Source organism: Hyphococcus luteus (genome assembly GCF_002943565.1).
GTDB classification, from domain to species: domain Bacteria; phylum Pseudomonadota; class Alphaproteobacteria; order Caulobacterales; family Parvularculaceae; genus Hyphococcus; species Hyphococcus luteus.
In genome coordinates this window covers 113,199-830,438 of the sequence record NZ_PJCH01000015.1, presented here as the reverse complement: position 1 = coordinate 830,438, position 717,240 = coordinate 113,199, and the positions used below count along the sequence as shown (strand labels likewise).

The 717,240-nt window shown below is 59.3% G+C and carries 617 protein-coding genes, 10 tRNA genes and 8 pseudogenes (1 of these 635 cut by a window edge); 375 read left to right on the top strand and 260 right to left on the bottom strand.

The annotated features are described in order from the left end of the window. Positions 1-8 precede the first annotated feature (8 nt). From zwf (CW354_RS19775) to CW354_RS23220, 6 genes are all read left to right on the top strand, one after another. Positions 9-1,469, top strand: coding sequence for a glucose-6-phosphate dehydrogenase (gene zwf, locus CW354_RS19775; RefSeq protein WP_104830763.1), 1,461 nt, complete (start codon positions 9-11; stop codon positions 1,467-1,469). Between the two features lies 1 nt (position 1,470). Beyond that, positions 1,471-2,172 (top strand): 6-phosphogluconolactonase, encoded by a 702-nt coding sequence (gene pgl, locus CW354_RS19770; protein WP_104828002.1) that lies wholly within the window; start codon positions 1,471-1,473, stop codon positions 2,170-2,172. Positions 2,173-2,194: 22 nt separating this feature from the next. Further along, entirely contained in the window at positions 2,195-2,530 is a 336-nt protein-coding gene (locus CW354_RS23565) for a hypothetical protein (RefSeq protein WP_165793857.1), read from the top strand. Beyond that, on the top strand, positions 2,484-3,077 hold the full coding sequence (gene surE / locus CW354_RS19765; RefSeq protein WP_165793856.1) for a 5'/3'-nucleotidase SurE: 594 nt from the start codon (positions 2,484-2,486) through the stop codon (positions 3,075-3,077). The genes CW354_RS23565 and surE (CW354_RS19765) overlap by 47 nt, the downstream gene beginning before the upstream one ends. After that, the gene (locus CW354_RS19760; protein WP_104831774.1) at positions 3,064-4,197 is read left to right on the top strand and encodes a DSD1 family PLP-dependent enzyme; all 1,134 of its coding nucleotides are present in this window, start codon (positions 3,064-3,066) and stop codon (positions 4,195-4,197) included. Before surE (CW354_RS19765) ends, CW354_RS19760 begins: the two co-directional genes overlap by 14 nt. 736 nt (positions 4,198-4,933) lie before the next feature. Continuing rightward, entirely contained in the window at positions 4,934-5,281 is a 348-nt protein-coding gene (locus CW354_RS23220) for a hypothetical protein (protein ID WP_133162393.1), read from the top strand. A gap of 130 nt (positions 5,282-5,411) precedes the next feature. Here the strand turns inward: CW354_RS23220 and CW354_RS19755 are convergent, their stop codons facing one another. Then, positions 5,412-6,338 carry a helix-turn-helix transcriptional regulator gene (locus CW354_RS19755; RefSeq protein WP_165793855.1) on the bottom strand — a complete coding sequence of 309 codons (927 nt, stop codon included), beginning with the start codon at positions 6,336-6,338 and terminating at the stop codon, positions 5,412-5,414. Between the two features lie 332 nt (positions 6,339-6,670). Here CW354_RS19755 and CW354_RS19750 point away from each other — a divergent pair, with 332 nt between their 5' ends. Together CW354_RS19750 and CW354_RS19745 are read left to right on the top strand one after the other, a co-directional pair. Next, positions 6,671-9,103: a TonB-dependent receptor gene (locus CW354_RS19750; protein WP_104831772.1), complete on the top strand. Its 2,433-nt coding sequence runs from the start codon at positions 6,671-6,673 to the stop codon at positions 9,101-9,103. A gap of 223 nt (positions 9,104-9,326) precedes the next feature. Further along, positions 9,327-10,436 carry a serine hydrolase domain-containing protein gene (locus CW354_RS19745; protein WP_165793854.1) on the top strand — a complete coding sequence of 370 codons (1,110 nt, stop codon included), beginning with the start codon at positions 9,327-9,329 and terminating at the stop codon, positions 10,434-10,436. 475 nt (positions 10,437-10,911) lie between these two features. Here the strand turns inward: CW354_RS19745 and CW354_RS19740 are convergent, their stop codons facing one another. The 6 genes from CW354_RS19740 to CW354_RS19720 form a co-directional block, all read right to left on the bottom strand. Then, positions 10,912-11,982 (bottom strand): M14 family metallopeptidase, encoded by a 1,071-nt coding sequence (locus tag CW354_RS19740; protein ID WP_165793853.1) that lies wholly within the window; start codon positions 11,980-11,982, stop codon positions 10,912-10,914. A gap of 188 nt (positions 11,983-12,170) precedes the next feature. Then, complete coding sequence (locus CW354_RS19735) at positions 12,171-15,557, bottom strand: TonB-dependent receptor (RefSeq protein WP_165793852.1); 3,387 nt, start codon at positions 15,555-15,557, stop codon at positions 12,171-12,173. Positions 15,558-15,778: 221 nt separating this feature from the next. Beyond that, complete coding sequence (locus CW354_RS19730) at positions 15,779-16,867, bottom strand: FecR family protein (protein WP_104831768.1); 1,089 nt, start codon at positions 16,865-16,867, stop codon at positions 15,779-15,781. A gap of 15 nt (positions 16,868-16,882) precedes the next feature. Then, the gene (locus tag CW354_RS19725; protein WP_165793851.1) at positions 16,883-17,467 is read right to left on the bottom strand and encodes an RNA polymerase sigma factor; all 585 of its coding nucleotides are present in this window, start codon (positions 17,465-17,467) and stop codon (positions 16,883-16,885) included. Positions 17,468-17,864: 397 nt separating this feature from the next. Continuing rightward, a complete protein-coding gene (locus CW354_RS23215) occupies positions 17,865-18,260 on the bottom strand; it encodes a hypothetical protein (RefSeq protein ID WP_133162392.1) in 396 nt (131 codons plus the stop codon). Between the two features lie 108 nt (positions 18,261-18,368). Beyond that, positions 18,369-19,682, bottom strand: a complete 1,314-nt coding sequence (locus tag CW354_RS19720; RefSeq protein WP_104831766.1) for an NAD(P)-binding domain-containing protein — start codon at positions 19,680-19,682, stop codon at positions 18,369-18,371. A 260-nt stretch (positions 19,683-19,942) separates the two neighbouring features. On the opposite strand from CW354_RS19720, the gene CW354_RS19715 reads away from it, so the two are divergent. From CW354_RS19715 to CW354_RS19685, 8 genes are all read left to right on the top strand, one after another. Then, a complete protein-coding gene (locus tag CW354_RS19715; RefSeq protein WP_104831765.1) occupies positions 19,943-20,842 on the top strand; it encodes a pyridine nucleotide-disulfide oxidoreductase in 900 nt (299 codons plus the stop codon). Next, positions 20,817-22,394, top strand: a complete 1,578-nt coding sequence (locus tag CW354_RS19710) for a cytochrome c3 family protein (protein ID WP_104831764.1) — start codon at positions 20,817-20,819, stop codon at positions 22,392-22,394. The genes CW354_RS19715 and CW354_RS19710 overlap by 26 nt, the downstream gene beginning before the upstream one ends. 296 nt (positions 22,395-22,690) lie before the next feature. Then, a complete protein-coding gene (locus tag CW354_RS23560) occupies positions 22,691-24,199 on the top strand; it encodes a cytochrome c3 family protein (protein WP_165793850.1) in 1,509 nt (502 codons plus the stop codon). Positions 24,200-24,298: 99 nt separating this feature from the next. Further along, the gene (locus CW354_RS19705) at positions 24,299-26,746 is read left to right on the top strand and encodes an SPOR domain-containing protein (protein ID WP_165793849.1); all 2,448 of its coding nucleotides are present in this window, start codon (positions 24,299-24,301) and stop codon (positions 26,744-26,746) included. Between the two features lie 1,233 nt (positions 26,747-27,979). Further along, positions 27,980-29,317: an aspartate aminotransferase family protein gene (locus CW354_RS19700; RefSeq protein ID WP_104831762.1), complete on the top strand. Its 1,338-nt coding sequence runs from the start codon at positions 27,980-27,982 to the stop codon at positions 29,315-29,317. A gap of 21 nt (positions 29,318-29,338) precedes the next feature. Continuing rightward, entirely contained in the window at positions 29,339-30,235 is an 897-nt protein-coding gene (locus CW354_RS19695) for a beta-keto acid cleavage family enzyme (RefSeq protein ID WP_104831761.1), read from the top strand. A 37-nt stretch (positions 30,236-30,272) separates the two neighbouring features. Beyond that, positions 30,273-30,710 carry an acyl-CoA thioesterase gene (locus CW354_RS19690; protein WP_133162391.1) on the top strand — a complete coding sequence of 146 codons (438 nt, stop codon included), beginning with the start codon at positions 30,273-30,275 and terminating at the stop codon, positions 30,708-30,710. Positions 30,711-30,812: 102 nt separating this feature from the next. Beyond that, positions 30,813-32,015: a cytochrome P450 gene (locus CW354_RS19685; RefSeq protein WP_104831759.1), complete on the top strand. Its 1,203-nt coding sequence runs from the start codon at positions 30,813-30,815 to the stop codon at positions 32,013-32,015. A 29-nt stretch (positions 32,016-32,044) separates the two neighbouring features. Here the strand turns inward: CW354_RS19685 and CW354_RS19680 are convergent, their stop codons facing one another. Beyond that, a complete protein-coding gene (locus CW354_RS19680; RefSeq protein ID WP_104831758.1) occupies positions 32,045-32,950 on the bottom strand; it encodes a LysR family transcriptional regulator in 906 nt (301 codons plus the stop codon). A 539-nt stretch (positions 32,951-33,489) separates the two neighbouring features. Between CW354_RS19680 and CW354_RS19675 the strand changes: the two genes are divergently transcribed. The 6 genes from CW354_RS19675 to CW354_RS19650 all read left to right on the top strand — a co-directional run bounded on the left by CW354_RS19675 (position 33,490) and on the right by CW354_RS19650 (position 43,883). Next, positions 33,490-35,535 (top strand): NAD(P)-binding protein, encoded by a 2,046-nt coding sequence (locus CW354_RS19675; RefSeq protein WP_104831757.1) that lies wholly within the window; start codon positions 33,490-33,492, stop codon positions 35,533-35,535. A gap of 111 nt (positions 35,536-35,646) precedes the next feature. Further along, positions 35,647-36,006 (top strand): nuclear transport factor 2 family protein, encoded by a 360-nt coding sequence (locus CW354_RS19670; protein WP_104831756.1) that lies wholly within the window; start codon positions 35,647-35,649, stop codon positions 36,004-36,006. A 256-nt stretch (positions 36,007-36,262) separates the two neighbouring features. After that, on the top strand, positions 36,263-38,344 hold the full coding sequence (locus CW354_RS19665; RefSeq protein ID WP_104831755.1) for a hydantoinase/oxoprolinase family protein: 2,082 nt from the start codon (positions 36,263-36,265) through the stop codon (positions 38,342-38,344). A gap of 40 nt (positions 38,345-38,384) precedes the next feature. Next, complete coding sequence (locus CW354_RS19660; protein WP_165793848.1) at positions 38,385-40,097, top strand: hydantoinase B/oxoprolinase family protein; 1,713 nt, start codon at positions 38,385-38,387, stop codon at positions 40,095-40,097. 62 nt (positions 40,098-40,159) lie between these two features. After that, entirely contained in the window at positions 40,160-42,442 is a 2,283-nt protein-coding gene (locus CW354_RS19655; RefSeq protein ID WP_104831753.1) for a TonB-dependent receptor, read from the top strand. A 55-nt stretch (positions 42,443-42,497) separates the two neighbouring features. After that, complete coding sequence (locus tag CW354_RS19650; RefSeq protein ID WP_165793847.1) at positions 42,498-43,883, top strand: APC family permease; 1,386 nt, start codon at positions 42,498-42,500, stop codon at positions 43,881-43,883. 16 nt (positions 43,884-43,899) lie between these two features. Here CW354_RS19650 and CW354_RS19640 read toward each other — a convergent pair. After that, positions 43,900-44,508: pseudogene (locus tag CW354_RS19640) on the bottom strand (DDE-type integrase/transposase/recombinase); the annotation flags it as partial. A 93-nt stretch (positions 44,509-44,601) separates the two neighbouring features. Here CW354_RS19640 and CW354_RS23210 point away from each other — a divergent pair. Next, positions 44,602-45,105 carry a hypothetical protein gene (locus tag CW354_RS23210; RefSeq protein WP_133162390.1) on the top strand — a complete coding sequence of 168 codons (504 nt, stop codon included), beginning with the start codon at positions 44,602-44,604 and terminating at the stop codon, positions 45,103-45,105. 203 nt (positions 45,106-45,308) lie between these two features. On the opposite strand, the gene CW354_RS19635 is transcribed toward CW354_RS23210, so the two are convergent. Beyond that, a tRNA-Leu gene (locus CW354_RS19635) sits at positions 45,309-45,395 on the bottom strand. 438 nt (positions 45,396-45,833) lie between these two features. On the opposite strand from CW354_RS19635, the gene CW354_RS19630 reads away from it, so the two are divergent. Continuing rightward, positions 45,834-46,802 (top strand): complex I NDUFA9 subunit family protein, encoded by a 969-nt coding sequence (locus CW354_RS19630; protein ID WP_207764925.1) that lies wholly within the window; start codon positions 45,834-45,836, stop codon positions 46,800-46,802. Positions 46,803-46,806: 4 nt separating this feature from the next. On the opposite strand, the gene galE is transcribed toward CW354_RS19630, so the two are convergent. The 3 genes from galE to glmS form a co-directional block, all read right to left on the bottom strand. After that, positions 46,807-47,841: a UDP-glucose 4-epimerase GalE gene (gene galE / locus CW354_RS19625; RefSeq protein ID WP_104831749.1), complete on the bottom strand. Its 1,035-nt coding sequence runs from the start codon at positions 47,839-47,841 to the stop codon at positions 46,807-46,809. Then, positions 47,838-48,677, bottom strand: a complete 840-nt coding sequence (locus CW354_RS19620) for a 2OG-Fe(II) oxygenase (RefSeq protein ID WP_104831748.1) — start codon at positions 48,675-48,677, stop codon at positions 47,838-47,840. Before CW354_RS19620 ends, galE begins: the two co-directional genes overlap by 4 nt. A gap of 63 nt (positions 48,678-48,740) precedes the next feature. Next, positions 48,741-50,567 carry a glutamine--fructose-6-phosphate transaminase (isomerizing) gene (glmS, locus tag CW354_RS19615; RefSeq protein ID WP_104831747.1) on the bottom strand — a complete coding sequence of 609 codons (1,827 nt, stop codon included), beginning with the start codon at positions 50,565-50,567 and terminating at the stop codon, positions 48,741-48,743. A gap of 240 nt (positions 50,568-50,807) precedes the next feature. On the opposite strand from glmS, the gene CW354_RS19610 reads away from it, so the two are divergent. From CW354_RS19610 to CW354_RS19600, 3 genes are read left to right on the top strand one after another with little or no spacing between them, the layout of a single operon-like run. After that, positions 50,808-51,344, top strand: coding sequence for an ATP-dependent zinc protease family protein (locus CW354_RS19610; protein ID WP_104831746.1), 537 nt, complete (start codon positions 50,808-50,810; stop codon positions 51,342-51,344). Next, on the top strand, positions 51,334-52,878 hold the full coding sequence (locus tag CW354_RS19605) for a UUP1 family membrane protein (RefSeq protein ID WP_104831745.1): 1,545 nt from the start codon (positions 51,334-51,336) through the stop codon (positions 52,876-52,878). Before CW354_RS19610 ends, CW354_RS19605 begins: the two co-directional genes overlap by 11 nt. 3 nt (positions 52,879-52,881) lie before the next feature. Then, positions 52,882-53,862 (top strand): alpha-L-glutamate ligase-like protein, encoded by a 981-nt coding sequence (locus CW354_RS19600; RefSeq protein ID WP_104831744.1) that lies wholly within the window; start codon positions 52,882-52,884, stop codon positions 53,860-53,862. Here CW354_RS19600 and CW354_RS19595 read toward each other — a convergent pair. From CW354_RS19595 to CW354_RS19580, 3 genes are all read right to left on the bottom strand, one after another. Beyond that, positions 53,859-55,457 (bottom strand): GMC family oxidoreductase, encoded by a 1,599-nt coding sequence (locus CW354_RS19595; RefSeq protein ID WP_104831743.1) that lies wholly within the window; start codon positions 55,455-55,457, stop codon positions 53,859-53,861. The genes CW354_RS19600 and CW354_RS19595 overlap by 4 nt on opposite strands. Positions 55,458-55,535: 78 nt before the next feature. Next, positions 55,536-56,984 (bottom strand): coniferyl aldehyde dehydrogenase, encoded by a 1,449-nt coding sequence (locus CW354_RS19590; protein ID WP_104831742.1) that lies wholly within the window; start codon positions 56,982-56,984, stop codon positions 55,536-55,538. 507 nt (positions 56,985-57,491) lie between these two features. Beyond that, positions 57,492-57,567: transfer RNA gene (locus CW354_RS19580), tRNA-Ala, on the bottom strand. A gap of 221 nt (positions 57,568-57,788) precedes the next feature. Between CW354_RS19580 and CW354_RS19575 the strand changes: the two genes are divergently transcribed. The 4 genes from CW354_RS19575 (at position 57,789) to folD (ending at position 59,787) form a co-directional block, all read left to right on the top strand. Beyond that, entirely contained in the window at positions 57,789-58,199 is a 411-nt protein-coding gene (locus tag CW354_RS19575) for a hypothetical protein (RefSeq protein ID WP_104831740.1), read from the top strand. 101 nt (positions 58,200-58,300) lie between these two features. After that, positions 58,301-58,603, top strand: a complete 303-nt coding sequence (locus CW354_RS19570; RefSeq protein WP_104831739.1) for a YggT family protein — start codon at positions 58,301-58,303, stop codon at positions 58,601-58,603. 9 nt (positions 58,604-58,612) lie between these two features. After that, on the top strand, positions 58,613-58,912 hold the full coding sequence (locus CW354_RS19565) for a DUF167 domain-containing protein (RefSeq protein ID WP_104831738.1): 300 nt from the start codon (positions 58,613-58,615) through the stop codon (positions 58,910-58,912). Beyond that, entirely contained in the window at positions 58,909-59,787 is an 879-nt protein-coding gene (folD, locus tag CW354_RS19560; RefSeq protein ID WP_104831737.1) for a bifunctional methylenetetrahydrofolate dehydrogenase/methenyltetrahydrofolate cyclohydrolase FolD, read from the top strand. Before CW354_RS19565 ends, folD begins: the two co-directional genes overlap by 4 nt. Before the next feature lie 57 nt (positions 59,788-59,844). On the opposite strand, the gene CW354_RS19555 is transcribed toward folD, so the two are convergent. Beyond that, a complete protein-coding gene (locus CW354_RS19555) occupies positions 59,845-60,891 on the bottom strand; it encodes an aldo/keto reductase (RefSeq protein WP_104831736.1) in 1,047 nt (348 codons plus the stop codon). 132 nt (positions 60,892-61,023) lie between these two features. Here CW354_RS19555 and CW354_RS19550 point away from each other — a divergent pair, with 132 nt between their 5' ends. The 5 genes from CW354_RS19550 to purH all read left to right on the top strand — a co-directional run bounded on the left by CW354_RS19550 (position 61,024) and on the right by purH (position 67,082). Then, entirely contained in the window at positions 61,024-61,596 is a 573-nt protein-coding gene (locus CW354_RS19550) for a hypothetical protein (protein WP_104831735.1), read from the top strand. A gap of 252 nt (positions 61,597-61,848) precedes the next feature. Then, positions 61,849-62,511 (top strand): ribulose-phosphate 3-epimerase, encoded by a 663-nt coding sequence (rpe, locus tag CW354_RS19545; protein WP_104831734.1) that lies wholly within the window; start codon positions 61,849-61,851, stop codon positions 62,509-62,511. Between the two features lie 5 nt (positions 62,512-62,516). Further along, the gene (locus CW354_RS19540) at positions 62,517-64,157 is read left to right on the top strand and encodes a heparinase II/III family protein (RefSeq protein WP_165793846.1); all 1,641 of its coding nucleotides are present in this window, start codon (positions 62,517-62,519) and stop codon (positions 64,155-64,157) included. An 81-nt stretch (positions 64,158-64,238) separates the two neighbouring features. Continuing rightward, a complete protein-coding gene (locus CW354_RS19535) occupies positions 64,239-65,426 on the top strand; it encodes a UDP-N-acetylglucosamine 4,6-dehydratase family protein (RefSeq protein ID WP_165793845.1) in 1,188 nt (395 codons plus the stop codon). Positions 65,427-65,498: 72 nt separating this feature from the next. Beyond that, complete coding sequence (gene purH / locus CW354_RS19530) at positions 65,499-67,082, top strand: bifunctional phosphoribosylaminoimidazolecarboxamide formyltransferase/IMP cyclohydrolase (RefSeq protein WP_104831731.1); 1,584 nt, start codon at positions 65,499-65,501, stop codon at positions 67,080-67,082. Between the two features lie 105 nt (positions 67,083-67,187). Here purH and CW354_RS19525 read toward each other — a convergent pair whose 3' ends face one another. The 6 genes from CW354_RS19525 to ahcY all read right to left on the bottom strand — a co-directional run bounded on the left by CW354_RS19525 (position 67,188) and on the right by ahcY (position 79,253). Continuing rightward, the gene (locus CW354_RS19525; protein ID WP_104831730.1) at positions 67,188-72,080 is read right to left on the bottom strand and encodes an NAD-glutamate dehydrogenase; all 4,893 of its coding nucleotides are present in this window, start codon (positions 72,078-72,080) and stop codon (positions 67,188-67,190) included. Between the two features lie 143 nt (positions 72,081-72,223). Further along, positions 72,224-72,970: a hypothetical protein gene (locus tag CW354_RS19520; RefSeq protein WP_104831729.1), complete on the bottom strand. Its 747-nt coding sequence runs from the start codon at positions 72,968-72,970 to the stop codon at positions 72,224-72,226. Positions 72,971-73,241: 271 nt separating this feature from the next. Beyond that, entirely contained in the window at positions 73,242-73,952 is a 711-nt protein-coding gene (locus CW354_RS19515; protein WP_104831728.1) for a tetratricopeptide repeat protein, read from the bottom strand. A gap of 65 nt (positions 73,953-74,017) precedes the next feature. Further along, positions 74,018-76,798 (bottom strand): sensor histidine kinase, encoded by a 2,781-nt coding sequence (locus tag CW354_RS19510; protein WP_104831727.1) that lies wholly within the window; start codon positions 76,796-76,798, stop codon positions 74,018-74,020. A gap of 212 nt (positions 76,799-77,010) precedes the next feature. Next, positions 77,011-77,580, bottom strand: coding sequence for an energy transducer TonB (locus CW354_RS19505; RefSeq protein ID WP_104831726.1), 570 nt, complete (start codon positions 77,578-77,580; stop codon positions 77,011-77,013). A 266-nt stretch (positions 77,581-77,846) separates the two neighbouring features. Continuing rightward, complete coding sequence (gene ahcY / locus CW354_RS19500) at positions 77,847-79,253, bottom strand: adenosylhomocysteinase (protein ID WP_104831725.1); 1,407 nt, start codon at positions 79,251-79,253, stop codon at positions 77,847-77,849. Positions 79,254-79,443: 190 nt separating this feature from the next. On the opposite strand from ahcY, the gene CW354_RS19495 reads away from it, so the two are divergent. From CW354_RS19495 to CW354_RS19485, 3 genes are all read left to right on the top strand, one after another. Beyond that, on the top strand, positions 79,444-79,869 hold the full coding sequence (locus tag CW354_RS19495; protein ID WP_104831843.1) for a BLUF domain-containing protein: 426 nt from the start codon (positions 79,444-79,446) through the stop codon (positions 79,867-79,869). Positions 79,870-79,986: 117 nt separating this feature from the next. Next, the gene (locus tag CW354_RS19490) at positions 79,987-80,418 is read left to right on the top strand and encodes a DUF6491 family protein (protein ID WP_104831724.1); all 432 of its coding nucleotides are present in this window, start codon (positions 79,987-79,989) and stop codon (positions 80,416-80,418) included. Positions 80,419-80,699: 281 nt separating this feature from the next. Next, positions 80,700-81,020, top strand: coding sequence for a hypothetical protein (locus CW354_RS19485; protein WP_133162389.1), 321 nt, complete (start codon positions 80,700-80,702; stop codon positions 81,018-81,020). On the opposite strand, the gene CW354_RS19480 is transcribed toward CW354_RS19485, so the two are convergent. Next, positions 81,017-81,886 (bottom strand): SDR family oxidoreductase, encoded by an 870-nt coding sequence (locus CW354_RS19480; RefSeq protein WP_104831722.1) that lies wholly within the window; start codon positions 81,884-81,886, stop codon positions 81,017-81,019. The genes CW354_RS19485 and CW354_RS19480 overlap by 4 nt on opposite strands. Positions 81,887-81,957: 71 nt before the next feature. Here CW354_RS19480 and thpR point away from each other — a divergent pair, with 71 nt between their 5' ends. Further along, positions 81,958-82,500 carry an RNA 2',3'-cyclic phosphodiesterase gene (gene thpR, locus CW354_RS19475; protein ID WP_104831721.1) on the top strand — a complete coding sequence of 181 codons (543 nt, stop codon included), beginning with the start codon at positions 81,958-81,960 and terminating at the stop codon, positions 82,498-82,500. Here thpR and CW354_RS19470 read toward each other — a convergent pair. Next, a complete protein-coding gene (locus CW354_RS19470; protein WP_104831720.1) occupies positions 82,476-82,943 on the bottom strand; it encodes a low molecular weight protein-tyrosine-phosphatase in 468 nt (155 codons plus the stop codon). The genes thpR and CW354_RS19470 overlap by 25 nt on opposite strands. Before the next feature lie 119 nt (positions 82,944-83,062). Between CW354_RS19470 and CW354_RS19465 the strand changes: the two genes are divergently transcribed. The 4 genes from CW354_RS19465 (at position 83,063) to CW354_RS19450 (ending at position 89,272) form a co-directional block, all read left to right on the top strand. After that, positions 83,063-83,578, top strand: a complete 516-nt coding sequence (locus tag CW354_RS19465; RefSeq protein ID WP_104831719.1) for a DUF1993 domain-containing protein — start codon at positions 83,063-83,065, stop codon at positions 83,576-83,578. Positions 83,579-83,582: 4 nt separating this feature from the next. Next, entirely contained in the window at positions 83,583-84,299 is a 717-nt protein-coding gene (locus CW354_RS19460; protein ID WP_104831718.1) for an NAD-dependent deacylase, read from the top strand. A 103-nt stretch (positions 84,300-84,402) separates the two neighbouring features. Then, entirely contained in the window at positions 84,403-87,603 is a 3,201-nt protein-coding gene (locus CW354_RS19455; protein ID WP_104831717.1) for an amidohydrolase family protein, read from the top strand. 13 nt (positions 87,604-87,616) lie between these two features. Further along, complete coding sequence (locus CW354_RS19450) at positions 87,617-89,272, top strand: amidase (protein ID WP_104831716.1); 1,656 nt, start codon at positions 87,617-87,619, stop codon at positions 89,270-89,272. A 3-nt stretch (positions 89,273-89,275) separates the two neighbouring features. Here the strand turns inward: CW354_RS19450 and secA are convergent, their stop codons facing one another. Continuing rightward, positions 89,276-92,143 carry a preprotein translocase subunit SecA gene (gene secA, locus CW354_RS19445; protein WP_104831842.1) on the bottom strand — a complete coding sequence of 956 codons (2,868 nt, stop codon included), beginning with the start codon at positions 92,141-92,143 and terminating at the stop codon, positions 89,276-89,278. A gap of 180 nt (positions 92,144-92,323) precedes the next feature. Between secA and CW354_RS19440 the strand changes: the two genes are divergently transcribed. The 3 genes from CW354_RS19440 (at position 92,324) to CW354_RS19430 (ending at position 94,344) form a co-directional block, all read left to right on the top strand. After that, positions 92,324-93,628 carry a peptidylprolyl isomerase gene (locus CW354_RS19440; protein WP_104831715.1) on the top strand — a complete coding sequence of 435 codons (1,305 nt, stop codon included), beginning with the start codon at positions 92,324-92,326 and terminating at the stop codon, positions 93,626-93,628. 99 nt (positions 93,629-93,727) lie between these two features. Continuing rightward, the gene (locus CW354_RS19435) at positions 93,728-94,129 is read left to right on the top strand and encodes a (deoxy)nucleoside triphosphate pyrophosphohydrolase (protein WP_104831714.1); all 402 of its coding nucleotides are present in this window, start codon (positions 93,728-93,730) and stop codon (positions 94,127-94,129) included. Further along, positions 94,129-94,344: a Flp family type IVb pilin gene (locus CW354_RS19430; protein ID WP_243396484.1), complete on the top strand. Its 216-nt coding sequence runs from the start codon at positions 94,129-94,131 to the stop codon at positions 94,342-94,344. Before CW354_RS19435 ends, CW354_RS19430 begins: the two co-directional genes overlap by 1 nt. A gap of 33 nt (positions 94,345-94,377) precedes the next feature. Here the strand turns inward: CW354_RS19430 and CW354_RS19425 are convergent, their stop codons facing one another. After that, positions 94,378-95,226, bottom strand: a complete 849-nt coding sequence (locus CW354_RS19425; RefSeq protein ID WP_104831712.1) for a methyltransferase domain-containing protein — start codon at positions 95,224-95,226, stop codon at positions 94,378-94,380. 189 nt (positions 95,227-95,415) lie between these two features. Between CW354_RS19425 and CW354_RS19420 the strand changes: the two genes are divergently transcribed. From CW354_RS19420 to CW354_RS19395, 6 genes are all read left to right on the top strand, one after another. Next, entirely contained in the window at positions 95,416-96,192 is a 777-nt protein-coding gene (locus CW354_RS19420) for a ComFC family protein (protein WP_133162388.1), read from the top strand. 32 nt (positions 96,193-96,224) lie between these two features. Next, complete coding sequence (gene grxC / locus CW354_RS19415) at positions 96,225-96,482, top strand: glutaredoxin 3 (protein ID WP_104831710.1); 258 nt, start codon at positions 96,225-96,227, stop codon at positions 96,480-96,482. Beyond that, complete coding sequence (locus CW354_RS19410) at positions 96,475-97,320, top strand: carbon-nitrogen hydrolase family protein (RefSeq protein ID WP_104831709.1); 846 nt, start codon at positions 96,475-96,477, stop codon at positions 97,318-97,320. Before grxC ends, CW354_RS19410 begins: the two co-directional genes overlap by 8 nt. Continuing rightward, positions 97,317-97,793 (top strand): DUF1178 family protein, encoded by a 477-nt coding sequence (locus CW354_RS19405; protein WP_104831708.1) that lies wholly within the window; start codon positions 97,317-97,319, stop codon positions 97,791-97,793. Before CW354_RS19410 ends, CW354_RS19405 begins: the two co-directional genes overlap by 4 nt. Before the next feature lie 137 nt (positions 97,794-97,930). Then, on the top strand, positions 97,931-99,676 hold the full coding sequence (locus tag CW354_RS19400; RefSeq protein ID WP_133162387.1) for a patatin-like phospholipase family protein: 1,746 nt from the start codon (positions 97,931-97,933) through the stop codon (positions 99,674-99,676). Between the two features lie 111 nt (positions 99,677-99,787). After that, positions 99,788-100,327 (top strand): hypothetical protein, encoded by a 540-nt coding sequence (locus tag CW354_RS19395; protein ID WP_104831706.1) that lies wholly within the window; start codon positions 99,788-99,790, stop codon positions 100,325-100,327. A gap of 157 nt (positions 100,328-100,484) precedes the next feature. On the opposite strand, the gene ubiG is transcribed toward CW354_RS19395, so the two are convergent. Continuing rightward, positions 100,485-101,270, bottom strand: coding sequence for a bifunctional 2-polyprenyl-6-hydroxyphenol methylase/3-demethylubiquinol 3-O-methyltransferase UbiG (ubiG, locus tag CW354_RS19390; RefSeq protein ID WP_104831705.1), 786 nt, complete (start codon positions 101,268-101,270; stop codon positions 100,485-100,487). A 113-nt stretch (positions 101,271-101,383) separates the two neighbouring features. Here ubiG and CW354_RS19385 point away from each other — a divergent pair, with 113 nt between their 5' ends. The 8 genes from CW354_RS19385 to CW354_RS19350 all read left to right on the top strand — a co-directional run bounded on the left by CW354_RS19385 (position 101,384) and on the right by CW354_RS19350 (position 110,675). Continuing rightward, on the top strand, positions 101,384-102,649 hold the full coding sequence (locus CW354_RS19385) for an aspartate kinase (protein ID WP_104831704.1): 1,266 nt from the start codon (positions 101,384-101,386) through the stop codon (positions 102,647-102,649). A 10-nt stretch (positions 102,650-102,659) separates the two neighbouring features. Then, positions 102,660-104,951: a phosphoenolpyruvate--protein phosphotransferase gene (gene ptsP / locus CW354_RS19380; protein WP_165793844.1), complete on the top strand. Its 2,292-nt coding sequence runs from the start codon at positions 102,660-102,662 to the stop codon at positions 104,949-104,951. Positions 104,952-105,065: 114 nt separating this feature from the next. Further along, positions 105,066-105,875: a TonB family protein gene (locus CW354_RS19375; protein ID WP_165793843.1), complete on the top strand. Its 810-nt coding sequence runs from the start codon at positions 105,066-105,068 to the stop codon at positions 105,873-105,875. A 181-nt stretch (positions 105,876-106,056) separates the two neighbouring features. Next, on the top strand, positions 106,057-107,187 hold the full coding sequence (gene ispG, locus CW354_RS19370; protein ID WP_104831701.1) for a flavodoxin-dependent (E)-4-hydroxy-3-methylbut-2-enyl-diphosphate synthase: 1,131 nt from the start codon (positions 106,057-106,059) through the stop codon (positions 107,185-107,187). Positions 107,188-107,256: 69 nt separating this feature from the next. After that, positions 107,257-107,640, top strand: a complete 384-nt coding sequence (locus CW354_RS19365; RefSeq protein ID WP_104831700.1) for a putative quinol monooxygenase — start codon at positions 107,257-107,259, stop codon at positions 107,638-107,640. A gap of 38 nt (positions 107,641-107,678) precedes the next feature. After that, the gene (gene prfA, locus CW354_RS19360; RefSeq protein ID WP_104831699.1) at positions 107,679-108,752 is read left to right on the top strand and encodes a peptide chain release factor 1; all 1,074 of its coding nucleotides are present in this window, start codon (positions 107,679-107,681) and stop codon (positions 108,750-108,752) included. Positions 108,753-108,864: 112 nt separating this feature from the next. Then, on the top strand, positions 108,865-109,755 hold the full coding sequence (gene prmC, locus CW354_RS19355; protein WP_165793842.1) for a peptide chain release factor N(5)-glutamine methyltransferase: 891 nt from the start codon (positions 108,865-108,867) through the stop codon (positions 109,753-109,755). Positions 109,756-110,072: 317 nt separating this feature from the next. Next, entirely contained in the window at positions 110,073-110,675 is a 603-nt protein-coding gene (locus tag CW354_RS19350) for a DUF4167 domain-containing protein (protein ID WP_104831697.1), read from the top strand. 45 nt (positions 110,676-110,720) lie between these two features. On the opposite strand, the gene CW354_RS19345 is transcribed toward CW354_RS19350, so the two are convergent. The 4 genes from CW354_RS19345 to CW354_RS19330 all read right to left on the bottom strand — a co-directional run bounded on the left by CW354_RS19345 (position 110,721) and on the right by CW354_RS19330 (position 116,500). Next, positions 110,721-112,544: an aminopeptidase P family protein gene (locus CW354_RS19345; protein ID WP_104831696.1), complete on the bottom strand. Its 1,824-nt coding sequence runs from the start codon at positions 112,542-112,544 to the stop codon at positions 110,721-110,723. Positions 112,545-112,650: 106 nt separating this feature from the next. Further along, positions 112,651-113,535, bottom strand: a complete 885-nt coding sequence (locus CW354_RS19340; protein ID WP_104831695.1) for a 50S ribosomal protein L11 methyltransferase — start codon at positions 113,533-113,535, stop codon at positions 112,651-112,653. 1 nt (position 113,536) lies between these two features. Next, positions 113,537-113,995: a DUF6036 family nucleotidyltransferase gene (locus tag CW354_RS19335; protein WP_133162386.1), complete on the bottom strand. Its 459-nt coding sequence runs from the start codon at positions 113,993-113,995 to the stop codon at positions 113,537-113,539. Positions 113,996-114,148: 153 nt separating this feature from the next. Beyond that, on the bottom strand, positions 114,149-116,500 hold the full coding sequence (locus tag CW354_RS19330; protein WP_104831693.1) for a DUF3553 domain-containing protein: 2,352 nt from the start codon (positions 116,498-116,500) through the stop codon (positions 114,149-114,151). A 140-nt stretch (positions 116,501-116,640) separates the two neighbouring features. On the opposite strand from CW354_RS19330, the gene CW354_RS19325 reads away from it, so the two are divergent. Next, positions 116,641-116,976 carry a YegP family protein gene (locus tag CW354_RS19325; RefSeq protein ID WP_104831841.1) on the top strand — a complete coding sequence of 112 codons (336 nt, stop codon included), beginning with the start codon at positions 116,641-116,643 and terminating at the stop codon, positions 116,974-116,976. Between the two features lie 97 nt (positions 116,977-117,073). Next, entirely contained in the window at positions 117,074-117,628 is a 555-nt protein-coding gene (locus CW354_RS19320; RefSeq protein ID WP_104831840.1) for a GNAT family N-acetyltransferase, read from the top strand. A gap of 73 nt (positions 117,629-117,701) precedes the next feature. On the opposite strand, the gene CW354_RS19315 is transcribed toward CW354_RS19320, so the two are convergent. Next, on the bottom strand, positions 117,702-118,445 hold the full coding sequence (locus tag CW354_RS19315; protein WP_104831692.1) for a fibro-slime domain-containing protein: 744 nt from the start codon (positions 118,443-118,445) through the stop codon (positions 117,702-117,704). Between the two features lie 177 nt (positions 118,446-118,622). Further along, the gene (locus CW354_RS19310) at positions 118,623-119,432 is read right to left on the bottom strand and encodes a hypothetical protein (protein ID WP_133162385.1); all 810 of its coding nucleotides are present in this window, start codon (positions 119,430-119,432) and stop codon (positions 118,623-118,625) included. A gap of 192 nt (positions 119,433-119,624) precedes the next feature. Between CW354_RS19310 and CW354_RS19305 the strand changes: the two genes are divergently transcribed. Continuing rightward, positions 119,625-121,301 carry a M28 family metallopeptidase gene (locus CW354_RS19305; RefSeq protein ID WP_104831690.1) on the top strand — a complete coding sequence of 559 codons (1,677 nt, stop codon included), beginning with the start codon at positions 119,625-119,627 and terminating at the stop codon, positions 121,299-121,301. Positions 121,302-121,713: 412 nt separating this feature from the next. Here CW354_RS19305 and CW354_RS19300 read toward each other — a convergent pair whose 3' ends face one another. Next, positions 121,714-122,445, bottom strand: a complete 732-nt coding sequence (locus CW354_RS19300; RefSeq protein ID WP_104831689.1) for an SIMPL domain-containing protein — start codon at positions 122,443-122,445, stop codon at positions 121,714-121,716. A 190-nt stretch (positions 122,446-122,635) separates the two neighbouring features. Between CW354_RS19300 and CW354_RS19295 the strand changes: the two genes are divergently transcribed. Next, positions 122,636-122,712 (top strand) — tRNA-Ile (locus CW354_RS19295). Between the two features lie 290 nt (positions 122,713-123,002). Here the strand turns inward: CW354_RS19295 and CW354_RS19285 are convergent. The 6 genes from CW354_RS19285 to CW354_RS19260 form a co-directional block, all read right to left on the bottom strand. Next, the gene (locus CW354_RS19285) at positions 123,003-124,247 is read right to left on the bottom strand and encodes a TolC family protein (RefSeq protein ID WP_104831687.1); all 1,245 of its coding nucleotides are present in this window, start codon (positions 124,245-124,247) and stop codon (positions 123,003-123,005) included. Beyond that, the gene (locus tag CW354_RS19280) at positions 124,240-124,557 is read right to left on the bottom strand and encodes a DUF3240 family protein (RefSeq protein WP_104831686.1); all 318 of its coding nucleotides are present in this window, start codon (positions 124,555-124,557) and stop codon (positions 124,240-124,242) included. Before CW354_RS19280 ends, CW354_RS19285 begins: the two co-directional genes overlap by 8 nt. Then, the gene (locus tag CW354_RS19275) at positions 124,533-127,640 is read right to left on the bottom strand and encodes an efflux RND transporter permease subunit (protein WP_104831685.1); all 3,108 of its coding nucleotides are present in this window, start codon (positions 127,638-127,640) and stop codon (positions 124,533-124,535) included. Before CW354_RS19275 ends, CW354_RS19280 begins: the two co-directional genes overlap by 25 nt. A 3-nt stretch (positions 127,641-127,643) precedes the next feature. Beyond that, a complete protein-coding gene (locus CW354_RS19270) occupies positions 127,644-128,708 on the bottom strand; it encodes an efflux RND transporter periplasmic adaptor subunit (RefSeq protein WP_165793841.1) in 1,065 nt (354 codons plus the stop codon). Positions 128,709-128,772: 64 nt separating this feature from the next. Continuing rightward, a complete protein-coding gene (locus CW354_RS19265) occupies positions 128,773-129,798 on the bottom strand; it encodes a sensor histidine kinase (RefSeq protein ID WP_104831683.1) in 1,026 nt (341 codons plus the stop codon). Beyond that, the gene (locus CW354_RS19260; protein WP_104831682.1) at positions 129,795-130,466 is read right to left on the bottom strand and encodes a response regulator transcription factor; all 672 of its coding nucleotides are present in this window, start codon (positions 130,464-130,466) and stop codon (positions 129,795-129,797) included. The genes CW354_RS19265 and CW354_RS19260 overlap by 4 nt, the downstream gene beginning before the upstream one ends. A 445-nt stretch (positions 130,467-130,911) precedes the next feature. On the opposite strand from CW354_RS19260, the gene CW354_RS19255 reads away from it, so the two are divergent. From CW354_RS19255 to CW354_RS19230, 6 genes are all read left to right on the top strand, one after another. Then, a complete protein-coding gene (locus CW354_RS19255) occupies positions 130,912-132,252 on the top strand; it encodes an aldehyde dehydrogenase family protein (protein ID WP_104831681.1) in 1,341 nt (446 codons plus the stop codon). Between the two features lie 371 nt (positions 132,253-132,623). Beyond that, entirely contained in the window at positions 132,624-133,235 is a 612-nt protein-coding gene (locus tag CW354_RS19250) for a PepSY-associated TM helix domain-containing protein (protein ID WP_104831680.1), read from the top strand. A gap of 10 nt (positions 133,236-133,245) precedes the next feature. Next, a complete protein-coding gene (locus CW354_RS19245; protein ID WP_104831679.1) occupies positions 133,246-133,749 on the top strand; it encodes a DUF2271 domain-containing protein in 504 nt (167 codons plus the stop codon). A gap of 18 nt (positions 133,750-133,767) precedes the next feature. Then, positions 133,768-134,574, top strand: coding sequence for a DUF4198 domain-containing protein (locus CW354_RS19240; RefSeq protein WP_104831678.1), 807 nt, complete (start codon positions 133,768-133,770; stop codon positions 134,572-134,574). A 112-nt stretch (positions 134,575-134,686) separates the two neighbouring features. After that, positions 134,687-135,586, top strand: coding sequence for an FAD:protein FMN transferase (locus CW354_RS19235; protein ID WP_207764924.1), 900 nt, complete (start codon positions 134,687-134,689; stop codon positions 135,584-135,586). An 11-nt stretch (positions 135,587-135,597) separates the two neighbouring features. Further along, positions 135,598-137,172: a flavodoxin domain-containing protein gene (locus CW354_RS19230; RefSeq protein ID WP_104831677.1), complete on the top strand. Its 1,575-nt coding sequence runs from the start codon at positions 135,598-135,600 to the stop codon at positions 137,170-137,172. Between the two features lie 9 nt (positions 137,173-137,181). Here the strand turns inward: CW354_RS19230 and CW354_RS19225 are convergent, their stop codons facing one another. The 3 genes from CW354_RS19225 to CW354_RS19215 are packed head-to-tail and all read right to left on the bottom strand — an operon-like array spanning position 137,182 to position 142,476. Further along, entirely contained in the window at positions 137,182-138,531 is a 1,350-nt protein-coding gene (locus CW354_RS19225) for an HlyD family type I secretion periplasmic adaptor subunit (protein WP_165793840.1), read from the bottom strand. A gap of 16 nt (positions 138,532-138,547) precedes the next feature. Beyond that, a complete protein-coding gene (locus CW354_RS19220; protein ID WP_104831675.1) occupies positions 138,548-140,755 on the bottom strand; it encodes a peptidase domain-containing ABC transporter in 2,208 nt (735 codons plus the stop codon). Further along, positions 140,752-142,476, bottom strand: a complete 1,725-nt coding sequence (locus CW354_RS19215) for an ABC transporter transmembrane domain-containing protein (RefSeq protein ID WP_243396490.1) — start codon at positions 142,474-142,476, stop codon at positions 140,752-140,754. The genes CW354_RS19220 and CW354_RS19215 overlap by 4 nt, the downstream gene beginning before the upstream one ends. Positions 142,477-142,651: 175 nt before the next feature. Here CW354_RS19215 and CW354_RS19210 point away from each other — a divergent pair, with 175 nt between their 5' ends. Continuing rightward, entirely contained in the window at positions 142,652-151,762 is a 9,111-nt protein-coding gene (locus CW354_RS19210) for a cadherin domain-containing protein (RefSeq protein ID WP_104831673.1), read from the top strand. Positions 151,763-151,771: 9 nt separating this feature from the next. On the opposite strand, the gene CW354_RS19205 is transcribed toward CW354_RS19210, so the two are convergent. Both CW354_RS19205 and CW354_RS19200 read right to left on the bottom strand, forming a co-directional pair. Next, positions 151,772-153,184 carry a TolC family protein gene (locus CW354_RS19205; RefSeq protein ID WP_104831672.1) on the bottom strand — a complete coding sequence of 471 codons (1,413 nt, stop codon included), beginning with the start codon at positions 153,182-153,184 and terminating at the stop codon, positions 151,772-151,774. Positions 153,185-153,423: 239 nt separating this feature from the next. After that, entirely contained in the window at positions 153,424-153,963 is a 540-nt protein-coding gene (locus CW354_RS19200) for a VOC family protein (protein ID WP_104831671.1), read from the bottom strand. Between the two features lie 166 nt (positions 153,964-154,129). Here CW354_RS19200 and CW354_RS19190 point away from each other — a divergent pair. Continuing rightward, positions 154,130-154,221: transfer RNA gene (locus CW354_RS19190), tRNA-Ser, on the top strand. A 99-nt stretch (positions 154,222-154,320) separates the two neighbouring features. Here the strand turns inward: CW354_RS19190 and CW354_RS23205 are convergent. The 3 genes from CW354_RS23205 to CW354_RS19175 form a co-directional block, all read right to left on the bottom strand. Beyond that, positions 154,321-155,409, bottom strand: coding sequence for a hypothetical protein (locus CW354_RS23205; RefSeq protein ID WP_133162383.1), 1,089 nt, complete (start codon positions 155,407-155,409; stop codon positions 154,321-154,323). Then, positions 155,364-155,522, bottom strand: a complete 159-nt coding sequence (locus CW354_RS24160; protein WP_423793545.1) for a DUF6471 domain-containing protein — start codon at positions 155,520-155,522, stop codon at positions 155,364-155,366. Before CW354_RS24160 ends, CW354_RS23205 begins: the two co-directional genes overlap by 46 nt. A gap of 91 nt (positions 155,523-155,613) precedes the next feature. After that, complete coding sequence (locus CW354_RS19175; protein WP_165793839.1) at positions 155,614-158,472, bottom strand: transglycosylase SLT domain-containing protein; 2,859 nt, start codon at positions 158,470-158,472, stop codon at positions 155,614-155,616. A gap of 227 nt (positions 158,473-158,699) precedes the next feature. Here CW354_RS19175 and dapA point away from each other — a divergent pair, with 227 nt between their 5' ends. Then, a complete protein-coding gene (gene dapA, locus CW354_RS19170) occupies positions 158,700-159,581 on the top strand; it encodes a 4-hydroxy-tetrahydrodipicolinate synthase (protein ID WP_104831666.1) in 882 nt (293 codons plus the stop codon). After that, positions 159,581-160,054 (top strand): SsrA-binding protein SmpB, encoded by a 474-nt coding sequence (smpB, locus tag CW354_RS19165; RefSeq protein ID WP_104831665.1) that lies wholly within the window; start codon positions 159,581-159,583, stop codon positions 160,052-160,054. The genes dapA and smpB overlap by 1 nt, the downstream gene beginning before the upstream one ends. On the opposite strand, the gene CW354_RS19160 is transcribed toward smpB, so the two are convergent. The 3 genes from CW354_RS19160 to CW354_RS19150 form a co-directional block, all read right to left on the bottom strand. Continuing rightward, positions 160,051-160,527 (bottom strand): hypothetical protein, encoded by a 477-nt coding sequence (locus tag CW354_RS19160; protein WP_133162382.1) that lies wholly within the window; start codon positions 160,525-160,527, stop codon positions 160,051-160,053. The genes smpB and CW354_RS19160 overlap by 4 nt on opposite strands. 106 nt (positions 160,528-160,633) lie before the next feature. After that, positions 160,634-161,323, bottom strand: a complete 690-nt coding sequence (locus CW354_RS19155; RefSeq protein ID WP_104831663.1) for a uracil-DNA glycosylase — start codon at positions 161,321-161,323, stop codon at positions 160,634-160,636. A gap of 5 nt (positions 161,324-161,328) precedes the next feature. After that, complete coding sequence (locus CW354_RS19150) at positions 161,329-161,961, bottom strand: LabA-like NYN domain-containing protein (protein WP_104831662.1); 633 nt, start codon at positions 161,959-161,961, stop codon at positions 161,329-161,331. Between the two features lie 66 nt (positions 161,962-162,027). Between CW354_RS19150 and folK the strand changes: the two genes are divergently transcribed. The 10 genes from folK (at position 162,028) to recO (ending at position 170,965) form a co-directional block, all read left to right on the top strand. Continuing rightward, entirely contained in the window at positions 162,028-162,528 is a 501-nt protein-coding gene (folK, locus tag CW354_RS19145) for a 2-amino-4-hydroxy-6-hydroxymethyldihydropteridine diphosphokinase (RefSeq protein WP_104831661.1), read from the top strand. 122 nt (positions 162,529-162,650) lie between these two features. Continuing rightward, positions 162,651-163,016 (top strand): DNA-directed RNA polymerase subunit omega, encoded by a 366-nt coding sequence (gene rpoZ / locus CW354_RS24155; RefSeq protein WP_104831660.1) that lies wholly within the window; start codon positions 162,651-162,653, stop codon positions 163,014-163,016. Between the two features lie 84 nt (positions 163,017-163,100). Beyond that, a complete protein-coding gene (locus CW354_RS19135; RefSeq protein WP_104831659.1) occupies positions 163,101-165,371 on the top strand; it encodes a RelA/SpoT family protein in 2,271 nt (756 codons plus the stop codon). Further along, positions 165,358-165,960 (top strand): orotate phosphoribosyltransferase, encoded by a 603-nt coding sequence (pyrE, locus tag CW354_RS19130; protein ID WP_104831838.1) that lies wholly within the window; start codon positions 165,358-165,360, stop codon positions 165,958-165,960. The genes CW354_RS19135 and pyrE overlap by 14 nt, the downstream gene beginning before the upstream one ends. 141 nt (positions 165,961-166,101) lie before the next feature. Continuing rightward, positions 166,102-166,863 carry a pyridoxine 5'-phosphate synthase gene (locus CW354_RS19125; RefSeq protein WP_104831658.1) on the top strand — a complete coding sequence of 254 codons (762 nt, stop codon included), beginning with the start codon at positions 166,102-166,104 and terminating at the stop codon, positions 166,861-166,863. Between the two features lie 154 nt (positions 166,864-167,017). Continuing rightward, positions 167,018-167,416, top strand: a complete 399-nt coding sequence (gene acpS, locus CW354_RS19120; RefSeq protein ID WP_104831657.1) for a holo-ACP synthase — start codon at positions 167,018-167,020, stop codon at positions 167,414-167,416. A 41-nt stretch (positions 167,417-167,457) separates the two neighbouring features. Further along, the gene (gene lepB, locus CW354_RS19115) at positions 167,458-168,270 is read left to right on the top strand and encodes a signal peptidase I (RefSeq protein ID WP_104831656.1); all 813 of its coding nucleotides are present in this window, start codon (positions 167,458-167,460) and stop codon (positions 168,268-168,270) included. Beyond that, a complete protein-coding gene (gene rnc, locus CW354_RS19110) occupies positions 168,267-168,968 on the top strand; it encodes a ribonuclease III (RefSeq protein WP_104831655.1) in 702 nt (233 codons plus the stop codon). The genes lepB and rnc overlap by 4 nt, the downstream gene beginning before the upstream one ends. Positions 168,969-169,131: 163 nt before the next feature. Next, complete coding sequence (era, locus tag CW354_RS19105; RefSeq protein WP_104831654.1) at positions 169,132-170,067, top strand: GTPase Era; 936 nt, start codon at positions 169,132-169,134, stop codon at positions 170,065-170,067. Positions 170,068-170,239: 172 nt separating this feature from the next. Next, the gene (gene recO / locus CW354_RS19100) at positions 170,240-170,965 is read left to right on the top strand and encodes a DNA repair protein RecO (RefSeq protein WP_104831653.1); all 726 of its coding nucleotides are present in this window, start codon (positions 170,240-170,242) and stop codon (positions 170,963-170,965) included. Positions 170,966-171,073: 108 nt separating this feature from the next. On the opposite strand, the gene CW354_RS19095 is transcribed toward recO, so the two are convergent. The 5 genes from CW354_RS19095 to CW354_RS19075 form a co-directional block, all read right to left on the bottom strand. After that, positions 171,074-172,177, bottom strand: coding sequence for a flagellar basal body P-ring protein FlgI (locus CW354_RS19095; protein ID WP_104831652.1), 1,104 nt, complete (start codon positions 172,175-172,177; stop codon positions 171,074-171,076). Positions 172,178-172,180: 3 nt separating this feature from the next. Beyond that, on the bottom strand, positions 172,181-173,182 hold the full coding sequence (locus tag CW354_RS19090) for a flagellin (protein ID WP_104831651.1): 1,002 nt from the start codon (positions 173,180-173,182) through the stop codon (positions 172,181-172,183). A 3-nt stretch (positions 173,183-173,185) separates the two neighbouring features. Continuing rightward, on the bottom strand, positions 173,186-174,655 hold the full coding sequence (gene flgK, locus CW354_RS19085; protein ID WP_104831650.1) for a flagellar hook-associated protein FlgK: 1,470 nt from the start codon (positions 174,653-174,655) through the stop codon (positions 173,186-173,188). Positions 174,656-174,692: 37 nt separating this feature from the next. Next, entirely contained in the window at positions 174,693-175,997 is a 1,305-nt protein-coding gene (locus CW354_RS19080) for a flagellar hook protein FlgE (protein WP_104831649.1), read from the bottom strand. A 92-nt stretch (positions 175,998-176,089) separates the two neighbouring features. Further along, complete coding sequence (locus CW354_RS19075; RefSeq protein WP_104831648.1) at positions 176,090-177,025, bottom strand: flagellar motor protein MotB; 936 nt, start codon at positions 177,023-177,025, stop codon at positions 176,090-176,092. 141 nt (positions 177,026-177,166) lie between these two features. Here CW354_RS19075 and CW354_RS19070 point away from each other — a divergent pair, with 141 nt between their 5' ends. Next, the gene (locus CW354_RS19070) at positions 177,167-178,063 is read left to right on the top strand and encodes a FliM/FliN family flagellar motor switch protein (RefSeq protein ID WP_104831647.1); all 897 of its coding nucleotides are present in this window, start codon (positions 177,167-177,169) and stop codon (positions 178,061-178,063) included. A 114-nt stretch (positions 178,064-178,177) separates the two neighbouring features. After that, positions 178,178-179,869, top strand: coding sequence for a M28 family metallopeptidase (locus CW354_RS19065; RefSeq protein ID WP_104831646.1), 1,692 nt, complete (start codon positions 178,178-178,180; stop codon positions 179,867-179,869). A 375-nt stretch (positions 179,870-180,244) separates the two neighbouring features. Here the strand turns inward: CW354_RS19065 and CW354_RS19060 are convergent, their stop codons facing one another. Further along, positions 180,245-181,201: a hypothetical protein gene (locus CW354_RS19060; protein ID WP_104831645.1), complete on the bottom strand. Its 957-nt coding sequence runs from the start codon at positions 181,199-181,201 to the stop codon at positions 180,245-180,247. Further along, entirely contained in the window at positions 181,198-181,917 is a 720-nt protein-coding gene (locus CW354_RS19055; protein WP_104831644.1) for a hypothetical protein, read from the bottom strand. Before CW354_RS19055 ends, CW354_RS19060 begins: the two co-directional genes overlap by 4 nt. Positions 181,918-181,979: 62 nt before the next feature. On the opposite strand from CW354_RS19055, the gene parC reads away from it, so the two are divergent. After that, positions 181,980-184,253 carry a DNA topoisomerase IV subunit A gene (parC, locus tag CW354_RS19050; RefSeq protein ID WP_104831643.1) on the top strand — a complete coding sequence of 758 codons (2,274 nt, stop codon included), beginning with the start codon at positions 181,980-181,982 and terminating at the stop codon, positions 184,251-184,253. A gap of 178 nt (positions 184,254-184,431) precedes the next feature. Next, positions 184,432-184,572, top strand: coding sequence for a hypothetical protein (locus CW354_RS23555; RefSeq protein ID WP_165793838.1), 141 nt, complete (start codon positions 184,432-184,434; stop codon positions 184,570-184,572). Positions 184,573-184,591: 19 nt separating this feature from the next. Here the strand turns inward: CW354_RS23555 and CW354_RS19045 are convergent, their stop codons facing one another. The 5 genes from CW354_RS19045 to CW354_RS19025 all read right to left on the bottom strand — a co-directional run bounded on the left by CW354_RS19045 (position 184,592) and on the right by CW354_RS19025 (position 192,595). Further along, positions 184,592-186,247: a YcxB family protein gene (locus tag CW354_RS19045; RefSeq protein WP_104831642.1), complete on the bottom strand. Its 1,656-nt coding sequence runs from the start codon at positions 186,245-186,247 to the stop codon at positions 184,592-184,594. 114 nt (positions 186,248-186,361) lie between these two features. Then, positions 186,362-186,979 (bottom strand): TetR/AcrR family transcriptional regulator, encoded by a 618-nt coding sequence (locus CW354_RS19040; protein ID WP_104831641.1) that lies wholly within the window; start codon positions 186,977-186,979, stop codon positions 186,362-186,364. Next, a complete protein-coding gene (locus tag CW354_RS19035) occupies positions 186,979-188,577 on the bottom strand; it encodes a DHA2 family efflux MFS transporter permease subunit (RefSeq protein ID WP_104831640.1) in 1,599 nt (532 codons plus the stop codon). Before CW354_RS19035 ends, CW354_RS19040 begins: the two co-directional genes overlap by 1 nt. Next, entirely contained in the window at positions 188,574-189,686 is a 1,113-nt protein-coding gene (locus tag CW354_RS19030; RefSeq protein ID WP_165793837.1) for an HlyD family secretion protein, read from the bottom strand. The genes CW354_RS19035 and CW354_RS19030 overlap by 4 nt, the downstream gene beginning before the upstream one ends. Positions 189,687-189,946: 260 nt before the next feature. Continuing rightward, a complete protein-coding gene (locus CW354_RS19025) occupies positions 189,947-192,595 on the bottom strand; it encodes a helix-turn-helix transcriptional regulator (RefSeq protein ID WP_104831638.1) in 2,649 nt (882 codons plus the stop codon). Positions 192,596-193,050: 455 nt separating this feature from the next. Between CW354_RS19025 and CW354_RS19020 the strand changes: the two genes are divergently transcribed. The 13 genes from CW354_RS19020 (at position 193,051) to CW354_RS18960 (ending at position 207,826) form a co-directional block, all read left to right on the top strand. After that, on the top strand, positions 193,051-193,320 hold the full coding sequence (locus CW354_RS19020) for a hypothetical protein (RefSeq protein WP_104831637.1): 270 nt from the start codon (positions 193,051-193,053) through the stop codon (positions 193,318-193,320). A gap of 30 nt (positions 193,321-193,350) precedes the next feature. Further along, on the top strand, positions 193,351-194,877 hold the full coding sequence (locus CW354_RS19015; RefSeq protein WP_165793836.1) for a LamG domain-containing protein: 1,527 nt from the start codon (positions 193,351-193,353) through the stop codon (positions 194,875-194,877). Between the two features lie 19 nt (positions 194,878-194,896). Next, the gene (locus CW354_RS19010; RefSeq protein ID WP_165793835.1) at positions 194,897-195,682 is read left to right on the top strand and encodes a hypothetical protein; all 786 of its coding nucleotides are present in this window, start codon (positions 194,897-194,899) and stop codon (positions 195,680-195,682) included. A 574-nt stretch (positions 195,683-196,256) separates the two neighbouring features. Beyond that, on the top strand, positions 196,257-197,888 hold the full coding sequence (locus tag CW354_RS19005; protein WP_104831634.1) for an MFS transporter: 1,632 nt from the start codon (positions 196,257-196,259) through the stop codon (positions 197,886-197,888). A 67-nt stretch (positions 197,889-197,955) separates the two neighbouring features. Further along, positions 197,956-198,687, top strand: a complete 732-nt coding sequence (locus CW354_RS19000; RefSeq protein ID WP_104831633.1) for an SDR family NAD(P)-dependent oxidoreductase — start codon at positions 197,956-197,958, stop codon at positions 198,685-198,687. Between the two features lie 239 nt (positions 198,688-198,926). Beyond that, a complete protein-coding gene (locus CW354_RS18995; RefSeq protein WP_104831632.1) occupies positions 198,927-199,835 on the top strand; it encodes a cupin domain-containing protein in 909 nt (302 codons plus the stop codon). Positions 199,836-199,876: 41 nt separating this feature from the next. Next, positions 199,877-200,773, top strand: coding sequence for a DUF6282 family protein (locus CW354_RS18990; RefSeq protein ID WP_104831631.1), 897 nt, complete (start codon positions 199,877-199,879; stop codon positions 200,771-200,773). A 62-nt stretch (positions 200,774-200,835) separates the two neighbouring features. Then, positions 200,836-201,861 carry a uroporphyrinogen decarboxylase family protein gene (locus tag CW354_RS18985; RefSeq protein ID WP_104831630.1) on the top strand — a complete coding sequence of 342 codons (1,026 nt, stop codon included), beginning with the start codon at positions 200,836-200,838 and terminating at the stop codon, positions 201,859-201,861. A 64-nt stretch (positions 201,862-201,925) separates the two neighbouring features. Continuing rightward, positions 201,926-202,381 (top strand): MarR family winged helix-turn-helix transcriptional regulator, encoded by a 456-nt coding sequence (locus CW354_RS18980; protein ID WP_165793834.1) that lies wholly within the window; start codon positions 201,926-201,928, stop codon positions 202,379-202,381. 108 nt (positions 202,382-202,489) lie between these two features. Further along, positions 202,490-203,842, top strand: coding sequence for an MFS transporter (locus CW354_RS18975; RefSeq protein ID WP_104831628.1), 1,353 nt, complete (start codon positions 202,490-202,492; stop codon positions 203,840-203,842). A gap of 107 nt (positions 203,843-203,949) precedes the next feature. Next, the gene (locus CW354_RS18970; RefSeq protein ID WP_104831627.1) at positions 203,950-204,732 is read left to right on the top strand and encodes an HpcH/HpaI aldolase family protein; all 783 of its coding nucleotides are present in this window, start codon (positions 203,950-203,952) and stop codon (positions 204,730-204,732) included. Between the two features lie 2 nt (positions 204,733-204,734). Further along, positions 204,735-206,858 carry an acetate--CoA ligase family protein gene (locus CW354_RS18965; protein ID WP_165793833.1) on the top strand — a complete coding sequence of 708 codons (2,124 nt, stop codon included), beginning with the start codon at positions 204,735-204,737 and terminating at the stop codon, positions 206,856-206,858. 110 nt (positions 206,859-206,968) lie between these two features. Next, positions 206,969-207,826 (top strand): p-hydroxycinnamoyl CoA hydratase/lyase, encoded by an 858-nt coding sequence (locus tag CW354_RS18960; protein WP_104831837.1) that lies wholly within the window; start codon positions 206,969-206,971, stop codon positions 207,824-207,826. A gap of 15 nt (positions 207,827-207,841) precedes the next feature. On the opposite strand, the gene CW354_RS18955 is transcribed toward CW354_RS18960, so the two are convergent. Next, the gene (locus CW354_RS18955) at positions 207,842-209,449 is read right to left on the bottom strand and encodes a GMC family oxidoreductase (RefSeq protein WP_104831625.1); all 1,608 of its coding nucleotides are present in this window, start codon (positions 209,447-209,449) and stop codon (positions 207,842-207,844) included. A 95-nt stretch (positions 209,450-209,544) separates the two neighbouring features. On the opposite strand from CW354_RS18955, the gene CW354_RS18950 reads away from it, so the two are divergent. Continuing rightward, positions 209,545-211,035, top strand: a complete 1,491-nt coding sequence (locus CW354_RS18950; RefSeq protein WP_104831624.1) for an aldehyde dehydrogenase family protein — start codon at positions 209,545-209,547, stop codon at positions 211,033-211,035. On the opposite strand, the gene CW354_RS18945 is transcribed toward CW354_RS18950, so the two are convergent. Then, positions 211,032-211,835 carry an IclR family transcriptional regulator gene (locus tag CW354_RS18945; RefSeq protein ID WP_165793832.1) on the bottom strand — a complete coding sequence of 268 codons (804 nt, stop codon included), beginning with the start codon at positions 211,833-211,835 and terminating at the stop codon, positions 211,032-211,034. The two genes, CW354_RS18950 and CW354_RS18945, sit on opposite strands and share 4 nt — an antisense overlap. A gap of 127 nt (positions 211,836-211,962) precedes the next feature. Between CW354_RS18945 and CW354_RS18940 the strand changes: the two genes are divergently transcribed. Continuing rightward, positions 211,963-213,147, top strand: coding sequence for an FAD-dependent monooxygenase (locus tag CW354_RS18940; RefSeq protein WP_104831622.1), 1,185 nt, complete (start codon positions 211,963-211,965; stop codon positions 213,145-213,147). A 37-nt stretch (positions 213,148-213,184) separates the two neighbouring features. Beyond that, the gene (locus CW354_RS18935; protein ID WP_104831621.1) at positions 213,185-214,375 is read left to right on the top strand and encodes an alpha/beta fold hydrolase; all 1,191 of its coding nucleotides are present in this window, start codon (positions 213,185-213,187) and stop codon (positions 214,373-214,375) included. Between the two features lie 30 nt (positions 214,376-214,405). On the opposite strand, the gene CW354_RS18930 is transcribed toward CW354_RS18935, so the two are convergent. Next, entirely contained in the window at positions 214,406-214,939 is a 534-nt protein-coding gene (locus tag CW354_RS18930; RefSeq protein ID WP_207764923.1) for a VOC family protein, read from the bottom strand. A gap of 101 nt (positions 214,940-215,040) precedes the next feature. Here CW354_RS18930 and CW354_RS18925 point away from each other — a divergent pair, with 101 nt between their 5' ends. Continuing rightward, positions 215,041-215,859: a helix-turn-helix transcriptional regulator gene (locus tag CW354_RS18925; protein WP_133162381.1), complete on the top strand. Its 819-nt coding sequence runs from the start codon at positions 215,041-215,043 to the stop codon at positions 215,857-215,859. On the opposite strand, the gene CW354_RS18920 is transcribed toward CW354_RS18925, so the two are convergent. Further along, positions 215,856-216,746 carry a LysR family transcriptional regulator gene (locus CW354_RS18920; protein WP_165793831.1) on the bottom strand — a complete coding sequence of 297 codons (891 nt, stop codon included), beginning with the start codon at positions 216,744-216,746 and terminating at the stop codon, positions 215,856-215,858. The genes CW354_RS18925 and CW354_RS18920 overlap by 4 nt on opposite strands. On the opposite strand from CW354_RS18920, the gene CW354_RS23550 reads away from it, so the two are divergent. From CW354_RS23550 to CW354_RS18905, 4 genes are all read left to right on the top strand, one after another. Then, positions 216,633-216,929 (top strand): hypothetical protein, encoded by a 297-nt coding sequence (locus CW354_RS23550; RefSeq protein WP_165793774.1) that lies wholly within the window; start codon positions 216,633-216,635, stop codon positions 216,927-216,929. The two genes, CW354_RS18920 and CW354_RS23550, sit on opposite strands and share 114 nt — an antisense overlap. After that, positions 216,908-218,350 carry an aldehyde dehydrogenase family protein gene (locus CW354_RS18915; protein WP_104831617.1) on the top strand — a complete coding sequence of 481 codons (1,443 nt, stop codon included), beginning with the start codon at positions 216,908-216,910 and terminating at the stop codon, positions 218,348-218,350. Before CW354_RS23550 ends, CW354_RS18915 begins: the two co-directional genes overlap by 22 nt. A gap of 280 nt (positions 218,351-218,630) precedes the next feature. After that, a complete protein-coding gene (locus CW354_RS18910) occupies positions 218,631-221,366 on the top strand; it encodes a TonB-dependent receptor plug domain-containing protein (protein ID WP_165793830.1) in 2,736 nt (911 codons plus the stop codon). Between the two features lie 138 nt (positions 221,367-221,504). Beyond that, on the top strand, positions 221,505-222,668 hold the full coding sequence (locus CW354_RS18905) for an acyl-CoA dehydrogenase family protein (protein WP_104831615.1): 1,164 nt from the start codon (positions 221,505-221,507) through the stop codon (positions 222,666-222,668). 7 nt (positions 222,669-222,675) lie between these two features. Here the strand turns inward: CW354_RS18905 and CW354_RS18900 are convergent, their stop codons facing one another. Continuing rightward, positions 222,676-223,017 (bottom strand): carboxymuconolactone decarboxylase family protein, encoded by a 342-nt coding sequence (locus tag CW354_RS18900; protein ID WP_104831836.1) that lies wholly within the window; start codon positions 223,015-223,017, stop codon positions 222,676-222,678. Between the two features lie 335 nt (positions 223,018-223,352). Between CW354_RS18900 and CW354_RS18895 the strand changes: the two genes are divergently transcribed. Continuing rightward, entirely contained in the window at positions 223,353-224,255 is a 903-nt protein-coding gene (locus tag CW354_RS18895; protein WP_165793829.1) for an amidohydrolase family protein, read from the top strand. A 1-nt stretch (position 224,256) separates the two neighbouring features. Continuing rightward, positions 224,257-225,054: an amidohydrolase family protein gene (locus CW354_RS18890; RefSeq protein ID WP_104831613.1), complete on the top strand. Its 798-nt coding sequence runs from the start codon at positions 224,257-224,259 to the stop codon at positions 225,052-225,054. A 28-nt stretch (positions 225,055-225,082) separates the two neighbouring features. On the opposite strand, the gene CW354_RS18885 is transcribed toward CW354_RS18890, so the two are convergent. From CW354_RS18885 to CW354_RS18855, 7 genes are read right to left on the bottom strand one after another with little or no spacing between them, the layout of a single operon-like run. After that, a complete protein-coding gene (locus CW354_RS18885) occupies positions 225,083-226,045 on the bottom strand; it encodes a VOC family protein (RefSeq protein ID WP_104831612.1) in 963 nt (320 codons plus the stop codon). Continuing rightward, a complete protein-coding gene (locus tag CW354_RS18880) occupies positions 226,042-227,031 on the bottom strand; it encodes a fumarylacetoacetate hydrolase family protein (RefSeq protein ID WP_104831611.1) in 990 nt (329 codons plus the stop codon). Before CW354_RS18880 ends, CW354_RS18885 begins: the two co-directional genes overlap by 4 nt. A 39-nt stretch (positions 227,032-227,070) precedes the next feature. Next, the gene (locus CW354_RS18875) at positions 227,071-227,607 is read right to left on the bottom strand and encodes a flavin reductase family protein (protein WP_104831610.1); all 537 of its coding nucleotides are present in this window, start codon (positions 227,605-227,607) and stop codon (positions 227,071-227,073) included. Between the two features lie 15 nt (positions 227,608-227,622). Then, positions 227,623-228,009: a carboxymuconolactone decarboxylase family protein gene (locus tag CW354_RS18870; protein WP_104831609.1), complete on the bottom strand. Its 387-nt coding sequence runs from the start codon at positions 228,007-228,009 to the stop codon at positions 227,623-227,625. Further along, complete coding sequence (locus tag CW354_RS18865) at positions 228,006-229,055, bottom strand: alpha/beta hydrolase (protein ID WP_104831608.1); 1,050 nt, start codon at positions 229,053-229,055, stop codon at positions 228,006-228,008. The genes CW354_RS18870 and CW354_RS18865 overlap by 4 nt, the downstream gene beginning before the upstream one ends. 8 nt (positions 229,056-229,063) lie before the next feature. After that, entirely contained in the window at positions 229,064-230,254 is a 1,191-nt protein-coding gene (locus CW354_RS18860) for an LLM class flavin-dependent oxidoreductase (RefSeq protein WP_104831607.1), read from the bottom strand. Between the two features lie 9 nt (positions 230,255-230,263). After that, complete coding sequence (locus CW354_RS18855; RefSeq protein WP_104831606.1) at positions 230,264-231,076, bottom strand: alpha/beta fold hydrolase; 813 nt, start codon at positions 231,074-231,076, stop codon at positions 230,264-230,266. Positions 231,077-231,639: 563 nt separating this feature from the next. On the opposite strand from CW354_RS18855, the gene mdlC reads away from it, so the two are divergent. Both mdlC and CW354_RS18845 read left to right on the top strand, forming a co-directional pair. Then, a complete protein-coding gene (mdlC, locus tag CW354_RS18850) occupies positions 231,640-233,205 on the top strand; it encodes a benzoylformate decarboxylase (protein WP_104831605.1) in 1,566 nt (521 codons plus the stop codon). A gap of 67 nt (positions 233,206-233,272) precedes the next feature. Beyond that, positions 233,273-233,446, top strand: a complete 174-nt coding sequence (locus tag CW354_RS18845) for a 3-hydroxyacyl-CoA dehydrogenase family protein (protein WP_104831604.1) — start codon at positions 233,273-233,275, stop codon at positions 233,444-233,446. Positions 233,447-233,567: 121 nt separating this feature from the next. On the opposite strand, the gene CW354_RS18840 is transcribed toward CW354_RS18845, so the two are convergent. Together CW354_RS18840 and CW354_RS18835 are read right to left on the bottom strand one after the other, a co-directional pair. Further along, the gene (locus CW354_RS18840; RefSeq protein WP_104831603.1) at positions 233,568-234,761 is read right to left on the bottom strand and encodes an amino acid aminotransferase; all 1,194 of its coding nucleotides are present in this window, start codon (positions 234,759-234,761) and stop codon (positions 233,568-233,570) included. 245 nt (positions 234,762-235,006) lie between these two features. Then, a complete protein-coding gene (locus tag CW354_RS18835; protein ID WP_104831602.1) occupies positions 235,007-235,666 on the bottom strand; it encodes a TetR/AcrR family transcriptional regulator in 660 nt (219 codons plus the stop codon). A 270-nt stretch (positions 235,667-235,936) separates the two neighbouring features. Between CW354_RS18835 and CW354_RS18830 the strand changes: the two genes are divergently transcribed. From CW354_RS18830 to CW354_RS18820, 3 genes are all read left to right on the top strand, one after another. Next, positions 235,937-237,880, top strand: coding sequence for an outer membrane protein assembly factor BamB family protein (locus CW354_RS18830; RefSeq protein WP_165793828.1), 1,944 nt, complete (start codon positions 235,937-235,939; stop codon positions 237,878-237,880). Positions 237,881-237,904: 24 nt separating this feature from the next. After that, complete coding sequence (locus CW354_RS18825) at positions 237,905-238,723, top strand: hypothetical protein (RefSeq protein WP_104831600.1); 819 nt, start codon at positions 237,905-237,907, stop codon at positions 238,721-238,723. 172 nt (positions 238,724-238,895) lie between these two features. After that, positions 238,896-239,864 (top strand): serine hydrolase domain-containing protein, encoded by a 969-nt coding sequence (locus CW354_RS18820; RefSeq protein WP_104831599.1) that lies wholly within the window; start codon positions 238,896-238,898, stop codon positions 239,862-239,864. Positions 239,865-240,006: 142 nt separating this feature from the next. On the opposite strand, the gene CW354_RS18815 is transcribed toward CW354_RS18820, so the two are convergent. The 3 genes from CW354_RS18815 to CW354_RS18805 form a co-directional block, all read right to left on the bottom strand. After that, positions 240,007-240,540 (bottom strand): DUF1254 domain-containing protein, encoded by a 534-nt coding sequence (locus CW354_RS18815; RefSeq protein ID WP_104831598.1) that lies wholly within the window; start codon positions 240,538-240,540, stop codon positions 240,007-240,009. Continuing rightward, complete coding sequence (locus CW354_RS18810; protein ID WP_165793827.1) at positions 240,537-241,151, bottom strand: DUF1214 domain-containing protein; 615 nt, start codon at positions 241,149-241,151, stop codon at positions 240,537-240,539. The genes CW354_RS18815 and CW354_RS18810 overlap by 4 nt, the downstream gene beginning before the upstream one ends. Before the next feature lie 85 nt (positions 241,152-241,236). Then, positions 241,237-242,295: an alpha/beta hydrolase family protein gene (locus tag CW354_RS18805; RefSeq protein ID WP_165793826.1), complete on the bottom strand. Its 1,059-nt coding sequence runs from the start codon at positions 242,293-242,295 to the stop codon at positions 241,237-241,239. Between the two features lie 334 nt (positions 242,296-242,629). On the opposite strand from CW354_RS18805, the gene CW354_RS18800 reads away from it, so the two are divergent. The 5 genes from CW354_RS18800 (at position 242,630) to CW354_RS18780 (ending at position 250,004) form a co-directional block, all read left to right on the top strand. Beyond that, entirely contained in the window at positions 242,630-243,283 is a 654-nt protein-coding gene (locus tag CW354_RS18800) for a GntR family transcriptional regulator (protein WP_104831595.1), read from the top strand. 207 nt (positions 243,284-243,490) lie between these two features. Further along, positions 243,491-245,719 carry a TonB-dependent receptor gene (locus CW354_RS18795; protein ID WP_104831594.1) on the top strand — a complete coding sequence of 743 codons (2,229 nt, stop codon included), beginning with the start codon at positions 243,491-243,493 and terminating at the stop codon, positions 245,717-245,719. A gap of 133 nt (positions 245,720-245,852) precedes the next feature. After that, positions 245,853-247,376: a sulfatase-like hydrolase/transferase gene (locus CW354_RS18790; protein ID WP_165793825.1), complete on the top strand. Its 1,524-nt coding sequence runs from the start codon at positions 245,853-245,855 to the stop codon at positions 247,374-247,376. Positions 247,377-247,433: 57 nt separating this feature from the next. Continuing rightward, positions 247,434-248,780: a hypothetical protein gene (locus CW354_RS18785; RefSeq protein ID WP_133162380.1), complete on the top strand. Its 1,347-nt coding sequence runs from the start codon at positions 247,434-247,436 to the stop codon at positions 248,778-248,780. 174 nt (positions 248,781-248,954) lie between these two features. Continuing rightward, positions 248,955-250,004 (top strand): serine hydrolase domain-containing protein, encoded by a 1,050-nt coding sequence (locus CW354_RS18780; RefSeq protein WP_104831591.1) that lies wholly within the window; start codon positions 248,955-248,957, stop codon positions 250,002-250,004. 51 nt (positions 250,005-250,055) lie between these two features. On the opposite strand, the gene CW354_RS18775 is transcribed toward CW354_RS18780, so the two are convergent. After that, positions 250,056-251,123 (bottom strand): Glu/Leu/Phe/Val family dehydrogenase, encoded by a 1,068-nt coding sequence (locus CW354_RS18775; protein ID WP_104831590.1) that lies wholly within the window; start codon positions 251,121-251,123, stop codon positions 250,056-250,058. Between the two features lie 794 nt (positions 251,124-251,917). On the opposite strand from CW354_RS18775, the gene CW354_RS18765 reads away from it, so the two are divergent. The 6 genes from CW354_RS18765 (at position 251,918) to CW354_RS23740 (ending at position 258,420) form a co-directional block, all read left to right on the top strand. Continuing rightward, a complete protein-coding gene (locus tag CW354_RS18765) occupies positions 251,918-252,505 on the top strand; it encodes an RNA polymerase sigma factor (RefSeq protein WP_104831588.1) in 588 nt (195 codons plus the stop codon). A 10-nt stretch (positions 252,506-252,515) separates the two neighbouring features. Next, complete coding sequence (locus CW354_RS18760) at positions 252,516-253,553, top strand: FecR family protein (protein ID WP_104831587.1); 1,038 nt, start codon at positions 252,516-252,518, stop codon at positions 253,551-253,553. Between the two features lie 183 nt (positions 253,554-253,736). Further along, the gene (locus CW354_RS18755) at positions 253,737-256,250 is read left to right on the top strand and encodes a TonB-dependent receptor (RefSeq protein ID WP_165793823.1); all 2,514 of its coding nucleotides are present in this window, start codon (positions 253,737-253,739) and stop codon (positions 256,248-256,250) included. 127 nt (positions 256,251-256,377) lie between these two features. Then, positions 256,378-257,529 (top strand): alpha/beta fold hydrolase, encoded by a 1,152-nt coding sequence (locus CW354_RS18750; protein ID WP_104831585.1) that lies wholly within the window; start codon positions 256,378-256,380, stop codon positions 257,527-257,529. Positions 257,530-257,613: 84 nt separating this feature from the next. Further along, positions 257,614-257,970: a maleylpyruvate isomerase N-terminal domain-containing protein gene (locus tag CW354_RS23745; RefSeq protein ID WP_207764922.1), complete on the top strand. Its 357-nt coding sequence runs from the start codon at positions 257,614-257,616 to the stop codon at positions 257,968-257,970. A gap of 12 nt (positions 257,971-257,982) precedes the next feature. Next, positions 257,983-258,420: a hypothetical protein gene (locus tag CW354_RS23740; RefSeq protein WP_207764921.1), complete on the top strand. Its 438-nt coding sequence runs from the start codon at positions 257,983-257,985 to the stop codon at positions 258,418-258,420. A 111-nt stretch (positions 258,421-258,531) separates the two neighbouring features. On the opposite strand, the gene CW354_RS18740 is transcribed toward CW354_RS23740, so the two are convergent. From CW354_RS18740 to CW354_RS18695, 10 genes are all read right to left on the bottom strand, one after another. Further along, positions 258,532-259,806 (bottom strand): CmpA/NrtA family ABC transporter substrate-binding protein, encoded by a 1,275-nt coding sequence (locus CW354_RS18740; protein WP_104831584.1) that lies wholly within the window; start codon positions 259,804-259,806, stop codon positions 258,532-258,534. A 10-nt stretch (positions 259,807-259,816) separates the two neighbouring features. Further along, entirely contained in the window at positions 259,817-260,407 is a 591-nt protein-coding gene (locus tag CW354_RS18735) for an ANTAR domain-containing response regulator (RefSeq protein ID WP_104831583.1), read from the bottom strand. A gap of 77 nt (positions 260,408-260,484) precedes the next feature. After that, positions 260,485-261,927: a siroheme synthase CysG gene (cysG, locus tag CW354_RS18730; RefSeq protein ID WP_104831582.1), complete on the bottom strand. Its 1,443-nt coding sequence runs from the start codon at positions 261,925-261,927 to the stop codon at positions 260,485-260,487. Then, complete coding sequence (locus CW354_RS18725; RefSeq protein WP_207764920.1) at positions 261,914-264,622, bottom strand: nitrate reductase; 2,709 nt, start codon at positions 264,620-264,622, stop codon at positions 261,914-261,916. The genes cysG and CW354_RS18725 overlap by 14 nt, the downstream gene beginning before the upstream one ends. A gap of 4 nt (positions 264,623-264,626) precedes the next feature. Continuing rightward, positions 264,627-264,974 carry a nitrite reductase small subunit NirD gene (gene nirD, locus CW354_RS18720; RefSeq protein WP_104831835.1) on the bottom strand — a complete coding sequence of 116 codons (348 nt, stop codon included), beginning with the start codon at positions 264,972-264,974 and terminating at the stop codon, positions 264,627-264,629. Between the two features lie 26 nt (positions 264,975-265,000). Continuing rightward, complete coding sequence (nirB, locus tag CW354_RS18715) at positions 265,001-267,457, bottom strand: nitrite reductase large subunit NirB (RefSeq protein ID WP_104831580.1); 2,457 nt, start codon at positions 267,455-267,457, stop codon at positions 265,001-265,003. Between the two features lie 30 nt (positions 267,458-267,487). Next, complete coding sequence (locus CW354_RS18710; protein WP_207764918.1) at positions 267,488-268,729, bottom strand: alginate export family protein; 1,242 nt, start codon at positions 268,727-268,729, stop codon at positions 267,488-267,490. Between the two features lie 111 nt (positions 268,730-268,840). Then, complete coding sequence (locus tag CW354_RS18705) at positions 268,841-270,604, bottom strand: ABC transporter ATP-binding protein (RefSeq protein WP_104831578.1); 1,764 nt, start codon at positions 270,602-270,604, stop codon at positions 268,841-268,843. A 12-nt stretch (positions 270,605-270,616) separates the two neighbouring features. Then, complete coding sequence (locus CW354_RS18700; protein ID WP_104831834.1) at positions 270,617-271,630, bottom strand: ABC transporter permease; 1,014 nt, start codon at positions 271,628-271,630, stop codon at positions 270,617-270,619. Positions 271,631-271,843: 213 nt separating this feature from the next. Next, positions 271,844-273,307 carry a CmpA/NrtA family ABC transporter substrate-binding protein gene (locus CW354_RS18695; protein WP_104831577.1) on the bottom strand — a complete coding sequence of 488 codons (1,464 nt, stop codon included), beginning with the start codon at positions 273,305-273,307 and terminating at the stop codon, positions 271,844-271,846. Positions 273,308-273,691: 384 nt separating this feature from the next. On the opposite strand from CW354_RS18695, the pseudogene CW354_RS24150 reads away from it, so the two are divergent. The 12 genes and pseudogenes from CW354_RS24150 to CW354_RS18640 form a co-directional block, all read left to right on the top strand. Next, positions 273,692-273,844 (top strand): annotated as a pseudogene (locus CW354_RS24150) (IS5 family transposase); the annotation flags it as partial. A 480-nt stretch (positions 273,845-274,324) separates the two neighbouring features. Next, positions 274,325-276,301 (top strand): nuclear transport factor 2 family protein, encoded by a 1,977-nt coding sequence (locus tag CW354_RS18690; protein ID WP_104831833.1) that lies wholly within the window; start codon positions 274,325-274,327, stop codon positions 276,299-276,301. Between the two features lie 31 nt (positions 276,302-276,332). Beyond that, the gene (locus CW354_RS18685) at positions 276,333-277,181 is read left to right on the top strand and encodes an amidohydrolase family protein (RefSeq protein ID WP_207764916.1); all 849 of its coding nucleotides are present in this window, start codon (positions 276,333-276,335) and stop codon (positions 277,179-277,181) included. 130 nt (positions 277,182-277,311) lie between these two features. Beyond that, positions 277,312-278,268 (top strand): helix-turn-helix domain-containing protein, encoded by a 957-nt coding sequence (locus CW354_RS18680; RefSeq protein ID WP_104831576.1) that lies wholly within the window; start codon positions 277,312-277,314, stop codon positions 278,266-278,268. A 241-nt stretch (positions 278,269-278,509) separates the two neighbouring features. Next, positions 278,510-281,497, top strand: coding sequence for a TonB-dependent receptor domain-containing protein (locus CW354_RS18675; RefSeq protein WP_207764915.1), 2,988 nt, complete (start codon positions 278,510-278,512; stop codon positions 281,495-281,497). Positions 281,498-281,638: 141 nt separating this feature from the next. Then, positions 281,639-282,643 (top strand): ABC transporter substrate-binding protein, encoded by a 1,005-nt coding sequence (locus CW354_RS18670; RefSeq protein ID WP_104831575.1) that lies wholly within the window; start codon positions 281,639-281,641, stop codon positions 282,641-282,643. Between the two features lie 113 nt (positions 282,644-282,756). After that, positions 282,757-283,506: an SDR family oxidoreductase gene (locus CW354_RS18665; RefSeq protein WP_104831574.1), complete on the top strand. Its 750-nt coding sequence runs from the start codon at positions 282,757-282,759 to the stop codon at positions 283,504-283,506. A 420-nt stretch (positions 283,507-283,926) separates the two neighbouring features. Further along, positions 283,927-285,879 carry a nuclear transport factor 2 family protein gene (locus tag CW354_RS18660; protein ID WP_207764914.1) on the top strand — a complete coding sequence of 651 codons (1,953 nt, stop codon included), beginning with the start codon at positions 283,927-283,929 and terminating at the stop codon, positions 285,877-285,879. 342 nt (positions 285,880-286,221) lie between these two features. Continuing rightward, on the top strand, positions 286,222-286,998 hold the full coding sequence (gene bla / locus CW354_RS18655; RefSeq protein ID WP_165793822.1) for a subclass B3 metallo-beta-lactamase: 777 nt from the start codon (positions 286,222-286,224) through the stop codon (positions 286,996-286,998). A gap of 35 nt (positions 286,999-287,033) precedes the next feature. Beyond that, positions 287,034-288,335 carry an MFS transporter gene (locus CW354_RS18650; protein ID WP_207764913.1) on the top strand — a complete coding sequence of 434 codons (1,302 nt, stop codon included), beginning with the start codon at positions 287,034-287,036 and terminating at the stop codon, positions 288,333-288,335. A gap of 127 nt (positions 288,336-288,462) precedes the next feature. Further along, entirely contained in the window at positions 288,463-289,224 is a 762-nt protein-coding gene (locus CW354_RS18645; RefSeq protein WP_104831571.1) for an HpcH/HpaI aldolase family protein, read from the top strand. Positions 289,225-289,242: 18 nt separating this feature from the next. After that, positions 289,243-290,160: a cupin domain-containing protein gene (locus CW354_RS18640; protein WP_104831570.1), complete on the top strand. Its 918-nt coding sequence runs from the start codon at positions 289,243-289,245 to the stop codon at positions 290,158-290,160. Positions 290,161-290,166: 6 nt separating this feature from the next. On the opposite strand, the gene kce is transcribed toward CW354_RS18640, so the two are convergent. The 5 genes from kce to CW354_RS18615 form a co-directional block, all read right to left on the bottom strand. Further along, positions 290,167-291,102 carry a 3,5-dioxohexanoate:acetyl-CoA acetone transferase gene (gene kce / locus CW354_RS18635; protein WP_104831569.1) on the bottom strand — a complete coding sequence of 312 codons (936 nt, stop codon included), beginning with the start codon at positions 291,100-291,102 and terminating at the stop codon, positions 290,167-290,169. 11 nt (positions 291,103-291,113) lie between these two features. Continuing rightward, positions 291,114-292,604 (bottom strand): NAD-dependent succinate-semialdehyde dehydrogenase, encoded by a 1,491-nt coding sequence (locus CW354_RS18630; RefSeq protein ID WP_104831568.1) that lies wholly within the window; start codon positions 292,602-292,604, stop codon positions 291,114-291,116. After that, positions 292,597-293,061: a nuclear transport factor 2 family protein gene (locus CW354_RS18625; RefSeq protein WP_104831567.1), complete on the bottom strand. Its 465-nt coding sequence runs from the start codon at positions 293,059-293,061 to the stop codon at positions 292,597-292,599. Before CW354_RS18625 ends, CW354_RS18630 begins: the two co-directional genes overlap by 8 nt. A gap of 112 nt (positions 293,062-293,173) precedes the next feature. Next, positions 293,174-294,130, bottom strand: coding sequence for a helix-turn-helix domain-containing protein (locus CW354_RS18620; protein ID WP_104831566.1), 957 nt, complete (start codon positions 294,128-294,130; stop codon positions 293,174-293,176). 234 nt (positions 294,131-294,364) lie between these two features. Then, complete coding sequence (locus tag CW354_RS18615; protein WP_104831565.1) at positions 294,365-295,525, bottom strand: iron-containing alcohol dehydrogenase; 1,161 nt, start codon at positions 295,523-295,525, stop codon at positions 294,365-294,367. A 211-nt stretch (positions 295,526-295,736) separates the two neighbouring features. Here CW354_RS18615 and CW354_RS18610 point away from each other — a divergent pair, with 211 nt between their 5' ends. From CW354_RS18610 to CW354_RS18595, 4 genes are all read left to right on the top strand, one after another. Continuing rightward, on the top strand, positions 295,737-296,516 hold the full coding sequence (locus CW354_RS18610; RefSeq protein WP_104831829.1) for an SDR family oxidoreductase: 780 nt from the start codon (positions 295,737-295,739) through the stop codon (positions 296,514-296,516). Positions 296,517-297,085: 569 nt separating this feature from the next. Beyond that, positions 297,086-298,009, top strand: a complete 924-nt coding sequence (locus tag CW354_RS18605) for an amidohydrolase family protein (RefSeq protein ID WP_104831828.1) — start codon at positions 297,086-297,088, stop codon at positions 298,007-298,009. 287 nt (positions 298,010-298,296) lie between these two features. After that, positions 298,297-300,855 carry a TonB-dependent receptor gene (locus CW354_RS18600; protein ID WP_104831564.1) on the top strand — a complete coding sequence of 853 codons (2,559 nt, stop codon included), beginning with the start codon at positions 298,297-298,299 and terminating at the stop codon, positions 300,853-300,855. A gap of 179 nt (positions 300,856-301,034) precedes the next feature. Next, positions 301,035-302,021 carry an amidohydrolase family protein gene (locus tag CW354_RS18595; RefSeq protein ID WP_104831563.1) on the top strand — a complete coding sequence of 329 codons (987 nt, stop codon included), beginning with the start codon at positions 301,035-301,037 and terminating at the stop codon, positions 302,019-302,021. A gap of 187 nt (positions 302,022-302,208) precedes the next feature. Here the strand turns inward: CW354_RS18595 and CW354_RS18590 are convergent, their stop codons facing one another. Both CW354_RS18590 and CW354_RS18585 read right to left on the bottom strand, forming a co-directional pair. Then, positions 302,209-303,450, bottom strand: a complete 1,242-nt coding sequence (locus CW354_RS18590) for a sialidase family protein (RefSeq protein ID WP_104831562.1) — start codon at positions 303,448-303,450, stop codon at positions 302,209-302,211. A 19-nt stretch (positions 303,451-303,469) separates the two neighbouring features. Continuing rightward, the gene (locus CW354_RS18585) at positions 303,470-303,679 is read right to left on the bottom strand and encodes a hypothetical protein (RefSeq protein WP_104831561.1); all 210 of its coding nucleotides are present in this window, start codon (positions 303,677-303,679) and stop codon (positions 303,470-303,472) included. Between the two features lie 11 nt (positions 303,680-303,690). On the opposite strand from CW354_RS18585, the gene CW354_RS18580 reads away from it, so the two are divergent. Together CW354_RS18580 and CW354_RS18575 are read left to right on the top strand one after the other, a co-directional pair. Next, on the top strand, positions 303,691-304,938 hold the full coding sequence (locus CW354_RS18580; RefSeq protein ID WP_104831560.1) for a sialidase family protein: 1,248 nt from the start codon (positions 303,691-303,693) through the stop codon (positions 304,936-304,938). Positions 304,939-304,969: 31 nt separating this feature from the next. Beyond that, a complete protein-coding gene (locus tag CW354_RS18575) occupies positions 304,970-306,121 on the top strand; it encodes a sialidase family protein (protein WP_104831559.1) in 1,152 nt (383 codons plus the stop codon). Between the two features lie 729 nt (positions 306,122-306,850). On the opposite strand, the gene CW354_RS18570 is transcribed toward CW354_RS18575, so the two are convergent. The 9 genes from CW354_RS18570 to CW354_RS18530 all read right to left on the bottom strand — a co-directional run bounded on the left by CW354_RS18570 (position 306,851) and on the right by CW354_RS18530 (position 316,636). Further along, a complete protein-coding gene (locus CW354_RS18570; protein ID WP_104831558.1) occupies positions 306,851-307,531 on the bottom strand; it encodes a class I SAM-dependent methyltransferase in 681 nt (226 codons plus the stop codon). Further along, positions 307,528-309,735: a copper-transporting P-type ATPase gene (locus tag CW354_RS18565; RefSeq protein WP_104831557.1), complete on the bottom strand. Its 2,208-nt coding sequence runs from the start codon at positions 309,733-309,735 to the stop codon at positions 307,528-307,530. The genes CW354_RS18570 and CW354_RS18565 overlap by 4 nt, the downstream gene beginning before the upstream one ends. 2 nt (positions 309,736-309,737) lie before the next feature. Continuing rightward, complete coding sequence (locus CW354_RS18560) at positions 309,738-310,097, bottom strand: DUF5676 family membrane protein (protein ID WP_243396480.1); 360 nt, start codon at positions 310,095-310,097, stop codon at positions 309,738-309,740. Positions 310,098-310,117: 20 nt separating this feature from the next. After that, complete coding sequence (locus CW354_RS18555) at positions 310,118-311,467, bottom strand: APC family permease (protein ID WP_104831556.1); 1,350 nt, start codon at positions 311,465-311,467, stop codon at positions 310,118-310,120. Further along, the gene (locus CW354_RS18550; RefSeq protein WP_104831555.1) at positions 311,467-312,510 is read right to left on the bottom strand and encodes a DUF2231 domain-containing protein; all 1,044 of its coding nucleotides are present in this window, start codon (positions 312,508-312,510) and stop codon (positions 311,467-311,469) included. The genes CW354_RS18555 and CW354_RS18550 overlap by 1 nt, the downstream gene beginning before the upstream one ends. 12 nt (positions 312,511-312,522) lie before the next feature. Then, the gene (locus tag CW354_RS18545) at positions 312,523-313,329 is read right to left on the bottom strand and encodes a copper resistance protein B (protein WP_104831554.1); all 807 of its coding nucleotides are present in this window, start codon (positions 313,327-313,329) and stop codon (positions 312,523-312,525) included. Continuing rightward, entirely contained in the window at positions 313,329-315,359 is a 2,031-nt protein-coding gene (locus CW354_RS18540) for a copper resistance system multicopper oxidase (RefSeq protein ID WP_104831553.1), read from the bottom strand. Before CW354_RS18540 ends, CW354_RS18545 begins: the two co-directional genes overlap by 1 nt. A 74-nt stretch (positions 315,360-315,433) precedes the next feature. Beyond that, entirely contained in the window at positions 315,434-315,979 is a 546-nt protein-coding gene (locus CW354_RS18535) for a copper-binding protein (RefSeq protein WP_104831552.1), read from the bottom strand. A gap of 189 nt (positions 315,980-316,168) precedes the next feature. After that, positions 316,169-316,636, bottom strand: a complete 468-nt coding sequence (locus CW354_RS18530; protein WP_133162379.1) for a hypothetical protein — start codon at positions 316,634-316,636, stop codon at positions 316,169-316,171. Between the two features lie 27 nt (positions 316,637-316,663). On the opposite strand from CW354_RS18530, the gene CW354_RS18525 reads away from it, so the two are divergent. The 6 genes from CW354_RS18525 (at position 316,664) to CW354_RS18500 (ending at position 324,134) form a co-directional block, all read left to right on the top strand. After that, positions 316,664-316,948 carry a metal-sensitive transcriptional regulator gene (locus CW354_RS18525; RefSeq protein WP_104831826.1) on the top strand — a complete coding sequence of 95 codons (285 nt, stop codon included), beginning with the start codon at positions 316,664-316,666 and terminating at the stop codon, positions 316,946-316,948. Between the two features lie 105 nt (positions 316,949-317,053). Continuing rightward, positions 317,054-317,416: a hypothetical protein gene (locus CW354_RS18520; protein ID WP_104831550.1), complete on the top strand. Its 363-nt coding sequence runs from the start codon at positions 317,054-317,056 to the stop codon at positions 317,414-317,416. 89 nt (positions 317,417-317,505) lie between these two features. Next, on the top strand, positions 317,506-318,750 hold the full coding sequence (locus CW354_RS18515) for a TolC family protein (RefSeq protein WP_104831549.1): 1,245 nt from the start codon (positions 317,506-317,508) through the stop codon (positions 318,748-318,750). Continuing rightward, on the top strand, positions 318,747-320,297 hold the full coding sequence (locus tag CW354_RS18510) for an efflux RND transporter periplasmic adaptor subunit (RefSeq protein ID WP_104831548.1): 1,551 nt from the start codon (positions 318,747-318,749) through the stop codon (positions 320,295-320,297). Before CW354_RS18515 ends, CW354_RS18510 begins: the two co-directional genes overlap by 4 nt. Further along, a complete protein-coding gene (locus CW354_RS18505) occupies positions 320,294-323,464 on the top strand; it encodes an efflux RND transporter permease subunit (protein ID WP_104831547.1) in 3,171 nt (1,056 codons plus the stop codon). The genes CW354_RS18510 and CW354_RS18505 overlap by 4 nt, the downstream gene beginning before the upstream one ends. 175 nt (positions 323,465-323,639) lie before the next feature. Then, on the top strand, positions 323,640-324,134 hold the full coding sequence (locus tag CW354_RS18500; RefSeq protein ID WP_104831546.1) for a copper-binding protein: 495 nt from the start codon (positions 323,640-323,642) through the stop codon (positions 324,132-324,134). Between the two features lie 327 nt (positions 324,135-324,461). Here CW354_RS18500 and CW354_RS18495 read toward each other — a convergent pair whose 3' ends face one another. Continuing rightward, entirely contained in the window at positions 324,462-324,899 is a 438-nt protein-coding gene (locus CW354_RS18495) for a MerR family transcriptional regulator (protein ID WP_207764912.1), read from the bottom strand. Between the two features lie 57 nt (positions 324,900-324,956). Between CW354_RS18495 and CW354_RS18490 the strand changes: the two genes are divergently transcribed. The 10 genes and pseudogenes from CW354_RS18490 (at position 324,957) to lspA (ending at position 336,252) form a co-directional block, all read left to right on the top strand. Then, a complete protein-coding gene (locus CW354_RS18490) occupies positions 324,957-325,604 on the top strand; it encodes a cation efflux transmembrane domain-containing protein (RefSeq protein WP_104831544.1) in 648 nt (215 codons plus the stop codon). Positions 325,605-325,606: 2 nt separating this feature from the next. Beyond that, a complete protein-coding gene (locus tag CW354_RS23875) occupies positions 325,607-326,197 on the top strand; it encodes a methyltransferase family protein (protein ID WP_104831543.1) in 591 nt (196 codons plus the stop codon). A gap of 37 nt (positions 326,198-326,234) precedes the next feature. Continuing rightward, positions 326,235-326,591: a hypothetical protein gene (locus CW354_RS23200; RefSeq protein WP_133162378.1), complete on the top strand. Its 357-nt coding sequence runs from the start codon at positions 326,235-326,237 to the stop codon at positions 326,589-326,591. A 58-nt stretch (positions 326,592-326,649) separates the two neighbouring features. Then, the gene (locus tag CW354_RS18480) at positions 326,650-327,885 is read left to right on the top strand and encodes a TolC family protein (protein ID WP_104831542.1); all 1,236 of its coding nucleotides are present in this window, start codon (positions 326,650-326,652) and stop codon (positions 327,883-327,885) included. Further along, entirely contained in the window at positions 327,885-329,054 is a 1,170-nt protein-coding gene (locus CW354_RS18475; protein ID WP_207764911.1) for an efflux RND transporter periplasmic adaptor subunit, read from the top strand. The genes CW354_RS18480 and CW354_RS18475 overlap by 1 nt, the downstream gene beginning before the upstream one ends. A gap of 11 nt (positions 329,055-329,065) precedes the next feature. Continuing rightward, on the top strand, positions 329,066-332,221 hold the full coding sequence (locus CW354_RS18470) for an efflux RND transporter permease subunit (RefSeq protein ID WP_104831541.1): 3,156 nt from the start codon (positions 329,066-329,068) through the stop codon (positions 332,219-332,221). 13 nt (positions 332,222-332,234) lie between these two features. After that, complete coding sequence (locus tag CW354_RS18465; RefSeq protein WP_165793820.1) at positions 332,235-332,543, top strand: P-II family nitrogen regulator; 309 nt, start codon at positions 332,235-332,237, stop codon at positions 332,541-332,543. Between the two features lie 231 nt (positions 332,544-332,774). Continuing rightward, complete coding sequence (locus tag CW354_RS18460; protein WP_207764910.1) at positions 332,775-334,826, top strand: heavy metal translocating P-type ATPase; 2,052 nt, start codon at positions 332,775-332,777, stop codon at positions 334,824-334,826. Between the two features lie 278 nt (positions 334,827-335,104). Next, positions 335,105-335,698, top strand: a pseudogene (locus CW354_RS18455) (cation efflux transmembrane domain-containing protein); the annotation flags it as partial. A gap of 20 nt (positions 335,699-335,718) precedes the next feature. Further along, positions 335,719-336,252 carry a signal peptidase II gene (gene lspA / locus CW354_RS18450; RefSeq protein ID WP_104831538.1) on the top strand — a complete coding sequence of 178 codons (534 nt, stop codon included), beginning with the start codon at positions 335,719-335,721 and terminating at the stop codon, positions 336,250-336,252. A 60-nt stretch (positions 336,253-336,312) separates the two neighbouring features. Here the strand turns inward: lspA and CW354_RS18445 are convergent, their stop codons facing one another. The 3 genes from CW354_RS18445 to CW354_RS18435 form a co-directional block, all read right to left on the bottom strand. Then, complete coding sequence (locus tag CW354_RS18445; protein ID WP_104831537.1) at positions 336,313-337,230, bottom strand: nucleotidyl transferase AbiEii/AbiGii toxin family protein; 918 nt, start codon at positions 337,228-337,230, stop codon at positions 336,313-336,315. After that, positions 337,220-338,059 carry a type IV toxin-antitoxin system AbiEi family antitoxin gene (locus tag CW354_RS18440; RefSeq protein ID WP_104831536.1) on the bottom strand — a complete coding sequence of 280 codons (840 nt, stop codon included), beginning with the start codon at positions 338,057-338,059 and terminating at the stop codon, positions 337,220-337,222. The genes CW354_RS18445 and CW354_RS18440 overlap by 11 nt, the downstream gene beginning before the upstream one ends. 234 nt (positions 338,060-338,293) lie before the next feature. Further along, positions 338,294-338,785: a MerR family transcriptional regulator gene (locus tag CW354_RS18435; protein WP_243396477.1), complete on the bottom strand. Its 492-nt coding sequence runs from the start codon at positions 338,783-338,785 to the stop codon at positions 338,294-338,296. On the opposite strand from CW354_RS18435, the gene CW354_RS18430 reads away from it, so the two are divergent. The 3 genes from CW354_RS18430 to CW354_RS18420 are packed head-to-tail and all read left to right on the top strand — an operon-like array spanning position 338,784 to position 339,686. Next, positions 338,784-339,098: a hypothetical protein gene (locus CW354_RS18430; protein ID WP_165793819.1), complete on the top strand. Its 315-nt coding sequence runs from the start codon at positions 338,784-338,786 to the stop codon at positions 339,096-339,098. The two genes, CW354_RS18435 and CW354_RS18430, sit on opposite strands and share 2 nt — an antisense overlap. Beyond that, positions 339,095-339,307 (top strand): GDCCVxC domain-containing (seleno)protein, encoded by a 213-nt coding sequence (locus CW354_RS23960; protein ID WP_104831533.1) that lies wholly within the window; start codon positions 339,095-339,097, stop codon positions 339,305-339,307. The genes CW354_RS18430 and CW354_RS23960 overlap by 4 nt, the downstream gene beginning before the upstream one ends. After that, positions 339,300-339,686 (top strand): hypothetical protein, encoded by a 387-nt coding sequence (locus CW354_RS18420; protein ID WP_104831532.1) that lies wholly within the window; start codon positions 339,300-339,302, stop codon positions 339,684-339,686. Before CW354_RS23960 ends, CW354_RS18420 begins: the two co-directional genes overlap by 8 nt. Positions 339,687-340,150: 464 nt before the next feature. Here CW354_RS18420 and CW354_RS18415 read toward each other — a convergent pair whose 3' ends face one another. The 4 genes from CW354_RS18415 to CW354_RS23545 form a co-directional block, all read right to left on the bottom strand. Beyond that, positions 340,151-341,278 carry a bifunctional DNA primase/polymerase gene (locus CW354_RS18415; protein ID WP_104831531.1) on the bottom strand — a complete coding sequence of 376 codons (1,128 nt, stop codon included), beginning with the start codon at positions 341,276-341,278 and terminating at the stop codon, positions 340,151-340,153. Beyond that, positions 341,275-341,487 (bottom strand): hypothetical protein, encoded by a 213-nt coding sequence (locus tag CW354_RS18410; protein ID WP_104831530.1) that lies wholly within the window; start codon positions 341,485-341,487, stop codon positions 341,275-341,277. The genes CW354_RS18415 and CW354_RS18410 overlap by 4 nt, the downstream gene beginning before the upstream one ends. Continuing rightward, positions 341,465-341,755, bottom strand: a complete 291-nt coding sequence (locus tag CW354_RS18405) for a hypothetical protein (RefSeq protein ID WP_104831529.1) — start codon at positions 341,753-341,755, stop codon at positions 341,465-341,467. Before CW354_RS18405 ends, CW354_RS18410 begins: the two co-directional genes overlap by 23 nt. 935 nt (positions 341,756-342,690) lie before the next feature. After that, on the bottom strand, positions 342,691-343,182 hold the full coding sequence (locus tag CW354_RS23545) for a cupin domain-containing protein (protein WP_165793818.1): 492 nt from the start codon (positions 343,180-343,182) through the stop codon (positions 342,691-342,693). An 18-nt stretch (positions 343,183-343,200) separates the two neighbouring features. Between CW354_RS23545 and CW354_RS18395 the strand changes: the two genes are divergently transcribed. The 5 genes from CW354_RS18395 (at position 343,201) to CW354_RS18375 (ending at position 348,103) form a co-directional block, all read left to right on the top strand. Further along, positions 343,201-343,953 carry a MaoC family dehydratase gene (locus tag CW354_RS18395; protein ID WP_165793817.1) on the top strand — a complete coding sequence of 251 codons (753 nt, stop codon included), beginning with the start codon at positions 343,201-343,203 and terminating at the stop codon, positions 343,951-343,953. A gap of 125 nt (positions 343,954-344,078) precedes the next feature. Next, positions 344,079-344,936: a hypothetical protein gene (locus CW354_RS18390; protein WP_104831526.1), complete on the top strand. Its 858-nt coding sequence runs from the start codon at positions 344,079-344,081 to the stop codon at positions 344,934-344,936. Positions 344,937-345,090: 154 nt separating this feature from the next. Next, the gene (locus CW354_RS18385; RefSeq protein ID WP_104831823.1) at positions 345,091-346,032 is read left to right on the top strand and encodes an alpha/beta fold hydrolase; all 942 of its coding nucleotides are present in this window, start codon (positions 345,091-345,093) and stop codon (positions 346,030-346,032) included. Between the two features lie 3 nt (positions 346,033-346,035). Further along, positions 346,036-346,770 (top strand): PDR/VanB family oxidoreductase, encoded by a 735-nt coding sequence (locus CW354_RS18380; RefSeq protein ID WP_104831525.1) that lies wholly within the window; start codon positions 346,036-346,038, stop codon positions 346,768-346,770. 511 nt (positions 346,771-347,281) lie between these two features. Beyond that, positions 347,282-348,103 carry a hypothetical protein gene (locus CW354_RS18375; RefSeq protein WP_104831524.1) on the top strand — a complete coding sequence of 274 codons (822 nt, stop codon included), beginning with the start codon at positions 347,282-347,284 and terminating at the stop codon, positions 348,101-348,103. Positions 348,104-348,121: 18 nt separating this feature from the next. On the opposite strand, the gene CW354_RS18370 is transcribed toward CW354_RS18375, so the two are convergent. The 7 genes and pseudogenes from CW354_RS18370 to CW354_RS18345 all read right to left on the bottom strand — a co-directional run bounded on the left by CW354_RS18370 (position 348,122) and on the right by CW354_RS18345 (position 355,992). Then, positions 348,122-348,958 carry an ABC transporter ATP-binding protein gene (locus tag CW354_RS18370; protein ID WP_104831523.1) on the bottom strand — a complete coding sequence of 279 codons (837 nt, stop codon included), beginning with the start codon at positions 348,956-348,958 and terminating at the stop codon, positions 348,122-348,124. Further along, positions 348,955-350,940, bottom strand: a complete 1,986-nt coding sequence (gene fhuB, locus CW354_RS18365) for a Fe(3+)-hydroxamate ABC transporter permease FhuB (RefSeq protein ID WP_165793816.1) — start codon at positions 350,938-350,940, stop codon at positions 348,955-348,957. Before fhuB ends, CW354_RS18370 begins: the two co-directional genes overlap by 4 nt. Next, positions 350,937-351,836 (bottom strand): ABC transporter substrate-binding protein, encoded by a 900-nt coding sequence (locus CW354_RS18360; RefSeq protein ID WP_207764908.1) that lies wholly within the window; start codon positions 351,834-351,836, stop codon positions 350,937-350,939. The genes fhuB and CW354_RS18360 overlap by 4 nt, the downstream gene beginning before the upstream one ends. Positions 351,837-351,919: 83 nt before the next feature. Next, entirely contained in the window at positions 351,920-354,166 is a 2,247-nt protein-coding gene (locus tag CW354_RS18355) for a TonB-dependent siderophore receptor (RefSeq protein ID WP_165793815.1), read from the bottom strand. A 256-nt stretch (positions 354,167-354,422) separates the two neighbouring features. Beyond that, positions 354,423-354,584, bottom strand: a complete 162-nt coding sequence (locus CW354_RS23540) for a hypothetical protein (protein WP_165793814.1) — start codon at positions 354,582-354,584, stop codon at positions 354,423-354,425. 4 nt (positions 354,585-354,588) lie between these two features. Then, positions 354,589-354,864 (bottom strand): annotated as a pseudogene (locus tag CW354_RS18350) (type II toxin-antitoxin system RelE/ParE family toxin); the annotation flags it as partial. A 381-nt stretch (positions 354,865-355,245) separates the two neighbouring features. Further along, complete coding sequence (locus CW354_RS18345; protein WP_104831519.1) at positions 355,246-355,992, bottom strand: winged helix-turn-helix transcriptional regulator; 747 nt, start codon at positions 355,990-355,992, stop codon at positions 355,246-355,248. Positions 355,993-356,080: 88 nt separating this feature from the next. On the opposite strand from CW354_RS18345, the gene CW354_RS18340 reads away from it, so the two are divergent. Next, the gene (locus CW354_RS18340; protein ID WP_104831518.1) at positions 356,081-357,358 is read left to right on the top strand and encodes a vanadium-dependent haloperoxidase; all 1,278 of its coding nucleotides are present in this window, start codon (positions 356,081-356,083) and stop codon (positions 357,356-357,358) included. Between the two features lie 499 nt (positions 357,359-357,857). Here CW354_RS18340 and CW354_RS18335 read toward each other — a convergent pair whose 3' ends face one another. The 3 genes from CW354_RS18335 to CW354_RS18325 form a co-directional block, all read right to left on the bottom strand. Further along, positions 357,858-359,309 carry a hypothetical protein gene (locus CW354_RS18335; RefSeq protein WP_133162376.1) on the bottom strand — a complete coding sequence of 484 codons (1,452 nt, stop codon included), beginning with the start codon at positions 359,307-359,309 and terminating at the stop codon, positions 357,858-357,860. A gap of 105 nt (positions 359,310-359,414) precedes the next feature. Then, positions 359,415-359,897: an HAAS signaling domain-containing protein gene (locus tag CW354_RS18330; RefSeq protein ID WP_104831516.1), complete on the bottom strand. Its 483-nt coding sequence runs from the start codon at positions 359,895-359,897 to the stop codon at positions 359,415-359,417. A 6-nt stretch (positions 359,898-359,903) separates the two neighbouring features. Further along, positions 359,904-360,236: a PadR family transcriptional regulator gene (locus CW354_RS18325; RefSeq protein WP_104831515.1), complete on the bottom strand. Its 333-nt coding sequence runs from the start codon at positions 360,234-360,236 to the stop codon at positions 359,904-359,906. 303 nt (positions 360,237-360,539) lie between these two features. On the opposite strand from CW354_RS18325, the gene CW354_RS23195 reads away from it, so the two are divergent. Continuing rightward, a complete protein-coding gene (locus CW354_RS23195) occupies positions 360,540-361,547 on the top strand; it encodes a hypothetical protein (protein ID WP_165793813.1) in 1,008 nt (335 codons plus the stop codon). 481 nt (positions 361,548-362,028) lie between these two features. Here CW354_RS23195 and CW354_RS18315 read toward each other — a convergent pair whose 3' ends face one another. Then, positions 362,029-362,649: a TetR/AcrR family transcriptional regulator gene (locus tag CW354_RS18315; RefSeq protein ID WP_104831513.1), complete on the bottom strand. Its 621-nt coding sequence runs from the start codon at positions 362,647-362,649 to the stop codon at positions 362,029-362,031. A 405-nt stretch (positions 362,650-363,054) separates the two neighbouring features. On the opposite strand from CW354_RS18315, the gene CW354_RS18310 reads away from it, so the two are divergent. The 4 genes from CW354_RS18310 to CW354_RS18295 all read left to right on the top strand — a co-directional run bounded on the left by CW354_RS18310 (position 363,055) and on the right by CW354_RS18295 (position 367,284). Beyond that, complete coding sequence (locus CW354_RS18310; RefSeq protein WP_165793812.1) at positions 363,055-365,403, top strand: TonB-dependent receptor; 2,349 nt, start codon at positions 363,055-363,057, stop codon at positions 365,401-365,403. Positions 365,404-365,523: 120 nt separating this feature from the next. Beyond that, complete coding sequence (locus CW354_RS18305) at positions 365,524-366,441, top strand: catechol 2,3-dioxygenase (protein ID WP_104831511.1); 918 nt, start codon at positions 365,524-365,526, stop codon at positions 366,439-366,441. Between the two features lie 85 nt (positions 366,442-366,526). After that, positions 366,527-366,886, top strand: a complete 360-nt coding sequence (locus tag CW354_RS18300; RefSeq protein ID WP_104831510.1) for a bifunctional 3-phenylpropionate/cinnamic acid dioxygenase ferredoxin subunit — start codon at positions 366,527-366,529, stop codon at positions 366,884-366,886. A gap of 86 nt (positions 366,887-366,972) precedes the next feature. Then, complete coding sequence (locus tag CW354_RS18295; RefSeq protein WP_207764907.1) at positions 366,973-367,284, top strand: 2Fe-2S iron-sulfur cluster-binding protein; 312 nt, start codon at positions 366,973-366,975, stop codon at positions 367,282-367,284. A gap of 12 nt (positions 367,285-367,296) precedes the next feature. On the opposite strand, the gene CW354_RS18290 is transcribed toward CW354_RS18295, so the two are convergent. Further along, complete coding sequence (locus CW354_RS18290) at positions 367,297-368,928, bottom strand: AMP-binding protein (protein WP_104831508.1); 1,632 nt, start codon at positions 368,926-368,928, stop codon at positions 367,297-367,299. 178 nt (positions 368,929-369,106) lie between these two features. Here CW354_RS18290 and CW354_RS18285 point away from each other — a divergent pair, with 178 nt between their 5' ends. The 14 genes from CW354_RS18285 to CW354_RS18220 all read left to right on the top strand — a co-directional run bounded on the left by CW354_RS18285 (position 369,107) and on the right by CW354_RS18220 (position 382,183). After that, positions 369,107-370,402, top strand: a complete 1,296-nt coding sequence (locus tag CW354_RS18285) for an aromatic ring-hydroxylating oxygenase subunit alpha (RefSeq protein ID WP_207764906.1) — start codon at positions 369,107-369,109, stop codon at positions 370,400-370,402. A gap of 52 nt (positions 370,403-370,454) precedes the next feature. Next, positions 370,455-370,943: an aromatic-ring-hydroxylating dioxygenase subunit beta gene (locus CW354_RS18280; protein ID WP_243396487.1), complete on the top strand. Its 489-nt coding sequence runs from the start codon at positions 370,455-370,457 to the stop codon at positions 370,941-370,943. Between the two features lie 26 nt (positions 370,944-370,969). Beyond that, complete coding sequence (locus CW354_RS18275) at positions 370,970-372,154, top strand: thiolase family protein (protein WP_133162373.1); 1,185 nt, start codon at positions 370,970-370,972, stop codon at positions 372,152-372,154. 3 nt (positions 372,155-372,157) lie between these two features. Then, a complete protein-coding gene (locus CW354_RS18270) occupies positions 372,158-372,550 on the top strand; it encodes a Zn-ribbon domain-containing OB-fold protein (protein ID WP_104831505.1) in 393 nt (130 codons plus the stop codon). A gap of 36 nt (positions 372,551-372,586) precedes the next feature. Next, positions 372,587-374,254, top strand: a complete 1,668-nt coding sequence (locus CW354_RS18265; RefSeq protein WP_133162372.1) for a class I adenylate-forming enzyme family protein — start codon at positions 372,587-372,589, stop codon at positions 374,252-374,254. Positions 374,255-374,323: 69 nt separating this feature from the next. Next, positions 374,324-374,785: a GlcG/HbpS family heme-binding protein gene (locus CW354_RS18260; protein WP_207764905.1), complete on the top strand. Its 462-nt coding sequence runs from the start codon at positions 374,324-374,326 to the stop codon at positions 374,783-374,785. Further along, positions 374,778-376,247, top strand: coding sequence for a 2-hydroxymuconic semialdehyde dehydrogenase (locus CW354_RS18255; RefSeq protein WP_104831819.1), 1,470 nt, complete (start codon positions 374,778-374,780; stop codon positions 376,245-376,247). Before CW354_RS18260 ends, CW354_RS18255 begins: the two co-directional genes overlap by 8 nt. 13 nt (positions 376,248-376,260) lie before the next feature. Further along, positions 376,261-377,043, top strand: a complete 783-nt coding sequence (locus CW354_RS18250) for a 2-keto-4-pentenoate hydratase (protein ID WP_104831503.1) — start codon at positions 376,261-376,263, stop codon at positions 377,041-377,043. A 17-nt stretch (positions 377,044-377,060) separates the two neighbouring features. Then, positions 377,061-378,002 (top strand): acetaldehyde dehydrogenase (acetylating), encoded by a 942-nt coding sequence (locus CW354_RS18245; RefSeq protein WP_104831502.1) that lies wholly within the window; start codon positions 377,061-377,063, stop codon positions 378,000-378,002. An 11-nt stretch (positions 378,003-378,013) separates the two neighbouring features. After that, positions 378,014-379,051, top strand: a complete 1,038-nt coding sequence (gene dmpG, locus CW354_RS18240; protein ID WP_207764926.1) for a 4-hydroxy-2-oxovalerate aldolase — start codon at positions 378,014-378,016, stop codon at positions 379,049-379,051. Next, the gene (locus CW354_RS18235; protein ID WP_104831501.1) at positions 379,052-379,822 is read left to right on the top strand and encodes a 2-keto-4-pentenoate hydratase; all 771 of its coding nucleotides are present in this window, start codon (positions 379,052-379,054) and stop codon (positions 379,820-379,822) included. A gap of 5 nt (positions 379,823-379,827) precedes the next feature. Further along, complete coding sequence (locus tag CW354_RS18230; RefSeq protein WP_104831500.1) at positions 379,828-380,046, top strand: tautomerase family protein; 219 nt, start codon at positions 379,828-379,830, stop codon at positions 380,044-380,046. 4 nt (positions 380,047-380,050) lie between these two features. Further along, positions 380,051-380,875 carry an alpha/beta fold hydrolase gene (locus CW354_RS18225; protein ID WP_104831499.1) on the top strand — a complete coding sequence of 275 codons (825 nt, stop codon included), beginning with the start codon at positions 380,051-380,053 and terminating at the stop codon, positions 380,873-380,875. A 57-nt stretch (positions 380,876-380,932) separates the two neighbouring features. After that, the gene (locus CW354_RS18220) at positions 380,933-382,183 is read left to right on the top strand and encodes an NAD(P)/FAD-dependent oxidoreductase (protein ID WP_207764904.1); all 1,251 of its coding nucleotides are present in this window, start codon (positions 380,933-380,935) and stop codon (positions 382,181-382,183) included. Between the two features lie 103 nt (positions 382,184-382,286). Here CW354_RS18220 and CW354_RS18215 read toward each other — a convergent pair whose 3' ends face one another. Genes CW354_RS18215 through CW354_RS18205 form a run of 3 tightly spaced genes read right to left on the bottom strand, consistent with a single transcriptional unit; the run spans position 382,287 to position 386,347 of the window. Further along, positions 382,287-383,456, bottom strand: a complete 1,170-nt coding sequence (locus CW354_RS18215) for a CaiB/BaiF CoA transferase family protein (RefSeq protein ID WP_104831498.1) — start codon at positions 383,454-383,456, stop codon at positions 382,287-382,289. Between the two features lie 38 nt (positions 383,457-383,494). Next, a complete protein-coding gene (locus CW354_RS18210; RefSeq protein ID WP_104831497.1) occupies positions 383,495-384,655 on the bottom strand; it encodes an acyl-CoA dehydrogenase family protein in 1,161 nt (386 codons plus the stop codon). A gap of 57 nt (positions 384,656-384,712) precedes the next feature. Then, entirely contained in the window at positions 384,713-386,347 is a 1,635-nt protein-coding gene (locus CW354_RS18205) for a class I adenylate-forming enzyme family protein (RefSeq protein ID WP_104831496.1), read from the bottom strand. A gap of 273 nt (positions 386,348-386,620) precedes the next feature. On the opposite strand from CW354_RS18205, the gene CW354_RS18200 reads away from it, so the two are divergent. The 6 genes from CW354_RS18200 to CW354_RS18175 all read left to right on the top strand — a co-directional run bounded on the left by CW354_RS18200 (position 386,621) and on the right by CW354_RS18175 (position 393,528). Beyond that, positions 386,621-388,879, top strand: a complete 2,259-nt coding sequence (locus tag CW354_RS18200) for a TonB-dependent receptor (protein ID WP_104831495.1) — start codon at positions 386,621-386,623, stop codon at positions 388,877-388,879. A gap of 101 nt (positions 388,880-388,980) precedes the next feature. Then, complete coding sequence (locus tag CW354_RS18195) at positions 388,981-389,880, top strand: SDR family oxidoreductase (protein ID WP_104831494.1); 900 nt, start codon at positions 388,981-388,983, stop codon at positions 389,878-389,880. A gap of 15 nt (positions 389,881-389,895) precedes the next feature. Continuing rightward, positions 389,896-390,339 (top strand): MaoC family dehydratase N-terminal domain-containing protein, encoded by a 444-nt coding sequence (locus CW354_RS18190; protein ID WP_104831493.1) that lies wholly within the window; start codon positions 389,896-389,898, stop codon positions 390,337-390,339. Positions 390,340-390,355: 16 nt separating this feature from the next. Continuing rightward, positions 390,356-390,793 (top strand): MaoC/PaaZ C-terminal domain-containing protein, encoded by a 438-nt coding sequence (locus CW354_RS18185; protein WP_104831492.1) that lies wholly within the window; start codon positions 390,356-390,358, stop codon positions 390,791-390,793. 30 nt (positions 390,794-390,823) lie between these two features. Further along, positions 390,824-392,326: a zinc ribbon domain-containing protein gene (locus CW354_RS18180; protein ID WP_133162371.1), complete on the top strand. Its 1,503-nt coding sequence runs from the start codon at positions 390,824-390,826 to the stop codon at positions 392,324-392,326. Further along, positions 392,323-393,528: an acetyl-CoA acetyltransferase gene (locus CW354_RS18175; protein ID WP_104831490.1), complete on the top strand. Its 1,206-nt coding sequence runs from the start codon at positions 392,323-392,325 to the stop codon at positions 393,526-393,528. Before CW354_RS18180 ends, CW354_RS18175 begins: the two co-directional genes overlap by 4 nt. A gap of 114 nt (positions 393,529-393,642) precedes the next feature. Here CW354_RS18175 and CW354_RS18170 read toward each other — a convergent pair whose 3' ends face one another. The 5 genes from CW354_RS18170 to CW354_RS18150 all read right to left on the bottom strand — a co-directional run bounded on the left by CW354_RS18170 (position 393,643) and on the right by CW354_RS18150 (position 400,797). Continuing rightward, positions 393,643-394,557, bottom strand: a complete 915-nt coding sequence (locus CW354_RS18170) for an alpha/beta hydrolase (protein ID WP_104831489.1) — start codon at positions 394,555-394,557, stop codon at positions 393,643-393,645. Positions 394,558-394,695: 138 nt separating this feature from the next. Next, entirely contained in the window at positions 394,696-396,324 is a 1,629-nt protein-coding gene (locus CW354_RS18165) for a class I adenylate-forming enzyme family protein (RefSeq protein WP_104831488.1), read from the bottom strand. A gap of 32 nt (positions 396,325-396,356) precedes the next feature. Further along, positions 396,357-398,648, bottom strand: a complete 2,292-nt coding sequence (locus CW354_RS18160) for a TonB-dependent receptor (RefSeq protein ID WP_104831487.1) — start codon at positions 398,646-398,648, stop codon at positions 396,357-396,359. 343 nt (positions 398,649-398,991) lie between these two features. Further along, positions 398,992-399,759, bottom strand: coding sequence for an SDR family NAD(P)-dependent oxidoreductase (locus CW354_RS18155; protein ID WP_104831486.1), 768 nt, complete (start codon positions 399,757-399,759; stop codon positions 398,992-398,994). After that, complete coding sequence (locus CW354_RS18150; RefSeq protein WP_104831485.1) at positions 399,760-400,797, bottom strand: LysR family transcriptional regulator; 1,038 nt, start codon at positions 400,795-400,797, stop codon at positions 399,760-399,762. A gap of 210 nt (positions 400,798-401,007) precedes the next feature. On the opposite strand from CW354_RS18150, the gene CW354_RS18145 reads away from it, so the two are divergent. From CW354_RS18145 to pyc, 9 genes and pseudogenes are all read left to right on the top strand, one after another. Continuing rightward, positions 401,008-402,270, top strand: a complete 1,263-nt coding sequence (locus CW354_RS18145; protein WP_104831484.1) for an aromatic ring-hydroxylating oxygenase subunit alpha — start codon at positions 401,008-401,010, stop codon at positions 402,268-402,270. Between the two features lie 60 nt (positions 402,271-402,330). Further along, positions 402,331-402,819: an aromatic-ring-hydroxylating dioxygenase subunit beta gene (locus CW354_RS18140; protein WP_104831483.1), complete on the top strand. Its 489-nt coding sequence runs from the start codon at positions 402,331-402,333 to the stop codon at positions 402,817-402,819. Positions 402,820-402,874: 55 nt separating this feature from the next. Continuing rightward, a complete protein-coding gene (locus CW354_RS18135; protein ID WP_104831482.1) occupies positions 402,875-404,062 on the top strand; it encodes a thiolase family protein in 1,188 nt (395 codons plus the stop codon). Beyond that, positions 404,059-404,199 (top strand): annotated as a pseudogene (locus CW354_RS24145) (hypothetical protein); the annotation flags it as partial. The gene CW354_RS18135 and the pseudogene CW354_RS24145, both read left to right, overlap by 4 nt. A gap of 18 nt (positions 404,200-404,217) precedes the next feature. After that, complete coding sequence (locus CW354_RS18130) at positions 404,218-404,472, top strand: Zn-ribbon domain-containing OB-fold protein (RefSeq protein ID WP_243396462.1); 255 nt, start codon at positions 404,218-404,220, stop codon at positions 404,470-404,472. Position 404,473: 1 nt separating this feature from the next. Next, complete coding sequence (locus tag CW354_RS18125; RefSeq protein ID WP_104831480.1) at positions 404,474-405,394, top strand: catechol 2,3-dioxygenase; 921 nt, start codon at positions 404,474-404,476, stop codon at positions 405,392-405,394. Positions 405,395-405,409: 15 nt separating this feature from the next. After that, positions 405,410-405,787 (top strand): 2Fe-2S iron-sulfur cluster-binding protein, encoded by a 378-nt coding sequence (locus tag CW354_RS18120; RefSeq protein WP_207764903.1) that lies wholly within the window; start codon positions 405,410-405,412, stop codon positions 405,785-405,787. A 107-nt stretch (positions 405,788-405,894) separates the two neighbouring features. Beyond that, the gene (locus tag CW354_RS18115) at positions 405,895-406,212 is read left to right on the top strand and encodes a non-heme iron oxygenase ferredoxin subunit (RefSeq protein ID WP_104831479.1); all 318 of its coding nucleotides are present in this window, start codon (positions 405,895-405,897) and stop codon (positions 406,210-406,212) included. A 500-nt stretch (positions 406,213-406,712) separates the two neighbouring features. After that, entirely contained in the window at positions 406,713-410,165 is a 3,453-nt protein-coding gene (gene pyc, locus CW354_RS18110) for a pyruvate carboxylase (RefSeq protein ID WP_207764902.1), read from the top strand. A 495-nt stretch (positions 410,166-410,660) separates the two neighbouring features. Here pyc and CW354_RS18105 read toward each other — a convergent pair whose 3' ends face one another. Both CW354_RS18105 and CW354_RS18100 read right to left on the bottom strand, forming a co-directional pair. Then, the gene (locus CW354_RS18105; protein ID WP_165793809.1) at positions 410,661-412,325 is read right to left on the bottom strand and encodes an arylsulfatase; all 1,665 of its coding nucleotides are present in this window, start codon (positions 412,323-412,325) and stop codon (positions 410,661-410,663) included. Between the two features lie 152 nt (positions 412,326-412,477). Further along, positions 412,478-413,176 carry a flavin reductase family protein gene (locus tag CW354_RS18100; RefSeq protein WP_165793808.1) on the bottom strand — a complete coding sequence of 233 codons (699 nt, stop codon included), beginning with the start codon at positions 413,174-413,176 and terminating at the stop codon, positions 412,478-412,480. Between the two features lie 144 nt (positions 413,177-413,320). Here CW354_RS18100 and CW354_RS18095 point away from each other — a divergent pair, with 144 nt between their 5' ends. The 6 genes from CW354_RS18095 to CW354_RS18070 all read left to right on the top strand — a co-directional run bounded on the left by CW354_RS18095 (position 413,321) and on the right by CW354_RS18070 (position 419,668). Then, entirely contained in the window at positions 413,321-414,496 is a 1,176-nt protein-coding gene (locus CW354_RS18095; protein ID WP_104831475.1) for an acyl-CoA dehydrogenase family protein, read from the top strand. A 21-nt stretch (positions 414,497-414,517) separates the two neighbouring features. Then, on the top strand, positions 414,518-415,366 hold the full coding sequence (locus CW354_RS18090; protein ID WP_104831474.1) for an SMP-30/gluconolactonase/LRE family protein: 849 nt from the start codon (positions 414,518-414,520) through the stop codon (positions 415,364-415,366). A gap of 91 nt (positions 415,367-415,457) precedes the next feature. Next, positions 415,458-417,731, top strand: a complete 2,274-nt coding sequence (locus tag CW354_RS18085; protein WP_165793806.1) for a TonB-dependent receptor — start codon at positions 415,458-415,460, stop codon at positions 417,729-417,731. Between the two features lie 44 nt (positions 417,732-417,775). After that, positions 417,776-418,303, top strand: a complete 528-nt coding sequence (locus CW354_RS18080; RefSeq protein WP_165793805.1) for a VOC family protein — start codon at positions 417,776-417,778, stop codon at positions 418,301-418,303. A gap of 46 nt (positions 418,304-418,349) precedes the next feature. Further along, positions 418,350-419,276: a fumarylacetoacetate hydrolase family protein gene (locus tag CW354_RS18075; RefSeq protein WP_133162369.1), complete on the top strand. Its 927-nt coding sequence runs from the start codon at positions 418,350-418,352 to the stop codon at positions 419,274-419,276. A gap of 14 nt (positions 419,277-419,290) precedes the next feature. Then, positions 419,291-419,668 carry a carboxymuconolactone decarboxylase family protein gene (locus CW354_RS18070; RefSeq protein ID WP_104831470.1) on the top strand — a complete coding sequence of 126 codons (378 nt, stop codon included), beginning with the start codon at positions 419,291-419,293 and terminating at the stop codon, positions 419,666-419,668. A 51-nt stretch (positions 419,669-419,719) separates the two neighbouring features. Here the strand turns inward: CW354_RS18070 and CW354_RS18065 are convergent, their stop codons facing one another. The 4 genes from CW354_RS18065 to CW354_RS18050 all read right to left on the bottom strand — a co-directional run bounded on the left by CW354_RS18065 (position 419,720) and on the right by CW354_RS18050 (position 422,684). Beyond that, complete coding sequence (locus CW354_RS18065; protein WP_165793804.1) at positions 419,720-420,376, bottom strand: TetR/AcrR family transcriptional regulator; 657 nt, start codon at positions 420,374-420,376, stop codon at positions 419,720-419,722. 825 nt (positions 420,377-421,201) lie between these two features. Next, complete coding sequence (locus tag CW354_RS18060; protein WP_104831468.1) at positions 421,202-421,660, bottom strand: PaaI family thioesterase; 459 nt, start codon at positions 421,658-421,660, stop codon at positions 421,202-421,204. Further along, entirely contained in the window at positions 421,657-422,160 is a 504-nt protein-coding gene (locus CW354_RS18055; RefSeq protein WP_104831467.1) for a PaaI family thioesterase, read from the bottom strand. Before CW354_RS18055 ends, CW354_RS18060 begins: the two co-directional genes overlap by 4 nt. Beyond that, positions 422,157-422,684 carry a MarR family winged helix-turn-helix transcriptional regulator gene (locus CW354_RS18050; protein WP_104831466.1) on the bottom strand — a complete coding sequence of 176 codons (528 nt, stop codon included), beginning with the start codon at positions 422,682-422,684 and terminating at the stop codon, positions 422,157-422,159. The genes CW354_RS18055 and CW354_RS18050 overlap by 4 nt, the downstream gene beginning before the upstream one ends. A 100-nt stretch (positions 422,685-422,784) precedes the next feature. On the opposite strand from CW354_RS18050, the gene CW354_RS18045 reads away from it, so the two are divergent. From CW354_RS18045 to eda, 18 genes are all read left to right on the top strand, one after another. Next, complete coding sequence (locus CW354_RS18045; RefSeq protein ID WP_104831465.1) at positions 422,785-423,924, top strand: efflux RND transporter periplasmic adaptor subunit; 1,140 nt, start codon at positions 422,785-422,787, stop codon at positions 423,922-423,924. Beyond that, positions 423,924-427,034 carry an efflux RND transporter permease subunit gene (locus CW354_RS18040; protein WP_207764901.1) on the top strand — a complete coding sequence of 1,037 codons (3,111 nt, stop codon included), beginning with the start codon at positions 423,924-423,926 and terminating at the stop codon, positions 427,032-427,034. Before CW354_RS18045 ends, CW354_RS18040 begins: the two co-directional genes overlap by 1 nt. Then, entirely contained in the window at positions 427,027-428,334 is a 1,308-nt protein-coding gene (locus tag CW354_RS23190) for a hypothetical protein (protein ID WP_133162368.1), read from the top strand. Before CW354_RS18040 ends, CW354_RS23190 begins: the two co-directional genes overlap by 8 nt. Beyond that, positions 428,279-429,640, top strand: coding sequence for a TolC family outer membrane protein (locus CW354_RS18035; RefSeq protein ID WP_104831463.1), 1,362 nt, complete (start codon positions 428,279-428,281; stop codon positions 429,638-429,640). Before CW354_RS23190 ends, CW354_RS18035 begins: the two co-directional genes overlap by 56 nt. 133 nt (positions 429,641-429,773) lie before the next feature. Continuing rightward, positions 429,774-430,334, top strand: a complete 561-nt coding sequence (locus tag CW354_RS18030; RefSeq protein WP_165793803.1) for an RNA polymerase sigma factor — start codon at positions 429,774-429,776, stop codon at positions 430,332-430,334. A 2-nt stretch (positions 430,335-430,336) separates the two neighbouring features. Further along, positions 430,337-431,413, top strand: coding sequence for a FecR family protein (locus CW354_RS18025; protein ID WP_104831461.1), 1,077 nt, complete (start codon positions 430,337-430,339; stop codon positions 431,411-431,413). Positions 431,414-431,620: 207 nt separating this feature from the next. Continuing rightward, a complete protein-coding gene (locus CW354_RS18020; RefSeq protein WP_207764900.1) occupies positions 431,621-434,656 on the top strand; it encodes a TonB-dependent receptor in 3,036 nt (1,011 codons plus the stop codon). A 279-nt stretch (positions 434,657-434,935) separates the two neighbouring features. Then, positions 434,936-435,697: a sialate O-acetylesterase gene (locus tag CW354_RS18015; protein WP_165793802.1), complete on the top strand. Its 762-nt coding sequence runs from the start codon at positions 434,936-434,938 to the stop codon at positions 435,695-435,697. Between the two features lie 117 nt (positions 435,698-435,814). Then, positions 435,815-437,287, top strand: coding sequence for a sulfatase-like hydrolase/transferase (locus CW354_RS18010; protein ID WP_104831458.1), 1,473 nt, complete (start codon positions 435,815-435,817; stop codon positions 437,285-437,287). A gap of 2 nt (positions 437,288-437,289) precedes the next feature. After that, entirely contained in the window at positions 437,290-438,708 is a 1,419-nt protein-coding gene (locus CW354_RS18005; RefSeq protein WP_104831457.1) for a sulfatase family protein, read from the top strand. Between the two features lie 117 nt (positions 438,709-438,825). Then, a complete protein-coding gene (locus tag CW354_RS18000; protein WP_104831456.1) occupies positions 438,826-440,460 on the top strand; it encodes a carboxylesterase/lipase family protein in 1,635 nt (544 codons plus the stop codon). A 120-nt stretch (positions 440,461-440,580) separates the two neighbouring features. Beyond that, positions 440,581-442,143 carry a sodium/sugar symporter gene (locus CW354_RS17995; protein WP_104831455.1) on the top strand — a complete coding sequence of 521 codons (1,563 nt, stop codon included), beginning with the start codon at positions 440,581-440,583 and terminating at the stop codon, positions 442,141-442,143. Positions 442,144-442,284: 141 nt separating this feature from the next. Then, positions 442,285-443,211, top strand: a complete 927-nt coding sequence (locus CW354_RS17990; protein ID WP_207764899.1) for a formylglycine-generating enzyme family protein — start codon at positions 442,285-442,287, stop codon at positions 443,209-443,211. Continuing rightward, positions 443,208-444,707, top strand: a complete 1,500-nt coding sequence (gene zwf, locus CW354_RS17985) for a glucose-6-phosphate dehydrogenase (RefSeq protein ID WP_207764898.1) — start codon at positions 443,208-443,210, stop codon at positions 444,705-444,707. The genes CW354_RS17990 and zwf (CW354_RS17985) overlap by 4 nt, the downstream gene beginning before the upstream one ends. After that, positions 444,697-445,395, top strand: coding sequence for a 6-phosphogluconolactonase (gene pgl / locus CW354_RS17980; RefSeq protein ID WP_104831453.1), 699 nt, complete (start codon positions 444,697-444,699; stop codon positions 445,393-445,395). The genes zwf (CW354_RS17985) and pgl (CW354_RS17980) overlap by 11 nt, the downstream gene beginning before the upstream one ends. A 13-nt stretch (positions 445,396-445,408) precedes the next feature. Then, the gene (edd, locus tag CW354_RS17975) at positions 445,409-447,232 is read left to right on the top strand and encodes a phosphogluconate dehydratase (protein WP_104831814.1); all 1,824 of its coding nucleotides are present in this window, start codon (positions 445,409-445,411) and stop codon (positions 447,230-447,232) included. Further along, positions 447,225-448,184, top strand: a complete 960-nt coding sequence (gene glk, locus CW354_RS17970) for a glucokinase (RefSeq protein WP_165793800.1) — start codon at positions 447,225-447,227, stop codon at positions 448,182-448,184. Before edd ends, glk begins: the two co-directional genes overlap by 8 nt. Next, positions 448,181-448,831: a bifunctional 4-hydroxy-2-oxoglutarate aldolase/2-dehydro-3-deoxy-phosphogluconate aldolase gene (eda, locus tag CW354_RS17965; protein ID WP_104831451.1), complete on the top strand. Its 651-nt coding sequence runs from the start codon at positions 448,181-448,183 to the stop codon at positions 448,829-448,831. Before glk ends, eda begins: the two co-directional genes overlap by 4 nt. Here the strand turns inward: eda and CW354_RS17960 are convergent. After that, positions 448,799-449,149: a PaaI family thioesterase gene (locus tag CW354_RS17960; RefSeq protein ID WP_104831450.1), complete on the bottom strand. Its 351-nt coding sequence runs from the start codon at positions 449,147-449,149 to the stop codon at positions 448,799-448,801. The two genes, eda and CW354_RS17960, sit on opposite strands and share 33 nt — an antisense overlap. Positions 449,150-449,606: 457 nt before the next feature. Here CW354_RS17960 and CW354_RS24140 point away from each other — a divergent pair, with 457 nt between their 5' ends. The 3 genes and pseudogenes from CW354_RS24140 to CW354_RS17945 all read left to right on the top strand — a co-directional run bounded on the left by CW354_RS24140 (position 449,607) and on the right by CW354_RS17945 (position 450,572). Further along, the gene (locus CW354_RS24140) at positions 449,607-449,993 is read left to right on the top strand and encodes a lipid A-modifier LpxR family protein (protein ID WP_108723966.1); all 387 of its coding nucleotides are present in this window, start codon (positions 449,607-449,609) and stop codon (positions 449,991-449,993) included. Beyond that, a pseudogene (locus CW354_RS24135) lies at positions 449,933-450,076 on the top strand (lipid A-modifier LpxR family protein); the annotation flags it as partial. The gene CW354_RS24140 and the pseudogene CW354_RS24135, both read left to right, overlap by 61 nt. Before the next feature lie 34 nt (positions 450,077-450,110). Further along, positions 450,111-450,572, top strand: a complete 462-nt coding sequence (locus CW354_RS17945; RefSeq protein ID WP_104831447.1) for a lipid A deacylase LpxR family protein — start codon at positions 450,111-450,113, stop codon at positions 450,570-450,572. Positions 450,573-450,713: 141 nt separating this feature from the next. Here CW354_RS17945 and CW354_RS17940 read toward each other — a convergent pair whose 3' ends face one another. Together CW354_RS17940 and CW354_RS17935 are read right to left on the bottom strand one after the other, a co-directional pair. Beyond that, entirely contained in the window at positions 450,714-451,637 is a 924-nt protein-coding gene (locus CW354_RS17940; protein WP_104831446.1) for a nucleotidyl transferase AbiEii/AbiGii toxin family protein, read from the bottom strand. Next, positions 451,627-452,466 carry a type IV toxin-antitoxin system AbiEi family antitoxin domain-containing protein gene (locus CW354_RS17935; RefSeq protein WP_104831445.1) on the bottom strand — a complete coding sequence of 280 codons (840 nt, stop codon included), beginning with the start codon at positions 452,464-452,466 and terminating at the stop codon, positions 451,627-451,629. Before CW354_RS17935 ends, CW354_RS17940 begins: the two co-directional genes overlap by 11 nt. A 521-nt stretch (positions 452,467-452,987) precedes the next feature. Between CW354_RS17935 and CW354_RS17930 the strand changes: the two genes are divergently transcribed. From CW354_RS17930 to CW354_RS17885, 10 genes are all read left to right on the top strand, one after another. Continuing rightward, the gene (locus tag CW354_RS17930; RefSeq protein WP_104831444.1) at positions 452,988-454,043 is read left to right on the top strand and encodes an ArdC family protein; all 1,056 of its coding nucleotides are present in this window, start codon (positions 452,988-452,990) and stop codon (positions 454,041-454,043) included. After that, positions 454,040-454,303 carry a hypothetical protein gene (locus tag CW354_RS17925; protein ID WP_104831443.1) on the top strand — a complete coding sequence of 88 codons (264 nt, stop codon included), beginning with the start codon at positions 454,040-454,042 and terminating at the stop codon, positions 454,301-454,303. The genes CW354_RS17930 and CW354_RS17925 overlap by 4 nt, the downstream gene beginning before the upstream one ends. A 3-nt stretch (positions 454,304-454,306) precedes the next feature. Next, positions 454,307-456,001 carry a ParB/RepB/Spo0J family partition protein gene (locus tag CW354_RS17920; RefSeq protein ID WP_104831442.1) on the top strand — a complete coding sequence of 565 codons (1,695 nt, stop codon included), beginning with the start codon at positions 454,307-454,309 and terminating at the stop codon, positions 455,999-456,001. Between the two features lie 420 nt (positions 456,002-456,421). Next, a complete protein-coding gene (locus CW354_RS17915) occupies positions 456,422-456,751 on the top strand; it encodes a DUF736 domain-containing protein (RefSeq protein WP_104831441.1) in 330 nt (109 codons plus the stop codon). A gap of 220 nt (positions 456,752-456,971) precedes the next feature. Beyond that, a complete protein-coding gene (locus tag CW354_RS17910) occupies positions 456,972-457,220 on the top strand; it encodes a helix-turn-helix domain-containing protein (RefSeq protein ID WP_104831813.1) in 249 nt (82 codons plus the stop codon). Continuing rightward, positions 457,217-457,750 carry a S26 family signal peptidase gene (locus tag CW354_RS17905; RefSeq protein ID WP_104831440.1) on the top strand — a complete coding sequence of 178 codons (534 nt, stop codon included), beginning with the start codon at positions 457,217-457,219 and terminating at the stop codon, positions 457,748-457,750. The genes CW354_RS17910 and CW354_RS17905 overlap by 4 nt, the downstream gene beginning before the upstream one ends. Positions 457,751-457,890: 140 nt before the next feature. Then, entirely contained in the window at positions 457,891-459,849 is a 1,959-nt protein-coding gene (locus tag CW354_RS17900; protein ID WP_165793799.1) for a DUF3363 domain-containing protein, read from the top strand. A 166-nt stretch (positions 459,850-460,015) separates the two neighbouring features. After that, the gene (locus CW354_RS17895; RefSeq protein ID WP_104831438.1) at positions 460,016-460,978 is read left to right on the top strand and encodes a response regulator; all 963 of its coding nucleotides are present in this window, start codon (positions 460,016-460,018) and stop codon (positions 460,976-460,978) included. After that, positions 460,959-463,040: a TonB-dependent receptor plug domain-containing protein gene (locus CW354_RS17890; protein WP_104831437.1), complete on the top strand. Its 2,082-nt coding sequence runs from the start codon at positions 460,959-460,961 to the stop codon at positions 463,038-463,040. The genes CW354_RS17895 and CW354_RS17890 overlap by 20 nt, the downstream gene beginning before the upstream one ends. Then, the gene (locus CW354_RS17885) at positions 463,037-464,431 is read left to right on the top strand and encodes a cytochrome P450 (RefSeq protein ID WP_104831436.1); all 1,395 of its coding nucleotides are present in this window, start codon (positions 463,037-463,039) and stop codon (positions 464,429-464,431) included. The genes CW354_RS17890 and CW354_RS17885 overlap by 4 nt, the downstream gene beginning before the upstream one ends. Here the strand turns inward: CW354_RS17885 and CW354_RS17880 are convergent. From CW354_RS17880 to CW354_RS17870, 3 genes are read right to left on the bottom strand one after another with little or no spacing between them, the layout of a single operon-like run. Next, positions 464,403-465,941 (bottom strand): ATP-binding protein, encoded by a 1,539-nt coding sequence (locus CW354_RS17880; RefSeq protein WP_104831435.1) that lies wholly within the window; start codon positions 465,939-465,941, stop codon positions 464,403-464,405. The two genes, CW354_RS17885 and CW354_RS17880, sit on opposite strands and share 29 nt — an antisense overlap. After that, positions 465,938-466,936 carry an ABC transporter substrate binding protein gene (locus CW354_RS17875; protein WP_104831434.1) on the bottom strand — a complete coding sequence of 333 codons (999 nt, stop codon included), beginning with the start codon at positions 466,934-466,936 and terminating at the stop codon, positions 465,938-465,940. The genes CW354_RS17880 and CW354_RS17875 overlap by 4 nt, the downstream gene beginning before the upstream one ends. 15 nt (positions 466,937-466,951) lie before the next feature. Next, positions 466,952-467,899, bottom strand: coding sequence for a hypothetical protein (locus tag CW354_RS17870; RefSeq protein ID WP_133162367.1), 948 nt, complete (start codon positions 467,897-467,899; stop codon positions 466,952-466,954). 244 nt (positions 467,900-468,143) lie between these two features. Between CW354_RS17870 and CW354_RS23180 the strand changes: the two genes are divergently transcribed. Next, a complete protein-coding gene (locus CW354_RS23180; RefSeq protein WP_133162366.1) occupies positions 468,144-468,953 on the top strand; it encodes a DNA -binding domain-containing protein in 810 nt (269 codons plus the stop codon). A gap of 45 nt (positions 468,954-468,998) precedes the next feature. Here CW354_RS23180 and CW354_RS23535 read toward each other — a convergent pair whose 3' ends face one another. Then, on the bottom strand, positions 468,999-469,337 hold the full coding sequence (locus CW354_RS23535) for a hypothetical protein (RefSeq protein ID WP_165793798.1): 339 nt from the start codon (positions 469,335-469,337) through the stop codon (positions 468,999-469,001). Between CW354_RS23535 and CW354_RS17860 the strand changes: the two genes are divergently transcribed. Genes CW354_RS17860 through CW354_RS17850 form a run of 3 tightly spaced genes read left to right on the top strand, consistent with a single transcriptional unit; the run spans position 469,336 to position 474,909 of the window. After that, positions 469,336-471,411 (top strand): tellurite resistance TerB family protein, encoded by a 2,076-nt coding sequence (locus tag CW354_RS17860; RefSeq protein WP_165793797.1) that lies wholly within the window; start codon positions 469,336-469,338, stop codon positions 471,409-471,411. The two genes, CW354_RS23535 and CW354_RS17860, sit on opposite strands and share 2 nt — an antisense overlap. Then, entirely contained in the window at positions 471,411-472,721 is a 1,311-nt protein-coding gene (locus tag CW354_RS17855; protein ID WP_104831430.1) for an ATP-binding protein, read from the top strand. The genes CW354_RS17860 and CW354_RS17855 overlap by 1 nt, the downstream gene beginning before the upstream one ends. Next, positions 472,672-474,909, top strand: coding sequence for a DEAD/DEAH box helicase (locus tag CW354_RS17850; protein WP_207764896.1), 2,238 nt, complete (start codon positions 472,672-472,674; stop codon positions 474,907-474,909). The genes CW354_RS17855 and CW354_RS17850 overlap by 50 nt, the downstream gene beginning before the upstream one ends. Positions 474,910-474,965: 56 nt before the next feature. On the opposite strand, the gene CW354_RS17845 is transcribed toward CW354_RS17850, so the two are convergent. From CW354_RS17845 to CW354_RS17825, 5 genes are read right to left on the bottom strand one after another with little or no spacing between them, the layout of a single operon-like run. Continuing rightward, the gene (locus tag CW354_RS17845; RefSeq protein WP_104831429.1) at positions 474,966-475,511 is read right to left on the bottom strand and encodes a 3'-5' exonuclease; all 546 of its coding nucleotides are present in this window, start codon (positions 475,509-475,511) and stop codon (positions 474,966-474,968) included. After that, positions 475,508-476,671 carry a hypothetical protein gene (locus tag CW354_RS17840; protein ID WP_104831428.1) on the bottom strand — a complete coding sequence of 388 codons (1,164 nt, stop codon included), beginning with the start codon at positions 476,669-476,671 and terminating at the stop codon, positions 475,508-475,510. The genes CW354_RS17845 and CW354_RS17840 overlap by 4 nt, the downstream gene beginning before the upstream one ends. After that, the gene (locus CW354_RS17835) at positions 476,671-477,567 is read right to left on the bottom strand and encodes an AAA family ATPase (protein ID WP_104831427.1); all 897 of its coding nucleotides are present in this window, start codon (positions 477,565-477,567) and stop codon (positions 476,671-476,673) included. Before CW354_RS17835 ends, CW354_RS17840 begins: the two co-directional genes overlap by 1 nt. Beyond that, entirely contained in the window at positions 477,564-478,058 is a 495-nt protein-coding gene (locus tag CW354_RS17830; RefSeq protein WP_104831426.1) for an HORMA-1 domain-containing protein, read from the bottom strand. Before CW354_RS17830 ends, CW354_RS17835 begins: the two co-directional genes overlap by 4 nt. Before the next feature lie 2 nt (positions 478,059-478,060). Next, on the bottom strand, positions 478,061-479,005 hold the full coding sequence (locus CW354_RS17825; RefSeq protein ID WP_104831425.1) for a CBASS oligonucleotide cyclase: 945 nt from the start codon (positions 479,003-479,005) through the stop codon (positions 478,061-478,063). Positions 479,006-479,209: 204 nt separating this feature from the next. Between CW354_RS17825 and CW354_RS17820 the strand changes: the two genes are divergently transcribed. From CW354_RS17820 to CW354_RS17740, 17 genes are all read left to right on the top strand, one after another. Beyond that, on the top strand, positions 479,210-480,274 hold the full coding sequence (locus tag CW354_RS17820; RefSeq protein ID WP_104831424.1) for a helix-turn-helix domain-containing protein: 1,065 nt from the start codon (positions 479,210-479,212) through the stop codon (positions 480,272-480,274). A gap of 3 nt (positions 480,275-480,277) precedes the next feature. Next, on the top strand, positions 480,278-480,775 hold the full coding sequence (locus CW354_RS17815; RefSeq protein ID WP_104831423.1) for a PIN domain-containing protein: 498 nt from the start codon (positions 480,278-480,280) through the stop codon (positions 480,773-480,775). A gap of 179 nt (positions 480,776-480,954) precedes the next feature. Then, positions 480,955-481,317 carry a hypothetical protein gene (locus tag CW354_RS23175; RefSeq protein WP_133162365.1) on the top strand — a complete coding sequence of 121 codons (363 nt, stop codon included), beginning with the start codon at positions 480,955-480,957 and terminating at the stop codon, positions 481,315-481,317. 181 nt (positions 481,318-481,498) lie between these two features. Further along, positions 481,499-483,520, top strand: a complete 2,022-nt coding sequence (locus CW354_RS17805) for a conjugal transfer protein TraG (RefSeq protein ID WP_104831811.1) — start codon at positions 481,499-481,501, stop codon at positions 483,518-483,520. Between the two features lie 3 nt (positions 483,521-483,523). Continuing rightward, positions 483,524-483,970, top strand: coding sequence for a CopG family transcriptional regulator (locus tag CW354_RS17800; RefSeq protein ID WP_133162364.1), 447 nt, complete (start codon positions 483,524-483,526; stop codon positions 483,968-483,970). Continuing rightward, positions 483,967-484,971, top strand: coding sequence for a P-type conjugative transfer ATPase TrbB (gene trbB / locus CW354_RS17795; protein WP_104831420.1), 1,005 nt, complete (start codon positions 483,967-483,969; stop codon positions 484,969-484,971). Before CW354_RS17800 ends, trbB begins: the two co-directional genes overlap by 4 nt. Then, complete coding sequence (locus CW354_RS17790; protein ID WP_104831419.1) at positions 484,968-485,294, top strand: TrbC/VirB2 family type IV secretion system protein; 327 nt, start codon at positions 484,968-484,970, stop codon at positions 485,292-485,294. The genes trbB and CW354_RS17790 overlap by 4 nt, the downstream gene beginning before the upstream one ends. Positions 485,295-485,306: 12 nt before the next feature. Then, a complete protein-coding gene (locus tag CW354_RS17785) occupies positions 485,307-485,561 on the top strand; it encodes a VirB3 family type IV secretion system protein (protein ID WP_104831418.1) in 255 nt (84 codons plus the stop codon). Continuing rightward, entirely contained in the window at positions 485,555-487,984 is a 2,430-nt protein-coding gene (gene trbE / locus CW354_RS17780) for a conjugal transfer protein TrbE (RefSeq protein ID WP_104831417.1), read from the top strand. The genes CW354_RS17785 and trbE overlap by 7 nt, the downstream gene beginning before the upstream one ends. Then, the gene (trbJ, locus tag CW354_RS17775; RefSeq protein WP_104831416.1) at positions 487,981-488,712 is read left to right on the top strand and encodes a P-type conjugative transfer protein TrbJ; all 732 of its coding nucleotides are present in this window, start codon (positions 487,981-487,983) and stop codon (positions 488,710-488,712) included. The genes trbE and trbJ overlap by 4 nt, the downstream gene beginning before the upstream one ends. 15 nt (positions 488,713-488,727) lie before the next feature. Continuing rightward, positions 488,728-490,077 carry a P-type conjugative transfer protein TrbL gene (trbL, locus tag CW354_RS17770; protein WP_104831415.1) on the top strand — a complete coding sequence of 450 codons (1,350 nt, stop codon included), beginning with the start codon at positions 488,728-488,730 and terminating at the stop codon, positions 490,075-490,077. A gap of 1 nt (position 490,078) precedes the next feature. Beyond that, a complete protein-coding gene (gene trbF / locus CW354_RS17765) occupies positions 490,079-490,762 on the top strand; it encodes a conjugal transfer protein TrbF (protein WP_104831414.1) in 684 nt (227 codons plus the stop codon). A 98-nt stretch (positions 490,763-490,860) separates the two neighbouring features. Continuing rightward, positions 490,861-491,760, top strand: coding sequence for a P-type conjugative transfer protein TrbG (gene trbG / locus CW354_RS17760; RefSeq protein ID WP_243396451.1), 900 nt, complete (start codon positions 490,861-490,863; stop codon positions 491,758-491,760). A 323-nt stretch (positions 491,761-492,083) separates the two neighbouring features. Next, the gene (locus CW354_RS17755; protein ID WP_243396449.1) at positions 492,084-493,025 is read left to right on the top strand and encodes a TraB/TrbI/VirB10 family type IV secretion system protein; all 942 of its coding nucleotides are present in this window, start codon (positions 492,084-492,086) and stop codon (positions 493,023-493,025) included. After that, entirely contained in the window at positions 493,022-493,267 is a 246-nt protein-coding gene (locus CW354_RS23985) for a DUF2274 domain-containing protein (protein ID WP_104831412.1), read from the top strand. The genes CW354_RS17755 and CW354_RS23985 overlap by 4 nt, the downstream gene beginning before the upstream one ends. Next, on the top strand, positions 493,264-493,575 hold the full coding sequence (locus CW354_RS17745) for a DUF736 domain-containing protein (protein ID WP_104831411.1): 312 nt from the start codon (positions 493,264-493,266) through the stop codon (positions 493,573-493,575). The genes CW354_RS23985 and CW354_RS17745 overlap by 4 nt, the downstream gene beginning before the upstream one ends. A gap of 461 nt (positions 493,576-494,036) precedes the next feature. Then, a complete protein-coding gene (locus CW354_RS17740; RefSeq protein WP_104831410.1) occupies positions 494,037-495,611 on the top strand; it encodes a recombinase family protein in 1,575 nt (524 codons plus the stop codon). Here the strand turns inward: CW354_RS17740 and CW354_RS17735 are convergent. The 5 genes from CW354_RS17735 to CW354_RS17715 all read right to left on the bottom strand — a co-directional run bounded on the left by CW354_RS17735 (position 495,582) and on the right by CW354_RS17715 (position 502,392). Beyond that, positions 495,582-495,657: transfer RNA gene (locus tag CW354_RS17735), tRNA-Asn, on the bottom strand. The two genes, CW354_RS17740 and CW354_RS17735, sit on opposite strands and share 30 nt — an antisense overlap. 393 nt (positions 495,658-496,050) lie before the next feature. Continuing rightward, on the bottom strand, positions 496,051-499,239 hold the full coding sequence (locus CW354_RS17730) for an efflux RND transporter permease subunit (RefSeq protein ID WP_104831409.1): 3,189 nt from the start codon (positions 499,237-499,239) through the stop codon (positions 496,051-496,053). A gap of 4 nt (positions 499,240-499,243) precedes the next feature. Continuing rightward, positions 499,244-500,500, bottom strand: a complete 1,257-nt coding sequence (locus CW354_RS17725) for an efflux RND transporter periplasmic adaptor subunit (protein WP_104831408.1) — start codon at positions 500,498-500,500, stop codon at positions 499,244-499,246. Between the two features lie 9 nt (positions 500,501-500,509). Continuing rightward, complete coding sequence (locus CW354_RS17720) at positions 500,510-501,958, bottom strand: efflux transporter outer membrane subunit (RefSeq protein ID WP_104831407.1); 1,449 nt, start codon at positions 501,956-501,958, stop codon at positions 500,510-500,512. Between the two features lie 360 nt (positions 501,959-502,318). After that, positions 502,319-502,392 (bottom strand) — tRNA-Cys (locus CW354_RS17715). Positions 502,393-502,608: 216 nt separating this feature from the next. Between CW354_RS17715 and CW354_RS17710 the strand changes: the two genes are divergently transcribed. The 5 genes from CW354_RS17710 to CW354_RS17690 all read left to right on the top strand — a co-directional run bounded on the left by CW354_RS17710 (position 502,609) and on the right by CW354_RS17690 (position 510,525). Continuing rightward, on the top strand, positions 502,609-503,262 hold the full coding sequence (locus CW354_RS17710) for a protein-L-isoaspartate O-methyltransferase family protein (protein WP_104831406.1): 654 nt from the start codon (positions 502,609-502,611) through the stop codon (positions 503,260-503,262). Between the two features lie 135 nt (positions 503,263-503,397). Further along, entirely contained in the window at positions 503,398-504,756 is a 1,359-nt protein-coding gene (locus CW354_RS17705) for a TolC family outer membrane protein (RefSeq protein ID WP_165793796.1), read from the top strand. 112 nt (positions 504,757-504,868) lie between these two features. Next, positions 504,869-505,444 (top strand): DUF2497 domain-containing protein, encoded by a 576-nt coding sequence (locus tag CW354_RS17700; protein WP_104831404.1) that lies wholly within the window; start codon positions 504,869-504,871, stop codon positions 505,442-505,444. A gap of 107 nt (positions 505,445-505,551) precedes the next feature. Then, positions 505,552-507,624, top strand: coding sequence for a prolyl oligopeptidase family serine peptidase (locus CW354_RS17695; protein WP_104831403.1), 2,073 nt, complete (start codon positions 505,552-505,554; stop codon positions 507,622-507,624). Positions 507,625-507,711: 87 nt separating this feature from the next. Further along, a complete protein-coding gene (locus CW354_RS17690; RefSeq protein ID WP_104831402.1) occupies positions 507,712-510,525 on the top strand; it encodes a valine--tRNA ligase in 2,814 nt (937 codons plus the stop codon). 42 nt (positions 510,526-510,567) lie between these two features. Here CW354_RS17690 and CW354_RS17685 read toward each other — a convergent pair whose 3' ends face one another. The 4 genes from CW354_RS17685 to radA form a co-directional block, all read right to left on the bottom strand. Beyond that, positions 510,568-510,921 (bottom strand): VOC family protein, encoded by a 354-nt coding sequence (locus CW354_RS17685; RefSeq protein ID WP_104831401.1) that lies wholly within the window; start codon positions 510,919-510,921, stop codon positions 510,568-510,570. Positions 510,922-510,943: 22 nt separating this feature from the next. Further along, positions 510,944-512,515, bottom strand: coding sequence for an amidophosphoribosyltransferase (gene purF / locus CW354_RS17680; protein ID WP_104831400.1), 1,572 nt, complete (start codon positions 512,513-512,515; stop codon positions 510,944-510,946). After that, positions 512,512-513,201, bottom strand: a complete 690-nt coding sequence (locus CW354_RS17675) for a CvpA family protein (RefSeq protein WP_104831399.1) — start codon at positions 513,199-513,201, stop codon at positions 512,512-512,514. Before CW354_RS17675 ends, purF begins: the two co-directional genes overlap by 4 nt. 136 nt (positions 513,202-513,337) lie before the next feature. Then, complete coding sequence (radA, locus tag CW354_RS17670; RefSeq protein ID WP_104831398.1) at positions 513,338-514,705, bottom strand: DNA repair protein RadA; 1,368 nt, start codon at positions 514,703-514,705, stop codon at positions 513,338-513,340. A 236-nt stretch (positions 514,706-514,941) separates the two neighbouring features. On the opposite strand from radA, the gene CW354_RS17665 reads away from it, so the two are divergent. Further along, positions 514,942-516,213, top strand: a complete 1,272-nt coding sequence (locus CW354_RS17665; protein WP_104831397.1) for a response regulator — start codon at positions 514,942-514,944, stop codon at positions 516,211-516,213. A 76-nt stretch (positions 516,214-516,289) separates the two neighbouring features. Here CW354_RS17665 and CW354_RS17660 read toward each other — a convergent pair whose 3' ends face one another. Together CW354_RS17660 and CW354_RS17655 are read right to left on the bottom strand one after the other, a co-directional pair. Then, positions 516,290-518,269: an EAL domain-containing protein gene (locus CW354_RS17660; RefSeq protein ID WP_104831396.1), complete on the bottom strand. Its 1,980-nt coding sequence runs from the start codon at positions 518,267-518,269 to the stop codon at positions 516,290-516,292. A gap of 220 nt (positions 518,270-518,489) precedes the next feature. Next, positions 518,490-519,248 carry an NAD kinase gene (locus tag CW354_RS17655; protein ID WP_104831809.1) on the bottom strand — a complete coding sequence of 253 codons (759 nt, stop codon included), beginning with the start codon at positions 519,246-519,248 and terminating at the stop codon, positions 518,490-518,492. Between the two features lie 116 nt (positions 519,249-519,364). Here CW354_RS17655 and egtB point away from each other — a divergent pair, with 116 nt between their 5' ends. Then, complete coding sequence (egtB, locus tag CW354_RS17650) at positions 519,365-520,651, top strand: ergothioneine biosynthesis protein EgtB (protein WP_104831395.1); 1,287 nt, start codon at positions 519,365-519,367, stop codon at positions 520,649-520,651. Between the two features lie 68 nt (positions 520,652-520,719). Further along, a complete protein-coding gene (locus CW354_RS17645) occupies positions 520,720-521,559 on the top strand; it encodes a class II aldolase/adducin family protein (RefSeq protein ID WP_104831394.1) in 840 nt (279 codons plus the stop codon). Positions 521,560-521,769: 210 nt separating this feature from the next. Here the strand turns inward: CW354_RS17645 and CW354_RS17635 are convergent, their stop codons facing one another. Then, positions 521,770-522,222 (bottom strand): c-type cytochrome, encoded by a 453-nt coding sequence (locus CW354_RS17635; RefSeq protein ID WP_104831392.1) that lies wholly within the window; start codon positions 522,220-522,222, stop codon positions 521,770-521,772. Positions 522,223-522,302: 80 nt separating this feature from the next. Here CW354_RS17635 and CW354_RS17630 point away from each other — a divergent pair. Next, positions 522,303-522,378, top strand: a tRNA-Thr gene (locus tag CW354_RS17630). Positions 522,379-522,424: 46 nt separating this feature from the next. Here CW354_RS17630 and CW354_RS17625 read toward each other — a convergent pair. After that, on the bottom strand, positions 522,425-523,591 hold the full coding sequence (locus CW354_RS17625) for a glycosyltransferase family 87 protein (RefSeq protein WP_104831391.1): 1,167 nt from the start codon (positions 523,589-523,591) through the stop codon (positions 522,425-522,427). 310 nt (positions 523,592-523,901) lie between these two features. On the opposite strand from CW354_RS17625, the gene CW354_RS17620 reads away from it, so the two are divergent. After that, positions 523,902-524,282: a DUF6491 family protein gene (locus CW354_RS17620; protein ID WP_104831390.1), complete on the top strand. Its 381-nt coding sequence runs from the start codon at positions 523,902-523,904 to the stop codon at positions 524,280-524,282. A 12-nt stretch (positions 524,283-524,294) separates the two neighbouring features. On the opposite strand, the gene CW354_RS17615 is transcribed toward CW354_RS17620, so the two are convergent. The 4 genes from CW354_RS17615 to CW354_RS17600 form a co-directional block, all read right to left on the bottom strand. After that, positions 524,295-525,740, bottom strand: a complete 1,446-nt coding sequence (locus CW354_RS17615) for a GMC oxidoreductase (protein ID WP_104831389.1) — start codon at positions 525,738-525,740, stop codon at positions 524,295-524,297. Next, positions 525,740-525,940, bottom strand: coding sequence for a hypothetical protein (locus CW354_RS17610; RefSeq protein WP_104831388.1), 201 nt, complete (start codon positions 525,938-525,940; stop codon positions 525,740-525,742). The genes CW354_RS17615 and CW354_RS17610 overlap by 1 nt, the downstream gene beginning before the upstream one ends. A 174-nt stretch (positions 525,941-526,114) precedes the next feature. Then, a complete protein-coding gene (locus CW354_RS17605) occupies positions 526,115-526,588 on the bottom strand; it encodes a Dps family protein (RefSeq protein ID WP_104831387.1) in 474 nt (157 codons plus the stop codon). A 126-nt stretch (positions 526,589-526,714) separates the two neighbouring features. After that, positions 526,715-527,923, bottom strand: coding sequence for a pyridoxal phosphate-dependent aminotransferase (locus CW354_RS17600; RefSeq protein ID WP_104831386.1), 1,209 nt, complete (start codon positions 527,921-527,923; stop codon positions 526,715-526,717). Between the two features lie 295 nt (positions 527,924-528,218). Here CW354_RS17600 and CW354_RS17595 point away from each other — a divergent pair, with 295 nt between their 5' ends. The 5 genes from CW354_RS17595 to CW354_RS17575 all read left to right on the top strand — a co-directional run bounded on the left by CW354_RS17595 (position 528,219) and on the right by CW354_RS17575 (position 532,361). Beyond that, positions 528,219-529,304, top strand: coding sequence for a PAS domain-containing protein (locus CW354_RS17595; RefSeq protein WP_104831385.1), 1,086 nt, complete (start codon positions 528,219-528,221; stop codon positions 529,302-529,304). Between the two features lie 88 nt (positions 529,305-529,392). Then, complete coding sequence (locus CW354_RS17590) at positions 529,393-530,517, top strand: CaiB/BaiF CoA transferase family protein (protein ID WP_104831384.1); 1,125 nt, start codon at positions 529,393-529,395, stop codon at positions 530,515-530,517. Between the two features lies 1 nt (position 530,518). Further along, complete coding sequence (locus tag CW354_RS17585; protein ID WP_104831383.1) at positions 530,519-530,992, top strand: ATP-dependent zinc protease family protein; 474 nt, start codon at positions 530,519-530,521, stop codon at positions 530,990-530,992. 13 nt (positions 530,993-531,005) lie between these two features. Continuing rightward, positions 531,006-531,911: a 30S ribosomal protein S6--L-glutamate ligase gene (gene rimK, locus CW354_RS17580; RefSeq protein WP_104831382.1), complete on the top strand. Its 906-nt coding sequence runs from the start codon at positions 531,006-531,008 to the stop codon at positions 531,909-531,911. Between the two features lie 72 nt (positions 531,912-531,983). Next, positions 531,984-532,361: a VOC family protein gene (locus CW354_RS17575; RefSeq protein WP_104831381.1), complete on the top strand. Its 378-nt coding sequence runs from the start codon at positions 531,984-531,986 to the stop codon at positions 532,359-532,361. Positions 532,362-532,367: 6 nt separating this feature from the next. Here CW354_RS17575 and CW354_RS17570 read toward each other — a convergent pair whose 3' ends face one another. From CW354_RS17570 to lgt, 4 genes are all read right to left on the bottom strand, one after another. Continuing rightward, complete coding sequence (locus CW354_RS17570; protein ID WP_104831380.1) at positions 532,368-533,312, bottom strand: ribose-phosphate pyrophosphokinase; 945 nt, start codon at positions 533,310-533,312, stop codon at positions 532,368-532,370. 91 nt (positions 533,313-533,403) lie between these two features. Then, a complete protein-coding gene (pgeF, locus tag CW354_RS17565; protein ID WP_207764894.1) occupies positions 533,404-534,198 on the bottom strand; it encodes a peptidoglycan editing factor PgeF in 795 nt (264 codons plus the stop codon). After that, positions 534,195-535,304: a class I SAM-dependent methyltransferase gene (locus tag CW354_RS17560; protein WP_104831379.1), complete on the bottom strand. Its 1,110-nt coding sequence runs from the start codon at positions 535,302-535,304 to the stop codon at positions 534,195-534,197. The genes pgeF and CW354_RS17560 overlap by 4 nt, the downstream gene beginning before the upstream one ends. After that, a complete protein-coding gene (lgt, locus tag CW354_RS17555) occupies positions 535,301-536,167 on the bottom strand; it encodes a prolipoprotein diacylglyceryl transferase (protein WP_104831378.1) in 867 nt (288 codons plus the stop codon). Before lgt ends, CW354_RS17560 begins: the two co-directional genes overlap by 4 nt. 105 nt (positions 536,168-536,272) lie before the next feature. On the opposite strand from lgt, the gene CW354_RS17550 reads away from it, so the two are divergent. Beyond that, positions 536,273-536,512, top strand: coding sequence for an accessory factor UbiK family protein (locus CW354_RS17550; RefSeq protein WP_104831377.1), 240 nt, complete (start codon positions 536,273-536,275; stop codon positions 536,510-536,512). Positions 536,513-536,695: 183 nt separating this feature from the next. Here the strand turns inward: CW354_RS17550 and CW354_RS17545 are convergent, their stop codons facing one another. Further along, positions 536,696-537,283, bottom strand: a complete 588-nt coding sequence (locus tag CW354_RS17545) for a hypothetical protein (RefSeq protein ID WP_133162363.1) — start codon at positions 537,281-537,283, stop codon at positions 536,696-536,698. Between the two features lie 370 nt (positions 537,284-537,653). Here CW354_RS17545 and CW354_RS17540 point away from each other — a divergent pair, with 370 nt between their 5' ends. Further along, positions 537,654-538,157, top strand: a complete 504-nt coding sequence (locus CW354_RS17540; protein WP_104831375.1) for a type III secretion system chaperone family protein — start codon at positions 537,654-537,656, stop codon at positions 538,155-538,157. Positions 538,158-538,288: 131 nt separating this feature from the next. After that, complete coding sequence (proC, locus tag CW354_RS17535) at positions 538,289-539,098, top strand: pyrroline-5-carboxylate reductase (protein ID WP_104831374.1); 810 nt, start codon at positions 538,289-538,291, stop codon at positions 539,096-539,098. A gap of 15 nt (positions 539,099-539,113) precedes the next feature. Here the strand turns inward: proC and CW354_RS17530 are convergent, their stop codons facing one another. From CW354_RS17530 to pgsA, 3 genes are read right to left on the bottom strand one after another with little or no spacing between them, the layout of a single operon-like run. Next, positions 539,114-540,427 carry an ATP-binding protein gene (locus tag CW354_RS17530; protein WP_104831373.1) on the bottom strand — a complete coding sequence of 438 codons (1,314 nt, stop codon included), beginning with the start codon at positions 540,425-540,427 and terminating at the stop codon, positions 539,114-539,116. A 6-nt stretch (positions 540,428-540,433) separates the two neighbouring features. Then, complete coding sequence (locus CW354_RS17525; protein ID WP_243396442.1) at positions 540,434-541,132, bottom strand: response regulator; 699 nt, start codon at positions 541,130-541,132, stop codon at positions 540,434-540,436. Next, the gene (gene pgsA / locus CW354_RS17520; protein WP_104831372.1) at positions 541,129-541,683 is read right to left on the bottom strand and encodes a CDP-diacylglycerol--glycerol-3-phosphate 3-phosphatidyltransferase; all 555 of its coding nucleotides are present in this window, start codon (positions 541,681-541,683) and stop codon (positions 541,129-541,131) included. The genes CW354_RS17525 and pgsA overlap by 4 nt, the downstream gene beginning before the upstream one ends. 212 nt (positions 541,684-541,895) lie before the next feature. Between pgsA and CW354_RS17515 the strand changes: the two genes are divergently transcribed. Next, positions 541,896-542,186 carry a hypothetical protein gene (locus tag CW354_RS17515; protein WP_104831371.1) on the top strand — a complete coding sequence of 97 codons (291 nt, stop codon included), beginning with the start codon at positions 541,896-541,898 and terminating at the stop codon, positions 542,184-542,186. Between the two features lie 64 nt (positions 542,187-542,250). Here the strand turns inward: CW354_RS17515 and CW354_RS17510 are convergent, their stop codons facing one another. The 6 genes from CW354_RS17510 to uvrC form a co-directional block, all read right to left on the bottom strand. Beyond that, positions 542,251-543,630: a DUF2330 domain-containing protein gene (locus CW354_RS17510; protein WP_104831370.1), complete on the bottom strand. Its 1,380-nt coding sequence runs from the start codon at positions 543,628-543,630 to the stop codon at positions 542,251-542,253. 15 nt (positions 543,631-543,645) lie between these two features. Next, entirely contained in the window at positions 543,646-544,515 is an 870-nt protein-coding gene (locus tag CW354_RS17505; protein ID WP_104831369.1) for an RnfABCDGE type electron transport complex subunit D, read from the bottom strand. A gap of 137 nt (positions 544,516-544,652) precedes the next feature. Beyond that, the gene (infA, locus tag CW354_RS17500; RefSeq protein WP_104831368.1) at positions 544,653-544,934 is read right to left on the bottom strand and encodes a translation initiation factor IF-1; all 282 of its coding nucleotides are present in this window, start codon (positions 544,932-544,934) and stop codon (positions 544,653-544,655) included. Further along, the gene (locus tag CW354_RS17495; RefSeq protein ID WP_133162362.1) at positions 544,852-546,180 is read right to left on the bottom strand and encodes a DEAD/DEAH box helicase; all 1,329 of its coding nucleotides are present in this window, start codon (positions 546,178-546,180) and stop codon (positions 544,852-544,854) included. The genes infA and CW354_RS17495 overlap by 83 nt, the downstream gene beginning before the upstream one ends. A 232-nt stretch (positions 546,181-546,412) precedes the next feature. Continuing rightward, positions 546,413-546,649: a hypothetical protein gene (locus CW354_RS17490; RefSeq protein WP_104831367.1), complete on the bottom strand. Its 237-nt coding sequence runs from the start codon at positions 546,647-546,649 to the stop codon at positions 546,413-546,415. Between the two features lie 226 nt (positions 546,650-546,875). After that, a complete protein-coding gene (gene uvrC, locus CW354_RS17485) occupies positions 546,876-548,789 on the bottom strand; it encodes an excinuclease ABC subunit UvrC (RefSeq protein WP_104831366.1) in 1,914 nt (637 codons plus the stop codon). 78 nt (positions 548,790-548,867) lie between these two features. On the opposite strand from uvrC, the gene CW354_RS17480 reads away from it, so the two are divergent. After that, a complete protein-coding gene (locus CW354_RS17480) occupies positions 548,868-549,350 on the top strand; it encodes a DUF3592 domain-containing protein (RefSeq protein WP_104831365.1) in 483 nt (160 codons plus the stop codon). A 3-nt stretch (positions 549,351-549,353) separates the two neighbouring features. On the opposite strand, the gene folB is transcribed toward CW354_RS17480, so the two are convergent. From folB to CW354_RS17465, 3 genes are read right to left on the bottom strand one after another with little or no spacing between them, the layout of a single operon-like run. After that, a complete protein-coding gene (folB, locus tag CW354_RS17475) occupies positions 549,354-549,770 on the bottom strand; it encodes a dihydroneopterin aldolase (RefSeq protein ID WP_104831364.1) in 417 nt (138 codons plus the stop codon). Between the two features lie 23 nt (positions 549,771-549,793). Further along, complete coding sequence (locus CW354_RS17470) at positions 549,794-550,555, bottom strand: SDR family oxidoreductase (protein ID WP_104831363.1); 762 nt, start codon at positions 550,553-550,555, stop codon at positions 549,794-549,796. Between the two features lie 3 nt (positions 550,556-550,558). Then, a complete protein-coding gene (locus tag CW354_RS17465; RefSeq protein ID WP_104831362.1) occupies positions 550,559-551,536 on the bottom strand; it encodes a calcium/sodium antiporter in 978 nt (325 codons plus the stop codon). 359 nt (positions 551,537-551,895) lie between these two features. Here CW354_RS17465 and CW354_RS17460 point away from each other — a divergent pair, with 359 nt between their 5' ends. The 15 genes from CW354_RS17460 to mmsB all read left to right on the top strand — a co-directional run bounded on the left by CW354_RS17460 (position 551,896) and on the right by mmsB (position 563,297). Then, on the top strand, positions 551,896-552,363 hold the full coding sequence (locus tag CW354_RS17460; protein ID WP_104831361.1) for a hypothetical protein: 468 nt from the start codon (positions 551,896-551,898) through the stop codon (positions 552,361-552,363). Between the two features lie 109 nt (positions 552,364-552,472). After that, positions 552,473-552,973, top strand: coding sequence for a PAS domain-containing protein (locus tag CW354_RS17455; protein WP_104831360.1), 501 nt, complete (start codon positions 552,473-552,475; stop codon positions 552,971-552,973). Between the two features lie 70 nt (positions 552,974-553,043). Beyond that, complete coding sequence (locus tag CW354_RS17450) at positions 553,044-554,267, top strand: aminotransferase class V-fold PLP-dependent enzyme (RefSeq protein WP_104831359.1); 1,224 nt, start codon at positions 553,044-553,046, stop codon at positions 554,265-554,267. Between the two features lie 192 nt (positions 554,268-554,459). Beyond that, positions 554,460-555,953 (top strand): CoA-acylating methylmalonate-semialdehyde dehydrogenase, encoded by a 1,494-nt coding sequence (locus tag CW354_RS17445; protein WP_104831358.1) that lies wholly within the window; start codon positions 554,460-554,462, stop codon positions 555,951-555,953. An 8-nt stretch (positions 555,954-555,961) separates the two neighbouring features. After that, on the top strand, positions 555,962-556,360 hold the full coding sequence (locus tag CW354_RS17440) for a RidA family protein (RefSeq protein WP_207764893.1): 399 nt from the start codon (positions 555,962-555,964) through the stop codon (positions 556,358-556,360). Continuing rightward, entirely contained in the window at positions 556,361-556,762 is a 402-nt protein-coding gene (locus tag CW354_RS17435; RefSeq protein ID WP_104831357.1) for a GFA family protein, read from the top strand. It abuts the gene before it with no gap. 127 nt (positions 556,763-556,889) lie between these two features. Beyond that, a complete protein-coding gene (locus CW354_RS17430; protein WP_104831356.1) occupies positions 556,890-557,204 on the top strand; it encodes an encapsulin-associated ferritin-like protein in 315 nt (104 codons plus the stop codon). 43 nt (positions 557,205-557,247) lie between these two features. Further along, positions 557,248-557,916, top strand: coding sequence for a DedA family protein (locus tag CW354_RS17425; protein ID WP_133162361.1), 669 nt, complete (start codon positions 557,248-557,250; stop codon positions 557,914-557,916). Between the two features lie 70 nt (positions 557,917-557,986). After that, positions 557,987-558,607, top strand: coding sequence for a VPLPA-CTERM sorting domain-containing protein (locus CW354_RS17420; RefSeq protein WP_104831354.1), 621 nt, complete (start codon positions 557,987-557,989; stop codon positions 558,605-558,607). Positions 558,608-558,789: 182 nt separating this feature from the next. Then, positions 558,790-559,938: an isobutyryl-CoA dehydrogenase gene (locus CW354_RS17415; RefSeq protein ID WP_104831353.1), complete on the top strand. Its 1,149-nt coding sequence runs from the start codon at positions 558,790-558,792 to the stop codon at positions 559,936-559,938. A gap of 12 nt (positions 559,939-559,950) precedes the next feature. Then, positions 559,951-560,229: a hypothetical protein gene (locus CW354_RS17410; protein ID WP_104831352.1), complete on the top strand. Its 279-nt coding sequence runs from the start codon at positions 559,951-559,953 to the stop codon at positions 560,227-560,229. Further along, positions 560,207-561,268, top strand: a complete 1,062-nt coding sequence (locus CW354_RS17405; protein WP_104831351.1) for an enoyl-CoA hydratase/isomerase family protein — start codon at positions 560,207-560,209, stop codon at positions 561,266-561,268. The genes CW354_RS17410 and CW354_RS17405 overlap by 23 nt, the downstream gene beginning before the upstream one ends. An 8-nt stretch (positions 561,269-561,276) precedes the next feature. Continuing rightward, positions 561,277-561,693 (top strand): EVE domain-containing protein, encoded by a 417-nt coding sequence (locus tag CW354_RS17400; protein ID WP_104831350.1) that lies wholly within the window; start codon positions 561,277-561,279, stop codon positions 561,691-561,693. 13 nt (positions 561,694-561,706) lie between these two features. Next, complete coding sequence (locus tag CW354_RS17395) at positions 561,707-562,381, top strand: SDR family oxidoreductase (protein WP_165793795.1); 675 nt, start codon at positions 561,707-561,709, stop codon at positions 562,379-562,381. Then, entirely contained in the window at positions 562,365-563,297 is a 933-nt protein-coding gene (gene mmsB, locus CW354_RS17390; protein WP_104831348.1) for a 3-hydroxyisobutyrate dehydrogenase, read from the top strand. Before CW354_RS17395 ends, mmsB begins: the two co-directional genes overlap by 17 nt. Here mmsB and CW354_RS17385 read toward each other — a convergent pair. Beyond that, a complete protein-coding gene (locus CW354_RS17385; RefSeq protein WP_104831347.1) occupies positions 563,278-563,682 on the bottom strand; it encodes a PilZ domain-containing protein in 405 nt (134 codons plus the stop codon). The genes mmsB and CW354_RS17385 overlap by 20 nt on opposite strands. Before the next feature lie 177 nt (positions 563,683-563,859). On the opposite strand from CW354_RS17385, the gene CW354_RS17380 reads away from it, so the two are divergent. Then, on the top strand, positions 563,860-565,695 hold the full coding sequence (locus tag CW354_RS17380) for an ABCB family ABC transporter ATP-binding protein/permease (protein WP_207764891.1): 1,836 nt from the start codon (positions 563,860-563,862) through the stop codon (positions 565,693-565,695). Here the strand turns inward: CW354_RS17380 and CW354_RS17375 are convergent. Next, positions 565,692-569,201 carry a response regulator gene (locus CW354_RS17375; protein WP_104831345.1) on the bottom strand — a complete coding sequence of 1,170 codons (3,510 nt, stop codon included), beginning with the start codon at positions 569,199-569,201 and terminating at the stop codon, positions 565,692-565,694. The genes CW354_RS17380 and CW354_RS17375 overlap by 4 nt on opposite strands. A 219-nt stretch (positions 569,202-569,420) precedes the next feature. Here CW354_RS17375 and CW354_RS17370 point away from each other — a divergent pair, with 219 nt between their 5' ends. Then, a complete protein-coding gene (locus CW354_RS17370; RefSeq protein ID WP_165793794.1) occupies positions 569,421-570,389 on the top strand; it encodes a DUF3137 domain-containing protein in 969 nt (322 codons plus the stop codon). 13 nt (positions 570,390-570,402) lie between these two features. Here CW354_RS17370 and CW354_RS17365 read toward each other — a convergent pair whose 3' ends face one another. The 4 genes from CW354_RS17365 to CW354_RS17350 form a co-directional block, all read right to left on the bottom strand. After that, positions 570,403-570,858 carry a PH domain-containing protein gene (locus CW354_RS17365; RefSeq protein ID WP_165793793.1) on the bottom strand — a complete coding sequence of 152 codons (456 nt, stop codon included), beginning with the start codon at positions 570,856-570,858 and terminating at the stop codon, positions 570,403-570,405. Between the two features lie 96 nt (positions 570,859-570,954). Beyond that, the gene (locus tag CW354_RS17360) at positions 570,955-571,275 is read right to left on the bottom strand and encodes a DUF4282 domain-containing protein (protein WP_133162360.1); all 321 of its coding nucleotides are present in this window, start codon (positions 571,273-571,275) and stop codon (positions 570,955-570,957) included. A gap of 83 nt (positions 571,276-571,358) precedes the next feature. Beyond that, positions 571,359-571,718 (bottom strand): DUF805 domain-containing protein, encoded by a 360-nt coding sequence (locus CW354_RS17355; RefSeq protein WP_104831341.1) that lies wholly within the window; start codon positions 571,716-571,718, stop codon positions 571,359-571,361. 63 nt (positions 571,719-571,781) lie between these two features. Next, positions 571,782-572,873, bottom strand: a complete 1,092-nt coding sequence (locus CW354_RS17350; protein WP_104831340.1) for an ATP-dependent DNA helicase — start codon at positions 572,871-572,873, stop codon at positions 571,782-571,784. Between the two features lie 65 nt (positions 572,874-572,938). Between CW354_RS17350 and CW354_RS17345 the strand changes: the two genes are divergently transcribed. After that, a complete protein-coding gene (locus CW354_RS17345) occupies positions 572,939-573,364 on the top strand; it encodes a hypothetical protein (protein WP_133162359.1) in 426 nt (141 codons plus the stop codon). A 3-nt stretch (positions 573,365-573,367) separates the two neighbouring features. On the opposite strand, the gene xth is transcribed toward CW354_RS17345, so the two are convergent. The 3 genes and pseudogenes from xth to CW354_RS23870 form a co-directional block, all read right to left on the bottom strand. Beyond that, complete coding sequence (gene xth / locus CW354_RS17340) at positions 573,368-574,150, bottom strand: exodeoxyribonuclease III (protein WP_104831338.1); 783 nt, start codon at positions 574,148-574,150, stop codon at positions 573,368-573,370. Positions 574,151-574,291: 141 nt separating this feature from the next. Beyond that, positions 574,292-574,804, bottom strand: coding sequence for an SRPBCC family protein (locus CW354_RS17335; protein WP_104831337.1), 513 nt, complete (start codon positions 574,802-574,804; stop codon positions 574,292-574,294). Positions 574,805-574,944: 140 nt separating this feature from the next. Continuing rightward, positions 574,945-575,661 (bottom strand): annotated as a pseudogene (locus tag CW354_RS23870) (nitroreductase). A gap of 94 nt (positions 575,662-575,755) precedes the next feature. On the opposite strand from CW354_RS23870, the gene CW354_RS17325 reads away from it, so the two are divergent. Beyond that, positions 575,756-576,415: an ATP-dependent Clp protease proteolytic subunit gene (locus CW354_RS17325; protein WP_133162358.1), complete on the top strand. Its 660-nt coding sequence runs from the start codon at positions 575,756-575,758 to the stop codon at positions 576,413-576,415. Between the two features lie 169 nt (positions 576,416-576,584). Here CW354_RS17325 and CW354_RS17320 read toward each other — a convergent pair whose 3' ends face one another. The 5 genes and pseudogenes from CW354_RS17320 to erpA form a co-directional block, all read right to left on the bottom strand. Beyond that, the gene (locus tag CW354_RS17320) at positions 576,585-577,037 is read right to left on the bottom strand and encodes a nuclear transport factor 2 family protein (protein ID WP_104831335.1); all 453 of its coding nucleotides are present in this window, start codon (positions 577,035-577,037) and stop codon (positions 576,585-576,587) included. 93 nt (positions 577,038-577,130) lie between these two features. Next, positions 577,131-577,337: a hypothetical protein gene (locus CW354_RS23865; protein ID WP_279303134.1), complete on the bottom strand. Its 207-nt coding sequence runs from the start codon at positions 577,335-577,337 to the stop codon at positions 577,131-577,133. A gap of 36 nt (positions 577,338-577,373) precedes the next feature. After that, positions 577,374-577,901, bottom strand: a pseudogene (locus CW354_RS23860) (DpnI domain-containing protein); the annotation flags it as partial. Then, positions 577,898-578,092 (bottom strand): hypothetical protein, encoded by a 195-nt coding sequence (locus CW354_RS17310; protein ID WP_104831334.1) that lies wholly within the window; start codon positions 578,090-578,092, stop codon positions 577,898-577,900. The pseudogene CW354_RS23860 and the gene CW354_RS17310, both read right to left, overlap by 4 nt. 7 nt (positions 578,093-578,099) lie before the next feature. Continuing rightward, entirely contained in the window at positions 578,100-578,441 is a 342-nt protein-coding gene (gene erpA, locus CW354_RS17305) for an iron-sulfur cluster insertion protein ErpA (protein ID WP_104831333.1), read from the bottom strand. 187 nt (positions 578,442-578,628) lie between these two features. Between erpA and CW354_RS17300 the strand changes: the two genes are divergently transcribed. The 13 genes from CW354_RS17300 (at position 578,629) to CW354_RS17240 (ending at position 591,243) form a co-directional block, all read left to right on the top strand. Continuing rightward, entirely contained in the window at positions 578,629-579,240 is a 612-nt protein-coding gene (locus CW354_RS17300) for a YqhA family protein (RefSeq protein ID WP_133162357.1), read from the top strand. Positions 579,241-579,315: 75 nt separating this feature from the next. Then, positions 579,316-580,500, top strand: coding sequence for a deoxyguanosinetriphosphate triphosphohydrolase (locus tag CW354_RS17295; RefSeq protein WP_423793549.1), 1,185 nt, complete (start codon positions 579,316-579,318; stop codon positions 580,498-580,500). Positions 580,501-580,715: 215 nt separating this feature from the next. After that, positions 580,716-581,570: an SPOR domain-containing protein gene (locus CW354_RS17290; RefSeq protein WP_104831330.1), complete on the top strand. Its 855-nt coding sequence runs from the start codon at positions 580,716-580,718 to the stop codon at positions 581,568-581,570. Between the two features lie 94 nt (positions 581,571-581,664). Beyond that, positions 581,665-582,684 carry a beta-N-acetylhexosaminidase gene (nagZ, locus tag CW354_RS17285; RefSeq protein ID WP_104831329.1) on the top strand — a complete coding sequence of 340 codons (1,020 nt, stop codon included), beginning with the start codon at positions 581,665-581,667 and terminating at the stop codon, positions 582,682-582,684. Positions 582,685-582,745: 61 nt separating this feature from the next. Next, positions 582,746-583,648: a segregation and condensation protein A gene (locus CW354_RS17280; RefSeq protein ID WP_207764886.1), complete on the top strand. Its 903-nt coding sequence runs from the start codon at positions 582,746-582,748 to the stop codon at positions 583,646-583,648. Continuing rightward, the gene (scpB, locus tag CW354_RS17275) at positions 583,645-584,634 is read left to right on the top strand and encodes an SMC-Scp complex subunit ScpB (RefSeq protein ID WP_207764885.1); all 990 of its coding nucleotides are present in this window, start codon (positions 583,645-583,647) and stop codon (positions 584,632-584,634) included. Before CW354_RS17280 ends, scpB begins: the two co-directional genes overlap by 4 nt. Positions 584,635-584,715: 81 nt before the next feature. Beyond that, positions 584,716-584,928 (top strand): twin-arginine translocase TatA/TatE family subunit, encoded by a 213-nt coding sequence (locus tag CW354_RS17270; RefSeq protein ID WP_104831328.1) that lies wholly within the window; start codon positions 584,716-584,718, stop codon positions 584,926-584,928. A gap of 154 nt (positions 584,929-585,082) precedes the next feature. After that, on the top strand, positions 585,083-585,553 hold the full coding sequence (tatB, locus tag CW354_RS17265; RefSeq protein ID WP_104831327.1) for a Sec-independent protein translocase protein TatB: 471 nt from the start codon (positions 585,083-585,085) through the stop codon (positions 585,551-585,553). Further along, positions 585,550-586,377 (top strand): twin-arginine translocase subunit TatC, encoded by an 828-nt coding sequence (gene tatC / locus CW354_RS17260; RefSeq protein ID WP_104831326.1) that lies wholly within the window; start codon positions 585,550-585,552, stop codon positions 586,375-586,377. The genes tatB and tatC overlap by 4 nt, the downstream gene beginning before the upstream one ends. A gap of 219 nt (positions 586,378-586,596) precedes the next feature. Next, complete coding sequence (gene serS, locus CW354_RS17255) at positions 586,597-588,162, top strand: serine--tRNA ligase (protein WP_104831325.1); 1,566 nt, start codon at positions 586,597-586,599, stop codon at positions 588,160-588,162. Between the two features lie 254 nt (positions 588,163-588,416). Continuing rightward, entirely contained in the window at positions 588,417-589,112 is a 696-nt protein-coding gene (locus CW354_RS17250) for a phosphatase PAP2 family protein (RefSeq protein ID WP_104831324.1), read from the top strand. Positions 589,113-589,118: 6 nt separating this feature from the next. Continuing rightward, a complete protein-coding gene (gene surE / locus CW354_RS17245) occupies positions 589,119-589,886 on the top strand; it encodes a 5'/3'-nucleotidase SurE (RefSeq protein WP_104831323.1) in 768 nt (255 codons plus the stop codon). Between the two features lie 142 nt (positions 589,887-590,028). After that, positions 590,029-591,243: a LysM peptidoglycan-binding domain-containing M23 family metallopeptidase gene (locus CW354_RS17240; RefSeq protein WP_104831322.1), complete on the top strand. Its 1,215-nt coding sequence runs from the start codon at positions 590,029-590,031 to the stop codon at positions 591,241-591,243. A gap of 551 nt (positions 591,244-591,794) precedes the next feature. Here CW354_RS17240 and CW354_RS17235 read toward each other — a convergent pair. The 3 genes from CW354_RS17235 to CW354_RS17220 all read right to left on the bottom strand — a co-directional run bounded on the left by CW354_RS17235 (position 591,795) and on the right by CW354_RS17220 (position 594,432). Next, positions 591,795-592,892, bottom strand: coding sequence for a flagellar biosynthesis protein FlhF (locus CW354_RS17235; RefSeq protein ID WP_104831321.1), 1,098 nt, complete (start codon positions 592,890-592,892; stop codon positions 591,795-591,797). Between the two features lie 198 nt (positions 592,893-593,090). Further along, complete coding sequence (sciP, locus tag CW354_RS17230) at positions 593,091-593,381, bottom strand: CtrA inhibitor SciP (protein WP_104831320.1); 291 nt, start codon at positions 593,379-593,381, stop codon at positions 593,091-593,093. Positions 593,382-593,967: 586 nt separating this feature from the next. Continuing rightward, positions 593,968-594,432 carry a Ros/MucR family transcriptional regulator gene (locus CW354_RS17220; protein WP_104831318.1) on the bottom strand — a complete coding sequence of 155 codons (465 nt, stop codon included), beginning with the start codon at positions 594,430-594,432 and terminating at the stop codon, positions 593,968-593,970. Between the two features lie 397 nt (positions 594,433-594,829). Here CW354_RS17220 and glyA point away from each other — a divergent pair, with 397 nt between their 5' ends. Genes glyA through thiL form a run of 4 tightly spaced genes read left to right on the top strand, consistent with a single transcriptional unit; the run spans position 594,830 to position 598,185 of the window. Next, entirely contained in the window at positions 594,830-596,149 is a 1,320-nt protein-coding gene (glyA, locus tag CW354_RS17215; RefSeq protein WP_104831317.1) for a serine hydroxymethyltransferase, read from the top strand. A gap of 41 nt (positions 596,150-596,190) precedes the next feature. After that, the gene (gene nrdR / locus CW354_RS17210; RefSeq protein ID WP_104831316.1) at positions 596,191-596,658 is read left to right on the top strand and encodes a transcriptional regulator NrdR; all 468 of its coding nucleotides are present in this window, start codon (positions 596,191-596,193) and stop codon (positions 596,656-596,658) included. 27 nt (positions 596,659-596,685) lie between these two features. Then, positions 596,686-597,168: a transcription antitermination factor NusB gene (nusB, locus tag CW354_RS17205; RefSeq protein WP_104831803.1), complete on the top strand. Its 483-nt coding sequence runs from the start codon at positions 596,686-596,688 to the stop codon at positions 597,166-597,168. A 27-nt stretch (positions 597,169-597,195) separates the two neighbouring features. Further along, the gene (gene thiL, locus CW354_RS17200; RefSeq protein ID WP_104831315.1) at positions 597,196-598,185 is read left to right on the top strand and encodes a thiamine-phosphate kinase; all 990 of its coding nucleotides are present in this window, start codon (positions 597,196-597,198) and stop codon (positions 598,183-598,185) included. A 15-nt stretch (positions 598,186-598,200) separates the two neighbouring features. On the opposite strand, the gene CW354_RS17195 is transcribed toward thiL, so the two are convergent. Then, complete coding sequence (locus CW354_RS17195) at positions 598,201-598,542, bottom strand: YXWGXW repeat-containing protein (protein ID WP_104831314.1); 342 nt, start codon at positions 598,540-598,542, stop codon at positions 598,201-598,203. A gap of 104 nt (positions 598,543-598,646) precedes the next feature. After that, complete coding sequence (locus tag CW354_RS17190) at positions 598,647-599,105, bottom strand: outer membrane protein assembly factor BamE (RefSeq protein WP_104831313.1); 459 nt, start codon at positions 599,103-599,105, stop codon at positions 598,647-598,649. A gap of 204 nt (positions 599,106-599,309) precedes the next feature. On the opposite strand from CW354_RS17190, the gene CW354_RS17185 reads away from it, so the two are divergent. The 8 genes from CW354_RS17185 (at position 599,310) to CW354_RS17150 (ending at position 604,563) form a co-directional block, all read left to right on the top strand. Further along, the gene (locus CW354_RS17185; protein ID WP_104831312.1) at positions 599,310-599,846 is read left to right on the top strand and encodes a ubiquinol-cytochrome C chaperone family protein; all 537 of its coding nucleotides are present in this window, start codon (positions 599,310-599,312) and stop codon (positions 599,844-599,846) included. Then, on the top strand, positions 599,843-600,370 hold the full coding sequence (locus CW354_RS17180) for a YceD family protein (RefSeq protein ID WP_104831311.1): 528 nt from the start codon (positions 599,843-599,845) through the stop codon (positions 600,368-600,370). The genes CW354_RS17185 and CW354_RS17180 overlap by 4 nt, the downstream gene beginning before the upstream one ends. 141 nt (positions 600,371-600,511) lie before the next feature. Then, the gene (gene plsX, locus CW354_RS17175; protein ID WP_104831802.1) at positions 600,512-601,591 is read left to right on the top strand and encodes a phosphate acyltransferase PlsX; all 1,080 of its coding nucleotides are present in this window, start codon (positions 600,512-600,514) and stop codon (positions 601,589-601,591) included. Beyond that, the gene (locus tag CW354_RS17170) at positions 601,588-602,559 is read left to right on the top strand and encodes a beta-ketoacyl-ACP synthase III (RefSeq protein ID WP_104831310.1); all 972 of its coding nucleotides are present in this window, start codon (positions 601,588-601,590) and stop codon (positions 602,557-602,559) included. Before plsX ends, CW354_RS17170 begins: the two co-directional genes overlap by 4 nt. Positions 602,560-602,674: 115 nt before the next feature. Continuing rightward, entirely contained in the window at positions 602,675-602,992 is a 318-nt protein-coding gene (locus CW354_RS17165; protein WP_104831309.1) for an integration host factor subunit alpha, read from the top strand. A 47-nt stretch (positions 602,993-603,039) separates the two neighbouring features. Further along, positions 603,040-603,561 (top strand): MerR family transcriptional regulator, encoded by a 522-nt coding sequence (locus CW354_RS17160; protein WP_243396438.1) that lies wholly within the window; start codon positions 603,040-603,042, stop codon positions 603,559-603,561. A gap of 84 nt (positions 603,562-603,645) precedes the next feature. Further along, positions 603,646-603,722, top strand: a tRNA-Pro gene (locus CW354_RS17155). Positions 603,723-604,071: 349 nt separating this feature from the next. Then, positions 604,072-604,563 carry a tetratricopeptide repeat protein gene (locus CW354_RS17150; RefSeq protein WP_133162356.1) on the top strand — a complete coding sequence of 164 codons (492 nt, stop codon included), beginning with the start codon at positions 604,072-604,074 and terminating at the stop codon, positions 604,561-604,563. Between the two features lie 7 nt (positions 604,564-604,570). Here the strand turns inward: CW354_RS17150 and CW354_RS17145 are convergent, their stop codons facing one another. Continuing rightward, positions 604,571-604,957 (bottom strand): hypothetical protein, encoded by a 387-nt coding sequence (locus tag CW354_RS17145; RefSeq protein ID WP_104831307.1) that lies wholly within the window; start codon positions 604,955-604,957, stop codon positions 604,571-604,573. A 121-nt stretch (positions 604,958-605,078) separates the two neighbouring features. After that, a complete protein-coding gene (locus CW354_RS17140) occupies positions 605,079-606,728 on the bottom strand; it encodes an acyl-CoA dehydrogenase family protein (protein ID WP_104831306.1) in 1,650 nt (549 codons plus the stop codon). Positions 606,729-606,854: 126 nt separating this feature from the next. Between CW354_RS17140 and CW354_RS17135 the strand changes: the two genes are divergently transcribed. Further along, positions 606,855-608,513, top strand: a complete 1,659-nt coding sequence (locus tag CW354_RS17135; protein WP_165793792.1) for an amidohydrolase — start codon at positions 606,855-606,857, stop codon at positions 608,511-608,513. Positions 608,514-608,525: 12 nt separating this feature from the next. On the opposite strand, the gene CW354_RS17130 is transcribed toward CW354_RS17135, so the two are convergent. The 5 genes from CW354_RS17130 to rlmB all read right to left on the bottom strand — a co-directional run bounded on the left by CW354_RS17130 (position 608,526) and on the right by rlmB (position 612,226). After that, on the bottom strand, positions 608,526-609,170 hold the full coding sequence (locus CW354_RS17130; RefSeq protein ID WP_207764882.1) for an HAD-IA family hydrolase: 645 nt from the start codon (positions 609,168-609,170) through the stop codon (positions 608,526-608,528). Continuing rightward, positions 609,170-609,550, bottom strand: coding sequence for a GFA family protein (locus CW354_RS23715; protein WP_104831303.1), 381 nt, complete (start codon positions 609,548-609,550; stop codon positions 609,170-609,172). Before CW354_RS23715 ends, CW354_RS17130 begins: the two co-directional genes overlap by 1 nt. Further along, complete coding sequence (locus CW354_RS17120) at positions 609,547-610,176, bottom strand: glutathione S-transferase family protein (RefSeq protein ID WP_104831302.1); 630 nt, start codon at positions 610,174-610,176, stop codon at positions 609,547-609,549. Before CW354_RS17120 ends, CW354_RS23715 begins: the two co-directional genes overlap by 4 nt. A gap of 70 nt (positions 610,177-610,246) precedes the next feature. Further along, the gene (locus tag CW354_RS17115; RefSeq protein WP_104831301.1) at positions 610,247-611,371 is read right to left on the bottom strand and encodes a site-2 protease family protein; all 1,125 of its coding nucleotides are present in this window, start codon (positions 611,369-611,371) and stop codon (positions 610,247-610,249) included. Positions 611,372-611,404: 33 nt separating this feature from the next. Further along, entirely contained in the window at positions 611,405-612,226 is an 822-nt protein-coding gene (gene rlmB, locus CW354_RS17110) for a 23S rRNA (guanosine(2251)-2'-O)-methyltransferase RlmB (RefSeq protein ID WP_104831300.1), read from the bottom strand. A gap of 196 nt (positions 612,227-612,422) precedes the next feature. Between rlmB and CW354_RS17105 the strand changes: the two genes are divergently transcribed. The 5 genes from CW354_RS17105 to CW354_RS17085 all read left to right on the top strand — a co-directional run bounded on the left by CW354_RS17105 (position 612,423) and on the right by CW354_RS17085 (position 619,758). Then, positions 612,423-612,508, top strand: a tRNA-Tyr gene (locus tag CW354_RS17105). A 701-nt stretch (positions 612,509-613,209) separates the two neighbouring features. After that, complete coding sequence (locus CW354_RS17100; protein ID WP_207764881.1) at positions 613,210-616,341, top strand: TonB-dependent receptor; 3,132 nt, start codon at positions 613,210-613,212, stop codon at positions 616,339-616,341. A 93-nt stretch (positions 616,342-616,434) separates the two neighbouring features. Further along, complete coding sequence (locus tag CW354_RS17095) at positions 616,435-617,184, top strand: SapC family protein (protein ID WP_207764880.1); 750 nt, start codon at positions 616,435-616,437, stop codon at positions 617,182-617,184. Between the two features lie 31 nt (positions 617,185-617,215). Next, on the top strand, positions 617,216-618,247 hold the full coding sequence (locus tag CW354_RS17090) for a cupin-like domain-containing protein (protein ID WP_104831299.1): 1,032 nt from the start codon (positions 617,216-617,218) through the stop codon (positions 618,245-618,247). 20 nt (positions 618,248-618,267) lie between these two features. After that, positions 618,268-619,758 carry a tryptophan halogenase family protein gene (locus CW354_RS17085; protein ID WP_104831298.1) on the top strand — a complete coding sequence of 497 codons (1,491 nt, stop codon included), beginning with the start codon at positions 618,268-618,270 and terminating at the stop codon, positions 619,756-619,758. Positions 619,759-619,944: 186 nt separating this feature from the next. Here CW354_RS17085 and CW354_RS17080 read toward each other — a convergent pair whose 3' ends face one another. Next, positions 619,945-622,164 carry a TonB-dependent receptor gene (locus tag CW354_RS17080; protein ID WP_207764879.1) on the bottom strand — a complete coding sequence of 740 codons (2,220 nt, stop codon included), beginning with the start codon at positions 622,162-622,164 and terminating at the stop codon, positions 619,945-619,947. On the opposite strand from CW354_RS17080, the gene CW354_RS23530 reads away from it, so the two are divergent. Continuing rightward, positions 622,142-622,462 carry a hypothetical protein gene (locus CW354_RS23530; RefSeq protein WP_165793773.1) on the top strand — a complete coding sequence of 107 codons (321 nt, stop codon included), beginning with the start codon at positions 622,142-622,144 and terminating at the stop codon, positions 622,460-622,462. The genes CW354_RS17080 and CW354_RS23530 overlap by 23 nt on opposite strands. Positions 622,463-622,575: 113 nt before the next feature. On the opposite strand, the gene CW354_RS23955 is transcribed toward CW354_RS23530, so the two are convergent. Beyond that, entirely contained in the window at positions 622,576-622,707 is a 132-nt protein-coding gene (locus CW354_RS23955; protein WP_279303132.1) for a hypothetical protein, read from the bottom strand. Beyond that, positions 622,701-623,306, bottom strand: coding sequence for a nuclear transport factor 2 family protein (locus CW354_RS17070; RefSeq protein ID WP_104831295.1), 606 nt, complete (start codon positions 623,304-623,306; stop codon positions 622,701-622,703). Before CW354_RS17070 ends, CW354_RS23955 begins: the two co-directional genes overlap by 7 nt. A 216-nt stretch (positions 623,307-623,522) precedes the next feature. Here CW354_RS17070 and CW354_RS17065 point away from each other — a divergent pair, with 216 nt between their 5' ends. Beyond that, on the top strand, positions 623,523-624,152 hold the full coding sequence (locus CW354_RS17065) for a nuclear transport factor 2 family protein (protein WP_207764878.1): 630 nt from the start codon (positions 623,523-623,525) through the stop codon (positions 624,150-624,152). Positions 624,153-624,196: 44 nt separating this feature from the next. Further along, positions 624,197-625,390, top strand: coding sequence for an MFS transporter (locus tag CW354_RS17060; protein WP_104831294.1), 1,194 nt, complete (start codon positions 624,197-624,199; stop codon positions 625,388-625,390). On the opposite strand, the gene CW354_RS17055 is transcribed toward CW354_RS17060, so the two are convergent. The 3 genes from CW354_RS17055 to CW354_RS17045 are packed head-to-tail and all read right to left on the bottom strand — an operon-like array spanning position 625,387 to position 627,263. Beyond that, on the bottom strand, positions 625,387-626,319 hold the full coding sequence (locus CW354_RS17055) for an SDR family oxidoreductase (protein WP_104831293.1): 933 nt from the start codon (positions 626,317-626,319) through the stop codon (positions 625,387-625,389). The two genes, CW354_RS17060 and CW354_RS17055, sit on opposite strands and share 4 nt — an antisense overlap. A 36-nt stretch (positions 626,320-626,355) precedes the next feature. Further along, the gene (locus CW354_RS17050; protein ID WP_104831292.1) at positions 626,356-626,880 is read right to left on the bottom strand and encodes a DUF3237 domain-containing protein; all 525 of its coding nucleotides are present in this window, start codon (positions 626,878-626,880) and stop codon (positions 626,356-626,358) included. Further along, on the bottom strand, positions 626,880-627,263 hold the full coding sequence (locus CW354_RS17045; protein WP_104831291.1) for a hypothetical protein: 384 nt from the start codon (positions 627,261-627,263) through the stop codon (positions 626,880-626,882). The genes CW354_RS17050 and CW354_RS17045 overlap by 1 nt, the downstream gene beginning before the upstream one ends. A gap of 169 nt (positions 627,264-627,432) precedes the next feature. Here CW354_RS17045 and CW354_RS17040 point away from each other — a divergent pair, with 169 nt between their 5' ends. Then, the gene (locus CW354_RS17040) at positions 627,433-629,001 is read left to right on the top strand and encodes an FAD-binding oxidoreductase (RefSeq protein ID WP_104831290.1); all 1,569 of its coding nucleotides are present in this window, start codon (positions 627,433-627,435) and stop codon (positions 628,999-629,001) included. Further along, a complete protein-coding gene (locus CW354_RS17035) occupies positions 629,001-629,534 on the top strand; it encodes a c-type cytochrome (protein WP_104831289.1) in 534 nt (177 codons plus the stop codon). Before CW354_RS17040 ends, CW354_RS17035 begins: the two co-directional genes overlap by 1 nt. Positions 629,535-629,569: 35 nt before the next feature. Here the strand turns inward: CW354_RS17035 and nov2 are convergent, their stop codons facing one another. Continuing rightward, the gene (gene nov2, locus CW354_RS17030; protein ID WP_104831288.1) at positions 629,570-631,045 is read right to left on the bottom strand and encodes a lignostilbene-alpha,beta-dioxygenase NOV2; all 1,476 of its coding nucleotides are present in this window, start codon (positions 631,043-631,045) and stop codon (positions 629,570-629,572) included. 143 nt (positions 631,046-631,188) lie between these two features. Next, on the bottom strand, positions 631,189-631,716 hold the full coding sequence (locus tag CW354_RS17025; protein ID WP_104831287.1) for a MarR family winged helix-turn-helix transcriptional regulator: 528 nt from the start codon (positions 631,714-631,716) through the stop codon (positions 631,189-631,191). Between the two features lie 231 nt (positions 631,717-631,947). Here CW354_RS17025 and CW354_RS17020 point away from each other — a divergent pair, with 231 nt between their 5' ends. From CW354_RS17020 to CW354_RS17000, 5 genes are all read left to right on the top strand, one after another. After that, positions 631,948-633,360 (top strand): aldehyde dehydrogenase family protein, encoded by a 1,413-nt coding sequence (locus CW354_RS17020; RefSeq protein WP_104831286.1) that lies wholly within the window; start codon positions 631,948-631,950, stop codon positions 633,358-633,360. A gap of 308 nt (positions 633,361-633,668) precedes the next feature. Continuing rightward, complete coding sequence (locus CW354_RS17015) at positions 633,669-634,178, top strand: MarR family winged helix-turn-helix transcriptional regulator (protein ID WP_165793791.1); 510 nt, start codon at positions 633,669-633,671, stop codon at positions 634,176-634,178. A 61-nt stretch (positions 634,179-634,239) separates the two neighbouring features. After that, positions 634,240-635,724 carry an aldehyde dehydrogenase gene (locus CW354_RS17010; protein WP_104831284.1) on the top strand — a complete coding sequence of 495 codons (1,485 nt, stop codon included), beginning with the start codon at positions 634,240-634,242 and terminating at the stop codon, positions 635,722-635,724. A 138-nt stretch (positions 635,725-635,862) separates the two neighbouring features. Beyond that, positions 635,863-636,762 carry a DUF8021 domain-containing protein gene (locus CW354_RS17005; protein ID WP_104831798.1) on the top strand — a complete coding sequence of 300 codons (900 nt, stop codon included), beginning with the start codon at positions 635,863-635,865 and terminating at the stop codon, positions 636,760-636,762. Then, positions 636,762-638,996 carry a PQQ-dependent dehydrogenase, methanol/ethanol family gene (locus CW354_RS17000; RefSeq protein WP_207764877.1) on the top strand — a complete coding sequence of 745 codons (2,235 nt, stop codon included), beginning with the start codon at positions 636,762-636,764 and terminating at the stop codon, positions 638,994-638,996. The genes CW354_RS17005 and CW354_RS17000 overlap by 1 nt, the downstream gene beginning before the upstream one ends. Positions 638,997-639,002: 6 nt before the next feature. Here CW354_RS17000 and modC read toward each other — a convergent pair whose 3' ends face one another. The 6 genes from modC to CW354_RS16970 all read right to left on the bottom strand — a co-directional run bounded on the left by modC (position 639,003) and on the right by CW354_RS16970 (position 645,246). Then, a complete protein-coding gene (modC, locus tag CW354_RS16995) occupies positions 639,003-640,097 on the bottom strand; it encodes a molybdenum ABC transporter ATP-binding protein (RefSeq protein WP_104831283.1) in 1,095 nt (364 codons plus the stop codon). Continuing rightward, positions 640,094-640,777 carry a molybdate ABC transporter permease subunit gene (gene modB / locus CW354_RS16990; RefSeq protein ID WP_104831282.1) on the bottom strand — a complete coding sequence of 228 codons (684 nt, stop codon included), beginning with the start codon at positions 640,775-640,777 and terminating at the stop codon, positions 640,094-640,096. The genes modC and modB overlap by 4 nt, the downstream gene beginning before the upstream one ends. Positions 640,778-640,780: 3 nt before the next feature. Continuing rightward, positions 640,781-641,551 carry a molybdate ABC transporter substrate-binding protein gene (gene modA, locus CW354_RS16985; RefSeq protein ID WP_104831281.1) on the bottom strand — a complete coding sequence of 257 codons (771 nt, stop codon included), beginning with the start codon at positions 641,549-641,551 and terminating at the stop codon, positions 640,781-640,783. A gap of 6 nt (positions 641,552-641,557) precedes the next feature. Beyond that, positions 641,558-642,343, bottom strand: a complete 786-nt coding sequence (locus tag CW354_RS16980; protein WP_207764876.1) for a TOBE domain-containing protein — start codon at positions 642,341-642,343, stop codon at positions 641,558-641,560. 142 nt (positions 642,344-642,485) lie between these two features. Further along, a complete protein-coding gene (locus tag CW354_RS16975) occupies positions 642,486-644,048 on the bottom strand; it encodes a serine hydrolase (RefSeq protein ID WP_104831279.1) in 1,563 nt (520 codons plus the stop codon). Between the two features lie 34 nt (positions 644,049-644,082). After that, complete coding sequence (locus CW354_RS16970; protein ID WP_104831278.1) at positions 644,083-645,246, bottom strand: dipeptidase; 1,164 nt, start codon at positions 645,244-645,246, stop codon at positions 644,083-644,085. A gap of 162 nt (positions 645,247-645,408) precedes the next feature. Between CW354_RS16970 and CW354_RS16965 the strand changes: the two genes are divergently transcribed. The 9 genes from CW354_RS16965 to CW354_RS16925 all read left to right on the top strand — a co-directional run bounded on the left by CW354_RS16965 (position 645,409) and on the right by CW354_RS16925 (position 657,544). Then, a complete protein-coding gene (locus CW354_RS16965) occupies positions 645,409-646,107 on the top strand; it encodes a GntR family transcriptional regulator (RefSeq protein WP_207764875.1) in 699 nt (232 codons plus the stop codon). Positions 646,108-646,386: 279 nt separating this feature from the next. Further along, a complete protein-coding gene (locus CW354_RS16960) occupies positions 646,387-648,600 on the top strand; it encodes a TonB-dependent receptor (protein WP_104831795.1) in 2,214 nt (737 codons plus the stop codon). Positions 648,601-648,679: 79 nt separating this feature from the next. Then, the gene (locus CW354_RS16955) at positions 648,680-649,795 is read left to right on the top strand and encodes a YkvI family membrane protein (RefSeq protein ID WP_104831277.1); all 1,116 of its coding nucleotides are present in this window, start codon (positions 648,680-648,682) and stop codon (positions 649,793-649,795) included. Then, positions 649,782-650,873, top strand: coding sequence for an N-acetyltransferase DgcN family protein (locus CW354_RS16950; protein ID WP_207764874.1), 1,092 nt, complete (start codon positions 649,782-649,784; stop codon positions 650,871-650,873). The genes CW354_RS16955 and CW354_RS16950 overlap by 14 nt, the downstream gene beginning before the upstream one ends. Beyond that, positions 650,870-651,862: an N-acetyl-D-Glu racemase DgcA gene (dgcA, locus tag CW354_RS16945; protein WP_104831276.1), complete on the top strand. Its 993-nt coding sequence runs from the start codon at positions 650,870-650,872 to the stop codon at positions 651,860-651,862. Before CW354_RS16950 ends, dgcA begins: the two co-directional genes overlap by 4 nt. Positions 651,863-651,923: 61 nt before the next feature. Next, on the top strand, positions 651,924-653,060 hold the full coding sequence (locus tag CW354_RS16940) for a DUF819 family protein (protein WP_104831275.1): 1,137 nt from the start codon (positions 651,924-651,926) through the stop codon (positions 653,058-653,060). A 34-nt stretch (positions 653,061-653,094) separates the two neighbouring features. Beyond that, positions 653,095-655,107: a serine hydrolase domain-containing protein gene (locus tag CW354_RS16935; RefSeq protein ID WP_133162355.1), complete on the top strand. Its 2,013-nt coding sequence runs from the start codon at positions 653,095-653,097 to the stop codon at positions 655,105-655,107. A 180-nt stretch (positions 655,108-655,287) separates the two neighbouring features. Further along, positions 655,288-656,517: a thiamine pyrophosphate-dependent enzyme gene (locus CW354_RS16930; protein WP_104831273.1), complete on the top strand. Its 1,230-nt coding sequence runs from the start codon at positions 655,288-655,290 to the stop codon at positions 656,515-656,517. Between the two features lie 7 nt (positions 656,518-656,524). Continuing rightward, entirely contained in the window at positions 656,525-657,544 is a 1,020-nt protein-coding gene (locus CW354_RS16925; RefSeq protein WP_104831272.1) for an alpha-ketoacid dehydrogenase subunit beta, read from the top strand. A 41-nt stretch (positions 657,545-657,585) separates the two neighbouring features. On the opposite strand, the gene CW354_RS16920 is transcribed toward CW354_RS16925, so the two are convergent. From CW354_RS16920 to CW354_RS16875, 10 genes are all read right to left on the bottom strand, one after another. Then, positions 657,586-657,936 (bottom strand): hypothetical protein, encoded by a 351-nt coding sequence (locus tag CW354_RS16920; RefSeq protein WP_133162354.1) that lies wholly within the window; start codon positions 657,934-657,936, stop codon positions 657,586-657,588. A gap of 89 nt (positions 657,937-658,025) precedes the next feature. Beyond that, a complete protein-coding gene (locus CW354_RS16915) occupies positions 658,026-658,616 on the bottom strand; it encodes a PilZ domain-containing protein (RefSeq protein ID WP_104831270.1) in 591 nt (196 codons plus the stop codon). 179 nt (positions 658,617-658,795) lie between these two features. Beyond that, positions 658,796-661,597, bottom strand: a complete 2,802-nt coding sequence (locus CW354_RS16910) for a PAS domain S-box protein (RefSeq protein WP_104831269.1) — start codon at positions 661,595-661,597, stop codon at positions 658,796-658,798. 344 nt (positions 661,598-661,941) lie between these two features. Continuing rightward, positions 661,942-662,541, bottom strand: a complete 600-nt coding sequence (locus CW354_RS16905) for a PilZ domain-containing protein (RefSeq protein WP_104831268.1) — start codon at positions 662,539-662,541, stop codon at positions 661,942-661,944. A gap of 80 nt (positions 662,542-662,621) precedes the next feature. Beyond that, entirely contained in the window at positions 662,622-663,599 is a 978-nt protein-coding gene (locus CW354_RS16900) for a DNA-binding response regulator (RefSeq protein WP_104831267.1), read from the bottom strand. 126 nt (positions 663,600-663,725) lie between these two features. After that, the gene (locus tag CW354_RS16895) at positions 663,726-664,373 is read right to left on the bottom strand and encodes a hypothetical protein (protein ID WP_207764873.1); all 648 of its coding nucleotides are present in this window, start codon (positions 664,371-664,373) and stop codon (positions 663,726-663,728) included. 9 nt (positions 664,374-664,382) lie between these two features. After that, entirely contained in the window at positions 664,383-666,575 is a 2,193-nt protein-coding gene (locus CW354_RS16890) for a xanthine dehydrogenase family protein molybdopterin-binding subunit (RefSeq protein WP_104831266.1), read from the bottom strand. Between the two features lie 3 nt (positions 666,576-666,578). Next, entirely contained in the window at positions 666,579-667,040 is a 462-nt protein-coding gene (locus CW354_RS16885) for a (2Fe-2S)-binding protein (protein WP_104831265.1), read from the bottom strand. Between the two features lie 116 nt (positions 667,041-667,156). After that, positions 667,157-667,741, bottom strand: coding sequence for a nucleotidyltransferase family protein (locus CW354_RS16880; RefSeq protein ID WP_104831264.1), 585 nt, complete (start codon positions 667,739-667,741; stop codon positions 667,157-667,159). Further along, on the bottom strand, positions 667,738-668,700 hold the full coding sequence (locus CW354_RS16875; RefSeq protein ID WP_104831263.1) for an XdhC family protein: 963 nt from the start codon (positions 668,698-668,700) through the stop codon (positions 667,738-667,740). Before CW354_RS16875 ends, CW354_RS16880 begins: the two co-directional genes overlap by 4 nt. A 245-nt stretch (positions 668,701-668,945) precedes the next feature. Between CW354_RS16875 and CW354_RS16870 the strand changes: the two genes are divergently transcribed. Next, positions 668,946-671,102, top strand: a complete 2,157-nt coding sequence (locus tag CW354_RS16870; RefSeq protein ID WP_104831262.1) for an anthranilate synthase component I — start codon at positions 668,946-668,948, stop codon at positions 671,100-671,102. A 237-nt stretch (positions 671,103-671,339) separates the two neighbouring features. On the opposite strand, the gene CW354_RS16865 is transcribed toward CW354_RS16870, so the two are convergent. Both CW354_RS16865 and CW354_RS16860 read right to left on the bottom strand, forming a co-directional pair. Continuing rightward, complete coding sequence (locus CW354_RS16865; protein WP_104831261.1) at positions 671,340-672,080, bottom strand: glutathione S-transferase family protein; 741 nt, start codon at positions 672,078-672,080, stop codon at positions 671,340-671,342. 316 nt (positions 672,081-672,396) lie between these two features. Beyond that, positions 672,397-673,998 (bottom strand): isocitrate lyase, encoded by a 1,602-nt coding sequence (locus CW354_RS16860; protein ID WP_104831260.1) that lies wholly within the window; start codon positions 673,996-673,998, stop codon positions 672,397-672,399. A 186-nt stretch (positions 673,999-674,184) separates the two neighbouring features. On the opposite strand from CW354_RS16860, the gene CW354_RS16855 reads away from it, so the two are divergent. Further along, positions 674,185-675,609 carry a helix-turn-helix domain-containing protein gene (locus CW354_RS16855; protein ID WP_104831259.1) on the top strand — a complete coding sequence of 475 codons (1,425 nt, stop codon included), beginning with the start codon at positions 674,185-674,187 and terminating at the stop codon, positions 675,607-675,609. Between the two features lie 482 nt (positions 675,610-676,091). Here CW354_RS16855 and CW354_RS16850 read toward each other — a convergent pair whose 3' ends face one another. Further along, positions 676,092-678,239, bottom strand: coding sequence for a malate synthase G (locus CW354_RS16850; RefSeq protein ID WP_104831258.1), 2,148 nt, complete (start codon positions 678,237-678,239; stop codon positions 676,092-676,094). A 143-nt stretch (positions 678,240-678,382) separates the two neighbouring features. On the opposite strand from CW354_RS16850, the gene CW354_RS16845 reads away from it, so the two are divergent. Continuing rightward, positions 678,383-679,600, top strand: a complete 1,218-nt coding sequence (locus CW354_RS16845; RefSeq protein ID WP_207764872.1) for an NAD(P)/FAD-dependent oxidoreductase — start codon at positions 678,383-678,385, stop codon at positions 679,598-679,600. Between the two features lie 156 nt (positions 679,601-679,756). On the opposite strand, the gene CW354_RS16840 is transcribed toward CW354_RS16845, so the two are convergent. The 6 genes from CW354_RS16840 to CW354_RS16815 all read right to left on the bottom strand — a co-directional run bounded on the left by CW354_RS16840 (position 679,757) and on the right by CW354_RS16815 (position 687,035). Further along, positions 679,757-681,379, bottom strand: a complete 1,623-nt coding sequence (locus CW354_RS16840; RefSeq protein ID WP_104831257.1) for a TRAP transporter large permease — start codon at positions 681,377-681,379, stop codon at positions 679,757-679,759. Beyond that, positions 681,379-682,149, bottom strand: coding sequence for a TRAP transporter small permease subunit (locus CW354_RS23710; RefSeq protein WP_207764871.1), 771 nt, complete (start codon positions 682,147-682,149; stop codon positions 681,379-681,381). Before CW354_RS23710 ends, CW354_RS16840 begins: the two co-directional genes overlap by 1 nt. A 193-nt stretch (positions 682,150-682,342) precedes the next feature. Next, entirely contained in the window at positions 682,343-683,452 is a 1,110-nt protein-coding gene (locus tag CW354_RS16830; RefSeq protein WP_423793548.1) for a TRAP transporter substrate-binding protein, read from the bottom strand. Between the two features lie 186 nt (positions 683,453-683,638). Continuing rightward, positions 683,639-684,016: a hypothetical protein gene (locus CW354_RS16825; RefSeq protein WP_104831255.1), complete on the bottom strand. Its 378-nt coding sequence runs from the start codon at positions 684,014-684,016 to the stop codon at positions 683,639-683,641. A 140-nt stretch (positions 684,017-684,156) separates the two neighbouring features. Then, entirely contained in the window at positions 684,157-684,927 is a 771-nt protein-coding gene (locus tag CW354_RS16820) for an arginyltransferase (protein WP_104831254.1), read from the bottom strand. A gap of 281 nt (positions 684,928-685,208) precedes the next feature. Then, a complete protein-coding gene (locus CW354_RS16815; RefSeq protein WP_243396436.1) occupies positions 685,209-687,035 on the bottom strand; it encodes an SLC13 family permease in 1,827 nt (608 codons plus the stop codon). Between the two features lie 195 nt (positions 687,036-687,230). Here CW354_RS16815 and CW354_RS16810 point away from each other — a divergent pair, with 195 nt between their 5' ends. The 6 genes from CW354_RS16810 (at position 687,231) to CW354_RS16785 (ending at position 693,003) form a co-directional block, all read left to right on the top strand. Beyond that, the gene (locus CW354_RS16810; RefSeq protein ID WP_104831253.1) at positions 687,231-687,713 is read left to right on the top strand and encodes a flavin reductase family protein; all 483 of its coding nucleotides are present in this window, start codon (positions 687,231-687,233) and stop codon (positions 687,711-687,713) included. Further along, positions 687,713-688,573 carry an NAD(P)-dependent oxidoreductase gene (locus CW354_RS16805; protein ID WP_104831252.1) on the top strand — a complete coding sequence of 287 codons (861 nt, stop codon included), beginning with the start codon at positions 687,713-687,715 and terminating at the stop codon, positions 688,571-688,573. Before CW354_RS16810 ends, CW354_RS16805 begins: the two co-directional genes overlap by 1 nt. A gap of 175 nt (positions 688,574-688,748) precedes the next feature. Next, positions 688,749-690,095 (top strand): OmpP1/FadL family transporter, encoded by a 1,347-nt coding sequence (locus CW354_RS16800; RefSeq protein ID WP_165793789.1) that lies wholly within the window; start codon positions 688,749-688,751, stop codon positions 690,093-690,095. Positions 690,096-690,179: 84 nt separating this feature from the next. Next, positions 690,180-691,337 carry an acyl-CoA dehydrogenase family protein gene (locus CW354_RS16795; RefSeq protein ID WP_104831789.1) on the top strand — a complete coding sequence of 386 codons (1,158 nt, stop codon included), beginning with the start codon at positions 690,180-690,182 and terminating at the stop codon, positions 691,335-691,337. 53 nt (positions 691,338-691,390) lie between these two features. Further along, positions 691,391-692,023, top strand: coding sequence for a trimeric intracellular cation channel family protein (locus CW354_RS16790; RefSeq protein ID WP_104831250.1), 633 nt, complete (start codon positions 691,391-691,393; stop codon positions 692,021-692,023). Positions 692,024-692,103: 80 nt separating this feature from the next. After that, positions 692,104-693,003, top strand: coding sequence for a beta/gamma crystallin family protein (locus tag CW354_RS16785; protein ID WP_104831249.1), 900 nt, complete (start codon positions 692,104-692,106; stop codon positions 693,001-693,003). Between the two features lie 82 nt (positions 693,004-693,085). On the opposite strand, the gene CW354_RS16780 is transcribed toward CW354_RS16785, so the two are convergent. Next, a complete protein-coding gene (locus tag CW354_RS16780; RefSeq protein ID WP_104831248.1) occupies positions 693,086-693,328 on the bottom strand; it encodes an HP1242/YdcH family protein in 243 nt (80 codons plus the stop codon). Between the two features lie 148 nt (positions 693,329-693,476). Between CW354_RS16780 and CW354_RS16775 the strand changes: the two genes are divergently transcribed. Together CW354_RS16775 and CW354_RS16770 are read left to right on the top strand one after the other, a co-directional pair. Continuing rightward, positions 693,477-693,550: transfer RNA gene (locus tag CW354_RS16775), tRNA-Gly, on the top strand. Positions 693,551-693,821: 271 nt separating this feature from the next. Then, positions 693,822-695,027, top strand: a complete 1,206-nt coding sequence (locus CW354_RS16770; RefSeq protein ID WP_423793547.1) for a tyrosine-type recombinase/integrase — start codon at positions 693,822-693,824, stop codon at positions 695,025-695,027. A gap of 399 nt (positions 695,028-695,426) precedes the next feature. On the opposite strand, the gene CW354_RS23170 is transcribed toward CW354_RS16770, so the two are convergent. Further along, positions 695,427-696,659: a hypothetical protein gene (locus CW354_RS23170; RefSeq protein ID WP_133162353.1), complete on the bottom strand. Its 1,233-nt coding sequence runs from the start codon at positions 696,657-696,659 to the stop codon at positions 695,427-695,429. A gap of 25 nt (positions 696,660-696,684) precedes the next feature. Next, positions 696,685-697,227: a recombinase family protein gene (locus tag CW354_RS16760; RefSeq protein WP_104831245.1), complete on the bottom strand. Its 543-nt coding sequence runs from the start codon at positions 697,225-697,227 to the stop codon at positions 696,685-696,687. A gap of 258 nt (positions 697,228-697,485) precedes the next feature. Here CW354_RS16760 and CW354_RS16755 point away from each other — a divergent pair, with 258 nt between their 5' ends. Both CW354_RS16755 and CW354_RS23165 read left to right on the top strand, forming a co-directional pair. After that, positions 697,486-697,740 (top strand): hypothetical protein, encoded by a 255-nt coding sequence (locus tag CW354_RS16755; protein WP_104831244.1) that lies wholly within the window; start codon positions 697,486-697,488, stop codon positions 697,738-697,740. A 129-nt stretch (positions 697,741-697,869) separates the two neighbouring features. Continuing rightward, positions 697,870-699,198 (top strand): hypothetical protein, encoded by a 1,329-nt coding sequence (locus CW354_RS23165; protein WP_133162352.1) that lies wholly within the window; start codon positions 697,870-697,872, stop codon positions 699,196-699,198. 12 nt (positions 699,199-699,210) lie between these two features. Here CW354_RS23165 and CW354_RS23160 read toward each other — a convergent pair whose 3' ends face one another. The 3 genes from CW354_RS23160 to CW354_RS16740 are packed head-to-tail and all read right to left on the bottom strand — an operon-like array spanning position 699,211 to position 701,488. Beyond that, entirely contained in the window at positions 699,211-699,447 is a 237-nt protein-coding gene (locus CW354_RS23160; protein ID WP_133162351.1) for a hypothetical protein, read from the bottom strand. Between the two features lie 17 nt (positions 699,448-699,464). Beyond that, the gene (locus CW354_RS16745) at positions 699,465-700,019 is read right to left on the bottom strand and encodes a hypothetical protein (RefSeq protein WP_104831242.1); all 555 of its coding nucleotides are present in this window, start codon (positions 700,017-700,019) and stop codon (positions 699,465-699,467) included. A gap of 20 nt (positions 700,020-700,039) precedes the next feature. Continuing rightward, positions 700,040-701,488: a type IV secretory system conjugative DNA transfer family protein gene (locus tag CW354_RS16740; RefSeq protein ID WP_104831241.1), complete on the bottom strand. Its 1,449-nt coding sequence runs from the start codon at positions 701,486-701,488 to the stop codon at positions 700,040-700,042. A gap of 280 nt (positions 701,489-701,768) precedes the next feature. On the opposite strand from CW354_RS16740, the gene CW354_RS16735 reads away from it, so the two are divergent. The 6 genes from CW354_RS16735 to CW354_RS16710 all read left to right on the top strand — a co-directional run bounded on the left by CW354_RS16735 (position 701,769) and on the right by CW354_RS16710 (position 705,993). Further along, on the top strand, positions 701,769-702,032 hold the full coding sequence (locus CW354_RS16735; protein ID WP_104831240.1) for a hypothetical protein: 264 nt from the start codon (positions 701,769-701,771) through the stop codon (positions 702,030-702,032). Beyond that, a complete protein-coding gene (locus CW354_RS16730) occupies positions 702,029-702,352 on the top strand; it encodes a hypothetical protein (RefSeq protein WP_104831239.1) in 324 nt (107 codons plus the stop codon). Before CW354_RS16735 ends, CW354_RS16730 begins: the two co-directional genes overlap by 4 nt. A 102-nt stretch (positions 702,353-702,454) precedes the next feature. Next, positions 702,455-703,150 carry a hypothetical protein gene (locus tag CW354_RS16725; RefSeq protein ID WP_104831238.1) on the top strand — a complete coding sequence of 232 codons (696 nt, stop codon included), beginning with the start codon at positions 702,455-702,457 and terminating at the stop codon, positions 703,148-703,150. A gap of 147 nt (positions 703,151-703,297) precedes the next feature. Then, positions 703,298-703,786 (top strand): hypothetical protein, encoded by a 489-nt coding sequence (locus CW354_RS16720; protein ID WP_104831237.1) that lies wholly within the window; start codon positions 703,298-703,300, stop codon positions 703,784-703,786. 466 nt (positions 703,787-704,252) lie between these two features. Beyond that, entirely contained in the window at positions 704,253-704,600 is a 348-nt protein-coding gene (locus CW354_RS16715; protein WP_165793788.1) for a plasmid mobilization protein, read from the top strand. Next, positions 704,581-705,993, top strand: a complete 1,413-nt coding sequence (locus CW354_RS16710) for a relaxase/mobilization nuclease domain-containing protein (protein WP_104831235.1) — start codon at positions 704,581-704,583, stop codon at positions 705,991-705,993. Before CW354_RS16715 ends, CW354_RS16710 begins: the two co-directional genes overlap by 20 nt. An 8-nt stretch (positions 705,994-706,001) precedes the next feature. Here the strand turns inward: CW354_RS16710 and CW354_RS16705 are convergent, their stop codons facing one another. From CW354_RS16705 to CW354_RS16695, 3 genes are all read right to left on the bottom strand, one after another. Further along, positions 706,002-706,328 (bottom strand): hypothetical protein, encoded by a 327-nt coding sequence (locus CW354_RS16705; RefSeq protein ID WP_104831234.1) that lies wholly within the window; start codon positions 706,326-706,328, stop codon positions 706,002-706,004. A 223-nt stretch (positions 706,329-706,551) separates the two neighbouring features. Next, entirely contained in the window at positions 706,552-707,412 is an 861-nt protein-coding gene (locus CW354_RS16700) for a hypothetical protein (RefSeq protein WP_104831233.1), read from the bottom strand. 2 nt (positions 707,413-707,414) lie between these two features. Beyond that, positions 707,415-708,668, bottom strand: a complete 1,254-nt coding sequence (locus CW354_RS16695; RefSeq protein WP_104831232.1) for a toll/interleukin-1 receptor domain-containing protein — start codon at positions 708,666-708,668, stop codon at positions 707,415-707,417. Between the two features lie 106 nt (positions 708,669-708,774). On the opposite strand from CW354_RS16695, the gene CW354_RS16690 reads away from it, so the two are divergent. The 4 genes from CW354_RS16690 to CW354_RS16675 are packed head-to-tail and all read left to right on the top strand — an operon-like array spanning position 708,775 to position 711,725. Beyond that, positions 708,775-709,251, top strand: coding sequence for a TIR domain-containing protein (locus CW354_RS16690; protein ID WP_104831231.1), 477 nt, complete (start codon positions 708,775-708,777; stop codon positions 709,249-709,251). 10 nt (positions 709,252-709,261) lie between these two features. Continuing rightward, positions 709,262-709,885: an Nmad2 family putative nucleotide modification protein gene (locus tag CW354_RS16685; RefSeq protein ID WP_104831230.1), complete on the top strand. Its 624-nt coding sequence runs from the start codon at positions 709,262-709,264 to the stop codon at positions 709,883-709,885. Continuing rightward, complete coding sequence (locus CW354_RS16680) at positions 709,882-711,033, top strand: nucleoside triphosphate pyrophosphohydrolase family protein (protein ID WP_104831229.1); 1,152 nt, start codon at positions 709,882-709,884, stop codon at positions 711,031-711,033. The genes CW354_RS16685 and CW354_RS16680 overlap by 4 nt, the downstream gene beginning before the upstream one ends. Continuing rightward, complete coding sequence (locus CW354_RS16675; RefSeq protein ID WP_104831228.1) at positions 711,030-711,725, top strand: uracil-DNA glycosylase; 696 nt, start codon at positions 711,030-711,032, stop codon at positions 711,723-711,725. Before CW354_RS16680 ends, CW354_RS16675 begins: the two co-directional genes overlap by 4 nt. A gap of 240 nt (positions 711,726-711,965) precedes the next feature. Here the strand turns inward: CW354_RS16675 and CW354_RS23155 are convergent, their stop codons facing one another. The 4 genes from CW354_RS23155 to CW354_RS16660 all read right to left on the bottom strand — a co-directional run. Then, a complete protein-coding gene (locus CW354_RS23155; protein WP_133162350.1) occupies positions 711,966-712,700 on the bottom strand; it encodes a hypothetical protein in 735 nt (244 codons plus the stop codon). A 490-nt stretch (positions 712,701-713,190) separates the two neighbouring features. Further along, a complete protein-coding gene (locus CW354_RS16670; RefSeq protein WP_104831227.1) occupies positions 713,191-714,465 on the bottom strand; it encodes a type II toxin-antitoxin system HipA family toxin in 1,275 nt (424 codons plus the stop codon). Then, the gene (locus CW354_RS16665; protein WP_207764870.1) at positions 714,462-714,755 is read right to left on the bottom strand and encodes a helix-turn-helix transcriptional regulator; all 294 of its coding nucleotides are present in this window, start codon (positions 714,753-714,755) and stop codon (positions 714,462-714,464) included. Before CW354_RS16665 ends, CW354_RS16670 begins: the two co-directional genes overlap by 4 nt. 452 nt (positions 714,756-715,207) lie before the next feature. After that, on the bottom strand, positions 715,208-717,240 hold the 3' portion of the coding sequence (locus tag CW354_RS16660; protein ID WP_104831225.1) for a CHASE2 domain-containing protein. 274 nt of this gene lie beyond the right edge of the window; the window shows 2,033 of its 2,307 coding nt (coding positions 275-2,307); its start codon lies off the right edge, out of view; the stop codon is at positions 715,208-715,210.

Sequence of the window (717,240 nt, the reverse complement as noted above, 5' to 3'; positions counted from 1 at the left end):
CGCACTTCATTCCGGTGACCGCTTTCGATCTTGTTGTGTTCGGGGCGGCGGGCGATCTGTCTTTGCGCAAGCTCATTCCGGCGTTGTTTCACCGCTGGCGCGACAACCAGATTCCGGCGGAATCGAAAATCGTCGGCGTATCGCGCACGGCCATGGATGATGACGCGTTCCGCAAGCTGGCGATCGAAAGTTTCCGCAAATTCCATCCCGATGAGATCATCGACGACAGCGAATGGGCGGCTTTCGCAAGCCAGCTTTATTATGCGGAGCTTGACGCGGTCAAAGAGGGCGGCGAGGGCTGGGCCCGGCTGAAAGACCTGCTCTCCGGCGGAGAAGACAAGCAGCGGGTGTTTTATCTCGCGCTCGCGCCCGGCCTTTACGGCGCCGTCAGCGCCAATATCGATGCGGCGGGATTGAAGTCGCCCGGCGCGCGCATCGTTCTTGAAAAGCCCATCGGCACGGATCTTCAAAGCGCGCACGCCATCAACGAGGCGGTGGGCGCGGTCTTCGAGGAAGAGTCGATTTTCCGCATCGATCATTATCTGGGCAAGGAGACGGTGCAGAACCTGATCGTGCTGCGTTTCATGAACTCGCTCTTCGAGCCGGTGTGGAACGCCAACGCCATCGATCATATCGAGATCACGGTGGCTGAATCCATCGGCGCGGGCGGGCGGGCCAGCTATTACGACAAGGCCGGGGCTCTGCGCGACATGGTGCAGAACCATCTGTTGCAGCTTTTATGTCTCGTCGCCATGGAGCCGCCGCTCGACCTTTCGCCGGACACGCTGCGCGATGAAAAGATCAAGGTGTTGCGCGCGCTGCGGCCGATCACGAAAGACAATGCGCGCCAGACAACGGTGCGCGGCCAGTACGGCAAGGGCGCCGCGGACAGCGAAGTGGCGCCGGGTTACGCCGAAGAGTTGGGCGCTGAAAGCACGACCGAAACCTTCGTCGCCATCAAAGCCAATATCGACAACTGGCGCTGGAAGGGCATGCCGATTTACCTGCGCACCGGCAAACGCATGAAAGACCGGCGTTCGGAGATTATCATTCAGTTCAAGGAAGTCGCCCACGCGCTCATCAATGACGGCGGGCCCTTGCCGCCGACGCGCATGGTCATCCGGTTGCAGCCCGATGAGGGCGTGCGGTTGTTGCTGGTGACCAAGGATCCCGGGCCGGGCGGCATGCGTCTTCGCTATGTGCCGTTGAACCTTTCTTACGCCGACGCATTCAAGGCGCGCTATCCGGACGCTTATGAGCGGCTCTTGATGGCGGTGGTGCGCGGCGATCTCGCGCTTTTCATGCGGCGCGACGAAGTCGAGGCGGCGTGGCGCTGGGTCGACGGCATTCTTGAGGCGTGGGAGGCCGACGGCACGCCGGCTTACGCATACGCTGCCGGAACGGAAGGCCCGGCTCAGGCGGCGATGATGCTCGACCGGGACGGGCGCGAATGGTTCGAGGGCGTCTGAGGTGAAACGGATCGACTTTGCCTCGCGCGATGACATGGCGGAGCAACTTGCCGGTGATGTTGCAGACCGCTTGCGCCGGGCGCTCGAAGAGCGGGGCGGGGCGGCGATGGCGCTTTCCGGCGGGTCGACGCCGGCGGGCCTTTACGAGGCTTTGTCGAAACGCGATCTCGATTGGGCGAACGTGACGGCGGCCTTGGTGGATGAACGCTGGGTCGCGCCGGGCGAAGAGGGCTCGAATGAAAGTTTCGTGTGCGCCAAGCTGCAACAAAACAGGGCCGCGGATGTTCGCTTTGTGGGGATGTGGTCCGATGCGCCGACCCCGGCGGAAGGCTTGGCCGCGGCGGAAGCCCGCTATGAAACAGTGAAAGGATCTTTCGATGTGGTCGTGCTCGGCATGGGGCCGGACGGGCATACGGCGTCGTGGTTTCCTCATGCGCAGGGCCTCGGTCGTGCGCTTGACGCCGGCGGCGTGCGCCTTGCGGCGGTGAAAGCGCAAAAAAGCGCCGTGACCGGAGAGCATCTCGATCGCATGACGCTGACACTCGGCGCGGTTAGCGAAGCGCATTATATCTGTTTATTGATGACGGGCGTGGAAAAGCGAAGCGTATTCGAGCAGGCGTTAAAAGCCGGGCCGGTCGAAGACATGCCTGTTCGCGCGATTATCCGCATGCGGCCCGATTTGTCTGTATGCTGGGCCCCGTGAAGGGCTTGGCGAAGGAGTTTCTGTGGCGAAACTGAATGACGTTCTGGCGCGGGTGACGGACCGCGTGCGCGAGAAAAGCCGGAAGACGCGCGAGGCGTATCTGAAACAGATGCGCGCGGCCGCCTCGGAAGGCCCGCATCGCTCGCACGTATCGTGTGGAAACCTTGCGCACGCCGCCGCGGCCTGCGGGGCCGATGAAAAACGCGCGCTTGCGAAAGGCGGCGGGCCGAACATCGCCATCGTCACCGCTTATAACGACATGCTTTCCGCGCATCAGCCGCTCGGGGCCTATCCCGGGCGCTGGAATTGTCGTGCGGCGCGTGCAGATCGGCGAGGACGGCGAGGGCTATTCCGTTGAAGGAACGCCAGCCGAGGCGGCCGGGTTGGGGATTATGGCGCTGTCGGGCGGGGCGCCGTTCGATCTCGTCATCGCCGGGATCAATCGAGGTGAAAACACCGGTTTGGCGAATCTGTATTCCGGCACGGTCAACGCCGCCATGGAGGCGCTTGTGCGCGGTGCGCCGGCGATTGCTGTGTCGCAGGACGCCGCCTATGACGATGATTTCGCTTTCTCCGCGGCGCTGACGCGTAAGTTTGCCGATAGGGTTCTCAAATATGGACTGCCGCAGGGCGTGATGTTGAACGTCAACATCCCTGTGGACCCGCGAGGCGTCGTGATCGTCCCGTCGCGCGGGTTAAGCGTCGCTGTCGCCGGATTTGACGCAAGCGAACAGGAAGACGGCGCAGTGCTTTACGCGCCCCGTATGGCGGCTGTGAACGACATGCCGGACGGCGATGTCAGGGCGTATCTTGAACGGTATGTATCGGTCGCGCCTCTGGCGCTCGACCGCACGAGCAATGACGCATTCGGCGAATTAGGATGGATCGGCGATGTTGAATTCTGACGGCAAGGAACTGATCGGCGCGCCGGGCGGGCGCTGGCGCATTCCGACCCCCGCGCTTGTCCTTGATCTCGATGCGTTCGAGGCGAACATCGCCGCCGCCGCTTCGTTTTGTCGGGAAAACGGGATCTCGTTCCGGCCCCATGCGAAAAGCCACCGTTGCGTCAATGTCGCACGCCGCCAGATCGCCTCCGGCGCCGTGGGCCAGGGATGCGCCAAGCTCGGCGAGGCGGAGGCGCTTGCGCAAGGCGGCGTCAGCGGGCTTCTCGTGACCTCGCCGATTGTTACCGACGCCGGCATTGAAAGGCTTGTTGCGCTGAATGCCCGCGTCGATGATTTGCTCGCCGTGGTCGATCACCCCGATCCCCTGTCGAGGATCGCCGCGGCGGCGGAGGCCTCCGGCAAACGCATGAAACTTGTTGTGGATATCGATGTGGGCCTGCGCCGCACGGGGGCCGCCACGCCCGACGCCGCCGCGATGCTGGTGAACGCCATCCTCGAGAATTCCGCCCTCGAATTTGCAGGCGTGCAGGGCTATGCCGGCCATCTCATGCATGTCGCCGGCTATGCAGAGCGCAGGGCTGCGCTTGAAGAAGCCATGGCGCCGCTGGCGGCCTTGAAGCAAACTTTGCGCGACAGGAACATCGAAGTTCCGATCTATACGGGCGGCGGCACGGGCAGTATGCAGATCGATGCTGAAATGGGCTTGCTGACGGAGTTGCAGCCCGGGTCTTATCCTTTTATGGACAGCCAGTATGAGGATGTTTGGGTCAAAGCGGACGAAGCGCCGCCGTTCCGCGCCGCGCTATTTGTCCAGACGACGGTGATCAGCGCGAACCATGCGGGCCTCGCCACGGTCGACGCCGGCTACAAGGCTTTCGCTACGGACGCCGACACGCCGTGCATCGTATCGTCAGGCGCGCAGCCCATGAGCTATTTTTTCTATGGCGACGAGCAGGGCGGGCTGACTTTCGACGGACCCGGGCCGGGACTCGGGGATGTCGTCACCTGTTCGGTCCCGCATTGCGATCCGACGGTCAATCTCTACGACCTCTATCACGTGGTGCGCGGCGACCGGGTCGTCGATCTCTGGCCGATCGAGGCGCGCGGGCGCTCCCAGTAATGCGCGATCGGGCGCTGCAGACCTGTTCGGTGAAGGCGCTATATCTCCTCGGCGGATAATTCGGTATGCGCTTGAATCGGGGCGGCCATTACCAGGGCAAACGCCGCGGTATGGATGAAAATCGCCCAATGTTTCGACGGACCTCCAGTCGATGCGCCGGCGCCGAGAAAGCGACTAATGATCTGGCATCGCTTACAGGTAATTCCTTGTACGTGGATATGATAATGGCTGTTGGCGTAGTCATTGATGGATGATACGGACTGTTGAATTTTTTCAGCGATTTACGAGGCGACGTGTGCAGTATGCGTGCACACAGAATAGTTCGCAGGCGATAGGTTTTTTCGATAGTTGTCGATCCGGCGTGATCTGCGGCTTCCGATTGCGCTTCCGGTAATGGCGCGGACGACGCGCTGGATAATGACCGGGTGAATTCGAGGATCGTCCTGCCCCCGACAATATTCAGAGAACGGCTCGGCGCGACGGCGACTGCCGGGTTCGCATTTCTTGAGTTGTCGGTGGATTTGGACAGCCATGTGTCAATTACCAAGAGGGTCTGAAACTGCCTTCGAGGCTGTATCTCCTTCGCCAGATAAGTATGGACGCTTGAGTCGCTGCGCTATTGGAGAATCCGGTTTCGGCGGGGCGCCCGTTTTCTAAATAGCGCCTGAGGAGAGTCTTGCTCCGCATCTTCTAATCGTTATGGTGAGGGCGGGGATGGTCCAGTAATGCCGGTTGCATGGCCTGGGTCTGCAAGCAGTGCTGGGATATGAGCGGGCATTCTACAACCTATGCGGAAATACAGTCGCTGCTTGTTGCGAGCAGGTCTGGCGACGAAGCATCGCGGGACGCTTTATTTCGTCTTGTGCACCGTGAACTGTCCGCAATTGCAGCGTTCGAAAGCTTTTGCATGTCATCTGGATGTCTTATTGCGCTGTGTCCGGCTATGCCGTCGATTCGCGAAACGGACACGCTGATTGATATTGATACGACCGCTTATTTCGAAGATATCATTCGTGTGCATAATTGTTCACAGGATTTATTTGCACACGCTTACCGGGCGCAATGCAGACAAGAGAGAATGTGAGGAGGCCGGGGCGTCTATCAATTCTCAGGCAGATTACGAAAAACTATACTCCAAGTTGTTGAGAACGGGGCTACTTCCGCGAAACACGCGCAAGCAGGGGGTATTTCAATCGAAACCTCAGAACGCAAAATCAGTTGTCGCGGTGCAATCTGGCGTATTCGGTTGGCGTTACCCCGAAAATTCTGCGAAAACTGTGGCAAAAATGGGCGGCGTCGCTGAAGCCGGCCTCCATGGCAATGTCGGTCACCGTGCCGCCGAATGACGGGGAGCGAAGCATGAACGCCGCCAGGTTGGCGCGCCGGGTTAGGATATATTGAGACGGCGTTACGCCGAGCATTGCGAAAATCCTTTGGACCTGTCTGCGCGAAACCGACAAATGTCTGGCGATCATATTCGTGCGAAGCGTATTATCCCGAAGAGAGTTTTCGACAAATTCTAATATACGGCTGCAAAGGAAAACGTCATCGTCCATGGCCGCCGCCGTATTTTCGGCGCATGTATGTAACAGCGCTGAAAAGACGCCCGAGATGCACTCTTCTGCATTCTCTTCATCATGAAACACGTTGAATTCGTCATCCAGAACCGTCAAGGCGAAATCATGAAGCCGTTTGACCGATTCCGATCTTGCAATGAGCCTTCCTTCTGCGGGAATGTTAATGCTCAGCAAGTTTGTTGGGAATTCAATGGTAATCGCGACGTTCCGATCGGAAATGTTAAGTCCGTAAGGCGCTCCCGCCGCGCCAATTGCGAGATCGCCCGTGTTTATCAACCCTGCCGCATCTTCTCTGAACGCCAGGCAGGTTCCTTCGCTTACTATGTGGGCAATGCTGCGTCCGTATTCAGGGTCCGGCGTCGTTGATTGCCATCGATGAATGCGCGCTTTTTGAGAGTTGATGCGCATAACACGAAAGGCGCCGATCGTCCGCGTCTTCCAACTCGCGCTGATGTTTCTTGCGGCCGAAACCGACATCCCGGGAAATTCATTTTCCAGGATGCTGTTCCAGTAGTCGAGGCGTTGGCTTGAGGCGACGTCGCTGGTGGATAGTAACCTGCTCATTAAGTTATTTCGCCTTTCCGCAAGATTATTCAGCCGGACAGGCAATCGGAAATGCTTCCGAGGCCCTGGGCGAGTTTTCATCAGTCTGCTGCGATTCTATCCGTGGACTGCTGTATTGCAATGGTGCGCCGCACAAAAGGGCTGGCGCGCCAGCCTTCCGTATACAATCGAAGCAAGAGTAATGGCTGGCGCGTTTGTACAATATCCGGCCCTCCGGGCATGGTAACTTTCAGGCAAAATATAAATGAAGCCGTCTTAAAGGCTGGCTCGCGGCGCAGGCGTAGTCGCGAGCGGTGGGGCGGCGTTGTCTTGCATTCCAGGGAGGGGCCCACATGACGCACAAGAAACGAAAAGAGTACGCCATGCGCGCAAGCGTTTTGGCGATCGGAGCGGCGCTCGCCGTCGGCCAGTCGGCGTTGGCGCAATCGGGCGAGAATGGCGGTCTCGACACTATTGTCGTTACCGCTCAGTTTAAGGAGCAAAATGTTCAGGACGCGCCGATTGCAATCACCGCCGTGTCGGGTGAGTTGCTGCGCGCGCGCGGCCAGAACACGGTCGAAGAAATATCGGCCCAGGCGCCGAATGTCACCCTGACGAGAGCCGGTTCTTTCGCTGGACCCGCGCTGATCGGTTTCATCCGCGGCGTCGGCCAGACCGACTTCAATCCTGCGCTGGAGCCGGGCGTCGGCCTTTATGTCGACGACGTCTATTATTCGACGCTGACGGGATCGATCCTCGACCTTCTCGATCTCGACCGGGTCGAAGTTTTGCGGGGCCCCCAAGGAACGCTCGCCGGCAAGAACTCGATCGGCGGCGCCGTTAAAATGTTCTCGGTGCGGCCGTCCGATGAGCCGGACGGCTATATCGAGGCCGGCGTTGGCAGCTACGACGCCGTCAATCTGCGTGCGGCGAGCAACTTCACTCTTGTGGAAGACCGGCTATTCGCCCGCGTCTCCGGCGTGTTCAGATCGCGCGACGGCCATGTTACGACTCTGGATTACGGTTGCACGCATCCGGGTTCGGGTTTCGACAGCCAGGTTTCCGGCGCAGATTGCATTACCGGCCATGAGGGCGGCATCAAATATGGAGCCGCTCGCCTCGCCTTTCGGTGGTTGCCGGCGGATAATGTCGAAATCAATCTGGCGGGGGATTGGACAGATGACGAGTCAGAGCCCGTGGCCAACACGCTGTTGGCTACGGGCCCCACAGTTGCGCCGAGCCTGATCTTCCCCAGCGCTGGCGGCCCGCCGCTCTTCTGGGAAAATGTTGCAATTCCGGGGCAGGATGTATTGCAGACTGGCTGTATGTTTATCGCATATGGAGCCAACTCCTGCGATCCGCTGAGTCCGAATGACCCCTATGTCAACTATGAGGACTATAAGGATCCGGTGTCCGGCTATGTTGCCGATCGGCGTCAGTATGTGGAATCAAAAGGCGCATCCCTGAATATCGATTGGAATATGGCTGAGAATCTCAACGTCAAGTCGATTACAGCTTATCGCGAGTATGATTCTGCCTTCGCCAGCGCGCAGGACGGTTCGCCGTTTCCGCTCGCCCTGTTGTTCCAGCGGACGCTACACGACCAGTTCAGTCAGGAAGTCCGTGTCAACGGGCGGTTCGGCGATTTCGCCGACATCACTTTTGGCGGCTTCTACTTCCGCGCCAATACCGACTTCGATGCGCGCGTCAATCTCGACTATGTGGGCTTCGATTTCATCCACGGGCCCGATCCGGTGGATACAAGAAACATGGCGGTTTTCGCGAATGCGATCTTCACGCTCACCGACCGCTTGGAACTCGCCGGCGGCTTGCGGTACAGCGACGATAAAAAGGTTTACACCTATCGCCGTCACAATCCTGACGGTAGCGTGATCGATCCCTGCCTCGGACCGCCGGGAACGCCGGGCAACCCGCCCAATTGTCTGATTTCGTCGCTGGACGGCGTGACCAGCACCTTCAAGGACGACCGCATCGATTATCGTGTGGCGCTCAGCTATCACTGGACTGACGATGTCATGACTTATGTCCAGTATTCCACCGGCTACAAGGGCGGCGGCGTCAATCCGCGACCCTTTTACAATGTCCAGGCCGTTTCTTTCGATCCGGAAGAGTTGAAGACCATCGAGGTCGGCGCCAAGACACAACTTTTCGACAATCGTCTCCGGCTTAACGGCGCGCTCTTCTATAACGACTACACGGGCGTTACCGCCACGTTTGGCGACTGCAGCGCCCAGTTCGGGCCGATTTTCGGTGTTCCGTGTCTCCTGAACTCGAATGCGGGCGACGCCAAGGTGAAAGGCGCCGAACTTGAATTGGATTTCGTGCCGGTCGAAGGTTTTCAGATCGATGGATCGTTCAGCGTTCTCGATTTCGAATACAAGACCGTTAACCCCGCCACCGGCATCCCTCTCAGCGCAATTACGCAGTATACGCCGGAACTGTCCTGGAGCATCGGCGCGCAATATGCTTATGAAGCGGGGTTTGGCGTCATCACGCCGCGTCTCGACATTTCCTATCAGGACGACATGTTCACGGACCCGACCAATACGCCGGGCAGTAAAATCGACGCCTACACGCTTCTCAATGGCCGGATCACCTGGGAGGATCCGGATCATGACTGGGCTCTCGCCTTCGAAGTGCGCAACCTGACGGACAAGTTGTACTATGGGGCCAAGGGAGAGGGTATAACCGGCGGGAGTGGGTTCGATAACGGTGCGCCTGGTCTGCCAAGAACCTGGCTGGTTTCCGTACGGCGCAATTTCTAGGTGTGTCGCGCTGGCGTTGCTTCCTTGCGCAACGCCGAATCTGCGTCACGCCTGACGTCAGGCGTGACGCCTTTTGTCCCTAACCGCATGAGCGGCAGGAGTTTGTAAAATGCACAATTTCCGAGGCAGGAGCGTTGCGGTCGTGATATCCGCGTTGGCTTCAGTATCTTTTCCTGCACAAGCTGACGAAGTCCCTGCGCCTGTACAGGAACTGCGGCGGCATATGCTTGACGCGGACGTGAACGCGCTATTCTTTCATAATATGGATGAGCTGTTCGACACGCGCGTCGTGACCCGCGCGGGGCCCGTCTCGCCGCTGTTGCGCGAAGACGCCGCGCCGCCGGGACTGAAATTCGAAGGCAAGGCTTATTCTTACGACCAATTCGCAGAAGCAACGTACACTAATGCTTTCCTGGTCATCCGGGACGGAAAGATCGTTTTCGAGGACTACCGGAACAACACCCATGCCGACATGCGGTTCATCGGGTTTTCGATGTCGAAGTCGATCACTTCGATGCTGATCGGCATTGCAATCGAACATGGCGACATAAAATCGGTCGATGACCTGGCGGTCGAATATGCGCCCGAGCTTCGCGGCTCGGGTTATGACGGCGTGACAATCCGCCAGATCCTCGAAATGCGCTCCGGCGTCGACTACGAGGAGCGGTACGACTTTGGCGAAAATCCCAGTCTTGCCGCGAACATACATGAGAATGCGATTGTGCAGAATAAAGAGCGTTTCGCCGATCGCGCGCAGACGATCAAACGCAAAGTCGAGCCCGGATCGCGCTTCAACTATGCAACGCTGGACACCGCGGTCCTCGGCAGGGTTCTCGAAGGGGCGACAGGGCAAGCGATTTCCAAATTCATGAGCGAACATCTGTGGGAGCCGGCCGGCATGGAATATTCCGGTTTCTGGATAGCGGATGGTCCGCCCGGCGTCGGCCGCGAACTCAACGGCATGGGTTACAATGCGACCCTGCGCGATTTCGGCCGGCTCGGCCTGCTTATGCTGAATGACGGCAAGCTGGGGGATCGGCAGATCGTTCCGGAAGCTTGGGTGCGCGCGTCGACGAAGATGAAGCCGATTGAAGGAGGCGAATTCGCCGGGCCGCACAGCGCGTACGGATATCAATGGTGGAAACTCGACGACAGGGCCGGCTCGTTCATAGCGGTAGGCCTGCAGGGGCAATTCATCTATGTCGATCCGCGTTCGAAGACGGTGATCGTAAAACTCAGCTATTTTCCGCCGGACGCCCCTGAAGAAATAACGGATATGACGGTCGCTTATTTCAACGCAATCATCGGATGGTCGCCGGCGCAACCTCGGTAAGCCTTACAGAGCAGACTGGCCGATTCCGCAGTTTCGGCAGTCATGACGTCGTAATGATTTGAAATCATGATCGCTACACGGACGATTGTTTCGTCTCGAGCGGAAGCCGACGTCAAGAGGCAATCATCGAACACCAGAAATATGTTGCTTTGCGAAGGGCGTTTCTGAGCCAGATATTTCCGGCGTCGCTATCAACTGATTTGCGCCGTCTTGTTGCAAGCAAGAAACGCAAATTACCGTCTGAATTGCATCGAGCGGCTGAAAGTGTCTGGCGTAACAAATGCCAATATGAATGCTATCAGGATGGATATGATTGCATCATGTTGTCTGGCCTTTGATGGATGGCACGGACTGAGTAACGTTTTCAATATTTATGAGATGGCATATGCAGTATGTATGCGCACGAATGTGTCTGCGGTAGAGAGATTTCTTTGCAAGCGCTTCATTATTTAAGGAATGCGATCTGCGCATCCTCTTATTCACCCGCGGAGGCGAGGGGAGAGCCAGCGCCTGCCAGCAGTTCTTTCATCATTTCCTCTGCAAAAATGACTGCGGAATGATGAATGGCTTGCCGGTCGGTTTTGTCGCCGACTTCATAAGTGAGGGCCGGGGCGCCGAAGCGGCCGAAAACATAATTCTTTGACGTGTCGAGATCCGATTGGTGGCGTTCGGCGCGTTCAAAGTCATATCCGTCAAGACGGACCCGCGCGGCGGCGAGCCAGTCCTGCGTAAAATTGGGCGGCCTCGTGACGTCTTCTTGCGTTTGTGTATAAAAAACGTTGCGGTTCGTGGCGTGAAAATCAAACATCAGCCTGAGAGCGCTGTTTGCATCCGCTGCGATGTCGTCGAGCGTCGCTTTGACGGCCCGGGTTTCGGGCTGTGTGAACGGGCCCCAGTCGCGATTGAGGTCAACGCCATTCATATTGTGGCGCCAGTGACCGTTGGCGACGCCGTCTGGGTTCATGAGCGGCACGGCGATAATGTGAAAGCGCTCGCGGAACGCCTTGGCGAGCTGCGTATCGGCGAAAACTGTTTCCAGAAAAGGCAGCATGGCGAAAGCGCCGGTCAGCTCCGGCGGATGCTGGCGGCCGATAAAAAGCACATATTCTTTTTCGTCGCGCGCTGTTTGCGGCGCGCTGAAAAGCGCTGTGATTTCGCGCCCCTCGACGGAGGAGCCGATGGTCTCGCGCGTGAGCCTCGCGCGTGCCGCAATGTCTTTTTCCCATGTTTCATAGGCTTCGCCGATCAGCATTTCCTGCGCGGCGATGATGAAGGGCGCAGTCCCCGGCTCAAGCGTCAGCGTCACCGATTTTCCCTTCCGGCGAAGCTTCACGCGATCTTCGTCCACCAGGCGCCACACGCCGTCGCCTTCGCTGCGCTTTGGCCGGTAGCGGTGGCGCGCGTCGGAATATTTTATGACGATTTCGATCTCGTCTTGCGTTTTCGGCGTCACCCGAAACGCATACCAGGGACTTGGATTGATTGGTTTGTTTTCCGGATCGATGCGAATTTTGAATTTCTTCGTGCGCGCATTGCAATCGGACATGCGTGCGCCCTCGAAGTCAGCGTCAATGACGGCGGTGTCATTTTCGCAAGACCTGCCGTCGTCGCTAGCCGCGGCGGCAAACGGGAAAAGGCTTAAAATGATGAGAAAAGATAAAAAGCGCATGGGGCAAATCATTTTAGCGGCCGGCGGTGACGCCGGCCGCATTGTTGGCTTCAGGTTGGGTTAAATCAGAAGTCTTTCTTCACTTCGAAATAGAGAAAACGCCCGCGCGACGAGTGATATTCGTTGTAATAGCCGAATGTTTCGTCTGCGAGCGGCGGCTCTTTGTCGAGGAGATTGTTGACGCCGACGCGCAGCCTTGTGCCGCTAAGGACGCCGTTATTCTCGATGTCGTATTGCGCGTAAAGGTTGATTCTGCGCCATGACTTTACGATGAACGGCTCGTCATCGTCATTGAGCCCTGCGCTTGGATCGATAAACGATCCCACATGCTCAAACCGCGCCCCGCCGCCGAGGCCGGAAGCGTGGCGCCAGCTGACATTCGCCATCGCGCGCCAGCGGGGCTGGCCGTCCTGACGGACGATGTCGCCTTCCTGGGCGATGTCGATTTCGTTAGAAATGAGCCCCGCTTCGATAGCATCGGCGATCATCTGCGAGCCCGGCGAGAGGTTGATGAAATATTCGCGCAGCTTGGTGGCGTTGAATTTCAGGTTGAAATCGCCAAGCGGCGTATCGTCGAGGTCGTAATAAAGAGCGAAATCCGTGCCCGTGACGGACTGGGTTTCGTTATTGTCGTAAGTATCCCGAACGAACAGGATGTCGCCTGCGGGTGCGAGGCCTGTGCCTGCGAAAAACGCGATATCGTCTGCATCGGGATCGGCGCGCACCACATTCGGGTTCGACGAGCCCGCCAGGCGCTGGACAAGGTCAAGGCTGATGTGATTTTCCGCGCCGAAGACGCCGACGACGTTTTCGCGGCGAATATCCCAGCGGTCCACCGTGATGGTCAGCGGATTGAGGAAGCTGAACGGCCCTTCAATGCCGCGCGGCTGGAAAACGAGACCATAAGTGATGTTGCGGTCGTCTTCCGGTCCGATATCCGGATCGGATGTGCGCCGTTCCTGGCGGGATTCGGTGAACCCGTCGCAATCGCCAAATTCCGCAAAAGTGCCGTTTTCAACGCCCACATGGCATAGCAGCGAGTCTTCGCGGGTGTTCGACCGGGCGACGTCCTGGTTGATGACAATCAGGTTCGGCGCGCGGAACCCTTCGGACCAGGCGCCGCGGAATTTGAGGAAGCTGAACGGCTTCCATGCCGCCGCGATGCGCGGCTTTACGCCGGAGCTGCCGAAATCCGAATAATGCTCGACCCGGGCCGCAGCCTGAATATCGAATGTATGGATCAGCGGAATTTGCATTTCGGGGCCGACGAGCGGAATCGAGGCTTCGGCGAAGCCGGCGACGACCGTGCGCGAGCCTTGCGAATCCGGCGTGCCGCTGGAGTTGAGGACGTCGGAATCAGTGAAATACCCCGTCACCGCATCCGTGAAAGTGATTGTACCGTCGAGCCGCGGGTCGCGGTCCTCCTCGTAAGCCTCGCGGCGCACTTCCGCGCCGAAGGCGAGGCCGAGATCGCCGCCCGGCAAACTCAGCAACTGACCGTTTGAAAGCTTGAAATCGCCGAGAAGCAGGCTCGTATGCGTCAGGCGCTGCACGTCGATGATGAACGGGTCGATCAAATCGCGGGAATTGCCCGGCGCGTCGCCATTGTTGGGATCGTCCTGATTGCCGCCATTGAAGATATTGTAGACATTCGGTGTTTCATTGAAGAGGGCCTGCTGGAACAGGGTCGACGAAATTCTGTTGTCCGTAACGTCGTTGGTTTTTGCACGCGAAAAGAGAAGGGCGCTGTCCCAATCCCAATTGGAGTCGAAGATGGATCCGCGCATGCCGGCGAGGGCGCGCCAGGACGTGTTGGTCACGCCGACAAGGCGATTGCCCACATCCACCAGCCGGAAACGGCCGCCATCGACAAAGACCGGCAGGCCTTCCGCCGGCACGTTATCTAGCCCGGGCAGGCGGTTCGGGTTGGGCGATCCGTCGGAGAACGTCACCGGGCCGAACGGATTGTAGTAATAATTCGCCGGGATCACGATGTCGCCGGAGGAGATCGGCGAGTTCGGCGAATTCACTGGGCTGGTCTTCGCATAATAATAGCCGAATTCACCGTAGAACCGCACCGAGTCGCTAAGGTCATGATTGAGGAAAGTGAAAACATTGAAGCGGTCGCGATCGGAAATGATCGTGCGGCCTTCATAAATATTATATCGCAGTTCCGGGTTCAGCGAGCTGTCATCGATGCAAATGCCGGGCGTTGAAACGATGTCCGCAAGACAGCCGCTGCTGCTTGAAGGCTGAACGTGGAAGCGCCCGCTGGATGTTGTCAGCGCCGTCCCGTTCTGGGTGACTTCATCGCCGAGAGTGAACTGGCCCCAAGGCGAGCCGGTGGAAAGGTTGCGGAACGAGGTGTCGCCTTCGAAGCTTGTGCCTTCGAGGAACGGACGCAAATCCGCATATTCCGAAAATTCCTGCTCGCTCGCAAACAAGGCGTCGCGGCGTGAATATTCCGCAAACAGGGAAACATTGGTCGCGCCGCCGTTAAAGGTTTTGCCGGCCTTCAGGATGAAGGTCTGTTCGTCTAGCTCCGTATCGAGCGCTGTTCCGTGACGCGCTTTCAGCGACAGGCCTTCATAATCGTCCTGAAGGATCATGTTGACGACGCCGGCTACGGCGTCGGAACCGTAGATCGCCGAGGCGCCGTCATTGAGGACTTCCATCCGCTCAAGACCGCCCACGGGCAGGGCGTTGGTGTTGACCGTCGTTACCGGGGTCGACAACTCGGCCTGGGTCCCGGGGTGATTGACGACGCGGCGGCCGTTTAACAATACCAGCGTGCCGCTCGATCCGATGGAACGCAGATTGATTGACCCGACGTCTCCGCGGGCGGAGTTGATTGTCCCCGCATTGTCATTGCGGAAGTTTACGGCGCCGTTGGCCGGCAGGGCGCGGATAAGATCGTCGCCGTCTACGCCGCCAATGGCGGCGATGTCAGAGGCGTTGAAGACTGTCACCGGCAGCGCCTCGTTAATGCGCGCGCCGCGAATGTTCGTGCCTGTGACGACAATAACGTCTTGGGGCGTCGCCGCCGTTTCGCCCGTATCCTGCGCGACGGCCGCCGTCGCTATGACCGACGCAAATGACGACAGCGCTGTGGTTAGTAAAAAGCGTGACTGTTTCTTCATGGGTTTATCCCCTTCCGACCTGTTTTCTGTTTTGCGGAGCGACACGGTAATCACGCCGCTTTCCGTCAGGCCGCCTTTGAGGCTTGTCCCTTGAAACATCTCGTCCAGGGCTCGCTGGAGGGAATAATCCCCTTTCAGCGAATTGGTGTTCACCGCCATGACATCTTCTGTCTGGAAAAGAACCGAACGCTTATGCGCCCGCGCAAGCGCCTTTACGGCGTCCTGCGCGGTTTGAGCCGGAATATCGAGGTCGACCCGCGTGTCCGCCGCTTCCTGCGCCGCGGCGCAGGACAGGACGCCAAGACCGAACAAGATAGCCCCTACCAATGCGCGCTTAAGCGCTAACCGCATTCCATCCAAACCAACTGTCATGACATCGTCATCGCATCGCGAGACGGCCATGTTAACCTGTCAGTCTGAGATGGGAAATCCGCCAGTGCAGGGCTGAAAATCTTTTAGCCCGCCAAGAACTGTTGCGAAAATACATCGCTAGGCCGGGCGGCAAAACGCTCGCGCGACTTTTCAGCGAAGCGTCAGTCCGTTTTTGCTGTATGCAGCAAGATTACGCCATCGCTGCGCCGCTCGACATCAATCCCAAGCCCTTCAAGAGCTTCGAGCAGCGGCTCGACGTCGCCCGTCCGGAAAATGCCGCCCAGCTTGACGTCCTCAAGCGCCGGATCGGCGATTTCGATCGAAACGTCATTATGGCGCGTAACTTCCGTTACCACTTCTCGCAACGGTGTTTGCGAGAAATCGAGCAAGCCTTCCGTCCAGGACAGCCTTCGCTGGATGTCGCGCTGGGTGATCACAGGGATCTCGGCGCCGTCAAGCGCGTCGCCTTTCGCCGGGATATCGTCCGATGTCAGACTTTGCCCGGCGCGCAGGATTACCCGCGCCTGTTTTTGAAGCAATTCTGCGTTTTTCGCCGCGTTTTGTCTCGCCTGGTCGGTGGCAGCGTCGATCGTCTCCGGCAATCTAAAAAAGGCGACAGCCCCTTCGACCACCGAAAGTTCGGTGATCTGATCGCGCAGCCGCAGGGCAAATGACGTTCCCACGGCTTCTGCAACTGCTGCGTCGGAATAGACGATAAACGGCCGGTCGGGGTTTTTCGCCACATCAAACAATGCCTCTCCATTGACAAGGCGCACCCGCCGTTCGTCTTTCGAGTAATCGACCTCAATCTGCGTGTTCGTATTCAGCTTGACGACGGTGCCATCGGTCAGATCGAGGGAACGGTATTCGCCGATCGCCGTGCGATAGATTTCCGGCGCGCTGCCCCCCGGCTGGCGCCAGGCGATAAACATAACCGCGGCGACTGCAAAAATGGCAAGCGCGGCTAAAGCTGGCGCGGCGAAGGCCCGCAGCGGTTTTGATTTCCGGAGACTGCTCGCCGCCCCGGAAGCCGCCGCCAGCGGCGTCGTCAGTTCGCTCAGCACAGAAAGGCTTCCCGAGAGCTGTGCGACAGCCCGGATCTCCCTTGCATGGGCGGGGCTGCGGGATATCCATTCGCGCAAGGCGGCCATATCCGCGCCTGAAAGTGAGCCGGATTCAATCTGCGCGAGCCAGGCGCAGGCTTCGCCGACAATTTCCTTGTCAGCGGGGATTTTCGTTTTTTCGTTCATTTACGCGACACTGATCTAGCGCCTGCGCCCTTCCAGGCCCAAAACGCTTTTTTCACTCTCTTCTCCACACGTTCCGGTCTCGGACTGTTCGCTCAACATCACTTCTCTGCATCGGCGCAGCCCAAGCGCCACATGTTTTTCAACGGTGCTAACGGCGATATCGAGCTTTTCAGCGATCTCCTTATGTGACACCCCGTACACATGTTTCAATAAAAAAGCCTTTTGGCATTGCGGCGGCAGCATGGCGACCGCTTTGCCAAAAACCTGCATCCGCTGGCGCGCATCGACCACGTCGTCAATGGCGGGTTCGTCTGATACGTATGTTTCCGGGTCCAAATCATCTAGTAAGTCGCACGTGATTTTCGCGCGGCGTTCAAGCTCGGCCCTGGCGACATTCTTTGCAATGCCAACCAGAAACCGTTTAGGCTCTTGAATTTGCGTACGTTTTTCAGCTTCGAGCGCGCGCAGCACGGTTTCCTGCGAGAGGTCCTCAAGATCAACTTGGCGAAGGCTGTAACGGCGCAGCACGCTAAGGACCAAGCCGCGATTGGACTGAAAGACGCCAAACATCCGTTGTCTGTTTTTTTTCTTATCCGGCATAGGCCATCCCGGCCCCTTTTTCCCACGCATCGCTTCAGCATAAGTCCTGAAGTGATCTTGCGCAAATAGGACGGCGCGCTTTCGCCTAAGTCCGGTGTCTAAGTCCTATGTTTGCAACGGGTATTTCACGATGGGGGCCGCCCGTCCCTCGATCGCTGACCGGGAACAGAGGCTTGTAGTAATGATCTAAAATGCTTTGATTAGCCGCATCGCCTGTTCTGATTCTGGCAGTTACGGCATAAGTGCTGACGGATGAAACCGGCGCACAGACGCGCGAATTTGCACACATAGAAGGAGATGCGCATAAGGTCGTCGTCGTCGCTTTGATGTCCGAAAGAGAAAATACAGGAAATCAGAGATATAAGTTCTGCGTTGCCCCGATGATGGATGATACAAACTAAGTAATGTTTTCAATGCCTTCCAAGGCGACGTGTGCAGTATGTGTGCATACAGAATGGATTGGCGGGAATAGGTTTTTTGGATTTGTACAGCTCTGGGGTGCGCTATAACGATACATCAACGGCGCAACGCAATGTCCATTGACTTGGATGCGCAATCCAATTCCGCATAAGTCCGCGTTTACGGCTTTACCGTTGCGCCGCATAAGGGGTTCGATGAGATCCGTTTTCAAGCGGCCGGAAGCGATGGGTTTGTCCTCATATGTCACTCCGTGGTTTGCCGCATCGAATATCAAGGCGCCGGCTTCAGGGTAGATGCCATGTTCGGAATAGGTGGAATTTTTGGCCAGACTTTCGGCGAGTCGGGGACGAAAATCGGTCTCGTTTTCGATCAATAGGACGCGCATTGCGGGGCAAACCAGATGACGACACTCCAATACATGAAGGCGTTTTTGATGGTGAGCTGAGGCTACGTAATTTTCGTTCCTGTGAGCGATCGCGCGTTATCCAGCGGCGGCCTCCCCGAACTTTGTCTCCACTTCAACGCCGATTTCTCTTAAAAAGGCCGTTGGCAGAATGCCGCCGGCGCAGATGATGACATCGTCATTGGCGGCTTTCTTTTTGACGCCGCCCTTTTCCAGCACGACGTGGTCGGGGGCGATGGCCGCGACATTCGACTCCATGACGACTTTCAGCGCGCCGCTTTCCTGAGCGTTGGCCACACGGTCGCGGTTGCGCTGGCGTGCGCGGGAAAAAGACGCGCTGCGATAAGAAAGAATGACTTTCGCGCCCGGTTGTTCGGCGATCTCGGTTGCGGCTTCAAGCGCGCTGTCGCCGCCGCCGACGACGAGCACGCGCCGGTCCTTATATTGTTCTGGATCGATCATGCGATAGACAACTTTGGACAGCTCTTCGCCCGGCGCGCCAAGCTTGCGCGGCGTGCCGCGCCGGCCAATCGCCAGCAGTATGTTTTTTGATTTGTAAACGCTTTGCGTGGTTTTCACTTCGAAGCCGCCGCCGCTTTCTGTAATCGATTCAACGCGCTCATTATATTGAATGGAAACGCCGGATTTCCGTTCGACCGATTGCCAGAATTCGAGAAGTTTTTCCTTGCTCGGTTCCTTGATCTTGGCTTTGCCGATAATGGGAAGATTGACGGGTTTTGTCATGACCAGCTTGCCGCGCGGGTAATGGGCTACGGTTCCGCCGAGCGATTCCTGCTCTATGGTCACGCTGCGCAGTCCGTATTGTTTTGCGGCAAGCGTCGCCGCAAAACCGGCGGGCCCGGCGCCGACTATGATAAGATCAAGCGCGTCCGCTGCTGCTTTGCGGCCGTTCTTTCTGATCTCATCGACCGCCTGCTTGCCCTGTTCGATGGCGTTGCGGATCAGTCCCATGCCGCCAAGTTCTCCGGCGATGTAAATGCCCGGCACATTGGTCTGGAAGTCCGCGCCCACGAATGGAATGTCGACGCCGCGCTTTTCAGTGCCGAAAACCAGCGAAATGGCGTCGGTGGGACAGGCCTTGGCGCATGCGCCGTGACCGATGCAATGGGTCGGCTCGATCAAGACTGCCTTGCCGCCGATCAGGCCGATGACGTCGCCTTCCGGACAGGCTTTTGCGCAAGATCCGCATCCAAGACAGGCCGCGGGATCGATGACCGGATGCAATGATTGCGGTTCGGTGAGGCCGGCCTCGACCGCCGCGGCGTGAATTGTCTGCGCCTTCCGGGAAGATCGGGCCCGCAAGCCGTAATAGACGAAAATGATAACGCAGAGCGGCGCGCCATAAACCAGAATAGCGGTCCAGTCGGTCATGACGCACACGCTGTATATCGCCGGGCCGGCGCGAGAAAGCCAGAGCGATAGTCAAGGTTATGCGAGGCGAGGGGAATCATAAAATCATAACGCGGCGGCTGGTTTATGGATCAATTTTAATAATCGCTCTTTTCCGAGCGTTGCATCCTGGTGGATAAACTATTTTTAAGCGAAATCTTTAACGATAGGAGCAACGCAAACACTAAACTTTTGTCAGAAAACAAAATAAGAGATGATTCTGATCAGCGGACGGATTAATAATGCAAGTCATTCTTAAAGAGCAGGCTGCCGGGCCGGCGTCTTCTCTGGGCGGGGAAGGGCGTCCTGCAGGCCGGAGGAGAGCGCCGGCCAGGAAAAAAGCGGCGTCGTGGGGCTCGGTTATTTTCGGACTGCTGATCGCCGGGGCGCTTGGCTATGGCTGGCGCATGAGAGACCGGTGGATCGAGGCGGAAGCAGGGCTGGGCTATTATCTGGGCATCGCCGGCGCTATCGCCATGCTGCTTTTGCTGACTTATCCATTGCGCAAAAATTCGCGCCTGTTGCAGTGGGCGGGGCCCGTCTCGTTCTGGTTTCGTCTTCATATGGCGCTTGGGCTGATCGGCCCAACGCTCATTCTTTATCATGCGAATTTCGGGCTGGGCTCGACAAACAGCAATGTGGCGCTCGCCGCCATGCTGATCGTGGCGAGCTCGGGGCTTATCGGCCGTTTCTTTTACGCAAAAATCCATCGCGGCCTCTACGGAAAGAGAGCCGAAGCGCGCGAGCTGGTGACCGAGGCTGGGGCGATTCGCGACAGGCTCTCCGTCGCCATCGACGATGATCTAAAAAGGCGGATTGATGATCTGGAGGCGGCCGCGTTTGAGAGTTCGGCAGGCATGGGCGCAGCAGCGGTCAAGGCTTTCGCCGTCGTTTCAAAAGCGAGAGCGCTTAAGGGAAAACTTTCGAAACAACTGAAATCATCGCCGCAGTTGCGGGGCCGGCAAAAGGCGCTCACGCAGCAGCTTGACTTTTCGGCGCGCTATTTCAGCCGTATCGAACAGGCGGCGGAGCTTGCCTTCTACGAACGCCTCTTCGCCGCCTGGCATGTTCTTCACCTGCCGCTGTTTATTCTGTTGATCATCACTGCGATCATTCATGTCGTCGCGGTTCATTTATATTAGCGCGGTTGCGCTAGCGGTCGTTGTCGGCGCGCTTTTCGCCGCGCCGCCGGCAAGCGCCCAGAGCGTTATTGAAAAGCTGGTCTCGCCCGGTCCGGTTAGCGCCGCGCACAAGGGGCAGGAAAAAACCTGCAATGCATGCCATGCGTCTTTCGACAAGGGGGCGCAGTCAGGGCTGTGTCTTGATTGTCATGAGGATGTGGCCGGCGATGTTTCCAAACATTCAGGCTTCCACGGGAAATCGCCCGATGTTGACGGAAAACCCTGCAAGGCCTGCCACACGGAACACAAGGGCGCGGCGTTTCAAATTGTTTCCTTTGATCGCCGGGCATTCGATCATGGGTTGACGGATTACGTATTAAAGGGCGCGCACAGGGACGTCGAATGCGGCGAGTGCCATGCCGGGAAGAAGAAATTTCGAGACGCCGCTCATGACTGTGCAACATGTCATAAAGCCGATGAGCCGCATAAAGGGCGCCTGGGCGACGATTGCCAGTCCTGCCATCGCGAAACCGACTGGAAAGAGATCTCGTACGATCATTCGAAAACCGACTTTCCACTCGTCGGCGAACATCGCGGCGCGAAGTGCCGCGCCTGCCATGTAGAGGAAGTTTATGATGGGCTACCGTCTCTTTGCATCGACTGTCATAAGGAAGACGATGTTCATAAGGGCGCTTTCGGAACTGATTGCGAAACCTGCCATCAACCTGCTGGATGGGGCGCCATTGCGTTCGACCACGGCCGCCGGACGGGGTTTTCCCTGACCGGCAAACATGCGCCGCTCGCCTGCAAGACTTGTCACACGCAAACGCTCTTTGAGCCGAAGCTCAAACAGGGCTGCGTCTCCTGCCATCGGAGCGACGACGTGCATGAGGGCCGAAACGGACCGGATTGCGCGAGTTGTCACCGGACGTCGTCCTGGACCGCTTCGCGTTTCAACCATGATCGCGATACGACTTTTGCGCTTATGGGCGCGCATCGTCGCGTCGACTGCAAATCATGCCATTTGAAGCCTGTAACTGTAGCCTTGCCCGGCAAGGAGTGCGTCGACTGCCATCAGTCGGATGATCCCCATAAGGGCGCGCAAGGAGAAGACTGCGCATCTTGCCATAATGTAACGTCCTGGGTCGAAAATACGCAGTTCGATCATGATCTCTCCCGGTTTCCGTTGCTTGGGCGGCATAAAGACGTGAAATGCGCGGCGTGTCACAAAAGCAAGGTCTTTTCCGACGCGCCCATGGCGTGCCGGTCTTGCCATGCCGATGAGGACAAACATGGCGGCGCGCTCGGCGCCGACTGCGGGCTATGCCATAGTCCAGCCAAATGGTCTCATTGGTTGTTTGATCATGAGCGGCAGACGACATTCGCTTTGACGGGAAGCCATAAAGGGCTGATTTGCAGCACCTGCCACAAACCGAATGGATGGTCCGCCGGCGACCAGTCCAGCGAGTGCGTCGCCTGTCACCGTGTTGACGACAAGCATCGCGGTCAATATGGCGGCGACTGCGGCAGGTGTCATACAACCCAAAGTTTCGATTCCGTCAAAATGAATTGAATTGTTCGAAACCGCCGCAAGGCGCGATTTTCGCTTCATTAAAATCAAGTAACTGGCGAAATAATAAGCTTTTTTACACGGCGAAGCCGCATACGGTGATGTGCGAATTAGTTCGTAGCATGAATATTATAATGAGAATGATTTGCGGTTGAGTGGGCTTCGCCGCGGGTCAAACTCAAAGCCGCTGAGTGATCGGGATGGGGCGCGCAAGGGCAAATCATTATAGACGGCAGCCATTCCCGCTGCTCTTCATTGGCCTTTGCTGGCTGATGCAATTTTTCATTGCAGCGCACGCCATGCCTGACTTGGCGGAAGTGGAAGAGCATTTAAAGACCGGGTTCCCCCTTGAAGGCGCTCACCGCTTTGTCGAGTGCGAAGACTGCCACATGAACGGCGTTTTTGAAGGCACGCCCCGGCAATGCGGCTTGTGCCACAACGGCGTCTCGGCCCCGGGCAAGCCGCCGGACCATTTTCTGTCTCAAAACAATTGCAGCGATTGTCATGCGCTCCAGAGCTGGACGCAGGTCCGGTTCGACCATTTCAGCGCGACCGGGACATGCATGTCCTGTCATGACGGGCGGCGCGCGACGGGCAAGTCTCCGACGCATATTCAATCGTCGAACAATTGCGGCGACTGCCACAGCACGGTTGGATGGTCGGCTGTCCGGTTCGACCATTCCGGCGTCGCGGGAAATTGCGTGAGCTGCCATAACGGGACGACGGCGCAAGGCAAATCTGCGTTACACATGCCGACGACGAATATCTGCGAGGACTGCCACCGGACGACATCGTGGCTTATTGTGCGTTTTGACCACGCTGCGGCGACCGCGTCCTGCTTTACTTGTCATAACGGGACAACGGCGCCTGGGAAAACACCGACGCATATTGCATCCTCCAACACATGCGACGACTGTCATGTGACGTCGAACTGGGCGAATGTTTCGTTCGACCATGCAAGCGTCACGGGCAATTGCTTCAGTTGCCACAACGGCGCAACCGCAGTCGGCAAGCCGGCGACGCATATGCCGACAACGAACATCTGCGAGGACTGTCATCTGACGTCCACATGGACCAGCATACGCTTCGATCATGCGGCGACGACAGCGTCGTGCTTCACCTGTCATAACGGAACGACCGCTGCCGGCAAACATGCGACGCATATCGCATCTGTAAATATGTGTGACGATTGCCATGTGACGTCCAGCTGGACGAATGTGCGCTTTGATCATGGCGCCGTCACCGGCTCCTGTTCAAGCTGCCACAACGGCACGACGGCGACAGGGAAGGGGCCGCTGCATATCGCGACGACGGGAGAGTGCGACGCCTGTCATACGACGCTCGCCTGGATACCGGCGACTTTCGACCATGACACGATTACGGGCTCTTGCTCGAGTTGCCACAACGGCTCCACGGCCACAGGCAAACCGCCGAGCCATTTTGTCACCTCCCTGCAATGCGGCGATTGTCACCGGACGACGGCCTGGCTGCCGATCCTGTTTTCCCACACGTCGCCGTCTTATCCCGGCGATCACGGATCTGGCGTCGGCTGTACGGATTGTCATACGACGAATTCCCAGACAATCGCCTGGCAGTTCGGCGCTTATCAGCCAGATTGCGCAGCGTGCCACGCAGGCGACTATCGTTCGGACCCGCACAAGAAACATGAAAATCCTGACGTGCGTTACACCGTCGCCGAATTGCGCGATTGCACGGGCTCCTGTCACATCTACACCGACAGTTCTCTGACCACGATCAAGGAGCGCCGGAACAGCAATCACAGAGTTTCCGACAGGGATTGGGACTAATCCATGCTTCGGTTCGTGCGTTACAGAGGTGGGGCGGTTAGATGCCTTGTTCTTGCAGCGGCCATATGCTGCAATGCATTTGAAGCAAGCGCGCAGCCGGTGGGCGATCGCGTGCTCTCGCGCGTCACGGTCTCCGAATCGCAGCAATGCGCCGTCGCGACAATCTCCTTCAACTTTCCGATCCGCGCCGTTTCGCATTTTCCAAAAGATCATGGCGACCATGTTCGCATCGATCTGAAGCCCATCGAAACAGGCAGAAGCATAAGCGACGGCCTCACCGCGAGGGAAGAATTACGCGCGCCGTTGAGCCGGAAGGCCGGCATTCAGGAAATACAATATGACGGCGACGCGCCGACGGGACCTGTCCTCACCGTCACGTTCGATCACAACCGGCATTTTGCGATTGCGCAGGGCGCGGATTTTCGCAGCCTCGACATCACGATTGCGGACGCGCCCGTATCTGACGCTTGTTCCGGCGGAGGCCCGCGATTGCGCACAGGGCCCGAAACTTCGATACGCCGCAAACTTAGCGGCGTCTCGTCCGTATTGCACTCCATGCCCGATACGCTCGATGTGAACGCCGTCTATGCGCTGAACCTGCTTTCGCAACAATCGGCGATCGATGCGGACAATATTCCCGCTTTAAAGCCCTTTTCCGCCTACGCCGCTTATGCAGTTCGCTTCGAGGAAGACGGCGTCGTCTGGAACCGCTTGCGGCTTGGTTTTTTCAAGACCCGGACCGAAGCCCAGAAAGCGGCGGACCAGTTGAAAACCTCATATCCGGACGCATGGATCGTCAGAACCTCGGCGGCGGAGCGCGAAAGCGTCTATCAGGCCTGGCTGGATAAGAGAAAAACGGCGCAACGCAATCTGGACGCCGCCCGGCGCTTGCCGGCTGTAGAGCCGCTTCCCGAAAATCGCGATGCGGCGACGCTTGTCGCCGAAGCGCGCACGCTGATGACGAAAGGCGATTATGCGCGCGCCATTCAGCTTCTGACGAAAGCGACAACCCTGGAGGAAAGCCAGGCGTCGCCGGAGGCGAAAGAACTTCTTGGCGTCGCCCGCGAAAAGAACGGCCAGAAAGCGCACGCCAAGGCGGAATATGAAGAATATCTGGAACGCTATCCTGACGCCGAGGGCGCGCCCCGCGTCCGCCAGCGGCTTGCGGCGCTGTTGTCGCAAGGCCAGGAAGGCCCGCCCGAACTGCGCGAGGGCAAGAGCGGGGGATTCGTCACGCGGCTCACCGCCAGCCTGTCGCAATATTATCAGCGCGATGAAAGCACGGTAACGCTCGAGCAGCCGGATTTGACGCCCGATCCGGATAAACAGGTAAATCGCAATGCGCTTGTTTCCGGGGCGGACATGACGGCGAGCGTTAGCAATGACCGCGTCGATCTTAGCATGCGGTTTTCCGGCGCGCACACCAAGGATTTCATGGAAGGCGGCAAAGGCGATCTCGGCGCTGTCAGCGCCTGGTTTGTGGAGGTTGTCGACAGCGCGACGCGGCTCGCCGCCCGCATCGGCCGGCAAACGCGCAGCACGGGCGGCGTTCTCGGCCGTTTTGACGGCGGCCTTTTAAGTTTTGATGTGAATGACAAGGTGCGCGTGAATGCGGTCGCCGGCGCGCCGGTGATCCGTTCGCGCGATTTGTTTGTCGACAAACACAGGAAATTCGCAGGCGGCAGCGTCGATGTGAACCAGGTTGTGGAGGGGCTCGATACGACCGTCTATTTCATTCATCAAACGGTGGACGGTCTCGTGGATCGTCAGGCCGCAGGTTTTGAGTTCCGCTATGTGGATGAAAGCCGGTCCGCTTTCGGCCTTGTCGATTACGATACGTTTTACGGCTCCCTGAACCTCGCCTTGTTCAACGGATCCTGGCGGTTGGAAGACAATACGAACATCAACATCGCTTTCGATTATCGCTGGGCGCCGGCCTTGATGACGATCGACGCGTTGCAGGGGCAGGGGGTTGAGTCGATCGAGGAGCTGCGTTCAACCTATGCGGACGAAGATATTTATTCTCTGGCGCAGGCGCGTGCGGCGCGACTCAAAAGCGGCTCGATCAATATTTCCCGCCCGCTTTCGGAAAAGTTCCAGGTCAATGCGGGCGTCACCGTCGCCAATATGAAGCCGACCGCCGATGCGGGCGGCGTGCCGGGCCAGCCGGGGACAGGGGTGGAGGCGTTTTATTCGGCGCAGGTCTATGGGCAGAGCCTTCTTAAAGAGGGCGACTTCGCCACCCTCGGCGTGCGTTATGACGACATGTCGACAGCGAAGCGCTATGTCATCGATCTGAACACGCGCTATCCTTTTTCGCGCAGGTTCCGGATCGGCCCGCGCATGCGGATTTCCCGCCGCCGGGCGGCCGCCGCCGACCAGACGCAATTCACCGTCAAGCCGTCCATGCGCATCAATTATCTTCCAACCCGGACTTTTCAGTTGGAGCTTGAAGGCGGCGCGGAATGGACGACGACGGAAAACCTGCTCGGAACCGAGACACTCACAGGATATTACGTAATCGCCGGATACCGCCTGGATTTCTGAAGGGGGCCGATACAGGCAAGGTGTCCGTTTCATATAACCTTAAAGGCCGGGGCGAAGAGGGCGTGATTATCGTCGCCTTCACCGCACCGGATTCAGCGTTTATCTGACCGGTGGAGAAACGAAAATCGGTGACGACCGCAGCCCTTGGGATCCTAGCAACATATCGTTTGATGCGACGGTTAATGGAAGATCCAAATACCGGGTCCAGGCGCCCATTGCACCCCAGGAGTGTGTTTGTGATAGGAGTAGCGCGCATAGACAGACATCGAAGGAAATGCACTTCCTTTGATGGATGATACCAACTAAGCAAGTTTTTCAACGACTTAGAGAGACGCATGCAGTATGTGTGCATGCGGAGCGTTTTGCTGTGGGCGGATCTTTTTCTCTAACAATGCTGTGTTTTGAAAACGCGCTTTGGTGCGCAGCGCCAACTGATGCTCAGGTCGGTTGATTTGATGAGCGATTCAGTGCGTCTTATCGGAAATTCTGATTAATTAATCGTATTAATTGAATTGAACAAATCAATATAGTCAACCATCATCACATTGAAAAAACAAAGCAAGCTCTCGCGGGCATACAGCAGCGCTAGCCGCAAGGCTTTTTGAACGCGAATTCATAGCCAGCCGATGCAAATGCTTTTCGGCGCCGTTGCTAGCGTGCGGGGGAAGGGATGTCGAATCCGGGGCCGAACTTAAGCCTGAACTCAAGATTATGTGCGCATGGGCTCTTCAGACTGGTCTTTTTTTCAGCCGCCGCCGCTCGGTGCGCCATGCTTGCCGGGGCTGCTAATTCCGGCCAGCTATTTGTTGACTTGGGGATCATGGCGTTGTTGGCCGCGTTCGTCAGGCTGGACGTAAGAATGCTTACGCGGTTTCTGAATGCTCGAGGTTTTGAATTAAGCGTAGCCGCGCTGCATGGCGTTGCTGCAATCTTCAGGTCCCGCGCATCTGGGAATTTGAAGCGGTTCTTAGTGAGGCGCCATTCCGGTTTTGCCCTCTCCGGAACGCCTTTCGTCCTCGTTATGATCCCCGCATTTTTTCTGTTTCAACGCAAACGTCTTGCGCGGTTGCGGCGAAGTCTGCGCCAGACTTTTCAGCTTGGCGCAAAGGCGCCTCATGGTGCTCGCTGTGATTACGCGTGCATTGAGCGTTTGTGTAGTGAGTGAATTAGAAGCGCTTTTGCATCATCCGCCCATCCATTGGGCTATGCAACCCATATGAATTGAGGCCGGTCATGAGCACCATTGAACATGTTGAGGAAGGCGCGAACGATCGTTCGCTGATAAAGGCGATAGAAGACGAAGTCGCCATTTATAAAGAAAGAAACGCCGAAAGCCTTGCCCGCTATGAGCGCGCTTGCCGCGTTTTGCCGGGGGGAAGCACACGCGCTACGCTTTATTATCCTCCCTTTCCCGTCGTTATTGAGAGAGGGGAAAACAACTTTTTATTTGATGCGGACGGCCATAAGTATCTCAATTTCGTTGGTGAATATACTGCAGGGCTTTACGGCCATAATGAAGAAATGCTGCGGGATATTTTGTCCGAAATCGGAAAACGAGGGCTCATGCTCAGCGGCCCTAATATATATGAAGAAAAGCTGGCCGACATAATCTGCACACGCTTTCAATCGATTTCGAAAGTGCGTTTTTGCAATTCCGGGACAGAAGCGAATTTGCTTGCCCTGGCTTTAGCGCGCAATGCGACGCGCAAAGAAACGGCCCTTGTTTTCAAGGGCGCTTATCATGGCGGTTTTTTGACATTTGGGGCGTCAGGCGCTCCGCTTAACGTCCCTATGAAAGCTTTGATCGGCGCCTACAACGATGTCGAAGGAACGCGCGCGCTCATCGAAAAAAACAAAGACGAACTGGGAGCGATTATCGTTGAGCCGATGATGGGGTCGGGCGGATGCATAGCCGGCGATCCCGTATTTCTGGAAATGCTCCGCACAGCGGCGAGCGAGCACGATATCGTCCTGATTTTTGATGAAGTAATGACGTCTCGATTGTCGCCTGGCGGTCTTCAGGAAAAACTGGGCATTGAGCCGGATCTGACAAGTCTCGGAAAATACATAGGAGGAGGGTTCAGCTGCGGCGCCCTGGGCGGCCGGGACGAGTTGATGTCGATGTTTGATCTGCGGCGAGAGAATGGCCTTTCTCACGCTGGGACGTTCAACAACAATATCGCATCGATGATCGGCGGCAGCATCGGGCTGGGAAAATATTTCACAGGCGAAGCATGCGTTTCATTGAACGCGCGCGGCGATAAATTACGCGAGCGGTTGAATGAAATCGCCAAGGAAGCCAATACGCCTGTTCAAGTGACAGGCATTGGGAGCGTAATGAATCCGCATCTCGGTCTTGAGACGATCAAGAGCCCGGACGATATCAACCATCCCAATCTCCAATTATTCCGCATGCTAATGCATCTTCATATGATGAACCGCGGATTTTATGTTGCTTCGCGCGGTTTGATCACACTGAACCTAAAGTCCACAGATGACGACATAGAGGCTTTCGAACGCGAATTCGAAAACTTTCTTCAAATCTATGGCGCTGCACTTTGCGGCGAGTGAATATGTTTGAGGTGAACCAAGATGAAGCGAAAAATCGTTCTTACCTGCGCTGTCACGGGTAATGCGCCGTTAAACCCGAAATATCCTTACGAATACCCGGTCACGCCTAAACAAATATGCGAAGCAGTCGCTGAAGCGGCCAGCGCCGGCGCCAGCATCGCCCATATTCATGTTCGTGACCCCGAAAGCGGTTCCGGCTCGCGCGATGTCGCGTTGTTCAAAGAGGTCGTCGACCGAATTCGGCAGCGCGGGATCAACATCGTCATTAATCTGACCGCCGGCATGGGAGCGTTGTTTTTGCCTGACCCTAAGGACGAAGGCCGGGCTTTGCCGGAAAGCGATCTGATCGGCGCGGAAGAACGCGTTGAACACCTTGTCGAATGTCTGCCGGAAATTGCGTCGCTCGATGTGACCACCGGCAACCAGATGGAAGGCGACTTTGAATTTGTCTATTTGAATACGACACGCACCCTGCGCGAAATGGCGAAACGCTTTCAAGCCTTGGGGGTGAAGCCGGAGCTGGAAGCTTTTCAGGCCGGCGACGTGCTGTTCGCAAATCAGCTCGTCAAGGAAGGACTGATTGACGGCCCGTCGCTTTATCAGTTTGTGTTAGGCGTGAAATGGGGCGCGCCCGCTGACCCGGAAACCGTCCTCTATATGCGCAATCTTCTTCCTCGGGACGCCATTTGGGGTGCAATGGGGATCGCCCAGCTGCAATTTCCGATGGCGGCGCAGTCATTGCTGGCCGGAGGGAATGTGCGTGTCGGGCTGGAGGACAATCTCTATTTGGAGCGCGGCGTTTTCGCCACAAACGGACAGCTTGTCGAGCGCGCTGCAGGGCTTATCGACAGTCTTGGATGCGACGTTGCGAGCCCGGCTGAAGCGCGGGAAATGCTTGACCTGAAAACACCAGGCTAACTGAGCCTTGCATCAATTAGACGAACTGAGCGGCGCAATGAAAAGCACAGACGGGAAATTCGATACATTTCGGGCCGTGATACATCCGTGGCAATGCGACGTCATGGGGCATATGGCGACGCGTCATTATTCGCCGATGTTCGAAGATGCGAGCTATCATCTTTTTTCCATGATGGGCGTGTCCGGCGAACGTGACGACGGGCTGGGCTGGGCGGATGTGCGGCAGGAATACGAGTATCTAAAGGAGGTTCGCCGCGGCGACCTGCTGCTGCTCCAGTCCTATCCGGTTAAGTTGGGCTCAAAATCCATAACTTATGTGCATGAAATGAAGGACGCCGAAAGCGATGACCTTAAGACGCGCGTAACCACCATATCGGTTCGTTTTGATCTTAAAGCGCGCAGCGCCGTGCCTATAGAAGATGAAATCCGTCAACGCATTGAAGCCAATTTGCTTATATCGGCACTGTCCGAATGAACAGAGTCCTCACGCGGGTGAGGCCTAAACCCGAAATCTTTCTTGGCTGGATGCGCCCCGAAATCGGGCAGCCTTTGTTGCTGCGGTAAACGGAAAAAATATATGACCGCTGACGTCGCCGCTCTGATGCAGGACAGGGAAGTGTTTTTAGAGGCGTTGGATGCGGACCCCTATTCCGTATACCGCGCGCTGCGTGAGAAGGGGCCCATACATTGGATTGAGCCTTTGAAGATGTGGTATGTGGTCGATCACCGCCATATCCACGAAATTCTCATGAATGCCGCTGACTTCGTCACCGGCACGCCGCATTCTCTGCTTTATGACACATTTGGCGAACACATGCTCACCGTCGACGGCGCTGCGCATTTTCGCTATCGCAGCGCTTTTCGAGGGGCGTTTACGCCAAAAACGATACAAGAAAATCTGTCGGCTCGCATAGAGCGCCGCGTCGACGAGTTAATTGACGGGTTTGTTGCGCAAGGAGAAACAGACTTGCGAGATTCGATCGCCAGCCGCTTGCCTGTCCTCACGATACTGGAAATTTTCGGATTGCCGCTCGAACTCGAACAAAGATTTCGAAACTGGTACGACAGTTTCGAAGCAGCCTTATCAAATTTCAGCTGGGATGCGGCATGCCGACAGCGCGCCGCCAAAAATCGCGAAGAATTTCATGAGGTTCTGCAAGGCCAGATCGAAACGTTGCGAGGCTCATCGACGCATGGCCTCCTGTCCTCGGTTGTGAACGGCGACGAGAACCGCCTCAGCGATGCGGAAATCAGGCGCAACGCGCTTATCATCATGTTTGGCGGCATCTCTACGGTGGAAGCCTTATTGCTGAATACGGTTTACGCCATCCTGAGCCAGGATTTTCTGCGCTTGCAGGTCGACGAAAATCCGGAAATCATTCCCGCTGTCGTGGAAGAAAGCGTAAGATGGGTTTCGCCCGTTCAATCCGCGACGCGCCATGTTGCAAATGATATTGAATTTGCCGGCGTTTCGCTCAAGGCGGGCGATATCGTCAACTGCATGCTTGGCGCGGCCAATAGGGATCCCGCCATTTTCGAAGATCCGGATAAATTCATCCTGAATCGCAATAATATTCGAAAGCATCTGGGCTTCGCCATAGGACCGCATGTTTGCCTTGGAAACAATCTCGCCCGGCTGGAGGCGAAAACCGCGATCGAAAAGTTGATGGCGCGTTTGGACGGCCTGAAATTAAAAGACGCCGGCGCTGTTGCGATCAGGGGGTATGAGTTCCGTCAGCCCAAAAGGCTGGACCTTGTTTGGACGCCAAAGACCGCATAACAGAATTTCTGATTTCAAAAGAGCTGCGTTCATCGTCCGTTCGAAGCAATCACGTCCAGAGCGGTGTCAAGCATGGGGGGGCGCGCGCTTTTTCTCCATAAAATCGCCCGGGTGAGTTTCGCTTCGGGTTCGTCGAGTTCGACGATAGTGACGTCATCCCTGTTTTTGGCGCGTGACGAGAAATGGCCAATCGTTATGCCGACGCCTTCCGCGACGAGGTTTACGCCCAGCTCGGAGTCGTGGACTCTTTGCACGATGTCGCGCTCGACGCCATGTTGAGAAAACAGGCGGTTAATGACGCGTTCGGAGGCGGCTTGAGGCGAGAGCGGGCCTTCGATGAAATGTTCGTCGGCAAGCGTCGAAATTTTCACTTTTTTTCGTTTTTTCAATGGGTGGCTGGCGGGCAGGGCGACGCTTAGGGGAAGCGGCTCCAGGGGCAGGATCTGATATTCTTTTCCAAGCGGTTCTTCGGGAATAGGGCAAACTAATATTGCGTCGGCGAGGCCGTTTTTCAGCAGCTCGGTCAGTTGCGGGGTCATGCCCGGCATGAGGTCAAGATCGGCGGTCGGCTGCGATTCTTTTATGCGCCGCACCCAATACGGCAAATAATCGATTGCAAACTCGTCCGTATATCCCAGCCTAAGCCGGTTTTGTTCGCCAAGCTCTGTTGCTTTCGCCGCTTCGACGCTGTCTTGCATGCCCTGGACAACGAGCTGCACGCGGTCGCGAAACATTTTCCCTGCTGTCGTCAGCTCCACACGCCGGCTGGTGCGGTCGAACAGTTTGACGTCGATCGCATATTCGAGGGCTTTGATCTGCTCGCTGAGAAGAGGCTGCGCGATGCCGAGTTCTTCGGCGGCTTTGCTGAAATGCAGATGTTCGGCGAGGGCGAGGAATCGCATGAGATAGGCGAAATTCAGTGAGTGAAGGTTCATCTAGCGCCCCGGCAATTCATCGCCACAGATAATGAATATATATTTTTAATATGATTGAACTGCTTAATTCCGTCAACCATCCTTATTGAACCGCCAGCGTCAGCGCAGCGGCGTTCCATTCGTCTGGCCAGGGCGCGAGGGACAAACAAATATGTTGTTAAACGATCTGTCCGCAGACCAGTTCCCCCGCAAGCGTGACGCGCATCGTTTGAATGAAGACGAGAATGCAGGTTCAGCGCCCGCTTGGTACAAGGGCGTTGTTTATGGATGCGCCCAATGATCATGTCTCGCAATGCGGCCAACCTCTCCATAGTGGAATTTATTTCAGAGTTGAGGAATAGAGCGCGCGCCGCACGAAAGGGTGCTCTGCGCCGGCGCAAAATGTCGCTTCGGACAAGTTATGAATATACGCGGCGCCTGCGAAGTGCTTGGATTATGCGTGACGTCGCCAGAACTACAATTGAGCCGCTGCAACTGAAATCGTCGGCGTTGCGCGGGGGGCGGGTAAGCTGGCGTGATATGGAAGAGAAGGCTGCGATATGGCTGACAATGAGTTTGAAAAACGTGGGTCTGAAACGAGCAGCAAACGCGCCGGCAAAGGTATCACACGTCGCGACTATCTTGGCGGCGTCCTGGTGGGAACCGGCGCGGCGCTCCTGGGCGGTTTGACGCCGCGCGAATTGCTCGCGCAGACCATGAAGGGTGAAGCGGCGCCGAGAGCTTACCCTGCTGTCGACCCGGAAAAGGCCGCCTTGTTCGACGGCCCAAGCGGAATTGGCGATTATCGCGGCAATAACGGCAATACCTGGGACGTATTGTCCCGCGCGCACCGAATCCGCGACGGCGTTTTTGAGCAAACCGATGTCGATGCAGCGTCGGTTGAAGACGGCGAATACGACGTCGTGATAGTCGGTGGCGGCGGCGCCGGCGTTGGCGCGGCTTATCGCCTGAAAAAAGAGCGGGGCGATAATCTTCGCGTTCTTATTCTGGAAAACCACAATATTTTCGGCGGTGAAGCCAAGCTCAACGAATTCGAAGTTGACGGCTATAAAATCTACGGCCCCCAAGGCTCGAACATGACCTATGTGCCGAGCGAGTCCGGCCAAACCGTTCTGAACTTCGATCTGCTTTATGACGAATATAAAGATATCAAAATGCCGCTTGAGTATTCTTGGACGCCGCTGGCCGGAACCAAGAAGAATCTGGAATTCGATGTTTCGAATTTCATGTTCATGGTGCAAGCGACAATTTCCGACAGCATCGCCTATTACAATCAATCCGGGAAAAATCGGGAAAACCCGAAGCCTGTACGAAATCCGTGGATGAAAGGGCTTGAGGGGCTGGACCTCGACCCTGAAGTTCAACGCGACCTGATGAAATGGCATTGGGAGCTGGTGCTGGACCGTCCCAAAGAAGGCCTTGAAGAATGGCTCGACCAGATGACTTACGAAGAGTTGCTGGTCGATGTTCATGGCCTGAGGCCGGAAGTGGCGCGGTTTTGCGATCCGCTTTTGGCGAGCGCCTTGGGCCTCGGATCGGACACCTGCTCGGCCTTGATGGCGACGCTTCATCTGGGATTGCCCGGGGCGGCGCTGGCCAGCGAGACCGATCTCGACGCGATGAAGGATCCGAGCCGAAAGGCTTTGACCGATTGGCTGGTCCGCAACCGGATTGCATGTTTCCCTGGCGGCAACAGCTATGTGTACCGCTATTTTCTAAAAAACGTCATGCCGGACGCAATTGAAGGCGGGTATGAACCTGGCGATGTCCAGTGCAATCCCGTCCGTTTCGACCGTCTGGATGTTGATGGCGCGCCGTTCCGTGTTCGCCTGGGCGCAACCGCGATTGACGTTCGCAACCGACAGGGCGACGGAAACCTAGACGGCGTGCGGATCGTCTATGAAAAAGACGGAAAGCTGCATGCAGTTCATGCGAAATCCGCCATTGTGTGTTGCGGAAGCTGGGTCAGCCGCCACATTGTGAAAGGCGCGCCCGACCGCCTCCAAAAAGCGCTCTCAAGTTTCGTGCATGCGCCGGTGGTGGTCGCCAATGTCGCCTTGCGCAACTGGAAATTCATGGAGAAAATGGGCGTCACCACGGCGCTCTACTTGAATGGTGATTTCGGGTTCAGCTGCAACATCCGCCAGCCCTTGAATATAGAAGGCTATGAAGCGCCGTTCGATCCTGAAAAACCGATCGTGCTGACTTTCTACGCGCCGCTCATGGAGAATGGGCTGCCCGCTAAGGCGCAAGGCGCCGCCCTGCGCTGGGAACTCTTCAACGCGCCCTTCGCCGAGATTGAGAGCCGAATTCTTTCCCAAATGAATGCGCTGTTCCGCCGGGGCGGGTTCAAGGCCGAGCGTGATATTGCGGGCATCACGATAAATCGCTGGGGGCATGCCTATGTCGTGCCGCAGCCGGGTTTCATGTATCCGGCAGGCGGGGGGAAATCCAATTCCGACATCGTGCGCGAAGGGTTTGGCCGAATCTTTTTTGCACACAGCGAATTGTACGGCGTTCAGGCCTTTATCGGCGCCGTCGGAGAAGGACAGAGAGCGGCGCGCCAGGCGCTCTCCTTTGTCTAGACTGATCTTCGCCAACGGCGGACCGGCGGCGCCGGCGAAAGAGCCGGCAGGCTTTCGCATCCGAAAGCGGGTCGCGCGTTCACAAGCGCAGTTTCATGAAGGGTGAAAGAAATGGCAGACCAGGATTTGATCAAAGCCGAATGCGAAAAATACATACGCGCCTTTCTCTCTGCCGACAGCCGGCTCATGGACGGGGTGTTTCACGAACGGGCGTTCATCTATGGCGCCATCGCCGGCGAGGATTGGAGCGGCGATCCCAAAGCGTTGGCGCAATTCTGCGATTCAGCTCCGCCAAGCGCGCAACAGGATGTTCCGCCCGGCGCGATAACCGTTCTCGCGCTTGCCGGAAATTCCGCGGCCGTCCGGGTTGACGTTCAGACCGACGCCGGTCTGAGCTTCGCCGAGTTCTTTGTCATGCAGAAAATCGACGGCGCATGGCGCGTCGTCGGCAAGGCGTTCAGCAGCCTATAAGGCTGTATTTTTTCTATTCAGACTTCGTTATCAATATATATTTTTTATATGATTGAACTGCTTAATAAAGTCAATCATCCTCAATGTCGCGCCCTGGAAAGCGTTTTCGGCGAATTTGCGGCCGGTTGCCGGTCGCGCGTTTCGGAGATCGAATGCTCGTGGAGTACGTCTCGAGAGCAAATTTAAGCTGGCTGGCGGCAATGGCGCGGGGCTGTTCTGAACACGCCGTGATATTCAGGGCGCGGAGAACAGGCCGATGAGCTCTTATTACCGAATAGGCATCGATACTGGCGGCACCTTCACCGACGTCGTGCTCGCGGATGACCAAGGCCGTATGTTGATCGGCAAGGCGCTGACGACAAAGGAAAAGATCTCGCAGGGCATGCTGGAGGCGATTGGCGTTGCCGCGGAACAGCTCGGCGCCTCGACGGCGGACGTGCTCGCGAAAACGCAGCTTCTCATTTATGGTTCGACGCGCGCGACAAACGCGATCCTCGAAGAGAAAACCGCGCGCACGGCGTTGATTGTCACCGAAGGATTTCCGGACGTCTTGGTGCGCCGGGAAGGCGGCAAGGAAAACCCCTGGGACTTTACCCAACCTTTCCCGGAGCCATACGTGCCGCGCCGCCAGACATTCGAGTTGCCTGAGCGCATGACCGCGGAAGGCGAAATTTTCAAACCGTTCGACGAGGCGGCGGCGTTGGAAATCATCAGCAGGCTGCGGCAGGAAAACATCGAAGCCGTCGCCGTGTGCCTCCTTTGGTCCATGGTCAACCCGGCTCACGAAGAGCGTTTCGGCGCGCTTCTCGAACAGCATATGCCCGGGGTTCCCTATACGCTCTCGAGCAGGCTCAATCCGGTCATTCGCGAATATCGCCGCGCCTCCGCCGCCGCGATCGACGCTTCCTTAAAGCCGCTGATGCAGGAGCACCTGCGGGAGATGGAGACAGATTTGCAGGCGGCGGGGTTTCGGGGGGATCTTTTGCCGGCGACGTCGCTGGGCGGCGTCGCCGCCGTGGGCGATGTTATTGAACGTCCGATCCTGATGGTGCGCTCCGGACCCGCTTTGGGGCCGGTTCTGGGCGCCGCTTATGCGGAAGCCGAGACCGGGGATCAGAACGTCATTGTCTGCGATACGGGCGGAACGAGTTTCGATGTCAGTCTCGTGCGCGACGGCCGGCCGGTGCGCAGCCGCGAAACCTGGCTGGGCGGGCGCTATAGCGGCCATCTGACCGGGCTGTCGGCGGTGGATGCGCGCAGCGTCGGATCCGGCGGCGGGTCAATCGCCTGGGTCGATGCGGGCGGGCTGTTGCAGGTCGGTCCGGAGAGCGCCGGCGCCATGCCCGGACCGGCGTGTTACGGCCGGGGCGGGGACAGAGCGACCGTAACGGACGCCGCTGTCGTGCTCGGTTATCTTGATCCGGATTATTTTCTCGGCGGCCGGATGGCCCTCGATGTGAAGGCGGCGCGGCAGGTCGTGGGCGGGATTGCCGACCGCCTCGGCTGCTCGCTGCATGAAGCCGCTTACGGGATCATGACGATCGCCAGCGAGCATATGGTCGAAGCGACAAAAGAGATCACCATCAATGAAGGGGTCGATCCCCGCGACAGCCTGATCATCGCCGGCGGCGGCGCCGGCGGTCTCAATCTGGTGTTGATCGCGCGTGAGCTCGGCTGCAAGCGGCTTTTATTCCCGCGCACGGCGGGCGTCCTTTGCGCATGCGGGGCGCAGTTCTCCGACATTGCGCGCGAATGGAGCGCCAGCCGGGTGATGCGCTCTGACCGCTTCGACCTGGCGGAAGCCGGCGAGGTCTTGGATCACTTGCGCGGCGAAATGGCGGCTTTTGAACAGACATTTGAAAACTGGCGAGTGGAAGGCTTCCGCCAGGAGTTTATTGTCGAGGCGCGTTATCTCGGTCAGGTTTGGGAAATCGAGATCCCGCTGCAATCCGATCTGAAAACGCAACAAGACGTCGAAGCATTGATTGCGCAATTTCACGACGCCCATGAAGCCATATTCGCCATTCGCGACGCGAACGAGGTGATCGAATTCATGCAATGGCGCGCGCGTATGACGGCGCAGTTAAAAAAACCGGCGATGGAGGCGGTGCTCGAAGGCGGCGCCCAGGAGCCCGCCGCAGCGAAGCGCATTTCCACCTATTTCCGGGAAACCGGCGAGGTCGAAATTCCTGTTTATCAGGGCGAGACCCTCAAGCCGGGCATGCGCATCGAGGGGCCGGCGCTGATTGCGGAGCCCACCACGACGATTGTGCTTCACGCCGGCAGCGAAGCGCGCGTGACGGCCCTGGGCAATCATATGGTTGAGATCGATGTCTAGGTCTCGGAAAGAATCGAAAAAGATGGCGCGAAAAGAGGGCGTGGAACCCACAACCGACAGCCAGCTCGACCCGATCCTCGTGTCTGTGTTGGCGAACCGTTTTGATGCGATCGTTCGGGAGATGACCAATACGCTGTTCCGCACAGGACGGTCGGCGATCCTCAACACCGCGAAGGATTTTTCCTGCTGCATCGTCACCAACGATCATAATCTTTTGTCCGCTGTGGACAGCTTGCAAATTCACGTCATGGGAGCGGGATTGCAGACGCCGTCCATCCATGAATTTCACGACGATGTTTGTGAAGGCGACGCCTTCTTGCATAACGACCCGTATCTCGGGAATACGCATATAGCGGATCACACAATTCTTGTTCCTGTGTATGTGGACGGAGAACATCTCTTTACGTCCTGCGCGAAAGCCCATCAGGCCGATTGCGGAAACGCCCAGCCAACGACTTACATGCCGTTTGCGCAGGATGTTTATGAAGAGGCCGGACTGGTTTTCCCTTGCGTCCGAATTCAAAAAGATTATCGCGACATCGATGACATCATCCGGATGTGCCGCAGCCGGATCCGGGTGCCTGACGTATGGTTCGGGGATTATCTGGCGACGCTGGGCGCTGCGCGCATTGGCGAGAAGCGGCTGAAGGAGCTGGTGGCGCGTTACGGCCGGGAGACGGTCGTCTCTTTCGTCAGGGAATGGCTTGATTATTCGGAGCGCCGGATGGGGCACGCCATCTCGCAATTGCCGGCGGGAGAATTGCGCGCCTCCAGCTGTCATGATCCGCTGCCGGGTCTTCCCGACGGCGTGCCCGTAAATGTGACCATCCGCGTGAAGCCGGAAGACGAGATCATCGAAGTCGATCTTCGCGACAATGTCGATTGCGTGCCGGCGGGGATCAATCTTTCGGAAGCGTCGTCGAGGACGTCGGCGATGATCGGCGTTTTAAACTGCGTTGACTCCAGCGTGCCGCGCAATGGCGGCAGCTTTCGGCGGATCAATGTGTTGCTGCGCGACAATTGCGTCGTCGGCAAGCCGAAATTTCCGGCGTCCTGTTCGATGGCGACAACGAACATGACGAACCGGCTGATCAATGCGACGCAACGCGCCTTCTCCGAGCTTGGGAGTGAATACGGTCTCGCCGAGGGCGCCGCCTCCATGGGGGCGGGACTTGGCGTCATTTCCGGCAAGGACGCACGCTCGAATGGCGACGAGTATGTCAACCAGATTTTGCTCAGCAATAATGGCGGGCCGGCGTCGCCGGTTTGCGACGGCTGGGTGACTTACGGAATGCCCGATTGCGCCACGACGACGCTGGTCGACAGCATCGAGATTTGCGAGCTGAAATATCCGATATTGGTCCGCTCGCTTCACTTGCTGAAGGATTCCGGCGGCGCCGGAAAATTTCGCGGCGCGCCGGCGCACGAAATTGTTTACGGCCCGCGCTTTGACAAGATGACGGTCGCCTATTTCGCAGAGATGAATCAGCATCCGCCTCTTGGCGCGCGCGAAGGCCTGCCCGGGGCGATGTCTTATGTGCGCAAAATTGAAAAAGACGGATCGGAGACCGATCTGCCGCCCATCGGGGTGACGGAATTGGAGCCCGGCGAATGGATAAGGGGCGCCGAAAGCGGCGGCGGCGGTCTCGGCGATCCGCACGAGCGCGATCGTGAACGCGTGCGCCGCGATCTTGAAGAAGGCTGGGTGACGCCGGAGGCCGCCGCCTCCGTTTACGGATATCGGGGTGAGTAGTCCGCGCGAATACATATCGGGGAAGGTGGCGCCGCCATCATATTACGGCAAAGGAGAAATGCATGAGGGGATATATCAACAACAGGGGCGGGTTATCTTGGACCGCGGCGCTTTTGAGCGTCTCGACGCTTGCGCTGGCCGCGGGCGGCGCAAACGCACAGGAAAGCCAAGGCGGGGTGGACTCCATCGTCGTGACGGCCACAAAGCGCGAACAGAACGTCAATGATGTCGGCGCGGCCGTTAATGCGTTTTCAGATGAACAGCTGCGTGACCTTGGGGTCGAATCCAGCACGCAGATAGCCCAGCAAAGCGTCGGCGTCTATTTTGCCGAAGGGCCGCTTTCTCACCTGCCGCTGAGCAATATTCGCGGCGTGTCGCAAAATGACTTTACCGGTTATCTTGAGCCGCCGAACGCGATCTATATCGATCAGGCCTATATCAGCTTTCAGGGCGCGACAGCGTTCCAGCTTTATGACATCGATCGGGTTGAAGTGATCAAAGGCCCGCAAGGCACGCTTTTCGGGCGAAACGCAACCGGCGGCCTTATTCAATACATCACGAAAGCGCCGACGCGCGAGACCGAGGGATATGTGAAGCTTTCCGGCGGCGAGCTTGGCAAATTTTCATCCGAAGGCGCAGTCAGCGGTCCCATCTCGGACAGTTTAAGCGGGCGTATTTCCGGCCTCTATTCAAGAACGTCCCCTTACATCGATAACCGCGCCGGCCAGGATCTGATGAAATTCAATGACTGGAGCATTCGCGGTCAGCTGCTGTGGGAGCCGACGGACGCCTGGTCCGACAGGCTCATTCTCAGCTACTCGGATCAGGATCATAATTTCGCCTTTCAGCATTCATCGACGGGATTCGATCCGGTCAGCGGCCTGGAATACGACCTGCCGATGGATGAAAACTATTACGGCAATTGCGAAGGCTGCGATCCTGGCGGATATGTTGACACGGACGGCGATCCGTTCAAAGTCGCTCAGGACGCGCCGGGTCTGTTCGATGCGCAAACATTCAACACGACGAACATTCTCACCGGGGATCTCAGCGAATCCGTTACTCTCACATCCGTGTCGAACTATGTCAGTTACGAATATTCCTATCAGGAAGATTCCGACATGACGCCGCGTTATGGCCTGCTTGGCCAGCGCACCGGCGATTATAATCAGTTCAATCAGGAGCTGCGGTTGCAGGGAGACGCCGGCGATTTTCGTTGGGTCGGCGGCCTCTATTTTCTGTGGCGCGACACGGATGACACGGCGAACCAGACTTTCGGCGTGCCGTGGCTGGATGACGTGCTTGCGAGCTTTGGCGAAATTGCGCCGGGCGACCTGCTTGGCCTCGGCAATGAAGACCGCCTGTTCTCCGATTTTTCGATGGAGACAACGTCTTACGCCGCTTTCGGCCAGTTCGAATATGATTTCGCACCGCAGTGGACGCTGATCGGCGGACTTCGGTATTCTTATGACTCCATCGACTACAGTTTCGTCATGGATGAATTTCTCGATGACGTTCCCGCCGCCGGCGCTTTCGGGACGACCAATTTTACGCCGGCGACAGTCGGCGATCTTGCTGAAAACAACAAAGGCGAATGGTCCGGCCAACTCGCTCTGAATTACAAGCCTCGGGACGGCGTTCTGCTTTATCTCAGCGGCAACCGCAGCAACAAGGCGGGCGGATGGAACGCGCCGTTTACAGGCGGCGCAGTGTTGCCGCTCGATCAGGAAATCCTGACCTCCATAGAGGGCGGCTTCAAGGCGCTCCTCGCCGACGGTAAAGTCCAGTTTAACGCCAGCGGTTTCCATTATTTTTACAAAGACTATCAGGGCTTCACTTTCGTCAACTTGGCGACGCTGCTGACCAATCTCGATGCGGACGTCACGGGCGGCGAGGTGGAGATTGTCGCAGCGCCAGGCGAAGGCTGGCGGCTGCGGTTCGCCGCCGGCTATCTCGATACCATGGCGGATACGAATGTTCCGACCGCGACGGGTGTGCGGGATTCGGTCTTGCCGCTGGCGCCGAAATGGAACCTCAACGGATCCATCGGCAAGGAATGGCCGGCTTTCGGCGGAACGGTGTCGATCAACGCAAATGCGGTTTACACCAGCGAGCAGTATTCCGAAGTGCTGAACGCGCCGGCGGGCCGCATTCCCGAGCGGATAATCGGGAATGTCCGCGTTGCATATCTGACGGGTGACGAAAGCCTCCAGTTTGCGGTGTCGGTGCGCAATATCGGCGACGATGAGAAGCCGATTTTCCGCATCCCGACGCATGTGGGCTTTACCCAGAATATGTATGATCAGCCGACGCATGTTCTGGCCGAGATTACATACGGCTTTTAACAGCGCTTTCCGCGCAGCTCTCTAATGGGCTGCGCGGAGAAGAAACGGAAAGATTTTGCAACATACAGTAACGCTGCGCCAATTATTCTCGCTTGGCGTGGGAACGATTGTCGGCGTCGCCTGGCTGATCGTGCTGGGCGACGCTATGATCAATGCAGGACCGATTGGCGCCATCCTGGCGTTCGCGATCGGCGCCGCCTGCATGATCCCGATCGCGCTCTGTTATGGCGAGTTGGGCGGGATCATGCCGCAGACCGGCGGCGAAATCGTCTACGCGCAGAAAATTTTCGGGGATAACGCGGCCTATGCTGCGGGCGTTTCTCTCGTTGTCATTTATCTCATTAATTGCGTCTTTTTTGGCGTTTCAGTCGGCTGGCTTGCGAATGAGCTGGTTCCGGGGCTCAAAGGCCCGCTGCTTTACACCGTATTGGGAAATGAAGTTCACGCCGGCAGCGTTGGCGTCGGCATGGTTTGCGCCGGTCTGATTGCGTATGTGAATTATCGCGGCGTGAAATGGGCGACGGCGTTTCAGGATATTGCGACGTACACGCTTATTGCTGCGGCCTGCCTGTTGGTCATCGCAGGGTTGCTTTTTGGGTCGGTTGAAAATCTCCAGCCGTTTATCAAAAAAACCGATTGGGGCTGGGGCTGGGGCGGCGTTCTCGGCGTGCTGGCTACGACGCCGTATTTTTTCGGCGGTTTCAGCACGATCCCCCAGGCTTTGGGAGAGTTGGCGAATAAGAGCGACAAGAAAAAGATCGGGCATGTAATCAACGCCTGCATCTTCTTTTCCCTGCTTTTTTATAGCTTCGTCATTTTAGCCGTTGGAATGGTGCTGCCGTCCGGACGCCTTGAAGAGTTTGAACTTCCGATCGCCGCCGCCTTTGAGAACGCTTTCTCATCTCCATTGGCGGGAAATTTCGTGCTTGTCGCGGGTATTGGCGGCTTGTTGGCGGTCTGGAATGCGCTTTTCTTCGCCGCGACGCGCGCTCTTTACGCGATGGGACAGCGGGGCCTGTTCCATCCGGATTTATCCCGATTGCATTCAACCGCACAGTCGCCGGTCGCTGCGATTGCAGCGGTGTCTCTGATTAGCATCGCGGGGTTGTTTCTCGGACAAGGCTTCCTCTTGCCGGTTGTGAACATGACCTCGACATTGCTCGCGGGAATGTACCTGTTGGTCACATTGGGGTTGTTGAAGGCGCGCGCCCAACGAATTGGGGCGGACGCATTGCCGCCCTTTGTTGCGCCGGGCGGCAGGCTGATGATCCTGGCCGGCGCTTTCTTTTCAGCATATCTCGTCGTTTTGTCTCTGGTGCAGCAGTCGGCGGCGGCCGGTTGGCGCTGGCCGCCGGAATGGTCAGTTCTGCTTGGCGTCCTGGCTGTGGCGTTCGCATTCCGCATACGGGAGTTGCGTCGCATTAAGCCTGCAAGTAGTTAGAGCGTGTTGCGTGTCTGTTGAAGCTTTCGCAATAGCCGTTCTCCCAAGGCGATCCGGGCTCGATGTAGAGCGTCTTTACAGCCAGCTTGCCGATTCAATCCCGCACAGCCTGTGCGATAAGCTCCGGCCCATTATTGTTAGAACGAATGTGCTGCGGCGACCCATGCCTGACGAAGAGCTTACCGAGAATACACAGCGCGTCCTGACTGTTGAGTTTTCGGCGGACATGGATTGCGAGGCATTCCCGGGTGTATTCATCAATGACGCACAGCATGCGAAAGGCCCTGCCGTCATGGGTTCGATCCATCACAAAGTCATAGCTCCAGACATGGCTCTTCGCTGCCGGCCGAAGCCGAATGTATGAACCGTCATTCAGCCAGAGCCGGCTGCGTTTCGGTTGCTTTTGCGGAACTTTGAGCCCCTCACGCCGCCATATGCGTTTCACCCGGGTTAGACTGATACGCCAGCCATCTTGTTCGAGCAGCCAGTGGATGCGTCTATAGCCATAGCGGCCGAACTTCGAAACCAGGCGAATGATCGTTCTCGTCAGAACATCTTCATCCGCCCGGCCTGTCGGCTTTCTGCGTTGCGTTGAGCGATGTTGTCCCAGAACTTTGCAGGCCCGCGTTGGTTGTCTACATTATGCATGCATCAGTTGCTGCCTCTACTCGTAAGTAAAGGCTTGTAGAGTTTATGATATGCAATTGGGGAGACATACATGAACTGGAAGGTTTTGGCCTGCTCGCTTTGTCTTCTGGGCTCGCTCACCGTAAATGTCCCGAGCCTCGCGCAATACGCGCCAACTTATGTAGAAAAGTCAGGTCTTACATTGACTTGCTATGCGCGTCACCGCGCTTCCGGCAGCTTTGTGCCGGTGATAGGCGTCAATGGCAACGCACGAGGATATTGGGGATACGCAACCTATCAGCCAAACGGCCAACCCGTGATTATTTTTGATCCTCAGTTTTTGCTACCCTATCCAGATGTAGTCGCACGCTATGTCTACTATCATGAATGCGCGCACCTAAAATATGAAACGTCAAATGAGATTGAAGCGAGCTGCAAGGGGTTGATAGACATGCGAAGCGCCGGCCATGTAACGACCGCGGGGGAGAACGCACTCAAACGAGTTCATTATTCGCTCGGCCCGTTAGAGCCGAAATATGGCGGGTCGGGCAAAGCGCTTTGGGACCTGACCGTGAAATGCGCTAACGGGAACTAGCATGACGGCCTCAACAGGCGACTAACGAAACTGGGTCAGGTACCAACAAATGTGCCATTTGTACCAACCGCTCGGCCAGCGCTGCGCATGTTTGCGGGAATGTGGGGAAGTTTGCGGGGGGCTGAAAGCGTAAGCATTTCAGCACGTTAAAACGGCGCTGAACAAATTTCAGCGCCGGTCCGCAAACGTCAGAAAAGTGCAGATGGTGCCCAGGAGAAGACTCGAACTTCCACGACCGTAAGGCCACTGGCACCTGAAGCCAGCGCGTCTACCAATTCCGCCACCTGGGCAGGTGAAGGACGGCTCGTTTACGGGATGCGCGCCTTGGCTGTCAATTGTGTTTGGCTGGCGGGGCCGTGGGGCTGAGGCGTCCCGGAAAGGCGGCGGCGCCCCGAACCGGACTGGGAGAGGAGAGGGGCGCGATCTGGCGGGCGGGGCCCCCGCGCGGGAGGAGGTCTCCCGCGTTTGGCGGACGGCGGCTCCAGGACCCGGGTGAGAGGGCCGCCAAGGCGCCCCAACGCGGCGGCTCTCTCGCTGCAAGCCGTTTTTCCGGCGCGTCCGCCCCGGAAGGCAAGCGCCAGGCCGGTTCTGGCGGCCCCGCGGCGTTCGGGACGATTGTCCCCGGCGCGGAATTCGGATAGGTCCCTGAGCTTGAAATCGGCCCGGATTTGCGGGTCTTGCATCAGGCGATGGAAAGGCCGCGCGCGGCGCGGCGGAGGCGACGGAACGTGACGGGAAAACTGGCGGTCGTTTTTGGCGGATCGGGCTTTTTGGGGCGTAATGTGGTGCGCGAGCTTGCCAAGCGCGGCTGGCGCGTGCGGGTCGCCGTGCGCCGGCCGCATCACGCGGGGTTCCTCAGGCCCATGGGCGCGGTCGGTCAGATCCAGCTCAAACAGTGCAATGTCCGCCACGCGCCGTCGGTGGCCGATGCGCTTGCCGGCGCCGACGCCGTCGTCAATCTCGTCGGGCTTTTATATCAATCCGGGTCGCAGCGTTTCGATACGGTTCAGGCCGGCGGCGCGGCGACGGTGGCGCGGCTCGCGGCGGAAGCGGGGATTGAAAATCTCGTTCATGTCTCCGCCATCGGCGCCGATCCTGAGAGCGAAAGCCAATACGCTCGCACCAAGGCGGAAGCCGAGCGCGCCGTTCGCGAGGCCGTGCCGGGCGCGACGATCATCCGCCCCTCCATCATCTTCGGTCAGGAGGATGAGTTCTTCAACAAGTTCGCAACCATGGCGAGTCTGTCGCCGGCGCTGCCGCTGATCGGCGGCGGCAAGACGAAATTCCAGCCCATCTATGTGGACGATGCGGCGGACGCAGTCTGCGCCGCGCTGGAGCGCGCCGACGCCAAGGGCAAAACCTACGAGATCGGCGGGCCGCGCATTTATACGTTCCGTGAGCTGATGGAGTTGATGCTGGCGGAAACGGGCTTGCGCCGCATTCTTTTGCCCGTGCCGTTTCCCGCAGCGTCTTTGATGGGGCTTGGCGGCGAGATCGCCGGCGTGCTGCCTTTCGTGGAGCCGCCGATCACGCGCGATCAGGTGAGGCTGTTGAAGAAAGATAATGTGGTCGATGCGAGCGGCGATGTGGGCGTCCTCGCCGATCTCGGGGTCGAGCCGGACACGCTTGAGGCGATCCTGCCGAGCTATATGGTGCGCTACCGCAAATACGGACAGTTCGCCGAGCACGCGGCCTGAGCGGTCAAGACGTGTAGCCGTCCGGATTCTGGCTTTGCCAGCGCCAGTGATCGGCGCACATTTCGTCCAGCGTTTTTTCCGCCCGCCAGCCGAGCAGCTTTTTTGCGCGTTCCGGATTGGCGTAGATTTCGGCGATGTCGCCGTCGCGCCGCGGCGCGATGGCGTAAGGAATGTCGCGGTTTGAGGCGCGTTTGAAGGCGTTGATGGCTTCCAGCACGGAATAGCCGGTTCCCGTGCCGAGATTGACGTCGAGCGCGCAGCCTTCTGCGCATGTCGCCAGATAATTGAGCGCAGCCGCATGGCCTTTTGCGAGATCCGTGACATGGATGTAATCGCGCACGCCGGTTCCGTCCCGGGTCGGATAATCGCCGCCGAACACCGACAGTTTCTCGCGTTTGCCGACCGCAACCTGCGCGATGAAGGGAAACAGGTTGTTGGGAACGCCGTTAGGGTCTTCGCCGATGCGGCCCGAGGGGTGCGCGCCGACGGGGTTGAAATAGCGCAAATTGACGACGCGCCAGTCGGGATCGGAACGGGCGATGTCTTTCAGCATTTCCTCGATGAAAAACTTCGTGCGCCCGTAAGGGTTGGCGGGGCCGGTCGCGGCGTTTTCATCCACCGGATTGGCGTTGGTTTCGCCATAAACGGTGGCGGAGGAGGAAAAGACAATGGTTTTTGCATCCGCCGCTTTGAGCGCATCGATCAGCGTCAGCGCCGAGCCGAGATTGACGCGGTAATAGCGCGCCGGCTCGGCGACGGATTCGCCGACGGCTTTGAGGCCGGCGAGATGAACGGCGCCGTCGGGCTTGAAGGCTCTGACGGCCTTGACGATCATGTCGCGCTGGGCCTCGTCGGCCATGTCGGCTTTCAAAAGGTCGACATCGCCTGTGGCGAGCTCGCGAATGCGCTCCACGGCTTCCGGATGGGAGTTTGAAAAGTCGTCGATGATGAGGAGCGCGTCGCCGCGCGACAACAGTTCGACCGAGACATGGCTGCCGATGTAACCGGCGCCGCCGGCGACCACGATGCGCGAACTCATGAGGCGTTCTCCGGCAGGCGGCGCAGTTTCTTGCCGCGGGAAATCTTCAAACGCGATGCGATTTGCTGGCGCAGCATATTGTCCGCGGCGTTAACGAAACGCAAAAAGGGCTGCTCGGGCCGGCCCATGAAAGAGGTGACGTGATAATAATCGGCGCCGTCGGGCGAAGCGGCGCTAAAATAATAGTTGCTGACGCAGCAGCGCGCCGCGTCCGCGACGACCGGGTTCACTGAATGCCAGGAGGTTCTGTCCGTCTCCATGATGACGAGCCGGTTGAACAGGGAAGGGATTTCGAGCGGGGTTTTCACATGGCTGTCCCAGAGCTCCAGATTGCCGCCATGCTCGGCGCGCCAGTCGGGGCTCACATAGAAAAGCAGGTTCAGACGGCGATAGCGCGTGCGGTCCGCATTGTGAGAGTTGTCGATATGCGGGTTCAAGAAATCGCCCCGGTCCATTTTCGAAACGCCGCCGGCGTAAAGGCTCGGATCGGGCTCAAGATCGCGCATGCCGGTGATGGCAGCGACGGCGGCGACCACGTCTGGCTGTTGAAAAGCGTCGGTCGCCGCGCCGATAAGCGGATCGATCCGGTCGAGCTTGGCGAAAGTCTTTTTGCGCTCGCGGAAACTGTCGAGCCGGCGCCAGTCTTCGCTTTCCGGCGGGAAGGCGCGATAGATGCGCATGGTGAGACCGGGTTCGAGAAGATTGTCGATCATGACGTGACGGGCGACGCCCGCCGGGGCGCTTTCCCAGGCGCCTCGCAAAGCGTCTTCATCGCGCCTGAGGCGCGCGGCGACGGCGCCGGCAATGTCCTCGCCAATATCGCTTGTCATCGTCATGGGCTGTGCAAGGGGCTCCCGCGCGAATCGATCAGGGCGCCGATCCTCGCGCACTCGCGCGGCTTACTCAACCGTCACCGATTTTGCGAGATTGCGCGGCTGGTCCACATCGGTGCCTTTGGTCGTCGCCGTGAAATAGGCGAGGAGCTGCACAGGAACCGCATAGACGACCGGCGCCAGCATCGGGTGGGTTTTCGGCGTTTCGATGCTCGCCCACGCCCTGGCGCCGGCCGCGGCGATGCCGTCCTTGCAGGAAATGAGCAGCGCCTTGCCGTCCCGCGCCATCACTTCCTGCATGTTGGAGACGGTTTTCTCAAAATGCGCATCCATCGGCGCGATCACGGCGATCGGCAGGTTTTCGTCGATGAGGGCGATGGGTCCGTGCTTCAGCTCGCCGGCGGCGTAGCCTTCGGCGTGGATATAGGAAATCTCTTTCAGTTTCAGCGCGCCTTCGAGCGCCATGGGGTAGGAAACGCCGCGGCCGATATAAAAAACGCCCGTCGCCTTGGCGATGTCGCGGGCGATGGCTTCGATCTTGTCGCTTTGCTTCAGCGCCTCGGCGACAAGGCGGGGAATTTCCAGAAGCCCGCCGACAAGCTCTTTTTCCTCTTCGGCGGAAAGGGTTCCGCGTTCGCGTCCCGCCGCAATGGCGATGCAGGCGAGCGAGACAAGCTGGCAGGTGAAGGCCTTGGTCGAGGCGACGCCGATTTCCGGTCCCGCCGTCATGGGAAAGATCACATCCGCCTCGCGCGCGATCGAGCTTTCGGCGACATTGACGACCGCAGCGATCTGCTGACCGTTGGCGCACGCTTCGCGCAAGGCCGCGAGCGTGTCTGCGGTTTCGCCCGATTGCGAGATGAAAAGCGCGCCGCCGTTTTTCGTCCACGGGACGTCGCGATAACGCAGCTCCGACGCGACGTCGATTTCGATGGGCAGGCGCGCCCATTTTTCGAACCAGTATTTCGAAACGAGCCCCGCATAATAGGCGGTGCCGCAGGCGGAAATCGTCAGCCGGTCGAGCTTTTTGAAATCGAACGCGCCTTTCGGCAGGCGCACGGTCATTTCCGCCGGATCCACATAGCGCGAAATCGTGTGGGCGATGACTTCCGGCTGTTCGTGAATCTCCTTCGCCATGAAATGGCGGTGACCCTCTTTGTCGACGAGGCCCTGACTGGCGCTGGAGATTTTTTCGGCGCGCGTCACCTTTGCGCCGGACTCGTCGCGGATGTCGATGGAGTCGCGCGTCAGCACCGCCCAGTCGCCTTCTTCGAGATAGGTGATGCGGTTGGTGAAGGGCGCCAGCGCATAGGCGTCCGAACCGATGAACATTTCGCCGTCGCCGCGCCCGATGGCCAGCGGGCTGCCTTTGCGCCCGCAGATCATCAGATCTTCCTCGCCGGAGAAAATCGCCGCGAAAGCGAAAGCGCCGCGCATCCGGCCGATGGCCTTCTTGAAGGCTTCAGCGGGCGTCAGATTTTCGTTTTCGAGATAATAGGTGATGAGCTGCGGACAGACTTCCGCATCGGTCTCGGATTCGAAGACCGCGCCTTTTTCTTCCAGTTCGCGGCGCAGCTCGGCGAAATTCTCGATAATGCCGTTATGGACGACCGCCGCGCGGTAGGTTGCATGGGGGTGGGCGTTGGTCTCGTTCGGCGCGCCATGGGTCGCCCAGCGGGTATGGCCGATGCCCGCCGCGCCGGGCAGGGGGGCGGTTTCAAGGACGGCGTCGAGATTGACGAGCTTGCCCGGCGCGCGCCGCCGGTCGAGCCGGCCGTCATGGACAGTGGCGACGCCGGCGGAATCATAGCCGCGATATTCAAGCCGTTTCAGCCCGGCCATGATCCGGGGAACCGCCTCTTCATTGCCTAAAACGCCGATAATCCCGCACATAACGCTTCCGTCTCGCTTAGCCGCTGTCCGGCGGCGATATCCGCCGACTACGGCCTCAATATAGCAAAAATCCGGCCATCCCGCGTAGCCTCGCCCTCATATAATGGTAAGGCGCGCCAGCCTTTCTTTTAGTTAAGGCGCGCGCGGGCCATTGTACACGGGGGCGCAGTTTACTTTATGAAGGGCTTTGCTATGCCCTCGCCGTTTTAACCAAGACGGGGATGCTCCAGGAGGCGATTGATGAAGGTTTTGCGCATGGGCTTGATTGGCGGTCTGATCGGGCTTGCCGTCGCGCTGGCGCCGCAGCTTGCGGGCGCCGCCGACGAAGACGGGCGCGGCGAGCCGATCAATCTCGGCTATATCGAGAATGTGGCGGTGGGTAACAAGGCGCTGGCGATGAAGGGCAAGCTCGACACCGGCGCGGATACGAGCTCGGTGCACGCCTATAATGTCAAAGTCTACAAACGCGGCGAAAACGATAACTGGGTGAAATTCCGGCTTATCGGCAAGGACGGCCGCGCCATTCGCTACGACCAGAACGTCATCCGCTTCGTCCGGATCAAGACCAAGACCGGCGGAACGATCCGCCGTCCGGTCATCCATCTGCCGCTCTGCGTCGGCGGGCGCTGGGGGCGGGCGGAGCTCAATCTCGCCGACCGCGGGGATTTCGAATACGATATTCTGATCGGACGGGAATTCCTCGCCAACCGGGTGCTGGTCGATTCCGGCCGGACCTTCGTGGCTGAAGAAGAATGCGAACGCGCTGATGAAAACTAAAGCCCGCCAGGCGGTGATTTTGGGCTTCGCCCTGATCGCCGCCGGCCTTGCCGTTTTCCTGATCAAGGCGGCGCTTCTCGATTATCCGCTGACCCCGGGCGAACGCGCGACGCTCTGGAATTTCGAGCTTTACATCGAATTCGACGGGCGCAATCAGCCGGCCCGCATCGAAGCCTTTCTGCCGCCGAGCGATGTCGGGCGCGCCTTTTTGCAGGAAGCGTTTTATGACGGCTCCTTCGGGCGCAGCCTTGTGGGCGAACCGGAAACGCGCAACCGCAAGGCGGTCTGGACCTACCGCTATCCCGCGAACAAGAAAGTGCTGCGCTACGCCGCGCAGACCATGGGCGAGACCCAGTCGACGCCGTTGCCGCTGTCCTTCCGGGAATCGAGCGCGCAGGTGACGCCGTTCGAGGCCGACCCGGTCAAGCGCCAGGCCTTCATCGTGCTTTCCGGCAATCTGCGCCAGCGCTCCGCCGACGAACGCTCCTTCGCCGATCTGGCGATTGCGGAAGCCTTTGAGGAACGCAGCGGCGGCGAACCTTATGCGGATGAAATCTCGGCCCTGCTCGATGAGAGCACAGGCGTCGCCGGGCGGCTGGAACTCGTGCGCCAGCTTTTGAACTCGCAGGGCATTCCGGCGCGCATCGCCGGCGGCGTCTACCTGACGGAGACGAGCCGGCGCATCGATCCCCGGCGCTGGCTTGAATATTATGTTGACGGCGAGGACTTCCGGTTTTTTCCGGGCGGCGCGCCGGCGCGGTTCTTCACCATCTGGTACGGGCCGGAGCCGCTGCTTGACGCGACGGGGGTCGACAATCTCGACTTTCAGATCGCCTTGAAGTCGGAGGAGACGTCCGCCGCCGGCGTCGCGGAAAACGCGCCGGGCGCGCTCGGCGCGTTCGGCCGGTCCATCGGCTTCGGTTCTCTGCCGCTGACGACGCAGCTTGTCTATCAGGTGCTGATCACCATTCCCGTGGGCATCACCCTGCTTGTTTTCCTGCGCCAGTTCATCGGCTTCACGACCCTCGGCACCTTCATGCCGGTGCTGATCGGCATCGCCTTCCGCGAGACGGCCTTGTTGAACGGCGTTCTTCTGTTCTCGCTGCTTGTGGCGCTGGGGCTCGCGCTTCGGTTTTATCTCGAGCGATTGCAATTATTGCTTGTGCCGCGGCTGGCGGTGGTGCTGATTTTCATCGTCATGACCATGGCCGTGTTCGCGGTGATGATGACCGGCGCCAATCAGGCCATGGGGCTTTCGATTTCGCTCTTCCCCATGGTGATCCTCACCATGACGATCGAGCGCATGTCCATCGTCTGGGAGGAAAGCTCCGCCGGCGAAGCGATCAAGCAGGGTCTCGGCTCGCTCGGCGCCGCCGCGCTCACCTATCTCGCCATGACCAATCCGCAGATCGAATATCTGATGTACCGTTTTCCCGAGCTCTTGCTCGTGCTTATGGGGCTTTGCGTTCTCATGGGGCGCTATACGGGGCTTCGGCTGTCCGAGCTCTGGCGTTTCAAGGCGCTGGCGGGGTAAGCCATGCTCAAGACCTTTAAAGCGCTCAGGGCGAACGGCGTCATCGGCATCAATGAACGCAATGTCGCTTATGTGAGCGCGCTCAACCCCCGCAAGTTTCTCAATCGCGTCGACGACAAGCTCTTGACCAAACAGCTAGTCGAACCGGCGGGCATTCCGGCGCCGGCGCTTTACGGCGTCATCGAGAACGCCCGCGACATGAAGCGGCTTGAAGAGTTCATCGGCCATCCGGACGGTTTCGTCATCAAGCCGGCGCAGGGCTCGCAGGGAAAAGGCATCGTCGTCGTCGAAGGGCCTTTGAAAGGCGGCTGGCGCCTGTCGTCCGGCAAGCGCATCGATCTCGACGCCATGAAGTTCCAGATCAACAACATGATTTCAGGGATGTATTCCCTCGGCGGCCAGCCGGACAGGGCGCTGATCGAATATCGCGTGAAATTCGACGACGTTTTCGGCAAGGTGTCGTTCCGCGGCGTGCCGGATATTCGCTTGATCGTCCTCAAGGGCATTCCCGTCTTCGCTATGCTGCGCCTGCCGACCGCGGAATCCGACGGCAAGGCGAACCTGCACAAGGGCGGCGTCGGCGCCGGGATCGATCTGGCGACGGGCCGGACCATGCAGGCCATGCAGCACGACAAATTCGTCGAGATACATCCCGACACCGCCCATCCGCTCGAAGACATCCAGACGCCTTACTGGGACGAAATTCTCCTGATGGCGGCGAAATCTTATGAGGTGACGGAGCTTGGCTATATCGGCGTCGACGTGGTGCTCGACCGCGAGAAGGGGCCGCTGCTTCTCGAGCTCAATGCCCGGCCAGGCATTTCGATCCAGATCGCCAACCGAAAAGGAATGCGCTTCGTACTTGAGAAAGCGATGGCGCTCGGCGATGAGGCGCGCACGCCCGAAGAGCGGGTGGCGATTGCGAAAACGCTGTCCGATGCGGCGCCGGTGAAGCCGGGCAAGCTCGAACCGGCGGTTTCTTAAGTCGCCTTGATCAGGTCCGCCGCTTTTTCGGCGATCATGATGGTCGGGGCGTTGGTGTTTCCTGAAACTAGGAACGGCATCACGGACGCGTCGATGACGCGAAGCCCTTCGACGCCGTTGACGCGGCATTCAGGATCGACGACGGCCTCGGTGTCCGAGCCCATGCGGCAGGTCCCCACCGGGTGATAGATGGTGTCCGAGCGTGCGCGGATGTCGGCTTCGAGCGCATCGTCGTCCGCCGGTTCGTCGAGATAAAGCCGCTTGCCCCGGATTGCTTTCATCGCCGGCGCGTCGAAGATCCGTTCGACGATGCGCGCGCCTTTTTTGAGGCGTTTCAAATCGTCTTCGTCGTCAAGGAAATTCGGGTCGATGGCCGGCGCCGCCAGCGGATCGGAAGAGGCGAGGCGCACGGTCCCGCGTGATTTCGGGCGCAAGACGCAGACATGGCAGGAGATCCCGCCGCCGAGATGTTTCTTGCGCCCATGATCGTCCACTATGGCGGGCAGGAAATGCAGCTGCACGTCGGGTTCCGGCTCTGAATGGTCGGTTTTCAAAAAGCCGCCTGCTTCGGCGATGTTGGTGGTGAACGGGCCTTCGCGGCGCTTCCTGTAAGCGTTGAGGGCGGGCAAAGCGCGCATCGCCATGCCGACATGCATGCCGATGCTGTCGCCCGACTTCGCCTTGTAAAGCGCGGCCCAGTCGAGATGGTCCTGCAGGTTTTCGCCGACTTGCGCCCGGTCGGCGACCACGTCGATCCCGTGCTCGCGCAGATGCGCCGCCGGGCCGACGCCGGAAAGCTGCAAGATCTGCGGCGACTGGAAGGCGCCGGCGGCAAGAATGACTTCGCGTTTCGCCGAAACGAATTTCTTCGCGCCGTTTTGCGTGACCTGAACGCCGGATGCGCGCTTGCCGTTGAAGGTCACGCGTTCTGTATGGGCGTTCGTCACGACGTTGACATTGGGCCGCTCCGTCGCCGGATGCAGATAGGCCCGCGCGGCGGAACAGCGCTGGCCGCCGCGCTGCGTCACCTGATAATAACCTATGCCTTCCTGGGCGGCGGCGTTAAAATCGGCATTGGACGGCAGTTGAATTTCAGATGCGGCTTCGAGAAAAACATCCGATAACGGATTTTTATAGCGTAAATCGCACACCGAAAGAGGTCCGCCGACGCTGTGATAGGCGTCGGAGCCGCGTTCATTGTCTTCGGCTTTGAGGAAATAGGGCAGGACGTCGTCCCAGGCCCACCCGTTAGCGCCATGGGCCGCCCAGCGGTCGTAATCGGCGCGAGAGCCGCGGATATAGATCATGGCGTTGATGGAGCTTGACCCGCCGAGCGTTTTGCCGCGCGGCTGATGGCCGTTGCGTCCGTTCAGGTGCTTTTGCGGCACGGTGTCGAAGCGCCAGTTCAGGGGCGCCTTTTCGCCGAAAAAGGCGAATCCGATGGGTGCGTGAATGAGCGGATTGTCGTCCGGCCCGCCTGCTTCAAGGACGCAGACGGTGACGGCCGGATCTTCCGACAGCCGCGCCGCCAGCGTGCAGCCGGCCGAGCCCGCGCCAACGATGACATAATCGAATTCGCCGAGGCTTTCCCTCATGCTTCCACCCTTTTTGTTTTTATTCGGCGCGCATCTTGTACGCGTTTTTGCGAAGCATAGGGCTGGCGCCCGCGCCGTTTAAAGGATTTTGCGCACAAAGGAGATGATTTTATCGGTCTTCGCCGTATAGGGCGGGTGCAGCAAGGCGCTGCTTGCAAACCGGCTTTGATAGAAGACCGGTTTTAGATGCGAGAAGGTGTTGAAGCCGGTCTCGCCGTGATAAGCGCCGATGCCGCTCTTGCCGACGCCGCCGAAGGGCAGGTTTTCCTGCGCCACGTGCCAGAGCGCGTCATTGACGGTGACCCCGCCGGAAACGGTCTTTTCAAGCACCTTGTCGCGCGCCGCATCACTTTCGCCATACCAGTAGAGCGCCAGCGGGCGGTCGCCCTTATTCACATAAGCGATGGCCTCATCCGTTGAACCGATGGGCAGGACCGGCAGGACGGGCCCGAAAATCTCTTCTTTCATCACGGCGGCGTCGGCCGGGGGATCGACGATCATGGTGAGCGGCAGCTTTCGTTGCGGGTAGAGCGCGTTTGAAGAGCCGATCTCGACGATTTTCGCGCCGCGGTCGCGCGCTTCCTCGACGAGGGATTTCAGCCGCGCGAAATGCCGGTCGGAGATGATCGAGGTGTAATCATGCGTGGTGTCGATGGCGGGGAACATTTTCCGCGCCGCCGCGGCGATGGCGTCCACTGTCGCGTCGACCTTGTCGCGCGGCGCCAGGACATAATCCGGCGCGACGCAGGTCTGGCCGGCGTTCAGCATCTTGCCATGGGCGATGGAGCGCGCGGCGGTCTCGATATCGGCGCTCTCATCGATGATCGCCGGAGATTTGCCGCCGAGTTCGAGCGTCACGGGCGTCAGGTTCTTTGCAGCGGCCTCAGCGACGCGCTTGCCCACGGCGGTCGAGCCGGTGAAGAGAAGATGATCGAAGGGCGTTTCGGTGAAAGCCTGGCCTGTCTCGACCCCGCCGGTGACGACGGCGCACACGCTTTCGTCGAATTCCGACGCAATGGCGGCTTTGAGGGTTTCGGCAAGGTGCGGGGTCAGCTCGCTCGGCTTGATCAAAACGCGATTGCCAGCGGCGAGGGCGGCGATGGCGGGGGCGAGCGCAAGCTGCAAGGGGTAATTCCAGGGCGAGATGATTCCGACGACGCCCAAGGGCTGCGGCTCGATGCGGCTGCGCGCGGGAAGCATGTGCAGGGGCGTCGGCGCGCCCCGCGGCTGCATCCATTTTTTGAGGTTCTTTTTCGTCAGCTTCGCGCCGGAGACCGTGACGACGATTTCGGCGATGACCGTTTCCTGGCGGGCGCGATTGCCGAAATCCGCGTTGATCGCCTCGATAAAGGCGTCTTCATTGGCCTCCGTCAGCCGGATGATGCGGTTGAGATTGGCGATTCGCTCCTCATAGGAGGGAAAGGGCGCGGCAGCGTAAGCCTCTTTTTGCAGCGCGAAGAGACGGGCGAGTTCGCGCTCGCCGTCGGTCCGGCCTTCTGACGGGGTGTGGGCGGCGTCTGCGGCCATGGGGCCTCCTCGGGAGAGTTTGGAGCGGATTGTAGATGATCGGGAAGGTCTGTCCAGCCGCCCGGGCGCCTTTCCGGAAACCGCGAAATCACGTGATATTCATGCGTGTAAGGAGGAAAGGCGGCGGCAACGCGTTCGCCCGCCTTCGTTTCACCCCGTCTTCGTTTCACTGTGGCGCGCCATCACGCTTCGTGACGCTTCGGCTCGTCGCGCCGAAGCTAAATTTCGCCTCCAGCAAAATCAGCGAAGACGGCTGACGGAGCTGGACGAAGAAAGATTAAACCGGGTTGCACAAGCAGCCGACCGGCCGCCGGGCGGTCTGCCCGCCCCCGCGGAGGACGTCGCGAAGCGATCGTCCGCGAGCGATATGATGGTGGCGCTGGAAGCAGGAATATCGAACGGATGGCTCGCCTGGCCCTAGCCGCGATCAGTCCGCCTTCGTTCCTTCGGAACTGCGGCGCGACAGCCTTCTTGCTAATCTCGCTTCGCTCGATAAGCGGCGAAGGCTGGTGGAGCTGAGGGGAATCGAACCCCTGACCTCGTCATTGCGAACGACGCGCTCTCCCAACTGAGCTACAGCCCCGATCCAGGGATCCCCTAGCCAGAAGTCATGGCCGGGAAGGGGCGGCGTCTTGAAAAAGGGCGCGGCCCCATTTGGGAAGCGGCGTCTTACGGCTTGGCGGGGCGGAATGTCAATTGGCCCGTTGGCGGCCCTTTGGCGGCTTGATTGAGGCCCGCCCGGCGCTGGCCCGCGGGCCGGTTCCGGCGTAAACTTGAGGCGTCGCCAAGGAAAGGGCTTCGCCCATGCTGATGCTGCTTCTCGCCGCGCTTCTTTCCGCCTCGAAATCGGAAATTCCGCCGGATCTCTGGGCCTGCTCCAACGATATCGAGGTCTGGTGCGCGGTGGACAGTTGCGCCGCCCGGCCCGAGGCGGAAACGACGCCCATGGCCATCGCCGCCCGGCGCAGCGGCGAATTCTCGGTCTGCGCTTATTCGGGCTGCTGGGAGGGCGAGGCGCAGACGGCCGATGTTGGCGGGCGGCTCCTCTGGGCGGCGGACGACGTCCCGTTCTCGAGCCCGCCGGAGGGCGGCTTTACGGCGGATGTCTCGCTTTTGATCATCGAGGCCGAGGGCGTCGGCTTCGTGCGGGTCGGGGGCATTGCGAGCCCGCTCCTGTGCCTGCGCCGGCCCGTGGATGAAGGGGCCGGAGAATAGGGCGCGGTTGCGCCCTGGGGCGACGCGCCTTACATGCCGGGTTGCTCTAAACGCCTTGCGCCGCTCCGGAAAAAAGGCCCGAACGGAAGGATCGTCCGCCCATGGCCATGATCGCCTATATCGTCAACGCGCTCATCAATCTCTATGTGCTGGTCCTGTTCGTGACGATTATTTTGAGCCTGTTGATCAGCTTCAACGTGGTCAATCGCCATAACCAGTTTGTCGACATGATCTACCGCACCGGCGTGTCGCTGACCGAGCCGCTGCTGCGGCCCGTGCGCAACATGCTGCCCGCCATGGGCGGCATCGACATCTCGCCGATCATCGTTCTGATCCTTGTTCGGGCGGTGCAGATCGGCCTTAATACGTATGTCTTCAGTCCGATGATCTCCTCCGGCCTTTAAGGCGCGGCCATGGCGTCCGTCGCCATTGCGGTGCGCGCGACGCCCGGCGCGTCGAAGAACGCCGCGGGCGGGGCGTGGACCGGCCCCGACGGCGCCGCGCGGCTCATCGTGAAAGTGACGGCCCCGCCGGACAGCGGGCGCGCCAACAAGGCCATCGAGTTGCTACTTGCTTCCGCTTTCGGCTTGTCGAAATCCGCCGTCTCTGTAACGTCCGGCGCGAAAAACCGGCTGAAAACCGTGACATTGAACGGGCCGGATGAAGCCTCATTAAAGCGGCGGTTCGAAGAGTTGTTAGGAGAGCGAAAATGACGACTGTTATCGACGGAAAAGCCGTCGCCGCCGATCTGCGCGAGAAAGTGGCGCAGGCCGTCGCGAAGATCAAAGAAGAGCACAATGTGCAGCCGGCGCTGGCGGTGGTGCTCGTGGGCGAGGACCCGGCGAGCCAAGTCTATGTGCGCAACAAACATACAGCGACGGAAAAGTCCGGCATGCGCTCCATCGAACACAAGCTGCCGGAAACGACGCGCGAAGAAGACGTTGTCGCGCTGGTGAGGAACCTCAACGAAGATCCGGAGGTGGACGGTATTCTCGTGCAGCTGCCGCTGCCCAAGCACATCTCTTCCGACCGTGTTCTTAACGAGATTCACCCGGACAAAGATGTGGACGGGCTGACCGAGGTGAACGCCGGACGGCTCATGCTCGGCAAGGACGGTCTTGTCCCATGCACGCCGCAGGGCTCGGTCATTCTTGCGAAGACCGTGAAGGAGAATCTGTCGGGTCTGAAGGCGGTGGTCGTCGGGCGCTCCATCCTGGTGGGCAAGCCGCTCGCCATGCTGCTGCTTGCCGAGAACTGCACCGTCACCATGGCGCATTCGCGCACGAAAGATCTCGCCGCTGTCTGCCGCGAAGCGGACATTCTCTGCGCAGCGGTGGGCATTCCGCGCCTCATCAAGGGCGACTGGGTGAAAAAGGGCGCCATCGTCATCGATGTGGGCATTAACCGCATCGAGGAAGACGGCAAGAAACGCCTTGTGGGCGACGTTGACTATGGCGCGGCGAAAGACGCCGCCGCCGCCATCACGCCGGTGCCGGGCGGCGTCGGGCCCATGACCATCGCCTGCCTGTTGCGCAACACGGTGCTCGCCGCCGCGCGGCGGCGCGGGCTCGGCGCGGTCGAGGTTTAGGCTCTCCGCAAATTCCTCCGTCTGCAGCGCTTTCATTAACGAGCGCAGGGCGTTCGATCAGGGGCAGGGGTTCTGCTTGCGCCCGTGCAGCTCGTTCACGGCGTTTTCCATGTCCTGCGTCCATTCGACATTGAGCGAGGCGAAGATCGTTTCGAGCTGGTCGAGAGTGCGCGCCCCGAAAATATTCGAGGTGACGAAAGGCCGGCTCGTTACGAAAGCCATGGCGAAGGCGGCGGGATCGACGCCGAATTTTTCGGCGAGCGCCACATAGCCGCGAACCGCCTCATCCGCGCCGGGCGTTTCGTAACGCTGAACCCGGTCGAACAGGGCCTTGCGCGAGCCCGCCGGATTCTTCCCGTCGAGATATTTTCCGGTGAGCACGCCCTGCGCGATGGGCGAATAGGCGAGGAGGCCGACCTGTTCTTCCATGGCGATTTCGGCGAGCCCCGTCTCGAAAGTGCGGTTCAGGAAATTATAGGCGTTCTGGATGGAGACGACGCGCGGCAGGTCCAGCTCTTTCGCGGCCGCCAGAAAACGCATGACGCCATAGGGCGTTTCATTCGACAGGCCTACATGGCGCACCTTGCCTTCTTTCACGAGATCGCCGAGCGCGCCGAGGGTTTCTTCGATGGGAACGCCTTTCTCGCCGGAATAGACATAGCCCGCGCGCGCGGCGCCGAAGAGCTGCACGGGGCGGTCCGGCCAGTGGAGCTGATAAAGGTCAACATAATCCGTCTGCAGATTTTTCAGGCTGCGCTCGATGGCGAACCGGATCTGGTCGGGCGTGAGGCGCGTTTCGCCGCCTTCGGGCCGCATATAGGCGGCGGGAGAGCGGCCTGCGACCTTGGTTGCGAGGATGATTTTGTCGCGGTTTTTGCGCGCCGCGAGCCAGCGCCCGACAATGCGTTCGGACTCGCCTTGCGTCTCCGGCTTCGGCGGCACGGTGTACATCTCCGCCGTGTCGAGAAAATTGATCCCCCGGTCGAAACACGCATCCATCTGCAGGACGGCGTCGTCCCCGCTGATCTGGTCGCCATACATCATGGTTCCGAGGCAGAGCGCGGGAACTTCCAATTCCGTGCGGCCAAGACGTCGTTTTTCCATGACTATCCTCTTTTTCTGCGTCGCATTTTCGCTTGAGAAAACGGGCATAGCGACGCCGCAGGGGAAGCGTCACCATGTTGAAAGCGCCCTCGCGAGCCCCCATCTATAATCACAAATTATCCGGAGGACGGAATGTTGAAAATCGGCAAGGGCAAGGCCGCCATGATGGCGGCTGTTTCGGTCATCGCGGCGTCTGCAGCGCTGTCGCCGGCGGGGGCGCGCGATATCGACCCGGCGGCGCATCCAGCGACGGTCGCCGTCGAGGCGCCGCTCGCCCATGCAGCGGATCACGCCGACGAGGCCTCCCAAGCTCAGAAAACGGGCCCCAAGAAATGGGCCCTGCTCGCCGCTGCGGCGGCCTCGCTCGCCGGGCTCGTAAAGCTCATCGGCGCGCGCCGGGTGGGCGAGTTTGTGACGGAAAGCGCCGTCAAAACTGCCCGCGCCGCCGCGACCGGGGCCTCCGTCGCCGTCAAATCCGTGGGCCGGGCGGTTTCCTCGCCGCTGCGGTTTCTGGCCATGCTTTTCGGTCTCGCGCTCTTCGCGCTCACCGGCGCGGGGCTTTACGACGTCGAATGGATCGCCGGCCTCCTTTCCGGCGCGGCGCTGGCCGGGGCGGGGCTTTACGGGCTGTGGAAAACCAAACGCGCCTTTAACCCCGTCAGGGTAAAGGCGAAGCCGGATGTTGTTAAAGCTAACGAAAATTAACCAGTAAAAACAACATTTTGGACAAATTTGACGGGTTTTTTGTCTTACTTTCGCCCCATTCCGCGCCTAAAAATTTCCCCATCAGCGTTGGCGCAACAGCACGCAGCTTTCTCTAGCGTACGTCCCTGACGCTCTTGCACGCACCACCCCCCTGAAAAACCCCGCCAGAATGGCGGGGTTTTTTGCATTGCGGGGAAATCTTGGGGGCTATTTTTATTGCGCGGGCGAGGCGCATCACGATACCTCCTTTCCATGAGCCGCGTTCTGATCGCCCCCTCCATTCTGTCCGCCGACTTCGCCCGTCTCGGGGCCGAAATCGCCGCTGTCGCCGCCGCCGGGGCGGATTTCATCCATGTCGATGTGATGGACGGGCATTTCGTGCCGAACCTCACCATCGGCCCCATGGTCGTGAAGGCGATCCGTTCGGCGACGGACCTGCCTTTCGACGTGCATCTGATGATCTCCCCGGTCGACCCTTATATCGACGAGTTTGCGGCGGCGGGGGCGAACATTCTCACCGTCCATCCGGAGGCTGGCGCGCATCTTCACCGCACCCTTCAGGCGATCAAGGCGGCGGGCGTCAAGGCCGGCGCCGCGCTCAATCCGGCGACGCCGGCGAGCGTCATCGAGCCGGTGATCGACGATCTCGATCTGGTGCTCGTCATGTCGGTCAATCCCGGCTTCGGCGGCCAGTCCTTCATCTCCTCCCAGCTTCGCAAGATCGAAGCGGTCCGGAAGATGATCGACCGGACGGGCCGCGACATACATCTCGAAGTCGACGGCGGCGTGAACGCCGACACCGCGCCGAAGGTCATCAGCGCCGGCGCCGATGTCCTGGTCGCCGGCTCGGCGGTCTTCCGCGGCGGTGAAGACGCTTACGCGGCGAATATCGCCGCCTTGCGGCCGGGGGCGTGATGGACATGGCGCGAACGGCGCGACATTCCGGCAATGGCTCTCGCGATGTGCTGGCGCGCATGCGAAAGGTCTGGGGCGAAAGCCCGTTTTATCAGGCGCAGTTGAAAGGCCCGGCGCCGGACCGTCTGCTCTTCCAGCCCGATGATCCGTATGCGCCGGATAAGACGCTGGCGACGGCGCTGGCGCGCGGGCGCATCGTCGTCGGCGAAGAACAGGCCGATTGCGAAGGCGAGCTTGAAAAGCTCTGGGATCTGGCGGCGCCGGACGGCGCCTTGTTCGCCTATTTGCAGGAATTTTCCTGGCTAAGGCATCTCGCGGCGCTCGGCGATGACGGCAAGGCGCCGGCGCGCACGCTGATGCGCGCCTGGCTCGACCGCTATGAGCGCTGGTCCTCGGAAAGCTGGGAGCCTTATTTCGTCGCCGAACGGCTGGTGCAGCTTTGTTCGCATTATCCGCTCCTGCTTGCGGGAACCGACGCCATGTGGCGCAGCCGCGTGCTCGCCTGCATGGCGCGCCAGACCCGCCATCTCGCACGCGCCGCGCCGCGGGCCGCCACCGGCTTCGACCGGCTGATGACCTCGCTCGGGCTCGGCGTTGCGGGTTATTCCCTGCCGGGTTGCGAAGGCCCCGCCGAACGCGGGCTGGAAATGGCGCGCCGCGAATTGCGTTTGCAGCTGCGTCCCGATGGCGGCCATGTGAGCCGCAATCCGTCGCGGCAGTTGAAGCTCGCTCTGCGATTGCAGGCGCTCTTGAAAGTCATCGAGGCGCGCGGCTTTCAGCCGCCGGGGTTCCTGCGCCACCAGGTGCAGCGGGCGAGCGCCATGGCGGCGTTCTTCCGCACGCCCGACGGCAAGCTTGCGGTTTTCAATGGCGGCTATGAAGACGACGCCAAAGCCATCATCGCCGTTCAGACTGGATCGGGCGCGGATATTGCGCCGTCGGAATTCGCGCGCCATTCCGGCTATCACAAACTGACCGCCGCCCGCGCGCTCCTGATTGTCGACACGGCGGACGACAACGCCGTCGCTTACAAAAGCGCCGGCTCGTTGCATTTCTCCTCGGGCCGCTCGCGTATTCTCGTCAATTGCGGCTCGGGCGCGCATCGCGGCTATGAATGGAAAAGAGCGCTGGAACAGCGCAGCGCCCATTCCGGACTTTCCTTTCTCGATGGCGGCCCGCAGCCGGCCTTTGGCGACATCACCCATCGCCGCGGCGAGGAGACGGCGGGCCATCTTCTCGAATTCGAGCGCCGTCTCGTCACCGTCAATCCGGAAGGCGCGTCTTACCTGCGCCGGCTCTTCCTGTCCCCGGGCGGGGCGGACTTACGCGGCGAGGAGATGCTGGCCGGCCTTGCGCCCGGCGAGATCGACCGGGCGGTCTGGCGGTTTCACCTGCATCCGGGTGCGCGGGCCTCGCTCGCCCGCGATAAGAAATCCGTGATCCTGCTGCTGCCCAACAAGGAGGGCTGGCGCTTCAAATCGAACTGCCCCGAATTGTCGCTCGAAAAGAGCGTTTATTGCGGCGGCGGCGGCGGCGGCGCGCCCGCCGCATCTGAACAAATTGTCATCCGCGCCGATGCTTATGCACGGCGCGAGGATACGGCGATCAATGTAAAATGGGCGCTGGCGCGGCTTGACGCTGTCTAGCGCTCCAGGACTGATGACTGGCGCGAACGCCGCCAGTGTGCATTAATAAGACAAGCGGAGCGGCGGCGTCGGATGTCGGGGATGATCGAAAAATTTCAGCGCATGATGGCGCGCGGCGCGAAAACCGGCCGGCGCGCCTCGGATATCGATCCGGCGGCCTTGCTTCCCCGGGCGCCGCGCAAGATCGATTTGCGCGCGGCCCGCAAGATGGTTGCGGGAAAGAGCGTTCTCGTCACCGGCGCCGGCGGGACGATCGGCTCCGAGCTCTGCCGCCAGATCGTTTCTTTCGATCCCGCCCATCTGACCCTGGTCGATAACGCGGAATTCGCGCTTTATCAGATCGATCTCGAACTGAAAGAGGCGGGTCATGGCGGCGTCATCGCGTCCGATCTCACCGATGTGTGCCGCAAGGAGCATTTGAACCGCGTCTTCGACCGCGCCATGCCGGATGTCGTTCTGCATGCGGCGGCGTTCAAACATGTGCCGATCGTCGAGGAGAACCGCTGCGCCGGCGCGATGACCAATGTGCTCGGCGCCAAGACTGTCTTCGACGCCGCCATCGAACATGAGGCGGACTCGGTGGTGTTCATCTCCACCGATAAGGCGGTGAACCCCACAAGCTTCATGGGCGCGACGAAACGCATCGCGGAACTTTACGCCCAGGCGCTCGACGTTGCGCAAAACGAAACGCGCTTCGTCACCGTGCGCTTCGGCAATGTGCTGGGCTCCACCGGCTCGGTGGTGCCGCTGTTCCGCCGCCAGATCGAGAATGGCGGGCCGGTGACGGTCACTCATCCCGAGATCATCCGCTATTTCATGACGACCCGCGAAGCAGTGCAGCTTGTCCTGCTCGCGGCGAGCCTCGACGTCGCGGAGGAGACTATCGTCACCCATGACGGGCGCGTCTTCGTTCTCGATATGGGCGATCCGGTGAAAATCCTCGATTTCGCCAAACGCATGATCGAGGCTTACGGCCTCAATCCCGGCAAGGACATCGAGATCAAGTTTACGGGGCTTCGCCCCGGCGAGAAGCTGTTCGAGGAAATCTTCCTCGATAGCGATGCGCTGATCAAAACCGGCGCGGAAGGCGTGCTCCTGGCCTCGCCGGCGATGATCGACCTGCCGCTTCTCAATCCCCGCCTGTCGGACGTCATCGAGGCGGCCCAGAGCGGCGAACAGGGCGTCCTCGATGAGGCGGTGCACCATCTGGTGCCGGAATTCGTCGCCCATAAAGACGCCGCCCGCGCGCCGAACCAGTCGAATCGGTAATTCCAGCGCGGCGCCTTGCCCTCATAGGGCTGGAGCGGTAATCCGGCGCCATTCGAAAAAAGGGATTTTCCAATGGCTGACGCGAGCCCCGTCAAGCGGGCGCTGATTTCCGTTTCCGACAAGACCGGCATTGTCGATTTCGCCAGACGCCTCGCCGCGGCGGGCGTCGATCTGGTCTCCACCGGCGGCACGGCGCGGGCCTTGCGCGAGGCGGGGCTGACGGTGAGCGACGTGTCCGACGTCACCGAATTTCCCGAAATGATGGACGGGCGGATCAAGACCCTGCATCCGCGCATTCATGGCGGCTTGTTGGCGCTGCGCGACGATGAGGGGCACCTTAAATCCATGCGCGATCACGACATCGCCGGCATCGAACTTCTGGTGGTCAATCTCTATCCGTTTGAGGAAACGGTCGCGAAAGGCGCCGGCTTCGAAGACTGCATTGAGAATATCGACATTGGCGGGCCGGCGATGATCCGCGCCGCGGCGAAGAACCATCGCTTTGTCGGCGTCGTCACCGACCCCGCCGATTACGAAACCGTGCTCGGCGAAGTCGAAGGCGACGGCGCCTTGAAAGACGAAACCAAAAAACGCCTCGCCGCAAAGGCCTTCGCCAAAACCGCCTCTTACGACTCCGCCATTTCGCGCTGGTTCGCGCAGCAGAACGGCGAAACCTTTCCAAAGGATTATACGCTTGCGGGCAAGCTCGACGCGGTCCTGCGTTACGGCGAAAACCCGCATCAGGAAGCCGCCTTTTACCGCACAGGCGGCAAGCGTCCGGGCGTGGCGACGGCGGAACAGGCGCAAGGCAAAGAGCTTTCCTACAACAACCTGAACGACACCGACGCGGCTTATGAGCTGATTGCGGAGTTCGGAACCGAAAAACCCGCGGTGGCGATCATCAAGCACGCCAATCCTTGCGGCGTTGCGGCGGGTGAGGACATGCTTGAGGCTTACCTCGCCGCGCTTCGCTGCGATCCGGTGTCGGCCTTTGGCGGCATTGTCGCGCTCAATCAGAAACTCACCGGGCCGGTCGCGGAAAAAATCGTCGAGACCTTCACCGAAGTCGTCATTGCGCCGGATGCGGACGAGGCGGCTAAGCAAGTTTTTGCGAAAAAGAAAAACCTGCGCCTCCTCATTGCGGGCGGCGTTCCCGATCCGCAAGCGCCTGGCATGACGATCAAACCGCTCGCCGGCGGGTTCCTGTTGCAGTCGCGCGACGCAAAAATCACGCGGCCCGAAGATTTGAAAGTCGTCACCAAGCGCCAGCCCACGGACGCCGAACTTGCCGACATGCTGTTTGCGTTCAAGGTGGCGAAACATGTGAAATCGAACGCTATCGTCTACGCCAAAGACGGCGCCACGGTCGGGATCGGCGCGGGACAGATGAGCCGGCTCGATTCAAGCCGCATCGCGGCGCGGAAATCCGAAGACGCAGCGAAAGCCTGCGGCGCGGGCGCGCCGCTCGCCAAAGGCTCGGTCGTCGCCTCGGACGCGTTCTTTCCCTTTGCGGACGGGTTGCTGTCAGCGGCTGAGGCGGGCGCGACGGCGGTCATCCAGCCGGGCGGCTCCATGCGCGATGACGACGTCATCAATGCGGCGGACGAGGCCGGCCTCGCCATGGTCTTCACCGGCGTCCGGCATTTCCGGCATTAAAGAGTTTCATCTTATTTTGCGGGAAGCCTCTCCACGAGCGAGATGAAATTCCCTCCCCTTGAAAAGGGGAGGTGGAAAAAAGAGACCCTTGTCGAGTCTGTCAGTTTACACCGCCGTATCCTCCGCCAGCGCGTCGAGCTGGCGGATGAAGAGCGTGAACTTGCCGACGCTGACGGGACCTGAGAGATCGAGTTCGTCGGTGGTTGCATTGTAGAGCGCGATTGCGTCTTCCGCGCCGGACCGCCATTTGTCGATGACCTTTTGCGTCCATTTCGCCGCAGCGCCCTTGGGCTCGGCGCCGGCGGCGGCGATCACTCGGGCCGTCAGCAGCCGCTGGCGCGCCGTCAGCTCCTCGATGATCTGGCGCAGCGCGATCTTGTCGAAATGATCGGCGGGCGGTTCGGCCCGCGCTTTGTCGCGCATGGCGTCGATATTGAAGAGGCGTCCGACCGCGAAAAAGACGCCGCCGACGCCGGGATTCGACCAGCCGGTCTCGCGCGCCAGATTGACGATGTCGAAAGCGAATTCGAGCGCCGGGATCGACGCGGCGAGGCGGGCGATGTCTTCCGGCGCTTTTTCCGCGATCCAGCCCTGACGGCGCTCTTCGAGCGCGCCGGCGTCTTCGGCCGGCAGGATGTCGGGCAGGGCGGTTTTGAATTCCGCCACCGGGGCCTGATATTGCTCGATCATGGCTTTGAGGCCGCGGCTCGTAAGCGTGTCGCGCGCCTTGGCGTCGCCGAGAAGGTGGAAAGTCTGCCCGCTCAAGAGCCGCGAGGCTTCGAGATAAAGCGCCGTCTGCAGGGAGGCCGGCGCCTGGTTGTCGAGAGCGTCGACCGCGGCGGCGAAGTCGTTGAGATTGTAAATCCGCCGCACGGCCTCATAGGCGAGCGTGATGGTCGCGAAATCGACGCCGCTCGTCTCGGCCGCACGCTGCACGAAGCTGACGCCGCAGGTGTCGACGATTTCATTCGACAGGCGCGTGGCGATAATTTCGCGGCGCAGCTGGTGGCTCACCACTGAATGATTGAACTGATGCAGCGCGTCGGGGAAATAGGCGAAGAGTTCGCCTTCGAACAACGGATCGTCCGGGGTTTGCGACTCCACGATCTCGTCGAACAGCCACATTTTCGCATAGGCCAGAAGGACGGCGAGATCGGGCCGCGTCGGCCCGAGCCCGTGCTGGCGCATATGGGCGAGCTCTTCCGTATCGGGAAGATATTCGATCGCCCGGTCGAGCCGGCCTTCGCGTTCGAGCGTCGACATGAAGCGGGCATAGATGTCGAGCTCGGCCGGCGCCGTCATTTCCATCTGGGTGACGGCGCGGGTCTGGTCGTAATTGTGACGCAGGACATGCTCGGCCACGTCGTCGGTCATGGAGGCGAGCAGGGGGTCGCGGTCTTCGCGCTTCAATTCGCCATGCTCGATGGCGCCGGAGAGCAGGATCTTGATGTTGACTTCATGGTCGGAGGAATCGACGCCCGCCGAGTTGTCGATGGCGTCGGTGTTGATGCGCCCGCCGCCTCGCGCATATTCGATGCGGGCGAGCTGGGTGAGGCCGAGATTGGCGCCTTCGCCGATGACTTTCGCGCGGGTCTCGCTTGCATTGACGCGCACCGCGTCATTGGTGCGGTCGCCGACGCGCCAGTTCTCTTCATCTTCGGCCTTGAAATAAGTGCCGATGCCGCCGAGCCAGAACAGCTCCACCGGCGCTTTCAAGATCGCCTGGATGAGCTCCGCAGGCGTCATGGTCTTGTCGGTGATGTCGAGCAGGGCGCGCATTTCCGGCGTTACCGCGATCGACTTGGCGTTGCGCGAAAAGACGCCGCCGCCCTTGGAAATGAGCTTCTTGTCGTAATCGGCCCAGGACGAACGCGGCAGGTCGAAAAGGCGCTTGCGCTCTTTCCAGGTTTTCGCCGGGTCGGGATCGGGGTCGATGAAGATGTCGCGGTGGTCGAAAGCGGCGACGAGCTTGGTCTGCTCTGAAAGCAGCATGCCATTGCCGAAAACATCGCCGGACATGTCGCCGACGCCGGCGGCGGTGAAAGGCTCGGTCTGGATGTCCTTGCCCATCTCGCGGAAATGGCGCTTCACCGCCTCCCAGGCGCCGCGGGCGGTGATGCCCATGACCTTGTGGTCGTAGCCGGCCGAACCGCCGGACGCGAACGCGTCGCCGAGCCAGAAGCCGTATTCCTTGGAAATCGCATTGGCCGTGTCGGAAAAGGCCGCCGTGCCCTTGTCGGCGGCGACGACGAGATAGGCGTCGGGATCGTCCCACCGGACGATTTTCGCCGGCGTTTTGGGCTCGCCTTTCACGATATTGTCGGTGAGGTCGAGAAGCCCGCGAATGAAAATCTTGTAGGCTTCGCGGCCTTCTTCATAAACGGCGGTGCGGTCGCCCGACGCCGGAAGCTGTTTCGGATAAAAGCCGCCCTTCGAGCCCGTGGGCACGATCACCGCATTCTTCACGCGCTGCGCCTTGACGAGGCCGAGAACTTCCGTGCGGAAATCTTCGCGCCGGTCGGACCAGCGAAGCCCGCCGCGCGCCACCGGCCCGAAGCGCAAGTGCACGCCGTCGACGCGCGGGCCGGAGACGAAAATCTCGCGATAAGGCTTGGGTTCGGGAAGCTCCGCAAGTTTCGAGCTGTCGATCTTGAAGGAGATATAGGTTTTGACCGAACCGTCTTTTTCCCGTTGATAGTAATTGGTGCGGGTGATGGCGCAGAAAAGGTTGAGAAACCGGCTGATGATGCGGTCCTGGTCGAGGCTCGCCACGTCGTCCAGGGCTTCGCGCACGGCGTTGTCGGCTTTTTCGACGTCCTTGATGCGCGCATCGGCGTTGGACGGGCCTTCCGGATTGAAACGGGCGTGGAAAGCAGCGACGAGTTTGCGCGCAATCGCCGGATGGTTGGCCAGCGCTTCCTGGATATAGGCCTGCGAATAGGCGAATCCGGATTGTAAATGATGTTTCGCCGCGGCGCGCAGGAGCCAGGCCTCGCGCCAGTTGACGCCGGCGGTGAGCACCAGCTCGTTGAAGCCGTCGTCTTCCGTGCGGCCTTCGACCACGGCGAGAATGGTTTCCTCAAAAGCTTCCTTGACGTCGGGAAGCGTAATCGGCTGACCGCTTGTCTGTTCCGTGTTGAAATCGTGGATCCAGAAAGATTCCTTGCCGCCGCCGAAAGGCGAAACCTGATAACTCGCCTCCTGCAGGACGCTGAGCCCCAGATTTTCAATCGTCGGAATAAGTTTCGACAACGACATCGGCTCGCCGCGTTTGTAGATTTTGATGCGCACGGATTTCTCGCCGTCGCCAGGTTTGCGATAGGCGCGCACCACCATGGGATCGGCGTCGAGTTGTTCGAGAGCGGCGATGTCGGAGAGGGTTTCTTCGGCCGGCGTGCGTTCGCGATAGCCGGCGTCGAACGCTTTTTCATATTTTGCGTAAAGCGCCGCGGGCGTCGCGCCGTCATGGGCTTCGCGCATGGCCTCGAGCAGGCCGTCCGTCCAGGTGCGGCAGATTTCGCGCATCTGGCGGGTCAGTTCCTGGACGCCCGGCCCTTGCGGCGCGCCGGGCTTGATGCCGATGATGAAGTGCACGCGCACGAGCGCGGCGTCGCCGAAGAACGGCGCAAAGGACATCACCTTGCCGTCGAAGCTTTCCGCCAGAAGATCGGCGGCGCGTTCGCGAATATCGGAATTGAAGCGGTCGCGCGGCACATAGAGCAGGGCGGAGACGAACCGGTCGAACCGGTCGCGGCGCAGGAACAGTTTCACGCGCGGGCGCTTGTAAAGACGCAAAATGCCGAGCGCCATTTCAGTCAGCGTGTCGACGTCGACCTGGAAAAGCTCGTCGCGCGGGCAGGATTCAAGGATGTTGATCAGCGCTTTTTCATTATGGCCGCCGGGCGTGAAAGCCGTCCGCTCAAGCACGGCGTCGAGCTTGGCGCGGATCAGCGGAATGTCGGAAGCCGGGCGGTTATAGGCTTCGGCCGTGAAAAGGCCGACAAACAGCTCTTCGCCGATCGCCGTCCCATCGGGCGCGAAGCTTTTGACCGCCACGTAATCCATATAGGCGCGCCGGTGGGTGAGCGATTTCGAGCTCGATTTGGCGATCAGGATGGGCTCTTTCGACGCCAGAAAAGAGGCGACCGCCGGCGACAAATCGCCGTCCGGCTGGAAGGTCGACATCAGGACATTGCGGCCCGGGTTTCTTAAAATGCCGAGGTCCTTGTCCGCATCGACTTCGAGTTGAAGCGTTCCGCCTTCGCCCACCTTGTCGAAATGCCGGACGCCGAGAAAAGCGAAACGATTGTCCCAGAGCCATTTCAGGAATTGAACGGCCTCGCGTTGTTCGTCGGCTTTGACGCCGGGAAGGCGCGAGCGTTCGAGTTGCGCAATGCACGAGCCGAGGCGCGCGCGCATAGGCTCCCAGTCTTCGACGGCAATAGCGACGTCGCTGAGGACGGCTTTGATCTCGTCGCGCAAGGCTTCGATTTCATTGTCGATGACCGGCGGGTCCATCTCCACATGGATCATGGATTCGCGCAGGGCCCCCTGGCCGTCCGCGTCGCGCTTGCCGGCGGCGTTGCGCGCAACGGCGACGACGGCGTTGGAGAAAAAACTCACCGGCTTGCCGGCGTCGGCGAGGGCGGCGGAAATGGAATCGACGAGAAAGGGTTTGTCGTCGGTGACGATGTCGAGGACCATGCGCCGGTCCGACCAGGTTTTCCCTTCTTCCAGGCGCAGCGAGATATTGCTTTCGCCGGGTTTGCGGACAGCGCCGTGCTTCCATGCGGCGGCGGCGCGATTGAGGAGCGATTGCGGCTCGTTCCAGTTCCGGTCTTCGCCGGTGGCGTAAAGAACCAGCTGTTCGATATAGCTTTTGAAGGCGGGCGCCAGCGCGCCGTTTTCGTCAACGTCGCCGACCTTTTTCTTTTGCGCGAGCGCAATGACCTGGTCCAGAATCTGACTGTCGACGTCGGTGATGAAGCCCTCAGGCATATCGCTCCCTTTACGGTCCTTTGTTTATTGGCGCGTCATAACGCGAAGACTTTGAAATTGTCTAACGAAACACAACGAAAATGCGCCGGTCTCGGAAAGACCGGGCGCGGGCGCGTCGGGAAGCTTGCGAAAAACTTAAGGCGTCAGGCCTGCAGCGCCGAGGAAGAGGCGGCGCTCGCGCTTCCGGCTGCAGTCTGGCGCTCGATTTCCCGGCGGACCAGCGTGGTGCGCGGATACGCCCGGGCGGCGCTCTTTTCAAGATAGCGGTGCGCCAGATAAAGACCTGTTAATCCAAGCAAGGAAGTTGCGAGACTCGCCATGAGAAGGCCTGAATCGCCTGCGCGAAGCCCGGTCAGCACCGCGAAAATCGCGCCGGGCGCCGCAAATGCGGCTGCGCTCGGCAGATGCGCGGCCGCCAGAAGCGCGGCTGCGAAGCTCGCGGTCACGGAAAGCGCGAGAATTTGAACGCCGAACACCGCCGGCGCCCCGGCCGGCGCGAGGAGAATCGGCGCCGAAGCGAGAATGACGCCGAGCACGCTGAGGCTCGCCGTGAAAGACGCGCGCCAGCGGAAAGGCCGGGAGGAAAGGCTCGCCCCGGACCGGAATTCGCTTCTGAGGCGGCGGGCGATCCACAAAGCGGCCAGCATCATCGCCGCCCAGGTTGCGGCCCGGGCCGGATAGGCGCGTCCCGCGACAACGGCCATATAGACCGAAACGCCGGCGACAAGGGCGAGGCCGAGCCCGCTCCAGCGCGAGAGAATGTCGATGAGATGAAGCCGCGCGGCGCGCGACAGGCCGGGCCGGCGCTTGCGCCGCGGCTGCATCGGCGTTTCGCGGGCGAGCTCCTGCAGCTCGTGAACCGATTTTCCCTGCAGCGATGCGCTTGCCATATGCGCCGTCCTTTCAACGCCTTTCGGCCATCGGATGATTCATTCCTTAACCAAGGGTTAACGATAAGCCGTCTTCGAGCTTTGGGCTGATTTTTCCGGCGCGTCGAGGTGAAAAAGCGCGGGAATGGGCGTGAAAGACGCCGCCCTTTCCGTATGCGATTCGCCACGATTTAATCGTGGCGTCCATCTTTCAGAACGGCGACCAGCAGGAAGTCCGGGGCCATGGACCCCACGCTTGAAGCGTGGGGAGTCGGTTACGGACAGGCAATGGCTACTTTTTTTCCGGCGGATCGTAATAGACGTCGATGGTCATGCCCCTCCGGGCGAGATCGCCCCTGAGGACGAGGGCGTCGACATTGACCGGATCGATGGAGAGCGCCGCCACCACGTCATCCGCGGCGCGTTCATAGGCGCCGAGCACGTAGCGCGCCCGCCCGCGAATGACATAGGTTTCGGCGCTGGCGAACCCGCCTTCTTCGGCTGCGGTGATCGCCTCTATGGCGTCCTGCCAGCGTTCCTGCGCGGCGTAGACCTTCCCGGCGGTCAGATGCAGCTCGGCGCTGTCCGGGACAAGGGCCAGCGCTTTTTCAAGCGCGGCTTCGGCGTGACCGGTCTCCTCCGCCTCGAGCCAGGCCTCGGCCGCCTGGGAATAAAGCCGGGCGCGCACATAATCGTCGCCGGCGTCCTTGCGCTGGGCGATCTCTTCCAGCCGAAGCGCGGCGAGTTTGGGAAAGCCGGCTTCGAGATCCGCAATGGCGAGGCAATGGCGCGCCGGGGCGCCGCCGCCTTCGTCCACCCATTGCTGGGCGGCGATGCGGCCGAGCTCGAGATCGGCCTTCAGGAATTCGACGCAGTCCACATAGCGCGGGTCCAATCGTTCCTGCGCGGAAGCGGCGGAAGAAGAAGGGGCGGGGGCCTGGCTTACAGAAGGCTGGCCCGCTGACTGGGCCGCCATGACGGCGGCGAGGAAGCTCAACAACATGGGATGGACTGTAGCCGACTATTCGGGGCGGAAAAGGGGCGCCGCCCTGTTATTCGGCGGCCTTTTTACTCGGCGGCTTGAGGCCGCGTTTCTTTGGCGCCGTCTTTTTTGTCCGCCTTGGTTTTGGCGCGTTTGCGGGCCGGCGCCTTTTTGGCGGGTTTTTTCTTCGGCGCGTCCTTTTTGTCGGACTTGGGGCCCGGCGCGCCGCCGCCTTCGCCGCCGGATGCGCCCCCTGATGCGCCATTGGCCTCATTGCCGGCCGGGGCGGCCTTGGCGGCGTCCGCAGGTTCGGGAATGAAGCAGGTGACGGTCGCGCCTTCGCCTTCATGGGACTCCATCCGGACCCAGCCATGGTGCAGTTTCACGAAGCGCTCGACGAGGGCGAGGCCAAGCCCGGCGCCCGCGCTTGGCCCGCGGCTTTCAAAGGCGTCGAAGGCGCGCGCCTGGTCGGACGGGGACAGGCCGCGCCCTGTGTCGGCGACCCAGAGCTTCACCGCGTCGCCGACTTTGCGCGCGCCGATGGTCACCGTCCCGCCCGCGCCCGTATAGGCGAAGGCGTTGGAGAGGAGGTTGAACAGCACCTGCTTTATGCGCTTTTCGTCGAGCGGCGCGTCGCCGATGTCTTTCGGACAATCGACTTTCAGGCTCACCTGCGTGTCCTCGGCTTTGAGGGCCGCGAAGGTCGCTGCGTTCTCAAGGAGTTTTCTGATGTCGGTCTTCTCGACATTGAGATCGAGCTGGCCGGCGTCGATGGCGCCGAGATCGATGATGTCGTTAATGAGATCGCGCAGATGATAAGACGCCGACAGGATCGAGGCGATGTAATCCTTCTGGCGGTCGTTCAGAACGCCGAACATCTGGCCGTCGAGCATTTCGGAAAAGCCGATAATGGTCGAAAGCGGCGTCCTCAATTGATAGGAAACGTGATCGACGAATTTCGATTTCAGCCGGTCGGCGTTTTCGAGAATCGCGTTGCGCTCTTTCAGTTCTTTTTCGCGCTCTTTGGAGTCGGTGACGTCGAGGAAATGCGCCAGGGTCGCGCCGTCGGGCAGGGGCTCTGCGCCGATCGCAATCGTGCGCCCGTCCGCCAGCCGGATTTCGCGGAACTCGTAAGTCTGGCGGTCTTCATGGGCCTTCGAGACGATGCAGCGGCGCAGCGCGTCGAAAGAGGCGTCGGCGTCGCGGGCGAGCTTTTTCAGATTGTCGAGGATCGAGTCGATATGCGGCTTGGCGTCGAGATGGCGCGCATCGAGCCGCCAGAGTTTCTGGAACGCCTTGTTGTAAAGCTTCAAAGAGCCGTCGGCGGCGAACACGGCGACGCCTTCGGCGAGATTGTTGAGCGTCGCCTTCTGGACGCTGATCTGGGTGTTGAATTGCGTTTCGAGGGCGATCTTTTCGGTGATGTCCTCAAAGGCGAGCATCACCCCGCCAAGCGGATGGCGAAGGCGCGCAACCCTGAGCGTGCGCCCGTCCGGCAGATGCCAGATTTCGTCCGGCGCGCCGCCGAGACGCTCCGCGCCCGGTTCGGACAGACCGTCCGTATAAAGCGCAAGCTGCTTTTCCTTCCACGCGTCATAATCGGAAGGTTCGGGCAGCTTGCCCTTCATCCTGAGCTGGTCAAGCACTTCGCCGTGATAGACGCGGCCTGAAAGCTCGGCGTCGTCGAGCGACCAGAGCTCCTGAAAAGCGCGGTTGTGATAGATGAGGTTCTGGCTCGCCCCGAAGATCGCCACGGCGGTCTGGATCTGGTCGAGGGTGCGCTGGTTCGCCTCGATCTGTTGTTTCAGATCCGACTTCGCCTTGTCGAGTTCGGTGACGTCGATGGCGACCCCGCCCATGGCCGCGTCTCCCGAGCCGTGCAGCGGGGTTTCGATAATGCGGTAGACGCGCCGCTCGCCGCGCGAATTGATCACCGCGCGCCCTTCATTGGCTTTGCGTTCCGTTGCGGCGGTGGAGGCGATTTTCCTGATCGTATTGTCGAGCTCGATCTGCTGCTTCAGGACGTCGGCGACGCTCGGCGCTTCAACGAGGTCCGCATAGGCGCGGTTCACCCAGACAAGCTGGAGATCGGCGCCGCGCCGCCAGGACGGGACGGGCGCGCGTTCGAGCAGCGCGTGGGCGCCGTGAAGGTCGACGGCGCGTTCGCGGAAGGCGCCGATGACGGCGCCGTCTTCGGCCATCCGGACGGCGGGGTCGGTGATCCACAAGGCGACCTGGCCGCCGGCGACGCGCCCGTCCACTTCGATGGAGCGGCCGTCCGGCGTCACCACATTGCCGGAAAAGGCGACGCCATGGGCGCGCAAATTCTTCACCTTTTCGCGCAGGGTTTCGGGTTTGTCCGCTTCGTCATCTTGCAGGGGCAGGGCGCCGAGCGCGTTCAAAAGCCGGTCGACCGGCGAGGATTTCGCGTCTTCTTCGTCCTTGGAGAAAGAAAGGAGCGAGGCGAGCGCCGCGGGCCCGCCGAGAATTTTCGGTTCGCCCCAGCCGGCGCTCAAGGAATCGCTGTCGTCTTCCCAGACGAGGACGAGGCCCGGATGGGCCGAGAGCACCGAGTCGGATTTTTCAAGCCGGGCTTCAAGTTCGGCGAGCTTGTCGGACCAGTGGAGCGCCTGGTGGCGGGTGGCGGCGGAGACCCGGAAGGCCCAGATCACGGCGGCGACGGCGAGCGCAATCGCGCCGCCCGCGCCGGCCACCAGCGGGTCGATATTGGCGAGCATGGAAGCAGCGCTTTGCGCAGCCTCGCCCTGGGCCTCGTTCGGGGCGTCCTGCGCCCATGCGGCGGAGAAGAGCGCGCTGGCGCCGCTCAAGATTGTCCCCGCCATCAATGATTTCGCAAAACGATGCATGCTGTGGCGCCCTGTTCGCGCCGGCCGGACGCGGTGGGTTCTCCCCTTATCGCTATCTTTAACCAGATTCGCGATATTTTGCGTCGCCAGCGTGTAAGCGCACAATATGTACTGTGTTCGTTTGGCGCCGCTAGGGCAAAAGGGGACGTTCGGGCCGCCGCAAAGATGAAGTTTTCAACAGGCGGCGGCCCGTTTCGAGGCCTTAAGGGCGGTCAGCCCTCGAGCCGGAAATTGAACCGCTCCATAAGGCCGTAGCGCATGCCGCCGCCCGCCGCCGGCGGATATTTCCATCCAGAGACGGCCTTCAGGACGCTGCGGTTGAAGCAGCGGTTGGCGCTGTCGACGACCTGCGCATTGACCACATTGCCCTCGGGCGTGACGTCGAATTCGACGATCACCACCCCTTCGGCGCCGCGGGAGCGGCAGTTTTCGGGATAGGGCGGCGGGATGCGGATGACGGGGCTGGAAACGGCTTTTCCGCCCGGTGGAAGCGGCTCGATTTCCGCCGGTCCCGGCCGCGGCGTCGGCGTTTGCACAGGCCCCGTCCTTTCAGGGAATTGATACTCGGTCGGCGGCATTTTTTCGGGGATCGTCTCCCGCGGCGGTTTGATTTCATTCGGGTCGGACAGCTTTTTTTCGGGGGTGATCTGGAGCTTTAGAGCGGGTTTCGGCGGCGGATAGTCGCCGCCTTTTTCCTTGATGAGCTGCGCCATCAGGAAGAACAGCCCGGTTGTGACGAGGGCTGCAAAAGGCAGCCCAAGCGCCCATCGAAACAAGACCATAGCGCATTCCTTTCATGTCATGGCCGAGGCTCTTGAGGCGCCGCCTCAAGGGCTCCGGCCGTCCGGTGGAAGGCGCCAAGGCCCGAAACGCCGAAACATGCGCGCGCCCCTTCATCATGCTTCGCATCGACGGATGTGCTACAATAGTCGCACCTTAACAGGCTGCGACATTTGTGGCAAGTCATGGCGCGCGGGCGGCAATCCGGGCAAAGAAAAAGGCCGCCCGAAAGGGCGGCCTTTCCAAGGCTGAATTTAAGAAGCAGCGCTTAGTAGCGGTAGTGGTCGGACTTGTACGGGCCCTTGACCGGCACGCCGATATAGTCGGCCTGCTCTTCGGAAAGCGTGGTGAGCTGGGCGCCGATCTTGTCGAGGTGAAGCTGCGCGACTTTTTCGTCGAGATGCTTGGGCAGGATATAGACCTCGTTCTTGTACTGCTCGCCTTTGGTCCACAGTTCGATCTGGGCCAGCGTCTGGTTGGTGAAGGACGCGGACATCACGAAGCTCGGATGGCCGGTGGCGTTGCCGAGGTTCAACAGGCGGCCCTGAGACAGAAGCAGCATGCGCTTGCCGTCCGGGAACTCGACCAGATCGACCTGGTCTTTGATGTTGACCCATTTGAAGTTCTTGAGGCCCTCGACCTGAATTTCGTTGTCGAAGTGGCCGATATTGCCGACGATCGCCATGTCTTTGAGCATGCGCATGTGATCGACGGTCAAGACGTCCTTGTTGCCGGTCGAGGTGATGACGATGTCGGCGCGCGGGCAGCCTTCTTCCATGGTGACGACTTCAAAGCCGTCCATGGCGGCCTGCAGGGCGCAGATCGGGTCGATCTCGGTGACCATGACGCGCGCGCCGGCCCCGGCGAGCGACGCGGCGGAGCCTTTGCCCACATCGCCGTAACCGGCGACGAGCGCGACCTTGCCGGCCATCATCACATCGGTGCCGCGGCGGATGCCGTCGACGAGCGATTCTTTACAACCGTATTTGTTGTCGAATTTCGACTTGGTCACCGAGTCGTTGACGTTGATCGCCGGGAAGGGGAGCTGGCCTTTTTTCTGGCGCTGATAAAGACGCAGAACGCCGGTGGTCGTTTCTTCCGAAACGCCTTTGATGTTGGCTTTGACCGTGGAGTACCAGTTCGGCTGCTTGTCGAGGCGGCGTTTGATCGTGGAGAAGAGCGCCTTTTCCTCTTCGTTCGACGGATTGTCGAGGATCGACGGGTCTTTCTCCGCGTCGGCGCCGAGGAGGATAAGCAGCGTCGCGTCGCCGCCGTCGTCGAGGATCATGTTGGCGGTCTCGCCGTTCGGCCATTCGAAGATCTTGTCGGCGAGGTCCCAGTATTCCTCCAGCGTTTCGCCCTTGAAAGCGAAGACCGGGGTGCCGGTGGCGGCGATCGCCGCGGCGGCGTGGTCCTGGGTCGAATAGATGTTGCACGAGCACCAGCGAACCTCGGCGCCGAGCTCTTGCAGGGTCTCGATGAGAACCGCGGTCTGGATGGTCATGTGCAGGGAGCCTGCGATGCGCGCGCCTTTCAGCGGCTTTGAGGCTCCATATTCCTCGCGGGTCGCCATCAGGCCGGGCATTTCGGTCTCGGCGATCTCAATCTCGCGGCGGCCGTAATCGGCCAGGTTAATGTCTTTGACGTGATAATCGTGGTGCGCGGGCGCGGTCATAGGTGTTTCCCTGATCTGCTGAAAATATGTGGGCGGGCTATAACAGGCCCCCCGGGCGAAGCCAAGGGCATATAAGGATTTCTTTATGTGACTTCGCCCTGCCGCGGAAAAATTTTCGTAAAGAGATTGTAAACAATTGTTTTATAATCCTTTTTATAAAAGGAAAGAGGCGATCAAAGGAGAGCGAGGCATGGAAACGCTCGTCTACGCCAGCGCGGCGGCCGAGGCCGCGCCCGATCTTAAAGACATTCTCGCGGTTTCGCGCCGGAACAACGCCAGAAACGGCCTCACCGGCCTGCTTCTCTTTGCGGAAGGTAATTTCATTCAGGCGCTGGAAGGGCCCGGAGAAGCGCTCAAGGCGACTTATGAGCGAATCCTGAAAGATCCGCGCCACAAGCTGATTATCGAGCTTTACCGCGCCCCGATCGAGCGGCGGAATTTTCCCGACTGGTCCATGGGCGCCCGGACGATCGAGGGCGCTGACATCCCCGGCGGAGCGTTCAAATTGACCCGGGCCTCGCTGGAAGAGATCCACAGCCATGATCGCGGCGAGGAGGTCTTCACCCTCCTGAAATCCTTCTACCGCGTCTCTTATCCTGACGACATGGCGTCCTGACGCGGGCTCATCGTCCCTCGCAAGAGCGGCGCGCTGATCGCGCATTTGTGAAAAAACCGAGCCGCTTGTCTTGTGCTAACCTGTTCCTGGCTGGGCGCGACAAGTGGAGAAAATCCAATGAAAAAGTTTTTGCCGTTGATCGCTGCAGCCGGCATGGCCGCCGCGGTCATGAACGCCGCCGCTTTCGCCGAGCATCATGAAGGCGATGAAGCCGAAGCCCCGGACCCGCGCATCGGCGAGGAGGCGGACCGCATCTGTTTCGCCAGCACCATCAATGGCTGGCGCAGCGTCAAGGGCGAGGACGATGTCGTTTTGCTGCAGCGCGGCGTCAATGACTGGTACCGGGTCGAACTGAATGGCGGCTGCCGCGAGAGCATCTTTCGCTCAGCCATAGCCATCGGCATCGACAGCCGGCCGGGCGGCGGCTGCGTCACCCGCGGCGACGTCATCATCGTCAAGGACAGCCCCGGCTTCACCCGCCGCTGCATGATTTCCCGCATATATAAGTGGGATGAGGACGCGGCTGAGGAAACGGAAGACGCCGAATAGGCGCCGCAGCGCAGCAATTCCAATTATAATCCGGGCCCCGCTCATATTTGCAGCGGGGCTCTGGCGTATGTGTACGGACCGTTTTGATATGGGCCCAATGTAGCGTATCAAGGCGAGACTCTCCGTGTGCGTTAGAACCCATGCGCCGCCACGGATGAGAAAACCGGACGCTCCTTATGAAAAAGACGGTTATAATAGCTGCGGCGCTTGCTGCTGCCAGTTCAGTTTACGCAAAGAAACCCGAGTCCGCTGAAACGCCGCCCCCGGCCGAAAGTTACGAAATGAGCAATCAGCGGATGGGCGAAGCGCTCGACCGGATATGCATCGCCGCGCCGCTGGCCGCTGAGACGTACGACTCCAAAGACAATATGGTCATTGTCGCGACCGACGACGGCGGGCAGGCTTTCCTGCACCTGTCGGGCGAGTGCAATTCCATGGCGTTGATGTTCGCTGATACAGCAAGCGGCGGTGAGAACGGCTGTTTCGAGGCAGGCGACGAGATCACCTTTTCCTCAGGCGGGGGAACTGGAAAAACCTGCGAAATCACGGCGATCCACAACTGGCTCGAAGAGGCGGAAGAAGACCCCTTTTACGAGTATTAAGACAGGGATCGAGCGATCGCGTCGAGGCCTTCGCGATAGGTCGGAAAAGCGAGCCTGACCTCCAGCGCCTCCTTGACGCGTCGGTTGGAGACCCGCTTATTGTCCGCATAAAAACTTTTCGCCATATCGGAAAGATCGGCTTCGTCGATGGGCGTCAGCGGCGGCGGCGCGACGCCGAGCAGCGCGCAGGCATATTCGATCACGTCCTGCGGCGGCGCCGGTTCGTCATCGGCGAGATTATAAACATCGTGAAGGCGCGGGCGCGCCATGCTCGCCTCCAGAGTCTTGGCGATGTCGGCGACATGCATGCGCGAGAAAACCTGGCTTTCCTTATAAATGCGTTTGGCTTTTCCGGCGCGCACCGTGTCGATGGCGGAGCGTCCCGGCCCGTAAATGCCGGGCAGTCGAAAGACTATGAGCGGCAGGTCGTTTTCACGCGCAAAATCGCGCCACTGGTTTTCCGCCTTGATGCGGCGCTGGGCGCGCGGGGAGGTCGCGCGCAATTCGCTTTCTTCATTCACCCAGGCGCCGTCATGGTCACCGTAAACGCCATTTGTGGAGAGATAGCCGATCCATTGGCATTGTCCGGCGCGCGCGGCGATGGCGGCCGCCGCCGCGGCGAAAGCCGGGCAGCCCTCATCGCCGGGCGGGGTTGAAATCAGGATCGCCTGCGCCCCGTCGAGCCATGACGGATCGATATCGCCGCCGTCCCAGATGAGCGCTTCGACGCCCTCGGCGGCAAGCGCCGCCGCCTTTTCCGGCGCGCGCGTGGTTCCGGCGATGCGCCAGCCGCGGCGTTTCAGGCGGTCGGCGAAAAAGCGCGCCGTATAGCCATAGCCCAGGCAAAGGAGTTTTTTTTCGGCCATCGGGCCCCTTTCTTGCTGCGGGCGGCGAAGATGTCTAAGGCGGTCAGATAATATATCCGCCGTGATTTTCCATGCACCGTTTATTCGTCGCCCTTGAAATCCCTGAAATCGTCGCTGACGCGCTCACGCTCCTGCAATCGGGCGTCGACGGCGCGCGCTGGGTGAAAGCTGAGAATTTTCACTTAACGCTGGCTTTTATCGGCGAGGCCGACCGGCACGGATTTTCCGCCGCCCTCGACGCGCTTGAAAAAGTCGAGGCGCCCGCCTTCGACATGCGCCTTTCCGGCGTCGGCGTTTTCGGCGACAGGAAACCGCACGCCTTATGGGCGGGCGTCGCCGCCTCGCCGGAACTTAATCATCTGCAGGCGAAAGTCGAAACCGCGCTGCGCCGCGCCGGCTTCAATCTCGACAAGCGCAAGTTCACGCCACATGTGACGCTTGCCTATCTGAAAAATGTCAGCCGGGACATCGCGGAGAAATACGCCGCGCAGCACGGGCTATTTTCGTGCGGGCCGTTTCCGGTGGAGGCGTTTCATCTTTATTCGTCGGAGCTCGGCCGCAACGGCGCCCATTACGCCATCGAGGCGAGCTACGCGCTTTCGTCTTCGAGGTGATCGAGGAAACCTTCCGCGCCGAGTTCGATCAGGTTCAGGACGCGCTCGAAACCGTCGCCCCCGCCATAATAAGGATCCGGCGTTTCGCGTTCGGCGCAATCGGCGAAATCGAGAAACAGGCGGATGTCGCAGGTCCGGTTCGGCGGCGCGAGCTCAAGAAGGTCCGTGTGGTTCGACAGATCCATAGCGAGGATATAATCGAACTGGTAGAAGTCCGAGAGATCGACCTGACGCGCGCGCTGATAGGAAATGTCGACGCCCCGCCGCGCCGCCGCCTTGATCATCCGCCCGTCCGGCGGATCGCCCGCATGCCAGCCGCCGGTGCCGGCGGATTCGATCGCAAGCTCGAGCCCGCGTTCTTTCGCCCTGGCGCGCAAGACGCCTTCCGCCGCCGGGGAGCGGCAAATATTGCCGAGGCAAACGAAAAGAACCTTTGCGGCCATGATGCTCCTTTAAAACGCCGTCGCCGGAATTTGATCTGACGGCGCGGCTTTCGGGAGGACGTTGAAAGGCGTAAAACTTCAGCCGTCAATAGCGCCCTGATTTCCGAAGGAGCCTCATCATGACTTTCCCCATCTCGCAAATTGCGGAAACCGCCCTCGGCCAGATGTTCGGCGGGCTTGAGCGCGCGCTCAAAAAAGGCGCCGCGCATGCCGAAGCCAACAAGGTTGAGGAAAGCGTTTATCTCGACTGGCGTCTCGCGCCCGACATGTTTCCCATGAAACGCCAGGTGCAGATCGCGACGGAGCTGCCGGCGCGCGGGCTTGCCCGGCTCGCCGGGGCGCCCCTGCCGTCCTTCGACGACAAGGAGGAGAATTTCGCCGCTCTCCTGGCGCGCATCGACAAGGCCCGCGACTTCATCAAGGATCTCGACATGCAGGCGGTCGACAGGAACCCGGATGCGAACATCACCGTGCCCATGGGACCGCAGGAAATGACCTTCGCGCGCTCGGCCTATTTCCTCACTTTTGTCCTGCCCAATCTCTATTTCCATATAACGGCGGCCTATCTCAATTTGCGCAATATGGGCGTCGATGTGGGCAAGCTCGATTATATGAACGCGCAGCAAGAGGCGTGAGCCCATGGCGCCGCCGCGCAATATCGTCATTCTCACCGGCTCCGGCGTCTCGGCGGAGTCGGGTGTGGCGACGTTTCGCGACAAGGACGGCGTCTGGTCGAAATACGATTATCGGCAAGTGGCGACGCCTGAAGGTTTCGCCGCCAATCCGGCGCTGGTGCATGAGTTTTATAATGCGCGCCGGCGCGCCCTGCCGGGCGTCGAGCCGAACGCCGCCCATAAGGCGCTCGCCGAGCTCGAGCGCGGGCTCGACGCGCGCGGCGGCAAGCTGACGCTGATCACGCAGAATGTGGACGACCTGCATGAGCGGGGCGGGTCGAAAAACATTCTTCATATGCATGGCGAGCTCTTGAAATCGGAATGCGCCCATTGCGGCGCCGTTGCGGCTGGCGATGCAGATCTTTCCCTGGGGCTGGCCTGTGGCGCCTGCTCGCGGGCGGGCGGCATGCGTCCTTATGTGGTCTGGTTCGGCGAGACGCCGCGCCACCTGGACGAGGCCGCCGACGCCATCATGACCGCCGACCTTTTCGTTTCCATCGGCACCTCCGGGTCGGTCTATCCCGCCGCAGGTTTTGTGGCGGAGGCGCGGGCGCTCGGCGTGCCGGCGATGGAGCTTAATCTCGAACCGTCGGAGAACGCGCATTTTTTCACCGATGCGCGCTATGGGCCCGCCGGCGAAATCGTGCCGCAATGGGTCAGTGAAATTCTCGGCGAAAAGTGAGGCTTTAACGCCGCAGGTCCTAGGCTTTGCGCCTGCGAGGCTTGTAACGCCTTCGCTCGACGCCCTAGGCTGACCCCAACACGGAATCACCGGGGTCATATCCATGAAAAAGACGATTGGGCTATTCGCCGTTCTGGCGTTCGCGCCGGGCGTTCTCGCAGCGCAGGATGAGAAGAAAGACGAAAAATGGGACGTGTCTGCGCCGCCGCTGGAAACGCGGGACGTCGCCATCGATGTCGAGGAAGGCACCTGGATGAGCCTCGACGTCAGCCCGGACGGACGGACCGTCGCTTTCGATCTTCTCGGCGACATCTATGTGATCCCCATGGCGGGCGGCGAAGCGCGCCCCATCGCCAGCGGCATGGCCTGGGAAATACAGCCGCGCTTTTCCCCGGACGGCGACAAAATCGCTTTCACCTCCGACCGCGGGGGCGGCGACAATATCTGGATCATGAACGCCGACGGGTCCGACAAACGGCAGGTGACGAAAGAGGATTTCCGCCTGTTGAACAATCCTGCGTGGTCGGCGGACGGGCGCTATATCGCCGCGCGCAAGCATTTCACCACCCAGCGCTCGCTCGGAACCGGCGAGATCTGGCTCTATCACGTCTCCGGCGGCGCCGGCGTGCCGCTTGTGGAGCGTCCAAGCGAGGCGCACCAGAAAGAGCTCGGCGAACCGATTTTCTCCGCAGACGGAAAATATGTCTATTACTCACAGAACATCACGCCGGGTCCGATCTTCGAATATGCGCAGGACTCCAACACCGATCTCTTCGACATCAAGCGGTACGAAATGGCGACCGGCGAGATCGAAACCGCTGTCTCCGGCTATGGCGGCTCGGTGCGCCCGGCGCCGTCGCCGGACGGGCGCTATATGGCGTTCGTGCGCCGCGAGCGCGCCAAGTCGAAGCTTTATCTGAAAGACATGCATTCCGGCGAAGAGCGCAAGATCTATGACGATCTCGACCAGGACATGCAGGAAGCCTGGGCGGTGCAGGGCGTCTATCCGAATATGGACTGGACGCCGGACGGGAAATCCGTCGTCTTCTGGGCGGGCGGCAAGATCCGCCGCCTCAATGTGGAGACGGGCGCCGCGTCGGTCATTCCGTTCCATGTCAAGGACACGCGCGCGGTGGTCGATCCGCCGCGCCCGCAAGTCGCGGTCGCGCCCGACAGTTTCAAAACCTCGATGCCGCGTTTCGCCGCCGTCTCGCCGGACGGGTCGCGCGCGGTTTTTGAATCGGTCGGCAAGCTTTATGTGAAGACCCTGCCTGACGGGACGCCGCGCCGCCTGACCAACGGCCGCGACGGGTACGAATTCTTCCCGTCATGGTCTTATGACGGCCGGCGCATCGCCTATGTGAGCTGGACCGATGAAGGGCTCGGAACCATCCGCACGGTCGGCGCGCGCGGCGGATCGGGCCGCGCCGTCACCGACGAGCCCGGCCATTACCGCCGTCCGCGCTTCTCGCCGGACGGCGACATGATCGTCTTTGAGAAAGGCGAGGGCGGGTATCTCACCGATGACGACTGGTCCGAAGAGCCGGGCGTTTACGTGATCCTCGCGCGCGGCGGCGCCATGACTCGCGTCACGGACAACGGCTCTCACCCGCATTTCGGCGCCGACGAGACCCGTATTTTCGTAACGCGCACGGACGGCGATGCGGGCCAGTTCGTCAGTCTCAATCTGTCCGGCAATGAAGAACGCGTTCATGCGTCCGGCGATCTCGTCACCGAATATCAGGTCTCTCATGACGGTAAGAGCGTCGCCTTCATGGACAATTACAGCGCCTTCGTGATGCCGCTGACGCCGGGCCCGCAGAAAACAGGCGCCGGGCGCAAGGCGTCGGCCCTGCCGGTGACGAAAGCGAGCGGCGACGGGGCGAGCTATATCAACTGGTCGCGGGGCGCCTTGAACTGGAGTCTTGGGGCCACGCTTTATTCCGCAAGCCTTGCGGAGATGACGCCGACTGCGCCGCAAGACGAAGACGACGAGACTAAAAGCTATGAGCCGCCGTCAGAGGGCGCCGATCTTTCCATGACGTTCAAGGCGGACAAGCCGACGGGAACGGTGGCGCTTGTGGGCGCGCGGATCGTCACCATGGCGGACGACGAGGGCGGCGTCATCGAAAACGGCGTCGTGCTTGTCGAAAACAACCGCATTGCGGCGGTCGGTCCCGCCGCGTCGATGACTTATCCGGCCGGCACGCTCACGGTCGACATGCAAGGCAAGACGATCATTCCGGGCCTCATCGACGCGCACGCCCACGGACCTTACGGGGTCGACGACATCATCCCGGAACAGAACTGGTCGACAATGGCGCATCTCGCGCTCGGCGTGACGACGACGCACGATCCGTCGAGCCAGGCGAGCCATGTTTTCTCCGCATCTGAATATCAGCGCGCGGGCGAAATTCTGGCGCCGCGCCTCTATTCGACCGGCGAAGTGATCTACGGCGCCAAGGCGCCGGGCGTTTACGCCGTCGTCGACAGTTATGACGACGCGCTCGCCCATGTGCGGCGCCTGAAAAGCCAAGGCGCCCACTCCGTGAAGAACTACAACCAGCCGCGCCGCGAGCAGCGCCAGCAGGTTACGGCGGCGGCAATCAATGAAAATATCGAGGTCGTGCCGGAGGGCGGCTCGCTTTTCCATATGGACATGTCGCTGATCGCCGACGGCAACTCCTCTATCGAGCACAATCTGCCGCAGGCCATGCTCTATGAAGACGTGTTGAGCTTTTTCAGCGCGACTAAAGCCGCCTATGTCCCAACGCTCGTCGTGACCTTCGGCGGGATCGGCGGCGATCCTTACTGGCGCCAGGCGACGGATGTGTGGCTGCATCCCTTGTTGTCCAAGCATACGCCGCCGCGGCTCATGCAGGCGAAATCGGTGCGCCGGGAAAAGGCGCCGGAGGAAGACTACGCCGACCAGGCGAGCGCGGCGACGGCGAAAATGCTCGCCGACCGCGGGGTCCTGGTCTCGATCGGCGCGCACGGCCAGGAAGAAGGGCTCGCCGCCCATTGGGAGATGTGGTCTTTCGCGCGCGGCGGCATGAGCCCGGTCGAAGTCCTGAAGACGGCGACGATTTCGCCGGCGAAGCATCTCGGTTTCGACAAGGACATCGGCTCCATTGAGGCCGGCAAGCTCGCCGATCTCGTGACCCTCAATTCGAACCCGCTGGAGAATATCCGCAATACGGACGACATCAGCGAGGTGATGCTGAACGGCCGGCTCTACGATGCGGCGACGCTGAACGAGAAGGTTACGGGCGACCACGAGCGTGCTCCTTACTGGTGGGAATGAGCGGGGCTTACCGATGAAGACGTTTTTGACCTGCGTTGCGGCGGCGCTGGCGATCGCCGCCTGTTCCAAAGCGCCAAGCGAGGCGCCTGCGCCTGACGAAGCGCGTGAAACGGCGGCGCAAGCGGCGCCCGGAGCGGCGGGCGGAACCTATGCGGCCGAAGGCGTTGCGGCGTTGACGCTTCCCGAACTCGCCGCGGCGATCAAGGCGGGCGACGTCACGTCCGAAGAGGCGACCAAAACTTATATCGCGCGCATCGAAGCGGTGGACTGGGCCGGACCGGAACTGCAGAGCGTGCTCGCGCTCAATCCGGACGCGCTGGACGCTGCGCGCGCAGCCGATGCGCAAAGGGAGGCCGGCGAGGCGCTGGGCGCGCTCCACGGCGTGCCGGTCCTTCTCAAAGACAATATCGAAACCGCCGACCCGATGGCGACGACCGCCGGGGCGCTGGCGCTGAAAGACAACGTCACGGGCCGCGACTCGCCGCTCGCCGCGGGGTTGAGGGCGCAAGGCGCGATCATTCTCGGCAAGACCAATCTGAGCCAGTGGGCGAATTTCCGTTCGAACGCCTCCATGAGCGGCTGGTCGGCGCTCGGCGGACAGGTCAAGAATCCGCATATGCTCGACCGAAACCCTTGCGGGTCGAGTTCGGGCTCGGGCGCCGCCGTCGCCGCGTCGCTCGCGGCGGGGGCGGTCGGCACGGAGACCAACGGCTCGATCATCTGCCCGTCCAACGTCAATGGCGTTGTCGGCTTCAAGCCGACCGTCGGGCTCGTCTCGCAGGATTATATCGTCCCGATTTCCTTCTCGCAGGACACGGCGGGGCCGATGACCAAGACCGTCACGGGCGCCGCGATGATGCTCAATGCGATGGCCACAGGCGAGGCCAAGACCGATTACGTCGCCGCGCTCGATCTTGACGCGCTCGACGGCGCGCGCATCGGCGTGTTGCGTTTCGCCGAAGGCTCGAACGCCGACATCTCCGAAAAATTCAGCGCCGCGCTCGAGGCGATGGAGGCGGCCGGCGCCGTGCTGGTGGACATCGACAAATTCGAGCCTGCGACCGAGAACTTTCGCGGCAAGGGCTATGAAGTGCTGCTTTACGAATTCAAGGCGACGCTGAACGACTATCTTGCGGACGCCGCGCCGGCGGTGACGACGCGCAGCCTCGACGATCTCATCGCTTTTAATGAAGGCCATGCCGACATCGAACTGGCGCTCTTCGATCAGAGCATTTTCGAAGAGGCGGCGGAAAAGAACGGTCTCGACGATCCGGATTATATTTCCGCGCGCGACGACGTGCAAAAAGCAGCGGGGCCCGACGGTCTCGACGCGCTGATGGCGGAGCATCAGGTCGACATTCTCGTCTCGCCGTCCGGGCCGGTGACGCCGCGGGTCGATCCGGTGAACGGCGATGTCTGGCCGGACTGGGCGGGCGCCGGCTATCTCGCCGCGATGGCGGGCTATCCGCATCTTACCGTGCCCATGGGAACGGTGCATGATCTTCCCATCGGCGTTTCTTTCATGGGCGCGAAGAACGAGGACGCGAAAGTGCTCTCCTTCGGCTACGCCTATGAGCAGAAAACCATGGCGCGCGCCGAACCGAAATATCTGCCGACCGCGCAAGCGCTGAACGACATTGCGGCGGCGATGAAGCGGAAAGCCGAGTAAGCCTTAAATCGAGCCGTGGCAGTGCTTGTATTTCTTGCCTGAGCCGCAGGGGCAGGGGGCGTTGCGCGGCACGCGGCCCCATGTGTCCGGATTGTTCGGATCGGGCGCCTGCTGCGCGCCGGCCGGGCTGCGCAGAGCCGCCCCGCCGGCCGTGACGCGCTCGCGCGGCGCGGCCTGCGCCGCCGCCATCTCGTTTTCGCCGGTTGTCGGATTCGCATGGGTTTCCGTCATGGGAATGGACGGGCGCTGGGGCGCGGCCTGTTCCGGGGCTCTCACCTGCACATGCATCAGCATGCGCGTGACGTCGCGGCGAAGCCCGTCGAGGAGACTCTCGAAGAGGGCAAAGGCTTCCGTCTTGAACTCGTTCACCGGATCGCGCTGGCCGTGGCCCCTCAGCCAGATCACCGAACGCAGATGATCGAGCATCTGCAGGTGCTCGCGCCAGTTGGTGTCGAGGACGTTGAGGAGGATCGCTTTTTCGACCCGGCGCATGGTGTCCGAGCCGATTTCGGCGGCGCGGGCGGCGGCGATCTTGTCGGTCTCTTCGATCAGCCGTTCGATGATTTCCGAATCGGCGACGCCTTCTTCCTTGGCCCATTCATCGACCGGCAGGTCCTTGCCGAAGACCTCCATGAGTTCTTTTTTCAGCCCCTCCACGTCCCACTGCTCGGCGTAGGATTTGGCGGGAAGATGCGCGGCCACCAGGTCTTCCACGAGCTGATTGCGCATGTCGGCGATGATGTCGTCGACCGTGTCCGTGGACATGAACTCGATGCGCTGTTCGAAGATCGCCTTGCGCTGGTCGTTGATGACGTCGTCGAATTTAAGGACGTTTTTGCGCATGTCGTAATTGCGCTGTTCGACCTTTTTCTGCGCCGTCTCGACGGCCTTGGTGAACCAGGGATGCTCGATGGATTCGTCGGGCTGGATGCCGAAGCGCTTCAGCATTTTCTCCATGCCGTCGCCGAAGATGCGCATCAGGTCGTCTTCGATCGAGAGGAAGAATTTGGTCGTGCCCGGGTCGCCCTGACGGCCGGAGCGCCCGCGCAGCTGGTTGTCGATGCGCCGGCTTTCATGGCGCTCGGTGGCGAGCACGAAAAGCCCGCCCGCCTCGAGCGCCTTTTTCTTGTCTTCGGCGATTTTGGCTTCGATCTCGGCGCGCTTTTTCTTGATCGTCTCTTCGTCGTCGCCTTCTTCGAGCGCGTTCATCAGCTGCATGTCGACGGAGCCGCCGAGCTGAATGTCGGTGCCGCGACCGGCCATGTTGGTGGCGATGGTGACGGCGCCCGGCGCGCCGGCGCCGGCGACGATTTCCGCTTCCTGTTCGTGATAACGCGCGTTCAGAACATTGTGCGGTATGGGCGTCTTTTTTTGACCGAGCTCGTCGAGATAAGCGGCCTGCGCCTCCATCTCCTCCTTGATCTCGTCTTCCTTGTCTTTCAGCGCCTTCGCGCGCTCGCGTAGGGATTTGGCGAGCTCCTTGAAAAACTTCTTGTCGTTCAAAAGCGAGGACAGATATTCGGATTTTTCGATGGAGACCGTGCCCACGAGCACCGGCTGGCCGCGCTTGGCGCAATCGGCGATCTGCATCGCGATGGCTTTGTATTTCTCCGCCGCCGTCATGTAGAGTTCGTCGTCCAGATCCTCCCGCGCGATCGGCAGGTTGGTGGGAATTTCGGAGACGTTGAGCTTGTAGATGTCGGCGAATTCGGCCTCTTCGGTGAGCGCCGTGCCGGTCATGCCGGCGAGCTTTTCGTAAAGGCGGAAATAATTCTGGAAGGTGATCGAGGCGAGGGTCTGGTTTTCCGGCTGGATCGTGACTTTTTCTTTCGCCTCGCAGGCCTGGTGCAGCCCGTCGGACCAGCGCCGGCCTTCCATCATCCGGCCGGTGAATTCGTCGATGATCGTCACCTTGTCGTTGCGGACGATGTAGTCTTTGTCGCGCTCGAAAATCTTGTGGGCTTTGAGCGCCTGATTGACGTGGTGCACGATGGAGATGTTGATCGAGTCGTAAAGGCTTTCGCCTTGAAGAAGCCCCGCGTCTTTCAACAAAGACTCGATCTTCTCATTGCCTTCTTCGGTGAGCGTGATCGAGCGCTGCTTCTCGTCGATCTCGTAGTCTTCTTCGTCCAGCTCGGGGATGAGGCTGTCGATCTTGATATAAAGATCGGACTTGTCGTCGGTGGGCCCGGAAATGATCAGCGGCGTTCTGGCTTCGTCGATGAGGATCGAGTCCACCTCGTCGACAATGGCGTAATGATGGCCGCGCTGGACCATCTGGTCGAGCGAGGATTTCATGTTGTCGCGCAGATAATCGAAGCCGAATTCGTTGTTCGTGCCGTAGGTGATGTCGCAGGCGTAGGCGGCGCGCCGCTCCTCGTCATTGAGGCCGTGAACGATGCAGCCGGTGGTCATGCCGAGCTGGCTGTAGACCCGGCCCATCCATTCCGCGTCGCGGCTGGCGAGATAGTCGTTGACGGTGATCACATGGACGCCGCGGCCCGTCAGGGCGTTCAGATAGACGGCGAGGGTGGCGACCAGGGTTTTGCCCTCGCCGGTCTTCATTTCGGCGATATTGCCGTCATGAAGAACCATGCCGCCCACCAGCTGGACGTCGTAATGGCGCTGGCCGAGGGCCCGTTTTGCGGCCTCGCGCACCGTCGCAAAGGCCTCTTCGAGCAATTGGTCGAGAGATTCGCCGTCCTTATAGCGCTGTTTTAACTTTTCAGTTTGAGCAATCAGGCCATCATCGGTGAGTTTGGCGATCTCGTCTTCCAGCGCATTGATCGCTTCCACGCGGCGGAATAAAGGCTTGAGGCGGCGGTCATTGGATGAGCCGAAGATTTTTTTTGCGATACCGAGTAACGCCATGAGCGCGGGGCCTTCGTGCTGCGATGAAAAGCTCGTCGGCGCCCTCGTCAGACCAGCGCGGGGCGCGCCTTTCATCGGCCGGGTTGGAATTGCGGAGCCCCGGAGGGGGCGCCGGAGAGATAAGGAGCGCCTCAGGCCCTGTCAACGAAAGCGGGCCCGCAAGGACGCCGCAGGCGGAACATGATGGAAACGCCGGATGGACAGAAAATGAAGCCCGAAAGACGCGCCAGGCCGCTGGCGGCGGCTTTCGGCGCCGTTGTTCGCGCCGTGCTGGCCGCCGGCCGTCTGATCGCCGGCGCAATCCTCATGGTCTTGAGAGCCGTGGGCAAGGTCGCGCTTACCACCTGGCGGCTGGCGGCGGCCCTCGATTCGGCGCTGTGGCGGGCGGTGAAGCTGATGGCGAGCCGGGCCCTGGAAGGGTTGTCCTACGCCGCGCGCCTCGCCGCCGCGGCCTTCCGCGGGCTTCTCGTCTGGCTGCCGACGCGCACCGGGCGTGCCTACAGCGCGCTCTCCGGCGCTTTTCTGGTGATTGCCGGGCTCTGGATCATCGACGTCTTGCGCGCCGCGCCGTCTCTTGACGCCTCCGGCGGCGCCTCGGCCCGCGCGCCCATCGACGAAGACGATCCGATCCTCGCCCGGATCGACGGGCGCTATGTGCATCTTTCCGAGATCGAGGCGACGGCCCGCGCCGGCGGGTTCTTGCGTCCGGACGAAACCCTGACGCCGAAAACCGCCTTTGAGCGCAATCTGGTCGAGTCCTATGTGGAGCAGCGCCTTCTCGCCCGGGCGGCGCTCGACACCGGCCTGCAGCGCAGCCCCAGCGTCGCCCGCAAGGTCAACGCCGCCCGCGACCGGGTGCTCGCGTCGGCCTATATGGACGCGCAGATCGAGGACGCCGTCACGCCGGACACCGTGGAGCGTCTTTATAAGGCGCAATCCGACGTCACCCGGCTCGGCGACGAGGTGCGGGCCCGCCACATCCTTGTGGCGACCGGCGAGGAGGCGGAAGAGATCGTCGCCCTTTTGAAGGACGGCGCCGATTTCGCCGACCTCGCCCGCACGCGCTCCCTCGACCGGGCGACGGCGCCTTTGGGAGGGGAAATCGGCTGGTTCACGAGAAGCATGATGACCCCGGTCTTTTCGCGCGCCGTTTTCGCCGCCGAACCGGGAGACATCGCGCCGCCGTTCAAGACGGAATTCGGCTGGCACGTCGTGGAAGTGCTCGACCGGCGCCCGACCAGCGCCGTGCCTTTCGACCAGGTGCGCGGGCCGATCGAGAAATTCCTGCGTATGCGGACGATTGAGACGTCGCTTCAGACGCTCGAAGAAGAAAGCCAGGTCGTCTATTTCCGCCCCGAAGAGGAGGAGCCGGCGCCGCAAGCCGCGCCGCCGGATCTTTCCGATCCCGATCTCGCCGATCCGGACTTCACGCTGCCGGGCGGCGGCGTCGAAGAGGACGGCGAATCCCAGGATGCTCTTCAGTAAACGGAAATTAACCCTGTCCTTGCGAGCGAACTGAATACAATTTTACCGATTTCGGCATGAAGCTGTTAAAAAACCTCCTTTAGGAATTAAGGCGAGAATATGGCGAAGCTGTTGCTTGTGGCGGCTTGCGCGCTCATCGACAGAGACGGAAAAGTCCTGATGGCGCGCCGGCCCGACGGAAAAGACCACGCTGGCTTGTGGGAGTTTCCAGGCGGCAAACTCGCAGAAGGCGAGACGCCCGAAGCGGCGCTGGTGCGTGAGTTGAGGGAAGAGCTCGCCATAGATACGGAGGCGTCCTGTCTGGCGCCGGCGGCCTTTGCGTCCGAGGCTTTAGGGGACTTTCATCTTTTGATGCCCCTATTTGTCTGCCGGAAATGGAAGGGCGCGCCGCGGCCGCTTGAGGGGCAGGAGCTTCGGTGGGTGCGGCGCGAAGCGCTGACGGCGATGGAGATGCCGCCTGCGGACCGGCCGTTGGCGGCGCAGTTGAGGGACTTGTTGTGATGGGCGCACAGGCTGAGAACACACCGATGCGGCGCAGCCTGGCTGCGCGGATCAGCGATTTCCGCCGCAATGAGAGCGGCGCCACCGCGATTGAGTACACCCTGATTATCGCGCTCATCTTCCTGGCGGTCGTCGCCGCGATACGCGGTTACACGAACACCACCAGCGGCATGTACAATGAAATCGACCAGACGCTGCAGGACGAAATTAACTGAAGCCGGGCCGGGCGCATCGCCTGGGGGCGAATCTCACGACGCGCCTTTGATTGCATCTTTCAATGACATTTTCGCAGAGCCGGGCTTTAACGGCTTTTGCTGGCTTTCATGCGGCGTCCAGCCGGTGAGATAGACGATTTCGAATTTTTCCGTTCCGCCCGCTTCCGCGAATAAAGCCATCGCCCGCATGAGAACATCGCGGCGCAAAGGCCCCGGCCGGTTCATAAGCGTGTTTGTCTCCCCCATGCCGCGCAGATCGCGCAGAAGCTTCAGGGGGTCGTCATAAGAAACCGCAACCTTGTCCACATCGACGACCGGCAGCGCGAAGCCGGCGCGGGCGAGCGCCTGGCCGCAATCCTGGATGGCGGCGAAAGGCGCGACGCGCGCGGAAACGCCGCCGGTGATCTCGGCTTCCGCGGCGTAAAAGGCGCGGCGCAGGGCGCCGAGCGTTTCCTCGCCAAAGACAGCGGCGATGAAAAGCCCGTCGGGCTTCAGCGCCATGCGGGCCTGCGCCAGCGCGCCGACAAGATCGTTCGCCGTATGCAGCGTCAGCAGGCTGACAAAAAGATTGAGGCTGTGCGGGGCGAAGGGAAGCGCTTCGGCGTCGGCGGCGAGACGCAATCCGGTTTGCGGCAGGCGCGCCGGCGCCAGATCCATGGAAATGACGTCTTCGACGTCGCAAGCCGGCGTCAGCATGGACGTCAGATCGCCCGCCCCATCAAAGGCGGCAAGGTCGAACCGCCGCTTCACGATCTCGAGGCGTTCGACAATGTCTTCCATGGCGCGGCGGTGAAGAAAGCCGGCGTCGCCCACGGTCTTTGCGGCCCGCGCGCGCCGGCGGGCGTAAAGCGTCTTGTCGAAGATCTGCGGCGGCGATGACATGGCGGTCCTGTCTGAAGGCGTCTCAATTTGCCTTCGCCCTTCGAGACGGCCTCGTCCCTTCATCCTGAGGGCGCGCTTGAAGAGCGCGCGTCTCGAAGGACGAAGGGACGAGGCCCCTCAGGATGAAGGCAAACTGAGACGCCGCCCCTTGTCTGGTCCTTTTCCGGTCGCGGCGGTAGTCTATCCGACGTGAAACCGCAAATCTTCCGCCGGATCGAGGATGGCATCGCCGGGATGGCGAAAGCCGCGCTCGATCTCGCCATGCCGCCGCATTGCCCGTTGACGCGCGAGGAGGTCGGCTCGGCCCGGGCGCTCGGCGCGGCGGCCTGGAGCGCCGTTCACTTTATCGACGATCCCGCCTGCCGGCGCTGCGGCGTTCCGTTTTCGGCGGAGTATGGCGCGGAGGTCGAGTGCCCGTCCTGCATCGCCGCGCCGCCGGATTTCGACCGCGCCCGCGCCGCCCTCGTCTATGACGACGCCAGCCACAGGCTGGTCGTCGGCTTCAAGCATGGCGACCGGACCGAGCTTGCGGAGATGTTCGGCGGCTGGATGGCGCGCGCTGCGGGCGAGATTCTCGATGGATCGCCAATCCTGACGCCAGCGCCGCTGCATCCGCGCCGGCTGCTGGCGCGGCGCTTCAACCAGTCCGCCTTGCTGGCCCGGGCTGTCGCCGTTCAATCCGGCGCGCGGCTGTCGGTCGACGGCCTCGTGCGCCGCCGCGCGACCCCGCCGCAAAAGGATTTTTCGGCCGATGCGCGCCGGCGCAATGTGGCGGGCGCCTTCGCCTTGCGCGACGACAAAGCGCGCGCGCTGTTCAGGGGCGCGCATGTGGTGCTGATTGACGACGTCCTGACCACCGGCGCCACCTTGTCGGCGGCGGCGCGGGCGCTGAAACGGGCCGGGGCCGCGCGGGTGGACGCCCTCGTTCTGGCGCGGGTTGTGAAAGGCGGGATCGGGGCCATATAAAGCCCTTCTTGAATTGCCGGAGGCCGGGAAGAATGAAAGACGTCGTCGTTTATACGAAACCCATGTGCCCTTTCTGCGTGCGGGCGCTGATGCTGCTTCAGAAAAAAGGCGTCAAGGCGACCGAGATTTCCGCGGCCTATGACAAGGAAAAGCGCGAGGAGATGCTCGCCAAATCGAACGGCAAGACCACCTATCCGCAGATTTTCATCGGCGAGACCCATGTGGGCGGCTATGACGATCTCGCCGCCCTCGAGCGCGACGGCAAGCTGGACCCGATGTTGAATGGCTGAGCCAAGTTCCTTTACGGCGGCCTGCGTTCAGATGCGCTCCGGTCTCGACCGCGCGCGCAATGTCGAAGACGCCTGCGCGCTGATCGCCGACGCGGCGCAGAAGGGCGCGGGCTTCATCGCGACGCCTGAAATGACCAATGTGGTCGACCGCAAGGCGAGCCGGCTTTTCGAAAACCTGCCGGAAGAAAAAGACCTGACGGAGATCGCCGCCTTTTCCGACGCGGCGAAGCAACACGGCGTCTGGCTTCTCATCGGCTCCATGGCGGTGAAGATCGAAGACCGGCGCGCCGCCAATCGCAGTTTTCTGTTTGCGCCCGACGGCTCGGTCGCGGCGCGCTATGACAAAATTCATATGTTCGACGTAGATCTCCCGAATGGCGAAAGCTGGAAGGAATCGAAGGTCTACCGGCCCGGCGACAAGGCGGTGCTGGCCAGAACCCCGCTCGCGCAAGTCGGTCTCACGATCTGCTATGACGTGCGTTTCCCGCATCTCTATCGCGAACTCTCCCGGAACGGGGCGGAGGTCCTGTGCGTGCCCGCCGCCTTCACCCGCCAGACCGGCATGGCTCACTGGAAGACATTGCTCGGCGCAAGAGCGATCGAGAACGGGGCCTTTGTCGTCGCGCCGGCGCAAGGGGGAACCCATGAAGACGGCCGCGAGACCTATGGCCATTCCCTGATCATCGGCCCCTGGGGCGAGATCTTGGCGGAGGCCGACGGCGACGAACCCGGCGTCGTTTTGGCGGAGATCGACCCTGCGAAAGCCCATAAGGCGCGCCAGCGCATCCCCAATTTGGGACTTGAACAATCCTTTGAACTCTCCATTCTAAGCACATGATTAAATACCGACTGATTTGCGACGCGGACCACGAATTCGAAGGCTGGTTCCGTGACAGCGCCGATTTCGATGTTCAGGCCGAAAAAGGCCTGCTCGACTGCCCGAGCTGCGGCTCGGGCGCGGTGCGCAAGGCCGTGATGGCGCCGGCGATTGGGCGTAAAGGCGCCGCCTCTCAGGGCGACCGCAAAGAGCGGCTCGCCGCCATCCAGCAGGATATGGCCCGCGCCGTCGCCCGCGCCCGCGACTATGTCGAAAAGAATTTCGATTATGTGGGCGAGAAATTCCCCGAGGAAGCCCGCAAAATTCATTACGGCGAGGCCGAAGAGCGCGGCATTTACGGGGAAGCCTCCGGCAAGGAGGTCAAGGAATTGGTCGAGGAGGGCGTCGAGGTCTCTCCGATGCCCGGCGCGCCGGCGAAGACTGACGCCGCCGGCGAGCCCAAGACGCCTGAACCCCAGAAGAAACTGAACTGAATCGCGCCTGGCGGTTCTAATTTTTAGTGGTCGCGCCGGTTTTGCGAAAAACCGGTTCCCACTTTTTCACCCGGCGCTCCGGACGCGTCTTCGCGTCCGCTGGCGCGGCGTTTCAAATCCGGCTAGTGATTGCGCGCATGATGGACGCCGTCCGCGCACGCCTTCGCAATCTTCCCTTCTTCGCCGGTCTTGGCGCGGAAACGCTGGACGCTATCGCCGATGCGAGCACCTGGCAGTCGCTGGCGGGCGGCTGGGAAGTGTTCTCGCAAGGCGCTCCTTCCGACGCGCTTCACATCAATCTCACAGGCCGGCTGATCGTCGTGCGCGAAAGCCCGGAGGGCGCCGATGACGAGGTCGTCGGCTATATCCGCGCCGGCGAACCGGTGGGCGAAATGTCGATTCTCTCCGGCGAGCCGCATTCGGCGAGCGTTTACGCCCTGCGCGACACCGAGCTCTTGTCCATTCCGCGCGACAGCGTCGATCATCTCATCCGCGAGCATGGCGATTTCGCCGCGGCGCTGGCGCGCATCGTCCTGACCCGGGCCCGCCGTCCGCAGACGAGTTTCCAGCAATCGGCGCCGCGGATTTTCGCCGTCATCGCAACCTCGCCGTCGATCGATGTGGATGCGCGGGTGAAAGAGCTGGCGCATCGCGTCGCCGCTTATAAGGTCAACGCCACCTGGCTTGGCTGTAATAGCGAGCCGCCCGAAACCAGCGAATTCGATCTTACCGAAAACGCGCACGACGTGGTGTTGCTGGCGGCGCGGGTCGATCAAAGCCCTTGGTATCGTTTCGTCTTGCGCCATGCGGACCGGTTTCTCGTCCTGGCGCGGCGCGACAGCCGGCCGTCGAAGCCCTTTCCGCTCACCTCCGACGCCGGCGCCCGGGCGCGCAAGTTTCGCCTTGTGGATCTCGTCCTCCTCCATGAGGGCGCCCATAGCGGCAGGACGGCGGAATGGATGGAGGCGGTCGGCGCCGTGCGCGTCGTCAATATTCGCGACAGCGCCTGCGTCGACCGGCTGGCGCGGATCATTTCCGGCAAGTCGGTGGGGCTTGTGCTTTCCGGCGGCGGCGCGCGCGCCTATGCGCATATCGGCGCCGTGAAGGCGATGCGCGAGGCCGGCGTGCCCATCGATTTCATCTGCGGCGCCTCCATGGGGGCGGTGGTGGCGGCCTGCGTCGCCATGGGCTGGTCCCAGGAGGATATGGAGACCCGCATCCGCGACGCGTTCGTCGCGTCAAATCCCCTCGGCGATCATGTGCTGCCGGTGGTGGCGCTGACCCGGGGCGGGCGCGTCGAGGAGCGGCTCAAGCGCAATTTCGACGACACGCTGATCGAGAATTTGTCCGTGCCGTTCTTTTGCGTGTCGTCCGACATCGTCAATGGCGCGGTGCGCGTGCACAATCGCGGTCGGCTGCGCACGGCGCTGCGCGCATCGATCGCCCTGCCGGGCATTCTGCCGCCGGTGATCGACGATCATGCGCTCCTCGTCGACGGCGCCGTGGTCAATAACTTCCCGACGGACATCATGACCACCTTGCATCGCGGCCTCACCATCGGCGTCGACGTCGCCCGCGAAGGCGTCATCGATATCGAGGCGTTCCGCGATCCGCCGGGCTTCTTCTCCTGGATTGCCAGCAACGGCTTTTCCGACGCGCCGCCCATCGTCTCTCTTCTCATGCGCTCGGCGACGGCCCGGCGCGAGCATCTGGAAATGCCGCGCCCGGCCGACATTATGATCACGCCGCCGGTGCCGGGCGTCGAACTGCGGGACTGGAAAAGATACGAGATCGCCGTCACGGACGGCTACCGGGCGGCGAAGGCGGCGATCGACGAGCATTGGGCTTCGCTCGCCCCGATCATATCGGCCGCCGGCCGTTAAAACCGGCTTTCGCAATAGGGGAGTGGCCGGAATTGCGTATTTTCGCGGCGCGGCCTGATAACCGTCCGCCAGGTGGTATGAAAGAGGCGAGGTTTTAAAAGGGAGCTCCCCATGAAAACAGCCTGCGCCGCTTTTGCGTCCGTCATGGTCATCGCCGTTTCCGCCAGCGCCGCCGCGCAGGACCAAACCGCGCCCGAACCCGCCCCAAAACCCACTCCGTGTTCCACGGAGGAATATCGCCAGTTCGATTTCTGGCTCGGCGAATGGGACGTCACCCCGGCGGGCCAGGACAAGCCGGTCGCCGTCAACCGCATCTCTGCGCAACATGGCGGCTGCGTCGTGCTCGAAGAATATGAAGCGGGCGGCTATTCCGGCATGAGCCTCAATTTTTATGACAAGACCGCCGGCGAGTGGCGCCAGACATGGATGTCGAACCAGGGCGCGCCGCTCTATCTCGCCGGCGGGCTCGACGAGACCGGCGCCATGGTGATGTCGGATGAAGGTCTTGTCGACGGCGATAAAATCAACCGCATCACCTGGACGGCGAATGACGACGGCGCCGTGCGCCAGCTCTGGGAGCAGTCGGAGGATGACGGCGAAAGCTGGAAGACCGTTTTCGACGGTCTTTATACGAAGAAAATGGAAGATTAGGCGCTTCTTGTTCGCGATCCGCTAGCGCTTCATCCTGAGGAGCAAAAATCCTTCGCCCTTCGAGACGCGGCTTCGCCGCTCCTCAGGATGAAGGATTTTTGCGTCTCGAAGGACGAGGCGCGTCGGAAGGATGCTGCAAGCGTGGAGCCGGATAGGCTCAGCCTTTCAGCGCCGTCAGCATGTAATTGACGTCGGTGTCGTCGCTGATGCGCCAGATGTCCATCAGCGGATTGTAGCTGACGCCGGCTTCGGCCGTTACGGAAAGGCCGGCGCGGGTCAGCGCCGATTTCGCTTCTTCGGGTTTGACGAATTTGCGCGGATCGTGCGTGCCGGCGGGCAGCCAGCGCAAAACATATTCCGCGCCGATCTTGGCGAGCGCCAGCGCCTTCAAGGTCCGGTTGATGGTCGCCATCACCGTCATGCCGCCGGGCTTGATCAGGTTTGCGGAGGTTTCGAGAAAAACATCCACATCAGCGACATGTTCGACGACTTCGAGATTGAGCACGATGTCGAAGGGGCCGGCGTTTTCCTCCACGAGGTTTTCGACGGTCGTCGCGCGGTAATCGATGTCGAGCCCTAACGGCTCGGCGTGGGCCATGGCGGTCTTGATGTTGCGCTCCGAGGCGTCGATGGCGGTGACCGCGGCGCCGAGACGACGCATGGGCTCGGCCACGAGCCCGCCGCCGCAGCCGATGTCGAGCAGCGAGAGCCCTTCCAGCGGCGCGGTTGCGCGCCGGTCGCGGCCGAAATGGGCGCAGGCGCCGTCGCGGATATAAGCGAGCCGGATGGGATTGAATTTGTGCAGCGGCTTGAACTTGCCGAAGGGATCCCACCATTCATCGGCGATCGCCGAGAACTTTCTGACCTCGTCAGGGTCGATTGTTGTTCTGCCTGAGGGGGATCGTGCGGCAGGATCGGCGCTGGTTAATTCGGATTGCGCCATTTTCAATATTTCCTTGCTTGCGTCGGCCCGCGCCGCTTTCTAGAGATACGCGTCCATTTGAGGTCTCCGGCAGGCGGGGGCAAGAGGTCAAGTCTTCGCAGGCGCAGCATTCCATGGCTCGTATCGTAATGAAATTCGGCGGCACGTCGGTCGCCAATCTCGACCGCATTCGCGCGGTGGCCGCTATTGTGCGCCGCGAAGTCGATGCGGGGCATTCCGTGGCGGTGGTGGTCTCGGCCATGGCCGGCGAAACCAACCGCCTTGTCAGCCTGTGTCAGGAGGCGGGGGAGCCGGCGCCGGCGCTTGACGCCCGGGATGTGGAATATGACGCCGTGGTCGCCTCCGGCGAACAGGTGACGTCGGGCCTTCTGGCGCTTGTCATGCAAAATCTCGGCTACCGCGCGCGCTCCTGGCTCGGCTGGCAGATCCCCTTGAACACCGACATGGCGCATGGCAAGGCGCGCATCGCCGACATTGACGGCGGCGCGCTCGGCGAAGCCATCGACAATGGCGAGATTGCGGTTTGCGCCGGCTTTCAGGGCGTCGCCCCCGACAAGCGCATCGCCACGCTGGGCCGCGGCGGCTCCGACACGTCGGCCGTCGCCCTCGCCGCCGCTGTCGGCGCCGAGCGCTGCGACATCTACACCGATGTCGACGGCGTCTACACGACCGACCCGCGCCTCACCAAACAGGCGCGGCGCATTGGAAAAATTTCCTTTGAGGAAATGCTGGAAATGGCGTCTCTCGGCGCCAAAGTGTTGCAGACCCGTTCGGTTGAGCTCGCCATGCGCTATAAAGTGCCCGTGCGCGTCCTTTCGAGCTTCGATCCCCCCGACGCGCCGGGTCCCGGCACGCTCATCTGCGATGAGGATGATATTGTGGAAGAAAACATCGTCACGACCGTCACGCCCGATTTTAACGAGGCCAGCGTCACCATTCTCTCGGTGCCGGACGAGCCGGGCAGGGCCGCAGGGATTTTCATCGCGCTCGCTGCGGCGAACATCAATATCGACATGATCGTGCAGAGCCCCTCGCGCAATCAGGGCTTCGCCAACATCTCTTTCACGACCAAAGAAGGCGATCTCGATCAGGCGATGAAAGTGCTTTCCGACGAGCAGCAGAATATCGGCTTTAAAGCATTGCAATCCGACCGCAATGTGGCGAAGGTTTCGGTCATCGGCCTCGGCATGCGCAGTCATGCGGGCGTTGCGGCGACCATGTTCCGGACCCTTGCGGAAAAAGGCATCAACATCCAGAATATCTCCACATCTGAGATTAAAATCAGTGTGCTGATTAATGCGGACGCCGCCGAATATGCGGTGCGCGCCCTGCACGACGCCTACGGTCTGGACGACCTCGGCCAGGCCGCGCGAAGCTGAAAAGGCCGCGATGAGCATTGAAAACACACGCCCGCCGCATGGCGGTCACGGCGAACAGGGCATCACTGTGCTCTTGAAGCGCATGCGCGACGCTGTCGCGCTCGATTCGAGCGCGCAGGAGCGTCTTGACGTCCTGACGAAGGTCATCGCCAGCCATGTGGTCGCGGATGTCTGTTCGATCTATCTGCGCCGCCCGGACGATCTGCTCGAGCTTTATTCGACGGAAGGCCTCAATCCTCAGGCCGTGCACATAACCCGTATGCAATGGGGCGAAGGCCTCGTGGGCGCCGTCGCCCAGCGCCATACGCCGCTCGTCACGTCGAACGCGCCGAAACATCCGGCCTTCTCCTACCGGCCGGAGACGGGCGAGGACCCCTTGCAGTCCTTCCTCGGCGTGCCGCTCATCCGCTCAGGGAAAACGCTCGGCGTGCTCGTCGTCCAGAACAAGGCGCCGCGCGAATACACCCATGAAGAAATCGAGGCGGTGCAGGCGGTGGCGACGCTGCTCGCCGAAATCGCCGCCTCGGGCGAACTCCTCAGCCAGGAGGAAACCGAAGCGGTGGGCGCGATGCTCCACCGGCCGGAGAAGCTGAAAGGCTTCGGCATCGTCTCGGGCGTCGCCATCGGCAAGGCAGTCTTCCTGCAGCCGCCGGCCCCGAAGCACAAAGTGTTCGCCAAGGATCCCGCCGGGGACGCGGCGCGCCTGGAAGAAGGCCTCACCGACCTGCGCCAGTCGGTCGACGACATGCTGGCCGACAATTCCTCGCTCAGCGGCGTCTCGCGCGAGGTGCTGGAGACATACCGCCTGTTCGCTTACGACCGCGGCTGGAAAGACCGGCTGCGCGCCGCCGTCTTTTCGGGGCTGACCGCGGAATCGGCGGTGGAGCAGGTGAAGGCGGAAAACCGCGCGCGCCTGTCGCAGTCGCGCGATCCTTATCTGCGCGAGCGCCTGCACGATCTCGACGATCTCTCGAACCGGCTGTTGCGCCATCTCGCCGGCGACAAGAATATCGGCAAGCGCGCGCTTTACGACGAGACGATCTTGATCGCGCGCACCATGGGGCCGGCGGAGCTCCTCGAATATGACCGCAAGCGCCTCAAAGGCCTCGTTCTCGGTGAAGTGTCCGCGACCTCGCATGTCGCCATTGTCGCGCGCGCGCTGAAAATTCCCATGGTCACCGGCGCGCCCGAGGCCATGGAGCTGACCGAAGACGGCGACCAGACGATTGTCGACGGCGACGCCGGCGAAATCTATGTTCGTCCGACTGCGGATGTTCTCGACTCCTACCGCACCAAGAAATCGCGCTATCAGGAGCTCGAAGCGAGCTATGAAAGCGAAAAATCCCTGGCGTCCGTCAGCAAGGACGGCGTCGCGGTGGAGATCTTGATGAATGCGGGGCTGGCGCTCGACATGCCGTTCCTGGAGCAGACCGGCGCCGCCGGGGTCGGCTTGTTCCGCACCGAGCTTCAATTCCTCATCGGGTCGCAATTGCCGAGCGTCGCCACCCAGGAAACGCTTTACCGCGAGGCGCTCGATCTCGCCGACGGCAAGCCGGTTGTGTTCCGCACCGCCGATATCGGCGGCGACAAGACCGCGCCCTATATGGATCACGGCAATGAAATCAATCCGGCCATGGGCTGGCGCGGCGTGCGCATGGCGGTGGACCGGCCGGGCATGATCCGCCCGCAAATGCGCGCGCTGCTTTCCGCCGCCGCCGAGCGCACATTGTGGGTGATGTTTCCCTTCGTGACCTTGCCGGGCGAGATCGACGACATCCGGGATTTGCTCGATCGCGAAATCGACCGCGCCAGGCGCCGCGACAAGGCGCTGCCGGCGGACATCAAGATCGGCGCGATGATCGAAACCCCGGCCTCGGCCTGGCGCGCGGATCTGATCGCGCAGAAAGTCGATTTCCTGTCGGTCGGCGGCAACGACCTCGCCCAGTTCTATTTCGCGGCGGACCGCGATTCGGAGCGGGTGCAGCGCCGCTATGACCCCATGAACCCGGGCTTTTTGAGCTTTTTGAAAAACACGGTCGAAAAAGTGTCCCGGACCGGGACGCCTTTGTCCTATTGCGGCGAGCAGACGGCCGATCCCATCACCGCCGCGGCGCTGGTCGGCGTCGGCGTGCGCCAGTTCTCGCTGCCGGCGGCCTTTGTGGGGCCGTTCCGCCGCCTGGTGCGGTCGCTGGAGGCGAAGGCCGTCAGCGACTGGCTCGAGGCGCATCTCCACGCGCCCGAGGTCACCCTGCGCCCGGCTTTCGCGCAATTCCTGAAAGATTCGGGCGCCGCCCTTGAATAAAGCGCGGGTTAACGCTTGCTGTTTTAAAAAGACGGTCTTTCATCGACAGGGTGCGTTCCGGCGCCGCTTTATAGTATGCTGCAAAGCGCCGGATGTGAAACGGAAGGGCGTAGCGTGGCGACGGCGAATGGGTCAGCGGAAATAGTCGATATGGCGGATGCGCGGGCGCGTCTTGCTGCTGACGCCGGAGAATTCGAGCATGTGGGCGCGCGTCTCGCCGCCATCCGCGAAAGCCGCGGCGTCAGTTTGAGCGAGGCCGCCGGCCGCACGCATATCCGTGAAAACCATCTCGCCGCGATCGAGGCCGTGGACGGCGCCGCGCTGCCGGCGCGCCCCTATGCGCTCGGTTTCGTGCGCACCTATGCGGAGTTCCTTGAGCTCGATCCGCGTCCGGTTGTCGAGCAGTTCAAATTCGATGCGGGCTATGAGGCGCCGCAGCCGGTGGAGGCGGAAAAGTTTCGCGCCGCAGAGGACGCCGCCGACGCTGAAGGCCGCGACATGTCGTTGACGGTGTTCATCGCGATCATCGCCTTCATCATCTGGTGCGCCTGGCAGATCACGCTGACCGCCAAGGTGACGCCGCTTGGCGAAGAGGCGGCGGGGGCCGCGCCGGTGATCGAAACGCCCGCGCCCGAGCCGGCGCCAGGCGTCGTCGTCGACCCGCGCGTCGCCGAGCGCGTCGAGCCGGTCTATCCGTTCAGTTGCGCCCCCGCCGCCCGCGCAAGCGAAACCGTCACGGTGGCTTTCACGGTGACCGCCACGGGGCGGGTCGCCGGCGAGCGCGTCACCGGGTCGACCAATGACTGTTTCGATGCAGCCGCCCTCAATGCGCTGCGCCGCTGGCGGTTCGAGCCGAAAACGGTCGACGGCGCCGCCAAGCCCGCTTATGACCGGGTTGAGACCTTCCGCTTCGAGCGCCCGTAAGCGGCCGCACTCAAGCCTTCAGGCGCGCTCAGTGAGCTTTGCCGCGCCCCCGGAAACGCCTTTTTCCGGGCTTTGAAAGCCGGGGCCGGGACGGGGACTTGACTTCGCCAATGAGAACGCAATCTTGGCGGTGCGAACCCCGGGTTTAAAGGCCCGTTTTTAAAGGTAAAGGCGCCCCCCCATGTCCGTACGTCCCTGGCGCGATATCGAACGCCGCAAATGCCGCCAGATCATGGTGGGCGATGTGCCCATTGGCGGCGACGCGCCCATCGCCGTTCAGTCCATGACCAACACGCTCACCTCGGACGCCGGGGCGACTATCCGCCAGATCAACGAGATCGCGGAAGCGGGCGCCGATGTGGTGCGCGTTTCCTGTCCGGACGTCGATTCGACCAAGGCGCTGAAAGAGATCGTCAAGGGCTCGCCGATCCCGATCATCGCCGACATCCATTTCCATTATAAGCGCGGCATCGAAGCGGCCGAAGCGGGCGCGGCCTGCTTGCGCATCAATCCCGGCAATATCGGGGCCGAGACCCGCGTGCGCGAAGTAATCCAGGCGGCGAAAGACCACGGCTGCTCCATGCGCATCGGCGTCAATGGCGGCTCCCTCGAAAAGGACCTGCTCGAAAAATACGGAGAGCCGTGCCCTGAGGCGATGGTCGAAAGCGCGCTCGATCACGCTAAAATTCTTCAGGACAATGACTTTCACGAATTCAAGATTTCCGTGAAGGCTTCCGACGTTTTCCTGACGGTCGCCGCCTATCACGCGCTCGCCGAAGCCATCGACTGCCCTTTGCATCTCGGCGTCACTGAAGCCGGCGGGCTTCGCATCGGCTCCATCAAGTCGGCCATCGGGCTCGGCAATCTTCTCTGGGCCGGCATTGGCGACACGATCCGCGTGTCGCTTTCGGCCGATCCTGTGGAGGAGGTGAAGGCCGGGTTCGACATTCTGAAATCGCTCAATCTGCGCCATCGCGGCGTCAATGTGATTTCCTGCCCGTCCTGCGCGCGCCAGGGCTTCAACGTCATCGAAACGGTCGAAATCCTTGAGGAGCGGCTGGCCCATATTACGACGCCCATGACGCTTTCGGTGATCGGCTGCGTTGTCAACGGGCCGGGCGAGGCGCGCGAGACCGATATCGGCTTTACCGGCGGCGGCGCCGGCAAGGAGCACGGCATGGTCTATCTGGGCGGCGAGGTGGATCACCGCATCGACAATTCAGAGCTGGTCGACCATCTCGTCGAACTCGTCGAAAAACGCGCTGCGGAAATCGAGGCGGAAGAAGCCAAACAGTCCGTCGCCGCGGAGTAGCGACGCAACATTGCTGAAACGCGTGCAAGGAATATCCCTTGCGCGCGTTTTTTCTTGAGGAAACAAAAAATGAAAAAAACAACAGCCCTCGCCATTGCGGTCCTGATTGCGCTGGCCGCGGCGCCTTGCGGCCGGAATGAAGCTCAGGCTGCGCCCGCGCCGACGGATGCGGCGCACCTCATCATCGTTTTTCATGTGTCGGAAGACCGTCTCGGTGATTTTCTACCCATTATGACGGGCGTTAATGAAGACATGGCCGGCGAGGAAGGGTTTATGAACGCTGTCGTCTATCGCGACGCCGATGACCCGTTGACCTTTACGCTTATTGAACAATGGGAAAGCCGGGCGCTTCATGAAGCGCATTACGAGCGGATCGTTGAAGCGGGGGGCTGGGCGAATATTCTCGCCATGCTCACGCAAGCGCCGGTCCTGCGGTATAATGATAAACTCTGATTGGCGGAAAGCCGGGCTCCAAAACAGATTGAATTAAAATGATCCCCCAGGAAAAACTCGACGCGTTGATCGCGAAATTCGAAAAGCTCGAAACCGCCATGTCCACGGCGAGCGAAGCGGACGAGATCGTGCGTCTGTCGAAAGAACATGGAGAGCTGAAAGAGGTTGTCGAAAAAGCGCGCGCGCTGACCTCGATCCGCACGCAGATTGCGGAGCTGAAAGAGCTGTCCGAGAGCGACGACAAGGATATGGCCGACATGGCCTATGAAGAGCTGCAGGAGCTGAAGGAAAAAGAGCCCGGGGTCGAGCATGACCTGCAGCTCATGCTGCTGCCGAAAGACAAGGCGGACAATTCCTCGGTCATTCTCGAAGTCCGGGCCGGCACCGGCGGCGATGAGGCGGCGATTTTCGCCGGCGATCTTTTCCGCATGTATCAGCGCTATGCGCAGCTTCAGGGCTGGAAAGTGGACATCCTGTCGGCTTCGGAAACGGAGCGGGGCGGGTATAAGGAAATCCAGGCGAACATTTCCGGCGACAGCGTTTACGCCAAGATGAAATTCGAATCCGGCGTCCACCGGGTGCAGCGTGTGCCGGAAACCGAGACCCAAGGGCGCGTCCACACTTCCGCGGCGACGGTGGCGGTTCTGCCCGAACCGGAAGAAGTCGATATTGAGATCAATGACGCCGATCTTCGGATCGATGTTTTTCGCGCTTCGGGCCCCGGCGGCCAGTCGGTCAACACCACCGACTCGGCGGTGCGCATCACCCACATCCCGACGGGCGTGGTCGTCATTCAGCAGGATGAAAAATCGCAGCACAAGAACAAGGCGAAAGCCATGAAAGTCCTGCGGGCGCGGCTTTACGAAGCTGAACGCGAGCGGGCGACGGCGGAGCGGGCGGCGGCGCGCAAGGGCATGGTCGGCTCGGGCGACCGCTCCGAGCGCATCCGCACCTATAATTTCCCGCAAAGCCGCGTCACCGATCACCGCATCGGGCTGACCGTGCATAATTTGGACGAAATCATTCGCGGCGACGGCCTTGATTCGGTCATCGAGGAGCTGCGCGCCCAGGACCGCGCCGACCGCCTCGCGGCGATCCAGGAAGATGCCTGAGAAAAAGACGTCTCCGGCAGGGTCGCCCCCCCTTGAAAAGGGAGGGCAGGGGGAAATCTCTGACGACGCTTACAATGTCGCCGCGACGATTGATCCCCACCCGGAGTTTTCAATGAAAATTCCGACCTCCCCTTTCCAAGGGGAGGTGAAAATTGGCGAAGCCCTGCGATTGGCCGCTAAAGAGCTGACGCAAACCCAAACGCCGCAGCTCGATGCGCGCATTTTGTTGCGTCATGCTCTCTCGCTTGACGATGCGGGGCTGATCGCGCATGCGAACGACCCCATGCCGCCCGCCGGCGCCGACCATTACGCCGCGCTCATCGCCCGCCGCGAAAAGGGCGAGCCCGTCGCCTATCTCACGGGCGTCAAGGAATTCTGGAGCCTGCCTTTCAAGGTGACGCCGGACGTCTTGATCCCGCGCGACGATTCCGGCGCGCTGATCGAGGCGGCGTTGGCGCGGCGGGGGCGGGACGAGCCTTTGCGCATTGTCGATCTTGGAACCGGGTCGGGCTGTCTTCTCTGCGCGTTGTTATCCGAATTTCCGAATAGCGAAGGCGTCGGCGTCGACGCATCGGAGGCCGCGCTCGCCGTCGCCCGTGAAAACGCGGCCGCGTTGGGGCTCGCCGGCCGGGCGCGGTTCCTCGCCGGAGACTGGCTTCAGCCCTTGTCGGGCGCCTTCGATATCGTGATCGCAAACCCGCCCTATATCCCCGAAGGAGACCGGCCGGGGCTCGCCCGCGACGTCGCCGGTTATGAGCCCTCAAGCGCGCTTTTCGCCGGCGCCGACGGGCTCGACGCCTATCGCGCCATTCTCGGCGGCCTCGCCGCCCGGCTTTCGAAAGAGGCGCTCGTTTTGATGGAATGCGGATCGGATCAGGTCGCCCCGCTCAGCGCCATGCTCGCCCGTCTGGCCCCCGAAAAGGCCCTGTTTACTATGGCCGATCTCGCCGGAAGGCCGCGCGGGGCGGGCATTGATCTCAGAAAGACGGAAAAAAGGGATTGAAATGCGCGGCCCAGCCACTATCATAGAGAGCAAGACAGGGGTTCAAAGCCTTCGACTTCCTTGAATCTTCGGCTGGCCCGGTCTTGCATCCGACCATCGTCCGGCATTGGCGTGATCCGCTGGGGATCGCTTATATCCGGAAACAGTCGGGCCCCGTATCGGGCGGCTCAAGCCGCAGCATGGCTGCGACAGGAACTAGACATTCGCATGAAGATACAGGCGATCTGATCTTTCGCCATTAGCTCGATAGACCACTTTCATCTCGAAAAGTCGGGGGATTTCCGCTTTTCGGAAGGGGAATTGTTAAAGGTAAAATTATGAAGCGTGGCCGTAACCAACGCCGCCGTCCGGGCGGACCGAATCCGAACCGGGCGCTCGATTCCAACGGGCCCGATGTGCGCATCCGGGGCACCGCCAACCAGATTTACGACAAATATCTTGCGCTCGCCCGCGACGCCTCCTCGTCCGGCGACCGCGTGAAGGCGGAAAGCTATCTGCAGCATGCGGAGCACTATTTCCGCGTCCTGCGCGCCATGCAGCCCGCGCAGCAGCCGAATCAGCAGGCCGGCGACAGCGACGGCGAACAGCCGAGCGTCGATGATAACGGCCAGGAGCAGCAACAGCCCCAGCGCGAATCGCGCAAGCCGCGCCGCAATAACAATAATGCGGACGATGCGGCGGAGCCCAAATCCGACGCTAAGGCTGATGCAAAGACTGACGCCAAATCCGATGAGAAATCCGACGCCCAGCCTGACGTCAAGTCCGATGGGGGCGAGGAGCAGAAGACGGCGAAAGACGCCGACGCCTCCGGCGAGCCGGCGGAAGAAAAAAAGCCTCGCCGGAAACGCGCGCCGCGCCGCTCAACCAAGAAAACCGATGGCGACAATGCGGATGCGCCCGCGGCAGCCGCCGCGGAATAAGCGCCGCCTTTTAAAGCCGCCGCCGGCAGGTTGACGCGCGCGGGGTTAGACCGCCCGCGTCGCTTTCTCGAACCAGTCCTTGATCTCCGCCGGGACCAGCGGCGACAACGTCTCGCGCACGCGGGCGTGATAATCATTCAGCCATTGCCGTTCGTCCTCGGTTAAGAGGTCGGTTTTGACGAGATCGAGATTGATCGGCGCCAGCGTGATCGTCTCGAACTCCATCATTTCGCGCTCGCCGCCGGGAACCGGCTTGGGCGGCGTCACGACGATGAGGTTTTCGATGCGAATGCCGTATTCATTGGCCTTGTAATAGCCGGGCTCGTTGGAAAGGATCATGCCGGGTTTCAACGCCTGGCTGTTCGGCGCCTTGGCGATGCGCTGCGGGCCTTCATGCACGCCGAGAAACGAGCCGACGCCGTGGCCGGTGCCGTGATCGTAATCGAGGCCGGCGTCCCAGAGCGGCTTCCTCGCAATCATATCGATCTGGTGGCCGGTCGTGCCCGCCGGGAATTTCAGCGTCGCGAGCGCGATGTGGCCTTTCAGGACGCGGGTGAAGCGGTCGCGCATTTCGTCCGACGGCTCGCCGATGGGCACGGTGCGGGTGATGTCCGTCGTGCCGTCGAGATATTGTCCGCCGGAGTCGATCAGATAGAGCGAGCCGGGTTTCAGCGGCGCATTGCTTTGCGTTGAAACGCGGTAATGGCAAAGCGCGCCATTGGCGCCGGCGCCCGAGATCGAATCGAAGCTCAAGTCGCGCAGATCGTCGGACTCGGCGCGGATCGATTCGAGCTTTTGCGCGGCCCTGATTTCGTCCACATCGCCTGACTGCGCTTGCGTGTCGAGCCAATGCAGGAATTTCGTCACCGCCGCGCCGTCGCGGATATGGGCTTCGCGCGCGCCTTCAACTTCGGTGTCGTTTTTTGCGGCGCGGGGAAGGGCGCAAGGATCCGTCATATCGACGATGACGGCGCCGGCCTCTTTCAGATCGTCTACATATTTCGACGGCGCGAGCGCGGGGTCGACCGCGACTTTCGCGCCTTCCTTGCCGAGTTTTTGAAGCGCGACGCCGACATCGCTTTCGGCGCGCACATCAACGGCGTCGCCGAGAAAACCGGGCAGTTCATTGCCGACTTTCTCCGGCGCGATGAACAAGGTCGCGGTTCCGTCTTTATTAAGCAGCGCGCGGCCGAGCGGCAGAGGCGAGCGCGAGACGTCGGCCCCGCGAATATTGAAAAGCCAGGCGACGGAAGGCGGCGCCGTGATCAGCGCCGCGTCTGCGCCCGTCTTGGCGATCTCGGCGGCGATCTCTTTTCGTTTGTCCTCGGAGGATTTTCCGGCGAACTCGATCTCATGGGGCTTTGCGGGCGTCAGCGGCGCCGCCGGCTGGTCCTTCCAGGCGGCGTCGACGGGATTTTGCGAAACGGCGACAAGCTCGAACCCCGCCTTCTCGGCGGCGGCTTTCAGTTTTTTGACGCCCGCCGTTGCATGCAGCATCGGATCATAGCCGATGCGCGATCCCTTGGCGGCGTTTTCCGCGAGCCAGGCGTCGGGCGCGGTTTCGGTTATGTCGACATAATCGAAATAATCGCTGTCCGCCTGCTGGCGCACCTGGAGCGTATAGCGCCCGTCGGTGAACATCACCGCCTTGTCCTGAAGGATCACCGCGGCGCCGGCGGAGCCGGAAAAGCCGGTCGCCCACATCAGGCGCTCTGCGTAAGCCGGGATATATTCGTTTTGATATTCGTCGTCATGGGGAATGACGAAGCCGTCAAGATTTTGTTTCTTCATTTCCGCGCGCAAGAGCGGCAGATGCTTGCCGGCGAAAGAACGGTCGGAAACGGGATCGAAGGATTGATGCTGAAACATGGGAGGGCGTCCAATTCGGTTGGCGTTTGCCCGGAATATCGCGCTTCGGCCGCGCCCTTACAAGGGCGCGCCGTCCTTATGTTTAGGGGCCTCGCGTTTAGGGGCCTCACATTTTGACGAATAAAAGGACCGGCCAGGTCGGCTGTTCGAGCCGGTTGATGAGGCGGAACCCGGCCTTTTCGTAAGCCTCGGTGACGCGCGCCTCCTGCGCCGACATGAGGCCCGCCAGCATGACCCGGCCGTTTTTGGCCACATGCTCGCCCATCTTCGGGGCGAGCTCGGCGAGCGGGCCGGCGAGAATGTTGGCGAAGACGAAATCGTAGGGCGCGGCGGCGGCGATCTCCTCATGGTCGAAACCGGCGGCGCAGACGCTTTTGATTTTATCGCCGACTTCATTAAGCGCGGCGTTTTCATCGGCGATGGCGACCGAGTCTTCGTCGATGTCGCTCGCCAGAATGTCGCGGCCCCATAGCTTCGCCGCGGCGATGGCCAGCACCGCCGAGCCGCAGCCGAGATCCAAAATCGATTTCGGCGCCCAGCCGGCGAACCGGTCGAGCAGGACGAGACAGCCCGCGGTCGTCGGATGGTGGCCGGTGCCGAAGGCGAGATTAGCGTCGATGCGGATCGGAATGTCGTCTTCTTCGTTGGGCAGCTTGTCGGCGTCATGAACGCCGTACAAAACGAAGCGCCCGCAGCGCACGACGCCGAGCCCTTCGAGGGAGTGCGCGACCCAGTCGATATCGGGAAGCTCTTCAATCTCGCCGGGCGGCGGCGCGCTCACCGTTTCCGCGAGCGCGTTGACCGCGTCCATATCCGGGCGTTCGCCGAAATAGGCGTCGAGGCGCCAGTCGGTGTCTCCGTCTTCCGCCGTCACGTCGTCCTTGGTGAGGCTGACGGCGCCCGCCGGCGGCCATAACAGCTCGCTTAAGGCGTTGCTCATCTTGTCGAGCGTCTCGCGATCGCCCGTCCAGAATAATTTGTATGCTTTCATATCAGCCTTTTGATTTCTTCAGCGCTTCGACATCGCGTTTGTCGATTTCCCGTCCGGATGCTTCTTTCAGACGGATAAGGTCTTCTCTTGATGCAAAGGAAACAACAGTTCCATCGACTTCGCGCTCGATGCGTCTGCTCCATGCCTTTTCGAAGTCAACGTTTCCGGGCGGCCCCATGATAATATCAATGCGGTTAGGGGACTCTCCGAAAAAGAAAAATTCATCGCTTCCCTGGAAGTCCTCAGGGGTGCATCCATATAGCGGCGCGCCAAACTCCTTTAAAGTTTTGAAAATGGCTTCGGCGTTTTTTGGATCGGTTGCTATCCAGAAGTCACAATCCTTGGTGTAGCGAGGCTCAGCGTGGAAGCCGACAGCATATCCTCCGATGATCAGATATCTAACGCTGTTCTTTTCGAAAGCCGCCAACAGCTCGATTAAGTCTGAGTTCATTTGGGTCACGGTTATTTACCCTATGATGGAAGACTGTCATTTCCCATATCGCAGCCATTTTCATTTTTAGCGTTTGGTCGCGCCAGAATTCATAGTCGAAAGCCCGGTCGCTTTCGCTAAGTTTGCCGCGCCGCATTTGTGCTTTTGAAAGGTCTAACGCCATCACGCCGCCTCAACGAATGTGTCGATGACTTTTTTCGGGCCGGAATGTTCGAAATCGACGGTGAGTTTCTGGCCTTCCACGGATGAAATTTTTCCGTAGCCGAATTTCTGGTGAAAGACGCGCTGGCCTTTCTTGTATTTCGATTTGCCGGGCGCGGAAACGGAAACGGTGGAGCCGCGCCCTTCGATGAGCGGCGGTTCCGCCGCGCGCCGGGAAGACGCCGCCGCGCGGGCGCGCCGCCAGCCCGGATTGTCGTAATAGGCGTCGTCTTTCAGCTTCATGCCTTCGAAAGCCGAATGGCTGGCGAGGTCTGAGGCGGCGTTGCCGTAAAGACCGGGCTCGGAAACGACCTCCACATGCTCTTCGGGCAATTCGTCGATGAAGCGCGACGGGATCGCCGCCTGCCAGCGGCCATAGACCTGACGGTTGGCGGCGAAGGAGATGCGGCAGCTTTCCTCGGCGCGGGTGATGCCCACATAAGCGAGGCGGCGTTCTTCTTCGAGGGCGGCGTTGCCGTTTTCATCGAGGGAGCGTTTGGAGGGAAAGATTTCCTCCTCCCAGCCGGGCAGGAACACCACGGGAAATTCAAGCCCCTTGGCGGCGTGCAGGGTCATCAGCCAGACTTGTCCGTCAGCGGAGCTTTCGCTCAGTTCCGAAACCAGCGCCACATGGTCGAGATAGGCTTCGAGCGTGTCGAATTCCGACACCGCCTGGATGAGTTCTTTCAAGTTGTCGAGCTTGCCGCCGGCCTGCGGGCTTTTGGAGTTCTTCCACATCTCGATATAGCCGGACTCTTCGAGAACCAGTTCGGCGAGATCGGCGGGCGCCATATCCTTCGCGTCCCGCGCCCAGCGGTCGATGGTGTCGACGAAATTGAGGAGCGAGCGGCGCGCGGCTTTCGCAAGGTCATCGCCTTCGAGCGCCAGGCGCGAGGCGGCCATCAGCGGCATGTCGTTGGCGCGGGCGATCTTGTGCAGCGTCTGCAGCGCCTTGTCGCCAAGCCCGCGTTTGGGTTTGTTGACGATGCGGTCGAAGGCGAGATCGTCGTCGGGCGAGCGGATGAGGCGGAGATAGGCGAGGGCGTCGCGGCTTTCCTCGCGCTCGTAAAAGCGCGGGCCGCCGACCACCTTATAGCCGAGGCCGAGCGTGTTGAAGCGCTCTTCAAAAGCGCGCATCTGGAAAGACGCGCGGACCAGCACCGCCATGTCGGACAGCGAGCGGCCCTTCATCTGCTCGGCTTCGATGTCGTCGCCGATGAGGCGTGCTTCCTCCTCGCCGTCCCAGACGCCGCGCACCTTCACCTTCTCGCCTTCCTCAAGCTCGGTCCACAGCGTCTTGCCGAGGCGGTCGGCGTTCGAGGCGATCAGGCCCGAGGCGGCGCCGAGGATCGACGGCGTCGAGCGGTAATTGCGTTCAAGCCGGATCACGGTCGCGCCCGGAAAGTCTTTTTCAAAGCGCAGAATGTTTTCGACTTCCGCGCCGCGCCAGCCATAGATCGACTGGTCGTCGTCGCCGACGCAGCAGATGTTTTTATGTTTCTGGGCAAGGAGGCGCAGCCACAGATACTGCGCCACATTGGTGTCCTGATATTCGTCCACCAGCATGTATTTGAAGCGCCGCTGATATTCCTCGAGCACGTCGGGATGGTTCTGGAAGATCGTCAGATTATGGACGAGGAGGTCGCCGAAATCGGCGGCGTTCAAGGTCGTCAGCCGCGCCTGGTAGGCTTTGTAAAGGCTGATGCCGCGCCCGTCGGCGAAATGCCAGGCTTCGTTCTCGGGAACCTTTTCCGGCGTGAGGCCGCGGTTCTTCCAGCCGTCGATGACGAAGGCGAGGCCGCGCCCGGTCCAGCGTTTGACGTCGAGATCGGCGGCCTCGATCACCTGCTTGGCGAGGCGCGTCTGGTCGTCGGCGTCGAGGATGGTGAAACTCGATTTAAGGCCCACAAGCTCGGCGTGACGGCGCAGGATCTGCGCGCCGATAGAGTGGAAGGTGCCGAGCCATTTCATGCCCTCCACATGCGCGCCCACCAGGGCCTCGATGCGCTCCTTCATCTCGCGGGCGGCCTTGTTGGTGAAAGTCACGGCGAGAATCTGCCAGGGCTGGGCGCGTCCCGTATTGAGAAGATGGGCGAGGCGGGTGGTCAGCGCCCGGGTCTTGCCGGTGCCTGCGCCGGCCAGCATCAGGACGGGCCCCTCGGTCGCGAGCACCGCCGCGCGCTGCTCCTCATTGAGGCCCTCGAGATAGGGCGCGTCATCGCCGGCCGTCCCGGCGAAGGCCTCGCCAGGCCTTTGCGCGGCAGCCATGGCGCGCTCGGAAATGGACATTTTGCGGTCGGGGGCGGAAGTCATTGATTGAGCTTAGCGAAACGAGAACGATTCTGGAACATGCGAGACATAAAGCTGTCGCCGCGAATTGCAATGAGGCGTGGAATCGCGACTATGAAGGCAGGGAAAACGGGCCCGCCGGGCCGACAGAGGAGACCAAGCAAATGGCTGGAAAATTTGAGCTTTATAAGGACGGCGCAGGGGAGTTCCGTTTCCGCCTCAAGGCCGGGAATGGCGAAAACATTCTCGCCAGCGAGGGCTATGAGAACAAGTCTGGGGCCGAAAACGGCATCGCCTCGGTGAAAAAGAATGCGCCCGAAGACGGCAATTACGAGCGCAAGACTTCGTCCAACGACAAGCATTTCTTCAATCTCAAGGCCGCCAACCACCAGGTGATCGGCACGTCGCAAATGTATGCGTCCGCGGACGGCATGGAAAACGGCATCGCTTCGGTGAAGGCGAACGCCCCCGACGCTGAGATTGACGACCAGACGGCGTAAGCTGCGTCTGTTTGAGAATTTTGCAGCGCCGCCTTTAAAGGCGGCGCTGTTCGTTTTCCGATTTGCCTCGCCGCGGGCCCCCGCGCATAGTCTGCTCATGGCCGAAAAGACCTCCTTCACCCATCGCATTGCGACGCGAGCCGACATTCCCGCCATCATGGACGTGATGAAGGTGTCGATCGCGGAGAATATGAAAGGCTTCCTCACCGAAGAGGAGATCGCCGCCGCGCAGGAGACCATGGGGCTCGACACGACGCTGCTCGACGACGGCACCTATTTCGTCATCGAAGCCGAAAAGGACGGCGAAACCGTCATGGCCGGCTGCGGCGGCTGGGGCAAACGCAAGACGCTCTATGGCGGCAATCACACCAGGGGCCGGGACGACAGCTACGCCGATCCCGAGACGGACGCCGCGCGCATACGCGCCATGTACACCCATCCCGCCTGGACAAGGCAGGGCGTCGGGACCTTGCTTTTGGAGCTTGGCGAAAACGCCGCGCGGGAGGCGGGGTTTAAAATGATCGAGCTTGGCTCCACGGTGCCTGGCGAGCCGCTTTACCGGGCGCGCGGTTATAAAGAGATCAGCCGTGACGAGCAGATCGCAGATAACGGACAGGTCAACACGATCATCGTCATGCGCAAGGCGCTTTAGGTCAGCACGCCATTTCCGAAAATAAAAAAGGGCCGGCATAGCCGGCCCTTTTGCAACGGAGTTTATATTCCGCTTATTTCTTACGCTTCTTACGCGCGGCGGCTCCGAAAAGTCCGGCGCCGGCGAGGAAGAGCGGGAGAGCAGCCGGCAGCGGCACTTCCCGCACGTCTTTCAGAAGGATCGACGTTTCGATGCGGAAGCTCGACTGCGTCGTATGGCGTTCCGCAAAGAAGAGATTGAAGTTGTAGTCTTCGCCAAGCGTCAGGCCGAGATCGTCAAGATTGACCGAAGCGGTCTGGGCCGTGTGAACGCCGCCGAGATCGATGACGAGCTCATCGTCGATGAATACCCACAGATCATCGTCGCCGGTGAAGGTGAAGGTTTCACCGCCCGTATAGGTGAACTCGGTCGCAAGCTCGAACGTGAAGTGATAGTTGTGCGAGCGGCCCTGATTGCCGAACAGCTCTCCGTCGATCGGGAAGAAGCTGCTGTCGGAGTACGTGTAAACGCCGTCATTTTCGGGATCGTCGAGCATGATCGACAGCGAGTCGGACATGTTGACCCCCGGCGTGTCATTATACCACTGATTGAAATTCGCTGCGCCGCTCGTGGTCGGCGTCGTGGTCGCGCTCGCATAGACGGGCTTGCCGTCCCCGCCCAGCGTGGTTTCGACAATGCCCTTGTCGGTGGCGATCACGCCTTCGAAGTCGGGATGGCTGTCGTTGAAGTCCCGGACCGTGCCGGTCAGGGTGATGGAGGCCGCCGAAGCGCCGCCAGTCATAAGAAGAGTGGCCGCGGCGGCCATTAGAATGCGCATGATGAAACTCCCCACACAGTTAGTTTGATGGCCTTAAATTATCAGGGAAGCAAAGCTTTGCAACAAAATAAGCAAGCGCATCTTAAAACGGATTCGCCTTTAAGTTGTACTGCGGCGTGTCCTGAATGTCCAGAACGGGAATATTATCCATAACGCCGGCCGGTCAGAGCCCCGGGATTAAGATCCCTGCAGAAGGTCGTCAGTTTCTTCTTCGGGCTTCGTTCCGGCGGAGGGCGTGTCATCGGCCTCTGTGAAGTCCGCGAGCACGGCGGCGCAATCGTCCTGGACGAAAGCGAGATCGTCGATCAGGAAGCGCAGCACGTCGCCCTTTTCCGAGCCTTTGCCGCTTGTCATCTCGACGGCGATCTTTTTCGCCCGCGCGCCGAGATAATAGGCGCCGGCCATATTCCGCCAGCGCACGGTGTTTTTCGTCCATTCGAATTCGGCCTTGGCGGCGGGGAGCGCCGCGCCGTTTTCATCCCAGCTGTGGATCGTGACCGTGAAGGGCTCTTCTTCTTTGCCGCCGGTCGGGTAGATCGCCATTGTGACGACGCAGACCGGCTTGTCGAACTCCATGACCAGCGGCGCATTCAGGTAATTCACATAGCCGGCGGCGTAGTCGCCGCTCGGCGGCGCCTCATAAGTGCAGATGGAGTCGTAATAAAAGCGGCGCTGCCCCTCGCAGACCTGGCGGGAGAGCCCGCGGCTGAAGGTGACGCCGAAATCTTTCTCATAAGCTTTGCGGATGACATCGCCATGCTTGCCCGGCGGCGGCTCGAAGGTGATGACGCGATAAGGGTCGTCATTGGCGGCTTCCGCGGCGTCGCCAACGCGTTTGATGACGCCGGTGACGGTTGCGGGATTGGTGTCGTGATCCGGGTCCGGGCCAATGCCGTTTTCGTGAATCAGGCCGCTGTCCTGCGCGGCGGCGGCGCCGAGGGCGCCGAATAAGACGGCGGAAAGAAGTATGAAGGTTCTGATCATCACGCTGTGTTCCCCAGTCTTCATAATACCGCGAATGGCGCAGGGTTCCAATTTTTCCGGGAGCGCCGTTGGTTCGCGGCGGCGCTGAACAAAAAGCGTTGAAAAATCACCTCATTACATATGCGGGCGCGCTGCGCGGTTGACCGCGGCGGACCGCGCCCGCTTAATCTCCGCCACATCGCCGGGAGATATTGAATGTTGTCGCTGCTGACCCGTTTTTCGTTATTCGCACCGCTCGTGCTGCTTGTCGCCTGTGCAAGCGTCGAGCCTGCCGCGTTCAGCCCTGAGATCGAGGCGGCGGTCGCGGCGGCGGAAACGGCCGGGGACGACGCGGCGCGGCTTAGGGCCGACATCGCCTGGCTCGCCGACGATGCGCGCGAGGGCCGCGAGGCCGGCGCGCAAGGGTATGTGCAGGCGGCGCAGTATGTCGCCGCGCGCATGGCCTCGCTGGGACTTCAGCCGGGCGTGGACGGAGGCTGGTTTCAGGAGGTTCCGTTTGTTTCCGGAACGCAGATCGGCGATGCGTCGGCGTTTTCGATCACCGGCCCGGACGGCGAGACCGTCGATCTCGCCTATCTCGACGACTTTCGCATCTTTCCGTCTCTGGCGGCGCCGTCTTTCGACATCGAGAACGCCGAAGCGGTGTTCGTCGGTTACGGCGTTCATGCGCCGGAATTCGGTTATGACGACTATGAAGGCGTCGACGCCGACGGCAAAGTCGTCGTTTATTTCAGCGGCGCGCCCGACATTTTCGACACTGAAAGCCGCGCGCATTTCAAATCGAACGCGCTCAAGATGCAAACCGCCTCGGAGCGCGGCGCGGTCGGCGTGATTTCGCTTTACACCGCCGAGACTGAGAAGAGCTATCCCTGGGAGCGTTTCATCGCTCATCCGGATTATGCGTCCATGACCTGGATCGGGCCGGACGGGCGGCCCGATATTTCCGGTCCGACCATCAAAGCCCGCGCGGTCGCGCATCCGGACGCCGCGCCGCTTCTGTTCGAAGGCGCCGCTCATTCCTATGCCGAATCGCGGGCTGCGGCCGACGGCGAAGGCGCGCCGGTCGGCAGTTTCGATCTTGCAGCGACAGTCTCCCTGGCCAGCGCCATGGAGATGGAACGCGTGACGAGCCCCAATGTGGCGGGGCTTATTCCCGGCGCCGATCCCGAACTGAAAGACGAATATGTCATCCTCACCGCGCATCTCGATCATATCGGCGTCAATGAAAAGCTGATCGCCGACGGCGAGGACGGGATCAATAACGGCGCCATGGATAATGCGACCGGTGTCGCGACGCTGTTGCAAGTCGCGGCCGATTTTATGGCGGGCGAGGCGCCGGCGCGCAGCGTGATGATCGTCGCCGTCACGGCGGAGGAAAAAGGCCTGCTCGGCGCCGATTATTTCGCCCATTTCCCGCCCATCGGGGACGGGGAGATGGTCGCCAATGTCAATCTCGACATGCCGGTGATGCTGCACGACTTCACCGATGTCATCGCCTTCGGCGCGGAGCGTTCCTCCATCGGCCCGGTCATGGAGGCGGCGCTCGAGGCCGAAGGCGTCAAGCTGACGCCGGATCCGATCCCCGAGCTCGGGGTTTTCACGCGCTCGGATCATTACGCCTTTGTGAAGCAGGGCGTGCCGTCGATTTTCCTGTGGACGGGATTCGACAATGGCGGCGAAGAGATGTTCTGGGAGTTTTACAAAAACCATTACCATCGCCCGAGCGACGACATCAGCCAGCCCATCCGGTATGACGCGCTGGCGCGCTTCGCAGACGTGAATTTCGTCATCGCCGACGCGCTCGCGAATGCGCCGGACAGGCCCACATGGAACGAGGGCGACTTTTTCGGCGATCTTTTCGGCAAGGAATAAAGTTCCTTCGCCCTCCCGCATCAAAGCGCCGCCGGGCGGGCTGAAGGATAAGCCCAAATGCGCGAGCGGGGATAAAATTTAATGAATTAAATTTCGTCCCCCGCCGTTCCTGCCGGGGGTAGGGTGTGGGTCGTGATCGTTCAACGAGCCTGACCGGCGCTTTGTGAAGGTTTGGCCGTTTGCGGCTCGCTGCGATTTAATCGTGGCGTCCATGCCGCGGTGTTCCGGTCCCTGTGCTTGGCGCGTGGGAGATGAAAGCGTGAACCGAAAAAGAGGATGCGTCCCCGTGAAACATTTTTACGCAAATGGCGCCAAACTTGGCTGAAAGCCAGGAAAGACGCCGTTTAAAAGAAAAGAGAAATCGGTTTTGCGCAAAATTGTTTCACGGAAGGCGCGCCAGGCGGCGCCCGGCTTATTCGATCTCGTAGACCAGCGAGACCGACACGGTGACGCTCGATTCGCCGGCCTCCATGGGAACCGATGAGTCGGCGGCCATCTCCATGCGCGCCGAATACATTTTCGGCTGCGGCGCGGCGGCGTATCCTTCCTGAATGGTGATCAGCTTGCCGAGGCGCACGCCCGCGGCGTCGGTCAGGAGGGTCGCTTTCGCTCTGGCGTCGGCGACGGCTTTTTTGCGCGCCTCGTCCATCAGCGGCTTCGGATCGGAAAAGGCGAAAGAAATCCCGCCGAGGCTGTTGGCGCCGGACTGCACCGCCTCGTCGATGACCGCGCCGGCGTTGTCGAGATCGCGCAGGCGCACGGTGACATTGTTCGACGCGGTGAAGCCGATCACTTCCGGGTTCGAGCGGTTCTTGTCGTAATTATAGCGCGGATTGACGGAGAGGCCCGAGGTCTGGATGTCGCGGTTTTCAACGCCGAGTTCTTTCAGCGTGTCGATGGTCGCGGTCATGTCTTCCGAGTTCTGGCGCAAGGCGCCGGCGGCTGTGGGCGCATCGGTGCGAACGCCGATCCGGATCACCGCCATGTCCGGCGCGGCGGACGCCTCGCCTTCGCCATTGACGGTGATGGTGCGGTGCTGGACGGCGGGGTCTGCGGCGACGGCTTGGGGCGCGCTGCACCCGGCGGCGAGAATCGCGGCGGCGATAGCGGCGGGGGCGGCGAATCGGGCGGGGGCGTGGCGCATGAGATTTTTCTCCTTATTGGATGTTTGTGCGGGATGTGAGCGGCTTCCGGTGACGAAATCAAGGCGAAAAGGAGAAGCGCAATAAGGCGCTGCTTCACGAAACCGGCGCCCGGGCGGGCGGGCTTTTACGCCGCGGCGATAGCTGATAATAGGGCGCTTCCCGAAGAGGGGCCTTCCCGCGCTCTTCAAAGGGCCTGTAGCTCAATTGGTTAGAGCTGGCGGCTCATAACCGCTAGGTTGGGGGTTCGAGTCCCTCCGGGCCCACCAGCCTTCGCCGCTTATCGAGCGAAGCGAGATTAGCAAGAAAGCTGTCGCGCCGCAGTTCCGAAGAAACGAAGGCGGACTGATCGCGGCTACGGCTAGGCAAGCCATCCGTTCGATATTCCTGCTTCCAGCTCATCGTATCGCTCGCGGACAATCGCTTCGCGACGTCCTCCGCGGGGGCGGGCTGACCGCCCGGCGGCCGGTCGGCTGCTTGTGCAACCCGGTTCAATCTTTCTTCGTCCGGCTCCGCCATTATGCTACAATTTTATTGCGGCTCGCTTTGGCGTTTCAAACTAAAACTGGCCATGGCTTGCAGGCGCGGCGAATCCATTATTGAGCACAGCCAGCGTCAGGTAAGCGCGTTCTGCGGCGACGCGATAGTCCACGAGCGCCTGTTCGGTCATCATCAGCGTGCGCCGGGTCGTTGTCAGGTCGCTTAAATTGACGGCGCCCATGGCGTAGCCTTTTTTGAGCCGGTCCATGGCGTCGCGCGCCGTGATGACGGAGTTTTCGGCGTTATTGAGATTTTTCGAGGCGAGCCGGGCCGCGCGTTTCGCCTGATCGTAGCGGCGCGCCGCGTCGAGCTCCGCAGCTCTCAGCCTTGCGGCGGCGGCGACGGCCTGGCTGCCGGCCTCCGCTGCGGCGGCGCTGCGGGCGCGCCCGCTGAGCGGAATGGAGACGGTCGCCATGATGCTGGTTTCATTGCCGCCGAACTCATTGGCGACTTGAACGCCGAATGTGGGATCGGGCAACCGGTCGAGCCGCACGCGTTTTGCTTTCGCCTCCATCTGGTCAAGCGCCAGCCGCGCCTCGCGGACCGTCGCGGATTTCGCCATCTCGGTTTCCATCAAGAGCGCGGCGATGCGCGCCTCATCCCAGTCGAGGGCGCCGGGCTTCGCCGGCATGACGAGATCGGGAAACGCCGCGGCGAGATTCGCCTTCGCGTTTTCCGCCTCGATGGTTTTCCGGTCGGCTTCGAGACTTAAAAGACCGGCCTCGGCGCGCAACTGGTCGACGTAAATCCGGCGGCTGGCCCCGAGGTCAACGGCTTTTCCCTCCGCATCGGCGAGCTCGAGCGCATCGTCGGCGAGCCGGCGGGCGGTTTTCGAAGCGTCGACCGCGGCGCGCCAGTCCGTCCATAAGGTGACGAATTCGAGGAGCGCGTCTCTGCGCGCTCTTGCATAGGCGGCGTTGGCCTTTTCGATTTCGAGCGACGCCAGCTTTTTGTCGGCGCTGCGTTTGCCGGGCAGGCGCATCGTGCGGCTGAGCCCGGCGTTCCATTCCGTATATTCGCTTTCGCCGGCGCCGGGATCGTCAACGGTGCGGCGCCCGCCGCTTCCCGAGACAACCACCTCATAATCGCCGACGCGCAAGCGCCGCGCCGTGGCGCGCGCGCGGTCGAGATCGGCTTTCGCCGCCATCACCATCGGCGAGGCGTCGACGGCTTCTGCAATCAGCGGTTCGGGCGGCAGGGCGGCCGCGGGCGCGCCGGCGGCGGCGATCACGCAGGCGGCGGTTATCGTCATCAGTCTACGCATCTGCAAGCCGTCCGAAGTCTTCAACCGGTTCCACCCAATAAGAGATCTGCGGGCGCGGGCAGGCGCCGCGAACCGTCTCTGTAACGTCTTCGACGCGCTCGCGCGGCAGGATGAGAATGAACATCGCCGTGCGCAGGGCGCCGCGGACCTTCTCCACGGCCGAGGCCGAATGCATCGCCGCGCCGCGGCCATGGGCTTCAACCAGCGTGTAGCCCGGCACGGACGGCTCCATAGCGTCGAGCGCATCCGCCAGCACCGCCTCGACTTCTCGTGGACAGACGATTGTCAGCTTGCGTAAGGGCGCATCCATGCAACCTCCTTATGAAATGTTTCGGCGGCGGATTCGGCGCCGAAGCGCCGGTACAGCAGCGGCAAGAGGAACAGCGTGAGAATGGTTGACGTGAAAAGGCCGCCGATGACGACAATGGCGAGCGGGCGCTGGATCTCCGAGCCCGGCCCCGAAGCAAAGAGCAGCGGGACGAGCCCGAAGGTCGCCGTCGCCGCCGTCATCAACACCGGGCGCAGCCGCCGCGCGCCGCCCTGTTTCACTGCTTCGTCGACGCCAAGACCAAGCGTGCGCAGATCGTTGAAATAGGTGACGAGCACAAGACCGTTCAAAACTGCAATGCCAAGGAGCGCGATGAAGCCCACGGAAGCAGGCACGGAAAGATATTGTCCCGACAGGGTCAGCGCGATAATGCCGCCGACAAGCGCGAAGGGAATGTTGAAAAGAATGAGAAACGCCTGACGCAGGGAGCGAAGCGTCGCGAACAGAACCACGAAGATCAGCGCCAGCGACAAGGGCACCATGACCGAAAGCTGCGCCGCGGCGCGCTGCTGGTTCTCGAATTCGCCGCCCCAGGTCAGCCGGTAGCCTGCGGGCAGGCCTCCCATGGCGGCGACGGCGGCCTTGGCGTCCTCGACAAAGCTCACAAGATCGCGGCCCGACACGAAAGCCTGCACGACCGCGTAACGCGACCCGTTTTCCCGGTCGACGGCGGCGAGCCCTTCGGCGCGCTCCACATGCGCCACATCGGAAAGCGGCACGACGCCGCCATCCGGCGTCACCAGCCTTGCATCGGCGAAGCCGTAGACATCCGCGGCCCTGTCCGCATCGGCGCGGATCACAATGGGCGTGCGCCGGCCGGGCTCGATCACTTCGCCGGCTTTGACGCCCTCAAGACGCGCGCGCAGTTCGTCCTGCACGGATAAAACGTCGAGGCCGAAGCGTCCGGCGCGCTCCGGATCGATGTCGATCTGAAGATATTCCGCCACATCGTTCGAGGTGGTGAAGACATCCGCCGCGCCGGGAACGCCGGTGAGCGCGGTTTCGATCTGACCGGCCAGTTCCGCAAGGGTCGCGCCGTCGGGGCCGAATATTTTCACGGCGACGTCGCCGCGCGAGCCGGTGAGCATTTCCGAAACGCGCATTTCAATGGGCTGCGTAAAAGAGGTTTCGATCCCTTGAAAATCGTCCATCACGGCGCGCATTTCACCGACGAGCCATTCCGTGTCCGGTCCGCGCCATTCCGAGCGCGGCGCCAGCTCCAGGAACATGTCGCTTTCATTGAGGCTCATGGGGTCGAGACCGAGTTCGTCGGAGCCGACGCGGGCGATAACGTGTTTGACCTCCGGCACGCGGTCGATCAGCGCGCGTTGAATGCGCATGTCGTCGGCCTGGCTCTGGTCGAGATTGATGGAGGGAAGCGACGCCGCCTGCATGACGACGGCGCCTTCATTCATCGTCGGCATGAAGGTCTTGCCGACGGAAAGGTAGCTGACGACCGCCAGCGCGACGGCGACGCCCGCCGCGACATAGACCGGCCAGGGACGGGCCATCGCAGCGCCGAGGAGGCGTTCATAAGCCGGCGTGATCAAGCGCATGATCGGCGCTTCCTTCGAGTGGGCGGTTTTCAAGAGGAAAGCGGCGAGCACCGGGATCAGGGTGAGGGCCAGAATGAGCGCCGAGCCGAGCGCGAAAATGATAGAGAGCGCGACCGGCGCGAACAGTTTGCCTTCCAGCCCTTGCAGGGTAAGGAGCGGCATGAAGACGAGACAGATGATCAAGGTGCCCGCCGCCGTGGGCGCTGCGACTTCCGCCGCCGCGCGATAAATGACGTGCAGCTTGTTCGCGCGCCCGCCTTCGTTCAGCCGTTCGACGGCGTTTTCGGTGACGACGATGGCGCCGTCGACGATCATGCCGATGGCGATGGCGAGGCCGCCGAGGCTCATGAGGTTCGCCGACATGCCGAAGCCTCGCATCAGCAAAAAGGCGGCGAGGGCCGAAAAGGGCAGGATCAGCGTGACGACGAGCGCCGCGCGCAGATTGTTCAGGAAGAGAAGCAACAAGCCGATCACGAGAACCACGGCGATAATGAGCGCTTCGGTGACGGTGCTGACGGCTTTTTCGATGAGGTCGGAACGGTTGTAAAAGGCTTTGACCTCGACGCCTTCGGGAAAGCCAGCGGCGAGCTCTTCAAGCCTTGCCTCGACGCCGGCGACCACTTTGCGCGCGTCCGCGCCCCGTAACGCAACGACAATGCCTTCAACGGCTTCGCCTTCGCCGTCCTTGGTGACCGAGCCGTAGCGCGTCAGCGAATCGGTTGTGACGCCCGCCACGTCGCCGACGCGCACGACGCCGGTTTGCGCGCGCCGCACCACCAGCGTTTCGATGTCCTTGGCCGTGTCGACGGCGCCGAGGCTGCGCACGACGAGGGTTTCCTCGCCGTCGGCGAGGCGTCCGGCCCCGTCATTGCGATTGTTCTGCTCCAGCGCGGCGCGCAACGCGTCGAGGCTGACGCCGGCGGCGGCCATGGCGGCCTCGTCCGGCGCCACGTTGAAAGTGCGCACGCGCCCGCCGAGCGCGTTCACATCCGCAACGCCGGGCAGGGTGCGAAGGCTCGGCCGGATCACCCAGTCGAGGAGCGAGCGCCGTTCTTCAAGGGAAAGGTCGCCGCCTTCGATGGTGAACATGAAAAGTTCGGAGAGCGCTGTCGAGATCGGCGCAAGGCCGCCCGACACCGTCGACGGCAGATCCGGCAGGACGGCGGCGAGGCGTTCGCTCACCTGCTGGCGCGCCCAGTAGACGTCGGTTCCGTCCTCAAAATCGATGGTGATGTCGGCGATGGCGTATTTCGTCTTGGCCCGCATGATTTTCTGGCGGGGGATGCCGAGAAGCTCCATCTCGAGCGGCCGCACGACGCGCGACTCAACCTCTTCCGGCGTCATGCCGGGCGCCTTCATGATGATCTTGACCTGGGTCGGCGCGATTTCGGGGAAGGCGTCGATGGGAAGGCGCAGCGCCGCCATCGCCCCCGCCGCGGCGAGAAGCGCCGCGAGGCCGAGAATGAACATCCGCTGGGTCAGCGAAAAAGCGATCAGCCGGTCCAGCATGGATTAGACTCCGCTAGCGATGTTTTTGAGTGCGGCCAGGCCGGAGACGGCGACTTTGTCGCCTTGCACGAGAGCGCCGCCGCGGATCAGCGCGTCCTGACGCGAGCGGGAAACCACGTCGACCGGCGTCGTTAGAAACCCTTCCTCCGTTTCGACAAAGACGACGTCGGCGCCGCCAAGTCTCACGATCGCTTTTGACGGGACCAGAAGAGCGCCTTCGCCCGGCGCCGTTTCGAAGGACAGCGTCAGCATGGCGCCGAGCCGCCATGTGCGCACCGGGGGAAGTTCGGCCACGACATTGAGCGAGCGCGTGGCCGGGTCGATTTCAGGATCGACGGAGACGATGCGCCCTTTTGCGGAAATGTTTTCAACGGTTACGGGCGCGCCGGGCTTCAGCGTAGCGCCGTGGCGCTCCGACACTTGCGCGCGCGCCCAGAAAACGTCGCCGGCGAGAATGGAGATGACCGGCGCGCCGGCGTCGATCATTTCGCCCGCGCCGGGGCGAACATGCGTGACGATCCCGGCGGCGGGCGCGGTTAGCACGAACTGGCCGGGCTGGCCGCCGCGCCGGACATATTCGAGTTGCTCCTGCAAGGCTTCATAAGAAAGCTGCGCCGAGATGGCGTCGTGATGGGCTTCGTCGGCTTCCTGTTCCGATCTCAACCCCAGTTTCAAAAGCTCGTCGGCGCGTTCTGCGAGATGCGCCATATGCGCCATGGTGAGGCGGCGGGCCTCAAGCTCGGAAGCGGCGTCCGCGTAAGAGGCGCTGTAGATGACGGCGAGCGGGTCGCCGGCTTTGATATCGCTGCCCGGCGTTTTCAGGGCTTCGACCATGACGCCGTCAAAAGGCGAGGCGGCGGCCTTCAGGGCGCCGTTCGGCGCGATGACCATCGCCGGGGCGCTGACGCCTTCGGACGCCGTCGCGGTTGCGACCGTCGCCGTCTCGACGCCCAGCGCCATGCGCGAAGCGGGCGACATCTCGATTTCGCGTTGCGCGGCGGCGGGCGCATGAGCGGCCCATGCGGCCAGAAGAAAAATTCCCGCCCGAAGGAAGTTTTGCGCCATCATTCCAAGGATTCCCACGATTGCTTCATACCTCGCGGGGATCGTTGTTACGTTGGCTTTGCTGACATTAACCTGACTGTGAATTGCGTTTGCAAGCGGCGTCGAAACACAGCCGCACGCCGGCCCGGTCGGGCATTGCGGTCTGCACTTCGCCGCCATGCGCCTCGGCGATGCGGTCGGCGATGGCGAGACCGAGCCCTGCGCCGCCGCCGGGGGCGCGGTCGGCGCGCACGCCGCGCGCTTTCAACGCATCGAGCGCCTTTGCATCGAGGCCTTCGCCGCCGTCATAGACGCTGACGGTGGGGCCCGGCCCGGCTTCGATGACGATTTCGCCGCCTTCCGGCGTCGCCCGGATCGCATTGACGGCGAGCGTGCGCACCGCTGCGGCGATCGCTTCTTCGAGCCCTGTGACCTGTTGCGGCGCGCCGTTTGACTGAAAGGCGATGGTCTTGCCTTCGGCGACGGCGGCGGGCGCAAGCTCGGCCGCAATCCGGCGGGCGACAGCGTGAAGATCCGCCGGCGGCTGTTTGGCCAGTGATTCCTCGGACTGGCTGCGCGCCAGAAGCAGAAACTGTTCGACCATGTCGCTCATCGCGTTCAATTGCTTGCGCAGCCGCGCCGCATCCTCCTGCGGCAACTTGTCGAGTTCGAGCGCGAGGACGGCCAGCGGGGTTTTCAGCTCATGCGCCGCATCCATCGCAAAGGCTTCCTGCCGGCGCGCATAGGTTTCGAGTTTGGCGGTGAGTTGCGAAACGGCTTTTGCGAACGGTTCGATCTCGGCCGGCAGGGCGTTGCCGCTTGCATCGTAACTTTCCAGCCGTTCCGCTGCGGCGACCACGTCGCGCGTCGCGGCTTTCAGGCGGCGCGTCACATGCCTGATGACCCAGAAGGCGCCCAGCCCGAACAAGAGCAGGAACACGGCGAGCGGAATGAGAACGTGATCGACGATCTCCATCCATGTCGCCGCCGCGGGCGGGGGGTGTTCACTGAAAAAGCCGTATTGATGCCCCACCAAGGCAACAAGAACGCCGGCGCTGACGGCGCCGGCGACGACGAGGCCGACGGCGATCTGTCCGCCGATGGAGCGCGTCATGACGGATCTCCCTTGATGAAATAACCGACGCCTCGGACCGTATGAAGGCTGTTGTCGGCGCCGGCTTCGGCCAGCCGCCGGCGCAGGCGCGACGCGAGCGCCTCCAAGGCGTTCGGCGTCACCGCGTCCTCCAGTCCGTAAAGCACGGCTTCAATGGACTCGCGCGGCACGACCTTGCCGGCGCGGCGCATCAGGAGTTCGAGAAAATCCGTTTCCTTGCGGCCCAACGCGATGGGCCGGTCTTCATATTTCACTTCGCGGCTGACCGGATCGAAGGTCAGGGCGCCGGCGCTTAAAATCACCGGGTCGCGCGATCCGGGCCGGCGCAGCAAGGCGCGCAGCCGGGCGGCGATCTCGTCGATTTCGGCCGGTTTGACAAGATAGTCGTCGGCCCCGGAATCAAGGCCGAGAATGCGCTCCGGCAGGGCGCCGCGCGCTGAAAGGATCAAAACCGGCGGGCGGTCGTCGCGCAGGCTGTTCAGCCAGTCGACGCCGTCGCCGTCGGGCAGGCCGAGATCGAGAATGATCGCGTCATAGGCATTGTCGGAAAGACGCAAGGCGGCGGCTTTCAGAGTCGGAGCGTGCTCGGAAGCGATGGAACGCTTGTCCAGGCCTTCGGCGAGCAGGGACGCGAAATCGGCGTTGTCTTCAATCAGTAGAACGCGCATAGCGGCCTGAGCTTATTCTTATTGCAGCAGCTTTGTCAGGTTTTCCTGACTATTCGCTGACAGATTGCGGCGCCATCGCAGCAGCTTTGCGGGCTAAGGTTCTTATGATGACGATAACTCAATTATGATGCCTGTTTTGTTGGCTGATTTGGCGCCCCAGAGTATTAGCCGCAACAGGTTGCAGCTTGGCAAGAGTATATTTTCATTCGCTTAATCGGAAGACATATTCCCATCCCGCCGGACCCCGTCATCATATCGCTCGCGGACAATCGCGTCGCGATGTCGCCGGTGTTGAACCATCCGCCCGCGTCGGCGGCGTCCCCAACTGAACTTGAAATAGCGTCTAAGAGAAGGGGCTGAGTGAATAGAGTTCCAGTGTTTGACGATTGCCGCTAAACATGAATTTAGTACGCCAAAATCGCACATTCGAACCAGGGAAGCTCCTATGACTAACGCGCCTCAACCAACAACCGAAGAGATGAAGCGGGTCTTTGATCTGCAAAAGGAGAACCAGTGGAATGTCAAAGCATCGACCGCCGGGGAGCGCAAGGCGAAACTCACGAAACTGAAATCCGCTGTGGAAGCGCACGCCGACGATATCGTCGCCGCCGTGCAAACCGATACGCGCAAGCCGGAAGCCGAAATTCGCGTGACCGAAGTCGGCGGCGTGATGGGCAACATCCAGCTCAATATCGACAACCTCGATGAGTGGATGCAGCCGACCATGGTTCAGCCATCGTCCAATCCGGAAGACAAGGCGAAGATCGTTTATGAAGCGCGCGGCGTGTGTCTGATTTTGGGGCCATGGAATTTCCCCTTGGGACTGACCTTCGGCCCGCTCGCCGCGGCGGTCGCCGCCGGCAATTGCTGCATGGTGAAGCTGACCGATCTCTGCCCCGCAACGGCCGCGGTGGCGGGAAAGATCATCCGCGAGGTTTTTGACGAAAAGGAAGTGGCGCTGTTCGAAGGCGAGGTCTCGGTCGCGGAAGCGCTTCTTGAGCTGCCCTTCAACCATATTTTCTTCACCGGCTCGCCGCGTGTCGGGAAGATCGTCATGGCGGCCGCCGCCAAACATCTCTCGAGCGTGACGCTGGAGCTCGGCGGAAAGTCGCCGGTGATTGTCGATGAAAACGCCGATATCGACAAGGTGGCGGCGGACCTCGCGCAGGCCAAACAGTTCAATGGCGGCCAGGCCTGTATCTGCCCCGACTATGTCTTCGTCAAAGAGGGCCAGAAAGACGCTCTGGCCCAAGGTTTTGCGGCGCGTGTTAAAGAAAATCTTTATACGGACGGAAAGATCAAGAAGGAAAACATCGCCCAGATCGTCAACAAAAAGAACTTCGAGCGCGTCAAGGGCATGTTTGACGACGCGGTGGCCAAAGGGGCGAGCGTCGCTGCGGGCGGCGTGTTGGAAGAGGCGGACCTGACCGTCCATCCGACGATGCTGACGGACGTCACGCCTCAAATGAAAATCATGCAGGAAGAGATTTTCGCGCCCGTGATCCCCGTGATGACCTATGACTCCATCGATGAGGTGATCGGTTATATCGAGGCGCGCGACAAACCGCTGGCGCTTTATATCTACAGCAAGGATCAGGGGACGGTGGACAAGGTGCTCGCTCGTACCTCGTCCGGCGGCGTCACCGTCAACGGCGTGTTCTCTCACTACCTGGAAAACCGCTTGCCCTTTGGCGGCGTGAACCAGAGCGGCATTGGCAATTATCACGGGTTTTTCGGGTTCAAGACCTTTTCGCACGAACGCTCCGTCTACATGCATTCGGCGTAACGGCCTGTCCGGCGTCGTCTTGTTTCGGCGCGATGCGCGGTGAAACAGGGCGGGCGCCGGCCCTTTTGCGCGCGATGCGAGATTAAGAAAGCGTCCTAAAGCCTGCAGGGAAAGAGGGCTTTGCAGGACGCTTTTTTTCTTTCGGGTCCGCCCTTGCGGCAAAGCCCGCAGTTTTTTTCAAAGGACAGGATGGGCGCATGAAAGCGCCCGGAACCGCCGGATTGCTAAGGGCCTGTCCGCCCTCCAGCCCCGACAAATATGAGAATTATTCTCAATATGCGGCGCCGACAGTATTGAAATTGAGAATTATTCGCAATATGCAGGCCCCGTAAGGGAAACCAGGCGGGGTCCCGGGCGGAGAACGGCAGGGCATGAAAGCGTCGCAAAGGGCCTTCTGGCTCAGGCAATTGCATCAATGGCACTGGATCAGCGCCGCGCTGAGCCTTGTGGGCATGCTCGTCTTCGCCGTGACCGGCGTCACCTTGAACCATGCCGCCGACATCCCCGCGACGCCGCAGGTGACGACGCTCGAGGGCGAGGTTCCGCAAACGCTGCTTGCGACCCTGCCTGAAGCCGGCGGCGAGACCCTTCCGTTGCCGGATGATTTGCGCGCCTGGCTCGGAACGGAAATGGATCTCGAAGTCGGCCCGCGTCCGGCGGAATGGTCGGCGGATGAAATCTATCTCGCTTTGCCGCGTCCCGGCGGCGACGCCTGGCTCAGCATCGATCTTGTCACCGGCGGCGTTCTTTATGAAGCGACCTTTCGCGGATGGGTTTCCTATTTCAACGACCTTCACAAGGGCCGCGACACCGGAACCGCCTGGCGCTGGTTCATCGACATCTTTGCCGGCGCCTGCGTCATCTTCTGCGTGACGGGACTCATTCTCCTGCAGTTTCACGCCGCGCGCCGCCCATCCACATGGCCGATGGTGGGCTTCGGTTTCATCGCGCCGTTGCTGCTTGTCATCTTGTTCATTCACTAAAGAGGGTTTTATGAAACTGTTTCTTCCCGCTACGGCCGCAGCCGCGCTGATCGCGCCGGCCGCCGCTGCGGACATGACCGTCGGCGTCGACATTCCGCGCCTCGACGTCGCCGAATATCACCGGCCTTATGTGGCCATGTGGCTGCAGACGCCGGACGGCAAGCCGGCCGCCAATCTCGCCGTCTGGTACGACGTCGAGATGCGCAATGACGAAGGCGAGGACTGGCTGAAGGATCTGCGCCAGTGGTGGCGGCGCATCGGGCGCAGCACCGACATGCCGGTCGACGGCGTCAGCGGGCCGACGCGCGCGCCGGGCGCCCATGAAGTGACATTCGACGAAAAACTCAATGACCTCGCGCCGGGCGAATACGAATTCATGATCGAGGCCGTGCGCGAAGTCGGAGGCCGCGAACTCCTGCATGGGGCCGTGCAATGGCCGCCGAAAGAAGAAACCACCATCCGTCTCGAAGGCGGGCGCGAACTCGGCCCCGTCATCCTTACGCTCAAACCCTAGAATCCTTGGGAGAAAGACATGACTTTGAAAAAATGGACCGCGCTGGCGCTCGCCTTGCTCATTCCCACCTCAGCCATGGCGCACCGCACCTGGTTTTTGCCGTCTTCCACCGTTTTGTCGGGGGATGATGTCTGGGTGACCGTCGATGCGGCGGCGGCCAATGAAGTCTTTTATTTCGATCACCGACCGCTTCGCCTCGAGGATCTCGTGATCGCCGCTCCGGACGGCTCTTCCGTCGAGCCTCAGAATATGGCCGAAGGCCGTCTCAGAAATTCGTTCGACCTCAATCTCAAGCAGCAGGGCACCTATCGCGTTTCGCTCGTCAGCGACGGCGTCTTTGCGTTCTACAAGGTGAACGGCGAACAAAAGCGCTGGCGCGGCCAGGCGTCGGAAATCGAAACGGCCATCCCGAAAGACGCCGAGGATGTGCGCATCAGCGAGAGCGCGCGCCGCGTCGACACCTTCGTCACGGTCGGCGCGCCGACCGATGAAACGGTGAAAACCTCCGGCAAGGGCCTCGAGATCGAATATGGGGTTCATCCGAACGATCTCTTTGCCGGAGAAACCGCATCCTTCCGTCTACTGATGAATGGCAAACCCGCAAAAGGCGTTGTAGTGTCCGTCATTCGCGATGGCATCCGCTACCGCAATGCGCTGAATGAGATGAAAGTCACGACCGGCGATGACGGAAGCTTCGACGTGACCTGGCCGGAAGCAGGCATGTATTGGCTCAATGCGACGATGGAGAGCAAGGAGACAAGCGTGCCGCGCTCCTCCGGCTCGCGCGCGGGCTACACCGCGACGCTGGAAGTCTTGCCGCAGTAAAACGGGGTGGAAATTGGAAAGCATGTCAGCAAGGCGCGCGGCGATTCCGCATTTGTCGGCGCCGCCGCGCGCGCTTCCTCAAGGGAGCGTCAGGCGGTGCGCCGGCGAAACCATGGGAACCACATGGAGCGTGCGCTTTGTTGCGCCGGAGTCCGTGGACGCCGGCGCGGTGTGCGAAGCGGTGCAGCACAGTCTCGACCGCGTCGTCGCCGAGATGAGCCCGTGGGAGCGCTATAGCGACATCGCGCGCTTTAATGCGGCGCCGGCCGCAAGCTGGGTCGAGATCCCCGATGCGTTCATGCGCGTGGCGAAGGCAGCCGCCGCCGTCGCAAAGGAGACCGGCGGCGCTTACGATCCCGCGAGCGGCGCGCTTGTGGATTTGTGGGGGTTCGGCCCCGCCGAAAGGCGCGCCGCGCCGCCTTCCGGACGGGACATCGACGCGGCGCTCGGCCGGTGCGGGCGGGCGCTGGACACCGACGAAGAGGCGGGCCGGCTTTTTCAGCCGGGCGGCGTGAAGCTCGACCTTTGCTCCATCGCCAAAGGCTTCGGCGTCGACGAGGCGGGCGACGCGCTCGACGCGCTCGGGATCGCCTCCTGGCTTGTGGAAGTCGGCGGCGAGCTCAAAGGACGGGGCGTCAAACCTAATGGCGAGCCGTGGTGGGCGGCGCTTGACGCTGACGCGGCGGTGGAGGATGCGGGATTTGTCATCGCGCTTTACGATCTCGCCGTTGCGACGTCGGGGAGCGGCGTCAATTTTTTCGATCATGGCGGCCGGCGCTATTCGCATCTTCTCGACCCGCGCACGGGCTATTCGGCTGAGAGCGGGCTTTCGGCCGTGACCGTCATTCATGACAGCGCGATGATGGCCGACGCTTATGCGACGGCGATTTTCGTCATGGGGCCGCTGGACGGGTTTGCTTTTGCGGAAAAACAGGGGCTCGCCGTGCGGCTTGCCGGCGCCGGCGCGGGGGACGAGCGCCTCACTGGCGCGCTCGCCGCCATGCTGGACTGACCGGGGCGCGCATGGCGGCTGTAAGCATATTCATCGCGGGCGTTCTCGCCCTCCTGTGGTTCGCAGGCGGATTGGCGGGGCATGGGGTTGCGCCTTTATGGTTGAAGGCCGCCGAGGCGGGTCTTGTCGCCGCTTTGTATCTTCTCTTTATACGGATCACGGCGCGCCGGAAATCGGCAAGCGAGACGGGCGGCGCGGAAAACGCAGACGAAATCCTCGTCGCTTATGCGACCCAGACCGGCGTCGCCGAAGAACTGGCGCGCCACACCGTGAAAGCGCTTGCCGACGGCGGACAGGCGGCGCGCCTTGCGGATGTCGCGGCGCTCGATCTTGCGCAGCTTCAAAAGGCGCGCATGGCGCTTTTCATTGCGAGCACCACGGGCGAGGGCGACGCGCCCGATGCGGCGGGCGGTTTCGAGGCCCGCATGATGGCGGCGCCCGCCGCGCTGTCCGGTCTTCGCTACGCCGTTCTCGCGCTTGGCGACAGCAGCTACGCCGATTTCTGCGGTTTCGGGCGGCGTCTTGACGCCTGGCTCGAGGCGAGCGGCGCGGCGGCGCTGTTCGTCCGCACCGATGTGGACCGCGGCGATGAAGCGGCTATCGCGGAATGGTTTGCAAAGCTTGCAACCCTCGGCGCGGCGTCAGGCGCGGATGCGCCCGCCTTCGAGACATGGCGCCTCGCCGCGCGCCGCCGGCTCAATCCCGGCAGCGACAATGCGCCTGTCTTTCATATGTGCCTTGAACCGACGGCCGCGCTTCCCGATTGGCGCGCCGGGGACATTGCGGTCGTCAGGCCGCGCAACGAGACGCGCGCCGTCGACGACTTGCTTCTCGCCTTGAAGCTCGATGGCGGCGCGCCGGTGACGCTGCGCGGTGAAAAGATGACGCTGAAAGACGCGCTCCGGCAACGGACGCTGCCGGAGCCGGGTATGCGCGCAAAGCTTGCGGGCGCCGGCGCGCAAGGGGCGGTCGATGGCCTGCAGCCGCTTGCGCCGCGCGAATATTCGCTGGCGTCCCTGCCGGCGGATGGAAAAGCCGAGCTCGTCATTCGTCAGTTGCGTTATCCGGACGGGCGTCTCGGCGTCGGCTCCGGCTGGCTGACGGAGCATGCGGCGGAAGGCGCGGAGATCGAGATGCGCCTGCGCGCCAATCCGTCTTTCCGCGGTCCCGAAAAAGACCGGCCGATGATCCTTATCGGCGCCGGATCGGGCGTCGCGGGCTTGCGCGCTCACATGAAAGAACGCGCGGCTGCGGGGCGGGGCCGCAACTGGCTGATTTTCGGCGAACGCGACCCTGAAAAGGATTATCTTTTCAAAGACGAGATCGAAAGCTGGCGGGCGTCAGCGGCGCTGGCGCGTCTTGATTTGTGTTTCCTCGAAGACGGCGTCCAGAGGCTGGCCCAGGATGTCTTGCGGGAAGAAGACTCCCAACTGCATCAATGGCTGAAGGACGGCGCGGCGATCTATGTGAGCGGCAGCCGCAAGGGGCTGGGCGACGGCGTCGATGCGGCGCTGAAAGAAGTCATCGGCGAGGCGGCGCTGTCGCGCCTCATTGCAGACAACCGCTATAGAAGAGACGTCTACTGATCGCCCGGCTCAGCGTTCCGTGAACGCCCGGTCGAGGGAGCGCGAGACCGGCTTTAACGCATATTGCATGAGCGTGCGCGTCTGGGTCACGATTTCGGCCCGGACCTGCATGCCCGCCGTCAGCGCCCGGGCGTTATGGCCCTTGCCGATCATTTGTTCTTCAAGCTCGACATAGGCGATGTAATAGGCGTCGCCCGTGCGTTCGTCGGTGAAGCTGTCGGCTGAAATGTGCGACACCGTGCCGGATATCTTGCCATAGCGGTTCGGATCGAAGGTCGTGATCGTCACGTCGGTTTTCTGTCCCGGGGCCACATGGCCGATGTCTTTCGGCGCGACGCGCACTTCGGCGAAGAGCTTGGCGCCGGTGGGCGTGATCTCGGCGACGACGCCGCCGGGGCGGACAACGTCGCCATGACCGTTCACCAACACCGCATTGACGACGCCGGCAACGGGCGAGCGCACGGTCAGCCGGTCGGAACGGTCCTGCAGCGCATTGAAGGGCTGTTCAAGCTCGGCGAGTTCGCCGAGTACGCCGGCGCGTTCTTCGGCGATCTTAGACTTGTAGTCCGCTTCCGCGCCGGCGCGGTCGGCGCTCGCGGCTTCCAGCGCGTCGCGCGCCTGGCCGAGGCGGGATTTGGCGACGGCGGCGTTCGCTTCGGCGGTGGCGACCGCCGATTTCGCCTGAAGGTAGGATTGTCTCGATGTAAAGCCTTCGTCGATGAGCTGCTCTTGAATGGAGAGTTGTTCGCGGGCGAATTCGAGAATGTCATTTTCCGATCTGAGCTGCGCTTCGGCTTTGACGACTTCCGCTTTCGCCGAGGTTTCGCGCGAAACCAGCGTCGCCATCTCGGCTTCCCGCTTAGCGACGGCGGCGTTGTAGACCGATTGCTGTTCCGTCACGAGGCCGGGCCAGGCGTCCTGCCAGGCTGTGAAATCCGGCGCGCGCCCGGCGGCTTGCGCGTCCATGCGTTCGGCGCGGATGTCGAGGCTGGCGCGCCGGGCCGAAAGCCGTTCGACCTCGCCGCCGGCGCCTTCCGCCGTCAGGCGGGCGAGGGGCTGGTTTTCAGCGACGACGTCGCCCGGCTTTACCAGCAATTCGTCGATAATGCCGCCTTCGAGATGCGCCGCTTCGCGGGTCGAACCGTAAGGCGCGATTTCGCCGACAGCGACCGACAGCTCGCGGATATGGGCGATGTTCGCCCAGACGAGAAGCAGGATCACAAGACCGCTGAGGATCGCCATCGCCGTCTTGGCGAGATGCGGCGGCGCGCCTTCCTCAAGCTCGATGGGCAGCGCCAGGCCGTGGCGCTCGCCGACGGTCTCATGCGGGGTTTGGACATTCAATTTTGTGTTCGACATGGGTCCTTCTCCGGCGTCAGGCGGCGAGCACTTTCGGCACGATCGCATCGGGCGGGCCGATATCGCGGACAAAGCCGCGATCCATCCACACGACAAAATCGGCAAGCCGCATATGGCTCGGACGCTGGGTCGTCATGATGATTGAACTGGTTTTCCGTCTTTCCTCGAGGATGGAAAGCAGCGCTTTCTCCCCTTCGCTGTCGAGCGTCGCGCCGGGTTCGTCGAGAAGGTAGATCGGCGCGTCCTTGATGAAGGCGCGGGCGAGGTTGATGCGCGAAAGCAGCGCGTTGGGCCAGCGCGCGCGCGCCTGGGACGTGCACATCGTGTCGAGCCCCTGATCGAGCGCGCCGCCATAATAGCGGTCGATGCCGAGCCGTTCGGCGATCTGTTCGATGTCGGCGTCGGAGGCGTCGGGACTCGCAAGGCGGATGTTCTGCGCGACCGTTCCGTAAAACAGGTCGAGCGAGGGCATGGCGACGCCGATCGCCTGGCGCCATTCGCCCTTGTCGAGCTGGCGCAGATCGAGGCCGTCGATGAAGATCGAGCCGGCTTGCTGCTGATGCAGGCCCAACAGGACGCGCAGCATCGTCGAGGCGCCGGAGCCGCTCTGGCCGTAAATGCACATGAGATTGCCGGGGCGCACGTCGAAGGAGACGCCGCGCAAGGAAGGCTCGCGCTGGCCCGGATAACGGAAGGTCACCTTGTCGGCCATGATGTGGCCTTTGAAACTGCGCGGGATGGACGGGCTTGCATTCGGTTCGCGCTCCAGCGGCATGCGCGTCAGCCGGTTCACCTGCTGCAGGCTTTGAATGGTTTGCCCCAGCGTCAAGCCGGTGAGGAAGAGATTGCGGATCGGTCCGAGCACGCGCCAGGAAAGCGCCATCACGGCAATCAGCGCGCCGCCGGTGAGATCGCCCGCGATCACCCTTTCGACGCCGAAGGTCAAAACCGCGACGCCGACGGTCGCCACCATGGCCTGGGAAAAAGTTTGCAGCCCGAAATTAAGCCGCCGCGCCTTCATATGCGCCATGGCGGTTTCGGCGGAAAGCTTGCGGTGGCGGCGCAGCCAGACATGTTCGGCGGCGAGGTCGCTGATCGCCTGCTGCGAGGAGACGGCCTCGACGGTCAGATTATTGAGATGCGAACGCGCTTCCCCGGCCTTGCGAATGAGACGGTTGTTTTTCGGGATCGCCCAGGCGGCGGCGAGGGCGTAAACCGCGATGAGCGTGATCGGCGCCCAGACAAGCGGTCCGCCGATCAGCGCGATGACGAGAATGAAGAGCGCCACATAAGGCAGATCGAACAGCGCGCCGGCGAGCGGGCCGGTGAAGACTTCATGCAGCGACGTCATCTGCCTGAGGCGCGTCAGCTGCGCGCCGATGGGCGCGTCTTCCGTATGCGACAGGGACAGATGCAGAAGATGGCGGAATGCGGTTTCGTTAAGCTGTTCGTCGAGCCGCGCGCCGAGATAGGCCTGAAGGCGCACGCGCACCTGGCGCAGGGCGAAATCCGCGGCGACGATGAAAGTGATGCCGATGGCGAGACCGGCGAGCACGTCGAAGGAATGCGTGGCGATCGCCTTGTCGTAAACCGACATGACGAAAATCGGCGGCGCCAGCGCCAGGACATTGACGGCGAAGCTGATGACGAAAATATGCCGTATAAGCGGCCGGAAGACGCGCAGGATTTCCGATGTCCAGGAAGGCGGATTCGGCGCGTTCTGAGTTTCCGTCTTTTCGATCTTTTCGGGAAACACAGCGAGGCCGTCGATCTCTTCCGGCTTCATCTTTGTGCTGGCCCGGGTCGTCGGGTCGTAGATGACGATATCGCCGTCGCGGGTGCGCTGCTCGGCGAGTTTGACGGCGCCGCTCTCCTCCCGGATGAAACAGGGAAGATATTCGGGGCGCAGATTTTGCGCCGCCGCCGGCTCCGATTTCGACGTAAAGCCGAGGCGGAAAAGAACGGCGCGGAAAGCCGCGACGGTTTCGACCGCATCCATATGGGGCATCGCTTCGAAGACCCGGCGCCGGCCCTGCGCCCAGTCGGTGAGGGCGAGAAAGCGCTCGAGGGCGGCGATGCAGTCGTCATTCGCGGTCGTCTTGCGGCTCGCGCCGGTGGAGAAAGCCGCGCGCAAACGGTTCTGCAGCCGGTGCACCGGGGGGCTTGGCGCGGCGCCGTCTTCGGCGGTTTCGGGCGCGGGCGGAGAGGTCTGAATCTCGGTCATGACGCCGCCTTGCCGATTTCGGGTTGAGCCGGCTCGACCGACGCAGGCGCCAGCTTGCCGTCGCGGATTTCATAGACCTTGTCGGCGAGACGCAGGAGCGACGGACGGTGCGTGGACATGACGATCGTCGTCTTGCCGCGCAGTTTTTCCAGCGCTTCGACAAAGCGCTGTTCGCCGGAGAAATCGAGCGACGCGTTCGCATCGTCGAGCACCAGCACGGAAGGGCGCATGGCGATCGCCCGGGCGAGCGCGATGCGCTGGGCCGTGGGCGTCGGCAGATCGCGGCCGGTCGAACTTTTCAGAAGCGTGTCATAGCCGAGCGGCATGCGCACAACTTCGTCGTCGAGACCGACGAGCTTTGAGGCCGAAAGCGCTACATGCGTCGGGGTTTCGCCGAAAAGCGTAATGTTGTCGAGAATGGACCCCCGGAAAAGCGACGGATGCTGTCCGACATAGCGTATCGCTCGACGCGACAGCGTCGTGGAGTCGATATTGGTGACTTCATCGCCGATGACGATCTCGCCGCCGGCGATTGGGGCGTCGTGAATCAGCGCGCGCAGCAGGGACGAACGGCCGCTGCCGTCGTCGCCTTTGATGGCGATAAAGGCGCCGGCGTCGATTTCGAGATTGAGGTTCTCGAAAAGCGGCGGCGCGTCGCCATGGCGGATGGTGAGATCTTTAAATGCAACTTTCTGCGGCGTGAAACGGTTCGGATATCGCGTCGGCGGCAGATTGCGCGCTTCGCATTCCTGAAAAATGGCGGCGATCCGGTCGCGCCGGTGTTGGGCCAGCTTGACTTCGTTCCAGCTCGCCAGCGAACGCATCAAAGGCTGCAGCAATTGCGAAGACAAAAGCATGCAGCAGGCCAGCGCCCCGAGGGTCAGCCGGCCGTTCAGCACCAGGAGCGCGCCGACGCTGACAATGGTGACGGTGGAAAGCGCGGCGTAGGCGCTGTTATAAGTGCGCGCCATGCCGGCCAGTTTGATCATTCTCTTGGTGACGACGCTCGCCGCCGACTGCAGCCGTTCGAAACGGCGCATCATCAACGGCTCCATGGCGTTCGATTTGACGGTCTGAATGGCCCCCAGCACCTCAATCACGAAATCCTGTTTGCGCGCGTCGAAGGCTTCGCGCTCATTGATGGTCTCGTTGAGAGACTTCGTTCCGTCATAGGCGAGAAAGCCGAAGAGAACGAAAAGCGCGACGACGCTGGAGAAGATGACGCCGCCGATGGCGATGATGACGAGTGAAAACACCGGAATGAACGCAATGTCGACCATGACCGTGCGCGACTGGGCGCTTAAGTGATTGCCGAGGCCGGTGACTGCGTTCAAGCGCTCTAGATGTTCGCTGGCGGTGGTCTTGTTGAAGGACGAAGGCTTTGTCGCCAGCATCGAGGTCAGCGCGCGCACGGAAAGCTTGTGCGTAAAGGACGCTGCGGTCCAGTTGACCACAGTCGAGCGGAAATATTTCAACAGCCCGTCAATGACGATGGCGGCGAGGAGCATGAGCACAAGCGCCGTCAGCGTTTCGTAGGCGGCGTTCGGAAGCACGCGGTCATAGACCTGCAAAATGGTGAGGGGCAGGGCGAGCGCGAGAATATTGATCACAGCCGACGCCACATACGCCGCCATGCCTAAAGGCGGTTCCGGAAGGTCGTTCTCCTTCCCGCCGCTGTTTTGAAAAAACTCGGCCGCGAATTCACGCACTCTCGATAACATCAAACGAACTTCTTTGACGCCTGAACTTTCCAATTTTTCTTTATGGTTAAAACCTTTAGGAATAATAAGCGCTAAAGGTCGTTATGTTTTACCGGGTGTTAACTAGGTTGATAAGTTTCTGATTAAGTTCCCGCCGTTAGGCTCTTTATCGTTGCGTAACATACAGAGTTGAGCCATGGCCAAAGACAAGTCCGGCCCCGAGGAAACGCCGAAACAGCCCGGCAGCGATGCTGCGGGCAATCGTCAAGGCGCCGATTTTCAAAGGACCCACGAAGACGACAGCCTCGAAAGCGACCGCGAGTCGCTGAAAAAGGCGCGCGAAATCGAGGATCAGGGGTTTGACTCCGACGCCGCCGCGGACGGCTATGGCAACCTCCATTTTGGCGATCAAAATCTCGAGGACGCTGAAACCGGCGGCGCGCCGGCGCAGGATGGCGAGAATATTTCTAGCGTCATCGCAGGCGCAGCGGCGCCCCAAAATAAGGGCGCTGAAACTGAAAATTCAAAAACCGGCGTTAACGAAGCGCAAACCAATTTTGATAACGAATTAAGCGCGGCGCCCGAAACGAACGCAAACAATCAATCTTCCTTATCGCCGCTCGCGAATGACGCCGCCGCTCAGAACGCGTCGGGCGGGGTGCCCGTCGCCGCGCCGGCCGCCAATACGCCGCGCGCGCCCGAAGGCGTTTCCGCCAGCCAAAGCCACGGGGGCGCGCAGGGCGGCAATCCTTTCGGCGACCAGGCGCCGGTCAACGACGCGCCCACAGACATCGTTCTCTCCGCCAGCGAGGTTGCGGAGAACGCGCCCGGCGCGGTTATCGCCAGCCTTGAGGCGCTCGATCCGGACCTCGAGGATGCGTCGACCTTCACCATCGTCTCGGACGAATCCGGCCTGTTCGAAATCGTCGGCGATGAGTTGAAGCTGAAAGACGGCGCGGTCCTCGATTATGAAGCGCAGGACAATTACGTCCTCACCCTGCGCGCGACGGACAGCGCCGGCAATGTCTTCGATAAAACCGTCACGCTCGATGTGACGGACGTCAATGAAGCGCCGGAAGACTTAAATCTTTCCGGAACGTCGCTAGCGGAAAATGCAGACGGCGCCATTGTGGCGACACTCTCGGCAAGCGACCCGGACGCCGGCGATACGGCGACATTCGCCATCGCTGATGATCCGTCCGGGCTTTTCGAGGTCGTCGGCGATCAGTTGAAACTGAAAGACAGCGCGGCGGCGGATTTCGAACAGCAGGACAGTTACGAGTTGACCCTGCGCGCGGCGGACCGCGACGGCGCCGCGATCGAGCGGACGGTGACCATCAACGTCGCCGACGTCAATGAAGCGCCGACGGACATTTCGCTTTCCGCGGCCGGCGTCGCCGAGAACGACGCGGGCGCGACGGTGGGAACGCTTTCCGTCGCCGATCCGGATATCGGCGACAGCGCGAGCTATGCGATTGCGGAAGACGCATCCGGTCTGTTCGAGGTCGTCGGAGACGAATTGCGTTTAAAGCCGGGCGTTTCTTTGGACCATGAAGCCCGGGATTCCTACGACCTGACCCTCCGAGTGACGGACGGGGCGGGGAACAGCTTCGACAAGCCGGTGACGGTCAGCGTCGCCGACATCAACGAAACGCCCACGGATATTGCTCTGTCCGCGAGCGGCGTCGCTGAAAATGATGCAGGCGCGACGGTCGCGACGCTTTCGGCCGTCGATCCGGATATCGGCGACAGTGCGAGCTATGCGATTGCGGAAGATGCGTCCGGCCTCTTTGAAATCGTCGGCGACGAACTGCGTCTGAAGCCAGGCCTAGCGCTCGATCACGAGGCGCGGGATTCCTACGACCTGACCCTCCGTGTGACGGACGGGGCCGGCAACAGCTTTGACAAGCCGGTTACGATCAGCGTCGCCGACGTCAACGAGACCCCGACAGATATCACGCTTTCTGCGACCGACGTTGCTGAAAACGACGCGGGCGCGACCGTAGGAACGCTCTCCGTTGCCGATCCCGATGTTGGCGACAGTGCGAGCTATGCGATTGCGGAAGACGCGTCCGGCCTGTTCGAGGTCGTCGGCGACGAATTGCGTTTGAAGCCGGGCGTCGCGCTCGACCATGAAACGCAGGAGTCTTACGACCTGACCCTACGGGTGACGGACGGGGCGGGGAACGGCTTCGACAAGCCGGTGACGATCAGCGTCGCCGACATCAATGAAACGCCCACGGATATCATGTTGTCCGCTGCGCCCGTCGCCGAAAACGACGCGGGCGCGGTCGTGGGGACGCTCTCGGCCATGGATCCCGATTTCGGCGACAGCGCCAGCTTCGCCATCGCCGACGATCCGTCCGGTCTTTTCGAAGTGGTCGGCGACGAAGTCCGCCTCAAAGCCGGCGCCGCGCTCGATTTCGAAAGCCAGGATTCCCATGACATCCTCGTCGAAGCGACGGACAGCGCCGGCAATGTCTTTGGAAAGACGGTCACCATCAATGTCGCGGACGTCAATGAAGCGCCCGGCGCGATTTCCCTTTCGTCGACCGATATCTCCGAGAACGCCGACGGCGCCGTTGTCGGCACGCTTTCCGCCGTCGATCCCGATGCGGGCGATGCGGTCAGCTACACGGTGTCGGACGACCGCTTCGAGGTCGTCGGCGACGAACTGAAACTGAAGCCCGGCGTTTCCTTCGATTATGAAACCGCCGCGCCCATCGACGTCACGGTCACCGCGAGTGATGCGGGCGGGCTGACCTCCGAACAGAATTTCACCCTGACGGTGACGGACGCGAATGAAGGCCCGTCCCTGGGCCTCGTCAGCAGTCCCGGCCTCAAAGCGTCTTATTACGATATCGGCCATTCCCTGAGCGATCTCGACGAAATCGATTTCAACGCGCCGCCCAACGCGGAAAGCGTGGTCGACAGCATCGATTACATGCAAGGCCAGCAAGCTTTCTGGGACGGGGCGCCGGGCAATTATTTCGCGGCGAAATATGAAGGCCAGCTCGTCGTTAATGAAGGCGGGACTTATACGTTCTCCATGGCGAGCGACGACGGCAGCATGCTGTTCATCGACGGCGAGCCGGTCATCGACAATGACGGGCTTCATGGAACCCGCACGGACACGATGACAGTCGACCTTGAGGCGGGCGCCCATGATATCGAAGTGCGCTATTTCGAAAACACCGGCAGCCAGACTCTGCGGCTGTCCTGGTCCGGTCCCGACACCGGCGGCGCCACGGAAGTCATCGGCGGCGAGGCGTTCGAACATGGCTACAGCGCCGGCTCGCTTTCCGTCGCTGAAGACACGGCGGGCGCCGTTGTCGCCGAATTGACGGTTGCCGACCCCGACGCCGGCGACTCTCATGCCTTCGCGGTCAGCGACGACCGCTTCGAGGTGGTGAACGAGGACGGGACCTATGTTCTAAAGCTCAAAGACGGCGAAAGCCTCGATTATGAATCCGAGCCGTCGGTAGATCTTTCCGTCACCGTCACCGATTCCGGCGGCGCCAGCGACGTCATGTCTTTCTCCGTGGGCGTTGAGAATGTGAACTCTGCGCCGGAGATCGCGCTTCAAGGCGGCGAGGGCCTCAAAGGGTCTTACTATAATATCGGCCATTCCCTGAGCGATCTCGATCAGGTGGATTTCAACGCCGCGCCGGACGCGGAAGGCGTTGTCGACAGCTTGAATTACACCCAGGGCCAGGAAGCTTTCTGGGACGGGGCGCCGGGAGATTATTTCGCGGCGAAATATGAAGGCCAGGTCATGGTCGGGGAGGGCGGCGCCTATACCTTCTCCATGGCGAGCGACGACGGCAGCATGCTGTTCATCGACGGCGAGCCGGTTCTCGACAATGACGGGCTACATTCGACGCGCACCCGCACGGTGACGGTCGATCTCGATGAAGGCGCGCACGACATCGAAGTGCGCTATTTCGAAAATGGCGGCGAAGCGACGCTGCAGCTTTCCTGGGCCGGCCCCGATACGGGCGGCGTCACGGAAGTCATCGGCGGCGACAGCTACCGCCTGCCGGGCGTCACCGACGAAGACCGGCTCGGCGTTACGGAGAACACCCCCGGCGATCACGCCGCGCTCCTGTCCATCGCGGACCCGGACGGCGACGCTGTTTCCATCGCGGTCAGCGACGACCGGTTCGAAGTGGTCGAAGACGACAGCGGTTATGTGCTGAAGCTCAAAGACGACGCTGACGTCAATTACGAAGAAGGCTCGGAAATTAATGTCACCGTCACCGCGACGGACGCCCATGGCGAAAGCGCCAGCGAAAGCTTCGACATTCCCGTCGCCGACCTGACGGAAACGCCGACGGATTTCGCCCTGTCGCCGGCCGCCTCACCGGGCGTGTTGTCGCTCAATAGGGACGGCGGCGGCGACGATGCGGCCATCGCGTCGGACATGGCGGGGTTCCCGACCGACGCGCTGACGGTCGAAGTCGCGTTTGCATCCGATCAGACCGATGTGGGCAATGGCGCGCCGCTCTTTTCTTATGCGGCGAGCGACGGTTCGGATAACGAAGCCTTGTTGTGGATGGAAGGCTCCAGCGGCAAGCTGCATGTTTTCCTCGCCAGCCAGAAGATCAACACCGGCGTCGACAACGCTTCGCTGCTCGACGGCGAGCAGCATCAGGTCTCCTTCACCTGGGACCAGGCCTCGAACGAGCTGAAAGTCTATGTGGACGGCGAAACGGCGTTTGAGACCTCGGTCAATATCCGCGACCTCAAATCCGGCGGCTCGCTGGTTTTCGGCCAGGAGCAGGATTCGGAAGGCGGCGGCTTTAACAGCGGCCAGGTCTTTGAAGGCGAGATCGCGGAAGTCCGGATCTTCGATTATGCGCGCAGCGGCGAGGAGATCGCCGCAAACAAAGGCGCGCCCATCGCCAGCCCGGACACCGAGCCGGGCCTCGTCAACAACTGGGTGATGAATGCCGAGACCGGCGGCGTCATTGAAGACCTTGTGGGCGCGGACGATCTCTCCTTGCAGAACGGCGCCTATGTGGAAGGCGGCGAGGCGTTCGACGTTCCGACGGTCGTCGAAAACCAGCCGGGCGCGGTTGCGGGCGTTCTTTCCGCAACGGATCCGGACAATGGCGGGCCGGTGACGGAGTTCGCCATCGTCGACGATCCCTCCGGCGCGTTCGAAATCGTCGGGAATGAAATCAGACTGAAAGACGGCGTTTCTCTCAACCACGAAACGCAGGACTCTCACGACATCACCGTGGAGGCGATCAGCGCCTCCGGGGATACGGTCCAGTCGACCTTTACCGTGGCTGTCGGCGATATCGACGAAGCGCCGGTTGATTTCTATCTGGCGCCTGCAAACCGGCCCAACGCGCTGGCGCTCAACACGGACGGCGGCGTCGACGACGGCGCGCTCGCCATGAATCTCGAAGGCTTCCCCACCGACGCGCTGACGGTCGAAGTGGCTTTCGCCTCCGATCAGACCGATGTGGGCGCCGGAACGCCGCTCTTTTCCTATGCGGCGAGCGACGGCTCCAACAATGAAGCGCTGCTCTTCCTCGATGGCGGCAGCGGCGATCTCAACATTTATATTGCCGGTCAAAGCATCAACACCGGCGTGACGAACGCCTCGCTGCTCGACGGCGACCGCCATCAGGTCTCGTTCACCTGGGACCAGGCGTCGAATGAGCTGAAACTCTTTGTGGACGGCGAAACGGCGTTCGAGACGTCGGTGAATATCCGCGATCTGAAATCCGGCGGCTCGCTCGCCTTCGGCCAGGAGCAGGATTCCGAAGGCGGAAGCTTCGATACGGGCCAGGTTTTCGAGGGCGAAATTTATGAAGCGCGCATTTTCGATTATGCGCGCAGCCCGGAAGAAATCGCCGACCATGCAGGCAGGCCGCTCGCCAATCCGGACACCGAGCCGGGTCTTGTCAACAACTGGGTGATGACGAGCGCGCCGGGCGGCGAGATCGAGGATCTTGCCGGCGCGGATAATCTGCAGCTTGTGAACGGCGCGGACGTGACCATGAGCGCGCTTTCCGATGCGCCCATGGTGGTCGAAAACGACGCGGGCGCTGTCATCGGGACGCTCGCCGCGGCCGATCCGGAAACCGGCGGCGCGGTGACGCAGTTCGTCATCGCCGACGACCCCTCGGGCGCCTTTGAAATCGTCGGCGACCAGCTCAAGCTGAAAGACGGCGCCGCGCTCGACTATGAGACCCAGTCTTCCCATCAGGTGACGGTCAACGCGGTCGGCGCCGGGGGCGAGACGACGCTCATGACCTTCACCATCGATGTGGCCGATGTCGAGGATTACAATGTCATCGAGGGCGCGGCCGGCGCGGATACGCTGCGCGGAACCGCCCAAAACGACATGATCGCCGGCGGCGCGGGCGACGATGTGATCCGCGGCCGTAACGGCGACGACATTCTCTCCGGCGATGAAGGCAATGACAATATTCGCGGCAATGCCGGCGACGACGTCATCGCTGGCGGCGACGGGAACGATGTCATTCGCGGCGATGCAGGCGCGGACGAACTCTCCGGCGGCGCCGGGGACGACCGCATTTACGCTGACGGCGCGGATACAAGCATCGACGGCGGCGAAGGCTATGACCGCGTCGTCGTGCAGGGCGATGAAGACTTCGCTATCAACATGGCGGCCTCGAATGTCGAGCAGGTCCATGGCGGGGCCGGGTCGGATGCGATTGACGCCAGCAGCGCGACCGAAAGCGTCCGTCAATATGGCCGGGACGGGGATGACGTGCTGACCGGCGGAGCGGGCGATGACGTCCAGCGCGGCGGGGCTGGCGACGACGTGATCGCAGGCGGGGCCGGCAATGACGTCCTTCGCGGCGACGCAGGCGCGGATGCCCTCTCCGGCGGGGCCGGAGACGACCGCATCTATGCCGACGGCGCGGATACAAGCATCGACGGCGGCGAGGGGTACGACCGCGTCATCGTTCAGGGCGATGAAGACTTCGCCATCGATATGGCTGCGTCCAATGTGGAGCAGGTGCACGGCGGCGCCGGATCGGATGCGATTGACGCCAGCGGCGCGACAGAAGGCGTCCGTCAATATGGCCGGGACGGGGACGATGCGCTGACCGGCGGGGCCGGCGACGACGTGCAGCGCGGCGGCGCCGGCGACGACGTGATCGCGGGGGGCGATGGCAACGACGTCATTCGCGGCGATGCAGGCGCGGACGAGCTTTCCGGCGGCGCGGGTGATGATCGGATTTACGCCGATGGCGCCGACACGGCGATTGACGGCGGCGAAGGCTATGACCGGGTCATCGTTCAGGGCGATGAAGACTTTTCCATCGATATGGCTGCGTCCAATGTGGAACAGGTTCATGGCGGCGCCGGATCGGATGCGATTGACGCCAGCGGCGCGACAGAAGGCGTCCGTCAATATGGCCGGGACGGGGACGATGCGCTGACCGGCGGGGCCGGCGACGATGTTCAGCGTGGCGGCGCGGGCGACGACGTGATCGCCGGCGGCGCTGGCGACGACGTCATCCGCGGCGATGCAGGCGCGGACGAGCTTTCCGGCGGCGCGGGCGACGACCGCATCTACGCCGACGGCGCCGACACGGCGATTGACGGCGGCGAAGGCTATGACCGCGTCATCGTTCAGGGCGATGAGGATTTTTCCATCGACATGGCTGCGTCCAATGTCGAACAGGTGCATGGCGGGGCGGGCTCCGACGCCATCGATGCAAGCGGCGCCACCGAAAGCGTCCGTCAATATGGCCGCGATGGCGACGATGTGCTGACCGGCGGGACAGGCGATGACGTCCAGCGTGGCGGCGAAGGGAATGATGTCGTCTCCGGCGGCGCTGGCGACGATGTCGTCCGCGGCGATGCGGGCGATGACGTTCTGACGGGCGGCGAAGGCGACGACCGGATCTATGGCGGGGACGGCGAAGACATGGCGGTGTTCTCCGGCAATCGCGCCGATTACACCATCGAACAACTCAATGACACGGCCTATCGGGTCATCGACAACCGCGACGGAACGCCGGACGGAACCGACCGGGTCTATGACGTCGAGCATTTCGAATTCGCCGATCAGACGATCGACGCGGGAAACATTCTGAACGAACCGCCCACGGACATCTCCCTGGAGCCGGCCTTGTCGACGCGCGCCGTCGGCGCGGAGGTTTCCAACGGCAATATCGCCACCGCGGATGGCGGCGGGTCCGGCGTCGCGGGCGTGAATTTCGGCGGCGCTGTCGCCGGGACCGGCATGGTGACGCTGGCTTTCGCCGCTGTCGATAATTCCTTCGAACTGCTCGTCAACGGCGAGTCGCTTACGGGGCGGACGGTGCAGCTGCAGTCGAATGTCTATGATTCCGGCAGCCAGGCCTTCCTCCAGTTCGAGGACGGCTCGGCGATGACCACCCCCTGGACGGCGAGCGCCGACGGATCGCCGCGCGTCATTGTGCAAGTTACGGAGAACGGCGTCGACGTCATGGCGACGCGCACGCCGGACTCGACCGAATATGAATCGATGACGCTGGTGAACGGCGCCTTCACGCCGCCGAGCTTCCTCGATGGCGACAACACCGTCACCGTCGTGAATCCGAACGATGACGGCCCGGACGGTCTCAGCGTCGAGGTCTTCGCGGAGTACGACGAAGCGGTTGAAGGGCCGCTCGAAGGCGTCGACGGCGCGGTGGTCGGCACGCTGTCGGCGGATGACGCCGACGCGTCTGGCGCGGCGAGTTTCGCCATTGCGGACGATCCCTCCGGCCTTTTCGAAGTCGCCGGCGATCAGCTCAAAGTCAAAGACGGCGTGTCTCTCGATTATGACAGCCAGTCTTCCCATGAAATCGTCATCGAGGCGACGGACGATCAGGGCGCGATCTATCAGGAAACCGTCACCGTCAATGTCCAGGAAGTGCAGTCTGCTTCCGAATTTCTGTTCGGCGGCGCAGGGGACGATGTTCTCGAAGGCGGCGCGGGCGACGACTTCCTTTATGGCGGCGGCGGAGATGACGTGCTGCAGGGCGGCGCCGGGGATGACTTCATGTCCGGCGGCGACGGTTCCGACGTCTTCGTTTACGAAATGGGTGACGGCAACGATCATATCGAGGGCGGCGCCGGGGCGGGCTGGACCGATACGATCCAGCTTCAGGATGGTGCGACGCCGGTCGGCGAGCTTGGAACCGACTGGACCGTGGAGCTGAGCCAGGGCTCGGTCGTTTCCTCCGACGAACACGGCCTCATCTTCAGCGAAGACGCAGACGGCGTCATCACGCTCGCCGACGGCTCGACCATCGATTTCGCCGATGTCGAACAGGTGACGTACTAAGAAGGCTGTTTACTCGGCGTCTTGCCGGGCGCGGGCGTCGTCGCCGAAAAAGGCTTCGAGAATGAAGCCGGTGGCGGCGATGAGTTCGTACTGGCTGACGCGCACTTCATATTCGGCCTGCGACGCGTTGATCTGCGCGATGGCGAGATCGCGCTGGCCGTCAAGCACGTCGATGACGCTGCGCTGGCCTGCTTCATACTCCATTTTCAGCCCACGGACGGATTGCTTCGCAGCTTCGATGCCGATTTTCGCCGCCGCGGCGCGCGAGAGGGCCTCAGTCCATTGCCGCCAGCTGCGCGTCACCGTCTCGTCGATCGCATAGATCGCGGTCATCATGCGCGCCTGTTCCTGGCTCACATTCGCGCCGGCGCTGCGTAGCCCCGCGATGTCTTCGGTCTGGCGGAAGATCGGCATGCGCAAGCGCGCGACGAGCTGATATTCCTCGTCCGGCGTTTGCGCGGCCATGATCTGGTTTTCGCCATAGCGTTTCAGATAGCTGCCTTCGAGGGTGAGCCGCGGCGCGAACGCGCCTTTGGCGGCGTTCTTGGCGTGTTCGGCGGCGTCGACGCCTTTTTCCGCGGCGGCGATCACCGGATTGTTGTTATGGGCTGCGGCGATGGCGTCTTCGACGGATGCGAAGGCGCCGGCGAGATCGCGCCCATCGGGCGTGAGATCGGCGGTCGGCGCGCGCCCGGTGATGCGTTCGAAGGCGGCTTCCTGTTCGGCGAGGCGGGTGCGCGCCCCGCCGAGATCGACCTGCGCCTGGGCGAGGCGCATGCGCGCTTGTTCGACGCCGGTGCGGCTCTGGGCGCCGGCCTCCTGGCGTTTTTGCGCGATGTTGAGCTGTTCTTTGACGAGCGCCATGTTGTCGATGCGGTGTTCGACGATGGCGCGCGCCAGGATGACGCCCGCATGGGCGCGGGCCGCCGCAAGCGCGGTCTCCTGCTGCGCGGCGAGGAGGGACAGGTCCGACTGGCTGACGCGCGCGCGCGCGGCGCGGAACCGGTTGATGGCGGCAAGGCCCTGAAACACCGGCTGCACGGCGGTGATCCCTAAGGTCGTGCCGTCGCGGTCGGTCAGGGTTTGCAGGCTGTCGCTGCGCAGGCTGTCGTCGGCGTAAGTGGCGCTCGCTTCGATATTCGGCAGGAAGCCGCCGAGCGCGCGAAAGCGTTCGGCCTTGGCGGCGTCTTTCTGGGCGGCGGCAGCGCTGATCTGCGGATCGTGGGAGAGGGCGGCGCGGATCGCGCCCTTGACGGTCTCGACCTCCACAGCGCCGCCGTCGGGGTTGGCGGGCGCTTCCTCGAAAGCGGCGTAGACGCTGCCTCTAACCGAGAGGTCGTCTTCGTCTTCGGCCCATGCGGCGGCCCCAAGGCCTGAAAAGGCGCAGCATAAAAGAGCCGAAAGAAGGGGCGGTCGCGCCATGATCTTAAGCACCTGTCCACGGGGATTACCGCAGATAGGGTTAACGAGACGTGAATCGTTAATATTTGCAAGGTTTTAGGGGGGGGCGTCGTGTCTCAGTTTGCCTTCATCCTGAGGGGCCCCGCTCCTTCGTCCTTCGAGATGCAAGCCTACGGCTTGCTCCTCAGGATGAAGGGGGGCTGTCTCGAAGGGCGAAGGCAAACTGAGACACGACAGAAGGCGCGTTTAGCCCCTTGTCCTCAAGCCATGGGGCGCACCGGGTCCGAGCCGTCCCATTTGATCGAGGCGGCGTAGAACCGGCTGAACGCGTCGTCGAGGCCGGGCCCCGATTCGATCAGCTCCAGAAAGCCCGGGAGTTCGCCCTTGGCGTCGAGATAGCCGACGCGCCCGCCGGTGGGGACCAGCGCCTGAAAGGCGAGCTCATAGCCCTCCGCCTCATAGCGTTTGAGGTCGGCGTCATAGTCGGGCGAGGCCTTGCCGAAATGGTGAAAGCCATGGCCGCGCGCGTCGATTGTTTCCTTATAGACGGAAGGATGATCGTCATTCGGCTGGATCAGTTCGATCTGCATATGGCCCGCAAAGCCCATGGCGATCGCCACATCGGCCTTCGACGGCCCGCCGCGATAGGTCGCCTCGTCGCCGGTGAAATGATCGAGCAGGAACCACGGGCCGGCCTTGAGGCGCTTCGTCCACAGCGCCATGGCCGCGTGAATATCCTCGACCACATAGGCCATCTGGATGATGCCGTCGTCGGGCTGGCCGAAATCGAACTGGGTCATGGGGCGTTTCTCCTCTGGGGGGCGGGCTTTCGGGGCAGGGCGCATTTTCGCGCTTCTCTCCGCCTTTTTACCCCTCGCGGCCATGGGAAAAAAGCTTGAGCGCGCAGCCGGACCCGTCCGTCCGCGCGCCTTGCAAAGCCAGTCATTTCCGGGCATTACCGGCGGCGGAGACGTGGCCGAGTGGTCGAAGGCGCTCCCCTGCTAAGGGAGTAAGCGGTTTGTCCCGCTTCGAGGGTTCGAATCCCTTCGTCTCCGCCAGATGGCCAGACTTCGGCATTCGGTAGCAAAAGCAGGGAGCGATTCCACCGGTCAAACCCCACATCGAACCGGAGGGCCGGTTAGATGAATTTGATAATTTCAGCCGTTTTTGGGGTGGCCGCCGCGCTCACTTATAATTTTGACGGTTCCCTCCTCTCCAAGGCCCAAGCTAATGAGCGGTTGGAAAATCGTTTTATCCAATCCGTTCTTTCCGAGAAACGCCTCAAGGCTGGTGATATTGCTTTCAAGATAGAGATCAACGGCCTGTCTAGGTATTTCTTCAAAAACAGTATCCCAGCTAACGGTGGCTTTCAGGCTGATAAAAAATGGGGTTTTGTTGTCAATTCGTCCTTTGGCCCCCGTGCCTGGATGGAGCCTCACAAAAGCGCTTTCGGTCGCAGACGGGGCTATATCCGGGCAAAAAGTCTCCATCTCAATTTCATAGATATTTTCCCAAGCCGACATTCCCGGCCTAACAAGACCGCCCCCGAAAGTTTTGATCAGTTTTTGAATTGCGGGTGGCGGTATGCCGGGTACAGAGATATTACCAACCACTGTAGCGCGCACGTTTTTGGCTGGGCTATTCCCAAAATTTTTTATTCGTATGGCGCATTGGAAGCCAATAAATTTATTGCTTGAGCCCTCGACTATACAGCTAAGAAGCCCCTCATTTCCTCCAAGATAAGCTTGGGTTTGGGCCATGCCAATTTCGCGAGTGACGCGAGTTGTACTGATGGCCGCTGCTGTGCCGGTTTGCGTCGATTTCAACGTATTCCAAGCCAATTTTTCGGTTCGGAAAGTGGCGATAAGAGTCCAAATCAGCGTGACAAACGCCAAGCCTGTGAACCACGCAATGTACGCATTCCAGCGCGTGGAACGGCGTTGCTCGATCAGCGCAAGACCGTCTATGGAGCCGGGTTTGCCATCGCGTCGTTTGCCGGTCTGATCGGCATTTACCTCTTCCTCACCAGCCGGAGCGCGAAACGTAACTTGGCAATCTCTGTGGCATGTTACGCTATTGGAATCGGAGGCGTCTTTTTCAGCCTGACCTTTTTCGTTCTCGCCAACTCCTGAGGCGAGGGCTGATTGTCTTGGAGGTTGAGTAATGACGCCAATCGTAAGCGCTATCAAAACAATGGCGCTTACTCCGATAGGGACAAGGTTTTCACGCCTAAAGAATCTAAGCATTGGAGAAAAAACCCCGCCGTAAAGAAGCCCCTCCCGACCTTGTTTGACAGGTTCCGGGGGCTCTCTTCTATCCCAATGCTTTTCAGCTTCTCTGCTAAGTTCTCATAACGCAAGTTTTGGCGCGCCAGTTCGGCCCGGAGGCGGCTCTTCGGCTTCGTCCGGTGTTGTTTATCGGCTTCATTTTACAGAGATTTTTTCTCTGCTTTACTTACACGCCCCATCCTCGCCCTGGAGTTCTTCGAGGGCGGCGGCGTTGAGGTCTGCGGCGCCCGCTTCTTCGGCAAGGCCGTTGCGGGTCAGGAATTCGCGATAGGCGCGGCAATATTCGCTTTCGCTCATGCCGGTGAGGCTGAGATCGTCGGTCGCGTCTTCGACCGCCTCGGCCATGGGCGGCGCGTCCGCCTCCATTTCATCATTGAGAACGCCGTCTGCGGGTCCGGCGGCTTTCGCTTTATCGAGAAATTTTTCGTCCGACCCGGACATTTCCGTTTCTGCGGCGAAGCCTTCGGCGGGCGCTGCTGTTTCCAGCGCGGCTTGTTCTGCATTCACGCCATCCGCATCGCCGCCCTCCGCCTGTGAAATCTTGTCGGCGATGTCCGCGGCGGGCGGCTCTTCATCAGCCGCCGCTTGCGTTGCGTCCGCCTGCGTTCTTTCGGCGGGCGCCGGCGCATGCGGCTCCTGCGTCTCGTTCAGCGCGAGGGCTTCGGCGGGCGCGCTTTCCTGCGCGTCTGAGTTTTGCGCAACCGGCGTCAGGACGGGCGCGGGCGCGTCAGTCTTGGCGGGCTTGGCGCCGCGTTTTCCTGACTTCCGCCTTCCTTTCTTGTCTTTGGCGGACGCTTTGCCTTCCTCATAGGCGATGGGCGCGGCGCCTTCGGGGCCGGTCTCTACGTTTGCGCCGGGAAGCGCCGGCGGGTTTTCCATGGCGTAGCGCCGGGCGCGCTCCACCGTGCGCTCGGGAACGGGCGGAATGGGCGCGGCGCTGAACGGCGCTGCGGCGCTCGCCAGCACCACGGACGGGGCCGTCTTGTTGGCGATGCGCCCGCGCGCGCCGCCGCGCTCGATGTCGCCGGCGAGGCGCCCGGGGATCGGCTTGTTGTTGAGGCGCCCGCGATAAACCTGCGTGTTCTCAAGCACGCGCTGCACATAATTGCGGGTTTCCGAGAAAGGAATGAGCTCGACCCAGTCGAGCGGATCGACCGCATCGCTTCTCGGGTCGCCATATTCCTCGATCCAGCGGTTCACCCTGTTCGCCCCGGCGTTGTAGGAGGCCAGCGTCATGATCAGCGAGCCGTCGAAACGGTCGACGAGATGCGAAAGATGCGCCGCGCCGATGGTCATGTTGTAGACCGGATCGTCGAGCAGCGCCGAGCGCGAATAGCGCAGCCCTTCTTTGCGGGCGGTGATCTGCGCCGTCGAGGGGATGAGCTGCATCATGCCGCGGGCGCCGGCGCGCGAATAGGCGCGCGGATTGAACTCGCTCTCCTGGCGCGACAGGCCGAGAACGATTTCCGGCGAAACGAACCGCGCCGCCTCGTCCGGCACGAAAACGAGGGGGTAGGCGACTTCCGGCGCGAAGGCGCCGCGCTGGATGCCGACCTTGCCGGCGCGCACGGTGAGATGCGGCGCGCCTTCGCCTTCGGTGATCTTGGCGAGCTCGAGATATTCGCCCGGCCGTTCGAGCTCGTCATCCACATGATAGGCGAAGACCATGAACTCGTAGTCGAGATTGAGATCGGTGAGCATGCGCAAGGCCGCAACGGCGGGGCGCGAGGCGAAGAGCGCGCGGTCGGCGGGGCTCGCCTCTGTCGGCGCGGAAAAGGTCGCGTCGGTGAGATCGATGCCGGCTTCTTCCGCCGCCAATTGTCCGTAATAGGAATAATAATGCTCGGCGGCGTTGGCGTAATAGATTTTTGCGCCTTGCGCATCCCCCTGGGCCGCGGCGGCGCGGCCGAGCCAGTAATAGGCGCGCGAGACGGAGATCGGCGAGCCGACCGCCGAGGCGAGCGCGAGAAAATGCGTTTCCGCCCGTTCCGGTTCTTTCAGGAAGCGCAGCGCAATCCAGCCGGCGTAGAATTCCGCTTCGGCGTAATCCGTGCCTTCGTCCATGCCGTTTTCGGCGGCGAGCTTGTAGGCGTCGGCGAAGCGTCCGTTCTTCAGGGCCCAGCGCATCAGGATGCCGCGCTCGTCCCACCAGCGCGCGCCATTGCGCAAGTCTTCCGGATTGTCGGGCGCCAGCGCCGCGAGCGCGATGGCGCGTTCTTCCTGCCCGCGCCGGCGGTTATGGCGCACGGCGGCGTGCAGCATGCCGCTGTCGAGCCGGTCCTTCTCCGGCAGCCGGTCGTAAAGCCGTTGCCCCGAGGAGGCCTGAAGGAGGAGAGCGGCGCGCGCTTCGGCCTTTTTGCGCTCATGCGAGGAGAGATAAGGGAAGACGCGCCGCGCATTCGTGACCTGACGTCCCCAGAGGAGGCGGTCGACCCGCGCCGCATGATCTTCACGCGTCAGCCGCCGGCCATAGACGGAGAGAATGCGGCGCTCTTCGGCGATGGTGAAATTATTGTTGATCCAGGCGTCGCGCAGATAACGTTCGCCGCCTTCCTGGTCGCCGACGGAAAACAGGGCCCGGGCGAGCTGAATCTTGCCGTCCCCGGTGACCGGCGCGCGCGAATCGAAAAAGGCGAGCACCTCGCCGGCGGGCGCGTCATTGGGAATGCGTTTTTCCACATAGCTGCTGATGCGCGAGACCGCGGGCCATTGCAGATGGGAATCGAGGAAGCGGTCGGCCTCGTTGAAATCCACGTTCGGGTCCTGCGCCATCAGATACATCCACTCGCCGAGGCTCTGGGCGATCGGATCTTCGACGAGCTCGGTCAGGGATTTCGCTGTGGAAAACTGGCGGGCCTTCAGCGCCTTGGAGACTGCGAGAAGGCGGTTCTTGTCGGCCCGGGTCATATAAGCGGGGCCGGGCGCGGGCGGCTTGATCTGCGGGGCGGGGGCGGTCAGGGGAGCGGCGCTCGCGCCGGCCGAAAACAAGGCGGCCGCCAGCGCTGCCGCGGCGGCGTGCAAAAACGGGACGCGCCTCGGCCGCCCCGCCTTGAAACTCCGCCTCGCCCCCGCCTGCCTGCGCCGATTGTGATCCGTGGGCGCCTTACGCGTCATACCGAGAAAACTCCCGCCTCAAACTCACCGGTTCGCCATACAATAGCCTAATCGGGGCTCCATCCAAACAGGCGGCGCTTGCTGAAAGCGGGCCTTGGCGTTATCGAGGCCTAAAATTTGAGAAAATTAAGCTTATGACACACTTTAAAGGCTCAATCACCGCTCTCGTCACGCCGTTCAAAAACGGCGCCGTCGATGAACGCGCTTTCCAGGAGCTCGTCGAGCGCCAGATCGCCGCCGGCACGCATGGGCTCGTGCCCGTTGGGACGACCGGCGAATCCGCGACGCTCACCGATGAGGAGCATGAGCGGGTCATTACGTTGTGCGTCGAGGCCGCCGCCGGCCGCGCGCCGGTGATCGGCGGCGCCGGGTCGAACGAGACCGCTTATTCGATTTCCATGGCGAAGCGCATCCAGAAAATCGGCGTCGACGCAATCCTGTCCGTCACCGGCTACTATAACCGGCCGAGCCAGGCGGGGCTTGTCGCTCATTACACCGCGCTCCATGACGCGACGGACGTGCCGATCATCATCTACAATATCCCTGCGCGCACGGTTGTCGGGTTGTCGCGCGAGACCATGGCGACCCTGTCGAAGCTGCCGCGCATTATCGGCGTCAAGGACGCGACCGCCGATCTCGCGCGCGTCGCCCTGCAGCGGCGCGAATGCGGCGAGGATTTCATCCAGCTTTCCGGCGAGGACATGACGGCGGTGGGCTTCAACGCCATGGGCGGGACGGGGTGCATTTCCGTGACCTCGAATGTGGCGCCGGAGCTTTGCGCGCATATGCAGAACGCCTGCCTCGGCGACGATTACGTTACGGCGCGGGCGCTTCAGGACCGGCTGGCGCCGCTGCATGACGCGCTCTTTTCCGACGCTTCGCCGGGACCGGTGAAATACGCCATGTCGCTCCTCGGGCTGATGTCGGACGAGCTGCGCCTGCCTATGGTCGCGCCGAACGACGCCGCCAAAGCAAAGGTCAAGGCCGCGCTCGAAGAGATCGGCCTTCTCGGCTGATGGCCGCCAAAGACAAAGAGGGCCGCAAGATCGTTGCGGAGAACCGCCGCGCGCGCCACGAGTATTTCATCGAGGATTCGGTGGAGGCGGGGCTCGTCCTGACGGGCACCGAGGTGAAGGCCCTGCGCGAAGGCAAGGCGAATATCGCGGAAAGCTACGCCTCGCCCGAAGGCGGCGAGATCTGGCTGATCAACGCCAACATCCCGGAATATTCCGCCGGCAATCGCCAGAACCACGAGCCGAAACGCAAGCGCAAGCTCTTGCTCAACAAGCGCGAGATGGCGCGCCTGTCGCAGGCGGTGGAGCGCCGGGGCTACACGCTGACGCCGTTAAAGCTCTATTTCAACGAACGCGGCATCGCCAAGCTCGAGCTCGGGCTCGGCCAGGGCAAGAAAGTGCATGACAAGCGCGACACCTCGAAAGAGCGCGACTGGAACCGCCAGAAGCAGCGATTATTGCGCGAACGCGGCTAGGCCTCTTCCTCATAATAAGGAACGAAGGCGAGCACGGTCTGGAACGCCGCCGCCGCGCCGGCGCCGCCGGAAATGCACAAGAGCAGTATGCTGATAAATTTCGGATCGAGGGCGCCCGTCAGTTTCGCCAGAAGCAGGATGACGCCGAGGCCGAGCGCGGCTTTGGCGTAAAACCGCACCAGCTTCGAAAACGGATCCCCCTTGGCGGAAAGCTGCGCCGCAAAGCGCGGGCGGGCGAGCCAGATATAGGTCCAGCAGCCGAAGCCCGCCGCGACGATCGCCGGAATAATGCTGACGCCGTGAAACAGGCTGACCGCCGCATCGCGCGCCTCGGCGAAGCTGATGGCGGCGACGGCGGCGCCGATGACGCCGAAAACGGCGCTCACGAACAGCGTCATGCCGGGCTTGGCCTCCTTGGCGTTGCGGAACGCGTCCCGGTCGCTTTTCGGGGGCAGGCCCCAGTTTCTGTTCATGGCGTCTTCGTTCCCGCTGCTGGTCCGCTGCTGCGCTCTTGTCCGGGCGCGCGCCTCGGCGGCCCGGCTGTTTCCGTTTCCTTCCCGTTTTCGGCCGATCTTGCCGTCAGCCTTTGCCGATCCTCTCAATGATCGCGGCGAACACCGACTCGAACATCTCAGGCGTCAGCCTGCGCGTGTTCGTATTGTAGCGCGAGCAGTGATAGCTGTCGAACAGGACGAGGCCGCGATCCTTGACCGCATGGGCCGCGCCATGGGCGAAAGGAGCGTCTTTTTGTTTAAGCCCTAAGGCGGCGAGCGTTGAATCATGCGCGATCCGTCCGAGGCAGAGGATCGCTTCGAGCCGCGGCAGGGCCTCGATCCGGCTGACGAGAAACGGCCGGCAGGTTTTGATCTCCGCCGCGGTCGGCTTGTTCTGCGGCGGCACGCAGCGCACCGCATTGGTGATCATCGCGCGCTTTAACGCAAGCCCGTCATTCGGGTCCGCTTTATAAGTCCCTTTGGAGAATCCGAATTTCGCCAGCGTCGCGTAGAGGAGGTCGCCCGCATAATCGCCGGTGAAGGGCCGGGCGGTGCGGTTCGCGCCGTGCAGGCCCGGCGCCAGGCCGACGATCAGCAATTTGGCCTGCGCATCGCCGAAAGACGGCGCCGCGCCGTTGAAATAATCCGGGTAGGTTTCCTGATTTTCTTCGCGGAATTCCACAAGCCGCGGGCATAAATCGCAATCGACGGGCGGCTCCGGCGGAGGATCGGCGGGTGCGGCTTCAGCCGGCGCTGCGCGTTTGGCGGCGGGCATGAGGATTAATCGACGTCTTCGAAGTCGTCTTCGTAATCGTCCTCATAATCGTCTTCATACTCCACCGCCGGCTTCGGTTTGCGGGACGGGCCGCCGCGCCGGCCGATGATGTTTTCGAGATCGGCGAGATCGATGAAGCTGTCGGCCTGACGGCGCAGCTCGTCCGACGCCATGGGCGGGGAGGATTTCACCGTGGAGACGACGCTGACGCGCACGCCCTTCGCCTGGATCGCCTCGATCACCCGGCGGAAATCGCCATTGCCGGAGAACAGGACGAGATGGTCGAGGCGGTCGGCCATGAGCATCATGTCGACCACGAGCTCCACGTCGGTCGAGCCCTTAAAGCGCTTGCGCCCTTGCGGGTCGGTGAACTCGCGCGTCGTCTTGGTGACCATGGTGTAGCCATTATAGTCGAGCCAGTCGACGAGGGGGCGCAGCGGGGAATAGTCCTGGTCCCGGTCTTCTTGAATGGCGGTGTAATAAGAGGCGCGGATCAGCTGGCACGCCTCCTGCGTTTTCGCCAGGAGGCTCTTGTAATCAATATCGAAACCGAGATTGCGGGCGGCCTTGTAGAGATTGGCGCCGTCGATAAAATAAGCCGTCTTTTCCTGCTCGCGCAGGCCAAGGAATTTCGTCATAATCGCCTCGTGAAGTTTAGCTTTGAAATAAAGTCCGCTTTCTGCGCGACATCCATTTGAACAATAATGATTTTAATCGCCGCCGGTTCCAACTTGCCTTTTTGCGGTCTTGATTCGCAAGATATTGTTTTAAGGGCGTTTAACGCCATTGGCCGAATGTCGCACCTGAAGCGCGTTTCGTCCCTCTATAACACGCCGGCCTGGCCGGATCCCGCCGATCCGCCATTTGTGAATGCGGTCGCCGAAATCGAGACCGATATGGGGCCGCAGGCGCTGCTCGCCGCGCTTCACGCCGTCGAGGCGGGCTTCGGGCGCCGGCGCTCGGAGAAAAACGCCCCGCGGACCCTCGATCTCGACCTTCTCGCCTATCACGATATGGCGCGGGAAGGGGCCGATGGCGGCCCGGCGCTGCCCCATCCGCGGCTCGCTGACAGGGCCTTTGTCCTCATCCCCCTGGCCGAGATCGCCCCGGACTGGCGCCACCCGGTCACAGGCGAAAGGGCGGGCGCTCTCGCCGCCCGATTGACTGACCGGGGCGCGGCCGCGGACGTGGTTAAAATCTCGTGATTTCGCCGTTTTTTTGCGCCGCAGTGCTTGTCTCGGCCCCGCGCAGACGATATGGCAATAAGTCCCGCTCCGGCCTCTGGCCGGCGCGACCCCATATTTTACGATGATTTCTGGAGACATGAATGGCCCGCGTCACCGTTGAAGATTGCGTCGAGAAAGTCACGAACCGGTTCGAACTCGTGCTGCTCGCCGCGCACCGCGCGCGGGTTCTGTCTTCCGGCGCGCCGCTTCTCGTTGAGCGCGACAATGACAAAAACCCGGTCGTCGCCCTGCGCGAGCTTGCCGACGGCGAGCTTGAGCCCGATCAGGTCGAGGAGGATCTCGTTTCCTCCCTGCAAAAACAGGTCGAGGTCGAAGAGAGCGAAGACGCCGAAGCCGCGCCGGAAAAAGCCGATGCGCCGGAATTCGATAAGATGACCGAAGAAGACTATCTCAAGGCCATTCAGGCGGCGGGCATGACCACGCCGCAGACCTTGCCTAAGGGCTAATAGTTCTGGCCGGCGGTTCCGGACTGCCCGAGTAAGCGCGGAGCATCCCTGCCGGCCGCAGTTTGATGTGATGGCCGAAGGGATATGACGGAGAAACAAGCGGCCGGCGAAGAAGCGACAGCACCACCCCCTGAAGCGGCGGCGCGCCCGCCCTCGCGCCAGCCCATCGGCTTCATCCGCCAGGTCGAGCTTGTCGATCGCGTCAAATCTTATGATCCGGAGGCGGATGAAGATCTCCTGAACAAGGCTTATGTCTACGCCATGAAAGCCCATGGCGGTCAGACGCGCGCCTCGGGCGATCCTTATTTTTCCCATCCCCTCGCGGTGGCGGCGATCCTGACCAGCTTGCGCGCCGATCCCGCGACCGTGGCGACGGCGCTTTTGCATGACGTCGTCGAAGACACCGACGCGTCGATCATCGACATCGACAAGCTGTTCGGGCCGGAGATCGCGCGGCTCGTCGACGGCGTCACCAAGCTCTCCCAGATCGAGCTGAAAAGCGAGGCGTCGAAACAGGCGGAGAATTTCAGGAAGCTGGTGCTCGCCATGGCGGACGACGTGCGCGTCCTCCTCGTCAAGCTCGCCGACCGGCTGCACAATATGCGCACGCTCCACTACATCTCCAAGCCGGAAAAGCGTCAGCGCATCGCCCGCGAGACCATGGACATCTATGCGCCGCTCGCCGGGCGCATCGGCGTGCAGCGTTTCCGCGAAGAACTCGAAGACATCTCTTTTCGCGAATTGAGCGCCGACGCGTATGAGACCATTGCGACGCGGCTCGACGATCTCCAGAAGAATTCCTTAAGCGCGGTTCTCGAACTGGCGAATGTCCTGCGCGAACGGCTTTCGGCGGCCGGGATCAAGGCGCAGGTGACGAGCCGGGAGAAGCGGCCTTATTCGATCTGGCGCAAGATGACGCAAAAGAGCGTTTCTTTCGACGAGCTTGCGGATATTTACGCCTTCCGCGTGCTTGTTGACAAACCGGAGGACTGTTACGCGGCGCTCGGCGTCATTCACTCGAACTGGCGGATGATCACCGAGGAATTCGACGATTACATTTCCGCGCCCAAGCCGAACAATTACCGCTCCATCCACACGGCGGTGATCGGCCCGCCTTCTGCAGACGGGCGCCGCCAGCGCATCGAAATCCAGATCCGCACTTACGAGATGCACGAAACCGCTGAACGCGGCGTCGCCGCGCACTGGCAATATAAGGATTCCGGCGCCGGCGACACGAGCGTCGAGATCGTCACCCGCGGGCAATACGATCCATACGAAACTCCGCGTCGACTCGTTGAAATGTTCCAGTCCGGCGAGGATCCGGATGAGGCGCTGAAATACGCCAAGCTCGAACTGTTTCAGGACCAGGTCTTCTGTTTCACGCCCAAGGGCCGCGTCATCGCGCTGCCGAAGGGCGCGACGCCGCTCGATTTTGCGTACGGCGTTCACACCGATGTGGGCGACCAGTGTATCGGCGCGAAGATCAATGGCGTGCAGCGGCCCTTGCGCACGGCCCTCAACAATGGCGACGTGGTTGAGGTTTTGCGCTCCGATCATGCGCCCGTGCCGACGGAGTGGGAAAGCATCGCCGTCATGGGCCGCACCAGGAGCGCCATCCGCCGCCGCATCAAGAAGATGCAGCATGACGAAACCGTCGCGCTCGGCCGCTCTATTGCGGAAAGCGTCTTTACCGGCGCCAATCTGGAATTCTCCATCAAGGGCATCCGCGAAGGGCTGAAACGGCTCGGCAAGTCGTCGGTGGATGACGTGCTCTCCGCCATTGGCCGCGGCGAACTCCCAGTGGGCGATCTCGTGGAGGCGGTCTATCCCGGCGCCTCCATTGAAAGCGAAAGCGAAATCCGCGGCGCCTCCATGAGCGCTTTCCGCCCGCGCCTCGCCATTTCCGGCCTGACGCCCGGCGTTCAGGTGAAAATGGCCCGCTGCTGCACGCCGCTGCCGGGCGAGCGCATTGTCGGCATCCGTCAGGATGACGGCTCGATCATGGTGCATGCGATTTCCTGCGAAACCCTCGAAGAGGAAGACCCGCCCCAGGAGCGCTGGCTCGATCTCAAATGGCGCGATCAGGAAGAAACCGGCGCCGCCTTTGCGCGCATCCGCACGACGGTGCGCAACGGGCTCGGCGTTCTCTCCGAAGTTGCGGGAACGGTGGCGCGCTATGGCGTCTCCATCGCCAATATCCGCATTCAGGACCGCTCGCGCGAGTTTGTGGATTTCATTATGGATGTGGAAGTGAAGGATGCGCGCCAGCTTGCGCATATGCTGGCGGGCTTGAGGGCCTCGCCGAATGTGATTGACGCCGAACGGACAGGAGCTGACGACCATGACGAGCTTTGACGCGCTGAAAGAATTCGAAGACGCCGGCGCGCTGATGAAGGGACACTTCATCCTGTCTTCGGGGCTGCATTCGGACACTTATCTGAACAAGTCCATCGTCTCCATGTATCCCGACCGCGCCGAACGGCTGTGCCGCGCGCTCGCCGAAAAGATCGCAGGGGAAGTCAAAGACATCGACTATGTCGTCTCGCCGGCCATGGGCGCGATCATTTACGGCTATGAAACCGCGCGGCATCTGAAAACGCCTTTCATGTTCCTCGAGCGCGTCAGAAATAAGGAAGGTGAGGGGGGCGAGTTCCAGTTGCGCCGCGGCTTTTCGATCCCTAAGGGCGCGCGCGTCGTCGTCGTGGAAGACATCGTCTCGACCGGGCTGTCTGCGCGCGAGGCGATCCATGCGGTGAAAAAAGCGGGCGGGGAAGTGCTGGCGCTCGGCTGTCTGGTGGACCGGTCCGCGGGCGCGGTGGAGGTGGGCGCGCCGATCATTCCGCTCGCCGAAATCAAGGTCGAGGCCTGGGAGCCCGACAATCTTCCCGCGCATCTCAAAGGCACGCCCGCGGTCAAGCCCGGCAGCCGCGGGGTCAGCCAATGAGCGGTCTTCGCAGCTCATCCTTCGAGACGCCCTTTCCCTTCACCCTGAGGGCGCGCATGAAATGCGCGCGTCTCGAAGGACGAAGGGAAAGGGCGTCTCGAAGGATGAAGGTTTCGCCGTGTTTCTAAAGGTGAGTGTGTAATGGCGGACAAAAAACCCATCCGCCTCGGGGTCAATATCGACCATGTGGCGACGATCCGGAATGCGCGCGGCGGCCCGCATCCCGATCCGGTGCGCGCGGCGTTGCTCGTCGAAGGGGCGGGCGCTGACGGGATCACGGCGCATCTGCGCGAAGACCGGCGCCATATCACCGATGACGACATGCGCCGGCTCAAGGCGGAAATCGGCCTGCCGCTGAATTTCGAAATGGCGGCGACGGCGGAGATGCTGCAGCTTTGCACGCAGGTGCAGCCCCGCGCCTGCTGCCTCGTGCCGGAAAACCGCAATGAGCGCACCACCGAAGGCGGGCTCGACGTCGCGGGCCAGCATAATTTCATCGCGCCCTTCGTCCGTGAGCTGACGGATGCGGGCATTCGCGTCTCGCTTTTCGTCGATCCCGAACCGGCGCAGATCGAGGCGGCGAAATCCGCCGGCGCGCCGGTCATCGAACTCCACACCGGCGCTTATTACGAAGCGACCCTGAAAACCGAACCGGCGCTCTACAAGGCGGAGCTTGAAAAGATCCGCGCCGGCGCCAAGCTCGCCGACGAGCTCGGGCTGGAAGTGCACGCCGGCCATGGCCTCACCTTCCTCAATGTGCAGCCGGTGGCCGCGATCCCCGAGATCGTCGAGCTCAATATCGGCCATTTCCTCGTGGGCGAGGCGGTGTTCATGGGCCTCGCCGAGGCGGTGAAGGAAATGAAGCGCCTGATGAGTGACGCGCGCACGGGCGGGCTTTATTAAGAATGTTTATTTGCGAGCAAACACTTCATCCTGAGGAGCAAAAAACCCTTCGCCCTTCGAGACGAGCCTTCGGCTCTCCTCAGGATGAAGGATTTTTTGCGTCTCGAAGGACGAAGTGTTTGCGGACCGGGCGCCGGGCTTGGGTGAAGGCTCCATGATTATCGGCATCGGCAACGATCTCATCGACATCCGGCGCGTGGAAAAGACGCTCGAACGCCACGGCGAGCGCTTCACCATGCGCGTCTTCACCGACATCGAGCGGGCGAAATCCGATAAACGACTCAACCGGGCCGCGTCCTACGCCAAGCGATTCGCCGCGAAAGAGGCCTGCGCCAAGGCGCTGGGGACCGGGCTGTCGCGCGGCGTTTTCTGGCGCGATATGGGCGTTGTTAACCTCCCCGGCGGCAAACCGACCCTTAATCTCACCGGCGGGGCGGCGGAAAGATTGAAGGAAATCACGCCGGAAGGCCATATTCCGGACATTCACCTCACCATCACCGACGATTTTCCCCTGGCTCAGGCCATTGTCATTATCTATGCGCAGGCTAAATAAGGTCTTTGGTCTTTTGGGGCGGGCAGCAAAAAGGTAGCGTCATGTCGACAAGCGAAGAGAGCGGCCCCATCGCCGAGAAGACTTCGGCCAAGCCGGCCGAAACGCCGATGACCGCGGCGGAAGAGGCCTGGGACCTCGCCAAGACCGTGCTCTTCGCCGTCGCTATCGCGCTTGTCCTGCGCATTATCATTTTCCAGCCCTTCAACATCCCGTCGGGCTCCATGAAGCCGACGCTTCTCGTGGGCGATTTTCTCGTCGTTTCGAAACCGACTTTCGGCTATTCGAAAGCCTCGCTCGTCTATCCGCTGACGCGCCTGCCGGTCGACGGGCGCATTCTCGCTTTCGGCAAACCGAAACGCGGCGATGTCGTCGTCTTCAAAAATCGCAAAGACGGCAACAAGGATTACATCAAGCGCGTCATCGGCCTTCCCGGCGACAAAATCCAGGTGCTCGGCGGGCGCCTTCACATCAACGACAAGCCGGTGAAGAAAGAACTTGTCGCGGCTGAGGTTTCCGATGTCTGCGGGCCGGGCTGGGGCGCGCCGGAATATCGCGAAACCCTCGACAACGGCGTTTCCTATATCGTGCAGGAATGCGCGGGCGACGACGGGCCGCTCGACAACACGTCCGCCTATCATGTGCCGGCGGGCCATTATTTCATGATGGGCGACAATCGCGATCAATCCCAGGACAGCCGCGTCATCAGCCAGGTCGGCTATGTTCCCCAAGACGCGCTTGTGGGTCGCGCCGAACGTCTGTTTTTCTCCGTGGACGGACAGGAAACCAGACTCTGGACGCCCTGGAAATGGCCGTTCGCCGTCCGCTACGGCCGCATTTTCGATCCGGTGAAATGACAAAGCCGAACTTCGCCGAGCTTGAAAAGCGCATCGGCCACGCCTTCAAGGACAAGAGTTTGTTGACCCGCGCGCTCACCCATTCGAGCCTGTCGGGCGGCGAGCGCACGGTGCGCGATCTCGAAAGGCTGGAGTTTCTCGGCGACCGCGTCCTCGGGCTCTTAACGGCGGAGGAACTCTGGCGGCGCTATCCCCATTATGAAGAGGGGGAGATGGCGCCGCGCCTCAACGCGCTGGTCAGGAAAGAAACCTGCGCCAAGGCGGCGCTCCATTTCGGACTCGACGGGTTCATCATGATGTCCGAATGGGAGGCGCAGTCCGGCGGGCGCAAGAAAAAGGCGATCCTCGGCGACGTCATGGAGGCGCTGCTCGGCGCGATCTATATCGATGGCGGGCTCGATGCGGCGCGGGGCATATTCGATCAGTTCTGGACGCCGAATCTCGAAGACCTCTCGAAAGTGCACAAGGACCCGAAGACCGCGCTGCAGGAATGGAGCCAGAACAGAAAGCTCGGCACGCCCGATTACGATGTCGTCGACGCGGCCGGCCCCGCCCATGCGCCGGACTTCAAGGTCGCGGTGCGCGTCAAGGGGCTAAAGCCGGCGCATGGCGAGGGCCGCTCGAAACGCGAAGCGCAGATGGAGGCCGCGCGTGCCTTGCTGGTGCGCGAAGGCGTATGGTCGGAAGACGATGAGTGAGTTGTGGGCGGCTTTTCACCTCTCCCCTGCGGGGAGAGGTCGGAATTCGTCGTCGAATTCCGGGTGAGGGGGAGATATGGTTGTTATTTGCATGCTGACTTTCCCCCTCACCCTAACCCTCTCCCCAAAGGGGAGAGGGAATGAACGCTCATAGGCGGCGCATATGTCCGATGAAAACACCAAATGCGCCGTTGTCGCCGTGATCGGCGCGCCGAACGCGGGCAAGTCGACGCTCGTTAATGCGCTTGTCGGCGCGAAGATTTCCATCGTTACGCAGAAGGTGCAGACGACGCGCGCGCGCGTGCGCGGCATCCTCACCGACGGCGCAACACAGCTCGTCTTTATCGACACGCCGGGCATTTTCGCGCCGAAGCGCAAGCTCGACCGCGCCATGGTCGCCGCCGCCTGGGAAGGGCTTGAGGGGTCCGACATCACGCTGATGATGATCGACGCGCCGGGTTATCTTGCGGGCGAGACCGAGAAAGGCGCGGCGGGCAAGTCCCGCGCCGACGCCGAGCGCATCATCGAGGGGCTGAAGGCCGCGAACCGCAAGGCGGCGCTGGTCCTCAACAAGATCGACGATATCGCCCGCCCGAAACTGCTGGCGCTGGCGCAAGATCTGAACGAGGCCGGCATATTCACGGACGTCTTCATGATTTCCGCAAAGAATGGCGACGGGCTCGGCGATTTGAGAACGTTCCTCCTAGAAAAAGCGCCGGCGGGCCCGTGGCTCTATCCGGAAGATCAGCTCTCTGACATTTCCGACCGGCTGATGGCGGCGGAGGTGACGCGCGAAAAGCTGTTCCTGCGCCTGCATCAGGAACTGCCCTATGACTCCACCGTCGAAACCGACAGTTGGAAAGAAACCAAGTCGGGCGTGCGCGTCGACCAGACGATTTATGTGGCGCGCGACAGCCAGAAGCCCATCGTTCTTGGTAAGAACGGCCAGACCCTCAAAGCCATCGGCCAGGCCGCGCGCGAGGAACTGACCGACATTCTCGGGATCCCCGTGCATCTGTTCCTCCACGTCAAAGTCCGCGAAGGCTGGGACGAGGAGGGGGCGCGGCTGAGGAGTATTGGGCTCGATAGCGTGGAGTAGCGGAAGCTTTCCATCTGCGACTCTCCACGGCTTGCCCGTGGAGTCCATTACCTGTTCCAGCTCTATGCGTTATGCTTTCGATTTCGCGCATTGTGCGTGACGGGAAATGGATCCCACGCTTAAAGCGTGGGAAGGCGACTGTGGATGGTGAGCGCGTCATAATGAGCAAGAAATGAACTTCACTGATGTCGGCATCGTTCTCGACGCGCGCGCCCATGGGGAGACCCATGCGGTGGTGGACGTCTTTACGCAAAGCCATGGCCGCTGGGCGGGGCTCGTTTATGGCGGGCAGGGCAAGCGCATGCGCCCGCTCTTGCAGGCGGGAAACGAAGTGACGCTCGAATGGAAAGGCCGCGGCGAAGATTCGCTCGGCCATTTTTCCCTGGAAATGTCCCATGCGCGCGCGGGCGAGGCCATGGGCGAGCGCCTGTCGCTCGCCGCGCTCTCCGCCGCCTGCGCCGTGGCGCTCGCGACCCTGCCCGAACGCGAGGCGCACGCCCGCGCTTACACGGCGATGGCGGTGCTGCTCGCCAATCTCGACGACATCGAGGTCTGGCCGGCGCTGATGGCGCGTTGGGAGCTGGGATTGCTGGCCGAGCTCGGCTTTGGACTGACCCTCGACCGCTGCGCGGCGACGGGCGCGCGGGAGAACCTTGTCTATGTCTCGCCGCGCTCGGCCTGCGCCGTGTCGGCGGAGGCGGGCGAGCCTTATAAGGATAAGCTCTTGCCCCTGCCGGCGTTTTTACGGGGCGCCTCGAGTGAAGCGAGCCCGAAAGAAGCCATCGACGCGCTCGCCACCACAGGGCATTTCATCGAAACCCGCATTCTGCATTTATCGGACAAACAACTGCCCGAAGCGCGGATGAGGATTGTCGAATTATTGAAGGGAAGGTTGTGAAACCGACCTCGCAATGAGCAATTCTCATTGCGAGAGAGGCAAGCGCGACCGCGCGCCCGCAGCGAAGCGAGGATCGCATGGGCGTAAGGCCCATGCGCAAAAGAAGATTTACATCAACACCAGCTCGGCATGGAGCGCGCCGGCGGCTTTCACCGATTTCAGGATGTCGATGAGCTCGCGCGGGCCGACGCCGAGCGCGTTGAGGCCCTCGATCAAGTCGGAAAGCGAGACGTTTTCGTCGACTTCGGCGATGCGCCGTTCGGAATTGGTGTCCACCTCGATCGTCGTGTCCGGCAGGACGATGGTCTCGCCCTTGCGCGAAAACGGGTTGGGCTGGGAGACGAAGGGCGTTTCCTTGACCGTGATGGTGAGATTGCCTTGCGTCACCGCGAAGGTCGAAATCTTGACGTCGGCGCCGAGCACCACGGTTCCCGATTTCTGGTCGATGACGATGCGGGCCTTCTGTTCGGGCCTTACGCGAATATTTTCGATGCGCCCGATCATGTGCACCGGGCTGTCGACCATGGCGATTTCGATGGTGCCGGGATCGAGCAGTTTCGCCACCGGCTTGCCGAAGGCGTTGTTGATCGCGGCTTCGACGCGCGTCGCCGTGGTGAAATCCGGTGAGCGCAAGGCAAGGCGCAGCGTCTCCATTTCTTCGAAATTGAAATCGATCTCGCGTTCGACGCGCGCGCCTTGCGGAATCGAGCCGGTGGTCGGCGCGCCGAAGGTCACCGAGGCGCCGTCGCCTTCCGCGGAGAACCCGCTGGCGAGGACCGGGCCTTGCGCGACCGCGTAGATCTGGCCGTCGCCGGCGTGGAGCGGCGTCATGATCAGCGTGCCGCCAAGAAGATTGCTGGCGTCGCCGATGGCCGAAACCGTGATGTCGATCTGCGAGCCGGCGCGCGCGAAAGGCGGCAGGGTCGCAGTGACGACCACGGCGGCGACATTGCGCGGACGGAAATCCTCGCCCTGGACGTTGACGCCGAGCCGTTCGAGCAGGCTCGACAGCGCTTCTTCCGTATAGGGAGAATTGCGGACGCCGTCGCCCGTGCCGTCAAGGCCCACGACAAGCCCGTAGCCGACGAGATCGTTGCCTCTGACGCCTTCGATATTGACGATGTCTTTCAGGCGCACATCCGCGGCCGCGTCGGCGCAGAAGACAAAGCCGGCGAGAAGGGCGGCGAGGAATATTTTCAGATGCTCAAACATTTTTTATCTCAAATAATTGGAGAGCGAGAGGAGGGAGATGCGCGACGTCATGAGGTAGGCCGCGTCAAGCTGCGCTTCGTATTGTTTCAGGCGCGTGGCGGCTTCTTCCGGATCGCGCGCCGTGTGTTCGTTGTACGTGGCGCTGAGCGCCGTCGCTTCGGCTTCAAGGCGTTCGTCGGCGGCGGCGATGCGTTCTTCCGCGGCGCCGATGCGCGCGCGAACGCCGACAATATCGTTCGCCGACTGGATCAGCCCGCCGGCGGCGGTTGAGAGCGCTTCTTCGCGTCCGGCGAAACCGGTCTGTTCATTGGCGACCACGGCAGCCGCGAGATTGCGCAACAGGTCGCGTACGGGTTGTTCGTCGGCCTTGGCGCTGTAATCCACAAGCTCGCCGTCGGCGATTTCCGTGCGCGCCGCATTGCCCGCGCCGCCGGTATAGATGTTCGTTTCAAAACCGCCGCCCGGGGCGTTGAAATAGGCGTCGAGATCGGTCTGGAGCTGGGCGTTGTCGGCCGCGCCGGTAAAGATCGCGCGGACGTCGTTGAGCAGCGTTTCGGCGTCCGCCAGCGCCGGCTGGTTCGTGGCGTCGCCGGAGAAAAGGCCCCTGCCTTCGTAACGGCTGTTGAAGGCGGATATCGCCGCTTCAAGCTGCAGCTCAGCTTTTTCCGCGTTGATGGCGATGCTGGGTTCGTTGTTCTGGCCGATGGCGTCGAGAAGGCCGGCGCCGATGGATTCGAGGCCTTCCGTTGCATTGGTCAGGGCGAGCTGCATGGTTTGCGTCCGGCCGAGAACGCGCGCCGCGGCGTCCTGGCGGGCGCGCACGTCGCCGATGGCTTTGTCGAGAAGATGAACGTCGCCGATCCTGGCGCCGAGTTCGCCTTTCATGTCGGCGATGCGCCAGGTCACGGTTTCCGTGCGCGCCTGGGCCGCCTTGGATTTCAGGTCCGCGGCCGCGCCGGTCAGCCGGCTGTATTGGAGAAGCGTGGGAAAACCGTAAGAGGACATGGGTTAGAGCTCCATCAACCGGCTGATCATCTGCTCCACGGTTTGAATGACCCGCGCATTGGCCGAGTAAGCCTGTTCGATGACCAGGAGGTTTTGCAGTTCGGCGTCCGTATCGACGCCGGTCTGCATTTTTTCGGCCTCATAAAGGCTTTGCGACAGCGCCGTGGCGGCGATTTCCTGATCGGCGGCGTGGCTGCGCGCGGCGCCGGCGAGAGAAGCGAGATGCGCCGCGCCTTCCGAGGCGTTCAGATCGCGGGAGGATTGCAGCCCGGCTTCGCCCGGGCGCGTCTGCGTCATCGCGTCGATCATGGCGCGCAAGGTGATGTCGGAGCCTGCGGCCGCCGGCGTTGCGGCGTTGACGCCGTCGCGCATGCGCCAGGCGGCGCCCCCTTGTGCGGGATCGACCGCGGCGTTGAGTTCAAGGCGACTGGCAAGGCCGGTGATGGTCAACACATCGGCCGCCGCGCCGTTGTCGGTGAAGACCCCGGGATCGCCGGGAGCGAGCGTCGCGTCGACGGCCGGGTCGGCGAAGCGGCCGACAAGGTCGAAAGCAAGCGCGTCGAGCGCGCCGGACATCTCCGGCACGGCGGTGTCGCGCACATTGAAAAGACCGGCGATGGCGCCGCTGGAAAGATTCTGACCGCCGGGACCGCCGGGCGTGATGTCCTTGCCTTCGACGGAAAGACCGGAAAGCGCGCCGGCGCCGCCGTTATATTGCATGCCGTCGCTGACATTGGCGACGCTCGTGAACTCCACTGTGCGCGCCGTGCCGGCGAGCAGGAAAACGCCTTCCGGCGTCATCAGGTCGACCTTGCCGTGGTCGCGCTGAAGCTCGCGCACCGGGATCGATTCATTGACCTTGTTGATCAGCAGCTGGCGCTGGTCCTCAAGCGCCGCGACATCGGCGCCGGAGGCGTAGCCGCGGCTGATCGAATTGTTGAGGTCTTCGATTTTCTGAAGCGCGTCATTGACGCCCGCGACGCGTTCGCCGATTTCCTTGTCGGCGTCAGCGCGGATTTTCTGATAGCTCGAAGAAATCTTGTTGAACGCGTTGGCGAGATCGTTCGCCGAAGAGACGACTTGCTGCTGCAGCGGCGCCGAATCCGGGGTTTCGGCAAGCGCGCGCAGGGAGGATTCGAGGCTGGCGTATTTCTGGAACAGCGACGAGGCGTCTTCCGGTCCGCCCAGAAGGTTCGATATGCGCGTCATGGCGTCGGCGTTGGCGCCGCTATAAGCGAGGTCGGCGTCTGCGATCCGGCGTTCATAAGCGATGGCGGGATCGCTCGCGCGCGTAACCCCGGCGACGGTGACGCCGGCGCCCTGACCGCTGACGACGCGTTCGGCTAACGAGATTTCGCGGCGGCTGTAGCCTTCGGTCAGCGCATTGGCGATGTTGTTCGACGTGACGCCGGCCCGCCGCGACGTCGCAGTGAGGCCGGAGGTCGCATTCGAAAGCGCCTGGGAGATTGTCATAAAGACGGCCCCTCGTGCCTACGCCTCGCCGGCGCGCTTACCTGATGATGTCCGTGGTTTCCTGAAGCATTTCATCGACCGTCTGGATGATCTTGGCGTTCGATGAATAGGCGCGCTGCGTCTGGATGAGGTCCGTCAATTCCGACGCGATATCGGTGGTCGATTCCGCAAGCGAATAGCCCGAGGTTGTTCCCACAGGGCCGTCGCCGGCGTCCCAGAAATAAACATCGCCGGACTCTTGCGTGATCGAGAAGGCGGCGTTGCCCTTGGCGGCGAGGCCGGAATAGTTCGGCACGTCCGCGACCGGGATCTGATAGATCGTGCGGCGGAAGCCGGTGTCGTAAACAGACTCCAGAAAACCGCGATCGTTGATCTCGATTGAGTTGAGCTTGCCGATCGGCGCGCCGTCCTTGCTGACCGAAAGCGGCGAGAAGCTGTTGGAAAGCTGGGTCAGCGGCGAGGGCTCGGTGTTGTTGCCGACGAAGAGATTGATGTCCTGCGTCGCCGCCGCGACGGTGAGGTTGCCGGTCCCGGCGTCGTATGTCGCGCCGGCGCCGGCGGTGACCGAAGCGATGGAGCCGCCCGATCCGGCCGTATCGTCAAAGGTGACGGTGAAAGTTGCAATCGGCGTCAGCGGGTCCGTGGCGTCGTCATAGACATCCACGCTCCATTCGTTCGACGCGCCGCTTGCCGGCACGGTCGGGGTGAATTCCAGATTGAGCGTCTGCGAGCGGCCGAGCGTGTCGTAATATTCAATCGGCAGATCGTAAGGCGTGCCCGCCGCGCCCGCTTCGGTTTCCGTCGCGGGCAGGTTGACGCCCAGCGTGATGTTCTGGGTCGGCGAGGCTGCGTTCTGATTGAGATTGACGCGCACAGGCTCGAGCCCGGTTGATGAATCGCGCGGCGGCGATTGCACATTGCCGTTCACATCCGCCGGCCAGCCCATCAGGTAAAGGCCGCTTTTCGTGCGCAGATAGCCTTGCTCGTCCGTATAGAAAGACCCGGTGGAGGTGAGCATGAGCGAACGGTCGCCGGCGCCGGCGCCGATGCTTCCGACATCCGTAACCGGAAGCATGCCCTGGCCGTCTACGGAAATATCCGTAGAGCTGCTCGTTGAGATCAGAGAGCTTTTCGCGCCTGCGTCGCGATAAGTCAGCGCGCGCACGCCGCCTGCGGAATAATCGCCATTCGTCTGGGCGAGAACCATGTCCGCGAATTGCGTTTCGGCGCGCTTGTAGCCGTTGGTTTGCGAGTTCGCGATATTGTCGGAAATGGTGCCGAGCTTAACGGCGTTGACGGCGAGCCCCATAACCCCGGCGTTAAGCGATGACGAAATCCCCATGTCGATCTCCAGTCGGAAAAAATTTTATTACTATTGTCGATTTTATCGCCAAGCCGTTTAAAGAAGCCCTAATAGAACAGAGGCTTTTAAAGTTATTTTCGCGTCAGCAGCGTTATGGCGATGCGCCGGTTCTGCGGCGCGAGCGGATCGTCGGCGAACGGTTCGGTCGCCGCCTTGCCGGTGACCTGAACGATTTGTTTACCTGTAATGCCGTTGGCGATGAGAAGGCGGCGCGCGGCGAGCGCGCGGTCCGTGGACAATTCCCAGTTCGTGTAATCGGCGCTGGCGGAGAAGGGCTTGGCGTCCGTGTGGCCGACAATCGCCATGTCGTTCGAGACGGTGGCGAGGACCGGTCCGACGACTTCGATCAGATCGTGCAGCAGCTGCGAGGGGGTTGACGAGCCGAGATTGTAAAGCGGCTCGCCGTCCGCATCCACAAGTTCGATGACAAGGCCGTCGGGCGTCATGCGGGTGTGGATGTGCTCGGCCAGTTTGTCCTCGAGCGCGCCGACCGTTTCGGCGTCGATCCGGTTTTGGACGTCCGCAAGATCGGCGGGGCCGCCGCCGGCTTCCTCCGCGATCATTTTCGCAAAGCGCGCGCGTTCGTCCGCGCCGTCGCCAGCGCCGAGTTCGTCATCCATGCCGCGGCCTTCATGGGCGCCGTTGAGGTCGAATTCGTCGCTGTCGCCGTCCTTTTCGAGGACTTTGCTTTTGGGAAACTCGTTATCGGATCCCGCCCGGTTCGACACGGCGCTGTCTTCGGAAAAGACCGACTCGCCGTTAAGCGCCCCGTTGCCGCCGCCGGAAATCCGGCTGATCGGGATCGACGGGTTGAAATAGTCGGCAAGGCCCTTGCGCTGGTCTTCCGTGGTGGCGTTCAACAGCCACATCAACAGGAAGAAGGCCATCATTGCGGTGACGAAGTCGGCATAGGCGACTTTCCAGGCGCCGCCATGATGGCCGCCGCCTGCGATCACCTTCTTTTTCTTGATGATGATCGGCGCTTCGCCTTTGCCCCGGCCAGCCATTTATCCCGCCCGCTTGCATCGATATCAGTTGGTTAACCGAAACACCTTTCCGCGGGTTTTACGCGTTTACGCAATTTATAGCTATTCATGGTTGAGATGGCCCTAATGATTGCAGACCACACTTCGTGAAACCGGGCGCGCATGAGCGACGAAAAGAACACCATCATCAAACGCAAAATGGCCGCGGCCGGACGCGATCCGGGCCCGCTGCATCTGGTCGCCGATCTGTCGGAGCGCATGGGCGGGGCCGGCGTCGGCGCCTTTACGGAATATTTCGGCGAGAAATGCCAGCTCGGCGGCGGCGACGCGCCGTCTTTCGCGGCTTTGGGAGAAGCGCTCGCGCCTTATGCGTCCGCCTCCGCGATTTATCATTTCCGGCATATCTCGGGCGGGGATTTCGTCGTCGTCCTTGACGCGGACACGTCGCTGCGCGCGGCGGGCTGGTCCTTGTCGGAAACGCGGGAGCTTCCCGATCCCAAACCGGAAACGGTCAGCGCCATCGACCGGCGCCTCGCCAAACGTCTCGCGATCCGCACGGCGGAACTGATTTTCGAAAAGGACGACAAGACCGGCGTCGTCAAAGGCGGGGTGGAGCTGATCGCCAGCGGCGACGATCCGCGCCGTTTCGACTTCGCCGGCGACGACCAGAAAGTCGTTTGCGCGCGCTATGACGTGGAGACGCTGGAAGCAGAAGCGCTCGGAAGCATCCGGGTGTTCGCGGCGGAGAAGCTGACCGTCGCCATGCGCGATTATTACGCAAAGACCATTCCGCTCGCTGAAGAGAAGTGGAAACGCGACCTCATGAAGCTTGCGGCGATGTCGCCCGTCGAGATGCGCACTTCGCTGGCGGAGCAGGACATTCCCCTCGGCCTGTTGATGAACTTGCAGCCCGGCCAGGTCGTCAATCTCGGCATGGCGACGATCGATGACGTGAAAGTCCGGCCCGTCCTGCAAACGCAATCGAAGCTCGAACTTGCCGGCGCGCTCGGCAATCGCGACGGCGCGCGTGCGCTGAAAATCGGCTCGATCGCCTATTAGCCGTCCGTTCTCCGCCGGGCGTGCATTCAAGCCTTTGAAAACACTCCTGTTTGACGATCACGGCGGGGCCGGGCAAAGTCCTCCGCAACGATTCCAGTCAGAGGGTGTTTTTCCATGATTTTCCGTCCTACCGCCGCATGCGCGGCGCTCGCCGTCTTTGCACTCGCCGCCTGCGGGCAAAAGAGCGAGGCGCCGGCGCCGTCCCAAGAAGAACCCGCCGCCGAAAGCGGCGACGTGCAGATCGCGCCGATCGACGAAGCGGATTTGCGCGAACGCATTGCAACGCTAGCCTCCGACGAATTTGAAGGCCGCGCGCCGGCGACCGAAGGCGGCATGAAGACCCGGGAATATCTGATCTCGGAAATGAAAGAGATCGGCCTCGAGCCCGGCAATGGCGATTCTTACGAACAGGAAGTGCCGCTCGTCGAACTGACGGTCGACCCGGAAGCCTCAAGCCTTTCGATCAATGGCGAGACGCTCGAATATGGGCCGGAGGCGATGTACTGGACGAAGCGCGTCAAAGAAGATGTCTCCTTCGAAGACAGCGACGTCGTCTTTGTCGGCTATGGCGTCGTCGCGCCGGAATATGGCTGGAACGATTACGAAGGCCTCGATGTCGAAGGCAAGACCGTGATCATTCTGGTCAACGATCCGGGTTACGCAACCGAAGACCCGGAACTCTTCAACGGCCGCGCCATGACCTATTACGGCCGCTGGACTTATAAATATGAAGAGGCGGCGCGCCAGGGCGCGGCCGCCGCGCTGGTCGTCCACCAGACCGCGCCCGCCGCTTACGGCTGGGGCGTCGTCGAGGGAAGCTGGGCCGGACCGCAACTCGATCTTGAGCGCCCCGACGGCGGCGCCGGACGCGTCGCCCTCGAAGGCTGGATCCAGGAACAAACCGCGCGCGATCTTTTCGCTGAGGCCGGGCTCGATTTCGATGAGGCGGCGGCGTCCGCCCATGAGAGCGGTTTTGAAGCGATCCCCATGGAAGGGCTCAAGGCCTCGGGAACGCTCAAAAACACGATCCGCCGTTCGAATTCGGCGAATGTCGCCGGCGTCATTCCGGGAACCGAACATCCGGAAGAATATGTCCTCTATATGGGCCATTGGGACCATAACGGCGTCGGCGCGCCCGATGAAAACGGCGACAATATCTGGAACGGCGCCGTCGACAACGCCACCGGCGCGGCGGGCATTTTGTCCATCGCCGAGGCCTTCATGAACTCGACGCCGAAGCCGAAGCGCTCGATCATGTTCCTCGCGGTGACGGCGGAAGAGTCGGGGCTTCTGGGCTCGGCCTATTTCGGCGAAGATCCGCTCGTGCCGTATTCCGAGATCGTCGGCGGGATCAATATCGACGCGCTTTTGCCGTCGCCGGCGGCCAAAGACATCATCGTCATCGGGTACGGCGCCTCGGAGCTTGAAGACCTCCTGAAGAAGGCGGCCGACAAGCGCGGCATGTATCTAAGACCCGACGCCGAGCCGGAGAAGGGCTATTTCTACCGCTCCGACCATATTTCGCTCGCCAAGAAAGGCGTGCCGATGCTCTACGCCGACAGCGGCGTCGATCTCGTCGAGGGCGGCGAGGAGGCGGGGCGCGCGCTCGCCGAAGATTACGTGACCAACCGCTATCACAAGCCGTCGGATGAATATTCCGAAGACTGGAACTTTGAAGGCATCCTCAACACCTTCAATATTCTTACGGAAGTCGGCGCCGATATGGCGTATACGGATATCTGGCCGAACTGGTATGAAGGGAACGAGTTCCGCGCTCTGCGCGACGCGCAGATGGCGACGGAATAAGCGCCGCCATATCTCTCCCCGCGGGCGCGCAACGCCAGGTTGATCGCGCCTGCGGGGTTTACATCTTCCATGATGAATTCTTCGCTGAAACCCGCTTTCGGTGCGTAGTTATCCACGGGTTTCAAGACGGCTTTATAGTTCTCTTTGCTGTCATCGCGCGCGCTGCAACGCGAAGCGTTGCTGTGCTGATGCGCGATCCATGATTTTTGCGTTGATGGCGCGTCATGGTTTCCGGGTTCGCCTGCCGGCGCCGCCGCCCCGGGATGACAGCGAGAGGAAGGAGCAGAAAATCGCGTGGAACAATTTACCGCAAATGGCGCCAAATCGGCCCGAAAGCCAGCAAAGACGCCGAAAAAAAGAAACGCGGCAAGCGGTTTACGCAAATTGTTTCACGCCGCCGTCGTCGTCGATCAGCGACGCGATTTCGTCGAGCGTGCGTTCGGTGTTGGAGGGGGCGCCCTTTTTGTGCAGGCGGCCGAAATAGCCGTTGATCCCCGTATGCGTCATGCCGTCGAGGGGATGGATGTCGATGCGTCCTTCGCGTCTGGCCGCATTCCAGTCGGAATAGGCGGCGGCGGTCCAGCGGTCGGGAAACATGAGCGCGCCGAAGCGCTCCACATTATCGAGGCTTCCCACGATGTGGTGCAGCTTGCGCACATATTTCAGCCCCGGATCGGAGGCGAGCACGCCGCCGACGGAGATGACGTCGACGGGCGCGCCGAGGCGTGCGGCGAGGAACGGCGCCGCCCCGACCGCGACCTGCGCCGCGCCGGAATAGGCGATGACGGTGATGGGCGCGCCGGCGCCCCGCGCATAGTCGTTTTTCAAAAGCGCTGTTTCGATAACGTTCGCCGCGCCTTGGTTGAAAATGGGGCCGTAGCGGTGATCGGCGGAGACCATGACCTGGAAGATGTTGCGGAAATTGATCAGCCGGTAAAGAAACTTCGCCCGCCCGTGCATGCGCAGGAACTGGACCCGCCGCCAGAGCTGTTCGAAAAGCCGCGGCGAGGCGAGCAGCGGCTGGCCGCTCGGGGAATAGGGAAAGACGTCGCTGACAATGACCGCGTCCGGAAACCGCTTTTGCAGTTTGCGGATGAACGCCTTTTCCCGCGGCAAGAGGAACTTGCCGGAGATCGAGGCGACGCCGGAAAGGTAGACAATGTAATGCGTGTGACGATCCGGCGCGTCCGCCGCCGGGCCCGCCTCGTCGCCAAGCTCGTCTTCGGTCCAGCCCGCCCACCAGGAGAGGGTTTCGAGCGGCGACAGCGCCGCCGTCAGCGTCAGAACGAAGAGGCCGAGCAGGAGCCCCGAGACAAGCACGTCGGTGATCATGCTTTGCTCCCGGGCTTCAGCCGGCGCGTCATGTCGTCGATGATCTGTTGCGGCGTCTTGTCGAGGGGCGAGCCCGAGACGAGCACGCGCACGCGGCCCAAAGGTTTCGCGAGCAGATGACCGAGATAGGCGCGCACGACATAAGAGACCGCCCAGCCCGCGCCGCCGCAGAAAAGCGCGGCGGCGAGCGGCAGGCCGAAGCCGGCGTGAAGGCCGAAGACCGCGAGCACCATGGCCCAGGCTTCGAGGACATGGCCGAGGGCGAGGCCGAAATAGGGCGCGATGGAAAAAACGCCGAAAAGCCGCGGCGCGAAAGCAAGCGAGACGACGCCGACCACCCCGGCGATTTCGTTCGGCGTGAGGACGCCGAGCCGGGTGAGCGGCGAAACGGCGATGGCGAAAAGCGCCCAGGCGAGCGCCGTCAGCACATAAGACGCGCCGGTGAAGGCGAGGCTTGCAAGGAACCGGTAGAGCGCCACGCGGTTGATGACGAGAATGACCGACTGGCCGAGCATTTCCGACACCCCGGCGAGAAATGCGATAACGAGCGCCGCCGTCTGCGCCTCGCCGGAGGCGGCCGCCCGGGCGAAGGCCTCAGCCGAAAAGCCGAGCGCGCCCCCGGCCAGCTCGAGGACCAGCAGCGGAAAGGCGAAAAGATCGGCGAGAAAGGCGAGCATGAAAGCGGGATAGCCGAATGCGCCGCTGTGGAAAACCATGGAATGCGCCGGAGGGGCTCAACAGGCTGGCGGGAGCCGCAGACTCTGCTAGAGACGGGGCTATGAGCAAGTCCAAGACCAAAACCGCCAAAACGCAAAAGCCGCCCAAGCCTGAGGAGATTTTCCTCGAGCCCTTCGACGAGGCCTTGTCCCAGCGTTATCTCGCCTATGCGCTCTCGACCATCACCTCGCGGGCGCTCCCCGACGTGCGCGACGGGCTGAAGCCGGTTCACAGGCGCATTCTTTACGCCATGCGCCAGATGAAGCTGAACCCCGCGGGCGGTTTCAAGAAATCGGCGAAGGTCGTCGGCGAGGTGATGGGCAATTTCCACCCTCATGGCGACCAGGCGATCTATGACGCCATGGTGCGCCTCGTTCAGGATTTCTCCGTGCGCGTGCCGCTGGTCGACGGGCAGGGGAATTTCGGCAATATCGACGGCGATAACGCCGCGGCCATGCGCTACACTGAAAGCCGTCTCACCGAAGCCGCGCAATTGCTGCTCGACGGCATCGACGAAGACACGGTCGATTTCCGCGAAACCTATGACGGCGAAGGCAAGGAGCCGTCGGTGCTGCCAGCGGCGTTCCCGAATCTTTTGGCGAACGGCGCCAACGGCATTGCGGTCGGCATGGCGACCTCGATTCCGCCGCACAATGTGGCCGAGCTCATCGACGCGAGCTTGCATCTCATCAAGACGCCGAATGCGCGCACCGAAACGCTGCTCAAATATGTGAAGGGCCCGGACTTTCCGACGGGCGGCGTGTGCATCGAGGATGCGGCCTCCATGGAGGAAGCCTATGCGACGGGCCGCGGCGGCTTCCGTTTGCGCGCGCGCTGGGAGACGGAAGATCTCGGCCGCGGCAAATATCAGATCGTCGTCACTGAAATCCCTTACCAGGTGCAAAAGTCGAAGCTGATCGAAAAGATCGCCGAGATGATGCAGGCGAGAAAGCTCCCGGCGCTCGCCGATATTCGCGATGAAAGCGCCGAAGACATCCGCCTCATCCTCGAGCCGAAATCCGGCAATATCGAACCGGCGGCGCTGATGGAGTCGCTGTTTAAGGCGACGGACCTTGAATCGCGCATGTCGCTCAACATGAACGTCCTCGGCGCCGACGGCGCCCCGCGCGTCATGGGGCTGCGCGAAGTGTTGCAGTCCTATCTCGATCACCGCAAGGAAGTCCTGCAGCGGCGCACAAGATACCGCCTCGACAAGATCGAAAAGCGGCTCGAAATTCTCGACGGCTTCCTCATCGCCTATCTCAATCTCGACGAGGTGATCCGCATCATCCGCTATGAGGACGACCCCAAAGCGGAATTGATGAAGACCTTCAAGCTTTCGGAAACGCAGACCGAGGCGATCCTCAATATGCGCCTCCGGTCTTTGCGCAAGCTTGAGGAAATGGAGATTAAGACCGAGCACAAGGATCTGAAGGCCGAACAGAAGGCGTTGAAGGCGCTGATGAAGTCCGACGAAAAGCAATGGGCGAAAATCGCCGACGAGCTGAAAGACGTCAAAAAGACGTTCGATCCGAAATCGGCGCTCGGGCGGCGGCGCACTGACATCGCCGGCGCGCCGGAGATCGAAGACATCGACCTTGATGTTCTCGTTGAAAAAGAGCCGGTCACCGTGGTCGTTTCCGAAAAAGGCTGGGTGCGGACGATGAAGGGGCACGTCGAGGACGCCAAGTCCATCAAATACAAGGAAGGCGACCGCGAAGGCTTCGTCGTGCATGCCCAGACCAATGACAAGCTGATGCTCTTCGCCACCAATGGGAAATTCTACTCCCTCGATGTGGCGGGTCTGCCCGGCGGGCGCGGCCATGGCGAGCCGATCCGCCTCATGGTCGATATGGGCAATGACGACGCGGTGGTCTCGGCTTTTCTTTACGAAGGCGGGCGGAAATTCCTCGTCGCCTCGTCGTCGGGCCACGGTTTCATCGCGCCGGAGGACGAGTGTCTTTCGAACACGCGCAAGGGCAAACAGGTCTTGAACGTGCCGGCGGGCGCGGAAGCCGCGGTCTGCCGCCCCGCACCGGATGAAATCAAGAAGGACGACATGGTCGCCGTCGTCGGCGACAACAAGAAATTCCTCGTCTTTCCCGCCGACGAGTTGCCGGAAATGACCCGCGGCAAGGGCGTCGTCCTGCAGAAATATCACGATGGCGGGCTTTCCGACGCCAAGCTGTTTTCGAAAAAGGAAGGGCTCACCTGGACCGACCGCTCGGGCCGCACGCAAACCGTCGAAGACTGGAAGCCTTATCTCGGCAAGCGCGCTCAGGCCGGGCGCATCGCGCCGAAAGGCTTTCCCACATCGAAGAAGTTTGGGGCGTAAGCAGTAAATCGTCTTGGTGGAAACGATTATTGCGAGGCCTTGGCGTTTTCGGTCGAACCTTCGGGTGCGTCAAAATTCCTCTTGGAGAATTGCTGCGGCGCAATGAAGCTTGGCTCGGCGGAATTGATTCCGCATCGCGCAGCGGCGTCAACATCCGCTGCACCTCAAGGAGACAATAATGACGAGAAATCGAGTTGGCGCCGCCATCCTCATCGCGCTGGTCGTCGGCATGGTGATGACCGAATATGCGATCGCGCACCACATCATCCCGTCGCCCGGTCATGCGGCTGCTCCCGCGCCGGCGGACGCGGCGCAATAATTTCGGCTCGCTGGCGGGCTTAGCCGTTCGCCGCCTGCTGCCGCGCTTTCACCGCCGCCGGTTTGGTCTTTGTTTGCACCTGCCCGGCGTTTAACGGCGCGACTTTTTCATTTACGGCCTGTCCGTTCATGGCTTTCGGCGGCGCCTGTCTTGCTTGGGTCTGCTGTGCTTGAGGGGGCTGTTTTTTCGCTGCGGGCGCAGCCGGTTTGGGTTGCGGCTGTGCCTGTTGCGCAGGCGCTTTCGCCTGGGGTTTTGGCGCATTCGCCGCCGGGCCGGGCTTTGCTCCCGGTTTTTGAACGATCTGTTTTTGTGCGGCCTGCTTTTGAACGCGCGCAGTTTGGGTTTGCGGCTTCCTGACCGGTTGTTGTTGAGCCGGCTGTTTTTGCACAACAGGTTTTCGCCCAGCGCCGGCTTTTGGGGCGGGCGCGGCTTTCGCCTGCGCCTGTTTGCTTCCCTGATTGCCGTGAAGGCTGCTCATCAGCCGTTGTTGTTTATGCTCGGCGCGCACGCGCGAGGCTTCTGAAAGACGCGCCTTCGCAAAACTTGAAAACGCCCGGTAATGTTCGGCGTTGAGGAAAATCCGCTTCGGCAGGGGCACGGCGTAATCCGCCATGATCACGAGATAGGACGTAAGGCGGCATTCGAGAAATTGCTGGACGCCCTGCCATTCGACCGCTTCGGTGACGCCGTTGCGGCTGATAAAGAGCCCGCTTTTGGAAAGGGTGACGACCGTTATTTCCGTTTGCGCGAAAGGCCATTTTTTGTCTTTGCGCAAAGGATGAGCGGGCCCGCGGAAAAACCGCGCATTGGCGATGAAGACGCCGGCGGCTGCGAAGGCGGCGGCGAAACCGATCGCGGCGGCCGCAAGGTCGAACGCGCGGAAGGCCGTATAAAGCGCTGCTGCGGCCAGACCGGCGAAAACGAGAAACAAAAAGGCGGGCCACGGACGCCACTGCGCGAAGCCGCGCAAGAGGCTCGTGACGCCTTCGCGCTGGCGGTGATAATGGGCGCGATATTCGGCGAGATCTTCCGGAAAGCATTCAAAGCTGACGCTGAGCGGCTTGGCGTGCACCGCTTCGTCGAATGACAGATTGCTTTTGATCGCCGCGCCATGGTTCTTCAACAGCGTTTCCAGAAGGTCTTTTTGCTTGATGACGTTTTTCGGCAGGAATTCGAAAGATCCGTCATATTTCCAGAAGATAAGATTCGTTTTCGCATTTTCGATGCGGTCGATCGCCGACCAGGCGACTTTCTTAAGCGCCATGGGGCTTTTGATAACGAGAAAATTTTCGGTGAACTGATAGTCGAAGCGTCCGATGGTGAGGCCGTTTTTCAGGCGCGCCTGGCGTTTCGCTTTGTCGAGCGCGCGCCGCGCCTTGTAAACGCCGACAGCGGCGATGATTGAAAACGCCATGACTGCGATGGAAATAACGAACGTGATGAAGTCCGGCGTCGGCGCGCGCAAAAGCTGCGCGAAGCTTGCGGCGAGCGGCGCCGCGCTGCTTTCGGCGATTTCAGTGAAGGCGCGCCAGGCGGCGAAGCCGGCGCTGAAAAAAAGCGCGGCGAGTAAAGCAGCGGTTCCGGCAAGGCTCATGCTTGCCCGCGTGATGCGTTTTCTCACGTCGCGCTGAAGATTGGCGATGTCCTGCGGGTCTATATCGGCGCGTATGCTCAAGGCGGCGTTCCTTATGGAAACGCTGCATAGCTAGCCTGCAACCGTCAAACGAGCCGTGAAACAAAAGGGTGGGATTTGCTTAAAACCGGCGCAATCGCGCGGGGGCTCATGTGTTCAGGTTCGATAAATTTTTAAAAAGGCGTCGACGGCGCGTTTGATCTTTTCCTTGCGCCCTCTGGCTTTGCCGCCGTCGTCAGCAGCAAGGAGCGCGGCAAGCTGGTCGGCGCCTTTGACGAGCCCTAGAAACTGTTGTGCGGCCTCGGCGGGGTCGTCGATTTCGAGACGGCCTTTTTTGCACTCGGTCTCAAGATATTCGGCGAGGCGCTGATGCACATAGCCTGGGCCGTTTTCGAAAAACCGGCGCGCAAGGTCCGGAAACTGCTGCGCCTGAGCGATCAGCAGGCGCTGCATCGAAACCCGGCGGGGATCGAGAATGATGTCCTGATAGCGCAGCCCAAGTTCCGTAAGCGCCTCGGCGAGGCTTGCATGCTGACTGGCTTTAAACATCGCGCCCATCAACTCGTCCGCGCCGGAGCGCACAGCCGCTTCGAACAATTCCTCTTTACTGGCGAAGCGCGCATAAACGGTCTGTTTTGAAACGCCCGCCGTCGCGGCGATATCGTCGATCGATACCGAATAACCGTGCTCAAGAAACAGCGCATGCGCCGCGTCGAGAATGGCGGCGTTTTTCGCCGGATCGGGCCGGCGCCCGCGTTTTACCGCTGCGGTCATCAATGTCCTCCCGCCGCCGGCGGCGGCTGTTTCGGCGCCCGCGCCAGGAGCAGCGTCAGCATGGTGAGCGCGCAGGCGAACATGATCAGGCGGATGGTGTCCGCGAAAGCGAGCGTCGCCGCTTCGCGCTGGACCAGTTGCTGCATGAGCGCCAGCGCGGAATTTTCAGGATCCGCCATGCCCTGTTCATGCATCAGCGCCGTAATTCCCGCGAGCCTTTCGGCGACGATGGGACGGCTTGGATCGAGCGAGTCGGCGAGGCGCTGGAAATGAAAGACCGTGCGGTCGGTGAGAATGGTGTTGATGATCGCAAGACCGAGCGCGCCGCCGAGATTGCGCATGAGATTGTAAAGACCGCTGGCGCCTTTCAACTTGTCCTGCGGCAAGGTGCCGAGCGCAATGACATTGACGGCGGACATGACCCACATGATGCCGAAGCCGCGGCCGATTTGCGGCAGGAAGAGTTGCCAGAAGCCCCATTCCGACGTCACTTTCGACATGGCGTAGGTGCTGACGGTCAGGATGGCGAGGCCGGTTCCCGCGATCAGGCGCGGGTCCATTTTACGCGACAGCATGCCGGCGATCGGCGCTGCGATAAACATCGCCGCTCCCGTAACGAACAGCGTCTCGCCGATCTGAAGCGCGCTGAAGCCGCGAACCCGCGCAAGGAAGAGCGGCAGAAGATAAACGAGGCCGAAAAGCGCGATCCCCATGACAAAGGCGATAAGGCTGCCGGCGCTGAAATTCGTATTGCCATAGGCCGTCAGATCGACAATCGGATTGGCGCTTTTCAGCGAGCGCCGGAAAAAGGCGAGGCCGGCGATGACCGCGATGATCGTCAGGTACAGGATGGTCCGGCTTTCGAACCAGTCTTCGCCCGGCGCCTCTTCGAGAATATATTCGATGAGAGCGAGGGAGACGGCCATCAGGGCGAAGGCGCTGAAATCGAACCGTTTCAAGAGCGATAAGTCCGGCTCGTCGAAATCAGCGTAAAGCCAGGTGACGAAAGTGATGATCGTTCCCGGCACGAGATTGACAAAGAAAAGCCAGTGCCAGGAAAGATGTTCCGAGATATAGCCGCCGACCGTTGGGCCAATGGTCGGGGCGAGGGTGACGATAAGGCCGATGGTCGCGGAGAGCGGTCCGGCGTAATGGCGCGGAAACGACGAAAAGGAGAGGGCGAACACGGTCGGAATCATGGCGCCGCCGAGAAAGCCCTGGATCGCGCGCATGACGATCAGGGACTCCATATTCCAGGACAGGCCGCAGCCGAAGCTCGCCAGCGTGAAGCCGCCTGCGGAGACGACGAAAATGATCCGTGTGGAAAGCGCCCGGGAGAGATAGCCGGAGATCGGGATCATGATCACTTCGGCAATGAGGTAAGAGGTCTGGATCCAGCTCACTTCTTCGGGGCTGGCGGCGAGACCCGCCTGAATTTCGGAAAGCGACGCGGCGACGATCTGAATGTCGAGGATCGCCATGAACATGCCGGCCGCCATCACGGCGAAGACGGCGAGCTTGCCGAGGCTCACATAATTCGGGTCGGCGAAAGACGATGTTCCGCCGCCGCTCCCTTGCATGACGCCGACCGCGCTCATCCCGCCGTATTCATTTCCTGCGGCGCGACGGAGATCGGCGGACTTTCCTCAATATGCCGCCGCGGCGAGAACACCGGCGCTTCGCGGTCGCCCGTGCGCGTGTCCACCGAGGCGGTGACGGAAAGGCCGGGGAGGATCGTCACGTTTTCCGGCGCCTCGGTGATGCGAATGCGGATCGGCACGCGCTGTACGATCTTGACGAAATTGCCGGTGGCGTTTTCAGGGGGCAGGAGGCTGAATTCCGAGCCGCTCGCCGGGGAGAAGTTTTCAACCTCGCCGATGATTTCCTCGCCCGGAAAGGCGTCGAGTTCGAGCGTCGCCTTTGCGCCGGGGTAGATGCCTTCGATCTGCGTTTCCTTGAAATTCGCAACGACGTAAACATCGTTCAGGGGAACGAGCGACATAAGGCGCTGACCGGGACTGACGAATTGTCCGTCGCGCGCCGCAAGGTTGCCGACGACGCCGTCGCGCGGGGCGCGCACGACAGTATTTTCTTCGTTCAGAAGGGCTGTCTCATAGAGCGCGTCGGCTTTTTTAAGAGCGGCTTGCGCCTCGTCTTTCTGGGCGCGGGCGACAAGCGCGGCGGCTTTTGCAGCGTCCAGCGCCGCCTCGGCGCTTTCCAGTTTTCCGCTCCAGTTTTCAACGCCGGCGTTCGCCTGGTCGAGGCTCTGGCGGGCGGCGACGTTGCGGTCAGCAAGGTCGGCCGTGCGCTTGCGGTCAAGCTGTTTAAGGGTCAGCTGCGCTTTGGCGGATTTTATGGCGGCGGCGGCGTCGGCTATTTTTGCGTCGGCGAGCGTGATCTGTTGCCGGATGGACTCGAGCGCCGCTTTGCGCGCCGCGACTTCCGCTTCCGCCTGACGACGCGCCGCGGCGTAGTCTTCGTTTTCGAGAAGAACGAGGGGATCGCCCTGGTTCACATAAGCGTTCTCTTCGACCGCGACGCGGGCGATGCGGTTGGCGATTTTCGCCGACACCGTGACGGCGTCCGCTTTCACATAGGCGTTGTCGGTTTCCTGAAAGAAACGCCCGTGAAACGCCCAGCGCGCGCCGGCGAAAAGCGCGGCGGCGCTGAACAAGGCGAGAAAGGCGGCAAGGATGATTTTTCGCATGGGAGCTACGCTGCAAACCGGATTTTCAATATCATACTGGACTGAGTAGTATGAAAAATAGATTGCCGGCGCCAGCATTTCTTGCAGGTCAGCGCAAGCGGGGCGGCGCGAAGTACAGTATTATCTTTAAGATGCTGAAAAAATTAAGAAAAATCATAAAGACGGGCATAGAATTCTGGCTCCCGAAGACGGGATTTAGAGGAATGGCGGCTTTGGGGGCGGCCCAGGGATGGGCGGCGAGGGGCGCGCTGGCGCTGAATTCAGGCGTCGATCAGCCAGGGTTCGTTCTGGACGCGCAGCATCGCCTCCATGCGGTTTTCCACATTCAACTTAGTCAGAATCGACGAGACGTGGTGCTCCACGGTTCGTTGCGAGCGCGACAAGGTTTCTGAGATTTCCCGATTGGTCACGCCTTTCGCGATCAAAGCGAGGATCTCCTGCTCGCGCCGGGTCAGTCCCAAAGGATGATTGCGCGCCGCCTTATAAGGGCCGCGCCGCGGCCGGGGCATTTTGTTTGAAGCGCCGATGGCGTCAGCCAGGCGTTGAACTTTGCCGATAGCGCCGTCGGCGCTCATTTTGATGAGAAGCTTCATCGCGCGGGCAAGCCTTTCGGGCGCGTCGTCGCCTTTGCTATGCGCCAGGGCCACCGCCGCCGCGTAGGGCGCCTTCAGATTCATCCATTCATCGCCGGCCTTTTCAAAATCGCCGTGAAGTTCGCGCTTATAAGGCGAGGGGATCTGATACGGAAATTCGTCGGAACGCGTTTCCTCGTCAAAACGGCGCGCCCAGCACATCAGCTCGCCGGCGCTCCAGGGATGCATGGTTTCCCCGCCTATGGCGTAAAGCGCTTCAAAATGTTCGCGGGCCTGCGCAGGTTTGTCATGAAGCCAGGACGATTCAATCAAGGCGAGGCGTATGGGGATGATATATTGCGGCTCTTCTGTCGCCATGGCGTCCTGCAAGGCCTGTGACAGCAAGGCTTCGGCGTCGTCTTTTCCGAGGCGCAGGCGCGTTTTGGCGAGCACGATCAGCGCCGGCAAGCGCATCAACAAGGTCAGGCGCTCCAGTTTCAGAACGCCCGCCGCAATGGTTTCCGCATCCTGCAGGCGGCCCTGCTCCATGCGCAGTTGCGCCTGGCGTCCGACCAGGTAGTGCGTCCATGCATCAAGGTCATGCTGCGTGTCGAAAGCGATGCCGTCAGCGATGGTCCGCTCGGCGAGATCGAAATTTCTGAATTCGACTCCGTATTCGGCGAGATTGGTGTAGACGCGCGCCGCATGTTCATGAAACGCGTGTTCATTCGCCAGCCCCTGGCTCTCTTCAAGCTGTTTGACGCCTTCACTGTCGTCTCTGAAAATGCGGGCCGTGCCGACATTGTTCAAGGCGTGAATTTTGACCTCCACATCGTTGAACTTTTCAGCCAGCTCCAAGGCGCGCTTGCCCCATTCAATCGCTTCGTCCATTTCATCGTTCAGCATGTGAAGCTGCGAGCGCAGGCTGTAGGCCATGGCGCGTTCCGCCGAGGCGGGGGCGCTTTCGAGCGTGCGCACGGCTTCATCGGCGAAATGCGCGGCCTTCGCCGCTTCGCCGCGATACCAGTGCAGGCGCGACAGCCAGCGTAAATTTTCGCCGACCTTGTCGGTTCGTCCAAGGGCGCGCCAGAGGGTGATGGCGTGCCGTCGCGCCTCCAGCACGTCATCGTCGATTTGCAGGGAAAGACCGGCTTCATAGGCCCACTTTTCGTAAAGATCGGCCGCCTGCGCCGGCTCGGCTTCGTCAATGAAACGCAGCGCCGTCAGGAGATGCGCCGCCGCCTCCCTGTGGGCGCCGACCGTCGCGGCGCGCGCCGCCGCTTTCGGCGCGAATTCGAGCACGCGCTTGGCGTCGATGGCACCGGCGGCGTGATGCACAAGCTGATCGTAAGCCGTCTCCGGCTCCGCATCGAGAATGGCTTCAAGCACCCGGGCGTGGATATTTTTTTGTTTCGAGACGGAAAGGCGCGCAAGAGTCGCCAGCCGCGCCAGTTCATGGCGAAAACGCAGTTCGTCGTTAATATCCTTGATGAGAAGATTGCGGCCCAGCGCCGCCATGGCCAGCATTTCTCCTTCCGTGCCGAACAGGGATTTCAACAGCCGCGGGTCGACGGGGCCGGGAATGATGCTGATGGTTTCCAGGAACTCCCTTTCCAAATCGGCGAGCCGGTTTAGGCGCGTATTGACGGCGTCCTTGATGGAAGAGGGAATGTCATCGGCGCCGCCGTCATGAGAGGACAGAATTTCGCGCACAAAGAAAGGATTGCCGCCTGTGCTCTCATAAAGTTCGTCAGGCGTATATTGCGAGCCGAACTCTACGCCCATGCGCCTGACGCCGTCGAGGCTCAAGGGTTTAAGCGCGATGCGGTTTGTATAGGCAGGCGGCAAATCGCCAAGAACCTGCGTGAACGGATGATCAATGTCCACTTCATCGCCGCGATAGCTCATCACCAGAACGACGGGGAGCATGCTGATGCGGCGCCCGAGAAATTTTAGGAAATCGAGCGTTGCATGGTCGGCCCAGTGCACGTCTTCGAAAATGAGGAGGGCGGCTTTGGGCGAGGCTTCCAGATGCGAAAGAACGGCTGAAAAGAGTTCGGCCGAATTGGCGCCTTGCGACAACAGCTTTTGAACCTGCGGGCCGAGCGAGCGCGCCATATCCTGGATCGGTCCCAGCGGGCGCGGCGTGAAAAGCGCATCGCAGCCGCCCCAGATCACCGGATGGTCGTCATTGATGCGGCGGCGCAGCGCATCGAGCATCGACGTTTTGCCGATGCCGGCCTCGCCGTCGACAAGCGCGATCCCTCCGCGGCCTTTGTCGGCGCTGGCGAGCAGAGAGCCAAACCTTTCCAGGGAGTCTTCGCGTTCAAGGAGCAATACGGATTCTCTGTGGCATCGAGGGCTGTTTCGAGAGGCATCCTACGTATATTTCGCGAGGAAAGAACAGCAACCCTTTTGCCGGTTTTGTGCGCCAAACGAGGCGAAATGCGGCGCTTGTTTGCCAAAATTAGGTAAAGCTCCGAAAAAATAGGTATTTCTACGGAAGCGCAGACTGGCGGCGATTGCTAGTTTCACTATCGGAACGAAGACTGCGACACGAAGCACGGTGATTGTTGAAGTTATCCGTACAGGGGGAGTCGCAAATGCGCAGGCAGCGCTCAAGATTAGTTGAAAGTGTTCAGCAAATATTGGGCGTTGCTTGCGCAGCTGTAATTGGCGCATGGGCGCCCGTTGACTCTGCGCAAACCAGAGAGGCCGGGCAGAGGCAAACTCGACTATCGCCGGCGCAAGCGGCATCGACGCTTTCCGAAAACGCTTTCGCCGCAGCGATCGTGCCGACGTTCGGCGCGCAAGACGCGACATATGACGGCCGTATGGATATGAACGCCGGCGCCTATGCGTTCAAAGCCGAAGACAAGGTCACAATCTGGATGAATCTGCGGCTGATAGCGCCGTCGAGTCCGGTTTCAGACGACCTTGGCAATGAAGTGCTTCTTGCGGCGTCGGCCGGCGGTTATGGCGATGCATCGAAGATGAGAAGGATTGCGGAAGACATCGCCGTTTCCGCGCAGGACTCGCTCGAAAACATCGCTCGGAATTAACGCTCCATGCCGGGCGGAAAGGCAGTTGATATGTCTGCATGGCTTCCGAACACACGCTTGCCGCTGGCCGCCGCCGCGGCCTTCGTTATCGCCGGTCCGGCGCATGCCGAAACCGAACTGCTGGCCTATTTTCCATTCGACGGCGCGCCGGACGAGGCGGCGCGCGGCATTCCCACCGAAGTGATAAATGTCAGCGGCGGCGAGCTCACATCGGTCGAGGGCAAATATGGCGAGGCTTATGAATTCGGTGAGCGGTTCGAATCCGCGGTGATCGCCGCCGAACTCGACATCGACTTCAACACCTACCGCCAGCTCAGCGCCAGCGCCTGGGTCAAGCTTGGTTTCGATCGCGCGGCTTCGGGCGGCTATATTTTTTCTTCCGGAAGCAGCAAGTCCGGCGCGCCGCGGATGGGGCTGTATAATGAAGACATTCGCACCAACGCCGGGCGTTCCAAACCGCGCCACAGCAAGAAGCTGAAAGTCGGCGTCTGGACCCATGTCGCCGCCGTCTGGGACTATGATGAACAATCTGTGCGCATTTATGTTGATGGAGAACCTCAAGACTTTCCGGACCAGGATATGGACCCGGCGGACCTCGCGGCCAACGGCCGCAACCAGCCGCTTCTGGAACATCCCACAGACAACGAGAAGGAAGACAAGCGGTATCTCGTCATCGGCGCTCTGACGCTCGAAGGCTATCAGGTCGCCGAAGACGCGGCGATCGACGATCTGCGGATTTATGAGGGCAAGCTGACGCCGGGACAGGTGGAGTCGCTGCGCACCGCCGAAAGCCCGGCCCCGCTGGGCGACACTGCGCCGCCGGTGGAAACTGAAGAACAGAAAACCGCAGACTCCGGCGACAGCGCCGAAGCAGGAGAAGGCGAAGAGACCAGTAAAGCATCGTCCTCTGACGATCGGCAAAACGACGACAACCGCAAGCTCGCTGGTCTGCGCCTGTCGGACGAGTATAGTATTTCCAAGCTTTCCGGGGATTCAGCAGAACAGACAGAGATGCTGGATCTTCAATCGGTTCCGGTGCGTGCGCTGCGAATTCAACAAGACAACAGCGTGGCGAAAGCGCCTTGCGAAGTTGCGATCAGTTCCGAACCGCCTGGAAATTTCGATTTCACTCCGAACGCGGGAAAGAAGAAGCGGCAGGAGTTTTCGAAATGCTTAACATCCGGCATCACCGTTGACGCGCCTGGAGCACAGGGCGCGCGTCTTTTGGCGGACTATGAGACGGGCTATTATCTTCAATCCCTGCGCGTGTGCCAGAACGGCCGGCAGAACAACCGCGTCAAAGGATTTCAATCCAGCGCCGTGCGCGTTGTTGTCGATCAAGATGCGAACGTTATTGCATTCAAGGATGTGGATACGCAGGAAACGATCTTGCCACGATGCAGCGAATGGAAAGAGCTAGTGAGCTGCGACAAAGGTGTGGAAGTCGCCTCCGGCGTGCGCATCCGGTACGACACGGTCAATAATCTTGGAAAGGCGTCCGTTACCGGCCTCGAACTTGTCTGCCGCAAGGTGGAAGGCGTCTATGAAGAGAAGTAATCAGTCAAAGGAGAAAATGATGCGCATTGCGAGATCGATTGGAATAGCGGCGTTCCTGACGGCGACCTGTCTGGCGCTGCCGGCCTGCGGCGAGCGCGCACAAGGTTCAGAGAACGACAGCGGGGAAGCCGCCGAACAGGCGCCGCCGCAGGAGCCCCGGGAAGAAGCCCAGCCCCTGCGCCTGGCGGCGGCGGATGCCGGCTGCGCCGAACAGATTGAGGCGCTCGACGCGCGTCTCGCCAGCGATAGCGATCTGACGGAAGCGGAAAAGACGGCCTTTCGGAGGGCGCGCGACATGGCTGCGGAGCTCTGCGACCAGGGCAACGAGGCCATGGCCCAACAGCTTCTCGCCGGCCTTTTGGATCGGGCCGAAGACCAGGCCACGATAAACAAAGTCGACAAGGAGAAAGCGGCGCAGGCGGCCGACAACAATGCGCCGCCTGAAGACTACGCCCTTGGCGAGCCGCGCGGCGATCTCGACCGTTTCTACGGTCTCTACGCCCTTCCGGACAGCGACAACCGCAAACTCTTCGTTGCGCCGGCGGACAACGGCAATCCGGATCGCCCGATTCCGGACGGCTATCTGATGGTCGGCGCCATGTGGGGCGACGTCGCCCCCTGGTACATGAAATCTCTCGCCGACATGCGGTTCGAACAGCAATGGGTCAACTCCGGCGGTCAGCCGGTGCGCGTTGAGTTTCAGACCGGCGCCGATGGACAGGCCGTCTCAATGTCCATCTCGTCCCGCTACATGAATTACGACCGCATGGAGCGCGTCGGCGCCCTTCCAGAGAAATGGCGGTGAACATTTCAATGCTTAGCGCGTAGGCTTTTTTTTCAGGCCGGCGGCGGTCACGTTTGCTGTTGCTTTTGGCGCAGCAGCACCGCGACGACCAGAGCTGGGAGCTTGGCTAGCGCCGGACGTTTAAATTTATATTTTGCGGTGAATTTACGTTTTGATGAAATGGCCCCCCGAACTGGACTCGAACCAGTGGCCCGCTGATTAACAGATTGCCGTGCGGTTCTGACTGATTCGTCGGGCCCTTTTGATCCGTAAGGCCGGATGCCCGGAATGTCGGGCGGCGTTTTGAAATGAATGTTGCCCGCATTCTCTCGTTAGAAGCGTGATAGCAAGCAGACACTGATTATAATTGTGCATTTCTGCAAACCGTCCGCCGGTAATTCGCATTTTCATTTAATATCTGCCGTCAGAAAACGTTTGATACCGTTTTTCAAGTCTATTGATAGCAATTCTGAATTAATTGGTCTCTTGTCACCTGTTCTTCTCATGAAGCAAAAGCTTAGTCGTAAAGTGCCGGCGCTATACGGCTGGCGTAAGGCGGGGCGCGTTACGGCCGCGCGCAAAAACATTTCGGAGAATGGCGGCTATTGTGAACAATTCCGGGTCGGACTTTCCCCCGGGCGCTAGCGAAGCGCCGGCCCATGTTTTGTGCAATGCGTCGTTCCGTCGAACCTGGCTTGCATCGCTTTCTTCAAATCTCGGCATTCACATCATGGTGGCGACCGCCGCCTGGTTAATGAAAATCATGACGGACGATCCTGAACGGGTCGCCATGGTCCAGACGGCGTTTCTTCTGCCGGTGTTGCTTTTTGGCTTTCTGTCAGGGCCTGTCGCCGACACCTTTGAGAAGCGGCGCATCATGTTTATTGCGGGATTAGTCATGGCGCTGGCCAGTTTCGCCGCATGGATGGGAGACAGAGGGGCTTTGCTGCAGCCGCTCGCGATCTTGTTTTTGTGTTTTGCACTTGGAAGCGGCCAAGCGTTCTTCATTCCCGCGTTGCAGACGTCGATCCGTCAATATCTGCCGCACGAACAATTGCCCCAGGCGATTTCGCTGAACTCGATCAGTTTCAATATAGGGCGCAGCGTCGGGCCCGCGATCGGCGGCGCGCTCATCGCTGCGGCGGGCACGGCGGCGGGATTCGTAGCGCCGTTTTTCGCCATGCTTCCCATTATCGGCGTTTCACTGTTCAGTCCGCCTGAAAAAACGGACCGGTCCTACAGGGAACGGCTTGGAGACGCCGTCGGATCGGGAGTCCGTTATATAATCAATTCGCCGGTTATTCTAAATTGTCAGTTCCGGGCGCTGATCGTGAGCTGTTGCACGAGTGTTATGGCTGCGCTTGCGCCGTTTATCGCTACGGACATTCTGGGGGCCGGCGCCTCCGCTTACGGCGGACTGCTCGCCGCATTCGGTTTCGGCTCCATTACCGGCGCGCTTTTGATTGAACGTATTCGAAAAAATTTTGGGGCAGAGGCTTTATTGCACGGTTTGCTTGCTATTGGGGCCGCAGGATGCGGGATCGTTTCGGTTTCGCCTGTGGCGGGCCTTTCCATGTTTGGGTTTTATCTGGTCGGTCTTGCTCATATGGGCTCCATCACGCTGTTGAACATTATCGGCCAGCTCCATAGCGCTCAGTGGGCCGCTGCGAGAGTTTTCAGCAGTTACTTCTCTTTTTCCGCCGGCGGCCTTGCCGGCTCGAGCATCTTGTGGGGCGTTCTCGCCGCGCATATGGACACTTCAGCCGTCATGGGGGTCGCGACGGGCGTCTTCTGTCTGGCGATCGGGCTTTCATTGCTAGCGCCGGTTTCGTTTCCCTCGGGCGATGCTGTTCAGCCGGGCGACCCGTTGCCACTCCGCTGGCCGGCCGAGGCGCTTGCACCCAGAGACGGGCCTATTGTCGTGGAGATACAGTTCTCCATTGACGATGCGGATCGCGAGCTCTTCCTCGAAAAGATGGCGAAGCTGGCGCAAAGCCATGCCAGAATAGGGTTTCGCAATTGGACTCTCACGCGAAGCGTCGAGAACCCCAGTGCATGGCGGATGCGGTTTATGGTGAAGACCTGGGCGGATTATCTGAACTATCGTACACGGATGACTGTGGCCGACCGCGAGATTATCGAAGCGCTCCATGCTCTTCACCGTGGGCCTGATTCCGTTCAGGTTTTCATCAGCGTCGTTGTGCGGCCGGCGATGGAGTCCGCTTAGCTGATCCTCATTCACGCCGCATGACAGCTATACATTTTGCAAAACGAATTCGCGGAGGAGAGCATTTATGTCAAAACTGACGGGTAAAACCGCCATCATCACCGGCGCCAGCACAGGCATCGGCCGCGGAATCGCGCAGCAACTGGCCCGCGCCGGCGCGTCGGTCATCGTCACGGCGCGCAGCGCCGACAAGCTTGAAGACCTTGCACAGGAAATAACCGCAGAGGGCGAGCGCGCTCTTGCCGCGCCCGCAGATGTAACAAAGGAATCTGAAATCGTCGGCGTATTCGAAACCTGCCTGAAAGCGTTCGGCGCTCCCGATATACTGGTCAATAATGCGGGCATGGCCGATGCAACGCCGGTCCACGAGCTGACCACAGAGCGGTGGCGGCAAGTGATCGACACCAATCTGACCAGTTATTTCCTGTTCTCGCGCGAGGCGATACGCCTGATGAAAGAAAACGGAACAGGAGGGCGGATTATCAATATCGGCTCCTTGTCCGCAAAAATTCCGCGGGGGCATTCCATGGCCTATACGGCGAGCAAGTTCGCAATTGAGGGAATGACCAAGCAGATTGCGCTCGATTACCGCGACGATCTCATCACGGCCGCAGCCATTCATCCGGGAGCCACACGATCGATGCTGGCGCCGGGGTTCAGCGACAAACCTTCGCCCGACCGCCTCGAGCCGGCGCATATCGGCGATCTGATCGTTTATCTGTGTGGGCTGCCGCCGGAAATGACGCTGCTTGATACGGTGATTTTGCCGGTGCGGGTCCCGTTCCTGGGCCGCGGATAGGAGAGGCGCAACTGGCGGCGCTTCCCTGCCGGCGTTCGTCAATAATAATATTATTGCTGGATCGGTCGCTTTTTTATGCCTGCGGGTTATGGGTGGCGCTCCCAGAAAGAATTAGACCCGCCCTGACGGGGGACCTAAGGTCGCCCTAACAACAAATGCGGAATGGCGTTTTTGCCGCCGTCACAAAGAAAAGAACATAGGCCGCCGCCAGTCGGCCGGGAGGAGTATTTAAGACCGCCATGTATGGTAAGAATGACCTTCGTGCGTCTTTGGTTTCCAATAAACAGCCGGAAATGCGAACGCCGTTTCAGCCGGCGTCTTACGGGCTTTTCTATAATGAAAAGCCTGTAGAAAGCGATGAAAACGGCGCCTCCTGGCTCTGCCGCGGGCAAACGCTCATCGTAAATTACATTGAGGCGAAGGCTGGCGGACGTTTTACGCGCAAAAATCAGCCGGACGAATATGCTCTTCTGCTTCCCTTTGAAGGAATGACGGTGAAAGTCACCGCCAACGGAGAGGAACAGACAATTTCCGGTCCTTCCGTGGTTTTCATTCCGCCGGGCGAAAGCGAAATCGAAACGAAAAACGACGGCGCCATTTGGCGTCTCATCACCACGCAGTCAGCCGATCTCGTCGAAAAATGTCCCAACAAAGGCGATTATAAAGAGCCAGACCCGAACGTGGCGCCGTTTGAAGCCTGGCCCGAGCCGGTCGGCGGGCATCGCATTCGCGCTTATTCCGGAACCGTGCCGCGTGAAGAGGGGCGTTTCGGCCGTCTTTATCGCGGCTCGACGGTCATGGTGAATTTCGGCGACGGCCGGGTCGGCAAACGCGATCCGAAAAACGTTTCGCCGCATCATCATGACGACTTCGAGCAATATTCGATCGCGCTCGCCGGAGAGTTCACCCATCACCTGCGTTGGCCATGGACGCATGACATGACCACATGGCGCGAAGATGAGCATGCCTATTGCAATGCGCCTTCGGTTTGCGTCATCCCGCCGCCGGCCACCCACACATCCGCAGGCATGACGGACGGTCTTAACCGGCTGTGCGACGCCTTTTGCCCGCCGAGGCGGGATTTTTCCGAACGTGAAGGATGGGTGCTGAACGCGGACGATTATCCGATGCCTGACTTCGGCGATTGATCGCTCTTCAAATGGCGATTCCTCAATGAGTGGAGCAACAAATGAATCGTGAAGAACAGATTGACCGCCTGATGACCGGCGCCATCGATTTGCACTGTCACAGCGGCCCGTCCGTGATGCCGCGCGGGCTCAATCATGTCGAAGCGATCAAACAGGCGGAAGAAGCGGGGCTGCGCGCCATTCTCTTCAAGGATCATTATTATTCCGTCACGCCTGTCGTCGAGCTCTTGAAAGAGACAATGCCGCTCAAGGTGGAGCTCCTGTCGGGCGTTCCGCTCAACAATACGGTCGGCGGGCTCAATCCTTATGCCGTAGACCACGGCTTCAAGCTGAACGCCCGGCTTGTCTGGATGCCGACTTTTTCAGCGGCCAATCACATTCGTCATTCGCATCGCAAGAATTACCTTGCGACCAAAGAGGAAATGTTGAAGCCGAAAGCGCTGACGATCGTCACGGATACGGGCGAACTTGTCGACGAGGTCAAGACGATCCTCGACATCATCGCCAAATATGACGGCGTGCTTTCGGCGGGCCATCTGCACATATCCGAAATCTGGCCGTTGTTCGATGAAGCCAAGGCGCGCGGCGTGACGCGCCTTCTGGTAAACCACCCGACTTTTCTTATTGGCTGCAGCCTTTCGGACATCAGCGAGCTCGCCGCCATGGGGGCCATGCTTGAGCATTCCTGCTGCATGTGGGCGGGCGTTCAAAACAAGAGCGGCAAATACACGCTCGAAGGTCTTGGCGAATTGATCGAGGCCGGCGGCGTCGACCACACGATCATCGGCTCGGACCTGGGGCAGGAGGGTAATCCGACGCCCGTCGAAGGCCTGCGTTACGTCATCAATATGTGCCTCGATCTCGGCCATAGCGAAGAAGAAGTGCGCAAAATGACCGGCGGCAACGCCGCGCGGCTGATGGGGCTTGAGGGAGCCTGATCGGATCGAGCCGGGAGCATGCTGCGCGCGCTCAAGACAAAACTTAAAGGGAGTTGAATTTAATGCTTTTGCCCACATCCTTGGTTGGTTCTTATGCGATGCCGGAGTGGCTGATTGACCGGAAACGGCTGCAGGACCGTTTCCCGCCCCGGGTGCGCGCCAAGGAATTGTGGAGGGTTGATCCGCAATGGCTGGAAGAGGCGCAAAACGACGCCACCATCATGGCGATTCACGATCAAGAGCAGGCCGGCCTCGACATCATCACCGATGGGGAGATGCGCCGGGAAAGTTATTCAAATAGATTTGCAACGGCGCTTGAGGGCGTCGATATGGAAAATCACGGGACCGCGCTTGACCGCAGCGGCCATCCCAATCCGGTGCCGCGCATTACCGGCAAGATCAGGCGCAAATATCCGGTGCAGGTCGAGGACGTAAAATTTCTTCGCGCCCATACGGACAGAAAAATAAAGATTACCGTGCCCGGGCCCTTCACTATGAGCCAGCAGGCGCAAAATGATCATTATGAAGATGAGGCGGCGCTCGCTCTCGATTATGCGGCGGCGCTCAATGAAGAAATCAAGGATCTGTTCGAGGCCGGGGCTGACATCGTTCAGCTTGACGAACCCTATATGCAGGCCCGGCCCGAAAAGGCGCGCGAATACGGGGTGAAGGCGCTGCAGCGCGCTCTGGACGGCGTTAAAGGCGAAACGGCGCTCCATATCTGTTTCGGCTATGCGGCGATCATTCATGACGAACGAGCTACAGGGTATCATTTTCTCGGCGAACTGGCGGAAACCGGGATCGATCAGGTTTCGGTGGAGACGGCGCAAAGCCATCTCAATCCGAAAGAGCTAGCGCCGCTGAAAGACAAAAAAGTTATTCTGGGCGTGCTCGATCTCAGCGATCCGGAGATTGAGAGTCCGGAAACGGTGGCCGAACGCATCCGCGCGGGGCTTGAAGTCGTCCCCGCAGCCAATGTGATCGTCGCGCCTGACTGCGGCCTGAAATATCTCCCGCATGAAACCGCCTTCGGGAAAATGAAGGCGATGGCTGAAGGGGCGAAGATCGTTCGGGCGGAGCTGGCCTGAATGATGCGGTTCGGCTCTCATTGTTTCTATGGACACTCGCCTCGATTTGAGCCAAAGAGGCGACATGAGCGGCGCTGCGAAAAAGACGGCGGACCCGAAATTTTCCGAGGGACCGCTGCTTCTTTATCTGATCAAACACGTACAGCTGAAGTCGTCGATGCGTCTCGGCGCGGCGCTCGAACCCTATGGCGTCACTGCGGTGCAATTTCGCGTGCTGGCGGAAATAGATCATCACAGCCATCTGTCTTCGGCGGAGCTTTCACGGCTTTTCGATGTGCGCCCGCAGACCATGAACAAGCAGATCGCCCAGCTCGAGGGGCTCGGCCTCATCAAGAGGATCGTGTCTCCGGAAAACCGGCGCGTCCTCGAGATGTCGTTGACGCGCGCCGGCCGCCGCACGTTGCGCGACTGTTCGGAAGAGGCGTTGAAACTCGAGAAACTGCTGTTTCGGTCGTTCTCAAAGCAGCAGCGCGACGAATTTCGCGCAAGCCTGTTCCGGCTTTTGCGGAATATGGACTGACGCCCGGCGTTGCAGACGCGCCGCAGGGCTGTGCCGCACCATGTTTTCGTATTTTTCCCTTAAGTCCGCTGCAGTTCGTTCTCTGCGGCCGCAATATTGGAGCGCCTTATGAGAGATGATCAGGCGAGCGATAACCCCGCGCGCGAAGTCATTGCGCAATCGCCCATGAGCTTGCTGCAATTCTTGGTCGTAGGCTTGTGCTGTCTGATCAACATGTCGGAGGGCTATGACGTTCTTTCGCTCGGACTCGCGGCGCCTGAGCTGACGAAGGAATGGTCGGTGTCTCCGGAAATTCTGGGGCTGGCGTTCAGCGCAACATCGGTCGGTCTGGCGCTTGGCGCGTTTTTTGTCGCGCCCGTGGCCGACCGCGTTGGCCGTCGCACTGTCATCCTGGCGGCGGTCGCTATTATAACGGTGGTGCACTGGCTTTCTGCAATTGCCGGCAGCATCTGGGTAATCCTTGCCCTGCGTTTCGTGATGGGGCTGGGGCTTGGGACGCTTGTTGTGAGCCTCAATGTGATGGTGTCCGAGTTCAGCAATGAACGCTGGCGCAATCTGCTCATTGCTAGTCTGCACACCGGATTTTCGATCGGGATGGCGCTCAGCGGCCTCGTCGCGGCGAACGTGCTGGATACGCTGGGCTGGCGCTACATCTTTGTGGCCGGCGGGGTCCTTAATTGCGTGGTCCTGATACTTGGATATTTTTTCCTGCTGGAATCGCCGGAATATCTTACGAGCCAGCAGCCGCGCAACGCGCTTCAGCGGATCAACAAGGTGCTTGGAAAGCTGAATTTCACGCAGCTGGACGCGCTGCCGCCGAAAAAGGTCAAGACAAAAGGAAAGCCGAGTTTTGCGCTGCTTCTGTCGGAGGGAATGCGGACCCAGACGATCCTGATCTGGGTGGCGTCCTTTGCTTACGCCATTGTCGGCTACTTCCTGATGAACTGGAAGCCGCAGGTGCTGGTGAATGCGGGACTGACACCGGTTATGGCGAGCTATGTGGGCGTGCTCAACGGCGTTTTCGGCGTTGTCGGTCACATCTCCATCGCCATTCTGACCAAATGGTTCGACAATGTGAAGCTGACGGCGGCCTATTTTGCGTTGCTCACCGTGGCGCTGATCTTTTTCGGCATGGCGCCGCCGGCGCCTTGGCTGCTGCTGACGACCGCAGGCGTCATGACCATGTTCACGGTCGGCGCTTATACCGGCGTCTTCCTCGTAGCGATCAACATCTACACGGTGGAAATGCGCAATACGGGTGTCGGTTATATTGTCGGCTGGGGACGAGTCGGATCGATCCTCGGGCCGATGCTGGGCGGATTGCTTGTCGGCGCCGGGCTTGGCCGGATGTCCGTCTTCGCTGTATTTGCGGTCATTTCCGTCATTCCCGCGCTTACCATGCTGCTGGCCGGGGGCGGGCGGCTGACGGCTGACGAAGAAGCCGAACAAGCGACCGCCTGATTCACCGGAGATGTGCAATAATGAAGGTAAGGCGAGGCTGACATTGTTTCCTATATCAGTCTGGCTGATATTGAATATCGCGCAACGCAATTACGTGGAACCCCATCATGTTTAACAGCTGCATCAAAAAAAAGCTCGACCGCGGAGAGACGGTTTTTGGTTCATTCTTTAAGTTCAACTCTCCAAATCTGGTGGAGCTTTTCGGATTCGCCGGGTTCGATTTTCTGATTATCGACTGCGAACACTCAACCTTCGGTCATGCGGACGTCGAAACCATGATCCGCGCCTGCGAGCGGGCGGGCATGAGCTCAATCATCCGCACGCAGGACGCCAGCGAGGCGAACATCCTTCATGCGCTCGACAGCGGCGCCAGCGGCGTTCAGGTGCCCTCGCTGCGACATCCCGATCAGGTCCGGGAGGTTGTCCACAAATCCAAATATCATCCCATCGGCGGAAGAGGGTGGGCGCCGGGATGCCGCGCCGCCGGCTACGCCTTTTTTAATGTCGACGAATATGTGGAGCGCGCCAATCGCGAAACCGTGGTCTCGGTGCATGTCGAAAATAAAGAGATGGTCGATGAGATCGAGGCGCTTTGCGAGATCGATCATCTCGACGTCCTGTTTATTGGGACAGGCGATTTAAGCCAGTCGCTCGGCCATCCCGGAAAGGCGGGCCATCCTGACGTGCAGGCGGCTGTCGACAAGGTGATCGAAGCCGGGGTCCGTCACGGCAAACATCTCGGCGCTGTGGTCGGCAATCCCGATCAGCTGAAATCCTATGTGGAGCGCGGCGTCAAATATATCGCATGGCAATCGGATCTCACCATGTACAAAAATGCGCTGAAAGCGGCGGCGGCCAATTTCAGTCCTTATCGTCAGAAAGAAGATTGACCATGAGCGTTTCCGGTTCCGCACCGCGTTTTGATTTGCGCCGGCTTCTTAACCCATCCTCCGTCGCCATCGCCGGCGCCTCGCCGGACCCGAAGTCCATCGGCGGCGCGGTCCTGGGGAATGTTCAGGCTTCGGGTTTTGACGGGGCGCTGACCCTTGTCAGTCCCCGCCGCGATGAAATCAACGGCCGTCCTTGCGTGAAGTCGCTGCGCGACATTCCTGAGGGAACCGACGCAGTCATCTTGAACATTCCGCACGCCGCAATCCGTCAGGCGCTGGAGGATTGCGCCGCGCGCAAGGTCGGCGGGGCTGTCGTGTTCGCTTCCGGTTTCGGCGAAACAGGCGAAGCAGGCCGTGCGGAACAGGAGGCGATCTCCGCCCTTTGCCGTGAAAACGGATTGGCGCTCATCGGGCCGAACTGCCTTGGTTTCATCAATTACGCCGACGGATTTTCTGCGACGTTCGAAGGGCAAAGCTTCGACACGATGAGCGCGAAAGGCGCAAGGCGCGTTGCAGTGATCGCTCAGAGCGGGGCGACCGCGACAAGCGTGCGGGATGCTTTCCGCGCGCGCGGCCTTTCCATTTCACACATGATCACCACGGGCAACGAGGCGGTCCTGCATGCGGCGGATTTCGTTTCCTATGTGATCGAGGAGGGCGTTGCCGCGGTCGCGCTTTACATCGAACAGATCCGCGATCCTCAAGCCTTTCTCGCCGCGGCGCGGCGCGCCCGTGAAAAGGGCGTGCCCATCATCATGCTGCATCCGGGCCGCAGCGCGCGCGCCAGAGAGGCTGCGCAATCCCATACGGGCGCCCTGACGGGCGATTACGCCATGATGAAGACGGCAGTCGAGAAGGAGGCGGTCGTCCTTGTTGAAACCATGGACGAGCTTCTCGACGCGACGGTGATCCTGCAGCGTTTTCCGAAATCGCCTTTTGGAGACGCCGCCATCGTCACCAATTCAGGCGCCATAAGAGGTCTTTCTCTCGACATGATCGAAGATGTCGGATTGCCGTTGGCGACCCCGTCGGCGGCGACGCTGGAGCTTTTCAAGTCTCTGGTTCCGGCTGGAATGGAAATCGACCTTCCGCTCGATCTTGGCACCGCCGGCTACTCGAACGCCGGCGTCTATACCGATACGGCGGCCGCGCTGCTGGCGGACGACAACGCCGCTTCCATCTTGTACGCCATGATCGGCGGCGGACCGCACCAGCAGCGGGCGAAAGCGGAAGCTCTGGCGCCGGTTATGAAGGGGACCGACAAGCCGGTGGTTCTGACCATTACCGGCGATCAGTCCGCCCTCGATGACGAGTTCAAGACCATCGTGCGGGACAATGAGATTCCGCTGTTCCGCTCGCTGGACCGTTCGATCCGCGCCATGGCGGCGGTGCATGGCTTCGCCAAGGCGCGCGAGGCGGCGGAAGGCCGGAGGGCGGCGCCTGAAGGCCTGCCGTTGCTCAAAGGCGCGGGCGCCGTTTCGGAATATGACGGCAAGGCGTGGCTGAAAAAGCTCGGCGTTCCGGTTCCGAAGGGCGGCCTTGTCAGTTCCGTGAACGATGCTTGCGCCAAGGCGTCGGAGATTGGTTATCCGATCGTCATCAAGGCGCATGGCTCCACGCTGATGCACAAGAGCGACATCGGCGGCGTCATCGTCGGCGTCAAGGATGAGGCTGAGTTGAAAGCCGCCTGGGACAGGCTTCATGCGAATATCGCCGAGGCGTCGAAAACCGCCGAGCTTGAGGGCGTGCTTCTTGAGCAAATGTCAAAGCCGGGTCTTGAAATGGTCGTCGGCGCGAAACGGGATCCGGAATGGGGGCCGGTCGTTCTCGCGGGGCTTGGGGGCGTCTGGATCGAGGCGTTGAAAGCCGTTGAGATCATGCCGCCCGACATAACCCATAAGCAGGCTGTAGAGCGCATCTGCGCGATGCAGGGCGCAAGTCTTTTAAAAGCATTCCGCGGACAGCCGGCGCGTGACGTTAACGCTCTCGCGGAAATCGTTGTGCTGTTGGGAGACGCGATGCGCGCCGATCCGTCGATAACGGAAGTCGACATTAATCCGGTGATGCTTTTCGCTGACGGCGAAGGCGCCATGGCTCTCGATGCGCTCATCGTGAAAGGGAAATAACAGAGGTGCCAAATGCAGGCGTAATTTTAATTTCAATATCAGTCTGGCTGATAAAGGCCGCTCGCTAAGAGAGGACCCGCATTAGCCGGATGAAGGAAAGGGAAAAGATCATGACGGAAAAAACTGAATACAAGCACGCCGACAATCTTCCTGGCGGCGATAATGTGATTGTCGATTTCGAGGACGGAATTGCATGGGTCCGGTTCAACAGGCCGGAAAAGCGCAATGCAATGAGCGTCGGCCTCGCCGAGGAAATGAACGAGATTTTCGATGCGCTTGAAGTCGATGACCGGTGCGGCGTGATCGTTCTCACCGGCATTGGCGACGCTTGGTCCGCAGGCATGGACCTTAAGGATTTCTTCCGTGCAACGGACGGTCTATCGGACGTGCATCGCCATCGCGCCTATCGCTCCACCCGCGCCTGGCAGTGGCGCACACTCATGCACTATGCGAAGCCCACCATCGCCATGGTGAACGGCTGGTGTTTCGGCGGCGCCTTCACGCCGCTCATCTGCTGCGATCTTGCGGTTACGGACGAAAAGGCCGTGTTCGGATTGTCGGAAATCAACTGGGGCGTCATTCCGGGCGGCGTTGTCTCAAAGGCGATATCGACGCTGATGGGCGACCGTGAAGCGATGTATTATGTGATGACCGGCGAGAAGTTCACGGGCGCGCGGGCGAAAGAACTGGGCCTTGTGAACGAGGCCGTGCCCGCGGAGCAGCTGGTGGAGAGAACGCGCGAACTTGCCAAAATCCTGCTGGAAAAGAACCCCACGGTTTTGCGCCAGGCGCGCATGGCGTACAAATTCGCCCGTTACATGGACTGGGAGCAGGCGGCGGAATATCTGACCGCCAAAATGGACCAGCTTGCTTTTGTGGATCCGGAAAAAGGCAAGCAGGAAGGACTGAAGCAGTTCCTCGACGAGAAATCCTTCCGCCCTGGTCACGGCAATTACACCCGCGAATAGATCGGGCTTCTCGCGTCAGCAGGCGTGATCCTCGCGGATCATGTCTGCCGCCTTCTCGGCGATCATGATGACGGCGGCGTTGGTGTTGCCGCTGGGAACCGTGGGCATGACGGAGGCGTCGACGACGCGCAAGCCGTCAATCCCGCGAACGCACAAACGAGGGGAGACGACCGCCTCCTCTGAAACGCCCATGGAACAGGTGCCGACCGGATGCTGCGTAATGCCGAGATTGTTCCGGATATAATCATCAAGCGCGCCCTCATCGGCGATTGACGCGCCGGGTTTTCGTTCTTTGGAAATCATTTCGGCCAGAGGCGATGTTGAAAACAGTTTGCGAACAGCGGCGACGCCTTCGCGCACATCGGCGAAGTCCTGCGGCGTTGAAAGAAGGTTGAGACTGATTTTCGGTTTCTCCAGGGGATCGACGGAGCGAAGCGTCAGCTTGCCGCGGCTTGCCGGATGCAGGTGAATGATCATGATGGAGAAAACATGGGCCTGCCTTTGGCCGACGCCCGGAATCCACGGGCGCGCGTCGAGCCTCACCGGCAGGATCATGAGCTGAATATCGGGCCGCTCCAGTTCCGGCCTCGTTTTGAGCATGATCGCGCAGTTGCAGATCTGCGTCGACATCGGTCCCTTGCCGCTAATCGCCCAGGCGAGGACGGAGCGCGCCAGGCGGTCAAGGCGCAACGCATTGAGGAATGTCACCGACTCATGGGTTTCATATTCCGCATAAAGACAGGGGTGCTCGGAAAGATTGCGCCCGACGCCGGGCAGGTCTTTTCGAACCTCAATGCCCATCTCTTGCAGGTGGCCGGCGGGACCTACGCCCGACAGCATCAGAAGTTGCGGCGAATTATAGGAGCCTCCGGAAAGGATCACTTCACGTGCGGCGAGCGCTTTTTTCTCCGCGCCGTTGCTCCGATAGACAAGACCTGTCGCGCGACCGTTTTCGATGAGGATGCGCGTTGCTATTGAGTTTTTGGCGATGGTTAGGTTCGCGCGCGAGGCTGCGGGCCCAAGATAGGCGCGAGAGGCGCTTGCGCGTCGCCCGCGCGTGTTGACGGTGACCTCGCACTCGCCATAGCCGAGCGCGCCGTTGCTGAAGTCGGGCGCATAATCGTGTCCCGCCGCTTTCGCCGCGCGCCAGACCGGGTCGCCGCCGAGCCGTTCGCTGTCGACCCGCTGCACGCTCAAAGGTCCGTCGCCGCCATGCAGCTCTCCGCCGCCGCGCCAGCTGCTTTCCATTTTGCGGAAATAAGGAAGAACGTCATCGGCGCCCCAGCCGGCGCAGCCCATTTGACGCCAGCCGTCGTAATCCAGCGAATGGCCGCGCATGTAGATCATGCCGTTGACGGTTGAGCAGCCGCCCATGATTTTACCGCGGGGAAGGGGCAGGACGCGGCCGTTCATATGCGGCTCCGGCTCGGTCGCATACCCCCAGTCGATGGCCGGATTCCGCGCAGCCGTGAGGAAGCCCAGAGGCATCGCGAAAAGAGGATTGGCGTCAGAGCCACCAGCCTCGAGCAGAAGCACCTCGACTTTCGGGTTCTCGCTGAGACGGCTCGCCAGCACGCAGCCCGCAGAGCCAGCGCCGACAATTATATAGTCATACTGCTTCACATCGTTGTCCGGGCTTGCTAATCAGAAAAAATTGTACAATTACACATGTGATTTGATATAAACGAATTATATGATTTGTCATCAGGGAGATTGTCATGGACGAAACCGCTCGCGCCGCCGCCCTCGAAAAAGCGCAGACATTCGCGGCTTCGAAACACCAGCTCTTGATTGGCGGCGCCTGGCGCGACGCTGCGTCCGGCAAGACTTTTGACAGCATCAATCCAGCGACCAGACAGGTCCTGGCGACTGTCGCGGCAGGCGGCGAGGAAGACGCTGATCTTGCATCGAAGGCGGCGCGCGCGGCGCTGGAAGGCCCGCTCTTCGAGATGAAGCCGGCTGAGCGGGCGAGACTGCTTCTTCGTCTGGCGGAATTGGTGGAAGCGAATATTGATGAAATTGCGACGCTCGAAACGCTCGACAACGGAAAACCTATAAACGAGTCACGTTACTTCGACATTCCGTACGCCGTCGAGTCGATTCGCTATAACGCCGGCTGGTGCACCAAGCTGACTGGCGAGACGATCAGCCTTTCAGGACCCGGCGACTGGCACGCTTACACGGTCCGCGAGCCGGTCGGCGTCGTTGCGCAGATCGTTCCATGGAACACGCCTTTCGCCATGGCTGTCCAGAAAGCGGCGCCCGCGCTGGCGGCGGGCTGCGCCGTTATATTGAAACCGGCCGAGCAAACGCCGCTGACAGCGTTGCGCCTCGCCCATCTCGTTCAGGAAGCAGGGTTCCCCGATGGCGCGTTCAACCTTCTGACCGGCGACGGCGTTGAAGCCGGCGCGGCGCTGACGGCCCATCCCGGCGTCGACAAGGTCACCTTTACGGGGTCGACGGAGGTGGGGCGCGAAATCATCAAGGCGTCGGCGGGGAATTTCAAACGCGTAACGCTTGAGCTTGGCGGCAAGACCCCGGTGATCGTCATGCCCGACGCCGACATCGATAAAGCGATTACGGGCGCCGCGCGCTCCATTTTCACCAACGCCGGCCAGATCTGCAACGCCGGCTCGCGGCTTTTCGCCCACGCCAGCATCTTTGACCGGCTGGTCGAAGGCGTCGCGGACTATGCGGACAAGATCAGACTTGGATCGGGGCTTGAAACCACCACGCAAATGGGGCCGGTCGTTTCCGAAGAACAGCAAACCCGGGTTCTCGGTTATGTAAAAAGCGGCCTCGAACAAGGCGCCAGCCGGCTGACGAAGGGTGAGGCGCCGGAAGGGGACGGCTATTTCGTACCGCCGACCGTGCTCGTGGATACGAAACCTACAATGCGCGTGGTCAGCGAGGAGATTTTCGGGCCGGTCCTTTGCGCCATGCGCTTCGATGACGATGAACTTTCATCAATCGCTGTGCAGGCGAATGAGAGCGACTATGGTTTGGGCGCGGTCATATGGACCAGCAATCTTTCCGCGGCCCATCGCCTTGCGCGCAAGCTGAAGGCCGGCACCGTACGCGTCAATGGCGGCGGGCTCGACCCGGCGCTTCCCTTCGGCGGCTTCAAGCATTCGGGCTGGGGCAGGGAGAACGGGCGCGCCGGCATTGACGCGTATACGGAGATAAAATCCGTTGCGATGGCTTACTAAACGCTTTGGCTGGCGCCCATCCGGCTGGATAGCTCGCTCGCCGCCGAGCAAAGGCTTTCAATACAGCGTTTATGTTCCGCGCCTTTGAGATATTTGTCCGGACCAAGAATGGTCAAGACGGCGGCGATGCCGCCTGTATGATCGAATACCGGCGCTGCGACCGCTACGAAATTGGCGTTCACATTGCCATGGGTCGTTGCATAGCCCTGCTTGTGGATTTTCGGAAGATAGGTCTCGACTTCCTTGCGGGAAAGATAGTCGGGACGGTCCTCCGGTTGCGGCCTTGCATATTCCTGATCGAGAAGCGCGATGCGTTGCGGTTCGGGAAGGTGCGCGAGAAAGACATGTCCCGTTGCTGTATCGGTCAAGGGGAGGACATAACCCAGCCGAACTGAGAGGGCGCCGTTCCGGAAACCGTCGGATTTTGAAACGATGGAAGGACCGCGCTCGCTCAGGAGTGAGAGGTAGACGCCGCAGCCAGTGCTGTTCGACAGATCGAGTAGGAATTTTCGGGCCTCGTCGACGATCGACAATCGCTGGATCGCCGACAGCCCAAGCTGGATCGCGAACTGTCCGAGGCCGTAATGACCCGTTTCCGGGTCCTGCACGGCCATCCCCTCCCGCACGAAGCTGGCGAGATAGAGGTGAGCCTTGCTCGGCGCCATGCCCGCCTCTGCGGCGAGATCACGCAGCGGCATCGGGCCGTCCGCCAGAAGCATGGCCCGGATCACCCGAAATCCCACCTCGATCGAACGAATCCGCCGCCGTTTCTGCCCTTCATTTTCGGTTTCCGCGTCCATCGATTCTCCCTTTCGGGGGACGCTAGACGCGTCCCTGTTGCCTGTCGATAGCCAGAGAATTGCAAAGTTCGTCATAGACGAATATAATTTGATATTATTAAATAATGTTGGAAGGGATTTGGGCGAGATGAAAATCGGCATTATTGGCGCTGGAATCGGCGGCCTGACCGCAGCGCTGGCGTTGCTGCGCCGGGGGTTTGACGTTGAGGTTTACGAGCAGGCTCATGAATTGAAGGAGGTGGGGGCTGGCCTCCAGATCGCCGCCAACGCCACGCGGGTGTTCGATAATCTCGGGATTTTGGACCGGGTCGTCTCTGTGGGCTTTCAGCCGGAAGGCAAGGAAGTCAGGCTCTGGAATACGGGCCAGACCTGGAAATTGTTCGATCTCGGCGCGGAATCCGTAGAGCGATACGGATTTCCCTATGTGACGATCCACAGAGGCGACCTTCACTCGGCGCTGGTCGACGCTGTCCGCGCGGTGAAGCCTGACGCCATTCATCTCAATCATCATTTCAACTCGTCCGAGCAAGACGGCGCGTCGGTAACGCTTCACTTCGATGACCAGCCGTCTGTGGCTTGCAATATCGTCATCGGCGCTGACGGCGTTCATTCCGCCATGCGAAAGCAGCTTTTCGGCGAGGGAAAAGCCGATTTCACCGGCATTGTCGCCTGGCGCGGGCTCATTCCTTTCGAGCGGCTGCCGGAACGGTTGAGACGGCCGATCGGCACCAACTGGATCGGCCCCGGCGGCCATGTGATTCACTATCCGCTTCGGCCCGGTAAGCTAATGAACTTCACCAGCGTTGTTGAAAACCAGGAATGGAAAATCGAAAGTTGGTCCGAGCCGGGCACCGTTGAGGAATATCACGCCGATTATCCCGGCTGGCATCCCGACGTACACGAATATATTCAGAACATTGACGAGCCGTTTCGCTGGGCGCTGTTTTCGCGCCCGCCAATGAAAACCTGGACGCAAGGCCGTATTACGTTGCTCGGAGACGCCTGCCATCCGGCGCTGCCTTTCCTCGCACAAGGCGCGGCGATGGCGATTGAAGACGGCCTTATTCTGGCGCGCGCGCTCGGGGCCTATGAAAATCCGGAAAAGGCTTTGAAAGCGTATGAAGACGCCCGGATTGAACGCACGTCGCGCATGGTTCGCGGCGCGGCCAAGAATACCGAGCGTTTCCATAATCCGGCGCTCGCGACCGTCGAGGGCGCGCAGGCTTATGTCGATCGTGAATGGCGGCCCGATCTCGTCAGCGAACGCTATGACTGGCTGTTCGAATATGACGCCGTCAACGCTGCGGTTTGAAACGACGCTCTCACGAAACAAGAATATCGGAAAGCAAATGGCAAAGTCAGTTTCAAAAGCCGAATGGACGCGCATCCCGCAAATCGTTTCCTTTGCGGAGAATCCGAAATTCACGGAGACCTATGGATTTGCGGGCAATTCAGGAAAGGTCAATCTCGAGGGACAACTCCTGCGCGCGTCGGACCGTCCGTCCAAGACGGTCTATGTGTTCATGCATCCGACGTCGACATTACAGCTTTTGCCGATGCCCACAGCGCTCGCCGACCGGGGTTTGCATGTTCTTTGTCCGGCGAGCCGTTACGCCAAAAATGACAGCGCCCTCATTATGGAGAAAGTGGCCGTCGATCTTGGGCGGTGGATGCGCCATGCGCGTGAAACGCTTGGCTATGAGAAGGTCGTGCTTGTGGGGTGGTCGGGCGGCGGCTCCTTGTCGCTATTTTATCAGGCGCAGGCCGAAAACCCCACCATCACCCAAACGCCGGCGGGGGATGACGTCGATCTGACCGTTGAAGGGCTGACGCCAGCCGATGGCGTGATTTTTATCGCCGCGCATCTGTCGCGCGCGGAAACCCTCACCGAATGGATCGATCCTTCCGTCATCGATGAACTCGATCCGGACAAGCGCGATCCGGCATTCGACATCTATTCCCCCGATTGTCCTGCGCAGCCCCCTTATGATGCGGAGTTCATCGCCGCCTTCCGCAAGGCGCAGATTGCGCGCAACCGCAAGATCACCCAGTGGTGTCAAGAAAAGCTCGAAGCCTTGCGCAAGGCGGATACAGGCGAGATGGAGCGCGCCTTTGTCGTACACCGGACCATGTGCGACGTGCGCTGGTTCGACCCGAGCGTCGATCCGAATGATCGCAAGCCTGGTTGGTCTTATATGGGCGATCCTCGCGCTGTGAATGTGGGCCCGGTGGGACTCGCGCGTTATTCGACGTTGCGGTCATGGCTGAGCCAGTGGAGCTACGATCTCTCGAACGCCAAAGGGCCGGCCAATGCGAAAAAGATTCACCGCACGCCGGTTCTGCAGATTGAAAACACCGCGGATGACGCCGTGCCGGCAACGCATAATCCGATCATTCGGGACGCGCTGGCGACGCCGGATAAAAGCTACCTGCAACTCAAGGGCGCTACGCATTATTATGTCGGCCAGCCGGAGCTGTTGAAGCAATGCCTCGATACGGTCGAGAGCTGGAGCGTTGAGAAAAACTTGCTGGAGGCGTAAGCGGCCTCTTACAGGCGGGTCGTTCTCAATTCAGGAGCCGGCCTGCTCATCGATGAAGGCGGCTTTCCGGCGCGACCATTCTTCGAGCTGGCCGGGCGCTTCCGCCCTTGCCTTGGCGAGAACGCCAGGCCCTTCAGTGCGCGTTGCGATTTCAAGGCGCAAGCCGTTCGGGTCGAAGAAGTAAATGGAGTAAACGAAACCGTGATCCACAGGACCCAACACTTCAACGCCGTTGTCGATCAGCCGTTGACGCATGAACTCGACATTTTCTTTCGATGCGGTCTCGATAGCGAAGTGCTGAACCCAAGCGGGCGTGTTTGGCGACGGCGCCGGTTTTTCGTAATCGGGAAGGTCGAAAAAGGCGACGTAAGAGCCGTCGCCAAATTCAAAAAAGAAATGCGCATAAGGCGTTTCTTCGCCGGTGCTCGGCACTTTTTCCGAAGTCATGCAATTCACCAGCGGCAGGCCAAGGATGTCTTCGTAAAAATGCCGGGTCTCGTCAGCGTCGCGGCAAGGATAAGCGAAATGATAAAGACCGTTGAGAGCGGGAATCGTGTCAACCAAAATATCCTCCCTTGCGGTTCGCGGCGCGCGCCCAGGATCGCCTTTGCGAATAACATAAGAACCAGGGGGGCGCTTTTCCATCACCCATATTGGGGGACAAGATGACCCTTCATGTCTCTGCGCCTGTGCTCGACATAACCGCGCGCCTCATTCCAGAAATAGGCAGGCGTGAGTTTCCCGGTGAAGTTCTGTCGGCGTATCGCGAGCTCGCGGGTTGCGATTATTGCGCCGTCTTCGATCTGGCGGGCGATAAAGGGCCGCGCGTTGTTTTCGCCGAAGGAATTCATCCGCGAATTCCGGATTTCGCCGTCGAGGCGTCATCCGCTTATGCGGCGCGTTATTGGCGGGTGGACGTGGCGCTGCAAAAAAAGGGCGCGTCGCTGTCAGCCGGCGATGTTGCGTTGTTGCAAACCACTGCGTCAGAGATTGCGAGCGTGGATTACCGCCGCGATTGTTATGACAGGCCCGGCGTCATAGAGCGTCTCGCCCTCTTCAATCTCTGTAATGGTTCGCATCTGGCCGCCGGTTATCGCGCCAGATCGCGAGGCTTTGCGACGCCGGAAGAAAGGCGCCGCATTGCGGCCGCCGGCCCGTCGCTGATGGCGGCGGTAAAGCGACATTGCGAGCTATCCATGACGGTGATTGCCGATCAGTATACAGAATGTTATCGCGCGATGGTCGAAAAGGCGAAAAGACGGGGGCTGAGCGAGCGCGAGGCGCAAGTGGCCGCCAGTCTCGCTGGCGGGGAAGGGCAGGCCGAAATAGCAGAGCGGTGCGGCGTCGCCTTTTCGAGCGTCGTCACTTACCGCAAACGCGCCTACATGAAGCTGAAAGTTGAAAGCAAACGGCAGTTGAGAGACTTTTTCGAGATGGGGCGGGCGGCGATCCCTAAGCCAGGGACCGCCGTTCAAGGCCATTAATCCGGCGCCATGGCGTTTAGAAATAGGTCGAGAGCGGATGAATCATCCGATTTGCGCCATAACATTCTTATGTTGAAAGAGATGCCCAGATCTTCAACTTTGCGCAGTATGATGTTGCCTGACTGATAACGATTCTCGGAATACTCTACAAACCCCAGGCCCATGCCGGCGGCGACGAGACTTAGAAGAATGGAATTTGTCGCCGTTTCCTGCACAATTTCCGGCGTTACGCCGTGGACGCTGAAGGCCTGGGTCAGGACGTCGTAATAACGCGGCATGGCGCTCCGGATCGGCCAGAGAAATCTTTCGCCGTCGAGATCCTTCATCCAGATCTTTTTCGATTTTGTGAGCCGATGCCCCTGGTAAAGAGCGAGCGAGATGTCGCTGACTGCGATGTCGCTGTAGTCGAGCACTTCCAGATCGGCGTCTGTCGTGTGGGTGTCGTAGACAATGGCGGCGTCAATCCTTGCGTCTTTCAGCGCTTCGATCTGATTGCGCGAGCCCATCGGCAGCAAGTCCAGGGTTACATTGGGTTCGGAAAGGCGAAAGTCGAGTAGCTTGCTCGGGATGTCATGATGCGCGGAGGCGATTTCGCTGAAGCCGACGCGCAGCGATCCGTAATGGCCGCTTGCATGGCTGCGTGTGTTTTCAATCGCGCGCTCTACCTGGGCGAGGATGCTTTCGGTTTCGCTGAGGAAAGCCCGGCCGGCTGACGAAAGCCGCACGCCGCGTGGCAGCCGTTCAAAAAGCTGCACGCCCAGCTCCTCTTCAAGATGGCGGATCTGCCGAGTCAGGGCGGGTTGAGCGATGTTGAGGATTTTCGCCGCACGGCCGAAATGTTCTTCTCGACCGACTGTGCGGAAATATCGGAGATGCCTGAGTTCCATTCGGAACCAATACCGCATGGATATTGGTCGGGCAAGAACAAAGAATTGGATGTATCAAAACCGGACATGGGAAAAACGCTCCGCAAAGCTGCATTACAAAACGGTTCGTCTGCGACGCCGTCACGGCGGTTCGTCTGCTTGGGCGGCTTAAAGGAGGAAGCGTGGCTGAATTCAAACTGGTGATCGGCGGGCGGGCGGTTCGCGGCGATCGGGAAATAGACGTCGTCAATCCAGCTACGGAAGATATTATCGCTCGCTGTCCGGCGGCGAGCGCTGCGCAGTTGGATGAAGCGGTCGCAGCCGCCAAGTCCGCGTTTCCGCCCTGGGCGCAAACGCCTGTCGAAAAGCGTGAGGCGCTGATGCGCGAGGCGGCCGCTGCGATAAGGGCGCGGCTCGACGAGCTTAGTAGAGTGCTGACGGCTGAGCAGGGCAAGCCGTTGAATCTTGCAAGAATGGAGATTTCACGCGCATGCGATGCGCTCGACTATTTTGCGCAGCAGCGCATGCCGCGACGGATTTTTCGCGAAACGCAAAGCGAGTTGATTTACGAGCAACGCAAGCCCTTGGGCGTCGTGGCTGCGATCACGCCTTGGAACTTTCCCGTCATTTTGCTGACTAACAAATTAGGGCCGGCGCTCATAACTGGAAATTGCGTTGTAGCAAAGCCCGCCCCGACGACGCCGCTGACGACGCTCCGCATCGGCGAGATTTGCGCAGATATTCTGCCGTCTGGGGTTTTTAATGTGATCTGCGATGACAACGATCTCGGGGCGGCGCTGACCGGCCATCCGGACGTGGCCAAGATTTCCTTTACGGGGTCAACGGCGACCGGGCGCAAAGTGTTTGCGAGCGCTGCGCCGGATCTCAAGAGGGTGACGCTGGAGCTTGGCGGCAATGATGCGGCGCTCATTCTTGATGACGCCGATCTTGAAGAAGCGATTCCGCAAATCTACCGCAGCGCCATGACCAACTCTGGTCAGGTCTGCATGGCGATTAAACGCGTTTATGCGCCGGAGGCGCTTTATGATGAAGTTTGCGAGCGCCTGAGCGAAGCGGCGCAATCGTCAACGGTCGGCAATGGCGCCGACCCCGGCGTCGATATGGGGCCGGTGCAGAATGCGGCGCAGTTTCGAAAACTGAAGGCTTTGCTGGGCGATTGCGACAAACAGGGAAAGCTTACGCAAGGCGAAACGCCGCGCAGCAACAGGGGATATTTCATTCCGCCGACGATCGTGAAGGATATTCCCGACAATGCGCCTGTTGTTCAGGAGGAACAGTTCGGCCCTGTGCTGCCGGTTTTGCAATATGCCGATCTGGAGGACGCGCTGGCGCGGATCAATGACAGCATATTCGGCTTGGGGGCGAGCGTGTGGAGCAGAGATATTGCGCGCGCCGTGAAGCTGGGCGAGCGCATCGATAGCGGAACCGTCTGGATCAACAGGCATCAGTCTGTAGACCCTTCCGTGCCTTTCCGCGGGGCGCGTCAATCCGGCATGGGTGCTGAACTCGGCGAGGCGGGCATGTGGGAATTTACGCAGGCGCAAGTCGTCAATATCATGAAGGAGGCCGCCTTTCAGCGGCGCCCGTCCTCATCCGTGTCATAAGCAATTGAAAAATATAAACCTTCTACCGTTTGATTTCGCTTCGGTGCCGGAAAGGTATCAAATCCGTGCCTAAGTGGTCTTGGACAAAATTTTCGAATGTATAATACCATTCAACAATACATAATTTCATAAGCGGCCAAAACCCGCAGGGAGTTAGGAAGGAAACACTGAAGCCAATCACAGGATTAAGTGCGTCTGTGCTGCCAACCCCGCCAATCGCGGAGTGTCAGAGGCGTGCATCCCGGATATGGCGGAGGTCCAAGGAGGGGTGTTAGGTACCATGAAAACCCAACTAAAACTGAAGACGGCGTTATTGAGCTGTGCAAGCGCGTGTGTGATGGCGGCGCAACCGGCATGGGCGCAGGATGAGGGAGTGCAGGATACGATCACTGTCACTGGCACCCGCATTTCCGACTTCGATGCGCCGACGCCGGTTACTGCATTTGACGAAGAGGAAATAGACCGGAAAGCGGTTTTTCGGATTTCTGACCTTGTCGTCGATGTGCCAGCGTTTGTTCCGCATCAGAATATCGGCAAGTTCAGTGAAGCCATCGGCACAAGTTATTTCAACTTGCGCGGTTTGGGCTTTGCGCGGACGCTCACTTTGCTTGATGGACGGCGGCTCGCGCCGACATCGCCGGATGGCATTGTCGATACGAACGTAATTCCTCTTTCGCTTATCAAGAAAGTGGAAATTGTAACCGGCGGCGCATCCGCCGCATATGGTTCTGACGCTGTTTCCGGCGTGGTCAACCTAACGCTCGATCATAGGCTGGAAGGGGTCAAGGGCGACATCCAATACGGGATTTCAACCTACGATGATGTGTCGGCGCCGGCCGTTTCGCTGGCGGCGGGTCATTCATTTGCCGACGACAGGCTCCATATTGTCGCTGGTTTCGATTTTTATGACAATAATGGCCAGCTAGCGCAAGGAACGCGCCCATGGGGCGACGACAACACTGCTCTGGTGACGCTGCCGGATGGTCCGCCAAACCGGACTCAGGCGAATAATGCTGTCTATTCTCAGCTTACTTATGGCGGCGTGTCATCGCTGAACAATATTCCTGAGTTGCAAGGCATTCAGTTCGGGCCTGGCGGCGAGGTGCAGCCCTTCCAATACGGAACGGCGGTCGGTTCCACATGGATGATCGGCGGCGACGGCGTTTCAATGGCGAACGAAGCCAATATTTATCCGAAAGTGTCGCGGCAAGCCGGTTATGCGCGCGCGACTTTTGATCTCACTGACACAACGGAGCTGTTTGCTGACGCGCTTTATTCACACACATACGCTTTTTCCGATAGCGCTTATGTGTCCACCAACCGCTCTCCGTTGGCGATCGACATAGATAACCCATTCCTTCCGCAGGGCGTGCGCGACATTATGATGGATAATGGCGTCGACACCTATTATCTGAGGCGCATTCTTGGCGAGCAGGGGCCGATCACGAACGCCAACGACATTGATTATCAGCGTTATGGCGCAGGCGCCAAGGGCGAATTAAGCGGCGGATGGAACTGGGACGTCACCTTCCAGTATAGCAAAAGCAACTTTTATCGTGAGGACGGCGGCAATACAAATCTGAGGCGGCTCAGCCTCGGCACAGATGTTGTTCTCGATCCTATGACCAATGATCCCGTCTGCCGGTCGTCGCTAAACAATCCGTCCAGCACGGATCCGGATATTGCGAATTGTGTTCCGGTCAATCTTTTCGGCGAAGGCTCGCTTAACGGGTCGGCGCTCGACTACATCAGCGGCACGGCTGTTCTGGATTCCGAGCAAAAGCAAACGCTCGTATCGTTCAACCTGAGCGGCTCGCCATTCCAGACTTGGGCCGGCGACGTCTCGGTTGCCGTTGGCGGAGAATGGCGCAAGGACGAACTCTCTGCGACCACAGATCCTATCTCGGCCATGACCGGGTGGTACGCCGTCAACTCGCAGCCTTTGAGCGGCGAAGTCAGCGTCAAGGAAGCCTACACCGAGGTCGTCGTTCCTTTGATGTCCGATCAGCCCATGGGCTACAGCATGGATGTGAACGGCGCGGCGCGCGTCACGGACTATTCAACCAGTGGCACGGTCGTTACCTGGAAAGCCGGCATGAATTATTCGCCGACGCCGGACATCCGTTTTCGGGGCACTTATTCCCGTGACATTCGGGCGCCGAGCGTAAACGAGTTGTTTTCCGGACAGAGCCAGTTCGTGAACCAGCTCGTCGACCCTCGTGACAACTCAAACCCAACGGTGCCTCTCCTGACCGGCGGCAATCCGACTCTCGATCCGGAAAAATCGAACGCATGGACTGTCGGTGTTGTGCTGACGCCGGGTTTTGCGAACGGATTGAGCCTGTCTTTCGATTACTATTCGTTCAAAATCAAGGATGCGATCGCCTCGCTTGATGGTCAGACTATTGTCGATAACTGCTTCATCCTGATGCAAACCTCGCTTTGCGATGCGATCATGCAGAACTCGAACGGCAATATTACCGAAGTTCAGGCAACGCTGCTGAACGCCGCTGCTGCCTCGGCAAAAGGTTTTGACGTTCAAATGGATTACGGAGTGCCGTTCTTGAGCGGCGATCTCAACTTCAGCGTGCTCGCGAACTATGTGGGAGAGCTCTCTACGACGATCAGCGGGGTCAAATCCGACGTTGTCGGTCAGTTGGCGAGCGAGACTGCTGGCGGCGTGCCGGAATGGCGCTTCAATCTTGGCGCACGCTACGTCACCGATGATTTCGCTGCGGGGGTTCTCGTGCGCTATGTCGATAATGGCGTGTTCCGCACAGCATACACCGAAGGCGTTGATATTGACGACAATACAATTCCTTCGCGCACTTATGTCGATGTGGATATCTCCAAGCGCATAACTGAAAACATTCAACTCTACGGCAAGATCAATAACCTTTTCAATGTTGCTCCGCCGGCGGCGACAACCTTCATTACGCAGCCAAACTATAATGGCGGCGCCTTCCATGACCGGATTGGCCGTTATTTCAAGGTCGGCGCGCGGTTCCAATTCTGATTACATAGTCTTCCCTAAGCGGACTGTCGCGTCGCTCTTCATTGGGCGGCGCGACTTTTTATGCGTACAGGCGCTTTAAAAGCGTCATGATGAAATATCCGCAATGCGGATAGATTTTCAAATTTAAGGAGAGCCGAGTTGACGCAAACCGGAATGGATACGGACGTTTTTCAGGCATTCGTCGTACAGTTGGAGCGGTTCGTGAGAGAGCGCCTCGTGCCGGCGGAAAAAGAGACTGAAAAACTTAACCGCGTGCCTGACGCTATCCTGGCGGAAATGCGCGATATGGGCCTTTTCGGTCTCACTATGCCGGAAGAATATGGCGGCGCCGGCATGAATGTTTCTCAATATGTCGAGACTATACGCATCTTAAGCTGGGCCAGCGGCGCCTTCAGGGCGCTCATATCCATCAATATCGGCATGGCCTGTTCAGCGCTTGTCAAAAACGGAACGGACGAACAACGAAAGTACTGGCTGCCGAAACTCGCAGATGGCGCGATCGCGGCGTTCGCCTTAACCGAACCGGACAGCGGCTCCGACGCAGCGGCGCTAAAGACAAGCGCGCGCCGCGACGGCGGCGATTATGTGCTGAACGGCTCTAAGCGCTATATCACCAATGCGCCCTTTGCCGACATGATCATCGTGATGGCGCGCACCGAAGCGGCGGCGCTGCCCAAGAATGCGCATATAAGCGCCTTTCTAGTGCCTGCCGACACGCCGGGAGTTTCAATCGGGAAGCCGGAAGAAAAACTCGGCCAGAACGGTTCGCAGATTGCGGACGTGATTCTGGAAGACGCACGCGTGCCTGCTGCGGCGCTCCTTGGCGGCGAAGAAGGGACCGGCTTCAAGGCCGCCATGCAGTCGCTCGATGCGGGACGAATCTGCATCGCCGCCGCCGCGACCGGTTATGCCGCACGTATTCTCGATTGCGGTTTGCGCTATGCGGCCGAGCGCAAGGCGTTCGGGCAGCCTATCGCCCAGTTCCAGCTTATTCAGGCCATGCTCGCCGATTCAAAGGCCGAGCTTTACGCGGCCGAATGCATGATCCGCGATGCTGCGTTGAATGCGGACAAAGGTCGGCAGGTGTCTTTGGAGGCGAGCTGCGCCAAAATGTATGCGTCGGAAATGTGCGGACGCATTGCCGACCGTGTTGTGCAGATACATGGCGGCGCCGGCTATCTTAAGGAATATGAGGCGGAGCGGTTTTTTCGTGATGCGCGCATTTTCCGGATTTACGAAGGCACGACGCAGATACAGCAATTGGTGATCGCCAAAAACATGCTCCGCCGCATGGCGGGATGAGGGAGGGTTATTCTTCCCCGTCTTCGACCTCCATTTGCTGCACCACTTCGAGAAACCGCCGGCTGGCGGTGACCGCTGAAGGCCAGGAAGCGTAAAAGGCGAGATGCAAAATGGCTTCGCTGATCTCTTCTTTTGTCAGGCCGTTCTTCATGGCGAGACCCAGATGCGCCGGAAGCTGCTCGGGACGGTACATGCTGATCAGCGCCGCAATCGTAATCAGGCTGCGGTCGCGTTTCGAAAGGCCGGGGCGCTCCCAGACGTCCTCATACAAGACGCGGTCCGTATATTCCGTAAAAGCCGGAACAACAGCTGAGAGCTCGTCTCCTTTTTTACCGCTGGGACGTTTCATGTTTTCCTCCTTGAACGCACTGGTCTTGCACAGCATTGATGATCTGGAGCGGAATGAGGCTCCGCCTTTTCCAAACATTATGGTTATTCGGGGAAGCTTACCAATCGCGCTTGGTGAGCGAACCGATAACGCGAGAGCATGTCCCGCCCCCTGACGGGCGGCGAATTTTGATGCTCTTTGGGCATAAATATCGTGATAACAAAGAATTAGACGGCTTTGCGCCCAGCCGCCAGTCTTGCGGGACAAGACCGGCCGGCGCGTAAACCCCCTTTATAGGCGCCGTCGGCGTTATTAAGAGAAAAGGGCGAGCTTATCGCTCTCAGGAGGAAAAGGCGTTGGCCCCGCAAGCCGAACAACAAGATCCGCTTTTCGATGCTCATGCGCATTTCTTCACCAATGACATCGCGCATTACCCGATCAATACGGCGAACGCCCGCGAAGGCGAAGAAAATATCCGAAAGCGGATTGTGTCTGAGCCGGCGACGCCCGAGGCGATTCTGCCCGTCTGGGAGAAATGCGGCGTCGTCGGCGGCGCCGGCGTTCAGTACAACACGGTCTACAAGACCGACAACAGCTACATCATGGATGTGTCGGATCGCCATCCCGACAAGATTTCCAGCGTCGTCATTCTTCACGCGGATGCGCCCGACACGCCCGCCACGCTTGAAAAGATGATTGTCGAGCGCAACGTCGTAGGCTTGCGTCTTTACGGGCGCCAGACCGAGGACGGGACGACGCCCTGGCTCGATTCGCCTGAGGCGCATCAGACATGGAGGATCGCCGACAAATACAGGCTGAACATGGTGCTGATGTATTCGCCGCAGGGGTCTTTCGCGACGGCGCTTCCGCGCATCGCCGCCCTGGCGCGCACCTATCCTGCGACAAGGATTTCTCTCGACCATTTCGGCTGGCCGGTCTCGGGCGCTTCCAATCTCGGTCTGACGCAGGAGCACGTTGCGTTAACCGCTTTCAAAAACATCTATTTCAAACTGAGCACGATCAATTTCAATATTTTCAGGGAGGCGGGCGTCGACTGCGCCGAATTCCTGAGGAATGCTGTCGATGTTGTCGGGGCCGATCATATCATGTGGGGTTCCGATCAGGGCAACACGTTGGAGGATTATGGGCGGATGGCCCAGCGCGCCCGCGAGGCGGCGTCTCTTTTGACCAAGGAGGAGCGCCGGAAAGTGCTTTGCGAAACGGGAAAAGGCCTGTTCGCCCGCAAGCAGAAAGACTGAGATGTTCGTCGAACCGCCTGTTGTCGACTCCCACTGCCATATACTGACGCGCCGCATGCCGTTGCGGCCGGATGCGTGGACGCGGCCTGACTACGATTACACGGCGGAAGACTATCTGGCGGATCTCGACCGGCATGGCGTCGCTTTCGGCGTCATCGCCGCCGCCAGCCTCTATGGCGACTACAATGACTATACGCTTCAGGCGCTGAGCGCGCATAAAAGATTGCGGGCGACGCTTTATCCGCAGCCCGATCTCGGGCTGCATGAGCTGCGCCGCCTGCGCGATCTTGGCGTCGTCGGCGTGCGGCTGCAATGGAAGAAAGACGCCGTGCTTCCTGATTTTGACGGATTTGAATACGGCAAATATCTGAACCGGCTCGCCGATTGCGGCATGCATGTGGAGCTCAACGCCAGCAGCGAACAGCTCGCTCATGCGTTGCCGAAACTGAGAGAAAAAGGCCTCGCGATCGTCGTCGATCATTTCGGTCTGCTCCGTTCGCCTGAGGGCGTGAACGGCGAGGGGTTCAAAGCGACCCTCGCGGCTGCGGAGGCCGGCAAGACCTGGGTGAAAATATCCGCCGGTTTCCGGCTCGAACATGATGTCTTGCACGACTGCACGCAAAAGCTTCTCTCCGTTGCGGGTCCTGAGCGCCTGCTATGGGGAAGCGATTCGCCTTTTGTCGGCCATGAGGACGTGATGAGTTACGAAAAGGCGCTCGGCATGTTCTATGAGATCGTGCCGGATGCCGAAACGCGCCGGACCATATCCGACGCTGCGCTTCGGTTCTATTTTTTCTAAGACGGAAAAAGGGGGCGGCTTTACGCCGTTAAGCCCGGGATTTCGAGGCTACGAACAAATCCGCGCGCACCCCGTCAGCGGCTGCTTTGAGACGCAGGCGGCGCGCCTCGTCTCTCATCTCTTCCGGCAGCCAGTCGCGTTCATGTCCCCACAAGCTGGGGCCCAATGTCATCTCAAAAGCCTCCCATGCGTCCGGATCTATATCGCGGCCGCCCCAGCCATATTCGATCAGGAACTGCGAGGGCGTGCGCACATAGAACGAGGTCATGTGATCGTTTGAGTGACGGCCCAGCGTTGTCGCAACGCGGTCCGGGTCGAGTTGCGCTAGATCGTAGCCCTGTCCCATATCGTCGAAACCACGCACTTCCATCATGAGATGATGCATGCCGCCGCGTTCGTTTTCGATCAGGGCGAGGCTGTGATGACGCGCATTGACGTGAAAGAAATAAGCCTTGAAAGGGCGGAGCGTGTAATCGCTGAGGCGAAAGCCAAGAATGTCCCGGTAAAAGAAAAGCGCCGAGTCCATATCTTTGACGTTCATCACTGCATGGCCCATGCCGAGCGAGCCGGTGCGGAAACCGGAAATGGGCCTGCCGGGCCTGAAAGGCGCATCGGCTCTATATTGCCCATAAAAAATTTCCAGCCGGTTGCCTTCCGGATCGCAGGTTGAGATCGCGTCGCTGACCTGGCGCTGTTCGACAAGGCTGGAGGGCAGGCGTTCGACGCGGCGCCCATGTTCTTCCAGACGCGCAGCCAGCGCTTCCAACGCTTGCCGGTTGCGAACTTCCCATCCGAAGAAATCGGGCTCTTCGCGAGCGCCTTCGCGCAATAATAGACGCGCGGCGGCGTCATCCATGCGGAAGGCCAGCCTTTTCCCGGAAAGGGCTACTGGTTGCAGCCCCAGGAGACCGGTTCCAAAATCGCGCCACGTCTCAAGCGACGCGGTTTGAACGCCGACATAGCCGAGGCCGAGTATGGGCGCGCCGCTCATACGGGCGAGTATTGCTCTACGCGCTGTTCGATCGCGCCGAAGATGCTGCGTCCGGCATTGTCCAGCATGTCGATTTTCACAAGGTCGCCAAAGCGGAGAAACGGCGTTTTCGGCGCCCCTTCGTCAATGGTCTCGATCATGCGGCGCTCCGCGAGGCAGGAAGAGCCGACCGCGCGCTCGCGATTGGAGACTGTGCCCGAGCCGATGATCGTTCCCGCGCCGAGCTCCCGGGTCTTCGCCGCATGCTCGATCAGGGCCGCGAAATCGAAATTGAGATCCTCGCCGGCGTTCGGCAGGCCAAGCCGTTCGCCATTGACCCAGCTTTGAAGCGGCAGGGAAAGTTTGGCGCCGTCCCAGGCGTCGTCAAGTTCGTCGGGCGTCACGGCGACCGCCGCAAACGCAGTAGACGGTTTTGACTGAAAGAAGCCGAAACCCTTTGCGAGTTCTCCTGGAATAAGGCCGCGCAGGCTGACATCGTTCACAATGGTGACAAGGGCGATATGACCGGGCGCGGCGGATTTGCGAACGCCCATCGGCGTGTCAGTGACAATGACGGCGATCTCCGCTTCGAGGTCGATGCCCCAGCTTTCGTCCGCTAGCACAATCGGATCGCGCGGCCCCAGCATCTTATCGCTGCCGCCCTGGTACATCAGCGGATTCTCATAGAGTTCCGGCGGCATTTCCGCATTGCGCGCCTTGCGCACCAATTCGGCATGGGAAAGATAGGCCGACCCGTCGCACCATTGATAAGCGCGGGGAAGGGGCGCGGCGGCGGCTTCAGAATCGAACGTGAAAACGCCCTCTATATCGCCGGCTTCAAGCGCCGCCGCGGCTTTGCGCAGCAGCGGCGCCGTCTTCTCCCAGTCGTCCAGCGCCTGTTGCATAGTCTGTGCGATGTGCGGCACGGCGGCGGCGCGCGAAAGATCCTTCGAGACGACGACGAGTTTTCCATCCCGCTTGTCCGTTTTTATCGTAGCGAGTTTCATTTCCAACCCTGATTTTTGCCCTGATTTTTGATTGCAGCGTTACGCGCTGGCGAATTCGCCGTAGCGCCCATCCATATAGACGAGCGGTTTCGCTAGCTCGCGCCGAAGCACCTGCTCGACCTCGCCAATGAAGATGTTGTGCGTTCCGTGTTCGAAATTTTTCGAAACATTACGGCAAAAAATATTCGCCTGGGCGTCTTCGAGATAAGGCGGACCAAGCGGCGAGCCAAGCCAGGAGCCCACGGTGAATCGTGATTCGCCTTTCGCCTTGCCGCTGCACATGTTCGAAATTTCAGATTGCTCGGCGCACAGGATGTTTATGCAAAAATCGGCGCCATGGGAAAGCGGCTCGTAAAGGCTGGCGGTTTTGTTGACGCAAACCAGCATGGACGGCGGGTCCATGCTGAGTTCGCTGATGGCCGTCGCCGTCATCGCATAACGCTGGCCTTCATGCTCGCAGGTTATCACCGCAACGGCTTTGGCGAGGCTGCGCAGTCCGTCTTTTAGCGCCTCTGCGATTTCGCGGGTTTCCGTTTTGTCGAGAATTTCGGGACGAGGTCTGACATCGATGTTCATAACACGCCTCTCCTTTTAATACGCATCGATTTCTTTCAGCGCCGCCGTCGCCTGGCGCCAGCTATCGCTGGCTGCGGGAAGGCCGTAATAAAGCGCTGCATGAAGCAGGATTTCCCTGATTTCTTCTTTGGTGACGCCGTTTTTGATGGCGCCTTTCACATGGTGCTTGAGCTGATCGGGTTTGCTCATGCCGACCAGCACCGCGACCGTCAGCATGCTTCTGATTTTCAGCGACAATTGCGGCCGGCTCCAGACTTCGCCGAAGCAAATGCGGGTCACTGCGTCCTGAAGCGGCATTTGGAAATCATCGGCGTTGATAAGGCTTTTCATGCCTTCCGGCCCGAAAATTTCTTCGCGCAGCTCACGGCCTTTTTGTCCAGCGTCTTTTGGGGACTCAGTCATCGGGAATTGTCTTCTTTTGTTCGAGGCTGGCGCTCGGGCCACAGATAGGGGCGGGCGGTTGCGGCGAGGCCGTTCAGTTCTTTCGCCGCCGCCGGCGACATCGCTCTTGCGCGCAAAAAGCCGTGGACCATGCCGGGGGCGGCGCGAACCGTTGCAGCTACGCCGGCGGCGTTGAGGCGCTCCGCATATTCGAACGCTTCATCACGCAAAGGGTCGCGTTCGGCGGCGAGAATGAGCGCTGGCGGCAGCGCGCTTAGATCCGTTGCGGACAAGGGCGGCGTCAGGCCGGAATCCTTGTCGAGAGTGCGATGATAAAGCTCAATGAACCCTTCGACTTTGTCGCTGGTCAATAAGGGATCACGGGACTGTGCGTAGGCGGGACGTCCGGGCTCCAGTGCGAATGCGCCGTAAAGAAGAAGCTGACAGGCCAGTGGGGGCCCCTTGCGGTCGCGCGCCTGCATGGCCGCCGTCGTCGCCAGCAGCGCGCCGACGCTGTCGCCCGCCACGGCGAGACGCGACGCATCGATATTCAGCTCTCCGGTATGCCGGTGCAGCCAGCATAGCGCTTCGTAGCAATCGTCCTGCGCGTCATTGTAGCTGCTTTCCGGCAACCGGCGATATTCAACGCTGGCGACGACGGCGCCGGTCTCCTCGGCAAGGCCCGAGGCGACGCTGTCGAATGTTTCAAGGCTGCCGAAGGCGAATCCGCCGCCATGGAAATAACATATCCCCGGCCGCGCCGTGTCCGTTCCCGGATGATAGATTTTGACGCCGATCTCGCGGCCTTCACGCACAATGAATGTCGTGAAGGTCTCCATGGGACATGCAGGCGGCGCGTCGAAGGCCCGCGCGTTCATATCCGAACGCAACCGCGCCGCGCTCAGCGTTGTCGCGCCGGCCTGGGCCGTCCGAAAAAGAGCGACATATTTGTCTATGCCTTCGGGCAGGGAAGCATCCACTGCCGCGTTCGGCTGGTTAACGCCGGGCGATTGAGCCGATGCGCGCCTTTCGCGGGGAGTGGTCTTGATATCCTTCAGGACTACCATGGAGCGCCCTAAGCGAACGCCTCATACCGGACTTCCGGTCCCTCAGCGGAAAGCTCTTTGAGGCGCGGCATGACTTCCTTGGAGAAGAGAGTCAGGTTCTCGACCGTGTCTTCATGGCTGAGCGTGCCGGCCTGCCCCATCATCAGAAGATTGCCGAAGCCGCCGACATCCGAATAAAACTGCGCGATCTGTTTGAAGACGTCATCGGGCGTGCCGACAAACATGAGACCGGCGTCGATATATTGTTCAATGGTCGGATCGGACGGGAGCGGCGAGCCGTCACGCAGGCGTGGACGAATGGCGAAGGGACCGGCTTGCGCCATTTTCACATTCACCTGCCACGGATTGAAGCCGGCCGGATTGCGGAATTGCGGATCGAGCCGGGCCGCGGTCGTGAAATAAGACTTCATCTCCTCTGCGCGTTCAAACGCTTTTTTGCGATCATCGGCGACCGAGACGATGGCGAGGTAAGCAAGCTTGTCGTCCGAAGGCAGACGGCCATGAGCTTCGCTGTAGGATTTGCGATAACCGTCGAAAACCGACCGCGCCACGGCGCCGGAAAGGAAGGTCGCGCAGTTGTAGTCGAGTTTCGCATGGGGCGCGGCGCTGTTGGCGCTGGACGCGGTCATCCAGATCGGCGGATGCGGATCCTGGATCGGCCGCGGCCACAGGCTGACCACGCGATAATGGAAGTTTTCGCTGTCCCAGGAGAAATTGTCTCCCCTGTTGGTCAGCGCTGCGAGAATGAGATCATGCGTTTCCCAGAAGCGGTCGACGAACCGGTTCGGAAGGCGGTTCGACATGAACACTTCATAAGCCGCGCCTTTCACAAGCCCGACTTCAAGCCTGCCGCCGGAGATCGCGTCGACCATGGCGATTTCCTCGGCGACACGCACCGGGTTTGAGCGGTTGGCGATGGGAATGCCGAGTGCGAGGAGGCGCGCGTTCTGGGTTTGCCGGGCGAGGATCGCGAGTGTCGTCATGCAAGACGTCGACATGCAGGTCGCCGCAGCATGGTGCTCATTGATCATGATGTTGTAGCCGAGCTGGTCGGCGAGCATATATTCGTCGAGATACCGGTTGATGAGCGCCCCCGCTTCAACGGGATCGCAATGATGGGACGGCAGGTTGACGCGCATGGCGCCGGGAACCTCAAAAGCCGGATGATAAGCTTGTTCGCTGAATTGCCAGACTTTCATGGTTTCCTCCTAGCTCGCCGCTGCGTTTTTGAATTTTGTAATGCGGTCGGCGGCAGCCTCGGGGCTGTCCGTGTAGATGCGGTGGCCGCAGGAAGGAATGGTCTCGAAACTGGCGTTCTTGATGCCGGTGACGAACCCGTCTCCGTATGTTGTCGGCGCGATGCGGTCTTCCTCGCCCCAGAGAACGAGCGTCGAGACTTTGATCCGGTGAAGGCGCTGTTCCAGCTTAGGATTGTAGAGATAGGGAGACCAGCCATAGAGCGTTAAGGCTTCGGCGTTGCGCGCCTTGCGTCCCAGTTCTTCTTCCGACAGTTCGGAAACATCCGTCAGCGCCGGCGACTTGAACTGCATACGCTCCTCGGCATCCTTGCGGTCCAGCATGAAGATGTCGGTGACGATCTGCTCGCGCCGGTTTGCGGTTCTAAGGCCGAGCGGCGCGCCGAGAACGGCGTTGGAAAAGCGGCTGCCATCCTTCACGAGGATCTCCGCCGCCACCCATCCGCCGAAGGAAAACCCGACAAGCGTGACATCGTTGAGATCCAGATGCTCCATCAAATCGAGATAGAAATAGGAAAGGTCGTCGACCGTGCTGAAATGACGGGGAAGATCGGAAGCGCCGAAGCCGGGATGGGAAGGCGCGTAAACCGTAAATTTCTGGGCCAGAATATCAATCAGGGCGGCGGAACCTTCAACGCCGTCCATGCCGTGCAGGTAAAGAAGAGCCGGCCCTTCACCTTTGACAAAATATTCGAGGCTGACGCCGTCAAGCTCCAATGTCTTGGCGTCTTTCAAATAGTCTTCCAGTGATGGAACCTTGCTCATTTTCCTCACTCATGTTTATCGGCGCGCTGTCGCATGTGCTTTTTTGAGCGCCAGTTTGTTGAGGAAGATTATTTTCGGAATGATAGATAACGTCCAATTCTTTCAATCGGTGGTTTTGATAATTAACGGGTATCAGGCATGCGGCGGAGAGGTTTTCCGCCCAAGGGTGACTGGGAAATATCGTGTATTATCAATGTGCTAATGTGAGTTCGCGGGGTGATTTCGGTTCCATAATGCATGGCGGCGCCCCGCCGCTCGGGCATGGGTTTGGGAGCGCGATGCGCCTTCAACATAATAAAGTTGTATACGGATAAATACGCATCAGCAGAGCATATGAAATACACTTCATTATAAGCGATGCCTTTTCGATATGATACCGATGCCCGTCAACGCTTGGTTCGGCAACTTGCGGACGCGTCTTGACGCGCGACCACATTCCATGAATGCCTTCTAGGCGACAGCGCTGCGTCTATGTCTAAACCGCGCTGGCCAGTCGCCACGCTTCGGGGCAATCGGCTAGACGCAAATCAAAAGCAGCCAAAACATACGCAGAATATAAGAACATGCCCTATACAAAGACTGTCCGTGAATGCGTTTTCGAAATATTCGACCAGTTCGGCATTGATAAGGTTTTCGGAAACCCCGGCTCGACAGAGTTGCCGATGTTCCGGAATTTTCCGGAACACTTCGAATATGTGCTGGGCTTGCAGGAATCGATTGTGATCGGCATGGCGGATGGGTACGCACAGGCTAGGCGCCGTCCTGCTGTGGTCAACCTCCATTCCGCGGTCGGCGTCGGCCATGCGCTGGGCAATATTTTCACAGCCTATAAAAACCAGACGCCGCTCCTGGTGACGGCGGGGCAGCAGGCGCGGTCGATCCTGCCTTACCAGCCGTTTCTTGGCGCAGAGCAGGCGGCTGAATTCCCTAAACCGTATGTGAAATGGAGCTGCGAACCGGCTCGCGCCGAAGACGTGCCGGCGGCGATTGCAACTGCGCTTCGTATGGCGGTGCAGCCGCCCATGGGGCCTGTGTTCGTGTCCATTCCGGTCGATGATTGGGACAGGCCAGGCGAGGCGGCGCACGCCCGCTCCGTGACTACCCGCATGCGGGCGGATCCGGACGCTGTCGCCCGGATCGCCGCCGCTTTGGCGCGGTCGAAAAAGCCCTGTTTTATCAGCGGAGCCGGAGTGGCGCTGGATGACGCATGGGACGAGTTCGTCACTTTCGCCGAACGCAACAATGCGCCCGTGTGGGTTGCGCCGATGACCGCGCGCAACTCGTTTCCTGAAAATCATGATCTTTTCCAGGGGTTTTTGCCGGCGCAGCGGCAGGCGATCGTTGAACGCCTTCAAGGCCATGATCTTATTCTGGTCATGGGCGCGCCGTTATTCACCTATCATGTGGAGGGAGGCGGGCCGCATATTCCGGATGACGCCGAAGCTTTTCAGATCACCAACAATCCTCAACACGCCGCTTGCGCCGCAGCAGGGAAAGCGATCTGCGCGAATGTGAAACTGGTTTTGCAGGACCTGCTCGATCGATTGGAGCCGGCGCGCCGCCCTGCGCCGCCAAAGCGGGAGGAAACAGCGCTGGCTTCAGGAGAGCCGCTGACGGACGTCTATCTGTTTCAGCGGATGGCCGCGCTGCGCGATCCCAAAAGCATCATCGTTGAGGAAGCCCCTTCCAGCCGGCTGGCGATGCAGGCCAATCTTCCGGTCACCGTCAAAAACGGATTTTACACCTGCGCCAGCGGCGGGCTCGGTCATGCGCTGCCGGCCTCGCTCGGCGTCGCGATGGGACGGCCTGAGGAAAAGGTGATAGCGCTATTGGGCGACGGCTCCAGCATGTACGCTATTCAAGGCCTGTGGTCGGCGGCGCAACACAAGCTTCCGATCAGTTTCATCATCGTCAATAACGGCCGTTATGAGGCGCTTGAGCGGTTTGGCCGGCATTTCAGCATGCAAAAGGTCGAGGGCACGAAACTCTCCGATATCGATTTTGTGGGGCTTGCTGAATCGCAGGGCGTTTCCGCCTGGAGAGCGTTGCATAAGGACGAACTGGATGACGCGCTGTTGCGCTCCTTTGCTGCAAAGGAGCCGACTCTAGTCGAGGTTGTCGTGGAGTAGGGGCGAATATGGTCCTGTCCTGTGAGCCATGAAACTCGCGCGCCCTGACGGGCGCGATTAACATATAATGGAAGCGTTTTCCGAAACGATGCGCGATGGCGTCGCTGATGCTGAGTCCATCGACAAGGCGATGATCAATGGCGTTAATTATCCTTTCGGACCGATGACGTGGGCGTGCGCCGCTCGCCATGCAACAGGCGAAATGGTGGTGAACGCCGCGTTGACCTGCCGCATACGGTGAATCTCGCCTTTGCGCGGCAGATTTTTTCTTTGCTGTTTTCAACGCGTGACAAACAGGAGGGCGTCGAGGCTTTCCTTGAAATACGCATGTCTGAATGGAAAGCTTGTTAAGCTCAGGGGGATCAGGGCGCTGTGGCGTTTTTGAAGGAGCGCACCAGATGTTCCACATTATTTTCATTAACGCCGCAAAGATTGATGCGCCCACCGCCGACAATATAGACGCCGTGCTCATCGCGCATCGCGCGCAGCTGGTCGTCCGTCAGGGGCAACAGAGAAAACATGCCCGCTTGCTCGGCGATAAAGCTCAACTGGTTATGCAGGCCAAAATTCTCGGCGGTTCTCGCCAGCAGACGGCGATTGCCCTGCACGCGTTTGGCCATCTCCGAAAGCTCTTCGCGCCAGAGCGCCGTCAACGCCGCATCACTGAGAATCTCGGCGACAATGGCCCCGCCATGCGCAGGCGGTATCGAATAGTTCCGGCGCGCCAGACTTGTCGCGTGGGATTTCACGGCGAGAGCGTTGTCGGCGTTTGGACCGACATAGATCAGCGCGCCTGTGCGTTCGCGATAAAGACCGAAATTCTTCGAACAGGAATAGGTGATCAGCACTTCCGGCAGGTCAGCCGAGAACTTGCGCACCATGTAAGCGTCGGCGTCGAGATCCTTGGAAAAGCCGTGATAGGCGGTGTCGACCAAAGGCAGGAAACCTTGCGCGGCCGCCATCGTTGCGATCTCGTCGATCTGTTCGGTGCTAAGGTCGGCCCCGGTCGGATTATGGCAGCAGCCATGCAGCAATAGAACGTCTTTCGGGCCGAGCTTTGAAACGCCCGCTTTGAAGGCTTCGAAATCGACTGCGTTGGCATCCCGGTCATAATAGGGAATGGAATTGAGTTTGAGGCCCGCGGCGGAAAGGAGAGGCACATGGTTCGGCCAGGTGGGCTCGCCCAGGGTGAGGCTCGCAGCGCCCTGGCTATTCGCCAGCTCGCCCGCGAGGCGTAGCGCGCCGCATCCGCCCGGAGTTTGCACGGCCGCCGCGCGGCCCGCGGAAAGAGTTTCACTGTCCTTTCCGAATATAAGATCGAGTATGGCTGGACCGAAGCCCGGCGCGCCATCGGTCGGCGTATAGGCTTTCGTGGTCTGTTTGGCCGTGACATTCGCTTCCGCCTGCGCCACGGCTTTCATTATCGGCGTCGTCCCGTTGATGTCGCGGTAAACCCCGACGCCAAGGTCGATCTTATCCGGACGGGGATCGTCCTGAAAGAGTTTCGTCAGCCCCAGAATGGGATCGGGCGGGAGGAGTTTCGTATCTGCGAACATAGGCGTCTTCGTACCAGCGAACGGGGCGCGGTCAAGCGGCCTGGCTTGCCGGCGACGCTTTTTCGAAGTCCGCAATGAGAGATTTCAGACATTCTTCGGCCTCTTCGACGGACTTTTCATTCACCGGACCAAAAACCGCCAATCTCGCTGATCAATTCCGCGACGGATGCAAATCCGTCGTGAAACTGAAACCTGGAAATCCTCCAGCCGGGTGGCTCAATTTTAAGGGAAAAGGACAGTCAAAACTATTTGTACTTGTTTGTTGGGACGTTCAAATGACTCGACGGTCCCCAAGCCGCCAATAGCGCCGAGGTTGATTTTATGAGCCAATGATGAAACTCGTCGACGGGCATTTCGCCAGCGTCCAACCATTTCAACGTCGACTCGAAGAAAAATGAAACAAGCACATTAGCGCAGAAGTCGACATTGTATGGGCCCTTATCGATATTGCTGAATGCCTCCATACGCCTGCATGTCAGGTGTAGAATATCCGCGTGATAACGCTGGAAATAGATACGGTAGTCTGGATCGTTTGCCGCGTGTCTGCAGAGGATTATGAACGAGGTCGGGTGGTCGGCGATATATTCCAGCGCGCCGAGCAGGTGCTTTCTCCAATCTTTGAAATCACCAGCGGTGTCGGCTTCGACGAGGTTTTCGCGGGCTGCTTCAAGCGTCGACTGTATGAGTTTCGTTTTCGAAGGAAAGTAACGGTAGAGGCCGGGCTTTTTGACGCCAAGCTCGTCGGCGATTTCGTCGATCGTCAGTTTGCGCAGGCCGTTTTCCGCCAGAATGATCGTAATGCGACCAAGCAGTTCCCGTTCGCGCTCGGCGCGATGGGTTTTGAACCGGGTGCTGCGCCGGTCGGGCTGCGGCGCGGCCTCCGCGGATGCTGCTTTCCGGGACATGGACAAACCTCGTCAGGCTGAGAAGCCGCGGCTTCTGGGATCCGGCGTAAAGACGTCTGATTGAACAATTGTCCGCCTTCTACTGCAATTTGACTGCGGACGGTCCTTGCAACCGTGAAAATAAGTGATACGAATTAGTATCATGTAAATCGCGCGCGCGCCATCGCCGCGATGCGGGAAGATTCTCACCGATCTGGACGTGCCATGCAGAAATGCGCCATTTCGGATACCGCCGCCAAACGGAAAGCCAGCCTTTCCGGGGCCGGTCGCTTGAACCGCCGTTATTTTCTGCTTTCGAGCGCCGGCGTCGCGATCTCCGGATGCGTCGCTGCGGCCCCGCGATCTTTTTCCGCCGATCCGGCCGTGCGGCGCGCCTGGGAATGGCCGGTCTACGGCGCGACCAACGCCGCGACGAAATATTCGCCGCTTGCCGGCATTCATGGCGGCAATTTCAACGAGCTGAAAATCGCATGGGAATGGCGTTCGCCGGACGAGGCGATCATCTCGGACAATCCCGATTTTCGCCCTGGCGAGTTTCAGGCGACGCCGATCATGGTCGACGGGCGGCTTTTCGTCTCGACCGCCATGTCGCAAGTCTGCGCCATCGATCCCGAGACCGGGCGAACGCTCTGGGTTCACGATCCGGGAACCTGGCGCAACGGCTATCCCACCAGCAAAGGATTTCAGCATCGCGGCGTCGCCTACTGGCGGCGCGAGGGTGACGCCCGTGTTTTCATTGCGACTGGCGACAACAGGCTGATCGCCCTCAAGGCGGAAGACGGCGCGCCGGTCGCCTCTTTCGGCGAAGGCGGCGAAGTAGATCTGCGGGTGTCCGGCCGGCGAAAACCGGTGGAGGCGCGCCCCGCCGATTTGTTCGGAACAACGTCGCCGCCTTTGATCGTCGGCGATACGGTCGTCGTCGGCCAGTACATCCATGATCGCGTCGTGAAGGACGAGATGCCGCCCGGCGATGTTCGTGGTTTTGACGCCTATACTGGTTCCTTGAAATGGGTGTTCAATATCATCCCTGGTCCCGGCGAGCCTGGTTCCGAGACGTGGCGCAATGGTTTGGCGCGCGGCGCCGGCAACGCCAATGTCTGGGCGCCCATGAGCGCCGACGACGAAGCCGGCATCGTTTACCTGCCAACAAGCTGCCCCACGAATAATTTCTTCGGGGGCGACCGGCCCGGCGACAATCTCTTCGCCAATTCGATTGTCGCGCTCGATGCTGAAACCGGCGAACGCCTCTGGCATTTCCAGATCGTTCATCACGATATCTGGGATTACGATCTTCCCTGCGCGCCCATTCTCATGGACATCCATGTCGAAGGCCGGCCGCGCAAGGCCGTCGCCCAGCTGACGAAGCAGGGTTATTGCTTCGTCTTCGACCGGATTACAGGCGAACCGGTCTGGCCCATCGAGGAAAAGCCCGTCCCGCAAACGAAACTCGCGGCGGAATGGACCTCGCCGACCCAACCGGCGCCGGCGAAGCCGCCGCCTTTCGAGCGTCAGGGACTAACGCGCGACGATCTCATCGATTTCACCCCCGAATTGCGCGCCGAAGCCGAGGAAATTTTCTCGCGCCTCGATGCGGGACCGCTGTTCACGCCGCTGGGGCCGGAACCGACCGTCGTGCTGCCGAGCTGGGTCGGGGGCGCAAACTGGTGGGGCGGCGCTTTCGATCCGGAAACGGCGCGCCTGTTCGTTCCGTCCATCTCCGTGCCCGTCGCCATGGCGCTCGACGAAGACGGGAGGCGCATCGATAGCGGGGAAGGCGTTCATGAAATCGCCGGACGAACAACGGTCATCCGCGGGCCGCAAGGCATGTCGCTTTTAAAGCCGCCTTACGGCCGGATCACCGCCTTCGACATGAACGAAGGCGAAATCGACTGGACGCGGCCCAACGGTCCCGGCGCCATGGATGCCGACAAATATGCGCCGTTCAATACCGGCTGGCTCGGCACGACGGCGCGCACCGGACCGCTCGTGACGCCGACAGCGCTGTTCATGGGCGAGGGGCCGCATCACCGCCAAGCGCGCAAAGTGCTGCGCGCTTATGAAAAAGCGTCGGGCGATGTCTTGGGCGAAGTTCCGCTGCCCGACAATACGTTGGGACCGCCGATGACCTACGCGGTCGACGGGCGCCAGTACATAGTCTGCGGCATGGGGTTTCGCGGTTCGCCGCACCGGCTGGTGGCGCTGGCGCTCGCATAAGGCCGGAAACAAAGGAGATCGGGATTGGATCAGACCGTAACCAAATGCCGGCTTCAGGCGATGGTGTTCGCCGTCCTTGCGATGTTTTCGGCGCCGGTCTCGGCCGCGCCGGCCGGCCCCGCAATCAAGCATTACATTCTCATTCATCTCAAACCCGGTGCCGACCAGCTTCAACTCGACCGCTGGTATCTGACCTATCACGGTCCGGAAAATCGGCGCGCGGTCAAAGCATGGCAGCGAAACTATCTGTCTTACCGGAGCTACCTGCCGCCGCGCGAAACCGAAGATAAGGTTCCCCTGCAATATGGACGGATGACGGAGATCCATTTCGATTCCCTCGATGATTTCCGGGCGACACGCAAAAACAGTCTTTATGGCGGTTTATCCTCCTATACGCCGCCGCCCGGCGGCTGGCGCGACAACAAACTCTTTGAAACGACGACCGCGACGATCCCGGTCAATCCGGAGGCGCTTCCCGTATCGAAGCCGACGCCGCCGAAGGAAACGCCCTATGTGCGCTGGATCATCGTCTTCGATTATCCGGAAAGCATTACAGTCGAAGAAGGCGACGACTGGTGGGCGCAGGAGCGCGCTCCCGCTCTTGAGCGGCTACAAGGCGTGCGCCGCTTCGGTTTTTACAAATCCGCCAGCGATGCGTCGCCCAAGCGGCGCCTCGCGGAAATCTGGTTCGACGACATGGAGACGTGGAAGGCGAGCGCCGCAGACTGGTTTCCATCGCGTGCAAAACCGGCATGGGGCGATCCGTTCGACGGCGCCGCCATGATGCTCATTGGAGAAAATCCAGACATCGACTTTGTCTATGACAGCCGCGTTATTCCGTAAGCGATAGCGCGAATGCGTAAGCGTGAAATCCGGCGAATGCGAATTCGCCGGCAGAGGACACGTGTGTGCCGATAGCCAGGTGGCGGAGCGCGCCCATGACGCTATCCGCACGCGTCGCGTGAGGGGAGGCAGTAACGACAGTAAAAACCTACATCAGAAAAAGGAAACGCCCATGACGACCAAATCCAAACAACCATCGACTCGCCTTTTCATGCTCGGCGCAGCCTGGCTCGCGCTCGGCGGTGCGGCTTTCGCCGACTCGACCGACGCGACCAATGCGGCGAACGGGTCCGCCTGCAACGACATACGCCCCTTTTACTGGGAAATCGGCGAAGACAGCGGCGGCCCGGTCGTATCGGGACAGGTCGGCGGAACCGACTATGCCCGCGACACGCAGATCGGCATCGCATCGGCGTCGAAATGGATTTTCGGCGCCTATGTTCTGGAGCGCTATTACGGTCCGCCCACGGGTTCGGCCGGCGCGACTATCGTGTCAGCGCTCAACATGCAGGAAGGCCATACGAGCTTTTCGCCGCTCTATTGCGCCTTCACGACATATGTGAACGGGTGCCATATGATCGGCTCCAATGACGACGTCGATTCGAGCAAGGTCGGCTATTTCAATTATGGCGGCGGCGACGGGCAGTACGCCGCTGCGGATACGGGGCTCCTCGGTCTCAACACGAAGACCGCGACGACCCTGTTGAACGAAGTCAACAGCTATCTGAGCCTCGGCTCCGACTTCGAATATAATTTCCCGGCGGTCGCCGGCGGCATGCGGTCAAGCGCCGAGGATTACGCGGCCTTTCTGCAGAACCTGATGGACGGCACTTATGTGATGTCGAGCTATCTCGGCGACTCTGCGGTCAACACGCAGTGCACGGAATGCAGCAGCCCGTTCGGCTCTGTCGACCTTCATTATTCCTATTTCCACTGGGTCGAAGACCAGACCGGCGGAAACCTGCCCAACGGAACGTCGGTCAGCGCCGGCGACGGTTCCTTTTCAAGTCCGGGCGCGCTCGGATTTTATCCGTGGATCAGCGCGGACAAGGAAACCTACGGGATCGTCGCCACCGACGATGCGAGTTTCCAGGAAAGCTACGTCTGCGGCGTGGCGATCCGTGACGCGTATTTCCAATAACCTCAAAGGCTAGCCGGTCACGAAAGGACGGCGGCGGGAGCGCTTGTCTCCCGCCGCCGTCTTCGTAAAGAAACGGCGCGGACTTTGTGAAAGGGCCGCGCCGTCAAGTGGGGGTAGAAACCGAAAAAACTTTCGCGAGCTCTTACGCCGGTCGGCAGACGTCGTGTTGACGCGCCGCTTGCGCCGCCTTCAGCATTTCCGGCGATCCTGCAAGCCGGCGAATAAGCGCAACGCCTTTGCGCGTCGGGGAGGTCGCTTTTATCGCCGCCGGATCAAGGTCGGACACATCGTCCCCGTCTTCCACTAAAAAGACGCGCCCCGGGCCGTTTTCGATTTCGCGGTCGTTGACGACGAAGAAATTGTTGGTGTCGTTATCGAAGATGGACAGCGACGAATAATATTCGTTGAGGGTCATTTCGAGATAGACCGGTCCGTCCGAGAGATCGTAAACGCAGATGGAGTAGATCAGATCCGGCGAGGGACGCACGACATTGCGCGAAGCGTTGGTGATCGGCTGCGCGTGAACGAGCGTGTTCACGCGCTCGCCGTCGCGCCCGACGCGTTCGATGACCTTGTCCATTTCAGTCCGGGGAAAGGCGCGCACCGTATATAAATGAGTTGCGACAAGCGCCGTCAGGAAAACAGCCAGGATAATGACGATCTGTACAGGTTTCATGATTGGCTCTCCTGGCAATAGATCTTCGTCAGGTCGGGAAAAGGGATGTCTTCCGGCCGCTCAAGGGCGGCGTCCGAGGGATTGTAAAGGCGCAAGGTGAGATTGAACGGCCCGGCTTCCTTCGAGGAAATCCAGGCGCCGTTTTCCGGTCGCGACGGCTGGATGACGGCCTGCCAGTCGGCGCCGTCGCTAATCTTCTCAGGGCTCACCGAATGGGCGTTGTCGTCGTTCAGCGCCAGGAAATCGTCCTCGGCGTAGAGCGTCACCGACCACCATCGCGCCGGCATGGCGCCGCCCGTGAGGCGATAGCGGCATGTCTCCACAAGGCGATCGCCGGCGTCGTCGCGATCGCGGAAGAAATAGATCGTTTCGTCCCGGCTCAGCGCCAGGAGGCCGCGCTTGGCGATCCTCGCGCGCGTATAGGGCCCGGCGTCGCGAGACCCGATGGCGAGGTCGCCGGACCAGCCTTTTGCGTTGAACTTATAGGCCTGGCCGTCCCAGCCGTCGCCGCCAAAGGCGCCGAACGACCAAAGCCCGCTGACGGCGCCGACGATGAGGCCGGCGACGGCGGCGAAGCCGGCGAGTAAAAGGAAGCGGAAAATTTTGCTCATGGATCGGTCTCCAGGACGATGGTTGCGGCCATGCCGCCGGCGACAGTCCCGGAAGACCCGGCGCCAGCGTTTTGCATGCGATTGATTATGGTCGGCGCCGCTCGAAACGCGCGCCTTCAGCGAAAGCTTCCTTCGCGCTCGGTCCGTCGAGCCAGGCCCGCGCTTCCTCGTCGTGCTTGAGATAGGCGTCGAAAAAGGCCGTCGCCGCCACCGCCGTGCGCGTGCGAATGTCCGGGTACCACGCTTTTGCCCGCGGACCGGATGCGCCGCCGAAAACCGCATGATCGGCGCCGTCGAAGACAAGAAGATACTGAGGCGCGCCGTCGATCTCGGCGAAAGGGATCGTCCGGTTTATCGGTGCATCGCTCTCGTCCAACGGATTGGCGTCTTCTGTGCCCGTCACATGCAGGATCGGGCGGTCGATGGCGCCGTAAACGAAATCATAGTCATCCGGTTTGACGCGCGGCCCCGGGGAGGGGGGCGACAAAGCCATGCCGGCGCGCAATCTCGGCTCTTTAAAGTCGCCGACCTCGCCAATGCCCTGATAACGCCGGCCGAGCAGCGCCAGGACCGTGTGCGCCCCGAAGGAATGGCCTGCTATGCCGATGCGGCTGACATCGGCGTTCAAGTCGCCGGAAACGGTCCGCGCCTCGATCTCATCGATCACGAAAGGTACGTCGTTATACCGGTTGATCGTTGTCGCCGGCTTTTTCGTCGCCTTGCGCAGGGCGGCGAGGATCGCCGCGCGTCCCCGTTTGCCGCGCCACACTTCGGCGTCGGATCCGGGATGCTGGATGTAAATGACGAGGAAACCGTGAGAAGAAAGTTGTTTGCCAAAATAAGGCGCGGCCTCCACGCTGCCGCCGAGGCCGTGAGAAAAGATAACCACTGGCGCGGGCTCATCCGTTTCCGGCGCATAGAGTTTGACCTTGATGTCGCGTCCGCGTTCTTCGTCGGTCCAGACGTCATAGCGAACCAAGGCGCGGTAAGGGCCCGGCGCGCTGTAGTCATTGTCAGGATGGCTTTGCGCCTCGCTTGCCTTAGCCGCGCCAGCGTCGCCGGCGCGCGCAATGGCGCAGCCGCTCAACGCCAATGCGAAACTGGCGAGCAGAATCGCGGAGCGAATGGATCGATATGCTGGCAACGGACCCTCCCAGGCTATTTTACCGGCGCAGGTTTTTGGCGGCGCGCCGCCGGAAACGAGCCTTCGGCAAGGACCGTCGAAAGGCGGCGGGATGCGCCTTTTATTTTGCGCCTGTCTCACCTTAGCTCTTGAGATTAAATTGTCCACAAATTTGTTGACAATTAAGCCGTAAAGCTAATGATTTGAGTTTCAGCAGGGTGCAGGGCCTCGAAGACGAATCCGCCTCAACGGAAAGAGTCTGGAATCTCAAAATTTTATCTGGTCTTTCGCTGAGCCTGCAGTCAAATTATGACAATCATGTCAGCAATGTTGTACACAAAAGGTAAGAGCATTCATGGCGGCGCCGAAAACCAAGCGTGTTTCTTCTGACGATCTCGTTGCGGAGATCATCAGGCTCATTGAGCGTAAGGTGTTTCAACCGGGGGACCGCCTTCGCGAACAGGATCTGGCCAACCGTTTCGGCGTCAGCCGCGGGCCGATCCGCGAAACCTTGCGCGCGCTCGAAGCCAAGGGGCTTGTACATATCGAACCGATGCGCGGCGCCTGCGTCACTCGGCTTACCGATGAAGACGCGCTGGAAACCGTCGAAATCAGTGCGGTTCTGTTCGGTCTCGCCGCGCGCAAGGCGGTCGGCTGCAGCGCCGGCGCCATCGAGAAAATGCGTCAGCGTCATGAGGTGCTGGCCGGCATGGCCGAACTGGAGACGACGTCAAAAGCGTTCTTCCAGCAAACGCTGCGCATTGGCCTTGAGGTTATGAATGCAGCGAACAGTCCGCGCCTGTCGTCCCTGGTCACCGATATCCGGATTGGCACGCCGAACCTCTACGGCCATCTCGGGTTTACGACGAAGCCCTTGCGGGAGACCGCCATCAAAAAGTGGGGCGAAATGATCGCGGCGATCGAGGCCGGCGACAGCGCCGCGGCGGAACGTCTGGCGCGCGAAGTCCATGCAGATTCGCTGAACGCTGCGCTCGAAATTATCGGATAAAAGCCGGGCTCGCTCCGCCGGGCGGGGATGTTCATCAACTCCAGTTAAGTCTGAAAAGCCTGGCTTCCAGCGTCTCATATTTATCACAACGCAGCTGTGCCTGCAAAATTGTCAACAATAATGTGGACAAGACTTGGGCGCTGTGTCTACGATGGGAAAAAACGCCGCTGCGAAAAAGCGGGCACATAAAGGGACAGGGAGGACGCAATGAAAGATCATTTTTACATGACGTCTGCGATTCTGGCGGCGTTGGGCGGGCTTTGCCTCGCCCCGGGGGCCATGGCGCAGGAAGCGGGCGCGCGCGCCGGCGCGGAAGACACGATCGTCGTAACGGCGCGCAAGCGCAGCGAAAGACTCGAGGACGTGGCGGCGAGCGTTTCGGTCCTCTCTGAGGAGGATACGGAACTCCTGGCGCTCGACGGGATCGCGGATTACGTGCGCCAGATTCCCAACGCGACGCTTGTCAGCGCCGGTCCCGAATATCTTGCGGACATTTCCATTCGCGGCCAGGGGGGCGGGCGTCAGGGATTTTCGGAATCCGCCACAGGCATTTACCGCAACGGGATTTACGTCGCCGGCGGCGGTTTCGGCGGGCGTTCCTTCAGCCGGCTCGATTTCTTCGACGTCGACCGGATTGAAACCTATCGCGGCCCGCAAGGCGCGCTCTACGGACGAAACGCCGTGGGCGGCGCGATCAATGTGATCAGCCAGCGGCCCACCGACGAATTCTCGGCGGAATTCAAGGCGGGATACGAATCTCCCGAACGCTATTCGGGAAAGGCCATCCTCAATGCGCCGCTCAGCGACGCCGTGGCGGCCCGCATCGGCGCCTATTACACCGACCAGAACGACGGTTTTATTAAAGAGGAATCGACAGGCGAGGCGGTGGATAAAAGGGAATATTTCGGCGCCCGCGGCCAGCTGAGAGCCGATCTTTCAAGCGCCACCACGGCGAACCTGACTGTCGAATATTTCGACAGCACCGCGCCCGGTTTCTCCGCTCTCGGGCAGCGCCAGGCGCCGCGTTTCGCCGCCGGACAGTTTGCGGACACCGAACCGGGCCCCTTTGTCTCGCGGGACAGCCGGCGAGGGGTCGTCGAAATCGATTCGACGGCGGTCTTCGCGGAATTGAATTCGGCGCTCAGCTTCGGAGAGTTCACCGCGATCTTTTCCTACAAGCAGCGCAACGGCGACCGCTTCAATGAAGACCTCGACAGTTTTCTCGGTTTTCAGGGCATCACGGTCGCCGGCATTCCGACCGATCTCATCGCCTCGCAGAGCGAAGATTTCGAACGCTTCGGCGGCGAAGTCCGACTGGCGTCCAACGATGACGGCGGCGTGACCTGGCTGATCGGGGCGGATTTCGGCGCGCACACCGACGACGTGGTGACGGCGAATGACGGGGCCGCAGGCATTGGCGCGCTGGCCGCGCTCGCGACCCGCGTCGACGCTTTCACGGAAGACCTCACGACCTATTCGGCGTTCGGCCTCGTCGACTTTCCGTTGGGAGGCAATACGACCCTGACCGCCGAAGCGCGCGTTCAACACGACGAAAAGGATTTTGTCTTCACGCGCGAACAGCTGGGCGCCGTGGTGCTGGACACGGGCGACGTCTCGGAAAGCTGGACGAAGTTTCTGCCTGCAATCACCTTGAGCCATGATTTCGCCGAGGGGCATCTGATCTATCTTAAGGCGGCCAGTGGGTATCGCCCGGGCGGCTTCAACACCGGCATCGATACCGCGAACGCGGACTTCATTCCCTATGATCCGGAAACCGCCTATTCATTCGAAGCCGGCATGAAAGGCGTCTTCGGAAATGGCGTCCGCTACGGGCTGACCGGCTATTACATTATCACCGAGGATATTCAGGCCGTCTCGACGCTTGGAACAACAACGACGACGACCGCCCTGCAGAATGTCGGCGACACCAACGCCTATGGCGTCGAAGCGGAGCTCGGCGGCGTGACGCCCGCGGGGCCTGGGCGGTTGCGCTGGAACCTCGCGGCGGCGTCAGGCAGCGGCGAATTTTCCGACGACGCCGTCATTACGACAGCCGGCGGCGGCAGCGTTGTCGAAGTGATCGATCTCGGCGGGGTGCGTCTGAACCGGACGCGTGACTATATCTTGTCGGCAAACGCGTTCTATTTCGCCCCGCTTTCGGGCGATATCGACTGGTTCCTCGGCGGGTCGATGCAGGCCGAGGGCGGCGGCTATGAAAACGCTTCCGGCGGGTCCGATTCGCCGACCGGGCGCAGCCTCGATCATTTTCTTATGTTTGACGCGCGCGCCGGCATTTCGGGCGATAACTGGCGGCTTAGCGCCTACGGCAAGAATCTCAGCGACGAGGTTTACAGGGTGCAGTCTGTCGGCGGGAATGCATTTTATAACGAACCGCGAAAATATGGCGTCGAACTGCAACTCAAATTCGGCGGGTAGGCGTTCATCAGAATCGACGGAGGCGGAAGAAAAATTTCGGCCCGCCTCCGTCGGACCGGCTCGCCTGAGGCTGCAATGACGGGCCGGTTCCGCTATAAGAGCGCGGCAAGGCTTTAAAAGGTCTGTTTACTTGGTGTTGAACCTGCCATTCCTGACGCGCTTTTTCGCGGCCACGATCCTCATCGCGGGCGCTTGCGCGCCAACGGCGGGGACTGAGAATGCGCAAGAGCGGACACCGCCCGCCGAACCTTACAATATTGTACTCATCGTTGCGGACGATCTCGGCGTCAACGATGTCGGCTATAACGGTAATCCGGCGATCGCGACGCCCCGTCTCGACGCCTTGGCGACGCACGGCGCCGTCTTCCGCAACGCCTATGCCTCGAGTCCCGTCTGCGCGACGTCGAGAGCCGGACTTCTGACAGGTGTCTATCAGCAACGCTTCGGCATGGAATCCAATCCGAGCCCGCGCCGCCTGGCCGCCCGCACGGTGCTCGACGACCCGGGGGCAGAAATGGCGCCGGAGGTGCTGGGCGATCCGCCGCATGAGGAGCGGGGATTGCCGCCTGAAGCGGTGACGATCGCCGAGCGTTTGAAAGACGCAGGCTACAAAACGGCGCATATCGGCAAATGGCATCTTGGCAGCGCCGACGGGTACACGCCGAACGATCAGGGCTATGATGAATTTTATGGCTTTCTCGGCGGCGCTTCGATGTTCGCAGAGCGCGACGATCCGGATGTCGTCGGCGCGCAACTTGAGTGGAACGGACTCGACAACTTTCTGTGGGAGCGTCTTTCTTATTCCCTCCAGCGTAATGGCGAATCGCAGCCCGAACGGCCCTACCAGACCGACGCTTTCGGCGCTGCAGCGCGGGACTTCATTTCCAAAGCAGGAGGCGCGCCGTTCTTTCTTTCCATTGCTTTCAACGCGCCGCACAATCCATTGCAGGCGCCGAAAGATCTCGTGGCGCAGCAGCCCGAAGCCTTGCCGCATCGAAACCGCGTCTATTACGCAATGATCGAATCGCTCGACCGGAATATCGGCGTTGTGATGGACGAACTTGAAAGAACCGGTCTGCGCGACCGGACGATCGTCATCGTGACCAGCGACAATGGCGGCGCGGCCTATATCCGCATCGACGACGTGAATTCGCCGTTTCGGGGCTTTAAGGCGAATTTCTGGGAAGGCGGCGTGCGCGTGCCGCTTGTCGTCGACGTACCCGGCGCGGCGCCCGCAGACGTTGACGAGCCTGTCAGCCTGCTCGACCTTGCCCCGATGATTTTTAACGCGGCGGGGGTCGAGGCGGAAAGGCTTGACGGACACTCGCCGCTCGCCGCGACGGCCGGACCGAGAACGCTCGCCTGGCGCAACAATACTCTTTCGGCGGTGCGGCGCGGCGATTGGAAGCTGATCCGCGATGCAAAACGCGACCGGAACTGGCTCTATAATTTGAAAAAGGACCCCGAAGAACACCATAATCTTGCGGAGACGCGCCCTGACATGGTCGCGAAGCTTACAGCGGAATATGAAAGGGCCACGGCGGACTGGCCGACAAAACCGGCCTGGGGGCCGACTTACTATCTTCCGGTTCACGCTGATCCGGTGGAAAATCCGATAGAAGCCGAGAATGATGACTGGACATACTGGCCGGGATAAGCCGGGCGGAAGCGCCCTGAAGTCCCTTTGCCTTCGCGCGCAAAGGAAGGCGCGGTTGTGAGCGTGATTCGCCCGTCGCGACGCTCCCTGTTGGCGATGGCCGCCGGCGCGGCGGCGACGCCCGGTTGCGCGTCCGTCATGCCGCAAGGATTGTTTCGTTCAAGTTCTCTCAGCGATGCAGAACCCGATAACGAATTTTCGGTCTCGCGCCTGCAGGCGGATCTCGAAACCTATGACGGGTTCGGCATTCACCGGTCTGGATCGCAGGCCGATCGCGACACCGTCGAATGGCTGGCGAAAGACTGGCGCGCTCTCGGCTATGAAATCGAATTTCAACCCTTCGAGGTTCCCGATAACGATGTGCTCTATGCGGAGCTTGAAGCCGGCGGCGAGACGGCGACACTGCTGGCGCAGCCGCCTTTTCCGGCGGCGGCGAATGCAGTCGCGCAAGCGCCGCTCGTTCTGACCGATGAAAACGGACCGGTGTGCAAGGCAAAGGGCGCCATACTCCTTGCCGAGGCGCCTTATATGCGCGCGTCGAGCTATGAAACGAAACCCTTCCGAAAACTCGCCGACCTGGCCCTCGCCGAAGATGCGAAAGCCCTCATCATCGTAACCCCAGGACCAACGGGGGAAGGTGTTTTCCTCAATATCGATCCTGAGCGTCCATATCCCGTGACGGCGATTGCGGCCCCCGGGCAGAGCGCGCTTTTGAAACGCATCGCGGAAAGCGGACGGTCCGTGCGTCTCGCCATGCCGCCGGCGAAACCGATGCGTACAGCGCACAACGTGATCGCCCGCCGCGAAGGCGGCGCGCAAACGATTATCGTGACAACGCCTGTCAGCGGATGGACTCATTGCGCCGGAGAAAGAGGGCCGGGGATCGCCATCATGCGTGCGCTCGCCCCTTGGCTTGCAAAAACCTTTCCGCAGAAATCGATCCTTCTTGCGGGCCTCAGCGGTCACGAACTGGAGGGACTCGGCGCACGGATTTTTATTGAGACAAAAGCCCCGCCGAACGAAAACGTCGCGCTTTGGCTTCATCTCGGCGCAGGCATCGCGGCGCGAAACTGGCACGAAACGGATATTGGCCTTCTGCCGCTGCAAAGCGCCGATCCGCAACGCTTTCTGCTTGCGGCGCCACCGCTAAACCAGGCGGTTGCGCCGCATATGAAGGGCCTCTCGGGATTGGAACAGGCCTATGCGTTGACGCCGGAAACGGTTGCAGGCGATCTGAAGGAAATTCATAACGCCGGCTATGAAAATCTCATGGGCGCTTTTGGAGCCCATCGCTTTCATCATGTGATCGGCGACCGGATGAATACGACATCCGGAGCGCTTACGGCGCCGGTGGCGCTCGCATTTCGCGACTCAATTTTATCGGCTCTGTCCGGCTCGATATAATGATGGTCAAAATATTAATGTCCGCTGATTGAAGGCTAAAGCGCGAAAAACACTTGGAAAAGCTAAGTGATCAAGTCCGCAGGACATTGTGCGGCAAGAGAATGAGAAACCGAACTCTTTCCGCAAGATGCCAAGCGATCACGCAAAAGCGGTCGATCAGGAACAGTTTTGGCGATGGACCTAGGTGCCGAAATAATTGATCAAGCTTCAGAGCAATTTCTGCAGCAGATGGTTGTTGAGGAGCATTTTTCCGGAGCGGCTCTCGTTATGCGCGGCGACGATATCGTCCATGCGCGGGCCTATGGGCCCGCCACGTTGGATGCGTCGAACAGGCTGGACACTATCTTCCATGTGGCTTCCATGACGAAAGAGTTCACCGCCGCGGCGGTCATGCAATTGGTCGAACAAGGCATGATCGATCTCGAGGGATCAATTAACGACTATCTCCCCGAGCGATATCGCTCCGAAAAATGGTCATCCGTTAAGGTCCGTCATCTACTGTCACATACAAGCGGCGTGCCGGATTATGCGGAAACCCGAGACTATTATGACGTGGTCGACGGCTGGGCGTTCGGCGACACCGTTGACGGCATGATCCGCGAAGCGATGGACAAGGACCTGCAATTCGAGCCCGGCTCGGATTTTTACTATTCTAACATAGGCTTCACGCTTCTCGGCGAAATCCTCCAGGAGCAGTCAGGCCAGCCATATGCCGCCTTCATTCAAGACAATGTGCTTGATCCGGCCGGCATGACAAATTCGCGCATTCATGTGGAAGGGCATGAGCCAAGGCCCGGCGAAGCGGCCGGCCTTCGATGGGATGAAGAAAAAGGCCGGCATGTCAAAGACGATATTCTGTCGCTGCCTGTCACGCCGCCTGATGGCGGGCTTGCAACGACGCTCAGTGACTTCATCAAATGGATTTCCGTCTATCGGGATATGTCTCATCCAAAGCTGTCCGCGGCGTCGCTTGAGCGGATGATGCAGCCGTCTATTCCGCCTGTGTCATATCTATGGCCGGATCAGGGACTGCGAGGCGAGGCGTCCTATGGGTTTGGCCTTACGCTCAGCGGCGATTTGATCATGCATGAAGGCTATATCGTCGGGTTCCGGAGTCATTTCATTTATAGCCGTGATGACGATCTGCTGATTGCGGTTTTCACCAACAACACCAGCAATGACGTATTCCGCATGTCGTCAGGGCTTTTCGCGATCAATCAGTAAAATGGATGCGCGTCAGCGCTGCGGCCGGAGCAATGGCGGCGCAGTATTTTGTTATGCATATTCCTCAAGCGGTTGTTCGCGGATCAGCTCCTGCGCGATCATTTGCGCTATCGCTTCGGGCGTTCGGTTTTCCTTTTCTGATCTGACGAAAATTTCCAGAAGGCGCCCGTAGATGCTCTCAAGCAAGTCTTCCAAGGGCGCCATGTCGATCTTTTTTCGGCCTGGCATATTTTGCATTGCCTCGACCCCGCTGATGACCCCGCCTGCGTTGATAACATAGTCCGGGGCGAACAAGATATTGCGTTGCGCGAGCATAGCGCCGGCTTCCGGGGACGCGAGCTGGTTGTTCGCCGCGCCTGCGACTGCATGCGCGCGAATTTGGGGCGCGGTCGTCATGGTGATGACGCCGCCCAAAGCGCAAGGGCAAAAGATGTCCGCTTGCGCTGCGTGAATTTCGTCAGTCTCCATCGTCAGGGCGTGGAAATCATTTTGCGCCTTCGTGACTTTTTCGGGGTCAATATCGGCGACAATCAATTCAGCCCCCGCTTCATGCAGTTGTCGGGCGACCCGCCAGCCGACCGAGCCAAGGCCCTGGACCGCGACTTTCACTCCTTCGAAGCTTTTGCGGCCTAGACGAAACTCCGCCACAGCGCGCAGCCCGTGCAGGACGCCTGTGGCGGTGTGGATCGATGGATCGCCGGCGCCCTTTGACATCCCGCCGACATAAGGGGTCACTTCGAACATTGTCTCGACATCAGCGACGGAAAAGCCGACATCCTCGCCCGTTGCAAAGACATTACCGATACGGTCGATGAAGCGGCCGAACGCTAAGAGCAGCTCTCGGGATTTGAGTTCCCTGGGATCGCCGATGATCACCGCCTTGCCGCCGCCAACAGGCAGGCCCGCCAGCGCGGATTTATAGGACATCGCCCGTGACAGTCGCAGCGCGTCGTCAAGCGCCATATCGTCGGAAGCGTATGACTTGAAACGTGTTCCCCCGGCGGCGGGCCCGCGGGTAGTTGAGTGGATCGCGACGATCGCGCGCAAATTGGTCGCTTCATCTGAAAAGAAACAAACTTGTTCGTGCTTGTCGAACTCTTCCGATTGCCAAACGCCCATGATTTCTGTCCTGCCTTGAAGTTTTAATCTCAAGATATGCAGAAGTATCTATTATGGAAAGTTTGTCTTTATAAGAAATTTTATGGAAGGAGGAGGGCTCAGGCTAGGTCTTTGCTGACTGGCGAGGAGGATACGATGTTGAAGGCGCTCGCATCTCGTGGCGCGGGGTTTCCCGGAAGTCATAACTTAAAAAGTTTGAGCACACTGCGTGTATCCGTCATCACATAACTTGAGGCCATTGAACGCTGCATTTCGTCCGGGCTTTTCGCGATTAATCAGTAAAATAAATGCGCGGCGGCGCAATAGCGGCGCAGTGCTTTGCTTAGTCTTTAAGCGGGCGTTCGCTTATCAGTTCCTGCGCCATCATTTGCGCTGTGGCTGCAGGCGTGAGGTTTTCCTTCTCCTTCAGCTTCGTCAGCGTTCGGCGTCTCGATTGAAGGCATGGTAGCGTGCTTCCTATGATGAAGACGCATGGCAACGGATTTACCGGCCCTGTTTTTTACATTGTTGTGGGATTTTTGGCTTTTTCGTTCGATGCCCGTGACTTAAGGCGCCGTCATTTTACGGACATTTTGCCTTGCGCTGGGGCGCCGATGTTCGAAATTACGGAATTTTCCGAGCTCGGAGCATGTTTCGATTGCGCGTGCTCATAAAACATATGGACCGATGGCGTCGTCAAACCCGTAGCAGAATCTGAAATAATCTTTTCCGGCGCTTAAAATACGTCTTTGCCTGTTTGACCGGCCATTTCAGGAGGCGTAGTTTTTGCAAATTGTAAGGTCCTTAAACTGCCTATGTCCCAGGTTTTCAAAGCATTTCTGAAACACAAGCCAGTGATCCGCAGGATTGTGGGCAAGTACAGGTCTAATCCGTCGGATATCGAAGAGCTTGTCCAGGAGACGTTCCTGCGCGCCTATGCGGCGGAGTTGAAGGCGGAAATCAGGCAGCCTGAGAAATTTCTGTACAGAATAGCGAAGAACCTCTCAATCAGCCGCGCCATTCGAAAAGAAAACTCCACAACCCAATTCGTTGGGGAGTTAAGCGAGATGGAAGTCTTTGCTGATGATGGGCAGGTTTCTCAGGAAGATCACCTCGATGCGCGACAGCGCCTCGCGGTATTTGCTGAGGCGCTGGAAAGCCTCTCGCCGGAATTGCGTGAAACGTTGATCATGCGCAGGATCGAAGGGCTGACCGTGCCGAAAATAGCGATGCGTCTGGATCTCTCGGTCAGCGCGATTGAAAAGCGTCTGGCGAAGGCCATCGTCGATTGTTACGCCTACATCAGAGGGAAGGGCCTGGACCCCGCCGACTTTGGCGCAAAAAAAATAATCCGCATGAAAGTGGCGTCGCGACGAGTCGCCACAAAATCGGATAAGAAATGAGGCAAGCGTCATGAACAATACAAATATAACACTCTTGCCGCGGTTTCAGGAAATTGAGCGTGAAGCCGCCTTATGGGCGGTGAGGCTCGATCGGGAGGATGTTCCAGCGGATTTGTTTCTTGAATTCGAGCAATGGCGAAATCAGAGCGCGCAACATCGCGAAGCCGCAGAGCGGTTCAAGGATTTTTGGGCTGGCACAGCGGACCTGGATTTGTTCAACGATCTGGCGGGAACGAACGCGGCGTCCCATGAGGGAAGTCGCCGCTGGCGGCGTTTCGCGCCGGCGATGATCGCCGCGTCGTTCGCCGCTTGCGGCGCATTCGTCTATATGGCGCTATTCGCTGGCGCTGGATTTGAGCAGGCATACCGAACTGCCGTGGGCGAGCAGCAAACAATCGACCTGCCCGATGGGTCCAGAATCATTCTCAATACAAACAGCGCTCTTGAAGCTGAATTTACAGCCAAAGCCAGGATCATCCGGTTAACGGAGGGTGAGGCGTATTTCGAGGTCGCAAAGAATCCAACAAAACCTTTTTCTGTGGAAACAGAAAAAGGGACTGTCACGGCCGTGGGCACTGCATTTTCGGTGCGGGTGAGCAGTGCGGAGATGAATGTCCTGGTCTCCGAAGGACGCGTGGCGCTGAGTTCGGAGCCTCTTTATGCGGGGGCTAGTCGAATTCTTTCCGCCCAGAACCAAAAACAACCGCATTCTGACATCGTGGAAGTCGATGCCGGACAGGCTGCTGTCTATGACCGGCAAGTCAGAGAAATCAAAGATGTCGCAGAAAAAGAAATCGAACATCAACTTGATTGGCAGGACGGGCTCCTTGCATTCCACGGCGAGCCGTTGAGTGAGGTTGTCGCCGCAATAAGCCATTACACTGATGCTACGATTGAGATTGCAGACCCTTCGCTCGCAGAACACCGCGTGGTCGCATATTATCAGGTCGGCAAAATCGAACCTATGCTGGAAGCGCTGAAGCTTTCAGCGAATGTGAAGGTCGAGCGTATAGATGGGCGCCATGTCCGCCTCACTCAAGAGGATTAGAAGGGCTAGTCGAGGTATGCGTCGCGTAGAGGGACTGTGCTTAAATGCGCTTATTTGAAAAAACTATTACGGGGATTTCATCGCCATTAGTCAACCTCAATGAGGCTGGTGTGAAGTTCGAACAAGTGTGCTGATCACTGGGCCAAGCATAGGATGCTGAGGGGAAAAGAGCGGATTAGATTTTTGATCTGTTCAGTCGCCATTATCGTACTGGCGACGGGATATGCGCATGCGCAAGAGACGGAAAATCGATACGATCTTTGTATCGAGGGCGGGACTCTTGATCAGGCGATAAAGGAGCTCCATGAAGAAACAGGTGTTCCTCTCTGGGTAGACTATGAGTTGGCGTCGACAGCGGGCATTCATCCCGTCGTGGGCAAGCACACGCTAAATGAAGCCTTGGAGGTCATGCTCAAAGGCTCGGGACTCGTCAGCAGCCTCACGGAAAGCGGGATGATTGTGATCACCCGCATTGATAGCGCGCAAGCGCCGCACCCGGAGGGGAATATGACGAGAAGCAAGCTGAAAAAGTCTCTATTGGCGTCCATAGCTGCGTTTGTGTTTGGCGCAAGCGCCGATGCGCAAGAGGGCAAAGCTGAGGGGACGGGCGCGTCGGATGACGATACAATCATCGTGACCGCGACGCGCCGCGCTGAAAGGCTGATTGACGTGCCTTTGGCCATTCAAGCGCTAAGCGGCGACGACCTTGAAAAACTCGGGGCCGTCAATTTCTCTGATTATGCACGCACCTTGGCCGGCGTTTCCTTTATTGACGCAGGCGCGGGCCGCTCGCAGGTCTTTATTCGCGGCGTGACCACGGGGGCGGACATTGGCCAGGGCGCTGAAGCGACCGTCGGCGTTTATTTTGATGAAGTCCCGATCTCTGAAGCGGCGTCGCAGCCTGATCTTAAACTCTTCGACATCGACCGGATCGAGGTGCTGCGCGGACCGCAAGGGACGGTTTACGGCAGCGGTTCGTTAGGCGGCACGCTTCGGGTCATGCCGCGCATGCCGGAATTTGACGATGTTTCGGGCGCAATACAGCTCACGGGTTCGGGAACCGAAAAAGGCGGCGGCAACGGTGAAGTGAGCGGTTGGCTTAACCTGCCGTTTTCCGACAAGGCGGCTCTGAGAGTTGTCGGTTTCGGCGTTAAAAACAGCGGTTTTTTAGACGATGGCTATTCCGGCCTCGGCTCAAGCGCTGAAGATAATATCAACGATGAAAAATCATATGGCGGCCGCGCCGCTTTCCACGTTCAGCCTACGGAACAGATCGATATTGTTCTCACCGGTATTTACCAGAAAAGCAAATTCGGCGCTTATGAGCAGGTAACCGATGAATTTCCCGCTCTCGTTATCCAACAAAGTTCTGACCAGCCCTTTGAAGATGAAGTTAAGATTGCAAATCTGAAAATTAATTATGATTTTGGATTTGCGACACTGACTTCCGCCACGTCGTATTTTGATCGTAGTCGATTTTTTCAGAATGACATTGATTACTTTACGGAGGCCCTCGGCATTGCTCGCGTCGTGTCGCCGCTCTTATACGAAGGGGAAACAATTTCCCAAGAAGTTCGGTTGGCTTCTAGCGGCGATGGCCCGTTTAGTTGGCTAATCGGCGGATTCTACCTGGATCGCAGCGACGACTTTCTTCAGATTATAAATCCGCTTGGCGTCCCGGCGTCATCGGATCCGGCTGCGAATCTTTTTTATCTCCATCGCGCATCCGATATTGAACAACTCGCAGGCTTCATTGAGCTCGGTTACGATTTGACGGACCGGCTAAACATCACAGCGGGCGTGCGCGTGTCTGACATTGATCGGGCCAATGTTACGGTGAATGACGGTCTGTTATTTCAGGCGGCGGTGTCTGGAGACGTTAGCGAACAATCTACAACGCCCAAAGTCAACGTGTCGTATGAATTGGCCGATGATGCGCTGGTTTATTTTCAGGCCGCTCAAGGCTACCGGATCGGCGGCGTCAATCCAGGTCTTCCGCCCTGCGATCCGCTCGCCGGCTGCACCATCGATGTCGGGCCAACCTATGGGTCTGACAGTCTTTGGAATTATGAAGTCGGAACCAAGTTTCGGGCGTTTGACGACGCGCTGACGGTCGCCGCAGCGATATTTTACATCGACTGGAAAGACATTCAGCTCAATGTCAGCCGCGGCGACGGTTTTGACGGATTCCTGAACGCCGGAGACGCAACCAGCAAAGGCGCGGAGCTTGAAACGAGCTTTATCGCCAATGAACACCTTACCCTTGGCGGTCAGGTCACCTACACGGATGCGTCTCTCGATGATGTGCCGGCTTCTATCGCCGCTTTTGCGCTTCCCGGACAACGCGTCCCGGTCACGCCGAAATGGAGTTCGGCGATGAATTTCGAACTGAGCGCGCCCGTCTTCGGGAACGGCAACGCTTATCTTCGCGGCGACCTGCAATATGTCGGCGGGCGGCAAAGCTCTCTCGGTCCGGCTTCCAGCGATCTTGAGAGCTATGTGTTGCTGGGCTTGCGCGCCGGGCTTGAACACGGGCCTTATTCAGTTGCAATTTTTGTCGACAATCTCACCGACGAGCGGACCGAGCTCGACAGAACGACAGTCTTTGGACTGCGCGGCGGCGCGCCTCTGACCCTGGAGCGGACGACAATTAACCGGCCGCGCACCGTTGGTGTCACTATCGGGCGTGAATTCTGATCCTGTAAAAAAGTCTTGATGGGGACGCCGCTCTTCCTTCCGAGTGGCGCTCTCTATTTTGAGCATTGCGTTTGACGTTTATGATAGCGACAATGCTTCGTTTTAACCAGCCGGGCGGATTGTCTCTATGCGAATAAAAGCTGCGCTGATTTTCGTATTCTTTTTGTCGGCGCCGTTCGTTTCGGCGTGCGCGCAAGAAGACGCCGTTGGAGCCGCGCCCTTCACTTGTGAGAGCGTTCAGGACATTATTCGCGAGGCACAAGACATTCAAACGCCGCGCGGCATAAACGACCTGAAAGAAATCGAGATTGGCGGGATCAAACAATGGATTTCCGTGCGCGGCCGCGACCGGAGAAATCCCATCCTGCTTTTTATTCATGGCGGACCGGGAACGACGGAAATGCCGGTGCGCTGGTTTTACCAGGCGCCGCTTGAAGACTATTTCACGGTCGTTCAATGGGATCAGCGCGGAAGCGGAAAGACCGCCGTTTCAAACGATCAGGCGGAAGTCCTTCCGACCATCACCGTTGAGCGCATGATTAAGGACAGTGAGGAAGTCGCATCATATCTTCGAAAGACATATGAGAAAGACAAGATATTCGTGCTCGGCCATTCCTGGGGATCGATTCTCGGGCTAGAGCTCGCGAAACGTCACCCCCAATGGCTGCACGCTTACATCGGGATGGGGCAGGTTGTCTCCTCTCTCGAAAATGAAGCCGTCGGCTACCGCTTCGCGCTGGAGGAGGCGCGCTGGCGCGGCGATGAGACCGCCATGAAAGAGCTTGAAGCGATCGCCCCCTATCCGGAAGAAGACAGAAGCATTCCGGTCGAGAAGGTTATGGTCCAGAGAAAATGGGTCTCAACCTATGGCGGCATGAGTTGGGGGCGCCTAAATCTCGATTATGAAAACAATCTGCGCTCCTTGTCCCCGGATTATTCAGATGCGGATCTCGCCGCCGACGCGCAAATTGTGAGCGTCGTCATGCAATTGCTGCCGCAATTGGGCGGCGTCGATTATCGGGACCTGATGACACTCAATACGCCGGTGTTCCTGTTCGCCGGACGCCATGATTATGCAACGCCGTCGGAAATCTCATCCGCGTGGTTCGAGAATTTGCAGGCGCCGGCCAAAGAAATCATTTGGTTCGAGCATTCAGCGCATATGATGCATATGGAACAGCCCGGCAAGTTTATCTATCGCCTCATTGACGATGTGAGACCCCTTGCAGTGAAAGCGGGGGACGCGGCGCCGGAAGACGCCGTCGGGATTGAGCCGTAGTTTTTTTAACGTTTGCGCGGCAAAAGCCCGCGCAGCCGATAGGTGGCGCCCGCCAGTTTCGCCAATGGTCCAAACAATAAGCGTATGAAGCAAGCCGAGGACTTTAAGAGCGAAGCCGGCCGGTTGGAGAGTCTTCTCTCGTCGCTTGATGAAGGCGCCTTTGACCGCAAAACCGCCTTCAAGGGCTGGAGCATCAACGAGATCCTGCGGCATTTGCATGTCTGGAACCTCGCTGCTTATTTCGCCCTGACCGACGAAGCCGCAATTGCGGAGTTTTTAAAAGAAGCGACGCCATTCGTCACAGCGTTGCGTCTGCCGGAATTTGAAAGGTCCTATCTCAAAAGTCTTTCCGGCAAAGCGTTGTTCGACAGATGGGCTGGGTTTCACCGAAAGTTGGCTGACGCCTATAGGGCCGCGGACCCGTCTCATCGTGTTATGTAGGCGGGGCCTGGCATGAGCGCGCGATCTTCCATCACTGCCCGTCAGATGGTGACATGGGCGCATGGTCAGGCGATCTATGACGAGCTTGGTCTCGATCGTCAAAACACCGACGCGATTCAAAACATCGTTATTCTTGGCGTGAACACCTATGGCTGGACATTCGCTACTCGGGGGCGTGCCGCGCTTGAGCCGCGCCCAACCATTATTTTAACAGCGCCTTCCGGCGATATCTGGACATATGGCGACGATCAGGAGGATGAGCGTATTGAAGGCGACGCCGTTGAATTCTGCCAAGTCGTAACGCAGGTTCGCAATGTCAAAGACACGCGATTAGCCATTACTGGACCGAATGCGACCGCCTGGATGGAAGCGGTCCAATGTTTCGCCGGGCCCCCGGTTGATCCGCCGGCGCCGGGAATGCGACGAAAAAGGACTGAATATGGCGAATGAACTGGCGTCTCTGATTGGATGGATATGGTGGGAGGCGGTTGCATGGTCATTTTCGAGTCTGTTTTGATGGTCAGTGGCGGGGCGCGTTGAAAATTCACGGAAAACGATTTCTTAGGAATGCAAATCTGCAATTTCTCTCAAAGAAATACGAAGATTGTGACGCTTGAAACCCTCCAAATAAGAGATCACAGCATCAGGATTGAAGCTAAAACCGTCGACAAACCTGCTTGACGGCATGGCGATCGGCGTCGTGGCCTCGGACAGCATCCAGGCATGCTCCTCGGCGCCTTCGGGTTTTTCGTCGATTGTCGGATAGGCGACGCCGAGCCTGCCGGCAGCGGCGCGGTAAATCTCAGGCAGGTAAGCGCCCTGCGCGATTTCGTGAAGATCGACAGGACTGACGATCTGGCCCCAGCGCGCCATCTGGGTCAGGAACCAGAGTGCATGGGAGCGCCAGGGAAAATTAGCGGCGTAACGGTGAAAGATGAGATAATCGCTCGCTTCGATAATGCTCTTGCGGTTCGCCAGCGCGCCGATTCCGGCCAGCGACGGCAGCAATGCTTTCGTTTGCAAGCCGATATAATCGTTGCGGGAGAGGATCTCCGCGATTTCCAGACGGTTTCGCCGTTTGTCGAGCCAGGCCGCCGCTTCAAGCACGCTTGCAACAAGCGCAACATGAGTTTCAGGAAATTCATCGGCCCATTCTTGCCTGACGCCCAGAACTTTTTCCGGCATGTGGCGCCAGATCTCTGCTGAACGAACGATGGCGCGGCCGACGCTGTCGCATTCCGCCAGTGTGTTCCAGGGTTCGCCGACGCAGAATGCGTCGATCTTTCCTTCTTTCAGATGCTCCACCATGTAAGGCGGCGGCGCGACAACCATGCGCACGTCGCGGTCGGGGTTTAAACCTTCCGCGCCCAGCCAGTAGCGCACGGCGTAATTATGCGAGGAGAAAGGAAAAACCGTTCCGATATTGATCGTCTCCTGTCCCGCTTTCAGCCGGTTTGCGATGACTTTTTTCAAGGCTCGTGCGGAAGTGGGCCGTTCGAACATGGCTTCCGGGTCGGCCTCTACCATCTGCCGGTAAAGCTCTTCCGAAACCGTAATCGCGTTGCCGTTGAGATTAAGCGAAAGCCCTGTGACAAACCGCTCGCCGCCATAAGCGTTGTCGAGCCAGCTCGCCGGCGCCATGGGCGCGAGCATATGCGCCGCATCGAGTGCGCCGGCGGCAAGCTTGTCGCGGATCTGCGACCACGATTGGTGCCTTTCGAGTTCGACGTTAAGTCCGTGCTTTTCGAAAAACCCCTTTTCTTTGGCGGCGACGAGCGGCGCAGAGTCGATAAGCGGCACGAACCCGATGAGAAGTTGATTTTTTTCAAGCCTCATGGCGCGCCGCCTATTCGTCGAACAAGCTTGCGACGGAAAGAATATTGTCCGCCACGTCCTTGATCGAGATTTTCTGTTTCATCGCCATGGTGCGCATCGCGGCGTAGGCGTCGTTTTCGGAAAGCTGGCGCTTTTGCATCAAAAGCCCCTTCGCTCGCTCGATCGCCTTGCGCGCTTCGAGATCGCGTTTCGATTTTTCGAGATCGCGCCAGAGTGCGTCGAACATCCGGAAGCGTTCGATGGCGATTTCGACGACAGGCAGCACCCGCTTTTCGGAAAGCCCGTCGACGATATAGGCGCTGACGCCGGCGCGCACCGCTTCCTTGGCGAGGGCGCCGTCGCCGTTTTCAACGAACATGACAATCGGCTTGGGATTCTTGCGCGCCACAAGCTGAAGATTTTCGATGGTGTCCCGGTCGGGCGATTCGCAATCGATAATGATCGCGTCTGGCTGCAGCCTTTCGATGACGCCCAGGAGTTCGACCCCGTGGAGGGACGGCGCCTGTTTGACCACGGCGGCCCCATGCAATCCCTGCTCGACGATCTTCGCCCGCTCGGGATTGCTGTCCACCAGAAGGACGATAATGGGCGTGTCCGCCATGTCTGCCCAGTTCCCCGCAATCTATGTTGCGCTGCAAAATATAACATTGCTGTGATGCAACATCCAGCGGAGAAACCCTAATGAAAATAGGAGATTCTGGTTAACTCAGGAGGGAGGTTTTGTTCGCGCATGCGAGAAGCCGCCTTCCGGAAAACCCGTCCGACGCCGATCAGGATAGGGTGGCCCGGATCGATAGCCGCCGTTGTGAGCTCGGCCAGCGTCAGGGCGTTGAGGCGCTCTTCCGGGCGGCTGACCGCCGCTGCGATGATCGCCGGGGTCGCCGGATCGAGCCCTTCGGCCATGAGCCGCGCGGCGAAGTCCGGCGCTTTCCGGGCGCCCATATAGACCATGAGCGTGATGTCGGGATCGGCGGCGGCGCGCCAGTCGATGTCGGGCAATGCGCCGTTTTTGCTGTGCGCCGTGATGAATTTGACGCCTTGCGCGCAGTCGCGATGGGTGAGGGAGGTTTTAAGGCGCGCCGCGGCGGCGAGGGCGGCGGTGACGCCCGGCGCGATGTCGACTTCGACGCCCGTGGCCTCCAGCATGTCTATCTCCTCGCCGGCGCGGCCGAAAATCATCGGATCGCCGGATTTTAACCGCACGACATTTTTGCCCTGACGCGCAAGGCGCAGCATGGTTTGGTTGATGTCGTCCTGTCTGCAGGAAGCGCGGCCGCCGCGTTTGCCCACAAGCATGCGCTTGGATTCGCGCCGCGCGAGGTCGAGTACTTCATCGGAAACGAGGTCGTCGAAAAGAATGATGTCTGCGGACTGAAGCGCACGCACGGCTTTCAGCGTCAGATATTCTACATCGCCGGGCCCGGCGCCCACAAGCGTCACCTTGCCGGCGGAGGTTTTCTTCCAGACAAGGAGCTTTTGAACGCATTCGTCGATTTGCGAGGCCGGCGTAGCGAAAGCCGTTTCCGCGAAGCGGCGCCAGAAGTCTTTGCGCATCTTCGTATCGGGCAAAAGCCTGGAAAGCTTAGGACGCAGATTTTTCGCGGCCTGCGCCCAATCGGCGATGCTTTGCGGCAATAGGGCTTCGATGCGTCTGCGAATGGCTTGGCCGAGCGCCGGGGCGGCGCCGTCGGTGGAAATCGCCACGACCGCCGGCGTGCGGTTGACGATGGAGCCGAACTGAAAGTCGCAGAAATCCGGCCTGTCGACGACATTGACGGGAATGTTTCGGTCTCGCGCGGCGGCGGCGAAGCGCGCCGCTTGCGCGTCATCTTCGAAGGCGCCGACAGCGAGGGCGGCGTGTTTAAAGTCGGCCTCGCGCCATGGTCTCGGCGACAATTCGCACTGTTCGGGCGCGCTTTGGATAAACTCGCGCATCTCCTGACAAGGCGAAGGGGCGGCGATGCGCACGATCGCGCCGGCGGCGGCGAGGAGCTCCGCTTTCCATACGGCGGTTTCATTGTCGCCGGCGAGTAGAACCCGCCGTCCCTCGAGTTTGAAGAACACCGGCAAAACCGGCAGGGCGGTCATGCGCGGACGCTCCATCAGTTCAGGTTTGCGCATCGGCTGTCTCCGGCAATAAGCGTTTGATCTCTCCGCGGCACGAGCCGCAATTGGTTCCGGCGCCGGTGGCGGCGCCGATCTTGGCGAGGGACGTGCATCCCTTGGCGACGGCGCCGGCGATTTCATTGGCGCCGACATTCATGCAGGTGCAGACGATGGCGCCGCGGTCAGGCGCATCATCGCCGGGCCGCCCCGCCAGAACCGCGACCCGTTCCTGTGGTGCAAATGACCGGCCCAACAGTTCGCAGGCCCAGCTTCGCGAGATCTCGACCGGCGTTTTCGCCATAAAGAACGCGCCTTTGAGGCGGTCGCCGATAAACACGGCGAAGCGATGGACGCCGCGCCGCCGGTCGCAATATTGAATGACCTGCGCCTCGGTTGCATGGCGTTCAAGAACCGGTTCGAAGAAGGCGTCGGCTGCAAAGCGGATGTTTTTATAGTCCATGGCGCTTGCAAGTTCCGCCCTGAGCCCGCCTTCGATGCGTGCTTTCGCCCAATAGTCAGCGCCGGCCGGCATGACGGCGCCGGAGAAGTCGCGCGTCGCCAGAACGCCGAAGCCATGCCAGGCCGCATCGAAGCGTTCAATGCGCGCCGCGCCTGACTTTAACGCCGGCTGGCCCGACAGGGGATCGGTGACGGCGGCCACAAGCGCATCGATCCGGCCCTTGCTGGAAAATTCCTCCGTCCAGTGCATGGGCGCGAAAACCGATCCGTCGCGCTGGCGATCGGTCACCAGCGCGCGAGTGAGCGCCAGGCCGTATAGGGATGAGACGCGCACAATATCGGCGTCCTTGATGCGCAGGCGTTCGGCGTCGCGCGGCGAGATTTCGATAAAGGGTTCGGCGAAATGCTGGCTGAGGCGCGCGCTGCGGCCCGTACGGGTCATCGTATGCCAGTGATCGCGAATACGCCCCGTATTGAGAACGAAGGGAAAATCCGGCGTCGTCTGCTTATCAGGCGAGGCGGCGGGGACAATAAAACTCGCCTTGCCGTTCTGCGTGAAGAAACGGCCGTCCGCAAAGAGGCGCGCCTTGCCTTTCACAATATTTTCAGAAACGGGCCACTGCACCGGCGCCAGGGCGTCATAGCCCTGCGCGTCGATGTCTTTCAACGCGCTGAGGTTGAGGTCGCGCGCGCCGTCATTTTCAAATGCGCAAAGCGAGGCGTATTCGCGGAAGATGTCAGCGGCCGCTTCATAGGAAAAAGCTTCGCCCCAGCCCATTTTCACCGCCACGTCGCAGAATTGACGCCAATCGTCACGCGCTTCGCCAGGCGCTTTTAAAAACCGGCGCTGGCGCGAGATGCGCCGCTCCGAATTCGTCACCGTGCCGTTTTTTTCTCCCCAGCTTGCAGAGGGCAGGAGGATATCCGCGCAGGCGGCGGTGTCCGTATTGGCGTTGACGTCGGAGACAACGACAAGCTCGCATTTCTTCAGCGCCTCGCGCACGCGATCGGCGTTCGGCATGCTCGCGACCGGGTTGGTCGCCATGATCCAGACCGCTTTTACTTTTCCGGCGTGTATCGCCTCGAAGAGGTCGACCGCTTTGAGGCCCGGCTTTTCCGCCATGCGCGGCGCGGTCCAGAAGCGTTGCACAAGGTCGCGATGGACAGGATCGCCGAGCTCCATATGGGAGGCAAGCTGATTGGCGAGGCCGCCGACTTCGCGCCCGCCCATGGCGTTCGGCTGACCGGTGACGGAAAACGGCCCCATGCCGGGCTCGCCAATGCGTCCGGTCAGCAGATGGCAATTGATGATCGCGTTGACCCGGTCAGAGCCGTCAGCCGCCTGATTGACCCCTTGCGAGTAGACCGTGACGGTCTTTCGAGTCGATAAAAACAATTCATAGAACGCGATAATGTCGCCTTCATGCAGCTCGGTTTCGTCTGCAACGCACCCGAGAGTGTGCGTCTTGGCGGCGTTCAGCGCCGTATCGGCGCCATTCGTGTGATTACGGATGAATATGTCATTCCTGCCGCCGCGCTTGTCGAGATAGTTTAAAAGCCCCTGAAAGAGCGCGACGTCGCTGTCTGGCGCGATGGCGAGATGCAGATCGGCGAATTCGCAAGTCGCCGTCTTTCTCGGATCGATCACGACGATCTTGAGGCCGGGGCGTTTTTCCTTCGCCGCCAGAATGCGCTGGTAGAGCACCGGGTGGCACCAGGCGAGGTTCGATCCCGTCAGCACGATAAGGTCTGCAAGCTCCAGGTCTTCGTAACAGCCCGGAACACTGTCGGCGCCGAAGGCGCGCTTGTGGCCGGTAACGGAGGAGGCCATGCACAAGCGGGAATTGGTGTCGATATTGGCCGAGCCGATAAAACCCTTCATCAGCTTGTTGGCGACGTAATAATCTTCCGTCAGAATTTGGCCCGAGACATAGAAAGCGACAGCGTCAGGTCCGTGCTCCGCGATAATCGAGCGAAACTTGTCGGCGATGACGTCCGTTGCGCGGTCCCAGGATACTCGCTCGTCTTTGATCAACGGATAAAGCAACCGATTGTCGCGCCCAAGAGTGTCGACCAGCGCCAGACCCTTGGAGCACAGCCTGCCGAAATTCGCCGGATGATCCGGGTCGCCCTCGACGCTGACTGCATCGGCGGTCTTTTTTACAAGAACCCCGCAGCCGACGCCGCAATAAGGACAGGTCGTGCGGGTGACGTCGCCAGGCGTCGCAGCATATGTCGCATCTAGCGCCACGGGGTTACGCGCGACATTTGACATCGGCGTCAAGGTCGTCGGCGCAGAGCAAAACCTCCGCTGACTTCCCGACACGCACGCGAAAAGTGCGAACAGACCCTTCATCGGCGCCTTGGGCCACGCCAGTTTCAAGCGAGATGACCCAGTTGTGCAAAGGGCAGGTGACGCAGTCGCCGTGCACGATGCCCTGACTTAAGGGACCTTTCCGGTGCGGGCATGTGTCTTCGATGGCGCGCACGGAATCATCGCCCGTGCGGAAGACAGCAATCGCCAGATCGCCCCTGACGACCCGCCGCGCGCCGCGTAAAGGGATATCGTCCAAGGCGCCGAGACTGATCCAGTTTCCGGTCATTGCATTCATGTGATCCGCCTCCTGGTTCATTCCGCCGCCTGCAGGGAGAGCGTCGCCATGGGCTTGAATTCATGCTTGTCCTTGCCGGAGACGCGCTCCGACCACGGATCGACCTGGGCGAATTTCTGGGAGAAGACGAAGCGGTCGAAATAGGCTCTGCGCTTCTCGGCGTCATCCATGATCTGGCGACGCACTTCGTCATAGCCAATGCGCTTCGCCCATTTGTAAATCCGTTCAAGATAGTGGCCTTGCTCGCGATACATCTGGACGAGGGCGACGATATGTTCGAGGGCTTGCGTCTCGGTTTTAACGAGGCCGAGCACTTCCGTTCCCTTGATGTCGAGACCTGCGGCCCCGGCGAAATGTATCTCGTAACCGCTGTCGACGCAGATGACGCCTACATCCTTGCAGGTCGCTTCGGCGCAATTGCGCGGACAGCCTGAGACGGCCATCTTCACCTTGGCGGGCGTCCAGGAGCCCCACATGAATTTTTCGATCCTGACGCCAAGACCGGTCGAGTCCTGCGTGCCGAAGCGGCACCAGTCCGTGCCAACGCAGGTCTTAACGGTGCGCAGGCCCTTGGCGTAGGCGTGGCCGGAAACGAAGCCGGCCTTACCGAGATCGGCCCAGACGGCGGGCAAGTCTTCCTTTTTAATGCCGAGCATGTCGATGCGCTGTCCGCCTGTCACTTTCACCGTGGGAATGTTGAACTTGTCAACGACATCGGCGATGGCGCGCAGCTCGCTCGAAGAGGTCTGGCCGCCCCACATGCGCGGTACGACCGAATAGGTGCCGTCTTTCTGGATATTGGCGTGGGCGCGCTCATTGATAAAGCGCGACTGGTAATCGTCGGCATATTCGTCCGGCCAGTCGCAGACGAGGTAATAGTTGAGGGCGGGGCGGCATTTTGCGCAGCCGCAGGAGCTTTTCCATTCCAGCGTCTGCATGACGGCGGGTATAGTTTTGAGCTCCTTCGCCTTGATCAGCCGGCGCACGTCGTCATGCGAGAGATCCGTACAGCCGCACATGGGACTGACAGCATCCGGATCGAACGCCTCGCCAAGGGTCAGGCTCATTAATTGCTCCACGAGACCGGTGCAGGTCCCGCATGACGCCGACGCCTTTGTGTGCGCGCGCACATCGTCGAGCGAGCTCAGTCCTTTTTCGCTGATAGCGCCGACGATCTTGCCCTTGCATACGCCGTTGCAGCCGCAGATTTCCGCGTCATCGGGCAATGCTGCAACGGCCGCCATAGGGTCCAGCGCCTCGCCCCCAGCGTATGCTGGTCCGAAGATCAACGTGTCCCGCATGCCGGAAATATCGGTTCCGTCTTTGATCTGCTGGAAGAACCAGCCGCCATCGGCGGTATCGCCGTAAAGAACGACGCCGACGATTTTATCATCTTCAAGAACGAGGCGTTTATAGACTCCGTTCGCCGCGTCGCGCAGGACGATTTCCTCGCGGGTTTCGCCGTCGGCGAAATCGCCGGCGGAATAAAGGTCGACGCCCGTGACCTTCAGCTTCGTCGCCAGCGCCGAGTCGCTAAATCCGTCATTGGCGTCGCCCATCAACTCCCTGGCGGTGACGCCCGCCATCTGATAGAGCGGCGCAACAAGACCGTAGACTTTGCCGTCGAATTCAACGCATTCCCCAACGGCGTAAATATCCGGATCCGATGTCCGCATTTGCGGATCGACCAGAATGCCGCGATTGGTTTTAAGACCTGCATCTTTCGCAAGCTGTGCGTTCGGGCGAATGCCGACGGCCATGACGACAAGATCGGCGTCAATCTCCGTGCCATCCTCGAGCCGCACGGCGCGCACGCCTTTGTTGTTCGGCTGCGGCAGGATTTCCGCCGTGTTGGCGCCAGTTTTGATGTCGATGCCGCGCGCTTCGAGCGTAGACTGCAAAAGATGACCCGCCGCCGCATCGAGCTGGCGCTCCATCAGCGTCGGCATGAGATGCAGGACGGTGACGTCCATGCCGCGTTCTTTAAGACCCGCCGCCGCTTCGAGACCCAACAGGCCGCCGCCGATGACAACCGCCTTGCCGCCGGACTTCGCCGCCAGCAGCATGGCCGTGACGTCATCGAGGTCGCGATAGGTGAGAACGCCGGGCAGGTCGTGACCCGGCACGGGAATGACGATCGGCAGGGAGCCGGTGGCGACGATCAGCTTATCGTATTCGGCGGTGACGCCGTTTTCCGACGTAACCGTTTTGGCATCGCGGTCGATATTGACGACCTTTTCGCCTTTAAGAAGTTCAACCCCGTGATCCACATACCAGGCGTCGCCGTGGATGATGATTTCCTCGTATTTTTTTTCGCCCGAAAGCACGGGCGACAGCATGATGCGGTCATAGTTGACGCGCGGTTCGGCGTTGAAGATTGTCACGTCATAAAGGTCCGGCGCGTGCTCGAACAATTCGTCGAGCACGCGGCCGGGGGCCATGCCATTGCCGATGATGACCAGTCTTTTTTTCATGGGCGTTTCCTCTTCATCTGCATTGGTGGGCTAAAAACCGAAGTCCAGTTGAAGCCAGAACTTGTCGCGGTCGCTGGCGAATCCGTCCGAGTCGTAGCTTGCGAATTTGGCGAGCAGCGCGAAGCGGTCGAGCTTGGCGACGCCGACAAGGCCGAATTCAGAGCCGTAATCGGCGCCGGTGTTTTCGGCGGAAAAGTCGTGATAGACGGCGGCGATTTTCAGGAGCGAAAACGGCGCCGCGGTTTTGGTTGTATAACCGGCGGTGACGTAAATATCTTCAAGGCCGTCGGCGGGCGTTCCCAAAAATACATCCGCCCAGCCGTTAAAGGCGTGCAGGGTCGCCAGCGGCGTTGAAAACCCAATGGCGCCGTCGCCGGTCAGGACTTCATAGCCGGCTTTGAGGCTGAAGCCTTTTTGTGTGTAGCCGCCTTCGACCGTGTAATAGTCGGCGTCATAGGCGAGCGGCTGCGCGGCGTAGTCGCTTTGCGCCGCATAGGTTCCTTTCAAGGTGAAGGGGCCTTTGCTGAACGAGGCGTTGACGCCATAGGTTTGCGAGGAGACGCCGGGCGCGCTTTCTATGTCGAGAAGGTAGGCGAAACCGCCGATTGCGATCTTCGCGCCATCGACGGGCAGGCTGTATTTGCCGTTGACGAGCCAGCTGTCGCTTTCCCAGCGGCCCATGGACGAATCGTCGCCGAAAATGCGGTTGACCTGATCCACATAAGTGACGTCGAGTTTCAGGCCTTTGAGGCTCGTGTTTTCGAGCCGCACCGCATCGAACGTCTGTTCGTTCTGGCGCCAGCCGACATTGCCGACGAAACGGTCGTTATCGAGTTTAATGCGCTGGCGGCCGAGCGTGACTTTCGTGTCCGGCAGGGACGTGTTGGTCACTTGGAAGCGGTTCAATTCCGTCGCTTTCGGGTCGGCGACGACTGGAAACGCCGTATTGCCGTTGATCGTGCTGTTATAATCGCCGATGAGGTCGTCTACATGTTCGAATTCGACAAGCAGGGAGGTGTCCCACAGCTTGCCGGTCTCAAACCCGGCGCGCAGGCGATAGGTGAGCGCATCGGCGTTATCGGCGAACCCGTCCTGAGAGACGTTTTCAAAACGCAGGCGCGTATTGAACAGAATTTTCGATGCGGAGATGGCTTTGTCGAGTGCGGATGCTCCCGGCGCCGGCGCTTCTTCCGCACCGGCTATGCCGAATAAGACCGTTGCCGACAAAACGGCGATGGACACATCTTTTAAAAGACCTGTAAGTTTGGACACGGCGAGTCCCCTCAATAAGTTGAAATCCGCTGGGCCACCGGGCCCGACTTAAGGATTCCGCTGCTGCGCGGAGGAAGGAGGGTCGCCGTTGACCCTTGCAAGCGCCGCCTTTTATGCGGCGCTTTTGTCGTGCGTTTCGTATTCTTCGAGAAACGTTAGAAGCTGTTCGCGGTATTTGTAATAATCCGGATGCTCAAGCAGCGCCTTGCGCGAGCGCGGCCGGGGCAGACCCACTTCCATGATTTTGCCGACGCGGGCGTGTGGGCCATTGGTCATCATGATGATGCGGTCGGCGACGAGAATCGCCTCGTCCACATCGTGGGTGACGCAGATCGCCGTGACCTGGGTGCGCTTCCAGACATCCATCAGAACTTCCTGAAGCTCCCAGCGCGTCAGGGAATCGAGCATGCCGAAGGGTTCGTCCAGGAGGAGAAGTTTTGGCGACAGCGCGAAGGCGCGGGCGATGCCGACGCGCTGCTGCATGCCGTTTGAAAGGTCGCTGGCGCGCTTGTGCATGGCGCCGGCGAGCCCGACGCGCCCGAGATAATATTCGATGATATTGTGGCGTTCGATTTTGGAGATGTGCGGATAAACTCGCTCCACGCCGAGCGCGATATTCTCGTAAGCAGTCAGCCATGGGAAAAGGCTCGGCGACTGGAAGACAACGCCGCGATCGGGTCCGGCGCCGCTGATTTCTTTTCCGTCGAGAACGATCCCGCCTTCGGTGATGGGATTGAGACCTGCGGCCATGGACAGGACCGTCGACTTGCCGCAACCGGAATGGCCGATCAGCGAAATAAACTCGCCTTTGTGCAAATCGAGCGTGAAATCGTCGACGACCGTCAACGGACCCTTCGGCGTCGGATAGGCTTTCGTGACTTTGAAGAACTCGACATATTTGTTGAGGTTTTGCGTATGCGGTTTGCCAGCTTCCTTGACCGGATCGGGCAGGTCGGGGTCCTGCAAGGGTTTCGACGCGGCGAGATCGATCACCTTGCCGCCATCGCGTTTCCTCCGGGCCTTGGCTTCTTTCAGACCGTTTTTCAGCCCGCCTTGCGTAGCGGTCAGCGGCGCCACGTCCGGCAGCTCCAACTCCGCGTTATTTCCCGGGCGCTCCATACCGATTTTCATAAGATAGTCGGTGATGGCGGCGCGAAGACGGATGAATTCAGGGTCATGATTGACCGCCTTGCGGTCGCGCGGCCGGTCGAGCCTGATATTGAAGGCCGGCCCTAGTGTCGCATTCGGACCGGGCGTAAGGGGAATGATCCGGTCGGCGAGAAGCAAGGCTTCGTCCACGTCATTGGTAATGAGAATGACGGTTTTGCGCTCGTTCTCCCAGATGCGTTCGATCTCGTCCTGCAAATTGGCGCGGGTCAGGGCGTCGAGCGCGCTTAAAGGTTCGTCCAACAGCAACAGTTTCGGCTGGATTGCGAGGGCTCTTGCGACATTTACGCGCTGGCGCATGCCGCCGGAAAGCTCCGCCGGACGCCGGTCTTTTGCCTGGGAAAGGCCCACCATGTCGACATAATGTGCGACGCGGGCGGCTTTTTCTTTCGCCGGCATTTTCGGAAAAATAGCGTCGACGGCGAGGCGCACATTGCCGGCGACCGACAGCCACGGCATCAGCGAATAATTCTGGAAGACGACGCCGCGCTCGGGCGCCGCGCCGCGCGCCGGCGCGCCGTCAAAGACGATCTCTCCTTCATCCGCCCCGATGAGACCGGCGATAAGCGAGATCAGCGTCGTCTTGCCGCTCCCGGAAAAGCCGACAATCGCGACGAACTCATTTTCCTCGACATCGAGATTGATGTCGCTGAGAACGGCTTCGCCGCCATAGGACTTCGAGACATTATTGAGGCTGAAAATCGGCATGATGGGGCCCGCCTATCTTTTGTCCGAGAAGGTGAACATCGCCTGCAGCGCGTACATGATGCGGTCGAGCAGGAAGCCGATGACGCCGATGGTCAGGACGGCGACCATGATCCGCGCCAAGGACGTGGAAGACCCGTTCTGGAACTCGTCCCAGACGAATTTCCCGAGCCCGGGATTTTGCGCCAGCATTTCAGCCGCGATCAGCACCATCCAGCCGACGCCGAGCGAGAGGCGAAGGCCGGTGAAGATCAGGGGCAGGGACGAAGGGATGACAAGTTTGAAAATTTTGTCGGCGGGTTTGAGCTGCAGCACTTTCGAGACGTTCAAGAGATCCTTGTCGATGGACGAGACGCCAAGCGCCGTGTTGATCAGTGTTGGCCACAACGAACACAAGGTCACCGTGATCGCGGAAATCAGAAAGGATTTTGGCATCGCTTCCGTTGTATTCACATAGAGGGCGGAAACGAGCATGGTGACGATAGGCAGCCAGGCCAGCGGCGAGACCGGTTTGAAGATCTGGATCAGCGGGTTGAATGCGGCGTTGACGGTCGGGCTCAGGCCGCAGAAAATCCCGAGCGGCACGGCGATCAGCGTTGCGATGACGAAGCCGAAGAATACAGTCTTCAGTGAAGTGACAATCTGGTCGATATAGGTCGGTTTGCCGGTGAAGGCCCGGTCCTTGACCATGTCGGGTTGGCCCGCCGCGATATATTGGGCGTTGCGTTCGGCGACGCGCTGGTTAAACGCCGCCTCTTTTGCACGCATGGTTTTGTGATCTTCCATCAGCGCATCGAACTGCTCCCACACGGCGGCGGGCCCCGGAATCTGACCGAGGCTGGTTTCGACCTGCGACGCGCCCAGCGACCATGCGCCGAGAAACAGTCCAATCGCCAGGAGCGGCACGCCCAGCATCTTCCAGAGTTCGGCGGCCTGCGTTTTCGGATTATCGCCTATGACGAGACGGATGAACGGATTGATGAAACCGAGCCCGAGCACGGCGAAAACATTCATAGCTTTTTGCAGCATCACGCCGGCGCCGCTGCGTGGTTTGGAAGAGGCCTGTTTTTCGCCGTCTGGAGACTCTTCGTTCGCCGGGGCGGGACCGCTCTCCTCATCACTGGCTTCTTTTAACATGGTCGCGCTCATCCTGCGATCCTCCGGGCGTTCCGTGAACGATTGAGTCTGCAAATTGCGTTTAGCCAAGGCGGCGCCGCTCGTGCGCCGCCGCCAGAGCTTGTCCTACTGGGTCAGCACTTCACCGGTTTCGGTGACCTTTTCGCCTTCCTTGAGACCGATAGAAAATTTTGAAAGATAGTCGTTCGGCTTGCGGCCGTCGAAGACGATGCTGTCGATGAATTCCGTCTGCGGCGATTTGAAACCGTCCGTGCCGAAGGGAAAGTCTTGCTTTTGCGCCTTGCCCTCGTCGATGAGCGCCTGCGCGGCTTTCATGTAAATGTCAGGTCGATAGACTTTCTTCGCCACATCCATATACCAGCCGTCCGGTTTCGATTCGGGAATTTGTCCCCAGCGGCGCATCTGCGTCAGATACCAGATGGCGTCGGAATAATATGGGTATGTTGCGAAATAGCGGAAGAAGACGTTGAAGTCCGGCACGGCGCGTTTGTCGCCTTTTTCATATTCGAACGTGCCGGTCATCGAGGCTGCGATGACTTCCGCATCCGCGCCGACATAATCGGAGCGGGAAAGAATCTCTACCGCCTCCGGCCGGTTGGCGTTGTCGTTTTCATCGAGCCAGATCGCCGCGCGGATCAGCGCCTTGACGACGGCGATGTGCGTGTTGGGGTTTTCCTCCGCCCATTCGGCTGAAACGCCGAATACTTTTTCCGGATTATCTTTCCAGATTTCATAATCGGTAATGACGGGAACGCCGATGCCTTTGAACACCGCTTGCTGGTTCCACGGTTCGCCGACGCAATAGCCGTAGATCGTGCCGGCTTCGAGCGTTGACGGCATTTGCGGCGGCGGCGTGACGGAGAGCAGCGCGTCAGCCTGGATCTGGCCCGACGTGTCGTCCGCGCCGTAATAGCCGGGATGAATGCCGCCCGCGGCGAGCCAGTAGCGCAGCTCGTAATTATGCGTCGAGACCGGGAACACCATGCCCATCTTGAAAGGCTTGCCTTCATTCTTGAATTTCGTGACCACGGGTTTGAGGTAATCGGCCTTGATCGGATGAACCGGCTTGCCGTCTTCGCGCATGGGAATGTGCGGCTTCATCTGTTCCCAGATTTCGTTGGAAACGGTGATGCCATTGCCGTTAAGGTCCATGGAAAAGGCGGTGATGATGTCGGCCTTGGTGCCGAAACCGATAGTGGCGCCGAGCGGCTGGCCCGCCAGCATGTGCGCTCCGTCAAGCTCGCCGTCGATGACGCGGTCGAGCAGCACTTTCCAGTTCGCCTGGGGCTCCAGCGTGACGAAAAGCCCTTCGTCCTCGAAATACCCCTTCTCATAGGCGATGGCCAGCGGGGCCATGTCTGTGAGTTTGATGAAGCCGAAGGTCAGTTCGTCCTTTTCCAGCGCCAGCATGTTTTCAAGATTGGGCGCAGCGGCCGCGTCTTCCGTGACTGTCGTTTCGGGCGTTTCGGTTTCGCCGCCGCAGCCGGCCAAAAGCGCGCCGGCGGCGAGGAAGGAAGCGACTTTACCGAGGCGGGTATTGCGAAGACCGGATTTGCGAAGAATGGTCATGCCTGAATGGATCCCCCGTGCTTTCCTGTTTGAACGAAAGGCGGGCGTAAAGACGCGCGCAAAGGCAGCGCCAAGGTCGCCCTAATGGATGTTGGAGATGCCTCTTTCGCCAGAGACGATGGCCCCACAGCGCTTTCAATAAGTATGAAATTTGCTGCGGCGTCGGCCCTTCGCTGGTCCGACTACTGCTCTTCCTTGAGCGGATTAAAGGAAAACAGATTTTCAATAGGAGGTCAATAGATTTTTTTTGCGGCGCACAAAATGGCGTCAATGCCAGTTTTCAAAGACGCCTGTGACGGCATTTGTTTCGAACCGGTGACCCGACCCATTTGAGTACGGTTTGCTGAGAGTAAAACGGTTACATAAGAGAGAGTTTTGCTGAACGGCAAATGGAACTCGGTCTATATTCGCTTTCACCGCTGGGCGGAGCAAGGCGTATGAGATGTGTCGTTCGAAACGTTTGTGGATCTGGGATTAACCGCCAATTGGGCGCATCAAGTCGATATAACGACGGTTCGCGACCACAGACGGGCGGCGTCGGGGATCGAAGACTACAGCGCATATTCAGCAGGCTGTACTGATGCGCGGCGGTCATATCTCTCGCTTGCCCGGTATTTATGCCCGCGCCGGTGTCCTGCTTATGCTGCAATGCGGCGTTTGACCTCCACGGCGCCGGAAGTTTACCTGTCCGGCACTTCTTCTCATTTCAGTTGACTGATGGGCCGGAAGTCTCAAACGGTGGCGGCAATCAAAAAAAGAACGACACAGGTCCTAACGGCTTGAGAGTTCGGATCAATGGGAGCGAACGCGATGCATCGAAGAGCCGCGGATATGAACTGGCGCGCTTTGATGGCGGCAGGGCTTAAAATGCTCGGCGCTTACGTGTCTTCCACGCAGAATCGTGTCGCTCCGGTCTGGCCTTGTTCCGAAGCGCCGGCGGGGCTGTAATCGGTCATGCGAAGCTTGCCTGTTTCCTATATTGCAGCCCTGCGCAGCGTGTTTTTTGGGGCGGCGGTCATGTTCGCAACAGTCTTCTTTCTTGCCGGCTGCAGCAGGGAAAACGCCTTGGCGCCGGGAGAAAAGACACTCAGTACAGAAAAGGCCGCCAGGATTGCGCGGATTGGCGCCGACGCCGTCAATGCGCAATCGGTTCGCGACGTCAAAAGGCTGCAGCACGCTTTCGCGCAGTATGCCGAAGCGGGTGACTGGCGGGCAATGGCGTCGCTTTTCGCTGAAAACGGAAAATATGTGTCTGGCGATGTAAAAGTAAGCGGGGCCGATGCGCTTTACACGCATTTTCGCGATGAAATGGGCGCTGGCGAAGACGGGCTTTTACCCGACCGGCTCAATATTCGCCTTTTCCTTTCGCCGGTGTTGACGCTTTCCGGCGACGGAAAAACTGCGCAAGGGCGTTGGCATGAGGTCGCCATGCTCGGCCGTTACGGCGAGGGGGCTTCCTGGAAAGGCGGCATCTATGAAAACGATTACGTCAGGGAAGGCGGCGTCTGGAAAATCGAAACGCTGCATTATTATCCGCAATATGCGGGATCCTATGATAAGGGCTGGCGCAATGTCGCCGATGTGGTGCCGCTGACGCCTTATCATTACACGCCTGATGAGGCGGGGGCGCCGGCGCCGCAGACGCCGGATGTCGAGATCTCGGCGCTTGACGCGGGCGAAACCGACACGCTGATGAGAAACGCAGAGGCAACAGCAGACGCTTTGCTCGACGAAAGCGCAGTGCAAAATCTCCAGGCCGCCTATGGCTATTATGTCGACCGCAAAATGTGGGAGGACGTTGCCGATCTTTTCGCCGAGGACGCGACTTATGAAGTCGCAGGCGAGGGGCTCTATCGCGGCCGCGACGCTATTCGCGAACGGTTTTTCGGCCTTGGCGAGCCCGGCCTTAAGGAAGGCGAGCTTAACGACCATTTGCAGCTCGATCCCGTTGTCACACTGTCGCCAAATGGCGAGACGGCGACAATCCGCGGTTTTGAATTGCAGATGACCGGACGGCATAGCGGCGCCTCCGCGTGGGGCTTTGGCGTCTTTGACAATTCTTATGTCAAAGAAGACGGTGTCTGGAAAATCCAGTCGGTGAAGATCTATCCGCGCTTCGCCGCCGATTATAATATCGGCTGGGCGCGTGATCTGTTGCCTACGGCGCCGCCTGTCGATGCGCCGCATGAGGCGTCGACGCTCGCAAGCGCCGACTATCCGGAACATGAGAGCCCCCATATAGGGTTTCCGGAAAAGGCCCCTGCGCCTGAGGCGGAGGACAAGCCCGCCGCGCTCGACGAGATTGAACGCAAGATCGCCATGGCGAAAGCCTATGACGGCGCCGAGAATGTCTCTGACGCTTATGGCTATTACATTGACGAATTTCGCTGGGACGATACGGCGGATCTCTTCGCTGAAGACGGATGGAAAGAGCTTTCCTATATCGGCGCCTATTACGGCCGCGAACGGGTGAGGGGATCGCTGTTCTCGCGTTATGGCGACCGCGGGCGTCGGCCGAATTTCATGGCGATCCACCAGAAAACGCAGCCTTACGTTACGGTCGCGCCGGACGGAAAAAGCGCGCAGATCCGTTTGCGTTTGTTTCAGTTCAACAGCCAGCTCGACGGCGACGGATCTTATATTGCCGGCGTTTACGAAAACCAGGCGAAGCTCGAAGACGGCGTCTGGAAGATCGCCGGGATGGATCTCGATTACGTTTTTCTCGCCAGTTATGCCGGTGGCTGGGCAGCGGTCGAAGAAGGCTCTGCAAAACGCTTTGCGCCGACGCCGGAAAGCATCGCTGAATATCCGCCTGACGGACCTTTGCGCGGCGTTGTTTTTGCGCCGTTTCCGGCAATCGCGCCCATGGGGTTTCATTTCAACAATCCAGTGAGCGGGCGTGCGCCGGAATTGAAACTCGACTGGTCGATCTCGGCGCGCCCGGGCGAGAAAAACGCGGGCGCATCATCAGGATCGGCGCCCGATGAACATTGAAATGGCGGCAGAAAGGGCGGAGAGCAAAACCGTGAGCGACGATCAGGACAACATCCCTCCGGTGGTCGATTGTCACGCCCATATATTCCAGGCGGACATGCCGCTCAGCAGCAACGCCTGGACGAAAACGAATTATTCCTTCACCGCCGATGATTATCTTGCGCTGCTTGACAAATATGGCGTCCATTTCGGGATCATTTCCGGCCTCAGCATTTCCGGCTTTTATAACGATTATATGATTTCCGAACTCCGCAAGCATCGCCGCCTGCGCGGCACGGCGATTGTCGCGCCGACGACAGACCGATATTCGCTTGAGCGTATGCGCGAAGACGGGATTATCGGCATTCGCCTGCAGCTTGCGCGCATGACGGAACTGCCGGATTTTAGGAGCGAAGAATATAAGCTTCTTTTCCGCCGCGTGCGTGATCTCGACTGGCATGTGCATGTGGCGATCGAAGGTCCTCTCCTGCCGCCAGTGTTAGAGGCGCTGGAGGAAAGCGGCGTAAAGGTCGTGATCGACCATTTCGGTCATCCCGATCCTAAGCTCAGCGTTCGATGTCCCGGGCATCAGGCGATTCTCACCGCCGTCGAGCGCGGCAATACCTGGGTCAAGCTGTCGGGCGGGTTTCGTCTTCTCGGGACGGCGGCTTGGCGCACCAATCCGGAAGGGGATGCGGATGAGATCGCATCGGCGCTGGCGCAATCCCTCCTTGCCAATGCAGGACCGGAGCGATTGTTGTGGGGAAGCGACTGTCCGTTTGTTGGTTATGAAAATCGCATCACATTCGACTACGCGCTTGAACGTTTCCGCCGCTGGGCGCCTGATCCCATGGTGCGCTGGCGTATCTCTCAGACCGCGCTGAAGCTTTATTTCGGCTAAACGTCCGGCTTTCGCGCCCGCGCGATGCGGATCGACATTGCAGGCCGCCGTAAGGGCGTATAAAATAAAAAGAAAACATCTGCTTAAGCGGGTGCATGGCCAATAAAAACGGTCTCCTGGGAGGGGATGTATGGAGTATTATCGGAGTGCGGATTATCCGGTTGCACGGCGCGCCGCTTCCTGGAACAGCACCTATTCGAGCCGCTTTGCGCAGGTGACCTTCCAGCCTTCGCGTGAAGATGTTTTCGATGCGGAGCTGCGCGTCACCTCGCTCGGTTTTCTTGGTTTCGCCGATGTGCGCACCAGCGGCGCCAGCATTGAGCGCACCGCCGCCCACATCAGTGAATCGAAAGCGCATGTTTTTTCTTTTCTTTTGATGGCGGAAGGCGGCGCCCGTTTCTCTCATTACGGGAATGAGACGCGTCTTGACGCTGGTGATTTCACGCTGTGCGACAACGCCGCGCCGCACCGCATCGAACTTGATCCGAATGCGCGTTTTTTGATCCTGCGCGCTTCGCCGAAAATGCTGAAGACGCATTTGCCTTGTCCGGAGCAGCTTTGCGGCCTTCGCCTGCCGGCCGAGCTCGGACTGACGAGCACCGCCTCCGCCATGGCGCACAGCCTGTGGCGCAAGGCGGAAGAGGGGTTGCCGCTCGAATTCGGCGACCGCATCGCCGGGCATTTGCTCGATGTTCTCGGCACGGCCTATTCCATCAGCCTCGGCCACAAAATGACCAATTCGACCGTGGTCGGCCTCAGGAAAGCGCAGGCGAAACAATATATCGAAGCCAATCTCAGCGATCCGGATCTGACGCCGGGCGCGGTCGCCGACGCCATGCGCATCTCGCCGCGTTATCTGCGCGTCCTATTCGCCGAAGACAATGAGACGACGTCCGCTTATATCCTGCGGCGGCGTCTGGAAGAATGCGCTTCGCAAATCGCCAATTCGGCGTGGCGCAGTCTCACCGTTTCAGAAGTCGCCTTCTCCTGGGGCTTTAACAGTGCGGCCCATTTCGCCCGCGCGTTTCGCGCCAAATACGGTATGGCCCCGTCCGAATACAGACGATTGCAGCTGCGTCCGCATTAAGGGCTCGGTTCGGCTCCGGCTTGCTTCGCTGTCGACGTTGCGACGCAGCAAAGCGAGGCTGTTTTTCACCTGCGCATTCCTTCTTTCTCCTGTGCCGTCAAGCGCAAACCGATATGCCTTCCGGTGCAAGCTGACATGACGCAACTGTGCGAGCTTGCCTTCATGGCAAAAACGCTCCGTTCCGGACCTGCGAAGCGGGCTGGCGGCGGCGCGAAACAAAAACGCCAGGGAGGGTATTCCATTGCGAAATTCTATTTTTAACCGCATGTCGAAATCCGCTTTGCTCACCGGCGCATCGGCGGCTATGCTCGCAGTCGGTTCTGCGCCGGCGGTGGGGCAGGATGAGGGCGCTTCGTCCGACCAGATCATCGTGACCGGGTCGCGCATCAAGCGAGACGGCTTTGATTCTCCGACGCCGGCGACGGTCATGTCGGCCGATCTCATTCAGGGTCTCGGCCAGACCAATGTCTCGGAGACTTTGCGTCTCATTCCGCAGATTTCCCTGTTCCAGTCGGATTCGACGGCGGGGATTACGGCGGGCGCAAATGTCGGTGCGTTTTATGCGAACCTGCGCGGTCTAAACCCTTATAACGGCACGCGCACGCTGACGCTCGTCAACACCCGCCGCTTCATTCCGACCTCGGACGGCGGCGCGGTCGATCTCAACATCATTCCTTCGTCAATGATCGAACGGGTCGAAACAGTGACCGGCGGCGCCTCGGCGGCTTACGGGTCGGACGCGGTCGCCGGCGTAGTCAACATCATTCTCGATACGGACTTTGAGGGTTTCCGCGGCCAGGTCGATTACGGCCAGACAGCGCGCGGCGATGGCGAAACCTATCACGCGGCGCTGACCTTTGGCTCCGGCTTCGCTGGAGGGCGCGGCCATGTGGTCATTGGCGGTGAATTCGAGAAAAAGGAAGGCATCGGCGACTGTTACGAATCCCGTCTGTGGTGCGCCGAAGGCTGGGACCGCTTCACCAACGCCAGCAATATTCTCCTCGACGGCACGGTGTCCGGCTACAATCTGCCGGGCACGCCGGACTATGGTCTGCCGAATTTCGTCATCGGACCGGATTCCAGGCAGGCCTTTAACGATCCTCATGGCGTCGTGCGCAACCGCGACCCAGCCGACCCCGATGCGCGCAATCATCGTTTCAACGATGACGGCACAGGGATTATCGAATTCGATCCGGGCCGGTTTGTTTCAACGTCGACTTTTGGCCCGCGCCAAGGCGGCGACGGCGCATCGACTTACGCCGACTCCGATCTGCAGACGCCGACCGAGCGCTATGTGGGGTATCTCTACAGCGAATATGAATTGACGGACAGCCTTAATCTTGTCGGCGAATTCACCTACGCCAACCGCCAGGCGAGCAACACCGGCGTAACGGCGGGGCCGCGTTCGACCTTTTTCGTCAAGCCGACCAACGCCTATCTTCCGGCGGAGCTTGTAACGCTGCTCGACGGCACGTCTTTCAGTCTCGGCAAGGACATCGACGCGCAGGTGCCGTCCTACAACGAAGCAACGACGGAAGTCTTCCGCGGCGTGATCGGCGCCAATGGCGAGTTCGGCGACAGCTGGTCGTGGGACGTCTACTATCAATACGGCAAGAACGACCGGCACCAGAGCCGCACCAATTCGCGGGTCAACACGCCTTTCGTTTATGCGCTGGACGCGGTCGTCGACCCGATGACAAACGAAATCGTCTGCGCCGAACTGCTTGAGGCCGATCCGGATCCGGTGGCTGAGGGCTGCGTGCCGCTTAATCTGTTCGGTCTCGACAATCTCGACCCGGCGGCGGTGGCCTATGCTTATCGTCCTGTCGTCGAGGACTTCAAATACGACCAGCATGTGATTGCCGGCAGCATTCAGGGCGTTGTCTACGACGGCTGGGGCGCCGGGCCCATCGGCGTTGCTGCAGGCGGCGAATATCGCGACGAGGGCGGCGACGTCACCCATGGCGACATCCCGAACTATAACGATTACGCCTTTACTTTCGGTCTCGACTATGCCGGCGACATCAGCGTGCTCGAAGGTTTTTTCGAGATGAACATTCCGGTGTTGCGCGATGTGGCGTTGGCCGATTACCTCGAAATCAACGGCGCGGTGCGCCAGACGCGCAACCACGCCACGGACCGGCTCACCAAGGAGGAGAAAACCAGCAACGCCACGAGCTGGAAAGTCTCCACCATTTACGACATCACTGAAGGGCTTCGGTTCCGCGCCTCGCGCTCGCGCGACATTCGCGCCGCCGGGTTCCGCGAGCTTTATTTGAAAAACGTGCCGACCGAAGAGGGCTCGTCCCAGGGCATCGTCGACAATCCGGCCATCCCGGGCTCGCCCGGCGGCGGCGGCGACGATCCGACGCCGATTCTCGGCGGCGGCGCCTTCTCCCTGACGCCGGAAAAGGCGGACACCACGACGGCCGGCTTCGTCGTCTCGCCGGGCTTCGTCCCCGGGCTGACCTTCTCGGCCGATTGGTATCAGATCAAGATCAAGGACGTGGTCTCGACGCTCACAGGCCAGGGCATCGTCAATTTCTGCGAAGATTATAATCTCTTCTGCGGCCGCATCACTTACGCTTCGCCGACAGACATTACCTTTGTCGATGCGCGGCAGGTCAATCTCGGCCAGCTTACTGTGCGCGGTTTCGATTTCGAGCTGGATTACAATCTGCCGCTCGAAAACCTGCATGACGGTCTTGCCGGCGATCTCAACTTCCGGGTGCTTGCAAATCATCAATATGACTTTGTGGTTTTGCCGGATCCCACTGTGGACGCTATTGACTATGCGGGGCAATCGGGGCCGATCCGCGATGGCGGCGACTTCAACCCGTCGCCGAAATGGATCTGGAACGGCTTCATTTCTTATAATTATGGCGGTTTCAACACGACTGTCACCGTGCGGCGTATCGGATCCGGAATTTACGGCGTTGAATATACCGGTCCCGAAGACGCAGGCTACGATCCGAGCCTGCCGAACAGCATCAGCACCAACCGCGTCGACGCGGCGACTTATGTCAACCTCGCCATGTCGTATGAAATTAAGACGGGATCCGGCGGGCAGAATGTCGAAGTCTTCGGGGCCATCGACAACCTCTTCGATAAGAAACCGCCGGTGGCGCCAGGCGGCGGCGGTCTTGGCGGATCCAACTATCCGACCAATCCGGTTTACTTCGATACTTTCGGCATGAGGTTTAAAACCGGGGTCCGCATTCGTTTCTAGGGATGTTCCTTCCCAATATGCAAATCTCCCTAGCAACGCGGGAGCCGGGTTTGTGCGCCCGGCTCCTCTTTGTATGCAAAGGAATGCTTGAGGTGAAAAACCTATGGTGGAAGAAGAAGTTTAAGCTTGGAGAGGCTGATTATGCGACATAGATTTAAAACCTTAAGCACTGTAGTCCTATTCGGCGCAGCCGCGCTGGCGGGCGGCTGTGTGTCGCAAGCGCCGGAGGCGGTCTTTGAACCCGGGCCGATTGCAATTCACGGTAACGTGCAGACTTTCGAAATCGCGCCCGTGTTGCTCGCGGCCGAAGAGTTTTATTCCGACGAGGCGACGGTCAAGATGGGCGGGATTCCGAATCTGGTAGGCGCTCCGAGCATTCAGGGATTTGGCGAGGAAGGCGTGGCCGACGTGGCCACCCATGCGGAAACTCAGGCTCTGCGTTACTCGGTGGAGCATCCGAACATACGTATTGTGCTGACCGTGACGCGCGGGCTTTACCGCATTGTCGCCCGCCGCTCAGCGGGCATTGAAACGGTCGCCGACCTCAAGGGCAAGACTGTCGCCACCATCCCGCCGACATCGTCCGGCTATTTTCTCTTCTGCATGCTCGACAATGCGGGCCTCAGTTTCGACGATATCGAGCCGAAATCCATCGTGCCGCTGGCCGGCATGACCAAAGCGCTTGCCAATGGCGAGGTTGACGCGGTCGTCATCTGGGAGCCCTATAGCGGCAGCTCGGCGGACGTGTTGGGCGACGATCTGATCGAGTTTTCCGGCAAGGAAATCTATTCCGAGCATTTCGATCTCAACACCACGGCGGAGAACCTCGCCGACCCGGAGCAGCGCGCGAAGGTGGTCGCTTTCGTGCGCGCCACGATGGACGCCGTTGAAGCGATGAAGCAAGACCCTTCAGCCGCCAAGGCGCTGGTCAACGAAAAGGGCGGCTTCACGATGGAGGAAATCGAACGTTCCTGGAGTCACCATGATTATACGGCGAGTTATCCAGACAACCTGCTGGATATTCTGGTCAAGGAAGAACAGTGGCTGGCTGAGCGGAATGATCGTGTGCCGCGCAGCCGCGAAGAATTGTCGACGCTTATCGACAGGAGCGTCTATGAAGAAGCTCTGGCGCTTAGCGGCGAATGATGTGTTTCTATTCGCGATAAGGCCGGACAAATCGGGTCAGGGCAGCCGGCGGCTCACAGTTGAGCTGGCGGCGTCCTGTTTTCCGACAGGACGCGAATGTAACGAGGCGAAGCATGGCTGTTGAAATTTCGGATTCTCCTCTTCTTCTCGTCACCGGCGGCAGTCGCGGCATTGGCGCAGCAACGGCGCTCGCCGCGGCGTGCGCGGGCTACGACGTCGCGCTCACCTATGTCGCCAATCAGGCGGCGGCCGAAAAGGTCGCGGATGAAATTCGTGCACTCGGGCGCCGCGCCGTGATCATCAAGGCGGACATGGGCGTTGAAAGCGATATTGAGAAGATGTTCGCTGAAGTCGACGCCGCTGGCGGGCTGAAGGCGGTTGTCTACAACAGCGCCGTCACTGGAGAGAACTCCACGCTCGCAGACGCGCGGAACGAAACCCTGCGCGAAGTTGTCGAGGTCAATCTTCTTGGCGCGCTAATGGTGGGGCGCGAGGCGGTGAAACGTCTTTCGACGAAACATGGGGGGCGGGGCGGCTCGATCGTCTTCATCTCGTCGCGTGCGTCGGATTACGGATCAGCGGGCGAATATGTCTGGTATGCAGCTTCAAAAGGCGGCGTCGACAGCCTGACTATCGGGCTTGCGCGCGAGGTCGCGCGCGAAGGCGTTCGCGTCAACGCGGTTTCGCCAGGCCCCATTGCAACGGACATGCACCGGCCCGGCCGGCTTGAAGCGGCGATCGAGCGCTTTCCTTTCGGTCGCGCGGGAACGCCGGACGAGGTGGCCGAAGCGGTGATGTTTCTCTTATCGGAAAAAGCCTCGTTTACATCTGGCGCGATTTTGAACGTATCCGGCGCCGCTTGAGGCGTTTTTTATGGGCATGGCTTCAATCATGACTGCATCAAGCGGCCATCTCACCCAGGCCCGCCTGCCAGCTCCGGTCCGGACTTTCGGGGAACGACTATCCGGCCAGCTGGTTTCCGGGGCTTTCCGGGCCGGCTGCGTATTTGATCGAACAGGCGTTAATTTTGGATCATCGCGGACGCTGCCGGCGCCTGTGCTTGCAACGAGCGGTCATGCGCCTGAAGCTGCAGGCAAGCGGCTAAATGATATGGGAGGATTGCAATGACGGCCGGAAAGCTGGGCAGAGCGTTCGTTGTTTTGTTGCTCGTTCTGTTTTTTACGGGCTGCAATGACACGTCAAAGGGGGAAAGCGTTGAACCGGCCCTAAAGTCCGGCGGAAAAGAGCGGCGGGTGGAGGGCTTGGACAATCTGGCGCGCAGTGTGGAACGACTCGAATCTCTGCGCGCGGTCAAGGATCTTCAGCGCCATTACGCGCAATATGAACAATATTCCCTGTGGGGCGACATGGCGGCCCTTTTTGCGAAGGACGCGCGGGTCGAATGGGGCGATGAGAAAATCGACGGGCGTGATGCGATTTCAGACTGGCTGAATGAGGGCGGCGATCTCGCGCCCGGCGCGCTCAATACCGAATTCATCGACGAGCCGCTGGTCAATCTTTCCGTCGACGGTGATAGCGCCAAGGGCCGCTGGATGAGCCTCGCCTTTAAGGGCGACGGGCAAGGCCGGGCCTGGTTTGAGGGCGGCCTTTACGAAAACGATTATGTGCGCGAGGACGGCGTCTGGAAAATCGCCGTCATGCGGTACTATCCGCAGTATGAAGGCGATTACGCTGAAGGCTGGAAGAATGTCGGCGGCGAAGATATTCCGATCATTCCCTATCATTTCACGATCGATGAAACCGGTGTGCCGATCCCCGAGCCGGAAGGCGATGCGCCTGAGAGCGATGCATCGCTCGACAGTCTCGAACAGCGCATTGCGGCCATGAACGACGAAGACGACGTGCGCAATCTGCAAAACGCCTATGGCTATTATGTGGACCGCAAGATGTGGGACGATGTGGTCGATCTTTTCGCCGAAGACAGTGCGGTGGAAATCGCGGGCGCCGGCGTTTTTAAGGGACCGGAAGGCGTGCGCGAAGCCATGGAGCTTATGGGCCCGGCGGGGCTCGGTCACGGCGAGCTTAACGAGCACCCGCTTTTCGACACACTCGTCAGAGTCGTGCCGGACGGGAACGAGGCGGAAACCCGCGGCATCGAGCTCGCCATGCTGGGCGATGCTGACGAGGATGCAGCTTCATGGAAAATCAGCGTTTACCGCAACCGGTTCGTCAAGGAAGGCGGCATCTGGAAGTTCAAGGAGATGCGCCTTTATCCCATGATGAAGGCCGATTATGACGAAGGCTGGGGCTCGGGCGAGGGCGTCGAGCACAGGTTTCCGGCCTTTCTCAGCCCCAATCCGGGTACAGGAAGTCCTGTGGATGTGGCCGATTTTATGGTGGTTGCAAAAGACGACCTGACTGGCACGGTCGACCAATCGGACAGTGGTGAAGAAACGGCGCAAGCGCCAGAAGACCGTCTCGTCGATTTGCGCCGGCGGCTGAAACGGTCTGAGGCCTATGATGCGGTAGTGAATGTCTCAGCCGCTTATGGTTATTATCTCGATGATTTTCAGTGGACGAAGCTTTCCTCGATCTTCGCCGAAGACGGCAACAAGCAATCGCCCTTCGCCGGCTTTTATCTGGGCCAGGACCGCATCATGGGCGCGGCGAACGCCATGTGGGGGCCGCCGCGCGAAATGCGCCCGGCGGTGTCGTTCCACTGGCGCACCCAGCCGGTCATCCATGTCTCCCATGACGGGCGCTCGGCCAATCTGCGCACGCGGCTTTTCCAGCCGCGCACCTCGAAAGACCCGGATGCGCCGTCCCGGTTTTACATGGGCGGGCTTCATGGAGGCATGTATCCCAACGATCAGCTGGTGCTGGAAAACGGCGTCTGGCGGTTCTGGAGCCTCACTATCGACGAACATTATTTCGCAATGCCGAATTGGGAAGACGGATGGTCCGGCGCGGAAGAGCCGGAGGCGGAGGCCGAGCCTTATCGCAGTCCGCTGCTCGACAAATATCCGCCTGACATTCTCTTAACCGAACTCGGCGAACGCCAGGAAGGTTTTCGCGGCGGCACAGGCGAAACCGTCGATTGGCCGGGCATTTTGCCCATGTGGTTCCACTATCGAAATCCGGTGAGCGGGCGCACGCCTGAGCATTATTGGCCTGACTGCGTGCCCTGCGAGAAACTTTCCGAAGCGCGCCTGACCGAGCACGGCTATGAAATGCCGCCCACTGGACCGGAGATCGACGGCGTCGAGCTACGCTGATGCGGTCCACGCGACAGAAGGACGGCTTGCGGCGACCCGCCATGAGGCAGGTGCAAATTTATGCGCCTTCCGGGGCAAGATCGAGTGGGTCGGCCTCTGTTAAAAAGTGGAAAAAAACCGGACTTAACGGGAGGAAAGGGCGGCGCGCCGCTTAAGCGTGAAAGCATGAATCTGAAAAGCGTTATTTCCCTTTTGGGGCGACTGGTCCTGGCATTTCTGGGCGCGGCGGCGGTGATCGCCTGCACGCCATCCGCGAAAAACGAGACTTCATCTCCCGCACAAGCGGTGTTTGAGCCCGACCCGCCTCACGTTTGCGATTTCTGTGAGCGACTGAATGAGCCCATGGCGCCGTTTCAGGTTTACGGGAACACTTATTATGTCGGCACGGCGATGATCTCTTCGGTTTTGATCGCGTCCGATGACGGCCTTGTCCTCATCAATGGCGGCATGACCCAGACTGCGCCCCGTATCGTCGACAATATCGAAGCGCTCGGCTTTTCGCTCGCTGACCTCAAGCTGATTTTTAACAGCCATCCTCACTTCGATCACGCCGGCGGGATCGCCGCGCTGGAGCGCGCGACCGGCGCCGAGGTCGCCGCAAGCATTGAAAGCGCAAAGGCGTTGGAGATGGGCCATCCCACGGAAGACGATCCCCAGCGCGGCATTGAAGACAATGTCTTTCCGGCCGTTCCAGACGTGCGCGCTGTCAAAGACGGCGAGGCCCTTGCGGTCGGCGATGTCAAAATCACGGCCCGTTACATGCCCGGCCACACGCCCGGCAGCGCGGCCTGGACCTGGCGCTCCTGCGAAGAGGACCGCTGTCTCGACGTGGTCTTTGCAGATACGTTCTCAACGCGTTCCGCGCCCGGTTTCCGCTTTACCGATGATCCGGAGCGGGTTGAGACATTCCGCAATTCCATTGCGAAAGTCGCGGGTCTGCCTTGCGACATACTGCTTGCGCCGTCGCCGCTTTCCATTGACGTGGAGGCGAAACTAAAAGCCCGCGAGGAAGATCCTGAGACCAATCCTTTCATCGATCCGGATGCTTGCCGCGCCTATGCCGAGGCCGGAACCGGCCGGCTTGAAAAACGCCTCGCCGAAGAAGCCTCGGATCAATAGCCGCAGCGCAACGACACAAAAAACAGGCATAATCAATGAGCATGACAGACAGTGTTGAAGAACCCGCGCGGGGCGGGCCGTTCGCCTGGTATCAGGCAGCGAATAAAAAGGTCCGCCGGGTTTTCTGGACATGCTCGGTCGCATGGACGCTCGATGCGATGGATGCGCTCGTTTATCAGTATCTCATTCCGATCGTTATCGCCGCCTTCGGCATCAGCCTTGCGCAAGCTGCGGCCATCGCCAGCGCCAGCTATTTCGCCTCCGCCGTGGGCGGATGGATGGGCGGCTGGCTCGCCGACAAATTCGGGCGCGTGCGCATCCTGCAGATCACCATTTTGTGGTTCTCGCTGTTCTCTTTCCTGTCCGGTTTCGCGCAGACTTACGAACAGCTTCTGGTCCTTCGCGTGTTGCAGGGCCTTGGCTTCGGCGCCGAATGGGCGGTGGGGGCCGTGCTTCTCGGCGAGATTGTCGCGCGCAAGGACCGCGGCAAGGCGATCGGCTCGGTGCAGAGCGGCGTCGCTGTGGGTTCAGGTCTCGCCGCGCTTCTGGCCGGCCCGTTCGTCGCCATGTTCCCGCTCGAGCTCGGCTGGCGCGTGGTGTTCTGGGTCGGTCTTCTGCCGGCGATCCTGATCTTTTTCGTGCGCCGCGGTGACGACGATTCGGAAGTCTTCAAAAAGAACAAGGCGCAGCGCGAGGCGGAAAAACGCTCGGTGACGCCGCTCGAGATCTTCCGCCTGAAATATCTGCGCGTCACAGCGCTCGCCGCGCTCCTTGCGGTCGGCGCGCAAGGGGCGGGCTATTCGGTCTCGAGTTATCTGACGACGTTCCTGCAGAATGAGCGCGGCATTTCAGCGTCGACGGCGGGCATCTTCGTTCTTCTGAATAGCGTCGGCGCCTTTTTCGGGCTGATCACCAACGCCTATTTCAGCGACCGCTTCGGGCGGCGCATGGCTTTCCGTCTTTTCGGTCTCGGTTTCATTATTGCGACGTCGATTTATCTTTGCGCGCCGCTCGGCAGTTCAGCCTATCTGCTGATCCCCGCCGGCATTGTCCAGAGTTTCTGCCAGTTCGGTCTTTACGGCTCCTTCGGCCCTTATTTCACGGAGCTTTTTCCGACGGAAATCCGCGCCTCGGGCCAGGCTTTCGCCTATAATTTCGGGCGGGCGGTCAGCGGCATCTTCATTCAGGGCGTGGCGATTTTCGCGGCGGGCCTGGCGCTCAACGTCTCCATGACGGTGATGGGCAGCATCGGGGTTCTGTGCGCCCTCGTGGCGACGGTGCTCCTGCCGGAGACGGTGGGCCGGGATCTCAACGAGCTCGACGAAAAACGGGCGTAAAAACTTGCTGCGCCGCGGTGGTATGGCGGAGCTCACGGCCTGCCTGCCGCAGGCGTCAAGAGATTGATCCGGTTCGATAAAGCTCCGCTGACGGGCGGGCCGGTATGATTATGGACAGGTCATCAGCATGAAACAGTTCCACCAGTTTTGCGCCGAACGCGGCGGAAGCCTTCTTGGCACATGGCTCAAAATCCCGAGCCTGGCTACGGTGGAAATGATGGGCCATGCGGGCTTCGACTTCCTTGTCATCGACATGGAGCACGCCCCGCACAGCCTCGATCAGGTCTACCAGTTCATTTTCGCAACGCAGGCCTCGGGCATGGCCGCGCTCGTGCGTCTGCCCGATCATAACGGCTCGGACATTCAGCGCCTGCTCGATTCCGGCGCCGACGGGCTTCTGGCGCCGCGCATGACCAGCGTCGAAACCGCCGAGCGCCTGACGAACCAGATGCTGTTCAGCCCCAAAGGCGAACGCGGTCTTGGGACGACGTCGCGCGCCGGGCGTTGGGGGCTTGCGCCCATGGAGGATTATCTGAAGCGCGGCGACGAAGAATGCTTGCGCATGGTGCAGCTTGAAAACTGGGAGACGCTGAACGCCGTCGAGGATTATCTGGCGGTTCCCGGCGTCAACGGCGTTTTTGTGGGCCATGGCGATCTCTATCTTTCCAGCGGCAAGCCGGCTTCCGATCCCGAGGTCCGTCAATTGACGCAGCGCGTTTGCGATGCGGCGCGCAAAGCCGGCAAGCTGTGCGGCGCCGCCGCTGCAACGCCGGAAGACGCCAGAATTTATCGCGAGATGGGTTATTCGCTCGTCATGGTGAGCAATGACGCGACCCTTTTCGCAAAGGCGGCCGCGGATGCGGTCGCGCAAAGCAAGTCCAGTTCATAATAACGAAACGAGGTTGAGATGAGCCAGTCCGCGGATCCCCGTTCCCGTCTTTCCACTAGCGGCGCGCCTGCGTCGGCGAGCGGCCAGCCCTTTTCCCCCGGCGTCTATGCGCGGTTTTACGACATGGCTCCGCAGGAAGAGACGGACAAGGCGAAGACCTGGATGGCGCGCGGCCAGAACCCCATCGTCGCGGTTTCCGAAGCTGAGGCCGGCGCGGTTTTCGAGCGCAAAAATCAGCCCGACGAATATGTCCTGATCTTGCCCGATGCGGAAACCAGCGCGCGGGTCACCGCCGGCGGCGAGACGAAGGACATTGACGGCTTCACCATCACCATCGTGCCGCCGGGTGACAGTACGATCGAGGTGACCGGCGGCGGGCAGGTTATCCGCCTGTTCACGAGCCAGTCTCAGGACCTTGCGGACAAAACCGCGAATGCGGACGGCTATCGCGAGCCGCATCCGCATATTCCGCCGTTCAAGCCGTGGCCCGAACCGCCGGAAGGCTACAAGATCCGCAGCTACAGCCTCGACGTGCCCGATGAGGAAGGGCGTTTCGGCAAGATCTGGCGCTGCACGACTTTCATGGTGAATGTGTTCCCGCCGCAAAACGGGCCGCGCGATCCGTCGAAACTCTCCCCGCACCATCATGACGAGTTCGAGCAATGCTCGCTCGTCATTGGCGGGGAATATGAACACCATTTGCGCTGGCCGTGGACGGCGAATATTGCCGAATGGCGCGATGACGATCATGAAAAATGCGGCGCGCCGTCGGTGACGGTGATTCCGCCCAAAGCCATTCACACCTCGGCGGCGATCGATCCGGGCGTCAATCTCCTGATCGACATCTTTTCGCCGCCGCGCGAGGATTTCTCGAAAATGGAAGGCTGGGTGCTGAACGCCGAGGAGTATCCGATGCCGCCGGAGCTCAAAGACTAGGCTCGTCTAAAACGCCGTGCGATCTGCGCCCTTGAGGTCCAGCAATTGGCGGGCCTCATCGGGCGTTGCGATTTCAAGCCCCAGCTCTTCGATGATCGTCCGCACCTTGCGCACTTGTTCGGCGTTGCTCTTCGCCAGCTCGCCGCGTCCGATATAAAGGCTGTCCTCGAGCCCGACCCGGACATTGCCGCCGAGTAGCGCCGACTGATTGCAGAAGGTCATCTGGGCGCGCCCCGCCGCGAAGGCCGAAAACACATAGTCCTCGCCGAAGAGGCTGTCGGCGATGGTGACCATGTGGGAGAGATTGCGCGGGTCCGCGCCGATGCCGCCGAGAATGCCGAAAATCCCCTGAATGAGAAAGGGCGGTTTGATGAGGCCTTTGTCGGCGAAATGCGCCAGGGTGTAGAGATGGCCGATATCGTAGCATTCGAATTCGAAACGGGTGCCGTAAGCCTCGCCGACTTCGCGCATGATGCGTTCGATGAAGCTGTTCGAATTATACATGATGCGGTCGTTGGAGGTTTCCACATAGTCGCGCTCCCACTCATGCGCCCAGGTCTCGACCTTGGCGCCGGCGGCGCTGAAGTCGAAAATGAGGGGGCCCATATTGAGCGAGCAGATTTCCGGCTGCGCCGCATGGGCCCCTTCGAGCCGGTCATCGAGGGACATGTTGGCGCTGCCGCCGGTGGAGATGTTGATGACCGCGTCGCTCGCCTGCTTGATGCGCGGCAGGAAGGCCATGAAATCCTTCGCCGCGGGGCTCGGGCGTCCGTCTTCCGGATTGCGGGCGTGAAGATGCAGGATCGCGGCACCGGCCTCCGCCGCCTCGACAGAGGCCTGTGCGATCTCGTCGGGCGTCACCGGCAGGTAGGGCGACATGGAGGGCGTGTGGATTGAGCCCGTCGGCGCGCAGGTGATGATGACCTTTTTGCTTTTGCGCATATCAGACTTTCCTAAAGGCCGGCGTGGCAGAGATATTTGAGATTGAGATATTCCATGAGGCCGTGCGACGAGCCTTCGCGGCCGAGGCCGGACATTTTAACCCCGCCAAAGGGAACGACCGCGGTGGAGATAAGCCCGGTGTTGATCCCCACCATGCCGCTTTCAATGGCGCGGCCGACCCGGGCGATGGTCGCCGGGTCTTCCGAACACAGATAAGCGGCGAGGCCGAAGGGCGTGTCATTGGCGAGCCGGACGCCGTCTTCCGCCGTCTCGAAGGGAATGACCCCGGCGAGGGGGCCAAAGGTTTCCTCGCGCGTCAAAAGCGCGTCCGGCGCGACGTCGCGCAGAAGCGTTGGCGGCATCAGGCGGCCATCGGATGCGCCGGCGCCGGCGAGGACTTTCGCGCCGCCTTCGACCGCTTCGTCGAGATGCTCGCGCACCTTGGCGACGCCAGGCTCGTCGATCAGCGGGCCGATATCGGATTTTTCATCAAAGCCGTCGCCGAGGACGAGCCCATCGACCCGCGCCGCGAACGCCGCGAGGAATTTTTCGTAAATGCCCTTTTGGGCGTAGATGCGGTTGGCGGCGATGCAGCTCTGGCCGCTATTGCGGAATTTCGCCACGAGCGCGGTTTCGACAGCTGTCTCGAGGTCGGCGTCGTCGAAGATCAAAAGCGGCGCGTTGCCGCCGAGCTCCAGCGACAGGCGCTTGATAGAGGGCGCCGAGGCTTCCATCAGCTTGGCGCCGATTTCGGTGGAGCCGGTGAAGCTGATTTTGCGCACTGCCGACGATGCGGTCAGAAGACCGCCGATCATGCCGGCCTTGCCGGTGACGACATTGAGAACCCCCGGCGGCAGTCCCGCCTCTTCTGCGAGGACGGCGAGGGCGTAAGCCGAAAGCGGCGTTTGGCTCGCCGGTTTGGCGACCATGGTGCAGCCCGCGGCGAGCGCCGGCGCGGCTTTGCGCGTCAGCATGGCGAGGGGGAAGTTCCAGGGCGTGATGGCGGCGCAAACGCCGATGGGTTCGGGCTCCAGCAGGAGACGGCGCCCCTCGACGGGCGAGGGGATGGTCTCTCCGAAAATGCGGCCCGCTTCGTCGGCGTAGAACTCGATGAAGCCGGCGCCGTAAGCGACTTCGGCGCGCGCTTCCTTCAGCGGCTTGCCGTTTTCGAGCGTGATCAGCCGCGCAAGATCTTCCTGATGGTCCATGACGAGCTCGAACCAGCGCCTCAGGATCGCGCCGCGATGACGGGTCAGCTCTTTCGCCCATCCGGGAAAGGCTTTCTCCGCCGATGAGATCGCGGCCTTTGCCTGGTCTTCGGAAACGGAGGGCGCCCGCCCGATGATCTCGCCGGTGAACGGATCATCGACGTCGATAGAGGCGCCGCCATCGGCCTCGAGCCATTTCCCGTCGATATAGGCTTTGTCGCGGATCAGGTCGGCGCGGGAAAGCGCGCCGCGCGCGAGCGCGCCGTTTTCAGCATTCGCCCCAGCATCAGCCATTGTCGTCGTCCAGATTGGGGTTGGTCACCGGCGTGCCTCCTTCATACCAGTGCTCAAAGCGGCGATAGGTGCAAAGCCAGCGTCCGTCTTCGGCGCGTTTGAAACGGTCGGTCGCAAGCGAGATGGTTGTCGGCGGCTGCGTCGGCAGCACTTTCTCGCCATTCTCGGCATAGAGAAAAAGAAAGTTCGTCGCTTCCGCCGTGTCGGGCCCGGTGAAGCGGGCGCGGAAATTGGTGAAAGAATGAACCGAAAGGCGCGGGCCTTGTTTCACGCGCCAGTCGTAAAATTCCTGAATTTTCGCCTTGCCGTAATAAGATGCGAACTGGCCATGAAACTCGGCGTCGTCGGTGTAGTAGTCAGAGGCGTTGCGTCCTCCGTTCGTGTCGATTTCGTGCCAGTACTCCGCCAGAAGTAAGGAAAGTTCTGCATTCAGCTTGAGGACGTCATCCTGATACACCGCCGCGCTCCTTCATTATTATTCCGCGGCACAGGCCGCGGTGAAGCATCGCGATGTCTTCCCCCGGCGTCTTGTTCGGAGGGGAAAAAAGACTTGAGCGGAGCGGTCCCGATCAGTTATGCGCGCCGGTGAAGGCGCTGCGATACTCCCGCGGCGCCATGCCGAACTTGTCGCGGAAACAGCGTGTGAAATGCGCGGCGCTGTTAAACCCCCAGGAAAAGGCGATCTCGGTCAGCGTATGACCGTTCCAGGCGGGGTTTTTCATCTGGCGGGCGCATTCCTCGAGGCGCCGGCGCAGGATGAAAGCCGAAATTTTTTCACCCGACACGGAAAACACCGCCCGGAGATAACGCGGCGAAAGATTGAGACTCTGCGCAATCGACGCGGAAGAGAGTTCGGGATCGCGCAGATTGTCCTCGATGAAGGAGATGACGTCATTGCGCCGCCGCCACAAAATGGCGGACTCTCCGGAAATGTCGAATCCGGCCGTGTACGACATGGAAATCATCTCAAGCAAATGACGCGCGACGCGTTCTTCATGATCGCGGCTGATCCCTCTGCCGACGCCCTCGCTCAGCGACGCCACCATCGCCCCGAGCGTGCCGGCGAGACCGACGGCGTGGCCGAGGCGCAGGCCGCTGAATTGCTCTGGTGTCGGAAGATATTCGCGAAGCAGCGAGGGCAGGACGCGCACCATAATGGTGACGGAGAAATCTTTCGTGTCGAAGAAATGCGGGAGGCCGGTGTCGACGAGAACGAAATCGCCGGCGTCGAGATTCGACTCATGTCCGCAATGGTGAATGGTGCTGCTGCCTTTTGCCTGCAGGAGGAGTGAATAAATTCGCGGCCTGTTATCGTTGATGTGATCCTTGCTGCGTTCTACGCAATAACGATCCATGGTAAGTTTTGCGAGTTTAACGGGGCCAAGCGTTCCAATGCTGAGTTCGGCGCCAAAGCCTTGTTTATCGGCCGGCGTGAATTCGACTTGACTCATCCTTGTCGCGTAGAGAGCATTCCAAGCTGCGGTCCGGCCGTTTGTCGGCAAGCCGATCGTGCTGAACTTCTCCATCTGCACTCCTCCCACTCGGCCCGGCTTATGGACGCCGGTGTCATAAGCGGCTTTTTACCACCAATAACAGACTTTTGCACCGACCTTGAGCGGCGTCAAGCTGAGCGAAGCGGGCATGCGGATGGGTGAAAAGAACGCTGAAATTTGCGAACAATCGCCTCTTTTCCTGTCGACGCAAAATGCGGACAGGCCGTGCAGCGTTAACGCTAACCGCGCTCGCTTTGAACCTTTGGTTCAAAGGGCGGCTTTGTAAATTCCAACCGCGTCCCGCTCAGTGACGATGCGCGGATTGCGTTCGAGAAGGCGCGTGACTGTCATTGCGGCTTCGGCCATGCGCGGGATGGCTTCTGCGCTGATTCCGAAAGAAGACAGGCGCTGTTCAATATTACAGCATTCTGCAAGGTCGATGATTTTCTCCACGCCTCGCCTAGCGGTTGTAACATCGTCGCCTGCATCGCTTGCGCCGAGAGCGCGGGCGATGGCTGCATAACGCGCCGGTTCAGCTTCGAGATTAAACTCCAGGACATGCGGCAGAAGAAGGGCGTTGGCGACGCCATGCTCGATATGAAATTCGCCGCCCAAGGGATAGGCGAGCGCATGCACGGCGGCGGTGTTGACCGGTCCCAGGCACATGCCGCCATAAAGGCTTGCGAGCAGCATCGCCTCACGGGCAGCCAAGTCGTCGCCCTGTTTGCAGGCGCGCTCCAGATTATCCGCGATCAGCCTGACGCCGGCCAGCGCGTAAATATCCGCAATCGGATGAGCGAATTTGTTCGTATAAGCCTCGATGCAGTGTGTGAGGGCGTCGAATCCCGTCGCCGCGGTCACGGCGGGGGGCATGCTCACAGTCATTAACGGGTCGAGATAGGCGGCGTCCGGGACGAGATGGCGGCTGACGGCGCCTTTTTTGAGGTCTTCCGCCTCGTCGGCGAGAATGGCGATGGGCGTCACTTCGCTGCCGGTGCCGGCGGTCGTCGGGATGCAGGCGAGCGGCAAGGACCGGCCTTTGAGGAAATCGACGCCGATCACCTCGTCGATGGTCTGCGCGCCATCATAGAGCGCGGCGACAAGCTTGGCGACATCCATGCTGCTGCCGCCCCCGAGGCCGATGACGGCGTCCGCACTGAAATCCCGTGCTTTTTCGAGCGCTTCGGCGAATTCATCTAGGGTCGGCTCGCCTTTGAGATTGTCCCAGATCTTCGCCGCGCCGCCGCGTTTATCGATGACAGCGAGCAGCGGATCGCAAAGAGACCTTGTCGGCGGCGTCGTCACGATGAACACATGCTTCACCCCGCGGTCCATCAGATCTTCGGCGCAGCATTTTGCCGCCCCGCTTCCGAAGGTCAGGGTTCCGACGTTGAAAAGCGTGAGAAGACGTTCGTTCGGCTGCGTCATGCGCCGTTACTCCGGCCCGGGGGAGGGCCCGGTTCTTAAATACTGTTTGCCGCACTTTATGATACTTTCCAGGCTTGGGTTTGATCCTTTCGGCGCCAGGATTTGAGCAATCGGCTATTTTTGCAGAGACCTCCGGATCCCGCTTGCCATGCGGCTTCCCGCCCCCTTAGAGGTCTTTCAAGAATATCGCCTTGAGACGAAAGGAAGCGCCATGACCGACCCGCTTTTTTCCATTGACGGCAAGATCGCCCTCGTCACGGGCGGAACCAGCGGCATTGGCCTGATGATCGCTCGCGGGCTGACACGCCGCGGCGTCAAAACTTACATTACCGGGCGCGATGAAAAAGCGACGGCGGAACTCGCCGAAACGCTCTCGGCCGAGGAAAACGGCGGCTGCATCGGTCTGGGCGCCGACCTTGCGGGCGAGGACGGGCCCCGGCATCTCGCCGAAGCGCTCGCCGAACGCGAGACTGCGCTCCATATTCTGATCAATAACGCCGGCGCGGGCGAGGCCGCTCCGCTGCCTGACGTCTCGGTGGCCGACTGGGACATGGTGATGAACGTCAATCTGCGGGCGCCGTTTTTCCTGGTGCAAAAACTCCTGCCGCTTCTGGAAAAAGCGGCCAGCGCGAGCGATCCGGCGCGCGTGATCAATCTCGGGTCTATTGGCGGGTTGCATATTCCGAATTGGGATGCGTTCCCCTATGGCGCGTCAAAGGCGGCGATCCATCACTTGACCCGCGCGCTGACGAAACGGCTCGGTTCAAGCCGCATCACGGTGAACGCCATCGCGCCGGGGCCTTTCCCCTCGCGACTCACCGATACGAGCTTGGATGCAGTGAAAAAGAGTATCGAGACTTATGTGCCGCTCGGGCGGCCGGGCGAGCCGGAAGACGTCGAAGGACTGGTGGTCTTTCTCGCATCGCGGGCCGGCGCCTATGTCAATGGATCGACGATTCCGCTCGACGGCGGCTATATCGCGGCCCTCTAACCAAAAGCGCGATTGCGTTAAGGCGTCTAATTTCAAAACAACCAGAATGACGGTTGAGCCGAGACGGCGGATGCTGAATGGGCGCGACCGTCATTGCGGCAAGTTGTGGCTCCGTTTCAGGCAAGACCTCAAAAACGCTCCTGAATAGGCTTTGTAAAAACCTAAAAGAAATCGAGCAAGGGGAGGTGAAGATAGACATTATTTTCATGAGATTCTTCGCAATCTGTAAAACGGATTCGCCAAGCGCGCGCTGAGCAGATGCACGTGCTGACGTGTGGGAAAGACTTTGATTTTTGCCGGCCCGGGTCCTCCCTGGACATGGCCGGCCGTCGCCCCAGCCGGGTCGAGCACGAAATTTTCGCTGCTTGGTCCGGTCTGGGATGACGTATTTTTCAAGCAGGCGTGCGGGGCCTCAGGGCTGCTCAATGATCAATCAGGGCTGCTCAATGATCAAAAGGCGTACCCATACCTAATCAGTACGCATCTGAAAATCATGCAAAAGCCCGACAGACAGGCGTGGCGGACAAGAGTGAGTATGAAAAAACAAGAATATGCGAAAGGGCGCGGTGATGGTCGCTTCTTTGTTTGATACGCATGCGCATCTGATTTCCGATGACTGGGATAAATATCCGGCAAGGGCGCTGACGCCGGGTTTGCCGACGCCAGACAGGCCTAACTATACGGTGACGGTCGAATCGCTGATTGAGATGATGGATTCGCATAATGTCGAACGGGCTTGTCTCGTTCAGCGCGGTCATGTCTATGGTTTTGACAACAGCTACATCATCGACTCAGCGGCGAAATTTCCGGGCCGCCTGCATCCGGTGGTGATCCTGGATGCGCAGGACCCGGAAACGCCGGCCAAATACCGCCATATGGTGAAAAATGACAGCGTGTGCGGCTTTCGCATGGCGGCGGCGCGCCCCTGGTTGTGGGACACTGCGTGGATGAGTTCGCCGGCCGCCATGGAAATCTGGAAAGCCTGCGCCGATCTCGGCACGCCGATGACGATCATCTTTTATCAAAAGCATCTCTCCTACAACTTGCCGCTCCTGAAAATCATTGCGAAGCAATTCCCCGACCTTCCCATCATTATCGATCATGGCGGCATGCCTTACGGCATGACCCAGGTTGAGGTTGGCTATGCGGAGGAAGACGGCGAAGAGGTTATCATGCCTCCGCCGCCCGATTTCGGCATTAACGAAACGATTAAGATATTCGAAGATGTTCCCAACGTTTACTTCAAGTTCACGGAAATCAATATCGAGCGCCTTGCCGCAGAGAAAATCAGGCCAGCGCATATCGTTCGACGTTTGGTCGATGGTTTTGGACCCGACCGGCTGGTCTGGGGGTCGGATATCGGCCAGAGCATGCTGTGGTCATACAAGGAAAAAACGGAAATGGCGCGCAAGGCTGCGGACTTTCTGACCGAAGAAGAGGCGGTGAAGTTCCTTCACGACAACGCCGCGCGAATCTACAGCAACGCATGTTGAGAGCTCTTTTCATCCGTATGGAATGTTTAATGGTCAGCGCCCGGAATCACCTATGCCAGCTGCGGCAATCACGCGCCGCAGCGGGGGAGCGGCCTGGTCTGTGGCGGCGGCGGTTGCGGCGTGTGAACGGCGAGGCCGGCCGGTCGTTCATCAAAATGTTGAATTTTCCACGCGGCGAGGAAATCCACCACAAAATTTTGATCCGATTGGATCAAGCCGCGGCGCCGCGGCTCCGCTAGGCGTGTTGGCAATCACAATAATAGAATTCTCAGTAGGAGGGGTAGGAAATGCTTAAGACTCTTGCGATGGCTTCCATTTCGACGGCGGCCTTGATGACGGCCCAGAGCGCCTACGCGCAAACGGGAGACTCAGACGGCAACGACAGCCGTCGCGAAAGGGATACGATCGTCGTCACGGCGACGAAGGTTGAGACCAATCTTCAAGAAACGCCGATTGCGATTACGGCGGTTACGTCCGAGACGCTTGCGACGCGGGGCCTGACGACAACCGCCGATCTCGGGAAGATCGTCCCGAACGCGGATTTTCAAAAAGCGCAAGGCATCTATGGTCCCGCTGTCACCGTCTTCCTGCGCGGCGTCGGCCAGCATGACCCGCAGCTCAACGGCGAGCCGGCGGTCGCTTATTACATTGACGACGTTTATTACCCGCATCTTTTCGGTTCGCAGTTCGATCTTCTCGAGCTCGATCATGTGGAAGTGTTGCGCGGGCCCCAGGGCACGCTCTTCGGGCGAAACTCTATCGCCGGCGCAATCAACCTGGTCAGTAAAAAACCGAGCCTGACGGAAGCAAGCGCCTCGATCGAGGCGACGCTTGGCGCCTATAGCCGCCGCGATTTCCGCGCAAGCTTCAGCGTGCCCGTGACCGATACGTTGGCAGTTGGCGGTTCAATGATCTCGAAGAAGCGTGAAGGCTATCAGGAGATGCTCGACTTCACCTGTCAGATGTACAAGAACGGAACGCCGGAACTTGCCGGATCGTTTCCGTTTCAAACGCCTGACACGTCTTATGGCGGTTTCCGCGATCCGGACAGCTGTGTGATCGATCATCTCGGCGGTGAAGACACTCGCGCCATTCGCGGTTCGGTCTATTGGGTTCCGTCGGATCGGGTCGAGCTCAATATCAGCGCCGATTACAATGACCAAAACGACGATATCCCGGCCTCCTACATTATCGGCACGGACTATGCGCAAACAACGACGCGCCCGAACTTCGTGACGGCGTTCGATCAGTTCTCCGTCGCCGGCGACCCGCCTTTCCAATGGGACGACCGGTTTGAGACGAATGATCCCTACAAAACATTCGACAATTTCTGCGATCCGTTTCCGGCGGGCACGCTGATTCCCGGGAACACCTATTACAACGGGTCGATCTTCAAGGGCGGAAAATGCTACGGCAACACCGTGCCGCTGAAGAATCGCGGCATGCAAGGCAAGCTCATTGTCGGCCTGACCGATGACATCGATCTGTCCCTGATCGGCGGTTACCGCAAGCTGGATATGAGCTTCGGCGCCGCCTCCGACGGCACGCCGCTGAACGACTCGATTATCTATCACGAGTTCCATGAAAAGCACTGGAACACCGAAGTGCGCCTTACGGGCCAGCATGACTGGATCGATTGGGTCGCCGGCTTCTTCTACTATAAGGGGGACGCCGAGCATCTCGGCCAGCCCCAGGGCGTGCGCGCCGGCACTCAGCGTTTCCAGGTCGACAGCTATGAACCCAAGGCGTGGGCCGGCTACGGCAATGTCGTCATTCACCTGATGGAAGACCGTCTTAATCTTACGGGCGGCATTCGCAGGTCAGATGACCAGAAGTTCGTCGACTTCAACAGCCTGACCGATGCAACGCCTCCGGGCCAAACAGAGTTCGTTCCCTCTACGGCGAGCACCGTTTTCGACGTGACCATCGCTACGGAGCGCTGGGACTGGAAAGCCGGAATCGACTACAGGTTCACCGATGCGTTGATGGCCTATGCCTCGGCCGGCACGGGCTACCGTCTGCCAGGCTTTAACGTTCGTCCTTCACAGCCGGGGCAGGAAGGCCAGACGCCTGGCGAGGCATTGCGCAGTTATGAAGTGGGCGTCAAATCCGAGCTGTTTGACGACCGGCTGAAACTTAATGTAGCCGCGTTTCTGATGGACTTCACGGAACGTCCCGGTACTTATGCGGGACAGGAAGCGCAACTGACGGACGACCTTTCCGGCAACGTGCCCGGCGACTCGACAGTGGTTCCCGGCGGTCCGGACGGCACGGGCTATTCCGACGCCTTCTTCACCTGCCGCGATTACGACATGGCTCTGGACGGGGCGAGAGATCCGGCGGCGGGCGTCGGCGTCAACTGCGTCGCGCGCAGCTATTACTACAGCGTGGCCGGCAAGGTGAAAGGCATCGAAGCCGAAGTCGAAGCCGAGCCCATCGACAATCTCCATATCACCGGCTCCATGGGCTATGTGAAGTGGAAAGCCGACGACATCACGCGCGTGGTGCGCGTTCCGGACTGGACGGCGAGCGCCGGCGTCTCTTACGATTTCCTTGATGTGCTTGGCGGCACTGTCACGCCGCGTCTCGACTGGTACTACACGGGACGCACGGCCTATAATGCGAACCTGCCGGAATTCGACCAGTTGGCTTACAGCCTGGTCAACGCGCGGCTCACCTACCACAATGAAGAACATGATTTTGACATTGCGGTCGGCGCCACCAATCTTTTCGACAAGTTCTATTACCGCAACAAGATCGCCTTCCAGGCGTTCGGCCTGCCCACTAATCTTGGCCAGCCTGCGCCGCCGCGCGAATGGTATGTGAGCGTCAAGAAGCGGTTCTAACATAGCTTTGCCGCGGAGCCCTTTGCGAAGAACAGGCCCGCGGCGAATGAACTGAGAGGCGTCCGGCGGATCGCGGAGCTTGGCTCTGAACTTCTCCGGCGCCTCATTTGTTGATAATAGGGTTACTCTTGAGGGCGGCGCATTAGAAAGGCCGTCTTAATGAAGACAGGAGGAATTTCATGATTGAACGCCGCACAGTGCTCGCATCCGCCTTGGCGGCGACGGCCTTCGGATCCCTGACCAAAACGGCGGGCGCCGCCATGGCTTCGAAGTCGGCGCCTTTCAAGCTTTTCGACTGCCACGGCCATTTCTATACGAATGACTGGAGAAAATACCCGTTCGATGCGCATACGGCGCGTTATGGTCCGGAACGCATGGTCGCCAAGGCCATGGAGAACCCCATGACCGCGGAAAAGGTTATGAAGTTCTGGGACAAAGCGGGAGTCGCAAAAGGGCTCGGGGTGCAATATTCGAGCACCTATTACACCGACAATCGCTATCTTCTGGATATCGCCGATAAGTATGACCGGATCATCCCGGTTGTCATTCTCGATGCGACCGCGGAAGAAACGCCGGGAACGCTGAAGAAATACGCCAAGGAGCACGGCATCGCCGGCGTGCGTTTCATGGGCCGCCCGGGCGATGACGGCGTTTTCCCGTTCATGAGCGAGGCGGCCTACCCGTCATGGGAGATGGCCAACGAGCTTGGGCTGACCATCACGCTCATGCCGCTCGCCTTCGACAATCCGGGCGCGCCGATCCGACGCGTCGCCGAGATGGCTGAGATGTACCCCAATGTGGGTGTTGTCATGGATCACATCGGCTTCCCGAGATATGGGGAGAGGCCCGACAGTTTCGGCTATCTGCCCGAACATCTGGCGCTCGCCGAGCACAAAAACATCTATTACAAATACACGACTTTCCTGATCGATATGCTGCTCAATGACGACACGCCGCTCAAGGAGTTTCTGGAATACACCGTCGGCGTTTACGGCGCCGATCACATGATCTGGGGCTCGGACATCGGCAACAGCGAAGTCGACGAACTGGCCTTTGTGCAACATGCGCTTGATTCCGCGAAAGGCCTCCCCGTGGAGCAGCAAAAAGCTCTCTTCTACGATACGGCAAGCGGTCTTTTTATTCCCGGCGGCCGCGGCGGCGCGTAACGGTCTTCCCAAGCTGAGAGCAACGCATTCAGCTTACTTGAGCCGGCGAGCCGCTGAAACGGTTCGCCGGCTTTTTCTGTTCGGGTGACGGAAGATCATAGAACGTCTCGCCGGACACAGAAAACCCCGCATCGCTTAGATGACGATGTGGGGTTTCAAAGGTTGAGGAAGCTGTCGCCGGTTTCGGTCAGACCTTGAAGATGCTGCGCGCAATATGGCGCACGCCGCCCTTGCTGCCGCCGACAACCTGCATCGGGTCGTCCTTGCTGTTGAAATAATAGATCGCGCCGATCTTGCCCGGCTCGACTTCGAAGGCGTTGGGATACCCCACATCCCAACTGCCGCCGTCATCCCGGATGATGATTTCGCCGCCCCATGTCTTGCCGCCGTCTTCGCTGACGACGGCGCGGATGCCGAAAGGCGGCAGGCGGTAGCCGTAAACGATGACGAGGCGGCCGTCTTCCATGACGACCAGGCTGCCAGGGGCGCCCCAGTCATTGACGCGCGACAGGAAGCCCCAGGTCCGTCCGCCATCGTCGCTTTTGTAGACTTCGGTCCACATCGTGCCGCGCGGATCGCGCTGGGAGCGCAGCGTGCAGAGGATGCGGCCGTTCGGCAGCATGCTGGCGCGCGGATAGAACCAGCGATGGCCGCCAAAGGCGTGGCTGGTCTTCCAGTCGCCGGAGGCTTGCGCTTTCGGGTCGTGCTGCGCCGTGATGAAGGACATGAAACGGAACTCGGTCCCGCCGTCGAGGCTGCCATAGACCAGCGGCCGGCGGTTCCAGCCGTCTTCGGCGGACTCGAAAAGGAAAAGCAGGCAGCGCCCGTCCGGACGCACGAGAGAGGAGTTGAGCCCCGTGAGCGAGCTCAAGCCGTCGAGCGGCAGAAACGATTTGGGCGACCAGGTTTCGCCCGAGTTCTTTGAAATCTGGACATAGGTGCGCGCGTCCGGCTTGCCGAAATTCTGGCCGAAATTGCTGATCAGCACGTTTTTGTCGAGATAGTCGACAGGGCCTAGACCCTCGAGCGACCCGGTTCCGCCGTCATTGCCTCGGTCCAGCATATTGATGATCGGCTCGTCGCCGTTCCAGGTCCGGCCCCGGTCTTTCGAACGCACGGTGATCATGCGCCGGTCCGTGGCGCGGCTGGCGAGATTGTCATGATTGATGTTGTCCGGATCGTTATAAACGACGGTTAAAGACAAAAAGCTCTGTAGGAAATCGCCATCACCCGTCTCCCAGAAACCCATCGTGTAAGGCCAGGAGCAAAATTCGTCTTCGCGGCGATAGACCACGGAATGATCCACATCTTTCGCGGGACGCGGCGCTTTATACTCCCTGATCAGCGCCGGTTTGCGGGCGGCTGCGCTTGTCGTCGCAAGAGCGCCTCCGACAAGGCCGGATATCAGCACGTTACGGCGCTGGATCATGATGTGTCTCCCGTAGTTGTTACGCTTGGTTGCAGATAGCTTTGGGCGATGGACCGCGCCCTTGCAATAAGGAGATCAAGCGAAGGCCGGTTTCATCCAAAATCAGCGCCCGCCCGGTCAAATACCGCGCCGCAGCAATGAAAAACTGTCCCGGCTCTACAATTTTTGGGTCCTTTTCGGGCAAGGAATGGTTAAAGACGCCCCATAAAATCACGACCACAAGAAGCAAATGGAAACGCCATGATAGAACGCCGCGACGTGCTCATCTCAGGGCTGGGAGCGACGGCGCTCGCCTCCTGCGCCACGCGGGCGCCTGCGGTGCGCCGGGACGCATCCATTAATGAACGATTTTCAGCGCCGCGCGAAGACACGACTGTGAAGCATGGCGTTGTTTACCGTAACGAAAACGAGTTTTGCGGCTGGCCGTTTTATTGCGGTTTCTGGAAGACAGCAGACGGGTCCTTGCTGGCGAGCTTCAAGCGCATCCCGACCGAGTACAATGCTTACGACGATGTCGATCACAACAATCTGACGAAGAACCGCGGCAAGCTCTGGACCATCCGGTCGCGCGACAATGGCGAGAGCTGGGACCCGTCAACCTTCCAGGCGGTGTTCGATATGAATATCCGTGAGGAAAACGATTTGCCCGGCGGCGGCGCGGCGGACCGGTCGGACGAAGCGCCGCTCGATTTTTTCAGCAGGGACACGCTCATTATGGGCGGGGGCATTCCACGCCTATTCTCGCCCGGCGGAGAGGCGTGGATGCGCGCATCGACCGATGGCGGGCGCACATGGCGCCGGCCCATGCTGATCCCGAAATACGATTTGCCCTCGCTGACGGCTTTCGGCTCGTCCATGTATGCAACGCGCGAGGATGGCGTTCATATTCTGGGGCTCAACACCGGCGCGCCGGAAGCCCTGTCGCCGCGTCCGCTTGTTTATCACTCGAGCGACGGCAAGAACTGGCGCTTCCTTTCCTTCGTCACCGAAGAGCGCCCGCCGTCGCCCTTTTATCCGGGCGGCTCGCCCTTCGCCCCGGCGCCGCATTTTTATCCGCGCGTAACGATCCTCGAAGGCGGGCACATGCTGGCTTCGCTGCGCTATCAGCGCGATCCGCGCAATGTGATCTGGACGGAGATTCACGAAAGCAAAGATGGCGGGCGCACATGGAATTATCTTTCCCGCGTCAATGACTGGGGCGCGCCGGGCGATCTCGTCCCCATGCGTGACGGGCGCGTCGTCTGCGTTTACGGCTATCGCATCGCGCCGCAGGGCATTCGCTACCGGGTGAGCGAGGACAAGGGCAAAACATGGGGCCCGGAAATGATCCTGCGCGACGACGGCGGCAGTTGGGACCTCGGTTATCCGCGCGTCATCGAAGTCGAGCCGGGCGAGCTGATGACCATCTATTACATGAATCTGAAAAGCGATCCGGTGCAGGTCAATGGCGGCGTGCGCCACATCGCCTGGACGAAATTCCACCCGTAACGCCGATGCTTTTTAAGACGGATAATTCCCGATGACCGACAGTTTCAAACCGCCGCAACGCGCGCCCCGAGCCGAACATGGCGTCGTTTACCGCAATGAGAACGAATATTGCGGCTGGCCGTTTTATTGCGGGCTTTGGCAAACCGAGAATGGCGATATAGTCGCCAGTTTCAAACGGGTGCGGAATAATTACGCCGGCGCCGATGACGTCGATCATGGCCAGATTCAGGAAAAGCCCGCGCATCTCATCACCATTCGCTCGAAAAATGGCGGACGAAGCTGGGACGCGTCGAGCGTCCGGGAAGTGTTCGACATGGCGTGGAAAAACCCGGCGGACTTTCCGCAAGGAGAAGCCGCCGACTGGTCGGACCTGCCGCCGCTCGATTTCAAAAGCCGAGACACGCTGATCATGGGCGGCGGCGTGCCCTCGCTTTTCGGGCGCGAGGCGAATAGCTGGCTGCGCGCTTCGACCGATGGCGGCGCGACTTGGCGCGATCCCATGATGCTGCCACAATACAGCCTGCCGTCGCTCACCAATTTCGGCTCGCCCATGTATGCGACGCGCGAGGACGGCGTGCATCTCCTCGGTTGTCAGACCGTTTCGCCGGACGTCTTGTCGCCGCGCCCGCTGGTCTATGGATCGCCGAACGGCGTGGACTGGCTTTATCTTTCTTTCATGACGGAGGACCGTCCGCCGTCGCCCTTTTATGTGTCGAAATCGCCTTACTCGCCCCTACCGCATTTCTATCCGCGCATCGTCGTCCTGCCGAACGGCAAGGTCATCGCCTCGCTGCGTTATCAACGCGATGCGCGCAGCGTCATCTGGACGGAGATTTACGAAAGCCTCGACGGCGGCCGGAGCTGGGGATTTTCATCCCGCGTCAACGATATAGGTGCGCCGGGCGATCTCGTCCCCATGCGCGACGGCCGCGTCGTTTGCGTATACGGCTACCGCACCATGCCGTCGGGCGTTCGCTACAAGGTGAGCGAGGATGACGGGCGCACATGGGGCCCGGAAATAATCCTGCGCGATGACGGCGGCAGTTGGGATGTGGGTTATCCGCGCGTCATCGAGACCGAGCCGGGCAAATTGCTGACCGTCTATTATATCAACCGCAAGAACGATCCCATGCAGATGAATGGCGGCGTCCGTCACATAGCCTGGACCATGTTCCGGCCATAGGCGGAGCGGGTGCTTGTGTTTTTGCACTTGGGTGCGCGCTTGCAGAGACTGAATCATTTTTAGTCAAGCTGACCGGCTGTGACTCGGACGATCTTCAAGCGTCCTTCCCAAGTATTCAGGCGTTCCCCAAAATATTACCCAAGCGGGCTTAATCGGGAGAAAAGCTGTTGCCCAAAATTTTTCAGGTCTAGAAAGCCGTTGAATTGTTTGATTTGAATGGCTCCCCTTCGTGAACACATATCGAACTTTATGTCAGGCTCCGAAGGCAGATTTTCGAGCGCTTTTACAGGAAATTGGCCATTAGATAGACCGAAATACCCTTATATATCAGTCCATTGCGGAGTATGCTTTATTTCGGATCCTTAGCAGAACTCATCTAGACGGAATTTTCCCAGGGTTCGAACGGACAGACTGCTTGAGCGGCTCTGTGAGAAGCCATTCTTTTTTACCGGGTCGGCCCATTTCCGTTTAATTTCCTGTCACGCCGGAGGTCGCGGGTTCGAGTCCCGTCACTCGCGCCATTTTCTTCAAGGAAATGAACGCCTTATCAGTTTTTCGATTTTTCAGATCTCACGAATTATGGTTCGGGGTACCACCGGGGTACCAAACTTTGCGGCCATAAACTGGGGACAATTTTTCTGGTTTGTTCGCGTCGGAAGCTCATGAGGATGCGTTCACTTCGGCTATCCGCGGCAATGAATGATAACTGGTTTTGGAACGGAACGCGGGTCATCGCTTTGGATGCGCGCGAAGGATGGATATTGACCCCGTCACCGTGTCGAGTTTTTCTATCTCTTCGACCGGGAAAAAGCCGGCGTCACCCAATAGCTTTGGAATAGCGCCGTCAGCGTTTGCTTGGGTGTTTTGCACCCCATCGAGCGCCTGCACGGTTTTCCGAAAGAGAAACCGCATAAGACCAGTTTGCAAGCCGTAGTCTGCAATGAGTAAGGCGCCGTCCGGCGATAACGCTTTATTCGCTTCCGATATGATTCGCCGCTTTTCCGTGAGCGGTACCTGATGCAAGACGAGGCTGCTCACAATGATGGTTGGCGGGTCGGCGAAATAATCCTCCTCGGCTGAAAAATACCCGCAGCGAAACAGGATGTCTCCCTTCAGTTTAGCGGTTTTGTTGATAGCGCGTTTGACGGCTTCTTCGTCTGGATCAATTCCAACATAGCGAGCCCCCGGACATGTTTGATGAATTGCGAGCGCGAGACTGCCGGTGCCTGAGCCGATATCGAGGATGCGGTCGTCCGGCTGCGGTGATATGGCTGCAACGAGCGCTTTTCTCCAAGCTTTCTCCCGGGTTAACGATGCAATCGCAAAATCGTAAAGAGGTGTCAGAGCACGATGGCCCAGCGGCGGCGTATGCTGGGCGTTGCCGCCGCCGGGTGTTACGGCGCCGCTCACAGTTTAGCGCCTCGAAGCCGGAGCGCGTTGCCGATGACGGAGACAGATGAAAAGCTCATCGCCGCCGCCGCAATCATCGGACTCAGGAGCAACCCGAAAACCGGATAGAGGACGCCGGCAGCCACTGGCACGCCGAGGGCGTTGTAGATGAAGGCGAAAAAGAGATTCTGCCGAATGTTGCGCATAGTCGCTTGGCTGAGGCGACGCGCGCGGGCAACGCCGCGCAGATCGCCTTTAACGAGCGTAACGCCGGCGCTTTCCATGGCGACGTCCGTGCCTGTACCCATTGCAATGCCAACATCGGCCTGGGCGAGCGCGGGGGCGTCGTTGATGCCGTCGCCTGCCATGGCGACTTTTGCGCCGGTTTCCTGCAATTCGCGCACGATTCGGTTTTTGTCTTCCGGCGAAACGTCGGCGTGAATCTCATCGATACCGATTTTGGCGCCGACAGCTTCCGCAGTCGCGCGGTTGTCGCCGGTGAGCATCACGACTTTGACGCCGGCGTCATGCAGCGCCTTGATGGCGTCCGGCGTTGTCACCTTAATCGGATCGGCAACGCCGATGAGGCCGGCCGGTTTTCCATCGACGGCGACGAACATGACTGTCTGGCCTTCGCGCCGATGATCCTCAGCGTTCGCCGCCATACTTTCGTCGTAGGCGCCGACGCGTTTCATCATCTTCGCGTTGCCAAGCGCGACCTTGCGGCCGTCGACCATCGCCTCAACGCCTTCTCCGGTGACCGAGGAGAATTCCGACGCCGAACTGATTTGGGCGCCGCGTTCTTCAGCCCCTTCGACGATGGCCGCCGCCAGCGGGTGTTCGCTGCCTCTTTCGACAGACGCCGCCAGGGACAGGAGTTCGCCTTCTGTAAATGGAGATTGCGGCTCGACGAGGACAAGTTTCGGGCGGCCCTCTGTCAGGGTGCCAGTCTTGTCGACGACAATCGTATCGACCTTTTCCAGGGTTTCGAGGGCTTCGGCGTTCTTGATGAGGATGCCGTTCTGCGCGCCCTTGCCAGTCCCGACCATGATCGACATTGGCGTGGCCAGACCGAGCGCGCAAGGGCAGGCGATGATCAGCACCGCGACTGCGTTGACGGTCGCGAACGCCATGGCCGGCTCGGGGCCAAAAAGACTCCAGACAATAAACGTGATGATCGAAATGACGACGACCGCAGGCACGAACCAGCCCGAAACCGTATCCGCAAGGCGCTGAATGGGCGCACGGCTGCGCTGCGCTTCCGACACCATTTTAACGATCTGCGAGAGCATTGTGTCTTCGCCGACGTGGGTCGCCTTCATAATAAAGCCGCCGGTTCCGTTGACCGTGCCGCCCGTGACCTTGTCGCCGGCATTCTTTTCGACCGGGATCGGTTCGCCTGTGACCATCGATTCATCGACCGAACTTCTGCCCTCGATGATTTCTCCGTCGACCGGAACCTTCTCGCCCGGCCGAACGCGTAGACGATCTCCTTCGCGCAAATGGTCGATAGAAACTTCTTCTTCGGAGCCGTCGTCGTTGATGCGATGGGCCGTTGGCGGTGCCAATTCCAGGAGCGCGCGAATGGCGCCGGAGGTTTGGCTGCGGGCGCGCAATTCAAGCACCTGACCAAGCAGCACAAGGGTAGTGATGACGGCCGCCGCTTCAAAATAAACGGCGACATTGCCATGCATGCCGCGGAAGGCGTCCGGGAAAACACCAGGCGCGACTGTTGCGACCACGCTGAAAACATAAGCGACGCCGACGCCAAGGGCGATCAGCGTAAACATATTCAGATTCATGGTGCGAACGGACTGAACGCCGCGGACAAAAAATGGCCAGCCGCCCCAAAGGACAACGGGCGTCGCCATGGCGAACTGGATCCATTGCGGCCAGGCGCCGGGAAGCAGGCCTTCAAACGGTTGGCCGGGAATGAGATCGCCCATAGCGTAGATGAAAAGGGGGATGCTCAAGACGGTGCCGACCCAGAATCGCCGCGTCATGGAATCGAGTTCCGACATGTCTTCTTCGGCGCTCAAGGAAACGGTCTCTGGCTCCAGCGCCATGCCGCAGATTGGACAACCGGTGTTGCTGGTTTCGCGCACTTGGCTGTGCATGGGGCAGGTCCAGACCGTTCCGGTGTAACCGGCAGGGACATTGTCATATTTTCCGGGCGCGGCGTCCGCGGCGCCCGGAGTGGCGTGACAGTGAATATGTGTATCCATAATTATTCAGCGGCTCCGCGCTTGTTGAACAAGTTATAGAGGGGAACGAATACGATCGTCGTGTACCAGCCATAGACATAGGCCCAGACGAGTCCGATCAGAAAAGCTGGAAATGAAACCCAGTGAAAGCCCGGCATCATCATTTCCCACGCTTCATGCATATGCATGGCGGGAGGCGTCACTAGACCCCAGCCGATGCAAATGGCGAATGTGATTACAAAGAAGATGGACAGAGCATGTCCGACAGGAACGATACGCATGATTTGCCTCCGTTTCATCGCAGGCAGCGTCAGCATTGAGTTGGCGCTGTCGAATTCCAGCCGGTCGCACAAGGCGTCCCAGCTGCTGATGCGCTTATACATAATACCCCTATGGGGTATAGTCAAGCGTCGTGTTGATGATGCGACGCCCTGACGCCGTCTTCGCCCCTCAGTCCGCGAAGGTAGAAGAGCTCAAAAGCGAAAATGAACGCGATAGCAGCAATTCCGATTATGACGATCGGTAGATCGGCGGCCGATTTGATCGCCAGAAACGCCCCCAGCGCGACCGCATCCAGCGCAATCGCCGATAGAAGAATCCACGCCTTTGCATCGACGTCATGACGAAGATGTCGGTAGACGCCCCAGTGAATAGCGATGTCCATGACAAGATAAAATATCGCACCGAGCGAGGCGATCCGGCTCAGATCAAAGAAGACAGCAAGAAACGCTGCGAGCACGACGGTGTAGACCAGCGTGTGTTTCTGAATGCGTCCCGGCATGCCGAAATGGCTGTGCGGGATAAGATTCATTTCCGTCAGCATGGCGAGCATGCGCGACACGGCGAACACGCTGGCTAGCAACCCTGACGATGTTGCGATAATCGCAATCGCCACGGTGAAAATGACGCCATATTGCCCGAGCGCCGGGCGCGCCGCCTCGGCGAGCGAATAATCTTTTGCGGCGACCAATTCATCGATGGTCAACGACGAGCCCACGGCGAAAGCAACCGCCATGTAAACAGCGAGACAAATTCCCAGCGAGATCATGATTGCGCGCCCGACATTGCGGTTCGGGTTTTTTACCTCATCGCCGCTGTTTGTTATCGTCGTGAAGCCCTTGTAGGCGAGGATCGCCAACGCGACGCCGGCCAGGAACCCGGTGAAAGAAGAGTCAGAATTCTGGGAAGCGCTCGCCGCCTCGAACGAAAATCCCGACGCCCAAAGCGCGGCGCCGGCGAAGGCCAATATGCCGCCGACTTTGAGGACGGCCGTGATTTTCGAAACCGCTCCAATGTATTTATTGCCGGCCAGATTGATCAGAAATGCAAAGACAATGAGCCCGACAGCGAGGACCGGAACCAGCGTTGTGCTATTTTCAACGTCGAAAAGCTGCAGCGTGTAGGTTCCGAAGGTGCGGGCAACCAGGCTTTCGTTGATGACCATTGAAAACGCCATCAACAGGGCGCACGCCCCGCTAACAGCCGACTGCCCATAGGCCTTGTGCAAAATCATCGCGATGCCGCCGGCCGACGGATATTTGTTCGACATCTTGATGTAAGTGTAGGCGCTAAACGCGCTGATGATGGAGGCGAGCAGGAACGCCGCAGGGAACCAAGGACCGGCATACTCCGCCACCTGACCGGTGAGGGCGAATATGCCGGCGCCGATCATGACGCCGGTTCCCATGGCGACCGTGCCGAAAAGCGTCAGGCTGCCTTTCTTGTATTCGCTTTTACGGTGCTCATCGGACATCAGTGTTCATGTTCACCCGTGATCGGCGCAGACGACCAATGGATGTGAACAATGCGCCATTGGCCGCCCTCGCGGCGCAAGACCATCGTTTCCATCATTCTCGAATGCACGTTTTCGCCCTTGTATGTTCCATGAACCTGCGACTCGGAAATGACTGTTGCGAGATCGGCGTTTTCGATCACATCACGCTTCTTCAGTGAAAACTCGACCGCCGCCGTAAACGCCATGTCGGCCGGCATGTGGTGACCGGCATATTCTTCGACTGAGCGCTCGGCGCCGCCGCCCTCGGCGATGATGACATCAGGCGCCAATAGTGCGCGCAGGGCGGCTTCATCTTTTGCTTTTAATGCGGCGCCATAGGCGTTGACGACGGCTTCCGGAGAACCAGCCTCGACGGCGCGCGCTGGCGTCGACAGTCCTGCATCGTCATCATGGTGACCATCGCTATCGTCGTGCTCCGCATTCTCGGCGGCGTTTTCCGGGTCCTTGTCATGATGGCCGTCTATATTGTCGTGTTCTTCGGACTCAGAAGTTGTTGCTGTGCCGCCATGCTCCTGGCCTGGCGCATGCTCGTGGTCATGGCCTTCGCCGGTGACGGTGGGCATGCTTTTCACACCGAGACCGTAGCCATAGACGATCTTTCCACCCCACCATGCCGTGACCGACAAGGAGAGAGCTGCGACGGCGAGGAGCGCAACGAATATCGGTGAGGCCGCTTTCGTGCGCGCCCGCCAGCGCCAGAGCGCCAATAACAAGATCGCGGCGCCCGAAGGGACTGCCCAATTGCGATGAACTGTCATTGCCGCATGCGACGGTCCGTCGTGTGCAACCGAGTAGTAAGCCTGAAATCCCGCCGCAATCGTCGCGACGATTGAAAGGGCGCCAAATGCGAGCATCCAGTCCGCAGCCGGACGGAGCGATTCACGCCATTTCCCCGACGGCGCCAATGACGCCAGCGTGTACGAGACAAAAGCTGTTATCGACAGCGCATAAGCAAAATGAACAAGGATCGGATGAATATTCGGTTCAATCATATTTTCCATTGGTGTTCCTCCCTAGAACCAAAGCCGCAATCCGGCGACGAATGAAACGCCGCCGGGGTCTTCGCCGTCAGCGCGCGCAAAGTCAGCTGTTTCCCCGACCGAGCGCGTCCACGAGACGCCTACATAGGGCGCAAACTGCCGCCTGATTTCGTAGCGGAGGCGCGCCCCGACTTCGGCTGTGGATAAGCCGCTGCCAACGCCGACCTCCTCAACGGACTGAATGGCGAAATTCAACTCCGTACGCGGTTGAAGAATGAGTCGCTGCGTCAGCAACAGTTCATATTCAAGTTCGACCCGGGCTGAGACATCACCGTCGCCGCTGACAAAGGCGGCGGCGTCGATTTCGAACCAGTAGGGCGCAAGGCCTTGCACGCCGAGAACGCCGAAGGTTCGATCGGCGCCGGCTGTAAAGTCATGGCGCACGCCTGCCTGTAGATCGAAGTAGCGGGCGATCGGCCGTGTCCACAACGCCTGAATCTCAGCCTCTTCGAAACGATCAGCCGTCAGGTCATATTCGAGCTCGGACTTGAGGGTCAGTTTATTCCGGTCTCCGCCCCACCAGCCCTGGCCGTCAAACAGCAGCAACGGATCGCCGTCATTGGTTTGGTATTCCAGCCGGTCGGCGAGCACGTAATACATGGTATTGCCGCCATGCTCTTTCTGGACGGCGCGTCGTGCTTCCGCCATTTCTGTCGGACCGTAATAGCTGTCGGCCTGCGACCAGGGTTGGGTCGGATCCTCCGCTTTCGCAGGCGCAATCGCCAACGCAAGAATGAAACAGGCGCCGCCGGCGGCCGAGAAATATGTTGCCTTCGCCATCAGTGCTCGCTCCCATGTGTCATTTTCGAGTGGTCGGGAGATGAAATCTCTCTCGGTTTCATGGTCTCGTCGGACATCTTCATGGAGCCGTGATCCATGCCTTCGTGGCCCATCGCCTTGTGGTCCATTTTCATCTCGTCAGGCGCGATTGGCGCGGCGCCGTCGCGTGGTAACAGTGACACGACCTGCATCATCCCGGCATGCATGTGAAATAACAGATGGCAATGGAACGCCCAGTCCCCGACATGTTCCGCCGAGACATCGAATGACAATTTGTCGCCCGGCTTGACGTTCACTGTATGCTTGCGCGGCTTGTGATCGCCTTCATCGACAACAAGATCGAAAAACATGCCATGTAGATGGATCGGGTGCGTCATCATTGTATCGTTGACGAGTGTGACGCGGAGGCGTTCGCCTTCATGAAAGATGATTGGTTTTTCAACGGCGGAAAACTTCACGCCGTCGAACGACCACATGTACCGCTCCATATTGCCGGTGAGATGGATTTCCATTTCCCGTTCCGGCGCGCGCGTGTCCGGATTCGGATCAAGGCTTCGAAGTTGCGAATAGCGTAACGCGCGATGCGGCACATCTTCGAGACCGAGGCCGGGTTCATCGAGACGATTGGTCGGCGCCATGGCGACATTGTCGACGCCGGCGTCGGTCTTGTGATTGTGTTCCTGCATCGCACCGCCGGACATGTCGTGCGACATGGAAGACATTCCTGACTTGTCTTCAGACATCCCGGGCATGCTCGCCATGTCCGGTTTGACCGCGCCGTCGTTTGTGTCCGCACTGGTTCCGTGCCCCATGGCCGCATGATCCATTGACCCTTGAACATTCGGTCCCGGCGCCTTCGAGCCGCTTGCCATGGCCCCGTGATCCATGCCGCCATGATTCATGCCGGCCATTGCGGCCATGCCCATGTCCTTGTGGGTCAGGGTCGGGCGGTCGCGTAGCAGCGGCGCCGTCGCGCGCATGTCCGGTTCGGGCGCGAAAGTGGCGACGACCTGACCGGAGCGGTCGATCGATTCCGCGACGATTGGAAAGGCCCGCGCGCGTTTTGGCTCGACAATCACGTCATAGGTCTCCGCAACGCCGATCTGGAACTCGTCGGTCTCGACCGGCCGCACATTGAGGCCGTCGGCGGCGACGACTGTCATTGGCAAGCCGGGAATCCGGAAATTGAAGATCGTCATCGCCGACGCGTTGATGATCCGCAGACGCACCCGTTCGCCAGGGTTGAATATGCCCGTCCAGTTGTCAGCGGTCGCATGGCCGTTGATCAGGTAGGTGTAAGCGGCCGCCGTAACGTCCGAGATGTCCGTTGGGGACATGCGCATCTGGCCCCACATCGCGCGATCTTCGAGGGTTGCGCCGAGCCCGTTCTTTCCAACGTCGCTGACAAAGTCGCCAATTGTCCGCTGCTGGAAGTTGTAGACCTCCATATCCTTTTTGACTCTGGCGAAGACCTTGTGCGGATGCTCGAAAGACCAGTCCGATAGCACCAGCACATATTCGCGGTCTGATGTGACGGGATCGGCGCTGGCGGGATCGATGATGATCGGTCCGTAATGGCCCGCTTGCTCCTGCAGTCCCGAATGGGAGTGATACCAGTATGTGCCGTATTGCGGGACGGCATATTCATAGGTGAAAGTTTCGCCCGGCTTGATGCCGGGGAAGGAGACGCCGGGAACGCCGTCCATATAGAACGGCACCAGAAGCCCATGCCAGTGGATCGATGTGTCCTCGTCCAGCATATTCTTGACGCGGAGCGTCAGCTTCTCGCCCTCGCGAAAACGCAGGAGCGGGCCCGGAACGGTCCCGTTGACCGTAATCGCGTGGCCGCGGCGCTTGCCAATTTCAACGGCGCTATGGCCGACGGTCAGGTCGAACGAATTGCCGGCAAGCTCAAAAATGCCGGTATTGCCGGCGCTGGCGCTTTTCGCCCAAGCGGGCAGCAAACCGGTTGCGGAGGCGATGACGCCGCCCGCGGCGCCTGCCTGCATAAATCGTCTTCGCGAATACATTCTAAGTCTCCAATCAGAATTACTCTTGCCGCGGCTGCGACGGCGCGGCGCGCCAGGGCGCGCCGCCATTATTGTTAGTGATGGCCTTTGTGGTCGGATTTCGCGGCGTCGCCGGACTTGCCCATGTCGCCATGGTCCATGCCCTTCATGCCGTCCATTTCGCCCATCGGGCAGGCGACGCCCTCCTCGGACGCCGACTTCATGGCGACATCGTGCATTTTCGCCATGCAGGCTTCATGCGTTCCTTCGTCGGCGTCGAGCGAACACATCATTGCAATAGAGTAGGACTTGTCTTTTTCGGCCTTCAGCATGAAGTGGACGCGCTCGCCGACCGCGAAGGCGGAGAGATCGACCGGTTTCAAAATGGAGAACTGCATTTTCATCTCCGGCCAACCGATCGATTCAATCGGTTCATGAGTGAGATCGATTTTCGACTTTTTGACATCAAGGGCGTTGATCACGCCTTCGCCGGTCGGCATGCCGCAATGGTCGCCATGATCCATGGTCTCGCCAGCTATTTTGGCGGCTGGGTCCATGTCTGATTGATCCAGCGCGGCAAGTGCGGGCGCAGCGAGGAAAGCGAGGATGGCTAAAGTTGAAACTGTCAGCGTATTTTTCATCGGGCTTGTCCTTATTGATTGCTTATTTGGCGCGAATTTCGGGTCCGCGTTTGGTGGGCGATTGCCTCGGGGCGACGTCAGACGTCAGTGGGGAAAATGTGTGAACTGACGTCGCTGTACGCGCGGCACAAATATCTTTATGCCGCACGCGATCGGCGCACTCGCGAATGAGTGCGCGTCAGGACCAACCTAGTTCAGAAGTTTAGTTTTCAAAGAAACTGGCGTTTCGCCGGGCGGGCCGCGCCTACGCAAGGCAACCTGAAATGAGACGGCGCCGACGCGGCTGATTGATGCAAGTGCGTCATCATGAAGGATGACAAAAAACGCAGCCGACGCAGGAAGCGGGCTGGCGAGTTCGGCGACGGACGCGGTTTTATAAAATTGCGCAGCGTTGCAGTGTTGGCAGTCTGAATCGCCCGTTCCACAGGGAGCCTCATGCTCCCCGGAAAACTTTTGTGCGGTTTTATGGTTCGCGTGATGGTCGTTGCCGGCATCTAATGCGTGCGATTCATGGACCGGCGTCGAGGCTGACGCGGAAGAGGCCAACACTTCCGCACAAACACTGTGACCCACGCTTAAAATGAGCGCAAACAGTGCAAAGACAACTGTTTTTAACGAGCCTGCAAACACGCCTTGACCATCCTCTTCAAGCTGCATATCTATACCCTTGTAGGGTATATGTCAATGTCAGGAAATCTCGTGTCGGACAATTCAGCGATTATCAAACGCCTCAGCCGTATCGAAGGGCAGGTCCGCGGCGTCGCCCGCATGATCGAGGAGGATCGGTACTGCATCGATATTTTGCATCAAGTGCAGGCGATCAAATCCGCTTTATCACGGGCAGAAAGTGAAATCCTCAAAAACCATGCCCACCATTGCGTGGAGGAGGCGATTACTGCTGGCAGCGCCAAAGCGCAGAGGGAGAAGTTTTCGGAACTGGTGGATTTATTCGAAAGGACGAAGCGTTAGCCTCCAACGGAGTTGCCTTTGGCGGAAGTTAAAAGAACATTTAGGAAACCCGTTCACTGTATCGTTGATTGACATCGAAGCCGTTCGAGGCGGATAATTGGCTTAATGCGTATCTTTGTTTTCATAGCCTTGATTTTCTCCATGGCGGTTTCGCCAGCCGTGGCGCTGGCGTCCTGCGCCTCCATGGGCGACGAGGCGGGGATGGTGGAAATGACGGATGCCGGTCCGCAGATGTCGATGGGCGCCATGGGCGCTGACGATTGTGACAGCATGAAAGGCGAAAAGTCTCAAAGTCATGACGCTGGATGCGCTGCAGCCTGCGCGCTCATCTGCCCGGGTTTTTATTCAGGCCCTGAACCAACGGCGGATAATGGTCTGGCCTTTCAGTTAGTTCAGTATGCGATCCCGCCGGTTGAGCCAGGCCAGGCGACGCCATCGCATCTCGATCCGCCTCCTCCTCGATTCTGAGCAAATCCGCTTCCTAAAGCGGGCTTCGTCATAGCGCTGCGCGTGTTCGCACGGCGTTTGTTGCACGTGCTCAATTTTCGAGATTTATCATGCTTAAAATTATAGGCGCGATGGCTGCGGCCTTCGCGGGGCTGGCGTCGGGCGTTACATACGCCGCTGATGAGCCGCTGGAATTAAATGAGGCCGTGGAGATCGCGGTCACGGCGGAAGACCCGGCATACGCCCGGTTCGATGCGCGCGCCGCCGCACAGGAAGATCGTGCGGTTTCAGATTCGCAACTGCCCGATCCGACTTTGCGGACCGCGATCGCGAATGTTCCGACAGACACTTTCGCATTCGGCCAGGAACCCATGACGCAAGCGCAGATCGGTCTGCGTCAGGAAATTCCGCGGGGGAGCACTTTGCGGCTCAATCGATATAAGCGCGAGGGCGAAGCCGAGATCGAGCGCATGCGACGGGAGACGACGGTACGCAATGTCGAACTCGCCGTGCGGCTCGCATGGTTTGATAAATATTACGCGGCGAACGCGCAAACGGTCGTTGAAAAAAGCCGGTCAGCCGTCAGTGAGTTGATCGATGCGCTCGCCGCTTCCTATGCGCAAGGCAAGCTGACAAGTCAGGATGTGTTGCGTGCTGAACTGGAACTGTCGCTGCTTGATGACAGGCTGGCGGAGTTGCAGCAGCGCCAAGCCCTCGCCGAAGCCGAACTGTCGAGGTTTATCGGCGCAAACGCCTCGCGCCCGGCCCCGGATCAATTGCCGCCGCTTTCATCACCCGGATCTGTTGAAGAGATAGAACAGCGGCTCGCGCGTCATCCGGTCGTGCGCGTGAGCGACGCCATGATCGATGTCGAAGAAACCGACATTGAACTGGCGAAGCAGGCGTACAAGCCTGCATGGGCGATCGAGGGCGGTTACGGCGCGAGGGGCGCCGACCGGTCCGACTTCGCCAGCGTCGGCGTCAGTCTGACAATTCCGCTTTTCACTGGCAAGCGCCAGGACCGCGCGTTGTCGGCAGCGCGCAAGGACAAGTCTGCCGCAGAACTTGATCGCGCAGCGACATTGCTCGATTTGAGGCGCGATCTTATTCGCGCTTACGCCGACTGGACGCAATTAGAGCGGCGCGTCAGCCTTTATGACGATGCCGTCATCAAGCGTGCCAATGAGACCGCTGACGCATCCATTTCCGCCTATGGCGGCGGCCTCGCCGACTTCCCTGAACTCATCCGCAGCCAGCTCGCTGAACTCGATGCAGAACTCAAACGTCTCGAATTGCGCATCGAGCGCGCCAAGGCGTGGGCGCGGCTTTCCTATCTCGCAGGAGACGAACAATGACTAATTTGCGTATTATATTCATTTTACTGATTATTGTCGGCGCTGCCGGCGCCTTCCTGTTCCTGCGTTCAAGCGATAATGAAACGGGCGGTGAACATGCGTCCGGCGGCGAACGCAAAATCGCCTATTGGGTCGCGCCCATGGACCCGAATTATCGCCGCGATGAACCCGGCAAATCTCCCATGGGGATGGACCTGATCCCGGTTTATGAAGACGGAGAGAACGCTGGCGGAGAACCGGCCCTCACGATTGATCCCGCCGTCGTCAACAATATCGGAGTCAAAACACAAACGGTCACGCGCGAGGAGTTGGCGCGCGACATCGATACTGTCGGCGCGATCGTGATCAATGAAGAAGCGCGGTCAGACATTCACGTTCGCGCCGAAGGCTGGGTCGAAAAACTTCATGTAGAAGCGGTCGGCGAGAAAGTTGATGCTGGCGATGTCCTATTCGAAATCTACGCGCCGGCGCTGGTTGCTGCGCAGTCTGAATTCATTCAAGCGCTGAAGATTGGCCGCGCGCCGTTAATTGCGGCGGCGAGCGAACGGCTGACCGCGCTCGGCATGAACGCCGATCAGATTGCGGAATTGAAGCGTACGCAGAAGCCTATGCGCCGCGTTGCGGTGAAGGCGCCGCAGTCAGGCGTCGTCACTATGCTGAATGCGCGTGAGGGGATGTTTCTCAAGCCCGGCGATATGGCTATGCGACTCGCCGATCTCTCCGACGTCTGGATCATCGCCGACGTATTTGACACCGAGGCAGCGTGGGTAACGGTGGACGACAACGCCGTTATGACCTTGCCAGCCTTTCCCGGCGAAAGTTGGGAAGGGACGGTCGATTATGTTTATCCGACGGCGGAAATGATGACGCGAACCGTACAGGTTCGTTTGCGATTTCCCAATCCCGGCGACCGTTTGCGGCCGAACATGTTCGCCAATGTGATGATCGGCGCCGAGCCGAAGGAAGACGTGCTGACCGTTCCGCAATCGGCAGTCATCCGGTCAAGCAAGGGCGACCGCGTCATTCTAGCGCTGGGCGAAGGGCGATTTCGCCCGGCGGAAATCAAAACCGGCATGGAAAGCGGCGGCAAGGTCGAAGTGCTCGGCGGTCTTGCGGACGGCGAGCGCGTTGTTGTTGAGAGCCAGTTCCTGATCGATTCCGAAGCGAGCCTTACACCCGGATTGCTGCGCATGGCTTCGCCTGAAAACGAGGAAGATGCAAAGATGGATATGGACGGCATGTCCATGCCGGAGATGGATATGCCTGCGGAAGGCATGAACCAAATGGAAGCGGACGCGGTCAGCGCGGAAGGCCGCGTCGTCTCCGTCGATATGGACGCAAATAGCGTCACCATCGATCATAAACCCGTCCCTGAAATCGGCTGGCCGGCGATGGTGATGGCGTTCAAGGCGCCGTCTGAAATCGACTTGATGAGCGTCAAAGCCGGCGAGCCTGTGCGCTTCGCGTTTAGGGAGACGGAGACCGGTTATGAACTCGATATGATTGAATCGATGCCGGAAGACGGTGAAGCGGGAGATGAGCAATGATCTCCCAAATTATCCGCGGTTCGATCGAAAACCGCTTTCTCATTATTGTCGGCGCGATTTTTCTCGCCGTCGCGGGCGTCGTCTCGCTTCGGTCGACACCGCTCGACGCCATCCCTGACCTTTCCGATGTACAGGTGATCATCAAAACCAGCTACCCGGGACAGGCGCCGCAGGTGGTCGAGGATCAGGTCACCTATCCGCTGGCGACGGCGATGCTCGCTGTGCCCGGCGCAAAAACCGTGCGCGGCTATTCCTTCTTCAACGATTCCTACGTCTACATCATTTTCGAAGACGGGACCGATCTTTACTGGGCGCGCTCGCGCGTGCTCGAATATTTAAGTCAGGTTGCGCCGCAACTCCCTGAAGCGGCGAAACCCGCGCTCGGTCCCGACGCTACCGGCGTCGGTTGGGTCTATCAATATGCGCTGATTGACAAGACCGGCCGCCATAATCTCGCCGATCTCCGCTCGCTCCAGGACTGGTTTCTGAAATACGAGCTTCAGACTGTCGAAGGCGTTTCGGAAGTTGCCGCGATTGGCGGCATGGTCAAGCAGTATCAAATTGTCGTCGATCCGAACCGATTGCGGTCCTTCGGCATTCCGCTTGTTGATGTCCGGCGCGCCATAGAGCGCGGCAATATGGAATCGGGCGGGCGCGTCGTTGAAATGGCGGAGGCGGAATATATCGTCCGCGCCGGCGGCTATGTGGAGTCCATCGAAGACCTGGAGCAGATTCCCTTGCGCGTCAGCGATGCGGGAACGCCGATCCTGTTGCGCGACGTGGCGGACATCAGGCTCGGCCCGGAGCTTCGCCGCGGCGTCGGCGAACTCAACGGCGAGGGTGAAGCCGTTGGCGGCGTTATTATCATGCGCGCCGGCGGCAACGCCGAGGCGACAATCAAACGCGTCAAAAAGAAACTCGAAACCCTAAAGGCGGGTCTGCCGGAAGGAGTCGAACTCGTCACGACCTATGACCGCTCCAAGCTCATCGAACGCGCGGTTGAGACTCTACAAGGAAAACTGCTGGAAGAGTTCATTATCGTCGCGCTGGTCTGCGCGCTGTTTCTTTTTCATCTGCGATCCGCGCTTGTCGTTGTCATCAGTTTGCCGCTGGGCGTTCTTGCAGCGTTTATTGTCATGAACGCGCAAGGCATCACCGCCAACATCATGTCGCTCGGCGGCATCGCCATCGCCATCGGCGCCATGGTCGACGCCACCATCGTGATGATCGAGAACGTGCATAAAAAACTTGAAGAAAATAGTGAGGTTCAAGGTTCCGGACGCTGGCGGTTGATCGCCGACGCCTGCGTCGAAGTCGGACCGCCGCTGTTTTTCTCACTGCTGATTATCACGCTCAGCTTCACGCCGATCTTCGCGCTGCAGGCGCAGGAAGGGCGGCTGTTCTCGCCGCTCGCTTTTACCAAGACCTACGCTATGGCGGCTGCGACCATCCTGTCGGTGACGCTGGTTCCGGTACTGATCGGATTGCTCGTGCGCGGGCGCATCGCGCCGGAACATGCAAACCCGATTAATCGGCTTTTTATGCGTGGGTACAAGCCGGTCATTGGCCTGGCCTTGCGCCGGCCATGGATCACGCTTGCTGCGGCAGGAATATTGATGGCGAGCATGGCGATCCCCGCGAGTCTCATCGGCGGCGAGTTCATGCCCGATCTCGACGAGGGCGATCTTCTCTACATGCCGAGCGCATATCCGGGGATCTCCGCCGGCAAGGTCGCACAGGTCGTTCAGCAGACGAACAAGCTGATCATGACCATTCCCGAAGTCGAGACGGTCTACGGCAAGGCGGGCCGCGCAGAGACCGCGACGGACCCGGCGCCGCTTCCGATGATCGAAACAACAATCCAGTTGAAGCCGCGCGATGAATGGCGTCCCGGCGTCACGATGGAATCCTTGAAAGCCGAACTCAATGCGCTCGTCAATGTGCCGAGCCTCACCAATGTCTGGATCATGCCGATCAAGAACCGGCTCGACATGCTGGCGACAGGCATCAAGACCCCGGTTGGGGTCAAGGTCGCCGGGCCCGATCTCAACGTCATCGCCGAAGTCGGCCGCGACATAGAGAACGTCTTGCAAGACGTTGACGGCACGGCTTCCGTCTATGCGGAGCGCGTGACCGGCGGGCGGTTTATTGATGTCGATATCAATCGCGAAGCCGCGGCGCGTTTTGGCCTCAATATCGCCGACGTCCATGACATCGTGAAGACGGCGATTGGCGGCATGACGATCAGCCAAAGCGTTGAAGGACTTGAGCGCTACCCGATCAATCTGCGCTATCCGCGCGAAGTGCGCGATTCTCCAGCGCGTCTTCGCGAATTGCCGATCGTTACGGCATCGGGCGCCGAGATTCCGCTCGGCCGGATCGCTGACATCCGCATCAATGAAGGTCCGGCGATCATCCGCAGCGAGAATGCGCGGCTCAATGGCTGGATTTATGTGGACATCGCCGGTCGCGACATAGGCTCTTATGTCGACGAAGCGCGGCGTGTGGTTGCTGAAAATGTCGATTTGCCGGCGGGTTATTCGATCGCCTGGTCGGGACAGTATGAATACATGCAACGCGCCAAGGAGCGGTTCGCCTATGTCGGACCCGGCATGTTGCTGATCATCATGTTGCTCCTGTTCCTGAATTTCAGGCGCGTGTCCGATGTCTTGATTATCCTCGGCACCTTGCCCTTCGCGCTTGTCGGCGGGTTATGGCTGATGTTCCTCCTCGGCTTTAATTTGTCTGTTGCCGCCGCGGTCGGGTTCATAGCGCTTGCTGGCGTCGCCGTCGAAATCGGCGTCCTGATGATCATGTATCTGAAACAGGAAATCGCCGCGGCGAATGCAACAGCGAGAGAGGAGGGCTCGCCTCTCGACGAACCGCATTTCGCCGACGCCATCGCCAAAGGCGCGCTGCGCCGGCTGCGCCCGATCATGATGACTTTTGCGGTTATCTTCGCAGGGCTATTGCCGATCATGTACGGCCATGGCGCCGGCGGCGAGGTCATGCGCCGCATCGCCGCGCCAATGATCGGCGGCATCGTCAGTGCGACCGTGCTCGCGCTTGTCGTGATTCCGGCGGTCTACTTCCTGTGGAACCGCCGGGCGCTTCAGCATGTTGAACAATATGACCCCGTCGATCCAAATCTGGCGCCGGCAGAATAGGATCGGAGTAAGCGGCGTCACGGGCATTTGCTCGCTGCAGTCAGAAATACGTATAGGGAGCATGTAAATTGAGGAAACGAACGAATTGCTCCAGCCGACTCTTGTGGGCGGCCTCGTTTCATGCGCGACGAGGTCAGCCGTCTCTCAGTGCGCATAACATCGAAAGGAAACTGCAATGAAATCTATGAAACTCTCCACGATCGCCGCTGGCGTCGCCATCGCGCTCATTTCCGTTCCGGCGCTCAGCCAGAGCGGAGACATGAAAATGGGCGAAATGAAACGCATACAGATGGACGGCATGTCCTGCTGCAATGACATGGCGCCCGGCTTCGGCGTCGTCAACTCCGTCGATCTGGATGCGAGGACGGTCAATCTCTCGCACGATCCCATCAAAAAAATCGGATGGGGCAAGATGACGATGGACTTCGCAGTCAGCGACATGGTCGCGCTTCAGAAGTTCCAGAAAGGCGACAACGTGCATTTCATGCTGACGAAGAATGACGACGGCGCCTACGACGTGTCGATGATGATGCCTATCGGCGGTGATCCGGAAGAATTCAAAGCAGCGATGAAATCGATGATGGGCGGCGGCATGATGTGCGAAGGAATGAAGATGGGTGATGGTATGATGGACGGCATGCAACAGGGCTCCGAGAAGGACCAGAATTGACGACCGGCGGGAAGCAAAACTAGAAGACTTTTAGAGTCCGGGCGGCTTTCGCTCAGCCGTGGTCAGCATACTCGTTATCATCGGTAAAGAGAATGAAGATGATGGAAGGCGGAATGATGATGGGTGCAGGCGGCGCAGTGATAATGTTGTTAATCGTCCTGTTTCTTCTTTTGGGCATTGCGGCGTTTGTGAAATATCTTTTCTTTCACAGAAAATAAAAGACAGCGCTTGATGTACGTTGTGTGAAAGATTTTGGAGCTGCTGCCAATCTTTTTTATACCTTCCTCAGGCTGGACGATTAGTGAGGCCTTTGTGCCAGAGTTATGATTATTGATGTCCGGTGGCGCAAAGCTCATGATTGGATAGGATTTCAATTACGCGGCAATCTGAAATCCGATCGACGCTGCATTCCATGATCATGCGATTGAGCTCGCGTTCGAGCGATTTCAATCTCTTGATACGTTGTTTGATGTCTTCGGCATGGCGGCGCGCGATTTCATCGACTTCCGCACAGGAACGGTCTTCATTTCTGGAAAGGGCTATCAGCTCGCGGATCGCCTCCAGCGGAAAGCCGAGATCGCGGGCATGGCGGATGAAACGCATGCGCTCGACGGCTTTCTGGTCGTAGATGCGTTGGCCGCCTTCTGACCGGTCGGGCGGATCGATGAGGCCAATGCTTTCATAATAGCGGATTGTCGTGACTTTGACGTCGGATGCTTTGGCCAACCGTCCGATGGTGACCGGCTTTTTTTCGAGTTTCCGCATTTTTCCTCTTGAACCTACAGTTGCTGTAGACATTAGATTAGGCTTGCGAGCTTTTCAATGGAGACGAGAGTGGCCGGTTGCGCCTGCGATAACGATCAGTTTGACGGGCAATCCCCTTCCTACAAGCGGGCGCTGATTGCCGTCATCGCAATTAACGCCGTGATGTTTTTCGTCGAAATGTCGGCGGGATTCCTCGGGGGCTCTCAGGCCTTGAAAGCCGACGCTCTCGACTTTGCAGGCGATACGGCGACGTACGCCTTGAGCCTTGCAGTCATTGGCGCCGCGCTGCATACGCGCGCGACAGCGGCGCTGATCAAAGGCGCCAGTCTTGCTTTGATGGCGGTGTTCGTCCTGATAACGACAATCGCGAGCGCGTTTGGCGACGTTTCCCCGGCCGCACCAGTCATGAGCGGCGTCGGTCTGCTGGCGCTCGGGGCCAATGTCGCAAGCATTTTCATTTTGCTGCGCTGGCGCGACGGCGATTCCAATGTCCGCTCCGTCTGGCTGTGCTCGCGCAACGACGCCATTGGAAACATTGCGGTGATCGCCGCCGGCGGCGCCGTGTGGCTTACAGGATCCTTCTGGCCCGACTTGATTGTCGCCGCGCTGCTCGCCAGCCTGTTTGCAAAGTCATCGTACTCGATTATAGCGCAGGCGATGAAAGAACGCCGCGCTTCGTTGAACTTCGCAGACGGGCGTATTTAAACATGGTTCGAGCGTTACTCATATTGGCGGCGGTCAATGCAGTGCTTTCCATTCCGATGGCGATGCTGGTCAAACGGGATTTTGCAGAACGCGGCCGTGTCAGCTTATCAATGGCGGTCTGGACTGGCGCCGCCATGCACGGCAATGCTTTGTTGCTGTTTGCAATCGCCTGGTTCGATCGGGGGTCGCTTGGCGACCTAGGCGAATTCACAGTTGCGGCCGGCGGATTATTCGCCTTTGCCGGAGCGATGCTGATTTATCTTGGCCGAAGCGCCTATGCGGATTTTTCGAGAGTCTATGGACTCAAGGAAGACGAACTCATTGAACGGGGCGTTTATCGCTGGTCGCGCAACCGGCAATATGTCGGATACGCCTTGTTTCTGGGCGGCGTGTCGCTCATCGCGATGTCGATATGGGCGTTTTCGCTGGCCCTGTTATTCGCGCTCTTCATTCACTGTTATATTGTAGCGGTCGAAGAGCCGCATCTTCGGGCGGCTTTTGGAAAAGCCTATGAGGCGTATGTCGTTAGGACAGCGCGATATTTCGGGCTGCCCTCCGGGCGGCGACACATCGACATAAACGAAAAATTATAATGATTTGTCAGGAGTTTTGCAGTAGGACGCATTTGAGATGATGTCAGCCATTCGACATATGCACCGCGTCATCGCGGTATTGATGGTTGCGCTATGGGGCGCGGTCGGCATTGTCGCGCCCGCTCATGCCGCGGAAGAAGACATTCATCATGCCGCCCAACACGATGTTGGTGAAGAACGCGCAGCTGCGCAGGGCGAGCCTGCCGACGAAGGTTCTGTTCACCCGGAACACGCTGCGCATTGTCATTCCGGTGCGTGCCATTTTCATGCGCTATCGCGCGCCTCTGTCGATCCGGCGTCCGTACTACTCTTTGCAAGCAAGATCATCGCGTCGCAAAACGGCGTGGTTCCCCAAACCTCTCTTTCTTCATTATTCCGTCCTCCGCGAATCTGACTGATCGCGCGCGGTTGCGCGCCCATCAGTAATTTTGATTCCAAGAGGACAATGACCAATGATCATCAGAATATGCGGGCTCGCGCTCGCCGCTTTTGCGGCGTGGGGGCTCGGCGCTGCGTCCGCGCAGGAGAATACCGCTGACCCGGGCTTGACGTTAGGGCAGTTTCTTGAAGACGCGGCGCGCAATCACCCGCGGCTTGAAGAAGCGCGCGCAGAACTTGATGCAGCCGAAGCGCGCGGACGGGCGAATTCGCGGCCGCTCTATAACCCTGAATTCGAAGGCGAATTCTCCGACAGTGAGGACGACGCGGATGACAGCCGTTCCATCGGCCTGTCGAAAGCGTTCGACATCACCAACAAACGCGCCACGCGGGCCAAAGGCGCACGCAGCGCCGTGGACGCCGCAAGGTTTACGTATGAAGCGGAGAAGCGCTCGCTGTTCGCCGATCTCCTGACGGCGCTGGCGGATTACCAGGCGCGCAAGCGCCTGTCGGAACTGGCGGCGCAACGGGCTGAAGTCGCACGTGAATTCTCTTCAATCGCCGGCAGGCGCGCTGAGGCCGGCGATCTTTCAAAGTCGGAACGTCTTGCTGCGCAATTAAGTCTTTCCCAGGCTATCGCGGAACAAACGACCGCCCGGAGCGATTTCTCCGAAGCGAGGCAGGCCTTAACTGCACTCGTCGGCGAAGTGATGCCCGCATGGCCCGTTCTCCCGGATCCGCCGGCGGCGGCGGCGCCGCTCGACATGACGCTGGTTCGCCGATTGCCGGAACTTCGCGCGGCGGAAGCGCTCGCCGACGCGCTCGCAGCTGAAATCCGGTTCGCTAAAAAATCGCGCATTCCCGATCCGACGATCGGCGCGGCCTATGGGCGCGATGGAGACGCCGATTTCGCCGGCGTTCGATTGTCCGTACCAATCCCCGTTTTTGCGTCTGGCCAGGCCGAAGTGGATGAAGCTCGCGCCGAACGCATTGCTGCCCAGCAATCTATCCGCAATCAGTTGCGCAACGCCGAAGCGCGGCTCATCGAAGCCAGCGGACGCTACGCCGTCGCGGCCGGGACATGGCGCGTCTGGATGCGGGACGGATCAGACGTGCTCGGAGAACAACGCGGGGTGCTCGATCAATTATGGCGATCGGGCGACATCACCGCCGTCGAGTATCTGGTGCAACTTGATCAAACTTATAGCGCCGAGCGTGCGGGAATTGAACTTCAAGGGTCGCTATGGCGCGCCTGGATCGATTGGCTCGATGCGTCCGGCACTCTCAATGAATGGATGGAGACACTGTAATGCGTAATTATCGAAAACTGAATTCAGGCATCGGATTGGCGATCATTGCATTTGGTACGCTGACAATCGCCGCTTGCGGCGCGTCGGACGCTGAGGAAAAAACTGTCCCGGCCGCCCAAGCCGAAGATGAGCACGGCGAAGAGGAAGGCGGCGGTCATATCGAGATGACGGCGGCCGAACGCGGCGAAAAAGGGATAAAATCTGTAACGCTCGGCATGAGAAAACTGTCGGGCGAGTTTATCGCGCCGGGCGAGGTGACGGCGAACCGCTACAAGACTGCGCAAGTTGCGCCGCGCATCAGCGCGCAAATTATCGAACGTCATGTCGTGCGCGGTGAGGAAGTCGGCGAAGGCGCGCCGCTGGTCACTTTGTCCAGCGTCGATATGGCCGAAGCGCAAGGCGCGCTCATCATCGGCGATAAGGAATGGCGCCGGGTCCGCAACCTCGGCCGGGACGTCGTTTCCGAAAAGCGTTACGTGGAAGCGGAAGTGGCGCGCCAGCAGGCCCACGCAAAGCTTTTGTCCTTCGGCATGGCGGAACAGGAAGTCGCCGCGTTGTTGAAAACCGGCGACGCAAGCAAGGCCACAGGTCGTTTTATTTTGTTTGCGCCGCAAGCGGGAACCGTTGTCCGCGATGAGTTTACACTGGGCGAATTTGTCGATCCGGGAAGGGTGCTGGTCGAAATCAGTGATGAATCGACGGTTTGGGTCGAGGCGCGATTGACGGCCGAGCAGGCTGGGCGGATTTCTATCGGCGCGCCCGCGCGCGTGAAGTCAAACGCGGATCACTGGGAGGAAGGAGAGGTTATTCAACTCCAGCACGCACTCGATGAAACGACGCGTACATTAATGGCGCGCATCGAGATCAGCAATGACGATGACGACTTCCATGCTGGCCAATTCGTTGATGCAGTGATTGCCGTCGGCGCCAGCGACGAAGCGCTGGCGCTGCCGGAAAGCGCTGTCGTCCTGATGGACGGCGCGCCCACAGTCTTCCGCATCGAAGGCGATGAAATCGAACCGGTGAGTATAGAGACCGGTGCCGCGAGCGGCGGCTGGATTGTAGTCAATTCCGGCGTCGCGGAAGGCGATGAAATCGTCACCGAAAAAACCTTTCTCCTCAAATCGCTCATTCAGAAAACAAAAATGGGCGAAGGCCACGGGCATTAGGAATTGATGATATGTTGAATAAACTCGTTGAACTCTCGCTCCAGTATAAAGTTCTGGTGCTCATCATCTTCGCCGTCGTCGGCTTTCTCGGCTGGCGCGCCGTGACGACGGTTCCGATCGACGCTTTCCCGGACGTGACGCCCGTTCAGGTCAATATCTATACGGAATCGCCGGGCCTTGCCGCGGAAGACGTCGAGCAATTGCTGACGTTCCCGGTAGAGTCGGCGATGGCGGGGCTTCCCGACGTGTCGGAAATCCGTTCGGTGAGCCTCTTCGGTCTTTCCTATGTCGCTGTTTATTTCAAGGACAGCGTCGATATCTATTTCGCGCGGCGCCTTGTTATGGAGCGGCTTGCGGAAGTCCGCGACCGCATTCCCGAAGGATATGGATCGCCAGAAATGGGCCCAAATGCGTCGGGTCTCGGCCAGGTCTTCTGGTACACGCTCGAACGCGCTGATGAATCCCTCAAGGGCGACATCAGCGACATGGATCTACGGACCCTTCAGGACTGGAACGTGCGGCTCATTCTGCGCACAGCCGCCGGCGTCGATGACGTCATGTCCTGGGGCGGGCAGGAACGCCAGTTCCAGGTCCAGATCGATCCCTTGCAACTTATCAAATACGAATTGGGGTTTTCCGATGTCGTCGAAGCGCTTGAGGCGAATAACCGCCAGGTCGGCGGGCAATATATCGATCAGGGACCGGAGCAATATCTCGTGCGCGGCCTCGGCCTTGTGCGGGACGAAACCGATATTGGCAACATCGTCGTCAAGGTAAAGGACGGAGCCCCGGTTTATGTGCGCGATGTCGCGAACGTCGAACAGGCGCCCGCCTTGCGGTTCGGCGCCGTCACCCGCGACGGCGAGGAAGTGGTTCTCGGCATGGCGCTTGCGCGTATTAACGAGAACGCCAAGAACGTCGTCGACGCGGTTAAAGAGAAAGTTAAGACTGTCGAAAGCGCGTTACCGGATGGCGTCATTGTCAAGCCCATCTATGACCGCACCGAGCTGGTCGAAAAAGCGGTCGGCACGGCGGAGAAAGCCCTCATAGAAGGGTCGATCCTGGTCGCCATCGTGCTGTTTCTGTTTCTCGGCGAAATCCGATCGGCGCTGGTGGTCATTACTGCATTGCCGCTCGCCATGCTCATCGCCTTCATTTTTATGGGCCAGATGGGTCTTTCCGCCAATCTGATGTCGCTCGCGGGTCTCGCCATCGGCATCGGCATGATGGTCGACGGCGCCGTCGTCATAGTCGAAAACTCGTTCCGCATCATGGCCGAGCGCAAGGAGGAAGGCGGCGAGGTCAATCGGACAGCCGCCGTTCTGCAGGCTGCGAGGGAAGTCGCCAATCCCATCGCATTTGCGATTATGATCATCATCGTCGTCTTTCTGCCGCTCTTCAGTCTTGAGGGCTTAGAAGGCAAACTCTTCAAGCCCATGGCCTTCAATATCAGCTTCGCCATGGCGGGCTCGCTGATTCTGACGCTGACGATCATTCCCGTCCTGGCGGCGATGATCCTGAAGCCGAAGGAAGAGCGCGACACGATGCTGATGCGGATCGTCAAGCGCGGCTATCTGCCTCTGATCGCCTGGAGTCTCGATAACAAGCGCAAGGTGGGCCTCGCGGCCGGCGGTCTTCTGGTCGCCAGCCTCGCGCTCTTTCCCTTCCTCGGCAAGGAGTTCATGCCTCAATTACAGGAAGGGTCGATCATGTGGCGGGTCACGTCGATCCCTTCGACTTCGCTGGATCAGTCGATTGAGATTTCCAAGGAAATTGAAAACACGCTGTCTGAGTTTCCCGAAGTGGAAACGACAATCGCCATGATCGGGCGCGCCGAAAAAGGCGAGACCGCAGATGTCAACTACATGGAAATCTACACGGCGCTAAAACCGCAAAGCGAGTGGCCCCGTAAGCGTTCGGTCGCTTCGCTTGCCGACGACATGCGCGAAAAGCTTGAAGAAACCGTGCCGACCTCGGTCATCGCCTTCACGCAACCAATCCAGATGCGCGTTGAAGAGCTGATCTCGGGCGTTCGCGCAACGCTTGCCGCGAAAATCTATGGTCAGGATCTTGGCGAACTGGACAGGCTCAGCCAGGAAATCAAGGAAGCGATTTCCGGCGTGCCGGGCGCCGCTGATCTTTCGCTCGAAGCCAATATCGGCAAGCCGCAAATCCGCATTCAGGTCGACCGCGCCGAACTCGCGCGATACGGCATGAACGCCGACGATGTTCTGAACGTCGTGCGGACCGGCATCGGCGCGGAGCCCGTGGGCACGCTTATCGATGGCGTCAGGCGGTTCGATATCACCGCCCGTCTGCAGGACGCGTCGAAAGCGTCCATGGAATCGATCCGCAATATTCCGCTGCAGACCGCGGACGGCGCGATTATTCCCCTCGGCCGCGTGGCGAATGTTACGTCCGCGGAGGGCTATTCCTTTGTCCGCCGCGAACAATTGCAGCGTTACGCCGTGATCCAGATGGATGTGCGCGGCCGAGACGTCGATGGGTTCGTGAAAGACGCCAATGACGTCATTGCGGCGAATGTGGAATTGCCGCCCGGCTACTGGATCGAATGGGGCGGCGCCTTTGAGAACCAGCAACGCGCGCTGGCGAAGTTATCGCTCATCGTTCCGGCGACGATCTTCTTTATTTTCGTGTTGCTCTACACGGCGTTCAACTCGGTTAAATACGCCGCGTTAATTATCGCCAACGTGCCTTTTGCAGCGAGCGGAGGATTGTTCGCACTCTTCATCACTGGACAATATCTATCGGTGCCGTCAGCGATCGGGTTTATCGCGGTCTTCGGAGTCGCCATGCTCAATGGCATCGTCCTCGTCAGTTTCATCAATGAACAGCGGGACGCCGGATACAATGTCCGCGATGCCGTCAGGCGCGGCGTTGAATTGAGACTTCGCCCAGTGCTGATGACCGCAAGCGTAGCGATACTGGGCCTTGTCCCCATGCTGCTTTCGACAGGCGTCGGCGCCGAGACACAGCGGCCTCTGGCTTCGGTTGTTGTCGGTGGATTGCTGACCTCGACCGCACTCACATTGATCCTGTTGCCGGTGATTTATGAGTGGATGGAAACACGCGGGCGAAAATCGCAGGCGCCGCCGTCTCGCGGCGATCTCGAACTCGCCGAGGCGCACGCGAAAGCAGCCGAATGAAAGGAGTACGAAAATGATTGAGATTAAAGCATTTGTTCACCGCAGCCGGGCCGCGAGCGTCGTTCGCGCCTTGCGCAAAGGCGGCTTCGCCAACATGACGGCAGTCGACGTCAAGGGCATGGTCAAGGCGCTCGACGAAAAAGAACAGCAATATTCAACGGAGCTCGGCGACCGAGTGATCACGGAGGTGAAGCTGGAGCTGGTTTGCGAAGACGACCGCCTTTCCGAGGCGACCGAACTCATTCGCGCAAATGGGAAAACCGATATGGAGGAATCGGGATTCATTTATGTGAGCAATATCACGGCGGCAATTCCGTTCTAAGTCACTTGCTTCTGGTCTCGCAATTCGTTGACTTGTTTTGATTTGCGAGCGGGCGAAAGCGCTTACTTCCTGCGCGTGCGATCGCCCTACGTAGCCAGAAGGAGCCGCCGGGTTCGTCCCCCTAACCCGGCGGCTCCGCCTGAACTTTTTGACAACTGTAATCAGTACGCAAATGTCAGCATCGTTACTCTTATTGCACCAACTCAATAGCCTCTTCGAGGAATTCCTACCGTGAACGAAGAAAATCAGCCAACCGACAACACCGCAAAAGACGAGCATCAGCACGGTGACTGGCTAAACAGGTTGTTGCATGGCCGGGCGGAACTCGCCTTTTCATTGCTGTGCGGCGCTGCGCTTCTTGCTGGCTGGCTTGGGCCGAAGATATCGGCGATGCCAGAATCCGCGGCATTTGGGCTGTTCCTAGCTGCATACTTTTTCGGCGGGTATTTCACGCTGAAGGAGGCGCTGGGCAAAATCTCGCAGGGCAAATTCGAGATAGATTTCCTGATGCTCGTCGCCGCCGGCGGAGCCGCGATCCTGGGAGAATGGGCGGAAGGCGCGTTTCTCCTGTTCCTGTTCAGCATCGGACACGCCCTCGAAAATTACGCAATGGCGCGGGCGCGCAATGCGATCGCTGCGCTAGCGGACCTCGCGCCGGAGGAAGCGCTGGTCCGGCGCGCTGGCGAGGAAGTTACAATCCCAGTCGAAGAGTTGAAGGATGGCGATATCGTCGTCATAAGGTCCAATGAGCGCGTTCCTGCAGACGGGTTTGTTATCAAAGGCGAGAGTAGCATCGATCAGGCGCCCATCACCGGCGAGAGCGTCCCGGTTGATAAATCGCCAGTGAAAGATGCCGCCGCCGCCGCGGAAAAACCCGAAGGCGTCAAGCCGGCGCATAAGGTCTTCGCCGGTTCCATCAACGGCGCCGGGAGTCTCGAAATACAGGTGACCCGGCGCGCCTCGGAATCGACCCTCGCACGCGTAATCGACATGGTCAGCGCCGCCGAGACCCGGCAGTCGCCGACGCAAAGTTTCACAAAAAAGTTTGAGAAAATATTTGTTCCATGTGTCGTCATGCTCGCCTTCATAACGGCTTTGTCGTGGCTCGTTCTCGACGAGGACCCGGCGCAGAGTTTCTACCGGTCGATGGCGGTGCTGGTCGCGGCCAGCCCCTGCGCCCTCGCGATTGCAACGCCCAGCGCGATTCTGAGCGGTGTTGCCCGCGCCGCGCGCGGCGGCGTGTTAATCAAAGGAGGCGCGCCGCTGGAAGCTCTGGGGCGTCTCGATTCAATTGCATTTGACAAGACTGGCACGCTGACATCGGGAGAGCCGAAGCTCGTTGAAATCACGCCCTCTGCCGGCGTCACAGAAACGGAGCTTCTTCGCGTCGCCGCGGCTGTTGAAGCGTTAAGCGACCATCCGCTCGCCGAGGCCATCGTTCGCGACGTTAAAGAGCGAATGGGAACCGTTGAACGCAATGCGACTGAATTCAAAAGCATCACGGGTCGGGGCGTGTCAGCAAGACTGGACGGGGAGCTTGTCCATATCGGAAAAACCGCTCTGTTCACTGAGTCAGATGGAACGCCGTTGCCTGATGATCTGCGGGCGATCGTCAAGAGCATGTCGGCGCGGGGGCGGACGACGATGATTGTCCGGCGTGGCAATTCGTATCTCGGCGCTCTGGGGTTGATGGACACGCCGCGATCCGCTGCCAGACGGGTTATCCAACACCTGCGCGATGTCGGCGTCTCGAAAATGATGATGATTTCGGGCGACAATCAAAATGTGGCGGACGCAATTGCACGCCAGGTCGGCCTCGATCAGGCGTTCGGCGACCTCATGCCGCAAGACAAGGTCGAAAAAATCAAAGAACTGAAGGAAGCGGGAGGAGTTGCGATGGTGGGCGACGGCGTCAACGATGCGCCGGCGATGGCGAATGCAACCGTTGGCATCGCTATGGGCGCGGCAGGCTCCGACGTTGCATTGGAGACCGCAGACATTGCGCTTATGGCGGATGATCTCGAAACGCTGCCATTCGTGGTCGGGCTCAGTCGCGCGACCAGCCGCATCATCCGTCAGAACCTTTGGGTCAGTCTGGGCATTGTTGCGGTTCTTATTCCTGCGACGCTTCTCGGGCTTGGCATCGGGCCAGCTGTTCTGGTGCATGAGGGATCGACCCTCATTGTCGTCGCAAATGCATTGAGATTGTTGGCCTATAGAGACTCGTTGCCGACGGCGTATCCGCTTGGCGATCTCGGGGCAGTGGACCAGTCGGTGAGCTGATTATTCGTCTAGGCGAGATCGCTGCGTACTGACCCTGAGTTGAAATCAATCAATTTTAAAGCGAGAAGCCATTCGGCGGCCTCTTGAACCTCCAGTTGCTGTAGCATTTATAATGCATCGCCGTGAGATGATATGGATCAAGATGTTAGTAATAGAAGTGAATTTTAGCATGAATCTGTTGTTGGTGCGAAATAGTCACCCTGAATTTCCAACCATTGTTATCTGAGATGTCTGATATGAATGACGAAGATTGCTGCGTCGTTGATAAAGAATTGATTCGATCCCCTGGTTATCGGCGCGCGTTGTGGATTGTCGTCGGGCTGAACGTTGCATACGGGCTCGTGGAAATTGTCGGCGGCTTTTTGGCGAATTCCCAAGCCTTGAAAGCTGACGCGCTCGATTTTCTCGGCGACGGTTCGATTACGTTTCTGGGATTGTTGGCGATCGGCTGGTCGATCGCATGGCGCGCGCGTTCTGCGCTCATGCAGGGGCTTTTTCTCGGGCTGCTCGGCGCATGGGTGCTTGGCAGCACTTTGATTAGACTCTTTAACGACTCGCCTGTCGAAGCCGGCTTGATGGGCGTCTTCGCGTTCGTCGCATTGATCGTCAATGTCGCGGCGGTCATACCGCTGCTGCCTTATCGGGATGGTGACGCGAATATGCGTGCTGTGTGGCTGTTCTCGCGGAATGACGCTATCGGAAATGTTGCTGTCCTTATCGCAGCAGGGCTGGTTGCGCTATCCGGTTCGTCTTTTCCCGACCTGATAGTTGCATTGCTGATTGCGGGTCTATTTCTTCATTCGGCGTGGAACATTGTTGATCGCGCCCGAAAAGATTTGCGCGCTGCGAATGCAGCCGAACAGGCGCCATAGGGCGCAAGGAACCGGTCTGAATGAACATCGCATCGAGCAGTCGTTCCGACTCGACACTCACAAGTTCGTCCCGGCCTTTAGCTGTAGTGTTCGGACTGGCGTCGACGATTGTCGTCGTCGTGTTTGACATCATCATCAAGCAATACATAACGACACTATTGCTTAACACCCGCGGCCCGATCGAAGTCACGCAATTTTTTAATCTGGTGCTTGGTTTTAACCGCGGCGTGAGCTTTGGTCTGTTGAGCTCGGAAAGCGCATGGGCGCCATGGGCGTTATCCGCCGTTGCCGTTTTAATCGCAGCGTGGCTCGCATTCCGCCTGCTTAAAACAGTTCGGATCGTTGAGGCGACAGGCCTTGGCTTGATTATAGGCGGCGCGATTGCGAACGCTGTTGACCGCCTCGCCGATGGAGCGGTTACAGACTATCTCGATTTTCATGTGGGCGATCTTCACTGGCCTGCATTCAATCTTGCGGATGCTGCGATCGTTTGCGGCATTGCTATTTTTGCGTTTTTCATGATGATAGCAAGGAATAAACCATCTCTGCCTTGATGGCGACCGTCGCTTGCTGCGGTCAAGATCAGGTATGGCTCGCGCCAGTTGGCGACAATTTCATGTCTGCAGAATTGATTTCAATTCGTCGCTTTGCGCGCGATGCTTATCCGGATTTTCCGCGATCAGTTTTTTCAAATTCAGAATTTTCCACTTTATCGCCGGCAGATCTGCGGCCTGCGGCAAACCGATAAGCGTGAAGTCTGGCTCACCCGACTGAAGTCCGATCAGGAAATCGGCGGCGGCCCCGTTGAGGCGCGCCTGGATATCGGTGATAAGTCGCCTGCGCGCCGAAGTGAGTTCGCGGAGGTCGACCGGTTTGGCGGTCATGCCGGCAAACTCGCGAGTGAATTCCTGAGAGATATCTTTTTCATTCGGCGCTAAAAGTTCATGCATCGGTCGGCTGGAACAGGCGGCGTAAACGAGAAAAGTGCGGAAAAGATCGCCAGTGAGTCCTTCGTGTTCATAGAGAAGTTTGACGTCGAACAGATCTCGCGGATGCTGGCGATCGAGCGCGGCGTGCAGCTTTCCGGCGTATAGATCGTCGAAGGCGAGAACATTCGTTGCAACGAAGCCGAACGCGTCTTCGACGGCGTCTGTCGTTCGCATCAGGCGCGGCTCGCCGACGGCGCCGCGCATTACCGGCGAGGTTTCGATCTTTATCGTGACGCTATCGGCGTCGGCGAGAATGCGCGTGTCGCCGGCGCCGCCGCCGGCTATGCGCTGGGCGCTTGCGCCCGGGAGTTTGTTGATCTGGCTCGTGATGCGGTCGTATGCAGCGTCAATGGCGTTCAATGAAGTCGCGCGATCTTCAATTGGCAGATAAGCGAGATCGATATCGACGGAGAGCCGCGGCATGTCGCGATGGAAAAGATTGATCGCCGTGCCGCCCTTCAAAGCGAAGGCGGGCTCTGTCGAGACGACGGGCAGGAGGCGCATGAGCAGATGCACCTGCGCGAGATAGGTTTCACGGGCCATCTTCAGGCTCAGGGTTTTGCATGTCGCCTATCAATTCCGGCGGCACCGTGATGTCGTAGCGCGGATGCAGCCTTCCGCCTTCGACAAGCGCGCGCGGGCCCGATCCGAGATCAAAGTCGTCCGGGTCCAGATGTTGCCGCCACGTGTGATCGTGCTGGTCGGCAAAGACGAAGAAGAGGCGTTTTGTTTTCACGCTTCGGCATTCTTTGAGCAAGGCTTCGAGCAGACGCGGGCGCAGATTGACGAGTCCTTCAAACAGCATATCGGCGTTGTGAAAGCTTTCATCCGCCGGCAGCTCGTTCAGGAGTTCGAGGATCGCCCGTTCGGGCGTTGAAACCATGAGGTCGTTTAATCGTCGTTGCGGCGGGGATGATTGTTTTTCATCGTCTACGCCGTCAACACCGGTTTTTGATCCGCCGAAGAGGCTTAGAGTTCTCGTTTCGAACCGGTCCGCGTTCGGCAGCCGCGCAAGCCAGGACGGGACATTGCCATAGAGATATATGGGCACCGCCTCGGCGCCGAGGCTGAGATAGTGCTCAAAGCCGTGCAGCGACAGGGCGGTGCGCCCGCCGACATGGACCTCGTATCCCATAACCCGCTGCAGGGAGAGAACGAGGCGCCGCCAGTCGCTGGCGGCGCTGACATCGCGGTGTGTGTCAGGCCGACTGTAGACGCCGCGGGCGAGTTTTTCGAGCCAGCCGCGCTGCTCATATTGCAGGATCGATTTGCGGTCGATGCCGCGGCCCACGAGCCAGGCCGCGTCGGCGACATAGCCGGGCGGCAGGTCGTCAAGCAGGGGCTTTAAGCGTTCTTGGCGTTGTTGGGTCATAACCAATAAAATAGGGATATTGCAAAGCGACGGCAAGGGCCTGTTTATAGAAATCCCATGATCGGGGTTAATTACCATTAAAACAGCTAAATATTAAAGTCATCCGCTTCCCTGCGCGGCGGCCTGGGGCGCGGCGCGGCCCCTGCCTGACCGCGGAAATCGGCGAAAGCGGTTCCTCCCCACGAGAAACAGCATTCCGATTTGCCAGCGATTGCCTGAAAAGGGCGCATTTTCTCACGAAAACAGCGTTTTGATGATCGCGCAGTCGGGGGTTTTATTGCGGCTGCATTCCTTTGCGACTGTCGACAGGGTTTTTTCAAGTTTTTTGAGATCCGTTATCTTTGTCCGGATCAAATCGACATGCGCTGAGGTGATGTCGAACACCTCCGCGCAGGTGGGTTTTTGATCCTCAAGGCCAAGCAACGTCCGGATATCATCAAGGGAAAACCCAAGCTCGCGGCCACGCCGGATGAACCGCAACCGGTCGGCGAGTGCGTCATTATACATCCGGCGCCCGCTTTCCGTCCGCGGCGGCGCCGGCATCAGTCCGATTTTTTCGTAATAGCGGATGGTTTCGATCTTCACGCCGGTTTGATCGCTTAGCTTCCCAATCGTCAGCTCATATCCATCCATCGGCCTTGATCCTGTAGCGACTACAGATACTAGGATGACGCTCATGTCGAGTGAAGGCAAAACTTCCAAACGCCCCAAAAAGGGCGGCGTCATGGCCGGCGGAAGCGTCTTGTCAGGGTTCGCGGCCTTTGTCGGCGCGTCCTGCTGCGTGCTGCCCTTAATTCTGGTCAATCTCGGCGTCAGTACGGCTCTTGTCGGCAAACTCGCTTTCTTCGCGCGGGCTCAACACTATTTCATGGGCGCGGCGGTCGTTCTTCTTGGCGCCGCAATCATCGCCGCATTCTGGAACGGGCGGCGACCAAGCAAGAGAGTCGCGATAACCCTCGTCCTTGCTGCGCTGCTGGTTGTTGTCGCCTACATCATGCCTTTTTATGAACCTCAATTGCTTCGTTGGGTGAACCAATGAGCGTAATCACCGAACACTCCACAATCACCTGTCCTGAATGCGGGCATCAGTCTACCGATGAAATGCCGACAAATGCGTGTCAGTGGTTTTACGATTGCAAAGGCTGCGGCGCCGTCTTGAAACCAAAAGCCGGCGATTGCTGCGTCTATTGCTCCTATGGCGATGTGAAGTGCCCGCCGATACAAGAAGGGCGCGCATGTTGTGGTTGATCGAACGACAAACGATCATGCAGCGCGGCCGCTTCCTTTCTTCTGGTCCTGGGGCTTGCCGCTCGCTGTGTTGTTTTCAACGAACTTTTTGAGCGGCTTTGCGCCGTTCCCCATAATCGTCTTCATTATGAGCGGCGCGTTGTTCTGGATGGGGCTCGCTTGCGTGATGAATGCGAAACGTTGCCGGCGCCGGCATTGTTATTATTCCGGGCCGATCTTTCTAGCTGGCGGCGTCGCTGTTTTGTTCGTCGGCTTCGAGGTCGTTTCGCTCGGCCCGGACGGACTCATCATGGCCGTCGGCGGAACCTTTACGCTCGCGCTTTTCACCTATCTCACCGAACCCATATTCCTGCATTATGTATACGTTGAAATAATCTAATTAAATCAATGCTCTAATATGCCCTGTCATGAAGCTGGCATTAGCTGATTGCTTGGCTTCTGGTGTCAATGTGTTCCCGTATCTGCCGGGTTCGTACTTCCTATTTTTTCTCTGGTAGGGAATATTGGAAATTATGTTTATCTATTTAATACGTATACAGAATAACACACTTAGACACATTTGTCAAGTTTTGAGGGAAATCATGCGGGAAATCCTGAGCCAGAGGCTGGTGTTGGCGCGCAGCGTTTACGGCGTCGAAGCGGTGAGTAGGCGAGCCGTCTTCGGCGCAGTAAATCGGCACGATCAATGCCGGGCTCTGGCTGGTGTTGGATGACTGCGAACAGGTATTGGAAAATTGGAAAAGTGACGCCGGTAGAGGCTTATTTCAGACTAAGATGATTATTAAATATGGTATATTTGTTTAGTCAGTATACGGAGCGGGTCCGTCACAATTCCGCCACATTTCAGAGAAACGAGTATAAATGTGGGTCGCCTTTTCCATGACCAGTATGTACCCTGATTAATGCTCCGGCGTCAATAAGCAAATTGATTGCGTTCCTAAGTGTGTCCTCTGAATAGCCTAGCGTCACATTCGCCATGTCAGCCGCGCTAATTGGAAACTCTTCCCTGTTCCCGAAAATGTCCCGCTTGTTCCAAACGGTCAGCAGGGTTGCATAAAGCAGCGTCGCGACGCCAGAAGCAAAGCTATTCGCTGAACATCCCTTGTCGTCGGTGAGGCTATATTCTTTAAGAAAGCGCGCCGCCGTGCCGTTCATTTGAATGTAGCCGTGCGGATCGCCTGAGAAGTAGAGTTGTCCTGTCTGCCCCATCTCCCAAACTCGGACGGCTTGCTGCCGCGCCTGCGCCGCTGTGAAGGCGTGTCCTTCGTTATGCTTGGTCTCTGATTGCCGGATCGTCTCGGCAACATCGATTAGGTCGTCTACCGTATCGCAATGCCGGTACTCTTCACGCAAGCGATTGAAGATATGCTGGCGGCGAACGCCTTCGGGTGCAGGTTTGTCGGCGCTGTAGAGCGCGCCTGATACGGCTTTGACTTCCGGCAGGGTGAGGGCGGGAAGATTACTTACGAGCGTGTAATCGCCTCTGTGGAATGCGTATCGGCTGGAAATGTCATAACGCTTGCTCGGCGGCGCAAGAACATAACGTCCAGTCGATTGAAGCTCACCGCTAAAGCCGAATTTATCTAATGTCTGAGAGGGCTCGCCGCTGCAACGATAATAGCAATGGAAGCCTCGGAATGTTCGCGTGATTACAGGCGTATCGCCAAAGGTCTGTAATGCACGCTCAAGATCGTCGGCGTCGTCTAAGTCAATCACAGTTAGATTACTGACAGCGCCCGTGATTATGCCGACGTTTGCGTTCGGATGGCTGAATGCAAGCCGTCGCTTTGTGTTTGCGGTTTGGCGCTTAAATTTAAATTGTGACCAAGTGAATCGCTTTGGTTCGCCGTCCTTTTTAAAGCCGCCAATCGTTACCGGCGGCTTGCCACTGTCGCAATCGCTGCCGCCGCATGGCAAGACATTGACATGAAGAGCGCCCCATTGAGCCACGAAATCGCGAAAGATCGTCATTGTTTAGCTCTCTTGTTATTAAGCGCGCCTTCCAGAAAGGAAATCAATTCAATCGCCAAGCCCGGCTTGCCGCGTTCGGCGAGGGCGATCACAAAATCAAGGGCTCGGCTGACGGCTTCCTCGCGCGCGTCGGCATCGGCTCGGCTATTGCGATATTCAAGCTCGCTGGCGCGGCGTTTTATTTCTTTATGTTTTGTTTCTTTCTGCATATTTTTTTCTTCTAATTTCGCTCTGCTTTTTTCCTAGGCGGTTGTATCCGATGGCTCGATCAATTCCGTTCGCGCACTGTTCGACCAGATCAAGATGCCCGGAGCGCGCGAGATGAACGAGGAAATCGAAAAGTCCGATAACGGCGATCTTGTGAAGCTCATTGTCGCCGTCAATGAGGACTTTGCGTTCAAGTTCGCATAAGTCGGCTAACGCCTCGTTATATTCGTCAAGCTGTTCGCGTGTTTTGTCGTCAAAATCGGTTTTCATGGAAAATGGAAGTTATCATTATCAGTACAAAGACTATATCACATAAATGGATTGAGCGCAAATTTGGCATTTTTAAACCGGCTGCTTCATGTGTAGGGCAATGATTCTGTTTAAATCTTGAGCGCGCCAATACGGGCGACGGCAATAATAGAGTGGCGGCGGCGCTTGTGGGTGCCGTTTGTACCTATCGAAAGTTTTCGTTGCGATCTTGCAATATTCAGCCGCTTCAGAGCGTGAATAAAGATCAGCAAACGGATAATCTTCAGGGGGTGTTTTTGTAGACATAGCAATGCAAACCTCTCGCCCCGTGGGGCGTTTTCTGGAGGCTCGCGTCGCTTCGTCATGGCTCCAGAGGAGGGCGGAAGCGGGCGGGCTATGTCGTATGCAGACTAGGCAGTTAAGGCTGCCGCGCGCCGGTTTCAAGGTAGCGATTTAAATCCCGGAACAAGTGCGAACAAACGGAAACGGGCAGTGGTGACAGACTCACGAGTCAGACTTGAGTGGTCATGACTGCTCAGAAAAACGACTGTCAGCCTAATGTCAGGTTCATTGAAAAACGACGAATCGGACCCCGATAGCGCGGGGCTGCGCAGCGCTCAGCAGCGGCTGTTAAATGTTGATTTTGTTTGGAAATTTAGAATGGCTCCCCTTCGTGAATGCGTATCGAACTTTATGTCAGGCGCCAAAGGCGGACTTTCGAGCGCTCTTACAGGAGATAGGTCGTAAAAAACACAGAAAAATATAGATAAATCAATGTTTTGTAAGGTGTGCATCTGTTTTCGTTTTTGGTAGAGCCCGTCCAGCTGGAATGTTCTCAGGGGCCGGTTCTCGAAAGGCGTACGAATTGTCATTCCTGCGGACGAACTCTCACCAAATCCGTTCAATTTCTGTCACGCCGGAGGTTTCTGCGTATTCGAATCTAACAATGGACCTTTTCAGGACAGGTGTTCGCGCCAGAGCGACAATTTTTCCTGGGTCGCCTTGTCGGAGAAGCTGAACAGCAAGAGATCGCTTTGCGCTGCAATGATCCTTTCCGACCAGCAGGGGCTGACGACGATTTCACCCGGTTTGAGATCATAGTCTTTACCGTCGATTGACATCGTCCCTTCGCCCTCGACAACGACATGAACCATCCCGTCGGTGCTGCGCATTGGCTGCGTACGGAAACCAGCCGGGGCCAGCCGGGCGAAGGCGGAAATTGTCGACATGACGGAGCCGCCGTCGACCGGATTGACGAACTCCATCAGATAGGCGTCGTGCGGATGCGGGTCATCCGAGCGGCGCATCACTTCCAGGGATTCACGCCACTCCTCAAAAGGATAGATGAAAAGCGGATTGGCGCGGACAGAAGAGGCTTCCACTCGCGCAGGGCGGAGATTGCGGCCCCAGCGGAAATTGGAATCGCCCGCTTCACGCGTGGCGGGCATGGCGCCGCGATCCTCGCGATGTTCCGCAAAGCTGCCGTCCAGCATCTGCACAAGCGGAATATCCAGCCCATCAAGCCAGATCATCGGCGTGTCGGTTTCATTGCCATGATCGTGCCAGAGCATGGACGGGGTGAGTTGGGGATTGACGCCATCGTCGACAAGGGAGCCGGGCAGGGGTGCCTGCTCCGGGCTGTTCGACAGATTTTCGATGCAAGCGACAACGCTCTGATTGCAACTGTGCGCCAGACTTCTCTGCTGCGAGGCGATGGCGGGTGCGGTTCGTATGGCGAGACGCTTCCCCCTTCAAAGCCCGTGCCCGACCGCGGTCCCGACGCTCGCATGGAGATTGAGACGAGGCCTGAACAGGCGCTGCTTTATCGTCTATCGGGCGACTACAATCCGCTTCACGCCGACCCGCAGGTTGCTGCCGACGCCGGTTTTCCTGCGCCAATTCTGCACGGCCTTTGCACATACGCGATAGCCGGAAAGGCGATCCTCGGCTGGGCTTGCGATAATGACCCGGCCTTGCTGCGCGGTCTGGATTGCCGATTCACCGCGCCCGTATTTCCGGGCGAGAGGCTGCTTGTAGAGATGTGGCGGTCGGCGACGGACGTGGTGGCGTTCCGGGCGTCGGTCCCCGCCCGTGAAACAATTGTTCTGGATTGCGGCCTGGCGCAGTTGGACTTCAAGGTCACGGATGCAGCCGTTCAAGGCGGCGCGGCGCAATCGCAGGATTTAAAAAACAAGGCCAAGACTGAGTCGCCGGCTTAAAGGAGGATGGTTTGAATAACGCGCAATCACCATTGGAGATCGCACAGATCGGAATTAACAGCTCTGATCTCGCAGGTTCGTTGCGGCTTTTCGTGGAGCTAGGCTTTCAGAATGCCGGAGGACACATGATCTGGGGGCAGCCCATGGCGATACAGGGGCTGCCGCCTTCTGCGCGCGGTCAGTTGTGGTGGCTGATCGGTCGGCAACGGCGCGTGCAGCTTGAATTCTTTCACCTGACCAACCCCGCCCAGCGACCGCTTCGCGACGATTGGCGGTGCTGCGATCTGGGGTGGATCCGCTTCGGCATTGCGGCGCCGGATCTCGATGCGGCGAAAGCTGTGTTGGCGAGATGGGACATCCCGATCACGGGAGAAATGGCGCAAGCGGGAGAGCCGCGGCGGCTGGCGTTTCGCGATCCTTTCAGCGGCTGCTTCGTTGAAATCATGGAAGATAGCGATGTCATTCCCGGCGGGCGCGCGCCGCATTTTCATGACGCCGGGCCGGCGGTGGTTTACGCCACTAGTTCGGTTTCGGACCTCGCTGCTGCGCGCGACTATTATTCGAATGTCCTCGAGCTCGATGTAACCGACGACTTGGCGATCCATGGACCTGAACATGAGGCCTTGTGGAGTCTTGATGGCGCCAGAAGCGAGAGCTTCGTTGTAAAGGGCGGCGGGTTCCTGCTTGAGATCGTTCAGTATCTCGATCCGGTCGGTCGTCCGAAAGCCGATGACTATACCGTGGCGGATCAGGGCATTTTGAATGTGGCGATCGTATCTCGCGATCTTGCGGTCGTTAAAAAGGCCGTCGACCGTGTGAGAAACGCCGGGTGGCGCGCCAGCGAGATGGTGACAAACGGCGAAGCAGGAGGAGCTTATATTCTCGAGCCCGAGCGCGAAGTTGAGATTGGCTCGCTCGCAGAAAAGGACGAGGCGATTTTCGGTTATGTTCCGTCTACCCCCTTTTTAGGGCAAATGTTTTGAGTCTTTCCCGCAGGCCGCCGTCAATATGGGCTGTTTGGGCGGACTGGTTGAGCGCGCCGGTTCAATCTTTCAGGTCGCAATAGGCGCTAAAATACAATCCGGTTAAGATCCGGAACCGCTGACAAAATCTCTTGCCATGAAGGAGCGCAATCAAATGACCCTTGCTACTTCCCAAAAAGTCTCATTCCTTTCCGGCTTTGGCTCGGTTACAGATGTGCCGCGGCTTCCCGACGGGTTCGCCGACACGTTCCAGAGCTACAGCGTCGATACTGGCAATGTAAGATTGCATGCGGTGATCGGCGGCTCCGGCGAGCCGCTGCTTCTCCATATCGGATGGCCGCAATGCTGGTTTGCCTGGCGTTACCTCATGCTGCCGCTCAGCAAACATTACACAGTGATCGCGGTGGACCCGCGAGGGCTCGGCATTTCCGCCAAGCCGGCTGACGGCTATGATGTGGACACCCTGGCCAATGACATGTTCGGCTTGATGGATGCGCTTGGCTATGACCGCTTTCTTATGGCGGGACACGACATAGGCCTCATCGTCGGCTATGTAATGGCCGCGAGCCGGCCGGAACGAATCAGACGCATCGCTCTGGGCGAAGGTCTGATCGTGGGCGCTTCGCCTTCACCGCCATTGATTCCGGAACATCGGCAAATGAACGACTTCCTGTGGCATTTCGGCTTCAATCGCGCGCTCGATATCAACGAACGGCTGGTGGAAGGCCGCGAGGATCTGTTCTTCAATTATCAGTTCGCCACCAAGGCCGCGTCGGAAGAGGCGGTGCCGAAATATGCGCGCGACTTCTACATCGAACTGATGCGCCGCGTTCCGGGAACGCTAAAAGCGAGCTTCGATCATTACCGCGCGCTGGATGAAACGATCCCGCAGCTGCGCCGCCACATGGCTGCAAAAGTCACCGTGCCGGTCTTCACGTTCGCCGGCGCTCTGGCGTGCGGAGATATGGTGGAGGCTGAGTTCCGAACACTGGCCGACAATGTTGAGGCGCTAGTCATATCCGAATGCGGTCACTTTCCACCGGAGGAGCAACCGGAGGCGCTGCTCGCCGCGCTCACCGGCTTCTTCGCCGCCTGAAGCGTGCGAAGGACGCACCTTCGAATTTTTCGCGATTGGGGCGATGTTCTGGAAATCAGTCAGCCTAGAAATCTTTTTAGATTAGCGCCGCGCGCGAGAAAAAGTCTGCTTTTCGCGGGCGGAATCGGCATCACGCCGATCCTGTGCATGGCGGAGCAACTCTCGCAGGAGAGCGGTGACTTCGAGATGCACTATTGCGCGCGATCCGAAGACCGGGTCGCGTTCCGTTCACGCTTAGCGGAATCGTCATATGCGGACGCCGTCCACTTTCATTTCGACGATCAAGACGTCAACCAAAAGCTCGATTTCGAATCTGTACTCGGCGAACCGCAGCTTGATACCCGTTTATATGTCTGCGGACCAAAGGGATTTATGGACGCTGTTCTTGGATTTGCACGAGATAGCGGTTGGCCGGAGAGCCAAATCCATTACGAGTGTTTCGAGGCGGAGGAGTTGGTTGAAGAGGACAGCAGTAGTTTCGATGTGAAGATCGCAAGCTCCGGGCAGACCATCACGATCCCCGCAGGAAAGAGAGTGACGGAGGTTCTCGAGGAACATGGGATTAAAGTTCCGACGTCCTGTTCGCAGGGGGTTTGCGGGACTTGCCTGACAGGCGTTCTGGAGGGGACGCCGGATCACAGGGACAATTATCTCACACCGGAAGAGCAAGAAGAGGGCAAGCTTTTTCTTCCATGTTGTTCTCGAGCAAAAACACCCTTTCTTGCTTTAGACCTCTAGGCTGAAATTAACAGGCCGCGCCTGTTCGAAAAATTTACCGTGCGACACGAGTTCGGGGACTCGACAGTCGATTTTGGGCCGTTGGCATTACAATATTGTTTCCAAACCGCTAATTGGCGAATGGCTATTAGCGCTGTTGCTTGTGTATATCCATAATTTTGTACCTAATCGAAGCTCTATCTGTTTGGCGCGCCCGGATAGCGGGAGCCGGATCAAGTGGGGAGACACTATCAAGTGCGAGCGGAAGCCATAATCTGTTTTTGGTTTTGGCCGGATCAATGTGATGCACGCATTGAAACCGTTGGCTGAGCGAGAGCTATATGGGCCTAACCTGGCGGTTTCCGCCTCCCGTACTGATCGGACACAGCTTGGGTGCTTCGAAAGCGCCTGTTGTTTCATTCGTGATGGAAGTCATCGGCCTGGTTTCGTCGAATGCCGCCAGTGAGATGCAATCTGCAAGCCCTTGTGTTACAAGCCTTCAATATCCATGCACTTTAGCGGGGGCGGAAACATGGAATGGGCGGCGGCGTTCTTCAAGAACATAGGCGATATCTACAACCATCCCGGTTATCTGGATAACATCACGGCGGGTCTCCATGTTATGGCGCTCGAAGTGATCCTGGTCACCGTCCTGCTGACGCGTCTGCTGCAACATATCGACTATAAGAACACGGAGAGAAAATGGCTTGACACCAGAAAACAACTTGCGACGGCTTTGCTTGTTTCGGGAGTGCAGCTTGCAAAATCCACGCTGCGGTTGTTTTCGTCAGAGGACGATGAAATCATTTTGAATGCAGATTTCGTCGAGCAATTGGCGCAGATCGAAACGGCTATCGACAATGTAAACGATCAAATCATGGTTCATTTGAATGCGTTGACGCCATCGCTCGTGCAGGAGATTTCCATTCTTTCGGCGAAGCTCGCAGGGTATCAGCATACAATCGGCATACTGAAGTCACGCGCCGGCAGCATCGAAATTCCGCGCTTTCAGGCCGATGCGATTGATGCGCAACGAATTTCCGGCGAGGCTTTGGCCCGGTCGCCGGAACGATGGGACGCCCTTGCGCAATCGGACTGGACGCTGCTCAGTCAAACCTATTTCGCAAAAATGTGCATGTATGCTATTCGGCATGGACACGATATCGCCGGTTATCTGACAGAGTTGGTCGACAGGTTTTACGATGCCGAGGACTTGCCCGCCCGATGGGAGACCTCAGCGGCTGATTGGCGTAGGAAGCTGATGGCGGACAATGACGCCCTGATCGACTGTGAAAAACATATTGTGGAAAAGGGGATTGTGTTGATGACCGTCAATCGCCCGTTCTGGAAGTGACCAGGATCCGGTTTGCGTTTAATCAGCGAGCTTTGGAAACGCGAGTTTCACAACCCCGGCGGTGTGGACGGTCATCCGGACGTCGTAGATAGGCTCCAGGACAGCCGGGTCGATGAGAGAGGCCGCCGGTCCCCGCCAGGCGATGCGACCTTCCTTAAGAGCTACAATTTCATCGCAATAGCGCGCCGCGAGATTGATGTCGTGCAGGATAATCAGAATTGAGACTGCACGCATGCGAGAGATGCTGCGCACAAGATTCATCGTTTCAATCTGAAAGCGTATGTCGAGCGCGGAAATTGGCTCATCCAGAATCAGGACGCTTGCCTGCTGCGCCAGAAGCATTGCGATCCAGCAGCGTTGGCGTTCTCCGCCGGAAAGAGTGTCCGTCGAGCGGTCTGCAAGCTTGTCCATGCCGGTGATGGCCAGAGCCTCGTCGACCGCCGCGCGGTCATCGGCGGAGAATTGTCCAAGGGCGCCGTGCCACGGATATCGCCCGGTGCGGACCAACTCATGCACGGTCAGGCCGGTGGCGACGGGGATGGATTGGGGAAGATATGCGATGCGGCGGGCGAAATCGCGCGCGCCGAAGGCGTCATAGGGTTTTTCATCGAGCCTGCATTCGCCGGAAGAAAGCGACAGCTGGCGCGCGACGACTTTTGCGAGAGTGGACTTGCCGGCGCCGTTGGGGCCGATCAGGCCGGTGACGCATAACGGCGCCAATCGGATGTCGATATTGTTGAGCAGGTTGACATCGCCAATCGACACGGAGGCGGCCTTGATCTCGACAGCGGCGCCATCGGCTTTCTCTGGCGTATCGCTCGTCGACGCCGGTGCTCCAGTCTGGATTTCGTTCATTGCTTCCTTCCCTTTGCGATCAGCAGAAGAAGAACGGGACCGGAGATCAGGCTTGCCAGCACGCCGGTCGGCAGTTGAAGCGGGAACGCAATGGTCCTCGCAAGGCTGTCGGCGATCGTCATCAGCGCGGCGCCCGTCAGCGCGCTCGCGACAAGACCCGCCGGCGCGCTTCTGACGCCAAGCAGGCGAACCATATGGGGCGCCATCAGCCCGACAAAGGTCAATGGTCCGATCACCGGGGTGGCGATGGCTGTCATCACCGCGACAAGTGCGAAGAGAGAGGAAAGCGCGAGCGGAACCCGCACGCCGACCCCGGCGGCGACGGGCGTTCCCAGGGGCAGGACGGCTAGCCAGCGCGAACCGAGCAATGCGACGCAGAGAAAGATCAGCGCCGCCGCGCACGCGCTCGCCGCCATCGTCATGTCGACGCCGCCGGCGGAGCCGGCCATCCAGGCGAGTAAGAGAACGGCGGACGGACTGCCGCTGGCGGAAAACACGCCGACGGCGGCGTCGACGAGCGCCGTCAGGGCGACGCCCGCCAGCAGCATCCGTTCGGGCGCCGCCGGTCCGCGAAACGCAATGTTGAGAACGAATACTAGCGCCGCGAACGATCCTGCCGCAGCCGCAAGGCCGAGACTGATTTCGGAGGCTGCGCCGCCCAGAGCGAGAACGATGGCCGCGCCCATGATCGCGCCGGCGCTCACGCCGATGATTTCGGGGCTGGCCATCGGGTTCTGCGTCACCCGCTGGAGGATGTATCCGCCAATCGCGAGAAGGCCGCCGGCGCCCGCCGCGCCAAGCGTGCGCGGCAAACGCCAGGGCATGATTTCGCCGAACATGTTGGCAGGCAGAATGAACCAGCTTCCGTCCGGCGCGCGGCCGATGAGCGGAAGGAAGCACAGACAAAGCAGGGCCCCCGCCGCAAGAAAGGCCCATACAGGCGCGTTTCGGGCCGGATGCGGCGTACGCACTGGCATGCTCGCATCGACCGCAAGAAGTTGCGGCTCGCGCGAGCGTAGCCGCGAAAGGAAGACAAGCAGCAGAGGCGAACCGATCACCGCCGTCACCGCGCCGGTGGGGATGAAGGCGCCGCCGTCCCCGCCTGTCACCTGAACCGCCAGGTCTGTGACCACAAGCAGCAGGGCGCCAAATATAGTCGACCAAAAGCACCGCGCGACAAATCGCTCAGCGCCGCACAGAGTTGCGAGGGCGGGCGCGGCAAGGCCGATGAAACCGATCACGCCGACCGCACTGGTGACGAACGCCGCCATCAGCACGGCGAGCCCAACCGCGAATATCCGGACCCGCTCGACCGGCACGCCGACGGCGCGCGCCGCCTCTTCACCGGCGTCCATGACTGACAGGGGGCGCATCAGCATCGCGAGAGGGAGCCCGCAAGCCAGCAGGCGCAGCGCCAGTTGAATGGCGGGCTCCCAGCTTTGCTGGCTCAGGGAGCCGGAGCCCCAGATGAAAAGACCGACCAGATACCGGTCCTTGAGCAGCACAAGGACGGTTGACGCGGCCCCGCAATAGAGACTGACCACGAGACCGGCGAGGATCATCGATAGCGGGGAATATCGCCGCGAGCCTGCAATCGCGAGGACGAGAAGGGTTGAGACGGCTGCGCCGGCGATCGCGACGAGATCCCGGCCAAAGCCGAGCAGGCCTGGCGCCAGGACGGCGGCAAGGGCGAGGGCGAGCCTTGCCCCGGCGTTCACCGCCACCGTGTCGGGAGCGACCAGAGGATTGCGAAGCACTTGCTGAAGGATCGTCCCCGACAAGGCGAGCCCGGCGCCGCAGAGAATCGCCATCGTTATCCGCGGCAAAGTCGCGTGCAGCAAGATGAGGCGCTCGAATTGCTCCTCAACCGAATCTGCAGCGAGGCTTGTTTGCAAAGGCTCGCGCAAGAGAATGGCGCCGAATATCACCGCGGCGGCCGATAAGGCGCCGGACAACAATCCTGGATCAAGCGTCCGTTTCAAGCTCTGTCCCATTTTGTTTCCAGATAGGCGAGCAGCAGCTTGGCGAAGCGTTGTGCGGAGGGCAGGGCGCCGAACATGAACACCGGGGGAATGCGTCCTTCGCGCCCGGCCTTGACGAAGGGCAGTTCGGTCCATAGCGGACTTGACGACAACGCTCGTGAAATATCCGGCGGAACGGGTTCGACCGCAATCAGTTCGACATCGGCTGCCGTGGCGAGGTCTTCCAGACCTACAGTTGCGAAGCCGAAATAGCCCACAGGTTTTCTCCAGCCGTTTTGGAGGCCGAGCCAGGCGAGCGTATCGGCGTAAAGACTGCTTCCGCCGTAAACGCGCGCATGGCGATTGTCGATGAAGCTGACAAGCAGCACCGGCCGTCGCTTCAGCCTGGAAAGACGCGCTTCCGCCTCATCGCGCAACGCGTCGAGCGCGGAAATATACGCGTCAGCCGCGTGCTCGGCGTCGATATGCGAGGCCAGCTTCCGGGTAATCCTGATGCGGTTGGCCAGCGGCGTGTCTGCGTGTTCATAGACCGAGAGATTGACCGATGGCGCGATGCGGTCAAGCTTCGGTTTGAAGCGCTCCAGAAACGGCGATATGAGAATGAGCCGCGGGCGCAACGCGGCAATGAGCTCGAAATTCAGTTCCTGTTGCAGGCCGAGATCGGTGACGCCATCTGGCAAGGCAGGCTCGACGACAAAGCGGCGCCAGTCGGCGGCGGCGACGACGCCGGCGGGCGGCTCGCCGAGGGCGATCATGGTTTCAGCGAGCGCCCAGTCGAGCGCGGCGACGCCGCCGCGGGACAATCCAGCCGGAGCGGGAGCGCAGGCAGCGAGCGCAGGCAGGCTCATCCCCTGCAACACTGCCCGGCGCGTGAGGTTCATGCCCCGCTTGTGCATTTCACTTTTCCGGCCTGCGTCCTTGCGCAACACAGTCGCGGATCGCGGCGGGATGAGCGAAGCGCCCCCCATGCCGGACGAGGTCAAAACTCGCCGGTAATTGAGAACGCCGCCGTTCGCGGCGCGCCGGGCGAGGTGGCGGCCCAATAACGCTTGTCGCCGACATTGGTCACGTTCACGCGCATCACGACAGTCTGCCCGAACAGCTCCGTTTTATAGCGCGCCCCGACGTCGACAAGCATGTAATCGGGAATCGTGCGGGTGTTGAGCGGATCCTGATATTGTTCTCCTGTATAGTAGAGACCGCCTGTGAAGGTCACGCCGGGCAGGATATCGGGGAAATATTCCGCATAGACCTTGAAGATTTCCTGCGCGACCCAGTTCGGCCGCCGCCCGTTGAGCGCGGGATCGGCGCTTTCGCGTATTTCAGCGTCCAGCAGGGTCAGCCCTGCGATGACGCTGAGTTCCCTGAAAGGTTTGCCGCTCGCGCTGAGTTCGAGGCCCCTGTGAACTTGAAGTCCGTCCTGGACATAAAGGCCCATCATCGTTCCGTCGTCGGAACGCTCGCTCGCCTTTTCGATCTGGAAGAGCGCGCCGGTGAGAAGAACGCCCTTGAGATTCGCCTTGGCGCCGATCTCGAACTGCTGACTCGTCAAGGGCTCCAGGATCTGGTTGGCGTTGGCGTATGTGGGGCCGACGATGGCGCCTTGTTCGATCGACTCCATGTAGCTCGCATAGGCGGTAAAATTATCATGGGGCTTGAACAGCAGCGAGGCCGTGGGGGTGAGCGCCGTTTCGTCGTACAGCGTGCCGGGCAGCGCCGCGCCGGTCGCGAAGTCGAAACTTTCCGAGCGAATGTTGCTGAGATTGAGCCCGAGCAGCATCGACCATTTTTCGCCGAACGCAATGTCGTCGCCAATAATCCCGTTAAGATTGCGGCTTCTTGCATTCACGATCGTGTAGGAGTCGTCGATATCCCAGTCCGGGACCGGCAAGTCAACGACAGAGCGGTCGGAAAGCGCGTAGACGTAAGGATCGGAGAAGAAAGAGGGAAAGCCGTTTGACTGGATCGCGAGGCTGTTGACGAAGAAATGCCCGTTGGTGCCTATGGTGAGCCGGTGTTTTACCGGTCCCGTGGAGAAGGCGCGGTCGACATAGAAATATCCGCCGTTGGTTTTCGCCCCGTTGCGTCCGCCATAGAGGGTGAACTGGAATTCCGTATCGCCTGGCAGGAGGCTGCCAAGGGGATAGACCAGCGAGCGCGTATCCTTCTTGAAGGCATAGGCGGCGCGGATCGCCCAGTCGTCGGAGGGGGCATAGGCGAAAGTTGCGCCGGCGTCCCTCGACTCGACGTCGAGATAGGTGTCTTTCGGCGCGTAAAGTTTCGATCCGTCGATGGCGGGCGGGACGTTGCCGTTCAGGAAAAACTGAAACTGACGCCCATTGAGTTCGTAATCTTTCGTCGATAGAAAAAACTCAAGCGCCATATCATCGGTGGGCCGCCAGTCCGCCGCAATGCTGACCATGCCGCGCTGAAGCGACTGATGGTCGATTGGCGTGTCGCCGTCCTGATAGAGCAAGTTGAGCCGGTAGCCAAAACGGCCCTCGGCGCCAAGCGCGCCGCCGAAATCCGCATGGGCGTAAAACTGTTCGCCGCCGTAATTGCCGAGGGTGATGTTGCGCAAATCATATTCGGTCGGCCGTTTAAGCTGGTAGTTGATGACGCCGCCGACGGGGCTTGCTCCATACAGAAAGCCGGACAGCCCGTTGAGCAGTTCCAGCTGCCCGATCTCCTCGACGAACACGCCCATGCCGAGATTGTTGTTTTGCACGCCGTTGACATAGGCTCTGGCGACATTGAAGCCGCGCAGCGTCGCCTGTGCAATGTTGTTGACGTCCTGGGACTGGCCTGCCTGGACAAGAGGGCTCGCAGTGAACAGGGAATCGAGATTGCGCGCGACGGTGTTTTCGATGAATTCGCTCGGCAATACGGTGATGGAATAGGGAACGTCCTGGATCGACCGCCCGCCCCAGGGGCCGGTGGTGGCGACGGTTTCGGGCTTGTAGCCGTCTGTGGATTTGCTTTCGCGTTTGCCGATAACGATAATCGTCTCGGGCGAAGCGCCCTCGTCCCTCTCGGTCGATTGACTTTCCTCGGAGTTCGCGAGTGCAGGTGCGATTGAGGAAAAGCCGCAACATAAGACAAGACCGCAATGTGCAATGGTGCAACACCAGCGCAACGATTTGCGGCGCCGTGCGAGAAGCGTGCGTGTTTCCCCATGACCGTCCGACAATTCAGCCAAACGGATGCGTCGATCGTAATTACTCACTTGATCCCCCTCAGGTATTCCCCTTCTGCCCCCCATTTATCCGCAAAGAACAGCATGCGGTTGGCAATATAGACGACCTGTAAACGTCTCACAATAAGACTCGCGCGGGCTTTTCGAATTTGCAAAGTCAATCCGGACAGCGCGACGACAGAAACATACCGCGCACAGATTGAGAGAGGTTGTTATCGTCAACGCGCTATTGACAAAACCCCGATGGTGGCCCAACCCCTTTGAACGTCTCCTTTGCCAATTTGTACTACCTCAAACCGGCTGCGTTCAAAGGGGTTGGGTCACCAAAGGCCTTGCGCAGATCCTGAAGCGAGGCTTCCTCGGCGATGAGTTCTGTGGCGCGCGCCTCGATTTTCGCCCGGCGCGCTTTCGGCAGGGATTTCATCACCTCATTCAATGAGCGGGCCATCGGATCAACCCTCCTTGTTCTCTTTCAACGCTCCCAGATGCTGATCAAATCTTTCGTCAGCGGTTTTGATCAGCCTTTTGTAAAACTTCTTTTCGTTTCCGCCGGACTTGTCCGCCGCCACGAGAATGACGGCCTCGCGTTTCGGATCGAAGGCGAACGCCGCCCGCCACACGCCGTCATCAGCTTCAAATCGCAGCTCCTTCATATTGGCGTGCTTCGAGCCTTTCACCGTATCGACACGCGGGCGGCCCGCCGCCGGGCCGAAGGTTTCGATCACGCGCGCGCGTTGATAGTTCGAAACTAAAAAATGGGGTTACGATTTTTGCTCGCTATTCCATTGAATATGTTGCGAAAAATTTGTGGCTCCCCTTCGTGAATGCGTATCGAACTTTGTGTCAGGCGCCGGACGCTGAATTTTTTGCGCTTTTACATCATTTTAACTCCTGAAGCACTGGTAACGTCGCTGCCCATCTGGCCTGGAATTTCTGGCTAACTACGACTTTTAGAGGTTGGCCGTCCGCAGGCGGTCGGGAGCGATTTCTGGATCGAACAAGTTTGAGGATGCGTTTCGAAATGGCGTCTCAGCAGCGGATGAACCGGATTGGAGTGACAAGGTCATTGCGGAGCGTGAACGCGCATTGCGTCTGCGTTTGCTTTCATATTAACCCGACGCGCGCATTGTTGGTCTGCGCTTTGATTCCTCTCCTTTCCGTTTGCGCTTGATTGGTGCGAACTGGCTAAGCATGAGCCATTCCGGAAATCTTTTTTTTAGCGTCGCTGGTCCGGCAAGCTTGATTCGCCCCGCGCGAATCTCTGCGTGCAAATCGCGAATGCCTCGCCACGCCTCGACAAAAATACGGATATCGGAACTGACAACGAGATCGACATCGAACCCCGGCGGCTTCAGGCACATGTCGATGGCGCCGCCTTCACCGACCAGCCAGAAACGGCGATACTCGGTGGGAACGCCAGAAAATTCAAACTGCAAAACGGTGCGCTCCGCCGGCATCGCATCGGTGTTCATCCTGAGATGCATGCTCCAGGCCAGAAATCCCGGATCGAGATCGTCGTCTTCCATATCGCGTGCCCAGCGTTGTCCCCATTCGGCGAGACCATTCAACAATGGCTCCAGTTCAAGCGCCGCCTTGGTCGGCCGATAGCGCGCATTTTTTGCGCCTTTCACCTTTTCACGTTTCACAAGTTCAGCCTGTTCGAGCTCGGAAAGGCGCGACGAAAGAAGCGACGGCGAAATGCGCGGCACGCCGCGATAAATGTCGCTGAAGGTCGCGCAACCTTCAATGACGCGGCTGAGCACTAGAATAGTCCACCGTCCGCCCAGCGTTTCAGTGGCTAGCGCCAGCGGACAATACTGACCATAGCCTGCGCGTGATCGAGATTTCACCGTCATCAGCGCCGCTCCCGCAATTGCTACAGTTTTAATAGTAGCGCATTGGCCCCCTCGCCACTACCGTTTGCCTTTCATTAGGAGCTTTGTCATGCGCCTCATCCTGGTCCTTCTTTTGCTCGCCGGTTTCGCATTCAAAGCGAGAGCCGAAACCGCCAATCCGGTCGTTGAGTGGAACGAACTGCTGCTTTCAACCGCGCAGTCTGAGGATGGGTTTTTGACGCTCAAGGGCGTGCGGGCTGCCGCGATCATGCATCTTGCAATCCACGACTCGCTCAACGCCATCGAAGGTGAATTCAATACTTACGCCTATCATGACCCCGCGCCGTTGGCGGATCCGGGCGCGGCGCTCGCACACGCTGCTTATGACGTCGCTGCGGATCAATATCCAGACAAGGCTGCCGACTTCGCTGCGCTGCGCGACAGATGGCTCGCTAAGGTCGACGACAGCCGCGCGGAATCCGCAGGCGCGGCGGTCGGCGCGGCTGCGGCGCGCGCCGCCCTCGCGAAGCGCGTAGGCGATAACTGGAACACTGAAGTCGAATATCAGCTTCATCCGATGGGGCCGGGCGTCTATGCGGAGTTTCCCGATCACAGCGGCACGCCACAAGGCTTTGTCTTTGGCGCGGCGTGGGCGCACGCCAAAGGCTTTGCCCTAAAATCCGCCGATCAGTTTCGCGCGCCGCCTCCGCCGGCGATCGACAGCGACGCCTATGCGCGCGCGTTCAATGAAGTCAAGGAAGTGGGCCGCTTTCAGTCAATGACGCGCACCGCGGATCAAACACATCTTGCCTTGTGGTGGAAAGATTTTGCCGAGAATTCTCACAACCGCCTCGCGCGAAAACTGGCGGTTGAGGAGAAGCTTTCGCTTGCCGAAAGCGCGCGGCTGTTTGCGCTGATCAACATGGGCATTTTCGACGCTTATGTGAGCGTTTTTGAGAACAAGTTTCATTACAATCACTGGCGGCCCTATACAGCGATCCGCTGGGCTGAAAATGACGGCAATCCCGATACGGCGCCGGAGCCGACATGGAACAATACGCACCGCCACACTTACGCGTTCCCCTCCTATCCTTCCGCGCACGGCGCTGTTTGCGCGGCGGCGATGGCGGTGTTTTCGGATGTTTTCGGCGACGCTCGCAAATTCGAGATGGAGACAAAAACAGTCGATATCGCCGGACCTTTTTCCGAGCCTCTCGAAATGCATCCGCCGACGCGCCGTTTCAAAAAGTTTTCAAGCGCCGCCGAGGAATGCGCGTTGTCACGGGTCTATCTTGGCATTCACTTCCGCTACGATTCGGTGGAAGGAACTAAGCTTGGCCGCGCCGTCGGCGAGAACGTCATCGACACCCTGCTGACGCGCCGTTGAAAACCGCGTGCCGACTGTGGACCGTAAAGAAAAAATGATTCCGCAGCGGCGCCGAATTTATTAGTCGGCGTTGACCAAGCGAATGTTTGTCGTCTGGGCGAGTAATAATCGAGAAATTTGGCGCTAATTTCCCTTTGAGAATTATCCCCGGCGTGTGGGCGGCCTTGAACGGCCCTCGAAGGTCGCAGAGTCCGATGTGCGAATGTGGCGTAAATACTTCTGATTAAACGGTGCCTGCTACTCTTAAAACCAATGACAAGCGCATGATAAAGTCCAATACCTGTTCGAGAATCAAATTGGGGTCGCGCGCAAATTCTCGCTTAACATGTTGGAATCATTAGCATGAGATAGTGGCTCCCCTTCGTGAACGCATATCGAACTTTATGTCAGGCTCCTAAGTCCGAATTTCGAGTGATTTTGCAGGAGGTTAGCACAATATTTTCGCCAGCATGCGTAAGGCCCATATAGTGCATGCGACAGGGCGGGAAATTGACTTCCTTTATGGGTCGGTTGGGCGGTGTATAATCATTGCGCCTGTTGCCGGGCCGAGCGGTAGCGGCGCGACATTCGTATTTCCCGCAATGGAGTCCGCGCGAACGATATCCGAAAGCCGGTCACCGCCAATCGGGGAGTAAACCCGGTTCAAAAGGACCGAATAGTCGCCCGCACCCGTGCCGGGCAGAAATCCGGGTACGGCAAGATCTTCGATGGGCGCAAATTCTGTCGGGATCGCGACTGGCGCACCTGCGCATGTTAGTTGGTCATTTAACTCGCAGACATGCGTATGACGGGTTGCATTGCCACTCAATTCGTTATTCGTGTCGGTGAGGTTGTGCTGAAACCCGGCGCATTCTTCGTTCATCACGAGATCCGGATCGACACGATTGACGCCAAGCGCAAGGAACCGGCCGTCATCGCTGATTGCCGACAGCATCTCGCCCCATTCAGGCGTAACGCCCATCGCCCGATGTTCGGGAGAAGTGGCTGGCTCGTGCACCGGCGTCAGATCGGCAAAGTGCTGTTTGGGTTCACAAAACGCGTTGAGTTCGACGACAAAAGTTCTCAACACGGGAACGTTTTGTTGCGGCCCGGGAATGCATGCGCCGCTCGATGCATCATTAACAAGGCGCGTGTTGTGACGCGAATAGGCCGCGCTCGTGACCGGTTCGTCATAACAGCGTCTGACAATTGACAGGCGCTGGCCGTCAAAACACTGATCGGCTTGTCGCGGCGGCTGCGCGTTGACGCGCCCGGTCAGACAGTTCTGATTTTCGAGCCTGTCGGGCGCAAAAAGCTCAACGCGGGGTGATCCGGAAATGCGCAACGCATAAATTTGCGGCGTGTTTTCCTCTTGCTCTGTGATCCAGCCGGTTCCGTTCGGCGCCGCGAGCGCATTAAATAACGCAAGGTCGTTATTGAGCCATGTGCTCCAGCCATGCGCCTCATAAGGCGAGGCCAGACCAAGGCTTGAAAGATTGATATGCACCCATTCGTCGTCGTCCGGTCCGGCGTTGCGTTCATCATGGTATACGTACCACATGCTTGTTAGGCAGTCGATTTGCGAGGCGCAGTTGACGCGCTGCTTCGCCGTCAGGGCGCGGTTGAGACCGGGCGATACTACAGTCACCTGTGTCGCCCAACCCAGCGGCTGAAGCGGGTCATTCAGGATTTCAGATTGATTGTTGGTAGCCAGGATGTCGGCCATCCTGACCGCGCCATCGGTAAGATCCGTATACGTAATTGTGTGCCGGTCGCCGTCGATGGCATGATAGGGGCAGCGGATCTCAACATCTTGCGCAACAATGCGGCAGCTGGCTTGCGGCTGCGGAGGGGCTTCGGCTTCCATAGCAACCGGCGCATCACCGTCGCATGCGCACACCGTTGCTAAAGCCAGTACTGCAGAGCAGCTCGCAGCTTTGAGCGGAGAAGCTGCCAAAAATGACATGCGCATACCTGAACTCAGTCACCGATACGGTAAATTCCAGAGCATTATTACATCGGAACCCAAGGTATGTCAAGCCGTCTGGCGTAGACCTTCGCCAGAGCGCGCGCGCCGTCAGCCGCCACGGGTTATGAGGAACGCGAAAAGACCGGTCATCCCCGCCGCTAGTGCGAGTGAGGCCTTGCCAAACTTCGTGTTACGCCCCGCAAAGCCCAGCGAAGCGGAGAAGATAATGGCAGTCAGGATCAGCGGCGCCGACATGCGTTCCATCAACGCCGGATCAATATTTGGCAATATCAGGAACGCAGTCACGAAAACGATCAGTCCACCGAAAAATCCTGCGCCACCGAACAGATGCTCACGATCAGACTTCTTTGCGCCGACCGCCGTCTCGCCGAACCGCTCAACGAATGCCGTCGGCGGATCAAGGCTTGCGACGATGGCGTTAATGTCTGCACCGTCTTGCGATATGGCTTCATGAACATGCTCTCGCAAGCCCGCTTGGATGTCGGCGATTTCTGCAGGGGCAGCGCCTGCTTCGCGTAATGCGTCTGCAACTTGCGCGAGGTACGACCCCAATATCTTATGTTCCGACATAACAATCTATCCTTTTCCTGCAAGGAGGTCGTCGAGCCCGGCGCGAAGCGCCTTCCAGTAGACAGTCAGGTTTTTCAGCCGCGCACGCCCTTTTGCGGTGAGGCTGTAATATCGCCGCGCGCGGCCGCGCAGGGATGGGCCTTCTCGAACCGCCAGTAGGCCTTCGCCGGCCATTTTTGACAACACCGGGTAGAGTGTCGATTCCGAGAAGGAAAGCGCATCAAAAGCGCTGAGCTCGGCGAGGATGGCATAGCCGTAATTTTCCGATCGCTTGAGCACGATCAAAATGCAAAGCTCAGCAAATCCTTTGCGCATTTGTTGCGGCCAAGCGTCGTCCATAAGTGCATTACCTTCATTTTGCACTTTCCTAACATTGACTTACATTGTAGTCCAATGTAATAATACTTTGGATGTCAAGGTAATAACCAATAGCGATGCGATTGCACAAGGGCGGCAAACCCCGTAACGAGCAAACAGAACGGAGCTAAGATGAATTGTCGAACGATCGCACTCGTTCTGCTTGCAGGGTTATTCCCACTCCATGCCCGCGCCATAGGTGAGCGCCCGCCGACGGACGAGGCGCGCTGGTCAGAAATTTTCATCGAAGGCGAAGATGCTCCCAACGGGATCTATGACCCGTCTATGGAATACGGTCCCGACGGCGTGGGCTGGATGGCTTATTCCGCCGTTAAGGCCGGTAAAGACAGCCGCGTAGAAACGCGAATCGCCCGCTCTGACGACAACGGTCGCACGTGGCGCCGGGTTGCAAAGGTGAACAGAGCGTCGCCTGCCGCGTCAACACTGGCAAATGGCGAGGCCGTCTCCGGGCGCTGGTGGCATGAAACGGCGAGCCTCGTTCACACGCCGGGCGACGCTGGCAGAGAGTGGAAGCTATTCTGGCACCGTTATCTTTCGCGACAACCATATCGCGGGCCCCATGATCGCAAGTTAGAAATCGGTTGGATCGCTTACTCCCATGCTCCATACCCGGAAGGGCCGTGGTCGGATGAAGTGGCGCTTTTCGGCGCGGGACCTTTCCCGGTTTCGCCTTTTCGAACGCAGTTCAAGCTCGGCGAAATCAATCGCGACCTGGCCGACTATATCATCTTGACTGAACCGGGAACGCTTTTTTACAAAGGTCGGCTCTATTTATCACTGCAGGCGATCCGCAATCCGGTGCTTCACGGCGGTAAGGTGCTCGCCGACACCATTCTCTTGGCGAGTGACCGCGCCGGCGAGAACTGGAGTTATGTGGCGAAGCTTCTGACGCCGGAGGACGCCGCGCCCTATGCGGGCGACTGGTTCACAGGCTCAAGCCTCGCCGTTGAAAACGACCGCATCTTTCTCTTGGTTGCGCCGGAGCAGTTAGGCAACGCGCGCACAGGCCATCGCGGCACGGTGGTCTTTGAGTTCGACGATATAGCAACCGGGCACCTGCGGCGCGGCGACGACGGCGCGCCTCAGCCCGTTAAATTCTTGCCGCCGCAGCAAGCGAAGGGCGGGCAGTCGGACTATGATGAAGCGAATGTAAATGGTGGAATCGTCATGCCGCAATTTGATCGAAAACACTTGCCGCGACCATTTGGGATCTACAGCACCGGTAAATTTATCGCCGATGACCGGAATTTGAAAAATCGGCCCGACCCTTGAGGAAGAATCTGGCTTAATTCGTCATATGAAGGGGGAGAGAATGAAACGCAAGCGACTTAGGACTGAAAAGTTGTTGGAATGTTGCCTAATGCCTTTATCTTGAACTGTTCAATAGCTTAATGGGGTCAAAATCGTCATTGAACGCTGGTGACGGCAATGCAACACAATCTGTCGGCCTCGTCAGTGCGCTATAAACCGCCAGCCCCAGAAACCATCCGTCCTCCGCGATTTGGAAGCTCCAGCCGGATCGGCCTTCCGTCGGAGCATCTTTATCTGTTACATAGAACCCGGCTGCGCACTCAGGGGCGGGTCAGAAACAGGTTCACGATAAAAGGCGACCGTCCGTATTAGGTGTGGTGCGCTTTCCATGTCAGATGACAATGTAGGGACCGACGAATCTTAAAGAAATTCACCGGTTGCATTGCCGTTAAGCCCGGCGCTTCGTCAGTGTTTATCGCGATTTCCGAGTGTGCTTTAGTCTTTACTCCTTCATTCGTTGATCAACGAAGTCGGCGACATTCATATTCAACGCGACCGCGCAAAACTGATCTGAAGCCTTTTCTAAGTGTTGTTTTGAAGTTTGTTTATGCCAGACGGGCGACCAGTTGAGGGCGGCGATCAGGGCGCGTCTACAAAATTCTGGATCGCTTTTGAGGCGCTGGTGTTTTTTCAGATTTGTCAATTCGCCTATCCATACATTTCGATATTGCTCATTGACTGCGCGCAAACGGTTTCGCGCTTTTTGAGACAAGGAACCCCATTCACGAAAAGAAACATTATGCGCGTTTCCCGGAGGTCCGTTAAGTGCAAGTAAATGTGACAGGACTAAACCATGGAAACGCGAGAGCGGCCCAGTCAATTCCGACAGTTGCGTTTCAACGATGGATAGACCGCTGGTCATTCCGTGTTCGATTACCGCCTCAAGGAGCTGTTCCTTGTTGTCAAAATGATAGAAAATGCTGCCCGATGTTATCCCGATTTCCTCGGCGATATTTCGGACGGTTGTACGCTGAAATCCCAGCTTGTTGAACAATTTTGCCGACGCGTTGATCAGTTCGTCTCGGCGCGCTACGGCGTTTTCCGTGTTCTTGGGGCGGGCCATCTCGTTATCCTTTAAAGTTCAAAGACTTATCTTAAGAACTAAGTGGTTTATACTGATTTTTTCCCCGCGCCGAATTTTTTGACGAATTCGAAGGCGTCCATTCGCCTTTGCTTCTCGGCCCTATGCGCTTTCATTCGGTGGCCCTCATCTCGGTAGGCGCTGCGTGCTTTGCGACCGAATTTCAGGCCATTTCAGCGCCGTTTGTCGACGAGTGATGCGCTATTTACGACAAGTTTTCCTGTTTGCGCAGAACAGTGAGTGAGCCTTCACGCTGTAAACCATGCGAATCGTTGTTGACAAAACGTCGCAATCCAATTAAGCAAGCGCTTGATAAATATCAATCAAGCGCTTGCTTAATTGCGCGAACAATTTGTGATGTACACAAACGCGAGCCGGGAGGGTAAAATGAATTCTGAAAATCATAAATCTTTCAAAGTGTTGCGTGGTCTGCTGCTTGCGGCAGGGTCGCAGGCGATTCTCGCTCCTGTGGGCGCGTTCGCGCAAGATACAGAGGCTGCGGCGCCTGAGGTGGCGGGCGAACGCCGGTCTCTCGACACCATCGTCGTCACCGCGCAAAAGCGGGAAGAAACGGCCCAGTCCGTTCCGATCTCCATTTCCGCATTTTCTGGCGAATCACTGGAGCAGGGGCAGCTGACCACGCTGACAGACCTTGCCCAAGTGACGCCCGGTCTTGCTTTCAATACTTTCCAGCCAGGTCAGCCGGAAATCTCCATTCGTGGTATTGGAACAAAAGAGGACGGCGCCGGGGCGTCCGATTCAACGTTGGTTATGGTTGACGGCGTCTATGTTGCCGCTCGGTCGGCCTCAAACGTCGATATATTTGATCTTGAGCGCGTTGAGGTATTGCGCGGGCCTCAAGGCACGCTGTTCGGCAAGAACTCGATCGGGGGCGTCATCAACTATATTACCCGCAAACCCGACGATGAATTCCGCGTGCGCGTACGTCAAACAGTCGGAAAATATGACCAGTTCGATACTGCGGCCATGGTTAATGTGCCGTTGACCGGCAATTTGTTTACAAAGCTTTCGTTCAGCCGCCGAGCATTCGAAGGTTATGACCGCTGGATCGGCCCGGGCCAGGGCGATGAAATTGGCGGTAACAACCTTTTTGCCTGGCGTGCACAGGCGCTATGGGAAGCCGCCGATGATTTGAGTGTTCTCGTGTCCCTTGACGGCGCCGACGAAGAGCTTGGCAATATTAATCGCCAACCGGTCGGCTCAGCTGGCCCGCTTCATGATTGCGGATGCGCGTCGGACCCCATTGCCGTTGATATTGCGCTTGGTGGTGCAGACTCGGTGCGCACCTATCTCGGCGAAGAGGATAATGGCGGCGAACGCAATGTTTTCGGCGCTATGGTTGAAATCAATAAGGATTTCACATTTGCGACGCTGACCGCAATGGGTGCGTATCGGGAGTCCGAATATTATTTCTCCCACGACGACACGGGGTTGCCGCCGTCGCCGGTGGTAGATTTGACTGGATCCAATGGCAATCCGAACGATCTGCTGTTGGGCGATCCGAGCATCGGGTTCACTTTCGACAACAGCGATATTGTCTGGGAGGATTCACAACAATTCACAGGAGAGATTCGTCTATCTTCTAACTCGAGCGGCCCGCTAAAATGGGTTGTCGGCGCGTTCGGAAGCATAGAAGAAATCGACAGAACAGAAGGAATTTTCTTTACGGCCCTTGCAGATGCATCACTTGATCCGAACTATGCGGCGGCGACAATGCTGTTCGAAGGTAGCGCGGTCGCCGCGTTCGCCCAGGCGACCTATGACCTGACGGACCGTCTGAGCCTGACAGCGGGCGGGCGTTTTTCCTATGAAGAAAAAGAGATTGTCGCTTTTAATGAAATGCCTACCTCGCCCAGTTTGCTCCTGGTTCTTTCCGCATTCCCGCCTACCGCCGGCGAAGACAGTTGGGATAATTTCTCATGGAAAGCCGCGATCGATTACGAAGTCGTTGATGATGTGCTAATCTACGGCACGGTCGCCACTGGCTTCAAAAGCGGCGGCTTCACGGGAGCAGCAACAACGGCTGCTGGCGCGACAACACCGTTTATGCCGGAGGAGGCGACGAACTACGAAATCGGGATGAAGGGAGACTTCCTTGACAGCCGGCTTCGCGTCAACCTTTCCGGCTTTTACGTTGATTACAGGGATCTTCAGGTTACACGCTTCTTCCAGCCGCCGACATCCGGTGCGGGCGAGTTTATCACCGAGAACGCCGCCGACGCCGAAATTATGGGTTTCGAAGGCGAATTCACAGCGTTGTTAACCGATAATATTGAGGTCGGAGGTTTCTACTCCTATCTTGACGCCACGTTTGAGAACTTTTTCGGCACGCCCGATATTTCGGGAAGCGGCGACTTTACGGGCAACACGCTGCGTCAGGCGCCAAAACATTCCGGCGGTGGTCATGTTCAATATATTCATGAATTTGCAGACGGCCACGGCAGCCTGACAGCGAATGTCAACGTCAAATATCAGAGCGTGTCGTTCACGAATGTGGACAATAATCCGCTTGACGTCATTCCCGAGCACACGGTTGGCGATGCGTGGCTCGCTTGGAATTCGGACAATGACAAGTGGATGGTTCAGGCCTGGGTCAGGAACTTCACCGATGAGGTCTACCGCACTCACGTCTTCACGCAGCGAGGCAACCGGATTGCATTTGGCACCTTTGCACCGCCGCGCACCTACGGATTGACGTTGCAGTTCAGCTACTAGGCCAAGGCCCAGTTGTACAGGCGGCGCACATTCAGATGCGCCGCCTCATCATGGCGCAGGAGTTCGTCGAGTGAGTGAGCCGACGTTGGAGAGCGCGTGTCGAACAATGGAGGGTACGAAATGCTTTCACCAGTCTTAAGGCCCGGCTTTATACAGCTTCGCGTGCTCGATATTGACGAAGCGATTGTTCACTACCGTGACCACATGGGCCTCGATTTCGTTTCCCGGGATGACGGGCGGGTTTATTTCAAGGCTTATGATGAATTCGATCGTCACAGCGTTGTGCTTCGTGAGGCGGACAATGTCGGGGTTGACGTGATGGGTTTTAAGATGGCGTCACAGGAAGCCGTAGAGGAGCTCAGACGAAACCTCGATGAGCGAGGCGTCGCGCATGAGACGGTCGAGCCTGAAGAGCAGCCGGGCGTTGGCGAACGGCTGCGTGTGCATATGCCGACAGGTCATCTGTTTGATTTTTACGCCACCATGGCGCTCTCCGACAATGGGCCTATGACAGACAATCCGGAACTATGGCGCGACGAGCCCAAAGGCATGCGTATTATCAGGTTTGATCATTGCGCTCTGCTTGGTGACGAAATCGAGGCCGCCGCAGAAATTCTGATCGAATGTCTCGGCTTTAGCGTTACTGAACGCGTTGTTGATCCGGCCGGCGAGAATATCGCTATATTTCTATCATGCTCAAACAAGGCCCATGACGTTGCATTCCTCAAAGCGCCGGTTAAGGGAAAGCTCCATCATGCGTCATTCCTGTTGGAGTCCTGGGCCGACATCGGCCACGCGGCCGACTTGATGGCGCGGCGCAATATCAAGATAGATATCGGGCCGACCCGGCACGGTATTACGCGGGGGCAAACTATCTACTTCTTTGATCCTTCCGGCAATCGGAATGAAACATTTTCGGGCGGCTATCATTTCTATCCCGACAATCCAACGCGTGTTTGGACGACGGATAAATTTGGCAAGGGTCTTTTTTACTATGAACAGGAAGTCGTCGAGAGTTTTGTCGGCGTTTACACGTAGAGCAGAATTATCCGTTATGTGGCGGCCGTCCGCTGTGGCCGCATTATGGCTCCGAACCTGAACTCAGGATGAAGTAGGCATTTCTATGTATGTGAGAGTTTGCAATAGCACTGAGCTTTCCGACGGTGAAGTCATCCGTTTCGTGCCCGACGGTGAGGAGGAGGGGATCGCAGTCTGTCACTCTGACGGAGAATTTTTTGCGATCGGAGACAAGTGTTCGCACGGCAATTGGAGTTTGTCGGAGGGGTTTCTGGAAAACTGCCATCTCGAATGCGTCTTGCACGGATCGGCGTTCGACTTGCGGACCGGTTGGCCGGACAAGCTACCCGCGACAAAACCGGTCAAAATTTATGATGTTAAAATTGAAGATGGAGATGTGCTCGTCGACGTGTCTTCAGGCCGAATAACGCAACCGGACGATGAAAACTTTGCCGCCCAACGTTAGTATATATTCAGAATGTTGCTTTGATGCGAGGCAACGAAGTCCGGAGCTGCTGGCCTGTGGGTTCGGGCGCAAGCTCGTGACCTGACGTGGGCGCCTTTCGAATATCTATTCCGGAAGCGGGATGTATTTCGACTTGCGAACCGGATGAGACCGTTCTCGCGGCGATGGGGCGACATGGGTTGAAGAAAATCCCGTCGGGGTGTCATGGCGGCGGCTGCGGTGTATGCAAGATAAGAATTTTATCTGGCTGCTATCGTGTTGGAAAGATGAATCGCGACGTGATCTCGCCCAAAGAAATAGAGGACGGTTTTGCCTTGGCGTGCAAGACTATTGCCGAAGGGGATCTGGAGATTGCGGTTGTCGGGCGCATGCGAAAATTCTATCGCGAGCGACTTTAGATATTTTCGCGCTCAGACCGCGTCGCTTTGGGCGAGGGCGCGCAACTCAAACTTTTGAATTTTGCCCGTCGATGTTTTTGGCAACTCCTGAAAACTCACGCGGGTGGGGCATTTGAAATGGGCGAGCCGTTCCCGGCAGAAGGCAATGATTTCCTCTTCAGTCGCCTCTTTACCCGGCCCGGTTTCGATAAATGCGTATGGGGTTTCGCCCCATTTTTCATGGGGCGCAGCGACGACAGCGGCGGCAGAAACAGCGGGATGTTTGTACAGTACGCCTTCTACTTCGATGCTTGAAATATTCTCCCCGCCGGAAATGATAATATCTTTGGACCGGTCCCGAATTTCGAGATAGCCGTCGGGATGGCAGACCGCCAGATCGCCGCTGTGAAAATACCCGCCTGCCAGCGCCTTGTTGGTGGCTTCAGGATTTTTGAAGTACTCCGACATGACCAGGTTTCCGCGGAACATCACTTCGCCGAGCGTTTCTCCGTCCCGCGGCGCCGGCTGCATGGTTTCCGGATTCATCACAACCATTTCTTCGACCACCGGATAGCCGACTCCTTGACGGGCCTTCATTTCCGCTTGCTGGTCAATCGGCAGATTATTCCATTCCGGTCGCCAGGCGCTAACGGCGCAGGGGCCATAAACCTCCGTAAGGCCATAGGTGTGGGTGATGTCGAATCCGATTTCCTGCGCCTTTTTAAGTAAAGCTGCAGGCGGCGCCGCGCCCGCGGTCATCACGGCGACGCTGAGCTTCTCGCTCGATTCCTCAGTCGCAGCTGCTGCATCGACAAGCATTCGGACAACGATAGGGGCGCCGCACAAATGCGTAACCTGATGCTCCTTGACCAAGCGAAGAAGCATCTCCGCTTCCACGCCGCGCACGCACACATTGACGCCGCCCTGCAGCGCGATTGTCCAAGGGAAACACCAGCCATTGCAGTGAAAAAGGGGCAAGGACCACAAGTAAACCGGAAAATGCGGCATCTGCCATGACAGGGCGTTGCCGATCGAATTCAAATATGCGCCGCGATGATGCAACACCACACCCTTTGGATCGCCGGTCGTGCCCGAAGTGTAGTTGAGCGCAATCGGATCGCGTTCATCCAGTTCAAACGGTGTAAGCGTTTCATCGGAGCCTGATTTCAGAAAGTCCTCATAGGTCTGACTGGCGTAGGACGGCGGCTCGCCAAATGTTGGATCACCAATGTCAATGACGAGCATTTCACGCCCGGCCCGGTCTATCGCTTCAGCGGCAAGAGTGCGGTAGCGTCTGTCGACAAGGAATATTTTTGTTTCGGCGTGATTGAGAATGAATGCTATGGCTTCGGCGTCGAGGCGGGTGTTAATAGCGTTAATGACTCCGCCCGCCATTGGAATGCCGAAACATGCTTCAATTGACGCGGGGATATTGTCGGCGATGATTGAGACTGTTTCCTTACGGTTCAATCCGGCGCCGCGCAACGCGCTCGCCAGTTGCAAGCACCGGGCGGAGGTCTCGGCCCATGTGCGCTGTTGGGCGCCGTAAACTACGGCCGGCAGGTCGGCGTAGACTGCCGCCGTTCGGGTCAGAAAGCTGATCGGGGTTAGGGCGGCGAAATTGGCGGCGGCCGGAAATTTGGCCGCTTTGTCTCGATCGATCATTTTCCGGATTTCCTGCGTTAAGTTTCTCAAGCGTCCTGTTGAAAGATGGTTCAACCAACAAAAACTTATTGACAATAGTCTGTCATCTATTTTAAACTAATCAAGCGCTCAGTTAAAAATTTAACACCCTCGGATCGAACCAACCAGTTTTCCGACCCTGAATCAGGAAGCGAAAAGCATGATGAATCAAACAGATACTTCAAAATTCCCGCGGTATGACAAATTGATAACCGACGCACGGGTTCACTCATCGCTCTATACGGATGAGAAAGTCTTTGAAGACGAATTGAACAAGATTTTTCGGATGGGTTGGGTATTTATCTGTCACGATTCTGAAATTCCGAACGCCGGGGATTTTGTCAGACGTAATGTCGGCCGGGAGCCGGTGTTCGCCATCCGGTCGCGTGATGGCGAAATTTCCGTCATCGTGAATCGTTGCGCGCATCGCGGCAACATTATCTGCCAGGAAGACAAAGGTAACACGAAAGCGCTCGTATGCCAGTATCACGGCTGGGCGTATGACACCAAAGGCGCTCTTGTCGATGTCCCGTATCCTGGAGGATTCAAAGGGGATTTCTCCTGTCATGGGCTGGAGCGGCTTCCGCTTGTTGATAGTTACCAAGGCTTTGTTTTCGCGTCATTCAATGAGAATGCGCCGCCCCTCCTCAATCATCTGGGGCGCGCAACGGAACTTATTGACCGGGCCGTTGAAATGTCGCCTGTTGGACGAATTCGACTCTCAGGAGGGTGGGTCCGACACCAGTTGAACTGCAACTGGAAAATGCTGCCCGAGAACGACACTGATGGTTATCATGTCAACTTTGTCCACCCCTCATTTGCGCAGGCGATTCGTTCCAATTATGACGAAGCGGTGCTTGACGACGAGGAGGGCCTGAAGTCGCTGGCGAAAGACTGGGGCAACGGTCACACGGAGTTGTTTTTCTCGCCGTCCTATACGAGACCGTTGGAATGGTTCGGTTGCGCGGAAGATCGCCACCCGGCTTACACAAAGGCGTTGCTGGCCGCGTATGGCGAAGAAAAAGGCGGCCGCATTTTGAGGGATGGGCCGCCTCATGCGGTCATTTTTCCAAATCTGTTTCTTGGCGAAATGAACATCGTACGTTTCGAGCCGGTTGCGCCGGGGGTTTGTCTTCATGTTCATACTCCGATGTATCTCGAAGGAGTTGAAGATGACGTCAACAAACGAATTTTGCGCCAATCCGAAGGCGCTCTCGGGCCGACCGCATTTCTGCTCGCCGATGACTGCGTTATTGCCGAGCGCGCTCAAAACGCTCTTCAAGGCAAGGGGCGCTGGCTTGACCTCAGTCGCGGCGCTGAGCGGGAAGTTGTGGCTGATGACGGCGTGATTTCCAGCCATCTTACCGACGAGACTCCAAACCGAGGTTTCTGGCGTCACTATCGAAGCGTTATGCATCCGGGCGCGCCGACATCCGGCGTAAGCGCTGTCGCATAGCTAAAAAATACTCAGAAATCGGATTTGAAATTGCAAGAAACGTGGCGTGGATATGATTTCCGTTGAAGATCGACTTGAAGTTGAAGCATTTCTATTCAAGGAGGCGCGGCTGGCCGATGAGTCGCGCTATTCGGAATGGGAGGCGCTTGTCGATGACGATATGCACTATTGGGTTCCCCTGCAGGAGTCTCAGGAGCCGGATTCTGATCAGGTTTCTATATTAAACGACAATCGCACGCGCCTGGCTACGCGCATCCGTCAATTGAACACTGGCGTGCGTCATGCGCAATTGCCCCCGTCGCGCATGCGTCGCTCGATTTCAAATATCGAGATAGAAAAAACGGGAGCTGACGAGTATGTCGTCAGGTCAAATGTCGTTCTCTATGAGTTCCGTCGGCAGGCGACAAAAGAACTCGAAGTCTGGCCTGCGCGCGTGGAGCACAAGCTCAGACGGAAAGATGGCGAACTGAAGATGTTCAGCAAGCATATCTTTTTACTGAATTCAGAAGGTTCCGTCCGCGGATTGTCTTTTATAATATGAGCGTCCGAAAGGTTCAATGATTAGGCATGAATGTGGCCAGGAAACGTTCTGCGACAGCGGCTGTTATTGGGCTCGGTGAAAGTACGTTTTCGCGGAAGTCCGACAAGACGGCGCGCGCGCATGCGGTTGACGCTTGTCTCGGTGCAGTCTCGGATGCTGGTCTCAAAGTCGCTGAGATTGACGGCTTGTTGCTGAACAGGAGCCCGATCGAACCCAGTAGTGTGCTGCCGCTGCACCTTAAACGGGATATCGGTCTTGGCGACCTTTCGCTGTTGGCGTCCATTGAGGCCGAAGGCAGTTCCGCCATACAGATGATCCAGTATGCCGCGCTGGCGATTGGCGCTGGAATGGTAGAAAAAGTTCTCTGCGTCTTCGCTGACGCGCCAGTGGGAGCGACCGGAGCGGGGGACGCCTATTCGATCTCCATGAATTTGATTGGGCTTGACGGCTGGGACGAGCGCCATGGGTTGATCGGCGCCACAGGGGGCTTTGCGCTGTCAGTGCAGCGTTACTTTTATCTGTATGGAGCCGACAGCAACGCGCTTTTCGAGGCGGCGGCGGCGGATCGGGAATGGGCGGCGCTCAATCCCAAGGCGTTTCTACGCAAGCCGCTCGATAAGGATGAATACTTCGCCTCGCGCTGGATAGTGGAGCCCTTACGTTTGTTCGATTGCGCATATCCGGTAAATGGCGCTGTCGCTGTAATTGTTTCAAGCGCAGACAGAGCTACAGACGGGCCAAATCCGCCTGTTTACCTGCATGGCTTTGGGCAGGGGCATTCCGGCGCACGAAATTTCGCCGGCGATGAACCGGAAATTCAGACTGGAGCCGAGATTGCCGGTCGCAATCTGTTCGATGGGCTTGGAGCCACCCCAAGGGCTTTCGATTTTTGCGAATTTTATAATCCTTTCAGCATCACGACGATTCTTGCGCTTGAAGGATATGGCTTCTGCAAACCTGGCGAGGGCGCGGACTTCATTGCAGACGGCGCAACACGGCCGGGAGGCAAATTGCCGGCAAACACAGGCGGCGGCCATCTGTCATCCTATTACCTTCAGGGCATGACGCCGGTCCATGAGGCGATTGTGCAGATCCGCGGGCAGGGCGGCGAGCGCCAAGCGCCCTCAACAAATCTTGGTCTCGTGACGGGATTCGGCGGGCGAATGGAGTATCATTCCGCCATGGCTGTCAGTCCGCATAGGGATATTTAATCAATGGGAAGCCGACTTGACGATGAACCAACCAAAGACGTCAACCCTGTCGTAAGCGAAATTCTGCGGCGGGCGAAAACCGGCGAATTGTGCTGTTTGTCCTGCGCTGCTGGATGCGGCGCGACAGATTACGCCGCGCGCATTTGTCCGTTATGCGGCAAGCCGGTTGAATTGCGTCCGGTATCCGGGCGCGGGCGAATCCATTCCTATTCTGTTTTTCACGCGCCGTTCAATTCGAAATTGCCGGCTCCCTACACGGTGCTTCTTGTGGAGCTTGAAGAAGGTCCCCGGTTGGCGGTGGTTTTCGATGGAGAAGGCGGGCCGCCGCAAAAAGTTGGTGATGCGGTCGTGTTCTCCGGGGCGGACGATGGCATCGTTCGGTTCTCGATGGCATGAAAATAAAAAGGGTCGCAATAGACTCGGGAGGAACTGGTGAAACAACATGGGGTAAGCAATCCGTCAGACGGAAGCCGATTTGCGGAGAACATGCGTGCGTATCGTAGCGATCTGGAAATTCTGCCGCGCGATCTCGTGAGGCGCACTGGGTTAAACAATCCAAATAAAGTCGCTTATGTCTGTGGCCATCGGTCTGCGAGCTGGGGTGAAATGCATGCGAATTCCGATCGGCTCGGTGCCGCTCTCTTGGCGAAGGGGATTTCGGTCGGCGACGCCGTCGGGATTGTGGCGCCGGAATGTATTGAAGTGTACGTGCATTTCTTTGCTTGTATGAAGGTTGGCGCCATACGCGTTGGCGTAAATCGTCGATTTGCTGACGCGGAACTGCGGCACGTCTTGGTCGATTCCGGTATGAAATGTCTCTTCGTGCATGCGTCATGCGGCGAAATATTGAAAAATGTTCGGGATGACTTGAAATCTCTGAATATCCTGACTGTCGGGTTCGGCGGCGAACACGATTTCGATGTAGATCTTGAAGCTGTTCTCGGTGAGGCCGACGCCGCTCCTGAGTTGCCATCCCTGTCGGGCCACGACTCGCTAATGTACAGTTATACGTCGGGTACGACGGGTTCTCCGAAAGGGGCGGTATTAACGCACGGGGCGGTTACGTCGACTATTCTTCATGCGTTGGCGGAGTTCGGTTTCGTGCGCGACGACCGGTTTTTCCTGCCGACAGGAAACGCCTGGGTCGCTGTCGTTCTCGCGTTTCTTGGTCTCGGCAACGGCATGACTCACATCATTGCAGATGGCGATTACGATCGTTCGACTTTCTTCGATATCGTCAAAGACCAGAACGTGACAGCGTTTCTGCTCGCGCCCACGATGTTGCACTGGGCGCTTGAGGACAACCGGAAAACGCCATTTGATCTCTCTTCGGTGCGCCTCATCATTTACGGATCTTCGCCGGCGGCGCCCGCGCTAATCAAAAGGGTGCACGAAACATTCGCCAAAGATATGATCAATGTTTATGCACTAACAGAGACAACATGGGGCGGCGTGACGTTTTTATCGCCGGAGGATCACCGCCGCGCATTGACCGATAAACCCGAACTATTGACATCAGTCGGCCGGGTCGCTTCGCATTTTGAGATTTCAATCCGTGCCGAAGACGGCGAGCCCGTCGAGACTGGCGAGCCCGGCGAAATCTGGCTGCGCGGACCGACGATTATGGCGCATTATTTGAACCTTCCAGAACAGACCGAAGAGGTCCTGCGCGACGGATGGTTGCGCACCAATGATGTCGGCCGTCTCGATGAGGATGGATATGTTTACCTCCTTGACCGCCAAAAATTCATGATTGTTTCAGGCGGGGTCAATATCTATCCCGCCGCCGTTGAGGCTATCCTTGTCAAGCATCCGGGCCTCGCAGACATCTGTGTGGTCGGCGTTCCTCATCCAGAATGGGGAGAAGCGGTGGTCGCTGTCGTCCGCAAAAATGAGGGTCATGAAAATCTTACTGGCGGCGACTTGATCGAATTTTGTCGCGACAAGCTCAACCGTCCGTCAACTCCGAAGCATTTTGTTTTTGTGGAAGATGATTTTCCCCGGACTACGAACTTCAAGGTGCGCAAAAAAGAAGTCCAGGCTTTTGTCATGAGCGATCAGGGCGGTCTGCCTTGGGACTGCAGTGAAGGCGCCGGGTGATCGAACGAATGTTATTCAGCATGGAATCTCTGGTTGGTTGTTATGACAGCGCGTAACGGGATCATGAAAATGCGCCGCGATATTGATTTTCGCGCTGCGCATGTCTGCGTCGAGGCGGCTGTGTCACATGGGTTGCGGATTGGCGCGCCGCTTGCGGCGGCGGTGGTTGACGGATCGGCGCGCCTGACGGCGTTTCTTCGTTCCGGGAGCGCTTTCGTCCGGTCGACGGAAATAGCGGTGAACAAAGCGGAGACGGCGGCGGGATTCCGGATGGAAACGGGCGCGCTCTACGGGATGGTAAAGGACAATGCGGCCGTTCTTGAGGGCTTGCGGTCGCTGCCGGGCGCGGCGCTTTTCGGGGGCGGCGTTCCGATCATGTTTGCGGATGAAGTGATCGGCGCGATCGGGGTTTCGGGCGGTTCTGAAGATCAGGATATTGAATGCGCAAGAGCCGGCATTGCGGCGATCGAAGCGCTTCTGGCCGGCGAATCGCAGGCATTCGGAAATGAACGAGGCCTGGCTGATGACTGAGCGTCAGGAATTTTTGCATTTTATAGACGGGGCCTATCGGCCAAGCGCGTCCGGGAAGACGTTTCCGGTTGTGGCTCCGGCGACCGGCGAAATTTACGCCGCGGCGCATGAGGGCGGCGAAGCGGAAGTGAACGCCGCGGTGTCGGCGGCGCGGTCTGCGTTAAACGGCGCATGGGGCGCGTTGAGCATTGCGGACCGTACGGATCTGGTCATTTCGGTTGCGGATGAAATTAACGCGCGGTTTGACGACTTTCTGGAAGCGGAAATCATCGACACCGGTAAGCCGAAGTCACTTGCTTCGCATATCGATATTCCGCGCGGCGCGGCGAATTTCAAAATGTTCGCTGACACGATCCGGACGATTTCGGGGGAAGCGTTTGAGACAGCGACGCCCGACGGCGCGGGCGCGATCAATTATTCCGTACGCAAGCCGCGTGGCGTGATTGCAGTCATTTGTCCGTGGAATTTTCCGCTTTTGCTGATGACGTGGAAGGTCGGGCCGGCGCTGGCTTGCGGCAATACGGTTGTTGTCAAACCGTCGGAGGAAACGCCCGCGACGGCGACGCTGCTCGGCGAGGTGATGAACAAGGTGGGCGTGCCAAAGGGCGTCTATAATGTCGTTCACGGCTACGGACCGGGATCGGCGGGCGAATTCCTGACGTCTCATCCCGGCGTCGACGGCATTACCTTCACCGGAGAGACGCGCACCGGCGAGGCGATTATGAAAGCTGCGGGAACAGGCGTGCGTCCGGTATCGCTGGAGCTTGGCGGCAAGAACTCGGCGATTGTGTTTGCGGATGCTAATCTCGACAAGGCGATCGAAGGGACCATGCGCTCGGTCTTCGCCAATTGCGGTCAGGTTTGTCTTGGTACGGAGCGTGTTTATGTCGAACGACCTGTTTTCGACGAGTTCGCTGCGCGCCTTAAGGCGGGTGCGGAAGCCCTGAAAATCGGCGGTCCTTTTGAAGAGGGGGTGAGCCTCGGACCGCTGATCAGCGCCGAGCATCTGGACAAAGTGTTATCTTACTACAAATTGGCGAAACAGGAAGGGGCGCAAGTGCTGACCGGCGGCGGTCGCCTTGCGCTCGGCGGTGCGACGAAAAACGGTTTTTTTGTCGAGCCGACGATCTGGACGGGCCTGACTGACGAGTCTCGTGTGATGCGAGAGGAAATATTCGGACCGTGTTGTGCGTTGGCGCCATTCGATGATGAAGAGGAAGTTATCGCGCGGACGAATAACACATATTATGGCCTTGCGGCGTCGGTCTGGACCGATAATCTCTCGAGAGCGCATCGTGTTGCGCGCCGGCTAGAGGTGGGCGTTTGCTGGGTGAACAGCTGGTTCCTGCGGGATTTGCGGACAGCATTCGGCGGCGCCAAGGCCTCCGGGGTTGGTCGCGAGGGCGGCGTGCATTCGCTTGAATTCTACACTGAGCTTGAAAATATCTGCGTGAAATTGTGAACGGGCGGGTGGCATGACGGACAGCATACGGACTGCGGCGGATCGGCTTTGGCGCGCAGCTGAGTCCAAGGAGCCATGCGCGCCGGTGCGCGATTTGATCGGCGAGCTTGAGATCGGCGAGGCCTACCAGGTTCAGGAGATCAACACGGCGCGTCGCCTTGAGGCGGGGCGCCGGCTTGTCGGGCGTAAGACAGGACTGACGGCGAAGGCGGTGCAAGCCCAGCTTGGCGTTGACCAGCCCGATTACGGGATGCTGTTTGACGACATGGACATGCCGCTTGGGTCGGAGATTTCAGTGTCTGCGGTGATGCAGCCGAAGGTCGAGGCCGAAATTGCCTTCATCATGGGCGATGATCTGAATGATGAAAGACTGACCGCTGCGGATATTACCGCGTCGGTCGCCTATGCCGTGGCGGCGATCGAGATCGTCGGCAGCCGGGTGAAGGGTTGGGACATTCGCATTCACGACACCATTGCGGACAACGCCTCGAGCGGGGTGTTTGTGCTGGGTGATGCGCCGCGGCGTCTTTCCGAGATCAATTTGCGGCTGTGCGGGATGGTGATGGAGCGGCGGGGCGAGCCGGTTTCGGTCGGGGCGGGCGTGGCGTGCCTGGGCAGCCCGGTGACGGCGTGTCTGTGGCTGGCAAAGGTGATGGCGCGTGAGGGCCGGCCGCTTGTCAACGGCGATATTGTGCTGACTGGAGCCTTGGGTCCTATGGCCGGTGTGGAAGCAGGCGATGCGGTGACAGCGCGGATCAACGGGCTTGGTTCGGTGACGGCGTTTTTTACGGACTGACAGGAAGGGCGAGTTGAATGGCAGGTAAAGTGAAATGTGCGATTGTCGGGTCCGGCAATATCGGCACCGATCTGATGATCAAGGTGATGCGAACGTCGGATGTCCTGGAGATGGGGGCGATGGTCGGCATCGATCCGGATTCTGACGGACTGGCGCGGGCGAGGAAGCTGGGCGTTGCGGCGACCCATGAGGGCATGGACGGCCTCGTCAAGATGCCGGTGTGGAAGGACATCGAGGTTGTGTTCGACGCGACGTCGGCGAAGGCGCATGAATACCATAACGAACTTTGCAAGCGCGACGGCAAGCGGATGGTGGACCTCACGCCGGCGGCGATCGGCCCATACTGCATTCCCGTCGTGAACGCCGGGGAGCATCTCGACAAACAGAATGTCAATATGGTGACGTGCGGCGGTCAGGCGACGATCCCGATTGTGCATGCGGTGCGGCGGGTGTCGCAAAGCGTTCCCTATGCGGAGATTGTGGCGTCTGTTTCTTCGAAGTCGGCAGGACCAGGCACGCGGGCGAATATCGATGAGTTCACCGAGACGACGGCGAAGGGCGTTGAGGTGTTGGGCGGCGCCGAGCATGGCAAGGCGATCATCATTCTCAATCCGGCCGAGCCGCCCCTGATCATGCGCGACACGGTTTACGCCTTTTCAGTGGGCGGCAAGGAAGCGGAGATCGAGAAGTCGGTCGAAGATATGGTCGCCGCGGTCCAGGAATATGTGCCGGGTTATCGTCTCAAGCAAAAAGTGCAATTCGAGCGTTTCGGCGGCAACCGTAAGCTGAAGATCCCGGAACTTGGCGAATATGAAGGCGTTAAGGTGACGGTGTTCCTGGAAGTGGAGGGGGCGGCCCATTACCTGCCGGCTTATGCGGGCAATCTGGACATCATGACCTCGGCGGGCCTGACAATCGGCGAGCGCATGGTGAAGCATCTGGCGGAGGCGGCGGCGTGAGCGGGCTGATCATGGATCCGACGAAGGAAAAAATCTACGTGCAGGATGTAACGCTGCGCGACGGCATGCATGCGATCCGCCACCTTTACGGCATCGATCATGTGGCAAAAATTGCAAAGGCGCTGGACGAGGCCGGGGTAGATGCGATCGAGATCGCCCATGGCGACGGGATTCGCGGGTCGAGCTTCAATTACGGGTTCGGCGCTCATACGGACTGGGAATGGATCGAGGCTGTCGCCGACGCAGTCGACCGTGCCGTGGTGACGACGCTGATCCTGCCGGGCATCTGCACGATCACCGATCTGAAGCGGGCCTATGAGCTTGGCGTGCGTTCGGTGCGGGTGGCGACCCATTGCACGGAGGCCGACGTCGCCCGCCAGCATATCGGCGCGGCGCGTGATCTTGGCATGGACACCATCGGCTTTTTGATGATGAGCCATATGGTCGAGCCGGAAAAGCTCGCCGAGCAGGCGCTTTTAATGGAAAGCTACGGCGCGCAATGCGTTTATGTGACCGATTCCGGCGGCGCGCTTGATATGGACGGATACGCGGCGCGGTTCGAGGCCTACAACAAGGTCCTCAAGGACGAGACCGAGCGGGGCGTGCACGCCCACCACAATCTGTCGCTCGGCGTCGCCAACTCGATTGTCGCGGTGCAGAAGGGCGCCCGGCGGGTTGACGCCTCGCTGGCGGGCATGGGCGCGGGCGCGGGCAATGCGCCGCTGGAAGTCTTTGTTGCGGCGGCCGACCGCAAGGGCTGGAACACCGGTTGCGACGTCTTCAAGCTGATGGATGCGGCGGAAGATCTTGTGCGACCCTTGCAGGACCGTCCGGTGCGGGTCGACCGGGAAACCCTGATGCTCGGTTATGCGGGCGTTTATTCGAGCTTCCTGCGTCATTCGGAAAAAGCGGCGGAAGAATACGGCGTCGACGTGCGCGACATCCTTGTCGAGCTGGGGCGTCGCGGCATGGTCGGCGGCCAGGAGGACATGATCGTCGATGTCGCGCTTGATATCCTGAAAGAGCGCGAGCAGGCGGGAGCGGCGTAGATGGCCGGTCTTGAGGAACTGGCCGTGATTGTCGACGAGGCGCAGCGCGCGGCGCGCGCGATCCCGCAATTGACCAAAGACCATCCAGACCTGTCGGTGTCGGACGCTTATGCGATCCAGGCCCTGTCGGTGGCGCGGCGGATCGCGCGCGGCGAGAAGCGCATCGGCGTCAAGATGGGGCTGACCAGCCGCGCGAAGATGATCCAGGTCGGCGTCGAGGAAGCGGCCTGGGGACGGTTGACCGACGCGATGCTGCTGGAGGAGGGCGGCGTCCTGAAAAAATCCGCTTTCGTGCATCCGCGGCTTGAGCCGGAAATCGTCTTCCTCCTGAAGAAACGGCTCTCGGGCAAGGTGTCCGCGCTGGAGGCGATGGCGGCGGTTGAGGCGGTTGCGCCGGCGATGGAGGTGATCGACAGCCGTTACGAGAACTTCAAGTTCGCACTGCCGGACGTGATCGCGGACAACACCTCGTCGTCGGGGCTCGTGATCGGCGCCTGGCGCCCGCCGGAAATCGACGTCTCCAACCTTGGCATGGTGCTGTCAGTGAACGGGCGGCCGAAAGAAATCGGCTCGTCCGCGGCTATCCTCGGCCACCCATTGCGCTCGCTTGTGGCGGCCGCACGTATGAGCGCGGAATGGGGCGAGGCGCTGGAGCCCGGCCATATCGTCATGGCCGGAGGGGCGACGGCGGCGCATCCCGCCAGCATCGGAGAGACGATCAGCCTTGAGGTGCAAAATCTCGGCGGCGTCTCGATCAATGTGGAGACGTAAGGTCTGTGCCGATTATTGACGTCACCATGCTGGAAGGACGCACGGCGGAAGAAAAGGCGACATTGATCCGTGAACTGACCGATGCGGCGGTGCGTGCGGTCCATGCGCCGATCCAGTCCGTGCGCGTCATTATCAGGGAAGTGCCGCCCGAACACTTTGCCGCCGCGGGCGTTTCGAAAGCGGAAGAACGCGCAAAACTAGCAAGCGGCGATGCAAAAGGATAGAAAAATGAGTCACAATCCCGAAATCGGCAAGTCCATCGACGCTGGCGGCGTTAAGACCAACTATCATGATCTGGGCGAGGGACGCCCGGTGATCCTGATTCACGGCTCGGGGCCTGGCGTGACGGCCTGGGCGAACTGGCGGCTCAACCTGCCGGTGCTGTCGGAGCGCGTGCGTGCAATTGCGCCGGACATGCTGGGCTTCGGCTACACAGAGCGGCCGGCGGACGGCGTTTACAATATGGAGCGCTGGCGCGGGCATCTGATGGATCTTGCCGACGCCCTCGGCCTTCAGGAATTTGATATTATCGGCAACTCTTTCGGCGGCGCGCTCGCGCTCTCCATGGCGGTTCATCATCCGGACCGCGTCCGGCGCATGGTGTTGATGGGAGCGGCCGGCCTTGAATTCGAGCTGACCGAAGCGCTCGACAAAGTGTGGGGTTATGAACCGTCGGTAGAGGCGATGCGTGCGATGCTTGACATCTTCGCCTATGACAACTCGCTCGTCTCAGACGAGCTTGCCGAAATGCGCTACCGGGCGAGCATCCAGCCGGGCTTTCACGAGGCCTTCAGCGCCATGTTCCCGGCGCCGCGCCAACAGCACATCACCGCGCTTTCAACGCCGGAAAAAGAAATTGCGAAGATCGCCTGCCCAACGCTAATCCTGCACGGGCGTGAAGACCGTGTTCTGCCCATGAGCAACAGCCTGCGGCTGTTCGATCTCATCAGGACGTCCGAAGTTCATCTGTTCGGCAAATGCGGCCATTGGACCCAGATCGAGCACAAGGACCGGTTCAATCTCCTGGTCTCTGACTTCCTTGCGCGGGAGTGACGACGGATTGACTGATCGTGCGTCTCTTCCTCCACTAGCTGATGGAATCCGGATATCGTGACTGACACAACAATCAACATCGACGTACTGATAGCGGGCGCCGGCCATGCCGGGGCGCAGGCTGCGTTGATGCTGCGCAAGCTTGGATATGCCGGCGCGGTCGCGCTGGCGGGGGCGGAGGCTGATCCTCCCTATGAGCGTCCGCCCCTATCCAAGGCCTATCTGGCTGGCGAGGAGCCTTTCGAGCGCATGATGATGCGCCCGAAGGAAGCATGGGCCGAGCTGAATATCGATCTGCTTCCCGGGCGCAAGATCGTCTCGGTCGATCCTGCGGCACATGAAGCGCGCTGCGAGGATGGCGAGAGGATTACTTACGGCAAGATGATCTGGGCGGCGGGCGGCACGCCGCGGCAGCTGCCGGCGCCGGGCGGCGACTTTGCCGGGATCCATGTCATCCGTACGCGTGCGGATGTGGATGCTATCCGCGCCGGGCTCGACAGCGCCGGGAACATTGTCATCATCGGCGGCGGGTATATCGGTCTTGAAGCGGCGTCGGTGCTGGTCGGCATGGGCAAACGCGTCGTCGTCCTCGAAGCCCAGGAGCGGCTGCTGGCGCGGGTGGCGGGACCGGCGCTGTCGGCTTTTTACGAGAAGGAGCATCGCAGGCGGGGCGTCGACATCCGGCTCGGCGCAAAAATCGAAGCGATCATTGAGAAGGGCGGCCGCCCTGCGGGGGTGCGCCTTGCCGGCGGCGCCGACCTGCCGGCGGACCTTGTGATCGTCGGGATCGGCATCGCCCCGGAGGTCGAGCCGCTGATCGCGGCGGGCGCCGAAGAGGCGCTCGGCGGCGTGAAGGTCGATCAATTTTGCCGCACCAGCCTGCCGGACATCTACGCCGCCGGCGATTGCGCCGCGCACGCGAACCGCTACGCCGGCGGCGCGGTCATCCGCCTTGAATCGGTGCAGAACGCGCATGATCAGGCGGCTGTGGCCGCTGCGTCGATCGCAGGGGCTGCGAAACCCTACGACGCCGTTCCCTGGTTCTGGTCCGATCAGTACGACCTCAAACTGCAGACCGCCGGGCTTTCATCCGGCTATGACAGGGCGGTCCTGCGCGGCGATCCCGACAGCCGCTCCTTCTCCGTGGTCTATCTGAAGGACGGCCGCGTCATCGCCCTCGACTGTGTCAACGCCACCCGCGACTATGCGCAAGGCCGGCGCCTCGTGGCCGCCGGCGGCGCGTGCGACCACGAAACCATCGCAGACCCAGGCGCGCCCCTATTCAAACCGGCCGCTAGAAAAGGGTGAGCTAAGAGGCCGATTAATAGGAAAAGGCGCCGCCATAATCGCCGATTACAGTTTGTATAGAGAATAATCGTTAAAGCTTAAAAACGTCAAATGGTGCGCTTCGCTACGATTGGACGGCCGCGCCTGTTTCTATCAGCCTCTCGATTTTTTCATCTGGAACGCCCCAATCCGACAGAGCAGAACGCGTGTCAGCGCCGAGAATGCTTGGTTCGTGATGGATCGCGCCCGGCGTTCGCGAAAACCGCGGCGCCGGCGAAGGCTGAACACCAAATTTGGTGTGCGCAAACGTGCCGCGATGCGCATTGTGCGGCGCATCGGGCGCTTCGGCGAGTGTGTGCACAGGCATAATACAAGCCTCGGCGTCGTCAAACGCGCGTACCCAATCCGCACGTGTTTTGGCAGCAAAAATTGCGTCTAGACGTTCGATCATCTTTGGCCATTTGGCGGGGTTATGCTGTGACGCGAACAAGGGATCATCAGTAAGTCCGAGAACGCCGATGAAGTTAGAATAAAATTTCGGTTCGATAGCGCCAACACAAATGAATTTGTCGTCGTTTGTCTTGTAAACACGATAAAATGGAGCGCCGCCGTCAACGAGATTGGCCTCACGCTGATCGCGCCACAGGCCGACGTTAAACAACGAATATGTGAGCGCCATGTTCATTGCTGTACCGTCGATCATAGCCGCATCGACGACCTGTCCTTTTCCAGAGTGATTCGCTTCAAAGAGCGCGCAGACGAGGCCGAAGGCGAGCAGCATCCCCCCGCCTGCAAAATCGCCGACCAGATTTAACGGAGGAAAGGGTCGTTCCGCAGGCCCTGTCGCGTGCAAGGCGCCCGTCAGCGCAATGTAATTGATATCGTGCCCGGCTGTTTGAGCGAGCGGCCCATCCTGTCCCCAGCCGGTTATCCGGCCATAAACGAGCGCTTCATTCGCGGCTAAACATTGCGCCGGCCCAAGGCCGAGCCGCTCCATTACCCCGGGACGGAACCCTTCAATCAGCCCGTCGGCCTGCTGGCACAAATCGAGGATGACATCGACGGCCGCCGGATGTTTGAGATCAAGCGCAATAGAACGCCGGTTCCGGTTCAATATATTCTTGTCGTAGTCCAGTGGTGGGGATTCGTCATTTTCCTGCGTGCGGTCGATCCGAATGACTTCGGCGCCCATATCGGCGAGCATCATTGCGCAGAAAGGCCCGGGCGCAAGACTTGCAATCTCAATTATTCGGACGCCTTTCAAAGGCCCGGATGCGAAAGTTTCATAATCCACGGGAAATCCCTCTCATCAATCAGGCCGTTACAGTGACTTCAGCCAAGGAACGGTTGATAGTTGTCGGAAAATATATCCCGCCCGATTATGAGTTTCATGATTTCCGAGCTTCCAGCAAGGATTCTATTGATGCGTGCGTCAGTAAAACGCCGACAGATTTCAAACTCACGCATATATCCGGCGCCGCCATGCAACTGAACACCCTCGTCAACGACCCGCCATTCAAGTTCGCTGGTCACCAGTTTCAGTGCTGCAGCCTCGGGCGGTGATAAATCGCCAGCATTGTGTTTTGCAACGCAATGGTCGAGATAGCATTGAACAGCTTGAAGTTGAGCATGTAATTCGGCAAGCTTGAACTGAGTATTTTGCATGTCGGCGATACGTTTGCCGAATGCTTTGCGATCCATCACATAACTTCTTGTCAGGTCAAACGCCCTGTGCGCATTGCACATATAGCTAACAGATCCAATAAGGCGCTCCTCGACGAGGCCCTGCATGAGATATTGAAATCCTTTTGTCGGATCACTCAAAACATTTTCCTTCGGCACTTTCACGTTGTCAAAAAAAAGTTCGGCCGTGTCTTGAGCAACGAGCCCCATTTTTTCGAGGTTCCGCCCGCGTCGAAAGCCTTCCATGTCGCGCTCCACGCAGAGTAGCGCCATGGAGTGACGATCGTCAGTGTCGCCTGATTTTGCCGCCACTATGACCAGATCGGCATTGATCCCGTTCGAGATATAAATCTTAGACCCATTAAGGAGGAAATGGTCGCCCTTGTCCTCAACGGTGGTGCGCATCCCCGACAAATCGCTTCCGGCGTCTGGCTCCGTCATCGCGATGGCCAGAATAGATTCGCCGGAAACACACTTCGGCAGGAAGCGCTCTTGTTGCTCTGATGAGCCAAACCGCTTCAGATAGGGCCCGACCATCCGGCTGTGCAGCGTCGGAAACCATTCGCCGCAGTCTGCGCGCGCCACTTCTTCCATAATGATTTGCTCATAGCGGAAATCGGATTCGCCGATGCCGCCAAAGTCCTCATCGGCCCAGATCAGAAGGAAACCGTTTTCGCCGGCTTTGCGATAAATTTCACGATCGACGATGCCGTCCTTCCTATATGATTCCATATTCGGCGCCACTTCCCGCTCGAGAAAGCGACGAAAAGAAGCGCGAAATGACGATTGCTCATCGGTGAAGTTACGCATGACGTTAGCCTTAAGTTTAGGGTTTCTGCAGGGATGATGCGCTTTTCGGTGCCTGGGCTATTTGCCGTAATCGTCGTCCGGCCCGATCGGCGTCAGCCGTTCGCGCAATTTTGGTTTGACGATCTTGTCGAGAGTGGCGCGTGGAAAATCGTCCACGAAAATGACTTCCCGAACGACCTTGAAATCCGCAAGGTCTCGCTTGCATGCGGCAATAATGCCATCACGAATTTCATCCCTGTCTCCAGGTTTCGGGATCGCAAAAACAACGGGCACTTCATCGAGCATGTAATGCTTGCGGCCGACAACCGCACATTCTTCAATGAGTCCTGTTTTCATAATGACAGTTTCGATTTCCGACGATGCGACATTCTCCGCGCCGACTTTCAGCATATCCTTGTCGCGTCCGAGAAAGTAGAGATATCCGTCATGGTCGATGGAAATCATGTCGCCGGTTTTCAGCCAGCCTTCCGCATCAACGGCGTCACGGGTGGCTTCTGGATCGTTAAAATACTCTTTGAACAAAGAGACGCCGGGAACGCCTCGCACAAAAAGCGTTCCTTGTTCGCCGGGTCCGACCGGATTGCCATTTTCGTCGCGCACTTCTATATCGTAGCACGGTGCGGACCGGCCAATTGATCCTTCGGGTGGGGGCTGATGAAAGTTTGAAATAATCCCTTGTGTGATTGTTTCCGTCATGCCCCAAGCGCAAACTACGTCGATGCCAAATTTCTGACAAAGCGGCGTTGAATAACCGCCGATCATCCAAAAGCGGTAGTCATGGTTTTTTGGCGCCTCGCGTTGCATCAGCGGGTATACGAGGAATGGGATTACAAATGTCCAGGTGCATTTGTTCCGGATCGATACGTCCCAAAAACGCGAAACAGAAAGGCGCGGTTGCAAGACGATTGTGCCACCAACCCACAAAGTTGTCATCGTGGAATAAGAAACGGCGTTGATGTGGAATAGAGGAGAGAAGACGAGGGCGATATCTTCACTTGAAACCAAGAAGTTCCGTGCATTCATTTGCGCCCCCCAGATAAAATTGCCGTGGGTGAGGAGCACTGGTTTCGGCCGAGACGTTGTGCCCGACGTGAATTGAATGAGAAAATCCGCGCTGGCGTCCGGCGCACGTTTCGGTGGCGTCGGCCGCGGTGAAAGACAGCTGTCGAAGGGGATGTAATCAGAAGCGTCGAATTGAGACGCCGCAGCGCCGGAATTATCCTCGGTGACGATTATGAAATTCAGGCTGGGCGCTGATTCAGCGATCAGCGATGCAAATGCGGGTTGAGTGATTGCGGCTGTTATGCCGGCTGCATCGACATAATATTCAATATCGCGCGCAACCGATCGGGTGTTTGTTGTGACCGCCACAGCGCCGATGCGCGCGCAGGCGAAAACAGCTATCAGAAATTCTGGACAGTTTTCCATATGGACCAGCAACCGATCGCCCGCGGCGACGTCGCGCTCTAGAAGAGCCGCTGCGAATCGATCAGCACTCTCCCGTATTTCGGAATAGGTCCAGCTTTTTGGATCGCCTTCAAATGGCTCCCACACCAGAAAAACTTTCTCCGGCGTTCGCTCCGCCCAACGGTCCAGCATCCAAGCGACATCCTGACCGTGAACCATCAGCCGCTGTGCTTCCGCGATTGCGTCGAGTATTCTTTTTGGGCTGGTCGACGTGCGGTTAAGCATCTTATGAATTCTCCCAAGGCAGTTTATCGCTGTCTTTTTGTGCGCGGTTTCCTTGATCCACTTTGTAATTGCTCGCTGTTAAATTTGATATACGAAAATCTGATATCATCTATCGATCTTAGCGTGTTGCTCCAGACCGTAAGTGCGCATGATTATTTCTATAAGTCGTTCGAGAAATATCATTATTGTGCAGCGCAACAAAACGCACTTTTGCACAATATGTAAAACATAACGCGGCGGCGAAACATTAAAAAGCAATCGGGAGGGATACTCATGTTTTGGCACAAAAGGGCGGCTGCGTTACTGGCGTCGGTTTCGGTTTCGACAATTGCATTCGCGGCAACAGCGTATGCGCAACGGGCTTCAGATGCGTTGACGGACGAAATTATTGTAACGGCGACTAAGCAGGTCGGCGGCGTCGCCGCACAGGACGCGCCGATTGCAATCTCTGTCTATGGGGAAGAGCAGCTTGAAGCGTTGCGGGTGAGCGATCTTGAAACGCTTAGTTACAGTCAGCCGAATGTGTCGCTTGAAGATGTCGGATCCATACAAGGCACGGCGAATTTCTCGATCCGCGGGCTGGGCATAAACAGTTCAATCCCTTCGATTGATCCTACAGTAGGCGTTTTTGTCGACGGGGTTTATCTCGGCACGACCGCCGGTTTGCTCTTCGATACATTCGATATGGAGGCGATTGAGGTATTGCGGGGCCCGCAAGGAGTTCTTTTCGGACGCAATGTTACCGGCGGCGCGGTGTTGATCCGGACGAAACGCCCGACAGATGAGTTTGAGGCAAGCGCGCAAGGCGCGTGGGAAACCGGCTTGAACCAGGTGTACCAGGCGTCTGTTTCAGGGCCGATCGTTCCTGGGGTTCTGAAAGCGAAAATTGCTGCCTATTACAAAAATGATGAAGGTTTTTGGACAAACGAGCTTGATGGTTCTAAGCTGGGCGAAGTGGAAACGATTGTTGTACGTCCGGTCGTCGAATTCACGCCGAGCGAGAATGCTGAATTTATTGTACGCTATGAACATGGAGAATCCGAAGGCCACGGAACAATCGCGCAAAACAGGGCCCTGTTCGAACGGGGCACCGACCGCGTAACGACGGACGCGCCAGGGTTCATGGATCATGAATGGGACCAGGTGAGTGCGGAAGCCAATATCGACGTCCCGTTCGGCGATGGCGTAATCACGAATATCTTTGGCTGGCGTCAATATAGTTCAGCATCGCAAAGTGATTTCGACGCCACGACCTTGAACTTGTTGCTTTTCGGGGAGATCACCGAGCAAGAGCAGTTTAGCAACGAACTTCGATACTCAGGCCGGTTCTTCGATCGTCTCAATTTCACGCTTGGGGGATTCTGGTTCGATCAGGAGCTGAAGTATCAGGAAACGCGCTTTTTGTTCCAGGATCCCAGCCTCGCGCCGGCACAGGCGATAGGGGCGGTGCCCGGACCTCTCTCCTTTTACGGAGGCGGCATCCAGAACCATCAAGTCCTCGGCGTTTTTGGACAAGCAGCGATCGATTTGACTGACGCCCTGACGCTCGACCTTGGTTTGCGCTGGAGCCACGAGGAAAAGTATGTGCAACTGGCTACGATCGTGCCGGGGCCGGCTTCTCCGGATTTGTGGAGCATCCCCGCTGGGGCCTGTAATATCCATGCAGATGATTGCTTCTTCAATTTAAACGCCGATCCCACATTCGATCCGGAGGAAGATTGGAGTAACCTGTCTCCTAAGATTGGCTTGCGGTATTCCATTGCAGATAATGCGCGGCTTTATGGCCACTGGAGCCGCGGCTTCCGTTCCGGCGGATACAATCTGCGCAACACTGTGCCGACGGCGTCGCCCGGTCCGTTCGCTGAAGAGCAAGTCGATAGTTTCGAGCTCGGATTCAAATCGGAGCCCTTGCCCGGGGCGATATTCAATGCTGCGATCTTTCACACCAGCATTTCGGATATGCAACGTGAGGTCTTGTTGTCAGACCCGATTTTGGGGACGATCCAGATCATCACCAACACTGCGGACGCGAAAATATTCGGGGTTGAGTTTGAAACGCAGTATTCACCGGTGGAAGGGCTGGTCCTGAATGCTTCGGTCGGCCACCTTGACGCAGAGTATACTGACATTCTCTTTGATATAAGCGGCGACGGGGTGGTGAATCAGATGGATCTGGCGCTTGCGCTTCCGCGCGTTCCAAAACTGACTTACAATGTCGGGTTCGTTTATGACCATGATATCGGCAATGCGGGATTTTTGACTGCGCGCGCTAATTTCAATCATCGCGACAGTCAGGCGTTTACAGATAATAATCGCGGAATCCTGAGCGGCGGTGATATGTTGGATGCGTCCTTGTCTTTCACGACAAACGGCGGCGGGCTGCGTTTCTCCATATATGGCGACAACCTGCTCGACGAGATTACGGAGGGTTCGGACTCGCAAACGCCGTTCCCGCCGGGTTCGACGAATGGCAGCCACTCGCCGTTGAATAAGGGCCGCGTGCTCGGGGCTTCGGTTAAAGTGGCTTTGTAGCCGTTCGCAATAGCGGCAAAAAACCAACCGCCAGGGCCTACGCCGCGAACCCGCTTCACGGCGTAGGCAGGCGGAAACGAATTGTTAGGAGATAAAATTTCGTGTCTTTTGAAGGCAAAGTCGCACTGATTACTGGCGCCGGCAACGGGCTTGGCAAATCACACGCACTGATGTTCGCCGGGCTTGGCGCGCGCGTCGTGGTCAATGATTATGGTACAACCGTCCAAGGTGCGGGCGCTGACAAATCGCCGGCCGAGGCGGTGGTTGACGAAATAACGGGCAAGGGCGGCGAAGCCGTCGCGAATACCGACTCTGTTGAATCGGGTGCGCGCCTTGTCGAAACCGCGATGGATGCCTTTGGTCGCCTCGACATCGTGGTTAACAACGCCGGATTTCTGCGCGATATTTCGTTTCATAAAATGCGCGAGACCGACTGGTTTGACATCATCAATGTGCATTTGAACGGCGCATTCAAGGTCAATCGGGCGGCATGGCCGTATATGCGCGAGCAGAATTTCGGACGCATTGTCAATACCGCATCCGCGGCCGGCATTTACGGGAATTTCGGGCAGGTCAATTACAGTTCGGCAAAGCTGGCGCTTCACGGCATGACGCAAGCTCTCGCGATCGAAGGCCAAAAACGCAACATTTTCGTCAATACGATAGCGCCGGCCGCCGCTTCCCGGCTCACTGATACCGTCATCAGCCGGGAGCAGACTGCAGCATTGCGTCCGGAGTTGGTTAGCCCTCTGGTCGGTTACCTTTGCAGCGAAGAAAGCTCGCAGACAGGGGGGCTCTTCGAAGCGGGCGCAGGCTGGTTTGGAAAGCTGCGTTGGGAAAGGAGCCGCGGCGTCACTCTGAAAGGGGAAATAAAAGTTGAAGATATCGCCGCCAATATCGATCGGATCACTGATTTTTCCAACGCAATGCATCCGCAGAATATCGCGGAGGCGTTTGCGCCATTCGGCGAAGCCATGGGCGCTGCCGTCTCTGAACGATAACGACGACGCATTAGTATGATAGATCGCTCATTTATCGGCTTCGAAATGGAGCCATTCGACGCTACCCTTGAAAAGGGACAGATGGAGTTGTTCGCCAAAGCGCTAGGTGAGAAAAACTCGATCTACTGCGACGAGGCAGTCGCCCGTGCTGAGGGGTACGCTTCCATTGTCGCGCTGCCGACTTACTTAATTCGCCTTGGCACGCGGGACGATCTAACATACGGCCTTTTTGACAAACTCGGCATTGATCTGGCGAAATTGTTGCATGGTGAGCAGGAATTCATCCTAGAACGCCCCTTGTGTGCTGGAGAAAGCTTGCGAGGCGTGAAGAAGATTATCGACATTTTTGATAAAAAAGACGGCGTGCTTGAATTCGTCGTTACTGAAATTCAGTATCATGACGAAAAAGGCCAGTTTGCGGGCACTGATCGGTGCTCGTTCGTAATTCGGAATCGCTGATTTAGGGTGCGAAAACATGAATGAGCAGACGCGCAAACTCGGATCACTGCAGGTCGGCGATACGCTGCCAACGCTTCAAACGGGTTCGATCTCGCGCCACACCATTGCCCTCTATGCAGCCGGTTCGTCGGATCTCAATCCGATTCATACCGATATCGATTTCGCAAAAAACAAGGCGGGACTGTCCGACGTCATCGTGCACGGAATGTTCGTCATGGGATATCTTGCGAAAATCGGAACCGAGAATGCGCCGGCGGGCGCCATTCGCCGGATTAAAACCCAGTTCCGGGCCATGACGAATGTGGGTGACAATCTTCATTGCATCGGTAAGGTTACAGACAAAAAAACTCATGACGGCGCGACGATCTTGACTTGGGCGCTTGCCGCGACGCGCCAGAGTGACGGCGTGGTGGTGGCGACAGGCGAAATTGATATTGCTGTTGGCGCCGCATAGCGGGCAACGCACGCGAAACGCATCGGAGTATTGACGACGATTATGGCTAGAGGTGACGAAACAACCGGAATCACCGCTTTTGGGATTTATGTTCCGTCAATGCGCTTGCATCGAAAAGCGATGGCGAGTGAAGTCGGATGGATTAATCCAGCCTTGAACGGATACAGGCACGGCGTCCGCGCGATCTGCGACTTTGACGAGGACGTGATTACGATGGCGGTGGAGGCTGCGCGTCATTGCAAGGACTCGGAGGCGCTCGGCGAGATATCCGCCATTGTCGCCGCTTCGACGACGTTTCCGTTTGCCGACCGGTTAAATGCTTCCGTTATCGCGGCCGCCGCCGGGTTGTCCAACTGCGTTCAGGCCGTTGATATAGCCAATACGCAGCGCGCCGGCGTGTCTGCATTTCGTGTAGCGGAACGCCTGAGTGCGGCTGACGGCGCGCCGCACCAGGTTTTGTGCGTTGCCGCAGACTGTCGCCGCGGACGGCCGGGCAGCTTGGTGGAGATGACAAGCGGTGACGCAGCGGTGTCGTTCGTATTTGGATGTGAAAACGTCATTGCACGTGTCATGGCGCATAGGGTTTCAACAGTCGACTTCGTCGATCACTATCGCCGCGCCAATGAGGCGTATGAATATGGCTGGGAGGAGCGGTGGGTTCGGGACGAAGGATACCGGAAAATCGCACCGCCGATCCTCACTTGCGCAATGGAAGCCGCCGGTGTTTCTTCTGCGGAAATCGACCATTTCATTTTTCCGTCAACAATCCGCGGCGTCGCAGGCGGACTGGCGAAAGCAGTCGATATTCGCGATGACGCGGTGCGCGACGACTTTCAGGATGTTATCGGCGAAGCTGGCGCTGCCCATTCTCTTCTAATGCTTGCCGATACGCTTTGCGCCGCTGGCCCAGGCGAAAAAATTCTTATGGCGGGCTTTGGCCAGGGCTGCGAGGCGATCGTGTTGGAAACGACGTCGCTGATCAAATCGATTGGCGATCGACAAGGTGTTCGCGCGCTGGCCGAAAGCGATCAGCACGAGTTGTCATTCATCCGGTACTTGTCCTTCAACGGACAATTGGAACCGGACTTCGGGCCGCGGGCGGAAACTGACCGAAAAACCGCGCACAGCGCCGCCTATCGTCATGCGGATAGAGTTGCGCGGCTGATCGCCGGAAAGTGCGAAAAATGTGGAACGGTTCAGTTCCCGAAAGCTAAAATTTGCGTCAATCCGAACTGTGGTCATGAAGGCAATCAATCTGACCACGCATTGGCGCAGGAGGCGGCGGTCATAAAAACTGTCACGACAGACTGGCTCGGGTTTTCGCGCAATCCGCCGAACCGATATGGCATGGTGGAATTCGCCAGCGGCGCGCGCATGATCCTAAACTTCACGAGTGCGCCGGATGAACCGCCAGTAGGCAGTGAAGTCAGTATGGTCTACCGCATCCAGGAATTCGATCCCTATCGGAAATTTCATCGCTATAGCTGGAAGGCGAAGTCCGCCGATGGGCCGCGTAATGGAGACATAAAGTGACAAGCGGAATTCGCGACAAGGTCGCCATCATTGGCATGGGGTGCAGCAAGTTTGGCGAACGCTTTGATTGCGACGCGCAAGACCTCATGCTTGAAGCCTTCATTGAGGCCAGAGCGGATGCCGGCATCGAAACCAGCGAAATTGACGCGGCCTGGCTGGGCCATGCCATGCCCGATCTCGGCATGGGGCCGACGGCGACGCCGGCATCAGTCGCCTTGCGGTTGCAGAATATTCCGGTGACAAGAGTGGAGAACGCCTGCGCCACTGGAACGGAGGCGCTACGCGGCGCTGTTTATGCGGTGGCGTCGGGCGCTGCGCGCATTGCGTTGGCAATTGGCGTTGAAAAACTGAAGGACACCGGGTTCGGCGGTTTGCCTGAGTTCGATTTTGGACCGCGCGCGAGTCTGTTTGCCCCGTCTATGAGCGCACCCGGCGGTTTTGCGCAGCTTGCCGCCGCCTATGGCGCCAAGCACAAGGTCAACGCTTCCGACCTGAAACGCGCTATGGCTCACGTTTCATGGAAAAGCCACGAGAACGGGGCCGTCAATCCGAAAGCGCATCTGCGTCGGCGTGTGGATATGGATACGATTATAAAGGCGCCGATGATCGCTGCACCGCTTGGACTTTTTGATTGCTGCGGCGTCAGTGATGGCGCGGCGTGTGCGATTGTCACCACGCCGGAAGTGGCGGCCGGTCTTGGAAAAAAACATGAATCCGTGATGGTCAAGGCGTTGCAGTTGGCCGTATCGAATGGTGTTGAAGCGTCGCACTCCTCTTGGGATGGGGCCAGCATAATTACAACGCGTAGCGCCGCCAAACGCGCGTATACCGAAGCCGGCGTTGAAAATCCGCGCAAAGCGCTCAGCCTCATCGAGGTGCATGACTGTTTCTCAATTACGGAATTGGTCACCATGGAAGACCTGTTCCTTTCCGACGAGGGATCGGCGGTCGTTGATGTGCTTGACGGCTTTTACGACCGGGAAGGGGGAGTTCCCTGCCAGGTTGACGGCGGACTAAAGTGTTTCGGTCATCCGATCGGCGCGTCGGGGCTGCGGATGGCGTATGAAGTTTATACGCAATTGCTCGGCAGGGCCGGCGAGCGGCAATTAAGCAGTCCGACGCTCGGATTGACCCATAATCTCGGCGGCTTTCCGCATGAGAACGTAAGCGGTATCGGAATTTTCGGCCTGCCCGGAGTTTGAAGCGCTTGCCGGCTAGGACAAAGTGCGAATAACCAGAATCGATACATTGCCATGAGTAATTGATTGGTCGCGTGACTTTGCAAATAGTCGGCCCCCGCTTCTTTGCATCACGCTTTAATTTCCCCCAGGAGTACGGCGAAATTCAGGGCGTGCGAGATAATCAAGCGCCGCATCGACGAATATGTCGTTCTGATCACCGGTAAGCATGTGCTGCGCGCCCTTAATCTCCGTAAAATGGATATGGGGCGCAATGTCGCGGAAATGCGCCGCAGCTTCCTGCGTGACAAGTTCGCTGTTTCCGGCGCGCATGAAGTGAACAGGAATTATCAGACTTTTTGCCGCGTCAGTCAGCTCGCGCTCAAATTCCGCTGGCTCAAGGTGAAGCGTTTCGACAAAAGCTGGGTCCCAGTGCCATCGCCACCGCCCATCTTCACCCTGACGCAAATTTTTCTGCAGACCGCTGGTCCCTCCAGAGGACCGGTTCTCGGTATTCGGCCGCGGAAAGTGTTTTGAAAGGAAAGCAGCTGCCTCGCTTACATTTTCAAATCCGTTTTTTGCGGCGCCGAGCATGAAATTCCGGATCGAACAGAACCCGTGTTCACTGATCTTTGGGGCGACATCAACCAGCGTGAGAGATGCAAACCCATCCTGACGGATTTTGCCCGCCGCCACGAGCGCGGCGACGCCGCCGAGCGATGCGCCGATAAAATGCGGCTTGACCCCGGTTCGTCTTCCCATCCAGTCGCTAAGAACGAGCGCGTCCCGGGCGTAATCAGTATAGGAATAGGTGCCTCCCGGTGCGCGGTCGCTGTCTCCATGTCCGCGCAAATCGGCGCAGAGAACAATATAACCCTCTCTGGCGAAGGCGAACGCAGCGCCAGACCATGCATGGCGGGTCTGGCCGCCGCCCGGCGAAAGTATGATTGCGCCCTTATCGGGCCTGCCGAATTGGCTGGCGACGAGCGCGCACCCGTCAAATGAGGTAATGGCGATTGTCTCCGGTTCGCCGCCTTGCTGATATGGCGTCATTGACGCCTAGTCTGCGGAATACGGAACATGCGTGCACTGCGTGCTCCTCGCGGTAATACGCTACGCGATTGCGGTTCGGGAAGCAATGCGCCTAGCATGCCGATAAGGTCTTCCTTGACGATCTGTATTGGTTCAAAATCACTCATCCCACGGAAGCTTCACGTTCTCAGAGATATATAATTTAAGATCGCGTTTTTGCAACTTGCCGGTAATTGTTCTTGGAAGCTCGTTCATGAATATAAAATGTTTTGGGCATTCCTGTTTGCTGAGATTCTCAACGCAATGGGCGTTCAGTTGCGCGATACAATCCTCATCGCTCAGCTGAACCCCGTTTCGCAACACAATGGCGGCGATGACAGCCTCGCCCCAGCGCGGATGGGGCACGCCGACGACAGACGATTCGGAAACAATCTCGTTTTCCGCGAGCACTGCCTCGACTTGCGCAGGAAATACATTTACGCCGCCTGTGTTGATGAGAAAATTTCGTCGGTCAAGAAGATAGACAAACCCATTCTTATCAATGCGACCAATGTCATTTGTCTTCAGCCAGCCATCGGCGTTCAACACACCCGCCGTTTCCTCCGGCTGATTGAGATAGCCGCTCATTATCGTATCGCCTTTGAGGTAAATAACGCCTGCCTCGCCGGCCGGAACTTCCTCGCCGTCATCATTGCATATTTTGTAGTCGATAAAGGCCGCAAAACGACCGGAAGAGCGCAAAATATGCTCCTCTCCGGCAAGGGCCCGTCGATGGTCGTCCGGCTGGAGGAAGCAGGCCCAGGCGACGCACTCTGTCATTCCGTAAAGCTGCACGAGATTCACTCCAAGCGTATCGGTTGTGCGCCTGATCAATGCAGGTGTCGTTGGAGCGGATCCATAAGCGATGGTATGCAGCGAGGGGAGGGAGAGATCGTTTTCCTTGAGATAATCGAGCACTGCCGGAATCATAGCAGGAACGAGCAGCGCGACCGTTGCTTTGTGTCTGTTGATGTCGTCAACACAATCCCCGACGTCGAATACGTCCGTAGGAATAATTGTACCTGACCCGGATGCAAGGCCGAACAGTCCGCCGACAACGGCGACCCATGCAGATTGCGCAGGCATGTAATATCGATCGTTTGCAGATATGCCATAATAGTGGGGCGCGTAGGTAATTTCAGTAAGGATCGCCTTGTGAGACAATATGACAGCCTTGGGATGCGCCGTGGCGCCGGACGTGTAAGTATGTAGGAGAGGCGCGTTCTCGTCGAAATCGGTCGCGACGAGTTCTGGCGCCTTTTCAATTAGAAGTTCGTAATCCGTGTCAAAGCCGTGACCTACACCCAGGCCGATGATATCAATCGACAATGCTTTAAATTCATCGTTGCGAGGTTCAATCAACGGCCAACACTTGTCCTGCACGACGCATACGGTAACGCTGCTGTTTTTCAGGACATGAAGCATTTCACGCGAACTATATCGCCAGTTTACGCCCACTCGGACCGCGCCGATGATCATGCAGGCAAAGAAATGTTCATAAATCTCGATGCATTCCTTGGCCAGAATGGCTACCCGGTCTCCCGGACGGACGCCGCGCGCCTGAAGGGCGCCGGCGAGGGCGAGAGACCGGCGATAAATTTCTGACCAAGTAATTGTCCGCTCGCCCTGGTGAAAGGCGATCTTGTCCGGGTAATGTTCCGCGCAGCGACGTAGATTATCTCGAAGCATTCGCATTTCCGTTGTTGGATGGCGGCCGCCGCCCGGCGTCGATGCATGAGCGGCGTGCATGAAAATCAGCCTAGAAAATAGGCGGGACTAATCTAGAAAGAGACCAATAATTCGCCGCCGACTACGCGCCCCTTGTTCAAACCGGCATAGGTGCCTTGCTGGCCCGGCGGAAATCCGAGAGGATTTTCCGACCCTTCCGTCACATCATTCAGAAGGTTTTTGCCGTAGACAGAGAAACGAATATTCTCATTTACAGGCGAAAAGCTCACGGAAGCGCTTAATATGTCGCCCGGGCTCAAGACGCCTACATTGTTATCTGAATAATATGACCTGTCACGGTGGCTGAAATTCACACGCGCCGTCGCATGGCCGATATTGTTCACCGGAAGGTCTAGAATGGCTCCGACCCCATATGTCCATTTCGGGGCGCGGGGGAGTTCGAGATTTAGATCCACGTCGTCGACGACGCCGTCCTGAGTGATGTCGAAGAGCACGTTGGTGTATTCTGCATCCGTGTGGCCGGCGAATCCGGTCAGGACGAAATTGTCAGTCACGAAGATCTGCCCGTCCAATTCGAAACCGCGAATGCGCGCGTCGGCAGTGTTTTCAATGATCTGGATCAGGCCGCTGACAGGATCCGGAAAAATTACTTCGCGCTGCATGTCAGAGACGTTGTTCCAGTACAGCGCCGCGTTAACGGTCGCGCGACCGGAAAGCGTTTGGGCCTTCAGGCCGAACTCGAATGCGTCGATTGTTTCCTGATCGAACGGACCGGGCAGGGCGACCGGCGAGGTGTTGCGCAAGTTATAGCCGCCGGATCGATTGCCGCGAGACCAGTGGAAATAGGCTTGTGCATCGTCACGAAAATCCCACTGGAAACCAATTTTAGGGCTCAGCGCAGAGAAATCCTTCTCGGGATCAAAATTTGGATCGGCGTTGACGTTGAATACGCAATCGTTATCGGGGAGGTTACATGCGCCCGGTGGGATGTCGAAGTCATTTGGCGACGGCGGCCCCGGTACGATCGTGGCAATATTGACGCTCTTTTCTTCATAAGAATATCGAAGCCCCAAGAGAAGAGACAAGGTAGGGGTCAAAGCAATATCAACATGGCTAAATACGCCATAAGTTTGATGATCTTGGATGCCCCCACCGTAAAACGAAAGCGGTCCCGGAACCGTTCCCAAGGCTTGTCCTGGCGCTAGTATCGGGTCCTGAAAAAGAAACCGTACTTCTTCGTAAAGTACGTCCTGACTAAAATAGTAAAGCCCAAGTGTCAGTTCGACGATGTCGCTGAATGTTCCAGCGTATCGGAGTTCGTTACTGATCTGGTCTTGCTCGGTGTATTCGCCAAATTTGAAATAATCGACTGCGGTGCTGTCCGGGTCGAATATCGAGCGAGAGTTGAATTTGCGCCACCCGAAAATATTGGTGATCGTACCCTCGCCAAATGCGACATCGAGGTTGGCTTCCGCCGTCACCATATCCCATTCCTGATTCAGGAAGCCCGGATTGCCGATTTCAAGATCAAAAGTATCGCGATCGTAAAGCGCGCGATTTTGGCCGACGCCATGGCCGTCTTCAGTTTCGCCATGTTCATAGCGGACGTAAAGATCAAAAGATTCGCCGAGAGTCAGCTCGATTGAAGGCCGAATGGAAAATGATTGGCCCGGATTAAACTTCTCCCCGGTAGCCAGATTGGTGAACCAGCCCTGATCATCATTGAACATGCCGGAAATTTTAGCATTCAAGACGCCTGGGATAAGTGGAGCGGAGACGGCTGCCTGGTAGACTTGGTTCAACCCCGACTCCCATTGGCCTTTCGCCTTGAATTCAAATTCGTCTGAAGGACGCTTCGATTTAATCAACACCGCGCCACCCGTGACGTTGCGGCCGAACAGCACGCCCTGAGGTCCGCGGAGGATTTCGATGCCTTCGAGGTCGAAAGTATCGAACGTCGCGCCTGTCGTAATGCCGAGATAAACGCCATCGACAAATACGCCGACAGCAGGATCGATTGAAGGAATCGAGCTGTTCACGCCTAGGCCGCGAATGGAGAAATTCAAGGCGCCGCCGACCGAATTGATGTTCTCCAATGTCACATTCGGCTGGCTGAAGCTGAGATCTGATATGTCCTTGACCAATAAAGCGTCCAGCTGCGCCTCGCCATAGGCTGTCACGGCCAGCGGCACTTCTTGCACGTCTTCGGCTTCTGATTTTTTTGTCGCTGTAACGACGATCGAGTCACGAAGCGCATCTGTCGCCTGCGCCAGTGCAGGCGTTAGGCTATTGGCCGCATTGCATGCGAAAATTGAACCGGCCAGAATCATTCTCAAGCGTCGTTGACGCCGAATGAACGCAATAGAGGCATACCGATCCGTCATATTTCCCTCCCAAGAAATATTAGGGTAATACGCGTCTGGTTATTAATTGCGCGCTGATGTTAATTTTGGTACGAACTAAAAATAATTCGCAATGCGCCGGCTGAGATAACTGATATATGGAAGAGGAATATCTCGCGACGCTCAAATGGCCCGCGGCTTTGAGCGTGACCTAGCCGGGTTCGAGCCTAATGTTCGGGACTGCGCAATAAATAGCGGTGTGGGCAGCGCTTTAAATGAGAATTCCGAACACGAAAAACGAACAATCTGAATCGATGTTTCGAGCTAAATCATTGACTGGCCGCAAAACTTTAAAAAATCCGGCACACAAGGCCTGCGATGCGAGCTAAACTGACGCGCCGCCGTCGATGACGATATTTTGGCCCGTCAAGAAGGTGGAGCCTGGGCCGGCCAGAAATACCGCCATCGGCGCAATGTCCTCGGGCAAACCTAGGCGTCCGACAAAGGTTTCACGTTCAAAAGCGGTCTTCAGTTTCGAGTTGGCGATCGTCGATTTTGAAAAATCGGTTTCGATCACGCCGGGCGAAATTGCATTGACTCTGATATTGCTCGGGCCCAGTTCACGAGCGTAATTGCGCGCCAGTTGGAGCATCGCCGCCTTCGAGACGGAATAAGCGCCGATATGATCATAAGCGCGAAGCCCGCCAATCGATGCGATATAAATGATCGAGCCGCCGCCGATATTCTGCATATGCGGGACCGACGAACGGGTGAGCCAGTGGGCTGAAAGAATGTTATTTTTCAGCACAGCTTCGAAGTCCGGATCGGGAGCGTCGCGCATAGGTCCGAAATAGGGTGAGGAAGCCGCATTACAGACGACACAATCAAGCCGTCCGAAGGTTTCGTTAGCCGCCTCTACAAGGCCTTCCAGCGCCTGCCTGTCGGCAATATCGGCTGCGAAAGGAAAGGCAACGGTGCGGCCTTCCGCCTCGTTTATCCGATCGGCGGCGGTTTCACAAGCCTCGCTTCGCCTGGAAGAAATCACGACATTATAGCCGGCGTTCGCCAATTCAGTCGCAATCGCATTGCCGATCCCGCGCGTGGAACCGGTAACGATTGCCGCCCGGCCGGTCTTCTCGATAGGAGTCGTCATTTAGGTTCTTTTCTCCCTTTCGCCGCTGGCCTTTTTTATGGCGGCGGGTCGCTTCTGGTTTTTCTTGGCGCCACCCATAAATTTCTCGACGCTGCCGTCCCAGTGGATGTTCTGAACGACTGAAAAAATCTGTTCTCGCAGCCACCGATGAGCCGGATCCTTGTGAAACCGTTCATGCCAGAGCATTTTCACGTCGATCGACGGCAATCTTACGGGATGTTCGTAGCCGCATAAATCGGGCGGCCCGTCCTTCAGGGCGAGACCGAACGCTCGCGGCACGGTGGCTAACAAATCCGTGCCTGAAACGATATGAGGGATCGACATGAAATTCGGAACCCGCACCTTTATCCTGCGATCGATGCCGAGCGCGTCGAAATTCTGTTCGAGCAGGTAAAAGTGCCCGGTGCCGCGCGCTTCCGCGACAACGTGACCTGCGGCCTTGAACGCCGCTATCGAGATGCCCTTCGCCACCTCCGGATGGCTTTTCCGTGCTAGGCAGATGTAATCGGTCGAAAAAAGTTTGCGCTGAAAAAATCCGACATCCAGATAGGGCATGTATGCGATTGCGAGCTCGGCAAGCCCGCTCTTAAGGGCGTCCGGCGTTTCATGGGTCGGTAGATTGATCGCCCGAAAAGATATTGTGGGACTGAAGCGTGAGAAGGCGCGGATTATTGACGGCAGAATAGTCGTCTCTCCAATGTCCGTCATGATAATTGTGAATGTGCGGCTGTCGGCGTGAGGATCAAATTCCCGGACATCCTTCAGCCCTCGCCCGATCGTATCAAGCGCGTCGCGAATGTAGGGGTATAGATTCTCCGAAAAGGGCGTCGGCGCAACGCCATGACTCTCTCGAACGAAAAGAGGATCGTTCAGGGCTTCGCGAAGCTTGCTAATCTGCCCGCTCGTCGACGGCTGAGTCATCCCCAGATCTTCGGCCGCCCGTGATACGCTCCCCAGCCGCATAACGGCGTCGAACACGCGCAGGAGGTTCAGGTCCAGCCCCCTGATATTCGTTTTGCTGATATCATCTATTCGCATCAGACTTCTTTACTTTCATGGGCCTGGAAATAGTTTCGTGAAGATGGATATGCAGCGCCCGTTGAAGTTAAATGCCGTCATTCAAATGAAGTTCTCGGCACCAGAAAGTAGAGACAGATTGAAATATGCGCAAGCATATTGTGTATGTGCATCAATTCAATAATCGCTCCAGCCACGCGAATGGCGTTGAAAGGATAGAAAGGAAGTCGCATGAGTGTTCAAAACGCGATTGACTATTCGACGATTGTGAAAGACGGCATCATCAACAGCCGCGTTTATAAGGACGAAAAGATTTTCGAAGACGAAATCAGGAAAATCTTTCATAACGGCTGGAGCTTCGTCGCCCATGACTCGGAAATTCCGAATCCAGGCGATTATGTCCGTCGCAGCATTGGTAGAGAGCCATATCTCGTCATCCGCAATCGCGACGGCGAAGTTAATGTCATTTCGAACAAATGCACGCACCGCGGCACGCTTCTATGTCAAGAAGAAAGGGGTAATGTGCGCGGTGCGATCACTTGCTGGTATCACGGCTGGGTGTTTGGTTTGAATGGCGACCTTAAGTCGGTTCCTTACGGTGCGGGCTCCAAAGACCTCGATCACAAGTGCCTGCCAAAGGCGACCGTTGGTGTTTACAAGGGGTTTGTCTTCGCAACATTGAACCCGAATCCCGTCGATTTTATGGATTACCTCGGCGAAGGCGCGAGTCTGATAGATCGCGCGGTGGAAAGTTCGCCTGTCGGGAAAATCCGATTGAACGCAGGCTGGGCAAAATTTCTGTACAAGACAAACTGGAAACTTCAGTGTGAGAACAATATCGACGGGTATCATGTGAACTATGTTCACGCTTCGCTCGCACGTTCCATCGAGTCACGTTACAATGAAGCTGTTCTCGCTGGTGAGGACGAATTAAAGACGACCGCGGTCGATTGGGGGAACGGGCATTCAGAGCTGTTTCTCGCTGCCGGGTTCTCAAGCGATCTGGAGTGGCTCGGTTACAGCGATAAAAAACCGATGAAGCCCTTCGCCAAGGCGTATTGCGACCAGCTTCGTGAAGCTTACGGCGACAATCGGGCATCGCGAATCATCCATGATGGACCGCCGCATGCCCTGATCTTTCCAAACCTGTTTCTGGCCGAGACCAATATCGTTTATTACGAGGTCGATCAGGTCGGCGTAACGGTGCAGCGCCACACGCCAATGCTGCTCGAAGGTGTTTCTGACGAAATGAACACGCGCATTATTCGCCTCTGTGAGGCGGCTCTTGGACCGTCATCCTTCTTTCTTCCTGATGATGGCGTGATCACCGAGCGTCAGGATTTGGCCTTCGATGGGGGTCCCATGGAGATTGACCTTCGAAGGGGCATGGGTCGGGAAGACAGAAACGGTATGGGTGTGATGGAGTCGCATGTGACCGATGAAGTGACGAATCGCGCGTTCTGGAGTCGCTACAAAGAAGTGATGGTCGCTTGACCAGGTAGCGGTGCGGCGGAAAGCGCCGTCATGATGACGGCTTAGCTACGAGGATTAATTATGGTTTCTGATGAAGAATACAGAAGCATCTGCAACCTGTTGTACAAAGAGGCGCGTTTCGCGGACAATGCTCAGTACGATGATTGGGAAAGCCTGTTGACTGATGACATGGAGTATTGGGTTCCAATCAATCGGGAGGATCCAAATCCGGCAACTCAGCTCTCTCTCCTTTATGACAACCGTTCGCGCGTTTCCACGAGAATCCGAATGTTAAAGACAGGCGTTCGCCATGCGCAAGTGCCGCCGTCACCAATGACACGACTGATTTCCAATATTGAAGTCGAATCTCTCAACGAGTCTGAATATAAGGTTTGCTCTGCTTTCATGCTCGGCGAATTACAGATTCAATCGACCAAGGACCTGCATTGGTGGATCGGGCGGACGGAGCATATTTTCCGGCGCGTCGATGAAACCTTGAGAATCGCACGCAAGCGCGTCGACCTTATTAACTCCCAAGAGGCTGTGCCTTCCCTTGCTTTTCTGATCTAACCGGCGATGTTTCGGTTTAGAGTGTTTCAGCGGGGAATCGGGCAACTGGAGTGATATGACGTCAAAGCGAGTCGATAAGCCAATTGCAAAAATCTGCGGCCTGGGTTTTGCCGAACTATCGCGCGAATATTTGAAGTCGCAAAAAGCGTTAGCTTGCGACGCTATCATCGCAGCTGTTGCTGACGCCGGCCTTCAGAAAAGCGATGTAGATGGCGTAGTAATCAATCGCAGCGATACGAACCCATCCGATGACTTGCCGTTACGGCTTTTCGATGATCTTGGCTTTCGCGACCTGACATTTGGCAATGTCTTGGCTTCGCAGGCTGCATGCGGCGTGCAGATGATTCAATATGCAGCGATGGCGGTTGCGAATGGAATGGCGGAAAATGTTGTCTGTGTCTTTGCCGATACGCCAATCCTGCCAAAGCGGAGAGGCGGTGATGCCTACGCAATCGATTTAGCGCTGACGAATATTCCTGGCTGGGAGCGGCAATACGGACTTTACGGCGCAGTGGGTGCCTATGGTTTTGCGATGCGCCGCTATATGGAACTGTTTGGTGTCGGCGCGGAGACATTCGGTGAAGTGGCGCTGGCGGCGCGTCAATGGGCGCGACGCAGTCCGCTCGCGTTTCAGACTAAACCGATGTCAATGGACGATTATCTGAATTCAAAGCTGATCGCCGATCCGCTGCGCATGTTCGATTGTGCGTTCCCAGTCAACGGCGCCGGCGCCGTAATTGTTTCCGCTCCGGAAGGCGGTGGCGGCGAACGAAATGGCGCCGCGTTTATCTGGGGCATGGGCCAGGGGCACCGCGGCTATCTCGCCTATTCCGATTACGAAAACGAGACTGACACTCCGGCCAGGGTCGCGGGAAAGAAAGCCTATCGAATGGCCGGAATATCTGCGCGTGATATTGATCACGCGCAGATCTATGATGCTTTTACGGTTACAACGCTCCTCGGTCTTGAAGGATATGGGTTTTGCGAGCGCGGCGAGGGCAAGGATTTTGTTGCGGACGGCGCCTTGGCGCCCGGCGGGCGATTTCCAGTTAATACCGGCGGCGGCCAGCTTTCCGGTTATTATCTTCAGGGGATGACACAGGTTTCAGAAGGTTATCTTCAGGCCGCGAATCGCGCCGGTGATCGGCAAATCGGAAATAATGGATGGTCCTTGGTCACTGCGCAAGGCGGGCGAATGGATTATCATGCATGCCTAGTTCTTAGTCCGGAGAAAGTCCGTTGACGGAAGAAAGATTTTTTCGCGATGAGCAAAATATCGCCTTCTGGGAGGGGGTAGCCCGAAACGAGTTGCGGCTGAAAAAATGCAGCGTATGCGGCGTCGTCCTTGCCCCGGGCGCAACTTTCTGTTCAGAGTGTTGGTCCAGTGAATTGACGGAAATGAAGGCGTCTGGATACGGAAAAGTTCATAGTTTTGTCGTTTATCACCGGGCATTCAGCGAAAATGAAACGCCGCCATATGGCGTTGCGCTGATTGCGCTCGAAGAGGGGCCGAGGATCGTTTCCGCCGTTACTGGTGGCGTAACGGCGCATGTCGGCGATGACGTCGAAGCCGTATGGTCTGTCGCGCCGACTGAGGGCCCGACGCTCAGCTTTTCCGTCGTCAATGAAGCAGGCTGGAAGAGGGAGGATTAAAATGGCCGTAACCGGTGTATTAAGACCAGGATTCATTCAGATTCGCGTCATGGACCTCGGCGAGGGAATTGTTCATTACCGGGATAATCTGGGATTGGACCTGGTAAGCCAGGATGGCGAGGTCGCCTTTTTGAAGGCGTATGATGAATTTGACCGACATTCCGTCGTGCTAAGGCAAGCGGATGAAGCAGGTCTGGATGTATTAGGGTTCAAGGTCCTCACCGAGGAGGCGCTCACCGTTTTTGCAAAACGTCTAAAAGGCATTGGCGTCGAGACGGCTATCGTTCCGGCTGGTGCTTATCCGGGTGTCGGTAGGCGCGTTCGCTTTTCGATTCCAACGGGGCATACGATTGAACTTTATTCAGAGATGGAGCTTTCTGGCAATGGGCCTCAGACAAAAAATCCCGACATCTGGCGACACGAACCGCGGGGTATGCGCATTTCAAGATTCGACCACTGCGCGGTTCTGGGTGTGGATATCGCAGCTTCGGCTGAGATTTTCGAAAAGGCGCTTGATTTTGTCGTAACCGAGCGCGCGACTGATCCAGAGGGAAACGCTATCGCTATATTTCTCACCTGCTCAAACAAAGCGCATGATATTGCGTTCCTAACAGGCCCCGCCGACGCGAAGTTACATCATGCTTCTTTCCTTGTGGAATCGTGGAACGATGTGGGCCATGCATGCGATCTGATCGCCCAGCGAAATATATCGCTTGATATTGGGCCGACCCGTCATGGTATAACCCGCGGCCAAACAGTTTATTTTTTTGATCCATCCGGGAATCGGAACGAGTGTTTTGCGGGAGGTTATCAACACTATCCGGATAATCCGGTTCGGGAGTGGACGGTGGACCAAATGGGGAAGGCTATTTTCTATTACGAAAAAGAAGTTCATGATCGATTCACTTCAGTGATGACGTGAATGCAGTGAAATTGCATGGCTGGCGTCCCGCGCGAAGAGTGCCGCAATCCGAATGCATTTTTCCAAATAACAGGTAATCATGTTGTGGAATCGAAGAGCAGCGCGACGTTTCAGATTCGAGTGATGGGCGCAGAGCCTGTCGGCTGTTCGGTCGGCGCTGATGTGCTTTCGGCTCTAGAGTATGCTGGCGTAACGCACATTCCCGTCGGCTGCCGAAGGGGTGGATGCGGTGTCTGTCGGGTCAGAATTCTCAATGGTGAGGTCGTGCGAAAAAAGATGAGTCGGGCGAAAGTGTCCGTCGCCGACGAAGAGAAAAACTATGCGCTCGCCTGCTGCATTTTCCCACGCTCCGATCTGACAATCACTCCGGCGCCGCTCGACAAGAATGCCTGAATAAATCAAAAAGCCAATAGCACAATCCACAAAAGCGCCAAAACCGACTTCGACCGTGAAAAATAGGGGAGTCTCTTCGGTAATGCGGCTTGAGCGAAAGGAAAAGAATGAAAAATGTGTTGCGTCTATGCGCCGAGTCGGAAGTCATCGAGGGGGTGCCTGTCTCTGTTGAAATCGAAGGCATTCCGCCCCTCGCGGTCTATCGCGTTGATGACGAAATCTACGTTACTAACCGTACTTGTACGCACGGAGATGCAGATCTCACTGAAGGGTTTCAAGAAGGTGACCTGATCGAATGCCCGTTCCATGGCGGATCGTTTTCAATCAAAACTGGAGGGGTTGTGAATTTGCCGTGCTCAGTTCCATTGAAAACCTATTCAGCGCAAGTTGTCGATGGGTTTGTGTGCATCGAGAAGCCTGAGTGACATCCATAACGTAGGACAGAGTTAGCCGCCTTCAAGGAAGCAAGATGGACAGAACATGTTGTTCATCAACGGCGATCAGGTTTATGATGGCTTTTCTTATCTTGCGAAATGTTCAAGAAATCTTGGCGCGCTCGTCATCAACGAGTTCCTGGGAGCGTTTACGCTTTCATATTGCGGGATAGTGTGGCCGCAGATGGCATAAAGCTTGACCGGACACATTTTCGGTAGCTGAGCACCATACATAGTATGAATTTTAAAATGGGTTTTTCTGTTTATCTGCGCACATGGAGGCAATCCGCGTGGAGCTTAACGAATCGAAGGACAATGAATATATACTTGGTATCAACCAATAACGTTGAGGGCTCATTGCATTTCGTTGAGGCAAGCGCGAGTTCTATTGCCTGCGGCTTGAGATATAGTGGCGGGACAATGAAAAGTTGTGATAACAATCTAAGGCGGCTTGCCAGAAGGAATTACGAAAGCTTCGATAAATGGCGAATATGACAAGACCCGCGGGAATAAAAACTCTTCTCGTCGCCAACCGAAGTGAGATCGCGATTCGCGTGATGCGCGGGGCGGCGGAGCTTGGGATCAAGACCGTTGCGATTTACGCCGAGGAAGACAAGCTCGCGCTGCACCGTTTCAAGGCGGATGAGAGCTATCAGGTCGGGGCCGGGCTGGGACCGGTCAAAGCCTATCTCGACATCGAAGACATTGTGCGCATCGCCCGCAAATGCGGCGCCGACGCGATCCATCCCGGTTACGGGTTTCTGTCGGAAAACCCCGATTTCGCCGAACGCTGCGCCGAAGAGGGGATTGTCTTTATCGGCCCGTCGCCGTCGATCATGCGCGCACTTGGCGACAAGGTGTCGGCTCGCGCCATCGCCGAGAAAGCCGGTGTGCCTGTAGTGCCGGCGACCGGTGTTTTGCCGGATGACGAAACGGCAATCAAAAAAGCCGCTGCTGGCGTCGGCTATCCCCTGATGCTTAAGGCGAGCTGGGGCGGCGGCGGCCGCGGCATGCGCGTTATTGAGGACGAGTCGGAGCTTCTCGCCGCCGTCGATACGGGCCGGCGCGAAGCCTTGTCGGCCTTCGGCAAGGGCGACGTCTATCTTGAAAAGCTCGTGCGTCAGGCGCGGCATGTGGAAGTGCAGCTGATCGGCGATTCCCACGGGAATCTTTTACATCTTTTTGAACGGGACTGTTCGGTGCAGCGACGTCATCAGAAGGTTGTGGAGCGCGCGCCCGCGCCTTATCTCGATGACGCACAGCGTCAGTCGCTTTGCGCGCTGGCGTTAAAGCTCGGCCGCGAGGTTAGCTATAACAACGCCGGGACTGTTGAGTTCCTGATGGACGCGGAGACGAGCGCCTTTTACTTTATCGAGGTCAATCCGCGCATTCAGGTTGAGCATACGGTGACCGAAGAGGTCACCGGCGTCGACATTGTCAAAGCGCAGATTCGCATCGCCGAGGGCCAGGCGATCGGTTCGCCGGAAAGCGGCATCCCGACGCAAGAAGATATCCATCTCAACGGTCATGCGCTGCAATGCCGGGTGACGACGGAAAACCCGGAAGAAAACTTCATTCCGGATTATGGGCGTATCGTCGCCTATCGCGGGGCCACGGGCTTTGGCATCCGGCTCGATGGCGGCACAGCCTATGCGGGCGCGCAGGTGACGCGGTTTTACGACTCGCTGCTAGAAAAAGTGACTGCCTGGGCACCGACGCCGGACGAAGCGATCAATCGCATGTCGCGGGCCCTAAACGAGTTCCGTATTCGCGGCGTCGCGACCAATCTCGTGTTCCTCGCGAATCTCGTCAATCATCCGAAGTTCCGCTCGAACGATTACACGACGCGCTTCATTGATGAGACGCCGGAGCTGTTCGCATTCCCGAAGCGCAAAGACCGTGCGACGAAGCTTTTGCGCTTCCTCGCAGACGTAAATGTCAATGGCAATCCGGAAGTGAAGGGCAGGGCGGAGCCGGCGCGCCATGTCGACCCGCAATTGCCGGACGTTGCGGGAAGCCCTGTTCCGCCTGGATTGCGAGACAAGTTGAAAGAGCTTGGCCCCACCGCCTTCGGCCAATGGGTGCGGGACCAAAAACAGGTCTTCGTCACCGACACGACTATGCGCGACGCGCATCAGTCGCTGCTGGCGACACGCATGCGCACCTATGACATGGTTCAGGCCGCGCCTCATTACGCGCGGCGTTTGCCCAATCTCTTTTCGCTGGAATGCTGGGGCGGGGCGACGTTCGATGTCGCAATGCGCTTTTTGAAAGAAGATCCGTGGCGGCGGCTGGAGCTTCTTCGCGAAGCCGCGCCGAATATCCCCTTGCAAATGCTCCTGCGCGCTTCCAATGCGGTCGGCTACACCAACTATCCGGATAATGTCGTCCAGTATTTTGTGGAGCGCGCCGCCGATACGGGCATCGATATCTTCCGCGTGTTCGATTCGCTCAACTGGGCGGAGAACATGTATGTCGCCATGGACGCGGTGCAAAAAACCGGCGCCGTATGCGAAGCCGCTATTTGCTATTCCGGCGATCTGACGAGTGAACACGAAAAGAAATTCACGCTCGACTATTATCTGAAGCTCGCCAAGGACCTTGAAACGCATGGCGCGCACATGCTGGCGATCAAGGATATGGCGGGCGTCGCCAAACCGCGTGCGGCGAAGCTGCTTGTGGCGGCGCTCAAGGAAGAAACAAAGCTGCCTGTTCACTTCCACACCCATGACACCAGCGGCGCCTCATCTGCGTCGGTGCTGGCGGCGGTCGATGCGGGCGTTGATGTGGTCGACGCGGCGCTCGATTCCATGAGCGGACTGACGGCGCAACCGCCGCTGGGATCTATCGTGGCGGCGCTTCAGGGGGATGTGCGCGATCCCGGTCTCGATGACGGAGCAATCCGCGAGTTGAGTTTTTATTGGGAGGCGGTGCGCGATCTTTACGCCGCTTTTGAAAGCGATGTGCGCTCCGGCGCGTCGGAGGTTTATCTCCATGCGATGCCGGGCGGGCAGTTCACAAACTTACGCGAACAGGCGCGTTCTCTTGGCATCGAGGGCGAACGCTGGCATGAGGTGGCGCAGGCCTATGCTGACGTCAACGAGATGTTCGGCAACATCGTCAAGGTGACGCCAAGCTCGAAAGTTGTCGGCGACATGGCGCTCTCCATGGTGTCGGCGGGGCTGACGCGCGCGGATGTCGAAAATCCGAAAAAGGATATTTCCTTTCCGGAATCGGTCGTGTCATTCTTCCATGGCGATCTCGGCCAACCCCATGGCGGCTTCCCCAAAGCGCTGCAACAGAAAATCCTGAAAGGCGCGACGCCGATCACCGACCGGCCGGGCAAACATATGGCGCCGGTTGATCTGGAGGCGAAGCGCACTGAGACCGCAGAGGCGACAGGCGCCGGGGTTAGCGATAATGATCTCGCTTCGGCCTTGTTATATCCGAAAGTGTTTGCAGAGTTCGCCAAATTCCGCGGCGACTATGGCGATATGAGCGTGTTGCCGACGGACGAGTTTTTCTATGGCTTGCCGCCGGAGAAAGAAATTTCCGTCGAAATTGAACACGGAAAAACCCTGATCATTCAATGCCAGTCGGTCTCGGATGCCGACGAGGAAGGGCTGGCGCGGGTGTTCTTCTCCCTGAACGGTCAGCCGCGCACCATCAAAATCCGCGACGCCGCGCGCGAGGATAAAAGCGTTCACCGCGAAAAGGCGAAAGCCGGTGATGTGAAGGCTGTCGGCGCGCCCATGCCGGGCGCCGTCAGCGAGATTCGTGTCGCGCCCGGCGACAAGGTGAAGGCGGGCGATGCGCTGGTCATCCTTGAAGCCATGAAAATGGAAGTGAAAGTCGCCGCAGAAACCGACGGCGTCGTCAAACGCATCGCCATTGAGACGGGCGACCAGATCGATGCCAAAGATCTACTTGTAGAATTAGAATAAAGCTGTAGGTGTCCGGTGAAGACTGCGGAATTTTCCGTTGTCTGAGTGGTCATACCATACCTGTTCTTTTATCACCCAGCAATATGCTATTGTGCGTTGATAGATCGGCGACCGGCTCTAAGTTTCTTGTCCTTCTCATCGAGCTGCTTCAAGCGGTGTATCTCCGAAGCTTGCACCAACGAAAAATCCTTCTTCCCGCGGCAAATGTGGGATTGGCAATCCCTATCTTTCCACAGAAATCCACGACTGGCGTGCCCGTTTTGCCTAACATTGCGCAAATGCAAACTGCTCGTTCGAATATTGTTGCTTTGGCGTCCAATCCTTTGCGCCAAGTTAGCATTATGTTCAAAAAAAAGCGCTCAGTCGTGAGTGAAGTTCCTCGAGAGAGCCATATCGCCTAGTATACCGTTTTCAAACGCTAAGTGGTCTAAACACCACCTGATTCGTGCGGAGGCGATCCCGCGCGTGACGGATTGCTAAACGTGCCACGAGCCGTCACCGGGGCAAGCGCCTGTGCGCCCGCGTGGGAGCGTTTTCATTAATTGGCTGCCCGTCCCCGCGACTTTCGAGGTCAGCCGCAGTAGCCTCGTTTTCCGAGACGTCGTGCCATAGAATAACATTGTTTTGTGCAACATATGTTTTCCAAGCGTCAATCATTTGCGATAATTCCTCCGGTCGAACCTCAGACAGATCGAAAGCTTCGTTCGGATCCGCTTTGAGGTTGTACAACCGCCATCCGTCCGATTGATCATAGGGATCCCATAGAAGTTTCCAGTTTCCGCGGCGAAGCGCCCGCCAACCCATAAGCTCCCAGCCTATGGCGCGATCCGCATCACCCGCTTTTTCTTCCGAAGCGGGTGATTCATCAGCTAGAAGATCAGCGAAGGATCGTCCAGCGAGCGCAGCGATGCTTCGTCCGGCGAATTCCGGCGCCGGGTGAGCGATCTTTGAAAGTTCGAGAACTGTCGGGGCAATATCGAGAACTGAGCTGGGACGTCGCTCAAGCCACGCTTGGCGTGGCGCCCCCGCGTAGGAGAGGATCGCCGGCACCCGAACACCGCCTTCTCGAGTTTCCCCTTTTACCCCCGAAAACGGCGTGCCGCTGACCCATGCCCAGCCAGGCGTGTTCCAAACATAGGATTGCGCCGAACCGATGGCGTCAAAGCTCTGGTCGCAACATCCATCGATGGATGAAAAGAGTTCAGGCCAGTAGGTTTCGAACATTCCGGCTTCGGGCCCGTTGTCCGACAGAATGATGATGACCGTGTTATCGTATTCGCCGATTTTCTTCAGGTGGCCCACAATGCGTCCGATATAGCGATCAATGTCGGCGATCATCGCGGCATAGACTTCCATCAGCCGCGCCTGGCGTTTTTGCTCATCGGGAGAAAGCGAATCCCATGAGGGGATAGACGCCGGCCTCGGTGACGCCTCATGCATGACGTCAATCAATCCCAAGCGGCGCATTTGTTTTACGCGCTGCGCCCTAATTTCATCATACCCGGCATCATATTTTCCTTTAAACCTTGCGATTGACGATTTTGGCGCCTGGAGCGGCCAATGCGGCGCGGTGTAGGCGAGATAAGCGAAGAAAGGCTTTTTGTCGCCGACATTTTCGTCAATGTACTCGATAAGTTTTTCTGTGTAGAAGCGAGTTGAATAAAAGTCGGTCGGCAATTCTACCGGGTTTCCATCCTCAAGATAGGTAGAACTTTTGCGCGGATCGTAAAGGGACTGGTTTCCAAGATGGCCCGCGCCGCCCGGCAGCAGCGTAAATGAACGCTTGAACCCGCGCGCCTTCGGACCGTACTCAGCGTCGAAGCCAAGATGCCATTTGCCCGCCATGTAGGTGTGATAGCCGTTGGCGCTCAGGATCTCCGATATGCTCGCCACGCTACTGTTCAAGTACCCTTCAAATCCCGGTAGCCCCAGGCGCGTATCTTGGTCGATCACCATCATGGACGCCATATTGCCGAGTCCGGCAACATGATTGTCGGCGCCGGACAACAACATGGCGCGCGTCGGCGAGCAGGACGGCGAGGCATAAAAATCGGTGAAAAGAATTCCGTCCCGCGCCAGGGCGGCGATATTGGGCGTCTCTATCTCTCCGCCGTAGGGCGCCAGGTCTGAATAGCCGAGGTCATCTGCGAGAATGATCAAGAAATTCGGGGGTCCGGGCCTGGTCACGTGTTTTGGGTCGCGGTCGCACCCGGACAGGGTTGCGGCGAACAAGAGTGCCAATATCCAAAACAGCAGGGACGAAGCGCTTCCCTCTTGCCTATTATCAGTCGCGGAGGCTCCGGTCCGCCCCATCATGGAACGGTCGTATCCAAAGAGGCGTCAAGATACCGTCGGTCAATATAAATCAAAGGAGTCGGTCGGTCATTGGCGCGCACTCCCTGAACCTCGCCAAAAACGACAAAATGCGTGCCGTATTCCAGTGTTCTCGCAACGCGGCAAAAGATGGTGGCCTGCGAGTTCTGGAGATAAGGTGTATCGAGGTGATCGCTCGTCCAATCTTGATCTGCGAACCGATCATCGCCTGACCTTCGCCCGCTACAATCCTCCGAAATCTGCTGCTGGGATCTGTCGAGCACATTGATCGCAAATCGACTCTCATCGATAAGCGGCGCGGCGATTGAAGCCGACTTGTTTATGCAGACCAGCATGGTGGGCGGTTCGAGGCAAACCTCCGAGACTGCGGTGGCGGTCATTGCAAAACGCTCTCCTGAATGCGCGCAAGAAATGACCGTCACGCTTTTTGCGAAGCTGCGCAAGGCTGTTTTCAGATCGTCCATGCAAATCAGTTCGACTTGATGCGGTCGAAGATCAGGTTGTTGCGCGGCGCGGGGCCCGGATATTTCCGTGAGGCGGTCCTTTCGTTGCCAGGCGGCGGGCGCCCTGGCATGGGCAGTGTGCGGCGCACAAAAATTCGCGAAAGCCATGCGCGCGTTTGCAGCGCCCAATTCCGTCCGGCCGCCCGAACTCTCAGATATTTCGCAACTGAACATTCGCATTTCCTTCTTTTGCCGCACCGAACCGCCATAAATCTTCCCGCGGCGCCAATTGACAAAGGGCTACCAAATGGTCAGACTGACCAAATGGTAGAAATCAGATAGCGCGAAAAACCACCATTGGCAAGGTACAGGGCGAGCATGGGATACACAGAGTTAAAAGCCGCGGCGAAAAAGTTGCAGCCTTTGATCGAAGCGGAGGCTGACGAAGCCGAACGCCTCACGCACTTGACGGATGCCACCGTAAAGGCGCTGCAGGATGCCGGTTTGTATACGATGCTCTTGCCAAAGGATCTCGGCGGCGCGCAAATAACCTTCTCCGATGCGATCCGCGTTGTTGAGGATGTCGCTTACGCCGATGCATCAGCGGGCTGGTGCACAATGGTCGCCGGCGTCGCTGGCAGTACGGTTGGCGCCTACATACCCGATGGCGGGGCGGAAAAGATTTACGGAAAGGGTCCGAATCGAATAGTCGCGGGACAGGGCGTGCCCCGCGGCCTCGCCCGTCGTGCTGACGGCGGCTTCGTCATTGAAGGAAATTGGAGCTATGGCAGCGGCATCTATCATGCGGAGATAGTGCATTCCGGCTGCACTGTCATGAAAAACGGTGAGCCGGAACGATACGATGACGGCACGCCGGTTGTCATTCTCGCTCATTTCGACCGAGAGCATATGGAGCTCGGGCACAATTGGGACGTTCTGGGTCTGCGAGGCACTGGAAGCTACGACTATACGGCGAAGGATCTCTTCGTGCCGGACGACATGTGCTACGAGTACGCGGCGACGGATCCGGTTCGCGGCGGTAACCAGTATTCTCTCGGGTTGATCGGGTTCACCTCCTTCGGACATACAGCCTGGGCCATCGGCGTCGGTCGGCGAACTCTGGATGAGCTTGCCGAAGTCGCGCGCACCAAAGCTAATCCTTTCGGCGTCATCGGCGATTCGGCGAGTTTCAAGGAGAAATACGCGCATGCCGAGGCGAAATACCGGGCTGCAAGGGCGTTCTGCTATGAGGCATGGGACGATTTGAGTGAGGTATTGCTGAAAGACCGTCCCGCATCGCTTGAACAAATTGCTCTTATCCGTCTTGCGATGCGCCATATTCACGACGTGATCTCTGAAAACGCCGTATTCGCTCACATCAACGGTGGCGGCGTCAGCTTACGCAAAAGCCGGTTGCAGCGCTGTTTCAGAGACATTCACGCCGGCACGCAGCACATTTTGCTGTCCGACCAGATCGTCCAGGCCTGCGGACAGGTGCTTGAGGGGCGCGTCAATCAGGACGCGAAATGGAATATCTTCGGCGTACTTGATTGACGCCGGCTGTCGAGAGTCGCGATGAAGCCCATATCTTGTCATACGATCGCTGACGCCCTCGTTTTCGGCGAATCCCCGCGTTGGCGCGATGGATGTCTTTGGGCGTCCGACATGTTTGGCGGGCGGATCGTACGCATGAATGAAGCGGGAGCCGTGGAAACGGTCCTTGAGACCGAAGCGCCGTCCGGGCTCGGCTGGCTTCCGGACGGTCGATTGGTTTTCGTTTCGATGAAGTCCTGCGAACTCAGGTCTTACGACGGGACGCGCGTTGAGCCTTATGCCGACCTGTCGGCGCTTTGCGCCGGCAAGAGCCTTAACGACATGGTGATCGACGCTAGGGGCCGCGCTTATGTCGGGAATACGGGCTGCAACCTCTTTGAGGGGCTCGATCCCCATCCGACTAATCTCGTTTTCGTGGAAAACGGTCGGCCGAGAACGGTTGCTGACGATTTGATTTTCCCGAACGGCATGGCGATTACGCCCGATGGATGCACATTGATCGTGGCGGAGACATTCGCGCATCGGCTGACGGCTTTCGACATCGATCCGAGCGGCTCCCTGTCGCGGCGGCGCGTCTTCGCCGATCTCGGTGAGAGAACGCCGGATGGCATCTGTCTCGACGAACAAGGAGCGGTCTGGGTGGCGTCATCCGAAACCGGCGAATTCGTCCGCATCCTGGAGGGCGGGGAAATTACGCATCGGATCGATAGCGACGCCCCGTTCGCCGCTGCATGTGCGACGGGTGGAGCAGATAGAAAGACGCTTTACATGATGGCGACGCTGTCAAGTCCTGCAGAGATTCTGAGCGGACGGTCGCGCGCCCGTATCGATGCAGCGCCTCTCGAAATTCCAGGAGCGGGGCTGCCGTAAAACGATGAGCCGCCGCGGGGTGGTGTTTCCCCGACGGTGCCGCGAATTTTAGGAAACACATCGGGAGGGAATTATGAGGAATAAGAGAAGGATGATGGCGGGAGCCGGGCTGATCTCCCTAGTCATGTCGACAACCGCCATTTCGGCCGATGACATCGATGACGTCATTATTGTCACGGCGCAAAAGCGCGCGGAGGATATTCAATCTGTGCCGATCACGATGCAGGCTTTTACTGCGAACGAAATCGCACGGCGCGGCGTCACATCGTCGACTGAGGTGTTTGCGCTCATTCCTAACGCCTCAACCAATGTCGCCGCAGGAGACTCGCAGTTTAATTTCTATATTCGCGGCGTTGGCGACTCGAACTTTCACGTCAACTCGAACACGGCCATTGGCGTTTACGCCGACGAGGTTACGCTGAACTCGCCGGTTTCATGGTCGTTTCCACTTTTCGATCTGGAACGAATTGAAGTGCTGCGCGGGCCGCAGAACACATTATTCGGAAGAAACACGACGGGCGGCGCGGTCAGCTACATTTCCGCCAAGCCGTCGCTTGAGGGTGGAACCTCCGGCTTCGGCCGCTTCACCGCCGGGCGATATTCTCAGTTCGATGTGGAAAGCGCGCTGAACTTGCCTCTTTCGGACACAGCGGCGCTGCGCATCGCCGGCATGGCGAACATTCGCGATGATATTCAGGAAAACAAATTCCTTGGCGTTGACGGTTTCGACAAGAAAAAATACGCCGCTCGCGCACAGTTGTTATGGCGACCCTCAGATCGGCTCGAAGTTCTCCTGAACGGACATTTCGGCCTAAACCGGGGCAGCAATCACGCCGTGAAAACCATTGGCACGCGCGATCCAGGCGATCCGACCATGCCTTGCGCTTTGCCGCCTGGAGACTGGGGCTTGGGCCAACCTTGCGCCGACGCGGGAGGATTTGTTGACACGGGTGACGCGCTCGAGGTGTTCGCGAACATGCCAAACGCGCGGAACGATATTGATTCGTATGGCGGCTTCTTCAACATCAACTGGGATCTCGGATTCGCCAACATCACCGCCATCACCGCCTATGAAGACAATAAGCTGCGCCGCAGTAATGATGTCGACGGCGGGCCACACGCGTTCTTTGAGCTGCATCAATCGGCTGACGCGGACCAGTGGAGCCAGGAGGTCAGGCTGACGTCGCCCGGCGACAAGGCGTTTCGCTGGATTGTCGGGGGGCTTTACTTCAACGAAAAGGCGAAATGGGTCACGGCGGCGAGAACGACAGGCGCGCCGCCGCCGATCGGCGGTGCGCTGCCGGGTTCGCCGGCGGCGGCTTTCACGCTGGTGCCAACGACGATCATCGACCAGGACGATGCTGCGATATCCGTTTACGGTCAGGCGGACTGGGACGTGGCGGACAAATTGACCATCACAGTCGGCGGTCGCTATTCTTGGGAGGAAAAGGACGGGTTCAATGACACGTTGATCGGACGCGGGGCCTTGTTTCCAATCGGCACTTTCCTCGGTGAAGCGGAAGTTGAAACTGATCCGATCAGGTTGGTCACCAGCACGCCATTGTCGGGCGACTGGAATGAATGGGGTGGGCGGTTTGCAATTGCTTATGACGTGAATGACGACGCGATGCTTTTTGCCAGCGTATCACGGGGTTTCAAGACCGGCGGCTTCAGCACAGCGGCGTTGCAGGCGATTATCGGTCAGGCCGCGCGGCAGGTCGATGAGGAAACTCTGCTCACCTATGAGGGTGGTTTGAAAACGAGATCGTTCGGCGGGCAGCTGCTCGCAAACGCCTCCGTCTTTTACAACGACTGGAAAGACATGCAGATTTTCAGCGTGCTTCTGGAAGGCGGTCAGATTCTGCCGCTTCTGCTGAATATTCCCAAGGCGGCGAGCTGGGGCGCTGAGCTTGAACTTCAATTCGAACCTCAAGACGGCTTGGTATTCCAGGGCGCGGTGGGCTGGCTAGATTCGGAGGTCAAAGACGCGACTAGCCTGCCGACCATCAGCGAAGGCAACACGCTTCCATATTCTCCGCATTGGACGGTCAACGGACTCGTAAGGAAAGAATGGGAATTATCGAATTCCGCGGTACTCGCGGCGCAAATCGACGCCGCTTATGTCGGCGACCAATCCTACGACATCGAGAATAAGCCTGAGTTCAACGAGGACCAGCGGACAATTCTGAATGCGAGACTGTCATATGTCGTGGGCAATCTTGATTTTGGACTTTGGGGAAAGAACCTGACGGGTCAAACCTATTGCGACAATATTCAGGAGTTACGATCTAATACTGGATCGATCAAGTGCCTCCAAAATGACGGCGTGCCGATATTTGGCGGCGACGTGCGGGTCAATTTCTAACGGGAGGAGCGTATCACATGATTGAAGCGAGCAATGATCCTCCAATGCTCGAACATGTTGGATTGAACGTCTATGACCTGAAATCAATGGTCGGCTTTTATTCGCGGGTTATGGGGTTGCACGTAACGGATCAGGGACAGATGTCGCGCAGCAACGCCGATATCGTTTTCATGAGTTCCGATCCGGAACTGCATCATCAACTCGTCCTGGCGAGCGGAAGGCCGGAAACTGCGCGGCCCGGCGCAATCAATCAGGTCTCATTCCGGGTCAGGTCTCTCGGCGGACTGAAGGAGGTTCTCCGACGTCTTGATAGAGAAGGAATAGAAACGCTCGACAGAATGGATCATGGCAATGCATGGTCGATCTATTTCAATGATCCTGAAGAAAACGTCATTGAAGTATACGCGAAGTCGCCGTGGCATGTACCGCAACCCTGTCGTCTTGAACTTGATCTTGAACAGTCGGATGACGAAATCGTCGCGATTACGGCGCGCAGAGTTAAAGACATTCCAGGCTACATGCTGGCGGCGGAGCGCGAGGCGGAGATGCGCAAGCGAATGGGCGCCGCCTGACTGAAGCGAGGCTGAAACTCTTGATTTGAAATATACGGAAGACCGCATGAAATTAGCACTGGTTGAAGGTCAGGGATTGGGAATTGTTCGCGATGATTTAGTCATCGACGCGTCGGTGTTGGTGGCGTCCTACAAGGCGAAGACAAATCAGGAGCTCGTTGAGGCGGTCATCAAGGATTTCGGCGCGCTTCAAGCCCCTCTCGAAGAGCTTGAAAAAAGCGGAACGGGACGGCCATTGTCGGAGGCGCGTCTTCAAGCGCCGGTTCCAAGACCAGGCAAGATTATTGCGATGGGCGCCAACTATCTCGAAGGGACAGATGGACCGCCTTTGCCCATTTGGTCCTTCTTCAAGTCGCCTGAATCGATCCTTGGTCCCGGCGGCACAGTTGAGCTGCCGGACGTGGATGCGAGAGTGTTTCATCATGAGCCTGAGTTGGTGCTTGTAATTGGGCGCGAATGCAGGAATGTAACGCCGCAAGACGCTCTGGATTACGTGTTTGGTTATACCGTCGGCATTGATGTGTCGGGGCGGTTTCCGGTTTTGCAGCAGTCGCTATTCAACAAGTCGCACGATACCTTTGCGCCGATCGGCCCTTGGATCGTCACAGCCGAGGAAATTGACGACCCGCAGAATCTGCGTATTCGGTTGTGGGTCGACGATCAACCCCGGCACGATTTCTCGACAAGCGATATGGGGCATCGTATCCGGGAGTGCATTGCATATATTAGCGCCGTAACGCCGTTGCTTCCGGGCGATCTGGTTTTCACAGGGACGAACCATCAGGGCATAGGCCCGATTCAGGACGGCGAGACTGTCACGGTCGAAATCGAGCAAGTCGGCCGGCTCGTCGTCAAGGTGAAAGATCCGCTGAAACGGCGCTGGCCGAAACGGATTGACGACGAAATGCCAGCCCGCATCCGGCGAATGATCAAGGAGGGCACACCGCCCGGCGGCGTTTCGGCGCACCGGTGACTGGAGGCGCAAAGATGGACAGCGATACTTTCAAAAAAGGGCGGAAAATCCGGGAAGAATTGCTTGGCGAGGACTATGTTCGCAAGGCGCTCGATGAAGCGAACGATTTCGACCGGGATTTTCAGGAATATATCACCGAATGTGGATGGGGACGCATCTGGGGACGCGATGGCCTTACACGCAAACAACGCAGCCTGCTCAATCTCGGGATGCTGACATGCATGGGCCGGCTGCCAGAATTGGAGCTTCATGTCGGCGTCGCCTTGCGCAACGGGCTCACAAAGGAGGAAATCAAAGAGGTTTTTATCCACGTAGCAGGTTATTGCGGCATTCCTGCAGCACTCGAAGGACAGAAAGTTGCGCGCAAGGTCATTGAACAGACCGGCCTCTGATAGAAACCACCCTGACGACGCCGCTTCTGTCCGGCATGCGGCCGACGCTCGCTAATTGTCAAAAAACACACCCTCAATAATTTTCCAGTATTCTTGCCTAGTCTTAGAGGAATCGACTTTTTTCTTTGCGACAAATTCTATTTCTGAAGTCAGGCTAGAAAGAACGGCCGATACGCCGATCAGCATATAAGAAAATAAGATAGGATCGCCTTTGGGAAGCTGGCCGCTGTTTTGACAGTCTTTGATGCACTTCGACTGCAGCTCGATGATTGGCGCGACATGTTTCTTGATCGCCTTCCTGCCCTTCAGACTCATGCGCGCGCTCGCCTGGATCATGAAGCGGTGGAACGCTTTGTTCTCCATATCATATTCAAAAAACGTCCTGACGATTTCCTTGAGAACGGAGCGGCTGTCCGCTTTTTTGGAAATACTCTCAATGCGCTTTGCGAGTTCGCCAACGCAGTGCTCTATGACAGCATCCCACAGTCCTTCCTTATTGCCGAAGTGATAGTCGATGATCGGATGCTTGGCTCCGCTTGCAGCGGCGATGTTGCGAATGGTTGCGCCATCATATCCTTTTGCGGCGAATTCGGCCAAAGCGGCAGCCAATATGCGCTCCCGCATTCGCGCCGCGCGCGGGGAGATTTTGGTATTCATCGGCTGACCTTTCGTTTTTTCCCGACCTATCATGGCTTGCGCCGTCTTCAAGTATACAATTCTAGGATAGTTCACGAGCAATGCGAAGGTTGGAATGGTTGCGGGTATGGCTCTTTTCCGCAACCTGATTGCCGGCGGCATCTTGGGCGACTACCGTAGACGTCGAATAAGAGGAAGCGGCAATTTTTTAGCCATAACGTCGATTTGCCGCTTCATGTGGCAAAATCCCGCTTCAGCAATTGTAGTGTTGCGCTCTTGGTCAATGGCGTGCTCGGGCAAAAACAGGCGGTCGAGGTCTCGCCGGTGGCGTCAAGCTTCGGCGGAAGAAGTTGAACGCATCCGGACGCGAGCCCTCAGTCATATGGCGCGTCATAGTCTCTGCAAGAGGCTGTCCCTGCAAAATATTCTATCGGGCCTGACAAGAATGCTTCAACATTGCTCGCGCCGCTAATTGATCACTACGCGCAACCCTATATGGTCCGCACTGAAAACCTTATTCTAAACTTGCAGGGCTTAGGGGTGGCTGCGCACAGATATGCTCAAGATACGGAAAATATCCGCTCTTGCTAAGATGCTGCGCGATATTTCTATTTGCTTATTGATCATGAATATCTGATGCCCATTCCCAGGAATTGTCGATTATGCATAGGCCCCGTTTCTGTTAGGAAAGCTCCCGACATGAAGGAGAACTGCGTAGCCTGCGCTTGGGCTATCAAGCAATGGAAAGCGCGCTACCACATATTGACGCGCCTCGCGGCCGCGAATCCGTTTTACCCAGTGGCGCGCCATACGCCTCATCAAAATCAGGGAGGAGTTAGGCGCTAACTCCGTTCTTTGTGAAATGTGTGTGCAACTAATCCCAGCGATCATACAGGTTCAATTCCGAAAAATGCCCCGAGGAGCGGCCTCCTCGGGGCTAGTTAGGCGTGCACCAGGGAGGACGCAGCGCCGATTATGTAGCAAAAATGAACATGCCGCTTTCGCGGCGGGTGAGTCCTCGTTGTCTTGCCATACGATGCAATCGATAAAGGCGAGCCGGCGCCCGGCTTTTGCAATGTGCGCTCTGGCGAAGAGCGGCGAAAGCCTGACGGATTTCAGATAGTCCACATTGATGTTGATCGCCTCGCCCGCTGGATCGGAACCAAGGGCGCGCCGCAATTCATGCAGTGCGGCAAGTTCCAGAAAAGTCGACACAACCCCGCCATGGAGCGCTTTGATCAGCGGATTGCCGATGTGAGCGTCATCCGGTGAAATTGAATAAAGGGCGCCGTTTTCGGTTTCCTCGACATCAAACCGGAGCCAGTGGCGAAGCGGCGAGTTCGCAAATTGCGTCATGCCGGTTGCCTTTTCCCGAGCCGTGCAAAGTCCGGCCCACCGCTGGCGATCATGAAAGCGCCAGTCGCACTCGCTAGAGGTCTCCCATCATAATCAAGGATATCTCCTCGCGTCCGGGCGATTTTACCGCTGACGTCGTGACATTCGGCGCTGCATATAATCTTTGTACCGATTTCAATGGGGCGGAGATAGTCCGTCTTCAGATTGATCGTAGCAATTGCTTTTGGCTGTTGAATTTTTGCAAAAATTGAAAATCCGAATACCGTGTCAAGAATGATTGTATAAGCGCCCGGGTGCGCGCTGCTTTCTCCATCCTTATACGCGAAAAAATCCGGTATTGTCGCGAAAACCGAAACCCCGTCTTTGTCGACTTTATTCGGTTCCATCCGTAATGCCGCGAACAATTGATGGTCCCCGGAGAAGAACGACTTCATCACCTCCGCCCAAGGCGGCATACCGCCTCCGTCATTAAACGACATTTCACTCTGCTGGCTGCTCATGACTGTGATTTATTTTTGGAGGCTTTGCGCTGGACGCGATTCAGCTCATCGACGCTGTCGGAAGCATACCCGACCGGCTCGGCGCTGAGATCATTAAGGTTGGATTTTGCGATAGTGAGCGCCTCGACGAAGTCCTCAACGTTCTTGTTCGACATTCCCTTGAAGGCGTCTTTATAGAGATTGTTCGCCGCCGCGCGCATCTCCTCAATTAGAGGTATAATCTTGTCTGTCAGATGAACAAGATTTGCGCGCCGATCGGCTGCCGATGGCGCACGGCGAACCCAGCCGCTTTCTTCCAGCCGGTCAATAAGCCTTCCGAGCGGCGCCGGCTCCATATCGAGCTCATCTGCGAGCGCCCGCTGCGTCCGCCCATCATTTCGGTAAAGGTGCGCCAAAACAAACCATTGCGCCCGCGTGAGTCCTAAGTGTTTGACCCGGCGATCAAATTCGCGCCGGAGCAGGCGCGCTACGTCGTGAACTAAATAACCTGGATTGCGTTCAAGCCTGTTGTCCCACCTGTTCATTCTTCGCACCCGCGCCTTGTGATTGCCACGCTTAATATATACTAAGTTATTAAGTGGTAGTATAGCAAAAATGTCAGACAGCCGAGAGTAGGGCCTGATAATGCGTGCGGTTGTAAAATTTCTGCCCGGTTGGCGGATCGGCGTGGCGGCTTTCGCGGCCGCAATCGTTACGCTCGCCGGCTGCGATTCGGTCGACGGCGGGGGCGTTGAGCCGTCGCAAGGTTCGTTAACGGAAGCGCCGGCACCTGCCAAGTCCGTAAAAATCGTCAAGCCGAAATCCGCGACGACGCGTGAAACGGTCGTCGCGACAGGTTCGATCGGTTCAAAGCAAACAAGCAATATCGGCCCGCTTGTCGAAGGCGTTGTCGAAACGATCTTTGTCAATGTCGGCGACAGGGTTGCCAAAGGCGATCCCCTCTTTCGGACGCGGCCGTCGCGTTATGAAAGAGAAGTCGATGAAGCAGAGGCGAATCTTACGCTTGCGAAAGCGAACCTGCGCAACGCCCGTCAAGCGTTCGACAGGGTTCGAAAGCTGAAAGAAGAAGGTTATTCTTCTCAATCACGCCTCGACGACGCCAGGACGGCGTTGGATGTCGCTGCGGCGGAAGCGGAAAAACGCGAAGCCGAGCTTAAAACCGCACGCAAGAACCTTGAGGACACCACTGTCAGGGCGCCCTACGACGGCGTCATCACGCGGCGCTTCAACGATGAAGGCGTATATCTGTCGAATGTCTTCCGCGGAGGCGTTGAAAGCTCGGTTCTGCAAATTCAGGAAAACCACATTGTCGTCGCGGTCGTTTATGCACCCGAACAACATTTGAGTTCGCTGAAGCTTGAACAAAAAGCGCTCGTCTACGTTGAGACGCAACCGGAGCCGCGGGAATCATACGTTTTAGTATTGAATGATATGCTCGATGTCGGCGCCCGTACGGTTGAGTTGCGCCTGCCGATCGACAACTCGGATTACGCGCTGAAATCAGGCCAGTTCGCCCGCGCTGAAATATTCACCGATGAAAAGCCGGTATTGTCAGTCCCGGCAAAAGCGGTTTTTCAGGACCAGTCGGGCGCTTATGTTCTGGTTTCGCTGGATGGCCGCGCTGAAATGCGGCGCGTCGTCGCGAAGGAGCGTCCCGACGGAACATTCGCCGTGCTCGAGGGCCTCGACGCGGACGATGACGTCATTGTCCCGAACGGCGAGCCCGTCGCCGCCGGCGATCCCGTTGCGCCCGAGTCCGTGTGATGTGGCTCGTCGATCTATCCATCAAGCGCCCGGTTCTCGCCGTGATGATGATCGGCGCATTGGTCGTGCTCGGCTGGATTTCGATGGGCCGGCTTGGCGTTGATCTCTTTCCGGATGTCGAGTTTCCGTATGTCGCGGTGACGACCACGCTTGAGGGCGCGAGTCCCGACACGATGGAAACGGAAGTTTCCGACGTGATCGAGGAAAGCGTCAATACGATTTCCGGGATCAAGCAACTGCGTTCGACAAGTGCGGATGGCCTCTCGCAGGTTTTTATCGAGTTCGAACTCGAAGAAAATGTCGATGTGAAGGCGCAGGACGTGCGCGATAAGGTCAATATCGCTCGCCGCGACTTGCCCGAAGACATCGATCCGCCGGTCATTGAGAAAGTCGATCCTGACGCCGCGCCGATCATGTCCATCATGATCGCCGCAGACGCGTCAATCGGCGAAATCACGACCTATGCGGATGAAATCGTCAAGGAAGCGGTTCAGCGCCTGCCAGGTGTCGGGTCGGTCACTATCGTCGGCGGTCGTCTCCGCGAAATCCGCATTTGGCTGAACGCAGACAAGATGCGCGCATTCGGCGTGACGGCCGACGACGTTGTCCATGCGGTCAGATCTGAGCACGCAGAAGTGCCCGGCGGGCGCTTTGAGATCGGCGGCGGCGCGCGCGAATTCGGGGCCAAGACGGTGTCGGAGGCGAAGACTCCGCAGGAGTTCGCCGATCTCGTGGTCGCTTATCGCGAGAGCGGCGCGCCTACGCGGATCGGCGATGTCGCGCGAGTCGAGGACGGGCTGGAGGACGAACGCAGCTATGCGCAATTCAATGGAAGGCCCGGCGTTTCGCTAGAAGTCCGCCGCCAGTCCGGCCGCAATACGCTCGAAGTCGCCGAGGCCGTTCATGCCGAGGTCGAGCGACTGCAGGCGGGCGCCCCCGATGGATATGAACTTGTTGTCGCGCGCGATGTGAGTCGGTTCATCGAATCGTCGGTTGAGGATGTCACCCGCGAACTCGAGATCGCGATCGTTCTCGTCGTCATCGTCACCTTTTTCTTTCTCTTAAGCTGGCGCGCCACGCTGATGGTCGCCATCGCCATTCCGACATCCCTGATCTCGGCGTTCTTCGCCTTCGAGGTCTTCGATTTCACCATCAACATGCTGACATTGCTGGCGCTGACGGTGACCATAGGCTTGCTTGTCGATGACGCCATCGTCGTCGTTGAGAGCGTGCAACGCGATATTGACGCCGGGATCGAGCGGGAAGTTGCTGCACGACAGGGAACCGCGCGCGTGGCGCTCGCGGTGCTCGCCGGCACCTTTGCGACGCTCGCCGTCTTCGTGCCGATCGCGTTCATGGAAGGCATTGTCGGGCGATTTTTCCTTCAATACGGCCTTGCGATCGTCTTCGCCGTCTCTGTGTCCTTGCTCGTAGCGCTGACATTGACGCCTATGCTGGCGTCGCGCTTCCTGAAGCCGGAATCGCATCCGGCCCTTCTGCGCCCGATCGAAAAGTTTCATCGGCGCCTGGACCGCGCATACAGCGCTATCGTCGGCGTTGTCGTCCGCTGGCGCTATCTTGCGCTGGCCGCCGCGATCGGCTCGCTTTTTATCGGCGGTTTTTTCGCCTCGCGCGTACCGAGCGGTTTCACCTCAAAAGCCGATCGCAGCGAATTTCTGGGGGCGATCGAATTGCCGCTTGGATCGGGAATCGCTGAATCGAAAAAAGCGATTGCAGCGACGAATGAAGCGTTGCGCGGCGTTGAGCATGTGAAGAACATTTTTCTGACCGCCGGGGCGGGTAGCCAGGGAAAAGCGAATGTCATCGACCTCTATGCGTCGATTACACCGAAACAAGAGCGGCGGATCGGTCAGTTCGAGGTCATGGATGAAGCGCGGCGTGCGCTTCGCGAGGCCGTTCCCGAGGCGAGCGAAATCACCGTGGCCGAAGTGCCGTGGATTTCCGGCGGCGGGGTTTCCACCGGCGATATCGAACTCGTCATTCGCGGCGACTCGATCCCGGAAATCGACGCATATGTCAAAGCCATCATGGCGAGAATGCGAGAGACAAACCTTTACTCAGATTTGCGTTCGAGTTTCGAAGAGGGCCGGCCGGAACTGCTGATCGATTTCAACCGCACGCGCGCCGGCGATCTCGGCGTTTCCGCACGCAACTTGGCCACGACGGCGCGCACGGTGATCGGCGGCGTTGACGCCGGAACTTATGAAGAAGGCGGCAGGCGTTATGACGTGCGCGTACGCCTTGAGGAGTCCCAGCGGCAGAATCGGGACCAGTTGCAGCTCATCCAGATAAGAAGCGAGTCTGGTCAGTTGATCGATCTCGCCAGTGTCGCGACCATGCGCTTCGCCAGCGGGCCGTCGCAAATCGACCGTCAGGACCGGGCGCGCAAAATCTCGATCCTCGCCAACACCGCCTCAAACGTTGCGCTTGGGACGGCAACGGAAGCGCTTGAGATGATCATCGCGGAATACCCCCCGCCTGCGACCATGCAGATAAGCTATGAGGGATCTGTGCGGCGGATGAATGAGTCGATTTCAGCGATCATTTTCGCCTTCGGATTGGCGATGGTCGCGCTCTATATCGTACTTGCAAGCCAGTTCAATTCTTTCGTGCAGCCGGTCGTCATCATGCTGACGGCGCCGCTGTCGTTTTCCGGCGCCTTCGCCATGCTTTATTTCGGCGGGCAGGAAATGTCGCTGTTCGCGCAGATCGGCCTCATCGCGCTGATGGGGATCGTCATGAAAAACGGCATTCTGCTCGTAGATCGCGCAAACCAGCTACGCGAGGAAGGCGCGCCGGCGCGCGAGGCGATCCTCAAGGCCTGCCCGGAGCGATTGCGGCCGGTGCTGATGACGGCGTTCGCCGCCATATTCGGCATGATCCCGGTTGCGCTTTCAGGATCCGACGGCGCGGAATGGAGAAACGCACTCGGTTATCTGATCATCGGCGGACTTTCATCATCGACAATCCTGACCCTGCTCGTCGTGCCGGCCGCCTATATGGTTCCGGGCGACGTCAAGCAACTTATTTCGCAGGTAGTTACTAAGTTCTATCGCAGACGAGGGGCACGAGAGCATGCAAATGTTTAAAGTGAGTGGTTGCGCGTCGATGGTAAGAGCGGCGGTGTTTGCCTTGCTCGGGATTCTGGTTTCGGCGTGCGCGACGGATCAACACTATTGGGCGCCTCCGCTTGACGCCGTCCGCATTCAGGAAAGTCGAAGTGCTAATTGCGTCGATAACGAAATCTTGCTCGCGGGCCGCGATGCTTTGGCTGTCGTTGAGCAGACCAGACGCGATCCAGATAATGCAATCGAAAAAATTTTTGCAGAAATGACTGTCTCAGCCGTGATTGGCGAGATTGCTTATTGCGATTCCATGGAAGGCGAGGAGGAAGAGAAAATCCAGGCTGCGCTAAGCGATTTCGGCGCGCTTTCCTATAATGCCGCTTATCTTCGTCCCCGATTTTCATCGTTAACTACGTTTCCGAGCGTTTATCTTCTTTCAAAGCCCAGTTCTCATCGCATTATAGTGTATTTTCCCGGGGTAGATGCGGCGGCGGGGCCTGGTGACCTTCTGCAAAGCCTGAAAGCTGGCGCCGCCGAAGATCAGCCGGTCGCAGGACAACCATATATTCCTCGCGGGCACGGCGGTTTTCGCGAAGGTATCGCAAATTTGATAAACGACGGTTTTTTCTTACAGGCAAAATCGCTTGCGGAGCTTGAGGAAGAATGCAGTCAGTCAGCCAAATCGGATAGGGCTCCGGACCGGAAGACAGTTTCGCTCGCCGGCTTTATCTGCACATATGATGTTGCCGATCCAACACGTTCTGATCCAATTGAACTCGTTGTCGCCGGACATAGTCTTGGCGCGGGCGTTGCGCAAAGCGCGCTTGGCGCATTCAACGGCATGACGTGGATCCGAGAGCCTGCAGGCGGCTGGGCTGTCGCGGCGCCGGAACGCAATTGGCCGTTTCGTGTTAGAGCGGCCTATCTTTATTCGCCGCCCCTTGCACTTTATCCACGGGATGAAGGCTGCAATCGGGTCAGTGGCGGCGCCGTCAATCCTATAGATGTCTACACGGTTCACGGTTTAACTGATCTTACGTACTCAATCATCAAGGAAGGCGATCCTGTACCCAATCTTTGGCGCCCAGGAGGACCGTCTATAAATTGTGTTGAAGGCAATCATTTTGGCAAGATGGTGTCTATTCCTCGAGGCGAGGAACCTGATATTGCAGCGCGGACACCAGTTACAATCAAATGGGACAATCCATTTCCTCATCGCCTGCAGTCCTATCGCAAAGCCCTCGCAAACGCCCTTCGCCGAACGCAGGATGATCGCCCTGGTGCGAAAGATGAAAAGATCTCCGAGCCAATGGGCGGGTATTGATATGATATCTGCAATACGAATGTTCACATCTGTCTCTTTGTCGATACTTTTGTTGATAGTGAACGGCGTTGCGAGTGCCGAAACCCTGGAGGAGGCCCTGTTGCTGGCCTTCGCCGCGAATCCGGAAATCGCTGCAGAACGCGCGCAGCTTAACGCAACGCGTGAAGGCGTCGCCCAGGCGCGCGCACGCGGCCTTCCGCAGATAACGGCTGGCGCCGGTTATGAGGAGGTCGATAATACCCAGTCAATCAGCAGCGAAGTTTTCGGCGCCGGGGCGGAGGATCGCAATTTCGATCTGACTACGGCGACCGCACAAGTGCAGGGCGAGCAGCAAATCTTTGCGGGATTGCGCAACGTCAACGCCATCCGGCAAGCGAAGGCGCGCGCGAAAGCCGGCGGCGCTCAGCTTTCCCTTGTCGAGCAGGACGTACTTAACCGTGCGGCGGCGGCATATTTCGACGTCGTACGCGACATGGTCGTTTACAGGGCAACAGAAAACAACGTTCAGGTTTTAATTAAGCAATTCGAAGAGATCGCGTTTCGTTTTGAAATCGGCGAAGTCACAAAAACAGATGTTGCGCAAAGCGAAGCGCGCCTCGCGCAGGCGCGAGCCCGGATGACCAACGCGCAGGCGCTGCTCGCAATCAGCCGCGCTGCATTTGCTGAAATCATCGGGCAAATGCCCGGGAGTCTTGAGGAGGCGCCGGGCATGCCTGATACGCCGGCCACGCTCGATGAGGCAAAGGCCATTGCGCGGGAGCTCTCGCCTGTCATCGCGCAGGCGCAAATGCGGGAAGAAGCGTCACGCCGAGGCGTCGCTATCGCAAAAGGCGCGTTTTCGCCGACAGTGTCCCTGCGGGCGGAATATCAATATGCCGAGGAGCCGTCGTCATTCATCGAACAGGATGAACGTTTCGCTTATGGCGTCCGCGTGACCGCGCCGATCTTTCTTGGCGGCCTTCGCCTTTCGCGCGTGCGGGAGGCGCGCGCAATCAATAGTGCAGACCGCCGCCGCATCACCGTGGCCGAACGGCAGGTTGATGCGCGCGTGACGATTGGCTGGCAGCGACTTACGGCCGCACGCGCGAACATTGTGTCATCGCGAACGCAAGTGCGGGCCAACGCGCTGGCCCTTGACGGCGTACGGCGCGAAGCCGAGGTCGGTGTGCGCACTACGTTGGACGTGCTCGATGCTGAACAAGAATATCTTGACGCGCAAGTGGCGTTGGCGAACGCAGAACGCGATGCGCGGGCTACGACTTATGAGCTACTAGCATCAATCGGTGCGATTCACCTTCAAGAATAAGGAGGCGCTTCATTGCGCACGAAACTGGCTATTTTGACATTTAACAGTTCGCATTATGCGCTTTATGGGCAAGAGTCGGCCAGTCAGGCGAAGTTTGACTGCGAATACTCATTACTTTTTGCGAATCAATAATATGTCGAAAGGAAAAGCATTTGTCCGATCGGTCATCAGGTATGAGAAAGAACTGCGTGCTTACTTCCTGCGACGCATGAGCTCGCGGGCGGACGCCGAGGACTTGACACAGGAAGTTATTCTTCGAGCGCTCTGTGCAGCGGAGCGTCAGGAAATTGAACAACCCAGAGCGTTTCTTTATGGGGTGGCCAGGAATGTCTTGCGAAGCGAAGTTACAAAAAAATCACAGTCAATCATTCATTATATAGAGGATTTAGGCGCTTCGGAGGACTTCAGTACTGAATTGCCTTTGGAGGAGGCAATCGAGGCGCGGGCTGCTTGGCGGGATTTCGCCGAAGCGGTGAATTCGCTGCCGGAACAATGCCAAAAGGTCTTTGTAATGAAAAAGGTTTACGGGTATTCGATGAAGGAGATTGCGTCGAAACTCGACATATCGCCCAGTACCGTAGAGAAACACGTTGCCGCGGGCCTTAAAAGATTGGTTCAGGTGAAGACGGCTCAGCAGTCGGCGAAAGCGGGTTCTTCCACGGTGCGGCTATTAAGACCTGGAAAGCGGTCCTAGACATGACTGCAAACCAAGCATTTGAAAGCAACGATCAAATTCTTTCCGAAGCGGCATCGTGGATTGCGCAGCTCGAATCCGGGCCAATTTCGGCGGAAGACGAGAAGGCTTTGAAGGAGTGGGTCATCAGAAGTCCGGCGCACAGGGCGGCTCTTCTGCAGTGCGCTCGCGTTTGGGTTGATTCAGACGCCGCATCAATTCTTCAGCCGTTTTTTGTGAATGCGGTGCGTGAGCATCGGCTAAGTTTGCGGCAGTCTCGGTATCGGCGCATGCGACGTTGGTCAGCGGCTATATTGGTCGCTTCTGCGATCGTTTTCACAGCGATCGCCTTAGTGCGCTTTTCAGTTGTGCGGGAGGTATCGACCATTAAGATTGCGACGGGATACGGCGAAACGGAGAGTGCCGCTTTGCCGGACGGCTCCGCCATAACGGTGAATTCTTCAAGCCGGGTCGAAGTGGAAATTGACCCCGGTAAACGTGAGGTGCGCCTCGCAAGCGGCGAGGCTATTTTTGATGTCGCAAAGGATAGGGACCGACCATTCATAGTGGTCGCGGGGGAGCATGTTGTGCAGGCGGTCGGCACCGTTTTTAGCGTTCGTTACGAAGGTGAGGAGCTCAATGTTTCCGTACTCGAGGGGTCTGTCCATTTTTCGCAAAAAGTGCAAGCACCGTCGAATCCTTCAGTACACGGGCGGCGGGAAGAAAATGCGGGGACGCTTCAGTATGAGGCGTATATTGTTGCTGGGCAGGAATTGACCACTGCGCCGGAAAAAGGAACGCTTATCGATAAAGTGGAATTCTCTGTATTGGAACGGCGTTCAGCATGGCGCGACAATCTCTTGGATTTTGACGGAGAAAGACTTGATTTCGTTTTATCAGAGTTATCGCGGCACACGGGACTGACGTTCGAAATCGAGAGTGAAGACGTGGCGCAAACGCGGGTTGCGGGAATCTTCCAGCTTTCCAATGCCGACCAAGCAGTTGACATCATTGTTGAAAGTTTGGGTTTGGTAGCGACTGAAAATCCTCAGGGCGTTATCCAGATTACACAAAAAGAAACCGAAATCGAAAAACCTTAGATTATGAGTAGAGGATTTTTCTCGCCAAACTGACTTCTGGTTAGTCACCAGGCTAAAACGGCGACATAGGGAGGCGACATTTTTCGAATCTTACGGGGCTTATGCGCCGCGCTAATTATTCTGGCGCACTGTTCGGCATTTGCGAGCGGTGCCAACTCGCATCAAATAAATATTGAGCGCGGGCCGGCGGAGCATACGCTAAAGCGATTGGCCGAATCGACTGGCGTTTCCATCGTGTTTGATTTGAATGTTGTTCGCGAAGTGCTGACCAACCAGGTTAACGGTCAGTTCTCCGTCAATGACGCTCTCTCAATTATGCTCGACGATACTGCTCTGCGTGGCGCTCAAACGGACGGGGGCTTCATTGTGATTGCCCCTGCCGGCAGCCGGGAGGGTAGAAAGATGAGCAGACGATTAGCGAGGCTTGGATTGTTGGTGGGCGCGAGCGCAATAGCGACGACGGCTGCGGCTCAGGATGAGCTGACCAGCGCTGATACTGACGATGTTATTGTTGTTACAGGAATCAGGGGCAGCCTGCAAACGGCAAATCAGAGAAAGAGGTCGGCAGACAGCTTCATAGATGGAATCGCTGCAGAGGATCTCGGCAAATTTCCTGATCAAAACGTAGCCGAGTCGCTGCAGCGAATCACAGGCGTCACAATCAATCGCGTTGCCGGGGAGGGTGCGCAGATCACGGTTCGCGGTTTTGGTCCAGAGTTTAATCTTGTGCGGATGAATGACCGCACCCTCGCAACTGTGACGGAGGAACGGAGCTTTGATTTCCAGATTCTACCATCGGAACTGATTGTTGGCGCGGATGTTGTGAAGAGCCCGACGGCCGATATGTGGGGCGGATCAATCGGTGCGAATGTCAATCTTCGCACGGCGCGGCCACTTGACGGGTCGGGTTTTACACTGGTCGGATCAGGTCAGGCGCGTTATCAAGATCTTGGCGAGAAATGGGGACCGCGCCTATCGGCTGTCATCGGGCAGACATTCGCGGATGACTCATTCGGCGTACTGCTCGGCGCGGCTTATGAGGATAGGGTCGTCCGGACGGAAGAATCGCGTAACGGAGAAGCTTTCGGCCAAGGAAACGGCTGGTTTCTTTTCGATGGGCCCGTCGGCGGTCCGGGGACCGAGGTCCGCCAATTCCGTGTTCCGGCTCGTTCAGGCCAGAGTTTTTCCGAGGACGACCGTCGCCGGATTGCTGTTCATGGCACCATGCAATGGCGCCCGTCGGACAAAGTGGAAATGGTGGTCGACGGGCTTTTTGTCGATTTCCAGCGTGACGGCACGTTGCAGGGAGTTATCGCGCCTCTCCAGTTTCCGACATTCGATCCGGCGAATCTGGTTGTGAACGAGAACGGCACGGCCGTTTCATTTACCAAGTTCTTCGGGCCCTTGGATATTCGCTATGAAGAAAACAACGCGGCGAGCAATACTTATGCGATCGGCTGGCATGGAACGTTCGAGCCCACCGAGCGCGTGACGTTTAATGCCGACGCATCCTGGTCCCGCGCCTCAGCTACAAATCAGTCCATCCTGATTTCGCCAGGCATTTTGAATAACAACCCACTGAATAATCCCTTGCCTGGCGGCGCTGCAGATCCCGCCTTCCAGCAGAATGTCATAACCTGGACGAATGGCGACGTGCCGTCCTGGTCGAACAGCTTGGATCTCTCAGATCCAAGCCTGGCGCGCATCCATGTTGCGAGACATCTCGCCGACGAACTCGAAGACGAGCTGTTTGAAACCAGGCTGGACGGAACCTTCGAGGTGGATCACGGCCTCTTCAAGTCTTTCAGTATCGGCGGTTTCTACAGGGATCGCAGCAAGTCGACGCTGCCTTTTAATAACGGCGTCGGCCCGAACGGTGAAGACGGCCCGCTCGGCGGCAACATTCCCGCCTGGATAATGCCCGGCGCGCCTTTTTCCGTGTATGGAAGGCCCAATGCTTCGGGCCGCGTTTTCCAGGCGCCCGCGGCTATTTTCACGCCGGTGTCCGTTCCTGATTTGCTTAGCAGCGAGAACGCCTCCATTCTGACGGATTTTCTCCTGATCGATGTTGACGCCTATTGCGATTACGTCCGTGAAGCTACGCTCAACCAAAATGTGTGCTCGCTGCAAGAACGGCAAGATTTCAGGACCGGCGTTGATGAGACGGTGTTTGGCGGCTATGCGCGCATGGACCTGGCCGGCGAATTTGGCTCGATGCCTTTCACGGCGAACTTCGGAATTCGATATGAACGCACTGAAACGACGTCCGAAGGACCGTTTTCCGCGTTGCTGAATTTAGCGCCGGAATCTCCAGACGGATCGACGTCGGGTCTGCTAGTCACCACATCGCCAAGCGAGATTGTGACAGCGGACAATGAATATTCGAATTTCCTGCCGAGCTTCAACTTTTCTCTTGAGCTCTCGCGGGGAACCTATTTCCGTTTCGCTGCTGCGAAAGTGATCTCTCGGCCGACGCTTGGAAAGATCATTCCTGGCCAGACCTTCCCGTCACGGAGCATCGAAAGCTTCCAGCGGATCGCGAACAACCCTGACCTTGACCCTTATGAGGCGTTCCAGCTTGACGGCGCGCTTGAGCATTATGCGGAGAACGGGAACGCGTTCTCAATTTCTCTGTTCTACAAGGAAATCGAGACGTTCATTTCCGAACAGACAGTTCTTGTGGATTCGGGGTACGATCACCCGACATTTGGCGACATTATCATCCGCGACCAAGCGCCGCGAAACCGGCAGGGAGGCACGATTCAGGGCTTCGAGATCGCCGCTTTGGTGAACTTTGATTTCCTCCCTGGCTTTGCCAGAAATTTAGGTGTGCAGGCAAACTACACTTTCGTGTCCAGTGAGGACGCCGCTGCGAATGATGAAATCGCCGAATTGCCGCTCGCCACGCTTCCCGACAACGGACTTGAGGGTTTCACGCCTCATTCCTATAACATCGTGGGCTTCTACGAAGATGAGCGTTTCCGCGCTCGCGTCGCCTGGAACTGGCGCGACACATTCCTAGAATTCCGCTCCGGCGCCGAAGGTATAGCCAGTCACATTGACGCCTATGGACAGCTTGATGCGGGCCTCGGGTTCAAGATCAATGATCACTTCGAACTGACGGCCGAAGCGAGCAATCTGCTCAACGAAAATACGATCCGTTTTGCAGATATTCGTGAGCGCGTGTTGCTCAACGAATATACCGGGAGACGTCTCTTTCTCGGCGTGCGTGGTAGCTACTAGCAGCAATTTCAATCCATCGCCGGATCGGTGCGTCGGCAGTCCGAAAGTTTCCAATCCTTGCGGGCGCCCGCTGCGGCGATGAAGAATGAGATGCGGTCTCGCCAAAGCTGAAAACCGACCCGTGGCTCCGAGGGAGTTATCTTCGCAGGTGGGGCGGGAACCGCAGAAAGACTGATGATGGATAGACGCAGAGAATTGACTTTATTGGGCCGCAAAGTGTGTTTGGCGTGCCTGTTTGCGCTTGTGGCTGCGTGTGTTGGCGGGGGGCGTTCTAGCGAGGTGATCGCGCTTACCGCCGACCAGCCCATGATTTTTGTGCTGGCCGGGCAGTCCAACATGGTTTCGCGCGGGAAATTGGACGACGTGTTTCGCGACGATGTATTGCGTTCGACAGGCATAAGCTACGTGTGGGGTCTGGAGCGCCGGCCGATCGCTGATTTCGTATCGCGCTCTGGCCTCGACGACCCCTGGCCAAGAAAGGCCGGAAATTACACGCAGGGAGTTGGCGTCAGCTTCGCCCTCGCCTTGCGTTCAATGGGCGTCAAGCAGGACATAGTTCTTGTACCGTGCGCAGTTAGCGGATCAAGCATTGTCGAATGGGTTTCCGAACCTTCGGGCGCGACGACGGAAGGTCTTTATGAACGGTGTCTAGGGAATGTTGAGGCAGCGCGCCAATTTGGAGAAGTTCGTGCGCTGCTTTTCTACCAAGGCGAGCGCGATGCGAGAGATGATATACGCGCGCGCAGCTGGGGGAAGCTTTTTCGAACCGTAATCGGCGCTTTTCGCGCTGACCTCGACAACTCTGCGCTTCCGGTGTTCGTTGTGCCCCTCCCAGAGCTCGGCGCGTCGCTTAACGATCGATATCCATTCTGGAGCGACGTTCAGAAAATGCAGGCTGAGATCAGCGGTAGCGCCTTGAGCGTCGTCGATAGCTCGAATTTAAAAACCGGTGATGACGGGCTTCATCTCGACTCGGAGTCGCATCGGATCTTGGGGTGGCGTCTGGCGGCAGCGTTCTGCGACAGAACCGACGTATGTTAGTTCATTGGGATGACGCGGCGATCCGCCAGAGCGCTGCACCGAATGCGGCAAGGCTGAGAGACGAGACTGTTTGGCGGTATTGGCGAGTGGAAGTGGATAGGTTGAAACGGTGCGGAAATGAGTAAATTCAAGATTTCACAGCCTGCCGTTCTGGCGGCCCTTGTAACGCTAATCGGTTGCTTCACGTCCGCTTACGCCGCCGCTCCAGGCAAAAAGCCTAATGTAGTCATTTTTCTTGCGGATGATCTTGGCTATGGTGATCTCGCGACTTATGGCGGAAAAGCGCAATCGCCCAACATTCAGAAGCTTGCCGATCGCGGCGCGATGTTTACTGACTATTACGCGGCTGCGCCAGTGTGTTCGCCTTCGCGCGCTGGACTTCTTACTGGCCGGTTCCCGATGTCGACAGGAATATTCACCTATATCCGCGCGCGCCGGCCAGGTCGGGATCTTGCCGAAGAGCAGGTGTGGCTCAAAGAGTCATTCCTGACAATGCCTGAAATGTTGAAATCCGCCGGTTACCAAACCGCGCATTTCGGAAAATGGCATCTCGGGGCTTATCCGAAAACGGCGTCACATCCGCATCCGCAGCCTGCCGATCACGGATTCGACTATACATTCGGGACGCCGAACAACGCATTTCCAAGCCATCTCAATCCGACGAATTTTTTTCGCAACGGCGAACCGCTCGGCAAGATCGAAGGCTATTCAGCTCAGATTGTCGCATCGGACGTTATTGCGCAGTTGGACAAGCGCGACGCCGATCGGCCGTTCTTCTATTATCTTGCTTTTCACGAGCCCCATTCGCCGATCGCTTCGCCCGAAGACTTGATCGAAAAATATGCCGAGCAAGGATACGGTCCTGTCGAAGCGGAATATCTGGCCAACATAGAAAATCTCGACTCGGCTATTGGACGGGTCATCGCCGCGCTCGACGAACGATCCCTTCTTGAAAACACTGTGATCGTCTTTCAGTCCGACAACGGGCCTATCAAGCCGGGGGAAACCGGCGGGTTGCTTGGCGAGAAAAACCTGGTCTACGAAGGCGGAATTCGGGTGCCGTTCGTTATGGCGGGACCGGGGGTGCCAAATGGCCTCTACACCTTTCCCGCCGGCGCGGTCGATTTGTTGCCCACACTAAGTGCGATGCTTTCGGTTGAGGACGCCGCACGGTTGTCGCGCGACGGCGTCAGCATCCTGCCATTTCTTCGTGAGGCGGCGCCAAATCGCCCTCGGCCGATGGCGTGGTTCTTCTATAGGAACAAACCTCAAGCGGCGCTGCGTTCCGGTGACTACGTTCTTGTCGCGTCCTTCGACGACTCGACTGCGCGAACGCACTTTATCGCCGCTGAAGATCAGGAAGACATTCGACGGATGCCGTCGGAGTTCGACACCTTCAAACTTTACGATATCCGCAAAGATCCGGGCCAGACGAAAGATCTGGCGAAGTCTCAGCCCGAGACGACGCGGATGCTGGCGCTCGAACTGCAGAAAATCCTGATCAAGGACCTCGACGAAGCGCCGATCTGGAAAAAACTTCCGAGCCGCAAGGGATGGCCCCAGCGCGTTCAGAACTGGCCACAGGAGTAGAAATGAGAGCCGCAATCACATTTTTTACAATTGTTCTATTCGCAATCTCATCCGCTTACGCCGCGGAACGGCCGAACATTGTCCTGATCGTCGCCGACGACCACGGGCTCGACGCGATCGGCGCATACGGAAATGATGTAGTTCAAACGCCAAACTTGGATCGGCTCGCCGCTGAAGGCGTCCGGTTCACGAATGCTCATGCGACGGTTTCTAGCTGCAGTCCGAGCCGATCTGTTCTGCTGACGGGCAAGCAGAATCACGAAAACGGCATGTACGGATTGCAGCACTGGGAACATCATTTCAGTTCGTTCGACGATATAAAATCATTGCCAGTCATGCTGGCCGATAGCGGCTATCGAACCGGGCGGGTCGGCAAAGTGCATCTTGCGCCGGACGCGGTTTACAAATTCGACAGCCCGCTTTCGGACGGCGCCGCCAACGACATGGCCTCCGTCGCGCGCAGCCCGGTCGAAATGGTTGAGTTATCGGAAGATTTTATCGCTGCGGACGGCACTTTCTTCCTCTACTTCGCCACAGATGATCCGCACCGCGCGTTTCCCTTCGACACTTATCCCGCGCCGAACAGTTTCGGTAATCGCAATGAAGGCTACCCTGGAATCACTCACGTCGAATATAGGCCGGAAGACGTGAAAGTCCCGGCATTTCTACCGGACATTTCGGCGGTACGCGAAGAACTGGCTCAATACTATTCATCCGTATCGCGGCTCGATCAGGGAGTCGGCGCCCTGCGCGCGGTCCTGGAGAAACATGGGAAGCTCGAAAACACGATTATCATTTATCTGTCCGATAATGGAGTCGCTTTCCCTGGCGCCAAGACGACCCTCTATGAGCCGGGCATCAATTTGCCATTGATCATTCGCGACCCGAAGAGCCGACGAGCCGGCGGCGATGTCAGCGATGCTCTCGTGTCATGGATGGATATCACGCCTACAATTCTTGATTATGCAAATGCGTCGGCTGAGGGTGAAACGCTGCGCGGCGTATCACTGAAGAAACACATTCAGAAATCGGGGAAAATGAACCGGGCTGCGATTTTCGGATCGCATTCTTTCCACGAAATTCACATGTATTATCCGGTTCGGATGATTCACACAGGTCGCTACAAGCTTATACATAATCTTGAGCCGACTCTCGATTTCCCGATGGCGCTCGATCTTGAGCAGTCTTCAACATGGAGAGCGTTTCTTGACAGTGGTGATGATCATTACGCGAACCGTTCCAAAAAAGAATTTTTTGATCGACCGGAGTTCGAACTCTATGACCTTGTTGAGGATCCGGACGAGTTGAACAATCTCGCCGATGACCCTGGTCATCGTGAGATTCTGAACAGGATGAAGAACGATCTTCACAAGTTCATGGTTGATACCAATGATCCATGGCTGTTGGCCTTGGATCGCTGACGCGCGTTTGCGGGTGAGCGTCGACAATAGCCCTGGCCGCGAGTGCGCGGGACGGGATTGAAATGCGGCAGGCGGAAACTCTCGACTGCCGTCAGGAGCACAAGGCGAATTAGAATCATGGCTGACCCAGCGTTGAGAGCGGTATTCCTGGTTGCCGCGGCGTTTCTTTCGGCATGTTCTCATGTTGAAGCCGCCGGGAAGAATACACCTGTCGTGGAGCTAGGATCCGTCCGTCTTGAAGGGAGCGTCGAGGACGGCGCACAGTCCTTCAAGGGGATTCCCTACGCCGCGCCCCCGGTCGGCGATTTGCGATGGCGCCCGCCACAGCCGCCGTCCGATTTGCCGCAGTCGCAGTCGTATGAGGCTCGCGCTTTCCGCTCCGACTGCATGCAGATCCCTTTCGAAAGTATTGTCGGCACTCCTATCAATACGGAGCCGTCCGAAGACTGCTTATATCTCAATGTCTGGCGCCCGGCTGACACGGACGTCGGCGCCAACCTTCCTGTCATTGTGTGGATTCACGGCGGTGGGTTCGTTAATGGCGGCTCCTCGCAGGATATTTACGACGGCGCCGCCATGGCGCGCGGCGATGTCATCTTTGTGACCTTTAATTACCGTCTCGGACGTTTCGGATTTTTCGCCCACCCCGCCCTGAGCGCGGAGGGCAAAGGACCCTCCGGAAATTACGGCTTCATGGATCAGATCGCCGCCCTGAACTGGGTGAAAGGTAATATCTCTGCATTCGGCGGCGACCCGGACAATGTGACAGTTATCGGAGAATCTGCGGGCGGCGTTTCGGTTTTGAATCTGATGGTTTCTCCCGCCGCCCGCGGCTTGTTCCAACGCGCTGTCGTCATGTCGGGCGGCGGCAGGACCATTCGCGGCTTCGGCGGTCGCCATATACGCGAAAGTCGGATTGGCGTGGCGTCGGCGGAGGAAATCGGCGTCAATTTCGCGCGCGCGGCGGGAATTAACAGTGAAGGAAAGGCCGTGCTGGAAGCACTGCGCGCATTGACAGCGGAAAAGGTTCTCGGCGATCTGAATCTGCGGACGTTGTTTGTGCAAGATCCGCTTTCGCCGCAATTTCCCGGCGGGCCTTTCGTGGACGACGGAATCATCACCGGAGAGATCGAAGACCTGATCGGTGGCGAAAACGCCTTTAGCGGACCGCTGATGATCGGCACGACGAGCGCGGATATGGGGTTTGCGGCCGCTCCGACTAAGCCTCTATTGTTCGCTACATTTGGTCAGTATGCGAAAGAAGCGAGAGCGGTTTATGATCCGGCTGGAGAAATGGGCCTGAAAAATCTCGTGGATATGGTAGGCGCTGATCGTGTGATGCACGAGCCGGCCCGGCATGTCGCTCGGCGCCATTCCGATTTCGGCGCCGCTGTTTATCTATACAGGTTTCATTATGTAGCCGACGCTGTTCGCGATAAGTGGGATGGCGCTCGACACGCGTCTGAAATTCCCTACTTCTTCGGAACGGTCGGCATCCGCTACGGCGATGAAACAACGACGCAGGACTTGTCGGTGCAGCGGTTGGCCAATGGATATTTGTTGAATTTTGCGAAAACAGGCGATCCCAATGGCGCTGCCCTGAATAACTGGCCGACGTTCCACCCGCGCGAAATCCTGCTGAAGTTCACCCAGGAAGGAGAGGCGAGTGCTGGCGCTGATCCGTGGGCGCAAAGGCTAGATGTGGTCGAGGCCGCTCGGAGCGTCAGCCGAAACAGTAGCGACAATCAATGACAGATGCGACTAAGGAAGACGTATTGGGGTGCAGAAAAGGAATTGTCCGCCTCAGTGATCGTGATGCGAATAAATCGGCTGCTGTGAACAACGATAGTTCGGCTTTTGTGGATACATATTATGGCGCTTGAGTTTCTGGATATTGTTATTATTGCTGGTTACGCTCTGGCGCTTATCGCAATTGCAACGCTGGTCAGCCGCGAAGCGGCCGGTCACAAGAAGGATACTGCGGATTATTTCCTTGCGGGCAAGGCGCTGCCGTGGTGGGCGATCGGGGCGTCGCTCATTGCCGCCAATATTTCGGCGGAACAGATCATCGGCATGTCCGGTTCGGGTTACGCCATCGGTCTGGCGATTGCCTCTTATGAGTGGCTCGCCGCCATCACGCTGATCGTTGTCGGCAAGTACTTTTTGCCGATCTTTTTACAGCGCGGCATTTATACGATGCCGCAGTTTCTGGAGCAGCGCTTCGGCAGCGGCGTCAAATATGTGATGTCGGTCTTCTGGATCGGCATATATACTTTCGTCAATTTGACGACCATTTTGTGGCTTGGGGCGACGGCGATCAACGCGCTTGCTGGTGCCGAAATGATGCTCGGCATGGTGCTGCTTGCGATGTTCGCCGCAGCGTATTCTCTTTATGGAGGACTGAAAGCGGTGGCGCTTACCGATATCATTCAGGTTGTGCTGCTCGTTCTCGGCGGCGCCCTGATCACGCATGTGACGCTGACGCAAGTAGGCGACGGTTCCGTGTGGGGCGGATATCAGGAGCTTGTGGCTGAGTTTCCTGAACGCTTCGACATGATCCTTTCAAAAGATAATCCGCAATACGCTAATTTGCCCGGTCTCGGCGTTATCCTGGGCGGGATGTGGATCATGCATTTTTCGTATTGGGGCTTCAATCAATATATCATCCAGCGTGCGCTGGCGGCGAAGAGCGTAGCGGAAGCGCAAAAGGGGGTTATGTTCGCCGCTTTCCTGAAAGTAGTGACGCCTTTTATTATTGTCGTGCCAGGAATCGCCGCCGTGTCCTTGGCGCCAGATCTGGCAAAGCCGGACCAAGCATATCCGGAGATGATGAAGCTCGTGCCAGCGGGGATTCGCGGGTTGATCTTCGCTGCGTTGATCGCTGCGATTGTGTCTTCGCTTGGCTCGATGATGAATTCGATTTCGACGATCTTTACGATGGACCTCTACCGGCCATTGCTAGGTAAAGACAGATCCGAGCGCGAGCTGGTGCGCGTCGGCCGCATCACCAGCTTTTCGGCGCTTGCCATCGCTGTCCTCGCGGCGCGGCCGCTGCTCGACGGCGCTGATCAGGTCTTTCAGGTTATTCAGGAATACACCGGTTTCTTCACACCCGGTATTGTCGCCATCTTCGTGCTCGGCATGTTTTGGAAGCGGGCGACGGAGTTTGGCGTGATCGCGGCTGTCATAGGATCGTTCGCCCTGTCGCTTGCCTTCAAGATCCAGCTTCCCGAAATGCCATTTATTGATCGCGTCGGCCTGGTTTTTCTCTCCTGTCTCGCGGTCGGTGTCGCGCTGTCATATATGCAGAAGCCAGACTGTGAGGAGAAAGCGGTGCGGCTCGGCGACATTTCCTTTAGAACGGGCCCGGTATTCAATCTCGGCTCCGTTGTCGTCGCCTCCACTCTGATTTTCCTTTATGCATTCTACTGGTGAGTGAATGTGAATATGCTTATGTCGGCTGGAGGTTTAATAAATTGCTCCACTCGAGCTACAGTCAAAATTGATTTGGAAACAGATCAATTGTCTCCGAGCATCAGAGCCCTAAAAATATTTTGCATCTCCCTTGCGAGCCTGATGGCTGTTGCCTGCGACAGGGCCGTCGTTACGGTGCCTGATGCCGATGCCCACTGTTTGGCGCCGAGAGAGGGCGCGGATGGTTCCGTCGCCATACCGGCCGGAACGGTGCGGCTTGGGGAAGGAGGGCTTTACCGTGAAGAAGGCCTCGTGCGGGAAGTCAGCATTGAGGCCTTCGAAATCGACCGCACCGAAGTGACCAATCAGGCGTTCAGTGAATTTGTCGATGCAACCGGCTATGTCACCCGTGCTGAACGCGGTCTCGATACGACCGTTGCGGCTGAATTGCCTGAGGAACTCCGTCAACCCGGTTCGCTGGTTTTCTCGCCGCCGGAGGCGCGGGAAGCTATGACGCCTTCCGCTTGGTGGCGCTTTACGCCGGGCGCAGACTGGCGCCATCCGTACGGGCCAGGCAGCACGATCGAAGGCAAAGACCAGTACCCGGTCGTTCACATCGCGATCGAGGACGCGATCGCTTATGCGAACTGGAAAGGACGTCGGCTGCCAACGGAGGCGGAATGGGAATACGCCGCCGCTCGCGACGCTGGCGCCAACCCCGCCGCGCCTTCGGCCAATTACTGGCAGGGTATGTTTCCGTTTATCAACAGCGGCGAGGATGGTTTTACGGGACTCGCGCCCGTGGGCTGTTTCAAGGCGAACAAGCACGGCCTTTACGATATGGTCGGCAATGTCTGGGAGTTGACTGCCAGTCCCTATTATCCACGCCACGCAGCGGATGGGTTACGGGATGAATTTCCTCAAGGATACGCACCGGAGCAACCTGGGATACCCGTCAATGTCATAAAGGGCGGCTCTTATCTTTGCGCAAAGAATTTCTGTTTCCGTTACCGTCCGCAATCGCGCCAGCCGCAGGACGCTTATCTAGCGACCTCGCATGTGGGATTTCGTACGGTGAAGCGGCTGTGAACGGGACGATGGGTGGTCATTTCTCAGCAAGGTCGGCATTAGTTCCAGTACCTGAATTTGATATAATAGTGTTCGGGGCTACGGGCGATCTTGCGCTTCGAAAACTGATTCCATCATTGTTTCATCGGTGGCGCGACGGACAGATATCGAAGACTTCGAGGATTGTCGGCGTATCGCGCGCCGAAATGGATTGCGTTGGCTTTAGCAAGCTGGCGCTTGGGAGCTTTCGGGAATTTCATCCAAGCGAGAGAGTTGACGAGGCGGAGTGGGGCGCCTTTACGAACAACCTCCGCTATTGCGGACTTGATGCGGCGCATGCCGAAGCCGATTGGTCATACGTACGCAACGCGCTGAAGGGCGCCGGCGACAAACAACGCATTTTTTATCTTGCGCTGCCGCCGGCGCTTTACGGCGCGGTCAGCGCCAATATCGCCGCCGCTGGCCTGAACCAGGCCGGCGCGCGTATCGTTCTGGAAAAGCCAATCGGCGCGGGTTTGCAAAGCGCCCGCGATATTAACGCCGCGGTCGGCGCCGTATTCAACGAAGACGAAATTTACCGGATCGACCATTATCTCGGAAAGGAGACCGTCCAGAATCTGATCGTTTTGCGGTTCATGAACTCGTTATTTGAACCGGTGTGGAATGCCAACGCTATCGACCACGTGGAAATTACCGTCGCGGAAACAATTGGAGCCGGCGGACGGGCCAGCTATTATGACGCCGCTGGCGCGCTACGCGACATGGTGCAGAACCACCTGCTGCAATTGCTGTGTCTTGTGGCGATGGAGCCGCCGCTTGATCTTGATTCCGATACGCTACGCGATGAAAAGATAAAGGTATTGCGCGCCCTGCGCCCGATTTCGCGCGTGAATGTGCGTTCGTCTACGGTCAGAGGCCAGTACGGTAAGGGCGCTATCGACGGCGAAGTGGCTGCCGGTTACTGTGAAGAGCTTGGGGGCCCGTCCGATACCGAAACGTTTGTCGCGATTAGGGCTAATGTCGATAACTGGCGCTGGAAAGGCGTCCCGTTCTATTTGCGCACGGGAAAGCGGATGGCGTCTCGTTATTCCGAGATCATTATTCAGTTTAAGGATATTGCGCACGCCCTGGTTGATGACGAGCCTCTGCCACCGACGCGAATGGTGATCAGGCTCCAGCCGGATGAAGGCGTCAAATTGCTCCTCGTGACAAAAGATCCCGGCCCCGGCGGTATGCGGCTTCGCTATGTGCCTCTGAATCTTTCTTACGCGGAACAGTTTGAGGCTCGCTATCCTGACGCCTATGAGCGGCTCCTGATGGCTGTGGTGCGCGGTGATCTCGGTCTGTTCATGCGCCGCGACGAGGTTGAGGCCGCGTGGCGTTGGGTCGATGGAATCCGCGACGCATGGGCACAGGATGACACGCCTGTCTACAATTACGCTGCGGGCACGGAAGGGCCGGCGCAGGCCGCCATGATGCTCGATCGCGAAGGACGGGAGTGGTTCAATGGCGCTTGAGCCGGCGATGACCGCATTCACATCACGCGAAGCGCTTGCAATGCGGATCAGTGCCCTGATCGCAACGGAGCTTGACCGTGGGGCGCGCCTTAACGGTAGCGCGGCGATCGCCGTTTCCGGGGGGACGACGCCGAAACCGCTTTACGAGGCGCTGGCCGAGCGGGACCTACCCTGGGGGCGCATTGCGGTTGCGTTAATCGATGAGCGCTGGGTCCCGCCGGATCATCCCCGTTCCAACGAGACCTTTGTGCGCAATGCGTTCGCTGCCGCGACCTGTGCGCGGATCAGTGGGCTCTATCAAGACGGCGTGTCGGCTGAAAAGGCCGCTGGCAGGATCTGTGCAGCCGGGGATCGACCTGCATTCAATGTAGTGGTGCTCGGCATGGGCGAGGACGGGCATACGGCCTCATGGTTTCCCCAGGCACAGGGCCTTGCGAATGCGCTCCGGAGCGATAAACCCGTATGCGCCGTGACGGCGCGCCGAAGCGAAGCGACCGGCGACGAAGTCGAGCGCATCACGATGTCGCTTTCCGCGATCGCCAAAGCGCCGCTCGTGATCTTGACTATAGCAGGCGGGGAAAAACGCGCTGCTTTCGAGGCGGCGATGGCGGACGGTCCGGTTGAGGACATGCCGGTCCGAGCCATTTTGCGGGCGCGGCCCGACCTTTTAGTCTGCTGGGCGCCATGAGGAAAAAGCTGTGGTGAAGCTGAATCACGTTGTAACGCGCGTTACCGATCGCATCTGCGAACGCAGCGAAAAGACGCGCAACGCCTATTTGAAACTGATGCGCGTCGCCGCCTCGAAAGGACCCCACAGATCTCATTTATCATGCGGAAACCTGGCGCATGCGGCGGCGGCGTGCGATGCCGTCGCCAAGAAACGCCTCGCCGAGGGCGTCTGCCCAAATATAGGCATCGTCACGGCCCATAACGACATGCTGTCCGCGCATCAGCCGCTCGGCGCATATCCCGACGTCATTAAGGCGGCGCTTGGCGAAATCGGCGCCACGGGGCAGATCGCCGGCGGCGTGCCAGCCATGTGCGACGGCGTTACGCAGGGACAGCCCGGCATGGACTTGTCGCTGTTTTCCCGCGACGTAATCGCCATGGCTACAGCGGTCTCGCTTTCGCACAATGTGTTTGACGGCGCGCTCATGTTGGGCGTCTGCGACAAGATAGTGCCGGGCATGTTTATTGGAGGCGCGCGTTTCGGTCATCTTCCCATTTTGTTCCTACCGGCCGGGCCGATGACGTCCGGCCTGGAGAACAACGAGAAGGCACGCGTGCGACAACTGCACGCCGAAGGAAAGGTCGGCCGCGATGCGCTCTTGAGGGCTGAAAGCGAGAGTTATCATTCGCCTGGCACTTGCACGTTTTATGGCACCGCCAACTCCAACCAGATGATGATGGAGGCGATGGGGCTGCACGTCCCTGGATCCGCCTTCGTCAATCCTGGAACGCCTCTGCGCGAAGCCATTGTCAGAAAAACCGCGCTGCAGGCGGCGTCCGTGACTGCGCTCGGCAACACGTATATTCCATTCTGCCACGTCGTCGATGAACGCGCGATCGTCAACGCGATGGTCGGCCTCCACGCCACTGGGGGGTCGACCAACCACACGATTCATCTTGTGGCCATGGCGCGGGCGTGCGGCATTGTCATTGACTGGGATGATTTTTCCGCGCTTTCCGATGTAACGCCGTTGCTGGCGCGCATTTACCCGAACGGCATGGCGGACGTGAATCGCTTTCACGCCGCAGGAGGGTTGGGGTTCGTCATTCGCGAACTGCTCGACGCCGGGCTTATGCATGAGGACGTGACGACCGTCATGGGGAAGGGGCTTCGCCGCTTCGCCGCCGAGCCGCATCTTGAGAACGGCGCATTCGGCTGGCGCTCCCCGCCCGCCCGGTCCGGCGACGGCGAGACATTGCGGCCGGCGCAAAATCCATTTTCGAAAACTGGCGGGCTTCGCATACTCAAGGGCAACCTCGGCCGGGCCGTAATCAAAGTCTCGGCGGTTGAGCCGAAAAAGCGAACCCTTGCCGCGCCGGCGATCGTGTTTCGTAGCCAGCAGGAATTGATCGATCGATTTCGGGCGGGCGAGCTGAACCGCAATTTCGTCGCCGTTGTTCCATTTCAAGGTCCCAAGGCGAACGGCATGCCGGAGCTTCACCGCCTGACGCCGCCTCTCGCTGTCCTTCAGGAGAAAGGATTTAAAGTGGCTCTGATCACGGACGGCCGCATGTCAGGGGCCAGCGGAAAGGTGGCCGCCGCGATCCATGTAACCCCAGAGGCCGTCGACGGCGGCGCGATCGGAAAACTTCGCGACGGCGACATGATTCGCCTCGATGCGCAGGCCGGCGTCCTCACAACCGATGCCGATCTTAATGGCCGCCAGATGTTGGCGCACAAGCTCGATCCGGACCACTGGGGAACCGGCCGTGAACTCTTCGCCGGATTTCGGGCGTTGGTTGGTCCCGCGGAGACAGGCGCGATGACTGTTAATCTGGATGCGGATCGTGGCTGACCCCTTTTTGGTTGCCGATATCGGGGGAACGAATGCCCGTTTCGCCATTGCGGTTGAGATCGGCGAGAAGTACGCGGTTCGCGATGCGATGGTTTATCGCGCTATGGACTTCGAAAACGTACTTGATGCGGCCACCGCCTATCTCGACACCGTTGCAGCAAAACCGAAGCGCGCGTGCTTTGCAGCCGCTGGCCCGGTCGTCGATGGTAAAGTTGATTTCACCAATTCGCACTGGACGTTGTGCGGGCCCGAGATCGCGCGGCCTTTGGGTATCGAGCAGTTGCGCATCGTCAACGATTTTTTCGCTCTGGCGGCAGGCTTCGCGCATCTTCCCGGCGACAGCGTTCTCAAGGTCAAGGACGGTTCACCTATGACAGATGCGCCGCAGCTTGTCATCGGCCCCGGCACAGGTCTCGGCCAGGCGCTGATTGCGCCAACAAGCTGGGGTCGCAAGGTCATCGCCACTGAAGGCGGTCACGTTGCTTTTGCGCCGTATACGCAAGACGAAATCGAAATCAGGAACCTGATCAGCCGGGACCATCCGCGCGTGTCGGTCGAGCGGCTATTGTCTGGTGGCGGACTTGTCCGGATCCATCGCGCTCTTTGCGCAATCGAGGGAGCTGGTTGCGATTTCATGCAGGCGCACGAAATCACCAGCGCCGCGACCACGGGTGGACATATGATCGCTGTGAAAGCGGTAGAGATGTTCTGCGCCATTTTAGGCCGGGTCGCGGGCGACGCCGTACTGGCGACGGGCGCGCGCGGCGGCGTTGTTCTGGGCGGCGGCATCCTACCAAAAATGAAGGAAGTTTTTCTTAACAGCGATTTTCTCCGGTGTTTCAAGGACAAGGGGCGGATGTCCGATTACGTCGGCGCCGTTCCTGTGCAATTGATCATCACAGAAAACGCGGCGCTATTCGGCGCGGCGGCGTCTATGGAGACAGACAATTGAATATCGACGACATTCTCGACGTTGCGAAGATCATCCCGGTTCTCGAAGTTTCCTCCCTTGAAAAGGCGACGCCGCTGGCCAAAGCGCTTGCCCGAGGCGGCATGCAGGTCGTTGAGGTGACCCTGCGAACGCCCTGTGCCCTAGAGGTGGTCGCCGCAATGCGATCCGCGGCGCCCGAGTTGATCGTTGGCGTCGGGACGATCTGTAAACCTAGCGATGTCGTTGCAGCGATAGACGCCGGCGCGGCGTTCCTGGTCAGCCCTGGCGCAAGCGAGACCCTTCTTGGTGAGCTGGCGGCATCCGGCGCGCCGTCGATGCCCGGTGTTGCGACCGCATCTGAATCAATCGCCGCATTTGAGGCGGGATTTAAAGCGCAGAAATTTTTTCCGGCTGAGCTGGCGGGCGGGGTTTCCTATCTCAAGGCCCTCGCGGGACCATTGCCTGACGTCAGGTTTTGCCCGACAGGCGGCGTCAGCGCCGCCCGTGCGCTGGACTATCTCGCGCTTCCCAACGTCGCTTGCGTCGGCGGTTCGTGGGTTGCGACGAAACAACTGATTGCAGAGAGCGCCTGGGTGGTGATTGAAGACAATGCCAGAACCGCTGTGGACTTACAGTCAGCATCCAGATTTTCCGGTCGACCTCAATGAGGCTTTCCCTTGAAGCCGCCGCAGCCCGGCTTTTGCAATGTGCGCTCTGGCGAAGAGTGGCGAAAGCCTGACGGATTTCAGATATTCCACATTAATGTTGATCGCCTCGCCAGCTGGATCGAAACCAAGGGCGCGCCGCAATTCATGCAGCGCGGCAAGTTCCAGAAAAGTTGACACAACCCCGCCACGGAGCGCTTTGATCAGCGGATTGCCGAAGTGAGCGTCATCCGGTGAAGTTGAATAAAGGGCGCCGTTTTCGGTTTCCTCGACATCAAACCGGAACCACTGGCGAAGCGGCAAGTTCGCAAATTGCGTCATGCCGGTTGCCTTTTCCCGAGCCGTGCAAAGTCCGGCCCACCGCTCGCGATCATGAAAGCGCCAGCCGCACTCGCTAGCGGCAGCAGGCAAAGAATGGCTATGAGCGCGTATTCGGAGATTGCTACGAGCGTATAGAAAAGGAAGACATTAGATCAAATCTGACGTAGTGAGCCGAATTCTGTAATCTCTGCGTTCTTTATTTTTGTGCTTGCCACGACGCGTGTCAAACAAGAGTGCATGTTGCCTAACTTAATCTTCAAAATGATTATGTCTGTTCCGCTTTTGCCGCGTGGCTCCATTTTGCACCGCCGTTGACGGCCGCCATTGGTATCTTGACGTCCCGGATTGACGACCGTGCTGGCGGGGGCCAAGAGATTGAATGAAGCGTAATGGGAGAACTCAATGAAGAATAGTTCTTGCATTTCTGGCGAGAGGCGATGGGTCGAGCGCTGGCCCGATGAAGATTCCATTACTCGCCATTTTCATTGCAGCGCTATGGGCTCCATGCACCTTTGCGGAAGAAAAAGCGACATGGAGCGTGCTTCTTGAGAATGACTATTTCGGTTCGACTGATAGCAACCACACAAACGGCGTGCGGTTTGGTTATCTGTCGACGCCGGGGCGCGGTAAAGAAATCGCGAGACGGTTTTTGCGGGCGTCGCCGGCTGACGTTACGCGAATTGGCTTCGCTCTCAGTCACAGCATTTTACCCCGCAAGATACAGAGGCGATTGAACCGCTTCCTGATCAGCATACATACGCCGTTTGGCTCTACGGGGAATATTCCGTGCTGGTTGAACGCGACAATGATATGTTCGACATGCTCACCGTTTTGGCCGGTGTAATCGGGCCTGCCGTGCTCGGCGACAACGTGCAGTACAATTTCCATCGACTTATCAAGGGCGACAGGGTCAACGGATGGGACAACCAGCTCTGCAACGAGCCCGGTTTAATTCTGTCCTATGAACGGCGCTGGCGGCCGTTTTTTTCGCGTATCTCGCCCCGGCGTCGGAATCGATGCATCGCCCAATGCGGGCATCTCCGTCGGCAATGTGTTGACGCAAGGCAAGACCGGCCTGACATTTCACGTCGGCCAAAATCTTGAAGGAAACTACTGGCCGCCGCGCATTCGGCCCAGCCTTGCAGGCGCCGGATATTATCGCGGCGTCGACGCCGCATCGTGGTACCTGTTCGCCGGCGCGGAAGGGCGTGCGGTCGCGCGCAATATTTTTCTTGACGGGAATACCTGGCGCGCAAGTCTTTCGGTCGAAAAACGCCATCTCGTCGCCGACGTCCAGGCCGGCGCCGTGATCCAAATCAAATCGTTCCAGATCGCCTATACTTATGTTTGGCGGACGAAGGAGTTTGCAACACAGGACACGCGGCATGAGTTCGGCGCGCTTTCGCTATCGGCAAAATTCTAGCATGATCGCTGATCGACGAAAAACGGCGCCGAACCAGCGCAAATGCATTTGGAAGTCTGCTTTGAGGATGTTTCTGAAGTCTCCATCGCCGGATGCACACCGGGCAAAATTTCGGCCGGAATTTCCTTGATTATGTGCTGCTCATAATTCGGCGGTATGGAGAATTGCGGATAATTGCTCTCGCTGCACACGGTGCTTGTCCGGGTTTTCTGCCATCAACTTTTTTAAGTTCAGAATTTTCCATTTGATCGCCGGCAGGGCGGCGGCCTGCGGCAGACCGATGAGTGAGAAATCAGGTTCGCCCGCCTGCAGCGTCATCAGGAATTCCGCCGCTGGTCCCTTAATGCGCGACCTAACGTCGGCAATCAGCTGCGATCGCGCGCCGGTCAATTCTTCGAGTGCAACGGGCGCCGCCGTCATCCCGACGAGTTCCTTCTCGAATTCGGCCGCGATATCCTTTTCGTTCGGCGCCAGCAATTCATGGGTGGGACGGCTCGAACAGGCGATGTAAATTAGAAACGCGCCGAAGAGTTCGTCGGTGAGGCCTTCGTTTTCGTAGAGGAGTTTTATGTCGAAGAGATCGCGCGGGTGCTGGCGGTCTAGCGCGGCGTGTAATTTGCTGGCGTAAAGATCATCGAACGAGACTACCTTCGTTTCCACGAATCCATATCTGTCTTCGACCGCAGGCGCCGCACGCATGAGGCGCGTTTTGCCGATCACGCCGCGCATGACGGGCGAGGTCTCGATCTTGACTGTAACGCGGCCAGCATCCGCAAGGATGCGCGTCTCGCCGCCGCCGCCGGCGATGCGCCCAGCCTTTGCACCGGGCAGAGCGTTGATGCGCGCTGTGAGGCGATCGAACGCCTCGTCAATCGCTTCCAACGACGGCGCGCGTTCGGCGATAGGGAGATAGGCGAGGTCGATATCTACCGACAGCCGCGGCATGTCGCGATAAAAGAGATTGATCGCCGTGCCGCCTTTGAGTGCAAAGTCGGGTTCGTCAGCGAGGAGCGGCAACAGCCGCACCAAGAGCCGCACCTGCGCCAGATAGGTCTCACGGGCCATCGTCGGGTCTCTCGTTTTGCGCGTCGTCTATCAGATCGGGCGGGATCGTGATGGCGTAGCGCGGATGCAGGCGGCCGCCTTCAACAAGCGCGCGCGGACCCGATCCGAGATCGAAATCGTCCGGGTTCAGATATTTTCGCCAGGCGTGATCGTGCTGGTCGGCGTAGACGAAGAACAGCCGTTTGACTTTCACGCTGCGGCATTCCTGGAGCAGGGCTTCGAGAAGCCGCGGGCGAAGATTGGCGAGACCTTCGAATATTGCATCGACATTGTGAAAGCTTTCATGGACCGGCAGTTCATTCAGCATTTCGAGGATCGCCCGTTCGGGCGTTGAGACGACGAGATCGTTCAATCGTCGTTGCTTCGGGGATGATTGCTTTTTGTCGTCTACGCCATCGACGCCGGTTTTTGATCCGCTGAACAGGCTAAGGGTTCTCGTTTCGAACCGGTCCGCACCCGGCAGCCGCGCAAGCCATGACGGGACATCGCCATAAAGATAGACGCGCGGCGCCTCGGCGCCGAGGCGCAGATAGTGCTCAAAGCCGTGCAGCGACAGGGCGGTGCGCCCGCCCACATGAACGTCGTAGCCCATAACCCGCTGCAGAGAGAGGACGAGGCGGCGCCAGTCGTCGGCGGCGCTGACATCGCGGTTCGTGTCAGGCCGGCGGTAAACGCCGCGGGCGAGCTTTTCGAGCCAGCCGCGTTGCTCATATTGCAGGATCGATTTGCGGTCGATTCCGCGAGCCGTCAGCCATGCGGCGTCGGCGACATAGCCGGGCGGCAAGTCGTCGAGTAGGGGCTTTAACCGTTCCTGACGTTGTTGGGTCATAGCCAATAAAATATAGTATTTTCAAAGTTCTGGCAAGGCTTTGGTTTGACAACATGCCTTTTCAGGGGTTAATAACCAATAAATCACCATTTTAGTAAAGTTGCTTGCCGCGGGCGGCCGCCTGGCGGTGCCGGGCTCTAGGCGCGCCGATCAAAGGGTGATCGGCGGCCCGAAGACGACAAATTCAAAAAATGAATTCGCCGTCTTCGCCCTTCGGGTGACGATCCCTGCCGCTTGCCCGACCGTTGGTCGGGATACGGACGCGGGGGCAGGCCCCCGCGACTTTTACGAATTCCCCTGGGACGGTCGGGGGCGGCGGAACGGAAGACGGGGGCGGGTAGCGCCGGGCGGCCGGTCCGCAACCGTTTTGGATTTTGATCCGTCTAAGTCGTTTTCCTTCTCCTACCAAAACCATTGCGGCCCGTCCTTAAAACCCGGCGCTTCTCCGCGCCCCGTTTCCGCCGCCCCCGCCGTCTGGGGAAATTTGCGGCGGGGCGAAGTCCGGAAAGGAGCGGCGAGCGATGGAAAAACAGACAAACATTAAAGCAAGCGGAGAGGCCGCAGAAGCGGACGTCAATGGCGTCCGGCATGGCGAGTCGCAAAACGCTCAGCAAAACAAACGAGCGCGCAAACGACGCCGCGGCAAGAATGGCGAGCCGCGCACTAACATTTATGACGAGGTAACGGCGAAGATCGTTCGGGAACTTGAGGCCGGGCGCTTTCCATGGGCGCAGCCTTGGGCCGCGCGCGGTGAACCCGCAACCATCGCTGCAGGCCTGCCGAAAAATGCCCAGACAGGCCGCGCCTATTCCGGGATCAATATTCTGTTGCTCTGGGGCGCCGCCATCGATAACGGCTTTTCTGACCAGACATGGCTGACTTTCAAACAGGCGAAAGCCTTGGGCGGTTCTGTCATGAAAGGCGAGCGCGGCGCCATGGTCGTTTACGCCGACAAATTTATCCCGAGGGACGAGCAGGAGCGAGCGGCGAAAGACGGCGACGAGGCGTCATTCGTGCCATTCCTCAAACGCTATACGGTCTTTAACGCCGCGCAATGCGAGGGCTTGGCCGAAGAACTGACGGCGGGCGCCAAGCCACTGCCGGAATGCGATGCGATCCCGCGCGCGGAAAATCTTATCAAGGCGACCGGCGCCGATTTTCGGATCGGCGGCGACAGGGCGTTTTATGTACCGAGCCAAGACTTTATTCGCGTTCCGCCGCAACCGGCGTTCTTCGAGCAGATCAACTATTATCGCACATGCTTTCACGAGCTTGGCCACTGGACCGGCCACGCCTCGCGCCTGAACCGTGAATTCAAGGGCCGCTACGGAAGCCACGCTTATGCCCGCGAGGAACTGGTCGCCGAAATGGCGAGCGCGTTTATCTGCGCGTCGCTATCCATCACGCCGACCGTGCGCCATGCGGATTATCTGGGTGCATGGCTTGAGGTCTTGAAGGAAGACAACCGCGCAATTTTCAACGCGGCGTCGCTCGCCTCCAAAGCGGCGGAGTTTATTCTCGCCTTTGAGAATCCGGCGCCGGACGCTGACGCATCTGCGATGGAGCGCGCGGCATGAGCGCGCGCGACGAAAAGCCGGAAGCAGAAGAAACGGGTGCCGGAACGCAATCGCTGATGTGCGGCGTCGCGCCGATCACGTTGCGCGACCGGCTTGGCGTGTTGGCGGCGGCGCCCTTGGCGCCCCGCGCCGCGCAAAAAAGCTGCGACATGGGACTCTTCGATTTGGAATTCCGCTGCCAGATCGACCTTATCGATGAATTGCGCCGTCTCGACCGCGAAGCGGCGTCTCAATCCAAACCATCAGCAACAGGAGAATGAAAGATGGAACTGCAAACAATCCCGCTCGACCGATTGGCGGTCTCAGCGCTCAATATGAGAGCGTCGCGCAAAAAGCCATATCTCGACGATATATTGCCGTCGATCCGCGAACGCGGCGTATTGGTGCCGCTGCTCGTGCGTCCCAATGGCGAGCCAGACCACTTCGAAATCGTCGCCGGACGGCGGCGATTTCTGGCCTCGAAGACAATCGAAAAGGAAACCGGCGAGGCGCGCGAATTGCCCTGCCGGGTGTTGGCCGAGGGCGATGACGCCGCCGCCGTGGAGGCCTCGATTCTTGAAAACACCGCCCGGCTCGAGCCCGACGAAATGCAGGAATTCGAGGCGTTCAAAAATCTCAACGACAAAGGCAAGAGCGTTGACGAGATCGCCCGCATATTCGGGTTGACGGAACTCACAGTGAAGCGCCGCTTCGCCTTGGCGAGCCTCATTCCCGGCATCCGCAAGGCCTATGCCGACGACGACATCGACGGGGCCAGCATCACCGCGCTCACCCTAGCGAGCGTTGCTAAGCAGCGCGAATGGTTCGAAATGTTCAAATCGGAGGACATGCGGGCTCCACGTGGACCCGCGTTAAAGCGCTGGCTCTTGGGCGGCGGCGAGATCGAAACCAGCGCCGCGCTCTTTTCCCTAGAAGATTATGACGGCGATATCTTCGAGGATTTGTTCGGCGAGCGGTCGGTTTTCGCTGACGCCGAAAAGTTCTGGGCGCGTCAGGAAGCGGCGATTGAAGTCGAGCGCGAAAAGCTGATTTCAAGCGGCTGGAGCAAAGTGACGGTCCTGCCGCGCGGAGAGTTTTTCCATTCATGGGAGTACGATCAACTCCCCAAAAAAGAGGGCGGCGAAGTGTTCGTCGAAGTGCGCCATTCCGGCGAAGTCGCCTTCATCAAGGGCTACGCGCCCCGGCGGAAAAAGAGCGCGGCGAAAACAGAAAAGCGCACTGAGCGACCCGAATGCTCAGCGCCCTTGGAGAATTATGTGGACCTTCACCGCCATGCCGCCGCGCGCGTCGTGCTCTTGAAACACCAACAAATTGCGATGCGTTTGCTGGCGGCGCATCTGATCGCAGGCGCGCCGAATATCCGTTGTCAGCCCGACCGGCAGGCGACGCGGAAAGAGGAAACGGCGGCGAGCGTTGCGGCGTCGAAAGGGCAAATAGCATTTGAGAAAGAGCGCGCCGACATCGGCAAATTGCTCGATCTTGACGAGCCGTCCTTTATCACGGGCGGCAATGAAGACGGCTGGCGAATGGCTTGCGTTTTCGCAAAAATAATGACGCTTTCGGATACAGACATCACCCGTATTCTGACTTTCGTCACGGCGGAAATCATCGCCGCCGGTCACGAGGCGGTGGACTGTCTCGCGCGCGTTGTGCCTATTGATATCGCCGACTGGATGACGCCCGACGATGCGTTTTTTGAGCTTTTGCGCGACAAAAACATGACCAACGCCATGCTCGCCGACATTGCAGGCGACAGCGTTGCGAAGGCGAACAGCGATGCGACGGCGAAAGCCCAGAAAGCGATCATTCGCGACTGCCTCGACGGCCGGAACGGTCGCGAAAAAACGCAGAACTGGCGCCCGCGCTGGCTGCAGTTTCCGGCGCTGTCCTATGGCGACGTCGGAAAGCCCGGCGCGGTCAAACGCGCCGAGAAAATTGCGCCGCTTTTTGCGGGCTAGGCGATCACGGGGCGGGGCGCATTTCGCGCTTCGCCTCGTCATTTTAGGAACTGATTAGTGCGATATTCAGGTCATCAAAGCCACGCCTTCAATCAGCGATGCGTTCAATTTGCGCGCTTCAGTTCCGGCGCTCAGAACGCCATTCGTCTCTCTCGATTTCGCTTGAGCGACGACGACCATTCCCGGCCTTTATCGCGCGAAACTGAACGACGACCGGCCCGCCCGAAACCGGCGTTGACGAATTTTTTCCTCGGCCTTCGGCCTTCATCGCGAAACAAAAAATCCGTCCCCGCCGGTCCTCCGCTGCGCTTCGGCCCCCAAAAGTGAAAGAGGGGGTTCAGGCGGTCCGGCGCGCCGTTCTCATCGTTTCGCGTCAGGCCGGGGAATGGTTCTCCGGCCAAGCAATAAGGAGACGAAAAGATGGCTCAATCACTTGGAACCGTAACGAAACGCGAGAATGGCGGCTTTGAAGGCACGCTGGCGATGATGACCTTGAATACCAAGATCACCATCGTTCCCAACGAGGCGAAGGACAATGAGCGCCAGCCCGATTTCCGCATCTACGCCGCGCGCGGCAATGAGATCGGCGGCGGCTGGAACCGCGTCGGGAAAAATTCCGGCAAGCCCTACGTCTCGCTCACCTTCGCGCATCCGGCCTTTGGCGAGAAACGCGTTTTCGCGAACCTCGCCCGCGCCGCCGGGCAGGAAGACGAGCGCGTCCTCGCCATTCTCTGGAATCCGCAAAACTAACGCGAGGGTTCCATTGCATTAACGCCCCCCCGCGCGGAACTTCCGCGCGGGGGTTTTCATTATCCGGAATCATTTCTGCGTCATCCGAGTCGATTTTGCGTCATCGTAAATTCGACTCTGGGCGCTTGGTCTTCGCCCGTTCATTGTGACCTTCGTGGGATTGGTTGCACGACCTCCCGTAAAGCGGCGAGCAAGACGCTTCGCGGAAAGGCGATGGATGATGACCGGGACGCAAAAGAGCCCCGAAAGCCCGTTTCTCTATGCAGCGGAAGCGGCGCAATATTTGAGATTAAGCGAACGCACGCTCGAATATTACCGGATTTACGGCGGCGGGCCTGTCTATCGCAAACATGGCAACCGCATTCTCTATCATCGCGCCGATCTCGACGGCTGGTCGCAGGGACGCAAATATACGTCGACCGGCGGCGCCGGGTCGCCGGATCGCGACAGAGCGGCTGGGCAATCATGAAGAGGGGCCGCAAGAAACCTCTCATTATTGGCGCCGTGGCGGTTGCTGCGCTCGGCGTTGCAAGCGCCGCCGAATTTGCGCCGCGCCTCGTCTGGAACGCCAGCGCCAGCGCGCCCATTGGGCTTTATTCGGTATTGCAAGAGAGGCTTGAGCGCGGCGATTTTGTCATCGTAGCGCCGACGCCACGCATTCAGGCGCTGATCGACGAACGCGGTTATCTGCCGCCGGCGACGCCGCTTTTGAAGCGTGTTGCGGCGCGTTCCGGCGCCCGTATTTGCCGTAACGAAGACACTATTTCAATTGACGGCGCTGTTGTCGCCCATGCGCTGCTTCGCGATTCCGAAGGCCGCACACTGCCGGTCTGGAGCGGCTGCAAGACCCTCGAAGCCGATGAAATCTTTCTTCTCAACGATCACGCTCAGTCCCTGGATGGACGGTATTTCGGAGCGACCAAAACCGCTTTCGTGATCGGCGTCGCGCGTCCTGTCTGGACGCGCGGCGAGCGGAACCAATTTCAGGAAATGGAATGAAGAAATGAGACGGGTACGGAATAAGGCGGGAAGGGCAAGATTAAACGGGCGACGCCGCTATGCGGCTAAGCCCTTGTCTGCACATCTTTTTAGGTGGCGCCGCCTTGACAGCGGCGGCGCCAAAATGCGGCGGATGCGGTATGCGCGCTGACAGCGATTTCCAACCACGCTTGGGGCGCATTCGCGCCCAGGGCGGCAAGGCCTCCAAGCGCTATCTGGCGCGTCTTTACGCAAGCATGGAAAAGGCGCGGCCCGGCGTCTTCGCACGGCGCGGTTCGAGACGTTTTGTGGGCGCCCAGATCGGCCGCGGCGCCGGGCTCGGCGCGGCGTTCATTGCGAACGGGCGGGCGTTTGCTCGCCATCACATGCGGCGCGCCGCCGTGAAGATCCGTTCGGTCCGCCTCGGCGCCAACGGCCTCGGTAAGGCGCGCGCGCATTTGCGCTATATCCAGCGCGACGGCGCCGAGAAAGATGGCGCGCCCGGCAAGCTCTACGGTCCGGATCGCGACGCAGCGGACGGCAAGGCGTTTCTGGAGGAAGGGCGCGGCGACCGCCATCAATTCCGGATCATCCTGTCGCCGGAAGACGGTGGCGAACTCGACGATCTCAACGGCTACACGCGCGCCGTCATGGCGGCGGCGGAGCGCGATCTTGGCACGCGCCTCGACTGGGTTGCGGTCAACCATCACGACACCGACCACCCGCATGTGCATATCGTGCTGCGCGGGCGCGACGATCAGGGCCGCGATCTCGTCATCGCGCGGGATTATATCACCCACGGTTTTCGTAAGCGCGCCGAGGAAATTGCGACGCTCGAATTGGGGCCGCGACGCGATCTCGCCATCGCCCGCAGTCGCCACGCGGAAATCGACAAGGAGCGCTTCACGTCGCTCGACCGCAAACTTTGTGCAGCGGCCATAGACGGCGTGGTCGCCCCGTCGCATGGGCGGACAGCTTATGAGCGCTTTCAAACGAAGCTGCTTTTGGCGCGGCTCCGAACCCTCGAAAAGATGCGCCTCGCTGCGCGCGAAAAGGATGGCTGGCGGCTCGCGCCGGGCCTCGAAGAAACGCTGCGGGAAGCGGGCCGTCGCGGCGACATCATCCGCTCTATGGGCGCGGCCATGGGGCTGCAATTCGAGCCCGCGAAATTGCGCGAGCTCGGAGCTGCGGGATCGCCGCCCCGCCTAGTCGGACGCGTGGTCGGCGAAGGCGCTGCAGACGACGCGCATGACAAGCGCTTTCTGGCGCTCGACGGCGCCGATGGAAATCAGTGGCATGTAACCTTTGACGGCGCCCCCGGAACGGCGCCGCCGGAAGGCGCGATTGTCGAAGCCTCGCTGGCTTCAGCGGCGCCGCGCAAATCCGACCGCACCATCGCTGAAATCGCCGCGCGTCATGACGGGATGTATTCAGACGCCTTGCACGCGCGCTGCGATCCTTCCGCCAGCCCCGAATACCGGCTTGCGCATAAGCGCCGCCTCGAAGCGTTGCGCCGGGCCGGCATCGGCGGGCGCCTGGCCGATGGGACATGGCGCATTCCGGGCGACTTTCTTGAACGTACAGCGCAGTTTGAAGCGGCGAAGGCGTCGGCGCGAATGCGGACATTGTCATGGGTCAGGCTTGATGCGCTGACGACGGCGCCCACACGGACCTTTCTTGATGACGCCATAGAGAAGGGCGAAGACACTCACGGCGCGCTTGGGTTTGGCAGTGCAGTTCAGAAGGCGCTTGCAACGCGCCGCAACTGGCTTCTTGCGCAAGGTCTGGCGCAGGAAAAAGAAAACGGCTTCTCCATCGATCAGGACAAGCTCGCGGCGCGGGGCGCCGCCGCCATGAATGCGCACGCTGAAACGCTAGGGCACAGACTCGGCAAGACATTTGTTCCAACCGAAGATGGAGAGACCATCAAGGGCCGCTTCACAGAGCGGCTCGATCTTTCCGCCGGACGTTTCGCGGTGCTCGAAAAATCGAAGGAATTTACGCTGGTCCCGTGGCGGCCGGTCATGGAGGCGCGCAGGGGCCGGCTCATCGAGGGCGTCATGGAGCGCGGGCGCGTCAACTGGAATTTCGGACGAACGCGCAGCGGGCTGGGCCGCTAGGAGACAGTCATGCCGATCACAGAAATGTCATCTATTCGCCAGTGCAAAAAACACAAGTTTAACAGGAAAGCGGCGCGCCTCGATTTGAAGTTCTGCATCAGAATACTTGATCAAAGCGCTTGTCTTTACAAAAATTTCCACAGTCTTGTTTCGGGCAGGGGGTAGCATGGTTCCTGCACCATTAAAGGATACAAAGCAGGCGATTATTGTCGCCTCCGACATTTTAAGGCCGCTCGCCGCGCCTGCCTCCGCGGCGTTTTGGGGGGAGCGATTCAAGACGATTTATTGCGAGACCGGGCGCGCACTTATCGACCGGCTGCGCCGCAGGCCATTCCATTGCGCAATTATTCAGGATCAGCTGGAGGATTGCGACTGCTGGCGTCTCGCCAAGATCATCCGCTCAGGGCGCTTCTGCGCTCCCGCTCTGCCGATTGTGGTTCTTCATCGAGGCGCACCAAGCGCCGGGTTCGACGCCATCGCGAAAAGCCTGAACGCTGCAACGGCTTCGCTGGCCGAACCCGATGCGATTCCTCGCATCGTTCAGGCGGCGATCGATCAGCGGCGGCGGTCCAGCGTCTTGATCATTGAAGACGACCCGGACGCCGCCGAAACCGCACGGCGCGCGCTTGATGCCGACTACAAGGTCGAAATCGCCGTCAACGGCGCGGACGGTCTCTCTGTATGGAAAGAAAAACGCCACGATCTCGTCCTGCTTGATCTCATGTTGCCGGCGTTGCCCGGAGAGGAAGTGCTCAAGGAAATTCTCGTTGTCAATCCCAAACAGCCGGTCATCATTGTCACCGCGCACGCTTCGCAAAGCCGCCATTCAAATCTGATGCTGCTCGGCGCCAATGAGTTCGTCGAGAAACCATTCGACATCAATGTGCTTCGCGCGCTCTGTCGAAGCCTGTTTCAAGAAATGGCGCTGGCGCGCGCCGACCGGGAAATCGATGAAATGCGCGCAGCCGCGCGTGAGAACGCACATCGCGCGACCGCCGCATCAATCAGCTTGCGTCAGGGAAATACGTCCGGCGCCGCGATGCAGCTGGACGCCATGCTTGCCGGCGCGCCGCAGGATTTAACCGACGATGAATGGGTGGAGGTGTTAAATGACGTACAAGATAAATAACTCAAAGAGAGCAATTTCGGCAGCGTTCATGGCTTTTCTGCCTGGACAGGTGTTCGCACAGGAAAATGATTTGGTCCAATCTCTTGGCGGGGATCAAATGTTTAGTTTGGCGGTCGGTTACGAGCAGCCGATCTCCGAAGCGCCAGCCGTTGCGACAGTAATTACAGCGAAGGACATTGAAGCGCTCGGCGCGACCAGAATCGAAGAAGTGCTCGCTACCGTCACCGGCTTGCATATATCAAAAAACCGGGCGCATGACAGCATATATGTAATTCGATCCATAGCGTCGGAAGTAAATCCACACGTTTTGGTTATGATCAATGGCGCCCCCATTGGCGACGCCGTGCAGGGCGGCAGGCCGCTCGGTTGGACTTTACCAGTTCAAAATATCTCCCGCATTGAAATCGTACGGGGCCCAGGCTCAGCGCTATATGGCGCGGATGCTTTTGCCGGCACGATAAATATTATTACGAAGACTGCTCAGGAAATCGGACCTTTCTCGGTCGGCGCATTGGGCGGAAGTTTCAGTACCTATGGCGGCTGGATTCAAAGCGGAATAATTCGAGATGGCTTTGAAGCGGCGCTTTCATTAGAAGTGCAAACGACGAGTGGCGACGATCCAATTGTGCAGGCCGACGTGCAGACTTTCCTCGACCAACTGTTTAGCACGAGCGCGTCATTAGCGCCTGGCGGCATTAGGCTCGGTAGAACCGATATCAATGCGCGAAGCGATTTTCGCATTGGAGACAGCTTCACCTGGCGCGCCGCATATCAGGGCATCATAGACGCCCAAAATGGAGCTGGTGTCGCATTTGCGCTCGATCCTGTCGGCGAAAGAGATCTTCATCTATTTTCTTCTGATCTAACGTTCGAAACAGCCCTCACCGAGAATTTGGAGATGATGGCGACGGCGAGCTTCTTCAGAGAAGATTTCAAAGCATTATTTCAATCGAACCCGCCGGGCGCATTCGGCTTTTTTCCGGAGGGCGTTTTGAACCAAATCGATTTCGACCTCACGGAATATCGCGGGCGCGCCGAAATTCTGTATGCGCCAGGAAATGCTCACAAGCTAAAGGCAGGTTTCGGTGTTACATATCAAGAAGCCACGAATATTGTGGATCGCCGCAACTTTCTTCAAGGTCCCGGCGGTGTGTTATTGCCTGCGCCCGGATTTCTTACAACGGACGAACTGGGCGTCCTTCCGAACGCCTTTGCCGATTCGCGAACGAATGTATTCGGACTCTTGCAAGATGAATGGTCAGTGGCCCCGGACTGGACTGTGACGCTTGGCGTCCGGTTCGATCATTTCTCCAATTTCGGCTTGACGATCAATCCACGCGCATCAGTGGTTTGGAACGCAAAGCCAACACTTACCGTCAAGGCGCTTTACGGAAGCGCATTCCGAGCGCCTACGTTCTTGGAGGAGACAGAAGGATCAGGACAGGTCGCAAGAGGCAATCAGGACTTAGAGCCAGAAATGATAGATACGGCGGAAATCGTTCTGGAAAAGCGATGGTCAGAAGCGTTCGAAACATCAATTACAGGTTATGCCTATTGGACCAATGATTTAATTGAAGTCGTCCCCTCTCCGATGACTGGGATACCGACATTTGAAAACACGGGCGGCACGCGAGGGGCCGGAGTTGAGCTCGATGGGCGTTTGGAGGTCAGTGATAATGTGAGTGTGAGGACGAGCTACGCTTACCAAAGCGCAGAGCTTCGCGATTCAGGCCAACGGGTTAGCGGCGTCCCGCAACACCTGTTATATGCTGAAGGACGCTGGATGATGACGCCTGAATGGTCAGGATTGATTGGCGTCAAGTATGTCGGAAATCGCTCTCGTGCAGCATCCGACATCCGTCCGCCAATAAACGGATATGCGCTCGCCAATCTGTCATTGGAATATAGACCACGGCAAATTACAGGTCTCTTTGTGCGGGTCGCTGCAACGAATTTGTTAGACAAGCGCGCTCTCGAACCCAGTCCAAATCTGATTTTCCCAACGGATGATATTCCCCTTGAAGGTCGAAAGATTATTGCTCGAATTGGAGTGTCTAGGTGAAGCGTACCAGCGAAAATGCTAGGTCGTCATCAGAAAGAGACAGGCCATATTTTATAAAGGGCTGGCCATTCCTAGGCCAGCTTCCTGCTTTGGCGAATGATCTTATCGGATCGCTCAGAAGGTTTGCCGAGCGAGATGATCGGCCAGTTGAATTCAAAATAATGACTTCAAACGCTTATTTGGTATCTTCGCCAGACGGCGTGAAAGAAGTCCTGACAAGGGGCGAGCCCGACTTTACGAAAGGGATTCTCACATCCTCAATGAAGGCGGCGTTTGGTGACTCGTTAGCGCTAGAAAATGGCGATGAATGGCGCCGAAAACGCAAACTGCTGCAGCCGTTATTTTTGAAGAAATCAGTTCAGGCATGGCGTCCGATCATAAACTCAAATGTTGATTTGTTGGTTGAAAGATGGAGTCACAGAGATGCAGAAGGTTCGGTCGTTAATATATCGACAGAGGCCAACCACCTTATTCTCGATATCATGACAACGATCATGTTTGGCGAAGATATGTCGTCGGAGCGCGCGCAGGCCGCTAGCGAAGCCGTGACCAGTATCAATGAGGCTTTGTTTGGTGTCTTCTGCCGAAGTTTTGTCCTAAGGGGCTCGTTTCAGAACTCAAAACTTGCGCAAGGCAAAAAATTTAGGAACGCCTTGAAAAAGTTTAACGACATAGTTGACCATTCTATCACAAGCAGCACCGCCCAAGCTACTTCAACTCTCATCGATCAATTCCGTTTGCTCAAGTCGTCAGATGGCGATCAATTATGCGAGAAGGAAGTGCGCGATGAGGCGACGGCATTCTTTTTTGCCGGCTTAGAAACGACTGCAAATGCGTTAGTATGGGCATTCTATTATCTTGCGTCGCATCCGAACTTTGCGGACCGAATTGCTGCGGAGGCATCACAACTTTCGGAATCGCACTTGCCGGATTTTGATGAGGCTGAGCGATTACCTTTCACGCATGCATTTGTAATGGAGACATTAAGATTGAAGCCGCCGGCCTACGCTTTGGAACGGCGCGCGTCCAGCGAAACGAAACCGGTTCAGGGATGCCCTCTGAGAAAGAATGCAACAGTTATACTTTCACCCGCGGTGACGCATAGGCAGACGGAGTATTGGGAGGAACCGGATAAATTCTGTCCGGATCGGTTTGAGTCGGGAAGTAAAAGTCCGCAGCACCAATTTGCGTTTTTTCCCTTTGGTGGCGGCGCGCGAAAGTGCATCGGTATGCATTTGGCGCTTATGGAAGTGATAATGACCATTGCAAGATGCGCGCAGAAATTTGAGTTTAGACTGGTCGATGGTCAAACGGTGGGCGATAAAGTCGGCGTGACGCTTATGCCGGACAGAGATATTCAACTTATTTTGCGCCATAGGCGCCCATCTTAATTGGTAGCGGAATTTTAGCTGTAAATACCGACCCCGCACCAAGCTCACTGCGAACATCAATCTCGCCACCCATTAATTTTGCAAATTGTCGTGAGATAGCCAAGCCAAGCCCGGTTCCGCCAAATGCGCGACTGGCGCTCATATCGACCTGGCGGAAAGGTTCAAAGACAGAATCAATATCCTTTTCAGCGATACCGACGCCCGTGTCTTCGACTTCTAACAATAGCCGGTTGGGGCGACCTTTGCATCTGAGGTAAATCTCGCCATTGTGCGTAAACTTGCAGGCGTTCGTCATAAGGTTAAGCGCGATCTGCTGAAACTTGTCGCGGTCGATCAGAATTGTCGCCGGACAGTCGATTTCAGCAGTGAACTTGTTGTTCCTCTCTGCAGCAAGTGGCAGGATCGACTTCTGGGCATCGTGAAGCAGTGCGCTGATGTCGGTTTCGACCAGATTAAGGTCGAACTTTCCTGCTTCTGCGCGGGCCAGATCAAGCATCTGGGTGATGCGGTTTAGGAGTTCATGCGCGCGTCCGAGAATATTTGAAAGTTGTTCCCGTGAGCGATGGGCGGCGTCGTCTTCGACGGCGAATTCCAGCTCTTCTAGCGTCAATTGCGTATAGCCGATTATCGCCTGTAAAGGCGTTTTCATTTCGTGGGTAACCGCGGCCATAATTTCGGACTTCTGCCGGTTGGCGGCAAACGCTGCATCGCGGGCGGTTTTTAGCTCCTGCGTTCGGATCGCTACTTCTGATTCTAGCGCAGCCTGGGATGTCTCGATCTCATCCATAAGCTGGTTATAGATCGCGGCGATTTCCTGAATCTCCTTGGATCCAAATATTCTGGCGCGCTTACGCGGCGCGTCACGCCCGCCATTCGACATCGTTGAACTTAGCGATCTCAATGGATCGGTCAGCACACGCATCTGGAAGGATAATAGTGCCAGGAATATGCCGGCGGCGGCTAACCCCGCTAAACCATTGATGACCCAGATTGTACGAATAGTTTCACGCACCGGCGATTTCGAGAACGCCAGCACAACTGAACCAAGATATTCCGCGTTGACCGATCCGTTATCTAAATCGTTGGGTTCTGGAGAGGACAGAACCGGCGCGGCGACTATCCAATACTCAGAGGACTCCCTTATATTTGTGAGATGACGGATCGGGCTGTTGGTGTCATTTATAGCGTGGCCATTATCGTATCTTGCCAGTGTCTCGCCGTCGGCTCTAATCAGTCTCGCATCATCAATATTTGGGAATGCGGTGATGCTCCCAATCGCCTCTTCTGCGACTGTCAGGTCTTCTACGAGAAACGCGAAGATGGTGCGTTCAGCGAATTGCTCGGTTTGCAGCCGCGCATCAGTAACTGCGTTGTCTCTGAGCTGACGTGAAATCAAGGTAGAGGCTATAGCCGTCAGGGTAACCGAGAATAGAATGATGCTGGCTCCGGCAGTGATGGAGAGCTGACGGCTAATTCGCATCTGGCGGAAACGATTGAACATCGTGCTCATCGCTCCCCCAGGATGAGATCAAAGGATCGCTCATCCTGCGCCGATATTGCTATGCCGAGGTGACTTGCAATCCGCTTGTTGACGGCGAATTTTACTGCGCCGAGCGGTTCGACCTCCGGGCGCTTGTTAGGATTCTCAGAAATTGCGATGGCTAGATCGGCAAGCTGAGCGCCCATCGCCTCAAGATCAGGATAAATAGCAATAAACGTTCCGCGGCGCGCATGATCGATATTGTTGCTGATGATCGTAAAATTACGCCGCCAACTCTCTTCGACGAGGCGCGGAAGATTGCTGTTTGAGACAAATGACGGGTTGGAAAGAAGCCACAAAACATCAGTTTCGGGGTTGCCGTATTTCAGGATATTCCAGTAGTGGTTTGAAGCTTCCGAGAGTGTCGTGGCTTCATGGGCGACGATTGTAATCCCGATAGAAGCCGATATCGCTTTGGCGCGCTCAATGAGCCAACGGTCTTTTGAAGGGTCGTAAACGACAATTATTCGCCGTTTTTCCGGCATAAGCGTTTTCAATCGGCTGAGCAGGAATACGGGATCGGCGGTCAGGGAGACGCCGTCCCGGCTTCCTAGGCCCGGCTCAATATCAAGTCCGCCCACCACTTGGCGGATATCCAGGCCGCTGCTTCGATAGGATTCGTCTGCTTGCCGGCCGAGCGTGAAAACAAGTTCGGGCGCATCCGAGGAAATACCGTTTCGCATCGCTTGCGCAGATGCGAAAGCATCGAGCCGGCGCTCCGTAATAGAAAGCGCAGACCCTCGCGATCGAATGCCCATTTCAATGGCGTTAAATATCTCATCGAATGTGGGGTTTGGGGCAGGTCGAAGAATAACTGCTTCGACGGGGCGTTCTTGTTGCGCTCTGGCGTCTGGTGGAGAGAACGCGCTAATTATCAGCGCAAAGAGGAGCGAGCCCGCAACAAGGCGGGTTAATGCGCGCCATTCAACCGGCGCCGGCGTGCCGGCTTTCTCGCGTTCCCGCATCCCATGCCGTCCCGCTTAAATTTCACCCTTGTCGGCGATTTTTTTCTTTCGCCGAACCCGCTTCACATAGGCATCGAGGTCAACGCCCTGAATCATGCGTTTGAACCAGTACCGCTTCATTGTGTTGTTGACCCGACCTTCAAAGATTTCCGGGTCGCCGCGCATATGGGCCAGAAAAGCGCGCACTGTTCGCGCGCATAAATCTTCCTGTACAGCATCAATCGATGCAGTTCCCTGGTTCCGGATTTTTTCGACTAGGCTTAAAACGCATTCCACAGGGTCCAATAACCCGTCGCGTTTGTTGCCTTTTTCCTGAGCTAGCTTTTCGAAGAACACTTCGTGCTTTGGATAGAGCGTCAGGCAAATCAACGCGGCCGCAACGACGCCAGTCTGAAAGATTTCCGTGCTCGGCATCGCCTTGTCGAGCAGAAGCAGTTCGTCGCGAAATAAACCGACTGCATTTCTGAGATCGACGGGCGTTTCATCTGACGCGACTCTAATTCTTCCGCGCAGCGCCAATGTGAACGCTTGAACGAGGAGCCCATGCTTCAGACGTCTGGAATTAAGGCTCATTTCATTTTCACGAAACGCCGCCTGTATGTCGTCAAGGCGACTGATCGCAGAGCTGGCGGCGTGATGGGCCCGGTATAGATCGTAAAATTCACGTTCGGATTCAGGAAAATAAATCGTTGCGCGAACTGTCGCCGGCGCTGCGACAGCGCCATTGCGCCACAGTCCAGCCCGCACATGGCCGTCAAGCTTGTAAAGAGCGCCCTCCCATTTACATCCAACGACCTGCCGCAAGGTCTCGCGGAGGGAACCGCTTGCGTTTTTCATGAACGCCCAGTGCCCGTCAGTCGGCCCGGCGCTGTGACTTGGATGATCCAAAGCGCTTGTCCACACTGATGCCGGCAGTTCTACGGTGGCTGGCGCGCCGTTCCTGGTGGGCAGAATATCCGGCATCAAATCTATGTTACTCTTTTTGCGAAGATGATTAGTCATATTTTGTGCTCGGGCGGCAAGTTTATTCAATCTCGGACAGCAAAAAATGCAATAAAATCAAACTATTTCCTGCAAAGCAAAGGCCAGGAAAACCTATATCGCAATTATGCATGATGTTCTACTATCTTCCTCTTTTAGCGAAGGAAAAAATGCATTAGCATTGTCAACGAGAAAGCCAATTTGACGGGTTTAAGGCCTTGGGAACGTGGACAGAGCTGTTCAACAGGCGCTGCCGGAACATACGCCTCTCACAGACGGCGAGGCGCGGACATCTGCGGGATGGGCTTTCGAGTTCCTTCGGCGAAACCCCGAATTTATTTCCGCTGTAGAACCAAGAGAAGAGAAAACTCCTCCAAGCAAAAGCGTAGGGGGCGTAACGGTTGTTACGGTCGGTGAGGGGGAGTCGCCAGAAGACTTTGGGGTTCTTTATTGCGACCGTTGCGATCGTCCAATCGATAATACGGTAGTTTTTTGGGCGCGCGATCTATCCGTTGATATCATAGATGCAAGAATTGTTAATTCGCCTGCCGATGAGACAGAAGACAATGTGCTGAAGTTGGAGAAATTTAAGTGCGATAAAATTCTGCTGACCGGGCCAGATCAGACGCCACAATTGCTTCTTAAAACGGGTTCAAAGCAAATTCAGATAAATTGCATAGGCGGAGATTTTGTGAGTGTAGGGCAGGCGATTATTCCTCAAATTGCGCCTGCCAGAAATATTGAACGCCAGTTGCTCGCGATGCGTCGATTGTTTCATCTGTACAGCGAGCGCGAATTTGCAGAATCGCTCTTCAAGCCAGACGCCAAAAGCGCGCGCCTTGGCGAAGTGCTTATCGCGCTCGATCTTTGGCTTCGACAGACTCCGATGCGGGACATCGCGGTCGCACTGTATGGTGAACACATAGTCAACGATGACTGGGCGCCAGAGGGAGGGTATTTGATTGACCGCGTCAGGCGATCCATCCGGCGGGGGAGATTCATGATGGAAAAGGGGTATCGCCAGCTGTTGGGATAGTCCTAAATGAGTTTTTCGGTATCCGGCTCTTCGGCACCCCTGATTTCATGTTACGATTGGCAAATATATGGCATTGGCGCTCGTCAAGAGATGGGACCAACGCGAATCGCCTTCAGATCGCCCGATATGCGTAAATGTACTCTCCCAATGATGGTCAAAATCACTAATAATGCCGCCAATATTCTGAAATACTGATTCTGGGCGGTGACTTTCAATGTGGTGGCTTTTGATCATTGCCGGAGTGGCCTTGTTCTTTTTCTTCAATGGCCGGAAGAAGCCGACGGCCTCACGCCTGAAAAGTGCTGTGCCGCCACAGGCGGTAGCCTCGCCCCGGTCGCAAGCAAAAACGCCGCCCCGGAAGTCCGCTTCCAAAGGTCGTCCCATGAAATGGGTGCCGAAAGGTGACGCCGTCATCATCCAGGGCGTCAGAATTGACGGAGGAATGATCTATGTGGGCGAACGCAATCGCCCGGGAGATTCAGACCGCCCTCAGAACGCGCTGATCAATCCGTCCTTGTCAGCTTCTGGCTCCGCACGCGATCCCGGCGGGGACTCGATGCCGTATTGGCCATCTTACTCAGAGATTGAGCCGCGGGCTCGGGGAACGTATCTCGAATGGTTGGCGAGCGGGCGCGACGATCCTGAAATTGGCGTCGGTTATGTATTTTTGTACTTCTACGGCCTCGAATACCGGCTGTTCTTTGAACAAGCAGAGGCAGAGGCCGATGAAATTCTCGCTGAAGTAAAGCGCCTTCTTTCAATTTACGGCGGCAATAATTCGTTCCGCGGCTATGCCGAACGGTTGCTCGATGCGGCGGGATTTTTGACGACAAAGCTTGATCAAAGACCTCCGGTCGAACCGCCACGCTCTTCACTTTTCGAAATGCCGTATGACGTACGAGCATACCTTGGCCGAAAGGTGCTGGATGGCGAGAACCTCGACGCCGATGACGCCTTGCTCTGGATGGTCTCATCACCGGCCGTACAGCTTCGGACGCCTGCCATCCGATGTTTCGATGAACTGGGCGCGCTTTGGAATGTTCGGTTTAACAAGCGGTTTCCAAACGGCATAAAGGTCAAACCGCCGAAAAAGAAGCTATCCCTGGATTATCAGGCTGCGAGCGGCCGTTTTAACGCATCGATTTCGGGAAAAGGCGACAATCTGCCGGACATTGGGGCGCTGACGGCGCCAGTGAACAAGCTGAACGGGCTTCTCGCCGAGTGTACTAGCGAACTTGATGCTTACAGCCGCTTGATTGGGCGTTCACCAGAAGCGAAAGGAACGATCGACGCTGCAGCGTTGCTTCCGGCGGACCTCATGGATGCGCCATCCGCCAATCCGCTGAAGGAAATTGCCTCCGTGATTGTAGCGCGCCTGTCTGAGAAGAAATCCGGATGGATGCCGGTAAAATCATTGCTCGAGGCGATTGATTTGGAGGTTCCGAAAACCGGAAAAATTCCTGCAGCGACGCTGAACAAGCTGGGGGCCGTGCTTGATAAGTTGGGACTGGGATTCGAGCCTGACCGGCGGTTGGGAAGCATGCCGCCGGGCCCTGACGACATCGTCGTTTTGTTTGAAGGGAAGGGCGGGGTTATTGACGCTGATGGCGATCCTTATCGCGCGGCGAAGACGGTAACAGAAATTTGCGCGCTTGCTGCTGGAGCAGACGGCGAGATCGCCCAGGAAGAGATTGAGCATATCAAATCTGAAATCCTTTCTGTGCCCGGCCTTTCAGTTGACGAACGTCAGCGTCTTTTCGCTTACGCAAAAGCCCTCTGCCGCAATGCACCGCGTCACCAGCCGGTTTTGCGGAAATTATCCAAAGCTGATGAAGAGATCAGAAAGACGATCGCAAGATCGGCGATTGATGCAGTCCTCGCAGACGGCCGGGTCGAGCCCGCTGAAGTGAAATATATCGAGCAACTCTTCCGTACCCTCGGCTTCCCGACCGAAGACGCCTACGCTGCCTTGCATCGGGGCGCTGCTGGTTCCGATGAGCCGATTGCTGTCAGGCCGGCGACTCCTGAGCCTGGTACGTCCGTGCCCCCTTTACCCGGAATGGCGGCGGAGAAAGCGGGGTCAATCGATCGCCAGAAGATTGAGCGCATCACCAAAGAAACAGCGCAAGTGGCGGGGCTTCTCAGCGAGATATTCGCCAGTGAAGACGAGGAATTCGTTCAGCCGCCCTCGAAAGCTGCAGACAACATGTCGTTGCGATTTGAAGGGTTGGATCAGCAGCATGGCGAATTGTTGAGTTATCTGATTGCGAATGGCGAACTGTCGCGCCCTTCCTTTGAAAGCGAAGCGAGGCGGCTGCAATTGCTCCCAGATGGCGCGATGGAGACCATCAATGAATGGGGCTTTGATGTTATTGGCGAGCCGGTTCTCGATGCAGAAGATAATATTTGCATTGTGAGCGACCTCTTTGAGGAAATTCAAACGCTGGAGAAAAGATGATGGCGAAGTCTCCGAAGATCCGCACACGAGAAAGAGACACAATTGTTCAGGCGCTTGCGGCCGGTGTTGTGCCGCGCATCGGGCTTCAACACATTCAGGTCGGACGGGCCGCAGAGTTGAATGCGCTGGTGCGCGATATAGACCGAATTGCCGAGGACGGGTCCGCTGTGCGATTCATTATCGGCGAATACGGCGCCGGCAAGACATTCTTTTCAAACTTGGTGCGCTTGATTGCGCTTGAAAAGAAGCTGGTCACCGCGCATGCGGATCTTGCGCCGGATAGGCGCCTTCATGCGACCGGCGGGCAGGCGAGAACGCTCTATGCGGAGGCGGTCAAAAACCTCTCGACCCGCACTAATCCTGACGGGGGAGCATTGCAGAATATCCTCGAACGCTTCGTAACCGAATGCGTGCGACGGGGCGAAGCGCAACAAAAGCCAATCGAAAAGGTCATAGATGAAAGGCTGGCGGCGTTGCAGGACCTTGTAGGCGGTTATGATTTTGCAACCGTTGTTAAGGCCTATTGGCGGGGCAGCGAGACCGGCGACGATGTGCTGAAGGCAGGCTCCCTGAGGTGGCTGCGGGGTGAGTTTTCAACGAAAACAGAAGCACGACAGGCTGTCGGTGTCAGGACCATAATAGACGACGCCTCGATCTATGACGGCTTAAAGCTTCTCTCTGAGTTCGTGAGACTTGCAGGATATGGCGGATTGCTCATCGTATTCGACGAGATGGTCAATCTCTACAAACTCCAAAGCGCGCAAGCGAGAAAGCAGAACTACGAGCAAATCCTCAGAATGTTGAACGATGTTCTTCAGGGGAACGTCGGCGGCATTGGTTTTCTTTTCGGCGGGACGCCTGAATTTTTGATGGACCCTCGCCGCGGCCTTTATAGTTATGAAGCCCTGCAATCAAGGCTTTCGGAGAATACGTTCGCCGTAGACGGTCTTGTCGACATGACGGGACCGATCGTGCGGCTTCAAAGCCTGACCCCCGAAGAACTCTATGTGCTGCTCCAGAATCTGAGGCACGTCTATTCGGGCGGGAATGAAAAGGCGTATCTTGTTCCGGATGAGGCGCTGGAGGCTTTTATGGAACATTGCAGCGAACACGTCGGGGAGGCTTATTTCCGGACGCCCAGAAATACGATCAAGGCCTTCGTTCACATGCTGGCGGTTTTAGAACAGAACCCGCAGACAGAATGGCGGGCGCTGCTCGGCGCTACGGATATCGCTCCCGATGAGGAGGAGGAAGGGGTGGATGACACCGCATCGGATGGCGATGATGAGCTCACCTCCATCACCCTCTAAGGCATTCGACCGGCTGCATCCGGAAGTCCAGCGATGGATCTGGGAGAAGAAGTGGCGGGCGCTTCGCGATATCCAGGATCGCGCAATTCCCGCAATTCTTGACGGGGAAGGGGATGTCCTGATTTCCGCCTCGACGGCGGCGGGAAAAACCGAAGCGGCCTTTCTGCCGATCCTGACGGCGATCAAGAACGAAGATGCGCCCGGACTCTCCGTATTGTGCGTCAGTCCTTTGAAGGCGCTGATCAACGACCAGTTTCAACGGCTGGATCTGCTTTGCGAGCGGATGGAGATTCCTGTCGTTCGCTGGCATGGCGACGCCCCCCAGGGAGCCAAGCAAAGAACTCTCAAGGAACCGCGCGGCGTCGCCATCATTACCCCTGAATCGATTGAAGCCCTGTTCGTTCGCAAACCCGCCGCTGCTCGAAAACTCTTTGGCAGCCTGCGGTTTGTCGTCATCGACGAACTACATGCATTTCTGCACGGGCCGCGAGGGCTTCATTTGTCGAGCCTGCTCACGCGTATAAACGAGCTAAACCAATCGAGGCCGCGTCGCATTGGCCTGTCAGCGACCATCGGCGATCTATCCGCTGCCGCTCGATGGATGAATTGGCGGCACCCGGAAGAGGTTTTCATCCTTGAATCTTCTGCTGAAAAGCGCGAGCTACAATTGCAAATCCGAGGCTATGAAGAATTACCGCCGGCTTCTTCCGCCAACGAGATGGATTTGGAGGACGACAAGCACTCGGCGATTGCCCGAATTGCCGAGCATATGTTCGGGCGCCTTCGCGGCGAGAACAATCTTGTCTTCGGCGGACGCCGCGTTGACGTAGAGGTGATCGCCGACCGCCTTCGTCAACTATCGGAAGACGCCTCCGTTCCCAACGAATTTTTCGCGCACCATGGCAGCATCTCTAAAGGACTTCGCGAAGATTTGGAGGCGCGTCTTCGCAGAGGCGATTTGCCGACGACGGCTGTGGCGACATCCACGCTGGAGCTTGGGATCGATCTTGGATCGGTAAAAAGCGTAGCGCAATATGGTGCGCCGAGATCAATCAGCTCCCTGAAACAACGATTGGGTCGGAGCGGGCGCCGCGAGGGATCGCCGTCGATACTTCGCATTTACGCGAGGGAGCGATTTGTCCGCAACGGAGATGATCCTATTGACCGGTTGCGGCTTGAGATTGTGCGGGCGGTCGCTGCGGTTCGTTTGCTCATTCGCGACCAGCTTGAGCCGCCTGCTGTCGACGACTCGACAGCAACTGTCATTCTTCACCAAACACTTTCGGTCATAACCGACCGAGGCGGCGAACGAGCCGACCGGCTATACAAAGCGATTTGCGACGCCGGGCCCTTGTCATCTTTTTCCACTCAGGATTATGCGCGGCTATTGCGCCATATGGCTCATCCGGATGTTAAGCTCATCGAGCAAGCGCCCGACGGCGCTGTCATGCTGGGCGAGCTAGGAGAAAAGATTGTCGATAGCCGCAGCTTCTACGCAATTTTTCCGACGGATCAGGAATGGCGTCTCATCCACAAGGGAGAGTCGCTTGGGACTCTTCCTTTGAGCAATATTATCAGCATCGGCAGCCTAATCTTGTTCGCCGGCCGGAGGTGGCGCGTCGTTTCGGTGGATGATCCAGGCAAAGTGCTTGACGTTACGCCTCATAAATCGGCGCGCCTTCCAAAATTCGAATCTGCCTTTTCAGAATCAGTCAGCGACGAATTCGTTGCAGAAATGCGGACCGTGTTGCGTGGGGTAGATGAGCCTCCTTATCTTGATAAGGAGGGATTGCGGCTGCTCGGCGAGGCGAGGGCGGCCTATCGGGAATTCGAGATTGACTCCGTTAGAATTTTAAGTGTCGGCAGAGACACGCATCTGTTCTTATGGCGTGGAACCGCGGTCACGAATGCATTCGCTATTGCCTTGCAAGCCGCTGGCCTGGAAAGCGAACCGCATGATCTTGGCGTTACGCTTCCGGAGACTAGCGGGGATGAGGCCAGAGCGATTGTTCAACAGATTTCGCGCGCAGCCGGCCTGACGGCGCAAGAACTACCAGGTTTCGTAGAGAATATCCAATCAGCTAAGTATGACAATCTGATCAGCGAAGAGATTCTCAGAATTGAATGGCGCAAACGGAATGAAGCCTGCTGTGATGAAATTTCTACTGTCGCAAGGGAACTGATTTAGGCAACATTTGCCGTGCTAAAAATACTCTTTGTAAGAATATTCGTAATGTCCGTCACTCATCGAACGCGTACCCTGATTAATCGAAATAGCTCCGCCTGAAATAACGCGTCAGAAAGCGCGTTATGATTTCCGCGCCGGCTTGGACGGAGCGCTTCCGTCATGAGACTTGATTTCGTCTCAGCCCACGGGCATCCGGTCGCACCCATATATAGAGCTTTGATATCAAGCGCTGCAAATCCGAACGGGTTATTACCGAGATAGCGGTGAAAATAATAATTAACGAAAGACCAGTCGAAGGGAGCATTGAACCCCACAAAAACAAGATTGCTTTCCTTGTCCGAAATCTTCTGTAACCAAGATGCAAATTTTCTCATCGCGGTCTCAGGCTCGGTGCCAGTGCGAGCAAGTTCCTCCAGAGAAAACCCGCTGATGTCGAGCGCTTTCGGGTCTGCCCGATCGGTAATCGGCCTCAGCTCGCATTCAAAGGTTTTGCGATCGTCCGCGATATTGCAGGCGCCGATCGATAGCAAGCTAAATTCCCCCGGTATCGGACCGGACGTCTCAACATCGACCGATATGAAGATTTCCCGTGAGCCGATCACGATACAAGCATCTGGTTTGATACAAGAGGCGGGCGGGATTGAATCACCGTCCAGTGTGCTCTGAATTCGCGGCGTCGTTCTTCTGCGCTCCCACTGGCGGACCAGTGGTGTCCTCCGACCGTCGTAATGTCGAAAGGCACATCTGCGCCTTCCTTGGCCATAATCATGGTGGGCAGACATCGGCCGAGCGCATAACCGAGTTCGATGAAGCAATTCGGACGGGCGCCGGTGATGTCGGCGAGAACGACGTTGCTTCGATACAATTTCTCAAAGATTTCCTTATCAAGAGTTGCGTATTCGTAAGGCTGCGTTCCATCAACGACAACAATCTTAAAGCCAAGCTCGCCTTCAATCACTGGCTGGACGACATTGTCGAAAAAATCCTGAACGGCAGCAAAATCCGGATGTTTCTTGTTCAGCAACCTGACGGCGAATGCGCGCGGCGCCTCAAGCGCTTCCAGCAATTGCAAAAGTAGAGAAACGCGATCTTCAATAGGCTGTCGCTTAGAGAAATTAATTCTATTCATCCAGGCATGGGCGCTATTCCCACTGGTTCGGAACAGCTTCGGCGCGTCGGCGCTGGAAAGTCCAAGCGAAAATAGACGGCGCGCACCCTCGGTAGGCGGAGTGATCGGGTTCGAGAGCGGGATAACCGGCTTGCCAGCATCGTGATACAGATTTGCTAAGTAGAGAACGCCTTCAGAACCTCCGATAGCAATAAGGATATCACCCAACCGCGCTTGCGCTTCCATTCTTTTGCTATTCATATTCCAGTGTGAGACATTTTCGATCTGCACAATATCCGACGTTCGCACGCTATCCCAGAGGGCTTCAAATTCACGCGGAATCTGGTCTTCGGTTTTGTGATGCTGAACGGCCACTGCGAACGGATTGGACGCGCCAGTGGGCCGCAACGCCAGACTTTCATACAAGGTTCGCCAAACGAGCCAGTCGAAACAAATTTCCTGATTATCCGCCGCTCGCCTTTTTTCTGCGTCAACCGGAACAACAAATCCTGCCCCTCGCTTGGTAAGCTCTTTCACCAGCTCCGCTATAAGCCGCCTTGCGTCATCTACGTCTTCAGCAGACGCCGATGACGGATCGCCGGCGATGCTCCCTGCGATATGGATGCGCCTTCCAAAAAGCGGAGATCGCAGCATCAACAATCCTCTACAATGGGCGATGGCCGGATCTGCCCCACTGCGGTCTTCAAATGATCGAACGTAAGCGGGCAGTCCGGAAAGGCCAGGGCCAAGGCCATCGGATAAAGGCGCGTCCTGATGTCGGAATACGTCCAAACCGGCCCGCCGTTGATAGCCCCGGTTCTTTCAACGAGATACGCAAATTCTGCGTCAGATAAATTGAGGCCTTCAAGATCCATGGCCAGTAGGCGGCGGCGTTCGCTGTCATCGGGGCGCTTAAACTCTTCAATAATGGCCGCGCGACGCTGCAAAGCGGGATCGAGAGCGGAAACGCGATTGGTGCACAATATGGTGACGACGCGCCCGCCATAATTGCGCAGCTCGTCAATGCCTTGAATTAGCGTGTTTACGGCGACTTTATCTTCGTGGTGGCTATGCTCCTGCGAACGCGCGGCGGCCAGAGAATCGCCCTCGTCAATAATAAGAATAGCGCGACGATTTTTGCCGGCGGACTTCGCGATCTGTTCAAATGCTTCTGAAAGAAGCGTTCCCATCTCGCCGACTTTGCCGCTTCCTCTGACCCTGTTGCTCATTTTGAACAGGACGGAGTCTTCCGTCCGGCTTTCCTTGACCAGACGATTTGCAGCGCATTCCGCCATTGCTGTTTTCCCGGTTCCGACATCGCCGTAAAAGATGGCTAACGGATACTGTTCGGTAACGAGTTCGCACAGATCGAGCCGCCCTTTATGGTGCTTCTTGTTCCACTGCCTTAGCTCGTCAATCTGCAAAAGGAGCCTGAATTGATTCCTGATGCGTCTGTAGCGTTCGTCGAATCCGAGGAGCGTCTTCTCTTTTCGATCGAAGCGGTCATCAGGAAGCGCGACCTGACTGTCAAAAATTCGCGTGCCGGTCATGCCGCATAATCCTGACGCTGCAAGCCCCATCCGTTGCTTGCATAATCACGCCCGCCTGTACGTGAGAGGCCGACGTGGCTCGTGTCCGCATTGGTCGGGCTCCAGCCGACTTTGAATTTCTTTTTCATCCGCTCACGTGCGGCGTCGTCATAATCAGAAGTGTAGCTAATAACGATGCGAAGATAAGCATTTTCAACCTGCGGCCACATCACGCCGCCGGGACGCACCATCGTCAAATCATTCGCTGCGGTATTAACGATATACTGGCAGGCCCTGACCTCTACGTCCGCGCTGAGCAGGGTAAGATCGACTTTTTTCAGGTAGCCCTCTTTGGCCAGCAGTTCGACATCATGAGCATAGTCACGCGCCTTGGCCTCCGTGATGGCGCGGGAACTCTGCGCAATCATCACAATATCCGCCGTAAAGCGTCGAACTACGGTGGCGATATCCGTAGTTGTATAAGTTTCGGTCTCAGTAACGGCGTAACTCATGCCTATTCCTCTGTCTTAAAGCGCGGTCCGAATAGTTCCTTCCAGACGCCGTGGTCGTTTTCCGCGGACGCAAAGTTCGCAGTCTCCCATGCGGACTGCGCCGCTGCGACGATTTCTTTCCGCTCGGCCTCAGTAATGCGGGAGGCGACATTGTTGCTGCTGCAAACGGGGTCCAAAATAACGACAGGATCGTCAAATTCGCCGAGCGGCTTGGTGTTCTCCGGGAAACTGATGATTTCCTTCAGTTCCGACTGGGCGATATAAAGCAGAAACCGCCTGAAGCGCTGCTCAATCGAACCGTCGGCGCCTTCTGCGTCGAGCAATTTCGCGATGATAAGTTCTATGGCGAACGATTTCAGCGCTTTTAACTCAGCGTGGTTGCGCCATTTTTTTCCAAGGCGGACAAGCGTCCTGTAATGATTGTCCTGATCCTTGCGGGTACGGACAAACTGAATCTGGCACGGCGCGCAGGTCTCCATTTTTGATCCGCTATGAATGTCATACTGCCAGCCATAACCGTCCGCCCCATCGTCTTGGATAACTGGCACGACATCGACGCTAATGCCGCTGGCGATAAAGTTTACGGTGGTGGCTTTCCGCTGCAGTTCGAAATCCTCGACTTTCTTGCTCGGATATATTTTGACCAAGAGATCGAAGATCGTGTCGTTTAACGACTGCAGCGTTTCCTCGTCGGCGTCCTTGTCCGCCACATAAAAGACCACGTCGACATCGACCGGATCTGACGAGGTTTTGCGCAGGATCGTGTGTTTTGCAAAAGATCCCGCCTTAACGACTTTAGTGATCTTAATTTCGGTCTTGTCGCGAATGCTTTTTTTCAGTTCATCGACCAGCCGATCGACCTGCTGATGATATTCCTTCCGCTTGTCGCCAGGCAGTCTCAGCACATTGCTGTCGTAAAAACTGAGTTCCGTGTTCGTCAGCGGCACGGCGCGGCCCCTCCTATTTGAGCCCTTCGGCGGTTGCGGACCCAAGAACGGTCCTTTTCTGCCAATTTGTCGCGGTTTACAAATTGAGGTAATCAGATGAGCAATGCCGATAGAATAAGCCATATTTGAGGTAATTCAAGGGGTGCAGTTTACAAAAAATTAGAAATACCCATATATGTAAACCGGGGGATCGGAGATGAGGAAATGATCGGACAAAAGCTCAAGGTGGCGCGGGCGGCGGCAGGCTTGTCCCTGCGGGATCTGTCGGCGCGCATCGGCGGCCGGGTCACGGCCCAAGCCATTGGAAAGTACGAGCGGAATGAGGATATGCCGAGTTCTGGCGTACTGATTGCGCTCGCCCGCGCTTTGGGGGTTTCTGAAGACTATTTGCTTAGCGCTTCCGAACTCGCTCTTGAGGGTGCGGAATTCCGGAAAAAAGCTGGTTCGTCCGCCCGTGAAGAGGCTGCGCTAGAGGCGCGGGCAATCCATTTCATGGAGCGATATCTCGCAATTGAGGATTTGCTGAATTTACGAAGCGTCGAATGGGAGAAGCCATGGAGCGCCCCCTATCCAGTGAAAGAGTTGCGGGATGCGGAAGACGCCGCTCGTTCCGTTCGAGAGGAATGGGGCTTGGGGAACGACCCTATCCCGAATCTTGCTGAACTCCTTGAAGAGCGGGGAATCAAGATACTTTCGCTTGATCTCGACGACATTGACGGCTTGGCCGCCAAAGTGCGCCGGAAAGACCGTGAGGCGGCGAGAGTGATAGTTATTAAGAAAAGCACGTGGTCCGAGCGAAAGCGATTTAATCTCGCGCACGAACTTGGGCATATGGTGATCGATCCAGCGCAAGGGCTGGATGAAGAAAAGGCTGCCCATCGTTTTGCTGGGGCGTTTCTGATTCCGGCAGATGTTCTGCGTTCTGAAGTCGGCGCCAAAAGATCGTCGATAAGCTTGGGCGAATTGGTTGCGTTGAAGCAACGATTTGGCGTGAGCATCCAGGCAATCGCCTATCGGTGCAAAGATCTTGGAATATTGAATCAAGCTGCGTTTGCTCGGTTGTTCAAAATCTTTGCGCAACGGGGATGGCGAGCGCCGCCCTATGAAGAGCCGGGACGGCTTGATCCTGAAGTTGAAGAGCCAAAGCGCTTTGAGCGGTTATGCTATCGTGCTCTTGCAGAACGAGTGATTGGCGAGTCCCGCGCTGCGGAGCTGCTGGGAATTTCGGTTCGCGAATTGGACGCTCGTCTGGACCAACAGGCGGCCTAGCGTGTGGCGATCCTAGTTTCGGATACGTCGGTTCTTATCGATTTGGAACGTGGGTCGCTCCTGGAGGCGCTATTTCAATTACCTTATCAATTTGCTGTGCCCGATCTTCTATATGAACGCGAACTTGTTGGTCCGTTCGGAGAAACGCTGAAATCGTTGGGGCTCGTAGTTGAGGAACTGACCCCCGACGAAGTTTCGCGAGCTACTCTGGTTCGGCGCGAACGGGCAACGCTATCGGCGCCTGATACATTTGCATTCGCTCTGGCGGAAGCCCGGACTTGGGCTTTGCTAACTGGAGATGGTGAATTACGCAACTTGGCGACCGCCGAAGGCGTCGAATTCCATGGCGTGCTATGGCTGATCGATCAATTCGAAGCAGAAGCCACTATTGCAGTTGAAGACTTGCACGCAGCACTGACGGCTATTTCATCACATCCGCGGTGCCGTTTGCCAAAGGCGGAAATTAAGAAAAGACTAAATAGACTGGCTCCTGGTGGCTGATCAAATCCAACCACTAACAAAAGACTGATCTTGCGGAATAATGTCTCATGAACTCAGGTCGAATTTTGACGCTCGACAACAATGAATTTCGATTTTACGACGCGGGCAGTTACGCCGACTTGTTTGTAAATGCTGACCGATCACGTTGTTGGAAACTATTTCGAAAATTGCCCGAGAATATGAGATCATTTGATGTCTTTGAGAGTGAGCTTGCTGCATACGAGATTGCAACTAAATCGACTGCCTTACGGAAACTGGTCCCTCAGCTTTATCGGTCACGAATAGCTTCGATCGAAGTTATAGAAATAAACGGTCAAAGCGTGACATCTGAATACTTTGGAGGACTGAATTATGAGCTCGAGTTCATCAATAAGCCATTTCAAAAATTTGGTACTCTGTCTTGGGATGATGCTCGCAACCTTCGCGAGATCTTTTTTAATGAAGGTATAAAACATCTGAGTGACGCTTCGATTGCAGAGGATGTGAATTCGCCAAAAATAATAGATTTTGCAGTTCAAGAATATGAAATTTGGCACGAATGAGTACTTAAGTTAGATGGCGTTGGTGTGCTATGCCATCTTATTTTTAAGGCGGAATAACGATAGGCCCTATGTCACACGAGTCGTCCCTAACAATCCCTACGTAAACGCGAGTGACTTTTTAGGCTCGGTAGACCGATGATTGATTCGCGAAACGCCGCAAAGCGGTTGCGAGAATTCAATCATGACGCCGACGAAAATACTTATTGGTCAAGCGATAATTGTCTTTCTTATTATCGGCGCGGCGCTTTGGTTTGCGACTGCTTATGTCGCTGGCGCATTGGGGTTTGATCGTGCGCTAGGCACGCCCTGGTTCGTCGCTTTCGATTTACCCGTCTATTATCCTTGGCGGCTTTTCGAGTGGTGGTACGCGTTTGAGCCTTATGCGCCAGATGTGTTCATGCGTGGCGGCGGAATTGCAGCCTCCGGCGGCATGTTGGGTGCGGCGGCCGCCATTGCCGGTTCTGTATGGCGCGCTCGTCAAACAAGAAATGTAACGACATTCGGTTCTGCGCGATGGGCTCGCCGCCAAGACATCGCGCATGCCGGCCTTTTCGATGCCCGAGGCGTATTCTTGGGAAAATGGAAGGGCCGGTATCTGCGCCATGACGGCCCCGAACACGTCATGGCGTTCGCCCCGACCCGGTCCGGGAAGGGAGTGGGACTGGTTGTCCCGACGCTCCTCTCCTGGACCGGGAGTGCGGTTATTCACGATATCAAAGGCGAAAACTGGCAGTTGACCGCCGGATGGCGCTCGCGATTTTCGCACTGCCTTCTGTTCGATCCGACCAACTCGCTTTCAGCAAAATACAATCCCTTGCTTGAAGTGCGCCGCGGCGACCAGGAGGTACGCGATGTTCAGAACATAGCGGATATTCTTGTCGATCCGGAAGGATCACTTGAACGCCGCAGTCATTGGGAAAAGACAGGCCACGCGCTTCTTGTCGGCGTCATCTTGCATGTTCTTTATGCCGAAAGCGAAAAGACGCTGGCGCGCGTTGCCGCGTTTTTATCTGACCCCTCGCGCAGCTTTGAGCGCACGCTCAAAGTGATGATGATCACCAATCATATCGGAACGGTCGAGGCGCCAAAGGTTCATCCGGTGGTGGCGCAAGCCGCGCGAGAACTTCTCAATAAGTCCGAAAACGAGCGCTCCGGCGTTTTATCGACGGCGATGAGCTTTCTAGGGCTTTACCGTGATCCGACCATCGCGCGTGTCACGAGCCGTTGCGACTGGAAGATTGACGATCTGATGAACGCTGAGCGGCCGGTCTCTCTTTACCTCGTCGTGCCGCCTTCCGACATATCGAGAACCAAGCCGTTGGTGCGCCTCATCTTGAATCAGATTGGCCGCCGGTTGACGGAGGAACTGGAGAGCAACGCTGGCGAGAGCGCGCATCGGTTGCTGATGATGCTCGACGAGTTTCCGGCGCTCGGGCGGCTCGATTTCTTTGAATCGGCGCTTGCCTTTATGGCCGGCTATGGCGTTCGCGCTTACCTGATCGCTCAGTCGCTGAACCAAATCGAGAAAGCGTACGGCGCCAATAATTCCATATTGGACAACTGCCACGTGCGCATTGCCTTTGCGGCGAATGACGAACGAACAGCCAAGCGCATTTCGGACTCGCTAGGCACAGCGACGGAACTCCGCGCCCAGAAAAACTACGCCGGTCACCGGCTCGCCCCATGGCTCGCCCATGTCATGGTGTCGCGTCAGGAGACTGCCCGGCCGTTGCTGACGCCCGGCGAAGTCATGCAGCTTCCGCCAAATGAGGCGATTGCGATGGTGTCGGGTGTCGCGCCGATTCGCGCCCAGAAACTTCAATATTTCCGGGACCAGAATTTCATCGCCCGTTGCCTCGCACCGCCTGACATCAGCGCGGACGGTGATTTCTACACAGATGCGCCGAGAGCTCGTGATGACAATTGGTCCGGCATCGTCGCCAGAACGGATGCGCGTCTCAGCCAACCCTGGTTCGATATGGTCAAAGGCGAGGGCGATAATGACGATGGCGGACACGCCATGCAGCATGAATTTGCCATGCCGACCCCGAACAAGTCCGACCCTGAATCTCATGATCCGTCGATATCGGAGAATGATGACGACGTTGCGCAAGCCAAGAAGCTTCAGGATATCGCGAGGACCGCGACGCAGCGCGCCGCCGTCATGGACCGGCACCCCGACAGCATTACGCCGAGTTTTTAAACCATGAAAAAAGCAAGACTGCAGGTTCGATTGGGAGAAAAAGCGGAAACGCTCTTGTCGCGCGCCGCGGAGCGGCCGGGCGTCACCAAGGCGTCGATTGTGGAAGCGGCGATTGTCGAGCTTCTAAACCCCAAAGAAGATTCTCAGGAATATGCAGCGCTCATAAAACGGCTCGACAAATTGACGCGAGCGATGGAGCGCCTTGCCGACGACGCATCCGCACAGACCGAAACGCTTGCGCTCTACATTCTCTACTATCTCTGCATCACGCCGCCACTGCCGGAGCAAAACCGCGCCGCCGCAGAAGCGTTGGGCCATAAGCGGTTCGAGCGGTTTATCTCGCAGGTCGGCGATCGCCTCATGGGGCAGGAGCGATTCACCGACACGCTGCTCGAACATATGGGCTTGACCGCGGCGACAAGTGAACAGCGCGGGGAGGCGGTCCAATGACCAACCTCCAGGGTCAACAACACACTGCGCGGGTCGCGTCTCGCCGGATTTCGATGCTTAAGACTGCGTTTGGGCCGGCAATCGCCAGCGCGCTTGACGATGATAGCGTGACCGAAATCATCGCCAATCCCGATGGCGCGTTGTGGATTGAGCGCGCCGGAATTGGTCGTGAACGAGCGGACGCGCCAATGTCGGCGGCCGATGTTGAGCGGATTATCCGGCTTGTCGCGTCGGCTCTCGATACGATCTGCGATCAAGAGCACCCGATCATCTCCGGAGAACTGCCGGGAACCGGCGAACGCTTTGAAGGGGTCCTGCCTCCAGTCTCAAGCAACCCCGCATTCACAATCCGAAAGCCCTCGAAGATCGTCATTCCTCTCGACGATTATGTGATGGCCGGAGTCATGACGCAATGCCAGGCGCAGGTTCTAAGTTCGTCCGTGCGCATGCGGAGCAGTATTCTTATCGCCGGCGGTACGGCGTCCGGCAAAACAACTCTGGCGAACTCACTTCTTGCTGAAATCGCAGAACGCAATGAGCGAGTTGTCATTCTCGAAGACACGCGCGAGCTGCGATGCGAAGCGAGAGACTCCATCGCCTTGCGCACATCGCAACGCGTGACGCTTGAAGCGCTCGTTCGTTCGACCATGCGGTTGCGGCCGGACAGGATCATCGTCGGGGAGGTCCGCGGCGGCGAGGCGCTCGATCTCATGAAGGCTTGGAACACGGGCCATCCGGGCGGCATTGCGACTATTCATGCGAATTCAGCAGTCTTGGCGCTTGCACGTCTGGAGCAACTGATTGGAGAGCGATCGCAAAGCGCATCGCAATCCCTGATCGCCCAAGCCGTCGATGTCGTCGTCTTCATCGAGAAGACGCAAGAAGGGTGGCGCGTTACCGAAATCATTCGCGTCACAGGGCATGATCGACAGCAAGGCTACATGCTGGAGCCAGCCGACGCGCCTGAACTTTTTATCGTCAATAACGGAGACCATTCATGATCGCTCGCAACTATTCTCGCGCCCTTCACCTGTCGGCGTTGCTTGCCGTCGCCCTGTTGTTCTTCAGCGGACATGCTCACGCTGCGGGATCCGGCATGCCGTGGGAAGCGCCACTGACGCAAATTCTCGCCTCGATTGAGGGGCCGGTAGCGCGGATCGTCGCTGTGATCATCATCATTATCACCGGACTGTCGCTCGCGTTCGGGGATACCTCTGGCGGGTTCCGCCGCCTCATTCAGATCGTTTTCGGGCTTTCGATCGCATTCGCGGCGACGAGCTTCTTCCTCGCCTTTTTCTCCTTCGGCGGCGGCGCGCTGGTTTGAAGGAGGAAGACAATGGTCGAAGGTTACTCCATCCCCATTCATCGCAGCCTTACGGAGCCGCTCTTAATGGCGGGCGCGCCGCGCAGCATCGCCATCATCAACGGCACCATCGCCGCAGCCATTGGTCTCGGCATGCAAATGTGGGCGGCAGGCATCGTGCTGGGACTGATCGGACATGCCGCGGCGGTTTGCGCCGCTAAGAAAGACCCGAAGTTTCTGGAGGTAGGTGTTCGACACTTGAAGCAGGGCGCGTATCTTTCATGCTGAATCTCGCCGAATATCAAAAACGTCCGAAGCGCCTTGCCGATTATCTCCCCTGGGCGGCGCTTGTCGCGCCGGGCATCGTCCTGAACAAGGACGGCGCGCTGCAACGGACTATCCGTTATCGCGGACCTGATCTCGAAAGCGCCAGCCCTGAAGAACTTCTCAGTTATACGGCGCGCGTAAACAATGTTCTGCGCAGGTTCCGATCAGGCTGGGTGTTGCATTTTGAAGCGGCCAGGATTCCCGCGTCGGATTATCCGACGAGCGCGTGGCCGTGCCCGTTATCATTCCTCATCGACGAGGAGCGCCGCGCTGCATTTGAGTCGACCGCGGAATATTTCGAATGCGAATACTTTCTCACCTTTGCTTATATGCCGCCGGCCGACCGGACGGCGCGAGCGGAGCGGGCATTCCTGAAACAAGACGAACTTGCCGCTCCGAACCATGCGGGCGATCGTCTTGGCTATTTTGTTCAGGAGACAGACAAAGCGATCGATCTCTTGGCGCTGGCGATGCCAAAATGCCGCCCGCTCGATGATGATGAAACGCTTGCCTATCTGCATGCGTGTGTTTCTTCAAAACGGCACGACATCGTCGCGCCGGAAACGCCTCTCTATCTGGATGCGCTGCTGGTCGATGAACCGCTAACCGGCGGTCTGGAGCCAAAACTCGGTGAAGCTCACCTGCGGGTGATTTCGGTCCTTGGTTTTCCGCCGGCCAGCGAACCGGGTTTCTTGGATAGCCTCAATGCGCTCGCGTTTCCTTATCGCTGGACGACAAGGTTCATAGCCATGGATAAGGCGAGGGCGTCCGCTGAACTCGCCAAATACCGCCGCCAGTGGTTCGCCAAACGCAAATCCATCGCAGCAATCATCAAAGAGACACTGTTCAATGAAGCCAGCGCCCTCGGTGATACGGACGCCGACAATAAGACAGCCGATGCGGACGCCGCGCTGCAGGAACTCGGCGCCGACGACGTTTCTTTCGGGTTTCTAACGACGTCGATTGTCGTACACGATCAGGAGCGGAGCGTTGTTGACCAGTGCGTGCGGGAAATCGAACGCGTCTTAAACGAACGCGGTTTCGTGACCATTCGCGAGTCTGTGAACGCCGTGGATGCATGGCTCGGCAGCCTGCCCGGACATCTCTACGCAAATATCCGCCAGCCGCTCGTGCACACGTTAAACCTTGCGCATATCGCGCCATTGTCCTCCGTTTGGGCGGGGCCGGCGCGCAACGATCATCTGGAGGGACCGCCTTTGGTCCTGGCGACGACGCGCGGCCATACGCCGTTTCGGTTGTCGACCCATATTGGTGATGTCGGTCATACGCTGATCGTCGGTCCAACTGGCGCCGGGAAATCGGTGCTTCTCGCTTTTATCGCGGCGCAGTTTCACCGTTATGAGAATGCGCAAGTTTTCGCATTCGACAAAGGCCGCTCGATCCGCGCTGCATGCCTCGGTCTTGAAGGGGTCGTCTATGATCTCGGGTCCAAAGCGGATCTTTCCTTCCAACCCTTGCGCGATCTTGAGGCGCCGGAAGACAAGGCGCGCGCCCAACGCTGGTTGCTCGGTTTGCTGGCTCAGGAAGGCGTGACAGCCGATCCACCAATCAAAGAGGCGGTTTGGTCGGCGCTATCCAGTCTTGCCGCGGCGCCGACCGCCGAGCGCACGCTCACTGGCTTCTCGCTCCTGGTCCAAGACCGGAGTCTCCGCAATGCGTTGAAGCCTTTCACCGTGGAAGGAGCGTTCGGCGACCTCTTTGACGCAGATAAAGAGGTGTTTTCGTTTTCGAATCTCGTTTGCTTCGAGATGGAAGAGCTTATGCGACAGCAGTCGGCTATCGCACCAGCGCTTACCTATCTCTTTGATCGACTGGAAGAGCGGTTCAACGGAAATCCTACGCTGTTGTTGTTGGACGAAGCCTGGCTCTTTCTCGACAATCCAATGTTTTCGGGAAGAATCCGAGACTGGCTGAAGACGCTTCGCAAGAAGAATGTTTCTGTCATCTTTGCGACCCAGTCGCTGAGCGACGTGCAAGCCTCCCCAATTGCGCCAGCCATAATAGAATCCTGCCCGTCGCGAATATTCCTGCCCAATCCGCGGGCGCGAGAGTCGAGCATCTATTCGGCATATGCGAATTTTGGACTGAACGGCCGGCAAATCGACATCATCGCAAGCATGACGCCCAAGCAGGAGTATTATTACCAGTCTCCCGTCGGCAATCGCATTTTTGATCTTCGATTGGGAGACATTGCGCTTGCTTTTTGTGGCGCCTCCTCGCCGCAGGATCACCGGCTCATCGACAAAATACTCTGCAAGGCGAGCGACGCGCCCTTTGCACAGCAACTGCTTGCCGCAAAAGGGCTCGACTGGGCCGCCGCTCTCTTGCCGGAACCATCATCGTCGAAAGGAGAAAGAGAATGAAACGCAAAATGAAAACCCTTGTTTCAACGCTTGCGCTGGCGATCGCGGCGAGCATTGCGCAGGCGCCCCCGGCCAACGCCTTTATCCTGGGCGGGATCGTTTATGACCCGACGAACTACGCACAGAACCTTCTGACAGCCGCGCGCACGCTTGAGATGATCAACAATCAGATCAAGCAATTGACGAATGAAGCAGCGATGATCGCCAATCAGGCGAAAGAGCTGACACAGCTTCCTTATTCGGCAAAGGCGGCGTTGAAGGCGCGCCTTGTTGAGATCGACAAGTTGATCCAGACCGCCAACGGGCTCGCCTATGATGTCGCCACCATCGACGCCGCCTTCAAAACCCTCTTTCCTCAGGATTACTCCGCTTTTTCCAACCTCGCCATGGGCGCGGCGGCGAACGCTCACTGGAAAGAAGCGAGCAGGGCGTTGAATGACGCCCTCGTCATACAGGCGAAGGTGACTGAGACGATTGCCCTCGACGTGTCGACGCTGGAAGAAATCGTAACCGAGAGCGAAACCGCCATCGGCGGCCTGCAGGTGGAGCAGGCCGGAAACCAGCTGCTAGCGCTTCAAACCAAGCAGTCGATGCAGACCGCGCAATTACTGGCGGTTCAGTATCGCGCCGAGGCGCTCGATCGCGCGCGCCAGCTGCAGACGGAAGAACGCGCCCGCATTCATCGCGGACGCTTCCTCGGCGACGGCTCCGCTTATACGCCCTCTTAATCAACGAGCACGCCCATGGACGACCTCAACGTCATCGACGATTTCACCAGCACGTTCATCGCCTATATCGATAGCGGCTTTGGGCTGCTTGCCGGCGATGTCGGTTTTCTGACCGCTGTCCTGATTGGCATTGATGTCGTCCTTGCAGGGTTGTTCTGGGCGTTTGCCGGCGAGCAGAATGTCCTGGGTCAGTTCATCAAAAAGGTGCTCTATGTGGGCGCGTTCGCTTTCATCATTAACAATTTCGCGTTGCTCGCGAATATCATCTTTTCGTCTTTTGCTGGGCTCGGCCTGGTGGCGACGGGAACGTCGCTTACCGCAGCGGACCTTCTAAAGCCGGGTTTTGTTGCAGCGACAGGATATGACGCGGCCTACCCGCTCCTGGAGGAAGCCAATTCGCTAATTGGTTTCCCGAGTTTCTTCACCAATTTCGTCACGATCATGATCATTCTGCTGTCATGGGTGATCGTGCTTTTCGCCTTCTTCATTCTCGCCATTCAGCTTTTTGTCACAATCATTGAATTCAAGCTGACGACGCTTGCGGGATTTGTCCTCGTTCCTTTTGCGCTTTGGAACAAGACGTCGTTTCTTGCGGAGCGGGTGCTTGGCAATGTCGTCGCGTCCGGCGTCAAGCTCATGGTTCTCGCCATCATCGTCGGCATCGGCTCGACCATATTCGGATCGGTCACATCTACGTTCACGCCCGGATCGGTGACTCTTGAACAGGCCGCGTCAACGATACTCGGTTCTCTCTCGTTGTTGGCGCTTGGCATTTTCGGACCTGGGATCGCCACAGGGCTTGTCGCTGGCGCCCCGCAACTCGGCGCAGGCGCCGCCGTTGCTACGGCTGCAGGCACAGGTGCTGCAGTGATAGGCGCAGGCGCGCTTGCGGCGTCCGGCGCCCGTGCCGGCGTCACCGCCGGTCAATCGGCCGTGCGGGCGGGCGCGTCCATGGCTGGCGGCGCGAGCGCTGCTTACTCGCTTGGCCGTGTCGGCGCCGGCGATGGCGGGTGGCGTTCAACCGCCGCCGGCGTCGGTGCTGTCGCTCAGGCGGGCGCCGCTGGCGTTGCTGACCGCGCTCGCAGTTCCGTATCGCGCGCAATGGGCTCGCCGGGCGAAGCCTTTCAATCGGGCGCGCGGCGCGCATTTTCGTCAACCGGCGGATCAATCAACTCAACCCTTTCGGCAGCTAAAGACATACCCGGCGTTAAAGACGCAGCGGCAAATAACGCGCCGGATTGGGCGCAACGCATGCGCCGCGAACAGGGATTACGGGACGCAGGCCTGACGGCGACACACATGGTCGCTTCGGGAGACCGACCGGGTTCCGGCGATGCGCCAAAACTTCGACAGGACGAGGAGTGAGATGATGTTCAAACGCTCTTCCGTAAAATACGGCGAGACCCCGGCGCCGGAGACTCCCTATCAACGCGCGCAAGCGATCTGGGATGAGCGGATCGGGTCTTCGCGCGCACAGGCCGCGAATTGGAGATTGGCGACTTTCGGATCGCTCATCATTGCTTTGTCAGCAGTCGGCGGACTCATTTGGCAATCGACGCAATCTATTGTGACGCCTTATGTCGTCGAAGTTGGTGCTGCGGGGACAGTCCGCGCCATCGGCCCGGCGACTGAAACTTACAAACCGAAAGACGCGCAGATCGCCCATCACATCGCGAACTTTATTCGCAATGTGCGCTCCATTTCGATTGACCCCGTGGTGGTCCGCGAAAACTGGCTGAAAGCCTATGACTTCGCCACTGATCGAGGCGCCGTCGCGTTAAATGATTATGCGCGCGAGCATGATCCCTTCGCCGAAATCGGCCGTCGCAGCGTCAATGTGGAAGTGACCAGCGTGGTGCGCGCCAGCGATGACAGCTTCGAAGTGCGCTGGATAGAAAAGACTTACACCAACGGCCAGTTTGAGAGACAGGAGCGGTTTACCGCCCATATCACGATTGTCCTGTCGCCGCCGCGTACAGCGGAAGCGATCCATAAAAACCCGCTCGGAATTTACGTTCACGGAATCAATTGGTCGAAGGACCTCTCATGAGGAGGCTTGGTATGAGGCGTTTATTATTACTAGCGAGCGTCGCTGGATTAGCCGGGTGCGAAACGGCGACGTTTGAGGCGCCTCTTGATCCGGCGCCAATGAAGCCCGCGCGAGAGATCGCCTTTGGTGCGGACGAGCCATTGCGCGAGATCGTCGAGACGGCAAGGCCTTATCCGTTACCTGGACAATTGAGACCGAAAGAAGAACCCGCGCCGCCGCCATCGCTCGCCCCTTTCGAACGGATCGACGCCGCAAACGACCGCGCCAAGGTGGAGCCCGACCTCGACCGGTTTCTCAATGCCGTTCAGGTCTATCCCTTCATGGACGGCGCGCTTTATCGACTTTATGCGGCGCCGGAGCAGGTGACGGATATCGCGCTGGAGCCAGGCGAAATTCTCAATTCGGTTTCCGCTGGCGATACGGTTCGCTGGATTGTCGGCGATACGACCAGCGGCGGGCCCTATGGAAATAATGGCGGCGAGCGCGTGCATATTCTCGTAAAGCCCATTGCGCCGGACCTGAAAACGAATCTTGTCATCACAACGGACCGGCGCGCCTATCACCTTGAAATGCGCTCGTTTCGCGAAACCTATATGGCGGCGATTTCCTGGACCTATCCGCAGGACCAGTTCAAACGCCGTCGTGACGAGAATGAACAGCAGCGCAAGCGCGACGAAATGATCGTCGCAGCGGGCGTATCGCCCGGCGATTTGCAATTTCGGTATGAAATCGAGGGCGACAAACCGCATTGGCGTCCTGTCCGCGTTTTCGATGACGGGCGTCAGGTGTTCATTCAGTTCCCTGAGAACATATCGCAAGGCGAAGCGCCGCCACTTTTCGTTCTCGGACGCAAAGGGGACCCTGAACTCGTCAATTACCGGATGCGCGGCAACTACTATGTCGTCGATCGTCTCTTTGCGGCCGCTGAACTGCGTCTCGGCGGGAAGAGACAGGACGTTGTCCGGATCGTGCGAACCGATCTGAAGAGGCGGTCGTGACCGAACGTGAAAAAGTAGATCCATCGACGCTTAAACTGCGGCCCCGGCCGAGACCGGTCACGCGACTCAACAAAAATGCGCTGATGCTGGCGGCGGGCGGGGCAGCGCTCGTTATCTTCGCTGCGACAAGCATTGCGTTGAAACCGCCGCGCGCGGCGAGCGATGCGCGCCCTCAAGAGCTATACAATGTGGATACGAAGCCGACCGCCGAAGGGCTAGAGGCTTTGCCGGAAAGTTACGCCGATATCCGCCCGCCGCTCGGGCGTCCGTTACCCGGCGACCTTGGCGCAGCGCTTCTTCGCGCCCAGCAGGCGGCGCAAGACTTGGATCCGTCGGGAATCGACCTCTCGGCGCCGCCGCCGGTCGCACCGTTCCGGAATTCACCCGAGGCCGATGCGGCGAGGGAGGCGGCCCTCCGGGAAGCGCAAATGGCTGCCGATGCGCGCGAGGCGGGGGTGTTCTTTCAATTGTCGACGCCCGCAGTTCAGGCGATCAACAAAGGAAGCGCTTCCGAGCGCGTGTCGCCATTTGATATTGCATCGGCCTTTCAGAGCGCCGCACCGACGCCGGTGCCGTTCGGCAGCGAACGGGACAACGATCCGAGCCGGCAATTCCGCAAACTTCAGTTTCTGGAGGGTGACCTCGATTCCGCGACTAACAACGGCCATCGTCTCGAAGATCCGGAAACGCCATTCGAAGTCATGGCCGGCTCGATCATCCCGGCAAGCCTGATCACGGGTGTTAACTCCGACTTGCCAGGAACGGTCGTCGCGCAGGTCACGCAAAATGTTTACGACACGGTAAGCGGCCAATATGTGCTGATCCCCCAGGGCGCGAAAATAATTGGCCGATACGACAGCGTGATCGCGTTTGGGCAGTCCCGCGCCCTTTTGGTCTGGTCGCGCATTATTTATCCCGACGGCGCATCTATTGTGATCGAAAACATGCCGGCGAGCGACGTATCCGGTTTTGCCGGCCTTGCTGACAAGGTGGACTTTCATACATTCCGTTTGCTGAAAGGCATTGTCCTTTCAACATTACTCGGCGTCGGAACGGAACTGTCTTTCGGCGATTCTGAAAGCGATCTGGTTGAGGCGCTCAGAGAGTCCGCGCAGGCATCCGCCAACCAGGCCGGCCAAAGAATTATTCAGAGAAATCTCGACACCCAGCCGACAATCAGAATCAGGCCCGGATGGCCGTTCCGCATCATCGTTCACAAGGATCTCGTCCTTCGCCCGTATGAAGCGGAAGGAGCAATCCGATGACTCTTAAGCTCGGCCCGATTCCGGAACGCGCTCCGGTCAAGCTTAACATATCGCTGGCACCCCCTGTTCACGAAGCGCTTGTTGACTATGCGGCGCTTCACGAGCGCGCCTATGGCGCGAAGGCGTCGATCCCCGAAGTCGTAGCGTTAATGATCGAAAACTTCCTGGAAAGTGACCGGTCCTTTCGGCGCGCGCGCAAAACCCTTCATCAACCCGTGAAAACAAAGGAGACTTCAAAATGAGCGTAATCGGCACATTTTCGAAAAGCCCGGATGGATACGTTGGAACGATCCGAACCATGACCATCAACGTGAAAGCGAAAATCGTCGCCAACGACAAGAACGGAAATGACAAAGCGCCAGACTTTCGAATTATCGCCGGTGGCGCGGAGCTTGGCGCCGCCTGGCGTTCGAACAGCTCCGGCGAGGAGAAAAAGTCGTTTCTCAGCGTTGAGCTCGATGATCCGAGCTTTGCTGCTCCCGTCCGCGCGGCGTTTTTTGAGAATGCGGACGACGGGACCGGCGCTCTGGTTTGGAGTCGCAATCGATAAATTTTAAGTTGGTAAGGTGGCGTAGATCGATGAAAACTCCAAGACGGCAGTTGCATAATTCAGGTTTGGGAGACGCCAACCGCTCGCCCCTTCCTCGGGCTCGTAAATTTCCTAAGCCGGAATTGATTCGTAGAACAATGGATGAATGGCAGCCGCACTACGCACACAGGCTGACACAGGAAGACGCCCGGGAGATCGTCGATAACGCCGTTGGCTTTTTTCGGATTCTTCGAGAATGGAAAATTGCGGAACAGAAGGCGCAAGCAGGACATTCGAAGCACAATTAGAAAATGCGCGGTCCTTCAATGAAGCGCGTTCTGTTCTAATTGCGGCCAACCGGTTGATTGGCCCGCAATTTCCCCAAATTTGATTCGTCGAACATTTTAGGAACAAGCCATTCGCACCGAGCCCGAATGATGCTAGAGAATCTATATTTCTCGTGAAGCTGAACGGACGGACCCATGGCCTCTCGAAACTGGGGAAAAACTCAATCAAAGCAGCAAACTGCGCCGCGCGCTGTAGTCTATGCACGCGTTTCCTCTAAAGAGCAGGAAAAAGAAGGGTTTTCGATTCCCGCGCAGTTGAAGCTCTTAAGCGAATACGCGGCGATAAACGGAATCCGCGTGGTTGAAGAATTTGTCGATGTTGAAACGGCCAAGAAAAGCGGCCGCACGCATTTCGACAAAATGATGACTTATCTGCGTCGCCATCCGACCGTGCGCGTATTGTTGGTCGAGAAAACGGACCGCCTTTATCGGAATCTAAAGGATTGGGTGACCGTCGATGATTTGGACGTCGAGATCCATTTCGTAAAAGAGGGAACGGTTCTTTCCTACGACTCGCGGTCGTCCGAAAAATTCATGCACGGCATCAAAGTTTTGATGGCCAAGAATTACATCGACAATCTTTCGGAGGAAACCCGGAAAGGAATGCTGGAAAAGGCGGAACAGGGGATTTGGCCGTCCTGCGCTCCGCTGGGCTATCACAATACCGACGGACCGAATGGGAAGAAGATAATCGAAGTCGATCCCGTCGCTGGACCGCTCATTGCCAAAATGTTTGAATGGTATGCAACGGGCCGTTACTCACTTCGGCAGCTTGGCGTTAAAGCACGCTCTCACGGGTTGACGTTTCGGAAGAGCGGCCAACCTGTAACCAACAGCACGATTCATAAAATTCTCCGCAACCGAATTTATACGGGCGAGTTCGATTGGAAAGGGAAGCGATATCAGGGCAGCCATGAGCCACTCGTAACGAATGAATTATGGTCGCGCGTCCAGGGCGTATTGGATGGAAGAAACACATCCAAGCTGCGGGGATCATCTGCGCATGACTTCGCCTTTACCGGGTTGATCACTTGCGGCCATTGCGGCTGCGCCATGGTCGGAGAGCTGAAAAAGAAAAAATACGTCTACTATCATTGCACTGGGTTTAAGGGAAAATGCGGCGAGCCCTATACGCGTGAAGAAGTGTTGGAAGAGAAATTCACTTCATTTTTGCGTAAGCTCCGATTCGATGATGACGTTTTTGAGTGGGTCAGCCGGGCGCTGAAAGACAGCTGCGCCGACGAGAAGCGCGAGCATGCCGAGGCCATCGCCAGGCTTGAGAAAGAGCGAAATCGGCTGCAGCAGCGAATTGACGCCATGTATATCGATAAGCTCGACGGGCGGGTGTCAGAAGAGTTTTATGACCGAATGCGGACCCAGTGGCGCGACGAGCAGGCGCGTTGTGCGAAGGACATCGAGCGTCATGAAATGGCTGACGATTCCTACATGGACGAGGGTATCGAACTTTTGAAATTGGCGAAGGACGCCCATCGCCTGTTCGAAAAACAGTCGGCAAAAGAGAAGTCGAGGATGCTGAATTTCTTACTTTCGAACTGCACCTGGGCGCACGGAGAATTGAACGCAGAATTCAAGCAACCTTTTGATTCTCTTGCAGAAACGGCAATGATTGCAGCGCAAGCCTCGGCATCGAAAATGGGCGATTCGGCTCGTTTTGAAAAATGGCTCCCCGAACTGGACTCGAACCAGTGACCCGCTGATTAACAGTCAGCTGCTCTACCAACTGAGCTATCGGGGAACGCCCGTGAGAGGCGGCGTATAGCAAGCGCGCGGCGCTGAATCCATACCTTATTTGCTGGGCGGCGCGCATTTTTTTCGTCGCTCGAGGGATAAAGCGGGCGCGGCGGCCGGGCCGCAAAACTGTCATGGAATCAGCGCTAAAGACGCTGCGCCGGTCTCATGATGCGCCGCCGGCCGGCCTTATAAGGGATGGAAAAGGGGCCTAAAAAGCGAGGCGGCCGCGCTTGGGGGAAACGCGGCCGGTACTCACTGTCGTGGGGTATGGTGGGGTATCTTCTCGGGAGAAGACAGGGATTAAGGTCTCATCAAGGTCTTAACATAAGGTTAACGGCTAAGGGCCCGTTTCCGGGCCCTTTTTCAGTCTCGCCAGCGGTTTTGAAGGACCGGCCGACTATTCCGCCGGATCCCAGAGCGGATTGCGCCGACCGCTGATGCCTTGAACGTGACCTTCATGCGATTCGCCGTAATCGGAATGCTCCGAGGCGCCGTGGCCCACGGGGGCTTGTTTCTGGCCGGTCCAGGCCCAGCGGTAGAAGCGGGAGATGTCCGCCCCGACCGCATACATGGCCGGCACGAAGAGCAGCGTCACGAAGGTCGCGAAAAAGACGCCGAAAGCGAGGGAGACGACGGTCGGCATCAGGAACTGCGCCGAGGTCGAGCGCTCGAACATGATCGGCAAAAGGCCCACAAAAGTCGTCAGCGAGGTCAGGAGAATGGGGCGGAAGCGCCCGACGCCGGCTTTGACCAGCGCCGAAATCGCGCCTTCGCCTTCGTCGCGCAGCCGGTTCACATAGTCGATCAGAACGAGGTTGTCGTTGACGACGACGCCCGCCGCCGCCGCAATCCCGAAGAAGGAGAAGAGCGCGAAATCGAGGCCGAAGAGGAAATGGCCGAAGGCCGCGCCCATAAAGCCGAAGGGGATCGCCGACATGACGAGCAGCGGCTGGAAATAAGAGCCGAAAGCGATCGCCAGGAGTACATACATGGCGAAGAAGGCGGCTATCTGAAGCACCGCCCATTCGCCGATGAATTCCTGCTGCTCCTCGGCGTCGCCGCGCTGGGCGAGGGAAACGTCCGGATGGCGCTGCTTGAATTCAGGCGCGAATTCGTCGCGGTAGATTTTCATCACTGCTTCGCGGTCGGCGCCTTCGTGCAGCTCCGCCGTCACGCGCGCCGAACGCTGACGGTCGCGCCGGTCGATGCGTTTGAAGCTCGGCGCGAATTTGGCGTCGGCGACGGCGGTAAGCGGCACTTCGCGGCCGTCCGGCGTACGGATGCGCATGCTTTCGATGGTCGTCAGCGATTCCCGGTCCGATTTCGGATAGCGCACCATGACGCGCACATCCTGGCCGCCACGGGGCAGGCGCTGCACTTCCTCGCCGTAAAACGCCTGGCGGATCTGGCCCGAGACCGAAGCGAGGGTGAGGCCGAACCGTTCGGCGCCGGGTTTCAGCTCCACCTGTAATTCCGGCGTGGCGGACTGCAGGTTGTTTCGGACGTCATAGGTTCCGGGCAGGGTGCGCAGGAAATTCTGCAGATCGAGAACGCCGAGACGCAATTCTTCGAGCTTGTCCGATTCAATGCCGAAGGAAAGGTCCGGCCCGCCGTCATTGAGTGTGTAGCTGATCGTCACTTCTTCCGCATCGGGAATATCGCCGAGCTTCTCGCGGAAAAGCTCCGCGACCTCCTTGGTGGACTGGCGGCGTTTATCGGCCTCGACAATCGTGACGTAAGCGTCAATGTCTTGTTCGTCGGCGCCGATATAAACATATTTGACGAATTCAAGGTCCGGCGTGTTGAGCTCCGCCTTGAGTTCGTCGGCGGCGCGTTCGACTTCGTCGAAAACCTGCTGGCTGCGCGCCCAGGGCGAGCCCTCCGGCATGCGCACGGTGAGCGAAAGGAACGTGCCTTGCACTTCCGGCTGGAACTTGAAGGCAATCCATCCGGAGGCCAGAAGCGAGGCTGCAATCATGAAAGCGCCGATGAAAAACGCGACGGTGAAATAGCGGAATTTCAGCGCCATTTTGACGGCTGGACGGTAGACCGTGTCAGCGAACGTCATCAGTCCTTCGGCAAAGAAGCGCTGCAGCCTGTAATAGACGCCATCCTTATTCTGCGGCTTCATGTGGGACAGGTGCGAGGGCAGGATCAGGAAAGATTCGATCAGCGAAAACAGGAGCGCAAAGATGATCGTGTAGCTGATATGCTTGGTGAACTGGGTCACGCCGCCGGACAGAAGCAGCCAGGGCAGGAAGGTGATCATCGTCGTCAGGACGGCGAAAATGACCGGTTTGGCGACGAGCTGGGTTGCAATGGTCGCCGCATTGACGCCCTTGCCGCCGGCCTCCACCTCGTTGTGAATGGCTTCGCCGACGATGATCGCGTCGTCGACGACGACGCCGATCACAAGCAGGAAAGCGAACAACGACAGCATGTTCAGCGAAACGCCGACCGCCGGCAAAAAGATGAACGCGCCGGCGAACGAAATGGCGATGCCTACCGTCACCCACATCGCCACGATGGGGCGCAGGAACAAAAGCAACACGATCATCACGAGGCCGAGGCCGATCAGCGCGTTCGAGGCCACGAGATTGACGCGCTCGAAATAAAGATCGGCGAAGTCGAACCAGATATTCAGTTCCGCCGTGCCTTCGAGCTCCTTGTTCTTTTCCGCCAGCCAGTCGTCCACGGCTTTAGAGAGCGTGACAATGTTCAAGGTCTCCGGCGCCTGCACGATGAGGTTCACCACCGGCTTGCCGTTCATTTCCCGGATGGACTTCGAATCTTCAAAACCGTCCACGACGTTTGCGACGTCGCGCACGCGAATGGTGGAGCCGTCGGCGAGCTGGCGAACGATGATGTTTTCGAATTCTTCTTCAGAATCGGCGAGATTGCGGGTGGCGAGCTGAATGTTGCCGGTGTCTGTGCGCACCTGCCCGCCGGCGAGATTAAGGGATGAGCCGCGAATCGCGTTCGCAACATCGTCGAAGGTCAGCCCGTAACGGCGCAGCGCCTCTTCGGAGACTTCAATCGAGACTTCTTCATTGCGGATGCCCCAGGTGTCCACCAGCGGCGAACCATTCGGAATTTGCGCCAGTTCATCGCGCAGCTCCCGGCCGAGACGATAAAGCTCTCGCGGTTCAAGATCGCCATAGATGGCGATGAACTGCGTCTGACTCTGATTGCGCCATTGCTGAATAACGGGCGGGAAGGCGTCCTGCGGCAGAGTGGAGATGCCGTCGACGCGGTTCTTGATTTCGTTGAGGAAGAAGGTCGGATCGACCGTGTCGGCGCCTTCCACATTGACGCTGGCGACGCCTTCGCGCGCCGTCGAGGTGATGTGTTCAAGGCCGTCGACATCGGAGATCGCCTCTTCGATGCGCAGGATGATCTGTTCCTCCACTTCCTGCGGCGAGGCGCCGGGCCAGGCGACGGAGATGTTGGCGCCGTTGAAGGAAGCGGAGGGAAAAACCTCGCGCTCCATTTTCGTAAAGGCGATGAGGCCCGCAATGATGCAGGACACCATCAAAAGGTTGGCCGCGACCGAATTCTTCGCCCACCATGCGATCAGTCCGTTCATGCCCCTAGTCTCCCGAGGTCACGTTCTGCGCCGTCGTGCGGGCGGAGGCGGGATCGGGCTCGTCCGGGTTTTCGGCGCCGGGTGTTCCCTGAAGCGGATCGGCCGGGCTCACCTCGTCGCCTTCCGAAGCACCGCGCAAGGGCGAGGTGACGATGCGCGCGCCGGGTTCGACGCCGCTGGCGATGGTGATCGTGTCCCGGTCGGTGGTGACGATGTTGACCTTATGGGCGACGAGCGTGTCGTCTTCGCTGATTGAATAGACGGTGTCGCGGCCATAAAGCGCCGAGCGCGGCAGGACGATCGCATTTTCGTAAGGTTTGCCGGTGATCACGGCGTCCACATAAAGGCCCATGGCGAGCGGCGTGCCGTCGTCCGAGCCTTCGCCGTAAGGGTCGTCAAGCACGGCGATGGCGATGACCTGACGGGTGGCGGCGTCGATGGCCCCTTCCGTGCGGGCGATGCGGCCCTCCCAGTGATGCGTCTCGCCGGCGATCATGGCGCTCATCCTGACGACCGGGCCGGGCTCGTCTTCAGTTTCTGTAAAGGCGAGCGGCAAGCCGAGCTTGGCGAGATCGTTGTCGGTCAGCGCCAGGCGGATTTCGGCGATGTCGGTCGAGAAAATCCGGCCGAGCTGCGCGCCCGGCGTCACATACTGACCGATGCCGGCGATGCGTTCGCGCACCCGGCCCGGAAACGGGGCGCGGATGGTCGTGCGTTCGAGATTGAGGCGCGCAGCGTCATATTCGGCCTGCGCCGCTTCGAAATTGGCGCGCGCTTGGGCGAGCTGGGGAATGCGCAGGGTGAGATCGGACGGCTGCTCGCCGGCGCCGAGATCGAGTTCTTCATAATCGCGGCGGGCGAGGTCGGCTTCGGCTTCTTCGAGGCGCAGCGCTTGTTCGGCTTGCGCAACGCGCGCCTTGGCGGCGGCCGCCGCCGCGCGATAATCGGCGTCTTCGATCTTGATCAGCATGTCGTCTTCGTCGAAGGCGCCGCCATTGACGAAATGATCGGACGTATCGACCACGCGGCCTGCGACCTGCGCCGTCAGGTTGATGTCGGTGCGCGGGCGCACTTCGCCCTGCGCAGCGACGTCAAGCGTCACCGATTGCGTATTGGCGACCGTGAAGAACACGGAAGGGGCCGTGATCTCAGGCTCCTGACGTTCCGGTTGCGGCCGCAACATAAAGATTCCGGCGATCAGGAGACCGAAGACAACGAAAATCCCGATCGTGCCGAAGATGGTGAAAAACTTGCGGAACATGACGCTTCCTTACTCTCCCGTGTCCGCTTGCAGCGCTGCGAGCCTTTCTTCCGTCAGGAAGTCGCCGCCAATGGCGAGATAGAGCTGGACGCGGTTAGAAACGCGCTGCTGCTGGGCCTGGATGTAAGAACTTTCCGCGGAAATCCGGCGGGTTTGCGCATCCAGAAGGTTGAAGATGGTGGCGGCGCCGCTTGAATAGCGCCGCTCGGTGAGGTCTTCGGCCGCCGCCGCTTCTTCATAGGCAAGGCGCAAGGCTTCCTCGCGCGCGGCGAGAAGCGTCTCGGCGGCGATCGCATTTTCCGCTTCCTGATAAGCGGCGAGGACGGTCTGAACGTAATTGTACAGAGAGGCCTCGGCGGCGGCGCGGGCGCGCTTCGAATTGGCGAGGATCCGTCCGCCCTGGAAGAGCGGCTGGAAAAGGCCGCCGGCGATATTGCCCGCAAGGCGTTGCGGATCGACGAGATCGGCGAAGTCGGGTCCCGACGTGCCGGCGCGCGAGGAGAGGGTCAGCTGCGGCAAAAATTGCTTGCGCGCGGCGCGGGCTTGAAGGCCGGCGGCCTCCATGCGCGCTTCGGCGGCGACGAGATCGGGGCGGCGGGAAAGGATGTCGCCGGGCGCGCCGGCGCCGGCAAGCGGCGGCAGGTCCGGCAAGGCGGCGGCGGCTTCGAGTTCGGCCGCCGGATAACGTCCGAGCAGGACTTCGAGCGCGCGCGAGGCTTCAAGTTCGAGGCGTTGGCGCAGGGCGAGGTTGGCCCGGCTCGAGCCGAGCGCGGAACGGGAAAGACGCACGTCGAGGCTTGACGAGACGCCGCGCTCATAGCGGCGCTCGGTGACGCGTAAATTTCGTTCGCGCGCTTCAGTGTCGCGTTCGGCGAGTTCGCGCTGCTGGCGCGCTTCAATCAATGAGAACCAGGCCTGCGCCACGCGCCCGGCGATAGAGAGGTGCGCGCCGGCGAGATCGGCGTAGGCGGCTTTCGCCTCTTTGTAAGAGGCGCGTGTTTCGTCGGTCAGGCGGCCCCAGATATCGAGCTCCCAGTTCAGCTGTCCGCCAAGGGAGAAATTATTGATGTAGAGACGGGTTGAGCCGCTGCCGGCGCTGCCGCCAGCCTGCGCCGCCGTTGTCGGGTCCGTAACGATGGCGTTGCGCTGCGCGTTGAAATTGGCGCCGATGGTCGGAAGCTGGTTCGCCAGGGTGATGCGCGCGCCGGCGCGGGCCTGTTCGAGATTGGCGGCGGCGGCGAGCAGATCGTTGTTGTGAACCATGGCTTCACTGATCAGTGAGCGCAGCGTCGTGTCGTCGAACGCCGCGACCCAGTCGCCCGTCGGCGCGCCGACAACACCCTCGTCCGCCGTCCAGGCGGACGGCGTGTCCGGCAGCTGCGCTTCGAGCAATTCCTGGTTTACGCTTGCGCAGGAAGCCGTCATCAACGCCGCCAGCGCCACGCTCCCGATTCGCATAAAATCCACTCCTAAAATCGTCTACATGCCCTTTAACGGGCGAGCGCCCTGTACTTGTCGCTTGTTCGCCGGAACCGCAAGCGCGAAGCGGCGGGCGGTTCCAAGGATGCGGCGAACAGCGTTTACGCGGCGTTATTCCTAACCAATTGAAAACAGGCGGACTTAAAATTTTAATGAAGAGATAAGGCTGCAAACGCCCGAAAACATGGCCAAAAATAGAGAAAAATGAAATAGAGTCAGCATGTTGTATGGAGGCCACGGCCGGAATCGAACCGCCCGCGCGCGACCGCGCGCGAATTTTCAAAGCGCCGGTGAGGCCGATCATCACTTTGCGGGCTGACGTCTGATTATCCAGGATTTTGGAGGCCACGGCCGGAATCGAACCGGCGTACACGGCTTTGCAGGCCGCTGCGTCACCACTCCGCCACGTGGCCAAGTCAAGAAGAGACGGCGGTGGTGGGCGCCAGTCTCGAAGGGCCGACCTCATAGCGCGGGGCGCCGGTCCGGTCAAAGCCTGTTTTGGCTCTGTTTTGAGCCGCTCAGGCGGATTGGCGCCGCGGGCGCCCGAATTGCGCTTTTTGGCGCGTTGCCAGCCGCGGCGGCCGGATGTATGCCGCTCCTGAAAAGATCTGACGGATAGGGGCCTTCCCATGGATTTCAAAGCGGCGCGGCGACGGATGGTGGACAGCCAGGTGCGCACCAATGACGTGACGGATCTGCGCCTGCAGACGGCGCTCGAAACGATCCCCCGGGAAAACTTCCTGCCTGCCGGGCTGCGCGATCAGGCTTATGTGGAGCGCGAACTCGCCTATGCGCCGGGCCGCGCCATGATGACGGTGCGCGACTTCGCCAAGCTGGTCGACGCCGCGGATCCGGCCGCCGGCGATCTGTGTCTCGCCGTCGCGGCGGGAACCGGCTATTCGACGGCGGTTCTCGCGCGCCTCGTCGATATGGTCGTGGCGGTGGAGGGCGACGAGGCGCTGGCCGCCGCCGCCCAGGAGAACCTCACCAGGCTCGGCGTCAGCAATGCGGCGGTCCTCAATACGGATAACGCCAAGGGGGCGGCCGATCAGGGGCCTTACGACCTGATCTTCATCGACGGCGTCATTGAAAAACGTCCCGAGGCGCTTCTGGCGCAGCTGAAAGACGGCGGGCGTCTCGCCGCGATTCAGCGCAAAAACGACGTCTCGCGCGGGGTGATCTACTGGCGCTCCGGCGACGCCTTTGGCTGTAAGGAAAAATTCGACGCATCGGTGAAAATCGTGCTGCCGGGCTTTGCGGCGGAAAAAACTTTCGTCTTTTAACTGTAAATTCACGCTGCAAGCTGCTGAATCGCCTTGAAGAACGCCGGTGAAGGCGCAGATTAGCCCTGCGCCGCAAGGATAAGGGCGCCGCAAGGAAAGGCGGAGCCGTTTTAAACACGGCAAGGAGCGTTGGTTTTGCGAGTTTCTCTATCCTTTCTGGCCTTGCTGGCGGCGCTCGGGGCGGGCGCGCCCGCCGCGGGCGAGACGCTGGATGACGCGCTGGCGCTCGCCTATCAGACCAATCCGACCATTCGCGCCGAACGGGCCCGGCTGCGCGCCGTCCGCGAGTCGAAAGCGCAGGCTTGGGCCGGGGCGCTGCCGCAGGTTTCCGCCTCGGCGAGCTATCAAAAGACCGATCAAACCGTCACGTCGCTGTTCAGCGCAGACCCGAACGATCCCGATCCGACGCCGCAGGCGCAATCGACGAATTTCGAGCCGCTGACCGCCGGCGTCACCGCCGAGCAGCCGGTCTTTACGGGCTTTCGCAATTACAACGCCATCAAACAGGCCGGCGCGCGCATTCGCGCCGGCGGCGCGCAGCTCGTCGCGACAGAGCAGCAGGTGCTCTATGATGTGGCGGCCGCTTATTTCAACGTTCAGCGCAATATGGCGGTGTTCGAACTCAGCAACCGCAATGTGGTGGTGCTCGACCGTCAACGGGAAATGGCGCAGGCGCGTTTCGATGTGGGCGAACTGACCCGGACCGATGTGGCGCAGGCCGAAGCGCGGCTCGCCGAAGCGCGCGCGCGGCTTTCCACGGCGCAGGGCGATCTCGCCATTGCGCGGTCGGCCTACGCCGAGCTTGTGGGCCAGCTTCCGGGCGATCTTGAGCCGGTGGAGACATTGCCCGAATTGCCTGACACGCTGGAAGAGGCGCAGGCGATCGCCGAGCAATATGCGCCGGCGCTCATCGCCGCGCGCGAGCAGGCCGAGATTTCGCGCCGGCAAGTGAATATCGCCAGAGGCACATTCCTGCCGTCGGTGTCGCTGACCGCAGGCTATCAGTATGCGGAAGAGCCGAGTTTTTTCGTCAACAACAGCGAAGAATTCAGCTTCGGCGCCCGGGCGTCGATGCCGATCTTTCTCGGCGGGCTCAATTTTTCGAAAGTGCGCGAAGCCAAGGCGCTGCATTCGAGCGACCGCTCGAAGATCGATGAAGCCAAGCGCGCGGTCGACGCGCAGACTATTTCCGCCTGGGAGAAGCTTGTCGCCGCCCGCGCCGTAGCGCGCTCCGCCGCTTCGTCGGTGGAGGCGAACACGCTGGCGCTGGAAGGGGTCCGCCAGGAAGAGCGGGTCGGAACGCGCACGACCCTTGACGTGTTGAACGCCGAGCAGGAAATGCTGAACGCCGAAGTCTCTCTTGTCAGCGCCCAGCGGGACGCCCAGACAGCCGCCTTTGGCCTGCTCGCCGCCATCGGCATGCTGACCCCCGAGGCGGCGGGGCTGTCGGCGGAAGAACTTGAAGCCGCGGCCGCCGAGCTTTATCAGGATTAACCTTCGGGTAAGCTAGGCCTTGATAAGTGCCGCGAAGCGCCTGAAAACGGCGGGAGAACAGGCGCACCGCGCCGATTTTTCCGATTTGGCCCGCCAGAGGGACCCTAGGTCAATGGACAACGCCCAGCCCGAACCGAGTATGGAAGAGATTCTCGCCTCGATCCGCCGGATTATTTCTGAGGACGAGGACGATCAGGCCAAACCGGCCGCGGCGGCCCCGCCGTCTGCGGCGGCGGCGCCCAAGCCCGAGCTTACGCTGAAACCGGCCGCGCCGGCTGCTGATCACAAACCGGCTGCGGAGGCGTCAGGACAGCCTCAGGAATCCAAGCCTGCGCCCGAACCGGAAACGTCGGCGGCTCCTGATGCGGTGCCGGCGCCGGCCGAGGCTCAGCCCGAGACCGGAACTGAAGACGTCGAAGGGGCGAAGAAAACGATGGCGGCCACCATGCAAGACGAAATCGAAGACGAGATCCTCGACCAGACGACTGCGGCGGCGGCGTCCAAGGCCTTTACGACGCTTTCGCAATCGGTCCGCGTGTCCGAAGGGCCGGGGCGCACGCTTGAAGACATCGTCACCGAGATGCTGCGGCCCATGGTCAAGGAATGGCTCGACGCTAATCTTCCGGCGATTGTCGAGGAAAAGGTCGAGGAAGAAGTACAGCGGGTGGCGCGCCGCCGACGCAGCTAGGCCTTGCCGCTATCGGGAAAAACAGCCGGCCTTTTGAGGCCGGCTTTTTCTTTTGGCGCGGAGTGCGTTAAGCAGCGCCATCAGGCGAGTGTGAGAGCGAGCGTGCGATGACGAAGCTGACCTATCCGGAAACCAGAAGAACAGATCAGAGCGACGCGCATTTCGGCGTAACCGTCGTCGATCCTTATCGCTGGCTTGAAAACGACGTCCGGGAAGACGAAGACGTCGCGGCGTGGGTCGCCGCGCAAAATGAAGCAACCTTCGGCTATCTGAAGGCTTTGCCGGGCCGCGCGCAAATTGAAAAGCGCCTGCGCACACTTTGGAATTACGAGAAATTCACGCTTCCGAGCCAAAAGGGCGGACGGATTTTCTACGGGCATAATGACGGGCTGCAGAACCAGTTCGTCCTTTATACGCAGGATGACAAAGAACTTCCGCGCGTCCTTCTCGATCCGAACAAATGGTCCGAAGACGGCGCCACGGCGCTCGCCGCTTATTATCCGTCCCCGGACGGATCGCTTGTCGCCTATATGGTCCAGGACGGCGGATCGGACTGGAACACGATCCGCACAGTCGACGCGACGACAGGCGCAGTTCTCAGCGACGAAATCGAATGGGTGAAATTCTCCGGCGTCTCCTGGGCGAAGAACGGGTCGGGCTTTTATTATTCGCGCTATCCCGAACCGGAGGAAGGCGAGGCGTTCCAGAGCCTCAATCTCGGGCAGGCGGTCTATTTCCATAAGATCGGCGACGCGCAGGCAAAAGACGCACGTGTTTACGCCCGCCCCGAGGCGCCTGAAACAGGCTTTTCAGCAGAGGTCTCCAGCGACGGCGCGAGTCTGATTGTCACGGCCTGGAAGGGCACGGATTCCCGTTACGAAGTCGTGCTGATCGATCTTGAAAACCCGGACGCCGACCCGGTCGATCTCGTCACCGGCTTCGCCCACGACTATTCCTATATCGCCACAGCGGAGGGGCGGCATTTTTTCTTCAGCGACGAGAATGCGCCCAAGGGCAAAGTGGTGTCGACGCCTGCGAAACCTGGCGCCGGCGCCGTCCAATGGATGGAAGTCATCCCGGAAGCCGACGGCGTTCTCTCCGGCGTCAACATCGTTGGCGGCCGAATTTTCGCCAATTACATGGAGGATGTGAAATCCGCCGTGCATTTGTTCGCGCTCGACGGCGCGCCGCTGGGCGGTGTGGACTTGCCGGGCCCGGGAACGGCGATAGGCTTCGGCGGCGAGCCGGATGACGCGGAAACCTTTTACAGCTTTGAAAGCTTCAACCGACCCCCGACGCTTTACCGCTATGACATTGCGAGCGGCGCGCTCTCGGTGTTCCGCGAACCGGAAGCGCCGTTCGATCCGAACGATTACGAAGTCGCGCAGGTTTTCTATCCGTCCAAAGACGGAACGAAGATACCGATGTTCATCGCCCATAAGAAAGGTCTCGATCTTTCGGATGGCGCGCCGACATTGCTTTACGGCTATGGCGGGTTCAACGTCTCGCTGACGCCGGGTTTTTCAGTGACGCGCCTTCAATGGATGGAGATGGGCGGGGTCTATGCGCTCGCCAATCTTCGCGGCGGCGGCGAATACGGCAAGGCGTGGCACGACGCCGGGCGGCTCGAAAACAAGCAGAATGTTTTCGACGACTTTATCGCGGCGGGGGAATATCTGATCGGCGAAGGAATTGCGACGAAGGACAAGCTTGCCATTCTCGGCGGGTCTAATGGCGGGCTCCTGGTCGGCGCCGTGATCAACCAGCGGCCAGACCTCTTCGCGGCGGGGCTGCCCGCCGTCGGCGTCATGGACATGCTGCGCTTCAACCAGTTCACGGCGGGCCGGTTCTGGACCGACGATTACGGCGATCCTTCGAGCGAGGCGGATTTCCGGAATCTCTACGCCTACTCGCCCTATCATAATATCCACAACGGGGAGGCCTATCCGGCGATCCTAGTGACGACGGCGGACACCGACGACCGGGTGGTGCCGGGCCACTCCTTCAAATACGCCGCCGCGCTTCAGGCCGCCGAGATCGGCGACAAGCCCCATCTGATCCGGATTGAGACACGGGCGGGCCACGGGGCGGGCAAGCCGACCGAGAAGATTATCGAGGAATATGCCGATATGTGGGCCTTTATCGCCCACGAGACGGGACTTTGCGTCCCTGCGGCGTAAACGCCGAGCAAAGCGCCTCCAGAGAAGGTTGAGGATTCTCGCGCTGGCGGATAAACCCGAGCTTCCGCCAGCCGCAGAGTGCTCCTCATGTCCGACAAGACGCCTGACGCCACGCCCGACAAGGCTTTAGACAAGACTTTCGATTTCAAGGACGCCGAAGCCCGCCTTTACGAGGCCTGGGAGGCTTCCGGCGCGTTCAAGCCCTCCAGGACAGGCGAGCCCTTCACCATCGTCATCCCGCCGCCCAACGTCACGGGCTCCCTCCATATGGGCCACGCCCTTAACAATACCCTGCAGGACATTCTCTGCCGTTTCGAACGCATGCGCGGGAAATCCGTTCTGTGGCAGCCGGGGACCGACCATGCCGGCATTGCGACTCAGATGGTGGTGGAGCGCCAGCTTGCGAACGAAGGCGCCAATCAGGACCGGCGCTCCATGGGCCGCGAGGCCTTTGTCGAGCGCGTCTGGAAATGGCGCCATGAATCGGGCGGGCAGATCATCAATCAGCTGAAGCGCCTCGGCGCCTCCTGCGACTGGTCGCGCGAGCGCTTCACCATGGGCGAGGACGGGTCCGCCGACGACCAGATGGTCAAAGCGGTGATGAAGGTCTTCGTCCAGCTCTACAAGGAAGGCCTCATCTATCGCGACAAGCGTTTGGTGAACTGGGATCCGAAATTCGAAACCGCGATTTCCGATCTCGAAGTGGAGAACAAGGAAGTCGACGGCCATTTCTGGCATTTCAAATATCCGCTGGAAAATGGCGAGACCTACGAATTTCCGACCGCCTATGACGAGGAAGGCGAACCGACGGAGTGGGAGACGCGCGACTATATCTCCATCGCGACGACGCGTCCCGAGACGATGCTGGGCGACGGCGCGGTGGCGGTGCATCCGGACGACAAGCGCTATGCGCCGATTGTCGGCAAGAAATGCCTGTTGCCGCTCGCCGACCGCTACATTCCGATCATCACGGATGACTATCCGGACCCGGATTTCGGTTCGGGCGCCGTGAAGATCACCGGCGCCCACGATTTCAACGACTATCAGGTCGCGCGCCGCAACGACATTCCCATGTATCCGCTGTTCGACACGAAAGCGGTGATGCTCGAAGACGATTACATCCCCGAGCGCTATCGCGGCATGGACCGCTACGAAGCGCGCGAGGCGGTGGTTCAGGACATCAAGGAGCGCGGCCTCCTGATTGCGGTCGAAGACAAGAAGATCATGCAGCCTTTCGGCGACCGCTCCGGCGTCGTCATCGAGCCCATGCTCACCGACCAGTGGTATGTGGACGCCGAAACGCTGGCCAAGCCTGCGATCCATGCGGTGGAGACCGGAAAGACCAAATTCGTCCCGGAAAACTGGACCAAGACCTATTATCAGTGGATGAAGAATATCGAGCCCTGGTGCATCTCGCGCCAGCTCTGGTGGGGCCATCGCATTCCGGCCTGGTACGGCCCGGACGGCCATGTCTTCGTCGCCGAAAACGAGGACGAGGCGACGAAAGAAGCAATCCAGAAATATACGGCTGAAGGCTATTCCCTCGAAGAGATCAACGACATGCGCCGGCACGAGCATGACGGCGCGCCGCTCCTCGTTCAGGACGAGGACGTGCTCGACACCTGGTTCTCATCGGCGCTGTGGCCGTTTTCGACGCTCGGCTGGCCGGAAGAGACGCCGGAGCTCAAAAAGCATTACCCCACAAGCGTGCTCGTCACCGCTTTCGATATCATCTTCTTCTGGGTGGCGCGGATGATGATGCAGGGCGTCCACTTCATGAAAGAGGTTCCGTTCCACACGGTCTATATTCATGCGCTGGTGCTCGACGAGCATGGCCAGAAGATGTCGAAGTCGAAAGGCAATGTCATCGATCCGCTCGTCCTCATCGACAAGTTCGGCGCCGACGCTTTGCGTTTCACGTTGGCGGCGCAGGCGGCGCAGGGCCGCAATATCCGCCTGTCGGAAGCCCGTGTCGAAGGTTATCGCAATTTCTCCACCAAACTGTGGAACGCCGCGCGCTTCTGCGAAATGAACGAGTGCAAGCCCGATCCGGATTTCGATCCGGCAAAGGCCACGCTCACGCTCAATCAGTGGATCATCCACGAGGCGAACCAGTGCGCGGCGGATGTCACGCGCGAGATCGAGGCCTATCGCTTCAACGATGCGGCGGGCGCGATCTATCGGTTTATCTGGAGCGTCTTCTGCGACTGGTATCTGGAGCTCGCCAAGCCCGTGATGCAAGGGGCCGACGGCGCGGAGAAAACCGAAACGCGCGCCGCCGCCGCCTGGGCGCTCGACCGCATCCTGCAGCTTCTCCACCCCTTCATGCCGTTCGTGACGGAAGAGATCTGGAATTCGTTTGCGGATCGCGACGCGCTGATGCTCAGCCAATGGCCGTCCTTCGACAAGACGCTCAAGAATGACGCTGCGGCGGCGGAGATGAGCTGGGTGGTCGATCTCATCACGGCCGTGCGCTCGGTGCGTCAGGAAATGAACGTGCCGGTCGCGGCGAAAATCCCGCTGGTCTTTGTGGGCGCCAGCGCTGACGACAAGACGAAGCTTTCCGCCCATGAAGACGTGCTGATGCGCCTTGCGCGCCTGTCGGATATCACGGCGGCGGATGCGGCGCCGAAAGGCGCGGTGCAGATCGTTCATGGCGGCGCCGTCGCGGCGCTCCCCGTCGCCGATTTCATCGACATCGCCGCGGAAAAGGCGCGCCTCGCCAAGGAGAAAGAAAAGGCGGAAAAGGAAATCGCCGGCATCGACAAGAAGCTCGCCAACAAGAAGTTCGTTGAAAAAGCGCCGGCGGAAGTTGTGGAAGAACAGCATTCCCGCCGCGCCGGCTATGTCGAGCAGCTTGAAAAGCTCGAGGCGGCGCTGACGCGATTGGCCGATCTTTAGTATTTGGCCCCGCCCATGCCGGCGAAAGCCGGGTTTGGCCTTTCAGCCCAGCAGAGTCAGCACGTTGCCGGCGGGATCTTTAAAATGGGCGAGGGTTCCGCCCCAGGGCTGTTTTTGCGGCGGGCTCAGGAACTCGACGCCTTTATCGATCAGATTTTCATAGACTTCGGCAATATCCTCGACCTGCAAGGAGACTCCGACAAACCGTCCGATGAGATCGGCGTCATCCCCTTTCGGGTCGCAATATTCGACAATGAGCTCAGCTTCCCCGACCGTATAGCCCGCCGTTTGAGCTTGCTCCATGCGCCAGCTTTCTTCCAGGCCGAGCGTCTCGCGATAAAAGGCGAAAGCCTTTTGCGCATCGCCGACAAAGACCCTTACGCCGTAAAGCCGCATGGACCTTCCTTTCAGGGGTCGCCTAGCTCGTCTCCGCGAGGAACGAAAGCTGGGTCACCATGGCGTTGCGCGCTTCGGCGTCGCGGTCGGTAAGCTTGGTCGGATAATCGCCGGTAAAACAGTGATCGGTGAAGGCCGGCGCGTCGCTGTCGCGCTTGCCCTTGCGGAACGCCTTGTAGAGCCCGTCAAGCGACAGAAAGACGAGGCTGTCGACGCCGAGAATCTTGCGCATTTCTTCTACGGAGCGCTCGACCGCCAGAAGCTCTTCATAAGACGGCGTGTTGATGCCGTAAAAATCCGGATGGACGATGGGCGGGCAGGCGATGCGCATGTGCACTTCCTTTGCACCCGCATTGTACATCATCTCGGCGATCTTGCGCGAGGTGGTGCCGCGCACGATGGAATCGTCGATCAGGACGACGCGCTTGCCTTCGATAAGTCCGCGGTTGGGCGAATGCTTGCGCGCGACGCCCGCCTCGCGGATTTTCTGTTCCGGTTCGATGAAAGTGCGGCCGATATGATGGCTGCGGATCAGAGCCATTTCGTAAGGAAGGCCGGTTTTTTGAGCATAGCCGATGGCCGCCGGCACGCCGGAGTCGGGAATCGGCGAAACGAGATCGGCCTCGCAAGGGGCTTCCTTGGCGAGACGTTCGCCGAGGCGCTTCCTGAGCCCGTAAACGCTTTGCCCGTCGACAATGGAGTTCGGCTTGGCGAAATAGATAAGCTCGAAGATGCAAGGGCGCGCCTGGTTCTGTTTCGGCGATATCTGACGGCTTTCGATGGAGCCGTCCGCCTTGCAGATGACGACTTCGCCCGGCTTGATGTCGCGCACGAATTTCGCGCCGATAATGTCGAGGGCGCAGGTTTCCGAGGCGAGGATCGGCGCGCCTTTCAGGTCGCCGAGAATGAGCGGGCGAATCCCGACGGGATCGCGCGCGCCGATGAGGCCTTCCGGCGTCAGGACGGTGAGGGCGTAGGCGCCTTCCACCTGTTTCAGGCCCTCGATCAGCTTGTCGACGATCGAGAGATATTGCGAGCGCGCGGTGAGCTGCAGGAATATCTCCGAATCCGAGGTGGACTGGAAAATGCACCCGCGCCGGACAAGGTCGGCGCGGAGCGTTTTCGAGTTCGTCAGATTGCCGTTATGGGCGATGGCGATGCCGGTCTGGTCAAGATCGGCGTAAAGCGGCTGCACATTGCGCAGCACCGTGTCGCCTTGCGTCGAATAGCGCGTATGGCCGATGGCGGCGTCGCCTTTCAGGCGTCCCAGCGTTTCCGCGTCGGAGAAATTGTCGGAGACGAGGCCGAGAAAACGTTCATTGTGAAAATGCTGACCGTCGAAGCTGGCGATGCCCGCCGCTTCCTGGCCGCGATGCTGGAGCGCGTGCAGGCCGAGCGCAGTGAGCGCAGCGGCGTCCTTGGTGCCGATGACGCCGAAAACGCCGCATTCCTCGATCAGTTTCGGCTTGCCGACCAGCGCTTCAAGCTCGGCCTGGCGGGCTTTGAAAGCCGGGCCGTCTTTCTTGAGGAATTGGGCGGCGTGCTCGACGAGGGAGAGGGAGGCGTCGCCAAAGTCCCCAATGGACAGAGTCATTCTGGGTTTTCCTCGTTCAGGATGTCCGCAATGGGATCGTCTTCTTCCGCTTCCGCATCTTCGCCGTTTTCCGCGTCGGGCGCGGTGGCGGCGATGGCGGGATCGGTGGTGGTCACGGTGGTGACGATTTCATTCATGCCGTTGCGGTCGCCCCGGTCATAGCCGCTGACGGCCGCATCTTCATCATCCATTTGGGATGGCGGGACCGGCGCATCAAGGTCTGCGGTCTCCGGCGTGAAGCTTTCGAACCAGTGCGCCATGCCGGCGGCGATGGGCCGGGTCATGGCGGTCTTCACTTCTTCAGGCTGTTTGGCTTCGTCGAGATAATAGGAATAGCCGAGATAGGCGAGGCCGATCAGCACGAGCCCGCGCGCGAACCCGAAAACCCCGCCGCCAATCCGGTCGATGAGGGCGGCGCGCCCGGCCAGGGGAAAGCGCTTGAGGCCGATGTGAAAGCCGATATGCGCGAGCACAAAAAAAGCGCCGATGAGCAGCGCCGCAAGAATGGCCGTTCCGAAAAAACTGCCCGCCTGTCCCGTCACGGCGAGCACGGGTTCGATGAGGAGAAGGGTCACGCCGCCGGCCACGGCGAGCGCGAGCAAGGTCGATAATTCCCTGAGGCCTCCACGCAACACGGCAAAGGCCGTCGAAACGCCGACGACCACGAAAAACAGGAGATCAAACATTACTGAACCCGCCTATCATCGCCCCGGAACATTAGGGCGAGTCGCTCATTGCCCCCGGCCATTTCAATAGCGGCGCTGGGGATTTTTCTCAACCGCTAAGCCTGCATGGACCGGGCCAAAATCAAGGGGCCGCGCCTCAAGGATTGCGCGCCCATTGGACCAAATCCGCCAGCGTCTCCGCCCCGACCACTTTGAGCGCGCCGCTTTGGGCGCCGGAAGGGGCGAGGGCCCCTGAAAAGCCCAGCTTTTTGGCTTCTTTAAGGCGGGCCTCGGTCTGGTTGACGGGCCGGACCGCGCCGGAAAGGGCGACCTCGCCGAAGACCACGCGGTCGCGGGGCAGGGGCGAATCGAAAAGCGAGGAACACAGCGCGGCGGCGGCGGCGAGATCGGCCGCAGGCTCGGCGATCCTGAGGCCCCCGGCGACGTTAAGGAAAACGTCATGGCGGCCGAAATCGAGGCCGGCGCGCGCATCGAGAACGGCGAGCAGCATGGAAAGCCGCGCCCCGTCCCAGCCGACGACCGCCCGTCGGGGCGCGGCGAGAGTGGATGGCGAGACCAGCGCCTGAATTTCAACGAGCACGGGCCGCGTGCCCTCGATCCCCGCGAAAATGGCGGCGCCGGAAACGGAGGCGTCGCCGCCGGTGAGAAACAGCTCCGACGGGTTGGCGACTTCGCGCAGCCCGTCGCCGGCCATTTCGAAGACGCCAATCTCGTGCGCGGCGCCGAAGCGGTTTTTGACGGCGCGCAGGATGCGGAAGTCGCGGCCCTGTTCGCTTTCGAAATACATGACGGCGTCGACCATGTGTTCGACGACGCGCGGGCCGGCGATCTGGCCGTCCTTGGTGACATGCCCGACAAGAAGCAGAATCGCGCCGCTGGATTTGGCGAAGCGCACCAGCTCCTGGGCGCAGGCGCGCACCTGCGTCACTGTGCCGGGCGCGGCGGGCAGCGCGTCAGACCACAGCGTCTGGATGGAATCGATGATCACCGCGTCGGGCTTTTCGGCCTTGAGGCTTGCGAGAATATCGCGCAGCGATGTCGCCGAGGCGAGATTGACCGGCGTTTCCGCGACGCCGAGGCGCTTGGCGCGCATGCGGATCTGCGCCGTTGCTTCCTCGCCGGAAATATAGGCGACGCTGGTCCCGCCTTTGGCGAGGCCCGACGCGATCTGCAACAAGAGCGTCGATTTGCCGACGCCCGGATCGCCGCCGATCAACAGCGCCGAGCCGGGCACAAGGCCGCCGCCGCAGGCGCGGTCGAATTCATCATTGCCGGTGAGGAGCCGCGGGACTTCTTTTGCATCGCCCGACAGTGAGGTGAAATCGAGCTTCTTGGCTTTGGCTTTCGACCCGCTGGCTCCGCCGGAAAGACTGCCGGGCGGGCCGGTTTCGGAGGCCTCGAGTTCGATCGTGTTCCACTCGCCGCAGGCCTCGCAGCGCCCGGCCCATTTCGAATAGACCGCGCCGCAGGACTGGCAGACATAGGTGTCGGAAGATCGCGCCATGTATGGTTACTGTATCACTAAAGCTCGGAAAACAATCGCAGACGCCGTAGAAAATCTCTTCAGAACCGGGAGACTGCGGCCCTCTGCGCCGGGGGCGGGCGTTTGTTAAAATTTACCGATAATTTTCATTCTTTAAGAGTGGTGATTCCCTAGGCTGGTGCAATCAAGACAGCATCCGGGCGCTGGAAACGACCAGTGGGAGAGCCAAACAGGGGGAGAAAACAGGAGGCGGTTCCGTGTCGATCTTCGGCCTTGTTATTTCTGTTTTCTGTTTTGCGGCCGGCGCCGGCGCCGCCTGGGGGTTGAGCCGTTTGAAATACAAGAAAACGCTCGCCGCGCGCATGGCGGAAAACAATGCGTTCCTGTCGGCGTCCGCCCAGCAATTGCGGGCGCCCTTGAACCAGATCGTCGGCTCGCTGCAGGCGCTCGATTTTCAGAAAATGGGACTGACGCAAAAGCAGGAAGAGCTGCTGGGCGTTCTGAATGAAGGCTCTTACAATCTTCGTGGCGCGTTGATGGATATTCTGGATATTCTCGACCTGCAGGCGGACCGGCTGAAGATCGAACCTTCGACAGTCAACTTCAAAAAGACCGTGATGTTGCTTGAGCGCCGTTTCGCCAAACGCGCGCGCAAAAAAGGCGTTGCGCTGAATTTTGACGTCCGGAAGCTTTCGCACTGGCATTTTGAGATGGACCAGATGCGTTACATCCAATGCATCTCCACCGTTCTTTCGCAGTGCATCAAGCAAACCGAATCCGGTGCCGTCAGCGTCGGTTTTGACTTTTCAGGCGCGGGCAAACAGAAGCACGGAAACCTGGTCGCCGTCATCAAGGATACGAGCGCCGGCATGGATCAATATATGACTGAAGCCTATTTCAGTCCCGACAAATACGAATTCACCGCGGAGATGATGGATACGGAAGGGCGGCGCCTGGCGCTGATGCTGGCGCGGATGCTGGTCTGGAAAATGGGCGGCGCGCTGACGGTGAAGAGCTCCTTCGGCAACGGCGTCGTGTTTCAGCTCACTTTGCCTGTCGAAGCGACGCCCGCCCCGGAAGGCGAAATCGAAGAGACGCATGTAAAACCCGTCGAGCGGGTTGGAACGTTGTTGGCGAACAAGAGAATTCTGGTGGTCGATGACGATCAGCTCAATCTGATGATTATGAAGGAATTGCTCGAACAGGGCCATGTGGGCGCAGTTGAAACGGCGCCGAATGGCCTCGAGGCGGTGAAAATCATCTCGAAAAGAAAATGCGATCTTGTGTTTATGGATATCCAGATGCCGGTTCTGGATGGTTTGACCGCGACGCGCGAAATTCGCAAATGCGGGCGCGACTTTTCAGATGTTCCTATCGTTGCGCTGACGACGGCCGTGCAGGAGGAAGATTTTGCACGCTATAAGGAAGCGGGCATGAATGACGTCTTGCCCAAGCCGGTTATTATCGACAATTTGTTCGAGACCATCGAGCGCCAATTGGTTGAAAAGCCTCAAAGCAAAGCGGCTTAAGCGCGCGCAGAACGCATCGCGGCGCCGCAAAACCCGGGAAACATCGAAAAGATTTTTAAACACGCCGGCCGGCGTGTTATTCCGCGGCCTGCGGTTGCGCGTCGTTTTCTTCCCGCTCGGCCCGGCGCGCTTCGCGTTCCGCCGCGCGGCGTTTCCAGGCGCGCCGCCAGCTTCGCGGCCAGAAATAACCCGAAATAGGAATGACGGTGCGCTTTAGGAACGGCTTGCGCCGGCGAACCGGTTTCGCCGTTTCTTCCGTCGCGGAATCCTCCGCATGCAGATCGCCCAGCGTATCGTCTTCCTGAGGCGCCTGGACCTCAGGCGCGGATCTCGGTCTTGCGGCGAGCGGCGGTTCTTCCGGCGCATCGTCGCCGGTCTCAAGCTCCGGAACCTCCAGCCCCGACGGCGTTACGGGCGTTTCCGGCTCGCCGGGAAGGGCGGGCGCGCCGACGCGGATGCCCGGCTGGAAATAAGCGCCTGACGGGCCGACGGGCAGAGACATGGACGGGGCCGCTTCTTCATGCGCGTGGGCCTGGGCCGCCATGGCGCGTTCAATGGTGGTGCGTTGCGCCCCCGCCGCCTGCGCGCCGACTTCGACGGGATTTTGCGCAATCTCTTCGCGGTTGATGAGAAAGGGCGTCCCGGCGTCGGCCTGGGTTTCCTGTTCCTGGGGTTCTTCACGGGCCGGTTTTTCGGCCGGGGCCGCGGACGCCGTTTCAGCGGCCTTCTCCGGCGTGTCTTCCGTCTTGAAAGCCTCGCTCAGCCTTTCCTGCATTTCGCGCGGCGGTGCGCCTGCGGCGGCGTCTTCCTCCTCCGGCTTGGCGGCGGCTTTGGCTTTTGCGCGTTCGATGGCGGCGGTCTTGCGGGCGGCGCGCGCTTTGGCGCGTTTCGCAAGAGCGAGGGCTTTGGCTTTTTCCCGGGCGCGCGCTTTTTTGTCGTCTTCCGCAGCCGTTTCCAGCTCTTGGGCCGGCGTCTCCGCGGCGGCGGCTTCGGCCTCCTCCGCTCGTGGCCCCTCGGCGCCCGCATCTTCGGTTTCGGTCTGGGCGACGGGCTCGCTTGTCTCGGTGGTTTCCGCTTCGTCGCTATCTGCTTCTATTTCGCTGGCGTCCCCGAATTGCGCGACGCGCTCATTCAGCCTTTCGAGCAGCGCGTCTTCCGTATCGCCGCCATCTTCTTCTTCTTCGGCGGTTTCGGCTGTCTGAACGGACGGCGCCTCGGTGCGGAACAGTGCAACGAGGCTTTCCTGGCTAAGCGGATCGAGGCCGAGCAGCTCGCGCACCTCGTTGATGCGCTGGGGGCGGAACTCCTTGAGATCGCCGACCTTGCCGAGATGATTGCCTTGCGCCGCCGTGAAGCCGAGCCCGCGCAGCGCCGACAGGGACGCCTGATCTTCGACGCCGACCGCCGTGATGGCGGCGTTGGATTTGCTGGCGACGTCGAGGAGGTCGGCGATGGCCGAAAGGCCGGGGCCGCGCACGGTGCGCGCAAATCTGAGGATCGCCGAGCCGCCTGTCTTGATCTCGTCAAAGGGGAAGGGGTCGAGGGAGCGCAGGAGGTCGTTGGTGCGCCCGCGCACTTCGATAGCGAGACGCGCGCCGGTTTTGGAGAGGCGCTGGAAATGCGAAGCGGCGACGCCGACGGGCATGTCGACCGGCGGCATCGGGCATTCCAGCGTCACGAGATCGGCGGGGAAGTCGTAATCCCTGAGGAGCTTGGTGAAATGGGACGTGAAGGCGTCGTCGCTGAGATCGGACAGCGCCAGATTGACCGACAGGCCCGGAGGCCAGGGGCCGCGCCAGTCCATGTAAGCGTTGAGGGCGGTGCCGAGCACATAGCGGGTGAGCTCGCTCATCCGGCCCTGGCTCTCGAAAAAGGAGATGAAGGCGCCCGGCGGCAACAGGCCGAGCCGCGGATGGCGCCAGCGGACAAAGGTTTCGACGCGCGCAAGAGCCCCGTTGCCGAGGTCAAAGATCGGCTGAAAAAGGACTTCGAAGTCCTTGTTCTTCAACGCATTGTCAATGTCGACGTTCGAAAGCCGAACTGCCTGAGCGCCCATCCCTATGCCCTTCCGTCAGCCATAAGGCCGCGACCCCCCGAATTAACACTCCGTCCATACTCCTTGGCGCGGGTTAATTCTCGCTGAACGGAAACCGGAGAGTATTCCTGACGACTCACCCTGCTTCGATTCAGGGGGCAAGGTAAACTGTTAGTTAACCCTTGGGGATAAGGGATGCGGCTCAGAGCCTGGCTAGCAAGGCCCAGCCTGAGCCGGAGTCTCAGTAATCGAACTGTTCGCTCAGGATCCGCTCGTCGAGAGACTGGCCATGATCGAACAGAAGCGTCATGGCCATATCGCGATTCTCCCACGCCTCCACCTTGGCGACGTCGCGCACTTCCTGATTGTCGGCAACGCCGGAGACCGGGCGCTTGTCGCTTTCGAGAGCTTCGAAGGTGACGACCGCGTCAAAGGGCAGGAGGGCGCCGCGCCAGCGCCGGGGCCGGAACGCGCTGATCGGCGTCAGCGCAAGCATATGCGCGCTGATTGGCAGGATCGGCCCATGCGCGGAAAGGTTATAGGCTGTGGATCCCGCCGGCGTCGCCAGCAAGACCCCGTCGCAGGTCAGCGATTCCATGCGCACCTTGCCGTTGATCGAAATGCGGATGCGCGCCGACTGGCGGGTTTCGCGAAACAGCGAGATTTCGTTGATCGCCATGGCGGTCTCGACGCGTCCGTCGATCGTCGTCGCTTTCATGACGAGCGGATAGATCACGGTCTGCTCCGCGGCGGCGATGCGCTCTTTAAGGCCGGTCACATCTGCGTCATTCATCATGAAACCGACCGTGCCGCGGTTGAAACCGTAGACCGGTTTGCCGTCTTTCATGTGAGCGCGCAGCACATCCAGCATGTGGCCGTCGCCGCCGATGGCGACGATCACGTCACATTTTTCAGCCGCGTGATTGCCGTAGCGTTTCTCGAGGTCCTTCAGCGTCTCCTGGGCGACCGGTTTTTCGCTTGCGATAAAGCACAGCTTCATATCGCGCGCGCTCAACGGCCCGGCTTTCGCGGATGCGGCCAAAGTTGCATCCTCCCCACGGGTTCGGGTTATGATGCGGTCCGCCCTTCGATGCCCGAAAAACTTCATTGACGCTTATGCCCCTTGACCAGCCCGCTTACCATTCAGCCGCGACTATACTCGAAAGTTTCACGCGCGTCAGGGCCGCCAGCGAGGCGCTCGCCAGGCCCTTAAGCCCCGAGGACTGCATGCTCCAGTCCATGGAGGCGGCCTCGCCGGTGAAATGGAACCTCGCCCATACGAGCTGGTTTTTCGAAACCTTCATTCTTCAGCCTCACGCCGCCGGGTATCGGTCCTATCACCCGGAATTCGGCTTCCTGTTTAATTCTTATTACAACCAGATCGGCGAGATGCATCCGCGCCCGATCCGGGGGCTCGTCTCCCGCCCGTCTCTGGAGGACGTCTATTCCTATCGCGCCCATGTGAACGAGGCGTTGACGGCGTTTCTGGAAAAAGCCGACGAGGACGCGCTGGCAGCCGTCACCGGGCTGGTGACGCTTGGCTGCGCCCATGAAGAACAGCATCAGGAATTGCTGGTCACCGATCTGCAGCACGCCATGTCGTATAACGCGCTGAAGCCGGTCGTCTATGAAGACGCGGCGGCGGATATTCGTCATGCGGCGCCGGCGATGACCTGGCGGCGGATGGAAGGCGGCGTCTGCGACATTGGCTGGCCTGGCGGCGGCTTCGCCTTTGACAATGAAGGCCCGCGGCACAAGACCTATCTCCATCCTTTCGAACTGGCGAACCGGCCGGTGACGAATGTGGAATATCTCGAATTCATGGAGGATGGCGGCTACGACACGCCGGACCATTGGCTCTCCGACGGGTGGGACATGGTTCAACGCGAAGGCTGGCGCGCGCCGTTATACTGGCGCAAGGCTGACGGCGAATGGCGGCGATATTCGCTTTTCGGCGAACGCGAAATTGATCCGCACGCCCCGGTTTGCCATGTGAGCCATTACGAGGCGGCGGCCTATGCGAGCTGGGCCGGCGCGCGTTTGCCCACGGAATTCGAGTGGGAGGCGGCGGCCTCGCTGTTCCCGGTCGAGGGACGCTTTATGGAGGCGGGCGCCCCCCGTTCGCCGGCCGCGGCGCCGCAGCCGCAAGATAACGAACTCCTGCAGCTTTTTGGCGATGTCTGGGAATGGACGGCGAGCGCCTATCTGCCTTATCCGGGCTTTGCGGTCGCCGACGGCGCTGTCGGGGAATATAACGGCAAGTTTATGTCCGGCCAGATGGTGCTGAAAGGCGGCTCGGCGGCGACGCCGGCGGACCATATCCGCGTCAGCTACCGCAATTTCTTCCCGCCGGACGCGCGCTGGCAGTTTTCCGGCTTCCGGCTCGCCCGCGACATTAGCTGAAGCCAGCCGTAGCGCCCTACCGCCTCATCTAATAACATGGCCGAAAAGACAGGCGAGGAGACAAGACCATGACGGCGGCGCAAGCAACACAAGCGAATACGGGGATCGACAAGGAGCCCGGTTTCGACATTCCCGATCCTTTAAGCCTGCCTTCGCTCAAGGGCAAAGTGAGCGATGAGGAATGGCGCCTGCGCTGCGATCTCGCAGCAACCTACCGGCTCGGTTCCATCTACGGCATGACGGATATGATCTTCACGCACTTTTCGGCGCGCTGTCCCGATGAGGGCGGCAAGGCGCGGTTCCTGATCAATCCTTACGGCATCTTCTTTGAGGAAATGACGGCGTCTGCGTTGATCAAGGTCGATGTGGACGGACAGGTCGTTTGCGACACGCCTTATTTTTCAAATCCGGCGGGCTTCACTATTCATTCGGCGGTGCATATGGCGCGCGACGACGCCCATGCGGTGCTTCATGTGCATAGTCCTTACGGCGTTGCTGTCTCGGCGCAGCAGGACGGGTTGAAGCGCTATACGCAGTTCGCCATGGTCGTCCATGACGACATCGCCTATCACGACTATGAGGGCATTGCGACGGATCTCGACGAACGCGAACGCCTTGTCGCCGATATGGGCGCGCATCATTTCATGATCCTGCGCAATCACGGCACGCTGACGGTGGGCGCCAATTGCGCGACGGCGTTCTTGCGCATGTATTTTCTCGAACAGGCCTGCAAGGCGCAGATCCTCGCGCAGTCCGACACCAAGCCGCCGCGCGAGGAAACGCCGGAAATGAGCGCGAAAGTGATGATGCAGGGCTCGCCCGCCTTCATTCCAGGCCTCGGCGACAATCTCGCCTGGCCCGGTCTTCTGCGCCGGCTGAACCGGATCAATCCCGGCTACGACGTTTGATGCTGTTTTTGTGTGGGGACGGATAAAAAAGTTTTTTAGAGCAAGACGCCTGAAATCAACGGTAGCGGGCCTCGATAAGCTGAGCGCGAACGATGCGCATAAGCTGAAGGAATGGCTTCAAAATGACCATGTTGAGGATCGAACAGGCGAACCGGAAAAAGCCGATGCGAAGACCGGGGCCGAGACCGGGCGGAACAAAGAATAAAACGCCTATTTCAGCGTTTTGAGATACGCGATGAGGTCGGCGCGCTGTTGCTCGTTGCGAAGCCCCGCATACGCCATGCGGGTGCCGCGCACATATTGCAGCGGGTTTTCGATATAGGCGTCGAGGGTTGCCTCGTTCCAGACGATGTTGGAATTTTTCATCGCCTGCGAATAGGAAAAGCCTTCCAGCGTTCCCGCCTTTCGCCCCACGACGCCGAAAAGATTGGGGCCGACACGGTTGCCCGCGCCTTCCTCAGCGGCGTGGCAGATCGCGCATTGATTGAAGACCTTGCGCCCGCGTTCGGCCGGGGTGGCCGGCGTTTCCGCGGCGGCAGGAGACGCTGGCGCCGCAGCGGCTTTGCCGCCCGGCTCGCTCCCGGCCTTGCCATGGGACCCGCCGCCGGCATCGCCGCAGGCGGCGAGGGAGAGGGCGGCGGCAAGGGCGAGAAGGCGTTTCATGAGAGCGCTCCGGAAAACTTGAGAGGCTTTCTATACCCTCTAGTCAGGCGGCGTCCAATCCGGTATCCCCTGCGGCCAATGCCCCTATAGCTCAGCTGGTAGAGCAACTGATTTGTAATCAGTAGGTCGTTCGTTCGAGTCGGACTGGGGGCACCATTCCTCCATATCGACGGGCTGTGTTTCGGCGTCGGACCGGACGCCATCACGCTTTTTTTGACCGCGCATCTGCAAGGACGCCCGCTAAGATCGCCAGCAGGCCGATGGATGCGACGCTTGCGCCTGGAAAGGACAGGGTGTCGGCATAATGCAGCCCGGTTGCGGCGGCGATATTGTTGGCCCGGAAGATGATCGCCAGCCCCGCCCATAAAAGCCATTGTGCGACGCCTGTCATTGCAAAAGAAAAAATCAGAAGCGGTGCGGCTAGGACAAGGTCATAGGTGTGAAGCGGCGTGATGAACAGAACGCTCCCGATGAGAAGCGGCAGGCCGTTTCCACGGCAAAGCGCGCCGATCGCGAAACCGGCCGCGAGGCTCGCCAGCGCAAACCATGCAGAGGATATGTCCGCGCCCGTCAGCAGCAGCGTTATATTTCGGGCGCCCGTCATGGAGACGGCAAAGGCCGTTTCCTGCGTGTCATAAATGCTGACCTGATGGAGAAAATCGGTCGTCAATTCTGCGGGCAGCGATGAGAAGAAGGCCGGCGCGCACATGACGAACGTGACAAGCGCGGCTGCGCCGACGGTTTTCCAGCCGTCTTTTTGCATGAGAAAGTAGGCGGCGACCGGCGCGCCGAGCTGCGGCTTCAACATTAAAACGACAATCCCGGCGGCGAGCGCCCAAGGACGCTGACTGCAGGCGCCAAAGATGACAAAGGCGAGGCCGAACAGCATGACCGCCGCGTTCTGTCCGATCGCAAGATTCATAGGCGTCGCGCTCATAAGGAAGGCATAGGCGAGACTGGCGGCGAACAGCGGGTGAAGAAACCCTTCCCGCGGTCGGATCGCCCGCCAGGCTAGCGCTATGGAGGCAAACGTCAGAACCGCGCTTATTGTCCGCCAGATCCATGCGGCCAGATCATGAGGCATTAAGGCAAGCGTGGACGAGACCAGCCACCAGTTCGGCGGGTAAGGAAATATCTGCGCATGGTTGGTTTGCGGGAATGTTTCGGCCGCACGTTCCGCAAAGGCCTGCGAATAAGGCGAGACGCCGTCCCGCCAGAGGTCGCCCGCCAGCCAGAAATACTTGAAATCGACAGTTGGCGCTCCCATAAGCGCGCTCTTCATGAAAAGATAAACGAGGCCCAGAAGCGCTGCGGCGTAAGCTGCGCTGATGGCGCCGCGCTGGCGGGCGTAAAGCGTAATGTTATCCATTCAGCTCTCTTTGCCGCACGGCGGTAATAATACAGCTTTTTTCCGATGAAACTACTGCTCCCCGGCTTGTGCGCGGCTTGGGCTGCGAAATGTATTCAAAATGCTCCTGTCCGGCCTGTACCTTTTGATTGCAAATATTACGTCCAATTCCCCTGCGAATTTCGGAACAGGGCTCATCGCTGCGTGTTGGTCGAATTGTAAGCAAAGCCGTAAAACGCAAAAAATGCTTCGGCAGCCAGCTAGAAAATAGCTGGGCTTATTCAGACGTAAAACCGTTTTATCTGCGGCCAGATTCGAAAAGGAGGAGGGAATGAAAAAGATCCTCATGAGCGGCGCCGTCTTATCGCTCGCCGCCTGTCAGGCTTACCCGGACAAGACGGATGACAGCCTGCAAGCCGAAATCGCTCAAAAGCAGGGAGAGGAAGTCTCCCGCATCTGTTTTGCGCGAACTATCAATTCATGGCGCCCGCTTGGCGATGACGCCGTCTTGATCGAACAGGGCGTCAATGACTGGTATCAGTTAAGCCTGAGCGGCGCTTGCAAGCCGGAATGGGCGTTCGACGCGATTGCGCTGAAAACGCGCGGCTCTTCCTGCATCACCAAAGGCGATAAAATCAGCACGCCGGATTCGATCACCGGCGGTCCGTGCTTCATTACGGACATGCATGAATGGAACGAACCTCGCCGTTAAGTCGGAAGAGGGTTAAGGCGCTCTTGATGTCGCTTCAAGGTGCTCGGCCAGCCGCAATGACATCTGAACGATGGTGAACGTGGGGTTGGCGTGCCCGCCATGAGGGAAAACGGATGAGCCGAGAACATATCCGTTCGCCATTCCGAAAATCTTCAGATTGCGGTCGACGACGCCGAGATCGGGCCGCTCCGCCATGCGCGTGCCGCCCATATGGTGGTGGCCGGCCATCCAGCCGGTGGCTGGATGATGCTTCGCGCCTATGATGTGCTCATAGGAATGCACAACGCCTTGGTTCTTTTCCTGAAGGTGGCGTCCGAGCAGTTCCAGCGCCACCTTGGCGGTCCTGTAATCGAGCTTGCTCTTTTTCCAATAAAGTACGGGGCGCGGCACGCCGAAACCGTCTTTTTCTTGCTTTGAGAGTTCGATCCGGTTTTCGCTGCGCGGTTCTTGTTCCCAGACGAGCTGGATCGGATCGGCGCACTTAACACTCACGTCTAATCGGTCAAAAACGCCTGTGCTTACGGGGCGTGTGGCGCAAAACGCGCTGCGCGCCATCGCCTTGGGCAGAGAATCGTCTCCCAACGTATGGTAGATTCGGATTGAGGCATTCAGTATACGAAATTCGCGCATCGCTTCGGCGGTCGGCGACAAAAAAGTCCAATCATAAGGGAAGTTGTATTCTGTCGGAAAGCCGTGGGTTTTAACTTCGCCGCCCATATTATGGGGGTGTTCGAACCAGTATTTCCCGAGGGTTCGCGAGTCGGCCACGACCGGCTCTTCGGACATTTCATTCGACCAGAGCAGGAGCCGCGAATTGTCTATGCCGCCAGCGCAGATAACGGCGAAGCCCGTTCTGACCGTTGTCACTGTTCCGTCCGGGCCGGCGACCTCGGCCGCCTCGATTCGGCCGTTTCTCGCCCTGAGAGAGATAACATTTGCATTCAGGCACAGATTTGCCCTTTTTGAGGATCTGAAGAACTCTTCATACTCGCTGTCTCCGAACCGCACGGGCGGACTGAGCGCGAATTCAATCTCCTTAAGACGCCTGCTGATCGTCTTTTCCTTGAGAGCCGGGACTTTCAGGATCTTGGAGGCCGGTTCGAGATAGGGATCGAGGTCGGTCTTGGCGATAGGCCAGCCTAAATGACTGTCAATATCGTCGCGTGGTTCGAAATCGACCGCGTCAAGCTGCCGGCAGAAACCGCTCCAGTGATTGCTGGCGCCGCCGAAATATTTCAAATGGCTGTATTCAAGGTCCCAATATTCATCGCCGATCACTTTGCCTTTGCATGTTTCTTGAGTGCGTTCGGTCAATTCCATACCGCCAGCTTCGAGAATAAGGCTGTCGACGCCTTTGTTCGCGAGAGTTCTGGCGAGCGTGACTCCGGCCGGACCAGATCCAATAATGACGATTGGCGGGATGTTGAAGGCGCTGAGCTGGTCGAAGTCGAAAATCATCAGTTCAGCTTGATAATATATCCGTCGCGATAGATGAATTCATCTCCGTCCGGATCGGTGACGAGCGCTTGCTCTTTTCTAGTGTTGAGAAGGCTGTGCAATCCAAGCGCGGAAGCAACTGTCGAGACGCCGCCAGCGACAAATAATGAGCGGCGGGAAATCAATTTTTGTATATTGTGCTTGGTCGTGATTACCGACATTTACGCATTTCCCCTGCAATCCAGCCTAAGGGAACCGGTATTTCAGGGCAATAGCGAGAAAGCGCGCCACGCATGGGGGCGTTTTCCAACAATTTTATCTTTCGTTTCTTTCTGCGCACGAAAAAAAAGCCGGACGCTCTGGCCCGGCTTTTTCTTTGAAAACGATTTGACTTGTTACTCGGTCAGCGCGCGCAGCATCCAGGCGGTTTTTTCGTGCGTCTGGATGCGCACGGTGAGAAGGTCCGCGCTCGCCGCATCGCCGGCTTCTTCCGCCGTTTCGAGGCCTTGGCGGGCGCGCTTGATCAGGGTTTCATGATCGGTCAGAAGATTTTTGACCATGTCGCCTGCGGCGGGCGGCTTCGTGTCGGCGCTGTCGATGGCTGCGAGCTCGGCGAACTGCTTGCCGCTGGTCGGCGCGAAGACGCCAAGGGCGCGCACGCGTTCGGCGATTTCGTCCAGCGCTTCCCACATCTCGCGATACTGCTCCTCGAACATATTGTGGAGCGTATTGAATTGCGGGCCCGTCACGTTCCAGTGATAGGCGTGGGTCTTCATATAGAGCGCGTATGTGTCGGCGAGCGTCGCATTGAGCGCTTCGGCGACGGAATTGCGCGCGTTTTCTGCAATGCCAATGTCGACTTTCACCATGAGATCTCTCCTTCGTTGCTTCAGCAATGATATAGGGACGGCAGAGAGCGCAATCAAATTGATAATATCAGTTTGATTGTTCGAATTTATCGATGGAACTCCGGCGGCCGAAACCGCTCCGAAGCGCTATTTCAACGACGCGCAGAAGCGCTGGATCCGGGTGCAGGCCTCGCACATGTCCTCAATCGACGCCGCATAAGACACGCGGAAAAAGGGCGCGAGCCCGAACGCCGTCCCGAACACCGCAGAAACGCCTTCGGCCTGCAAAAGCTCCCGGGTGAAATCCTCGTCGGTTTCGATCTTGACCCCTTCCGGCGTCGTCTTGCCGATGGCGCCGGCGCAGGACGGATAGACGTAAAACGCGCCTTCCGGTTTCGAGCACGTAATGCCTTCCGCCTCGTTCAGCATGTCCACCACCAGATCGCGCCGCGCCTTGAAGGCGGCGTTGCGTTCCTGGAGGAAGGACTGGTCGCCGTCGAGGGCGGCGACGCACGCATATTGCGTGATCGAGCAGGGGTTCGAGGTCGATTGCGACATCACCTTCGCCATGGCCTTGATCAGGGGCGCGGGGCCCCCGGCGTATCCGAGGCGCCAGCCGGTCATGGCGTAAGCTTTGGAGGCGCCGTTGACGGTCAGCGTGCGCTCATAGAGGGCCGGTTCGACCTGCGCGATCGTGGTGAAGACGAAGTCGTCATAGACGATGTGCTCATACATGTCGTCCGCCATGATCCAGACATGGGGGTGGCGCATGAGCACTTCGGTGAGCGCCTTGATTTCGTCTTGCGTATAGGCCGCGCCCGTGGGGTTCGACGGCGAGTTGAAGATCAGCCATCTGGTTTTCGGCGTGATCGCGCGTTCGAGGTCTTCGGGCGTCAGCTTGAAATTGTTTTCCTGGGTCGTCGGAACGATCACCGGTTCGCCGCCGGCGAGCAGCGTCATGTCCGGATAGGAAACCCAATAGGGCGCCGGAATGATGACTTCGTCGCCGGGATTGAGCGTCGCGACGAGGGCGTTGTAGAGCACCGCCTTGCCTCCCGGCGCGACGCCGATCTGGCTGACATCGTAATTCAGGTCGTTGTCGCGTTTGAACTTCCGGGCGATCGCCTGTTTCAATTCGGGAATGCCGTCCACATTGGTGTATTTCGTCTTGCCGTCGCGAATCGCCTTGATCGCCGCTTCCTTGATGAAGTCCGGCGTGTCGAAATCCGGCTCGCCGGCGCCGAGGGAAATGACGTCCCGCCCGGCGGCCTTGAGATCGCGGGCCATCTGGGTGGCGGCGAGGGTCGGAGAAGGGTTGATGCGCTGCAAAGCGGCGGAAGACTGGAAGGTCGACATTTAGGATTCTCGTATGCGGTTGCGGAGGCTCTTTACCCCTTTGTTTGGAAGGGGCCAAACCCTTTTGCGCGCTGCGCCGGAAATCTTTTGTGCGGCGCCGAAAAAGCGCTGAAAAAGCGGGTTTCACAAGCGATCCGCCGCTCCCGCTGGCGATTTTGGCTGCAAGCCCCTAAATTGGGAATGCTTTTTAGGAGCTTGTGGAAAAGCATCGCCCGGCCCGGGCGTCCCGACTTTTGGTTTGAAGCTGTTCTGCGTTATGTTTTCATGGTCGAGCGGGGGAACATGAGGAGCGCTTATGATTGCGGAACTGCAGACCGCAATTTCAAAAGTTCCTAGCCGCAAGGCCCGACTACAGGGCCTGACGCAGGTTGAAGCGGTTAAAGTCAAGGTGGAGCGTGCGGCGCTGTTGTTTCGCGGCGCGCCGGTGGCGGTGGTCGCGAGCGCCCTTAACGCGCTCATCACTGTGGCCGTGGCGTGGAACGCTGTTGAACGCAACACGCTCCTGATCTGGGCCGGCGCCATTCTCGCCATTGCGGCGCTGCGCGCGGGGCTGTGGCTGCGCTACCGGGTCGGTGGGGTCGGCGCGCGCAACATGTCGAATTTTGCAAAGCTCCACATTTTCTTCATGGGGCTCAACGGCATGGTCTGGGGCGCGCTCGCCCCGATATTCGCCGTGCACGGCGCAATCGATCATGCTTTCCTGCCTTTCGTCATCGCCGGCATGACCGCGGCGGCGATCGTCTCAGCCGGCGCGTCCTGGCGGGCCGTGCTCGCCTTCAACATTCCCGCGCTGGCGCCGCTTGCGGCGACTTATGCGCTGGCGTCGAGCGCCAATGGCGTGCTCATTGCGACGGCGGTTGTGTTTTACGGAATTTCGACCGCCTATCTTGCGCTGGTGACGCAGCGGATGATCGACCGGTCGATCCTGTTGCACACGAAAAACGACAAGCTCTTGTCGGTGCTGCGCCGCCGGGTCGATGACGCCCATACGGCGGAGCAGCGTTTCCGCGCGCTGGTGGAGTCCTCTCTCGACGTCACCCTGATCTTTTCACCGGAAGGCAAGGTCATCTATGCGAGCCCGTCGGCCGAACGCGCCTTCGGCGTCCCGGCGGCGTTGCTCCTCGGCAAGACCACCAAGGAAATCGTTCATCCGGACGACATGCCGCAATTCCGGGCGGTGGGCGAGAAGTCGCTATCGCAGCTCGGCGAAGTGATCGCGTTGCCTCATGTCTGCATGCGCGGGGAAAAAGACGGCGAGTATGTCGCTTTTTCGGGCCGGCTCACCAACATGCTCTATGTGCCGGGGGTGGAAGGCTTCGTCTTCGCCGGCGGGCGGCTTTCCGAAGAGGCCGGCCGGCGTCACATCCACGCGGCGGAATAGGCGGTTCTTTCTGCTTGTCTCATCAGGAATCATGCGCATAAGCGCCCCGGGGCCGGGCGTTTTTCGCCGCGGCTGCGTGAGGTGAGGAATGAGCGTTCTTTCCGGCGTCAGGATTGTTGAATTCGAAGGGCTCGGACCGGGGCCTTTCTGCGGCATGTTGCTCGCCGATCTCGGCGCCGATGTCGTCCTGATCGAGAGAAAGGGCGGCGCCGATCCTGGAAAGGCGGCGATCTATAAGCGCGGCAAGCGATCGATTGCGCTCGATCTTAAAAACGAACAGGCGAAAGCCATCGCGCTCGACATCATCGCGAACGCGGACGCCCTGATCGAGGGGTTGCGCCCCGGCGTCATGGAGCGGCTCGGTCTCGGTCCCGACGTCGCTCGCGCGCGCAACAAAAAATTGGTCTACGGACGGCTGACGGGATGGGGCCAGACGGGTCCGCTCTCTTCCGCCGCCGGACACGATATCAACTACGCTGCGCTTTCCGGCGCGGCCTGGTATGCCGGGGGCGAAGGCGAGCGCCCAGTCCCGCCGCCGACGCTGGCGGGCGATGTGGGCGGCGGCGCGCTCTATCTCGCCGTCGGGCTTCTCGCCGGGATCATGCGCGCGCGCGAAACCGGCGAGGGAACGGTGGTCGACGCCGCCATCGTCGACGGCGCGTCCCATATGATGAACCTTCTCTATTCGGTGCGCGCGGCGGGCGGCATGCCCGACGCGCGCGGGCAAAGCATGCTCGACGGCGCCCATTTCTACGACGCTTATGAATGCGCGGATGGCGGCTGGGTCTCGATCGGACCCCTGGAACCGAAATTCTACGCCGCGCTTTTGGAAAAGCTCGGCCTTGCCGACGATCCCGATTTCGCCGCGCAATATGACAAAACGAAATGGCCGGCGCTGAAAGAGCGCTTCAGACAGATTTTTAAAACCAGGCCGCGTGACGAATGGACGGCGCTTCTGGAGGGGACGGATGTGTGTTTCGCGCCCGTGCTGGCGCCGTCTGAGGCGGCGGCGCATCCCCATATGCGCGAGAGAGGCGTTTTGCGTGAAATCGACGGCGTCTTGCAGGCCGCGGCGGCGCCGCGTTTTGGCGGCAAGGCGCCGCCGGCGCCGGGCGCAATCCCTTCCGCCGGTCAGCATACGGAGGAAATCCTCGCCGAAATTGGCGTTGACGACCGGCTGATCGCTGAATGGCGAGAGGCGGGAGTGCTCTAGCGTGGCGGAAACGAAGGCAAAGACCAAGACGAAAAAAGCCAGGAAGCCGAAGCCGCGCATCGGCTGGCGCGAATGGGCGGATCTGCCCGATTTCGAGGTTGAGAACATTAACGCCAAGATCGACACCGGCGCGAAAACCTCGGCCATTCACGCTTTTCACATTCGCGAAATCATGATTGACGGCGTCGAGCATGTGGAGTTTTACCTGCATCCCGTACAGCGGCGCAAAAAGCCGGAGATTTTCTGCTCTGCGCCGATTGCGGACCGCCGGGTCATACGCTCCTCGAACGGGCAGGAAGAAGAACGAATTGTCATCCAAACGCGTTTGCGTCTTGGCGACAGGACTTGGAAAATCGATTTGACCTTGACAAACAGGGACGCCATGGGCTTCCGCCTCTTGCTGGGGCGGGACGCGCTGCGCCGGAAATTCTTGATCGATCCCGGCGCTTCCTATTTGCTGAGCCGGCAGGACTGAAGGAAGACGACCCATGAAACTCGCGCTCATGTGCCGCAATGCGGAGCTTTATTCTCACAAGCGCATCGTCGAAGCCGCCGAAGAACGCGGGCATGAGATCGAGGTTGTCGATCACTTGCGCTGTTACATCAACATCACCTCCCTGCGTCCGTCGGTGCGCTATCGCGGCGAGGATCTGCCGCTTTTCGACGCCGTCATTCCGCGCATCGGCGCCTCGGTGACCTTTTACGGCACGGCCGTTCTGCGGCAGCTCGAAATGATGGGCTGCTATCCGGTGAACGAATCCGTCGCCATCTCGCGCTCGCGCGACAAGCTGAGATCGCTGCAGCTTCTGGCGCGGCGCGGCATCGGCCTGCCGGTGACGGTCTTCGCGCACCGCACCAGCCGCGCCGACGAAATTCTCGATATGATCGGCGGCGCGCCGGTGATCATCAAGCTGCTTGAGGGCACGCAAGGGATCGGCGTTGTTCTCGGCGAGACGCAAAAGGGCGCGGAGTCGATCATTCAGGCCTTCGGCGGGGTCAACACCAACATTCTGGTGCAGGAATTCATCAAGGAAGCAGGCGGCGAGGATGTTCGCTGCATCGTCCTCGGCGACAAGGTCGTCGCCTCCATGAAGCGCAAGGGCAAGGAGGGCGATTTCCGCTCCAACATTCACCGCGGCGGCACCGCCGCGCGCGTGAAAATCACGCCGCAGGAGCGCGCGACCGCGGTCGGCGCGGCAAAAGCCATGGGGCTTAATTTCTGCGGCGTCGACATGCTGCGCTCCAATCACGGGCCGGTGGTGATGGAGGTGAACTCCTCCCCGGGCCTTGAAGGCATGGAGAAGGCTACCGGCATCGACGTCGCCGGGCAGCTTGTCGACTTTATCGAAAAGAATGCGAAATTCGGCAAAACCAAAACCAAGGGCCGGGGCTGACGCGGCGTCCGGGTTCTTGCGCGCCAGCGACATTCGGCTCCATGATGCTGTTTCTGAAATGGGAGAGCGGTCATGGAAAAAGTCGATGGCGTCGGCGGGATTTTCTTCCGGGCGAAAGACCCGAAAGCGCTCGCCAAATGGTATGAAGACCACCTCGGCGTGAAACAGGTCCCGGGCGATTACGACTCGCCGCCCTGGCGCACCAGCGCCGGCACGGTGGTGTTTGCGCCGTTCGAGGAAGACACGACCTATTTCGGCGACATGAAGAACCAGTGGATGATCAATTTCCGGGTGAAAGACCTCGCCGCCATGACGGCGCAATTGCGCGCCGCCGGGATCGAGGTCGAGGACTATCCGGAAGACGGTCCGAACGGGCGCTTCGCGCATCTGTTCGATCCCGAAGGCAACCGCATCGAATTGTGGGAACCGGGCGGCAAGGACCCGGGTTGATCTTTTTTAGTCGAACAGGCTCGACACGGACTCTTCGTTGGCGATGCGGCGGATCGCTTCCGCCAGAAGTTTGGCGATGGAGACCTGCTCGACCTTCGGGCAGTCGGCGACTTCCGCGCGCGCCTCGATGGAGTCGGTGATGATAAGCCGGGTCAGCGCTTCGGATTTCATGATCCGTTCTTCGGCGTTGTCGGAAAGAACGCCGTGGGTGATGCAGGCCGTGACCGATTTCGCGCCCTTGTCCATCAGCGCCTGGGCGGCGTTGCACAAAGTGCCGCCGGAATCGACGATGTCGTCGAAAATCACGCAATGGCCGCCTTTGACCTCGCCGATGATGTTCATCACTTCGGACTGGCCCGGCCCCTCGCGGCGCTTGTCGACAATGGCGAGCGGGCGGTCGTCGAGCCGTTTGGCCAGCGCCCGGGCGCGCACCACGCCGCCCACATCCGGAGAGACGACGATGAGATTCTTAAGATCGCCGTTCTGCAATTCGCGAATGCGCTTCTCGAATTCCTTCACCGCATAGAGGTTGTCGGTGGGGATGTCGAAAAAGCCCTGAATCTGTCCGGCGTGGAGGTCGACGGTGAGAACCCGGTCGGCGCCGGCGGTGGTGATGAGATTTGCGACGAGCTTGGCTGAGATCGGCGTCCTGGGACCGGCTTTGCGATCCTGCCGTGCATAGCCGAAATAGGGAATGACGGCGGTGATGCGGCTCGCGGAGGCGCGGGAAAGCGCGTCCATCGTAATCAGGAGCTCCATCAGATTGTCATTGGCGGGATAGGAGGTCGACTGCAGGACGAAAACATCCTCGCCGCGGACGTTCTCCTGAATTTCGACAAAGACTTCGCCGTCCTTGAAGGTCTTGATTTCGGCGTCGGCCAAGGTGGAGGAGAGTTGGCGAGCAATCGCATCGCTTAACCGTCGGTTCGAGTTGCCGGCGATCAGTTTCATGAAGTCGGTCCCCTGAAATATCCCCCTCACGCGGGCGCTTCATGACGGTTTCTTGACGATTGCGCAACCCGGATTCGGGCCGATTTCCGTTTCAATCGCGTTTTAGCGCTATCGCCGAGAGATTGCGGCCGTAATCGGCCTCGCCCCGGCGGCGCATGGCCCGGTAGCTGAAGAAGCGGTCCGGGTCGCCAAGAGTGCAAAGGCCGATATCGTCGATTTGCGTGACGCCCGATTCTTCGAGCCGCCATCGTCCGAAGCCGACGAGATCGAGCCAGCGCTTGTCAGGCGCGGCGCCGGGAGCGAAAAAGCGTTCCGCTTCAGGGTGCTTGTTGGTGAATGCTTCGAGAAGATCGAGGCCGACCTCGAAATTCGGCTGGCGCAGGCAGGGGCCGGCGGCGGCGCGGATGCGCTCGGCGCGCGCGCCGAGCCCGATCATTGCGGCGACGGTGTTTTCCAGCACCCCGGCGAGGGCGCCGCGCCAGCCGGCATGGGCCGAACCGATGATTCCCGCGTCCGCGTCGGCAAATAAAAAGGGCATGCAGTCGGCGGCGAGAACGCCGAGGGCGAGTCCGGGCGTCCTGGTGACCAGCCCGTCGGCCTTTTCCGGGCCGTTCTCCCACGGCCCCTCGACCACGAGGACATCCGGGGAGTGGACCTGATGGCCGGTCAGCAGCCGCTCCGGCGCGACGCCGAGGGCGCCGGCGCAGCGGCGGCGGTTCTCGGCGATGTTTTCGGGTCGGTCGTCGGAGCCGGGACCGGTGTTTAGGCTCGCATAGGGCGGCGCGGAAACGCCGCCGTCGCGGCTGAAAAAGCCGTGGGAAAGGCCCGGCTGGTCCAGGAGCGGCGAGACCATGAAAGGCGGGGTCCGGGCGCCAGGATCGCTCATGTCTCGAAGCCGGCCGGCGCCGGCAGGTCGGGGGCGGACAGGCAGAGGACCTTGAAGATCTCGCCCATGGCGGCGGGCGAGGCGATGCGCGCCGCGCCGGCGCGGATCTCGTCGGCTTTTTCCTGGTCCCGGCCTTTGCACAGGGCTTCGACGCGCAGCGCCAGCCCCAGCCGGTCGAGAAAGCGGCCTTGCGTCACCGGCCCGTGGGCGGCGACGCCGGCCTCGATGGCGGCGCTCGCCAGCCGGTCGAAATCCACATGGGCGGTGAGGTCGGCGCGGCCCGGCGAAGCGAGCGGGGGCCAGTATTTATGATCGCGCACCGCCTGGAACGTGTCGCCGAAACCGCGCTCCATATGGCCGTAATCGATGATCAGCGCATAGCCGCCCTGTTCCTTTAAAGTGACGCAGATGTCGGCAACGAATTTTTTCGCCTCGAAAGAGATTTCGAAAACATCGCCTTCTTGCGTCTCGGAGAGATCGGGCAAATTGTAATCGGGCGGCGGCGGCGTGCGCCCCAGCGTGAAGGCGAGGCCGTCGCCTTTTTCATCGAGACCGACGAGCCTCTCGCGCCAGCCGGATTTGATGCGTTCGAATTGCCGGATCGGCAGGCAGTCGAAAAACTCGTTGGCGACAATGAGCGCCGGCGCCGGCGGGATGTCGGCGTATTCGTCGGCCCAGAGCGGTTTCACCTCTGTCGCTTTCAGCCGCTTTTGCTGTTCAAGGCGTAAGCGCCCGGAGCTTTCGAGAAGCCAGAGCTGCGCCGCCTTGGCGAAGGCGGGACGCACGCGCGCCGCGCGCAATGCGTCCTCCATCAAGACGCCGCGGCCGGGCCCGAATTCGATGAGGTTGAAATCGGACGGCGATCCCATTTGATTCCACGCCTCGACGAGCCATAACCCGATAAGCTCGCCGAACACCTGGCTGATCTCTGGCGCTGTTGTGAAATCGCCCTCCGCGCCGATGGGCGAGGCTTGCATGTAATAGCCTTCATGCGGGTGGCCGAGCGCGTCGGTCATGTAGTCCGCAATGGTGATCGGCCCTTTCAGTTTGATGAGCTCGATCAGGCGTTCTTCCAGCGGCGTTTTTTCCGGCGCGCCGTCCGTCATGCGCCCGCCTTTTGTGTGTTTGCCTTTTGTGCAGCGCCTTTCGTGCGCCAGATCAGCCACAGGCCGAGAATGAACATCGGGGTGGAAAGCATCATGCCCATGGTCAGGCCGAGTGGGAAATCGGGCATATGCGCGTCCGGCATGCGGAAATTTTCAACGATGATGCGCGAAACGGCGTAGCCCGCGAGAAAGAGCCCCATAGTCGCGCCCGGGCGTTTCAATAATCCGAATTTGCGTGTGGCGAAAAAGAGGATCGTGAAAAGCGCAATCCCTTCGAGCGCGGCTTCGTAAAGCTGGCTCGGATGGCGCGGAACCTGTTGCGGGTCCGTTGGAAAAACCATCGCCCACGGTCCGTCCCAGGCGCGTCCGTAAAGTTCGGCGTTGATGAAATTGGCGATGCGTCCGAAGAAAAGACCGATGGGCGTTGCGCAGGCGAACATGTCGCCGAGCGAGAGCATGTTGAGTTTGTGCTTGCGCGCGAAGAATATCCCCACAAGCGCGACGCCGATAAGTCCGCCGTGAAACGACATGCCGCCATGCCATGTCATCAGCGCCGGGGGAAACGGCACGACGCCGAACAGCTTTTCCCAGGGCGCGATAATCAGTTGGGGTTCGTAAAACAGGAGATAGCCGAGCCGCCCCCCGGCCATCACGCCGATGGCGACCCAGAAGATCACGTCGTCGAGCAGGCGGCGGCCGAGCGGCGGGCCTGATTTCGGCCACAGATGCTTTTTCTTGATGAGGTCCGTCAGATACCACCAGCCGACGGCCAGCCCGCCGATATAGGCCAGCGAATACCAGCGCAGGGAAAACGGGCCGATCTTAAGAAGAACGGGATCGATCTGGGGATAGGGGACGGTCATGCTCTAAGGACTCTGGCTCATTCCGTGCGTCTCAATAGCGCGCTTTGACGCCCCTGTCGCCCCGCACTATTTGCTCCTATATTGGCTTCATTCAAGGAGCGGCCCATGCAGACCCAGAGCGCGTTTTTCGACGAAATCGCCAAGATCATGACCGAGGCGGCGGGCGCCGCCGACGGCGTACGGCGAGAGGCGGAGACTGTCATGCGCAGCCGGCTCCAGACGCTGCTCGCCGATATGGAGCTGGTGAGCCGCGATGAGTTCGAGGCGGTCAAGGAAATGGCCCGGCTCGCCCGCGAGGAGAACGAGACGCTGAAAGCGCGCATCGAAGCCCTCGAGAATCGCTGATTCCCCCAGTCCCAAGAGCCTTGCGCAGACGCCGGCGGCGATTTCGGCGCTTTATGGACAGGCGTTCATTTGCCGCAAACCGACAACGCCGCAAGGCTCTTGTTTTTATAGCCGCGTAAAGCCAGCTTGCGTCTGGCTAGCGGTCGTTTTCTTCTTTGACGAATGCGATAAATGTGAAGGGGCTTACTTTTTGCCAATCACCTTGAAGCGCTTAAAGTCGAAGGCGGAATCGGGGCCACCGTCGTCAATTAGCACCTTTGTGGCGATAAATTCCACCGATCCGATATCCCCCGGGAATTTCAATATGGTATGGAGGCTGGCGCCCCATTGTGTGACGCATTCTTCTGCATCGTGCATTTCATATCGCCAGTATGTACATTCGTAACCGGCGATTTCGGCTCGCCTGTCGGTTTTCGATACCGGGCCGAACAGGTAGCTATCTAGACCAAACTGCAAATTGGGGGAGCCTTCGCCGCGCGCCTGCGGCTTGGAATACCGGTCCGCCATCGGATTGGTTATTATATCGCGCCGGTAATCGATGCTTGCTGCTTTTCCCTTATCGAATAAATAGCCCTCGTGCACGTCGAAGACGAAGCCGATGGCATCCCTCGTGAATTTGCGAATATCCAGTCTTTTGTTTCCTGCATTGCGCACATAGGTTAATTTGAATCCGGTATCGACGCCGCTGATTTTTGAAATCACCGTGTACCGATCGGGCGGAGACGTCAGATTGACGGATTTTGGACCATCAGTTGCCAGGCCTTCCGCCAAGAGGTAGATAACAGGCGTACACAGAACGACGCATGCTACTGCGAATGTTGCATTGATCGTTCCCTCAATACAATATCACACTGACTGTGGCTCTTAATGGTTGTCGTGTTGTAATAAAATTCAGTAAAATAATCAGATATATCATAAATTAAGCCAATAAAGAATCGGCGTTGGCCCCGCGCCTAGGGCGTTGAAAGGAACGTCTGATCTTCCTCAATCCTCTGGCGCTTATGATTTTTTTGCTCAGGCGCTGAGGAAAACCAGTAAAATCGAATCATTTGTCGGCGTCCCGAATCGCAGCGTCATGCGGGTTGTGAGCGGTTGGCTTCAGTCGCCCATATCGAGAATTTGACAGGAAAAAGGGGCGCCGATGTCCATCGAGCTGATCCGCAAGCCACAACAGATCGCCAATCCGCTGAAAGCGCTGGAGGCCGCTGCGGCGGGTCTTGAGTTCGAGATGGAGCGCGCCGGCGAATACGAACTTCACGTCATGCTGCCGGGCGTGTGGCGCGACATCGGCCTGTGGTTCACATGGCGGCCCGAACTCGCCACCTTGCAGATGGGCGCGCCGCTCGATCTCAAGGCGCCGACAGGCCGCGTCGACGAGGCGAGCCGTCTTGTGGTGATGGTGAACGAGCGTTTGTGGATCGGCCATTTCGATCTGTGGGCGGAAGATCATTCCATTGTCTACCGCAACGCCGCGCTTCTGACCGCCGAAGGCGGGCTCGACGCCGTTCAGGGCGAAGCCTTGATCCGCGCGGCGAGCGAGGCGGTGGACCGGTTTTACCCGGCCTTCAACTTCCTCATCTGGGGCGGCAAGAAACCGGATGACGCGCTGAGAGCTTCGCTCTTCGAAACGCAGGGCAACGCCTGATCCTGACCGGTCCTTAAGGCTCGGAAATTACCCGTTTCAAATACTGAAATGCCGGATTGCGTCTTTCAACGCAGCGCCGCAGGCTTTATGTGTTTCGCAATATGCATTGAAGGCTTGTGAGGATCGTCCCCATGACTGACAAACCCTCCGTCGCTCTTATCGGCGCCGGCGCCATGGGCGGCGCCTTGCTGAAAGGCTGGCTCGCCGCCGGCACGATCGATCCTGGGCGCTCGGCTGCCCTCGATCCCAACATCAATGACGAAATGAAGGCGCTCTGCGAACAGCACGGGATCGCCGTCAACGGGAATGACGGTCCCTTCGATGCCATGCTGCTTGCAGTGAAGCCGCAGGTCGCGAATGACGTGCTGCCGTCTTATGCGGGGCTGGCGAAAGACGCCGTCGCGATTTCGGTCATGGCCGGAAAAAGCATCGAGACGATATCCGGCGCTTTGGGCGGCGCGAAAAGAGTTGTCCGGGCGATGCCCAATCTGCCCGCCGCTATCGGCAAGGGCGTTTCCGGCCTTTATGCGCCGGAGGCCGTGGAGGAAAAGGGACGCGCTGTCGCTGACGCGTTGATGCGCGCAGCGGGCGAGGTCGTCTGGGTACGGAGCGAACAGGAGATCGATTTCGTCACGGCGATTTCCGGCTCCGGGCCCGCCTATTATTTTCTCCTCACCGAAGCGCTCGGCGAGGCGGGCGTCAAGCTTGGTCTCGACAAGGACGCCGCCGCCGCGCTTGCGCGCGCGACGCTTGTCGGCGCCGGGGCGCTGGTCGCTTCGGAAACGCGCTCGGCTGCGGAATTGCGCAAGGCGGTGACGTCTCCCGGCGGCACCACGGAGGCGGCCTTGAATGTTTTTGACGGCGACGGCGCGGCGATGCGCCGGCTTGTGGAAGCCGCGGTCGCGGCGGCGGCGAAGCGCGCCGGCGAGCTGACGCAGTAATCGGCCCGGAAACGATTAAATCGGCAGGCGCATGGTCGCCTTGAGGCCGCCCTTGTCGGAGCGTTCGAGCGTCGTGTCTCCGCCATGGGCGCGGGCGACGTCGCGCACGATGGTGAGCCCCATGCCGACGCCGCTTTCTTCATTCTGGTTGCGCGCTGCGTCGAGCCGGGTGAACGGTTTGAAGACGTCTTCATAGCGCGCAGGATCGATGCCCGGCCCGTCGTCTTCGACAATGATTTCGATATAGCGGTCGGAGCGCCGCGTCGAAATCCAGACATGATCGGCGTAGCGCAGGCTGTTGTTGGCGAGATTGCCGACGGCGCGTTTCAGCGCGCTGCGCCGGGCCTCCATGGCGATGGAGGCGGGCGCCGTGACGGACACTTCCCGGCCGCTGCGTTTGGCGTCTGCGGCGATTTCCTCGATCAATTCGGCAAGCCGGAATGTCGCCGGGTCTTCATCCGCCGCCTCGTTGCGGGCGAAGTCGAGATAGGCTTTGATCATCCGCTCCATTTCGACGACGTCCTTGCGGATCGCCTTGATGTCTTCGCTGTCTTCCTGCATGGCGAGGGCGAGCTTGATGCGCGTCAGCGGCGTTCGAAGATCGTGACTGATGCCGGCGAGCATCGCCGTCCTTTGTTCAAGATGGCGCTTGATGCGCTCGCGCATGGCGATGAAGGCGTAGCCGGCTTTCCTGACTTCCGTGGCGCCGGTGGGGCGGTAGTCCGGCGCGTCGCGCCCGCGCCCGAAGGCCGCCGCCGCTTCCGCGAGCCGCAGGATCGAGCGCACCTGGTTGCGCATGAAGATGATGGCGACGATGCCGAGCAGGACCGAGGTGCCGATCAGCCAGAACAGGAAAATGCGGCCCGTGGTGGCGAAAACCCGGTCGCGGCGGGCGAAAAAAACGAGCGCGCCGTCATCCATGGCGACGCGGATCTCCACATCCTGCGGCCAGCTTTGCGTGTTGAGCCAGTAAGGCGCGTCGAGCGCGTTTCGCAGGCGCCGGTTCAGGGTCGCATTATAAACGTTGAAGCGGGCGAGCAGGTTGGCGGCAGGGATCTCCGCTTCCGGGTCGAAAGTGACGCGCATTTTCAGATCGTTGAAGGCCATGGCGGCGATCTCGTCGCGCTCGGCCATGCTGTCGGCTTCTTCATAAAGCCGCTTCACCATGACGATCTGGCCGGCGACGCTTTCGGAGAGATTGGCGCTCACATGGTCCCAATGACGCGCGAAGAAGATGTATGTGACAAGCGCCTGGGTCAGGAAGATCGGCAGGATGACGATCAGCGCGACGCGCGCATAAAGGCTTTTGGGAAAATAACGTCGCAGCATCTCGCGTTAATCCGTCATCAGGGCGTAGCCGACGCCGCGCACGGTCTGCAGATAGATCGGCGCGCGCGGGTCTTCCTCGATTTTCTTGCGCAGCCGCGTCACCTGCACGTCGACCGAGCGCTCCATGCCCGCCGCGGTCTGTTCGGCGAGGGCTTCGCGGCTGATCGCCTCGCGCGGTTTTTGCGCCAGGGCCTTCAGGAGCGAGGCTTCGCCGGCGGTAAGGCGCACAAGATCGCCGTCCTTGCGCAATTCGCTGCGGCCCAGCGAAAAAGTGCAGGCGCCGAATATGACTTCGCGCTTTTCGGGCCGCGCCTGGCCCGTCCGCCGCAAGAGCGAATTGACGCGCAGTAAAAGCTCGCGCGGCTCGAAGGGTTTCGAGAGATAATCGTCCGCGCCCATTTCAAGACCTTCGATGCGGTCCTCCGGTAGGCCCCGCGCGGTGAGGAGGAGGATCGGGACGTTGGAAGCGGCGCGCACGGACCGCGTCAGTTCGAAACCGGTTTCGCCGGGCATCATGACATCGAGGATGAGAAGGTCGAAATCCACCGACGCCATCAGGGCGCGCGCTTCTTTCGCATTACAGGCGACGGAGGTGCGAAAGCCGTGGTCGCTGAGATAACGCTTCAACAGCGTGCGGATGCGGTCATCATCGTCGATGATTAGAAGATGCGCCGCTTCTTCTTCGATGTTCGGCCGGGCGTTCAATTTTGCTTTGTCCGCAATTCTGTCATGGCGCGAAGAGCATACTCCGCGCCGGTCCAGAAGGTAAGGACCGCGGCGATCCAGAGGAAGGCGCTTGCCGCCGGGCGCAAGGGGGGGCCGATGATTCCCGTATGCGCCGCCGCAAGAAGAAGGCCCGCCGCAACGAGCTGCGCCGTGGTTTTCCATTTGGCCAGCGCCGTCACCGGCAGGCTTACAGCTTTCGCGCTTAACGCCTCGCGCAGGCCGCTCACCAGAATCTCACGTAAAATGATGATAATGACGGCGACGACCCCGACGCCGACGACCGTGCCGTTTCGCACCAGTAAAATAAGCGCTGCCGCGATGAGTAGCTTGTCGGCGATGGGATCAAGCGCGGCGCCGAGCGCGGACGTTTCGCCGCGCGCGCGCGCCACATAGCCGTCCAGAAAATCGCTGAGCGATGCGATCACGAAAATGATCAGCGCCACCGTCATGTTCCATGGCGCATTCGCCAGAAAAACGAAGACGAAGGGGATGACAAGCGCCATGCGTGCAAGCGTGATGAGATTGGCCATGGGGCGGCAAGATAGGCTGCGCCGACTTACGAAGCCAGAGGGCGGGCGGCGGCTGGCCGCGAACCAGACGAAACACCGGGACCGAGGATGCGCGCAAGAGTATTGGAGATCGCAAGATTACTCATAAACAGTCTTTGTCTTGATGGCGAAACAATACTTTGCTACTCATCATGCAACCGCATGTCGGTTTAGGGGGCATTTGGAGGGGGCGTATGGATACATTCATCATTCAGACGTGGCGGATTCTGTCATATTTGACGATCCTGGTCAGCACGATCGCCGGCGCTGTTTCGGCGGGCGCCATGACCCACGAACCGATCATGGTTGTGGTCGGCGGTGTGGCTGGCTTTTTGAGCGGCGTTTTTTGGGCGGCTTTTGTGGTGACGATGGTTGATATTCGCCGCCAGCTCATTCTTCTTAATCGCCGGGTGGATGCGGGGCTGGTTCGCGATTATCCCGATATGGAAGCCGAGCTCAAAGAGATCAGAAGCTTGCGCGTCTGACGCCAGACGGCCGCATCGCATCATCGTGAAAATGTGCTGGCGCGTAAGGAAGCAAGCAAACGCGCTAGCCTTCTTTTTTGTCGCCGCCCCACAGGCGCTTCCACCAGGGTTCCGGCTCGGGCGGGGTGAAGCTCTGGTTGCCCGCATTCATCCTGTCACGGATATCGTCAATATCCCAGCCGGTGAGATTGGCGAGGGTCTGCGCTTCTTTTTCAAACCGTTTGGGCAGTTCCGCGCGATAGTCTTTCGCCGCCTCGCAACTTGCGTCGCCTTTGTAAGGATGGCGCAGGACATAACGCCCGTGAAAGTTCGAGCGGTCGCCGGTTTCCTTGAAAATCAGGTCTTCGGGAAAATGTTCGGCGTCGTAAGAGACATGAAGCCGCGTGACATAAACGTCCTGCGCGCCGCCGGGCGCCGGGCGGCGGGGCAGGGCGCCCGAGTTTGCGCTGCCCAGCCAGTAAACGCCGAGTTCGCGCAGCTCCTGCCGCGACAAGGGATCGGCGGCGCAAGGATCGCACCAGGCCATGTCCCAGGCGTATTCGAGAAAGACCGCGCGCTCGTTTTCTTTCTCCACCTGTTCGCGGAACATGGATTTATAGAAATCGCCGAACTCGTCCTTCACATAGAGCGGGACGTTTTGCCCTGTGGGCAGCTTCACCGTGCGGTAATTGGTGGTTTCGATGCGGCCGGAGCGAGTGAGGCCGAAGACGAAAAGCTCCTGCTTGCCTTCCGCGTTCACTGTGCCGAGCCGGATCGGCAGGACGAATTTCGGCGACTCGAAAGCGATCTGTAAAGGGCGCAGATAGTGAAGACCGGTTTGCGCCTGCTCTTCGAGATTGACCTTAGCGACGAAAAATTTGGTGTTCTGTTTGATGTAACTGCCAAGCGTTGCTTCCGCGCCTTCGGGCAGTTTGTAGCCGTTATCGGTCAGCCAGGCGGCGAGCCCGTCCGATTGTTCGGCGGAAAGGATTTGAATATCGTACTCGCCGACCGTGTATTCGGCTTCGATGGTGACGCCGTAGCCTTTCTGTCTCTTCGACGCCGTGACTGTTACGGCGTCCATCGGCGCCGCCATCGCCATCTCCTCGCGCTCGTAAACCATGCACGGGTCTTCGTCGAAATATTCGACAAGACGCGGCGCGGTGTAAGCGTCGAGATGATCGAGGATGGCGCTGTCGGTGACGTGGATCTGGCCTTCCTCGAGCACGACGGGCACAGGCACGACGACGGCGAACTCTTTCAGGTCGCCCTGAAAGTCATTGGCCATGGTCATGACGGTGCGGTCGCCGTCGCGCATGAGCGCGACTTTCGAGGCCTTGTTGAAAAGCTTGGTGTCGGCCTTGGCGACATAAAAACCGCAAAAGGCGATGGCGCCGCCGGTCAGCGCCAGGGCGGCGGTCGCGGATGCGGCGGCGAAAAGGGTTTTCTTGAAGGAGCGGCGCATGGGTTGTCTCTCCGTTTATTCAGCGGGCATGGGATGCGGGCGTGAGAAGGGAAGGCGCTTGAAAGGACGCAGGCGCGAAACCGGATCGCCCCATTTGTACTGGGGCGCCGGGTCGAGCGCTTCGATCGCCGGGCGGATGATGCACATGATCGCGAGGGCGTAGAAAATTCCGTCCGTGATGTAGAAATGATAGCCGAGCACATAGGCGATGAGCGCGGCGCCGGCGGCGAAGACGGTCCGGGCGAGCGCGCCGTCCGGCGTCGTTTTCGGATCGGAGATCATGAAAAACGCGAAGAGCACGAGCGCGCCGTTCTGCAAACGCAGCATGGGGATCGCCAGCGGGTCGCCGAGCCACAAAGCGCGGGCGATAATCAGCGCCGCATAGGTTCCGAGAAAAATGAATGGCACGTCGAGCCGCGCCGAGCGATAGGTGACGAACAATCCTGCGCCCGCCACAGCCGCCGCGAGCCAGAGCGCCGTTCCCCATTGCCCCGGCGTCGTCCAGGCCGCGCCGGGCATGACGGTCTGGGAAAGGATCAGCATGGCGATGATGCCGGCGTTCGCCGGGTTGAACACATGCTTGCCGTAAAGCCGGAGGGTGAATTTCGAACCGATGGCGACTGCGGCGGCGACCATCAGCGGCGCCAGCGCGTCGGCGCGCAACAGAAGCGACAGCGACAGGGTGGTGATGACAGCGCTGCGCGGCTCGAACCGGACGGCGGTCATGAAGGAGCCGAGGAACTGAACGCCGAGCGCGGTTGCGAGAATGGCGGCGACCTGAGCCGGAGAAATTTCAAAGGCGCGGGTCGTCACGCCAAAAGCGAGCAGCGCCGAAAGGACGACGATCTGGTAGTGCCGTGGGTCTTTGAAAATCGCCTTCATCATGCCGCCGTTTTTGGCTCGCGCCCGCCTGGCCCGGAGCGTCTCACATAAGCGTGAGACTAAGGCGGAATCGCGGCGGCGATGCGAAGCTTTGGGGGCGGGTCAGCCCCCTCTGGCTCATGACGGGACAAGGGCGGTTTTTATCGTCTTCCCCGGGTCTTGTAGGTCGCCTGCCTGTTGCCGGACGCAGGCCGCGCGCCTTCCGGCTTGTGCCGGAAGGTGATGCGGCCCTTGGTCAGGTCATAGCTCGACATTTCGATGGTCACGCGGTCGCCGGCCAGCGTCTTGATGCGGTGCTTGCGCATCTTGCCGCCGGCGTAAGCGAGGATCATGTGATCGTTATCCAGCTTGACGCGATAATTTCCGTCCGGCAGCGCCTCTGTGACGACGCCGTCGAACTCGATCAGGTCTTCCTTCGCCATGGGATTCGCCTTTCTTGCCGGCCGCGTCGGGCGCGCGCCGGTCAGTTGGTTTTTTCTTTCGACGCGGCGGTTTTCCCTCGCCGGAGGCAGGGCGCCGGTTTTCATTGGCCGGTCTCGTCGTATCGGCGGGCTTGTCGCCAATGACGGCCATGGGCTGGCGCGTCAGTTTTTCAATGGCGCGCAGGTAAGGCCGCTCTTCGCCGGAACAGAAGGAAACGGCGATGCCGGTTGCGCCCGCGCGTCCGGTTCTGCCGATGCGGTGCGTATAGGTTTCCGGCGTGTTCGGCAGGTCGTAATTCACCACATGGGTGACGTCGCGCACATCGATGCCGCGCGCGGCGATGTCCGTCGCGACGAGAATGCGCGTCTTGCCGCTGCGGAAGGCGTTCAGCGCTTTTTCGCGCTGGCCTTGAGAGCGGTTGCCGTGAATGGCGTGGGCGGGCGCGCCGGCCGCATTCAACTTGCGCACGAGCTTGTCGGCGCCGTGCTTGGTGCGGGTGAAGACAAGCCCGCGTGCGAAGTCCTGTTTTTTGACGATGTCGATCAAGGCCGACGGCTTGGCCGGCTTTTCCACGAACATCACGCTCTGGTCGATTTTCAGCGGTTTCGCCCCGGCGATTTCAACGCGCGCCGGATTGTTGAGCAGGCTTCCGGCGAGCTTGGCGATCGCCGGCGGCATGGTCGCCGAGAAGAAAATGTTCTGGCGCTTTTCGGGAAGCTTCGCGGCGATGGCGCGGATCGCGTGAATGAAGCCGAGATCAAGCATCTGGTCGACTTCGTCGAGAACGAAATGCTCGACGCCTGAAAGCTTCAGAGCGCCTTTATCGACCATGTCGATCAGGCGGCCCGGCGTTGCGACGACAATATCGGCGCCGCGATTGAGCATGGCGCGCTGTTTGCCGAAGGCGACGCCGCCGATGACGAGGCCGGTGGTCAGGCCTTGCGCCGCGCCATAGGCGTCGAAACGCTCGCGCACCTGCAGGGCGAGTTCGCGGGTCGGCGCCAGCACAAGCACGCGGCATTCGCGCGCATTCAGGCGCCGGCGGTCTTTGGCAAGGTGTTGCAGGATCGGCAGCGCAAAGGCCGCCGTTTTGCCGGTGCCGGTCTGGGCGATGCCGAGAAGGTCGCGGCCTTTAAGAAGTTGGGGGATGGCCTCCGCCTGGATCGGCGTGGCGGTTGTGTGTTTCTCGCGCGCAATGGCGGCGAGGATCGGCTTTGAAAGGCCGAATTCGGAGAAGCTGGTCAAAATAATCTTTCTGCGCCGGCGCGAGCGGGACTCGCGCGAAAACGCTCTCGGGTTCAGGAGAACCCGCGTGTCAGGCGCTCTATATTTCTATGAAAAAGTGGCAGTGCGGACTTGTCCGCTTACACGCGCCACGCTGGCTTATATGGGTAGCGCATTTGTAAAAGCAAGGAAAATCCTGCTGCGCTGCAAAATTGGTCAGTAAACGAAAAACCTTAACGATTAAGGTTGGGGTTTACGATTGGGGTTCGTTTTCGCGGACAAATTCCGGCAGGCCGCGTTTTCTTGGCGCTTTTGCGGGCTTTTTCGGCTTTAGCGCTTCGGCCTCGCGCTCTTCGGCTTCCTTGGCGAGGCGCAGTTCACGAAGCCGCGCCGTCTTTTTCTGGGCGTCGCGCTTTTCCTTTTCGTGTTCGGCGCGCGCCGCTTTGGCGTCAATCTGACGATAAGCCTTGCTGGAGGTGTTGGAGGCCATTTTGCGCGTTCCTTTCGGGGCTAGCCCGGGAACAGCACCATGCGGCCGAGGCGTGGCCACCCCCTAACACCTTGCTCCGGTGATTGCATCATCTTCCCTGTGGAAATAATCCCGAAGGCCTCGTTTGCGCCGGAAAAGCCTGTTTTTGACCCGAAATAGGGTCAAAATCGTCAATTGAACCGGAAATGCTTCAATTTCCCTTTGATTGCAGCGTTTGCGGGGCGCCTCAGCCGCCATGAAAATAGTCGTAAATCTTCTGCGCCAGGGCGGCGGAGACGCCCTCGACCGCTTCGAGGTCGGCGGGTTTGGCGCTGGCGACCTCCTTGGCTGAACCGAAATGATGGAGGAGGGCGCGCTTTCGCTTGGCGCCGATGCCGGGGACGCCGTCGAGGGGATTGGCGGCGATGGCTTTCTTGCGCTTGGCGCGGTGCGCGCCGATGGCGAAACGGTGCGCCTCGTCGCGCAAGCGCTGTAAAACGAAAAGGCCCGGGTCGCGCGGCGGCAGGGTGAAGGGCTCGCGCCCCGGCATGACCACCTGTTCGCCAGTGGCGCCGGCCGTCCGGTCGATGCGTTTTTCGCCCGCTTCGTTTTCGCGCCGGCCCTTGGCGACGCCGATAATTGTCACGCCTTCGGCTTCCGGGTCGAATCCCATCTCATTGAGGGCGCCCAGCACAACGGAAAGCTGGCCCTTGCCGCCGTCGATGATGACGAGCTCCGGGCGTTCGGCGTTTTCTTCTTTCAGCATGCGCGCGAAACGACGCGTTAAAACCTCGCGCATCATGCCGAAATCGTCGCCGGGCGCGAGGCTTTCGGTTTTGATGTTGAATTTGCGGTACTGGTTTTTGACGAAGCCTTCCGGTCCCGCGACGATCATGGCGCCGACCGCGTTCGATCCTTGAATATGCGAGTTGTCATAAACTTCGATGCGCTGCGGCGGCGCTTCAAGGCCCAGAACCTCGCTCAGCTGCCTGAGGCTTTTCTGCTGGCTCGCCGATTCCGCCATGCGCCGCGACAGGGACTCCCGGGCGTTCATTTCCGCGGCTTTCACGAGATCGCGCTTTTCGCCCCGTTGCGGCGTCAGGATCGTCACCTTGCGGCCCGCCTTGATGGTCAGCGCTTCGGCGAGGAGATCGCCTTGCGGGGGAGTCACATTGACGAGGATCGAAGGCGGCGGCTCGCGCGCGTCGTAAAACTGCGCGATGAAAGCATCGAGCACCGCCGGCGGCTCGTCTTCCTTGTCTTGTTTTGGAAAGTAAGCGTGGTTGCCCCAGTTCTGGCCGGCGCGGAACAAAAACACCTGAACGCAGGATTGTCCGCCTTCGGAATGAATGGCGAAGACATCCGCTTCCGTAACGCCGCCGGGATTGATGTCCTGCGCGCCCTGAATATAGGAGAGCGCGCGAATGCGGTCGCGCAAGGCGGCGGCGGTTTCGAAATCGAGATCGGCGGAGGCTTTCTCCATCTGCTCGGACAGCGTCTTTTGAACGCTTGCGCTTTCGCCCGACAGGAAGGCTTTGGCTTCCGCCACAAGCTCCTTGTATTCCTCGGCGCTCACGAGACCGACGCAGGGCGCCGAACAGCGTTTGATCTGATGCAACAGGCAGGGCCGCGTCCTGCCTTCATAAGCGCTGTCGGAACACGAGCGCAGGAGAAACGCCTTTTGCAGCGTGTTGAGCGTGCGGTTCACGGCGCCGGCGGAGGCGAAGGGGCCGTAATAAGACCCCGGTCTTTTCTGCGCGCCGCGATGTTTCAGGATCTGCGGCGCATCATGGTCTTCGGCGACGAGAATGAAGGGAAAGGATTTGTCGTCACGCAGGATGACATTATAGCGCGGCTTCAATTGCTTGATGAGGTTCGCTTCGAGGAGCAGCGCCTCGGTCTCCGTCGCCGTGACCACGAACTCCATGGCCCGCGTCTCGGAAATCATTCTCAGAATACGGTTCGAATGGCCGCGTCCTTGCGCGTAAGACGAGACCCGGTTTTTCAGGTTCTTCGCCTTGCCCACGTAAAGAACCTCGCCCTTCGCGCCATACATGCGGTAGACGCCGGGCTTGGCGGGCAGGCGCCTGACCTCGTCGGCGATGAGCGCCGCGCCGGCAAGCGCGGGCTTTCCTTTAATTTCGGGGGCTTCAGGGCTCATTTCGAAATGGTTAACCGGGCGTTCACAATCCGGGTTTACATGAGCCTTTGAGCTAATGGCGCGCGGCGGCGAGGTCAAATGGCCCCTGAGCTGAAAACCAAGTCCGATGTCTCGATCGTGTTGATTTTCTTCACGGCGCTGGCGGTTTTCGGCGTCGCCGGGGGCGGGTTCTTCGTTCACGATTATGCGCGGGCGCGGGCGAGCCTCGGCTGGCCGGCCGTGGACGGCATCGTTTTGAGCCGTCTTGAGCGGGAAAGCGCGCCTTTGCGCTATGTCTATTCCTATGACGGGCGCAGCTATGAATCGACGCGCACGCGCAATTTCATGGGCTGGTTCCTGGCGACACCGGATACCGATCTACGGCCGGGCGAGTCCGTCGCCGTTTATGTGAATCCGGAAAATCCGGCTTATTCGGTGATCTTTCCGGGCGGCGCCGGCGCCGCCTTCGTGATCTTGTCGCTTCTGGCGGGCGGCGCCGTCTTTTTCGGCGTGGGCGGCGTCGTGTGGACGCTGTCCCGGGCGAGCGCGCGCGAACTGGTCTTCGCCGAAAACGCGATCTGAATTTTATCTCTTGGTGCGGATGATCTCGACGCCGGCGGCTTCGGCCTCGGGAATGGCGTTCGGCTTGACGATGCGCACCATGACGGAAATCACCATCGGCTCCGACAGGATGAGATCGGCGATGCGTTCGGCCAGGGTTTCGACAAGCTTGATATGCCCTTCGGCGATGATCGCTTTGATGGCTTGCGTCATGCTGTCATAGCACAGGATGTCGTCGAGGCTGTCGCTGACCGGATTGGCGGGCTCGACGACATCCGCCTCGAAATCGATCTTGATCGGCTGGGTGACGCCCTGTTCGCTTTCATAAGCGCCGATATAGGCGTCGAGCACCAGATCATGCACGAACACGCGCCGCCGCGGCGCCGTTTCGCTGCGGGGCAGGGGCGTGATGTCCATCGGCGTTTTCTGTCGTTTGCTCATGGCTGCTTAGGGGCTCTTTGGACCTATTCCTGCACCAGGACGTCCTCGGTGCGCCAGGCTAGATGTTGCCCCCCATCGACGGCGATCATCTGTCCTGTGACCGAACGCGCTGACAACAGATAAAGAAGCGCCCCGCATATGTCCTCAGGGTTCGCGCCATGGCCGAGAATGGTCGCCGCGTTCTGGCGCGCCCAGTCGGCGTCGGACTGGCGGGGATTTTTAAGGGTGGGACCGGGACCAATAGCGTTGACGCGCACGCCTTTCGGTCCGAGCCCTTGCGCGAGGGTTTTGGTCAGAGTGAAGAGCGTCGATTTCGACGCCGTGTAGGACAGGAACTGCGGCGTCAGCTTGAGGACGCGCTGATCGATGAGATTGACAATGAGACTGTCCGTCGGCGCTTGGCGCGCGAAATCCTGCGCCAGCTTTAACGGCGCGCGCGCATTGACCTCCATATGCAGGTCCCAGCTCTCGCGGGTCATGGTTTCAGCATCGTCATGCTCGAAAACCGAAGCGGAATTGACGAGGACGCAAAGCGGGCCGATCGCCGAGACCGCTTTGTCCATGAGCGCAGCGGTTTCTTTTTCCTGTGAAAGATCGGCGCCGACCGCCGCCGCCTTGCGGCCTTTCGCTTCGATCAGGGAGACGACCTCGTCGGCGCCGGCTTTCGATGCGTTGTAATGAACGGCGACGTCATAGCCGGCCTCGGCCAGCGTCAGGGCGAGGGCGCGGCCGATGCGTTTGCCTGCGCCAGTGACGAGCGCGGCGCCAGCCTTGTTCGCGGTCATGGTTTAAAACGCTCCTGCGTTCTTTGCGAGCAGCAGGATAAAACCAATATAGCCGGCCGTGAACACCAGGCCGCTCAGGCGTCCGATGTCTTTGCGGGTCAAAACGAAAGCCGAGAGCACGATGGCGGCGAAGGTCATGACCGGCAGATCGAGCGCCCGGGAGGCGTCGTCGAAGGCCGCCGTGCCGGCGAGCCCCGCCGCGCCGCCGACAGCAAGAAGATTGAAGATGTTCGAGCCGACGACGCCGCCAATGGCGACATCGGACTTTTTGTGCAGAGCGGCGGCGAACACGGTGGCGAGTTCGGGCAGGGAGGTGCCGAAAGCGACGATGGTGAGGCCGATCAGTTCTTCGCGCACGCCGAGATCCGCAGCGAGCTCCGCGCCGTTCGACACCAGAAAATGCGCCCCGAGCGGCAGGCCGACAAGACCGGCGGCAAGAAATCCGATGGTTTTGAGGCTGACGCCGGCCGCCGCCTGATATTCCTCCACCTCGTCGAGGATCGGGTCTTCGGCGTTTCCGGTCGCCGCGCGGATCCACATATAAGCGACATAGATCAGGATGCCGGCGAAAAGGACGCCGCCGATCCGCAAACCGATTTCGCCGGGGCCGTAAGCGGCGTAGAGAAACACCGCCGTGGCGATCAGCATGATCACGACATGGCGCCTGAGGCCGAGCACATGGGTGGTCACGGGATAGATGAGCGCCGGGACGCCCAGGACGAGGAAGATATTGGCGATGTTCGAGCCGATAATATTCCCGAGCGCAATGCCGTCATTCCCGGACATGACGGCCTGCACCGTCACCACGAGCTCCGGCGCAGAGGTGCCGAAGGCGACGATCGTCAGGCTGACGAGAAGCGCCGGGATTTTCAGCGCCGCCGCAAGGCTGACCGCGCCGCGGACAAGCAAATCGCCGGCGACCAGCAGGACGGCGAGGCCGAGAATGACGAGGGCGACCTGGGAGGCGATCTCCGGGACCATGAAACCCCTGGGGTTATAACCGGCGGCGACCGGCGCTGCGCCGGCGGGCGCAGCAAAACAGCCTAGTCGACGCGGCCTTTTTCGATAACATTCAGGAGTGCGAAAACAATAATGAAAGCGGCGATGATAGCGACCGCGGTCCAGCCTGGATTCATGAGTTTACCCCTTCTTAGCGCTGCGGGCGCTCCTTATAGGGCCGCCCGGGCGGAGCGTCACCCCCCTTCGCGTCCTGCCCGTCCGGCCTAGGCTTTGAGCCTAATAGCTTCAAATTTAGGAAAAAACCCTCTTCGGCGAAACACAGCTTCTTCATGTCTTGCCGCCTATCTTGGCGCCACGGGGGGCAAAAACAGGCGGGCGACATGAAAAGCGACGTTTTGGATAATCCGGGGAAGGCTGCAGAACGCAGGATCACCGAGCGGCGGCTCACCGAACGTGTGAAAAACAAATGGGCGCGAATCGCCCGCGGCCGGCTTCCCAGCCTGCGCGAGGTCGAGGAGCTCAATCTCGGGCCCGACCGGCCATTCTGTTTCGCCATCGATCTCAGGCTGTCGGACATCTTTCCGTATTTCGTTTACATGGGCGAAGAGATCTCGCGGTTTTCTTCGGCCTATCCGCTTGGCGATCCGCGTCGCGAAAAAACGCTGCTCGACGCCGCCATGACCAAGATGGACCAGGCGGCGCTGAACCGGGAGCCGGTGGAATATTCCGATATCAAAAAACTCGATGACGGACGCCGGGTCGCCTTCCGCAGCATCCTTTTGCCGGTGTCGGAAAACGGCCAGGACGTGAGTCATATTTTTGGCGCTGCAAAAGGGCGGATGCTTTAAGGCTGGCGGCGCTATTCCGTGCAAATTTGATCTAAATTTGCGCCTTGCAGAAAATCATCAGCTTACAAACCTGTCATATTCTGGCCGCGGGTGACAGAGCGGGGCGGCGATGCTGAGCGATGTAGCGGAGCTTTTCGGCAGTGAAATGGCGGCGCCGGCGGCGGATCGCCGCCTGACGCGCAGGCTGGTGGACGCCTGGGCCCGCGCGGCGCGCGGACAATTCCCGAGCTGGCAGGCGATGCAGGAATCCAGTCTCGGCGACGACTGGAACTGGGTGTTCGCCGTCGATATCGAAAAGAGCGTCGGTTTCCCCTATTTCATTTATCTCGGTCATTGTCTCGCCAAGCTGTCGGATGTTCATCTGTCCGGCGAGGCGGACTGGACCATGACGCTGCTCGACAAGGCGACATCGGATATTTACGCCGCCGTGGCGTCGGAGGCGCCGCATTATCGCGACGATACGCTGACCTTGTGCGACGGGCGCAGGCTTTTGTTCCGGTCCGTCACGGCGCCGCTTGCGGAGGATGGATCGACCGTTACGCATATTATCGGCGCAGCGAACGGCCGGCTGGCCGTTGACGTCGACCCCGGCCTCAAACTGGTGGAATAATCGGGCGCTGTTCTTGAATGTCGGCGGTCCTGCGGTAAGGGTGGCTCGCGCGCAACCCCCGCGAGGCCTTATGCCGCTCGATCTTGATTTCGTCCGCCGCCAGTTTCCCGCCTTTTCCGAACCGTCGCTCAAGGGGCAGGCGTTTTTCGAGAATGCAGGCGGGTCTTATGCGTGCCGGCAGGTGATCGACCGGCTGACTCGCTATTATCGCGAACGCAAGGTCCAGCCTTACGGGCCTTACGAAGCCTCGCGCCTTGGCGGCGAGGAAATGGACGAAGCGCGTGCGCGGCTGGCGGCGATGCTCAATGTCGAGACCGACGAGGTGAGCTTCGGTCCGTCGACGACGCAAAATACATATGTGCTGGCGAAGGCGTTCGGCGATCATCTGGCGCCCGGCGATGCGGTCATCGTCACCAATCAGGACCATGAAGCCAATTCCGGTCCCTGGCGGCGGCTGGCGGAGAGGGGAATCGAAATTCGCGAATGGAAGCTCGATCCCGAGACCGGCCATCTGCCGCTGGACGGACTGAAAGCGCTGCTCGATGACAAAGCAAAGCTCGTCTGCTTTCCCCATTGCTCCAACATCGTCGCCGAGATCAATCCGGTCGCGGAGATTGCGGCGCTGGCCCATGACGCCGGCGCTTTTGTCTGTGTCGACGGCGTCAGCTACGCCCCGCATGGTCTTCCCGATGTGGGCGCGCTTGGCGCCGACATTTATCTTTTCTCTGCTTACAAAACTTACGGGCCGCATCAGGGTGTGATGGTCATCCGCCGCGCGCTGGGCGAAGCGCTGCCCAATCAGGGGCATTATTTCAACGCCGATACGCTCTACAAACGTTTCACGCCCGCCGGACCCGATCACGCGCAAATCGCGGCCTCCGCCGGCATGGCGGATTATGTGGATGCGCTTTACGCCCATCATGGCGGCGGCGAGGCGTCTGCGCGGGAAAGAGCGCAGGCGGTGCATGATCGCATGCGCGGCCATGAAATCGCGCTCCTTCGGCCTTTGCTCGATTATCTCTCCGAGAAAAATTCCGTGCGGCTTTTAGGACCGCGCGACGCGGGCGCCCGGGCGCCGACGGTCGCCGCCGTCACGAAGGAGCCGGGCGCCGCGGTCGCCGAGAAACTGGCGCCGCTCGGGATCATGGCGGGGGGCGGGAGTTTTTACGGCAATCGCTGTCTTGAGGCGCAAGGGGTCGATCCGGCGCATGGCGCGCTGCGTCTCAGCTTCGTTCATTACACAAGTCCTCAGGAAATCGACAAGCTTCTGCGCGCCCTCGACTCTGTTCTCTAGGCGCCGCCTTTCGAAAATGCGCAAGTTTATCGCTTGCGGAACCGTCTTCGTAGGGGATTTTCGTCCCAAAAGTCGGCGCCGCGCGCGCCTGTCGCCGTGCTTGCGAGGGGGCGGCGCCGGGACTAGGGTCCGCGCGAATTTCAAGAGGCTCCCGAAGGCGGCGAGCCCGCGGAGAGTGAGCGAGGAAATCCCATGACGACCCACGGACATTTCATAGGCGGCAAGTTGGTTGACGGCGCGAGCGGCCGGACGAGCGATGTGTTCAACCCGACGACGGGCGAAGTTCAGGCCAAGGCCGCACTGGCGAGCGCGGCGGAGGTCGCCAGGGCCGTGGATGCGGCGGAAAAGGCGTTTCCGGACTGGGCCGCCACCAACCCGCAGCGCCGGGCGCGGGTCATGTTCAAGTTCAAAGAGCTTGTCGAAAAGGACATGGACAACCTCGCAAAGCTGATTTCCGCCGAGCACGGCAAGATCCTGCCCGACGCGCGCGGCGACGTGCAGCGCGGGCTCGACGTGATCGAGTTCGCCTGCGGCATTCCGCATCTGCAAAAAGGCGAATACACCGAAGCCGCCGGCCCCGGCATCGACGTTTATTCCATGCGCCAGCCGCTCGGCGTTGTGGCGGGGATCACGCCGTTCAACTTCCCGGCGATGATCCCCATGTGGATGTTCGGCGTCGCTGTCGCTGTCGGCAACACGTTCATCAACAAGCCGTCCGAACGCGATCCGTCCTGCCCCTTGCGCCTTGCGGAGCTGATGATGGAGGCCGGCGCGCCGGAAGGGGTTTTGAACGTCGTCAATGGCGACAAGGAGGCCGTGGACGCGCTCTTGCAGGAGCCGCGCGTCAAGGCGATTTCTTTTGTAGGCTCATCGGACATCGCCAATTACATTTACGCGGAAGGCGCCAGATACGGCAAACGCGTGCAGGCTTTCGGCGGCGCCAAGAACCACATGATCATCCTGCCCGATGCGGACATGGAGAACGCCGTCAACAATCTCATCGGCTCGGCTTACGGGTCGGCGGGCGAGCGCTGCATGGCGACGCCGGTCGCGGTGCCTGTGGGCGAGGGAACGGCCGAGGAGCTGATTTCCATGTTGAAGCCGAAGGTGGAGGGCTTGCGCATCGGCCCGTCCATGTCGGAGGATTCCGATCTCGGGCCGCTCGTCACCGCGGCGCATAAGGAGCGCGTCGCGAACTACATCCAGATGGCCATCGACGAAGGCCAGGAGGCGCTCGTCGACGGCCGCGAGTTCAAGCTGCAAGGCTATGAAGACGGCTTCTTCATGGGCGGCACGCTGCTCGACAAGGCGCAACCGAGCCACAAATCCTATATCGAGGAAATCTTCGGGCCCGTGTTGCAGATCGTGCGCGCGAAAAACTTCGAGGAAGCGACGCAGCTTCCCTCGCAGCATCAATATGGCAACGGCGTCGCCATCTTCACGCGCAACGGCGCGGCGGCGCGCGAGTTCGTGCAGAAGGTCAATGTGGGCATGGTCGGCGTCAACGTGCCGATCCCGGTGCCGGTCTCCTATCATACCTTCGGCGGCTGGAAGCGCTCGGGCTTCGGCGACACCAACCAGCACGGCCCCGAAGGCGTGAAGTTCTGGACCAAGATCAAAACCGTCACCCAGCGCTGGCCCGAAGACGTTCAGGGCTCGGAGTTCGTCATTCCCACGATGGAGTAGGGCGGCCAGTGACCGGCGCGCGCCTCATCGTTCCTTCCGGATCGCCGCTGGAGCCGGAAATCGGCTTCAGCCGGGCCGTGCGCGCCGGAAACATGATTGCGGTCGCGGGAACGGCGCCGATTGCGGAAGACGCAATGACCGCCTGTCCCGGCGACGTTTACGGACAGACAAAACGCTGTCTGGAAATTTCTTTGAAAGCAATAGCGGAAGCGGGCGGCGACGCGGCCTCGGTGATCCGGACGCGAATCATGCTGACGGATATTGCGGCATGGAAAGAGGCGGCGCGGGCGCATGGCGAGCTCTTCAAGGATATTCGGCCCGCTTGCACCTTTGTGGAAGTGAAGGGCTTCATCGATCCGGAATGGCTCGTTGAAACCGAAATGGATTGTGTTGTTGAAGGGGATTGAATGACGGTTCTTCAAGGAAGCTGCCTTTGCGGCGCGGTCGAATTCGAGTTCGCCACCGAAGAGCTTGACGTCACCGCCTGTCATTGCGGCCAGTGCCGGCGCTGGAGCGGGCATTACTGGGCGGCCTTCAGCGGGCCGCGCGAGGGCCTCTCCTTTACCGGGGGCGAGGACAAGGTTGGCTGGTTCAAATCCTCGGACCTCGCCCGGCGGGGCTTTTGCCGCGAGTGCGGCTCGGCCCTGTTCTGGCATGGCGAGGGGATCGAGGCCTATAAGGACCGGATTTCCGTCGGCGCGGGAGCGATCAAGGGCGCCCCGCCGCTGCAGTTGACCCAGCATATATTCGTCGACGACAAGGGCTGCTATTACGAGATTGCGGACGGGCTGCCGCAGAAAGACGCATAATGAGCGCATAGGCCCGCCCAATTCTTGACGGGCTGACGCATGACCGCCAGAAACTCTATGGCTTGAACTGTTAAACATAGCGTCAAATGGCCTCAGGCAGGGCGGGCCACTCACCATAGGAGCATTTATGTCAAGCGAAGGTCTTCACGCGCCGCGCGAGCGGCTCAGCAAAGATACGATCCATATGCATCAGGCAATTTCCTCGCTTATGGAGGAGCTTGAGGCCGTCGACTGGTATCAACAGCGCGCCGATGACTGTGAAGACCCGTCGCTAAAGGCGATCCTCCTCCACAATATGAAAGAGGAGATTGAGCACGCCGCCATGGTCCTCGAATGGCTGCGGCGCAATTCTGAGGATTTCGACAAAGAGCTAAAGAACTATCTTTTCAAGGACGGTCCGATTACCAAGCTCGAAGCGGAGACGATGGGCCGCGAGAAATAGCGATGACGCGGCTGTAAAGCCGGCGAGTAAGAGGAGCGTGGGGTTGTTCGGACTTGAAACAGCCGACATGGCGATGCTCACGGGGTGGGCGCTTTACGCCGCGATTTTCTTCACCCCCTTCATTCAGGAAGATGTCGCCGTCATCGGCGCGGCGACCGCCTCTCTCGCCGGCGCCGCCCATACGGAGATTATTCTCCCCGTGATCCTCGCAGGCCTTGTCGCCTCCGACGCTTGGAAATACTGGATGGGCCGGCTCGCCCGGCGCTATGACTGGGCGCATAAATTCGCCGAGAAGCCGGGCGTCTCCGTCGCCGGCGATCTTATCCGCAAGGAATTTCTGCAGACCATGCTGACGGCGCGGTTTGTGCCTGGCACGCGCATCCCCACCTATATCGCCGCCGGGTTCTTCAGGGCCTATTATCCGAAATATGTGCTTACCCTGATGTTCACCGCCTCGCTTTATGTGGGCATCGTTTTTGGCCTGTTCCATTGGGTGGGCGCCGTGGCGGGCGAGCATGCGCTGTTCTGGCTGCCTATAGGCGCGGTTGTGCTGCTCGTCGCCTATATCGTCTTTCGCTGGCTCAATCATGTGCGCCGCCATGAAGGCCCGATGACGCCGCTCACCAAAGAGTTCGATCATCCGATGCCGGACATGCCGGGTTTTGAAGGAACGCCGCTCGAAGAGAAGCCGGACGAGCCGGAAAATAAATAAGAATCTCAGCTATCTCTTTGGTTAAGAAACGGCTATGGTGCGTCCGTAAAATTACTTGGGGCGAGTCCACATGAAACTGAATAATGTATCTGCCGCCGCTGCCTTTGCAGCGGCGTTGTTTTTCTCTGCGTCTGCTTTTGCCGCGCCGGTTTCCGTCAATGAAACCGACGCCTTTATTGGCGGCGATTATCAAAATCTCTTTCTCGACGCCGATCCAGACAATGACGCCTTCGATGTCGAAGCGGGCGCCAATACGTTCGACGGCAGCATCGTGACGCCGGGCGACGGCGCCGACGTCGTCATCGTCAGTCTGGACGATGACGAAATTATCACCGGTTTCATTATCGAGTTCGCCACCAATTCCGATGCGTTCAATCCGGTTTCGATCAGTCAGAACACCAAATTTCTGGTTGAAGAGTTCGACGACACGCCGCTTTTGCTGACAGTGCCGATTGGCGGCGCCGGCACATACTCTTCTCCCTCGGGCTTCACCTTGCCGGGCGGCCAGCTCTATTCGTTGTTTCTCGGTTCCGAAGTGCTGGCGCTCCTGAATGGGGCGGTTGAGTATCGGCTGACCGTGAATGTCGAATCGACGGCTGTCTCGGAAGTGCCGCTGCCGGCGGGCTTCCTTCTCATGGGCGCCGGCATTGCGGGGCTTGGCGCTGTAAGCCGCCGGCGTCGTCGCGCTTAGGCGATCTTCAATCTGCTAAGACTTCGGCGCCGCTGGTCAGCGGCGCCGTTTTCTTTTGGGCGTTTGACGCCCGTTTCACGCATGCCCCGGCTGAGCGTATTGCTGCGTCAGCTTGCACGATCTCGCTAAATCTGCGAGGAGAAATGCTGGCGGCGTAAGGCCTGGCTTGAGGAATTTGATTGATGGATTTCGCCCTTTCCGAGGAACAGGAAGCCATTCAGGAGATGGCGCGGCGTTTTGCCGAAGACGAGCTTGCGCCGCACGCCGCGGAATGGGACGAGCAAAAGCAGTTTCCCGTGGACGTCATCAGGAAAACGGCGGCGCTTGGCCTCGCCGGGATTTACACGCGCGAGGATGTGGGCGGCTCGGGGCTGGGGCGTCTCGATGCGGCGCTGATCTTCGAGGCGTTGTCGGCCGGCTGCACGGCGACGGCGGCTTATATTTCCATTCACAATATGTGTTCCTGGATGATCGACCGTTTTGCGTCGGAGGAGCTGCGCCAGAAATATTGCCCGAAGCTGACGTCGATGGAGATGGTGGCGAGCTATTGCCTTACCGAGCCGGGGTCGGGCTCCGACGCCGCGGCGCTGAAGACCAAGGCCGTCAAAGACGGCGATCATTATGTGCTGAACGGCTCGAAAGCGTTCATCTCCGGCGCCGGCGTCTCCGACCTATACGTCGTCATGGTGCGCACAGGCGGCGACGGGCCCAAGGGCATATCGACCGTACTTGTCGAAAAGGATGCGCCCGGCCTTTCCTTCGGCGCCAATGAAAAGAAGATGGGCTGGAACGCGCAGCCGACGGCGATCGTCAATTTCGAGGATTGCCGCGTGCCGGTCGCCAATCGCGTCGGTGAGGAAGGCGAGGGCTTTAAGTTCGCTATGATGGGCCTCGACGGCGGGCGTTTGAACATCGCCGCCTGCTCCTTGGGCACGGCGAATGCGGCGCTGAAAGCCGCTCTCGATTATTCCAATGAGCGCAAGGCCTTCGGCAAACGGTTGAACGAACAGCAGGCGCTGCAGTTCAAGCTCGCCGACATGGCGACGGAGCTCGAGGCGGCGCGCGTGATGCTCTATCAGGCGGCGTGGAAACTCGATCATAAAACGCCGGATGCGACGCGCCATTGCGCCATGGCGAAACGCTTCGTCACCGATGTGGGTTTCAACGTGGTCAACGAGGCGCTGCAGATCCACGGCGGCTACGGTTATCTCAAAGACTACCCGCTCGAACGCATGCTGCGCGACGTCCGCGTCCACCAGATCCTCGAAGGCGCCAACGAGATCATGCGCGTCATCGTCGCAAGAGATTTGTTGAAAGACTATCAGGCGTAAAGACAGGACGCATTGAGAATACTCGCTTCCATAGGACTGTTTCTCGCTGGGCTCGCGGCAATCGCCTACGCTTATCTCGACGCCTATACAGCCATCGGGCGCGACATTGCGGAAACGGCGGAGCGCGGCGAGGAGGTCTCCGCCTTCAACAAGGCGATGGACCTGATTTTGTCGGGAGAGCTTCCCGAGCCCACAAGCGTTCTTTATGCAGGGCTTCTTCTCATCGCCATCGGCGTTGTAATTTTGATTGTTAGCGGCGGAAAGAAACATGACGACGGACATTCTGTTTGAGGAAATCGGCGACTGGGGCGTCGTCACGCTCAATCGTGAAAAGGCGCTGAACGCGCTGACCCTCGACATGGTGAAAGCCATGCGGGAGCAGTTGACGAAATGGGCCGGCGGGCGTTCGCCGGTGAAAGCGGTGCTCGTCAAAGGCGAAGGCGAAAAGGCTTTCTGCGCCGGCGGCGACATCCGCTGGCTGCATGACAAAGCGAAGGACGACCCCGCCGGCGCCTCGGAATTTTTCCGCGAGGAATACCGCAACAATTCGCTGGTCTATCATTTCCCGAAACCTTACGTTGCGATGGTCGACGGCATCGTCATGGGCGGCGGCGTCGGGATTTCCGTACACGGCGATTTCCGCGTGGCGGGCGACGCGACCATGTTCGCCATGCCCGAAACCGGCATCGGGCTTTTCCCGGATGTGGGCGGCGGGCATTTCATGCCGCGCCTTCATGACGGGCTCGGGCTTTATTACGCGCTCACCGGGGCCCGGGCGAAAGCCGCCGACTGCATGGCGGCGGGCGTCGCCACTCATTATGCGCCGGGCGACAAATACGAAGAACTGCAAAAGGCGCTCCTCGCAACAAAGCTTGGCGGTCATGCGCACGCAGACATTGAAACCGTGCTCGACATCTATGCGGGCGATCCCGGCCATGCGCCGGTGAACGACATTCGCGGCGACATTGCGCGGCTGTTTCAGGGCCATGAGACGCTGGACGGGCTGATGCGCGCGCTCGAAGCCGATGAGAGCGATTTCGCGAAAGAAACGCTGAAAACCCTCTCGCGCATGTCGCCGACGTCGGTGCGGCTCGCTTTCGAACAGATGAAGCGCGGTTACGAGCATGATTTCGACGATGTGATGAAAATGGAGTTCCGCATCGTCCGCCGGGTCATGGAAGGCCATGACTTCTTCGAGGGCGTGCGCGCCCAGATCATCGAAAAAGACCGCAATCCGAAATGGAAGCCCGCTTCTCTCGCCGATGTGAGCGACGCCGATATCGCCCATTATTTCGAACCGCTCGGCGATAAAGAGCTGGTGCTGCCTTAGGAAATGACATGGCCTACTGGCTTTTGAAAACCGAACCGGACGACTGGAGCTGGGACGAGCAACTCGCCAAAGGCAAAAAGGGCGAGCCCTGGACGGGCGTCAGGAACGCCCAGGCGCGCAATTTCATCCGTGAGATGAAGAAAGGCGATCTCGCCTTTTTCTATCACACGGGCGGCGAAAAACAGGTCGTCGGAATCGTGCAAGTCATCAAGGAAGCCTATCCCGACCCGACCACCGATGACGAACGCTGGCTCGTGGTCGATGTCGCCGCCGTCGAGCCGGTCCCGGAACCGGTGACGCTTGCCGACATCAAAGCCGAGCCGAAGCTCGCCGAGATGAAGCTCGTTAAAAATGCGCGGCTTTCCGTTCAGCCGGTTGCGGAAAAGGAATGGAAGCTCGTGCGCAAAATGGGCGGCCTCAAATGAGAAAGGAAAACCATTGACCGCAATTCTCATCACCGGCGCCAATCGCGGCATTGGCCTTGAATTTGTGAAACAATATGCGGGTGAGGGCGCGCGCGTGCACGCCTGCTGCCGCGTTCCCGAAAAGGCGGATGCGCTGAATGCTGTTGAAGGCGATGTCGTCACCCATAAGCTCGACGTCTCTGATTTCGGCGCCGTCAAGGCGCTGGGTAAAGAGATCGACGAGCCGCTCGACATCGTCGTCGCCAATGCGGGCGCCGGCGGCAAGGATGTGGGCGAGTTCGGCGCGCTCGATTATGATGCGTTCCTTCACCTGCTCGCGGTCAATACGCTGGGGCCGGTCGCGACGCTCGAAGCCTTTGCCCCGCATCTCAAAAAAGCCAAGGGCAAATTCGCGGCGATTTCATCCATTCTCGGGTCGATCGCCAATGCCGGCGGTTTCGCGCAGGCCTATTCGACGTCGAAAGCGGGGCTCAATATGGCGCTCAAGGCCTATGCGCCGGTCTTCGCCGATACAGGCGTCGCCATCGCGCCGTTTCACCCGGGCTGGGTCAAAACCGACATGGGCGGTCCGGAAGCGGCGGTCGCGGTCGAAGACAGCGTCGCCGGCCTGCGCGAGCGGATCGAGAAAATGAAACCCGGCGCGCCGCTGCGTCTGACTGATTATCAAGGCAATGAAATCGGCTGGTGACCAATTCGGCCGGGAGGAAATGACAATGACGAAAATCGGATTTATCGGGCTCGGCAATATGGGCGGGCCCATGGCGGCCAACCTCGCCAGGGCGGGGCTCGACGTCACCGCGACGGACCTTTCCATCGGCGCCGTCGATCGCGCGGTGGAAGCTGGCTGCACGCGCGGGGAAACCGTTGCGGCGACCGTGAAGGACGCGGATGTGGTGGTCTCCATGCTGCCGGCGGGCGCCCATGTGCGTTCGGTCTATATGGAAAGCTATGGCGTCATCGCCAACGCCAAGCCGGGCGCGCTTTTCATCGACTCCTCGACCATCGATGTCGATTCTGCGCGCGCCGTGATTGCGGCGGCGACGGAAAAAGGCTTCGCCATGGCCGACGCGCCGGTCTCCGGCGGCGTTGCGGCGGCGACGGGCGGCACGCTCACCTTTATGGTCGGAGGCGAAGCGAACGCGTTCGAGCGCGCCAAGCCGGTGCTCGAAAAAATGGGCAAGAATATTTTCCACGCCGGCGCCGCGGGCAACGGCCAGGTGGCCAAGATCTGCAACAACATGCTTTTGGGCATTTCCATGATCGGCACCTGCGAGGCGTTCAACCTTGCTGAAAAACTGGGGCTCGACGCGCAGACGTTCTTCGACATCTCTTCGGCCGCCTCGGGCCAGTGCTGGTCCATGACGAGCTATTGTCCCGCGCCGGGCCCGGTGCCGAATGCGCCGTCGAACAACGACTACAAGCCCGGCTTTGCGGCGGGGATGATGCTGAAAGATTTGCGGCTCGCTAATGAAGCCGCCCACAAGGCGAAAGCCGCAACGCCGCTCGGCGCCCAGTCGGAAGCGATTTACGCGCTGATGGAGGCGGCCGAGAAAGACGGCGTCGATTTCTCCGGCGTGATGAAGCTCATTCAGGGGGCGCTTTAGATCCGCCCGCATGGGGGTCGGGCCCCTCGCGGCCCGGCGTCAAGTCCTGAACATAGGCGAGGCCGGCTTCGGTCTCCTTCTGCCAGGCGACCCGCGCCTTCTTGACGACGCCGGTCTGGTCGAAATGCAGCACCACCACCGGCGGCAGCGGGTAAGCGCCTTCGAGATGCACATAAGCGCCGCCGTCGCTGACATTGCGGATGACGCAGCGCAGCTGATCCGTTTTGGTCAGGAAAATCTTGCCGGGCTTGAAAACGGCGCCGCGCTCGTCCCGTTCCGGCGCCCAGCGCTTTTTCAATTGCGGGATGCGCGCTTCGGTCACTTTGGGGGCGGCGTTCTTGATCGCCGCCAGGCGTTCTGCAATCCGGTTATTATTTTTCGCCATTCAGCTATCTAAAACTTTGCACTGTCTCTCCCCCGATTCAGCATGCCCTAAATATAATGATTTCCCCGCCCGGCGCTATCGATGCAGGGCATTGTAATGAATTTCTTTTTCGTGATCTCAGGCTGAAAATTCAGGTCGGGGCTGGTTTTTCGCGCGCTCCGGCCCCATTTTCCCGCCGTGACCGCACAAGCTGAAGAAGAATTTGCAGGCGCGCCGGCGCCTTTCGGGCGTTCGATCGCGCGTATGTTCGGGATTCTCTTAAGACCCGAGCTCTCCCGCTGGCGCATGCGAATCGCTCTCGCCTTCCTGCTGACCGTCGCCGCCAAGGGGCTTTCGGTTCTTGCGCCGGTCTTTATGGGCGAGGGGCTGAACACGCTTTCCGCCGGGGAGGCCGCGGCGGCGGGCGGCGCCTTTGTCTTGTTCTTCATCCTGTTCGCCGCGGCGCGTTTCGCGTCGAGCGCGCTGCCGGCGTTGCGCGACGGTTTTTTTTCAGTGGTGACGCAGGACGCGCAGCGGCTTGTCTCGGTCGACGCTTTCCGCCACGCTCAGCATCTTGACCTGCAGTTCCATCTGACGCGCCGGTCCGGCGCGCTCAACCGTGTGATCGAGCGCGGCGCCAGCGCCATGGAATATCTGCTGCGTTTCCTCGCCTTCAATATCGGGCCGACCCTCGTGGAGCTCGCCTTCGCCGCGGCGGTGATGGCCAAGCTTTACGGCGTTCAATTTTCCATTGCGGTGATCATCACCGTCGCGGTCTATGCGGTCTTCACGATCATCGTCACCGAATGGCGCAACAAGCAACGCCGGGTTTTTAATGAGGCGGATACGCGCCTGCGCGGCATCGCCCTCGACACGCTCGCCAATTTCGAGACGGTGAAATCCTTCGCCGCCGAGGACCGCGAGTCCGACCGCTATGACGGCGCCATGCAGGACTATAACCGTCATTATGTGAAGATCATGACGTCGCTGGCTTTCCTCAATGGCGGCCAGGAGCTGATCATGAATTGCGGCGTGCTCGCAGTCGTCGTCATGGCCGGCTTCGGCGTCGTGAACGGCAATCTGCAGGTGGGCGACGTGACGGCGATCATGCTGATGCTCTTCAATATTTACCGGCCGCTCAATATTCTCGGCTGGGCCTGGCGCGAAATCAAACAGGGCACGGTGGACATCGAGAAACTGTTCGGCCTGATGGATAAGAAGCCTGCTGTCGCCGATGCGCCGGGCGCAATCGACTACAAGCCGCGCGACGGCGCGCTTGCCTTCGAGCATGTCTCCTTCGCCCATGAAGGCCGGGCGAGCGGCCTGCGCGATGTGTCTTTCAAGGTTCCGGGCGGCGCCTTTGTGGGCGTTGTCGGCCCTTCCGGCGCCGGCAAGTCGACCGTGTTGAAGCTGCTCTTCCGGTTCTACGATCCGCCCGCGGGCCGCGTCTTGGTCGACGGGCAGGATGTCCGGGACCTGACGCAGCAATCGCTGCGCGCCGCCCTCGGCCTCGTCCCGCAGGAGGTGACGCTGTTCAACGACACGCTGCGGTTCAATCTCGCCTATGCCCGCCCTGAGGCCGGCGACGAAGAAATCATGGCGGCGGCCAGGCGCGCGCAATTGACGCCGTTTATCGAAAGCCTGCCGGCGGGGCTCGACACCAAGGTCGGCGAACGCGGACTGAAACTTTCCGGCGGGGAGAAACAGCGCGTCGGCGTCGCCAGGGCGATTCTGCTCGATCCGAAGATTCTGATTCTCGACGAGGCGACGTCGTCGCTCGATTCAACCACGGAGCGGGAAGTGCAGACGGCGCTGAAGGAAGCCGCGCGGGGGCGCACCACCATCGCCGTCGCGCATCGCCTGTCGACCATTGCTGGCGCCGATATGATCCTTGTTTTCGACAATGGCGAGATTGTCGAGCGCGGAACTCACCAGGAGCTGATCGTGAAAGACGGGCTTTACGCCTCGCTCTGGCGCCGTCAGACGAGCGACGGCGAAGTTGACCCCGCGCTTGAACCGCTTCCGGCCTTTTAGGCGCTGTTGCTGCGGCGTTTGCGCGCCTCATCGCCTGTCCAACGCTTTAAAATCTCTTCAAGCGCATCCTGTTTCACAGGTTTGGGCAGGTAGTCGTCCATGCCGGCGTCTAGACACCGCTGGCGGTCCTCGCGCAGCGCATGGGCGGTGACGCCGATGACGGGCGCATGGCAGTTTTGTTTTTCCTGAATCTTGCGGATATGGCCCGTGGCCTCGGCGCCGTCCATTTCCGGCATGGACATGTCCATGAGGACGACATCGGGCCTGTCGGCCTCATAACTTTCAACGGCGAGCCGGCCATTCGAAGCGATCGACACCTCGCAGCCCATTTTCTCCAGCATCGCCTTGATCACCATCTGGTTGACGATGTTGTCTTCGGCGACAAGGACACGCAGCGGCGCGCCGTTCACTTTAAACTGGTGGGGCTGTTGGCCGTCCTTGTCCTCGGCGAGCTGCGTGTCGGCCGAGCGCAACGCAGAGACGGCGCTGTCGTTGAAAGCCGTCAGAATCGAATCGAGCAGCATGGAGGCGCGTGCGGGTTTGACGAGATAGGCGGAGAAGAGATCGCCTGAAAGACCTGACGGATCGCCCTTTCGCCCGGCCGAGGTCAGGAGAACCAGCGGCGCTGCCGCAAGCTCGGGATCCGCCTTGATCAGTTTCGCCAGTTCGACGCCGTCGGCGCCGGGCATCTGGAAATCGAGAACGCCGATGGCGTAAGGCGCGCCGTCTTTCGCCGCTTTGCGCATGGCGGCGAGGGCCTCGTCCGCATTCTCTGCGAGATCGGCGTCGAGATTCCAGGAGGCGAGCTGTTCTTTCAGGATCGTGCGGTTGACCTCATTGTCGTCGACGATGATGGCGCGCTTGCCCTCGAAAGAGGCGCTCGGCGCCGGCTTTTCGCCCGAGGCGGCGTCGTCAATGGCGAGCGGCAGGCGGATGCGGAACGTGGCGCCCTTGCCGTTCTCGCTTTCCACACTGATGTCGCCGTTCATCGCCTGGATCATCTTTTTACTGATCGAGAGCCCGAGACCGGCGCCGTTATGTTTGCGCGCCGAGGAGCCGTCCACCTGTTCGAACTCCTCGAAGATCGCCTGCAGTTTGTGATCGGGAATGCCGCAGCCGGTATCCGAAACCGAGATGGTTATATCAGCGATTTCGCCGCGTTTGACGCCGCCGACCTCAACAAGGATATGTCCTTCTTCGGTGAATTTCACAGCGTTGCCCAGCAGATTTGTAATGACCTGGCGCAAACGGCCGGGATCGCCGATAAACGTTTCGTCGAGACCCGGATCATAGCGAACCAGAAGCTCGAGATTCTTTTCCTCCACCGGGATCGACAGGAGCGCCGCCACGTCCTCGACGCATTCGCGCAGGCTGAAGGATTCTTTCACGAGCTTCATTTTTCCGGCTTCAAGCCGCGAGAAATCGAGAATGTCGTTGATGATCTTGAGAAGCGCGTCGCCGGAACTGACGATGACGCGCGCCATATCGGCTTGTTTGTCATCGAGCTTTGTGCCGAGAAGAAGGGAGGCCATGCCGATGACGCCGTTCATTGGCGTCCTGATCTCATGGCTCATATTGGCGAGAAATTCCGATTTCGCCCGGTTCGCCGATTCCGCTTCTTCTTTTGAAATGCGAAGCTGTTCAGAAAGGGCGCGGAGCTCATCTTCACGCATCTGCGCTATGGTGATGTCGCGATAGGTGATCACGAGCCCGCCATGCGGGCGCCGCCGCGCGCTCTCTTCGATGATGACGCCGTCCTTCTGGCGACGGATGGCGCGGAATTCTTCTCTGGTGGCGAGGGCGGCCTCGCATTTTTCGAAATAATCTTCCGCGCTTTCGAATTCATACATGCCGTGCCGGACGCCGATTTCCAGGAGCGGGCGGATATCATTGCCGACCGCCCAGGCCTCCTTGGAAAGGCCTGACATCTGCCAGGCCTTTTCATTGATTTCGATGATCGTGAAGCTGTCGTCGATTACAACGAGGCCCTGGGCCATGGATTCCATCACCTCGGCCATGAGCTGGGATTTTTGCGCAATGTCTTCGGTGCGCTGGCGAATTGTTTCTTCGAGATTGGCGTTGGTCTCTTCGAGTTTGCGCAAGGCGTCGGCCTCCGCCATCCTCGCGGAGATCTGGTCGGTGACGTCATGGGCGACGCCGCGATAGCCTTGGAATTCGCCATCCGGTCCGAATATGGGTTTCGCGCTGCGTTCGATCCAAACCGACTTGCCGTTATCGAAGGTCACGCAGGAGACGAATTCCTGGATCGGTTCGCGGCGGGCGATGGCTTCCTGCAATTCAGCCCAGGCTTCCTCGCTGACCCGATTGCCGGAAAACGACATCTTTGCGCCGATGAACCCGCTATGGTCGGCGCCAGTGACTTCTGCGGCCCGGTCGGAAATGTAGGTGTAGCGCAGCTCGGCGTCGACCTCCCAGATCCAGTCGCCGGCGCTTTCGGCGAAATCGCGATAGCGCGCTTCGCTCTCGCGCAGTTTCTTTTCCGCTTCGGCCTGTTCGGATATATCTTTCGTCCAGCCTACATACCCTTTGAAACGGCCGTCTTCATCAAACACCGGCATGCCGTGTTCGGTGACCGTCATAATTGTGCCGTTCATGCGGACAAGATTGTGGCGCACGCCGTCAATCGGTTTGCGTGCATCGAACAGACGAAACAGTTCTGTCTCGGCTTCTTTTGACCGGCCTTCGTCAAGACGAGAAATCTCAAACGCCTTATGGTCCGAGCGGGGCTTGGCTGAGCGGCCGGTCAATTTTGTAAAATTCGGGGAAAGATAGGTCAGATAACCGTCCGCATCGGTTTCCCAGGCCCAGTCCGAGGCGGCCTCCATAAAATGACGGAAACGTCCGCTTTCGCGATTGGCGCTCTCTTCGACTGTTTGCTTTTTTAGAGACAGTTCTGCGAGGGCCTCGCCGGTGCGCCGATTGTGATAATGCGCAATCACGGCGCCGATCAGCATGATGCAGGCGATAATGATGAGATCGCTGTCGCCCGTGGCGATCATCAGCGGCGTAAAAGGTACGATGCACAAGAAAAGCGGAAGGCTTGAAGCGCGCGGGACGGCGGAGAGCCCCAGGGATGCCGCGACGCCGCAATAAAGACACCACAAACCGAGAAGAATGTACCCTTCCTTATCGGCGTATTGCGCCAGGAAGATCGCCATCGCCGCACAGGCGATCCCGAGCCCCGCAGCGATCAGCGGCGACGCCGTGACGCGGCGGCGTTTTTCTTCCGGGCTGAGAGCGTCGATATTCAGTCTCAGCCATTCGGGGATGCGTACGGCGAGGTAGCCGATGAAAATGCCGAGGCTGGTCAAAATGACGGGCCCTGCATTTTCAATGAACCGGTATCCGATCAGGGCGGAGCAAAGGGCGATCCCGACCAGAACGCGCGGAATCTGCAGCTTCAATTCCCGCAATTGCCGGTCGATCACCGCATCGGGCGCGAAAGCCTGCTTTGCGCCGGCGAATTTTTGATTTATTTTTTGCATCCGGCGGAAGGCTCCAGACTAGGTTGGCGTGAGAATGGAAAATGATGGTTAATTCGCCGTTTAGGGAACGCGCCGTCAGCCTCGGGAATAGATGAAAGAGGCTCTAAAGACGCGCGCGCGCTGGGAAAATTGTTAAGCTGAAAAGAACAGTTAACAGTTTGCTATCATGCTGGGGCCTCCAGTCCTGGGATAAAGCGCCGTGCGGGGATGAACATGACGATGAGGCCGCCATCGGACCGGGAAGAGTTTCACGGGTTTCCCGCCTTCTATGAGGCCGAGATTGCGCCCTATCTGCGCCAGAAGGAAGACGCCCGCCAGAAAGCCATCCTGCATGCCGCCCTTATGGGGATCGGCGGGGCGGTGGCCGCGCTCGCCGCGTTTCGCTTCGGCCCCTTTGGCGGGGGCAATATGCAAGCCGGGATCATTATCGCCATGCTGACGCTCGCCGTCGCTATGTGGCGGATCAACCGCACCCGCAGCAACATCACCCGGGGGCTGCTGGAACGGGTTTGCCGCAAGCTCGGTTTTGCTTATCGCCGCGATATCGGCCGGCCGGAATATTTCTCCGACTACGACCGTTTGAAACTGATGCCGAGCTTCAACCGCGAAAGCTGGGAAGACGAAGTGCGCGGGACCCGCGACGGCGCCGATTTCGTCTTTTGCGAAGCGCATCTGAAATACAAATCCAGCGGCAAGAACTCATCGACGCGCACGGTCTTCCACGGCCAGCTTCTGGTCATCGATTATCATAAGGATTTTCTCGGCGAGACGGTGGTGCGCCGCGATGCGGGGCTGTTCAACCGTTTCGGCAAACCCGGCGCCGATTTCCGCCAGGTAGGCATCGCCTCGCCGAAATTCGAAAAAATCTTCGAAGCCTGGTCCACCGATCAGGTGGAGGCGCGCAACCTCCTCGATCCCATCGTTCTGGAAAGGTTCGAGGAGCTCGACCGTTTGTTCGACGGCGCGAAACTGCGCGCGGCGTTTGCAAGCGGGCGGCTTTATATTGCGCTTGAGACCGGCGACAAGCTGAATATGGGCTCGATGTTCGCGCCGCTCGAAGGCCCTGAGCGGGTGGAAAAAATCCTCCACGAGTTCGATCTGATTTTCGATCTCATCGACGTGCTGATCAAGCAGGTGGACGGGCGTCTGGACGGCGCGTTCTCGGTTGCGGCCGTGCGCGGTCAATAGGCGTCGCCGGCGTTCAGGCGTGCGCAGGTGCGGGCTCCTGCGCGGCAGGGTCGACGGCAATCGCACGGTCCTGCGAGCGCGCATCGGTGACGAGCCGGCGGAACTTGACGGGATCGGCCATGGGATGGGTGCGGATTTCGCTGTCGCCCGTGCCGGTGATTTCAACGACGCCGAAGCCGAAAATACGGCCCCAGAAACCCTGATGAAGTTCGATCTGTTCGACGGTCGAGACGCCGAGCTCCATGGTTTCGCGGGTGAAGAGGCCCTTTTTGTAAACCACGCGCCGCGTCGTCAGCGCCGATTCCGTCGTCGCGAAGTGAACGAGCATCAGCGCCCAGATGAGAACGCCGACGCCGACAACGCCAAGCAGTATCAGCGCGCCCCAGGCGACCACATGATAAGGCCAGGGAAAACGCGCGACCATCAGGATGTCTTCGTCGGCGCCGAGACTGGATTTCACATAAGACATGGCGGCCCTTGGTTTGCTCCTCGTCATGAGGAGAACACGTCGGCCGTCAATTGGTTTCCTGTGTGCGCAACGCCCTGAAAAGGGCCGCTGAACGGATCAAGGGGCGTCGGTTGTCGGGCCGGCGTCTTTCGCGCCGCCGCCGACCGCTTCCTGAATCTTGCCGAGCCGGTCATACATGCCGAAGACGACGATGTAGATTTCACACAGGAAGCGCCAAAAAATAAGCGCGATGACGCCGCCGATCGGCGCGGCGATGATCATGCCGAGCCCGCTCAAAACCCCTTTTCCAAATCCGCCGAAAATGCCGACGAGCACGCCGATGGCGATGAACACAACGCCGATCCAGTAAAGCACCTTGATCAAAATGGTGGCGATGAGCTTATCGAATGTGAAGAAACGACTGACGATTTCGGACATTGTCTTGTTCTCCTTTTGGGGCCGGTCGATGGGCGCTGATTGCAATACGAGGTGGCTTCCGGGAAAGCGCGTCTTTTGAAGCGTTACGCCGCTGGCGGTTGCGGGCCTTCGCCATATTGGTTGGGTCCGTCGGAAGGTTTGGTCAGGAAGATAAGGGCGACGACGAGGTTCACGAGCGGAATGAACATCAGGATCACCCAAAGGGCCTGTTTGCCGATATCGTGAAAACGCCGGATGCTGACGGCGACATTGGGCACGATCAGGGCGAGCCCGTAGACAGTCGTCAGAATATCACCCATGCCGAGCGTGCGGCTGACAGCGGTCACGAGAATCGCGCCGATAATATAGGCCAGCACCCACCACCAGAATTCGGCGCGACCGGAACGGCCGTCGAATTTGGCGTAATTCTTTAATACGGTTTTGACTGACTGCATGAAATCCATGAGACTCTCCCTAGCCTGTTTGAGGCAGAGTCTAGACCGGTTCGCCTTCCGTGCAAGGAGGGCTTAGCGGACGAGCGTTAACCTTTCGGCCGCCCTTGTCACGCCCGTATAGAGCCAGCGCGCGCCGTGCTCGCGGAACATGTAGCTTTCGTCAAACAGCACCACATTATCCCATTGCGAGCCCTGCGCCTTGTGGACGGTGAGGGCGTAGCCATAGTCGAACTCGTCCGCGCCCTTGCGCTGAAGCCAGGGGACGGTTTCCGGCCCTTCAGTGAAAAAGCCGCGGGGGACGGTGACGGTGACCGCCTTGCCGCCTTCCTCGGGGCGCACGGCAAAGCGCACGCGCCCGCCTTTCGGCTTCATGGTGCGCTCGACCGTCCAGAGCCCGCCATTCAAGAGGCCCTTCTTCTTATTGTTCCGTAGGCAGACGAGTTTTTCGCCAGCCTCCGGCGTGTCGGCGGCGTGGCCGTGCAGCTCGCGCAGGCGGTCATTATAGCGTTTACGGGTGCGGTTGGCGCCGACGAGGATCTGGTCGGCCTCCATGATTTCTTCGGTCTGAACGTCGCGTTTGGAGATGACGCGGCATTCCTCGGACTGTTCGTCGAAACTCTCGCCCTCGCGGATCGCCATGGAAAGCCGGATGATCGGATTGTCCGCCGCCTGGCGGTGGATTTCCGTCAGCATGAAATCGGGATCGCCCTCGGTGAAAAAGCCGCCGCCCTTGACGGGCGGGAGCTGCGCCGGATCGCCCAGCACCAGCACCGGCTTGTTGAAGGAAAGAAGGTCCTTGCCGAGGTCTTCATCCACCATTGAGCATTCGTCGATGACGATGAGGTCGGCGTCGGCGGCGGGCGCGTCATGGCGGATGGTAAAGGAAGGCTCGCCTTCATCCTCCTCGTCAGCGCGGGACGGGCGGTAGATCAGCGAGTGGATGGTCGTGGCGCCAACGCATCCCTTCTGGCGCATCACATGTGCGGCCTTGCCGGTGAAGGCGGCGAAAGCGACCTCGCCGCCGGCGTTTTCCGCGATATGGCGGGCCAGCGTCGTCTTGCCCGCGCCGGCAAAGCCGAAGAGGCGGAAGACTTGGCTTTCGCCGGCCTTGCGCCAGCGTTCGACGGCGACGAGCGCGTCATCCTGTTGAGGAGACCATTTCATAAGAGCTTGTTAAATCGCTGAATAGGGTGATAATGCAACGCCTGCACTTTAGAATGAGCAGCGGCATGAATAAACCATATTTGAATTTTCTTATTTGGCTTGCTTCGGCCTTTTTGATTCCCGGCAACGCTGCCGCAGAATGGAAAACCTACGAGGGTATCTACATCCGGGGATTTGAGAACCACAGTTTTAGAGAATGCGGCAAAGATGACGCTTGGTGGGTCGACCTGACATCTGAGGCGTCAGCACAATTCAAATCCTTTCTTGATAGCAATGACTCTGAAGAAATGTTGAGAACCGAGACAGATGAGTTATCCAAACTTCCAGCAAATGGTTGGTCGGTAGGCGACAGGTTTTTTGTTCATGTGGAAGGATTTCTCCATTCCAAAGGTGAGTACGGACATATGGGATTATGGAACCGTCAGCTTACCATTAGGCAGTTCAATTCTTTACGATTTCCGACTGAATCCGATCTTGCTCAGTGTGACTAGCGATTAGCTCAGTTCCACCCATGCCGGCACATGGTCGGACGGCTTTTCCTTGCCGCGCTCCTTGCGGTCAATGCCGGCGTCCTTGAAGCGGTCGGCGGCCTGCGGGCTTAAGAGGAGGTGGTCAATGCGGATGCCGTTGTCTTTCTCCCAGGCGCCGCGCTGATAATCCCAGAAAGTAAAACAGGCGGCGCGGGGATGGGCCTGACGGATGGCGTCGGTGAGGCCGAGATTGACGATCTCGCGAAACGCCGCGCGCGTCTCGGGCAGGAACAGCGCATCGCCGATCCAGGCTTTCGGATCATGGGCGTCTTCCTCCTGCGGGATGACATTGTAATCCCCGGTGAGGACGAAGGCTTCCTCGTTTTCGAGCAGCTTTTGCGCGTGTTTTTTGAGGCGCTTCATCCATTTCAGCTTGTAGTCGTATTTCGGGCCCGGGGCCGGATTGCCGTTCGGCAGGTAAAGCCCGCCGACCCGCACCGGCTCGGCGTCGTCCGGCGTCACGAGCGCTTCGATATAGCGCGCCTGCTCGTCGTCCTTGTCGCCGGGCAGGCCTTTCACGACGTCTTCGACGGGGTGCTTCGAGAGGAGGGCGACGCCGTTATAGGTTTTCTGGCCGTGCACCTCGACATTATAGCCGCGGTCCTCGAATTCGAGCGCCGGGAACTTTTCATCGACGCATTTGATTTCCTGCAGCACCGCCACATCGGGCTTGGCGCTCTCGAACCATTCGAGAATGCGGGGCAGGCGGGCGTTGATGGAATTGACGTTGAATGAGGCTATTTTCATCAGAGCCTTTCCATTGAGTTGTCAGCTTCATGAAGCATAAGGATCAGACGTCCGTTTCCATGTGACGATACCGTTTCGGCTCTGCTAAAAAAGATAAAGCGCCTGAGCGGGATCGTGTTTTATCAAGCGAACGTCTGTCTATCAAATGTCGTTTTCTTGTCGAGCGGCGCTGGAGGGCGCTTCGTCTTGTTCGGCTTTTTCTTTCACGCGGGCGAGGGCGCTCTTCAGATAACCGGGCCAGAACAGTTTGACAATGAACCAGAGAAACGGCTCGGCGAGCGCGCCGGCCGGCGTGAAAACATAAGTCCAGTCGATGCGGGTGCGCCCGGAGGCCCTTTGCGTGAAATGCCAGTCGGCGCGCGCCTCGGCGACGAGCGGCGCGAAGAGGCCGGTGAATTCCGTCAGGCGATAGGCGAAGGTTTTCTCGGGCGTGAAGCCGATCAATTCTTCGCGTACGGATGATTTATCGGACAGCTTGTGGCGGCGCACCTCGCCGATCGTTGACCAGGGCGCGTCATGGCCGTCCACGTCCAGGATAGCGGGCAAGGGCCCGTGTTTTTGAATGAGCGTGCGCGCGTCAATGGACGCCGCGGTGTCGAACACCCGTGCGGCGGGCGCGTCGATATATTCGGTGACGGAAATCTGGACCGACATGAAAGCTGTCCCGGTTAAAACTTAAGCCCGCGATGCGGCGCGGGTGAGCGGTTCGCATACCCGATTTCAGCCGGAGATGACACCCGGGGCCGGATCATGCGCTGGAACGCCCGTCACATGCGGTCTTTGAGCCGGCGGCTTTATTGCGTGAGGAAGCGCGCGAATTCGTTCACCTCGGCGCGGGCCGAACGCAGCTCGTTCACTTTCGCGTCAGGGTCGGCATAGCCGAGCGCCATGCCGCAATAAAGCTGGTCGCTGTCGGGAAGCTCGAGAAAGGCGGAAACGGTTTTCGCCTGCCGCGTCCACGCCTCCTGCACGCAGGTCGCAAGGCCTGCTTCTTCCGCGGCGAGGGCGAGCGCCAACATGAACATGCCGAGATGCGCCCCCCGCGCGCGAAGGCGCGCAGATTATAATTTGACCGCCTTCGCGGTCGGGCCCTTGTCGAAGCGCCGGTCGAGGGAAAAGAAAAGACCCACGGGGGCGCCGAAAAACTCATAATTACGCATCAAGTGCTTCAGGCGCGCCGGCTTATCCTCGCGCGGAATGCCGAGACGCGCATACATAGCCTCGCCCACCTCATAGCGCCTCGTGCGCCAGGGCTCGGCGAGTTTCGGCGGATAGACTTCAAGCTCGCTTTCGTCGGCGAGGGGATTGTCCGCAATCGCCTGTTTCACCGTAGCGACCAGCCGGTCGCGGGCCGCGCCGGTGACCACATGAACGCGCCAGGGCTGGAGATTCCCGCCGGACGGCGCCCAGCGGGCGATCTCGAGCAGCGCGCGGATATTGGCCTCGCTCACCGGCTTGTCGAGAAAGGCCCGCGTGGAAATGCGGGATTTTATGGCCTCAGTGACGTTCATGATTTCTCAGCGCTTTTATTCCGGGATGCGGGGACTTACCTAGAGTGATCCTGAGAGTGACGGGCGTGCGCCCTGCGGGCAATGGCGGCGAGCAGTGAGTAAAGAGCGGAAATCGAAATTAACGCTGATAACGACGCTCCTCATGTTCGCGGCGACGGCGCTGCTCATCGCCCGCAATGAAGAGCTGATCTTTCAGGACAGGGGCGTGGTCGCTGTCTCACGCGACCGGCAGGACCCGGAGACGCTGGTCTTTTCATGGCGCAGCAAGGTCGAAGCGCCCATGGCCCGCCAGTTCGAGGAGGCTTATCGCGAATGGAAAGGCGAGGGGCGGCGCATCATCATTGATCTTCATTCCCCCGGCGGCGCCATCGCCGAGGGCGAACAGGTGATCCGTCTCATCGACCGGATGAAGCGCACGCATGAAGTCGACACGCGCGTGCGGTCGCGCCGGGCCTGTTACTCCATGTGCGTGCCGATCTACCTTCAGGGCGAGGAGCGTTATGCGGCGGCGAACGCCCGCTTCATGTTTCACGAACCGTCGGCCTATGATTTTTACACCGGCGAGAAAGTCGACCAGCCGAAATTCGAACGCGACCTTGTGAGCCGGCGTTATTTCGACCGCTATTTCGTCAATTCGCCCATGGACCCGGTCTGGCGGGACAGGCTGGAAGCAGACTGGAAAGGCAAGGACCTTTATTTTACGGGGCAGGAGCTTGCAGATCAGAATTCCAACATCGTGACGGTGCTGGAGTGATTGCGGCATTTACCTTTCCCCTTTGGGGAGAGGTCGGATTTTCGTAGAAAATCCGGGTGAGGGGGAGCTATGGCGCTGAAGGCGAAATACCTTTCCCCCTCATCCGGCCCTTCGGGCCACCTTCTCCCCAATGGGGAGAAGGGCACGCGGCCGCCGTTTGCGCGCCGGTCTAAAACATCGTGTTGTCGTTGGCCGACTCTTCCGGGACCGGCTGCACCACGTCCCAGTGCTCCACGAACTTGCCGTCTTCCATGCGCAAGATGTCGACCACCGCGAGGCCTAAGGAATCCGGCGTCGGCTTGTTGTTGTAATGGATCCAGACGAGATCGCCTTCGGCTGCGGACCGCTTGATGTCGATGGAGGCGTCGGGGTTGCCCTCGAAGAACGGCCCGAGAAACGCCATCAGCGCATCGGCGCCGTCCGGCGCGGCGGGGTTGTGCTGAATATAAGTCTCGCCGAAGCACTCGGCCTTGGCCTGATTCAGCTCGTGCTGGTTGAAGAGAAGGTCCATGCAGTAAAGCGCCTTCTCCTTGTTCGCCGCTTCGAGCGCGGCCTGCGGGTCTTCGCCTGCGCATCCCGCCAGCAACGCGGCGCCGGCCGCCGCCATGAGTAATGTCCGCATGTCTTCCCTCCCTTTTTGTTTGTGCGGGGAGGATAGCGGACAATGACTGTCAGTACGAGCTGTAAGTATGCGTTTTTGGGGTAAAGCCCTTATTTAGTTGCGTATGATTTCATATTTTCCGTTCCCCAGAAAAGCCAAATACCCATTGTCGCGTAAACGTTGTAACTGTTGTCTGATTTTAGGGCGTATATTTTTGTTATTTGGATATAATCTTTGCAGTTCCTCTTCGAACTCATACATTTCCGCCAAAGTAAAAGAGTGCTTGTTTAGTTTTTCGGTGTACCTCATTACGTCAAGCAGCCATCCACGAGATGGAATGGCTTCGTTACGCAGAAATGCTGTCTTATGCCACTGGCTTGTAACAGTTTCTTTTTCTGCAACCCTGCTATCCTTGACGACGAAAATTTTTCCAGCTTCTGGTACCTTGTCCAATAAAATATTGCAGCCCACCCAACCTGCTCGCCTTGCCGTTGACGCAAGAGGTTTGCGACGTTCTATTATTCTGGGCGTAAAGAAATGCTTCGGCACCATGAATAAATTAGTTACCGATAAACTATCCGGATCGTAGCTTAAAAATGCAAAATTTGGATTATTCGAAGCGTTGAGACGGCGGGTTAATGTGTCATATGCCCCATCCAGAACTTTTTTGCCGAATTTTTTCTTTTGGCTTTTCAGTTCAAATTCTTAGTTGCATGTTGGGCAAAAAAAATCAGCCGCAGGGTTGTTATTTTTGAATTTATTTAACTTTTCACAGCCGCATGCAGGGCAAAATAATGTGTTGGAAGCCCAGTACTCAGTGAGTGCGCGCGCATTTTGAGATTGGCTGCTGTAAGAAGCTTGAGCTTCTTCAAATCCAAGTTTCATTCGACGGGCTGTGCATTGATGATGTCTGTTATCTTTATTTTATCAAGCTCATCACGATCTAGAGATTCATATACACCTTCGCCATTTTCAATCAGCTTTTTCGCTTCAGTCCGTGATGGCGCGTCAATTGTCACAGTATGCTCATCATAGCCTTCAGTGCGTCGAATGACTTTGAATGTGTAATTCATCATCTGGCCCTCAAAGCGAAAAACTCGTCCCGCAGCCGCAAGCCGCTGTGGCGTTCGGGTTTTCGATCTTGAAGGCCGCGCCGATGAGCTCGTCGGAAAAGTCGATCACCGAGCCGGCCATGTAGTCGACCGAGACGGAATCGACCAGCACGGAATAACCGTTCGCGTCGAGGACGAGATCGTCATCCTCGCGCTCCGTGACGATGTCGAATTTGTACTGGAAGCCGGAACAGCCGCCGCCCTCGACCGCGACGCGCAGCATGGCGCCCTCCGGCTCTTTCGAGAGGATCGCGGCGATGCGCTTGGCGGCGCGTTCGGATACGGTGACCGGGGAGGCTTCTGCGACAGACATGAACTCGGGTCTCTTCTCCTGCGTCTTCGCCCAACATAAGGGGTCCGGGGCCGGATTTCGAGGGCTTCGCTCCGGCTTGCGGGCGGGAAAAACCGCCCCCATCTCGCCCGAAAGCGGTTAATTTCGGGAAAGCGGCGGCTTTTTGGGAGCGACTCACCGCAATGAAGGGCGGAAATGGCGGGAAATCATGACCTTCAACAGACTTGAGAAGCTTTTTTTCTGGACGACGCGGCTGTTCACCCTGGTGGCCGTGATTGCCTCCCTCGGCGGCGCGCTGATCATGTTCTATCTCGGCGCGGAAAACACCTATTCCGCCTTCGAGCATCAGTTCGATCCGTCTCCGACGAAGCCTGTGGAGGGGCTGCCGGCGGACGAGGCGACGGTCATCAGCCTCATGGTGGCGCTCGACAATTTCCTGATCGGCGTCGTTCTTTTGTTTTTCGCCTACGGGGTTTACGGGCTTTTCATCCGGCCGGAGTTCAATTCCCGCGATCTCGGCCTGCCCGAATGGATGCATGTGGAGCAGATCGGCCAGCTCAAACAGACCATCGCCGAAGTCATCTTCGTCGTTCTTTTTGTTCTGTTTTTAAGGATTGCGCTGCAGACATTCCAGAGCGGCGCGCTCGAGCCGTCCATGCAGCGGATCGGCTGGTTCCTGATGCTGCCCTTTTCCATCCTGATGCTGGCCGGGGCGCTGCGGCTGGTGGAGTTGCATCCCAAGCCGAGAAGGAGCAATCCAGCGAAACACAAAGGCCGGATCACGCCTTCGCAGGATGACGAGACGGATGCGGCGGAGTAAAGATGTCCTATGAGGTTGCAAGGCCAAGTCCCTGAAGACATGCCGGAATCGGCCTATGGCGGCGCATCTGCGCCCATGGCCTTCCCGGCGCCGCTCGCGCCCTATGCGGCCCGGGCTGAGCAAACCAGGGGCCGGCTGCATCCCGAACATGAAAGCGCGGTTCGCACGCCCTTCCAGCGTGACCGCGACCGGGTGATCCACGCCGTCGCTTTCCGGCGCTTAAAGCACAAGACGCAGGTTTTCATCTCCCATGAGGGCGATCATTACCGCACGCGACTCACCCATTCCCTCGAAGTTGCCCAGATCGCCCGCACGCTCGCCCGAGCTTTAAAGCTCGACGAAGACCTCGCCGAAGGCCTGGCGCTCGCCCACGATCTCGGCCATCCGCCTTTCGGCCATACGGGCGAGGATGTGCTGGTCGAATGCATGGCGGATTACAACGGCTTCGACCACAACGCCCAGACCCTAAGGCTCCTGACCAAGCTTGAGCGCCGGCACGCGGATTTCGAGGGGCTCAACCTCACCTGGGAGATGCTGGAAGGCGTCGTCAAACATAACGGCCCGCTGACCGGGCCCCTGGCGGAAAAGAAAGAGCCGCTGCCCGCCGCCATCGTCGAATATGCGCAAAACCACGATCTCTGGCTCGACACCTTTCCGTCGCTCGAAGCGCAGGTCGCCGCCATCGCCGATGACATCGCCTATAACAATCACGATGTCGATGACGGCCTCAGGGCCGGGCTGTTCAGCTTTGACGAGGCGCGGGCCGTTCCGCTTGTGGGCCCGGCGATCGTTTCCGCGCAAATGCGCTGGCCGGACGCGCCGCGGGACATCCTCATCGCCGAAGCGGTGTCCGATCTCATCGGCGCCATGGTCGAGGACGTCCTCGCCGAAACGAAAGGGCGGCTTGTCGCGGTCAATCCGCAGGACGCCGATGCGGTGCGCCGCGCCCCGGCGGCGCTGTGCGCGTTTTCCACAAGCGTCGAGGCGGATCTGTCGGGCCTGCGCGCCTTTCTGCACGAGAACATGTACCGTCATTACAAGGTCAATCGCGCCCGCAGCCAGGCCAAGAGAATCATTAAATCTTTGTTCGACTTATTCTTTACCGAACCGGAGACGTTGCCGCCGGAATGGCGCGAGCGGTATGAGGGCGGAAGCGAGGCGCGGCGCGCCCGGGCGGTCTGCGACTATATCGCCGGCATGACCGACCGCTACGCCGTCCGGGAATACCGGCGCCTTTTTGGCGTCGAATTTGACGGCTAACGCTCTGAGTTCGCGTCTTCCAATGCTAGAATGACGCGGAACGGCGATTCGGCGCCTTTAGGGCGTTTGGCTGAAAGGATATTTGAAAGGCCTCTGAAGCATGGGGTTGATGCGGGGGTGAGGCGGCCCCTAATCAGCGGTCCCCCACGCAGCGGCCTTGGGGAGAAGATCGGGCGCGGACTTTTTGAAGCGCTTTCGAAGGAGCGGTTTTAGACATGGCGAACGCAGCACAAGACGAAGCTTACGAAGAAGACTATCAGGAATATGACGAGTTCGACGATGAAGAAGACGATCGCGGACTGTCGGGTTTCGCTGTCCTGATCATGGGCATCGTCATGATCGGCGCGTTCGTGTCGGTCGTGTGGATCGCCTACAAGCAGGGCATGAAGGTCGGCCGCGACGGCGGCGCCGTTGAAACGCCCTATGTCGCCGCCGATCCCGATCCCATCAAGATCGAGACCGCCGAGGACGGAACGCCCGTCGCCGAGGACCGCGAAGTCTATGACGCGCTCGACGGCGAAGAAGGCGAGCCGGTGACGACGCTCGCCGAAGGGCCCGAAGAGCCCGTCGACCGCTCCCCGGAAGATGCGATCGGCGCGCTTTCGGCCGAGGCGGAAGAGGCCGCCGCCGGCATGAATGACGAGGTCGAAGACCGTCTCGCCGATCTCGAAGCGCAGGACGCCGAAGTGCTCGACAACGAACCGGCGGCGCAAGAGCCTGTCGATACGGGGCCTGCGACTGTGAGCGTGAAACCGGCGCCGGCTTCGACAAGCGCGTCGTCCTCAAGCTCGGGGTCGGCGGGTGCGGTAGACGCCGCTTCGGGCACGCATGTGGTGCAGGTCGGCGCCTTCCGTTCCAATGATGAAGCCATGTCGCAATGGGGCCGCATGGAGACGAAACTCGGCGATTATCTTTCCGGAAAAGGCCCGGATGTGGAGCGGGCCGATCTCGGCGACCGCGGCGTTTATTATCGTCTGCGCGTCGGACCGTTCTCGTCCTCAGACGACGCCAAGACTTATTGCGCCGGGCTGAAGGACCGCGGACAGGACTGTCTCGTGAAGGGGCTTTAAAAATATCCGCTCATCCCGGCGAAAGCCGGGATCTAGTGCCACATGGCGGGAGCCCCCGGCCTGCGCCGGGGTGAGCGGCAGGTAATATAGTGTCATGCCCACAGCTGTTGTTTTCGATTGCGAAGGCCCGCGCCTCTCTGACGAGGAGCGGGCTTTCTTTAAGGATGTCGACCCTTGGGGGTTCATCCTCTTCGCGCGCCATTGCGAAAGCGCCGACGAGGTCCGCGCCCATTGCGACGAGTTGCGCGACTGCGTCGGGCGCGAAGATGCGCCGATCCTGATCGATCAGGAGGGCGGGCGCGTCGCGCGGATGAAGCCGCCGGTCTTTCCGGCCCATCCCGCGCCGACGGTTTTCGGCGAACTCTGGAAGCTCGATCCGAAAAAGGCGCATGAGGCCGCGAAGCTCAATGGCTATCTCCTGGGCCGTCTCGTCTCCGACCTTGGCGTCACCGTGAACTGCGTTCCCATGCTCGACGTGCCGCAGATCGACGCCGACCCGCAAGTGATCGGCGACAGGGCCTATGCGAAATGGCCGGACATCATCGCCAATCTTGGCCATGCGACCATCGAAGGGCTGAAAGAGGGCGGGGCGCTGCCCGTGATCAAGCACCTGCCGGGGCACGGCCGGTCGCTGTGCGATTCCCATCACGCCCTGCCGCGCGTCTCGGCGAAAAAGCGGGACTTGCAATCCTGCGATTTCGAACCCTTCAAATCCTTGCGCGACGAAAAAATGGGCATGACCGCGCATATCGTTTACGAGGCCTATGATGCGGCGCACCCGGCGACCCTGTCGCCGGTGATCGTGCAGGACGTCATTCGCGGCGAGATCGGCTTCGACGGTCTTTTGTTCACGGACGATCTCAAGATGAAGGCGCTGGGCGGCGCCATTCCGGATCGCGTCGCGGGCGCCTATGACGCCGGCTGCGACATTGCGCTCGCCTGCAATTTTACGATGGCCGAAAAGACGGAAAGCGCGGGCGCGCTGCGCAATCTTGAGGGCGCCGCGGCGGACCGCGCGAAAGCCGCCATGGCCGACTTGCGCGCGCCCGAAAGGGGCGATACCAGCGAGCTCTACGAGCGCCTCAACGGGCTGATCAAGCCGGCTCTGGCTTAGTTTTCAACAGAGGGCGGGAAAGCCGATAGGATGCGGCCAGAATCGGCCCTAAGGTGATCTGATGGCGGATGGCGAACATATTCCCCAAATGGCGGCCCCGGTGAACGAGGCAGAGCCTGAAAACGGCGCTGAGAACGCTGACGCGTTCGATGAGCCCGTGCGCGTGACGACGACCGACGAGGCCATCGACGCGCTGGTGGTGAATATCGAGGGCTATGAAGGCCCGCTCGACGTGCTGCTCGATCTGGCGCGCCATCAGAAAGTCGACATCCGCAAGATTTCCATGGTCGCGCTCGTCGACCAGTATCTGCAATTCGTCGAGGCCGCGAAGGAGCGCAATCTTGAGCTCGCCGCCGACTATCTCGTCATGGCGTCATGGCTGGCGTTTTTGAAATCCAAGATGCTGCTGCCCGCCGTTGAGGACGATGGCGACGAGCCGACTGCGGATGAAATGGCCGCGCGGCTGGCCTTCCAGTTGCAACGGCTCGAGGCCATGCGCAAGGCGGTGGACGATCTGCAGGCCCTGCCGCAGGAGGGGATCGACTTCTTCCCGCGCGGCGCGCCGGAAGGCGTGCGGGTCACGCACAAGCCCGACTGGCAGGCGGACCTCCTCGATCTTTTAAAGGCCTACGCGACCCAGCGCATCGCCGCGGTGGACCGCGACTACCATATCGAACCGCCGGCGGTGTTTTCCATCGAGGCGGCGCGGGCGCGCCTTGAGCGCATTCTTGGCTCGATCCCCGAATGGACCGAGCTCAGTACGCTGACGAAAACCTATGAGGCGCAGGCGCCAGGCGTTTCCGTTCTGGCGAGCTCGTTTAACGCGGCGCTGGAATTTGCTAAGGCCGGGCGCATTCATTTGCGTCAGGTCAGCCATTTTGAACCGATTTACATCAAGGCCCGTCCCGAAGACGCCGAAGAAGGCGGCCCTGTCGCGACGGATGAAGGAGACGGGTCGCAATGACCGACGATGCAGGCCGCAATTTTAAAAGCATGGATGCGCGCGAGACGCAGGAAGCGCTCGCCGAGGAATTGTCGGAAGAGCTGATGCATGAGGAAGGCGAAAGCGAAACCGTGACCGACGACGCAGAAAAACACGAAGACGACGAAGCCGAGGCGCAACAGGCCGAAGAGACGGAAGTCGAGGCTGAGGCTGACGCCGAAGACTCCGTAGAGGCTGAAGGCGAAGCTGTCGCCCCGGAATCGGAGTCTGAGCCCGAGTCTGAACCGGTAGTCGAATGGAGCGAGGAGGATCTCGCCGAGCACAAGCGCATGGTGGAGGCGCTGTTGTTCGCCGCCGCCGAGCCCCTCGACGAAAAGTCGATCGCCGACCGGCTGCCCGTCGGCGCGCGTGTCGCCGAGCTCGTCGCCGCCGTCGCCGAGGACTACGAAAACCGCGGGATCACGCTGAAGAAGATCGACAGGAAATGGCGTTTCGTCACCGCGCCCGGCGTCGCCCATGTGCTCCAGAAGGAAAAGGTCACGCAGCGCAAGCTCTCCCGGGCGGCGCTCGAGACGCTGGCGATCATCGCCTATCACCAGCCCTGCACCCGCGCCGATATCGAGGACGTGCGCGGCGTCCAGGTCGCCAAGGGCTCTCTCGACCAGCTCCTCGAAATCGGCTGGGTGAAAATGCGCGGCAAGCGCCGGGACGTCCCGGGCCGGCCGACGCTATACGGGACCACGGAGGATTTCCTCGAGCATTTCGGGCTGGAGAGCGTCCAGGATCTGCCGGGGCTCGCCGATTTGAAGGCCGCAGGGCTCCTCGACGCCCGCCTGCCGCCCGGATTTTCCGTGCCGACGCCCGCCGACGGCGACGACGAGGAGACGGACGAAGAGGAGGAATCCGGCGAATTTGCGCAGGATTTCCTCGAAGACGGCGAGGCGGATGGCGCAGAAGAGGCCGTCGAGGGCGGGGAAGGCCCGGAAGACAAAGCCGCAGACGCATAAAATGCGCGCCGCTTTGGGTTTGCGTCCTCCCCCCTCACGCATTACCTATAGGCCGCAATTCAAGTTGAGAGGCGCAGGATAATGGGTGCAATCGGACCCTGGCAGATCGTCATCATCCTTCTGCTGGCGCTGCTGCTGTTTGGCGGCGGCGGCAAGATTTCGGCGATCATGGGCGACTTCGCCAAGGGCATTAAGTCTTTCCGCAAAGGCCTTCAGGAAGACGACAAGTCCCTCGATGACCAGAGCGACAATGCGGTGGACGTGACGCCGGCCAAGGAAAAGGACAAGGCGTAGCCCCCTTGGCGCAAGGCTCTTGTCCCGCTCATCCCCGCGCAGGCGGGGATCCAGCATAGATCGAGACATGGATTCCCGCCTTCGCGGGAATGAGCGGTGAGAGGGCGAAAACGATGTCTCTATTCCGGCCGCGAGCCGTTTCTGGAACCGCTGCATGAACCTCCTGCCGCAATTCGGGTTTTTCGAGCTGGTGCTCGTCGCCGTGGTGGCGCTGATCGTGGTCGGTCCGAAGGACCTGCCGCGGCTGATGCGCTCCGCCGGCCGGCTCGTTGCGAAAGCGCGCAGTCTGGCGGGCGAGTTCACCGCCGCCTTCGACCAGATGGCGCGCGAGGCGGAGATGGAGGATCTCAGGAAGGAAATCGACGATCTGAAAAAGAACAATCCGGTCGCCGAAGCCAAACGCGCCGTCGAGGAGAGCGTCGCCCCGATTGACAAGGAGATCCGCGACGAGGCGCGCGAGATCGACAAGGCTGTGCGCGAAACGCCGAAACCGGAAACCGGCCCCGCGCCGGCTCAATCCGGCGAGGATGAACCGGCGCCAAACCAATCGGAAAGAGCCGAACCGGCTGAAGACCAATCCGCCCCCGACGCCGTCAAGGGCGAGAGCGAAACTACGAAATCATGAGCGAGACGGGGAAGGAAGAAGAGCTCTCCGAAGAGGATGAGCTGAAGGCTTCGTCGGCGCCCTTGCTCGACCATCTGGTCGAGTTGCGCTCGCGCCTCATCGTGTCGGCCGTCGCCTTCGCGGGCTGCTTTGCGGTCTGCTTCGCTTTTTCCATCCCGCTTTACGATTTTCTCGTCGTCCCGTTCGAGCGCGCGGTGACCGCCGCCGGGGTCGAGCCGAAACTCTATTTCGCGCCGCTCGAATTCTTCTTCACGCGGGTGAAGCTGGCGGCGCTCGGCGGCATTGCGCTCGCCTTTCCGGTGGTCGCTTACGAGATTTATAAATTCGTCGCCCCCGGGCTTTACCGGCGCGAGCGGGCGGCGGCGTTTCCTTTTCTCCTCGCCATGCCGGTTTTGTTCACGGCGGGGGCGGCGCTCGTCTATTTCGTGCTGATGCCCTTCGTCATGCGCTTTGCGGTGGGGATGGAGCAGAACCCGGCGGAGACCGGCGGCGTCGCCATCGAGCTCCTGACCCGGGTGGGGGACTATCTCTCCTTGATGACGACGCTGATCATGGCGTTCGGCTTCGCCTTCCAGCTTCCGGTCTTTTTGACCCTGCTGGCGCGCACCGGGCTCATCACCTCGCAGTTCCTGGTGCGCAATCGGCGCGTCGCCATTGTCGTGATCTTCATCATCGCGGCCTTCCTGACCCCGCCGGACCCGATCAGCCAGCTCATCCTCGGCGCCTGCGTCATCGGACTTTACGAGATTTCGGTCCTTTCCGTGCGCCTTGCGGAGAAGAAGGCGAAAGAGGCGCAGGAAGAGCCGGAGGAAGGCTCGGCCTGACATCTTCTTCTCTTCCCCCGCCCCGCGCCGAATGGCGCGAAATTTTAATTTGTGCGCCTTCGCGCACGGGGGAAGTACCGGCGAAGCCGGGGATGGGGGCGATATTTCAGCCCCCTCCGTCATCCCGGATTTTATCCGGTCTGACACCTCCCCCGTAAACGGGGGAGGAGAACGCCTCGCTCTAGACCCGTTGCGACGGGCAGGCTAAACCCCGGCCCCATGTTCGACATCCGTTATATCCGCGACAATCCGGACGCGTTCGACGCCGGCCTCGCCCGCCGGGGGCTTGAGCCCCGTTCCGGCGAAATCCTCGCCCTCGACGAAGAGGCGCGCAAATGCACCGTCACCCTCAACGAGCTGCAGGAAAAGCGCAACGCCTCTTCCAAGCTGATCGGCCAGGCCAAGGCGAAAGGCGACGAAGCCGAATTCAACCGCCTGCGCGAGGAAGTGGAAAGCATCAAACAGCAGATGCCGGTGGCGGAAGCCGAGCAGAAGAAAAAGCAGGATGCGATCCGCGAGATTCTCTCCGGCCTGCCGAACCTGCCCGCCGAAGACGTTCCCGAAGGCGCGGACGAGACGGCGAATGTCGAGGTGCGGAAATGGGGCGAGCCCAAGCGCCTCAATGACGCCAAGGAGCATTACGACATCGGCGAGGCGCTCGGCCAGATGGATTTCGAGACCGCGGCGAAAATGTCGGGCGCGCGTTTCGTTCTGCTGAAGGGCCAGCTTGCGCGGCTCGAACGCGCCATCGCGTCCTTTATGCTCGATCTTCATACCGGCGAGTTCGGCTATACGGAATGCGCGCCGCCCTTATTGGTGCGCGACGATGCGCTTTACGGCACGGGGCAATTGCCGAAATTCATTGATGACTTGTTTGGTATTCGCAACACTGCGGGACTTCATGAGAGTATCGAAGAAGCAGTTCAAGAGGCGAGGGATGCGGTTCAGGAGCGAACACAGTTCGTAGAATCCTTAGAAGATAAGGTTATATATTTAAAAAATCGGATAAAACTAGAGCGAGGTTTGCAAGCTCGTGATGCTCTGACATCTGAACTGGCGGAAACTCTTTCTCATATAAGGCGACAACAAGAAATTTTAGGGCACGACACCAGCCGATTCAGATCACTTTTTGAGATAATAAGAACTGCACTAAAAGAAGAAAAACTAGCAGATTTTTGGCTCATCCCCACGGCGGAAGTCTCGTTGACCAATATCGTCGCCGGCGACATTCTTTCCGAGGAAGAACTGCCCTTGCGCTTCACCGCCTGGACGCCGTGTTTCCGCTCCGAGGCGGGCTCGGCCGGGCGCGACACGCGCGGCATGATCCGCCTGCACCAGTTTTCGAAAGTCGAACTTGTTTCCGTCACGACGCCGGACAAATCAAAAGACGAACACGAACGCATGGTCTCCTGCGCCGAGGAAGTCTTGAAGCGGCTCGAACTGCCTTTCCGCACCATGGTGCTCTCCACCGGCGACATGGGGTTCTCGGCGCAGAAGACCTACGACCTCGAAGTCTGGCTGCCGGGGCAGGGGGAATATCGCGAGATTTCGTCCTGTTCGAACTGCGGCGACTTCCAGGCGCGGCGCATGAACGCCCGCTACCGAGTCGCGGGCGAAAAGAAAAAAATCGCGCCCGTCCACACGCTGAACGGCTCCGGCCTCGCGGTGGGGAGGACCCTTGTCGCGATCTTGGAAAATTATCAGGAGGCGGACGGCTCCGTCACGGTGCCGGACGCATTGAAACCCTATATGGGCGGGGCGGAAAAGATCGAGGCGCTGAAGTGACGCTCGCGCCGTTTGTCACCTCTCCCCTTTGGGGAGAGGTCGCAATTGCGTCAGCGATTGCGGGTGAGGGGGAAGGATGCTGATTTTACTGCAAACTTTGCTCCCCCTCACCCTAACCCTCTCCCCAAAGGGGAGAGGGAATGAAAGCGTGACGGGCGGCTGGCGCCAAAAAGAAAAGTCTGCGGTTTTTTAGGAGCGCTCAAATAAAGCTTCCGGAAGTAAAGGTTCTGAAAGACCATCCTCTCGTGCGCGCAATGCTCGACCGGGCCCGGGCGGAGATCGGCGCGGCGATCGCCCTTGCCGTCGCCGCGCTTGGGCTTCTGGCCTTCGCCGGCGTCGCCGAGGAAACGGTGGAAGGCGAAACCCACGTTTTCGATGAAACGATCCTGCTGGCGCTGCGCGCGCCCGACGATCCTTCTCAGCTTATCGGCCCGGGCTGGCTCGAACTCGCCATGAGCGACATTACGAGCCTTGGCGGCTTTGTCGTCCTGACGCTGCTCGTCCTCAGCGTCGTCATCTATCTTCTCATTCAGGGCAAATGGAAAAACGCCGTCACCGTCGCCGGCGCCTCGGCGAGCGGCATGATCCTGAGCGAAACCCTCAAGATCGGTTTCGGCCGTCCGCGCCCGGAACTGGTGCCGCAGCTGGCGGAGGTTCATTCGCTGAGCTTCCCGAGCGGCCACGCCATGCTCTCCGCCGTCATCTATCTGACGCTGGGCGCGCTGCTCGCGCGGTTTCACAAAAGAAAGCGCGAGCGCGCCCTCATCATGCTTTACGCCGTGCTCGTGACCATGATGGTCGGCGCCAGCCGGGTTTATCTCGGCGTCCACTGGCCGACGGACGTGATCGCTGGCTGGGCGCTCGGCGCGGCCTGGGCGGCGCTGTGGTGGCTTTTCGCCTGGAAGTTTCTGCGCGATAAGCAGGAAACCGCAGACAGCGTGAAAGAGTAGGTAGAGATGCGGATACTTTGCACCAATGACGACGGCGTTTATGCGCGGGGACTTGAGAGCCTCGTCAAAATCGCCCGCGAGATCAGTGACGACGTCTGGGTCTGCGCCCCGCAGGAGGAGCAGTCCGGGGCGGCGCGCGCGCTCACCCTCGCGCATCCTGTCCGCATCCGCCAATATGACGAGCGCCGTTTCGCGGTGACGGGCACGCCGAGCGATGCCGTGTTGATGGGCATTCAGAAAGTGCTCGGCGGCGAAAAGCCCGACCTCATTCTTTCCGGCGTCAATAACGGCCAGAACCTCGCCGAGGACGTCACCGTCTCAGGCACCATCGCCGGCGCCTTTCAGGGCATGGCCATGGGCGTCAAGTCGATTGCGCTTTCCCTGTCGCGGCTTGCGCGCGACGAGGCGCGCTGGGAGACGCCGGAGGCGCATGGCGCGAAAGTCGTGAAACTGCTGCTCGAGGCCGGCTGGCCGGACAATGTGGTCATGAACGTCAATTTCCCCGACCGGGCGCCCGACGATGTCGCCGGAATCGAGGCGACCGAGCAGGGCCATCGCGACGCGGTCCAGCTCTTCGCCGAAGAGCGCAAGGACCTCCGGGGCGGGACCTATTACTGGTACGGCTATACGGGCGCGCTGTCCGATCCGGCTAAGGGAACCGATCTCAGGGCGATTTATGACGGGCGGATTTCCATCACGCCCCTGCATCTTTCGCTCACCGATTTCACGGCGCGCAAGGCGCTCGAAAAGACGCTCGCCGAAAACTCCGTTTAGGCGCGGGGAAAAATCCTGACGGAAGTCTTAAGCCGCGCGGCGTTTCTTAACGATTCGTTAACCAAAGAAAGCAAACGTCCTCTCGAATCGGCGGATAAGATTACGCGGGTTTTCTGCGGTTTTTCTTGCGTTAGGAGGGGCGATGAGACGCATGCGTTGGGCGATGGCGACGGTTTCGGTGCTGGCGGTTACGGCCTGCGGCTCTCACAATCATGCGCCGGTCGTTTACGGCTCCGATCCTTCGCGCCAGACCCGCGTCTATCACTCGCCGGACGACATTCGCCGCGAGCAACAGGCGCGCCGCGCGCAAACTGCGCAGGCGCCGGTTTACCGCCAGCCTGAATTCAAAGCGCGCTCTTCCGCCGAGGTCGAGCCGGTGAAGCTGGCGCCCTTGTCCGCGGTCTATCTCGACGATGAAGAGCGCGCCCGCGCGCAAAAAGCATCCGTCTCTTCAACGCCGCCAGCGCATCTTCATAGAGCCAAGGGCTATATCGAGGTTCAGCGCGGCGACACGGTCTACGCCATCGCGCGCAAGTTCAATGTGAGCCCTGCGGCGGTGATCGACGAAAACGATCTTAAAAAACCCTACACGCTGAAAGTCGGGCAGGCGTTGAAACTGCCGGACGGCGCCGTCGCGCTCAGAACGGATGCGCCGTCGCACAATCGCGCTTCTCATCGCGTGGTCGTGGCCAAGGACGAGCTTTACACCGTGCGCGCCGGCGATACGCTGTATTCGATTTCGCGCCGCTCGGGCGTGCCGGCGGCGAATATCGCGTCCGCCAACAATATCGCCGCGCCTTATACGCTCGACATCGGCCAGCGGCTTTTGATCCCGCAGGCGCCGACGGGTGCGAAACCGCTGCTGACGGCTCAAAAAGCGCCGGCGCAGAAGAAAGCTGCTGAAACGCCGCAATCCGAAGACGTCGCCGAAATCGCGCGCACGGTTTCCTATACGAAGCCGGAGCCGGCTTCCGCCAAATCGATGTTCGACTGGCCGCTGCACGGCGCCGTCATTTCCGAATTCGGCGCCGGCAATCTCGGCCGGCGCAATGACGGCGTGAACATCGCCGCGCCGGTGGGCGCGCCTGTGCGCGCCGCCGCCGCCGGACAGGTGGTCTATCGCGGTTCGGAGCTTGAAGGCTTCGGCAATCTCCTGCTCGTCAAACATCAGGACGGCTACGTCACCGCCTACGCCCATAACGACGCCATGCTGGTCAAAAAGGGCGATCAGGTCAGGAAAGGCCAGGTGATCGCGAAAGTCGGCCAGACCGGCGCGGTGACGACGCCGCAGCTGCATTTCGAAATCCGCCGGCAAAGCGACGCCGTCGATCCGGTTGCCTTGCTCGGCAAACCGTAATACGCGCTTGCCCATGTGCGGATGCATGGGTTGCGTAGCTATTTCATTCGTATCAAGAAGAAAAACAGTTGAGTCATAATTGGCGGGCCTTTTAAAGGCCCGCTTTTTCTTTGCGCCCCGGCTCTTTGCGGATCGGGCAGGCGGGCGCCGTTCATGATAGCACGGAAATAAAAGACGGGGATAACTATCCACGGGTTTTCCGGCGGGGGTATGATGCGTGCCGAGGCGGGTGAGGACTGGAAGCATTTTCGCAGAACTCACGAAAGAAAGGCCGAACTCTCTTCTTGCGACTCGCCACGGTTTAACCGTGGCGTCCATTCCGCCTCTTCGGCGGTGATACGCGTATGGAAATAGACCCCACGCTTAAAGCGCGGGGATTCGAAGAAGGATAGATGGCGGAAAAAATGAAAAAGCACCGCGTGGAACAATTACCGCAAATGGCGCCAAATTCGGCTCTAAGCCAGGGAAGACGCCGTTTAAAAGAAAAGGAAAATCGGTTTTGCGCAAATTGTTTCACGGGGGATGGGAGAGACGAAGACGCGACGCGGTCTTTACCCGATCTGTCCCGGCCGGCTCGCGATCAGGCGCCGCGCGAGAAAATCGGGGCTCGCCGTCAAAAGCCCTTCGGAAATGAACGGGGTTTCGGAAAAATGCGCCAGCGCAAGCCCGGTCTCGAAGGCCGCGCGCAGTCCCGCGCCGACGCGTTTGGTGGCGTCGAATTTCGTCAGGATGCAGCGTTTGACGCCGATCTCGCGGAACGCGGTCGCCCAGTCCACATATTCGTCGGCGTCGCCGCCGGCCGGAAGGACGAGCACGGGCTCTGCGTCCGCCGCTTCGCGGTAAGAGCGCAGCGCCGCGATGTCGCCGGAATCGTACGGGCTGACGCCGGGCGTGTCGAAAACCACCGCGCCGCCGAGGCGGTTCGACTTGATGATCTGCGCCACGTCGAGCGGCGATTCGGCGATGAAATAATCGGCGCCCAGCGCTTCTCCATAGGCGCGGATCTGGTCGATGGCGCCGGCGCGGCCCACATCGGCGGTGATGATGCTGGCCTTCGCGCCGCCGCCCTGCACGGCTGCGGCGAGCTTCGCCGCGGTCGAGGTCTTGCCCGCCCCGGTCGGGCCCATCAGCATGATCGGCGTCGTCGGCGAGAAAGACAGCGGCGCATAGGTGAAGGCTTCCGCGAACGCGGTTTCGAGCCGGTAGAGGTCCTCGTCGATCTGCGATTTGCGCGCGCCGTCGATCAGCGCCGCGAGGAGGGCTTCGCCGATGCCGTGCGGCGCCAGGATCTCCGCCATGGCGCGCACGGTGGCGTCGCTCATGTCGAGGGCGCGCTGGCCTTTGCCGCCGGTGAGCCTGCTGGACAGCTTTGCGAGCGCGTCGGCGGAGAACTTCGACTCGATGTTTTCGTTGAGCCGCGCGCCCGCGCCCATCTTGAACGGGCCTTCGTCGACCGCGTCGCGCGCCGCGCCCGCGAACTGCGCTTTCGGGGCCGGTTCCGGCGCCGCCGGCGCGGGCTTGTCCGACGCCGTCACCTCAACATCGCCGCTCGGCAGGTCACGCACGGAAATGACCACCGTCTTGCCCCCCAGAGCCCGGCGCGCCTTCGCCTTCGCCGTTTCAACGTCTGAGGCGATGAATTTCATCATGGGCGCGCTACCGGCGGGTTACTGGGGCGAAAAGGCCCGGAATGGTTACTGAGCCATGAACCATAGCGCGAGGGAGGGGGCTGTTCCAAGGGGGCGCGGCGCCTGTTGAAATCTCAGGCTGAAAGCCCCTTAAGCGCAAAGAAAAACCCGCCGGAAGAGGGCGCCGGCGGGCTTCGAAAACCGAAAGTGGCGGGAGGATTAACGGTATTGCTGAACGCGCGTCGCGCGCAGGCCCGGCAGACCGTGATGATCGATCGCTTTCTGCCAGGAGAGAAATTCTTCGACCGTCAGCGTGTAGCGGTTGCACGCTTCTTCAAGCGTCAACAGACCGCCGCGCACGGCGGCGACGACTTCGGCCTTGCGGCGGATCACCCAACGCTTGGTGGTTGGCGGCGGCAAGTCCTGCAAGGTGAGCGGCGTGCCGTCCGGTCCGATGACATAGGCATCGGACTTTCCCGGTGACGCGGCGTTGTCAGCAACGACAGACATGAGCTCTATAACCCCTAAAAACGCAACTATGTTGTTGACGCAGACTAGGGGCGCGTCTTTAAAAAACGCCTAAACAGCAGGGTAAAAGCTTCTATAAGCGGTTGATTATTCGTGAAAAAATACGGTTTCCGCTTTCTGAATAAGCAACAATTGTATCTATATGCGACGCTTGGCGCGCGCGCCTGCCCGGCGGGGAAAACGGCCATCAAAGAGCGTGTCGAAAGGATCGTTTCCGGCCCCGAAATCCGCAATTGTCCACCAATATCAAGACATGCGACCGCGCTTGCCCAAGGGCGCGCTGCGCCGGCGCGGACCCGCATCGGCCTTCGGGGCGTTGCGCGCCGGCGGGCCTCGTTCCAGAAGGGGACAGCATGCGTCCCGCTTCAAGACTGCGCGGGTTAATAACGGGGCAGGGGCCGCCCGATAAAATTCACAAAAATTTTTGCTGAAATTGGACTCTTTACGGACGATGCGGTCCGGTCGGGCCGCGCCAGTCCTTAAATGGTGGCTATCGGGCGCACGCACTCGCGCACGGCGGCGTTTCCTGCGCCGCCGCGTGCCGTCACGCGCGAAAAGATTGACGTCGTTAAGCTTTTTTGCGGCTTGTTTTGCGTTTCGCCGTTTTGCGCTTCTTGGACGTCGCCGTCGTGCCGAGCCCGATGTCTTTCGCGAGCCGTGAACGCGACTTGGCGTAATTTGGCGCTGTCATCGGGTAATCCGCCGGCAGTCCCCATTTTCGACGATATTCTTCCGGGGACAGATTGTAATGCGTGCGCAGATAGCGCTTCAGCATTTTCAGCTTTTTACCATCCTCCAGACAGATGATGAAATCCGGCGTCACCGATTTGTTGATCGGCACGGCCGGCTCGCGGTTGGCGACAAATGCAGCGCCTTCCTCGGCGAGGCCGTTTACGGCGCTGTACACATCATGAAGGAGGTTCGGGAGTTCGTCGGCTTTAACAGAGTTGTTTCCGACATAGGCGGCGACGATATCACTCGCCAGGTGGATTGCGCTGATCTGGTCAACGGAATCCGTCTTTTTGGTGGCCATTCTAGTCTTCTCCAGTGCGAACTATCCGACGACAGCGTTCTCGCTGTCCCTTGCCTTCCCGGAGGTCCGCGGATCTTAAAATACGCAACAACTGTCACGCTTGGGCAACAGCCCACCTAGGCGGTAGCTGCTCTTGTCATCTATGGCAAGTTAACGAGCATAATGACTGTGAAAATAGTCCTCTATGAGCGAAATCAAGCCTATCCCCAAATGAGGAAAGACTAACATTGCATCTAATCATGTTATCATTCTTTCTAATCATTGCGGCGACCGGTAATGGCTTGATTATGCGGATTTTCCGGGCCGGCATTGCCGCTGGGGCCAGCCCCCCTTATATGTCGCCGCAGTTTTAGAGGGCCTCGTCGTCGGGGCCCGCACGCTGTTAGGAGCCGGCCGAATGAGCGCAAGTAAACTCGTCACTGAAACGACAGAATCTTCCTACAAGCTGCCGGAGGGGTTCTTTACCGATTCCCTCGCCAGCCAGGATGAGGAGGTCTTTGGATGGGTTAAAGGCGAACTCGCCCGTCAGCAGCACCAGATCGAGCTGATCGCCTCGGAAAACATCGTCTCCAAGGCGGTGCTTGAGGCGGCGGGATCGGTTCTCACCAACAAATATGCGGAAGGCTATCCGGGGCGGCGCTATTACGGCGGTTGCGACCAAGTCGACGAGGTCGAAGAGATCGCCATCGCCAGGGCGAAAGAGCTCTTCAATTGCGCCGAGGCGATCGTTCAGCCCCATTCCGGCAGCCAGGCCAATCAGTGCGTTTTCATGGCCTGCATGAAGCCGGGCGACACGTTTCTCGGCATGGATCTCGCCGCCGGGGGCCACCTCACCCATGGCGGCGCGGCGAACCAGTCCGGCAAATGGTTCAACGCCGTCCCTTACGGCGTGCGCGACGACGACCACCGAATCGACTTCGATCAGGTCGAAAGCCTCGCCAAAGAGCACAAACCCAAGGTGATTGTGGCGGGCGGCAGCGCCTATTCGCGGATCATCGACTTTAAGCGCTTCCGGGAAATCGCCGACAGCGTCGGGGCGATCTTCATGGTCGACATGGCGCATTTCGCCGGTCTCGTCGCTGGCGGCGTCTATCCGAACCCGCTTGAGCACGCCCATGTCGTCACTACGACGACGCACAAGACGTTGCGCGGCCCGCGCGGCGGCATGGTGCTGACTAATGATCCCGATCTCGCCAAGAAGATCCGGTCTGCGCTGTTCCCGGGCATTCAGGGCGGTCCCCTGATGCATATCGTCGCCGCCAAGGCGGTCGCCTTTGGCGAAGCGCTGCGCCCGGAATTCAAGACTTATGCGCAAGCCGTCGTCGACAACGCCCAGGCGCTGGCCGCGACGCTGGTCGATGCGGGCTATGCGGTGGTCTCCGGCGGCACGGACAGTCATCTGGCGCTGATCGATCTCAGCACCAAAGGGGTTAAAGGCAACGCCGCCGAACACAGCCTCGAGAACGCCGGCATCACCTGCAACAAGAACGGCGTTCCCAACGATCCGGAGAAATTCACCGTCACGTCGGGCATCCGCATCGGCACTCCGGCCGGCACCACCCGCGGCTTCGGCGTGGCTGAGTTCCGGGAAGTCGGGGCGATGATGGCGGAAGTGCTGGATGCGCTCGCCGCCAAGGGCGAGGCCGATCCGGCTGTGGAAAAAGCCGTCCGGGCCCGCGTCGAGGCGCTGACGGCCCGGTTTCCCATTTACGGCTGACTCGCGTAGAAACGCTGGGCTGAAATGCCGGAGGCCAGCCTATGCGATGTCCGTTTTGCGGCAGCGACGACACCCAGGTGAAGGATTCCCGTCCCGCAGAGGACGGCGCCTCGGTGCGCCGGCGCCGGGAATGTTCGGCCTGCGGCGGGCGCTTCACGACCTTTGAGCGGGTGCAGCTGCGCGAACTCGTCGTCATCAAGAACACCGGCAAGCGCGCGCCCTTCGACCGCGACAAGCTGATGCGCTCGATCATGGTCGCCCTTAGAAAACGCGATTTCGACCCGGAGCGGGTGGAGCAGATGGTCTCAGGGATCGTCCGGCGGCTCGAAGCCACAGGCGAAAGCGAGATTGAGTCGAAATTGATTGGCGAGATGGTGATGGAAGGGCTCGCCAAGCTCGATGACGTCGCTTATGTGCGCTATGCGTCCGTCTACAAAAACTTCCGTGAGGCGAAGGACTTCGGCGAATTTCTTGGCGGCATGGAAGAAGGCGAGCGCGAAGAAGGATAGGCGAGAGCCCGGATGGGCGCGATGGTCATGACCGCGAACAAGGACAAACACCGCGAAGGCGCGCCGCCGCGCTCCGCCGCACGGCTCGCCGCCGTGCAGGCGCTTTACCAGATGGAAAAGGGCGGCCAGGGTGTCGAGGCGACAATCCGCGAATTCAAGGACTTCCGCCTCGGTCAGGAGATCGAAGGTGAAAAACTTCATGCGGCGGATGCGGCGTTTTTCGCCGATATTCTGCGCGGCGCCGTGGAGACGCAATCGAAGCTCGATCCTTACCTTCAACGCCAGCTTACCGAAGGCTGGCGCCTGTCGCGTCTCGATGCGACCGTGCGCGCGATCTTGCGCGCCGGGCTTTATGAGATGATCCGCCGGCCGGATGTTCCCTATAAGGTTGTAATCAACGAATATGTGGATGTGGCGCGCGCCTTTTTCGACGGCGACGAGCCAGGCTTTATCAACGCGGTTCTCGATGCGGCGGCGAAGGAAGCGCGCAGCGACGAATTGACGGTTTAAACGGGCAAGGGTCCTCGCGAAGGGCGCATGAACGAATTTGACATTATCCGTGAGGTTTTTGCGCCTCTGACGGCGTCGGCGCCCGGGGCGTTTAATCTTTCTGACGACGCGGCGCTGATTGAATCGCAGAATTTCGTCGTCACCAAGGATCTCATGGTGGCGGGCGTGCATTTCCTGCCGAAAGATCCGCTCGATCTGGTGGCGAGAAAGCTCATTCGCGTCAATTTGTCGGACCTGGCGGCGAAGGGCGCGAAGCCGGTCGGTTATTTTCTCGGCTGCGTCTGGCCGCAGAATGTAAAGCGCGAGGATATCGAACTCTTCGCCCGCGGTCTTGCCGAAGATCAGCAAAAATACCGTATTTCGCTTTATGGCGGCGACACGACGGCGCATCGCGCGAAAGCCGGACCGCTGACCTTGTCGGCGACTTTTTTCGGAACGCCGCCGAAGCAGGGCGTGGTTTCGCGCTCTGGCGCATCGCTAGGCGATGATTTGTACGTGTCCGGAACAATCGGCGATGCGGGGCTCGGTCTTGCGGCGATCCGCAAGGAGTTCAAGTTCACGACCGTGGACAAGGCGTCGCTCACCGGCCGTTATCGCCTGCCGGAGCCGCGTCTTGTGCTTGGCGGCGCGCTGGCCGGGCTCGCGACGGCGGCGATCGACGTTTCCGACGGGCTTATCGCCGACGCAGGCCATCTGGCGCGCGCCTCCGGCTTGCGCGCGGAAATCGACGCGGTGGCGGCGCCGCGCTCGCCGGGCGCAGCGGCGTGGGTCGCGGCGCAGGACAACCGTTGGAAGGCGCTCGCCAAGCTCGCCAGCTTTGGCGACGACTATGAAATACTTTTCGCAGCGCCGCCGGCGCTGCGCCGGTCAGTGACCGTCGCGGCGAAAGCCTCGCGCACGGAAGTCTCACGCATCGGTTCGCTGACGCGCGGCGAGGGGGTGCTGTTTCTCGATGAGGCCGGCGCGCCGATCCCTGTGCCGGAAGCCGGCTACGATCATTTCAAAAAGGAGCGCTAGCGCTTTCGCGGCGGCTTAATACCAGCCGCCGGGAACCCAGTACCAGCCGCGCGCCGTGTGCACCCAGCGCCCGTCGCGCCAGCGTTTGTTCCGCGGCGGATGACGCTCCCAATGGCCGCTGACCCAGGCGAATTCGACGCCGGTCCAGTTCCAGTAGCCCGAGATCCAGATTGCGCTGGCCGTTGGCCTCGGCGGTCTGGAATAATGACGCGGCGGCGGCGGCGCCTTGCGGATGTAAACGACGTTCGATCTCACCGGCGCCGGCCCGTGAGCGTAATGCGTATGATACCAGCAGCCGCTGGCCAGCATCAGAACGGCGCCCAGCCCGAGAATTTTCAGAATGTGAGGAAGTCTCATCAGCTCAACTCCTTATCGCCCTGTCAGCAACGCTACCGTCATTATCTGACGGTTGTCTGACATGTGACAAGACGTTTGGGCTGGAAGCTGTAAGGCCTCAGAGTTTACTGTCCCGGAACCGGGCCTTCTTCGCCAAGCGAGGCGGGCAGCGCCCCCACATTGCCCAGAAGCTGCTCCCAGAAATTGAGCTGCTTGCCGCGGGTCGGCGTCTCGCGCTGGACGAGGCGGATGTCTTCGCCGTCTTTGAGGTCGTAGGTGTCGTAGGCCTCCACCTGACCCTCATCGTCGAAATGGATGGCGACCACGGTGCGCGAGGTCGTCTTGGGCTTGAAGAAAGCGCGGGTCTGGTTCGTGGAGTGAAGATAATACCAGGCGTCCCGGTCGAATGTGCCGATCATCGACGGCTCGCCATATTTGGCGAGGATGGAGTCCTTGGTGTCGAATCCCGGTTCGGCCGTCAGCGACGACTGGTCCGCTTCGAGCACGTACCCATGCGAGGAACGCACGGAGACGCAGGCCTGAAGCGAAAGAAGGGTGAACGCAAGGAGCACTAGTCGGATCATCGGGGTCTCTTTAACTCTGCCTTATGACGCCTTGCCCGCTTTGGGACAGCTGCGGGACGGGCGGCTGACGGGCCGGGGCTTGATCCCGGGCCCTGTCGGGAATACCTCGCCCCCTCTAGGGCAGTGATCTACCAGTGATTTCAAATTGCCGCAAATCCAAGATATAGGCCCTGAATTCGGACCTTCGCCCCTCGGGAAAGCCTTATGTTCAAAGACTTGTTCAGGAAAGATCCGGCGCTTGAGGCCGGCCGCGCGCTTTACGCCGCGGCGGTGGAGCAGGCGCGGGCGCCGGCGCTGTACCGGGATTTCGCCACGCCGGACACCGTCGAGGGCCGTTTCGAACAGGTCGCCCTGCACGTTTATCTGATCATGCGCCGTCTGAAGGGCGACGACGCGGCGAAAAAGGCGAGCCAGAGTCTGATGGACGCCATGTTTCAGAATATGGACGACAGCCTGCGCGAGCTTGGGGTCGGCGATCTTCAGGTCGGCAAAAAGGTGAGGGTGCTCGCCGAGAACTTTTACGGCCGCATCGGCGCCTATGAAGCCGCGCTCAAGGACGACGCCCCGGAAAACGATCTCGCCGAGGCGCTCGCCCGCAACATATACGGCGTCGAAGAGTGCGAAGAGGCGGGGGCGCTCGCCGCCTATGTGCGAAAAGCCGACCGCTATCTGGCGGACCAGCCGGCGGCGCGCATGGCGAACGGCATTGTGATGTTTCCTGACATAGAGCGCGCATCATGACCGAAAGCAAACCCAACACGCCCGAATTCACTCACGAAATCGAACTCGGCGAAGTCGGAAAACACGGCAAAACATTCCGCCTTTCCGCTAATGAGGAAGAACGCGCCAGGATTGCTGCGCGGCTCGATGCGCCATCGGTCGAAAAACTCGACGGTGAGATGTGCATTTCCGCAACGAAATCCGCGATCCGCGTTGAAGGAAAGATCGATGCGGAACTGACCCGCGAATGCGTCGCCTCGCTCGAACCGATGCAGGAGCGCGTGTCGGAAGACTTCGAGATCGATTTTCTGCGCGAGCCGCCCGAAGAAATGAGCGAGGAAGAAGACCTGGAGGCGCCGGAAGTGCATGAAGGCTCGCGGCTCGATCTCGGCGAGCTGCTGGTGCAGCAATTGTCTCTCGCCATGGACCCGTTCCCCCGGAAAGAGGGGGTGGAAAGCCTCGCCGAGGCCTATGCGCCGCCGGAAAAGCTTTCGCCTTTCGCCGGGCTCAAAAGCATTTTGGGAAAAGACGATGATAATCAATAGGTTTACGGCGGCGGCGAAGGGGCTATAAGGACGCTTCCGGCCCCTCCCGGAGAGGCTTTCCGGCGCATGGGGCGCGCGTTGCCACAAGCGGCGGGCGCCCATATCCTGCGCCGCACCAGAAAATGGCAGGTTGGATTGGCGATGACCGAAGAGCGTGACGTAACGCTCGCGATTGACGCGATGGGCGGCGACGCCGGTCCTCAGGCGGTCGTTGACGGCGTCGCCCACGCGGTGAAGGGCGGCCTTAAAACGCGTTTTATTTTCTTCGGCGACAAAGCCGAGCTTGAGCCGTTGATCGCCGCGCACAGCCACATCGCAGATGCGGAAATCCGGCACGCTGAAAATGTCGTCTCCATGACCGACAAGCCGATGCATGTCCTGCGTCGCGGACATGACACCTCCATGTGGGCGGCGGTCTCGGCGCTTGACGGCGGCGAGGCGCAGGCGGTCGTTTCCTGCGGTAACACCGGCGCCCTGATGGCGGTGGCGCGCAAGCAGCTCGGCATGATCGAGGGCGTCGAACGTCCGGCCATCACGGCGCTCTGGCCGACGCCGCGCGGGCGCACGGTCGTTCTCGATGTGGGCGCCAATGTGGAGGCGACCGGCGACCAGCTCGTTCAGTTCGCCATTATGGGCGAGGCGTTCTTCCGGGCGCTGACGAAAGCGCCGAAGCCGACCGTCGGCCTTCTCAATGTCGGCGCTGAAGACTTGAAAGGCCACGATCTCATCCGCACTGCCGCGCGCGTTCTGCGCGAGGCCGATCCCGACATGGCCTTCAAGGGCTTCGTCGAAGGCAATGACATATCCAAGGGCACGGTGGACGTCGTCGTCACCGACGGGTTTACAGGAAACGTGGCCTTGAAAACCGCGGAGGGCGCGGCGCGCCTGCTCGGCCAGTGGATGAAGGAGACGCTGACCGGCACCTGGAACGCCAAGCTCGGCGCGCTTTTGATGGCGCCGGGCCTGAGAAAGCTCAAGGCGCGGATCGATCCTTCCTCGAATAATGGCGGCGTCTTTCTTGGCGTCAACGGCATCGTTGTCAAAAGTCATGGCGGCGCCGACGCGCGCGGCGTTGAGAGCGCTGTCAAAATGGCGGCGAGCCTTGCCAAGCGGCCCTTCGGCGACGAGGTTGCCTCAACTGTGAAAACCGTTATGGACCGGCGTCAGCGCATCGCCGAAACAGCGGCGGATGATGATACGATAAAAGCGGCGGCGGTATGAGTTTGAAAGCAGTGCTGCGCGGATGCGGCGCTTATTTGCCTGAAAAAGTCCTCACCAACGACGAACTCTCAAAGCGCGTTGATACGAGCGACGAATGGATTCGCGAGCGCACGGGGATTCGCGCGCGCCACATCGCCGCGGAAGGCGAGCTGACATCGGACCTTGCGGTCGGCGCGGCGGAGGCCGCGCTTAAAGACGCCGGGCTGACGGCGAAAGACATCGATCTCATTATCGTCGCCACGACGACGCCGGACCTCACCTTTCCATCCACGGCCGCCATCGTGCAGGCGAAGCTGGACGCCGGCGAGGGCGCGGCCTTCGACATCCAGGCGGTCTGCACAGGCTTCGTCTACGCGCTCTCGACGGCGGAGAAGTTCCTGACGAGCGGCCAGCACAAGCGCGCGCTCGTCATCGGCGCGGAGACCTTTTCGCGTATTCTCGATTGGGAGGACCGGGCGACCTGCGTTCTTTTCGGCGACGGCGCCGGGGCCTTCGTCATGGAAGCTCAGCCTGCGGAGGAAGCCGGCGATCGCGGCCTCATGGCGAGCTATCTTCGCTGCGACGGGCGCATGGTCGACCTGCTTTATGTCGATGGCGGGGTCTCGGCCACGAAGACCACAGGCCATGTCAGGATGCAGGGCAACAAGGTCTTCCGCGAGGCGGTCACGCGCATTTCCGACGCTATGGTGAAGGTCTGCGCCGAGGCGGACACGCCTGTCACAGACATCGACTGGTTCGTGCCCCATCAGGCCAATGAGCGAATCATCCAGGGCGTCGTGAAAAAGCTCGACCTCCGGCCCGATCAGGTCGTCTCGACCATCTCGGGCCAGGGCAACACCTCCGCCGCTTCGATCCCGCTCGCCTATTGCGCCGGCGTCGCTGACGGGCGCATCAAAAAAGGCGATCTTGTCCTGTTCGAAGCTATGGGGGGCGGGCTCACCTGGGGCGCGGCCTTGATGCGGGTTTAGGACGCGGCGGCCTAAGGGCCTGAAAAACAGGCAATATTTATCAAAGACTTATTGACCTTATGGGCCTCCACCCGTTAACCTTGGAGCCTCGTGGGAGAAGCGGGCAGGGACCAGCATGACGGGAAAAACCATCACCAGAGCGGACCTGACCGATGCCGTTTATCGGTCTCTAGGCATTTCGCGCAATGAATCTTCAGCATTTGTCGAGCGCATTCTCGATGAAGTGGCGCAGACCCTGGAAAAAGGCGAGACGGTCAAGATTTCGTCTTTCGGCACGTTTTCCGTGCGGGACAAAAAGCTGCGCATGGGCAGAAATCCGAAAACCGGCGAGGAAGTGCCGATCGAGCCGCGGCGCGTCATCACCTTCCGCGCCTCTCACGTCCTCAAGGACCAGATCAACGACACACACCGGCAGGCGAACGCCGCCGAATAACGCCCGCGCCAAGAAGCAGAATTTGGGCCCGAACCCGAGCTGAATTTATGTCAGTGGCGAAATCCGCCGACGCCTTTCGCACCATCTCCGAAGCCGCCCATGAACTGGACGTGCCTCAGCATGTGTTGCGGCACTGGGAAGAGGTGTTCGGCCAGGTGCGGCCCATGCGGCGGGCCGGCGGACGGCGCTATTACCGCCCGCTCGACATCGATCTCCTGCGCGGCATTCGCGTCCTGCTTTACGAACAACGCTACACGACCAAGGGCGTCCAGAAGATCTTCAAGGACGAAGGCGTCAAATATGTCTCCGAGCTTGGCCGGCGCGCAGCGGCCGGCGAAAGCGTGGACGTCCGGCCCGTTCTCGAAGACGACGCCGAGGCGCCCGACCAGACCGAGACCCTGGAGCTCGGTGCGGCGGAGGCCTTTAAGGCCGCGCCGCTCTCTCCCGATATGCGCCGGGCCCTGAAAGCGCTTCTCGCGCGGCTCGAAAATGTTCAGGACGCGCTCGATCAGGCGGCGCTGGCGCTCGAGGCGATCGAGCCCGAACAAGGCGAAGCGGCCGCCGAATAAAGCCCATTTCTTCATTGCCCCTGACGGGTTCGCCTCCTATAAGACCCGCTCGCGCCGGGCGCTTCGCCCGTTCCCGCGAAAGGTCGGAGCGTAGCGCAGCCTGGTAGCGCACTTGACTGGGGGTCAAGGGGTCGTGGGTTCGAATCCCGCCGCTCCGACCATTTTCAAATAACCCTTCGCAATTTTTCAAAAGCCGGATTGAACTCAATCCTTAAGGGGAAAAGCGTTTGCGCCTGCGGTCGGGAGTGACTGCGTTATCGCGACACCGATTGTTTGAGGCGCCGCCGCGCCGGCTATTTTTCAAACACTTGAAGTCTTGCGCCGCCGTTTACGATAAACGCGCGCTTACCATGGTTGGGCCGCTTTTTTTATGCGGTTTCATCGTGCGTTCGCGTTTGCACAAAAATAATCATGAATCGGTTGGAAGCCGCCGATCCGTTTAAGATTTCGGATGCAAATCCTTGCGAATGATTTCCGCGTTGCTTGCTGGATTTCAGTGCGGGGCTTTACATGGCTGCCCATCCTTTGGGTGTTATTGTCGGCGGGGTTTCCTGCCTCGGCGTCGGCGCGGCGGTCGTGACTGTGGCTTCCGGTCCCGGCGCTGGCGTGGAAGCGCCGGCGGCGGAGGAAGCATCCGCGTCCGAAGTCTATTCAATCGAAGAGCGCTACAAAGAACTGGACGAATTGCGCCTTGGCTGCGCGAAAGGCGAAGGCGAGGCCTGTTTCGAACTTGGCCGCGCCCATGAAACGCGCGAAGACCTCTGGGGCCAGCAGGTAAAGGGGGAAGGCGTCCGGCGCGACGACCGAAAAGCCGCGCGTTATTTTCGCCTCTCATGCAAGGCGGGGGTCAAAGAAGGATGCCGGCGCCTCGGCCGGATGTATGAGGCCGGAAAGGGCGTCGCTGAGGATCGCGCCGCCGCCGCGCGTTTTTATCACAAGGCCTGCGGCTTGCGCGATGGCGGCGGCTGCAAAGATTGGGGCGGCGCGTCGGCGGGCGAATAAAGCCGGGTTAGATGTCGATCCGCGTGCGGCGATAGCGATGCGCGCGCGCGCCGGTCACCCGCTGGTCGAGACGGTAAAGGCTCGCCACGTCGCATTGCGGGCGCGCCTCGATCACGAAATGCGCGGCGTCTTCGTCGCTGCGCGCCGGGAACTGATGGCTGAAGCCGCCGGCGAACCCCTTGGCGAAATTCGCGACATCTATTTTCGCTTCATCTGCCCCGTCAGCGCAGCGCGCATACATCACTTCATATTTCGGCGTCATGCCGATCAGCCCTTGCACTTCCAGCAGCGGATTGCGCCGCAGTTCTTCAGGTTTCATGACGAAGGCGGCGCCGGCGATCGCCAGGATCGCCGGAATCGCCGCGTAGGAGGAAATCTCGATGCGTTGCGCCATGGCGCTTCAAACCTCGTGTGTCTGAAATCCTTACGAGGAAGTTAGAAAACGCCTCTTGAGAGAGATTTAAGGGAATATGTCGGATTGGCCTTAACGACCTTTGCGCGCCGGGCTGGCGGCGTCAAACCGGGCGGGCCCGCTCGATGATCGCCGTCGCGTCGATCTTCGCCGTCACAGCGCCATAGGCGTAAGAGCGATTTTCCGGGTCAAGCCGCGCATTGCAGAAGCCGTCGAAAACATAATCCGGCGCTGTCTGTTTCAGCGCGGCGGCGGATAGGGCGAGCGCCATGTCTTCGGCGAAGGCCCGCGCGGTTCCTTCATTCAAGGCGCCCGGCTTCGTCCAGCCGTCGAGCGCCGCGAGATGCCGGTCGAGATGCGCGTTGGCGCCGGCGGCGGCCGTAATCTCTGCGCGCACGGATTCCAGGCTGTCGGGTTCGCGGGCGAGGGCGCGCAGAATATCGAGAGCGATGACATTGCCGGAGCCTTCCCAGATGGCGTTCAAGGGCGACTGGCGGAAAAGTCGCGGCATCGGCCCTTCCTCCACGAAGCCCGCGCCGCCGTGACATTCGAGCGCTTCGTAAACGACGCCGGGCTGGCGCTTGCACACCCAGTATTTGGCGATCGGCGTCGCCAGGCGCATGAAAGCGGCTTCGCGTTCGTCGTTCATGCGATCGAAACTGTAGGCGATGCGCATGGCGAGCGCCGCCGCGGCCTCGGTTTCGAGCGCCAGATCGGCGAGCACCATGGCCATCGCCGGCTGATCGATCAGCTTTTTCTGGAACGCCGAGCGGTGCGCCGCATGCCAAAGCGCTTGCGCTACGCTCGCGCGCATGCCGCCCGCCGAGCCGGCGATGCAGTCGAGCCTTGTATGCTGCACCATCTCGATGATTGTCCTGACGCCGCGGCCTTCCTCGCCGACGCGCTGCGCCCAGGCGCGCGCGTATTCGATTTCCGAAGAGGCGTTGGCGCGGTCGCCGAGCTTGTCCTTGAGGCGCATGATGTGAAACGCGTTTCGGGTTCCGTCGGGACGCCAGCGCGGGACGAGGAAACAGGTGATCCCGGCTTCGGTGCGCGCCAGCGTTAAAAACGCGTCGCACATGGGCGCCGAACAGAACCATTTGTGGCCGGTCAGTTCATATTCGTCGTCGACCACATGCTCGGCGACGGTGGTGTTGGCGCGAATGTCGGAGCCGCCCTGTTTCTCCGTCATCGCCATGCCCATGGTCGCGGCTTTTTTGTCCGCAGCCGGAATAAAACGCGGATCGTAAGCGCCGGCGGTGATGCGCGGGATCCATTCCGCAGCGACTTCGGGCTGGCGCTGGAGCGCGGGAACCGCGGCGTAGGTCATGGTCATGGGGCAGCCGACGCCGGGTTCGCCGCCCGCCTGTAAGTAAGCCATGGCGGCGTGGGCGACATGGCCGCCTTTTTTCGCGGTCCAGGCGATGGAGGAATAGCCGGCGGAAAGGCCAAGATCCATGAGCGCATGATAGGCGGGATGAAACTCCACCTCGTCGAGGCGGTGGCCGTATCGGTCGAAGCTGACGAGCTTCGGCGGGTTCTGATTGGCGAGCCGCGCATTTTCGACCATCTCCGCCGACCCGAGCGCCGCGCCGTAAGCGGAGAGCCGCTCCGCATGGCTTCCCGCGCCGCGCTTTTCGACGTTCTCCTTCAGCGCGCGGTCCGCTTCGAAAAGGTTCACATCCTCGAAGGGCGGGGGCTGGTTGGCGACGTCATGGGTTTCAAGCTCGGATCGGGGGCGGTAGTGGGGCATGCGCGTCTCCTTAGCCTAGAACCTATCGCAACTCGCTTCTGCGCTAAACTGTGTTATGCAGAAGATGCGCTCTATTGCGCGAGGGGGCGCCGCCGCGGGGGGCGGCGCGAAAACGGGAGCTTCGCCATGAAAAATCTGTTTCTTCTCGCCGCTATTTTAGGTCTTGTCTGGGGCTGTTCGAAAGACGGCGGGGAAAACGCCGATGTCCTTTATGTGAACGGCGTCGTCTGGACCGGGGCGCAGGACGCGCCGGACGCCGATGCTGTTGCGGTGAAGGACGGGCGCATAATTTTTGCGGGCGCGGCCGACAATTTCACCGGCGAAGCTGAAGAGACCGTCGACCTCGATGGGCGTTTCATGGCGCCCGGCTTCATCGACAACCATGTGCATTTTCTTGATGGCGGCTTCGGCCTTGCGAGCGTCGATCTGCGCGATGCGGCGACGCCGGAAGAGTTTTCAAAGCGCATCATCGATTACGCCGCGACGCTGCCCGAAGGGCGCTGGGTCCTGAATGGCAACTGGGATCATGAGCGCTGGGGCGGAGAACTGCCGCGTGTGGAATGGATTGATGAAGGAACAGGCTCGACGCCGGTCTTTGTGGTGCGTCTTGACGGCCATATGGCGCTGGCGAATTCCGCGGCGATGGCGCTCGCCGGCGTGACGGCGGAAACGCAAGCCCCCGAAGGCGGCGAAATCGTGCGCGATGAAAACGGCGAACCGGCGGGCGTCTTCAAGGACAACGCCATGTCGCTCATCTACGACGTCATCCCCGAGCCAAGCGAAGAAGAATTGCTCGACGTTTTTCAACTGGCGCAGGATCACGCGCTGAGCCTTGGTTTAACGCAGGTGCATGATGTGGGCGGCACGGGCGGACCGAATGGCAGTTTGCGCGTATTTCGTGAGGCGAAGAAAAAAGGCCTTCTCAAGCTGCGCATCTATTCATTCGCGCCGCTCGCTTATTGGGAAGACGCCCGCGAGCGTGTCGCCGATGAAGGCAAGGGCGATGAAATGTTGCGCTGGGGCGGGCTGAAAGGTTTTGTGGACGGTTCTCTCGGCTCGACCACGGCATGGTTTTACGAGCCTTTCACCGATGCGCCGGAGACCAGCGGTTTTCCCGTGACCGATCCCGATGAGCTGGCGCAATTGATCGCCGACGCCGATGCGGCGGGACTTCACATCGCGGTTCACGCCATCGGCGACAAAGCCATCGACACGCTGCTCAGCGATTTCGAAACGGCGGCGGGCGACGAAATTGTCGGGCGGCGTTATCGCATCGAGCATTTCCAGCATCCGACGCATGAGGCGATCTCCCGCGCGGCGCGCGACGGCGTCATCGCCTCCATGCAGCCTTATCACGCCATTGACGACGGGCGCTGGGCGGAAAAGCGCATCGGGCCGGAGCGGATTAAGACGACTTACGCCTTCCGCTCGATCCTGGACGAAGGCGGGCTCCTGACTTTCGGCTCCGACTGGCCGGTGGCGCCGCTGTCGCCTATCGAAGGCGTTTACGCGGCGGTGACGCGGCGCACTATAGACGGCGCCAATCCGGATGGCTGGCAGCCGCAGGAAAAGATCAGCGTTGAGGAAGCGCTCACTGCCTATACGGCGACGAACGCTTATGCTGGATTGCAGGAAGACGAGCTCGGCAAAATCGCGCTCGGCATGGCGGCGGATTTCGTCGTCCTCTCTGACGATCCGCGCGCCGTGGAGCCGGCCGCCATCAAGGACATCCGCGTTCTGAAGACGATTGTCGGCGGCGAAGAGGTTTACAGCGCGGCTGGATAAAAGCGTACAGGTTTAAAGCGCCAGCCTGTCGAACAGCTCGTCAATCGACGGAGTGACATCGTCGAACGGAACCTTGATCGTGATCATGCCCATGGCGCGGGCGGGTTTTAAGTTGACGCCAAGATCGTCGAGAAAGATACAAGTCTCAGGTGCTACGCAAAGCGCCTCGCACATCATTTCATAGATGCGCGGTTCCGGCTTTCTGACGCCCGCTTTCGACGACTCGATAATATGATCGAAATGGGCGTGGATGCGTTCGACTGTCTCGCGGCTTTCTTCTGGCGCCAGCATGCCTTTGGAATCGATTTTCGGCAGGTTGTTGGTGATGCAGCCCGTCTTGTAGCCGGCGGATTTGATGCGCTCGAGAGCATCGATCATCTCGTGATTGAAATGCAGCCTTAATAGATGGACAAGCGTTTTCCCGCGGATTTCAAACCCGGCGGCTTTGGATTCCTCGGCGAAAGCGGCGTCGAAGTCTTCATGCGTGATTTCCGAGCGCTCAAAACGCGCCCAGGCGTTGTCATGCATGTTCGTCTTGATGACCGAACCGATGAAACGCTCGGGCAGGCCGTGTTCGCGTTCGAAGACGGCGAAGTTCTGCACCGGCGAGGTCGTGAAGACGCCGCCGAAATCGAAAATGACGGCTTCAAATGTCACTATGTCGCGCTCTTGATCCGTTGCGTCCAGGACAGCGCTTCGTCGGGAAAGGCGTCGCCTTCCGGCGCATACTCTTCCGGCTTGTCCATGACGCCGATAAGGAAATGGGTTTCGCCCGCCCATTTGTCGCCGGCATAGGTAAGAGGCGTGCCGCATTTGGCGCAATAGCCGCGCCGGACGCCTTCGGAGCTTTCGTAAAAGCTCGGTTCATCCGTCACCCAGCGGACATTTTCGTTATTAAAGCCGACCCAGGTGGAAAAGGCCGCGCCCGTCGCCTTGCGGCAGGCCTTGCAATGGCAGTTGGAGATGAATTTCGGATCGCTTGTCGCTTCAAAGCGCGCCGCGCCGCACTGACAGCCGCCGGAATGGGGTGCGCTCATGATTCAAACCCGAGTTCAGCGGCGTATTTGGCGCTCGTTTCCTGCGTCTTCGCGAAGGCCGGGCGCGAGGTCATGCGGTCCACATAGTCGGCGATTTTTCCTTTCTTCTCGATAGCGCCGAACATGATCGCGAAGTTTAGCAGCGACCCCATCACAATATCGGCCGCGCTCAATTTCTCGCCGAGAATGTAAGGACCGGCGGAGAGCGCGACGTTGATGGATTTCAGAACGTCTTCTTCCGAGCCGTAACCGGCCGCCATCGGGTTCTCGCGTTTCACGCCGCCAAGCTTGTCCAGCATCATCGGTTCGATGCAGGAGGGGCAGTAAAACATCCAGCGGTAATAGAGACCGCGCTTGGGATCGTTCAGCGCTGGTGCAAATCCCTTGTCCGCAAAAGCGTCAGCGAGGTAGGCGCAGATCGCCGCGCTTTCCGTTACATTGACGCCGTCATGAACGAGCGCGGGCACTTTGCCCATGGGATTAATAGTCAGGAAGTCGGGGCTTTTATGTTCGCCTTCTTTGATGTTCACAAGCTTGATGTCGCAGACCCCGCCGAGCTCTTCATTCAGCCACATGACGGTATCGGCGCGTGTGCGCGGGCAGTAAAAGAAAATCGGTTGTCCCATGGAGCTCTCCTTTTCCGGGCGCCGATCCTAGCGCGGCGGGGGCGATGTGCAAACAAACCGCCGCAGGCGTTCACGCCGATTCAAGGTCCATTTTAAGACCGAGCAGCTTCATCACGTCGGACCGCGACAGCGTGCCGAGAACGCGGTTCCCCTCCGTGACGATCAGCGTGTCGGCGCCGCCTTGCTGCAGGGACTGGAGCGCCGCGATGGCGTCCTGCGCCGGGTCGGCGAGGGCGGCGTCTTCGGGCGGCGTCATCACCTCGCGGACGGTTTTGCGGGACCAGTCTTCGCGCGGCAGGGATTTCAGATGCGCCGTATCGACGACGCCGACGAAACGTCCATGTTCGCTGACGGGAAACGCCGTTTGCTGAAATTCGTAGACATATTTGTCCACAAGCTCGCCGATGGTGAGCGAAGGCGGAACCACATGGGCGTCCTTGTGCATAAGATCGCGCACGGTGACCCCGCCCATGAGCCGGCGCACCTCCATCTGCTGGTAAGAGCCCTGCGCCGCGCTGCGGATGAACATGCCGATCAGGAACCACCACAGGCCCTGGACGAGGCCGCCGCTGAGCGCGGCGAAGAGCCCGAGCATCATCAGCATGAAACCGAAAAGCCCGCCAAGACCTGACGCCCATTTGGTCGCCCAGCGGATGTCGCCTTTGACGGCCCAGAGGACCGAGCGCAAAACGCGCCCGCCATCCATGGGAAAGGCGGGGATCATGTTGAAAATCGCGAGAACGAAATTCAGCCGGCCGAGATAATCGAAAAGCGCGAGCAGGGGCGTGCGGTCCTCGCCGCCGACCCCGCCGAGCCACAGGAAGAGCACGCCGAGAACGATGCTGATCGCGGGCCCCGCAATGGCGGTGAAGAATTCGGCCTTGGCGCTTTCGGGCTCGCCCTGCATTTCCGCAACGCCGCCGAAAAGGAACAGCGTGATCCCGGTCATGCCCGTGCCGAAGGCGCGCGAGACCAGCGAATGCGACAATTCATGAATGACGATGGAGAAAAAGACGCCGATGACGCCGCCGATCGCCATCCACCAATAGGTCGCGGCGGGCCAGCCCTTATAGACGGCGGGAAAGAACCCGAGCGCCAGCGACATGGCGATGAGGAGCGCGAAAAACGTCCAGCTGATGTCGACGCGCACGTCAAAACCGAGAATGCGGAACAGTTTAAGCGAGCGTCCGAACATCGTCTTTTTCCTTTATATTCTTGCCTCGCCTTCTTACGGCTTTTTCCGGCGCATGACTTCATAAAGAGAGACTGCGGCGGCGTTCGAGACATTAAGGCTTTCGACGCCGGAAGAGATGGGGATGCGGTAGAGCTTATTACAGGTGGCGGCGACAAGCTGGCGCAGACCGGCGCCTTCCGCGCCCATGACGAGGGCGAGAGGCGCGTCGGAAAACTCGGTGATTTCTGCTTCGGCTTCCCCGGCGAGACCGGCGCAGTGATAGCCGAGATTCTGCAGGGCCTCGAGCGCGCGGGCGATGTTCACTGCCTGGACGCAGGGCATGGTTTCCACGGCGCCGGCGGCGGCTTTCGCCAAGGCGCCGGAAAGCGGCGGGGTCCGTCGCTCCTGCACGATGACGGCGCGCGCGCCGAAAGCGGCGGCGGCGCGGAAAAGCGCGCCGATATTCTGCGGATCGGTGATCTGATCGAGGATAAGCACGGGGGCGGTAATGTCGGCGGGCGCGCAAACATCCTTGAGCCGCGCCCGGGGAAGCTCCTCTACGAGTGCGGCCAGGCCCTGATGCACCGCCCCTTCATGGAGAAGCTTGTCGATAGCGTCCGGCTTTAAATCCTCAAGCCGGGCGAGAACCGTCTCGCTTGCGCCATGATCGGCCAGCCAGCCGGCGGCGTTCTTGGTGGCGACGACGCGCTTTACCTTACGTTCAGGGTTCGCCAGCGCTGCGGCGACTGCATGGCGGCCGTAAAGCCAGAGGCCGTCCGCCGGCGGGCGCGATTTTCCGGATGCCGAACGCCCGCCTCGGGCCCTTCCTTTTGCGGGGCGCGGTTTTTTCGATTTTGAGCCGGCTTTTTCCTTCATGAGGACGGCCTAGCCGGTTCTTATTGCAAGAGAAACAGGAAATTGGCGGAGGACGCGCCGGGAGCGGTTGCGAAGCTTCAAGCGCGCGGCTATAGACCCCGTTCTCCCGATAGCGGCGAGGCCGGGCGGGCCCCGGTTTGCCGTTGTCTTTCTCGCTGGAGGCGAGCCTTTTCAGGCTTTCCGCCGGCGGCTCCGTGGAGGGGTGGGAGAGTGGTTAAATCCAGCAGACTGTAAATCTGCCCGCGTTAGCGTACGTTGGTTCGAATCCAACCCCCTCCACCATTTTCTCGCTCACGGCCGATCGCTTTGCGATGACCTCCGCGGGGGGGCGGGCTGACCGCCCGGGCCGCAGTCGCGGCCTTGAGTGGAAGGCGCAAAGTTTCGCCATTTAGCTCCGCCATCATTTGGCTCGCGGCGAATTGCTTCGCAATTGCCTCCGGCGGGGCGGCCAAGATAAGCTGGATTGGCCAGCCGGCGCAGCGCACCGTCGTGCGCGTTCAGGCCCAGATTCGAAGTTTCTTCGTCCAGTCCCGCCATTTCATATTCCGCGGCGGATGCGTTTCGCCGGCCTTGGCGCGCCTGTGCAAAAGCTGCTTGCAGGGCTATCGAAACGACTGTGGCATATATGCCATAGGGCGCAACAAGATTGTTAGCGCTAACCAGTCTATATTGATAGCGCAAACATTTTGTGGTGTCGTGGGCTTGGCGCGAATAAGATTCTACCGGCGGGAAATCGCCGCTTCATAAGAACAGGCGCGTCGGACCGGCTTCGTCAGGGAGGTGACAGTGGCCGCAAGCGACCATTTCAAGCGTAGCGTGCAACGTGAGAGGCGCGCCAGAGACGGCTGTTCAAGCAACACCGTCCTGTCGGCCCGTCATGGTCATGAGCGGTTTGTCCAAATGCCCTGAAAATACAACGCAAGATCAAACAACAGCGTTGGCTCGCGCTTGCGAGTTCAAACAAACATCATTGGGAGGCATTGATGAAAATTACGAAAGCAAGACGATTGCTGCAAAGCTGCTCGCGAACGGCGCTGCTCGCGACGGCGTCGGCGGGCATGATATCGGCCGTTCAACCGGCCTATGCGCAGGATGATGAAGAAGACACCATCATCGTCACCGGCATCCGCGGCTCGCTGGGCCGCGCCATGGACGTCAAGCGTGATGCGCACGGCGTCGTCGATGCGATTTCCGCCGAAGATATCGGCAAATTTCCGGACACCAACCTCGCTGAATCGCTGCAGCGGATCACGGGCGTCTCCATCGATCGCGTCAATGGCGAGGGCTCGCTGCTGACGGCGCGCGGTTTCGGGGCCCAGTTCAACCTGGTCACGCTCAACGGCCGTCACATGCCCGCCGCCAACATCACGACGATCGGCGGCGGCGACGGGGCGGACTTCGCCGGCGGCGGAGGACGGTCTTTCGACTTCCAGAACCTGGCTTCGGAAGGCGTCACGCGTCTTGAGGTTTACAAGACCGGCCGTGCGGACAATCCCAGCGGCGGCATCGGCGCGACGGTGAATGTCATGACCGCCCGCCCGCTCGACAATCCCGGCACCCGGCTTACGATCGGCGCAAAGGCGCTCCATGACACCAGCGCCGTGTTCGGCGACGACGTCACGCCGGAGGTGACGGGGCTTGCGAGTTGGACGGATGACAGCGAACGATTCGGGGTCAGCCTCTTCGGGGCCTGGCAACGGCGCGACAGCGGGTCACCCGGCGCGGTCAGCAACACCTGGAACGTTACGACGATTGAAGATTTCCTGAACAACACGGGTCTTCTGCGGCCGACCTCCGTCGTCAACAACGCGCCTTCCGATCCCGACACGCTCGTCACTTTCCCGAATGACAGCCGCTACACGTTCGCCTCGGCTGAACGCGAGCGCCTCAACGGCTACGCCACCGTGCAGTTCAGCCCGACGGAGACGCTGACCTTCACCGCGGACGCCTTTTACGCTCAAAACCTGCAGCAGGAGCAGCGCTCGGAGCAGACCAACTGGTTCAACCGGCCGTTCGACGAAGTGACGTTCTCCGACGACCTGGTGCCGACGACAGAATACCTGTTCGAGGATATCGGCGGCATTGGCAGTCCGAATGTCAAAGACCAGGGGCATGAGCAGCAATTCCGGTCGAGCAAGGAAACGCTGACCTCGTTCGGCTTCAACGCCGAATGGGATAATGGCGATGGATGGCACGCTGAGGTGGATGCGCACACCTCCCGCGCCTGGAGCGGACCGAATTCGAGAAACGAGACGACCTCGACTCTGGTGTCGATCGCCGCGCCGACGACCGACGCGCATTCGCTCGATCTGACCGGTCCTCTCCCGGTCCAAAATGTCGTTTTTAACGACTGTACGCGTCAAGGCGTCACCGCCGACGGTTTCCCGGGGACCAACTGCAACGGGATGCTGGATGTCGCTGACTTAGGATCGCAGGTTGCGCGCACCAACCTGTCGCAGGTGACAAACCAGATCAATGAAGTTCAGTTCAGTGTGGGTCGCGAATTCGGCGACGGCGCCCGCCTCGATTTTGGCGGCGAGTGGCAGGATGGCGACTTCAGTCGGTTGCAGGCCGGCACCACCCAGACGCTGGGCGACTGGGGCATCGTCAATCCAGGCGATGTCGCCCAACTTGCGCCGGGGGTGGTCGAATCCTTCTGTCTGGCCTGTCAGTTTAACGACTTCTCGACAGGCGGCGCCGCCCAGGTCGTGCCGCGCGGCAACGCACTCGATTTGTATGACGCGCTGTCGCCGTACTATCTCGATCTCGGCAATATCCCCACCACCAGCAACAGCTTCGACACCGTCAGTGAGCGGATTTTTGCGGTCTGGGGGCAGGTTTCTTGGGAAGGCGAGTTCGCAAGCCGGCCGGCGGAGTTGGTGTTCGGCGTCCGCTATGAAGACACGAATGTTTCAGCAACGACGACGCAGCTTATTCCCACCGTGATCCGTTGGGAGGCGGATAACGACATCCGGACGATCAACAGCGTCGATCAGGGGACGGTCACCGGCACGGGCGGTTACAACGATCTCTTGCCCAACGTGGACTTCAAGATCGAGGCTATGCCGAACGTCATCGCCCGCGCATCCTACAGTGAAACCATCGCACGGCCCACTTTCGGCAATCTGTCTCCGGGGGCCAGTCCCGATGCACGGCCGCTGGATCGTCCGTCGTTCCTGGGCGGCCAGGCGAGCGGGTCGGCCAACAACACCGGGCTGTTGCCCTTGCGCTCGAAGAACCTCGATCTTTCGTTCGAATGGTATTTCGACGATGCGAGTTATGTTTCGGTCGGCTTCTTCGACAAGCGGGTGCGCAACTTTATCGGGAATGGCGTCACCAGCCGAACCCTGTTCGATCTGCGCGATCCGACATCCGGCAATGCAGGCACGCGCTCGGGCGATGCGCTGGACCTTATCGGAGAGTTGGGGCTCGTGCAGAACGACGTCAGTTTGTTCACGGCAACGGCGCTGGTTGATCAGTTCGGCGTTGACGCGGCCCGTACCATGCTCGCGGCCAACCAGACCGGGGCCGACCTCGATCAGGCCTTTGTCGACCAGACGCTCGCCGACTACGACGTTCTCGGCAATTCGGACGATCCCATCCTTAATTTCGAGGTGGACGTGCCGATCAACAACAGGGAAGGCAAGATTCGCGGCATCGAATTCGCCTTCCAGCACTTCTTCGGCGAGGACATCGGCATTCCGGGCCTCGGCGTTCAGGCGAACTACACCTTTGTCGACGGCGACGTAGAAGCGGATGTGACCCGGGTGCCGGACGCGGATGAATTCGCCCTTGTCGGCCTCAGCAACACTGCGAACGCGACCCTGATCTATGAAAATTACGGCATCTCGGCTCGCGTCGCCTTCAACTGGCGGGACGATTTTGCAGCGCAGCTGAACACCAACGGCGGCAACCGCAACCCGCTGATCACCGAAGCGTTTAAGCAAGTCGATGCAAGCGTTTCCTATGATTTGACGGAAAATCTGCAGCTCACATTCGAAGGCATTAACCTTCTGGGCGAGGATATCCGTCAACATGCCCGGTCCGAAACGGCCTATGTGTTCGTTCAGGACTTGAGCCCGCGTTTCCTCTTCGGGGCGCGCTATCGGTTCTAACGTCAAAAAAGAGTGTAACGAGTCAAAGAAAAGGCCGCTGTCTTCCGGCAGCGGCCTTTTTGAGTCGCCTTGAGAAAGGCGCGCCTTTATTCCATGATGATTGCTATGACGAATACGGCATTGCTGAATAACGTCGATCACGCGGACTTGAGGGTCATCGCCCGGCATTCCGCCGCGTTCGGCGACAATATCAATCAGGCGTTGGTGTTTCCGAGCGAATATGTCGAAGTCCAGCGCGAATATCCCATCTTCTTTCGCAAAGATGCAAATGGCGAATACCAATCGCTCGCGTTGTTGGGGCTCGACGAGGACGAAAACCTTTTTTTGGATGAGGCTGGCTGGAACGCCCGCTATGTGCCGGCCACGCACGCGCGCGGGCCGTTTCTTATCGGGTTGCAGCGCGGGGAAACGGCGGAGCAGGGCGGCGAGCCGATGATACGCGTCGATCTCGATCATCCGCGCGTCAGCGATACGGAAGAAGGCGAGCCGGTCTTTCTGCCGCAAGGCGGCAACGCGCCTTATCTCGAACGCGTTATCCGGGCGCTCAGGATCATTCATCAAGGCGCCGACTTCAGCAAGCGCATGTTCGCCGCCTTTGAGGAATGCGATTTGCTCGAACTCATCACCGTTGAAATCAAGCTGAGCGATACGGAACTGGTCAAGATTCCGGACCGCTATACGATCAGTCAGCAACGTCTTGGACAGCTTTCGGGCGACAAGCTGGAGAGCCTCGCGCAATCCGGATTTTTATACGCCGCCTTTTTAACCGTTGCCTCGCTCGGCAATGTGAGCCGGCTGATCGAGATGAAAAACCGGAAACGCGCGGGGCAAAGCTCCCTGTAAGAGATTATGGCGTAAGAAACAGCGGAAGCATATGAGCGGCATGACACGCAAAACGCAGGAAATCTCGGGGCTCGCGCCCGACGGGATTCCTTTTGCGGAATTGCTGGAGGCGCAAGAGCCGGCTGTTCTGAAAGGCGTTGCGCAGGATTGGCCGCTTGCGCGCCTCGGCCGCCAGTCGCCCGAAGAAACGGCGGGCTATCTCAAATCTTTTGACAGCGGCAAGCCGGTCGTCGGCTATGTCGCGCCGCCCGAGGTCAAGGGGCGGTTTTTCTACAATGAAGATCTGACGGGTCTGAATTTCGAAGCCGGGCGCACGCCGATGGATGCGTTTCTTGACCGCATGCTGGCGCACATTGGCGACGATGAGGCGCCTTCATTTTACATCGGGTCGACCGATGTCGACGTCTATCTGCCGGGCCTGAGACAAGAAAACGATCTTGTGCTCAACGATCCCATGTTCGAGCGCAATCCGCCTATTGTGAATATCTGGATCGGGACCCGCACCGTCGCGTCCGCCCATTACGACATGTCCAACAACATCGCCTGCTGCATGGCCGGCCGGCGCCGCTTCACGCTGTTTCCTCCCGATCAGATCGCCAATATCTATCCCGGTCCTCTGGAGCCGACGCCGGGCGGGCAGGTCGTCAGCATGGTGGACGTCAACGCGCCGGATTTCGACCGGTATCCGCGCTTTAAAGAGGCGCTCGCCGCCGCCGAGGTTGCGGAGATGGAGCCGGGCGACGCGCTCTTTTATCCCGCCATGTGGTGGCACCATGTGGAAGCGCTCGATGCGTTCAACGTGATGATCAATTACTGGTGGAACACCTCGCCCGCCTTCATGGACACGCCGCAGAACACGCTGCTGCACGGACTGCTCAGCCTGCGCGATCGTCCGGAGGCGGAAAAATGCGCCTGGCGGGCCCTGTTCGACTATTATGTGTTCGGCCCCGCGGGCGAGGCGGGCGCGCATCTGCCCGAGCATGCGCGCGGCGCGCTCGGACCCATGGATGAGATGAAGGCCCGGCGCCTGCGCGCCTATCTTCTGAACAGGCTGAACCGCTGAAAGAAGGAAAGAGACCCGGAATGCACGATCAGCGCGTGAAGAAGGTTGTCATCGCCGGCGGCGGCACCGCCGGCTGGTGCGCCGCGGCCGCCCTGACAAGCCAGCTCGGGCCGCTCATCGACGTCACCCTCGTCGAGTCGGAGGATATCGGCACGGTCGGGGTTGGCGAAGCCACCATTCCCACCATCCGGACCTTTCATCATCTCCTGGGGATTGACGAGCGCGCTTTCATGCGCGCGACGCAGGCCAGCTTCAAACTCGCCATCATGTTTGAAAACTGGGCGCGACTCGGCGATCGCTACCTCCATTCCTTCGGCCAGATCGGCAAACCGACCTGGATGGGCGGGTTCCATAATGTCTGGCTGCAGGCGAGGGCGGAAGGACTTGCCGGAGAGATCGGAGACTATTGTTTCGAGCATGAAGCGGCGAAAGCTGGAAAGTTTTTCACCTCCCCTGAGGCCAAGATCAATTACGCTTATCACCTTGATGCGGGTTTATACGGCCGGTTCCTGCGCGAGTTTAGCGAAACCAAGGGCGCAAAGCGTATCGAAGGCAAGATCCAGGAGGTCGAGCAGCGCCCGGATGACGGCTTTATCAGCGCCCTCGTCATGGAGTCCGGCGAACGGGTGGAGGGCGATCTCTTCATCGACTGTACGGGCTTTCGCGGCCTCCTGATTGAGCAGACATTGAAGGCTGGTTATGAGGATTGGAGCCATTGGCTGCCGACCGACAGCGCGATCGCCCTGCAAACTGCGTCTGTCGGACCGGCGCCGCCTTATACCCGCGCAAGCGCCCATGAAGCCGGCTGGCGCTGGCGCATTCCCCTGCGACACCGGGTCGGCAACGGCGCCGTTTTCTGCAGCCGGTATCTGTCGGATGACGAGGCGCGCGCTTATCTGCTTGGCGCCATTGACGGCGAGCCGATCACCGAACCGCGCCTGATCCGCTATCGCACGGGAAAGCGCCGCAAGGCCTGGATCAAGAATTGCGTCGCTCTGGGGCTCAGCTCCGGCTTTGTCGAGCCGCTTGAATCGACCAGCATCCACCTTATCCAGATCGGGCTCACGCGGCTGATCCAGCTTTTTCCGTTCAGCGGTTGTCATAATGCGCTTGTGCGGCGTTACAATGAACAGGCGGACGTCGAACTGGAGCGGGTTCGCGATTTCATCATTCTGCACTACAAGCTGACCGAACGCGACGACAGCCCCTTCTGGCGGCGTTGCCGCGACATGGAGATCCCCGACACGCTGGCGCAGCGGATCGCGCTGTTTCGCGACGACGCCTACGCATATCAGGGCCCGGAAGATCTGTTTCGCGTGGACTCGTGGCTGCAGGTCATGCTGGGGCAGCGTCTTGAACCGCAAGGGCGCCATCATTTGGGCCGCCTGATGACGCGGGAGCAGATGCAAGGGGCGCTCGATAGTCTGAAGAACAACATTGCGGACGCCGTCGCGAAAATGCCGGATCACCAGACGTTTCTGGAGCAATATTATCCGCCTGCAGAGGCCTAGCGGCCTATTGCATGGATGTGTTTGCGCCGCGCATCGTCGGACAAGGGATAGACCATACGGAACTAAACAAGGCTGGCGAGCGCTGGCTCATGGCGCCGCGGTGATGAGCGATGCTTTCATGTAAAAGACCCCCGTTCAATAACAGGGGCCTTTTGAGTCATCATATCCGACTTCCCCTGCTGCGTTCTAGAATTCCTTGCGGATCTTGAAGAAGAATTCCCGCGGACGGCCGGGCTGGCCTGTGTTCGTCCCGGCGCCGACCGCAATGAGGTTGAAGCGCGTCAAGAAATAATATTTGTCGAAGAGGTTCGACACTTCAAGCGCGGCGGACAAGTCGCCGCCCTTATTGCGCCATTCAAGCCGCGCATTCGCCAGGATGTAATTTTCGATCACGTTGAGCGGCGAGTTGGCGGCGTTGGTGTAAATGTCGTCCTGGAAGGATGCGTCGAAGCGCGGCGTCAGCGTGCCGTGCTCGCCGAGATCGGCCGCATATTGAACGCCGACGCTCCATTTGATTTCTGGCAGCAGCGGCGGCACGAACGTATCCGACAGGCCGGTTATCGGATTGATGCGCGTATAATCGAAATCGATATAGCTGAAAGACCCGTCAATGGTGAAGCCGTCAACAGGCTCCAGGAACGCTTCCGCTTCGATCCCCTTGATTTCCGCATCGCCCGCATTGGAAGGCAGGGCGCAGGGCGCGCCCGGGAAAGGGCTGACATCGTCGCATGACAACAATGTCAGCTGGATGCCTTCGACGTCATTATAAAAACCCGTCACGTTGAGCCGGGCGCGGTTGTCGAGGAAGTCGCTCTTGAAGCCGGCTTCGATGGATCGCGCCTGTTCCTGTCCGAAAGACTGTACCTGGGTCGCGAAAAACGGCCGCGGGTTGACGCCGCCGCCTTTAAAGCCCGTGGCGATGGTTGCGTAAGTCATGAAATTATCGTTCCAGCGATAATCGATGCTGACCCGATAATCGACTTTATCGCCGTCGAAATCGCCGGTCACGCCGTCGAGCGCGCCGAGCAGCGGATGCGGTGTGCCGTCGAAATTAGCCCGGTAATAGGTGTAGTCCTTGTGCTCGTCCGTATAACGGACGCCGCCGGTGAGATTGAGATTATCGAGCGGGCTCCAGATGATGGTCGCGAAGACGGCCTTGCTGTCTGCGTTGATCGTGTCGCCGGAACTCATGAACTGCAGGCCGACCGGCGGCACATAGCGCAGGTCCTGTTTTGTCGGATAGACGGTCGTCTGGTCGGAATAATAGCCGCCAAGCGTGAAGACGACATCTTCCCCCAACTCGCCGTTGAGGCGCACTTCCTGACTGAAGAAGTCGTGAATCAGCATGCTTTCTCCCGACGCTGCGTTGGCCGGAGACAAGTCGCTGTCGTCCGCGAAATAGGTGTCGTATTCGCGGTAAGCGGTGATGGAGGTGACGTTGAGATTATCGGTCAGGTCGAAATCGACATTCAGCGAGCCGCCATAACCCTCAAAACGGGTTTTGTTCTGGACCGAAAACGCTTCGGCGAAAGGTGGGACGGCAGGCTGGCTGTAGGTCGCATAGTTGCAGTAGGATCCGCAGATAAAGCGGTCGTCATAAGGAATCGTCGGGGAATAGTCCGTGAACGCCGGGTTTCCTGTCGGCGCGGTGACGAGGACGACTTCGCCGGCGGCGTTGCGTTTGTCGAGCGTCCAGTCCCCGCTGAGCGTGACGTCAAGGCGGTCATTGGGCGCAAAGCGAAGCGTGCCGCGCACCGCCTCATAGCCGACATCGCCCTGCTTCGACAGAACGCAATCGGAAGGCGCGGCGGGATTGGCCGGAATGCCGCCGCCGGGATTGGCGCAGCCGTAATCGATGCGGTCCACATAACCGTCCTGCCGGCGGATGACGCCGGAAATACGCCCGTAAAGGCCTTCGGCGATAGGCCCAGAGATCGCGCCGCGGAAATCCACGCGGTCGCGCGAGCCATATCCCGTTTCAACGAAGGCGTTGAAATCTTCGCTCGGCTTTTTCGAGATAAGCTTGATGGCGCCGCCGATAGAGTTCCGGCCCGTCAGCGTGCCCTGGGGGCCGCGCAAGACTTCGACGCGCTCAAGATCGAGCAGATCGAAAATCGACCCCATCAGAGTCGGGAAATAAACCTCGTCCACATAAATGCCGACGCCCGGTTCGAGCGCGGGGTTGAAGTCGACCTGCCCGATGCCGCGAATATTGGCAGAGAGAGACGGGCCGAAATTGGAGTTCTGCGGCTTCAAGGTGACGCTCGGCGCCTGGTTGGCGATTTGATAAACCTGCGACTGGCCGCGCGCGCGCATGGTTTGCGCATCGACCGCCGTGATGGCGAGCGGCGTATCCTGAAGGTTTTGTTCGCGGAATTGCGCTGTGACGACAATTTCGTCGTTCACCGCCGGCGCATCCTGCGCGGCGGCGCCTGTAGCCAAAAGCGCGCACGCCGATGCTGAAAGCCAAAGCGCCCTGGCGTTGAAAAGTCCTGTCATATTGTCCCTCCCTGGACAGATTTATTCGCTTGTTTGTTTTTGCGAATTTACCGGCAGCTTGCGGCGCGCCGGGCAGCCCTATTTTTTTACCAAATGGTATTTATCTGATTTGACGGTCCCTGCACAGCAGGAAATTACCAAATGGGAAAAAAGCAGGGAGGGCGTGAGGATTATGCAACGCATGATTTCTGCAACGCAAAAATAATCGCTGCGCTGCGGTAAGGCGCAATTGTGGTCACGGTCGAAAGATTACGTCAAAAGACCTGAGGCGGGGGCATGACTCATCGCAGGCGATACAGTTTGAACGCGAAGGATGGCTCAGCGCTCTTTCATGCTTTCCGGGCGTTTGCCGACCGGGTCGCCGCGCCAGTCTTCGCCTGTGACGGGGTGCGGATAATGAAACGGCACGACCCGCGTTTCCGGCCAGACGCGGGGCGTTTCTTTCAGCAATTCATCGGGACCGTTCGGGTCTTCCGGGTAGGTTTTTCAAGCGGCGGCAATAAAGCGCCGCCGACAGACCAGCCTTTTTCATAATCGGCCTGCCAGAGCAGGGAATAATCATAGACGCCGATTTTCCAGACGCCGTTTTCGCGGACATAAGCATGCTCGTAGATGCCGGCTTCCCAGCAGGCGCGCGGCATGCCCGGAATTTCCGGGCGGCTCTCATGAGTTCCGGCGAGCATCAGGCAGCGGAAGCGCCCTTTTGCGGTTTGCCGGTCGGGCGCCACTGTAATGATGTCCTGCAGCAGCATGTGATCCAGAAAGAACCCGTACATAGGCCCGTTATGGCCTTGCGTGAAAAGCTCGCGGAACCAGCCGCACATCAGCCGCCGAATGCTTTCCTTGCCGCGGAAAACGCCGTTGAGGAACGTGGCCTGGCCGTTTTCGGCGAAAAGGTCCACGACTTCGTCATAAAGGCATTTGTCGAGATAGTAGCCGTATTTATATTGCAGCTCGCGAATTTCGTTCTTGTCCTTGAGAAGGCCCACTTCGTTTCGCAGTTCCGAAACCTCCCGCCTCAGCGTCGCCAGCTCGTCCGTCTCGGTCATGTTCGCTTTCCCTCTTCTTCCCGCAGTCGTTTTCTAGCATGAACGGCGAGACGAGCCATGAAGCAGAATGATGCTCTCCCGGATGCAATAGTCCTTCAACTCTGAAGTCGGCGGGAATTCGCCGTCGGCGTGGATGCGCGCCGCTTGCCCGGTGCTCCTGTTTCCACCAATCATTTCAACCGCGATTCTGGTGAAGATTTTTTACGGGAGGCGGCTGTGACCAATGAAGAGATGATTGCTGCGCTGCAACGCGAAGTCGAAAGCCTGAAAGAGAAAATGAGCGCGCTGGAAAAACGCGCGACCGTTTCGGAAGATTACATCGCGATCTGTAATCTCCAGCGCGCTTACGGTTATTACGTCGACAAGGGGCAATGGAACGACGCCGCCGATCTTTTCGCGGAAGACGGTTCGCTCGAGATCGCCGGGCGCGGTGTTTATAAGGGCCAGGCCCGCGTGCGCGACTATATGAACAATTTCCCGAAATATCAGCGCGGGGTGCTCTTCAACCACATGCAGCTTCAGCCGGTGATCACCATCGACGCCGAAGCGGGAACGGCGAAAGGGCGCTGGCGCACGTTCATCCAGATCGCGACGCTCGGGGTCGAAGCGCGCTGGGGCGAGGCGACCTATGAAAACGAATATGTGAAGGTCGACGGCGTCTGGCGCATCGCACGCCTGCACGGCTTCATCACCTTCTATTCCGAATATGATAAAGGTTGGGACAAGGGCGGCGTCAAGCTCCTGCGTTCCTTCAAGGGTGCCCCCGACCATAGAGTACGAAGCCTGGCCGGAAGTTTTCATCCCGCCTTATCATTATCCGAACCCGGTTTCGGGGACGCGCAATGACGGCTCCCTTTAGGCGCTGTTTGTAAAAGGGAGGGGCGAACGCCATGGCGCGACTGATTTTGCCGCTGTTCTTCATGGTGATGATGATCGACGGCTACGATCTCGCGGCAATGCCGCTCGCTCTGCCTTATCTTGTCGAGGCGATGGGCGTCGAACCGTCGGCGTTCAGCACCGCGCTTTCCGCCGTCCTGCTCGGGCTCGGCGTTGGCGCATTGCTGATTGGCCCCCTTGGCGACCGCTTCGGCCGGCGGCTGCTGATTGTTTCATCGCTGGCGCTGATCGGGGCCGCGACAATCGGAACCGGCTTTTCTGCTTCAATCACGGAATTCGTCATCTGGCGGTTTTTCACCGGGCTGGCGCTCGGCGCGTGCTTGCCGAACATCACCGCCTACACCGCGGAACTGGCGCCGCCGGAACGAAAGGCGACGAGCCTTGCGGTGATTTCAGCCGGCATTTCCATCGGCGCCATTCTGGCGGGGCTGATTACGCCGGCGCTTGTTAAGCTCGGCGGCTGGCTGGCGATTTTTCACGCCGCCGGCGCCTTCATTCTGGTTTTGGCGGCGGCGCTATTCGCGGCGCTCCCTAAGACTCAGGCGCCCGCCAGCGAAAATGAAGCAGCGCCAGCGGCGCGCGGCTCCATCCTGGCCCCTTTAAGCCCGCGCTATCTTCCCGCAACGGCGGTCTTTGTCGGGCTCTATACGGTCAACGCTTTCATCCTTTATATGATCGTAAGCTGGCTGCCGCATCTGTTGACTACCGACGGTCTTTCGGCGGACGCCGCCTCACAACTTACGGCGTTTTTTCAGGGCGGAGGACTTGCAGGCGGTCTCGTCATCTCCTGGTTCATTGATCGCGGGCGGCGCGTTTACGCGTTCACCATCGCCTACGCCCTCGTCATCGCCGCCTTTTTTGCAACCGGCGCGGCGGCGGGAAGCGCGTTTTTATGGAGCGTCTTGCTGCTCGTTATCGGCGGCGGGGTTTCCGGCGCACACCTCGCCATCATGGCGTCGAGCGCATCCTTTTACCCGCAGAGCGTTTTCTCATCGGCCATCGGGCTCGCTGTCGCCGTGGCGCGTATCGGCGCCATTGCGGGGCCCTTAGCGGGCGGCGCGCTTGTGGCGCGCGATTTTGCGCCTCAGCCCTTTCTTCTTGTCTGCGGCGCGCCGGTATTAATCTGCATCGCCATTGTGATGGCGAGCGCGCGGGTTAAAAAAGCCGAAGAGATCGAGCCCGCTTAGGCGGCGCTGTCCTTCGCGACCTGCTTCAGGAATTCGGCGTTCGCCTCGATCAGTTCGCGCACAGACCGCGCCTTGCGGCCGGTCAGCTTCTCAACATCATCGGTGCAGATATCGAGATAGCCTTCGCGGATGGCGCGCTCGAAACTCACCATGTCGTCGGAGTTCCAGGGAATGCCCGCCACTGATTGGTCATCCACCGGCTCGCGCGGAATGCCGAGCGCGTCGAAATGCGCATACATGCCGTCATCGTCGGTTTCGACGAGTTTGATCTCCTTGCCGCAGGCCTCGCTCAGCATGGCCGCGACTTCTTCGAAAGTCTCGCTGTTCGGGCCGGTGATGGGATAGGCCTTGTTCTCGTGACCGTCCTGCGTCAGCACGGCGACGGCGCAGTCGACGCAGTCCTCGCGCCAGACCATGGCTTCGCGCCCGCCCTTGGTGCTCGTCAGCCATGTGCCGGATGCAATGAAACCGGGTCCGGCGTTCAAAATCATCGCGTCCGCATAATGCGCGTCGCGCAGGAAGGTCCAGGCAAGCCCGCTCGCCTTGACGAGGTTTTCCGTCTCGCGATGGTCGATGGCGACAATGGCGGGGTTGGCCTCGTCCACATTGACGAAGCTCGTATAGATAATGTGTTTGACGCCGTTCGCGGCCGCCGCGCCAATCGCGGCTTTGTGTTGCGGGATGCGCGCGCCGACGCGCGTTCCGGAAATCAGCAGCATTTTCTCCGCGCCTTTGACCGCGTCGGCGAGCGTCTCCGGCTTGTCGAAATCGCCATAGCGTACATCGCAGCCTTCCGCTTCGCGCTCGGCGAGTTTCGACGGGGTGCGCGTGATCAGGATGAGGTCAGCGGCATGCCCCTTGGCGATTAGCTTGTCCGTCGCCATGCGGCCATATTGGCCTGAAGCGCCGGTGATGACGATTTTGCCCATGAATGTTTTCCTCATCTTTTTGCGGCGCGCGCGCCGTCACAGCAGCGCGTAATAGCGGATGGTGTTGCCGTCCTTGCGCCGCCGGCCGATGCCCACAAAGACATGGCGCATGAGCCATTCATGGGGGCCTTTTTCGGTTTCGAACATGGGCGACGACCGCAAGTAAAATTCCTCGAAGGACACTTCCGGCCCATCGCGGAACATCCAATCCTGCATGCGCTTCAACGTGTCGGGCTCGCGGCCCCAGAGAAAGCCGCGATTGTGCATCAGGATTTTCGTTCCGTCCTCGGCCTCGATCATGTAGCGCGCATCGCTCGCCAGCACGTCGTCAGGGCGGAACTGCGCCCAGTCGCCGCCGCTTCCGGGGAGAACGATCCCGTTCAGCTTCGGGCCTTTGACGACGCCGCTGTCAATATAGACGAAGCCGCGCCCGGCGCCGCTGGGCATGTCGGGGATGGAGTCGTAACGCGCGAAATTGATCTCGATCTCGAAGACGAATTCGAGTTTCGGCGATTCCGGTCCGGAACTGCCTTCAAGGGGAATGTTTGGAAGGTCCGCCATTAAGCCATAACCCAATGAAAGAGGGATTTGCCGGACGCGCCGGGCAATTGCGTTTCGGCGCGAAGGCGCAGCCCCTGTTCTTCGGCGAGCCCGCGCAGGAGCAGATAATCGCTCCAGCTCGTATAACCCTCTATGGCGCCGCGATGAGAGGCGAGGCGCGCTTTGTAAAAAGCAATAAGGTCGCCTTTCAGCGGTTCGATCCGGTTTGCGCGGCCTGCGTTTTTACGCGCCAGGTCCTGCGCCCGGGGGAAGTCAGCGGAGTAAACGGTGATGACGGGCTTGTCAGAGCCGGCGCGGTTTGCGGCGACGGCGACGCCGCCCGACAGGACGACGCTGGCGGCGGCGGCGCCGAGCAACATGTCTCTGCGTTTCATGGTCAGCATGGTTCAATCCTCCCGACGGATCCGCAGATGATTTGTTTTCGGTCTCGTCGTCAAACGCGGGTTGCACGAATTATAACGACCGTTATGATGAGCGCAACAGGGACGAAACGCGTAAAACGCGCCGGCAAGAGCGGCGCCATCGCCGCGCGCGCGAAAACGGGAGCAGGATATGGCCGACCGAATCTTTCCGCCGGGACTTGATGCGGCGAGTTTTGACAGCGCCATCAATGCGCTGAAGCGCGAGTTGGGCGAAGATAAGGTTTTCGACACGGAGCTCGACCGCAACACTTATATCGATCCTTACGCGCTTGGCGACGGCCTCGATCATGCGGCGTCCGCCGCGCTGGCGCCGACGAGCGTCGAGGAAGTGCAGGCGATCGTGCGTCTCGCCAATGAACACAAGCTTCCGGTCTGGCCCGTGGCGCGCGGAAAAAATCTCGGCTATGGCGGCGCGTCGCCGGTTCTCGCCGGCAGCGCGGTTCTCGACATGACCCGGATGAACCAGATCCTCGATGTCGACGAACGTTATGCCTACGCCACGCTCGAACCCGGCGTCGGTTTTTATCAGTTCCATGAACATCTCACCAATAACGACATCCCCTTGTGGATGTCGGTGCCGGCCAATGGCTGGGGTTCGGTGATCGGCAACGCGCTGGAGCGCGGCATCGGCTATACGCCTTACGGCGACAACACGACGAAGCTTTGCGGGCTCGAAGTGGTGACGCCCACGGGCGAGATCGTGCGCACCGGCATGGGCGCCATGGAAGGAAACAAATCCTGGGCGCATTACCCTTACAGTTTCGGTCCGAGCTGGGACCAGATGTTCGTCCAGTCGAATTTGGGCGTCGTCACCAAGGCCAATATGTGGATGATGCCCGAGCCGGAAATGACCGCCCACGCGCAGGTCAACCTGCCGGAGATGGAAGACATCAAATGGGCGATGGACATTCTCGCGGATTTGCGCCTGCGCGGGATCATCGAGCATAATGTGGTCTTCGGCAATTATCTCCACGACGCCTCGGCCTTCACGACGCGCGCCGACTGGTATGAGGGCGAGGGGCCGATCCCCGACGAGATCGCCGAGAAGATCCAGGAAACCTATAATGTAGGCTGGTGGACCTTCCACCTATCGCTCTTCGGCGATGGCGGCGTGGTCGAAGCCAAGCAGAAAATCGTCAACGAGGCGTTCGAGCCGCGTCTCGGCAAAAAACTCGAATGGCGCCACTGGCAGAAGGGCCAGCCGCGCGAGCCATTCAGCATCGCCGTGGGCGTGCCCATGGTTTTGCCCCTGAACGTCGTCAACTGGATGGGCGGACGCGGCGGCCATATCGGCTTTTCGCCGATCCTGCCGCCGTCGGGCGAGCTCGCCTATGACGCCTTCCTCCGGCGCAAGCGGCGCTTCGAGGAGGCGGGGCTCGATTACTATTCAAGCTTCACGGTGGGTCATCGCCACATCGCAAATGTCAACATGATCCTTTATAACCGCGACGACGCGGATATGGTGAGCCGCGCACGCAACCTCTTTACCCAGATGATCAAGGACGCTCGCGAAGAGGGCTATGGCGAATACCGCACCCATATCGACTTCATGCAGCCGGTCGCCGACACCTACGATTACAACAATCACGCGCTGAAGCGGCTTAATGAAACGGTGAAAGACGCGCTCGATCCGAATGGCGTGATCGCGCCCGGCAAGAGCGGCGTCTGGCCGGCGCGTCTGCGCGAGGGGAGGGAATAATGAGCAAGATTTTGTTCGCCGCCCGTTTCGGTTTCGCTGCGGCTGCGGCGCTTGCGCTTGCGGGGTGCGGCGGGAAGGAAGAAGCTGCGCCCGCACCCGAGGCCGGAGAAGATACACAGGTTCAGGAAGCCGCCGCGCCCGCCAGGCCGGCGCCGGAAGAGGCGCCCGCCGAAGAAGCCAAAGCTGGCGACAATTCCGAGCTGACGAAAGTCTCGTCGCAAGCCGCCGCTGCGGAACAGGCGAGGGGCGTTTTCACACGCGCCCGAAGCGGCGACCCCGAAGCGGTCTATCTGGCGCGCTGTCAGTATTGCCATATCGAGCTGGGGCCCGGCACGATTACGCTTGCGCGGCGCATGGGGCCCGAACAGGCGCTGCTGGCCAATCGCACGGACTTGACCGGAGATTATATCAAGACGGTAGTGCGCAATGGCCTCAACACCATGCCGCCGCTGACGCGCGTCGAAGTTAGCGATGAGGACCTCGATCTCATCGTTCAGTATCTGACCCGCAACAATGAAGAGGCGGCGGAGTAAGCCCCGCCGCCGGAACAAAGCCGCGGGACCGGTTTTTAGTCTTTGGCCGCATGCGCTTTTTCAAGCGCGTCCATGGGAACCCACCAGCCATGCACTTGCGGGCGCATGCGGCAGGGCATCGGAACCTTGGCCACAGGTCCGGCGGAAATATTGCCGCCGTCGATCACCCACAGCTCGGATTTATAGTCATTGTCGCCCACCTTGCGGTCGGTGACGCAGACGAGCCAGCCTTCATGTTCGGGGTCGTCGGCGGGAATATGCACCGGCTCGTTGATCGCGCTTTCGAAAGGCAGGGACATCATGTCGAGGCGGCCCGTTTCCGGTTCGATGCGCAAAAGCGCGTTAAAGGCCGTGCCCACGGGGCCGCCGGTCAGCGGCGGGCCGCCTTCCGGGTTCATGCTGAGATACCAGCCATGGGTGTAGGGACGGCCATGCAGCGCGTCGGGAATGCGCGGCAAATCGCCCGGCGGGCCGATATCGGCGATCTCGAAGTCTTCGCCGTCCTTTGAAAGATCGAAGGTCCAGCGCTGGGTCGCGCCGGGAATTTCCGAATTGTCGCGATGGATCCCCGCCGCCTCGCGCATAAAGGGGAACATGTTGGTTTCCGTCGCATGGAGGTCGAGGAAAACGCGGTCGCCGCCATCGTCGAAGGCGTTGAGGATGTGAAACACCGAAACGCCTTTCGGTCCCTTGAAGCCGCGCATGGATTTAACGTCGCCATAGCGCGGCATGATCCCGATCCAGCATTCAAGGTCCTGATCGTGCGCCCAGTGCGGCCCGCCCGCCTTGATGCGCTCGAGATCGGCCGTTGTCGGAAACAGCGGGAAGATGGCGTATTTCTCCGTGACGGCGAAATCGTGCATCATGCCGCAATAGGGCAGCTCGTACCATTGTTCGGAAACGAGATTGCCGTCCTTGTCGGCGATGCAATAGGCAAGTTCCTTGCTGCACAGGCCGCCGGCCTCATAGCCGAAGAAGAACATTTCGCCGGTGTCGGGGTCGACGCGCACATGGGCGGTCATGGTCTGGGACTTCAGCGCGCCGTGATAATCCCATGACCCGATGGTTTCGAGCGTATGCGGATTAACCTCGTAAGCGCGCCCATCCTCCTTGGTCATGAACAGGCGCCCGGCGTGCCAGACCGGCGTGGTGTTCGAAACGGTGCGGTCGACGCCCTCGACGCTCGGATTGTCGGTGAAAGGATTGCGGTAACGCCCGAACAGCGCCTTGCGCGCTTTTTGTTCGGCGAGGTAGCGCGCCGTCTTCACATATTTGATGGCGTAATCCACATGGCCGTCTTCGATCAGAAAACGAGAGACCATGCCGTCGGCGGAAAGACCGGTGTCGTTTTCAACCATGGGAACATGGGCCGGGTCGGGAACGGCGCGGAAAAAGGCGCCGTTGATCTCCGGCGGGATCTCGCCCTCTACAGGCAGGTTTTGAACCTCAAGCTCAATGCGGACCGGCGTATTGAGCTCGGTGAAATCAGGCGTGTTGGGGAACCCCGTCATGTGCGCTTCCTGCCCTTTATAGTTATCGGATTTCCATTTTCTACCAAAAGGTAGTATTTGGAAGCAAGAAAATTGATGTCCCTAAAAAGAAAAAGCGCAAATCGCCGTGCAATGCAGCATAATGAGACAGGGAAGGATCGCAGTCAGGCGTCCGGCCGCGTTTCTTCAAGAAAGATCGAGCGCCCCTCTTCGTCGCGCGCCTCAAGGCTTTCGGTCAGCGTTGCGACATAATGGTCGAAGGCCAGTATTTCCTCAGGGCGCAGCGAGGTGAACAGATATGTCGCCACCCGGTCGGCGGTTGGCAGCATCTGTTTATAGAGCTTTTCGCCCTCCCGGGTGAGGCGGAGAATCTTGCGCCGGCGGTTTTCATCGTCGACGCGGCAGGCGATCCAGCCCTTGCGCTCAAGCGAGGTGACGGCGCGGCTGACGCTCATGGTCGTCACGCCCGACATATCGGCGATCTCATGGGAGGCCGCTGTCCCCAGCCTGCCGATCAGCATGATCACGCGAAACTCGTTCATGGTGACGCGAAAGCGCTTCTCCAGATGCTCCGAGAAAGGCGCGTTCAGCCGGTTGACCAATTTGAGGAGCCGGTGCAGGACATCGAGCGGCTCGGGCGGATGGGCGTCTCTGGCGCGGGTAGGCGGTTTCGCAGTCGTTGTTTTGCTCATAGGGCGCTTTTTTGATCAGTTTTCTGCCGGGAAAGTGGCGCAAATTTTCGTCTTCATGTTTTCTACTTTCAGTCATGAAGGACCGGACTGGCAAAGTCGCCTATAAGGCGGGCGGCGCAGGCCGTCTTTCCTCTTAGGCGTCCTATTGCTAGGCTTTATAACGGCCGTTAATATCACATGCCTGCGCGCGCCCGCACAAGGGCGCCGGCGATGAACACCGTGGGAGGTTCCATGACGCACGACTATAAACTGCTTATCAACGGCAAGCTTGTGCCCGGCGCATCTGAGTTCGATGTGGTCAATCCGGCGACGGGCGACGCCTTCGCCAAATGCCCGAAGGCCGACGTGGATCTTCTCGAACAGGCGGTGAAAGCCGCGAAGGACGCATTCAAGGACTGGTCGAAAAGGCCGGTCGACGAACGCGCTGAGATGGTGGGCAAGCTCTCCGAAGCGCTTGAGGCGCGTGCGGATGAATTTGCGCGTCTCTTGACCGCGGAGCAGGGCAAGCCGCTCGACCAGGCGATGTATGAAGTCATGGGCGCAATCTTCACCCTGCGCGCTTTCGCCGGCATGCGGCTTGAGCAGCGCACCCTGCGCGACGAGGACGGCAACAAGGTCATCGAGCACAGAACGCCGCTCGGCGTCGTCGCCTCGATCACGCCCTGGAACTTCCCGCTGATCCTGCTCATGAACAAGCTGGGCCCGTGTCTCGTCACCGGCAACACCATGGTCGCCAAGCCCGCGCCGACGACGCCGCTGACGACGCTTCTCTTCGGCGAACTCGCCAACGAAATCCTGCCGGCGGGCGTCTTGAACATCGTCTGCGACGAGAACGAACTCGGACCGTTGATGACCAGCCATCCGGATATCGCCAAGGTCGCCTTCACCGGCTCGACCGCCACGGGCAAGAAAGTCATGCAGTCTGCGGCCGAAAGCGTGAAGCGCGTAACGCTGGAGCTCGGCGGCAATGACGCGGCCATCGTAATGGACGACGTCGATCCGAAAATGGTTGCACAGAAAGTCTATGAAGGCGCCATGAAAAACGCCGGGCAAATCTGCGTGGCGATCAAGCGCGCTTACGTGCCCGAAGCCATGTATGACGAGTTCTGCGACGAACTCGCCAAGCTCGCCAAGGACACCGTGGTCGATGAAGGCATGAAGCAGGGCGCGCAGGTCGGGCCCGTCCAGAACAAGATGCAATATGAGAAGGTGAAAGAGTTCCTCGCCGACGCCCGCGAAAAGGGCAAGGTCATCGCCGGCGGGGAAGCGCTGGACCGGCCAGGCTATTTCATCGCGCCGACGGTCGTGCGCGACCTTCCGGAAGATGCGAAAGTCGTGCAGGAAGAGCAGTTCGGCCCTGTGTTGCCGGTGCTGAAATATAACGACATCGATGACGTCATCGCACGGGCCAATGATTCCGAATACGGCCTCGCCGGCACGGTGTGGGGCAAGGATCTCAAGCGCGCGATGGATGTGGCCATGCGTATCGATTCCGGCACGGTCTGGGTCAACCAGCACCTCGCCATCGACGCCAATATTCCTTTCCGCGGTTCGAAACAGTCCGGCATGGGCGGCGAGCTCGGTCTCGAAGGGCTTTACGAATACACCCAGCCGCATGTCGTGAACTCGGTGCCGCTGGAATAAAGCGCGCAAACGCGAGACTTAACTGACTTCGCCATCGGGGCGGGCGTTGCGTTTGAAAAGACGCGGGGCCCGCCCTGCTTCGTTTCAGGGGCCCGAATTGTTTGCGCAGGGTGAAGCGATTGTGCACAGAGCGTACCAATTGGTATTATTTCTTGAAAAAGGCGATGATCAATGAAACTTTAGCGCCGCAGGACGGAAGGCGCCTGAATGAGAACTGGCGCTTTCGTTTGCGGCGTGCATTTTTCTAGACGGGCGCGCGCGAAATGTTGCGGCGCAGCAATGCCGGGCGAGCCGCGCGGGCGCGAGGGATGAAACAGACGGACATGACGGAAAAAGTAAAACCGCTTTCAAGCCTTGGATCCGACATCCAGCTTTTGATCTCTATTTTGAAATGCTCAAGCCTGATTACGATCCCGATGGAAGGCGAGGTGAGCGAGCCGAACGACCTCACCCGTCATGAAATGAAAGTGCTTGTTTGCCTTAGCGGCGAAGGAACGCTGACCGGTCAGGAAATCTCCCAGCTCATGTCCATGCCGGCGATGAATGTCAGCCGGGCGCTCTCCAATCTTCACGAAAGAGGCTGGCTCGAACTTGTGGATGACGCCGGCAATCGCCGCCGCCGACCGTTCCGGATCAGCGCCAAGGGCTGGCGTCAATACAACGCCATGCTTCCTGAGTTCAGATCGGTGGCGGAGCGTCTTTTTGCGCTTTTGAACAAGAAAGACCGGAGGGAGCTGCAGCGTCTTGTAAACCTTTTGAACGATCAGCTCGACAACTGGGCGGAGCTCGCGGACGCCGAAGCGAAGAAAAAGGGATGATGCGCCCTTTTCCGCGGCGCCCGGCGGCGCCTGGACGTATTTGATGAATGGGAGCTTTTAAATGTCTGACATGTTATTGCCCGACGGCGTGACGATCCGCAATCCGGACAAGATTTTCATCGGCGGCGCCTGGGCCTCCCCGTCGACCGACAAGACGATTACGCTGATCGATCCGAATACGGAGCAGCCGGTCGGCCGCGTCGCTGAAGCGGTCGAGGCCGATATGGACCGCGCAGTCGAAGCCGCGCGCAAGGCCTTCGACGAAGGGCCCTGGCCGGCGACCCCGCCGGCGGAAAGAGCGAAATATCTTCACCGGCTCGCCGAGGCGCTTAAAAAACGCGAACCGGAGCTTGCCAGGGCCTGGACCGCGCAGGTCGGCGCCTTGTCGACCATCGCGCCCTTCATTATCGGCGGCGGGACGGCGTCGGCGGCGCATATGGCGTCGGTGACTGAAAGCTATGCGTTTGAAACGCATGCGCCGTCGTCCGAAGCGGATACGGCGGTGATCGTGCGCGAGCCTGTGGGCGTCGTCGCTGCCATCGCGCCCTGGAACGCGCCTTACACCATCATGCTGAGCAAGGTTGCGGCCGCGCTTTCCGCCGGCTGCACGGTGATCATGAAACCGTCGCCGGAAACTCCGCTCGACGCTTACATCATCGCCGAAGTGGCGGAGGAGATCGGCCTGCCGCCGGGCGTCGTCAATCTCGTTTGCGGCGACCGGGCCGCGTCCGACCATCTCGTCTGCAATCACGGCGTCGACAAGGTGAGCTTCACCGGCTCGACGGTCGCCGGCAAGCGCATCGCGAGCGTCTGCGGCGAGCGCATCGCGCGCTGCACGCTGGAGCTCGGCGGCAAGTCCGCCGCCATTGTGCGCGACGATTATTCGACCGAAGAGGCGGCCAAGCTTTTGTCCTCGACGATCACGGTGTTCAGCGGCCAGGTCTGCGCCATGCTGAGCCGGGCCATCGTGCCGCGCAAGCGCCATGACGAACTGGCCGACGCCATCGCCGGCGAGATGAAGAAAATCAAGATCGGTCCCAGCACCGATCCGGAAACCCAGCTCGGCCCCCTCGCCATGGGCCGCCAGCGCGACCGCGTCGAAGGCTATATCGAAAAGGGGAAGGAGACGGCGGACCTCGTCACCGGCGGCCAGCGCCCGAGCCATATGAACCGCGGCTATTTCATCGAACCGACGCTGTTCGCCAATGTGGATAATTCTTCCGTCATCGCCCAGGAGGAGATTTTCGGCCCGGTCTTGAGTCTTATTCCGTGCGAGGACGAAGAGGACGCCGTGCGCATCGCCAATGAGTCGAATTACGGTCTCAACGGTTCCGTGCTGACGCACGATCATGAAGCCGCCTATAGAATCGCCCGGCGCGTGCGCGCCGGCGGGGTGGCGCAGAACGGCATGAAGGCGGATTTCAACCTGCCTTTCGGCGGCTTCAAGCAATCGGGCATCGGCCGGGAAGGCGGCGCGGAAGGCCTCGCCGCCTATCTCGAAACGAAAACCATTCTTCTCGACGGGCGCCCGTCCAAATTCAACTAAGTGCGAGCGGCGCTGCCACAAAGGAGATATTTCATGCGACATGCGCTTTCTCGCATGCTCTTTGCTGTGCTGCTGGCTGCGAATGTCTGCAGCGCGTCAGCGAAAAGCGACAATGAGATCAAGGAGAGAGGAAATGCCATGACGATCCGCAACGCTGCGCCCGCCGCCTATACGCGCGAAGAGCTTTATAAGACGCTCGATGTCTATCTTGACGCGCTGCGCCGGCGTGATCCGAGTGCGGTTCCCTGGGCCGACGTTGTGCGCAACACCGAGGACAATGTTGCGATGGATGTCGGTGACGGCCTGTGGGGCACGATTACAGGACTTGGCGATTATCAGTTGCGATTCGCTGACGTGAAAACAGGCCAGGTGGGTTATTTCGGCGCTGTCGAAGAGACGAACGAGACATCGGCGTTTTCGCTTCGCCTGAAGATCGACAGAGACGGGCGCGTTTCCGAAGTCGAGACTCTTGTCGTGCGCATTTCGTTCAGCGGCCTCGGTATCTTCGCGAACAAGCGGTTTTGGGACAAGCCGGTCCTTAACGAGACCGTGCCGTCGGAACACCGGGTAAAACGCGAGCGCATGATCAGCATTGCTGACGGCTACTTCGATACGCTGCAACTCAATGATGGCGAGATCTTCACGAAGTTTCATCCCGACTGCAATCGCGTCGAGAATGGCGTTCAGACCACAAATAATCCTGAGTTTGCCAAAGAAGTGAATTACCCAATCGCGGCGCTAGGGTGCGAAGCGCAGTTTAAGCGCGGTCAATATTTGTACGACGATGAACTCCGGGCGCGACGCTTTCCGCTAGTGGATGAAGAGCTGGGGCTGGTTCTCGCCAGCGGGTTTATCGATCATGCAGGACGCCTTGGCGATTATGAACTGACAGACGGAACAAAAGTCGTCTCGCCTTTCCGCCGCCCGCACAGCTTCTATCTCCTCGAACTTTTCAAGATCGAAGACGGCGCCATCCGTCAGATCGAAGCGAATTTCATCACCGTTCCGTACAAAATGCCCAGCCCGTGGGATCGGTGATGAAAAAAACATGCTTTCCCCTTTTCGCCGTGTTCATGCTGCTTCCGGCTTGCGGCGGGTCCGAGTCCGAAACGCAAGCGCTTACGCCGGAAAGAAAAACGGCGACCAGCGACATGATGCAAGTCGGCGCCGGAAGGGACTGGCCGCTTGCGGGCGGCGATGTCGGCGGCACGTATTTCTCCCGGCTTGAAGATATTACGCCCGAGAACGTTTCATCGCTGGGTCTTGCCTGGGACTATCCGCTTTACACAAACAGGGGGCAGGAGGCGACGCCGGTCGAGATCGACGGCGTTCTGGTGACGAGCAGCACGGCGGGCCGCGCCGTGGCGCTTGACGCGGCGACGGGCGAAGAAATCTGGCGCTTCGACCCCGAGATCGACATGCAGGCGAACCGGGTCGCCTGCTGCGATATGGTCAATCGCGGCGTTGCTGTTGATGACGGCCGGGTCTTCGTGGCGACTCTCGACGGCGTCCTTTATGCGCTCGATTTCAAATCCGGAGAGATTCTCTGGCAGGCGGACACCCATGACGGCTCGGGCCGGGGGCTGTCGAGCACAGGCGCGCCGGAAGTGGCGGGCGATGTCGTTCTCATTGGCAATAGCGGCGCGGAATATGACGTGCGCGGCTTTGTGACCGCTTATGACGTTGAAACCGGCGCAGCGCGCTGGCGCTTTTACACCGTGCCGCATGATCCGGAGGCAGGCCCGCAGGAAAATCCGGAACTTGAAGAGGCGGTGACGACCTGGGATCCCGAAAGCCGCTGGGATGTGGGTGGCGGCGGGACAGTCTGGGACGCCATTCATTACGATCCGGAATTCGATGCGGTTTATATCGGCGTCGGCAATGGCGGGCCTTATCATCGTGCAAAGCGCTCGCCCTCCGGCGGCGACAATCTTTATCTTTCCTCCATTGTCGCGCTCGACCCGGAAACGGGGCGGGTGAAATGGCATTATCAGGAAACGCCGGGCGATAGCTGGGATTTCACGGCGACGGGGCCGATGACGCTGACGACGCTTGAGATCGACGGCGAGGAAACGCCGGTGCTTCTGCATGCGCCGAAAAATGGCTTTCTCTACGTCATCGACCGGCGCAACGGGAAGCTCCTGCGCGCTAATGCGCTGGTTTTCCAGAACTGGACTTCCGGCATTAATGCGGAGACGGGCCGGCCTGTCATGACGCCTGAAAACGCCGACTATTCGACGGGCCCGAAAATCATTTATCCGGGCACGCCGGGCGCCAGCAACTGGCATCCATTCTCTTATAATCCGCAGACGGGACTTTATTACGGCGCTGTGCTCGAAATGGGCAATCTGATGATGATGACCCCCGGGCAAAAGCCCTACAAAGAAAAGGGCATCAACAGCGACGCCTCGCTCATTTTCACGCCCGACCTGCCGGCCGTGCTGCCGGGCCTGCCGTCTTTCGTGCAGGAGGCGGTGAAAGCGCTTCCCGAATGGAGCCGCGTAGAAGAAGGCCTCGACAAATCGGAGCTTCGCGCGATCGATCCGTTAACGGGCGAAACCGTCTGGGCCGCGCCTTACGCCGGCTGGCAGGACCGTTCCGGCGTGTTGACGACGGCGTCGGGGCTCGTCTTCGCCGGGGACGTGCGCGGCTTTTTCAATGTTTATGACGCGGAAAGCGGCGATCTTTTGAAATCCATCGACACAGGCGCGTCGATCATCGCCGCGCCAATGACTTACGAAGTCGACGGCGTTCAATATGTCGCCGTCATGGCCGGCTGGGGCGGCGGCGGCTGGCCTTACGTGCCGCGTTACGGCGCCGCATATGAACGCCGCAATGACGGGCGCATTCTCGTTTTCAAGCTCGGCGGCGGCGAGACGCCGAAGCCCGACAAGCTGCCGCCGCTGGAGCCCGCGCCGGCGGCGCCGGAAGATCTGTTCGCCGACGCTTCGCCGGAGACGATCGCCCATGGCCGCGCACTGTTTTTCGACAATTGCGCCATTTGTCATTCCAACCAGCACCGGTCGATCTCGCCGGACCTCCGGCGGATGCAGCCTTACACCCACGAAATCTTCAACGATATTCTGCTGGAAGGCCTGCTGGTTCAGAACGGCATGCCGTCCTGGGGCGACCTTCTCATGGAAGAAGACGCGGACGCCATTCACGCCTATCTCATCGGGGAGCAACGCCGTATTCGCGCGGTTGAGCTTGAGCTTCAGAAAGAAGGCTTGCCGCTGGATCAGCCGAGCGCCGCTTTGCTGTCTAACTATTGAGGCGGTTTAGGGCGCCAGCGCGATGCTCTTGATCTGAGCATAGGCGTTGGCGCCTTCCGTTAGCCCGAGCTTTTCCTGCGATTTGCGTGTAATCCGCCCGACGATGCGCGCGCCTTCGCCGTTTTCTCCCAGCGCGGCGACAATGTTCACATGGGTTGGATCTCTTTCCTGAACATTGGCCGACAGGATTTTGACGGGCAGGCAGTTGAGGATCGATGTCTCCTGGGGCGCCGCGCGCGTGAAACTCACATCCGAGGCCTTGATGCTGAGGCGGCGTTCTTCGCCAAGCCTTGCTTGCCGAGAAGGAACGATCAGCGTTCCGCCGTTAACGGCGAGCGTGACAAGGCCGTATGTCTTGTCGATTTCGTTCGTGCGGCCCGTCAGCGCGACAGCGGCCTCCGGCGCGCTCATCAGGGGCAGGGCGGGATCGGCCTGTAAGTCATGCAAGGGCCCGCTGGCGATGACGCGCCCTTTGTCGATGAGCACAAGCGTATCGGCAAGACGTTCGAGCTCGCTCATGTCGTGACTCACATAAAGGCTCGGAATAGAGAGCGCCTCATGCAAGTCTTCGAGATAAGGAAAAAGCTCTTCTTTCGTCTGGCGGTCGAGCGCTGACAACGGTTCGTCGAGAAGGAGAAGGCGTGGGCTCGACATCAGGGCGCGCCCCATGGCGACGCGCTGGCGCTCGCCGCCGGAAAGCGCCGCCGGGGCGCGGTCCATAAGGGCGGAGAGTCCTAATAGATCGACAAGATCGTCGAGCTTGAACGTTTCGCCGGCGCCGGTTTTGTTCCCGCGCTCGGCGCCGAACAGGAGATTGCGGCGTACGGAAAGATGCGGGAAAAGGCTCGCCTCCTGAAACACATAGCCGACCGCGCGCTGATGGGGTTTTCTGAAAAGCTTGGCCGCATCGTCCTGCCAGACTTCGCCGTTGACGGATAAGTTGCCGGAGAAGCGTTCAAGGCCTGCGATGCAGCGCAGGATCGTCGTCTTGCCGCCGCCCGAGGGGCCGAACAGACCCGCAACGCCTTTCGCCAGAATCTCGAACGCCGCGTCGAGTGTGAAATCGCCCAGATTTCCCTTGAACGCCGCATTGATCGTCATGGCGTCACCCGCGCGAAGCGCCTGTTGACGAGCATGGTTGTGAAAATGACGGCGAAGGAAAAGATGAGCATCCCGATGGTGAGGGCGTGCGCGTGGCCCCATTGCAGCGTCTCCACATAATCGTAGATCGCAACGGAGATGACTTTGGTCTCGCCCGGAATATTGCCGCCGATCATCAGGACAACGCCGAACTCGCCCACCGTATGCGCAAAGCCGAGCACGGCGCCGGTGATGAAGCCGGGCCGTGCCAAAGGAACCGCCACGGACCAGAACGCGTCCCAGGGCGAGGCGCGCAAGGTGGCCGCCGCCTCGAGCGGGCGTTCGCCGAAACTTTCGAACGCATTACGCAAGGGCTGCACCACGAAGGGCAGGGAATAGATCACCGAGCCGATGACGAGGCCTTCGAACGTAAAGGCGAGGGAACGCCCGCCGAAAAGACCGGCGACGGCGCCGCCGGGCCCGTTCGGCCCCAGGGCGATCAGAAGATAAAAGCCGAGCACCGTGGGCGGCAGGACAAGCGGCAGAGCGACAACGGCCGCCACCGCTTCTTTCCATCCGTTGCGCGATCGCGCCAGCCACCAGGCGAGCGGCGTGCCGACGATCATCAGAAATACAGTCGTGACGCTGGCGAGCAGCAGGGTCAGGCGGACGGGCGGCCATAATTCTGCGAATTCACTCATGGGTCACTCGTGTTTTTCGGTCGGCGCGCCATAACCGTAGCGTTCTATGATTGCGTGTGCTTTCGCGCCTTTCAGGAAGGTGATGAAAGCTTCAGCCGCTTCGTTGCCTTCGCCGTGGCGGAGAAGAACCGCGTCCTGCGCGATGGGGGAATAAAGGTCTTCCGGCACGGTCCAGCGCGAGCCTTTACCATGCGTGGCGATTTGCGAGAGAGCGACGAAACCGAGTTCGGCGGCGCCGGTGGCGACGAACTGATAGGTTTGCGCGATATTGCCGCCCCGCACCAATTTAGTTCGGAGCGCCTCATAAACGCCGAGCGCTTTCATTACATCGACCGCCGTCGCGCCATAGGGCGCCGTGACCGGATTGGCGATGGCGATATTATGGAAACCGCCGGAGCGAAGCGTTTTATCGCCCGTCACGAGGAATTTGTCCGTGCTGTAGAGAACGATCTTGCCGACGGCGTAAGTGAAACGGCTGCCCGCTACAGCGAAACCTTCCGCGACGGCTTTTTCAGGGCGCGCCTGATCGGCGGCGAGGAGGACGTCGAAAGGCGCGCCTTGGGAAATCTGCGCATAGAGCTGACCCGTGGCGCCGAAACTGAAGACCGCTTCATGGCCGGTTTCTTTTTCAAAGGCTTCGCCGATCTCTTTCGCCGCTTGCGTGAAATTGGCGGCGACGGCGATTTTCGCTTCGCCGGCATGGGCTCCGCCGACACATGAAGCAAGCGCAAGCGCTGCCGCCGCCGCGTGTTTTATGAAAGAGAAGACGTCCATAGCTGCTTACTCGACCGCGAGGATCACTTGGCTCGCCTTGATCAGGGCGCAGGCGCGCTCGCCGGGCTTGAGGCCGAGCGCATCGGCGCTGTCTTTGGTGATGATGGCTGCGAGCGTTTTGCCGCCGCCGAGATCGAGCGTGATCTCGCTGTTCACGGCGCCGTCGTCATGGGCGATGACGGTTCCGCACAGACGGTTTCTGGCGGAGGTTTTGGAAAGCCCGTCTTCCGGCGCGAGAATGACAAAAGACGATTTGATGAGCGCGAAACATTCCGCGCCTTCTTCAAGACCGAGATCGGCGACGCTCTGCCTCGTGACGATGGCGGCGAGACGCTGGCCGTCCGTCAGGTCGAGCAACACTTCGGAATTCACCGCGCCGTCAACGATCTTTTCCACCGTGCAGCGGAACATGTTGCGCGCGCTTGTCTTCATCATCAGGCTCCGGAAAGAGGCGGGCGAGATTTGTGTGGAGGATTCGCTGAGGCGCTTTTCGAGACGGGCGGCGAAGCGCGCGAGCTCCGCCTCGACGCTCGAAAAAGCCGACAGCACGTCTTCGCCGGCCTGGGTGAGCGACGCGCCGCCGCCGTTTTTGCCGCCGGTCTGGCCCGCGACGAGGGGCGCGCCGAAGAGGTTGTTCATGGCGTTCACGCCGTCCCAGGCCGCCTTGTAGGAAAGTCCTACGGCGCGGGCGGCGGCGGAGATCGAGCCGTGATCGCGCACGGCCGCCAGCAGGCGCAGCCGGTCCGCGCCCATGCGGGCGCCGCGGCCGCCCCGGCCTCGTTGGACCGTCATAAGTGCTTCTAATTCAAGGGATTCCATCGCCGGTCCGGACGCTATATAGATGGGCTATATAACGTCCGGGCGCGGGCGGGGCAAGAAAAAGCCCGCCGGGCCGGAACCCGGCGGGCCTGCCCCCGAAAGGGGCGGGGGAGATTTAGTCTTCGCGCGTGAAATTCAGGTCGTGAAAGTCGAAGGAGAAATCCGTCGTTTCGGAGACGGCCTTCATGGTCATGCCCGTGACCTCGCCGTCCTCCGCGGAGAACATGACATAAGCATCGGCGTTCAGCTTGCGGTCGGGCCAGCGGGCGACGAATTTATCGGGCTCTACGGGAATGAGCGGCGCGTCGAGCGCTTCCGAGCGGCTCATGTCGATGAAGAGGGCGCCGTCGCGGATTTCGATGGAGACGGGGCCGTACCAGGGATCGACATAAGTCCCCACATAATCGGCGAGAGGGCGCACGGGATCGATCGCGACATCCTCCGGCGCATCTTCGCCCTTTCCCTGGTCCTTTGCGGCGGACGCCTGATAGGCGTTGTAAAATTCGATGCCGCTGCCGAGCCAGTCCGAATCCGCGCCGGCAGCGTCGTCGAGAATCTGAAGCGCCAGAAAACTTGTGGCGATGGCGAAATCGTTGCTGGTCAGGAAGACCGCAATGTCTTCTTCGGGAAGAATGCCGAAATAGGAAACGGCGCCCAACAGTCCGCCGCTATGGCTGACAAGCAGCTTGCCGTGGAAATCGCGCAGGCTCCAGCCGAGGCCGTAAATGGAAAAATGCGTGTCTCCGAGTTCGGCCAGCATGGGGCTGACGCCGGTGGGCGTCACGCCGGTCCATAGTTCTTTCACCTGCGCTTCGGAGATGAGTTTCTTGCCTGAGGGCGTCGTTGCATCGTTGAGCCAGAACTGCGCCCATTTCGCGAGGTCCTTGATGGAGCAGCTGATGCCGCCCGCCGGCGCGGTGCTGTCGCCCATGATGTAACGCGGGTCGATGGGCTCGCCTTCCCAGCTCCCCGGTTCTCTTAAATGCTGGGTGATGGTGTTCTTCGCCGCTGCGCTTTCGGAGGGAAGCGCTTTGCAGGACTTCATCTTCAGCGGTTTGAAGATGCGCGTCTCGATGACTTCATGCCAGGGCTTGCCTTCTATGCGGGAGAGAACTTCGCCGGCGATGACATACAAGAGGTTGTCATAGGCGAATTCCGACCGGAAGCTTGTCGCCGGGGGGATGTTCTTGAGGGCGGCGAGAATATCCGAAACATCCGGATTGGCGTCGGGGAAGACGAGCAAATCGCCGGCGCCGAGCGGCAGGCCGGACCGGTGCGTGACAAGATCGCGAACGGAAAACTCCGCCGTGATGTAAGGATCGGACATCTCGAATTCGGGAATGTATTTGCGGACCGGATCATCCCAGTCGAGTTTTCCTTCATCGACGGCCATGGCGAGCGCTGCGGTGGTGAACGCCTTGCCGATGGAGGCGAAGGGAAAGAGCGTGTCTTCGTTGACTTTCTCTTCGGGCTTGCGCACGTCGCGCACGCCGTAAGTTTCCTGAAAGATGACGGAGTCGCTCGTTACCACCGTGATCGCGAGGCCGGTGTTTTTGAAGGCGTCAATGGCTTCTTTGGTGTAGGCGTCGATCTGTTCCGGCGTGATGTCCGCTGCTGCGGCGGCGCCTGCGAAAGCGAGGCTGGCGGCGGCGGAGACAAGAAGGCGGCGTAAGCTCATGTGTTTTCTCCCGAAGGGTTCAGATTATGCGGGTTTACGATTTCCAGATGTCGCCAAGAGCGCGTTTGAAGTTGCCGCCGAGAATGAGTTCGATGTCGGCGTCGGAATAGCCCCGGCGGATCAGCCCTTCTGTAAGATCGTAGATTTTTTTGGGATGATCGAAACCGTCCGTGTCGATCTTGCCGCGAAACTTGTATGCGCCCTTGTAGCTGTTCTTGAGCGCGCTGTAGCCGGGTTCGGGAATATCGTCATAGCCGTCCGGATCCATATCGGAGCCGACGCCCAGATGTTCGACGCCGACCATTTTCGCCACATAGTCGAAATGATCGAGCATGTGCTCGATGGTGGTCGGCTCTTTATCGCGCACGAAATTGCGCACGCCGCTTATGCCCATGACGCCGCCGGATTTCGCCATTTTCCGGATGGCTTCATCCGTTTTGCAGCGAACATGGCCGCCGGCCAGCTTGCGGACGTTGGAATGAGTGATGAGCACCGGCGCGGTGGAAATGTCGAAGGAGTCAAGCGTCGTCTGGTCGCCGCAATGGGAGACATCGACCGCCATGCCGAGTTCGTTCATGCGGGCGATAATCGCCGCGCCGAAATCGCTGACGCCGCCGTCAACCCGGTCCGTCGATCCGGCGCCGATCAGATTTTGCTTGTTGTACGTGAGCTGGCTGACGCGCTGGCCGAGATGATAAAACACATTGACGTCGTCAGGCGTATTGAAATGTTCAGCGTTCTGTATGCCGACAATATAGCCGATCTTGCCGTTTTTCCAGGCTTCTTCCATATCGGCGATGCTGGTGATGCGCCGGAAGACGTCCGGCCTTTCGTCGGCGTAGGCGTTGAGCCGCGCGACGAATTCAAGCCCTTCTTCATAGCCGCCAAGCCCGACAGCCGGATGATAGATATTGACGCCGCTTGCGCGGATCTTTTCGATCTGTTCGTCAGTGATGGCGTAGGGGTCGAGGAGTTTGGGATTGTCGCTGAATACCGCCGTCATGGCCTGGCCGAGATTGGCAAGCACGGACAGCATGTCGATGACAAGGCTGCGATTGACGAGGTCGATCACCTTGGCGGAATAAACCCGCTCGCTTGCGGCGCCGAGACTGTAGGCCCCGATATTGATCATGGGCGCGGCGATGGCTGCTGACGCGGTTTTAAGAACGCTGCGTCGCGACAGGGCGGATTTCGTCATGCTTTTATCCCCAAAATGTCCCCCATCGGGCGAAAGCTTACCCTATTGAATATAATTTAACAGCCGTAATTTAAAATAAGGCGTCCAAAAATTCATTTTTCTGGACTAAACCATGGAAATCCGTCAATTTTCGCTGAAAATCTAAAGGCTTAGACGAAAACGATGAAAAAGATGCAGAACGGATCGGACAGCGGGGTGGTCTATGAGGAAATCATGGACGCCATTGTCACGCAGCGGCTCGCGCCGAGCCAGAAAGTTTCCGAAAACATCCTGACGGAGATGTTCGACATCAGCCGCACCACGGCGCGCAACATCATGGAGCAGCTGACCGCGCAGCAGTTTCTCGTGTCCATCTCGCCGCGGGTGACGCGCGTCGCGCCGCTCACTTTGCTCGACGTGAAACAGAACTTCGCCATGCGCAAAATGTTGCAGCCGAATATTTTCGCCATGGCCGCAGCGCAGGTGGACTATGACAAGTTCGTCAAGCTGAACGACGCCATCTCCTTCAAAGGGCCGATCACGGACGACCGCACGGCGTTGAAGCTTTTAAAGGCCAATAAGCGCTTTAATCTCTATGTGGCGCAGCAGCTGAAATACCCGCTGTTAATGCATTGGATCAGCCAGCTCGAAGACACCACCATGCGCATCTACTGGCTCTATGTGAAGATGAAACGCATTCTGCCCTTTACTTGGGAGCATCAGCGCGAATTGCTGGAAGCGGTGAAAAACGATCATGCGGACGAGATCCGCGAGCAGACCCACAAAATTCTGGCAATCTGCGAGGAGCGGGTGCTGGACGCGATCTTTCTGCACGATCAGCTTTATACGCAGGACCTGCGTCTGCCGGCGCAGCCGGAATAAGATTTCCGCGCTTTCCGTCCTCTGACATTTCTCTATTGGCGGCCGGGATCGGCCTCTCCATTGCCTCTTATGGCGGCGCGCCGCCTATCGGGGTCGCCTTATGCGTGCGTTCTCCGGCTTTTCCGGGCTTCTCATGTGTTCTGGCGGCAACAATAGGAAAGACCTCTTTGAAAATCGATAAAGCGGGTATCCATGAAAAGAAAAATGCCTTATAAAAAAATAAGGCAGCTAAAAAAATGGCTGCGGGCGCGACGCGCCGGAGGGGCAAAGGAGATGGATATGAATCACCGCAACAAAGCAGTGCTGCTGGCGGGCGCGGCCTTCGCGGCGCTGAGCGTTTCGGCCTATGCGCAGGAAGACGGGGAAGACCGCGACGTCATTACGGTGACGGCGCAAAAGCGGACGCAGACGCTGCAGGAAGTGCCCTTGTCGGTCAGTGTCGTCGGCGGCGAAACGCTGGAGCGGCTGAACGCCACCAACTTTCAGGATTACCTGGCCCTCGTGCCGGGGCTGCAGCTCAATCAGAGCACGCCCGGGGAAGGGCGGCTGATCATGCGCGGCGTCAACACCGGCGGCGTCGCGTCGACGGTTGCGGTTTATGTGGATGAAACGCCGTTCGGCTCGAGCACCGGCTTGGTGAACGCCGGCATTCTCGCCGGCGACTTCGACACCTTCGATGTGGAGCGGGTCGAGGTGCTGCGCGGCCCCCAGGGGACGCTTTACGGCGCCAATTCGCTGGGCGGCACGCTGAAATTCGTCACCGCCAAGCCCAGCACGGATGCATTCGAGGGGCGCGTGCGCGCCGGTGTTGAAACGGTCAAAGACGGCGAGGTGGGCTATTCCGGCGCCGGCGTGTTGAACGTTCCTTTAAGCGACCGGCTCGCTTTCCGCGGCAGCGGATTTTACCGCAAAAGCGGCGGCTTCATCGATTCCACCGGGGCCAACGGCTCTGATGTGAAAGAGGATATCAACCCGTCCGAATCTTACGGCGGCCGCGCGTCGCTTTTGTTTAACGCGACGGACAATCTGTCGATCCGCTTGAGCGCCGTTCTGCAGGATATCAAAACAGACGAATCGAACTCGATCGAACTTGACGCGACGACGCTCGATCCGATCGGCGGCGGGCTGACCAATTCGGTCTTCGCAGATTCCACGAACAAGGCCGCTTACCGCGTTTATAATGGCACGATCGATTGGGATCTCGGCGCTGTGAATGTCGTCTCCTCGACGAGCTACAGCACTTTCGACCAGACCATTCACGATGACTTCATGACGTTTTCGCTTGGCGGGCTCGTCTCGGCGGTCCTGATGGCGCCGCCGCTGGAGCTGGTTCTGGACCAAGAGACCGACTACCGGAAGTTCACCCAGGAAGTGCGGGTCTCTTCGCAGGATAACGACCGGTTTGAATGGATGATCGGCGGCTACTACACCAATGAAGACGGCCTGATCGATCAGCTCGTCACCGCTGTCGATCCGGGCACGGTCAATCCGACGCCGGGCGTGCCCGTGCTCGCCGATCTCGCCATCGAATCCGACTATGAAGAATATGCGGCTTTCGCGAATGCGACACTGCATCTTGGCGAACGCTTCGATCTGACCGCGGGCGGCCGCTTCAGCCACAACGATCAATCAGCGTTTCAGGAAACCGACGGCCTTCCGGGCCTTTTTGTCGGGCCGCCTGAAGTCTTCCCGGAGATTACGTCCGATGAAGGCGTTTTCACCTGGTCCGTGGCGCCGCGTTTTGAACTGAGCGATTATGCGGCGGTCTATGCGCGGGTGGCGAAAGGCTTCCGTCCAGGCGGACCGAACGTCTTGCCGCCGACAGCGCCGGCGGGAACGCCTTTCACGTTCCAGTCCGATACGATTTTGAGTTATGAAGGCGGCGTGAAAGCGCAAACCGCCGACAATGCGCTGGGGATCGATCTTTCGGCATTCTATCTGGATTGGAGCGACGTCCAGCTTTACACCGTGGTCAACGGCTTCGGCGTCAACACCAATACGGGCGGCGCGAAGAGCGTCGGCGGGGAGGCCACGGTCACGCTGCGCCCGGTCGATGGATTGAACGTCGTCGTGAACGGCGCGATTACGGACTCCGAACTGACGACGGACACCGATCCCATTCTCGTCGGCGGTCTCGACGGCGACAAACTGCCCTTCACGCCGAAATACTCCTTCAGCATCAGCGGCGATTACGAGCGGCCCCTGACGAATGAGGTTACAGGCTACGCCGGCGGGACGTTCCGTTATCAGTCGAGCCAGTTCTCCAACTTCTCGCCTGACGGACGCAGCGAATTTCCTTCCTATGGCGCCCTAGACCTCAGGTCCGGCCTAATCTTCGAGCGTTTTTCGGTTGAACTGTTCGCCCGGAACGTCACCAATGAAAGAGGGCTGACCTCCGGCGGCAATCCCAGCACGGACCTTCCGCCGGGCGTCGTCACCGCGGGCGTCATCCGGCCGCGTACGATCGGCGCGATGCTGACGGCTGAATTTTAAGCCCTGACGGTCCGCCGCGCGTATTTTGCGGCGGGCCGCCGAACCGGCATGCGCACGGATATGGGCGAACAGGGTTTTAATGAGCAGATTTTTCCAGACATATCTGTTGCCGGGGCTTGTGTTTCAGTCCGTGATCATCGGCGGCGGCTACGGCACCGGCCGTGAGATTGCGCAATTCTTTCTGTCTCACGGGCCCCTTGGCGGGCTTTTCGGGCTTGCCGTGACGGCGCTTGCCTGGGGGCTGATGCTGTCCGTCGCCTTCGAATTCGCACGGCTAAGCAAAGGATACGATTACCGCACCTTTTTCAGCGCGTTGATCGGTCCTTTCTGGCGCGTTTTTGAGGTTCTTTATTTGCTTATCGCGCTGCTTGTCCTTTCGGTGCTCGGCTCCGCGGCGGGCGAAATGGTATCCGAGGGGCTCGGCGCGCCGCCGGTCGTCGGCGTCTTGTTTCTTCTCGGCGCTGTCGGCGCGCTCGCCTTTTTCGGCGGCAAGGTGATCGAACGCGCCCTGACAGCGTGGTCCTTCGTGCTGTACGCTGTTTACGGCGTTTTCTTTTTCTGGGTGGCGTCGCGTTTTGGCGGCGCCATTACGGACGCGCTTGGCGAAGGCGAGGCGAGCGGCGCCTGGGCCGTCGACGGCGTGCGCTACGCCGCCTACAACCTGATTGCGCTCGGCGCCGTGCTGTTCGTCCTGCCTTATCTCAAAACGCGCAAGGAAGCCCTGATTTCGGGATTTGCCGCGGGCGCCGCCGGAATTATCCCGGCCGGGTTCGTCTTTCTCGCGCTGCTCTCACAATATCCGGCCATTCAGACGGAGCCCGTGCCGGTTCTTTCCGTGCTTCAGGCGCTCAACTCGGTCTGGTTCCTTGTTGTTTTTCAGATCGTTCTTTTCGGCACATTTGTGGAGACCGGGACCGGCATCGTGCACGCCGTCAATCAGCGCGTCGCCTCGGCGCTCGCTGAAAAGAATCTCGGCTTTCCTCATTGGGCGCGTCTCGGCATAGCGGCGGTCATGTTGGGCGCAGCGGTCTATCTCGCACGCGCCGTCGGCCTCATCGACCTCATCGCCAAGGGCTACGGCGCTTTGTCTTACGCTTTTATCGTCGTTGTCGTCGCGCCGCTCCTGACCGTCGGCGTTTACAAAATTGCTGCAACCAAACCTAACCTTGCGGAGGCGGTGAGTGAATCTCGCTAGTCAGAGCTGGGCGCATGAGCCCGATCCCCAATCGTTCGAAGAGACCGCGGCGCCGATCAAGCTGCGCGCGCCTTATCTTATCTATTTCGGCGATGTTGCGGACGCCGCGCACGCCAAGACAGGTCTCGGCCTTATTCAATGGCGGCGTGAACAATGCGCGGGGCAGATGCGCGCGCCTGGCTGCCGCGTCGATGGCGGCATTCGCGAGATGTGCATCGATGATGCGGCGGAGGCGGGCGTCAAATCGCTGTTGATCGGCGTCGCGCCGTCGGGCGGGTCTATCTCGGCGGCCTGGATCGCCGATCTCGCCGCCGCGGCGCGGGCCGGGCTCGACATCGTCTCCGGCATGCATGCGCGCCTTTCGAGCTTTCCGGAAATCGCGGCCGCGGCGCGCCAGTCTGGCGTGCGGCTCATCGATGTGAGGACGCCGCCGAAAAACATTCCCGTGGGGACCGGCGAGAAACGGTCCGGCAAACGCCTGTTGACGGTCGGCAGCGATTGCGCCGTCGGCAAGAAATACACCGCTCTCTCGATTGAGAAAGAGATGCGGGCGCGCGGCTGGGCGGCTGATTTCCGCGCCACCGGGCAAACAGGAATCATGATCGCCGGATCGGGAATCGCCATCGACTCCGTCGTGGCGGATTTCCTGTCCGGCGCGGCGGAAATGCTCTCACCGTCTGCGCCGGCAAACCATTGGGACGTCATCGAAGGGCAGGGCTCGCTTTTCCATCCGAGCTTCGCCGGCGTCAGTCTCGGTCTTCTACACGGCTCGCAGCCAGACGCGCTTGTGTTGTGTCACGATCCGACGCGCGAGTTTCTTTTGGGTATGGAAAGCCCGCAAAGATTTTCGCTTGTGCCGCCGAGAGAAAACATCGAATTGTGTCTGGCCTTGGCGCGGCGCGTCAACAAAAACGCGCGCTTTGTCGGCGTGTCGCTCAATACGAGCAGCCTTTCGGAAAGCGAACGCGCGAAACTTTACGATCAGTATGCCGAAGAAACCGGTCTTCCCGTGGCGGATCCGATCCGCGACGGCGTCGGACCTTTCATCGATCGGCTTGAAACGGAGCAGGGCGAATGAGCCTTCAATTGAATGTTCACAAGACGTCCTGGCCCATGAAGGCGCCGTTCCGGATCACCGGCCATGTCTTCAACAGCGCCGATGCGATCGTCGTCGAACTTGTCGTGGACGGGCATGCCGGCCGCGGCGAAGGCCTCGGCGCTTATTATCTTAATGAAAACGCCGATCTTCTGCTCGAGCAGGTCGAGGCGGCGCGCGCCGATATTGAACGCGGGATCTCGCTGGAAGACGTGCAGACTTTGTTTCCGGCCGGCGGCGCGCGCAACGCCGTCGATTGCGCGCTCTGGGATCTGACGGCGAAACGCAACGGGCAGTCCGTCTGGGAAATGACGGGCGTCGCGCCGAAGCCGCAGCGCACCGTTTTCACCATCGGCATTCAGGAAACGCCCGGCGAGATGGCGGAAAACGCCGCACGGGCCAAAGGCTATCCGGTGTTGAAAGTCAAACTCGACGGCGAGGCGCCCGTGGAGCGCGTGGCGGCGATCCGCGCAGCGCGTCCCGACGCGACGCTGGTGATCGACGCAAATCAGGGCTTTACGTTCGAACAGCTGAAAGAAGTCACGGAGCCCCTGGCCGAACTCGGCGTCGCCATGATCGAACAGCCCTTGCCGCGCGGACGGGATGAGGAGCTTGAAGGCTATCATTCGCCGATTCCGCTCTGCGCCGATGAAAGCTGCCTTCATCGCGGCGAATTGCCGGCGGCGCTCGAGCGCTATGACATGATCAATATCAAGCTCGACAAAACGGGCGGCCTCACAGAAGCGCTGGCGCTGGCGAAAGAGGCGAAAGAGGCGGGCAAACGCCTCATGGTCGGCAATATGGTCGGCACCTCGCTTTCCATGGCGCCGGCTTTCGTTATCGCCCAGCTGTGCGATTTCGTCGATCTCGACGGGCCTTTGGCGCTAAAGTCCGATTATGCGAACCGGATGTCTTATGACGGCGCGATCGTTTCGGCGCCGCAGACGGGGTTTTGGGGCTGTGTTGAATGAAGCCGCTTTTGATTTTTCCGGCTGAAAAGGGCGGGCCGTCGCCGGCGGCTGGCGGGCGCGCGTGATAGCGGCCGACAACATCTTCGGCCTCCTCGCCATTCTGCTGACCTTGTCGGCGCTGGCGGCGGCGCTCGAGGGCACGGCCTTCGGTAAACGCATTTCCGGCGTCGGACTGATCCTGATCGCGGCGATTGCGGCGTCGCATTTCGGAATCATTCCGCGCAGCGCGCCGGTCTACGGCGCCATCTGGTCCTATCTCGTGCCGCTGGCGATTGCGCTGTTCCTGATCAAGGCGGATCTCATCAAGGTCTTCCGGGAAGGGGGCCGCGTTCTCATCGCGTTTCTCGCCGGCATGGCCGGGACGGCGGTCGGCGCCGTGATCGCCGCGCTGTTTCTCGATCTCGGTCCCGATGAAGCCAAGCTCGCCGGGGTTTTCAGCGCGACATACACCGGCGGATCGTTGAACTTCGTCGCCGTCGCCGAAGCCGTGCGTCTCGACAACGCATCAGAGCTTGCCGCAGCGCTCGCCATCGACAATATTCTCGGCGTCGGTTTCATAATCATGATGAACCTGGCGGCGGCCTGGGCCCTGCTGCACCGCGCCTTTCCCTGGCGCGTGGAATCGATCTGGGGCGAGCCCGATACGGCGGAAGGCGCTCAGCCCGAACCGCTGCAATTGGCCAATCTCTTGACCTCGCTTGCCGTCGCCGCGGTCGTGGTCGCGGTCAGCGAATGGCTGGCCCGCGCGCTCGGCCTCGCCAATTACAGCCTCTTGTTCATTACGACGCTGATGGCTGCGGTCGCGACATTCGGCCGGCGGTTCGCCGCAAAACTGCGCGGCGAAGATATCGTCGCCATGATCTTCATGTATCTCTTTTTTGCGATCATCGGCGCGGGCGCGGACATCAACGCCATGCTGAACGCCGCACCCGGCCTCTTTGTCATGGTCGCGGTCATCTTCGTGACGCATCTTGTGTTTCTGGTCGCCGCCGGGGCGCTCTTTAAACTGAATTACGCCGAGCTTGTCGTCGCGTCGCTCGCCTGCGTCGCCGGGCCGCCGATCGCGGCGGCGATCGCGATCGTGTTGAAATGGCGCAATCTCGTCGCGCCGGGGGTGCTCACCGGCATTCTCGGCTATGTGCTCGGCAATTTTGTCGGCGTCGGCATTTTCACCCTGCTCGGAGGCGCGAGCTCATGACCATCCCTGTTCAATTCAGTTGTCTGGAGGCACCATGTCGTTAACAGCACTCGCACGTAATGCGAAAGCGGCCTTATTGGCCGCCGCGCTCTTGCTCCCCGCTTCGGCGCAGGCGCAGGTGGATCCTGTCGTCCCCGATGATCCCATAACGGAAGACATCGCCGTAGAAGAGGCGGCGCCCGCCGCGCCCGACGTCACCCCTGCGGAAGACGGCGTGCACGCGCTGACCAAGGCGGATGTCGACGCCTGGCTCGACGGCTTCATGCCCTATGCGCTGAACGAAAACCAAGTCGTCGGCGCCGTCGTCATGGTGGTCAAGGACGGAGAAATCCTGACCGGCCGCGGCTTCGGTTACGCCGATCTTGAAACCCGCAAGCCCGTCGATCCGGCGACCACCATGTTCCGCCCGGGATCGATTTCGAAGCTCTTTACCTGGACCGCCGTGATGCAACTGGTGGAAAAGGGCGAGATCGATCTCGATGAAGATGTGAACGCCTATCTCGACTTCAAAATTCCCGATGCCTTCGGCGCGCCCATCACCGTTCGTCATTTGATGACCCATACGGCGGGTTTCGAAGAGGCGATCAAGAACCTGATCTTTGAAGATCCGGAAAAGCTGATGTCGCTCGAAGACTATGTGAAGTCTTCCATCCCGGCGCGCATCTTCCCGCCAGGGCAAACGCCGGCCTATTCGAACTATGCGACGGCGCTTGCCGGTTACATCGTCCAGCGCGTGTCCGGCGAGTCCTTTGACGATTATATCGACAATCATATTTTTACGCCGCTTGGCATGGAGCATTCGACATTCCGCATGCCGCTGCCTGAGAAATATGAAGGACTGATGTCCGGCGGCTATAACGACGCGGCGGATGGCGAGGCGCAGAAATTCGAGCTGATCCCGGCCGGGCCGGCGGGCTCGCTCTCTTCTTCCGGCGAAGACATGAGCCGTTTCATGATCGCGCATCTCAATGATGGCGGCCCGCTGTTGAAGCCGGAAACCGCGCGGCGGATGCATGAAACCATCGATCAGCATACGCCGCCGCTGAACGCCATGGCGCTCGGCTTTTACCAGCAGAACAGGGGCGATCTGCGCAGCGTCGGACATGGCGGCGACACGACCCTGTTCCATTCGGATCTGTCGCTGTTCCTCGACAAAGGCGTCGGGCTTTTCGTTTCCTTTAACAGCAGCGGAACGGGCGGCGGCATGGTCTTGTTGCGTGAAAAGCTCGCTGAGAACTTCGCCGAACGCTATTTCGAAGAAGCGCGCATCCCATTCGAACCGCGTCTTGACACGGCGAAAGAGCATGGGGCAATGGTCGCCGGCCTTTACGAAAGCTCGCGCACGCCCGCTTCAGGGTTCGCCGCCCTGATGCGGATTCTCGGCCAGACGACCATCTCCGTTGACGAAGAGGGCGATCTCGTCATGCCTCTCGGCGCCACGCAATTGCGCTGGCGCGAAGTCGAGCCTTTCATCTGGCGCAATACGCAGATGGGAATGCGCATGGCGGCGGTCATGGATGATGACGGCAAGGTGGACCACATCACTTTCGAGCCGGTGTCGCCGTTCATGCAATATCTGCCGACGCCCTGGCATCGCTCTTCGTCGATCCTGATGCCGCTTCTGTCGGTCGCGCTTGGCGCGCTTGTGCTGACGCTTATCCTGTGGCCGGCGAACGCAATCGTGCGTTGGCGCTACAAGACGCCTTTCGCCCTGAGCGGAAAAGAGGCTCTGGCTTACCGCGCCGTGCGGGTGGGGATTATCCTCGTCTTCGTTCAGCTCTTCTTGTGGTTCCTCATCTTCCAGACCTTGAATTCGGATCTTACGGCGCTGACGGCGGAGCTCGACGGGCAGCTGCGCATGGCGCAATTGGCGCAGGTCTTCCTTTATGCGGCGCTTGGCGCATCCGTGTGGAACCTCGCCATGGTCTGGAGCGGCGCGCGCAGCTGGTTTGCCAAGCTCTGGAGCGTCGTCCTGCCGCTCGCTTTTATGGTGCTGATCTGGTTCTGCGCCGTGGGCGGGCTCCTCAGCTTCGACCTCAATTATTGATCCATGAAAAATCGGCGGGCGCCGGGGCCGCTAGGCTCCGGCGTCCGGCCGGGAAACGGCCCGGTTTCCCGAAAATCACCCAAATCACGGGCCGCAATCCCGGGACAAGCGGGCTTGTTAAAAGCGCCGGCTTTTTAGTGTAAAGCGGGCGGGCCCGCTTTTTCGAGGAGATAAAACTCGATGAAACCCCGCTCACGGCTTGCGCTGCATGTGCCGGCCCCATCGTCGCGTCCCGGAGACAAGCCGGATTTCTCCGGCCTTGATATCCCGGAAGCGGGCGAAATAAGGCGCCCCCCTTGCGATACGGCGGAAGCCGAAATGCGCGATCTGCCCTATGCGCTGATCCGCGTTCTCGATGACGAGGGCGCGCCGCAAGGCGACTGGGCGCCGCGGCTGTCGCCGGACGTCTTGCGGGGCGGTCTTCGCGCTATGTTGCTGACGCGCGCTTTCGACGAGCGACTGTTCCGCATTCAGCGTCAGGGCAAAACCAGCTTTTACATGAAGTCGACCGGCGAGGAGGCGATCGCCGTCGCCGCCTCCATGGCGCTCGGGGCGAAGGACATGTGCTTTCCCACCTATCGCTTCGTCGGCTGGCTGATGGCGCGGAGCCATCCGCTCCTGCCGCTGGTCAATCAGATCTTCTCCAATGAGAAAGATCCGCTGAAAGGCCGCCAGCTGCCGATTCTCTATTCCGCAAGGGAGTATGGATTTTACTCCCTATCGGGCAATGTCGGCAGCCGCTTCGGCCACGCTGTCGGCTGGGCCATGGCGTCGGCTTATAAGGGCGACGACAAGATCGCCATGGGCGTCATCGGGGAAGGCACGACCGCCGAGGGCGACTTTCACGAGGCGCTGACCTTCGCCAGCGTTTACCGCGCGCCCGTCATCCTCGCGATCACCAACAATCAGTGGGCGATCTCTTCCTTTTCCGGCATCGCCGGGGCCGAGGCGACGACCTTCGCGGCCAAAGCGCTGGCCTATGGCATTCCGGGCTTGCGCGTCGACGGCAATGATTTTCTCGCGGTCTGGGCGGCGATCCGCTGGGCCGCCGAGCGCGCCCGGCTCAATCTCGGCGCCACCTTGATCGAGTTCTTCACCTATCGCGCGGAAGGCCATTCGACGAGCGACGATCCAGCGAAATACCGCCCGTCGGAGGAAGCCGGCGCCTGGCCCTTGGGCGATCCGGTCGAGCGTCTGAAACAGCATCTGATCGCGCAAAACGAATGGGACGAGGCGCGGCATGAAGCGCTGATTGCCGAGCTCACCGAAGAGGTGAGGGCTGCGGTCAAGGAAGGCGAGCGCGCGGGCGTTCTCGGGCAGTCGAAGCCGAGCGTGAAGGAAATGTTCGAAAACGTCTTCGAAGAGCCCGACTGGCGTCTTATCGAACAGCGCCGCGAGATGGGGTCATAAAAGCGGCATGCCTGAACTTTCCATGATCAAGGCGCTGAACGACGCCCTCGACGTCATGCTGGCGCGTGACCCGGACGTCCTCATCTTCGGCGAGGATGTAGGCTATTTCGGCGGCGTTTTCCGCGTCACCGACAAGCTGCAGGAAAAGCACGGGGCCACGCGCTGTTTCGATTCGCCGATTTCCGAAGGCGGCATCGTGGCGACGGCCATCGGCATGAGCGCCTACGGCCTGCGGCCCGTGGTGGAAATTCAGTTTGCGGATTATATCCTGCCCGCCTATGACCAGATCGTCTCAGAAGCCTCGCGGCTGCGTTATCGCTCCAATGGCGAGTTCATCGCGCCGCTCACCGTGCGCTCGCCCTATGGCGGCGGCATTTACGGCGGCCAGACCCACAGCCAGAGCCCGGAGGCGATTTTCGCCCATGTGACCGGCGTCAAGACGGTCATTCCCTCGACTCCCTATGACGCCAAAGGCCTCCTTATTGCAGCGATCGAATGCAACGACCCGGTGATCTTTCTGGAGCCGAAGCGCCTTTATAACGGCCCCTTTGACGGTCATCACGACCGGCCGACCACAAGTTGGGCCGGCCATCCGGCGGCGGATGTGCCCGAAGGCCATTATGCGGTTCCCCTGGGCAAAGCGTCGGTGGCGCGCGAGGGGAGCGAAGTCACGGTGCTCGCTTACGGGACCATGGTGCATGTGAGCGCGGCGGCGATCGAGGAAAGCGGAATCGACGCCGAGCTCATCGATCTGCGCTCCATCGTGCCGCTCGATATCGATGCGATCACGGCCTCGGTGCGCAAGACGGGGCGCTGCGTCGTCGTGCACGAGGCGTCGCGTTACGCCGGGTTCGGCGGCGAGCTGGCGGCGCTGGTTCAGGAACGGTGCTTTTATCACCTCGAAAGCCCGGTCGAACGCGTCGCCGGCTGGGACACGCCTTATCCGCATGCCTTCGAGTGGGATTACTTCCCGGGCCCGGCGCGCGTCAGCGCCGCCCTGAAGCGCTGTCTTGAAACGCCGGCCTAACCCCCTCCGCGCCGATAAAAGCGCAGCGGGCCGCCGGGCTGTTACATTTCAATAGACACCGTCGATTTTATGTCGCTGCCACGCATCACGGTTTCGACGATCTCCATAAATCCGTTGGGAGCGGACCGCGTTTCAGAAGAAGGTTTTTCCCATGACGCGGCGAGAGCCAGGCAGGCGACGCTGATGCAGGCCTGTTCGTTGCAAACGGAGGCCGTGCGGACGGCGGAAGCCCCGCTCACGCGCTCGTTCATGCGCTCCGGGTTTTGTCTCCCGTCCATGACGACCTCCGCCGTCACCAGTTCGGGGAGCTGACGGGCGCGCACAGGCGTCGCGGCATGGCCTTGCGAGGCCTTGACCAAGGCTCGACCCGTGTCGTGCGCCGGTTTTGTCAAGCAGTATGCCATCCGTCTGATCGCTATCGCCCATGGCTCTTTTGAGCGGGCCTGTTGAAAGCCGTCTTTATCGGCGTAATCTTCTCAGATTACGCTGCGTTTCCTATTTTATCGGGGTCCGGATTTGTCGCCGATCCCGTGAACTCAATGGCGAATCCGTCATCCACATGACGGCTGACACGGCCGCGCAAAGCGCCGATAATAACCTCTTCTCCGAGGGCCGGTTTTTTCGCCGCGTGCAACAGGCACCCGGATCTCGACATGTCGACGATGGTGCAGATGATCGGCGGTTCGATATTGTCAAGATGCGCCGTCGTTTCGATATTATACCGAATGCGCAGGTCCGAGCGCTTTTCGATGAGGCGCATATAAGATTTGCCCTCAAGCGCCGCCTCAATCCGTTCAAGGATCGTCTCTTTTTGCGATTCGCTTAGATCGAAACTGACGCCAAGGCCGCCCTCGAAACAGCGTACGACTTCGCCCTGGATTCGCCCGAGACCGAGCGGGTAAACCACAATCGGGTCGCCTTCGGCGGCGTCCACATTCGAGAAAAGAGCGAGACCTTTTTCGGATATGTCGAGGAGCCTGCCGGCGCCTTCCTCGGTGCCGCGCAACAGAAATTTGACGGATACGGAGAGGGCGAATCTTTTTGCGCCGCGGCGTTCTTTTCCAGAGTTCATCGGTGTCTCCCTAAGTATCGGGAAAAAGACTACCCGCAGGGTAAAACGAACAATATCTCCATATGTGGAGATAGGTTGTTAGGGCGCTGTTAACCTTTAACAGACGTCAAGGCCGGAAAATGGCTGAAAAAGCGGTTTTTCAACCGAGAATTCCGGCATGGCGAAACAGGCGGTCAGGCCTAGCCGCTATCGTCGGAGAGAATTTGATTAATCTTGCGTTCAAGGTCGACCTGGCGGAACGGCTTGCTGATGAAATTAACGCCGGGATCGAGCCTGCCGCCATGAACGATGGCGTTTTGCGTATAGCCTGAGGTGAACAGAACCCGGATGGCGGGCCTCAGCTTATGCACTTCGGCGGCGACTTCCTTGCCGCTCATGCCGCCCGGCATGACGATGTCGGTGAACAGAAGATCGATATCCGAAATTTGCCGGACGGCTTCAATCGCTTCTCGTCCGTTGCGCGCCTCCACCACCGTGTAGCCGAGCGTGCGCAGTTGCGAAAGAATGTGCCCGCGGACAAGGTCGTCGTCCTCCACCAGCAAAATCTTCACATGGCTGCGGATTTCAGGCTCAGAACTGAAGGCGGACTCGGTTGCGGCGTAGGGCGTGGCGCGCGGCATATACAGACGCACGGTCGTGCCTTCTCCGACTTCCGAATAAACCTTGATATGTCCCCGCGACTGTTTGATGAAGCCGAAGACCATGCTGAGGCCAAGGCCGCTGCCCTTTCCCGGCGCCTTTGTCGTAAAGAAAGGATCGAAAACCCGCGACATGGTTTCAGGTGACATGCCTGTTCCCATGTCTGAAACGGCGACCATCACATATTGGCCGGGAAGAACCTCTTCCTCCTTGTTGGCGTAGTCTTCGCTCAAATGCGCATTGGCGAGTTCGATAATAAGTTTGCCGCCGTCGGGCATGGCGTCGCGGGCGTTGATGGAAAGATTGAGCAGCGCGCTCTCCAGCTGCACCGGATCGATCAGCGCATTCCACAGGCCGGCGCCGCGTATGAATTCGACTTCAATATTACTCCCGAGCGTGCGCCGCAGAAGATCGTCCATGCCGGAGACAAGCTTGTTCAGATCGGTGGATTTAGGGTCGAGTGGCTGCTGGCGGGCGAACGCAAGAAGGCGGCTGGTCAGCGCGGCCCCGCGTTCCGCCGCAGCCTTTGTCAGGTTCGAGATTTGAGAAATTTCCGGATCGTCGGCGAATTTGGCGCTGAGCGAATCGGCGTTGCCGAGAATAACGGTCAACAGGTTGTTGAAATCATGCGCAATGCCGCCGGTGAGCTGTCCGAGAGACTGAAGTCTTTGCGCGTCTCGCAATCTCATCTCAAGCTGCCGGCGCTGCAATATGGCTGAAGCCGATTGCGCGAACAGCTCCATGCTCCGGACGTCTTCTTCGGAAAAAGTTCCTTTTGTTTTAGATAGCACTTCCAATACGGCGACAGGCTGATCGGCCCCTTGCAGAATGCTGATGATGGCGGACTGCACGCCGGCGTCACGCCATGATTGCACGTCCCAGCGGTCTTCCGTTTCAACATCATCGCAAATGATGGTGTTTCCCTTATCGATCGCGGGTGAGGAGCGCTCGTCCGTGATAGGAACAACAGTATCGCGGCGCGAGACGCCAATGCCCTGGGCGGCGACGTAGGAAAGGTTGTCGCCCTGAATGATGCCGAGCACCGCGCCATCCGCATCCAAAAGCGATTGAGCTGCGGCGGTGATCAGCATGAGCAGATCTTTTTCGCTCTCCTGAGAAGAACTGGCGAGCATCTGCACAAGTTCGACCTGCCGCGTCATGCGTGTCGCAATTTGCTGAAGGCGGGGAGTGGTTTTATCCTGTTCATTTAGCACAACAAGCCCGCCAACGAAACGAACAGGGTTGTTGTTTTCATCGAGAATAACAGAACCGCGCTGCGCCACCGGCACTTCGTGGCCGTCATTGTGAACAAAGCGGTATGTTTCCTGCCAGTGTCTTTTATTGTTTTCGATTGCGAATGTTATGCTTTCTGAAATGCGCTGGCGGTCATTGGGGTGGATGCGTTTCAACCAGGACGTCTCCGGATCGGAGTCCGGCTCCATCAGGGTATAACCGAAGACAGTCGTATAGCTTTTGCTCCACCAGATGGTGTCGTTTTTCAGATCCCAATCCCAGACGATGTCGGACATTGCTTCGGCGACGGCGCGGAAGCGCGCTTTACTTTCCGCCAATTCCTGCATTACAGAAACGCGGCCTGTGATGTCGCGCTCAACAGAGACAAAATGCGTGACCTTTCCTGAACTGTTCGCGATTGGCGAAATATCAAGTTCGACCCAGAATTCTTCTCCGGACTTCGTATAGTTGATCAATTCCGCGCGCACCGGCCGTTTTTCTTTTAACGCGTTGCGAATTCTGTCCAGTTCTTTGCGCTGCGTGTTGACGCCTTGCATGAAGCGCGGGCTGTCTCCGATCACTTCTTCCCGGCTGTAGCCCGTGCGCCGCACAAAGGCGTCGTTCACATAGACGATTCTGGGGGCGGGACTTTCGATGTCACCCGCCTCGGTGATAATGACGATGTTGCTGAGACGCTCGAGACTGGTTTCGAGCAGGCGAATCTGAGACCCCGCGCCCGGTTTGAGGCTGGCGTCTCTGGCCACGACAAGCATCAGTTGCTTGCCCTCTTGTTCGATGATGCATAACGACAAATCGACATTGATCATGTCGCCGTTTGCATGATGATGGACGCATCTTTCCTGAACTTTGGCGTCGTCGCCGGAATCCTCAAGACGCTTCTTCAGCCGCACGGCGTCTTCGGGCGTGCTGAGGTTAGCCAAATTCATTTTTAGAAATTCAGCGCGGCTGTAACCGTATTTATCGATGGCGCGCTGATTGACGGCGATAAAGCGGGGCGTTTCGTTGTCACAAACGAATGCGGGATCAGGCAAGGCTTCTAATAATACGTCAATTCTAACTGTCGTCGTCAATTCGTCTGCGTTGGGCATTTATGGGTTTGCTTTTTATATGAACGAAATTTTACGTTTTTACTGACGCGCCGCATTTGCCGTATAAAGAAAATTCAGCATACGCACTCCAAAAGGAAAGCGTCAACGGTGTCCTAAACAAAAGCTGTCGGCGGAAAAACCTATTGAAAATCCAGCCCGATTTATGCGAGCTGTTCGCAACAAAATTGTTTTATAAATCGTTCACGCTGAAATCATTTTATGAAACACTCTGGTGAGTCGCATGCGTGGTCTAAGCGGCGCGCATAGGCCGTCTTAATTCCATTCATGTGCTGCCGTGATTCATAAGACGCGCGGGGCGCCTTCAGCCGATAGGCGCGGCGTCGTTATGCTGTGTGTTGGCGCGGGGGCAAGGGGGCGCCCGCTTGCGCGGCGGCGCTGTGGAACTCCATGGCGAATCCGTTTTCAATATGCCTGACAACACGTCCGCGCAACGTGCCTAATGTCACCTCCGCGCCGATGGGGGGCTGAGAATCGGCTTTTAAAAGACAACCCGTTTTCGACATGTCCTTGATGGTGCAGGCGATTGTTTTGTCTTGGCCTTCTATGCGGGCGTGGGTGTCGATATTGTAACGTATTCGGAAGGATGTTCTCTTTTCGCTGAGACGCATGTAAGGAACCCCGCCCAACACCGCGGCGAGGCGCTCCCTGATGATTTCCCGTTGCCCCTTCGCCAGCGCGAACTGAACGCCGATGCCGCCGTCGAACGCGCGAACGACCTTCCCGGCGAGGCGGCCGAGTCCGATCGGATAGACGACGATGTCGTCCCCTTCTTCGGCTTGCGTTTCCGAGAGCAAGGCGAGGCCCGTTTCAGAAATATCGAGCAACATGCCTGTTGCTTCATGACGGCCCTGTAGAAGGAATTTCAAATCGATGGAAAGCGGAAACCGTTCTGCGCGCCGGCGGTCGTCCTCAAGGTTTTGCATGCCGTTTTGCCTTTTATTCGGGCCGGAAAATATAACGAGGGCGCGATCGGAGCCCTATCCTAATTTGAGGAGGTGCTTTCTTAAGCGGCGATTAACGTAACCAGCTGGACAAGCTCGCTCTGGCGCGAAACGCCGGTCTTGGAAAAGACGTTCTTCAGATAGGTCCGGGCGCTGCTGATCGAAATGCCGGTTTTCCGGGCGGCTTCTTCGAGCCCGCCGCCGTTAGACAGGGCGTGCACCACTCTGGCTTCCGAAGGCAGGATATTGAGCGCAGAGGCGATGATTTCCGGCGAGGCGCTGATGCGCGCCGGGTTCGAGAGCACGAGGCTGTAATAGGCGTCGTTCAACCCGTCCGGGGGATGAAAGCTTGCGGAGGCGAAGACGAAGTTCGGGTCGTCGGCTCTTTCGAAGCGGAAGACGGAGCGCGCGTCGCCGGCGTCCGAATTGGCGCGGACTTTTTCGAGAAAATCCTGGAACTCATAGGTCGTTTTCGGGTTCGTTGAACGCAGGATGCGTTCCGCGCCTATCTCAAACAGCCCTGACGTCTCCAGAATGCGCTTCGCCGACCCATTGGCGTAAATCACGTGGCGGTTTTCGTTCAAAAATGCGATGCCGGCGGTTAGCCGTTCTACGGCGTTGTGGGAGGCGAAGGAAATCATCCGAAGCTTGCGAAGGTTAAGCTCCGTGATCGCTGCATTAAGCGCTATTTCGAGCGTTTGCGTTTCCGCGGGTTTGATCAGAAAACGGAAGACGTGGACGTCATTCACCGCCGACAGCGCCGCGTCGAGATCGGCTTGTCCGGAAAGCAGCATGTAAACCGCATCGTCGTCGATTTCACGCATCTGCGCGATCAGGCTGATGCCGTCCGTGTCCGCCATTTTGAGGTCGGAAATCACGATGTCTGCAGGGGTTTTCTCATGCATCCCAAGCGCTTCCGCGGGCGTTGCGGCGTAGCGGATGTCGAAATCGCCTTTAATGGGGGTTAGCGCGAGGCGCAGTTGTTCAAGACAAATCAAATCGTCATCGACGCAAAGCAGTTTGAATTGGCGCACAGCCATGCTTGAAAACCATCATATCGCTTGGCGAGTGTCATGGATCAGGGTTAAAAAAGGATTGCGCTCTTAAGCGCTAAGAGCGTTGAATTTCTTGGAAAAATAGGCGGGCGGGCCCGTCAGGCCAGCCCCTCAGGAGGGGCAGTGGCCGCCGGCTTCGACCCAGGCGGCCGTCAGGGCGCCGAGGGTTTTCTGGTCGCCGGGCGCGGGCGTGCGGCCTTCGCCGGGGTTCCACGCCCAGTCGACGAGATGGTCTGCGCCGTTATGTTCGACGAGATCCTCAAGCGAGCGCCCGCCCGTCAGGTTCGGATTGTTCAGCTGCACGCAAAGCTCCGCCGGGGTCGCGCCGGCCCAGCCCATGAATTCCGGCGGCAGCACCCAGGGCGTCGCGCCCGGGATGGAGCCTTCCATGGTGGCGAACTCGACGTTTTCCGATCCGTGGCAGGTGAAACACTCCATGCCCGGCGCGCCGATGCCCGATCCGCGCGCCACCGGCGGCTCATGCGGGCGCATGTCGTCGCCCTGCGTCGGGCCGCCCGATTTCGGATGGCAGTTGGCGCAGCGCGGATGCAGCATCACTTTCGCCATTTCATTGAAAAGGGCGGCGGCGCGCTCCTGGTCATCCTCGATGGACGCGAAAGCGGCGGGCGTTTTCAGCCCGTTGACTTCCATGGCGTTTTTGCCCCCGCCGGCGCCTTCATTTTGTTGCCCGCAGGCGGCGAGAAAAGCGAAACCGGCGCCGATCGCCGTTGCGGTCATCCAGCGTGATTGGGTTTTCATCTTTGTTCCTCAGGCCTGAAGGCTTTTGATCATGGGCAGATTGCGGGGCGTCGCGCCGGAAAGGCGGCGCACCGCATTGGCGACGGCGGGACCGATCGGCGGTAGGCCGGGTTCGCCGACGCCCGTGGGCGGTTCGTTCGAGGCGATGATTTCGACCTCGACATCGGGCATTTCGCTGATGCGCAAGGACCGGTAGTCGTGGAAATTCGACTGGGTCACCGCGCCGCCTTCGTCGAGAGTCAGCTCGTTGAAGAGAATGGCGCTGAGGCCGTAGCCGATGCCGCCTTCCATCTGCGCCTTGATGATTTCCGGATTGACGGGAATGCCGCAATCGACGGCGCACCAGACTTTGTGCACGCGGGGTAGGCCGTCCTCCATGGAGACTTCGGCGATTTCCGCCACATAAGACCGGAAGGATTCAACCGCCGCGACGCCGCGCGCGCGCCCTTCCGGCGCCTCCATGCCGCCCGCCATGGCGTTAACGCGCTTCAAGACATTGGCGAGGCGCTGATGTTTCGGCGCCGTCATCAAGGCGAGGCGGCCTTCCACCGGATCCTTGCCGGCTTTTTCCAGAAGCTCGTCGATGAAGGTCTCGACGGCGTAACCCGTATGGGTGTGGCCGACCGAGCGCCACCACAGCGTCGTCACCGGATTGTTGATGATATGCGCGGACGTATTGTAGTTCGGCAGGGCGTAAGGAGTTTCCGACGCGCCTTCGACCATGGTGGCGTCGACGCCGCCCTGCAGCATGCCCTCGAAGGGCGAGTTCGCCACGAAGGATTGTCCGGCGATGACATGCTCCCAGGCGGCGATGTCGCCGGCGTCGTTCACGGCGCCGCGCATGCGGTGAACCATGAGCGGGCGGTAATAGCCGCCCTGAATGTCGTCTTCGCGGGTCCACATGAGCTTGACCGGCGTTTCGCCGCCCGCCGCCATGAAGACTTCCGCGGCCTCGCGCGCGAAATGCGCGTCGGATTGCGCGCGCCGGCCGAAACTGCCGCCGGCGAGGACGGTGTTGAGCGTTACTTTCTCCGGTTCGACATTACAGGCTTCGGCGATGGTCGCCTTGTCCATGGTCTGGATCTGGCTGCCCATCCAGACTTCGACGCCGCCGTCTTCCTTGCGTTCGACAACCGCGTCGAGCGGCTCCATGGGCGCATGGACGAGATAGGGGAAGATATATTCCGCTTCGATGGAATTCGCCGCATCGGCGAAAGCGGAATCGTCAACCGTTCCGTTTTCGCCGGCGACGGCGCCTCGGCTTTTCACGGCGTCCCGGCGCTCCGCGGCGATTTCATCCGTAGACCGTGTTTCGGCGGCGCTTTCGTCCCATTCGACCTTCAGCGCCTTGCGGGCTTTCAGGGCTGCAAAGGTGTTTTTCGCATAGATGGCGACGCCGCTGCTGATCTTCTTGACGTCGACCACGCCGGGGACTTCGCGCGCCGCCTTGTCGTCGAAAGAGGCGACGGTCGCGCCGAACTTCACCGGATGGGCGACGACCACGGTGAGCATGCCCTCGCGATAGATGTCGAGCGTGAACTGCGCTTCGCCGGTGGATTTCATGCCGGTGTCGAGCTTCGGCACATCCTTGCCGATATAGATCCACTGGTCCGGCGTTTTGAGCGTCGGCTCGGCGGGCGCCTCCTGCGCCGCCGCCGCTTCGGCGAACTCGCCGAAAGAGCCGGATTTGCCCGAGCTGTGAGAGAGAACGCCTTTCGAGACGCTGATCTCGCTTGCCGGAACGCCCCAGCTTTCAGCGGCGGCTGCGACCAGCATCGCCTTCGCCGCGGCGCCGGCTTTGCGCATCACGTCGAAAGAGGCGGCCATGGCGGTAGACCCGCCGGTCCCCTGCATGCCGCCGAACATGATGTTGCCGTACAGCTCGGCGTTCGCCGGCGCATGTTCGGCGCGGATTTGCGACCAGTCGGCGTCCATTTCGTCGGCGACGAGGGTGGCGAGGCCCGTAAACGGGCCCTGGCCGAATTCAATATGCTTGATCAGGATCGTGACCGTGTTGTCCGGGCTGATGCGCACGAAGGCGTTCGGCGCGTATTTGATGTTCGAGGCGTCGCCGCCGCCGAAAATGCGTTCTTCACCCGATTGGCCGCGCGACTTTACGGGCAGCGCCACGGCGATGACGAGGCCGCCGGCGCCGGCGAGAAAGGCGCGTCTTGAGGGGGCGGGGGCTTCCATGACAGTCATCTTTTAGCCTCCAAGCTTTTCGCCGGCGGATTTCACGGCTTTCCGTATGCGGACATAAGTTGCGCATTTGCAGATATTGCCGGCCAGCGCCTTGTCGATGTCCTCGTCGCTCGGCTTCGGATTGCGCGACAGCAGCGCCGCGGCGGTCATGATCTGACCCGACTGGCAGTAGCCGCATTGCGGCGTGTCATATTCGGCCCAGGCCTCGCGCACGGCGTCGGCTTGCGGTCCTTCAAGGCCTTCGATGGTGGTGACGCTCGCCCCGTCAAGCGTCGAGACCGGCGTGACGCAGGCGCGCCGCGGCTGGCCGTTCACATGCACGGTGCAGGCGCCGCATTGGGCGATGCCGCAGCCGAATTTCGTGCCGGTGAGTCTGAGATCGTCGCGAAGAACCCAGAGCAGCGGCGTGTCGGGATCGACATCCAGCGTTCGCTGCTCGTTATTGACTTTGAAACTGATGCTCATGCCGCGCCCTCCAGATCAGCCTATGCTGCGATTGCGAATATATAGGGAAGACCCCCGAGTCCTGTCCAGCAAAGCCGTATGATGCGAGTCATTCTCAAAAAGATTTCGACTCAATTTTAGCCGGCGTCTAAGTCCTGCGGCGTGTCGATGTCGCGCAAAAATTTTTCCGGGGCCTTGACGGCGCATCTTGCGGGAAGCCCTGCAAGAATATCCCGCGCGCCGGCGTCGCCTTTCAGCGCGCGCAGTGTCTCGAACCATTGCGACCCGAAAACCGCCGGCGGCGACCGCCGCGCCCCGCAGGCTGTAAAAGCGGCGCGCTCTTCACATTTCTGAGAGCTATGGAGCAGGCTACGCAAATGTGCGGGCGGCGCGAAAGGCATGTCGGCGAGCGCAATGAGGACGCATAACGCGTTATGATCCGACGCCCACTCTATCCCTGCGCGCAAGGATGCGCTCATGCCTTCATGCGCATGAGCATTCACGATGATCTCGAAGCCGAGGTTTTGCAAAAGGGGCGCATGAACCTTCGATGTCTCGCTGATGATTGCAGCGCGCATGTCGCAACCGGCGTCGGCGAGGGCTTTTGCGGACCGTTCAAGAACCTTTTCGTCATTGATCTTCGCCGCGAGTTTGTCGCCGCCGAAACGCGAGGACGCGCCGGCGGCGAGAAGAATGGCGGCGCAAGTCTCGTCCGGCTTCATGCGGCGCCGTGGGGCCAGGCGGCGAGAACGCCGGCGAGCACCGAAACCGCGAGCGCCGACGGATCGCGCGTCGCCGGAATAAGTCCGATGGGCCCCTCGATGCGGGCGAGAGACGCATCGTCGAGCTCGGCGCCGCGCAACGCCTCGATCCGTTCGGCGTGGGTGCGGCGGCTGCCGACCGCGCCGATATAAAAAGCCGAAGAGGCGAGGGCGGCGGGGGCCAGCGCCAGCTCCCATTCGCGGTCATGGAAAAGAAACACGAAAGCCGTCCAGGGATCGGCGGGAATTTCCGGCAGCGACGAGGAGGATTTGAGGTGAAAGCATTCCTGCGCGCCGCATTGGGCGAGAATGGCTTCGTCGGGCGAGATGGCGCAGAAGCGATGGCCGGCGGCGCGGGCGATGCGCGCCAGGAGAACGAGTTCGGCGCCGACGCCGGCGGCGGCGATCCTCAGCGGCGGCTGGTAAATGCGCGTGAACGATGTCTCGCTTTCGCGTTGGCTGCGCCGCGCATCGCAAAGCGTCATCGTGTTTGTTTCGAAACCGGCGGCGACAGGACGCCTTGCGTCGAGCGCGATGCAGGCGTCGCTCAAGGCTTCCGCCGGCGGGTTGACTGTGAACAAAAGATCGACGCCGGAGCCGCAAGGCAGCGTCACGTCAAGAAAAGGCGAGCCTTTGCCGTAACGCACGACGCCGCCTTCGCCCCGGTCCATTGCGGCGCGCGCTTCCTCGACGATGGCGCGTTCGAGACAGCCCGAGGAAATCGATCCGGCGAAACGGCCGTCTTCGGCGACGGCCATCTGGGCGCCCAAGGCTCGCGGCGAAGCGCCGTCGATTTCAACGAGCGTGACGATGACAGCGGGCCGCCCGGCGCGGCGCTCGGCGAGGGCGAAGCGCAAGACGTCGCCGCCCGACGGATCGAAGGCGGCGGGAAGGGGGATTTCCGGCGAGGCGTCCAACATAAGGTTATTCTAGCCCGCCGGCCCGTCCGGCGCCATGCCGCGCATTGAACTCTTCACGCCGACTTGACGGGACGGCGAAGGGATGACAAGTAAGCTTCCATGATCAGGGTGCAGTATTTTTCGAACTGGTGGCGGCTGTCTCAATAGGGACGGCTTAAATCTTGTCGCCGTCTTGCTTGGTAAGGCGGCGCCGCGCATCCCGGAACTCCGCCTTGCCGATTGACGGCGCCCCATAAGAGGCGGAGATGACTCAGAAAGATTACACAACTGCAGGCGGCGTCCGCGTGACGCGGGAAATCGTTCCGGCCTCCTATGAGGCGGGGATCGGCGCGCTTTGCCGCGACATGGACAGCCGCCTCGGCGTCGTCCTGGCCTCGGGTTTTGAATTTCCCGGGCGCTATTCGCGCCTCGACATGGGCTTTGTCGATCCGCCGGTGCAGATCGCCAGCCGCGGGCGCGACTTCTCGATCCGCGCCTTGAATGAGCGGGGCGAGGTTATCCTGCCGGCCTTCATTCCGGCGCTTGAAGCCAATAGCGACATCATGCTGGCGCGCGTGGAGGCGGGGCTTGTTTCAGGGTCGGTAAAAGAACCGACGGAAGTCGTGCCCGAAGAACAGCGCAGCCGCCAGCCCTCGGTCTTCTCGATGCTGCGCGCCTGCCGCGACGCCTTCGCCGCGGGCGAGGACAAGCATCTCGGGCTTTACGGCGCCTTTGCGTACGATCTCTGTTTTCAGTTCGAGCCGATTAATCTGCGCCTGGAGAGACTCGCGGATCATCGCGATCTCGCGCTCTTCCTGCCCGACCAGATCACCATCGTCGATCATGTGCGTAAAGAGGCGCTGATCTACCGTTACGACTTCGAGGTGAACGGCAAGACGACAAGAGACCTGCCGCGCAAAACCGCGGACGATCCCATCAAGGTTGGCGGTCACGAGTTCGAGGCCAGGTCCGACCACGCGCCCGGCGAATATGCGGCGAATGTTGAAAAGGCGCGGGAAGCGTTTTACCGCGGCGATCTTTTCGAAGCGGTGTTGAGCCAGACCTTCGAAGAGCCGCTGACCTCGCGCCCCAGCGCCATTTTTGAACGCCTTTCAACCGAGAATCCGTCGCCTTACGGCGCCTTCATGAATCTGGGGCAGGGCGAAGCGCTCGTCGGCTCTTCGCCGGAAATGTATGTTCGGGTCGAGGGCGACCGGGTCGAGACCTGTCCCATCTCCGGCACGGCGCCGCGCGGGCGCGACGCGCTCGAAGACGCGGAAAATGTCCGGGTACTGCTCAATTCGGAAAAGGACAAGGCTGAGCTCACCATGTGCACGGATGTGGATCGCAACGACAAATCGCGCATCTGCACGCCGGGCTCGGTGAAAGTGCTTGGCCGGCGCCAGCTCGAGTTTTATTCAAAGCTCATTCACACGGTGGACCATGTGGAGGGCTATCTCTCGCCGGGCTTTGATTCCCTCGATGCGTTCCTCACGCATATGTGGGCGGTGACCGTCACCGGCGCGCCGAAAGTCTGGGCGATGCAGTTCATCGAAAATCACGAAAAGACCGCCCGGCGCTGGTATGGCGGGGCCATCGGGCGCCTCACCTTCGATGGCGACATGAACACCGGGCTGACGATCCGTACGACGCGCCTTCATGACGGCGTCGCGGAAGTAAGGGCCGGGGCGACGCTGCTTTACGACAGCGACCCGCAAGCGGAAGACGCCGAATGCCGGCTTAAAGCTTCGGCGCTGTTCGCGGCGATCCGCGGGGCGGGCGGCGGCGCGGCGGCGCAGGCGAAACCGGCGAAACCGCCCATGCGGCGCATCCTCCTCGTCGATCACCAGGATTCCTTCGTGCATACGCTCGGCAGTTATTTCCGCCAGCTCGGCGCGGAGGTGACGACCTTGCGGCCGGATGCGGCGCGCAAAGCGATCAAAAGCCGCGACGATTTCGACATGGCGGTGCTGTCGCCGGGGCCGGGCCGGCCTGAGGATTTCAACACCGCCGAAACCTTAAAGCTGCTCGATGAAAAAGGCCTGCCGGTTTTCGGCGTGTGTCTCGGGCTGCAGGCCATGGTCGAATATGAAGGCGGCGCGCTCGACGTGCTCGCCTATCCCATGCACGGCAAGATGAGCCAGGCGGTGAGCGGCGGCGGGCGGCTGTTCAAGGGGCTGTCGGAAAGTTTCGAGATCGGGCGCTATCATTCGCTTCATGCGAACCGCGATGCGCTTCCCGATTGTTTCGAGGCGACGGCGCAAACGGGCGACGGCGTCATCATGGCGGTGGAGCATAAAACGAAACCCTGGGCCGCCGTGCAGTTCCACCCGGAATCGATCCTGACCTCGCCTCAGGCGACGGGCTTGCCGCTGCTTCGCAATGCGCTTGAGGCGCTGTGTCCGAAGAACAGCGAGAGTTGAGCTTTAGCCACCTCCGCTCATCCCCGCGAAAGCGGGGATCCAGAAAAAGCTTTTAGAGGCGATCTGAACTATCCAACTGCGACTCGCCACGGTTTAACCGTGGCGTCCAGCAATTTGAAATACGTTGCAAGTTGGACCCCACGCTTAAAGCGTGGGGAGTCGGTGACGGCTGGGTCAGGCCTTGCCTCGGCAAATGCGCTGGATCCCGGCTTTTGCCGGGATGAGCGGGAAGGGGGATTAATCCTTCTTGCGATTGAATTCCGACGGCTGGTTGGCGAACATTTTCTTCGCCGCCGGGCGTTCATTGATGCGGCCCAGCCAGTCGAGAATGGCCGGCGTATCTTTCTCGTTCACGAATTCCGGGAAGCCGTTCTGCATGCCGTTGGCGATGGCGAAATTGCAGATGTCGGCGAGCGTATACATGTGATCGCAGGCGAGCCATTTGCTTTCCTGTAAGCGCGCTTCGAGCTTCTTCACCGAATGGCCGATCTTGCGCATCTCCTCGTCGAGCAATTCCTGCGGGAAGCCTTCGCGCGCGCGGCGCCATTTCACCTTCTGTTCGTGGATCGGCACCTTCGCCACCATCTCCTCGAACTCTTCGTCGGAGAGGTGCTTGACCATATTGCCGACCATGCGATGCCAGCCGATGGTGGAGACGCACCAGCAGAAATATTCGTCGACCCATTTGGTCCAGATGCGCATCTGCGCGCGCTCGAAATGATCGGCGGGGCGGAGCGGGTTCTGATCGGGAAACACGTCTTCAAGATATTCGCAGATCACCGTCGATTCGGTGATGATCTTGCCGTCATGCTCCAGCGCCGGCACCTGGCCGTTGGGATTGAGTTTCTTGTACCAGTCCGAATGGTGCTCGAATTTCGCGGGATTCAAAAAGACGCTCTCGAAGTCGAGCTCCTTTTCATAAAGCGCGAGCAGGGGTTTCAGCGAATTGGCGCCGGGTCCGAAGGAGTAGAGTTTCAAGGCCGTTTCTCCTGAACAGATGGATTTTGATCGTTAAAAACGAATGTATCTGAAATAAGCCAAATTAAGCTGCCGTAATGGGAAGTGAATGCCTGAGAATTTACGAATTTCCGTGATGGAAAACCTCCGCTCACCCCGACACAAGTCGGGACCCAAGCTAAAGAAATAATGTCGGGCGAAGCTCGTCTTCCTTTGTTCGACTGGATCCCGGCTTTCGCCGAGATGAGCGGGGTGGAAGATGCAGCAAAAAAAACGCCGCCGGAGCGTTTCGGCTCCGGCGGCGCGCTTTCGCGGGGGCGTTCCCTCCCAGATGCGGTTAACTTGCGGCCGCGAACTGGTTCATTGTGTTATCTTCGCCCGCGGCTTTTAGCGCCGCTTCGCCCGCGAAATACTCCTTATGGTCGTCGCCGATATCCGAGCCCGCCATGTTCTGGTGCTTGACGCAGGCGATCTGCTGGCGGATCTCCTCGCGCTGCACGTTCTTGACATAGCCGAGCATCGCTTCCTCGCCGAAATAGCGCTTGGCGAGGTTGTCGGTGGAGAGCGCCGCCGTGTGATAGGTCGGCAGCGTGATGAGGTGATGGAAGATGCCGGCGCGTTTCGACCCGTCGCGCTGGAACGTCTGGATGCGCTTGTCGGCTTCGAGCGCGAGTTCGGTGTCGTCATAATCGACGCTCATCAGCTTGTCGCGGTTATAGGCCGAAACATCCTTGCCTTCGCTCGACCAGGCGTCGAACACCTGCTGGCGGAAGTTCAATGTCCAGTTGAAGCTCGGCGAGTTGTTGTAGACGAGCTTGGCGTTCGGCACGACTTCGCGGATGCGGTCGACCATGCCGGCGATTTGTTCCACATGCGGCTTTTCGGTTTCGATCCAGAGAAGATCGGCGCCGTGCTGCAGCGAGGTGATGCAGTCGAGAACGCAGCGGTCCTCGCCCGTGCCTTTTTTGAACTGGAAGAGGTTCGAACGCAGGCGTTTCGGGCGCATCAGCTTGCCGTCGCGGGTGATGACGACATCGCCATTGCCGAGATCGCCGGCCCCGACTTCCTCGCAATCGAGGAAGGAATTGTACTGGTCGCCGAGATCGCCGGGCTCGGCGCTATAGGCGATCTGTTTCGTCAGCCCGGCGCCGAGTGAGTCGGTGCGCGCAACGATGATGCCATCCTCGACGCCCATCTCGAGGAAGGCGTAGCGGCAGGCGCGGATTTTCGCGATAAAGTCTTCATGCGGAACAGTGACTTTGCCGTCCTGGTGGCCGCATTGTTTTTCGTCCGAGACCTGGTTTTCGATCTGCAGGGCGCAGGCGCCGGCCTCGATCATTTTCTTGGCGAGGAGATAGGTCGCTTCGGCGTTGCCGAAGCCTGCGTCGATATCGGCGATGATCGGCACGACATGGGTCTGGAAATTGTCGATCTGATTGAGGAGCTGTTTCTCCCTGACCTGATCGTTTTCCTCGCGCGCCTTGTCGAGGTCCCGGAAGAGACCGCCAAGTTCGCGCGCGTCCGCCTGTTTGAGGAAGGTGTAGAGCTCTTCGATGAGCGCCGGGACCGCCGTTTTCTCATGCATGGACTGGTCGGGCAGGGGGCCGAATTCGGACCGCAGCGCGGCGACCATCCAGCCGGAAAGATAGAGATAGCGGCCCTTGGTTTCGCCGAAATGCTTCTTGATGGAGATCATCTTCTGCTGGCCGATGAAGCCGTGCCAGCAGCCGAGCGACTGGGTGTAATTCGCCGGGTCGGCGTCATAGGCTTCCATGTCGGCGCGCATGATCTTCGCGGTGTATTTCGCGATGTCGAGGCCGGTCTTGAAGCGGTTCTGAAGCTGCATCCGGGCGACCGATTCCGCGTCGACGCCGTTCCACTGGCCGTTTCGGGCTTCAATGATGCGGCTCGCCGCGCTCAGATTCTCCAGATAGGTCATCGGTCTATCCCTTTGATTTACTATTCTAAATTCAACGAGGCGGCGTGAGCATGAAACCCCGGGGCCGCCATTGACCCTGTAAATAAGCGGGATTTTCCGGCTTGTGCAGGCGCGAAAAAGTCTTATTGTCAAACTTTACAGAATTTATATGTAATATTGTAAAGTCGTGACTTTACGAGGAAAATCATGGCCAAAGCCAAGGATCGCACGAAAGACCGGGCCGCGTTCATGGGCCCGCGCCTGCGCCGCCTCCGGCGCGAGATGGGGATGACCCAGGCGGTGATGGCCGAGGATCTCGGCGTTTCGCCCTCCTACATTGCGCTGATGGAGCGCAATCAGCGGCCCATGACCGCCGACATGCTCCTAAAGCTCGCGCAGGTTTACGACCTCGACGTCGCCTCGCTCGCCGGCAATCGCGGGGAAGAGTTCGCCGCGCGTTTCGACGGCGTCATGCGCGATCCCTTGTTCGCCGATCTCGAACTGTCGCCCATGGATGTGGAGGACGTCTCGCAATCCTATCCGGCCATGGCGGAAGCGGTCATTCGTCTGTACACCGCCTATCGCGACGGCCAGATGGCGCTCGCCGATCATGGCGACGACGCGCAGGACGCGCCGGACCCGGTGGCCGAAGCGCGCCGGTTTCTGTCGGCGCGCCGCAACTCCTTTCCCTCGATTGACGATCACGGCGAACGCATCGCCGGCGAGATCGGCGACAAGTTTGACGGGGCCGACAATTTCGAGGCCTATTTCAGGGAAAGGCACGATCTCAAGGTGCGCCGCCTGCCGCCCGACGTGATGATGGGCGCGGTGCGCCGGCTCGACCGTCACCGCAGCGAGCTTGTCCTCGATGAAACGCTGGACAAGGCGAGCCGGACATTTCAGCTCGCGCTGCAGATCGCTTATCTCGACATGCGCGAGACCATCGACGAGGCGCTTGGCGAAGGCGGGTTTACTTCCGAAAACAGCGAGCGCCTCGCGCGCCGGGCGTTGGCCAATTACGCCGCCGGGTCGCTGATGATGCCTTACCGCGCCTTTGTCAAAGCCGCCGAGCGCCGCAAATACGATGTCGAAGCCCTGTCGCGTCAGTTCGGCGCCAGTTTCGAGCAGATCTGTCACCGCCTGACGACCCTGCAAAAACCGGGGCAGGAGGGGGCGCCGTTTTTCTTCATCCGCGTCGATGCGGCGGGGAACGTCTCGAAGCGGCTTGACGGCGCCGGGTTTCCTTTCGCGCGCCATGGCGGCTCGTGTCCTTTATGGTCGCTGCATCAGGCGTTCACGAGCCCCCGCGAAATTCTCACCCAATGGGTCGAACTGCCGGACGGCGAAAAATTTTTCACAATTGTCCGCACCGTGACGGCGGGCGGCGGCGCCTGGGGCGCGCCCCGCGTTGAACGCGCTGTTGCGCTCGGCTGCGATGAAAAACACGCGCATCGCCTTGTCTATACGCAAGGAACCGATCTTAAGTCGGTCAAGCCGACGCCCATCGGCGTTGCGTGTCGCCTGTGTCACCGCATCGACTGCGCCGCGCGCGCCGAGCCCCCCATCGGGCGCAGCGTCCTGCCCGACGACTACCGGCGCACGATTGCGCCTTTCGGGTTTTCGGACCGATGAGAGGAGGGAGTGGGGAATAGGCAATAGCGTTCCCATTGCCTAAACCTTCGCCCCAATAACGCGAATCGCACTCCGAAAAATTCATCAAAAATGATGAATTCCTGCCGGAATCCCGCATTCGGTGCGTAGTTATCCACGAGTCCTGCGGCGGCCTTATACTTCATCCGTCGCCGGACTGTGGCCGTAACCGAGGCGGAAGAAACCATCCGCATTCATCAAAGAGGTCCTGACGGCGGCCGTCTTGCGGGAGCGCGAAGCTCGCCGGAAGAGGCTCTTTGACATTGCGGGTTTTGCGCAAGGTTGGCTGCTGCTGGCTTTGCGCGTTTGAGACAGGCTAGCGACGAGCTTGCCCCTCACCCGGATTTTCTTTGAAAATCCGACCTCTCCCAAGGGAGAGGTAGAGGACTGACATTGGCCCACACTACCTCTCCCTCGGGAGAGGTCGAAAGCGCGGATGCGCTTTTGGGTGAGGGGCTGAGCTCTTACTCCGCCGCCTTGGCTTCCTGCCGCCGTTCGGTCAGGACGAACTCGGTATAGCCGTTGGGCTGCTGCGCGCCTTTAAAGACGAGATCGCAGGCCGCCTTGAAGGCCGGCCCGTCGAAACCGGGCGCCATCGGCGTATAAGCGGGGTCGCTCTCGTTCTGCTTGTCGACGACGGCGGCCATGCGCTTCATGGCTTCCATCACTTGGGTCTCGCTGACGATCCCATGCATCAGCCAGTTGGCGAGATGCTGCGAGGAGATGCGCAAGGTGGCGCGGTCTTCCATCAGGCCCACATCGTGAATGTCCGGCACTTTCGAACAGCCGACGCCCTGATCGACCCAGCGCACCACGTAACCCAGAACGCCTTGCGCGTTGTTGTCGATCTCCTCGCGGATTTCGTCTTCGGAGAAGTTGGCGCCGCCGGCGAAAGGCGGGGTTAAGAGCTTGTCGAGGTCGCCGGTCGCCTGGCCCTTCAGTTCTTTCTGGCGCTTGAAGACGTCGACTTCGTGATAATGCAGCGCGTGCAGCGTCGCCGCCGTTGGCGAGGGCGTCCAGGCGGTGGTCGCGCCGGCTTTCGGATGGCCGATCTTCTGCTCCAGCATCGCCGCCATCATGTCGGGCGCGGCCCACATGCCTTTGCCGATCTGCGCTTTGCCGGAAAGACCGCAGGCAAGACCGATGCCGACATTGCGCGCCTCGTAGGCCTTGATCCAGACGGAATCTTTCACCGCGTTTTTGCGGATCACCGGTCCGCCGGCCATGATCGTATGAATCTCGTCGCCGGTGCGGTCGAGGAAGCCTGTATTGATGAAGACGAGGCGTTCGCGCGCGGCGTGAATGCAGGATGCGAGATTGGCGGAGGTGCGTTTCTCCTCGTCCATGACGCCGATTTTCAGCGTGTTTTTCGCCAGGCCCAGCATTTCCTCGACGCGGGTAAACAATTCCACGGCGAAGGCGACTTCTTCCGGCCCATGCAGCTTCGGTTTGACGATATAGACCGAGCCGGCGCGCGAGTTGAGGCGCTTGCCGTTCAAATCGTGAAACGCGATCAGCGAGGTGATCGCCGCATCCATGAAGGTTTCGGGAATCTCTTCGCCGTTCGCGTCGCGGATGACGTTCGTATACATATGATGGCCGACATTGCGGACGAGCAGCATGGATCGGCCATGCAGCGAGAGCGCTCCGCCGTCCGGCGCAACATAGTCCCGGTCCGGATTGAGCGTGCGCGTGACGGTCTCGCCGCCTTTTTCGAAGGCGGCTTCAAGGTCGCCTTTCATCAGGCCGAGCCAGTTGCGATAGACATTCACCTTGTCTTGGGCATCGACCGCCGCGACGGAATCCTCGCAGTCCATGATGGTCGAGATCGCCGATTCGACGATGACATCGGCGACGCCGGCCTTGTCGGTCTTGCCGATAGCGCTCTTGGGATCGATGAGGATTTCCAGATGCAAGCCGTTATTCCTGAGAAGCACGGCGTCAGGCTTGCTGGCGTCGCCGCGATAGCCGGCGAACTTTTCAGGTTCTTGAAGCGCCGTTGCGCCATTAGCCATCTCAACTACGAGCGCGCCATTTTCTACTTTGTAGCTCGTTGCGTCGGCATGCGAGCCGTCGGCCAGCGGCGCGGCGAGATCGAGGGCCGCGCGGGCGCGGGCGATGACCTTTTCGCCGCGCTTTGGATTGTAGCCTTTGCCTTTTTCCGCGCCATCCGTCTCGGGGATCGCGTCGGCGCCGTAAAGCGCATCGTAAAGCGAGCCCCAGCGGGCGTTGGCGGCGTTCAGCGCATAGCGTGCATTCGAGACCGGCACGACGAGTTGAGGCCCCGCGACGGCGCGCAATTCTTCGTCCACGCCGGCGGTGGAGATTTCAAAAGGCGAAGGCTCGGGCGCGAGATAGCCGATGTCTTTGAGGAAAGCCGTATGTTCTTCGACGTCGTAATTTCCTTTATGCGCGCGAAACCAGTCGTCGATTTTCGCCTGCAGGGCGTCGCGCTTGTCGAGCAGTTCGCGGTTTCGGGGGCCGAGATCGGCGACGATTTTTGCAAACCCCTGCCAGAAATCCTCCGCCATGATCCCGGTTCCGGGCAGGGCCTCGTTCTCGATAAAGGCCGCGAGCTGCGGATCGATCGTCAATTGCGCGTGCATTGTCATGGTCTTCCCCAGTCGTCATTCTCGGTCGGTCACGGCGCCCATCCAATAAGGCTTCATGCGCGAAATGGAATAGGCAAACCGAATTTTAGCTGTTATTCCCCCTAACAGCCCGGAACGGATAAAGACAAATACGAACACGCCTTATGAGTATTGAACGCATCCTCATCATCGGCGCCGGACAGGCCGGCGCGCAGGCCGCCGTCTCTTTACGGCAAGGCGGCTTTAAAGGCGTGATCACGATGATCGGCGCCGAGCCCGCGCCGCCTTATCAGCGTCCGCCTTTGTCGAAAGCCTATCTGAAAGGCGAGCTCGAAGAGCAGCGGCTTTATCTGCGTCCTGCGGAATTTTACGAGGCGCAAGAGATCGACCTTCGGCTTGGCGTTGCCGCAACCGGCATCGACCGCGAAGCGAAAACCGTTGTGACCGACGAAGGCGAGACGCTTTCTTATGACGTGCTTCTTCTTGCGACCGGCGCGCCGCCGAGACGCCTGAATGCGCCGGGCGCGGATCTTGAGGGCGTTCATTATCTGCGCACGCTTGCCGATTCCGAACGGTTGCGGCCCATGCTTTCCGCGCCGGGGCGCGTTGTCATAGTGGGCGCCGGTTATATCGGGCTCGAGGTCGCCGCCGTGGCGCGTCAGCACGGCCGCGACGTGACCGTCCTTGAAATGGCGCCGCGGGTTCTGGCGCGCGTCGCCAGCGAGCCGGTTTCGGAGTTTTATCAAACGCTTCACCGGAATAATGGCGTCGACTTGCGTCTCGGGGCTGCGTTCGAGGCCTTTGAAGGCGAACACCGCATTCACGCCGCGCGGCTCAAGGACGGCGAGGCCATCGACTGCGCCGCCGCGCTTGTCGGGATTGGCGCCGCGCCGGAAACCAGGCTCGCCGAAGAGGCGGGGCTTGAGGTTTCGAACGGCATTGTCGTCGACGAATATGCGCGCACCTCCGATCCGGCGATTTTCGCGGCGGGCGATTGCACGAACTTCCCGTCGCCCCGTTACGGCCGGCGCATGCGCCTTGAATCCGTCCCGAACGCCATCGAACAGGCGAAGGCGGCGGCGGCGAACATGATCGGCGGCGAGACGGTTTACGACGCGCTGCCCTGGTTCTGGTCGGACCAGTATGATGTGAAGCTGCAAACCGTCGGGCTTTGCGAAGGCTATGACGAGCTTGTGGTGCGCGGCGACCCGGCGGCGAAGAAATTCGCCGTCTGGTATCTGAAAGACGGCAAGGGTCTTGCGGTCGACGCGATCAACGATCCGGCCTCATTCGCCATGGGCAAAAAGCTGATCACCGCCGGCGCCGCGCTCGACCCGGCGAAGCTCGCCGATACGGGCGTCGATCTGAAAACGCTCATTTAGAACTCTCCATTGTCATCCCGGACGCGCTGCAACACGCAAGTGTTGCTGCGCAGATCCGGGACCCATTTCGCGATGGGTCCCGTGTCTGCAAAGCAGCGATAAATCGCTGCATTGCGCACGGGATGACAAAGAGAATGCGGCGCTAAAAAAGTTCTCTTACCCGTAAAGCGCTTTTGGCAGCCAGGTTGCGATCTCAGGATAAAAGGCGAGGACAGCGAGCGCGGTGAGCTGGATTGCAATATAGGGAAGGGCGCCGCGATAGATGTGCATGGTCCGGACTTCCGGCGGCGCGACGCCCCGCAGATAGAACAAGGCGAAGCCGAAGGGCGGCGTCAGGAACGACGTCTGCAGATTGATCGCCATCATCACGCCGAGCCAGACGGGATCGAGTCCCATGGCGAGCAGATGCGGCCCGACGAGCGGCACCACCACCAGCGTGATCTCGATGAAGTCGAGGAAAAAGCCGAGCACGAACATCACCAGCATGACGACGATGACGGCCCCGATGATCCCGCCCGGCGTCGCTTCGAGCGCGTGGCGCACCGTGTCGTCGCCACCGAGCCCGCGAAAGACGAGAGAAAAGAGCGCGGCGCCGATCAGGATCGTGAAGACCATGGTGGTGACGCGCGCGGTCTGATCGAAGATCGGCGTCAGGGCCTTTTCCCGGCGCAACTGGAACAGGCTTGCAAGAAGACCCCACGGCGTCAGCGCGAAAAGAAGAAAAGCGACGCCGATGCCGATCATTTCCGCCAGGCTCGCATGGTCGCGCCCGAGACGCAGATCGAGAAAGCCTGTGAGTGCGAGGAGGCCGATGATCGCGCCGGCGGAGACGAGCACGGCGAAGCGGCCCGCAAGCAGCGATCCCTTTGGCGCAAGGCGCATGCCGGCGATCAACAAGGCGCCGATGGCGCCGACGCTCGCCGCTTCGGTGGGGGTCGCCACGCCGGCGAGAATTGAGCCGAGGACCGCGACAATAAGAATAAGCGGCGGCGGCAGGGTTTTCATGGCGGCGAGCCAGACTTCGCCGCGGGATCCAAGCTCCGCGGCGGGAATGGCCGGCGCCATCTTCGGCCGGGTGAGCGCGACGAAAAGCTGCCAGAGGATATAAAAGCCGACGAGCATCAGCCCCGGAAACAAGGCGCCGGCAAAAAGATGGCCCACCGACACCGTCTCCGGCGACATGATGCCCTGTTCGAGCTGCGCGCGCTGATAGGCGTTGGAAATGACGTCGCCGAGAAGAATGAGCACGATCGACGGCGGAATGATCTGGCCGAGCGTGCCCGCCGCGGCGATGGAGCCCGATGCGAAGGCCGGATCGTAGCCCCGCCGCAGCATGGTCGGCAGGCTGAGGAGCCCCATGGTGACGACCGTGGCGCCGACAATGCCGGTTGAGGCGGCGAGCAGCATGCCGACAATCGTCACGGAAAGGCCGAGCCCGCCGGGAAGCGAGCCGAACAGCTTCGCCATTTCGTCGAGCAGCTCTTCGGCGATCTTCGATTTTTCGAGAATGACGCCCATGAGGATGAACATCGGCACGGCGATGAGCGTCGTGTTGGAGACCGCCCCGAAGACCCGCTGCGGGAAGGGGATGAGATAGGATATGTCGAAAACGCCGAACATCAGGCCGAGAACGGCGAAGACGAGCGCCGTGCCGGCGAGGCTGAACGCCACCGGAAACCCGGCCATCAGGCAGGCGCACAAAACCAGCACCATGATGATGTCGAGCCAGCCGGCGAAAGTGCAGGCGCAAAAAGCGATATTGCCGATATCGAATTCCATCAGCCGCGCTCCTTCAGTTGCGCGGCGGCGCGCGAGGCGTTCACGAAGCCGGCCATCATCATCAGGACCGCGAAGGCGGGGATGAAGGATTTCAGAATGAACAGCGCCTGGATGCCTGAAGACTCATTCGAGCCTTCGCCCACGGCCCAAGAGCGCGCCACATAAGGCGAGGCGGTCCACAAAAGCAGGATGCAGACCGGAAACAGCAAGAGATAGGTTCCGGCGAGATCGACCAGCGCTTTTCTTCGCGGCGGCGCCTCGCGGTAAAAGATGTCGACGCGCACATGATCGTCGGTGAGAAGCGCGTAGCCTCCGGCGAGCAGGAACACCGCGCCATGCATGTAAGTGATCGATTCCTGCATGAAGATGTAATTAAGGCCGAACACGTAACGCAGGACGACGACGCCGAACTGAATGAGCGCCATGGCGAGCAAAAGCCACATGACGATGCGGCCGGTTTTGCGCGTGACGGCGTCGAAGATGGTTGAAAGGCCAAGCGCCGCGCGGCCGAAGCCCGCAGCGGTTACGGCGGCGACGGTGAGGGCAAAGAGGCCGGAAAACCAGACGAGCTTTTGCGCCGAGGGCGTGATCTCGAGGATCGGCGTCAGCCACGCGAAGGCGAGACCGGCGGCGACAACAGTCAGGACTGTCAACGCCCAGGCAAGGAGCGGGCGCTTTTCCGAAAGCAGAAAGGCGAGCGGCACAAACAGGAGCGGGAACATGACGCCCGCCGCCGCCCAGTTGAGAATATCGCCAATGAGGGTCAGCATGCGCCGGCCTCGCCGGCGCCGTTCTCCCTTCTCCCCATCGGGGAGAAGGTGGCCAGAAGGGCCGGATGAGGGGGAAGGTGACTGACCGATGGCAACTTTTCTTCCCCCTCACCCGGAATTCGCAAACGAATTCCGGCCTCTCCCCGAAGGGGAGAGGCGGTGTTCGCACTCGGAATGGCTTCGGCATGCCCCATCACAATGAAAACGCTTTGCGGCGCGCGGCCATATAGGCTTCGTCAGAAATGCGGCTCCATTCCATGGAGCGCACGAGCGACTCCCTGAAGCTCTGATAGATGCGGTTCGTGATGTCGTCGGTCGCAGCGGCTTCCTCAAGCACGGTCTTGCTGGCGGCGGCGAGGGCGTCCATCACATCCGCCGGCATCTGGCGCAGCTGGACGCCGTGTTCTTCGAGGAGCTGCTCCAGCGCGATGGCGTTGTGATGGGTGAATTCGGCGATGGAAATATTGTTGGCGCGCTGGCAGGCGCCGGTAATGATCGACTTTTCCGTCGCCGTCAGTTCGTTCCAGAGATCGAGATTGATCCCGCAGGCGAGCTGCGAGCCCGGCTCGTGAAAGCCCGGCCAGTAATAATATTTCGCTTCCTGATAAAACCCGAAAGCGAGATCGTTCCACGGGCCGACCCATTCGGTGGCGTCGATGGCGCCCGATTGCAGCGCCGGATAGATCTCGCCGCCGGGAATCGCCACAGCCGACGCGCCGATGCGCCGTAAGACTTCGCCGCCGAGACCCGGCATGCGCATTTTAAGGCCGCGCATGTCTTCGAGCGAGTTGATTTCCTTTTTGAACCAGCCGCCGAGCTGGTGGCCGGAATTGCCCGCCGCGATCGGCTTGATGTTGAAGCGCGCGGAAAGCTCATCCCAGAGTTCCTGGCCGCCGCCGAATTCCGTCCAGGCCATGATTTCCGATATGGTCATGCCGAAGGGGACGGCGGTGAAGAAATTGAAGGCCGGCGATTTGCCGACCCAGTAATATTCCGCGCCGTGATACATGTCGGCGGCGCCGTTGGAGACCGCGTCGAAGCTTTCGAATGCGCTGACAAGTTCGCCCGCCGCAAAAACGCGCACGGTCATCGCGCCGCCGGACATTTCGGTGATGAACTGCGCAACGCGCTCGGGCATCGTGCCGAGGCCGGGAAAGTCCTTCGGCCAGGTGGTCACCATTTTCAGCTCGCGCTGCTTGAGCGCGCCGGGCAAGGCGCCGCCTGCGGGCACGCCGCATTCGCATCCCGCGACCAACCCGGCGGCGCCTATGGCGCCGCCGGTGAGTAGTTGTCTGCGCTTCAACATATGCTGTCCAAAATTGTTGCGGCGTGACCGCATGATCTAAAATTTGCGCGCGTTCGCGCGCGGGGCGCGCCGCACTCGCACCCCGCCACCAGTCCGGCGGCGCCGAGCGCGCCGCCCGTGAGCAATTGTCTGCGTTTCATCATGAGGCCCCGCGCCTCCTCCCTCATTGTTTGTTGTTCTTTTTTATTTCTGGTCCGGTTCGACGACCTCGATCTCCACGTCGTTGTCGCCGCTTTCGGCTTTCTCGCGCTGTCTTTGCGTGCGCCATGCTTCGTAATCGGCTTCCTTTTGCGCGCGGGAGCGCGCCGCGCCGACGCCCTGATCCGTGGCGAGTGACGAGCCCGTGCCGTCATAGCCGCTTGAGCGGCACTGATTTTCGGCGTCATAGCAGCGCTCGATACAGGCGGCGCGGGCCGGGCCGTCCTTGAGGCCGAGGCAATCGGTCTGACACTGATTATGGCGGCCGGTGCAGCGATCCTGCGCATAACCGAACGGCGCGGAAGAACAGCCGCCCAAAAGAACGGCGAGGGCGGCGGCGCCCGCGATAAACCGGATACTCAAAGCTTTGAACTCCCTATCACCAACAAACCGCCCCGCCTTTTCGCGCCGGGACGGTACAATGAGCCGCCGCAGGAAGCAAAGCGGCGGCCTCCGGTTTCCGGTTCAGGTGGGCTCGTGATGAAAAAGAGGCTGGAACGCGCTTACTCGGCCGCGACCGCCTGGCGGTCCATCCGGGTCCAGCCCGTGGGCCCGAGCATCTCCAGCGGCTGGAAGCGTTTTTTATAGTCCATCTTGTCCGAGCCGTTCACCCAGTAGCCGAGATAGACGTAAGGCAGGCCGAGCTCCTGGGCGAAGGAAACATGATCGAGGATCATGAAACGGCCGAGACCGCGCGCCTCTTCTTCCGGCTCGAAGAAGCTGTAGACCATGGAGAGCCCGTCAGTCAGCCGGTCGGTGAGCGCCGCGCCGATCAGCCGCTCGTCGCCGGTTTCTTCGTCTTTCAGGAGATATTCGATGACGATGGTGTCGACCGCCGTCTCCTCGACCATGGAGGCGTAATCGAGCACGGTCATGTCCGCCATGCCGCCCTCGCCGTGGCGCGCGTCGAGATAGGCCCTGAGGAGCGAGAACTGCTCGCCGGTGGCGCGGGGGCTGCGGATGCGGCGGATGACGTCGGCGTTGCGCGACAGGGCGCGCCGGCGCGAGCGCGTCAGGTGGAAATCGTCGGCGACGATGCGCACAGGCACGCAGGCGTTGCACGCCTCGCAGGCCGGCAGGTAGATGAGATTCTGCGAGCGGCGGAAGCCGCGCCGCGTCAGAAGTGCATTTGTAGAGGAGGCCCCGTCGCCGGAGAGATAGGAGAATATTTTACGTTCGCGGCGCCCCTTGAGATAGGGGCAGGGGGCCGGCGCCGTGATGTAGAATTCACCGCCCTCAAGGCCGAACCGCCGCGCGAAATCTTCGTTACTCATAATCTCCAACGTAAGGCGAAAACCTTAGCGGCCCATTAGCATATCCGCAATGAATCCGTTCTTTCTCAGAGCCCGGTCCGGAAGTCAAAACGCACGCGGAGCGGGAAGGACAGACGTTCGCCAGCGGCCATATCGGTAGGGTCAAGGCTCTGATTCCAACGAGAAGCGGCGCCGGAGCCGCATCGTGGGGCTGATTTGGACGTCTGATCCATAGCTCATTTTTATGCTTAAAATTGTCAAGGGCCGGCGCCGGCAGGTGTCAATTCAGGCCGGGCGCCGGCTTAGCCGAGATCGAAATAAAAGCCCGCGGCCGCCGTATAGACAACCCAGAGAAGAATAATGAGCGGTCCGCCGACCACCATGAAATCCCTAAATTTGTAATGACCGGGCGTCATTACGAGGAGGTTGGTCTGATAGGCGATAGGGGTGGCGAAAGAGCAGTTCGAGCCGAAAATGACGGTGAGAACCAGAATATGCTCGTCGATCCCGGCGATCTGTGCGGCTGCGACGGCCACCGGCGTGAACAGAACCGACGTGGCGTTATTGGACAGGAGGTTCGTCATCACGGCGCACATAATAAAGAATGTCGAGACGAGCACGGTCGGGCCGAAATCGGCGGCTGCGACGGCGAGCCCTTCGCCCAGAAAGGCGGCGCCGCCAGTGCGCTCCAGCGCCGCGCCCATGGCCAGCGACGCCCCGATCAGGAGATAGATCCGCCGGTCGATGGCGCGCGCGGCCTGTCGCACATTGAGACAGCCCGACGCCACCATGGCCGTGGCGCCGGCGATGGCCGAGACCGCAATGGGCGCGAGCCCTGTGGCGGTGGCGGCGATGACGCCCGCAAAGATCAGGGCCGCCACATTGGCGTTGCGCTGGTCGGGCAGGCCCTGCATCGACCATTCGAGCAGCAGGATGTCGCGGTCCGACCGCAGGGCGCGGATATCCTTGATATCGCCGAGAATGAGCAGCACATCCCCGGCCTCGAGCCGGATCGTGTTCATCTGCGTTCGGATCATGCGGCTGCGCCGCTCGATGCCGAGAATGACGCAATTGGTCTGCGCGTGAAAACCGATCTGGGCGACGGACCGGCCGATCAGGCGCGAGCCCGGCGCCACGATGGCTTCGACCAGGGTGAGCTGCGTCGAGCGCTGGACCGAACCGTCGACCTCGTCGGCGATGGAGGTTTCGGCCATCAGCCCTTCGAGCATGTCCGGGTTCGATTTCAAGAGGGATGTGAGCGCGGAGCGCGTCGCCGCCACGATGACGACGTCGCCCGTGCGGAAGGCGAAGTCTTCGAAAGGCGGCAGGATCGCCCGCTCCCGGCGCTGCACCATGCGCACGGTGATGTCCGGCAGATCGACGAAAAGGCCCGCCACCGGCCCCTTGCCGATCAGCGGGTGGCCGCGCGTCACCTCGATCTGCGCGATGAAATGCTTGCCTTCGCGTTCATTGGTCCAGGGCTGGCTCGGATTGTCCCGCTTGGGCAGGAGCCAGCGCCCGGCGGTCGCCATGTAAAGAATGCCGGCGCCGGCGAGAACCAGCCCCATCGGGGTCAGTTCGAAAAAGCCGATCTCGCCGCCGGTGGTCGCGCGATAGGACTGGGCCGCGAGGAGGTTGGTCGACGAGCCGATCAGCGTCGTCATGCCGCCGAGGATCGACACATAAGAAAGCGGCATCATGAAGCGCGAGACGCGGATTTTGCTCTGCTGGGCGATGGCGGCCATGATCGGGATGAACATCACGACCACGGGCGTGTTGTTCAGGAACGCGCTGATCACCATGATGAACAAAAAAACTGCGGCGGTGATGACGAAGGGCGCCTTTTCAAAAGCGCGCAATAAAATTTGCGTCGGCAGTTCCAGCGTGCCCGCCTGGAACATGCCCTGGCCGATGATCAACAGCCCGAGAATGGCGAAAAGGGCGGGGCTGGCGAAGCCCGACAGGATGGTTTCTGTCGAGAGAAGGTTTTCGCCGTTGCGCTCCATGGGCGCGAGCAGAAACAGGATGAGCAGCGCCACGACCGCCCCGGCGGAGATAAGCTCCAGCGGAAAGCGGTCCAGCGTGTAGAACACGACCGTGACCGCAATGATCGCGAGCGTGGCCCACATTTGCCAAGGGGCTGCTATAAAAGCGTCCATCATGTCAGATTGTCGTGACCCGGCCCTGTTGTGAACCAATTCCATGCGCCGAGGGTTCCCGGCGCACATGCTGGCGCTTTGTATTTTCCAGATTTGATGCTAACGCCACAAGTCCTAAATGTTTCAATATGTTGTGGGAAGAGCCCCATGACGCTAGGTTAATGGATGACCGATAAATACAGACCTTTGAAGAACGCCTTCGGCCGTTTCGCTACCGGAATCGCCGTCGCCGCCTGCCGGGACGGGGAAGGGGCGATCGCGGCCCTGACGGTCAATTCATTCACGTCGGTGTCGCTGGAGCCGCCGCTGGTGCTGTGGTGCCTCGAAAACCGCGCTTCTTCTTACAGTGCTTTCATGGCGGCGGATAGCTATGCGGTGTCGATCCTTCATGCCGGTCAGAAGGCGGCCTCGCAGCGTTTTGCGCATTTTCTGCCCGACGGGCCGAAAGAGGACGAGTTCGAAAACTGGGTCACGGGCGCGCCGGTTCTGAAGGACCGCCTCGCCGGTTTCGACTGCAAAGTCGCTGCGCGCCATGAAGCCGGCGATCATGTGATCCTCGTCGGCGAGGTGGCGAAGTTCGACAGCGCCGAGGGCGCGCCGCTGATCTATTATGCGAGCAACTACATTCCGGGCACGGAGAAGCCGTAATGAAAACTGCATTCCTGGGGCTTGGCGTCATGGGCTATCCCATGGCCGGCCATCTCGCCGCAAAAGGCTATGACGTCGCCGTTTACAACCGCACGGGCGCAAAGGCCGAAAGCTGGGTCAAGGATCATAAGGGCGCGGCGGCGGCGATGCCGGCTGACGTGGTGAAAGACGCCGACCTCATTTTCGCCTGTCTCGGCGACGATCCCGATGTCGAGGCGGTGGTCGCGGCGTCCATGGACGGGCTGAAAGAGGGCGCGGTCTTTGTGGATCACACCACAGCCTCGCCGGCGCTGGCGCGGGCGCTGCATGCACAGCTCGGCGAAAAAGGCGTCGGCTTTGTGGATGCGCCGGTGTCGGGCGGCCAGGCGGGCGCCGAAAACGGCAAGCTTTCCGTCATGTGCGGCGGCGATGCTGCCCATGTCGAAAAAGCCCGTCCCGCCATGGAGGCCTATTCGGCGCGGATCGTCCATATCGGGCCGGCGGGTCACGGCCAGCTCTGCAAGGCGGTGAACCAGATCTGCATCGCCGGGGTGCTGCAGGGGCTTTCCGAAGGGGTGCATTTCGCTGCGCAGGCCGGTCTCGATATCGACCGCGTGCTTGAAGCGATTTCCGGCGGCGCGGCGCAAAGCTGGCAGATGGAAAACCGCGCCAAGACCATGGCGGCGGATGAATTCGATTTCGGCTTCGCGGTGGACTGGATGCGCAAGGATTTGCGGATCGCCCTCGCCGAAGCCCGGGAAAACGGCGCGCGCCTGCCGGCGACGGCGCTCGTGGACCAGTTCTACGCCGATGTTCAGGCCATGGGCGGCGGACGCTGGGACACCTCAAGCCTCGTCCGGCGGCTTAATAAGAGCGGCTGACAAGAAATCTGGACGGGCGCGCCGAATGCGATCACAAGATTTCTGTTAACTTTTTTGAGCCATGAGACGGAAAGCTGCGGTGGGCAATTTCCGCGCTCTTTCCGCAAGGGTAACAAGAAATCAACGGGCCGGGCCGATTATGACGCCCGCAGTGACAAGGCGAGGCGCTTCAATAATGAAGGCGAAAATTGCAATCGGCGTCGCGCCGCTATCGGCGTTGGCGGTCTTTGGACAGGCCGCGCCGGCGGCGGCGTCGGGATTTGCGCTCAACACCCAGAGCGCGGAATCGCTGGGCGCGGCGACGGCGGGCGCCCAGGCGACGCCAGGCAAACCGGGCAACGCCTATTTCAACCCGGCCTCGATCGTCGGCGTTGAAGGCTTCGAAACCTCTTTCAGCGTGGTCGGCGTGTGGAACGACACCTCCTATGACAATGCCGAGGCCGCGCTGTTCGGAACGGTTCCCGTAGCCGGCGAGACGTCCGGCGATGCGGTGATCGGCGACGGCGTTTTTCCTACGGGCGCCGTCGCGACAAAGCTCAATGACCGCCTCTTTGCGGGGCTCGCCTTCTATGCGCCTTTCGGCTTCAACTCGTCTTATGACGACGCCTCCGTCGCTCGCTATCACGGCACCTTGTCACAGGTTGTCGCCGCTTCCGTTTCGCCGCTTCTCGGGATCGATCTCGGCGGCGGCTGGTCGATTGCGGCGGGGCCGCGCTTTCAATATCTGGAAAACGACATCGAGGGCGCGAATGATGCGGCCGGAATCGAGGCGGCGCTGTTGATGACGTCCGCCGTTCCCGGCACGGACGATGTGTTTTACAAGATCAATTCGACGGACTGGGGCTACGGGTTCGCCGCCGGCTTTCAGGGCGTCATCGGCGAACGCGTCACTTTCGGCGCAAGCTATTCCTCGAAGATCGACCACAGGCTGAAAGGCTCCGTCGATTTCGCCATAGAAGACTCGGCGGCCGCCCAGACTCTCGCCGGCGCGGCGGGCCTGTTTCTCGACACCGATACGGTCAGCACCCTGACGACGCCGGCGACGCTGCAATTCGGCGCCCGGATCGAGGCGTCGGAGAATACGCGGCTCATGGTTTCTGCGTCGCAAAACCGCTGGGGCGCGTTCAAGGAGCTCGTGACGCGGTTTGAAAATCCCGCCCAGCCCGCCGAAACCCTCACCCAGAACTGGGGAAACACCTGGGGCGGGGCGGTCGGCGTGGAGCGCGATTTCGGGCCGGCGCAAACGTTCCGTCTCGGCGTCATGTATGAGGAAGGCCCGGTGAACGAGGCGTACGCCTCCCCGCGTCTTCCGGGCGACAGCCGGGTTCTCGTCGGGGCGGGCTATTCCCGCAAGCTTTCCGACAAGGCAAAGCTGCATCTCGCGGCCTCCTATATTTTCCACGACACGCTGCCCTTGAACGAATCCGCCGCTTATCCCGAAAACCTTTTCCGCGGCTCTTACCAAGGCGACTGGAAAGCCGGAACGGTGGCCGCCGCCATTGGAATCGACTGGAAATTCTAGGCCTTAGGCCGCTGCACATCGCCATTGCCGCCCGCCGCGCGCTATGCGATTTACGGAGGCGAACAAAGCTTCTGGAGCTTCCCAATGTCCGTCCTTCAAACCCCGAAACCCGCCTGGAAAACCGACGATCTCGAGCTCTTCGAGGATGAAGTCGGCAAGTTTTTCACCCGCGAACTGGCGCCCCATGTCGAAAAGTGGCGCGATGCGGGAAAGGTCGAACGCTGGGCCTGGGAGAAGGCGGGCGAGGCGGGGCTGTTGTGCATGTCGATGCCCGAGGAATATGGCGGCGCCGGCGGCAATTTCGCCCATGAACAGATTTTTATCGAACAGCAAAGCCAGGCGGGGGTCGAAGGGTTCGGGGCGGCGCTGCACAACTGCATCGTTGCGCCTTACATCCTGCATTACGGCACGGAAGAACAGAAGAAGCGCTGGCTGCCGAAGATGGCGACGGGCGAACTTGTGGGCGCTATTGCGATGACCGAGCCGGGCACGGGCTCGGACCTTCAGGCGGTCAGGACGACCGCGATTAAACAAGGCAACCAATATGTGATGAACGGCTCGAAAACCTTCATCACCAACGGTCAGACCGCCAATCTCATTATCGTCGTTTCGAAAACCGATCCCGGCGAGGGCGCCAAGGGCGTTTCGCTGATGGTGGTTGAAACCGACGAAGTGGACGGCTTCGAACGCGGCCGCAATCTGAAAAAACTCGGCAACAAGGCGCAGGACACCTCCGAGCTCTTCTTTAACGACGTCAAGATCCCGACGGAAAACCTTCTGGGAACGGATGAAGGCCAGGGCTTCTTCCAGCTGATGGAGCAATTGCCCCAGGAGCGCCACCAGATCGCCGTCGGCGCCATGGCGCAGATCGAGCGCGCGCTGCAGCTCACCATCGATTATGTGAAAGAGCGCGAAGCTTTCGGCCGCCCGATCCTGAAATTCCAGAACACCCAGTTCGTTCTCGCCGAATGCAAGGCGAAAGCGACCATGGCGCGGGTCTTCGTGGACTCATGCACGCAGCAGCTGATCGACGGCACGCTCGATGCGGCGACCGCCTCCATGTCGAAAATGCTGCTCACGGATCTGTGCGGCGAAATCGTCGATAAATGCCTGCAGCTTTTCGGCGGCTACGGCTATATGGACGAATATCCCATCAGCCGGCTTTACGCCGACTGCCGGGTTGAGCGCATCTATGGCGGCACCAACGAGATCATGAAGCTTCTGATCGCGCGCACGCTTTAGCAGGATTAAGGGGGCGCTTGCCGGGCGGTGCTGAATCGGCGCTAAGCTGGCGCATGGAAACCGCCCAGATTTTCGCCGCGCTTAACGTCATCGGCCTTTTCGTCTTTGCGATTTCGGGCGCGCTCACCGCGCTCAGAAACGACATGGACGTGTTCGGCGTCGCCATGATCGCTTTCGTCACCGGCGTCGGCGGCGGCACCATCCGCGACGTGCTGCTCGGCTCTTTTCCGGTCTGGTGGATCGCCGCGCCGTCGGCGGTGTTCATCTGTCTCGCCGGCGCGGTCATCGCGACCCTGGCGCAGCCTTTGATCGACTCGCGGTTGAAAGCGCTCATCTGGGCCGACGCCATGGGGCTCGCCGTCTTTTCCGTCCTCGGCGCGCAGGCCGCGCTGGCGGCGGAAGCCCCGGCGGTGATCGCCATTTTCATGGGCGCGGTGACGGCGACCTTCGGCGGCGTTGTCCGCGATGTTCTCCTGAACGAGCCGCCCCTGATCCTGAAGCAGGATATTTACGCGACGGCGGCGCTGATCGGGGCCGGGGTTTTTGTCGGGCTTCTCGCGGCCGGCGTTCCGGAAAGCCTTGTCGCCGTCATCGCCGCGCTGACGACCTTCGCGATCCGGGCGGCGGCGATCATCTTCAATATTCCTTCGCCAAGATACGCCCGCCCGAGAAAAAGCGAATTATAGCCGGCTAGTGACGTTCGTCACAGTGCGGATCGAGGCGAGCGCCTAGGCTTTGCCCGTCATATCGAAACGGGGAGAGACCGATGTTCATCGCCAAATCCGGCCGCGTGATCGCCGCCGTCCTTGCGCTTTCCTGCCCAATCGCCGTTCCCGCGCCGGCCGCGGCGCAAAAACTGCTGCCCGGCGTCGAGAATTGCCCCGCCGACCTTCAGACGCATCTGCGCGCCGCCAAGGATTTTCTGGTTAGGTACAAGAAGACTCTGAAGAACGATTTCGAAATCGAAGGACGCAAAGGCCAGCAGCGCCGCGCCGAACGCCAGATCGAGCGCCGGGTCGACAAGCTGAGTTTTGTCTGCAAGGCGGACAAGGACTGCGACACCCATACCGCCGTGCAGGGAACGATCGTCGGCGGCAACCGGGTGCGGATCTGTTCGGCGCTTATGACGCGCGATCCCTTCTGCGAGGTGGTGGAAATGGTCGCCCATGAATTCGGCCATAATGCGCATATCCCGAAAGCGCGCGCCGGTCGGCATCACCGCCGCGGCCATAGCGACCCGGACCAGGTTTACCAGTTCGGCTATTACGCCCGCGAGCTGTGCAAGGAGGTTTACGGAACCGGCTTTCCGGTTGGCGGCGGCGCGCCGCGGCGCACGGTGGGCCTCATTCCGCCCAAGGACATTGAGCTGTTTCCGAAAAAGGGTTTCGGCGGCCACGGCGTTCATTTTTCCATCGGGATTCTCGACGGCAGCTATGTCCGCTATGACATGAGCCGCTATCGCAAGCGCCATTCCAGCATGAGCGATCTGCGCTTCATCGGCCTCAATGACAGCGCGTCGAGCCTTCGCGTGAAGCGCGGGCGCTGGGAGGTCTGCGCAAAGAAGGATGGCGGCGGGCGCTGCGCTGTGGTCGACAGCTCGGTCTCCAATCTCGGCTCGCTCAAGCTGAACAACAAGATCTCGTCGATCCGCTATCTCGGCGAATAAGGCCGGCGGATAGACGGCGAAAACAAAACGGCGGGCCTTCAGCAAGAGCCCGCCGCAGATGTTGAAAGGCGCGCAAGAGCCGTCAGTCGGCTTTCGCCAGCATGGCGGCGATCTGGTCCTTCAGCGCCATGCGCTTTTTACGAAGCTCCTCTTCGTGCTCTTCGCTCGACGCCTCGACCCGGGTCTCCAGCCTGTGCACCTCCCGGTTGAGCTCATGATATTCCTCGGCGAGCTTGGCGAAATGCGCGTCCGTCTCTTTCAGCTTGTGGATAAGATCGGCTTTTTCGGGAAATTCTTCTGCGAGTTCATGGGGCGTGTGGGTCATGAAGCGGGCTCCTTTTACTGGTCTCAGCCTGCCATAGCAGGCCCGGCCCGGTTTGACATCCGTCAAATAGGATCCGGCTCCCGGCGGTTTTTTTCAGGCTTGCGCGAGGCCTGAAATCCGTTATCTAGGACTGCCCATATCAGGGGCCGCGGGTATAGCTCAATGGTAGAGCCACAGCCTTCCAAGCTGAAGATGCGGGTTCGATTCCCGCTACCCGCTCCATTCTCCCTTCTGAGGCCGGGCCTCATCCCGGTTTACGGTTGCCAATCCATAAGGGCGCCTGTTTAGTGCGGTCCCTGACGCGGACGTGGCGGAACCGGTAGACGCAACAGACTTAAAACCCCTAGTTTCCCACTTATCCACAACAAAAACCCCTTATAAAACAGTCGTTTATTGAAATTTAACCTCCTGAATGCTACTTACACAGTTGTTACACACTTTCACGGTGTGCGTGTGAGTTGGAGGCGCCGGTTTGACGGAAAAGCACAAAATCATGGGAGGCAAAGTTTACGTCTATCGCCGTGGCGACAGCCGCTACTGGCAGTGCTCAACGTTCCTGGACGGACGAAATTGGAGAACGAGCACGAAAGAAGACTCTCTTTCGCGCGCGAAAGACTTTGCAGAAGACTGGTATCTCGGCCTGCGCGGCAAGAAAGTGATGGGCCAGCTCAAGCACGAAAAAACGTTCAAACAGGCCGCTGCTAAATTCCTGGAAGAGTACGAGGTTATTACGCTCGGAGAGCGCAGCCCAGTCTACATCGACAACACAAAACGAAGGCTCAGAAATTATCTCATTCCGTATTTCGGAGACAAAGGTCTCTCCGAAATAACTGCCGGTATGGTTCAGGAATACCGTGTGTTCCGACAGAAAAATTCGGTTCCCCGGTACAACCGCAAAGACGATGACGGCAATCCGAAGAACTACGGTCCGCCCGCGCGCAGCACGCTGCATCAGGAAATCTTCACGCTGCGTCAGGTTTTAAAAACAGCCATGCGCCATGGCTGGCTGACGCACCTGCCGGATTTGTCGACGCCTTACAAAACGTCGGGAAAAATCAAACGCAGGGCATGGTTCTCGCCGGAGGAATACAAACAGCTCTACGAAGCGACGCGCCGTCGCATCAAAAACCCACCAAAGCCGCGTTGGAAGCACAACTGCGAACAACTCCATGACTTCGTCCTGTTTATGGCCAATACGGGCCTAAGGCCGGACGAAGCCTTGAGCCTTCAATATCGTGACGTGACGATAGTTGAAGACGAGGATACCGAGGAAACGATCCTGGAAATAGAAGTGCGCGGTAAACGCGGGGTCGGCTATTGCAAGAGCATGACGGGGGCGGTGCGCCCGTTCCAGCGTCTTGTGGAGCGCAACAAGCCAAAACCCATGGATCTTTTATTCCCGGTTTTCCCGCGACAGCTCTTCAATAACATCCTTGAGGAGGAAGGCTTGAAAATCGACCGAGAAGGCCAAAGGCGCACGGCCTACAGCCTTCGCCACACCTATATCTGTCTGCGCCTCATGGAAGGGGCCGACATTTATCAGATCGCCAAGAACTGCCGCACCAGCGTGGAAATGATCGAGACCTATTACGCTTCCCACATCAAGACCAGCCTCGATACCGCCGCTATCAATGTGCGCCGCCCGCGTAAAAGCAAAAAGAGCGAACCCATCACTGCCGAGAGTCTGTTGGCAGAATAAAATTAGCTGTTGCAATTCAAGGCTGTATTCTGTTTATCTAATAACAATGCGGGCGTGGCGGAACCGGTAGACGCAACGGACTTAAGCGACCTTTGAGTGCCCCGCCGGAAACGGCGGGAGTAGAACTGCTCAAATTCGGGGAAAGCTACGGCGGATGACGTATCCGACCTTGCCGATCCCGAGCCAAGCCCTGTTGAATGAACATTCAATGGGGAAGGTGTAGAGACTAGACGGGCAGCGCCTAAGGCCAGGAACCTGGCTACGGTGAAGGTATAGTCCAGACCACGAACTTGCTCTTATGCGCCGTGCATAAGGGCAGGGCGGCGAAAGCCGTAGTGCGTATGAAAATCCGTAGGGCATTTGCCCGTGGGGGTTCGAGTCCCCCCGCCCGCACCATTTTCATTCCTCATCCGCCATTTCCCAGATAGAGATAGGCCGCATATCTTCTTCACTTGTATCAAGAGATGATGGTTTTGTTTCACAAAGTGGATCAAGTCTGTCTGTATGTTCGCGTGCCCACAGCAGCCACTCTCTTTGCGCCTCTGTTAATTGGCCGTTCTCTGAAGCCCTTAACTCAAATGCTGCGGCATAGGCGCGTATATTTTCCGACTGCCGCCAGTTTGTCGCTTCTGTTTCCAATTGCGAAATTGCTGCACACTCTTCATCATAGCGTTTTCGTATCTCCGCCCGTCTGGCCAATTCCTTTTGATGACGTTGTTCCTTTTCTTTTTGCTTTTTTCGTCGCTGTTTTATCCAGGCAGAAGCCTCCAGCAACGCGACAATCACCTCGTTTAAACGATCCTCTATCCATTGGCGTTTTGTATCATTCCATGTAGAGCGAAGCCGGGAGCCATAATGTCCGTCAATTTTGAGCGTAAGCTTTCCCGTTGGAAAAAAATCATAATTTGGGATGTGCAGATAAGAATAGTCAGACCAACTGCGATTGTTCTTTCTTTGATGCGCCAGCTCCTTTTCGGTCAATTTATGCGGTCTGCGCCTGATGGTTTCTTCAATGGAAAAACCCAGCGCCTCTCCATCAACGATCAGTTTCGCATGATCTATATATCGATTGTTGTCTCGCTTCTCGCCCGCGCGAATAGTAAATCCACGTTCTTCGCATGCTTTCAAAAAAGTATCTATGATGCGTAGTACGCGGTCCGTGGAAGCTGGCCCTATACGTACATAAAACGCTTCTTCTGACAAACACTTGATCGCGCCATATTCATCTTCCTTGGCAGCCTTTAACAGGTGTTTTGTGATTGTTGTTATTTTATGAGGATGGGTCAGAAAATGAGGCACAAGAATCTTTGATTCCGGCTCTGACTCGTTGAAAATTTTCTGTGTTATTTCTTCCGTCATAAATTCTTTTGCAATCTCCTCCACACGTTGCCTGATGTCGATAGCAATAGAGGGTGCATTCTCAACCTTGGGCAATTTAATTTGTTTTACAGGCTTGCCTGTTTCAACGCGCCGCCAATAGCCACGGGGAGGGACGGGAATATTATTCTTCTTGCATACCTTTTTCATGGCAACATCGGAGATGTTAAAGTCACTCGCCACTTTGACCATTGGCTTTGACCAGACGAGGTCATAAAGCTCTTTACGAGTGAGTACGACGCTGTTGTGCTTCATAAGCCAACATCAACACAGCCAAATTCTACTGTATAGTCTTGTCGTCGCCTGGCTTCTCATCCACCCCCAAGTTTTTTGCTGCTTGATCAAGCGCATCACTATCAAATTCCGCAAGCGCTATCTGTTGCTGGCGCGTCAGCTTCCTCGGTCGTCCCATTTTCACGCCGCGCGCCTTCGCTGCCGCCATGCCTGCCTTGGTACGTTCTGAGATCAGATTGCGTTCAAACTCGGCAAAGGCCCCCGTGACATGAAAGAACAGCTTGCCGGTTGCCGTAGATGTATCAATCGCATCAGAGAGGGAACGAAAGCCAACCCCTTTGGCTTCAAACATGGTGGTCAGCTCAATCAGGTGCCGCATGGATCGACCCAGCCGGTCCAGTCGCCACACTACCAGGACATCACCCTTTTTAAGTCGTCTCAATGCCTTGCTCAGGCCGGGGCGCTTAGCTTTCGCACCGGATACGCCTTCATCCTGATAGACCGTGGCACATCCTGCACGTTTGAGCGCATCAAGCTGCAAATTCAAATTCTGATCTATCGTTGAAACCCGCGCGTAACCGACCAGCATTCTTTTCCCTTCAAATATTCATTTGAGCGTTGACGCCCAAAAAGCCTCCCTTTTGCGTTACGCCTATCCCTCAATTGATCTCCAGTATCTATCAATCTTCTGAGGTCCCCAAGGACGATCTTATAAAGGGAGCCTTTTACCAGTGGATAAGTGCGTGAGACGACAACGCACATCCGATGGTCCGCTGTAGCGCGTCGATAAGTCAGCGCTATCACCTTTTTCACGTCGATCATTGCCGAAAATATCTTGGGTAAAGTTATGTTCTACAGAGTTACCTGGTTTCTCGTTCTCATTACGTCTCTTGCTGCAATGTTCCTGAGCTTTATCCCCTCGGAGCTGCCGCCGATGCTGCTTCACATCGCGCTTTTCCTGCCCGGCGGTCTTGTCACGATTATCTATTGGCTGTTCAAAGGCGAAGGCTTTTGGGGCAATAACAAGGCCCTGACTTTCATCTTTGCGTTCATTCCCGCGATCCTGAGCGGGCTGTATTCATATTCCATTGTTTTCGGCTGATAGGTGGGCGTTATTCCAGATGGTAATTCAATACCTTAACATTCCTCTCCTTTAAATAGGGAATAAATTGAATATTGCTGGGTAGTAATAATTTTGATTATCTATACCCCATTCAAGCGGTGGGGTTTTATGTCGATCTTAGACTATTGCGAAGTTCGCCCAGAAGGCGAGCAACTCATTCCATTTACTTGGGAATGGGTGATCGACGGTGCGTGCGCTACGGGAACAAGTGCAGAATTTTGGATTAATGCATTATTGATTTCAGGGCTGGTCAGTTTTGGAGTCGCATTTTACAACTGGGGGGCAGCAAAAAGACAGCAAAGACTTGTTTCATTGCATTGCTGGCACATATCGCAAGATCAAGTAAATTGGACAGGCAATATCGCGGAAGCATCGGCTGGATTCGTTGCGCTCGTGTATTCTAATAGGCGGCCTTCTGTTTCATTACTTTCCAACCAAACTCAGGGCGCGGCCCTAAGCATCCGTGTGTCGAAGTTAATTCGCAAAAATTACCCGGACCTAAAAAAGCTTGCCGCCTCCATAAGCGATATCGATTTATATCTTTCTCTAAATTCGCGGGCATTTGGAAAACGCTCAGCATTCTTCTTTTACAAATACGCCGCATGTTTGCGTGCAATAAAATCCCACACGGATATAGTGATAGCTGGCTTTGATGGCTTAGGCGCGCCGGGCAATAACGATCCGGATGTTTTGCGCCACCAGCTAAGGGATGTTATGCATAGATTGAAAGAACTCACAGAGCTTTGGCCAGAAGTCCAGACTCGCACTAAAGCGCTTGAAAAGTTTGCATCTTTTGGAAAATTTCCGTATACTAACTTTAGTCGTGTGTGGCTGGGATTTCCATACAGGGCGCTGGTTAATGCTCTGCGTTTCATATTTGAGTATAGGCCATTTGCGAAGCAAGATTTTCGAATGCCTGTTTATTACGCAGCATACAAACAAAAAAATGATCGCGTGTTTGACGTGATCTACCAGAAAAAAGTTTATATTGATGGTGAGGCGGAAGCATTTGTGCCGCATCAGGAAAAAATAAGTAGAAGAGTTAAAAGCATGTTTGGGATAAGTCTATTTAAAAAGAAAAAAGGTCAGGATCATAACGCTACAAATTCACAACCCCGTATTAGAACACTGGCGGATGTATCCCACGAAGATATAGATTTTGTGTTTGATGTAGACGAGGCTCGGGCTCTTTGGCATAGAAAATTCTGGAACTCGCATGAATTCCCGCCGGTTGAAATGATTAAAGACCGTTATGACGAGTGGATTCACACATTCAATGAAGTGCGCCAAGAATACAGCCTGCCTGAAATTCCTATACCCAAAAACAGCAATGAAATACCTTGGGGTATTCATCCGCTTATTGATTTAAAGGAAGTGCAGCATCCGTTATGGACAAACACAAACCATTTAAAGCCAAGACCACTGTCAAATGGGTAGCTTCTGAATCGGTTATTTTATCCTGGCAAGCTCTTTTTGGCGGTCATAAGTAAACTTAGCCTTGATGGCTTCCGCTTTTTCCCGCACCTGACGATCAACAGCATCCCGTAATGGGCCTTTGGGCTTTAATTGCGGCTGTGGCGGGCGTTCGGGCGCTTGTCGGTTGTGATGCTGTCGCACTTCCCTTGGCGCGGTTTCAAACGCTTCTTTGGCCTTATGCTTGTTTGTTTCCGTCCAGTGCGGGGGCATGGGCGCCTCCTTTGGGTTTAAAACGTGGCGGAGCGGGTTTCCAGACGGCTTCGCAAAGCGGTTTGTTGGGTCTGTCGATGGGCGCAGACTAGCTTTACGGAATCGTTGAGTTTCTGGACGATGTTTTCCGTATGCCGCCAGCCATTGCGAATACGGATTCGTTTTTGATTGTTGCCGTATTCAAATGTGATGATGTCATCAAGGCGGCCTTTCCCTGTCTTAAGCGGAAAGAACCGACCGCAACTGTGCAAATCATATCGCTTTGAACCGACATGAAGGTGTTGCGGCGTGATCTTGATCTTCTTGCCGGGGTCGAAAACCACAAAAAACGGGTAAGCGAGAAGCACGAACACGCCGATAAAGACATATATCGTATCTAGAATTTCGAAACCTTCATCAGCGGCCCACATCAACAGGGCTGTGATCAATATACTCGCGATCACTGCATTCTTCCCGGCTGTGAGCAGCCGCCATGGCATCGCCGTATACAGCTTGCCTTTATAGATGCCGTTTTTCATCCGGCCTTTGAGGCCGGGCGTCTTCCAGTCGGCTTTTTCGCTGATACTCAACATCGGCCTATCTCATACTTGCCTCAAGAATAATTGGGATCGGCGTCGAACTTTCCGGTGAGCAGCGGATCTGAATCATAATCGATCCGCGCAACCGCAATCGGGTCGGAGCCAGGATAAAGCAACAATTGCCGCCCCGATTGCCGGGAAAAATACCGGCTGATTTCCTCCGCGCTCATCAGGGAGACGACCTGCTTGGACAGGCTCTTGCCGCTAAAGCCGTTCATCGCCTGTCCTTTGGAAATCTCGCCCTGGCTGACGACATCCAGCGTCGTCTGCCCGAGACGCTTTGAAAGATATTCAAGCGTCGTGAGATCATTAATGCCGAACCACTGGCTCAAGCCCGCATTGCCGAGGAATGTTTCCCAGCTTTGCGGGTACAGCGCTTTGAGCTGCGATATATCCTGCAGGATCGGCCATAACCGCACGCCAAAGCCCGCAATAAGGCCCGCCGCCCGTTCAATCACGTTCATCTGCCCCAGGGCATGAAACTCATCCATGATGATCAGAACCGGATGGCTTGGTTTAGTGCGGTTGCGCTCCATCGCTTCGATGGTCAGCGCGATCATCAGGCGCAGCCACCGGCTATGCGTGCCCATGCGTCCGGCCGGAAGGCTGAGATAAACGCTTGTCGGTTTCTCTTTAAGATCGCCAAGCATGAAATCCGAACGCTGTAAGACGCTGCGCATCGCCGGGGAGTCCAGAAACCCGGTCTGGACAATGGCCGTGGACAGGACTCCGGCGCGCTCCTTATCGGACATGGCGATCAGCGTATTGGCCGCCCGCGCGACAACGCCGTCTGCGGTTTCGGAGACGGACATTTCGGCGAGCAGTTCGGCAAAGCCGTCCATATCGGCGGTCAGCGCCTTGCGAACGGCGATCAGGCTGCGCTCTTCTCCCTGACAGGTAGCGCAGATATGCAGGATTACCCCGGTCAGGAGCAATCGCGCTGCATCGGTCCAGTGCTGTTCCACCTTTGACGGGATAATCAGCGCATCGGCCAGCAGGGCCGCATCATCCCGGCCATATGGCCCGTCCGCATCGATCATATCCAGCGGATTGAATGAGGCCCGGTAATCGCTGGCGGCGCCCTGCGCCGATTCAAAGGGATCGAGCACGAACACATCCTGGCCCATGCCCCCTGAATCGTTCGACCCATTGCCGCGCCTGGCGGCTGTGACGGTCGCAAGATCGCCTTTGGGATCGATAGCGACAATCGAGCCCGGATAAAGGCACATATTCGGAATGATCGCCGAGCGGCCTTTGCCTGCGCGCGACCCGGCCACGGTGATCAGGTGCCGGTCATCGGTAAGGCCCAGCGGCGTATTGCCGATCCGGCCCGCAAGGATCGCGCCGGGTTCGAATTTCCATTTTGCATGCGCTGTGAGCGTCGCCGGGCTCGCCCAGGCGGCGTCAGGAAAGGCGTTCGGATTCGCCTTGTTTTCTACGCCTCGCGGAAAAATATCGAGCAAGTCAAATCGCCTCTTTTACTTGCCATCCGATCAAACTTTAGAAAAACGCGCCTTAAGACAGGGTCAACAGATATGGTTAGCGTTTGCCGCCCTTCGTTCCTGAATCCGGTTATGCGCTGAAGCCTTTTTCAGGCCGTATCGATGAGGGCGCCAGACGCGCTCATCCCTGATCAATACGGTCCTTCGGCTGCGTCTTTGACAGGTCTGAGAATGCGCGCCCGGCGTTTCGTTCCTCATCGGGCTGAAATGGTTCAGCGCGAATTAACGAAAGGAACGACAAATGACGACAAATATTAACAATAAACCGGCCCAAAAACCGGCAATGACCCTGACCGATGGCGCGTTAAAAGCTGCGATCTGGCGGAATGAAAAAGAAGACGGCGCTTTCTACTCGGTGACGTTTTCCCGCACCTACAAAGACAAGGACGGCAATTACGCCGACGCCGCAAGCTTTTCCGGGGCCGAGCTGTTGCGCCTCTCGAAACTGGCGGACCGCGCCTACACCGAAGCGCACGCCCTTCGCGAACAGCGGGCCGCATCATGAGCCGCCGCGTTCCCGATATCGTCACGACCGACCTGTCACGGTTCGGCTTTCGTGAACTCAAAATGGCCGCCAGATTGCTGGCGGCCTATTGCGAAAGCCCGCCGGACTTCCTGGGCGATGGCGTAACCGTCATGATGAACATGCACAGCGGCTATGTCTTCCTCACCGACGAAGACTTCAATGTAGCCATGATGAACGGCGACACGCTGGAGCAGTTCCATTCCTGCCCCGAATGCGGCGCCGAAGGCTTCGCCGAGGAACTGACTGAATCCAATGATTGCTGCATCGAATATCTGCGCGAGATTGGCGGTTCATCATGACCGCCGACAGCACTGCAACCTTCGAATATCCCTCAGGTTAAGGGCTGGTCAAGCTGTGCCGAACAGTAGTAACCGGGCGAATAATAGATTCTGAGAAGCACAATGTCTGCAAAGCCGCGAAAAAAAGCTGAACAGGGAAAGCCTCAAAAAGGTCGTAAGGCAAGGCGGCTTGGACCATATGGGTCTGTCGAAAGGCTTGAGGCCTCGTTGGAGAATGAGGGCACACAGAAAAAGTGTTCAGAATTTGATATTTCGGAAAATAATCAGTATATTGATGAACAACTTAAAAGAATTGAACAATTAGAAAAAGAAATATTGAATACAAAAAATAAGAAAAAAGACGATAAGACCAAGAAAGAGATTCTAGACGGCCTGTCAGAGATATTTGAAAGCATTTCGGTGGAAGATGCATTAAAGATTTATGCCGTTTCCTTGATGATGAATCAAAACCCGCTGCCAAAAAGAGCGCCAGAGCTATATAGGGATAGGAAAGACCGTAGCGAGAAGGCGCCTGATTTTATAAAGCGAGTGTATAGTGATTTTATTGGCAAGGGACTCTCGAAAGCCCATATTCGCCAACTTGATCGTGGTCTCTATCAGGCATTGTACAACTGGTTGAAAGACAATGAGCTGCCGGTGGATTTACCATTGCCCATGAAATCGGAGATCACAGATCGTCGATTAGCAGCGTTGAGCAACATACAGATTCATGATGAGAGCGGCTGCGTGATTTCTGCCGAGCGCATTGCCAGGGAAATGGCTAATTTGCAGCGTGCTAAGAGCTACCGTCGTAAATAGCTAAAATTTTACCGAAAAATCGTGCCAGCTAAGTCATGGATTATTTTATAAAAACCACGAATGTAGGTGAATAATACATTGTTAACGGTTTCGCGGGAATATCCTTGCCGGTGCTAGGGGCGCCACTTAGTAAGGAGTTGCCTGCAAATGACGAAATCCAAAGATAGAGGCCGCGAAACATTCAAAATATTCATTGTTGCCAACAATATAGTGTTCTCTGTTGAACCGCCGGTTGCAAGGCTGGCAATCAGGGACAGAGTTAACGCTGGCTTTTATTACTTGCTCGACGGTCTTCGCAGGCCATTTGCGCGGCGAAAGGTTCTGGCCACATCCTTTAGCGACCATCTCAGAAATCAGGGCGTGCCGGTCGAAAATATCGGCACGGAAGCGGGGCGCAAATTCATGCGCCAGACCGCGCCCTGGTGGAAAGTGCATCCTCTCAAAATCCGCGGAGTGCATGAGGCCGACCTCATTCTCGCTAAGTGTGAAGCCGAGGCGAGGAAGGGCAGAGTTCCTATTGTTAAGCTCAACCGCTGGCAGCCGGTCATTGTCACTTCCGTCACTAGAGAACGCGTTGCGCGCCTCTTGGGCGGGCAGGGTGCCGAAGTGAACCAGCCCGGCTTCACGCCTGCTTGAAAATCATGTTGATAGCGCGGCGCATAGGGTTGCTAAACTTCCCGTGGTAAATCACGATTAACCGCAATCAATCGCCGCTAAAAAGATCAGTAGGCATACGGTTGTGCTCAGGGATTCACACCTGAGAAAGACTCCCCATCATAACATCCGTTCCCGGGTAGCCAGATGTGTTTTTGGTGCCCAAAAACGGCGCTGACGCGCATCTGGCGAGGGGTGTTTGCCACGCCCCTTCGAACCCCGGCTTGAGGCCCTGGAGACTTCCCTCTCCACCTCAAAACCGGACCATGGACAAACGGATCGTCGTTTGACCGCGACCGGGGCGTTTGCCCCGGACCCAAATCAAAGGGCTTTCGGCCCTTGTGAAATCCCAGGCCAACCCTTCGCGGGTTGGATGCGCGCCACCGTTCCCCCGGTGGATCAGGGCCGACCCTGTCAGCGCATTAGTAGAGTAGGAAGGACGACGGCCATGGCGCGCCCGAAAAAGCAGCCCCATGAGAAACGCGACCGGCGTTTCAATCTGCGCTACACGGCAGCCGAGATCGAACATATCCGCATAGAAGCCCACAAGGCCGGTCTCGACCCCCATGAATTTGCACGCCGGCGGACGCTTGGAGCGCCGGTGAGGGCGTCACGCACACAGTGCGCCGATCCGGCGCTGATCAATGAGCTGAACCGCATCGGCGTTAACCTCAACCAGCTCGCCCGCGCCGTGAACCGGGGCAGAGACGAGAGTGCGGATTGGGGCGAGCTGGCGCTTGAGCTGAAAAGAACCCTTGCATTGGTGATGGCGAGCGATGGTCCCGAAACTTCATAAAAAAGGATCGAGCTTCAAAGGGGCCGCCCGCTACCTTCTTCACGACAAAGGCCGGGCGAGCAGTTCAGACCGCGTCGTCTGGACCCAGGCGCGCAATCTCGCCGTTCATGATCCGCAGATGGCGTGGCGGATCATGGCGGCGACGGCCATGGACCAGTCACGGTTAAAGGCACAGGCCGGAATAAAAGCGACAGGGCGTAAATCCGACAAGCCGGTCCTGCATTTTACGCTGTCATGGCACCCGGAAGAAAAAGACAGGCTCACCCAGGAGCAGATGAAACGCGCCGCCAGCGGGGCCATCAAGGCGTTAGGGGCGCAGGATCATCAGGCGCTTGTCATCGCCCATAATGATGACGATCACCCTCATGTCCATATCCTGCTTAACCGCGTCAATCCCGAAGACGGGCGCATGCTCTCATCGAGCAAGGAAAAGCTGAACTTGTCCCGATGGGCGGAAGCTTACGAAAAAGAGCGCGGCAAAATCTATTGCGAGGAGCGCGTTCACAATAATGAAAAGCGAGATCGCGGCGAATATACGCGCGGGACCAAAGACCAGCACCGGCGTTTGTTCGATGAGATCGAAAAAGGGCGCAAGATCGCCAATGACAACCGGACTGCAATAGAAGAGCTGCGCAACCGGCAAAGGGCAGCCGATGCGCTGCTTTCGCAAAAAGGCCGCGACCTCACCCGCAAACATGCAAGCGAGTGGCGGGGGTTTGATCAAAAATTTGTATCCGAACGACAGGCCGCCCGAGAGCACGTTGAAAAGTCCCGCGCCCGGATGCTGAATACGCTGCATGAAGCCTATCAGCCGCAATGGGAAGATTTGCACAAAAGGCAAGTGCGTGAGCGCAAGACTTTCAAACTCAGAGAAACAAAACTCACCGGCCGGTTTCAAAATGCGATTGAGGCGGCGCGGCAATCCTTCAAGCACCCAAATCAGGAGACGCGCGCCAAACTCGGCGAGGCATTCAAAGCCATCGCCTTCAAAGGCGCCCGCTATCAAACGCTGCTGCGCAGGCATAAGGCGGAATCACACGCGCTCAGGCGGGAACAGCGGACCAAAGAACGTGGGATTGTCAGGAATATGAAGGAAGTGCATTCGCTCTCAAAGGCGCGCGCGAGCCTGGATTATCTGGCAAGGCGTGATCGCCTGATCAAAGCACAGGAAAAAGAACGAATAGCGTTACGGCTTGAATGGCGGCAGCGGCACGCTGAGCGCCGCCGCGACTGGCATGATTTATCCCGCAAGAGCGTGCCGAAAGAAAAGCTGAAATCCGATTATACACGGGCGGCAGAGGGATTCGCCCCTTCCACCGAAGAGGCGAAGGCGCGAATCAAGCGGCGTTTGCGCGAGGCCCGTGACAAAGACAAGGGCCGCGATGGCCGATAGGCCCCGCGTTAAGCGGGGCTTTTCGGTTTGGGCGCGGGCAGGGCCAGCGGTTTTTGCTGGTTATTTGCCTGGCGCACGCGATGTCGACCGTTCCTGGTCGATGAGCGATGCGCAGCGCGGTTGCGGCCTGTTGTCAGGCGTCGCGGTTTGGCGCCCCGAAGGCCTGTCCGGTTGCGGTGATATGCCGACCGCCGACCCTTTGAAGGGTAGCGCTGTTTGCGCGAAGCGTTTTCGAAGGCGATATGCACCTGCACGGTGGCATCGGTTACGTTTTCAGTATTGACATTGACACTCATGATTTCCTCCTGAGTTTGATGTTTGTCGGCATCGACCATCGACGCCGTATGCACCCTCAAAAGATGAAGGGCAGGGAGCGGCTGCATCCGCTAGGATCGTAACGAAAGTGGAGAAGGCTCCCACGTCTTGCAGCCGGTCGCGCCCGAATTAGGGCTGCATATATAACGGGGGAGGGGGCGAATGCCGAAGACAGGATAACGCCTGGTGGTTAATCGCGTATTGAGGGAAGCGACAGATTATACAATCCGACTATAGACGTTCCTACGCCCCATTTAGTCTTCCCAATCCTTTGCCAACCAGTGCTGCTATTTCGCTTGGGCGATAAGAAGCTGCAAGTAGTCGGTTTTCTTCTGCGCTTAACCCGTTCTCGTACCCGGTCCATTTCTGCGTCGCCACAACTTTGCTTAATTGCGCGAGGCTGTCCGTCAGGCGTTGATCAGGCTCAGCGGCACCAGGAAGCGGAGGAAGCCATTCAGCATCAGCCGTACAGAGCGTTCGAATAACATCAAGCGTCGCGCCACCAAATCCCCCCGCAAGGTAGAGCGGCTGACGGCGTTCGAGGGAAAATAGGACCTCTTCAACAATTCCCGGCATAGCGCCTTCAAAACCTGCCCGCTTGCCCCCAATGACAATCCGCGCATCGGTGTTGTCCGTCATGAACGTTCTTAAGACCGAAAGTGCGGCAGCGTGTTCTTCAGGCGTGAACGTTTGCTGTGGCGGTTCATTGGCAGGGCCTTCAAGGCGCTGTCCATCAGGAGATACGAAATAGATTTCCCCGAAGAGGCCAAGGAAATCCTTTTGTTCGGCGATCTGCTCGGTAGTCATGGAGCGATGGACGGTCCACGCAAGACAGACTTTGAGAGGACGGTCGCGCCTCCCGTAACGATGTAGTTCCTCAATGAGAAAGTTTGTGATCCCATCAGGTTGAAGGTGTCCGCCATAGTAGAGCGAACCGCCAGCGATAACCACCGTGCGCGCTAGTTCCCCGAGCGTCATCCGAAAATGGGTATCGAGCAGGCCCAACCGATCCAGGTCTGGGCTGTCCGAAACGGAAATCCCAAGGCGCTTTCCCTTTAGGGCGTCCGGTGGAAGGAGTTCGGTGCGAGCTTCATTGTTACTCATAACTATCCGCCTCTCGTCGCAAGCTGTCGTGGGGTCATGATATCAATTCCTCGCCCCAGTCGTGTGCTGCGCGCATAGTTGATGAGAACCTCCCGTTCTTCTGGGCCGAGCGGCGGGTCGGGATGAAGGATTCGGAGGTCTCTTTCGTCTGTGCCCCCATTTTCTTCCTTCAAATGGTCATTGATCCAGTGGGAGAGTGTAAGTGGTTCCGGTGCATGCGGTGCCCACCAGGCAACGTCAAGTTCAGGTCGGTCTTCTGCAAACTCCTTTTGACGCATCCAAAGTGCCCGCTTCAAGCATTCATCGACGAGCAGATTCAGGGCGCGGTACACGTCTCTTTTCTGCCAATGGCCCTCCGACTTACGCACGGCAACCCGTGGTACGTGATCCATAAGGAATGATCCGCGCTCTTCACCGTAGCCGATGGCATCCATCATGATCACCGGCATACCGTGGGTTTTGGCTATCACCACTTCCCGCTGACACCACTCGCGGCTTGAATATAGGTCGGTGCGAACTGCGAGCATGGCGCTGGTGCTAGACTTTTCCTTCAGTTCCGCGTCCCAATTCGAACCCGGTTGGAGATCGTTGGCGTCGAAAAAGTCATTGAGTCGTGTACTGCCGATCACTTCGCGTACCAGACTAACCAATTCATCGACATCCTCGCCTTCATCGTAGCTGTGCCGCTTTGTATGGCTGATAAAGGCCGTCAGTCTGTCCATCTCATCGGGCGAAATAAGTTGAGCGATTCCTTGCGTTAGATCACGGCAGAGCATGCTGGTCACATTTTCACCCTCTGCATCCGGTTGTCCTGCGGCGATAAATTGGTAGTGCCCCAGAAGTTGGCTTAGCTCGGTCCCGTCAGTTGCTCCCTTAGAGATTAAGTAAGGAAAGACTCCGAATCTATCTGGCATGCTTGCCTGCGCATCCCGAATGGCAGCAATAAAGTGATGCCAGTGCGATTCCTGATCCTGTACGCTCGCACTCAGTTCGATTCCAAGTAGGGGGACAACCGCCACGAAGCTTGCGGGGCGAATCCCGTTCGGGGCCGGGTTCCCATCCACATAGACCGGCCTTGGAGCACTTCCATCGCTCTCCCAGCCCGTACTGCGCAATGAAACCTGGATGCCGCCGCCGATCACGCCCGAGAAGGTCGGTCCATGCATGAAGTGATTGAAAATGGTCTTCGCCAGATCTGCCCCAGGGGTATCCTGAGGATGCCAAACGACGAAGATTTCAAGGATTGGGGGTAGCATCTATCTCCTTTCGCGCCCTGAGCGATATAATCTCGCCATGCTTGCATATATAGTGTACTATAATAATCAATACACTAAATATTGTCTTAGCGAAAGGATTACACCAATGAGCGACAAGACAAAAAACGTATTCGTCAGCCATGTTCACAAAGATGATAGCGGGCTCAGTGACCTTAAGGACTTGCTTAAAAGCAAAGGCATGGAAGTTCGTGACAGCTCCATCAACTCGGACAGGCCGAACAATGCCACGTCACCCGATTACATTAAGTCGGAAATCCTTGGGCCCAGAATCGATTGGGCTAGCACAATGATTGTCTATATCTCGCCGGAGACCAAGAACAGTGAATGGGTCAACTGGGAGATCGAACGAGCGCACAAGCAGGATAAGACGATCGTAGGCGTATGGGAGCGTGGTGCGCATGGCTGCGAGGTGCCAGAAGCGCTGGATGAATATGGCCACGCCCTTGTTGGATGGAACGCTGAAAAGATAATTGACGCAATAAATGGAGACTATGAGCAGTTCGAAAACCCGGACGGCACCCCTTGCGCCCCTAGGCCCATTCGTCGACACCCTTGCGGTTAATGGAGCGGACGTGCCGATTCTTCACAGCTATATTGTGGCCTATGACAGCGGGTTTGCGCCTAACCCGTTCAATGGGTTTTGTACGCTTGCAACATGCAAGCCAGATATTCGGCAGCGTGCCGTGCTAGGGGACTGGATCATCGGTACAGGGAGTAATCGGAAAGGCGTGAGGCGCGGCGGATTTTTGGTTTATGCAATGAGGGTCCGTGAGGCTCTGACCATCGCTGAATACTGGAACGATCCACGCTTTGAAAAAAAGAAGCCGAACCTACATGGCAGCTACCGTATGGCTTGCGGCGACAACATTTACTATCCGCTTGAGGGTGGTGGATGGGGACAGCTTAATTCATACCATAGCAAGGAAGACGGATCGCCGTTTCAAAAGCATATTAACCGGGATACCTCCGTTGATCGCGTATTGGTTAGTGATGACTTCGTCTATTTCGGTGCCGAAGGGCCGAATATACCTGTACATCTTAAAGACGCTGATCTTGTACTTTCCGGCAGGGGAAGAAAAAGGATCGAAGACGAGGCAGCTCTCGCAGAGTTTGAAGGCTGGCTGGACGAGCTAGGTGTAAGAGGATACCAAGGCCGTCCGTTCGATATGGTCGAGGCAATGAGGAAGCGCAAATGAACGGAACACCGCCAACCACACATGTTCTGCTGTCAGAGTATGAATGCGCTGTTGCTCCGACTGACCGCTTCTCGGATACTGAGGTAATCCCAATCTTACTTGGTCTGTTTGGTGAAGTGGGAAGCGTGATGAGCACGTCTAAGAAACTGCACCGGGAAAAGAGCGCATTTGCGGGCTACAGACGCGATGTTGAAGAAGAGCTTGGCGACACTCTATGGTATGTCGCTGCCCTGTGTAGGCGGTTGAAGGTCAACCTTTCGGATATTTTCGCGGAAGTTCTTGAAGGTAACGGTTACACGATCAATGTGGCTGCCAATGGCGACCCGAATAATCCAGTTGCCAAGGTCATGAGCACAACCGATCTCGCACCGCTCGATTCCATACTGCTGCGCCTTGGCGAGCAGTCAGCGCGTCTCCTTAACATGGATATGGACCCTGCAACTGCCAAGCCGTTATTGCTGGAGTTCATCCGTGTATACATCGAGGCCGTACAAGCCTCAGGGGTGTCCTTCGCTGCAGTGCTGAAAGGGAATATCGCGAAAGCATGCGGTCGGTTTATCACGCCATCTCCTGACGATCTGCCTGACTTCGATGCTGACTTTCCCGAGGAAGAACAGCTTCCTCGCGAGTTTGAGATCGAGATCACTCAACGTGCAGACGGTCGAAGCTATCTGCGGTGGCGCGGCGTGTTCATAGGCGATCCCTTATCCGACAATATCGGTGATCCGGACGGCTACCGTTTTCATGATGTTTTCCATTTCGCCAATGCCGCCGTTCTTCATTGGTCGCCAACATTCCGTGCTTTGATCAAACACAAGCGAAAGAGCAAGAAAGACGTTGATGAAGCGCAGGACAGCGGTCGTGCGATTGTCATCGATGAAGGTCTATCTGCTTATATTTTTTCGCATGCCAAATCCTTGGATTTCTTTGAGGGGCAGAAAGGCGTTTCTTTCGACCTGCTCAAGGCTGTTCAGAATTTTGTGCGGGGCTACGAAGTTGAACAGTGCCCACTTCACCTTTGGGAGAATGCGATTCTCCAAGGTTATGATGTGTTCCGTCAAATGCGCGAAAACGAGGGCGGCGTCGTTGTTGGGAATAGAAAAGAACGGACGCTGCGTTATAAGCCACCGGAAGGAAAAGCCGTATGAGTTCTAAGGATATTTTGAACGCCATCAAGCTGATGGAATTCGAAAACACGTTTAATCCGTATTTCGACCGTTGCCCGATCTATGATACTGACGAAGCCCCGGAATTGCGGCGCTACTATCTTGAGGAGATGTTGGAACGTGCGGCAGCAGCAGAGCTTGATGCCGTATGGGTCGGTCGCGATCTTGGCTATCGTGGCGGTCGCCGGACAGGACTGGCACTAACCGATGATGTCCATTTTTCCCACCACCTTCTTCGCTGGGGCCTTGAACCGACACGTCCAACATGCGGTGAGCCGGTGGCGGAAAGAACGGCGGCTGCCATTTGGGATATTCTCTTACGCGTGAATTCACCAATCTTCCTCTGGAACGTTTTTCCGCTCCATCCTTTCGACAAGGGCGATCCGTTCTCAAACCGTGCACACAATGCGCGGGAACGCAAAGCGGGCGCAGATATCCTTGTGAAGATCGTCGAATATATCAAGCCTCGCAGGATAATTGCGATCGGCAATGACGCTTTCAATGTCCTGACTGCTGCATTCAATAGCGATCATGTATGCAAGGTCCGTCACCCAAGTTATGGCGGGCAAAGCGAGTTTTTGGCTACGATGAAGTTGCTTTATGATGGCAGCCTGTCGGAGCCCGAACCAGATCTGTTTTCGGTGAGGCGGTGTGAGGAACAGACAGTCTGGTAAGGAACTTTAACTTCGAGGTGTTTACTTGCCGGTTTTCATAGTTCGCCCATTGCAGTATTCCGCTGGTTTTCATGGCGCGCTTGGCGGCTCCGGACTGGCTTTCGTAAATCAAGCGCGCTTCTTATGATCTTAGCCATACGGCTTCAATCTCTCACACATGACTTAAGGCTCCGCTCTCAGCGCGTTTGGAAAAACTAGCCCATGTCCAGAGGCTAATTTTGGAATCATTGCTCAAGGCTATTAAGAATTATTGCTCGTAGAATCAGCTCCATCTGATTCTTTGATTTTTTCTCTCCAATACGCTTCTGCTTCTGCGCTTCGCTCTTCAGGAGTTTTAAAAATTATGTATTTATGCACGGTCCATACCGTCATGGCGATAACAGAAACTTTGAATATACGTATCCATCCGCCATAAATTCCATCATGATCATAACTTAATACGGTAAAACCAAATTTGTCGGCAACGAATCCCTGTAATTGATGAGTAAGATCAACCGTAAGAGCATCCCACACAATCACTACGTAATGTGCGAATAAGTCCGTTCGTAATATTTTCTCATCTGCAAACGCATCCCGCATAAATAGGAGATAAAAACACGTAATTACCATCAACATTATCAACAACCGCAAGAGCGAATAGACAAAAAAGTCTCTAGCGAATTTGAATCTAGAACTACCGTATTCACGCACTCTAATTATTTCGGTGAATCCATAGATAGAGGCTACTGAAATAAGAAGAAAAAATAAGAACCATTGCCCCCGAGGCCATTCATCATAAACGGTTTCTGTCAAATTATCGGAAGGGTGAATAAAAAAGAGTCCGGCAAAGCCAGCGCCGACCAATCCAACAAAGATTAATAGTATTAGGAATCGAAAAGTACCTTGGCCTGTGGCTAAAAATTTTCTGAATGCTGATGATTTCTCGGAAACTCTCGAATACGTGCGCGACAATACCGAAACGATATTTCCAGTCATTGTTGATTGCCCCACGCCCCACTTGCAGAAACCATATTCGACTGAAGTTTCCTAGTAAAGCCTGTAATAAAAGCTAGGTTGTTACAGAAATTACGGGCGGGTTTGTGTTGATGCCTTATATTCAGGCGCGTCCGGGCGTAGCCGAACCGGGCTCTCGTGAACCGAGCCCGCGCCATAGCCTTTGGCAGCGGCGGGTCTCGGCCATCCGGCTTCGATCCCTCGCGCGGGGCGCGTTACCACCGGCCTTCGGCCGGGGGCCGCGCCTAAGCGGTCCTTGCCACTGCGTGTCCGCAGGGGCGGACTTATCTTTTTATGGACTTAGGGGCCAGCCCCTCAGCGCGCTTGCAAGAAAAACAGCCGGTCTCCCGAGGCTCGCTCGCTTTGCTCTCTGCGCCCGCCGCCGATTTTTCTTATCCGCTTGCACACCCCGTTTTCGCCAAAGGGCAAGGGTTGCATGAGCAACCCGGTTCCACGGAAATGCTGGTCCGGTTTAGAGCTTGCGCAAACATTCTTCGGCGCGAGCGGTTAAGCGTTCAGCGAGCCGGTCTATGACGGGGTGTTTTAGTCCTGCATCTTTCATGTCTTGTTGTGTAGATGCGGCGACATCCGGCAGGCTTTCAGTGATTGTTTTTATGCGATTAAGAATATCATCGCTTTTGAGCCTGATTTCGTCAGCCAACTTCGTCCATTGACGCGCATAAATGTCCCGCAGGCGGTACTTGCCGCCAAGTTTCATGGCGAGTTTCAGCTTCATCGGATCGAATTCATCATAGGGCAGGGCGCTGGCAAGGTCGTAAAGCGGCGCCAGGCGCGCGCGGCCCGCAGCGCCGATCAGAAGCGAATAGTTCTTTGCATGGGCGTCCGTACCGGCAATCAGCCAGTTGAAAGCAATGGCGTCAATAAAGGTTGCAACATCCTCTTTTGCTTCGCCGGAGACCTCGCGCAGGAGATCGACAATTCGGGCGACGCCGGGGCCGTCTTCATTTTCATATTTTTGCGTGGGCGGAATGCCGAGCGCCTGACACATATCTTCCTGGTGAATGCGGACCAGCCCGTCATCGGTGAACTGCCGGTCATAGCGTTCCACGACTATCGCCGGTTCACCGTCAAAATGCATCACGGAGCTTGACACCGTCGGCAGACCGAGCGCGCGGGCCAGCATTAAGCAGAAATGTTCATTCTCGGCGTGACCGTCAAACTCTCCAGTCGGAGGCTTTAGAATATGCGTGGTTGGCATGCGGCCCGAAGGAATGCCCCATCGCTTGTTCTGATAGAGAAGGGCGGTTTTCGGTTGCGCGCCTGCGAGGCTGAATTGTCCCGTATCGCGTGGCCGTCTCCATGCGGAATGATCCGCGCGCAGCGCCTTTAACCGTTCAGCGATTTCCGTTTCATCGATCCATTCTATGCTGCCGGGACCGGCGTTTTGAATGGCTTCCAGTCGTTCGGGTTGTACAAACTGCACTGCGCCAGCGCAGTCTTCGCCGACCTGAGAAATCAGCGCAAAAGAATTGCGCGCCGATACCTGAAACTTTTGCGCCCATTTGCTGAGCACGAATTCATTATCGGGCAGGAGACCCCATATAAAGGCGTCAATGACCGCATGATCGTGCTCGGAAGCTGCGAGCGGCATGGATAATGATAACGGATATGCGCCGCGCGTGTTTTGCCACTTATCATCATAGATGAATTTCATTCGGGCGCGCTTGTCCTGGGTGACGCGGCCAATTTCATTTCCGCCAAGCAGTACGATCAGCTCGCCCGTCATTGTTTCGGCCTCCGGGCGTTTTCAATGATGGAATCGATATCAACCGTTTTCGGTTGCGCGGCCTTGCCGGTTTTATCAGGGCGCTCGCCATCGATATTGATGACGACCCCGAGCGCATCGAGGGTTTTGAGGATGAGGGAAATTTCCGCACGCGGCTTGCCCTTTTCGACCTCATTGATCCATTGACGGCTTACGCCCACCTTTTGAGCGAGATCGGCCTGATCAAGATCGGCTTTCTTGCGCCGGTCTCGGATGATTGCGCCTAAGTCTTTGACGGTTCTGATCTGCATTGTTCGTTTATCCATTTGTCACCGTTCGATGACATTGTAACAAAGTCAGCGTTCGGCGACAAGGAAAAATGTCGCCGTTCGATTACATAATAAGCGTGTAAATCCAACCTGACAAAGAGCGGAAATGCTGAATTTTGGCCACTCTTGGAGGAAAAGCCGGAGTTACACATTCGCTGCACAGGGCTGGGTGTTATGGCCTATTTTCCAGGAAATTCAGAGGGTTATAAGTTTAAACTGTAGATTCTTTGTCGAATCGTTATACTGGGCTTGGTCCCGCCGAATCCCGGCGAGGGCAGGGTGAATCTTACACGCTGAGTTACACGGTTTAAAAAGAGTCCTGAAAAACCGTTTAAAATCAAATACTTACAGTATACAAAGAAGACTTAAAATCTGTCGGGAGCAATCCCGTGGGGGTTCGAGTCCCCCCGTCCGCACCATCTTACCGTGAAATATCAGCCTGTGGCCGCAGTCTTGTCTTGCGCGTCGCTACCGCCGCCGGCAGAGCCCGGGCGCGGCGCCGACTGATCGGCGAAGAGCCCCGCAAAGCGCACTCGTGCGATAAAGCCTTTTCCCGGCGCGCTTTCAAAATCCAGCACGGCGTCATGGAGCGCGGCGAATTGCGACGCCAGATAAAGGCCGAGCCCGGCGCCTTCATGGGCGCGATTGAGGGAGCTGTCGCCCTGAAAGAAAACTTCCGTCAGCCTTGGCAACAGCGCAGGCTCGACTCCCGGACCATTGTCCTCGACTTCCAGCAGCAAGTCCGGACCGGCCATCATCGCCCGCAGGCTGATTTGCGCGCCGTCGCCGGCGAATTTCAGCGCATTGCCCAGGAGATAAGCGGTGATGTGTTTCATGACGTTGAGATCGACAAGCACGTCGGGCATGCCGTCCTGAACTTCCATGACGACATTCGTGTTCTGTTTTTTAATGTGGCGCTGGAAACCTGAAATCATGTGTTCGAACAATTCCGCTATTGACGCGTAATCCTTCGACAATTCGTAATCGCCGGCGTCCAGTTTGGCGACATTCAGCATGTTGTTGACAATCCGGAGCAGCCTTTCGCCGCTTTCATGGATATTTTGCGAAAACTCCTTGTATTCCGGCGCTGCGTGGGGGCCGAAGGCTTCCGTCTTTAGAATTTCGGCGAAACCAAGGACGCCGTTAAGGGGGGTGCGCAGCTCATGGCTCATATTGGAGATGAGCTGCGTCTTCATCTTGTCGGCGGCGATGGCCGCCTCCTTGGCTTCGCGCTCGGCTTCCTCGATGCGTTTGCGTGCGGAGACGTCGCGTATCGTATAAACCACCAGTTCGCTCGCGGACAGACTGGCGCTGGTTTGCATTTTTTCCGCAGATATGATGCGGCGGTTGGCGGTCACTTCGAGAATGGCGCCGTTTGTCGGCGCCTTGAATTCAAACTGAACGATTTTTTGCCGGCCGGTTCCCTGGGAAGCGAGACTGGGAAAATAAGGAACGAGATCGGTGATCTTGATTTTATGGCCGGTTTTCCGGTCGATATGCAAAAGCTCTTTCGCCCGCTTGTTGCACAGTTCGACGGCGCCGCTTCCATCCGTCACGATGACGCCGTCCGCATTGTCGCGAATGACAATGCCGGCGAGCTCCTGAAGCCGCATGGTTCTCGCCCGCTGGCTGATAATCTGCCGGGCGCGGTGATTGAGGAGGGCGCCGGCGACATAGAGGATGGCGAGGATTTGCGCGGCGAGCGCAAAACCGACGTCGAAACTGACAGGCGCGATCGCCTGGACGCCGAGAGGAACGCCGATCAGGGCGGCGAGCAGGAAAGCGTGTTGCACAACGAGTTTGGACACGCGCCTTTCCGCCGCGTTCCGGCTCAGCCAGATCAGGATCAGCGCAGCGAGCGCAAGGGAAATCGCCGGATGCGTGCGTTCGAGCGCGCGGTTCTGGACCAGGCTTTCATAGCTTAAGGCGTGCAGTATCACGCCGGACGTCACGCCCAGGACCGGCGCCGCGAATTCATCGCCGAGCTCCAGCGCCGTGGCGCCGATCATGATATTCTTTCCCCGGACCGTTTCCGATGAAAAATTTCCGGTGAGAACATCGTGAAAGGACAGGCGCTCTATCTTGTCGGCGTCGATTCCGAAATCGATGTAGAACGTATCGTGCTGATCGGCCGGAATGCCCGCGAGCACGCCGGCGAGCGTTGCCCGATAAACACCGTCGTCTTCAATGGCGCGCCAGCCGCGGCGCAGGACCCCGTTCTTCTCCGCGGTCAGGGTGACGCTCGCGACGATGCTGTGTTTCAGGAATTTTTCGTTGGGCGGGGTTTTCAAGAGTTCTGCGCTTTCGCCGCGGCGCGACGACCACTGCCAGAACACAGGCAGAATGACCTGGCCGGGACGGCGCTCCAGCGCGGCGGCGAAAGCGGCGTCGTTTTCCAGATCCGAAAGAGAAGAAAAATCGATATCGAAAGCGATCAGAGACGCGCCGGCGTCTTCAAGATTGCGGA

What these genes read in the sequence shown, in the direction of transcription:
- infA (WP_104831368.1), bottom strand. Translation starts at nt 544,934, where the DNA reads ATGGCGAAGGAAGACCTGATCGAGTTCGACGGCGTCGTCACAGAGGCG.
- CW354_RS19535 (WP_165793845.1), top strand. Translation starts at nt 64,239, where the DNA reads ATGATCGAAAAATTTCAGCGCATGATGGCGCGCGGCGCGAAAACCGGC.
- CW354_RS17575 (WP_104831381.1), top strand. Translation starts at nt 531,984, where the DNA reads ATGGAAAAAGTCGATGGCGTCGGCGGGATTTTCTTCCGGGCGAAAGAC.
- CW354_RS19470 (WP_104831720.1), bottom strand. Translation starts at nt 82,943, where the DNA reads ATGGCCGCAAAGGTTCTTTTCGTTTGCCTCGGCAATATTTGCCGCTCC.
- CW354_RS16805 (WP_104831252.1), top strand. Translation starts at nt 687,713, where the DNA reads ATGAAAACTGCATTCCTGGGGCTTGGCGTCATGGGCTATCCCATGGCC.
- mmsB (WP_104831348.1), top strand. Translation starts at nt 562,365, where the DNA reads ATGAAATCGGCTGGTGACCAATTCGGCCGGGAGGAAATGACAATGACG.
- CW354_RS18985 (WP_104831630.1), top strand. Translation starts at nt 200,836, where the DNA reads ATGCTTTTGCCCACATCCTTGGTTGGTTCTTATGCGATGCCGGAGTGG.
- purH (WP_104831731.1), top strand. Translation starts at nt 65,499, where the DNA reads ATGGCTGACGCGAGCCCCGTCAAGCGGGCGCTGATTTCCGTTTCCGAC.
- pyrE (WP_104831838.1), top strand. Translation starts at nt 165,358, where the DNA reads ATGACGAGCTTTGACGCGCTGAAAGAATTCGAAGACGCCGGCGCGCTG.
- CW354_RS17740 (WP_104831410.1), top strand. Translation starts at nt 494,037, where the DNA reads ATGGCCTCTCGAAACTGGGGAAAAACTCAATCAAAGCAGCAAACTGCG.
- CW354_RS16675 (WP_104831228.1), top strand. Translation starts at nt 711,030, where the DNA reads ATGAGTTCTAAGGATATTTTGAACGCCATCAAGCTGATGGAATTCGAA.
- CW354_RS17145 (WP_104831307.1), bottom strand. Translation starts at nt 604,957, where the DNA reads ATGGCGCAACGCATCGAGATTTCCTCCTACGCGGCGATTCCGGCGATC.
- CW354_RS17375 (WP_104831345.1), bottom strand. Translation starts at nt 569,201, where the DNA reads ATGCAAAAAATAAATCAAAAATTCGCCGGCGCAAAGCAGGCTTTCGCG.
- dmpG (WP_207764926.1), top strand. Translation starts at nt 378,014, where the DNA reads ATGGATCCGACGAAGGAAAAAATCTACGTGCAGGATGTAACGCTGCGC.
- nirD (WP_104831835.1), bottom strand. Translation starts at nt 264,974, where the DNA reads ATGACCGGAAACTGGATCAGTCTCGGCGCCTTGGACGATATCCCTTTA.
- CW354_RS18275 (WP_133162373.1), top strand. Translation starts at nt 370,970, where the DNA reads ATGAATGTGGCCAGGAAACGTTCTGCGACAGCGGCTGTTATTGGGCTC.
- trbJ (WP_104831416.1), top strand. Translation starts at nt 487,981, where the DNA reads ATGAAACGCAAAATGAAAACCCTTGTTTCAACGCTTGCGCTGGCGATC.
- CW354_RS18735 (WP_104831583.1), bottom strand. Translation starts at nt 260,407, where the DNA reads ATGGCGGACACGCCCATTATCGTCCTTCTGGTGGACAGCAATCCCGAG.
- CW354_RS17720 (WP_104831407.1), bottom strand. Translation starts at nt 501,958, where the DNA reads ATGCGAATCGGGAGCGTGGCGCTGGCGGCGTTGATGACGGCTTCCTGC.
- acpS (WP_104831657.1), top strand. Translation starts at nt 167,018, where the DNA reads ATGATTATCGGCATCGGCAACGATCTCATCGACATCCGGCGCGTGGAA.
- CW354_RS23170 (WP_133162353.1), bottom strand. Translation starts at nt 696,659, where the DNA reads ATGAAGCACAACAGCGTCGTACTCACTCGTAAAGAGCTTTATGACCTC.
- CW354_RS19600 (WP_104831744.1), top strand. Translation starts at nt 52,882, where the DNA reads ATGCTCAAGACCTTTAAAGCGCTCAGGGCGAACGGCGTCATCGGCATC.
- CW354_RS18360 (WP_207764908.1), bottom strand. Translation starts at nt 351,836, where the DNA reads ATGCACAAGCGGGGCATGAACCTCACGCGCCGGGCAGTGTTGCAGGGG.
- CW354_RS19440 (WP_104831715.1), top strand. Translation starts at nt 92,324, where the DNA reads ATGATGGAAACGCCGGATGGACAGAAAATGAAGCCCGAAAGACGCGCC.
- CW354_RS17135 (WP_165793792.1), top strand. Translation starts at nt 606,855, where the DNA reads ATGAAAAATCTGTTTCTTCTCGCCGCTATTTTAGGTCTTGTCTGGGGC.
- CW354_RS18465 (WP_165793820.1), top strand. Translation starts at nt 332,235, where the DNA reads ATGATTGAGATTAAAGCATTTGTTCACCGCAGCCGGGCCGCGAGCGTC.
- kce (WP_104831569.1), bottom strand. Translation starts at nt 291,102, where the DNA reads ATGCGCAAAAGCAAAAAGGTCATCATCACCTGCGCGCCGACGGGCTCA.
- CW354_RS16890 (WP_104831266.1), bottom strand. Translation starts at nt 666,575, where the DNA reads ATGACTGTCATGGAAGCCCCCGCCCCCTCAAGACGCGCCTTTCTCGCC.
- CW354_RS18235 (WP_104831501.1), top strand. Translation starts at nt 379,052, where the DNA reads ATGGCCGGTCTTGAGGAACTGGCCGTGATTGTCGACGAGGCGCAGCGC.
- CW354_RS17605 (WP_104831387.1), bottom strand. Translation starts at nt 526,588, where the DNA reads ATGGTGAAAGTCGACATTGGCATTGCAGAAAACGCGCGCAATTCCGTC.
- tatB (WP_104831327.1), top strand. Translation starts at nt 585,083, where the DNA reads ATGAACCTCCTGCCGCAATTCGGGTTTTTCGAGCTGGTGCTCGTCGCC.
- CW354_RS19430 (WP_243396484.1), top strand. Translation starts at nt 94,129, where the DNA reads ATGGGCGCACAGGCTGAGAACACACCGATGCGGCGCAGCCTGGCTGCG.
- CW354_RS17460 (WP_104831361.1), top strand. Translation starts at nt 551,896, where the DNA reads ATGAAAAGCGACGTTTTGGATAATCCGGGGAAGGCTGCAGAACGCAGG.
- CW354_RS18595 (WP_104831563.1), top strand. Translation starts at nt 301,035, where the DNA reads ATGATTGAACGCCGCACAGTGCTCGCATCCGCCTTGGCGGCGACGGCC.
- CW354_RS18120 (WP_207764903.1), top strand. Translation starts at nt 405,410, where the DNA reads ATGGCTGGCGTCCCGCGCGAAGAGTGCCGCAATCCGAATGCATTTTTC.
- CW354_RS19435 (WP_104831714.1), top strand. Translation starts at nt 93,728, where the DNA reads ATGGCGAAGCTGTTGCTTGTGGCGGCTTGCGCGCTCATCGACAGAGAC.
- CW354_RS18615 (WP_104831565.1), bottom strand. Translation starts at nt 295,525, where the DNA reads ATGACGCAGCCGAACGAACGTCTTCTCACGCTTTTCAACGTCGGAACC.
- smpB (WP_104831665.1), top strand. Translation starts at nt 159,581, where the DNA reads ATGGCCGCCAAAGACAAAGAGGGCCGCAAGATCGTTGCGGAGAACCGC.
- CW354_RS16760 (WP_104831245.1), bottom strand. Translation starts at nt 697,227, where the DNA reads ATGCTGGTCGGTTACGCGCGGGTTTCAACGATAGATCAGAATTTGAAT.
- CW354_RS18325 (WP_104831515.1), bottom strand. Translation starts at nt 360,236, where the DNA reads ATGGACGACGCTTGGCCGCAACAAATGCGCAAAGGATTTGCTGAGCTT.
- CW354_RS17185 (WP_104831312.1), top strand. Translation starts at nt 599,310, where the DNA reads ATGTTCAAAGACTTGTTCAGGAAAGATCCGGCGCTTGAGGCCGGCCGC.
- CW354_RS19060 (WP_104831645.1), bottom strand. Translation starts at nt 181,201, where the DNA reads ATGATCACCGACGTGCTTGTCTCGGGGCTCCTGCTCGGCCTCTTCGTT.
- CW354_RS18305 (WP_104831511.1), top strand. Translation starts at nt 365,524, where the DNA reads ATGCTTTCACCAGTCTTAAGGCCCGGCTTTATACAGCTTCGCGTGCTC.
- CW354_RS19230 (WP_104831677.1), top strand. Translation starts at nt 135,598, where the DNA reads ATGGCGGCTGTAAGCATATTCATCGCGGGCGTTCTCGCCCTCCTGTGG.
- CW354_RS18140 (WP_104831483.1), top strand. Translation starts at nt 402,331, where the DNA reads ATGGTTTCTGATGAAGAATACAGAAGCATCTGCAACCTGTTGTACAAA.
- CW354_RS19760 (WP_104831774.1), top strand. Translation starts at nt 3,064, where the DNA reads ATGTTGAATTCTGACGGCAAGGAACTGATCGGCGCGCCGGGCGGGCGC.
- CW354_RS18080 (WP_165793805.1), top strand. Translation starts at nt 417,776, where the DNA reads ATGCTCGAACATGTTGGATTGAACGTCTATGACCTGAAATCAATGGTC.
- CW354_RS18055 (WP_104831467.1), bottom strand. Translation starts at nt 422,160, where the DNA reads ATGAGCAGCCAGCAGAGTGAAATGTCGTTTAATGACGGAGGCGGTATG.
- CW354_RS18640 (WP_104831570.1), top strand. Translation starts at nt 289,243, where the DNA reads ATGAGCCAGTCCGCGGATCCCCGTTCCCGTCTTTCCACTAGCGGCGCG.
- CW354_RS18190 (WP_104831493.1), top strand. Translation starts at nt 389,896, where the DNA reads ATGATAGATCGCTCATTTATCGGCTTCGAAATGGAGCCATTCGACGCT.
- CW354_RS17115 (WP_104831301.1), bottom strand. Translation starts at nt 611,371, where the DNA reads ATGTTCGGACGCTCGCTTAAACTGTTCCGCATTCTCGGTTTTGACGTG.
- CW354_RS18035 (WP_104831463.1), top strand. Translation starts at nt 428,279, where the DNA reads ATGATCGCCCTGGTGCGAAAGATGAAAAGATCTCCGAGCCAATGGGCG.
- CW354_RS19730 (WP_104831768.1), bottom strand. Translation starts at nt 16,867, where the DNA reads ATGAACGAAAAAACGAAAATCCCCGCTGACAAGGAAATTGTCGGCGAA.
- CW354_RS19255 (WP_104831681.1), top strand. Translation starts at nt 130,912, where the DNA reads ATGACTAACGCGCCTCAACCAACAACCGAAGAGATGAAGCGGGTCTTT.
- CW354_RS17615 (WP_104831389.1), bottom strand. Translation starts at nt 525,740, where the DNA reads ATGATTTTCGACTTCGACCAGCTCAGCGCCTTCAACATCCCGCCAATC.
- CW354_RS18045 (WP_104831465.1), top strand. Translation starts at nt 422,785, where the DNA reads ATGCGTGCGGTTGTAAAATTTCTGCCCGGTTGGCGGATCGGCGTGGCG.
- rimK (WP_104831382.1), top strand. Translation starts at nt 531,006, where the DNA reads ATGAAACTCGCGCTCATGTGCCGCAATGCGGAGCTTTATTCTCACAAG.
- CW354_RS17505 (WP_104831369.1), bottom strand. Translation starts at nt 544,515, where the DNA reads ATGATGAAGGCGATTTTCAAAGACCCACGGCACTACCAGATCGTCGTC.
- scpB (WP_207764885.1), top strand. Translation starts at nt 583,645, where the DNA reads ATGACCGACGATGCAGGCCGCAATTTTAAAAGCATGGATGCGCGCGAG.
- CW354_RS16715 (WP_165793788.1), top strand. Translation starts at nt 704,253, where the DNA reads ATGGCGCGCCCGAAAAAGCAGCCCCATGAGAAACGCGACCGGCGTTTC.
- CW354_RS18750 (WP_104831585.1), top strand. Translation starts at nt 256,378, where the DNA reads ATGCGAATAAAAGCTGCGCTGATTTTCGTATTCTTTTTGTCGGCGCCG.
- CW354_RS19590 (WP_104831742.1), bottom strand. Translation starts at nt 56,984, where the DNA reads ATGGCCGCAGACGCCGCCCACACCCCGTCAGAAGGCCGGACCGACGGC.
- CW354_RS18705 (WP_104831578.1), bottom strand. Translation starts at nt 270,604, where the DNA reads ATGCCGATTTTCAGCCTCAATAATGTCTCGAAGTCCTATGGCGGCGAA.
- CW354_RS19055 (WP_104831644.1), bottom strand. Translation starts at nt 181,917, where the DNA reads ATGGTTTTCCACAGCGGCGCATTCGGCTATCCCGCTTTCATGCTCGCC.
- CW354_RS17700 (WP_104831404.1), top strand. Translation starts at nt 504,869, where the DNA reads ATGGACAACGCCCAGCCCGAACCGAGTATGGAAGAGATTCTCGCCTCG.
- CW354_RS17870 (WP_133162367.1), bottom strand. Translation starts at nt 467,899, where the DNA reads ATGCCGGATATTCTGCCCACCAGGAACGGCGCGCCAGCCACCGTAGAA.
- CW354_RS18525 (WP_104831826.1), top strand. Translation starts at nt 316,664, where the DNA reads ATGTCAGGAAATCTCGTGTCGGACAATTCAGCGATTATCAAACGCCTC.
- CW354_RS17990 (WP_207764899.1), top strand. Translation starts at nt 442,285, where the DNA reads ATGGCTGTTGCCTGCGACAGGGCCGTCGTTACGGTGCCTGATGCCGAT.
- CW354_RS16895 (WP_207764873.1), bottom strand. Translation starts at nt 664,373, where the DNA reads ATGAAAACCCAATCACGCTGGATGACCGCAACGGCGATCGGCGCCGGT.
- CW354_RS18075 (WP_133162369.1), top strand. Translation starts at nt 418,350, where the DNA reads ATGAAATTAGCACTGGTTGAAGGTCAGGGATTGGGAATTGTTCGCGAT.
- CW354_RS18540 (WP_104831553.1), bottom strand. Translation starts at nt 315,359, where the DNA reads ATGTATTCGCGAAGACGATTTATGCAGGCAGGCGCCGCGGGCGGCGTC.
- CW354_RS17095 (WP_207764880.1), top strand. Translation starts at nt 616,435, where the DNA reads ATGATGATTGCTATGACGAATACGGCATTGCTGAATAACGTCGATCAC.
- CW354_RS18165 (WP_104831488.1), bottom strand. Translation starts at nt 396,324, where the DNA reads ATGCACGCCGCTCATGCATCGACGCCGGGCGGCGGCCGCCATCCAACA.
- CW354_RS17180 (WP_104831311.1), top strand. Translation starts at nt 599,843, where the DNA reads ATGACCGAAAGCAAACCCAACACGCCCGAATTCACTCACGAAATCGAA.
- CW354_RS18505 (WP_104831547.1), top strand. Translation starts at nt 320,294, where the DNA reads ATGATCTCCCAAATTATCCGCGGTTCGATCGAAAACCGCTTTCTCATT.
- CW354_RS17385 (WP_104831347.1), bottom strand. Translation starts at nt 563,682, where the DNA reads ATGGCGAAAAATAATAACCGGATTGCAGAACGCCTGGCGGCGATCAAG.
- CW354_RS17490 (WP_104831367.1), bottom strand. Translation starts at nt 546,649, where the DNA reads ATGGCCTCCAACACCTCCAGCAAGGCTTATCGTCAGATTGACGCCAAA.
- CW354_RS17025 (WP_104831287.1), bottom strand. Translation starts at nt 631,716, where the DNA reads ATGAGCAAAACAACGACTGCGAAACCGCCTACCCGCGCCAGAGACGCC.
- CW354_RS18550 (WP_104831555.1), bottom strand. Translation starts at nt 312,510, where the DNA reads ATGGAAAATATGATTGAACCGAATATTCATCCGATCCTTGTTCATTTT.
- CW354_RS18965 (WP_165793833.1), top strand. Translation starts at nt 204,735, where the DNA reads ATGAGCGTTTCCGGTTCCGCACCGCGTTTTGATTTGCGCCGGCTTCTT.
- CW354_RS19605 (WP_104831745.1), top strand. Translation starts at nt 51,334, where the DNA reads ATGAAAACTAAAGCCCGCCAGGCGGTGATTTTGGGCTTCGCCCTGATC.
- CW354_RS17860 (WP_165793797.1), top strand. Translation starts at nt 469,336, where the DNA reads ATGAAATGGGTGCCGAAAGGTGACGCCGTCATCATCCAGGGCGTCAGA.
- CW354_RS16665 (WP_207764870.1), bottom strand. Translation starts at nt 714,755, where the DNA reads ATGCAGATCAGAACCGTCAAAGACTTAGGCGCAATCATCCGAGACCGG.
- CW354_RS23875 (WP_104831543.1), top strand. Translation starts at nt 325,607, where the DNA reads ATGGTTCGAGCGTTACTCATATTGGCGGCGGTCAATGCAGTGCTTTCC.
- CW354_RS18245 (WP_104831502.1), top strand. Translation starts at nt 377,061, where the DNA reads ATGGCAGGTAAAGTGAAATGTGCGATTGTCGGGTCCGGCAATATCGGC.
- CW354_RS19285 (WP_104831687.1), bottom strand. Translation starts at nt 124,247, where the DNA reads ATGCGTAGACTGATGACGATAACCGCCGCCTGCGTGATCGCCGCCGCC.
- CW354_RS17805 (WP_104831811.1), top strand. Translation starts at nt 481,499, where the DNA reads ATGACGCCGACGAAAATACTTATTGGTCAAGCGATAATTGTCTTTCTT.
- CW354_RS18670 (WP_104831575.1), top strand. Translation starts at nt 281,639, where the DNA reads ATGCGACATAGATTTAAAACCTTAAGCACTGTAGTCCTATTCGGCGCA.
- CW354_RS17090 (WP_104831299.1), top strand. Translation starts at nt 617,216, where the DNA reads ATGAGCGGCATGACACGCAAAACGCAGGAAATCTCGGGGCTCGCGCCC.
- CW354_RS16790 (WP_104831250.1), top strand. Translation starts at nt 691,391, where the DNA reads ATGGAAACCGCCCAGATTTTCGCCGCGCTTAACGTCATCGGCCTTTTC.
- CW354_RS16960 (WP_104831795.1), top strand. Translation starts at nt 646,387, where the DNA reads ATGAATCACCGCAACAAAGCAGTGCTGCTGGCGGGCGCGGCCTTCGCG.
- CW354_RS19075 (WP_104831648.1), bottom strand. Translation starts at nt 177,025, where the DNA reads ATGGCTGGCCGGGGCAAAGGCGAAGCGCCGATCATCATCAAGAAAAAG.
- CW354_RS19010 (WP_165793835.1), top strand. Translation starts at nt 194,897, where the DNA reads ATGCGCATTGCGAGATCGATTGGAATAGCGGCGTTCCTGACGGCGACC.
- CW354_RS19450 (WP_104831716.1), top strand. Translation starts at nt 87,617, where the DNA reads ATGAAGACGTTTTTGACCTGCGTTGCGGCGGCGCTGGCGATCGCCGCC.
- CW354_RS18225 (WP_104831499.1), top strand. Translation starts at nt 380,051, where the DNA reads ATGAGTCACAATCCCGAAATCGGCAAGTCCATCGACGCTGGCGGCGTT.
- CW354_RS18155 (WP_104831486.1), bottom strand. Translation starts at nt 399,759, where the DNA reads ATGACGACTCCTATCGAGAAGACCGGCCGGGCGGCAATCGTTACCGGT.
- CW354_RS18695 (WP_104831577.1), bottom strand. Translation starts at nt 273,307, where the DNA reads ATGACCATTCTTCGCAAATCCGGTCTTCGCAATACCCGCCTCGGTAAA.
- CW354_RS18480 (WP_104831542.1), top strand. Translation starts at nt 326,650, where the DNA reads ATGATCATCAGAATATGCGGGCTCGCGCTCGCCGCTTTTGCGGCGTGG.
- prmC (WP_165793842.1), top strand. Translation starts at nt 108,865, where the DNA reads ATGAAAATTCCGACCTCCCCTTTCCAAGGGGAGGTGAAAATTGGCGAA.
- CW354_RS16785 (WP_104831249.1), top strand. Translation starts at nt 692,104, where the DNA reads ATGTTCATCGCCAAATCCGGCCGCGTGATCGCCGCCGTCCTTGCGCTT.
- CW354_RS18340 (WP_104831518.1), top strand. Translation starts at nt 356,081, where the DNA reads ATGCGCCTCATCCTGGTCCTTCTTTTGCTCGCCGGTTTCGCATTCAAA.
- CW354_RS19665 (WP_104831755.1), top strand. Translation starts at nt 36,263, where the DNA reads ATGAGCTCTTATTACCGAATAGGCATCGATACTGGCGGCACCTTCACC.
- CW354_RS18885 (WP_104831612.1), bottom strand. Translation starts at nt 226,045, where the DNA reads ATGAGCGGCGCGCCCATACTCGGCCTCGGCTATGTCGGCGTTCAAACC.
- nrdR (WP_104831316.1), top strand. Translation starts at nt 596,191, where the DNA reads ATGCGATGTCCGTTTTGCGGCAGCGACGACACCCAGGTGAAGGATTCC.
- CW354_RS19385 (WP_104831704.1), top strand. Translation starts at nt 101,384, where the DNA reads ATGGCTCGTATCGTAATGAAATTCGGCGGCACGTCGGTCGCCAATCTC.
- CW354_RS17290 (WP_104831330.1), top strand. Translation starts at nt 580,716, where the DNA reads ATGGCGAACGCAGCACAAGACGAAGCTTACGAAGAAGACTATCAGGAA.
- CW354_RS19315 (WP_104831692.1), bottom strand. Translation starts at nt 118,445, where the DNA reads ATGCGCATTCTAATGGCCGCCGCGGCCACTCTTCTTATGACTGGCGGC.
- CW354_RS19070 (WP_104831647.1), top strand. Translation starts at nt 177,167, where the DNA reads ATGAGCGACGAAAAGAACACCATCATCAAACGCAAAATGGCCGCGGCC.
- folD (WP_104831737.1), top strand. Translation starts at nt 58,909, where the DNA reads ATGACGACTGTTATCGACGGAAAAGCCGTCGCCGCCGATCTGCGCGAG.
- CW354_RS17355 (WP_104831341.1), bottom strand. Translation starts at nt 571,718, where the DNA reads ATGGATTTCATGCAGTCAGTCAAAACCGTATTAAAGAATTACGCCAAA.
- CW354_RS17170 (WP_104831310.1), top strand. Translation starts at nt 601,588, where the DNA reads ATGAGTTTGAAAGCAGTGCTGCGCGGATGCGGCGCTTATTTGCCTGAA.
- glmS (WP_104831747.1), bottom strand. Translation starts at nt 50,567, where the DNA reads ATGTGCGGGATTATCGGCGTTTTAGGCAATGAAGAGGCGGTTCCCCGG.
- serS (WP_104831325.1), top strand. Translation starts at nt 586,597, where the DNA reads ATGTTCGACATCCGTTATATCCGCGACAATCCGGACGCGTTCGACGCC.
- CW354_RS18590 (WP_104831562.1), bottom strand. Translation starts at nt 303,450, where the DNA reads ATGATCCAGCGCCGTAACGTGCTGATATCCGGCCTTGTCGGAGGCGCT.
- CW354_RS17595 (WP_104831385.1), top strand. Translation starts at nt 528,219, where the DNA reads ATGATTGCGGAACTGCAGACCGCAATTTCAAAAGTTCCTAGCCGCAAG.
- CW354_RS16905 (WP_104831268.1), bottom strand. Translation starts at nt 662,541, where the DNA reads ATGCAAAACCTTGAGGACGACCGCCGGCGCGCAGAACGGTTTCCGCTT.
- CW354_RS23535 (WP_165793798.1), bottom strand. Translation starts at nt 469,337, where the DNA reads ATGGGACGACCTTTGGAAGCGGACTTCCGGGGCGGCGTTTTTGCTTGC.
- ptsP (WP_165793844.1), top strand. Translation starts at nt 102,660, where the DNA reads ATGAGCATTGAAAACACACGCCCGCCGCATGGCGGTCACGGCGAACAG.
- CW354_RS18680 (WP_104831576.1), top strand. Translation starts at nt 277,312, where the DNA reads ATGGAGTATTATCGGAGTGCGGATTATCCGGTTGCACGGCGCGCCGCT.
- CW354_RS17430 (WP_104831356.1), top strand. Translation starts at nt 556,890, where the DNA reads ATGTCAAGCGAAGGTCTTCACGCGCCGCGCGAGCGGCTCAGCAAAGAT.
- CW354_RS18910 (WP_165793830.1), top strand. Translation starts at nt 218,631, where the DNA reads ATGAAAACCCAACTAAAACTGAAGACGGCGTTATTGAGCTGTGCAAGC.
- CW354_RS19715 (WP_104831765.1), top strand. Translation starts at nt 19,943, where the DNA reads ATGCAAGTCATTCTTAAAGAGCAGGCTGCCGGGCCGGCGTCTTCTCTG.
- galE (WP_104831749.1), bottom strand. Translation starts at nt 47,841, where the DNA reads ATGAGTTCGCGCATCGTGGTCGCCGGCGGCGCCGGTTACATCGGCAGC.
- trbE (WP_104831417.1), top strand. Translation starts at nt 485,555, where the DNA reads ATGCTGAATCTCGCCGAATATCAAAAACGTCCGAAGCGCCTTGCCGAT.
- CW354_RS18145 (WP_104831484.1), top strand. Translation starts at nt 401,008, where the DNA reads ATGAGTGTTCAAAACGCGATTGACTATTCGACGATTGTGAAAGACGGC.
- cysG (WP_104831582.1), bottom strand. Translation starts at nt 261,927, where the DNA reads ATGCGCAAACCTGAACTGATGGAGCGTCCGCGCATGACCGCCCTGCCG.
- pgl (WP_104831453.1), top strand. Translation starts at nt 444,697, where the DNA reads ATGGCGCTTGAGCCGGCGATGACCGCATTCACATCACGCGAAGCGCTT.
- nirB (WP_104831580.1), bottom strand. Translation starts at nt 267,457, where the DNA reads ATGAAAAAAAGACTGGTCATCATCGGCAATGGCATGGCCCCCGGCCGC.
- CW354_RS18645 (WP_104831571.1), top strand. Translation starts at nt 288,463, where the DNA reads ATGAAACAGTTCCACCAGTTTTGCGCCGAACGCGGCGGAAGCCTTCTT.
- CW354_RS19270 (WP_165793841.1), bottom strand. Translation starts at nt 128,708, where the DNA reads ATGATGGCGCAAAACTTCCTTCGGGCGGGAATTTTTCTTCTGGCCGCA.
- CW354_RS16850 (WP_104831258.1), bottom strand. Translation starts at nt 678,239, where the DNA reads ATGACAATGCACGCGCAATTGACGATCGATCCGCAGCTCGCGGCCTTT.
- CW354_RS17895 (WP_104831438.1), top strand. Translation starts at nt 460,016, where the DNA reads ATGGTTCCTGCACCATTAAAGGATACAAAGCAGGCGATTATTGTCGCC.
- CW354_RS16970 (WP_104831278.1), bottom strand. Translation starts at nt 645,246, where the DNA reads ATGACGAAATCCGCCCTGTCGCGACGCAGCGTTCTTAAAACCGCGTCA.
- thiL (WP_104831315.1), top strand. Translation starts at nt 597,196, where the DNA reads ATGAACGAATTTGACATTATCCGTGAGGTTTTTGCGCCTCTGACGGCG.
- CW354_RS17190 (WP_104831313.1), bottom strand. Translation starts at nt 599,105, where the DNA reads ATGATCCGACTAGTGCTCCTTGCGTTCACCCTTCTTTCGCTTCAGGCC.
- CW354_RS17350 (WP_104831340.1), bottom strand. Translation starts at nt 572,873, where the DNA reads ATGAAATGGTCTCCTCAACAGGATGACGCGCTCGTCGCCGTCGAACGC.
- CW354_RS18890 (WP_104831613.1), top strand. Translation starts at nt 224,257, where the DNA reads ATGTTCGTCGAACCGCCTGTTGTCGACTCCCACTGCCATATACTGACG.
- CW354_RS16975 (WP_104831279.1), bottom strand. Translation starts at nt 644,048, where the DNA reads ATGAGCTTACGCCGCCTTCTTGTCTCCGCCGCCGCCAGCCTCGCTTTC.
- CW354_RS18430 (WP_165793819.1), top strand. Translation starts at nt 338,784, where the DNA reads ATGGCCGGCGGAAGCGTCTTGTCAGGGTTCGCGGCCTTTGTCGGCGCG.
- CW354_RS19265 (WP_104831683.1), bottom strand. Translation starts at nt 129,798, where the DNA reads ATGACGCGCTCCATCGGCGGACAGATCGCCGTCGGCCTCGTCGTCGCC.
- CW354_RS17835 (WP_104831427.1), bottom strand. Translation starts at nt 477,567, where the DNA reads ATGACCGGCACGCGAATTTTTGACAGTCAGGTCGCGCTTCCTGATGAC.
- CW354_RS18475 (WP_207764911.1), top strand. Translation starts at nt 327,885, where the DNA reads ATGCGTAATTATCGAAAACTGAATTCAGGCATCGGATTGGCGATCATT.
- CW354_RS16725 (WP_104831238.1), top strand. Translation starts at nt 702,455, where the DNA reads ATGTCTGCAAAGCCGCGAAAAAAAGCTGAACAGGGAAAGCCTCAAAAA.
- CW354_RS19215 (WP_243396490.1), bottom strand. Translation starts at nt 142,476, where the DNA reads ATGTTATCGAGAGTGCGTGAATTCGCGGCCGAGTTTTTTCAAAACAGC.
- CW354_RS16900 (WP_104831267.1), bottom strand. Translation starts at nt 663,599, where the DNA reads ATGGCTGTGCGCCAATTCAAACTGCTTTGCGTCGATGACGATTTGATT.
- CW354_RS19495 (WP_104831843.1), top strand. Translation starts at nt 79,444, where the DNA reads ATGGAAACGCTCGTCTACGCCAGCGCGGCGGCCGAGGCCGCGCCCGAT.
- CW354_RS18765 (WP_104831588.1), top strand. Translation starts at nt 251,918, where the DNA reads ATGTCCCAGGTTTTCAAAGCATTTCTGAAACACAAGCCAGTGATCCGC.
- CW354_RS17855 (WP_104831430.1), top strand. Translation starts at nt 471,411, where the DNA reads ATGGCGAAGTCTCCGAAGATCCGCACACGAGAAAGAGACACAATTGTT.
- CW354_RS18210 (WP_104831497.1), bottom strand. Translation starts at nt 384,655, where the DNA reads ATGCGTAACTTCACCGATGAGCAATCGTCATTTCGCGCTTCTTTTCGT.
- CW354_RS19350 (WP_104831697.1), top strand. Translation starts at nt 110,073, where the DNA reads ATGAAGCGTGGCCGTAACCAACGCCGCCGTCCGGGCGGACCGAATCCG.
- trbL (WP_104831415.1), top strand. Translation starts at nt 488,728, where the DNA reads ATGGACGACCTCAACGTCATCGACGATTTCACCAGCACGTTCATCGCC.
- recO (WP_104831653.1), top strand. Translation starts at nt 170,240, where the DNA reads ATGAACTTCACTGATGTCGGCATCGTTCTCGACGCGCGCGCCCATGGG.
- CW354_RS18510 (WP_104831548.1), top strand. Translation starts at nt 318,747, where the DNA reads ATGACTAATTTGCGTATTATATTCATTTTACTGATTATTGTCGGCGCT.
- CW354_RS23190 (WP_133162368.1), top strand. Translation starts at nt 427,027, where the DNA reads ATGTTTAAAGTGAGTGGTTGCGCGTCGATGGTAAGAGCGGCGGTGTTT.
- CW354_RS18860 (WP_104831607.1), bottom strand. Translation starts at nt 230,254, where the DNA reads ATGAAAGTCTGGCAATTCAGCGAACAAGCTTATCATCCGGCTTTTGAG.
- CW354_RS17415 (WP_104831353.1), top strand. Translation starts at nt 558,790, where the DNA reads ATGGATTTCGCCCTTTCCGAGGAACAGGAAGCCATTCAGGAGATGGCG.
- CW354_RS18630 (WP_104831568.1), bottom strand. Translation starts at nt 292,604, where the DNA reads ATGGCTGATGCTGGGGCGAATGCTGAAAACGGCGCGCTCGCGCGCGGC.
- CW354_RS17930 (WP_104831444.1), top strand. Translation starts at nt 452,988, where the DNA reads ATGGAAAAACAGACAAACATTAAAGCAAGCGGAGAGGCCGCAGAAGCG.
- CW354_RS24140 (WP_108723966.1), top strand. Translation starts at nt 449,607, where the DNA reads ATGAAGATTCCATTACTCGCCATTTTCATTGCAGCGCTATGGGCTCCA.
- CW354_RS17590 (WP_104831384.1), top strand. Translation starts at nt 529,393, where the DNA reads ATGAGCGTTCTTTCCGGCGTCAGGATTGTTGAATTCGAAGGGCTCGGA.
- CW354_RS19670 (WP_104831756.1), top strand. Translation starts at nt 35,647, where the DNA reads ATGGCAGACCAGGATTTGATCAAAGCCGAATGCGAAAAATACATACGC.
- CW354_RS18390 (WP_104831526.1), top strand. Translation starts at nt 344,079, where the DNA reads ATGATCTGGGGGCAGCCCATGGCGATACAGGGGCTGCCGCCTTCTGCG.
- CW354_RS16695 (WP_104831232.1), bottom strand. Translation starts at nt 708,668, where the DNA reads ATGCTACCCCCAATCCTTGAAATCTTCGTCGTTTGGCATCCTCAGGAT.
- CW354_RS16700 (WP_104831233.1), bottom strand. Translation starts at nt 707,412, where the DNA reads ATGAGTAACAATGAAGCTCGCACCGAACTCCTTCCACCGGACGCCCTA.
- CW354_RS19685 (WP_104831759.1), top strand. Translation starts at nt 30,813, where the DNA reads ATGACCGCTGACGTCGCCGCTCTGATGCAGGACAGGGAAGTGTTTTTA.
- CW354_RS19275 (WP_104831685.1), bottom strand. Translation starts at nt 127,640, where the DNA reads ATGCTGGACCGGCTGATCGCTTTTTCGCTGACCCAGCGGATGTTCATT.
- CW354_RS18205 (WP_104831496.1), bottom strand. Translation starts at nt 386,347, where the DNA reads ATGCTTAACCGCACGTCGACCAGCCCAAAAAGAATACTCGACGCAATC.
- CW354_RS17295 (WP_423793549.1), top strand. Translation starts at nt 579,316, where the DNA reads ATGGCCTTCCCGGCGCCGCTCGCGCCCTATGCGGCCCGGGCTGAGCAA.
- CW354_RS18775 (WP_104831590.1), bottom strand. Translation starts at nt 251,123, where the DNA reads ATGGGCGTTTGGCAATCGGAAGAGTTCGACAAGCACGAACAAGTTTGT.
- CW354_RS19065 (WP_104831646.1), top strand. Translation starts at nt 178,178, where the DNA reads ATGATTTTCCGTCCTACCGCCGCATGCGCGGCGCTCGCCGTCTTTGCA.
- CW354_RS19675 (WP_104831757.1), top strand. Translation starts at nt 33,490, where the DNA reads ATGGCTGACAATGAGTTTGAAAAACGTGGGTCTGAAACGAGCAGCAAA.
- CW354_RS18840 (WP_104831603.1), bottom strand. Translation starts at nt 234,761, where the DNA reads ATGTTCGCAGATACGAAACTCCTCCCGCCCGATCCCATTCTGGGGCTG.
- folK (WP_104831661.1), top strand. Translation starts at nt 162,028, where the DNA reads ATGATTTTAATCGCCGCCGGTTCCAACTTGCCTTTTTGCGGTCTTGAT.
- CW354_RS17050 (WP_104831292.1), bottom strand. Translation starts at nt 626,880, where the DNA reads ATGGCGGACCTTCCAAACATTCCCCTTGAAGGCAGTTCCGGACCGGAA.
- CW354_RS16875 (WP_104831263.1), bottom strand. Translation starts at nt 668,700, where the DNA reads ATGTTGGACGCCTCGCCGGAAATCCCCCTTCCCGCCGCCTTCGATCCG.
- CW354_RS17060 (WP_104831294.1), top strand. Translation starts at nt 624,197, where the DNA reads ATGGCGCGACTGATTTTGCCGCTGTTCTTCATGGTGATGATGATCGAC.
- CW354_RS19345 (WP_104831696.1), bottom strand. Translation starts at nt 112,544, where the DNA reads ATGTTTCAGCATCAATCCTTCGATCCCGTTTCCGACCGTTCTTTCGCC.
- CW354_RS18170 (WP_104831489.1), bottom strand. Translation starts at nt 394,557, where the DNA reads ATGACGCCATATCAGCAAGGCGGCGAACCGGAGACAATCGCCATTACC.
- CW354_RS18330 (WP_104831516.1), bottom strand. Translation starts at nt 359,897, where the DNA reads ATGTCGGAACATAAGATATTGGGGTCGTACCTCGCGCAAGTTGCAGAC.
- CW354_RS16800 (WP_165793789.1), top strand. Translation starts at nt 688,749, where the DNA reads ATGAAGGCGAAAATTGCAATCGGCGTCGCGCCGCTATCGGCGTTGGCG.
- CW354_RS18050 (WP_104831466.1), bottom strand. Translation starts at nt 422,684, where the DNA reads ATGAACAGGTGGGACAACAGGCTTGAACGCAATCCAGGTTATTTAGTT.
- CW354_RS19125 (WP_104831658.1), top strand. Translation starts at nt 166,102, where the DNA reads ATGGCGGACAAAAAACCCATCCGCCTCGGGGTCAATATCGACCATGTG.
- CW354_RS18600 (WP_104831564.1), top strand. Translation starts at nt 298,297, where the DNA reads ATGCTTAAGACTCTTGCGATGGCTTCCATTTCGACGGCGGCCTTGATG.
- CW354_RS19200 (WP_104831671.1), bottom strand. Translation starts at nt 153,963, where the DNA reads ATGACCCAGTTCGATTTCGGCCAGCCCGACGACGGCATCATCCAGATG.
- CW354_RS17600 (WP_104831386.1), bottom strand. Translation starts at nt 527,923, where the DNA reads ATGTCGACCTTCCAGTCTTCCGCCGCTTTGCAGCGCATCAACCCTTCT.
- CW354_RS23205 (WP_133162383.1), bottom strand. Translation starts at nt 155,409, where the DNA reads ATGCTTAGATTCTTTAGGCGTGAAAACCTTGTCCCTATCGGAGTAAGC.
- CW354_RS17310 (WP_104831334.1), bottom strand. Translation starts at nt 578,092, where the DNA reads ATGATGAATTACACATTCAAAGTCATTCGACGCACTGAAGGCTATGAT.
- egtB (WP_104831395.1), top strand. Translation starts at nt 519,365, where the DNA reads ATGCCCCTTGACCAGCCCGCTTACCATTCAGCCGCGACTATACTCGAA.
- CW354_RS18555 (WP_104831556.1), bottom strand. Translation starts at nt 311,467, where the DNA reads ATGTCCGATGAGCACCGTAAAAGCGAATACAAGAAAGGCAGCCTGACG.
- CW354_RS19680 (WP_104831758.1), bottom strand. Translation starts at nt 32,950, where the DNA reads ATGAACCTTCACTCACTGAATTTCGCCTATCTCATGCGATTCCTCGCC.
- CW354_RS19210 (WP_104831673.1), top strand. Translation starts at nt 142,652, where the DNA reads ATGGCCAAAGACAAGTCCGGCCCCGAGGAAACGCCGAAACAGCCCGGC.
- CW354_RS17880 (WP_104831435.1), bottom strand. Translation starts at nt 465,941, where the DNA reads ATGAGCACGATGTTCAATCGTTTCCGCCAGATGCGAATTAGCCGTCAG.
- CW354_RS18315 (WP_104831513.1), bottom strand. Translation starts at nt 362,649, where the DNA reads ATGGCCCGCCCCAAGAACACGGAAAACGCCGTAGCGCGCCGAGACGAA.
- CW354_RS18760 (WP_104831587.1), top strand. Translation starts at nt 252,516, where the DNA reads ATGAACAATACAAATATAACACTCTTGCCGCGGTTTCAGGAAATTGAG.
- CW354_RS17560 (WP_104831379.1), bottom strand. Translation starts at nt 535,304, where the DNA reads ATGACGGACGGCGCGCCGGAAAAAACGCCGCTGGAAGAACGCCTGATC.
- CW354_RS17195 (WP_104831314.1), bottom strand. Translation starts at nt 598,542, where the DNA reads ATGAGACTTCCTCACATTCTGAAAATTCTCGGGCTGGGCGCCGTTCTG.
- CW354_RS18010 (WP_104831458.1), top strand. Translation starts at nt 435,815, where the DNA reads ATGAGTAAATTCAAGATTTCACAGCCTGCCGTTCTGGCGGCCCTTGTA.
- CW354_RS16915 (WP_104831270.1), bottom strand. Translation starts at nt 658,616, where the DNA reads ATGAACTCTGGAAAAGAACGCCGCGGCGCAAAAAGATTCGCCCTCTCC.
- CW354_RS16795 (WP_104831789.1), top strand. Translation starts at nt 690,180, where the DNA reads ATGTCCGTCCTTCAAACCCCGAAACCCGCCTGGAAAACCGACGATCTC.
- CW354_RS23550 (WP_165793774.1), top strand. Translation starts at nt 216,633, where the DNA reads ATGGCGGATCTGCCGAGTCAGGGCGGGTTGAGCGATGTTGAGGATTTT.
- CW354_RS17070 (WP_104831295.1), bottom strand. Translation starts at nt 623,306, where the DNA reads ATGACCGAGACGGACGAGCTGGCGACGCTGAGGCGGGAGGTTTCGGAA.
- CW354_RS23175 (WP_133162365.1), top strand. Translation starts at nt 480,955, where the DNA reads ATGAGATCATTTGATGTCTTTGAGAGTGAGCTTGCTGCATACGAGATT.
- CW354_RS18095 (WP_104831475.1), top strand. Translation starts at nt 413,321, where the DNA reads ATGGGATACACAGAGTTAAAAGCCGCGGCGAAAAAGTTGCAGCCTTTG.
- CW354_RS17465 (WP_104831362.1), bottom strand. Translation starts at nt 551,536, where the DNA reads ATGGTCCCGGAGATCGCCTCCCAGGTCGCCCTCGTCATTCTCGGCCTC.
- CW354_RS18200 (WP_104831495.1), top strand. Translation starts at nt 386,621, where the DNA reads ATGTTTTGGCACAAAAGGGCGGCTGCGTTACTGGCGTCGGTTTCGGTT.
- CW354_RS23210 (WP_133162390.1), top strand. Translation starts at nt 44,602, where the DNA reads ATGAACTGGAAGGTTTTGGCCTGCTCGCTTTGTCTTCTGGGCTCGCTC.
- CW354_RS17925 (WP_104831443.1), top strand. Translation starts at nt 454,040, where the DNA reads ATGAGCGCGCGCGACGAAAAGCCGGAAGCAGAAGAAACGGGTGCCGGA.
- CW354_RS23555 (WP_165793838.1), top strand. Translation starts at nt 184,432, where the DNA reads ATGACGAGAAATCGAGTTGGCGCCGCCATCCTCATCGCGCTGGTCGTC.
- CW354_RS18855 (WP_104831606.1), bottom strand. Translation starts at nt 231,076, where the DNA reads ATGAGCAAGGTTCCATCACTGGAAGACTATTTGAAAGACGCCAAGACA.
- secA (WP_104831842.1), bottom strand. Translation starts at nt 92,143, where the DNA reads ATGGCGTTACTCGGTATCGCAAAAAAAATCTTCGGCTCATCCAATGAC.
- lspA (WP_104831538.1), top strand. Translation starts at nt 335,719, where the DNA reads ATGAACATCGCATCGAGCAGTCGTTCCGACTCGACACTCACAAGTTCG.
- grxC (WP_104831710.1), top strand. Translation starts at nt 96,225, where the DNA reads ATGAAAGACGTCGTCGTTTATACGAAACCCATGTGCCCTTTCTGCGTG.
- CW354_RS17235 (WP_104831321.1), bottom strand. Translation starts at nt 592,892, where the DNA reads ATGATGAAATTCATCGCCTCAGACGTTGAAACGGCGAAGGCGAAGGCG.
- CW354_RS17890 (WP_104831437.1), top strand. Translation starts at nt 460,959, where the DNA reads ATGACGTACAAGATAAATAACTCAAAGAGAGCAATTTCGGCAGCGTTC.
- CW354_RS19405 (WP_104831708.1), top strand. Translation starts at nt 97,317, where the DNA reads ATGATTAAATACCGACTGATTTGCGACGCGGACCACGAATTCGAAGGC.
- CW354_RS17625 (WP_104831391.1), bottom strand. Translation starts at nt 523,591, where the DNA reads ATGGATAACATTACGCTTTACGCCCGCCAGCGCGGCGCCATCAGCGCA.
- uvrC (WP_104831366.1), bottom strand. Translation starts at nt 548,789, where the DNA reads ATGAGCCCTGAAGCCCCCGAAATTAAAGGAAAGCCCGCGCTTGCCGGC.
- CW354_RS16880 (WP_104831264.1), bottom strand. Translation starts at nt 667,741, where the DNA reads ATGAAGCCGGACGAGACTTGCGCCGCCATTCTTCTCGCCGCCGGCGCG.
- CW354_RS19690 (WP_133162391.1), top strand. Translation starts at nt 30,273, where the DNA reads ATGAAAAGCACAGACGGGAAATTCGATACATTTCGGGCCGTGATACAT.
- CW354_RS16810 (WP_104831253.1), top strand. Translation starts at nt 687,231, where the DNA reads ATGACCGATAAATACAGACCTTTGAAGAACGCCTTCGGCCGTTTCGCT.
- flgK (WP_104831650.1), bottom strand. Translation starts at nt 174,655, where the DNA reads ATGACAATCTCCCAGGCGCTTTCGAATGCGACCTCCGGCCTCACTGCG.
- CW354_RS19490 (WP_104831724.1), top strand. Translation starts at nt 79,987, where the DNA reads ATGAAAAAGTTTTTGCCGTTGATCGCTGCAGCCGGCATGGCCGCCGCG.
- CW354_RS19150 (WP_104831662.1), bottom strand. Translation starts at nt 161,961, where the DNA reads ATGACGAAATTCCTTGGCCTGCGCGAGCAGGAAAAGACGGCTTATTTT.
- modB (WP_104831282.1), bottom strand. Translation starts at nt 640,777, where the DNA reads ATGAGTGAATTCGCAGAATTATGGCCGCCCGTCCGCCTGACCCTGCTG.
- CW354_RS16820 (WP_104831254.1), bottom strand. Translation starts at nt 684,927, where the DNA reads ATGAGTAACGAAGATTTCGCGCGGCGGTTCGGCCTTGAGGGCGGTGAA.
- CW354_RS23200 (WP_133162378.1), top strand. Translation starts at nt 326,235, where the DNA reads ATGATGTCAGCCATTCGACATATGCACCGCGTCATCGCGGTATTGATG.
- CW354_RS18375 (WP_104831524.1), top strand. Translation starts at nt 347,282, where the DNA reads ATGGAATGGGCGGCGGCGTTCTTCAAGAACATAGGCGATATCTACAAC.
- CW354_RS19400 (WP_133162387.1), top strand. Translation starts at nt 97,931, where the DNA reads ATGATGGACGCCGTCCGCGCACGCCTTCGCAATCTTCCCTTCTTCGCC.
- pgsA (WP_104831372.1), bottom strand. Translation starts at nt 541,683, where the DNA reads ATGGCCAATCTCATCACGCTTGCACGCATGGCGCTTGTCATCCCCTTC.
- CW354_RS19305 (WP_104831690.1), top strand. Translation starts at nt 119,625, where the DNA reads ATGTTGTCGCTGCTGACCCGTTTTTCGTTATTCGCACCGCTCGTGCTG.
- era (WP_104831654.1), top strand. Translation starts at nt 169,132, where the DNA reads ATGTCCGATGAAAACACCAAATGCGCCGTTGTCGCCGTGATCGGCGCG.
- radA (WP_104831398.1), bottom strand. Translation starts at nt 514,705, where the DNA reads ATGGCGCGATCTTCCGACACCTATGTCTGCCAGTCCTGCGGCGCGGTC.
- CW354_RS18520 (WP_104831550.1), top strand. Translation starts at nt 317,054, where the DNA reads ATGCGTATCTTTGTTTTCATAGCCTTGATTTTCTCCATGGCGGTTTCG.
- CW354_RS18135 (WP_104831482.1), top strand. Translation starts at nt 402,875, where the DNA reads ATGACGTCAAAGCGAGTCGATAAGCCAATTGCAAAAATCTGCGGCCTG.
- CW354_RS17660 (WP_104831396.1), bottom strand. Translation starts at nt 518,269, where the DNA reads ATGGGCGCTCAGGCAGTTCGGCTTTCGAACGTCGACATTGACAATGCG.
- CW354_RS19555 (WP_104831736.1), bottom strand. Translation starts at nt 60,891, where the DNA reads ATGGAAAAACGACGTCTTGGCCGCACGGAATTGGAAGTTCCCGCGCTC.
- CW354_RS18690 (WP_104831833.1), top strand. Translation starts at nt 274,325, where the DNA reads ATGTTCGCAACAGTCTTCTTTCTTGCCGGCTGCAGCAGGGAAAACGCC.
- CW354_RS17165 (WP_104831309.1), top strand. Translation starts at nt 602,675, where the DNA reads ATGACGGGAAAAACCATCACCAGAGCGGACCTGACCGATGCCGTTTAT.
- CW354_RS18260 (WP_207764905.1), top strand. Translation starts at nt 374,324, where the DNA reads ATGCGCCGCGATATTGATTTTCGCGCTGCGCATGTCTGCGTCGAGGCG.
- CW354_RS18040 (WP_207764901.1), top strand. Translation starts at nt 423,924, where the DNA reads ATGTGGCTCGTCGATCTATCCATCAAGCGCCCGGTTCTCGCCGTGATG.
- CW354_RS18285 (WP_207764906.1), top strand. Translation starts at nt 369,107, where the DNA reads ATGATGAATCAAACAGATACTTCAAAATTCCCGCGGTATGACAAATTG.
- CW354_RS18090 (WP_104831474.1), top strand. Translation starts at nt 414,518, where the DNA reads ATGAAGCCCATATCTTGTCATACGATCGCTGACGCCCTCGTTTTCGGC.
- ispG (WP_104831701.1), top strand. Translation starts at nt 106,057, where the DNA reads ATGTCCGTACGTCCCTGGCGCGATATCGAACGCCGCAAATGCCGCCAG.
- CW354_RS18100 (WP_165793808.1), bottom strand. Translation starts at nt 413,176, where the DNA reads ATGTTCAGTTGCGAAATATCTGAGAGTTCGGGCGGCCGGACGGAATTG.
- CW354_RS23155 (WP_133162350.1), bottom strand. Translation starts at nt 712,700, where the DNA reads ATGACTGGAAATATCGTTTCGGTATTGTCGCGCACGTATTCGAGAGTT.
- CW354_RS19325 (WP_104831841.1), top strand. Translation starts at nt 116,641, where the DNA reads ATGGCTGGAAAATTTGAGCTTTATAAGGACGGCGCAGGGGAGTTCCGT.
- proC (WP_104831374.1), top strand. Translation starts at nt 538,289, where the DNA reads ATGACTGACAAACCCTCCGTCGCTCTTATCGGCGCCGGCGCCATGGGC.
- sciP (WP_104831320.1), bottom strand. Translation starts at nt 593,381, where the DNA reads ATGTCTGTCGTTGCTGACAACGCCGCGTCACCGGGAAAGTCCGATGCC.
- CW354_RS17455 (WP_104831360.1), top strand. Translation starts at nt 552,473, where the DNA reads ATGCTGAGCGATGTAGCGGAGCTTTTCGGCAGTGAAATGGCGGCGCCG.
- rlmB (WP_104831300.1), bottom strand. Translation starts at nt 612,226, where the DNA reads ATGAAGGAAAAAGCCGGCTCAAAATCGAAAAAACCGCGCCCCGCAAAA.
- CW354_RS19570 (WP_104831739.1), top strand. Translation starts at nt 58,301, where the DNA reads ATGGCCATGATCGCCTATATCGTCAACGCGCTCATCAATCTCTATGTG.
- CW354_RS17960 (WP_104831450.1), bottom strand. Translation starts at nt 449,149, where the DNA reads ATGACGCAATTTGCGAACTTGCCGCTTCGCCAGTGGTTCCGGTTTGAT.
- CW354_RS23165 (WP_133162352.1), top strand. Translation starts at nt 697,870, where the DNA reads ATGTCGATCTTAGACTATTGCGAAGTTCGCCCAGAAGGCGAGCAACTC.
- CW354_RS18435 (WP_243396477.1), bottom strand. Translation starts at nt 338,785, where the DNA reads ATGACGCCGCCCTTTTTGGGGCGTTTGGAAGTTTTGCCTTCACTCGAC.
- CW354_RS16840 (WP_104831257.1), bottom strand. Translation starts at nt 681,379, where the DNA reads ATGGAATTCGATATCGGCAATATCGCTTTTTGCGCCTGCACTTTCGCC.
- CW354_RS19520 (WP_104831729.1), bottom strand. Translation starts at nt 72,970, where the DNA reads ATGGCAAGCGCATCGCTGCAGGGAAAATCGGTTCACGAGCTGCAGGAG.
- CW354_RS17140 (WP_104831306.1), bottom strand. Translation starts at nt 606,728, where the DNA reads ATGCCCCACTACCGCCCCCGATCCGAGCTTGAAACCCATGACGTCGCC.
- CW354_RS17015 (WP_165793791.1), top strand. Translation starts at nt 633,669, where the DNA reads ATGAAACAGACGGACATGACGGAAAAAGTAAAACCGCTTTCAAGCCTT.
- CW354_RS17540 (WP_104831375.1), top strand. Translation starts at nt 537,654, where the DNA reads ATGTCCATCGAGCTGATCCGCAAGCCACAACAGATCGCCAATCCGCTG.
- CW354_RS18580 (WP_104831560.1), top strand. Translation starts at nt 303,691, where the DNA reads ATGATAGAACGCCGCGACGTGCTCATCTCAGGGCTGGGAGCGACGGCG.
- CW354_RS17730 (WP_104831409.1), bottom strand. Translation starts at nt 499,239, where the DNA reads ATGAACGGACTGATCGCATGGTGGGCGAAGAATTCGGTCGCGGCCAAC.
- lgt (WP_104831378.1), bottom strand. Translation starts at nt 536,167, where the DNA reads ATGACCGTCCCCTATCCCCAGATCGATCCCGTTCTTCTTAAGATCGGC.
- CW354_RS18515 (WP_104831549.1), top strand. Translation starts at nt 317,506, where the DNA reads ATGCTTAAAATTATAGGCGCGATGGCTGCGGCCTTCGCGGGGCTGGCG.
- CW354_RS17900 (WP_165793799.1), top strand. Translation starts at nt 457,891, where the DNA reads ATGCGCGCTGACAGCGATTTCCAACCACGCTTGGGGCGCATTCGCGCC.
- nusB (WP_104831803.1), top strand. Translation starts at nt 596,686, where the DNA reads ATGACCGCGAACAAGGACAAACACCGCGAAGGCGCGCCGCCGCGCTCC.
- CW354_RS17515 (WP_104831371.1), top strand. Translation starts at nt 541,896, where the DNA reads ATGGATACATTCATCATTCAGACGTGGCGGATTCTGTCATATTTGACG.
- CW354_RS19525 (WP_104831730.1), bottom strand. Translation starts at nt 72,080, where the DNA reads ATGCCTGAGGGCTTCATCACCGACGTCGACAGTCAGATTCTGGACCAG.
- CW354_RS19260 (WP_104831682.1), bottom strand. Translation starts at nt 130,466, where the DNA reads ATGCGCGTTCTACTGATTGAAGACAACGCCGATTTCGCGTCCCTGCTC.
- CW354_RS17910 (WP_104831813.1), top strand. Translation starts at nt 456,972, where the DNA reads ATGACCGGGACGCAAAAGAGCCCCGAAAGCCCGTTTCTCTATGCAGCG.
- CW354_RS18280 (WP_243396487.1), top strand. Translation starts at nt 370,455, where the DNA reads ATGATTTCCGTTGAAGATCGACTTGAAGTTGAAGCATTTCTATTCAAG.
- CW354_RS18370 (WP_104831523.1), bottom strand. Translation starts at nt 348,958, where the DNA reads ATGAACGAAATCCAGACTGGAGCACCGGCGTCGACGAGCGATACGCCA.
- CW354_RS17635 (WP_104831392.1), bottom strand. Translation starts at nt 522,222, where the DNA reads ATGAAACGCCTTCTCGCCCTTGCCGCCGCCCTCTCCCTCGCCGCCTGC.
- CW354_RS19280 (WP_104831686.1), bottom strand. Translation starts at nt 124,557, where the DNA reads ATGGATGCGCCCTTACGCAAGCTGACAATCGTCTGTCCACGAGAAGTC.
- CW354_RS19035 (WP_104831640.1), bottom strand. Translation starts at nt 188,577, where the DNA reads ATGAGCGCGGTCGGCGTCATGCAAGGGAGCGGCGGCGGAACATCGTCT.
- mdlC (WP_104831605.1), top strand. Translation starts at nt 231,640, where the DNA reads ATGCCCTATACAAAGACTGTCCGTGAATGCGTTTTCGAAATATTCGAC.
- CW354_RS17725 (WP_104831408.1), bottom strand. Translation starts at nt 500,500, where the DNA reads ATGTTCCGCAAGTTTTTCACCATCTTCGGCACGATCGGGATTTTCGTT.
- rpoZ (WP_104831660.1), top strand. Translation starts at nt 162,651, where the DNA reads ATGGCCCGCGTCACCGTTGAAGATTGCGTCGAGAAAGTCACGAACCGG.
- CW354_RS23985 (WP_104831412.1), top strand. Translation starts at nt 493,022, where the DNA reads ATGACTCTTAAGCTCGGCCCGATTCCGGAACGCGCTCCGGTCAAGCTT.
- CW354_RS17435 (WP_104831357.1), top strand. Translation starts at nt 556,361, where the DNA reads ATGACGGTTCTTCAAGGAAGCTGCCTTTGCGGCGCGGTCGAATTCGAG.
- CW354_RS19235 (WP_207764924.1), top strand. Translation starts at nt 134,687, where the DNA reads ATGGGAACCACATGGAGCGTGCGCTTTGTTGCGCCGGAGTCCGTGGAC.
- CW354_RS17365 (WP_165793793.1), bottom strand. Translation starts at nt 570,858, where the DNA reads ATGTCTTATGTGAAATCCAGTCTCGGCGCCGACGAAGACATCCTGATG.
- CW354_RS17830 (WP_104831426.1), bottom strand. Translation starts at nt 478,058, where the DNA reads ATGAGTTACGCCGTTACTGAGACCGAAACTTATACAACTACGGATATC.
- pgeF (WP_207764894.1), bottom strand. Translation starts at nt 534,198, where the DNA reads ATGAGCGATCCTGGCGCCCGGACCCCGCCTTTCATGGTCTCGCCGCTC.
- CW354_RS17160 (WP_243396438.1), top strand. Translation starts at nt 603,040, where the DNA reads ATGTCAGTGGCGAAATCCGCCGACGCCTTTCGCACCATCTCCGAAGCC.
- glyA (WP_104831317.1), top strand. Translation starts at nt 594,830, where the DNA reads ATGAGCGCAAGTAAACTCGTCACTGAAACGACAGAATCTTCCTACAAG.
- CW354_RS19725 (WP_165793851.1), bottom strand. Translation starts at nt 17,467, where the DNA reads ATGCCGGATAAGAAAAAAAACAGACAACGGATGTTTGGCGTCTTTCAG.
- CW354_RS19005 (WP_104831634.1), top strand. Translation starts at nt 196,257, where the DNA reads ATGGCGGCTATTGTGAACAATTCCGGGTCGGACTTTCCCCCGGGCGCT.
- CW354_RS18255 (WP_104831819.1), top strand. Translation starts at nt 374,778, where the DNA reads ATGACTGAGCGTCAGGAATTTTTGCATTTTATAGACGGGGCCTATCGG.
- CW354_RS19205 (WP_104831672.1), bottom strand. Translation starts at nt 153,184, where the DNA reads ATGGCGCGACCGCCCCTTCTTTCGGCTCTTTTATGCTGCGCCTTTTCA.
- CW354_RS18125 (WP_104831480.1), top strand. Translation starts at nt 404,474, where the DNA reads ATGGCCGTAACCGGTGTATTAAGACCAGGATTCATTCAGATTCGCGTC.
- CW354_RS18800 (WP_104831595.1), top strand. Translation starts at nt 242,630, where the DNA reads ATGGCGGCGCCGAAAACCAAGCGTGTTTCTTCTGACGATCTCGTTGCG.
- CW354_RS17005 (WP_104831798.1), top strand. Translation starts at nt 635,863, where the DNA reads ATGACGATCCGCAACGCTGCGCCCGCCGCCTATACGCGCGAAGAGCTT.
- CW354_RS17655 (WP_104831809.1), bottom strand. Translation starts at nt 519,248, where the DNA reads ATGAAGCTGTGCTTTATCGCAAGCGAAAAACCGGTCGCCCAGGAGACG.
- CW354_RS17360 (WP_133162360.1), bottom strand. Translation starts at nt 571,275, where the DNA reads ATGTCCGAAATCGTCAGTCGTTTCTTCACATTCGATAAGCTCATCGCC.
- CW354_RS17035 (WP_104831289.1), top strand. Translation starts at nt 629,001, where the DNA reads ATGAGCAAGATTTTGTTCGCCGCCCGTTTCGGTTTCGCTGCGGCTGCG.
- CW354_RS18025 (WP_104831461.1), top strand. Translation starts at nt 430,337, where the DNA reads ATGACTGCAAACCAAGCATTTGAAAGCAACGATCAAATTCTTTCCGAA.
- CW354_RS23745 (WP_207764922.1), top strand. Translation starts at nt 257,614, where the DNA reads ATGAAGCAAGCCGAGGACTTTAAGAGCGAAGCCGGCCGGTTGGAGAGT.
- CW354_RS16955 (WP_104831277.1), top strand. Translation starts at nt 648,680, where the DNA reads ATGAGCAGATTTTTCCAGACATATCTGTTGCCGGGGCTTGTGTTTCAG.
- folB (WP_104831364.1), bottom strand. Translation starts at nt 549,770, where the DNA reads ATGAGCAAACGACAGAAAACGCCGATGGACATCACGCCCCTGCCCCGC.
- CW354_RS17935 (WP_104831445.1), bottom strand. Translation starts at nt 452,466, where the DNA reads ATGACCCAACAACGTCAGGAACGGTTAAAGCCCCTACTCGACGACTTG.
- CW354_RS23560 (WP_165793850.1), top strand. Translation starts at nt 22,691, where the DNA reads ATGCCTGACTTGGCGGAAGTGGAAGAGCATTTAAAGACCGGGTTCCCC.
- CW354_RS18620 (WP_104831566.1), bottom strand. Translation starts at nt 294,130, where the DNA reads ATGGAGAAGTTCAGCACGATCGGCTTGCCGACAAACGGCCGGACCGCA.
- CW354_RS18250 (WP_104831503.1), top strand. Translation starts at nt 376,261, where the DNA reads ATGACGGACAGCATACGGACTGCGGCGGATCGGCTTTGGCGCGCAGCT.
- CW354_RS18085 (WP_165793806.1), top strand. Translation starts at nt 415,458, where the DNA reads ATGATGGCGGGAGCCGGGCTGATCTCCCTAGTCATGTCGACAACCGCC.
- ahcY (WP_104831725.1), bottom strand. Translation starts at nt 79,253, where the DNA reads ATGACCGCGCCCGCGCACCACGATTATCACGTCAAAGACATTAACCTG.
- parC (WP_104831643.1), top strand. Translation starts at nt 181,980, where the DNA reads ATGAGCAAGTCCAAGACCAAAACCGCCAAAACGCAAAAGCCGCCCAAG.
- CW354_RS18115 (WP_104831479.1), top strand. Translation starts at nt 405,895, where the DNA reads ATGAAAAATGTGTTGCGTCTATGCGCCGAGTCGGAAGTCATCGAGGGG.
- CW354_RS17345 (WP_133162359.1), top strand. Translation starts at nt 572,939, where the DNA reads ATGAATAAACCATATTTGAATTTTCTTATTTGGCTTGCTTCGGCCTTT.
- CW354_RS17645 (WP_104831394.1), top strand. Translation starts at nt 520,720, where the DNA reads ATGACGGCGGCGCAAGCAACACAAGCGAATACGGGGATCGACAAGGAG.
- CW354_RS19620 (WP_104831748.1), bottom strand. Translation starts at nt 48,677, where the DNA reads ATGACGATGACAAGCGATATTGGCGAGGACATTGCCGGCGCCGTCGCC.
- nov2 (WP_104831288.1), bottom strand. Translation starts at nt 631,045, where the DNA reads ATGACGGGGTTCCCCAACACGCCTGATTTCACCGAGCTCAATACGCCG.
- CW354_RS19040 (WP_104831641.1), bottom strand. Translation starts at nt 186,979, where the DNA reads ATGACCGCAGCGGTAAAACGCGGGCGCCGGCCCGATCCGGCGAAAAAC.
- CW354_RS19695 (WP_104831761.1), top strand. Translation starts at nt 29,339, where the DNA reads ATGAAGCGAAAAATCGTTCTTACCTGCGCTGTCACGGGTAATGCGCCG.
- CW354_RS16815 (WP_243396436.1), bottom strand. Translation starts at nt 687,035, where the DNA reads ATGTGGGCCACGCTCGCGATCATTGCGGTCACGGTCGTGTTCTACACG.
- CW354_RS18950 (WP_104831624.1), top strand. Translation starts at nt 209,545, where the DNA reads ATGGACGAAACCGCTCGCGCCGCCGCCCTCGAAAAAGCGCAGACATTC.
- CW354_RS17055 (WP_104831293.1), bottom strand. Translation starts at nt 626,319, where the DNA reads ATGGGCAAAATCGTCATCACCGGCGCTTCAGGCCAATATGGCCGCATG.
- CW354_RS18810 (WP_165793827.1), bottom strand. Translation starts at nt 241,151, where the DNA reads ATGAGCAAAATTTTCCGCTTCCTTTTACTCGCCGGCTTCGCCGCCGTC.
- CW354_RS16690 (WP_104831231.1), top strand. Translation starts at nt 708,775, where the DNA reads ATGAGCGACAAGACAAAAAACGTATTCGTCAGCCATGTTCACAAAGAT.
- CW354_RS17280 (WP_207764886.1), top strand. Translation starts at nt 582,746, where the DNA reads ATGGCGGATGGCGAACATATTCCCCAAATGGCGGCCCCGGTGAACGAG.
- CW354_RS17045 (WP_104831291.1), bottom strand. Translation starts at nt 627,263, where the DNA reads ATGCTGACCATGAAACGCAGAGACATGTTGCTCGGCGCCGCCGCCGCC.
- CW354_RS18700 (WP_104831834.1), bottom strand. Translation starts at nt 271,630, where the DNA reads ATGCTGCAAAAAGCTATGAATGTTTTCGCCGTGCTCGGGCTCGGTTTC.
- CW354_RS18935 (WP_104831621.1), top strand. Translation starts at nt 213,185, where the DNA reads ATGGCAAAGTCAGTTTCAAAAGCCGAATGGACGCGCATCCCGCAAATC.
- CW354_RS18445 (WP_104831537.1), bottom strand. Translation starts at nt 337,230, where the DNA reads ATGGCCCGTGAAACCTATCTCGCGCAGGTGCATCTGCTCATGCGCCTC.
- rnc (WP_104831655.1), top strand. Translation starts at nt 168,267, where the DNA reads ATGACAAAGCCGAACTTCGCCGAGCTTGAAAAGCGCATCGGCCACGCC.
- CW354_RS18565 (WP_104831557.1), bottom strand. Translation starts at nt 309,735, where the DNA reads ATGGATACACATATTCACTGTCACGCCACTCCGGGCGCCGCGGACGCC.
- CW354_RS17690 (WP_104831402.1), top strand. Translation starts at nt 507,712, where the DNA reads ATGTCCGACAAGACGCCTGACGCCACGCCCGACAAGGCTTTAGACAAG.
- CW354_RS19540 (WP_165793846.1), top strand. Translation starts at nt 62,517, where the DNA reads ATGGCGCGAACGGCGCGACATTCCGGCAATGGCTCTCGCGATGTGCTG.
- CW354_RS23715 (WP_104831303.1), bottom strand. Translation starts at nt 609,550, where the DNA reads ATGAGCGCACCCCATTCCGGCGGCTGTCAGTGCGGCGCGGCGCGCTTT.
- CW354_RS19460 (WP_104831718.1), top strand. Translation starts at nt 83,583, where the DNA reads ATGGCGCCGCCGCGCAATATCGTCATTCTCACCGGCTCCGGCGTCTCG.
- CW354_RS19575 (WP_104831740.1), top strand. Translation starts at nt 57,789, where the DNA reads ATGCTGATGCTGCTTCTCGCCGCGCTTCTTTCCGCCTCGAAATCGGAA.
- CW354_RS18060 (WP_104831468.1), bottom strand. Translation starts at nt 421,660, where the DNA reads ATGACGCAATTTGCGAACTCGCCGCTTCGCCACTGGCTCCGGTTTGAT.
- CW354_RS19095 (WP_104831652.1), bottom strand. Translation starts at nt 172,177, where the DNA reads ATGTTTGAGCATCTGAAAATATTCCTCGCCGCCCTTCTCGCCGGCTTT.
- prfA (WP_104831699.1), top strand. Translation starts at nt 107,679, where the DNA reads ATGATCCCCCAGGAAAAACTCGACGCGTTGATCGCGAAATTCGAAAAG.
- CW354_RS18925 (WP_133162381.1), top strand. Translation starts at nt 215,041, where the DNA reads ATGACCCTTCATGTCTCTGCGCCTGTGCTCGACATAACCGCGCGCCTC.
- CW354_RS19710 (WP_104831764.1), top strand. Translation starts at nt 20,817, where the DNA reads ATGTCGTCGCGGTTCATTTATATTAGCGCGGTTGCGCTAGCGGTCGTT.
- CW354_RS17510 (WP_104831370.1), bottom strand. Translation starts at nt 543,630, where the DNA reads ATGCGCCGCTCCTTCAAGAAAACCCTTTTCGCCGCCGCATCCGCGACC.
- dgcA (WP_104831276.1), top strand. Translation starts at nt 650,870, where the DNA reads ATGAGCCTTCAATTGAATGTTCACAAGACGTCCTGGCCCATGAAGGCG.
- CW354_RS17150 (WP_133162356.1), top strand. Translation starts at nt 604,072, where the DNA reads ATGGCTGCCCATCCTTTGGGTGTTATTGTCGGCGGGGTTTCCTGCCTC.
- CW354_RS18845 (WP_104831604.1), top strand. Translation starts at nt 233,273, where the DNA reads ATGGAAGCGTTTTCCGAAACGATGCGCGATGGCGTCGCTGATGCTGAG.
- CW354_RS18995 (WP_104831632.1), top strand. Translation starts at nt 198,927, where the DNA reads ATGTATGGTAAGAATGACCTTCGTGCGTCTTTGGTTTCCAATAAACAG.
- CW354_RS18835 (WP_104831602.1), bottom strand. Translation starts at nt 235,666, where the DNA reads ATGTCCCGGAAAGCAGCATCCGCGGAGGCCGCGCCGCAGCCCGACCGG.
- CW354_RS17320 (WP_104831335.1), bottom strand. Translation starts at nt 577,037, where the DNA reads ATGCGGACATTACTCATGGCGGCGGCCGGCGCCGCGTTGCTGGCGGGA.
- CW354_RS17335 (WP_104831337.1), bottom strand. Translation starts at nt 574,804, where the DNA reads ATGTCGGTCCAGATTTCCGTCACCGAATATATCGACGCGCCCGCCGCA.
- CW354_RS17470 (WP_104831363.1), bottom strand. Translation starts at nt 550,555, where the DNA reads ATGACCGCGAACAAGGCTGGCGCCGCGCTCGTCACTGGCGCAGGCAAA.
- CW354_RS18070 (WP_104831470.1), top strand. Translation starts at nt 419,291, where the DNA reads ATGGACAGCGATACTTTCAAAAAAGGGCGGAAAATCCGGGAAGAATTG.
- CW354_RS18470 (WP_104831541.1), top strand. Translation starts at nt 329,066, where the DNA reads ATGTTGAATAAACTCGTTGAACTCTCGCTCCAGTATAAAGTTCTGGTG.
- CW354_RS17240 (WP_104831322.1), top strand. Translation starts at nt 590,029, where the DNA reads ATGAGACGCATGCGTTGGGCGATGGCGACGGTTTCGGTGCTGGCGGTT.
- trbB (WP_104831420.1), top strand. Translation starts at nt 483,967, where the DNA reads ATGACCAACCTCCAGGGTCAACAACACACTGCGCGGGTCGCGTCTCGC.
- CW354_RS17120 (WP_104831302.1), bottom strand. Translation starts at nt 610,176, where the DNA reads ATGGGACAACCGATTTTCTTTTACTGCCCGCGCACACGCGCCGATACC.
- modA (WP_104831281.1), bottom strand. Translation starts at nt 641,551, where the DNA reads ATGGACGTCTTCTCTTTCATAAAACACGCGGCGGCGGCAGCGCTTGCG.
- purF (WP_104831400.1), bottom strand. Translation starts at nt 512,515, where the DNA reads ATGACTCTGTCCATTGGGGACTTTGGCGACGCCTCCCTCTCCCTCGTC.
- CW354_RS18000 (WP_104831456.1), top strand. Translation starts at nt 438,826, where the DNA reads ATGGCTGACCCAGCGTTGAGAGCGGTATTCCTGGTTGCCGCGGCGTTT.
- CW354_RS19135 (WP_104831659.1), top strand. Translation starts at nt 163,101, where the DNA reads ATGACGGAGAAACAAGCGGCCGGCGAAGAAGCGACAGCACCACCCCCT.
- CW354_RS19425 (WP_104831712.1), bottom strand. Translation starts at nt 95,226, where the DNA reads ATGTCATCGCCGCCGCAGATCTTCGACAAGACGCTTTACGCCCGCCGG.
- CW354_RS16860 (WP_104831260.1), bottom strand. Translation starts at nt 673,998, where the DNA reads ATGACCTATCTGGAGAATCTGAGCGCGGCGAGCCGCATCATTGAAGCC.
- CW354_RS18975 (WP_104831628.1), top strand. Translation starts at nt 202,490, where the DNA reads ATGAGAGATGATCAGGCGAGCGATAACCCCGCGCGCGAAGTCATTGCG.
- trbF (WP_104831414.1), top strand. Translation starts at nt 490,079, where the DNA reads ATGATGTTCAAACGCTCTTCCGTAAAATACGGCGAGACCCCGGCGCCG.
- CW354_RS16870 (WP_104831262.1), top strand. Translation starts at nt 668,946, where the DNA reads ATGACTCAGAAAGATTACACAACTGCAGGCGGCGTCCGCGTGACGCGG.
- CW354_RS19365 (WP_104831700.1), top strand. Translation starts at nt 107,257, where the DNA reads ATGAAAAAAACAACAGCCCTCGCCATTGCGGTCCTGATTGCGCTGGCC.
- CW354_RS16710 (WP_104831235.1), top strand. Translation starts at nt 704,581, where the DNA reads ATGGTCCCGAAACTTCATAAAAAAGGATCGAGCTTCAAAGGGGCCGCC.
- CW354_RS18490 (WP_104831544.1), top strand. Translation starts at nt 324,957, where the DNA reads ATGGAGACGAGAGTGGCCGGTTGCGCCTGCGATAACGATCAGTTTGAC.
- CW354_RS16780 (WP_104831248.1), bottom strand. Translation starts at nt 693,328, where the DNA reads ATGACCCACACGCCCCATGAACTCGCAGAAGAATTTCCCGAAAAAGCC.
- CW354_RS16965 (WP_207764875.1), top strand. Translation starts at nt 645,409, where the DNA reads ATGAAAAAGATGCAGAACGGATCGGACAGCGGGGTGGTCTATGAGGAA.
- CW354_RS16670 (WP_104831227.1), bottom strand. Translation starts at nt 714,465, where the DNA reads ATGACGGGCGAGCTGATCGTACTGCTTGGCGGAAATGAAATTGGCCGC.
- CW354_RS18410 (WP_104831530.1), bottom strand. Translation starts at nt 341,487, where the DNA reads ATGCAGAAAGAAACAAAACATAAAGAAATAAAACGCCGCGCCAGCGAG.
- lepB (WP_104831656.1), top strand. Translation starts at nt 167,458, where the DNA reads ATGTCGACAAGCGAAGAGAGCGGCCCCATCGCCGAGAAGACTTCGGCC.
- CW354_RS18130 (WP_243396462.1), top strand. Translation starts at nt 404,218, where the DNA reads ATGAAGGCGTCTGGATACGGAAAAGTTCATAGTTTTGTCGTTTATCAC.
- CW354_RS18495 (WP_207764912.1), bottom strand. Translation starts at nt 324,899, where the DNA reads ATGCGGAAACTCGAAAAAAAGCCGGTCACCATCGGACGGTTGGCCAAA.
- CW354_RS19455 (WP_104831717.1), top strand. Translation starts at nt 84,403, where the DNA reads ATGAAAAAGACGATTGGGCTATTCGCCGTTCTGGCGTTCGCGCCGGGC.
- CW354_RS19595 (WP_104831743.1), bottom strand. Translation starts at nt 55,457, where the DNA reads ATGAGGGAAAGCCTCGGCGAATTCGATTATGTCATCGTTGGCGCGGGC.
- CW354_RS17420 (WP_104831354.1), top strand. Translation starts at nt 557,987, where the DNA reads ATGAAACTGAATAATGTATCTGCCGCCGCTGCCTTTGCAGCGGCGTTG.
- CW354_RS19220 (WP_104831675.1), bottom strand. Translation starts at nt 140,755, where the DNA reads ATGACCGAGATTCAGACCTCTCCGCCCGCGCCCGAAACCGCCGAAGAC.
- CW354_RS17250 (WP_104831324.1), top strand. Translation starts at nt 588,417, where the DNA reads ATGCTCGACCGGGCCCGGGCGGAGATCGGCGCGGCGATCGCCCTTGCC.
- CW354_RS19565 (WP_104831738.1), top strand. Translation starts at nt 58,613, where the DNA reads ATGGCGTCCGTCGCCATTGCGGTGCGCGCGACGCCCGGCGCGTCGAAG.
- CW354_RS18945 (WP_165793832.1), bottom strand. Translation starts at nt 211,835, where the DNA reads ATGGACGCGGAAACCGAAAATGAAGGGCAGAAACGGCGGCGGATTCGT.
- CW354_RS17995 (WP_104831455.1), top strand. Translation starts at nt 440,581, where the DNA reads ATGGCGCTTGAGTTTCTGGATATTGTTATTATTGCTGGTTACGCTCTG.
- CW354_RS19155 (WP_104831663.1), bottom strand. Translation starts at nt 161,323, where the DNA reads ATGCCCGCCGCCAAACGCGCAGCGCCGGCTGAAGCCGCACCCGCCGAT.
- CW354_RS17695 (WP_104831403.1), top strand. Translation starts at nt 505,552, where the DNA reads ATGACGAAGCTGACCTATCCGGAAACCAGAAGAACAGATCAGAGCGAC.
- CW354_RS18610 (WP_104831829.1), top strand. Translation starts at nt 295,737, where the DNA reads ATGACCGACCCGCTTTTTTCCATTGACGGCAAGATCGCCCTCGTCACG.
- CW354_RS17785 (WP_104831418.1), top strand. Translation starts at nt 485,307, where the DNA reads ATGGTCGAAGGTTACTCCATCCCCATTCATCGCAGCCTTACGGAGCCG.
- CW354_RS18960 (WP_104831837.1), top strand. Translation starts at nt 206,969, where the DNA reads ATGACGGAAAAAACTGAATACAAGCACGCCGACAATCTTCCTGGCGGC.
- CW354_RS19410 (WP_104831709.1), top strand. Translation starts at nt 96,475, where the DNA reads ATGGCTGAGCCAAGTTCCTTTACGGCGGCCTGCGTTCAGATGCGCTCC.
- CW354_RS16930 (WP_104831273.1), top strand. Translation starts at nt 655,288, where the DNA reads ATGAAACCCCGCTCACGGCTTGCGCTGCATGTGCCGGCCCCATCGTCG.
- CW354_RS16705 (WP_104831234.1), bottom strand. Translation starts at nt 706,328, where the DNA reads ATGGTCGATGCCGACAAACATCAAACTCAGGAGGAAATCATGAGTGTC.
- CW354_RS18970 (WP_104831627.1), top strand. Translation starts at nt 203,950, where the DNA reads ATGTTTAACAGCTGCATCAAAAAAAAGCTCGACCGCGGAGAGACGGTT.
- CW354_RS18005 (WP_104831457.1), top strand. Translation starts at nt 437,290, where the DNA reads ATGAGAGCCGCAATCACATTTTTTACAATTGTTCTATTCGCAATCTCA.
- CW354_RS17745 (WP_104831411.1), top strand. Translation starts at nt 493,264, where the DNA reads ATGAGCGTAATCGGCACATTTTCGAAAAGCCCGGATGGATACGTTGGA.
- CW354_RS17550 (WP_104831377.1), top strand. Translation starts at nt 536,273, where the DNA reads ATGCAGACCCAGAGCGCGTTTTTCGACGAAATCGCCAAGATCATGACC.
- CW354_RS17040 (WP_104831290.1), top strand. Translation starts at nt 627,433, where the DNA reads ATGGCCGACCGAATCTTTCCGCCGGGACTTGATGCGGCGAGTTTTGAC.
- CW354_RS23220 (WP_133162393.1), top strand. Translation starts at nt 4,934, where the DNA reads ATGGCCTGGGTCTGCAAGCAGTGCTGGGATATGAGCGGGCATTCTACA.
- CW354_RS18575 (WP_104831559.1), top strand. Translation starts at nt 304,970, where the DNA reads ATGACCGACAGTTTCAAACCGCCGCAACGCGCGCCCCGAGCCGAACAT.
- CW354_RS17920 (WP_104831442.1), top strand. Translation starts at nt 454,307, where the DNA reads ATGGAACTGCAAACAATCCCGCTCGACCGATTGGCGGTCTCAGCGCTC.
- CW354_RS17405 (WP_104831351.1), top strand. Translation starts at nt 560,207, where the DNA reads ATGACGACGGACATTCTGTTTGAGGAAATCGGCGACTGGGGCGTCGTC.
- CW354_RS18530 (WP_133162379.1), bottom strand. Translation starts at nt 316,636, where the DNA reads ATGCAGCTTGAAGAGGATGGTCAAGGCGTGTTTGCAGGCTCGTTAAAA.
- CW354_RS23710 (WP_207764871.1), bottom strand. Translation starts at nt 682,149, where the DNA reads ATGCTGACCCTCATTGGCGATATTCTCAACTGGGCGGCGGCGGGCGTC.
- CW354_RS16770 (WP_423793547.1), top strand. Translation starts at nt 693,822, where the DNA reads ATGGGAGGCAAAGTTTACGTCTATCGCCGTGGCGACAGCCGCTACTGG.
- CW354_RS18815 (WP_104831598.1), bottom strand. Translation starts at nt 240,540, where the DNA reads ATGAAACCTGTACAGATCGTCATTATCCTGGCTGTTTTCCTGACGGCG.
- CW354_RS16745 (WP_104831242.1), bottom strand. Translation starts at nt 700,019, where the DNA reads ATGTTGAGTATCAGCGAAAAAGCCGACTGGAAGACGCCCGGCCTCAAA.
- CW354_RS18335 (WP_133162376.1), bottom strand. Translation starts at nt 359,309, where the DNA reads ATGCGCATGTCATTTTTGGCAGCTTCTCCGCTCAAAGCTGCGAGCTGC.
- CW354_RS16720 (WP_104831237.1), top strand. Translation starts at nt 703,298, where the DNA reads ATGACGAAATCCAAAGATAGAGGCCGCGAAACATTCAAAATATTCATT.
- CW354_RS17945 (WP_104831447.1), top strand. Translation starts at nt 450,111, where the DNA reads ATGAACGGCGCTGGCGGCCGTTTTTTTCGCGTATCTCGCCCCGGCGTC.
- CW354_RS18940 (WP_104831622.1), top strand. Translation starts at nt 211,963, where the DNA reads ATGAAAATCGGCATTATTGGCGCTGGAATCGGCGGCCTGACCGCAGCG.
- CW354_RS18300 (WP_104831510.1), top strand. Translation starts at nt 366,527, where the DNA reads ATGTATGTGAGAGTTTGCAATAGCACTGAGCTTTCCGACGGTGAAGTC.
- pyc (WP_207764902.1), top strand. Translation starts at nt 406,713, where the DNA reads ATGACAAGACCCGCGGGAATAAAAACTCTTCTCGTCGCCAACCGAAGT.
- CW354_RS19750 (WP_104831772.1), top strand. Translation starts at nt 6,671, where the DNA reads ATGACGCACAAGAAACGAAAAGAGTACGCCATGCGCGCAAGCGTTTTG.
- CW354_RS19505 (WP_104831726.1), bottom strand. Translation starts at nt 77,580, where the DNA reads ATGGTCTTGTTTCGATGGGCGCTTGGGCTGCCTTTTGCAGCCCTCGTC.
- CW354_RS17270 (WP_104831328.1), top strand. Translation starts at nt 584,716, where the DNA reads ATGGGTGCAATCGGACCCTGGCAGATCGTCATCATCCTTCTGCTGGCG.
- CW354_RS18290 (WP_104831508.1), bottom strand. Translation starts at nt 368,928, where the DNA reads ATGATCGATCGAGACAAAGCGGCCAAATTTCCGGCCGCCGCCAATTTC.
- CW354_RS19000 (WP_104831633.1), top strand. Translation starts at nt 197,956, where the DNA reads ATGTCAAAACTGACGGGTAAAACCGCCATCATCACCGGCGCCAGCACA.
- CW354_RS17875 (WP_104831434.1), bottom strand. Translation starts at nt 466,936, where the DNA reads ATGCGGGAACGCGAGAAAGCCGGCACGCCGGCGCCGGTTGAATGGCGC.
- bla (WP_165793822.1), top strand. Translation starts at nt 286,222, where the DNA reads ATGGCGCCGTTTCAGGTTTACGGGAACACTTATTATGTCGGCACGGCG.
- CW354_RS18440 (WP_104831536.1), bottom strand. Translation starts at nt 338,059, where the DNA reads ATGACCCAACAACGCCAAGAACGCTTAAAGCCCCTGCTTGACGACCTG.
- CW354_RS16680 (WP_104831229.1), top strand. Translation starts at nt 709,882, where the DNA reads ATGAACGGAACACCGCCAACCACACATGTTCTGCTGTCAGAGTATGAA.
- CW354_RS19720 (WP_104831766.1), bottom strand. Translation starts at nt 19,682, where the DNA reads ATGACCGACTGGACCGCTATTCTGGTTTATGGCGCGCCGCTCTGCGTT.
- modC (WP_104831283.1), bottom strand. Translation starts at nt 640,097, where the DNA reads ATGACGATCAATGCGGCGTTCAAGGGAAATCTGGGCGATTTCACACTC.
- CW354_RS19395 (WP_104831706.1), top strand. Translation starts at nt 99,788, where the DNA reads ATGAAAACAGCCTGCGCCGCTTTTGCGTCCGTCATGGTCATCGCCGTT.
- CW354_RS18795 (WP_104831594.1), top strand. Translation starts at nt 243,491, where the DNA reads ATGAAAGATCATTTTTACATGACGTCTGCGATTCTGGCGGCGTTGGGC.
- CW354_RS17570 (WP_104831380.1), bottom strand. Translation starts at nt 533,312, where the DNA reads ATGAAACTGATCGCCGGCAACTCGAACCGACGGTTAAGCGATGCGATT.
- CW354_RS17850 (WP_207764896.1), top strand. Translation starts at nt 472,672, where the DNA reads ATGACACCGCATCGGATGGCGATGATGAGCTCACCTCCATCACCCTCT.
- CW354_RS19755 (WP_165793855.1), bottom strand. Translation starts at nt 6,338, where the DNA reads ATGAGCAGGTTACTATCCACCAGCGACGTCGCCTCAAGCCAACGCCTC.
- CW354_RS18920 (WP_165793831.1), bottom strand. Translation starts at nt 216,746, where the DNA reads ATGGAACTCAGGCATCTCCGATATTTCCGCACAGTCGGTCGAGAAGAA.
- CW354_RS18150 (WP_104831485.1), bottom strand. Translation starts at nt 400,797, where the DNA reads ATGCGAATAGATGATATCAGCAAAACGAATATCAGGGGGCTGGACCTG.
- CW354_RS16910 (WP_104831269.1), bottom strand. Translation starts at nt 661,597, where the DNA reads ATGCCCAACGCAGACGAATTGACGACGACAGTTAGAATTGACGTATTA.
- CW354_RS18650 (WP_207764913.1), top strand. Translation starts at nt 287,034, where the DNA reads ATGAGCATGACAGACAGTGTTGAAGAACCCGCGCGGGGCGGGCCGTTC.
- CW354_RS17450 (WP_104831359.1), top strand. Translation starts at nt 553,044, where the DNA reads ATGCCGCTCGATCTTGATTTCGTCCGCCGCCAGTTTCCCGCCTTTTCC.
- CW354_RS17790 (WP_104831419.1), top strand. Translation starts at nt 484,968, where the DNA reads ATGATCGCTCGCAACTATTCTCGCGCCCTTCACCTGTCGGCGTTGCTT.
- CW354_RS16885 (WP_104831265.1), bottom strand. Translation starts at nt 667,040, where the DNA reads ATGAGCATCAGTTTCAAAGTCAATAACGAGCAGCGAACGCTGGATGTC.
- CW354_RS17445 (WP_104831358.1), top strand. Translation starts at nt 554,460, where the DNA reads ATGACGACCCACGGACATTTCATAGGCGGCAAGTTGGTTGACGGCGCG.
- ubiG (WP_104831705.1), bottom strand. Translation starts at nt 101,270, where the DNA reads ATGGCGCAATCCGAATTAACCAGCGCCGATCCTGCCGCACGATCCCCC.
- CW354_RS18310 (WP_165793812.1), top strand. Translation starts at nt 363,055, where the DNA reads ATGAATTCTGAAAATCATAAATCTTTCAAAGTGTTGCGTGGTCTGCTG.
- surE (WP_104831323.1), top strand. Translation starts at nt 589,119, where the DNA reads ATGCGGATACTTTGCACCAATGACGACGGCGTTTATGCGCGGGGACTT.
- CW354_RS17915 (WP_104831441.1), top strand. Translation starts at nt 456,422, where the DNA reads ATGGCTCAATCACTTGGAACCGTAACGAAACGCGAGAATGGCGGCTTT.
- CW354_RS17675 (WP_104831399.1), bottom strand. Translation starts at nt 513,201, where the DNA reads ATGTTTGATCTCCTGTTTTTCGTGGTCGTCGGCGTTTCGACGGCCTTT.
- CW354_RS19745 (WP_165793854.1), top strand. Translation starts at nt 9,327, where the DNA reads ATGCTTGACGCGGACGTGAACGCGCTATTCTTTCATAATATGGATGAG.
- trbG (WP_243396451.1), top strand. Translation starts at nt 490,861, where the DNA reads ATGAAGCCCGCGCGAGAGATCGCCTTTGGTGCGGACGAGCCATTGCGC.
- CW354_RS17685 (WP_104831401.1), bottom strand. Translation starts at nt 510,921, where the DNA reads ATGCGGCTTTACGGCGTAAGGGTCTTTGTCGGCGATGCGCAAAAGGCT.
- CW354_RS16735 (WP_104831240.1), top strand. Translation starts at nt 701,769, where the DNA reads ATGACGACAAATATTAACAATAAACCGGCCCAAAAACCGGCAATGACC.
- CW354_RS17085 (WP_104831298.1), top strand. Translation starts at nt 618,268, where the DNA reads ATGCACGATCAGCGCGTGAAGAAGGTTGTCATCGCCGGCGGCGGCACC.
- CW354_RS17820 (WP_104831424.1), top strand. Translation starts at nt 479,210, where the DNA reads ATGATCGGACAAAAGCTCAAGGTGGCGCGGGCGGCGGCAGGCTTGTCC.
- CW354_RS17370 (WP_165793794.1), top strand. Translation starts at nt 569,421, where the DNA reads ATGAGGCCGCCATCGGACCGGGAAGAGTTTCACGGGTTTCCCGCCTTC.
- CW354_RS18605 (WP_104831828.1), top strand. Translation starts at nt 297,086, where the DNA reads ATGGTCGCTTCTTTGTTTGATACGCATGCGCATCTGATTTCCGATGAC.
- CW354_RS18385 (WP_104831823.1), top strand. Translation starts at nt 345,091, where the DNA reads ATGACCCTTGCTACTTCCCAAAAAGTCTCATTCCTTTCCGGCTTTGGC.
- CW354_RS16925 (WP_104831272.1), top strand. Translation starts at nt 656,525, where the DNA reads ATGCCTGAACTTTCCATGATCAAGGCGCTGAACGACGCCCTCGACGTC.
- CW354_RS19240 (WP_104831678.1), top strand. Translation starts at nt 133,768, where the DNA reads ATGACTTTGAAAAAATGGACCGCGCTGGCGCTCGCCTTGCTCATTCCC.
- CW354_RS19015 (WP_165793836.1), top strand. Translation starts at nt 193,351, where the DNA reads ATGTCTGCATGGCTTCCGAACACACGCTTGCCGCTGGCCGCCGCCGCG.
- CW354_RS18030 (WP_165793803.1), top strand. Translation starts at nt 429,774, where the DNA reads ATGTCGAAAGGAAAAGCATTTGTCCGATCGGTCATCAGGTATGAGAAA.
- CW354_RS18740 (WP_104831584.1), bottom strand. Translation starts at nt 259,806, where the DNA reads ATGAGGCTTGAAAAAAATCAACTTCTCATCGGGTTCGTGCCGCTTATC.
- CW354_RS17530 (WP_104831373.1), bottom strand. Translation starts at nt 540,427, where the DNA reads ATGCTGCGACGTTATTTTCCCAAAAGCCTTTATGCGCGCGTCGCGCTG.
- CW354_RS18185 (WP_104831492.1), top strand. Translation starts at nt 390,356, where the DNA reads ATGAATGAGCAGACGCGCAAACTCGGATCACTGCAGGTCGGCGATACG.
- CW354_RS23960 (WP_104831533.1), top strand. Translation starts at nt 339,095, where the DNA reads ATGAGCGTAATCACCGAACACTCCACAATCACCTGTCCTGAATGCGGG.
- CW354_RS19340 (WP_104831695.1), bottom strand. Translation starts at nt 113,535, where the DNA reads ATGAAAGCATACAAATTATTCTGGACGGGCGATCGCGAGACGCTCGAC.
- CW354_RS17020 (WP_104831286.1), top strand. Translation starts at nt 631,948, where the DNA reads ATGACGCACGACTATAAACTGCTTATCAACGGCAAGCTTGTGCCCGGC.
- CW354_RS23740 (WP_207764921.1), top strand. Translation starts at nt 257,983, where the DNA reads ATGAGCGCGCGATCTTCCATCACTGCCCGTCAGATGGTGACATGGGCG.
- CW354_RS18270 (WP_104831505.1), top strand. Translation starts at nt 372,158, where the DNA reads ATGGGAAGCCGACTTGACGATGAACCAACCAAAGACGTCAACCCTGTC.
- CW354_RS18980 (WP_165793834.1), top strand. Translation starts at nt 201,926, where the DNA reads ATGAGCGGCGCTGCGAAAAAGACGGCGGACCCGAAATTTTCCGAGGGA.
- CW354_RS17010 (WP_104831284.1), top strand. Translation starts at nt 634,240, where the DNA reads ATGTCTGACATGTTATTGCCCGACGGCGTGACGATCCGCAATCCGGAC.
- CW354_RS19225 (WP_165793840.1), bottom strand. Translation starts at nt 138,531, where the DNA reads ATGTCGAACACAAAATTGAATGTCCAAACCCCGCATGAGACCGTCGGC.
- CW354_RS18415 (WP_104831531.1), bottom strand. Translation starts at nt 341,278, where the DNA reads ATGACGATCTTTCGCGATTTCGTGGCTCAATGGGGCGCTCTTCATGTC.
- CW354_RS17000 (WP_207764877.1), top strand. Translation starts at nt 636,762, where the DNA reads ATGAAAAAAACATGCTTTCCCCTTTTCGCCGTGTTCATGCTGCTTCCG.
- CW354_RS17100 (WP_207764881.1), top strand. Translation starts at nt 613,210, where the DNA reads ATGAAAATTACGAAAGCAAGACGATTGCTGCAAAGCTGCTCGCGAACG.
- CW354_RS19700 (WP_104831762.1), top strand. Translation starts at nt 27,980, where the DNA reads ATGAGCACCATTGAACATGTTGAGGAAGGCGCGAACGATCGTTCGCTG.
- CW354_RS18900 (WP_104831836.1), bottom strand. Translation starts at nt 223,017, where the DNA reads ATGAAACGTCCCAGCGGTAAAAAAGGAGACGAGCTCTCAGCTGTTGTT.
- CW354_RS19030 (WP_165793837.1), bottom strand. Translation starts at nt 189,686, where the DNA reads ATGCGAAAAATCATCCTTGCCGCCTTTCTCGCCTTGTTCAGCGCCGCC.
- CW354_RS23195 (WP_165793813.1), top strand. Translation starts at nt 360,540, where the DNA reads ATGGAATACGGTCCCGACGGCGTGGGCTGGATGGCTTATTCCGCCGTT.
- CW354_RS19610 (WP_104831746.1), top strand. Translation starts at nt 50,808, where the DNA reads ATGAAGGTTTTGCGCATGGGCTTGATTGGCGGTCTGATCGGGCTTGCC.
- CW354_RS19740 (WP_165793853.1), bottom strand. Translation starts at nt 11,982, where the DNA reads ATGTCCGATTGCAATGCGCGCACGAAGAAATTCAAAATTCGCATCGAT.
- CW354_RS17480 (WP_104831365.1), top strand. Translation starts at nt 548,868, where the DNA reads ATGGCCCCTGAGCTGAAAACCAAGTCCGATGTCTCGATCGTGTTGATT.
- CW354_RS19485 (WP_133162389.1), top strand. Translation starts at nt 80,700, where the DNA reads ATGAGCAATCAGCGGATGGGCGAAGCGCTCGACCGGATATGCATCGCC.
- CW354_RS18405 (WP_104831529.1), bottom strand. Translation starts at nt 341,755, where the DNA reads ATGAAAACCGATTTTGACGACAAAACACGCGAACAGCTTGACGAATAT.
- xth (WP_104831338.1), bottom strand. Translation starts at nt 574,150, where the DNA reads ATGAAAATAGCCTCATTCAACGTCAATTCCATCAACGCCCGCCTGCCC.
- CW354_RS18990 (WP_104831631.1), top strand. Translation starts at nt 199,877, where the DNA reads ATGAATCGTGAAGAACAGATTGACCGCCTGATGACCGGCGCCATCGAT.
- dapA (WP_104831666.1), top strand. Translation starts at nt 158,700, where the DNA reads ATGACACACTTTAAAGGCTCAATCACCGCTCTCGTCACGCCGTTCAAA.
- CW354_RS19480 (WP_104831722.1), bottom strand. Translation starts at nt 81,886, where the DNA reads ATGGCCGAAAAAAAACTCCTTTGCCTGGGCTATGGCTATACGGCGCGC.
- tatC (WP_104831326.1), top strand. Translation starts at nt 585,550, where the DNA reads ATGAGCGAGACGGGGAAGGAAGAAGAGCTCTCCGAAGAGGATGAGCTG.
- CW354_RS19515 (WP_104831728.1), bottom strand. Translation starts at nt 73,952, where the DNA reads ATGTTGTTGAGCTTCCTCGCCGCCGTCATGGCGGCCCAGTCAGCGGGC.
- plsX (WP_104831802.1), top strand. Translation starts at nt 600,512, where the DNA reads ATGACCGAAGAGCGTGACGTAACGCTCGCGATTGACGCGATGGGCGGC.
- CW354_RS17905 (WP_104831440.1), top strand. Translation starts at nt 457,217, where the DNA reads ATGAAGAGGGGCCGCAAGAAACCTCTCATTATTGGCGCCGTGGCGGTT.
- CW354_RS18160 (WP_104831487.1), bottom strand. Translation starts at nt 398,648, where the DNA reads ATGACGGATCGGTATGCCTCTATTGCGTTCATTCGGCGTCAACGACGC.
- CW354_RS18880 (WP_104831611.1), bottom strand. Translation starts at nt 227,031, where the DNA reads ATGAAACTCGCTACGATAAAAACGGACAAGCGGGATGGAAAACTCGTC.
- CW354_RS17840 (WP_104831428.1), bottom strand. Translation starts at nt 476,671, where the DNA reads ATGCTGCGATCTCCGCTTTTTGGAAGGCGCATCCATATCGCAGGGAGC.
- CW354_RS16980 (WP_207764876.1), bottom strand. Translation starts at nt 642,343, where the DNA reads ATGACGGTCCAACGAGGCCGGGGCGGCCGCGGCGCCCGCATGGGCGCG.
- CW354_RS18875 (WP_104831610.1), bottom strand. Translation starts at nt 227,607, where the DNA reads ATGAACATCGATGTCAGACCTCGTCCCGAAATTCTCGACAAAACGGAA.
- CW354_RS19080 (WP_104831649.1), bottom strand. Translation starts at nt 175,997, where the DNA reads ATGGGGATTTCGTCATCGCTTAACGCCGGGGTTATGGGGCTCGCCGTC.
- CW354_RS19330 (WP_104831693.1), bottom strand. Translation starts at nt 116,500, where the DNA reads ATGACTTCCGCCCCCGACCGCAAAATGTCCATTTCCGAGCGCGCCATG.
- CW354_RS18665 (WP_104831574.1), top strand. Translation starts at nt 282,757, where the DNA reads ATGGCTGTTGAAATTTCGGATTCTCCTCTTCTTCTCGTCACCGGCGGC.
- CW354_RS19550 (WP_104831735.1), top strand. Translation starts at nt 61,024, where the DNA reads ATGTTGAAAATCGGCAAGGGCAAGGCCGCCATGATGGCGGCTGTTTCG.
- CW354_RS23540 (WP_165793814.1), bottom strand. Translation starts at nt 354,584, where the DNA reads ATGGCCCGCTCATTGAATGAGGTGATGAAATCCCTGCCGAAAGCGCGC.
- CW354_RS19465 (WP_104831719.1), top strand. Translation starts at nt 83,063, where the DNA reads ATGACTTTCCCCATCTCGCAAATTGCGGAAACCGCCCTCGGCCAGATG.
- CW354_RS17220 (WP_104831318.1), bottom strand. Translation starts at nt 594,432, where the DNA reads ATGGCCACCAAAAAGACGGATTCCGTTGACCAGATCAGCGCAATCCAC.
- CW354_RS19300 (WP_104831689.1), bottom strand. Translation starts at nt 122,445, where the DNA reads ATGCGCCACGCCCCCGCCCGATTCGCCGCCCCCGCCGCTATCGCCGCC.
- CW354_RS19160 (WP_133162382.1), bottom strand. Translation starts at nt 160,527, where the DNA reads ATGAACAGAAACTGGGGCCTGCCCCCGAAAAGCGACCGGGACGCGTTC.
- nagZ (WP_104831329.1), top strand. Translation starts at nt 581,665, where the DNA reads ATGCCCACAGCTGTTGTTTTCGATTGCGAAGGCCCGCGCCTCTCTGAC.
- CW354_RS16845 (WP_207764872.1), top strand. Translation starts at nt 678,383, where the DNA reads ATGAGTATTGAACGCATCCTCATCATCGGCGCCGGACAGGCCGGCGCG.
- CW354_RS16730 (WP_104831239.1), top strand. Translation starts at nt 702,029, where the DNA reads ATGAGCCGCCGCGTTCCCGATATCGTCACGACCGACCTGTCACGGTTC.
- CW354_RS19250 (WP_104831680.1), top strand. Translation starts at nt 132,624, where the DNA reads ATGAAAGCGTCGCAAAGGGCCTTCTGGCTCAGGCAATTGCATCAATGG.
- CW354_RS23160 (WP_133162351.1), bottom strand. Translation starts at nt 699,447, where the DNA reads ATGCCCCCGCACTGGACGGAAACAAACAAGCATAAGGCCAAAGAAGCG.
- CW354_RS18345 (WP_104831519.1), bottom strand. Translation starts at nt 355,992, where the DNA reads ATGACGGTGAAATCTCGATCACGCGCAGGCTATGGTCAGTATTGTCCG.
- CW354_RS18560 (WP_243396480.1), bottom strand. Translation starts at nt 310,097, where the DNA reads ATGTATAAGCGCATCAGCAGCTGGGACGCCTTGTGCGACCGGCTGGAA.
- CW354_RS19510 (WP_104831727.1), bottom strand. Translation starts at nt 76,798, where the DNA reads ATGCATCGTTTTGCGAAATCATTGATGGCGGGGACAATCTTGAGCGGC.
- CW354_RS17710 (WP_104831406.1), top strand. Translation starts at nt 502,609, where the DNA reads ATGGATTTCAAAGCGGCGCGGCGACGGATGGTGGACAGCCAGGTGCGC.
- CW354_RS17610 (WP_104831388.1), bottom strand. Translation starts at nt 525,940, where the DNA reads ATGTCGGTAATCACGACCAAGCACAATATACAAAAATTGATTTCCCGC.
- rpe (WP_104831734.1), top strand. Translation starts at nt 61,849, where the DNA reads ATGAGCCGCGTTCTGATCGCCCCCTCCATTCTGTCCGCCGACTTCGCC.
- CW354_RS18865 (WP_104831608.1), bottom strand. Translation starts at nt 229,055, where the DNA reads ATGGTAGTCCTGAAGGATATCAAGACCACTCCCCGCGAAAGGCGCGCA.
- CW354_RS19090 (WP_104831651.1), bottom strand. Translation starts at nt 173,182, where the DNA reads ATGTCCTCTTACGGTTTTCCCACGCTTCTCCAATACAGCCGGCTGACC.
- thpR (WP_104831721.1), top strand. Translation starts at nt 81,958, where the DNA reads ATGCACCGTTTATTCGTCGCCCTTGAAATCCCTGAAATCGTCGCTGAC.
- CW354_RS16935 (WP_133162355.1), top strand. Translation starts at nt 653,095, where the DNA reads ATGTCGTTAACAGCACTCGCACGTAATGCGAAAGCGGCCTTATTGGCC.
- CW354_RS18500 (WP_104831546.1), top strand. Translation starts at nt 323,640, where the DNA reads ATGAAATCTATGAAACTCTCCACGATCGCCGCTGGCGTCGCCATCGCG.
- CW354_RS16755 (WP_104831244.1), top strand. Translation starts at nt 697,486, where the DNA reads ATGTTCTACAGAGTTACCTGGTTTCTCGTTCTCATTACGTCTCTTGCT.
- CW354_RS17940 (WP_104831446.1), bottom strand. Translation starts at nt 451,637, where the DNA reads ATGGCCCGTGAGACCTATCTGGCGCAGGTGCGGCTCTTGGTGCGGCTG.
- CW354_RS17300 (WP_133162357.1), top strand. Translation starts at nt 578,629, where the DNA reads ATGACCTTCAACAGACTTGAGAAGCTTTTTTTCTGGACGACGCGGCTG.
- CW354_RS19320 (WP_104831840.1), top strand. Translation starts at nt 117,074, where the DNA reads ATGGCCGAAAAGACCTCCTTCACCCATCGCATTGCGACGCGAGCCGAC.
- CW354_RS23545 (WP_165793818.1), bottom strand. Translation starts at nt 343,182, where the DNA reads ATGCCCGCCACGCGTGAAGCGGGCGATTCCAATTTCCGCTGGGGCCGC.
- CW354_RS17400 (WP_104831350.1), top strand. Translation starts at nt 561,277, where the DNA reads ATGGCCTACTGGCTTTTGAAAACCGAACCGGACGACTGGAGCTGGGAC.
- CW354_RS18395 (WP_165793817.1), top strand. Translation starts at nt 343,201, where the DNA reads ATGTTCCGCAAAGCTGCCGTCCAGCATCTGCACAAGCGGAATATCCAG.
- CW354_RS18870 (WP_104831609.1), bottom strand. Translation starts at nt 228,009, where the DNA reads ATGACTGAGTCCCCAAAAGACGCTGGACAAAAAGGCCGTGAGCTGCGC.
- CW354_RS18545 (WP_104831554.1), bottom strand. Translation starts at nt 313,329, where the DNA reads ATGGCGAAGGCAACATATTTCTCGGCCGCCGGCGGCGCCTGTTTCATT.
- CW354_RS16855 (WP_104831259.1), top strand. Translation starts at nt 674,185, where the DNA reads ATGGCCAAAGCCAAGGATCGCACGAAAGACCGGGCCGCGTTCATGGGC.
- erpA (WP_104831333.1), bottom strand. Translation starts at nt 578,441, where the DNA reads ATGTCTGTCGCAGAAGCCTCCCCGGTCACCGTATCCGAACGCGCCGCC.
- CW354_RS18535 (WP_104831552.1), bottom strand. Translation starts at nt 315,979, where the DNA reads ATGAAAAATACGCTGACAGTTTCAACTTTAGCCATCCTCGCTTTCCTC.
- CW354_RS19245 (WP_104831679.1), top strand. Translation starts at nt 133,246, where the DNA reads ATGAAACTGTTTCTTCCCGCTACGGCCGCAGCCGCGCTGATCGCGCCG.
- CW354_RS18820 (WP_104831599.1), top strand. Translation starts at nt 238,896, where the DNA reads ATGACGACCAAATCCAAACAACCATCGACTCGCCTTTTCATGCTCGGC.
- CW354_RS17620 (WP_104831390.1), top strand. Translation starts at nt 523,902, where the DNA reads ATGAAAAAGATCCTCATGAGCGGCGCCGTCTTATCGCTCGCCGCCTGT.
- CW354_RS17800 (WP_133162364.1), top strand. Translation starts at nt 483,524, where the DNA reads ATGAAAAAAGCAAGACTGCAGGTTCGATTGGGAGAAAAAGCGGAAACG.
- CW354_RS19655 (WP_104831753.1), top strand. Translation starts at nt 40,160, where the DNA reads ATGAGGGGATATATCAACAACAGGGGCGGGTTATCTTGGACCGCGGCG.
- CW354_RS18780 (WP_104831591.1), top strand. Translation starts at nt 248,955, where the DNA reads ATGGACCTAGGTGCCGAAATAATTGATCAAGCTTCAGAGCAATTTCTG.